The organism is Achromobacter animicus (assembly GCF_040775605.1).
GTDB lineage: Bacteria > Pseudomonadota > Gammaproteobacteria > Burkholderiales > Burkholderiaceae_B > Achromobacter > Achromobacter animicus.
Window position 1 is genome coordinate 4,923,097 of record NZ_JAYGJK010000001.1, and the last position, 922,746, is coordinate 5,845,842.

A 922,746-nucleotide genomic window follows, 5' to 3' on the forward strand; every position below is an offset into this window, starting at 1 on the left:
ACGCCATTGATCCTGCAGTACGGGCCGGGCGACTACAACTGCCTGCACCAGGACCTGTACGGCGAACACGTGTTTCCGTTGCAGGTGGCGGTGCTGTTGTCCACGCCGGACGTGGACTTCACGGGCGGTGAATTCGTCATGACGGAAACGGGCAGCCGAGAGCAGCGCGCCGACGTGCTGCCCCTGAAGCAAGGAGATGCGCTGATCTTCACGGTGAACCAGCGCCCGGTTCCCGGCGTGCGCGGGTGGCGCAAGGTGGCCATGCGCCACGGCTTGAGCGAGCTGCGTTCGGGGCGTCGCCACACGCTGGGCATCATTTTTCACGACGCGGTGTGACATGACCCTGGACCTATTCGGCGGCGACGATCCCGCCCAGCATGGCCGCGTGACCATCGGCCCGCAATCCGTGGTGTTGCGCGGCTTTGCACTGCCAACCGTTGACGCGCTGCTGGCCGGCGTGGACGACGTAACCGCGCAGGCGCCGTTCCGGCACATGGAGACGCCCGGCGGGTACACGATGTCGGTGGCGCTGACCAACTGCGGCGACTTGGGGTGGACGACGGACGCCCGCGGCTATCGCTACAGCCGCATCGACCCCGTGTCCGGACAGCCCTGGCCGGCGATGCCGCAGGCCTTCAGGCAGTTGGCGCGGGACGCGGCGCGGGAAGCCGGCTTTCCGGATTTTGCGCCCGATGCGTGCCTGGTCAACCGCTACGAACCCGGCTCGCGTCTGTCGCTGCACCAGGACCGCAACGAGCGCGATTTCAACGCGCCCATCGTGTCGGTGTCGCTGGGCATGCCGGCGATGTTTCTGTTTGGGGGAGACGACCGTGCGGACCGCGCGGCGCGGGTGCCGCTGTTTCACGGTGACGTCGTCGTGTGGGGAGGCGTGGACCGCCTGCGGTTTCACGGCGTAATGCCGCTGAAGGACCTGCCGCATCCGCGGCTGGGTAGCCAGCGCATCAACTTCACGATACGCAAGGCGGGATAGGGGCGCGCAGCCGCTGCCGGCGCCCCTGCGGAACGCGGCGGCCCGGGCCGTGGAGACAGCGCGGGCCGCGCGTTGCCAAGGCCGCCTGGGTTGCCCGGGTTGGCCCCAGATCGCTCACGCCGCGCGCAACTGCACACGCGGGAAATCCACTGGCACGTCGAACGCCACGTTCACGTAGTTGGTGAACAGGTTCAACGCCACATGCGCCAGGATCTCGACGATCTGCTCGTCATTGAAGCCGGCTGCGCGAACTGCCGCCACGTCGGTGTCGGCCACCTGGCCGTGCTGGCGCACCAGCTTCAGCGCGAAATCCAGCGCCGCGGCCGTCTGCGGATCGTCGGCGTGGCCGGCCTGGGCTGCGGCCATCTGTTCGGCAGTGGCGCCAGCCTTGCGGCCCAGCGCGGTGTGCGCGGCCAGGCAGTATTCGCAGCGGTTGCGGTCGGCGACGGCGACGGCGATCTTTTCCGTCAGTTGCGGGGGCAGCACGCCGCCGCCCAGGGCGCCAAACGCGCCCCACATGCTTTTCAGGGCGGCGGGCGAGTTCGCGACCGCTCGGAACATGTTGGGCGTCGCGCCGAACGCGCCGTGGATCTGGTCAAGCAGCGCCTTGCTGGCAGCGGGAGCAACAGAGGAGTCGATGAGTTGAACGCGGGACATGATGTTTCCTTTCAGTGAGTTGATTCAGTCGTTAAGGGAAAGGCGCCGGTTGGTTTCCTGCTGCCTTTGCGCCAGTATGGGCGGGTCGGGAGTAATATTGGGCACCTATCGTCCACGATTCATATCTATTCGTCCAAGACGCCATGACACCCTCGCTCGACCGTCTGTCCGCCCTGCTCGACCGGTTCCGCGTGCGGGCGCACCTGTTCCATGCCGGCCCGCTGTGCGGTCTGAACCGGTTCGCGCCCGAACCCGGGCGCGCCTTCCTGCATGTGCTGCGGCGCGGCGACATGGAGGTCGCGCACCGGGCCGGCAGCGGTCTGCCCCGCCGGCTGCGCGTGGCCGAGCCGACGCTGCTGTTCTACGCACGCCCGGTGCACCATGAATTCCACAACCCGCCCGAGGACGGCTCGGATTTCACCTGCGCCACGCTGCACTTCGAAGGCGGCGCCCACCATCCGCTGGTGCGCGCGCTGCCGCCGCTGATCGCGCTGCCGCTGGCGCGTGTTGACGGACTGGCGCAGGCGCTGGCGTTGCTGTTCGCCGAAACCGAACAGGTGCGATGCGGACAGCGGCTGCTGGCGGACCGCCTGTTTGAGGTGGTGTTGATCCAGCTGTTGCGCTGGCTGATCGACCATCCTGCCGAGGCCGGCATACACATCGGGTTGATGACAGGTCTTGCCGAGCCGCGCCTGGCGCGCGCGCTGGTTGCCATGCATGAGCAGCCCGGCGCGGCCTGGACGCTGGCGGCGCTGGCCGGCCGTGCGGGCATGTCGCGCAGCGCCTTTGCCACCGCGTTCAAGCACGTGGTCGGCCAGCCGCCGGCGGACTACCTGGCCGACTGGCGCCTGACGCTGGCGCAGTCGCGCTTGCGGGAAGGCATCGCCGTCAAGACGATCGCCGCCGAACTGGGCTACGCGAACGCGTCGGCCCTGTCGCGCATCTTCAGCCAGAAGCTGGGCGCATCACCGCGGCAATGGCTGGATGCGCGGGCGGCGGAAAACTGAGCGGGCGGCAGTCGACGATGCAGCCTTTGGGGTCCGCCGGCGGGCGGTGCGGCGGTCCGAAGCTCCGGCGCTCCGAAGCTCCGAAGCTCCGAAGCTCCGGCGATCCGGCGATCCGGCGGTCCGGCTTCCGGCGACGCGTCCGTCCAACATGAGGGTTCACCATGTCTGGCGGCGGCCGCGCAGCGGACCTACTATTGCGCACCCCTCTGGCCCAACCCGTCGGACTGCCATGCGTACCCGCACTGCCTTCGCCCTGCTCTGCACCCTGACCTGCGCGTCCGTCCAGGCGGCCACGCCGCCCGACATCGTCGAAAACTCGCTGGGTATGACCTTCGTGCGTGTCCCGGCGGGCACGTTCCAGATGGGCAGCGACGAAGGGGCCGACACGCTGGCCGCCGCATATCCGCACTATCCGCCTGACCGCTACGCCCAGCTCTTTGACGAAGGCCCGGTGCACGCCGTTCGCATCACGCGGCCGTTCTACCTGGAGCGCACGGAAGTCACCGTGGGCCAGTTCCGGCGCTTCATCGAAGCGTCCGGCTACGTGCCGGAGTCTGAAGCCGACGGCACCGGCGGCTACGGCTACAACGCCGCGTACGATCCGGAAACGTCCGCGTCGGGCGACGCCTTCGAAGGCCGCGACCGACGGTATTCCTGGCGCAACCCGGGATTTGTGCAGGGCGACGATCACCCGGTGGTGAACATCAGCTGGAACGACGCGCAGGCGCTGGCGCAATGGCTGACCAGGACGGAAGGCCGCGTGTACCGCCTGCCCACCGAAGCCGAATGGGAATACGCCTGCCGGGCCGGCACGCGCACGCGCTACCAGAACGGCGACGACCCGGCCGCGATGCCTGACGTGGGCAACGGTTTCGATGCCGACGCCAGCCCGCTGTGGCCGAAGTGGCAGGCCTTTGCCTCGCCGCGCCACGACGGCAACACCTTCACCGCCCCGGTCGCCAGCTACGCGCCCAACGCGTTCGGCCTGTACGACATGCACGGCAACGCATGGGAATGGGTCGCGGACTGGTACGGCGAGGACTACTACGCCCGCTCCCCGACTGATGATCCGCAGGGTCCGGAAGCCGGCAACGTGCGCGTGCGGCGCGGCGGCTCGTGGCATACGTGGGCGCTGTATACGCGCTCGTCGTACCGCAACTGGAACACGCAGGAAACGCGCTATCCGCTGGTCGGCGTGCGCCTGCTGCGCGAGGCCGACGCCGCCGACTGAGGTCAAAGACTTCCTGGTGGGTTAGCATGGCCGCACGATCCATTTGAAGAGAGTCCTGATATGCACACGCTGGGCCGTCTCGTCCTGCTGGTGAACGACTACGACACCGCCATCGCCTTCTACCGGGACAAGCTCGGGATGGAGGTGTCTGTCGACATGCCTGTCGGCCAGCAGCGCTATGTGCATCTGCGTCTGCACGATCAGCCCTCGGTGGGCATGTGGCTGCTGCAGGCCCAGACGCAGGCCCAGCGCGATCGCGTGGGCGACCAGACCGGCGGCCAGCCCGTCGGCGTGTTCTACACGGACGACGTGCTGCGCGATCATGCGCACTTCTCGGCCAAGGGCGTGCGCTTCACGCGCGAGCCCGTACAGGAAGAGACCGCTGCGTACGCCCACTTCATCGACCTGTACGGCAACGAGTTCGTGCTGGTCCAGTTAAAGCAGCCGGCGTAGCCGCGGGGTCTGCTCATGGCCTTCGATGCGACCCGCAAGGACTGGATCCGGCGTGCCGCGCCGTCCAGCCGCGTGGAACGCATCGAAGCGTACTTCGGCGGGCATGGCTACGACATGCACCGCCACGACACCTACGCCATCGGCCGCACCCTGGCCGGCGTGCAAAGTTTTCATTACCGGCGCGGCATGCAGCACAGCCTGCCGGGCGGCACCATCGTGCTGCATCCCGACGAAGCGCATGACGGCCAGGCCGGCACCGACGCGGGCTTTCATTACCGGATGATCTACGTAGAGCCGGCGCTGATCCAGCAGATCCTGGGCGGCCGGCCGCTGCCGTTCATCCGCGACGGCATCAGCGCCGATCCGCGGCTGTACGCGGCCAGCGGCGCGCTGCTCCAGGCCACCGGCCAGGACATCGATCCGCTACAGGAAGACGACGCGTTGTTCGAACTGGCGCACGCGCTGTGCGCCGCCGCGGGCCGCAGAACCGGCCGGCGTGCGCCCGATTACGCCGCAGCCGAACGCGCCCGGCAGTTCATCCATGCATCGTTGGACCAGCCGATCCTGCTGGACGACTTGGCGCGTGCGGCGGGCACGGATCGCTGGAGCCTGTCGCGCGATTTCCGCGCGCTGTTCGGCACCAGCCCATACCGCTACGTGATGCTGCGGCGCCTGGACCTGGCGCGCCGGCTGATCGCGGTGGGCACGCCGCTGGCGCAGGCCGCCGCCGACGCGGGCTTCACCGATCAAAGTCACCTTACGCGCCGCCATGTGCAGGCCTACGGCATGGCGCCCGACCGCTGGCGGCGGATGCTGAACGGCTGACGCGCGGCCCCGGCGGGCATCGGCAAAAGCTGCTCGATCGTACAAGACGGCGCACCCGGCGGCGCCGTATCGTGGGGCTTTCCATCCCCATGAGCCCGCCATGTCCCTCCCCGCTTCCATCAATCTGGCCGCCAAGCTGGCCCTGATCCACGACCACTGGATGCCCAAGGTCATTGCCGAGATGAACGACTACCAGTTCAAGCTCGTCAAGCTGAAAGGCGATTTTGTCTGGCATTCGCACGCCGACACGGACGAGACGTTCATCGTCATCGCGGGCCATCTGCGGATCGCGCTGCGTGACGGCGAGATCGCGCTGGGTCCCGGTGAAATGACCGTGATCCCCAAGGGCGTGGAGCACAAGCCCTGTGCGCCGCAGGAAGTGCAGCTCATGCTGATCGAGCCGCGCGGCGTCGCGAACACCGGCGACGAAGGCGGGCCGCGCCGTGCGCCCAACGACGTATGGATCTGATCGCCGGCGTTTGATAACGTGTGGCCCAACAGTGATGCCACCACAGGAGGAAACCATGTCCAAAGTCATGCTTGTCACCGGCGGCAGCCGCGGCATCGGGGCTGCCATCGCCAAGCTGGCCGCCCGCCGCGGGTACGCGGTCGGCGTCAATTACCACGCCAATGCCGATGCCGCAGAGGCGGTCGTGGACGAGATCATCCGAGACGGCGGCAAGGCCGTCGCGATTCAGGCGGATGTCGCCCAGGAGGAACAGGTGCTGCGCATGTTCCGCACACTGGACGAGCGCCTGGGTCGCATCGACGCGCTGGTCAACAACGCCGGCATCCTGGAAAAGCAGATGCGTGTCGAGGACATGGATGCCGCCCGGCTGCACCGGGTGTTGTCCACCAACGTGGTCGGCGCATTCCTGTGCGCACGCGAAGCCGTGCGGCGGATGTCGCCGCGCCACGGCGGCCAGGGCGGCGCCATCGTCAATGTGTCGTCGGCCGCGGCGCGGCTGGGATCGCCCAACGAATACGTGGACTACGCCGCGTCCAAGGGCGCGATGGACACGCTGACCATCGGGCTATCCAAGGAAGTCGCTCCCGAAGGCATCCGCGTGAACGGCGTGCGCCCCGGCACGATCTACACCGAGATGCACGCCAGCGGCGGCGAGCCGGGCCGCGTCGACCGGCTGAAAAGCGTCATCCCGCTGCGGCGCGGCGGCACCGTGGAAGAAGTGGCCGGGGCGGTGATGTGGCTGTTTTCGGACGAGGCCGGCTATACCAGCGGGTCGTTCATCGAGGTATCGGGCGGTAATTAGCGGGCGGCAATTAGCGGGCGGCCCGGCAAGACTGCGCCGGGCGGATCCGCTTCCGGTGTTTACGGCGATTCCTTGTCGTCCGTCGAGATCACGCGCTTTTCCTGGCTTGCGGATATGCGCGCCTCGACGCGGCGCAGCACGGCCAGCACAAACAGCGCCATCAGGGTGCTGACCACGGCGGTGGCCTCGCGGCCCATGCCGGCGGCCACGCCAATGGCGGCGGTCATCCAGATGCTGGCCGATGTGGTGAGGCCGTGGATTTCGCGCTCGGCGCCCAGCTTGATGATGGCGCCCGCCCCCAGAAAGCCGATGCCCGCGATCACGCCTTGCAGCACGCGGCTCAGGTCTCCGACTTCCATGCCGCCCTGCAACGGCACCAGCACGAAGATAGCCGCGCCCAGCGCTACCAGCATGTGCGTGCGCAGCCCGGCGTCCTTGCCTCTGCGTTCCCGTTCGTAACCCAACAGGCCGCCCAGCAGGACGGCCATGCTTAAGCGCAGCACAATGCGTGTTGCCTCCGCCACATCGGGAATATCGGCAAATTCAGTACGCACTGCAGTCCAGATTTCCAGCCAGATTTGCGACATCGACGAGTCCTTGGATCCGAGGAGAACCGAGCATAGCAGGCGGCGCGCGGACGCGGCGCACCTTCGGGTCTTCAAAATTTCAGCCCTGGATCCCACAGCGCCGCGCATCCGGTTTACAACGTCTGCAAGGCCGCGCCGACCGGCGCGCATCGACAGGAGCGCTACATGGATTTGCAGCTGGCGGGTAAACGCGTCCTCATCACGGGCGCTTCCAAGGGCATCGGCCTCGCGTGCGCCATCGCGTTTGCGCGGGAAGGCGCCGAGCCGGTACTGGTTGCGCGTGACGATGCCGCGCTGCATGGCGCCACGGCGGCGATCCGCGAGCAGACGGGACGGCAGGCCGGCGCGGTGACGCTGGATCTGGCGCAACCCGGCGCGGCCGAGCGCCTGTGCAAGGAAACGGGGCCCGTCGACATCCTGGTGAACAATGCCGGCGCCGTGCCGGGCGGCGCGCTGGATCAGGTTCAGGATGAACGCTGGCGCGCGGGTTGGGAGTTGAAGGTGCACGGCTACATCAGCCTGGCGCGCCACTACTATCCGGCGATGCGCGACGCGGGGTCGGGCGTCATTGCCAACATCATTGGCATGGCAGGCTCGGCGCCGCGCGCCGATTACATCTGCGGCGCGGCGGCCAACGCCTCGCTCATTGCATTCACCCGGGCGCTGGGCGGCGAATCGCCGCGCCACGGGGTGCGGGTGTTCGGCGTCAATCCGTCGCGCACGCGCACCGATCGCGTGCTGACGCTGGCGCGGCAACGCGCGCAGGCGCGCTGGGGCGATGAATCGCGCTGGCAGGAAACACTGTCGGATCTACCGTTCGGGCGGCTGATGGAGCCGGGCGAGGTGGCAGACATGATCGTCTTCGGCGCCTCGCCGCGCGCGGGTTATCTGAGCGGGACGGTGATCGACCTGGATGGCGGCGAACAGTACGCCACGCACGGGCGTTGATGCCCGGCGCGGCGGATGCGCCTCAGGCAGCTTGCGCCCGCCAGCCCGCCAGCAGCGCCGGCAACTCGCGCATATCGGTGAACACGTGCGACACGCCCACGTTGCGCAGCGCCTGCGCGCCGCTGTGGCCGGGTTCGCCGGGGCTGTAGCCGAATACGGTGGCGCCGGCGGCCACGCCTGCCGTTGCGCCGGTGACCGTGTCCTCGACAATTGCGCAACGCTTCGGGTCCACGCCCAGCGCCTGCGCGGCCGCCAGATACACGTCCGGAAACGGCTTGCTGCGCGGCATCTCGTGGCCGCTGAAGACGCGCCCGTCGAAGCAGTCGGCGATGCCCACCTTGGCCAGTTGCAGCTCGACCTTGCGTCGGTCCGCACCCGACGCCACGGCGATCCGCCCATCCAGCGCTTCGTGCAAGGCGCGCACGGCGTTGGGCGCCCCGGGGATCTCGACGAGATCGCGGTCCAGCGCGTCGTTGCGGCGCTGGCGGAACTGGTCGAACCATGCCTGATCGATCGTGGCGCCGGTGCGCGCCTCGATCAGCGGCAGTTCGTCCTTGACCGCCTTCCCGGTAAAGATCTGCATTGTCTCGGCGTGCGTGATGCCCCAGCCCAATTCATTGAGCATCTCGGTCAGCACGCGGCTGGTGATGGGTTCGGAATCGACCAGGACACCGTCGCAGTCGAACAGCACGGCGTCAAAGGGAAAATCAGTCATTGCGGGCAGCGGGGGGAGTGTCGATGAAGCCGGTAAGCATACTGCACCGCAACTGACCGCCGGCTGGTGCGGCCCCGCGGACAGCAAGCGGCGGAGTGCCCGGGCGCGCCGGACTGGCTAAGCTGTGGATTCGTTCCGGCGGCGGGTAACGCCTGGCCGCCAGGGCGATTGCCACGCGCAAGACGATGAACATGACCACGCCCAAGACCCCGATTCCTTCCATGACGCGCCCCGGACCATGACCACGCCCGCCTCCCGCCCGCTCGGCGAATACGACTGGACACGCATCGCGCAGGACCTGGACGCGCAGGGCTGGGCGCTGCTGCCCGCGCTCTATGCGCCGGCTGACGCACGCGCGCTGGCAGTGCTGCAAGGCCTGCCCGATCCCCTGCCGGCGCCGCTGGCCAGCCTGCGCACCGATCTCTACGCGCGCCTGCTGCCGGTGGCACGCGCCTGGGCAAGCGCACTGGACGTGGATGTCTCCTACCCGGACGATCTGCCCGCCTACCTCCAGCAGAACCGCCTTTCAGGACAATCGCGCAGCCTTTCCACGATCCAGCGCCTGCACGCACCCGGCTACCAGCCGCTCCTGCAGCATGCCGACGGCGCCTGCGTGTTTCCGCTGCGGCTGATCGTGCTGCTGTCCGAGCCCGGCGTGGATTTCACGGGCGGCGAACTTGTCATGACCGAGCAGCGCCCGCGCATGCAGTCGCGCCCGATGGTGCTGCCGTTGGGCCTGGGCGATGGGGTGGTGATCGCGACGTCGCACCGGCCCGTATCGGGCTCGCAGGGCGTCTACCGCGTCACGGAGCGCCAGGCCGTCAGCCGGGTGCGCAGCGGCGAACGCGTGGGCCTTGACCTGATGCTGCACGACGCGCCGTAACGGGCGGCAGCGCTGTGCACGTCTTCGCGAACGGCCGCCCCCGCGCTGCCCCACGGGCTGACCCACGTGGCGCCCGACCAGCCGCCCCGCCAGCCCGCACAACCCGCTTTCAGTTTTCCGCCGTGATGTTGCCGTCGGCCACGACCTTGGCAAACACCGCCGTCTGCGCCTTGATGAACGCGCGGAACTCGTCCTGGCTCATCGGCTGCACTTCGCCGCCCAGTTCACGGATGCTGGCCACGAATTTCTCATCCTTCAGGCTGCGGTCGATGGCGGCCGCCAGCTTCTGCTGCACTTCCGGCGGCGTGCTGGCCGGCACGAAGACGCCAAACCAGTTTTCCAACGCATAGTCCTTGAGCGGCGCATACTCGGCCAGCGCGGGGATGTCGGGCGCGAACGACGCGCGCTTGGCGGACGTGACCGCCAGCGGTTTGACCTTGCCGCTCTTGATGAACGGCAACGCGCCGGCCAGGCTGACGAAGGTCAGATCCACGCTGCCGGCCGCCACGTCCACCAATTGCGCCGCCGCGCCCTTGTACGGCACGTGGACCATCTTGATGCCCGCCAGCGACTGCAACAGCTCGCCGTTCAGGTGCTGCGGGTTGCCCACGCCGCTGGTCGCATACGTCAGCTTGTCGGGATGGGCGCGACCATAGGCCACCAGTTGCTCGACGTTGGCCACCGGCAGCTTGGGATTGGCGACCAGCACGTTCGGCACGCGGGCGATCAGCGCGACAGGCGCCAGATCCTTTTCCGGCTGGTACTGCATCTTGCTCTTGAAGACGAGCGGGTTGATGGCGGTCTCGCCGGCCGATCCCAGCAACAGCGTGGCGCCGTCCGGCGCGGAACGCACGACTGCGGTGGCGCCCAACATGCCGCTGGCGCCCGGCTTGTTCTCCACGACCACGCCCTGCGGCAGTTCGCTGCGCAGGCGCTCGGCCAGCAGCCGGCCCATACCGTCCACGCCCCCGCCCGCGGCAAAGGGCACGATCAGGGTGATCGGGCGGTTGGCCGGCAGGTCGGCGGCATGGATCGGGGTTGACGCGGCAAGCGCCAAGGCCGCGGCGGCGGCCAGGGTACGGATGGGGGGCATGGTCTGTCTCCAATGGGGCCTTGTGTCAGTGCGCGGCCGGGTTTGTCCTTAATTGCATTTTATGCAGGCAATATGCAAAACTGGCAGCTATGGAAAACACCAATGCCCCGCTCCGCCACGCACGCTTCACGCTGAACGGCGCCTCGTACAGCTGCCTGGATCTGCCCGCCGCATACGGCGCGGATTACTTCCGGCTGCCAGTCGTGCTGCGCCTGCTGCTGGAGAACGCGCTGCGCAACATGCAGGGCGTCGAGCGCGACGCCGCCGTCGCCGCGCTGTTCGGCTGGCTGGCGCACGGCACCAGCGAATCCGAAATCGCCTTCCAGCCGGGCCGCGTGCTGATGCACGACACCACCAGCACGCCCGCCCTGGTCGACATTGCCGCCATGCGCGACGCGCTGGCCGAGGCCGGGGTCGATCCGTCGGTGCTGAATCCCGTGCTGCCGGTGGACGTGTCGGTGGACCACTCGCTGGCCGTCGAAGCCTATGCGCGCAGCGATGCCGCGCAAGCCAACCTGGACCTGGAACTGCGGCGCAACGCCGAGCGCTACCGTTTTTTGCGCTGGGCCTCCAAGGCGCTGTCGAACGTGCGCATCCACCCGCCGGGCACCGGCATCATGCACACGATCAATCTGGAGCAACTGGCCACAGTGGTCTGCCAGCAGCCCAGTCCCGACGGCACTGCCCTCTATCCCGACATGATGATCGGCACCGACAGCCACACGCCGATGATCAACGGTATCGGCGTGCTGGGCTGGGGCGTGGGCGGCCTGGAAGCGCAGACGGTCATGTTCGGCATGCCGACGATGCTGCGCATTCCCGACGTGATCGGCGTGCGGCTGACTGGCGCGCTCCAGCCCGGCGTCACGGCCACGGACCTGGCGCTGACCGTCACCCAGCGTCTGCGCGCCATCCACGTATCCGGCGAGTTCGTCGAATTCTTCGGACCGGGCGTGGCCACCCTGCCGGCCGGCAGCCGCTGCGTTGTCGCCAACATGGCGCCCGAGTACGGCGCGACGACAGGCTACTTCCCCATCGACGGTGAAACGCTGGCCTACCTGCGCCAGACCGGCCGCGCCGAAGATCAGATCGCGCGTGTGGAGGCCTACGCGCGTTGCACCGGCATCGCGCTGGATCCGGACGCCGAGCCCCGCTACACCCATGTGGTCGACATCGCGCTGGATGCCGTGCAGATGCACGTGGCCGGTCCCAAGCGTCCGCAGGACCTGCACCCCTACGGGCAGACGCGCGAAATTCTTGCGGCGCTGGATTTCACGCCGCGCGCGCACGCCGCCCTGCCCCGTCACGCCATCGCCATTGCCGCGATCACCAGTTGCACCAATACGTCGGATCCCCGCCTGCTGACGGCCGCCGGCCTGGTGGCCCGCAAGGCCCGTCAGGCAGGGCTACGGCCGCCGCACTGGGTCAAGACCTCGCTGGGTCCCGGCTCGCCCGCCGCCGCCGAATACTTGGCGCGCGCCGGTCTGCTGGAAGACCTGGCCGCGGTGGGCTTTGACATCGTCGGCTACGGCTGCACCACGTGCATCGGCAATTCCGGTCCGCTGCCGCCGGTGGTGCGGGACGCGCTGGCCGACGGCGCCATCCACCCGGTGGCGGTGCTGTCCGGCAATCGCAATTTCACGGGCCGGATCCATCCCGATCTGGACCTGGGCTTTCTGATGTCGCCGCCGCTGGTCATCGCCTTTGCGCTGGCCGGCGACGCGGAAAGAGACCTGAGCCGCGAGCCGGTTCAGGTGACGCCCGACGGGCGCGCGGTTCACCTGTCCGAGCTATGGCCGACGGAAGCCGAGATCGACGCCGCGCTGGCCGCAGGGCAGCGTCCCGACGACTATCGCGCCGCGTTCAAGATCGCCAGCGCGAACCCGGCCTGGCAGGCCCTGCAATCGCCCGCGTCGGCGCGGTTTCCGTGGGACGCCGCGTCCACCGCGCTGCGCCGCCCGCCCTTTGCCAGCACCGAGGCCGGCAGTCAGCTGGGCCGCTACACCGCGCATCCACTGCTCGTCGTGGGCGACGACGTCACGACCGACCACCTGTCGCCCGCCAGCGCCATCCCGCCCGACAGCCTGATCGCGGACTTCCTGGTCGAACGCGGCGACGACCGCAACGACCTGAACGTATTCGCATCGCGCCGCGGCAACTGGGAAGTCATGATGCGCGCCGCGTTCTACAGCAAGAGCCTGACCAACCTGCTCTGTCCCTTCGCCCCCGTCGGCCACACCCTGCACGCGCCCAGCGGCCGGCTGGAACCCATCTGGGACGCCGCCGCGCATTACGCGAAGGCGTCGCAGCCCGTCGTGCTGGTGGCGGGCGCGCGCTTCGGCACGGGCTCGTCGCGCGACTGGGCGGCCAAGGGCCAGCGGCTCTTGGGCATCCGCGCGGTGCTGGCGGTCAGCTTCGAACGCATCCACCGATCAAACCTGATCGGCATGGGCATCCTGCCCCTGCGCCTGCCCGACGGGGTTACGCCCGCGACGCTGCGGCTGCAGCCGGGCGACCGGATCGAGATCGACGCCGAGGCCGCCGCGCTGACGCCCCGCGCCACCATCCCCGTGCGCATCCTGCGCGCCGATGGCCGGACCGAGCCGCTGACCGCCACCGCGGCCGTCGAGACCCGGCTGGAGATCCGCCTGTTGCAGATGGGCGGCGTCATTCCCGCTATCCTGTCGGACACCATTTCATCGGCCGTCCGCCACCCATGAGCGCGCAAACCAATACCGTCACGAAGATCCTGGACCTCATCAAGGAAGACCGTCTGCAGGAGGGCGCGCACCTGCGCGCGCAGAAGATCGCCGACCGCCTGCGGCTGTCGCGCTCGCCGGTCAACGATGCGCTGGGTATTTTGGAGCAGCACGGTGTGGTGGCGCGCAAGCCCAACCGCGGGTACTTCCTGCTGCGCGACTTCGACGTCGCGGGCGAAGCGCCCGCCGACATCACGCCCCCATCGGCGGACGACATCGTCACGCAGACGTACTTTGCGCTTGCCGATGAACTGCTGCGCGGCGAACTGCCGATGCAGTGCAGCGAAGCGCTGCTGCGCACGCGCTACGCGCTGACCAATGCGCAAACGCAGGCGCTGCTGGGCCGCATTTCGCAAGAGGGCTGGGCACAGCGCCGGCCCGGATACGGCTGGGAATTCTCGTCCATGATGACGACGCCCGACAGCCTGCTGCAGTCCTACCGGCTGCGGCTGGCGCTGGAGCCGGCGGCGCTGCGCGAGCCCGGCTTTCGCATCGAAAAATCCGTGCTGGCGCGCTGCCGCGCCGCGGAAATGCACCTGCTGAACGGCGGCATCGCCACCGACACCGCCGACCAGCTCCACGATCGCGGCGTGCGCTTTCATGAATCGCTGGTGGAAGCCTCCGGCAATCCGTTCTTCATCGACACGATCAAACGCGTCAATCGCGTACGCCGCCTGCTGTCCTACCGCTCGATGCAGGACCGCAGCCGCTACCAGCAGCATTGCGACCAGCACCTGGCCATCCTGGACCTGCTGGAACGCGAACGCAACGACGAGGCGGCCGAGGCGCTTTCCGCTCATCTGCGCAGCACGCTCGACAACCTGGCCCGCATCAGCGGCATCCTGACTTCGTAGGGCCGCGCGTGGCGCGGCCGTTTTCAACTGGCAAAAAGAGGCTCGCGCCATGCATGTCTATATCGGTTCCCGGACCACCCGGGAACGCAATGCCCGCGGCGAGGGCATCAGCGTGTTCGACTACGCGCCCGAGACGGGAACGCTAACGCTCAAGCAGGTGGTCCGCGGTCTGCACAACCCGTCGTATCTGCTGCCGCACCCGTCGCTGCCCGTGGTGTACACCGTGCACGGCGACAGCAGCGAGGTCAGCGCGCTGCGCCGCGATGCGCGCGAGGGCACGCTGACACCCTGGCACACGCAGGACTGCCAGGGCCGCAATCCCGTCCATCTGGCGCTGGGGCCGTCGGCCCGCTACCTGATGGTGTCCAACCATCTGACCGGCGCGCTGGCGGTGCTGCCCGTGGCGGCGGACGGCGCGCTGCAAGCCGTGTCGCAGACGGTGCCGCTGGCCGGCGAACCGGGCCCGCACCGCAAGGAGCAGCCATTTTCCAAGCCGCATTTCAACGTGCTCGACCCGTCGGGCAAGTATGTGGCGGTGCCGGACAAGGGGCTGGACCGGGTGTTCCTGTATTCCGCCGACGCGCACGGGATCGGCGCGCAGCCTGCCAGCGTTGCGACGACGCGCGAGGGCGCAGGCCCACGCCATGCGGTCTTTCATCCATCAGGGAAATGGCTGTACGTCGTCAACGAGCTGGACAACACGGTCACGGCCTATGCCGTGGAAGCAGGCGCGCTGCGTCCCTTCCAGGTGCTGTCCACCCTGCCCGACACCTATACCGGCAACAGCCGCGCCGCCGGCATTGCGCTGGACACCGATGGCCGGCACCTGTACGCGTCGAACCGGGGTGACGACAGCATTGCGGTGTTTCGCGTGGACGCATCCACCGGTCGACTGACCACCGTGCAGCACGCCCACACGCGCGGCAAGACACCGCGCTTTTTCACGTTGTCGCCCGACGGCCGGTTTGTCTTCGCGCTGAACGAAGACAGCGACACGCTGCAGCGGTTTCGTGTCGATCCGGCCAGCGGCATGCTGGCGCACGACGGCTACGCGCTGTCTGTCGGCAGCCCGGTGTGCATGGTGTTTGCCGGCGCTTAGAAGTCCATCGACGCCGACAGCATGAGGGTGCGCGGCACGCCCTGCGAAATCGTGCCGTACGAGGCCACGCCGGACCAATAGGCGCGGTTGAACACGTTGACGACGTTGGCGCGTAGCGTGACGTCCCGGCCTTGGACCCTGAGCGCATAGCGCGCGCCCAGGTCGAACGTCGTCCACGACGGCACCGACTGCGTGTTGGCCTGGTTGATGTATTCGCGTCCGGTGTAGACCATGCCGCCCGTCAAGGTCAGCCCCGTCACCCACGGCGTGTCCCACTCGGCGCCCAGGTTGACCGCGACGGTGGGCACGCCCACGGGCCGGTTGCCCTGCGTGGCCGCGCTGTTGGTGCGCGTCAGCTCGCCATCCAGGAAGGTCACGCCGCCCAACAGGCGCACGCCGCGCATCGGTTCGCCGGACACATTCAATTCCAGCCCGCGGTTGCGTTGCTCGCTATCGGCCGCATACACGCCGTTCGTAAGCTGCCCGCTGGGCTTGGTGATCTCGAAGGCGCTCAGCGTCACCATTGCGCTGTCCAGCTCGACCTTGACGCCCACTTCCTTCTGCTTGGCCTTGTACGGCTTGAAGACCTCTCCCGCGTTGGTGGCGGTGGCGGGCGCCACGTCGCCCTTGCTCAGCCCCTCGATGTAGTTGGCGTAGAACGAAACGTTGTGCCAGGGCTTGATGACCAGCCCGGCCAGCGGCGTGGTCGCGCTTTCGTCGTAGCTGACGGTCCGCACGCCCGTGGCGCCGTTGAAGTTGCGCGATTCGATGCGCTGGTGGCGCAGGCCCAGCGTCAACTGCGCGCGCTCGTGCAGGATGCTGAGCGTATCGGCCAGCGCCAGGCCGGACAGATCCGACGACGACACCTTGGGCACGTTGGCCGGCGCGGGAATGTGCTGCTCCGGACGCGTGATCGGGTGGTAGATGTTGGACGTGAGCGGGGTGCCGTTCACGCTGGCCTGCAGATTGCGGTCGCTGTACAGGCTGCCCATGAAGCTGATCGCGTGGCGCACCGGCCCCGTGTCCAGCTTGGCGCGAAGCCCGGCGTTGTAGGTGCTGCGGTTGACCTGGAAACGGAAGTTGTTGGGCGTCACCACGGTGTCGCCGGCTTCGTTCACGATGGTGGGCGTCTGGTCCGACAGGCGCGACACGCTGGTGTCCGAGCCGCCCGCGTCCGCGAACACCGTCAGGCGGTCGCTGATGTCGTATTCCACGCGCAGCAGCGCCGACTGGCCGTCGGACTTCCACCAGCCCCACGGTTGCGTGGCGTTGCGGCGGCCGTCCGGGGCACGCGGCACGGCAATGCCCGGCGCCACCAGAAACGGTCGCGTCGGCGCGTCGATCTTCTCGTGCTGGGTCAGCAGGTCCAGCGAGGCGCGCAGCCGTTCGCCCTGGTAATCCAGCGACAGCGCGCCGATGGTCGTGCGCGAACTCATGTTGTCCAGCGGCGTGTCGCCCTGCCGCTGCATACCGTTGACCCGCACGCCCCATTCCCCCGCGTCGCCAAACCGGCGGCTCAGGTCGACTCGCGCGCCGAATTGCGAGTCGCCGACGTAGTCGGCCGACACGCGGGTCAGGTCCTCGGGCAGCGAGCGCTTGGGCACCATGTCGATGACGCCGCCCACGCCGCTGTTGGGCGACATGCCGTACAGCAGCGCGGCGGGCCCCTTCAGCACTTCCACGCGCTCGATGTAGTCGGTGAAGACGTGGTAGTTGGGCGCCACGCCATAGACGCCGTCAAAGGCGATTTCGCCGAGGTTGCCTTCGCCGATGGGAAAGCCGCGGATGTAGAACGAATCGGTCACGCCGCCGATCTGGCCGGTAAAGCGCACGGACGGCTCCACCGTCAGCGCGTCGGCCAGCGTCACAGCCTGACGGTTCGCCAGCAATTCCGACGTGTAGCTGGTGACATTGAACGGCGTGTCCATCACGTCGCGGTTGCCCAACAGGCCCATCCGCGCGCCGCGCGCCACCTGGCCGCCGGCAAATTCCGCCGGCAGCGCGGAGGGGCTGATGCCCGCTCCATCGACGGTGACCGCGGGCAGCATCGTGGTCTCGCCGGCGGCCGCCGGCAGCCTGCGCAGCGAATACGCGCCGCCGCCCTGTTCGGCCAGCGCGTAGCCCGATCCGGACAGCAGGCGGGCGAACCCCTCCCTCACCGTGTAGGCGCCCTGCAGACCGTCGCTGCGCTGGCCCGCGACCAACGCGGGATCGAACGACAGCGGCACGCCCGCACTGGCGGCAAACTGCGCCAGCACGTCGCCCAGCGGTCCCGGCGCGATGGCATAGGACTTGCGCGGCGCGGCGCTGGCTGTCTCGGCCGCGAACGTCGCCGCCGGCATTCCCGTGGCCGCAAGCAGCGCCAGCCCCAGGCCGGCGGCCCGGACCAGCGACGCCGCGGGCGACAGGACGGCAAGGCCGCGCGGCAGGCGGGGCGATCGGGAGAGTCGGGAAACCATGAAACGATCCTTCGAGGGGTTGGGGTGACGCGCATGTCGCGGCGGTTCACCCGGTACACCGTACGAAGCGGAAAAAAGTGTCAGCCGATCGGCGATTAATTTGTAACGGCGGCGCGCGGCGCAACCGTCGTCCACCACGGGGTCACGCGGCTGACGCGAACCGGCAGGGTCTTTTGCAGCAGGCGCAGGCTGGCTTCGATGTCGTTCAACGGAAACGCCCCCGACACGCGCAGGTCAGCCACCGCGGGATCGCAACGCAGCACGCCGTGGCGGTAGCGTCCCAGCTCGTCGACCAGATCGGCCAGCCGCCAGTTGCGCGCGGCCAGCATCCCGTCCGCCCACGACGCCGCCAAAGCATCGGCCGGACCCGGCGTCTGGATGCCGTTCGCGGTGAAGACGGTCTGCTCGCCCGCCGCCAGCACCACGGCGCCGGCGTCCGCCCGGGCGGGCCGGACCTCGACCGCGCCCTCGTACACCGCCACGCGGACGCTGGCGCCCTCGTCGCGGACCATGAAGCGCGTGCCCAGCGCACGCAGGACGCCCTGCGTCGTCTGCACCAGGAACGGGCGCGGCGCCGGCGCGGGATCGCGTCCCGTCGTCAGCAGGATTTCGCCCGCGCGCAGCCACAGCATGCGTTGCGTCGGGGTGTAGTCGACGTCGACGGCGCTGGCCGTGTTGAGCACCAGTTGCGTGCCATCGGCCAGTTCGACGCGGCGCTGCTCGCCGGTCGCCGTGCGCAGGTCCGCGCGCCATTCGCGCCAGGGCAACTCACGCACGCCCAGCCACGCTGCCGGAACCAGCACCAGCAGTCCGGCCAGCGCACGCACGGCCTGACGGCGTCCCGCGCGGTTCGCCTGCCGCAGCGTCTGCCCGCCGATCCCCGGCGGCACCTGGCCAAAGCCGCGCAGCATCGCCTCGGCGCGTTGCCAGGCAGCTTCATGGTCGGCGCTGCGCGCCCGCCAGCGCGCCAGTGCCGCGCGATCCGCGGCGGACACCTTTTCGGACTGCAGACGCACCAGCCAGCCGGCCGCCTCATTCAGGATGGCGGGGTCGATGGCCGCGCTCACGCGTCCACCTGATAGGCGATCAGGCACGCGGCGAAGGCAGCCTGCATATGGCGCTTGACGGTCGACAGCGACACGCGCAGCTTGCGCGCGATCTCGTCATAGCCCATGCCGTCGAACTGCGACAGCAGAAAGACCTCGCGCGTGCGGGCGGGCAGCGAGCGCAAGGCGGCATCGATGGCGTGCAGCGTTTCCAGGATGAGGGCGCGCGCCTCGGGCGACGGGGCCTCGGCCTCGGGCACGTGCGCCACGGCGGCAAGGTAAGCGTCTTCCACCGCGCGGCGGCGCCAATGGTCGGCCACCAGGCCTTTGGCGATGTGGGCCAGCAGTGCGCGCGGCTCGGCGCCGGTCTCCTCCCGGCGCCGCCCGGCCATCAGCCGCACGAACGTATCGTGCGCCAGGTCTGCGGCGTCGAAGGAACTGCCCAACTTCTTGCGCAGCCACATCGACAGCCAGCCGTGGTGTTCGCGATAAAGCTGGGTGACGTTGTCGGCGGATGGGGATAGCGGCGCAGGCAAGGCGCACCTCGGCAGATATGCAAATAGGAATTGTTTTTATTCTATACGAGCCGCCCGCGCGCGCGCACGTGCGCGGGCGGTGGGATAGAATCGGAGTCCTTCCCGCCCGACTCAATGAGCGCCATGCAGAACGACCTGTCCGTGCCTCAGTTCCTTGCCAGCGGCGGGGAAATGGGCGCACGCGTCAGCCGGCACGACTGGTCCGCGACGCCACTCGGCCCCCTCTCCGCCTGGCCCGCCTCGCTGCGCATTGCCGCAGGCATGGTGCTGTCCTCCCGGTTCCCGTCCTGTCTGGTCTGGGGCCCCGATCTCATCTCGATCTACAACGACGCCTTTGTGCCCATCCTGGGCGCCAAGCCCGACGCGCTGGGCCGCCCGTTCAACGAGGTCTGGAACGAAGCCTGGTCGCTGATCGGCCCGATCGCCGAACGCGCCTACGCCGGCGAGGCCACCTTCATCGAGGACTATCCCCTCGAAGTCCATCGTTATGGCCGCGCCGAACAGGCCAACTTCACGTTCTGCTACAGCCCCGTGTACGACGAGAACGGCGAGGTCGTCGGCATGATCGATACCGTCATTGAAACCACCGCCCGGGTCGGCGCCGAAAAAGCTCAGGCCGAGGCGCTGCGCCTGGCCGAAGAAGCCTTGCGCCAAAGCCAGAAGATGGACGCCATCGGCCAGCTGACGGGTGGCGTCGCGCACGACTTCAACAATCTGCTGACGGGGATTTCCGGCAGCCTGGATTTTCTGTCCCAGCGTCTCGCGCAGGGGCGGACCGACGACCTCGGCCGTCACATCGCGGTGGCCAAAAGCGGCGCCGACAAGGCAGCCGTCCTGACGCGCCGCCTGCTGAATTTTTCGCGCCGCCATCCGCTGGAGCGCAAGGCGGTGGACATCAACCACGTCATCGCCGACATGGAGGCGCTGATCGCGCGCAGCGCCGGATCGGCGGTCACGCTGGACGTGGCCTGCGCGCCCGGGTTGTGGCCGGTCTGGGTGGACGCACACCAGCTAGAAAACGCGCTGCTGAACCTGTGCCTGAACGCGCGCGACGCCCTGGCCGGAAGCGGCACGCTGCGCATCGCGACGAACAACGTGACCCTGGACGCCGAGGGCGCGCGCCAGCGCGGCTTGCAACCGGGCGACCACGTGCGGTTGCGCGTGTCCGACACGGGCTGCGGCATGACGCCCGAAACGATGCGGCGCATGTTCGAGCCCTTCTACACCACCAAGCCGGCCGAGCGCGGCACCGGCCTGGGACTTGCGCTGGTTCACGACTTCGTCCGCCAATCCGGCGGCCATGTCCAGGTGCGTTCGCAGCCGGACCAGGGCACGGATATCGACCTGTATTTTCCGCGCCATGGCGGCGCCCAGATCGACGTCGCGGCGGACACCGCCGCCGCTCCGCCCCCGCGGACCTTGCAGGGCGGAACGGTGCTGCTGGCCGAAGACGACCCCGCCGTGCGTGAAGTCACCGCCGAGGTGCTGAAGGAAATCGGTTACGACGTGATCGAGGCCACGGACGGCGCCAGCGCGCTCAAGCTTCTGACCACGCAGGCCCGGATCGATCTGCTGGTGTGTGATCTGGCCTTGCCGGGCGGCGTGAATGGACGACGGGTGGCGGAGACCGGCAGGACGTTGCGGCCCGGGATGAAGGTGCTGTTCATCACGGGCTACGGTGAAAGCGCCGAAGGCGACAACGTGCCGGCGGCGGGTGCGCCGGTGCTGCTCAAACCGTTCACCCTCGATGAACTGGCGAGCCAGGTGCATGCGCTGATGCGCTGAAACCCAGCCGGCGGGTGCTCAGACAGACGGCAGGCGCCTCGTCGTGCGGATCCAGAACAGCCCCGCCCCCGACAGCAGCATGGCGAACAGCAGGTACACAAAACAGATCAGCAGGCCGAAGAAATAGTAGCGGTCGTAAACACTGGCCGCCCACCACGCAACTCCGCCATACACCGCCATGACGATGAACGGCAGCCACAGCACCGCCACGCCGGCGCGGCGCCAGCCGGGGGTGTTCAAACGCGGAAATCGATGCGGGCGGGCGCGCAGCAGCAAAGCCAGCGCCGACAGCGCCGGCAGCACAAAGGCCAGCACCGCCAGCACCAGCAGGCCGGCATCCAGGAACGTCGCCACGAACTCGCGCAAAATCGGCTCCTTGCACGGCGCGCACGGGTGGCGCCGTCCCGGACGTTATACACGAGGCGCCGCGGACGTCCTTACAGCTTGGGCGCGTAGCGCACGGTCAGCATCACATTGCGGGGCTCGCCGTAGTAGTTGTTGCTGGACAGCGTGTTGTACGACGGCACGTAGTATTTCTTGTCGAACACGTTGTTCACGTTCAGCCCGAAACTCAGCTCCGGCGTGGCCTGGTAACCCACGCGCGCGTTCCAGATCGTGAATCCCGCCAGCTTGAATTCGCGGTCCGAACTGATCGTCGACGTCTGCGTATTCACGCCGGCGCCCACGCTCAGGCGGTTCCACGTGCCCGGCAGCTTGTAGTTGGCCCACAGGCGCAGCATGTGCTTGGGCGTCCAGGTGCTGAAGACCTTGCCCTGGTTGTCCGGGTCCTCCAGGAACTTGGTGGTGTTATAGGCGTAGCCGGCATACAGCTCCAGCCCCCTGACCACTTCGCCGGAGATCTCGGCCTCGATGCCCTGGCTGCGGACCTTGCCCGCCGCGCGCGAGCAATACCAGCCGTTGCAGGCAAACCCGGCGTCGTAGTCGTTGACCGCACGGTTCTTGTGGTCGTAGCGGAACAACGCAAGCAAGGTATTGACCCGGCCGTCCGCCAGCTCGCCCTTCACGCCGACCTCGTAGTTGTTGCCCTCGATCGGCTTGAGCAGGCTGCCCGACACCGTGCGCTGCGTCTGCGGCTCAAACACCGTGGTGTAGCTGCCGTAGACCGACCAGTTGTCGGTCAGCGAATACACGATGCCGGCGTACGGAATGAACTCGCCCGAGGTCGATGACGTCGTGGCTTCGCCCCCGCCGCTGTAGCGGTAGTCGAACCAGCCGACGCGGCCGCCGCCGATCAGCGCCAGCGATTGCGTGGGCTTGACGCGCCACGTGCCGTAGATGCCCTTCTGCCGGATGTCGTAGGCGCTGCGCGAATCGTAGCCGCTGGCGGCGACGATGGAATCGATGTCCTGCCACGAACGGTGATGGTCCAGATCGAAGATGTTGCCGCCGCTCTCCCACGAGCGGGTGAACCGGTCATTCGTCGTGAGCTTGGAGTAGTTGGCGCCGATCACCACTTCCTGCGCCATGCCCCAGGCGTTGAAGTCACCGGCCACCGACATGTCCATGCCGCGCTGGCGGCTCGTGAAGTCCACGCCGAAATTGCCGTAGTCCAGGCCGCTGCCGTCGCGCTGCACGGCTCCGGCGACGCGCTGGTGCACGGTCGTGTTGTCTTCGTCCATCGCCACGCCGGCCAGCCGGAAGCGCCACGACGAGTTGAAGCGATGCGTGACGTCGGCGTTGAAGATGGTCTGGTCGTTGGTGGCGCGGTTCCAGGTCGAGCCGGTGAACGTCGAGCGCGGCAGATCGATGCTGCCGCCATCTTCATAACGGGGATAGCCGACGAACATGGGCCGCGACTTGCTGTACCGATTGCTGACGCCCAGCCCCACCGTCGTGTTCTCGGTGATGTCGTAGTCCAGCGCGGCGTACAGGTTGCGCGTCCTGTCCCACACATAGTCGATGTACGAATGGCTGCGGTCCTCGTCCAGCACCACGCGCCCGCGCAGCGTGCCCGATTCATTGAGCGGACCGCCCGCATCCAGGGTCAGGCCGTAGTGATCCCACGATCCCACCTTGCCCGTCAGGACCACCGAGGGCTCTGCGCCGCCGCGCTTGCGCACCAGGTTGATCGCACCGCCGGGACTGCCCGCGCCTTGCAAGAGGCCCGCCGCGCCGCGCAGGATTTCCACGCGGTCATAGAACACCAGCGAATCCTGCTCCCAGTTGCCCAGGCTGTAGCTGTTGCGCAGCAGGGACACGCCATCGTATTGCAGCAGGTCCACGGGAAAGCCGCGAGCATTGATCGCGACGCCGGCGCCCACACCCTGCACGCCCACCATGCCGGCCGTGTTGTTGACGGCGTCCGGCAGGCTGGTCATGTCCTGGTCGTCCATCCGCTGCCGCGTCAGCACGGTGATGGATTGCGGAATGTCTTTGAGCGCCTGCGGCGTCCTGCCAATGGTGACCGCCGGCGACGTGTACGAACCCGTGCCGTCCGTCGTGGTGTTGTAGGTGCCCGTCACCGTCACAGGCGCGAGCGTCGCGGTCGCTTCGGCCGGCGCCTGCCGCAGACGATAGCCGCCCTCGGCGCGCGCCACCGCTTGCAGGCCCGTGCCGGCCAGCAGGCGCTCGAGCGCGGCGTCCACGGTGTACGTGCCCGTCAATCCCCGCGTCGAGGCCCCGGCCGTCAGGCCCGGATCGGACGCCACCATCACGCCCGCCTGCACGCCAAACGTGCCCAGCGCCGCACTCAGCGGCCCGGCCGGAATGCTGAACGCGATGGCGCGCGGCGCCTGCGCCTGGGCATGCACCACCATCGGCGCCAGAACGGCAGCCGCCGCAAGGGGCGTGAAACGCCGCAGCGCGGCGCTCAGGGCCGTGCGGCGCAGGGGAAGTCGGACAAGCGCCGCGGCGCTTACGGCGCGGACAGGACGAGGTGACATGTAAGGGTTCCCAGGCTCATGAAAGGTCGGCGCAGCCGCGAGACACGGGCTGCTTTCCTGACATGAAGCGCGAGATCGGGATATCCGCCGTTGCTGTTACAAAAAAGCCGGCAATAAGGGAAACGCGGCTCACCGAGGGACGAGAATCACAAGGCCACGCGAGTCACACGTGGCTCACCGTCACCCAGTAACGCGTATAGCGGCGCACCTGCACCGGGAGGATTTCTTCAAGCATGGCCAGCACCTTGTCGGTGTCGCCCAGCGGGAACGCCCCCACCACGCGCAGCCCGGCAACCGCGTCCGAGCAATGCAGCAGGCCCGGGCGGTAGCGGCCCAGTTCGTTCAGGAAGGCCGATAAGGGCATTTCGTCCGCGATCAGCATGCCGTCCAACCAGGCGGACACGCCGGGCTCCAGCGTCCCCGGCGCAAAGCTGCCGCCCGCCGTGAACTCGGCCTGTTCGCCAGCCCGCACACGCCGCGGGCCGGCGTCCGTCGCCAGGCCGCGCACGTCCACCGCGCCTTCCAGCACCGCCACCCGCATGCGGCCCGCCTCCAGATCGCGCACCAGAAAGCGCGTGCCCACCGGCGTCACCACGCCGCCGCGCGTGCGCACGCTGAACGGCCGGCCGTTCGCATCGGGCGCGGTCGCGATCAAAATTTCGCCCTGCAGCAGCACCAGTTCGCGGTGGCTTGCGGTATAGCGCAGATCCACTGCGGTGCCGGCGTTCAGTTCCACCTGCGTGCCGTCGGGCAGCGTCACTGACCGGCGTTCGCCCGTGCCGGTGCGCAGGTCCGCCGACAAGCGGCGGATCGCGTCACGCTCGCCCACGGCCCACGCGCCCAGACCCACACCAACCGCCGCGAACATCAGGCGCAATGCGGTACGGCGGGATTGAATCAGCGGCGCCTGCCGCAAGGTGCGCGACGCCACCGACGGCCCCGCCTGCGCCACGCCCGCAGCCACGTCGCGCGTCAAGGCGCCCAACCGTTGCCAGGCCAGTTCGTGGGCGGGTTCCGCCCGCCGCCAGCGCTCGAAGCGATCGCGTTCGGCAGGGCTGGCGTCTTCACGCAGACGCGCCCACCAGTCCGCCGCCTGCCGGATCACTTTGGGATCGATGGCGCCGGCCTCGGGCGCGTGGGGCCGCAGCAGCTTGGCGTTGTCCATGAATTCTGGGGTCAGCCGTATACGGCCGTGTAGCAGTGCACCAACGCGCGCGCCAGCGACTTCTGCACGGCGTTGGGCGTCAGGCCCAGCTGCTGGCCGATCTCGGCATACGACAGGCCGTCGATCTGCGCCATCAGGAAGATCCGGCGGCTGGTCATCGGCAAGGCGTCGAGCAGTTCGCACACTTCCGCCAGCGCCTCCAGGATCAGCGCGCGGGCCTCGACCGAGGGTTCGACGGCCACGGGCTGCAGCGCCAGCGTCTCGGCGTAGGCCGCTTCCAGCGCGGCGCGGCGCGCCCGGCCGATCAGCAAACGGGTGGCGATGGTGCGCAGGTAGGCGCGCGGTTCATTGAGCGGTTCGCGGAGATTGGCGCGGATCAGGCGCTCGAACGTATCGTGCGCCAGGTCGGCCGCGTCCGACGCATTGCCCAGCTTGCGTTGCAACACGCCCCGCAGCCATTGGTGATGGGCCTGGTAAACGGACTGCACCTCTGCACGAGAGGCAAATGAGGAGGATGGCATGGCGGAGCGGCCCGGCGTCGCCGCCTGAGAGCAAGACGAGATGAAAATGATTCGCAATTATAGATGCGGTTTTCGTCTTTGCAAGGCGCCGCCCCAGCGCCCGCCGTATGGTGGCGTGGCGCCGCTAGTAGTCCATCGGCACGTGGTTCTGTGCGGCGCGTATCTCTTGTATATGGCGTTCGGCTTCCTGGCGTTCGACGGCGGGCGGCAGCGCGCGCCAGCTCACCAGGTTGCCCGGCGTCTTCAAGGGCATCCAGCCCAACACGCTGTACAGCGAAATCGCGGTGCCGCCGGTATCGAGCCGCGTCTCGTAATAACCCTGACGATCCGGCATGGTGTCGCCGGGCGTCCAATCCAATTGAGGCATCCAGGTCTCCTCCTGGTGAAGCTTATGTGCAAGAACGCGCGGTCCTTGCAAGGCGGATTCCACCGATCGTATAGCGTCCGGACCGGCTTGTCCCCTATCAAAAAGACTGAATTTCCAATTATTGACAGAGGGGAATCCCTAGGCCGCCGGCACGTTTTTGCATTGCTAAAGCCCGAACACAGGCGCTAGCATGCGGCAACGGATTTTTACCCCCGGCGGACATGCATCGCCCGGGCCCCTCGCGCCACAAGACGGCCATGCCGAAATCGATCTTTCCGCAGTACCCAAGAGATCGGCTGGCCGCCCTGGCAAGCGCCAACTCCCTGCGCGCCATCCGCGAAGGCCTGCTGTGGGCCATGCCCTGCCTGCTGGTCTCCGCCTTGTTCCTGGTGCTGTCCGTTTGCGCACGCCTGTTCGGCCTGCCCGACAGCATTGCCGATCTGCTGGCGGGTCTGCACCGCGCGCTGTCGGGCGTCATCCCGCTGCTGGCCGGCACCGCCATCGGCTACATGCTGTCGATCCGCCACCGGCTTCCGCACCTGCCCACCGCGCTGCTGTGCCTGTGCTTTGTCGCCATCGCCGAAAACTTGCTTGCCCCCTACCCCCGCGCAGCCGCCACACTCACCTTGTTCATCGCCATCGTCACGCCGATCGCGGCCGTGCCGGCGATGGCCTGGCTGCACCGGCGCCGCTGGACGCAACTGGCGCCGGACGGACTGATCGGCGAAAACGTCCGCGACTCATTGAACATGATCGTGCCGGGATTGCTGACGGCCGGCCTAGTAATGGCGGCGCTGTCGGCGGCGTTGAGCATCCCCGCCGTGGCACAGGTCGACATTCCGCTGAGCCTTGCATCGCTGGACAGCCCCTACACGTCCGGCGCGCTGGTCGGGGCGCTCAATTCCCTGTTCTGGTTCTTCGGCATCCACGGCGCGCAGGCCATGGCGCCCATCATGGACGTGCTGGACCAGGCGACCCGGCTCAACGCCACCAGCGTGGCCGCGGGCTACGAAGGCGTCTATGCGCTGAACGGCACGCTGCTGGGCGCGTTCGTCTTCATTGGCGGCTCCGGCGCAACCTTGTCGCTGGTGGTGGCGATCCTGCTGTTTTCGCGCAGCGATTCGCTGCGGGTGCTGGCGGTGGCCAGCATTCCGGTGTCGCTGCTGAATATCAACGAGATCCTGCTGTTCGGCCTGCCGCTCATCCTGAATCCCCGTCTGCTGCTGCCCTTCGTGCTGACGCCCGTGGTCAATGTGCTGGTTGCCGTGGCGGTCGTGCAGCTGGGCTGGCTGGCCCCCGCCACCGTGGCGCTACCGCTGACATCGCCCGTGCTGTTCAACGCCTACCTGGGCGCGGGCGAAAGCCTGGCGGGAATCGCGCTGCAATGCGCGCTGGTCGCGCTGGGCGCCTGCATCTACGTGCCCTTTCTGCTTGCGCTGGAGCGGCAGCGCCAGGCCGATGCCACGGTGTACTTCAAGTCGCTGGACACCACCTTTCCGCAGTTGCAGGAAGAATCCCTGCTGTATGCCCATGACCCGGTCGCGTCCACCTACGCCACGCGCGCGCGCCGCCAGGCCGAGGTCGCGCGCATCCGCGCCATCAGCGAATACGACTTCTATCTGGAGTTCCAGCCGCAGGTATCGATGCGCACGGGCCTATGCACCGGCTGCGAGGCCCTGCTGCGCGCCACCGGCCCCGAAGGCACGCAGCAGGCGCCGCTGGAATTCCTGCGCTGGCTGGCGCGCGCGGACCTCATGCGCGAAGTCGATCTCTGGGTGGCGCGGCAGGCGGTGCTGCAATGCCTGGCGTGGCGGGCGCAGGGCTTCACGATGCCCATGACCATCAACGTCACAAGCGGCACGTTGACGGCGCCGGCCTTTCTGGACCGGTTGATCAAAGTGCTGGCGCAGGCGCAGGGCCAGGTCTCGGTCGAGCTCACGGAAGATGCGCTGGTCGAAGACGCCGACGCGCTGCACACGGCTTTCGACCGCCTGCATGGCATCGGCGCGCGCGTCTATATCGACGACTTCGGCACGGGGTATTCGGCGCTGAGCTACCTGCACCAGTTTCAGATCGACGCGGTCAAGATCGACCGCAGCTTCGTGATGGCGCAGAGCCACGACCGGGGCGCGCTGGTGATGAGCGGCCTGCTGCGATTCTGCGAGGCGTTGAACCTGCAGATCATCGTCGAGGGCGTGGAAACGGAGGGGCAGTTGTCCGCGCTGGCGTCCAGCGCGGAGATCGTCGTGCAGGGCTGGTACTACAGCAAGGCGGTGTCCGGCGAACACATCGTGGACTTTGCGCGCCGGCGGCGGGAGCTCTCCGCCCTGCCGGCGCATCCTGCCAGCGCGGCCGCTACTTGATGCCGATGAAGGGCAGCGCGGCGCCCGGCACCTGCGTGGACGGCAGCACGCCATCCCACTTTTCAACGGCGTTCAGGCTCACCAGATTGGTGTTGGCGGCCAGCGCCTCGGCCTTGGCGCGGATCGACGCCGCTTCGGCCTCGCCGCGCATGCGGATGCCGTCGGCTTCCGCGGTGAACTGCTGACGGCGCGCATCGGCTTCGGCCTTGGCCTTCACCACCTGGATCTCGGCGGTGATCATCGCCGTTTCCTTCTGCTGGCGGGTCGTCTCGATCTGCACCTGCGCCAGCATGCGCTGTTCGATCGAATGCTCGTAGGCCTGCGAAAAGCCCACCTCTTCGATCTGCACGCCCACCACCTGGACCGGCGCGCCTTCCATCGTCTTGAGCACGGCGTTGTTCACGTCCAGGCCAAGCTTCTGGCGTTCCTGGATGGCGCGCACGGCGGTGTACTGGCCAAACACGTTCTTCACCGCGTCCGGCGTCTTGCGCTCCAGCACGCGCATCTGCAGATTGGCGATGGTGCCGTATTCGGAGTAGAGCTCGGCCACGTGCTCGGACGGCACGCGGTACGTGACCGACACGCGCAGCGTCGCGGGCTGCTGGTCGTAGCTGTAGGCCTCGAGCTTTTCAAACACGAAGGTGTGGTCGCGCACGGACACCGTCATCACGTTGTCGATGAACGGCGTCTTGAAATCCAGTCCGGGTTCGGCCACGCGCACGAGCTTGCCGTTGCGCAGCACCACGCCGCGTTCGCCCTGATCGACCTGGAACCACGATCCGAAGGCGATGAACAGGATCAGCAGGAAGATGAGTGCGGTTCCAATGGCGAATTTCACGTTGCGCGGCTTGACCGCGCCGATCGTCTTGACCATCTGGATATCTGTCGGCTTCATCTTCACTTCCAATCCCTGTCTGTTCTTTTGCGTTTACGGTCCGAGAGCACCGCCGCGATGCCGCGCGCGAGCAGATAGGCGACCACCGCCGCCCCCACCAAGATAAGGAAATACCGCATCGAGCGTCCCCCCCGGGAAAGAAGGACGGGATTCTATCCCGCAGCGGCCGACCCGCCGCAGGCGTGTATCGACGTAATGTGGCGATACGTTTCTGAACGTTTCTGCTGCAGTGATTCTGCCGGTTTCAGGCGCCGTACCAGCGCAAACCCAGCCGCGCAATCGAGTCCGGGTAGTCCCAGAATGCGTGATCCAGCGACTCCATTTCTTCCTGCTCCTGCTCGGTCATCGCGCCGTAGATGTCGTTGAGCTGCACCACCTCGGGCGAGGCCTCGAAACGGTCGATCAGTCCGCGCATGCGCGACAGCACATCCAGCGTGTGCACCGCGCCGATCTTGCGCAGCGCATGCAACGCCAGTTGGCAGGTCTGGTCGCCCCAGTTGCACAGAAACTGCATGAAGCCGCCATTGTTGATGTCGGCCTCCATGCGCCACAAGGCCACCAGTTCCTGGTCGGTTTCCGACAGCCGGTCGAGCTTCCATTGCGCGGCTTGCAGCGTCGCCATGGCTTGCTCGTAGCGCAGATCCCACAGCAGATCGTGCACGTTCAGCATCCCTTCCGGCACAGGTGCGGCCAGCGCAGGCCACACGACGCCATGCCCATCGTCCACCAGTTGCCAATGCGTGCGCGCCTCGGGTGTCGCCTCGTGCAGGCGGATGTGCCGGCGGATCGGCTCCTTGATCTCGCGGCCGTCGGCAAGCGTCAACAGCACGTGCGTATCGGTGAGCGACAAGGAAGCGATGCGGTAGTCAGGCGTGGTCATGCAAGGGTCCGGAAAAACGGGAAAGCGCAAGACGCTACCGGATCGGCGCAGCGCTGTCGAGGCGCGTGCGTTGCCGCTGCGCATCGCGCCGCATCCTGTTACGGCGCGCTGTTCACCCATCTGCTACGTTAACCAGGCATGCGCCGGGGTGTCCTCCGGCGCCTTTGCCGGAGACCGACCATGCCCCGCCCTTCCGAGTCCGCTCCTCTGATCGGAGTGGTCCCGCCGTACATGCTGGACCGGCTTGCGCAGCATACCGATGCGCGCGTCAGCATGCCCGCCGTCAAAACGATGATCATCGATCAGCAGCAACGCAGCCTGCGCGAGATGGCCGAGCAGCCGCCGCGCGCAACGCTGGCGCCGGCACGCCAGGTGGCGCCGGCCGGCACGCCCGACCGCGCCGTGCATGACGCGGGCAACAGCACCACGCTGCCCGGCAAACTGGTGCGGGCCGAAGGCGCGCGGCCCAGCGGCGACGCCGCGGTCGACGAGGCCTACGCGCACCTGGGTTCGACCTACAAGCTGTTCTGGAACGTGTACAAGCGCCACTCCATCGACGCGCACGGCTTGCCGCTGATCGGCACGGTGCATTACGGCGAAGACTACGAAAACGCCTTCTGGAACGGCGCGCAGATGGTGTTCGGCGATGGCGACGGCGAAATCTTCAACCGCTTCACCATCGCCGTCGACATCATCGGCCACGAACTCACGCACGGCGTCATCGACACCGAGGCGGCCCTGCTCTATCAGGGCCAATCGGGTGCACTGAACGAATCGCTGTGCGACGTGTTCGGCGCGCTGGTCAAACAATATTCGCTGGGGCAAACCGCCCGCCAGGCGGACTGGCTGGTGGGCCAGGGCCTCTTCACGGAAAAGGTGCGGGCGCGCGCGCTGCGCTCCATGTCCGAGCCGGGCACCGCGTACGACGATCCGGTGCTGGGCAAGGACCCGCAGCCCGCGCACATGCGCGACTACGTCGATACGCCGCGCGATAACGGCGGCGTGCACATCAATTCTGGCATTCCGAACCGCGCGTTCTATCTGGCCGCCACGGCGTTGAATGGCAATGCGTGGCAAGGCGCGGGCCAGGTCTGGTACGACACGCTGTGCGACAAGCGCCTGCGCCACGACGCCGGCTTCAAGGATTTTGCGGGCCTGACGATCCAGATCGCCGGCGAGAAGCACGATGCGGCCGTGCGCCGCGCCATCGACGACGCCTGGAAGGCCGTGGGAGTGTTGCCATGATCGAACTGCCCTCGCTGGATCTCGCCCAACTGGTGCGCTTGACGCGCGAGGGCGGTCTTGCCTACCTGCCGGGCCTGGCGCAGCCGCGTCACATCGACATGACCGCCTGCCCGCCCGGCGTGCGGCAGGAAGTGTGCGAGGCGCTGCTGCATGCCGCGCCCAAGGCCGTGTCCTGCGGGCCGGATGCGCGCGGCGATCAGCGCTACTTCCACGTTGAAGTGGAGTTCGAAGGCGCAGACGCGCCGCGGATCACTTTTGACGTGCCCGAGGCGGATGCGCCGCCGACGCTGGTGCAGCTGTGGAAGCGCCAGGCCGGCCAATCTGGATAGCGCGCCCGGCATACAGCCCGGCCAGCGCCATCAGCGCGCACAACGCCGCACACACGCCCAGCGCAACGCCCCAGCCGCCCAGCGCGTCGTGCACGCTTCCCACCAGGGTGGGGCCCGTCGCGGCGAACAAGTACCCCACGCATTGCGCCATGCCAGACAGGGCCGCCGCCTGTTGCGCGTGGCTGGCGCGCAGCCCGACAAACGCCAGGCCCAGGATGATGCCCGCGCCGGTGCCCAATCCCAGAAACGCGATCCACACCACACCCCATGCGGGCGCCGCGATCAGGCCCGTGAACGCCACGAACGACGCGCCCGCCGCGCAGAACGCCGCCGCGCGCTGGTCCTTCAAGCGGCGCAGCAACGGCGCCAGAAAGAGCGCGGGCGCTGCGGACGCCAGCTGCATGAAGCCGTGCAACGATCCGGCGCGCTCGGCCGAAAAGCCCGCGTCGTGCAGGATGGCGGGCAGCCAGCTCACCGCGACATAAAACACGAACGAATTGATGCCCAGGTACGCCGTGACCTGCCAGGCCAGCGGCGAGCGCCACAACCGCACCCCGTGCGGCGCGTGCGCGGTGGTCGCGGCGGGCGGCGTATGGTTGGCAAGCTGCGGCAGCCACAACAACAGGCTGAGCAGCGGCAGCGCCAGCATGCACAGCGTGGAAAACCGCCAGCCGCCCAGTTGAAGGTTGGCCAACGGCAATTCGGCCATGGGAATCGCGACGGCCGAGGCCAGCCCGGCTGCAAGGCCCATCGTCAGCACGTAGGCCGAGGTCAGGCCTGCCAGGCGCTGCGGGAAATCGCGCTTGAGCAGACTGGGCAGCAGCACGTTGCCCAGCGCGATGCCCGCGCCGATGATGGCCGTGCCCGCGTAGAGTCCTACGGCATCGCCCAGCACGCGGATCCCGATTCCGCCGGCGATGAGCAGCAGCGCCACGAACAGCGTGCGTTCCAGTCCAAAGCGGCGCGCCAGCCCCGCGGCAAACAGCGACACCACGGCGAAGGCCAGCAGCGGCAGCGTGATGAGCATCCCCGCCGCCGCCGACGACAGATTCAACTCGGCGCGGATCAGGCCGATGAGCGGCGGCACGCCGGTGAACGGCGCGCGCAGGGCCATGGCGATGAACAGGATGCCCAAGATCAGCAGCGCGGGGCGGCTGGGTATGGGGTGGCTGGATGAGGCGTGGCTAGACATAGGTTGGCCGGGTGCGGGGTGGCCGGGTGTGAGGTGGCTTGGCATCGGGTGGCGGGAGGCTTGCATGGAGTCAGCTTGGAAATTCTTCAGGCATGGAGGCCCTATTCGATCCCGCCAGCTTACGCATCGGCCGCTTTACCGAATTTCGAGATAATGACAAACTCTCTCGCAATCCGGCCAAAACGCGCCCTTCTGCCCGGCCGACGCCCATGCGCACGCCCGATACGCCCACCGCTCCGTTCGATCCCGACAGCCCCACGCAATGGGCCTTCGCCATGCCCGTGCATGCGGCCGAGCGGGACAACGAATCGCCCACACATCAGCATCACATGGGCCAGCTGGTCCTGGCGCTTCGCGGCGGGGTCACGTGCTCGGTGGCGCAGGGCCTGTGGATGGTGCCGCCGCAGTGCGCGGTCTGGATTCCCGGCGGCCAACCCCACAGCAATCGTGTCACCGCCAATGGGCGCATGTGCTTCCTGTTCGTGCCGGCCGACACGCCGCGTTTGCCCACGGCCTGCTGCACGCTGTCGATCACCCCGCTGGTGCGCGAGCTGGTCGTGCACCTGGCCAACCTGACGCCCGCCGAGGCCGCGGCCGACGCCAACCGCAAGCTGGCCGACGTGCTGCTGGACCAGCTGTCGCACATGCCCACCGAGCAGCTCCACCTTCCCATCTCCGACCACCCGCGTCTGCGCGAAATCGCCGGCGCGCTGAACGCGGACCCCGCCGACCGCAGCACCGTCGCACAATGGGGCAAGCGCGTCGCCATGAGCGAACGCACGCTGGCGCGGCTGGTGCAGCAGGAGGTCGGCATGAGTTTCGGCCGCTGGCGCCAGCAACTGCACATCATCCTGGCTTTGCAGCGGCTGTCGGCGGGCGTGTCGGTGCAACGCACGGCGGACGACCTGGGGTACGAATCGGTCAGCGCCTTCATCACGATGTTCAAGAAGACGCTGGGCAAAACGCCCGCGCGTTACTTTGCGGACAAGACCGACGGGCAGACGGCCGTGCAATGATGCCCGTCCAAGGGCTTGGCCTCGCCCAAAGAACCGGGTATCGGTGTGGCCGCGGGATTGCCCGCCCTACGCCTGCTTCGCGCTCGCCACGATGAACAGCCGCGGAAACGGCAACAGCACGGTGCCGTCCGCCAGCGCGGGATAGGCCGCTTCGATCAGCGACTGATAGCGCGCCAGAAAGCTGGCCTGCTCATCGGCATCCAGCTTGTCCAGATACGGCCGCAGGGCCGTACCCTTGAACCATTCCACCACCGCCGCAGCGCCCGCCAGCGGATGGTGATACGTCGTGCGCCACACATCCAGCGTGCCGCAATGCGGCTTGAGCAATTCGTAGTACCAGGCCGCGCTGTGCCGCGGCGGATGCTTCACGCCGCCCGTCTTGGCGGCCCAGGGCGCCTCACCGGCCACCTGCCGGGCAAGACGGTGCGCGGGCTCTTCCAGGTTGTCCGGCGTCTGCACCGCCAGGCTGCCGCCGGGCGCCAGCTTGGCCACCAGCGCCGGATACAGCGTGGCGTGGTCGGGCACCCACTGCAGCGCGGCGTTGGCCAGGATCACGTCGTACGCCTGCGGCGGATTCCAGCTGGCGATGTCGGCCAGTTCGAACGACAGCGCAGGCATGCGTTTGCGCGCGGCGTCAATCATGTCCTGCGAACTGTCCATGCCTGAAATCTCCGCGTCCGGATAGCGGCTGGCCAGCACCTCGGTGGAATTGCCCGGCCCGCAGCCCAGGTCCACGGCGCGCTTGACGACCAGATTGGGCAGCGCCGCCACCAGGTCCCGCACCGGACGAGTGCGTTCGTTTTCAAAAGCGGAATACTGCTTGGCGGACCAGGTGTTCATGATCGTTCCTTGTTTGGCGACCGGATGGTGAGACCCGGTGGGGCGACTCGGTGGTGCGACTCGGTAGCGCGTGTCGGAAATAGCGGTTTGTCAGCCGCCGACTCTACGCCTGGCCCTTTCCAATGACAAATCCACAAAACACCCGCCTGCCATATCGGGCGCATATGGCTTGCCACAAAAAAACCCGCCCGCCGAGCGTTGCCGGCGGGCGGGTTCGTGGGGCGGTAAGCCGGATTACTGAGGCTTCAGCTCATCCGTGCGGGTTTTCCACAGCGAGAACAGCACGCCGCCAAGGATCAGGCTGAAGGTCACGCCCAGCGAAATCGCGGGAGGCACCTTGCCGATGAAGCCGACCAGGAAGATCTTCGTGCCGATGAACACCAGGACCAGCGCCAACGCGTACTTCAGGTAATGGAAGCGGTGGATCATCGCCGCCAGGGCAAAGTACAACGCACGCAGGCCCAGGATCGCGAAGATGTTGCTGGTGTACACGATGAACGGGTCGGTCGTGATGGCGAAGATTGCGGGCACCGAGTCCACGGCAAACACCAGGTCGACGAACTCGATCAGCACCAGGGCCAGCAGAAGCGGCGTCGCATAACGCACCTTCTTGGACGTCGCCGGATCGGTTTCGGTCACCATGAACGCGTTGCCGCGCAGGCCGTCCGTGACACGCATGTGACGCTTCAGGAACTTCAGGATCGGGTTGGTCGCGATGTCAGGCGTCTGGTCCGCGATCATCCACATCTTGATGCCCGTGAACACCAGGAACGCGCCGAACAGATACAGCAGCCAGCCGAAGTTGCTGACCAGCGCGGCGCCCAGGCCGATCATCGTGGCGCGCAGTACGATCACGCCCAGGATGCCCCAGAACAGCACACGGTGCTGGTACTGGCGCGGGATCGCAAAGAAGCTGAAGATCAGCGCGATCACGAACACGTTGTCCATGGACAGCGATTTCTCGATCATGAAGCCCGTGTAATAGGCCATGCCGCTTTCGGCGCCCATGTTCCACCAGACCCAGCCACCGAACAGCACGGCAGCGGTGATGTAGCCGGCGGAAAGCAGCAGGCTTTCACGCACGCCGATCTCGCGGTCTTCCTTGTGCAGCACGCCCAGGTCAAAGGCCAGCAGGCTGACGACGATGCTGATGAAAAGCAGCCAGCTCCAGGTTGGCGTGCCGAGAAAATCGGCATTGAAGAAGGTGATCAAAGTGTCCATGATTGCCCCGCTAGATTCGAAGGTGCCCATGATCCGGATCCGCCGGGGATGGAGAAATCAGCCTGAAAGTGAGTTAAGGTTCGGAAAAACCGAAGTGATCCGACTAACTGAGCCAACACCCATGCTGAACTACCGCCACCTGTACTACTTCTGGATGGTCGCCAAGGAGGGCGGGTTTTCCCGCGCCGCCGAGCGCCTGGACATGGCCATCCAGACCATCAGCGCGCAGGTCCGCGAATTGGAAAAGAACCTGGGCCATCAGCTGCTCAAGCCGGCCGGCCGCGGCGTGACGCTGACCGACGCCGGCGAAGCCGCCTTCGCCCGCGCCGAAGAAATCTTCCAGATCGGGCAGGTGTTGCCGCAGGAAGTGCGTGCCGCCGCCACCAAGCCCGTCGTGCGCCTGTCCGTGGGCCTGTCGGATGGCATTTCCAAGCTGGCGGCACACGCCTTGCTGGGGCCCGTGCTGCACACGCCCGATCTGCATCTGACCTGTCATGAAGGTGAAGTCGAGGAACTGTTGGGCGAGCTGGCGCGGCATCACCTGGACCTCGTGCTGGCCGGCCAAGGCGCCCCCGCCAATCCCAACCTGCGGCTGACCAGCGACCGCCTCGTGTCGTCTCCGGTGGACTGGTACGGCCCGGCCAAGCTGGTGCGCAAGCCGGACACGCTGGATTTTCCGGGCTGTCTGGAGCGCCTGCCCGTGCTGCTGCCCACGGGCCATTCGGTGCTGCGCCAGACGCTGGATCGCTGGTTTGCCGAACAGGGCGTCTACCCGAACGTCGTGGGCGAGTTCGAGGACAGCGCCCTCATGTCCGTGTTCGCGGCGCGTGGCCTGGGCGTCTTTCCGCTCAGTCGGCTGGGCGGGGACGACGTTGCGCTGCTGCGCGGCCTGCGGCCGTTGGCGCGCTGCGACGACGTGCACGAGGAAATCCACGCCATCCGCAACCGCCGCGGCCAGCATCATCCGCTCGTCCGGCAGATCCTCGAGCAGGCTAAAACTTCGGTTTTATCTTAATGTTTGTCACATCCACTCTGGTTTTTCAGAAATAGAATCCCCGGTATCGTGGCCGTTCTTTTTGAGTCATCGGAGTACCTGAACAAATGAAGAAAATCATCTGGCTCGTTTTTGCCGTCCTGGCGGCGCTCTGGACCGGGCTGGTGGCGCTGACCCTGCAACTGACCGACTGGGTGCTGGCCACCATCGCCACGGCGCAGGTGCCAGGCACCGCGATCGACACCTCGCAGTGGGTGGCGCCGGCCTGGGCGGCGCCGTGGGTTGACCCGGCATGGCTGGCATCGCTGCAAGGGGGCCTGGTCTGGGCCGCGCAAGGCCTGAACCAGGTCCTGCCTTTTGCCGGCAGCCTGGGTACGCTGATCACCGTGCTGGGCTGGATCTGCTGGGGCTTCATCATGGCGGGACTGCTGGTGCTTGCGCTGATCCTGCACTGGCTGGCCGGCAAGCGCGAGCAGCAGACGGCCCCGGGCCGTCAAGTGGTGTAAAAAGGGGCAGGCAACGCGCCGCCCGGCACGCTGCCCTCAACCGGAGCGTGCCGTGCCCTCTCGATCTACCCGCCGTCTGATCCTGCCGTTTGCGGCGCTGCTGGCCAGCGCCGCCGCGACGTCCGGGCAGGCGGCGCCTTCGCAAACCGCACCAACGCAGGCCGCACCACCGCAGGCCGCAACAACGCAGGCCGCCTCCCCCCACGGCATCGACGTGTGCACGGTGACGGGGACCTCGGGGCAATACAGCGTGCGGGTGCGCAACACCACGGACAAGACGCTTTCGCACGCGGACGTCGTGGGCGTGCATCTGAACGCCGCCGGCCAGGGCGGCAACACCGTTACCGTCAACCTGCAGGACGTACCGCCCGGCAAGTACAAGACCGCCGTCCTGGCGCGCCACGGCGAATCGGCGGCGCTAGTCAGCATCGCCACCTACCAGACCGTCAACGGCGTCGACACGCCGCAGCAGGAACTCTACGCGGGCAAAGTCGCGCACGTGGCGCCCGGCTCGGCATTGCAGTACACGCTGGCACCGCTGGCCCTGCGCGGCTGGACCGTGGCCTATGGCACGGCGCAGAGTCCCAAGCTGGAACCCGGCAGCGCCGTGCTCCTTATCTATCCCGCCCGCACCGGAAAGAAGCGTGACGTCACGCGGCCCGATGCCGGGCGCGCGCCGGCGGACGTGGTGCCGCTGCTTTCGTGCGCCACGCCTCGCAAACATTGATCGCGTTCATTTGCTGACGCGGGACCGCGTTGCTACGGCGAGATTGCCGTCCCACGCCCCCTACGCTTTCCTATCACGTGCCGCTCAGCAGATCCCGCTCGTTCAGCAGCGCATAGACGATCTCGGGCCGGCTGTCGAAACCGCGACGGATCGCGGCAGGCAGCGACGCCCGCGTCTTGCGGCACAGACCCGGAAGTTCTTCAAGCTGTATCGAAATGCCGCGCGAGGTCCGCACCTCGTTTTCGCTGGGCGTGATGTGGATGACGATGCCAAGTTGCGCTTGGATGCGCCCCTGCATCGCACGCAGGTCGTCCAGGCTGGTGATGTTTTCCAGCCGCGCCACCAGGCGCTTCTCTTCCTCGCGCGTCAGCCGCAGCACCCGCATGTCCGTCGTTGGATTGGCCAGCAACTGCTCCCGGTCGCACACACAGGCGCCGGGAGGACATTCTTGGCGGATGGGAAACGGCAGGTTCATGGGGACGGTGCACCAGCCACAACGGCGCGGGTCGATATCTTCCCGATTCTAACCAGGATGTTCACCCGCCGACGCGCACTGCGCGTTTACCCGCAAGCGCGGGGCGGCCCGCCCCTCCGCCCCCCTACCAGTAATCGTTCAGACATGAGATTGCCCCGAACGCCTTTTGCCGTAAGCTCCTGCCCTTGCCCTGAATCCTGGCTCCCCCCATGACCGTTCCGACCTACCGATTTGCGGCCCGTACCTTGATGGCGTTGGCGGCGCTCGTGCTGCTGGCCGCGGCGGCGCTGGCCGCGACCGCCTTGCTGACCAACGCGCGCCACGCCGACGTGGCCGTCGTGCTGGGCAACAAAGTTGAACCCGGCGGCCAGCCTTCGCCGCGCCTGGCCGCGCGGCTGGACCGCGCCTACGACTGCTACGCCGCATCAACCTGCCGCGTCCTGTTCGTCAGCGGCGGCGTGGATCCCGCGGGCACGGACGAGGCCGCCGCCATGCGCGATTACCTGCTGGCGCGCGGCGTGCCCGCCGACCGCATCGTCGTGGACAGCGCCGGCGTCGACACCTGGGCCACGGCCCGCCACGCCAGCGCCTACATGCGCCAGCACGGCTACACAAGCGCGATGGCCGTGACGCAGTATTTCCATGTGCCGCGCACGATGCTCGCGCTCAAGCGCCAGGGCGTCGCGGACGTAAGCGGCGCGTACCCTGCATTTTTCGAATTACGCGACGTCTATTCCGTTTTGCGCGAGCTGCCCGCCGTGGCGCTGTATATTTTCCGGCCACTGTAGCGGCGCATCCGCCTGCCCTACCCTTCCAGGACTTTCCATCGTGCTGATCTTCCACAATCCCGTTCACGACAAACACAGCGGCCGCCAGGAGATGTTCCGCGGCAAGCTGGTTCCCTGCCACGAAACGCCGGCTAGGCTGGAATACGTGCTGGACGCGCTGCGCCAGCGCGGCATCGGTGAATTGCACGCACCCTCCGCGCCCGACATGGATCTGATCAAGCGCGTGCACACGCCGCGCTACGTGGACTTTCTGGCAAGCGCCTGGAACGAATGGGTTGCGCTGGATCCGGCCAACGCGGATCTGGACGTGCTGCCGTCGATCTGGCCCGTGCGCGGATTTCGGCACGACGTCGAACCCAGCAATTTCGCGGCGCGTGTCGGGCTGTTCTCGTTCGACAGCGGCTGTCCGCTGACGGCGGGCACGTGGGAAGCGGCGACTGCGGGCGCGGCCTGCGCGATCGACGCCGCGCGCGCCGTATCCCAAGGCCAGGGCCTGCGCGCGGCGATGGCGCTGACCCGGCCGCCCGGCCATCACGCCGGCGCGGACTTCTTTGGCGGTTACTGCTTTTTGAATAATGCGGCGCTGGCGGCCCAGGCGCTGCGCGATGCCGGCGCGCAGCGCGTTGCCGTGCTGGACGTGGACTATCACCACGGCAACGGCACGCAAAGCATCTTCTACGACCGCGGCGACGTGCTGACCGTGTCGGTCCATGGCGATCCGACTACCGAGTATCCGTTTTACCTGGGATACGCGGACGAGCGCGGCGACGGCGCGGGCCAGGGCTGCAACTTGAACCTGCCGCTACCCGCCGGCAGCGACTTTGCCGCATGGACGGCGGCATTGCAGCAGGGCCTGGACGCGGTGCGCGCGTTCAAGGCAGATGCGCTGGTCGTTGCGCTGGGCGTGGATACCTACGAAGGCGATCCGATATCCAAGTTCAAGCTGAAGAGCGCCGACTATCTGCAGGTCGGAAGCATGCTGGCCGGCCTGGGCCTGCCGGCCGTGTTCACGATGGAAGGCGGTTATGCGGTCGCGGACGTGGGTGTCAATGTGGCGAACGTGCTGGAAGGGTATCTGGGCTGAACGCCGGGGCAGCAACTCATCGCCCCGGATTCAATCGCGGGTTTCAAGCACCTTGTTGATGCGCAGCGCAATCAACGTGCACGCCACGCCGGACAGCAGGTACACGCTGACTGCCACCAGCCCGAATCGCGCCGACAGCCCCAGCGCCACCACCGGCGCGAACGCCGCGCCGACCAGCCACGCCATATCAGAGGTCAAGGCTGCACCGGTATAACGGAACCGCCGCGTGAAGTTGGCAGTGACCGTACCAGACGCCTGCCCGTAAGACAGACCCAGCAGCGCAAACCCGATCAATATGAACGCATCCTGCGCCTTCGGCCCGCCGCCCAGCAGCCACGGCGACACCACCGCAAACACGCCGATCAGCATGGCAAGCAAACCCAACGTGGTGCGCCGCCCGATGCGATCAGCCAGCCACCCGGAAGCGATCGTACCCAGGATGCCGATCCCCGCGCCGATGATCTGAACGATCAGCACATCCGAAATCTGTTGCGTGCCGCTGACAGCGATCCACGACAGCGGAAAAACCGTGACGAGGTGAAACAGCGCATAGCTGGCCAGCGCGGCGAAGGCGCCGATGAAGAGGTTGTAGCCTTGCTGGCTGATGATCTCGCGGATACCGATGGGCTCGAGTTCACCTTCTTCGAGCAACTGCGTGTATTCCTCGGTCACCACCAGCCGCAGCCGCGCAAACAGCGCCACCACGTTGATGGCGAACGCCACGAAGAACGGATAGCGCCAGCCCCATTCAATGAAGTCCGCCTCCGTCAGCGTGATGTGCAGATAGAGAAACAACGCACTGGCCACCAGAAATCCCACAGGCGCGCCCAGCTGACCCATCATCGAATACCAGCCGCGCCGGTTGGGCGGCGCGTTCAGCGCCAGCAGCGACGGCAGGCCGTCCCACGACCCGCCAAACGCCAGGCCCTGCAGGCAGCGGAAGACCGCGAGCAAGGTGATGGCATGCACGCCGATCGATTCATAGCTGGGCAAAAACGCCATGCCGACGGTCGCGGTGCCCAGCACGAACAAGGCGACGGTCAGCTTGGTTGCGCGGCCCCATCGGCGCTGGATCGCCATCGACAGCGCGGTGCCGATGGGACGCATGATGAAGGCGAAGGAGAAGATGATGAAGGCTGACAGCGTGCCTTCCAGCTGGCCTTCGAAGGGAAAGAACACCTTTGGAAAAACCAGCACGCACGCGATGCCGAAGACGAAGAAATCGAAGTATTCAGAGGCGCGTCCGACGACCACCCCCACGGCGATTTCACCGGGCGCCACCTTGGCGTGGCTGGTGCCGCCGCTGATCGCCCCGGGTCCGGAACCGGGAGAGGGATGACCAGGATACTGCGTGGTGGTCGACATGGGTTCGCTCGCAAAAGAAGGTTCTGAATACGCCTTGTCTACGATCTTGCAACACACCAGCACCACGGTACGCGCATCATGCCGGAAGCCGCAAGCGTTTTGGCCCATGACTGCCCCGCACGCGTTCCCGTGCATACTTTTGCTCTTTTTACCCTAGATTTTTCGCGGCTTCCAGCGTAGTGTTTCGTTTACTTCGCACGGTTACGTTTCGGGGTATGACCATGTCGTCCTTCGCAAGGCTCCGCGGATTGATCCTGTTTGCCGCCCTGCCGCTGCTCGCCGGGTGCAATGCGGTCCTGCTGTCGCCATCGGGCGACGTGGCCGTGCAACAACGCAACTTGATCATCATCTCCACCGGCTTGATGCTCATCATCATCGTGCCGGTCATCATCCTCACGCTGCTGTTCGCATGGCGCTATCGCGCCAGCAACAAGGAAGCCGCCTACGACCCCGACTGGAACCACTCCACGATGCTGGAGCTTTTGATCTGGGCGGCGCCGCTGCTCATCATCATCGCGCTTGGCGCGCTCACGTGGGTCAGCACGCACCAGCTTGATCCCTACCGGCCGCTGGCGCGCCTGTCCGAAGGCCGCGAAGTGCCGCCCAACACTAAGCCGCTGGTCGTCGAAGTGGTGGCGCTGGACTGGAAGTGGCTGTTCCTTTATCCCGAGCAAGGCGTGGCCGCCGTCAACGAGATGGCCGCGCCGGTGGACCGCCCCATCCAGTTCAAGATCACGTCGTCGTCGGTCATGAACTCGTTCTTCGTGCCCGCGCTGGCCGGGCAAATCTACGCCATGCCCGGCATGCAGACCACGCTGCACGCCGTCATCAACCATCCCGGTGAATACGAAGGCCTGTCCGCCAACTACAGCGGCTCCGGCTTTTCCGGCATGCGCTTCCGCTTCCATGGCCTGGACCAGAAGGGCTTTGACGACTGGGTTGCGCAGGCCCAGAAATCCCAGTCCACGCTGGACCGCGCTGCTTACCTGAAGCTTGAACAACCCAGCGAGCGCAACCCGGTGCAGCTTTACGCCACCGTTGCGCCCGGCCTTTTCGACGCCATCGTGAACCGCTGCGTCGAACCCAACCGCATGTGCATGCGTGATGCGATGGCCATCGACGCGCAAGGCGGCGCCGGCATACCGGGCGCGCACAACCTCACCACCCTGGACCCACAAGTGCGCGAGAAGCTGGGCCTTACGGAAACGCCGCCGCGCAAGTATGTCGGCGCCATGTGCACGGCCTCTGAAGGACTGGTGCTCTAGCGCGGCAGGTTTTTCGGCACGCGACGTGCTCCATGTAAACGCGGTTTTTTTGCTGGAATCGAGATGCCTGATCAACCTGACCTCACCAAGCTGATCTTTGGCCGGCTTACCTGGGACGCCATTCCTTTTCACGACCCCATCCTGCTGGGCACCTTCTTCGTGGTGGCGGCTGGCGGCATCGTGCTGCTGGGTTCCGTCACGTACTACAAGAAGTGGGGCTACCTGTGGCGCGAATGGTTCACCAGCATCGACCACAAGAAGATCGGGATCATGTACGTGATCCTGGGCATCGTCATGCTGCTGCGCGGCTTTGCCGACGCCATCATGATGCGTTCGCAGCAAGCCGTTGCCTTCGGCGACTCTACCGGCTTTCTGCCGCCGCACCACTACGACCAGATCTTCACGGCGCACGGCGTCATCATGATCTTCTTCGTGGCCATGCCGCTGGTCACGGGGCTGATGAATTTCATCGTGCCGCTGCAGATCGGCGCGCGCGACGTGGCGTTTCCGTTCCTGAACAACTTCAGCTTCTGGATGACCGCGGGCGGCGTGATCCTGGTGATGATGTCGCTGTTCGTGGGGGAATTCGCCCGCACCGGCTGGCTGGCATATCCCCCGTTATCAGGCATCCTGCACAGTCCGGACGTCGGGGTCGACTACTACATATGGGCCTTGCAGATAGCGGGCGTGGGAACACTGCTATCGGGGGTGAACCTGCTGGTCACCATCGTGAAGATGCGCGCGCCCGGCATGAAGATGATGCGCATGCCCATCTTCACGTGGACCGCGCTGTGCACCAACGTGCTGATCGTGGCGGCGTTCCCGGTGCTGACGGCGGTGCTGGCGCTGCTGTCGATGGACCGCTACGTGGGCACCAACTTCTTCACGGCGGACTTCGGCGGCAACGCCATGATGTACGTGAACCTGATCTGGATCTGGGGTCACCCCGAGGTCTACATCCTGATCCTGCCCGCCTTCGGCATCTTTTCCGAAGTGGTGTCCACGTACTGCCGAAAGCGCCTGTTCGGCTATGCGTCCATGGTGTATGCCACGGTCGTGATCACCGTGCTGTCGTACCTGGTGTGGCTGCACCACTTCTTCACCATGGGGTCCGGGGCCAGCGTGAACTCGTTCTTCGGGATCACGACAATGATCATCTCGATCCCGACAGGCGCCAAGATCTTCAACTGGTTATTCACCATGTATCGCGGGCGCATCCGCTTTGAAGTCCCGATGCTGTGGACGCTGGGCTTCATGGTCACCTTCGTGATCGGCGGCATGACGGGCGTGCTGCTGGCCGTGCCGCCCGCCGACTTCGCGCTGCACAACAGCCTGTTCCTGATCGCGCACTTTCACAACGTGATCATCGGCGGCGTGCTGTTCGGGCTGATGGCCGGCATCACATACTGGTTCCCCAAGGCATTCGGCTACAAGCTGGATCCGTTCTGGGGCAAGTGCTCGTTCTGGTTCTGGCTGGTGGGCTTCTACGTGGCCTTCATGCCGCTGTACGTGCTGGGCCTGATGGGCGTGACGCGCCGCGTGAACCACTTTGAAGACATGTCGCTGCAGATCTGGTTCCAGATCGCGGCCTTCGGCGCGCTGCTGATCGCATGCGGCATCGCCAGCTTCATCATCCAGCTCGTGGTCAGCTACCGCCGCCGCGATCAGCTGCGCGACACCACGGGCGATCCGTGGGATGGCCGCACGCTGGAATGGTCCACCTCGTCGCCGCCGCCTGTGTACAACTTTGCGTTCACGCCGCGGGTGCATGACCTGGACGCCTGGTGGCAGATGAAGCAGCACGGCTACCAGCGTCCGCAACAGGGCTTCATTCCGATCCACATGCCGAAGAACACCTGGGCGGGCATCGTCCTGGCGGGGATCAGCGTGGTGCTGGGTTTTGCGCTGATCTGGCACATGTGGCCGCTGGTGGTGCTGTCATTCGCGGCGCTGATCCTCGTGTCGATCATCCATACCTTCAACTACAAGCGCGACTACTACGTGCCGGCCGCTGAGGTCGTCGCCACGGAAGACGCCCGCACAAGGCTGCTAGCGCAACATGTCTGATACCCTCGCCCACCCCATGCCCGGCGGCGCCGCGCCGTCGTCCCAGGAACCTGTCTTTTACGTTCCTGGCGAACACCATCCCAAGAACGGCACGCTGCTTGGGTTCTGGGTCTACCTGATGAGCGACTGCCTCATCTTTGCGTGCCTGTTCGCGGTCTACGGCGTGCTGGGCCGAAGCTTCGCGGCCGGCCCATCCGGCGCGGACCTGTTCGACCTGCCGCTCGTCGCGGTGAACACGTCGCTGCTGCTCCTGTCATCCATCACCTACGGGTTCGCGATGCTGGAGATGCGGCGCAACCGCATCGGCGCCACGCAGTTGTGGCTTGCCGTGACCGGCATTCTTGGCCTGGGCTTTCTGTCGCTGGAAATCTACGAGTTCTGGCACCTGATCCACCAAGGCGCCGGCCCGCAGCGCAGCGCGTTCCTGTCGGCGTTCTTCACGCTGGTCGGCACGCACGGGCTGCACGTCACGTTTGGCATCGTGTGGCTGGTGACGTTGATGCTGCAGGTGCGCCTGCATGGGCTGATCCCCGAAAACCGCCGCCGCCTGATGTGCCTGTCGATGTTCTGGCACTTCCTGGACCTGATCTGGGTGGGCGTGTTCACGTTCGTGTATCTGATGGGAGTGCTGCCATGACGTCGCACATGGATAACCTGGCCGACACCGGCCACGGCGGCCACGGTGGCCATAGCGGCCACGATCATCACGATGGCCACCATGACGATGACGACGGCGCCGGCCACGGCACCTTCAAGAGCTACATGACCGGCTTCGTGCTGGCCGCCATCCTCACCGCGATTCCGTTCTGGCTGGTCATGGACCGCGTCATCGACAGCTCGCGGGTCACCGGCCTGGTGATCCTGGCCTTTGCCGTCGTGCAGATCGTGGTCCACATCATCTACTTCCTGCACCTGGACACCAAGTCCGAAAGCGGGTGGAACATGTTGGCGTTAATATTCACGCTCGTGCTGGTCGTCATCACGCTCAGCGGATCCATCTGGATCATGTACCACTTGAACTCCAACATGATGCCCATGTCACCGCATGACATGCGCAAGATGCCCTGATGGCAGCAGTCAAAGACATTTCTTCACGCGACACCTCCCGTAATCCGCGCAGCAAGGCAACCCTGGTCATCCTGGGGTTGCTGGCTGTTGCCATCTTCGCCGGGCTTTGCGCGCTGGGCACCTGGCAGGTGCACCGGCTGGCCTGGAAGCGCGCGCTGATCGCGCAGGTGGATCAGCGCGCCCATGCGCCGGCCACGCCCGCCCCCGGCAAGAACGAATGGGCGCAGCTGACGCAGGACAACGCCGAATACCGCCACGTTACCGCATCCGGCACCTACCACTTCGACAAGCAGACGCTGGTGCAGGCCGCCACGGAACTGGGCAGCGGCTATTGGGTCATGACGCCGCTGCAGCTGGCGGACGGCGGCACCGTGCTGGTGAACCGGGGCTTCGTGCTGCCGGCATGGCGCAAGGACGCAGCCAACAGCGCCCAGCCGCCGGCGCCGGGCCAGGTCACGGGCCTGCTGCGAATGGGCGAACCGGCCAGCGGCTTTCTGCGCAACAACGATCCGGCCGCCAACCTCTGGTATTCGCGCGATCTGCCCGGCATCGCGGCGGCGCGCGGACTTGCCGACGTGGCGCCCTACTTCATCGACGCCGACGCCGCCTCCAGCCCCGGCAAGGATCCCGCCCGGGAGCCGGTTGGCGGACTTACGATGATCAACTTCCCGAACAACCATCTGACGTACGCCATCACCTGGTATGCGCTGGCGCTGATGGTGATCGTGGGCGTGGCGATCTTCGTGCGCGAGGAAAAGCGCGCACGCCGGCCGGACTGATTCGCCGCCACGTATGAGAAACGGCGCCCGCAAGGGCGCCGTTGTCGTCTGATCTGCCGGCAAATACTGGCGAATGCCGGCGGGATCAGCAGGCCGGCCAGCGGATGCTGCCCGCCTCAGGGCAGGTCCACGATCCCTGCAGCCGCGCCCGGATCTCGGCCAGGCTTTGTTCCACCAGCAGTTCGCCGTCGCGGAACACAGGCACCAGCGCGCCACCCGCCGCCTGATCGGGGGTCTGCTGGTCGTGCAGCACATAGCCGTCCGGCGTCTTGTCCACACGCAGCAAGCCCTTGGCGGACTTCTTCACGCCGGAATCGGTGACCGGGTCCTTCACCAGTTCCTGCGGTTCGCCGTTGACCTCGGCATACGTGGCCTTCAACGCCCAGCCGAAGGTGTCGCGAGTCAGGTACTGATAGGTGTATGACCCGATGCCCAGCACGACGTTGCCCGACGCAAAGCCCTTGCGTTCCAGGCGCACCAGGATGTCGCGCGCCCGGGTCAGTGTGATGGAGTCGCCGTAGATCAGGCCCACGTGCGGATCCAGCAGCTTGTAGCCGCGATCGGTCTGAACGCCGCCGAACGTGTCCCACAGGCATTGCACCGCGCCCTTCACCTCCGGCGCGCGCAGCGTCTGCTGCGCGCTGGCGTCTTCGCCCAGGAGCCAGTACGTGCCCGTGGCCGCATCCCGCACGGCCTCAAAGCCGGCGGCCTGCGCCGCTTGCAGGGCGGCGCGGTCCTGCACGTCCGGCACGTCGGTGCAGAAATAGCCGGTCAGGATCTTCACGGGGTCGCCGGAGTCCGGACGGAACACCACCTTCGCGTTGCCCAGCGCATCCGGCTGGCGGCTCATGATCTCGGACTTGAGCGCCGCGGCGAAGTCCGTCACCACCTGCCAGAAGTCCCAGGTGTCAGACACCACCGACACGATGCCGGCCGGATACACCTGCTTGACCAGGCGGCGGATGGTCTCGATCTCGCCTTCCTTGCTGCCCAGGCACATCACGGAGTGCTCCGTCGCCGGCACCGAGCCGCCGATCAGTTCGCGGTCCGAATCCGCGTTGTAGAGGTCTTCCAGGTAGTCGATGGCCGGGATCGTGTCCGTGCCGGTAAAGGACAGCAGGTGACCCGCGCCGCACTTGCGCGCGTCGTACAGGCCGGCCATGCCGCGCATCGAGAAGTCGTGGCCCTGCCAGTCCACGAACGCCATCGGGCTGCCGGTCAATTGCGCAAAGTACGTCAGCAGCTTGCGGTATTCGAAGGCGATGGTGGCGACCGTGGACGGCTTCCAGGACTCGCAGCTGAACAGGGTTTCGATGTAGGTCACCAGCCAGGCAAATTCCGGCCGGGTGTTGATGAAGGTGACCGGCGGCACGCGGATGTCGACGCGCGCGCCTTCAGGCACCGAGCGGATCTCCAGCGGCAGATAACCCAGGTCGTGCAGCGCCTGCAGGTGATCGACCGTGACCGCGCCCTTGCCCAGCGCGTTGTCCACACGGCGCTGGTACTGGCGCACGGCGGTGCTGGCAGGCTTGCCGAAGAACTCGCGGTTGAACAGGCCGATCAGGATTTCCTTGATGAATCCTTGCAGGCCGAACCAGACGATCTTCTCGTCGAACAATTCGGGCAGCACCGGCGCCAGGCGGGCCGAGCGCGGCGTGAAATTGGCCAGGATCTTGTTCGTGCCCTTGGGGTACTGGAACGGGTGGCCGGTCTTGTAGAAGTCCGCCTGCAGGAAGGGATTCAGGCCATTCTTGAGCTTGGCGGCCAGGGTGTCGGGGGCATTCATGGCGGGTTCCTTCTTGGTCGATCTGTGTTCTTGGTTGATCTGCATGCTTAGTTGACCAGCACCGCACCGGCGGCGGTCGCGGCCGCCTCTTCCGTGCGGGTCCAGTCGTAGGCGGTGAAAATCCCGGCGTATCGCGCCTTCAGTTCGGTCAAGCCCTTGCTGAAGATGCCGTGCGTCACATACAGATAGAGCGGCTGGCGGGTCTTGTCGGCCAGGGCGGCGGCCAGTTCCAGAAACGTGCGTCCGCCGTCGCAGATGTCGTCGACCACCAGCACCGGCTGGGCGGGGACATCATCGGGCACGCGGGTTTCCGTGATGCGGCCGGTCTGCGGGTCGCGGACCTTTTCCGCGTAGCGCACGTCCGCCACGCCCAGCGTTTTGGCCAACGACTGCACCCGTTTGCGGGCGCCGGCGTCCGGGGCCATCAGTGTGACGCCCTGGGCAAAGGCCGGGGCGGCCAGCGCTTTCTTCAGGAAGGCGGCGGCGTCGATCACCCGCACCCGCTGCAACAGCGCTGGCGTGACGTCGCTGTGCGGTTCCACGATGGTGACCGTGGCGTACTGCTGGTCATTGATGAGCTTGCAGAACACGGCGGCGCCCAGCGCCTCGCCCGGATTGCAGACGCGGTCCTGGCGCGCATACGGCACATAGGGCATGTCCAGATGCACGGGCGCGGCCGGGTTCAGGCGGCGCAGCGCGTCGGTCAGCAGCAGCAACTGCATGACGTCGTCGGCCGACTTCAGCAAGGCGTGGATGCGGAATTCGCGGGCGGCGTCGGCCTGTTCACGCAAGCCGGCGGGAATGGTGACCTGCATTTCGCCGCCGGGAAACCGGAACGCGGCTGGCGTATCGGTCTTGCGCTGTCCTTCGATTACCGCAGTGATGGTGAACATGATGGCCCCTTAGTGGCATTTCAAAACTAAGTGAGGCCAGTATATGCCTACTTATTGTTGTTTTGCAACTATCTTTGGGTTGCAAAAGGCTCGTCCCGTCGAATCAGCCGACGCTCCGGTCGAAAAAGGTGAAATCCTTCAACCGGTAAAGACGCGCCGGACGCTGCGCGCCCCCGACAACTTCGACGGTTGCCTCCAGCGCCCCCCACGCTTCCATCTTCCTGCGGAAGTTCGACTTCTCGAGCCGGGTCTGCAGGATCGCCTCGTAGGTGTGCTGCAGTTGGGTCAGCGTGAAGCGCTCGGGGAGCAGGAAAAACGGCAGCGTGGAGTACGTGGATTTGCTGCGAAGGCGGTCCACGGCGGCAGTGATGATGTCCGCATGGTCGAACGCCAGCGGCGGCAAGGCGTCCACACTGACAAAACGGAATTCCGCGCGGGTGGCGGCTTCCAGTTCGGCGGCGGGCACCAGCGCCACATAGGCGACCGACATCGACCATCCCCGGGGATCCCGATCCTGACCGGAAAACACCTGCAATTGCTCCAGGTAGCGCGGCTCGAAGCCGGTCTTGTCGCGCAATACACGCCGGATGCTGTCTTCGGTGGACGTGTCTTCGTTGGCGTGCACCACGCCACCCGGCAGCGCCATGGCGCCCTGAAGCGGCTCGCGGTCGCGCTGATGCAACGCGACTTCCAGGCCGGATTCGCGCAGGGTAAGAAGGACGGCGTCGACGGTGACGAGCGGTTGGGGAAAGTCCAAGGAGCGGGTTCCGTGATTGAGGTTTTGGGCAAGATGCCACTATGACGCCGCAAGGTCAATTCGCTCGGCTTCGTCCCAGAAAAAGCACCTGAACGCCCCACTAGAAAGTGTTCGAATTTTGGCAAGAATTGACGGTGGATAACGACAATTAACGCATTGTTCTACACTATGCGCCGAGGAACACCGTCGGGTTGATGCTTGGCGTCGTGTTCCTTTTGCTTTTTCTTCAACTGCAACTCAGGAGTTTTCCGGATGAAAAAGACGCTGCTCGCCGCGGCAATGCTGGCCTCTTTCGCAGGCGTTGCCCAGGCAGAACCGTCAGTCACCCTCTATGGTGTCATCGACACCGGCCTCGGCTACAACAAGATCAAGGGCGATGGCTACAGTGGTTCCAAAGTCGGCATGATCAACGGCATCCAGGCCGGCTCCCGCTGGGGCCTGCGCGGATCCGAAGATCTGGGCGACGGCCTGCGCGCCGTCTTCAAGCTGGAAAGCGGCTTTGATTCGGCCAACGGCCAGCGCGGCCAATCCGGCCGCCTGTTCGGCCGCCAAGCCACCATCGGTCTGGCCAACGACGCCTGGGGCTCGCTGGAATTCGGCCGTCAGGCCACGGTCGGCTCGAACTACCTGGCCGACATCGACCCCTTCTACACCAGCTACACCCAATCCAACCTGGGCCTGGGTTTCAGCGCGGCCAACACCATGCGCTGGGACAACATGGTCATGTACCGCACCCCGTCGGTGAACGGCTTTGAATTCGCCGTGGGCTACTCGTTCAGCGTGGACGACACCACCTCGGACCAGACCGGCTTCCAGACCGCCGACAACACGCGCGGCATCACCACCGGCCTGCGCTATGTGCAGGGTCCCCTGAACGTGACGCTGACGTACGACCAGCTGAACGGCGCCAACCGCAGCACCGTCGACAACGGCGCCACGCCGCGCCAATACGCCGTCGGCGCTTCGTACGACCTGGAAGTGGTCAAGCTGGCTGCCGCTTACGGCCGCACCACCGACGGCTGGTTCGTCGGCCAGGATCTGCCGTCGGGCACACCGTTCAGCGATGAGTTCGGCACCAACCGCTTCGTTGACGGCTTCAAGGCCAATTCCTACATGCTGGGCGCGACGTTCCCGGTGGGCGCCTCGGGCAGCCTGTTCACCTCGTGGCAGCACGTGGCTCCGTCCAACGACAAGCTGACCGGCGGCGACGCCAACATGAATGTGTACAGCGTGGGCTACACCTACGACCTGTCCAAGCGCACCAACCTGTACGCCTACGGTTCGTACGGCACGGACTACGCGTTCATCGACGGTCTGAAGAGCACCGCCGCCGGCGTGGGCATCCGCCACCAGTTCTAAGCGTGTGCCGGGCCGGCCGCCCCGCGGCGCCGGCCCATCCTGCCGCCCGGGTCGCTACCGCGCCCGGGCGCGCTCCAGCATCTGCACGATTTCCGTCTGGCCGCGCTGACGCGCGTGCTGCAATGGCGTAAGCCCATCCTTGTCGGGCAGATTCACGTCCGCTCCCCCCTCTATCAGCAGCGCCACGATGGCCTGATGGCGCGGTCCGCCGTCGCTCAGGATGATGGCCTCGAGCAGCCCCGTCCAGCCCAGCCGGTTGACGTGGTTGGGATCCACGCCCGCCTGCAGCAGCCGCTTCACGACCTCGACGTGGCCGCGCTCGCACGCCGGAATCAGGGCCGTGCCGCCATAGCGGTTGGTGCTTTTCAGGTCGGCGCCATGCGACAGCGTCAGCTCCAATATCTCTCGATAGCCCTGCGCGCCCGCCAGCAGGTATGCGCTGTCCTGCATGCCGTTCTGGGCGTTCACGTTTGCGCCGGCGTCGATCAGCGCCGCCGCGGCCTGCACGTGGTTGCCTTGCGTGGCGCGCAGCAGCGGCGTATTGCCCTGCCCGTCCCGCGCCTCGATCGGCGCGCCCTCTGCCAGCAATTGGCGCACGCGCGCCGCATCGCCCTTGCCGGATGCCTCCAGCAGTTGGGCGCCGCGCGCGTTCGCGGCGCGATCTTCCGCGGCGGCGCCAAAGCCGATCGCGCTCAGCGTCAGTACGACGCAGTCGCGCCAGAATGTGATGTAAGCCATTGCCGGCAGCCTCCTTGGTATGTGTCTGCTTGACGCCCGGTCCGGTGCCGGACGCGCTGCCATTATCTCCTTGCCCCCGGCCGCGCGCGCGGCCTATGCTCGGTCAGGTTCTCGGTGACGTGCAATGCGCAGGAAACACGCGTCCGGCATGATCGGCCTCCCTTACTGATCGCAGCCCCCAAGAACTGCCATGCCCTCCCGTACCGAATCCGCGCTTTCTCCCCTTTTCCGTCCGTCGCGCCTGATGCGCGCCCTGGCCCTGGCTTTGTTGCCGCTGGCCCTGGCTGCCTGCAATGGCGGCGGCGATGATGACGATGACGACGTCCAGCCGCCCGTCGCTGAAACCCCGGCGCCGCAGCCCACGCCGCAGCCGCAACCGGAACCGGAACCCGAACCCCAAACGCCTCCGCGCAACACGGCCTATCTGCAGAAGAAGGCGGGCGACGTCATCCAGGTCCGCATCGAGGAACTGCATCCGACCCAGGCCGCGATCGGCTACGACCAGATCTATTACAAGCTCGGCCGCTGGCAAGGCGACTTCGACCGCGCCACCTGGGCGGCCGACCCAGTTCTGCAACTGGATTACCTGAACCGCACCGTCGGCAAGAAGTTCGACGACTATTGCGAGGACGTGGGCGGCGCCGAGCGCGCGCAGAAGTTCCAGAGCATCGCCGAGGCGCGCGCCGCGCGCCTGGACAAGCCCGAAACGTTCACCTGCCTGGACGCGCCGGGCACGAATACGGCCAACCTGAAGACGGTGATCGTGGGCTGGGACGGCAACCTGTACCTGACCGACGGCCACCACACGTTCTCGTCCCTGCGCGAGATATCTGATGGCGGCCCGAAGCTCCCCGTGTGGGTGAAGGTCGACGCCAACTACAGCGACCTCCCGACCGCGGCGGCCTTCTGGCAGCGTCTGGTCGACGAGCGCCGGGCATGGTTGCGTGACGGCCAGAACCAGCCGATCACCGTCGACCAGCTGCCCACGCGCGTCGGCCTCGCCAGTGCGCAGGAGCCCGGCGGCATGCAGGAAGACCGCTACCGCTCACTGGTGTATTTCACGCGCGACATCGCCTACAGCAACGGCAACCTGCCTGAATTCGCGGAATTCCTGTGGGGCGACTGGCTGCGCCGCCAGGCCGCGGCCGGGCAGCTGCAGGGCCTGGACCAATACAAGATGCAGGCGCCGGCAACGCCCGCGGAAATCCTGGCGGTCAGTACGCTGAACAAGGACATCCTGCCCACCGGGGCCAACGACAGCTACGCCGCCGCCGTGCGCGATGCGTCGGTGAAGATGAGCGCGTTGGCTGACACGGCTATCGTGTTCGAAGACCGCGACGCCGCCAGCCTGGGCCGCATCGTCCTGGAAGCCAATGCCGCCAGCGGCTCGGCCACCAAGACGGCGCGCGACACGCTGGAGGAACTGCCGCGCAACGACGTCAAGACGTCCGACGGCACGCCGCGCGGCGCGGGCAAGCTGTGGTTCGCGGTGAACTACCGCACCTGCGGCAAGCCTGCGGCCGGCACCTGCTGGGGCTGGTAAGGTGAAAAAGGCCCGCGCAAGCGGGCCTTTTCGCATCGGGCGGTCAACGCGTCAGAGCACTTCCTGCGTGTTCTCGGCCTTCGCCAATTGCTGCATCGCCAGGGCGACCTTCTTGGCGACTTCCAGGCGTTCGGCGGCCGACATGGCGTCGTATTCTTCCTTGGAAATGCCCAGGCTCGCCAGCGCCGCGTAGAACATCTTGTCCTCGAGCGACATGCCGGCGTAGTCCAGGAATTCCTTTTCGGCCTGCGACGGCGCGGCCTGCGAGGCGCCGGACACGCCTTGGCCCATGGCAGAACGATTGCGCTCGGTGGCATCGGCAAACGCCGCGCGGAAGCTTTCGCCGGCGTTGGCGTTGGCATTTTTGGCGGCCGCCGCGGACTGGCCGGCGGCGGCATTGATACCCAGGAAATTCACGCTGCTCATGGATGCTCCAGAGGGATTGGCGGTCAGGGTGCCAACATACTCCCGGCCCGCGCTGCCGGAAAACCGGGTCAGCCGCCCGAACCGCCCGTTTCTCTGCGGATTGCGGTCCGACCATTTTTAGCGCCCTTCGAGTATCTTGTGCCTCTCGCAAATCTTCCAGAGACCGTTCTCATGAGCATCGACACCCCTTCGACCCAGCCCGCTGCCGCCACGCCCGCCGCAGACGCCTTCCTGCAGTTCCTGGTCAACCTCGTCAACAACGGCAGCCAGATCGAAAGCATTGGCGTGACGTTGCAGATGGGCGGCATGCTGGTCTCCGGCTCGATCGTCTCGGGCGCCGAGTACTTCGACACCTTCGCGGCCAGCTTCTCGGGCTCGCTGGAATCGCTGGACCCCGACACGCGCCAGACCGTGCACGCCTCGCTGGCCGAACTGGGCGACGTGTTCCGCCTGCCCCAGCCCGTCGATCCGCTGCCCAACTACATTCACCTGGCGGACGCCCTGTTCTTCACCGCCGACGGCACGCCCATCGCCGGCCAGCCGACGCTGTGGCGCGGCCGCACGAGCGCCGTCGACGGGTTCATCCTGGGCCGTCTGCAGTCGGACGCCTCGGCCTGATCCGCATGACGCAACCCGTTACTCCGCCGATCGAGGGCCAGGACATCGACCGCAAGGCCATGCAGGCCCTCATCGAGACGGCGGCAGGCAAGGCGCTGTCGTTCGTGGACTGCGACTTTCAGGACGCAGACTTTTCGCGCCTGGAACTGCGCGGCTTCCAGTTCAGCGGCTGCGCGATTGCTGGCGCCTCGTTCCAGGGCGCGGATTTGACTGACAGCCAATGGCTACGCTGCCGCGGCGGGTCGGCCAGCTTTGCGTCGGCGGACGCCAGCGAGGCCCACTTCCAGAACTGCGACCTGAACAACGCCAATTGGCGCCGCGCGCGGCTGGCCAGCGCCAAGTTCCGGTCGTGCAAGCTGACCGGATCGGATTTCGATGGCATTGCGTGCCTGGGCTGGTCGCTCGAGGAATGCCTGCTGGTCGGCGCGCTGCTGCGCGGCGTGTCGTTTCGCAAGTGCAATCTGCTGCAGCTGGATTTCTCGGACGCGGACCTGTCGGGAAGCGACTTCCGCGAGACGGTGTTTCACGGCGGCAGCCTGCGCAATGCCACGTTGAAAAACGTCCACTTCGAAGGCGCGGACCTGCGGGAAGCGGACCTTGGCGGATTGGACCCGACGGCGGCCGCCCGGCTGGCCGGCGCGACGATTTCCAAGACGCAGGCGGCGGCGCTGCTGGCCGAGTTGCGCATCAGCGTGGTTTGACACGGTTCTGACGCAGCCCGTCTTTGCGGACTTGCAGGCCAGCGATACCGCCAGCGCCTGCATTGCCTCGCATTGGTTCAGCCCGGACGCCGGAAGTACGCGCGCGCCGCCTCGATCTGCCCATGGCAGACGCAACCGCTCATGTGCTCGTTCACCATGCCCACGGCCTGCATGAAGGCATGCATGGTCGTCGGGCCCACAAACGTCCAGCCGCGCCGCTTCAGCGCGCGAGAGAGTTCTTTCGACGCCTTGGACGTGGGATTGCTGTCCCAATAATGCCTATCCACCGCCGCCGGTCGGTCCTGCGGCGGCGGTTCATGCGACCAGAGCCAGCCGGCCAGCGAGCCGGTCTCGTCGGCCAGTTCGAGCGCGCGCTGCGCGTTGTTGATGGCCGACGCGATCTTGGCGCGGTTGCGCACAATGTCGGCGTTGCCCATCAGGCGCTCCACGTCGCGCTCGGTATAACGTGCCACCCGTTCCATGTCGAAATCGTCAAAGGCCTCGCGAAACGCGTCGCGCTTGCGCAGGATCGTGATCCACGCCATGCCGGCCTGAAAACCTTCCAGACAGATTTTCTCGAACAGGCGCCGGTCGTCCACGACGGGCCGGCCCCATTCATGATCGTGATAGTCCGGCATGGACGGCTGCCAGAAGCAACGCGGCTTGCCATGCTCGTCAATGATCAGGCCGGTGTCGGGGATGCCGGCGGCCGGGTCGGCGATGTCCGGGTTGCTGGTGTTCGGAGTGCTGACGTCCGGAGTGCCGACTTCCGGGCTGGCATAATGTCCGGCATTCTGCGCGGCAGCACTCATGGCTTGCGCGGCACCGGGCAGCTCGTGTCGCCTTCCTCGCACGCCAGATACGCGCGCAATTCCTTGGTCCGGGCCTTCGTGAGCTTATCCAGGCACATGCTCAACACCATCGGATAGGCGCTGCCGCCCGTCACGCCTGTCGACGAAAACGCGCATTCGGCATCGCGAAAGAACAGCCACGCTTTCTGCGCCGCCTGCAGTTGCGTCAAGGCGTCCTTGCTGTCCTTCAGGCGCTCCGTCGCTTCCTTGTACGCAGCGTTCAACTCGGCGTCGGACTGGCGATACGCCTGATCCGCGCACAGGTTCATGTCGGTCTGGGTGGACGCCTGGTCACACTTGAGCACTTGGGCCTGCGCCCCCGCTGCAAGCAGGAGCGCGGCGGCGGCAAACACGATACGCATGGGAATTCCTCCTTTTTGGGTGGGATTGGGGTGGTCAACGCATGGGGGAAAGTGTCGCATGGATGCCGGCGAGGCGCAGCGCGGCTGTCCGTCGCCTAAGATAGCCCCCATGAAGATCCAACTGCTTTCCGACTTGCATCTTGAAACCGATCCCACCTTTGTGGCACAACCGTTGCCGGGCGCCGACCTGCTCGTGCTGGCGGGCGACATCGGCTCGTACCGTCAGGGTTCGCGGCTGGAACGGGACGACTTCGGCCTGGGCGACTATTCGCCGCGCCACGGCTGGCCCACGCCCGTCCTCTACGTGCCGGGCAACCACGAATACGACAACGTGGATTTCGACGAGGCGCACGCGCGCCTGCAAGACCTGTGCAACGCGCTGGGCATCCAGTGGCTGGAACGCGAGTCCACCGTCATCGGCGGGGTGCGCTTCGTCGGCACGACGCTGTGGACGGATTTCGACGCGCTGGCCTCACCGGACGACACGCTGGGGGAAGCGCTGAAAAAGCGCGCCAAGGCTTTCCGCGCGGCGGACTTCTATCTGGAAAAGGCCGAGATGCGCCGCCATGGCGCGCCCTTCATGGCTGAACAGATGCGCGAGCAGGGGCTGGCCTGTCAGGCGTGGCTGGACGCCGCCCTGCGTGTGCCCTTCGACGGCACGACGGTGGCCGTCACGCACTTTGCGCCCACATTGGCCAGTGCTGATCCCCGTTATGGCGTCACGCCGGGCACGGCGGGGTTTTGCAACGCGCTGGATGGATTGCTGCCGCTGGCCGACGTGTGGATACACGGGCATCTGCATTGCGCGCAGGATTACGTGAAGGACGGCTGCCGGGTGATTGCGAATCCGTTGGGGTATGCGAAGAAGGGGGAACAGGCGGATTTTGCGCCGGAGAAGTTGTGGGAGGTTCCGGTGCGTCGGCAGACATGAATGCGGGACCTGCTGTGATGGCGGTGGACGGATCCCTGGATTGCGGGATCGAAATCGATTCCGTCGCGCTCCGATTTGGCGAACAGCAGTCGGCCTCCTACCGCCCGTGATCGGCAACCCCGCATGGCTCACTTGGCGACGTGAAGCGCGAGAAATACTGATGCCTTGTGTGCGAGCTAAACCGCGCTTGTGCACTGATGCACACATCCACCCGACTGAACTTGCCCGTAATCTCTACGCTTCGGCGATTGACGAATGGCGTGCTGACCTCAATCCACGACGCCGGCGACGCAAACATCGTGGTCGAAAATCTGACTGACTCCCCGGGATGAATGGTTTCCCTTGTGAGGCGATGATTATCGTTGAAGTAAACCACCACCGGCGCTGCAGCGTCTTGCGCATAGTGGAGTACCACCGTAGGCGTCAGCGAACCCCAAATTACCAGACTTCCACACAACCCTCCTAGCAACGCCAGCAGGATGCAAATTGACCTTCCGAGAATCCGCATATTTGCCCTAGCTAGCGTTCGCAGACGTGCAATTCTTTCGAACTTCCCCTGCTGTTTCCCCAAGGCAACGGTACAGCTTCGACTGTTCCAAGCAGGATGTCCGGGGTCAGTGCATGAGGTCTGACGTTTGCGTACAGGTCACACCCCAACTGAATTGAAATATGGTCCGGCCTATCGTCTGCGCTAGCAGGCCATCCGCCGTTTTCCGGATGATTCTGCATGGTCGGCATTCGCCGTTTTGCCAAGGCGCCCAAAGTGTCATGCAATGCCTGAGCGATCCCTGCTCCGTTGGTCAGTTCATCTGGGGTGAATCCGACCGCCACACCGACATAGCCTTGTGACCAAGCCCTGCCGCCGCCCTGCCGTCGATGTCGTAGGACGAAAACCCCTCCAACACCCTTCCGCCATGGGTCGTCTTGTCACCAACACGAATGATCGGGCGCGCTGTCATCATTGCTCCAGGCAATTACTGATGCGCGAAAGTCTGAGCGTCGCAGAAGCCGACTTGAATCAGATAAACGCGAAAATTGCCTGATTCACTTTTCTCCCGTGATGCCACGCACGATTTGAACCCCCCCTGCTTCAAACATGCGTGCCAACGACGGCATTACAGAACTACCCCTCGGAAATGAAAAAAGCCCACCGCTTTCGCAAGTGAGCTTTTCGGTTGTTGACCTCGAAGGAGATCAACCGCCTTCCATAGGGGCATGAACGGCTTCCCGTCCCGCCCCGCGCGCCTCAAGGCGCCGGATTCGGATGACGCACGTGGATCTGGTTGATCGCGTCCAGCACCTCAGCCGACAACGTCACATCAACACTGTCGATGTTTTCCTTCAACTGCTCCAGCGACGTCGCGCCGATCAGATTGCTGGTGACGAACGGGCGTTGATTCACCCAAGCCAGCGCCAGATGCGTCGGAGAGATGCCATGCTTGCGCGCCAGTTCCACGTATTCGCGCGTGGCGGCTTCGGCCTGGGGGTTGCTGTAGCGGGTGAAGCGCGTGTACACCGTCAGGCGCGCGCCGGCCGGCTTGGCGCCGTCCAGATACTTGCCGCACAGCATGCCCATCGCCAGCGGCGAATACGCCAGCAAGCCCACGCCTTCGTGGTGCGTGAATTCCGACAGGCCGATTTCGTACACGCGGTTCAGCAGGCTGTAGGCGTTCTGGATCGACGCGATGCGCGGCAGGTCGGCGTTCTGGGCGTGGCGCAGGAATTGGCTGACGCCCCACGGGGTTTCGTTGGATACGCCCACGTGGCGCACCTTGCCGGCGCGCACGAAGTCCTGCAGGACCGACAGCGTCTCTTCGATCGGCACGGTGTGCTCGTCTTCGACCCACGGGTAGTTGAGCTGGCCGAACGTCGCGGTGGTGCGGTCGGGCCAATGCAGCTGATACAGGTCCAGATAATCCGTCTGCAGGCGCTTCAGACTGGCGTCCAGGGCCGCGGTCAGATTCTTGCGGTCCAGGAAGGTCTTGCCGTCGCGGATGTGGCCGGGGCGCTTGGCATCGCGCACGGGGCCGGCCACCTTGCTGGCCAGCACGATGTCCTGGCGACGGCCGGTCTTGGCCAGCCACGTGCCGATGTAGGTTTCGGTCAGCCCCTGGGTTTCGGGCTTGGGCGGCACGGGATACATCTCGGCCACGTCGACCAGGTTGACGCCGCGCTCCAGCGCGTAGTCCAGTTGCTGATGCGCGTCGGCTTCGGTGTTCTGCTCGCCCCAGGTCATGGTGCCCAGCCCGATCAGGCTGACATCCAGGTCGGTACGGCCGAGTTTGCGGTATTTCAAGTTCTGCTCCGTGCGGGTCTTGGGGTTAAGAAGCGACACCTTACTCCAAGATGTTGGCGTTTCGCTGACAGGATGGCCCGGCGTTCGGCCAGGCTTGCCGCCGCCGCGCAATCGGCATACGCTGATCCGCAAATCCGATCCGGGGGGAAAACGGCATGCTGCGGGAAGTCGACGAGGTCATCCTCTTTTTCGTCGTGCTCATCATTTTCCTGGGCGTCATCGAGGTCGGCTATCGCCTTGGCCGCCGGCTGCGCAAGCCGGCCGACGAGGCCGCCAAGACGCACATCACCGCACTGCAGACCGCCCTGCTCGGCCTGCTGGCCCTGCTGTTGGGGTTTACGTTCGCCATGTCGGTCACGCGGTTCGAGACGCGCAAGAACCTGGTGCTGGAAGAGGCCAACGCCATCGGCAACGCCTACTGGCGGTCGCAGCTCATTCCCACTGAGCACCGGCCGGTGGTGGCAAAGATGCTGCACGAATACACGTCGGCATCGCTGGATTACCACCTGGCCGACCAGGATTCGCCGCGTTTTGCCGCCGCCAACGCCACGGCACGCCGCATCGAACGCCAGATCCGGGCGGCGGTGGCGGCGCGGGCCGAGAATCCGCCGTCCATCTCCACGATCATGTTCATCCAGGCCATCAACGAGATGGCGCAGATCAACGAGAAGCGGCGCGTCGCGCTGGAAAATCACGTGCCCGAGCCGGTGTACTACCTGCTGTTCATCGTGGCGGGCGGCTCGATGGGCTATATCGCGTACGGCACGGGCCTGTATGGACGGCGGCGGCCGATTTCCACCGGGATGTTTGCTGCGCTGATTGCCCTGGTGCTGACCTTCATCCTGGATATCGATCAGCCGGGCAGCGGCTTGATCCAGGTGGGTCAGGAAAGCATGGAGCGCATGCAGGCCACGCTTGCGCAGGAAATGCAGCAGTAGGACCGCGGGCGCTCACGAAACGCATCTTACGGATACAGCTCCAGCACCTCGTCGCCCCGGTCGTCGAACGTGCCCGTCGATGTCCAGCCCAGGTGCCGGTAAAAGCCATACGAACGGACGGCGGGGTCGCTGGCGCATCCCAGGATCAGCCGCTGAAAACCCAGCGCCTTCAGATCGCGCACGACCAGATTCAACAGCGTCTTGCCCGCGCCATGCCCCTCGAAGTCGGGCAGCAGCGCCAGGACGACGATCTCGCCGGCTTCGGTGTCTCCGAAACAGTACCCGGCGACCTTGCCGTCGACCGTGGCCACGTAGCCGGGCAGCGAGCCGTCCTGGACCGCCGCGGTCCATGATTCGAGCGTGACGCCGACCGCGGCGAGGTCCGCTGCGGAAAACGCGTTCTCGCGGGTCTTGCCCCGGATGTCGATGCAGGCCGCGACGTCTTCGCCGCGCGCGAGGCGGTAGGTGAATTCCATGTTTCCTCAGTCAAAAAAACGCCGCAGGAACGGGGCGGTGACGCCCGCGTTGCCGCGGCTGACGGCTTCCGGGGTGCCGGCCGCGACGATAGCGCCGCCCTCTTCGCCGGCGCCCGGTCCGACGTCCAGCATCCAGTCGCTGCCCGCGACGACGCGCAGGTCGTGTTCGACCACGACGACGGTATTGCCGGCATCCACGAGGCCGTGCAGTTGCGTCATCAACTTGTCCACATCCGCCGCGTGCAGGCCCGTGGTGGGCTCGTCCAGCACGTACAGCGTGTTGCCGCGCTGGCTGCGCTGCAGTTCGGTGGCCAGTTTGATGCGCTGGGCTTCGCCGCCGGACAGTTCAGTGGCGGGCTGGCCCAGGCGCAGATAGCCCAGGCCGATCTCGGCCAGCAGCGTCAAGGGGCGCGCCACCACCGCCTCGTCCTTGAAGAAATCGCGCGCTTCGTCCACCGTCATGTCCAGCACCTGGGCGACGTTGCGGCCATTCCACTCGACTTCAAGCGTCTTGGCGTTGTAGCGGCTGCCGTGGCACGTGGGGCACGGCGCGTACACGCTGGGCATGAACAGCAGTTCGACGTGGACGAAGCCTTCGCCCTCGCAGGTCTCGCAGCGCCCTTGCGCGACGTTGAAGGAGAAGCGGCCCGCGCTGTAGCGCCGGGCGCGCGCGGCCTTGGTGTCGGCGAACAGCTTGCGCACGTGATCGAACAGACCGGTGTAGGTGGCCAGGTTGGAGCGCGGCGTGCGGCCGATGGGCTTCTGGTCCACGTTGACCAGGCGCTTGATGGCCTGCCCGCCCGCATGCAGCCGGCCCGTGGTGCGCGGCAGGTTGCCGGGCTGCGGCAGGTCGCTGTCGGGTTCCTCGGCCGGCAGTTCCTGGCCCAGGTGTTCGCCCACCAGTTCGACCAGCGCCTGACTGACCAGGCTGGATTTGCCCGAGCCGGACACGCCCGTCACCGCCGTGAACGCGCCCAGCGGAAAGCGTGCGTCCACGCCATGCAGGTTGTTGCGATGAATGCCGCGCAGCTCCAGCCACCCGGCGGGTTCGCGCGGGGTGCGGCGGCTGGCGGGGCGCATGTCGAACAGGTACTTGGCGGTGACGGAATCCTTCACCTTGCGCAGCCCCTCCGGCGGACCGCTGTACAGCACCTGCCCGCCGTGCTGGCCCGCACCCGGCCCCACGTCGACCAGCCAGTCGGCGCGGCGCAGCGTGTCCAGATCGTGCTCCACGACAAACAGCGTGTTGCCGCCCGCTTTCAGCTGATCCAGCGCGCGGTGCAGCGCCTGGCCGTCCGCGGGGTGCAGCCCGGCGGACGGTTCGTCCAGCACGTAGACCACGCCAAACAGGTTGGAGCGGATCTGCGTGGCCAGCCGCAGGCGCTGCAACTCGCCGGGCGACAGCGTGGGCGTGGACCGGTCCATCGCCAGATAGCCCAGGCCCAGCGCCTGCAGCGTGCCGATGCGCTCGACCAGATCATGTGCAATGCGCTGCGCCGCGATGCGTTTCTCGGGCGACAGGTCCGGCGTGCGGCGCACGTCGCTGCTGCCGGCATGCGACAGCCCGCCGGCCGCCACGCGCTTGGCGTTGGCACGCACGCCCGCGGCCTTGCTGCGCGTCGATCCAGACTGCGCCGCGTGTTCGTCGAACCGGCCTTCGGCGGCGGGCGCCAGAACCTCTGCGATGCGGGCAAGCGGCAGTTGCGACAGGCTGCCGATGTCCAGGCCCGCGAACGTCACGGACAGCGCCTCGCGCTTCAGGCGCCGGCCGCCGCATTCCGGGCAGGGCGCGCCGGTCATGAAGCGCGCCACGCGCTTTTTCATCATGGCGCTCTGCGTGGTGGCGAACGTGTGCATGACGTAGCGGCGCGCGCCGGTATAGGTGCCCATGTAGCTGGGTTCGGTCTTGCGGCGCAGCGCCGCGCGCGTTTCGGCCGGCGTGAAACCGGCGTAGACCGGCACCGTGGGCTGCTCGTCCGTATAGAGAATCCAGTCGCGGTCCTTCTTGGGCAGGTCGCGCCACGGCTTGTCCACGTCGTAGCCCAGCGTCACCAGGATGTCGCGCAGGTTCTGGCCATGCCACGCCGGCGGCCACGATGCGATCGCGCGCTCGCGGATGGACAGCGACGGGTCCGGCACCATGGATGCCTCGGTCACGTCGTACACGTAGCCCAGGCCGTGGCAATGCGGGCAGGCGCCCTGCGGCGTGTTGGGCGAGAAGTCCTCGGCGTACAGCATGGGCTGGCGCGCCGGATAGGTGCCGGCGCGCGAATACAGCATCCGCAGCATGCTCGACAACGTGGTGACGCTGCCGACCGTGGAGCGCACGTTCGGCGTGCCGCGCTGCTGCTGCAAGGCCACGGCGGGCGGCAGACCATCGATGGCGTCGACGTCGGGCACGCCCACCTGATCGATCAGGCGGCGGGCGTACGGCGACAGCGATTCCAGGTAGCGGCGCTGCGCTTCGGCGTACAGTGTGCCGAATGCGAGCGACGATTTGCCCGACCCGGACACGCCGGCGAACACCACCAGCGCATCGCGCGGGATGCTGACGTCCACGTTCTTCAGGTTGTGTTCCCGCGCGCCTCGCACGCGGATGCAGGCATCGGCGCCCGGCTTCGAAGGATTCTTGCGCTGGCTCATGGCTGAAATAGTAATGGACCGGACGGCGGATGCCTTCGCGGACGTGGCCAACCGGGCGAGCGGCGCCTCATCCCATCGCATGAGACCGCGCGCACTGATGCATCCATACCGCGGAACGAGGTGCCACCCCCACTCGCGCGCGGTGCCGCGCATTGCCGTTGACGGCGCCCCGGCGCTGCTTTAATTTCGCAACACGCGAAACGGCAGGGGCGGCGCAATGCGCCGCCCTTGTCGTGCTGCCGGCAGCATCGGCGCGACCGCGCTGCTTCCGACTGCCGGGCAGGCTGCATCCCTTGCGGCAGGACTTGATGACCACATTGCTGAGGGCAAGACATGGTGATCTCGATTTCCGTCCTGGTCGTGGGCGCGGGCCCGGCCGGCCTGTTGACCGCCGCCGAATTGCAGCGCCGCGGCGTTGACTGCCTGCTGATCGATGCGCACGAACGCCCGCTGGATTGGGACCGCGCGACCGTCGTGCATCCGCGTTCACTTGAAATCCTGGATGCGCTGGGCATCATCGAACCCCTGCTGGCCGCGGGCGTGAAGCAGCGGCGCGCCCGCATTCATGCGGGCGGCAGCGAACTGGGCATCATCGACCTGGAACTTGCCGGCAGCCGCTATCCCTTCAACATCGGCATCTCGGAAGAAGTCACGGAGACGGTGCTGGCCGACCATCTGGCGCGGCTGGGCGGCAAGGTCACGCGCGCCACGAAGCTGGTGGGATTGCAGGAACAGGAAGACGGCGTGCTGGCCACCGTGGAGCGCGGCGGCAAGCTGTCGCAGGTGCTGGCGCAGTGGGTCGTCGGCTGCGACGGGCATCACAGCACCGTGCGGATGCTGACCGGCATCGAGCAGGACGGCCACGACATCAACCAGCCGTGGGCCGTGTTCGACGCCACCATCCCCGACTGGCCGGAGGCGTTCGAGGCGAATTACGCCTACCTGGATCAGATTCCGGTGATTCTGACCGCGTTGCCCGGCGAGCGCTGGCGCGTCTACCTGCGCCCCAGCTCCGCGGCGTCGGACCTGGTCGAGGACGCGCTGTCCACGCTGCGGCGCTACCTGCCTGACGCCGGCTTTTACAACGTCTCGCACCCGGCGCGCTTCGAATGCCACACCAAGGTGGCGCGCGCGTTCCGGTCCGGCCGCGTGCTGCTGGCGGGCGACGCCGCGCACACGTGCAGCCCGGCGCAGGGACATGGCATGAACACCGGCCTGCAGGATGCCTACAACCTGGGGTGGAAGCTGGCGCTGGTCTGCCAGGGACATTGTTCGCCCGCACTGCTGGACAGCTATCACGCCGAGCGCCGGCCCGTGGCCGACATGGTGATGGCGTCGGGCGATGCCGCCGAAAGCGCGCAGATGGCGCAGGGCAACGCAGAGCGTCGCGCGCGCGATCTGGCGATCCGCGCGGCCTTCGGCAACCCCGAGGCGCGGCACCGCGAGGCCGTGTCGGAAGCCGAACTCGACATCGACTACGCGGGGTCGCCCATCGTGATGGGTGACCGGCACGAGGCCATCTGGCCGGGCCAGCGGCTGCCGGACCATATCGACGTGCGGTTTTCCACCGGCGGCCGGGGCAAGCTGCATGAGTACGCCAAGCGGCGCGGGCACACCGTTTTGTTGATTGGCGGCCCCGGCACGGCGCAGCAGCCGCTGTCGGACCTGCGCCGCCGGCTGATGGCGCTGGCTGACGGCTACATCATCGAGGTGGTGGTGGCCCTGACCGCCAGCGACGGCGTGACCGACGTGGACGCGTACCTGGAGCCCGCCACGGCGGCCCGGATGGGCGTGGGCGACATGATGCTGCTGGCGGTGCGGGCGGACGGCCACGTCGGCCTGCGCGCCGAGCAGCGGCACGCCGAGACGCTGACGGCGTACATTGAACGCCTGCGGCAATCGGGACAGACGCCATGACCTAGGGAAATCCCCAGGTAAATCCGTGTCGATCCGGGTGCCGGCGGTTCGTCGTAGTCATGCACCCACCCTCAAATCAAGGCGGACTACACCATGACTACCGGAACCGTACGACACCTGCGCGTCCTGCGCGCCTCCCCCGACCGCGTCTATCGCGCCTTTCTCGAACCCGACGCGGTCGCCAAGTGGCTTCCGCCCTATGGCTACACCTGCTCGGTCCAGGAACTGGACGCGCGCGTGGGCGGCAAGCACCGGATGGCCTTTCGCAACTTCGCCACCGGCCACCTCGAGCCGTTCGGCGGCGAATACCTGGAGCTGGTGGAAGGCGAGAAGATCCGCTACACGGACCGCTTCGACGATCCCGCCCTGCCGGGCGAGATGACGACGACCATCAACCTGCGGCAGGTCTCGTGCGGCACGGAACTGACCATCGTGCAGGAGGGCATTCCCGAGGTCATTCCGACCGAGATGTGCTACCTGGGCTGGCAGGAATCGCTGCTGCAACTGGCCCGGCTGGTGGAAACCGATACGCCCGACGGCCCGGTGCGCGACTGAGGCCGCCGACGCGACCGGCATCGACTCCGATACGTTTGTTCATCTTTTGACACCATCGGGGCGCGCGCAATGGCTCGACTCCCTACAAAATGTGGCGCGCCCCAGCGGCGCTGCGCGGGCCGTAACATTCTGGCCCGCGCGCATCCCACAAGAAGGAAGAATCGTGTCAAAAGTGTTTGCCCTGCTGCTCTGCGCCGCCCTGCCCGCCGCGGCATTGGCCGCCCCCGATACCGAGCCCCTGAAGCTCAACGCGGACAACAAGCTGTACTGCAACGCCCAGACCGATTGGTGCGTGGGCATCAAGACGGACGGCGCGTTCAACGAAAACGGGCCCTTCGCGACCAGCAGGACCCTGCGCGCCGACTACCGGTTCTGGGACTCGCCCGACATTCCCGACTTCAAGGACTTCAAGGTCTGGCCGGAACTGATCCGCCTGAGCGAAGAGCGGGCGCTGGTCGGCGTGATCGGCCCGGCGGAGCCCGACTTCAAGGCGTCGACCCCGTTCTCGGGCGGCGGATTCGAACGCCGGGATCTGTATCTATACGACGTCAATCTGGGCGAGCAGGCCGGCGCGAGCCTGGTGCTCGTCATGCCGTACTCGGCCGATGCCTCCATCCGGGCGTGCTTCAACGAGGCGGACCAGGAAAAGCGCGCCGGGCAATGCAGCGATGTCTATCAGTTCACGGCATCGTTGAAGGCCCTGCCGGGCAAGGAATTGCCGGATCTGCAGGTGAGGACGCAGGCCACCCGCTCGCCGTCAGGGGCCAGCCGTCTCGCGGACTCAAGCGCGCGGCCCGCGCTGACCAAGGCGCAGCTCGCGCCGCAGGTGGACAATCAGTGCAGCTATACGGTGACTTACGCGTGGCAAGCCGGTTCGTCGTCATACCAGCCGGCCACGCCGCTGCCGGATTGCGCCGAGTTCCTGTCCGCGGATCCGGCTGCGAAGAAGTAGGCGGAGGTGTGCTGCTGGCCGGTGTCAGACACCGGCTTTCACGCTTACTCCGCGTAGCCCGGATTGCGCCGGTCCAGCCGGCGCAGCAGGCCCGGCCACGCCAGCTGGGCCTTGTGGGCGCGGTCAGCCGGCGACTCCACCGCCGCGCGGGCCAGAATGTCCGCGGGAATGTGGGTCAGTTCGCCGCCCGCCTGGGCGCGCACCTGCACCATGCAGGCGGCTTCCATCCGGTGCATGGCCTGAAAGGCCTCGGCCATGCTCTGACCCACGGTCAAGAGGCCGTGGTTGCGCAGGATGAGGTAGTTGTTGGCGCCCAGGTCGCGCACCAGGCGCGGCTGCTCGTCGGGATTGAGCGCCAGACCTTCGTAGTCGTGGTAGCTGAGCGAGCGCAGCACGATGAACGCGAACTGCGACAGCGGCAAGAGGCCCGCCTTCTGCGCCGAGACCGCCACGCCGTTGATCGAATGCGTGTGCAGCACGCACATCGCATCCTTGCGCGCCGCATGGATACAGCTGTGGATGGTGAAGCCCGCGGGATTGATGTCGTATTCCGAGTCCATCACCTTGTTGCCGTGCAGGTCGATCTTGACCAGGCTGGACGCGGTGATCTCGTCGAACATCATCCCGTAGGGGTTGATGAGGAAATGCTCCGTGCCCGGCACCTTGGCGGTGATGTGCGTGAAGATCAGATCGTCCCACCCGAACAGCGCCACCAGCCGGTACAACGCCGCCAGATCCTTGCGGACCTGCCATTCCGTTTCGCCGACCTGTTCGCGCACGCTGGCGCCCTGCTTGCCTGCCGTATCCATCCTGTCTCCGTATTGTTGGTGTCGGCCCCGAGCCGTTGCGCCGGGATCCGTCATGCACTGTATTCCTTTTCGCGCCCGGCGCGCACGGCGGCGTCGCGGCAGCGTCCGTCTGGTGAAACAGCCCGAGACCCATTAACCTGTGAGCCACGTCCGAGGAGACTCCGAGAATGCTGCCTGCACTTTACGGTCATCCCTTTTCGTCGTACACGCAGAAGACACTGATTGCGCTGTACGAAAACGCCACGCCGTTCGAGTTCCGCAGCATCGGGCCCGACACGCCCCAGCATGCCGCCGACTGGATCGAGCGCTGGCCGCTGCGCAAGTTTCCGCTGCTGGTCGACGGCGAACGCAACGTCGTTGAATCAAGCATCATCATCGAGTACCTGCAACTGACCCACCCCGGCCCGGTCCGGCTGATTCCCGCCGACCCGATGGCCGCGCTGGACGTGCGCTTTCTGGACCGCTATTTCGACCTGCACGTCATGTACTGGATGCAGCACGCGGTGAACGGCGCGCTGACCGGCGATCCCGCCAAGCGTGACGAAGCGCGGGCGCTGGCCGCGCAGAAGCTGGAACGGGCCTACGCCTGGATCGACGCGCAGCTTGCGACGCGCACATGGGCGGCGGGCGCGGACTTCACGCTGGCCGACTGCGCCGCCGCGCCCGCCTTGTTCTACGCCGACTGGACCCACCCGATCGCCGACGCCTATCCGCATCTGCGGGCCTATCGCGCGCGGCTGCTGGCGCGGCCGTCGTTCGCGCGGGCGGTCGACGAGGCCCGGCCCTACCGGACGCTCTTTCCGCTGGGCGCGCCCGACCGCGACTGACAGCCCCGTCCGTCTCGGCACCCACAATCATCGTCACCCGCGACCATCGCGCGGCAACGTGCGAGAATCCCCGCCATTCCCTCCCGGATGAGGACGCCCACCGTGCAGCAGACCTTGCCCCGCCACCTGCCTACCTTCCTGCGCTCGCACCTGGAGTCCCTATCCGGCGTCGGCCTCATGCTCGGCACGCTGTTCTTTGCCGCGGCGCTGACGCCCACTCTCATCCCCCGCACCCACGTCACACAGGGCGTGCTGGCTGGCACTTGCCTTGCCGCGGGATATGGCCTGGGCGTGCTGTGGCATTGGCTGTGGGCCTACATGGAACTGCCCGAGCCACGCGGCCGGACCGCGCGCATCATCAATGCCGTCATCGGCCTGCTGTGCGTGTCCGTGGCGATCGTATTCCTGGGCCGCGCAGCCGAATGGCAGAACACCATCCGCGCGCTGATGCAGATGGAACCCGTGACCAGTGCACATCCCATCAAGGTCAGCCTGATCGCCCTCGCGACGTTTGCAGTGCTGCTGGCGCTGGCGCGGCTGTTCAAGCTGATCGCGCGCTATCTGACCCGGCAGGTGCGGCGTGTCGTACCGCGGCGTGTGGCCAACGTCACGGGCGCGGCCATCGCCCTTTTGATCTTCTGGCTGCTCGCGACCGACGTGTTCTTCCGTGGCGCGCTGCACGTGCTGGACGCCTCGTTCAAAGAATTCGACGCGCTGCTGGAACCCGAACGCCCGCAGCCGACCGCCGATAACAAGACCGGCGGTCCGGCGTCGCTGATCCGCTGGAATGAACTGGGCCGTGCGGGCCGCGAATACATCGCGTCGGGCCCGACAGCCAGCGAGATCACCACGCAGTCCGGACGCGAGGCGCTGGAACCCATCCGCGTCTATGTCGGCCTGCGCGGCGCGGCCACGCCGCAGGCCCGCGCGCAGCTTGCGCTGGACGAGATGAAACGCGTCGGCGCCTTCGACCGCTCGGTGCTGGTCGTCATCACGCCAACCGGCACGGGGTGGGTCGACCCCGCCGCCGCCGACTCGCTGGAGTACCTGCTCAATGGCGACGTGGCCAGCGTGGCAATGCAGTATTCGTACCTGTCCAGCCCGCTGTCGCTGCTGGCGCAACCCGAATACGGCGCCGAGGCGGCGCGGGCGCTGTTCCAGGCGGTGTATGGCCACTGGACCACGCTGCCCAAGGACCGGCGGCCCCGGCTGTATCTGCATGGCCTGAGCCTGGGCGCCATGAACTCCGCCGGCTCGGCCGAACTGTTCGAGATGATCGGCGATCCCATCCAGGGCGCGTTGTGGAGCGGCCCGCCGTTTGAAAGTCGGGTCTGGCGCAAGATCACGGACGCCCGCAATCCCGGCTCGCCCGCGTGGCTGCCCGAGCTGCGCGACGGCGCCTTCGTGCGCTTCATGAACCAGCACGGCTCGCCGGTGCCAGCCGACGCGCCGTGGGGGCCGATGCGTGTCGTCTACCTGCAATACGCCAGCGACCCGGTCACGTTCTTCGACTATCGCGACCTGTACCGTCCGCCCGCGTGGATGAACGCGCCGATGGGACCGGACGTGTCGCCCGAGCTGCGCTGGTATCCCGTGGTGACGATGTTGCAGCTGGCGCTGGACATGGCGGTGGGCACGGCGACGCCCATGGGCTATGGACACGTCTATGCGCCGCAGCATTATGTGGATGCATGGGTTGCGGTCACCGGCGTAACGGACTGGACGCCGGATGGCCTTGAAGGCCTGAAGCGCTATCTGCTGGAACGCGCGCAGGCCGCGATGGAAGACGAGGACGGCGACGAAGGCGCCTATGAAGGACGCGGAGGTTAGGCGCGGCAGGCGCAGCTCATGAATCACCCATTGCAGTCATGAACCACCCAATGCAGGACCGATTGACGTCGTACTTTTATTCGCACGATGACGTCTTGCGCAGCCGCAGCGTCAGCAGCCGGCTGCTCGCGGGCCACCTGAACGTGCCCGCGCCGCCGGCACGCCTGCTGGCCGATTGGAATCGCGAGATCCGCACGCGGCTGCTGCTCGAACCCGGCGACGTCGAGCAGCTGCCGCTGCCCCGCACCCGCGCGCGCTGGCCGGAATTCGGCGAGTGCGTGCAAGCCATGCGCGACTGGACGCGCGCGCAAGGGCTGGGCGATGTGCTGGGCGCCAGCGACATGGCGCTGATGGCCTGCCGCGGCGCGCGCTATCACCACGACGGCGGTCAATACGGCAGCGCGGCGTTCTGCAATCTGTTCCTGTCCGACGACAAGGGCCTGGACGTGCATTTTCCCGGCACCGGCCACCGCATTGCGCTCACACGCGGCGTGGCCATCGTCTTCGACACCTGCCAGCCGCACGCCGTGATTCGCCGGCATCAAAGCGGGTACGACGAGGCGGACTTTGCCGATGACCAAGATCTGTCGCAACTCTTTCTGACCTGGGAGCTGCCGATCGAAGATCCGGCGGTTGCGCGGGCGCTTGGCATTGTCTTCGACATCAACACCGGAACGGCGTCGCGGCTGGAAGAGGAACAGGTCTGGGCAGATGGCCGGCGCGTTGGCGTGGACCCCGGCGTTGGACAGTGGCGGTCAGCAGATTGAAGCCCTGATGCGTCGGGTATATTGACCGGCCCACGTCTCAGGGTCCACCACGCAGATGCCCTTTCCCATTGCACGCCCGCTTTCGATTCCGTTTGGCGCCTTGGCGCTGGCCCTGCTGCTGCAGGCGCCCGGCGAGGCCAGCGCCGCCGAGCGCACCGTCTACACGGGCACGCTGCAAGGCGTGGGCGACATCGTGATGGAGCTGGACAGCGCGGCCGCCGATGGCGAGCTGACCGGACGCTACTTCTATCCCAAGAACGGCGTCGACATTCCGCTCAAAGGCACCGGCAAATCGCTGGCCGAGCCGCTGACGTACCAGGCCGCCAAACAGCCGGGCGCAAAGCCTGCCGCCACCTGGCAAGGCACGCTCGACGCGCAGGGCTATCGCGGGGTCTGGATCGACACGCGCACGGGCAAGCAACGCAGCTTCACGCTCAAGCGTGTCGCGCAGTACGACGCCAGCGCGCTGACGCCCGATGGCGGCATCGAGTTCGGCGTAGAGATCGACGCGGCCCGCGTGCCTTACGACACGCTCAAACTAGCGGGCCATGCCGAGCCCGTGGGCGACGACATCGGCAGCGCCACCGTGGCCTATCGCATGTGGCGCGATCCGCGCACGCAGTTCAGCTATCCGCGCCTGTCGCGGCATCCGGACAAAGCGGTCATGGCGCGCGTCAACCATCTGCTCGAACAGCGCCACTGGCGCATGAGCCACGCAGCACTGGCCTGCAAGGCCACGGCCTACACCAGCGACGGCCCGTCCGCGGGAACGCTGGGCAACTACGAGGAAGAGGTCGTGAAGGTGCCGTGGCTGTCCAGCGCGTTGATGACCGTGACCGAGTCCGGCAGCCTGGACTGTGGCGGCGCGCATCCCAACAACCACTTCGATCCCTACACGTTGGACCTGCTGCGCGGCGAAACCCTGGATTGGAACCGCGTGTTCGACGCCTACGAGCCGAACAACCGCGAACCGCGCCCCGCGCTGAAGGAACTTGCCGGCCAGGTACAGAAAACCCTGGCGGCGCGCGACGAGGCGGGCCTGACGGAAGACCGCTCCAAGGAAGGCTGCTGGGATCTTTGGCCCACATATCTTGCGCTGGGCGCGACCGCCCCGGGTGCGCTGAGCCTGTCGGTGTCGGGCGTGGGGCACGCGTCGGGCGTGTGTCTTGGCACGCTGGCGCAGGTGCCGTTCAGCGATCTGGCGGCGTATCTGAAGCCGGGCGGACAGGCGTACCTGGTGCAGGACTGACCACAGACAACGTGCGTGCCGGCCGCCGAGCCGGCACGCGTTGCGCACGACGAGAGCGCGCTGCCCCTACCGGCTCAACGCCGGAAGCCGCCGCCGCCCCGGAACCCGCCAAACCCGCCAAAGCTGCGCCCCTCCATCCCGCGGCCCTGCCAGCCGCCCTCCCCGCGCCCTTGCCAGCCGCCCTCCGCGCGACCCTGCCAGCCGCCTTCGCTGCGGCCTTGCCAGCCCCCCGCGGACTCGTTCATGCGGTTCTGCCAGCCTCCGCCATCCATGCCACCCGGTTGCGTCGAATAATCGCGCGCCTGGCGCTGTGCGTTCAGGTAATTGGACTGCGTGTTCGGCTGAACCGGCTGCCAACCCGACGACGTGTGCTGCTGCCAGCCGTTGTCGTTGTGCTCGTAGACATTGCCGTTGTGGTCCGCATACACGTTGCCGTTGTTCCACGCCGCGCCGCTGCCGGTGTTGCGGTTGTAGGTGGCGCCGCGCCGGTCCACGCTGTCGGCGCCTTGGCCCGCCGTGCCGGTCGCGCTGGCGGCGGAGTACGTGGTGCGGCCGGTGTCGGCATTGGTGCGCACGTTCTGCCGGCCTGCGGCCCACTGGCCGTCGTCGTTCTCGACTGCGCCCGCGCGGCCCGCGCCCGATGCGCCCGTGACCGGATCGGTGTAGGCGCCGCGGCGTCCGGCGGCGGCGTTGCCCGTGTACTCGTTGTAGGCCGCGCCGCGCGTGCCTTCAAACGCGGCGCCGGTTTGCGGGTTGTAGCCTTCGGCGTGGGCGCCCTGCCACTCGGTGCCCGTCCAGCCGTTCCAGCCGGCCGCGTGCGTGACCGTGCCGGAGCCGCCCCAGGCGCCGTAGACGTCGACCTTGTTGACGTCCACGCCGCCCCAATAGGGCGCGCCATAGTACGGTCCCCAATACGGCGCCGCGCCGCCCCAGGCCTCGGCGGCGGCAAACCCGAAGGCAAAGCCCGCGGCCGAATCGAAGGCGGCGTTGTAGCCATAGCTGGGCGGATAGCCGACCCAGGTGTTCTGTACGATCGTGGGCGGATAGGAATAGCCCGTGCCGTAGACGACGGTGCCGTCGGGCGCCACCACCACGCCCATGTAGCCGGGTGAATAGCCGAACACCACGCTTTGCGGCGTGGCGCCGTAGACCTGCACATAGGTCACGTAATGCAACGGCGAGCTGGCGGGAATGGCGTAGATGGCCGCCGGAACATGGTCGGCCACGCGCCACGGTCCGGTTGGCGAGTCCGACACGAACCACACCGCGTTCGACAGCGCGTAATAGCGGCCTTCCGCCTGGATGACCGGCACCGGCGAGTTCGTCGCGTAGTGCAGGGTCGTACCGTCGATGGGCCGCAGCACCGGCGCGCCGCCGGCGTATTCGACCTGCAGCTTGGCGGCGCTGCGCGACACCGTGGCGGTCTGCGGAATGGTCGACGCAATCACGGCTTCCCGCGCCTGCGGCGTGCCGGGCACCGACACCAGCACCCCGCCTTGCGGATCCCGCGGCGGAATGCGCGCGAAATCGCGCGGCAGGTCCTTGCCCGGCACATACGACCATGGCCCTTCCAGCCGCGCGCCGCGGAACCAGCGACCGGACACCAGCAGGTAGTAGCGGTTGTCGCCCGGGTTCATGAACACGGCGTGGTCGGCGTTGGTGACCGACAGCAGCGAAGTCCCCGGCACCGGTCGCAGCTCGGCCTGGCCAATCGTGATCAGCAGTTCAGCGGGAACGGTCGACACTTCGATATCGGGCGCGCGGTGCGGCGCCTTGCCATCGTGCGGCATCAACGGGTCCGCCGCCGGACCGCGTCGCGCGGCGTCTGCCGCCGCAAGCAGCGCGGGCGAGGGTTGCGCCACGGTGCGCCACGGCCCGTTGATGTCGCCGGCTTCGTACCAGTGGCCCGCGGCCTGCAGGTACAACCGGCCGGCGTTGTCGCCCAGGATCAGGGCGCGGGTGTTGATGACGCGGCGCCAGCCCTGCGTGTCGGGCAGTTGGGTCCACGCGGGTGCGCCATCCACCAGCACCAGGATCGCCGGCACCGTGCGGTAAATGATGCGCGGCGGCGTGTTGTTCACCGGCACGGTCTTGGCGGGCGGGTTGTTCTGCGACAGCGCATAGCTCAGTTGCAGCGCATCCAATGGCGTGACCACGCCGTTGGCGGGGATGCGGGCTTCGAGTTCGCTGCGCAGGCGCGCGGCCTCCTGCGGCGCGGTGGGCACCTGCACGCGTTCGACGCGGATGTCTGACAGGCGCACCAGCCCGGCCGGCTTGTTCACGTCGGCGCGGGCGGAAAACTCGGCGACGCCGTAGGTCGGGCTGCCCTTGGCCGGTCCCACCGCCACCGCCATGCGGCCGGTGAGGCGGTCGGCGGTCCAGGTGTCGATCTGCGGTTGGTACAGCTCGACCCGCTTGCCGTCGGGTGCGGTGAAGCTACGCGGCCATTGCAGCGCGCGCGCGGCGGACGAGTCTTGTTGGCCGGCGCCCGGTTGCGCGGCAGCAGTCTGGGTCGCGGGGACTGACGCAGGCTGGCCGGCATTCTGCGGCTGCGCCGCGGCGCCAAACGCCAGCGACGTTCCGGCCGCCACGCCCAGGACAACGCGCGTCATGCGCAGGCGTCGGACGGCATCGCCGGAGGTGGCAGGCAAGCGGGAAAACCAGTCATGCAAATGCAGCATTCGGGACACGCAATTCATCTCACGCTCCTTGAGGTTCTGGCCGCCTGCCAAACCGGCTGGGGCGTTCCGCCGCCCGGATGATCGCGGGCGGCGCCGCTTCGGGTTATACGCCAGCGCGCCCCGGGGTTCAATTGCGGCAAGACCGGAGCTGACCGCCCCCTGAATAAGAAACAGATGGTTAACGCCGTTAAAAAGCTATTGATCGCATCAATCAGAACTTCTATAACTCGTTCCTACCAGGGCTTGCTGCTTTTGCCCGATTGCCTTTCCGCTGCAATCCAACTAGAGCGGCGCAACGCCCGCCACCCCGCGCAAGCCTCGCGCGAATCGCCAGCCTTCTCCTGCCCGTCTCCCGTGGCGCGCTGGCGGCTCTCTAAGCCTCTCCTGCGGCCAGGACACTGATCCCGACAGCCGTGTGAAGGAGCAGCTCATGGCCCTTACCCTGTCCCATCCCGGGGTTTATATCCAGGAAATTCCCAGCGGCGTTCGCACGATTGCCGGGGTCGCGACCTCGGTCGCCGCCTTTCTGGGCGCGGCCCCACGCGGTCCCGTCAACAAGGCGGTCCGGATATTCAGTTTCTCCGACTATGAACGCGCCTTTGGCGGACTGGCCGACGATTCCGAGCTGGGCTATGCCGTGCGCCAGTTCTTCGTGAACGGCGGCACGGACGCCTGGGTCGTGCGCGTCGTCAAGGAAGCGTCGCCCGCGCAGCGCACCTTGCGCAGCGCAACCGCGGTGGACGTGCTGACGGTGCGCGCGCTGGACCCCGGCGTATCCGGCAACAGCATCCAGGTCCGCGTCGACCACGCCACCGCCGTGCCCTCCAGCACGTTCAACATCCAGTTCATCCGCGGCAGCGACGGGCGGGCAGAAAGCTACGCCAACGTCTCGTTGAACGCCAAGGATCCGCGCTATCTGCTGGATCTGGTGCAGGGCGTATCGCAGCTCGTTCGCCTGGAGCGGATGCTGTCGCAGGGCGCGCTGGATGCGCTGCCGGCGGGCACCAGCGTCAGCGGCGCGCTGGGCGACGTGCAGACGCTGCTGGATGCGACGCACACGGATTTCCGCGTGGCCGTGAACGGGCTGGAACCCGTGGGCGTCAGCATCGCGTTGCCTGGCGACATTGCCGGCGGCACCGCGACGCAGCGTCTGACCGCGCTGGCAGCGGCAATCCAGACCAAGGTGCGGGCGCAGGCGCAGGGCCGCCCGGCGCTGGCGAACTTCACCGCCGCGCGCAACGGCAACACGCTTGTGATGACGTCCGGCGCGGGCGGCGAAAACGCCAGCGTCCGCGTGCTGCCGGGCGCGCGCAACAACGCCGCGGGCGTGCTGATGCTGGGGTCGCTGGCCGGCGGCGTCGAAACCGACGGCGCGGCCATCATCCGTCCCGCCCCCACGCCTGATGCGGCAACGCTGACCAGCGATGCCTTCGGCGCAACCGACCTGGACGCGCTGCCCGACGCCACGCACACCAGCCTGCGCATCACGCTGGATGGCTTGGGGCCCGAACTCGTGAGCCTGGGTGACGCCACCGCCGCAGGCGGTTCGCTGGCCGCCAAACTGGAAGACGTGGCGGCGCGCCTGCAGGCCGCCGTGCGCGCGCTGCGGCCGGGCACGCCGGCCTTCCGCGACTTCACGGCGCGGGTGCAGGGCAGCACGCTGGTGCTGGCAAGCGGCTCGCGCGGCCTGGGCTCGACCATCGCGGTGGCGGCCGCCCCGGCCAACGACCTGGCCGCCTCCCTGCATCTGCTGACCGGCGCCGTCGCCTCGCCGCCCCCGGTCGATGCGCTACTGGAAGGCGGCACCGAAACGCCGTACGGGCCGGAGGACGTCTATGCCGCGTTTATCGGCAGCCGCGCGCTGCGGCAAGGGCTGTACGCCCTGGAAGACGCCGACATCTTCAATCTGCTCTGCCTGCCGGCCATCACGCACAGCGGCGTGCTGGCCGATGCCGCGTCGTACTGCGAAGAGCGGCGCGCCTTCATGATCGTGGACGCTCCGCCCACGGCCACCGATCCGGCGGCGATGGTGGCGGTGGCCAACGGCACGGCGCTGCCCAAGTCGGATCACGCCGCCGTCTACTACCCGTGGACGTACGTGTCCGATCCGCTCAAGAACGGCAAGCCGCGTCTTGCGCCCCCGTGCGGCACCGTCGCCGGCCTGTACGCGCGCACCGACGGCAACCGGGGCGTATGGAAGGCGCCCGCGGGCACCGACGCCAACCTGACCGGCGTCATCTCGCTGGCCGCGACGCTGACGGACGGCGAGAACGGCAGCCTGAATCCGCTGGGGGTCAACTGCCTGCGCACATTTCCGGTGTATGGCGCGGTGTGCTGGGGCGCGCGCACGCTGCGCGGCGCGGACCAGCTCACCTCGGAATACAAGTACGTGCCGGTGCGGCGCCTGGCCCTCTACCTGGAAGAGTCGCTGTATCGCGGCACGCAATGGGTGGTGTTCGAGCCCAACGACGAGCCGCTATGGGCGCAGATCCGCCTGAACATCGGCGCGTTCATGAACACGCTGTTCCGGCAAGGCGCCTTCCAGGGCAGTTCGCCGCGCGAGGCCTATCTGGTCAAGTGCGACCGGGAAACCACCACGCAGGACGACATCAATCGCGGCGTGGTCAACATCCTGGTGGGGTTTGCGCCGCTCAAGCCCGCCGAGTTCGTCGTCATCAGCATCCAGCAACTGGCCGGCCAGATACAGGCCTGAGCCCGGCACGCGCCGGCGCCGCATGCGGCCCGGCGCGCTTGCCGACCACGGTTACCAGGAGATTGCCATGGCGCAGTTCACCGTCAATCCGCAGCGCTTCGACCCGTACAAGAACTTCAAATTCCGGGTGAAGTGGGATGGCCGCTACGTGGCGGGCGTCAGCAAGGTGTCGGCGCTCAAGCGCAGCACCGAAGTGGTCGAGCACCGCGAAGGCGGCGACCCGTCCAGCGGACGCAAATCGCCAGGCCGCAGCAAATTCGAGGCGGTGACGCTGGAACGCGGCGTCACGCACGACCGCGAATTTGAGCAGTGGGCCAACAAGGTGTGGAACTTTGGATCGGGCCTGGGCAGCGAGGTGTCGCTGAAGAACTTCCGCAAGGACCTCATCATCGAGGTCTACAACGAAGCCGGGCAGCTCGTGCTGGCCTACAAGGTGTTCCGCTGCTGGGTGTCGGAGTACCAGGCGATACCCGATCTGGATGCGAACGCCAACGCGGTCGCCATTCAGACCATCAAGCTGGAAAACGAAGGATGGGAACGCGACTACGAAGTCGCCGAGCCATCCGAACCGAGTTTCGTCGAGCCGGCCTGATGGAGCGCCGCGATGAACGCCCTGATCGAATCGCAGATTCTTGCGCTGTGGGAGGCGGGCCGTGACTGTCATCCGATAGACCGCGGCCTGCTTGCGCTTGCCGAGGCAATGCCCGACGTGGATGTCGCGTCACGGCCGGTCGGATGGCGGAACCTGGCGCTGCTGCGCCTGCGGCAAGCCACGTTCGGGCCGCAGCTGGCCGCTTGCGCCGATTGTCCGGCATGCGGCGCGGCGATGGCGTTCGACCTGGACGTGGCCGCGCTGCTGGAGACGGTGTCCGCGCCGCCGGAGCGTGCGTCGGCCGAGCCCATGTTCGACGCGCATGGAGCGGCATGGCGTCTGCCCAGCAGCCGCGACCAGACGCAGGCCGCGGTGGCCGCCGACAGCAACGCGGCGCTTGCGCTGCTGCTGCGTGCGTGCCGGGTTGACGCACCGCCCGACGCCGACCTGCCGCAGGGTGCGGCGCTGGACGACATCGAAGCGCGCATGGAAGCGCTGGATCCCGCCGCCAACATCGAGCTGTCGTTGCGCTGCGCGGACTGCGCGCACGCGTGGACCGTGGCGCTGGACGCCGACGCCTGCGTGTGGGACGACATCAGTCTTTGCGCGCGGGGACTGCTGCGGGATGTACATCGTCTGGCGCGCGCCTACGGCTGGACCGAACCGCAGGTGCTGGCGCTGGGACCTGCCCGGCGCGCCGCGTATCTGGAACTGGCCGACAGCGAGGCGCGGCCATGAGCGGCTTCCTGCGCCAGCTTGCGAGCCGCAGCGTGGGGTCCGCACCGCGCCTGCGCAGCGCGCCGTCGCCGCGGGCCGTGGCGCTTGCCGGGACCGTGCCGCGTGATGATTGGCGGGGTGAGACGCAGGGGCTGGGGGCTGCGCAGGCGGCGCCGGACGTGCGCGTCCAGGCGGCCAGAGACGACGCGCGATCCAGCGTGGCCAGCTTCGCGCAGACGCCGTTGCACGCTGCGGATGCCGGTGGGATTGGCCAGACGGAAAGGAACGTTGATGCGGCCGGCGCGAACGCGCCTGACGCGGCGCATGACACACGCCGGCATCGCACGCATTTCAGCGTGACAGCGCCGATCGCCGACGCGGACGTGCCCCCACGCAACCCGGCGCGAGATGATCAAGAGGCGCCCTCGCCGGTTCGCCAATCGCGCGCGCTTCGGTTCATCGAGGCAGACAAACACGCCGCCGACGACCGGCGGACCCGCTCCGCGGCCGTATCGCCAATCACATCGCCCTTACCGGCGGAAAAGTCAGGCGCGCACGACGTCACTGACATTGCCCACCCTGCTGCCCCACGCGACGCGGCCTTGTCCGCCGAGGCACGAGAACTTGCCGGCCCCAACGCACGCAACGCAAGAAGCCACGCCGCCGATGCGGCGTCCGCCTCCCGCCTTCCCGCGCAGCCGCCCTCTCCGCCCGACGTCCACATCACCATTGACCGCCTGGAAGTCGCCCCCCCGCCCCAACGCGCGGCTCCCGCCGCCCCGCGATCGTCCGCGCTGTCGCTGCGCGCCTACCTGACCGCCCGACGCGCGGGGCTGCCATGAGCAACGCGCTGGCGATCGCGGCGGTCACCGCCGTCATCAAGGACCTGCTCGACTCGGGCATGATCGACCACGCGGTCACGGACGCGCTGGGCGCGGGCGTCAAGGTGTCCGCGCTGGCGCCCGACGCGGTGTCGCTGGACAACCAGGAAGACCCGCAATTGAACCTCTTCCTGCATCAGGTCACGCCCAACGCCGCGTGGCGCAATGCCGCGCTGCCGTCGCGCGATCCGGCAGGCGATCGCATCGCGAATCCGCCGCTGGCCCTGGACCTGCACTATCTGCTGACCGCGTATGGCCGCGCCGAACTGCAGGCGGAAGTGCTGCTGGGCTACGCGCTGCAATTGCTGCACGAATCGGCCGTGCTGCCGCGCGAGGCCGTGCGCCGCGCACTGGATCCGGACGTGGTCGATGGCGCCATTCTGCCGACGGTTTACCAGAGCCTGCGCAGCGCAGACCTGGCCAGTCAGATCGAACTGTTGAAGATCACCCCGGCAGCGCTGGGCGCGGAAGAGATGTCGCGCCTGTGGTCCGCACTGCAGGCGCACTACCGCCCGACCGCCGCGTTTCAGGTGTCGGTGGTGCTGATCGAATCCCGGCGGCCCGCACGCGGCGCCCTGCCCGTGCTGACACGCGGGGAAGCCATTCCCGGCACGCCGCGCGACCGGGGTGTGCTGGTGTTCACCGGCCTGACGCCGCCGCTGCCCACGCTGCTATCGGTGCAGCCCGCGGGCAGGCAGCCGGTTGCCGTGCCCGGCGGCGCCGTGACGTTGCAGGGCCATCATCTGGATGGCCTGGCGCGCACGGTGACGCTGCGCCATTCGACGCTGGATGCCGAACGCAATGTGCCCGTCGAGGCAGGCACGGACGCGTGGTTGCGGCTGACGATGCCGTCGGACCTGCCGGTCGGCGTCTATCGCGTGCATGCCACGGTGCAGGCCAGCGACACCGGCTTGCGGCGCGACAGCAATCAGTTGGCGCTGGTGCTGGCGCCCGAGCCCGTGCTGCCGCCGGCCGCCGCCACGCGAAACGCGGGCACGGTGCGCATCACGTTGGGCATCGCGCCGCCGCTATTGCCCGGCCAGGCGGCCAGCCTGCTGCTGGGCGACCGCGAGCTGCCCGCTGAACCCGCCACCGCACCCGCCAGCGCGCTCATCTTCGAATGGCGCGACGCGCCACCCGCCGGCACGCGATTTCTGGTGCGGCTGCGGGTGGACGGCATTGAAAGCCCGCTGGTGGACCGCGAGGCGGTCCCCGTCCGCTATCTAGACCGCCAGATCGAGCTGCCATGAACGCGCGCGCGCCCACCGACTGGATCGAAGCCAACCAGCAACTGCTGGCCGCCGAGTTCACGCGGCTGCGCACTAGGCTGCGCAAGCCCGGCAGCCGGCCGCCGCGCCACGGCGCGCAGCAGCTTGCGCAGGCGCGCGCCGCGCTCCACGGCGACTCGGCCATCGACCAGTTGACCGCCACCTTCGGCCTGTCGGCGTTCGAGCGTGATCTGCTGCTGCTGTGCGCCGGCATCGAGATGGATGCGGTGCTGGCCGATCTGTGCGCCCACGCGAACGGCCGGACCGGCAGCCAGCGTCATGCCAGCTTCGCGCTGGCGCTGGCCGAGCTGGAAGGCGCGCATTGGAGCGCCCTGTCGCCGCAGCGTCCGCTGCGCCGCTGGCGCCTGCTGGACGTGGACGACACGGCCGACCTGAGCACCGCGCGCCTGCGCATCGACGAACGCGTGCTGCATTACCTAGCCGGCCTGAACGAGCCGGACGCGCGACTGCGCCCACTACTGCGGCCGGCGCTGCCCCTGCCCCACACCGCGACCGCGCACGAAGCGGCGGCAAAACAGATCGCCGCGCAGGTCACCGCCGCGCAAGGCACGCCGCTGCCGGTATTTGTGCTGGAAGGCGATGACGCCGGCGCGCAGGAAGACGTGGCGGCGCGCGCCGCGCATGCTACGGGCCTCGCGTGCCTGGCGCTGCAGGCAGAAGACGTGCCGGCGGACGCCGCCGAGCGCAACGTCATGCTGACGCTCTGGCAGCGCGAGGCAGTGCTGCTGGGCGCCGCCCTGTTCATCGACGCCTCGGAGGGCCTGACGCCGGCGGCGCGGCATCTGGTGGAACAGGCTGGCGGGCTGTGCCTCGTGGGCGTGCGCGAACCCGTCACGCTGCGCGCGGCCTCGCGCCCGTGCGCCGTCTCCCGGCCGCAAGAGGCCGACCGCAGAACGCTGTGGCGGCAGGCGTTGGGGCCGCAAGCCGCCGCGCGCGTCGGCGATGCCGTGGACCAGGCGGCCAGCCAGTTCGGGCTGGACTCGCGGACCCTGCAGCGCACCGCCGCCGCGCTCGCCCCCGCCTTGCAGGAACCCGGCGCCGATCCGGCCGCCGTGCTGTGGCAGGGCTGCGCGCAGGCCAGCCGCCGCAAGCTGGACGGCTTGGCGCAGCGCCTGACGCCGGCCGCAGGCTGGGACGACCTGGTGCTGCCCGAGCCGCAGCGCACCGTGTTGCGCCAGATCGCCGCGCATCTGCGCCAGCGCTATCGGGTCCATCAAGACTGGGGGTTCGCGGCCGCACAGTCGCGAGGCTTGGGGCTTGCCACCCTGTTCACCGGCGAAAGCGGCACGGGCAAGACGCTGGCCGCGGAGGTGCTGGCGCGCGAAACCGGGCTGGACCTGTACCGCATCGACCTGTCCGCTGTCGTCAGCAAGTACATCGGCGAGACCGAAAAGAATCTGCGGCGCCTCTTCGAAGCCGCGGAAGACGGCGGCGCGATCCTGCTGTTCGACGAGGCAGACGCGCTCTTTGGCAAGCGCTCGGAGGTCAAGGACAGCCACGACCGCTACGCCAACATCGAAATCAGCTATCTGCTGCAACGCATGGAGTCGTACCGGGGCCTCGCGGTGCTGACCACCAACCTGAAGTCCAACCTGGACAGCGCCTTTCTGCGGCGGCTGCGCTTTGTCGTGCAGTTTCCGTTTCCTGACCTGGAGCAGCGCGCGCGGATCTGGCGCGGCGTGTTCCCGGCCGCCACGCCGACCCGCGATCTCGACCCGCACCAACTGGCGCGCCTGAACCTGACGGGCGGCAGCATCCGCAACGTCGCGCTGAACGCGGCCTTTCTGGCCGCCGACGCCGGCTCCGAAGTCACCATGGCTCACGTGCTGCAAGCCGCGCACGCCGAAGCCGCCAAACGGGAACGGCCGCTGGCCGATGCCGAAACGAGGGGATGGCCATGAAATCCGCAATTCACCTGCATATCCGCGCGCTGAGCCTGCCGAGCCATGACGCGGCCCAACGCAATGCGTTCGTTGCTGCGCTGGTCCACGAGCTGGTCCGGCGGGCTGCGCAGAACGGCGGCGCGGCCGCCGATGCCCATGCCGAAGAGGTGCGCACCGTGGCGGACGGCGCGCAACCGGCGCAGACGGGCACGCAGGCGGGCCGCGCCATCGCGGACACGTTTCATCTGAAGCATTGAGCCGAGCCATGAGAACGTCCTTGTTCGCGCCGCGGCCGGACACCGCACCGCCGCGCTCGCGCCTGGTGATGCGGCGATGCGCCTGCGGGTGCGGCGGCAAGTCGAAATGCGCCGCCTCGTCGTCTGCCGGTCGAGCAAGGGCTGCCGTGCCCGATCAGGTCGAGGACGTGCTGCGTAGCGCGGGCCAGCCGCTGGCCACCGCCGACCGGATGGAATTCGAGCGGCGCTACAGCCACGATTTCGGGCGCGTGCGCATCCACGCCGATGCGCGGGCCGCGGAATCGGCGCGCGCGCTGGATGCGCAGGCCTGGACCGTCGGCCCGCACGTCGCCTTCGGTGCGGGCCGCTACGCGCCGGACACACGCCAGGGCCGCGACCTGCTGGCGCACGAACTGGCGCACGTCGTGCAGCAGCAGGGGCGCTACCGGCCCGGGCTACCGCTGGAACTGGGCCCGTCGCACTCGCCGCAGGAAGCGGAAGCCGACCGCGCCGCGCACAGCCTGTCACGGCCCACGGCGGCGCCGGGCCTGGCGCAGACCGTGCAGCGCGCCGGCATGGGCGACCTGCGCGTGGCCGAAGCCGAGGCGCGCAAGTGCCCCGCTACGCACACCATGCCGGACGACGTGTATGACGCGGTCAACGAGGCCTGGTCCAAGTCCGGCCACGGCGGCGATACCGTGCAGGAACATGGCGGGCGCATCGTGTCCGACAAGGACGGCAAGCGCGTCATCCGCACCGGATCGGGCGGCGGCGGCAGCATCAGCCTGCCCGCCGAGAAAAAGGGCGACTACACGCTCGGCACCTTCCACACCCATCCCTACAGCAAGTCGGAGAAGTCGAAGCTCGGCGTGGCGTTTTCGGGCGGCGACGTGGCCAACTTCATGGCCGGCAATCAGGGCTGGGTGAAGTACGTGGGCGCCGGCAGCTGCAACTACGCGCTCAACATCCAGGACTACGAGGCCGTGTACGACTGCCGCAAGCGCGGCGTCGATTTCAAGACCCGCTGGAACGACGCGTTCGCCGCCGCCACCGGCACGTTCCAGGCCAAGGTCGAGACCGCCGTGCGGGCCTCGGTCGACGGCTGCGGCATCTGCTTTTATCGCGCCTGCCGGCCGGACGACGCGAGCGCCGTGCCCAAGAACATGAACCTGATCTAGGAGCCGCCATGGAAGACTGGATTGGCAAGACCGTGGGCGAGGTGCTGGAACTGTGCCAGACGCGCTACGCCGACGTCACGATGGTCGACGAGCCGCCGGGCAAGCTGCGCGCTGTCGAACTGGACTGCGCGGCACGCGTGCCGGTGTCGCGCTTCGTGCTGGAGTTCGACTACCGCCCCGACCTCTTCAGCGCGGCGCGCCACTGGCCAGAAGCGCTGGTGGGCGCGCAGCGCATCACCGCCGTACGCAACGCCGCGGAACCGCAGGCCTATCCATGAGCGGACCGCTTTCGCCCCGCCTGCTGCGCGGCGGCATCATCCTGATCGATCCGGCCAGCGGGGCGGTGCAGCGCGTGATATCGCTGCAATACAACCCCGAGACCCTGACGCGCTCGCTGCAGCCGCAGAGCGTGGACGACGGCGGCGCGGCAGGCGAACCGCTGCGTCTGAAAGGTCCGCCGTCCGAGACGATCCGGCTGGACGCCGAGCTGGACGCCACCGATCAGCTCGAATTTCCCGACGATCATCCGCAGGCGCGCGACACGGGCATCCATGCGCAGCTGGCCGCGCTGGAGACCATCGTCTACCCGGACAGCGCCGCGCTCATCCGCAACAACCAGATCGCCAACCTGGGCACACTGGAAATCGCGCCCACGGTCGCGCCGCTAAGCCTGTTCGTGTGGAGCCGCGAGCGCGTGGTGCCGGTGCGCGTGACGGACTTTTCGATTACCGAAGAGGCTTTCGACGCGCGCCTCAATCCCATCCGCGCAAAGGTGTCGCTGGGCCTGCGCGTGCTGCACGTGGGCGATCTTGGCTTTGGCGACAAGGGCGGCCATCTGTACCTGGTGTATCAGCAGCGCAAGGAACGGCTGGCCGCGCTGGCGGGTCTTGGCGACCTGGGTTCCGTCGGATTGGAGTCCCTGCCATGAGCGTGCAGCGCTTCCCAGCCAACAGCCGGTACCACGACGTGCCCACGGCGGAAATGCCCGGGCCGGACGGCCGGCCGCTCGTGTACCTGCGCCGGCGCTTTCTGCCAGATCCGGCGGCGCTGACCGCGGTGGGCGAGGTCGCGGTCGCCCCGGGCGACCGGCTGGACCGGATTGCCGCTGCGGCGCTGGGCGATCCGCTGCAGTTCTGGCGCCTGGCGGACGGCAACGACGCACCGCGTCCGGCCGCGCTGGAAGTGCCCGGGCGCAGCCTGCGCGTAACGCTGCCCGCCGCGTTGGGTTCTCCCTTCGGTGGCGCCCCATTCGGAGGCAACGATGCTTAGCGGCGTGCACCTGACGCTGCTGGTCGGCCCTGGCCTGCCGGTGCCTGCGCCCCGCCCCATCATGGACGGCCTGGAGCGCGTCGAGGTGTCGTCATCCGCGGACGGGCCGGGCGGATTCCAGCTCACGTTCTCCGTCAGCAACCGCTCGCCGCTGCATACGCTGCTGGTGATCGCAGGCGGCCAGGTGCCGTGGCTGCGCGTCATCCTGGTCGCCACGCTGAACGGGCTGCCCACCGTGCTGATGGACGGGCTGGTCACGCGCCAGGAGATCACGGACGGCAACGCGCCGGGCCAATCGCGCCTGACAGTCACCGGCGAGGACCTGACGGTGGCGATGGACAAGCAGGACATGAGCGGCATGCCCTACCCGGCCATGCCGCCGCCCGCGCGGGTCGCCGCCATCATTGGCCGCTACGCGCTGTACGGGATGCTGCCGCTGGTCGTGCCATCCCCCTTCACCGACGTGCCGATTCCGGTGGAACGCATTCCGCTGCACGAAGGCACGGACCTCGCCTATGTACGCCAGTTGGCGCGGGAAGTGGGCCACGTGTTCTACATCGAGCCCGGCCCGCTGCCCGGCGCCAACGTGGCGTACTGGGGACCGGAAATCCGGCTGGGACCGGTGCAGCCCGCGCTCAACCTGGGCATGGATGTGCACAGCAATGTCGAGTCGCTGTCGTTCGCGGTGAACCAGTCGGACGCGGCGCTGCCGGTCATCTTTATCCAGAATCCGCTGACCAAGTTTCCGATTCCGCTGCCCGTTCCCGACGTCAGCCTGACCAGTCCGCCGCTTGGCCTGCTGCCGCCGCTGGCCAAGGGGCTGACGCTGCTGAAAGACACCGCCAAGCTGTCACCGGCCGCCGCGTTGGGCAAAGGTCTGGCCATGGCCGCCGGCACCACCGCCGACGCCGTGACCGCCGACGGATCGCTCAATGTGCTGCGTTACGGCCACGTGCTCAAGTCGCGCCAGCTGGTCGGCGTGCGCGGCGCGGGGCTGGCGTTCGATGGCCTGTACTACGTCAAGCGTGTCGACAGCTCGCTCAAGGCGGGCGAATTCCGGCAGCAATTCTCGCTGGCCCGCAACGGTCTTATCTCCACCCTGCCCCTGGTGCCCCCATGACAGAACCCCAACGCCACTACGGCAAATTCCGCGGCGTGGTGATCAACAACGTCGATCCCATGCAGATGGGCCGCATCCAGGTGCAGGTGCCCGACGTGCTGGGCCTGGGCGTCTCAAGCTGGGCGATGCCGTGCGTGCCGTTCGCCGGCCAGCAGAGCGGCGTGTTCGTCGTGCCGCAGGTCGGTGCGGGCGTATGGGTGGAGTTTGAACAGGGCAAGCCCGATTACCCGATCTGGGTTGGGGGATTCTGGGGATCGGCCGCCGAAGTTCCCGCGCTGGCGCTGGCCGGGCTGCCCGTGTCGCCCAGCATCGTGCTGCAGACCGGCGGGCAGAACACATTGATGATTTCCGATCTGCCGGGCCCCACCGGCGGCATTCTGCTCAAGACCAAAACGGGCGCGATGATTTCGATCAGCGACGTGGGCATCACGCTGTCCAACGGCCAGGGCGCGACGGTGATGCTGGCCGGCCCGGCCGTCAACATCAACCAGGGCGCCCTGACGGTGACCTGAGGAGGCCAGAGCATGCCCGGACCCCTGCTGCATCTCGGCGCCACCGTGCAGTGTTCGCACGGCGGCCAGGCCATCCCGACGTCGCCCAACCCACGCGTGCTGCTGTCGGGCCAGCCGGCCGTGACCATCCTGTCGACGTATTCCATCGCGGGCTGCGCGTTTCCGCCGCCGCCGTCGGGCAACGGCCCGTGTGTCACCGGCATGTGGCTCGCCGGCGCGACGCGCGTGCTGATCGGCGGGATGCCCGCCGCGCTGCAGGCGGGCTCGTCGATCTGCATGCCGACCGGCACGCCGATGCTGGCGTTGCAGGCGCAGGCGCGCGTCGTGGGCATGTAAGGACGCATCGCCATGGCCCTCCTGCGCTTTCCGTTCGAACCCGACGCGCGCGGCCGCAGCCGTAATGCCGACGACGCCACTCATGTGCGCGACATGATCGAGCAGGTGCTGTTCACCGTGCCGGGCGAGCGCGTGAACCGGCCGGACTTCGGCTGCGGACTGCTGCAACTGGTGTTTGCGCCCAACAGCGACACGCTGGCCGCCGCCGTGCAGATGAGCGTGCAAGGCGCATTGCAGCAATGGCTGGGCGAGCGCATCGCGGTGGAATCCGTCAACGTCGCGCACCGCGACGCAACGTTGCAGGTCGACGTGCAGTACGTGCTGCGCCAAGGCCAGCAACGGCGTCTGGCGCGCTTTACGCGGGACGTGCCATGAACCGCCAGTTCCGCAGCGCCAACCCGCGCCGGCTGCAACTGCTGCGCGCCCAGCAGCCGCCCGGCGACAACGGCATCGCCTTCGTGGAAATCGACGCGGCCGACCAGCGCACGGTGCGCGTGGTGTGCGCGCATCCGGTGTCCGGCATCGGCCGCGCCCACGTGCGCATCGAAGGCGGCGCGCGCATTCGCGGCATCGCGCTGGCCGCGGACCCGGTGCTGTCCGGCAACGAGATCCGGCTGACCGTGGACAAGGCGGGCGACTTCTCGTGGTACACGCTCGCGCTCGTCAACCCGGCCGACCCCGACGCGCCCGCGCCGGGCTTTGACCTGTGCCTGTCCACCATCGAGATCAACTTCAAGGCGGGCTGCCCATCGGAGTTCGACTGCGCCGACACGCACGCGTGCGATGCGCCGGCGCCGCCCGAGCCGCTGCTCGACTACCTGGCCAAGGATTACGAGAGCTTCCGGCGGTTGATGCTGGACCGCCTGTCGCAGAGCATGCCCGACTTCACCGAGCGCAATCCCGCCGATTTCACCGTGGCGCTCGTGGAAACGCTGGCCTACGTGGCCGATCATCTTTCCTACACGCAGGACGCCGCCGCCACCGAGGCCTATCTGGACACCGCGCGCCGCCGGACCTCGCTGCGGCGCCACGCGCGTCTGCTGGACTACCCCCTGCATGACGGCTGCAACGCGCGCGTGTTTGTCGCGATCGAAGCGAACGCGCAGGGTGACGGCAAGGTCGTCCCGACCGGCACGCCGCTATTGACCAGCACGCCCGAAGCCGCGCTTGCCGAGCCCGTGCGCCGCCGCGACGTACTGGACGGGCTGCCCACGGCCGGCATTGAAGTGTTCGAGACGCTGCACGACCTGACGCTGCACGCCGCGCACAGCCGCATCCTGCTGCATGACTTCGCCGATCCCGCCTACTGCCTGCCGCGCGGCCAGACGCAGGCGGCGCTGGTGAACGATCCACCGCTGACGCTTGGCGCCGGCGACGTGCTGGTGTTCGAGGAAACCATCGACCCGTTGACGGGCCGCACGGCCGACGCCGACCGCACGCATCGCGTGGCCGTACGCCTGACCGAAACGCGCGCCGGCCGCGACGACCTGACCGGCACCGACCTGCTGCTGATCGCCTGGCATCCGGACGACGCGCTGCCGTTTCCGCTGTGCGTCAGCCGCGAGTTCGACGACGGCGGCGCGCTGGTCAAGCGGGCCGTGTCCGTGGCGCGCGGCAACGTCGTCCTGGCCGACCACGGCATGCAGCGCGACTGGACGCCGCTACTGCCGGACACGGCCACCGCGCGCGACGCGCCCGCGTCGCGGCCCTACCGCCCCCGCCTGCCGGACGCGGGCCTGGCCTGCGCCGAACCCTACCGGCATGACCTCGCCGTGTCCGCTCTGCTGCCCGCCGGTGCAGCGCTGGCGCAGGACCCGCGCCGCGCGCTGCCCAGCGGCATGTCGCTGCAGGCGGACGACGCCGATCAGCCCGGCGACGTGCCCGCCCCCGCCAGCCCGGCGTGGTCCCCCCAGCGCAGCCTGCTGGCCAGCGCCCGCGACGCACGCGAGTTCGTGGTGGAAACGGAAACCGATGGCGCGGCCTGGCTGCGCTTTGGCGACAACTGCTACGGCGCCGCTCCCGTGGCCGGCGAACGCCTGCTGGCGCGCTACCGGCTGGGCGGCGGAGCGGAGGGCAACGTGGGCGCCGAGGCCATCGGCGCGCTCGTCACCGACGATGCGGACCTGATGCTGGGCGTGGCGCGCGTGCGCAATCCGCTGGCCGCGCAGGGCGGCGCGGCGCCCGAACTGGCCGACGCCATCAAGCTCAACGCACCCGAGGCTTTCCGCGTGCAGGAACGCGCGGTCACGGCCGACGACTACGCGCGCCTGGCCGAACGCCATCCGCAGGTGCAGCGCGCGGCCGCCCGGCTGCGCTGGACGGGCAGTTGGCACACGGTCTTTCTGACCGTCGACCGGCGCGGCGGGCGGGAGGTGGACGCGCCCTTTCGCGCCACGCTGCGCGCCTTCATGGAGCGCTTCCGGCTGGCCGGACAGGACCTGGAATTCTCCGATCCCGTACACGTGCCACTCGACATCCTGGTGCGCGTCTGCGCCGCGCCGGGCCACTTTGCCGCGGACGTCAAAGCGGCGCTGCGCGATGCCTTCACCGCGGGACTGGACCGCGCGGGCCGGCCGGGCTTTTTTCATCCCGACCGCTACACCTTCGGCACGCCGCTGGCGCTGTCGGCGCTGATGCGCGCCGTCATGGCGGTGCCGGGCGTCGCGTCGGCGCGGGCCGAACGCTTCCAGCGCTGGGGCCGCGACCCCGCCGGCGAACTGGACACCGGCCGCCTGCTGTTTGCGCCGCTGGAAGTGCTGCGCGCCGACGGCGACCCCAACTTTCCCGAGAACGGCCGCATCGACTTCATCGTGGAGGGCGGATCATGACAACCCCCGCCGATTGCGGCTGCTGCGCCGGCCAGCCTGCGCTGACGCCATCAGACCTGGACAACCCGCCGGGGCAGCCCGCCTTGCGCCTGCGCATCGGCACGCATGGCCGGTTTCTGGCCAGCCTGACAGCCGACCTGGCGCGATCGCCGGCGCTGGCCGCGCTGACCACACGCGACCGTGACGACCCGGTCATCGCCTTGTTCGACGCGTGGGCTGCGGTGCTGGACGTGCTGGCGTTCTATCAGGAGCGCATCGGCAACGAGGGCTATCTGCGGACGGCGACCGAGCGCCGGTCCGTGCAATCGCTGGCGCGGGCGATTGGCTACGAACTGCGGCCCGGTGTGGCGGCAACGACGTGGCTGGCGTTCTCGATGGAAACCGCGCCCGGCGCGCCACTGCGCGCGCGCATCGAGCCGTGGACGCGCACGCAAAGCGTGCCTGCGCAGGATGAACGCGCGCAGACGTTCGAAACCCTGCAGGCGGTCGAGGCGCGCGCCGCCTGGAACGCGCTGGAACTGGCGTGGCTGGAACCGGCGCCGCCACGCTTTGGCGCGCGCACGCTGTGTTTGGCCGGGGCGGCCACGCGCCTCAAAGCCGGCGACGCCGTGCTGATCGTCGGCGACGAACGTGTACGCGACCCGGGCAACGAAAACTGGGACTTCCGCCGCCTGACGCAGGTTCGCGAGTATGTGCCGGGCCCCGGCGAAGACGGCGCGCCCGCCTACACGCTGATCTCGCTGGAACGCGGCCTGGGCAGCGCGGCGCCGCACGTGCAGCCCGCCCGCCGCAATCCGCGCTGCTACGCGCTGCGCGCGCAGGCGCGGCTGTTCGGCTACAACGCGCCCGACTGGCGCGCCATGCCCGCCACACTGCGCGCCGCCTATCTGGGCATGGCCGACGACGCCAAGCCGTCCTTCAGCCAGTTCCCCCAATGGCCGGGCTATACGCTGGCCGACATCTCCGATCCGCCGGGCGCCAGCGGCGCGGGGTCCGGCCTGTACGGCGAGTATTACCGCGGCCGCACCTTCAGCGAACGGGTGATGACGCGCACCGATCCGCAACTGGATTTCCGGTGGGCGGCGGGCGGCCCCGGCGACGGCATGCCCGCGGACAACTTCTGCGTGCGCTGGACCGGCTGGGTGCGCGCGCCGGGCAGCGGCAGCTACACCTTCCACGTCACGGCCGACGACGGCGTGCGGCTGTGGGTGGACGGCAACCTGCTCATCGACCAGTGGCGCGAGCAATCGCCTACCGAGTACAGCGCCAGCGCCCGGCTAACGGCAGGCCGCAAGCACGACATCCGCATCGACTATTACGAGGCCAGCGGCGACGCCACCCTTGCGCTCGCGTGGTCCGGACCGGGCCTGGCGCGCCAGACGATACCCGCCGCCAGCCTGTTCCCCGCCGACGTGCACGGCGTGCATCTGGATGCCGTCTATCCGAAATGGGTGACGGGCGGCTGGGCCGTGCTGTCCATGCCGGGGTATGAAGAGCTCTACCGCATTGCCGACGCCGGCCCCGACGCGCGGACCGGCTTTGCGCTGGCCGGGCCGACCACCCGGCTGACCTTGCGGGGCGAACGCCTGCGCGAACAGTTCAACGACGCCGTGCGCGAGACCACCGCGTACGGCGAATCCGATGCGCTGGATTGGGGCGTGCGCCCCGCGTCCGGCCTCACGCAGGGTCACGCGCTGGTGCTGGCGTCGTACGAACCCGACCTGCCCCAAGACCGCGTGCTGGCGGTGTCGGGGCTGATCCTGGACGAGGCCGACGCCGCGAACATCGCGCCACGCGACCGGCTGTTGCGCGGCGACGCGCTGGCCAACGTGCGCGTGGCGCGCGACCGCGCCAGCGCGGATCTGGAATTCGAGGACGGCGCGCGCGCCACGGTCACGCTGGCTGAAGCCAGCGACATCCTCCGCATCCAGCGCAACGACAGCGCTGGCGGCCGCACGTCGCTGCACTTGGACGCCGATCTGGCGCACGCCTATCTGCCCGCCACGGTGCGCATCAACGCCAACGTCGCGCCGGCCAGCCACGGCGACAGCCGGCAGATGCGCATCCAGCCCGAGGTGCTGGGCAGCGGCGCCGGCAACCGGGCGTTCCAGCGTTTCACGCTGCAGCAAAAGCCGCTGACCTTCGTGCCCGCGCCCACGGCGAGCGGCGCAGCGAGCAGCTTGGAAGTTCGCGTGGATGGCCTGCTGTGGACCGAAGCGCCACGCATCACGGAACTGGCGCCGGACGATCGCGCCTATCTGCTGCGGCTGGACGACAGCGGCGGCGCCACGGTGCAGTTCGGCGACGGCCTGCACGGCGCGCGGCTGCCGTCGGGGTCGGGCAATGTAGAGGCGCGCTATCGCGTCGGCCTGGGCCGCGAAGGCAACGTCGCGCGCGGTCAACTGAACGTGCTGCTTACGCGCGCGCCGGGCGTCAAGGCGGTCGTCAATCCGGCAGCCGCCACCGGCGGCGTGGATCCCGAAGCCGGCGACGCTGCCCGCCGTAATGCGCCGCTGCGCGTGCGCACGCTGGACCGCATCGTCTCGCTGCGCGACTTCGAGGATTTTTCCGCCGCATTCACCGGCATCGGCAAGTCGCAGGCGGTGTGGCTGTGGGATGGGGAACAACGGCTCGTGCATCTGACCGTCGCCGGCGAGGATGGCGCCGCGCTGGATCCTGCCGGCGCGCTGTATCGCAATCTGCTCGCGGCCATCGATGGGGCGCGGCCGCCCTACCAGCCGCTGCGGGTGGCGCCGTGCCGCTATCTGGATTTCGGCCTGCGGGCCGGTCTGGGCATCGATCCCCGTTACGAGACGCCCAAGGTATTGCAGGCGGCCCGCGCCCGCGTGCTGGAGGCCTTTGGCTTTGCCGCGCGCGCATTCGGTCAGCCGGTGCACGGCGCGGAAGTCTTGACCGTGCTGCAAGGCGTGCCGGGCGTGCAGTGGGTGGATCTGGATTCGCTGGTGCTGGACGGGGGGCTGAATACTGGACTGAACCCGGGGCTGGGCTCTGGACTAGGTGCGGGACTGAGCGCGGGGTTGTCCCCCGTCACCACGCGGCGCAGCAACGGGCCCGGCGCCACACTGCCGGCGCGCACCGCGCGGTGGCAGCAAGGCAGCCTGCAACCGGCCGAACTGCTGCGCCCTGACCCGGCGAACATCTTGCTCACGGAGCGCACATGAACACCCGCCTGGATGCCGATGCGCTGATGGCCCTGCTGCCGGCCTTCTACCGTGAACGCGACGCCGCGGCCGGCGGCCCGCTGCGCGCGCTGCTGGACGTGCTGGCGCGCCAGGGCGCGCTGGTGGACGCCGACGTGGACCGGCTCTACGACAACTGGTTCATCGAGACCTGCGACGACTGGGTGGTGCCGTACCTGGCCGATCTGCTCGGCGTGCGCGCGCTGTACCCCGTCGGCGCCGCGTTCTCGCCCCGCGCGCTGGTCGCCAACACGCTGCGGCTGCGCCGGCGCAAGGGCACCGCACTGGTGCTGGAAGAACTGGCCGCCGACGCCACGGGCTGGCGCAGCCGCGTGTCCGAGTGCTTTGAACGCGTCGCCACCACCCAGCACGTCAACCATCCGCGCCCGCACGCGCTGCGCACACCGGATCTGCGCGATTCCCGCGCGATGGAACGCGTTGACGGTCCTTTTGGCGCCGAGTTGCACACGGCCGATGTGCGCGCACTGCCAGCCGGGCGCTACAACCTGCCCAACGTCGCGCTGTTCCTGTGGCGGCTGCAGTCTTACACCGTCCAGCGCGGCGACGCCGCCCCCGCCACGACGCGCGATGGCTTCTACACCATTGATCCGCTGGGCCGCGACCAGCCGCTGTTCAACCGGCCCCGCACGGAGACCGACATCGACCACCTGGCCGAGCCGGTCAACGTGCCCGAACCGCTGTCCTGGCGCGATCTGCACGCCGAGCTGCAAGCGCGCCGCCAGGCGCTGACCGACGGCGACGCGCCGCCGCAAGGCTGGTTTGCCGAGAGCGGCGGCGGCCCGGTCGTGCAGGTGTGGCTGGACGGACAGGCCGTGCCGTCCGAGCATCTGGTCATGTGCAACCTGGCGCCCGTCCCCGGCGTTTCCCCCGAGGACTGGCGCCGGCCCGACGCGTCGCTGCTGGTCAAGGCGCGCAAGCCCGGGCGGCCGGACCGCAGCTTCCCTGTTGCGGGCGGCGTGCTGGTGGGCCTGGACCCGCACCGCGGACGCCTTGCGCTGCCGCCCGGCATCACCGCGCAATCGGTACAGGTGCGTTTTGCGTATGGCTTTCCCGGCGACATTGGCGCGGGTCCGTACGACCGCAGCGCGCCGGTCGGCGATGACGCGGACGCGGCGTCCGAAGACACCTTCGACATCGAACTGCGTGTGCCCTCGGCGGCCACGCCCACGCTGGCGGCGGCGCTGGCCGCGGTGCAGGCAGGCCAGCGGGTGCGCATCGTTCTGGACCACGACGGCACCGAAGCCATCGCACCCGATCTGGTGCTGCCCGACACGCATCTGTTGATCGAGGCGGCCCCGCTGCGACGGCCGGTGCTGCGGGGCGACTGGCGGCTGCGCGGCAACGCCAGCACGCGCGTGCAGCTCGACGGGCTGCTGGTCAATGGCCGCCTGCGGCTGGAAGGCACGTTGCGTACCGTGGCGCTGCGCCACTGCACGCTGGCGCCCGCGCGCGGCGGCGTGCGCCACAGCGGCGCAGCGCCGGAACTTGAATTGAGCCTTACGCGCTGCATCAGCGGGCCGGTGCGCTGCGCGACGCCGCTTGCCGCCGTCGAGATCGACGCGTGCCTGATCGATGCGCAAGGCAGCGCGGCTGCCGCGGTCGACGTGGACGACAGCGCCCTGCGCGTGCTGGCGAGCACGCTGTTCGGGCGCGTGGCGGCCGGGCGGCTCGACGCGTCCAACACGCTGTTCGGCGGCCCGCTCGCCATCAACCGCCGTCAGGAAGGCTGCGTGCGCTATTGCCACGTGCCCATGCCGTCAGTCACGCCCCGGCGCTACCGCTGCCAGCCGGACCTGGCCATGCAGGACCTGGGCGCCGCAGCCGCCAAGCGCGCGGCGGCGCGCGTGGCCCCCTCGTTTACCTCCACGCAGTTCGGATCGCCGTCCTACGGCCAACTGGCGCGCGGCTGCGCGCTCGAGATCCGCGAAGGCGCGGACAACGGCGCCGAAATGGGCGCCTGGAATTCCCTGCTGCAAGCCCAGCGCGAAGCCAACCTGCGGCAGGCGCTGGACGAGTATCTGCGCTTCGGACTCGAAGCGGGATTGATCCCCGTGAACTGAGCCCCCTGTCTTCGGGAACAACACCATGAAAGCCGATCTCAGCCGCCTCACCTTCGACCCCGCCCGGCGCTACCGGGCCGTCCGCATGCAGCAGGGCCGCGTGCAGATGGATTCGGACTGGAACGAGCAGCAGGACATCCTGAACCGCCGCATCGAAACCGAGACGGCGGACACGGTCGGCCGGGTGGGCGTGCCGCTGGCCGCGCCGGGGTTTGCGCTGGCGCCTGCCGGCAAAGACCTGTCGCTGTCGGCAGGCCGCCTGTATCTGGACGGCCTGTTGTGCGAAAACCCGCAGCCCGCCACCGTGGCCAAGCAGCCCGACATGCCGCCGACGGCATCGCCCGTGCTGCCGGCTGGCGCGTCCGTCCTGCCGCTGCCGCCGCCCGCCCTCACGCCGGCCGACATCGACGGCGTGGTTGTCTTCGGATCGAGCGGGCAAGCTGCGCCGCCGCCCGAGGGCATGTACCTGGCCTATCTGGAAGCGTGGCAACGCCACCTGTGCACGCTCGACCTGCCGGCCGGCGACACCAGCATGCGCGAGGTCGCGCTGGGCGGCCCCGACACCGCCACCCGCGAAAAGACGGTGTGGCAGGTCAAGCTGATGCAGGTCGGCGCGCCCGACGCCGCCCTCACCTGCCTGTCGGCGCTGCCGGCATGGGATGCGCTGATCGCCCCGCCCGATGCGCGCATGGCCGCGCGCGCCGAAGCCAGCGTGCCGCCCAAGACGCCGTGCCAGTTGCCGCCCGACGCCGGCTATCGTCTGCTGGAAAACCATCTCTACCGCGTCGAGATCCATCAGGACGGCGCGGGCGCGGGCAAGGCGCGCTACAAGTGGTCGCGCGAAAACGGCAGCATCCTGTCGCGTGTGGTGCGCTGGCTGGACGACCCCGTGGCCAACGAATTCGAGGTCGCCAGCATCGGCCGCGACGACGTGCTGGCCATCACCGCGGGCTGCTGGGTCGAATTTCTGGATGACACGCACGAACTGCTGGGACAGCCGGGCCCGCTGGCGCAGGTGGTGCGCACCGACGGCAACACGGTCACCATCGATCCGGCCAGCCTGATCGGCCATGCGCTGGATGCGGCGCGCTTTCCGTCCAATCCGCGCGTGCGCCGTTGGGACGGCGTCGCGGAAATCACGCCCGCGCCCATCAACAGCGCCAACGCCGGCTGGGTGGAGCTGGAACAGGACGGCGTCGAGATCAAGTTTTCCCCAGGCCGCCTGCGCGTGGGCGACTATTGGCTGATTCCCGCGCGCACCGCCACCGCCTCCATTGAATGGCCGCAAATGCCCGACGGCAAGCCCGCCTTCAACGCGCCGGACGGGATCCTGCGGGCGTTTGCACGGCTGGCCTTGCTGCGCTGGCAGGCCGGCGCGTGGACCGCCATCAGCGATTGCCGCCCGCTCTTTCCCGCGTTGACGGAACTGACTCAGCTTTACTACGCGGGCGGCGACGGGCAGAGCGTCAAGCCCAATCCCGCCATGACGCCGGATGTCGTGCCGCTGCCTTCCGAGTTGCGCGCGGGCGTGGCCAACGGCAGCCTGCCGGTGGCGGGCGCCGTCGTGCGCTTTACGGTGGACGCCGGCCGCCTGCCCAATGGCACGGCCACGCAGGACGTGGCGACCGGCGCCGACGGCGTGGCGTCCATCGCCTGGTCCCTTGCCTGCGATGCCGCCCGCCCCGTGCAACGCGCCACGGCGCAACTGCTGCGCGCGGGCCAGCCCGCGCCTGATCGCTACCTGCCGCTGCGCTACACGGCAACCCTGGCGCTGGCGTCCGAGGTGGCCTACGACCCGCGCAACTGCGCGGACCTGCTCGCGGAACAGGCCTATTCGGTGCAAGAAGCCCTGGATGCGCTGTGCCGGCGCACGCACGGCGGCGGCTGCTGCCTTACCGTTGGCCCGGCGGGCGATTTCCCGACGCTGGACAACGCGCTGCGCACGCTCATCGGACAGGACCGCATGGACATCTGCCTGTGCCTGACGCCCGGCGAACACAAGCTGGACGATGACCTCATCCTCAAGGGGCCGCGCGTGCGCCTGATGCTCCATGGGTGCGGCCCGGCCAGCCGGCTGATGCTGGATGAACGCATGTTCAGCCTGGACGGCTTTGCCAGCGTGTCCATCGCCGACCTGGTGATCACGCGGCGCGGCCAGCCGGCGGCGATCGCTTTCAACCAATGCGCCGACCTGCGGCTGTCGCGCGTCGACTGCGCGGGGCCGGCCGGGCCCGGCAACAGCCTGGTGCGGGTCGACGGCAGCCGGCGCGTGCACATCGAGACCTGCCGTCTTTATGCCGCCGGCCGTGGCAACGCCGAACGCCTCGACCAGCTCTTCACGCGCGCCCCGACGCTGGCCGCGTTAAAGCGCGCGCTTTCCTCCGAGGCAGTGCTGGACGATGACGACGATCGCGCCGCCTCGGCACTATCGCGCCAGCCCCTGGACGCGCGCAAGGCGATGACCACCGAGATCGCCGCGCTGCTGCGCGCCGGCGCCGCCGGCAACGCGTTGACGATGACGCCGCGCATCCAGTCGGCCCTGACGACGCTGGCCACGCAGCTGGGCCGCGAAACGCCAGCGGCCAAGCGCCTGCGCCCCGCCATCGCCGCGCTTGCCGCCGCGCTGCTGGCCGATCCGATGTCCTGCGCGCTGGCGCTGCTGGACAACGACGCCGACACCACTGTGCGCGACAACCGACTGCGCGGCGGCATCGCGCTCTTTGCGGAATCAGGAGATTTTCCGGAACTGACGACGGATCAACTGAAGCTGTTGGGCGGCGGCATCCGCACGGGCAAGATGGTGCCCGAAGGCGATGGCACGCTGACGCTGCAAAGCAATCATCTGTCCAGCCTGCGGCTCGGCGCCGAAGCGGCGCGCGCCATGCTGACCATCATTCAGACGGGCGGCGAGTTCGCCGCGTGGCGCTGCCTGCGCGCCGCCGACAACGCGCTGGAGGCCTACAGCCACTTCCCGGCATTCGACGCCGCCGTCACCGGCAACAACCTCTTGACCAACGGCGACGCCGGCGCCCTCATCGCCACGCAGGCCAAGGTGATCGGCAACTTCGCGCACAACGATTTCCGGTTGTTTGTGTCGGGCGCGAATCCGGAAGTGCTGGCAAACGGCGGGTTGAATGTCGTGACGGTGTGATCCCGCGGCCATCACCACTGCATCGATGCGCCGATCCCGGCCGTGGGCCCACCCGAGGCCATGCCCACGCCGGCCTTGAGCTTGACGCGGTCGTTCACACGTGCCGACGCGCCCACTGCAACGGCCTGGTAGCCGCGATACGTGGCCGCGCCGACGCCCAGCGCAAACCGCTTGCCCGGATCGACTTCCGGCACCATGGTCAGCGCCGTGGTGGCCGCAATGCCCGAATAGGCGTTGCGCGCAACGTCGTCGATGGCGCGGTTGGTCTGGTCGATGCGGTTGTCCAGACGGGCCAGGCCTTCGCGGTTGCGTTGCACAGTGGTGTCCAGCGAACCGAGCGCGTCGCCGACGTTGTAGTACGTCTGGCCATCAAACTGATACGCCGGGCCGGTGACGACGCCCGTGGCCGTGTCGACGTGTGCACCGCCGCCCAGGCCGGCCACCACGGGGTTCAGTTGACCAACATTTACGGCATCGGTGCTTTGCGCGCCTGCCGCCACATTGGTGACTTGGCGTTCGGCGCCTTGCGCGCCGACAGACACGGTGTTGGCGCGGTCGGCCACCGAACCCGCGCCCAGCGCCACACTGTTGGCCGCTGCCGCCGATGCATTGGCGCCGACAGCCACGCCGTTGGACGCGGAGACCGTCGCGTTGGCCCCGACCGCCGCGCCCATCGTGCCCGCGCCCGCTGCCGCGTTGTCGCTGCCATCGCCCGCGCCGTCGACGCTGACGTACGCATTGGCGGCATTGAGTTGGCCGACCTGTTGCGTAAGGGCGTAGAGCTGGCTGCCATTGACGGCGTCCGTACTGGTTGCCGAGATGACGCCGTTGGCGACGCCGGTGACGGTGCGCGTGCCGTCAGTACCCGTCATGTCGATGACATTGCCGCCCGTGGAGGCGGCCACGGAGATGGCGCCGGTGATTGCATCCTGCCGGACCAGACCGACGGTACCGTTGTTGAGGTTGGTGGTCAGCGTGTTCAGGTTGGCCGTGTTCTGCGCGACAGTGGCGCCCAACGTCGTGATCGCCGTGCTGTTGGCTTGCACTTGCAGATTGGTCGCGTAAAGCTGCGATCCATTCACCGCGTCCAGGCTGATGGACGACAACACGCCCGCGCCCACCTGAGTGATCTGGTTTCCGTTCATGTAGAGGCTGTTCAGCATGTGGATGCCGTTTTCGCCCTTCAATTCCAGCGTGCCATCGTCATACCCGGTCACCCGGGCTGACGACAGGGGCGATCCCGATGCCATGCCGGTGCTCGCGACGTTATTCAGGGAAAAGGCCTCGCCGAGCGCAGAGCAGTTAAGGACGGAGTTGGGTGAGGGATAGGCGTTGACTCTGATCCCGCTTCCCGCGGAGGGGTCACATAGCTGCAATTCCCCGCTGGCGCGGGCAGCGGGCGCCAATGCCAGACTTCCGGCACCGACCAAAAGTACGCCTGCGGCAGACGCGGCGAGGCGCTTGCTGCTGCAGGCGACGCGCAAGCGGACGACGCGGCGCACACTTCCTCGAAAGATTTCGGTTGCATTGCATACAGACGACAGGACGTGGTTCATGGCATATCCACCCAGCGCGAAGGCGCAGACGTTATCGAAGAATTCATCTCAAAAAAAACCCTTAACTAATTGATCGATAAGGATTTTTCTTTCAATCTACTGACCCCCGAATACCCGAACCATCAAAGATTTCTTATATTTGGACGCTCAAATACGACATAGATCAACAAGCGCCAACGCCACCGCGTCGCCTGAGAAAACGCCCCTGTCGCCGATCGGCAAGCACGACAACATCCGACATGCAAATGACAGGTTCGGCCCTCTACAATGCCCCTGTTGCATCGCAGCATTCCGCAATCCTCTCCTTCCAGTCTTCATGTCCCATCTCATTTCCGCACAGCACCGGCCCGCCCTGGTGCTGCTGGCGCTAGCCATTGGCAGCTTCGCGATCGGCACCACCGAATTTGCGACGATGAGCCTGCTTCCCTACTTCTCGCAGTCGCTGGGCATTGACGCCCCCACCGCCGGCCATGTGATCAGCGCGTACGCGCTGGGCGTCGTGGTTGGCGCGCCCATCCTTGCTGTGCTGGGCGCCCGCATGCCGCGCCGCCGGCTGCTGATCGCACTGATGGGCCTGTTCGCCATCGGCAACGGTCTGAGCGCCATCGCCCCCAACTACCACTGGATGCTGTTCTTCCGCTTCCTGAGCGGCTTGCCGCATGGCGCCTACTTCGGCATCGCCTCGCTGGTGGCCAGTTCCATGGTGCCCGCCAACCGGCGGACCGTGGCCGTGGGCCGCGTGTTCCTGGGCCTGACCGTCGCCACCATCGTCGGCGTGCCGCTGGCCAACTGGCTGGGTCAGGTCATCGGCTGGCGCTGGAGCTTCGGCCTGGTGTCGCTGCTGGCGGTGCTGACCATGCTGAGCGTGCGCGCCTATGCGCCGGACACGGCCGCCGATCCGCACGCCAGCCCGCTGCGCGAACTGAGCGCGCTGGGCCGCGGCCAGGTGTGGATCACACTGGCCATCGGCGCGGTCGGGTTCGGCGGGCTATTCTCCATTTACACCTACCTGGCGGACACGCTGACCGCCGTCACGCAGGTCTCTCCCGCCACGGTGCCGCTGGTGCTGAGCGCCTTCGGCGTCGGCCTGACGGTGGGCAACATGGTCGTGCCCGTGTTTGCCGATCGCGCCGTCATGCGCACGGCCGGCCTGTTGCTGCTGTGGTCGGCCGTGGTGCTGGCCCTGTTTCCGTTCATGGCGCACAACGTGTGGCTGATCACGCTGAACGTGTTCCTCGTGGGCGTGGGCGGCGCGCTGGGCACCGTGTTGCAGACGCGCCTGATGGACGTGTCTGGCGACGCGCAGGGGCTGGCCGCGGCACTCAACCATTCCGCGTTCAACACCGCCAACGCGCTCGGGCCGTTCCTGGGCGGACTCGCGATTGCCGCCGGGTTCGGGTGGACGTCGACCGGCTGGGTCGGCAGCCTGCTCGCCATCGCCAGCATGCCGTTGTGGCTGTGGGCGGTGATGCTGGAACGCCGGGCGCGTTCGACGCGGGCGGACAAGCTGGTGGTCAGCACCGAATCGGCGCGTTGAATGAACGGGGGACACCACTCGGACGTCCCCATTTATCGCATTGCAAAACGTCGGCGCCACGCCACACCGGGCAAGCGCCTATTGCAGCCCGCAGCCGCGCCGCAGCTATACTTTCCGCACTCTTTACCACCCACAAGACGCGCTGCACCTCCAACATGCAGCGCTTTTTTTATGCCCGTTTTTACTGCCCTGCTGCGCCCGCTGTGCCAGGCGCTTTGCTGCCTGGCCGCAGCCCTCTTCTCCACCCACGCCTTGGCCGCGCCACCGACGCTGGCCGAATGCCACGGCATCAAGGACCTGGCCTTCGTTGCCCATCTGGATGACGACCTGCTCTTCATGAATCCGGACGTCGCCTCGAACATCGAGGCCGGCGGCTGCGTGCGCCTGGTCTACCTGACCGCCAGCGACGCCGGCGAAGGCGAAGGCTACATGCTGGGTCGCGAGCGCGGCGTGCGCGCCGCGTACGCCTACATGGCGCATCAGCCCGACGCATGGAAGGAAGACACCGGCATCGTCGCGGGCCGCCAGATTGCGCGCTTCACGCTGACCGGCAACCCGCGCGTGCAGCTGTGGCACATGCGCCTGAAGGATCCCTGGCTAGGCAAAGGCTGGGGCAGCCTGACGCCGCTGAGCCGCACGGAGTCCGAACCCAACCAAAGCGTGGACACGCTGGGCCCGCACGCCGAGGTCTACACGCGCGAGCAGCTTGTGGACACGCTGGCCGAAATGATCCGCCAGTACGGCCCCACCACCGTCCGGCACCTGGACGACACGATCAGCGTGCCGTATACCCAGCTGTGCTGGCGCTGCGCCGGCCACGGCCACCCCGACCACATCGCCAGCGCCCGGCTGGCGCGCGAAGCCATGCTGCGGGCGCCTGGCAACTATGCCGAAACCGGCTATATCGATTACCCCAGCCAGGAACGCGCCACCAATCTGGCCGAGTCGGAAATCGCCAGCAAGTCGGTGATCTTCCAGCACTACGCCTGGAACGACTACCACTATTGCGCCGGCCCCAAGGGCTGCCAGGAACCCGCCGGGCCTGCAGCCGCGTGGGTGCAGCGCGCCTACTACGTATCCCGGCACGACGTTGCCCCGCAGGTTTACCCCGACGGACGCGGCGGACTCGTCGTGTTTGCCGCGGGCGAGACCAACGCCGCCGTGAACAGCTGGGATTCCGGCGAAAAGCGCTGGCACAGCCTGGGCGGCCGGACCACCGGCCCCGTGGTGTCGTTTGCCCACGCCGACGGCACGGCCGGCCTGATGGCGCGCGACCCGCTGGGCGGCGTCTGGGCCAACAAACAGCGCCATGACGGCACCTGGCAGGGGTGGCAGGCGCTGGGCGGCCTGCGCGTCACGCAGATCCCCGCCGTCGCGCCGCGCGGCGAGGCCGCCGCCGTCGCGCTGGGCTATGACGGCGTGCTGCACTGGATCACGCCGTCCGGCATCGACGGCAGCTGGAGCACCTGGCAGGCGCTGCCGCCGCTGGAAGGCGCCTCGGGCTCACCGGCCGCCGCGCGCGGTTCGGATGGACGTTATGTGGTGTTTGCGATCGCCGCCAAAGGCGAACTCTTCTATACCCGCCAGCTCCCGGCCGCCAAGGGCCAACGGTCGGAATGGCAAGGCTGGCGCCGCGTTGCCGCGCCGGAAGCGGCCGGCGGACTGGCCGCCATCCGCAATCACGAAGACCGCGTCGAGCTTTACTTCCGCCAGCGCGCCAACAACCACCTGACCAAGCTGGTCGAAGCCGGCGACACCACCGACCTGAACATGGACTGGAGCGCGCCGGCCGACTTGGGCGTGCCCTACATCGGCCGCCCCGCCATCCACGCCGACAACGCCGGCAACGTCGTGCTCGCGATCCTGGAGCGCGCGGGCGGACAGCTCTGGCTGCTTGAACACGGCAAGCTCGGCAAGCTGGACGCCGAAGCCGCATCGCCACCCGCCATCAGCCTGGTCGACGGCACGCTGTATCTGGTTGCACGCGCCGCCGGCGCACCGCAGCGCTATCAGGTGCTGTCGCGCCAACGTGGCGTCTGGGCTGCCAACCTGACGCTGGACGGCGTTCCGGCCAGCGGCGGCGGCCCGTTCACGGCCGTGGCCGCACGGCCTGCCGATCTGCCCAATCTGGGCGCCGCCAGCGCAAACAAGGCCGTCGTGGTCCGGCCATCCACGGCTGAACCGGCTGCGCTGACGGTCGAGCGCATGCCCGCCCAGACCTCGCGCGTGGCGACGCCGACCCGCGTGCAATGACAAAAATGCCCGCTGGGCGCGGGCATGACGCTTGCTGACCTCCGAGGCGTCTCAACCCGGAGGATAGAAACATGTCAGACGACCTGAGCAAACGCGGTCCCCAGGACCGTTCCCGGATCAATGTCAACGAAACGCATGAGCTGCGCTACTGGACCCAGGCGCTCGGCGTCAGCGAAGCCCAATTGCGCGACGCCGTGAAAGCGGTCGGGCCGTCGGCAACAGCGGTGCGCGAACATCTCCGGAAGTGATCCGGGACAGCCCCGCTTGCGGGGCTTGTCATTGCGTACCCGTCTTCCCGACCGCTCAAGACGCCATCCTGCCGCAGATCTCGGCGCATTCGCCGCACACGCGCGCGCAGTCCGCCATGCCTTCGATGCCCTCGCAACTGGCTGCGCAGTCGTCACAGATTGCGGCACAGGCGCCGCAGATGACCTTGTGGTTTTCCACGCCCACCAGCATTGCGTGTGCCGCGGTGCGGCAGATTTCGCTACAGCCCATCATCAGCCGGAAATGATGCGGTTCGACGTGATCGCCGCCGGCTTCCAGGCAATGGTGCATTGCAGTCTTCACGCACGAGCGATAGCAGGTCAGACAGCTATCGATACAGCGTTCCATTTCGTTCGTTTCGGCCATCATGTCGGCTCCTTGTGCGGTGACATCCTTGAACGTCAGCACATGGCGTTCCTGTCTGAATGCGCGAAGCCCCTCTTGCGCAAGCACCGCGGCGCGCGTCCTGCGGGGCCCGTTGCAGCGCCCCTTCGTCTTGCCTAGCGATGCCGTTTGCGCGCCAGGAACGGCGCCATGCACCGGCGCGGCTCGTCGGTGGTGAAGGCTTCACCAAAGGCCTCGACGCTACGGTCCAAACCGGCCTGGATCGACGATTCCGCCCAGTAACGCAGCAAGGCCTTCTGCGACCGCACGGCGCGCGGGCCGCTGGCGGCAATCGGCGCCACGGTCCGTTCGACCAGCGCGTCCAGCCCGCCCGGCTCGCATAGAAATTCCAGAAACCCCCAATCCCGCGCCTGCGCCGCATCCACCGTCTCGCCGGTAAGCAGCAGCCAGTTGGTCCGGCCCTGGCCGATCAGCGCAGGCAACAGCAGCGCATGGATCACCGAGGGAATCCCGACGCGCACCTCCGGCATGCCAAACACGCCGTCCGCCGACCCCAGCCGGATGTCGCAGGCGGCCGCCAGCTCCATGCCGGCGCCCAGGCAAAAGCCCGGCAACCGGGCAATGGTCGGCACGGGAATGTCCGCCACCGCATCGCAGAGGTCGCGCAGCCGCGTGATGAAGGCACGTGCGCCGGGCGGGTCCAGCTCGGCCATTTCATGAATATTGGCCCCGCCCACGAAGGCCTTCTCGCCCGTCCCGCGGATCACCACGGCGCGCGCGTCATCCTGCGCCGCGATCCAGCGCGCCGCCTCGGTCAGGCTCAGTGTGACGGCCGACGCCAGGATGTTCAGGCTTTTGGCATCGTGGATCTGCAGGGTATAGACGCCGCGTGCGTCGCGCGTCACGACGGCATGGGTGAATTCAGGAATGGGCGCAGTCATGAAGTCTCCGGTTTTTTTTGGCGGGTAGCCGCCGATGCTAACGGCCGGGTCCGGACACGACAACCCATGGCCTGCTCGACCCGATCGAATACGGCCTCGCCTGCCAGTGGCCGCGGAACGCGTTCCTCTCGTACACTTGCCGCATGCTACGCATCGACAATCTCAGCAAGCGCTACGGCGACTACATCGTGTTCCAGGGACTGACGCATACCTTTGCGCCGGGCTGCGTGGCGCTGTGCGAAGAAGACAGCACCGGCAAGTCCAGCCTGCTGAACATCATCGCCGGCGCCCTCGCGCCGGACAGCGGCGACGTGCACATCGACGGCCACTCGCTGCGCGACGCGCCGCAAGCCGCGCAGTCCCGCATGGCTTACGTGCCGGACAACTGCATGGCGTTTCCCGAGCAAACGGGACGCGGCCTGCTGGAACAGGCGGCCCAAGCCAAAGGCGTGACGCTGGATGACTCGATATGGGAACTGGCCCGCCAGCTCGGTCTTGAGCCGCATCTGGACAAGCGTTTCGAGCAGATGTCCACCGGTACGCGGCGCAAGGTCTACCTGACCGCCGCCGCGCTGGGCAATCCGGCGGTCGTCGTGGCCGACGGCCCCAGCAATGGGCTGGACGCGCAGGCGCGCGGCGTGCTGGCAGACGTGTTCAAGCGCTGGGCGCAAGACCGCGTCGTGCTGTTTGCCAGCCACGACCCTGAACTGGTGCAGGCCTGCGGCGCCACCTCCGTCAACGTGGCCGACCTGCGCTGACCCCACTGCGGGGCACGTCGTTCAAAACCGGATCGTCAGCCCCGCGATCGGCCCCTGCAACACCACGTCGTACTTGAAGCCGTTGCGTTCGTAGTCCACGCCCATCGCGCGGTATCCCACTGTGGCCGACACCGACTTGTTGAAGTTGTAGCCCACGCCAAGCCCCAGGTCCCAGTCGGCCTGCGCGCCCCCTGCCCCGATCATGCCCCAGCCCGTCAGATAGGCCCTGGAATGAAAGTTGTAGGTGCCGCGAACGCCCACCATGGCGTCCACCCACGTCGCGCTGTCGCTGTGCTTTGTGCCCCGTGTCAGCGGGCCATTGAACCTGATGCTGTTGTCCACCGACCAGACCCGCAGGCCGCCCACCACGTCCAGGCTGTGCTCTGACCTGTCCAGCACGGAATAGCCCGCGCCGATCATGCCCGTGAACGACTCGTTCTTCACGTCCGCGCTGTCGGCCAGAATTCCCCGCGGCGTGTCGCCTTGCGCGCCGACCTTCACGTACAGCAGGTCGCCAAAGATGCTGTACCGGCCTTTGCGCGCATCGCCCATCAGCATGGCCGCGAAATCCAGGTTGTCGAGGATCTTGTCGAAGCTCGCATCGACGTCGACGGGCGGCAGCCGCCGATGCGTGATCTTCCCGGACAGCGCCGGCGCCCATAAATACGGCGACACCGAAAACTTCCATTCGTCGGAAACTGCTGCGTCGACGGCGGGCGCCGTCTGCGGCTCGGCCGCAAACGCGGTTCCGGCATGCAGCGCCGCGCATGCCGCACAGGCAAAGACGTGCATTTTCATCGCGTGTCCTCCGGCCCGAAGGCGTATGCAGACAGGCGGGCCGCACCCCGGAAGGTCCTGGGCGCGCCCTGCCGCCATGACCGCGTCAGCTCACGCGCCGCACCGGCGGCACCGTCCACGAGCCATTGATGATGGAAGGATCGCTTTCGTTCGGCCAATACAGACGCATCATCAGAATGAACCGGCCCTTGGGCGCCGGCAGCCAGTTCGACTCCATCTCCGGACCCGGCGATTCGTTCTGGATCAGCAGATCAATCGACCCATCGGGCTTGCGCTTGAGCGGCTGGCGTTCGCTGATGGAATAGCGGTTCAGCGGGTTATCGACGAAGAAGTAGTTCTGGTCATACATGGTCAGCGACCAGAACCCCGACACCGGCGGAGTCAGCCCCTTGCGGAAGGTCAGCACGTACTTTTCCGAGCCGTTGTATTCGCGAAGAATCGCCCCATTGGAGGACCGCAACGAGGTCGGATAGACCGCGTCCTGCGGCCGGTTCGCGCCCAGCCCGATCGCGGTGATAAGCGCACGCTGCAGATAGTTGGTGCCGTAGATGCCGGTCTTGGTCGTGAAGCCCCATCCATCGATGTGCTGGATGTCGCCATCGTTGGACCGGAAGTGCGCCATGATGCGTGCGAAGCCGGTTTCCGGCACACGCTTGGCGAAGTCGGCGGGCAGCTTGGACTTGTCGAAATCCTGGCCCGGCACGATGCCGATCGTCGCCAGTTTCTCGACCATGGGCGCATCGGCCACCGTCGGCGGATTGCGCTTGAGCAGTTGCGCGAACAGCGAAAAATACTCGGTCGCATCCATGTTGTTGACCTGGTCGCGCACCGGCGTTTTCATGTCGATGGCTGAATCGACCTTGCCCTGCGGCGCCTTCCAGTCCTTGCTCCAGCCGCTCAGCGGCGCAAGCTTCACCTGGTCCTGCAGCTTGTGCACCTCGGCGTAATCTTCGGGCGTGCCCGTGCAATAGATGCGGCCCAGCAGCCAGACAATGCTTGTCGGCGACTTGTACTGCTTCATGCCCTGCGGCACCGTTCCTTCCCAGCCCGGCCCCGTCACGATGAAGGTCTGCGCGCCCGTGCCCGTCGTGCGCTTGCCGGGAACGTCGAACACGGTCGTCCAGCCGTCCAGCAGCGGAAACAGCGCGTAGCGGCCGTTCAGGTCGGGCAGGCTGACGACCCAGGGTTCGTCGCCCACATCAAAAAACGCCGTGGTGTACAGCGTGTCGGCGTTGGGCGCCGTCACGTCGCGGAACTTGGCGTCCGGGTACTGGCGCAACTTGATGAGCTGGCCCATCGGCGCGCGCGTGCCCTTGGGATCGGCGACGTTGGTGATCACCCGGCGGGTCATCTCCATGGTCACCAGCGGGTAGGCGTAGATGTAGGCGTCGGTGGCCAGGACGAAACGCTCATCGGCTTCAGGCAGATTGGCGACCAGCCCTTCCGAGGCGGCGGCCGAGGCCCGGAAGGCCGGCCCGAGCGATCCTGCAGCCAGCAGGGCCAATCCCCCTGCGTTCAGTTTGCGGCGAGTTAGCTTCATTGTTGTCGCTCCTAATGGATGTGTTTGGCGAAGTTCACTGAGGGGACTTCCAACATGCACGACGATGTTTTTTCTAGCTAATGCGCGTTCGGTGTCGATGTGGCGGGCACGCTCCGTGGATCAAGGTCAGTGGAAACGAGGGGAAAGGGACGACAGTGCGCCGCCGCAAAACGAGGCGGCGGTATGGAGCGGCGCGAACGGGGATAGACGGCGTGTGCGTGAGGCGCACCGGTCTGCACGAAGGAGGTGGACGTCCAAGAATGGGCTCCCTGACAAAGACAGAGAAAACGCACCACTGAACACTTTCTGCTGCGGACCATCCATACGGCCGATCCGCACAACGGCAAATCGGCCTTGGTCAATCTATGCGCAGTTTTTCAGCCACTCAAGTAGCCGGAATGACTACGACCATCCGACATTGGTAGCAATCCGGCCAGCTGGGGCGTCGCCCTGGTCAGCCGCGCCCCGCACGCCGCTCCGAGACTTCCCGCGACCGCCGCTTTTTCCACCAGATCACCACGCCGGTTACGCTCAGCATCGCAACGATCAGCCCCAGCGCACAGACCACGATCCGGCCGGCAAGCCCGCCGATCTGGCCGCTGTGCAGCGGAAACTGCATCTGCGTGAAGACGTCGGCCGCAGTGCCGTGGCCGGGTTGCGTCACCCCCACCCGCGCGCCGGTGTGCGCGTCGTAGTACAGCATGGGCGATCCCAGGCCTAGCCCCCGGTCGTGATGCGACGGCCACAGCAGCGCCAGATACAGACCCAGTTCGCTGAAGTGGCTGACGCCGCTTACGCGCTGCGGCCACCCCTGCGCCTCGGCATACGCGTTGGCGCGGGCGCGAACGGCGTCAAAGCCCACTACGGACAGCGCATCGCGCCCCGCAGCCGGCGTGCTGGCCGTGGGAATCGGCGTCAGCGTCGACACGGCCGACAAGGCCGGCCGGAACAATTCTTCGCGCAGGTTCAGGTAGGCGCTGCTCAGCGCCAGCAGCACCAGCGCCAGCCATAGCCACAATCCAAAGGCGCGATGCAGGTCCAGGTTCAGCCGGTACGCTCCCGCGCCGCGCTTGATAAGCCATGCGGGCTTCCATTTCGCCATGCGCAGCCCGCCGCGCGGCAACGTCAGGTAAACACCCACAAAGCTGTCCACCAGCCAGATCAGCGCGATGCCGCCCATGAACCACCACCCCCACAAGCCCGGCACATACAGGCTGTGATGGATCTGCAGCATGAAGGGCACGAAGCTTTCGGCCTGCAGGCAACAGGCCCGGCGCGAACGCTTGCCCTGGATCTCGCCGGTGCCCGGGTCGACGTACACCTCGTCATAGCCCAGCGGCGGACGTCCGGCCCGCGCCGACACGAACGCCAGCGCCGTGCGGCCGGGCGTGCCATCATGCGTCACGTAGTCGACACGCAGCGCGGGATCCGATGCCTCGATGCGCGCCGCCAGCGCATCAAAGCCCAGCGGCGGCGCAGTGGAACGCGCCCGGTGAAAATCGGGATTGAGCCACGCGTCGATGTCGTGGCCAAACGCCAGGATGCTGCCGGTCAGCCCCGCCACCGTCAGGAACAGCGCGGTCAGCAGACCGGCGTAGCGGTGCAGCCAGACCCAGGTCTGGCGCTCTCCCAGCCAATGCCGGCCTGCGGCCATCAGAAGTCGACGCTGGCCGACAGCATGTACGTGCGCGGTGCGGCGGACGTGACCATCTGGTACGCGGGCGACGAATCCCAGTAGCGGCGGTTGAACACGTTCTCCACAGCCGCCCGGAACACCACGTTGCGGGCGGCGATGCGGGTTGCATAGCGTGCGCCCACGTCGAAACGCGTCCAGGCCGGCACGGTGGCGTTGTTGTCCGCATCCCACGGGATGGAAGAGGTGTAGATCATGCGCGCTGTCGCGGTCAGCCCGGGGACCTGCGCGATGTCGTATTCCGCGCCCAGCTTGACCGACCACGTCGGCACGCCCGACGCCTTGGCGCCGTTGAATTCACCGCCCGGGGTTTCGGTCAGGATGGCACGCGTCCACGCCACGCCGCCCAGCAGCCGCAGGCCGCGCGCGGCCTCGCCGGCGACGGACAATTCCAGCCCGCGATTGCGCTGCTCGCCCGCCAGGCGATACACGTTGTCCGCGCCCAGGAACCCGCTGGGCCGCTTGATCTGGAAGGCGCTCAGCGACGTGAAGAACGTGCCCCAGTCCATCTTGGCGCCCACTTCAAACTGCTTGGATACGAACGGTTCGAACACCTCTCCCGCGTTCACCGCGGTGGCCGGCGCCACGGCGCCCTGCGCCAGCGCCTCGACGTAGTTGGTGTAGAGGGAAAGCTTGTCGGTCGGCTTGACGACCAGGCCTACCGCCGGCGTGTTGGCGCTGCGGGTGTAGTTAGACTGCCACGCGCCGGTATTCCAGACATAGGAATTCACGTCGATCTTCTGATGGCGCATGCCCAGCGTCAGCAGCACGCGCTCGTCCAGCATCGACAGCGTGTCGGTGATGGCATAGCTGCGCAGCGTCATGTCGTTCTGCGGCACCATCGTGCCGTCCAGGCTGAAGTTGTCGGGCTCCGACAGGCTGGTCGGGTGATAGATGTTGCTGAACTCGTTCCACGACGACTGCGGCTGATAGCCGCTGACCTTCGAATCGTAGTCGGTCACGGCCAGCACGGCGCTGTGCTTGATGGGGCCGGTGTCGAACTGGATGCGCGTGTTCAACTCGCCGCTGCGCGTCTTGTTGCGTTCCTTCAGCCCGAACGCCGTGAAATCCAGGTCGCCGGCGTCGTTGATGATGACGCCCCACGGCGAATTGGCCTTGCGCGTCGTCTCGGCCAGACCGAACGCGCCGCCGATGCTCCAGTTGCGGGTCAAGTCGTACTCGGCGCGCACCATGGCGAACGCATAATCCTTGTCCTGGTACGACCACGACGGATACGGGTTGATGTCGCCGCGCGGCGCCGACGGCGGAAACGCGGTCGTGACGAAATAATTGTTCCGCGCGCCGCTGACCTTCTGGTTGCTGGCGCCCAGGTCCGCGCTGGCGCGCAGCCGGTCACCACGGTAGTCCAGCCCCAGCGTCACGTTCGAGGCGCGCGGCTTCTCGTTGTCGACCGACCCTTCTCCGTCGCGATAGGCCGCGTTCAGCCGCACGCCAAACTTGTTGTCCTGGCCGAAGCGCCGGCCGATGTCCACGTTGGCGCCCAGGTTGGCGTCGCCCACATAGCTGGTCGTAAAACGCGTCAGCGGCGTGTCGTCCGCCCGCTTGGGCACCAGGTTGATCGCGCCGCCCGCCGTGCCGCGCGGCGCGCTGCCGTTGAGCAGCGTGCTCGGCCCCTTGAGGACTTCGATGCGCTCCAAGCCTTCAAGCTGGACGCCTTCGGAATTGGCGATGCCGTACAGGCCGTTGAAACCGATCTCCGCGCGGTTGACGACAAAGCCGCGGATATTGAAGTTGTCGAAGAACCACGGCCCCGCACTGACGACGCCGGGATCGTTCGCCATCACGTCCGCCAGGCTGCGCGCCTGCTGGTTCAACACCAGTTCCGACGTGTACGCCGTCACGTTGAATGGCGTGCTCATCATGTCCACATTGCCCAGCATGCCCAGCCGCGCGCCGCGCGCGATCTGGCCGCCCGCGTAGACCGGCGGCATTTCATCCGGCTTGTTCTCGCTGGCGCCCGTCACGGTGACGGCGGGCAATTGGGGCACCGGCGGATTGGCGCCGGACGACTGCGCGAAGGCGGAGGGGCCGAAAGCGGTGGGCGCGCCCAGGGCGGCGGACAAGGCGATCGCGAGCTTGCGGCGACGGGTGGGGACAGGCATGCAGTGCTCCAGGTTCTGTACGAAGGACGGCGGGCGCGGCGGACGTTCGACGGTCAACCCGTCGATGCGTCGTCGCTCGAGGAATGCGCTTGGGTGATGCTGTCAACGCTGGTTTTTATTGTCTTTATGCGCCGGCCCGCCGGCGTACCGAAACGTTCCGCCGAAGCCGAAACGCCCGCTGCATTGGTACGTAGACCGGAGATCCACACGAACGGCGTGACCGCCCGCGCAGATGTGTCCGAGTATAACTAAGAATCAAACTCATTCAATATGAAATTTCCGCGATTCGCTTATGCGCGAAAACGGATGCCCTGCGGTGCCACGGCACTTGGCCAGCGGCCCGCAGCTTGTGGACCGATCCGGCCTACTTCCGGTTGCCCAGCGACAGCGGCACGCCCCACACCGGATCCTGCATGCCCTGCTTGCCCAACGGCGTGATCTGCATCGGCTTGAGCTTGGCCAGCAGCTCACGCTGCGCGTCGGTCAGGTTCGTGCGCTGCGCGAAGTACTTCTGCGCGAAGTCCATCGGCGCCGGCCACGTGTACACCGTGAAGTCCTCAAGCGGGCACTCGATCATCTTCGGATCGACCGCGCGGCACGCGGACTGCTTGAACTTGTAGCTGGGCGTCCTCATGTGCATGCGCTGGCTCAGCACCAAGTCGCCGCCCTTGAGCGTGAAGCTGGCCAGCGCCAGCTTGGGCACCACGCGCGACTGCACCTTGATGGCGGGGATGTCGCGCGACGTGGTGTCTTCGTAATAACCGGCACGCGATCCGGGCGTGGTCTCGGTGACCTGCTGCTCGCCCCAGGCCACGCAGGCGCCCGATGCGCGGTGCACGGCTGTGCAGACCTTCTCGATTCGAGTCTGGCTGCCCGTCGTGCCTTCGTGCCAATTGGTCTCTTTGTAGAACTCGCGATACAGCTCCGGCGACAGATAGGTGGTGCCGTTGGCGCCACGGCCCGAGCCCACCGCGCCGGCGCGCGCGCCGATGTCGTCCAGCTTGGCATGGAGTTTGTAGTCGTCCCCGCCCGTCAGCAGGTACTTGCCGGGCGGCAGGATGTGGACCTCGAAGGCCTTGAACAGGTACGTCGTGTCCTTGTCGCGTTGCAGCGAGTTGTTCTGGAACTTGCGCCCGAACGTGATGCGCGGATCGGGCTCGAACATCCAGACGGTATTGCCGGTCCACGTCGTCATCTTCATGGCGTCCTTCAACGTGGCGTGCGGCATCAGGTCCGCGACCAGCACCACCGCCATGCCGTCCTTCATCGCCTCGCCGATCAGATCGACCAATTGCCCATAACGCTTGTCGTCCGCGGTGCCCGCGCCGTTCGAATCCGGGATCGTGACGCAGCCCGACAGGGTCAGGGCGAGCATCAGGGCAGAAAGAGCAAGTCGCGGGCGCGGCAGGGACATGAGATCGATCCTCGGTGGAAATGGGCTGGAGCAATGTGCGCGCATCCTACCGGGTTGCATACGGATCGCAACATCTGGATTGGCAACTGAAACACATGGTGGCAGGCCAGATGATGCATCTTGGCGAGACTACGGGGCGTGCGTGCCCCGCCCGTCGTAAAACGTTGTTGCGAATGTTTCGCTTCCCTGGGCGGGGACTGGATATCCCACCGGCTTGTCCGCCATCAACGCGCACTACAGCGAAAGCCGTGCCACCGTGGCCCGGTTCGTTACACTCGCGCTCTTTGCAGCCGAGCGGCGCCCGCCGGGGCGCTGGCCACAGAAGTTCCGATGACAAACACAAGAAAGCGGCTGACGGCAATTGCGTGCCTGTTCACCGCATTGCTGGGCGCCTGCACCGGCAAAGGCCCGATACGCGACGTCGAACGCACGATCACGGACCACTACGGCGCCGACCTGCACATCGTGAGCATGCGTCCGCTGCGGCCCTCGGCGCCGCTGGCCCGCTGGAACGGCGTATACGGCATCTACCTGCAGGACCGCATCGACACCGAGCAATTCATGGTGCGGCTGGGACCGGACGAGGGGCTGGCCACGCTGACCGGCCGCATCGACGCCGCGCGCCAGGAAAAAGACCGGCACGTGGCGCGGCAAAAGGCGACGTTGGCGCAATTGCAGGCGCTGGGTCTGCAGGGCGACGCGTTCTCGTTGCAGGCGACGTCCATCTACGGCAGCGCACGCTGGAGGGTGGCGGTCTTTGCGGATATGGATGCGTTGCGCCAGGACGGCGCCATGCTGGACGACGCGGCGTGGCGGGCGCTGGGCCGCATTGCGCACGCCGGCCTTGCCCCGGAGCCGACGATCAGCCTGCTCCCCGCAGCGCAACGCGCCGAGTATCGGGCTTTGCTCGACAAGGGCTATCACGGGCGGATCGAGTTCATCGGCGGCGAGCCGGCAACCTTCCTGCAAAGCCTGGAAGACGGGGCCGACGCATGGTGGATGGTCGATGCCGCCGCCCTGCCCGCGCCGCATATCGTGACTGAGCGGCAAGCGAGCCTGCGCGAGGCCTGCTATACGGCCATCGCCACGCTGCGCGCCGACAATGACTTCAAAGCGCGCCACGGCATCTATGTGCAGCCGCGCATGAACGTATTGCAGGCGTATCGCATCGCAGACCGGTTGCGCGACGCCGGTCTGCGCCAAGGCCACACGGCCTACGCCGTGCTGGACCGCGTCGCCGGGCGCATTGTGCTGCGCGGCATCGTCGCGGAAGATGCACCGCACGGCCCCGATGCCTACGCCATCGACGCCGTGTACGCGTACGAATTCGCCTTCGCCACCGGCAAGCTGCAGCTACGCCGCCTGCCGGGGTAATGGCGACAGGCTTTAATTGTCAGCGCGCACGAATAGCGCCAGGCGATTCCAGTAATCGACCCCGAGCAGCAAGCGGTCACCCAGCGGCTTGAGGACGAAGTCCCCGCCCTGGTTGTGCTGCATCTTGATCAGGCCGCCTTCCCGGCGCGCCTTCATGGTCAGCGATCCGTCGTCTTTAACCACGCCATCCGCCCCGAAGACCAGTTTGCGCAACGTGCCAATCGGACGCTTGAAGGTGCCCTGCGGCAGTTGTGCCGGCGCGGCCTGCGCCAACGCCTCGGCGGTCAGCGGCGCCAGGCTGTCGGCCAGCGTGCACGCATCGGGACTGGCGATCGGCGCCGCGCACGCATGTTGCAGCATGGGCCGGGCATCCAGGTATCGGCCCGCGGTCCAGGCTTCTTCGGCCGCCAGCGTGCACGTGCTGGCGGAGATGCCCTTCAGGCACGCGGCCTGCAGCGTCTTGTGCGCCGCCTCGCCCAGCGGCGCGGGCTGGCCGCCTTCGCCGGGTTCCAGCCCGCCGGCTTCGCGCCAGGCGTCCGGCAGCTTCTTGCACACGAACGGCAGGCCGCTTGCGCACATGCGCTCCAGTTCCTGCACGGACGTCTCGTTGTAGGCGTTCAGGCACTCCATCAAGCCGGCCTTCCAGCACAACGGCCAGACCTTGGTCTGCGGCAGTTCCGTGGGCGCGGCGCACGGGGCGGGCGTCTTCAGCACGTAGACCTGTTCAAAGCCCACGTCGATCGACTTGCCGTCCGGGGCAAGCTTGTATTCATCGTCCAGGCCAAGGTCCAGGTTATAGAAGCCCAGCTTGCCGTTTTCGATTTTGTAGTAAAGCAGCTCGGGACCGTTCAGCGCACTCTTGCGGATGAGGTTGGAACTCAGCACCCGCATCTGGCCCCTTCCGCCGTCGTACTCGTACAGTCCGCACTGAAGCGGCGCAGAAGACTGCGCGTGCGCGGCCGGCGCAAGCAGCGCCGCCAGCAGAAGAACAGGCAACACCGCGCAAAGACGATGGAGCGATTGCGCGATGCGGCTGCGCAAGCGGGAGTGACGGCACATGAATGATCAAGCCTTTTAATGATTCGAGACGCGCGGCATGGCCGCGCACCGGGCGGTCTGCGCCCGCCGGCATTCTAAATAGGCTTGATGTCACGCCGGCGAAAAACGGCCGGACTGTTTGATCTGTGTTGAACGAAACCCGCTTATGTCCCCGGCAATGCGCGCGGCAGGTCGGTTCCGTAATCGTCTTGGGCATACACCATCGCCGGCACGGGCGATACGAGGCGGCCGCCTTGCTCCCATAGCGATTCAACCCAATCGGCCGCCACGTCGGCAATCGCGTCCTGCACGCAGAACGCCGGCTCGCTGGAGAACATGGGCACCGGCGGCTCCAACCCCTTTTCGCCGTGCACGACGTCAAAGAGATCGCGGTACCCTTCGATGGCCTTGTTCAGCACATACAGATCCGGCCCCTCCAGGCCGATCACCACAGAGAAGGTCCCCTCGCCGCCCTGGTCGGGAAAGATGCCGAACTGGATTTCGCGCGCCTTCTCGGGCAATCGCGCAAACATGCTGGCCAGCGTGCGCAAAGCGGCCGCCGTGTGCGCGTCCAGGATGCGGCGCAGCGCGTCTTGATAGTCGTGTTTTGTCATCGCGCCAGCATAGCGCACGGCGGCAACGCATCACGCATCAGACGGCATCTGCGCCAACAGCTTGTCCAGTGTCACGGGATAATCCCGCACGCGCACGCCGGTCGCGTTGTACACCGCATTGGCAATCGCCGCCGCCACGCCGCACAGGCCCAGTTCTCCGACACCCTTGGCCTTCATTGGCGATGACACCGGATCGTCTTCGTCCAGAAAGATGACCTCCTGGCGCGGAATGTCGGCATGGACGGGGACCTCGTAGCTTGCCAGGTCGTGATTCACGAAGAATCCCGCGCGATGGTCAACCGCCAGCTCCTCCATCAATGCCGCGCCCACGCCCATGGTCATCGCGCCGATGACCTGGCTGCGCGCCGTTTTGGGATTGAGGATGCGGCCTGCGGCGCAGACCGCCAGCATGCGGCGCACGCGGGTCTCGCCGGTGGCGGCGTCCACGGCCACTTCCACGAAGTGCGCGCCGAACGTGGACTGCTGGAATTTCTTGTCCAGGTCGCCGAACTCGATGGCGTCTTCACCAATGAGCTCGCCGCCCGACACCGCGCGCGTCAGGGGCGCGCTGCGTCCGCTGGCATCCGTGACCGCGCCGTTGGCGAATACCGCGCCCTGCGCGTCGAATCCCAATCGCTCCACGATCAGCGTCCGTAGTTTTTCGCAGGCGGCATACACGCCCGCCGTGGAACTGTTCGCGCCCCACTGCCCGCCCGAGCCTGCGGATACGGGAAAGGCCGAATCGCCTAGCCGCACCACCACGCGGGACAGCGGCACGCCCAGCATCTCGGCGGCGGTCTGCGCAATGATGGTGTAGCTGCCCGTTCCGATGTCGGTCATGTCGGTCTCAACGATGACGCGCCCCGCCGCGTCCAGCCGCACGCGCGCGGCCGACTTGGTCACCAGGTTGTTGCGAAAGGCGCTGGCCACGCCCAGCCCGATGAGCCAACGTCCTTCGCGCCGCGCGCCGGGCTTGGGATCGCGCTTATCCCAGCCGAAATGCCGGGCGCCCGTCTGCAGGCATTCGACGAAACGCCGCTGTGAAAAAGGCCGCGACGGATCGGTGGGATCCACCTGCGTATCGTTGAGCACGCGAAATTGCACGGGGTCCATGTCCAGCGCCTGCGCCATCTCGTCGATGGCAATTTCCAGCGCCATCATGCCGGGCGCCTCGCCGGGTGCGCGCATCGCGTTGCCTTCGGGCAGATCCAGCGTCATCAGGTTCAGCGCGGTGCGCTGGTTGGCGCCGGCATACAGCAGCTTGGTCTGCTGCACGGCCTCTTCGGGCTGGCCGTCCGGCAGGTCGCCAGACCAGCTCTCGTGCGAGATCGCCGTCAGCTTGCCGTCGCGCCCCGCGCCCAGCCGGATGCGCTGGATCGTGGCGGGCCGGTGCGTCGTGTTGTTGATGATCAGCGGACGCGGCAGCGCCACCTTGACCGGCCTGCCGGCCGCTCGGGCGCCCAGCGCCGCCAGCAAGGCGTCCGCCCGCACGAACAGCTTGCCGCCGAAGCCGCCGCCGATGTAGGGCGAGATCAGGCGCACATTCTCCTTGGGAATGCCCAGCGTCCGGGCCACATCGGACCGCCCCCAGGCGATCATCTGGTTGGACGTCCATATCGTGAGCTTGTCGCCTTTCCAGACTGCAAGCGAGGCGTGCGGTTCCATCATCGCGTGCGATTGGTCGGGCGTGGTGTAGGTGTGATCGACCGTGACCGGCGCCGCGGCGAACGCAGCGTCGAAGTCGCCCGCGTCCGTCTTCGGGATGTGCTTTGCGGCGTCGCCGTGGTCCCGCTTCTGCGCAGCCAGGTCGAAGGCGCCCTCGCGCCGGACGTACTGTACGCGAATCAGTTTGGCGGCCGCGCGGGCCTGCTCGAACGTATTGGCCACCACCAACGCAATCGCCTGGTGATAGTGCTGGATGTCCGGACCGCCCAGCAGCGTGGCCGTGTTCATCTTGCCCTTGCCCAGCTTGCCGGCATTCTGCGCGGTCACGATGGCCAGTACACCCGGCGCCCGGCTCGCAAGCTCGGTATCGATGGCCGTGATGGCGCCCTTGGCAATCCCCGCGCCCACCACGTAGCCGACCGCGGGATTCGGCGCGATGTCGTGGTGCTCGTACGCGTAAGGGGCCTGGCCGCTGGTCTTGAGCGGTCCATCGATGCGATCGACGGGCTGGCCCACGACCTTGAGCTGATCGATCGGGTTCTGTGTCGCGGGAGTATCGAATTTCATGAGTTCACGCCCTCGCTTCCATCAAGACCGAACCGAGCGCGCGGCGCGCCAGCGTCAGCTTGAAACCGTTATCCGGCGTCGGCCTGGCGCCGGACAGCAGCGCGTCGCTCACGCGCGCCGCGCCGTCCGGCATATACGCTTCTGCCGCTTCGCTGCGCCAGGGCTGCGGCGCCACGCCGCCCAGCGCCACCCTGCCGGTGCCATCGTCCTGCACGACGGCGGCCACCGCCACCAGCGCGAAGGCGAACGACGCGCGATCGCGCACCTTGCGGTAGAGGTGTTTGCCGCCCAACGGTTTGGGCAGCACCACCGCGGTGATCAGTTCGCCAGCCGCCAGATGGGTCTCGATATGCGGCGTGCCATCCGGCGGGCGATAGAAATCGGCGATGGGAATCACCCGCCGCGTGGCGTCGGGACGCACCGTCTCGATCTTCGCGTCCAGGAGGCGCATGGCCACAGCCATGTCGCTGGGATGCGTGGCGATGCAGGCGTCGCTGGCGCCGATCACCGCCAACTGGCGCGACACGCCGCCGATTGCGGAACAGCCGCTGCCGGGCACGCGCTTGTTGCAGGGTTGGTTGGTGTCGTAGAAATACGGGCAGCGCGTGCGTTGCAGCAGATTGCCGGCGGTCGTGGCGCGGTTGCGGATCTGTCCCGACGCGCCAGCCAGCAGCGCGCGCGCCAGCACCGCGTAATCACGCCGCACCACGTCGTGGGCGGCAAGGTCCGCATTGCGCACCACGGCGCCGATGCGCAGCCCGCCATCGTCCGTGGGTTCGATGCGGTCCAGACCCAGGCCGTTGACATCGACCAGGTGGACGGGCGTTTCGACTTCAATCTTCATCAGGTCCAGCAGATTGGTGCCGCCTGCAATGAACCGCGTGCGCGGCTCGCGTGCCGCGCTGGCAGCAGCTTCGGCATCGGTGCCGGGACGCTCGTACGTGAACGATCTCATGCCTTGCCCTCCGCGACGTCTTCGATGGCGTCCAGGATGTTGGAATACGCCCCACAACGGCAGATGTTGCCGCTCATGCGTTCGCGGATCTCCTCGGGTGTCAGCAACGGGCGCTCGGTCAACGAGCCGGTGACATGGCTGGGCATCCCGCTTGCGGCCTCGTCCAGCATGCCGACCGCGGAGCAGATCTGCCCCGGCGTGCAGTAACCGCACTGGTAACCGTCATGCTTGACGAACGCGGCCTGCAGCGGATGCAGCGCGCCCGGCGTGCCCAACCCTTCGATGGTCGTGATCTGCTGGCCGTCGTGCATGACGGCCAGTGTCAGACAGGCATTGATGCGCCTGCCATCCAGCAGCACCGTACAGGCGCCGCACTGGCCATGATCGCAGCCCTTCTTGGTGCCGGTCATGTGCAGGTGCTCGCGCAGCGCGTCCAGCAGGCTGGTGCGCACATCCAGCGCCAATTCATGCGTGCGGCCGTTCACCTGCAGCGTGACCGTGGTGGTCAGGTTGTGCGCCGGCGCGGCGCTTTGGGCTGCGGACATGGTTGTTGTCCCGAGTGCGGTGGCTGAAGCGGCGCCCGCCTTGAGCAGGTTGCGCCGCGAAATCTTGATATCGATGGAATTTTCCAAGGCTGGAACTCCTTTGAGCATTCGGCGGGCCGCAGCTCGCCATCAGCGCGCGCTATCAGCAAACCGTGTTCCTGGCGGCGCCGCCCACGGCACGCCGGGTGCCGCGCTGCGGCGCGCGGGAAAACGGGGCGAATTTCCCGATAAGATCGTCGTCAATCGATGATAGCGACGGGAACCGCCCGGCCGCCACGCCCGTTTGACAAGAAAATGTTCGATCTCGAAACCAATCCGGACAGCCCCGCGCGCATTCGCTGCGTGGGCATCCTGCTAGCTGCCGGACACGGCCGGCGCTTTGCCAGCGCGGCCGCCGGCCAGGACAAGCTGCTGGCGCGCCTTGCAGACGGCACACCTGTCGTCATGGCGGCCGCGTCGTCCCTGCTGGCCGCGGCGGCCGGCGTCGTGGCGGTCGTCCGCGCGGGCAACGACCGCGTCGCGGCACTCCTGGCGCAAGCCGGATGCGAGGTGGTCACGATCGGCCCTTACGCCGATGGCACGAACGGTGGCATGGGCGACAGTCTGGCCGCCGCCGCTCGGCACGTCATGCGCATTGCAAGCCCGGACGTGCAATCCTGCCTTGTTGCGCTTGGCGACATGCCCTGGATCCGCGCGGATACCTTCCTGCGCGTTGCAGAAGCGGCAAGGGAGCATCCCATCGTCGCGCCGGCATGGCAGGGCCAGCGCGGCCACCCGGTCGCGTTTCAGCGATCGATCTGGCCGGCGCTTGCGGCGCTGGCGGGGGATGTGGGCGCACGTTCCGTATTGGCCCGTCATGGTGTGACCGAGCTGGCGGTCGATGATGCAGGCGTATGCGCCGATGTGGATACACCGGATGACCTGTCCACCGCTGACTGCGGTGGACAGTCTGCGCAGCCCTAGGCGGGCGTCGCGTCGCCGCGCGGCCGCGCGATCACCGCCGCGCCGGCCGACGCCGCCCGCCGCGGCAGGGCCACGCGGAAACTCGTCACGTCGTCGCGCGAGTCCGCGCTGATGCAGCCGCCATGCGACACCACGATCTGCTGCGCAATGAAAAGGCCCAAGCCCAGTCCGTGGTGCCCGCCGGGCCGCCGCGCGCCGCTGCGGAACGGGTTGAAGAGATGGGGCAGCAGCTCCGGCGGAATGGTGCCGCCATTCGAAACGGTGACGACCACCTCGTTGGCGTCCTCGCCATTGACCTCGACCCGCACCGGGGCAGTCTTGCTGCCATGGTGCAAGGCGTTGCCAACCAGATTGGTGATCACCTGCGAAATGCGCTGGCCGTCCCATGCGCCGGCCGCGTCGCCACGGCAGTGCGACGCCACCTGGCGATCGGGAAAGCCCGTGCGCACCTCGTCCAGCGTGCGCTCGACCAGCGCCCCCATGTTCAGTTCCGAGGGCGCCAGCGTCAGCCCGCCCGCCTGGCGAATGCGCGTCACATCCAGCAGGTCTTCGATCAGGCACGACATGCGCTCACTGCTTTGCAGCATGCGCCGCGCCAGGCTCGACACACGTTCATCGTCGCCCTGGCGCTGCAGCACGGTGGCGCCCATGATGATGGCCTGCAAGGGCGTGCGCAGATCGTGGCTCAGCACGGCCATGAACATTTCGTTGACCCGCAGCGCTTCGGTGCGCTCTTCGAGTTGCTGCGCCAGTGCACGCTTGCGCTCGTGCAATTCGAAGAACACGTTGGCCTTCGTGCGCAGCATGTACGGGTCGACGGGCTTGTACAGAAAGTCCACCGCGCCGCTCTCGTAGCCGCGAAACTGCCAGTTCTGTTCGCGCGAGCCCGCGGTGATGAAGATCAGCGGAATGTGGCGCGTGCGCTCGCTGCCGCGGATCAGCTCGGCCAGTTCAAAGCCGTTCATGTCGGGCATCTGCACGTCCAGCAGGGCCAGTGCAACGTCGCCGTGGCGCAGCAGCAGTTCCAGCGCCTGCGGGCCGGACTGGGCCTTCAGCACCTCGACACGGTCGCTGGCCAGCAGCGCCTCGAGCGCAATCAGATTCTCCGGAACGTCGTCGACCAGCAGGCACTTGATGCGGTCGTCGCGGGATGGGGCTGATGTCGGGATCATGGTGTCAATGCGTTTGGGTTTCAGGGCAGCCGCCTTGTGGGCAACTGCGCGAACACGGCGGCAATCTCGTCGGGCGTCAGCGCCCTTGCCGCCGGAACCAGCGCCAGGGCGGCGTCGGGCATCGTGGGTACCGCTGCCGACGCCGGCGCCTGCACCAGCGCGTGGCCGCCGGCGGCATGGATGGCGGCCAGGCCTTCGGCCCCATCCTCATTCGCGCCGGACAGCAGCACGCCAAGCAGCCGCTCGCCATAGCAATCGGCGGCGGACTGGAACAGCACGTCGATGGACGGCCGTGAAAAATGCACCGGCGGGTCGATCGACAGCGCCAGGCGCGGCCCCCGGTCCACCAGCAGGTGGTAGCCGGGCGGCCCGAAATACACGTGCCCAGGCTGTATCGGTTGCTGGTCCTGCGCTTCCTGCACGGGCAAGGCGCAGCGATAGCTGAAGATGTCGCTCAACAGGCTACGGCGGTCGGACGGCAGGTGCAGGACCACGATCACGCTCGCCTGAAGGCCTGCGGGTAGCGCCGGCAGCAGAACGCTCAGGGCGTCGATGGCGCCCGACGAGCCGCCGATGACGATTGCGTCCCAGGCGTCCGAAGCGTCCACGGACAGATCCGGCCCGCGCGTGGTCACAGCTCGGCCCTTTTACGGTAGATGCGGTCGGCCATCACGAATTCGTCAAAGCCGTCGGCCTGCGCCGTGAATCGCACCGACTCCTTGGACCCCAGGCCCAGGAATCCGCGATGAACCAGTGCATCGTGAAACAGGCCCAGCGCCCGGTCCTGCAGATCGCGCTCGAAGTAGATGAGCACGTTGCGGCACGACACCAGATGCACTTCTGCAAACACACTGTCGGTCGACAGGCTGTGATCGGAGAACACCATGTGCTCGCGCAGCGTCTTGTCGAACACCACGCGGCCGTACCGCGCGGTGTAGTAGTGCGACAGCGAGTTGCGCCCGCCGGCCTGCGCATGGTTGGCCGTGAACGCCGCTGCGCGCTCCAGGTCGAACACGCCCTGCTCGGCCGCGCGCAGTGCGTGCGGATTGATGTCGGTGGCGTAGATCAGCGCGCGGTCCAGCAGCCCTTCCTCGTGCAGCAGGATCGCCAGCGAATAGACTTCCTCGCCCGTGCTGCACCCGGCCACCCACACCTTGATCGAGGGATAGGTGCGCAGGATCGGCACCACCTCGTTGCGCAGCGCCAGGAAATAACTGGGGTCACGGAACATGTCGCTGACCTGCACCGTCAGGTACTGCAACAAGCCGGTGAACACGGCGGGCTCGTGCAGCACGCGGTCCTGAAGCTGCGACAGCGTCTTGCAGTCGAACTCGCCCAGCGCGGTGCGCAGGCGGCGTTTCAGCGAGGCCTGCGCATACTCCCGGAAGTCGTAGTGGTAGCGGTGATAGATCGCATCGAGCAGCAATCGCTGCTCGATGTCTTCGATGTTCGCCTTGTTTTGATTAGGCATGGGCGTGATCGCTGTGTCGTGGCCGGGTCGGGCTTACTTGCGCATCCAGACGCGCACCAGCGACAGCAGGCGCTCGACGTCCAGCGGCTTGGCGATGTAGTCGTTGGCGCCGGCGGCCAGGCATTTTTCCTGGTCGTCCTTCATGGCCTTGGCCGTCAGGGCAATGATGGGCAGACGGCGCCACTCGGGCCGCGCGCGGATCTCGCGCATGGCCGTATAGCCGTCCATCTCCGGCATCATGATGTCCATCAGCACAAGATCCACCGCACGGTGGCCGTTGACGCCGGCGCGGCCCAGCGCATCCAGCGCCTCGCGACCGTTACGCGCAATCTCGACGTGCAGGCCGGTGGGTTCCAGGATGCTGGACAGCGCAAACACGTTGCGCACGTCGTCTTCCACCACCAGCACCGTGCGGCCTTCCAGCGTCGTGTCGCGGCTGCGCGCCAGCTCCAGCATCTGGCGCTGCTGCGGCGGCAACTCGGCTTCCACCTGGTGCAGGAACAGCGTCACTTCGTCCAGCAGGCGCTCGGGCGAACGCGCGTCCTTGATGATGATCGACTTGGAGAAGCGGCGCAGCTGCTGCTCTTCGTCGCGTGACAGCGCGCGGCCGGTGTACACGATCACGGGCGGGAACGACACGCTTTCCTGCTCGGCCATTTCGCGCAGGAGTTCGTAGCCGCTCATGTCGGGCAGATTCAGGTCCATCACCACGCAGTCATAGGTGGTGTCGCGCAGCAGCGCCAGCGCGTCGCCGGCATTGGCCGCCAGCACGATCTCGACGTCGTCGCGCGCCAGCAGTTCGCGCACGCTGTCGCGTTGGCGGTCATCGTCCTCGACGACCAGCACGCGCCGCACGTTCTGCGTGAACTTGGCTTCCAGGCGGTGCAGCGCGTGAACCAGTTCCTCGCGCTTGACCGGCTTGAGCGCATAACCCACCGCCCCGCGCACCAGCGCCTCTTGCGCGTAATCGGCCACCGACACGATGTGCACCGGAATGTGGCGGGTGTTCGGGTTGCGCTTGAGCTGATCCAGCACGCCCAGACCGGAAAAGTCGGGCAGGTTGACGTCCAGCACGATGGCATCGGGGCGCCGCTGCGACGCCAGCGCCAGGCCTTCCGTCGCGGTGTGCGCGGCCAGGCAGCCAAACCCCATCTCGTGCGCCAGATCGGCCAGGATGCCCGCAAAGCGTTCGTCGTCCTCGATGACGAGGATGGTTCGGGCAAAGGTCTCGTCCGGCTCCTGCTCAAGTGGCTCGGCTGACTGGGCCAGCGCCGCCGGTTGGGCAGGCTCGGTGCGCGCGGCGGGCGGGGCGGCGATGGCGCCAGCCGGGCCTGCCAGCGTGGTAGGCGCCTCGGCACCCTCGCGCGGCGCCGGGGCGGTCGACACGACCAGCATGTTCATCGGCAGCAGCAGCGTGAACACGCTGCCCTGCCCCGGTGTGCTGACCAGCGACAGCGAGCCGCCCAGCAGCTTGGCCAGATCCCGCGAAATCGACAGACCCAGCCCCGTGCCGCCATGCTTGCGGTGCGTGCTGCCATCGGCTTGGCGGAAGGCCTCGAAAATCAGTTCGTGCTGGTCGGGAGCCACGCCAATACCGGTGTCGTGCACCGCAAACGACAGCATCCGGCCCGGCGCCCGCGTGACGCGCAGCGCGACGAACCCCTGCTCGGTGAACTTGATGGCGTTGGACAGCAGGTTCTTGAGCACCTGGCCCAGCCGCTGCGGATCGGTCCGCAGGGTGTCCGGCACGTCGCGCGCAATGTCCAGCTCCAGCGCCAGGCCCTTTTCTTGTGCCAGCGGCCGCAGCGGTTCCAGCAGCCGCTGCAGCGCCGGGGTGACGGCGACGTCTTCGATCTCGACCGTCGCCTGGCCCGCCTCGATCTTGGCCAAGTCCAGGATGTCGTTGATCAACGCCAGCAGATCGCGACCGGCAGCGTGGATGGTATGCGCGTACTTGACCTGCTCGGCCGACAGGTTGCCCGTCTTGTTGTCGGACAGCAGCTTGGCCAGGATCAGCGTGGAATTGAGCGGCGTGCGCAGCTCGTGGCTCATGTTGGCCAGGAACTCGCTCTTGTATTGGCTGGCCTGCGTCAAGAGACGGGCCTTGTCGGTCAGCGCGCTCTGCACCCGCAGCAACTGCTCGGTCTGCGATTCCAGATTGAGGTTGGTCTGCTCCAGCTCGGTCTGCTGCAGTTCCATGCGCGCCTGCGATTCCTGCAGGATGCGGCTCTGCTGCTCCAGTTCCTCGTTGCTGACACGCAGTTCTTCCTGCTGGGTCTGCAGCTCTTCGGACTGGCGCTGCGTTTCCGCCAGCAGCGATTCCAGCCGCGACCGATCCATGCCGGCCCGGATCGCGGACGCCAGCATTTCCGACGCGCCTTCCAGCAGGCTGCGTTCGCCCTCGCTGACCGGATGGTTGAAGCCCAGCTCGATCACGGCGTACACGCGCTCGTATTGCATGGCGGGTGCGATCACCAGTTCGACCGGATTCGAGCGGCCCGTGGCGGACGAGACTTCGAGGTGGCCGGCGGGCACGTTGCGCACGTGCAGCAGCTTGCGCGACACGGCCGCCTGACCGACCAGGCCCTGCGCCGTGGAAATCTTCTGGGGCAGCCTTTCCGGCGGCACCGCATAGCCGCCGAACAGCTCGAGGTCGTCACCGTTGACCACATAACCCGCGCCGACGCTGGCGTTCAGGTATTCGGCCAGATAGTCCAGGGCGCGCCGGCCGATCTCGTCCAGCCGCTGGTCGCCCCGCAGCCGCATGCTCAGACCCGACAGGCCCGTCGTCACCCAGGCCTGGCGCGCCTTGACGCGATACTCGCGGATGGTCATGAGCGCCGAGGCAAAGATCAGGACCAGCAGCACCAGGGCGCCGCCCCAGGAATAGTAGGTGGAAATCGTAGCCGCATCGCTCCAGGCGTCGCGCTCCTGCTCGACCCGGCGCATCTGTGACGTATAGAGGTCGCCGACGAGATCGCGCAGCCGGTCCATCGCCTCCTTGCCCGAATCGGTCCGCACCACCGCCAGCGCGCCTTCGACGTCGCCCGCTCGGCGCATCTCGACGGTGTTGTTCAACTCGGTAAGCTTTTGCTTCGTGATGCCCGCGATGTCATTGGCAATCCGGCGCTGCGTGGCGTCCTGTTGCGAGAACTCCTGCACGACGGCCAGGCGCTGCTCGATGAGCGGCACCGAGCGCACATAAGGTTCCAGATAGGCCGGGTCGCCCGTCAGCAGGTAACCCCTTTGGCCGATCTCGGCGTCTTTCAGGGCCGAATTGAACAGGCTGAGCTGACGCAGCGACTCGGTCGCGCGGTCCATCGACTGGACGGCACGCGCGCGGGTGTCCGCCGAGCGTACGTTGACGAAGGCGATGACCAGCGTAGCCAGTGCGGCCAGGATGAAACCGGCCATCAAAGTGCGGGGAAAGGCCAGGCGACTGGCCGGCTGCGGCGATTTCAGCATGAGATCGATTTACCAATTCAGGGAAAGCGCGCGGATTGCGCTAAGGCAGAGTGCGAAGAATTATAGGGACGGAGAAGCCCGCAGACCATCCTGCGCACTGGCGAACTATACAGGTATGTGCGCAGCTGGGTTGCGTATGGATACAACTACTACACCAACGCGGCCCTGCCATGCCCTAGGATTCGGCTTCCCGATCTGCCGGCCGCCTTTCCGTGCGCCTGCCGCCTTTGCTGGCACGCCCCCGCCCACCCCGCCTGAACCTGGGGACAGCCGGCCGCGCAGACAACCGAATTCCTGCCCCCCGTGGCACCGAAAAAAATGACGAAGATTCTTTTGGTGGACGACCAACCCACGTTGGTCGCCCTGATGAGCGAGTTCCTGACCAGCGAAGGCTATGACGTCACGACGCATACCGACGGCCTGACCGCGCTGCAGCAGATGATCGCCCTGCGCCCCGACCTGGTCATCACCGATCTGTCCATGCCCGGCATGGACGGCGCCGCCCTCCTGACCGCCATGCGGGACAACGCCTATCTGCATGAAACGCCGGTGCTGGTGCTGAGCGGCCGGCCGGAACACGAGATCCTGGAAGCGTGCGCGGGCCGCGCGATGCTGATGCGTAAACCGGCCAGCCCGGACGACGTGCTGAAAGCCGTTCGCGGCCTGATCCACGAACGCCAGCCGCAGCCGCGCCAGCGCACCGGCCCATTTTCCGGCTCCCTAAGCCGCATCGGCGCCGCGCCGCTCGCGCGCGCCGCATAGACGCTGCGAGCCCCCGTCGAGGGGCGGCCGCAAACAGAAAAGGCCGCTGCCATGAGCCAGCGGCCTTTCGTTTTGCGAGAACGGGGGGCTCAGTGGGTGTCTGTCACCCCTCGCCTCCTCACCCCACATGCCCTCCAGCCACATACATCACCTGCCCCGTGATGTACGACGCCTCCGGCGCCGCCATGAAGCAGATCGCTGACGCGACCTCTTCCATGCTGCCCATGCGATGCATGGGCGTGCCGGCCAGGCAGTCCGTGTACATCTCGCCCTGCCAGATGCGGTCCTGATCCGAGGGGACTTCGGTGTTGCGCGGAATGGCGCGCACGCCGTTGTCCAGGGCGCCCGGCGCCACGCAATTGACGCGCACGCCGGATTCGGCCAGTTCGAGCGCCATGCAGACGGTGGCCGCGTGAACGCCGCCCTTGGATGCCGAATACGGCACGCGGTAGATGCCGCGCGTGGCGTTTGAGCCGACGTTGACGATGGCGCCCCGGCCTTGCTTTTTCATTACCGGGATCACCTCGCGGCACGACCACAGCGTCGGCCAGAGCGAACGGGTGACCTCCCGCTGCATCTCGTCCGGCGTGTACTCCCAGAACGGTTTCATCCAGATCGTGCCGCCCACGTTGTGCACGGACACGTCGATTCGGCCGTGCGTGTCCAGCGTGTACTGCACCATCCGCTGTGCACCGGCGTGGGTTTCGAGGTCGGCGTCGATGAACGACGCCTGTCCGCCCTCCTCGCGGATCTCGCGGGCCACGGCCTCGCCCAGTTCGGCGGCGCGGTCGACCAGCACGACCGCAGCGCCTTCGGCAGCCAGACGTTTGGCGGTGGCGCGTCCGACGCCCTGGGCCGCGCCGGTGACCAGCGCGATCTGATTTTCAAAGCGATTCATGCAAGCTCCCGGTCAATGTGCGCGCGACAGCTCGCCCGGCACGGGTTGCGACGACTTGTTGTCCACAGCCAGCACGGCGAGCAGCGCCCCCGCCAGCGGAACCGCCAGCACCATGAAGAAGCCCGACGGGCCGAACCAGCCGAGGAAGCTGCCGCCGATGGCCGAGCCGATGATGGCGCCGGCGCGGCCCACGCCGATGGACCAGCCCGTCGCCGTGGCGCGCAGTGCGGTCGGATACGCGCCGATCACCAGGTAGTTCAGCGCCAGCTGCTGGCCGCCGATGCCCAGGCCCGCCGCGCCGATCAGGATGAACACGAGCGTCCAGTCCGTTCCCGCGTAGCCCAGTCCCAGCGACACCGCGATGCCCAGCGCGAACATGGCGATCAGCAGCGTGCGGGTCGACACGCGCGGCATCAGGTACGACAGCGGGAAGGCGCACACGATGAACACGAGATTCACGGTGAACGTGCCCATCGGCGCCTGGTCGGCCGGCAGACCCGCGGCCTTCAGCACCGTAGGCAGCCACGACAGCAGCATGAACCACGCCACCCAGTTCAGCAGATACACGGACCAGATCGCCAGCGTCTTGCGGGCATAACCGTCGGTGAACAGCGCCTTGACGCTGGCGCGGATGGTCGCGTCTTCCGGCACCGTGAACCGCACGCCGGCCGGCAGCGGCTGGCGCGAGATCTTCGCGAGGATGCGAGCGACATACCCCTGGCCCGCCGTGTCACCGCGCATCGCCTTGAATTGCAGGGACTCGGGCAGAAGCACCATCAGCGCCGCCAACAGCAACAGCGGCGCGACGCCGCCCACGATGAAGATGCCTTGCCATCCGATCACGGGCAGCATGCGCGCGGCCAACAGGCCGCCCAGCATGGCGCCCGCGGGCAGACCCAGCAGCACGCCGGTGATCACCACGCCGCGATGGCGCGCCGGCGCGTATTCCGCCGCCAGCGCCAGCACGATGGGCGTGCAGCCGCCCATGCCCAGCCCGGCGATGAACCGGAGAGCCAGAATCTGCCACGTCTCCGTGGCGGCGGCCGTCAACAGCGTCGCCAGCCCGAAGACGGCCACACCGATCAGCGCGGCGGGACGGCGGCCGATACGGTCGCCCACCAGGCCCAACGTCATGGCGCCCACCGTCATGCCGACGATGCCGGCGGTCAGGATCGGCGCCAGTTCGCCGGCCTGCAGCTTGAATGCCGTCAGGATCGCGGGCCCGGTGAACGCCATTGCCTGCGTGTCGAAGCCATCAAACAAAGCGATCAGAAAGCACAGGATCAGGACGCGCCATTGAAAGGCGCCCATCCGTTCCTGATCGATCAGGCTCGGAATGGAGATTGTTGAGGCCATGAGAGTCTCCCCGGGCTCGTGCGGAGCCCGTTATCGGTATGGGTATGAGTGTCGGATGGCGGCATCGCGCGGTGGCGATGCCTGCCGGGTTCAGGCCTGGGCGGAAGCGCGCAGGCGATTGACGATCTGGTTGTCCTTGCCTTGCAGCAGGCCCGTCAGCACGACGTCGAATTCGATTTCCTTGTACGCGTCGGCTTTCAGGCCCAGTTCGGCGCCGCCTGTCTTGTCGGTCACCGGGGGGATCAGCGCTTCGCGGGTGGCGTAAGCGAAATCGTCCCAGATGAGGGGATCGCCCTCGATGTTGAATTGCGTCGTCAGCTTGCGGTGCTGGTCGGCGCTGACAAAAAGGTGCACGTGCGCCGGGCGGTTGCCGTGGCGGCCCAGCGCGTCCAGCAGTTGCTGAGTGGCGCCCTGCGGCGGACAGCCGTAGCCGACGGGCATCAGCGTGCGGAACTCATATTTGCCATCCGAGTCGGTACGGACCGCGCCGCGCAGGTTGAAGTCGGTCTGCGCGCCCGTCGGGTCGAAGTGCGAATAGAAACCCTTGGAGTTCGCGTGCCAGCACTCGACCACCGCATTGGCCAGCGGCGCGCCGTTGGTATCGCGCACGACGCCGCGGATCACCAGGGGACCGGCGTCCGCATCCGGATCCAGATCGATGCGGGCAACGCCGTCCTGCACGGGCGCGCCAGCGACATACAGCGGGCCTTCGATGGTGCGCGGCGTGCCGCCGTCCAGGCCGGCCAGCTTGTCCTCGTGGTCCATGCGCACGTCCAGGAATTTCTCCAGGCCCAGCCCGGCGGCCAGCAGCGCGGCCTCGCCGTCGCGGCCCAGCTGATTCAGGTAGTTGACGCCGGCCCACACCTCGTCGGGCGTGATGTCCAGGTCGTCGATGGCCTTGAAAAGATCGCTCAACAGGCGGTTCAGGATCTGCTTGAAGCGCGGGTTGCCCTCGCTGCCTGCAATGTTGGTCGCGGCCTTCAGCAGGTCTTGCACTTCCGGGGTGTTGAATACGTCGAGGCTCATGTCTGTCTCCAGGGTTTGTCTATTGGTATGGGTCGGGAAATGCGGCGTTGCATGCCGCCGCATCGCCAGGTTTTCTCAATGGCTTTTGTTCGTGACCTTGACCAGCCCGTCACGCGTGAAGCGCTTGACGCGGGCGTCGTCCAGCTCGATGCCGAGCCCCGGTCCGGCAGGCACGGTCAATTCGAAGTCGCTGTAGTCCAGCGGCTGCGCAAGGATTTCCTCGGTGATCAGCAAGGGGCCGAACAGCTCCGTGCCCCATTGCAGATGTGCAAAGCTGGCGAACAGGTGGGCCGACGCGACCGTGCTGACCGCAGCTTCCAGCATCGTGCCGCCGTAGAGTTCGATGCCCGCCGCGTCCGCAATCGCCGCCACGCGCTGCGCCGCAAAAAGGCCGCCGTTCTGCTCGATCTTGATGGCGAAGACATCCGCACCGTGCTGGCGCGCGATCTCGAACGCGGTGTCCGGGCCTTGCAATACCTCGTCGGCCATCAACGCCACCGGGAACCGGCGCATCAACCGCGCCAGCGCCGCGGCGCTGGCCACGGGCTGCTCCACCAGCTCGCAACCGGCGTCTGCCAACGCGGGAATCGCCCACGCCGCCTGCGTTTCACTCCACGCCATGTTCACGTCGACGCGCACCGCGCCGCGGTCGCCCACCGCGCGCTTGATGGCGGCCACGTGGGCGATATCGACCTTCGGATCACGGGCGCCGATTTTCAGCTTGAAGATGCGGTGGCGGCGCTCTTGCAGCATCTGCTCGGCCTCGGCAATGTCCCGATCCGTGTCGCCCGACGCCAGCGTCCACGCCACGGGCACGCGATCCCGGCGCCGGCCGCCCAGCAGTTCACTGACCGGCACGCCCAGGCGCTTGCCGTGCGCATCCAGCAGCGCGGTTTCCAGCGCGCTCTTGGCAAAGTGGTTCACCTTGACCAGCTTGCCCACGTGCGCCATCAGTGCCTGCACGCGGGTGGCGTCCTGGCCGATCATGGCGGGCGCAAAGTACGCGTCGATCGACAGCTTCATGGCCTCGGGGCTTTCCGGACCGTAAGCCATGCCGGCGATGGTGGTGCCCTCGCCAATGCCCACCACGCCGTCGCTGCAATACACCTTCACCAGCATCAGCGTCTGGCCATACATCGTGGCCACCGACAGCTTGTGCGGACGGATGGTGGGAAGGTCGACGAGACAGGTTTCGATGCGTTCGATGGTGGCTGCAGACATGGACGGCGTTGGATAAGGGATGGTCACGAGGCGTTTATAAAACCCGGCGACTTTTCGCGTCCAATACTTTGGGAATCCGAATTGATACCTTTAAAGCATAAATAATCTACGAATGCACTGGGGGGCTGCCCGGAATTCTCAATACTTCAAGGGTCTGACCGATCTGAAGCGGGTGGACATATCGTCACGCGGATCATGTGCGACCAATCCGTACCCCGTGGGCGCGCACACGTGGCTACCGCAGATGCGCTTCGTGCAGATCCAGCAGCCGCCCCTGCTCGCGCGCCAACGAATCCGAGATGCGGTGCGTGCGAGCCAGATGAAAAACCGCCTCGCGGGAAGCGGCAATGGCTTCCAGCCTCAGTTCGCGCTCGATGGCGATCTGCCTGCCCAGGCGTTCCGTATCGCCCACGTCCGCCGCCTCGCCGGACTGCCGCCGCAACGCGCCGCTCAGGTTCTCCGCCACCTCCAGATACAGCGCGGCGTTTTCCGGATTCTCCACGCCCCGGCGCCTTGCGCCGGCCGCAACGCTGTCGAGCGCCGCGCGCAGCATGGCGTCCTGCGCCAGCGATGCCTCGCGCTCGGTGCGGCTGTTCGGCGCAAAGTGCAATCCACGCATCAAGGGGGGCAAGGCCACGCTGGCCAGCAATAGCGAAAACACGATGACCATGGCCGCCAGCGACACCGCCAGATCGCGCGCCGGAAACGGCGCGCCGCTGTCCAGCGCAAAGGGAAGCGTCATCACCCCGGCCAGCGTCACCGCGCCGCGCACGCCGGCCACGGAGACGGCCAGGATCACGCGCGCGCCGACCTCGGGCGGCTCGGCGCCGCGGCGGCGGGCCGCCATCGCGCTCAGCTTCAGCGACACGGTCACCCACAGCAGCCGGCACAGCACCAGGCCCAGGCAGACGGCCAGTCCATAGACGGGCAACCACCATAGGGATTGGCCGCCTGCCTCTTTCGCGGCGCTTGCCAGGCCGGCGAAGATCGTGGGGAACTGCTCGCCCAGCAACACGAAGATCATGCCGTTCAGCGTGAACTGCACCGTGTTCCACACGGCCCTGCGCTCCATGCGAGTGGCCGCGAGTGCGCGGCCCGACAGTTCGGAATAGCTCATCATGACGCCGGCGGACACCGCGGCCAGGATGCCCGAGGCGTTGGCGTGCTCGGCCACGAAGTAGACGAAGAAAGGCGTCAGCAGGCTGAGCAGCACCTCGGACCCCGGCTCTTCGCCCACCCGGCGCGTGTAGATGGTCCGCAATTGCATGATCAGCCACGTCAGCCCGGCCCCGATCGACAGGCCGGCAATGGCAACCCAGAAGAACGACATTGTGGCCTGCGCCAGCGAGAACGTGCCGGTCGCCGCCGCCGCAACGGCAAAGCGAAACGCCACCAGGCCACTGGCGTCATTGAACAGCGCCTCGCCTTCCAGGATGGCCATCATGCGGCGCGGGATATGGACGCGCCGGGAAATCGCTTCGACCGCCACCGGGTCCGTCGGCGACACGATGGCCGCGATGGCGAACGCCACGGGCAACGGGACGTCGGGAATCATCCAGTGGATCAGGTATCCCACGCCGATCACCGTCAGGATCACCAGACCGAACGCGAGCTGGATGATGGAAGAGGATTCGCGCAGGACCGCCAGCTTCGATATGCGCCATCCGTCAAGGAAAAGCAGAGGCGGCAGGAACAACAGGAAGAAGATCTCGGGTTCGATCAGCACGCCACGCTGGAACACGGCCGCGATCACGAAACCCAGACCGATCTGCACGAAAGGTAGCGGGACGGCCAACGGCAACATCCGGACCAGCACGCCGCTGAACAGAACGGCGACCAGCATCGCCATGACTACGGTGAAAGTCCCCAATGCAAACCCCTGAACGTCGATCCGCGGGCGAATGCCCGCGGTGCGACGTTACCTTGGCTCCTGGGGGCGTGCAATCAATTCGCCGTGATCTTGCCCACTTCGATCACCTTCTTCCAGCGGGCAAATTCCTCGGCCTGGAACTTGGTGAATTCGGCCGGCGTGTTGCCGACGACTTCAAAGCCCAGCTCCAGCAGGCGCGGTTTGACCGACGGGTCGTTCAGCGCGTCGACAATGCCGGCGCGCAGCTTGTCGCGGACGTCGGCGGGCATGCCCTTGGGACCTGCGAACGCCTGCCACGACGTCACCGTCACGCCCTTCAGGCCCAGCTCTTCCATCGTGGGCACGTCGGGCAGCAGCGGCGATCGCTTCGCGCTCGTCACCGCGATGGCGCGCAGTTTACCGGACTGGATATGCGTGAGGCAGGTGTTGATGTTGCTGAAGCTGGCGTCGACCTGCCCGCCCAGCAGATCCACGATGGCCGGCGCGCCGCCCTTGTACGGCACGTGCGTGGCCTGCGTGCCGGTCTCCTGCCAGAACAGTTCGGCGGTCAGGTGATCCGAGGTGCCGTTGCCGGCCGACGCGAACGTCATGCGGCCCGGGTTGGACTTCAGGTAATCCAGCACGCCCTTCATGTCGCGAAGCTGCGAATTCGCGTTGACCACCAGCACGTTCGGCGCCTGCACGGCCACCGTGATGTATTCAAAATCCTTGAGCGCGTTGTAGCCCGGCTCCTTGACCAGATGCGGGCCGATCACGAAGGGACCCAGCGACGACACCAGCACCGTGTAGCCGTCGGGCGCGGCGCGCTTGGCCTGGCCCGCGCCCAGCGTGCCGCCCGCACCCGGCTTGTTCTCGATCACGAAGGTGCCGCCGAACTTGTCCTGCAGCTTGGGCGCAACCGTCCGGGCGATCAGGTCGGTTGAACCGCCCGGCGGAAACGGCACGAGCATCGTGACGGGTTTGGCGGGCCAGTTCTGCGCCTGGGCCGACGCCGAGACGGCCAGGCCAAGCGCTAGCGTGGTGAACCATTTTTTCATGCGAGTCTCCTCTGGGTTGGCGTCTGTCGCGCCGTTGGTCGTGCATGGCGTCCCGCCGCAAGACGGCGGGACCGGAAAGGGTTCAGGCCCGCTTGCCGACTTCGACCGTGTCGCGCGTCCACGCGCGCGCCTGATCGCTGAGCGAGATGCCCAGGCCTGGCCGGGTCGGCACCAGCATGCGGCCGTCGCGGATCTCGAGCCGCTCGTTGAACAGCGGTTCCAGCCAGTCGAAATGCTCGACCCACGGTTCGGTCGGATACGCGGCGGCCAGGTGCACGTGCAGTTCCATCGCGAAGTGCGGCGCCAGCATCGCGCCGGCCTGTTCCGCCTGCGACAGGATCTTCAGGAACGGCGTGATGCCGCCCACGCGCGGGGCGTCGGGCTGCACGTAATCGGCTGCGCGGTGGCGGATCAGCTCGCTGTGTTCGGCCGCGCTGGTCAGCATTTCACCGGTGGCGATCGGCGTGTCGAACTGCGCGGCAAGCGCGGCGTGGCCTTCATGGTCGTAGGCGTCCAGCGGTTCCTCGATCCACACCAGATTGAACTGTTCAAAGATGCGGCACATGCGCTGCGCGGTCGGGCGGTCCCACTGCTGATTGGCGTCTACCATCAGCGGCACATCATCGCCCAGATGCTTGCGCACGGCTTCGACGCGGCGTATGTCCAGTTGCCGGTCGGGCTGGCCGACCTTCAGCTTGATGCCGCCGATGCCGCGTTCGCGCGACGCGCTGGCGTTGACCAGCAGTTGTTCCAGCGGCGTGTGCAGGAACCCGCCCGACGTGTTGTAGCAAGCAACCGAATCGCGATAGGCGCCCAGCAGCTTGGCCAGCGGCAGGTTGGCGCGCCGAGCCTTCAGGTCGTACAGCGCCACGTCGAAGGCGGCGATGGCCTGGGTCGACAGGCCGCTGCGGCCCACGGACGCGCCGGCCCAGCACAGCTTGGTCCAGAGCCGGCCGATGTCGCTGGGGTCTTCGCCGATCAGGACGGGAGCGATTTCCTTGGCGTGGGCAAACTGCCCGGGACCGCCGGCGCGCTTGGAGTAGCTCAGGCCAATGCCCTCGTCGCCGTTTTCGGTCTGCACTTCGACAAACAGCATGGCGACTTCGGTCATGGGCTTTTGGCGGCCGGTCAGCACCTTGGCGTCGCTGATCGGGGTGGCCAGCGGCAGGTAGCACGACGAGATGCGCAACCAGGCGATACGGTCGGCGTTGGAAATGGCGGTCATGAGAATTCTCCGGGTGTCTGGAACGAGTCCTGCGAGGACGACAGTGGCGCATGGACAACGTTGTCATTTGCGGCCAAATAAAAAGCGCCGATGTGCGGAGCCTGGCTGGCGGCAGGATTAAAACGTTGCAGCTGACGTTCATGATAACGTTGTCCAAAATTCGCGGCAAGCCAGCGCGCGATCCGTACAAACCCGCACTTCCCGTTCCATGAAACCCAAATCCATCACCCTGCATGACGTCGCCCGCGCGGCCGGCGTGTCGCTCATCACCGCCTCGCGCGCGCTCGGCAATCCGGGCCGCGTGTCGGAGGCCACGATCGCGCGCGTGCAGCAGGCCGTCGCGGAGACGGGATACATCCCCAATTTGCTGGCGGGCGGCCTGAAGTCCCGGCGCAGCCGCACCGTGGCGGCGCTGGTGCCGATCATCTCGGTCCCGCAGTTCCTGCCCACCATCGAGGCCCTGACCGCGGAACTCGACCGCGAGGGCTACCAGCTCATCCTCGGGCAGATGGGCTATGACCGAGGCCGCGAGGAAGCGTTGCTCAACGCCATGGCGGGCCGGCGCGTCGACGGCGTGGTCGTTGCCGGCCTGTTGAGCGACATCCCCGCCGCGCACCGCCTGCGGGAGATCGGCATTCCGGTGGTCGAGACCTGGGACCTGACCGAACGCCCGCTCGACATGCTGGTCGGCTTTTCACATCGGCAGGTGGGCAGCGCCGTCGCCGAATTCTTCCTGTCCAAGGGATGGCGCAACGTGGGACTGGCCACCGGCGACGACCAGCGCGCTGCGGTGCGCCGCGCGGGCTTCCTGGAAACCTTGGGCCATGACGTGCCCACGGCGGTGGTTCCGGCGCCCAGCAACGTGGCGTCGGGCCGGCGCGCTGCGGCCGAACTGTTCGACAAATCGCCCGGCCTGCAGGCGATCTTCTGTAGCGCCGACGCGCTGGCCGAAGGCGTGCTGACCGAGGCGCGCGTGCGTGGCCTGCGCGTGCCGCAGGATCTGGCGGTCTGTGGCTTCGGCGGGGCCGACTTCGCCGCGCACCTGGCGCCGTCGCTGACCACCGTGCAGATCGACGGCGCGGACATCGGCGCCCAGGCCGCGCGCGTGCTGATGGCGCGATGCCGGGGCGAGACCCCGCCGGAGCCTGTCATTGACGTGGGATTCCGGATCGTCGAGCGCGAATCGACGGGCGCCTGTGCGGCAACTTAGCCAGACACCTAGCTGAACGCTGGCCGCCACGGGCGGTTGTCAGACCGCGCCGCCGGTAGGAAAATCCCGCCGAGCCGCGCGCGTCCGACAGCGCGCCCCCGAAGCGCCCTGCCGCCTCAGAAGGAACCGCCCGTGAAGGATGATGTTGGCCAATACCAGACTCACCCCGTCACCCTCCTCCAACCCAACCCGTCATCGGACTGGCTCTATCACTGCGCCATGAGCCTGCTCAAGCTGCCCGCGGACGATGCGATCTCGGAGCAGCTTGCCTACATGGGCGAAACCTCGGACATCGACCGCGCCTGGATGATCGAGTACCGCCCCGACATGCTGCGGCTGCGCAATACCCACGAATGGTGCCGCGGCCAGACCGAACCCTTTGTCGCCGAACTGCAGGACGTGCCGACCACGCTGATCGCCTGGCTGCACCGGTTCATGGTCAAAGGGCAGGCGGTCGCCATCCACGACGTCAACGACCTGCCCCGCACCGCGCGCGCCATCCAGGCCGAATTCCAGCGCCAGGGCAACAAGAGCGTGCTCAGCGTGCCGGTGTGCCTTGACGGCAAGCTGCAAGGCATCATCGGTTTCGACACCACCGTCCGGCATCGGCACTGGACCGCCGGCGAGGTCGGCGCGCTGTACCAATGCGCCAACGTGATCGGCCAGGCCAAGTACGGCAGCGGCCGCCCGCGGGCGCCGCTGGGCAATCCCGCCGCATCGGTCGTCTACCTGAGCATGCGCGGCGTGGTCCGGGGCGTTCAACCGGAAGCCATCGTCGGGGTGCGCTCCGCCGGCAACTACAGCGAGATCTGGCTGGACGACGGCGCGATGGTGCTGGACTCGCGCGCGCTCGGCGTCTGGTCGACCCTCCTGCCCGAGAAGACGTTCTTTCGCGTGCACCGCACAGCGATTGCAAACGCGTTGCATGTCATGGACGTGGACCGCAGAAGCGTTGACCGATGGCAGATCCGGATGCGCGCCGTGGACGACACGTGGCCGGTGTCGCGCTCGTACCGCAAGCCGCTGCGCGAACGCATGGGGATCTGAGCCGGGGCTGCCCGGGCCAAGCCGGCCAATATGCCATTCATCACGCCGGGATGTTGTTTCGTCCTGACGCTGGTGGCTACGCACCGGGATTTTGGGATCATCGCGGCATGCGCAGGGACACCCGTTCCTCGCCCCTTCAGTGAGAACCGCATGCTGACCTCCCGCCTTCTCCCGCGCATCCCCGTACTTGCCTTGAGCGCCGCCTGCGCGCTGGGCGCAGGCCACGCCCAGGCCGCCGACCTGGCCTTGCAGGATGCCGTGTCCATGGCCGGCATGCAGATGTATCTGAACGGCGGCGCGCCGGGCCTGATCATCGCGGCGGTCCGCGGCAATGACGTGGTGGTCCAGGGCTATGGCGAAACCGCGCCGGGCAGCGGCGTCGAACCCGACGGCAAATCGATCTTCCGGATCGCGTCGGTGTCCAAGGTGTTTGCGGGCGACGTGCTGGCGTCGCTGGCCGCCAAGGGCAAGCTCAAGCTGACCGATCCCCTCTCGAAGTACGCGCCCGACAATGCCAAGGTCGATGCCAACGGCCGCCCGATCACGCTGCTCGACCTGGCGACGCATTCCGCCGGCCTGCCGCGCGAACTGCCCGACCCGGACGCCAAGCCCTCCGACAATCCGTTCGCCGTCTTCGACCGCGCCTATTACTGGAAGTGGATGGGCAGCCACAAGCCCGCCTACGTGCCCGGCACCACCACGCTGTATTCCAACCTGGGCTATGGCCTGCTGGGCGACGCGCTGGCCAAGGCCGGCGGCGCGGACTATTCGACCGTGCTTGCCAACGAGGTCTTCAAGCCCGCCGGCATGACCGACGCCACCAACGTGCTGAACGACGCACAGAAAAAGCGCCTGATGACGGGCCTCGATCCCTTCGACAAGCCCGACCCCAATGCGGTGGCGCCCGACATCATGTATGCCAGCGCCGGCGTCTACGCCACGGCCGACGACATGGTGCGCTGGATGCGCTGGCATCTGGATGGCGCCAGACAGGCCCGCGAGAACGCCCTGCTGGCGCACACGATGTGGCTGCCCTACGACGGACTCAAATCCGTCGTGGGCACGGAGGTCACGGACGCCGACGGCATGGGGCTGGGCTGGGTGGTGACGCTGCCGCGCAACGGCTCGCCGTTCCTGCTGGGCAAGAGCGGCGGCATTGGCGGCTTCATGTCGTATGTGGTGCTGTCGCCCAACCGCGACCTGGGCGTGTTCGTCGTCGCCAGCCGCGTGAATTTCGGGATGTTCAACAACATCCATGCGCAGGTGCGCGAACTGGCGGCTGAGCTGGCGCGGTGAAGCGTCTGCATCGTGCGTTGCGCCAGACCGCGGCGGCGGCGCTGCTTGCCGTGGCCGCGCACGGCGCGTCGGCGCAAGAGGCAAGAGACATTTTCAAGACCGAGATCTTTCTCACGCCCTACAGCGACCTGGCCGACGGCGACGAATCGTATCCGCGCCTGAACGGCAGGTTCCTGCTGATGACCGGCTACACCGGCTTTTTTGGCGTGCACGACGACAACGGCCAGCTTCCGCGCTCGCACTGGAGCAGTGTGCAGCCCACCGCCGAGGCCGCGCTGGTGCTGCAACTGACGCGCGAGTTTTCGATCCGCACCAAGGCCACGTTCAACTCGTCCACCAACGACACCAAGGACAACGCGTTTTCCGACCTGGGCGTGAACCTGGACAACCTGTTCGCCGCCTACACCGCCGACAACTACGCGCTGTACGGCGGCAAGATGGACCTGGGCTTTGGCGACGCCTGGCACGTCGTGGACGGCCTGTATTCGGGCTTTAACGAGAACTCGGAATTCCGCGGCTCGATCGGCGTGGGCGGACGCTACACGCTGGATACGTCGGGCCGCGGCACGCATTCCGTGGCCGCCCTGCTGTTCAAGCGCGACAACACCGCCATGAACCGCAGGTTCAGCCTGGACGGCGGCCTGCTCGGCCCCGACGAGCCGCCGCTGTTCAGCGACCAGCTCAAGTCTTTCATCCTTTCGTACGACTTCCGCGACCTCCCCGGACTGGCGGGCATATCGGGCGGCGTGGACGCGGGCCGGCTGCACCTGGATCCGGACCAGGGCGAAAGCGCCAACACGGTATCGGCCCGGCTGAGCTACGACACGCCGCTGGATGATGGATGGCACCTGAACTGGTTCAACGAGGCTACCTATTCCAGCGCCTTTCGCGGCGCGCCGGTTTCCAACGGCAATGGCGTAACCTCGGTGTCGTTGTCTCGAGACCGCTGGCAGGTCACCGCGACGGCCGCCGTGCGCAAGCTGACCGGCGGCGGCCAGACGCTGGCCCGGCATGGCCTGCTGGACAGTACGGATTGGGGAGTATCGGGCGCAGTCACCTACGTCACGCCCGTGGGGTTGATCGTGCAGGCCGGGATCACGCATCAGCGCGACCAGGCCCTGCGCCTCAACCAGGGCGTCTTTCGCATCGCTTACCAAGCAGGATTCTGAGGCCAACATGCACAGCACAACCACGCGCATCACCGCAACGATCGTTCTTGCCCTGGGCGGCGTCACGTCAGCCTGGTCGCAACCCGTGCCGATTACCCCCGCCGACTACCCGCCGGCGGACGCCGTCACGATTCCGGCCGGCAGCCGCGAACGCGCCGTGCAGGACCTGCCCGGCATCATCAAGGACATCATGCAACGCAGCCAGGTGCCGGGCCTGGCCGTCGCGGTCGTCATCGACGGCAAGACCGTGCTGACGCAAGGCTTCGGCACACGCGAGGTCGGCAAGGACGCGCCGGTGGATGCCAATACCGTGTTCCAGATCGCGTCCATCTCCAAGTCGCTGTCGGCGACAGTGACCGCCATCGAGATCACGCAGCGCAAGGCCACGTGGGACGACCCCGTGTCGCGTCATCTTCCGGGCTTTGCGCTCAGCAACGCCTATGTGTCCGAGCACGCCACCATCGGCGATTTCTTTGCGCACCGCACCGGACTGCCGCCCACGGCCGGCGACGATCTGGAAGACCTGGGCTTTTCCCGCAACGAGGTCATCGCCCGCCTGCGCCTGTTGCCGCTCACCCCCTTCCGCACGTCGTATCACTACGCCAACTTCAGCACCACGATCGGCGCCGAGGCCGTGGCCCGCGCGGCGGGACGCCCGTGGGAGCAACTGGCCGACGAACAGCTCTTCAAGCCGCTGGGCATGGCATCGACCAGTTACCGCTACGCTGACTTCGAGTCGCACGGCAACCGCGCCTTGCTGCACGCCTACCAGAATGGCCGCTTCGTGCAGGTGGGCAAGCGCAACGCCGATGCGCAGGCGCCCGCGGGCGGCGTGTCTTCCACGGTGGTGGATCTGGCCCAGTGGCTGAAACTGCTGCTGGCGGATGGCCAACACCAGGGCAAGCCACTGGCCGCCCCCGGCGCGCTGCTGCCCGCCCTGTCGCCGCAGGCCTTCAGCGCCCCCGCGCCCGATCTGAATACGCGGTCCGGCTTCTATGGCTTTGGTTTCAACGTCAACACGGAAACCGGCGGACGCCCTGCCATGGGGCATTCCGGCGCCTTCCTCGTGGGCACGGGCACCACCTTCCGCATCGTGCCCTCCGCCGGCATCGGCATCGTCGTGCTGACCAATGGCGCGCCGGTCGGCGCGGCGGAAGCCGTGGTGGCCACGTTCACCGACACGGCGCTGTACGGCAAGTCCACACGCGACTGGTATGCGGCATACAACGGCGCCATGAAGAAGTTGTTCGAACCGCAGGCGGACCTGACCGGCAAGCCCGATCCCGCCAAGCCCGCGGCGCCCAAAGCGTTGTCGCAGTACACCGGCACGTTCGACAACCCGTACTACGGCACCGCGCGGATCGAAGAAGCGTACGGCGCGCTGACCCTGGTGCTGGGACCGAAGGACATGCGCTTTCCCGTGCGCCACTGGGACGGCGACACGTTCGCCTTTGCGCCGGCCGGCGAAGCCGAGATGCTGGCCTCGCGGGCGTCCATCGTCTTCAAGATGGCAAACGGGCAGGCACAAGGCTTTGACATCAAGTACTACAACGACAGCGGGCTGGGTCACTGGAACCGCAAGTAGCTGAATCCGGCAGATCCCCATCAGTCCCCGCTTCGGGCTACAGTGCTCGTTCCTCGGAATCCCGGAAGGATCAAGCATGGCCGACGACAGCACGCTTCTCAACGACAACGCGGTGTACAGGACTTTGCTGGAATCGACCAAGGCGATTCCCTGGAAGATCGACTGGGCCACGATGAAATTCGCCTACATCGGCCCCCAGATCGAAGCCCTCCTGGGCTGGCGCACCGATAGCTGGGTCACCGTCGAGGACTGGGCCATGCGCATGCATCCCGAGGATCGCGAGTACGTGGTGAATTTCTGCGTCTCGCAATCCCAGGCCGGCGTCGACCACGAAGCGGACTACCGCGCACTGACCAAGGACAACGGCTACGTGTGGATCCGCGACGTGGTGCACGTGGTGCGCACGGAAAGCGGCGAGCCCGAGGCCCTGATCGGCTTCATGTTCGACATCACCGAGCGCAAGAAGACCGAAGAAAAGCTGCTCAGCCTGCAGAAGGAACTTGAGGTGCTGTCTTTCAAGGACGGCCTGACTAATATCGCCAACCGGCGGCGCTTCGACAGCAGTTTCGAACTGGAATGGGAGCGCGCCCGCAGCGAAAACCAGCCCTTGTCGGTCTTGCTCTTTGACGTCGACTTCTTCAAGCAATACAACGACCTGTATGGCCACACCCAGGGCGACAAATGCCTGATCGAAATCGCCGAGACGCTGAGCCTGGCGCTGGATGGTCCGCGCGATCTGGTTGCGCGCTACGGCGGTGAAGAATTCGTTGTGCTGCTGCCCGAAGCCGATGCCGAGGTGGCCCGGAAAGTGGCTGAACGCTGCCAGCGCCAATTGCAGAAAAAAGCCATCGTGCACGCGCTGTCGCCGCATGGCAGACGCGTCACGGTCAGCGTCGGTGCGGGCACCGTGATTCCCGAAGGGCCCGTCACGCGCGCGGATTTCATCAAGGCCGTGGACCAGCAGTTGTATCTGGCCAAGGCCAACGGGCGCAACCGCATAGAGCACGTGCAGGTGGCCCCGTAGGGCCCGCTACGACGGCGGCCGGTTGAGCCGCCAATCCCCGAAAATCCCGCATATCGGAACTGCCGGCGGCGCAACCGCGTCGATCCGGCTTTTTCACCCGTAATTCCCCGTATTGCACCGCAACATGATGTGCTGTAGTGCCCGGGTGGAGGGCGCATTCCGCGCCCCCGTCGCGTGCCCATCATGTCCAAACTCAGAAATCTCTCTCTCCGGAGCAGCCTGACCGCATTGGTGCTGTTCTTCATCGTGATGCTGGTGGCCGTTGGCGCCATCGCCATGCAGCAGCTCTGGAGCATCAGCCAGAAGCAGCGCGCCATGTACACGGAAACCGTCATGCCGCTGCGCGTCGTCGTCGACGCCGCCCGCCAAGGCGCCACGCACTTCCGGCGCATGTACGTCTACATCTGGAACACCGATCCGCAAGGCCGCCAGAACGAACTTCGCCTGAACGAAGAATCCGAAAAATCCGTGTTGCAAGCGCGTGACCGTCTGCAGCAGGAGCAGGACCCTGCCCTGCGCGACCTCGGCGGCAAGCTGGCCGACACCTGGACCCGTTACAAGGCGGCCGTCAACGACGTGAAGGGCCTTGCCGACCGCAACGATCCGACCGCGATGACCGTCCTGCACAAGGACTCGGCCGCGCTGCATGTCGCCGCGCGCAACATCCTGATGGAAGCCGCCAAGCGCCAGGAAGAACTGGCCCGCCTCGACACCGAAGACGCCGCCGCCGCAGTCGAACGCACGTTCTGGACGCTGACCGCGCTGATCGTGCTGTGCGCGTTGATCGGCAGCATCCTGGGTCTGGGCCTGGTGCGCTCCGTCATGCGCCGTCTGGGCGGCGAGCCCGCCTACGCCGCGCAGATCGCCCAGGAAGTCGCCAAGGGCAATCTGGCCGTGCGCGTGCAACGCCGTGAAGGCGACCAGACCAGCGTGCTGGCCAACATGGACGCCATGCGCGCCAACCTGGCGCAACTGGTGAGCCAGGTGCGCCAGTCCAGCGAATCCATCGCAACGGGCGCCACGCAGATCTCGTCCGGCAATGCCGACCTCAGCCAGCGCACCGAAGAACAGGCCGCCAACGTCGAAGAGACCGCGGCCTCGATGGAAGAGATGAATGCCGCGGTGAAGCAGAACCTGGAATCCGTGCAAATGGCCGGCAGTTTGGCCGGCTCGGCCAGCGCAGCCGCCGCGCGCGGCGGCGAAGTGGTCGGCAACGTGGTCAGCACCATGGACGCCATCTCCGCCAGCTCGCGCAAGATCGTCGACATCATCGCCGTCATCGACTCCATTGCATTCCAGACCAACATCCTCGCGCTGAACGCCGCCGTTGAAGCGGCCCGCGCGGGCGAACAAGGCCGCGGCTTTGCCGTCGTGGCCAGCGAAGTGCGCGCACTGGCCCAACGCAGCGCCAGCGCCGCCAAGGAAATCAAGCAACTGATCAGCGACAGCGTCGGCAACGTTGAAGCCGGCTCGAACCTGGTCGGCGAAGCCGGCAGCACCATGAACGACATCGTGACGCAGGTGCGCCGCGTTGCCGACCTGATCGCCGAAATCGGCGCCGCTGCGCACGAGCAGGGACAAGGCATCTCGCAAGTGGGCGATGCCATCAACCAGCTCGACCAGACGACGCAGCAGAACGCCGCGCTGGTGGAAGAATCGGCCGCCGCTGCGCATAGCTTGAATTCGCAGGCGGCGACGCTGGTGAAGTTGGTCAGTGTGTTCCGTCTTGCCGAGGATGATGCGCCGCGTTTTGTAGCGCAGCCGCAGGTTGCTCAGGTGCGGGAGGTGCAGTCTGTAGTTAGCCAGCCTGCAAAGCCGCAGCGCGTCTTGGCCAAGCCGACATCTTCACGTGCGGCCGCTGGCAAGCCGGCGGACACTCGCCGCGCCGACGCCAAGCCCGCGCCGCAAGCGAAAGCGCCGCTGCGCGTGCCGGGCGACAACAAGCCCGCGCAGTCGAATGATGATTGGGAGAGTTTCTGATCGGTAGACGGAGAGACCGCGCAGGATCGGCGCAAGCCGCCTGCGCGTTCACAAGGCACCAGCGTGGATTCCCAATGCCAGAGCGCGTATCCCCACGTTGCAAATCGAAGCCATCCCGCCCCACCCCCTCACCTATGCTGACCTCTCCGGCCCACGCGGCCGCCTTTTCGAGGAGCAGCGTATGTTGGACCACATCGAGATTCACGTCAGCGACTTCGCGCGCAGCCGGGCTTTCTACCTGAGCGCGCTCGCGGCGGTGGGGTATGTGCCGCGCAAGGCGCTCCCGACGGGCATGGGCTTTGGCGTTGGCGAGGCCGACGACGCGGGCGACCCGGGCGGCGAGTTCTGGATTCATGAGGGCACGCCCAGCACGCCGCGCGTGCATGTGGCGTTTCGCGCGCGCAGCCGTGACGAGGTCGACGCCTTTCATCGCGCGGCGCTGGCGGCCGGCGGGCGCGACAACGGCCCGCCGGGGTTACGCCCGAAATATCATCCGAACTACTACGGCGCCTTCATCCTGGACCCCGACGGCTACAACGTCGAGGCGGTGTATCACCGCCCTGCCTGACGCGCCTGCGACGTCATACGCGCGCCGCCACCGGGTTCAGGGCTGGCCGGGCGGGCGCACACCCAGCGCGCGCATCCACGGGTTGTCCGGCAGGCCCTGAATGGGCGCCATGCCGGGCATCGGAAAACCGACCGGATTAAGGGCGGCGTCCTGCAGCACCTTGGCCCACTCGCGCGGGTCGATCGGTTCGCCCATGCGCGCGCGCACGTCCAGCAGGTCCATCGCCGCGCGCCGATGTCCCGCCTCGGCCGCATCGCGAAACAGGCGTTCGGCCACGGCGTAGTTCTTGGGTACGCCCCGGCCCATGCCGGTCAGCTCGCCCAGATACGTCTGCGCGGGCGCGAAGCCTTGATCCGCGGCGCGTTGATACCAGCGGGCGGCGACGGGGTAGTTCTGTTGCACGTGCTCGCCGTTCTCGGCGATTAGCCCCAAGGTGGTCATGGCGACCACGTCGCCCGCCTTGGCGCGCGCCTGCAACGACGCCAGCCGGGGCTCGTCCACATACTGCGCGCCGCGTTCGATTTCGTATTCCCAGGCGCTCATGCGCGCCTTGATCAGATCGCGGCCCAGCGTGGGGGACGGGCCTCGGCCCTGCGCCGTCTGACCGCCGGACGCCCCCGGCGTCGCGGGCGTCTGTCCGTCCGCCAGCGTGGTGAACGTGACGGTGCCGACCAGGCTGCTGGCGTAGTGCGGAATCTGCCGGTAGGCGGTGGCCACCTGCACGTCGGCGGTCAATTGCTTGAAGAAGGTCTCCACCGGCGCGGAACCGGGCAGCGTGCGCAGTCCTTGCGCGAAGTAGTACGCGTAGGGGCTGTGGCGGGGGCCGTCGTTGCCAAAGCCGTCTTCGGCCGTGGCGCCGGGCTGTGTGGAAAAGGCGATAAGTTCACCGCCCGCGGGAACGGCATGCACCAGTCCCGCGCCAGGCGTGCCCCGCGTCAGATTGGTCCGGCAGGCGTCCAGCACCATCAGGCGCGCGCGGACGTTGGCACGCCGCAGCGCTTGCGACACGCGCTTGAGGCTCAACGAGCTTTGCTGGGCCGTGCGGATGCGCACTTCACCCAGCGGCAAAGGCAGGTCCACACCGAACAGATAGTTCACGTCGTCCACCGCAACAGCATGTCCGGCGAAGTACATCAGCGCCAGATCTCCGCCCGTGGCCCGAAGGGCGAAATCGTCGACGGCGGCTTCCATCTGCGCCGTGGTCAGGTCCGTGAGCAGGGTCACATCGACCTGGCGCTGGCGCAGTGAGTCCGCGATGAGGCGGGCGTCGTTGACCGGGTTGACCAGCGCGTTCGCGGGAACGGCGTAGCGCGCGTTGCCGATCACCAGCGCGTAGCGGCGCTTGGCGGGCGTGGCTTGGGGGTCGGCTTGAAGGTCAGCTTGCGCCTTGGCATCCGATGCGGCCGTGGAATCCGTCGCAGCTGCGGAAGGCCCGTCGTCCGGCGCTGGCGCAGGCGTGGTCGGCTGGGGTGCAGGCGCGCCCGAGCGGACCGGCTCCTCGTCCATCATGTTCCGGTTGTTCAGCCCCCGCGCATTCGCACCCGCCGCGAGCACGGCGCCAGCGTGCCCGCCGCAGAGCCCCGCGCCGACCAGCGCGGCCAGCAGGCGCCGCCGCATCAGGGGTTGCGGCCGCGCGTCCGGCATGCTGGCAAGGGCAGGTTCTTTGTTGGGCTTCATAGAGAATTCGGGGCCTGACTTTTGTTCGGGAGGGACTGGACGTTTTCTCGGGCTTGCGCCGGGCCTCACGGTTTGGGGCACGCGCCCGCTGGCGCCGCCGTGACTGACAGCGCGCCCAGCGCCGTCGCGGCATCGCGCAGCGACGACTCACGCGCAGCGGCCAGGACGTATCGCCCGTCCGCATCAGGCCCGTCGACGATGGACACCGCGTACTGGGATAAGGTATTGCGCAACTGCCGCGCCGTCAGGGCGTCGGGAAGATCGACCACCAACCGCGGGCAAGATGCACCGCCGCGCGTCAGGACGTCGTCGGACATAACGACCGCGGGATTTTGCACCGGCGCCTGCTGCATCACCACGACGGACAGCATGATCGCGAGCGCCCAGCCCAGCGGCATCAACGGGCTGGCGGGCGTAGGCCACAGCCATTGCCACAAGCGCCGCACGCGCGATACCGGCGCGTGCGAAGACACCGGCGCGCGCGCAGACGCAGGCTCAGACGCTGACGCACGCGCAGATTTGGCAGACGCAGGCTCAGATGCGGACGCAGATTCGGCAGACGCCGGCGCAGGCGCAGCCTCCACGCCCTGCCCCAGCGCACGCAAGAAAGCCGCATCGCGCTCCCCCTGCCCAATCTCGTTATGCGCAAGCTGGCGCGCCTCGGCGAGACTTCGCCACGCCTCCAGTTCCTCCCGCAATGCGGGATCGCGCGCGAGATCGGCTTCGAAGGCCCGGCGGGCATCGGCGTCCAGCTCGCCGGACAAATACGACAGCACTCGGTCTTCAGCCATCATCAGTCCATCCCCTTGCGGGTGCATTCCGTCACCAGCTTGCGCGCGGCGTGCAGGCGGCTCTTCACGGTGGGCACGTGCAGGTCCTGCTGCCGGGCGATCTGTTCCATCGGCATGTCGTCCAGGTACAGGAACATGGTGGTTTTCAGCGTGTCGCTGAGTTTGTTCAGGCAGTCGCGCATGCGCTTGACGACCGACAGGTGCTCGTACGCCTGCGCGGGGTCGGCAAAGGGCGAGGCATCCGCCACATCCCGCGCGTCGTCAAACGCCGTGTCGTCCCGATCGCCGCCGTCGTCGGGACCCGCCCACTGCACCTCGTGCCGCGTGCGGCGGTGATACTGGATCAGCTCGTGCAGCGATCCGCGGTACAGATAGCCGCCCAGCTTGCTGACGGCCAGTTCATGCGCCGTCCATCCGCCCTCGGGCTGGCCGTGCAGCAGGACCTCGTCCTTGAAACTGCGCGTCTGCAGAAACTTCATGAGCGCGTTGTTGAACGCGTCCACAACGCCTTCGGGCGGCGTGTTGAAGAACTTTCTGCGCAGTTTCAGCGTGATGTGCTGCTCGGCTTTGTTCCGGAACGCCAGCGCGTAGCGCGGGTCGGCATGCATGATGCGCAACAGCGCGTCGACGTTGTCGATGACGTAGCGCTTGGATTCGAGCGTGTTCATGGTTCAGGTTCTTGGGGCTGCGGCACCTTAGCTGCGCAGGTGCGGAAAATCAAGCGCGGCGGCGCAGCGCGGCGACCCCGCGGACAGTGAAGGCCAGCGCGATGGCGACAGACAGATAGAAGCCGAACCCGAACGACAGGCCGCTCCACAGGTTGGACGCCATGTCGCCCGCCAGGCTGCGGCCGGCGCGCGAACTGCCCATGAAACCCGACAACTGGCGCGTCGCATTCATGAACTCCTGCACCTGCGAGACCACGCCCGCCAACGCGATGATCCACAACGCCAGCGGCGCAAAGTAGCCCAGGCGCGCCGCGCGATGGTCCAGCAGCGAAGGCAGCAGCGGACCCACAACGGCCAGCAGCCACAACACCGCATAGATGCCGGCGCCGGCCCCCTGCCCGGCCATCGCGCCCTGCACGTTGCCGCCGTTCTGCAAGCGCAAGAGGTCGTAGAAGCTCAGGCTGGCGCTCGATCCCATCAGGCGCACGGAGACCACGGCAAAGAGCGTGGTGCCCAGCAGAAACAGCAACGCGCCCGCCGCGTCGCCCCGGTTGACGCGCTGAACCGCAATGGCCGCCCACCGGGCGGCGTGGGTTTTTGCCTGCATCAATACGTCTTGTGCTTTGTCCTGCATGGTGTTTCCTTTTTTGCGTGAGGCGGATGCCGGTATGGATGCCGGTACTGATCGCTACGCGCAGCGGCGCAAAAGGTTCGATTTTTTTTCGCCCTTTTTTCGGCCAATTGATTTGCCGGGTTCGGTTTATCCTTCGACGCTAAATTTTTCGAACCTTTTTCAAGACGGCGCGTAGCAAGGGTCATGGGCTCGTCTTTTTTCCCACTTACCACCAACGGAGCGTTGAATCATGTCCACCCCCACCCCGCTGTCCACCCTGTACCAGACCGTGGTGCAAGAAGAACTGGGCCTAGTCGCCAGCTTTGACGAGCAAGGCGATGTGGTCTTCAAGCATCCCGACATGGGCATCATGTATTTCAGCCTGAGCGATTCGGACCCGGAATTCCTGCGCCTCGTCTACCCCGCCTTCGTGCAGGCAGATGAACTGAACCTGACGCGCGGCCAGTTCCTTGAAGTCATCAACGTCGTGAACAACCGCTGCAAGGCCATCAAGCTGACGCTGCCGCAAGAGGACGCCGATCGCCCGGCGCGCGTGTCGGCCTCGGTGGAAAGCTTCGTGGCCGCGCCCGACACGCTGCCCGACATCGCTCTGCTGCGCGCCACCGTGGCCCGCACCGTGTCCGCCATCCGCAATGGCGTGCACGAACTGGTGAAACTGTCGATGGAACTGAAGCAGGCCGCCAACTGACGCGCCAAACCCGCGCCTGGTTTGCGACGACGCACGGCGCGACGCGCCCGGCGCAATTGAAACAAGTCTGGTCCTGCGTTGTAACTTTGCGATACATTGCAGGGCTTTGACGAAAAAGGCGCCCGTGTGGCGCCCGGTTTTCCGCCTTCCCATGATGTCATTGCGCCTGCACGTATCCCGTTCGTTGATCCTTCGCCTTGCGGCCAGCTTCCTCTTGCTGGCGGGCCTGTCCGCCTGCGCCGTCAAGACCAATTCGCGGGGCAACTACGTGTTCGGCGTGGACACCGCCGCCCTGTTCGGCACCGAGATCGGCCAGTTCCCGTTGCAGGACGGCGGACTGGGCACCTTGCGCCGTGAAGGCAAGAACTTCTCGGTGAAGCTATCAGGCAACCAGCGCGTGGTGCCCCTGAACAATGTTGAGTCCGCACGCATCGCCCGGACCGAAAACATTGGCCCGCGCACCGTGGTCGTCATCGAGACCCAGCGCCGCAACTGCGATTACCGCTATACCGTGCTGGCCATCGAGGGGTCCGACGTGTTGTCGTGGGACGTGGGCAATTGCCGTGACCGGCCCGTCGTGCTGGTCCAGGACGACCGCAGCGCGCTGACGTTCGACTTTCCCAAGGGCTCGGCGATCGAGCGCTTTGTCTACACGCAGGATGGCCGGATGCGCCGCGGCAACGTGAAGAGTGTCGCGGGCTTGAATCCGCGCGCCAAGCCGTTTGCCGACGAGTCGCTGTATCCGCCCGGGTACATGGATTCGATCCGGCTGCATGGCGTCTATCCGCCGCCCGCCGCGCCGGCCGCGCGATCGGGCAAGACGGCCAAGCCGGCCAGCGGCGGCCGCCGTTCGCCACCCAATGTCCCCGCCGCGGTGCAGACGCAGACGGCCGGCAGCGACGCATCCGCGGGCCGCGTGGTGCCGCCGCCCCCGCAGCGCGTGTCCATGGGCGACGCGCCCGCAACACCCCGCGCGGGCGCGGCATCGCGCACACCCGCCAAGCTGGACCTGCCCGAAGAGGAAATCACCTCGACCCGTCTGGACCTGAGGGATTGATCGTGCGCCAGGCCCAGATTCGCCAGATTTTGTTCCTGATCGTCCTGACGGTCATCTACCTCAGTTTTGAACTCGGCTTCAACGCCCGGTTGCTCGATGTGGTGGGCAGCCGCGCCACGCCGCACGATATCGAGGAACTGGAGTTCTTCGGCCGCACCCTGTCCGGCATCGCCGCCGCGCTGGTGGTGTTGCAGCTGATGCTGACCCGGCGGCTTGCCACCGGCGGCCGGCCGTCTTACCTGAAGATTGCCGTGGCCTGCGCCGTGACCGCGCTGCTGGTCTTCAGCGCCATCAAGATGATGGTGAACGTGCTGGTCGACTCGCGCGACGGCGAGTTCCGCCGCATTGCCACCAACGCCGGGCTGCTGCAACGCTCGCTGGTGCAGGGCGACCTGCATCTGGACGGGCTGGTGGACGACGGCATCTACGCGCGGCCCGAGGGCAAGGCGTTCCTGGCGGTGTTCCAGGTGCTGCTGACCAACATCGACAATCTGGATGAAAAGGTCGAACCCAAGAAGCGCCAGGTCATCCGCACCGACCTGCAGCGCCAGATGAAGACCTTCACCTTCGATGACCGCGAAGTCCGCATGACGTCCCCGGGCATCCGCGGGTATCACCAGGTCTACACCAGCGTGATGCAGTCCGTCGCCGAACGCTGGAAGAAATACGCCGGCGTGCCGGTGGCGTCGGATATCGGCCTGGCGCGCGAACAGGATCGCGCGTGGGGCGACTATCGCCGCAACCTGTCGCGCCGCGGCTGGACGCCCGACAGCGTGCCCGCGCGCTATCAAGGCCGTGTCGTGCAGGACGTGCGCAAGCGCATCCCCGTGCCCGCCGGCTGGCAGCCGCACGACCGCGCCACGTTCAATGAAGCGGTCGCCCAGCAATACTGGAAGACCATGCGCAGCCGCACGGTACATGTCGAGGGCGATGCGATTCCGCCCGGTCTGTCGTACGAAGACTTCGTGGCGCGCCCCGGCGTGCAGAAGCTGCTGCGCCAGACCTTGATGGTGCCGGCCACCATGAACGTCGCGCCCAATTACACCGACGCCGCCAGCTTCAAGCGGCTGTACGACGGCATGCTGGACCGGGCCGTGGACGAAGCCATGCCGCGCTTTTCCGCCAGCAGCGCGGACTTTGCGCGCGGCGGCCAGCATCAACAGTTGGGCGTAGACGCCGCGCGCGCGGCCATCGTGCCGCCGGTTGCGCTGCTGTTCTCGCTGCTGGGTGCGGTGGGCCACTTCGGCAAGCTGCTTTACCTGATCGTCAAACTCGTCGTCTGGCTGCGCACGCCCGCCGGCCAGCAGCCGGGGCGCACCGCCACGCGCGCAGCGGGTCTGGCGCTGGTGCTGACGCTGGCCTGCGTCTGGACGGCGTTCTCGTTCATGCAGAACGGCGTGACGCAAAGTGAACTCTTCCAGCAGATGTCGCGCGTGGAAGGCGGGCGCGATGACGAGTCGATCGGTCAGGCGCTGCGGCGCCGCGTGCTGGCCAACGTGGCGCACGTGATCGTCGTGGGCCAGGCCTACACCTATCCTTTCAACGAAGCCGTGCGCACGACGGTGCTGGGCGGCTTCCGGTTCGGATACCACGGCGATGCGGGCTAGCCGTCTGATAGCCGCGCTGCTGGCCGCCGCCCTGCCCTGGTCCGGCGTCAGCGCCGCGTGCCTGGGCATGCAGGTGCATGCGCATCGCGGCGCGCCCGCGCTGCCCGAGAACTCGTTGGCCTCGATTCGCGCGGCTTATGCCGGCGCATGGGATGGCGTCGAAATCGACATGCAGCGCCTGAAGGACGGCGTCTGGGTGCTGCACCACGACCTGCTGACCGGCAGGACAGTAAGCGGCGTCGGACGCCGCGCCGTGCTGCAACTGTCCAGCGACCAATGGCGCGACGCCAAGTTGACGGGTGCCGGCGGCGGAGCGCCCCCGCCTTTCCTGACTGATGCGCTGCGCGTCGCCGCCGCGCAGCCCGCCAAGACCTTCAATGCGGAACTGAAGGTCGTCTACCGCGACTGCGCTCCGGTATCCAAGCTGGTCGCCGGCATGAAGACCGCGCTGCCGCACGGCAACTGGATGATCACGTCCGCCTTCCCCGAGGCGCTGCGCTGCGTGCGCGGCACTGACCGGCAGGGCTATCTGGGCCTGATCGTTTTCGACCCGCGCCACGCGGATTCCCTGGGCGCAAGCCCGCTCGGCAAGTATGTGTCGCAGCGCGCCACCGCGCCCAAGCTGACGCGCCAGTGGCTGGCCAATCTGGCAGCCACCGTCGGCGCGCCCGTGGGCGTGCATGTGGATGCCCTGACGCTGTCCGCCAACCCGCAACTGCTGCACGACGCCGCCGCGCAATCCGTGCGCGTCTTCGTGTACGCGGTGGGCGGCGATGCGGCGCTGGCGCAGCAATTGCGCGCCACGAAGCAACGCGAAGGCTATCTGCCGTCCGGCGTCATCATCGACGGCGATGCGCAGGCGTTCTGCCGGGCGGTGGGCGGATAGCGTCAATAGGCGGGCAGCTTCGCCTCGCGTCCGGCCGAGGCCGCCTGCGCCAGCGCGCGGGTGATGATGCTGGTCGACACGTTGGCAAAATAGCGCGCGCCCATGGCGCCGTACATCTCCTCGTCCTGCGGCGTCAGCGCGATGATGCCGGAACACTTGCCTGCCCCGGCGATCGCGCGCAGCCCGGCCGCGATGGCGCGTTGCACGGGTTCGGCATTCCAGTCGCTGCCGTGACCCATCGCATGCGCCAGATCATTGGGTCCGATGAACACCGCATCCACGCCGTCCACCGCCGCGATTTCGCCCGCCGCCGCAATGGCCTCGGGCGTTTCGATCATGGCGATGAAGCCGATGCCGTCATTGCTGCGCTGCGTGTGCCCGGCGCCGCCGAAGGCCCCGTAACCGGCCGCGCGCGTGCTGAAGGCGCTGCCGCGGCGGCCCACTGGCGGATAGTGGATCATGCCGGCGAGACGCCGTGCCTGCTCGGCGCTTTCCACCATGGGCACCTGCACGGCACTTGCGCCCATGTCCAGGATGCGCGGCAAGTCCTGCTCGAAGCAGCGCACGATCGGCACGATGCCCGTCGCCCGTGCGGCGCGCAGCATGTGCTCGGTCATGCCGAGATCGGCACTGCCGTGCTCGTTGTCGAGGATGATGAAATCAAAGCCGGCGTACGCGCACATCTCGACGATGGCCGGGCTGGGCAATCCGTTGAACAGGCCGCGCAGCGGCTTGCCACTGCGCAGCATGTCCGGCAGGCGGCCGTCCAGCGGGAAGCGGGGATCGGTCATGCAAGTCTCCTGTGTCGGGGCGGGGTCAGTCGGCCTGGATGCCGGCGTCCTTGATCACCTTGCCCCATTTTTCGATTTCGCTGCGTTGGAACTGCGAGAATTCTGCCGAGCCGCGGCCGTCGGGCGCCACCCCCAGCGTCAGCAGCTTGGCGCGCACGTCGGGGGTGTTGACGATGGCCGCAATCTCGCGTCCCAGGCGCTCCACCACCGGCGCGGGCGTGCCCGCCGGCGCAAAGATGCCTTGCCAAGACTGCATCGCAAAGCCCGGCAAGCCCAGTTCGGCCAGCGGCTTGACCCCCGGCAGATCCGCCAGCGGCGCGGCCGATGTAACGCCCAGCACTTTCACCCGCTTGGCATCGATCATCGGACGCGCGGCCGCGACCGTTTCAAACACCATGTCGATCTGTCCGCCGATCAGGTCCACCATCGACTGCGATCCTCCCTTGTAGACGATCTGGCGCAGGCGCGTATCCGAAATCGATTGAAAGAGCTGCCCCGACAGATGCTGCGACGTGCCCGCGCCGGCCGTGCCGTACGTCAGCCCGTCCGGATCGGCGCGGGCGGCGTCGATCACCTGCTGCACCGTGTTGAACGGGCTGTCTGCCCGCACCACCAATGCGTTGCTGACCATGCCCACCAGGCTGACGGGCGTGAAGTCCTTGACCGGGTCATAGCCCAGCGACTTGATGAAGAAAGGATTGACGGCATGCGTGGTGATGGTGCCGCCCACGATGGTGTAGCCATCGGGCTCGGCGCGCGCCACCTGTTGTGTGCCCACAATCCCGGACACGCCCGGCTTGTTCTCGACGATGACTGACTGCCCGAGACGAGCGCTCAACTGCTCGGCCATCAGGCGCGCGACGCCGTCGGACACGCCGCCCGGCGAGAACGGCACGATGTATCGGATGTTCTTGGTCGGCCAGGCGGGCGCGCCGCCCTGGGCGTGGGCCAAGCCGGCGGTAAACCCGATGGCCGCGACGGCGGTCAGGGTGCGTACAAAAATGCTGCGCATGCGTTTGTCTCCTGGAGTCGATGAGCGCGGTCTGTGCGCGCTTTCATTGGGTAGTGCCGGAAAAAGGGGAATAGCGAATCTTCAGGGTCCCGCCCGGACCGTAGCGCGTTCAACCAGGCTGCAGGGAATGACGATGTCGCGCGGCCGCAGCTCGGCCTGCATCTGTTCGCGCAGCAGCGCGACGGTAGCGTCCACCATGGGTTCGACCTGCTGACGCACGGTCGTCAGGCGATATGCGCCCCAGGCCGCCTGCGGCACGTCGTCAAAGCCCACGACGGCCACGTCCTCCGGCACGCGCAGGCCCGGTTCCTGACGCAGCACGTCAAGCGCCGCAATCGCCATGTGGTCGTTGCCGGCAAACAGCGCGTCCGGCGGGTCGGCGGCAAACATTCGGCGAACCGCAGCCTGCGCCAGATCGAAGTCGTAGTGGCCCACTTCGCGGCAGGCGACGTCGTGGCCCAACTCGGTCAACGCATCCCGGTAGCCCCGTTCGCGTTCGATGCTGGTCGACGAATCCTCCAGCCCCGCCAGAAATCCAAACCGCCGGTAGCCGCGGTCCACCAGCAGTCGCGCCACCAGTTGGCCGCCCGCATAGTTGTCGGACGTGACCGAGCTGCTGGCGTGACGTGCCAGGCCGCCCAGGATGGACACCCGATTGAACTGCACCACCGGCACGCCGACTTCTGCGCAACTGCGCGCCACGTTGGACGACAACATGGCCGACGCCATGACGATGCCGTCGACCTGATACTGCAGGATCTCGGCCAGCACGCCGTCGGCCGCCTCGTCCACCTCGGCGATGAACATCAGCACGTGATAGCCCTCTTTCTGCAGCTTTTGCGACAGCCGCTCGATCACCAGCGGATAAAACTGGTTTTCCAGATAGCTCATCACCAATGCGACGATGCGGCTGCGGCGGGTGATCAGGCTGCGCGCCAGCGCGTTGGGCCGATAGCCCAGTTTCTGCGCGGCCGCCAGCACCTTGCGCCGCGTCTCTTCGGACACGCTGGCGCCGGGCGTGAACGTGCGGCTGACGGCGGACTGCGACACTTGCGCCAGATCCGCCACGTCCTGCGCGCGGGGCGCGGTCCTCATGCCGCGGTCCATCCCGCATCCAGCATCAGCGCGCTGCCCGTCATCAGACTGGACGCATCACTGGCCAGGAACACAATGGCGCCCATCACTTCGTCCAGACGGCCGACGCGGCCCAACGCGTTGCGCGCGCAGACCCAGTCCCGGAAGCCGGGCTGCTCCAGCATGCCCGCCGTCATGGGCGTTTCGATGAAGGTCGGGCACACGGTGTTCACGCGGATGTTGGCCGCGCCCAACTCCCACGCCAAGGCACGCGTCATGCCTTCGAGCGCGTGCTTGCTGGCGCAATACAGCGTACGCCGCGGACTGCCCACGTGCCCCATCTGCGACGACACATTCACGATGGACCCCGCACGGCCTTCCTGCAGCAGGCGGCGCGCCACGGCCCGGCTGGTGTAGAAAGCTGCCTTCACGTTCAGGTCCAGCACGGCGTCGATGTCCTCGTCGGACTGCTCGACCAGCGGTTTGGGACGATTCATGCCCGCGTTGTTGACCAGAATGTCAAAGGGCTCGGCGTGCTCGACCGCCTGGTCCACGGCGGCCGAGTCCGTCACGTCCAGCACCAGCGGCGCACAGCCGATGCCTTCGGCCCGCAAGGCTTCGCACACTTGCGCCAGTTCCGGCTCGCGCCGGGCCGCCACCGTCACATGCGCGCCCGCGCGGCCCAGCGCGGCGGCCGCCGCCAGTCCGATGCCGCCGCTGCCGCCCGTCACCAGAGCGCGACGTCCGTCCAGGCGGAAGTCCGGTCCTTTGGGCAGCGCAATCATGCCTGGGCCTCCACCGGCCGATACCACGGCAGGTCGGGGCGATTGCCATAGCGGCGCACGCGGATGTTGGCCTGCTCGCCGTGGCCCGCAAAATTCTCCATGTGGCACAGGCGCGAGCAATACTCGCCCATCGCCGCGCTGGCCTCGTCCGTCAGCACGCGCTGATAGGTGCAGGTCTTGAGGAACTTGCCCACCCACAGGCCGCCGGTGTAGCGCGCGTTGCGGTTCGTCGGCAGCGTGTGGTTGGTGCCGATCACCTTGTCGCCAAAGCTGACGTTGGTGCGCGGGCCCAGGAACAGCGCGCCGTAGTTCGTCATGCGGTTCAGGAAGTAATCGGGATCGCGCGTCATGACCTGCACGTGCTCGAACGCCAGGTCATCGGCCACCTGCAGCATTTCCTCGTCGCTGTCGCAGACGATGACCTCGCCGCAATCGGCCCACGCCTTAGCCGCGATGCCCGCCGTCGGCAGGATCGACAGCTGGCGCTCGACTTCGGCCAGCGTGGCGCGCGCCAGTTGTTCGCTGGTGGTCAGCAGCACCGCAGGAGACGTGGGGCCGTGTTCCGCCTGGCCCAGCAGATCGACCGCGCACAGCTCGCCATCCACGCTGTCGTCGGCGATCACCAGCGTCTCGGTCGGTCCCGCAAACAGGTCGATGCCGACCCGGCCGTACAACTGCCGCTTGGCCTCCGCCACGAACATGTTGCCCGGGCCGACCAGCATGTCCACGGGCGCCACGCTGGGCGTGCCCACCGCCATCGCCACCACGGCCTGCACGCCGCCCAGCACCAGGATCTCGTCCGCGCCCGCCATGTCCATGGCGGTCACGATCGCCGGATGCGGCTTGCCCTGATACGGCGGCGCCGTGGACACGATGCGCTTGACGCCCGCCACCTTGGCGGTCAGGACGCTCATGTGCGCCGAGGCCAGCAGCGGATACTTGCCGCCCGGGATGTAGCAGCCCACCGCGTTCATCGGCACGTGCTTGTGGCCCAGGACCACGCCGGGATACGTTTCGACTTCGACGTCACGCATCGAGTCGCGCTGGATCTGCGCAAAGTTGCGGACCTGGCTCTGCGCAAATGCGATGTCCTCGATCTCGCGCGCCGACAACTGCTTGCGCGCCGCTTCGATCTCGGCGCGCGACAGGCGGAAGTCCGCCGGGTCCCAGTTGTCGAACTTGCGGCTGTAATCGCGCACGGCGTCGTCGCCACGGGTTTCGATGTCGCGGATTATGTCTTCGACGGTGGCGCGCACCTTGGCGTCGTCGTCGGTCTTGACGGCGGCGGTCCGGCCGCGCTTCAGATAACGGATCATGGTCTCGGGTCCTGCAAACGTTGAAAGTTCATCGATGGAGGGCACTTTCAAAGCCTTGCATACGTATGCAAATAGGGAGAAACCCGGAGATTGCGCGCACGCCGACCTTTACTTCCACTCGCGCCGGATCGCGGCGCCATCACGGATGTGCTGTCAGGCTGCTGACAGCCGGGCGCCGAGCGCTTTCGCTACACTCACGGGATTCCGCATCGATGACCGCCGGGCCGGCCCACGCGCAAACGCGGGGCGGACGGCAAGCGGCCGTGCTCACGCCCTCCCCTCATGTCGCATCCCGAATCGTTCAATCTGAAGCAGATCGCCGTGCCGGCGTTCGGCCCGTCGCTGCTTTACGGCATCAGCAACGGCGCCATTCTTCCCGTGATCGCGCTCACCGCGCGGGAACAAGGCGCGTCGTTTGCGGCCGCCGGTCTCATCGCCGCGCTCATCGGCGTCGGCTCGCTGCTCTCCAACATACCGTCCGCGCTGATCACCGAGCGCTTCGGCGAAAAGCGCGCCATGGCCGGCGCCGCGCTGTTGAGCGTGGCGGGTCTGCTGCTGGTGATCGGCGTGCCGCATCTCTGGGTGCTGGCGCTGGCCATGCTGATGCAGGGCTGCGCGCAATCGGTGTTCCAGCTGGCGCGCCAAAGCTACATGATCGAGGTCGTGCCGTTGACGTACCGCGCGCGCGCCCTGTCCACGCTGGGCGGCACGACGCGCATTGGCACCTTCATCGGCCCCTTCGCGGGCGCAGCGCTGATTCACTTCATGGGGCTGGACGGCGCGTACTGGATCGCCGTCTGCGCCATGCTCGGCGCGGGCTTCATCGCCATCAAGGCGCCCGACATCGAACCCTCGCACGCCAAGGCCGCCGGCGCGCCGCGCGCACGCATCGGCGAAGTCGCGCGCGACCATCGCGGCGTGTACGCCACGCTGGGCGTAGGCGTGATGCTGATCAGCGCGCTGCGCGCGTCGCGCCAGGTGGTGATACCGCTGTGGGCAGACCATCTTGGGCTGGACGCCACCACCACGTCGCTTGTCTACGGCCTGGTCGCGGCGGTCGACATGTCGGTGTTCTATCCCGCCGGCAAGGTCATGGACCAGCGCGGCCGCTTGTGGGTGGCGCTGCCGTGCACGCTGCTGATGGGCTTGAGCTTGATGGCGATCCCGCTGACAGGCGGCGTGACGAGCTTCATCCTGGTGTCGCTGCTGCTGGGCTTTGGCAACGGCATCGGGTCGGGCATTGTGATGACGCTGGGCGCGGACGCCGCGCCGCCCGGCGCGCGCACGCAGTTTCTGGGCATCTGGCGGTTCATGGCCGATCTGGGTGCAAGCGGCGGACCGGTGGCGTTGTCGGCGCTGACGGCACTGTTGTCGTTAGGCGGGGCGTCGTTTGGCGTGGGGACGTTGGGGTTGGTGGCGGCGGGGGTGTTCTGGCGGTGGCTGCCGCGGCGGGCGTCGGCATAGCGCCCGCCTTCGCTGGCAAGATGTGCTGGTCCGCCAGCCACCCAGAGCGCGCGATTTTCGCGGACACTGACCAGCTCCCCGCTCAATGTCCGCTTGTCGACGCCATCAATCCAGCGTTGAAAACCGGCGCGGCCTCGCCAGCCAGCGATACATTGATGCAAGCTGGCAGACCGCTGTCGGCGGCTCCTTTCAGCGCGTTGGCCAGACCGTCCACGTCGTGGGCTGCAAACCCCGCGCCGCCCAGCGCAGACGCGACGTCGTGATACCGCGCCGTCGGTGAAAGCTCGCAGCCGATCAGCCGCTGCGGACCATAGGTGCGCATCTGGATCAGATGTTCGGCGTTCCAACGCAGGTCGTTGCCGATCACTGCAATGACCGCCGCGCCTTCGCGCACCGCCGTATCCAGCTCCATCAAATGAAACCCGGCGGTGCCGTCGCCCATCATGACGACCACCGTGGCTTCGGGCCGTGCGATCTTCGCGGCGATCGCGTAGCAGACGCCTGCCCCGATCGCGCCGGACATGCCGTTGATGATGCGTACCGGCGCCTGGCAGAACGCCTGCGCCCACTGGCCGAACTCGCCGCCGTCGCAGATCAGGATCGGATCAGGCGCGGACGCCAGGAATGCCTGCACGGTCTCGCACAGCGCGCGCGGGCCCAGCGCTCCCTCGACAGGCGCGGACGGCGCCTTGATCATCCGGCTGCGCAGCGCGTCATCCACCTGTTCCTGCCACGCCAGACGTTCGGCCGAAGCTCGCGCCGCCCGTATCGCGGCTAGCGCCGCAACCGGGTCAGCTTGGAACGCCAGCACCAGACGCTCGCCAAGAAGACGGCTCGCGCGTTCCAGCATCGCGGGATCCGGGTCGATCACCGCGACGCGTGCGTTGTCGCCAAGCGCGCCCGTGCCGCCGAATCCCAGCGTGAAGTCCAGGCACTTTCCCGCCAGCACGATCAGATCCGCGCTTGGCATGATGCCGGCCAACGCGCCCAGCGACGGATCTTTCAGCCCGCGCGGGCTTTCCATCGGAATGATGCGCAGGCCAAGCGTGGCTTGCGCAGACGCGCGGGCGGAACGACCGTGCGATCGCGCGCTCGTCGGTCCCGCCAATACCAGCGGGCGGCGGGCGGCATTCAACAGTTCAGTCAGTTGATCCACATACGCCGCATCCAGCGCGACAGCCGGCTGATCTGCCGGCGCCTGCGGCAGATCAGCGATGCCCGATTCGGCCGTCAGCAGATCAAACGGAAGCGCCACGTGGACGGGGCCTCGACGCGGTGCAAGCGCCTGCGTGATGGCATCTTCAAGCGCGGGGCACAGTTCTGCCGCGGACTGCGGACGCACCGACAACTTGGTCAACGGCCGCGTGATGGCGACCTGGTCCAGCTCCTGGAACGCACCTGAGCCGTCCTCCGACACCGACGAATCGCCCGAGATAAGCAGGACCGGGCTCTCCGCCTGCGAGGCCGAGTACAGCGGCGCGAGGCCATTGGTCAGGCCCGGCGCCGCCGTGACCATCGCCACGCCGAGCTCGCCGGTAACCTGCGACCACGCATCGGCCATGAAAACGGCGGCCGCTTCGTGCCGCACGTGAACGATGCGGATGCCGGCGTCGATGCACGCGTCATAAAGCGGCATGATCTGATTGCCGGACAGGCTGAAGATGGTGGTGACGCCCCGCCGGCGCAGCGAGCGAATGATCAGTTCAGAACCCAGCACGTACGTCTCCTTGAGATTGCGTTTAGGACTTATGCCACCAGCGCTTGCGACAGCGCCTGCTTCACGAAGCGCGCGCCGCCGCTCATGCCTTTTCCCTGCGGCCATACCAGGCTGAGCGAAAGCGTTCTTCCTGCATTCAGGGGAACCGGGACCAAACCCAGGCGACGGGCATATTCCCCCGTCACGCTCTCCAGCACCGCCGGACCGCACCCTGCATCCGTCAGCGCGCACGCCGCGGAGAACTGCATCACTTCAATCGCGGGGCGGCAGGACAGCCCAGCCTCCTCCAGCACCTGCGCCGTCAGCGCGCCGACCGGAAGGTGGCGGCTGTGACCGATGAACCGCTCCGACGCCAGCATATCCACGGTGACCTCCGGCAGCGACGCCCACGCGTGGTCCGGACGCACGACGCAAACCAGGCCCAGGTCCGCGATCTTTTCAAAGTTGGCGTGCTGATGCGCCCCCGCCCCGAGGATGACGCCAAGGTCAATGCGCTGCGCGATGGCCATCTCGACGACTTCGGCAGCCGTTCCCACGCGCAGCACCACCGACAGTAGCGGATCCGCGTCCTGCAGCTGTTTAAGCACTGCAGGCAGCACGCTGGCGCCCGTCGCGGACACCGTGCCGATGATCAGTTGTTCGCGCCGGCGGTTCCCCAGGCTTTGCGCAAGCTTGTCGACGGCATCCAGCGCCGCCAGCGCATGCGTGATCTCCGGCAGCAGAGCTTGCCCCGCCGCCGTGAGCTCCAGCCGTCGGTGGCGCCGCGAAAACAACGTCGCACCCAACCGGACTTCCAGCTCTTTGAGCATGGCGCTGGCGCCCGGCTGCGTGAGGCTGCACGCCTCTGCGGCCTGGGTCACCGAACCCGTGCGGCAGATCGCGGCCACCAGCTCCATCTCGCGCGGACGTATAAGGGATTTCATATGAAACAGCATTGGCTATGTATTTGACCGTATGCTACTCGAGCTCCAAACTGGACCGATCCCAATCAGCTCGGCATCCATTTTGAAAGTCACTCAGATCAACGGCTACCACCTGGCTTATACACCCCGGGTGCCGCTCGGCAACGCGCGCACGTTCATGCGCAAACGCGAGTTTCTGGCGCTGGAAATCCGCACCGACAACGGGCTTCGGGGATGGGGGGAAGTCTTCTCCTCGCCATGGGCCGCGGCGGCCTTGATCCAGCAGCAGCTTGGCCCGCTGGTGTGCGGCCGGTCTGCGCTCGATCACGGCGCGATCTACGCCGACCTGGTGCCGCGCATCGGCTATGACAAGCGCGGGCCGGCCATGATGGCCATCTCCGCGTTGGACATGGCATTGCATGACATCGCGGCCCGCGCACACGGCGTGAGCATCGCGCAGATGCTGGGCGGCGCGGTGAGGCGTGAACTGCCGTGCTACGCCAGCGGGCCATTCATTGCCGAGGGCGATGACCCCTATGGCAACTATCCCCGTGAGATCGAATCGCTGCTCAGCCAGGGATTCAAGGCGGTCAAGCCGCGCGCGGGTGTCTCTCCGCAGGCGGATGCCGTCATGGCGCAGCACGTGCGCGCGCTGATCGGCCCCGACGCTGACTTCATGCTCGACATGAACCAGGGCTACGGCACGGCGGCGGCGCGTCTGGCCGCTGCGCTGATTGAACCGGCGCGCCCGCTGTGGATCGAAGAGCCCGTCGCGCCGGAGAACCTGGACGGCTACGCCGCCACCGCCCAGGCAACCGCCTGCGCCATCGCCGGCGGTGAAGCCATCGGCAGCCTGGCCGGCTTCGACGCCTTCCTGCGCGCCGGCGCCGTCGGCGTGCTGCAACCGGACCTAGGCGTATGCGGCGGCTTCACGGGCTATCGCAAGGTCGCGGCCCTGGCGGAAAGCCGGGACATCGCCGTCATGCCGCATGCCTTCGGCACCGCCATCAACTTTCTGGCCTCGCTGCAGATCGCGGCGACACAGATGCCGTCGCGCGGCGGCGCGTGGGCCAGCTATCCGTTCGTGGAATACGACGTGACCGGCAATCCGCTCATCGCGCTGGCCGGCCCGGCGATTCAGTCCAACGGATGTGCGGCGCTACCCGACGGTCCTGGCCTCGGCATGGACTTCACGCCAGACCAGTTCGAACCTTGGACGGTGCGGCACTGGCGCATCGAACCCTGACGCGCCGCCTGCACGCCCTCGATCAAAACCAGAACAGGAGACAACATGCACAACCTCAATGGCAACCGCGCACGGCTGTCGCGCCGCCGCTTTTCCGCAATGCTTGCGGCGCTGGCCCTGCCAGCCGCGTTCGCGCCCCCCGTACATGCCGCTGACGCCTGGCCCAGCCAGCCGATCACGCTGATCGTGCCATTTCCACCAGGCGGCACCACCGACGTCACGGGGCGGATCCTGGCTCGCGCGCTGTCCACGCAGCTCGGCCAATCGGTCATCGTGGAAAACCGCGCGGGCGCCAGCGGCAATATCGGTTCGGCATTTGTCGCACGCGCCAAGCCGGACGGCTATACCTTATTGATGTCCGGCGTGGGTACCCACGCGGCCAACGCTGCCCTGTACGCGTCCATGCCGTACGACCCCCTCAAGGACTTCACCCACATCAGCAGCATTACCTCCAGTCCGAACGTCATTGCCGTGAACCCCGAGTTTCCGGCCAAGACGCTCGCGGAACTGGTTAGCCTGCTTCGCCAATCGCCGGACAAATACAACTACGCCAGCCCGGGCGCCGGCTCTTCCGGCAACCTCGCCTTCGAACTCCTGAAACAACGGGCCGACCTGAAGGTGCAGCACATCCCCTACAAGGGCGCCTCGCAGGCGGTGACCGATGTCATCGGCGGGCAGGTCCCCATCCTGGTCATGGTCGCTGACACCCTGGAGCCGCATGTCCGCGCAGGCAAGCTGCGCGTGCTGGCCTCGACCGGCGCCTCAAGAAGCCTGCTGTTTCCAGATCTGCCGACGGTCGCCGAATCCGGCTTTCCGGATTTCGACGCCGTGTCGTGGACGGGGCTGTCCGCGCCTGCCGGCCTGCCGGATGCCATACGCGACCGGCTGGCGCAGGCCACCCGGGCCGCATTGACCGACCCGGAAGTGGTCAAGCCGCTGAAGGCCACCGGCAACGCCGTCACCTTGCGCAGCCCGCAGGATTTCACCGCGTTCATTACCGGCGAGATTCAGAAATGGGCAACGGTCGCCAAAGCCGCGGGGTTGAAGATGGACTGACGTGCGGTCTGTCGGCAGGTGCTGCATCTCGATTGCAGGAATGCGGCCCGCACAACAGACGCCTGTTGCGCGCAAGCCGCGCTGCGCCCGTCCCCTCGACCCAATTAATAGTATTTCTTATTCGCATTCGGTAGACTGCTGGGCATCTTGCAATCTACCGACTCCCTTTCCCTCCCCGCGGTCGAGCAGCTCTATCGCCATCACCATGGCTGGCTGCAAGGCTGGTTGCATCGCAAGCTGGGCGACAGCGGCGACGCGGCCGATCTGGCGCAGGACACGTTCGTGCGGCTGATGGCCGCGCGCCGGCCGCCCGTGCTCCGCGAGGAGCCGCGCGCGCTGATCACGCATATCGCCAAGGGCCTGCTCGTCGACCATTGGCGCCGCCGCGCGGTGCAGCAGGCCTATCTGGACGCCATCGCGCATCTGCCCGAGCCGCAGGTGCCGTCTCCGGAAACGGGCCTCATGATCGTGCAGACGCTGGTGGCGATCGACGCCATGCTGCAACGCCTGCCCACTGCCACGCGCGAGATGTTCCTGCTGGCGCAACTGGACGGGCTGACGCTGCAGGAAATCTCCCAACAAACTGGCAAACCCGTGATCACGGTGCGGCGCCATCTGCGCAAGGCCTTGATGGCGTGCATGACGGCCGCCGCATGAGCGCGCCGGGCGATCTATTGCTGGAGGAAGCCGCCGACTGGGTCATCCGGCTGCGCTACGAGACCGCCGACGCGGACACGCGGCGCGCGTTCGAACGCTGGCTGGCGCAGGGCGAGGCCCACACGCAGGCCTGGGCCCGCGCCGAACAGGTGCTGGGCGCATTCGAAGGCCTGCCCGCCCCCATCGGACATCGCGTGCTGCGCGCCACCCGCAAACGCCAGGGTCGCCGAGCCCTGCTGCGCGCGGCGCTGGGACTGGGCGTGCTCGCCCCGGCAGGCTGGATGGCATGGCGCGAGGCGCCCGCCTGGCGCGCCGACCTGCGCACCGCCGCAGGCGAACAACTGACACGCCTGCTCGACGACGGCACGCGGCTGGTGTTGAACAGCGGCAGCGCCGTCGACCTTCGCTACGGAGCGGGCGAGCGCCGTCTGGTGCTGGTGGCCGGCGAGGTGCTGGTGACCACCGGCCAGGAATCGCAGGCCGCGTACCGGCCCTTCGTGGTGCAGACCCCGCAGGGCGAGGTGCAGGCGCTGGGCACGCGCTTCTCGGTGCGCGTCGTCGAGGACCACACCGAGGTCATGGTGTTCGAGCATGCGGTGCTGGCACGCCCGATCCATGGCACGCCCCTGCGCATCGACGCCGGGCAACGTGGCAGCTTCACCCTTGCCCAGACCGGCGCGCTGGCGCCGGTGGACGACGGCGCGGCGCTCTGGGAGCAAGGCATGCTGGTCGTGCGCGACCAGCGCCTGGCCGATGTGGTGGCCGAGTTGGCGCGCCATCGCCCGGGGTTTTTGCGCTGCGCCCCCGAGGTCGCCGACCTGCGGGTGTCCGGCGCGCTGTCGCTGCGGGATACCGATGCGGCGCTGCAAGCCTTGGCCGAACGCCTGCCCATCGCGGTGCAACGCGTCACCCGCTACTGGGTATCGGTCGGTCCGGCCGGCGCTTGAACGGCCGCGCGGGAAAAATATTTTGCGTCGAGGTGATCACTTTTTCGTTGTCGTGCGGAGTAGGAAGTAAGACCGCATCAAGGGGATGCGGGCGCTTCTTGCTTGACGATGAAAGGATGAAAGAGTGATGGCACGTGTACGCGCAGCGCGGGGCAGAGGATCCCGCAAGGCAATGATCTGGACGGCGCTCTGGTGCACGGCCATGGCAAGCGCCACCGCGGGCGCACAGTCCGCGGCCCAGACCGGCGCGGCACCGGCCTCTCAGGTGCGCACCGTCGCAATCGGCGCGGGCTCGCTCGACGCCGTACTGGCGCGCCACGCGGCCGCCGCCGGCGTGCAGATCGTCTATGACCCCGCCTGGCTCGCCGGCCGCCAAAGCCCGGGCATTTCTGGCGAGATGAACGTCCAGCAAGGCTTCGACCGCCTGCTCGTGGGCACCGGCTACCGTGCCGTACCCAGCGCTGCCGGCACCTACGCGCTGCAGGCCATGCCGCAAGGCGGCGTCACGCAACTGGCGCCCGTCACCGTCACCGGGGCGGCCCAGCGCGCCACCAGCGAAGGCACGGGCTCGTACACCAGCAATGCCGTCACCATCGGCAAGGGCACGCAGACGCTCAAGGAAATTCCGCAGTCGGTGTCCGTCGTCACGCGCCAGCAGCTCGACGACCAGAACCTGAACAGCCTGTCGGACGCGATGCGCAATGTCACCGGCATGACCGTCGAGACGCTATCCAGCGGCGGCAATATTTCCGGGTTCATCTCTCGCGGCTACTCGCTCGATTCGATCCAGGTGGACGGCATGCGCGCCCCGGCCGGCGCGGGCAACCTGTCGGCGGGATTCGACCTTGCCATCTACGATCGCATCGAAGTGCTGCGCGGCCCCTCCGGGCTCTACCAAGGGACCGGCGAGCCCGGCGGCAGCGTGAATCTGGTGCGCAAGCGTCCCATGCAGGAATTCGCCTTTGGCGCGCAGGCCAGTGTCGGGTCGTGGGACTACTACCGCGCCGTGGCCGACCTGAGCACGCCGTTCGATAGCGAAGGCAAGGTCCGCGGCCGTTTCATTGCCGCCTACGAAGACCGCGGGTCCTTCGTCGACCGCGTCAGTTCCGAGCGGCCCACGCTCTACGGCATCGTCGAGGCCGACCTGACATCCGCCACGACGCTGGCGGCGGGCATCACGCACCAGCGCTCCCGCGTTACGCCGGCATTCGGCTTGCCCGCGTACGCCGACGGCTCGCTGCTCGACGTGCGCCGCGGCACCAATCTCAGTGCCGAATGGAACCGCATCGAAGAAGAAACCACCGAGGTCTTTGCCGACCTGGAACACCGGCTGGATGGCGGCGGCTCCATGAAGGCAAGCGTCTTTCATCGCGACACCGACACCCCGACGCGCGTGACCACCTGGCCCAACCGCGCCGTCGATCCGGTCACCGGAGACACCAACCTCATCGCCTGGTCGTACCGCAACCACTGGAAAACCACTGGCGCGGATGCGCACGTGAACCTGCCGTTCGAGGCTTTCGGCCGCGAGCACAGCGTGCTCGTGGGTGCCGACTACAGCTATACGCGCAAGCAATTCAACTACGGCGGCGGCACGATCTTCCCGACCAACGTGAATGACCCTGTCATCAACATGCCGCAGCCCGAGATGGAACAGGTCAACGGCAACGACGGGCGCACCAGCGAATTCGGTCTGTACACGCGTGCAAACATCCAGGCGACGGATCACTTGAAGGTCATCGCGGGCGCGCGCCTGTCCTGGTGGAAGAACGACGCACGCAACGCCAACCAGTACTTCGGCGACTTCAGCCAGGCGACCACGCGCATCGACGCGCGCCCCTCCCCCTATGCCGGACTGGTGTACGAACTGACGCCGCAGCTCTCCGCCTACGCCAGCTACACCAGCATCTTCCAGCCGCAGACCGACATCGACGCGCAGGGCGATACGCTGTCGCCGCGCGTGGGACGCCAGATCGAAACGGGCCTGAAAGGCGCGTTCATGGACGGCGCGCTCAACGCGCACGCCGCCCTGTTCCAGATCGTGGACCGCAACCGGGCGATGAGCGACCTGAACAATCCGATGTACTCGGTGGCCGCGGGCAAGGTGCGCAGCCAGGGCTTCGAGACCGAGATCAGCGGATCGCCGTTACCCAACTGGGACATCGTGGCCGGCTACGCCTACACGCAGACCAAATACCTGGAAGCGAGCCAAGCCCAGGAGGGACTGTCGTACAGCACAATCACCCCGCGTCACGCCATCAACCTCTGGACCCGCTACCGCTTCACCCAGCCGGCGCTGGAAGGCTTCAGCGTGGGTACGGGCGTACGCTGGAACAGCGGCAACTATCTGCAAAGCGGCAACGTGCGATGGGAACAGGGCAGCTACGCGCTCGTCTCGGCACAGATCGGCTACCGCTACAACCGCCACGTCGAAGGCACGCTCACCGTCGACAACCTGTTCGACCGCAAGTATTACGAAAAGCTTGGCGGCGCCTCGCGGCAGAACTACTACGGCCAGCCGCGCAGCGTGATGCTGACGGTGCGGTATCAGTATTGAGGCAGGGCGGCGGGCGGACGTGCTGAACATCCGCCCTGCCGCACCTCGCTACCCTTCGGCGACCGCCGTTTCCCGCGCCTGTGCTTCGGGCGCGTCGTCGCCGGGGGGCAGGGCCAGGATGCGGTAGCAGATCGACATCGTCGTCACGGAGATCACGGTGGTCACCAGCATCATCAACGCGCCGTAGAGATAGGAGCCAACACCCGGTCCGTGCGGCATCCGCAGCAGATAGCTCCTGACCGCTTCCATCAAGAGCAGCAGCGGAATGGGCAGCAACGACACAGCCAGAAATCGCCACTTGTTGCCGCGGGTCAATGCAGTGATGCGCCGAACGTCCACGGTTCCCGTCAGTGCAGCTTGCGGCAGGGCCAGAAAGAAATGCCCCACGAAGTACGCCGGCAACAGCATCAGGACCAGCTGCAGCGCGTTGCCCAGCGGGGACACGCCCTCCGGGCCAGACATCAACGCGGCGACCACGATCTGCGCGATCGACAGGACGAACACAGAGGCTGAAAGGATCACCGCAACGATGAAGTACATCCGTTCTGGTTTGCCCGTGGCAATGCCTGCGCGGGCGTACTCGTTCAGCAGGATGCGGCGATGCCATGCGACTGCCAGCATCACCGGACACGCCGTGGTCACGAGCCATCCCGCCAGTTGCAGCAGCATGCTATGCCGCGCAACCGCCATCTGGTCCAGGTAAACGCCCAGGCAAACGCCGACGATCAGGATGGCCACCAGTTGCGGCGCCATTGCGAGTGTGCGCCCGCCATGGTCTCCCAAGTAGTCGAAGGTTTCGCGGATGACCCGCCATACCGGTAGTTTCTGCTGCACGCGATGCTCCCGCTTTTTTTCTGTCCGGCGCGATGCCGGAACCGCCGCGCCGTGGCGCGCAGCGGTCTGTGGATGTGTATATACCGGCTAAGTAACGGCCATCTTGACCCACATCTAAAGTGCCATGCGTCGGGCATGCCCCGGCGAGGCACTAGAATCTCCGCTCCACGTCCCCTCCTGTCCGGCCTTGACGCCGGCCGCTGGTATCCCCATGGCCCACGAGCCCGCAACGCCAACGCCGAAGGCAGACAAGCTGCTTTCCCTATCCCAGGCCCTGCAGCAGGCCCACGCCCACTGGAACGCCGGCCAGGCAAACCAGGCCGAGATCCTGTGCCGCCGCATCCTCGACGCATCGCCCGGACAGGCGGATGCGTCGCAGCTCCTGGGCCTGATCGCGCACGCCTACGGCCAGCCGGCGCTCGCGCTGGATCTGCTGCGTCAGGCATGCCGGACAGACGCCGCGCCCGCGGTCTACTTTGGCAACCTGGCCGAAGTCTGCCGGCAGCAGGGCCTGCTCGCAGAAGGCGAAGCGGCCGCGCGGCAAGCCACGAAGCAGGACCCCGGGCTGGTCATGGCGTGGAACAATCTGGGGATCATCCTGCAAGAGGCCGGACGCGACGCCGAAAGCGTCAATTGTCTTGAGCGGGTGGCGGAACTTCAGCCGCACAGCCCGAAAGCGCTCAACAACCTCGGCAACGCATATGTAGGCGTGAATCGCCTGGACGAGGCGCGCCGGCTGTACGTCCAGGCGCTCGCATTGCAAAGCGACTACGCCGAAGGACACAGCAACCTCGCCTTCGTGCTGGGTGAGCTGGGTGACTACGATGCGGCGGCCGATGCGGCGCATCGCGCCATCGCGTGCAACCCGCGCCTGATGAACGCCTACATCAATCTCGCGGGCATCGAAGCGGCGCGGTCGCGGCCTCGCGAAGCGCTGCAGTGGACCGAAGCGCTGTTGACCTTCGCGCCCAACCATCCGCAGGCGCTTGAACTGCGCACGCGCCTGCGGACGGCATGCGGCGCGCAGGCTGCAGCAGCCGAGACGCCAGCGACGTCAGCGGACACGGCATCAGTCGGGGCGCACCCGGCCGCAATGACAGCCCCAGCCGCAGCGCAGGCGCAAGACCTGCACGACTTGGCGCACCGCGTCCGCGCGTTGCTGACTGCGCGGCAGCACGCCGACGCCGAGCGTCTGCTGCGCGAGAACATGGACCCGCGCGGCGCGCCCGCCGCACTATGGCGGCTTCTCGGCCTGACGGTGAAATTTCAAGGGCGCGTCCAGGAAGCCGCCGACATTCAGACCATGCTCGCCACCGCCATGCCCGGCGACCTGTCCGCCCGGTTCGACCTGGCTGAAACGCTCTTGCTGCAAGGCGATTTCGAGCGAGGATGGCCGGAATACCGTTGGCGCTACAGTCTTTCCCATACCGCCGCCATGGACCGCAAGGTGCAGCGGCCGCGCTGGGACGGCAGCCGCATCGCGGGTCAGACGCTGCTCATTCATGACGAGCAGGGGTACGGCGACACGCTGCAATTCATGCGCCTGATCGACGCGGCCCGGACCCGCAGCGGCGCGCGTGTCGTGCTGGAAGTCCATCCCGACCTGCTGTCCTTCGCCCGGCGCCTCGTCGGCCCGGACGCCTTCCCGCGCGGACAGATCCCCCCGCCGTTCGACCAGCACTGCGAACTGATGTCCCTGCCCATGGCGATCGGCCTGCGCATGGCCGACCTGCCGGGCCAGGTCGGCTACCTGTCGGCCGATGCGGCCCGCGTCGAGAAATGGCGCAAGCGGCTGGCCGGCTTGCCACGGCCATGGGTGGCGCTGACCTGGGCAGGCAGACCTACGCATTCGAACGACGCCAACCGGTCTCTTGCCTTGGCGGACATGGCGCCCCTCGCCGTGCCCGGCATCACGTACCTGGCCATCCAGAAAGGCCCTGCCGCGGCCCAGGCCGCCACGGCCCCGGCCGGCATGAACATCGTGCCGCTGGATGCCGAGATCGCCGACTTCGAGGACACCGCCGCGATCCTGTCCCTGGCCGATCTGCTCGTCTCGGTCGACTCCTCGCCCGTGCATCTGGCCGGCGCATTGAATCGGCCCGCCTGGGTGCTGCTGCCTTTCCTGCCCGACTGGCGCTGGCTGTTGCAGCGGTCCGACTCTCCCTGGTATCCGTCGCTGCAATTGTTTCGCCAGCCCGCGCCGGGCGATTGGAAGCGGGTCATGCACGACGTGGGGCAGGCGCTGGCCACCCGGTTTCACCGCGGCCAGGCATGAACATGCGGGCGCAACCGGCGCCCAAGCCGGCGCGCCCGAAGTATCAACCGGAAAAAGGCCTGAATTTCGGCATTATTGCGGCCTTTGAGACCGCGGCATCGCCAGTAATGTGCGGGGTGAGATAGTACGCCCCAGCAAAAGGCCGCCTGTCTAGCCTCATACCCTGGCACCGGCCGCGCGGATAGTCCATAGCTCCAACGGTTGCCGCACATTCCAACCGAAATCGCCCCAGGCGGGAGCTTGCCTTGAAGCTGAAACACCGAAAAAAACGTACACCTTCTTTTCCCGTGGCATCCGCGCGAGCCGGCTCGAGGGCGGCGCCTGCCCGGTCGACGCAAATTCTGTCGGGTGTTTCCCTCGTGGCCGCCAGCCTGCTTCCCGGCATGGTCCATGCAGCGGGGTGCCTCACATTTGGGAACAATGTGACGCTCTTCGGCTCCACCGACTGCATCGAATGGACGGGCGGTAACTTTACGGTCACCGCGACCGGCACGCTCTCCGGTGCCGACATCGGTCTGCAAGCCTCCGGCACCAGCCCCGGCCGCACGCTGACGAACTCCGGCACCATCGTTGGCACACTGGCGGGCATGCAGAACGACGGCGTTCTGGCTCAGGTGCAAAACAATGGTTTGATCTGGTCCACCGGAACGGGCGTCACCGTGGCCGGCATCCGGAATACGGGGTCCGGAAGCATCACCAGCGTGGTCAACAACACGGGCGGCTCCATCGCCGGCGCACGTGCGGGGATCTTCAATGAGGGCAGCATCGCCACGATCAGCAATGCCGGGATGATCAACAGCAACAGTTCCTCCGGCGGGACGGTTGCAGCCATCTGGAACGATGGCGGAACGATCGGCAACCTGACCAACACCGGCACCTTGCAAAGCGCCAACATCGGCGGTGTCCTCTCTGGTTTCGGTGTGGTCACCGAAAACGGCGCCATCGAAACGCTGACGAACACCGGAACCATTGCCGGCATGGTGGGCATGCTGGTGCAGGGCAGCGGCCGGGTGGGCGCGCTGACCAATTCCGGGACCATCTCGGGCGACATCGCAGGCATCTTCATGGAGGCCAGCACGGCCGGCACCATCACCAACACGGGCCTGATCGTGGGTGCCCCCGGCAGTGCCATGGGCGGGACGATCGGTACCGGGATCAACCTTTCCCGCGCCAGCAACGTGAGCCTGCTCGCCAACAGCGGCACCATCACCGGCGGGGGTGCGGCGATCCAGCTCGATAGCGACAGCAGGATCAGTACGATAACCAACAGCGGTCTCATCGCGGGCGACGTGACCTCCAGCAGCACCATGGCCCTCGGCATCTCCGGCGGCAGGGGCAACGTCGTTGGCACCCTCACCGGCGCGAGCGGCGGTCTCGGCGTGGCCGACAAAGGCGTCATCAAGGTGACGGGTGCGAACCTGTTTTTTTCGGGCGGCAACCTGTTGCTGAACGATGACATCGCTGCGGCGGGCCGTTCCGTCAACAACTACGGCGCGACCCTTCAGATCAACAATCCCATCACCGTCACGGGCAACTACTCGCAGACCGGCGGTGGACTGGCCTTCAATGTCGTCGACACCAGCAGCTACGGCTACATGGATGTGAACGGCTCGGCAGCCATCAGCGGCGCCGCGATCAGCCTGGCCGGCACCGGGTTGGCGTTCGGTCAATCCTATACCGTCGTGCGTCCGACTGGCTCCAGCACCTACAACGACAACACGGCCTTCGTCTCCGTCAACAACGGCCTGCTCGCACGGCTGAGCAATGTGAACGGCGCGCTGACCGTGACACTCCTCCCCGACCCCAGCACCCACTACTGGGACGGCGCCAACACCACGCCGGACGGCACCATTGCCGGCGGCTCCGGCACCTGGACGGCGAACGGCACAAACTGGACCACGACCGACGGCACCACCAACTACCAGCTCGACCAGACCTATGTGCGCCCCGTGTTCGGCGGGACGGCAGGTACGGTGAAGGTCGATGGCAGCCAAGGTGCAATCGCGGTGACCGGCATGCAGTTCTCCACAGACGGCTACCGCGTCACCGGCGACGACATCGGGCTGGCGGCGCCCTCCTCGGCCGTTGAAGTCGATGCCAATGCCACCGCCATCATCGATTCCAGACTGACCGGGACCGGCGCGCTGGCCAAGACCGGCAGCGGCATGCTGATCCTGAACGGCGTGAACACCTACTCGGGCGGCACCTCGGTGTCCGCGGGCACGCTGGAGATCGGCGATGCCGCCCACCCCACCGCCAGCATCCTGGGCGACGTTGCCGTCGGCAACGCCGGCACGCTGCGCGGACATGGCTCGATCGGCGGCAATGTGACCAACGACGGCATCGTGCGCCCGGGCGGCTCCATCGGCACGCTGACGGTCCTGGGCAACTACACGCAGTCCCCCACCGGCACGCTGTTCATCGACGTCAGCCCCACGGCCGCTTCGCAACTGAAGGTGGGCGGCACTGCCACCCTCGCCGGCACGCTGAACGTGCTGTACGGCCCCGGCACCTACAGCGCAACGTCCTTCCGCATCGTCGACGCGGCAAGCGTCACCGGCCGGTTCGCTTCCGTCACGAGCAACGCGCCGGCAGAACTGGCGCAGAGCGTGCAGAGCCTGGCCGACGGCAGCACCCTCACGCTGGCCGCCGTTGTCAGCGACGGCGGCGATCCGGTCGTCATCGCCCCCACCAACGCCTCGATCTTCGGCGCTGTCGCCTCGGCCGCCATCCGCGAAGGCCAACGTGTGAACGACACGCTGCTCGCGCGACTGGGCCAGGACTGCGCCGACGCCGCGACAGACGCCAATTGCGCACGCCCGGGCCGCCAGGCGTGGGCCCAGATCGTCTCCAATACCGCGAACGTGCGCGGCAACGACGAAGCCCCCAGCTACAAGGATCGCCATTACGGCTTTCTGGCCGGCCTGGATCAGCAGGTTGGCGCGTGGACGCTCGGCGTCGCGGGGGGCTACAGCCACGTCGACGTGACCGAGGATGAGGCAACCGGCAAGATCGACACCCTGCGCATCGCAGGCTATGGCAGCCGCCGCGTGGGCGCCGTCACCATCGCCGCGACGGTTGGCGCCGCCTACGACTTCCTCCAGACGCGCCGGTCCTTCCCCGGCCCGGGCAAGGCCAGGGGCGACTCGGACGGCCAGGAAATCACGGCCGGCCTGCAAGCCAGCCTGCCGCTGGCTGCGGGACCCGTCACAATCACGCCCCGTCTCGGCCTGCGCTATCAGTACCTGCATACCGAACGCTTCAGCGAAACGGGCTCGACCAGCCAGAACCTGGATGTCGGCGCCCAGGACTTCAACAGCTTGCAGCCTTACGCGCAACTCGCCGTGGGCCTGCCCTTCAACATGAAGTCGGACAAGCCTGCCCTTGTCGAAGCCCGCGTCGGTTACGCCTACGAAACCCTCGACACCAACCGCGAGTTCCGTGCTACGGCGAGCGACGGCACCGGCTTCACGCTGCTCGGCGTGGCGCCTTCGCGCGGCATGTTCTCGGCGGGCCTGGGTCTGACGCTGCCCGTCAGCAAGGCCATGGACCTGACCGCCAGCTATGATCGCCTGTTCGACACCGGCAACGTGTCGGGACAGACGTTCCAGTTGCAAGCGTCGTACCGGTTCTAAAGCGCGGCGGCATTCGGGATTTCAGCCGCCCCGGCAAGCAACAAGGCCCACGCAATTGCGTGGGCCTTGTTGCTTTGAACTCAGGCAAATTCCCGCTTCGCCGTCCGCCGGCTGCGTCGGCGATACCACCACGTCAGCCCTGCCCATATGAGCGCCCACGCGCCCAAAATCGCGGCATAGAACGGCCAGAAAATGAAGGCGGAAACGTCATCCCACCCCGGCGCCGTACGCTTCAACCCGATGGGCGCGCTGATCTCCAGTTCGATCTGCTCGCCTTGAAGCGCTGGTCCAACCTCTTTCACCGTGAAGGTCAGATCCGACGCCCCCTTCGCCAGCATCGGAAATCCCGGCGCGGTCTCAAGCTGCGCGCCGTCGGCATGGCTTTCAGGCCAGAGCTTGCGATAGAAATGCGTGGCGCTGGAGCCACTGCGCGGCGCCGCGCTCACCACGATGTCCAGCCCCTTGCCATCGCGCACGCGGATTCGCACCGGCTCTCCGGGATTAACGTTGCGCGGCTTCGCGTCCGGCGCACCGATGCGCGTCGCGGGATCTCCCAGTTCAGGTCGGTCCCGGCCCATCGGACCACCGAAACGCGCCTCCATCCACAGCGGCGCTTCGCGGATGCGGTAGATCTCGGCCCGCGCCGTCTGGCCGGCCGTCAGCATGATCGGCGTCAGCGTCGCGTCGGCGGATGGTATGTAACGCCCCATACCAAATGCGAACCACCCCATGGCGGCCAGCCAAAGCCCCCAACCCACCGCCAACGACATTTTGAAAATCGCGCGCCACATATCAAGACTTCCCGGATTTGCGAGCGTCACAGCGTACCCGATCTGACGCGGGCAGTTTGACGCGCAATGGCAGGCTGCATGCAGACAAGCCCGGCGCCCCGCGCGTCAGAAAGGCACCATGACCTTCAACGTCCCGCTATTGCTGCGAACCCGCTCCGAAAACTGGCCGTCATATTGCAGCCGGAAGTCCACGCCCCCTGCCCGCGCCACATGCAGGCCCGCGCCCACCTTACCCACGACGTTGTCGATGGGCAGCGACGTATCGAACGATCCCGTGCCGGCCGGCGCGCCGCGCAGGCGGGCGGTCGACGTCCAATCGTCCTTGGACAGGAAAGACACCCCCGCGTACACGAACGGCCGCAGGATGGCGCCGTTGGGCAGCTCGGCGCGGCCGCCGAATTCGATCATCGGCGACAGCCCCAGGATGAACTGGTCGCTGCTGTCGACCGACAGGGCCAGCGGATTCGAGCCGGACTCCTTGTATCCCGGCATGCGGGTATAGCTGGCATCGAAGTCCAGGTAGGGCTTCACATACATCTTGTCGAACGCGAACGTGCGCGCGGCGCGCAGACGGGCGTTGAAGCCATAGACATCGGGACGGCTGGTCAGCGTGTCCTGGTATCCCGCGATGCCGATGTTGCGATCCATGTGATAGCCGCCGTAGCCGCCGCCCACCGCCGCCGAGAATACCCACTGGCCTTGCTCGCGCTTGACCACCGCGCCGACGTAGCCGCTGTCGCCATTGCCGCGCACGCCGCCGTCGGAAGCGCGCACCTTGCTGTTTTCGTAGGCCATCGAGCCGCCGACGAACCAGCCCGGGCTGACTTCACGCTGGCCGCCGAACTGATAGGTCACCGTGTCGTAGTCAAAGCCCGCCGTGCCCTTGCTGCCGTCCTGGTTGGTGTAGCGGCCCGTGACCTGGCCCCAGAAGCAGTTCTGCTCGCCGGGAAAGGCATCGACGCCGGTGAACGTGGGGCACGACATCATCGCGCCGGTGAATTGCCCCAGGTTGGCGGCCGACTGCACCGCCGGGGCGGCCGTCACACCCGGCGACAGGCTGGCCACGCTATCCCGGTAAGCGCCCGCGCCCTGGCGCGATATCTGGTCCAACTGCCCGAACAGCGGCGCCAGCGCGGAATTGCCGCCGGCATCCCAGATGCGCTGAAGCTGAGCCGCGACCTGCCGCTGGTTGGACTTCAGGCCCATCGACGGCGCATTGAAGTCCGCCCCCGCCACGCGGATGCGCGTGGTCTGGCCGACCTGGCGGGTGGCGTAATCGAAGACCGGGCTATCCACGGCATCCACGCTGCCTTGGGAATCGCCTTGCACCGTCAGCACCGTCAACTCGCGGTCCGGCAGCAGCGCGGCGGCAAGCACGTCGACCTTGCCGTTCAGATCGCCGTTGCCCTGCACCACCATCTGCGACGCGCGCATCTGGTCGAAATCCACGTCGGCGCGCAGGACGCCGCTTTGCGACTGCTTGAAATCGCCGCTGACGGTCAGGGTCTGGAACTGGCCCGGCGAGCCGATCACCACCAGTCCCGAGTTGGTGACGTTGGCCTGGTAAGCCACCGCCGCGTCGACCACACCGCCCGACTGCACGATGTAGTTGCAGGCGTCATAGGAATCCGTGTTGCCGCAATACACGTTGCCGGAGACGGTGCCGTAGACGTTGAAGGTGAGGAAGGATCCGGCCGCCGTGGAGGAATCGCCATTGAACGTCAACGCCGTGTTGGACAACGCACTGAGCGAACCGCCCGCATTGACGTTCACCACGTTGTTGCGCCCGCCCAGTATCCACACGCCTTTGCCGCTGTTCGTGCCGCCCGCCACGCTGCCGTTGATATTGACCGTGACGCTCTGTTCGCTTTGACCGCCCTGGCTCTGCGCCATGATGCCGGTTGAGTCCGACCCCGTCGCGCTCAGTGTTCCGCTCTGGCTGACGGTCACGCTGCCTGCATTGCCCGTGCTGCCGCCCACCGACCCGGCAAAGCCGCCTTGCGGTCCGCCGGCCAGCCCGCCCCCGCCACCGATTGACTGCGCGATGATGCCGTAGGAATTGGCGCCCGACGTCGAAAGCCGTCCGCTGTAGGACACCGACACGTTGCCGGCGGTACCGGAACTGAATGCGGTGGGCAGGAACCCGGCCGAGTTCGTGGTGATGAGTTTCGTCGTGTCGCCCAGGATGCCGCCGCCATCTGCGATGGACTGCGCCACGACGCCGTGCGCGCCGGCGCCATGCGTGTTCAGGGTGTACTGCAGGTCAAGGGTTACCGCGCCGCTGTTGGCATTGCCGCCGCCCAGCACCGTCGCGCCCACGCCGGTCGCCGTGCCGGACGACACGATCCCGCCGCCGCCGCCGATCGACTGCGCGATGACGCCGATGGCCCGGTCGCCATAGGTGTTCAGGTTCAGGCCGGTGGACGCGTTGATCGAACCGCCCGCACCGCCAAGGCCGTTGCTGCCCGCGTGCAGGCTGAACTGCTGGCTGCCGGGATTGGCGGCCGATGCCGTGCTGCCGGCCATCGCAATGCCGCCGCCGCCCCCGATCGACTGCAACACCAGTCCGTGCGCGCTGTCGCCGGTGGTCTGGATGGAGGCATAGCTGCCGCTGGTCACCGTGATGCCGCCGCCCGATCCTCCACCGCCACCCGTGGCCCCGACGCGCAGCGAACCATGCGCCAACGGCGATCCGGTGGCGCCCATGCCGCCGCCGCCGCCGATGGACTGCATGACGATGCCCATGGCGCCATAGCCGGCCGTGTTGAAGCTGTTGGTGCCGTTGCCGTTCAGGAACGCCACGATGCTGTTGCCCGCACCGCCGCTTCCGCCCGAACCGCCCACGGAAATCGACACGTTGGACGAAGAGATGCTTGAAGACGCGGTCGATGCGCCGCCCGACCCGCCACCGCCACCGATGGATTGCAGCACCGCAGCGTCTGCGTAGTCCCCGAACGTGTTCGTGGAAGCGCCGATGCTCGCGGCGTTGGAAGTGGTTCCAATCGCGCCGCCATTGCCCCCGGCGCCGCCGTTGCCGCCCACTGACACGTTGAACTGATACGTCGTGCCGGAATCGCCCAGCGATTCCGACGAATTGTTCTCACTGGTTCCGCCGACCGCACCGCCCAGGCCTCCCGAGCCGCCAATGCTCTGCACCAGCAGCCCGTCCGCATCCGCGCCATGGGTGGTGACGTTGCCATCGCTGTTCAGGTTGATCGAGCCACCGTAGCCGCCGCCGGAACCGCCACGACCGACGGACACGGTGCCTCTGACATCGGTCGAGCCGTCTTCGCTTTCGCTATTGACGGCAAGGCCCACCTGACCGCCTTGCGATGCGCCGCCACCGCCACCGATGGACTGCACCAACACCGCGCGCGCGCCGTCGCCGTGCGTGACGATCGTGCTGGCGGGATCGACGGTGAGCGCCGCCGTGCCGCCCTGCCCGCCCGCGCCGCCGCTGCCGCCCACGTTCGCCGTGATGGATACGTTGGCGTCCACATTGGGACTGCGGCCTGTGGCCGAGCCCACGCCGCCCGCGCCCCCGCCGCCGCCGATGCTTTGCACCACCAGCGCGTTCGCGGAGTCGCCCCACGTGGTGATGGTGCTGCCCGCCAGGCTGAGCGTGGCGTTGCCGCCGTAACTGCCGGACCCGCCGCTGCCGCCCACCGTCGATTGCACGGTGCCGCCCACGGAGTCGCCCGTGCCGACCAGCGTCGACAGCGCCGAGGCGCTGCCGCCCAGGCCGCCGCCGCCGCCGATCGATTGCACCAGCACGCCCTGCGAATTCGCCCCATAGGTCGTCAGGATCGAATTATTGATGGCCGATGACGCCGTGCCTCCCGCGCCGCCGCTTGCCCCGGAGCCGCCCATCGCAAAGGTCACCGCAACGCCGAACGACGCATCCTCGTCCGGCACGGCGATCGCCAAGGCTTTCGCCACGGAGGCGCCGCCCGCTCCGCCCCCGCCGCCGATGGACTGCACGACCACGCCGTGCGCGTCGCCATTGGCGGTGCCCGACGATCCGGTCGTCAGGCTTGCGTTGGATACATTGCCCGCTGCGGTGCCGCCCGCCCCCCCGCTTCCGCCGGTGCCACCCACTGCGACCGACATGGCAAACCCGACGCTGGCGTCGTAGGAAGACGCGGCGCCGCCGGTCCCGCCGCCGCCGCCGATGGATTGCGACACGATGCCGTACGCATGATCGCCGCTTGTGTTCAGGGTGTAGCCGTTCAGACCCACGGTGGACGCGCCGCCGTTACCGCCGCCGCCGCCCTGGCCGCCGATGACGGCGACCCCGCTTGCCGCACCGCCGTCCCCACCGCCGCCACCGATGGACTGCCCCAGCATCCCGATCGAGCCCGCCCCGCTGGTGCTCAACGCACCGGACTGGCTGACGTTGACCGTGCCGCCGGACACCGCGGTGCCGCCCGCGCCGCCCAACGCGACGATGCCGCTGCTGACGCCCGCCGTTCCGCCGCCGCCGCCGATGGCCTGCGCCGAAATCCCGTGCGACGACTGCCCGGTCGTCGAGATGGACGACTGGCTGTTGATCGTGACCGAGCCGCTGGCTCCGCCGATGCCGGCATTCGCACCCGCGTTGCCGAACAGTTCGAAGTTGGCCGTGGTGGCGCCACCGATGCCGCCCATCGACTGGCCGAGAATGCCGATGGAGTAATCGTTCAACGTCTGAATGGAACCGCCGGTCGTCGTGACCGTGACTGCGCCGCCCGCGCCACCGCTGCCGGCATTCTCGGGCGTGAAGTCGATGATGCCGCTGCTGGTTTCGACGCCGCCGCCCGCACCGCCCAGGCTGCTGGCCGAAATGCCGGTGGACTGCAAACCATTGGTCCGGATGCTGGCATTGCCATTCATGGCGACGCTCACCGTGCCGCCATTGCCGCCGACCGCGCCATTGCTGTCCTCGCGGCCCGCGCCGCCGTTGCCGCCTTGCGTGATGACGCTGACGCCGGGGATGTAGTTGCCGGAGGTTGTGATCGACGATCCGCTGTTGAGCGTGACGCTGGTCGTGGTGCCCCCATTGCCGCCGCCGTATCCGCCGACCTCGCCGCTGGTGTTGGTGATCGTCTGCGGACCCATCCCCCCATTGCCGCCGAGCCCGATGACGACAATTCCGCCGGACACCTGCGACAGGCTGGCGGGTTGGACCGTTGACGAGCTCGCCACGGATACCTGTCCGTTGTTCACGACCGTCATCGCGCCGAACTGGCCGCCGGTGCCGCCGTTGTCGCTGCCGTCCTCGGACGTCATGCCGTTGCCGCCCTGGCTCAGCACAGACAGGCCGCGCACGCTGCTCAGGGCCGACCCGCTGACATTCACGGATACGTTGCCGCTATTGGTGATGATCGTAGGGTTCGAGGCATTGGCCGTTCCGGCGCTGGCGCCGCTGCCGTTGTCATGCCCCCCATCGCCGCCGATGGATTCGGCGCCGATGCCCCACGCATAGCGCCCCCCTGAGCCGCTGACCGAGACCGTGCCCGTGTTGCTGATATTGACGATATTGCTGTTGCCGCCACCGCCGCCGTTCTGATCCCCCGTCGCCGCGCTGTCCTGATTCCCGCCCACCGCGCCAATGCTGGCGCCGTAGAGGCCGACGCCGCCATATGGCAGGTACGACACACTGACGTTGCCGCTATTCGTGATCGTCACGGCGGAACCGTCGCCCCCCCGGCCGCCGTTGCCCCCGCCGATCACCGTCTCATTGGCATTGGCGCCAATGCCGCCGACCGACGCGCCATAGATGCCGAACTGCGCGCCCGAATCGGCCCATATCCCAGGCCCGCTGCCCTGGGTGCTGGACGTCGGCGAGTTCTGCACCGTGATCGTCCCGCCGTTGTTGTTGACGGTGATGGTGCCGCCGTTACCGCCATTCGTCGCATTGTTGCTGGTATCGCTGGATCCCTCGCCGCCCGTCAGGCGAATAAAGATGCCACCCTGCGGGGCGCTGGGCTGCAACACCGCGCCGTTGTTGATCACCGTGTAGTTGCCGCCATAGCCGCCGACGTTGTCGCCGGTGCCGGCGCTGGCGGTATTGACCACGCTGACCTGCGCGCCGGCCCCGCCCTGGCTGGAGGAAATGGTGCAGGTGGTGGAATTGGAGGGGTTGGTGTCGACCGATGGGCAACTCAGCGCCGCGGCTGCCGGTTGCACCATGACAAGTCCCACGGCCGTGACGGAGAGCATCTCGCGCCAATCTGGCGGACGCAGCAGCGAACGGCGCGGTTCGAGGCCCCCCAATGCAGCGGCTCTGGCTCGCAAAGGTCGCTTTGCAGTCGGCTTGCCCATCGTCATCCCCTCGGCGCAAACCCGTAACAACGGGCCGCATAAGTTTTCTGATTTTTTCGGCTTCGGGATTTTTACCAGGGACGCGTGCCTTTGCACAGCAATGTTGCACTTCGGTCAGGATGCTGCCGGGGCGGCGCCAATGCATTGGTGCGCGCCAACAACGGTGGCCTTAACGGCAAGGAAACGAACGCGCCAGCGCCTCCCCAACCAGCGGTCCGGCGTTCGTTTTCAGGCGGCTGTGTGGCAACGCAGTCAGATAGCTGTGCACCCTGTCCTTCAACTCATGCGGCAGCACGCCCGTTCGGGTGCACCAGAGCGTTCCTTGCGTTTGATCGGCGATCCCGCTCACATAGGCCTGCGCATACGCCGACGAGAACTGGCGGCCCAGCGAGGCATCGCGAATCTCCGACGGCATTTTTCCTTCCATGGCGGCGACCAGGTCGGCGCCGGAAAAATGCCAGGTCCGGACTTCCTGCGCCTGGCTTGCCACCGAGGCAGACAGCATGCAGATCAGCGCCACGCGTCTCATTGTCTTCGTTCCTATTCGCCACGACATGGGCAATGGAGCGAAGGATAGCGCAGGCGGGAAGGCGGCCGCGACTGCCCGTCCCCATCACCGCTCGCAACGCTGCGGCACCTTGCGCGGCGCTTCCGTGTAACCCAACGCCGTCACCTTGCTCAGCAGATCGGCATAGACCGCATCGTCCAGGCACGGCGCCCGGGCCATGATCCAGACGTAATCGCGCTTGGAGCGGCCAACGATGGTGATCTGGTACGACTCGTCCAGATAGGCGATGACGTACTCGGCCTTGATGGGCCAGATGAACTGCATGCCCCACACCGCATTGCCGGTGCCGGGCCGCACGGTGGCCACCGGGTGCATGGTGTCGATGGGCGCCTCGAAGCTGCCATCGCGGTAGCGGAAATCCGTCTGCACGCGGCCGTCCGGCAGCAGCCGATAGCTTTCCACGGCGTCGTACGCGTTGCGCTCGGGCCAACTGGGAATGTGGGCGATTACATACCAGTCGCCCATGAAACGGTTCAGGTCCACGTGAGCCACCGGCGGCATGGGCGGCGGCGACGCGCAGCCGGCCAGCAGGGCCGTCACGCCAATACACAGGTTTCGCAACATGATGGTTCTCCTCAAGGCCGCGTGTAGCGGTAGTGCGCCACGCCCCACTGCTGGCCGTCGTCATAGCCAAAGAGCTCGGCGCAGGCCATCCAGAACATGCGCCAGCGCTGGTGCCACAAGCGGGCCAAGGACGGGCCGTAAGCGTCTGCCAACGCCGCCCGCGCCGTTTCCCGGCGCGCGTCCTGGTTGGCTAGCCAGTGGTTGGCGGTGCGGGCGTAATGCGTCCCGTCGAGAAACCAGCGCTCCTCAAGTCGCAGGTCTTGCTGGAAGTGCAGCAACGTCTGCGCCGACGGCATGATGCCGCCAGTAAAAAAGTGCCGACCCATCCAGTTGCCGGCGCCGTCGGTCTCGAACGGATAGGCGCGCTCGCGGTGCGCGAAGATGTGCACGAACAACTTGCCGCCGGGCCGCAGCCACTGCGCAATGCGTGCCATCAGATCCTGGTAGTTGCGCATGTGCTCGAACATTTCCACCGAAACGCAGCGGTCGAAGGCGGCGGCAGGCAGCGCCAGCACGTTGACATCGCAGGTCACGACGCGCACGTGCGACCAGCCGCGCTCCCGGCAGCGCGCCTCGATGTGCTGGCGCTGGGTGGCCGAGTTCGACACCGCGGTGATGCGTGCGTTGGGAAAGCGCTCGGCCATCCACAGCGTCAGCGACCCCCAGCCGCAACCTAGCTCCAGGATGTCCTGGCCGTCAGCCAGCTCGGCGCGCTCGCCATACAAGCGCAGCATGGCGGTTTCGGCCTGGTCCAGCGTTTCGCTGCCCGTCGGGTAAAGGCAACTTGAATATTTCATGCGCGCGCCCAGGCAAAGCTGAAAGAACGCGGTCGGCAATTCGTAGTGCTGGGCGTTCGCGGCATCGGTGTGGATGGCGACGGCGCTGGTGCGCAGGCCGGCGATAAGCTGGCGGTCGCGCTCGGTCCAGGCCTCGATGCCACCGGCGTATTCCTGCGCCAGACGCTCGGCGCAGAGGCGCCGCATGCCCAGGCGCACGAACCCATCGGGCAGCAGGCCGCGCTCGGCCAGGCCGAGCAGACCGGGCGCGGGGCGGTCGGTGGGCAACGGAGTGTCGTGCAGCGTCGCGGTCGTCATGGCATACCTCGTCAGGATTTCGGGAACCAGGGAAAGAACGCCGGCGTGCGGCGTTGGTAGTCGCGATAGTCGTCGCCGCGCGTGCGCAGCGCCTGTTGCTCGGTGAACGGAATGCCGCTGATCCAGCGCAGAAATACATACATCAGCACCGGCCCCAGCCACGACAACCATGCAAGCGGCGATCCCCAGGCCAAGGCGACGTAGGCGAACCAATGGCACCACTCGAAGAAGTAGTTAGGGTGCCGCGAATAGCGCCACAGGCCGACCCGGCAGGTCAGGCCGCGGTGAGTGGGGTTGTCGCGGAAGTGGTCGAGCTGGCGGTCGGCAATCACCTCGCCCGACAGGGCGGCCAGCCAGATCAGCAGGGCCAGCGCCACGGGCCAGCCCTGCGCCGGGCTGGCGCCCGCCGCCAGGAAGGGCAGGCAGAACAGCATCACCAGTCCGGCCTGGAACATGAACAGGCCGAAGAACTTGCCCTGGTGACCTTGCCAATGCTCGCGCAGCGCACGATAGCGGCCGTCCTCGCCTGCGCGCACGCGCCGCCACAGATGCCAAGCCAACCGCAACGACCACACCCCAGCCATCAACGCCAGCGCGAGCCTGGCGGCAAGACTGCCCGCGCCAGTGGCGGCGATCAGCAATGCCGCCGCGCCCATGCCCAGCGCCCACACCACGTCGACGATGCCGGCGTTGGCGCGGCGGCGCTGCCAGCGCCAAGCCAACGTCATGGCGCCAATCATGCCCAGCGCAATGCAGAACCATTGTTGCCAGACCGTCATGGCGCCTCCCGCACCCAGCGCTCGCCCTCAGGGCGCGCCTGCGGATGCGTCAGCAGCAGGTGCGCAACGCCGATGGAGCGTTCGCGAAAGCCGCCTTCGCAGTACGCCAGGTAGAACTCCCACAAGCGGCTGAAGCGTGCGTCGAAGCCTTGCGCCCGCACCTCGGGTTGCCGCGCCAGGAAGCGTTCGCGCCAGACTTGCAGCGTGCGCGCGTACGACAGACCGAAATCCTCCAGGTGCACCAACGCCAGATCGCAGGCGCGGGTCTTGGCGCGCAGCATGGCATCGATGGACGGAATGAAGCTGCCCGGGAATATGTGGCGCTTGATGAAATCCACCGAGGCCAGCGCCTGCGCATAGCGGTGGTCCTCGATGGTGATGGCTTGAATCAGCGCGCGGCCACGCGGGCTGAGCAGACTGGCCACCTTGGCGAAATAGGCTTCCAGGAAATTCGCGCCAACGGCTTCGATCATCTCCACCGACACCACCTTGTCGTACTGGCCTTGCAGATCGCGATAGTCCCGCAGCACGACGCTGACGCGGTCCTGCAGGCCGGCGGCGCGCACCCACTCGACCGCCAGGTCATGCTGCTCGCGCGAGAGCGTGGCGGTGGTGACGTGGCAGCCGTAATGACGCGCCGCGTGGATGGCCAAGCCGCCCCAGCCGCTGCCGATCTCCACCACGCGATCCGAGGAACGCAGCGCCAACTTGCGGCAGATCGTCTCCAGCTTGCGATGGGACGCCGCCTCCAGCGTGTCATCGCCGTCAGCCCACAGCGCGGACGAATACATCAGGTCGTCGGACAAGAACAACGCAAAGAACGGATTGCCCAGGTCGTAGTGGGCGGCGATGTTGCGGCGGCTGCCGTCGCGGGTATTGCGGTTGCCGGCATGCCAGCGACGCAGCGCCCATCCCGCCAGCCGCGCCAGCCCCGACTCCATGGCGTCCAGCGTGTCGCGGTTGCGCACCAGCAGGCGCACCAGTCCGACCAGGTCGTCGCAGCGCCACAGGCCGTCGCCGTAGGCCTCGCCCGCGCCAATGCTGCCTTGCGCCGCCACCAGCCGGTAAAAGCCCAGGTCACTGACCGTCAGGCGCACGCACGGCTCGCCGCGGCCCAGCGTGACGCTGCCCAGCCCGTCTTCGATCAGCAGCCGGCCATGGTCCAGTGCCGCCAGACTGGCAAACAGGCGCTGGCGCAACAGCCGCTCCAGCGGACTGGCGCGACGGCTGGCCGCGACCGAGGCATGTTCCGAGGGCGTCATGGGTTTCATCGCGGTTCTCCGTTGGGCGTGCGGGGATGGTCGTAGACGGGATTGCGCTTGAGCCACAGACGCAGCGCCTGCCAATGAATGGCGCCGACGACTTGCAGCGTCATCAACGGGTAGCGCCACAGCAGGCGCGCCAGCCCCGCGCCATCTAAGGCGCGGCGCTGCAGATCCAAGCGCGCGTCAAACTGCGCCACGCCTGCCCGGCTGACCCGCATGTGCACCCGCAGGTCGTCGGCGGGCAGGTTGAAGCGCCAGTCATAGGCGCAATCCATCGGCAGGAATGGCGATACGTGGAAGCGCTTGTCGAAGCGCCAGGCCAGCGCGTCGCCCTCGCGCTCGGCGGCGGTGGCCGGCAGCACCACGCAATGGCGCTGCTTCCACGGCGTATTGGTGATCTCGGCCACGATGGCCGCCAGCGTCTGGCCATCCGCGTCAAAGCAGTAATAGAAGCTCACCGGATTGAAGACGTAGCCGGCGTAGCGGGGGTGCGCCAGCAGTCGGATGGGCCCGTCCGGCATGTCTCCCAGATGCGCCCGCAGGCGTTGCCGAACCGCCTGCGCCAGCGGCAGGCCTTCGCCGGCGTCGAGATAATCTGCCCTGCGCCACTGCGCCAGATTGGGGCGCTCTACCGACCACAGCCAGCGATCCTGAAACACGCGGTCGATCTCATCCAGGTCCAGGTAAAGCTGCGCCATGCGGTAGCCGAAGCCATGCGCGTGCGGATGGTGGCGCCGGTGAGTCACCCGGCCTTCGTAGACGGCGCTCTGGTGGATCATGCCGCCTCCCTCTCCCGCACCCGCGGCTGTTCCTGGATGCCGCGCACCACGTCCAGCGCGCTCGCCACGCCGTCTTCATGAAAGCCCCAGCCCCAATAGGCGCCGGCGTACCAACTGCGCCGGCGCCCCGATATCTCCGCGCGGCGCGACTGCGCGGCCACGGCTTCGTGGGTGTACACGGGGTGGTGATAGCGCATGCGCGCCAGCACCGTGTCCGGATCGATGGCATCGCTGCGATTCAACGTCACGACGAAGGGCTGCGGCGACCTGATGCCCTGCAGCAGGTTCATGCAATAGCTGACAGAACACGGCGCGTCCGGATCGGCCGGCACGTAGGCGTTCCAGGCGGCCCAGGCCTTGCGCTGATGCGGCAACAGGCGCGCGTCGGTGTGCAACACCACATCGTTGTCCTGGTAGGCGATGGCGCCGAGGACCTCGCGTTCCTGCGGCGTCGGGTCGGCCAGCAGCGCCAGCGCCTGATCGCTGTGGCAGGCGAAGATCACTTCGTCATGGTGGTCCTGGCCATCGGGCGTCATGACCTGCACGCCGCCCGGCAGGCGCCGGACGGCGCGCACGGCGCAGTTCAGCCGCTCGCGCACCGCCCATTGCCGGCGCATGGCGTCGATATAGCGGCGCGATCCGCCCTGCACCACGCGCCACTGCGGCCGGCCGCTCAGGCGCAGCATCTGGTGGTTCGCCATGAACCGCACCAGGTATCGCGCCGGAAACGCCAGGATGCGCGAGGCCGGCGATGACCACAGCGCCGACGCCATCGGAATCAGATGGTCGGTGCGAAACGCCTCACCGTAACGGTGTTGCGCCAGGTATTCGCCCAGCGTAGGGCCCGGCTCCGGCGCGCGCAGCAGCGCGGGCGCCTCGCGGTAGAAGCGGATCAGGTCGCGCACCATGCCCAGGAATCGCGGCGACAGCAGGTTTCGCCGCTGGCAGAACAGCGTGTCCAGCGAGGCGGCGTTATAGGCAAGACCGTCCGCTTCCTTGTGCACCGAAAAGCTCATGGTGGTGGGCTGCGACGCCACGCCCAACTCCTCCAGCAGCGCCGTGAAATGCGGGTAATTGAGCGGGTTGTGGACGATGAATCCGCTATCGACCGCATAGCGCCGGCCGCCCTGTTCGACCCTGTGCGTATGCGTATGCCCGCCCAGATAGTCGTTGGCCTCGTACAGCGTGACATCGTGGTCGCGGCCCAGCTTCCAGGCGCAGACCAGTCCCGCGATGCCCGAACCGATGATGGCGATGCGCATGCTCACTCCTTGGCAGCGGCCAGCGCCCAATCCGGCACGGCCTTCAGGTCCCAGATGAGGCCGGTGGCGGCCAGCAGGCGCAGGCCGTACCAGGTGATGTCGATCTCGCGCGGACGAAAACCCTGACGCGCCGATCCCGGATAGAAGTGATGGTTGTTATGCCAGCCCTCACCGAACGTCAGCAGCGCAAGCCACACGTTGTTGCGGCTGTCATCGGTGGTGTCATAGCGCCGCTTGCCGTAGCGGTGCGCCAGCGAGTTGATGGTGACGGTGGCGTGGAACAGGGCCACGGTGGAAATGAAGAAGCCCCACACCAGCATCTGCGGCCCGTCCGTGCCCAGGCCGGGCGCCACGCGCGCCAACAGCGCCCCCAATCCGTAGCACCCCACCGCCAGCGCCAGCGGCACCGCGGCGTCAAAGCGGTCGAGCCAGCGCAGTTCGGGGAAGCCGCGCAGATCCGGCACGCGCGCAAGGTCGGTGGCGAAGGCGCGGCGTGTCAGGAACCAGCCCATGTGGCTCCACCAGAAGCCGTGATGGCGCGGAGAATGCAGGTCATGCGCATCGTCGGCATGGCGATGATGGTGCCGATGGTGGGCCGCCCACCACAGCGGACCGCGCTGCGCGCACGATGCTCCCAGCACGGCGAACACCCACTGCATGCCCCGCGACGTGCGGAATGTGCGATGCGAGAAATAGCGGTGATAGAAGCCGGTCAGAGCGAACATCCGTACCGCGTAGAGCGCCCCCGCCAGCGCCACCGCAACCGGCGAGACACCGGTCCACAGCACACCCAGGCAGCCGGCGTGCAGCAAGGCGAAAGGCAAGGCGCGGGTCCAGTCGATGCGATCGGGATCGCCGCCCGGCGCGTCCTGCGCCTGCGTATCGACCCAGCGCCGCATCGAAGCGGTCCAGCCGGTAAGAATGGAGCGCATCATGCTGTCCTGTGGGAAACGTAGGGGGATATACGGTCCCGGCACAGCATCGGATGCGTAGGTGAAAACCCTGGTGCGGCGCGGGCCGCGGCAAGCGCGCGGCCCCGCTCAAGAAGCGGCTCAGATCTTGAGCACGTCGCCCTTCATGATGACCGGGCCGGTGGGCTTGCCCGACGGCGACCCGCCCGGCGGTTCGAGCGTGATGGCCAGGGTCTGCCCGCCTTCCAGGCCTTGGGCGCGCGGCAGCGCCGTCTGGCCATCGGGGGCCACCACCCCGACGGATATCGGCGCCTGTCCCGGCGGAATCACCCAGAGCTCCAGGGCCTTGCCGTCGGCGCGCGAGGCCAGATCCTGCAAGGCATGCACGTGCAGGCCGCCGCGCTCGTCGGCGCGCACCACCAGCATGGCCTGCGCCTCGGGGCTTTGCAGCACCGCCATCAGCTGCGTGCGCGCGGCGCGGTCAACCTGCATCGGGTAGATCGCCACCCCTGCCACCAGCAGGGCCGCCAGCGCGCCGCTGACCACGCGCCAGAATGCCAGGCCCTGCCAGCCACGGCCGCCCCCCGGCTTCAGGCGCGATTCGATGGCGCGCCACACGCGGCGCGGCGGCACCCGGGCCGGCAGCGACCACAACAGGGGGTAGATGTCGTCTTCCCATTCGCGCACCTGGCGGCGCAGGTTGGCGTCGGCGGCCATCAAGCCCTCGAAGCGGCGGCGTGCGCCCCCGCGCATGGCGCCGGCCACGTAGTCCGCGGCAAGCCGCTCGCGCAGTTGAGGATTGGTGTAGTTCATGACAGACACCTCTTGAGCCGGTCCATGCCGCGCCGCACCCAGCTCTTGATCGTGCCCAGCGGGGCCTCGAGGCGGCGGGCGATCTCGCTGTGGCTGAGGTCGTCGAAAAAGGACAGCGCGATGGCCGCGCGTTGCTGACCTTCGAGCTGTTTCAGGCAGTCCGCCAGACGCTGGCCGTCCTGGTCGCGTTGCAAGCGTTCGAACGGGCCGGGCGCGTCATCGGCCCAGGCCTGCGTCAATGCGCCGTCGGCATCTGGGCGTTCCAGGTCCGGTCGGCGGAGCATGTCGATGCAACGGTTGCGCACGATGCGCGTCATCCAGGTCATGACTTGGCTCTGCTCCGATGAATAGCGGGCGGCATTGCGCCAGATATTGATGAAGCTGTCCTGGAGGACTTCCTCTGCCCAGTCGCTTCGCCGCAATATACGTACCGCGAGCGCGAACAGATGCGGGGAAGTCTGACGATAGAGTTCCGCCAGCGCGGACTCCTGGCCGCGAGCGCACTCCTGTATCAAAGCCTGCAGACGAAGCGGATCGGGCATGGCGGCTATCCGAGGTCACTGGCATTCAGGCCGCGCGACGACAAAACGGCGCTCGGGGGATGGATGTCTTGCAGCGGATGATACAGGCAAGTCCAGGCCGCGAAATATTTTCCGCGGCCTGCATCCAACTGCGGCTCCCGCGTGTAGTACCTGCAACGGCGCGCATTCCGTGCGCCGTATCCGCAGCGTTTTACTGCGCAGGAGACCGCTCATGATGACTCGCCACACCCCCGCCAACGGCCTTTTCGCGGCCGCAATGCTGGCCGCTTGCGGCATGCTGCACACCTCCCCGGCGCTGGCCGCCTCGCAAGACGCCCTGCCCGCTTCTGTTCAGGTGCCCGCCGGCCACAAAGTGGCATGGGAAACCGTGGGCACGGGCGACATCACCTATGAATGCCGCGCCAAGGCCGACGCCAAGGACCAGATGGAATGGGTGTTCGCCGGTCCGAAGGCGGTGCTGAAAGACCGCCAGGGCAAACAGGTCGGCACCTACTATGGCCCGCCCGCCACCTGGGAAGCCGCGGACGGCTCCAAGCTGACCGGCACGCAGGTCGCCGTGGCGCCGGCAGGCGCGGGCAACCTGCCCTATCAACTGGTCAAGGCCAACCCCGCCATGGGCGCCGGCGCCCTGACCGGCGTCACGTATATCCAGCGCACGGCGCTCAAGGGCGGCGTGGCGCCGCAGACGCCTTGCACGAAGGCCGGCGAACGCAGCCAGGTGTCTTACCAGGCCGACTACATCTTCTGGAAGGCCAACTGACACCGGGCAGGCACCCCCCTGGCGGCAACGGGACTCCGGTAACATGCCTGGATCCGCCGCCGCCCGGGGCTTGTCAGCCCGGTCCGTGCCCACCCCTTCCTGCTCTGCGCGCATGCCGAACCGACCTGATCCGGACTTCGATTACACCGCGGCCCTCGAGCAGTGCGCCGCGGGACGCCGCTCGGCGCTGGAGGCCCTGTACCGCCACGAAGGCCCCCGTCTGCTGGGCGTCGCGCAGCGCATCGTGCGTGACCGCGCCCGGGCCGAAGACATCGTGCACGACGCCTTCGTCAATATCTGGAACCGGGCTGGCAGCTTCGACGCCACGCGCGGTTCGGCCCGCGGCTGGATCTACAGCGTCGCGCGCAACCTGGCGCTGAACGCCGTGCGCGACGGCCGCCACGAAACTGCCGTCGACGACGACACCGCCGCCGCGCTGGATGCTCGCGACGCAATGGATGCCTGGCACGACACGCGCGACACCTTCGACTGGCGCGACAGCGCCGGCCGCATCGGCCCGTGCCTCGAACAACTGGAACCCGTGCGCCGCAACTGCGTGCTGCATGCCTACGTGGAAGGCCTGTCGCACAGTGAAATCGCGCAGCGCCTGGGCGCGCCGCTGGGCACCGTCAAAGCCTGGATCAAGCGCAGCCTGAAAGCGCTGAAGGAATGCCTGGCATGAGCGCCCCGTCCCTTTCCCCCGACAACCTGGATGAACTGGCCGGCGAATACGTGCTGGGCACCTTGTCCTCCGCACGCCGGCGCGACGTCAACGCCCGCCTGCCGCACGATGCCGCGCTGCGCGCCGCCGTCGACCGCTGGGAAGAACGCCTGCTGCCGCTCAGCAGCCTGGCCGAGCCGATCGAGCCCTCGCCAGGCCTGTGGCCTCGCATCGCGGATACGCTGAATCGTCAACGCGCGGCCCCGCAAGCCGCGCAGCCGGCGCGCCCGGGTTGGTGGGACAGCCTGTTCTTCTGGCGCGGTGCGGCCGCCAGCGGCCTGGCTGCCGCCCTGGTGCTGGCCGGCACGCTGGCGCTGCGGCCCGCGCCCGCGCCGGGTCCCGTGCAGTACATGGTGGTGCTGGTCGCGCCCCAGTCGCAAACGCCGGGCTGGGTCGTGCAGGCCAGTGCCGGTCAGCGCGACGTGCAACTGGTGCCGATCGCGGCCATGCAGGTGCCGGCCGATCGTGCGCTGGAATTCTGGACCAAGGCCGACGGCTGGGCCGGTCCGGTCTCGCTGGGCCTGATCAAACCGGGCGAGCCGGTGCGCATCCCGCTGGACAAGCTGCCGCCGCTGGAACCGAATCAGTTGTTTGAGCTGACGCTGGAACCGGCCACCGGGTCGCCCACCGGCAAGCCGACCGGTCCGATCCAGTTCATCGGCCGCGCGGTAAAGGTGATGTAGCGCCGGCCCGCCTGAATCGGCGCCGGCCCAGGCACGGGACCTGAAGCCGGCCCGAAGCCCATGAATTGTTTCCTTTCTTTCCGAACTGGAACCAAGAGCGCAGACCCCCGCAAATATAATTTCCGAGATTCAAATTCAGCGGAGGTTTTTCATGCGCCATGCAGAAGCCGGTCGTCGTTTCATCCACCCGTTGCGGCGCGTCGCCCCGTGGCTGGCCTTGGGACTGTTGGGTTTGACGTTGTATGGCTGTGCCGCGACGACGCCGCCCAAAGGCGTGACACCCGTAGGCTCCTTCGACGTGCATCGTTATGAAGGACGCTGGTTCGAAATCGCGCGGCTGGACCACAGCTTCGAACGCGGCATGACAGACGTCACCGCCCACTACACGCTGCAAGACGACGGCACCGTGCGCGTCATCAACCGCGGGTTCGACCCGGCCAAGGGTTCGCAAGGCGATTGGCGTTCGGCGCAGGGGCGAGCCCGCTTCACGGGTGACCCGTCGGTGGCATCGCTGAAAGTGTCGTTCTTCGGCCCCTTCTATGGCGGCTACCATGTGGCCGCATTGGACCCGGATTACCGCTGGGCCCTGGTCGTCGGCCCGGATCGCAGCTACGCCTGGATTCTCGCGCGTGACAAGACGCTGGGCCGCGATACGCGCGACGACATCCTGCGCCGCGCCAAGGCGTTGGGCCTGGACACCGACGCATTCATCTGGGTCAGCCAGGATCGCGAACAGCCGCCACTTGAACCGGCCTCCTGATGCAAAACCGCGCGCCATGACATCCGAGCGCGCGAGGGCGCACACCCTGCGCCTGAGTCTCGGCGACCAGCTGAACCCGTTGCAAGCTGGTTCGCCCGGACAGACCAGAATGTCGTGTTTGTGCTGATGGAAGTGCACCAAGATGCTGCACCCGGACGAGCTGGTGCGGCAGGCGCAGACCGCCTACGAAACGGGGCGCGCGCCCTTGGCAGCGGTCGAGGGCTTCATCCGGCAGATCCTGGGATGGCGCGAATATGTGCGTGGCGTGTATTGGGCGCACATGCCGGGTTACGAGACGCGCAACGCCTTGGCGCACACACGCCCGCTGCCGACGTGGTTCTGGACCGGAAAGACCACCATGCGTTGCATGCGCGACGCCATCGGCAACTCGCTGGACAACGCCTACGCGCACCATATCCAACGCCTGATGGTCATCGGCAACTTCGCACTGTTGGCCGGTCTGGACCCTGCCGAAGTGCACCGCTGGTATCTGGGCGTGTACATCGATGCGTTCGAATGGGTCGAACTACCCAACACGGTTGGCATGAGCCAGTTTGCCGACGGTGGTCTGCTGGGCACGAAACCCTATGCCGGCAGTGCGTCATACATCGACCGGATGAGCGATTACTGCCGTGGATGCTCGTACGACAGGAAACAGAAGACGGGCGAGCGCGCCTGTCCGTTCAACGCGCTGTACTGGGACTTCTTTGCGCGTCATCAACCGCAGCTCAAGGACAACCGGCGCCTGGCCATGGTGTACCAACGCTGGCGGGACATGCCCGAGGACGCGCAGACGGCGTTGCGTGAGCACGCGGCGCTGACATTGACACGCCTGGACGAGCTTTAAGACAGGTTCCACTTCAGAAGCGGTCTGCCCGCCCGGCGGGATGTGGCAGGTATCAACCTGCCGCGCCCCCCATAGACTCCCCGTTCAAGTCCGGCCCGCGGCCGGGCGCCCCTTGAATGCGGAGTGATTCATGACAGCACCTCGGGCGGGTATCCGACTCGCCGACTTCCTTTCCCCGACCGTCGCGGCACTGATATCGGTGATGGTGAACTACGGCGGCACCTTTGTCCTGGTGTTTCAGGCGGCAGAGCTGGCCCGCTTGACGCCGGCGCAGACCACCTCCTGGGTATGGGCGGTATCCATCGGGGTGGGCGTGACCGGCGTGCTGCTCAGCTGGCGCTACAAGGCGCCCATCATTACGGCGTGGTCCACGCCCGGCGCCGCGTTCCTTGCCACGGTCATGCCTTTCACGCCTTATCAGGAAGTCATCGGCGCGTACATGTTGTCGGCGCTGGGTTTCATCGTGCTGGGACTGTCGGGTGCATTCGAAAAGCTTGTGCGCAGGATCCCGGCTGGCATCGCCGCTGGTCTGCTGGCGGGCATCCTGCTGCAGTTTGGCGTCAATGCCTTTGGCGGCGCCAGCGCCGACCCCCTGCTGGTGATCGCGCTGGTGGTGTCCTACGCGCTGCTCAAGCGCTTCTCCTCGCGCTTCGCCGTGATCGGCATCCTGGCCATCGGCCTCGCATTGCTCATCGCGCAGGGCCGGATCGACTTCTCGGCGGTCCATCTGCGCCTGGCGGCGCCCGTGTTCGAAATGCCCGGCTTCTCGCTGCAGGCCGCGCTGGGCGTTGCGCTGCCCCTTTTCATCATCACGCTCACGGGTCAATACATGCCCGGCATGCTGGTGCTGCGCAACGATGGCTACCGGACCAGCGCGAATCCGATCCTGACCGTGACGGGACTGGGCTCGCTCGTGATGGCGCCTTTCGGGGCACACGCATTCAATGTCGCGGCAATCACCGCCGCCATCTGCACCGGCAAGGACGCCCATGAAGATCCCGCCAAGCGTTACATCGCGGGTCTGGCCTGCGGCGCGTTCTACATTCTGGTCGGCACCTTCGGCGTTACGTTGGCGACACTGTTCATGGTGCTGCCCAAGGCATTCATCACCACACTGGCCGGCCTTGCCTTGCTTGGCGCGATTGGCGGCAGCCTGGCCAACGCCATGGCCGACGCGCGCACGCGTGAGACGGCGCTCATCACCTTTCTGGCCACCGCCGCGAACGTCACGATGCTAGGCGTGGGCGGCGCATTCTGGGGCCTGGTGGCCGGCTTGACCGCGCATCTGCTGATGCACGGCGGCCCTCAGGGACGGCACGCCATGCTGCCCAATCAAGGCCGGTCAAGCCCTTGACAGCGAGTTCTCCAGACGCCGCACGGCGTCCTCGATCTCGTAGGCCGTCAACGACGCATAGCCCAACAGCCAGCCCGGCTGCTTGTACGGGCCGGCATACAGCCGGCTGAGGCCGGGCAGGCGCAGGCCGGCGCGCTCCGCCAGAAGCTGGGTCCTTTCCTCGGACCAGCCCGGCTCGAGCAGGCACGGGATCTGCAGGCCGCCGGGGGGACGCACTGCCTGCACGACGTGGCCCAGCCGCTTGACCAGCGACGCCAGCAGAACCTCGCGGCGCCCCGCGTACAGCTTGCGCATCGCCCGCACGTGCGAATGGTAATGACCGTCTTCCATGAAGCGGGCCAGTGTCAACTGCAGTATCTGCGGCGTGTGTCCGTCCATGATGCTGCGCGCCCGTGAAAAGGCGTCGACCAATTCCGGCGGCAGCGCCATGTATCCCATCCTCAGGCCGGGAAACAGCGTCTTGCTGAACGTACCCAGGTACAAGGTGCGCTGATGCCGGTCCAGACCCTGCACGCAAGCAGTCGGCAAACCGTCGTAATGGAATTCGCTGTCGTAGTCGTCCTCGATGATCCACTTGCCATGGTCGGCGGCCCAACCGATCAGCTCCAGCCTGCGTTCCAGCGACAACGTCACGCCCGTCGGATACTGGTGCGACGGCGTCACATACACGCAACTGGCGCCGCTGCGGTCCGCGCGCAGGAGGTCCATGCGTATGCCCTGCGCGTCGACGTCTATCGGCACGATCCGCGTTTCGGCGGCCTCGAACGACTTGCGGGCGCCAAAGTAACCGGGGTTCTCCATCAGGATGGGCTTGTCGGCGTCGGCCAGCAGTTGCGCGCACAGGAAGAGCGCTTGCCGGGTGCTGCTGAGCACCAGAACCTGCTCGGGCACGACCTTGGCGCCACGCTCCAGATTCAGATAGGCAGCGATGGCGCGGCGCAGCGGTTCAGCGCCCTGCGGTTCGCCATGCAGCAGCACGTGGCTGCGGCTGTCCTTCATGACTTGGCGCTGCAGGCGTTCCCAGACGCCAGTGGGAAACGTGCGCGTCTCGGGCAGCCCGGTGGCGAACGCCTTGATGACCTGCTGGTCTGACACGCCGCCGCTATCCAGGATCGCCCGCCCGCGCCGGCTCAGCCCCGCACCCGGCTGCGCCGCGCCGGGCTTGCGCTCCAGCCTTGCCCGCTTGCGCGTCGCGCCCCGCAGTTCGATTCCCACCGTCTCGGACACATAGCTGCCCGAGCCCTCGCGACGCACGATGTAGCCATCGCGATGCAGTTGCACGTAGGCGTTTTCGACGGTGTCGCGGGACACGCCCAGCGACTTGGCCAAGCTGCGCGTCGCGGGCAGCTTGACCCGCGGTCCCAGCGCGCCGTCCAGGATCAGCGCGCGCAGCGCCCGCTGGATGCGCTGATGCAGATCCAACCGCTGGAGCGCCGCCTCGTTCATTTGAATCTTGAGCGTATCCAGCTGGAATGTCGTTGCCATACGGTTGTTGAACGGTCTGCTGATCGGCACGGAAATGGCCGATCCTGACCGGCCATTCTAAGTCACTGCCGGGAGGTGCCCGCGAAGGTGATGCATCGGGCCTGCACCCGCCGCAGTATGATTTCGACGATCAAGCACTCTGAGTTTTCCGCATGGCACGTACGCGTCACCCCTCGCTCGCGCATTGGGGCGCCTTCACGGCAATTACCGAAGCCGGCCGCCTGGTCGGCTGCGAGCCTTTTGAGCCGGATCCGGCGCCCTCGCCCATGCTGGATTCCATACCCGAGATGGTGCATTCGCCACTGCGCGTGCGCCGTCCCGCGGTGCGGCGCGGCTGGCTTGAAGGCCGCCGCGACCGCGAGGGCGACGACTACATCGAAATTTCCTGGGACCGCGCGCTCGACCTCGTGTCGGGCGAGCTGACGCGCGTGCGCGCCAAGCATGGTGCGGCCGGAATATTTGGCGGCTCGTATGGCTGGTCCTCGGCCGGGCGGGTCCATCATGCGCGCAGCCTGATCCGGCGGTTCCTGTTCCTGGGCGGCGGCTGCGTCGATCAGATCGGCAACTACAGCTGGGGCGCCGCGCAGTTTCTACTGCCGTATGTCATCGGCACCACCTCTCCCGTCAGCGGCGATGTGACCGATTGGGACAGCGTGCTGGAACACACCCGGGTGCTGATCGCGTTTGGCGGCATTCCGGTTAAGAACAGCCAGGTGACGTCGGGCGGCGCAGGTCTGCACAACCTGCCGGGATGGTTGGGCGAGGCCCAGCGGCGCGGCATCAAGCTGGTGGTGGTCAGCCCCACCCGGGCCGACATTCCCGCCGAAATGGCGGCCGAGTGGCTGCCGATACGGCCCAACACCGACACGGCGTTGATGCTGGGCATGGCGCATACCCTGCTGACCCAGGACCTTCACGACGAAGCATTTCTAGCCAGCCATTGCACCGGGTTCGAGCGCTGGGCCGCGTACTTGCGCGGCGATACCGATGGCCAGCCCAAGGATGCGGCGTGGGCTGCGGCGATTACCGGCATTCCGGCGACCCGCATTGCGGCCCTGGCGCGCGAGGCCGCACAGCAGCGCAGCCTGTTGACGGCTGCGTGGGCCTTGCAGCGTGCGCAGCATGGCGAGCAGCCGTATTGGGCATTGATCGGACTGGCGGCCATGCTCGGCCAGATCGGCCTGCCCGGCGGCGGCTTTGCCTTTGGCCATGCCTCGTTGAACGGCGTCGGCCAGCCGCGCCGCCAGGTGCCGGGGCCGGAGATTCCCGTGCCCAAGAACCCGTCGGGCCTGGCGATTCCGGTCGCGCGCATCGCCGACATGCTGCTGGCGCCGGGCACGGAATACGAATTCAACGGTGGGCGCCATGTGTACCCGGACGTGAAGCTGATCTACTGGGCCGGCGGCAATCCCTTCCATCACCATCAGGACCAGAATCGCTTGCGGCAGGCCTGGAACAAGCCCGAGACGGTGATCGTGCACGAGTCCCTCTGGACACCGTTGGCACGGCGCGCCGATATCGTGCTGCCCGCCACGACGGCGCTCGAGCGCGAAGATGTGGGCGGGTCGTCGCGCGATCCTTACGTGTTCGCCATGCATCGCGCCGTGGAGCCGCAAGCCGAGGCGCGAAACGATTTCGATATCTTCGCGGAACTCGCGCGGCGCGCCGGCTTTGGCGAGGCGTTCACCGCGGGGCGCGATGTGCCCGGCTGGTGCCGGCACGTCTATGACGGCATGCGGGCGGGATGCCAGGCGCGGGGCGTGGAACTGCCTGACTTCGACACCTTCTGGGCGCGCGGGCATGCCGAAGTGCCGCCACCCGAAACGCCCTACGTGCTGTTTGAGCGCTTTCGGCAGGATCCGGCCGCCAACCCGCTGTACACAAAGTCCGGGCGGATCGAGCTGTATTCCGAAGCGGTGGCCGGTTATGGCTATGACGATTGCCCCGGGTATCCGGCCTGGCTGCCGCCGACCGAATGGCTGGGCGCGCCGGCCGCCGAGCAATGGCCGCTGCATCTGCTGACCAATCAACCGCGCACGCGGCTGCACAGCCAACTGGATCCCGCCAGCTTGTCGCGCGCCGGCAAGGTGTCCGGCCATGAGCCCATTGCGATCAACCCGCTGGATGCGGCCGAGCGCGGCATCAGCGAAGGCGATGTGCTGCGGGTGTTCAACGACCGTGGCGCCTGTCTGGCGGGCGCTGTGCTGGACGACGGGCTGTCGCGCGGCGTCGTGATCATGGCGACGGGCGCCTGGTCGGATCCCGACGGCCCTCTGGACAGGCATGGCAATCCGAACGCACTGACCGCGGACATCGGAACCTCGCGACTGACGCAGGGCCCCAGCGCCCAGACCGCCCTGGTGCAGGTGGAAAAGTATCTGGGCGAGCCGGTGCAGCATCGGGCCTGGGAACTGCCCGTGTTGCTGTCCGGGGCGGCGTAGTACCGCAACCCGCCCCGCGGCAGTCAAGTAATTCCGCGACATATCCTTAGAACGGCACGTTTGATTTTCTGACGGCAAACTTCGTTTTCCTTATTTACGATGGATCCGGAGTGCGCCATGCGCCTTAACCAGTTATTGGGTTTGCTGCTGTCTGCGTCGGTGCTGAGCGCCGCCCAGGCGGCTGATATCACGTTGGCGCTGGGCACCGAGCCCTCGACGCTGGATCCGCAGACGGCGCAGGACGGTTCCGAGCGCGCCGTGTCGCGCAACATCTTCGAAACCCTGCTGACCCGCACACCCGCGGGCGAGCTGGTGCCGCAATTGGCGACGGCCCTGCCCCGTCAGATCGACGCGACGACCTGGGAGGTCACGCTGCGTCCGGACCTCAAGTTCAGCGACGGCAAGCCCCTGGATGCGGCTGCCGTGGCCGCCAGCATCAACCGCATCGTGGACCCCAAGACCGCCTCGCGCCAGCGTCCGTTCTTTCTTGGCATCAAGCAGGCCGAGGCCGTGGACGCCGTGACCGTCAAGGTGCACACCAACGGCGCCGATCCGGCGCTGCCCGCGCGTCTGTCCTGGCTGACCATCGTGTCGCCGGCCGCGGCCGCCGATGGCAGCCTGAGCCAGAAGCCGGTGGGCAGCGGCCCCTATGTGCTGACGGAATGGTCCAAGGGCAACCGCATCGTCCTCACCAAGAACCCGAATTACTGGAACCCCAAGGCCGTCGGCAATGTCGACCGCGCCACCTATCGCTTCGTCGCCGAACCCGGCACGCGCCTGTCGGGCCTGCGCGCCGGCGACTTCGACTTCATCACCAATCTGCTGCCGGAAGACACCAAGCGCGTGGCAAAGGCCGTGACGCTCAAGGGCACCGACCTGCCCTTTGTGTCGCTCAACGCCCTGAAAGGCCTGACGGCCGACGTGCGCGTGCGCCAGGCCTTGAACTACGCGGTGGACAAGGAAGCGCTGGCCAACGACCTCTATGGCGGCTACGCGTCTGTGTCGCACGGCCAATTGCTGGCGCCGGGCTGGTTTGGCTATGACGCCTCCATCAAGCCCTATCCGTACGATCCCAAGCGCGCGACCGAGCTGCTGAAAGCCGCCGGCGCCCATGGCAAAAGCATCGACCTCTACGCCCCCTCGGGCCGCTGGCTGAAAGACAAGGAACTGGCGGAAACCATTGCCGCCTACTGGGAGGCCGCGGGCCTGAAGGTCAACTTCCGGGTGCTGGCCTGGGCCGAATACCTGGACGCGCTGAACAAGAACCGCGTGCCGACCGAAGCGCAGATCAGCAGCAGCCATTCGAACCAGTTGCTGGACGCGGATCGCACGCTCAGCGCCTATTACGCCGAAGGCGGCGTCGCAGCCGCCAACGACAACGCCGAGCTGAAAAAGCTGATCGAAGACGCGCGTCAGGAAGCCGATCCCGCCAAGCGACAGGCCTTGTATTCCAAGGCGCTGCAGATCGGCCGCGATCAGGCCTATCTCGTCTTCCTGCTCGATGGCGGCGAGATTTTCGGTTTGTCCAAGCGGGTGGATTTCTCGCCGCGCGTCGACGGCCTGATTCCGCTCAAGGACTTCCGTGTCACCGACTGATCAGGGCGGGCGCGGCTTGCCGCGCTTTTTGCTGGGCCGCTTTCTGCAAGGCTTGCTGGTCGTGTTGGGCGTGACGACGATCGTGTTCGTCGTCACGCGGCTTATCGGCGACCCGGTGCAGGCCATGCTGCCGGTCGATGCCTCGGCCGAAGACCGCGCCGTGCTGGCGCGCGCCTTGGGCATGGATGGGCCGATCTGGCTGCAGTACCTGCACTATCTGCGCGACATGGCCAGCTTTCAGTTCGGCGACTCGCTCTGGCAACACCGGCCGGCCGTGGACATCGTGCTGGAACGCCTGTCGGGCACGCTCACCTTGTGCCTGGGCGCGCTGACCGTCGCCGTGCTGCTGGGCGTGCCGCTGGCCATTGCCGCTGCCCTGAAGCCCGGGCAATGGGCGGACCGCATTTCGGTGTTCCTAAGCTTGAGCGGTCTGTCCCTGCCGCAGTTCTGGCTGGGCTTGCTGCTGATCCTGCTGTTTGCCGTGACCTTGAACTGGCTGCCCTCATCGGGTTCGGACACCGCGGCCAGCGCCGTGCTGCCCATCATGACGCTAGCGCTGCCGGCCTTGGGCCGCATCGCCATGATGTTGCGCTCGGCGCTGATCGATGAACTCAATTCGCAATACGTGCGCACGGCGCGCGCCAAGGGATTGCGCTCGCGGCGCGTCGTGCTGGTGCATGCCTTGCGCAATGCCGCCGTGCCGACGGTCGCGCTGCTGGGCTGGGAATTCGCCGCCATGCTGGCCGGCCATACCGTCGTGGTCGAAACCGTGTTCGCCTGGCCGGGGCTGGGCCAGACGGCGGTGCAGGCCATCGAGCGCCAGGATCTGGTGCTGCTGCAGGCCGTGGTCTTCTTCATCGCCTTCCTGATCGTGATTCTGAATTTCTGCCTGGACATCGTGTACCGGGTGCTGGACCGGAGAATCGCGGTATGAGCACGCCTGTGTGGGAAGTGCCGGTGTCCGCACCGGCGGCACGTGGCTGGCGTGCCTTGTCGGATCGCCAGCGTGGCTGGATTCTGGCTGTGGTGCTGTTGCTGGCGCTGGCGGCCGTTGCCATCATCCTGCCGTGGCTGGCGCCTTATGACCCCGCCACGATCAAGCTGTCGGCACGCCTGCGTCCGCCGGCCTGGGAAGAACGCGGCAGCCTGGCGAATTTGCTGGGCACGGACAACCTGGGCCGCGATGTGCTGAGCCGGGTGCTGCACGGCGCGCGGCTGTCGATATTCATCGGCGCCGCCGTGGTGGCGATCTCGGCCGGCGTGGGCGTGCTGGTGGGGCTGATTGCCGGTTTTGCCGGCGGGCGGGTGGACGCCGTGCTGATGCGCTGGGTCGATATCCACGTGGCCTTCCCCGGCTTGCTGCTGTCTTTGGTGATCCTCGTGATTCTGGGTCCCGGCCCGGGAACGGTGATTCTGGCCCTGGCCCTGAACGGCTGGATGGTCTACGCGCGCCAGATCCGCAGCGTGGTGCTGTCGGTGCGCCAGCTGCCCTATATCGAAAGCGCCGAAATGGCTGGCGCGCGGCCAGCGCGCATCCTGCTGCGCCATGTCCTGCCCAATCTGGCCGCGCCGCTGATCACCTTGATGGTGCTGGAGTTCGCGCGCGTCGTGCTGGCCGAGGCTGCCCTGTCGTTTCTGGGTGTCGGCGTGCAACCGCCGGGCGTATCGTGGGGCCTGGACGTGGCCAACGGCCGCAACTATCTGACCAGCGCTTGGTGGCTGGCGACCTTTCCGGGTCTGTCCATCGCGCTGACCGTGTTAGGCGTCAACCTGGCGGCCAGCCGCCTGCGCCTGGCGCTGGACCCGCGGGAACGCGAAAAAGACTTTGCCCGCAAACTGCTGGCCAAGGAGGGGCGATGACAACGCAGCCTCTGTTGAGCGTGCGTGACCTGAGCGTTGAATTTCTGACCCGCCAGGGCAGTGTCAATGCGGTCGATCGCGTGTCCTTTGAACTGCATGCCGGCGAAACGCTGGCCTTGGTCGGCGAAAGCGGATCCGGCAAAAGCGCCTGCGCCTTGGCGTTGATGGGCCTGACCACCTTGCCCGGCCGGGTGGCCGGCGGCAGCGTGGTGTTTGACGGCCAGGATCTCCTGACCCTGCCGGAGCGCGCGCTGGAAGACATCCGCGGCCGGCGCATCGCCATGGTGTTTCAAGATCCCATGAGCGCGCTGAATCCGCTCCTGACCATCGGCACACAGATCGACGAGGTGCTGGAGCGCCATACCGCGCTGGATGCCGCAGCGCGTCGTGTGCGCATCATCGGTCTGCTGGAGCAGGTCGGCATCCCCAAACCGGCCGAGCGCCTGGGGCGCCTGCCCCACGAGTTTTCCGGCGGCCAGCGGCAACGCATCCTGATCGCCATGGCGCTGGCCTGCGATCCGCAGATCCTGATTGCCGACGAGCCGACCACGGCGTTGGATGTCACGATCCAGGCGCAAATCCTGGAACTGTTGGCCGAACTGAAAGCCCGCCTGAAACTGGCGGTGCTGCTGGTGACGCACGATCTGGGCGTGGTGGCGCAAGTAGCCGACCGCGTGGCCGTGATGTATGCCGGCCGTCTGGTGGAGGTGGGCGATGCCGATGCCTTGTTCGAGCAGCCCGCCCATCCCTATACGGCGGGTCTGCTGCGCGCAACGCCGCGGCTGTCGGATAACCAGCCCCGCATGACGGCGATCGACGGCGTGCCGCCCGATCCGCGCGTGCGCCGCAGCTATTGCGACTTCGCGCCACGTTGCCCGGGCGCCGATGCGGCCTGCGCCGCCCGGCCGCCGTTGCAATCGCTATCGCCCGGACGTCTGGCCGCCTGTGTGCGGCCGTTTGCACCGGTCTGGAAGGAGCTGGCATGACGGCGCCCCTGTTGCAGGTAGAGGATTTGCGTGTGCATTACCCGGTGCGCTCGGCGGGCTGGTTCAGCCGGCCCATGACCGCGCGCGCGGTCGATGGGGTTTCGCTGGAACTGGCGCGCGGTGAAACATTGGGCCTGGTAGGCGAATCCGGTTCGGGCAAGACCACCTTGGGCCGCGCGGTCCTGCGCCGCACGCCGTTGACGTCGGGGTCCATCCGGTTTCAGGGGAAAGACATCAGCACCGCTGGCACCGCGCAATTGCGCGAGCTGCGGCGGCACATGCAGCTCGTGTTCCAGGACCCGACCACCAGCTTGAATCCGCGTCACACCGTGTTTGATGCGATCGCCGAACCCTTGATCGTGCATGGCTGGTCGGCCGGACGGCGTGCGCTCGAAGCGCGCGTAGCCCAGTTGATCACGCAGGTCGGCCTGCCGGCCGATACGGCCAAGCGCTATCCCCATGCGTTCTCCGGCGGTCAACGTCAGCGCGTCGGCATTGCCCGCGCGCTGGCGATCCAGCCCGAGCTGATCGTGGCCGATGAACCCGTGTCGGCGCTGGACGTGTCGGTGCGGGCGCAGATCATCAATCTGTTCCAGGACTTGCAGCAGGAGCTGGGACTATCCTTCCTGTTGATCGCGCACGATCTGGCGGTGGTGCGGCATATCTCGCATCGCATCGCCATCATGTATGCCGGCCAGATCGTCGAGACAGGACGTCGTGATGATGTCTATGACCGGCCGCTGCATCCCTACACGCGCGGTTTGCTGGCTGCCGTACCCGAGCCGGAACGCCATCGCGATGGCCGTCGGACGTTTCCGGTGGCGCTGGGTGAACCGCCCAGCCCGATGTCCCCGCCGTCAGGCTGTCGGTATCACCCGCGTTGCCCCCTGGCGGTAGAACGTTGCCGCCAGGAAGCGCCGCCACTGATGACCATGGCGGGCGAACACAAAGTGGCTTGCTGGTTTCCCGGCGCCGCCCCGATTTCCTCGTAATTTTTCATGGAGAAACCATGTCTGTTAAAGCTCTGACCCCTGTCGATCCGGCTGACGCCGACGCGGTGCGCGCCTGGTTCAAGGAACTGTCCGACCATGTCCAAGCCGTGGATTACGCAGCGGCTCGCCATTTGTTCGCGGAAGACTTTGTCGCGTTCGGCACGTACACCAACTTCGTGCATGGCCGCGATCATGCCGAGAAAAACCAGTGGCGCAACGTGTGGTTCAGCATCGACAAGTTCCTGTGGCGTCTGGACGACGTGCAGACCTTTGTGTCGCCGGACCGCCTGTTTGCCGTCGGTGCGGCGGTGTGGGACTCGATCGGCTATCACCCGGACGGCAAGACCTTCGACCGCCTGGGCCGCGCCACCGTGTCGTTCGCGCGTGAAAACGTTGGCGATCCGTGGGTGGCGACGCACACGCACATGTCGCTGTTCCGCGATACGCCCAGCGTGTCTCACGGAAACAAGCCCGTTCGGAGTTAAGCGGGACCGCGCCCCGATTCAGACGCCGCCCTCTCCGGCCTGATGCCGCGACGCCGTGGTCGTGGCATCAGGATCGGTCAACCAAGGCGCTCAGGCCAGCAGCAGACGCAACTGCCGCACCAGATCCGAACGGGCCTCCTGCGCTTGAGGCAGGATGCGGGTCATGCTGATGAAGCTGTGCGGCACGCCGGGGTAGATTTTCTGCCATGGCTGCGCGCCCGCTTCGCGCAACGCCTGCGCCAGGTCCTTGGTGTCGTCCAGCAAGGGATCGAGTTCGGCGGCTTGCAGAATGGCAGGAGGCAGACCCTGCACGCTGCCCAAGAGCGGCGCAACGCCAGGGTCCTGCAATTGCGCTTCATCGGCCACATACTGGCGCCAGAACCAATCCAGCTTGTCGGTCGACAACCCAAAGCGGCCATCGCCCAGCTCCTGCTGCGCAGGCGTATCACGGCGCGCCGACAGCATGCCGTAGATCAGCGCAATCGCGCGCAACAGCGGCTCGCCCGCATCCCGCAGCCGTTGCGCCGCCGCCAGCGTCAGATTGCCGCCGGCGGACTCTCCGCCCAGGCTCAACCGTCCTGCATCCAGGCCCAGCGCTGCCGCATTGCCATGCAGCCAGCGCACCGCCCCCAACACCTGCTCCACCGCCACCGGGTATCGTGCTTCGGGCGCCAGCGCATACTCCAACCCGCCCGTCACGATGCCGGCCTCATTGGCAATCTCGCGTTTCCAGCGATCCAATGTTTCCAGATCGCCGTGCGCGAACCCGCCGCCGTGCAGATGCAGATACAGCGGCAGCGCCTTGCCCTCCGAGCCCGCGGGATAGTAAAGCCGCAACGTCGCCGGCACCGGCAGATGATCCAGCCGATGCTCCACCACCCGCCCGACCTCGGGCACGTCCCCAGCCAACCAGATCTGATAACCGCGCGCCTGCCGGCGCACTTGATCCAGCGGGGTGGTCAGCACGTTGGGGGTGCCGACACCGGCTTCACGGCCCAAGGCCTGGGCGGCTTGTACTTCGGGTGACAGGGTGCTCATGATGCGTCCGATGCAATGAAGGAAGGCTGGCCGACGGCGGCGGCCAAAGCCGCTCAGTATGGACACGCGGGGCTCAGGAGTCCAAATACGATTCAGACATATGCTTTTAACCTGCAGCGGAGGACAAATGTTCTCCCGAGCCTGCGATGGCGGCACCTGCGCGACAGGGGCCAAGGTGCGCGATCCATGGGGACAGATCGCAACCGTATACTGCGCATTCTTTGAATGCCTATCGGAAGCCCCCCGCATGTCTTACACGCCCGGCGATATCTACGTCAGGTTCAACCGCCGCCTGCAGGCCTACACCGCCTCGCAAATCACGCACGTGAAGGGTGACGGCGCGGACGCCGAGATCGCAGTGCTGAGCCTGGACTGGGTGGGCAGCGCGTTGCCCGGCGACGCCGACATCGCCGCGATGCGGCCGGCGCACTTCGATTTCTACTTCTGGCGCGACCGCGTGGACCATACGTGGATCAGCGGGCCGGTGCCCGCGCACGCCAAGCACGTGGGCTGGCGCGAGCCGCTCGTGACCGAGGAGTCACGTTCGTATTCCGGCGGCTGGTCCAGTGGCGACATGCTCTACAACCAGCGCCGCTGGAACGCGATCGACGCCGGCGTCCGTGCGCGATTCAAAGCGGCCGCCCACGCGGATACGCCCGATAACACCATAGTGCTGGAGCAACCGGGCCGCACGATCACGCGCGCCATGCGCGGCCTGGACAGCGCGGCGCTGCTCGCCGCGCCGTCGCTCACGACGTTCGACGACATGCCCTTGCTGATCAAGCTGCACGTGGATGCGCCCGTGCCCGGGCTGATCGAATGGGCCCGCACGAAGCCGATTCTCAGCGAACTGGAATACGCCAGTTTCGGCGAGCCGCTCGTCGACCTGCGCGGCACCTCGTTCGGGCGGGTCGCGATTGACGTGACCGGCGTGCGCGAACTCTATTTGAATGACGGGCTGAACACGCTGTCGCTGCGCGGTGAAGTGCATCCCGACCTGGTCGTGCACGCCGAAGACGACGGCATGTGGTTGCGGCTGGAACGCGAAAACGCCATCTGGTCCGGCGCCGGATTGACGCGCCTTGGCGCGATCTCGTTGCGCGGCATGAAGACGCTGGACTGCGCCGAGGTCGCGCGTATCTTTCCGCACCTGCACTCGCTGTATGTGTGGGGCGCCCCCGGCGTGGCCACCGGCATCGAGCATCTGGCGGCCCTGCGCGAGCTGGCGATGATCCTGATCAACGACGTGTTCCCGCCTGCCGAGAGCCGCCTGCCCGGGCCGGACGCCTGGCCCAAGCTGCAATCGCTCTGGCTCACGAGCATGCCCGCTGAGATCCTGGCGCAGGCCAAGAAGGACTACAAGAAAGCCGCAACGGCAGGTCTGGATCTGGAAGTCAGCAAGCCCCGCAAGCCCGAATGGCTGGCCGCGAACCTGGACAATCCGTTTCGCGAATGGGACGGCAGCGAGCACATCACGGCCGCCCAGGCCAAGAAAGCCGCCGCGTTGTACCGCAAGACCCGCGCCGACGCCCTGAAGGCCGCCGCGACCCACGCCGCGGATGCGCAAGCGCTGATGGCGACCCTGTCCGAGATCGTGCGGGCGTATACCGAAGGCTTCAACGCGCTCGACCGGCGCACCGGCTTCATCGAAACGGTGGAACGCGATCAGATCTACGTGGCGCTGATGGGCATCCTGGATGCCGTCCAGGCCAAGCTCATCGAGGACGCGGGTGAAGGCGCGGCCGTGCTGGATCGCGATGCGCTGGATCGTGCGGTGGATGAGGTGCGGGACTTTTAAGTGCGGCACCCTCATCCTTGTGCCTTCTACTGTTCTTTCAACCCCAACGATTTCATCAACGGCGCGAACAGCTTCTTCTCTTCCTGCACGCGCGCCGCATAATCGGCCGCGCTCAGCGGTATTGCTTCGGCGCCCGCATCCAGAAAGCGCTTCTGGATGTCCGGCCGCGCAAGCACTTTGTTGAGTTCGGCGTTCATGCGCTCGACCACATCATCTCGGGTGCCCGAGGCGGCATACACGCCGAACAGGCTGTCCGCGAAAACCCCGTCAATGCCGCCCTCGGAGAACGTTCGAATGTCGGGCGCCACGGCAGCGCGCTGCCGGCTTGCCACCGCCAACACTTTCAACTTGCCCGCTTGCACCATGGGAAAGACCGTCGCAGGGCCAAACGCGAAGTCAATCTGGCCCGCTGCCAGGTCTTGTATCGCCGGCGCCACGCCGCGATACGGCGCATGGGTAGCTTGCATGCCCGTCGCCTGCTTGAGCAGTTCGCCGGCCAGATGCGGCGTCGTGCCGTTGCCGGCCGAACCATAATTGAGCGGATCGGGCCGCTTGCGCGCGTATTCCACGAACTCCTCGAGCGTGTTGACGCCGAGCGAGGACCGGACAAACAGGAACAATTGGCTGTTGGCCAGCAACCCAACCGGCCGCAAATCCTGCTGCGGATCGAACGGCATGTTGGCGAACATCAGCGGGTTGACCGACTCGGTCGTCGAGGGATTGAGCAGGAAGGTGTGGTTGTCCTTTCCGTTGCGCGCCACCTCGGCGCCCGCCACGTTGCCGCCCGCACCGCCCCGATTCTCCACGATGACGGTCTGCTTGAAGGCCTCGGCCAAGTGCGGTTGCACGGTGCGCGCCAGCACATCGACCAGCCCACCCGGCGCCAGTCCCACGACCAGGCGCACGGGTTTGGTGGGCCAGGCCTGAGACGGCGTTTGCGCATGGCTACCCGTCGTCCAGCCGGTCAGCGCCAGCATCATCACGGCCAGACAACGTCTACGCAGCAGCATGCGATTCTCCAGATGGGGCGTCACCCCGCAATGTCGCGCACGGTGCGTCACGTGCCGCACCACGGTGAGCCGCCTTCATGCCTTATCGGCGGCGGCCCTGCATCCGCCGCCCATTCTTCACAAAAGTTTAAGCATAAAGAATCCCGGAATAACCCTAATTCCCCGGGTACGAGCGAGGCGCCTCGTGGTCCTGCTGTTCACTGAATTCAACCTTCTGAGCGGATGTGGGCGCAATGTCACGGTATGGCGTGCGTGCTCGCATATACGCCATCGGGCTGCACTTCATCTCCGTGCGGAACGCAAAGATGAACGACGACGTGGAACCATAGCCGAGTTCCAAAGCAGTCCCCGTTACGTCGAGACCACTTTCCAATAGTTCGATGGCTCTGAACAACTTCAGCCGGCGCCGCCAGTCGCGCAGCGTCAACCCGGTTTCCGCAAGGAATCTTCTGGCCAGCGTCCGCCCGGACATCCCCAATTCCCTGCCCCAATCGTCCGGGCTCCTTTGATCGGCAGGCCGGTTGTACAAGGCTTCGCAAATGGTCAATAGCGGGCGGCTCGCCGGCCACGCCAGCACCAATGAAATCGGGGTGGCACGGCACAGTTGGTCGAGCACCAACCGATACACCCGACCGAAGTATTCGTCTTCGTCCGAGCGCCCTTGAATTGCCGCCGCCTCAACGATCAACGCTTTCAACAGCGCAGACACGCCAAAGACTGCCACCCCGCCCTGGGAAAGCGTTCCCCCGGGATGGTCGGCGAGCCACAGGCTGCGGTACTCGGCGCCGAGAAAAGAACCGACGCTATGAACTGTCCCGGACGGAATCCAAGCGGCTTGGTTTGGGGAGATGGCGAAAGAATGGTCGTCTGCCGTGACCATGAGGACGCCAGAGACGGCGTATACGACCTGGTGCCATTCATGCGTATGCGCGGCAAAGTAATCCCGCGCGCCAATGGACTGCACCCTCATGGTCATTGGCGCCGGCGGCCGGACGTCGGCGGGGGCCGTAATGGCTTTCCATTGCATGAGCGCGTTCATATGTCGCCGATTCTATATAACTTGGCAATCTGTCGATAGATCGCCTACGTAACTTTGCGTTGTAATGCCAGCTCACCTAGCCCGTCCCACGCCGTTCACCGCAATGACACAAAGTAGCGCCTCCCCTGGGCATGATCGCCCCGCCGTTCTGCCCGAGGGCGTTCAACAAGGCAATATCTGGCGACTGACCACCGCCCAAGCCCTGGCGGGCGCGAATTCGGTGGTGGTCTATGCAACGGGCTCCATCGTCGGCAACATGCTTGCCCCGACGCCCATGCTCGCGACCCTGCCGATTTCCATCTTTGTCGTCGGCATGGCGACATGCACGCTGCCCATGGGGGCCGTCGCCAGGCGCCACGGCCGGCGTGCGGCATTTCTGCTGGGCACCGGCGCTGGGGTGCTCACCGGCCTGCTGGCGATGCTGGCGGTCATGATCGGAAGCTTCTGGCTGTTCAGCCTGGCCACGTTCTTCGGCGGTGTCTATGCGGCAGTGGTCCTGTCCTTCCGCTTCGCCGCCGCGGACGGCGTGGAGCCCAAGCGACGGGCGCGCGCGCTATCCCTGGTCATGGCGGGTGGCGTCGCCGCCGGGGTCGTCGGGCCACAACTCGTCACCTGGACGATGAATCTGTGGCCGCCGCACATGTTTGCCGCCACGTTTCTGGCGCAAGCGGCGGTTGCAGCGATTTCCGCGTTCATTCTTCTCGGCGTCAGATTGCCCGCGCCCACTGCCGCGGAGGTCGCGGGCGGACGCCCGCTATCCGAGATTGCGCTGCAACCGCGGTTCATCGCCGCAGTGATCGCTGGCGCGGTCTCATACATGCTCATGAACTTCCTCATGACGGCCGCACCGCTGGCGATGCACATCTGCGGCCACTCGCAGGAGTCCGCCAACCTGGGACTGCAGTGGCATGTCATTGCCATGTACGCGCCCAGTTTCTTCACCGGCAGACTGATCTCCCGCTTTGGTGCGGGACGGATCGCGACCATGGGCCTCGTGTTGATTGGCGTGGCGGCTGCGGTAGGTCTCGGCGGTATCGACGTCATGCACTTCTGGTGGTCACTGATCCTGCTCGGCGTGGGATGGAACTTCGGGTTTCTGGGCGCATCCGCGCTGGTGCTGGAGTGCCATCGGCCCGAGGAGAAGACACGCGTCCAGTCCCTGAACGACTTCATCGTCTTCGGCCTGATGGCCATCGGCTCCTTCTCATCGGGGGGCTTGCTGTCGGCTTTCGGCTGGAACACGGTGCTGTGGGTGTCATTCATTCCGCTGGCGCTGTCCGTCGCCGCCCTTGGCGTTGCCATGCGGAGAAAGGCCGTCGCACTGAGCCGGTGAAGCCACATGCCACAAGCAATTCGCGCCTGACTGGCGCGAGCTGACATTCGAACGCGGCCCCCGGTTGACGCCCGCCTACTCGGCGGCGAGCGACAGCTCATGCACCAATCCGGCCTCGAGCTGCCGCGCCACGCGCCCCAGCCCGCGGTTCAGCGGCCACACGATGTCCAGGTCAAGCCCGCCTTCCACATCGACGGGCACGACACTCAGCCCGTGTCGCCGCGCATACAGGCCGCTCATGCTATCCAGGATGGCCACACCCAGGCCGCGTTCCGCGAAGGCGCAGGCGGCCGAGTACTGATTCACCTCGATCACCGGCAGAAACGGCAAGCGCTCTTGCTCGAACTGCCGCGCCGTCAGCGCCCCCACCTGCAAGTGCCGGCTGAGTGAGATGTACGGGATGTCCGCCAGGTCGGCCAATGCGAGACGGCGGCGATCCGCCAGCGCGTGGCCTGCCGGCATCACGGCCTGCAGGCTCAGCCGCGCCAGCGTGCGCTGGCCCACGTTCGGCAGCGCCGCAGAACCGATCACGATGCCGATATCGATGCGCTGATCGGCCGCCAGCCCCGCCACGCCCAGCGTCATGTCCGTGCGCACGCTGACGCGCACACCGGGCTCGCGAGCCTGCAACCAGGCCATCGCGCCAGGCAGAATGCTCGCGCCCACCGCCGCCACCGCCCCGACGTCGAGCCGCGCATGCGCCCCGCCCCGCATGCTGGCCGCCACCCGTTCGGCGTTGTCCATCGCCGCCAATGCATGGACGATCTCCGGCAGCAGCATGCGTGCCTCGGCGGTCAGCGCCAGCCGGCGCTTGTCGCGGCTGAACAGGGCAAAGCCCAGCTTGTCTTCCAACGACTTCAGCATCGCGCTCGCCGCCGGCTGCGACATCCCGGTGGCGGCCGCCGCCAAGGTGACGGAGCCAGTGCGCCCCACCGCTTCGAAAAGCGCCATTTCGCGTTTGTTCATGTGAACCTCGGTGCTCATACACATTCATGTATGAAATGACTCAATTTATATATTTGACTATATCAACCGGCGCATCGGACACTGGCTCCACATCACAACAGCCGGCGCGGCCTCGATGCGGCGCACGGCAATACAGCGAGGAGACACCGATGCAAACGAAACCTGGCGCACACCCACGCAGGCTGCTGGCTAGCCTGTTCGCGCCGCTGCTGGGAAGCGCTTTGCTGGCTTGCGCAACGCCCGCGCTGTCCGAGACCCCGGCGGGCGGCACGATCCGGATCGTCGTCGGTGCGCCGCCGGGAGGCGCGCCCGACACCGTGGCCCGCATCGTCGCGCAGCACATGCAGGTGGGCGGGCGCGCCGTGATGGTCGAAAACAAGAACGGCGCCGCCTCCATGATCGCGGCGGCCTACGTGGCCCGCGCGCGGCCCGATGGCAACACCCTGCTGCTTGCCAGCCAGACGACAGTCGCCGTCGCGCCCACGCTGCAGAACGTGACAACGTTCGACCCCATGAAGGACTTCACCGGCGTGGCGCTGGTGGGCAGCGCGCCGCAAGTGCTGCTGGCCGGGCCGAAGCTGCGCGCCAACTCCGTCCAGGAGCTCATCGCCCAGGCCAAGGCTGCGCCGGGCGAGATCGATTTCTGCTCGGGCGGCATTGGCACCTCGCCCTATATGGCGGCCGTGCTGTTTGCCCAGACGGCGGGCATCGAATTGCACAGCATCCCGTTTGCGGGCGAACAAGCCTGCATCACCGAAATGCTGGCGGGCCGGTTGCCGTTCATGTTCGCCAACGCCTCGACGGCCCTGCCCTACATGAAGGACCAGCGCCTGCGCGCCCTGGCCGTGACGAGCAAGGCGCGCGTTGACTTCGCGCCGCAGTTGCCGACCACGGCCGAAGCGGGCCTCAAGGATTACGAGGTCGCCACGTGGCTTGGCCTGCTTGCACCCGCCGCCACGCCCCCCGACGTCGTCAACGCGCTGAACGCGGAAGTGCGTCGTGTGCTGCGCCTGCCGGATGTCCGCGAGAAGCTGGAAGCGCAAGGGTACGCGCTGTCCGATGACAGCCCGGCGGCCTTCACGCGCTATTACCAGGCCGATCGCGACAAATGGGTGCGGCTGATCCAGACAGCCGGCATCAAGCAGAACCCCTGAGCGCGGCCGCGCGTACGCCCTTTCCCCAAAATGTTCCCGAGCATCCCATGAGCCGTACCCAGCTTGCCGCTTCTTCCGACGACCCACGCACCGTGCTGGGCGTCCGTCACAGCCCGGTCACCGGCACAATTCCGCCGGGCGCTTGCGATTGCCATGTGCATATCTTCGGCCCGTTCGACCGCTATCCGCTGGCCGAAAACCGCGTGTTCATGCCGGGGCTTGCGTCGACCGACGATCTGCTTGCGCTGCACGCGGCGCTTGGGATCGACCGCGCTGTCGTCGTGCAGGCCAGCCCGCAAGGCACCGACAATCGGTGCATGACCGACGCCCTTGCCACCCTGAATGCGGCAGGCCATGCATCCCGCGGCGTCGCGGTCCTGGCGCCCGATATCTCGCGCGACGGCCTGCGCGCGCTGCATGCGTCGGGCGTGAGAGGCGCCCGCGTCAACCTGCAATCGTTCGGCCAGCAGGATCCGGCCATCGCGCGCGATGCGCTGGCGCGAACAGCCGAACAGGTTGTCGACCTGGGTTGGCACGTGCAGATCTACACCACGCTGCCGGTCGTGAGCGCGCTCGCGCCCGCGCTGCGCGACTGCCCCGTGCCTGTCGTGATCGATCATTTCGCGCTGGCAAGCGCCGTGGCCGGTACGGGTCAGCCCGGCTTCGATGCGCTGCTGGAAATTGTGGCGTCAGGCAATGTGTATGTGAAGCTCTCTGCCCCGTACCGCCTCACGGTCTGGCAAGATGGCCGCCCGCCCACCGAGGCGCGAGAGATCGCACGAGCGCTGATCGATACGCGGCTTGATCGCATGCTGTGGGGCACCGACTGGCCGCATTCGGGGGCTTGGCCGGGCGTGGCCCGCACGCGTGATCGCAGCGAACCGCTGCATCCCATCGACGATGGCGAACAGCTGTCGGCGTTCTGCGCGTGGGTGAGCGAAGCGGAGAAGCAGGCGATCCTGGTCGATAACGCGGCGCGGCTTTATGACTTTTGAGCCGGGCACGCGCCCCCGAGTGCCGCACTTATCGCGCTGATTCGTCGACATCTCGACGACACCCTGGACGAGACGGAAATCGCGGAATCAACTCATGCAGAGCGGCTTTTCCCCTCCGCGCTCTGCAGCCTGTCGAAATTTTGCCGCGATTCCCGGAAGCGGTCCGCATTTTCCACAATCCAGGTCCACAACGGAACCATGCGGACGAGCAACTCCATGCCCGTATCGGAAAGTTCGTACTCGACTCTTGGGGGCACCTCTCCGAAGTCATGCCGAAGCACCAAGCCGTCCCGCTCGAGCTGCCGCAAGGTCAGCGTCAGCATACGTTGCGTGACGCCATGCATGCGCCTGCCGATCTCGGCATGCCGCAACCTTCCATACACGCCGAGCGTGTGGACAACACCCAGAGACCAGCGGCTTCCGGCATGTGCGAGTACCTCTCGCCGCAGCCCATCGTCATCATCCCGCAGGCCGTCACAAACGGTCTGTGAGTATCGGAGAATTTCGTCTCGATCCATCGCATCCAGCTCCCAGTATCACGCGTGTGCCTTCTTACATCCACGATGAAGCATTGCTAGACTGCCTCAACGCAATCGTAAGTGGGCTTCATCATGAACCAAACAGACCTTGACGCTACGTCTAAAAACATTCTGGTGCTCGGGGCCGGCGAACTCGGCCTTCCGGTGCTGCGCAATCTTGCGCGCAAAGCCAAAGACGTCGAGGGCGCAAGGATCAACGTGCTATTGCGCGCGAGCGCCATCGAATCGCGCGAGCCAAACAAGCGAAATGATATCGCGGAGATCCGAGACCTCGGGATTGAGATCGTGTCAGGCGATCTTGTTAAGAGCTCCATCGACGAGCTATCGGCTGTATTCGCGCGGTACGACACTGTGATTGGTTGTGCCGGCTACGCAGCGGGAATCGACACTCCGATGAAGCTCGCCCGCGCCGCCTTGCAGGCCCGCATTCCGCGGTACTTCCCTTGGCAATTCGGAGTCGATTTTGACGTGATCGGTCGTGGAGGTCCGCAAGACATTTTCGACGCTCAGTTGGACGTGCGCGAACTATTGCGCAGTCAGCGGCAGACCGAGTGGGTCATCATCTCGACCGGCATGTTCATGAGCTACCTTTTTGAGCCTGAGTTCGGAGTCGTTGATTTGCAGAACGATGCCGTCCATGCGCTTGGTACCCTCGACACCGCCGTAACGCTGACGACGCCCGAGGACATTGGCGCGCTGACCGCCGAAATCGTCTTCGCCACGCCTCGTATCCGTAACGAAATTGTGTATCTTGCCGGCGACACCGTGACGTACGGCGAAGTCGCCGACAAGCTGCAAGCGGGCCTCGGGCGTCCATTCAAGCGTTCGGCTTGGAGCGTCGAGTATTTGCTGGATGAACTGGCGCGCGACCCGCAGAACATGATGCGCAAATACCGCGCAGCCTTTGCGCAAGGCAGGGGTATGTCATGGGACAAGGGCGGGACGTTCAATCAGCGCAAAGGGATTCCGGTCACCGATGTCGCGTCGTGGATTGACGCACATCTCGGGTCACTCCGATCCAAGTAGACAATCGACAGGCATCTGGCAAGCTCAGAATGCGGCAGCCAACCGGAACAGGAAGCTGTTGCCCATGCGGGAAGCAGCTTCTGTGGCCGCCACCGCCACATCATTACCTCGTGCATCCCAGCAAAAGACCGCATCACGCGCTTATGCCGCCATCGACAAGAATTCCCGACCCGGTGACATATGCGGCGCCCGGCCCCGCCAGGAAGGCGACGGCTTCGGCGACCTCCCTGGTCTTTCCGTAGCGGGCAATTGACAAGCTTGGCAAGATGGATGCGGCGAGGGGGCCGTCAGCAGGATTCATGTCCGTGTCGATGGGGCCAGGGCGGACAAGATTGACGGTGATGTCACGGTGCCCCAGCTCACGTGCAAGCCCGCGGGTAAAGCTCTCCATCGCGGATTTGGTCGCCGCATAGACTGCGATGCCGGCGAATGGCACCGACAAGCCGGCATTGCTGCCAATCGTGATGATGCGGCCGCCATCAGGAAGGTATTTCAGCGCGGCCTGGGTGGTCATGAACACGCCGCGCACGTTGACGTCCAGCTGCAGGCTTATCTGCTCCAGCGACTGCTCGGAGAACGGACCTGAAATCAGAACGCCGGCGTTGTTGACGAGGATGTCCAGGCCCCCTAGTTCATCCACGGTCCTATCTACCGCGGCCTTCACGGCATCAGGGCTGGCCGCATCTGCCTGAATCGCGACGGCGTTGCGGCCGAGGGCGCGAATCTCGGCAGCCAGCACCTCGGCCTTCCCCACTGATTTCTCGTACGTGATAGCGACGTCCGCGCCGTCTTCGGCCAGCTTGAGGGCAATGGCCGCGCCGATGCCACGCGCAGCGCCGGTGACAAGCGCCCGCTTATGGGCAAGACCAGGCAAGGAATTCTTCAAAGCAGTGTTCATAGCAGAGGGTTCTCTCGGAAGCATGCATCCACGATGCAAAAGGATTCTCGATCTTTCATATCTCTTGGCGTTTCCAACTTAATGCGGCGGCCAGCGCCAGTGATGCGGCTATCGCCAATGAGGCCACCGCAAATCCAAGCTGCACGTCCTGAGCGCTTGCCCCATCAGGTGCGATCGCGATGAATAGACCGCCGACCAAGGCGACGCTTACTGCAGCGCTGATCTGCAATGTGGCGTTTACCAAGCCCGAGGCCAACCCGGCCCAACGTGTTTCCACATGGTCCACGTTCAAGCGCACCAACGCAGGAAGGGCGATGCCTTGCCCGGCGCCAATCAAAAACAAGGGCAACCCCAGCCAGGACGGCGCACTGGCCAACGCCAACACTGCGACCATGACGAGACCGAGCACCTCCAGAACCATGCCGAACCCGGCGGTGCGTGAGCCCACTTGCCGAGCGATGTGCGGGCTGCACAGTGGACCAAGAAAAAACCCGACGCCAAGCGGCAGGATGGCCAGGCCGGCTGTCATCGCGTCGTGGCCCAGGCCGGCGTGTTCGTACACGGCGAACACCAGGAAGAACGCGGCTAGCGCATAGAAAAGGAACGTTGATGCCAAACTGCGTCGTAACCCGCGCACGGCCAGAAGCGATGGCAGGACCAGTGGGGTTCTGCCAGCGCGCTCCTCTGCCTGTTCGTACTTCCAGAAGAGACATAGCAACGGCATGCTCACCGCCAGCGGCACGATGCACCACCAGGGCCAATGATGTTGCTGCCCTTCGATAAGCGGAACCACGAGCGCCAGCAAGCCTATCGCCAGCAGCACCGCGCCGGGCACGTCCAGGCGTGGCGAATGTTCGTCACGAGTTTCTCGCAGCAACCTCATTGCAGCTGGAATGGCAACGATGATGATGGGAAGGTTGATCAAAAAGACGCTGCGCCACCCCAGTCCCCACGGACTCGTCGAAACCAGCGCTCCGCCAAGCAATTGCCCCCCCACCGAGGCGAAGCCGAAAGTCGCACCGTATCGGCTCAGCGCGCGATTCTTTTCGCTTGCCGGAAAGATGGCATGTATCGATGCCAATGATTGCGGCGCCATGATCGCGGCAGATATCCCTTGCAGCAGCCGGCCGGCGACAAGCATGCCCGGGGACGGCGCCAGGCCGCACAACGCGGACGCCACGCCAAAGCCGAGCATGCCCGCGATAAACACGCGCTTGCGGCCATAAAGATCCCCCAGACGACCTCCCAGGATCAGCGTGACGGCATAGGCGGCGGCATACACCGAGATCACCAACTGCGAGACGTCGGAAGAAGCTTGCAGGTCGGTCCGTATGGCGGGCAGCGCCCCGTTGACGATGAAGAAGTCCAAAGGCGGCAGGAGCGTGCCAGTCAACAGCACGGCCAAGGCGAGCCAGCGACGGGGATCAGCGGCGGCTTTCCCAGCCGCGCGTTCGGATGACGCCAGCGCTGCTTCGAGCGCGCCTGCAACGTGGCGGGGTTCAATATTCATAGCTTGAGGCTCCAAATCAGATGTGCCTGAGCGTGAGCGCAACGGTTCGCCAGGACATTTCATGGAACGCATGATCCTCTGAACAATGTTGTTCGGACACTGACATCCATGTATATTTTCCGTACATTTTTGTACGCAATGGATTGGCATGGATTGGAATGACGTTCGCATCTTTCTAGCGGTTGCTCGCAGCGGATCCTTCGGCGGCGCGGCCCGGACACTGAACGTCAGTCATCCGACAGTGGGTCGCCGCATCAAGGTGCTTGAGGAGAAAGCCAAGCAGGCACTCTTTCGAAGAACAAAGGATGGCCTGGTGCTCACGGATGCCGGTGACAACGTGCGGGCGCTGGCGGAGTCCATGGAAGATTCCGCGCTATCCATGGAAAGGCGTCTGACCGGCAACGACCAGCGCCTGGAAGGCATCCTGCGAATCTCTTCCGCGGAATGGTTCGCCGGCTATGTCCTGGCGCCCGTCCTGGTCGAGTTGACCCACCGCCATCCCGCTGTCGTGCCGGAAGTGATTGCCAGCCATCGCTTACTCGATCTCTCACGGCGGGAGGCCGACGTGGCCTTTCGCATCGTGCCTTTCACCGAACCGGATATTGTCCAGCGCCGTCTGATGCGCATGTCATATGGCGTCTATGCGTCGGCGGCAACCGCCCAGGCCTTGCAGGATGATCCCGCATCAGTGGGCGTCATTCTGATGAACACCGCCCAGTCGCATTTCCCCGATGTGGCTTGGGTGCTGGAGAGGTTTCCGCGCTGCCGGCGCGCGTTCACAAGCACGAATCGTTCGGTGCAGGCGCAGATGTGTTTGAGGGGTGTGGGCATCGCGGTGCTGCCACGGCCGCTAGGCGATGCAGTTCCCGGATTGCAGCGCCTGCATACGCCGGATGAACCACCCACGCGGGATATATGGGTCGGCTACCACCAGGACCTGCGGCACATGGATCGCTTGCGGGTGATGCTGGATATCGCCGACATGATGCTGTCGAACACCAGCATTCCAGCGCCTTGAGCGAAGGCTCGCAGATCCAGCCGCGGGGGATGGCAATCCAGCGCCGACTCCGGAACCCGCGAAGCTCTAACCATGACGCTTTCGCAGCATCTGGAGCGCGTCATGCAGATGCCGGACATCCATGAGAAGTTTGCAGGCGCCTTTCTGGACGCGATGCCTACCGGACCGGCCGCCTTCGCCAAACGCTACGAAGCGGTGAATCCCACGTCAGTCGCAGGTTGTCCAAACTTCGACACCGGCCGCGCCGCCAGGGCGCGAATCGCCCCCCCGAGGCGAATCCGACCGCCCCGCCCCCATGCCATCGACGGCGGAAGCGGCCCGCTCACCCGCAGCGCCAAGCTTGAAGACCGCCACGGTGCGCACCAACGCGGACGCCTGATCGGCCAGGCTGTTTGCAGCGGCGGCCATCTCTTCGACGAGCGCTGCGTTCTGTTGCGTCACTTCGTCCATCTGCATGACCGCTTGTCCCACCTGGCCGACGCCCGTGCTCTGCTCTGCACAGCGAATGGGCCTCCGCGAAAGCGTAGCCACGTGTACGAGAGTCCTGAGCCAACCTGCAGAGGTTGCCGTATTCGAGCTGCGGGTATCGAATTGCTCTGTAGGACTATCTTCGGATCAGCTCGTCACGTTCAGCATCCGCACTAAACGAAGGCAATGCCAAGGCCCCGGCGCCATAGCCAAGAGGTCGGCGAGATTCGACAGTCACCATCTCGCTGCGGCTTCCACACCACACACTTGTTGACGTCAGCGAATTCTGACCGTTTCGTCAAACTGGCGCGCACCGATTTCGGGTCGCTTCTTCAACTTGTCTTCAGGCTCGCCAGCACGTAGACGACGCAATAGCTCTGCCGGATCGAAGTCCACGCCGATTGGATTGTGAGCGAACTCGGGAGAGTGGAAAAACGCCGTCTCCTCTTCGACGGTATCGAAGTTGTCGACCTGCAATTCAGTCTGATTGCCGTCTGGATCGACGTAATACATGGAGGTGGTCGGCCCGTGGTTGGTGCACCAAACCGGATCAATGCCAATACCGTGAAGGCTTTCATACACCGACAAGAGCTCATTCAGACCGCGGTATGTGAACGCGATGTGATGCACGCCTGCCGCCGCCGGAATCTGCTGGGCCAGGTCCGGCACATTCAATACTGCGATGCGATGATGCTCCTCGTCGTAAGTAAGGAACGTCAAAACCTCATTGGCAAAGGTCACGTGAGCACCAAGGAGGAGGGTGTAAAAGCGAACCATTGCCTCATATCGTGATGTGCGAAATACGATGTGGGCGAGCTTCGTTGGCGCCGTCACTCGCAACTGGTCATTGCTTTCGGCCAATACGGTGGTTTTTCCCATGATGCCTCACTTGGACTCTAGCGACCCATTTCAAAAGAAGTTCAACTTCACGTTTCAGATCCGTGGTTCGGCGACCACGGTATTTTCGATAATTCCTATTTCATCGATCTCAACGCGGACCGCATCGCCAACCTTGAGCCATTTCGGAGGCTTGTACCCAAGCCCCACGCCCGCTGGGGTGCCCGTAAAGACCACGTCACCCGGCTCCAACGTCATGACTTGGGACAGCAGCGCAATCTGGTCATAGCAGTTGAAGATCATCTCACGGGTATTAGATGCTTGCCTTTGCTCCCCATTTACGAAGCACCGAATTCCCAGGTCGTGCGGATTTTCGATCTCGTCCTTGGTTACGATCCAAGGTCCAAACGGCGCGTGGCCATCAAACGACTTGCCTAGCAATACTTGGCTTGTGCGCAGCTGCCAATCGCGCACACTGAAGTCGTTTCCAGCGCAATAGCCGAAGATCACCTCAGGCGCCCGTTCGCGCGGCACATGACGGCATCGCTGCCCGATCACGAAAACCAACTCAGCTTCATAGTCGAGTTCGTTGGACACAATCGGCAATTGGACATCATCTTGCGGCCCATTGACGGCCGATGCAGGCATGGAGAACCAGATCTGGCTTTCGGGGAACGGCAGCCCACTCTCCACCACGTGATCAGCATAGTTCAGCCCCGTGCCCAGCAACTTTCCAGGCCGAGGAATGGGAGCTACCAGACGCACATCCTGGAGTCCGAAGTCGGGCTGTCGATGCTGGACGACCTGTTTGACGATCTCGGAAACGCCCGACGACCATCCGGCAATCAATGCATTCATGTCCTGAGGGATGTCAGCAACGCCGCTGAGGTCAATGATCGCATCACCCACAACGACGCCTATTCGGTGCCCCCCATGGTCAAACGTTACGAGCTTCATTGCTTTGATCTCCGGCTCATGGCTGAAAGACCATATGGACGTTACGCTCTGCGATCCACCACCCGTCCACAACCTCTATGTATTTATCGTGGTACTCAGCCACGATCGGCGCCGGTGTCGCTGGAACATCCCTGCCCGCAGTCTCTCCTGCACCTTTGTAGCAAACAACATAAAAGCGCCCGGATGCCTCTCCCTCGCCGCCTAATTCGACCTGAAAGTTGGTGCAGAAATGCCGAGTCTCAAGCTCGACGGGACGATTGCGTAGAAATTCCCCAATCTCGGCGGCCCCATGCAACGAGTGTGTGGGGGTATTGAAAGCCCCTTGTGGCGTGAACAATTGCACGACACGATCGTAATCTCTGGCGTCAACGGCGTTTGCGAAATCGACCGATAGCCTGATACAGGCCGCCTCCACTGCAGCGAAGTCTTTCGGAGACATGCGGAAACTCCTAAGGGGCCGCCTGACGCGCAAGCAGCTAAAATTGGCGTACTTTTGCCGAGCAAGTGAACAACTATAGCGGCGGCAAAGAACAACGGTTAAGCAGAGGTCCACATGGTGAAACTTCTCGAAGATTCGACCGAATCGTCACGCACCGGAGCCCAGAGCCTCAGCCGCGCCCTTGGTTTGTTGAAGCTCGTGTCCACGTTCAATTTGACGGGGGCACGGCTCTCCGACATCGTCAGCCTGAGCGGCTTGGCGAAACCGACCGTTCATCGACTCCTTTCCGAGTTGCTCGCATCCGGTTTGTTGATGCGAGATGACCAGAAGCTTTATCGCCTGGGAAATTTTGCGCACGAACTCGGCGTGATTGCCTCTTCGCAGTTCAAGATACGCGATGTCTGTCAATGCCTGCTGGCGGAGTTGGCTGGTGAAACAGGAGCGACAGCCTACCTCAAGGTTCGCAGCGGCCAGGACGTGTTTTGTCTCGACATTGCTTCAAGAAACGATAAAGCATGGTCGTCACGTGGTAGTCGCGTTGCGCTAGGGGTCGGCGCGTGCGGCATGGCCATCCTGAGCTTCTTGCCCGAACAAGAGCGGCTTATAGCAATGCAGGGGTCGACCTCGCAGCCAGGCATGTCCGCACCTCTGCATTTGGAAAAATTGTTATTCGATGTTGAACAAACGCGGCATAACGGCTACTCGTTTTCGGAGGGAGATGTTGTACCAGGCGTGACTGCGGCCGCGATACCAATCTTCGATCCGGTAGGCACCCCCGTTGTGGCGGTGAGCCTCGCAATGCCAAGCGTCAGTTGGACGGACGGAACACGAAAAAAAGCCATAGGCTCTCTGCTTAGCACTGCCGCAAAGATGCGTCGCGACTTGGTGAACGCCCAAGCTTTAGTGCAACCAAGGCTTCAACAATAGGCAGGATTTCTCGCAACAGGAGATTCTGCATACCGCTTCGCCGGTAGATTTTCGAATCGCCTAGAAGGAACGTTCACAGAATTCGACGAAAGGTCCACGATGTGGATCACTGCCATTGGCTCCGCAATCCTCGCTGCCGATCATGAAGGGCAAGGCCATTGTGCCGATAACAAAAACCCATGCTGCTATCGTCGGCTGGAGGAGACACCGTGAATCGAACACTACAGACCTGCGCTCGGCAGCTCGCTATCGCCGCTTCTCTAACTCTTGCTTTTGCGGTAACTCCCGCCACGGCTGCGTGGCCGGAAAAGCCCGTCAGAATCGTGCACGCATACCCCGGCGCGCCGCTGGACGCTGCGACCCGATATCTCGCTGAAAAACTCGCGGCCATCTGGAGGCAACCGGTCTTGGTGGAAACGCGACCCGGCGCCAGTGAGATCATCGCTGGCAGGACCGTCGCCACCGCATCGCCCGACGGTTACACCCTCTTCGTCGGCGCGGATTCGAACTTCAGCAGCAATCAGTATCTGTTCAAAGACCTCCCCTTTGACCCAGAGCGCGACTTGGCGCCGGTCACCGAACTGTTCGAGCTCCCTTTTTGCCTGATCGTTCCAGGCAACTTTCCGGCGAATACCGTCGCAGAGTACGCGACGCTTATGAAAGCGGAAGGAGAAAAACATCAATACGCCTCCACAGGGATTGGAGGCCCGAATCACCTCAGCATGGAAAGCCTTAACAAGACGTTGGGGATCTCCGTAATGATGGTGCCTTACAAGGTTGGGCCTGAAATTGTCCAGGATCTGATCAGTGGCCGGGTGAGCTCATTGGTGGCTGGCGTATTCACCGCCGCCCCATTCGTACCTAACGGGAAGTTGAAAGTTTTGGCAGTGAGTGGCGATCGGCGCCAGAAGGCCATACCCAATACGCCTACCTTTGCTGAAGCGGGATATCCGGACATGCGCATCGGAAGTTATGTAGGATTAGCAGCTCCGCGCGGCACGCCCGAATCGGTGCTGAATCGGATCGCAGCAGATGTAAAGACAGTCTTGAGCACTCCGGAGTATGTGGAGAAGGTCGGTGACCCGTTCGGCTACGCGCCAATCGGGTCGACGCCACAGCAATTCGCCGCATTTCTGCAGGAGCGGCGAGCTGAAGCACAGAAGCAGATCGAAATGTTGGGGCTACGGAAGTAAGGCACTACCGCAGCCCAGCGCCTGGACCCGATTGCTCGGGCGCTTGAGTCCAAAAGTGACTTTTTTATGCCACGATTGACGTCGGTGGTGAGCAAACGGAGCACCATTCCGAGGCCCCTGTCTCGGCTGCCCTATTTCAACTACTTAGGTGGAAGAACCCTCCACGGCTAGTGTTGAACATTGGCGAGGAAACGAGACCGTACATCGCGTGCCCTACTGCCGCTCTTCTACTTTGTCCTGGGGCACGGGTAGCGGATCAGTATGGCCGGGGCCTGCCGCGTCGGCGGCGACATCAATGAAGTCGCTCACGTGGTACGGATCCCAGTAGTGCGGTTCCATGTAGAACGGTAGGCAGAGCCCGCACCAAACAGTAGCGCAAGGCAAGATGATCAGGGTCTCGGCGGGCCATCCCCTTCATGAGTAGATCGACGCGGTTCGGCCTGCCAACCAGATACCAATCTGCCAGTGCCTTTGACTCCTCGAAACGGAAGCGAGGCCCGACTAGCATCGCTTCCTCAATCCGCCACATTGTCAGGCGTTGCGGGGAAGGCCCTTCCTTTTCGGTCATGCCGCTGACTTGGCGCATCAAGCCTGAGAGCCGCTTGACACGGCACTCAGGCTCAGCGGCGTTCGCAAGGACGGGATGTCCCGCCAGATTGCGGACCGTGGATCTTCTTCGGGAGGCAGCGCGTAGCCAAGGCATTGTTCGGGAACTTTCGCCAGCAACTGTTTCCCCCGCTCCACGTACCCTACCCCAGCCAATGCGATGGACAGATTCGCCAACCCGTCGATTTGTTCACTCGGCGGGCCTTCTTTAAGCTCCGTCACGAGGGAGTTGAGCCGGTCGACGGCCCCGCAACTGTCTCCGTCAAGCCGTTTTGTGGTCAGGCCTCGTGCAGCTCGCATCCGACGAAGCTTCGATCCGAAGGTCTCATAGACATGACGCGAAAAGTGCAGGGTCGGGATGTTTGAGCTCTGACCCAACAAATCCGCATTTCGCAATACGTCTTATTTTTCAAAAGCCTCGCCAGCGTCGAGCCATCCCACGGTAGCTTCTGCTACCGCGAACCTCAGCCCTCGCGGTCATCGCTCGGGCAACCGTCAGAACTGGCCGCTTACGGCCATCAAGAGCCACTGTTCTTCTCGCCCTCTATGGCCGATCAGCGCCACATTCGGGCCGTTCGGAGCTCAAGGTGGTCCCTCCCCGAGACACGAGGAATTGCCAGTTCTGACACACCGGTTTACGTCACCCTCAACTTATCGGATTGCGTGCCGTCACGATCCACGCCGCCCCGTTAATAGTCACCGACCGCTCGCCGGCGAGCCCGGCAAAGGCGGCACGAACTGCCGCTGAGGCGCGCGCGCGGATTTCATCGGACTGGTCAGAGAGTGCGCGCGACAATGGACCGACCTCAAGTGTCATCTTCACCGCGTCGTCGATCGCTGCGTCCCGCGTCCCGCCTTCACCGAACGGGACGGCAGAGTCGAAGGGGGCAATCGCAATAGCCGAGAAGCCGGCTGCTATCAAAACTTGCGCCACGCGCGCCCGGTCGCCGAACGAAAATGGGCCCGGCGCATCAGAATTGGGCAGCGCGCTCATCGGGACGATACCCTTGAGCGCAGCCATCGGCAGGCGCACCCAATCGTTCTCCGCCGCGGCACGCCAGCAGACGAAAGCGACTCTTCCACCAGGCCGGAGCGCGCGTCGCATGTGGGTGAACGCCGCTATTGGATCGTCGAAGAACATTACTCCGAAACGCGAGAATAGAATGTCGAAGGCGCCCCTGGGCAGCTCTGCGCTGCTGGCGTCGGCCACCTGAAAGAGGGCCGGCGTATCTGGTTGCGCGAGCGCGCGCGCTCGCGCAACCAGCGGTTCGGATATATCCACGCCCAGCACTCGGCCCCCTGCGCCGACACGGGCTGCGAGAGCCAGGCTCGACGCGCCCGCGCCGCAGCCGATATCCAGCGCGCGCTCACCCTTCACGGGCGCGGCGGCTTCTATGGCGGCCTGGCCGAACACCGCCACCATAGCGTCGAGCCGGGCTTGGTTGGCGACCCAACGCTCCCCGCTTTCACCACTCCAATCACCGACCTGATCGGCCCTTTGCTCTGCCATGTCATCTCCTTGGATCGACGATATGTCCTTGATCGCGCCCATCTACGACAACCTTTTGGAGGCGGCGACGCAACGGAAGAAAGGGATCAGCGCTCTCATAGAACCATCGACTGCTGCGCGAAGATTCCCGCCATCGCGCCTTGCCAGGATGCCGTGGTGACTGAATGCATGGTGGGGTTGGCAAGGTCGCCCGCGGCGTAGATGCCGGGCGTGCTGGTCTGGCGGCGCTCGTCGACCTTCAGGGCGATGCCTTGGGACGTCTCAACCGTGACTAGGCCCAGCGATTCATGCAAGCGTGCAGAGGGCTTGTTGCGCGGATGGGCAAACACGATGTCGACTGCAACAGCAGGGCCTGCATCCAGCTTGACGGTGACGTTATGGCTTTCGTGATGGTTCAGTTCGGTGATCAGGCCATCAACGACGTGGACGCGGCGGCGTGCTAGATCATCCCGGACGTCGGGCGAGATGTCGTGACCATGAGCGAAGACCGTCAGCGTTTCAGTCCAGTCGTGGTAGAGCCTGACGTAGTTGTGCGACGGCGGGCCGGACCAGATAAGGCCCCAATGCCGCCCTGCGACCTCGAAGCCGTCGCAATAGGGGCATGGAACGATGGACGTGCCCCAGCCCTCGGCGAAGCCCGGAACACCAAGCATCTGGTCAGCCACCCCATAGCTCAAAATCACGCGGCGCGCGCCAAGGCGCTCGCCATCGCCAGTCAGGACGGAGAAATCGTCCAAGGCGCCGGAAACGCTTTCAGCTTTTGCATTGATGATCCTGACTGAGGGGTACCGCGCGAGCTGCTCCCTCGCCTCCGTCAGGATGTCCTGCGGTGGCCTGTGGTCGTGACCGAGCAGTCCATGGGAATGGTCGGCAAAGCGATTACGCTGCAGGCCGGTGTCGAGAACGATGACCTTTCGGCGGGCACGTCCGAGTTGAAGCGCCGCGGCAAGGCCGGCAAAGCTGCCGCCGATGATGATGACGTCATTCATGGTATTGGGATCCGTGTTCTATATCGAAGGGATTGGGACTGCGCTTGGCGGTGAGCCGTGCATGCGCGAGGCGCCGGAAGGCGCCGCTACGGTTGAAGCCTATTCACCGGCGCGCACATTTCGGATACCATGAGGTATCCTAAATCTCTAATTACGATACTGTCAAGTACTGGAATACACGTGGCGGAGAAAAAAACGCAGGGGCGGCGTGGCCGCCCCGCCAACGAGGCGCTGGGCCAAGCAATAGTGGACGCGGCCAGCCAGCTATTCGTGGAACTGGGTTTTCAGGCGACGACCATGGACAAGGTCGCTCAGCGCGCGAAGATATCCAAGCTCAGCATCTATCGCCATTTCGAGAACAAGGAGGCGCTATTCAGCGCGGCCATCGCGGCGCACTGCCACCAGTTTGCGCCTCAGGCACTTATCGATGGCGTCGAGGGCTCAGCCGAAGATCAGCTCATCACGGTGGGATCATTCCTGCTTCGCACGCTGTTGAGCCCGGACGTTCGCAGTGTTGAAGCCATGATCATGGCTGACAAGACGAATCAAAAGTCGTTAAGCAAGCTCTATTTCGAAGCCGGCGCAGCCTATGTCATTGCCGAGATTGAGAATCTGTTGAGTCAGTTGCACGCCAGCGCGGCTCTGAACGTGCCGGATCCTCGCAGGTCCGCCCGCTTGTTTGCCGCGCTCATCAAAGGTTCTGACCTGCTGACAATCGCTCGCTTCGATGAAGCCAAGGCAGAAGACGACCACGAAATTGAATCCTATTGCCGATCGGCTGTGGCCATGTTCATCGCCGCACATGGCGGATTACCGACGTGACCGAGTTCAACGCCTGTAGTGAAAAGTTGTACTCGTCGCCGGCGATGAATTCGAACAACGGCGAGATCGTGCCTTTGGAGCTTCTAGCTGAATGGCGACTCGGGGTTGTGCATACAAACGGTCAGACGATAGCGCCGCCAGTGCCCGAGGGTAGGTGTACCAAGTGGAGGGCCGTCAATCTCCGACCATCGAATGGCTTAATTGGAAGGCGTATCCAGGCATACCTTCCCGGTCATCGTCACTGGCACGTGAGCCATCCGCCGTATTGCTCGATCTATCCTCTTCGGCCTCAAAGACACGTACTTGCGAAGACCGGGTGCCAGCTCAGGCAGTTCCGCCCATTCCGCTGGCACTCATCTTCGACATCTTCAATGAACTTTTTTGTTCAATTTCCAAGTTGATCGAATCGTTATCGGCATTTTCCCAGCTTCCATGAACCAAAAGTCCATTCGAAAGCTCGTCAGGCACGAAGTGCTCGGCGAGCCACTTTTGGCCTGAAATTGGCCCTCCTCGCTCGCAGCCTGCACGCCGCCTCAGTCTACACACGAGTTACACGGCAACTTCAGTGAACCAAATCTCAAGTCGAAGGAACTTCGACATGAAATTCGACAGCTGCACATTTCCGCCCCAAATATGTAACAGCGCCCCGCCCCCCCTTGAACCTCAGAACATCATCCCTATAATTAGCACTCGACTCCGGTGAGTGCTAACACCTCCCGGGCAAACCGACCACCCCTTTCATTTAGTTAACAGGAGTTCCTCATGGCCTTGCGTCCCCTGGGCGATCGCGTGATCGTCAAACGCCTCGAAAACGAGCGCAAGACTGCCTCGGGCATCGTCATCCCCGACAGCGCCGCTGAAAAGCCCGACCAGGGTGAAGTCGTGGCCGTCGGCCCCGGCAAGAAGACCGAAGACGGCAAGATCCTGCCGGTCGACCTGAAGGCTGGTGACAAGGTTCTGTTCGGCAAGTACGCCGGCCAGTCCGTGAAGGTTGATGGCGAAGAACTGCTCGTCATCCGCGAGGACGAAATCCTCGCCGTGGTTCAGTAAATCTCCCGCCTCAAACGAATTTTCGAAGGAAGCTAAGAAATGGCTGCCAAGCAAGTATTGTTCGGTGATGACGCTCGCGTGCGCATCGTCCGTGGCGTGAACGTTCTCGCCAACGCTGTCAAGACCACCCTGGGCCCCAAGGGTCGCAACGTCGTGCTGGAGCGCTCGTTCGGCGCCCCGACCGTGACCAAAGACGGCGTGTCCGTCGCCAAGGAAATCGAACTGAAGGACAAGTTCGAAAACATCGGCGCCCAACTCGTCAAGGACGTCGCGTCCAAGACCTCCGACAACGCCGGTGACGGCACCACGACCGCCACCGTGCTGGCCCAGGCCATCGTTCAGGAAGGCCTGAAGTACGTCGCCGCCGGTTTCAACCCGATCGACCTGAAGCGCGGCATCGACAAGGCTGTCGCCGCCGCCGTCGCCGAACTGCAAAAGCAATCCAAGCCGGTCACGACCAGCAAGGAAATCGCCCAAGTCGGTTCCATCTCGGCCAACAGCGACACCTCCATCGGCCAGATCATCGCTGACGCGATGGACAAGGTCGGCAAGGAAGGCGTCATCACCGTCGAAGACGGCAAGTCGCTGGAAAACGAGCTGGACGTCGTCGAAGGCATGCAATTCGACCGCGGCTACCTGTCGCCCTACTTCATCAACAACCCGGACAAGCAAGTTGCCGTCCTGGAAGACCCGTATGTCCTGATCTTCGACAAGAAGATCAGCAACATCCGCGACCTGCTGCCCGTGCTGGAACAAGTTGCCAAGTCGAGCCGTCCCCTGCTGATCATCGCGGAAGACGTCGAAGGCGAAGCGCTGGCCACCCTGGTTGTGAACAACATCCGTGGCATCCTGAAGACCACCGCCGTCAAGGCGCCTGGCTTTGGCGACCGCCGCAAGGCCATGCTGGAAGACATCGCCATCCTGACGGGCGGCACGGTGATCTCCGAAGAAACCGGCATGTCGCTGGAAAAGGCCACGCTGGCTGAACTGGGCCAAGCCAAGCGCATCGAAGTGGGCAAGGAAAACACCACGGTCATCGACGGCGCTGGCGACAGCAAGTCCATCGAAGCCCGCGTCAAGCAAGTGCGCGTGCAGATCGAAGAAGCCACGTCCGACTACGACCGTGAAAAGCTGCAAGAACGCGTGGCCAAGCTGGCCGGCGGTGTTGCCGTGATTCGCGTTGGCGCTGCCACCGAAGTCGAAATGAAGGAAAAGAAGGCTCGCGTCGAAGACGCCCTGCACGCCACCCGCGCTGCAGTGGAAGAAGGCGTTGTGGCTGGTGGCGGCGTTGCGCTGCTGCGTGCCAAGCAAGCCATCGCTGACCTGAAGGGCGACACGCCTGACCAGAACGCCGGCATCAAGCTGATCCTGCGTGCTGTGGAAGAACCCCTGCGCACCATCGTCACGAACGCCGGCGAAGAAGCCAGCGTCGTGGTCAGCAACGTGCTGAACGGCAAGGGCAACTACGGCTACAACGCCGCGACCGGCGAGTACACCGACCTGGTCGAGCAAGGCGTGCTGGATCCCACCAAGGTGACCCGCACCGCCCTGCAAAACGCTGCCTCCGTCGCCAGCCTGCTGCTGACGGCCGAAGCCGCCGTTGTTGAACTGGCTGAAGACAAGCCCGCTGCTCCGGCCATGCCCGGCGGCATGGGCGGCATGGGCGGCATGGACTTCTAAGTCCCGCTGTTCTTGCAAGGCCTCCCCGGCTTCGGCCGGGGAATGCAGTATCCGAAAAACCCCCGGTCCTTCGCCCCGGGGGTTTTTCTTTTTTGCGCACCGAAATGGCGCTCGATACTTTGCGTGTTGTTTCAGTAGCGGCAAATATCCCGGCGTTTGAAAACGTTTGCCAACAATCTGACCGTATCTGGGGCTTGTACGCGTCCCTACAATGAAGGCTCGCCCTACCGAGACATTGCGCCATGCGACTGCCCAGAACCGTTCTGCAAGTACTGCGACCCTCACAGATCGGCGGTTTGCTGATGGACTCAGCCAAGCAATGGTCCAGCCATCGCGCGTCCAGCAAGGGCGCCGCACTGGCGCTGTACATGGTGTTTTCGCTGGCCCCGATGCTGCTGCTGGTGATTGCGGTGGCGGGCGCTTTCTTTGGCGAAGAAGCCGTGCGTTCCGAACTGTTTGCGCAGTTGCGCGACCTGATCGGCGAGCGCGGCGCCGAGGTGATCCAGACGGTACTTGCCAGTGCGCACGAATCCGGCAGCGGCTGGATCGCGGCCATGGTGTCGATCGGCGTGCTGATCTTCAGCGCCACCACCGCCTTCGCGGAATTGCAGGCCAGCCTGGATGAGTTGTGGGAAGTGCAAGCCAACCAGAAGAGCGGCATTAAAGGCCTGGTGCGAAGCCGCCTGCTGTCGTTCGGTCTGGTGCTGGTGCTGGCGCTGTTCTTGCTGGTGTCGTTGACCGTGAACGCCGCGCTTGCTGCTGCGCGCGGCATCTATGGCTCGCTCTGGGCCAATTCGACATTCTCGATCGTGGCGGAGTGGGCGTCAAACCTGTTTTCTTTTTCGGTCGTGGCGGCGCTGTTTGCCGTGATCTTCAAGCTGCTGCCCAGCGCCAGGATTTCGTGGCCGGACGTCATCCCGGGCGCCGTCGTGACGGCCGCCCTGTTCCTCTTGGGCAAGTGGGGCATCGGGCTGTACTTGAGCCGGGGCGCTGCGGTATCCGCATACGGCGCGGCGGGTTCGCTGATCGCGCTGCTGCTGTGGATCTGGTATTCCGCGCAGATCTTCTTCTTTGGCGCCGTGTTCACGCGCCAGTTTGCGTTGCGATTTGGGAAGGTGGAACGGCCGCGGCAGGCAGCCGCGCAGATGCCGCCGCGCACGTCGTCGCCGACGCCTGCACCGGCAAGCGCACACCCGGTCCCTCCAGCGTCTTCGCACATGACTCCGCAGACGCATACTCAAACGCCCGCGTCGACATATCCACAGGCGCCTTCGCAAGCGTCTTCGCAAATGCCTCCGCAGGCGCATCCTCAAGCGCCTGCGCCGACCTATCCACAAGCGCCCTCGCAAGCGTCTTCTCAAACGCCCCCGCCTGCGCCAGTTCCCAAAAGCGAGAGCTGACTCGCCGCGATACCTGCGGCGTCCGCATCAAGGCGCGGGCGCGGTTTCCAAACCTGCCATCAGACGCAAACACTGCAGGAACACCGGCCGCAATTCCTCCGGGATTGGCGCCAGCACCTGCGCCTCCACCTCCGCGTCTCGGGGCAGGACACGCGCGAGCAGCGCCGCCCCTTCCGCCGTGATCTCCAGCGCATAAGCGCGTCCATCTTCCGCCGACCGCGTCCGGCGCACGTACCCCTTCTTCGTCATCCGCGCGATCATTTCCGCAAAGGAATTCCGATCCAGCGCGATCAGTTCGGCGATGCGGTTCTGAGTAGCGCCGGGATTCTGATAGACCGTGACCAGCAACGCCTTCTGGCGCGGGGTCAGGTCCTCGTCCGGAAACGCCTGCGTGAAAAGCGCCTCGGCCCGGAAATGCGCACGGCGCAGCAAGTGCGACGCCACATGCGTCAGGTCGAATTCCTTCAGGGTCCGGGCGGAAGCCGGTCGGGCGGATCGGGAAGCGGCGGTCATCTGGCGTCCATGGAATGTGCCTGGCGATTGTAGGCGCAGCCGTTCTCGCAAATGCGCATTGACTTGGATCCGCCCACTGCCTAATATCCGCCAATATAGTACGTATACGTATTTATATGAACCACCCCATCTGACTCCAACGGGAACACGCCGATGCCGACTCGCCAACTGCGCAACTACCTGGACGGCCGCTTCGAAAACGGCGCGTCCACCTTCGACAAACACAGTCCGGTAGACGGGCAACTGATCGCGCAGGTGCATGAAGCCAGCCGCGACCAGGTCGACCGCGCCGTCATCGCGGCGCGGCGCGCCTTGCCCGCCTGGGCGGCGCTCCCCGTGGCGGCGCGCACCGACTACCTGCTAGCGCTGGCAGACGGCATCGAGCGCCGGTTCGACGACTTCCTGCAAGCCGAGATCGGCGACACCGGCAAGCCCATCGGCTGGGCCGGCAAGATCGACATCCCGCGCGGCGCGGCCAATTTCCGCACCTTTGCGGAACTGGCGCGCACGCTGGACATGGAAAGCTATATGACCGACACGCCCGACGGCCGCCAGGCGTTGAACTACGCCTACCGCAAGCCGCTCGGCGTGGTCGGCGTGATTTCGCCCTGGAACCTGCCGCTGCTGCTGCTAACCTGGAAAGTCGCGCCCGCGCTGGCGTTCGGCAACACCGTCATCATGAAGCCGTCCGAAGTCACGCCGTCCACCGCCACCCTGCTCGCCGAAGTCGCGCACGACGCCGGCCTGCCGCCCGGCGTCCTGAACCTGACGCATGGCTTTGGCCCGAACTCGGCCGGCGAGTTCATGACCACGCATCCCGACATCGACGGCATCACCTTCACCGGCGAATCCTCCACCGGCGCCGCCATCATGCGCGCCGTGGCGCCCGGCGTGAAACCCGTGTCGTTTGAGCTCGGCGGCAAGAACGCCGCGCTGGTCTTCGCCGACGCCGACTTCGACGCGGCCGTTGACGGCGTCACGCGCTCGGTCTTTGCCAACTGCGGCCAGGTCTGCCTGTGCACCGAGCGTGTCTACATCGAGCGTCCGATCTACGACCGCTTCGTCGCCGCGCTCGCGGACCGCGCGCGCGCCATGCGCATCGGCTGGCCGCTGGACCCAGACACCGAAATGGGACCGCTCGTCTCGCGCGAGCATCGCGAAAAAGTGCTGTCCTACTTCGCCCTCGCCCGCGAGGAAGGCGCAACGGTCGTCACCGGCGGCGGCGTGCCCGTCTTCGGCGACGCCCGCGATGAAGGCGCCTACGTGCAACCCACCATCTGGACCGGCCTGTCCGAAGACGCCCGCTGCATCAAGGAAGAAGTCTTCGGCCCCGTCTGCCACATCGCCCCCTTCGACACCGAGGACGAAGCCATCCGCCTGGCCAACGACACCCGCTACGGCCTGGCCGCCGCCGTCTGGACCCAGAACCTCACGCGCGGCCACCGTGTCGCGCAAGCCATGAACGTCGGCCTTGCATGGGTGAACTGCTGGTTCCTGCGTGACCTGCGCACACCGTTCGGCGGCAGCGGCCTGTCCGGCATCGGCCGTGAAGGCGGACGCCACTCGCTGCACTTCTACACCGAACCCACCAACGTCTGCATCAAGCTCTGACACCTCATTCAAAGGACCGCACGATGAACCAGCCCACCCCCACCGCCACCGTCGTCCCCGGCAAGGCCACGCCCCGCGGCAAGTATCCCCACATCAAACGCGCCGGCGACTTCCTGTACGTCTCCGGCACCAGCTCGCGCCTGCCCGACAACCGCATCGCCGGCGCCGAGGTCGACGCCATGGGCACCACCACGCTAGACATCCGCGCACAGACCCGCGCCGTCATCGAGAACATCCGGGACATCCTCGCCACCGCCGGCGCCACGCTTGCCGACGTCGTCGAGATCAGCACTTTCCTCGTCAACATGAACGACTTCGGTGGATACAATCAGACCTACGGCGAGTTCTTCGACGCCGACGGTCCGGCGCGCACCACGGTTGCGGTGCACCAGCTGCCGCACCCGCATTTGCTGATCGAAATAAAAGCCGTCGCCTACAAGCCCGCCGCCCGCTAGCCGATCCCGGCGATCCGGACAACGCACCAAGGGCGGCGGCATGTCGGACTCACCCAGGGAACAGGACCATCGTCCGCGGCCACGCGCCGGGGCGGCCGCACGGATGTCGAACTTCCGCATAACGCCCAACGCGCTGAGCCACAAGCTCAAGCTGCATCAGCTCCAGATCTTCGAACGCGTCCTGGCGCGCCGCTCCCTATCGCGCGCCGCCAGCGAACTGCACCTGACGCAACCCACCGTCACCAAGGCCATCCACGACCTCGAAGCGTTCTTCGGCTCGACGCTCTTCGAACGCTCCAACCGCGGCGTCACCCCCACCGAACTCGCCCTCGTCCTCGGCCGGCGCGTGCACGCCATGATGGCCGAAGTGCGCTACATGGCCGACGACATCGACGCTGTTCTTGGCGGCGCCAGCGGCCACGTCGTCGTCGGCACTTTGATTGCCGCCTCCGCCAAGCTCCTGCCCGAAGCCATCGCCCGCCTCATGACCGAACACCCCGGCATCCAGGTCACCGTCCGCGAAGGCCCCTCCGCGCAATTGCTGCCCGCGCTCGCCACCGGCGACGTCGACATCGTCGTCGGCCGCCTGCCTGGCGCGGACATGGCTTCGATCTCCGGCGTCGCTGTCGATCATCACAAGCTCTACCACGAAGATTTGTGCCTGGTCGTCGGCGCGCGTCATCCGCTGGCTGGCGCATCTGACGTCGACTTGGCCGACCTGATGGATCACATCTGGATTTTGCCCGCGCCGACGTCGCCGCTGCGAGCGTCGATAGAGCGCACGTTCTTCGACGCCGGATTGCGGCTGCCGGCCCGGCATGTCGAGTCGCTGTCGTTGCTGACCAACATCGGCGTGCTGATGCATAGCGACGCGCTGGCGCTTATTCCCTATGACGCTGCAGCGCAGTTTCTTTCGATGGGCATCTTGGCTCGCCTGCCTACCAATGTATTCGGCGCGTTTGGGGACGTTGGATATTCGATCAGAGCCGATCGGCCGTTGACACCGGCTTGTCAGCGGCTGGTGGATTACTTGAAGCAGATTACGGCGCAGCGGCTAGCACCCGCGGAAGATTCGTCGACCGGCGTCTAAGACCGGAGCCGCGCGATGGCTGATGAAGACCCAGCTTCGTAGGCCGGTGTCAGACACCGGGGAGGCGTCGGCCCGGCGCGGTAGGTCAATGCTGGGGTGTCAGACACCTACGTATGCGAGACACCTACGCATCCGTGACACCTACGGATGCAACACCGACGCACTCTTAATCGCAGCCACACGCGAAGCGTCATCACGACGACGCAAGACGCCGCGTAAGCCCCATTAGGCCGCCCGCGCGGCCGACGTGGGGCGGGCACCGCAAGCCGCTCCAAACACGCGCTGACCCGAGCAAGAACCTTAAGAACGCAAGTCGCCCCGCCGACCGCCAAGCTGATTTCACCGCAGCCGGGTGCGGCGTCGGCCTGGGGCGCGCGGGGCGTGTAGATGCGCCCGAGGGAATCGGAAGGCAGTCGCCGCAGGCGACAACGACGATGACGAAGGGGAAGTCCGGAGCGAAGGCTCCGGACCGCAATCGTAGCCCCGCGCGTCCCAGGCCGACGCCGTGCCCGGCGTCTCAAGAACAATCCGCAGGCACCAAGACCGTCCCATTCCTCTCAAGATCAATCCGCTCGCCAGTGAACCGCTTCGCGCTTCGAAGCCGGCCGTCTGCGCTACACGACCGAGGCCACCAGGGAAACCCCGCGATAGATAACCCGCATATCCACCCCCACAATTTCTATTGTGCAGCCCCCCGCTCCCCCGCCTAGACTCTCCCTCATCAAGCGACACCCACGGAGTTCCTCATGCCTGCCTACGGCCCGCCGTTGAATTTCCAGCGCTGGATCCAAGACCACGCCCATCTGCTCAAGCCCCCCGTCGGCAACCAGCAGATCTGGCAAGACAGCGACTTCATCGTCACCGTAGTCGGCGGACCCAACCATCGCACTGACTACCACGACGACCCGCTGGAAGAGTTCTTCTACCAGATACGCGGCAACGCCTGGCTATCCCTGTGGATCGACGGCAAACCCGAACGCGTCGACTTGAAGGAAGGCGACATCTTCCTCTTGCCCCCGCACGTCCGCCACTCCCCCCAACGCCCCGAAACCGACAGCGCCTGTCTCGTCATCGAACGCCAGCGCCCAGAAGGCCTGCTCGACGGATTCGAATGGTACTGCCCGCATTGCCGCCACCTCGTGCATCGCGTCGAAGTCCAGCTCAAGAGCATCGTCACCGACCTGCCCCCGCTCTTCCAGGCCTTCTACCAAAGCCAGGAAAAACGCACCTGCCCCGGCTGCGGCGAAATCCATCCCGGCAAAGGCCAAGCCCCGTCCGCGCAGCACACCCCCGCCCAGGCATCCACCTAAGATGATCCAGAAAATCGACATGCACGCGCACTTCTTCCCGCCGATCACCCGGCAGGAAGCCGCTGCGCTCGACCCCGTCAACGCGCCCTGGCTGCGTCCCGACGGCAACGGTACGACCGGCCAGATCATGGCTGGCGACCGCCCGTTCCGCCCCGTCGACGCCACGCTCTGGGATCCCGCGCTGCGCATCGAACAGATGGACCGTCACGGCGTCGATGTCCAGATCCTGTGCGCCACGCCCATCATGTTCGGCTACACCTACCCCGCGCAGGCTGCCGCCGATTGGGCCGCACGCATGAACGACCTGGCGCTCGAACACTGCGCCCACGCCCCCGCGCGCCTCAAATCCCTGGCCCAAGTTCCCCTGCAGGACCTCGACCTCGCCTGCCGCGAAGCCTCCCGATCACGCGCCGCCGGCCACCTGGGCGTCCAGATCGGCAACCACGTCGGCCCGCGCGACCTCGACGACGACACGCTTGTCCAGTTCCTCGTCCACTGCGCCAACGACGACATCCCCGTCCTCGTGCATCCGTGGGACATGATGACCGACGGCCGCATGAAGAAATGGATGCTGCCGTGGCTTGTCGCCATGCCCGCCGAAACCCAGCTCGGCATTCTGTCGCTGATTCTGTCCGGCGCCTTCGAACGCATTCCCCGCAGCCTCAAGCTGTGCTTCGCCCACGGCGGCGGCAGCTTTGCGTACCTGCTCGGAAGGGTCGACAACGCCTGGCGCCATCGCGACATCGTCCGCGAAGACTGCCCGCATCCGCCATCGTCGTACACCGACCGCTTCTACACCGACAGCGCCGTCTTCGACCCGCGATCGCTACGCCTGCTCATCGACGTCATGGGCGAAGACCGCGTCCTGCTCGGCTCCGACTACCCCTATCCGCTGGGCGAACAGGAAGTCGGCAAGCTCGTCACCCACGCAGACCTGGTGCCCGGCGTGCAGCAGAAGATTCTGTTCCGCAACACGATGACCTTCTTTGGCTTGCAGGCGCAGCAATGAAATAGGGCTGCAATGAGTTAGGGCAGCAATGCAGTAGCGCAGCAGTGAAACCACGCGCCCGCGAATCCACGCACCCGCGCGCCATCACATCCACGACCGTGACACACGGCATAGCAAGGGGAATCACATGAAACGCATCCATACGCTGGCCGCCGCCGCGGTGCTCGGGCTGTCGCTACACGCGGCCGCGCAGGCCGACGTCAAGATCGGCCTGCTGACCACGCTGACCGGTCCCGGCTCCGTGCTCGGCCAAGACCAGCTCGACGGCTTCATGCTCGCCGTCGACCAAGGCGGCGGCAAGCTCGGCGGCGTGGCCGTGCAGGTCATCAAGGAAGACGATCAGTTCAAGCCAGAGGTCGGTGTCCAGGCCGCCCGCAAGCTCGTGCAAAGCGACAAAGTGCCCATCATCACCGGCGTCGTCTACTCCAACGTCATGCTCGCCGTCGTGCGGCCTGTGACCAGCGCCGGCGTCTTCCTCGTGGGCTCCAACGCCGGCCCCACCAATCTTGCCGGCAAGGACTGCTCGCCGTTCTTCTTCTCCACATCCTGGAACAACACCCAGCGCCACGAAGGCAGCGGCGAAATGGCCAACCAGATGGGGTTCAAGAAGGTCTATCTGCTGGCCCCCAACTACCAGGCCGGCAAGGACGCCATGGCCGGCTTCAAGCGCTTCTACAAAGGCAACGTCGTCAACGAAGTCTTCACGCAGGTCAACCAGCCCGACTACTCCGTCGAACTGGCCGCGCTGGCCGACGCCAAGCCCGACGCCGCATACGTCTTCTTTCCTGGCGGCATGGGCGTGAACTTCATCAAGCAGTACCGCCAGGCCGGACTCTTCGGCAAGATCCCCCTGCTGTCGGTAGACACCATCGACGGCGCCACACTGCCCGCGCTGCAAAAGGACGCGTTGGGCGCCGTCACCAACGTGCCGTATTCGCCCGACCTGGACAACGCCGCCAACAAGGCCTTTGCAGCAGCCTTCCGCCAGAAATACGGCCGCGAGCCGTCCAGCTACGCCGCGCAATCCTATGACGCCGCCCAGTTGATCGGCTCAGCCCTCAAGAAGACCGGCGGCAAGACCGACGACAAGGACGCGTTGCGCAAGGCGCTGGAGGCCGCCGACTTCCAATCCGTGCGCGGCGAATTCCGCTATCAGCCCAACCACTTCCCCGTGGCCGGTTTCTTCCGTGCCGACGTGGCCGAGAACGCCGACGGCAAGGTCGCGTTCGTCAACAAGGGCCCCATCTTCCCCGACCTGTCCAAGGTCTCTGATCAGTACGCCGCCCAATGCGTCATGAAGTGAAGCGGGCGGCCCCGAGGGCCGTCAGCAAAGGGGTGTAGCCATGTCCACGACGCTGCTGCTGGTGCAGGCCTTGAACGGCCTGCAACTCGGCATCCTGCTGTTCCTGCTGGCCGCCGGCTTGACGCTGGTGTTCGGCATCATGAATTTCATCAACCTGGCGCACGGGTCGCTGTACATGATGGGCGCGTTCATCGCGGCCACCGTGTTCCGGCATACCGGCTCGTTCCTGCTGGCCGCCGCCGCGGTCGTCGCGGGCATGGCGCTGCTTGGGCTGCTGCTGGACCGGATCGCGCTGGCGCGGCTGTATCCGCGCGATCACCTGGACCAGGTGCTGGCCACGTTCGGCTTCATCCTGTTCTTCAATGAACTGACCCGCATCCTGTGGGGACCCGCGCCGATCAGCATGGGGCTGCCGTCCTGGCTGTCCGGCACCATCGACATCCTGGGCGTCACGTATCCGCTGTACCGGTTTCTCATCATCGTGGTCGGGCTGCTGGTTGCGGCGGGGTGTTACCTGCTGATCCATCGCACGCGGCTCGGCATGCTGATCCGCGCCGGGTCCACGGACCGCATGATGGTCGGCGCACTGGGCGTGAACATCGCGCGCCTGAACACGCTGCTGTTCGTGCTGGGCGCGGTGCTGGCGGGCCTGGCCGGACTGATGGCTGGTCCCATTCTGTCGGCGCAGACGGGCATGGGCGAACCCATTCTGATCCTGACACTGGTCGTCATCGTGATCGGCGGCATCGGCTCGGTGCGCGGCGCGTTCCTGGCCGCGCTGATGGTCGGGCTGATCGACACGCTGGGCCGCGCGCTGCTGCCGACCCTGCTGCGCGCCGCCCTGCCCCCCGCTGCAGCCAATGCCGCAGGCCCGGCCATCGCGTCGATGCTGATCTACATCGTCATGGCGCTGGTGCTGGCGATGCGGCCGCAGGGCCTGTTTCCCGTCAGGCACGGATAAGGACGGCGACGCCATGTTCACGTTATCTCCCCGCACGCTGGCCGCCGCCGCGCTGCTGCTGTTGTTCGCCCTGGTGCCGCTTTACGCGCAGTGGCAGGGCGAGCCGTTTTTGCTGGCCCTGTTCGGCCGCGTGCTTGTATATGGCATTGCGGCGCTGGCGCTCAATCTGCTGTTGGGCTACGGCGGCATGGTGAGCTTCGGCCATGCGCTGTATGTGGGCCTTGGGGCATACTCCGTCGGCGTGCTGTCGCACTACGGCATCGAAAGCGGCTGGTGGCATCTTGCTGGCGCCATCGGCGCGTGCGCGGTCGTCGGGATCGTCAGCGGGTATGTGGTCATGCGCACCAACGGCATCGCGTTCATCATGATCACGCTCGCCTTCGCGCAGATGTTCTACTTTCTGGCGACGGGCCTGGAAGGCTTCGGCGGAGACGACGGCATGTCGCTCTTTGCCGGCAGCGACTTCGGCCTGTTCCGGCTGGACACGCCGCTCGCGCTGTATTGCACGGCCTTCGGCGTGCTGCTGCTGGTGCTGTGGCTGATGCACCGGCTGATCCACGCGCCGTTCGGCATGGCCCTGCGCGGCTGCCAGGCCAACGAGCGCCGCATGCGCGCGCTGGGCTTTCCCACGCTGCGTTACCGGCTTGCCGCCTATGTGATATCCGCCGTCATCTGCGGCGTCGCGGGCGTGTTGTTGGCGAACCTGACCATGTACGTTTCGCCGTCATATCTGGCGTGGACGACCTCCGGCGAACTGATCGTGATGGTGGCGCTAGGCGGCATCGGCACGCTGTTCGGCCCGGTGGCGGGCGCGCTGGCGTTCCTGCTGCTGGAGGAAGGATTAAAGCTCATCACCGAGCACTGGATGCTGGTCATGGGCCTGTTGATCGTCGGCGTGGTGCTTGCCTCGCGGCGCGGTGTCTACGGCAGCCTGTCGGCCGCGCCGTGGCGTCTGCCCAGCAAGACGGCGCCCCACCCCACCGGAGAGCCGCAATGAGCGCCCTGCGCATCGAGAACCTGGAAAAGCGCTACGGCGGGCTGACGGTCACCGACAAGCTGTCGCTGGACGTGGCCAGCGGCGAGCTGCACGCCGTGATCGGCCCCAACGGCGCCGGCAAGACCACGCTGATCGGGCAACTGAGCGGCGAGCTTCGGCCCGACGCCGGACGCGTGCTGCTCGACGGCAAGGATGTCACGCGCATGCCGGTGGAAAAGCGCGTGCGACACGGCCTGGCGCGTTCGTATCAGATCACCTCGGTCTTCAAACCGTTCACCGCGCTGGAGAACGTGGCGATGGCGGAGCAGGCGCGGCGCGGCCATAGCTTCCGGTTCTGGCGGCCCGTGCTGTCAACACCGGCATTGACCGAACCCGCCCGCGAGGCGCTGGCCCTGGCCGGCCTGTCGGCGCGCGAAGGCACGCCCGCCAGCGAGCTGGCGCACGGCGAATTGCGCCAGCTTGAACTGGCCATGGTGCTGGCGTGCCAACCGTCGCTACTGCTGCTGGACGAGCCCATGGCGGGCATGAGCCAGCACGAATCCGAGGCCATGACGCGACTGCTGCTGTCGCTACGCGGCCGCTACACGATATTGCTGGTGGAACACGACATGCAGGCCGTCTTCGCCCTGTCCGACCGCATCACCGTGCTGGTGTACGGCCGCGCGCTCGCGTGCGGCACCGCCGACCAGATCCGCGACGATCCGCAGGTTCGCGAATGCTATCTGGGCAGCGAGCGCGGCCGCACCCGGGAGGCGCGCGCATGACCGCCCTGCTCTCGCTACGCGGCGTCACCGCGCATTACGGCGCCAGCCAGGCGCTCTTCGGCATCGACCTGGACATCGCGCCCGGCGAATTTGTGACCCTGCTGGGACGCAACGGCATGGGCAAGTCCACCACCGTCAAGGCGGTGATGGGCCTGAATTCCGCCTCGCGCGGCGCCATCACTTTCGATGGCGTGGACATCGGGCGGCTGCCTCCCTACAAGGTGGCGCAGCGCGGCATCGGGCTGGTGCCCGAAGGCCGTCATGTCTTTCCCAACCTGTCGGTGCGCGAGAACCTGGTGGCCACCGCGCACAACCGGCAAGGCGCGGCGCAGCCCTGGACGCTGGAACGGGTGTACGCGCTGTTCCCGCGCCTGTCTGAACGCGCCAAACACCTGGGCAGCCACCTGTCGGGCGGCGAACAGCAGATGCTGGCCATCGGCCGCGCATTGCTGACCAATCCCCGGCTGCTGATTCTGGATGAAGCGACCGAAGGGCTTGCGCCCGTCGTTCGCGAAGAAATCTGGGCCGCGCTGGACACGCTGAAGCAGACCGGTCTGGCCGTGCTGTGCATCGACAAGAACCTGGAGCCGCTGCTGGCCACCGCCGACCGCCACGCCATCGTGGAAAAGGGGCGCGTTGCGTGGACGGGTACGTCGCAGGAATTCCTGGACGACGAAGCGCGGCTGCTGCAGTACCTGGGGGTGTAGGAACAGGGCCGCGCGTTACGCCACTACGCCTGGCGCGTCGCCGGCAGCGCGACGCCCAGTCGGCTGCTCCAGGCCTGCATCTCGTCCCACAGCGCGGGCGGCACGGGCAGACCTAGCTGTTGCCGTTGCCGCTCATGCTCGGCCTCCGGATCACCGGGCATGCGGGGCGCGCCGGGCGCCTTCGACAGCTCGACCGCCATCCCCGCCACCACCGCGGCCAGCGCCGCGCCCCCGGCAAAGCGCGCCGGATCAATGACGATGAAGAACGCGCCCAGTTCGCGCGGCTGGTCCAGCGCCTCGTACATCGACGAGATGTGCGGGCCGAACGGATTGCCGTTGAGCGGTCCGCACAGCAGCTCGACCATCATCGCAAGGCCATAGCCCTTGTAGCCGTACTCCTCGCCGCCCAGCGGTCGCAGCGCGCGTGCGGCCTGCGCGTCGGTGCAGTCCGCGCCGTTCTCGTCCAGCGCCACACCCGCCGGCAACGCGACACCGTCGCGCCGGGCATTCATGACGCGGTTCCACGGAATGGCGGTCGTGGCCATGTCCAGGCATAGCGGCGCGCCGTCCGCGCGCGGAAAGGCCAGCGAGATGGGATTGGTGCCGAAGAAGGCTGCACGCCCGCCATAGGGCGCGGCGATGGAATCCGAGTGCGTGAAGGCAATGCCGATCAAGCCCTGCCGGGCCGCCGCACGGCTGTACAGCCCGATCGCCCCGCAGTGCGAGGAATCGCTGACGCCGACCGCCGCCACGCCGGTCTCACGAACCATCTCGATGGCCAACGCATTGGCCCGATGCGCCACCACGATGCCCTGCCCCCGGCCGCCATGCACCTGCGCCGTGCCCGGCCCGGTGCGTTCGATGCGGACGTCGGGCCGCGCCAGGATCGAGCCGTGCGCCACGCGATTCAGGTAATGCGGCAGCCGCGCGATGCCATGCGAATCGATGCCCCACAGACTGGTCTGCGCCAGACTGTGCGCCAGGCACCGTGCGTCGTCGGCGGAAAAGTCCTGCGCCAGCAGGCACGCCTCGGCCCAGCGTTCCCAATCATCGGCGGTCACGCGGCTGTCGGCGTCCATGCGGGTCTCCTAAGTGGCTGCCTTCACGGCGTGGAGGACGCCGTGTTCGCGCAGCGCTTCAAGATGCTTGGTCAGGCACTCAACGAACACGGCCGAATCGCCCAGGTCGCCGAACACGGGTTTGAAGCGCGCCAGCACCGTCGCGCGCCGCTGCGCCGCCTGCGACGGCTTGGCGGCGTGCGCGGCCACCTCGGCGCGCGACAGCAGGCGGTCCAGCCGTGCCGCGATCGGATCCTGAATGGCGTAAACGCCGCCCTGCTCGTCTTCGCCGCGCAGGTAGTTCAGCCACGCGGCCACCGCCAGGCACAGGCGATCGATGCCGTGGCCGGCGCGCAGTCGGTCGCGGATCGTGTCCAGCAGGCGTTGGGGCAGCTTTTGCGATCCGTCCATGACGATCTGCGCCAGCGGATGCGGCAGCGCCGGATTGGAAATCCGGTTCAGGAAGCGCAGACGGTACTCGACCAGCCCCGCATCGGGAATGCCGCGCAGGGTGGGCGCGATCTCCTCGCGCATCATGGCCTCGATGAACGCGCGCAGCGCCGGGGTGTTGGCGGCGTCGGCCATGGTGTGCAGGCCCAACGTCGCGCCCAGGTAGGCCAGCGCCGAATGCGGCCCGCTGACCATGCGCAGCTTCAGCCGTTCATAGGGCGCCGCGTTGCTCACGAAGGTCGCGCCGCCCTGGGCGTCCCACGCCGGACGGCCGGCGGCGAACTTGTCTTCGATGACCCAGTTCAGGTAGGGCTCGCCCAGCACGGGCCAGGCGTCCTCGACGCCCAGGCGGCCGGCGATCCGCTGGCGGTCCTGGTCTTCGGTGGCCGGCACGATGCGGTCGACCATGGAATTCGGGAACGTGCAATTGCGGTCGATCCAGTCGGCCAGCGTCACGTCCACCCGCAGCGCAAACGCCAGCACCAGGCTGCGCAGCGTATCGCCGTTGCCGCGCAGGTTGTCGCATGACATCAGCGTTATCGGCGGCAGGCCGCGTTCGCGGCGCAAGGCCAAGCCGTGCACCAGAATGCCGATGGTGCTGCGGGGCCGGATGGGGTCTTCCAGGTCGTGCAGGATGTCGGGATCGTCCCAGCGCAGGTGGCCGGTGGCGGGTTCGTGGCTGTAGCCCTTTTCCGTCACGGTCAGGCTGACGATGCGGGTCTGCGGGTAAGCGATGCGTTCGAGGACCGCGTTGGGGTCTTCGTCGGCCACCATCACGCGCAGCACGGACCCCACAATGCGCAGGTGTTCCCGGTCCTGCCCGTCCGGGCCGGCGTCGCGCACGGCAAGGGTATACAGGCCGTCCTGCGGCGTCAGCGCATCGCGCGTGGCGGAATGGCGCAGGGACACGCCCAGGATGCCCCAGCTCAGGTCGCCGCTGGCCTGCATGGCCTGGTCCGTGACCACCGCCTGATGCGCCCGGTGAAAGGCGCCCAGTCCCAGATGGACGATGCCCGGCGTCAGCCGGCTGCGGTCGTAGCTGGGCTTTTCCACGTCGGCGGGCAGACGCGGCAATGACTCGGAATTCAGACGTTCAAGCATGGGTGCGCAATGTCTAAAAGGGGCGACGCCAGGGTATAGCACGCCCCGAGCCGTCTTCGCTACATCACCGCGCCAAGTTGCCACGGAACGAATTCGTTTTGCCCGTAGCCATGCGTCTCGCTGCGGGTGCGACGGCCCGACGCCGTCTGCAGCATGAGCTGAAAAATTCGCTCGCCCATCTGCGCCACGCTTTGCGCGCCGTCGACCACTTCGCCGCAATTGATGTCGATGTCGTCGGCCTGGCGTTGCCACAGCGCCGTGTTGGTGGACAGCTTGAGCGATGGTGCGGGCGCGCAGCCATAGGCGGACCCGCGGCCGGTCGTAAAGCAGATCAGGTTGGCGCCCCCGGCCACCTGACCGGTGGCGGAGACCGGGTCGTAGCCCGGCGTGTCCATGAAGACCAGCCCGCGTGTGTGCACGGGCTCGGCGTATTCATAGACGTCAGTGAGGTTGGTCGTGCCGCTCTTGGCGATGGCGCCCAGCGATTTCTCCAGGATGGTGGTCAGGCCGCCCGCCTTGTTGCCGGCCGAGGGGTTGTTGTCCATCTCGGCGTCATTGCGGGCGCAGTAGTCTTCCCACCAGCGCACGCGCGCCAGCAGCTTGTCCGCCACGGCGGGGGTCTGCGCCCGGCGCGTCAACAGGTGTTCGCCACCGTAGATCTCGGGCGTCTCGGACAGGATCGCCGTGCCGCCGTGGCGCACCAGCAGGTCCACCGCCGCACCCAGCGCCGGGTTGGCGCTGATGCCCGAATAGCCGTCCGACCCGCCGCATTGCAGGCCCACGGTCAAATGGCTGGCGGGCACGGCCTGGCGCTCGACACGGTTGGCCTGTTCCAGCATGCGTTCGACCAGTTCGATCCCGCGCGCCACCGTCTTGCGCGTGCCGCCCGTGTCCTGGATGTTGAACGTGTGCAGCATGCCGCTTTCGCGCAGGTGTTCCTGTTCCATCAGCCCGCCGATCTGGTTGGTCTCGCAGCCCAGCCCCACGACCATCAGCCCGCCAAAGTTGGCATGCCGCGCATAGCCGCCCAGCGTGCGCCGCAGCACGCGCAGCGGTTCGCCGTCGCTGCCGGTGGCACAGCCCGCGCCGTGCGTCAGCGCCACGACGCCGTCCACGTTCGGACAGGCGGCCAACGCCTCGGGCCGGATGTCGCGGCGGAAGTGGTCGGCGATGGCGCGGGCCACCGTGGCCGAACAGTTCACGCTGGTCAGGATGCCGATGTAGTTGCGGGTGGCGATGCGGCCGTCCGCGCGCACGATGCCGTCAAACATGGCCGGCGCGTCCACAAAGTCCGTCGGATGCGCATCCTGCCCGACCGCGTAGTCACGCTCGAAATCCGAGAACTCCAGGTTCTGCGTGTGGACGTGCTGGCCGGGCGCGATGTCCTGCCGCGCCACGCCGATGATCTGGTTGTAGCGGCGGACCGGCTCGCCGGCCGCGATGGCGCGCACCGCCATCTTGTGGCCGGGCGGCACCAGCCCCACGACCGTCACGCCCTCGCCTTCCAGCCGCGTGCCGCTGACTAGCTGGCGCCGGGCGATCACCACGTTGTCCGCCGGGTGGATGCGTATGACTGCGGTATCGGTCTGCGACATGAGGACTCCGGAAGGCAAGAGGGCGAAGCGGATCAGCCGTCGATCAGCGCGGGATCCCAGGCGTGGACGCGCTGGCGCTGTTCACCCAGGCCGGCGATGCCCAGTTTCATCTCGTCGCCCGCCTTCAGGTAGACGGGCGCGGGCTTCTGGCCCATACCCACGCCGGGCGGCGTGCCGGTGCTGATGAGGTCTCCGGGATACAGCGTCATGAAGCGGCTGACGTACGACACCAGTTGCGCGACGCCGAACACCATGGTCCGGGTACTGCCGTTCTGGTAGCGCTTGCCGTTGACCTCCAGCCACATCTCCAGGTCCTGCGGATTCGGGATTTCATCGGCCGTCGCCAACCACGGGCCGATGGGGCCGAACGTGTCGCAGCCCTTGCCCTTGTCCCAGGTGCCGCCGCGTTCGATCTGGTATTCGCGCTCGGACACGTCGTTGACCACGCAGTAGCCGGCCACGTGCTTCATGGCGTCGGCCTCGCTGACATAGCGGGCCTTCTCGCCGATCACCACGCCCAGCTCGACCTCCCAGTCGGTCTTGACCGAATCCTGCGGCAGCACGACCGCATCGTTGCAGCCCACCACGGCCGACGTCGTCTTCATGAAGATGACGGGCTCAGCCGGCACCGGCAGTCCGGACTCGGCGGCGTGGTCCGCGTAGTTCAGGCCGATGCAGATGAACTTGCCCATGCCGCTCCACGGCGGCGCCACGCGGCCCGGTTGCGACACCAGCGGCAGCGATGCCGGATCCAGCGCGCGCAGTTCCGCCAGCTTGGCGGGCACGAGCGTCTGGGCGGTGATGTCGGCAATGACGGACGACAGGTCGCGGACCTGGCCCTGGGCGTCGATCAGCGCGGGCTTTTCTGCGCCCTTGGCGCCATATCGCATCAGTTTCATAGCGGTTTCCTTGTTGCTGGAAAAAGAGAAGTCAGTTGGACCAGCCGCCGTCGATCACTTGCGCGGTGCCGGTGGTGAAGGCGGATTCGTCGCTGGCAAGATACACCGCCAGCGCGGCGATCTCTTCGGCACGGCCGATGCGGCCCATCGGCTGGCGCGCGGTGAAGGCGGCCTCGACCGCCGCGACAGGCTGGCCGCTGGCCAGCGCCTGCGCGTCGATGCGTTGGCGCAAGGACGGCGACTCGACCGTGCCCGGGCAGATCGCGTTGCAGCGGATGCCTTGGCCCACGTAGTCGGCGGCGACCGCCTTGGTCAGGCCGATGACGGCTGCCTTGGTGGCGCCGTAGGCGCAGCGGTTGGGCGCGCCCTTGATGCTGCCGGCCACCGACGCCATGTTGACGATGGACCCCGAGCCACGCGCCAGCATCGCCGGCAGGCAGGCGCGGATCAGCAGATACATCGAGCGCACATTCAGGTTGAACGAAAAATCCCAGGCATCTTCGTCGCAGTCCAGAATGGTGCCGGCGTGCACGAAGCCAGCGCCGTTGAACAGCACATCGACCGCCCCCGCGTCCTGCGCCAGCGCGCGCACCGCGCGCGCATCGGTCACGTCCAGCACCTGCGTGCGGCAGCCGGACAGGGTTTCCAGCGCGGCCCCGTTCAGGTCCACGGCCAGCACGTCGGCGCCCTCATTCGCGTAGGCCATTGCCACGGCGCGGCCAATACCCTGCCCGGCGGCGGTGACGATGGCGGTCTTGCCTTGCAGTCTTCCTGACATGTTCGCGGTTCCTTATTTGCCGGCCATGCCCATCGCGGTGGGCAGCCACAGGGTGATCTGGGGGACGTAGGTGATGGCGATCAGGGCCACGAACAGCGGCACCAGCCACGGCAGGATGGCCATCGTGGTGCGCTCGACCGACAGCTTGGCCACCCGCGCCAGCACGAACAGCACCATGCCCATGGGCGGATGCAGCAGGCCGATCATCAGGTTCAGCGTCATGATGAGCCCGAAGTGGATCGGATCGATGCCCAGTTTCAGCACGATGGGCAGCAGGATCGGCACCAGGATGGTGATGGCCGCAATGGTGTCGATGAAGCACCCGACGATCAGGATCAGGATGTTCGCCATCAGCAGGAACACCCACTTGTTCTGCGTCACGCTCAGGATCGCGTCCGTCAACGCCTGCGCGGCCTGCGTCGTGGTCAGCAGCCATGCAAACACCGACGCCGCCGTCACGATGAACAGAACGGACGCCGTGGTCTCGATGGTGTCGAACGAAGCCTTGGCCAGCGTCTTGAACGTCATGGAGCGATAGCGCACCAGCCCCAGGAACAGCGCCCAGATCACGGCGGCCACCGCGGCTTCCGTGGGCGTGAACCAGCCCAGCGTCATGCCGCCGATCAGAATCACCGGCGCCATCAGCGCCATGACCGCCGAGAAGTTGAACTTCCAGTCCAGCAGCAGCAGGGCTGCGAACGAGATGCCGGTGGCGATGTTGGGCGACACGCCCGCCAGCGTCATCAGCCAGATCGACAGCGGAAACGCCAGCACGATCAGCACTTCCAGCCCCGCGCCGCCCAGCCGCTTCCAGTTGAACGCCACGTCGCCGCCCCAGTTGTTGCGGCGCGCGTAGTAGGCGACGGTGAGCATCATCAGGATGGTCAGCACCAGGCCGGGAATCAGGCCTGCCAGAAACAGCGACCCGATCGACACGTTGGCCATCATGCCGTAGATGACGAACGGCAGCGACGGCGGAATGATGGGACCCAGCGTGGCCGACGCGGCCGTCACCCCGACCGCGAATTCGGTCTGGTAGCCGTGGTCCTTCATGGCCTTGATCTCGATGGTGCCCAGGCCGGCAGCGTCGGCGATGGCGGTGCCCGACATGCCCGCAAACACCACCGAGCCGATGATGTTCACCTGCCCCAGCCCGCCACGCATCCAGCCCACCAGCGCCACCGCGAAGTTGTAGATGCGGCCCGTGATGCCGGCGATGTTCATCAGGTTGCCGGCCAGGATGAAGAACGGCACGGCCAGCAGCGGAAACGACTCGACGCCCGCGATCATGCGTTGGGCAATGACGACGTCCGGCACGCTGCCGGAGATCAGGATGAACAGCAGGGACGCGCCTGCCATGGACACCGCCACCGGCAGTCCCATGATCATCAACAGCAGAAAGCTTCCTATCAGGGTGCCCATGTATCGCTCCTGGCAAGGCACTGCGGATTGGGGGAGGTTCTGTCCAGCGATTCAGTGCAGCAATTCAATCCAACGACTCATAGGCCGCGGGATTCTCCAGGATCGAATAGCCCTGCCGCCAGTTCTGCCAAGACACCTGCAACGATCGCAGGAACATCATGGCGAACCCGGCCAGCGCCACCCAGTACACGAAGGCCTTGTTCCAGAACAGCGTGGTCATGGGCTCGTCGCCCACCAGCACGATGTAGCGGTACGTCAGCCACACCGCATAGCCGAAAAAGGCCGTGCGCAGGATGTCGATCAGCGTGGACAGCACGCGGCCGGCGGTCTTGGGCAGGTAGCGGTAAAGAAAGTCCACCTGGATGTGGCGGCACGCGCGCACGCACATCGCCGATCCCAGGAACACCACGCCGATCAGGCAGTACACCGCCAGCTCCTCGGTCCAGGCGTACGAATCGTTCAGCACGTAGCGCGAAAAGAACTGCAGGAAGACCAAAAGCGCCATCGCCCAGAACATCGCCAGACAGATCCAGTCTTCCGGCTGGTAGCCGGCCAGGCTGACGTCGTGATGATCGGCTTCCTCGAAACTCTGGACGATCTCGTCCACCGAGGAGACGTGATGCGGGCCGCGCGGCTGTTCCGGCGGATGGCTGACGGCCGCCATCGGCGCGGCCTTCGCGTTGGAGTGCATGGAATTCCCCTCGTGCGGGATCGGTCAAGCTGTCGCGTCAGGCGATTGCCGGAAGCGATGCGGTCAGGCGATGCGGTCAGGCGATGCATTCAGGCGCTGCATTCAGGCGCAGCGGGCCGCGGCAACGGCCCGCCCGCCTTGGTTCACTTCACCGCCTGGATTTTTTCCCAGTCCGACTTCTCGTAGCCGTATTGCTTGAACGGCACCTTCTCCAGCACGGTATTGCGGAAGTCGTCGATATTGACCTCGGCCACCGTCAGGCCACGCTGCTTGAACACGTCGACCATCTTTTTCTCGGACGCCGCCACCTCGGCCGACGCCTTTTCCGCGGCCTGCTGCGCGACTTCCGCAAAGATCTTTTTGTCCTCGTCCGACAGGCTCTTCCAGAGCTTGCCGGAGATGACCGTGTTCAGGTGATCGACGATGTGGCCCGTGAGGATGATGTTCTTCTGCACCTCGTAGAACTTCTTGGCCTCGATCGTGGTCAGGGGATTTTCCTGCGCCTCGACCGTGCCGTTCTGCAGGGCCAGGTAAACCTCGGCAAACGCAATGGGCGCGGTGTTGGCGCCACAGGCACGCGGCATGGCCAGGTACGCGGCCACGTCCGGCACGCGGATCTTCAGGCCCTTCATCTCGCTGCACTTGGTGAACGGCTTGTTGGACGTCGTCTGGCGCGTGCCGTAATACGTGGTCGCGACGATGTGGTTGCCGCTCTTTTCGTCGTAGCCGCGCGTGAGCTCTTTGTAGATGTCGCTCTTGGTGTAGGCGATCAGGTGCTCGGGGCTGCGGAACGTGTAGGGATAGTAGGTGACGCCGATACGCGGAAAACTCTTGGCCGCGAAGCTGGACCCGGAAATGATCATGTCCACCGTGCCGAGCGTCAGGCCCTGGTTGATGTCGTTTTCCTTGCCCAGTTGCGAGGCCGGATAGACATCGATGTGATAGCGGCCGTTGGTGCGCTTCTCGATTTCCTGGGCGGCCCACACCGACGAGGTATGGAACGGTTCGGAAGTCTCGTACACGTGCGCCCACTTCAGTTTGGTCTGCGCCAGTGCAGAGCCGCTGACGGCTAGCGCGACGGCGGCAAACAGCACTTTGATAGCGTTGCTCGGCTTCATGTTGTCTCCTCTCTTTGAGGTGGCGGGCTCGACGGCCACGCGTCATGTTTTACATATGGAGTTCACCTACTGGAGCTGCACCTTCGTACTGCGACTGCGATCTGCCATCGGCGCCCATAAAGGGCGCCGGCAGCCATTGCTATTCAGCGCGCAACGCTTCGGCCGCGCCGGGCCAGCTGGCCATCAGGCGGTCGTACGAGCAGGAAAGATGGTCACGCATGGCGGCCCGCGCGCCCTGTTCGTCACCGGCCGCAATGGCGTCGATGACGCGGCGGTGTTCGGTGATGGCGACGGCCCAGCTGTCGGAATTCTCGAAGTAATCGCCCAGCTTCACGGAAAGCGGGTTGTGGCGTTCGTCGAAGAGTTCGCCCACGACGCGCACCAGCACGGCGTTGTTGGCCATTTCGGCCACGCGCAGGTGAAACAGCCGGTCGCCGCGGATGGGCACGCTACCAGCCCGTGCCTCGTCTTCCATGGCGTCGACGGCTTCGCGCAGGCCCTCCACCAGCGCGGGCACCGGATTCAGTGCGGCCTGCGCGGCCAGTTCGCTTTCGATGGTGCGGCGGGCGCGGATGGTTTCAAGGGGGCTTTCGGCGGTGAGGCTGGCGCGCGGTGCGACGCCCGGGCTTTGCACGTACACGCCCGAACCCATGCGCACTTCCACCCAGCCTTCGACCTCAAGCGCGATCAGCGCCTCGCGCACCGACGGCCGCGACACGCCCAGCTTCAGCGCCAGGTCGCGCTCGGGCGGCAGCCGCGCACCGGCCGGAAACTCGCCGGCCTCGATCAGCAGGCGAAGCTGATCGGCGATCTGGCGATACAGGCGGCGAGGTTCGATGGTCTGAATCGGCATGAGGAAGACAGCTCGATGACAGGACGAAACGGTAAAGTGGCCTTACCAATTGACCAGAATCCTGCGCCTGCTGCCGTTGGGTCACAATTAGGGTTTGCCCATAGGCACGCGGTGTGCCACGCGGGCAACCCTTATCTGTTAAAAAGCCGCCACCACGGCTTTCTTCCGATTCCATGACCCACGATCCGCAACACTCGCCCTTCAAGAGCACCGGCGGCGCGCGCCGCATCCTCAATGCGCTGCGCTATTCCTGGCAGGGCCTGAAGGCGGCCGTCAAATACGAGGCGGCCTTCCGGCAGGAACTGGCCCTGGCCGTGCTGATGATTCCGGCGGCGTTCTTTCTGGGCCGCACCACGGTCGAAGTGTTCTTCCTGGTGGGCGTGGTGGTCATGGTGCTGGCGGCGGAACTGCTCAATTCCGCCATCGAAGCGCTTGCCGATGCGCTGTCCGTCGAACGCCATCCCCTGTTGGGGCGGGCCAAGGACCTGGGCAGTGCGGCGGTGATGCTGCTGCTTATATTTGCCGGAACGGTCTGGGTGGGGGTGGCCATCAGCCGTTTCGTCATGCATTGACACGGGTTCGCACCGCGACGGGGATGCGACTCTATTTATACTGGGAGCCATGATGCCTCAATCGACGTCAGCACCCTCCAAGCGCATCGTCATCGTCGGCGGTGGCGCAGGCGGCCTCGAACTGGCCGCCAAACTGGGCCGTACACACGGCCGCGAACACATCACCCTGGTCGACAGCCGCCCCTTCCATATCTGGAAGCCTTCGCTGCATGAAGCGGCGGCGGGCACGCTGGACATCCACCAGGAAGGCCTTTCGTACCTGATGCTGGCTCACCTGGACGGCTTCTCGTTCACCCAGGGCCGCCTTGAAAGCATCGACCGCGAACGCCGGTTGATCACGGTGGACGCCGTCAACGACGCGCAAGGCCAGGAAGTCCTGCCGCGCCGCGAACTGGCGTACGACACGCTGGTGCTGGCGCTGGGCAGCACGTCCAACTTCTTCAACACGCCCGGCGCGGCTGAACATGCGGTCACGCTGGACACGACCGAAAACGCCGAGCAATTCCGCCTGACCATGCTCAAGGCCATGGCGCTGGTGGACCAGGCCAAGGTGCGCAATCCGTCCGCGCGCCTGGACCTGGTGATCGTCGGCGGCGGCGCCACCGGCGTGGAACTGGCGGTGGAACTGACCGAAGCCAGCCACGTCGTCAGCGCCTATGGCCTGCCGAACTTCCGCGCGGATCGCGATCTGGCGATCACGCTGGTCGAAGGCGCGCCGCGCATCCTGTCCGCGCTGCCCGAAAAGATTTCGGTCGCGGCGACCAAACGCCTGACCGAACTGGGCATCCGCGTCGAGACCTCCTGCCGTGTGTCCGAGGTAACGGACAACACCGTGCGCACGGCCGACGGCCGCGAATTTCCGGCGCAGTTGTGCATGTGGGCCGCGGGCATCAAGGGTCCGGCGCTCTTGGCCGACCTGGGACTGCCGCTGAACAAGCTGGGGCAGATCGAAGTCAACGAGCGGCTCGAAACGCCCGACCCGCACATCGTGGCGCTGGGCGATTGCTGCGCGGCGCCGTGGCGCGACGGCCGCACCGTGCCGGCCCGCGCGCAGGCCGCGCACCAGCAGGCCGACTACCTGGCCAAGAAACTGACGGCGCGGCTGCGCAACAATCCCGAGCCCACCGAGCCTTACGTCTACCAGGATCACGGGTCGCTGGTGTCGCTGGGCCAGGACGCCGGCGTGGGCAGCCTGATGGGCAAGCTGGCCGGACGGGGACTGTTCGTAAGCGGTACACTGGCGCGCCTGATGTACATGAGCCTGCACCTGATGCACCACCGCGCGGTGCTGGGCGCCTCGCGTACCGTCTCCCTCGCCCTGGCCCGCCTGCTGATGCGGCGTACGCGCCCGCGGGTCAAACTGCACTGAATCCCATGAATTTCCTGCAAAAACTCGAACACGCCTGGACCACCAGCAACTCGCTCCTGCAAGTCGGGCTGGATCCCGACCCGCAGCGCTTTCCGCGCGAATTGCAGGACAAGCCGGACGCCATCTTCCAGTTCTGCCGCGACATCGTCGACGCCACCGCGCCGTATGCCTGCAGCTTCAAGCCGCAGATCGCGTACTTTGCCGCGCACCGCGCGGAAGATCAGCTCGAAGCGCTGTGCCAGCACATCCGCGACAAGCACCCCGACCTGCCCATCGTGCTGGACGCCAAGCGCGGCGACATCGGCTCCACCGCGGAAAACTACGCCCGCGAAGCCTACGAGCGATACCAGGCGCACGCGCTGACCGTCAGCCCGTACATGGGCCTGGACTCGGTGGAACCCTACCTGGCGTGGCGCGATCGCGGTGTGATCGTGCTGTGCCGCACGTCCAATCCCGGCGGCTCGGACCTGCAATTCCTGAAGATGGACAATGGCGAGCCGCTGTACCTGCACGTGGCGGGGCTGGTGGCCGACAAATGGAATGCCAACGGCCAATGCGGCCTGGTGGTGGGTGCGACGTTCCCGAATGAACTGGCCGCCGTGCGTCAGCGCATCGGCGACGCCCTGCCCCTGCTGGTGCCGGGCATCGGCGCACAGGGCGGTGACATCACCGCCACGGTGAACGCCGGCGCCAACGCGGCGCGCAACGGCATGATGATCAACTCGTCGCGCGCCATCATCTACGCCAGCGGCGGCGACGACTGGCGCGAGGCCTCCGCTGAAGCCGCCAAGGGCCTGCGCGACGCGATCAACGCGGTCCGCTGATTCGTCAGAAGCGGCAAAAGCCGCTGCACGGTGCGTAAGCGCACGGTGCAGCGGCTTTTTTCATTTCAGCGCCGGAAATTTCTGCGCTGGCTTTTTAGCGCCAGGATTCTGCGCCGGTAAAACCGGCGCGGGATTTCAGCGCCGGTTGATCGGCACGCCGGCAAATTCCAGCACCGCCCGCAGCGCGAACTCCACCGCCGCCTGGCGCACCTGCCCCCGGTCGCCCTGGAACACATGCGTCACCGCGCGGCTGCTGATGCCGTCGCCCACCCGCATGGCAAAGCCGAAGCACACCATGCCCACCGGTTTGCCCGGCGTCGCGCCGCCCGGACCGGCGATGCCGGTGGTCGACATGGCGACGTGCGCATTGGGCACGGCCAGCAGCACGCCGTTGGCCATTTCCAGCGCGATGGGTTCGCTGACCGCGCCAAAGTGATGCAGCGTTTCAGGCGACACCTCCAGTTCGGTAACCTTGGCGTCATTGCTGTAAGTGACGAAGCCGCGCTCGAACCATTCGCTGGAACCGGCCACCGCGGTAATAGCGCCGGCCAACAGGCCGCCGGTGCAGGATTCGGCGGTGCCCAGCATCCACCCCTGCTGCCGCAGCACGTCGCCCAATCGTTCGGACAGGCCGAGTATCGTCGCTTCCGACAACTGCGCGGCCGACAGATTGGTCCGCGCGCCTTCAAGCTGATCGTTCATCCCAAGACTCCTGTGCGGGCCACCAGCGCCATCACCAGCAAGGCGTAGCCGGCAGCCACGATATCGTCCCACATGACTCCAAAGCCGCCCTTGATATGGGCGTCGAAGAACTTGATGGGTGGCGGCTTGACGATGTCGAACGTGCGGAACAGCACGAACGCCAGCGCCTGCGACAACCAACCGGCCGGCGTCAGCCACAGCACCAGCCAGAACGCCACCATCTCATCCCAGACCATTCCGACATGATCCGGCTGCTGGAGTTCTCGGCCGACGCGATGGCAGGCCCAGCATCCGTACAGAAATGCCAGGGCCAGGAACACGCCGATGGCCAGGTCCGACGCCGCAGGCGCCGCCGCCACCCAGATGCCCCAAGCAAGCAGCGTGCCCCACGTCCCGGAGGCAGGTCGGATCAGTCCGCTGCCAAAGCCGAACGCGATCAGCCGGCCGGGATCACGGCAGACCCAGGACACGGCCGGGTACGCGGCCCGGCTGCGATCGCGCATGGAGGTGGAGTGCTTATCAGTGGAAGACATGGGAGTTGGGTCAGAACGACAGGAGGCCGCGGATCAGTCCGCGGGAAAGTGATCGAAGCCGGCGGGCAGGTCCGCCAGCGGCTGCCCTTGCGCATCAAGGACGGCCACGCCGGGCTGCGGCAGGATCTCGCCCACGCGGGTCACGCGGGCGCCGGCAGACGCGGCGGCCGCCAGCACGGCTTCGCGCCGGGCTGACGGCGCGGTGAAACACAGATGATAGACATCGCCGCCGCCCAGCAGGGCTCGGCGCAGCGGCGCGGCATCCAGACCGGTCAGCGCGGGCGCCATCGGCAGGTCCGCAAACCGCAGGCAGGCACCCGCGCGGCTGGCGGCCAGAATGTGGCCCAAATCCTGCACCAGCCCGTCGGACAGGTCGATGGCTGCATTCGCGATGCCGCGCAGCGCAAGGCCCAGCGCCACTTGCGGCTCGGGCCACTCCAGCGCGGCGCGCGTGGCGGCCAGGAGACTGGCATCGGCCGGGTACTGCCCATCCAGAAGCCGGTAGGCCACGTCGGCCGCGCCCAGTTCCCCAGACACCCAGATGTCGTCGCCCGCCTGCGCCCCGTCGCGACGCAGCGCCTGTCCGACCGGCACCGAGCCGAACACCGTCACGCTGATCGCCAGATCGTGCGCGCTGCGCGTGGTGTCGCCGCCAATCAGCGGGCAGCCATGGGCCGCCGCCAACGCATGAAAGCCCTCGGCAAACGCCGCCAGCCACGGCTCACGCAAATGGGGCAACGCCAGACCCAGCACGCAGCCGATCGGACGAGCGCCCATGGCGGCGAGATCAGACAGATTCACCGCCAGAGCCTTATGGCCCAGCGCTTTGGGATCAACATCAGGAAAGAAATGCCGGCCTTCCAGCAGCAGATCCGTGCTGGTGGCCACCTGTTCACCGGGAGGGACAGGAAACAACGCGCAGTCGTCGCCAACGCCCAGCAAACCGACCGGCGCGGCACGCGTGAAGTAGCGCGCAATCAGATCAAATTCAGACGCCACCGCGCCTCCACTATGCGGCGCCCGATGGTCGCCATTGTCTGCATGGCCGCCGTGCGGCCCAGATCGGGGCCGCGCGGATCCGGGCTCCGCCGGTCCGCAGCGGCGCCCCCTTGAGGGGGGCCCGCCGAGGGGGAAGCGCGAAGCGCTGCGGGGGTGGGCCCTCCTTGGAAGCGCGAAGCGCTGCGGGGGGGACTCCGCCCCCCCTATCGGCGTTGTTGCGCCGCGGCCTGGACTTCGTGCGCGCGAACGTCGGCGGCCAGCTTGTCGAGCACGCCGTTGACGAACTTGAAGCCGTCGGTGCCGCCAAACGACTTGGCCAGTTCCACGGCCTCGTTGATGGCGACCTTGTACGGGACTTCGACGTGATGGATCAGTTCGAAGCTGCCGATCAGCAGGATGCCATGCTCAACGGGCGACAACTCGGCCAGCGGGCGGTCGACGTAGGGCGTGAAGCGTTCGCGCAGGGTGGGCGCCTCGCGCAGCACGCCGTGCAGCAAGGTCTTGAACCACTGCGCGTCGGCCTCGGAGAAGTCCTCGGTGTCGCGCAGATGGGCGTCGATCTCGCCGGCGTCCTGCGTGCCTTCGCCGCCGCGCAGCAGCCACGCGTACACGCCCTGCAGCGCGAATTCGCGCGCACGGCGGCGCGCGCTGCGCGCGTTGGCGCGGGCCTGCGCCGCGCTATCAGCGCTGGTCGTCGTCTTCTTCGTCGTCAAAATCTTCGTCCTCGTCGTCTTCGTCTTCGTCTTCTTCCTCGGGTTCCAGTGCTGCCACCAGATTGGCCATTTCGACGGCCACCTGGGCGCAGTCGCGGCCCTTGCCGGCCGCGCGGGCCTGCGCCTGCTCGTCGGTGTCGACGGTCAGCACGCCGTTCGCGACGGGGACGCCGGTTTCGAGGGAGATACGGGTGATTGCCGTGGCCATTTCATTGCTGACCACTTCAAAGTGATAGGTTTCGCCGCGGATGACCGCGCCCAGCGCGATCAGGGCGTCGAACTCGAACGTTTCGGCCATGTGGGACAGGGCCACGCCCAGTTCCAGGGCGCCGGGCACGGTGGCGACCATGACGTCGCGCTCGTCCACGCCCAGTTCGGCCAGTTCCTTCAGGCACGCTTCGAGTTCGGCCTGGCCGATTTCTTCATTGAAGCGGGCGCGTACGATGCCGATGTGCAGCCCTTCGCCGTTCAGGTCGGGGGTAAGGATGTAAGGGTTCATGTGTCGGCCTTCAGTGTGTTGCGGGAGTGTTCTGCGGGTCGCAATCGTAACCCGTAATGGTGAGCGAGAAGCCCGCCATGCTGGGCATCTTGCGCGGCCGGGCGAGGAGCCTCATTTGCCCCACGTTCAGGTCGCGCAGAATCTGGGCGCCGATCCCGTAGGTGCGCAGACCGAAGCGGTCGGCGTTCGCAGGATTGGCCTGCGCCTTCGGGTCGTTCCAACCTGCAATCTGGCCAAACAGATGTTCCGTGGAAGACTGGCAGTTCATCAGCACCAGCACGCCGGCCGGGGCGGCGGCGATGGCCTCGAGCGCCTGGGCCACGCCCCAGCTATGCGGGCTGGCGCCGGTATCCAGCACATCCAGCACGGACGCGGGCTCGTGCACGCGCACCAGCGTCTCGGCGTCGGGAGTCACATTACCATGCACCAACGCCAAATGGGCGGAGCCGGTGGCGGCGTCTTCGTAGGCCACGGCCTCGAACGTGCCCCAGGCCGTCTGCATGGTGCGCTTGCCCACGCGCTTGACGATGGACTCGTGCTCGCTGCGGTACTGGATCAGGTCGGCGATGGTGCCGATCTTCAGGTCATGCTGGCGGGCGAATTCCACCAGGTCCGGCAGGCGGGCCATCGTGCCATCGGGTTTGAGGATTTCGCAGATGACGGCGGCGGGCGTCAGGCCCGCCATGGCGGTCAGGTCGCAGCCGGCCTCGGTGTGGCCGGCGCGCACCAGCACGCCGCCGGGCACGGCGCGCACCGGGAAGATGTGGCCGGGCTGGACCAGATCAGCAGGCTTGGCGTCGCGCGCCACGGCCACCTGGATGGTGCGGGCGCGGTCGGCGGCCGAAATGCCGGTCTCGACGCCTTCGGCGGCTTCGATGGACTGCGTGAAATTGGTGCCGTAACGGGTGCCGTTGCGAGCGGCCATCATCGGCAGCTCAAGCTGGCGGCAGCGTTCTTCGGTCAGCGTCAGGCACACCAGGCCGCGGCCGTGGGTAACCATGAAGTTGATGGCTTCGGGCGTGACGAATTCGGCGGCCATGACGAGGTCGCCCTCGTTTTCGCGGTCTTCTTCATCAACCAGAATGACGATGCGGCCGGCGCGCAGCTCGGCGATGATCTCGGCAACCGAAGCGATGCCGAAGGATTCCGGCTCGGAGCCGGACAAGGAGGACAACTGGACGGACATGGCGTGACACGTAAACCAGGCGGGAAAGCCCGGATTTTACCGCCCTCGCGGGCCGAACCCCTATTGGCGTCTTGCCGCCCCGTCCGGACAGGGGCATCCGGTTAAACTTTCGCCCGGAGATCCCCCAGAAAAACGAAGGAAAAACCTCATGCAAGCCCTTGCGGCCATGCCTTTGAACGTCGCGGCAGCCGTCCGCGTCGTCTTGACCGACATCGACGACACGCTGACCACCGAAGGCCGCCTGCCGGCCGACGCGTACGCCGCACTTGAACGCCTGGAACAGGCCGGCATCCAGGTCGTGCCGATCACCGGCCGCCCGGCCGGCTGGTGCGACCACATCGCCCGCATGTGGCCGGTGCGCGCCGTGGTCGGCGAGAACGGCGCGTTCTATTACGCCTACGACCGCCAGGCCCGCCGCATGACCACGCATTACTGGACCGACGCCGCCTCGCGCCAGGAAAGCCGCAAGCGGCTGGACGCCATCCGCGACCGCGTACTGGCCGAGGTGCCGGGCAGCGCCGTCGCCAGCGACCAGGACTACCGCGTGGCGGACCTGGCCATCGATTTCTGCGAAGACGTACCCGCCCTGCCCGACGCCGCCATCAGCCGCATCGTCCAGATCTTCCAGGACGCCGGCGCGCAGGCCAAGGTCAGCTCCATCCACGTCAACGGCTGGTTTGGCGACTACGACAAGCTCACCATGACGCGCACCATGTTCCAGCGCGAGTTCGGCATGGACGTGGCCGGCGCCCTGGACAGCACGCTGTTCATCGGCGATTCGCCCAACGACGAGCCGATGTTCGCCTATTTCCCGATCTCGGTCGGCGTGGCCAACATCCAGGCCCAGTTGCACCGCCTGACGCACCGCCCCGCCTTTGTCGCCGCCTTTCATGGCGGCGGCGGCTTCGTCGAAATGGCCGACCGGCTGCTTGCCGCCCGTCAGTCCTCCCAAGTCCAGCCGGCCTAACGGCTTAAGGTCAGCACACCGTGGCAACTTCCAAGACCGCGGCGCCCGCCGCCAACGACGGCCGCCGCAGCATCCAGTCCATCGAGGTCGGCGTGCCGCTCCTGGCCGCGCTGGTCGACGCGGGCAAGCCCCTGACGCTGCGCGACCTGGCGGCCGGCGCGGGCATGACGTCCGCCAAGGCGCACCCTTACCTGGTCAGCTTCATCCGCGTCGGACTGGTGCAGCAGGACGCCGTCACCGGCCAGTACGAGTTGGGCCCGTTCGCCCTGCAGATGGGGCTGGTCAGCCTGCAGCGCCTGGACCCGGTGCGCGTCGCCATGCCGGAAATCGCCAAGCTGCAGTCCGACATCGGCCACACGCTGGGCATCGCGGTGCTGGGTTCGCACGGCCCCACCATGATCCACATGACCGAAGCCAGCTATCCGGTCCACGTGAACATGCGCAAGGGCACCGTGATGTCCATGCTGCACACCGCCACCGGCCTGGTGTTTGCGGCGTGGCTGCCGCCCAAGGTCAGCGAGCACTACATCGCGCGCGAAGAAGGCGACACCGCCGTCATCGCCAGCGTGCCGCCGCCCCGCAAGGCCTCCCGCGCCAACATCGAGGCGCAACTGGCCGACATCCGCGTGCACGGCATGGCCCGCGCGCTGGGCAATCCGCTGCCGGGCGTGGACGCGCTGTCGGTGCCGGTGTTCGACAACACGGGTAGCATCGTGCTGGCGCTGACCAGCCTGGGTCCCACCGGTCTGTTCGACGTGTCATGGGACGGCGCGATCGCGCGTCCGCTCATCGCGTGCGCCCAGGAAATCTCCCGCAAGCTGGGCTTTCGCGGCTGAGCGCGTTTTCGCGCAATAACGAACACAAAGCGAACAAAACGAACAAAAGACGAAAAGAAAGGCAGGGACTTTCCCGAGTGTGCCGTCCCCCGTTGTGTGTTTGAATTCAGCAAAGATTCAATTCATACCTACACGAGGAGACACACGATGCAAGCCTTGCGTCTTATGCAGGCGGCCGCGCTGGCCGCATTCGCTTTTGGAGCTTCCGCCGCCCAGGCCGCCGACACCTGCTCGAACCGCGGCGATCTCGACCAGATGTATTGCGACTCGAACAAGGACCTGGTGGCCGACACCCCCACCGACGCGTCCAAGCTCAAGACGCCTTCCACGCTGGTGTTCACCTACACGCCGGTCGAAGATCCGGCCGTGTACGAAGACATCTTCAAGCCCTTCACCAAGCACCTGTCCGAATGCACGGGCAAGCGCGTCGTGTTCTATCAGGTGCAGAGCAACGCGGCTGAAATCGAAGCCATGCGCTCGGGCCGCCTGCACGTCGGCGGCTTCTCGACCGGGCCCACCGCCTTTGCCGTGAACATCGCCGGCGCCGTGCCGTTTGCCGTGAAGGGCTACGCCGACGGCTTCCAGGGCTACAACCTGATCGTCATCGTCAAGAAGGACAGCCCCTACCAGAAGCTGACCGACCTGAAGGGCAAGAAGCTGGCGCACACCGCGCCCTCGTCGAACTCCGGCCACATGGCGCCCGTCGCCCTGTTCCCGAAGGAAGGCCTGACGCCCGACAAGGACTACAAGGTCATCTTCTCCGGCAAGCACGACCAGTCGGTCATGGGCGTGAACTCCGGCGACTACGACGCCGCCGCCGTGGCATCGGACGTCTTCAAGCGCATGGTCGAACGCGGCCAGGTCAAGGAAGCCGATTTCCGCATCATCTACACCAGCGAAAAATTCCCGACCTCGTCGTTCGCCTACGCGCATGACCTGGAACCGAAGTTCCGCGACCAGATGCTCAAGTGCTTCTACGACTACCGCTTCCCGCCGGAAATGTCCAAGGCCTTCGACAACGCCGACCGCTTCTACCCGGTGACGTACGAGAAGGACTGGGCCATCGTCCGCCAGGTCGCTGAATCCGGTGGCGAAAGCTTCAACCGCGCGGCCTATGACCGCGAATCCGCAAAGAGCAAGAAGTAATCCAGCATGACGACGTCGCTACGCATTTCCGGCCTGGTCAAGGAATACCGGGCCGGCCGGCCGGTACTGAACGGCATTGACCTGCAGATCGCCGGTCAGGGGCTCACCGCCATCATCGGTCCTTCGGGCACCGGTAAAAGCACGCTCCTGCGCTGCATCAACCGGCTGATCGAACCCACCAAGGGCGAGATCATCCTGCAGTCCCAGGACGGCACCGTGGACCTGGCGCAAGTGCGCGGCGCGTCGCTGCGCCGCGCGCGCCGCCGCATCGGCATGGTGTTCCAGGAATACAACCTGGTCGAACGCCTGACCGTGATGGAAAACCTGCTGACCGGCCGGCTGGGGTACACCTCGGCCATGAAGGCCTGGATGCGCCGCTTCGAGCCCGAGGACATCGAGCACGCCTACAAGCTGCTCGACACCGTGGGCCTGGCCGGATTCGCCGACCAGCGCGCCGATGCGCTGTCGGGCGGCCAGCGCCAGCGCGTGGGCATCGCCCGCGCGCTGATGCAGCGCCCGCAGGTGCTGCTGGCCGACGAGCCGACGTCGTCGCTGGATCCCAAGACCTCCGTCGAGATCATGGAACTGCTGTCCGCGCAGGGCAGCGCCACGGGCATTCCCGTCATCGTCAACATCCACGACGTCGAACTGGCGCGCCGCTATGCCACGCGCATCGTCGGCATGTCGGGCGGCCACGTGGTCTATGACGGCGACGGCCAGGGCCTGGACGCGACCATGCTCAAGACCATCTACGGAGGCGAGTCTTGGCTGGAATGACGCAACCCCGGGGCGGCATCCGCCCCTTCGCCATGTCGGGGCGCGCCAAGGCAGGCGTGCTGCTGCTGGTGCTCTACACCATCTATGCCGCCGCGCAGCTGGACTTCAGCTGGTCGCGCTTCGAAGCCGGCATGGGCCATGCGTCGACGTTCCTGGCGCGCATGTTCCCGCCCAATTTCGAAAAGCCCGCCACCTTGTGGAAGGGCATCGCCGAAAGTCTTGAAATCGCGGTCCTGGCGTCGATGCTGGGCATCTTCCTTGCCCTGCCCGTGGGCCTCCTGGGCGCGCGCAACCTGATGCCCGCCTGGATTTCGTGGCCCGCGCGTTCAATCGTCGCGCTGTGCCGCGCGCTGCACCCGGTCATCGTCGCCATCCTGTTCGTCAAGGCCGTGGGCTTTGGCGCGCTGGCCGGCATCCTGGCGCTGACCGTCGCGTCCATCGGCTTCATCGGCAAGCTTTTCACCGAAGCCATCGAGGAAATCTCGCTCAAGCAGGTCGAAGCGGTTCGCGCGACCGGCGCGTCGTTCTCCAACGTCATCGTGTTCGGCGTGCTGCCGCAGGTGTTCGCGCGTTTCATCGGCTTTGCCACCTATCAGTTCGACTCCAACCTGCGCAACTCCACCATGGTGGGGATCGTGGGCGCGGGCGGCGTGGGCGGCACGTTGTTCTCGGCCTTCCAGCGCTTCGATTACGACTTCGTCAGCGCCATCCTGCTGACCCTGATCGCGATCATCATGCTGGGTGAAATCCTGGCCGGCTTCGTGCGGGCGGTGTTCCTGGACAACCTGGGCTTTGACCGCATCCTGCAAAGCCGCTTCGCTGGCGCCCGCGGTCTGGGCAACAGCAAGCCGACGGCCGCGCGCAAGGCGGAGGTGGAAGAATGAACGCCCACGTCTCCCCCTTGAACCCCGCCGGCCAGCCGCGTGTCTGGCAGCGCTACAGCATGGGCCAGCGCCTGCTGCGCTTTGCGCTGTACTTGCTGCTGGTGGCGGCGGTCGTGCAAGCAATACGCGGCGTGGAGGTCATCCCCGAGTTCCTGTACGACGCACCGGAACAGATGGCCGACCTCTTCCGCCGGATGTGGCCGATCGATTGGGCCTACTACCCGGATGGCGTACACGCGGCCCTGATCGAAACGTTGCACATCGCCACCTTGGGCACCATTCTTTCGGTGTTCATGGCGGTGCCGGTGGGTCTGCTGGCGGCCAACAACCTCACGCCCAGCAAGACCATCAACATGCTGGCCCGCCTGATCCTGGTGTCCAGCCGTTCGGTCAACTCGCTGGTGTGGGCGCTGCTGTTCATCGCCATCTTCGGACCGGGCGCCCTGGCCGGCACGCTGGCCATCGCCTTCCGCTCGATCGGCTTTGTCGGCAAGCTGGTTGGCGAAGCTATCGAGGAAGCCCAGCGCGGCCCCATCGAAGCCGTCACGGCCACCGGCGCAAGCAAGGCCTCGGTGATCTGGTACGCCTACTGGCCGCAGATCCGCCCGGCGTTCTGGTCCATCGTGCTGCTGCGCTGGGACATCAACGTGCGCGAATCCGCGGTGCTGGGACTGGTCGGCGCCGGCGGCATCGGCATGGCGCTGGATACCGCGCTGAACCTGTTCCAGTGGGACCGCGTCGCGCTGGTGCTGGCCGCGATCTTCGTAGTTGTCGTGCTGGCCGAAGTCATCATCACCCAGGCGCGCAAACGCATCCTGTAGCGCCGCCGCACCGCTTTACGCCTGTCGGTTTCCCCTGACTCGCGCTCCCTTCGCCGCCCCACATGGGGCGGCGTTTTCTTTGAGCGAGCGCGTTCCGGTGACTGACATCCGCACTTTCCTTTCTGTTCGCAAGCAACGCAAAAGCGCCTCCTCGCCCTTGAGGGGCCGCCTTGTTTTTGCGCCGCGATCACGTCTATGCTCAATGTGAACAAAATATGAACGGTCATCAAAACGCACCCCCGCCTTGATTAACATCTTGGCTTTTGCCGTTGGACACCCGCTGCCATGTCGGAACAGGAATTGAAACTGCACGTGCCCACGGCTTCACGCCAGGCCGTGCTGCGTGAAGTCAAGCAACGCGAGGCCACGCGCATTCGCTTGCATGCCATGTATTTCGACACGCCGGAACGCGAGCTTGCGCGGGCGCGCATCGCCATCCGGCTGCGGCAGGAAGGCTCCGATTGGGTACAGACGCTGAAGATGCCGGGCGCCGATGCGATCACGCGCATCGAGATGAACCACCCGCGGCCCGGTCCCGTGCTCGACCTGTCCGTCTATGCCGGCACCGACGTCGAGGGCCCGCTGTCTGCCATCAAGGGCGAACTCGGCCTGCGCTACGAAACCGACGTGCAGCGCCTCTTGCGCAAGATCCGCACGCGCTTCGGCACGGTCGAGCTGGCCTACGACACCGGCATCCTGCGCGCCGGCGCGCTGGAACTGCCGATCTCTGAACTGGAATTCGAACTGGTGTCGGGCCGTCCCGCCGCCATCTTCGCGGCGGCGCGCGGCTGGCAACAGCGTCATGCGCTGATCCTGGATCCCCGCAGCAAGTCCGAACGCGGCGACGCGCTGGCCCAGTTGGCGAATCGCCTGGCCGAGGTCGACGCCGCTGCCGGCGATGACCACGAAGCGCGCCGCGCGCAGGCCATCGCCCAGTTCTGGGCCCCGCGCGGTGCGTCGTCCGTGAAGCTGCGCGACGACATGACGCCGCCGCAGGCCATGGGCGCGATCGCGGCCGAATGTCTGGACCAGATCTGCCGCAATGCGGCGGTGCTGGCCGAGGTCGACACCGAAGGCGTCTACCGCGCCGGCAACTCCGAACACGTGCATCAACTGCGCGTCGGCGTGCGCCGGTTGCGGTCGGCCTGGAAGCTCTTTGACGGCTGGATCGCCCCGGTGCCCGACGCGCTGCTGCAGGGGGTGCGCACCCACTTCGCGGCGTTCGGCGCCAACCGCGATCAGGACGTGCTGAACGAGACCGTCGCCCCCGCGCTGCAGCGCGCCGGCATGCCCGTGATCCCCATGGAAGCCGCGCCGCCCGACGAAGACGCGCAGACCATCGCGGGCGGCCAGGCCTTCCAGGCATGGTTGCTCACGCTGCTGGAATGGTCGCTCGACGTGCCGCCCGTGCAACCCGACACGGACAGCCAGACCATCGCCAACGGCACGCCCAGCGACGCCGCGCCCGAGCCCGCCATCCGGCTGGAAGGCGGTGTGGCCGGTCCCATCGTCAAGCCCACCATCATCCCGATGCTGACGCCGGAACCCGAGCCGCAGCACCTGCACAAGCTGCTCGCCCGCCGCCTGCACCGCTGGCACGACAAGGTGGCCGACCAGGGCACGCATTTCGCAGCCCTGGACATCCCCGCCCGCCACGATCTGCGCAAGCGCGGCAAGCGCCTGCGCTATGGCCTGTCGTTCGCTGAATCGCTGCTGCCCGCCAGCAAGCTGCGCGGCTATCGCAAGCTGCTGTCCCGCGTGCAGGACGTGCTGGGTGAAATCAACGACCTGGCGATGGCAAAGGACTACTACCAGTCGTGTACGGCAACGCATCCGCAAGCCTGGTTCGCGCTGGGCTGGATCAGCGCACGCCTGGAAGAGTTGGTCGTCGAAGCGCAGCAGGCCTTCGACGACCTCGCGCGCAGCAAACCGTTCTGGAAGTAGCGCGCATCGCGCGCGTTTAACCCATGCGAAAGTCCCGCGTTGAATTCGATTTCACCTGGACACGCATCTAGCATGGCGTTTCAAAAAAGTGGCGCCTGACAGCTTCGCGTCAGGCCCCTGTCAATTCGTCGACATCCGGCGTGCCAATACTCATTGGCTGTCGCCTGGACACACTGCCGGGCGCATTCGTGGCCCGCAGCTTCCGCCCGACACTCGTCCTGTGTGACGGCGCAACGGCCAGCGCGGGCCGTCCGCCCATCCACGCACACGGACTCATGCAAACCACTTCTCCCTTGCTGGTCATTGCCAGACGCGGCCTCGCGGCCTGCTGCGCGCTTTCGCTGGTGTTCTCGCTTGCCGCCTGCGGCGGCGACGACGACACGGACGAACCGGCGCCGCCGCCCCCTACCACGACGCCCACCACGCCCACGACGCCCGCCCCGGCTACCTGCGCGGCGCATTGTGCGCCATGATGCCGGCAGTGCTGCCGTTTCCTGCAAACTCCAGACAGAACAGCCAATGACGATCGACGCCTCCAAGAGAAAGTTCTTCACGACCACGCTCGGCGCCACCGCGGCGATGAGCGCGTTGTCGATGTTTCCGCCCAGCATCCGCCGCGCCCTCGCGATCGAGGCGGACAGCCCCACCGGCACCATCCAGGACGTCAAGCACGTCGTGATGCTGATGCTGGAAAACCGCTCATTCGACGGCTACTTCGGCACCTTTCCCGGCGTGCGCGGCTTCGGCGACCGCTTCCCCATTCCGCTCGCCAACGGCAAGCCGGTATTCCATCAAACGCGCAGCGACGGCACGCTGGAACTGCCTTATCACCTGGACGCGCGGCTGGGCAACGCGCAGCGCGCGGGCAGCACGCCGCACTCGTGGCCCAACTGTCAGGCCGCCTGGGACCACGGCCGCATGAACCGCTGGCCCAGCGCCAAGCAGCCGTTGTCGATGGGCTACTACGAGACCGCCGAAGTGCCGTTCCACCGCGCGCTGGCCGACGCCTTCACGCTGTGCGACAGCTACCACTGTGCGATGCACGCGGGCACGATCCCCAACCGCCTCTTCTTCTGGACGGGCACCAACGGCCCCAGCGGCGACAACGTGTCGGTCGTGATGAACGAAATGAACGACGGCGCCGACGTGGGGCCTTCGACCGAGGGCTGGACCTGGACGACGTACGCCGACCGCCTGCAGCAGGCCGGCGTGAGTTGGAAGGTCTACCAGAACATCCCCGACAACTTCGGCTGCAACGAGATGATGAGCTTTCGCCACTGGCGCGCCGAGATCGAAAAGATGCCGGCGGACCGCCAGGTCACGAACCAGGGCGGTCCCGCGTACAACCCGGCCATCGACGACCAGTTCAGCCCATTTGCCAAGGGCTTTGGCAACACCATGCCGGACGGCGGCCTGCTGCAAAGCCTGCGCGACGACGTGATGAACGGCACGCTGCCCGAGGTGTCGTGGATCATCCCGCCGGCGGCGTATAGCGAGCACCCCGGCCCCTCGAGCCCCGCAAAGGGTGCGTGGTACATCCAGGCCGCGCTGGACGCGCTGACGCAGTCGCCCGAGGTCTGGAGCAAGACCGTGTTCCTGGTCACGTACGACGAGAACGACGGCTTCTTCGACCACATGCCCACACCCAGCGCGCCGTCCCGCAACGACGACGGCACGCTGGCCGGCAAGTCCACGCTGACGGACGCCGAGATGGCCTTCGAGTACAACACCTACACGCCCGCCACGCCCAAGCAGTTGACCGCCGATGGCAAACCCTACGGTCCCGGCATGCGCGTGCCGATGTGGGTGATCTCGCCGTGGAGCCGTGGCGGCTGGGTCAATTCGCAGGTGTTCGACCACACCTCGGCGTTGCGCTTTCTTGAACAGCGCTTCGGCGTCATGGAACCCAACATCAGCGCGTTCCGCCGCGCCGTGTGCGGCGACCTCACGTCCACGCTGAACTTCGTGTCGCCCAACGGCGCGCCGCTGCCCACGCTGTCCGGCCGCAGCACCAAGACGGACGCCGACGGCCTGACGACCTGGCAGGAAGCGCAACCGGCCATCGCCATCCCGGCGCAACAGACGCTGGCTCCGCAGGCGCAAGGCACACGGCCCTCGCGTGCATTGCCGTATGAACTGCACACCAGCGCCCGCGAGGACGTGCGTGAGAACCGGGTCCGGCTGCTGTTCGCCAACGCCAGCTCGGCCAAGACCGCCGCTGTCTTTCATGTGTACGACAAGCTGCATCTGGACCGCATTCCGCGCCGTTATGTGGTTGAAGCGGGCAAGTCGCTGGACGACGCGTGGGACGTGTCAGGCGACGCGGGCAAGTACGACCTGTGGGTGCTGGGGCCGAACGGTTTTCACCGCGCGTTCGCAGGCGATCTGATGCAGGCGGGCGGCGCACAGCCGGAGATCCAGGTGTGCTACGTGCCTTGTGATGATCCGCAGGTGCAGGTCAAGCTGCACAACAATGGCGCGACGGCTTGCACGTTCACCGTCAAGGCGATGGCGTACCGCGGCGACGGGCCTTGGACTGCGACGGTCGAACCTGGACAGACCGGCGAGCTTGCGTGGCCGGTCAGCGACAGCGGCCAATGGTATGACTTCGCGGTTGCTTGCGAGGGGTATGCGGCGTTCCAGCGGCGCTTTGCCGGTCGGATGGAGACGGGCAAGGATCTGATCAGCGATCCGGCGATGGGTCAGGTCGGGTAAGGCGGACGCCCGCGCTGCGGGTGGCGCTGGTGGCGCTGCGACTGGTGCCGTTGGTGGACGCCGCTGACGGCGCCGTTCGCAGCGCTATTCGTGGCTGCGCGTGCCCCGGAAACGACAACGGGACGGCGCTTTCGCGTCGTCCCGTCAGATGGGTCTTCCTGGGCCTTTATGGCCTCTTGCAAGACAGCGATGAGTTCCGAATGAACGGACTCAGTCGGCCAGCAACGCCGCCGCGAACTCGTCCGCCACGAAGGGCTGCAGGTCTTCCAGGCTTTCGCCGACGCCGATCCAGTACACCGGCACCGGGCGCACGCCTTGGCTGCCGGCTGCGACGGCGGCCAGCGTGCCGCCCTTGGCGGTGCCGTCCAGCTTGGTCACCACCAGGCCGGTCAGGTTGATCGCGGCGTCGAATGCGCGGATCTGCGCCAGCGCATTCTGACCCGTGTTGCCGTCCACCACCAGCAGCACCTCGTGCGGCGCGCTGGCGTCCGCCTTGCCGATGACGCGGCGGATCTTCTTCAGTTCTTCCATCAGGTGCAGCTGCGTGGGCAGACGGCCGGCCGTATCCACCATCACCACGCCCATGCCGCGCGCGCGACCGGCATTAACCGAGTCGAACGCCACGGCGGCCGGATCGCCGCCATCCTGCGAAATCACGCTGACGTTGTTGCGGCTGCCCCATTCCACCAACTGCTCGCGTGCGGCGGCGCGGAACGTGTCGCCGGCGGCCAGCAGCACGCTGGCGCCCTGGCGCTGGAACGTATGCGCCAGCTTGCCGATGGACGTGGTCTTGCCCGCGCCGTTCACGCCGGCAATCATGACCACCAGCGGTTGCGTGCGCTTCAGATCAAAGGCGCGCTCCAGCGGACGCAGATGATCGGCCAGCAGTTGGCGCAACGCCGTCTTCACCTTGGCCGGGTCTTCAATGCGTTCCTTCTTGACGCGCGCGCGCAGCGCGGTCAGAAGCTTCTCGGTGGCCTCAAGGCCGGCATCGGCCATAATGAGGGCCGATTCGAGTTCCTCGAACAGGTTCTCGTCGACCTTCACGCCGACAAAAATGCCGCCGATGCTTTGGCCGGTACGCGAAAGTCCTTGCTTCAGGCGCGACAGCCAGGAGGCCTTCTTGGGCGCCTCGGCGGGTGCGGGTTCCGGGACAGCTGGGACAACCGGCGCAGGCGCCGCGACAGGCGCAAGCGTTGATACCGGCGCAGGTGCCGGGGTCGCAGGAGCAGGTGCCGGGACTACAGGCGCAGGTGCCGGCACGGGCGCGACGACGGGTGCAGGCGCCGGGACGGGCGGCTGCGGTGCGCGGAACGGCTCAGTGGCGGGCGTGGCGCCAGCGGCTGCTTCAGACGCGGCGACCGGTGCGGAAGCCGGCGCGGTACGCGTGAGGGACGGCGCGGCCGGAGTCGGAGTCGGCGCAGGCTGTGCAGGCGCCGTCGCCGGCGCAGGCGTTACCGAGACGGCCGGCGCTGGCGTAGGCGCCGCCGGGACCGGCGGGGTCACTGGCGCCGTCACAGGCGCCGTGACCGGCGCTGCAACCGGCGCAACTGGTTCCTGACGAAGCTCGGGAGCAGGCGACGCAGGCGCCGGGCTGGACGGAGCCGAAGACGGCTCCGCTGGCGCGACTGGCGCGTCGACAACCTCCGGCGGCGACGCGGGCTGAGCCGGCGTGGCGGGCGGAGGGGATTTTTTCTTGAAGAAGCGGCTAAACATGGGTAACAAGTATATTCGTATCGTCGGGGGCCAATACAGGCGCACCCCCATCGCCGTGCCCGACGTGGAGACGCTGCGTCCCACGCCCGACCGGGTCCGCGAAACGCTTTTCAACTGGCTTACACACCTGTGGGGCGGCGAGTTCGCCGACAAGCAGGTGCTGGATCTTTTTGCCGGCAGCGGCGCCCTGGGCTTCGAGGCGGCCTCGCGCGGCGTGGCGCATGTGCAGATGGTCGAGCGGGACAGGACCGCCGCGTCCGCGCTGCGGACACTGCGCGACAAGCTCAAAGCCGACATGATACGCATCCATGTGGGCGATGCGATGCAGGTCGCCGAACGGATGGATGCGTCCCGGTTTGACCTCATCCTGCTGGATCCGCCCTTTGGACAGGGCTGGCTGCCGCGCCTGTGGCCGATCCTGCCAGGCATTCTGACCGATCATGGACTAGTCTATGTCGAGGCGGAATCCGCCATCGAAGCCCCCGAAGGATTCGAGATTCTGCGGCAGGACAAGGCCGGCGCCGTGCACTTCCATCTTCTGGAATTTGCTGCATTGCGCAAATCGATCAATAATCCGGCTTCGGAGGATGGTGTACACCACTAATAACGGTACGGAGCTCGCATGATCATCGCTGTTTATCCCGGCACTTTCGACCCGCTGACCAGGGGCCACGAGGACCTGGTTCGCCGTGCAGCCACGCTTTTCGACAAAGTCGTGGTGGGGATCGCCACTAGCCGCAACAAGAAGCCCTTCTTCAGCATCGACGAGCGCGTGGATATCGCGCGCGAAGTGCTGGGACACTATCCCAACGTGGAAGTGCAAAGCTTTGGCGGCCTGCTCAAGGACTTCGTGCGTGAACAGAATGGCCGCGTCATTGTGCGCGGGCTGCGCGCCGTGTCCGACTTCGAATACGAATTCCAGATGGCCGGCATGAACCGCCATCTGCTGCCGGACGTCGAGACGCTCTTCATGACGCCGTCCGACCAGTACCAGTTCATCTCGGGCACCATCGTCCGCGAAATCGCCCAGCTTGGCGGCGACGTCAGCAAGTTCGTGTTCCCGTCGGTCGAGCGCTGGCTGCAGGAAAAGGCCAAGGAACGCCGCGAACAGTCCTGGCCGGGCTGAAGCCCCGTCTGCAACATCCCCGAAGGGGCGCGCAAGCGCCCTTTTCGCGCTTTCCGGGCCCCCGCCGCCCGGCGCTACAATGGCCGGGCCAATCGCCTTTCCGTTGCCCATCATGGCCCTGACCATCACCGAAGAATGCATCAATTGCGACGTTTGCGAGCCCCAGTGCCCGAACGACGCGATCTCCATGGGCGAGGACTACTACGTCATCGACCCCGACCGGTGCACGGAATGCGTCGGCCATCACGACGAGCCCCAATGCAAGGTGGTCTGTCCCGTGGAATGCATCGAGCTGCACCCGCAATGGAATGAAGGCCAGGAGCAGCTCATGGCCAAGTACCGCCGCCTCACCGGTGCCGCATGAGCGACGCGGCGCCGCCCAGCATCAACCTTTCCCCCTCCCCGCACCACGCCCGACGCGACATTTCCGCGTCCGCGGTCGCTGCCGGGCTGGTCGCCGTCCTGGTCAGTTTTGGCGGCACCGCCGTGCTGATGGTGCAGGCGGGTCATGCCGCGGGCCTGGATGCCGCACGCATCGGCTCGTGGATCGGCTCGCTGAGCCTTGTGCTGGGTCTGGGCGGCGCGTTCTACAGCCTGCGCACGGGCCTGCCCGTGGTCATGGCGTGGTCCACGCCCGGCGCGGCGCTGCTCGTCACCGCGCTGGCAGGCGTCCCCTTCAATGAAGCCGTCGGCGCCTTCGTGCTGGCAGCCGGCCTGACGCTGGCCTGCGGGCTGTTCGGCTGGATCGATCCTATCCTGCGCCGCATCCCCGGCGAGGTCGCCGCCGCCATGCTGGCCGGCGTGCTGCTCAATTTCGGCATGGGCATCTTCAGCAACATCAACAAGCAGCCCGCGCTGGTGTTGGCCATGTGCGCCGCCTACCTGCTGTGCCGCCGCTGGGCGCCGCGTTACGCGGTGCTGGTGGTGATGGCCGTGGCGGTGGCCATGGCGGCGGGAATGGGCCTCATGCAGGTCGACCAGCTGGATTGGCGCCTGACCGAATTCGTATGGACCACGCCCGCATTCAGCGCGCAGGCCGCGGTCAGCCTGGGCATTCCGCTCTTTGTCGTGGCCATGGCGTCGCAGAACCTGCCCGGTCTGGCCATCCTGCAGGCCGCAGGCTACCGTCCGCCCGCATCGCGCCTGGTCGCCGCCACCGGCCTGCTGGGCCTGGTGGCCGCCCCCTTCGGCGCGCACAGCGTCACCATGGGCGCGATCAGCGCGGCCATCTGCACCGGGCCCGAAGCGCATCCCGACCCGGGCAAGCGCTACATCGCCGCCGCCACCTACGGCGTCAGCTACGTCGCGCTCAGCATCGTCGCGGGCGCGGTTGCGGTCTTCTTCCAGGCACTGCCCGCCGCGCTGCTGGCGGCGTTGGCCGGACTGGCGCTGCTGGGCACCATCATGGGCGGCATGGCCGCCGCGATGGCCAATCCGCAACGGCGCGAAGCCGCGCTCATCACGCTGCTGGCGACGGCGTCGGGATTCAGTTTCTGGGGAATTGGGTCGGCCTTCTGGGGCCTCGCGGCGGGCCTCGTGGCTCACACCGCTTTCGAATACAAGCGCGCCCGAGCGGGCGCTTGAAAACCGGCGCTGGCCGCGTTCAGGCCGGCCAGGCGGACACGGGCGTGTCCGGGTGCACCTTCATGATGCGGCAAGGCACCTGCACGAAGTTCGAGATCCAGGCCGCGGCCAGTTCGCCTTCGTCGACGACGTCGATGGTCTGCTCGCCCACCATCATGCTGTAGCGCACGCTGTCGTCGTCTTCGATCACGTCCAGCGGGATGTCCATGCGCAGCATGCCTGGCGCCTTCAACACCAGGTAGCCCAAACGCAATTCCACCGACACCTCGGCCAGGCGGGGGCACAGCTCGCGGTTCAACCACTGCCCCGAATCATTGGCCACCAGCCACTGGCGGTGGTAGCCGGCCGCCTGGGCCTGCGTCGTCACGCCGCATTCGGCGATCGGCTGGAACTGTTCTGCGCTCATTTGCCCAGCAATCCTTTCAAGGCCTTGTCCACCGCGGCGCCGCTCTTGCCCTTGCCGGAGACCGCTTCCTTGAGCTTGTTCTCCAGGCTGCGCTTCAGAATGCCGCCGATGGCGTCCTTCCAGAGCAGCGTGTACGAGGGGTTGTCGAACGGGCCCTTGAAATGGACGGGGATGGTCACGTCCTTCAGGTCGATCAGTTCCTTGCCATCGGGATTCGCCGCCGGGTTGATGACCCGCGCGCGCGCCACCAGATCCAGCTCGCTCTTGACGAAGTCGATGCTGGCCGGCTCGCCCTGCGTGACCCGCAGCAGCGGCGACACGAAATTCAGACGCTTGACCGTAGCAATGCCCTTGGCGATGGCGAAGTCCGCGTCCAGTTCCGAGAACTGCGTCTGCTTGCCCGTGTCCGCAGCCACCGTTTCGTTCTGCGCATCCGGCGAGAAGCGGGCTTTCAGCTCGCGCAACGTCTGCGTCAGATCGATGCCCTTCACGGCGCCATCCCGCAGCTTCAATTGCAGCGTGCCGCCCAGGCCGCTCTTCATCGCGTAGACGTTGGCGCCGCCGGTCTTCAGGTCCAGCGACAGGTTGCCCGTGCCGCTCAGCACGTTGCGCTTGGCCAGATCCACCAGCAGCGGTTCGATCGCGATGCCGGCCAGCGTCATCTTGGTGGCGATCTGATTGCCTTGCGCCGCGTCCACGGACAGCGCCCCCGCCAGCTTGCCGCCGTAGAGGCCTGCCGCGAGGTCGGAGATGTCGAGCTTGCCCTTGTCCAGCTTGACCGAAGCCGAAACTTCGTCGGCCTTCAGGCCGCGGACCACCAGCTTGCCGACCTTCAGCGTGCCGTTGACGCTGGGGCCGACCAGCGCCGACAGGTTGATCGTGTCATCGACCGGTGCGGCGGGGGCCGGGGCCGGCGCGGGCTTGCTGTCGTCCTTCTTGCCGTCCGCGGGCGGCTTGGGCGGCGCGGCCACCACGGGCGGAACCAGCTTGTCCAGATCCAGCGTGTCCACGACCAGCGCGAACTTCATCTGCGGCGTGTCGGTCAGTTTCGTGATGTCGGCGCTGAGGTCGAACTTGCCGCCTTCCAGCACCGCATTGATCTTGCTGGTGGCCTGATCCTTGAGCAGGTCCACCGTCAGGCTGCCGATCACCGGAATCTGCAGGCTGCCCTTGGGCAGGCCAGGATCGGTGATGTTCACGTCGCCACGCAGCGCCGACATGGCGCCGCTGCGCATCAGCAGGTTCAGGCTGAGCGGCGACGCGAAATTCAGCTTCACCACTCGGTCGCCCTTCTTGGACGTGCTGTCCAGCTTGGCTTCCTTGATATCCAGTTCGCCGGCATTTCCGCTGATGCCGTTCAGGCCGAAGCTGGCATCCAGGCCGCTGATCCGCACCCGGCCCGTCAGGGCCTCGCCGGTAGCCGACGCGGGGGAAATATTGAGCGCCGGCGCATCGACGGCCAGTTCGAAGGGGCCATCAACCACGCCGCCCTTGGCGCGCACGGCAAGCTTTTCGATCTGGAGTTGGCTCTTGTGCGGATCGATCGCCAGCTTGGGGATCGCAACGCTGGCTTCCACATTGGTCGCCTTGACCGAGGGTTCGGTCACGTCGCCCTGGAACAGCAGCTCCAGGCCACCGACGTCCAACGCGGACTTCTGGCCGTTGAACGCCAGGTTGCCGCGCATCACCAGGCTCTTGGCCTCGGCGCCCGGCAGCTTACCGTCCATGCGCAGGTCCAGCCGCTGTGCGGCATAGCGCTTGGCGGAAGGGTCCAGCGTCAGCAGCGCCTGGCCGGTCAGGTTGGCGTCCACGCGCGGATAGCCGCCTTCGACGCGCGCCGTCATGCGCACGTCGAACGGCTGGTTGAACGTGACGCGGCCGGTGTTGGCGTTGATGCGCGTGAACGCGACCGCCATGCCCGTTATCGCGTCCTGCAGCTGCACTTCGCCGTCCTTCAGGTCCAGGCCGGCAATGTCGATCTGCATGTTGTTGCGCGACGGCGGCATGTTGCCGCTGGTGATCGCCTGCGCAGCGGTCTGGGCCGCACCCACCAAGGCTTCGGCCGGGTTGCTGGGCGAATCGGTGACCGGCTGCGTGCCGCCGACCAGATTGCTGAAATTGAATTGGCCCTGCTTGTCCCGCACCACGCGCGCCTTCAGCCCGCTGATGGCAACGTGGTCCACGACAAAGCTGTTGGACAGCAGCGGCCACACGGCCACGGCAAGGCGCGTGCTCTCGATGGAGGCAAACGTGTCCGTGCTATTGGGTTCGGACAGGGAGACGCCCTGTACATACAGGCCGATCCGCGGGAAGAGCGATAGCTCGATCTCGCCGTCGATCGTCAACGTGCGTTGATAGCGTTCCTGGACAAGCTCTTCCAGCTTGTACTTGTACGCGTTGGGGTCGAATGTCAGCAAGAAGATGGCCAGGCCGACGACGGCCACGACAACCAACACTACCAGGCCTATCAAAATGCGCTTGAACCACGTTTTCATTGCTGCCCCGTCGGTACCTCGACTGGAAATCCTTGATACCGCCCACCGCGCCACGCGCGGGGAAGGTGCGTTGCCGGCGGAAGACCGCTGGCCTATTGAACTGTCTGCAATCCTGGGCTTGCCTGTCAGGTTTGCCTTGCCGGGCTTGCCCGGACCGACTTGCCTTGACGGACTTGCCATTCAGAGACTTGCCTTTCAGGGCGTGTCCTCGCTCCTGCCGAGCCTGCGGCATGGGCGCCAAAAGAAGGTGCTACCGAGGAAGGCCTGCTGAAGACGCCGGTAACCCAGCGTGCAGATAACCGCTATCGTAACAAATCAGGCCGATCAGCGGGATCGGCCAAGCTGACGGCTTCCTGACCGGCGGATTGTAGGACTAGAATAATTGATCGATCAATTATTGATGCGTCCAACAATGACCGCCCCCGCCCCAACCTCTCCACACTCGCCCGGCCAGATCCTGCCCTTCCGGCAAACCCTGCTGGCCATGCTGGGCATGTGCTTCGTGATGATGCTGGTCGCCATCGACCAGACCGTGGTGGGCACCGCGCTGCCCACCATTGTGGCGGAACTTCGCGGCTTCGAACTGTATGCATGGGTAGCGACGTCTTACCTGCTGACGTCCGTCATCACCGTGCCGATCTTCGGGCGGCTGGGCGACTACTACGGCCGCAAACCTTTCGTCGTGGCCGCCATCGTCCTGTTCACCCTGGCATCGGTCCTGTGCGGCGCGGCCGACACGATGCTCGAACTGGTGCTGGCGCGGGCGCTGCAGGGTATCGGCGGCGGCATGCTCGTCGGGACCGCTTTCGCCTGTATCCCCGATCTTTTCCCGGATCCCCACGTCCGGCTACGCTGGCAGGTCATGCTCAGCGCCGCCTTCGGCATCGCCAACGCGGTCGGTCCCACGCTCGGCGGCGCCCTGACGGAACACTACGGCTGGCGCTCCGTCTTCTACGTCAACCTGCCCATCGGCATCCTCGGCCTGTGGTTCGTCGCCCGCTATCTGCCGCACCTGCGCAATCAGAGTCCGGGCAAGGTCCGGCTGGACTGGCAGGGTGCGATCTTGATCGCCGTGGCGCTGGGGACCATGCAGTTGCTCGTGGAACTCCTGCCCAAGGACGGCTTCACGCCTTCCCTTGTAATGCTGGGCGCCGGCAGCATCGCCGCCTTCGCTGCCCTGATCTGGTGGGAACGCCGCTGCCCGCATCCGCTCCTGCCCCTGGATATGTTCCGCAACCGCGGCCTGGCCATGCTCTTCACTCTGGCCCTGCTGGTCGGCGTGACGATGTATTCCCTGCTCTTTTACGCGCCCCTGCTCCTGCAAGGCGGCTTCGGGCTATCGCCCCAGCAGGCAGGCCTGCTCATCACGCCCATGGTCGTCTTCATCACCGTCGGCAGCATCGTCAACGGCCGCATCATCACGCGCATCCGCAACCCCAACCGCATGCTGTACGCCGGCTTCATTCTCATGGCGTTCTCGTGCCTGGGCATCGTCACGACCCACAGCTACACGTCGCACCTGCTGATCGGCGCCTACATGACGATGGCGGGCCTGGGGATGGGCTTCATCATGCCCAACCTCACCGTCTTCGCCCAGCAGACCGCCGGCCGCAGCCACCTGGGCATCGCCACGGCGCTGCTGCAATCCCTGCGCATGATCGGCGGCATGCTGGGCACCGCCGTCGTCGGCACCATGGTCAGCCACAGCTACTTCAGCGGCGTCGAATCCACCCTGCGCGGCGCTTCCGCGCAGTGGCTGCCCAAGCTCAACGACCCGCAGATGCTGGTCAACCCGGCGGCCCAGACCGAGTTCCTGGCACAATTGGCCCATCAAGGCCAGGACGGAACGTCGCTCATCGAAATCGCGCGCATCGCGCTGGTGGGCGCCATCCACGAAGGGCAACTCATCGCCCTCGCCGTCGCCGTCTTCGCACTCTGGTGCGTGCGGCGCGTGCCCCTGGTGCAACTGGTCCGGCCATCCAAACCGGAGCCCGCCGGCGTCGGAGAGTAGCTTTTGCCCAAACAACAACAAGGCCTGCAAGTCATCCAGCACATGGGCCAGACGTATCGCGTGATGCAAAGCGCCTTCAGCAGCAAGGTGGGTCACGCGCTGCCGCGGTGGCGGATTTTGCTGGCGTTGCATGAGAACGGGCAGTGCTCGCAGAAGCACCTGGCCGAGCGCTGCCGGCTGGATCCGGCTTCATTGACGCGGCAATTGCAGGCGATGCAGAAGCTGGGGTGGATTTCGCGGGCGGTGGATGCGGACGATAACCGGTTGACGAACGCGACGCTGACGGCTGCGGGGCAGGCGGTGGTGAATGAGGCATTGCCGAAGCGGGCTCAGTTTTTCGAGGAGTCGCTTAAAGGGCTGTCAGCCGCGGATGTGGATACGTTGAATCGGGTGTTGAGTGTGTTGGAGGAGAATTTTGTCAGGGCGGCGGGGGAAAGGAACACCTGACGGACGGTCCCCCTGGCGCGCAGCACTTTATTCATAAGTCCCTTCCATTGGTTATCAGGTCTTGACGAGCGGCGTCGACCGTACCGTGTTCTTCCTCTCTGCGGAAAAAGGCTGCACAAACAAAAATGCGGCCGCATTCATCAACATCAGTAGCACCGGCGATGACACGCGGACGATGACTGCAAGTGTCTCGACCCGGTCCCGTGTGTGTTCATAATCGCCACTCCCCCGGCAAAAAAACGATGTAGTCAGAAGTAGAATTTTCTCGTTGAGGAGTTCTACCGCATGAAGAAGTCGAGACGTACGGATAACACGGAAGATGGAAAGCCGATGGCCGACAGACCAACCTCGCTCACCCCTGCTCCACAAGGCTACGCCGACTGGCTGGCCGACCTGAAGGGGCGCATCCACACCGCACAGCAACGTGCGGCGCTGGCGGTCAACCGGGAACTGGTAAGCCTGTACTGGCAAATCGGCCACGACATTCTGGCGCGACAGGCAGAACAGGGTTGGGGAGCCAAGGTGATCGATCGGTTGGCGCATGACTTACGCACCGCCTTCCCGGAGGTGAAAGGCTTCTCGCCGCGCAATCTCAAGTACATGCGGGCGTTTGCCGAGGCCTGGCCGGACGCCGAAATTGTGCAGCAGGTTGCTGCACAATTGCCCTGGGGGCACAACCTGGTATTGCTGGATCGCCTGAAAGCGCCGACAGAGCGCCTAGCGTATGCCCGCGCGGCCATCGAATATGGTTGGTCGCGCAACGTGTTGAACATCCATATCGAAACCCGCCTGCTGGAACGCACGGGCAAAGCCGTCACCAATTTCGATCAGCGCCTGCCCGCACCGCAGGCCGATCTGGCCATCGAGTCGCTGAAAGACCCCTACCGCTTCGATTTCCTCGGCCTGGGGGAGGAAGCCAGGAACGCGAGATCGAAAAAGCGCTGGTGCAGCACGTCTCTGATCTGCTGCTGGAGTTGGGCGCGGGCGTTGCTCTCGTCGGGCGACAGGTGTTGCTGGACGAGGGCGCCAAGGAGTTCTTCATCGGCCTGTTGTTCTACCACCTCAAGCTGCGCTGCTATGTGGTGATCGAACTGAATGCGGGCAAGTTCCGGCCCGAACACCTGGGCCAATTGGGCTTTTACCTGACGGCGGTGGATCGGCAGATGAAGCACGCGCAGGACAATCCGAGCATTGGCCTGCTGCTGTGCAAGAGCAAGAACAAGGTGGTGGCCGAGTACGCCCTGGGTGACAAGTCGCAGCCAATGGGCATCGCCGAATACAAGCTGGTGGAGTCCCTGCCGCAAGAGCTGCAAACTGGCCTGCCGACGATCGAACAGATCGAGCGAGAGCTGGGAAAGCCGCTGGATGATGGCGCCGAGGAATGATGTGCTGACCCTCGCGGTGGATGTCACCGGCATCCCTACCTATCAGGCCAACCTAAGCACCTAACAGTTGCTGCGCTATGGCGTGCCGGCGCAGATCGCGGCGGGCCAATCGCATGAGACAGTGCAGTTCATCGACTGGGCGCAGCCCGGTTGATGTGGACAACGGCAACCCATTTCCAACTTCGGAGGCAGTCGCACGGGCGCGGCCCGAGCGACTGCGGTGCGCTTAACTGCGCATCCGAACTTACGAAGAACGATCAGACGTTAAACAAGAAATTCATCACATCGCCGTCCTGCACGATGTATTCCTTGCCTTCCGCGCGCATCTTCCCGGCTTCCTTCGCGCCCTGCTCGCCCTTGTACGTGATGTAGTCCTCGTACGAGATGGTCTGCGCGCGGATGAAGCCGCGTTCGAAGTCGGTGTGGATGACGCCGGCGGCTTGGGGCGCGGTGGCGCCGATGGCCACGGTCCAGGCGCGGACTTCCTTCACGCCGGCCGTGAAGTAGGTTTGCAGGCCCAGCAGCTTGAAGGCGGCGCGGATCAGGCGGTTCAGGCCCGGTTCTTCCATGCCCATGTCCTTCAGGAAGGCTTCGCGGTCGGCGTCGTCGAGGTCGACGATTTCGGATTCGATGGCGGCGCAGATGGCCACGACGGGCGCGTTGCGGGCGGCGGCGAATTCGGTCAGGCGGTCGAGCAGCGGGTTGTTGGTGAAGCCGTCGTCAGCGACGTTGCCCACGTACATCGCGCGCTTGGCAGTGATGAAGCAGAGCTGGGCGATGTCGGCCTTTTCTTCGGTGGTCAGGTCCAGCGCGCGGATGGGCTTGGCTTCGTTGAGCTGGGCGATGCACTTTTCCAGCACGGCGACGATGCGTTGCGATTCCTTGTCGCCCGAGCGCGCGGTCTTCTGGTGGCGTTGCAGGGCCTTTTCGGCGGTCTGCAGGTCGGCCAGGGCCAGCTCGGTTTCGATGACTTCGATGTCGGCGATCGGGTCGACCTTGCCGGCAACGTGGATCACGTTGGGATCTTCGAAGCAGCGCACGACGTTGACGATGGCGTCGGTTTCGCGGATGTGCGAGAGGAACTGGTTGCCCAGGCCTTCGCCCTTGCTCGCGCCGGCGACCAGGCCCGCGATGTCGACGAATTCGACGGTGGCGGACAGGATGCGTTCGGGCTTGACGATTTCAGCCAGCTTCTGCAGGCGCGGATCCGGCACTTCGACGACGCCGACGTTGGGCTCGATGGTGCAGAACGGATAGTTCTCGGCGGCGATGCCGGCGCGGGTCAGAGCGTTGAAGAGTGTCGATTTGCCAACGTTGGGCAGGCCGACGATGCCGCATTGCAGAGCCATGGGAATCCTGTGTAAGTACGGTATTGAGCGTTAACGGCGTAGTTTACCCCGGCAGGGTGAAACGACGCCTGCCAGGGCGACGTGATGCGGCCCCGATGATGCCGCCGGCGAAACGCAGCCGGCATGGGTACCGGCAATGCGACCTTGCCTTCAGACCACGCGCCGCGGCCCAACGCCTTAACCCGCCGCCGTCGGCGCGTAGCGCATGACCAGCCAGATCATCAGGATCGGCCCGGCATTGAACACCGAATGCAGCAAAATCGCCGCCCCGATGCCCCGCCGCACGCGCAACCATCCCAGCACCAGCCCGGTCAGCCATTGCGGCAGCACCAGCAGCGGCAGCAGCCAGTACGGGGTCTTGTTGTAGACGAAGTTGGTGAGGTGAACCGCCGCAAACGTCAGCGCGATCAGATGAAACACGACGCCATAGTGCTGCAGGTAATACCTGCGCCAGCTCGTGTCCCAGCCTTTCAGGGGCTCAGGGCGTGCGCGCAGCCCCCACACCGCCAGCAGAATGAACGCAGCCAGCAGCAGCCCCGTCCAGAGCTTCGGCCCCCACAGCACGACGGGCACCAGCGCGGGAATCAGCCACAGCGCCTGACGCGGCCGGCGCAGGCCGTAGCGGAACAGCATCTCTTCGACGAGCGGCGCCCACAGCACCGCGGTCAGCCACGGAATGTTGTGGGGATCCAGGCGATGCGAGACGCCACCCAGTCCGGCCGCGACGACGGCCACGGGCCCCAGCGCAAAAAGATTGATGACCCACAGCACGGCGGCCCAGGCCAGGAGGCGTCCCGGTCCGATACCCGGCCACCAGTCGGCGACCAGCCCGCTGCCACCTGCCCGGTTCGGCAGGCGCGACAGCGGATGCGGATGGCGGATGAAGCGCCAGAAGTCGGCGATCTCGCTGCGAAAACGCATCTTCCCGTTGGGCTGGCGTTTTGTCATCAGGACTCGTTGCCGCTATGCAGCTGCCGGGTGGCGAGTGCGAAGTCACCGGCCAGCATGGACGGCACGACGGCGCGGCAGCGGTCGATGACGGCTTCGATTTCCTTTTGTTCCTCGCGGCGCGGCGGATGCAGGACGAAATCGGCGACCTGCTGCGCCAGGCCCAGCGTGCGCGGATGGCCGATGCCGATGCGCAGGCGCCAGAAGTTGGGGCTGCCGAGCGCAGCCTGGATGTCCTTCAGGCCGTTGTGGCCGGCGTGGCCGCCGCCCTGCTTGAGCTTGACCTGACCGGGCATGAGGTCCAGTTCGTCGTGCAGCACCAGCACTTCTTCGGGCGTCAGCTTGTAGAAGCGCGCCAGCGCGCCGACCGCCTGGCCGGAACGGTTCATGTAGGTGTTGGGCTTGAGCAGCAGGACGTTGTCCGCGCCCAGGCGCGATTTGGCCACCATGCCGAAAAAGGATTTCTCGAGCGCAAAAGAAGTGCGCAGATCGTCCGCCAGATGGTCGGCCAGCCAGAAGCCGGCGTTGTGCCGGGTGGTTTCGTAGTCGGGACCTGGATTACCCAGTCCCACGATGAGGCGTATGGGAGTAGACATGATGGGGGTGTTTAAACCAAAAAACCCTGCGCATGCAAATGCACACGCAGGGTTTCGGGCGTAAGCCGCGGGAAAGCCGCAAGGGCTTTCCTGCAGGACTTAGGCAGCCGGAGCAGCTTCTTCGGCGTCGTCGGCGGCGGCAGCGCCACCCTTGGTGACCGCAGCGGCCAGCAGGGGGTTGTCTTCACCGCCGTGGGGGACGTACGTCACGCCCATGGGCAGCTTGATGTCGGCCAGGTGGATCGAACCGCCGGCCAGGACGTCAGCCAGGTTCACTTCGATGAACTGGGGCAGAGCCGACGGCAGGCAGGTGATTTCCAGTTCGGTCGTCACGTGGCTGATGATGGCGCCGCTCAGCTTCACAGCCGGCGAGATTTCAGCGTTCACGAAGTGCAGCGGCACCTTGGTACGCAGGGCTTGGTTGGCGTCAACGCGCTGGAAGTCCACGTGCAGGACTTGCGGCTTGTAGGCGTGCCATTGAACCGAACGCAGCAGAACTTGCTCATCCTTGGCGCCTTCGAGCTGCATTTGCAGGATCGATGCGTGGAATTCTTCCTTGCGCAGCGCGTGGTAGATCTCGTTGTGGTCGAGTTCGATGTTCAGGGGGGCAGCCGTACCACCATAAACAATGGCGGGAACGCGGCCCGCGCGGCGCAGGCGGCGGCTCGCACTCGAACCCTGGACGCTACGCGCAGTGGCAGTAAATTTCATGGATAACTCCGAAACGATAAAGGTGAAGAGACTTCACCGGTTGAATTCACGGCGCGCAAAGGGCGCGCCGTGCTTGTTTGCGCCTTGCCGCGACCAGCGAGGCGCAAAGAACTGCAAATGTGGGCTGTGGCCCGATCAACGCCTACGCGTCAATCGACGAACAGCGAGCTGACCGATTCGGCGTTGGAAATACGCAGGATGGTCTCGCCCAGCAGCGCGGCGCAAGACAGCTGGCGGATCTTGCCGCTGGCCTGGCCTTGCTCGGAAAGCGGGATGGTGTCGGTGACGACGAGTTCGTCGAGTTCCGACGCTTCGATGCGGTCGATGGCGCCGCCCGACAGCACGGGGTGCGTGCAATAGGCGTAAACGGCGCCGGCGCCGCGGTCTTTCAGGGCCTGGGCCGCCTTGCACAGCGTGCCGGCGGTGTCGACCATGTCGTCCATGATGATGCAGGTGCGGCCGTCGACTTCACCGATGATGTTCATCACTTCCGACACGTTGGCGCGCGGACGGCGCTTGTCGATGATGGCAAGGTCGGCTTCAAGCTGCTTGGCCAGCGCGCGGGCACGAACCACGCCGCCGATGTCCGGGGACACCACGACCAGATTCGAGAAATTGCGGCGCCAGATGTCGCCCAGCAAGATCGGACCGGCGTAGATGTTGTCCACGGGAATGTCGAAGAAACCCTGGATCTGGTCAGCGTGCAGGTCCATGGTCAGGACGCGGTCAACGCCAGCCACTTGCAGCATGTTGGCCACGACCTTGGCCGAGATGGCCACGCGCGCCGAACGCGGGCGGCGGTCCTGGCGGGCATAGCCAAAATAGGGAATCGCGGCGGTGATGCGGCCGGCCGACGCGCGGCGCAGGGCATCGACCATCACCATGATTTCCATCAGGTTGTCGTTCGTAGGCGCACAGGTGGGCTGCAGGACGAAGACGTCTTTACCCCGCACGTTCTCGTTGATCTCGACCATCACCTCGCCGTCCGAAAAACGACCGACGGTCATCTTTCCCAGGGACATGTCGAGGTGGTTGACTACGTCCACGGCCAGCCGAGTGTTGGCGGTGCCCGTGAAAATCATGAAGCTATCGTTTGCCATGATGGATGATGCGATGGTCGTTTGAGACACTAACGATTGATGCGAATGATGCGGGGTGATACCCGGGGTGACTTGGACAAGCACGTTCAACTTGCACCAGCGAATCCGGAAAATAAAAAAGCTGCTGAACCCGGGCCAGTGTCTTACAGGCGTGTTCAACAGCTTTTTTATGTATTCGGTTGGCTGGGGAGGAAGGATTCGAACCTTCGCATGCCGGAATCAAAATCCGGTGCCTTAACCAGCTTGGCGACTCCCCAACTATCTTGCAATCCAATTCCGCAACGGATGTTCAGCTAACCCAGTACATGCCTGCACTAACCGAAACCGTGGATGCGTTTGGCTGAATGTTTTATCAGCGCCGCGCATTATAGCGGTAATTTCTTGTTCTGCCAAAACGGCCTGCGATGTTTCGGAAAATTCGGCGAATAAACACGCGCCTGATCCCGACATGCGAACAGGAAGACCCCGTTCAGCAAGCCACCGCGATGCCCCAAGCACTTCAGGATAAAGACGGTAGACCACCGGCTCCAAATCATTTTTTCCGTAAAGCGCGCATCCTTTGGCAACTTCACCGCCGGATCCGCTTGGCAAAAATGTTTGCGAAGCAAGAAAGTCCGCTATTGTGATGTAAGAAGAATCCCTTGTCAAATCGGGTGCGGAAAATATTCCAACAGTCGGCACGCTGGCATCGGGTTGCGCCACCAGATAGGCACGCTCGGGCAGCGTCACGGCGGTGAGATCTTCGCCGATTCCCTGCGCAAACGCCGACTGGCCAAAGACAAAGACCGGCACGTCCGCGCCCAGCGGCAACGCCAGCGCCATGAGTTCCTGACGCGACAGTCCCGTGCTCCACAGCTTGTTCAAGGCGATCAGCACCGATGCCGCATCGCTCGATCCGCCGCCTAAGCCCCCGCCTTGCGGAATGCGCTTTTCAAGGCTGATCTGCGCGCCCTGGCGCGTGCCCGTGGCCTTCTGCAGGGCGCGCGCGGCGCGCACGGTGAGGTCCTGGTCTTCGGGGACACCCGGCAGATCGGTGGCGCGGCTGATGACGCCATCGGACCGCACATCGAAGTGCAGCGTGTCGCACAGGTCGATGAAGCGGAACACCGTCTGCAGCAGGTGATAGCCGTCGTCGCGGCGGCCCACGACGTGCAGGAAGAGATTCAGCTTGGCGGGAGCGGGAACGTCGTAGAGGGTCACGAAAGACAACCGGTGCGGATCAATCCGTCATTCTAGCGAGACGGGCCGGCGCACCGTGGCGCCTTTACGCCAACTGCGGCGTCACGCTGCCGCTAAGGCGTGCAGCGGGCGCGTCGATGACCTGCCCGTCCGGCAGCTTGAACACCGACACGGCGCCGGCCAGTTGGCGCGCCTGTTCTTCCAGGGCGCCAGCAGCAGCGGCGGCTTCTTCGACCAAGGCCGCGTTCTGCTGCGTCACGCTATCCATCTGCGACACCGCGCGGTTGACCTGGTCGATGCCGGTGGCCTGCTCTTCCGAAGCCGCCGAGATTTCAGCCATGAGGCTGGTCACGCGCTGCACGGATTCGACGATCTCGCGCATCGTGGCGCCGGCATTTTCAACCTGTTCCGAACCCACGCCGACCTTCTGCGCAGAGTCTTCGATGAGCTGCTTGATTTCCTTGGCGGCGGCGGCGCTGCGCTGTGCCAGCGTGCGCACTTCGCTGGCCACGACCGCAAAACCCTTGCCCTGCTCGCCGGCGCGCGCGGCTTCCACCGCGGCGTTGAGCGCCAGGATGTTGGTCTGGAACGCGATGCCGTCAATCACGCCCACGATGTCGGCGATGCGCGACGAGCTGCCCGAAATCGCATGCATGGTTTCGACCACGCTGGACACGGCCTCGCCGCCGCGCTGTGCAACCGCCTGCGACGCAGCCACCATGCGATTGGCCTCGCGGGCGGTGTCGGCATTCTGCTTCACGGTGGTGGCCAGCTCTTCCATGCTGGCCGCGGTTTCTTCGAGCGACGCAGCCTGCTCTTCGGTGCGGCTGGACAGATCGGTGTTGCCCGAAGAAATCTCGCGAGCGCCGACGTTGATCTCGTCAACGCCGCGGCGCACGGCCGACACGGTGCGCACCAGGCTGTCCTGCATGGCCTTGAGGGCGCCGATCAGCGCGCCGATTTCGTTCTTGCCCATATCCGCCACGCGGCGCGTCAGGTCGCCTTCGGCGATGCGGCGGAAGACTTCGCCCGCTTCCAGCAGCGGACGCACGATCATGCGGCGGATCAACACATGCGCGCCGACGGCCATCAACAGGCCCAGCGCCAGAATGCCGGCCAGCAGCGAACTGAACAGCGTGTGGAACATGGAGATTTCATCCATGACCGTCTGCCCGGTGCTCTCGGCACGCAGTACGAAGGCGTCGCGCTCGCTTACGAGACGCTCCTGCACGGCCTGCGTACCCTGCTTGAAGTAGGCGTCCATGTCGCCGGCTTCGAGGACGCGGCCCACGTTCTGCAGGTTGGTGCTGAGCTTGGTGTAGGCGTCGATGATGGCGGCGGACTCGGCCTTTTCCTCGGCGGACAGGCTGCCCGAGAACCCTTGGAAGGCGCGATCGGCCGACACGATGCGCTGGCGCGCGGCCTGGAGCGAGCTCTTGTCGTCGGTATTGCCCTGCGCGACGCGCGTGGCGTAGCGGCTCAGGTCCGTGCGGGCCGCAACGAGCGACAGCGACGCGGAATTGACCGCATTGACCTGTTGCGCCGACAGGCGATAAAGCTGCTCGACATCGTGGTTGGTCTGCCGCAGGGCAACAAAGCCCATGCCGCCAATCACCAACTGGAAGGTGAAAAATATCGCGATGATTCCCAATAGCACCGTCGCGATGCGTGTGTTCCTGAACATTGGCCATTCTCCAAAAGGGTGGCGGCAGACGAGCGTCGACCCCGAATTGCTGCGCCGCGCACGAACCGGGCGCGGGCAGGGAGAATTATTCAGTGAAGTCAATATATTTCAAGCGGTAACACGCCCGGATTTGCGGCGGTTATTCGCTTGATTGGAATCAAGGCGATGTGATAAGGGTTTACCCGAATCGCCCAGCGCGGCGCCTGACGCCGCGCGCGCTCACGACTGGTTGACGACCAGCCGGACGAGGATGCGGCGTCCGGGTTCCTGGCGCTCCAGCACCAGCAGTTGCGGGCCTTTCTCGTCGTAGCGGGAAAGCTTGGCGCGCCAGCCGCCCTGTTCGAATGCCACGGGGCGGCCCAGTTCGTCACGGGTGACGTCGGTGGCCTCGGGGTCGGCGGGCAGCTTGCCGCGCAGCCAGTCGCGCAATCCGGACACCGGCATGCTGCTGCCCAGCGCGTCTTCGGCAAGCGCATCCGGGTTGTCGGCGACCAGCCGGGTGCCGTCTGCCTTGGTGAGGCTGGCGGCGCCGGGGGTGCCTTCCACGCGCGCTTCGGTCGAGCCCAGCGGGTTGGTCAGGTCCAGCACATAACGGCGGCCATCGTCGGACCAGGAAAAACCGCCCTGCACCGCGTTTTGCTTGCCGCTTTCTTCGTTGACGGTAATGGCAAAGCGTCCGATGCGGGAAAACGCATCGGCGCTGGCGCCTTCGATCGGCTTGGGCAACGACGTGCACGCCGCCAGGGTGAAGGCTAACAGCGCCATTGCCATCCAGCGCACGCTGGCCGCGGCGCCGCGCAATCCTGCAAATACTGCCGTCACAGGCTGACCCCCAGACGCTTCACGACGTCCTGAACCGTCTTGTTCTTGGGATCTTTCTGCAGGGCCGCGCGCAGCAGGTCCATGGCCTGATCGCGCTTGCCTTGCGCCCAAAGCACCTCGGCCAGATGCGCGGCGATGTCGGCTTCGGGACGCACGCTGTAGGCGCGGCGCAGATAATCCGCGGCGGCGGTGGTGTCGCCCATGCGGAATTTGACCCAGCCCATGCTGTCGAGAATGAACGGATCGTTGGGCGACAACTCCAGCGCCTGCGTGATCAGGTCCAGGGCCTCGGGCAGGCGCTGATTGTGGTCCGCCAGCGTGTAGCCCAGCGCGTTGTACGCATGAGCGTGGTCCGGATCCAGCGCGATGACCTGACGCAGCATGCGCTCCAGGTCAGCCAGGCGGTTCTGGCGTTCGTACAGCATCGCCAGTTCGTATTTGATTTCGACCGTGTCCGGCAGCGCCTGGTCGGCGGCTTCCAGGGCGGTGACCGCCTGGCCGATGCGGTCGGCGTCGCGCAGGATCTGCGCCTTGGTCAGCGCGCCCAGGGCGCGTTCTTCTTCGTCCTGCGGGCCGGCCGAGTCGATCATAGCCAGCGCGTCGTCCACGCGGCCGCTCTTTGCGCGCAGCGCAGCCTGGCGCATGCGCACGGAATAGCGCAGCGTGGGGTCATCGATGCGGCCGAGTTCGGCGATGGCTTCGTCGTAATGGCCCTGGTCTTCGGCGATGCGCGCCAGCAGCACGTGGGCATCGGCGGCGGCGGCGCCGGCGTCGGTGGCGCCCGGGACCGTGGCCCGCTGGCGCTGGTTCTGGACGTCCAGATACTGCTGCAGCAAGGTCTTGGCCTGCGGAAGCTGCCCGGACTTGTACGCCAGTTGCGCCTGCATGAAGAGCAGGTCGAAGTCTTCAGGCGACCGGCGCGACATGGCTTGCAGTTCGGCCAGCGCGGCGTCGTAGTCGCCGCTGTCGGCCAGTTGACCGGCCAGCATCAGGCGCACCTTGCGGGCGCCCGGATTGCGGTTGATGAAAGTGCGGGCTTCAGTCTGCGCGCGCTTGGGGTCGACCTTGGAGCCGTACTCCAGCACGCGCTGGGCGGCGCCTTCGGATTTGGGATCAGCGGCCAGCGCGGCGCGGGATTCCTGCGCGGCACGCTCGTAGTCGCCGGCCGCGGAGGCCACATCGGCCAGCGCCAGATGGGCGGCGGGCAGCTTGCGCACGCTGTCGCTCAGGGATTCGTCCAGGATGCGCAGCGCCAGGCGCCGGTCGTTCAGGCGGCTGAGCACGGCAAGCGCCTGGCCGATGGCGGCGGGCTTGTCGCGCGAGGAATCGATGCGTTTGCGCAGGGCCTGGGCCAAGCCCTTGGTCTGGCCATTGGCAGCCGCCAGCGCCAGCTCGGTGGAGCTGGCTTCGACGTCGTTGGGAGCCAGGCGGGCCCATACGCGGGCCGCGTCCAGCGCGCCGGGCAGGTTGCCGCCGGCAAGCTGGAATTCAAGGCCGCGGCGGGCAAGACGGGGATCGCCGGTGTCACGGGCCAGACCGACCATGGTGGTGGCGGCGGTGCCGTACATGCCCCGCTGGGCGGCGATTTCGGAAGCCAGTACGCGGTAGAAGATATCGCCGGTCAGCGACACATAAGGCAGTTGACCTGGGCGCAGGCGGATGACTTCGGTTTCAGGCTGGCGGCTTTGGGGGGCCATCCGGGGACCCGTCGCGTCACGCGTCCGGCCGTCGGCGGCCTGGGCCGGCGGGGCCATGATTGCTGCCAGCGCAAGCCCCAACGCGGCGATCCCGATATTCATTTGTTTAAAAGACGACTTCACGCGGCCCGTCCGGTTGATGGCACAATCTTCGTACACGCAATTGATGATCTTACACTGGCTCATGCCGGAACTGCCTGAAGTCGAAACCACGCGCCGAGGAATCGACGCCATCATCACCGGCCAGACGCTCTCGCGACTGGTCGTCCACGAACCCCGCATGCGTTGGCCCATCCCGCCGGAGCTGCCGTCCCTGATCGGCGGACGCACGGTGCTGGAATGCGCGCGGCGCGGCAAGTACCTGCTCCTGCGCTTCGAACATGGCACCCAGATCGTGCATCTGGGCATGTCGGGCTCACTGCGCAGCGTGGCGCCCGGGGAATTCCTGCGCAAGCACGATCATGTCGAATGGATCTTCGACGGCGCGGTCCTGCGCCTGCACGATCCGCGGCGCTTCGGCGCGGTGCTGTGGCACGACGCCGCCGAAGGCCCCATCGACGCGCACCCGCTGCTGGCCAAGCTGGGCATCGAACCCTTCGACCCGCGGTTCGACGGGGCCTGGCTGCACCGGCATTTCCAGAACCATTCGGCCGCCATCAAGCAGGTGCTGCTGGCCGGCATGGCGGTGGTCGGCGTGGGCAATATCTATGCGTCGGAAAGCCTGTTCCGCGCCCGGATCAATCCCAAGACGCCCGCAAACAAGCTGTCGCTGGCCCGCTGCGAGCGGCTGGCAGACATGGTGCGCGCCACGCTGGCCGACGCGCTGACCTCCGGCGGCAGCACGCTGCGCGACTACGTGGGCGCCAGCGGCGAGCCGGGCGCCTACTTTGAGATCCACGCGGCCGTGTACGAGCGCGAAGGCCTGCCCTGCCGGGTCTGCGCCACCCCGATCCGCCGTTTCGTCCAGGGACAGCGGGCCACCTACTACTGCCCGAAATGCCAGCGGAATTGACCGCCACCCGCCCTAAGCGCCTGCGAAAATCACCGTTACAACTGGGGAATTCGTTTATAGCAAACGTATTGCACGAAAACTAACGCGGGACTATATTTCCTTCCACACACCCTATTCCTATAAAAGTGGAAGGAGCCTCCATGAGCAAGCAATTCGCCTCGCACGCGGACATGGACGACAAGGTCGTCTCGTTCGAAAAACTGTCCGACAACGCCTATGCATACACCGCCGAAGGCGATCCCAACACGGGTGTGATCATCGGCGACGAGGCCGTCATGGTGATCGACACCCAGGCCACCCCCGTCATGGCCCAGGACGTGATCCGCCGCATCCGCGAAGTCACGGACAAGCCCATCAAGTACATCCTGCTGTCGCACTACCACGCCGTGCGCGTGTTCGGCGCGTCGGCCTACAACGCCCAGGAGATCCTGGCCAGCCGCGACACCTACGACCTGATCGCCGAACGCGGCGAGCAGGACAAGGCCAGCGAGATCGGCCGTTTCCCCCGCCTGTTCCGCAACGCCGAATCGATTCCCCCGGGCCTGGTCTGGCCGACCATGACGTTCAAGGGCGAAATGACGGTCAACCTGGGCAACCTGGAAGTCAAGCTGCTGCAGGTCGGCCGCGGCCACACCAAGGGCGACACCATCGCCTGGCTGCCCGAACAGAAGATCCTGTTCGCGGGCGACCTGGTCGAGTACCAGTCCACGCCCTACTGCGGCGACGCCTACTTCCGCGACTGGCCCACCACGCTGGACGCTCTGTCGGGCTTTGAAGCCGAGAAGATGGTGCCCGGCCGCGGCCCGGCGCTCAAGAACGCCACCGAAGTGCGCCAGGGCCTGGCCGGCACGCGCGCCTTCCTGACGGACCTGTACGGCGCCGTGAACCGCGGCGTGGCCGAGGGCAAGGACCTGAAGACGATCTACCGCGAGGTCTACGACTTCATGAAGCCGCGCTACAGCGACTGGGTCATCTTCGACCACTGCATGCCGTTTGACGTGTCGCGCGCCTTTGACGAGGCGTCGGGCCACACGCATCCGCGCATCTGGACGGACAAGCGCGACCTGGAGATGTGGGCCCAGCTGGAAGGCTGACCTACCCCTGACCAGACAAGCACGAACCGGACACGCGCGACCCTTGCGGCGCAGCGTGTCCGCATAAATAAAAAAATGACCCACACAGGAGACAACCGTGGGAGACATCGACTTTCAGGCGATGGAGTTCGCCTATGAAAAGCACGCGGACCAGACGGCGGCCGACCCGGCGCGCCATCAGGTCGTGGTGGTGGGCGCCGGCCCCGTCGGCCTGACCACGGCGCTGGATCTGGCTCGCCAGGGCGTGCGCGTGGTGGTGCTGGACGACGACTACCGCTTGTCCACAGGGTCGCGCGCCATCTGCTTTTCCAAGCGCACGCTCGAAATCTGGGATCGCCTGGGCGTTGGCCAGCGCATGATCGACAAGGGCGTGTCGTGGAACGTCGGCAAGATTTTCTTCCGCGAACAGGAAGTCTGGCGCTTCGACCTGCTGCCCGAACCCGGCCACCGCCGGCCGGCATTCATCAATCTGCAGCAGTACTACGCCGAAGGCTATCTATACGAGCAGGCCCGCCAGCAGCCCAACATCGAGCTGCGCTGGAAGAACAAGGTGGCCGGCGTCATGCAGGGCGATGACGGCGTGACGCTGACCGTCGAAACGCCCGAAGGCCCGTACACGCTGCATGCCGATTGGCTGATCGCCTGTGACGGCGCACGATCGCCGGTGCGCAAGCTGATCGGCCAGGAAAGCCACGGCCGCATCTTCCGCGACCGCTTCCTGATCGCCGACGTTAAGATGACCGCGGATTTTCCGTCCGAACGCTGGTTCTGGTTCGATCCGCCTTTTCACCCGAATCAATCCGTGCTGCTGCACCGGCAGCCCGACAACGTCTGGCGCATCGATTTCCAGCTCGGCTGGAACGCCGACCCCGTTGAAGCGGTCAAGCCCGAGAACGTGCTGCCGCGCATCCGGGCGCTGCTGGGTCCGGACGCGCAGTTCGAACTGGAATGGGTCAGCGTCTACACGTTTGCGTGCGAACGCATGGACAAGTTCCGCCACGGCCGCATCGTGTTCGCGGGCGACTCCGCGCATCGCGTGTCGCCGTTCGGTGCGCGCGGCGCCAACAGCGGCGTGCAGGATGCCGAGAACCTGGCGTGGAAGCTCAAGCTTGTCGTGGCCGGACTGGCGCCCGATACGCTGATCGACAGCTACAGCGCCGAGCGTGAATTCGCGGCCGACGAGAACATCCTGAACTCGTCGCGCGCCACCGACTTCATTACGCCCAAGAGCGACATCAGCCGCAGCTTCCGCAATGCGGTGCTGAATCTGGCGAAAGACCACCCGTTTGCGCGATCGCTCGTGAACAGTGGGCGGCTTTCGCTGCCGGCCACCTACGCCGGATCGCCCCTGAACACGCCGGATGCCGACGCCTTCACCGGCCGCATGATGCCGGGCGCGGTGGCGCTGGATGCGCCGTTGCAGGTTCAGGGCGAAGCGGGCTGGTGGCTGTCGCAACTGGATGGCGAGTTCGTGCTGGCGGTGTTCTGCGGCGCCGCGCTGCCCGGCCGCGACACGCTGATGGCGTTGCAGGCGCTGCGGATGGCGCCGGTGCCCGTCAAAGCCGTGCTGGTGGCCGATATGCAGTGCGACCTGTCCGCCGTGGCCGCGGACGTGCCCGTGGTGCGCGACAGCGAAGGCTGCCTGGCCAAGCGCTACGACGCGCAGGACGGCACCGCCTACCTGATCCGCCCCGACCAGCACATCGCCGCGCGCTGGCGCGTTTTCAATCCCGACGCCGTTGCCGCCGCCGTTCAGCGCGCGACGGGCCGCGCGTGATTCCCGAGGTTGTCACCATGCTTATCACCGAAACCAACCTGAGCGCGCCGGACGACTTCTATGAAGCGCTGATCGACGCCCATCGCGACCTGACGAACGAGCAGAGCCAGGAGCTGAATGCGGCGCTGATCCTGCTGCTGGCGAACCACCTGGGCGACCTGCCCCTGCTGAAGGAAGCGCTGCAACATGCGCGCGCGTCCGTGACGCAGGCGGTTTAAGGCGGCAATTCAAGACAAGGCGTCCGATTCAAGCGGCGCGGGTCCGCGTCGGCGTCAACGCGCCGCGCGGACCTTCATGAGCCCACCGCGAAGGTGTTGACGATCAACGCGCGCAGCCACTGATTGCCGCCGTCGCGATCCACCCTGCGCTGCCAGTACATGTTGGTCTGCAGCGCGGGCACTTTCAGCGGCGGGGTCATGAAGCGCAGGCCGAACGGTGCGGCGGCGCTGGCCGCCAGCTTCTCCGGCACGGTTGCCAGCAGATCCGTCGCGCTGACGATATAGGGCACCGCGGAGAAATGCGGCACGCTGAAATGCTCGGCCAGGTCCACCCCCGCCCGCTCCATCGACTGATTCACCTGCCCATAAGGCGCCGCGCGCGACACGATCAGATGACGCTCCGCGCGAAACGCCTTGATCCCCATGCCCGCATGCGCGGTGGGATGCGCCTGGCGGAAGAGCGTGGCGTAGCCCTGGCGAAACAGCATCCGCTGCAGCGTGCCGGCTCCCATTTCATCGAACGCGCCGATTGCCAGGTCCACCCTGCCCGACTCCATCTCGCGCGGCAGATCCGGCCCCAGCACCCGCACCGAGTCGATGCGCACGTGCGGCGCCTTCTGCACGCAGACTTCCATGAGGCGCGGCATGAAGTGGATTTCGCCGACGTCGGTCATGGCCACGCGAAAGCGCCGGGTGCTGGTCGTCGCATCGAACTCGTCCTGGTCCTGCAAGGCCTGCGAAAGCAACCCCAGCGCTTCACTGACGGGTCCGGCCAGGCGCTGGGCGCGCGGCGTCGGCAGCATGCCCTGCGCGGTGCGTACGAAGAGTTCATCGCCGAATGCCACGCGCAGGCGCCGCAGCGCATTGCTCACCGCGGGTTGCGACAGGTCCATGCGCCGCGCCACCGCTGACAGGTTGCGGTCTTCCAGCAGGTGTTGAAACAGCAGCAACAGGTTCAGATCGACATCGCGCAGTTCGGCCATCGGCGCCCCCTACTATTCACGAAATTTATAGTCGCTATTTTTGCATTCCCGTAGCCGCAACAGGGATTTTTTCCGACAATGGCACATCGGCTCGGGCGGCGCCCGTCCCGCCACCACACCAAGCTGCGCGGCCAAGCACCGCGCCCGCCACCCAGGAGGATTCCATGGAACTGCAATATCAGTCCGGCTTCGGCAACGAATGCGCAACCGAGGCCTTGCCCGGCGCCCTGCCCGCCGGCCGCAATTCACCGCAGCAATGTCCTTACGGCCTGTACGCCGAGCAGCTGTCCGGCACCGCCTTCACGGCGCCGCGCGCGGAAAACCGCCGCTCGTGGCTGTACCGCATCCGTCCGGGCGCGCAGCACAAGCCCTTTGAAGCGTTCGGCGGCGCCGCCGGCTGGCTGAGCACCTTCGGCCACGGCCCGGTCACGCCGAACCAGCTGCGCTGGAGCCCGATGCCGATTCCCGATGCCCCCACGGACTTCCTGGAAGGCGTGAAGACGTGGGGCGGCAATGGCGGCCCCGACGAACAGGGCGGCGTGGGCATCCATCTGTATGCCGCCAACCGCTCGATGCAAGGCCGCTTCTTCTACAACGCCGACGGCGAACTGCTGCTGGTGCCGCAAGAGGGGCGCCTGCGCCTGGCCACCGAACTGGGTCTTATCGACCTGGAACCGCTGGAGATCGCCGTCATTCCCCGCGGCGTGCGATTCCGCGTGGAACTGCTGGACGGCACGGCGCGCGGCTACATGCTCGAGAACTTCGGCGCGGCGCTGCGCCTGCCGGAACTGGGTCCCATCGGCTCGAACTGTCTGGCCAACGCGCGCGACTTCAAGACGCCCGTGGCCTGGTACGAAGACGTGGACGGCGACTTTGAACTGATCGCCAAGTTCACGGGCGGCTTCTGGCGTGCCGCGATCGACCATTCGCCCCTGAACGTGGTGGCCTGGCATGGCACGCACGCCCCCTACAAGTACGACCTGCGCCACTTCAACACCATCGGTTCGATCAGCTTCGATCACCCCGATCCCTCGATCTTCACGGTGCTGACGGCGCCGTCGGACACCCCGGGCACGGCCAACATGGACTTCGCGATCTTCCCGCCGCGCGTCCTGGCCATGGAGAACACGTTCCGTCCGCCCTGGTTCCATCGCAACATCGCCAGCGAATTCATGGGCCTGATCCAGGGCGTATACGACGCCAAGGCCGACGGGTTCGCGCCCGGCGGCGCCAGCCTGCACAACTGCATGAGCGGCCACGGCCCCGACGCCGAAACGTTTGAAAAGGCGTCGCACGCGGACACCAGCAAGGCGCATTACATCCGCGACACGATGGCGTTCATGTTCGAGACCCGCCGCGTGATCCGCCCGACGGAGCAGGCGCTGGCGTCGGTAGAATTGCAGGGCGATTACTACCGGTGCTGGCAGGGCATCGCAAAGCACTTCGATCCCAAGAAGGCGTGACGCGACCGCGTCAGCCTTTGTTGCCGGCGGCGATGCGCGAACAGCGCATCGCCGTTTGGCGTTTGATTCATCCGGCGCACGAACCGCTCGAGCGCCCGGCCAGCCCCCCATAACCACACTGACCGAGACACGCAGCCATGACCACCACGATCAACGAAACCCACGACCCGTCCTTGAAGAGCTGGGTCGCCAGCGCCAATTCGGACACGTCGGATTTCCCCGTGCAGAACCTGCCCTACGGCGCATTCCGCCGCAAGGGCTCGCAGGAATCCTTCCGCCCCGGCGTGGCCATCGGCGACCAGATCCTGGACCTGGCCGCGCTGGCCGGCAAGCAGCCGTTCGAAGGCCTGGCCGCGGATGCCCTGGCCGCCTGCGCCACCGATAGCCTGAACGCGCTGATGGCCCTGGGCCAATCGCACTGGAGCGCGCTGCGCCTGGCCCTGTCGCGCGCGCTGCGCGAAGGAGCCGCCCTGCGCGCCACGGTGGAACCGCTGCTGGTCGCGCAGGCTGATGCCGAATACACCACGCCCGCCCGCATCGGCGACTACACCGACTTCTATATCTCGGTGCACCACGCCACCGCCGTGGGCAAGCAGTTCCGTCCCGACAACCCCCTGCTGCCCAATTACAAGTGGGTGCCGATCGGCTATCACGGCCGCGCCTCCAGCATTGGCGTGGACCAGAAATTCCCGCGCCCGGTCGGCCAGACGCGCCCCGCCAACGAAGGCGAAGCGCCGCAATTCGGCCCCTGCGCGCGTCTGGACTATGAACTGGAGCTGGGCATTTTCGTGGGCACCGGCAACGCGCAGGGCGAACGCATCACGCTGGCCGACGCGGATTCGCACGTGTTCGGCCTGTGCATCCTGAACGATTGGTCGGCGCGCGACATCCAGGCCTGGGAATACCAGCCGCTCGGCCCCTTCCTGTCCAAGAACTTCGCGTCCACGATCTCGCCGTGGATCGTCACGATGGAAGCGCTGGAGCCGTTCCGCACGCAATGGACCCGTGGCGCGGGCGAGCCGCAGCCGCTGCCTTACCTGGCCTCCGACGCCAATCGGGCCAAGGGCGCGTATGACGTCCAAATGCAGGTGCTGATGACCACCGAACAATCGCGCGCCGACAGCAAGCCGCCGGTGAAGCTGTCCAGCAGCAATTTCCGCGACGCCTACTGGAACGTCGCGCAGCTCATCACGCATCACACGGTCAATGGCTGCAACCTGCAGCCGGGCGACATGCTGGGCACCGGCACGCTGTCCGGCCCGCAGCCTTCGGAAGCGGGGTCGCTGCTGGAACTGAGCAATGGCGGCAAGGCGCCGATCGAACTGCCGTGGGGCGAGAAGCGCACCTTCCTGCAGGATGGCGACCAGATCATCATCCGCGCCGAATGCGTGAAGGCGGGCTATCCGCGCATTGGCTTCGGCGAGTGCTCGGGCGTGGTGCTGCCCGCGCGCGTCTGACGCTCAGGCGGCATGGACAAAGCCACGCAGCGGCGCGTCCGCTGCGTGGCTTTTTTTATTTAGTTGACGGGCGGGTTTGTGACGGCCGGCGATCCGGCGGCGGGCGACCCGGCGGCGGGCGATCCCGCGGCGGGCGATCCCGCACCTGACGCCCCCGCACCCGGCGCCCCCGGGCGCGCCACCAGCGCCTCGATCTCGTCGTCCTTGGCCTGCCATTGCTGCCCAAGCCATTGGTGGAACGTGGTGCGAAACGCCTTGTCGCGCGAGTAATCGGCTTCGCAGAATGCCGGCGGCACCGGCAATTGCCGCATGCGCACCAGCACTTGTCCTGCGCGTCCGCAGGCGAAATCCCAGAAGCTCGGCGCGCCATCCGGATAGGCGATGGTGACGTCGATCATCGACCGGAACTGCGCCCCCATCGCATTCAACGACACCGCCAGGCCGCCGGCCTTGGGCTTGAGCAGATGGCGGTATGGCGAGTTCTGCGCCGCGCGCTTGGCTTGGCTGAAACGCGTGCCTTCGGCAAACAGCATCACGCTGGTGGGCACCAGCGAAAACTTGGCGCAGGCGCGCCGCGCGGCCTCCTGGTCCTGGCGCCCCAGGTCGGGGTTCTTGCGCAGGGCCGCCTTGCCGTGCCGTTTCATGAAGGGAAAGTCCAGCGCCCACCACGCCAGGCCGATGACCGGCACGTAGATGAGCTGCTGTTTGAGGAAGAACTTGAGCAGCGGAATGCGCCGGTTCAGCGAGTACTGCAGCACGAAGATGTCGACCCACGACTGATGGTTGCAGTTGACCAGATACCAGTCGGCATAGCGCAGGTCCTTGTTGCCCTGGATGTCCCAGGCCTGCGGCTGGATGCGCACGAACCAGCTGGAATTGCACGCCACCCACGCGGTGGCGATGCCATTCAGGATGGGGTCGATGCGGCGCCTGACTGCGGCAAAAGGCAACGCCAGCTTCAGCAGCGAGACCGGAAACAGCAGCAGGCACCAGAACAGCGTGTTGGCGGCCAGCCAGACCGAGCTGATGACCCCGGTGATCCAGGCAAAACGGCCACGCGGCACGGGGATCGCCATACGGGGCCGCTGGCGCTGCGCGGCGTGTTGGACACTGGAAAGCGCCGGAGATGCGGGGCGGGAGGCTCCCGAGGACGTGTTGGGCGTTGTCATGGGCGCCAGTGTGCTATTGGCCCGCGGAATGCGGATTGAGCAGGATCAAGGCAGGCGGCCTGGGTGGCCGCCTTGGTCGTCATATGCGTCACGGCAGCCGGTACTTCTCTTCGCGATACGCCCAGCTTGCCCACAACGCGTGCGCCAACGCCTCCTGCGTCAGCGCCGGATCCGCCGGCTCGACCGGCGCATACGTTTCGTCCTGCCCCACTGGCGCGGCCTCGTATCGGAACTGGCGCGGCGCCTTGGAAGGCTCCAGCACCAGCAGTTGATCGCCTTTCAGATAACCGAAGTTGTCCGCGTATTGCATCATCGCCCGGTTCGGATCGCGCTGCGTCAGGTCGGCGCCCAGCATGGGGTTCACATTATCCAGGCCGATCAAGGACAGCAGCGTCGGCGCCATGTCGATCTGGCTGACCAGCCGATCGTCCTGCCGCGGCGCGATGCCCGCGCCCAGGATCAGCGCTGGAATCTGGAAATGCCGTACCGGCACGGGAATGGAGCCGTAAACGCGCGAGTCGTGGTCGGCGATGACCAGGAACACCGTGTTGTCCCAATACGGCGCCTTGCGCGCCTTGTCGAAGAACTGGCCCAGCGCCCAGTCCGCATAGCGCACCGTGTTGTCCACCGTGGCCGGATCGCCCACGGGCTGGATGCGCCCGGGCGGGTATTCCCAAGGCGAATGGTTGGTCACCGAGAACGCCAGCGTGAACACCGGCTTGTCGCCATCCGCGCGCAGCAGGCGGTCGACCTGATTGAACATGTCTTCATCGGAGGCGCCCCACGATCCCTCGAACACGGGGTCGACGAATTTGGGCCGGTCCACGATCTCGTCAAAGCCGTTGCCCAGGAAGAAGGCGCGCATGTTGTCGAAGTGGGACTCGCCGCCATACACGAAGCGCGAGTGATAGCCGTGCTTGCCCAGCAACTGCGCCAATGTGAAAAAGCCCGTCTGCGAACGCGGCAGCTTGACCACGGCATCGGCCACGCTGGGCAAAAAGCCCGCCGTGACGGCTTCGATGCCACGCACCGAGCGCGTGCCGGTGGCGTAGGCGCGGTGGAACATCCAGCCTTCCTTGCTTAGCCGGTCGATGTTCGGCGTGAGGTCGCGGCCCCCCAGGCTGCCGACGTACTGCGCGCCCAGGCTTTCCTGCAGGATGATCACCACGTTCAGCGGCTTGTCACGCCGCACGGTTGCCTTCTGCTCATGCAGGCTGGGCAGCGTCGGATCTATTGGCGCGCCGGTCATGCCCGCCTTCTCGCGCACGATGGCGTTCATCTCATCCACGGCCATCTTGGGATACATCGCGGCCGACGAGCGTTCGTCGCGCATGCGATAGGCCGCGTCGAACACGCTGTACAGCGAATTGAGCGCCAGCGCGTTCACCATGGCGTCCGAGCTGAAGGCCACCTTGGCGGGATTGATGGGCCGATGCTCGAGCGTGCCGCGCGCGCCCAGGAACACCAGCGCCAGGATCACAAAGGATGCGACAGGCCGCTTCCACCATCCCATGAACGGATCGCGCGTGCGCGTCGGGAACAGCTTGACCGCAAGCCAGGCCGCCAGGACCAGCACCACGAAGGCGGCCAGCAGCACGCCCTTGTAGCCCTGCCACAGCATCGAGCCCACTTCCTTCGGATTGAGCAGATAGATGAAGTAGAGGCGGTTGGGCCGGGTGTCGTATTCCGCGATGAATTGCGGGGTGGACACTTCCAGCAGCACGTACAGCATCCACCACACGCGGAACCACCACGCGGTAATGCGCGCGGCAAGCGGACGGTGCCCGAACCACGGCGAAAACACCGCCGGCAGCGCGATCACCATCGACAGCAGGCACACGTCGATGCGCAGTCCGCCAAAGAGGAGTGGCCCGAGGCCGCCGGCCGCTTCGACGCGGTCCCACATCCAGAAGGCCAATCCCAGCCGCGACAGTGTCAGCAGCACCAGGATGGCGATGATGAATCGAAGTGTCAGGCGACGCATGCCGCGACCCTCCGAGCAACGGGACATGCCTGTCCCAACGAAGAATGCGTATTGTTTGATGTGCCGCGCAGAACCATGCCGTTTCGAGAACCAAAAAACTAACCGCGCCAAGAGTAACGCGGTTTCGGGCTTATCGACGGCGGCGCGAGGCGGTTCAAACGTTGTACGACATCACACGTGACCAGATCGCCTTCAATACGATGGCTATTGCGCGCGCCGCAGGCGTTCGCGGCTGTTGCTCAGGTGCGTGCGCATGGCGGCGCGAGCGGCCTCGGGGTCCTGGCGCGTGATCGCGCTGTAGATGTCTTCGTGTTCGAGATTTACGCGCGCCAGATAGGCGGCGCGGTCTTCGAGGGCGAACTTGGCGGAGTTGATGCGGGTGCGGGGAATGATGGCCGAACCCAGGTGCGCCATGAGGTCCGCGAAGTAACGGTTGTCGGTGGATTGGGCCACCAGCAGATGGAATTGAAAGTCCGGCGTGATGGTGTCACCGCCGGCATCCAGCGCCTGTTTGAAGGCATCCAGCGCGCGACGCATCGCCTGCAATTGTTCGTCGCTGCGGCGGATGGCGGCGAGCCCGGCGGCCTCGCTTTCCAGGCAGATGCGCAGTTCCAGCAGCACCAGCACGTCGCGCACGGTGGCGATGTCGGCCGGGTCGACGCGGAAGTCGCCGCCGCCGCTGGGCTCAAGCGCATAGGTGCCCACGCCGTGATGCGTTTCGACCAGACCCGAGGCCTGCAGACGCGACAGCGCCTCGCGCACGACAGTGCGGCTTACGCCGAACTGACGCATGATGGCGGATTCGGTGGGGAGCTTGTCGCCCGGGCGGATTTCACCGCTGCGGATGCGTTCGGAAATGTTTTCAACCAGGCCTTGCGCCAGGTTGCGGGGACGACGCTGCGGCAAAACAGGGGTATCGGCGGGAGCGTTCATCAGGGATTATCCGGAAGCGGTTGCGCAGCGCTTGACGCTGAAAAATGGCGTTCATTATACTTTGCGACAGTTGTACGATAACGTACCAGACAAGTCCACTCCACCGCGCCATTCACAGAGCGTTGCGTCATGAGCCGAGCTGTCAACAACATGCCTGAATCCCTTCGGTGTCATCGTTTGTTATTGACCGGCGCCGCCGGCAACCTGGGCCTGGTACTGCGTCCCCGATTGAAAGCTCATGCGGACATCCTTCGCGTCTCGGACGTGGCGGCGATGGCCCCCGCACAAGACGGCGAAGAGGTCGTGCAATGCAATCTGGCCGACGCGTCCGCCGTGTCGGAACTGGTGCGCGGCACGGACGCCATCGTGCATCTGGGCGGCGTGTCGGTCGAGCGCCCCTTCGAAGAAATCCTGCCGGCCAATATCCAGGGCGTCTACAACGTCTACGAGGCGGCCCGCCTGCACGGCGTGCGGCGCGTGGTGTTTGCCAGCTCCAACCACGTCATCGGCTTTTATGAACAGGGACAGACCCTGGACGCCGACGTGCCGCTGCGACCCGACGGCTATTACGGCCTGAGCAAGGCCTACGGCGAAAACCTGTCGCGCTTCTACTTCGACCGATACGGCATCCAGACCGTCTGCCTGCGCATCGGTTCATCGTTTCCCGAACCCAAGGACCGGCGCATGCTGGTCACCTGGCTCAGCCACGACGACCTGACCGATCTGGTCATCCGATCCCTTTTCACCCCCGAAGTCGGCCACCTCATCGTGTATGGCGCGTCGGCCAACCGCGACAGCTGGTGGGACAACAGCGGCGCGGCCGTGCTGGGCTTTGCGCCCAAGGATTCCTCAGAGCGGTTCCGCGCGCAGGTCGAGGCGCAGCCCCCGCTGGCCGCGGACGATCCCGCGGCGCGTTATCAGGGCGGCGCCTTCGTCAAGGCCGGCCCCTTCCCCTTCCCGAACGCCTGAAGCCTTTCATGTCCATCACCGCCGAACGTCTTGGAACCTTGTTGTGCGGCGTCGGAGAAAGCCCTATCTGGCGGCGCGCAGACAAGGCGTTCTACTGGACCGACATCCCCGGCAAGACGCTGTGGCGCTGGACGCCCGAAACCGGCGCGTTCGCGCACTGGGCGCTGCCGCAAATGGCGGGCTGCATTGCGATGCGCGGCGACGGGTGGCTGCTGGCCATGGAAGACGGCCTCTATGCCTGCGACGCCCTGCGCGAGGGCGAGGCTTGCCTGCCCCGGCAACTTGCCGCCGTGGCCCACAACGCGCCCGGCATGCGGTTCAACGATGGCCGCTGCGACCGGCAGGGCCGGTTCCTGGCCGGCACCATGGTGATGGACATGGGCCTCGCCTGGCCCGCCGGCGCACTGTACCGCCACGATGCGCGCGGCACCTCCGTGTTGCTGGACGATCTGATTGTGCCGAACGGCCTGGCTTTCAGTCCCGATGGCCGGACGATGTACCTGTCCGATTCGCACCCGTCGCGCGCGACCGTCTGGGCCTTTGACTACGACACCGATGCCGGCGTGCCGTCCCACCGCCGCGTCTTCATCCCCGCCCTGCCCGCCGGCCGCCCGGACGGGGCCGCCGTGGACGCGGCGGGCTGCTACTGGATCTGCGGCAACGACGCCGGCAAGGTGTACCGCTACACCCCCGACGGCCGTCTGGACCGCACCCTGGACGTGCCCGCCGCGAAGGTCGCCATGTGCGCCTTCGGCGGCGCCGGCATGGACACCCTTCTCGTCACGTCGATCCGTCCCGCGAATGCCGCTCCCGGCGCGCTGGATGGCGCGGTATTCGCCCTGCACCCCGGCGTGCAGGGCCTGGAGGAAACCGCCAGCGCCGGTTAGCACCCGACGGGCGGCTTCGCGCGCGCCCACCCCGAGCAGGCAGTGCATATCAAAGAGCTTCGGGGCCATCACGGCCCTCAACGAAACGCCGTACCCCATCCGGAGGTAGACATGCTGCACCCTCACCTGAGCCGCGCCGTTCTGGCCGCGGCCGCCTTGCTGACGCTGATTCCCGCCACCCACGCCGCCGAGCTGCGCTCCGCGGACATCCATCCCGACGATTACCCCACTGTGCAGGCCGTGCGCCACTTCGGCGAACTGGTCAAGCAACGGACCAACGGCCGCATCACCGTGAAGGTGTTTTCCGGCGGCGCGCTCGGCAACGAAGACGATTCGATCGAGCAGGTGAAGCTGGGCGCGCTGGCCATGTCCCGCGTCTCCAGCGCGGCGATGCACAACATCTGCCAGACCACGCGCGTGCCGTCGCTGCCGTTCCTGTTCCGCTCCAAAGAGCATCTGCACAAGGTGCTGGACAGCGAGATCGGCGACCAGATCCTGCGCTCGTGCGAGGCTGCGGGCTTCGTCGGTCTGGCGTGGTACGACAGCGGGTCGCGTTCCATGTATACGACCAAGAAGCCGATCAAGACGCTGGCCGACGCCAAGGGCCTGAAAATCCGCGTGCAGCAGTCGGACCTGTCCGTCGCGATGGTGGAAGCGATGGGCGGCAACGCCACGCCGATGCCGATGGGCGAGGTCTACACGTCGCTCAAGACAGGACTGGTGGATGCGGCCGAGAACAACTTTCCCAGCTACGAGAGCGCGCATCACTACGAGGTCGCGAAGTTCTATTCGCTGACCGAGCACACGATGACGCCCGAGATCCTGATCTTCTCCAAGCGCCAGTGGGACAAGCTGCCGCCGGACGACCAGAAGATCCTGCGCGAGGCCGCGCGCGAATCGGTGCCGTACATGCGCAAGCTGTGGGACGAACGCGAGCAGAAGTCGCGCGCCGTGGTCGAGAAGGCCGGTTCGCAGATCTCGCAGGTCGATAAACCCTCGTTCCAGGGTGCGATGAAGCCGGTGTACGAACGCTTTGTCACCACCCCTGAAATGAAGGATCTGGTCGCCAAGATCCAGGCCGTGCAGTGAGGACATCATGTTGGCCACACCCACGAATGAACCAGATGTCGCCGCGGGGGGCCGGGAAGAAGCCCTGGCTGCCCCGCTGGATGCCTACTCCCGCGCCTGCGCCCGGCTGGCGCGAATCTGCATGTGGACCAGCGTCTTCGGGCTGATCTGCCTGATCGTCGCTGTCTCTTTGCAGATCTTCGGCCGCCACGTCCTGAACAGCACGCCGACCTGGGCAGAAAGCCTGGCCCTTTTGCTGGTGCTGTACGTCACCATGCTGGGCGCCGCGGTCGGCGTGCGCGACGCCGGCCATATCGGCTTCGAGTCGCTGCTGGACGCCCTGCCCGCCGCCGGGCAGCGGCGGCTGCGCATCTTCATCCATCTGCTCGTGCTGCTGTTCGGCGTGCTGATGGCCTGGAATTGCGGCGTGCTGGCCGAGTCCGTCGCGGCCTACAAGATTCCGAACCTGGGCATCTCCAACGCCTGGAAGTACGTTCCTGCAACCCTGTCGGGCACCTTGATCGCGCTCTTTTCCATCGAGCACATCATCGCGATCCTGCGCAACCAGAAGGTGGTCCCGGCATGGCGCTGACACTGCTTTCCTTCACCTTCATGGGGTTCCTCGTGATCGGTGTGCCGGTGGCCTTTGCCATCGGGCTGTCGTCCATCACGGCCATCATGTACGAGGACCTGCCGCTCGCGGTGGCCTTCCAGCAGATGACCTCGGGCATGAACGCGTTTTCGTTCCTGGCCATCCCCTTCTTCATCTTCACCGGTGAACTGATGCTGTACGGCGGCATCGCCGACCGCATCGTGAACTTCGCCAAATCGCTGGTGGGCCATGTGCGGGGCGGCCTGGGCATGTCCAACGTGGTGGCCTGCACGCTGTTCGGCGGCGTGTCGGGATCGCCCGTGGCGGACGTGTCGGCGATGGGGTCGGTGATGATCCCGATGATGAAGCGCGAGGGCTATCACGCCGACTACGCGGTGAACGTCACGACCCACGCGGCGCTGGTGGGCGCGCTGATGCCGACCAGCCACAACATCATCATCTACACGCTGGCGGCGGGCGGCAAGGTGTCCATCGCGGCGCTGATCGCGGCAGGCGTGGTGCCCGCCCTGATCCTGACCGTGTGCAACCTGGCCGCTGCGTATTTCGTGGCGCGCAGCCGCGGCTATCCGGCAGGCACCTTTCCGGGCTGGCACATCGTGTTCCGCTCGCTGGTCGCCGCGGCGCCGGGGTTGTTCGTGGTGGTGCTGATCATCACCGGCATCCTGAGCGGCGTCTTCACCGCGACGGAATCCGCGGCGGTGGCGGTGCTGTATGCCCTGGCGCTGACGATCTTCGTCTACCGCTCGCTGACCTGGGACCAGTTCGTGCGCGCCGCCAGCAAGGCCGTGAAGACCACGGGCGTGGTGCTGCTGCTGATCGGCATTTCGGCAACGTTCGGCTACCTGATCAGCTTCTATGGCGTGGCCGAAAAGACCGGGCAGCTGATGGCGTCCATATCGACGGAGCCGTGGGCCATCTTCCTGATGGTCAACATCATCCTGTTCGTGCTGGGAACGTTCCTGGACATGGCCGCCACCATCCTGATCTGCACGCCGATCTTCCTGCCGATCTGCATGCAGTACGGCATGGGGCCGGTGCAATTCGGCATGGTGCTGCTGCTGAACTGCGCGCTGGGGCTGAACACGCCGCCGGTGGGCACCACGCAGTTTGTGGGGTGCGCCATCGGCGGGGTATCCGTGGGGACGGTCATGCGCACCATCTGGCCGTTCTACGGCGCGCTGCTGGCCGCGCTGGCGCTGGTGACCTATGTGCCGGCGTTCTCGCTGTGGTTGCCGGGCGTGCTGCTCAACTGACGCGGTGCGGGCGGGGCGGGCATCCGGGCGCCCGCCCTGCGATCAGCGGATAGAAGAACACCGCCGCCAGCAGCCACATCAGGGCGGCGGACCATAGCGTCTGGCTGAGAAAATGCGCGCCCTGCAGAATGCGCACCGCCGAAAACCCCACCCCGGCCGCCACGCCGATCGCCAGTCCGCTCCAGCGCCACGCCGGGCGGCCCAACGCCCACCCCGCGAAGTAAAGGGTCAGCAAGGCGTAGCCGGCGCCGGCATGGCCGCTGGGCAACGCGCCGCCGGCGCGCGCCTTTGCCCAGGTCCACCAGTGCACCGGATAAGGGGTATAGCCGCCCAACGTCTCCAGATCGTAGGGGCGCGGCAGCATGGTGTGATGCTTGAGTTGCGTAATGAGCAGTTGCCCCGTCAGGCACGTGATCGCGACGGCATAGGCCACCCCGCGCCAGCGCCGCCACGCCGCGATGCGGTAGCTGCCCGCTGCAACGCCCGCCGCGGCCAGACCCACGCTGATCGGCAGCGCCAGCACCATCCGGTGGCCCAGCATTTCAAGCCACCGGCTGCCATGCAGCGGAAAGTCGTCCAGCAGCGGATCGAACAGCGCGCGCGCGATGCGCATGTCCAGTCCCGACACCTGAGACCACCAGGCCATACAGGCCAGCAACAGCGTCACGCCCGCGACGTGGGTCAGCAGATAACGGGTTCTTGTCGGCGCATGCAGCGCCGGCGCCATGGGGGACTGCAGCAATGGGGACGGCATGGAGACGAAGATCCGGACGTTTCGGGCCAGCGCACTTTACGGTCCCAGCAGTCGAAAATTCGTCAAATTTGCGCCGTCGGGCCGCCCCGCTCGTCGGGCTCGAAACGCAGCAGGAAGCGCGTGCCGCGCGCCGGGCCTTCTGCTTGGGAAGATTCGACGCTGAGCGACCAGCCCTGCATGTCGCAGACGCGCTTGGCGATCGCCAGGCCCAGCCCGCGCGCCGTCTCGTCGCCGCCCGCCACGCCGGAATCGCGCAGGCGGCCGCTGAAATAGCGGCGGAACAGAAAAGGCAGATCGCTGGCAGCAATGCCCTTGCCGTTGTCGCGCAACGCCAATCCGCCCTCCGCGTCCAGCGCCACGGTCAGCGTGGCCGGTGCGGCGTGCTCGATGGCGTTGCGTACGAGGTTGCGCAGCACGGTCAGCAAGGCGTAGCGGTCCAGCGTCAGCACCTGGCCGGCGGGCAATTGATTGTCAAAGCGCAGGTCGGCCAGACTGGCCTGGGCGGCATGGCCCCGCCACGCGTCTTCCATGCATTCGGCGATATCCACCGGTTCCGGCGCGCGCAACTCGTCGCGCGCCATTGCCCGCGCGCTTTCCAGGCTGACGATGACGTCGTCCACGTTGTCCACCACGCGTGTCAGGCGTTGCTGCTGATCCGGCGTCAATGCCTGCGTCAGCAGCATGAGCTCGCTGTCCGAGCGGATCGCCGCCAGCGGCGTGCGCACCTCGTGGCTGAGGTTGCTGGCGAACTCGCGTTCGCGGGCGATGGACCGGTCCACCTGGTTCTGCACGCGGTTGAAGGCTTCGATGAGACGCCCGGCCTCGTCGTCGCGCGTGACGGCCATGTCAGGCGAGCCTGGCGCCCAGGTCGACAGCCGGTCCGTCAGATCCAGCAACGGTCCGACCGCCACGCCGGCCACACGACGCGCCAACCCGTAGGCGAGCACGACGCAGATGGCGCCCACGCCCAGCACGATCAGCCCGAAGTCGTGCACCCGCTCTTCGTTGTCGGTGGCGTCGTACAGCAGGTACACCGTGCCCCGGCCCGTCTCGGCCACCATCACGTGCCAGGTGTAGGCGCCAGGTTCGATCAGGTGCAGTCCGTTTTCCAGCGAAAGCAGTTCCGGCGGCATGCCGGCGGGCGGCTGGCCGTCCACGCTGAGCCACGCCCGCATGGATCCGCCGAGTTCGCGCGCGCCGTGGCGCGGCAGGAATTCGTCGCTGCTGCGCGCATGCTGGACCAGGCGGTCCATCTCGGTGTTCAGGATGTCGTTGACCAGATCGTCTTCCATCTGGTCGAACGTCAGGTAGGCCAGGAGGGCCAGCGCGGTGACGAACAGCGCGACCGTGCCCGTCAGCGCCCAGACCACGCGCTGGGTCAGCGTGCCGGCGGCGGCGCGGCTCATGATGCGGCGGCGGGCAGCGTCAGGCGCCAGCCGGTGCCGTGCACGGTCTCGATGCCGTCAAAACCCGCGTCGGCCAGCGCGCGCCGCAGCAGGTGGACCTGGCTGCGCAGCGCATCGGACGAGGGCGGTTCGTTGCCCCACAGGACCGATTCCAGTTCTTCACGCGTCACCACGCGGCCCGGGTCGCGCAGCAGCACCTCGATGATGAGGCCCGCCTTGCGGGTCAGGTGGACCGGCACGCCGCTGACCGACACGACGCGGCTGCGCGCGTCGAACTGAAGCGGGCCGAAGATGCGCTCCGCATCGACCGTCGACCCTTTGGCGCGCTGGATCAGCGCCAGCAGCCGCGCTTCCACTTCCAGCAGCGCGAACGGCTTGGTGAGATAGTCGTCGGCGCCATGGGAAAAGCCCGCCAGCTTGTCTTCGAGGCTGTCGCGCGCGGTCAGCATCAGCACCGGCACGGCCAGCCGCCGTTCCGTGCGCATGTCATGCAGCACGGCGTTGCCGTCCATGCCGGGCAGGCCGATGTCCAGCAGCACGGCGTCAAAACGCTGTTCCTGCAACCGTTGAAGGGCCGCGGGTCCGCTGTACGCCACATCGGGCAGAAAGCCCCGCGCCTCCAGAAAACTGTACAGATTGCCGGCGATGACATGGTCGTCTTCGACGATCAGCACCCGGTGGTTCGCGCCCGCTGCGGGAGGGGTTTTCATGGTCTGCGATCCTGGCCGCGTTATGCCTGCAGCACCTTGCCGGGGTTCATGAGACCCTGGGGATCCAGCGCCCGCTTGATCCGGCGCATCAGCGCCAGTTCGACGGGGTTCTTGTAGCGCGGCAGTTCGTCGCGTTTGAGCTGACCCACGCCGTGCTCGGCGCTGATGGATCCCTTGTGCGCATGGACGCTGTCATGCACGACGCCATAGATCTCGCCTTGCAGCGCCAGCAGCTCGGCTTCGGTCTGTCCGGGCGCATGGGCCACGTTGTAGTGCAGGTTGCCGTCGCCCAGGTGGCCGAAGATCACGTGGCGCACGCCCGGAAAGCGCGCCTGCAGCAAGGCGTTGGTCTTGTGCACGAATCCGGCGATCGATGAGATGGGGATCGAGACATCGTGCTTGACCGACTTGCCCAGCTCGGCCTCGGCCAGCGGAATGCTTTCACGCAGGTGCCACAGCGCCTTGCTTTGCGACACATTGGCGGCGATGGCTGCGTCATTCACCAGGCCCGCTTCGATGGCGTCGCCCAGCACGGCTTCGAAGCGCTCGCGGGCGTGCGTTTCGCTTTCGCTGTCGGACAGTTCCAGCAGCGCGAACCACGGCGAAGCCGCCGACTCGCCTTCAAACGGCAGGCGCTGCTGCGGAAACAGCCGCACCACGCCTTGCAGGCAGGCGCCGCTCATGAGTTCGAACCCGGTCAGCGAGGCGCCGAATCCGGAACGGGCGCGCGACAGGACCTCGACGGCATTGTCGATGCTGTCCAGCGTGAGTAGCGCCGTGCAGGACGCCACGGGACGCGGGTACAGCTTGAGGGTGGCGGCCGTGATGATGCCCAGGGTGCCTTCGCTGCCGATGTACAGGTCGCGCAGGTCGTAGCCGGTGTTGTCCTTGCGCAGGCCGCGCAGGCCGTCCCAGATCTCGCCTTCGGCGGTCACGACCTCCAGGCCCAGCGTCAGGTCGCGCGTATTGCCATAGCGCAGCACCTGCGTGCCGCCGGCGTTGGTGGCCAGGTTGCCGCCGATGGTGCAGCTGCCTTCGGCCGCCAGGCTCAGCGGGAACAGCCGGTTGGCTGCCGCTGCGGCCTCCTGCACGGCCTGCAGGATGCAGCCGGCCTCGACCGTGATGGTGTCGTTGTCGGTATCCAGTGCGCGCACCGCGGTGAGCCGCGCCGTGGACAGGACGACCGCGGTGCCGGTGTCGTCCGGCGTGGCGCCGCCGCACAGGCCGGTATTGCCGCCTTGCGGCACGACGGGCACGCCGTGCTGCGCGCACAGCTTGATCGCGGCGGCCACGTCCGCCGTGGAACCGGGGCGGATCACCGCCCGGGCCGCGCCGCGATAGCGGCGGCGCCAATCCAGCACATAGGAATCCGCGTCCGCGCCGGTCAGCACGTGGGAATCGCCCAAGAGGGCCTGGAGATCGCTCAGCAGTGTCATGGGTGCCGCACAGAGAGTCGGCCCGGCCGCCAAGGGCCGGGCGCTGTTCATCGGATGTGCGGACTATTGTAGGGGCTGGGCGGCGCCCGTCGAAGCCCCCTGCGGGTGTCTGTTGGACCTGTCAGCCGACCGCCTGGTCCAGCCGGGTGCCCGTCATGCCCGAGCAGAAGGCGCGGGAGGCGATGCGCTCCATCAGGAAGGCGCGGTCCACGCCGGCGGGGCCGGGCAATTCGGACAAGGCGCGGTAGGCGCGGCGCAGGACTTCGCCACGTGTGGCGCCGCAGACCATGAGGTGGGTGCACGGCAGGCGGCGATCGCCGCAACCGTCGATGCGCACTTCCAGCACGTGCGGCGCGATGGGATCGTGTTCGGCAACCGGCATGTCCGGCGTGCGGGCCCGCGCCTGCGCGTCGATGACGCGGAAGACCCCGCTGCGGTCGTCGAGCGAGAAGGACACGGTGCCTGCGGCCTGCCAGCCGCGGTCGCGTGCCACGCTGGCGGCAACCGTGCGCAGCGCGCTTTCGATCGATGCCGCCAGATGCGGCGCCGGGCATTCGGCGATGAGGACGCGCGCATCGCGCCAGACGCTGCGCTCCCAGGCGCGGCCAGCGGCCAGATCGCCCGTTGCCGCGGCAAAGACGTGGATATCAAGCCTGCGTTCGCGGCCGGCCGCCGGACCGGCAAAGTCCGTGGGTGGTCCCCGCCTGCTTGTGGCACCGCCCGATGACATGACTGTGGATACTTTGGCGCCCATGGCCCCTCCTGGTCTTTCTGCTTGCCCGGCAAGCGTATCACCTTCGGATGACGAGCAACTTTTGTGCCATGCGCGCCCGCCCGGCAAGCGGCTTTTTTGCCTGCGGACGTGCACCGGAAACAGGCGGCGCCGCCCCATGCGCCGCACCATGGCGGGGCAGGCCGGCACCGGGTAAATGCCCTACTCCGCCCGAAGGATGAAGCCCCCCGCGCCGATGGGGGATAATCCAGCTTTGGCCCTTGCCATAGCGGTTTGGATGTGCGGGTTTACCATTACCCGGCAGCCGCCGCGCTGTCCCCCTCAACAAGGAACCGTCGTGGGCAACAATACACAATTTCCGGCCTCTGTTTTCAAGGCATATGACATTCGCGGCACGGTGCCGGACCTGATCGACGCGGCCTTCGCCCGGTCTCTCGGCGTGGCGCTCGCCGCCCGCGCCCGCGAACAAGGCGTGCAGACGCTCGTGGTTGGCCGCGATGGCCGCCTCAGCAGCGAGATGCTGTCCCTCGCGTTGCAGGAAGGCATGCTCGAAGGCGGCGTGGATACGCTGGACGTCGGCATGGTTCCCACCCCGCTCGTGTACTTCGCGGCCAACATCATGCAGACCGGGTCCGGCGTTGCCATCACCGGCAGCCACAACCCGCCCAAGTACAACGGCTTCAAGATGATGATGGGCGGCCGCGCGCTGTACGGCGACGACGTCCAGCAACTGGCGCAGGCCATGAATGGCGATGCCCCGGCGCCCGCGGCCGAGGCCGGCACGCGCCGCCAGCTCGACCTGGCGCAGACCTACATTGCCCGCGTGGCCTCCGGCGTCAAGCTGGCGCGTCCCATGAAGATCGCCATCGATTGCGGCAACGGCGTGGCCGGCGCCGTCGCGCCGCAGCTGTTCCGCGCGCTGGGCTGCGAGGTCGACGAACTGTTCTGCGAGGTGGATGGCAACTTCCCCAACCACCATCCCGACCCGGCCGAACCCAAAAACCTGCAGGACCTCATCAAGCACGTGGCCGAGACCGATTGCGAACTTGGCCTGGCCTTTGACGGCGACGGCGACCGCCTGGGCGTGGTCACCAAATCCGGCCAGATCATCTGGCCCGACCGCCAGCTCGTCCTCTTTGCGCGCGACGTGCTCGAGCGCAATCCCGGCGCCACCATCATCTATGACGTCAAGTGCAGCCGCCACGTCGGCCTGTCGGTCGAAGCGGCCGGCGGCAACGCGCTGATGTGGAAGACGGGCCACTCGCTGGTCAAGGCCAAGCTGGCCGAAACCGGCGCGCCGCTGGCCGGCGAAATGAGCGGGCACATCTTCTTCAAGGAACGCTGGTACGGCTTTGACGATGGCCTCTACACGGGCGCACGCCTGTTGGAGATCGTGTCGCGCTTTGCCGACGCCTGCGAGCCGCTGGAAGCCCTGCCGCAGGACGTTTCCACGCCGGAACTGAAGCTCGAAATGGAAGAAGGCCAGCCGTTCACGCTGGTCAAGGCGTTGCAGGACCAAGGCCAGTTCCCCGACGCCAAGCGCGTGATCACGATCGACGGCGTGCGCGCCGAATACGCCGATGGCTTTGGCCTGGCGCGGCCGTCGAACACCACGCCGGTCGTCGTGCTGCGTTTCGAGGCGCAAAGCGAAGCGGCGCTCGCGCGCATCCAGGCCGACTTCCGCCGCGAACTCGGCAAGCTGGCGCCGAACGCCACACTGCCCTTCTGATCCGCTCATGTCGTTAGCCAACAGCCCCGCGTGGCAGCAGTTCATCACCGCAACACGTACGGCATCCCGGGACGGCCAGACGCTGCGCCTCATCAATGCGCCCGGGCTGCGCCTGGATCTGAGCGCCCAGGCGCAGTCGCCCGACCTGCTGGCGGCCTCGCAGGCGCTGCTGGTGCAGCAGGACTTCGAGGCCAGCCGCGCGCGGCTGTTTGACGGCGGCCAGGCCAACTGGACGGAAGGACGCGCCGCCTGGCACACCGCCCTGCGCGCGGCCGAACCGCCCGCCATGGTGGCCAAGGCGGTGCTGGCCGAGCGCGAACGCATGCGCGAATTCGTGCGGGCGGCCGACGCGGCGGGCCGATACAGCGGCGTGCTGCATCTGGGGATTGGCGGCAGCGACTGGGGGCCGCGCCTGGTCACCCGTGCCCTGCGCCACGAGGGCGTGCGGCGCGAAGTGCGCTTCGCCTCCAACGTGGATTCGCACTCGGTCGCCGATGCGATGAGCCGCCTGGATCCGCACAACACGCTGGTCATCGTCGCGTCCAAATCGTTCACCACGACCGAGCCGCTGGCCAACGCCGAAGTGGCGATGAACTGGCTGCGCGACGCCGGCGTCGCCGACCCCATCAAGCAGGTCGTCGCGATCACCTGCAACGTCGAGGCGGCACTCAACCTGGGCATCCTGCCCGATCACATCTTCCAGATCTGGGACTGGGTGGGCGGTCGTTATTCGCTGTGGTCCGCCATCGGCCTGCCGGTCGCGCTGGCGCTCGGCAACGACACCTTCGACCAGCTGCTGGCGGGCGCCGCGGCCATGGACGACCATTTCCGCACCGCGCCGCTGGCCGAGAACGCCCCCGTGCAGATGGCGCTGGCCGGCGTGGCCAACCGCAGCGTGCTGGGCTACGACTCGCTGGTCATCACCCCATACGATTCGCGGCTGTATCACATCGTGCCGTGGGCCCAGCAGCTTGAAATGGAATCGCTGGGCAAGGTCGCGACCGCCGACGGCAGCCCCGCTGGCGTGGCGACCGGCCCCGCGGTGTGGGGCATGTCGGGCACCGATTGCCAGCACACGTTCTTCCAATGGCTGCATCAGGACACGACGGGCGCGCCCGTGGATTTCATCCTGTGCGAGCAGCCTGACCATGCCTATGCCCGGCACCACGAGCTGCTGGTCGCCAATTGCCTGGCGCAGCGCTCGGCGCTCCTGCGCGGCAAGACCTTTGAAGAAGCCCTGGCGGAAACCTCCGCCACGGAACGCGACCCGGCGCGTGCGCGCCTGCTGGCGCAGCACCGCGTGCATCCGGGCGGCCGGCCGTCGTCGCTGATCGTGCTGCCGCGCCTCGAAGCCTTCACGCTTGGCGCGCTGCTGGCGCTGTACGAGCACAAGGTGTTCACGCAGGGCGTGATCTGGGGCATCAACCCGTTCGATCAGTGGGGCGTGGAGTTCGGCAAGGTATTGGCCAAGAACATCATGCGCGAGCTGGACGCGCCTCAACCCAGCCAGCAGGATCCGTCCACGCGGTTCTGGATCGACGCAATCAGGCGCTGAGCGCGTCGTACAGCGCGACGTGGATGCGAGCGACCTGGTTGATGTCGAACTCGCGCTCCGCCAGGGCCCTGCCCGCCGTGCCCATCGCCTGACGCAACGCCGCGTCTTGCGCAAGGCGCGCAATGGCGTCAGCCAGCGCCGCCGCGTCGCGCACCGGCACCAGGAGGCCGGTCACGTTGGGGTCGATGGCATCGCGGCAGCCCGGCACGTCGGTCGTCACGACCGCCCGGCCGCAGGCCGCGGCCTCGATCAATGACTTCGGCAGGCCTTCGCGGTAGGACGGCAGCACCGCGATGTGCGCGGCCGCGTACAGCGCCGCCACATCCGAACGCTCGCCCAGCGCCTGCACGCAGCCGTCCTGCTGCCAGGCATCGACGTCGGCCTGCGTGGCGGATGTCGGATTGCCTGCGTCCAGGCCGCCCACCAGTTGCATCGTCACCGGCACGCCGCGTTCACGCAGCAGTTTGGCCGCCTGCACGAACTCCTGCACGCCCTTGTCGCGCAGCAGGCGCGCCACCATCGTGACGACGACGGGCGGCGCGGGCGGCTCCGGGGTGGGCCGATAGGCGTCGAGGTCCACGCCCGCGCCGCGGATGATGACCACCTGGTCCTCGCGCACGGCGCCCAGCGACTTGAGCAGGTCACGGTCGTTGGCGTTCTGGAAGATCACGCGGCTGTTCGGATGGCCCAGCGCGACGCGGTACAGGCGCGCCACCACGGCGCGCACCAGCCGCATCTTCAGCGAGTTCGACAGGAACACGAATCCCAATCCGGAGATCGCCGCCACCATGCCGGGCACCCGCGCAATCCGCGCGGCGATGCCGCCGTACAGCACGGGCTTGATGGTGACCAGATGCACCACATCGGGACGCAGCCGGCGGAACAGGCGCACCAGGGCCAGCAGCGTGCCCAATTCCTGCAGCGGATGCTTGCCGCTGCGCGTCATGGGAATCGCGTGATGGGTCATGCCCAGCGCCTGGATGTCAGCCACCGCCGGACCGTCCATCGTCGCGACGTGGACGTCGTAGCCTGCCTTCTGCGCGGCCAGGGCGACCGGCACGCGGTGCGACATGAAGAACGCCGGATTGTTGACGACAAACAGCAGGCAGCGTCCGGCGCTCATGCTTGGACTCCAGAAATACGGCGCCAGACGGCGATGTAGCTTTGCACCATGCGTGCAAGATCAAAGTGTTCCAGGACGCGCGCGCGCCCAGCCTCGCCCGCGCGCTCGCGGCCGCGCGCGGCCACATCGCCCAGCGCGGATTCGATGCCGCGGGCGAGGGCCTCGGCCTGCTCGGGCGGCACCACCACGCCGGCGTCGCCGACGATGTAGGCGGCATCGCCCACGTCGGTCACCACGCAATACACGCCGCACGCCATGGCTTCGGCCACCACGTTCGGAAAGCCTTCGGCGCAGCTCGACAGCACGTGCACATCCAGGCCGTTCATGACGGCGGGCACGTCGTCGCTGGGACCGTTGAGCACCACGCGGTCGCGCAGGTTCAGCTTGTCGAGCAAGGCGCCCAGCTGGGCGTTACCGTCGGTCATGTCGCGGCCGATCAGCACGCAGCGCAACCCCGCGTCGCGTCCATCGCGCACCAGCGCGGCCACGGCGCGCAGCAGGTTGGCATGGTCCTTGAGCGGATCCCAGCGCGCCACGCAGCCGATCACGGGAGCGTCTTCGGACAGTCCCCATGCGGCGCGAACGCGCGAGCGCGCCTGCGGGTCCGGCGCGTAGCGCGACAGGTCATAGCCGTTGGCGATCACGACCATGCGGTCGCGGCGGTAGCCTTTTTCGGCGTGGCGCTCGGCCGCGTTCTGCGCCGCGCAGACGATCGCGCGCGGCACGCTGCCCGACAGCATCGCGCACGCGCGCAGCACCAGCCGCGCCGACCGGCTGCTGCGCTCAAGGTGCGCGCCGGAATTGCGGATGCCCCACGCAATGGCGCGAACGCCTGCCAGGCGGGCGGCCAGGCCGCCAATCAGGTCGGCGTGATACATCCAGGTTTGAACGGCATCGGGACGGTTCGTGGCGATCAAGCGGCGCAGCGCCAGGAAGCCGCCCAGGCTGACGCGGCCGCGCTTCATGCCCAGGGCATGCACCGCAACGCCCGCGGCACGCAGGCGCTCGCCATACAAACCTTCATCGGTCAGCGACACAACCGTGTGCTCGACGTCCGCGTCCGGCCAGGTCGCCAAGCGCGTCAGCACCGATTCGGCGCCGCCCTGGCCCAGCCCCGTGATGACATGCAGGATGCGCAGCGGCCGGGTGCTCATCGCCCCTCCCGCACCGCTTCGAACAGTTCATCCCATTCGGTCAGCACGCTGGACAGCGCATAACGCTGGCGCACGGCCGCGGCGCCGCGCGCACCCAACTGCTCGCGCAGCGACACGTCGCCCATCAAACGATGCAGGGCATCGGTCATCGCGACCCGGTCGCCCGCCGGCACCAGCAGCGCATCCTGGCCGTCTCGCGTCATCTCGCGCGGACCGCTGGGGCAATCGAACGCCACGCAGGGCAAGCCCAGCGACATCGCTTCCAGCAACACATTGGGAAAGCCCTCGACCAGCGAACTGAGCACAAAGGCCTGGCCGCGCGCCAGTTCTTCCCACGGCGCTTCGGTGCGCCCCGGCAAACTGACGCGCGACTGCAGGCGCAGACGCGCCACCTGCTGCTGCAGCGCCTCGCGCTCGGGGCCTTCGCCCCAGATGCGCAGGTTCCAGTCGGGAAATTCCGGGGCAAGCTGCGCAAAGATGTCGATCAGAAGGTTGAACTGCTTGTCGGGCACCAGCCGCCCCATCGCGATCAGCTCGCGCGGGCCGGCCTCGTGACGCTGCTGCACCAGCGGCGCATCCAGCAGCGGCGCGGGCAGCGGATTCGGGATGACGGCCAGGCGCCGGATGCCGGGCACCTGGCGCGCAAACGGACCGGCGGTGTCTTCCGCCTGCACCGTCACCATGTCGGCGCGCGGGTACAGCACGCGGCGCAGCTTGCGCCAGACGGTTCCGGTAGTGGTTTCAGCGACCGGATTGGTGCGCTCGCAGACGATGAGCGGCACGTTCAGGCCGCGCGTCGCCAGAATGGCGGCCACGTTGACGTTGGTCAGGAAGGACACCACCACGTCGGGCCGCGAATCGCGAATGTGCTTGCGCAGGGCCAGCAGCCGCTTGAAGGCCGCCATCCCGCCCGACACCCGGGTGCCGGCCAGATCGGCCAGCCACGACAGCTGGACCTTGTCCGACAGCGGATAAAAGCAGGTGCCCTTGGATGAGTAGGTGGGCGTCAGGATGACGGTGTCGCCGCGCTCTGACCATGCGTTGACCAGGGTCGCCGCGACGCGTTCCGCGCCGCCGGCGTGCATGGAGCTGACCAGCATCAGTATTTTCATTCGTCAACGGTCCTCAATCGGTCCCCCTTGGTCCATTCCCGCGCGGTAGCGATCCAGCCAGGCCTGCATCATCAGCACGCCCCACAGATGGCTGTCCCAATTGCGATGCCCCGACGTGTGCTCACGCCATTTGCGCAGGATGGGTTCGGGTTCGAACCAGCCCTCCTGACGCAGGCGTGCCGGATCCAGCAGCGCATCGGCCCATTCGCGCAACGGACCGCGCAGCCACGCGGCCAGCGGCACGGCGAAGCCGCGCTTGGGGCGGTCGACCAGCGCCTGCGGCACGTGGCGATGCAGCACCTGCCGCAGCAGCCACTTGCCCGTGTTGCCGCGCACCTTGTACTGGTGCGGCAGGCTCCAGGCGAATTCATAGACACGGTGGTCGATCAGCGGCACGCGGGTTTCCAGGCTGACGGCCATTGCGGCGCGGTCTACCTTGACCAGGATGTCGTCGGGCAGGTAGGTCACCGTGTCGAGCTTCATCATCGACTCGAAGAACGATCCCTGCATGGCGCTTTCGAACACCGACTGGGGTTCGACGCCGCCCTTCACGACGCTGGCCGGGTCCGACCAGTACGACACGAACCCGCGGTAGAACTCGCCGCGCGTGTCGGCGCGCAGCAGTTCGCCCAGCTTGCCGACCTTGCCGCGCCATGCGCCGCGGCCGGGCAGATGGGTGGACGCGCTGAGCATCGCGCCGGCCGGCTTGCGCAGCAGCCCGGGCACGCGCTCGAACTGGCGCCACCAGTTGTCCACGCGGAAGTAGCGCGAATAGCCGCCGAACAGTTCGTCGCCGCCGTCGCCCGACAAGGCCACCGTCACGTGCTGGCGCGCCATGCGCGTGACCAGCGACGTGGGGATCTGCGACGAGTCGGCAAAAGGTTCGTCGTACATGTCGGCCAGCGTGGGCACGACCGCCAGCGCGTCGTCCGCGGTGACGTAGAGTTCGGTGTGATCGGTGCCCAGGTGCGTGGCCACGGCCTTGGCGTGCTGCGCCTCGTCGTAGCCCTTCTCGTGAAAACCGATGGCAAACGTACGCACCGGCTGCGAGCTTTGCGCCTGCATCAGCGCCACGATGGTCGACGAATCGATGCCGCCGGACAGGAACGCGCCCAGGCTGACGTCGGACAGCATCTGGCCGCCCACGGCTTTGGACAGCACCTTTTCCAGCGCATCGGTGGCTTGCGCATCAGAGTCGAACGAGAGCCGGGCGTTCGACGCCGCATGCGCGGCCTCGCGCGCGGACCAGTACACCCGCGGCTCCGGCATGCGGCGGTTGCGCGCGTCGTCGGCCGAGAATTCGATCCACGTGCCGGGCGGCAGCTTGGCGATGCCTTCGTAGATGGATTGCGGCGCGGGAATGTAGTTGTGCCGCATGAACGACGCCAGCGCGTTGCGGTTCAGGTTGCGCCCAAAGCCCGGAATCGGCATCAGGCCCTTGAGTTCCGACGCAAACACCAGCTCCGAATTGGAATAGCCGTAGTACAGCGGCTTCTCGCCCATGCGGTCGCGCGCCAGCACGAGCTTGCGCGAGGCCTTGTCCCACAACGCGATGGCAAACATGCCGACCGAGGCTTGCAGCGTGGCCTCGATGCCCAGCGCGGTAAAGCCGGCGAGGAGCGTCTCGGTGTCCGAATGCCCGCGCCACGCCGGCGCCAGCGCCGATTCCTCGAGCTGCTTGCGGATGTCCAGGTGGTTGTAGACCTCGCCGTTGAACACCATGACGTAGCGGCCGCAGGCGGACGTCATCGGCTGATGGCCCGCTTCGGTCAGGTCCAGGATCGCCAGGCGCACGTGCGCCAGCGCGATTCCCGCGTCGGCGTCTTCCCAGAAACCATTGCTGTCCGGCCCGCGGTGGCGGATGCGGCGGCAGCTATCGGCCAGCACCTGCGCCTTGTTCCCCAGGGGACCCCAAATTCCGACTATTCCACACATGATGTTGTTCTCGTGTTCACCGTGGCAACGGCGCGCGCGGGGCCCTAGCGGCCCGACGCCCGCACGCCGTCAAAAAGTTCCTGCCATTTCTGCAGCACGCGCACGGCCGAGAATCGGTCGCGCACGTCGGTGGCCGCCCGCGCCATGCGCGCGCGGCCCTTGTCATCGGCCATGACCGCGTCCAGCGCCTTGCACAGCGCCGGCACGTCGCCATTGGGCCGCACCAGCACACCGTCGATGCCTTCGCGCACGATCTCGCGCGGGCCGGTATCGCAATCGAACGACACGGCCGCCAGGCCGCTGGCCATGGATTCGAGCAGGGTATTGGACAATCCTTCGAAGCGCGAGGTCAGTACATAAAGATCGGCGCTGTCGTACCAGTCGCCCACATTGCCGGCGCGTCCCGGCATCGAGACGCGCGATGCCAGGCCGGCCTCGCGCACCTGCGCTTCGAGCGCCTGGCGTTCGCTGCCTTCGCCCAGAATAACCAAGTCCCAGCCGGGATGCGACGGCGCCAGGTGCGCAAAGGCCTGGATCAGCAGATCAAAACCCTTGTCGCCATGCAGCCGGCCGACCGCCAGCAGACGCTTGCGGCCGTCTTGCGGCGCCGGCGTCAGGATGGGCTCGGCGCGCGGCAACGGAAAGTGGACGGGATTGGGAATGACCGCGAGCCGCGAGCCCGGCACATGCTGTTCGAGCCAGTCGGCGGTGCCGCGGGTCAAGGCGACGACGCGCGCGGCACGCGGATAGGTCAGCCGGCGCAGCCGCTGCCAGAAACCCGACAGGGTCTGCGACGGCGGATGGGTGTGTTCCGTGGCGATGACGCGGCAGTTCAGTCCCGCGCAGGCCAGCACGGACAGCACGGACGCCGTGGTCATCATGCCCAGCACGATGTCGGGCCGGAACGATTTGACGACGCGGCGCAGCGCGCGCACGCGCTGCAGGTTGCTGAGGATGCCCCGCAGCCCGCCGCCCTCGCCCGCCGTGTGCAGGACTTCGCGCCGGACCTTGGGATGCAGCGCATAGACGTCGCCGTCGGCGCTGGCCTGCGTGACCACCATGACCTCGCTGCCTTCGGCGGCCCAATGGGCGCTGAGGTCCGCGGCGACGCGCTCAGCGCCCCCGCCATGCAGGGAATGGATGAACAGCAACACGCGCGCCGGACGAGCGGAGTCGGCAACGGACATTCAATCGGTCCCCTTGGGTTCAGCCTTGCGCATCGCCACCACCAGGTAGCACGCGAAGGACAGCACATACATGAGGCTGGTGGCCAGCATGATGCCGGCCGCGCCCATGCGGGGCGCAAGCACGGTGTTCAGCACGGCCTTCAGCGCAAAATTGGCGACCGCAATGGCGGCCATGATGCGATATCGGTTCTGGCTGGCCAGCAGTTGCACCAGGATGAGCACGCCGAAGTAGAACGGCAGTTGCAGCAGCCCCCAGCGCAGCACGTGCGCGACGGCTTCGGTGTTTTCCGCGGTGAACGCGCCGCGCTGGAACAGCACCGACACGCCCCACGGCGCCAGCACCCAGCCCAGCGCCACGGCGGCGGCGCCCGCCACCACCATCAGCAGCGACCACTTGAGCGCCATGCTGCGCGCGCGCGCCGTATCGCCGCGCGCCTGCACGTCGGCCAGCACGGGCAGCGCGGCACGGCCCACCGACACCGCCCCGATCCCCAGCAGCAAGGACAACAGCCGGCTGGCGTAGCCCAGCGTGGCGTTGGCATTGGCGCCCAGATTGGCGGCGGCATATTGGTCCAGCGGGCCCACGAAGCTCATGGCGACCTGGCCAATCAGCATCACGCCGGCCGCGCTCATCAGCTCGGGCCAGTGCGGCGACTTCAGCGACAGGCGCGGCGCGCCCCAGAAACCGCCGTCGGCGCGCGCGGCCAGCCAGGCCAGCCAGACGGTCTGAATCGCGTAGCCGACCAGCGTGCCCCACAGCAGGGGTCCGACGCCCTCGGCACTGACGGCCAGCATGACCCAAGCCAGCGTCGCCACGGCAGGCACGCTGTCCAGCAGCGTGTTGACGTGACGTTCCTGTGCGCGCAGCCGCGCGGCACTGATGCCCGCGATCAGCAGCAGGGCCGACACGGGCGCAAAGGCGATAAGCAGGTCGCCCGTCATGGCGCGCACTTGCGCCGACAGGCCCTGCCCCAGCCGATCCACCACATATGGCCAGGCAAACCAAGTCAGCAAAGCGAGGGCGACGCCGGCGGCGGCGACCCAGCCTTGAAGCTCGCGGATGAAAAGTTCTTTCTCGGCCCCGCCGGTGCGCGCCAGGCGCACCAGCACCGGGATCAGCACCACCGACAGCACGCCCACGATCGTGACCGGCAGCCAAGTTCCCATGGTCATCGTGAACTGGTAGGCGTCGACGGCGTCGCTGACGCCGTAGCGGTACGCCACCGCCATCTCCTTGATGGCGCCGGCGGCCTTACCCAGCAGCAGAAACACCGCCACCCGGAACGCGCCCTTGAAGATGCGCTGATGATCCGGGTGGATGTTGCCGAGTTTTCGGACGAGTGCTTTCAACGCAGGAATTGCGTGTACCAGGGCATGGCGACTTCCAGGCCTTGCAGCACCGTATGCGTGGGCGCGTAGCCCAGCAGGCGGCTGGCCTTGCCGATGTCGGCCTGCGAGTGGCGCACATCGCCCGCGCGGAAGTCACCGTAAACCGGCTGCTTGCCGTAGTCCACGCCCTGGTTGCCCAGGGCCTGCACCAGGAAGCTGAACAGCTGGTTCAGCGTGCTGCGGCCGCTGACGGCCACGTTGTAGACCTGGTTGCGGGCTTCGGGCGCGGCCAGCGCGCCCAGGATGTTGGCCTGCACCGCGTTTTCCACAAAGCAGAAGTCGCGGCTGGTCTCGCCGTCGCCATTGATGGTGACGTCCTTGCCCTGGATCATCGCGGCGGTCCACTTCGGGATCACGGCGGCGTAGGCGCCGTCCGGATCCTGCCGCTTGCCGAACACGTTGAAGTAGCGCAGGCCCACCGTCTCGAAGCCATACGAACGCGCAAAGACGTCGGCGTACAGTTCGTTGACGTACTTGGTCACGGCGTACGGCGACAACGGCTTGCCGATGTTTTCCTCGACCTTGGGCAGCGCGGGATGATCGCCGTAGGTGGAGCTGGACGCCGCATAGACGAACGACTTCACCTTGGCGTCGCGCGCCGCCACCAGCATGTTCAGGAAACCGCCGATGTTGACGTCGTTGGTCGTGATGGGGTCGTTGAGCGAGCGCGGCACCGAACCCAGCGCGGCCTGGTGCAGCACATAGTCCACGCCTTCGGCCGCGCGACGGCACGCGTCCAGGTCACGGATGTCGCCTTCGATGAAGGTGAAGCGCGACCATTGCTCCGGCGATACGGACGCCTGGACTTCGTCCAGGTTGCGCTGGTGACCGGTGGCGAAGTTGTCCAGGCCGGTGACGGACTGGCCGAGCTTGAGCAGGGTTTCCAGCAGGTTCGAACCGATGAAGCCGGCGCAGCCGGTCACCAGCCACTTGCGCGGCGAGGCGGCCAGTTCCTGGGTGACAGTTTCGAATCGTGTGGTCATGGCGAAATCCTTTTACAGACGCAGGTCGGATTCAGCGGGCGACAGCACGTACTTCAGGTCGTACAGAATATGTTGCGGCTTGCCGAGCTTGCGGATGCCTTCGGCGCCCATGTCCTTGAACTGGTTGTGCGCCACGGCCAGGATCACGGCGTCGTACTTGCCTTCCTCGGGCTTGGCCACCGGGGTCAGGCCGTACTCGTGCATGGCTTCTTCGGTGTCGACCCACGGATCGTAGATGTCCACGTCGACGTTGTAGTCGCCCAGTTCGCGAACGATGTCCACGATGCGCGTATTGCGCAGGTCGGGGCAGTTTTCCTTGAACGCCAGGCCCATCACCAGCACGCGGGCGCCTTGCACGTGGATGCGGCGCTTGGTCATGCACTTGACCAGCTGCGACACCACGTAGCTGCCCATGGAGTCATTCAGGCGGCGGCCCGCCAGGATGATCTCGGGGTGGTAGCCGATGGATTGCGCCTTGTGCGTCAGGTAGTAGGGGTCCACGCCGATGCAGTGGCCGCCGACCAGGCCCGGACGGAACGGCAGGAAGTTCCACTTGGTGCCGGCGGCCTGCAGCACGGCTTCGGTGTCGATGCCCATCTTGTTGAAGATCAGGGCCAGTTCGTTGATCAGTGCGATGTTCACGTCGCGCTGCGTGTTTTCGATCACCTTGGCGGCTTCGGCCACACGGATGCTGGACGCCTTGTGCGTGCCGGCGGTGATGATTTCCTTGTAGAGCTGGTCGACCAGGGTGGCGACTTCCGGGGTGGAACCGGAGGTGACCTTCTTGATCGTGCTGACGCGGTGTTCCTTGTCGCCCGGGTTGATCCGCTCGGGGCTGTAGCCGGCGAAGAAGTCGACGTTGTACTTCAGGCCAGACACGCGCTCCAGGACGGGCACGCAGTCTTCTTCGGTGGCGCCGGGGTAGACGGTGGATTCATAGATGACGATGTCGCCGCGCTTGAGCACCGCGCCGATCGTTTCGCTGGCCTTGACCAGCGGGGTCAGGTCCGGCTGCTTGTACTCGTCGATGGGGGTGGGCACGGTCACGATGAACACGTTGGCCTCGCCCAGTTCGGCGCGTTCGGCTGTGTAGCTCAACTGGCTGGCCTCGGCCAGCTCGGCGTCGCTGACTTCCAGCGTATGGTCGTGGCCCGCCTTCAGCGCGTCGATACGGCGCGTGTTGATGTCGAAGCCGATGACCGGGCGCTTCTTGCCGAACTCAACGGCCAGGGGCAGACCGACGTAGCCAAGGCCGACGACAGCGAGTTTCACATCCTGGATTCGCAACATAACTCTCCCTTCACCGTAGAACGTTTACGGCATTTTAAAGATGGTCTGGTGATGGATACCGAGCCCCCGGCGGCGATCGCCGGGGCACTCGAACTATTCGGTGGTTCGCAGCACGGACGGCAACAACAGCCAGCCCGGGCGGCGCCAGGAGACCAGGCGTGCATACAGCCAGATATAGACGCTGGCAAAGACAACCAGGCTGGCGCTCAGGGCCCAGGCGTTGTCCCACCAGATCGTGGCCGGCACCAGCCCGATCAGCGCCAGCACCCACATGTACGGGGACGCCAGCGCATTGCAAAGCGCGGGGACGGCGTGGCGCCGGCCGCGGCTGAAGGTCACCCGGACCAGCCGGCGGAACACGAGCTGGTGCAGGTGCAGCGCATCGGGCTGGTCAACTGGCACGCCGCGTTTGAAGCGGCGGCGCCAGATCGAGAAACCGGTTTCGAATACGGGGTAGAACAGGACCGCCAGGGCGTAGAACGGCGATACGGACGGGTTGCGCACGACCAGCAGCACGGCCAGTTCGGCCAGCATGAATCCCAGGAAGTACGCGCCGCCATCGCCCAGGAACACGCGTCCGAACGGGAAGTTCCACACCAGGAAGCCCAAGGTCGCCGACGCCAGCGCCGCGGCCACCAGGAAGATCGGCACATCGCCGACCTGCAGGGCAACGAGGCTGATCGACACCGCCATCAACGTGGCGACCATCCCGGCCAGGCCGTTCATGCCGTCAACGATATTCAGCGCATGGGTACAGCCACCCACCGCGAACATGGTGAACAGCAGCGACACGGGCCAGTACGACAGCACGTAATCCACAGGCGCCATGCCGACGCGGCTGACGCCGCCCAGCAGCCACCACGCGATGGCCGCGGATAGAAAAGCAGCCAGCAAACGCTTGCTGGCGCCGATGTCCTTGGTAATGTCTTCAAGCAGGCCGGCCACGAAAACGGGCAACGCCGCGACGAAGAGCGCGGGCCACAGCCAGGTCAGGGTCATGTTGCTGGGTCCGAGGACCAGCAGGCCAGCCAGCGTACCGGCAAGCACCGCCAGACCGCCGACGCGGGGCGTCGCGCGGGAGTGATTGGCTTGGGGCTTGTTGAGGTCGCTATCGCCGGTGAAAGCGCCATGCCAGCGCTCGGACGCCACGATGAGTCCCCCCACCATGAACGCGACCACGCATATATACAGCCAGGTCACTGGATCACCTCTGGTTGGTCTATCGAGACAGGCCCGCCATTATCGGAGGCAGGTGTAACGCCCATATATGGGAGGGATAAGGAAGTGCAATTCCGAGGCACAGAACGTAACGCGCGCAGGCGGGTTATCCGTCCGCCGCGCATGTGACTGGAACGCGCTGGCGCGCGAGCGCCTGGCAGTGCTGGTTTCATGTGGGGGATTGTAGAGCGTTCCGCCTCTGGGCACGCGAAATAAGCAAGGGAAAACGCGAGGGCCCCGAGGGCACGCGCGGCGTCACGCTGCGCGGTTTTTTGCCGACATCGCTTACAAATAGGGACGCAACGATTCGGGACAAAAAAAAGCCCGAGATCGTGAGATCTCGGGCTAAATCCACCAAAGGAGGAGGGTGGAGGAGACAACCGTGGCATGTTGGGAGCGGGACTTCAGCTCGCTGCGCTTCCGGGGTTTTCACCGCGCCGTCTGCGTTTCAACATCCAATGACTGAATAGTACCTACGTTTTTTGTGCGTTGCAAGATTTTTTTTGATCTATTTTCAGAGGCGTTTGCCGCGTTGCTTTTTTGCTGCAAGATTCGCGGCGCCCCTCTGGAAACCCGCACCAGGCAATGCCCTGATCAAAAACGGGGTTTTTGCCGAAGGGGTTTTCCCCTTTCGGACTAACCCTGAACAATAGCGGGTATTCCCACCCTGGCCGCCGCACCAAAGTGGTGCTTCACGCACCACGAGGCGGCTAAATTTGCGCATTGCAACATTTTTACCAGATGCGGTTTCAAGTGGCCGGTCAGATCCAATAGGCGGTGGTCGTCATCACCTTGGACATGGCGCGCATGGCCATTTTCACGGGCGCAGGGAGCGGCACGCCCCCGGCCTGCTCTGCGCTGGCGCGGTGCTGGGCCTCGTCGTCCTTCATCTTTTGCACGATCTGGCGCGAGCGTTCGTCCTGCACCGGCAAGGTGCGCAGGTGCTCGTCGAGATGGGCTTCGACCTGCTTTTCGGTTTCGGCCATGAAGCCCAGATTGCGCGGCACGCCGGCCACGCTGGCCATGACGCCCAGGGCGAACGAGCCCGCGTACCAGACCGGATTGAGCAGGCTGGGCCGGCTGCCCAATTCGTTCAGGCGCTCGTTGCACCACACCAGATGGTCGACTTCTTCGGTGGCGGCATTCAGCAGCAGCGCGCGCGGGCCGGGTTCCTTGCAGACCGACGCCTGGCCGCGGTACAGCGCCTGGGCGCAGACCTCGCCGACGTGGTTGACGCGCATAAGGCCCGCCGCGTGGCGTTTTTCTTGCACGGACAGGGTTTGCGGCGATTCCTGGGCGGTTGCGGGATAGGCGCGGCCGGCGCTGGCGTTGCCCGAAAGCACCCGCAGCGCACGGTCGGTTTCGGCCAGCAGGGCATCCAGGGGACCGTGGCGGCGGCGCAGGGAAACGGGGCCGGATTTGGACAACGTGGTGGACATGGCAACTCCTAGGCAAAGCGGACGCCCTGCACCCCTGATGCGGGGTGGGGATCTCCTGCCCGGGATTGTACGCAACGGGTATCATCAGCCATTGACTGCGCTCAAGCTCAAGGACTCACTGAAATGGAATGCACGATCGACTGGGGCGGCCCGAGCGGCATGCTCTTTACCGCCAGCACGGGCAGCGGCCACGTGGCCGTGATGGACGGCGCCGTGGATGGCGGCGGCCACAACCTGGCGCCCCGCCCCATGGAAATGCTGCTGGCCGGCACGGGCGGCTGCACGGCCTATGACGTGGTGCTGATCCTCAAGCGCGGCCGCCACGCGGTCACGGGCTGCAGCGTCAAGCTGCAGGCCGAGCGCGCCGGCACCGACCCCAAGGTCTTCACGAAGATTCACTTCGCGTTCACCGTCACCGGCGCCAACCTGCCGCGCGCGGCCGTCGAACGCGCCGTGCAGCTTTCCCACGAGAAATACTGCTCGGCGTCGGCCATGCTGGAAAAGACCGCTGAAATGACGTTCTCCGTCGACATCGTCGACACGCAGGAAGCAGCCGCTACCGCCTGAGCCGCTCGCGCGGCCGTGGTGTAATTCGGCATTCACCATATATAGGCGCCGCCGCGGCACGTCCGCGGCGGCGCGCTTGCTTCCCGACCCGGGACCGCAGGCACAAGGATCGTCATGAAACAATACCTGGACCTCGTTCAATCCATCCTCGACACCGGCTCGTGGCAGGAAAACCGGACCGGCATCCGCACCCTCAGCATGCCGGGCGCCTCGCTGCGCTTTGACCTGCAGCAGGGCTTTCCCGCCGTCACTACCAAAAAGCTGGCGTTCAAGTCGGCCATAGGCGAAATGGTGGGTTTCCTGCGCGCCTCGCGCAGCGCGGCAGAGTTCCGGGAACTCGGCTGCAAGGTCTGGGACCAGAACGCCAACGAGAACGCGCAGTGGCTGGCTAACCCGTACCGCGAAGGTCCTGACGATCTGGGACCGGTCTACGGCGTGCAGTGGCGCCAATGGCCGGCCTACAAGATGCTGGACGCCAGCCGCCCCGCGCAGATCGACGACGCGCTGTCGCGCGGGTACGCCAAGGTGGCCGACCTTGAAGAAGGCGGCGTGCCGAAGGTGCTGCTGTACAAGGCGGTCGACCAGCTGCGGCAATGTCTGGACACCATTCACGAACGCCCGGGCGACCGGCGCATCCTGTTCCACGGCTGGAACTGGGCGCAGATCGAGGAAATGGCGCTGCCGCCTTGCCACCTGCTTTATCAGTTCCTGCCCAACGCAACGACGCGCGAGATCTCGCTGTGCCTGTACATCCGGTCCAATGACGTGGGCCTGGGCACGCCGTTCAACCTGACCGAAGGCGCGGCGCTGCTGCACCTGGTCGGGCGCCTGACCGGCTACACCCCGCGCTGGTTCACCTATTTCATCGGCGATGCGCATATCTATGAGAATCACCTGCCGATGTTGCGCGAGCAACTGACGCGAACGCCGTATGAATCGCCACGCCTCGTGCTGTCGGACCGCATTCCCGATTTCGCCGTGACCGGCCGCTACGAACCCGAGTGGCTCGAGAAGGTCGAACCCGGCGACTTTTCGTTGTCGGGCTACACGCACCACGCGCCCCTGACGGCCGCGATGGCCGTCTGACCCTTGCGCCGGCAGCGCCGGCGACCGCCTTTCAGGTCATTTCAGCAACACGCCGGACGCCCGTCCGGCGTCCGATTCCTTGCACGCCCCGCAGCAGGTGAAGATTGGTGAGCTTCTGGAAGCGCGATTTCGGTATAACCCATCCCTTAGCCACGGACGCGCGTCCAGCATGCCGCGCGCCCCGTTGCTTTCGACCGGCCCTTCGGGCGCGCCATGCCGAGCGCCCGAACCGCGCCGACCGCTGGCGTTGCCGCGCCCAGTTCCCCATCCCTATAAATAGAGTGTGAGAAAAGCCAGCGACGAGAGCAGGATTCTCCTTGCGACCGGACTGCAACTGTTGACTACCAATTGAATTGAAAATCGTGCCCCGCGCCGCGGCTGTATGCGCTTAGGACAGGACCCCACAAATGCTCGTTGGAACTTATAACCCTTCGCTCGTCCTCGTATCCTTAGGGGTCGCCATCCTGGCGTCGTATACGGCGTTGGGCATGGCCAACCGCGTGAAGGCGTCGAGCGGGCTGCCCGCCGCGAAGTTCTGGCTGGCGGGCGGCGCGTTCGCGATGGGCATCGGCATCTGGTCGATGCACTTCGTGGGCATGCTGGCATTCAGCCTGCCCATCCCCATGGGCTACGACCTGCCCCTGACCGTGCTGTCCCTGGCCATCGCCATCGGATGCTCGGCCTTCGCGCTGTGGATGGTCTGCAAGGACGAACTGCCGTGGGGCCGGCTGGCCGCGGGCGCGCTGCTGATGGGTTCCGGCATCGCGGCGATGCACTACATCGGCATGGCCGCCATGCGCATGTCGCCGGGCATCGACTACGACCCGACGTGGTTCGCGCTGTCCGTGGCGATCGCGATTGCCGCGTCCGGTGCAGCCCTGTGGATCACTTACCGGCTGCGTCAGGACGCGCCGCGCGTGGCGTTGTCGCGCCCGTTGGCCGCCGGAGTCATGGGCCTGGCGATCGTGGGCATGCACTACACGGGCATGGAAGCAGCGAGTTTTCCGGCGGGCAGCATCTGCATGGCGGCCGACGAAGGCATTTCTGCCGGCTGGCTGGCCATCGCCGTGACCGCGGTCACGCTGAGCGTGCTGGCGATCGCGCTGGTGGTGGCCGTGCTGGACAACCGGCTTGAGGCGCGCACGTCGGCGCTGGCCTCGTCGCTGGCCGAAGCCAACGAAGAGCTGGTGCAACTGGCGCTGCACGACACGCTGACCAAATTGCCCAACCGCATCCTGCTGGAAGACCGGATGGAGCAGGCCATCGAAAGCGCCAGCCGCCGCCGAGGCCATTTCGCGGTGCTGTTCTTTGACCTGGACGGTTTCAAGGCGGTCAACGACGCGTACGGACACCACACCGGCGACGCGCTGCTGATCGATCTGGCGCAGCGCATCCGCCTGGCCTTGCGCACGCAGGACACGGTCGCGCGCCTGGGCGGCGACGAGTTCATCGTGCTGAGCGAGGTGATCGAACCCACGGACGCCGCGAACGTCGCGGATCGGCTGATCGACGCCATCGCACGCCCCGTCACGGTCTACGGTCACGAAGTGCTGGTGACGTCCAGCGTGGGCATCGCGGTCTATCCGAACGACGGCCAGGACACCCACGCCCTGCTGACCAATGCGGACGCGGCGATGTACCACGCCAAGCGGCTGGGCGGCACGGGCTACAGCTTCTTCGAACCGTCCATGAACGCCGATGCCCACGAGCAGATCGAGTTGCTGCACGACCTGCGGCTGGCGCAGGAGCGCGGCCAGTTCGTCCTGCATTACCAGCCCAAGTACGAAGCGCCGGCCGGCCCCATCATGGGCGCCGAGGCGCTGCTGCGCTGGAACCACCCGACGCGCGGCCTGGTCGGCCCGGACCAGTTCATTCCCACGGCGGAAAAGACGGGCCTGATCCTGTCGATCGGCGAATGGGTCATCAACGAAGCCTGCCGCCAGATGCGCGAATGGATCGACGTCGGCCAGGGCCACTGGACCATCGCCGTCAACATCTCGGCGCTGCAGTTCTCACATGCCAACCTGGTCGAGACGGTGCGCTCGGCATTGGCCAAGCATGGCGTCCCGCCCGCCTGCCTGACGATCGAAGTGACCGAATCGACCGCCATGCGCGACGCGGAAGCCAGCCTGACGGTGCTCAAGCGCCTGTCCGATCTGGGCGTCACGATCTCTATCGACGATTTCGGCACCGGCTATTCCAGCCTGCTTTATCTCAAGCGGCTGCCCGCGACCGAACTGAAGATCGATCGCGGCTTCGTGAACCAGCTGGACAACGACAACGAAGATGCGGCCATCGTCTCGGCCATCGTGGCGCTGGCGCAGCAGCTCAACCTGCGCATCGTGGCCGAAGGTGTCGAGACCGCGGCGCAGCAGAAATTCCTGACCGGACTGGGCTGCGACTCGCTGCAGGGCTTTCTGCTGGGCAAGCCCATGCCGGCCACCGAGTTCCTGGAACACGCGGCGACCTGAGGGACGGGCGGCCCCCGCAATTTGCTACGCTTACGGGGTCGTTCCGGCTCAACCCTTACCGTTGCAAGCACGCATGCCCGCCAGCCTTACCCTGATCGTCGCCTATTCCACCAACCGCGCCATCGGCCGCGACAACGCCCTGCCCTGGAAACTGCCGGGCGATCTGGCGCATTTCAAGCGCAGCACGCTGGGCCACCCCATCATCATGGGCCGCAAGACGTGGGACTCGCTGGGCCGTCCCCTGCCCGGCCGCAGCAACATCGTCATCAGCCGCAATCCCGATTTCAGCGCCGCCGGCGCCATCCTGGCGCCCACGCTGGAAGCCGCGGTGGCCGCCTGCGGCGACATCGACGAAGCCTTCGTGATCGGCGGCGCGCAGATCTACGCGCAGGCCCTGCCGCTGGCCCGGCGCGTGCTGGCCACCGAGGTCCATGCCGACGTCGACGGCGACGCGTTCTTTCCGCTGCTGCCGTCTTTCCAGTGGAAGGAAACAGCGCGCGAGAAGCAGCCTGCCGAAAACGGCTACGACTACGATTTCGTCACGTACGAACGCGCGTGAGGATTCAGGCGTGACGCATCGGCGTTGATGCATCGGCGTTGATGCATCGGCGTTGATGCATCCGGCCGCACGCATCGGCACGACGCATCGCCCCGAACGCATCGAGCCGAACTACGCCGCACCCGCGTTGCGCATGAACCGCCACAGCGCGGGCGCCGCCGAATACGCCACGTTGAAGCGCACCCACGCCGTGTCGGCCTCGTCCGCTTCGAAGTAAGAACCGGGCGCCAGCCAGATGCCGTCCTTGAGCGCCAGCTCCGCCAGGCCATTGGCGCCCCGTTCGCGCCACTGCCCGGCCACCTTCGCCCACAGGAACAGGCCGCCCTGCGGCTTTCCGTAGACTTCGAATCCGTGCTGGCGCATCTGCTCGGCGACCTCGGTGTGCGCCTCGGCCAGCCGCTCGCGGGTGCGCGCGATGTGGGCGCGGTAGCGGCCCTCGCGGATGACCTGGTGCACGATGCGCTCCATGATCTCGGGCGTCGTCAGGCCCACCGCCATCTTGGTGCGCGCGATGTCGCGCACCAGATCGCGATGCGCCACCACGTAGCCCACCCGTACCGACGGGCTGATGACCTTGGAATAGCCGCCCAGGTAGACGACGCGGCGCGCGCCGTCCAGCGCGGCCAGCATCGGCGTCACGCCCGGCGCCAGTTCGCGCGAGATGTCGTCTTCCACCACCCACAACCCATGCCGCTCCGCTGCCTGCAGAATGCGGAAGGCGTTGGCCATGGTGATGCTGGCGCCCGAGGGATTCTGCAGCGCCGTATTGATGAAAAGCGCCCGTGGCCGGTGCTGGGCGGCCACGCGCTCCAGCGCGTCGCAGTCCAGGCCATCGACAGTGCGCGGCACCGCGATCACGCGCAGACCGGCCAGGCGCAGCATCTGCAGGAGATTCGCGTAGGCCGGCTGCTCGACGACCACCGTGTCGCCCGGCCGCAGTAGCGTGCGGATCACCGTGTCCAGCCCGTGGGTCACCCCCTGCGTCAGCAGCACCTGCGACGCCTCGACTTCCATGCCCTGCGCGCTCAGGCTGGCCGCGATGGTCTCGCGCAGCGGCGCGTAGCCGTAGGGATGGCCGTAGTTGGCGATTCGCATCGCGGGCACGCGCCCCATGTGGCGCAGCGCCAGGTGCAGCCCTTCTTCGTTCAGCCATTCGCCGGGCAGCCAGCCGCAACCGGATTTGATGGGGATGGAGTGGTCGGCAAAGATGTCCGACAGCAGCCAGCCCGCGTTCAGCCGCGGCGGTTCCCAGGACAGGGGTTCGACCCGGCGGGCGGGTGCGTCGGGCGACGCCACCCGGTAGCCCGCGCCGGGCCGCGCCGCCAGCCAGCCCTGTGACACCAGCCGGCTGTAGGCGCTGGCCACGGTGAAAGTGCTGACGCCGTACTGGCGCGCAAACTCGCGGACCGAGGGTAGGGACATACCCGGACGCAGGGTCTGCGCCTCGACGGCGCGCAGAATGGCCGCGACGAGCTGTTCGACGAGGGTGGGCGCGGCCCCGCGGCCGCGGACGGGTTGGAAGTCGATCACGGGCTAACTGTACAGTTGCAACGCTCTCGACTATACAGTTAGCGGCAAATGCGCGGATTGTATATTTTCATTCCCTGCGGGACGTTCCAGAATCGTCCGAATCCCGCTGCCCGCGCGCGTTTCGCGGCGGCTGCGGTTGTCCCCCTTCTGGAGTCACCATGAACGCCCCCGCCCAGTTGCCCGACCTGTCCCATCTCTGGATGCCCTTTACGGCCAACAAGCAGTTCAAGGCCCAACCGCGCATGCTGGCCAAGGCCAAGGGCATGTACTACACGTCCACGGACGGCCGCCAGATCCTGGACGGCACGGCGGGCCTGTGGTGCGTCAATGCCGGCCACGGCCGCGAAGAGATCGTCGAAGCCATCGCCCGCCAGGCCGGCGTCATGGACTACGCCCCGGGCTTCCAGCTGGGCCACCCGCTCGCCTTCGAGGCCGCCACCGCCGTCGCGGGCCTGATGCCGCAGGGACTGGACCGCGTGTTCTTTACGAACTCGGGCTCCGAATCGGTCGACACCACGCTGAAGATCGCCCTGGCCTACCACCGCGCGCGCGGCGAAGGCCAGCGCACGCGCCTCATCGGCCGCGAGCGCGGCTATCACGGCGTGGGCTTTGGCGGCATCTCGGTGGGCGGCATCTCGGCCAACCGCAAGACGTTCTCCGGCGCGCTGCTGCCCGCCGTGGACCACCTGCCTCACACCCACAATCTTGAGCAGAACGCCTATTCGAAGGGCCAGCCCGCGTGGGGCGCGCACCTGGCCGAAGAGCTGGAGCGCATCATCGCCCTGCACGACGCGTCGACCATCGCCGCGGTGATCGTCGAGCCCATGGCTGGCTCCACGGGCGTGCTGATTCCGCCCAAGGGCTACCTGGAAAAGCTGCGCGAGATCACCGCCAAGCACGGCATCCTGCTGATTTTCGATGAGGTCATCACCGCGTACGGCCGCCTGGGCGCCGCCACGGCCTCCGAATTCTTCGGCGTGACGCCGGACATCATCGCCATGGCAAAGGGCGTGAGCAACGCCGCCGTTCCCGCCGGCGCCGTCGCGGTCAAGCGCGAAGTGCACGACGCCATTGTCAACGGCCCCGCGGGCGGCATCGAGTTCTTCCACGGCTACACCTATTCGGCGCACCCGCTGGCCGCCGCCGCCATCCTGGCCACGCTGGACATCTATCGCCGCGAGGACCTCTTCGGCCGCGCCCGCAAGCTGTCGGGCGCGTTCCAGGAAGCTGCGCACAGTCTGAAGGGCGCGCCCCATGTCATCGACGTGCGCAACCTGGGCCTGGTGTCCGGCATTGAACTGGCGCCGCGCGCGGGCGCCCCTGGCGCACGCGCCGCCGAAGTCTTCCAGCGCTGCTTCGACAGCGGCCTGATGGTGCGCTACACGGGCGACATCATCGCCGTCTCGCCGCCGCTCATCATCGACGAGGCGCAGATCGGCCAGATCTTCGAGCAGATCGGCAAGATCCTGAAAGAGGTAGCCTGATCCTCCCACGCCGCACGCCCGCATGGCGCGCGGCGCAACAGACCCGCACATGGGCGGCCCAGGCCGCCCAGCCGCATTTTTGACGAATCACCGAGCCTTGCATCCATGAAGAAGATTCCCCATTTCATCAACGGCCAACCCTACGACGGCGGCAACAGCCGCTACGCCGACGGCTTCAACCCGGCCACCGGCGAGATCTCCTCGTCGATCCCGCTGGCGTCCAACGACGACGTGGCGCTGGCCGTGGCCGCCGCCAAGGCGGCGTTTCCGGCCTGGTCCGAGACCCCGGCGCTCAAGCGCGCCCGCATCCTCTTCAACTTCAAGGCGCTGTTGGACCAGCACCAGGATGAACTGGCCGAACTGATCACGCGCGAGCACGGCAAGGTGTTCTCGGACGCCAAGGGCGAAGTGATGCGCGGCATCGAGATCGTCGAGTTCGCTTGCGGCATTCCGCAACTGCTCAAGGGTCAGTACTCCGACCAGATCGGCGGCGGCATCGACAACTGGAGCATGCGTCAGGCGCTGGGCGTCGTGGCCGGCATCACGCCGTTCAATTTCCCGATGATGGTGCCGTGCTGGATGTTCCCGGTAGCCATCGCCTGCGGCAACACCTTCGTCCTCAAGCCGTCGGAACGCGATCCGTCCGCGTCCGTGCGCCTGGCCGAACTGCTCACCGAAGCCGGCCTGCCCCCCGGCGTCTTCAACGTGGTCCACGGCGACAAGCAGGCGGTGGACGCGCTGATCTCGCATCCCGACGTAGAGGCGCTGTCCTTCGTCGGCTCCACGCCGATTGCCGAATACATCTACGCCGAAGGCACCAAGCGCGGCAAGCGCGTGCAGGCGCTGGGCGGCGCCAAGAACCACCTGGTGGTCATGCCCGACGCGGACCTGGACCAGGTGACCGACGCGCTGATGGGCGCGGCCTACGGTTCGGCAGGCGAGCGCTGCATGGCGATCTCGGTGGCCGTGGCGGTGGGCGACGTGGCCGACAAGGTCGTCGAACGCCTCACGCCGCGCGTCAAGGCGCTGATCGTCAAGGACGGCATGCAGTCGGACGCCGAGATGGGTCCGCTGGTGACCGCGCAGCACCGCAAGAAGGTGATGGGCTACATCGAGGACGGCATCGCCAGCGGCGCCGATCTGGTGGTGGACGGCCGCGACCTGAAGGTGCCGGGCAACGAAAAGGGCTTCTTCCTGGGCGGCACGCTGTTCGACAACGTCAAGCCCGCCATGAACATCTACCGCGAAGAGATTTTCGGACCGGTGCTGTGCATCGTGCGCGTGCCGGACTTCGCCAGCGCGGTGGAACTGATCAATGCGCATGAGTTCGGCAACGGCGTGGCGTGCTTCACGTCCGACGGCGGCGTGGCGCGCGCGTTTGCCCGGCAGATCAAGGTCGGGATGGTGGGCATCAACGTGCCGATCCCCGTGCCGATGGCGTGGCATTCGTTCGGCGGCTGGAAGCGCTCGCTGTTCGGCGACCACCATGCGTACGGCGAGGAAGGCATCCGTTTTTACTCGCGCTACAAGAGCGTGATGCAACGCTGGCCCGACAGCATCGCCAAGGGCGCCGAATTCACCATGCCCGTGGCTAAGTGAGCCCCCCCCCGAGGCGCGCAGCGCCTCCCCCCCAGGGGGGCGTCGCAGCGGACCGGCGGAGCCCGGATCCGCGCGACCCCGCTCGGGGCGGTATTGCCAGGTCGTGGCGCTGTGCCTCGTACGCGGTGTCTCGTATTGAGATGCGGGCGGTGGAGTAGCGCCTTGAAGCACTGAACTGCGCGGCGTTTCGCCGCGCCTTCCGAATATCTGTACGACAAGGGGAAACCTGATGCGCATCGGGATCGGCGGCTTTCAGCATGAGACCAATACGTTCGCGCCGTCGCGCGCGGCGTGGGAGGATTTTGCGGACAAGGGTGGGGGGTGGCCGAAGCTGGTCAGCGGGCCCGCGATGTTTGAGGCAGTGGCGGGAGCCAATATCCCGGTGGCGGGATTTATCGAGGCCATGGGGCAGCATGCGTTGATTCCCACGACGTGGGCGGCGGCGAGTCCTTCGGGGCATGTGACCCGTGATGCGTTCGAGCGCATCAGCGCAATGATTCTGCAAGGGCTGTCGCAGGCGATGCCGCTGGATGGCGTGTATCTGGATCTGCACGGCGCCATGGTCACCGAGCATCTTGATGACGGTGAAGGCGAGCTGCTCAAGCGTGTGCGTGAACTGGTGGGCCCCAACGTGCCGATCGTGGCCAGTCTGGACCTGCACGCCAACGTGACGCGCGCGATGGTGCGCCATGCCGATGCGCTGGTCTGCTACCGCACCTATCCCCACATCGACATGGCCGAGACCGGGCAGCGCGCCGCCGGCCTGCTGGCGCAGCGGCTGGGCGGCATGCCGCGGCATTACGTGGCGCTGCGCAGCCTGCCCTTTTTGATTCCCCTGTGCTGGCAGTCCACCGACATCGAGCCGGCGCGCAGCCTGTATCAGTTGGTGGGCGATCTTGAAGCGCGTGGCGCGGCCAGCGTTTCCTTTGCGACCGGGTTTCCGGCCGCGGACTTTCCCGAATGCGCGCCCACGGTTTGGGCCTACGGCATGACGCAAGCCGAGGCCGATGCCGCCGCCGACGAGATGACGCGGGCGGTGATGAATGCCGAACAGGACTTCGGCGGCAAGCTCTACACGCCGGACGAAGCCGTGCAGGAAGCGTTGCGGCTGGCGCGCGATGCCTCCAAACCCGTCGTCATCGCCGACGCGCAGGACAACCCCGGCGCGGGCGGCAGTTCCGATACCACCGGCGTACTGCGCGCGCTGATCCGCCACGATGCGCGCGATACGGCCATTGGTCTGATTGTGGACCCCGCTGCCGCGCTGGCCGCCCACCGCGCTGGTGCAGGCAACACGGTGCGCATTGCACTGGGTGGACATTCGGGTATTCCCCACGACGAACCGCTGGACACCGAGTTCATCGTCGAGAAAACTTCGGAAGGACGCTTCGATACGCATGGTGCGTTCTATCGCGGCTTTCACATGGATCTGGGGCCCAGCGCGTGCCTGCGCATCGGCGGCGTGCGCATCATCCTGGCCTCGAACAAGGTGCAGATGGCCGACCAGGAGATGTTCCGGTTTGCGGGCGTGGAGCCCACGCGCGCCGCCATCCTGGTGGTCAAGAGTTCGGCGCATTTTCGCGCCGATTTCACGCCCATCGCGCACACGATTCTGGTCTGCGCGGCGCCCGGTTCCATGCTGATGGATGCGGCAAAACAACCATGGACACGGTTGCGTCCCGGCATCAGAATGGCGCCTTGCGGGCCGGTGTTTGACGGCCGGTCCGCAGCGACAGCCTGACCCTCGCGCGCCGCTTGAACGCGGCGCGTCAACGACGTAGCGGCCCACGCGCCGCTCACTACGCTTCAAGGGGAAATACATGCTCAAGTTTGTCCGAGCGGCCGCGCTCGCCGGCGTCACTCTCGCAATGGCACATGGGGCCTATGCCGAGACCGTCATCAAGACGGTGATGCACTCACCGCTGCGCCTGACCGATCCGCACGCCACCACCGCCTACATCACGACGTGGCACGGCTACATGATCTACGACACCTTGCTGGCCACCGATGCCGACAACAAGGTACAGCCGCAGATGCTTGAGAAGTGGGAAGTCTCGCCCGACGGCAAGACCTACACCATGACGCTGCGCCCCGGCCAGAAATGGCATGACGGCCAGCCGGTGACCGCCGAGGACTGCGTGGCGTCGATCAAGCGCTGGGCCGGCGGCGACGGCATGGGACGCACGCTGCTCAAGTTCACCGACAAGATCGAAGTCATCGACGACAAGAGCTTTCGCATCGTCATGAAGGAACCCACGGACCTGGCGCTGCGCGCCCTGTCCAAGCCCACCGGCACCGCGCCGTTCATGATGCCCAAGCGCATCGCAGAACAGGCCATCGGCAAGCCCATCACCGACATGACGGGCTCCGGCCCGTTCAAGGTCGCGGAATTCAAGCCGGGCGTGAAGACCGTCTACGTCAAGAACGCCGATTACGTGCCGCGCAAGGAGCCCGTCAGCGGCCTGGCTGGCGGCAAGGTCGTGCACGTCGACAAGGTCGAATGGGACGTGATGCCCGATGCGCTGACCACCGCCAACGCGCTGCTCGGCGGCGAGATCGACTTTGTCGAGCAGTTCCCGTACGACCTGCTGCCGATGATCGAAGGCAACCCGGACCTGAAGGAAGAGTCGCTCAGCCCGGTCGGCTACTTCACGATGTACCGCTTCAACTTCAAGTACCCGCCCTTCAACAACAAGAAGATCCGCCAGGCCGCCATGTACGCGATCGGCCAGGAAGACGTGATGAAGGCGCTGGTCGGCAATCCCAAGTACTGGAAGACCTGCGCCTCGCTGTGGGGCTGCGGCACGCCGCTGGAAAGCGATATCGGCAAGGACATGGTCGTCCCGTCGAACATCGAAAAGGCCAAGGCGCTGCTCAAGGAAGCCGGTTACGACAACACGCCCATCCTCGTCATGCACGCCACCGACGTGGGCACGCTGTCCGCGCAACCGGTCGTGATGGCCGCGGCGCTGCGCAAGGCGGGCTTCAACGTCAACCTGGCGGCGATGGACTGGCAAAGCGTGGCCACGCGCCGTGCCTCCAAGGCCGCGCCGGCCGAAGGCGGCTGGAACGTCCACAACACCAACTGGTACGCCACCGACGTGATGGACCCGGTGCGCTCCGCCCCCGCGGCTGCAAACGGCGACAACGCGTGGTTCGGCTGGCCCGAGTTCCCGCAGATCGAAGAACTGCGCACCAAGATGGCGTTGACTTCGGATCCGGCCGAGCAGAAGAAGATCTCCGAGGAAGTGCAGCGCATCGGCATCGACGAAGGCCTGTACGTGCCGCTGGGCCAGATGTCCGTGCCCACCGTCTACTCGACCAAGCTGTCGGGCCTGGTGCACGCGCCGGTCTTCGCGTTCTGGAACGTCAAAAAGGCCCCTTGATGGGCTTGGGGCCTGCGCGCCGCAGCAAGCAGTCCGCGCAGGCCTAATTGGTACAGGGGGAAATACATGCTGGCATTTGTCTCACGCCGGCTCCTCGCGACCATCCCGGTTCTGGTGATGGTCGCGGTGGTGGTCTTTGCGATATTGCGTTTCAGCCCCGGGGATCCGGCCATCATCATGGCGGGCGACGGCGCCACGCCCGAACGTATCGTCCAGATACGGCAGACGATGGGCCTGGACCAGCCGGTGGTCAAACAGTTCTTCATCTGGGGCGGCAAGCTCCTGCAGGGCGACCTGGGCACCTCGCTCATGTCCGGAGTGCCGGTCACCAAGCTGATCGCGCAGCGCCTTGAACCGTCGATGAGCCTGGCGGTGCTGACGCTGGTCTTCACGCTGCTCGTCGCCATTCCGCTGGGCGTACTGGCCGCCTGGCGGCAAGGCAAGCTGCTGGACCGCGCCGTCATGGGTTTCTCGGTGCTGGGGTTCTCGGTGCCGGTGTTCGTCACCGGCTACCTGCTGATCTGGGCCTTCGCCATCAAGCTAGGGTGGTTCAACGTGCAAGGCTACGTGCCGTTTGAGAAGGGATTCTGGCCGTTCCTGCACCGGCTCATCCTGCCCTCGCTCGCGCTGTCCACCGTGTATGTGGCGTTGATCGCGCGCATCACGCGCACCAGCGTCATCGAGGTCATGGGCGAGGACTTCATTCGCACCGCGCGCTCCAAGGGCCTGGGCGAAACCGGCGTGCTGCTCGGCCATGCGCTGCGCAATGCCGCCGTGCCCATCGCCACCGTTGTGGGCGTGGGCATCGCGCTCTTGATCAGCGGCGTCGTCGTCACCGAATCGGTCTTCAACATCCCGGGCCTCGGCCGGCTGGTGGTGGAAGCCGTGCTGGCGCGCGACTACCCGGTCATCCAGGGCCTGACGCTTTTCTTCGCGTTCGTCTACGTGTTCATCAATCTGGTTGTCGATTGCGCCTACACGGTGTTCGACCCGCGTATCCGGTACTGACGCCATGAGCATGCAAACGCCAACCGACGCCGCCGCGCAGGCGGCCGCCGACCTCCCCGGAGGCGGCACGCCCCACATCACCGCCTGGCGGCAGATCCGCCAGGGACTCAAGAGCTGGCCCGTCATGCTGGCGCTGGTGGTGCTGGCGGCGATTGTCTTCATCGCCATTTTTGCGCCGCTGCTGGGCACGGTCGATCCCACCCAACTCAACCCGGGCGGGCGCCTGAAGCAGCCCTTCACCGACTATTTCCTGGGCACCGACGCGTTCGGGCGCGACGTGTGGTCGCGCGTGGCCTACGGCGCGCGCATCTCGTTGATCGCGGGCCTGGGCGCTGCCTTGGTCAGCGTGGCCCTCGGGCTGGTCATCGGCGTCATCGCCGGCTGGTTCCGGTCGCTGGACGGCCCCATCATGCGCACGATGGACGCCATCATGGCGATCCCCGGCATTCTGCTGGCGATCGCGCTGGTGTCGGTCACCGGCGCCAGCATCACGACCGTGCTCGTGGCCATCACCATTCCGGAAATCCCGCGGGTGGTGCGGCTGGTGCGCGGCCAGATCCTGAGCGTGCGCGGAGAGCCCTACGTGGAGGCCGCCCTGGCGCTGGGCACCCCGCTGCCGCTGCTGCTGTGGCGGCACATGGTGCCCAGCACCATCGCGCCGCTGACGGTGCAAGGCACGTACGTCTTCGCGTCCGCCATGCTGACCGAAGCCATCCTGAGCTTCCTGGGCGCGGGCATCCCGCCCGAGATCGCGTCCTGGGGCAACATCATGTCCGAAGGCCGCATGTACTTCCGCATGCTGCCCGGCCTGATCCTGTTCCCCGGACTGTTCCTGTCGCTGACCGTGCTCAGCGTGAACATCCTGGGCGACGCCTTGCGCGACGCGCTGGACCCGAAAATGGTGCGCAGGATCTGATGCCGATGAACTATTCCCCCAATCCCCCCGCGGGCGACACTTCGTCCGCCATCCTGGCCATCCGCAACCTGTCGGTCGAAGTCGCCGGCGCGGGCAACCGCGTCGTGCGCAACCTCAGTCTGGACGTGCACGCCGGAGAAACAGTGTGCGTGGTCGGCGAATCCGGTTCGGGCAAGTCCGTCACGTCGCTGGCCGTCATGGGCCTGCTGCCGCAGGGCATCCTGAACATCAGCGCGGGTTCGATCCGCGTCGAGGGCGAAGACGTCGCCACGGCCACGCAGCGCCGCCTGCGCGAGCTGCGCGCCACGCGCATGGCAATGGTCTTTCAAGAGCCCATGACCGCGCTGAATCCCGTGCACACGGTGGGCAAGCAGGTCGACGAGGTGCTGCGCCTGCACCGCAAGAACATGTCGGCGGCCGAGCGCCGCGCCAAGGTGCTGGACATGTTCCAGTCGGTGCACCTGCCCGACATCGAACGCATCTACGACGCCTATCCGCACCAGCTCTCGGGCGGCCAGCGCCAGCGCATCGTCATCGCGATGGCGCTGATCCTGGAACCCAAGCTGCTGATCGCCGACGAGCCCACCACGGCGCTGGACGTCACCACGCAGAAGCAGATCCTGGCGCTCATCAAGGAGCTGCAGGTCAAGCACCAGACGGCCGTGCTGTTCATCACGCACGACTTCGGCGTGGTGGCCGAGATCGCGGACCGCATCGTCGTCATGAACCGCGGCGACCTGATCGAAAGCGGCACGCGCCACGAGATCCTGGCCGAACCCAAACAGTCCTACACGCGCCGGCTGGTCTCGTCGGTGCCCAGCCTGGTGCCGTCGCGCCGCGAGCCGCCGACGGGAACGCCGGTGCTGCACGTCAAGGGCCTGGGCCGCACCTATGGCGGCAAGGGCTCGCTGTTTTCGCGCAAGGCCGCGCAGCATGTCATCGCTGCCACGGACGTCAATCTGACGCTGCGCAAGGGCGAGATCCTGGGCATCGTCGGTGAATCCGGGTCGGGCAAATCGACGGTGGCGCGCTGCATCGTGCGGCTCATCGAGCCCACGGCCGGCCACATGATGATGGGCGGCGAAGACCTGAGCACGCTGTCCGGCTCGGCGCTGCGTCCCGTGCGCCGCCGCATTCAGATCGTTTTCCAGGATCCGTACCGGTCGCTGAATCCGCGCCGCACGGTGGGAGAATCCATCATCGAGGGGCTGCTGAACTTTGGCGTGGCCCGCGAACAGGCGCTCAAGCGCGCCAGCGAAACGCTCAGCGTCGTGGGTCTGAGCCCCGACGCCATGCGGCGTTATCCGCACCAGTTCTCCGGCGGCCAGCGCCAGCGCATCTGCATCGCGCGCGCGCTGGTCATGGACCCGGAGATCCTGGTGGCCGACGAAGCCGTCTCGGCGCTGGACGTGTCCGTGCAGGCGCAGGTGCTGGAGCTGCTGGAACAGGTGCGCGAACGTACGGGCGTGGGCGTGCTGTTCATCACCCACGACCTGCGCGTGGCCGCGCAGATCTGCGACACCATCATGGTGATGCAGCGCGGCCAAGTGGTGGAAACCGGGTCTGCCGAAACTGTATTGACCGAACCGCGCCACCAATACACGCGGGCCCTGATCGACGCCGCCCCCGGCAGGGATTGGGACTTCCGCAACTTCCGGCCCATTGCGCCCGGCTTGTTGCCGTCCGCCTCCCCGGCCGTCTGACGCCTTTTCCGACTCACTGGAACCGAGATGCCGCAACCGCATGAAATGTCCGCCCAGGAACTCCTTGAGGCGTATCGCAGCAAGACCCTGTCGCCCGTCGAGGCGACGCGGTCGGTGCTGGACCATATCGAGCGCTGGGAACCCCGGCTGAAAGCCACCTACGCGCTGGATCCGGAAGGCGCGCTGGCGATGGCCCGCGCGTCCGAGGCCCGCTGGATGAAGGGTGAGCCGCAGGCCTGCGGCGGGTACTCGCTGGATGGCGTGCCCGCCACCATCAAGGAGAATATCGCCACGCGCGGCGTGCCCGTGCCGCTGGGCACCGCGGCCACCGACCTGACGCCCGCGGCTGCCGACGCCCCTCCCGCCGCGCGCATGCGCGAGTCCGGCGCCGTGCTGCTGGGCAAGACCACGATGCCCGACTACGGCATGCTGTCTTCCGGACTGTCGAGCTTTCACGAACTGACGCGCAATCCCTGGGACCTGACCAAGAACCCGGGCGGCTCCAGCGCGGGCGCCGGCGCGGCCGCGGCGGCCGGCTATGGCCCGCTGCACATCGGCACCGACATCGGCGGCTCGGTCCGTCTGCCGGCCGCCTGGTGCGGCATCGCCACGCTCAAGCCCAGCCTGGGGCGCATTCCCATCGATCCGCCCTTCATGGGCCGCTGCGCTGGACCCATGACGCGCACCATCACCGATACGGCGCTGATGATGGGCGTGCTGTCGCAGCCCGACGCGCGCGATCACATGAGCCTGCCCTTCCAGGAGATCGACTGGTTGAACCTGGAACACGACGTGCGCGGCCTGCGCATCGGACTGTTGCTGGACGCCGGCTGCGGGCTGCCGCTGGATCCCGAGACGCGCGAGGCCGTCGAAGCCGCGGCGCGCGCCTTCGAGGCCGCGGGCGCCATCGTCACACCGATGCAGCCGTGGATGACGCCGGGCATGCTGGAAGGCGTGGACAAGTTCTGGCGCACCCGCTCGGCCATCGACCTGGGCGCGCTGTCCGAGGAACGCCGAGCCAAGATCCTGCCCTTCATCCGCGCCTGGGCCGAAAGCGGCGGCGGGCATAGCGGCGAAGACGTCTTCCGCAGCTACTACGAAACGCTGAACGTGCGGGCGCGCACCGTCGCAGCCTGCGCGCCGTACGACTACGTGCTGTCGCCGGTGGCGCCCGTCGTGGCCTACAACGCCGAATGGCCCTCGCCCACAAACGAGGTCGCCACCACGATGCACCACATCGGGTTCACGCTGCCCTTCAACATGAGCGAGCAGCCCGCGGCTTCGGTCAATTGCGGCTACACCAAGGCTGGCCTGCCCATCGGCCTGCAGATCGCGGGCGCGCGCTTTGACGACCTGGGCGTGCTGCGCGTGGCGCGCGCCTGGGAACGGATGCGTCCTGCCCAGCGCCCCTGGCCCCAGCCGCCCTCAGCACACTGACCCTCCCCGGCAACCCACAGGAACTTCCCATGCGTTGGCTTTTGGCAATGATCAAACACGAGACGAACACGTTTTCGCCGGTGCCCACCCCGCTTGAACGTTTCTTTCGCGGCAGTCCCGAGATCCTGGCTGGCGATCGCGCCATCAAGGCCTACGAGAACACCGACAGCGGCCTGGGCGGCTACATCGAGGTCGCCCGCCGCGAAGGCGCCGAGATCGTGCTGCCGGTGGCGGCCGAGTCCTGGCCCAGCGGCCCCACCAGCGCGCAGACGCACGAACGCCTGTGCACGCTGATCCTGGACGAGGTCAAGCGCGGCGGGTTTGACGCCATTCTGCTGGATCTGCACGGCGCGATGGTCGCCGAAGGCGTGGAAGACGCCGAGGGCGACCTGCTGCGCCGCCTGCGCGAGATCGATCCCAACACGCCCGTTGCCGTGACGCTGGACATGCACGCCAACATCTACGACGACATCGTGCGCAACGCCACGGTCATCAGCGGCTTTCACACCTATCCGCACGTGGATATCCGCGATGCGGGCGTGCGCGCCGCGAACGTCATCGTCCGCACGCTCAAGGGCGAGATCAAGCCGGTGATGACCTGGGCCAACAAGCCCATGCTGCCGCACATCATGTGCCAGGGCACGCACGCCGCGCCCAACAAGCCGCTGCAGGAACGGTGCAAGGAACTTGAAGCCAGCGGCGTGCTGGCGGCGTCCGTCTTCGTGGGCTTTCCCCATGCAGACATTCGCGAAGCGGGCCTGAGCGCCGTGGTCTGTACGGACGGCAACCTGGCCGCCGCCGAACAGCATCGCGACGAATTGCTGGACCGCGCGTGGCAGGGCCGCGCCGACTGGGTGTTCCATTCGGAACCGCTGGCGCCGACCATCACGCGCGCCAAGGGCATCGAACAAGGCCCGGTCGTGCTGCTGGACCACTACGACAACACCGGCTCGGGCGGCACGATGGACACGACGGCCGTGCTGGCCGAAGTGCTGCGCCAGGAACTGGACAACGTGGTCTTCTACGCCATCTGCGATCCGCAGGCCGCAACGGAAGCCGCCGCCGCGGGCGTGGGCAACACCATCACGATCAAGCTGGGCGGCAAGCTGCCCATGCCGGCCATCAAGCAGCCCAGCGAACCGCTTGAAGTCACCGGCCGCGTCAAGCTGGTGTTCGACGGCGTGTACCTGAACCGTGGCCCGATGTACCGCGGCGTGCGCAACGACACCGGCCTGACGGTGGTCATCGACACCGGCCGCGTGGAAATCGTGGTGGTCTCGCGCCACCAGGAACCCTTCGACATCAACTGCCTGCTGTCGGCCGGCATCGACCCGCTGCAAAAGCGGTATGTCGTGTTGAAAAGCCGCATCCACTGGCGCGCGGGCTTCTCGGACATGGCGACCGAGATCATCGAATGCACCGGCGTGGGCGTCACGACGTCCGACTACAGCCAGGTCGAGTTCAAGCACGTGCGCCGTCCGATCTATCCGCTTGATCCGCTCTGAGACCAGGCGTTTTGTCGACAAAAGCCGGCGCCTCGGGCGCCGGCTTTCATTTTGAAATCTTCGGTAACTGCGCGCGCGTTCAGCGTGACACGCGTCTCGGTATACTCCGCCGCGGGCCTGACAGGCCGATGAACACGCGTATCCAGGACGCTTGCGCTTCGCGCGGACGAGCGTGGCGCCGTAGGCCGCTGCCGGATATGACTCGACAATCAACGATATAAGCAGAACGATGAAAAAGAGCGTAGCGATCACCCTGGGCGTGGTCATAGTGGGAGCGGGAAGCTGGGTCGGGGCCACGTGGTACACCGGCAAGCGCATTGAAGAAGACGCGCAGCGTCATCTGGCACAGGCCAACGAAAAGCTCGCCAAGATTACGCCGCTGTTCGGCCTGCGCATCGATCAGCTCAAGTACGAGCGCGGCCTGTTCTCGACGCAGGCGCGTTATGGCGTGTCGCTCGTCAAGAACGACAAGGGCCTGGACGACCTGCCCGCGGGCATGATCGAGTTCGACGCGAACATCGAGCACGGCCCCTTCCCCAAGAGCGCCCTGTCGCGCGGCGCCATTGCGCCCAAGCTCGCTTTCATCCACACCGAGATCGCCAAGACGGACAACATCAAGCCCATCTTCGAACTGACCAAGGACATCTCCCCGCTGATGGGCGACGCCATCGTCAGCTACAGCGGCAACGCCACGTCCACCGCCGCGATCGCGCCGATCGTCGTCACGCATGACGGCAACGCGCTCGACTTCAGCGGCATGCGGATGGAAGGCACCTTCGACCGCGCCACGCAGGCCGTCACCGCGCACGGCGTGATGGACAAGCTGTCGGTGGACGGCAGCAAGAGCCACGACCCCGTCAAGATGACCATCGCGGGCCTGACCATGGACGTCGACAGCCGCATGGGCAAGTTCGGCATCTCGATGGGCAATTCGGACCTGAAGATCAAGCGCGTGGACGTGCTGCGTCCCACCGACGACATGAAGGTCGGGCTGGACAACTTCAGCTACGGCGTGAAGCTGTCCGAAGACGACAAGTCCATCAACGTGCAGGCCGCCTACCAGACGGGCGACCTTACCGTGAACGACGTGGTGCTGGGCAATGGCCAGGCCGTGATCAAGCTGGCCCGGCTGGACGGCCAGGCCGTCAAGCAACTCTCGGACACCTACAACCAGCTCATGCGCCAATACATGCTGGGCGCCAGCGACGAAGGCCTGAAGGACGAGCAGTTCGACGTTCTGCTGGACAACGCCGGCAAGCTGCTGGCGGGCAATCCGTCGTTCAGCATCGATCCGCTGAGCTGGAAGACGGCCAAGGGCGAAAGCAAGCTGACCTTCACGCTGGACCTGGCCAATCCGGCCAACGCCAAGGACCTGACCCCGCAGGAAATCGCAGTGCAGGCGATCAAGAAGATCGACGCCTCGCTGGTGATCTCCAAGCCCATGGTGAAGGACCTGATGGTGCAGTACGCCGTCAAGACCGAAGGCGTGCCCGCCGAGAAGGCCGCGGCCGACGCTGACGAGAACATCCGCCAGATGGCCGGCATGGCCGAAATGATGAACGTGGGCAAGAACGACGGCGACAACATCGTCGGCAAGTTCACCTTTGCCGACGGCATGGGCGACCTGAACGGCCAGAAGATTCCTGCCGAGGAACTGTTCAGCGGCCTCTTGGGCGCGACCGGCATGAATGACCTGGACGACGACGACGAGCTGTCCGGCATCGGCATGGACCCGGACGCCGAACCCGTCGCTCCGGCACCGGTTGCCGGCGTCATGCAGGACTTCAACCTGGAAGACGTTGCCAACATGCTGGACGACATGGGCTACACCGTGACCCGCAGCGACGGCACCGACGGCCCCGTGCTGGTCCTGAACCCGGGCACCACCGGCGCCACCGACCTGCGCCTGGAGTTCCTGTGCAACGACTTCACGGAAAAGTGCCTGGATCTGGTCGCGACCGCCACGTACGCCACCAAGAAGCCGATGACGCTCAAGGCCATCAACGCCTGGAACCAGGAATACCGCTGGAGCCGCGCCTACCTCGATGAAAAGAACCAGGCCGTGCTGCAGATGGACATGAACGCCGAAGGCGGTCTGGGCAAGGACAACCTGCAGATCCTGCTCAACACGTTCATCAGCATCGCCGAAGACTTCGGCGCCGCGGCGAAGGCGCCCGCCAAATAAGCTGAACGACCGGCCTTGATCCAAGGCCTGGCCCCAAGCAAAAGCCCCCGCCTGTAAAGGACGGGGGCTTTTTTTACGCGCTGATCGCGATGATCGGGCGATGCGTCCGGCACGGGCCGGACGCGGGCGTGGCGCGTTACGCGTACGCTTCGATCGGCAGGCAGGCGCAGACCAGGTTGCGATCGCCGTAGGCGTTGTCCACGCGGGCGACCGGCGGCCAGTATTTGCCGTCGCGCAGCGTCGCCACCGGGTAGGCGGCCTGCTGGCGCGGGTAGTCGTGCAACCATTCCTCGGCCAGCAGCATCTGCGCGGTGTGCGGCGCGTTCTTCAGGACGTTGTCGTCGCGGTCGCGTTCGCCGCGTTCGACCTGGGCGATTTCTTCGCGGATGGCGATCATCGCGTCGATGAAGCGGTCCAGCTCGGCCACGCCTTCGGATTCCGTCGGCTCGACCATCAGCGTGCCCGCGACCGGGAAGCTCATGGTGGGCGCATGGAAGCCGTAGTCCATCAGGCGCTTGGCGATGTCTTCGGCGCTGATGCCGCTGGTTTCCTTGAGCGGGCGCACGTCCAGGATGCACTCGTGCGCCACGCGGCCGTTGCGGCCCGCGTACAGGACCTCGTAGTGGCCGCGCAGGCGGGTCGCGATGTAGTTGGCGTTCAGGATGGCGACTTCGGTGGCGCGGCGCAGGCCGTCGGCGCCCATCAGCGCGATGTACACGAACGGGATCGGCAGGATGCCCGCCGAGCCGAACGGCGCGGCCGAGACCGGGCCGACCTTGGCGTCGCCGGGCAGCTTGCCCTGTTCGTTCACCACGCCCGGCAGGTAGGGCGCCAGGTGCGAGCGAACCGCCACGGGACCCACGCCGGGTCCGCCGCCGCCGTGCGGGATGCAGAACGTCTTGTGCAGGTTCAGGTGCGACACGTCCGAGCCGAACTTGCCGGGCTTGGCCACGCCGACCATGGCGTTCATGTTGGCGCCGTCCAGGTACACCTGTCCGCCGGCCTGGTGGACCAGATCGCAGATTTCGGTGACGGCTTCTTCGAACACGCCGTGCGTCGACGGGTACGTGATCATCAGCGCGGCCAGCTTGTCGCCGACCTGTTCGATCTTGGCGCGCAGGTCCGCGAGGTCCACGTTGCCGTTGGCGTCCGACGCCACGACCACTACGTCCATGCCGGCAAGCTGCGCCGAGGCGGGGTTGGTGCCGTGCGCCGACGACGGGATCAGGCAGATGTTGCGCTGGTGCTGGCCGTTAGCCTGGTGATAGCCGCGAATGGCGAGCAGACCCGCATATTCGCCCTGCGCGCCCGAGTTGGGCTGCAGGCTGATGTTGTCGTAGCCGGTGATTTCGCACAGCGCGGCGGACAGACGATCGATCAGTTCGACGTAGCCCTGGCTTTGCGAGGCCGGCGCGAACGGGTGGATCAGCGCGAATTCGGGCCAGGTGATGGGGATCATCTCGGCCGTGGCGTTCAGCTTCATGGTGCACGAACCCAGCGGGATCATCGTGCGGTCCAGCGCCAGATCCTTGTCGGCCAGCTTGCGCAGGTAGCGCAGCATGTCGGTTTCGGACTGGATGCTGGAGAAGATGGGGTGCTTCAGGATCGCGCTTTCGCGAGCAACCGAGGCGGGAATGCCGCCGGGGGCCGCGGCGTCCAGCGCGTCGATGTCCAGTTCGACGTCATCGCGCTCAAGACCGGCGGCGAAGACGTTGACCAGTGCTTCCAGGTCGGCCACGGTGACGGTCTCGTCCAGCGAGATGGCCAGACGGGCGCCGTCGACGCGGCGCAGGTTGATGTGCGCGCAGTCGGCGGCCGTCAGGATGGCGGGCGTCGCGGCGCCGGCTTCCAGCAGCAGCGTGTCGAAGAACGTGTCGTTGGCGACCTTGACGTCCAGCTTGATCAGCTCGGCGCGCAGGATGGCGGTGGCGCGCTGCACGCGCTCGGCGATGCGGCGGATGCCGGCCGGGCCGTGCCACACCGCGTACATGCCGGCCATCACGGCCAGCAGCACCTGCGCCGTGCAGATGTTGGAAGTGGCCTTCTCGCGGCGGATGTGCTGTTCACGCGTCTGCAGCGCCAGGCGCAGCGCGGGATTGCCTTGCGCGTCCTTGGACACGCCGACCAGGCGGCCCGCCATGTTGCGCTTGAATGCGTCCTTGCAGGCCATGAAGCCGGCGTGCGGGCCGCCAAAGCCGAACGGCACGCCAAAGCGCTGGGCCGAACCGACGGCGATGTCGGCGCCCCACTCGCCCGGCGCGGCCAGCACGGCAAGCGCCAGCAGGTCGGTCGCGCACGCAACCACGGCGCCTTGCGCGTGGGCGGCTTCGGCCAGCTTGCGGTAGTCGGACACCGAACCCGTGCTGTGCGGGTACTGCAGCAGCACGCCAAAGCACTCGGGCAGGCCTTCGGCTTCGTCGCCGATGCGGATCTCGATGTCCAGGCCTTCGGCGCGCGTGCGCACGACTTCGATGGTCTGCGGGTGCACGTGGCGCGAGATGAAGAACACCGGGCTCTTGGACTTGGCGCTGCGGCGCGCAAGCGTCATCGCTTCAGCGGCGGCGGTGCTTTCGTCCAGCAGCGAGGCGTTGGAGATGTCCAGGCCGGTCAGGTCGGCGACCATCGTCTGGTAGTTCAGCAGGGCTTCCAGGCGGCCCTGCGAAATCTCGGGCTGGTAGGGCGTGTAGGCCGTGTACCAGGCGGGATTCTCAAGAATGTTGCGCAACACCACGTTGGGCGTCTGCGTGCCGTAGTACCCCTGCCCGATGTAGCTGCGGTAGACCTTGTTGCGGCCCGCGACCTGCTTCAGTTCAGCCAGCACGTCGGCTTCGCTGCGCGAAGCGGGCAGCGCCAGCGGCTCCTTGCTGCGGATCTTGGGGGGCACGACTTCTTCGATCAGGGCGTCCAGGCTGTCGCTGCCGATCACGGCAAGCATGGCGGCCTGGTCGGCGTCGGAGGGGCCGATGTGGCGGGGGATGAAGTCGGTATGGGTGTCTAGGGCGCGCGACATGGGGGGATCTCGGGGGTAGCGGGTGTCGTCCTGCGAACGGACGGTATTGCGTCTGGCGAGGGAGGCGGCGCCGCCGCTCCCCCGCGTGCGGCATCAGCCGTTGGCGACGGCTTCGTAGCCGGCGGCGTCCAGCAGCTTGTCGGCGTCGGCGGCGTTGTCCGGCTTGATCTTGAAGATCCAGGCGGTGAAGGCCGATTCGTTGATCAGGTTGGGGTTGCTTTCCAGCTCTTCGTTGAAGGCAACGATTTCGCCGGACACGGGCGCGTAGATGTCCGAGGCGGCCTTGACCGACTCGACCACGCCAGCGGTTTCGCCCGCGCTCAGCTTCGCGCCGACGTTCACGTCGCCAACGAAGACCAGATCGCCCAGTTGCTCCTGGGCGGTGTCGGTGATGCCGACGACGAACACGTCGCCCTCGGCTTTGACCCATTCATGGGACTCGGTGTACTTGCGATCGGTGGGCAGACTCATGGGAACTCCTGAGGGAATGCGGGTAGATGAATGGTATTGCGCGCCTCGCGCGGGCGGCCGTTGCCCTGACTGGGCCGGTGCACGCGCGAGGTTCGAGTTTACGAGTGTTCGCCGGCTTTGCCGTTACGCACGAAAGGCAGCTTGCACGCCACGGCGGGCACCCACTTGCCGCGGATGTCGACCTCGACCTTGTCGCCCGGCGCCACGCCTTGCGGCAGGCGGGCAAAGCCGATCGACACGCCCAGCGTGGGCGACATGGTGCCGCTGGTCAGCTCGCCCACGCCCTGCGCGGTGCGCACGGCCATGTGCGCGCGCATGACGCCGCGTTCCTGCAGCTTCAGACCGATGAAGGTGGCGGGCTTGGCGAATTGTTCGATCGCGTCGCGGCCGATGAAGCGGCGCTCGGCGTTCTTGCCGGACACGGTCCAGGTCAGGCCGGCTTCGCCGGGGTGGGTCAGTTCGTCCATGTCCTGGCCGTACAGGTTCATGCCGGCTTCCAGGCGCAGGGTGTCGCGCGCGCCCAGGCCTGCCGGACGCACGCCCTGGGCGATCAGGTCGCGCCACAGTTGCACGACTTCAGCAGCGGGCAGGACGATTTCGAAACCGTCTTCGCCGGTGTAGCCCGTGCGGGCGACCAGCGTGTCGTCGCCCACGCGGGCGGCGACGAAGGGAGTCAGCGGTTCGCTGGCGGCTTGCCAGGCCGGGCGGGCGGCCCAGACCTTGGCGCGGGCGTTGGGGCCCTGCACAGCCACCATGGCCAGATCGCGGCGCGGGGCGATGGTCACGTCGAACGCGCCGGCCTGCTTGACGCGCTGCATCCAGACCACGTCCTTGTCGGCCGTGCCGGCGTTGACCACCACGCGCCATTCGTCGGCAGCGAAGAAATAGATGATGAGGTCGTCGATGACGCCGCCCTGCGGGTTCAGCATGCAGCTGTAGAGCGCCTTGCCCGGGACCGTCAGCTTGGCGACGTCGTTGGCGACCAGGCGCTGCAGGAAGGCGAAGGCATCCGGGCCCGTCACGTCGACGTTGAGCATGTGCGAGACGTCGAACATGCCGGCGTCCTGGCGCACGGCATGGTGCTCTTCGATCTGCGAACCGTAGGCCAGCGGCATGTCCCAGCCGCCGAAATCGACCATGCGGGCGCCGGCGGCGATGTGTTCTTCGGCGAGCGGGGTGCGTTTGAGGGATGCGGACATGCGGGGGAACTCCGGGACGGCAGCGATGCCAGGGTTACGGAATGCCGCTGGTTGCGGGCGGACGGCGCCCGCGCAACGGCTGAATCTTCCGCCCCTCTGTCCTTTTGCCTGAGAGTTGCCCCGCGTGGCGGGTTTGCACCTTCGGCGCCTGGGCTGCTCGCAGTGTCCCTGTTCAGGGCGCGGCGCCAGGTCTCTCCAGAGTGCTGTTTTGCCACGTCTGCGTAGCCGGCAATGGCGGCAAATGCGGGACGGGACAAGCCTGCGCGGTATCGGTTACCTGAGCGATTCTGGGCGAATTGCGCCTTCGGCGGCGGCCGGGCTTGACGCCTTCGGCCGCTCTCTCCCGCAGCATGCGTGACAGCGCCGAAAGCATACAACGAAAGCCCGGGGTAAGCCTAGGCCTGTTGCACGCCCGCCGGCGCTATCCCAGCGCGGTATCCAGCAGCATCATCAGCACGAAACCGATCATGAGACCGCAAGTGGCGTAGACCTCGTGCCCCTTGCGGTGCGATTCCGGGATGATCTCGTGGCTGATGACGAACAGCATGGCGCCCGCGGCAAACCCCAGGCCCCACGGCAGGAGCGGCGCCGACCAGCCGACCACGGCGGCGCCCAGCACGGCGCCCACGGGCTCGATCAGTCCCGACAGCATGCCCAAGGCCACGGCAAACGTGCGCTTGTAGCCGGCGGCAAGCAGGGCCACCGCCACGACCAGCCCCTCGGGAATGTCCTGGATTGCAATGCCGGTGGCCAGCGCCGTGCCGCGCACGGGGTCGCCCGCTGCATAACCCACGCCGATCGCCAGGCCCTCGGGCAGGTTGTGCAGCATGATCGCGAACACGAACAGCCAGGTGCGGCGCAGGCGATGCGCCTCCATCCCTTCCCTGCCCTTGATGAAATGCTCGTGCGGCAGGATCCGGTCCATCAGCAGCAGCACGGCCGCCCCCAACAGCAGAGCGGCGCCGACCGTCAGGCCGGCGCCCCAGGGGCCGTACCCCAATTCCTCACCCGCCGCGATGCCCGGCGCGACCAGCGAAAACGCGCTGGCGGCCAGCATGACGCCGGCGCCAAAGCCGAACATGCTGTCCTGCGCCTTCTGCGGAATGGTGCGGGCAAAGAGAATGGGAAGGGTGCCAAGGGCGGTGGCGGCGGCCGCAACAAGACCGCCCAGCAGCGCGTCGGCCACGTGCGGCGCCCGCACGTCCAGGTAGACCCAGAGCTGGTACAGGGCCAGGCAGGACACCATCACGGCCAGCGTCCAGACGCTGATGCTGGTGGCCGCCGGCCGCACGCGATGACGGCTGAAGGTATTCATATGCGGCTGCGCTCCTTTGGGGAGATGCGCTTAGCCCTTTGCCGCAGCGTAGCGGCGCGAGACCTCGGGCCAGTTCACCACGTTGTAGAAAGCGCCGATGTATTCCGGCCGGCGGTTCTGGTACTTCAGATAATAAGCGTGTTCCCAGACGTCCAGGCCCAGGATCGGCGTATTGCCGTCCATCAGCGGGCTGTCCTGGTTGGCGCTGCTCTCGACCACCAGCTTACCGGCCGGCGTCACGCTCAGCCAGGCCCAACCGCTGCCGAAGCGCGTCAGCGCCGCCTTGGTGAAGGCTTCCTTGAAGGCGGGCAGACCGCCCAGCTCGGCGTCGATGGCCGCAGCCAGCGCCCCATCCGGCTCGCCGCCGCCCTGCGGCGACATGACGGACCAGAACAGGCTGTGATTGGCGTGGCCGCCGCCGTGGTTGCGCACCGCGCCGCGCACGGCTTCCGGCAATTCCTTGATGCGCGCGACCAGCGCTTCCACGGGTTCATCCGTGGCGATGCCGGCGCCTTCGAGCGCGGTGTTCAGGCCGGTCACATAGGTCTGGTGATGCTTGGTGTAGTGGATCTCCATCGTCATTGCGTCGATGTGAGGTTCCAGCGCGTCATAGGCGTACGGCAGGGGCGGAAGGGTGTAGGCCATGCGAGTCTCCGGCTGATCCGTCCCTCGCGGGACGGCTTTGATAAAGATCAAAACATAAATGATATGTATTTTTATTTGATATCACAATGCCGGAATGCCGGAAAGGCGCAATGGCGGCCACGCAGGTTGCTTCGGGAATTTTCAGGATTTGGGGTGAAAGCGGCCGGTGGCTAACCAGCGCGCCTGGCCGCAGCTACAGCGCCTGGCCGCAGGCGACGCCCGAGGCCCACGCCCACTGGAAGTTGTAGCCGCCGAGCCAGCCGGTCACGTCGACGGCCTCGCCGATGAAATACAGGCCCGGCGCGGCCTTGGCCTGCATGGACTTCTGGTCCAGGCAGCGCGTGTCCACACCGCCGCGCATGACTTCGGCCTTTTTGTAGCCCGCCGTGCCGCTGGGCACGAGCGTCCACTGATGGATGTCCTGCGCCAGCCCGCGCAGCGTCTTGTCCGGCGCGTCGGCCAGGCGCAGCGCGGCTAGGCCCGGCTTGCCGCCCTGCTCGGCCAATTGCAGCCAGCGGTCGGCCAGCCGCTTGGGCCATAGCCCGCCCAGCACCGTATGAAGCTGCTGGCGGTTGCCGGACTTGGACGCCAGCAGTTCCTGCGCCAGATCGCGCCCCGGCGCCAGGTCGATCACGATGGGCTCGCCCGGCTTCCAGTAGCTGGAGATCTGCAGGATCGCGGGCCCCGACAGACCGCGGTGCGTGAACAGCAGGTCTTCCAGAAATTCACCGCGCGTCTTGCCCTGCCCCGTCTGCAGGTTCACTTCCAGCGCCACGCCGGACAGATCGGACAGCGGCTGCCACTGCGCGGGGTCGAAGGTCAGCGGAACCAGCGCGGGGCGCGGCTCGACGACCTTCAGGCCGAACTGGCGGGCAATCTTCAGCCCGAAGTCCGTTGCGCCCAGTTGCGGAATCGCCATGCCGCCGGTCGCGACGACCAGCTTGGCGGCCCGGATGACGCCCTGGCTGGTGCGCAGCTCGAAACCTTCGGCCCCGTGCGCGACCTCGGCCACCGAACAGCCCATGCGCCATTGCACATTGCCCGCGTCGCACTCGGCGCGCAGCATGTCGATGATGTTTTCGCTGGAGTCGTCGCAGAACAGCTGGCCGCGATGCTTCTCGTGCCAGGCGATGCGGTGGCGCTTCATGAGCGCCAGAAAGTCCTGCGGCGTGTAGGCCGACAGCGCCGACCGGCAGAAATGGGGATTGTCGGACAGAAAATTGGCGGGCCCGGCCCCGATGTTCGTGAAGTTGCAGCGCCCGCCGCCCGAAATGCGGATCTTCTCGGCCAGGCGCTGCGCGTGGTCGACCAGCACCACGCGCAGGCCGCGCTGACCCGCGACCGCCGCGCACATCATGCCCGCGGCGCCCGCGCCAAGCACTGCAACATCGAACATCAAGATTTCCGGCCCGCCCGTGCTTACTCTTCGATCAGGCAGTCAACGTAGTAACGCTTTTCGCCGTCCGGACCCACTTCGTCGGCCAGGCCGTGGATGTAGGTTTCGAAGCCGGGGAAGCGTTCGTTGAACTCGCGCGCGAATTGCAGGTACTGCACGATGGTGCGGTTGAAGCGTTCGCCCGGGATCAGCAGCGGAATGCCCGGCGGGTACGGCGTCAGCAGCACGCCCGTGACGCGGCCTTCCAGCTTGTCGATGTCGACGCGCTCGACTTCGCGGTGCGCCATGCGGGCAAAGGCGTCCGACGGTTTCAGCGCCGGCACCATGTCGCTCAGGTACATCTCGGTCGTCAGGCGGGCGACGTCGCGCTCGCGGTAGGCCTCGTGGATCTGCTGGCAAAGGTCGCGCAGGCCCATGCGCTCGTAGCGGCGATGGTCGCGGCAGAACTCCGGCAGGATGCGCCACAGCGGCTGGTTGCGGTCGTAGTCGTCCTTGAACTGCTGCAGCGCAGTCAGCAGCGTGTTCCAGCGGCCCTTGGTGATGCCGATGGTGAACAGGATGAAGAACGAATACAGGCCGGTCTTTTCAACCACCACGCCGTGCTCGGTCAGGTACTTGGAGACCAGCGCGGCGGGAATGCCGGTTTCGCCGAAGCTGCCCGACATGTCCAGCCCCGGCGTGATGACCGTGGCCTTGATCGGGTCCAGCATGTTGAAGCCTTCGGCCATTTCACCGAAGCCGTGCCAGTGATCGTTGGCTTCCAGGATCCATTCGTCGCGATTGCCGATGCCTTCGGCCACCAGGCGGTTCGGGCCCCAGACCTTGAACCACCAGTCGTTCTTGCCGAACTCGGATTCCACCTTGCGCATGGCGCGGCGGAAGTCCAGGGCTTCGCGGATGCTTTCCTCGACCAGCGCGGTGCCGCCCGGGGGTTCCATCATGGCCGCGGCCACGTCGCAGGACGCGATGATCGCGTACTGCGGCGACGTGGACGTGTGCATCAGGTACGCCTCGTTGAAGACGTTGCGGTCCAGTTTGCGGGTCTCGGATTCCTGCACGATGATCTGCGAGGCCTGCGAAATGCCGGCCAGCAGCTTGTGCGTGGAGTGCGTGGCAAACACCATGGCGTCCTGGCTGCGCGGGCGGTCCTGGCCGATGGCGTGCATGTCCTGGTAGAACTCGTGGAACGACGCGTGCGGCAGCCAGGCTTCGTCAAAGTGCAGCGTGTCGACATAGCTGCCGAGCTGCTGCTTGATCATTTCGACGTTGTAGATGACGCCGTCGTACGTGCTCTGCGTCAGCGTCAGGATGCGCGGATTCTTGTTCACCGCTTCGCGCGCGAAGGGGTTCGCTTCGATCTTCTTGCGGATGTTGTCCGGGTGGAATTCTTCGAGCGGGATCGGGCCGATGATGCCCAGGTGGTTGCGTGTGGGGCGCAGGAACACCGGAATCGCGCCCGTCATCGTGATGGCGTGCAGGATCGACTTGTGACAGTTGCGGTCCACCACCACGACGTCGCCCGCGGCCACATTGGCGTGCCACACGACCTTGTTCGAGGTCGACGTGCCGTTGGTCACGAAGAAGCAATGGTCCGCGTGGAAGATGCGTGCGGCGTTCAGTTCGGATTCGGCGACCGGGCCGGTGTGGTCCAGCAGCTGGCCCAGTTCGTCCACGGCGTTGCAGACGTCGGCGCGCAGCATGTTTTCACCGAAGAACTGGTGGAACATCTGGCCGACCGGGCTCTTCAGGAACGCCACGCCGCCCGAGTGCCCCGGGCAGTGCCACGAATACGAACCGTCCTGGGCGTACTTCACCAGCTCGCGGAAGAACGGCGGCGGCAGGCTGTCGACGTAGCTGCGGGCTTCGCGGATGATGTGGCGCGCCACGAACTCCGGCGTGTCCTCGAACATGTGGATGAAGCCGTGCAGCTCGCGCAGGATGTCGTTCGGAATGTGTTCCGACGTGCGCGTTTCGCCGTACAGATAGATGGGAATGTCCGCGTTGCGAAAGCGCAGCTCGCCAATGAAGGCGCGCAGGTTCTTGATTGCGCTGGCCACGTCCTCGGGCGAGTCCACGTCGAACTCTTCATCGTCGATCGACAGGATGAAGGCGCTGGCGCGGCTCTGCTGCTGCGCGAACGAACTCAGGTCGCCGTAACTGGTCACCCCGATCACCTCGACGCCCTCGGCCTCGATTGCTGCGGACAAGGCACGGATACCCAAACCGGACGCGTTCTCGGAACGGTAGTCCTCGTCGATGATGAAGATGGGGAAGCGGAATTTCATGCAGGCGCTCCTGGGGGCATGGCGGATCGGACGCGTATCGCGGCGCGAATGTACTGCGAGTAAAAAACCGTCTGATGACAGACGGCACGAGCACCCGCCGGCCGGCGGGAATTGCGGAATTGTAGGGCTGTTTTTCTTACAGCCCTAAGGGAAATCCCCAGAAGCGCCAGATCAGCCTACCGGATGGTCTGCGCTTCGCCCGTCTGGAGGGCTGTCATGAAGCGTTCAAAGTAGGCGGGGATGGCCTCGGCGGCCCCGTAACGGATGCGCCGCTCGACCTTGGCGATGGCGCCAAAGCACACTTCGGAGCCGGGTTCTCCGCAGACGAGGACCACGGGATCTTCGTCGTCGCAGACCTCGTACAACCCGCCATGCGCGCGGCGGCCAACCTCGTAAAGGTAGGCGGCAGCACCGACGGTTTGCATGGGGGTCAGAGGCAGCGTGCCCAGATGGGCGGCCTCCAGTGCGTCATCCAGCGCATGAACGCTGGACGGGGAGTAGTCCAGCACGGCGCCGGTTGAACCGGCCGCCTCCACGAAGTCCTGCGCTGCACCCGCGACACGGGCCACGAATTCTTCCTGGACTTCGTGGCGCGTCGCATCCTGGTTTGTCTTGAGGAAACCGAACATCAATGGCTCCTTGTTGAAAACCGCAAGCGGCGTTGGGGCCATTATAGGCAAGCCCATCCCCCTATACTCCTCAAACGTTACCTAATCCCAACACTCTCAAAGCCGCCATGAACGAGCCTGTCGTCCGACGACTGATCGCTGCCGACGCCGCGCCCCTGCGGCAATTGCGTTTGAATGCGCTGGTCGAAACGCCCGAGTCCTTTGGATCGAGTTACGAAGAGGAACACACGCTGACATTGGCGGACATCCGCGAATGGATTTCGCCGGCCAACGATGGCGCGATGTTTGGCGTGTTTCTGGGCGAGGCGTTGGCCGGGATCGTCGGCGTGGGACGCCAGCGCAAGCTGAAGGTGCGGCACAAGGCGCACATCTGGAGCATGTACGTCGCACCCGCCGAGCGCGGCCGGGGCTTGGGCCGGATGCTGATGCACGCGGCGATCGACCATGCGCGCACCATGCGCGGCATCCGGCAGGTGCAGCTGAGCGTCACCGCCAACAACGTCGCGGCGTCCGCGCTTTACGCCAGCCTGGGATTCACCGTGTATGGCCACGAGCGCGAGGCGCTGTGCGTCAACGGCAAGCTGTACGACGAAGCGCTGATGGCGATGCCGCTGGCCGACCGCTAGCCCCGGGCCTCAAGCAGCGCCCGCGCGGCGGCGCGCGCCGAAGGCACACACCTGATTGCGACCGCCGTCCTTGGCTTTGTAGAGCGCCTGGTCGGCCGCCTTGATGACGGCGTCCGGGGCGCGCAGCGCATCACTGCGTTCCGCCACCCCGATGCTGACCGTCACGCGCAAGGGCCGGGCGCCGCGCCCTCCCCGTCCGCCGCGGCGGCGCTGGCCGATCTGGTCCGCCTTGGGCCGGGCCGGCTTGTCGCGCAGGCGCATCTGGTAGGCCTCGATGGCGCGGCGCACCGTTTCCAGGTGTGGCATGGCCTCGGCCGCGGTCTTGCCGGGAAACACCAGCGTGAATTCCTCGCCGCCGTAGCGGTAGGCCTGGCCGCCACCCGGCACGCGCCGCAACTGCGAGGCGACCATGCGCAGCACCTGATCGCCCACGTCGTGGCCGTGCGTGTCGTTGAAGGCCTTGAAGTGGTCCACGTCGGCCATTGCCAGCGTGTAGAGGCGGCCCATGCGTTGCAGCCGCTCGTTCAGTGCGCGGCGGCCGGGCAAACCGGTGAGCTCGTCGCGGAACGCCATGTGAAAGCCTTCGTGCGCCAACGAGATGCACAGGGCCGTCAGCGCCGCGGCGGACATCAGCGCCAGTTCGAGCGGATGCGCCGCGCCGCGCGGCAGCGCCCAGGCCATGCACACGAAGCCCAGCCACTGCCCTGCCTGCTGCGGGCGCCCGTAGCGCAACAGCAGCAGCGTCAACGTCAGGCCGGTGCCCAGCAGCGCGATCAGCGCCTCGGCCGGTACGCCCAGGCGCGCCAGCATGCCCTGCAGCGCGACGGTGCTGAAGATTTCGCCCACGCCGTCCTTGCCCACCAGCGCAATCACAGCCACGCCGGCGGCGATCAAGCCGATGCGCAGCGTTACGTCGATCAGCATGCTGGATCGTTCGGACCACAGGGCATTGATGGTGTAGACGAGCGACCACCAGGCCAGCACCGGCCCCATGGCCCACGGGGCTTCCCGGGCAAGCGTGGGCCAGGCCGCCGTGACGGCCAGCACGCACAGCATCAGCGCCATGGTCTGCGAGCGTTGATACATCAGGCAGATAGCCGATCCGATCAGCGCCATGACCCATGGCACGAACGGCACGATCAGGCTGAGCGCGGGCGGCCAATCCCGCCAGAACAGCAGCCCGACCGCTGCGGCCACCGGCAACGCGGGATAGAACAACAGGGGCAGCCAGGGAATATGGGGGTAACGCACGGATTGGGCCTTGCTAACGCTTGCAGAAATGACGTCGCCAAATCGGCAAACACATGTAATCTTTTTACGGACGCGGCATAAGGTTCTTTAGCGCAGAATGTCCCCATGAGAATCCTGGTCAATATCGATGTTCCCGATCTCGAACACGCGATCGGTTTCTACCAGTCTGCCTTCGGCTTGACGCTGAACCGGCGGCTGGGTTCCACGGGGGCCGAACTGCTGGGCGCCGACGCCCCCATCTATCTGCTCGAAAAGGCGGCGGGCACGGCGGCCGGCGGTCCGGCGGCCGGCGGCGCTGTCCGTCAGCGCCGCGACTACGCGCGGCATTGGACGCCCGTGCATCTGGACGTCGTGGTGGATGACGTGGACCAGGCCGTGGCCCTGGCGGTCGCCGCGGGCGCGCGCCTGGAGGATCCGCCCATCACGCATGACTGGGGCCGCATTGCGCATCTGGCCGATCCTTATGGCCACGGCATCTGCATCCTGCAGTTTCTGGGCCGGGGCTATGACGAACTGGCGCCTGCGTCGCTGCGCTTCACGCCTGCAGCCGAGGCCGACTTCGAAGCGCTGCTGGCGCTGCGGATCGAGGCCATGCGCGACAGCCTGGAACGGCTGGGCCGCTTTGACCCGGACCGGGCGCGCGAGCGGCTGCGCGGCACCTTCCGCCCCGAGTGCACCTGGCACATCGAAGAAGACGGCAAACGCATCGGGTTCTATTGCCTGCGGCCGGACGGCGACGGATTGCGGCTGGATCATCTGTACGTGCATCCCTCTGCGCAGGGGCGAGGCGTGGGCGGCCAGGTGCTGCGCCGGATCTTGCAGGACGCCGACCGCCGCGGCGTCGGGGTGACATTGAGCGCGTTGCGCGGCAGCGATTCGAACCGCTTCTATCGCCGGCACGGCTTCGTGCAGACCGGCGAAGGCGAGTGGGATATCGACTACCTGCGTGACTGCCCGAGCGATAACCCGCGCCCGGCGCAGCCAGGCTGAACGATCAGGTGCGCGGCAGCGTGACGCCGCGCTGGCCTTGATATTTGCCGCCGCGATCGCGGTACGAGGTTTCGCAGACTTCGTCGCTTTCCAGGAACAGCATCTGTGCGCAGCCTTCGCCGGCGTAGATCTTGGCGGGCAGCGGCGTGGTGTTTGAAAATTCCAGCGTGACGTGGCCTTCCCATTCGGGTTCAAGCGGGGTCACGTTGACGATGATGCCGCAGCGCGCGTACGTGCTCTTGCCCAGGCAGACCGTCAGGACGCTGCGCGGGATGCGGAAGTATTCCACCGTGCGCGCCAGGGCGAAGGAATTCGGCGGGATGATGCAGACGTCGCCCTTGAAATCCACGAACGAGCCTTCGTCGAAGTTCTTGGGATCGACGATGGTCGAATTGATGTTGGTGAAGATCTTGAATTCGTCGGCGCAGCGCACGTCGTAGCCGTAGCTGCTGGTGCCGTAGCTGACGATGCGCCCGCCATTGGCCGTACGAACCTGCCCCGGTTCGAAGGGTTCGATCATGCCGGCTTCGGCCTGGCGGCGGATCCAGCGGTCGCTTTTGATGCTCATGGTGGGTGTGGTGCTAGGGATTTGGAATGGGCATCATTTTATCCCGAGCGCGCCGAACCCGATTCCGGCCGGGCGGGACAGACTTGTCCCGCCGCAAGCCGGGCGCCGGATCAATTGCCGAACAGGGTGCGGTACACCAGCGAAATCCCGTTGACCGAGCCGCCCTTCAAATCAAGGGACAGACCACGCGCCAGCCGGTAGCTGGCACGCCCAACGGTATCGCTGCCGGACAGCGCCTGCTCGACGCTCAGCGTGATGCCATTGGCGAAGTTCTTGCTGGCCACCAGGAATTGCGTGGACAGGTCGCTGCCGATATCGCGGTTTACGTTGCCGGCCACCGTACGGTCCGGCAGGATGCTGCCCGAACTGCCCATGTTGCCGGTGCGCACCGCCACGTCGTCCAGGCCGAACTGCTTGTAGAACGGCTGCCCGCCGCCCAGCAGCGCGGTGCCGATCGACACCAGCAGGGCCGCGTCGCCGCCGCTTTCGTCCGGTCCGCGTCCCAGCAGCAGCCACGACAGCTTTTCGACGTCGCTGACTTCCGGATAGGACACCAGGTCGATGCGCGGACGCTGGGCCGTGCCCACCACGCGCACGCCGGCCTCGACCAGTTCACCCGTGCGCAGCGCCTCGATGTCCAGGATGGGGTTGTCCAGACGGCCCTGGAACGTCAGGGTTCCGCGGCTCAGGCGCAGCCGCTGGCCATAGGCCTCGATGCCGCCGCCGCGCGTGCGCAACTGGCCCCAGCCTGTCAGCCGGCCCTCGTTCAGCCGGATCTGGATGGAACCGAGCAGGCCGGCGTCCAGCCCCATGCCCGTGATGTAGAAGCGCGGCCCCATGTCGAACTTCAGGTCCATGCTGGTCTGCAGCGGCGTCGAGACCTTGTTGGGATCGTCGCCCGCGCGGATCACGCGCACGTCGTCATCCAGCGTCGGCACGCCCTGCAGGATCTCCAGGCTGAACCAGCCCGCGTCGGCGCTTAGGTTGCCCACGATCTCCAGGCGCGGCATGGCCGCCCGCACCTCGACCGTGCCGGACACCATGGCGTAGCGGTCCGATCGCTGCAGGGCCGGGAATCGGAACAGCGTCAGCTTGATCGCGCCGCCGCCGTCCATAATGTTCCAGTCGCCCTTCGCTTCGGCGTAACCGCCCTTGGCGCCCGCGTTCGTCGTGATCCATTCCTTGGTGCGCCATTCGGCAGGCATCACGCGCAGCGACGCTGGAAAGCGCAGGCTGTCCAGAATGAGCCGCTGGCCGTCCAGGCGGGCGGACAGCGTGCCATCGATCAGCCGCACGCCGTCGTCGATGCGCACCAGCCTCAGCTTGTCGCCCCGGATCGAGCCGGTGGCGCCCCATTGGCCGGCAAGCGTGCCCTGCACGTCGATATTGGCCTTGAGCGTACCGCCCACTTCCATGGCGTCGCCCACGAACAGGCCAACCCACGCGAGGTCGGCGATGTCGGCATTCAGGCGCGCCCGCAGCGGCTGGCGCGAATCCAGCGCCATCCCGCCCTGCGCGTCCACCAGCAGGACCGCCGTGCCGGTGCCGTTGATCGACCCCATCTTTTCCGTCGACAGGTCCAGGCGGGCGTCCAGCCGGCTGGCGTTGGCCGAGGTGGGCGTGGCGGTCACGTCGACGACCAGCGCCTTCACGCCCAGCGGCACCGGGGGATCGCCCGGAATCAGCAGGTCGCCCGCACGGCGCGCGATGCGGGCCCGGCCGGCCAGGCGTCCGTCGAATTTCAAGTCCCACAGCAGGTCGAGCGCGATGCGGCGCTGGCCATCGGGAACCATCGCGTTCACGCGGCCGGCGTTGCGGCCCAGCTTGGCCGCGGCTTCCGGATCGAACGCGCCGACCACCTGGCGCGCCACGCCAGCCGTGATGACCAGGTTGTCCGACTGCCCGGCGGTTTCCCAGCGCTTGCCGCCGCCGCGCGATCCCTGGTGCGCCACGGACAGGCGCTCCTTGCCCGGCAGGGTCAGGCTCACGCCGGTCTGGCCGACCTGCCACTGCCATTGCGGCGCCACGGCAGCGGGCAGGAAGGACAGCGTGACCGGGCGATCCAGGGAAACGGCGAATCCGGCAGTATCCGCGGTCAGCCGTGAAAACGTGCCGCGCCAGCCCACCAGCGCCGCGTCGGGCTGGCCTGCCGGGCCCCTGCCCCAGCCGCCGTTGAAGGTCAGATTGGCCTGCGCGCGGGATTGCCCGATGATGCCGGGCCGGGGCCGGGGCGGCGTATAGCTAGCGGTGAGCTCGCCGCGGTGCGCGGCCACCGTGCCGTCGATGCGGGCCTTCACGTCGGCGCCGCCGGGTATGTCGGGCCAGAAGGCGTCCAGTTGCGGCGCCTGGGCATCCAGCGTGATGGCGCCGCTGGATGCGCCCAGTTCGCCCGTCGCGCGGACGCGATTGCGCCCCAGCCGCAGGTCCACGTCCAGGCCGTGGATGCGCAGGCCGGCCAGCGGGTCCACCGCCGGGTCACGCGCGGCCGTCACGGCAGGCGTCACTGCGGCGCCTGCCGCAGCACCGGCTGCCGCAGCATCGGCTGCCGCAGCACCGGCTGCCGCACCGTCCCCCGTCCCAGTCACATCCACCTGCGCCTTCAGATCCCCGCTCAGCGGCTGGCGGTTCCAGCGGCTGCCCTCTTCAAAACGCAGGTTGACGGCGGCATGGCGCAGCGCGCTCAGGTTTTCAATGTCGGCCTGCACATCGGCACGAACGGTCAGCAACGCAGGCGGAATGGCATTGCCCGTCCAGGGCGCCAGGTCCAGGCGCTGCGCGTCCAGCGAGCCGACGATGCGGTCGCGGCCGGGCGCGTCGCCCGCCTGCAGGTCGAATTGCGCGGCCAGCGTGGACTTGTCGGGCAACTGCGCTCGCGCCCTGGCACTGCGCAGCACCAGCGCCGTGCGTGGCGCCAGATCGGCCACCACGTCGAGCACGAAATTGGATCCCGTTCCGTCGATCTTGGCCTGGATGCCGTCCAGCGATCCCGCGGCGTCGGCGTGCAGCACGACAAGGCACGCGGGCACGGGCGGCCCCATCGGCGCGGCCGCGGTGGCGGCAGGCTCTGCCTTGCCCTTGGTAGCTGCTGCGGCGTCGGTGCGGCCCTTGGCCGCCTCCGCCGGCTTGGCGGCGTTTGTGCCCTTGGCGGCGACCTCGGCCTTGCGAGCGTCTGCGCGGTTGGCCGGAGCCTGGGCCTTGGACGCAGCCGATTTCTTGGCCGCAGCGGGCTCCTTGGCCGATTCTTCGGCCTTGTCCTTGGACGGCGCCTGCCCCGAAACCGGACCAAACACGCCGCTCAGCCGATCGGCCTGGCACAGGGGAGAGTCGGGACCCGCGCCGCGCGCCGTCACGTCCAGGCGCGCCGCGAAGGGCCAGGGGTCGGCCAGAGCCTGCAGATCGGCCTGGCCGGTCACATCGGCCTCGCCCACCTCGTGGCCAACGCGCAGGCTGGCGATGCGCAATTGCGCGCCCTGTTGGCTGGCGGCAAAGGTCGCGTTCAGGTCATTCAAGGTGACGGGCAGCGGCTCGCCGTCCTGGGTGAACTGGAAGTCGCCCAGCGCCAGCCGGTCCACGGCGATGGTCACAGGCAGCTTGGGCAACGTGAAGGGTTCGCTGCTTTCCTCGGCGGGCGGCGTCTCGGGCGAGGATTCCATGTCCACGCGGACCGAGCCGGCGGACAGATTGCGCACGTGCAGCAGCCGGTCGCCCAGGGCGCTCCAGCGCACGGACAGATCCAGATCGTGGATGTCGACGTGCGTGCCGCCGGCCGTCAGCTCCAGACGCCCCACGGTCACTCCGTGCAGCAGTGAGCCGTTTACGTCCAGCGCCTGGCCTTCGAGTTGCTGCGCGGCGGTCGTCAGCAACAGGCGCGTGCCGTTCTGCGAGGCCACCAGCCAGAAGATGAACCCAGCCGCCAGCGCAACCAGCATGGCAAGCCCGGGCAGCCACCACACCAGCACATGGCGCAGAAATTTACGCACGAACTTCAAAACGCGATCCCCAGCGAGAAATGCAGACGCAGGTCCCGTTCGCGCTGGCCATAGGCCACGTCCAGGAACAGCGGCCCGGCGGGCGTGCGCACGCGCGCGCCGACGCCGTAGCCCACGGACATCTTCATGTCGCCGAAGGACTCGGCGGCATCGCCCGCGTCCACGAACACGCCCATGCCCCAGCGCTCGTCAAAATAATGGTCGTATTCGATGCTGCCCACGAGCAGCGTGGGCGCGCCGACGACTGCGTTGTCGCGGTGCACGCCGATGCTTTGATAGCGATAGCCGCGGATCGACCGCGCACCGCCCGTCCGGAAACCGAAGTCGTCCGGCACCTGCACGTCGCCGTTGGACCACACGCGGCCGACCTCGCCACGGATCGTCAGCACATCCCATTTACCGAAAGGCCACCATTTCTGGCCTCGCAGCCGCAGGCGCGTGTAGGGCTCGCCGGTATCCAGCGTCACGCCGACACCGCCGCCCACGGAAATCAGGTTGCCCTCGCGCGGATCGTATTTGTTGTCGACATCGCGCCGCAGCCATTCGGCCGTGGTGGTGATGGTGGGCAGCGTGTAGCTGTCGCCGCCGTCGATCTTGACGTGGTCTTGCGCCAGCAGCACGCCGTAGCGCGTTTCATATTCGACGCGGCTGTCGCCCGCGCCCTTGCGCTCTTGCGTGCGCGTCGCGCCCAGCGCGTAGCGGGTCACTTCCAGCCCCTGGATGTCGGAACGGTCCGCCAGGATCCCGACGGAATCGCGGTAGCCGCGCTCGGAAGGGGGCAAGAGGATGTCCATGAAAGCCCGCTGGCGCAATCGGTCCACGCCAAAGCCCGTTTCCATGGTGACCGGTTGGCCGAACACGACGTTCTGGCGATACACCGACTCCACCCGTACGCCGGCCTCGTCGTCCACGCCGATCGACGCGGAAAACCGCTTGGGGGGAGCCTCGACCACGCGCACCTGCACCGGCAGCGTGATCTCGCCGTCGGAATCGAACTGCGTCGGCGGCGGGGGCATGCCACCCGACACCGTGGGATCGCCCGCCGGTGCGGCGGCAGCGGCGTCTTCGGATCCGGGGCCGCGGGCGCGGTCGGAAATGGGATCGGTGGGCTGATCGTTCTGGCCGGGCGGCTCCTGCAGCGAGACGAACGCGCCGCGGAAAAACGCGGTCGATTGCAGGTCCTGCTGCCACTGGTCCAGCCGGTTCTGGTCGAATGCGGCGCCCACGTTGTAGCGCACGTAGCGGTCGATCAGCGTCTCCGGCACGCGCTTCAGACCCTGGGTGTTGAGCTCGCCCATGCGCACCTGCGGCCCGCTGTCGATGGTGACGTGCAGATGCGCCGCCGCGTTGTCCGCGTCGATGTCGGCGCGCGAGGACGTCATGCGGGCCAGCAGGAAGTCGCGCGTGGACACGTCGTCCAGCAGCGTGGCCTTGGCGCGGTTCCAGTCGCTATTGATGAACGGCTGCCCCTTCCTCAGGCTCCAGTCGTCGCGCAGCTTCTGCACCCGCTGCGCGTACTCGGGGCGCGTGATGCGGCCCGAGAATTCCAGATTCACGGATTCGACGGTCGTGCGCTTGCCCGGCACGATCGCAATGTCCCAGGTTTCGCCGCCGATATCCGTACCGGCTTCGAGCGTGACCTTGGGCGAAAAATACCCCTGCGTGGCCAGCGCCGCCAGCGTCGCGTCGCGCGCGCGCCGGCGCAGGCGGTTGATTTCACCGCCGTCCTGGTCTTCGGCCAGACGCGCGATCGCATCGACCGCCTGGGTGATCGCCTGCAGCGCGGCCGGCGGCACGCCCCCGGGGTCGACAATGACCTCCGGGCGCTTGGCCAACGCCTCGCCCGCCATCATGCAAAGTCCTGCCAATAAGGCGCGGGCAGCCCACCGCATGCGTCAGGTCGGTTGTTGAACGACGATGGAGGGAAACTTTCCGGCCATGTCGCGCGGAAGCGCCGCAACGCCCGCGGCCAGCTTTCGAGCGATCTCACGGTACAGCGACGCGGCTTCGCTGCCCGCGTCCGACACGACGGTCGGCGTGCCGGCGTCGGTCTGTTCGCGAATGGCAAGCGTCAGCGGCAGGCTGCCCAGCCAGGGCGTCTGGTATTGCTCGGCCATGCGCTGGCCGCCGCCTTCACCGAAGATGTGCTCGGCGTGACCGCACTGCGAGCATATGTGGATGGCCATGTTCTCGACCACGCCCAGAATCGGCACCTCCACCTTCTGGAACATCTTCAGGCCTTTGCGCGCGTCCAGCAGCGCCACGTCCTGCGGCGTGGTGACAATGACCGCGCCAACGACCGGCACCTTCTGCGCCAGCGTCAGGGCCACGTCGCCCGTGCCGGGGGGCATGTCGACGATGAGGTAATCCAGGTCGCGCCAATTGGTCTGGCGCAGCAGTTGTTCCAGCGCCTGCGTCACCATCGGGCCGCGCCAGATGGCGGGCGAGTCCGCGTCGATCAGAAAACCGATGGAGTTCGCCTGCAGGCCGTGGCCGGTCAGCGGCTCCATGCTCTTGTTGTCCCGGCTTTCGGGACGGCCGGAGATGCCCAGCATCGTCGGCACGCTGGGGCCGTAGATGTCGGCGTCCAGCACGCCGACCGTTGCGCCCTCGGCGGCCAGCGCCAAGGCCAGGTTCACGGCGGTGGTGCTCTTGCCCACGCCGCCCTTGCCGGAGGCGACCGCAATAATGTTGCGCACGTTGGGCAGCGGCTTCAGGCCCTTCTGCACGGCGTGCGCGGCGACTTTCCAAGTGACAGTGACTTGCGCATCGGGCGCGCCGGCTTGCGCCAGCGCACGCACGGCGATGTCGCGGATCTGGTCGCGGACGGCGTCGGCGGGATAGCCCAGCTCCAGCGTCAACGCGACGCGGCCGCCGGCCAGTTGAATGTCACGATCTTTTACAGAAACGCCCAAATCCAAACCGGTATTCGGGTCTTGCGCGGCGCGCAGTGCGGCGCGGATGTTTTCTATCGTTATACTCATGTCACTATGGTTCCGTAGGCAGCGCGGCGTCTGCGGGCCGCCATCCCCTAAAGGATAGCGGATACACGGGAACCTTTCGCTGCGTTTTGCATCCGACCATTCATGACCAACACACTTATCCGCTTCTTTCGTGCCGTCTTATTCGCCGCCCTGGCCTTGATCGGCATGGCGATGGCGCTGGTGTTCATGCTTTCCACGGCATTCGCCGTGGCGATCCTTTATGTGGTCGCCAAGGTGCGCGGCAAGCCCTTCGGCGTTCGCGCCTATTGGAGCCAGCGCCAAGGCGCCCGCCCTGGACCCTTCCAGTCCGCCACTGCCCCGTTCGCCACGCAACCGCGTGGCGATGTGATTGACGTCGAGGCCCGCGAAATCCGCTGACGGCGGTTTTCAACCTGGCTTGCGCGTGATTGCGCGCAAGCCGGCCAATGCGTGCTGCGCTGAAATCGCGCTCATCGCCTGGCCACGCTTTCCTCAACCCGCCTGATTCGCGTCACTGCGATGGGCGGGTTGTGTACTTTCCGGGACCATCTCCGGAACCCTGTCCGGGACCGCATCCGGGGCCGCATCAGCGGCAGGCGCGCGCGCTTGCCCTAAAATGGCCGGCCAAATCCCTTTTCCCCTCAACCTCAGTCGACAACCATGTCTCGCACCCTCTTTGTCACCACTGCGCTGCCCTACGCCAACGGATCTTTCCACATCGGCCACATCATGGAGTACATCCAGGCCGATATCTGGGTTCGTTCGATGCGAATGGCGGGCCACACGGTGCACTTTGTGGGCGCCGACGACGCGCACGGCGCGCCGATCATGCTGAAGGCCGAAAAGGAAGGCATCACGCCGCAGGCGCTGGTTGCGCGCTACGCGGCCGAGCGTCCGCAATACCTGAACGGTTTCCACATCCGTTTCGACCACTGGCATTCCACCGATTCGGCGGAAAACGTCGCGCTGTCGCAGGACATCTACCGCGCGCTCAAGGCCCAGGACCTGATCGAAACGCGCTCCATCGAGCAGTTCTACGATCCGGTCAAGGGCATGTTCCTGGCCGACCGCTACATCAAGGGCGAGTGCCCCAAGTGCCACGCCAAGGACCAGTACGGCGATTCGTGCGAGGTCTGCGGCGCGGTGTATGCGCCCACCGAACTGATCAATCCGTACTCCGCGCTGACGGGCGCCACGCCCGTCCTGAAGTCGTCCGACCACTTCTTCTTCAAGCTGTCCGATCCGCGCTGCGTGGAATTCCTGCAGCAGTGGACCACGGGTTCCAACAAGGCAGGCGCCAAGCATCTGCAACCTGAAATGCTGGCCAAGACGCGCGAATGGCTGGGCGGCGAAGACGGCGAGGCCAAGCTGGGCGACTGGGACATTTCCCGCGACGCGCCCTATTTCGGCATCGAGATCCCGGACGCGCCGGGCAAGTATTTCTACGTCTGGCTGGACGCGCCGGTCGGGTATCTGGCGTCGCTCAAGTCCTATTGCGCGGTCAAGGGCATGGATTTTGACGCCCTCCTCGACCCCAACGGCGACACCGAACAGGTCCACTTCATCGGCAAGGACATCGTGTACTTCCACGCCCTGTTCTGGCCTGCCATGCTGAAGTTCGCCGGCCGCAAGACGCCGGACGCGGTCAACGTGCACGGCTTCATCACCGTCAGCGGCGAAAAGATGTCCAAGAGCCGCGGCACCGGCATTTCGCCGTTGCGCTATCTGGAACTTGGCATGAACGCCGAATGGATGCGCTACTACATCGCCGCCAAGCTGAACGCGCGCGTCGAAGATGTGGACTTCAATCCCGAGGACTTCATTGCCCGGGTGAACAGCGATCTGGTCGGCAAGTACGTCAACATCGCCAGCCGCGCCGCCAGCTTCATCACCAAGCATTTCGACGGCGTCCTGGGTTATTCCGGCGACACCAGCGCGTTGTCCGCTGAATACGCCGAGCAGGCTGAGTCCATCCGCGCCGCGTTCGAGGCCCGCGAGTACAACCGCGCCATCCGCGAGATCATGGCTTACGCCGACCGCATCAACCAGGCGTTCGACACCGCGCAGCCGTGGGTGCTGGCCAAGGGCATCGCCACCGCCGACGACGCGCAGAAGGCCGCGCTGCAGGACATCTGCTCGCGCTCGCTGGCCGGCTTCAAGGCGCTGTCGGTGATGCTGGCGCCGGTGCTGCCCCAGCTGGCCGAACGCGTTGCCCTGGAACTGTTCGGCGCGCAGGCGCCCTTCACCTGGGCCGATGCCTCGGTCCTGCCGCAACGCGTGGCGCCGTTCAAGCACCTGATGCAGCGCGTCGAACCGCAGATGCTGGAAGACCTGTTCGAGCCGCCCGCCGCGCCCGTCGTGGTGCCCGGCGGCGAGCCGCTGGCCGAGACCATCTCCATCGACGACTTCGCGCGCGTCGACCTGCGTATCGCGCAGATCGTCAATTGCGAGCACGTCGAAGGCTCGACCAAGCTGCTGCGCCTGACGCTGGACGTGGGCGAAGGCCGCCACCGCAACGTGTTTTCGGGCATCAAGTCGGCCTACAAGCCGGAAGACCTGGTCGGCAAGCTGACCGTCATGGTCGCCAACCTGGCGCCGCGCAAAATGAAGTTCGGCGTGTCCGAAGGGATGGTGCTGGCCGCCAGCCATGCGGATGAAGCCGTCGACGCCGGCATCTACGTGCTGGAGCCGTTCCCCGGCGCCAAGCCCGGCATGCGCGTGCGCTGATCCGCGTCACTGCCAATGCAAAGCGCCCGCAAATGCGGGCGCTTTTTTGTTTCTGCGGGAAATCCGATCAGGCGTTGCTGGGCGCCAGCGCCGGGTCGAGCGAGATGCGCTCGTCGAACACGAAGCACTTGCCTTCGTAGCCGGGGCCGCCCGTTTCCTCGAAGTATTTCAGAATGCCGCCGTCGAGCTGGTAGACGTTTTCGATGCCGGCCTCGTTCATGAAGATGGCGGCCTTTTCGCAGCGGATGCCGCCCGTGCAGAAGCTGACGACGGTCTTGCCCTCGAGTTGCGCCCGGTTTGCCTCGACCGCGGCGGGAAACTGCGTGAAGCGGTCGATGCGCCAGTCGATGGCGTTCTTGAACGTGCCTTCGTCCACCTCGAAGGCGTTGCGCGTGTCCAGCATGACCACGGGCCGGCCATTGTCGTCCACGCCCGCCGCCAGCCAGCGCGCCAGCGTGTGCGCATCGACGCCGGGCGCGCGGCCCGCTGCCGGCCGGATGGCAGGGTGGTTCATGCGGATGATCTCGCGCTTGATCTTGACCAGCAGCTTGCGGAACGGCACGTCGTTGCTGTGGCTGAACTTGACCTCCAGGTCCGCGAACCGCGCATCGGCGCGCAGGCCCAGCAAGAAGGTGTCGATGCCGCCGGCCGCCCCCGCGAGGAACAGGTTGATGCCTTCCCCGGCCAGCAGGATCGTGCCCTTGAGCCCGGCGGCGCCGGCCTCGGCGAGCAGGCGCTCGCGCAACGCAGGCAGGTCATCCAGCGGAACGAATTTGTAAGCGGCGATATTGACGACGGAAGTCATGGCAAAGCGATAGAAAACAGGCGGCGAAGCCCGTAATCATAATCGCTGGGCCGTTTGCGCCGCAGACGGGAGTACCGCTGGGCGGCCGGTGCCCAGACCGCGCACCGCCCAGAACGCCTGCCGTCCCTAGCGGGTGACGACCTGCTGCTCGACCACCGCGTCCAGCACCCAGCGCAGCGGGGCAGCTCCCAAGGTGGCATTCGGGTCATTGATCTCGACCACGCGCAGGCGGTAGTGCACGCCGGGCTGGAAATTGAACCCCGTGATCTCGCCCGGCCAGGCCTGCCAGGGCTGCGAGGCGCTGTCCCGCACCTGATAGCACATGCCGCGGCCACCGGCCGTGTCGCAGGGCACCCGCTCGGCGTTGACGTAGACCAGCTTGGTGGGGCCGCGCTGGCCGCCCGCCACGGGATCCGCGCGGCGCCCGAAGTCCAGCGTGTCGCCGGTGCTGAGCTTCCACGTCATGCGTTGCGGATTGTTGGCGTTATCGAAGGAACTGGCCGTGATCCGGGTGAGCGACGCCAGGAAATCGTGCTCGAGCGCCATCGTCTGCGGCGCGCAGGCCATGCGGGTCGACACCGGGTCGGCGCGCACGATCAACTGGCCATTGGCGATGGTGTACGGCGCGTTGTAGGTATTGCATCCGCTGAATCCCATCATCCGGGGCGAGCCCTGGTCGTGGATGAACGCAGCGGTGATCGGGCGCGTGGATGACGACGGATGCGGCACGGGGCGCAGTGCGCCGCCGGGCAGCGTCCAGCGCGCCAGGTCCCAGTTCGTCTGCACCAGGATGTCGGAAGCCGAGGCCGGCTGGAAACGCGGATCCTGGCCATCGGCCGCGCGCATCGGCGGCGACGAGCAGGCAACGAGACCCGCGCACAGCAGGACGGGCGCCAGGCGGCGCTGGAAAAGGAATGAGCGCATGCAGGTCTCTCGGATCGTTCAGCGAAGCGGGAATCAGGGGGTCGGCGGATCCTGGCGGCGCTCGAACTCCAGCACGTCGCCACCGCGCAGATTGAACGTCAGGTGGCGCGGCGCGCCGCCGCTGTCCAGCGTGAACGTGTCGATGGCGCGCAGCGCGCGCAGGTAGTCGGCTTCCAGCTTTGCGCGCTCGGGCGGCACGCAGGCCATGCGCGTGGTGGCGGGCGCGTCGATGACGAGCTTGTTGCGCTCGAGCTTGTACGTGCCCGTGTAACGGTTGCAGCCGGAGAATCCGTTGACCTGGTATTGCTTGCCCTGCGCAAGAAAGGTCAGGCGGATGGGCTCGCCGTTGTCCCCGTGCGGGATGTCGCGCAGCTGGCCACCGGGTTGTGCCCAGCGGACCAGTTCCCAGCTCGTCTGCGCCAGCGAATCCTTGCTGGTGGCCGCGCTGGCCGCAGCGGCGCCTTCGGGACGCGCGCCGCCGGTCATGCCGGCGCATCCGGCCAGGGCCGCGGTCAACAGTCCCAGGCAGAGCATTCTGCTGGGCGTGGACATGAAATTGGGCATGAGCAAGCCTCCAATTGATGCGTATCGTCGTAATGTAACCGGCCCGTGCGTCATCACGCGATTTTCTCCGTCCGTCAGCCGTATCCAAAAGATGCACGCTTGAGCCGGAGGTTCTAGCTCCGATGATCGCCGGTTCTGCATCGAATGCCGCATGGCGGGGGTGGGTGGCCGCGAGCAGAATCAATGACAGTTGATGACTCCGGCCTAAAAAGTAATACAGGGAAAGAGGAGCGGAGCCCGCGACAACCGCATGCGCAGTGTCCGGCCCATCGGGGCTGAGAACAATATCGACCGGGGAGATGCGCGATGGGCTTCTTGAGAACCTTACTGGCATTATCAGTGGTGCTGGACCACCTGGGCGGCGGCTACGCCGATCAGCTTGTCGGCGGCAGGCTTGCCGTGCAGCTCTTCTATGTGATTTCCGGCTTCCTCATTTCCTACGTGCTGACGGCGACGGACCATTATCAGGGCGCCACCGGCAAGTTCTACGCCAATCGTTTCCTGCGGCTTTTCCCGATCTATCTGGCGGTGGCGGCCCTGACCCTGACGGCCCATATCGTCAGCGGCGGCTCGTTCTTCCGCATCTACGAAGCCCTGCCCTTCAGCGCCGAAGCCTTCCTGTTCCTCTCCAACCTCTTCATCTTCGGCCAGGACTGGCTGATGTTCTTCGGCATCCGCGATTCGGCGCTGGCCTTCACGGGCAGCTTTGCGAACAGCGACGTGCCGCTCTACAAGGGTCTGCTGGTGCCGCAAGCGTGGACGCTTGGTGTGGAAATGAGCTTCTACCTGGTTGCGCCCTTCATCCTGCGCTCGCCGCGCCGGTTGCTGGCGCTGCTGGCCGCCTCGCTGGCCCTGCGCGCGATCCTGATCTGGACGGGGGTCGGCCGCTCGGATCCTTGGACCTATCGCTTTTTCCCCACGGAGCTGGCGCTGTTCCTGATCGGTTCGCTGTCGCATCAGGTGCTGCTGCCGCGCATGAAGGCCTGGACGCAGCGCGTGAAGCGCCTGCCCGAACTCGGCACCGGCGTCCTGTTCCTGTATACGGTTGCGCACTTCTCGATCGGCATCAATCCCACCGTGCGCGATGGCCTGGCCGTCCTGCTGTTTGCCGCACTGCTGCCGCTGGCATTCCTGTTCCAATCGCGCCACAAGCTGGACAAGGCCATTGGTGAACTCAGCTATCCCCTATATATCTGCCACATGCTGGTCATCATGGCGTTCAGCTGGCTGATGCACGATGTGCAGGAGCATCAACCCATGCTGTTCGCCGCCATGGCCATCACGGGATGCATCGGGGTCTCGGCGGTGCTGAACTACCTGATTGCGGATCCCGTGGAACGCCTGCGCAGCCGCCTGCGCACCGATCCCCGCGGTACCGGCGCCGTCGCGCCCGCCGATGTCCGGCCGCGCCCGCAGGTTCCGGCGCAACCGATGGGGACTATTCGCCGCGTGCCTTGATGTAAGCGCCCAGCACCAGCTCGATCTGCCGCTTTTCGTGGTGCGAAAGCCGCGCGTAGGCCGCGTAGGAGATGGTTTCGAAGGGCCAGGCGGGCGGGTCGGGGATTTCGCCCAGTCTGCCCGCAGCAACATGGCCGGACGGCGTGTCGAGCATGGGCCCTTCGCCGGTACTGAGCCACAGGGGGTTGACGCGCAGGGCGCGCGTCAGCTTGATGAGCGCCTCGCTGGACGGCTGCTGGCGCTGTCCGCTTTCGTAGTTGCCAATAGCGCTTTGCGACAGGTTGCTTGCGACCGCCAAGTCTTTTTGAGTCCACCCCTGAAGCATTCTTGCGTTGCGCAGACGATGGCTAAACGTGTCCAATCGATCAACCTGAGACATTAATTTGTATGGTTTTTTTGGATTAAAGCATTTCAAATCCGCGGCCAAATAAAGGGATTAGACCCCAATTTCCGGGCTAATTCATAAATCGCCGCTTGGCCCCCCTGGCCTTGCGCGCATGCTGCTGCGCGCTATCGCTTCACGCCGCAGTCCGCCCCGTTAAAAGTCATATCTTTCATCGGCTTGCAGCGCCTTGCCCGCCCATCCCACCGCTGCCGTCGCGCGACGTTCCAGCAAAATCGGAGCAAAAAAGCCGCATGAGTTTATGGGCAGAAATCGGCCGAAAGAGAAAATAATGTATCGGTAATACATAATATTTTTCTGACGCAAATCGGGGATCAAACGCTGTTTCAATGGCCGCCGGGCTATTTCCCCCCGGACGACTGTTACCGTCCGAAACCATAGAAACGTATCTTCACAAAAAAACACGCCCGTGTTTAAATGCAACACAGGCGTGACTCTGGAACGACAAGCGCCGCAACGGCCGGAAACGGCATGGCTCTGCCAGACGTCCGGCTTTTTCAAGGCGCCAGCGCCCCGTCGCGGCGCCTCATTGGAAGCATCAATGAACAACACGCTGGATGTCATTTTTCTTGGCAATGACGACGCCAGGCATGCCAGACTCGTCGAGTCCCTTTCCCACCTGGGATTCAACGTCCGCCGCTGCCACGATCTCGTGGATGTCTACGACCGATTTTCCCGCCGGCCCAGCCCGCTGGTCGTCCTGGAAGCCCCGCTTACCGATGTGCACAACGCCGCCGTGCGGCTGCGCGCCATTGATCGCAGCCTGGGCATCGTGGCCATCGCCCCATTCACCGATTCCGAAAGCCGTATCCGCACCTTGCTCTGCGGCGCGGACGCCTGCCTGCCGCCGGACGTGGCCGGCCTGGAGCTTGCGGCGGTGCTGCAGGCGCTGGTGCGACGCGCGGTCGGGCTGGACGGGATGGAGCCGGGCGCGGGCACGGAAGCCATAGAAGAACCGGCCCAGGAAGGCTGGCGGCTGGCAAACAAGGGATGGACGCTCATCAGCCCCAAGGGCCGGACGCTGGGCCTGACGACCGGTGAACGCGATTTTCTGTCGCGGCTGGTGAAGTCGCCCGACCGCAAGATCAGCCGCGACGCCTTTCTGGCCGATGGCGCGGACGAAGCCGACAGCGGCATCACGCGCCGCCGCTTCGTGGATGTGATGATCAGCCGCCTGCGCCGCAAGGCGGCGGCCAATCAGATGACGCTGCCGATCCGCGCGGTCCACGGATGGGGCTACATGTTTGCAGCCGACATCACGCTGGATCTGGACTATCGGGTGTCAACGCCAACCGCGCGCACGGACGGGCAACAAGCCTGGCGCAGCGAAGAAGCGGACGCGAACGCGTCTGCCTGAAATCGCCCGGCGCAAGACCGCCAGGCGAAAAAAACGCGGCGCTGCCCCCGAAGGGTAAGACGCCGCGCTAAAACAACACGTGAACCCGGAGTCATCGGCCGGCACCGATGCCTTCTACCTGGATCACGCGATTCCAACATTCGTGCCTCATACTACTCACGCACGGTCCGACCGTGGCCTGCGCCGGGTCTCTAGTCCCTGCACGGGCTGCAACGTGATCAACGCCTGGCAATGCGTCCACCCGTGCTGCTGGGGGGCGTTACTGCCATATCGGCGGTGTTCCTTCCGGATAGCCGCCTGATGAGGAAAGTTTAGGACCTCGGACGCGTTTCCAGTAATTCTTTGTTGATAGTCTTCCATACCAGATTGATATAGCAAGCCCCTCCCCTCCATGCCCCTGCCCCAGCCATCCCTGCGCCATCGCCTCCGCAAGATACTGGCGTTTTTCCCGCCAAACTGGTGCCTTGCCATCCTGGTGGCGCTGGACGGCTACGCGTTCATGCACCCGGTGCTGCGCGAAGTCCGTGCCCGCGAGTATTCGTTCTGGCTCGCGCTGGACAACTGGCACGAGATCATGCGCGTGGTCGGTCTGCTGGAGATTCCACGCCTGGTGCTGGGCGTCGGTTTGCAGGTGATTGCGCTGGGCTTGATCCTGAAGGCGCGCATCGCGTGGGCGTTCTCGCTGGTGCTGCTGATCGGCATCGGCACGTTCGCCATCCTGGGCGACGGGGGCCGCGCGGGGCTGGGCGTCTACACGCTGGTCCTGGTGATTGCGCTGGTGGCGTACTGGCGGCGCTTCGACCGCGCCAGCGTGACGGCCGGGTCGCTGTTTGCGCTGGTCAGCGTGCTGTCGCTGATGATCTACGCGGTGTTCGGCACGCTATACCTGGGCAACGAATTCAACCCGCCGATTCTGGACGCGGGCACCGCGCTGTACTTCTCGATCGTCTCGATGTCCACGGTGGGCTACGGCGACATCGTGCCGCATAGCGGCACGGCGCGCCTGTTCACGGCGTCGATTATCATCCTCGGCATTACCGTGTTCGCCACCTCCGTCAGCGCGATCGCCGGACCGGTGATCGGCGGCAATCTGAAACGGCTCGTCAAAGGCAGGTTTTCTTCGGCCATGAGAAAAAACCACATCATCATCGCCGGCGCGACGCCCCTCGCGCTGAGCGTCTACCAGGGCCTGCGCAGCCGCAACGAAGAAGTCACCGTCATCGTGCCAACGGGCATGGCGCACGACTATCCCGCCGCCGCCGACCTGATCGAAGGCGATCCCTCCAGCGTGGACGTGCTGCACGTAGCGGGCGTCGCGCGGGCGCGTTATGTGCTGGCGCTGCGCGACGACGACGCAGAAAACGCATTCATCGTGCTGGCCGCAAAGGAAGCGACCGGCGCGGACGGCGCCAAGACGGTGGCGCTGGTCAACACCAGCAAGCATCTGGAGAAGATCCGCCGGGTGCAGCCCGATCTGGTGTTTTCGGTGCAACTGCTGGGCGCGGAAATGCTGACGCGCGCGATCAACGGCGAACCGATGGACAGCCAGGCCATCACGGACCTGTTCTTTGCCAAGCCGTCATCCAACGCCAAGACCACTTGAACGCGATTGCGGCTCGCCCACCGGTGCGTTCGGTGGCGCGTGCCCGGCGTACCACGTCACGAACTGATCCGACGGCATGGGCCGCGCAAACAGGTAGCCCTGGATGAACGCGACGCCGCGCCCGGTGAGATAGCGGAACTGCAGATCCGTTTCAACGCCTTCGGCCAACACCAACAGGCCCAGGCGATGCGCAAGCGTGATGATCACGTCCAGCACTGGCGCGTCTTCGCCGGTGGGTTCGATGGCATGCACGAAGCCCTTGTCGATTTTCAGGTAATCCACCGGAAAGCGCTGCAGATACGACAGCGAGCAGTGGCCGGTGCCGAAGTCGTCGATGGCAACACGCACCCCCTGCTCACGCAGCGTATCGATGTTGCGCCGCGCCTGGCCGTCATCGGTGATCAGGCTGCGTTCGGTGATCTCCAATACCAGGGTCGGGTCACGATGGGCGATGTTGGCGGCGAAGCGCTCGACGTCGGTGGTGAACTCGGCGCATGACAAATGCTCGGCGGCAATGTTGACTCCGACGTGAAACCCCGGCGGCGTGGCCCAGCTGCGCATGTCGCGTTCGATCAGCGTAAACAGATGGCGCGTCAGCGGGGCGATCATGCCATCGGCCTCGGCCGCGGCAATGAAGATGTCCGGCCGCACGGATCCGACCCCGGGCCGCTCCCAGCGCAGCAGCGCCTCGACGCCGCTGCACTGGCCCGTTGCATGACCGTACACGGGTTGGTAATGCACCCTGAATTCATCAGCGCGGATCGCGCGGCGCAACTGCTCTTTGAAGGAACGGCGGTTCGCCTGCTGGCGGTATGCGACCACGGCCAGGCCGAAACCGAGCAGTGCGGCAGCGGGAAGGTAGGTCATCATCAATTGCTGCCACGCCTGCACGACGGCTTCGGCCGGCGCATTGACGCGAATGGTCAGCGGTGTGGGCCCATCGTGGCCCGTGGTCTCGTGGTGGACCAGCTCGCGCGACGCCCCCGCCGCACCCTTGAAATCGTTGTGGATGAACGCCCCGCCCTCGCCCACCTGCAGTTCGATGCGGTAATCGCGCAGGCTTGCCACGGCGTCCAGCAGATCCTGTACGTACCGTCCGTCGACCACCACGACGCCGCTGCGTCCCTCGGCGCCGGGCCGGCCCAGCAGGATCGCCGGCCGTTCGGGCGCAAGCGGCGAGCCGGTCACGGTAAAGCGCCAGCGGTCGGGCGGCAGGTCGGATACCCACTTGCGAAACTCCGAGACCGGGTAGTCGATCTTGCCGACAGCCGACGAACAATAGATGCGATCGCCGCGTACCAGGAACAGGGACCGCAGATACGGGTTCAGTGCGCCCCAGCGTTGCAGGTCCGGCAGCGCTTCGTCGCAGGACAGCGCCGTCAGCGCCGCCACCCGGTCCGCCAGCGTCCACGTCTGCGTCAGGACGTGCTGCGTCTGCACCCGCACGATGCGCGCGGCCGATTCGGCTTCAAGGCGCTGTTCCTTCTGCGCGTGCCACCACGTCCAGGCGACGCAGGCGATCACCGGCAGCACCAGCGCCAAGGCCACGGGCAGATAACGCCACGAGGGAACACGATCCATCAGGCCTGGTGTCGGCAAGGGGTCTCCGCGGCAGTGGGGGCCATTAGTACAGCTGCATCGTTGCGATGGGACACCATGTGCGGCGCTGCGTCAAGAACTGCGTGTGCGCTTGCGCCTTGCGCAAGGTTTGCGTCCGCAACGCTGGCCGTACCGCCGCTCGCTGGGCTATCGTTGACGGGCAAGCCCCTCTGCCGACGGCATGAGGCTCGTGTGTATTCGTTTCCCCTTAGCACGCCATTTACAAGGACGGATGATGAAGAAAGCAAATGCCTCCCTGCCCGCCGGCCTGACCGGCGCCAACGTCGCCTTCTGCCAGCGTCTGGCCCAGCTTGCGCAGGAAAGCCAGCAGCGCTGGCTGGAAATGGGCCAGCGCCTGGCCGGCGACAGCTCCGGCCAGGTCCTCGCCGCCCTCTCCCCCTTGAACCCCACCGCCAACTGGCAGGATGTCATGCCCGCCACGGGCGAGCTCGCGCGCAAACGCTGGCAGGCGCAACTGGAAGCCAGCCAGGCCCTCACGCACGCCGCGCTGCAGGAACAGGCCACCATGGCCGCCGGCGTGGGCGAAGCGATGTGCGAATGGTTCAAACAGGCCAACAGCGCGGCCGTCGACAACTCGCCTTTCGCGCAGATGTGGTCCACGATGACCAACCAGATGGCCGCCGCCTGCGCCGCCATGCAGGACGCCCATCAGCAGGGAGGCCGCCATGACCGCTAAACGGACCGCCCTCATCACGGGCGGGACGGGCTGCCTGGGCCGTGCCATCGCCGTCGCGCTGCACGATGCGGGCCACGACGTCATCGTCACCTACCATTCCAGCGAAACCGCCACGCGCGAATGGATCAAGGAAGAGGCCGCCAAAGGCCGCACCTTCGCCATGTACAAGGTCAACGTGGCGGACTTCGACGCCTGCCAGGCGCTGGCGCGCAAACTGGAAGAAGACGGGCGCCAGATCGACATCCTGATCAACAACGCCGGCATCACGCGCGACGCCAGCCTGCGCAAAATGAGCGCGCAGAATTGGGCCGAGGTCATGCACAGCAACCTGGACTCGATGTTCAACATGACGCAGCCGCTTTGCGGGCCGATGGCGGATCGGGGCTGGGGCCGCATCGTGAACATTTCTTCGGTGAACGGCAGCAAGGGTGCATTCGGGCAGACCAACTACGCGGCCTCCAAGGCGGGCATCCACGGCTTCACCAAATCGCTGGCGCTGGAAGTCGCCCGCAAGGGCGTGACGGTGAACACCGTGTCGCCCGGTTATCTGGCCACGCGCATGGTGCAGGCCGTGCCGCCGGAGGTCATGCAGGAAAAGATCCTGCCGCAGATCCCCGTGGGACGGCTGGGCGAGCCCGATGAGATCGGCGCGTTGATCGCGTTCATCTGCAGCGACGCGGCCGGGTTCATGACAGGCAGCAACGTGGCCATGAACGGCGGGCAGCATATGTATTGAAGGCGGCGGCCAGCGCTGCGCGCGCTGGCCGGCCGCTTCCCTTTGATTCATGTCCCGCAACACCGACCTCCTCCTGACCGCGCTCGCCCCCACGATCTGGGGCAGCACCTACGTCGTCACCACGCTGATGCTGCCGCCGGACTACCCGCTGACGGTCGCCATGCTGCGTGCCCTGCCCGCCGGCATCCTGCTGATGTTGTGGGTCCGTGCGCTGCCGCACGGCATCTGGTGGCTGCGCGTGTTCGTCCTTGGGGCGCTGAATTTTTCGGTGTTCTGGGCGTTGCTGTTCGTCGCCGCCTACCGCCTGCCGGGCGGGGTGGCGGCCACGCTCGGTGCGATCCAGCCATTGGTCGTGATCGCGCTGGCCCGGCTGCTGCTGGGCGCTCCGGTGCGCGGGCTGTCCGTGGTGGCGGCGTTGACGGGCCTGGCTGGCGTGGCGCTGCTGGTGCTGACGCCCAAGGCGGCGCTGGACCCCGTCGGCGTTGCAGCCGGGTTGGGCAGCGCGGCATCCATGGCGCTGGGCACCGTGCTGAGCCGCCGGTGGCAACCGCCTGTGTCCGCGCTGACCTTCACGTCGTGGCAATTGACGGCGGGCGGCATCCTGCTCGTGCCCGCAGCGCTGCTGGCCGAGGCGCCGCTGCCGACGTTCACGCTGGTCAACGTCATGGGCCTGGCTTGGCTGGGACTGATCGGCGCGGCGCTGACCTATGTGCTGTGGTTCCGCGGGGTGGCGCAGCTGGAACCCGCTGCGGTGTCGTCGCTGGGCTTTCTGAGTCCGCTGTCCGCCACGGTGCTGGGGTGGGCGATCCTGGGCCAAAGCCTGTCGCCGCTGCAATTGGCAGGCATGGGGGTGGTGGTGGGCAGCGTCTGGCTGAGCCAGCGCGCGCAACGTCAAACCGTGCCAGCGGTAGCGCCGCGGGCCACGCGCTAAGCCTCATATTTGTAACGCGCGGCCCCCACCCTGTACGGCAGATTTATTGCGGGTGAGGCGCCCCGCGCGCCGCCTCCATCTCTGCCCGCAACGACATCGCATCCGGCCGCATGGGCAGCGCCAGCCGCCCTTCGCGGTCGATGGCGCCCCATTCTCCGCCCGTGACATAACTGTGTTCGCCGTCGCGCGTGCGTTCGATGCGGCAACCCTTGCACACCGCGGCGAGACCGCCCTCGAAGCGGTCGACCCAGTCGTAAGGCGTGGCCAGCACGCGGTTGAGTTGCCGGTCGTAGTAGGCCATGCCGCCGGCCCACGGTCCGCGCGTCAGGCCTTCCTCGAAATCGTCGGCGCCGTTATCGAACGTGACCACGGCGACGGCGCGTCCGTCGGGCCGCACCCAGTGCCACGAGCCATTGGCCGTTGCGGGTGACAGGCCATCCTTGCTGAAATCCATGCGCGCCATGACGGCGGGACGGAATTCGACGCTACCGTTCGTGGCGCGGGCGCAGTGCTGGACGTGTTCGAGGGAGCCTTCCGCTTCCTTGTCCGCAAAGAAGCACGGAAGGTCGTATTCAAGGGCAGGGCCCGAGGTCAGGGCCAGCGAGGTAAGCAAGGCGGCAATCAGCATGCGGGGCATCCTAGCATGGCGGATTCGCGCTCATCCGCCCGTCTGATGCCCGGCAAATCCCGTCGGTCTTCAGAAATCCTCAAAGGCTGAAAGAAGCCGCGAGACCGCCTGCCGCCTCAATTCGCCGTGGCGCCAGAGTCCTTGACCGCCTTCGCCCACGCCGCGATCTCGGTCTGGATGAACTTGCCGAATTCGGCGGTGTTCACGCTGGAGGCGCGCGCGCCCTCTTCCAGCAGGCGCTGCTTGACCTCGGGCGAGGCCAGCGCGCCGGTCAACGCCTGATTCAGCTTGGCCACCACCGCGTCCGGCGTACCGGCCGGCGCAACGATGCCGTGCCAGGACACCGCCTGAAAGCCGGGCAAGCCGGATTCGGCCATCGTCAGCACGTCAGGCATCGCGGACGAACGCTCGGGCGACGTCACGGCCAATGCGCGCAGCGTGCCCGCCTTAACGTGCGGCAGGACGCCCGGAATGGTGGTGAACATGAAGTCGATCTGGCCGCCGATCAAGTCCGTGATCGCGGGGCTGCCGCCCTTGTACGGCACGTGCGTGAATTCCAGCTTGGCTTCGCTCTTGAACATCTCGCCCGCCAGGTGCCCCGGCGTGCCGGCGCCCGCCGAGCCCATGTTGGTCTTGTCGCCCTGCGAACGGATGAACGCGATCAGCTCCTGCACATTCTTGGCCTTGACGTTGGGGCCGACGATCAGCACGTTGGGCACGGTGGCCAGCAGCGTGACCGGCGTGAAGTCCTTGACCGCGTCGTACGAAATGCGCGAGTACAGCGACGGGTTGATGCCGTGCGTGCTGGCGGTGGCCAGCAGCAGCGTGTAGCCGTCAGGCGCGGCCGAGGCCACCTGCTTGGCGGCGATGGTGCCGTTGGCGCCGCCCTTGTTGTCGATCACGATCGTCTGGCCGAGCGTCTTGGCGGCTTCGGCGGCGACGGTGCGGGCCAGGATGTCGGACGTGCCGCCCGCCGAATGCGGGACGGCCAGCGTGATCGGCTTGGCGGGAAAGGTCTGGGCGTGCGCCGCCGGCAGGGCCGGGGTCAGACAGGCGGCCAGCGCGCAGCGCGCCAGCAAACGAGTGCGGAACATGGGAGTCTCCAGGGTTGTGGCCGGCTGCGGCGCCTCGAGCGGGCGCTGTCAGGCCGGCGGTAAGGCCGGTCCGATCAGTCCGAACCGAGCTGCAGCTTGTTGGGCTGGCGTTTTTCGATGGACCACTTCAAGAGCGCGGCCGAGCGGTAGATGCCATGGGCGAACTTGCCGTAGGGCAAGGTCAGGAACAACGCCATCACGACGCCAAGATGGATCGCCAGCAGCAGCGCCATCGCGCTGCCGTCGCGGCCAGCCAAGAGCGCCAGGCCCGTCGCGCTGGTCAGGAACAACAGCACGATGAAGCCCCGGTCCATCGGTTTCTGCGCCGCGTCGCCCTGCAGGGGATGGCGCTTGACATTCAGCCACAGCAAGCCGGCTGGCCCGATCAAGAGGCCGATGCCGCCCGCGGTGCCCAGCAGCACCGGCGCGCTCAGGATCGGATACGGCGCCTGCTGGTCCAGCAGATAGTGGTAAAGCGTGGCGACACACGTGGCTGCGAAACACAGCATGAAGCCGTAGAACGTGAAGTGGTGAAACCGCCGGCGCCACAGCGTGAAGGCGTCGTCGGCGTTGTTGCACCCCTTGCCGTGGCCGCCGTCCAGATAGCGCAGGCGCAGCGCGTCGTGCGCCGCCTCGGCCATCGCTGCGCCGGATGCCGCCCCCGGGCTGACGTTGCGCCAGAACCGCGTCACGCCCACCGCCAGCGCCAGCATCGAAAAGCCGAACACCACGCCAAACATCAGCGCCAGCGTGTTGTGCGGGAACACGGCGTAGAAATTGCCTGCCATCGGCTCGTGGAACAGGCCGCCCGCCATCACCACCGCCAGCACCAGGAACAGCGCCAGTCCGGCGGCCGTGGCCAGCGACAGCGCGAGGCCATTGCGCTTGTACAGCGTGCCCAGCGCCGCGGGCCACGCATAGTCGGTGTAGGTCTGCATCCGCACCTTGGCCATGGCCTGCGGCACGTTGACGGCGAACTCGTGCGGCGGCGCGTACTGGCACGCGTGCAGACAGGCGCCGCAGTTATGGCACAGGTTGGCCAGGTAGTTCAGGTCGGCCTTGCCGAATTCCAGGCGGCGCGTCATGGCGGGAAACACCGCGCAGAAACCCTCGCAGTAGCGGCAGGCGTTGCAGATCTGCATGACGCGCGCCACTTCGGTCTCGTCATCGGTCAGCGATTCCGTCAGCGGCTTGGCGCCCCTTGCATGAAAATGCACGGGCTGCTCGGCGGGCGCCGGAGTCGGGATATGTCCGGACTGGCTGGTGGAAAAGGACTGCGCCTCGCGGGCCAGGGCTTCAAGCTGCTTCACGGTGTGCTCCCGCAGGGTTCTGGCCGAGCGCCGCGGCAGCGGCGCGGGTGCCGGCAATGCGGCCGAAGGCCGTGCCGATGGACATGCCCACGCCTGCCGTGTATCCCTTGCCCAGCACGTTGCCGGCCATCATTTCGCCCGCGACAAAAAGGTTGTCGCTGGGCTGGTCGTTGAAACGGACCGCGGCGGTGTCGTCCACCTTCAGGCCCAGATAGGTAAAGGTGATGCCGGGACGCAGCGCATAGCCGTAGAACGGCGCGGTGTCGATGGGCCGCGCCCAGTGCGTCTTGGCGGGCGTCAGGCCTTCGGTATGGCAGTCGTCCAGCGCGGTGTGGTCGAACTTGCCCACACGGCAGGCCGCGTTGTAGTCCCCGACCGTCTTCTCGAAGGTGGCCGCATTCAGCCCCAGCTTCTCCGCCAGTTCGGGCAACGTATCGGCCTTCACGCCCGGAAACACCGGCGGCATGAAGCGGCCGATCGCCTTGGCGTCGATGATGGAATACGCGATCTGGCCGGGCTGCATGGCGGTCAGACGCCCCCAGATGGCGTAGCGCTTGGGCCAGAAGTCCTCGCCCTCGTCGTAGAAGCGCTCAGCGTCGCGGTTGACGACGACGCCCAGCGATACGCAATCGATGCGGGTGCAAATGCCGCCGTCGTACAGCGGCGCGCGGGCGTCGATGGCCACGCAATGCGATTGGGACGGGTCGCCGATGCCGTCGGCGCCGGCATCCAGCATGAATTTCAGCAGCACGCCCATGTTGAAGCGCGTGCCGCGGATCAAAAAGTTGTCGGCCGGCCATTCGCCGCGCTCGTTCTGGCCCCAGGCTTCGCGCAGCCATTCGCGGTTGGACTCGAAGCCGCCTGCGGCCAGCACACAGGCGCGGGCCTCGATGCGCTCGTCGCCAATGCGCGCGGCCACGAAGCGGCCGTTGTCCAGGTCCAGCGAATCGACCGGCGCGTTGTAGCGGATCTGCACACCCAGCGCTTCGGCGCTGCGGTAATAGGCGTTCACCAGCGCCTTGCCGCCGCCCATGAAGAACGCATTGGTGCGCGCCACGTGCAGCGCGCCCGACAGCGGCGGCTGGAAGTTCACGCCGTGGCGGCGCATCCAGTCGCGACAGGTGGAGGACTCGCGGATGACCAGCCGCGCCAGGTGTTCGTTGGTCAGCCCGCCCGTCACCTTGAGCAGGTCCTGCCAGTATTCTTCCTCGGGATACGCGTCGATCAGCACGTCCTGCGGCGCATCGTGCATGCAGCGCAGATTGCGCGTGTGCTGGGAATTTCCGCCCCGCCATTCCTTTGGCGCCGCTTCCAGCAGCAGCACGCTGGCGCCGGCTTCGCGCGCCATCAGGGCCGCGCACAGCGCCGCATTGCCCCCACCAATCACCAAGACGTCAACCATGCCATCTTCCCCAATTCAAGGGGCAGACTCTACGCAGCGGCGCGCCGCTGCGATATCAGGCAGGCGTCAACGGGTATTCACGATTCGTGAAGAGCGACCACCGCCCATTTGCCTTCGCGGGCCAGGGTGCGCGACACGTCGGCCATGACCAGCCGGGCCGCCAGCGCCGCGGGCGACAGTTCTTCGTCCGACAGGCTGGCCAGCAGGTTGGAGCGGAACAGGTGGGCATCGTCGATGCGCGCCATCTGCAACTGGCCGGGCGCGATGCGCGCGGTGGCCGAACTGGGCTGGATCGTCGCCGCGCCGCCCTGCTGCACCACGTCCATCAGCAGGGACAGGCCATCGACCTCGGCCACCACCCGGGGCGTGCGTCCCAGTTGCTGGAAGGCGTTGTTGACCAGCGCCCGCAGGCCGTGGCGTCCGCTGGGCAGCACCAGCGGCAGGTCGGCAATGGCTTCCAGCCGTGTCGTGTCACCAGCCGACACGCCGGGCATGCCGGGCCGGGCAAAGAGGAACAGGGGCTCGTCCAGCAGCGGCATCACGCTCCAGCGGCGCGCGGATTCGGCATGGAACACGATGGCCAGATCCAGCAGGCGGCCGTTGAGCATGTCGGTCAGGTGCCCGGACAGCGCTTCGACCAGATGCAGCCGGATGTCGGGGTAACGCGCATGCATGGCCTGCAGGAAGGGCGCGCCCAGCACCGCCGCCGTCGTGGACGGCAGGCCGACGCTGACGTGCCCGGCCAGCCGGGCCTGTTGCGCAGCCTGGACGGCGTCGTCGGCGTGGCGCAGGGCCAGCTGCGCCTGCCGGAAAAACGCCAGCCCCGCGTCCGTGGGCACCACGCCGCTGGCGCTGCGCTGCAACAGCCGAGTGGACAGTTCGCCTTCGAGACGGCTGATCTGCTGGCTGAGCGCCGACGTGACCATGCCGATCGACATGGCCGCCCGGCCGATGCTGCCGGCCTCGACCACGCGCACGAAGTAACGGAGCTGGCGCAGTTCCATCGATCAGCCCGGAATGGTCAGACCCTTGGCGACCGCGGGCCGCGCAACAAACGCGTCCAGCACGCGCGCGACGTTCTTGAACGACGAAAAGCCGACGAGGTCGCCGGCGTCATAGAAGCCCACCAGGTTGCGCACCCACGGGAAGATGGCGATGTCGGCGATGGTGTACTGGTCGCCCATCACCCAGTCGCGCCCTTCCAGGCGCTGGTCCAGCACGGCGAGCAGGCGCTTGGACTCGTCCACATAACGGTCGCGCGGGCGCTTGTCTTCATAGTCCTTGCCCGCGAACCGATGGAAAAAGCCCAGTTGGCCAAACATCGGTCCGATGCCGCCCATCTGGAACATCACCCATTGCAGCGTCTCGAAGCGACCCGCCGTGTCCGCCGGGATGAACTGGCCGGCCTTGCTGGCCAGGTAGACCAGGATCGCGCCGGACTCGAACAGGCCCAGCGGCTTGCCGTCCGGCCCGTTCGGGTCGAGGATGGCCGGGATCTTGTTGTTCGGGCTGAGCGACAGGAACTCGGGCGTGAACTGGTCCTTGGTATCGAAGGCGACCCGGTGGACTTCATAGGGCAGACCGGTTTCCTCGAGCATGATCGACGCCTTCACGCCGTTGGGCGTCGGCAGCGAATAGAGCTGGATGCGGTCGGGATGCTGGGCGGGCCACTTCTTGGTGATGGCAAAGGCGTCTAGGGAGGACATGCAGGGTATCTCCGGGGGAGGCGGGGTTGGGTGACGACAATCCTAGCGCAAAAGCCGGCGCAAACCCCACCGCAGCGCGGTCGCCGCGACGGCGATGGGCAGGACCAGGCGCCATTGCGCCAGAAACAGCTCGCGCGTGGCCTCGCCGGGGGCCCAGGTGTTGCCGAACACTTGCGGGGAAGGCGGCGCGAGGTACAGGACGAGCAGCGCGGCCGCAAACGTCGCCACGAGGCCCCAGGAGGAGGACTGGCGCAGCTTGGCCGGGCGCTCGGCCACGACCAGCATCAGCACACCAGCCAGGCCGGCCAGAACTGCCTGGGCGTAGAAATCGCGCGCCGAGAACATGTACGGCGCGTCGGGGACCACCCAGCAGAGGTCACCGGTCTGCAGCAAGGACGTCAGGCACGCGCCGAAAAGCGCGGCGGCAAAGGACAGGAGAGACAGGTCCAGGGCACGCAGAATGAGTTTGGACATGGGGCACGGCGAGGAAGGCGAAGGCGCGAGGATGCCACACGTTGACGCGGGCGCGGGGCTGTCAGCGGCGCAAAGACGCCACGCGCATCGGATCCCGCGGTCCGCTACGCATTCGGTTTGTGATGCACAATCCGGCTCGCGCTTGCGTCGCAGCGCCCTGCTTAGGCAGGCCATCTCCCCTACCGCCGTGGCAGCCCGCCGCGCCCGGCGCCACTGGCAGTCCCCATGAAGCACCCGCAGCACCGTTCCGGCCAACCCGCCTCGCCTGCCCTTCCTCATCGTTCGGGACGCCCCGCCTGGTTCGCATCGGCCTCGGCGTCATGCCTGGCGGCCGTGCTGGGACTGGCCGCGGCGGCCGCGCATGCAGCGGCTCCGGCAGGCACGGCGGCCGCGCAGGTGTCAGACACCCCAAGCCGCACGCGCAGCCTGACGTTGACGCTGATGGATGGCAATGGCCCCGCCCCCGCGCCGCATACGCCTTACCGCGTCTTCGTAACCGGCTCGAACGACGAGATTCTCGATACCCCTTCCGGCGATGGCATCCTGCATGGCGTCACCGACGCCGAAGGCCGCACGGCGCTGATCCGGACCTCGCTGCCGCATATGGAAGACGACTTCACCCTGATCCGCCGCATCGGCGACGGGCCTTGGGGGCACTTCTTCCAGTTGCAGCGCGGCGGCAGCACCGAGCCCTTGCCGGGCTGGCCGTACATCATGACCATGCCCCAGCGCTGGGGCGAACAATGGGTGGACCTGGGCTACACCACCCGGCAGGGCGCGACGGCCTACTTCAGCCACGACGTGCCGGCGGGTTCGGTGTCGCTGCATATCGATGCGGACGTCACGCGCGACAGCAAGTGCTTTGCGGAGCTGGACGCCGTCAACCGCAAGTTCGCGCAGCACGACGCGGACGGCGCCCGCGCGCTGATCGGCGCCATGCGCTGCACCCGCAGCGCCGAGCAGAAGCTGGACCTGGCCCGGCTGCTGCTGGCCGCTGGCCAAACCGATCTGGCGCGCCATTGGCTGCTGCAGACCCGGCAACGGCCGTTTCCGGACATGTTCAAGCCGGTTGACGACGCCGACCGGCGCAAGCGGCTTGAAGTGGAGCGCCTGCTCGGCATGCCCGATCTGGTGCTGGAGGATTCGAACGTCTTGCAGGCCCGGCAATCGATAAGGCACGCGGCCGGCGGAGTGGACCTGGCGAACAACACCGCCTATTACCTGGCGGACTTTCCAGACTACCTGCCGCAAGCGGAGGAACAGGCCCGCCGCTCGCTGGCGCGCGTCGGCCCGCGTCCGTACAACCAGGGCACGCTGGGCTGGATTCTGGCCCTGCGCGGCCAGACCGACGAAGGCCTGCGCCTGATGCGTCTTGCCTACCGCGACCTGCCGCGCGACGAAGAAATCGCGGCCGATTACGGCCTGGCGCTGTGGCGCAGCGGACAAAAAGACCTGGCGGCGCGGCTGTGGGACGAAGCGCAGCGCGAATGCGTGTGGGGCGTTCGCCTGCACGCGGCGCTGCGCGAAGCAGGCTACCCGCACCCGTACTTTCATCCCGCGGATTCCGACCCGGTGAACGCGTATCGCGCGCGTTGCGCAAAACCCCGGATCAAGGCGAAGACTGCGGGCCTATAATCCGCGCATACGCTGCAAGCCACGCGCCTGCTGAGGGGCAGACGCAGGAGACCTCCATGACATCCTCCCTGAAGCGCCTGCTTTCTCTTCTTGCCGCCACCCTGCTCCTGGCCGGTTGCGGCGCCGGCCCCGGCGGACCGCCGCACCCCGGCGCGGCAAATCCGTACAGCTCTGGCGGGTTCAACGACGCCGGGCCTGACTATCCCAACACGGGACGCTGACGCCGACGCACGACGACGGCCTCAATCCGCATAACAGCTTTGCGCTCGCGGGCCCCTCCCGCAGCGCCCGCCAACTCCTAGACTGCCTGCACATACCGCAGTCAAGGAGAAGGCTTTGCAGCCGCTGTTATCGAATCTCAAAGTGCTGGACCTGAGCCGCATCCTGGCCGGTCCCTGGGCCAGCCAAATCCTGGCCGACCTGGGCGCTGACGTCATCAAGGTCGAGCGGCCGGGCCAGGGCGACGACACGCGCTCCTGGGGCCCCCCGTTCCTGAAGGACGAACAAGGCCAGGACACCAAGGACGGCGCCTACTTCATTGCCACCAACCGCGGCAAGCGCTCCATCACGCTGGACCTGCAGACGCCGGAAGGCCAGGCGCTCGTCAAGGAACTGTGCCGCGATGCGGACGTGGTGCTGGAGAACTACAAGGTCGGCACGCTGGCGCGCATGGGGCTGGATTACGACACGCTCTCCAAGATCAATCCGCGCCTGGTGTACTGCTCTGTCACCGGATTCGGGCAGACCGGGCCACGCGCCGCCGAACCCGCTTACGACTTCCTGATCCAGGCCATGGGCGGCCTGATGAGCGTCACCGGCGAACGGGACGACAAGCCCGGCGGCGGTCCCCAGAAGGTCGGCGTGCCGATCGTGGACCTGACCACCGGCGTGTATGCCGCGCTGGGCATCGTGGCCGCGCTGCTGCGCCGCGCGCAGACCGGCCAGGGCGAATACATCGACGTCGCGATGCTGGACGTGCAGGTGGGCCTGCTGGCCAACCAGGCAATGAACTTCCTGTTGGGCAACAAGGTGCCGCGCCGCACCGGCACCGCGCATCCCAACATCCAGCCGCAGCGCACCTTTGCGTGCGCCGATGGCGACATCGTGATCGTGGTGGGCAACGACGGGCAGTTCGCCACGCTGTGCGACATGCTGGGCCAGCCCGCGCTGGCGCAGGACCCGCGTTTCATCACCAACAGCCAGCGCGTGCGCAATCAGGACACCCTGGACCCGATCCTGGACGCCATTTTCGTCACCCAGCCGCGCGCCCACTGGCTGGCGGCGCTGAAAAAGGCCGGCGTACCGGCGGGCTCCATCAATACCGTTCCCGAAGTCTTCGAAGACCCGCAGGTCGTGCATCGCGCCATGCTGCGTCGGCTGCCGCATCCGGCCGCGGGCTCGGTGCCGCAGGTGATGAACCCGCTGCGCTTTGGCAGCGCCACGCTGCGCGCCGACGCCGCCCCGCCGCAGTTGGGCCAGCACACCGCCGACGTGCTGGCGGAGCTGGGCCTGTCCGCCGAACAGATCCAGGACTATCGCGACCGCAAGATCATCTGAACAAAAAAGGAGAGAGACATGAGCATGCCGGAGAACCTGGCTGGACCCTACCGCGCGCTGGACGTCACGATCGCCGACGGGGTCGCCACCATCCTGCTGGCCAATCCGCCCGTGAACGCGCTCAGCACCGACATGATGAACGAGCTGTCATGGGTGCTGGACCGCATTTCGGAGACGCCCGAGGTGCGGGCGGTGGTGCTGTCGGGCCAGGGCAAGATCTTCTGCGCCGGCGCCGACCTGAAGAGCCGCGGCGAGACGATCAAGGGGCCGGGCGACCTGCCGCAGCATTCACGCCGCACGCGGGAGTGCTTTCATGCCATCCGTGAATGCGCCAAGCCCGTGGTGGGCGCGATCAACGGCGCGGCGCTGGGTGCGGGGCTGGCCATCGTGGCCTCTTGCGACATCCTGATCGCCGCGTCCACCGCCGTCGTGGGACTGCCGGAGATCAATGTCGGGCTGCTGGGCGGGGGCCGCCATGGCATGCGGCTCTTCGGCCACTCCCGCCTGCGCCGGATGATGCTGACCGGCCTGCGCGTCGACGGCGACGAGCTTTATCGCCTGGGCATCGTCGAAGCCGCCGTGCCCGCCGATGCGTTGATGGACCGCGCCATGGAACTGGCGCGCGAGCTGGCCTCCAAGAGTCCGCTGGCGACCGTGCTGGCCAAGCAGACCCTCAACGCCATCGAAGACATGAGCCTGCGCGACGGCTACCGCTACGAACAGGACATGACGGCGGCCATCGCCAAGACCGAGGACGCGCAGGAGGCGCGCCGCGCGTTCCTGGAAAAGCGCGCGCCGGTGTTCCAGGGCAAATAAGGGAGCCGACATGACCAGTGCATTGGAAGGCGTGAAGGTCCTGGACCTGAGCCGGGTTTTTTCCGGGCCGTGGGCCGCGCAGATGCTGGCCGACTTCGGCGCCGAGGTCATCAAGGTGGAGCGCCCCGGCCGCGGCGACGACGTGCGGCACCAGGGCTATCCCATGCCGGACCGCGACGGCAAGCCCAGCCGGGAAACCTCGTCGTTCGTCGCGATGAACCGCGGCAAGAAATCCGTGACGCTCGATATCTCGCGGCCCGAAGGCCAGGCGCTGGTGCGCCAGCTTGCGCAGAAGGCCGACATCGTCATCGAGAACTTCAAGGCGGGCGACCTGAAGCGCTACGGACTGGACTACGCTTCGCTGTCGGCCCTGAACCCGCGGCTGGTGTATTGCTCCATCACCGGCTTCGGCCAGACCGGCCCCTACAGCCACCTGCCGGGCTACGATCCGATCTTCCAGTCCATGAGCGGGCTGATGAGCGTGACGGGTGTGCCGGACGGCGAGCCGGGCGCCGGGCCGGTCAAGGCGGGTTATTCCGTTTCCGACCTGACCGCGGGCTTCTATGCGGTGTCGGCCATTCTTGCCGCGCTGCGGCACCGCGACCAGATCTCCGGCGTAGGTCAGCACATCGACCTGGCGCTGCTGGACGCGCAGATCGCGGCCATCTCGCACATCGGCATGAACTATCTGGCCAGCGGTCAGCTGCCCGCCCGCATGGGCTCGGCCTCGCAGATCACCGCGCCGTTCCGTGCCTTCGAATGCCGGGACGGACATCTGATGGTCGCCGTGGGCAACGACTCGCAATTCCGCAGCTTCTGCCAGGTCATCGGTTTGCCCGCGCTCGCCGACGACCCACGCTTTGACACGAATCCCAAGCGCGCGGCGGCGCAGGCCGATCTGTCGCGGCTGATCGAGCCCGCGATGCGGGCGCGAACCGTCGCGGACTGGAACCAGGCCCTGGCGGCCGCCAACGTCCCCTGCGGCCCGATCTACACGATGGATCAGGTGTTCGAGGACCCGCAGGTGCGCCATCGGCAGGTGCTGGGCAGCGTGGACCATCCCGCGCTGGGCAGCATGCCGATCGTCCGCAACCCGATTCACTTTTCCGCCACGCCGATCGCCGCCGGTCTGCCCCCGCCCATGCTGGGCGAGCACACGGCCGACATCCTGCGCGCCGAACTTGGCCTGTCCGCCGAAGCGATCAAGCGCCTGCATGCCGAGGGCATCGTATGAGCGCCGCCGACCACGAACTGATCGAGGAAATCCGCGACAGCGCGCGCGACTTCCTGCAACGCCGCGACCAGCGGCAGCGCAAGCGCCGCACCCCGGGCGGCGAGCGCGCGTACTGGCAGGAGATTGCCGCCGTCGGCTGGCTGGGCATGAGCGTGCCCGAAGCGCTGGGCGGTTTGGGTCTGGGCTGGCACGCGATGGCCGCCGTGCTGGAAGAAGCGGGCCGCGCCCAGTTGCCCGAACCGCTTGTCGGGGCGGGTGTGCTGAGCACGGCGCTGCTGGCGCGCATCAATCCGGCGGGCGATGGCACCGTCCGAGACGCGTTGCTGCAAGCCTTGTGCGCCGGTGAAAAACGGGTTGGCCTCGCCTGGCAGGAAACCGAAGGACAGCTCGAAGCCGGCGAATCCGCCGGGGCGTTTGGCGTCACGGTCACCGCGCGCGAAGGCGCCTATGTGCTGAACGGCGAAAAGCGCCACGTCGTCCCCGGCGCGGACGTGGACGGCTGGCTCGTCACGGCCGATGGCGAAACGGGGTCTGCGCTGTTCTATCTGCCGGCCGGCACGCCCGGCGTCACGGTGCAGACGCACGAACGCGCGGACGGCTCGCCGGCCTGCCATTTGACGATCGAGTCCGCGGTGGTTGGCGGCGAAGCGTTGCTGGCGCGCGAGGGCGTGCTGGACGCCGTTGACGAGGCGCTGGACTACGGCCGCCTGATGCAGTCCGCGGAACTGGTGGGCGTCGCGCGGCAGGTGCTGGCCGATTCGGTCGCCTACTTGAATACGCGCAAGCAGTTCGGCCAGACGCTCTCGTCATTCCAGGCGCTGCAGCACCGACTGGTCGACGCGACCCTGCAGGTCGAGCTGGCGTCCAACAGTCTGCTGGACGCACTGAACACCATTGCCGCGGCGCCGGACGACGCCAAGGCCCGCAAGGCGGCGGCCAGCCGGGTCAAGGCCCGTGCAGCGCGCGCCGGCATCGATGCGGCGCGGCTGGCCATTCAGCTGCACGGCGCCATCGGCTACACCGACGAATGCGACGTCAGCCTGTACTTCCGCAGCGCCCTGCACCTGGCCGCCTGGCTGGGCAACGCCACGGCGCATCGTCAGCGTTATGGCGTGCTGGCAGCCGACCCGGCGCCGGAGGCGGACGATACGGCAGAGGACGCACCGGAGGGCTCAACGCCAGGCCTGGACGCCATGGAGTTCCCGCGCGAGGCAGACTGGAACGCCATGCCGGAAACGGCGTTCCGCAAGCTGCTGCGCCGCTTCTTCCGCGCGCATTACCCAGATCACCTGCGGCACGTGCCGTGGCGGCTGCATTGGGATGAGATCAAGGCGTGGTACTTCACCTTGTCGCGCCAGGGCTGGATCGCACCGTCGTGGCCGCGCGAGCATGGCGGCATGGCGCTGTCTCCCGCCCGGCAGATCGCGTTCATCGAAGAAGCCGAACGCTACGGCGTGGCGCGCGCGCCGGACCAGGGCCTGGTCATGCTGGGTCCCATCCTCATCCGCCACGGCACGGACGCGCAGCGCGCGCGGTTTCTGCCGGGCATCCTGTCCGGCGAGGCGGTGTGGGCGCAGGGCTACTCGGAACCCGACGCGGGATCGGATCTGGCCTCGCTGCGCTGCGAGGCGGTGATCGACGGCGACGAACTGGTCGTCACCGGCCAGAAGACCTGGTCCACGCTGGCGCAGGACGCGACGCACATGTTCATGCTGGTGCGCACCGACAAGACCGTCAAGAAGCAGGCAGGCATCAGTTTCCTGCTGGTCGATCTGAGCAGTCCGGGCGTCAGCCGCCGGCCGATCCGCACGCTGTCGGGTCACGAGGAGTTCTGCGAGGTCTTCTTCGACCAGGTCCGCGTGCCGCGCGGCAACGTGGTCGGCGAACTCAACGCGGGCTGGGGAATCGCCAAGGCCTTGCTCGGCTTCGAGCGTCTGTTCAGCGGCAGCCCCAAGCACGCAAGCCACGCCCTGCAACAGATCTTCAGTCTGGCGCGCCAGCGCGGCCTGCTGGCCGATCCGGCGTTCGCCGACCGGCTGGCCGAGTTGCGGCTGGACAGCGCCGACCTGACCGCGATGTACCGCGTGTTTGCGGACATGGCCAAAGCCGGACTTCCGCTGCCGCCGGAACTGTCGCTCCTGAAGATCTGGGCCACCGAAACCCACGAGCGGCTGGGCGCCCTGCTGATCCAGATCGCCGAAGAATATGGCGGCGCGGCAATGCGCCTGAGCTATGGCGGCAGCGGCGCGCAGGCGCTGGCGCCCTATACCAACGCCCTGGCGGCCACCATCTTCAGCGGCACCAACGAGATCCAGCGCAACATCTACGCCAAGCAGGTCCTGGGCCTGCAAGGCGCCTGACAACGACAACGCGCCGGCCCGAGCCGGCGCATCCGGAGAGAGACACATGAAGAAAGCAACCGCACTGACGGTGGCGGCAATGATCCTGGGCGGCGTCGCCGCCGCGCCCGCCGCGCTCGCAGCCCAGCCCTGGCCAAGCCAGCCGATCCGGCTGATCGTGCCCTACCCGCCCGGCGGCTCGGTGGACAACCTGGCGCGCCTGCTTGCGCCGTCTCTGGGCGAGCGCCTCGGGCAAACCATCGTCATCGAGAACAAGGCCGGCGCCAGCGGCACCATCGGTGTCGACGCCACCGTGCGCGCCACGCCCGACGGCAATACCTTCGGCTTCGGCGTGCCGGGCGCGATCACCGGTTTGCCTCACGTCATGAAGGTGCCGTACGACGTGTCCAAAATCCAATACGTGTCGCTGGTCGCGCGCATTCCGCAGGTCATCATGGTCAATCCGTCGTTGCCGGACACCACCCTGGCCGCTTTTGTCGACAGCGCCAAGAAGCAGCCCGGCAAATACAACTACGGCTCGGCCGGCAACGTGACGACGCCGCACCTGGGCGGCGAACTGCTCAAGCAGCAGACCGCCATCGACATCATGCATGTGCCCTACAAGGGCGCCGCGCCCGCAGTCACCGCGCTGCTGTCCAACGAGGTGCAGATGTTCCCCGGCGACGCGTCCGCCGCGCTGGGCTTCATCAAGGCGGGCAAGCTGCGCGCGCTGGCCGTGGCCAGCCCGGAACGCTTCGAGGGCCTGCCCGACGTACCCACCACCAAGGAGGCCGGCTTTCCCGGCATCATCGTGGAATCCAACTACGGCGTCATCGCGCCCACCGGCACGCCCAAGGACATCGTCGACAAGATGTCCGACGCGATCGCAAAATCCCTGGCCGACCCGGTCCTGCGGCAGAAGATGATCGACCAGGGCGCCATCCCCGTCGCGACCACGCCCGACGCATACCGAACGCTGATGGAGACGGAATCGAAGAAGTGGGGCGAGGTCATCAAGCGCGGCAAGCTTGGCCTGCAATAACGCCATGCCCGTGCGCTTTTGCCGTACGCTTATGCCGATTCCCACGACTGCCGACCTGCGCCATCGACCATGCCATCAGCAAAAGCCACGGGCCTGAGCCTGGACCTGACCGCCGACCTTCATAAATGGCGGGCCTTCCTGGCCATCGCGGAACTGGGCAGCATCACGCGCGCGGCGCTGTACCTGGACCAGGACCAGTCGGTGCTGAGCCGCCGCATCAATGCGCTCGAGCGCGAGTGCAATGCGCGGCTCTTCAACCGCACCGGGCGCGGCGTGAACCTGTCCGAAGTGGGCGAGCGCCTGTTCCCGCTGGTGCAGACGCTGCTGGGCGACGCCGAACGCCTGGAAATGGAACTGAACGGCGAGGCGCGCGAGCCTGCCGGCGAGGTCACGCTGGGACTGTTGCCTTCAACCGCGCACCCGCTCATCCGCAGGCTGTTTTCCCGGCTGCGCGAGCAATTCCCGAAGGTGCATCTCAAGATCCTGGAAGGCTCCAGCGGCCAGATCGAGGAATGGCTGACCGACAGCCGCGTGGACATCGCCATTCTTTATCGCTACGGCGACAAATGCCCGCCCGGCGAACAGGCGCTGGCCTCCGTGGACTCGTACCTGGTCGGCGCCGCGGGCGACGCGCGCACACAGGCGGGCGAGATCACCTTCGACAAGCTCGATGGCCTGCCCTTCATCCTGCCGGGCGCGCCCAACGGCTTGCGCAACGCGCTGGACGGTCTGGCGCGGGCGCGCAAGATCGCCATCTCTCCGCTGATCGAGGCCGACTCCCTGCCGTTGATGAAGTCCATCGTCGAACACGAAAAGATGTACACCGTGCTGCCGCTGCACGCGGTATGGCAGGAGGTGCAGGAAGGCCGCCTCAGCATTGCCGCGCTGCGCGATCCGACGATGAGCCGCATCGTCTCCATGGCGTTCTCGCGCTCGAAGGGGCCGGGCCGCACGGTCATGGAGGTGGCCTCCCAGATCCAAACGCTGGTGCGCGAGATCGGCGGCGAAGGCGTCTGGCACGCCAGCCCGTAAACCCGGACCGGCGTGCCGGCGCTTACCTGAATCCGTACAGGCGCGCGGGGTTATCCACCCACACCTTCCTGCGCAACGCGTCGTTGCCCAGCCAATCGTGCGCCAGATCCACCAGCGCATCGGCTGACGGCGCCGCCGCGCCCATGCGCACAAAAGGCCAATCCGACCCCCACAGCACCTGGTCCGGATTGGCGCGGGTGAAGGCGTCGTGGATGCCGCGCGCGTTTTCGTAGTCAGGCGCGGCGCCCACCCGGCATACGGTCAGCTTCATCCAGATCCGTCCATCGGCCAGCAGGCCGTGCAGCATCTGGAACACCGGGTCCTCGGCGCCGCGCGCGGGCACGAGGCTGCCCAGGTGGTCGATGACCAGCGGCAGATCCAGCTTGGCCAGTGCAGGCAGATGGCGCAGGTAGGTATCGCACGGCGCCCAAAGCTGCGCATGCAGGCCGAACCGCTTCATGCGCGGCGCAAGCGCCGCCACCTGATCGAATCCCACGCTGCCGGCAAACAGGTTGCCCGCCGGATCGCGCGCCTCGACAAAGCGCAGGCCGCGCACGCCGCCGTCGTAAAGGGCCTGCAATTGCGCATCGGTGGCCGTGGGATCCGCCACGGCAATTCCGCGCAGGCGCTCTCCGCCCTGCGCCACGGCGGCCAGCAACGCGTCCGGATTCGTCCCGTAGGGCGCCGGTTGCACCAGCACGCCCCGCGCGGCGCCCAGCGTGTCCAGCATGCGCAGATAGCGTTCGGCCGGCGCGTCCGGCGCGGCGTAGGACGACGGATGCTGCAAGGGAAAGCGTTCGTAGGGCCCGAAGACGTGGCAATGCGTATCGCACGCCCCCGCCGGCAGCGTATGGCGGGGTGTCACGGGCATGCGCGGCGTCTCCACGCTGTCCGGCACGTAGGCGCGCGCCTGCGCGCCGGGGTTGGGATTGCCGGCGGCGCTCATGATGCGCTCCCGGCCAGCGGCGCCAGGCGGCTGAGCGCCGGCGCGCCATCCTGCGCCGGCGTATCGAGCGGCGGCGGCGCGTCGTCGGGCATCGGGATCTCGTGCGCGTTCAGCGTCATGGACACCATCGTGTAGTAGCCGATCACAGCGGTCAGTTCCACCACGCCAACGGCGGCCCAGCGTTCCACAGCCTGCGCATACAGCTTCGGATCAACCTGTCCCGTTTCCTGGATCTGGCGGGCGAATTCGTAGACGATCTCGTCGTCTCGGTTATCGAACACGGGCGTCGCGCGGGCCTGGATGGCATCCAGAACGGCATCCGCAATGCCGGCGGCGCGAGCCGCCTGCGCATGGATGTGCCATTCGATCTGGCTGTTCCAGCGGCGCGCCGTCACCACGATGGCAAGCTCGCTGACACGCGCGGGCAGGCTGGTGCCAAAGCGCAGCAGCGCGCCCAGCGCCTGCCAGCGTTCGGCAAGCTCAGGGCTGTGCAGCGCGGCGCGCAAGGGGCCGACAAGTCGGCCACGCGGACCGGAGACGATCTTCTCGTACACGCGCTTCTGGTCGTCGGTCATGCTGTCGGGCGTAGGCAGCGGGATACGGCTCATCATCGTCCTCTCTCTAGGGGGTTTCGTCGGGCTGCGTGCGCATCACGGACGGCCGCGCGGCAAATCGCGCATGCCAGGCCGCCAACGCCGGATGATCGTCGCGCCAGGCGATGTCCGGGAAACGATAGTCCATGTAGGACAGCGCGCAACCGATGGCGATCAGGCCCAGGTCGAAGCGGCTGGCCTGCAACGCCGGCGCTTCCGCTTCCAGCGCGGCCAGCACGGCTTTGGTCTTCAGCGCGAAGGCATCCAGCCAGGCGGGCGTCTGGCGCTCGGCGGGCTTGTTGCGTTCCTGGCGGAACAGCAGCAGCGCGTCCAGGAAACCGTCTCCCAGGGCCTGGCGGCGTTCGGCGGTCAGGCGAGCCTGAGCATCGTCCGGCAACAGGCCGCAGCCCGTCAGCGTGTCCAGGTAGGCGCAGATGACGCGCGAGTCGTACAACGCCGTGCCGTCTTCCAGCACCAGCGTCGGCAGCTTGATGAGCGGGTTGTCCGGCACCAGATCCAGGTTGGGCTTGTCCATCGCGACCGGCGTGCGCACCAGCGCCACGCGGTCCTCGATGCCGGCCTCGTGAATGACGATCATCACCTTGCGCACGAAGGGCGATCGTGGCGACCAATGCAGTTTCATCGACAGGCTCCAAAAGGGTTCAAGGTCTGCGGGGCATTCAATGCCCCTGCGCGGGCCGCACGGCGGGATCGTTGGCCGCGTCGGGCGTGCGCATCTGAAAAAGATCGCTGGTATGCGCGTACCAGCCCGCGCCGTGCATGCTGCCCAGCAGGCGCAGCGCGGGCGTGTCCACATAGAACTTGCCGGCATCGAGCAAGGCGTCATCCCGCAGGTACAGCGCCACCACCCGCGCCAGCACGATCACGCGCTGCGGCGCCGCGTCCAGCACCTGCCAGACCTCGCATTCCAGCGCGGCCGGACTCTGCGCGATGCGCGGCGGCGCCACGATCAGGGACGGTTCGGTCGCCAGCCCGGCGCGCGCCAGTTCGTCAATGCCGGCGTCGTAGTCCAGGCTGGTGTGATTCATCTGTTCGGCCAGCTCCGCGGACACCAGGTTGATCACGAACTGCCGCGTCTGCAGGATGTTGCGCGAGGTGTCCTTCAATTGCCCGCCGCGCGGTCCGATGCCCAGCGCGACGATGGGCGGGTCGCTGCTGACCACGTTGAAGAACGAGAACGGCGCGGCATTGCGCACGCCCGCTTCCGACTGGCTGACCACCCACGCGATGGGCCGGGGGACGACCACGCTGGAGAGCAGCTTGAAGGCGTCGGCCGAGGCCAGCTTGCTGAAGTCGAAGTTCATGGTGCGGGCGCCTTTCGCGGCGCAGGAAAGTGGGGGGTCATTTGGCCAGCAGCCCCAGTGTGCCCAGCAGCCGGTGCATGTCGGCGCGGTCCTTCCGGACGTAGGCGCCGGCATCTTGGGGAGACAGCGCCATCAACTCTATCGCCTGGTCCTGCATGATGCGGCGGTAGTCGGGATCGTCGTTCACGCTTCGGACGGTGTCGCTCAGCTTCTGCACGATGTCCGGCGGCGTGCCGGCAGGCGCGGCCAGGCTGTACCAGGTGGCGGCCTGCGCCCCTTTCACGCCGGCCTCGTCCAGCGTGGGCACGTCGGGCAACAGCGGCGAGCGCTTGTCGGCCGCATACGCCAACGGCACCAGCCGGCCCTGGCGGATGAACGGCAGGCTGGCGGACAGGTTCAACATGGCCAGGTCGATCTGCCCGCCCACCGCGTCGTTGATCGCAGGCGACGCGCCGGCATAGGGAATGTGATTGAGCTGCACGTGCGCGGCCTGCTGGAACAGTTCCGCGCCCAGGTGCGTGGCCCCTCCGACGCCCGCCGACCCGTAGCTGAGCTTGCCGGGTTCCGCCTTGGCGCGGGCGATCAGGTCAGGCACCGTCCTGATGCCGCGCGACGGGTTGACGACCAGCATGATGGGCTGCACCGCCACCACCGAGCAGAACTCGAAGCCCTGGATGCCGTCGTATATCGTCTTCTGCATCAGCGGCGTCACGACGTGACCGGCCGACGTGCCGAGCAGCAGCGTGTAGCCGTCCGGCTTGGCGCGCGCCACGAAGCCCGTTCCGATGGATGCGCCGCCGCCCGGCTTGTTCTCGACCACGACCGGCTGGCCCAGGCGCTTTTCCAGCGCGCGCGCCAGGCTGCGCGCCACCACGTCGGCCGGACCGCCGGCGGCGTACGGATTGATCAACGTGATGGGATGGTCTGGGTACGCGGCGGCGGCCGGGGCGGACGCGAAGGACAGTGCGGCAGCCGCCGCCAGCAAAGCTCGGATCATCGAAGGCATGGTCGTTCCGTTGGTTGGAGATGCGATGGCCAGGCGGGCCGGCGCTCAGTCCGCGCGCGCGCCGGACGCGTCGATGATGCGCGCCCACTTCTGCGTGTCGGCGCGGATGCGTTCGGAGAATTCCTCGGGGGTGCTGTACGTGGTCTGAATGCCGTAGCCCGCCATGCGCTCGACCATCTGCGGCGCCGTCATCACGGTTTTGATGTCCGCGTTGAGCCGATCGATGATGGCGCGCGGCGTGCCCGCGGGCGCCAGCACGCCTGACCACAGGCTGACTTCGTAGTCCTCGAAACCCGGCGTCTCCGAGATCGACGGCACGTCGGGCAACGCCGCCAGGCGCTTGCGGCTCGTCACGCCCAAGGCCTTGACCTTGCCGTCCTTGACCTGCTCCACGAAATTGGACGAGGTGTCGATCATCATCGAGATGCGGCCGGCCATGAAGTCGTTGATCGCGCCGGACGTGCCCTTGTACGGAATGTGGCGGATGTCCACGCCTGCGGTGGACTTGAACATCTCGCCGGCCAGATGGCTGGTCGTGCCGTTGCCCGAAGAACTGAAGGTCAGCTCGCCGGGCTGGCGGCGGGCAAGCTCGGCAAGCTCCGTCACGGAGTTCACCTTCAGCGCCGGGTTCACCACCAGCAGGTTGGCGGTCAGGTTGGTCAGCGAGACCGGCGCAAAGCTCTTTTGCGGGTCATAGCGCAGCTTGGCGTACAGCGACGGATTGATCGTCAGCACGCCCATCGTCGAATACAGCAGGGTGTAGCCGTCCGGCGCGGCGGTCGCCACCGCCTCGGCCCCGATCGAGCCCCCCGCCCCGCCCCGGTTTTCCACCACCACGGACTGGCCCAGCTTCTCGCCCAGCCCTTGCGCCAGCGCCCGAGCCATCAGGTCGGTGGCCCCGCCGGCCGGAAAGGGAACGACCAGCCGCAGGGGCCGGTCGGGATAGGAACCCGCGGCCCCAGCCGCGGAAAACAGACCCGCGCCGAGCAAAAGCCCGGCCGCGGTCAGCGCGCTAACGATCTTCATGCTGTCTCCAAACTTCGTTCTTGTGTTTGCAGCATGGTAGGCGCGGGGCGGGGTCGGGGCTATGCGCGGGATCGCATATCTGGTTTGCGCGGGGTTTGGAGGGGGGGGATTGGCCCGGGTTTCTTCCGGGCCTTGGTCCGGGCTCAGCCGGGTTGGGCCAGCAGCCGCTGGATCTCCGCCTCGGTCTCCTTGTACCGGCCTTCGCCGAAGTGGCTATAGACCACCTTGCCCTGCTTGTCGATCAGGTACGCCGCGGGCCAATACTGGTTGCGGTAGGCCGTCCAGGTGGCGTAGCGGTTGTCCTGCGCGACCGGATACGTGATGCCGAAGCGTTGCAGCGCCTTTTCCACATTCGGGGTCGACCGTTCAAACGGAAACTCCGGCGTGTGCACACCCACGACGACCAGGCCCTGATCCTTGTACTTCTGATACCAGCTCGTGACGTAGGGCAGCGTGCGGATGCAGTTGATGCAGGTGTAGGTCCAGAAATCCACCAGCACGACCTTGCCGCGCAGCGATTCCATCGTCAGCGGCTCGCTGTTGAGCCATTTTTCGATGCCGGTGAATTCCGGGGCCGGGAGTGCGGCGGCCGGGGCGGCCTGCGCGGCGCCCTGCATCAGGCAGGCGCCGATCAGCGCGCCCAGGGCAATCTTCTTGAACGTGGCAAACATGGTTATCTCCTTGAGGGTCAGGCGAAGAGGTTGGTGATCCAGGCATAGGCCAGGACGTCGTACTGGAAGTAAATGGCGATGGCGGTCAGGACGAGCAGCACCCCAAAGCCCTGCTGCAAGCGCTGCGTGTAGCGCGACAGGCCGCGCACCCGGGTGGCGATGGCCTGCCCGCCGTAGGCGATCACCAGCATCGGGACGCCGGCGCCGATGGCGAACACCAGCAGCAGCGTGCTGGACTGCACGAGGTCCTGCGCCTTGGCCGCCAGCACCAGGATCGAGGCCAGCACCGGCCCCGCGCACGGCGTCCACACGGCGCCCAGCGACAGACCCAGCACAAAGCCGCCCGCATTGCCGCTGCCCGTGCCGCCCGCCGACGCCAGGCGCTGCAACGGGCCGCCGACGCGGGCGATCAGCCGGTCGTAAGGGTCGGGCCAGATCCGCACCAGGCCAAACAGCGCCAGCAGAACGATCGAGGTCGAGCGCACGGCTTCATGCACGTGTTCATTCAGATTGGAAATGAGACTGAGGGCAATGCCCAGGCCGGCGAACGCCAGCACGAAGCCGGACACGACAAACAAGGGGCGCAGGCGGCCGGACCGTTCCAGCGAGGTGCCCAGCAGCACGGGCAACAGGGGCAGCACGCAGGGAGACGCAATGGTCAGCATGCCGGCAAGCAACGCGATGGGGGTGTTGATGAGGTCCATGGGGGTCGTCCTTTGGAAAGTGACCCCATTGCACCCGTGGCACGTATCCGGCATGTGCCGGATCGGCGGATTTTTTCAAGCGCGTGTATCCGCCGCCAGGGCGTATACAGTACGACACACTCCGCGGGCGCCCCGGCGCTATAAACCGATCACACCCCGCAACGGAGTCCCTCATGAAACGCTTTCTTGCCGTCCTGCTGCTGCTCTTTGGCGGCTTCACCGCCGAGGCCGCCAAGCCCTTCCAATGCCAGCTCATCTCCAACACCCGCCCGCGCCGCGATCCCCTGCCCCCGGGCGAGCGCTAGGCCTATAGAATTCCGGAACCCCGCCGGCGCGCCGGGCGCGCCATCACCCACCAGGAAGGCACCCGCAGATGGACCACATAGACCACGTCATGATCGTGGACGACGATCGCGAGATCCGCGAACTGGCCGGCGGCTTTCTGCGCAAGAACGGCCTGACCGTCACGCTGGCCGCCGACGGACGGCAGATGCGGCAACTGCTTGAGAACCTGACGGTCGATCTGATCGTGCTGGACATCATGATGCCCGGCGACGATGGCCTGGTGCTGTGCCGCGAACTGCGCAGCGGCAAGCACCGCCGCATCCCGATCCTGATGCTGACGGCGCGCAGCGACGACATGGACCGCGTACTGGGCCTGGAGATGGGCGCGGACGATTACCTGGTCAAGCCGTTCGTGGCGCGCGAGCTGCTGGCGCGCATCAAGGCCATCCTGCGCCGCACGCGCATGCTGCCGCCCAACTTTCAGGTGACCGAGCCGGGCCGCGAGATCAGCTTTGGAAACTGGCGGCTGGACACCACGGCGCGGCACCTGCTGGACGCCGAAGGCACCATCGTGGCGCTCAGCGGCGCGGAGTACCGGCTGCTGCGCGTCTTTCTGGACCATCCGCAGCGCGTGCTGAACCGCGACCAGCTGCTGAACCTGACGCAGGGTCGCGACGCCGACTTCTTCGGTCGTTCGATCGACCTCCTGGTCAGCCGCCTGCGCCAGCGCCTGCGCGAAGATGCGCGCGAACCCCTGTACATCAAGACCGTGCGCAGCGAAGGCTACGTGTTTTCCGCGGCGGTGGAAGTCTCGGAAGGCGAACCGTGAGTGCCGCCGCGCCGCGCCGCCACGCCTGGCCCCGCACGCTGGTCGCGCGGCTGTTCCTGATCTTCGTGGCGGGGCTGATCCTGGCGTACGGCCTGTCGTTCGCCTCGCTGTTCTACGAACGCTACAGCGCCACCCGCAACATGATGCTGGGCGACCTGGAACGCGACGTCGCCATCGCCATGGACATCCTGGACCGCCTGCCCGCCGCCGAGCGCGCCGCCTGGCTGCCGCGCCTGTCCAGCAACAACCGCCAGTATCTGCTGGGCGACGGCAAGGCCGATCAGCCGCTGTCTCTGGACGCCGCGCGCACCGCCGCGCAGTCGATCGAGGCCGCGCTGGGGCCGGAGCGTCCCGTCACGGTCCGAGCCATGGCCGACGATCCGCGCCACATCCAGGCGCGTGTCGTGCTGTCCGATGGCCAGCCCGCGATTCTGGACATCGAACTGCTGCGGATGCGGCCGGCGCCGTGGCTGTTTGGCGTGCTGGGCGTGCAGTTGCTGCTGCTGGCCGGCTGTGCCTGGCTGGCCGTGCGACTGGCCGTGCGTCCGCTGACCCGCCTGGCCCGCGCCGCCGAGGAACTGGACCCCGACCACAAAAGCCCGCTGCTCGACGAGGCGGGCCCGGCCGAAGTCGCGCACGCCGCCGTCGCCTTCAATGCCATGCAGGACCGCATCGCCGCGCATCTGGCCGAGCGCATGCAGATGCTGGGCGCCATCTCGCACGACCTGCAGACGCCCATCACCCGCATGAAACTGCGCACGGAGTTCATGGATGCGTCCGCTGACCGGGACAAGCTGGCGCAGGATCTGAACGAAGTCGAGCGGCTGGTGCGCGAAGGCATCGACTATGCGCGCAGCGCGCACGGCAAGACCGAGCAGCCTGCGCGGATCGACCTGAATGCCTTTCTGGACAGTCTGGTTTGCGACTATCAGGACACGGGCAAGGACGTGTCCCTGTCGGGCGACGCCGTCCCGCCGCTGTTGACGCGCCCCCATGCCTTGCGGCGCATCCTGGGCAATCTCATCGACAACGCGCTGAAGTTTGCGGGCGCCGCCGAAGTGCGTGTGGCGGCACGGGACGACGCGACGCTATCCATCCATGTGCTGGATCGCGGCCCGGGCATCCCGGCAGACGAACTGGACGCGGTGCTGCAACCGTTTTACCGGCTGGAAAGCTCTCGTAATCGGGACACGGGCGGGACGGGCCTTGGACTGGCCATTGCGCATCAGCTTGCACAGGCGCTGGGCGGCAGGCTGATCCTTTCCAACCGCGAAGGCGGCGGCCTGTCGGCGGAAGTCAGGATCGCGCCGCTGGCTGCGTAGTGTTGATCGTCAGGCGTCGCGCAGCGCGCCCGACTGCAGCAGCGGCTTCAGGATGCCGGCGGTGTACAGCCGTGCCAGGTTCACCAGGAAGTCCGTGAAGTCCGTCTTGGCCGCGTGATCGGCGCTGTCGGAGATCACGCGCATCACGGCAAACGGCACGCCGAACTCGTGACACACCTGCGCCATCGCTGCACCTTCCATTTCCAGGCAAAGCGCGTCGGGCAGGCGCTGGCGCAGCTCGTGCGCCAGATCGTTGTCGTTGACGAAAATGTCGCCGGTCGCGATCAGGCCGTGGTGAACGCGCGGCTGGGCGGCCACGCCCGGTAAACCGCCCTTGGCCGCGAAGTCATGTGCGCTATCCAGCAGCAACGCACTCAGCGCGGCATCGGCATCGAAGCGCTCGCGCCCCAGCAGCGGGATTTCATGGCGGCCGAACAAGGGCCGCGCGTCCATGTCGTGCTGCATCAAGGCATCCGCCACGACGATGTCGCCGACGCGCACCTGCGGATGCAGCCCGCCCGCCAGGCCCGTGAACAGCACGCGCGACACGCCGAACTCCTGGATGACGATGGACGCCGTCGCCGCCGCGGCCACCTTGCCGATACGGCTGAGCGCGATCACGCAGGGCGTGCCCCACAGCGTGCCCACCTGAAAATCGCGCATGGCGATGCGGCGCGTTTCGGCGCCGGGATCCATGGCCGCCAGCAGGTCGGCGATTTCTTCGTGCAGCGCGCCCAGGATGGCGAGACGTCCCATGATGTGTGCTTTTTCCGTGATCGTTGCTTGATCGTTGCGTAATGCGGCCCGTGCCGCCAGCGCGCAACATACTCCAATGCCGCCGCGCCCGCCAATGACGGCGGTTTGTATCGCAGCGTATCCGGACCGGTTCTGGATACGCGGTGATGCCATCCCGCCCCGGCGCCGACACATGACCGATACAGCCGCTTGATGCAATGCAGGCTCTCAACCACCGGCACGGCCCCGCCGCGCCGACCATCCTGGAGTCATCATGGCCAAGCAACTCGAGCAGGTTCTCTACACCGCCCACACCCACACCACCGCCGGCCGCGAAGGCGCGGGACGCAGCAGCGACGGCGCGCTGGACGTCACGCTGAGCACGCCCGGATCCGGCAAGCCCGGCACCAATCCCGAACAGCTTTTTGGCGTGGGCTACTCGGCCTGCTTCATGGGCGCGATCAAGCGCGCCGGCGCCACTCACAACATCACCGTGCCGCGCGAGATCGCCATCGACGCCAGCGTGTCGCTGGGCAAGGTCGATAACGGCGCCAACTTCGCGCTCGGCGTCACGCTGGCCGTTTCGCTGCCGGGATTGACCGGCGAGCAGAAGCAGTTGCTGGTCGAATCGGCGCACCAGTTGTGCCCTTATTCGCGCGCGATTCGCGACAACATCGATGTGCAATTCCAGATCGTCTGAAGCGGGGATTGTCCCTGTTTGCTACGGCGGCCTCCGGGCCGCTTTTTTTCTTGTCCTGGATACCATCCGCAACCGCTTCGGATGGCTCCTGATGCCGTAGTAAAGGCGTACTCTTGAAAACGGTACGCCGCGCAGAATGCCGCCAGCACGCAATGTCGCGCCCGCGGGGCTAGGCAGAAAGGTGGTGTACGAACATGCAGCAGGGAAACCCCGCGCCCTGCCTTCGACACGCCGCGTGCTAGCTTGCCTCACGCAGGCGTTGTCCCAGCCGGCAGCATAGGTATCGCAAGCCTTTATCTGTGTGTGGGGAGACGATCATGGTGAAGAACCTCGCCGTATTCTTCGACGGTACGTGGAACGAACCCAACGACCGCACCAACGTCTACGAGCTCTACAAAGCCGCGCCCGAGACCAGCACGCAGGAAACGCTCTACATCGAGGGCGTGGGGACACAAGGCCAGGGCCTGTGGTCCGCCATCGACAAATTCATGGGCGGCGCGTTCGGCGCAGGCCTGTCGGCCAACATCCGCGAAGGCTACCGCTGGCTCTGCCAGCGCCACGAGCCCGGCGACCGCATCTTCCTCTTCGGCTTCAGCCGCGGCGCCTACTCCGCCCGCAGCCTGGCGGGCATGGTGCGTAAGTGCGGCTTGCTCAACGAACCCACCGAAAACAATGTCTCGGAAGCCTACGCGCTGTACCGCGACGACTGCACCCCATCGTCCCTGGAAGCCGCCGCCTTCCGCGACCGCTTCTCCCGCGACACCGACCTGCACTTTGTCGGCGTCTGGGACACCGTCGGCAGCCTTGGCATCCCGGTTGGCGGCGTGTCGTTTCCCGGCTTCTCCAGCTTCTACAACTTCCACGACACGGAACTGAGCAACCACGTCCTGAACGCCTACCACGCCATCGCCACCAACGAATACCGCGAGCCGTACTTTCCCACGCTATGGACTCGTCGCGCGGGTTCACCGCCACGGCCGGCGCACCTGCCCGTCGAACAGCGCTGGTTCATCGGCGCGCATTCCGATGTGGGCGGCGGATATCAGGATGGGAGCTTGCAGACGCTGCCGGCGGCATGGCTGCAGGAAAAGGCGCGGCAGGCGGGGCTAGAGACGGGGACGGTGCAGCGGATCTCGACCGACTATGAACAGTGCGAACCGCATGATTCGTACAAGGAGTTCACGGAGAAGGTGCCGATTCCGGTGAAGCGGCGGCCGAGGGTGTGGGATCGGGAGACGGTGTTGAACCTGACGATCGATGATCGGTTGCTCGGGAGGTTCGAGCGGAATCAGGCGTTTTTGAAGGAGTATCCGGATTTCAGGGATGCGTTGGGGAAGTTGGAGGTGGGGCGGTAACGCTTCCGCCGCGACATCCGAGGGGTGATTAGGCTGCCTCGTGCAGGCGCATTTCCACACGCAGCCCGGCGGCCGCCGCCATGTTGACCAAAGCATCCAGCCCGAACAGATTGATCTTGCCGCGCATCAGGTCCGACACGCGGGGCTGCGTTACCCCAAATAGGCGGGCAGCCTGAGCCTGACTCATCCCCGACTGCGCAAGGTGACTCGTCAAAGCCATCATGAGGACGGAACGCAACTTCATGTTTTCCGCTTCCGACGGCGTGCTCTCGATTGCGTCCCACACGCTTTCGTATCGTTGCTTGCTCACGGTTTCAGCTCCTTCAACAAGTGCCGGTAACGCTTTGCGGCCAGATCCAGGTCAACCTTGCTGGTTTTTTCCGATTTTTTCTGGAAGCAATGGAGCACATAGACCACCTCGGCAAATTTCGCGATGTAGAGAACGCGAAATGCGCCCGTCACGTCACGAATCCGTATCTCCCTGACTCCGGGTCCGACCGTACTCATCGGCTTCCAATCGTCAGGCTCCAACCCGCGCTGCACGCGATCGATTTGGTAACCGGCCTCACGCCGAGCCGAGAGCGGCAACGCGCGTAGATCGTCCAGCGCGCCGCCAACGAATTCAACCTCACGCGGCGCGTTCAAAGCGCAATTATACAAATTTTTGTATCAGGCGCGACCCTAGCGAATGGTTCGCCCTGCCCATCCAACTGGCGCCTCGCACCAACAACACTTGATTCGTCGAACATGTGTTCACCCATCCGCTAACCAGCGAACAATGTCGCAAGGAGCGACTTGGGTGTCGATGAGGATTGGTCTGAATCTGCAGGGCTTCTGCGCAGAATCACCCCGCTACATACCCCAACGCCACACTGGCCGCCAGCGCCTCGCGCTTAACCGCGGCCACCACCGCCCCGCCCTCGGACACGTCGAACCCGCCCGTCGCGCCCAGCGCGGTCAATACCGCGCAGACCCGGCCGGTATGGTCATACAGCGGCGCCGACACGGCGCTGATGCCGCGCAGATTGGTGTCTTTCACGGTGGCGCATCCCGCCGCCCGAACATCGCGGCGCAAGACGCCGATGGGATCGTCGCGATCCAGCAGCGCGCGCTGCTCGGCCGGTGCGCCGGCCAGTTCGGCTTCCGCCAGCGCCCGCACCGGCGCCTCGTCCAGCAATCCCAGAAAAGCCCGCCCCGTCGCCGACCACAGCATCGACAGCACCGACCCCACGCGCACGTTCACGGTGACCGGCAGGCCGGGCTCCTCGAATCGCACGATGGTCGGACCCTTGTTGCCCATGACGGCGATAAAGCACGTGACGGCCAGGCTTTCGCGCAGGCGCACGAGCGCGGGTTCGCCGATGCGTAGGGGGTCGGCCTGGCGCATGGCGGCTACCCCGACATAAAGCGCTTCCAGGCCCAGGTGATATTGCTGCGTCGCCACTTCCTGGTCGACCAGGCCTTCGGCGATGAGGCTCATCAGGTAGCGGTGGACCTTGGCGGGGCTTTCGCCGACGTGGGCCGCCAAGGCCGTGAGGCTGGCGCGGCCACCCAGGCGAGCGAGCCCTTTCAGCACAGACATGCCGGTCTCGGCGGCCTGGACCCGCTGACGTCGCTCGCGCGGCCGGGCGGCCGGATCCTGGGCGGAGTCGAGGTCGGATTCAGGCGGCAAGGCGGCTTTGCTCATAGGGAAATCCAGCTCCGGGGCAGACGCTCGCCGGCAAACGAGGGACCGAAAGCCTGGAGCGGCACTAAGGTTAACCCTTCTTCAAAAATTACGCATTGCGTATATGCTTTACGCAAATAAGGAATGCACTTTTGACATTCCACAACGAGGAGACTTGTCCATGCGCAGTGTTAAACACCACATCCTGGCCGGCCTGATGGCCCTGCCCCTGCTGGCTTGTGCCAGCGCGTCCGCGCAGCAGGCGGCGGCCGATTACCCGTCCAAGCCGGTGCGCTGGATCGTGCCGTACGCCGCGGGCGGCGGGTCGGATTTCCTGGCGCGCAGCATCGGGCAGGGATTGACGGGACGCCTGCACCAGCCGGTGGTGATCGAGAACAAGCCGGGCGGCAACACGGCGATTGCGGCGTCGGAAACGGCGCGCGCCCCGGCCGACGGCTACACGATGCTGTCCGCCGACAACGGCACGCTGGTGTTCAACCCGGCCCTCTACAAGAAGCTGTCGTACGACCCGGCGAAGGATCTGGCGCCCGTCACGCTGATGGGACGGTTTCCGATGATCCTGGTGGTGGGTCCGGCCATGAAGGTCAACTCGGCCAAGGAATTCCTGGCGGAAGCCAAGGCGCGCAAGGAAGGCCTGGATTACGCGTCGGCCGGCGCGGGCAGCCCGCACCACCTGGCGATGGAATTGCTGAAGGTTGAAGCGGGTCTGACCCTGACGCACGTGCCCTACCGCGGCGCGTCACCCGCCCTGGCGGACGTGGCCGGCGGGCAGGTGCCCGCGATGATGGTGGATCTGGCCGCTGGCGCCGGCTTCATCAACGGCGGCAAGGTGAAGGCGCTGGCGGTCGCCAATCCGACCCGCCTGCCGCAACTGCCCGACGTGCCGACCTTTGCCGAAATCGGCCTGAAGAACGTGGAAGCCGCGGCGCAGGTTGGCGTGGTGGTGCCGGCCGCGACGCCCAAGCCCGTGATCGATGCGCTGAACAAGCAAGTGGTCGCGACCATCAATGACCCGGCCACGCGCCAGCGTCTGGTGGAGTTCGGCATCGAGCCGATCGGCAACACGCCTGCGCAGTACGCCGAGATGCTGACCGCCGAGCGCGCCCGCTGGCAGAAGCTGATCAAGGATCTGGGCATCACGCTGGACTGAGGATCACGCTCACGGCATCACGCTGAACCCGCATCACCGGCCCGCCGCACATCGTATGCCGCGCACCAAACGCCGAACCCGCGGCGGGCCCGCAAGACGAACACACGGAACGACCTCATGAACCAAGCATCCGCCACCCCGCGCCCCTCGGGCTGTCCCATCGATCACGCCGCGTTGGCTGCGGCGCAGAGCCCGACGGGCTGTCCGGTCAGCGCGCGCGCCGCCGCGTTCGATCCCTTTGGCGACGGCTATCAGCAAGACCCGCCGGAATACGTGCGTTGGGCGCGCGAGCAAGAGCCGGTGTTCTACAGCCCGCAACTGGGTTACTGGGTCGTGACGCGCTACGACGACATCAAGGCGATCTTCCGCGACAACATCACCTTCAGCCCGTCCATCGCGCTGGAGAAGATCACGCCGACGGGGCCGGAGGCCAACGCGGTGCTGGCGTCGTACGGCTACGCCATGAATCGCACGCTGGTGAACGAGGACGAGCCCGCGCACATGCCGCGCCGCCGCGTGTTGATGGACCCGTTCACGCCTGAAGAATTGAAGCACCACGAACCGATGGTGCGACGCCTGACGCGCGAATACGTGGACCGCTTCATCGACGACGGCCGCGCCGATCTCGTGGACCAGATGCTGTGGGAAGTGCCGCTGACGGTGGCGCTGCACTTCCTGGGCGTGCCCGAAGAAGACATGGATCTGCTGCGCCAGTATTCCATCGCGCACACGGTGAACACCTGGGGCCGGCCCAAGCCGGAAGAACAGGTTGCCGTCGCCCACGCGGTCGGCAATTTCTGGCAGTTGGCCGGCAAGATCCTGGACAAGATGCGGCAGGATCCGTCCGGCCCCGGCTGGATGCAATACGGCCTGCGCAAGCAGCAGACCCATCCGGAGGTGGTCACCGACTCGTACCTGCATTCGATGATGATGGCCGGCATCGTGGCGGCGCACGAGACCACCGCCAACGCGTCGGCCAACGCGATCAAGCTGCTGCTGCAGCATCCCCAGGCCTGGCGCGAGATCTGCGAGGACCCGAACCTGATCCCGAATGCGGTCGAGGAATGCCTGCGGCACAACGGCTCGGTGGCTGCCTGGCGGCGGCTGGCGACGCGCGACGTGGAGATCGCGGGCGTGGCGATTCCGGCCGGCTCCAAGCTGCTGATCGTGACCTCGTCGGCCAACCATGACGAGGGCCAGTTTGAAGACGCCGACCTCTTCGACATCCGCCGCGAGAACGCCAGCGACCAGCTCACCTTCGGGTATGGCTCGCACCAGTGCATGGGCAAGAATCTGGCGCGCATGGAGATGCAGATCTTCCTGGAAGAGCTGACGCGCCGCCTGCCCCATCTGAAGCTGGCGGAACAGGCGTTTACGTATGTCCCCAACACCTCGTTCCGCGGCCCGGAACATCTCTGGGTTGAATGGGATCCGGCGCAGAATCCGGAACGTGCGAATCCTTCGTTGCTGGAGAACAGGCACCCCGTGCGCATTGGCGAGCCGTCCTCACACGCCATCACCCGGCCGGTCGTGGTGCACAGCGCAGAAGCGGCGGCCGACGGCATCGTGCGGCTGCGCCTGGTGTCGCCGGACGGCAAGCCCCTGCCCCGCTGGTCGCCCGGATCGCACATCGATGTGGAATGCGGCGATACCGGCCTGTCACGTCAGTATTCGCTGTGCGGCGATCCGGCCGAGACCGGCGTCTTTGAAATTGCCGTGCTGCGCGAAGAAGATGGCCGCGGCGGTTCCGCCTGGATGCACGCGAACGCCACGCCCGGCGCGCGCCTGCGCATTCGTGGACCACGCAATCACTTCCGTCTGGACGAATCGGCTTCAAAACTCATCCTGATCGCGGGCGGCATCGGCATCACGCCCATCAGCGCCATGGCGCGGCGTGCGCGGGAGCTGGGGCAGGACTACGAACTGCATTACAGCGGTCGTTCGCGCGCCTGCATGGCGCTGGCGGACGAACTGGCGTCGCTGCACGGGGATCGCCTGCACCTGCACGTCAAGGACGAGGGCACTCGCGCGGACTATGCCGCCCTGCTCGCCGAGCCGCGCGCCGGCACGCAGGTCTATGCATGCGGTCCGCAGGGTCTGCTGGATGCCCTGGCCGGCTGCTGCGCGGCGTGGCCGGAAGACACGCTGCGGGTGGAGCACTTCCATTCCACGCTGGGCACGCTCGATCCGTCGAAGGAACAGGCCTTTGAGGTGGTGCTGAAGGATTCGGGGATTGTCCTCAACGTGCCCGCGGACCAGACGCTGCTGACCGCATTGCGCGGCGCCAATATCGATGTGCAGAGCGATTGCGAGGAAGGGTTGTGCGGATCGTGCGAGGTGCGCGTGCTGGAAGGCGACATCGACCATCGCGACGTGGTGCTGACGCGCGCGGAGCGCGAGGCGAACAACAAGATGATGGCCTGCTGCTCGCGATCGTGCGGGGGCAAGAAGGTGGTGCTGGAGCTGTAGCAAAAAAACGCCCCGGCGCGCACGCCGGGGCTATCCCTGCACCACACACTGCTGCTTGCGCTGTCCGTCCCGATCAGTTCGGGAACACCTTGATCTGGTCGCTCTTCAATACATCAGGCGTCAGGCTCTTTTCGATCCACGCCATCGACGTATCCGTCACCCCGGGCGTGACCAGTTCAGCCGGCACGATGGTGATGTCGGCCAGCACCTTGAACGGGTACTTGTCGCTCTTCTTGGTCACGCCGAACAGCTGCGCTTCCAACGCCTGGCCATCGGCGCGGTGCATCTTCACTTCGCGGCCATAGCCCTTGAAGCTGACGTCGTGCATCGCGGCCGCCACCTGTTCAGGCGTGGGCCAGTTGCCGCCGTTGTCCTTGATGGCCTTTTCGTAGCCGGCCTTCAGGCCATTGATGCCTTGCACCATGTGATAGACCGAGTAGATCGGATAGGCGCCGGTCTTGTCGTGGAATTTCTTCACGAAGGCCTGGTGCTTGGGATCGTCCTTGGTTTCCGGATGCAGGAAGTAATGGTCGCCACGCGCGCCGACCAGGACGCCTTCCGGCAGGGCGTTGCCCAGGCGTTCCAGCGAGCTTTCGGCCAGCGACAGCACGAAGGTGGAGTTCTTGAACAGGTTGCGCTGCGAGGCCTGGCGCACAAAGTTGTCCAGGTCGCCGCCCCATGACGTCGAGACGATCACATCCGGGCGCAGCGCCTGCAGGCGGCTGATTTCGGTGGAGAAGTCGGCGGCGCCGAACTTCGGGAACATCTCGGCGACGACCTTGACGTCGGGCTTGAACTTCTTGAGCGCGGCCAGGAAGATGTCACGCGAATCGCGGCCCCAGGCGTAGTCCTGGTTGACGATGGCGATGGTCTTGAAGTCGGGCTTCACCTTCATCAGGTACAGCACCTGCGCGACCATTTCGGTGGTGGCGTTGGCCTGCGTGCGCACGACGTACTTGTATTTCTTGCCTTCCAGCGCCTTTTCCGTGCCGCAGTCCCACAGCACGTTCAGCACTTTCAGGTCCTCGGCCACGGGCGCGACGATGTTGCAGTGGCCGCTGGAAATGGCCGACAGCATCACGCGCGTGCCGCCTTCGGCCAGGCGCCGGTATTCGGACAGCAGCTTCTCGCCGCCGCCGCCTTCGTCGATGTAGCTGGGCACGATCTTCACGCCGTCGATGCCGCCGTTGGCGTTGATCTCTTCGATCAGGATGTCGGCCGCGTCGCGGGCCGGCACACCGAACACGGACGCCGAGCCCGACAGGAAGGTCGAGATTCCGACGTTCAGTTCCTTGGGCTTGTCGGCGGCGATGGCCAGCGTGGCCAGGCCCGACAGCAGGGTGGCGCCCAGCAGGGACGCCAGTCTTGAGGTCTTCATGGTGTTGTCTCCAGTGTTGTTGATCGGGTCTGTGCCCTTAGAAAACGATGGCGTCGCGCAGGCTGCCGCCGGTGGCGAGGTGATCGAACCCCTCGTTGATCTGGTCCAGCGAAAACGATTGGCCCATCATCCGGTCCACCGGCAGGCGGCCGGCCTTGTACAGGTCGATGTAGCGGCTGATGTCGATGGCGGGCACACCCGAGCCCAGGTAGCTGCCCCGGATCTCGCGCTCTTCGCCCACCATCTGCGACAGCGACAGCGGGAAGCTGAACTTGGGATTCGGCAGGCCGGACGTCACGGTGGCGCCGCCCCGGCGCGTGAGCTTGTAGGCGGTCTCGAAGGCCGGCACCGCGCCGGCCATGTCAAAACCGAAGTCCACGCGGCCGCCGGCCAGATCCATGAGGTCGTCGTCGGTCTTGACCTGCTTCGGGTTGACGAGGTGCGTGGCGCCCAGCTCCTTGGCCAGCGCAAGCTTTTCGTCGCTGAGATCGATGGCGACCACGCGGCGCGCGCCCGCGGCAACGGCAGCCAGCAGTGCGCTCAGGCCCACGCCGCCCAGCCCCACGATCGCGGCCGTGTCGCCCATCTTGATCCGGGCGCGGTTGATGACGGCCCCAGCGCCAGTCAGCACGGCGCAGCCAAACAGCGCGGCCTCGCGGTGGGACAGTTCGACGTTCACCTTGACGCACGAGCGCCGCGACACCACGGCGTACTCCGCGAAGCAGGACACGCCGGTGTGATGGTTGATGTATTCGTCGCCGATGTGCAGGCGGCGCTCGCCGCCCAGCAGCGTGCCCTTCGTGTTGGCGACCGCGCCGGGCTCGCACAAGGCGGGCCGGCCTTCCATGCAGGGATTGCAGCAGCCGCAACTGGGCACGAACACCATGGCTACGTGATCGCCGGCCTTCAGGTCCGAAACGCCCGGCCCGGTTTCGACGACTTCGCCGGATGACTCATGCCCCAGCACGATGGGCACGCCACGCGGCCGGTCGCCGTTGATGACGGACAGGTCCGAATGGCAAAGTCCCGCTGCACGGATTCTGACCAGCACCTCGCCGAACCCGGGCGGGTCCAGCTCGATATCCGCGATGGTCAGGGGCCGGGTCTGCGCGTACGGTCCGTCGACCCCCACTTGCCGCAATAACGCCGCTTTGATTTTCATGCGTCTTCATCCACAGAAGTGATCCGGACCGCGGGCGGTCGCGGCATCCGGCATGCCGCGACCCCGCGACATGCCGGCGTCCAAACCTAAACCGTGCGTCCGCCGTCGACGGGAAATTCCACGCCGGTGATGAACTCGGCCGCATCGCTGGCCAGGAACAGCGCGGCCGCGGCCACGTCGGAGGGCTGGCAGAAGCGGCCGAGCGGAATGGTCGACACGAACTTCGCGCGGTTCTCGGGGGTGTCCGGCAAGCCCATGAAGAGTTCGAACATGCCGGTCACGCCCATGACCGGGCAGATGGCGTTGACGCGAATGCCCTCTCCGCCCAGCTCCACGGCCATCGACTTGGACAGCACGTTGACCGCGCCCTTGGACGCGTTGTACCAACTGAGGCCCGGACGCGGACGAATGCCCGCCGTGGAACCGATGTTCAGGATCACGCCGCGCTTTTGCTTGCGCATCACGGGCACGACGGCCTGCGCCATGTGATAGATCGACTTCACATTGATGTCGAACATGCGATCGAAGGTGGCCTCGTCCACGTCCAGCATCGGCTGGTTCTTGTGGGTGATGGCGGCGTTGTTGACGACGATGTCCACGGCGCCGAACTTGTCGAGCGCGGCGCGCACCACGTTGTCGATGTCGGCGCGGCTGGACACATCGGCCTTCACCGCCAGCGCGGCATCGCCGACTTCAGCAGCCACGCGGTCGGCGGCCTCTTTATTGATGTCCGCGATCACGACCTTGGCGCCTTCCTTGGCGTACAACTTGACGATGCCCTCGCCGAAACCGTTGCCCCCGCCCGTGACGATCGCAACCTTGCCTTGCAACTGGCTCATTTTCTGTCTCCGTATGATGCGCGGCGATCACTCGCCATAGAACTGAATCAGGGTCTTGGTCGTGCTCATCTCTTCCAGCGCGATGAAGCCTTTTTCCCGGCCGTGGCCGCTTTTCTTGACACCGCCGAAGGGCAGCTCGACGCCGCCGCCCGCGCCGAAGCCGTTGATGTAGACCTGGCCGCACTTGATGCCGCGCGCCACGCGCTGCTGACGTCCGCCGTTCTCGGTCCACACCGCGCCCAGCAGGCCGTAGTCGGTGGCGTTGGCAAGACGGATGGCCTCGGCCTCATCCGCGAAGGGCAGCGCGACCAGCACGGGGCCGAAGATTTCTTGCGTCAGCAGGTCGCTGTCGTGGCTGGTGGCGGCAAAGAGCGTGGGTTTGACGAAGAAGCCGCCCTGGGGCACGCCGTCGGCGATGCCGCCTTCGGCCGCGACCTGCAGGCCTTCAGAGAGACCCTTGGCGATGTAGCGGTTGACGCGGTCGTACTGCGCCTTGTTGACGACGGGGCCGCAGGTCAGGTCCATGTCCGGCGTGCCCGCGCGCACCTTGGAAAACTCCTCGCCCAGCGCCTGCATGAAGTCGTCGTAGATGCCCTTTTGCACCAGCAGCCGGCTACCCGCGGTGCAGGTCTGGCCGGTGTTGTGCACGATGCCCTTGACGATGGCCGGAATGGCCAGCTTGTAATTGGCGTCGTCAAAGACGATGTGCGCCGACTTGCCGCCCAGCTCCAGCACGCACTTGACCGCGTTCAGTGCAGCGGCCTGCTGGACCAGCACGCCGACTTCGTTGGAGCCGGTGAAGGTGATGAAGTTGATGCCGGGATGGCGCGACAGCGCGGCGCCGGCCTCTTCGCCCAGGCCCGAGACGATGTTCAGCGCGCCCGGCGGAAAGCCCACTTCCAGCGCCAGTTCGGCCACGCGGATGATAGACAGGCAGGCGTCTTCGGCGGGTTTGACGACCGCGGCGTTGCCCATGGCCAGCGCCGGCGCCACGCTGCGGCCGAACATCTGCGCGGGGTAGTTCCACGGAATGATGTGCGCGGTGACGCCCAGCGGCTCGCGGATGAGCTGCACCGAATAGTCTTTCTGGAACGGGATGGTCTGGCCGTGCACCTTATCCGCCGCGCCGCCGTAGAACTCGAAGTAACGGGCCAGCACGGTGATGTCGCCGCGCGCGGTGGACATGGGCTTGCCGGTGTCACGCGATTCCAGCTGCGCCAGTTCCTCGTGGTGCGCCAGCACGCTTTCGCCCAGGCGCATCAGCAGCCGGCCGCGTTCCAGCGCCGTCATGTCGCCCCATTCACCTTCCAGCGCGTCGCGCGCGGCCTGAACCGCCGCGTTCACGTCGGCTTGCTGGCCGCGCGGGATGGTGGTGAACACCTGGCCGTCTACGGGGGAAACGACCTCGATCGTGCGCCCGTCCTGGGCGTCGACCTGGCGGCCGCCGATAATCATCTGCGTCATGGGAATGTCTCCGTGGGGTATCAGTTCAGCGTGATCGAGCCGCGCTCGATCGTCCATATCTGGTCGGGAATGTCGCCCAGCAGCTTCACGTTGGATTCGGTGATGACCACGCACAGGTCGGGCTGCATTTCCTTGAGCCGGCCCAGCGCCTCGGTGTAATCGCGCGCCAGCTTGGGCGCGAGCCCCTGGAAGGGTTCATCCAGCATCAAAAGCCGCGTGCCGACCATGACGGCGCGCGCCAGCGCCACCATCTTGCCCTGCCCGCCCGACAGCGCGGAGCCGGACCGCTTGAGCATGGGCTCCAGCTGCGGCACCACCTTCAGCACGGTGTCCATGCGGGCCTGGATCTCGGCCTTGGACTGGCCCTGCACTTCGCACGGCAGGTGCAGGTTTTCCTCGACGGTCATGGTCGGGAAGATGACGCGGTCTTCGGGCGCGTAGCCCACTTTCATTGCGGCGCGCTTGTGGCCGGGCAGCGACGTGAGGTCGGTGCCGTCGAACGCGATCCTGCCGGAGCGGATGCGCGTCAGGCCCATGATGGTGCGCAAGAGCGTGGTTTTGCCCGCGCCGTTGCGCCCGACGATGCCGATGGTGCGGGACGCTTCGAAGTTGGCGCTGACGTCGCGCAGGATGCGATTGCCCGCCAGGTCGACGTTGATGGCCGATAGATTCAACATGGTTCAGGCCCCCAGCACTTCGCTTCTGATCTGCGGATTGTTCAAGACTTCCTCGGGCGAGCCGTCGGCGGCCACCTTGCCGGCGATCCACGCCGCCACGCGGGTGGCGTAGCGCGACACGATGTCCACATCGTGCTCGACGAACCAGCTCGTCACGCGGCGCTCGTCCAGCGCGTGCATCACGGTCTCCATCAGCGCGAACTTGTCTTCCGACGCGACGCCGCTGGTGGGTTCGTCCATGATCAGCAGCTTGGGCTGCAATGCCAGCGCCATCGCCACGTCCAGCAGCTTGCGCTTGCCTTCGGGCAGCTCGATGCAGGCTTCGTCGGCGTCGGGCAAGAGGCCCACCAGATCCAGCGTGGCGTCCACCTCGCGCGCGTCAATCGTGCTTTCCAGCGACCGGAACCAGCTCAGTTCCTTGTTGCGGCGCGCGGCCGCGATCTGCACGCACTGGCGCACGGTGTGCTCGGTGAACAGCTGCGGCAGCTGGAACGAGCGCCCCATGCCCAGCCGCACGATCTTGCGCGGGGCCATGGCGGTGACGTCCTTGCCGTCGAAATAGACCTTGCCCTTGGCGGGCGTCAGGTACCCCGTGCAGATGTTGATGAAGGTGGTCTTGCCCGCGCCGTTCTGGCCGATCACTGCCAGGCGTTCGCCCTCGTGCAGCTCGAAGTTGATGTTGTCGGCGGCCACCACGCCGCCGAAGGCCAGGTACAGGTCGGTGGTTTGAATCAGGGGTTTCATGTCAGTTCCTTGCCGCGACCTGCACGGGCGCCTGCGCGCGCCGCTGCGCACGTTCACGCGATTTGATGCGCTTGGTGATCTGGCCCACGAAGCCCGTGGGGAACATGAAGATGACCAGGATCAGCGTGAGGCCCAGCAGGAACTGCCAGAGACCGGGAAAGTACGCGGCGGACACGAGCTTCACGGATTCGAAGCCCACGGCGCCCAGGAAAGCGCCGGCCGCGTGGCCCGCCCCGCCCAGGATGGTGATGAAGACGAATTCGCCCGAGCGCAGCCAGGAGCCGATTTCCGGCGTGACCAGCCCCTGCATCAGCGCAAGGATCGCGCCCGAAAAGCCCACCACCACCGCCGACAGCAGATAGCCCTTCCACATGATGAAGTACGCGGAAAAGCCCAGGTATTCGATGCGGGTTTCGTTGGTCTTGATGGCCGACAGCGCCTGGCCGCTGCCCGAGCGGAAGTAACGCTGCACCCACCACGCCAGCACCAGCGACAGGACCAGCGTCAGCACCAGCAGCGCGCGTTCGAAGGATTCGCGCTCCATCACGATGCCGGCCATGGTCGGGCGCACGATGCGCATGCCGTCGGAGCCGCCGGTCAGCGTGTAGAGCTTGCCCAGCAGCGCGAACAGCACCATGCTGAGCGCCAGATTCAACATGCCGAAGAAGATGCCGCGGTAGCGCACCACGAACAGGCCAATGACCACGGCGGCGACGAAGCTGGCGACGACGCCGGCCAGGATCAGCACCAGCGCATCCAGGCCGGGCATGGCTTTGGCCAGGAATGCCACGGTGTACGCCGAGATGCAGGCAAACATGGCGTGGCCGAACGAAATCTGGCCGGCGCGCGCCATCACCGACACGCCCAGCGCGGCAATCGCGTAGGTCAGGCCGATGACGATGGGCGTGATGGTCCAGGAATAGGTGTAGCCAAGAAACAGCGTGAACAACGCGGCCAGCAGGCTGAGGACAGGGACTTTCATCAGATCGTCCTCGCTTGAGCAACGGTGAACAGGCCGTGCGGGCGGATGATCAGCACCAGCACCATGATGATGTAGGGCACGGCGACTTCCAGCTCCGGCGCCGCATACACGGCGATGGCGCGGATGATGCCGATGAGCAGCGCGGCGATCAGCGCGCCGGTGATCTGGCCAAGGCCGGCGGTGGCGACCACCGCGAATGACAGCACCGTCATGTCGGTGCCGGCGCCCGGCACGAGCGACGTCGTGGGCGAGGCCATCGCGCCGCCCAGCGCGCCCAGGATGGTCGCGATCACGAAGGTGACGTAGCCGATCTTCTTGGCGTTGATGCCGAGCGACGTGGCGACTTCGCGGTGGTGCGTGGTGGCCACCGTCTGCTTGCCCAGCTTGGTGTGGCGCAGGAAGAATTCCAGGCACACGTAGGCCAGCAACGCCGTGGCGGGGACCACGACAAGCTGATATGTCGTGTAGGTGATGTCGCCGATCTCGATGTTTCCCAGCCGGTTGACGACTTCGCTGGCGCTGTAGGGTTGCGCACCCCACAGCATGCGCTGGATGTCTTCCAGCATCAGGAACGCGCCGAAAGTGAGCAGCAGCTTGAGGATGGGATCGTAGTTCTGGGCGCGGCGGATCAGGACGAATTCCATGATGCTGCCCAGCAGCAGCCCGACGGCGATGGCCGCCACGAACAGCGCCGCGAAAAGAAGAATGGGGGAGTCGGTCTTGGGCGCCACGAACATGACGAGGCTGGCCGCGGCATAGCCGCCAAAGGCGTAGAACGCGCCGTGGGCAACGTTCAGTATCCCCATCACACCGAACACCAGGGTTAACCCCATCGACACCAGGAATAGCAGACTGGCGTATGCCACGCCGTCCACCAAGGCGAGAGGCAGTAGATCCAAGGTCAAGCGTCTTCTCCCAATACGCTGAGCACGGACGCGACGAACCGTCAGGATCGCGCGGCGTGCGGGCTTGCGCCCCGGGCGCGCCCGGCGCGCCCTTGTCTCGTTATCAACCTTTCCGTGCTGTCCTGCGCAGGCTGCGCAAGACGCTGGAAGGCACTTTTATGGCTGGCTTACAGGCCCGTCCCGCAACGGCTCGGGCCGGTCCGCCGTCCTATGTTTGCGAAGTATAGGTAGGGGTTCATCGGCGACCTATTTATCTTTGTGCAAGGCGGGTTTAACAAGCGATGGAGTGGCAGCTGGCGCCCCCATCGCCGCCAGCGGCGCCCGGGTTTGATAGTCCGGGATAATCCGGATCTGCGCCTCATCCGGCAGGCGTACATAACGGCCTAATCCATCCGGCGCCAGCGCGCCGACATCCAGCGTTGCCAAGGTCGCGCCCGCGGCATCGCGCACGTCGATGCGCAGTTGCGGCGGCGCAAGGCCATAGGTTTCTCCGTCCTGCGGGGTCAGCGTGCGGTCGCTGCGGGTCTGCGAGAACAGCGCGATGAAGTCGGCCACATCAAAGCCTGCTGCGGCGCCCGATGGCGTGGCGGTCCAGCCCTGCGGGCCGCGCGCCAGTCGAACCGATCCGTCGGGACCCGCCAGCGTCACCTGCGCAGCCATGCCGGGTTCCCAGGCGTAAAGCCGTGCGGGCTTGCCGCGATCGTCGTGCAGATGCGTGTGGCCGTCGTGATGCGCCGGCGATTCGGCGGCCTCGTGCCATTGCCACGCCGACAGCACGATGCCTGCCGCCAGCAGCGCCGGCCACAGCGCCGCGCGCGCGTTCACCGCCGCCTCCACCACAGCAGCAGTCCCGTCAGCAGCGCAAGCAGCGGCAAGGCCACCGTGCTGGTCCAGAACACCGCGCGCATCTGACGGTTGGTCAGTTCCACGCGGCGGTTTTCGTAATGCCGGGGCCGGATCGTCAACAGCGCGTCCTCGCCCGCCAGCAGGGTGACGGCGTTGGTGAACAGCGCGCCGTTGCCCAGCGTGGCGAAATGCCGGTTGATGGCGAAATCGCTGTCGCCCGCAACCAGCAGCGTGGGATGCGCGGCCCCGTCCGCGTTGGCCGCCTGCGCGTTGCGCGTGGCCAGCGCCATCAGCGTGTAGCGCGAGGGCGGCTGGCCGGGCACCTGGGCATCGGCAGAGGTCTGCGCCAGCGGCGTCACCACCACACCGGGCGGCAGCGCGTCGCCCGCGGGTTCCAGGCCGGCCGCGCCCGGAAAGAAGCTGAGCGGCAACCCGCGCGTCATCTTGTGCCGCGTGTAATCGCTGACGGCGGGACTGCCGGGATCGTTGCGGTAGTGACTGCCCGCATCGGCCAGCGCGCCAGGCGCCAGCGCGATGCCGAAGTCGGACAGCAGGCCGTCCAGGCCGTGCCGCGTGTCAGGCTCCAGCAGCAACAGCGTCTTGCCGCCCGCGCCGGTCCAGCGGCGCAGCGCCTGGGCGTCGTCCTCGCCAAACGGCGTACGCGGACCGGCCGCGACCACGACGGCGCAGCGCGGCAGGGCCTGCGCCAGACTGCCCGCGCCCACCGCGCGCGTCGAGAACCCCAGCGTCTGCAAGGCGTTGCGCGCCATCGCCATGCCGTGCTGTTCATGCACCTCGACACGCGCCACCAGGTTCTCGTCGTGGTCGTGGTCTTCCAGGTCGTCCAGCGACGTCAGGCTGTCCAGCGGGGCTTCGCGATGGCCCTGCGTGAAGCAGACCGTCTGCGCGCCGTTCTGGCTGATGCGGATGATCGCGTTGGTGAAGTCGGTTTCGGTGCCGCCGTTGATGGTGGTGCGACGCTCGCCCGAGGCCAGCACCGCGCTGCCCGCGAACTGGATGCCGGCAGCGCGCGCCTCGGCCGGGCGCAGCGCCGGGTCGACGCCGCGCACGCGGATCAGCGGGTTCTCGCGTTCGTACTGGCGCAGCAGTTCCAGCGCGTCGACCATGCTCTTGTTGCGCAGGTCGTAGAACCACGTCACCTCGACCGGCTGACGCACCTGCCGCGCGACTTCCAGGCTTTCAGGGGCCAGGCTGTATACGCGCTGCGCGGTCAGGTCGATACGGCCCAGATGGCGCGACGCCCACAGGTTCAGCGCCAGCAGCAGCGCGGCCACGGCCAGCACCGGCAACCACAGCGACAGCCGCCGCCCGGCGCGGCGCACGGCGGGGCTCATCGCAGCCTCCAGCGCTTCAGGTTGACGGCGGCCACCATCAACGCCAGCACGGCCACGCTGGCGAGCGTGACGGTGGCGGGTCCGGGCAGCACGCCCCGGATGAAGTCCACGTGCTGCGCCGACAGCGACAGGGCCTGGAAGAACGGCGACAGCGCCGGAAACGCATCCAGCGCCGCCGGATAGTCGATGAACCACAACAGCACGAGGATGCCCCACGTGGCGCTGGCGGCGACGATCTGGTTCGAGCAGGCGCTGGACACGGCAATGCCGATCGCCAGGAACAGCGCGCCGTACAGGAACACGCCGATGTACCCGCCCACGATGGGACCGTAGTCCGGTTGGCCGTACCAGGCCAGCGGCAGCACCGCCGACATCGTGCCGGCCAGCATCAGCGCCAGCATGGTCAGCCCGGCCGCAAACTTGGCCGCGACCAGCGTGAAGTCCGACAGCGGCAGCGTCAGCAGCAGCTCCAGCGTGCCCTGCCGCGCCTCTTCGGCAAAGGCGCGCATGCTGACCAGCGGCATCACCAGCATCAGCAGGATGGTCATGTTGTGAAACGCCGTCACCATCTGCCCGGTGCTGACGAAGAAGAGATTGAAGCTGAACAGATAGCCGGAAAGGGCCCAGAACACCGCCACGACGGCCAGCGCCACGGGCGAGCCGAAGTCGGTGCGCAGTTCCTTGCGGTATAGCGCCGCGAAACCCTTCATGCGCGTCTCCGTAACGGGGGATCGTTAGGCGCCAGCGCCGCCAGCAGGCGGGCTTCGACCGCTTCCTGCGCGGGCAGCACGGCGCGCAGTTCCGCGTGCGCCAGCGCGGTGCGCATGACCGCGTCGCAGGCGGCTGCGTTGGTCGCGTTGTTGGCGGCGTTGTTGGCGGCGTTTGTAGTCGCACTGGCGATCTTGTGGCCGGTCACGCTTGCACCCGGGGCGTCCCACGTGACGCGCCACTTGCTGGTGCCGGCATCGAGCAGCGTGATGTCCACCGCCTTCACGCCGGGACACGCGGACAACGCCGCGTGCAATGCGGCATGCCCGGCGGCGGGCAACGCCAGCAGCAATTGCAGCGCCGACCGCGATTCGCCCAGCGGCTGGTCCTCGACCAACCGGCCCTGCCGCAGGATCGCAATGCGCGAGCACAGCGCCTCGACTTCCTGCATCAGGTGGCTGCTGAACACCACCGCGCGGCCTTCTGCGCAGCGGCGGATCATGGCGCGGGCTTCCACGATCTGCACGGGATCCAGGCCGTTGGTGGCCTCGTCCAGCAGCAGGACGGGCGGGTCGTTCAGCACCGCCTGCGCCAGCCCCACGCGCTGACGCTGCCCCTTGGACAGGCGTCCGATCACCGAGCGCGCCACGCCGTGCAGATCGAAGCCGTCGATGGCGCGTTCGATGGCCAGGCGGCGCGCGCTGGCGCCGCCCTGCACTTTGACGCCCGCGCCGAACTCCAGATACTGCGTGACGGTCAGCGCGTCATAGAGCGGCGCGCGTTCGGGCAGATAGCCGATGTCGGCGTTGCCGCGGCCCGGCGCGGGCTCACGTCCGCGAATCGTGATGCGCCCGCTGTCGGGCGTGTAAAAGCCCGCCATCAGGCGCAGCGTGGTGGTCTTGCCGCTGCCGTTCGGCCCGAGCAGGCCCAGGATCTCCCCCGGCCTGACGGACAGGCTGAGGGATTCCAGAACCTGGCGGGATCCGAACGACTTGCAGACCTGGTGCAAGGCGACGGCGGGCTCCATGGCGCGCCTTTTAGTCGAAGACTTTGGTCTTGGCGTTCTGCGCGTGCTGCTCCGCGTCGTGGCTGTACCAGAGCTGGCCCTGGCGCGCATCGCGGATCTGCTTGAGACGGTCGATGGCCTGCATGGACGCCGCCGTGTTCCAGGTGATGCCGGGAATGACGCCGGCCTCGTTTTCACCCGTGTAGATGGCATCGGCCGCCAGCAGCACGACGCCGGTCTTGGGCAGCTTGACCTGCAGCGACTGGTGGCCTTGCGTGTGGCCCTTGGTGTCCAGCAGCACGATGGTGCCGTCGCCGAACAGATCGAAGTCACCCTCGACCTGGATGAAGTCGTAGTCCCGCGTGGTGTCGAAGTCCTTCATGACGTAAGCGGCGCGCTGGAATTTCTCGGGCCACCAGGCGGCGCGCAGCTCGGCCTTCTGCACCACGTGCTTGGCCTTGGGGAACATCTTGATATTGCCGGCGTGATCCAGGTGGAAGTGCGAGTACACGACGTATTTCACGTCGCTCACGTCAAAGCCGGCGGCCTTGAGCTGGCGGTCGATGACCTCGTCGCGGCCCTGGATGGAATTGAACGCGCCGCACAGACCCTGGCCCCAATAATTGGCGCAATTGCCGTCGGCCGTGGCCTGGTTCATGCCGGTGTCGAACAGCACCAGGCCGCGCGGGTGCTGGATCACGTAGGCCGGCACCGGAATCTTGATCTTGGTGCCGACGTCGACCATGGCGGTCATGAAACCCTTGTCCAGCTCGATCTTGCCCACCGACAGCTGCATCAGTTTTACGTCCACCGGCGGCGCGTCGGCGGCGTGCGCCCATCCGCCCGCCATGACCGCCACCGCCCCAACCATTGCCTTCCAGCTCTTGCTCATTGTTGTCTCCTCGGACCAACAGGGGTAAGCCGCAGCCCGGACGGCGCGGCCGATCAGCAAGCTCCCGGTGTGTCCCGGGTTCACATCGTCGACAGGGTGTTTTTTCCGTGCGAAGGCGCCTTGCGGCGGGCCGCGATATCCATGCGCGCGGCCGGAAACGGCATCTGGCGGCCGTTTTCTCTGTTGCGCACTCTGACGCAGCCCGGTTTGGCTGCCAATTAAGGATTTGTGAAGCTGGGCTTCGCGGCGCGCGAAGTGGGGGGAACCCTAGTGATCCGGACCGTCCGGCATGGCTACGCGCCGTATCGCGCCTGCAACTCGGCGAACGACGCCAGTTCCCCTGCCAGCGCGCTCGCCATGACCGTTGGCGGACTGGCCAGCCAGACGCTGCCCGGCCCCGATCGGCCCGGAAAATTCCGATTGATGGCGCTGATCGTCACCTGAGACGCCTCGGTGGACGACCCCGGCCCGCAATTCGCACACGCCCCGCACGACGGCTGCAGGATGCGCGCGCCCACGGCGGCAAACGTCTTGTCGTAGCCCTGCGCCACGCAGTAATCGCGCACGGCCGTGGTGCCGTACTGCAGATACAGCGTCACGCCGTCCGGCAGCCGCAATCCACGCGCCACCGCCCACGCCAGCACCTGATGGTAGTAATCGAAATCCTCGCGCTTGCCGGCGGTACAGGAGCCGCCATACGCAATGTCGATGCGCGGCCGCGCAGTCAGGCTGGACAGCGGCACGCCATTGCCCGGATCGCCGGGCGCCGCGACCAGCGGCGACAGCGCCGCGCAGTCCACGCGTAGATCGGCGGCGTAGTCGGCGCCTGGATCGCTGCGCATCCATGCTTCGATGGCGGCATCCACGCCGCGGCGTTCGCGCAGAAAGCGCGCCGTCTCGGCATCGGGTGCGACGATGCCCGTCAGTCCGCCCAGTTCAGCGGTCATGTTGGTCAGCGTGGCCCGCTCGTCGATGGACAGGCTGGCGATGGCCTCGCCGGCAAACTCGAACACCTTGCCTACGCCCGCGCCCGCGCGGATTTCGGGCAGCGCCAGCAGGTGCAGCACGATGTCCTTGGCGGTGATGCCGGGCGCGGGCGTGCCGTCCAGTTCGATGCGCAGCGAGGCCGGCAGCGTCAACCGCACTGCGCCCGTGACGAACGCGTTCGCCATGTCGGTGGTGCCCACACCAAAGGCCACGCATCCCAGCGCGCCGCTGTGCGGCGTGTGCGAGTCGGTGCCCACGACGACCTGCCCCGGCAGCGCGTAGTGTTCAGCCATCATGGCGTGCGAGATGCCGGCCACGTTGGCGCCGGTGTCGCGCGCGGCCTCGGCTTCCGTCAGCGTGCGGTGCTGGCGCAGGCCGTAGGCGTCGGCGAAGTCGCGTTGCGCCTGACACATGGCGCGCACGTTGGGCACGATGCCCGCGCGCACGTGGTTGGGGCTTTCCTCGACGTAGGAGGTGTGGTCCTCGAACACCACGATGCGTTCGGGGTCCACCAATCGCAGCGGCCGGCCAAACCGCGCATGCAGCATATGGGCGGCCATGCCGGTGTAGTACTCATGGATGAAGCGCCAGTCCGCGCGCAGGAAGACGCCGTCGCCCTGCTGCGGGTTGGGCGCGGTCGCAGCGGTCTTCAAGAAATGGCGCCGGACGATCTTCTCGAAGAGCGTGAGCGGCGGCCCGACAGAAGGCGCGGCCGAATCGGCGGTGGAATCACTGACACCCGACACGCCGGCTTCCGGCGCGCCAGTCCCCGGACCGTCCTCCTCTAGACGTTCACCCGTCGGCGACACATCCCGCAACTGCGCCTGCCCGAAAGCCAGCAGCCCGCCCGCCCTGACAATCGCCGCCGCCAGCGCGTCGCGCCCCGCCACGATCTCATCGACCGGGATGCGCTCGCCCCCTTGCAGCCGCGCCACCAGCCCCATGTCGGTGCTGGTGTAGAGCCCGATGTTGTCGGCGTTCTGGCGGTAGATGCGCTCGAAGCTCTCGGCAATCACCAGCCGCACGCCGGCAGACTTCTCTGCCATCGGACTGTGCTCGCGTGACGAGCCCTTGCCGTACCGCTTGCCCGCGACGACGACATTGATGCCGGCGTGCCGGATGGCATCGATGCCGATGGGCTGGGTGTCGCCCGCCCGAAAACCCGTGTACGGATACCGGCCCAGCTTCTCGTCGAAGTGGGTCAGGATCGGCACGGGTGTGATCTCGTCGGTGGAGATGTCGTCGCGCAGCGGCGCGGCCTGGGGCAGCGTCAGCGCCGCGCCGCCCAGTTGCGCGGTCACGCGGGACGGATCCTGCGTCAGAAACAGCAGGCGGGCCGGGGCGTCGAGTACAGATACGGCAGTCATGGCAATCCGGTCATTCGATGGTGACGCCCGCCGCCTTGACGAGCGTCTGGCTCTTGGTGATTTCGGCGGCCAGCGTCTGCGCCGCCTGTTCCGCCGTGGTGCCCTGCGACACAAAGCCCTGCGGCGACAGCGCCTTGAGCACCGCCGGCTCCTGCATGGTCTTGTGCGTGGCGGCTTGCAGCTTTTGCACGATATCGGCGGGCAGCCCGGCCGGTCCGATCAGCGAGATCCAGGCATCGTACGAATAGCCCTTCACGCCGGCTTCATCCAAGGTGGGCACGTTGGGCAGGATGGCCAGGCGCTCGGGTGTGCTGACCGCCAATGCGCGCAGCTTGCCCGCCTGCACCTGCGCCAGCACGGACGGCGTGGCCAGGAAGGCGACCTGGATCTGTCCCGACATCACGTCGGTGATCAGCGCGTTGCCGCCCTTGTACGGGATATGCATCATGTCCACGCCCGCCTTGGACTTGAGCAGCTCGCCAGCCAGGTGCAGCACGCTGCCCGTGCCGGACGAGCCGTAATTGATCTTGCCCGGCTGCGCGCGGGCGGCCTTCAGCAGGTCGTCCATCGTCTTGTACGGCGAGTTCTCCGCCACCACGACCACCAGCGGCGTCGTGCCGATGACGGAAATCGGCGTGATGTCCTTGACCGTGTCGTAGGGCAGGCTTTTGTACAGGCTGGGGTTGATGGCGTGGTTGGACGACACGATGCCCAGGGTGTAGCCGTCGGGCTTGGCCGACACCAATTGGCGTGTGCCGGGGATGCCCGCCGCGCCGGCCAGGTTTTCCACGATCATCGGCTGGGCCAGCGTCTTGCCCAGGTTATCGGCCACGACGCGCGCCACCACGTCGGCGGTCGAGCCGGGCGACGTGGGCACGATCAGACGGATGGGGTGGTCCGGGTAGCCGGCGGCGGACGCGGCCGCAGCCGCGCACATGGCGCCAAGCGCGAGCGCACAGCTCGCGAGCAATCTGGTGGGGGTCATGATGTCTCCGTATAGGACGCAGCGGGGTCTGGATGCCCCGTACCGGCGATGAACGCGCTTTGACTATACGAAGACGGCCGTCAACCGCGAAGTGTCATATCGGCAGCCCCGCCATCGCGAATGGCGACGGCGGGTTCCGACGGCGGGTTCCGACGACGGGTTCCGGCGGCGGGTTCCGGCGACGGGAGGCGCCGCCGCCAACCGTCAGCCCTGCTGCGCCAAAAACCTGACCAGTTTGCTGGCGGTCGCCGACAACTGCGCCTGATTCGGAAACACGATGCAAAGCTGCCGCCGCGCCCACGCATCGGAAAGGGGACGCACCACCACGTCCAGCGCCTGCAGATACAGCTCCGCGACCTGCTGCGGCATCACGGCAATGCCCAGACCGGCATGCGTCATCCGGCACAGCGCGTCCAGGCTGGCCACGCGGATCTTCACCGACAACGTCTTGCCCAGCGCCGCGGCCCGCGCCGCCAGCAGCTGCGTCAACGCGCTGTTCTCGCGCAGGCCGACGAAGGTCTCGTCGGCAATGTCCTGCAGGCTAAGCTGGCGCGCCGACGCCTTGGGATGATTGGACGGCAGCATGACGGCAAGCCGGTCGCGGCGGTAAGGCAGCTGTTCCAGCCCATCGGCGCCCGCCATCTGGTTGCAGATCCCGAAGTCGGCCGCCCGCTCGCGCACCAGGCGCAGGACATCCGGGCTGTGCTGCTCTTCCAGGTCGATGTCCACATCGGGAAACAGGCGCTGAAACGCCGCCACGTCCTCGGGCAGGAACTGCACGATGGCCGACAGGTTGGCCACCACCCGCACGTGCCCTTTCACGCCCTCGTAGAAGCGCGACAGCTCCGCCCCCATCGCCTCGACGTCGCCGATGATCTGCCGCGCGTGGCGCAGGACGGTCTGCCCGGCGGGTGTCACCGAGACGCCGCGGGTGTGCCGGGCGATCAGCGGCAGGCCGATCAGCGCTTCCATGTCGGCGATGCGCCGGCTGACGGCGGAAGGCGCGATGAACTCGCGCTCGGCCGCCCGCGCGATGCTGTTCTCCTGGCAGACCGCCACAAAGAGGCGCAGCGAAGTCAGGTCGAGTTTGCGGAGGATGCTTTCCATGGCGGATCCAGCGGGCGGCGGGGACCGGCCCCGCATTGACGGGGGATCGTATACCACGCTCCCGCAGCGCCAGCATGGCCGGGCGGCTCACGGCGCGGGGCCAGGTCGTCTCGCTAGCGCGGTCAGGCCGCAGCTGCGCGCGGTCGACCCGTCCGCCAGCTCAGGCCGCCAACCGCGCTTTGCCTGCGCGATACCGCTCCCACAACGCCGCCTGTTTGCTGCGCGCCTGCTCCACGCTCTTTTCCTTCACATGCCCATACCCGCGGATCGCATCCGGCACGTTGGCCAGTGCCAGCGCCGCGTCGCGGTTGCCGTCGTCCAGCGTACGGGCGAACTCCTCGGCCAGCGCCAGATAATCCGCCGCAAGCTGACGCTCCATGCGGCGCTCGGCCGTCCTGCCGAATACGTCCAGCCACGTGCCGCGCACGCGCTTCATCGGCGCGAACAATCGGAACGCCGTTTCCATCCACGCCCCATACGCGCGCTTCTGCGGACGGCCCCGCGCGTCGCGGCGCGCCAACGCCGGCGGCGCCAGGTAGTAGCGCAGCGTGTAGTCGCGGCCCGGCTCGCCTTCGAACTGCGCGCGCAGCCGGTCCTTGAACGCGGGGTCGGCATGCAGGCGCGCCACCTCGTACTCGTCCTTGTAGGTCATGAGCTTGGCCAGATTGCGGGCCACGGCGCGCGTGACCTCGTGACGCTTGTCGCCCAGCGCGGCTTCGCGGGTGCGCACCGCCGCCACGGCCGCCAGATAGCGCTGCGCGTACGCGTCGTCCTGGTAATCGCGCACATGCGCCGCCAGCCGGTTGACCAGCGCATCCAGGGTTTCAGGCAGCGCCACCACCCGCTCGGCCACCGCCGGGCGCAGCGCGTCGGCGCCGCGATGCGCGGCCTGACGGCCCAGTTCGAAGGCGGCCAGGTTCTTGTCCACCGACACGCCGTTGATCTCGATCGCGCGGCGCAGGCTGTCCAGCGACAGCGGCAGGCCGCCCTTCTGCCACGCATAGCCCAACAGCAGCGGATTGGCGTAGATGCTGTCGCCCAGCAGGGCTTCGGCCAGCGGGCCGGCCTCCAGGAAGTCGACATGGCCACCGGTGCTCTGCGTCAGCGCGGCCTGCGCCTGCGCCCCCGGAAAACGCCAGGCCGGCTGCGACAGGAACGCGGCGGTCGGCGCGGCGCTGCTGTTGACCACCGCGCGGCCATGATCGGGCCGCAGGCGCGACAGCACCTCGGGCGACGCCGACACCAGCGCATCGCAACCGATGACCAGATCCGCCTCGCCCAGCGCGACGCGCGTGGCGTGCAGGTCTTCGGGCCGGTTGGCCAGCTGGACGTGGCTGAGCACCGCGCCGCCCTTCTGCGCCAGCCCGGCCATGTCCAGCACGGTCACGCCCTTGCCCTCGATGTGCGCGGCCGCGCCGATCAGCGCGCCAACCGTCACCACACCCGTGCCGCCCACGCCCGCGACCACCACGCGATACGCGGCGCCCGGCGCAATATCGGCGCGCTCGGGCAGCGGGGCCTCGGCCAGCGCGGGCGCGCCGCCCTGCTTGCCGGGCTTGCGCGGCACCGCGCCTTCGGCCGTCACGAAGCTGGGGCAGAAGCCCTCGACGCACGAGAAGTCCTTGTTGCACGACGACTGGATGATGCGCCGCTTCGTGCCCAGCGGCGTATCCAGCGGTTCGACCGACAGGCAGTTCGACTGCACCGAGCAATCGCCGCAGCCTTCGCAGACCGCTTCGTTGATGAAGGCGCGCTTGGCCGGGTCGGGATAGTCCCCGCGCTTGCGGCGGCGGCGCTTTTCGGTCGCGCAGGTCTGGTCGTAGATCAGCACGGTGGCGCCGTCGATGTCGCGCAGCGCGCGCTGCACCTCGTCCAGCGCCTTCCGGTAGTGGACCTCGATGCCGGCCGGCAAGGTCAACGCGCCCGTGTATTTATCGGGCTCGTCCGTCACCACCACCGTCTTGACGATGCCTTCGGCCAGCATCTGCGCCGCAATCTGCGGCACGGTCAGCACGCCGTCCACGGGCTGCCCGCCCGTCATGGCGACGGCGTCGTTGTAGAGGATCTTGTAGGTGATGCGCGCACGCGCCGCGATGGCCGCGCGAATGGCCAGCAGGCCCGAATGAAAATACGTGCCGTCGCCCAGGTTGGCGAAGATGTGGCGCTCGGACGTGAAGTCCTTCTGGCCCAGCCACGCCACGCCCTCCCCGCCCATCTGGCTGAAGGTGTCGGTATTGCGGTCCATCCACATCGCCATGTAGTGGCAGCCGATGCCGGCGACCGCGCGCGACCCTTCCGGCACGCGGGTCGAGGTGTTGTGCGGACAGCCGGAACAGAACCAGGGCTTGCGCTCTTCGACCAGCGTGGGGCGGCTGGCCTCGCGTTCTTTCGCGTCGATCACGGCCAGGCGCGCCGCGATGCGGGCGCGCAGTGCGTCGGACAGATCGGCTTTTTCGAGGCGCGCGGCGATGGCGCGGGCGATCAGCGCGGGCGACAGCTCGTAGCGCGCCGGCAGCAGCCATCCGCCGCGCGGCGTAGACCATTCGCCGCCGCCGTTCTCGCGTTCGTCGAACTTGCCGAACACGCGCGGGCGCACGTCGTCGCGCCAGTTGTAGAGTTCTTCCTTCAGCGCGTACTCCAGGATCTGGCGCTTTTCCTCGACAACCAGAATTTCCTTGAGCCCGGTGGCGAACTCGCGCGCGTCCTGCGCGTCCAGCGGCCAGATGCAACCCACCTTCAGCACGCGGATGCCGGCCTGCGCACAGGCCGCCTCGTCCAGCCCCAGGTCGTTCAGCGCCTGTCGTACGTCCAGATACGCCTTGCCGGCCGTCATGATGCCGAAGTGGGCATTGGGCGAATCCAGCACCACGCGGTTCAGCTTGTTGGCGCGCACATAGGCCAGCGCCGCGTACCACTTGTGGTCCAGCAGCCGCGCCTCCTGCGCCAGCGGCGAATCGGGCCAGCGGATGTTCAGGCCGCCCGGCGGCATGCCGTCTTCGGGCAGCACGATCTGCAAGCGCGACGGGTCCACGTCGACCGAGGCGCTGGATTCCACCACATCCGTCACGCACTTCATTGCCACCCACAGACCGGTGTGCCGGCTCATGGCCCAGCCGTGCAGGCCGTAGTCCAGGTACTCCTGCACGTTGGAGGGGTACAGCACCGGAATGCCGCTGGCGATCAGCACGTGTTCCGACTGGTGCGCCACCGACGACGACTTGGCGGCGTGGTCGTCGCCCGCCAGCATCAGGACCCCGCCGTGCGCGGACGTGCCGGCCGAATTGGCGTGCTTGAGCACGTCCACCGACCTGTCCACACCCGGCCCCTTGCCGTACCACATGCCAAAGACGCCATCGCGCTGCGCGCCGGGAAACAGATTGAGCTGCTGCGATCCCCAAACTGCAGTTGCCGCCAGGTCTTCGTTCAGACCGGGCTGAAACACCACGTCGTTCGCCTTCAGATGGCGCTTGGCCTTCCACAGCGCCTGGTCCAGACCGCCCAGCGGCGAGCCCCGGTAACCGGAGACATAGCCCGCCGTGTTCAGGCCGGCCTGCTGGTCGCGCTGCTTCTGCATCAGCGGCAGGCGCACCAGCGCCTGCGTGCCGCTGAGGTACACGCGGCCGGTGGGCTGCGCGTATTTGTCGTCCAGCGACAGGCCATGGGTGTCGGCCACGCCGGGGGGTAGTGGGGCGTTCATGGGGTTGTCTCCTGCAATCTGCGGTGCGGGCATTTACGTGTTTTCCGCAGTGTAGGAAGGCGCGCAGCCATCGTATATTCATATATTCGACTAGCTGGTATGTGAAAAACACATGGCTAATGAAGTCACGCTCCGCCAACTCCGGTACTTCGCCGCCGCCGCCCGCACCGGGCGGTTTTCCATGGCGGCGGCCGACGAACATGTGTCCCAATCGGCGGTCACCAATGCCGTGCTGGCGCTGGAGGCGCAACTGGGCGTGCGCCTGTTCGACCGCCATGCGCACGGGGTGACGCTGACGCCCGAGGGCCACAACTTCCACCAGCGCGCGCGCGACGTGCTCGATTCGCTGGATGACGCACTGCGCGAGCCGGGGTTTCAGCGCTATGCGCTGCGCGGCTCGGTGCGCATCGCGGCCTCATATACGGTGCTGGGGTACTTTCTGCCCGATTTACTGGCGCGCTTTCGGCGGCGCTATCCCGACGTGGTGCTGGACCTGGTCGACCTGGACCGCCACGAAATCGAACAGGCCGTGGCCAGCGGCGACGTGGAATTGGGCGTGGCGCTGCTGTCCAACGTCGACAAACGCGAGCGCTTCGGCCATCACGTGCTGGTGCGATCGCGGCGCCAGTTGTGGACGGCGGCGGGCCATCCGCTGACGCAGGCGGCCGCGCCCGCGCTGGCCGACATTGCGCGCTATCCGTACATCCTGCTGGAAATGGACGAAGGTGAACGTTCCACGCTGAGCTATTGGCGCAGCCACGGCCTGCAGCCGGACATTGCTTTCAGGACGCGGTCGATGGAAGCGCTGCGGGGGCTGGTCGCGCATGGCTTTGGCATCACGATGCTGTCGGACATGGTCTACCGTCCCTGGTCACTTGAAGGCCGCAAGATCGAAGCGGTGCCCATCACCGACGCCGTGCCGCCGATGGAAGCCGGTCTGTTGTGGCATCCGCGCGCGGCCATGGCCAAGCCGGCCGAGGCTTTCCGGCAATTCATGATCTATGCGTGCGGAGGGTGACGCCGGCCCGCAGCCCGGCTGACCGCTTTCCGCCTACACCAGCACCGCGCCCTTGCGGCGCGTGAACTGCGCCAGCGACCGCAGCGCCAGCGCGTGCATCGCAGCCACCGACGGCAGCAGCGTCTCTTCCTTGCGTGTCAGCACGCCGACGATGCGCTCGACCACGGGCTCCACCAGCGGCACGAAAGCCAGCCCGCTGCCCGCCGCGGGCCGCGCCAGCACCGGCAGCACCGTCACGCCCAGGCCGCCTACCACGCTGGCCAACAGCGACGCCCGGTTGGACACCACGATCGCCGGGTCGTCGATGCCGCTGCCGAGTTGACGGTTCTTCAGCGTTTCGAAGGTGGCGTTGCCGATCAGGCGTTCGTCGGCCAGCGCCGCCCACGTCACCGGACCGCGCCGCCGTGCGAGCGGGTGGGTTTTCTTGCAGACCAGCCCGAACGCATCGCGCGCCACCGGGGTGAAGGCCACCTCGGCCGTGCGCGGGGATTGTCCAGCCACGCCCACCTGCACCTCTCCCGACAGCACCAGCCGGTGCACCTCGGGCGACGTTTCGTCCAGTGCGCGGATGCGGACATCGGGATGGCTGCGCGCATAGCGTTCCAGCAGGCGGGGCAGCCATTCGTCGGCCAGCGACGGCATGACGGCCAGCGCCACGGGGCCCTGGCTGCCCATGCCGAACTGCCGCGCCGCATCCAGCACGCGGTCATGCGTGGCCAGCAGCTCGCGGAACAGCGGCGCCACCGCCTGGCCCAGCGCCGTCAGCTGGGCGCGCTTGCCGGGTTCGAAGAGCGGCGCACCCAACTGCTGCTCCAAGTCCTGCATGGCGGCGGACACGGCCGCCTGCGACCGGAACGTGCCCTGCGCGGCGACACGAAAACTGCCGTGCTCGGCGGCCATCAGGAACTGGCGCAGGTGCTGGATTTTCAGAGGGGTGGGCATGACGGGCGCCGGGCCAAATTCGGATTTTCTGAAGTTAGCTCACGTTAATTTGAATTGTCAAAAACGCGCTTCGAGCCGAACAATGGACTCGTCATTCATCCCCAGCTTTCGGAGCAGCGCGTATGTCACTGCAAGTGCGCAAGGTAGTCAGTTACGTCGAGAAAACCCTCATCGAAGGCGGCCGCGCAGCCGAACGCCCGCTGGTGATGATCGTGGCCGCCGCCGTGATCCGCAATCCGTGGGCCGGCCTGCCGTTCCAGGAAGACCTGCGGCCCGGCATCCTGGAAGCCGCGCCGCCGCTGGGCGAACTCTTGGTCAGCGAGATCCTGCGCCAGGCCGGATCGGCGGACAACATCGAGGCCTACGGCAAGGCCGCCGTGGTGGGCACTGCCGGCGAGGTCGAACACGCGTCCGCGCTGATCCACACGCTGCGTTTCGGCAACTTCTACCGCAACGCGGTGGGCGGCACCAGCTATCTCAGCTTCACCAACATGCGCGGCGGTCCCGGCTGCGTGATCTCGGTGCCGCTGATGCACAAGCTGGACGAGGGCCTGCGCTCGCACTACCTGACGGTGCAGACCACCATCAACGACGCGCCGGCGCCGGACGAGATCGTGATCGCGCTGGGCGCGGCCACCTCAGGCCGTCCGCATCACCGCATCGGCAACCGCTATTCGGACCTGAAGGAACTGGAACAGGAAGCGCAGGAGGCGCGCGCAAAATGAATACGCAACGGCGGCGCACCGGCCGCGGCGAACCTTTGGTCCTGCTGCACGGCGTCGGCCTGGACCACACGCTGTGGGACGATCTGGCGCCTTTGCTGGAGCCGGATTTCGACGTGCTGCGCTATGACCTGCTGGGCCACGGCGCCGCGCCCGCGTTGCGCGGCCAGGCGGACATTCAGGACTTCATTGCGCAACTGGACGCGGAACTGGACGCCGTGGGCTGGCAACAGGCCACCGTGCTGGGTTATTCCATGGGCGGCCTGATCGCGGGGGCCTATGCGGCGGCCCGCCCCGAGCGCGTCAGCCGGCTGGTGCTGCTGAGCACCGTGTTTCGCCGCACGCAAGAAGAAGCCGCGGCGGTGCGCGCCCGGCTGGCGTCGGCCGCCACACAGGACCCGCAGGAGGCCGCCAAGGTGTCCTTGACGCGCTGGTTCACCCCGGCGTTTCAAGCGGCGCGGCCCGCGCGCGTGGCGCAGATCGAACAGCGCCTGCTGGACAACGACCGCGAGAGCTTCCTGTCCGCCTACGCGCTGTTCGCGCTGGGTGATCCGCTGCTGGCGCAGGCCGCGCCGGACATCGCCTGCCCTGTGCTGGTCATGACGGGCGAGAACGATGTCGGCTCCAACCCGCGCATGACGCGGGAGCTGGCGCGCGCGCTGCCTCGGGCGTGCGCTCGCGTGGCGCCCGAACAGCGTCATATGCTGCCGGTAGAGGAACCCGGCACGGTGGCGGCCGCGCTGCGCAGCTTTGTGTCGGCGCATCCGGCGCAGACGCAAACCACGCTGACGAATTCAACGCAGGCGGATTCAACGCAGGCGAACTCGGCGCAACCGGGTTCAGCGCCAACGCATTCCGCAAAGGCGTAGCTGACGACACCGCATCAACCGCAATCCCCAGAACCCGAAATCGTCCGCCCTGACAGAGACGATGCGCGACACCCCGCCACGATGCGGGGACGGAGACAAAACACATGGACCGCAGAACCCTCATCAAAACCCTCGCGGCAATGTCGCTGGCCCCGCTGGGCGCCACCGCCACCCGCCTGGCCGTCGCGCGCGAACAGCCCCTGCGCGTGATCGTGCCCTTCCCGCCGGGCGGCGGCACCGACGTGCTGGGCCGCGTCATCGCGGCGTCGCTGGAAGGCGCGCTGGAGCGCTCGGTCATCGTCGAGAACAAACCCGGCGCCAGCGGCATGCTGGGCGCGGACTACACGGCCAATGGCGCCAAGGACGGCAGCATGCTGCTGTTTGCCGGCCTGGTCCCGTCGGTGCGCTACTACGCCCGGCCGCCCGAAGATGTGCTGAAACAGTTGGCCCCCGTCTGCCCCATCGCGCGGTCGCCTTACATGGTGGCGGTCAACAGCGACCTGCCGGCCAAGACGATCGCCGAACTGGTGGCGCAGGCCCGGCGCGAGCCCAAAGGGCTGACCTTCGGCACCCCGGGCAACGCGACGCCTCAGCACCTGGCCACCGAACTGCTGCAGGCCGCGTGCGGCATCGAGATGCTGCACGTGCCGTATCGCGGCACCGGCCCGATGATGACCGACCTGCTGGGCGGCCAGATCCAGGTGGTGGTGGCCACCGTCGCCGCGGTCGAGCCTTACCTGAAGAGCGGCCGCCTGCGCGTGCTGGCCGTGACCAGCCCGCAGCGCCTGCCCAAATACCCGGACATTCCCACCGTTGCCGAAAGCGGCTTTGCGGGATTTTCGGCGCAGATCCAGTTCGGCACTTACTGCGCGGCGGGAACGCCCGAGGCGACGGTTGCGGCCTTGAACCAGGGCATCAACCGCGCCCTGAAAACCGAGTCCGTGCACGCCAAGCTGGCTGAGCAAGGTTTCGAGCCTACCGGTGGCACGCCCGCGCAGTTGCAGGACGCGTTGCTGGCAGAGATCCGGGATGTCGCCGGGCTGGTGCAGTCGGGCAAGGTGCGGGTGGATCTGTAGGCCGTAGCAAGCCGACTTAAGGGGGATTCGGGGCCGGAACGCGGGGCCAGATTGCTGGGCCGGATTGCTGGGCCGGATTGCTGGGCCGGATTGCAGAGCCGGATTTGGAACCCCGGGATGCCGGCTGCCGGGGCCGCGCGACTGCTGGATAACCAGCATTTACAGCGGCGTCTCCGCTTGGGCATGCTGCCCGTTGATCCGGCGCAGATCGGGCAAACCTGGAGACGACATGCCCAGTCAGGAATCCCTGCACTCCGCCCATATCCGCGAAATCGAACAGGTCGGCCAGGGCCTGCCCACGCAGCGAGACGCGCATGTCGTGCGCAGCTGGTTGCGCTGCCTGGATCAGTACCGCCTCGACCCGGCCCACGCCTGCGAGGCCTACATCGTGCCGGACGGCCGCCTGCGTGAACACCGCCAGCAATCCGAAGCCCTGATCGCCATCGCCCGCAGCGGGCTGGATCACCTGTTCCGGCAGGTGGCCGGCCAGAACTACGTGCTGCTGCTGGCCGACCGGCAAGGCGTCACCGTGGAATTCCTGGGCGATGCCCAGCAGACCGCCCAACTGCGCAAGGCCGGGCTGTATCTGGGGTCGGAATGGTCCGAGCAGCGCGCCGGCACCTGCGCCGTCGGCGCCTGCCTGGAAACGGGCGAAGCGCTCACCATTCACCAGACCGATCACTTCGACAACACGCACACGCCGCTGTCCTGCACCGCCGCGCCCATCTACAGCGCCGACGGCGAGCTGGCCGCCGTGCTGGACATCTCGCTACTCAGTTCGCCCAGCCTGAAGGCCAGCCAGAATCTGGCGCTGCATCTGGTCAACAGCACCACGCGGCGCATCGAGCTGGCCAACCTGATGGCGCGCACGCGCAACGAATGGGTGCTGCGCTTTGCCCGCTCGCCGGAATTCCTGGATGTGGATCCGGAAGCCGCGATTTCGCTGGACGGGGCCGGCCGCGTGCTCGGCATGACGCATAGCGGCGCCAAGCTGCTGGCACGCGCCGCCGGGCTGGACTGGCGCAATCCGCATGACCTGATCGGCCTGCCGGTGACGCGCTTTTTCGACGTGCAGCTGGACGATCTGCCGCAGTACACGCGCGGCCGCGCGCCGCAGGACCGGCTGATCGTCGCGCGTGACGGCGACGCCCTCTTTGCCCACGCCATCGAACCCAACCGCCGGCCGCGCGGCGCCACCGTGGCGGTGCGCGAGGCGCCCTCGGCGCTGCGCGGCCTGGACGGCGGCGACGACCGCATGGCCGCGCTGCTGGTGCGCGCCGCCAAGCTGGCGCGGCAGGGCCTGCCCATGCTGCTGCAGGGCGAAACCGGCGTCGGCAAGGAGTACCTTGCGCGCGCCATCCACGATGAAAGCCGCCGCGCTGGCCGCTTCGTCGCCGTCAATTGCGCCGCCATCCCCGAATCACTGATCGAAAGCGAGTTGTTCGGTTACCTGCCGGGCGCCTACACCGGCGCCGCCCCCAAGGGCCGCAAGGGTCTCATCGAGGAGGCCGACGGCGGCACCCTCTTTCTGGACGAGATCGGCGACATGCCGCTGGCGCTGCAAAGCCGCCTGCTGCGCGTGTTGGCGGAATCCGAGGTCACGCCGATCGGCGCCAATGCGCCGCGCGCGCTGCGCCTGTCGCTGGTGTCGGCGTCGCACCGCGACCTGGGCGCGCTGGTGCGCGAGGGGCGCTTTCGTGAAGACCTGTACTACCGCATCAACGCCGCCGCGCTCACCGTGCCGCCGCTGCGCGAACGCCAGGACCTGGACTGGCTGATCGCGCGCATGCTGGCGCGGCACCAGGACGAATCCGGCGCGCCCGCGCTGTCGCCTGCCGCGTTGATTGCGCTGAAAGCCCACGCGTGGCCAGGCAACATTCGTGAACTGGCCAACGTCATTGCGGTGGCTGCCGCGCTATGCGAACACGGCGTCATCCAGCCGCACGACCTGCCCGACACACTGGCGCTGGCGGCAGCGCCAGCGGCTGGCAGCCCCGAGGAAGCCGCGCTGCGCGCCACGCTGGCCAGCTGCGCGGGCAACGTATCGGAAGCGGCGCGTCGCATGGGCGTGGACCGTTCCACCGTGCATCGCCAGATGCGGCGCTACGGATTGGCCTCGCGCCGCTGACGCCGCAGCGTTGCGAGGTTCGCGCGGGGTTGCGCCACGGGGTTGCTCCATGGGATTGCGCGACAGCGTGGCGCCACAGCGTCGCGCCACAGGTGTGGCATCGCGCCACACCCCCACTCCCGCCTCGACCCGCGCGCGCCGGGGCTTCCCCCGTCCGACTCACCTGGCATGGCATTTGCATGTTCCTGATCGGCGACCACCTTCCGACACAGGACGGGGCCGCCGCCGGATCGCCGGATCGCCGGATCGCCGGATCGCCGGACCGCCGGACCGCCGGACCGCCGGCCGCCGGACCGTGCGTCCGCCACGACAACGACCGCCCACCCCGGGCAAGGAGACATGACATGCCGATCGACCACGCCGCCGACGCCGCCTTGGACGCGTTGCTTACGCAGCTGAACACTGCGCTGGGCAACAAGGACATCGACGCCGTCGCCCGGATGTTCCAGGACGAATGCTATTGGCGCGACCTGGTGCTGTTTTCCTGGAACCTGCGCACGCTCGAAGGCCAGGACCAGATCCGCGACATGCTGGAACATCAGTTGCAACAGGTCGAGCCGGTGCGCTTCACCCGCGACGAGGCCGAGGCGACCACCGACGAAGGCGGCCTGCTGCAGGGCTGGTTCCGCGTCGATACGAATCTCGCGCGCGGCTACGGCCACATCCGGGTCAAGGACGGCAAGATCTGGACGCTGCTCACCACCATGTCGGAACTGAAGGGCCACGAAGAACCGAGCGGCGTGCGCCGGCCCATGGGCGCCCAGCACGGCCACAGCCGCGAACGCCAGACCTGGCTGGAAAAACGCGAGCGCGAAGCCGCCGAGCTGGGCTACGAGACGCAGCCCTACGTGCTGATCATCGGCGGCGGCCAGGGCGGCATCGCGCTGGGCGCGCGTCTGCGCCAACTCGACGTGCCCACGCTCATCCTCGAAAAGAACGAGCGCGCCGGCGACAGCTGGAGGAAGCGCTACAAGTCGCTTTGCCTGCACGACCCGGTCTGGTACGACCACCTGCCCTACATCCCCTTCCCCGAAAACTGGCCCGTCTTCGCGCCCAAGGACAAGATCGGCGACTGGCTGGAGATGTACACGAAGGTGATGGAGCTGAACTACTGGACCTCCACCGTCTGCGAGTCGGCACGCTACGACGAGGACAAAGAGGAATGGGAGGTCCACGTCGTGCGCGAGGGCAAGCCCGTGGTGCTGCGGCCCAAGCAGCTCGTGCTGGCCACCGGCATGTCGGGCAAGCCCAACGTGCCCAGCTTTCCGGGGCAGGACGAATTCCAGGGCGAGCAGCAGCATTCCTCGCGCCACCCCGGCCCGGACGCCTACCGCGGCAAGAACGTCGTCGTCATCGGCGCCAACAATTCGGCCCACGACATCTGCGCGGCGTTGTGGGAAGGCGGCGCCAACGTCACGATGGTGCAGCGATCGTCCACCCACATCGTGCGCTCCGAGACGCTGATGGACATCGGGCTGGGCGGGCTGTATTCCGAGCAGGCGCTGGCCAATGGCATGACCACGCGCAAGGCCGACCTGACCTTCGCGTCGGTGCCCTACAAGATCCTGGCGCAATTCCAGATCCCGCTCTACGAGCAGATGCGCGAGCGCGACGCCGAGTTCTACCAGAAGCTGGAAGCCGCGGGCTTCATGCTGGATTGGGGCGACGACGGCTCGGGCCTCTTCATGAAATACCTGCGGCGCGGCTCGGGCTATTACATCGACGTGGGCGCATGCGATCTCATCATCGACGGCAGCATCAAGCTGCAATCGCGCACCGACGTCAGCCGGCTCACGCGCGACGCCGTCGTGCTGACCAACGGCGTCACCCTGCCCGCCGACTTGGTGGTCTACGCCACCGGGTACGGCTCGATGAACGGCTGGGCGGCGGACCTGATCAGTCCCGAGGTCGCGGACAAAGTTGGCAAGTGCTGGGGATTGGGGTCGGCCACCACCAAGGACCCGGGACCGTGGGAAGGCGAACAGCGCAACATGTGGAAGCCCACGCAGCAGGAGGGCCTGTGGTTTCACGGCGGCAACCTGCACCAGTCGCGCCATTACTCGCAGTATCTGTCCCTGCAATTGAAGGCCCGCCACGCCGGCCTCCCCGTGCAGGTATACGGAATGCAGGAGGTGCACCACAAGCGGTAGGCGCTGGGGCCACGGGGCACGCGGGCGGCCGGCGGCCCTTGCGCCCGCCCCCGCCCGGGGAGTAAATTGTTGACACTTCGACGCGTTACCCACGCGTTTTTCCGCGTATCACCCCAAAAACGGATCGAATTGTCGACACCATGAGCAAAGTGCTCACCCTGCCGGGCACGCCGCCCCCCGATGGCGAAACCCTGTCGGACCACATCTTCCGCAAGATCCAGTCCGCCATCGTCAAGGGCGAGATCGCCCCGGGCAGCAAGATCTCCGAACCCGAACTGGCGCGCATCCACGGGGTCAGCCGCGGTCCGCTGCGCGAGGCCCTGCACCGGCTGGAAGGCCAGAAGCTGCTGGTGCGCGTGCCGCACGCCGGCGCGCGCGTCGTGTCCCTGTCGATCCAGGAACTGGTCGAACTCTACGAAATCCGCGAATCGCTGGAAGGCACCGCCTGCCGCCTGGCCGCCGACCGCATGCCGCCGTCGGAAATCGACGAGCTGCGCGGCGTGCTGGAAGCGCACGAACGCGACGAAGCCTTCCAGGCCGGGCTGGGCTATTACCAGCAGGAAGGGGACTACGATTTCCACTACCGCATCGTCAAAGGCAGCGGCAATCAGATGCTGTTCCGCATGCTGTGCGACGAGCTCTATCAATTGGCGCGCATGTACCGCATCCAGTACTCGACGACGCCCAACCGCCCGCGGCAGGCCTATGCCGAGCACCACCGCATTCTGGACGCCATCGCCGACGGCGATGGCGAACTGGCAGAACTTCTGATGCGCCGGCACATCCGCGCATCCCGCATCAACATCGAACAACAGATCGCGCAAAGCACCCAACAGCGCACGGAGGCATGATGAACAAGTCGTACCGCAAGAACCTGCCCGGCACCCGCCTGGACTACTTCGACGCCCGCGCGGCCGTCGAGGCCATCGCGCCCGGCGCGTATGACGGCCTGCCCTACACGTCCCGCGTCCTGGCCGAAAACCTGGTGCGCCGCTGCGATCCCGCGCTGCTGACCGACGCGCTCAAGCAGTTGATCGAACGCCGCCGCGACCTGGACTTTCCGTGGTTTCCCGCGCGCGTGGTCTGTCATGACATCCTGGGTCAGACCGCGCTGGTGGACCTGGCGGGCCTGCGCGACGCCATCGCCGACAAGGGCGGCGACCCGGCCAAGGTCAACCCCGTGGTGCCGGTGCAGTTGATCGTGGACCACTCGCTGGCGGTGGAATACGACGGCAACGACCCGGACGCCTTCGCCAAGAACCGCGCGGTGGAAGACCGCCGCAACGAAGACCGCTTCCATTTCATCGACTGGACCAAGCAGGCCTTCGAGAACATCGAGGTCGTGCCGCCGGGCAACGGCATCATGCACCAGATCAACCTGGAGCGGATGTCGCCGGTGATCTACACGCAGGACGGCGTGGCCTTCCCCGACACGCTGGTCGGCACCGACAGCCACACGCCGCACGTGGACGCGCTGGGCGTCATCGCCATCGGCGTGGGCGGCCTGGAAGCCGAGAACGTCATGCTGGGCCGCGCATCCTGGATGCGCCTGCCCGACATCGTCGGCGTCGAACTGTCCGGCCGCGCGCAGCCCGGCATCACCGCCACCGACATCGTGCTGACCCTGACCGAATTCCTGCGCAAGGAAAAGGTGGTGGGCGCGTACCTGGAGTTCTACGGCGAAGGCGCGTCCAGCCTGACGCTGGGCGATCGCGCCACCATCTCGAACATGGCGCCGGAATATGGCGCCACGGCGGCGATGTTCTCCATTGACCAGCAGACCATCGACTATCTGCGCCTGACCGGCCGCGAGGACGACCAGATCGCGCTGGTGGAAAACTACGCCAAGACCGCGGGCCTGTGGTCCGACAGCCTGAAGACGGCGCAGTACGAACGCGTGCTGCGCTTTGACCTGTCCACCGTCGTGCGCACGCTGGCCGGCCCGTCCAACCCGCATCGCCGCCTGCCGGTGTCCGACCTGGCCGAACGCGGCATCGCCGGCGTGGTCGAGAACCAGCCGGGCCTGATGCCCGACGGCGCCGTCATCATTGCCGCCATCACCAGCTGCACCAACACCAGCAACCCGCGCAACGTGATCGCCGCGGGCCTGTTGGCGCGCAACGCCAACCGCGCGGGCCTTGTGCGCAAGCCGTGGGTCAAGAGCTCGCTGGCGCCGGGATCCAAGGCCGTGCAGCTCTATCTGGAAGAAGCCGGCCTCACGCACGAACTGGAACAACTGGGCTTTGGCGTTGTGGCGTTTGCCTGTACCACGTGCAACGGCATGTCCGGCGCGCTGGACCCGAAGATCCAGCAGGAAATCATCGACCGCGATCTGTACGCGACCGCCGTGCTGTCCGGCAACCGCAACTTCGACGGCCGCATCCACCCGTACGCCAAGCAGGCCTTCCTGGCCTCGCCGCCGCTGGTTGTGGCCTACGCCATTGCCGGCACCATCCGCTTCGACATCGAGCGCGACGTCCTGGGCGTGGCCGCCGATGGTCGCGAGATCCGCCTGAAGGACATCTGGCCCAGCGACGAAGAGATCGACGCCATGGTCAAGTCGGCGGTCAAGCCCGAGCAGTTCCGCAAGGTCTACGCCCCCATGTTCGGCATCAAAGACGACCGCCAAACGGCCGTCAGCCCGCTGTACGACTGGCGCCCGCAAAGCACGTACATCCGCCGCCCGCCGTACTGGGAAGGCGCGCTGGCCGGCGAGCGCACGCTGCGCGGCATGCTGCCGCTGGCCGTTCTGGGCGACAACATCACCACCGACCACCTGTCGCCGTCCAACGCCATCCTGATGGACAGCGCCGCGGGCGAATACCTGCACAAAATGGGCCTGCCCGAAGAAGACTTCAACTCGTACGCCACGCACCGCGGCGACCACCTGACCGCGCAGCGCGCCACGTTCGCCAACCCCAAGCTCTTCAACGAGATGGTCAAGAACGCCGACGGCTCGGTGCAGCAAGGTTCGCTGGCGCGCGTGGAACCGGAAGGCCAGGTCATGCGCATGTGGGAGGCCATCGAGACCTACATGGACCGCAAGCAGCCGCTCATCATCGTGGCCGGCGCCGATTACGGCCAAGGCTCGTCGCGCGACTGGGCCGCCAAGGGCGTGCGCCTGGCCGGCGTGGAAGCCATCGTGGCCGAAGGCTTCGAGCGCATCCACCGCACCAACCTGATCGGCATGGGCGTGCTGCCGCTGGAATTCAAGCCGGGCGTCGACCGCAAGACGCTGGCTCTTGACGGCACCGAAAGCTACGACGTCATCGGCGAGCGCAAGCCGCGCGCGGACCTGACGCTGGTGATTCACCGCCGCAACGGCAGCACCGAACAGGTGCCGGTGACCTGCCGCCTGGACACCGCCGAAGAAGTGTCCATCTACGAAGCCGGCGGCGTGCTGCAGCGCTTTGCCCAGGATTTCCTGGAAGCCGCCTCGGCGACGGACGCCGGCAAGCTGGCCTGACCGGCCGTTGTACCGAACGGCGGGCGTGTGCAGCGCCCGCCGCCCTACTCCGATATCTCAGGACCGATATCTCAGGACCGATATTTCAGGATCGACACATGGCACATGCTCCCCAAACCAAGATCGCCGCCACCTACATGCGCGGCGGCACCAGCAAAGGCGTGTTCTTCAAGCTGGACGACCTGCCGGAATCCGCCCGCGTGCCGGGCGCCGCGCGCGACGCGCTGCTCCTGCGCGTGATTGGCAGCCCCGATCCCTACGGCAAGCAGATCGACGGCATGGGCGCCGCCACGTCCAGCACCAGCAAGACCGTCATCGTCGCCAAAAGCACGCGACCCGACCATGACGTGGACTACCTCTTCGGCCAGGTCTCGATCGACCAGCCTTTCGTGGACTGGAGCGGCAACTGCGGCAACCTGTCCGCCGCGGTCGGCCCCTTTGCCATCACCAACGGCCTGGTCGACCCCGCCCGCGTTCCGCAGGACGGCGTTGCGGTCGTGCGCATCTGGCAGGCCAACATCCAGAAGACCATCGTGGCTCACGTGCCCATCACCGGCGGCGCGGTGCAGGAAACCGGCGATTTTGAACTGGACGGCGTGACCTTCCCCGCCGCCGAACTGCGTTTGGAATTCATGGACCCCGCCGAGGAAGGCGACGGCGGCTCCATGTTCCCCACCGGCAACCTGGTCGACAACCTGGAAGTGCCCGGCGTGGGCACGTTCAAGGCCACGATGATCAATTCCGGCATCCCGACGATCTTCCTGGAAGCGGACGCCCTGGGCTACAGCGGCACGGAACTGCAGGATGCTATCAACGGCGACACCGCCGCGCTGTCGCGCTTTGAGACCATCCGCGCCCACGGCGCGCTGCGCATGGGCCTCATCAAGGACCTCGCCGAGGCCGCCAGCCGCCAGCACACCCCCAAGATCGCCTTCGTCGCCCCGCCCAAGGAATACATTTCCTCCAGCGGCAAGAAGATCGGCACGAGCGACATTGATGTGCTGGTGCGCGCGTTGTCCATGGGCAAGCTGCATCACGCCATGATGGGCACGGCGTCGGTCGCCATCGCCACCGCGGCTGCGGTGCCGGGCACGCTGGTGAACCTGGCGGCCGGCGGCGGCGAACGCGACAACGTGTGCTTTGGCCACCCGTCGGGCACCCTGCGTGTCGGCGCGCAGGCGCAGCTGGTGGATGGCGACTGGAAAGTGACCAAAGCCATCATGAGCCGCAGCGCGCGCGTGCTGATGGAAGGCCGCGTGCACGTGCCGCGTGAGGGGTTCTGACCCCGCTATTCGCACATTCCAGAACCGCAAACGGGGCAGATTCTGCCCCGTTCACATTTCTGCAATGAAAGCGGTCCGACAGCGCCGCGTTTGATCTTGCTCGATGTTCTGATTCGGCCCCCTAAAGTCGCCGCATCCGCCTGCCGTTAGCGGATTGCGGCCGGGGATTTCCCGGCCGACTAGCAACCCGCCGACTTTCCACGTCGGCGTATCCAGTACACGAGCATGAAGATAACGTCGCTGCGCAACCGCATTTTGCTTATTACCTGCTTTACGGTGGTGGGAGCGCTCACGCTCTCGGGCCTCATCACCTACCAGATCGTGCGCGACAACATGATGTCCACCATCGCCGCGACCCTGAACGCCGTGGCCTCCGGCAACGCCAGCGCCATCGAGCGCTGGTCGGCCGACAAGGCGCAGGCTGTCGACGCCACGGCGAAGGTGGTCGAGAAAGGCGATCCCCGGGGCCTGACCAAGCTCATGGGCGAGACTAACGGCTTTCCCATCACCACCATCGGCTGGTCCGACAAGACCTTCTTTTCCACCACCAAGACGGCGGCGGATTACGATCCGACCGCCCGGCCCTGGTACAAGAGCGCCGTGGCCGCCGGCAAGCTGACGATCACCAAGCCCTACGGTGATTCCAGCACCGGCGTGCTCTACGTGGCGTTCACCGCGCCGATGATCCGCAACGGCCAGACGACCGGCGTGCTGAGCGGCGCCGTGCCGCTCGATGGCGTGAAGGACATCATCAAGGCCATCCATCCCACCCCGTCCAGCAGCGCATTTGTGCTGGGCACGGACGGCCAGGTGATCTCGCACTTGAACGACAAGCTGGCGCTCAAGCCGTCGACCGACATCTCGCCGGCCCTGACCGCCGAGGCGATCGCCGCCATGGCCCGCGACGGCGCAGCGCCCGTCGAGATCGCGCTGGACGGCGCGCAGAAGCTGCTGAAGGCGCGCCGCATTCCCGGCACTGACTGGTATCTGGTCGTGGCGCTGGACAAGACCGAGGCCACGGTCGGCCTGACGCAGGTGTTGAATGCCACCCTGATCTCGCTGGTGGTCCTGACGCTGGTGGCCGTGGGCATCGCCAGCGTGATCACGTCACGCGCCTTCAAGCGTCTGTCCGCCGTGCGCGACGCCATGGACACCATCGGTTCCGGCGACGGCGACATGACGCACCGTCTGGCCGTGGTCGGTCATGACGAGGTCGCGCAGATTTCGGCCTCGTTCAACGCGTTCGTGGAGAAGATCACCCACGTCATGCGCGAAGTGCGCAGCGGCGTGCATTCGATGAGCGCCGCCACGCGCGAGATCGACATGGGCAACCGCGATCTGTCGCAGCGCACGGAAACGTCGGCCGCCTCGCTTGAGGAAACGTCGTCGGCGCTGACCGAGCTTGCGTCCAGCGTGCGTCAGACCGAGGAAACCGCCGAGCACGCGACGCGCCTGGCCGACGAAGCCAGCGCGGTCGCCGCACGCGGCGGGCAGGTGGTCAAGGACGCTGTCACCACCATGGACGAGATTTCGCAATCGTCGCGGCGCATCACCGAGATCATCCGCGTGATCGACGGCATCGCCTTCCAGACCAACATCCTGGCGCTGAACGCGGCGGTCGAGGCTGCGCGCGCCGGCGAACAGGGCCGCGGTTTCGCGGTGGTGGCAGGTGAAGTGCGCACGCTCGCGCAACGCAGCGCGGCTTCCGCGCAAGAGATCAAGACGCTGATCGAGGCGTCGGTGCAGAACGTGAAGAGCGGCACGGAACGCGTGCAGGCCGCCGGTTCGACCATGACCGAGATCGTCGACGGCATCAACCGCGTGCAGCGGATGGTGAGCGAGATCCACGGCGCCATGGCCGAGCAGAGCACGGGGTTGGGGCAGATCGACCGTTCGGTCGCCGACATGGACCAGGCCACGCAGCAGAACGCGGCGCTCGTCGAGCAATCGACGGCGGCGTCGGGGATGTTGAGCGATCAGGCGCGCGTGTTGGCAGATGCCGTTGCGCGGTTCAAGCTGCGCGAGGAAGAAGCGGCCAGCGCCGGCCGGCTGATCGCACTGCCGCAGGGCTGATCCGGAACCGCCGGCGGGGAGTTACTCCGCCGGCGTGCCTGCGGCTGGTTTGCCTGCCGCAGGTCCACCTGCCGCAGGTCCGCTTGCCGCAGATTCTCCCCCCGTTTTTCGGGGCGGACCGACCTGCTTGAGCACGGCAACCGCCGTCGCGACGATCTCCCCGTCCGCGCTCAATTCCCCCTGCATGAACACCAGCGACGACGTGGCCTGCGCCACGCGGCCGCGCACTTGCAGAAACTGTCCTTCGCGCGCCGCCGCCAGAAAATGCGTGTCCAGTTGCACGGTCACGCAGACGCGCCGGCCCAGCGCTTCCCACGCAATCGCGCTGATGCCGTGGTCCAGCAGCGCGGTCAGCAAGCCGCCGTGCACCACACCTGCGGGATTCAGATGGTCGGCGGTGGTCAACAGGCCATAAGCCCAACCATCGTCCTCCTTGCGCACCCACAACGGCCCGATCAGGCCCGCAAACCCGGGCAACGTGCGTTTGCGCCAACCGGGCGGAACGGCGGAATCGTCGGCGGAATGCGTGTCCATAGGTCTAGCTCCTGGCCGCCATCAGTTGCGACAACGCGCGCGCCTCGCCCTGCAGTTCCGCCGCCAGCGATTCCACGCGCGCCGCATCGAGTTGTTCGGCCAACCCCGCAGCCACCAACGCATGCGTCAGCCGCTGATGACTGTCGAACACCGGCACCGCGATCACGACGACGCCGTTGATGTAGTTGTTGCGGTCCACGCTGTAGCCCTGCCGCCGCACGGCGTCAACGTCGGCCTTCCACGCCGCGAACTCGGGCGCCTGATCCCAGCGCAGGGCCTTGAAGCGCCGCTCCAGTTCTTTCTCGGACAGATCCGCAAACGCGGCGACCAGCCGGCCCGTTGCGCTGATCAGCGCCGGAAAGCGGCTTCCCACGTCCACATGCAGGCGGAATGGCGCGTTGGACCGTGACAGCGCCAGCACCACCATGTGATCGCTGCCGGACACCTCGACACCGATCGCGGTGACGCTGGCCGCGTTGGCGATGCGATCCAGCACGGGCTGCGCCAGCGCGGGGAACGGGTTGCTTTCGATCACGCTGCGCGCCAGCGTCAGCATGCCCACGCCCAGGCTGTAACGCTTGGCGCCGGGGTCGACTTTCACCAGGCCTTCTTCCACCAGGACGCGAAGAATGTGCAGGCACGTGCTGGTCACCATGCCCAATTCCTGCGAGATGGCCTTCAGCGTCATGGGCTCGCCGCCCCGGCCCAGAAGGCGCAGGATCGCGATCGATCGCGTCACGGCCGGCACAGGCCGCACGCGCGGGCCGCCGGCGCTGGCAATTTCCGGGGTACCGGTTTCACTCATCGGGTTCTCCATTTTTATTGCGGCAAGCATACCGTGCGGCGCCCGCCTCGCGGGGCCGCCTCCACGCCGCCTTAATTGTCTATATACAATCAATAAACGTCATTGACAATTTATTTGCCGGCGCGCATAGTGGGTTCCACAGGTTGCCGACCCACACAGGTACGACGAAATGACGAAGCTGACCGATACCCTTTCCTACGCGGACGCCCAGGCGCTCTGCTCCTCGGACAAGCTCTGGGAGCTGTTCGATGGCAACCGCGACACCATGAACATCGCGCACGAATGCATCGACCGGCACGCGGACAAGGCCGAGCCGGCGATCATCCTGGTGCGCGCCGCGGGCGGGGACGAGACTTACTCGTTCCGCCAGATTGCCGAGGAATCCTCGCGCTTCGCGCACTACCTGGTTGAGCAGGGCATCCGCGCCGGCGACCGCGTCGCCGTCATGCTGGAACCGTCGCTGCCGTTCTACGTGGCCATGTTCGGCGCGATGAAAATGGGCGCCATCGCCGTGCCGCTCTTCACGCTGTTCGGCCCCGACGGCATCCGGTTGCGCGTGCAGGACTGCCAGCCGCGCATGCTGGTGACCAACGCCGAAAAGGCCCCGCTTGCCGCCGGCGGCGAGGACATGCGCGTGGTCATCGCCGACGACGCCTTTCTCGGCACACTGGCCGCCTACCCGCCCCATTACGAATGCCGCACGCGTGCCGACGATCTGGCCATCTTCCAGTACACGTCGGGCACGACGCGCGAGCTGCCCGACGCCGTCAAGCACACGCATCGCGCCCTGGTCACGCTGATGCTGGCCGCGCTGTACGGCACCGGCATCCGGCCCGGCGACCGCTACATGTGCCCGTCGTCGCCCGCCTGGGGACACGGGCTGTGGCACGGCACGCTGGCGCCGCTGGCGCTGGGCGTCACCATCGGCGCGTATGCCGGCAAGTTCAATGCCGAACGTCTGCTGCAGGCCTTGCAGGACCACCGCTTCACCAACATCTCCGCCGCCGCCACCCACTACCGGATGATGCGCAATAGCGGCGCGGCCGGACGCTACCGCTATCACCTGGACAAGGTGTCCTTCACCGGCGAGCCCATCGACAGCGAGACGGCCGCCTTCGTCGAAGCCACCTTCGGCCGGCCCGTCTGCAGCATGTACGGCACGACGGAAATCGGCGTCTGCCTGGTCAACTATCCCGGCGCGCCGGACTTCACGGTCAAGGCCGGCTCGCTGGGCAAACCCGTGCCGGGCTTGCGCGTCGAAGTGCAGGACGCCAACGGCCAGCCCTGCGCGCCCGGCGAAACCGGCGAGCTCAAGCTGTGGCGCCGCGACGCGTGGGTCGCCACCAAGGATCTCGGGCGCGTGGACGAAGACGGCTACTTCTGGCACGGCGGCCGCGCCGACGACGTCATCATCTCGGCCGGCTGGACCATGAGCGCCGTCGAGATCGAAGACGCCATCCTCAAACACCGCGACGTAACGGAGGCCGCCGCCATCGGCGTGCCCGATCCGCTGCGCGGCCAGGTCGTCAAGGCCTTCGTGGTGTCAACGCGCGCCGGCGACGACGCCTTCGTGCAGGAAATCCAGGACGCCGTGCGCAGCCGCCTGGCGCAGCACGAGTATCCGCGGCAGGTCGTGTTTGTGGCTGAACTGCCCAAGACGCCCGCCGGAAAGATCCATCGCAGGAAATTGCGGGAGCAAGAGCTTGCGACCGCCGACACCACGCCCGCCGGCGCCGCCCACGCCTAGGGCTACCCGGCACAGGCCACCTCTCAAACCCAGGAGACATCATGCTGACCCAGACCAAGACCGAACGCAGCTTTCCCAAGATCACCGAACGCGGGCTGGACGAGCTGCGCGAACGCATCGGCGTGAAGATCGGCGCCACCGCCGAGCCGTGGTGCTACGAAGCAACGCGCGACAACATCCGCCATTACGCCCACGGCATCGGCGACGACAACCCGCTGTGGTCGGACCCGGAGTACGCAGCCAAGACCCAGCACGGCGGCATCATCGCGCTACCCAGCTTCCTGTTTGCCACCAGCCGCATCGTGTCCGGCTACGTGGGCGGGCTGCCCGGCGTACACGCCATGTGGTCGGGCGCGGACTGGACCTGGCACAAGACGGTCAAGCGTAACGACATCATTTCCACCGAAGCGCACCTGAAGAACCTGATCGAACACCAGACCCGCTTTGCGGGCCGCGCCGTGCAGCAGATCTATCACGTGGACTTCTTCAACCAGGACGGCGACAAGGTCGCCGACGCCGACAGCTGGTGCTTCCGCACCGAACGCGACCATGCGCGTGAACAGGGCAGCAAGTATGCCGAAGTCCGCGCCCGCGAACCGCGCCGCTACAGCCCCGAGGAAATCAAGGAAGCCTACAAGCTCTACGCCCAGGAAGAAGTGCGCGGCGCCACGCCCCGCTACTGGGAAGACGTGAAGGAAGGCGAAGAACTGCCCGTGATGTTCAAGGGGCCGATGACGGTCACCGGCTTCATCGCCTTCGCGCAGGGTTGGGGCGGCCTGTACATCCGGGCCAACAAGCTGGCGTGGCAACTCATCGACGCGCATCCGGGCGTGGGCATCACCAACCGCTTCGGCATTCCCGATGTGCCCGAGCGCGTCCACTGGGAAGAAGACTTCGCGCTGGAAGTCGGCGCGCCCGGCGCCTACGACTACGGTCCCGAGCGCAATTCGTGGCTGACCCATCACCTCACCAACTGGATGGGCGACGCCGGGTTCCTGCGCAAGTCCACGTGCAAGATCCGCCGCCACAACCCCGAGGGCGACATGCTGTTCTTCAAGGGCAAGGTGGTGCGCAAGTACGTGGAAGACGGCCGTCACCTGGTCGAGATCGAACAGGAAGCACGCAACCAGGACGACGAGCTTTCCGTCCTGGGTACCGGTGTGGTCGAATTGCCTACCCGCGCCTGACCCGCGGCAACCCCCAAGACGAGGTGGGCGATGTCTGATTCATCGGAACATGCTGCACCCTGCCCCGAGGCCCGTCCGCGGGGCGCGCTGGACGGCCTGCGCGTCATCGACCTGTCGCGCGTCCTGGCCGGCCCGCTGTGCACGCAGATGCTGGCGGACCAGGGCGCGGATGTCATCAAGGTCGAGCCGCCCGGCGGCGACGAAACGCGCACGCTGGGCCCGCCGGTCAACGCCGACGGCGACGCCGCCTACTTCACCGCCGTCAACCGCGGCAAGCGCGCCATCGGGCTGGATCTGTCCAAGCCCGCCGGCCGCGACGTGCTGCTGGCGTTGCTGGCCGACGCCGACGTCCTGATCGAGAACTTCATCCCCGGCACGATGGCCAAGTGGGGCCTGGACTACGAGGCGGACCTGAAGCCCCGCTTTCCCCAGCTCATCCACTGCGCCATCACGGGCTTCGGCGAAGACGGGCCGCTGGGCGGCCTGCCCGGCTACGACGCGGTGCTGCAGGCCATGTGCGGCTTGATGAGCATCAACGGCGAGCCCGCCGGCGGACCAACCCGCGTCGGCGTGCCCATCGTCGACCACCTGACCGGTTACACCGCGCAGTCCGGCATCCTGCTGGCGCTTTACCACCGGGCGCGCACGGGTCTTGGTCAGCGGGTCGAGGTCACCCTGTTCGACACCGCGCTCAGCCTGCTGGTGCCGCATGCCGCCAACTGGATGCACACCGACCAGACGCCGGGCCTCCTGGGCAGCGCGCATCCCAACATCGCCCCGTATGACCGCTACGCCTGCCGCGATGGCGAGATCTTCCTGGGCGTCGTCAATGACCGCCAGTTCCGCCGTTTCTGCGACTACGCGGGCCTGCCATCGTTGCCGGATGATCCGCGCTTTGCCACCAATCGGGCGCGGCTATCGCACCGCGACGCGTTGCGGGACGCCATCGAAAGCGCCCTGGCGACGCGTGCGCGCGATGCGCTGTGCGCGGAACTGATGAAGCTTGGCGTACCGGCTGGGCCGGTCAACAGCGTGCCCGAAGCCTTTGCGCAGGCGCACACCGCGCACCGCGGCATGCGCGTCGATCGCGATGGCTATCACGGCATCGGTCCCGCAGTGCGGCTTTCGCAAGCGCCCGCGCGCGTGGACCGGCTGCCGCCCGCCTATGCGCAGCACACCGTCGAAGTCCTCCGGGAGGCCGGCTTCGGCGACTCACAGATCGCGGCATTGCAGGAACAGGGCATCCTGCCGCGATGGCCGCCTCCCAAGCCCTAGCCGCAGTCCGATGCAGCCACATATAAAAACGAGGAGACCACCATGAAGACCTTACGCCTGATCGCCGCGCTAGCGGCGCCGCTGCTGTTCGCGCAGCCCGCCGCGGCCGCCGACAGCTATCCCTCCAAACCCGTCAAGATCATCGTCCCCTACCAGGCCGGCCAAGGCACCGACGTCGCCGCCCGCTACCTGGCCGAATATCTGGCCCGCGACCTGGGCCAACCCTTCATCGTGGAGAACCGCCCCGGCGCGGGCGGCAACATCGGCGCGTCCGAAGCCGCGCGCGCCGCGCCCGACGGCTACACGCTGCTGATGGGCACCAACGGCACGCACGTGCTGAACCAGTACATGTACGCGTCCACCAACTTCGACCCCGAGAAGGACTTCGCGCCCGTCATGCTGGTCAGTTCGTTTCCCATGGTGCTGCTGACGACCCCGTCCTCGCCCTACGCCAGTCTGGCCGACCTGCGCAACAGCGCCAAGGCCAAGCCCGACAGCGTCAACGTCGGCATGCCCAGCACCACCGCGCGCCTCGTGTACGAACTGCTCAAGCAGCAAGGCGTCAACAGCGTTCGCGGCATCCCCTACAAGGGCTCGGCCACCGCCACGACGGACCTCTTGGGCGGCCAGGTGCAGGTCGGCATCGACACCGTCAGCGCCGCGCGCTCGTTCATCACCAGCGGCAAGCTGCGCCCGTTGGCGGTGACGTCGTTGAAGGAATCGGCCCTGCTTCCCGGCGTGCCGTCGGTGGCGGGACAGGGGCTGGATGGGTTCCAGGTGATCGCGTGGAACGGCCTGTATGCGCCGAAGGGCACGCCGCCGGCGGCGATCAAGCGATTGAACGAGGAACTGGCCAAGATCCTGGCGCGGCCGGAAGTGAAGCAGAAGCTGCTGGATCTGGGGCATGAACCGGGCGGCGGCACGCCCGAGGAACTGGCCGCGTTTGCACGCAGCGAACGGCAGAAGTGGCAGCCGCTGATCGTGCAGGCGGGGCTGAAGGCGGAGTGACTTCGGCGTAACCGTCAGCGTTGAGCGGCAACGCGGCGCAGGCCGTTCCACTGCGCCGCGGGTGCCGTTGACAACCGCATGCACCAAGGCCGCGCTACGACCGGCCCGCAGCAAGCCTCAACCCGCCAACCGCCACCGCGGCCATCGCCAGCGCGCACAACACGGCGGCCATCACAAACGTCGTGTGCAACCCGGCCGACAGTTGGGCGGGCGCGGCATCAACCAGCGCCGTCGCCCCGGCGCCAACGGCAAACACCGCGCCCATCGCCGACGCACCGGTAATCAACCCCAAGTTGCGAGACAGGTTCAACATGCCAGACACGGCGCCGCGATCGTTGCTGCCCGCCCCGGCCATGACCGCGGTGTTGTTGGCTGCCTGAAACAGCGCATACCCGGCCGTCAGCACGCCCAATGCGACCACATATCCCGTCACACCGAACGCTTCCGATGCCACGGGCAGCATCGCCGATGCGCCTGTCATCGCGATCAATGCGGCAAGCGTCATCGGCCGGGCGCCAAGGCGGTCGACGCAGCGCCCCGCCGGTACGCCCGCCAGGGCAGCAACGAGCGGGCCGCAAGACATCGCCATTCCGACGCGCATCGCGTCCAGGCCCAAAGCCCCTGCCAGAAAGAACGGCCCAACCACCAAGGTGGCCATCATCACCGTCGCGACCAGCGCGTTGGCCGCGAAGCCGCCCGCCAGCACGGGACTGGCCATCATCGCCGGCCGCACCAGCGGGTTTGCCGTCCGCGACTGCACCCACGCAAACAGGCCCGCGCCGCCCGCCGCCGCCGCAAGCAGAACACCGTTGAAAGTACCGAAGCTGCCGCGTCCGAGCGTCATGGCCAGCGCGTAGACCGCCAGCGTCAGCGACAGCAGCACGCTGCCCAGCCAATCAAAGCGCATCCTCTGCGCCGCAGCGCGTTGCGACTCGCGGGGCAGATGCCGCCACGCCAGCCAGAACGCCAGTAGGCCCAGCGGCAGATTGACGAGAAAGATCGCCCGCCATCCCGGACCCGCGATCAGCGCGCCGCCCAGCGTCGGCCCGAGCGCGGTGCCTGCCGCCGACATCGTGCCCAACAGACCCATGGCGCTGCCCGCCCTTCCCTTCTGCGGTGCCTCGCTGGCAAAGGCCATGGCCAGCGTCATCAGCACGGCCGCGCCCAGGCCCTGCGCGGCGCGCGCGGCCACCAGGGTCCACAGTCCGGGCGCGGCTGCGCACGTCACGGAAGCGACCGTAAACCAGGCGATCCCGGCCAGCATCAGGCGCCGGCGACCGATCAGGTCGCCCAGCCGTCCGGCGCTGACCACGGCGGTCGTGATGGCCAGCAGGTAGGCCAGCACCACCCATTGCACCGCCTGAAACGACGCGCCAAATGCGTGGGTGAACGCGGGCAGGCCCACGTTGGCGATGCTGGTGCCCAGGGACGCCAGCAGCATCGACAGGGACAGGCAGGCCAATAGCGAGAGGCGGGAGGGGGATGACGATACGGGCGAAGCGGCGAGCGACATGATGGCGACGTGCAAAGGGAAAATGGAATCCCAGCGTATGCCTCTCCCATGCCTGGCGGAAGACGCAGCATTTGCAGCAAATACCTGCATGCGACGCCATGCCAAATTCAGGCGCGGATTTCGCCGGCGTGCTACGTTTGCCGCATGTCCGCGCCCGACCTCAACCTTCTCATCACCCTGGATGCGCTGCTCTCCGAGGGCAGCGTGGCCGGCGCCGCCCGGCGTCTGCGCCTGAGTCCTTCCGCCATGAGCCGCGCGTTGGCGCGGCTGCGCGACACCACGGGCGATCCGCTACTGGTGCGCGCCGGACGAGGTCTGGTTCCAACGCCCCGGGCGCTGGCGCTGCGCGAGCAGGTCGGCGGGCTGGTCAGGGATGCGCAAGCCGTGCTGCGTCCCTCGCAAGACCTTGATCTCGCATCGCTCGTTCGCACCTTCACGCTGCGCGTCACTGATGGCTTCGTAGAAAACTTTGGCGCGCGTCTGCTCGCGCTGATTGACGACGAAGCGCCGGGGGTGCGGTTGCGCTTCATGCAGAAACTGGACAAGAACAGCGCGCCGCTGCGCGAAGGCGCTGTGGACCTGGAAACCGGGGTGGTGGGCGAGTCGGCCAGTCCTGAACTGCGCACGCGGGCGCTGTTTCAGGATCGGTACATCGGCGTCATGCGCGCCGCCCATCCGCTGGCGCGCGGCAACGTCACGCTGACGCGTTATTTGGCAGCGCGCCACATTCTGATATCGCGCCGCGGACGGGAATCAGGCCCCATGGATGAAACCCTGGCGCAGGCCGGCCGCGCGCGCCAGATCGCCACGATTGCGGGCAGCTATTCAACGGCGCTGGCGCTGGCCCGCGAAACCGACATGATCGCCACGGTGCCCGATCGGCACACCGCCGTGATGCGCGAGGGCATGCGCAGCTTTGCGCTGCCGTTCGCGATGGCGCCCTTTACGGTGTCGATGCTGTGGCATCCGCGAATGGACGGCGATGCCGCCCATCGCTGGCTGCGCGGCATCGTGCTTCAGGCTTGCGGGACGGGCGCTCTCCGATAGGTCCGCTCAGAAAGGAGCGCGCCGGCGGCGCGCACAAATTCCGCCGGCGGGCGTTATTGCTTGGGCGCGCTGGCCACCAGTGCGTCGAACTGCTTGTCCAGTTCCGCCAGCGAATCGCGGATATGCGCGCGGCGCGCCTTGATCCACTTGTCCTGCGCGGCCAGCTGTTCGCGCGCGGCCTGAATCATGCGATCCATTTCCTTGGGCTGCGGACCGCCGATGGTGGCGCGGTTCTTCACGATGGCCACAGGGTCCAGCGTCGAGCGGAACTCGGCTTCGCTCATCGGCAGGTCGGGGCCGTACTTCGAGTCCTTCATTGCGTCGGCATAGATGCGGCGCGCCTGTTCATACGGAAAATCCAGCGGCTTGATGTTGTTCGCCTTGGCGTACGACACGACCTCGGACGCAAAGTGATGGCCCGCACGGAACGGCAGCTTGTACTTGTGCATCAGCACGTCCGCCAGCTCCTGCGAGGCCGTCCAGTCGCTGTTCAGCTCTTCCAGCGCACGGTCGGGGCTGATTACCATGGCCTTGAGCACGCGATCCCAGCGCTTGAGCGCCGAAATGCCGCTATCGACCATCGCGGAATTCTGCTTCACGTCCTTGGGGTCGCTCATGCCCGGCGTGATGTTGTGCGTCTGCAGGACCGGCCCCATCGCCAAGGTCACTGCGGTGGATGCGTCGCTGCGCGTGTCGTTGAGCAGGCCCGGATTGCGCTTTTGCGGCATGGCGCTGGACACGTACGTGTTGCCGCCCCCTTCTTCCAGAAGGATCCACGGGCGCGACTGGGCGTATTGGGTCATGACGTCCTCGACGAAATTACCCGTGCGCAACGCAATGCTGGTGACGATGGAGGCGACCTCGACGGGCTGGTCCATGGACGAGATCTGCGAGGCATCGTAGGCATTGTCGACCAGTGCCTCGAAGCCCAGGTATTGCGCCATGCGCTTGCGGTCCAGCGGCCAGCTCGTGCCGTTCAGCACGGTCGTGCCCATGGGCGACCGGTCGATGCGGACGTAGGCTTCGCGGATGCGCTGCGCGTCCCGCGCCAGACCTGCGGCCTGACCCAGCAGATAGTGTCCGTAACTGTTGGGCTGCGCGGCCACGCCGTTGGTGTAATTGGGCACGATGGTGCCCGCGTGCTTGGCCGCCAGCTCCACCAGCGTGGTGGATGTGGCGTTCAACTGATCCGCCAAATCCAGCAGCTTGTCGCGCAGGATGGCGCTGCGATAGGTGGCGTGCATGTCCTGGCTGGAACGGCCGGCGTGCAGCAGGGTGATGTCTTCGCCCGCGGCCTTGATCAGCAGCGGTTCAAAGGTGATGACGGTGGCCGGCCGTTTGGCCCCGGGCTGGTTGCCGTCGTGGATGACTTTTGCGACGCCAGCCGCCAGCCGTGGCGCCATGGACTTGTCGAGCAGGCCTTCGTCGGCGTTGATCACCGTGGTGGCCTTGTTGATTTCTCCCAACCAGAAGAAGGGGTCGCGCGGCGGAGATTGCTGCGCGGTGGCCGCATTGCCGGCCAGCGTTAGCACCAGGGCGGCGCCCAGGGTGGGAAGAAACTGTCTCATGGCGTTCTCGTTATAGGGGTGACCGGACAGTGTATCGGAGCGCGTTTTCGCCGGACACCCGGTATTGCACGGAGGCGCGGGAGCCTGACAACGGGCTGAGCGAAGATAGGCCGCCGACGCAAAAAAAGCCGGCCTCCGAAGAGGCCGGCCTTTCGCATCCGCCGAGACGGAATGCCTTAGAAGCGCCAGCTCACGTTGACGGTGCCGGTGTTCTGACGGTTGCCGTCGCCGAATTGACCCGAGTAAGCCAGGCCCAGCGTGGCGTTCTTGCTCATTGCCAGGTCCACGCCCACTTCCATCACAGCCGCGTCACGCGCCAGCGGGTTGCCCGCCACGGTGAACGGCTGGCTGCCGTCGAACGACATCGTGGCTTCCGGATTGACGTCGCCGTAGGCATGGCGCCAGCCCAGCATGCCGCGCAGACGGCCCGCGGTGTCCTTCACGTCAAACGTGGTCTGCGCGCGCAGGCCCAGCGTGGTGGTGCCCACGTTGTTGGTGCTGCTGCGACCGCTCAGCGCGGCGTCACCGCCCGACTCCGAGAAGCCGCGGGTGCGCAGGTCGCTGAAGTCGGCGCCGAAGAACGGTTCCAGCGTGACACGGTCGTTCAGCGGGATCGCGTAGCCGACGTCGGTGAAGACCTGGCCGGTGCTGGCGCTGTAGTCAGCCTTCAGTTCCTGGTACTGGCCTGCCGCGTTGATGTTGCGCTTGCTGTCGATGTCATGCCACGTGTAGGCCAGGCCAGCGGTGAAGTTGATCTTGCCCGAGCCGGCTTCGAACGACTTGCCGCCGTACAGGATCGCGCTGTAGCTGTTCACGTCGGACTTGGCCGAACGGTCGTCCACGGTGATGCGGCTGTCGGTGTAACCGAACGCGCCGCCCAGGCGCCAACCGTTGCCCACGCCGTGGTCGCCGCCGACGAAGATGCCGACATCACGTTCACGGGACTTGGCGACGTTGCCGTTGCCGTCCATCGAGCGCCAGTTGCCGAAGGCCTGCGCCCACAGCGGCTGCGCGTTCGAACGCGGCAGCATGGAGGCGTCGCCGCGGCCGACTTGCGCCGTGGGCGGGCCGGGGATGAAGCCGGCGTTCATGTTGGCGCGCAGTTGTGCCGTGGGCAGGCTGGCGACGTTGTTGCTGACGTTCTGCATCGCCGACACACTGCTGCCGAACGATTCGCCGGACAGATCGGCAAATACGCCGGCCGGCGCGCCATTGGGCAGGTTCATGACGCGCGTGTACAGGCTGCTGTTCTTGGGCAGGCTTTGCACGGCATTCGCCGCCGAACGCTGGTTGCTGGTCACGGCCAGGTCAGCAAATTCGATGGGACGGGTCTCTCCGCCATTGTTGCCGCCGGTGTTGCCGCCGTTGTCGATGGGCTTGCTGTCCGGTTCGGTCGACACCTGCTTCAGATCGACAGTCAGCACGACGTCGTTACCCTGGTGGCTCAGCGTCGGCTGCAGATAGGCCAGGTTGCTGGACAGGCTGTCGAATTGCCCGTTCAGATTGCTGGCGGACAGGATGGTGTAGCTGGTCGAGGGCGCATACGTGCCGCCCTCGCCGACGTGCACCACGGAACCCGCCAGATTCGCCGTGCCGGTGACGTTCACGCGGTCGCTCTTGCCATCGGGCGTGGCGTCGACGCGATAGGTCGAACCCGGCTTGAACGTCAGGTCGCCATTGACCGTCAGGGTGCCGATCTGCGCCGCGGTGGGGTTGACCGACATGTTCGCGCCGGGCGCGACCATCATCATCACGTGGTTCGACGACGCGGCGGTGCCCGGCGACAGGGTCGCGCCGGATTCCAGCGTGGTCATGCCGACGTTGCCGGTGCCGGCCAGCGTGCCCTTCACCGTGAGCAGACCGTTCAATTTCTTGTCGGACAGCGTCAGCGTCTTGCCCTCGGCAACGTTCACGGCGCCGACCGTAATGGAGCCTTGCGGTGCGTAGTCGGTGTTGATGTTCACCGTGCTGCTGCCGCCGCCGCTGCTGGCCATGAGGCTGTGCTGATTGTCGTCGCCGATGATGGCGCCGTAGATGTTGCCGCCATCGATGTTCAGCGTGGAGCCACCGAGGCGCACGTCGCCCACGATGGAGCCGGTGTTCGTGATGACCATCGGCGTATAGGCGCCCTCCACATCGACCGCGACGCCGTTGGACAGCGTGGAAGTGCCCAGGGCATTGATGTAGCCGGCGTTGACGATGCCGCCCTGCACTACCGAACCGCCGCTCACTACGACGCCGCCCCAGATGTTGCCGTTATTCTCGATGCGGCCGCCGACCAAGCTGCCGTTGGAGACTTCAATCCCGTTGCCGCTCGACTGGTAAATGGGGCTGATGCTGGTGGTGAAGATATCGCCGTTGTTGACAATGTTGCCAATGACCGTGCTGTTGTCGGTAATCGTCAAACTGGAACCGATATTCACCGTGCCACCTGCGCGGCCGAAAATGATCTGCCGGGTGTTCATTTCGCCGTTGTTGACGATGTTGCCGACCGTGCTACCCGATACCAGTACTGCGTAGACCGTGCCGTCGGCTTCATTGCGGATCGCGCCGTTCAGGGTCGAGCCCGACTCAATCGTGATGGCGGCTTCGTGGTATCCCCCTTCCAGCAACGTGCGGTTGATGAAGTCGCCGTTACGCTTCGCGACGTTCTCCATGCGCATGAAAGGATAGTTCGTCGAGGACGTGTTCACGAGATCGCCGTTGTACTCGGGGATCACCTGGCCGTCGTGCCAGTTGGGGCCCGTCTGCGCCAATGCGAACGGCGCGGCGAGCGGAGAAACACTGAGGCTCAGCAATACGGCAATGCGGGTAAGCGGAAAGCGACCAGACATTTTGTGTTGACCAGGTAGGTTTCGTGTTTGAACCGGCCTCCGAAGAGGCCGGCCTTTTCTTGCGTCGAGGCGGATCGCCTTAGAAGCGCCAGCTCACGTTGACGGTGCCGGTGTTCTGACGGTTGCCGTCGCCGAACTGACCCGAGTAAGCCAGGCCCAGCGTGGCGTTCTTGCTCATCGCCAGGTCCACGCCCACCTCCATCACGGCTGCGTCACGCGCCAGCGGGTTGCCCGCCACGGTGAACGGCTGGCTGCCGTCGAACGACATCGTGGCTTCCGGATTGACGTCGCCGTAGGCATGGCGCCAGCCCAGCATGCCGCGCAGACGGCCCGCGGTTTCCTTCACGTCAAACGTGGTTTGCGCGCGCAGGCCCAGCGTGGTGGTGCCCACGTTGTTGGTGCTGCTGCGACCGCTCAGCGCGGCGTCGCCGCCCGACTCCGAGAAGCCGCGGGTGCGCAGATCGCTGAAGTCGGCGCCGAAGAACGGCTCAAGGGTGAGGCGGTCGTTCAGCGGGATTGCATAGCCCACGTCGGTGAAGACCTGGCCGGTGCTGGCGCTGTAGTCCGCCTTCAGCTCCTGGTACTGGCCGGCCGCGTTGATGTTGCGCTTGCTGTCGATGTCATGCCACGTGTAGGCCAGGCCAGCGGTGAAGTTGATCTTGCCCGAACCGGCTTCGAACGACTTGCCGCCGTAGAAGATCGCGCTGTAGCTGTTCACGTCGGACTTGGCCGAACGGTCGTCCACGGTGATGCGGCTGTCGGTGTAACCGAACGCGCCACCCAGGCGCCAACCGTTGCCCACGCCATGGTCGCCGCCGACGAAGATGCCGACATCACGTTCACGGGACTTGGCGACGTTGCCGTTGCCGTCCATCGAGCGCCAGTTGCCGAAGGCCTGCGCCCACAGCGGCTGCGCGTTCGAACGCGGCAGCATGGAGGCGTCGCCGCGGCCGACTTGCGCCGTGGGCGGGCCGGGGATGAAGCCGGCGTTCATGTTGGCGCGCAGTTGTGCCGTGGGCAGGCTGGCGACGTTGTTGCTGACGTTCTGCATCGCCGACACACTGCTGCCGAACGATTCGCCCGACAGGTCGGCGAACACGCCGGCCGGGGCGCCATTGGGCAGGTTCAGGACGCGCGTGTACAGGGTGCTGGTCTTGGGCAGGCTTTGCACGGCATTCGCGGCGGAGCGCTGGTTGCCGGTCACGGCCAGATCGGCGAATTCGATGGGGCGGGTGCCGCTGTCAGTGTTGCCGCCGCCATTACCGGTGTTGCCGGTGTTGCTGCCGTTATCAACGGGCTTGCCCGGAATCGGCTTGCTGTCCGGCTCGGTCGGCACCTGCTTCTTGTCGAGCGTCAGCACGACCTGGTTGCCTTGATGGCTGAGCGACGGTTGCAGGAAGGCCATGTCGCTGGTCGCGCTGTCGAAGTGGCCGTTCAGGGTGTTGGCCGACAGGATGGTGTAGGCCGTCGATTCGGCATACGTGCCGCCCGAACCCACGTGCACCACGGAGCCCGCCAGATTGGCCGTGCCGGTGACCTTAACGCGGTCGCTCTTGCCCTCGGCGGTGGCGTCGACGCGATAGGTCGAGCCCGGCTTGAAGGTCAGGTCGCCATTCACCGTGATGGTGCCGATCGGCGACGGAGGGGTGACGACAACCGGCGACACCGACATCATGAAGATGTGGTTCGACTGCGCGGCGGCGTTGGGCGACAGGGTCGATCCCGACTCCAAGGTCGTCGGGCCGACTTCGCCGGAACCCGCCAGCGTGCCCTTCACGTTCACCAGGCCCTTCATGGTGTTGCCGTTCAGCGTCAGCGTCGCGGCCGGCGCGACGTTGATCTGGCCGACGCTGATCTTGGAGGTTGCCCCGAAGTCGCCATTGATGTTCATGATGGCGTCGGGGCCCACGACGCCGCCCGTAATGGTGCCGCCGGTGATGTCCAGGGTGGACGTGCCAAGCATCACGTCGCCGGCGATCGTGCCGCCGTTGACGATCGTCATCGGCGCGCTGGCGCCGGCGACGTCAAGGGCAATGCCATCCATCTTGGCATTGATGACGCCGTTGTTGACGATGCCGCCGGTGACCGTGCCGTCCGAGACAACGATGCCCGCGTCAATGCTTCCGTTGTTGATGATCTTGCCCAGGACCGCGCCCGAGGTGATCACTTCGATGCCGACGCCCGAACTGTACTCGCCCGAAATCCGATATTCGTTGATGATGTCGCCCTTGACCATGGAACCGGCCGAGATGCTGATGCCGGCGCGATTGCTGGTCAGTTGCCGGGCGGCCTGGTTGATGATCGAGCCATTCACGGTCGATCCCTGTACCTTGATGCCGCCATTGGGGCTGAAGCGCATCGGCCACATCAAGCCATCGTTCACGACGTCGCCGTCCACGATCGTGCCGCCGACCAGGCTGATCGAGGTGTAATCCCCAACGTTGACAACGGTGGGCGCATTACCCGCATGGAGGATGTAGTCGGTGGGCTGTGCAAGCGCCGACGGGGCGGAAAACGGCAAGCTCAGGCTAAGCAAAGCGGCGAGGCGAGTAAGCGGAAAGCGGCGAGACATTTTGTAGTGACCATGTAAATTTCGTGTCTGAAATGTACCGATCATTGCAAAACGGAATCTGAGCGAATCTGAGCAACTTGTAATAGGTGCAGCCGCCTCTCGTCGAATAGGCGCAAATAGGCCCAAAAAACGGCGCTTTTCCCCGATTTGCACGGTCCGCGGCCCGCGAGGGCTGGCGCGGAATGGATGCATTTACGCAACAATTGCCCCGCACTTCGCAATATTCGCGGAAGCGCCGCAGCCTTCAGTCGGCTCGCAGGTGAGGCAACGTAATGCAAAAGCGCACCGGCTCGACGCCCCCGGCCGCTTCCAGTGCCACCGAACCACCCAGCCGCGCTGCGATGGAACTGACCAGATACAGCCCCAGTCCCGCCCCCGGATGCCGGGTGGCATTCTGCCCCCGATAGTATTTCTGAAACAGCCGTTCTTGCTCTCCGGCCGGAATGGCGCTGCCGGGATTGGAAACCGTAATGCGCAGCTGGTCCCCGTCCTCGCGCACCGACACGCTGACCGTCCCGCCCTCGGCGCAATGCCGGTCGGCATTGGCCAGCAGGTTGCGCAGCGCGATCCGCAGCAGGCCCGCGTCGCAGTCAAGCGTCCGGGTCTGCGTTTCGTAGGCGCATTGCACCCTGCCCGGCGGATACTCGCTTGCCAGATCCTGCAGCAGCGCGGGCAGGTCGCACCGGGTCAAGCGCAGTTCGGCGCGCGGCTCGCGCATGCGGTCATCGGTCAGGTATTCGTCCACCAGCGCCAGCAGGCGCGTGGCCGCATTGCGGATGTTGGCGCAACGCGCCAGGCTTTTTTCCAGCGGCGCGGCAAGGTTGCGGCCAAGCTGCTGCGCCGACGTCGTGATGATCGCCAGCGGCGTGCGGAATTCGTGCGACACCATCGCCACGAATTCGCGCTGCTCCGTGAACATCTGCCGTTCCTTTTCCAGCGACGTGCGCAGCTCGCCCTCCAGCGCCACTCGCCGTTCGATCTCGCCTTGCATTTCGGCCGTGCGTAGCGCAACTTCGCGTTCCAGCCAGTGGCTGTGCTGGCGTGCCAGATCGGCCGCCAGGTTGGCCTGCTGCAGTTCGCGGACGCGGCGGCGGCGTTCGTAACGGCCAACAATGAACAGACTCAGCAGCAGCATGTGCAGCATCGTGCCCAGCGTGGACACGTATTCGGTAAAGGCGTTGACCGGAAACACCCCAAGGTTGCGCAGGAAAGCGATCAGCACGCCCAGGTAGAACACCCCGAACGCCAACGCGAAAAAGCGCGCCGGCCGCCAGCCGCGCTTGAGCAGATAAGCCGCCAGCGTGGTGAAGCCCACGATCACCAGCAGCGCCAGCGCCTGAATCGGCTGCATGCCGGCGCCGTAGTGCCCCGTCACGATCAGCGCGGAGCAGATCGCGGCGATGCCCCAGAACAGCCAGTCCAGCCAGCGCACGGCGCGCGGATAGAGGGCTTCCAGGTTCAATTGGCGGCACGCAACGCGCAGCGCCACCGGCAGGCTGACGGCGATGCCAACGCCCAGCAGCCGATCGCTCCAGGCCACCGGCAGGCCGGTCAACTGCTGCACCAGCCCCAGCGACAGCACCTCGTTGAAAACGCAATTGCCGATGTAGGCCAGGAACAATCCGCTCATCGGCGCACGCGTGACCAGCCAGAACGCCGCGTGCGCGCAGATCAGCAGCAGATAGAAGCCGAAATACAGCCCGAACAGCAGGCCCTCGCGGCGCGACTGGTTGTCGAACGCCAGCCGCTGCCAGACTTCCAGCCGCGTCGCCATGGCGTTCTTGCTTTGCAACCGCACCAGGATGACGTATTCGCCTGGCTTGGACGGATTGAACTGGATCACGGGGCTGCGATAGTCCACCGGCCATTTGCGCCGCGCCAGGTCCTCGCCGCTGCGTCCCAGCATCGTCCAGCCGCCGCCATGGCCCACGTAGATGCGCGCGTCGTCCAGCAGTGCGTTGGTCAGCCGCAGCATCCAGCCGCCGTGCATGACCTTATCGACCTGCACGGGCAGGCGCAGCCAGATCGTCGCGGGCGTGAAGCCGGCGCTAAGGCTGCCCGGCAGCGGCGTCCAGCCGTTCGCGCTGGCGGCATTTCCCACGTCGAGCTCGCCATCGGGATCGATCAGGCGCTCAAGATGCCCGGCCGCGTCCTGGACGCTATGGAAGCCATCCAGGCGCAGCGGCTCGGCGCGCGCCGGTGCGGCCGCGGCCAGCAGGCCCGCGAACAGGCAGGCCAGCAGCGTCAGCCACAGCGTGGCCCTGGAGTAACATTCCCGTTTCATCAATCGCAATCTACGCAGCATTTCCGTGCAACCCGGCAGATTACACCAGCCCCTCACGCTGCATTCCTCAGGCGCTTCATGCCTGAAGTGATCCTGCTCGAAGATGAACCCGTGCTGCGTCAGGAGCTCGGCGAATTCCTCGAAGAGCTGGGATACGCCCCCTCGTGCGTGTCCAGCCTGCAGGAATTCGACCAGCGCTTCGACCCCGCCCGCCATCACCTGGCCGTCATCGACATCGGTCTTCCGGATGGCTGTGGCCTGGACCTGATCCAGCGCCTGCGCCAGGAAGGCCAGCAAGTGGGCATCGTGGTGTTCAGCGCGCGCCAGACCGGTCCTGACCGGATTTCGGGCCTGGGCATGGGCGCCGACCACTATCTGGGCAAGGGCTGCGACCTGGACGAACTGGCTGCAACGCTGGCCGCGCTGGTGCGCCGGCTGGGGCTGCCTCAGCCGGGCCGGGATCAGCCGCCTTTGAGCTGGCTGCTTGAAATCGGCCCCCGCCGCCTGCACATTCCTGGCGCGGCGGCCATGCCGCTGTCGCAGCAGGACCTGACCGTGCTGCATTGCCTGATGAGCCAGCCCGGCGAAAACATCAGCCGCCGGCAGATCGTCGAAGCCCTCGGCGCCGATTACCTGGACTACGACCAACGCCGGCTCGATACGCAGATGCGCCGGCTGCGCCGCCGCGTCGAAGCCCTGAGCGGCCAGACGCTGCCCGTCAAGACACTGCGCAGCAGCGGCTACTGCTTCTATCAGGCTGCAAAGGTCAAGGACTGATCCCGGCCGCGCCGCGCATTACGCATTAGGCTTCGCTCGCCCGGCAGAATGTGATCTGGAAGCGGCCCGGCAGTTCAAACGCCACGTGATGCCGCACGCCGGGTTCGATCACCACCTGCTGGCCCGCGGTCAGGACGGCTTCGGTATGCGGGGCATCGTCCAGCACAAAACGCAGCACGCCCGCGTGCACCTTCAACAGTCCCCACGTGCCGGCCTTGGTGGAATGCGCGGCCTTCAGCGCGTCCGGCAGGTTGTCCGGCGTGAACACGGGACTGTCCTTATAGGGCTGCACGCCGGGCGGCAAGCGGTCGGGCAGGCTGGCGATGTCCGCCCGCGCCTGCCAGACGGCCCACAGCTTGGCCGCGATGCGATCGGCCATTGCGTCCGCCGTCGTCTGCAGCTGCGGGTGTCCCAGCGCCGCCGTCGTGGCGTGAAAGAGCGCCAGCCAACGTTCAAAGAGCGGCCACGACAGATCTGGAATGCGCGCATGCGCCGGGATCGGCGCTCCCTTGAAGCGGCGCGTGCCCAGCACCAGCGACGACCAGAAATCGCAGAGCAGCGACAGATGTTGGTCCCAGTCCTTCACGCGCGCATTGAAGATCGGACCCAGCACCTCGTCTTCGCGCACCTTGTCGTAGAAGGTGTGGACCAGCCTGCGGATGTCGTCTTCGGTGGGGGCTGGCGTCGGGCTAGCGGGTTCGGATTGCGGCGTGAAAGGCATGAAAGGCGGGAAGCGCTTGGACGTGAGAACGCCTGCCATTCTCCGCACGCCGCGCGTCCGGTCACATGACGAAGGTCATTGGCGCGCGCGCCTTTTCACGTCACGCGACCGCATAAAAAGCGCGCCCGATCCCGGCGCACGCGTGCGTTTGAGCGTGTCAGAACGGCCGTTTGGCCGTCATCGACAGGCTGGCCAGATGGGCCGGATCAGTCACCACCCACTGGCTACGCTTACCGCTGATATAGCCCTGCGCCTGCCAGTCGTTCAGCAGCCGGCTTAGCGTTTCAGCGCGTATGCCCAAATGCGCCGCAAGCTGGCGCTGGTTCAGCGGCAGCGTCAGCGTGGCGCCCTGCCGTTCCTGCAGCCCCATCAGGTAGTTCGCCAGCCGTTCCGCAGCGGAACTGGACGTCATCCAGTCGACCTTGTTCACCTGGTCATAAACCGCCTGGCTCATACCGGCGAGCAGCTTGAGCGCCAGATCGGGCCAGCGCCGGCACGCGTCGTGCAGCTTCGTGCGGGCCAGCCGCCAGCACTGCACATCCGTCCGCGCGCGCGCCTGCATCGGATAGCGGCCGTGCGGCATGAACATCGCGGCCTCGGCCATCAGCTGCCCTGGCTCGAAAACCCGGAACACGCGCTCGTCGCCGTTGTAGCTGTAGCGCATGACCTCGGCTTGCCCGGTTTGAACCAGCAGGTAGTGGCGCGCCTCGTCGCCTTCGCCGAACAGGATCTGCCCGGCGGGCGCCCGCAGCACGCTCGCATCGAGCAGAAGATCGTCGGCCACGCCCGCCGGTAATCCGGCCAGCAGCGGATGCTGTGCAAGCAGGCGGACGGCCGCCGCGCGCGGCTCGAGCACATTGATATTTGTCATTCTGGGTCTTTCGGCTTGAGTGTGAGAATAAAACGATAATAGTTCCTATTTAGAATAATGACCTCACCTCATCACACCCGCCGCCGCTTCTGCGCCGCGGCGTTGGGCGCCGCCCTCCTGCCGCGCCTTGCATCCGTCCAGGCCGCCACGCGCGAACGCCGAGCCCAACTGACCCTCGCGGGACCGGGCGCCGTGGTCAGCTATCCGCTGATGCACATGGCGGCCACCGGCGCGCTGGCCGATCACACCGACAAGCTGCGCTTCCGCTTGTGGCAGACGCCGGACCAGTTGCGCACGCTGCTGGTGAACCGCGACGTCGAGTTCAGCGCGGCGCCCAGCACCCTGCCCGCCCTGCTGCACAACCGCGGCATGCCGGTGCGCCTGTTGAACATCTCGGTCTGGGGCATTCTGTGGCTCGTCAGCCGCAATCCCGACATCAAGACCTTCGCCGACCTGGCGGGACGCGAACTGGTCGCGCCCTTCCAGCGCGATCTGCCCGCCGTGCTGCTGGACACGCTGCTGCAGGCCCAGGCCGACAAAGGCCTGGCGCCGGTTACGCTGCGCCGCACCCGCGACGGCCAGGACGCCATCGCCCTCATGCTGAGTGGTCAGGCGGAAAGCGTGTTGCTCGTCGAACCCATGGCCTCGCTGCTGCTGTGGCGCGCGCAACAGGCCGGCGGCATGGCGCTGCACCGCGGCCAGAGCCTGGAAGCCGCGTGGCGCGGCAGCTTTCCCGAACAGCCTTCATTGCCGCAAGCCGGCGTCATGGCCGGCGCAGGCGTGGCGGACGATACCGCGCTGTGCCGCGCGGTGGACGCCGCCTACGCCGCGTCGGCGCGCTGGTGCGCGGCCAACCCCGAGGCCTGCGCCGACCTCGTGCGCGAACACCTTCCGCACCTGCCCGCGCCGGCTGTCGTGACTGCGATTCGCGGCACGCGGCTGGACAGCCGCAGCGCCCACGATGCCCGTCCCGAGCTGGAAGCGCTGTACCGCCTGCTGGCCAGCCGCTTTCCGCAGGCCATCGGCGGCGAGCTGCCCCCTGTCGGCTTCTACGGACCATGAGCGCCCCCGCCGCAAGTCCCGCGCGCACGTCGCGCGGCTGGAGCGTGGCCGGCGTCCTGCTGTTGCTGCTGGCATGGCACCTGACCGCCCGCCATCTCGGCCCGCTGCTCATGGCCACGCCCTGGGACGCGCTGCGCGCCATCGGCCCCCTCGTGCGCAGCGAACAGTTCTTCGCCAACGCGGGCGTCAGCCTGATGCGCATCGGCGTCGGCGTGCTGGCCGGCGCCTCCATCGGCTTCACGCTCGGCGTGCTGGCCGGGCACAGCGCGCGCCTGCGTGGCCTCATCGAACCTGTGCGCTGGCTGCTGATGGCCGTGCCGCCCGTGGTGATGGTGGTGCTGGCCATGCTGTGGTTCGGCATGGGATCGCCCATGGTCATCTTCATCACCACGCTGATGATGGCGCCCGGCATGTACGTCAACACCGTCAAGGGCATGCTGCACGTGGACCGCCGGCTTGTGGAGATGACGCACGTTTACCGCTACGGCCCGTGGCTGCGGTTGCGCCACCTCTACCTGCCCGCGCTCAGCGCGCCGCTCCTGGCTGCGTTGCTCATCGCCCTGTGCGGCGGCGTGCGGCTGGTGGTGATGGCCGAAGTGCTGGGCGCGGAGAACGGCGTCGGTTATGCGCTCGCCAACGCCCGCAGCACGTTCGACACCGCCGAACTCTTTGCGTGGGTGCTGCTGATCTTCGGCCTGGTCGCCCTGCTGGAATTTGCGCTGCTGCAACCGTTGCAGCGCCGCCTGGGTCGCTGGATGGAGCCGAGCCATGCTTGAAATGCAAAACCTCGTGCTGCGCTTTGGCGCCCAGCCGGTGCTGGCCCGCATCGACTTGCAGTTGGCTGCCGGAGAACGGCTGGGCCTTGCCGGCCCCAGCGGCGCGGGCAAGAGCTCGCTGCTGCGTCTGGCGGCGGGACTGCTCGCGCCCACGGCAGGCACGCTGCGCAACACGTTCCGGCATCCGGTGCTGATGTTCCAGGAGCCGCGCCTCTTGCCCTGGCGCAATGCGCGCGACAACGTGGCGCTGCCGCTGCGCGCCACCGGCCTGCGCATGGCCGACGCCCGCGCGAAAGCGGATGAATGGCTGGCCCGGGTCGGGCTGGTGGGTGCGGGCAATGCCTGGCCGGGAGAGCTGTCGGGCGGCATGGCGCAGCGGGTCTCGCTGGCCCGCGCGCTGGCGCTGGAGCCCGACCTGCTGCTGCTCGACGAACCCTTCAGCGCGCTCGACCCCGCGCTGCGCCGCCAGCTCTCCGCGTGCTGCCACGAAGAAGTCGCGCGTCTGGGCGCGGCCCTTATCTGCATCAGCCACGACCCGCAGGAACTGCTGGGCCTGGTCGACCGCTGCGTCATGGTCGGCAACGGCCGCCTCGAACCCGTCTCGCTCAGCGGGTCTATTGGCAGCCCGCAGCGCGCCGCCGACGCCGAACGCTTGCACGCCCTCCTGCTCGACTCAAGGAAGCAACCATGACCTACCTCGTCCTGCACATCGTGCATCTGTTCGCCGCGTTCATCTTCATCGGCATCGTGATCTTCGAAGTGCTGTTCCTCGAACCCGTCGCCAGACGCCTGCCCGCCGACGTGCGCCGCGCGCTGTCGCAGCAACTGGCGCCGCGCGTGCGCGGCGTAATGCCCTGGGTTCTGGTCGTGCTCTACGCCTGCGGACTGGGCATGGCCTGGCACTACCGCGCCGTGCTCGCCAGCCCTGGCAGTTCGGCCTTCGCCGCATTGCTGCTCTTGAAGATGGCGCTGGCCGGCAGCGTGCTGCTGCACGTCATCACGGCCATGACGCTGGCGCGCCGCCAACGCCTGCACGCCGCGCTACGTTCACGCGTGCATCTGAGCGTGTTCTGTCACATGGCCGGCATCGTGTTGCTGGCCAAGACCATGTTTCACATTTCCTGGTAACGCCCAGGCCCGCCCTTCGTGGAATCCATCTGATGTCTACCCCTGTCCTGCGCCAGCTCGCATCCACCCTCACCCTGAGCGCCCTCGGGCTGTCCGTCGCCATGGCGCAGGAGGCGCCGTCGCTGACCCCCGTCGTCGTTTCCGGGACCACCATCCCCAATGCGCTGGAACCCAGCGTGCAACGCACGCAAGCCGAATTGCAGGCCGTGCCCGGCGGCACCAACCTGATCCAGCCGCAGCAGGCCGTGCGTCTCATCACGCTGCGCGACGCGCTGGAATACCAGCCCGGCGTCATCGTGCAGGAGTTCTTTGGCGGCCTGGACCAGCCGCGTTTGAACATCCGCGGTTCCGGCATCCAGAGCAACCCGCTGTCGCGCGGCATCCTGCTGATGCAGGACGGTCTGCCGCTCAACGACGCGGACGGTTCCTTCATCATCAGCCTGCTCGAACCACGCAATGCCGGCATCATCGCCGTGCGGCGCGGGGCCAATGCGCTGGCCCCCGGCGCCAGCACGCTGGGCGGCGAGGTCGACTTCCAGTCGCTCACCGGCACGCAGGGCGACTTCATCCGGCTGGGCGGCGGCAGCTTCGGCACCCGCAACGTCACGCTGGCCAAGGGCTTTCAGGACGAGCGCTTCGACGGCCGCTTCGCCTTCGGCTACGACAAGTCGGACGGCTACCGCCACCACTCGTCGTCCGAACGCACCAGCTTTCAAGGCAACGTCGGCTTCCGGCGAGGCCTTTTTGAAAACCGCACCTATCTTTCCTACACGGACCTGAAGTTCGACATCCCACAGCCGATCCCGAAGGCGCGCATGTACGAGGACCCGCGCAGCGTGCTGGGCGACGGCAATTCGCCGCAGGATATTTCCAACAACGTCTACAACCGCGACCCGCACCGCGACACCAACCAGTTCCGCCTGGCCAACCGCAGCTTCTGGGGCACCGAGGACTTCAACCAGACGGCCGGCGTCTATTGGCAGCACACGAACGACGACTTCACCAATCCCCAGGTCGCCAACGTGACCGATAGCGACACCTATGGCGTTGCCTGGCAACTGAACGGCAAGATCGGCACGGTGGACTACCGCGCCGGGCTGGACTGGCAGCGCAGCAACATGGACCGCGACCTGTACGCCATCCGCCCGTCCGACGGCCAGCGCCTGCAACGCTTCGGCAACTACGACCTGCGCGCCGAGAACCGCAGTGCGATGGTGGGCGTGGACTGGCACCTTACGCCGCAGTTCAGCGTGGTGGGTGACGTCAAATACACCGTCGCTGTGCGCGACGCGCACGAACGCAACAGCGGCAAGACACTGGACCAGGACTGGCGCTACGCCACCCCTAAGCTGGGCGTGATCTGGCAGCCGGCCGCATCGCAGCGCTGGTATGCCAACGTCAGCCGCAGCAACGAAGTGCCGACCTTCTGGGAAATCGTCAACGGCGAAGTCGCCGCGCCGATGAACCCGGCCACGGCCAGCACCTCCATGAGCAAGCTGGACCTGCAACGCGCGCTCACGTATGAAGTTGGCGGCGACGGCACGTTCACCGTCGCCGGCCGCGACCAGCACTGGAGCGTGTCGCTGTACCGCAGCAAGGTCGACGACGAGCTGATGTCGGTCACCAACGAAAACGGCACGCCGGCGGGCACCTACAACTACAACGGCCGCACGCGGCACCAGGGCATCGAAGCCGGCCTCTACGGCACGCTGCCCTCGCCCGGCGAAGGCATGTTCGACTACCGCATCGCCTACACGCTCAGCGACTTCCGCTTCCGCAACGGCCAATATGAAGGCAACCGCATCGCCGGCGTGCCGCGCCATCTGCTGAGCGCCGAAGTCATGTACCGCATCGGCGGCTGGCGCTTCGGCCCCAACGTGCGCTGGCTGATGAGCGACACGGAGACCAACCACGCCAACGCGCCCGGCACGCAGCAGGAAGCCTATGCGCTCCTTGGCTTCAAGATCGCCTACGAGCACGACGCGCACTGGAGCGGCTACGTCACGGCCGACAACCTCACCGACAAGACCTACGCCAGCAGCTACGCCATCCGCAACACGGCCACGCCCGCCATGCCCATCTTCCTGCCGGGCAACGGGCGCGCGTTCAGCGCGGGCGTGGCGTACAAGTTCTGATGGCGGACCGTTTGCCTTAGAACTCCGTGCTCACGGACAACAGCACCGTCAGCGGCGCGCCGACCGTCAGACCTTCGCGCGCCGCGGACTGCCAGTAGTTCTTGTTCAGCACGTTCTCGACCATCGCACGGATGACCACGGGCTTGCCGTTGGCGTTGAAGGCATAGCGCGCGCCCACGTCGAAGCGCGTCCAGCCCGGAATCTCCTGCGTGTTGGCGACGTCGACGATCTGCGAGCTGGTGCGCAGCATCCGCGCGGTCAGCGTCAGGCCCGGCACGAATGGCGTGTCCCATTCGGCTGCCGCGTTGAATTGCAGTCGCGGCACGGCCGGCGCGCGATTGCCGTCATTGACGCCGCCCTCGGTACGCGTCAGGCGCGCATCGGTATAGGCCACGCCGCCCAAAAGGCGCACGCCGTGCGTCGGCTCGCCCTGCACCAGGAATTCCAGACCGCGGTTGCGCTGCTTGCCATTGGACACGTAGCGCAGGCTGGCAGGATCCAGATAGCTGCTGGGACGCTCGATCTGGAACGCGCTGAGCGTCGTTTCAAACTGGCCGAAATCGTACTTGGCGCCCAGTTCGAACTGCTTGGAGATTTCAGGCGCGAACACTTCGCCCGCGTTGACGGCGCCTTCGGGCGCCGTCCCGCCCTGGCTCAGGCCCTCGATGTAATTGCCATACAGCGCCAGCCGCTCCGTGGGTTTGACGGTCAATGCAAACGCCGGCGTGACGGCGGACTCGTTGTAGTTCGACGTCTGGCGACCGCTCATCGCGTCGAAGTTGGTCGACTCCACGCGCTGGTGCCGCACGCCCGCGATGAATTGCACGCGATCGTCGGCCATCGAAATCGTGTCGGCCAGCGCAATGCTGACCAGCCGGGAATCGCTGGCCCGCGGCAGATCCGACGGCCGCGCGATGTTCGGCTTGGGCAGGTCCGCGGGGTTGTAGATGTTGGAGAACACCGTGCTGGACCGGATCCGCGCCGCCGAATAGTCGATGTCCAGCACGCTGGCGCTCAGCGCCGGCTCATGCTTAAGCGGGCCGGTCTGCAGGCGCCCCCGCACGCCGATTTCGCCCGTCTTGCTCAGCAGCGACTCGTTCAGGCGGGCCGGCACCGCGCCGATATCACCCGCTTCGTTCAGCATCAGCCAGCTGGTCTGCATGCTTTCAAAGTCGTGCTTGCGCGCGCCGACGGCGCCGTAGACGGTCCAGTCTGGCGACACGTCGTACTCGGCGCGCAGCGCGCCCGACCATTCCTTGGTCTTCCAGTAGGTCCACGACGGAAAGAAATTGCGGCGCGCGTCCGGCGCCCGGCCGATGTCCACGCCCGACGGCGGCGGAAACAGCAGGCCGCTGCGCGCATCGGTGGTGCGGTTCTGGTAGTTGATGTCGCCTTCCACGCGCAGGCGCTCGCCCTGGTAGTCCAGGCCCAGCGCCACGGCGCCCAGGTCTTCCTTCGCGCCGTCCATCGGCAGGTCGCCGCTGCTGCCGGCCACGTTCAGGCGCACGCCCCACTCCTGGCTCTCGCCATAGCGGCGCGACAGGTCGGCGTGCGCGCCGAACTGGCTGTCGCCGATGTACGACACGGTAAAGCGGTTCAGCGGATCGGCGCCCGCGCGCTTGGGCACGAGGTTGATCGAGCCGCCCACGGAACCGTAGGGCGCCATCCCGTTCAGCAAGGCATTGGGACCGCGCAGCACTTCGACGCGCTCCACCCCGATCAGCGAACTCGAATTGCGCGGCGACACGCCGTACAGGCCATTGAACGACACGTCGTAATTGAACAGCGTGAACCCGCGGATGTTGAACTCGTCGCGCCCCGCACCGCGCGAGTAGGTATTGCGCACGGTCGGGTCATTGACCAGCACGTCGCCGATGTTCTGCGCCTGCTGGTCCTCGATCAGCTTGGCGGTGTACTGCGTCGCGCTGAACGGCGTGCTCATGTCGTCGCGGTCGCCCAGCAGGCCCAGACGTCCGCCGCGCGCCACCTGGCCGCCGGGGTAAACCGGCGGCAAGCCGCTCGCCAGCCCGGAGGCCGTCACCGCCACGGGTTCCAGCGTGGTGGTCTGGCCGGCGGGCAAAACGCTCAGCCGGTACTCGTTCGGCGCCTCGCGCGTGGCGCGCAGTCCCGTTCCGGCCAGGGCCTGCTCCAGCGCCTGATGGGGGGTGTAGCGGCCGCGCACGCCATTGCTCTGGCGGTCGGCCACCAGCGACGGCTGCGCGGCCAGCAGGATGCCGGACGCGTTCGCCAGCCGCGTCAGCACCTGGTTCAGCGGCGCGGGGGCAATGTCGAAGGTCATCAGATCCGCCACGCCGGTCGTCGCGGGCGCGGCCTGCGCGTGGGCCGTCGACCCCCAGACGGCGGAAACGGCCATCGCCAGGGCCAACGGCAGGCCCCAGGACGGGATACGCCGGCGACGGAAGGCCAAGGCGCGTGCGCGGGTCACGGGAAAGGCCGCAGCGGCGGAAGAAGGACGGTGGGACATGACGGGACCTGTGCTCTCGTGCGTAAGTTCTGGAAGGGAGAGCGGCGCGCCAGCCATGCGGATTGCAGGGCGCGAGCGGCTCTTACTGTCCTTATTCGAACGAGCGGGCAAAACCCGGAACCGTTTCGCGGAAATTTTTTTCAGGCGCGCGCTTCGAGGCTGATCCACCAGGGCATCGTGCGGCGCACGCGCACCGGCAATACCGAGGCCAGCATGTCCAGCGCGCGGTCGGTCTCGCGGATGGGATAGCTGCCGAAGACGTGCAGCCGCGCGATCTCCGGCGCCACGGCCAGGTGGCCGAAGTGATAGCGGCGCAATTCGGCCACTACGTCCGCCAGCGGCGTGTTGTCGGCCACCAGCACGCCGCGCGTCCAGGCCTCGCGGGCGGGGTCCACCGGCAGGAAGCCGTCCAACGTGTCCGCCGTGAACCGCGCCTGTCGCCCCGCCGGCACGATGCCGCGGGCGCGGCTGGCGGCCGTGTCGACCCGGACGGCCCCTTCGTGCACGGCCACCACCACGCCGTCGTCCTCCCCCACGCACGGTGAAACGCGTACCCAGCGCCTGCAGCCGGCCCTGCGCGGTGTCGACCACAAAGGGACGGATCGGGTCCGCGGCGGTCTGGATCAGCAGCTCACCGGCGACAAGCTGCAGGCGGCGCAACGTGGCGCCATAGTCGACATCGAACGCGCTCAGCGCCTTCAGCCAGACCTGGGTGCCATCGGCCAGCGCGACGTGGCGCGTTTGGCCCAGCCCCGCGCGATGGTCCGCGCCCCAGGTCGAGGCCGCCAGGGGCAAGGGCGTCTGCCGCCACGCCGTCCACCCCAGGCTGGCGATGCCCAGGGCCCCCGCCATCCCCAGCAGCAGTTGCCGGCGAGCGCGCGGCCGGGCCGACGCGGCCTGCCCGAACGCCGTCACGGCGGCGTCCCGGTCAGGACTGGATTGCAGCGGGGAAAAGCGGCGGCCGATGCGTTCGACGTAGCCCCAGGCCTCGCGGTGTTCCGCCGCGCGGTCGATCCATTGCTGCCATTGCTGGCGCTCGGCGGCCGACGCATCGCCGGATCGCAGCAACGCATACCACTCGGCGGCCTGCTCCATCGCACGATGAGAGGGCTCGCGCGCCTGCGCGGCGCTCATGAGGCGGCCGCCTGCGATGCCGCGGGCATCTGCGGCAGGCCGGCCGGCTCGTCCGCATGTCCTGCCGCCAGGCGCGCCTCAAGCTGCATGCAGCACAGCATGGCCTGGGCGACGTACTTGCGGACCATGCGCGCCGACACGCCCAGCACGTCCGCCACTTCCTGGTCGGTCATCTCGCACGCCACCGCCATGACGAAGGCGTGGGCAGTCTTGGGCGGCAAACCGCGCAGCATCGCGTCGATCTCGCCCAGGGCCTGCAGCACCATGGCCTGATCCTCGGCCGAGGACACCGTGGGCTCGGCCTGCGCCGCCAGGGCGTCCAGCCAGGCTTGCTCCAGGTCGCGGCGGCGCCACAGGTCGATGCACATGCCGTTGGCCATCCGGCGCAGGTAGGTCCGGGCATGACGGGCGTTGTCGAACTTGCACGGGCGCGTCAAGAGGCGCACGAACGCGTCGTGCGCCAGGTCGGCGGCGTCCGCCGCGTTGCCCAGGCGCCAGTTCACCCAGGCCAGCAGCCAGCCGTGGTGATTGCCGTATAGGCTCTCGAAGTCCTGGGATGCCCCTTCCGATCCGCTCACGATCCCGCCCGCACGCGATACCGCTCACATTGCTTATTAATGCGAACGGTTATCAATTAACAAAGCGCAGATTATGGACCGGGGTGGCGAGGTTTGGCAACGGGGGTTTAGGCGATAATCCCGCTGCCCCGACGGGCCTGGCGAAGCCGGCACACAGCCGCGAAGGAAGCGATGAACTGGGACGATGCAAGGATCTTTCTGGCGCTGCAACGGGAAGGCACCCTGCGGCGCGCCGCGCGCGTGGCCGGCGTCGATCAGGCCACGATCGGGCGGCGCATCGCCACGCTGGAACACACCCTGGGCGCGACGCTGTTCCTGCGCAGTTCCACCGGATACACGCTCACGCCCACGGGTGAAAGCGTGCTGCGCGCCGCCGAACGCATGGAGCAATTTGCCCACGACCTGGTGCGGCAGGCCCAAGGCACGGACGGGCGGCTGGAAGGCGAGGTCAAGGTTGCGACGACCGACTCGCTGGCCATGGAATTCGTCATACCAGCCATCGCGGCGCTGCACGTGCAGCACCCCGCCGTGCGTGTCCGTTTGAACGTGTCGACCCAGATGGCCAATCTTGCCCGGCGCGAGGCGGACATCGCCATCCGTAACATCAAGCCCGAGAACCCGGATCTCGTCGCGCGCCAACTGGCCCGCTGGCCAGTGGGCCTGTACGCCAGCGAGCAGTATCTGGAACTGCGCGGCACGCCGTCGGAAGGCGAGGGCCTGCAAGGGCATGACCTGGTGTACTACCAGCCCTACCTCGAAGGCGGCCGCGCGCCCACCATCGTCGGCGAACCGGCCCAGGCGGGCTGCATCGTGGCCACGGCCAATTCCAGCCTGATGCTGCGCGCCATGATCGCCGACGGCATCGGCATCGGCGAACTGCCTGTGCCCATGGCCGAACGCGGCGGACTCGTCCGCCTGTGGCCGGCGCGCGAACGCGCAGGCGGCTTTCCCGTGTGGCTGGTGACGCACCAGGACCTGCGGCACACGGCCCGGGTGCGGGCATTCATCGACGCCGTCGCAAAGCAGTTCGACCCGCCGCCGCGATAGGCGGCGATAGTCAGCGACGACTGCCAGCGGTTATTGCCAGCGGTTATTGCCCACAATTACTGCCGCATTTTTGCATTGGTCGAATTGCAAAATGCTGCGTGATTGCAGCGCACGGGCTACCTATACTTTTTCGCAGGCCGGTCGGTTTCGCCCGGCATCCGAAGCGTGAGGTTCCCCATGTCGCATTCATCCGCCGTCGCCCCCGCCGCGACGCCAACTCCCGAGGCACCACCGCCCGTAGCAGGCACCGCTGCATGGCGGTACGTCCTTGCCGGGTTCGCCGCCAGCCTGGCCAGCATCGGCCTGGCCCGTTTCGCCTACGCGCCGCTGGTCCCCGCGCTCATCCAGGCGCACTGGTTCTCCTCGTCCAGCGTCGTGTTCCTGAGCGCTGCCAACCTGACCGGCTATCTCATCGGCGCGCTCATCGGCCAGCCGCTGGCGCGGCGCCTTTCCAGCACACAGGTGCTGCGCGTCATGATGGCGCTGGTCACGCTGGCCTTTGCGGCGTGCAGCCTGCCGCTGTCGATCGGCTGGTTCTTCGGCTGGCGTCTTGCCTCGGGCATCGCGGGCGGCGCCATCATGGTGCTGGCCGCCGCGACGATCCTGCCGCATGTGCCGCGCGCACGGCGCGGACTGGCGGGCGGCGCCATCTTCCTGGGCATCGGCGTCGGCATTGCAGGCTCCGGCACAGTCGTGCCGTGGCTGCTGGGCATGGGGCTGCAGGCGGCATGGCTGGGTCTTGCCGCCATCTCGGCCGCGCTGACCCTGCTGACCTGGCGTGCGTGGCCGGCGCATGGCGCCGCATCGCGCCGGTTGGCGGACCCGGTGGCGGATACGCTTTCCCCTGCCCGCCAGCCCTCCGATCACCGCGCCGGCGTGACCCTGCTGTTCGGCCAGTATGGGCTGATGGCGGTAGCGCTGGTCCCGGCGATGGTCTTCCTGGTGGACTTCGTCGAGCGCGGCCTGGGCGCGGGCGCCGCGGCCGGCGCGCGCTTTTGGATTCTCTACGGCGTCGGCGCAATGGTGGGCCCCCCGCTTTACGGCTGGCTGGGCGATCGGCTTGGCCCGCGCCAGGCCCTGCGCGTCGTGCTGGCTGTTCAGGCGATCGCGATGGGCGCCTTGAGCTTCAGCCACCACCATGCATGGCTGGGCGCCGCCGCGCTGGTGGCGGGCACCTTCCCGCCGGGCATCGTGCCGCTGGCGCTGGCGCGCATCCACGACCTGATTCCGCACGATGCCTTTGCGCAGAACCAGGCCTGGAGCCGCGCAACGGTCAGCTTTGCGACCTTCCAGGCGTTGGCCGGTTACGGTTACTCGGCCGTGTTCAGCGCCAGCGGCGGCCAGCACCGGACGATGTTCGTCATCGGCACGGCGGCGCTGATCATGGCGGTCCTGGCCGAGGCCAGCGTGGTGGAAAAGTTGATCGGCCGGCTGCTGCAAGGCAGTCCCCAGCCCTGCGGCCCTGCGCCCGATTGCCGATGACACGCACGCCCGGCGCCTGTCGGGCGTACACGAAGGCTCATCCCAGATACTCCACATTCCCGCAAACCGAGATGCTCTGCCCGCTGATCATCGCCCCTTGCTCCGAGCACAGGAACGCCACCTGATTCGCCACATCTTCCGGACGCGTCATGCGGCGCAGCGACACCTTTTCCACAAGCTGCTCTCGCATCGCATCGTTGCTGACCCCGCCGGCCTCGGCGCGGGCGGCGATGATGCGCTCGACCCGGTCGCCCGACACCACGCCCGGCAGCACCGAATTGACGCGGATGTTCGACGGCCCCAGCTCCATCGCCCAGGTCTGGGTCAGCCCGGCCAGCCCGAACTTGCTGGCGCTGTAAGGCGAACGCAAAGAAAAGCCCAGGCGCCCCGCCACGGACGAGATATTGACGATGGCGCCGCCGCCCGCGGCCCGCAACAGTGGCACCGCGCTACGCGCGCACAGGAACGTGCCGGTCAGGTTGACGTCCAGCGTGTTGCGCCAGGCGTCCAGTGTCGTGTCCTCGAGCCGGCTGGTCGGCCCGGACACGCCCGCATTGTTGACCAGCACATCCAAGGCGCCCCACCGCGCGCCCAGCGCCTCGAACATCGCCAGCACCTGCGTCTCATCAGACACGTCCGTCCGGCTGACGCTCAACGCGGGCAGGCTTTCTTGCGCCGCCTTGAGCGCCCCTTCGTCCACGTCGCAGATATGCACGTCGGCGCCCGCATCCACAAACCTGCGCGCGATCGCCAGTCCGATGCCCTGCGCGCCCGCGGTGACCAGCACGCGGGCGCCTTTCAATGATTCGGTCATGTCATGTCCCGATGTACAAGTGGCGGCAGCGCGGCTCGCGCGCCGCGCCGCCAGACGGTTACGTCAAAGCGCGAACTCGGGACGGATGCCGCTTTTCAGCGGCAGGCCCATGATCTCGCGCGCCTCGGCGGGCGTGGCCGGCTCCATGTCCATTTCGCGGATGATGCGCACGATGCGCTCGGTCAACTGCACGTTGGTGGCCAGTTCGCCATGCCGGTAATACAGGTTGTCCTCCAGCCCGACCCGCGCGTGGCCGCCCAGCAGCAGCGCGCTGATGTTGGCTTCCAGCTGCGACGGCCCGATGCCGCTGACGCAGAAGACGCTGTTCTTGGGCAGCAGATCCACCATCATCTGCAGATGCCGCGGCGAAAACGGCATGGCGTTCTGGAAGTTGCGATGCACGTTCATGACCAGGTTGATGAAGTGCGGGCCTTCGTCCAGGTCCTCGTTGATCAGCGTCGTCACGTCCTGCAGGATGTGCGTCGGACTGAACACCTCCCACTCGGGCTTGATGCCGCGCGCCTTCATGCCGGCGGCCAGCTCGCGCCCTTTGCTGAGCGGCGTGTTCATCAGGTATTCGCGGTCGCCGAACGCCAGATTCAGCGTGGTGGCGTCCAGCGTGCACATCTCCGCGCCCGCGTCCATGCCCTTCAGACGCTCCTCCCACAGAATCTCCCACCTGCCGGGCGAGGTCTCGGCGACCATGTCGCCATGCACCCCACCGCCCGTGGAGTTGTTCAGCACGATGTCGCAGCGCTCGCGAATCAGCTGGTTCATCTTCCGGTAGACGGCGGCGTCGCACGTCGCCAGATCATCCGCACGCCGCGCATGCAGCGCCACCACGCTGGCGCCCGCGTTATAGCAGCGGTAGACATCCTCCGCGATCTCCGCGGGCTGCGTCGGCAGGTGCGGATTCTGGCTTTTCAGGGCCATGCCCCCGGTCGGGGCAATGGTCACGATGACTTTGCGTTTGGCCATGCGAGTTCTCCTAGGATTTCCACAGCGCGCAGCGGCTTTCGGATTGCTTCGTGAAGGCCTCGTTGCCGTCGATGGCCTGCACCACCGTGAAGTAATCCCACGGCTCCTTCGACTGGTCCGGGCTCTTGACCTGCAGCAGGTACATGTCATGCACGACGCGGCCATCGGGACGCACCACGCCGTCCTTGATGTACATGTCGTTCAGCTTGTTTTCGCGCAGGTAGGCCAGCACCTTGTCGGCGTCGTCCGTGCCGGTTGCCTTGACCGCGCGCAGGTACTGCAATGCCGCCGAATAATCGGCCGCCTGCAGCGACGACGGCATGGCCTGCCGGCGGTCGAAGAACTTGCGGCTCCACGCGCGCGTCTCGTCCGACGCATTCCAGTACCAGCTGTCGGTCAGGTACATGCCCTGCGCGGCCGGCAGGCCCATGGCGTGGATGTCGTTGATGAACATGATCATGCCCGCCAGCTTCATCGACTTGGTGATGCCAAACTCGTTCGCCGCCTTGATTGAATTGGTCGCGTCCGCACCCGCATTGGCCAGCGCCAGGATCTCGGCCTTGCTGCTTTGCGCCTGCAACAGGAATGACGAGAAATCGCTGGCGGACAGCGGATGCTTCACGCTGCCCACGACCTTGCCGCCGCCGGACTCAACCACCTTGGTGGTGTCGGCCTGCAGCGCATGCCCGAAAGCGTAGTCGGCCGTCAGGAAGTACCAGCTCTTGCCGCCCGCCTTGACCACCGCCGCGCCCGTGCCGCGCGCCTGCGCCACGATGTCGTAGGCATAGTTCAGCGTGTAGGGCGTGCATTGCTCGTTGGTCAGCGCGGGCGCGCCGGCGCCGACCACGATGATCGGCTTTTTCTTGTCCGCCGCCACCTTCGACATGGCCAGCGCCGTGCTGGAATTGGTGCCGCCGATCAGCATGTCCAGGCCGCGCTGGTCAAACCATTCGCGCGCCTTGGCCGAGGCCACGTCGGCCTTGTTCTGGTGGTCCGCGGTCAAAAGCTCGATCTTCTTGCCGTTGATCTGCCCGCCCATTTCCTCGATCGCCATCTTGATGGCTTCGGCGCCGCCAGGACCATCCGGCCCCGAGTAGACGCCGGACATGTCGGTGATGAATCCGATGCGGATCACGTCGTCGGACACTTGCGCCTGTGCAGCCGTGGCGGGCAGCAGCGTGGCGGAAATGGCGCCGGCAATGGCGGTGGCGGACAGCAGGCGTGGCATTGACAACATACCGGTCTCCTCTTATGGTTTTTGGCCCGTGGGCGTCAAACATTCTGCGGTCCGGCTGCCCCTGCGGACAGTCATCACGTTGACAAAGAACCCTAGGGTTTACCTGGGCCGCATACCACCTCCAGACAGGGAATGAACATGCGCGAACCGCCTGCCCTGGCGGGCAACGACGCGTCCGCCGTGAATCGCAGGCCGGCGCGCAGTGCCGTGGACAAGATGCTCGACGTGGTGCCCTGGTACAAGGGTCTGCCCGAACTCGAGCGCGATGTGGTGCGCGCCGAACTGCGGACGGTGTCGCTGGCGACGGGCGAATACCTGTTTCGCGCGGGGTCCCGCTCGCCTGGCTGGTATGGCGTGGTCGAAGGCCTGGTGAAGTGGTCGTCCCCTGGCACCGATGGCCGCACGTTGTCGCTGGCCGGATTCAGCACGGGAAGCTGGTTTGGCGAAGCCACCATGATCCGCCGCGAACGCTTCGAATACGAAGTCGTCGCCCTGCGCCCCAGCCGCATCGTGATCCTGCCGCGCGACACCTGCGAACGCCTCTGGAACAACAACATCGAATTCACCAAGGCGCTGATGACGCATCTGGCGCAGCGGGTGAACTGGCTGATGGGCTGCTACACGGGCAACGTGCTGCTCGACGTCGACACCACGGTGGCGCGCGCCGTTGCGGCGCAACTGGACGCCGAGGTACATTCGGGCACTAAGGGCCGGTTGCGGATCTCGCAGGAAGAGATCGCGGGCTTATGCGGCGTCTCGCGCCAGCGCTGCAACACCGCGCTGACCCGCCTGGCGCGCGAAGGCGTACTGCAAACGCATTACGGCGGGTTGACGGTGCTGGACAAGGAGGCGTTGTACCGGTGCGCGAAGATCAGCCGCAATCCGGCATAATGCCCGGGCTGCCGCCGCTCACGCGGCGCTGACACGAACGGCAACGCCGCGGCACAGCGCAATCTTGCTTGCTTCGCAGAACTGTTCTGCAGATCGATGGGGTAATCGGCCGGTCGGATAAAAATTATCATCGGCGTATGAGACAACCCCTGGCCGGAAGTCTGATTCCGGTCAACCCAGCCGCCAGCGTCAGAACATAAGAAACCGGCCTGCGGAAGGCACGGTCCCCGCATGGCGGCGGGAACCTGGAGAGAGACAGATGCGCAAGCTCACGCGCCGCGGCTTCATCGCGGCCGGCACCCTCATGATGTTCGCCCGCCCGCTGCGGGCCGCGGCCAAGCCCGTGACCCTGATCGTGCCCTATGCCGCGGGCGGCCCCAACGACAATTTCGCGCGCCTCCTGGCCGAAGGCATGGGCGCCGAGCTGGGCATGAACTTCATCGTCGAGAACAAGCCTGGCGCCAACGGCATCATCGGCGCATCGCAGGTCGCACGCGCGCCCGCCGACGGCAGCATGCTGCTCATGGGCGGCTCCGGCCCCCTGTCGCTGAACATCCTGCTGCGCCCCAGCCTGAACTATGGCTTCGACAGCTTCAAGTCCGTCGCCATGATGTTCGACGGCCCGCTCACGATCACCGTGCCCGCGAAGATGGGTGTCAATTCCCTCGCGGAGCTGGTGGCCTATGCAAAAAAAGAGAATCGCGCGCTCACCTACGGATCGCTAGGCCCCGGCAGCGTCACCGATCTATACGGGCTGATCATGTCCAAGACGCTGGGCATCCCGCTGACCGCCGTGCCCTACAAGAGCACGCCCACCAGCCTGATCGACCTCATCACCGGGCGCAACGATCTCTCCTACATGACGCCCATCGCCCTGGCCGACCACCAGAAGGCGGGCGCGGTGAAGATCCTGGCGCTGACAACCGACCAGCGCGATCCGGCCCTGCCGGAAGTGCCCTGCGTGACGGAACTGGGTTATCCCCAGCTCAAGGCCAGCTATTGGACGGCGTTGCATGCGCCCAAGGGAACGCCCGACGCGATCGTAGAGGCCTATTCCGCGGCCGCCATCAAAACCGTCCAATCCGAGAGCTTCCGAAAGCTGCTCGTAGCCAACGGCCAGACCGAGAAGGCCGGCGGCCCGCAGGCACTGGAAGCGCAACTGGACGCCGACCGGCAATATTGGGGCAAGGTCATCCAGGAAAACCACATCGTTCTCGATTGAGCCAGCCCTTCTCCCAATGACAAGCCCGCCAATTTGGCGGGCTTGTCTGTTCAGGCTGATGCGGTCATTCGTTCATTGAAGCTGCGCCGGCGCGATACCGTGCGTGGCGGACTGGAAGTTGATCACCGGTCGCGCTTCCCGGCAGGCGGTCCTGCGGATCTTGCCCACGATGAGATCATGCGTGCCCAGTTTCTCGGTGCAGACGATGTCGCACTCGATGCTGGCCAGCGCATCGGGCAGCACAGGCGCGCCATGTTCGTTCATCACCCAACCGCCTTGGGCGAACCGCGCCCTGCCCTGAGGGTTCTTCATGAAGGCCTCGATCACTTCGCCATGGCCTTCTCCCAGGATGTTGGCAACGAAGCGGCCGTTTCGCAGCAGCGGCGCATGCGCCGACGCGGTCTGCTGCACAAAGAATCCGACCATGGGCGGATCGGCGGAAATCGACGTGAGGCTGGAAACGATCATCCCCGCCATATCGGCCCCGTCGCCCGTGCTGACGGCGCTGATGCCCGCCGGCAGCGAGCGCATCGCCGCCTTGAAGTCATCGACCGACACCACCTCGTCGCAATCGTTGACCACCATGTGCGCGCGGATGTCGCCGCGTTCATCGACCCATCCATGCCGCGCCGCATAATCCACCATCTTCGAGAAGCTGGCTTCCCACGCCGGATCGCCCGCGTGCTGCGACAGAAAGCGCAGCACCGACGGCGACAGCCGCACGTGCCTTTCGTCCTCGCGCCGGCCAATGCGGGCGATCGCACGTTCAAGCCTATCCGCGGGCTGCGGATCCGCCATGACATCCAGGCGGCCGAAGTCCGCCGCGTCGCGCAGCGCAATCGCGCCGGCATTGCTCAAGTAGATACGCATGTTGGACTCCTTCAGGCAAGGGCGGTCGTACTGCCAACTTCCTTGCGGATCGCGGGAATGATCTTGTCGCCCCAGAGTTCGATCTGCTTGAGCATCGTCTTCTGGTCGAAATCGCCAAGCTGCGTTTGCAGCGCGATGTGCTTGGGCCGGAGGATGCTGATCTCTTCCAGCATCTTGTCGATGACTTCGTTGACCGACCCCACCGGCAGGTTTTTGCGAAGCTGCTCGAAGGTAGGATCGGTTTCCGACGGCACTTCCTTGACCATGTAGCCGTCGTCGCTCTGCGCGCGGCGGAACTTCAAGCTTTCGGAAATGCGGCGCTGGAAGCGTGCGCAATCCAGATAGGCGTCGATCTCGGCTTTGTTGTCCGACGCGTAGCCGCAGCGCAGGAAGCCGAACTTCACATCGCGATCCAGGTCCTTGCCATTGTCGTCCGCCACCTTTTCCAGCCGGCCTCGCAGCTCGGCGATGGCGTCGTTGCCCTTGAGCAGCGCCGTCACGAACAGGTTGTGGTTCTCGCGCACGCCGCGGCCCAGCGTCACCGGATTGCCCGACGTGATCCACAGCGGCGGCATCGGATCCTGGATGCAGCGCACCGCGATCGAGCTGGGCGGAATCTTCAGGAACTTGCCGTCATGCTCGAAGATCTTCTGCGTCAGACCCTTGGGGATGACGTCCAGGAACTCATTGAAGATCGCGCCCGACTCTTCCAGCTGCACGCCGAAGCGCTCGAACTCGAACTGCTGATACCCGGATCCCACACCCAGTTCCAGGCGGCCGTTGGACACCGTATCCACGAAGCCGACCTCGGCCAGGAAACGCGCTGGGTGATACAGCGGCAAAATGCACACAGCCGTGCCCAGACGGATGCGGCTGGTCTTCGCGGCCGCATGCGCCACCGTCATCAGCGGCGACGGCGACAGCGAGTAGTTGTTGAAGTGGTGCTCGGCGTACCAGGCCGTGTTGAACCCGGCTTGCTCGGCCGCCACCGTCTGCTCGATGGAGTTGTTGATGACTTGCGCGGAGGACTGGTGGTAACCTCGTTGCTGCGCCAGAATGAATACGCCGAATTCCATTGTGTCTCCTCATTGATGCTTGAATCCTTGAGGAAATTCTAGAGGCCGGTAGTCATGGGCTGGAATACAAGAAAAGCGGCGTTCTGTGCTGCATAAAGTGGAGGAATGATGGACAGACTGCGCGCAATGGAGCTCTTTCTGTCGATCTCGAAGACCGAGAGCTTCTCGGAAACCGCGCGCCAGTTCGGCATCTCCGCCACCTCGGTGTCGCGCATGATCACCGACTTCGAAAACGAGCTCAACGTGAAGCTCCTGCTGCGTTCCACACGGCAGGTCGTGCTGACCGAAGCGGGCCAGGAATACGCGCGCCAGCTCGAAACCATCCTCTGGAACATCAACGAGGCGCACCGCAACATCACCGAAATCCGCGCCGCGCCCAAGGGCATCCTGCGTGTGCATTCGCGCATGATGTTCGGCCTGGGCGTGCTGCCGCAGCTTGTCGCCGCGTTCCGCGAGGCCTATCCCGAGATCCACATCGAACTCGTGCTGTCGGAAGCCAAAACCGATCTGCGGCGCAATAACTTCGACATCGACTTTCGCATCTCGCCGCCCGTCGAGGCCGGCCTGAAGCGGCGCATCCTGTTCAAGAGCGAACGCTACCTGGTGGCCTCGCCGGCGTACCTGGCGATTCGCGAAGTGCCTACGCGGCCCGCGGATATCGCGCAGCATGACTGCCTGGCGTATCTGCTGCCCGGCGACCAGACCTGCTGGCGCTTCAAGCAGGGCGACGCCATCGACGAGGTGCTGATCAAGCCGCGGCACGTCACCAACAATGGCGTGGCCTTGCTGGAACTGGCCCGGCTGGGCGAAGGCATTGCGCTGCTGGACGACTACACCGTGCACCACGACATCGAGCGCGGCACGCTGGTGCGGCTATGCCCCGATTACCGTGTCACCAACACGACGTTTGAAGAAGGCATGTACGCCACCATCCTGGACACCGCCATGATCCCCGTGAAGATCCGGCTGTTCCTGGACTTCGTCGCCTCGCACGTATCCGGCGCGGAACTGCGCTTTGCGGCGTACGGCAAGCCGGCCGCCAGCGACTGACGCGCCGGCAGGCCTCAGGCTTGCGGCCGGATCCGGCAATGCGAACGCGGCGCGCCGGCATAACCCGTGCCACGCACGCGCAGCAGTGCACCATCCATCGGGCCGTCCGCCGACAGGCGTCCGCTGTCGCTGATGGAGGTGACGTACAGGTCGGCCAGCCCGTCCCCGCCAAAACACAGCGACGCCGGATGCGCGACCGGCAGGTCGATGCGCACATCCAGCGTTCCGTCGCGGTCGAACCTGGCAATGGCGCCGGCATGCACCAACGCCGTCCATAACCCGCCGTCGCGGTCGAAACAGCAGCCGTCGGGCGCCGACGCCAGCGCGTCTGTATCGACGAAGACGTCGCGTTCCGACAATCTGCCCTGCGCGTCCATGTGGTAGCGGTAGATCTTGCGCACCGAACTGTCGCACACGTAAAAGTGCGTGCCATCCGGATGCAGGGCCGGCCCGTTGACCACCCCCAGCCCCGCGTCGATGCGGTCAAGGCGGCCGGCGGCATCCAGGCGGTACAGGCCGCCCAACGGCGGCTCCCCGGCCTCGCGGTAGATATGCATGGTCCCCGCCACGAAGCTGCCGTCCGGCAGGGGCGTACCGTCGTTCAACCGCAGGTTCGGGTGGCTGTCCTCGATACTGGCCAGCGTCCGCAGGCTGCCATCTGCCGGCCAAAAGCGCGCAAACGACTCCTTCAGCGCCACGACCAGCTCGTCCTCGCCGTTGAACGCAAAGGAACCCAGCGGCGCAGGCAACTGCCAGCGTTGCACGCTGCCAGAGTCGGGGTTCACGGCCAGGATCAGCCCCTTGCGGCAATCCGCCATCCACAGCAGCCCGCGCGCCGCATCCCAGACCGGACATTCGCCCAGGGCTGCGCGCAGCGTCCCGATTTGTTCAATCAGCATCTTCCGCCTCGCTCCTTATTAGCCGGCTTTCCGCCGACTTTTTTCCCCATGGTATCGGCTTGGCGTGGGCCGGAATATGCGGCATTCCTGCAGAACACAACCACCGTTTTTGGCGTAGATCGCGCAGGAGCCCCTTCCTAAAATCAAAAAAAAGTCCGGCGCCGCCCGGCACGGACTGCGGACAAGACAGGTCGATCCGACCCGAGGAGACTTCCATGCAGCACGCCCACGGCGCCCGGCGCCCCACTGTCCATGCCCAGTCGAACGAGGTGCGCGCATGAGCGACACCCCCGTCAAGTTCGAAGTCAACGAGGGCGTTGCCCTGGTCACCCTGAACAACGCGCCGGTCAACGCGCTGAACCGCAACATGCGGCGGCGCATCGTGGCGATCTTCGACGAGATCTCCGAGCGCGAGGACATCCGCTGCGCGGTGCTGACCGGCAACGGCACGGTGTTCTGCGCGGGCGCCGACCTGAAGGACCGCCCCAACGCCGACATCGCGGGCGACTTCCTGGAGCACAACCGCATCACCCGCGAGACCGGCAACGCCATCAAGGAGTGCGCCAAGCCGGTCATCGCCGCCGTCAACGGCGCGGCGCTGGGCGCCGGCCTTGGGCTCATGGCTGCCTGCGACATCATGTATGCGTCCGATAACGCCACGTTCGGCATGCCCGAGATCAACGTCGGCCTGGCCGGCGGCGCTTCCATGCTGCGTACGCTGTTCGGGCGCTCGACGCTGCGCCGCATGTTCTACACCGGACAGCGCTTGACCGCCCACGACCTGCTGCGCCGCAACGTGCTGGAGGACGTGCTGCCCACCGATCAGCTGCTGCCCGCCGCGTTGGCGCTGGCGCACGAAATCGCCGCCAAGGCGCCGCTCGCCGTGCTGTACGCCAAGCGCGCGGCCAACATGGTGGACCTGATGCCGCAGCGCGACGCCTATCGCTTCGAGCAGGACTTCACGATGGCGCTGGCCAAGACCGAAGACGCGCGCGAGGCCCGCATGGCGTTCCTGGAAAAGCGCCAGCCGCGATTCAAGGGGCGTTGAGCATGACGCAGCAGAATCAACGCCCCGGTGCGGGGCTGGCCCCTTTTTTCCAGGCGTCGGGCATCGCCGTGATCGGCGCCTCCGATGAGGTCACCAAGATCGGCGGCCGCCCCGTCCACATGCTGATCAAGCATGGCTACCGCGGCGCGGTGTATCCCATCAACCCCAAGGGCGGCACCATCCAGGGGCTACCGGCCTACACATCGGTGAAAGACACGCCGGCAGCGCCGGAACTCGCCATCCTGGCCGTGCCCGCCGCCGCCACGCCTGCCGCGCTGCGCGACTGCGGCGCGCGCGGCGTGAAGGCCGCCATCGTCCTGTCGGCCGGCTTCACCGAGGCCGGTCCGCAAGGCGCGGCGCTACAGTCCGAACTGGTGGCGATCGCTAGCGAACACGGCATGCGTGTCCTGGGCCCGAATTGCCTGGGCACCGTCAACGTCGCCGAGCGCCTGATCGGCTCTTTTTCGATCGCGCTGGAAGAGAACATGCCGCCGGTCGGCCACGTAGGCATCGTGTCGCAGTCCGGCAACGTGGGCAGCCACACCATGCAGAGCGTCGCCCGGCGCGGCATGGGCGTCAGCCGCTTCATCGCGACCGGCAACGAGGCGGATGTGGACGCCGCCGACGGCATTGCCGCGCTGGCCGAGGATCCGGACACGCGCATCATCCTGTGCTGCATGGAAACTTGCCGGAATGCCGGAAAGCTCATCGACGCGTTGCGCCTTGCGCGCGGCAAGGGCAAGCCCGTCATCATCCTGAAGATCGGTTCCACGGAAAAAGGCCAGGCGGCCGCCGCCTCGCATACGGGCGCCCTTACTGGCTCGGACGCGGTGATCGACGCGGTCTTTCGCCGGCACGGCGTGCTGCGCGTGCGCTCTGTTGAAGCGTTGATCGACATCGGCCACGCGGCCTCGCTGCTCATGCCCGACCGCCTGCCGGCCAACGACGCGGTCACGCTCGTTGCCGCGTCCGGCGGCTTCGGCATCATGATGGCCGACGCCATGAGCGACGCCGGCCTTGCGCTGCCCGCGCTCGCACCCGACACCCAGCGGCGCATCCTGGAAGCCGTGCCCACGGCCAGCACCGGCAATCCGGTGGACGCGTCCGCCCAGATGTCCAGCCGCCCCGACATTCTGCTCAAGATGCTGACGGCCCTGCTGGACGATCCGTCGGCCAGTTCGCTGGCGCTGTTCATGTCGCTGTCGCTCTACAACACCCGGCTGCGCGGCATCTATCTGGAAACGCTGGCCCAGGTACGCACCAGCCATCCAGACCGCCTGCTGATGGTCATCAGCCAGGGGCCCGCCGACGCCGTCGAACAGATCAACGCGCTGGGCATTCCGGTGTTCTCCAGCATCGACGCCGCGGCGACGGGGCTGTCGGGCCTGGTGAAGCTGGGCAAGCTGCGCGCGGCCGCTTATGCCGACACGGCGCTGCCCGCCGCCGAACCCGTCGATCCCGCGGTGTTCCGCAACGAATTCCACGCCAAGCAGGCGCTGGGCAACGCCGGCATCGACGTGCCGCGCGAATTCATCGCCCGCAGTGCCGACGACGCGGTGCGCGCGGCCGACGCCATCGGCTACCCCGTCGTGCTCAAGATCGCCTCCGAAGACGTCGCGCACAAGACAGAAGCCGGCGGTGTGCTGCTCAACGTGGCCGATGCCGACGCCGTGCGCCACGGCCACGCCCGCATCCTGGCCAACGTCGCGCGCCATGCGCCCGGCGCCCGCATCGATGGCGTCCTGGTCGCGCCGATGGTCGCGGGCGGCACCGAACTGATCGCCGGCGTGTCGCAAGACCCCGTCTTCGGCCCCATCGTCATGGTCGGCATGGGCGGCATCTACGCCGAGGTGCTGAAGGACGTGGCCGTGCAGGCCGCGCCCGTGACCGAGGACGAGGCCGCGGAAATGATCCGCTCGCTCAAGATGTTTGCCATCCTGGACGGCGCGCGGGGCCAGCCCAAGGCCGACATCGCCGCCGCTGCGCGTAGCGTGGCGCGCCTGTCGGCGTTTGCGTACCGCCATCGCGACGACGTCGCCGAGATCGACATGAACCCCATTCTGGTCCGGCCGCAGGGCCAAGGCGTGGTCGTCCTGGACGCGCTGATGATCCCGCGCGCCGCGCCCGCCCATTGAGGACAGCCATGCAATTCGAACAACTTGCTACGGTCCCTGACCCCGGCGCCGGCCCCGAGGTCTACCGCCAGCATGCGCGCACCTGGCTGCGCGCCAACCTGCCAGATTTCATGCGCGCCGACAGCCCGGACTGGCGCACGCCCACGCTTGCCGAGAGCAGCGCCTGGGAGGCCGCGATGTATCAGGCCGGACTCGCCGGCATGACGTGGCCCAAGGTCTATGGCGGCCACGGGTTGACGCTGCGCGAGCACCTGGCGGTGAACAAGGAGATCGGCGCGCTGCCCATGCCCGAAAGCGTCAGTTCGATCGGCAAGGAACTGGCCGGGCCGATCATTATGGCCGTCGGCACCGAGCAACAGAAGCAAGAATTCCTGCCCGCGATTCTGGCGATGCGGCAGTACTGGTGCCAGGGGTTTTCGGAACCGGACGCCGGCTCGGATCTGGCACGGCTGCGCACCAAGGCCGTGCAGGAAGGCGACACGTGGCGCATCAACGGGCAGAAGATCTGGACCAGCGGCGCGGCCAAGGCGCATTACTGCCTGCTGCTGACGCGCACCGGCACCGTGGCCGACAAACATCGCGGCCTGCTGATGTTCGCCGTGCCGATGGACACGCCGGGCATCCGCGTCGTTCCCATCAAGTCCATCGACGGCAAGGAGTCCTTTGCCGAGGTGTTCTTCGACGACGTGGTGGTTCCCGACAGTGCACGCCTGGGCGCGCCGGACGAAGGCTGGAACGCCGCCATCCGCGTGCTGTCCATCGAGCGCGCCACCAACCGCATGTATCGCCCGTGGCGCTTCGAGTGCGAATTGCGCCAGCTCATTGCGGCCTGCAAGTCCGATGCGCAACTGGCGCCCGCGCTCGACGACGGCTATGTCCAGCGCCGCGTCGGCGATCTGGTCGGCGAAATCGACGGATTGAAGGGTCTGGTTGAACTCACGGTGGCGCGCATGCTGCGTGGCGAGACCATCGGCGCGCGCGGATCGCTGACCAAACTTTATTGGTCGGAATGCCACCAGGCCTTTGCCGGCCTGGCGCTGTCTCTGCTGTCGCAGGTCGGCCCGCACTCCAGTCCCCTGGCGCGCCGCGCCCAGAAGGCCTTTACCACCGCCTACCTCTTCTCGCGCGCCGAGACGATCTACGCCGGCACCACCGAAGTGCAGCTGGACGTCATCGCGCAGCGCGTCATGAATCTGCCCAAGGACCTGACATGAGCCACGAAGAACTGCGGCCCGAGGAATTCGCGCCGGCCGCCGAAGCCGCGATCACCGACGCCCTGTCCCGCCCGGATGCCGGCGCCATGGCCCAGGTGCTGGCGCAGGCCGGCCTGACTGGCGTGATGGCGGCCGAGGAAGACGGCGGACTGGGCCTTTCGCTCGATTTCGCGCTGCCGATCGCGCACGCCGCCGGACGCCTGCGCCTGCCACTGCCGCTGCCCGAACAGATCCTGCTTGCCAGCGCACTGGCCGGCACGCCGCAGGCCGCCGCGCTGGCCGCCGGCGAGCGCCTGGCCGGCATCGCGTGGCAAGGCAGCCTGCAGTCGGGCCATGCCCGTCTGGACAATGGCCCGGCGGACTGGGTGCTGGTGGCTGACGGCGCGGGCGCCGCGCTGCTCGATGCCAGCGCCCTGCCCCGCGACGAACAGGCGGCGCTCGATCCCGATCATCCGCAAGCGTGGATCGCGCCGGACGGCGCGCCCGTACTGGCGCGCTTGGATGCTCGGGCCTGGGACGCGCTCCAGCGCCAGGCCCATCTGCTGCTTGCCGAGTTCGCCAACGGCGCCGCCGAAGGCGCCCTGCAGGCCGCGGCCGAGTACATGGCGACCCGAGTGCAGTTCGGCCGCCCCCTGTCGGCCAAGCAGGCCGTGCGCCACCTCCTGGCCCGCATGCGGCTGCTGCAGGACGTGTCCAGCGCCGCGATCCGCCGCGCCACGCAAGCCGACGAACACGGCGCGCCGCGCGACACGCGGCCCGCGCTGGCCGGCGCGCTCGCCAACGCGGCTTTCGTCATCGAGAAAGCCATCCACCTGCACGGCGGCATGGGCTTCACGTGGGAACTGCCCCTGCATCGCGCCTTGCGCGCGGTGCGCAAGCTGGACGCCGCCTTCGCGGGTCTGGCCAGCGGCAACGGCCGCGCATTCATCCAATCGGTATAGGAAGACACCATGGCACAAGATCTCGCCGGGCGCGTCGCGCTCGTCACCGGCGCGGGCGCCGGCATCGGCCGGGCCACCGCGCGCCTGCTCGCCGCGCGCGGCGCCACGGTCGGCGTCAACGACCTCAAGCAGGAGCTGGTGGACGAGGCCGTCGCCGGCATCACCGCCGAAGGCGGCAAGGCCTTTCCCGTCGTGCAGAACGTCGCCACGCGTGAAGGCATCGGTCAAGCGGTGCGACAGGCCGCCGAACAGGGCTCGCGCCTGGACATCCTGGTCAACAACGCGGCCTGGGTCCGCTATCAGAGCGTGCTGGAGATCCAGCCCGATACGCTGGAACGCATGCTGGACATCGGTTTCAAGGCCGTGATCTGGGGCATCCAGGCCGCCGCCGAGGTCATGGACCCCGAACGCGGCGGCGCCATCGTCAACGTGGCGTCGACCGCGGCGCTCAAGTCCGCCCCCAGTTCGATGGTGTACTCCGGCATCAAATCAGGCGTGCTTGGCGTGACGCGCGCGGCGGCCGCCGAACTGGGCGCGCGCCGCATCCGGGTGAACGCCGTGTGCCCGTCAGCGGTGCCCACTGAAGGCACGCAGCGCAACCGCAACGCCGAGCGCGATGCGCGCCGCGTCGCAAGCACGCCGATGGGTCGACTGGGCTCGGTGGACGACATTGCCGACGCCATCGTGTTCCTGGCCAGCGACGAGGCGCGCTTCATCACCGCGCAGGCGCTGGTGGTCGACGGCGGCATCACGTTCACGACGCTCTGATGGACACCGTCCTGCTCACCGGCGCGGCCAGCGGCATCGGCCGGGCGACGGCCCGCCGGCTGGCCGCTGCGGGCCAACGCTGCGTGCTGGTCGATCGCAACGCGCCGGCGTTGCGGGCGCTGCAGGCGGAACTGCCCGTCCGCGCGGGCCAGAACCATCTTGCCTGCGTGACGGACCTGACCGATGCCGGGCAGATAGCGGCGCTGGCGGACGGCATGCCGCGACTGGACGCCATCATCAACAACGCGGGCATGACGGACAGCAGTAATCGTCCCACCGTCGACCAGACGGACGAGGACTGGCAGCGGCTGCTGGACCTGAACCTGCACGCGCCCGCGCGCGTGGTCAGCGCCCTGCGCGGTTGCCTCGCCGCGGGAGCGCGTGTCGTCAACGTGGCCTCGGGCGCGGGGTTGCGCGCCATCCCATGGCGCGGCGGCTACAGCCCCAGCAAAGCCGGCCTGATCGCGCAAAGCCGCGCGCTGGCGCAGGCCGACCCCGGGCTTTGCGTCACCGTGCTGTGCCCGGGATATGTGCAAACGGAACTGGTGGACGGCCTGATCGCATCCGGCCGCCTGGACCCCGCGCGCGCGGTCGCCAAGATTCCGCTGGGCCGGCTGGCCGATCCCGACGAGATCGCCTGCGCGCTGGTCTTTGCAGCGGGTGCGCAGGCCAAGCCCCTGGCAGGCAGTCTGCTGTGCGTGGATGGCGGCTCATCGGTGTACGGCGGCAGCCAGACCTATGCGCCGGCCGCGACCGAAAACCGTATTCAAGTCGACGCGCCCTTGTCGCTGACCGTGCGCGGCGATTGGCCCTCGCCACGGGACGACGCGACCGGCGACGGCTATCCCGCCGTGCTGGATGCCACGGTGCTATCCAGCCCGCCGGGGCAACGCCTGGCGGCCGTGCTGAATGCCGCGCGCCGCTTCGACCTGGACGGACCCGCCAGCCTCACGCTACTGCTGCCCGGCGGCGAGGGCCTGACGTGGGAGCATGCCGGGGATCACGCGGGGGCGCGGATGCTCGTGGCCTCGCTGGCCTGCGAATGGGGCCCCGCGGCGCGCCGCATCAACGCGGTGCAGGTCGCGCCGGGCGCCGCGCCCGAGGCGCTGGCGCCGCTGCTGCGCTTCGTCGCGGGCGCGCAGGCGCAATACCTCACGGGTCAGGTGCTATGCAGCCAATAAGCGATCTGGACGAGATCAAGGCGCGCTTCATCGCCGCGCGCGGCTATTGGCGGCCGTGGACGGACGCGATGCTGCGCGCCAATCCGGGGTTTCTCGCGCACTATGCCGACTACGCGGGCCATCCCGCCAGCACGGGTCCGCTGTCGCCGCGCATGGTCGAACTGATCTATGTGGCGCTGGACGCATCGGCCACGCATCTTTACGAAGCGGGACTTGCCACCCATCTGCGCATGGCGCGCGAGGCCGGCGCGACGGATGCCGACGTCTTCGACGTGCTGCATCTGGTGACCCTGCAGGGGTTGAGCGCGGTCCTTCTGGCCGCCGACCTGCTGCATGAGGCCGCACCGCTACCGGCGCTGGACGCGCAGGATCCCTTGCGCGCCCGCATCGCCGCGCTGTGGCCGGAACAGGCGCCCAGCCTGTTGCGGCTGGCGGCGCAGGACCGGGGCTATGTCGCCGTCCTGCTCGACTTCCTGGAAGGCGGCGCGCCGGCCGGCGGTCTGTCGCAGACGGAACGTTTGCTGATTCGCATCGCCTTGCACGCGTGCTTCACGCAGGGCGACATGGCAAACACGCGCGCGTGCATCGGTGAAGGGCTCGCACGAGGCCTGTCGCGCAGCGAGATCCTGCAAGCCATTCAACTGGGCGCCCATCTGGCCGTGCATGGCGCGGCGCTGGGCGCGACCGTCCACGCGCGTCTGCAAGACACCGGCGCGTCCCGCTGAAACGCGGACGCGCCGCGTTCACACGTGCAGCTGGTCCAGCACCGACCACCCGGCCCGCGCCTCAATGACCTCGCCGGCCGCCAGGCACAGGTCTTCGCGAAAGCGCCCGGCGACCAACTGCACCCCAACCGGCACGCCCTCGGCGCGGCCAACGGGTACGGAGAGTCCCGGCAATCCCAGGATCGCCGTTGAAATCAACGGGCTCTGCGCCCGAAGGATGTCCGCCATCACGTCCGCGCCCTGCTGATCCCGATCCACCGGAAATGGCAGCGCGAAAGACACGGGCATCAACAGGACCGGATAGCGCTCAAAGAAGCGGCCCCACTCGCGCAGGATCGTCGTGCGCATCGCCATCGCCTGAATGAAGCCGTCCTTGTCCCGGCGGGGCGTGTGCGCAAGCATGCTTTGGTACGCGTTCTGGATGGCGCGGTCGCCGGCGCGTTCGATCTCGCGCTGCATGGACCCGGCGGCTTCGTTCATCAGCACGTCCAGCCACAGCGCGGCCGCGGTGTCGAACTGCGGCGGCTCGGCAACCTCGACGAAGTAGCCCGCGTCCTGCAGCCAGCCGGCGGCGCGTTGCAGCGCGTCGGTGACTGCAGCGTCGGCCTTGTGCTGCGCCGTGCCCGCAAACAGCGCGACACGACGGCTGCCGTTCAAGTCAGGAAATTCCAGCGGCGCCGGCACCCACCAGGGATCGCGCCCGTCGCCGCCCGACATCGCCGCCAGCCCCAAGCGCAGATCCGCCACGGTGCGCGCCAGCGGGCCTTGCGTGGCCGCCATCTGAGAGGCTACCGGGCGCTCGGCGCGCTGGGTCGCGTTATACGCGGGCACCCTGCCCTGCGAGGGCCGCAGCCCAGCAACGCCGCACGCATACGCGGGATAGCGGATGGAGCCGCCCTGGTCGCTGCCATGCGCAAGCGGCCCGACGCCCAGCGCGGCCGCCACCGCCGCCCCGCCGCTGGAGCCGCCCGGCGTGCGCGCCACATCGAACGGATTGACGGTGCGGCCGTGCAGATCGTTGTCGCTGAACCAGCGCCAGGAAAACGCCGGAACGTTCGTGCGTCCGATGACGATCGCCCCCGCGCGAAGCCAGTTGTCGACCGCCGGATTGTTTTCCTGCGCGATGAGGTCCCGGTAGGCCGTCACGCCGTTGGTCGTGGCCGTGCCCGCCAGATCCGCGTTGGCCTTGATCGTGACCGGGACGCCATGCAGCGCGCCCAACTCCTGCTTGCCGCGCACCGCCGCGTCGGCCGCATCCGCGGCGCGCAGCGCCTGCTCGGCATAGGTCTCCGTCAGCGGGTTGAAGGCTGGATTGACGACTTGGGCGCGGTCCAGGCAGCTTTGCACCGCCTCCCGGCTGGATACTTCACCGTTGCGGATGGCGCGGGCCAGGTCGAGCGCGTTCCAGCGCCAGAGTGCGATAGTCATGTTGTCTCCCTATTCTGAAATACCGGATGTGCAGGAACCGCTACGCGGCACGCGTTCTGCCCGCCCCATCCTGCAACGCGCGCTCAATCGGCGGACGCGCCGGATTGCTTCACCATCGCCGCCCAGCGCGGAATCTCGGCGGCGATCAGGCTGGCGAACTGCTCGGGCGTGGACGGCGTGGCGTCGACGGACAGGGTTTCGTTCTGCTTCTGCACCGCGGGGTCCAGCAGCGCCTTGGCGACTGCGGCATTCAGCTTATCGATCACCGGCTTGGGCACACCCGCTGGCGTGACGATGCCACCCCACGACACCACCTCGAACCCCTTCAAGCCCGACTCGTCGAGCGTCGGCACGTCCGGCAGCACGGGCACGCGTTTCAGACTGGTGGCGCCCAGCACCTTGACCTGCCCCGAGCGTATGAAGGGGAGAACGCCGGCGACGTTGTCGATCATCACGTCAAGCTGCCCGCCCGCCAGATCCACAACTGCTTGCTGGCCGCTCTTGTACGGCACGTGCAACATGGTGGTGCCGGTCTCGCTCTTGAGCATTTCGCCCGCCAGGTGGGCGCTGGAGCCGACCCCCAGCGATCCCACGCTGACCTTGCCGGGATTCTTCTTCGCATACGCGGCCAGCTCCTGCACGTTGTTGGCCGGCAGGCCATTGCGCGCGATCAGCACCAGCGCGTTGCTGATGGCCAGACTGACGGGCGCCAGGCTGCGCTGCGGGTCGTAGGGCAGCTTGGCGTACATGCTCTTGTTGATCGCCAGCGTGACGATGTTGCCGAAGCCGATGGTGTAGCCGTCGGGCGGCGCCGACGCCAGGGCCTGCGTGCCGACGATGCCGCCCGCCCCGCCCCGGTTTTCCACGATGACCGGCTGCCCCAGTTCGCGGCCCAGCGCGTCGGCAATCGGGCGCAGCACCACGTCGGGACCGGAGCCTGCGGCGTACGGAACGATGAGCTTGATCGGCCGTTCCGGCCAGTCGGCGCGGGCGGCGCCGGCAGCGGTGGCGGCCACAAGGACAAGAAACAAGGAAACGGCACGGCGGGCAAAGATCGGCATGGCATTCTCCTGAAGCGCTTTTCGGGCCAGGCCTCTCGGTCTTGCCGGGCCTGATCGACGATCAGCTTAGGGATGGTCCGCGCTGCCTGTAAGGCTATATTTTTGTTAAGGTGACCACCCTAGGTTGTCAGCCGGAAAGCCGTCATGAAGGACCATCAATTGCGGGCGTGGCTGAAGGTCGCTGAACTGCGCAGCATCCGCGCCGCCGCCCGCAGCCTGCACCTGAGCCAGGCCGCCGTGACCAAGGCCATCAAGGAACTCGAAACCGAACTGGACGCGCCGCTCCTGACGCGCAGCCCCAAGGGCATCGCCGTCACCGAATGCGGCGAACACCTGACGGTGCGGGCCCGCCTGGCGCAGGCGCAGCTCGCACTGGCGCGCCAGGACATCCGCCAATTGCTCAGCGGTGCGCAGGCGCGGGTGGCGGTCGGCGTGACACCCATGGTCATGCTCAGCGTGCTGCCCGACGTGCTGACCGAATTCTGGGCCAGCATGCCGGCCGCGAAGGTCAAGGTCTCGGAAGGCCTGCTGGCCTCGGTGCAGCCAGCCCTGCGCAACGGCGCGCTGGATTTTGCGCTGGCCTCGCGCATGAACGACGGCGCTGGCGGCCAGGAATTTGAATTCGAAGAACTGCGCCCGCTGGAATTCATGATTGCCTGCCGCAAGGGCCATCCGCTGGCGCGCGCGCGGCGCTGGGAAGACATCCGCGGCAGCGAATGGCTGCTCAACGTCTCGGGCGGCAGCCATACCGAAGCCTTCCTGCGCGGCCTGCGCGCGCACGGCCTGCCCGAGCCCGCCCGCGTGATCGAATGCGACACCTTCGGCGTCATGTGGAGCCTCATGACCCGCAGCGACGCGCTCATCATCTGCCCGTCCGGCATGCTCGACATCAAACCCTATGGCGACGAGGCCCGGCGCATCCGCGCGGACGTGCCGATGCCGGTCGCCAGCATCGGCATCATGACGCTGCAGGGCACGCCGCTATCGCTGGCGGCCGCCACGATGGCGGATATGTTCCGGCGGCGCGTGGCGGCAATGGCGTAAGGCGGATGGCCGGTATGCCGTGAAGCGCATCGCCGCGACGCGTGGAGGTGCATCACCACCGGCGCATCACCCGCGGCGCGTCAATGTGCGGCGGCGATCAGCAACGGCGCCTTTTTTGCCTGCGGCAAAGTGAGGAAGCCGGGTGCGGCCCGCAGCACGCAGAGCGCGATGACGAGGCTGGCTGAGATGGTTGCGGCCGCCGCGCTGGCGCCGGCGGCAATAATTGCCGTCATTGCCGCTGCGCCCACATGCCCCCCGATGCGATACAGCCCATGAAAGCCCGACATCAGCGACTGCCGAGCAATCCGCTGGACCTCGGTGCCATGCACGTTCGCCGCCACGTCGATGGCGCCGGTGGAGCGCCTGTTCCAGACGGAGGTCGGCCTGTCGTTCGGCCGATGGCGCCAGCGCCAGCGGCTGCTCACCGCGCTGGAGCAGCTTGCCTACGGGGAAAGCGTCACCAACGTGGCGCTCGACGTGGGGTATGAATCGCGTCCAGCTTCGTCGCTGCATTCAAGGCCGTGTTCGGCACGACGCCGGCGCGGTATTTCAAGCCCTGATCACTGCCGTGTGCGTGGTCGTCCCTGCCAGCGCGGACGGCCCGGCGTCTGATGGTGGTAGGATCGCCTGCGTACGCCGCGCGGAATCCGACACCCGCCACGCCGCAAGATCCGACCGGGCCATCCCGCGACAGCATCCGGCAGCGGCCATCCGGATCCATCCACGCCTGCAAGTTCGCGGAAGAACGACCCGGTATCCCGGGGCATTCACCTGCATGCCCCCGCCTCGCCCGCCTTCTCCGCCTTTGTCGACGCGCTGAAATATCGCTGAGGTATCACCTACCGGGTCCGCCGCACGACCGCCTCGCATTAATTCGTGAATTTGGAGTCTCTGCCTTGTTCCGCAGATTTGAAAGCCAGCTCAATCCGTTCCCTTCCGAGAACGTCCCCCCGCCGCCCACGGGTTTCTTCGCCTTCCTGTGGTTCTGCACGCACGGTTCGCGCCGCTACATCGCCGCGCTGGCGATCCTGAGCGCGGCGGTGTCCATCTACGAAGCGTGGCTCTTCGCCTTCCTGGGGCAGGTCGTCGACATTCTCACCGCCTGGAAAGCCGGCGAGGCCGCGTCGGCACACGAACGCCAGGTCCTGTGGGGCATTGCCATCGTGCTGTGCGTCAGCGTTGGCGTCGTCGCTTTACGCACACTGGTCCAGCATCAGGTCCTGGCCATCAACCTGCCGCTGCGCCTGCGATGGGACTTTCACCGCATGATGCTGCGGCAAAGCCTGTCGTTCTTCTCGGATGAATTTGCCGGCCGCGTCACCACCAAGGTTATGCAGACCGCGCTTGCCGTGCGCGAAGTGCTGCTGACCTTCTGCGAAATCGTGCTCGGCATCGCTGTCTACTTCGTCACCATCGTCGCGCTGGCCGGGGGCTTCGACTGGCGTCTGATGCTGCCCTTCATCGGCTGGATGGCGCTCTACGGCCTGGCCATGATGTATTTCGTGCCGCGGCTGGGCAAGGTCGGCAAAGAGCAGGCGCATGCCCGATCGTCCATGACCGGACGCGTCACCGATGCCTACACCAACATCACCACCGTCAAACTTTTCTCGCACACCAACCGCGAAGCCCGCTTTGCGCGCGCCGCCATGGAGGACTTCAAGGAAACCGGCTACCGCCAGATGCGTCTGGTCAGCCAATTTGAAATCGTGAACCAGGCGTTGGTGTCGGCGCTGATCCTGGCGGCCGGCGGCTACGCGCTGTGGCTGTGGCACGGCAACGAAGTCGGCACCGGCGCAGTGGCGGCCGTAACCGCCATGGCGCTGCGCGTGAACGGCATGTCGCACTGGATCATGTGGCAGATGACTTCGCTGTTCGAGAACATCGGCACCGTGCAGGACGGCATCGCCACCCTGACCCACGTCCCGAAGGTGCAGGACGCGCCCAACGCCGCCACCCTGCAAGTCACGCAAGGCGAAGTCCAGTTCGACGACGTCTATTTCAACTACAACAACGAGCGCCAGGTCCTCGACGGCCTGACCCTCACCGTGCGCCCCGGCGAAAAGATCGGCCTGGTCGGACGATCCGGCGCCGGCAAGTCCACGCTCATCAACCTGCTGCTGCGCTTCTACGACGTCGAACGGGGACACATCCGCATCGACGGCCAGGACATCTCGAAGGTCACGCAGGACAGCCTGCGCAGCGCCATCGGGATGGTCACGCAGGACACATCGCTCCTGCACCGCTCCATCTGCGACAACATCGCCTATGGCCGCCCCGACGCCAGCCGCGAAGAAATCCGCGCCGCCGCGGCCCGGGCACAGGCCGACGACTTCATCCAGCAGCTCAGCGACTCGCACGGCAACACCGGCTACGACACGCTCGTCGGCGAACGCGGCGTCAAGCTGTCGGGCGGCCAGCGCCAGCGCATCGCAATTGCCCGCGTCATGCTCAAGAACGCGCCCATCCTGCTGCTGGACGAAGCTACCAGCGCATTGGATTCGGAAGTGGAAGCCGCCATTCAGGAGAGCCTGGACGAAGTCATGCAGGGCAAAACCGTCATCGCCATCGCGCACCGCCTGTCCACCATCGCCGCGATGGACCGTCTCATCGTGATGGATCAAGGCCAGATCATCGAACAGGGCAGCCATGCGGAACTGCTGGCAATGAACGGCGTGTACGCGCGCCTGTGGCGGCATCAGAGTGGGGGTTTCCTGGCCGAAGAGCCGAGCCAGCCGGTTTGAGATGGTGGCCGGGCGCGCGCCCGGCCGCTTCATGGGTCCCGGAGTTCAGATGCTTGCCTACACGATCGGCGCAGTTGCGGCGGCCGCCTTGGCGGCCAGCGCGTACATCAGCGTCAAACGGCCCTTCCGGTTCAAGGACAACGGCTCCGGCCCGGATCACCGTCCTTCCGCAGCCGTCGCGGGCGGGCTGATGACCGTTGCCCTGCTGGGCTTTGTCCTGGCCTTCAGCCTTTGAATAAAACGCCTCGATGACAATTTTGGTTGCACTTTATTAGGGACATAAGAAAGACCCGATCGGATAATCCTCGCGCTATTCGAAAAGGATCTTTATTTTGAAGTTGAAAGCTGCACTCCTCATTTCCGCGCTGACCGCCGTCGTCGTTGCTCCCGCGAATGCCGCGTCTCCCCGTTCGGTCGACGCCCGCACGTTTGATGTCGCCGGCGTCAAGACGGGCATGGACTTCGACGAAGCCCTTGCCGCCACCGCCAAGAACTTCAATGTTGGCAAGAAGGACATCCGGATCGGCTACGCGACGAACAACCCGGTCACGAACACCAAGATGCCGATGAACTTCAGCTACGACAAAGATGGCGTCAGCTTCATCGTCCACTTCGAGCCGCGCGTGCCTGTCGACAAGCAACGGCCGCTGGCGGTGTCGCAGATCCGCTATGAACTGCCGTGGACGCCGGCCAACAAGGAAGCCATGGGCAAAGCCGTGCTGGAAAAATACGGCCGCCAGTCGAACTATCCCAACGACCTGAACATGGAATGGTGCACCAAACCCAGCACGAACCCCGGTATGGGCTGCTCGACGGACCTGACGCAGGCGGTATTGAAATACAGCGGCGTCAGCATTCAGATGCATGACCCGGCATGGATGAATGCGCGGATCGAGTATGTGCAGCGCAGCCAGTCCAGAAAGCCCAGCTTCTAACGCGTATCAGTAATTCTGAACGGGGCGCGCTTCGTGTTGACGGGGTGCGCCTTTCCCAACAAGACATATTCGATGAGGGCTTGGGCTACCAGCACCTGCCCTTCATCCTTTGAGCCGCGCGGGCAGATTCGCCACGAGCCAATCAATGAACACGCGCAGCCGATGCGTCACATGGCGGTTATGCGGGTACACCACATGAAACGGATAAGGCTGGGGCCGCCACGGTTTCAGAATCTCGACGAGCGCGCCGCTTTGCAACGCGGGGCCCGCCGCATAGGTGAACGTCTGAACGATCCCCAGGCCCGCCAGCGCCGCCGCCAGATGCGCGTTGCTTTCATTGACGCCGACGCGATGCTCGACCTTGACCTTCGTCTTTTCCCCATCGCGCTCAAAGCGGAACGGAAAGGCGCGGCCGTTCTGCGGCGACAGGTAGCTGACCAGCTTGTGGCCGTTCTTCAACTCATCCGGATAGGCAGGCGTGCCGAACTGTTTGAGGTATCCCGGTGTGGCGCAGGTGATCAGATCGGCGGTGCCGATCTGCCGCGCCACCAGCGAAGAGTCGTCGAGCGGTCCGCCGCGGATCACGCAGTCGACGTTGTCGCTGATCAGATTGACGGGGCGGTCTGACACCCCGAAGTCGATCCGGATGTCGGGATAGCGCGTCAGAAAATCGGAGATCGCGGGGATCAGCACGTCGCTCGCGGTGGAGCCCCCCACGTCGATGCGCAGGTGTCCTTTCGGCTTGCCTTGCACAGCATTGAACGACCCGTCGATGTCTTCCAGGTCGCGTACGATGCGCAACGCTTTCTCGTAATACTCGCGTCCTTCCGGCGTGACCGTGACGCGCCGCGTCGTCCGTTGCAGCAGGCGCACGCCAAGGTGCGCCTCCAGGTCCTGCACGATCTTGCTCAGCGTGGCGTTCGGCATATCCAACGAGTCCGCCGCCCGCGTGAAACTGCCCGCCTCCACCACGCGCGCAAACCCGCGAATCGCTGTCAATTGATCCATGCCGAAGACTCCTAGAGATCACGCGATTATCCACAAACATGCATAGTCGTTTCAATTCTTCCGGGGTTATCCGTTATCTCGTCGGGCCAAATGAATCTTCATGCCCCGTCAGCCACGTCACGAAACACGGAAATCTTCGCGGGCCGCTTGGCAGACTTCCGCCCCAGTAAGGACATGGAGCTCTTCATGAATGAGCACCTCGACGGCAAGATCGCCCTCGTCACCGGCGGCACCACCAGCATCGGCTTGGCGGCCGCCGAGGAAGTGGCCGCGCAAGGCGCACGCGTCTTCATCAACGGCCGCCAGGCCGAACTCGACGCCACCGTGGCCAGCATCGGCAGCGCAGCAACCGGCATCCTCGCCGACGCGTCGGTACCGAGCGACCTGGACATCGTCTACGCCCAAATCGCCAAAAGCGCCGGCAAGCTCGACATCCTGTTCGCCAACGCAGGCTGCGGCGACAAGATGCCTCCAGGCGCGATCACCGAGGAACACTTCGACCGCATCTTCGGCACGAACGTGCGCGGCACCTTGTTCACCGTGCAAAAGGCGCTGCCGCTGCTGGTCGTTGGCGCGTCGGCGATCCTGACGCCATGCACCGTGCCGATTCAAGCGGTCGCGAATTTCAGTGTGTATAACGCCAGCAAGGCGGCGGTGAGCAACTTCGCGCGCTAGTGGGCGCTGGATCTGCAGCCACGCGGTATCCGCGTGAATGTCGTCAATCCTCGGCCGATCCGCACGCCGGAATTGACCGGCTAGTTAGCGACGAAGCACGCCAGGGACTGTTCGGACATCTGGCGGCGCAGGTGCCGCCAGGCCGCATGGGCGAGCCGCAAGAGATCGGCAGGGGGGTGTTTCTGGCTTCGTGCGGCCAGCTTCGTCACTGGGATTGAACTCTTCGTGGATGGGGGATGGCGCAGATGTGAGATTTGGCGAGGGGTGCCGTTGCGTACTGATGGATCGGGAAATCGCAGCAATTCGAACCACAACTCACGTCAGACAACCGTGTGCAAACTGACACTCCCCCTGAGGGAAAAATAAGGCCTTAAATTACGCCTCTTAACGGTACCCACTTCCCCGCTGGGTGCCGGCCTTCCCCGTATAGGGGTTTAAATTCCCTTTTGTGGACCAGTTGTTGTTCGCCGACCCATCAGGCATGGACCTTTGGTGGGGAGCAACGTACGACCCGTCGCGTCGCGTATAACCTTCTACGGAGGTGCTATTCCAGTTTGAACCGGTTCCATAACTCGGCATAGGAGTTCGCGGAACGGAGGGCGTCGAATACCCCGATCCACGCTGCTGGCCGCTTCCATAGCTATTTCCCCCGTAGTACTGTGCCGATACGGCCCCGGCAAAAGGTATTGCAACCACTGCAAGAACAATACGAAGAATGGAGCGCATACGTCCTTCCCACATTGAGGTTTATGAGGTCACACAATCCAACACTTCTGACTCGCTCTTTAACCTACGCTGCCGCATCTGCCCCGTAAAAACCGACCGTCTTCCTAAGCGCATCGGAAAATTCGTAAATTTCGTCTACCGATGAAATCGGGTGTCGAGTTTCGCTTTTATTCTCGTCAAAAATACCGACATACTTTTGACTACGGTTGAAATGCAAGCGACAGATCGGCTTTCTATTGTTATCGTCCAGCAAGATTCCCATATAGCTTTGCGTATCGCGCTGAACCACGCGCTTGACATCAATGACGGATCGCACAATAGCTTTCACGACGTGATAACCCTCAATTTCTTCTAGCGTCGTCGTGATCGAGCCTTCTGCGGTATCGGCAATTTCCTCGGCTTCCGGGGTATCCGCTACAACAGCAGAAATCGCGTTGTTGCTCATAGCTGATTTCAAACGCTCATTGATCTGGTCGTTCAGAAATTGACTTAATGCACGCTTTGTCAACACGGAGAACTGATCACGTACTCGCTGAGTTATCACTCCGTCGTAGACGCGCAATGCAAAGAGCTTAACAAAGTCTTCTTCGGGCGCGACAAACTGATTGGCGACAACCTTCTTAATTTGGCTTAGATACTTCAGTTCACCCGCGGCATTGATCACGGACTCCAAATCAAAAGCGCCTTTAGTCAGCTTTTTAATCTCGGGAACCACGTAGTCGTCGATATCAAGCAGATCGAGCTCCAAAAACGGCTTTTGATCCATCTTGTTGGGCGCGTCGAGATCGGTGAAGAACTGGTAGGTCTGACCGTTGGTGAGAATTGAGACGCGCGCGGTGGTTACGTGGAAATAACGGAACAACTGCGAAGCGTGATTAATATGCAGAGGCTCACCGAATTTTTTGCATTCAATTAATATTTGAATTTGAGAATTCAGCAGAATTGCATAATCGACTTTTTCGCCTTTCTTAGTGCCTACATCGGAGATGAACTCTGGTGTGACCTCATTGGGGTCGAAGACGTCGTAGCCCAAGATATTGTGAATAAATGGCATCACCAATGCGTTCTTCGTGGCCTCCTCAGTCTTGATCGCCGGGCCTTGCTGGCGAATTTTCTCTGAAATGCCCCTCAGTTTCTCCATCAACTCCATGCTGTGCTCCGGTAAATGAACAAGCTTCCACTCACAAAGACGTAACCGTGGTCAGACTTCGGCCTTAGTGGAACCAACCTGACTCGTGCAAGGCAACTTGCACCGCCGCGGAAGCTCTCCGCGTCTCTCAAGCGACTCCGCGCGTACCGCGATTCTTGGCCACAAGCAGCCGCAATACGACGTGCTACGAATGTAACTCGATACTACTTCAATCGCGGAGCGCCGGCAAAGAGATTTGCAGCCAAGTTTGTTTGAACACCTACTGGAGGCCAGTGGTGTCAATGACGTCGCGCCACCCCCTGCGCAAGTATTTCTACCTACAAGAGAAAACCCAAGGTCGCGATTGCGGACCGTAGGTTGTCTCGATCCCGGTTGGAAAGATTAAATCTCGGAGGCGAGATCGATACAGATCCTGTATTACCCCGAGCGTCGCTCGAGTCCCGAGTGCCCGGAGGCATATGTTGATCTCCTCCCGCGAGGAAACGGTGCCACGGAGGAACCCGCCGACTTTACGATCAGCCCAAAACCGAGACTTCTTTGACTGAATGAACTAAAGGGCTTGATCGCCAATCCGCTATACGGGCCATAGTGTTCAATCGCAGCAGTCGCGATCTAAAAAATAGAGCCAGCAAAGACGGCGGAGATGAAGGTTTCGGCCACCAAACCGCTAGACGCGTCTTTGGCGAGCGAGCGCACTCGTATTCACACCTGAGGGGAGTATTCCCGACTAGTAGCGGTGCGAAAACGAAAGCGTCGCCAATTGGCCATGTAGATTTCTGGAGCGGGTGAAGGGAATCGAACCCTCGTATGAAGCTTGGGAAGCTGCCGTTCTACCATTGAACTACACCCGCTCGGGTGTCGTGCCGCGGCCGTGGGCCGGGCAGAGCCGCGATTATAGCGCGGGTTTTTTCGGTCGGGGCGGGTCAAGAAAACCCGCCCGCTTCGACCAAAAACCCGCCGATATCAGTTCGCCGTGATGTTGGCGGCCTTCACCACCTTGCCCCAGCGGTCCAGTTCGGTCTGCGTGTAGGCGCCCAGTTCCTTCGGCCCCATGAAGATCGCCTCGGCGCCCTGCTCGGCCGCCTTCTTGCGGAACTCGTCGGTCTTCATGATTTTCTGGATCTCGCCCGCGATCTTGTCGACGACCGGCGCGGGCGTGTCCTTGGGAGCGTACATGGCGAACCACGACGACACGATCAGGTCGGGGTAGCCGGCTTCGGCGGCCGTGGGCACGTCGGGCAGCGACGGCAAGCGGGCATTGCCCGTGACCGCCAGCGGGCGCAGCTTGCCTGCGGCGATCTGGCCCAGCAGCGGCGGCGGCGTGGTGATCGTCATGTCGACAGCGCCGCCCAGCAAGTCATTCAGCGCGGGGCCGGTGCCCTTGTACGGGATGTGCGTGATCTGCGTGCCGGCCATCTGGTTGAGCAGTTCCGTGGCGACCTGCTGCAGCGAACCGTTGCCCGACGACGCGTAGTTCAGCTTGCCCGGGTTGGCCTTGGCGTACGCGACCAGTTCCTTCAGGGACTTGATGGGCAGATCGGGACGCACCACCACGACTTGCGGCGCGGACAGCACGTTGGCGACCGGGGCAAAGTCCTTGATGGGATCCCAGCCGGCGGCGGGCGTCACGTGCGGCGTGATGACCTGAAAGCCCGAGTACTGCAGCAGCAGCGTGTAGCCGTCCGGCTTGGCGCGCGCCACGGCCTGCGCAGCGATGCCGCCGGAGGCGCCGGGCTTGTTCTCGACGACGACGCTCTGGCCCAGCGCCGCACCCAAGGGCTGCGCGATCAGGCGGGCGGCGATATCGGTGGTGCCGCCGGGCGCAGCGGACACGATCAGCGTGACGGGGCGGTTCGGAAAATCGGCCTGTGCGCTGGCGGCGCCGGCGGCGGTGATCAGGGCGAAGGCGGCGCTGACGCGCAGTGCGGTGGGCAGGCGGAAAGAGGCCATGCGTTGTCTCCTGGGTATTGTTTTATCTGTGGGTGGTTCGGGTACCGCAGGTACAGCTTGGAATAGACAGATCAATCAGGCGTCGGCCGGAAACCGTTCGGCCAGCCACGCGGGCGGCGCATGTAAGGCCAGCCTCGGCCCCGCCTGCAGCAATGCGTTGGACAGATCGCGCTGGACCAAACCGGGCAGGCTGCGCACGATGGCCAGCAGCGGCTCCAGCGACACGCCGGTCTCCACGCCCAAACAGTCGAACATGTGGACCAGCTCTTCGGTGTTGACGTTGCCGCTGGCGCCCGGCGCGTAAGGACATCCGCCCAGGCCGCCCGCTGCGGCGTCAAAGCGGGTGATGCCGGTCTGCCAGGCCGCGATGGCGTTGGCCAACGCCATGCCGCGCGTGTTGTGCAGGTGTACGGTCAGCGCGGTGGACGGCAGGCGCGCCGCCGCCTGTTCGCACAGGGCGGCCACTTGTGTCGGAAACGCCATGCCCGTCGTGTCGCACAGCGTGATGCCGGCCGCACCCGCGTCGACCAGACGCGCGGCCAGGTCCAGCACCGTGTCCGCGGGCACGTCGCCGTCGAACGGACAGCCGAACGCGGTCGACAACGACACGTTGCACGGCGCGCCGGCCTTTGCCGCGGCGGCCAGAACCTGCGACAGCTCGGCAAACGACTGGTCGCGCGTCATGCGCAGGTTGGCGCGGTTGTGCGTCTCGCTGCACGACATGACGAGGTTCATCTCGTCGGTGCCGGCCTCCAGCGCGCGTTCCAGCCCGCGCACGTTCGGGACCAGCGCGGTATAAATCACGCCGGGACGGCGGCGGATGCGGCGCATGACGTCGACGGCGTCGGCCAGCGCGGGAATGGCTTTGGGGGACGTGAAGCTGGTGACCTCGATGCGGGCAAAGCCGCAGTCGGACAGCGCGTCCACGAAGGCGACCTTGTCGTCCGTGGACACCAGGGTCTTCTCGATCTGCAGGCCGTCGCGCGGCCCGACCTCGTTGATCTCGATGCGGGCGGGTCCGTGGTTCATGCAATCACTCCCTTGGCGCGCAACTCGGCACGCTGTTCTTCGGTCAGGCCCGCCGACGCCAGCACCGTGTCGGTGTGTTCGCCCAGCGTCGGCGCGCGTTCGCGCACCGCCCCTGGGTTGGACGACAGGTACGGGAAGACGGCGGGCATTTCCACCTGCACGCCCGCCGCGGATTCCATTGAGGTGATGGCGTTGCGGGCGCGGTAGTGCGGATCCTTGGCAATGTCGGCAACGGAATAGATGCGGCCGGCGGGCACGCCGGCTTCCAGCATCGCGGCCAGGACGTCGTCGATCTGCCGTTCCTGCGTCCACGCGCCGATGGCGGCGTCGATCTCTTCCACACGGCGCGCGCGGCCGTCGTTATGCGCCAGCGCCGGGTCCTGTCCCAGGTCGTCGCGGCCGATGCGGGCCATCAGCCGGGTGTAGATGGCGTCGCCGTTGCCCGCGATGAGCACGTAGCCGTCCCGGCACGGGTAGGCGTTGGACGGCGCGATGCCGGGCAGCGACGCGCCGGCGGGCTCACGCACCGCGCCGAACACCGAATACTCGGGCAGCAGGCTCTCGCTCAGGTTGAACAGGCTTTCGTACAGCGCGGTGTCGATCACCTGCCCCACGCCACCGCGCGCATCGCGTTGATACAGCGCCAGCATCACGCCCAGCGCGCCATGCAGGCCGGCGATGGTGTCGCCCAGCGACAGGCCGGCGCGCACCGGCGCGCGGCCGGGCTCGCCGTTGAGGTAGCGCAGGCCCGCCATGGCTTCGCCGATCGCGGCAAAGCCGGGTTCGCGCGCCTTGGGACCGGTCTGGCCGTAGCCCGAGATGCGCAACATGATCAGCCGGGGATTCAGTTCGTGCAGGGCTTCCCACGACAAGCCCCATTTTTCCAGCGTGCCGGGGCGGAAATTCTCGATCAGCACGTCGGCCTCGCGCGCCAGCATGCGCACGATGTCCTGGCCTTCCTGCTGGCGCAGGTCCACGCAGACCGACTGCTTGTTGCGCGATTGTGCCTCCCACCACACCGAGGTGCCCTCGTGCAGCAGACGCCACTTACGCAACGGATCGCCCTGGCCTGGCGGCTCGATCTTGATGACCTGCGCGCCAAAGTCCGCCAGCGTCTTGGCCGCAAAAGGCCCCGCGATGAGTTGTCCCAGTTCCAGCACACGAATGCCGGCAAGAATCTGCCCTGCCATATCGCCTCCTAGGCGCGTCTTACGGTAGTGATGGACGGCAGTGTGCGCGCAAAGCGCCGGGGAGCGGAATGGACAATCGGGGAAAGGGGCATTCCCGGAACGAGAAACCCCGGGCTAACCCTCAGCCCTCGCCGCGCAGGTGGGCCAGCAGCAGGCGCGCGGCCACGGTCAGGGTGTCGGCGTCGCGCACGCCCAGAAGCAGCCAGCGGCGCGCCCACTCGTCGGTCAGCGGAATCAGCCGGATCGGCATGGACCGCGCGTGCGGCTCGGCGGCGATGCGCGGCAGGATGCCCACGCCACGCGTGGCCGCGACCATGCGGCAGATGGCGTCAAAACTGCGCACCTGGATGCGCAGCCGCATCGCCCGGCCCATCCGGCCGCTTTCTTCCGACAGCCGGGTCGCCAGCGACGTCGCGGGCGGCAGGCCGACGTAGTCGTAGGCCAGCGTGTCCGCAAAGGCGACCTGCGGCTCCGCGGCCAACGGATGGCGCTGCGGCACGATAAGCACCAGCTCGTCCAGACGATAGGGAAAGGTGGCAAGACCGTCTGCCAGCGTGCGGTCGGCAAAGACGCCGATGTCCGCGCGGTTCTCCAGCACGGCGGTGACGATGTCGCTGCTGTTCTGCTCTTCCAGGTCGATGCGCACGGCAGGATGCTCGTCCATGAAGGCGGCCAGGTCCTCGGGCAGGAACTGGGTCAGCGACGAGGTGTTGGCGGCAATGCGCACCTGGCCTCGCACGCCCTGCGCAAAGTCGGACAGCGCACCGGCCATCTGCTCGACTTCCTGCAGCACCCGCAGCGCGTGCACCAGACACGCCTGCCCGGCGTCGGTCAGCTCCACCCCAGCGGCATTGCGAAACAGCAGGGGCGAACCCAACGCGGCTTCCAGGTCGGAAATGCGCTTGCTGGCCGCGCCCACCGCCAGATGCGACTGGCGCGCGCCGGCCGAGATGCTTCCCTGGCGCGCAACAGAAACAAACAGGGCAAGCGTGACGAGGTCGATCCGGGCAAAGTTCATGACAAAGGACTACGGCGCAGGGAAACCGGGCTGAAACTATAGCCGCAGGCGTCCGGAATAAATATGTCCCTGTTTTAGTCCCTATGACCGGCTCCGCGCGGGCAGGCCTGCCACTACAATCCCGCCTATGAATACGAACAACCCCGCGAACAACGCCACGAACACCCCTGCGGAAACCCCCGCAGACGCGCCCGCCAAGCCGGGCGTGAGTCCTTCCGCCTCGCCCGCCGCCCACGCCGCGCCCGCCCCCGTTTCCCCGGAAACCCAGGCCGCGCTGGCCAGCGCCGCGTATGCGCCCAACAGCCCGGGCGCCGCGCACATCCGCAGCTTCGTCCATCGCCGCGGCCACATCACGCAGGGCCAGCTGGCGGCGCTGGAGCGCCTGATGGGCCAATGGTCCATCCCGTACGCTCCCCGCCGCCTGGATCCGGCCGCCGCCTTCGGACGGCAGGCCCCGACGGTACTGGAGATCGGCTTCGGCATGGGTGAAACCACCGAAAAGATCGCGCTGGCCCGGCCTGGCGACAACTTCCTGGGCGTGGAAGTGTTCAACGCCGGCGTCGGATCGCTGCTGCGCCGCATCGAAGACTCCAGCATCCAGAACCTGCGCATCATCCAGCACGATGCCGTTGAAGTGGTGCGCGACATGATCGCCCCCGACTCCCTGGCCGGCGTGCACATCTACTTTCCGGATCCGTGGCCCAAGAAGCGCCATCACAAGCGCCGCCTGATCCAGCCTACGTTCATCTCGCTGCTGGCCAGCCGCATCGCGCCCGGCGGCTACATCCACTGCGCCACCGACTGGGAAGACTACGCGGTGCAGATGCTGGAAGTGCTGAGCGGCGAACCGCTTCTGAAAAACACCGTCGACGGCTATGCGCCGCGACCCGACTACCGCCCCCTCACCAAATTCGAGACACGCGGCCTGCGCCTGGGCCACGGTGTCTGGGACCTGATCTTCAAGCGAGCCGCCTGATGCTCTATCCGCCGATCGAACCCTACCGCCAAGGCATGCTGGACACCGGAGACGGTCACCAGATCTATTGGGAAATGTGCGGCAACCCCAACGGCAAGCCCGCCGTCTTCCTGCATGGCGGGCCCGGCAGCGGCTGCTCGCCCGTGCACCGGCAGGTGTTCGATCCGCAACGCTACAACGTGCTGCTCTTTGATCAGCGTGGCTGCGGTCGATCGCATCCGCACGCCAGCCTGGACAACAACACCACGTGGCATCTGGTCGCCGACATCGAGCGACTGCGCACCGAAGTCATGGGCGCCGAGAAGTGGCTGGTGTTTGGCGGATCCTGGGGGTCGACGCTGGCGCTGGCCTATTCCGAGACGCACCCGGCCCACACCAGCGAACTGGTGCTGCGCGGCATCTTCGGCCTGCGCCGCGCCGAGATCCAATGGTTCTACCAGGAAGGCGCATCGTGGCTGTTTCCGGACCGCTGGGAAGAATACCTGGCGCCGATCCCCGAGGCCGAACGCGGCGACCTGGTCACCGCGTACCACAAGCGGCTGACGGGCAACGACCCCGCCGAGCAACTGCGCGCCGCCAAGGCCTGGAGCAAATGGGAAGACAGCACCATCACGCTGCTGCCCAGCCCGCGCCATCAGCAAAGCCACGCCGCGGACCGCGCGGCGCTGGCCTTTGCGCGCATCGAGAACCACTATTTCTTCAACGCCGGCTTCATGGAAGAAGGCCAGTTGATCCGCGACGCGCAGAAGCTGCGCGGCATCCCCGGCACCATCGTCCAGGGCCGCTACGACGTCTGCACGCCCGCGCGCACCGCGTGGGACCTGCACCGCGCATGGCCGGAAGCGCAGTTTCACCTGGTGCCCGATGCCGGCCACGCCTTCGACGAACCCGGCACGCTGGCGCGCCTGATCGCCGCCACCGACGCCTACGCCAAACAGTGAGGAGTCCTGACATGCACATCACCCTGAACGGAGACGCCCGCGAGTTCCCGCTGGACACCACGGTCAACGAATTGCTCGAAACGCTGGGCTATGCCGGCAAGCGCGTGGCCGTCGAACGCAACGGCGAAATCGTGCCCAAGAGCCAGCACGCGCAGACGGCGCTGTCGGACGGCGACCAGATCGAGATCGTGGTCGCGGTGGGCGGCGGCTGAACTACGGTCACCGCAGCGCTCCGGCGCCGCATCGCGACACCCCATTTAAGGCCGCTGAAACCCAGCGGCCTTTTTGCATGCCGCCCTACGCACGAGGAGGCTTACGCCCCCAGATACCAACGTCCCGCCAAGATGCCAGCATTGTTGCGTAGTCTGGCAAGAGGCTAGCAACCTGTTACACCACAACCCCTCGTCGTAGGGCAAATGTGCGAGTCATAATCGTTTCTATCGCGCCGCCTTCAACCGGACAGGCGCCTTCGAGAGCACAGGTTTTCTCACCGCAATATTGATAAAGGAAACGCTATGGGTCTGCTCAATTTCATCAAGGACGTTGGAGAAAAACTCTTCGGCGCCAGCGAGGCCAAGGCCGCGACGGCAGAGGAATTGAAGAAAGAGCTGGATAAGCACGGCCTGAACGCGGATGGCCTGCAAATCACGGTGGACGGCGACAAGGTCACGGTCGCGGGCCAGGCGTTGAGCACGGAAGACGCCGAGAAGATTTCGCTTGCGCTGGGCAACACCGTCGGCGTGGCCGCGGTGGACAATCAGCTGCAGGTCAAGCAGGCTGCGCCCGAAGCCAAGATGTACACCGTGCAAAAGGGCGACAACCTGTGGAAGATCGCCGAAGCGCAATACGGCAAGGGCCAGGGCGCCAAGAACACCCTGATCTTCGAAGCCAACAAGCCCATGCTCACCAGCCCCGACAAGATCTACCCGGGCCAAGTGCTGCGCATCCCGCCGCTGTCGTAAGCGGCACCGAATTCAAACAAACCGGAGGACACCCATGCGTTCTCCGGCTTGTGTCGCGGCGCGGCGCCCCCTGCCTGCCGCGATTGCTTGGCCAGACGCAATGTCTGGCCATTTTTTTGACTGCGGGTCCTACTTCATTCCGAAGCGGCCCAGCCCTTTCATGCCACCCATGGCGCGCATCATCTTGGCCATGCCGCCCTTTTTCATCTGCTTCATCATGCCCTGCATCTGCTCAAACTGAGCCAGCAGACGATTGACCTCCTGAACCGGCACGCCGGAGCCGGCGGCGATGCGGCGCTTGCGCGAGGCCTTGATCAGTTCGGGCTTGGCGCGTTCGGCGGCCGTCATCGAATTCAGGATGCCTTCCGTGCGGCGCAACTGCTTTTCCGCCTGGCCGCCTTGCAACTGCCCGGCGGCCTGCTGAAACTGAGCCGGCAGCTTTTCCAGCAGCGAGCCCATGTCGCCCAGCTTCTTGACCTGACCGAGCTGATCGCGGAAGTCGTTCAGGTCGAACTTGTTGCCCGACTTGATCTTGGACGCAAGCTTCTGCGCTTCGGCGATGTCGATGTTCTTTTGCGCCTGCTCGACGAGCGAGACGATGTCGCCCATGCCCAGCACGCGCTGCGCCATGCGGTCGGGGTAGAACGGCTCGAGGCCATCCAGTTTTTCCGACACGCCGACAAACTTGAGCGGCTTGCCGGTGACGTGGCGTACCGACAGGGCCGCGCCGCCGCGGGCGTCGCCGTCCAGCTTGGTCAGGACGACGCCGGTCAGGGGCAGCGCGTCGGCAAAGGCGCGCGCGGTATTGACCGCATCCTGGCCCTGCATCGCGTCCACCACGAACAGCGTTTCCACCGGCTTGACCAGGTCATGCAGCGCGCGGATCTCGCGCATCATGGCCTCGTCGATGCCCAGGCGGCCGGCCGTGTCCAGGATCAGCACGTCGTAATGATGGCGGCGGGCGTGGTCAACCGCGCCGCGCGCGATGTCTTCGGGCTTCTGGCTGGGATCGGACGGCAGGAAATCCACACCGACCTGCGCGGCCACGCTCTTCAACTGGTCGATAGCGGCCGGACGGTACACGTCGGCGGACACCACCAGCACCTTTTTCTTGCCGGTCTTGCGGCCGTGCTGCGTGTGCTGCCCTTCGCTGAGCCAGCGCGCCAGCTTGCCGGTGGTGGTGGTCTTGCCGGCGCCCTGCAGGCCCGCCATCAGGATCACGGCGGGCGGCTGGACGGCCAGCGACAGTTCGTTGGCGTCGGCGCCCAGGTCGCCGCCCATGAGGGCAGTCAGTTCCTTGTTGACGACGCCGACGAGCGCCTGGCCCGGGCTGAGGCTGCCGGCGACTTCTTCGCCCAGCGCCTTTTCCTTCACCCGCGCGACAAAGTCGCGAACGACCGGCAGCGCGACGTCGGCTTCCAGCAGCGCCATGCGCACTTCGCGCAGCATCTCCTGCGTGTTGGCCTCGGTCAGGCGGGCTTCCCCGCGCAGCGTCTTGACGACGCGCGACAGGCGTTGAGTTAGGTTATCGAGCATGAGAGGCGTTTCCGCTTAAACTAGTTGATTGAACGGTGGCCGCAGGCGCGGATTCTGCGCTTTCGGGTGACGCGCACCCCAAGGCCCCATCCAGACAACGGTTTCTATGTCACTCGGCATTGTATTTCACACAGCGGCTGCCTTGGCGTACGCGGTGCTAGGGGGATCGCTTTGGATCCGCCTGGCCGGCGCCGGGGAAGTGGAACAGACCGGCAGAATCGCCCGTCTGTGCCTGCTGGGCGCCCTGGTTCTCCATGGAATCGGGCTGCAACAATCGATGCTGGGATCCCAGCATCTTTTCATTGGATGGGCGCTGGCCCTGTCCGCCGCCATCTGGCTGGGCATGGTGGTGTTCTGGCTGGAAAGCCTGCTGGTACGCATCGACGGCCTGCAATTGCTGCTGTTGCCCGCCGCCGCCATCGCCAGCGGCCTTGCCGCCATCTTCCCGCAGGGGCAGTTCGTGCCCCATGCCGACGATCCCTGGCTGCGCGTGCACCTCTTGATCGCCCTGGCGGCCTACGGTCTGATCACCATCGCCGCCTTGCACGCCATGATGATGGCCCTGCTGGACCGCCACCTGCACCGTCCCCTGGACGCCCCCGCCGAACGCAGCATCATCGGGCGCGTGCTCGATTCGCAGCCGCCGCTGCTGGTGCAGGAGCAACTGCTTTTCCGCATCATCTGGATCGGCTTTGTCGTGCTGACGCTGGCGGTGGGCTCGGGCTCGGTCGCCTCCCTGAAGCTGACCGGCAAGATCCTGCCGTTCGACCACAAAACTGTCTTCACCCTGCTGTCCTGGCTGACCTTCGGCGTGCTGCTGGCCGGCCGGCATATCTGGGGCTGGCGCGGCCGCGTCGCGCTGCGCTGGACCCTGACGGGTTTTGGTTTTTTGATTCTGGCCTACACCGGCAGCCGGTTCGTGCTGGAAATGATTCTGCATCGAGGCTGACGTGGGCAAGTTGCTGTTCTGGATCGTTCTGATCATCCTGGTTCTGTTTGTCGCCCGCATTGCCGGCCGCATGGCCGCGCAGCGCCAGGCCGACGCACAAGGCGGGCAGAAGAAAAAGGCGCAGGGCGCGCAGCCCCCGCCCGCCATCGAATCCATGGTGCGCTGCGCCCATTGCGGCATCCATCTGCCCCGCTCCGAGGCCCTGCTGCAGGACGGCCAGACCTGGTGCAGCCCCGACCACGCCCGCCTGGGTCCGGCCAAACGCTGACCGTCTCTCTCTATGCCTTTGTTCCTGGATCGACATGGCTGGCTGGCGCCGGCGCCGGGCATTAGCCTGATGCGGTCGCCCAACTGCGACGCGCGCCCCGCGGGCGAGCAGGTCTCGCTTCTGGTCGTGCACAACATCAGCCTGCCGCCAGGCCAATTTGGCGGACCTGAGGTCGCAGGCCTCTTCCTGAATACGCTCGATTACCGCTCGCATCCCTGGCTGGAACGCCTGCGCGGCCTGCGCGTGTCGGCGCACTTTTTCATCCGCCGCGACGGCCGCATCGTGCAATTCGTCTCGACGGACCGGCGTGCCTGGCACGCGGGCGTGTCGCGCTTTGCCGGCCGCGAGCGTTGCAACGATTTTTCCATCGGCATTGAACTGGAAGGCACGGACACGCTGCCCTACACTGGCGAACAGTACGCGTCGCTGCGCCGGCTCACCCACACCCTGCGCGCGCGCTATCCCCTGGTTGCCGCCCAGGGACACGAACATATCGCCCCGGGGCGCAAGACCGATCCCGGGCCGGCATTCGACTGGCCGCGCTTCGGGCGCGACAGCGGCTTTGCGCGGCGGCACCTGCCGCCGGCCTGACCCTTAGAAGGATTGGCTATGTTGAAGATCTGGGGACGCCTGACCTCCGTCAACGTTCAGAAAGTGATGCTGGCCGTACGCGAGCTGGCCCTGCCGCACACCTTTGTCCAGGCCGGCGGCCCGTTCGGCGTGGTCGACACCGCCGATTACGCGGCCAAGCTCAATCCCAACCGCCTCGTCCCCGTCATCGACGACGGCGGCTTCATCTTGTGGGAATCCAACGCCATCGTCCGCTACCTGGCGGCGCGCTACGGCGTGGGTACGCTGTGGCCCGAGGACGTCTGCCTGCGCGCCGATGCGGACCGCTGGATGGACTGGCAGGCGACCGAATGGCAGCCGGCCATGGGGCCGGCCTTTCTGGGCCTGATCCGCACCCCGGAAGACAAGCGTGACAAGGCCGCCATCGAAAATTCGATCAAACGCTCCAACGCCCGTGCGCTGATCCTGGACCAGGCCCTGCAAGGCCGCGAGTTCATCGCCGGGCGTCACCTCACCATGGGCGACATCGCGCTTGTCGCCGCCGCGCACCGCTGGCTGGCCCTGCCCATCGAGCGGCCCGACACGCCCGCGCTGTCCGCGTGGTATCGGCGCGTCATGATGCGCCCCGCCCCGCAAGGCGTCCTGACCCTGCCGCTGGAGTAACCGGACTGGGGCCGTCACGCCCCGCCACAACCGGGACAAATTGCAACATTCCTTCTGCGCGATTCGTGCAATTATTTGAAGCCTCTGAGGCGCCTTGGCTCTTGCCTTGAGCGCCTCGTTTCAATCCCCCGCCCTGCCGGGGGACGGCCGCCGCCAAGGCGTCGCAAGAAGAGGAGATGCACTTGACCCACGAGCCGCCAGATTCCGCGAGCCAAGCTGCCCTGGACCAAGAACAGCGGCAGCTTCTGCTCCTTGTCGCTTCGGGGGCCCCCACGGGGTCATGCCTGGAAGCGCTTACCGAAGCCGTCTGCCGCCTGGCGCCCGGCAGCCGGGCATGCGTCCTGTTGACCGGCTCCGATCGCGTCACCGTCGGCGACGCCTATTCCACCCATCTCCCCGCCTCGATCGCCTGCCCCCTGCGCGGCCTGCCGATCCACGAGGCGCTCTTTGCGACGGATGATCCGGCAATCCGGCGGGGCAGCCCCGTCGAGAGCGAAGACATCGAGCAGTCGACGACGTGGGCCGAGTCCTGGCGCACCATCTGCCGCGACAACGGCATCCACGCCTGCCACGCGCGCGCCGCGATGGCGCCCGACGGCACGCCGGTCGGCTGGTTTCTGCTCTGCCTGCCGCAGGTGCGTCATTGCACGCCGTGGGAACAGCGCGTCGCCGAGTTCGGTGCGCTGGCAACCAGCATCGTCGTGGAACGCGACCGCGCCGCGGCAGATCTGCGCAACGAGGTCAACGCGCTATCCCGGTTGCAGGCACTGAGCGCCGAACTTGTCGGCCCCGGCGAATTCGAACCGCTGCTCAAGAAGATCCTGGCCGCCGCCGCCGACATTTCCGGAACGGAAAAGGGCAACATCCAGATCTACGATCCGGCAAAGAACACGCTGCGCATCGCCGTGCACCAGGGCCTGAGCGCGCGCCTGGTCGAACACTTCGCCGAAGACGGCTGGGTCGCAAGCTGCGCCGAAGCCGCCCAGCACCTGGAACGGCTGGTCGTGCCCGATGTCGAGCAACTGACGGATCTGCAAGGCACGCTGGGGCTTGAGATCGTCATGGAAGACAACATCCGGTCGATCCAATGCACGCCGCTACTCAGCCGCAGCGGTCAACTGCTGGGCATGCTCAACAACCATTACCGCTGGCCCGGCGGCCCCACACCCGAAGCCTTGCGCTACATCGACCTGCTGGCGCGGCAGGCCGCCGAACTGTTGGAGCGCCATATCGCGGAATCCGAACTGGCGCGCGAACGGCGGCACAAGGATGAGTTCCTGGCCGTACTGGCCCACGAGCTGCGCAATCCGCTGGCCGCGCTGCGCAACATGCTGGAAGTGCTGAAGCGCGCCGAACGCGACCCCGGCATGACGGCGCGCGCCCGCGAAGTGATGGACCGCCAGTTGCGCCAGCTGGTCCGGCTGGTCGACGACCTGCTCGACGTCAACCGCATCAATCGTGGCAAGCTGGAACTTCGGCTGACCGCCCTCACGCTCGACTCGGTTCTGCAGCATGCCGTCGAGTCGTGCAAGCCGGCCTTGGAACAGCACGGCCACCGGCTGAGACTGGTGCAGCCCGACGCGCAGATCATGCTGCACGGCGACGCCGAACGTCTGACACAGGTCTTCGGCAACCTCCTGTCCAACGCGGCCAAATACACGCCACCCGGCGGCGACATCGAACTCTTCGTCGAGCCAGGCAAGGACAGCGTCGACATCACGGTCCGCGACAACGGATCGGGCATTCCGCCGGATCAGCTCGATCGTATCTTCGAGATGTTCACGCAGGTCGACCGAACGCTGGAACGCGCGCAGGGCGGACTGGGCATCGGCCTGATGCTCGTCAAACGCCTGGTCGAGATGCACGGCGGCACGGTGCGCGCGCACAGCGACGGTCAAGGCAAAGGCAGCGCATTCGTCGTGCGGCTGCCGGTCACAGACATTCAGGAGGTGGCGCCGCAACTCCCTGCCGGCGCGCTGTCGCCGGTGGCAAGCAAGGTGCTCGTTGTCGATGACAACCGCGATGCGGTCGAGTCCCTGGTTGCGGTGCTCGCCATTGAAGGCCACGACGTCACCGCTGCGTACGATGGCGAAGAAGCGATCACCGTGGGCGAGCAGGTCAGGCCGCAAGTGATCCTCATGGACATCGGCATGCCCGGTATGAACGGCCACGAGGCCTGCCGCCACATCCGCACCCTGGACTGGGGCCAGCGCGCAACGATACTCGCGCTTAGTGGTTGGGGGCAGGAAGAAGACCGCCGAGCCTCGATGGAAGCCGGCTTCGACGCGCATCTGGTCAAGCCGGTGGATATGGACGTGTTGCTGGAGATGCTGTCGACCATCGAGCACCGGGGCGGCGCAAGATAGCGTTGCGCGAGGGACAGCACGTCCGCGCCGAACACGCCTCATGCAATGCCACGTTGCAGATCCGGGCCGACACCATCGCGCCCGGCTGTTCCCGCGCGTTTTCAGCGCCCTTGCCGACAAATATAAGAACGGTTCGATACCCAGAAATTGGCCGGTATGACGAAATGGAAGCGCATGCCATGCGAGTCCATTGCAATTCTCCGATTGCGGCGGACGCTTGCCTATAGGCGGACCTGACGCTCACCGTTGCAGGGAAAGGTCTGTCGTTGCGGGAGCACGTCATACCTATCCAATCCGATCTTCGCTTCACGTTCTCCGTCGGCGACGAATCTTTTGAGGTCGTCGAATTCACCCTGCAAGAAGGCCTGTCCGAGACCTTCCTGCTTGAAGTGGAACTGGCCAGCAGCAACGCCGCCATCGACTTCGCCCAGGTGCTGGATCGCGCCGCGCTGCTCACTCTCTGGCATGGCGACACCCCGGCGCGGTACGTGCATGGCGCCGTGTCTTCATTTGTCCAGGGCGACACAGGCTTTCGCCGCACCCGCTATCGCGCAGTCGTCGAGCCGCGGCTGGCGCGCCTGAAACTCAGTGCCGACTGGCGCATCTTTCAGGCCGTCACGGTCCCGCAGATCGCCGAAACGGTGCTCAAAGCGCATGGTCTGACTCAAGACTACGAGCAGCGCAACACCACCGAGCACCAGGCCCGCGAATACTGCGTGCAGGCCGGCGACACCGACTACCACTTCGTCGAGCGCATCATGCGCGAGGAAGGCTTCTTCTATTCCTTCCGCCACAGCCCCGAAGGCCATCGCCTGGTCCACAGCGACCGCCTGTTCATCCATGGCCGCGTGGGCGATGAACCGGTCCAGTACAACCCCACACCCGGCGGGGATCAGCCGCAGCCCGCTCTGTGCCGCTTCGCGTACACCGAAAACGTGCGCACCGCGCGCCAGACGCAGCGCGACTACACCTTCCACCATCCGCAATACGCGCACCAGCACAGCCGCGACGGGCAAGACCTAAACCACCAGGGCCGCCGCTACGAGCGCTACGACTATCCGGCGCGCGCCAAGTTCGACGAAGCCGGCAAGCCCTTTGCCGAGAACCGCCTGCGCGGCCATCGCCGTGATGCGCGCATTGCGCTGGTCGAAGGCGACGATCCCCGCTTGCAGCCGGGCATTTCATTCACGCTGGCCGGTCATCCACGCGAAGACATGAATCGCGGCTGGCGCCCCGTACGCATCGTCCACCGGGGCAGGCAGCACACCAGCCAGGCCGAGGAAAGCGCTGAGGCGCAGTCGGGTACGCATTACCGCTACGAAGCCGAACTGGTGCCGGACGATGCCGAATGGCGCGCCGAGCCGCTGCCCCGGCCTCGCATCGATGGCCCGCAGAACGCCGTGGTGGTCGGTCCACCCAACGAAGAAATCCATACCGACGAATATGGACGCGTGAAGGTCCAGTTTCCCTGGGACCGCGTGGGCAAACATGATGGGTTCAGCTCCTGCTGGATTCGTGTCTCCCAGAACATCGCCGGCGCCACCTGGGGGCACATGGCCATTCCACGCGTCGGCCAGGAAGTCATCGTCTCGTACTTCGACGGCGATCCGGACCAGCCCGTGATCACCGGCCGCGTCTACAACCGCCTGCAGTTGCCGCCCTACGAACTTCCCAAGTTCAAAGACCTCGCAACCGTCAAGAGCAAGGAGCACACGGGCAAGCGGGCCAGCGAACTGCGCCTGGATGACACGCCATCCCAAATCAGCGCCGCCCTGATGAACGATCATGGCGCAAGCCACCTGCACCTGGGTTACCTCACCCATCCGCGTCCGAGTGGCGGCGCGCCGCGCGGCGAAGGCTTCGAACTGCGCACCGACTTGCACGGGACGCTGCGCGCAGCGCAAGGCCTGCTGTTGACCACGGAAGCGCAAGCCAACGCCCAGGGCGGCCAACTCGACCGCGACGAAATCGTGGCCGTCCTGGAGGCAGCTCTACAACTTGCCCGCAGCCTGGGCAACTACGCCAGTGAACATCAAGGAGCCCCGCACGACGCCGAGCCCCGCCGGGACCTGACCGCATTGGTGCGAGATCTGGGCCATGGCGCCAACGACCAGACCCGGGGCACAGGCGAAGGCGCGGCGCCTGTCATGGCGCTCTCCGCCCCCGCCGGCATCGCGGCCGGAACGCCCCTCTCCATCGCGTTGGGCGCGGGCGAGCATCTGGATGCCGTCGCCCACGCAAACCTGCAACTGACAGCCGGTGAACGCGTGGTCGTCAACGCCGGCAATGGCCTGGGCACGTTCGCGCAACGCGGAGACATGCGCCACATCGCGCATACCGGCCAGCTGCTCTTGCAGGCGCAACACAACGCCATCCGTATCGATGCCGACAAGAGCGTGGAGGTTCGCGCCAACAACAACCATGTCACGGTGTCCGCCGAAGAACACATCACCCTGTTGTGCGGCGGCGCCTATATCAAGATGGCGGGCGGCAACATCGAGATGGGCATGCCCGGCGTCTTCACCGTCAAGGCAACGGACCATAACTTGACCGGGCCGGGAACGATGGTGCCCACGCTGGGCCAATTCTCGGGCCGGCCCGGGCAGTTCGAAGAGTTCTTCGTGCTGCGCGACGCCAGCACGAACAAAGCTCTACCGGATCACGCGTACGAGATCGTCCGCGCCAGCGGCGACATCGTGCGTGGACGGACCGACGCGCAAGGCCGTACGCAGGTCATCACCAGCGACGCAAGAGAACTTCTGGAGGCTTCGGCAATACCGGACCCTGACGATCTCTTGCATCTGGACGCCAGCTATTGGGATGGCGGTGGCAGCTATTCGCTGGATTTTCTTCGCAATCCCAACTAGGAGCCAGGCTGAATCATGGCCAACCAAACTGCACGACCCGGGCCGAAGAATCCCGGGGGTAGCACCAGAGGATCCACCAGAGCTGACGCTTCGGGTCAGGTGTTGCCCGTAACTAATCCTCTCGACCTTTGGTATCTGTGCGAGAAGGCGCGCTATGCCAGCGCTAATCCGTACAGGCGCTCAGGCGATGGCGCGCCCATGTATCAACGCACGGTGGCCCTGATGATCCGGGCGGATAACGAGCTCTTTGAGTATCGCTGGCCGTACTGCGCCGAAGTCGGCTACGACATGACGAAGACGCCGCCGGCGCCGATCATGAGCAGGCAACATCCGCATCGGCCGAGTTCCTTTCCGTTGTCTCAATACAAGCGGATCAGCAGCCGGCAATTTCCGCAGTACAGCAGCGTTGAGGTCGTGGTGGACCTGTTGGGGCTGGACGAGGTTGAGGAGATGATTCCCGTGCCGTTACCGCCAGATGTCGAGAACGGGATTTGGCAGGATATTCAGGTAATGCAGAAAAGCCCGTTGCGAATTCCGGATGTCGTTAGGGTCAACAACCATACGTTGGGGGGAGCGCCTCAATACAGCCAGGCGAATCTGGCCAGCGTTATTGAAATGAAGTTTGGAGCGGACTCGCTTACGAAAGAACAGAAGTTCGCTTATGAGTACATCGCGGGCCATAGCGAAAAATTTCGCCTTCTCCAAACCGACAGGTGCAACAAAGCCGACAGGCGTCAGCGTCGCGATTGGATGAGCGCGGCGCAGCACGAGCCCGTCTATAAGCCCGTGTCGCAGGTCATGTCTCTCCCCTTGCGCGCTTCGGCGGATCCACACAGCCTCGTTGTCGGCTTGATCGATGCGGAGCATCAGGCCGCCCGGCAAGTGCTGGAGGTTAAGCCACCGCGAGGCACCCCCGTAATAAGCGCCGGCCCAGAGATGCGAGAGGCTGACGGGCACGCTGCACAGGTGCGCGCACAAATTGAAATTTCGCTTGCTGGCCCCTTCGTTCTTATGGGCGCTGCTGGTGTCGGCGCCGGCATGACCGCCATCGCAAGGGGCAGTTCCGCCATCGCGGGTTCGGCGCTAACCGCTCGCGCCGGCTCACGCGTCGTGCAATACGACCGCCTTATTACGTGGGGCCGTATCACCGGAGGAACCGGCGCAGCAGGAGCGACTGTGGCCTATGCCCAATCAGAAGACGGAAGCTCCGCGCCCGCGCCATCTCCGGAACGTCAACGGCAATGGAAAGCCTACCAGCAGTGGGACGCCAGCCAACGCGATCAACCACGCACGGAACAGCTGTATCTGTTCTGGGCCGATTTGCCGGAGCCAACACAATGAGCGATTTCTTCAAAGAGTTCGATGCCGAACGCTGGTATTTCACTTTTGGCGATGAGGAGGACAACACGCTCATCGTCCAACAAGTGGGAATCGTTGCCATCTTTCATCTTGTTGACGCCTATCTGCCGGTTCGCCGCAAGGGCATCGCAGAGGCGTTCGCTCTCTACCATGAACTTTATGGCCAAAATCTCAAGGGCGGATATCGTGCAGACAAGCGCATGATCGTTCGCCCCTTCTCCAAGATGGGTTTTGACGCTTATCGAGACTACATCGTCGATACAAGCCCGATGGACACCGTTGAGTTCGATTGCATGTCCCGGCTTAGCTTGGGGCATGCAAGTGACTACATGTTTGGTGTTTTCTCTCCGGCCGGCTGGTATGAACAAGTTCATAAATCCCTTACCACGGTACGGTTTTACCTACCTGTAGTAGAGCTCGCGGCGGAAGGGAGAGCTCGGTTCGAGAGTTTCCTGTTGAAGTGTTGCGCGTTGCTTCGTCCTCTCCATGGCGCGGCCGGGCTTGGGATTCAGGAATGCCATGATTGGGAGGACTACCAGACCCTGGGACACGAGACAGCTTGGGCATACAGAGCGGTAGATGTTTGCGGACCGACTGGTAAGAAAAACCTGCGCGAGGGCTACAAGAATCTCAACTGGTACACCTTCCTGGCCCATCACTGGATCGCCACCTTGGGCACACCCGAGGAGTTGAAGAGCAAGCTCAATGACGATCGCATCGAGCTCCTCCCCTACGAATGGGGCACCGCCATCCGCGCCGGTGATTGGCCAGCACTCGGCAAAGCCGAGACAGACCCCACTCCCGAACTCTACGTAAAGGTCAACAACGCCATCCGTTCATTGCGCGTGCAGGACATCGGCTCGCTCCACTACGGTTCCATCGCCGGCGAGGTTCGCTTCAATCCGCTGACCAGCAATCTCTGGCTGCGCCGCTTCGATACGCCGCAGGAAATCAAGGCCGTAATCGACGAGGCGGGCAACGTCGAAGCAGACGAACGTCACTTCCTCCGCATGCCCTCGGGCACACCTTGTCCATGGCCTGGCATCTGGATCTGCGAGGAGGATCCGTCACAGGGAAGGAAGACGTTCATGCACAACGACCTCTTGCCGGAAGTGAACGGGCAGGTAGATACCTGGCGTCTGGTCAAAGCGTTTTAGCGGGTCAGCTTCTCGTCTGTGCGTCAGCGTACCGACAAGCATAGCCCTGCCAAACTCATCCACAACTCCATCAAGGAGAAAGGCTTAACCATGCCCACCCAGCATGTACGTACCGGGCCGAAGAATCCCGGGGGCAGCACCCGAGGCTCGACCAAACCTGACGCATCGGGCCAGGTGCTGCCCGTGACCAACCCGCTTGACCTTTGGTACCTGTGCGAGAAGGCGCGCTATGCCAGCGCTAATCCGTACCGGCGTGCCAGCGACGAAGCGCCCATGTATCAACGCACGGTGGCACTGATGATCCGGGCGGATAACGAGCTCTTTGAGTATCGCTGGCCTTACTGCGCCGAAGTCGGCTACGACATGACGAAGACGCCACCGGCGCCGATCATGAGCAGGAAGCATCCGCATCGGCCGAGTTCTTTTCCGTTGTCTCAATACAAGCGGATCAGCAGCCGGCAGTTTCCTCAGTACAGCAGTGTTGAGGTGGTGGTGGACCTGTTGGGGCTGGAGGAGCTAGAGCAAATAATTCCGGTGCCGTTACCTCCAGCTGTCGAAAACGGAATTTGGCAGGATATTCAGAAACCACCGACAAGCCCGATGCGTATTCCCGACGTTGTTCGGGTCGTCAACCACACGATGGGAGGTGCGCCTCAATATAGTCAGCCGAATCTGGCCGGTGTGATCGAAATGAAGTTTGGGAACGACTCGCTCTCTGATGACCAAAGAAGAGCATACCGAGATATTGCTGGCACCAGCGATAAGTTCCGCTTGCTTCATACGGATCGATGCAACAGAGCCGACAAGCGCCAGCGTCGCGAATGGATGACCGCTGCCCAGAACGAACCGGTCTACAAGCCCGTATCACAGGTCATGTCGCTCCCATTGAGAGCTTCGGCGGATCCTCACGGGTTGGTCGTTGGGCTGATTGATGCCGAACACCAAGCTGCACGGCACATCCTTGAAGTCGGTCCGCCGCCTCCGGGAACCCCTGTGATGAGCGCCGGCCCCGACATTCGAGAGGCCAATCGGCGGGCCGCTCAGGCGCGAGCGCAAATCGAAATATCGCTTGCCGCCCCGTTCTTATTTGTAGGCGCGGCAGCTATCAGCGCCGGCATGGCAACGGTTGCTGGAGGCAGTGCAGCGATTCCCAGTTCAACGCTGACTGCAAGCGCCGGCCCAAGAATGGTTCACTACGGCCGCCTTGTCGGCTGGGGCCGTCTCATCGGAGGAACTGGTTCAGCTGGAGCCACTATGGCCTACGCACGATCTGGAGACGGAAGCTCAGCGCCAGTACTGACTCCCGAAGTTCAACGCCAATGGCAGGCCTATCAGGAATGGGAAGCCAGCCAAAGATACCAGCCGCGCACTGAACAGCTGTATCTGTTCTGGCCCGACGCCCCGGAGACAAAAAAATGACCGATTTCTTCAAAGAGTTCGATGCCGAACGCTGGTACTTCACCTTTGCGGATGAGGACGACAACACACTACTGGTCCAACAAGTCGGCATCGTTGCCATCTTCCATCTCGTTGACGCCTATCTACCGGTTCGCCGCAAAGGCATCGCGGAGGCATTCTCGCTCTACTACGGGCTTTATGGCGACAAACTCAAGGGCGGTTATCGCGAAGATAAGCGCATGATCGTCCGGCCCTTCGCCAAAATGGACTTTGAGGCCTATCGAGACTACATCGTGGACACGAGTCCCATGGGAGTCGTCGAGTTCAAATGTATGTCCAAGTTAAGTCTCGGCCATGTCAGTGACTATATGTTTGGGGTCTATTCTCCTGCCGGATGGTATGAGCAAGTTCACAAACCTCTCACCACGGTAAGGGCGTATTTGCCCGTAGAAGAGCTTGCGGGAGAAGGAAAAGCACGATTCGAGGCTTTCTTGTTGCAGTGCTGCGCATTGCTTCGTCCTCTTCATGGCGCGGCCGGACTCGGGATTCAGGAATGCCACGATTGGGAGGACTACCAGACCCTTGAACACGAAACGGCCTGGGCATACCGAGGGGTAGACGTCTGCGGACCGACCGGAGAGAAAAACTTGCGCCAGGGCTACCAGAATCTCAACTGGTACACCTTCCTCGCCCACCACTGGATTGCCACGTTGGGCACGCCGGAAGAACTGAAGACCAAGCTCAACGACGAACGCATCGCCCTACTCCCCTACGAATGGGGCACCGCCATCCGCGCTGGTGATTGGCCAGCACTCGGCAAAGCCGAGACAGACCCGACTCCCGAACTCTACGTAAAGGTCAACAACGCCATCCGCTCATTGCGGGTGCAAGACATCGGATCACTCCACTACGGCTCCATCGCCGGCGAGGTTCGCTTCAACCCGCTGACCAGCAATCTCTGGCTGCGCCGCTTCGATACGCCGCAGGAAATCAAGGCCGTAATCGACGAGGCGGGCAACGTCGAAGCAGACGAACGTCACTTCCTCCGCATGCCCTCGGGCACACCTTGTCCATGGCCTGGCATCTGGATCTGCGAGGAGGATCCGTCACAGGGAAGGAAGACGTTCATGCACAACGACCTCTTGCCGGAAGTGAACGGGCAGGTAGATACCTGGCGTCTGGTCAAAGCGTTTTAGCGGGTCAGCTTCTCGTCTGTGCGTCAGCGTACCGACAAGCATAGCCCTGCCAAACTCATCCACAACTCCATCAAGGAGAAAGGCTTAACCATGCCCACCCAGCATGTACGTACCGGGCCGAAGAATCCCGGGGGCAGCACCCGAGGCTCGACCAAACCTGACGCATCGGGCCAGGTGCTGCCCGTGACCAACCCGCTTGACCTTTGGTACCTGTGCGAGAAGGCGCGCTATGCCAGCGCTAATCCGTACCGGCGTGCCAGCGACGAAGCGCCCATGTATCAACGCACGGTGGCACTGATGATCCGGGCGGACAACGAGCTCTTTGAGTATCGCTGGCCTTACTGCGCCGAAGTCGGCTACGACATGACGAAGACGCCACCGGCGCCGATCATGAGCAGGAAACATCCGCATCGGCCGAGTTCTTTTCCGTTGTCTCAATACAAGCGGATCAGCAGCCGGCAGTTTCCTCAGTTCAGCAGTGTTGAGGTGGTGGTGGACCTGTTGAGTCTGCATGAGTTGGAGGAGATGGTTCCGGTGCCTTCACCTTCAAACGTCGAAAAAGGGATTTGGCAGGATGTCGAGTCGGAGAATTTGGGGAACTTGCGAATTCCCGATGTTGTGAGAGTCACCGATCACACGATGGGGGGAGCGCCGCAATACAGCCAACCTAATCTCACCAGCGTAATTGAAATGAAGTTTGGCGGCGACGCGCTTTCGGATAGACAGCAGAAGGCCTACGAGAGAATCGCGGGCGACAGACTCAAGTTTCGATTGCTGAACAATGACCGTTGTGACAGAGCGGACAGGCGTCAGCGTCGCGAGTGGATGACCGCTGCGCAGCAAGAACCCGTCTACAAACCTGTATCGCAGGTCATGTCCCTTCCCCTGCGAGCTTCGGCCGATCCGCACGGTTTGGTCGTTGGCCTGATTGACGCCGAGCATCAGGCGGCCCGGCAGGTTCTTGAAGTCAGGCCGCCTCCGCCTGGAACCCCTGTTATAAGCGCCAGTCCAGGCATGCGAGAGGCAGCCGCACAGGCGGCACGGGCTCGCGGACAGATTGAAATGTCGCTTGTGGGACCGTTCGTCATCGTAGGCGCCACGGGCATCGGCGCTGGCATGGCCACCGTTGCTGGAGGCAGCGCCGCAGTATCCGGAACAACCTTGGCGGCGCGCGCCGGACCTCGAGTCGTGCATTACGGCCGCCTTCTTTCCTGGGCGCGTTTCACAGGCGGGACGGGAACGGCAGGAGCGACAGTGGCCTATGCGAAGTCGGATGACGGGAGCTCCGAGCCTGTACTGTCTCCTGAACTTCAACGCCAATGGAAGGCCTACCAAGTGTGGGAGGCCAGCCAACGTCATCAACCGCGCACGGAGCAACTGTATCTGTTCTGGCCCGATGCGCCGGAGACAAAACAATGACCGATTTCTTTAGCGCGTTCGACGCCGAGCGCTGGTTCTTCACCTTCATGGATGAAGACGACAAAACCCTTCCAGTGCAGCAGGTGGGAATTGTTGCGGTCTTTCATCTTATCGACGCGTATATCCCAGTTCGTCGCAAAGGCATTGCGGACGCTTTCTCCCTTTTCCACGACCTCTATGGCGATAAGTTGAAGGGGGGATACAGAGAAGACAAGCGGATGATAATTCGCCCCTTCTCCAAGATGAACTTTGACGCCTATCGGGACTACGTTTTGAAGACCTCCCCAATGAACGCCGTCGAGTTCAAGTGCATGTCTCAACTAAGTCTGGGGCATGCCAGTGATTACATGTTTGGCGTCTTTTCTCCAGAAGGCTGGTTCGAACAGATTCACAAAACATTTACCACTGTCCGGTTCTACCTGCCTGTGGAAGAAATCCATGGTGACGGGAAAGCCCGGTTTGAGGGCTTCTTGCTGAAATGCTGCTCGTTGCTCCGCCCACTCCACGGCGCTGCCGGACTAGGTATTCAGGAATGCCACAACTGGGGGGACTACCAGACCATCGAGTACGAAACAGCCTGGGCGTACAGAGGCGTTGACCTCTGCACCCCCACGGGAAACGAAGCATGGCGCGACGGCTATTCCAATCTCAACTGGTACACCTTCCTCGCCCACCACTGGATTGCCACGCTGGGCACGCCGGAAGAACTGAAGACCAAGCTCAACGACGAACGCATCGCCCTTCTCCCCTACGAATGGGGCACCGCCATCCGCGCCGGTGATTGGCCAGCACTCGGCAAAGCCGAGACAGACCCGACCCCCGAACTGTACGTGAAGGTCAACAACGCCATCCGCTCATTGCGCGTGCAGGACATCGGATCACTCCACTACGGCTCCATCGCCGGCGAGGTTCGCTTCAATCCGCTGACCAGCAACCTCTGGCTGCGCCGCTTCGATACGCCGCAGGAAATCAAGGCCGTAATCGACGAGGCGGGCAATGTCAAATCAGACGAGCGTCACTTCCTCCGTATGCCCTCGGGCACACCTTGTCCATGGCCTGGCATCTGGATCTGCGAGGAGGATCCTTCTCAAGGCAGGCAGACCTTCATGCACAACGGCCTCTTGCCGGAAGTGAACGGCCAAATAGTCACCTGGCGTCTGGTCAAAGCGCTATAGCGGAGGCAACAACCACATGCCAGAAATCATCCGCAAAGCCGATACCACAGACCACGGTGGATTGGTGCTCGAGGGTTTCCCGCACACCAACCTCAATGGCAGACCCATGGCCGGCGTCGGCCATCAGGTTTCATGCCCAAAATGCGAGGGCGTTTTTCCCATCGTCGAGGGCAGCCCGACATACAAGGTCAATGGCATCCCGGTGGCGCTGCACGGCATGAAGACTGCGTGTGGCGCCCGACTGATCGCCAGTGGCTCGAACGCACGCGTCGATGGCCACGCGGTCCGGGACCATCTGCCTGAGTAGCCCTCAGCCCCGCTCAACCTTCCATCCCATCTCGGCCGAAATCCCCGCAGCCGCGCCCTGCACCACCGGCACCATCTCGCGCATGCGCTCCAGCGACATATAAGGCACGGTGCTCGACACACTGATGGCGGCGACGATGCCGCTGGAGGCGTCGCGCACGGGCGCTGCCACGCAGCGGATCGAAGGCTCGTTGTCTTCCAGGTCGAACGCATAACCCTGCGACGCGTAATCGCGCATGCGATCACGGAACGCCTCCCATCCCTGCTGTCCGCCGGGCGCGCGCGACGACACCGGTGCGCCGACGCGATGCAGCGCCTTCCACTGCGGCTCATCCGCGTCCAGCAGCAATGCCTTGCCCACACCGGTCGCGGCGAGCGGCATCCGGTGGCCGACCCGCGATCGCATTTCCAATCCCTTTTTGCCCGGAATCTTCTCCAGGTACAGCACGTCGTTGTTGTCGCGCACGGCCAGGTGGATCGTGTCGCCGGTCATGTCGGCCAGGCTGTCCAGATAGGGCCGCGCCAGCGTCGCCAGCGGAAACGCCTCGCGCGCCTGAAAGCCCAGCTCGATCAGCTTTGGACCCAGCACGTAGCCCACGCCCGGCAGTGCGCGCAGGTAGCGCTCTTGCACCAGACAGCTTGCAAGCCGGTGCGTCGTGCTGCGCGCCACGCCGATGCGCGCGCAGATTTCCTTCAGGTCGCGCGCGCCATCGGCCACCGCCTGCACCACGGCAAGACCGCGCATCAGCGTCTGCGTGCCGGCGGGCGCGGCGGCATCGGGGTCAAGCGTGGCAGGTTGCTCGGGGGGCAGTGTGATGGCGGTCATGTGGCAAAGGCAAAGTTGCGGCGCGATGGGAAAGATCGGCAAGCATACCGGGCGCCGCGGCACGGATGCGTGGGTGATAGGGATATGCACGGCGCTTCGCCGAGCGAACAAAACACTTCGAAGGCTCAACTAAAAGCCTAATCGAAACGCACACCAAATTCCCTGTATGTGGGATTTAATTCTATATTTTGAGATTTTTCAAGCGCTGAACTAGAATTTTTGCCATCGTGCACCGCGCGCCTCCCGCGCGCGCACGGCAGATTTCAGACAACAAGGTCCGCGACCACTCCGCCCAGTCCCGCGCGCATGACGGCGCAACGACGGCAGCCGGATGCGCGGCCAGAGACGAGACAGACTCTGATGAATACCGGATCGCCCGCCCGTGCGGCTCTCATCGCGCTGGATTGGGGAACCTCTTCACTTCGCGCCTATCGCCTGGATGCCACGGGCCGTACGCTCGATACGCGCCATCTGCCCTGGGGCATCATGCGCCTGCCGCAACCGCTGCAGGACGGCGCCGCCACCACCACACTGTCCGGCTTTGAACTGGCTTTTGATCAGGCATGCGGCGACTGGCTGCGCGCCGAGCCCGCCCTGCCCGTCATTGCCTGCGGCATGGTCGGCAGCGCGCAGGGCTGGAAGGAAGCCGCCTACCTGGACGTGCCCGTCGACCTGGAGCGCATCGGCACCTTGCTGACCGTGGTGGAACGCCCCGGCGGCACGCCCGTGCACATCGTGCCCGGTCTCATCCAGCGCCACGGCCTGCCCAACGTGATGCGAGGCGAAGAGACGCAGGTCTTCGGCGTGATGGCCGACGAAGCCAGTGCCAATGCCGACAGCGTGCTCATCGGATTGCCCGGCACGCACTCCAAATGGGTCAACGCGCGCCGAGGCCGCGTCACGCACTTCGACACCTTCATGACCGGCGAGGTCTACGCGGCGCTGCGCGGCCACACCATTCTGGGCCGCACGATGGCCGACGCCCCCAACGCCGACATGGCCGCCTTCGAGCGTGGCGTGAAAGTTGCAGGCGCGCCGGCTGGCCGGGCGGGCGTGATGTCCACCATCTTCAGCACGCGCGCGCTGGGCCTGACCGGCGAACTCGCGCCTGAGTCGCAGGCCGACTATCTGTCGGGCCTCTTGATCGGCCATGAAGTCGCCGCGCTGGCCGAGATGCTGCGCCAACAGGGCGAACTGCCCCACATCGTGCTGTGCGGCGAGCCCGCGCTGTGCAAGCGCTACCTCCTGGCCATGCAGCATTACGGCCTGGGCGCACCCGAGCAAGCGCAGAACGCCACCGAGCGCGGCCTGTGGCACCTGGCCATCTGCGCCGGGCTTGTGTCCCCCTCCACCCCGATCCCCGCCTAGGAACCTTCGATGAACCATCCCGGTCTGCAAACCGCCATGGCCCACTGCGGCCTGATCGCCATCCTGCGCGGCATCACGCCCGCCGAAGCCGAACCCGTCGGGCAAGCGCTGTACGACGCGGGCTTCCGCCTGATCGAAGTGCCGCTGAATTCGCCGGATCCGCTGGACAGCATCCGCGCCATGCGCGCCGCGCTGCCCACCGACTGCCTCATCGGCGCCGGCACCGTCCTCAATCCCGACGACTGCGCGCGCATCCAGCAGGCCGGCGGCGAACTCATCGTCATGCCGCACAGCGATCCGGCCGTCATCCGCCAGGCCAAGAAGCTGGGCATGGCGTCCTGCCCCGGCGTCGCCACGCCCACCGAGGCCTTTGCGGCGCTGGCAGCGGGCGCCGACGTGCTGAAGATGTTCCCGGCCGAGCAGCTTGGCCCGGCCGTGCTCAAGGCCTGGCGCGCCGTGATGCGCCCGCCGATCGCGCTGGTTCCCGTGGGCGGCATCACGCCCGACAACCTTTCGAATTACGCCCAGGCGGGCGCCAGCGGCTTCGGCCTGGGCTCCGCCTTGTACAAACCCGGCCTGTCGGCCGAAGCAACCGGCCAGAACGCGCGCGCTTTCGTCGCGGCCTGGCAACGCGCCTATCCTGCCCAGGAGACACAAGCATGAAGATCACCAAGCTCACCACCTACATCGTGCCGCCCCGGTGGTGCTTCCTGAAGATTGAAACGGACGAAGGCATCGTCGGCTGGGGTGAACCCGTCGTCGAAGGCCGCGCGCACTCGGTTGCCGCCGCCGTCGAAGAACTGTCCGATTACCTGATCGGCAAGGATCCGCGCAACATCGAAGACCACTGGACGGTCCTGTACCGCGGCGGCTTCTACCGCGGCGGCGCCATCCACATGAGCGCGCTGGCCGGTATCGACCAGGCACTGTGGGACATCAAGGGCAAGCACCTTGGCGTGCCCGTGTCGCAACTTCTGGGCGGCAACGTGCGCGACCGCATCCGCGTGTACTCGTGGATCGGCGGCGACCGTCCCGCCGACACCGCCGCGGCCGCCAAGAGCGCCGTCGAGCGTGGCTTCACCGCCGTCAAGATGAACGGCACCGAAGAGCTGCAGTACATCGACTCGTTCGACAAGGTCGAGAAGTGCCTGGAGAACGTGGCCGCCGTGCGCGACGCCGTTGGCCCGAACGTGGGCATCGGCGTGGACTTCCATGGCCGCGTCCACAAGCCCATGGCCAAGGTGCTGATGAAGGAACTTGATCCGTTCAAGCTCATGTTCATCGAAGAGCCCGTGCTGAGCGAACACTACGAAGCGCTGAAGGAACTGGCGCCGCTGACGTCCACGCCCATCGCGCTGGGCGAGCGCCTGTTCTCGCGCTGGGACTTCAAGCGCGTGCTGTCCGAAGGCTACGTCGACATCATCCAGCCCGACCCGTCGCACGCAGGCGGCATCACCGAAACGCGCAAGATCGCCGCGATGGCAGAAGCCTATGACGTCGCGCTGGCGCTGCACTGCCCGCTCGGCCCCATCGCGCTGGCCACCTGCCTGCAGATCGACGCCGGCTGCTACAACGCGTTCATCCAGGAGCAGAGCCTGGGCATCCACTACAACGCCGCCAACGACCTGCTCGACTACGTCAGCAACCGCGAGGTCTTCGCGTACGAGGACGGCATGGTCGCGATCCCGCAAGGGCCGGGCCTGGGCATCGAAGTGAACGAGGAATACGTCAAGGAACGGGCCGCAGTGGGCCACCGCTGGCGCAACCCCATCTGGCGTCACGCCGACGGCAGCTTCGCCGAGTGGTAAGCCGATAAAAGAGAGAGGAGACTCCATTGTCCACCGTCGCCCAAGCCGGCCTGCAAGGCGCTCAGCGCCCGACCCGCAGCCGCTACATCATCATGGTGATGCTGTTCATCACCGTCGTCATCAACTATCTGGACCGCAGCAACCTGTCCATCGCCGCCCCCGCCCTGAAGGACGAGTTCGGCCTGGACACCTGGCATGAAGGCCTGATCCTGTCGGCCTTCGGCTGGACCTACGCCGCCATGCAGATTCCCGGCGGCTGGCTGGTGGACCGCGTGTCCCCCCGCGTGCTGTATGCCGCCGCGCTGATCCTGTGGTCCGCGGCCACGTTCTTCATGGGCTTTGCCGGCAGCTTCGTCATCCTGTTCGTCCTGCGCCTGGCCGTGGGCGCGTTGGAAGCCCCGGCCTATCCCATCAACAACCGCGTCGTCACCACGTGGTTCCCCGAACGCGAACGCGCCACCGCCATCGGCTTCTACACGTCGGGCCAGTTCGTCGGCCTGGCGTTCCTGACGCCGGTGCTGGCCTGGCTGCAGCATCATTACGGCTGGCACATGGTGTTCGTCAGCACCGGTCTCCTGGGCATCATCTGGGGCGTGCTGTGGTTCATGATCTACCGCGAACCGCGCCAGTTCAAGGGCGCCAACGCAGCGGAAATCGAGCTGATCCAGAAAGGCGGCGGCGTCGTTGACCTGGACACGCGCGTGCGTGAAAAGAAGGCCCCGTTCAACTGGAACGACCTGGGCCTGGTCATGAGCAAGCGCAAGCTGTGGGGCGTGTACCTCGGCCAGTTCTGCCTGACCTCCACGCTGTGGTTCTTCCTGACCTGGTTTCCCACATATCTGGTCAAGTACCGCGGCATGGACTTCATCAAGTCCGGTTTCCTGGCCTCGGTGCCGTTCCTGGCGGCCTTCATCGGCGTGCTGTGCTCGGGCGTGCTGTCCGACTTCCTGATCCGGCGCGGCGCCACCGTCGGCATGGCGCGCAAGCTGCCCATCATCCTGGGCCTGTTGATCTCCACGTCCATGATCGGCGCGAACTTCACGGACTCCACGCCGTGGGTCATCTTCTTTCTGGCCTTGGCGTTCTTTGGGAACGGTCTGGCGTCGATCACGTGGTCGCTGGTTTCTGCGCTGGCTCCGGTGCGGCTCCTGGGCCTGACCGGCGGCGTGTTCAACTTCGTCGGCAACCTGTCGTCGATCTGCACGCCCATCGTGATTGGCTTGCTGGTGTCCAAGGACAGCTTTGCGCCGGCGATCGTGTACGTGTCGTCGCTGGCGTTGCTGGGCGCGCTGTCGTACATCCTGCTAGTTGGGAAGGTGGAGCGGATCGAGGCTTGATCGGCATGCCGGGGATTCACCTCCCCGGCCACTCCTGACCAAATGGGCGTCCAATGGGACGCCCTTTTTTATTTGCGAAGCATTTGACAGCGCAAGTCCAAGCGGCCCAGGTAAACCCCGGGCGCGATGCGGCGCCGTCCTTGCATTAAGGCGCTGGTCATTGGACCGCTCCCTAACGCGCGCCGTTCTCAACGGTGCCAAAACTATCACCGTTGGCGGTTGTTAACCTTCAACCGTTCCCGGAGTATCCGTCTCCGAACGCTGCGCCAGCGTCGGCGACGAAACGATTCATGGCGACCGCCCTTCGGGCTTTTCGACGGCTTGACACGATTTCGTCTATAAACGAATATCCGCATGTACGAAATCGAACACTACTTGGCCGCGAATGGCCGCACAAGTCCCTATCTCGATTGGTTGAAAGGCCTGCGAGACAATCAGATCAAGGTTGCCGTCATACGACGCATCTCGCGAATTGAATCGGGCAACTTTGGAGATCACCGGTTTTGCCGCGATGGCGTCTGGGAATTGAGGATTGACGCCGGTCCCGGCTATCGCGTGTATTACGCCCCATATGGCAAGCGCGTCGTACTGCTGCTTTGTGGCGGCGACAAGAAAACACAGGCATCGGATATCGACAGGGCCGCGAATTACCGGAAAGACTGGGAGCAAAGATCATGAGAAGCAGACCCCACGACGAAGCGATGGCAGCGCTGTACCGCGATGATCCAGGTCTGGCCGCAGACCTGATCAACAGCGTGCTGGAGGACGGCGATCAGGCCGAGCTGCTTATCGCACTACGCCAGCTCACACTGGCTTTCGGAGGCGTTCAGTCTGTGGCCACGCAGGCAAGCCTGAATCCGACGCAGCTATATCGCACATTGTCCCCAAGCGGCAACCCAGCACTCAGCAGTCTGACGGCCATCCTGAAGGCAATGGGATTGCGGCTGGCGGTGCAGCCGCTGGACCAACGGCACGCCGGCTAGCCGCTACGGCGTGTCACGCCGTCTTACTGCAAAACCGCCTCCGCCGGCCTGAACCGCTTGAAATCCCAGTGCCTGCCCGGCGCCGCCTCCAGCAACTGGCGCGTGTAGCCGTCCCTCGGCTGCGTCAGCACCGCGGCCGCATCTCCCGCTTCGACAATCTGCCCCGACTTCATCACCACAATCGAATCGCAGATCTGCGCCGCCACGCGCAGGTCGTGGGTGATGAACAGCACCGCGGTATCGGTGCGCGCGCGAATGTCTTCAATTAGCTCCAGCACCTGCGCCTGCACGGAAACGTCCAGTGCCGACACCGCTTCGTCGGCGATCAGGATATCGGGCCGCAAGGCCAGGGCCCGCGCGATGCAGATCCGCTGGCGCTGCCCGCCCGAGAATTGATGCGGGTAGCGATCCATGGTTTCCGCACTCAACCCGACAATGTCCAGCAACTCGATGGCTCGCGTCCGCGCTTCGTCCTCCGGCACGCCGAAATTGCGCATGCCTTCGACGATGGAATCGCCCACCCGGATGCGTGCATTGAGCGACCGGTACGGATCCTGGAACACCACCTGGATGCGCTTGCGCACCGGATGGAACTCCCGCTTGGTGGCGGTGGCGATTTCCGTGCCGTCCAGCTGCACGCTGCCGGCGCTCGGATCGATCAGCCGCGCAATGCAGCGCGCCAGCGTGGATTTTCCTGACCCCGACTCACCGACGACGCCGACGATTTCCTTTTTGCGAAGCGTGAAACTGACGTCTCTGACCGCATGCACCGTGCGCTTGGCCTTGAAGAATCCGCGCTCGGCATAGGTCTTCTGCAGGCCTTTCACAACCAGCACCGGCGCACCTTCCGGCGCCTGCCTTGCCTGCGGCGCCAGGCCCGGCACCGATGACACCAGCATGCGGGTGTAGGCCTCTTTGGGACGCGCAAGGATTTCGTCGCGCGTACCCACTTCCACCAGACGCCCGCGGTTCATCACCGCGATACGGTCTGCAATTTCGGCCACCACGCCGAAGTCGTGCGTGATGAACAGCACTGCGGTGTTGTGCGACTTCTGCAGCTCCAGAATCAACGCCAGGATCTGCTTTTGCGTCGTCACATCCAACGCGGTGGTTGGCTCGTCGGCGATAAGCAGCTTGGGATTCAGGATCAGCGCCATGCAGATGACGATGCGCTGGCGCTGCCCGCCGGAAAGCTGGTGCGGGTACGACTGATAGATGCGCTCCACATCCGGCAGCCGTACCGAATCCAGCATGTCCAGTATCTTGCGCTTGCGGGCGGCAGCATCCATGTCGCTGTGCGTGCGCAGCACCTCGTCGATCTGCCACCCCACGGTCCGCACGGGGTTCAGCGCGGTCATGGGCTCCTGGAAGACCATCGACATACGCGTGGCACGCAGTTCGCGCAGCCGCTCCGGCGTGCAGGCCAGCACGTCCTCGCCGTCCAGCAGAATGCGGCCAGCGTTCGGCCGAAGTGCATCTGGCGCTAGCAGACCCATCACCGAAAACGACGTGACGGATTTGCCCGAGCCGGATTCGCCGACGACGCAGAGCGTCTCGCCAGCGCGGATGTCAAAGCTGATGCCCTCCACCACGTGGCGCGGTTCGTCGCCGGGCGCGCCCACGAGCGCCACCGACAGGTTCTGCACCTGCAGGACAGGCAATGCGGAATCGTTCATGTCACACCCTCCTGGCCATCTTGGGATCGAGGGCGTCGCGCATCGCGTCGCCCAGCATGTTCACGCTGAGCACCGTCAGCGCCAGGAACAGGCCCGGCAGCAGGATCAGCTCGGGACGGACCTGGAAGTACATGCGACCCTCGGCAATGACGTTGCCCCAGGACGGAAACTCCGGCGGCATGCCCACGCCCAGGAAGCTCATGACCGCCTCGGACAGCATGGCGGAGGCAAAGATGAAGGTGCCTTGCACGATCAACGGCGCCATCGTGTTGGGCACCAGATGGCGCATCATCAACACCCGCGTCGGCGTGCCCAGCGAAATGGCGGCCTCCACATAGGGCTCGTCGCGCAGGCTGAGGATCAATCCGCGCACGAGGCGCACCACGCGCGGGAACTCCGGCACGGCAATCGCGATCAGCACCGTCAGCAGGCTGGCGCCGGTGACGGCGACCAGCGCGATGGCCAACAGGATGCTGGGCACCGACATGATGCCGTCCATGATCCGCATGATGACCATGTCCGCCGCGCGGAAATAGCCGGCGATCACGCCCAGCACCAGTCCGGGGATCAGCGCCGCAATGGCGGTGCCCGCGCCGATCATCAGCGAAATGCGGGCGCCGTGGATCACGCGCGACAGCACGTCGCGCCCGTAGGCGTCGGTGCCGAACCAATGCTCGGCAGAAAAGCCCTTCAGGCGTTGCATGGGATTGATGGCCATGGGGTCGGCCAGCCCCAGCAGGTTGGCCGAGAAGGCGGCCAGCACAATGACCGCCAGCATGACCAGCGCGGCCATGACCGGCCAGGTGGACAGCGTGCGAACCAGCGCCGATCGGGGCGGCTTGCGGGCGGCAGGGACGTGGCCCGCCCCACCCGCGATCGAGTGTATGGAAGTGGACATGCGGATTCCTTCAATAACGGATGCGCGGATCGAACACCGAATACAGGACGTCGATGGTCAGGTTCACGCCGATATAGACCAGCGAGAACAGCAGGATCAGCCCCTGGATCAGCGGATAATCCCGGGCCAGCACGGACTCGACCACCAGCCGTCCCAGGCCGGGCAGGTTGAAGACCGACTCCGTGACGACCACGCCGCTGATCAGCAAGGCGATGCTGACGCCGATCACGGTAATGATGGGCACGGCCGCGTTGCGTAGCGCGTGCGCCATCATCACGGCGCGCTCGGTAATGCCTTTGGCACGGGCGGTGCGGATGAAGTCTTCGCCCATCACCTCGAGCACGCTGCTGCGGGCAATGCGCGCAATCAGCGCCACAAAGCCGGTGCTGAGCGCGATCGTGGGCAACAACAGGTGCATGCCGAAGGCCACGAGCCCGACGGATGGCGACTTGTAGCCCTGCACCGGCAGCCAGCCCAGTTTCATGGCGAACAGCAGGATCAGCGCGTAGCCGGTGACGAAGATCGGCACCGAAAAGCCCAGCACCGAAAACGCCATCACCGCCCGGTCCGCGCGGGTGCCGCGCCGCCAGGCCGAGAAAACGCCAAGCGGCACCGCGATCAACGTGGACAGCAGGATGGTCGACAGCGCCAGGGCCAGCGACGGCCCCACGCGGCTGCCGATCATCGTCGTCACCGGCGTGCCGGAATGCAGCGACGTGCCCAGGTCGCCCTGTAGCACCTGCCCACCCCACAGCATGAACTGGGTGGCCAGCGACCGGTCCAGTCCCATGTGCTCGCGGATCTGCGCCAGTTGCGTCTCGGTGGCCGCGTCGCCCGCCAGGATCAGCGCCGGATCGCCGGGCGTCAGCCGCAGCAGGCAGAAGATCAGCACGGCCACCGTCAGCACCACGGGGACCGTGGCCAGGACGCGTCTGAGGATGTAGCTGAACATGGCTTAGTTGCTGGCTTTCTTGATGTTCCAGAACACCGGCGCCGGCGATTCCAACACGCCCGACAACTTCTTGCTATAAGCCGCCGCCGTCTCGATCTGCCCCAGCGTGATCGCCACGCCCTCATCCAGCATCACGTCCTGCAGTTGCTCGGCGATCTGCTTGCGCTCCGGTTCCGTGCCCGCCACCAGGAACTTGTCGCGCAGCGCTTCCACCTGGGGCACGGTCGGCCAGCCGAACCACGCCCTCTCGCCATTGGCCGACACGCCGTAGTTGCGCAGCGGATCCATGATCTCGCTGACGTGCCACGTGGTCACGAAGATGCTCCAGCCGCCCTTGGCCGGCACGTCGCGGTTGGCGCGGCGCGACAGCATGGTCATGAAGTCCATCGCTTGCAACTGCACGTTGAAACCCGCCTGACGCAACTGCTGTGCCATCACCACCGGAATGGCCGAAGCCATGGCGATGTCGGTGGCGTGCAGGATCACCACGGGAGCGCCGTCATACTTGGCCTCCTTCAGCAGCGCCTTGGCCTTCTCGATGTTGGACGGCACGATCATGTCGGCGCGCGTATTGCTGGAATACGGCAGATCGCAGCCGAACACCGCGCCGCACGTCTTGAAGAATTCCGGATCGCCCACCTGCGCCTTCAGGATGTCGTCCTGACCCACCGCATACATGGCGGCCTGCCGCACCAGCTTGTTGTCGAACGGCGCATGAAGCTGGTTGAACCGGTACATGGGCTGATAGCCCATCTTGTCCAGAATGCGCAGTGTCAGGTCCGGCGAGCTCTTGACCATCGGCACCAGGTCGAACGGCACGGTCTCGATGTAGTCGACCTCGCCGCCCAGCAACGCATTGACCGTCGTCATCGGGTCGGCCATCGCCACCCACTCCACGCGGTCCACATTGACCACCTTGCCGCCGGCCGTCCAGCTGGGCGCTTCCTTGCGGGGCGCGTAGTCGGTGTTCTTTTCATAGACCGTCTTCACGCCCGGCTGGAACTCCTTCTGCACGAACTTGAAGGGACCGGAACCGGTGTAATCGGTGATGGCCTGCGCCACCGGCGTCTGCGCCACGCGCTTGGGCATCATGAAGCTGGGCAGTCCGCTGGGCTTGCCCAGCGCCGACAGAACGTCCGCGGGCGCCTTCAACACGATCTTGAACGTCTTGTCGTCGACCACATCCATCGACGCCACCAGCGGCATCAGTTGGCGGCCAGTCTTGTCTGACTGCGCCCAACGCTGGATCGACGCCACGCAGTCCTCGGCCTTGACCGGCGTGCCATCGTGCCACTTCAAGCCGTCGCGCAGCGTGAACGTGTAGGTCTTTCCGTCGGGCGAGATCTCCCACTTATCCGCCATCTGCGGCTGGATCTTGTTGTCCGCGTCCGTAGCCAGCAACGTGTCGTAGATCATGTAGGCATGGTTGCGCGTCTGATGCGACGCCGTCAGCACCGGGTCCAGCACCGTCAACTTGCTGGCCATCACCACGGTCAGCGTTTCAGCCTGAGCAGGCGCCCAGGCCAACGCGCCGGCGCAAGCCAGCGCGGCGCCCAGACGGGCAAGACCGAAGCGGGTTTCAAGTCTTTCAGCGTTCAGATAAGCCATGTCGTTCCCTTGAAGTTCTTATGGATGAACGGGGCCTGTGGCCGGCCCCTGGTGTCGGATTGAGATCGGATCAGACGATGTCGAATGACAGCGGCGACATCTGTGCGGCGCTACGGCCAGCCACCAGGTCGCGTGACGGCACCAGCGCCTCCGCGCGGCGCTGGGCCTCGTCCACCTGCTCAGCGGCCTTGCGATAGTCCAGGGAATGCACCTGGCCTTCATGCACCACGCGCTTGCCGTCGATGTACACCGTGTGCACGGCGCGATCGGCGGCGGCGTAGACCAGGCTGCGCACCGGATCCCGCGACGGACGCATCAGATGGTGGGTCATGTCCACCATCACCAGGTCGGCGCGCGCGCCCACTGCGATGCGGCCCAGGTCTTCGCGACCCAGCGCCGTCGCGCCCCCGACGGTCGCCGCGTGGAAGACTTCGCCGGTGGTGACGGCGCGGGGCGTCTGCGCCATCAGCCGGGCCAGATAGCCCACGTGACGCATTTCCTCGATCATGTTGTGCGGATAGGTGTCGGTGCCGATGCCCAGGTTGATGCCGGCGCGGCGGTAGCGCCCGAAATCGCGTAGCGCCATGCCGCGGCGCATGAATACCGTGGGGCAATGCGCCACGCTGGCGCCTGTTTCGGACAGGATGGACAGGTCGGTGGCGGTGTTCCAGTGCGTGTTCGGATGATCGTCCACGAAGATGCCGTGGCCCACGATGCTGCCCGGATCCAGCACGCCCAGGCTGTGCAGCCACTGCACGGGTGTCAGACCATGACGGCGCGTGATCTCATGGAACTCCGGCAGCGACTGCGCGGCGTGCGTCTGCCACCCGATGCCGCGGCGCTTGGCCTCCTGGTGGCTGGATTTCAGCAGTTCCGGCGTGCAGGTGTCGATCTGCGCCGGCACCAGCATGCCGGTCAACCGGCCGCATTCATGCGCCTCGGCTTTGTCGATCAGCGCCAGCGCGCGTTCCATACCGGCCTCGCCCGCCTTCTCGTTCCAGTCGTACTCCACGACATGGCCATTCTTCGTGTACCAGCGCGCCGAACGGAACATGGGCGCAATGTACGCACGCAGGCCGCTTTGCACCATGATGTCGATCCAATGTTCGTGCGCCACCGACATGTCCACCACGGTCGTCACACCGGACATCAGCAGTTCAGCTGCGGCCAATGTCAATTGCGCGGGCGCGGCCTCGTCGTCGCCTTCCATCGTGGGCATGTACTCGTACAGATTCGAGTTGTACAGCCCCGCCGAACCGGTCTCGTCCGTGTAGCCCTTGTTGATGGGTTCATGCACCAGGTGGCTGTGGATATCCACCAGCCCCGGCATGACCATCATGCCGCTGCCGCTGACGATCTCCGCGTCCGGCGCCGCCGCCTGCGCGCCCGGTCCGACGTGCGTGATGCGCCCGTCCGCGAATGCCACGTCGGCGTTCTTCATGTAGACATGCCGCTGGCGCGCCTCGTCCCAGGCAACCACAACCTCGGCGTTCTTGATCAGGGTAGTTTTCAACGCAATATCCTCCGAAATGATTGATGGGTGTCCGGGGCGGCTAACGCCAAGCCGGCTGCGCACCCTTGCGGGCGCTGGGTGGCGACAGGCTGGGCAGCCCGCGCGGCAGGAACTTTCCCTGGCCCGGCGAGCCTGCAAACTTCGCGCCGTCCCATACGATCTGACCGCGCAGCAGCGTCATCGCGGGCCACGCCCGTAGTTGCATCCCGGCATAGGGCGTGTAGTCGACCGCGTGGTGCAGATGCTCGTTGCCCAGCGTGAAGTCACGCTCTTCCCAGATCACCAGGTCGGCGTCGCTGCCGATGGCCAGCGTGCCCTTCTGCGGATACAGGCCATAGGCACGCGCGGGTTGGGTCGCGGTCAATTCCACAAAACGGTTCACGCTGATGCGCCCGCCCAGCACGCCTTCCGAATACAGCAGCGGCATGCGGGTTTCGATGCCAGGGATACCGTTCGGGATATGGCGAAATGCCACTTCCTTGCCGCCTGGCGTCTTGCCGTCTTCGCCGGTCAGGTTGAAGGGCGAGTGGTCGGACGAGAACACCGTGAACAGGCCATCCGCCAGCCCCTGCCAGATCTCTTCCTGGCTGGACGCGTCGCGCGGCGGCGGGCTGCACACGCAGCGCGCACCGAAATAGCTGTCGTCCGTGCCCAGGTCTTTTGCGGTCAGCAGGATGTATTGCGGACAGGTCTCCGCGTAGATGTTGAGCCCTTTGGCGCGCGCCTCGCGGATCTGCTGCACCGCCTCGCCGCCCGAGATGTGAACCAACAGGATCGGCACGTCGATCAGCTCGGACAGCGCAATCGCGCGGTGGGCGCCCTCGCGTTCCACCAGCGTGGGCCGCGACACCGCATGAAAGCGTGGCGCCGTGCGACCGGCTGCTTCCAGGCGGCGTGTCAGCCAGGCGATGCAGTCTGAGTTTTCGGCATGGATCATCGCCATGCCGCCGTGCGTACGCGCCACATCCAGCACGTCCAGGATCTGGCCGTCGGACAGCTTGAGCGCGTCGTACGTCATGTACAGCTTGAATGAGGTGTAGCCAGCCTTGATCAGACGCGGCAGCTCTTCGTTCAGCACGGCCGGCGCAGGGTCGGTCAGGATCAGGTGGAAGGCATAGTCCACGCATGCGCGGCCTTCGGCGCGCTGATGGTAGTCGTCGATGGCTGCCTGCACGGTGCCGCCCTTGCGCTGCGCCGCGAACGGAATGACGGTGGTCGTGCCGCCGCACGCCGCCGAGCGCGTGCCCGTGAAAAAGTCGTCGGCCAGCTTCACGGGCGGCGCCATGGGCTGATCCAGGTGACAGTGCGCATCGACACCGCCTGGCGTCACCACGCGACCCGCCACGTCGATTTCGCACAGGCCCGGAGCAAGGCCGCGGCCGATCTGCACGATGCAGCCGTTGGAGATTGCCAGATCCGCCCGGCAGGTGTCGCCGGCAGTCGCCAGCACCGCGTCGCGCAGCACCAGATCAAAACCCTGCTTCGTCATATGCGTCAGCCCGTCTGATCCGCCCCTGTCCTGGCAGCGAAAGCGCAGCCGGATGGGCATGTTGTGAGCGGATTCTAGGCCGAATACAAAAATGATTACGCTAGTGATTACCCTGAAATATACATTTCAAGGCCAAATTGTTAACATTATTTTTGACTGTTCCTCGACGGCATGCACAACGCTGCTGTCCAATCGGGTATCTTCACGTTCATCCGTCAGGTTGCAGACAACATGACGTCTACAAGCGGCAAAGAACCGCTCACTATCCAGGGCGGCGATCCCCTCCTGGCATCAAACGCGCAAACCAACAACGAGCCCATGGCATCAGACAAACGCGAAACCTCGGTCACCGGCATCTACGAACGCATCTATCGCGCCATCCTGGACAACCGCCTCAAACCCGGCACCAAGCTGGTCGAAGAGCGCCTGGCCGAAATCTTCGAGGTCAGCCGCCCTCGCATCCGCGAAGTCCTGGCCCGCCTGGCCCATGAACAGATCGTTGAACTGTTCCCCCAACGCGGCGCCTACGTGGCCAAGCCTTCCATCGAAAAGGCGCGCGATGTTTTCGAGGCACGCAGGCTCATCGAACCGGCCGTCGTGCGGCGCCTGACGCAGAACCTGACACCCGAGAAACTGGCGCGCTTGCGCGAACATGTCGTGCTGGAACACGACGCCCGCAAACGCGACGACAAGCGCGCCATCATCCGGCTGGCTGGCGAGTTCCACATCCTCTTGAGCGAACTGGCCGGCAACGGCGAGCTGGCGCGGACCATGCGCGAACTCTCCACGCTCACGTGCCTGGTCATCTTCCTGTACAACCTTCCCACCGCCACCAGCTGCCGGGACGACGAACACGAACTCATCACCGAAGCCATCGCCGCCCGCGATTCCCAACGGGCCGAGGAACTGACCCTGCATCACCTGGAACACATCGAACAGAGTGTGAAGCTGGAATCAGTGGAAGAGTCGGTGGACCTTGAAGACGTCTTCAAGTTCTGAAGGCCGCGCATGCAAAAAGCCCCGGTCGATTTGCACCGGGGCTTTTTGTTGGACGGCCGGAAGGAGGAACCTCAGCAGCCCTGCACCGCCAGCTTGCGCCGCCGCACGTTCCCGGCGCGCTGCACCAGCACCAGCGCCAGACCAGCGGCGGCAATCACCGCGCCGGCAATCGGCACCGCCGCGTAGCCCATGCCCGCCGAAATCACCGCGCCCCCGGCCGCCGCGCCTACCGCATTGCCCAGGTTGAACGCGCCCACGTTCATCGACGACGCCAGACCCGGCGCATCGGTGGCGGCGCGCATCACGCCCATCTGCAGGGGCGGCACCACCGCGAACGTCGCGATACCGAAGATCAGCAGCGCCACCGCCGCGCCAACCGGCGTGGACGCCAGCCACGGGAACGCCAGCAGGTCCACGATAACCAGCACCAGGAAGAAGATCAGCGTGCCATCGAGCGAGCGGTCGGCCATGCGTCCACCCACTCCGTTGCCCAACGTGAAGCCCAGACCGATCAGCACCAGCATGCCCGTCACGAACGCCGGGGACGCGCCGGTGATCTCGGCCAGCGTCGGGGCGATGTACGTGTAAAGCGTGAACATCGCGCCTGCGCCCAGCACCGTGGTCAGCAGCGCCAGCAGCACTGCAGGGCTGCGCAGCACGGCCAGTTCATGCCGCACGTTGGGACGCCGGCCCGCCTCGCCCGCCGGCAGCGCGAACCACAGCGACAGCATCGCAATCAGGCCCAGCACCGCCGTCGCGAAGAACGACATCCGCCAGCCGATCGTCTGACCCAGCCACGTCGCGGCAGGCACGCCGCCCACGTTGGCGATGGTCAGGCCCATGAACATCGTCGCCACCGCACTGGCCTGCTTGTGCCGCGGCACCACGCTGGCGGCCACCAGCGAGCCCAGGCCAAAGAACGCGCCATGGTTCAGGCTGGTCACCAGTCGGGCCAGCAGGAGCGTCGTGTAATTGGGCGACAGCGCCGACAGGATGTTGCCGATGGTGAAGATCGCCATCAGCAGGATCAACGCCTTGCGCCGCGACCAGCGCGAGAACGCCAGCGTCATCAGCGGCGCGCCGACCATCACGCCGATCGCGTAGGCGCTGACCAGCATGCCCGCGCTGGGGATGGACACGTTCACCCCCTCGGCGATGACGGGCAACAGGCCCATGGGAGAAAACTCGGTCACGCCGATGCCAAACGCACCGACGGCAAGCGCCAACAACGGCGGGCCGGCCTTCACCGGCTGGGCTTCTTGGGGATTCATGCAAGTTCCTTGGGTTCGACGGCGCCGGCAGGACGTTCCTGGGGCGCATCCGGCCTGAAATGGCCGGCGCATCGGATAGACAGGTGTGCAGTATGACGGCCGGATACTTGCAGAAAAAGGCGTCTAGCGGGCAAACACTTTTGACTTCAGGTCATTAATCGACCAGCGATTAGCCAAACCGAGGGCGCTTCCATCGAACTTCCACTTCGAGGCCGAGGAGGTCCAACATGTCGAACACCTTTTGCAGTTGCACGGTGGGCTTTCCCCGTTCCAAGTCGACCACGAACCGGTTCCCGGAATTTCCCAGTCCCGCCAAGTCGACTTGCAGCAAGCCCTGCCGCCGGCGCACAGCCCTGATCAGAGCCCCCAACTCGGTTGACGTAGACACGACCGCAGGAATCGCATCAAGCTCGCGCGTGGTCGTCATCGCCTTATCCCCAAAGTTACCGATCGGTAATCCTAAGGCCATTTTCACGACATTCGAGCTCGAAACTTACCGAGCGGTAATCCTCAAGATCAAATCAGACGTCTTCCGAAGGCGCGGCCGCTTCGCGCCCCGCCCGTGGGACCCAAAAACAAAAAGGGCGTCCTTTCGGACGCCCTCTCTGTTGAACCACCCAGCCGCTTACTTCAGCAGCAGCGCATTCAACCGCTTCACAAACGCCGCCGGGTCCGCAATCTGCGCGCCCTCAGCCAGCAGCGCCTGATCCAGCAGCAGACGCGCCCACTGATCGAACTCGCCATCTTCGGCCGCACGAATACGCGCCAGCAGCGGATGCTCGGGATTGATCTCCAGCACCGGCTTCACGTTCGGCGCTTCCTGGCCGGCGGCCTTCAGCATGCGCAACAGGTGCGGGCTGAGTTCGTTCTGGCCCACCACCACGCACGCCGGCGAATCCACTAGGCGCAGCGTCACGCGCACTTCCTTGACCTGCTCTTCCAGCGTCTTTTGCAGACGCTCGACCAACGGCTTGAAGTCCTCGGCCACTTCGGCCTGGTGCTTCTTTTCTTCCTCGTCGGCCAGTTCCGCCAGATCGAGGCCACCCTTGGCCACCGACACCAGCGACTTGCCGTCGAATTCGCGCAGGTACGACAGCATCCACTCGTCAACGCGATCCGACAGCAGCAGGACTTCGATGCCCTTCTTGCGGAAGATTTCCAGATGCGGGCTGTTGCTGGCCGCGGCGAAGGTGTCCGCCGTAACGTAGTAGATCTTGTCCTGGCCTTCCTTCATGCGCGACACGTAGTCGGCAAACGACACCGTCTGCGCCTGATCACCGGAATTCGTCGACGCAAAACGCATCAGCTTGGCGATGCGCTCAAGATTGGTCGAGTCCTCGCCCGCACCTTCCTTCAACACCTGGCCAAACTCCGACCAGAACGTCGCGTAGTCTTCCGGCTTGTTCTCGGCCAGGTCTTCCAGCAGCGACAGGATGCGCTTGGCCGAACCCTCGCGAATGGCGCGCACGTCGCGGCTTTCCTGCAGGATTTCGCGCGACACGTTCAACGGCAGGTCCGCCGAATCGATCACGCCGCGCACAAAGCGCAGGTACGACGGCAGAAGCTGATCGGCGTCGTCCATGATGAAGACACGCTTCACGTACAGCTTCACGCCATGGCGGCCGTCGCGGTCCCACATGTCCATGGGCGCGTGCTTGGGAACGTACAGCAGTTGCGTGTACTCGCTGCGGCCTTCGACGCGGTTGTGCGTCCAGGCCAGCGGATCGTCGTAGTCGTGCGAGACCGTCTTGTAGAACTCGCGGTACTGCTCTTCCGTCACTTCGGACTTGTTGCGGGCCCACAGGGCGTTCGCCTGGTTCACCGTTTCCAGTTCGTCGGTCTTGACCTGCTCGCCCTTTTCCTGATCCCACTCTTCCTTGGCCATGCGGATCGGCAGCGAGATGTGGTCGGAGTAGCGACGCAGGATCTCGCGCAATTTCCAGCCGTTCAGGAGTTCGTCTTCGTCAGCGCGCAGGTGCAGCGTCACGTCCGTGCCGCGGCTGGCCTTTTCAGCGGCGGCAATCGTGAACTCGCCCTGGCCGTCGGATTCCCACTGGATCGCGTCCGAGGAACCGGCGCGGCGGCTGACCACCGTCACCTTGTCAGCCACGATGAACGACGAATAAAAGCCCACGCCGAACTGGCCGATGAGCTGCGCGTCCTTCTGCTTGTCGCCGGTCAGCTGCGAGAAAAACTCGCGCGTGCCCGAGCGGGCGATCGTGCCCAGGTTGGCCACCGCTTCTTCGCGCGACAGGCCGATGCCGTTGTCGGAGATCGTGATGGTGCGGGCGGCCTTGTCGTAGCTGACCGTGATGGCCAGTTCGCCGTTGCCTTCCAGCAATTCCGGCTGGTCGATGGCTTCGAAGCGCAGCTTGTCGCAGGCGTCCGACGCGTTCGACACCAGCTCGCGCAGGAAGATTTCCTTGTTGCTGTACAGCGAATGGATCATCAGATGAAGCAGTTGCTTCACCTCGGCCTGGAACCCCAGGGTTTCGGACGCGGAATTCGTGGCGGTTTGGCTCATGGTTCTACGTGGCTCGGAAAATAAATTAGGGACAAATATCCGGCGGCTGGGGCGATGCGCCCGCGCGGCCGCCCGGAAACCCTACTGATGTGGGGGCCAATGGGAACTTTTCAAGACCAGGGTGGCGGAGAAGCAACCTGACAGGCGGCTGTCCCCGGTAAAATCCCGCACTTTTCTCACCTACCCCTCCCCGGCCGGCCCTCCCGCCATGCAACCCGCCTCCCTGACCCAACCCGCCCCCCACGGCACGTCCGATGACGCCGACACCAGCCACGACCTGGTCTACGGCCCCGACGACCGCCCCGCGCCTCCCGTCGCCTTCGTCGCCGCCCTGCAGCACCTGCTGGCCATCCTGGTCCCCATCGTCACCCCCGGCCTGCTCATCTGCCAGGCCCTGGGCGTCAGCAGCCGCGACACCACCCTCATCGTCTCTATGTCGCTGGTGATCTCCGGCATCGCCACCTACGTGCAGTGCAAGCGCTTCGGGCCGCTCGGCGCGGGTCTGCTCATCGTGCAGGGCACGAGCTTCAACTTCGTCGGCCCGCTGATCGCCGGCGGCTCAGTCATGGTCAAGCAAGGCACGCCGGTCGAAGCCGTCATGGCCGCCATCTTCGGCGTCGTCATCGCCGGGTCCTTTGTCGAGATGGGCATCAGCCGCATCCTGCCCTTCGTCAAACGCCTCATCACCCCGCTCGTCACCGGCATCGTCGTGCTGCTGATCGGCCTGACGCTCATCAAGGTGGGCCTCATCAGCATGGGCGGCGGCTTCGGCGCGATGGCCAACGGCACCTTCGCCAGCGCCGAGAACCTGACCCTATCCGGCCTCGTCCTGGGCACCATCATCCTGTTGAACCGCGTGCCGGTGGTGTGGATTCGCAGCACTGCGCTGGTGCTGGCGCTGGCCGTCGGCTACATCGCCGCCGCCTACATGGGCCGTCTGGATTTCACCGGCGCCCGCGAAGCCGCCGTCTTCCAGGTTCCGGTGCCGCTCCACTTTGGCCTGGGGTTCTCTTGGGCCTTGTTCGTGCCGATGCTGATCATTTATCTGGTCACGTCCCTGGAAGCGATTGGCGACGTCACTGCCACCAGCAAGGTGTCGAAGCAGCCGGTTGAAGGTCCGCTCTGGATGCAGCGCATCAAGGGCGGCGTGCTGGTCAACGGCGCGAACTCGCTGCTGGCTGGCGTGTTCAATACGTTTCCCAGCTCGGTATTTGCGCAGAACAATGGCGTCATCCAGCTGACCGGCATCGCCAGCCGCCACGTCGGCGTGTGGATTGCGGGGATGCTGATTCTGTTGGGCCTGTTCCCGGTTGTGGCCGGTGTCCTGCAAGCCGTTCCGGAGCCCGTTCTGGGTGGTGCAGCCATGGTGATGTTCGGCGCGGTGGCCGCGTCTGGGATCAACATCCTGGCGGGCATCCAACTGGACCGCCGCGCGCTGCTCATCATCGCCGTCTCTTTGGCGCTGGGCCTGGGCGTGTCGCAAGTGCCGGAAATCCTGTCGCACCTGCCGCACTCGGTGAAGAGTGTGCTGGAATCGGGCGTCGCCACCGGCGGGATTTGCGCACTGGTGATGAACTGGTTCTTGCCTGAGAAGAAGTGAGGTTTGTGGGGGTGGGGTCGGGGTTTAGCAGCCCCAGCCTGCCCCTTGGACGGCAGGCTCGCCTAGCCGTCGCCTGACAAGATGAGAAAGACCGCATATAATCGCGGTCTTCGCATCTCCCGCAGCCGTCACCTGGACGCGCTCGCGACCCCCTAGCCCGGGTGGTGAAATTGGTAGACGCAGGGGACTCAAAATCCCCCGCCGCAAGGCGTGCCGGTTCGATTCCGGCCCCGGGCACCATGGCCTTTCTACTAAGGCCGATAGCCAACGATTCGCTAAGCGCACGGCGGCGCCTCCTACGCCCCGACATGGCTTGCCGAAATTCAGACCGGCATTAAGAGAACGCTGCCGCCGTCAACAGTCGCGCATCGCGGGCGCTAAGTCCGCACCCATCATGAACAACGCCGCCTCGACTTGCCGAGGTGACCATTTCTCCTGCCCGGCGCCTGCATTCGCCCGCGTAAGCGCATCGCTGATGATCCAGTTTGCCCGGAGGTTCCAGGTTGCGTGTCGCTGATGCGCCAGCAATGGGCCAGACGCGGCGAAGTAAGGAAAAAGGGTTTCATCGGGAGAGCGCATCTTCACCTTGCTCTTGGTCGTGTTTGCCCGCATGCAGGCAAAACGCAAGTGCGCGGGGACGGCGGCATTCTGGTGGCGACTCCAACGCAGCACCAACCACGCCAACGCGCCAGCTACACGGCTGTCGTAGATGACGAACTGCGGAAGTGCAAGGGAGTGTATTTTGGTCGTGCCCGCGTTGGAGCGCAGATCGACAATGCCCAAATGCGCTATCCCGCTAGTGTCCGACAGCGCTCGCAGCACGGGCCGCAAGTACGCCGAAAAGCTCGCACGCTTGCTATCGAGCCAAGGCCCGTTACCACGCTTGGTGTACACCCCGCCCCAACGCATGATTGCAGCAGCCCAGTTCGCAAGTTCCGTCTCGTCCACCTGGGCAGCGTCCAGGCACCGACGCAGGCCAATTTCCAACTGAAGCAGGACTGCGGCATTGGCCGCAAAGCTGCCGTGCGCGGCGATGCTGAGGAGCCCCCTAGGCGTAGGGATGTCAATCCGCTTATTAGGCCACCTGTAACGCTCCAGCGCGGAACGCAAACTACGGTCTATGCCCTGCTCATGCCGAAAATCGAGCGGAAGTTTTTCGGTAATAAGATCGGCGAACCATTTCGAAAAAGGTGCTGATTGAGTGAGGAAATCAGCTTTATTCATGGGTTGCCGTCACCCTTATTGACTGGAGCTCCTGACGTTGCAACGCCGTACATACGCCTTGATTCAGTTCCACAAATTCATTCCATGACATTTGCTGAGCATAATGAAGCGCATACTGGCGGTCGACACGGCAAATGTCTGGGCGATCGTCATAGATGCCGCAAGCATTTCGATCGGCAATGAAATGGCGACACGTGCCGTCGCCCCGGTCCAGATGCTGGGTCTGGGGCGAGCGGTCCACCAACTGGCAGCACCGCCCGCATTGCGAACAGGGGAAGGTCGACGTCACTTCGCCAACGACGTGAGCCAACTGCGCGTACTGTCGGCATTACCCATTTCATAAGGCAGGGAGATTCCCTGTTGCTGAATTTCCCTTGCGATGACCACGCCACGCGAAGACTCGCTCTGGGCTTGGCTGAGGTCAATCGAAAAGTCTTCCAGTTCGTCCACGTCGATATTCAATTCGACGCGTTCGATCTCGCTCAGATATTCATCAAGCTGTGCGTTCAGCGCTTCGAACTGCCGCAGGGTCAGCGCATGGCTACTGCGATCCAGCAACGCCCACACGCGCTCCATCATCCGGCTATGCAGCAGGACATGATGCAGGCCTATCGTCAGAATCCCCGTCGTCAGAGCGCTGACAAAGGCCGCCAGCTCGCTGCCAAAGGGAAACGTCATTACTGGAACCAGCTGGGCGTAAATCAGTCCGCCCACTGCCGTCGCCACCCCAGCCGACAAGGCGGCGAGCACAGCTTTGGTCAGGTCAACGCTGGAAAGGCCATCGGGATTGAAAGCCAGCAGCTTCAATGCCGAAACCATCTGGCCCCACATTTCGCGGATGACCTTGATTGCGCTCTTGCCCGTGGTGGCCAGGATGTTGAATGCCGTGGTCGTTACGCTGCCCAGAACACCTGCGAAGACGCCGTCCTTGAAGGCCATGAGGAAGTCTTTGAAGCGTTCCTGCACCCGCGTCCATATCCCCTTAAGGAGCAGTTCAGCTTCTTGCAGGAACGTCCCTAATGCGAAGTTGGCGCGCAGCTTTTCCATCATCGCTGGCAATGCCGAGCGCAATTCGAACCAGATCTCGGCAGCCACAAGGCCCAACATCTGCCGCGTGCCCATTTGGATGCCCGCAGTGCCAGAGGCCAAGGCGGTAGCACCCCAGAACTTGCTGCTGGTGTAGTACTTCTTGTTGACGGTGCCGTCGTACTGTTTCCTAGCCTTCGCGTCCTTTTCCCGCATGGCATCGGGGTCGACAGACTCCAGTGCTTCCAGCCGCGTCTCCGACTTTTTCAGCTTGGCTTCCTGCATTTCTGCACGGTGGCGTTGCTGGGGCGTATCGCGCGGCAAAGCAGCCAATGCATCTCGGTCGGCTTGCACCGCGGCCTTCTGCTGGACGATTTTCTCGGGCAAGCCCGCCAAAAAATCATCGACCGAAGATGCCTGCTTGCTCCGGTTGATACTTCGGTGCGTGGAAACGAGGTTGGACTCATGGTTGGCCAGCTCGATGCCGTCAAGACCGGCAAGCACGCGCCCTGCGTCATCATGGACGGCCTTGGCCGCAATCACGTGATCCAGATCCCGAATACCGTTCTGTGGCGACATCGTGGCCGAGGTGTAGCCGTCTCGAAGCTGGCCGTCCTGCTGTAACGCGGCGTCGGCCTTTCCCTTGCGAATGAACTCCGGATCCTTGTGATAGGCCGCTTTAACGGCTGAGTAGCCACCGCGCTCATCGAATTTCTTCTGTTCCGCCTCGGTCGCCCAGACTCCCTTGCGGACATTCTGAACAGTATCGACCTTGCCGCCGGTCTTGTCCTCAAACAGCAGAAAATCCAGACCGAAGCTTGTGGCCAAGCTTCGGACGACGGTTTTCTCCAACTCTTGCACCCACGGATACTGAATTGCAATCGTTTGCATGTGCTGGTCCGTGTCAGCTGTGCGCAAAGCGCGCGGCGTCTTGTTTGGCGGTATCGAGAACGTCGTCGAGCTTGTCGCCGTTCAGGATCATGGAGCCATCCTTATCCTTGGCCATTTGCGGCAGACCGTTATCGTCCACTGCGACGCCCCCGCCGACTTCCTTCAGCTTGAACAACGGAGTCGTGATGACTCTGGTCAGAATGGCGGCAAGCGCATAACCATTTTCAATAATTTGAATGACCGATGTACCCAGTTTGTCCAACTCCGCGGCGACATCAACGTTACGGCCTTTCAAGTCATCGACTAGCGTGCTGACGTCTTTCAAATCGTCGAAATAGCGGTGGAACTCTCGGTAGATACGCGAGAGGCTGCGCTTGATACGGCGCGCATAATCTTCGGTATCGCCTAGGAACTCTTCGGCTTTAATGAGTTTCCTGATGGCGGCTTGAGCTTCTTCGGCGGCTCTACGTGCGTTTTTCAACGCTTCTTCGCCGTGGTTGTCGTAGGCCCAGCCGGCGATGGCGAGGATGGGAGCGGCGACGGCCGCGCCCAGGATGGCTGTGCCGCCGGCCATCCCAAGTCCGCCAGCTGCCAACGAACCACCACCAATGGCTGCCAGCGTGGCATTGGTGGCAGCGGCGCCGGCCAGCGCAGAAATGGCGGTGCCGGTGGACGCGGCGCCCAGAGCCATGACGCCGCCATATACGGCAAAGCCCGCCGCCGCGCCAGCAGCGCCCGCCCCGGCAATGCTGCCCAGCACCCCCATGGCGGAATAGGTGTAGTTTTCGATCTTTTGAAGTTCGCGCTTCGGAAACTTGATTTCCAGCTTGTCCTGGGAATTGGCGTTCAAATCCTTGATCAGCGAATCAGCCAAGGTTTTAAACTCGCCAAAGCTTTCACCGATTTGCAGTTCCAGGTTGCCCAGCTCCGTCAATGCGGTTTCAGTTTTCTTCTCCTGTGCATCGAACACGGTTCGCCGCTTGTCATAGGCCGCAGTTGCGTCCTTGACAATCTCGTCCGCTTCGGAGTGCTTTTGATAACCGTCGTAGCCTTTTTTTGCGCCATAACTGGCAGCTACCAGAGCCGCTGCACCGATGATCAAGGGAAGGGGCATTGCGTGTGACCTTTCTGCTGAGTGAATAAATGCGGTGGAGTTGCCGGCGCCTTATTACCAACTGGCTGATCCAGCAAGAAGCGATGAAGCGGGATAAAGCAGGCTCAAAACCCCCGCACCCGAGATAACCGTCGAAAGAACGTGTTACAAGAAGTATATCAGGTTATTATAAAAAGAAACCATCTATGACGTTGATATGACAGTAAATGGTCGGCTTCGGCCAAAGCCACACGACACGGGTATGACCGCCCTGCACTGGGACGTTTTGGATTTAATCCATCGCGTTGGAGACTGGGTATCGTCGCGCTCGCTTTTTGACTGGCTAAGGCCTCGTTATGGGTATTCCGCGTCGACGTCCAAAGCGATGCAACGAGCGCTGCAAAGGCTGCTGGATCAAGGCGTTATTGAACGCCGGGGCCAAGCCAGTGCACGCAGTTGGCGCGTCATCCCGGGCAAGATGCCTGCCAAGGCGGAGGTCAAAAGTGTGGAACTGGCCGTTGCCCTCTTGCAGTTGGAACACTTCGCTTCCAACCAATTGCCGGCCGATGCGCTGAAAGCGCTGAGGGAGCATTGCGATCGAAGCCGTGAACTTCTGGCAAGCCACCCCACCTATCCACGGTTCTTGCAGGGCCGGGCCTGGCTGGGCAAGGCAGCGATCATTGACTCGGGCTTTCCGCTGCTGCCACCAGCCCAAGACCCGCAAATCATGCACGCGTTGACGGACGCGCTTTATCGCAACACACGTCTGTTCCTGAGTTACCGGAACGGCGCTTTGTCCACCGACGCTCCAGTCAGTTATCACGTGTCTCCTTTGGCTTTGGTCGAGCGCGGCAGCGTTTTGTATTTCGTTTCGTGCCGCCGATCCCGCCGTACAGGCCGGTTCGTGCGCTATCTGCACCGAGTCGACAGGATTTCCACCGCCGAATCCACGAGTGAGCCTGCGGACAACGACGAGGACTTTGATCTGGATCGTTTCTTGCAATACGAACATGCGCTGCTGTTTTTCCCGGAAGCGCCGCAAAAGGTCACCCTTAGGGTTCGCGAACGCGAATTTCGCAGCCGTTTGCGTGATTACCGGTTGTCCGAGGACCAAGTCATTAAAGAAAAGCGCGACGGCTTTGAGTTGGTGGCGACAGTCCGCCCCTCGCTGACGTTTAAGCAATTCGTGCTTAGCCTGGCGCCCGATGTCATGCTGATCAAACCCGCGCATTTGCGTAAGGAAATTCATGGAGTGCTTGTGGCGAGCGCATCGGTTTATCTGGCCGGCGATTTCGGACCAACATCCTCCGTCTAACCCGTGACTACCGGCCAGGGATAGCCCACCAGCGCATCGGCGCGCATCGTGCCGTCCAGCGTCATAGGCGCGACCACAGCGATGTCCAGATCATGCATGCCCGCTTCAATCCTCGTCCGATCAAAGGCATGACGAGAGACGCCCGCCGCAACGAGAGCGGTCGGGTGGGCAATTGAAGACGCGGAGACCTGACGCATCAGGGAAGGGAAATCAGCGGCAGCATGGTCCGTCGCCATGACCGCCAGCAGGTTGGCGCTCAACATAGGACGCACGCCTGCCCACCCTGACAGGTCGCGGTAACCGTTCTCGGCGTTCCACCCCGTTGCGGCGAGGGCTCGCGCCAAAGTCTGTAGCGCGTTCACCCACGCCTGACCGGTCGACGCGACCCAGACACCAAGCCGTTGGCTGGGAAGCTCGCTGAACTTGCCACGACACAACGCGAGCGCGGGTGTGCCGGCCTCGCCCGCTTGCCTCATGGCTTCAACAGGGCCATACGTGTTCCAGACAGCATGGCCCGTTGCGCCTGCAAGGGTAGAGATGTCGACCAAATGCACCACTAGCGCCTCCGAGTCGAGGGCAACCCCGGCGCGCCAGTCTATTTGGGGTAGCTGCTGGTTCAGCGTCGCGGCCACCTCGCTCGCTTCCTTGGCGGAAATGCCCCACCCTTCCAGGTGAATGACCGCTTTGTGAGGGGCCTTGAATGCGGCTTGAGGAACAAGTTGATTTGCAGACGATTGGGACACGAACAAACTCCATGCAGACTTGAGAAACTTCAGTCTGGACGGCGCTCTGGACATTCCGTGTCCAGACACGAAAATTAAAAAATCGGCCCCAACTCGTATGGCGTGGTGAACCAGCGCAATTCAAGCAGACAGACGCGCTGCTCGCGCCACCACCAACATTCATCATCCCGTCATCCGCCCTACCTAAGCTTCCCGCTTTTTCTGAAGGGCAGCACAGATGGCGAACGACAAGCACGACGGCAAACTTGAGGTTGCCAATAAACTCGCGGCACTGCCGACCGATGCGGATCCGCGTCGTCGCAGCCTGCTAAAGGCCGGCTTTGGCGCCACGCTGCTGCCCGTAGGCGGATCGCTGCTGCTGTCTGCCTGCTCCAGCGACGACGATGACGACGACATCACGTCGCCCGACACGCCTGGCACGCAACCGCAACCGCAGCCCCAACCCGAGCCGCAACCCCAACCCCAACCCGTCAACATTTCCAGCTTCGCAGTAGCAGTACTGCCGGACACGCAGTTCTATTCGCGCTACGCAACCGACGCCGAAAACCAGCAATTCATGCGCAAGTACGGCAGCGAGCCGTTCAAGGCGCAGACGCAGTGGGTGGCCGATCATTCCAAAACACTCGGCATCCCGTTCCTGATTCACTTGGGCGACGTCGTCGATCAACAGAGCAAGCCCGACCAGTGGAAAGTGGCCGATGCCGCCATGGCGATTCTGGAAGACGCCAAGGTCCCGTACTCGATTCTGGCCGGCAACCACGACGTGATCCTGGACCGCGACTACGTCGACGCCAGCAGCCAGGCCAGCGCCACGGACGCGCAGCGCAATCTGGCTAACGAGCCCTATTTGAAAACCTTCAGTGCCGATCGCGCCAAGAACCAGGCCACGTTTGGCGGCCGCGATCCTAGCGGCTTCCACGAATATCACGTGTTCGAAGCCGAGGGCCAGAAGTTCATGGTGCTGTCGCTGTCGTGGCGCATCTCCGATGACGCGTTGAACTGGGCCAACCAGGTCATTCGCGCGAACCCGACACTGCCGGTGATCCTGGTCAACCACCAGTTGCTGAACATCGACAAGGACGGCGTCACGCCGCTGGAAGTGCCCTACGGGCTGATGCTGTGGGACAAGCTGATCCGCGACAACGATCAGATCTTCATGACGCTGAACGGCCACTATCACGGCGCCGCGCATCTGACCAAGACCAATGCGTTTGGCAACGCGGTCGAGGAAATGGTGGTGGATTATCAGATGGCCTATCAGGGCGGCAACGGCCTGATGCGTCTGTACGAATTCGACCTCAGCAACAACGAGATCCGGGTGCTGTCGTTCTCGCCATGGGTGCCGCAGAAGCCGAAGAACACGCTCAACACGTTTGACCAGGCCATTCTGACCGGCGCGAACGAGCAGTTCACCATCAAGATGGATTTTGCGAAGCGCTTTGGCGGCTTCAATAAGGAATTCAAGGCGGCTACGCCGTCGCACACTGCGCTGATCGACCAGGCGCGCGCGTTGATTTTGGCGAACTACACGGATCCCGTCGCCGCCGAGCAGAAGCCCGCCGCCGATCCGGATGATTATCCGCAGGTGCAAGGCACGCTGGCGCACTGGCGCTTCTTTGGCGGCACCAACGGACAGCCGGTTCCGGTGGGCGAAGTGATCGCGGACCGCGCGGGTCTGAATCCGATGCGGCGCGCGCCGCTGAATATCGACGGCGTGGCCGGTGCGCAGGTGGGCGATGTGGTCTGGTCCGACGATCACCATTACCTGTCGGCCGCGCCCGGCTCGGTGCGCTTCCTGAACACCGACAAGAACACGGCTCGTATGAGCTACTTCACGACGGATGCCGCGGCCATCATCAACGGTGAAACCGCGACCGACGGCTACACGGTGGAAGCCTTCATCAAGATCGACCGGGACTGGGTCGCGTCCAAGCACGCGTGGATGAACATCATGACGCGCGACGGCAAGCGCGGTGATCTGGCGGGCTTTTCGGGCGGAGACCCCGAATCCCCGCCGCTGCTGTTTGCGGTGTCGAGCCTGCGCGAGATCCAGTGGGAAGTGGTGCCGGACGACGCCGGAACGCGTAGTCCCAAGGCAAACTGGTCTGGCGAGATCATCCCCGACAAGTGGATGCACGTCGCCGTGGTGAACGATGACACCACGCACGAAACCATCCTGTACGTGGAAGGCGCGCCGGTTCTGCGCAACACCTCGGGCGCTCGCGGCCTGGCGACGTTGGCGGCCAACATGCCGTGGATCGTCGGTGCCGGTTCGTGGGATGGCGCGCGGGCCGATGGCTTCTTTGGCAGCGTCGGCGAGATCCGTATCGTCGGTCAGGCGCTACAGCCGATCGACTGGCTGACCGCGCGTCGGCGTTGATAGGCGCACGCGCCGCGGCCGGCCTTTGCCGCGGCGCGTGAGCGAGTGAGCGAGTGAGCGAGTGAGCGAGTGAGCGAGTGAGCGAGTGAGCGAGTGAGCGCGTGAGCGAGTGAGCGCGTTAGATATCGACGTCGGTTCGTTTATGCTCATGATCACTCTTGCCTTGATCATTTTGTTCGCGCAGAGAAAAGCGAGTAATCCAGGCGCAAGACAGGCGTGCCGGTTCGATTCCGGCCGCCGGGCACCAGACACCTGTCTGGACTGATATCCAAGTAGTACCTCAAACCCGCACCAGCTCGCGCTCTGCGGGTTTTTGCCGTCTGGGATAATCCCGGACCTCAACCCGTCAGATCCGTCAGGAGCGCGACTCAGCTCTTCCAGACCGGTATCGAAACAATGATCATGTCCATCAACTCCCCGCTCGTGACCATCGCGTGCGGGATTTAACAGCATTTGAACAACTAAAAACCTATGCCTCTGATGACCTGGATTCACCGCTTTTGGCCGGCGCGCTGCAGCTGGCTTGCCGCATTGGCCCTCTGCGTCTACCTGCCCGCAAATGCCGCGCAGGCAACGCCGTCAGCCGCCATCCAGCCGCCGGCCCTCGTGTGGGGCGCCGTCCCGAGCGCGGATCTCTACCTGCTGGTGGCCAGTCCGCGTCTCAGCAAGCCCGAGCTGCAACAACTGGTGGCCGACAGGGTCGGTCGTGGGATTGGCGATAACCACACCATCACCCAGATCTGGAGCAATACGCCGGAACCCATCCAGCTGTGGCTGTCGATCGATCCTGCCAGGCTTAAGGAAGCCAAGCTGTCCACGGATCAGGCATTGGAGGCGCTGGCCGCCAAACTGGATACTTCCGCCCAGCCCGCCCAGGGAATCCGCCCGCCCCCTGCGTGGATCTACTCCGGCGCGACACGTGAGAAGTTGGAAGCCTGGAGCGATGCGCCCCCACGGTTGGCGGACGGCACCATCATCAACCCATCGGAATGGACGACAGTGGCATACCGGCAAGCGCCGGAATCCTGGGAAAGCTGGAACAAGGTTGGGGTAAGCCTTGCGGTGTCAGCAGAGTCGCGCCTCGATTCGTTGGACAGCATCGTCAGCGAACGCCTGAAAGCGCTGGCGTCTCACCTGCCTGATGACGTGTCGGTAATGATCCTGCCGGCGGGCCCCCGCTTGAACGAAGCCGACGGCATATTCGTCACGGTCGCTCGCGACGAGTAGCCCCGCACCCGGTGCTCCTGCCTCCCAGCTCATCCGAAGACCAAGAGATCCAGCAAGCCGCCGGAAGTTTTGCCGCTAGAATCCGTCGCAGACAGGTTGGACATCACGGTCCGGCCAATCACCGGAAAGCCTCATTGGCGCAGGAGGTTCAATGGCAATCAAGGCCGTGGCATTCGACGTATTCGGAACCTTGGTCCACATCGAACGGCCGACCCGACCGTTCCGCAAGCTGGTCCGGCTGCTGCATGAAGCGGGTCGTCCGCGCCAGCGCGACGACGGGGTCCGCGCGATGAGCAATCCGATCGACCTGCGACAGGCCGCCAGCCTGTTTGGCGGAGTGGTCAGCGATGCAGATCTGAACGCGCTTGAAGCCGAACTGCGTGAAGAGATTCAGTCCATCTCGCTTTTCGCGGATGCCACGCCGACGTTGCTTGCATTGCGGGAACGCGGCATCAAGGTCGCGCTCTGCTCCAACCTGGCGGCGCCGTATGGCCCGCCGGTGCTGGACTTGCTGCCTGTCCGGCCGGACTTCTGCGCGTGGTCGTACGAAGCCGGCGCCGTGAAGCCGCAAGCCGAGATCTACCAATACCTTTGTGATGGCATTGCGTGCCGGCCCGATGAAGTGCTGATGATCGGCGACACCATCGAGGCCGACATGATTGGGCCACGAAAATTCGGCATTCACGGCTATCACCTTGACCGGCACACAGCCACGTCAAAGTCAGCGGACTCCGTTCAATCGCTGAGCGACGTGCTTACGCTGATGGCCGCGCGCCGCTGACGAGCTGCCGGCGGCGAGATGAAGGAGACTTCACCCGCCCCGCCTCCGCCACGCCCACCACACCGCCCCGATCGGCGCAAAGATCGCCAACCACGACACGCCATCCCACACCCCATCGCCCAGCAGCGCCGACACCAGTCCCACCACCGACGCCACGCCCAGCCAGATGGGCGCGCGGAACACCTCGCCAGCCGACTGCAGGTGTTCGGTGCGCGCGCCGCGCGCTTCGCTCGTCCTGTTCATTGCGCAGCCTCCTGACGGTCGCTTTGGCGCAGCGCATTGGCGGCTTCGGCAGCATCATCGGTTAAGGGCTTGGCAGCCGTCGCAGCCTTGGGCTTGCGCAGCCACAAGTACAACCCGCTACCCAGCACCACGATCGCAAACAGATCCAACACCGCCCAGAGGATCTTCAACGGCAAGCCGCCGTAATCCCCAAAATGCAGCGGCTGCGACAGGAACAAGGTCTTCACGTACCACGGCATTTCGCGCGTGTCGGTCAGTTCCCCATTCGTCGCGTCCACCAGCGCCGGCTTGAGCAGGCGCGAAGTCACGGGCGTATTGCCCTTCATGAAGAACGTGTAATGGTGCGGGCTGGAGAACATCGTCCCGGGAAACGCCACCAGGCTCACCGCCATGTCCGGCACCGCGGCACGCGCAGTGCGGATGGAGTCTTCCAGGTGTGCGGGTTGCGTAACCGGCGGCAGGCCGCGAAATGGCGCGGTCATTTCCGCCATCTGGTCCATCTGCCATAGGCTCAACACGACGCGATTCAAGGTGTTGATGCTGCCCGTGATGCCAACGACCAGCAGCCAGACGACGGTGACGATGCCCAGCAGGTTGTGCCAGTCCAGCCATTTGACACGGGTGCTGCGCTGGGTGCGCAGCGCGCCGAACTTCAGACGTCGCATGAAGGGGTAATACAGCACCACCCCGGACACGATGGCGACCACCATCAAGAGGCCCATTGCGCCCAGAAACAGCATGCCCGGCAGGCCGGCGAACATATCCGTATGCAGCTTGAGCATGACGTACATAAAGCCTTCGTCGGTGGCCGGCTCGTCCAGGACCTTGGCCGTGCGCGAATCGATGACGACCGCGTTGTTCTCCTCGGGCGGGGCATCGACGGCGCTGGCCATCGAAACATACGTAATGTCGGGATGCTCGTCCTGGTCCCAGAACATGTAGCGGATGACTTCGCCAGGGCGGCGTTCCAGCGCGGTCTGGGCGATCTGGTCCATGCTGGCGTTGGGCGTGCCGGCGGGCATGGGCGGCGCTTCGACCACGCCTGACAGGTGCTCGATCTCTTCGTGAAAGATCAGGGGCAGCCCGGTCAGACACAGCAGCAGCATGAAGACCGTGCAGATCAGACTGCTCCACTTGTGTATCCAGGACCAGGCTTGCGTGGACATATCTGCCTCCTTAGAAGGCGATGCTGGTCGAGAGCGTGTAGGTGCGCGGCGAGCCTACGAACAGATAACCGGCGGTGGCCGTGCCCCAGTAATTCCGGTTGAACAGGTTCTCGACGTTGAAGCGGAAGGTGACGGGTGTGCCGCTGATCTTAGTTTCGTAGCGGGCGCCGGCGTCAACGCGGGTCCAGCTTGGCACCGACAGGCTGTTGTCGGCGTTGGCATACGTTCTGTCGGTGTAGATGACGCGGCCCAACAGCGTCAAGCCCGGGACGAGGGGGGTATCCCACTCGGCGCCCAGGTTGAATTGCCAGTCGGGCACACCGATGGCCTTGTTGCCCTGCAGATCGGGCGTGGTGGCCTTGTTGATGACGGCGTCGATATAGCTGATGCCGCCCAACAGACGCACGCCCTTGGTGACTTCACCGGCAAAGCTGGCTTCCACGCCGCGGTTGCGCTGTTCGCCAAACTCGCCGAAGGTGTTGCCAGAGATGCCGGAGCTGGGCCGCGTCAGCTCAAACAGGGCGACAGTGGCCAGCATGTTGTCGTTCAGGTTGTACTTGACGCCGATTTCCTTCTGCTTGGACTTGAACGGCGACAGCGTCTCGCCCGGGTTGGTGATGGCCGCGCTGGTCGGCGCGGTGTCGCCCTGGGACAGGCCTTCGACGTAGCTGGCATAGACCGACAGGTCCGGCCGTACCTTGAAGACGACGCCGGCCAGCGGCGTGGTCGCGCTCTTGTCGTAGCGCGGGCCGCTGGGCTCGCCGTTGGTGAAGTTGTAGTTCTGGCCCTGCACGTTCTGGCGGCGCACGCCAAGCGTCAACTGCAGGCGATCGTCCATGAAGCCCAGGGTGTCGGCCAGCGCGTAGCTGGTCAGCTTGACGCTCTGGTAGCGGTTCAGGGGATTGCTGACGCCGGAGATGGACGGCGTGTCGAAGGTGTTGCCGGCGTAGATGTTGGAATTGCCGGGCGGGAAACCGGTGTTGAAGCCCAGGTCGGAGTCCTGGTCCAGCAGCGTGTAGCTGAAGGCGACCTTGTGGCTCACGGGACCGGTCTTGAAATTGCTGCGCAGGCCGGCTTCGGTGGACTTGCTGTCCACCGTCATCCGCTGCCAGCCGCCGAAAAATGAGTAATCGCCCTGCGAATTCTGCAGCACGGGGTTGGCGGCAAAGGCGTCCCAGTCCAGTTTGCGCTGGCCGTAGCCCGCGTAGGCGGTCAGGTAGTCCGTGATGTCGTATTCGATCTTGAAGACGCCAGCGGTGTTGCGGCCATCGCTCCAGCCCAGGCCGGGATACGGATTCTTGTTGCTGGGCGCCTCGGGAATCGAGGTCAGGTCGTCGCCAAGCTGGAACTGGCGCACGACGTTGTCGATGCGTTCCTTCTGCCAGATCAGGTCCAGGGACGACCGCAGTCTTTCACCGCGATAGTCCAGTGCAACCGAGCCCAGCGCTTCGCGCGTGGATTGGTCCTTGATGGGCGTGTCGCCGTCGCGCAGCATCCCGTTCACACGAATGCCGAACGCGTTGCCTTCGCCGAAGCGGCGGCCGACGTCGGCATGCACGCCAAAGACGGAGTCCGACATGACCGAGCCCGTGAGCCGGGTGATGGGCTCATCGGTCGCGCGCTTGGGCACAAGGTTGACCACGCCACCCACGCTGCCGCCCGGCGTCATGCCGAATAGCGCCGCGGAAGGGCCCTTGATGATTTCCACGCGTTCCAGGGTTTCGACCGGTGCGCGCCAATACGGCGTCAGCCCGAACATGCCGTTGAACGCGAAGTCCGCAGTCGGCACATTGAAGCCGCGGATGGTCAGGTCTTCGTTGATGTTGGACCGCGCGCTGCTCATGCGCACGGACGGATCCATGGTGGCGACGTCGGCCACGGAACGCGCCTGCTCGTTCTCGATGGTCTGGGCGGTATAGCTGGTGACGCTGAACGGCGTGTCCATGACGGACGTGTTACCCAGGATGCCCATGCGGGCGCCGCCGCCGATCAGGCCGCCGGCGATGGGCGCAGGCGCCTCGCCCAGGGCGATCGGGGCACTGGTCACGGTGACGGCGGGCAGGACGGTGATCGCGGCGGGAGCCGGGGCCTGCGTCTGCGCGGAAACCGACGCGGCATAGAGCGCGGCGCTGCCCGCCAATGCCTGCTTCACTGCCAGGGCGACGCCCTTCTGCCTGCCTTGACGGCCTTTCGATGCTTTACCCACAGCCCCACCCCATGCAATCTATTATGTAAAACGCGCATGATAAGCATTCTTATTCGATATCGCTATGGGGTTTATCTTGATGTGGCGTCGGCGCATCAGTCGTGGCATCGGCGCCGGCGGCCTCGGAAATCATCCAGATGGCCTCATCCATCGCTTGAGGGTCGTCTCAAGTTTGTGCGCAGGCGCTTCACGCCCCGGGATTGCGGTCCATGTACACCAGCCCCGCCGCGGCCAGCTTCTCCCGCATGCCATAGATATCCAGCCCCAGTTCCCCCGCGGCCAACCGCTTGCGTTTGGCCGTCTCGTTGACCAGCCGCGCATCGCAGGCGTCGGCAACCTGCGCCGCACGTTCGCGCGGCACGATACACACACCGTCGTCGTCGGCAATGACGACATCTCCGGGCTGCACGAGCGCTCCTGCGCACACGACCGGCATGTTCACCGACCCGGGCGTCGCCTTGACCGTGCCCTTGGCCGAGACACACTTGGACCACACGGGAAACTGCATGTCCTTCAGCGCCGCGACATCACGGCAGCCCGCGTCGATGACAAGCCCCTGTACGCCGCGTGCGCGCATCGAGGTGGCAAGCAGTTCTCCGAACATGCCGTCCTCGCTCGACGACGCGCAGGCCACGACGACGATATCGCCCGGCCGGCAGAGTTCGATCGCAACGTGCAGCATCCAGTTGTCGCCCGGCTGCGCCAACACCGTCACGGCGCTACCTGCGATGGATGCGCCTGCGTACACGGGCCGCAGGTAGGGTTGCAGCAGGCCGGTGCGATGCTGCGCCTCGTGTGCGGTGGCCACGCCTGCCGACGCCAGGCGTGCGATGACCCTGCTGTCGCCGCGGTCGATGTTCCTGACGGCGATGCTCATGCAAGCTCCCCGGTGACTTGCGGGAACACGCGCTGATAGCCTTCGGCGTACTTGATCTTCAGGTTCGAGTTGCGCGATGCCTGCACGCCGCGCTGCAAGGCGACGCGGGTGTAGTACTCCCACAGGTGCTCCTGCGCGGCCATGGTTTCGAAGGCGCGGCGCTTCTGCTCCCAGACTTCGGAGATATCGAGCAGCACTTCGGGCTTCCACTCGCACTGCTCGGGCTGGTGCGGCTCGAACAGAAATACGGGCGGCGCGCCAAGCACCGCCTGCTCTGGATGGTGCCCGTGCGCCTGCGCGATCACGCGGGCTTCCTGAGCGACGTGCGTGGCCAGCGGATGGTCGAAGTTGTAGGGGTCTTTCTGCGAATGCGTCAGCACGAATTCCGGCTGCAGTTCGCGATACACATCCACCAGTTCAAACAGCGCCTCGTCCGAGACGCGCAGCGGATAGTCGCCGCAGTCCATGAACCGGATGTCCGCGCCCAGGATGTCGGCCGCCAGACGCGCTTCGTCGCGGCGGTCGGCCTTGACGCGTTCCAGCGTCATGCCCGGCTGCTTCCACAGCTTGGCGGATTCGCCGCGTTCGCCGAACGACAGGCAGACCACGGTCATTTTCCAGCCGCGTTTGGCGTACAGGGCGATGGCGCCGCCCGCGCGCCACACGAAGTCCGCGGAGTGCGCGCTGACCACCAGCCCGTTCTTTTGCCGTTCCATTTCAGTTCCTCTATGCATGGTTGCCGGCCGGACCCGCGCTGCGGACCCGTACCGGCGCGAGCGCGGTCAATCAGCCTTGATGCCCGCGTCCTTGATGACCTTGGTCCACTTGGTGGTTTCCGCCGCGACGAACTGGCCAAACTGCTTGTCCGTGCCAGGCGTGACAACCGCGCCCATTTCGCCGAAGCGCTGCTTCACGGCGGGGTCCTTCAATGCGGATTGCAGCGCGGCATTCAGCTTTGCCGTGACCTCGGGCGGCAAATCCTTGGGGCCGATCAGGCCCCACCACACCGTGGCCATCGCGCCCGGCAGGCCTTGCGACACCACCGTGGGCACCTCGGGCAGCATGCTTGCCGGCTCGTCGTCCAGCACGGCCAACGCGCGCAGTTTGCCCGCCTTGACGTGCGAGACGACTTCCAGCGGGTTGATGGACATGAAGGAAATCCGCTGCCCCAACAGGTCGGTGACCGCGGGCGAGCCGCCTTTGTACGGCACATGCAGCGCCTTCATGCCGCTCTCGCGCTTGAGCAGTTCGCTGGCCAGATGGCCGGAGCTGCCGTTGCCGGCCGACGCGTAGGTCAGCTTGTCGGGATGTGCGCGGCCATAGTCCGTCAGGTCCTTCAAGGTCTTGAACGACGACTCGACCGGCACTACCACGGCCAGCGGCGCATAACCGATGGCGCCCACGGGGGTGAAGTCGTGCGCGGGATCGAAGGTCAGCTTGGAGAACAGCGCACCGTTGGCGGCCAGCGTATTCGACGCGGTCAGCAGCGTATAGCCGTCCGCCGGGGCGCGCGCCACGGTGTCCATGCCGATATTGGTGGCCGCGCCAGGTTTGTTTTCGACGATGATCGTCTGCTTCAGCGCATCTCCCATTTTCTGGCTGACCAGGCGGGTGACGATGTCCACGCCACCGCCGGCGGCATACGGCACCACGATACGGATCGGCTTGTCGGGGAAATTGGCCTGCGCGGCAGCCGGCAGCGGCGCCAGCATGGCGGCGATCAGTGCGCCCACGCCTGCGGCGCCGGCAAACGTGCGGCGGGACCGGGAGGGCTGAAAAGCCTTCATGGTTGTCTCCTGTGTCGTTATACGTGTTGGTATGACCGAATGATGCGCGGCGTACACTCATACCGTCCAATACCGTTTTTCACGATCATCTATTTGCTTTCCAAATCAATATGGATTTCCGCCAACTGCGTTACTTCGTCGCCGTCGCCGAGGAACTGAGCTTCAGCCAGGCCGCGCGCCGGCTGCACGTCAGCCAGCCGCCCCTCAGCCTGCAGATCAAGGCGCTGGAAGAAGAACTCGGGGCGCCGCTCCTGACCCGCACGAGCCGCAGCGTGGAACTGACGCAGGCGGGCGCGCTGTTCTTGGACCAGGCGCGCCGGGCGCTGTCCCACCTGGAACGCGCCGGCGAGGTCGTGCGGCAGTCGGCGCTGGGAGAAACCGGCGAGATCCGCGTGGCATTCACGGCGTCGGTGCCGATGTTCGACGCCTTTCCTCGCATCGTGCATGCCTTTCGCACGGACTTTCCCGGCGTGGGGGTGGACCTGAGCCATCAGTCGACGGGCCAGCAACTGCGTGCGCTGGCGTCCAAGGACATCGACGTGGGATTTCTGCGGCCATCCATCCTGTTCGTGCCGCCGCCCAACATTGCGACGCTGCCGCTGTGGACCGACCGGCTGATGGCCGCCCTGCCGCAATCGCATCCGCTGGCGCGCCGTGACACGCCGCTGTCAATGACGGACCTGGCGGACGAATCCTTCATCCTGTTCCCGCGCGGACTGGGCTGCGGCCTGTTCGACCACGTGAGCGTACTGGCCAACCGGGCGGGCTTCGCCCCGCAAGTCGGCCAGGAGGCGCGCGAAGGCGCGACCATCATCGGTCTGGTCGCGGCGGGGATGGGCATTTCGATCCTCCCCGATACCTACATGAAAACGGGCATTCCCGGCGTGGCCTATCGCGAACTGGATACGCCAGACGCCCAAAGCCAGGTGCTGCTGGCGTATCGTTCGGAAGACGGCTCCCCGCTGGTGCAGCGGTTCCGCGAGACCGCTTCGGCCGTGCAGTAGACGGCAGAGGCCGCGGATCGCAATGGTGATTCAAAGGCCCTCGCCATGACCCTCCGCCTCTTCGCGCTCACCCTTTCCGCCATGCTGGCCTTTGCCGGCAATTCCCTGCTTTGCCGCCTCGCGCTCAAACAGACGGCGATCGATCCCACCACCTTCGTCGTCATCCGCGTTGTGTCGGGTGCGCTGATGCTATGGCTGGTGCTGGCACTGCGCCAGCAGTCCGAGCGTCTGGAAGGGTCCTGGGCGGGTGCGTTGGCGCTGCTGGCGTATGCACTGGCGTTCTCCTTTGCGTACACGCATATTCCCGCCGGCACGGGCGCCCTGCTGCTGTTCGGCGCGATCCAGATCAGCATGATCCTGTACGGCCTGGCGATTGGCGAACGATTGGCGCCGCTGCAATGCGTTGGCATGGCGTTGGCGATTGCCGGGCTTGTCGCGTTGATGCTGCCCGGTACGGACGCGCCACCCGTGTTCTACGGATTCCTGATGATCCTGTCCGGCGTGGCGTGGAGCATTTATTCGCTGCTGGGCCGGGGCGCACGGAATCCGGTGGCGGCAACCGCGGGGAATTTCATCCGCGCCGCGCCGGTTGCGCTGGCGTTGTTGCTTGCGCAGTTCGTCATGTCGCACGTTCGGCTCGACGCCGCAGGCGCCGCCTATGCCGTGGCGTCCGGCGCGGTGACGTCGGGCCTGGGGTACATCCTCTGGTACGCCGCGCTGAAACAGTTGAACGTGACGCGCGCCGCCACCGTGCAGCTCAGTGTCCCGGTGCTGGCGGCGTTGGGCGGGACACTGTTTCTCGATGAGCCGCTGACGGTTCTGCTGGTGTCCGCGTCCGCGCTCGTGCTGGCGGGCGTGTCGCTGGTGATTCTCAACAAGCGCGTGGCTTGAATCGCCTCGCCCATCGCCATGAAGGACGGACCGCCGCGGCCACCAATGGCCGGCATTACAGTCCGCCCTTCAGCGTGCAGGGTTACCAGCGATACCCGACGTTCAGCATGCCGCCGTAGCCCCGCTGACCGCCGTTTCCAGCCTGGCCGAACAGCTCGCCGCCAACCTGCCACGACTCACGGACATTTCCGGCCACGCCGATTCGCAGTTCCGCCGCGTCGCGCATCGGCGTTGCATGGAACGTCGAGACGCCCAAGTTGGCTTTCGCGCTGCCCGAGTTATGCAGCCAATTGGCCTCGACGTAAGGCCGCACCGGCGACGTGGCAGCGTCGTTGCCAAGCGGGTACGCCCGGACACCCACGCGCGAAGTGACCGAACTGGCGGGCGAGTTTTTCAGCGTCATGCTGGGCAGGACGGCATCCTGGGCGTTGTAACGCGTATAGGCCAGTTGTGCCTGCGGCACCACCACCATCGAACCCAATGCCGTATCGGCAGCGAAGGGCTTGAAGGCGTAGCCGGTTTCCACCGATGCGGTCCAGGTGTTTGAACGGTAACGGGCCGAGCCCAGTTCGCTATTGATTTCGTTGGAGTAGCGGCCGAACTGCAACCACGAGTCGGCGTACGCGCCCAGGCGGGTGGCATCGTCGGCGTAAGCCGTTGCATAGACGCCCACCGAATACCCGGTGACCTTGCCGCGGGCGTCAACGCGCATCGCCATGCCGGTACCGGGGTGGATGAGCTGGGAAGTGGCGTTCGTGCGTGCATCGCCCGCGCCGGCCATGACGCCTGCCTTGAGGACGCCTTGCTGACCCAGGCGCGTACTCAACAGGTCGGCGCCCATCTGAAGCATGGCGGTGTCGGTGTCGATGCCTACCTGACCTTGCTGAAGTTCCATTCCGGTATGGCGCGCGCCCTCGGTACGTGCCCACAACTGCCGGGATGCCGCACTGGCGGGTGCAGACTGGCCGGCCGACGTTTGCGCCACGCTACGATCCGCCAGGCGATGTACGAACATGCGGGTGGCTGCGAACTGGTTGCCGATGTGCACACCGCTTTCCGGGGAGACGTTCTGCGGCGTGCCCGGGGCAGGACCGGTGACGCCACCGCCACTACCGGGAGGTGTCGTCCCCCCACTGCCAGGCGGCGTTTCGGTGCCGCTGCCGGGAGGCGTTTCGATGCCGCTGCCAGGAGGCGTTTCGGTGCCGCTGCCAGGAGGCGTTTCAGTGCCGCTGCCCGGCGGAGTTTCAGTGCCGCTGCCGGGAGGCGTTTCAATGCCGCCGCCAGGAGGCGTTTCAGCGCCACCACCCGGCGGCGTTTCAGTGCCGCTGCCAGGCGGCGTTTCGATGCCGCTGCCAGGAGGTGTCTCAACGCCACTTCCCGGCGGCGTCGTTGACGTCAGATACCAATCGGACGCCACGCCGCCCGTGCCGCCCTGAACCAGGAAATAGTCGTAGCCATTGAGCGCCAGGCTAATGGTTGAAGGCCGATAGCCAGTCGAATTCGCGTCCAGATAAAACGCATTGCCTGAAATCGTGGCCCCGTTGGTGGCCTGCACGAGCCGGATGCCTTGCGTTGTCAACGCGCCTGCGCCGCCGGCGTTCAAGACTCGCAGCCCGGTCGTGCCCGTGACCGTGCCGCCGTCCACGACGAGCCGGTCGGTCAGAGACGTATCGTCGCCCAGGTGGGTATTCATAACCAAGGTGCCGCCGCCGATGTAGTCGGAGACGGTCAGCGTCTTGAATCCAGATTGCGCACCGGGAGACACGAACCGCACGACACCCGCGTTGGTCAGGGTCTTGATGGCCGAATCGCCGCGCACATTCCAGACGCTGCTGGCGTCTAACTTGACGCTGTCCACCGAACCCTGCCCCGCGCGCACCGCGCCGGTCCACTCACTGCCGCTTGCCAGGCCGATGTCGACGCGGCCGCTGTCGGCGGTCAACACGTCGCCCGTCATGAGCGCGCCTGTGGCGTTCAGGGTGACGCCTTGCGTCTGGTACGGCTGCCCGGGGACGATTCCCGCGCTAGGCGTCGCCTGCGTTCTAAGCAGGATGCCGCTGGCTTCGTCGCCGCCGGCTCGGGCCACCACGGTGGCGTTCTGGACGGTGATGTCGTGGTCTCCGCCCCTGACGAGAAACCCCACCCCATCGTGGGTCTGAAGGTTGCTACCGTCCGACAATACGAGCGAGTTGGCGCCCTGCGGCTCGTAGCGCACGCTCTGCACGCCGTTTGCGTTCTGACCCGTCATGATGACTTGCGTGTCGCTCAGCGAAACCGTCGTTTCACCGGCGCCGATGCTGCCAAGCATATACACGCCGGTCGAGCCCGTGGATTGCCCGTTCAACTGTGAAGTGACGGCGTCGATACGTGCCTCGTCGGCTGCTCGAAGCGCAGTTCCCGCGCTGCCGGATACGTCCACGGTAACGCCGTCCAATGTCACCTGCGTGCCGCGATGGTTGGCATTCACGCCTACCGCATTCGTGGCTTCGGCCAGGATATGCGTTCCCACCGCGTCGATCGTTGTTGTCGCCGTGTTATCGGTCGAGTGCGCATACAGGCCGGCCCGTCTTCCGCGTAAGGTACCGCCTTCAATCTGTACCGCCCCATTGCGGCTTCGGATCGCATACAAGTCCGCACGGATGTCCAGGTTCTGTCCCGTCATCACATGGTTGTTCATCACCGTGACGCCCTCGTTGACCGCGACGGCTTCGCTGCCGATTGTCACGTTCGTCAAAGACGCCGAAGACGCGCCGGTTTGCGTGGCCTCGTTATACAAGAGCACGCCGAAGTCCACCGAATGCGGACCGGCAACGACCGTATCCGTCATGGTCAGGCTGGAACCGTCGATAACGGACACCTGGCCTTCAATGGTGCTTCCTTGAACGATGACGGTGGCATTCTGCGAGATATGCATGGTTGCCGCGGAGGCATTTTCTGTGCCTCCTGCCTTGACGTGGCTGTCGGTCAGCAAGAGCGTGCCTGCTTGCACCGAAAGGTCCGCCCCTGTCGCCGCGCCGATGTCATCCACGCTGGACAGAATGACGTTGGACAGTTCGACGCGGCCGCCTAACTGGACGCGCACGCCATAGTTGTTGACGCCATTGCGATCAACGCTCTTGATCTCCAGGTCGCTTGCCGTGATGACGCCCCCATCGGAAGCCCGGACGGTTCCCTGGAAACCGCCCGATCCCGAGACGATGCCGCCAAGCAGATTGATGCGACCACCATCGGTCGCAAGCACGGCCGTTGCCTCTGAGGAGAGCAGGGAGATGTCGGCGTGGACAAAACTATTTTCCTGGGACGCGGACAATGCAGCCCCGGCCTGCGTCTGGATCGTACTGTCCGTGATCGTGATCGAGCCACCGCCTTGGGCATGCGCACCTCGGGCGTCTGCCTCTGCGGTGACAGTGATGCCGTTTACGAAGACGCTGTTGCCCTGGTTGTTGACGCGGATTGCGTCTCCGGTGCTGACGGCGATGCTGGCTCCGGGGAACACCTCCATCGACGTGTTGCCTTCCGGGTCATCAATGAGAATCGGCGGCATCGGCCCCGCCAACGCCAGCAAGGGAAAGGCCGGGATCGTGACGGCGAGAATCGCCGCGACAACCGGAGAAAGGGGGAAATGCATCGCAAGCTCCGTAACCCGTGCGCGGCCTCGGAGATGCCAAAAAGCCAGATGCCAGCCAAGTGCAGCAACGCCGAACCGCCACGAAAAAAAGCGACCATTCTCTTGACGCTGCGCAACCCCGCACATCGAAAGATTTCTAAAACCGATTCCACCCCTTGCAAAAATGCAGTGGCACGCAACAATTCGGACCAATACCCGCAACAATGCACAAAAAAAGGGATTGCCACGTGAGGCAATCCCAAAAAAAACGGGCCGCTCCGGCAAGCAGCCCGCAAACCCAGTCCCGCACCGGGACGGATACTCAAATCCAAACCATCACACGCTATCCAGTGCAGACCGGTCCACGCTTGCTGCCGCGGACGCCGCGTCCTTCATCTCTTCGATGAAGACCGGCGCGCACAGCCCGGCGACAACTGCCGCGAGGTCCGGATCGATGTCGTCATAGGCATGGCGCCCGGCCAGCATGTTCAGCGAGCCGATCACACGCCCCTCATGCCGCACCGGAATGTTGAAGGCCGACTGCAGCCCGCGTTCGATCAGCATCGGCGCCTCGGAGAACACGGTGCGCACATCGTCTTCATTGCTGGCGACATACAGCCGCCCTTCTTCCAGCACCAGCCGCGACCACGGACCGTTGCCGGTGGCTTTGAAGCCGCCGAGCGGGCTGATCGATTCGTCCGACGTATGCAGACGCTTCATCAGCCGGTGGTCCTGCAGGTACAGCAACGCAGTGAACAGCTTGTGGCCAAAGCAGGCGTGAAGCAGGTTGGAGATCACGCCCCACTGCGCCTGCCGGTCCGCCGCCAGCGCCAGATCGCGCGCGTGCCCGGCCAGCGGGCGGAATGCGGAGCCCTTCGTCATGCGTTGATCTCCTCAAGCACGACGCCACGCGTGTTCTTTCCGTAGAACAGGATGCCCAGGCCGCCGACCAGCAGGATGGCGGTCATCATGGCGAACACGCCGGCAAAGCCCAGGACCGGGTACGCCACGCCGACGATGGTCGGCGAAGCGATGGAGCCGATGCGGGCAAAGGCCGAGGCCGCGCCCATGCCGGTCGCACGGATGGACGTGGGATAGATTTCGGCGGTGTACGTGTACTGGCCGGCGATCACGCCATTCATGCCGAAGGACAGCAGCATGCTCAGCATGATGATCTGGTGCTCGCCGCTGGCCAGAGCCAAGCCCAGCGCGGACAGGCACGACAGCAGCATGTAGGCCAGGATGGTGTACTTGCGGCCGATCTTGTCGTTGAAGTACGCGGCCGAGAAGTAGCCGGGGATCTGCGACAGGTAGATCAGGATGGTGTACGAGAAGCTCTTGGTGATGGTGAAGCCGCGCTCGACCAGCAGGCTGGGGATCCACACCAGGAAGGCGTAGTAGCAGAACAGCACGGTGATCCAGAACACCCACACCAGCACGGTCGTGCCCAGGTATTCCTTCGAGAACAGCTGCGCCAGCTTGGCCATTGCGGTCTGCTGCGGCGCGCTGGTGGCCGTGGCCTTGCGCGTGGCAACCGGCGTGGGCAGCGGGCGGCCGGTGCTCTTCAGGACTTCGGCTTCGATGGCTTCGCAGATGCGGTTGGCTTCCGCGGTCTGGCCGGTGTGTTCAAGCCAGCGCGGCGATTCAAACAGCGACTTGCGCCACCACAACAGGAACACGACGGGAATAGAAGCGATGATCATGATCCAGCGCCAGCCGTCGTCGCTCATCGGCACGATGAAGTAGCCGAGCAACGCGGACATCACGAAGCCGAACGAGAAGAAGCCCGCCAGCGCGCCGGTGAAGCGGCCGCGATACTTGCTGCTGACGAACTCGGCCAGGTACGGCGCGATGATGGCGCCTTCAGCGCCCATGCCGATGCCGGCAATCATGCGCAGGATGTAGAACTCGTGATAGTTGCGGGCAAAGGCGTTGAAGAACGTGGCGACGCAGAACAGCAGGAGCGCCCACATCATGATCTTCTTGCGGCCGTAGCGGTCGCCCAGGATGCCGGAGAACAGCGCCCCGACCAGGAAGCCGACATAGGTGCTGCTGGCGATCCAGCCGATCTGGCCGGTGGTCAGGCCCCACTGCGTGCGCAGCGAGGGAATGATGAAGGCGATGATGCCAGCGTCCAAAGCTTCAAAGGCCAGGCCGAGGCCGCCGATCATCAGCAGCCGGAAATGAAAGCTGCTGAAGGGCAACCGCTCCAGGCGGTCGGATACGGAAAACATGATGGGGGAAATTCCGGAGTAAAGAAGAGGGGAACGAAGCGGTCGAACGTCAGCAGGCGTTCTTGTGCAGCAGGCCGCGGTTCATGATGAGCTTGATCGAATCCGGCTTGGTCAGCAGTTCGATGTCGTCCAGCGGATTGCCGTCGATCAGCAGCAGGTCGGCGTAGGCGCCTTCGCACACTTCGCCCAGCAGGCCTTCCTGGTTCAGGATCTCGGCGCCGATCAGCGTGGCTTGCTGGATGACCTTGGCGTTGCCGAGCACGCGGCTGCGCAGCACCAGTTCGTCGGACTGCATGTAGTGGGTCTCGCCCAGCAGGTCGCTGCCGTAGCCCATCTTCACGCCAACTTCGTCCAGAATCTCCAGCGCGGTCAGGCCTTGCGTGCGCACGGTGGCGATCTTCTTGACCGAGTCCAGCGGCAGGCCGTAGCGCTCTCCGTCGTTGGCCAGACCCTCGTAGGTGATCAGCGTGGGCACCATGTAGGCGCCGTGTTCCTTCATGACCTCGGCGGCCTCGCGGTCAACGAGGTTGCCGTGCTCGATGGTGCGTACGCCGCAGCGCACGGCACGCGTGATGGCGCGCGGGGTGTAGGCGTGGGCCATCACGTAGGTGTTGGCGTTGCTGGCCTCTTCCACGATGGCGATCAGCTCGGCTTCGGAGAAGCCCAGGTTCTGGATGGGGTCGTTGGGCGAAGCCACGCCGCCGGACGCCATCACCTTGATCTGCGTGGCGCCCTTGAGGATTTCCTCGCGTACGGCCAGGCGGCAGTTGTCGACGCCGTCGACCACGCGGCCGATGTTGCCGATCTTGACCGAGCACGGGCAGGGATCCAGTTCGTCGTTGCGCTGGCGGAAGTCGCCGTGGCCGCCGGTCTGCGACAGGGCCTTGCCCGAGCAGAAGAGACGCGGGCCGTCGATGGTGCCGTCCAGCACGGCCTGCGCCAGCGCCCAATCCGCGCCGCCGGCGTCACGCACCGAGGTGAAGCCGCGGTCAAGCATGCCCTGCATGATGGGCAGCGCGCGCAGCAGCGCCAGCGCGTTGGGCAGGGCCGCGACGCGGCCCAGGTTGAACGACGACGCCACCACGTGCACGTGGCAGTCGATCATGCCGGGCATCAAGGTCATGCCCTTGGCGTCCACCACCTGCGCATCCGCCGGCGCCGTTGCGTCGGCGGCGATGCGGGTGATGACCCCGTCCTCGACCAGCACGGTCGAAGCGGCTTCGAGGGCCAAGGTTCGGGTATTGAGGATCCTGCAATTCTTGATGACAACCGGATTCATAAATCAACCACGTAAACAGTTCAAAACGCCGGGAAATCGCGGCATGCCGAACTCTACCGGTACAATTCCGGGGTCCGATACCGGGTCTCCCCCTATGCGTTCGACACAAATTTGAAGAGCCTTATGAGCTTTACTCATACCCCCCTATGAGACGCCGCTGCCCCACCCTGTCCGAATTGAACGCGTTTTCCGCGGCCGCACGGCATCTGTCTTTCTCGAAGGCGGGCAAGGAACTGTTCGTCACGCAAAGCGCCATCAGCCGGCATATCGCCACGCTGGAAAGCTATCTTGGCCACGCGCTGTTCATTCGGGGTACGAACGGGTTGCAGCTCACGCGCATGGGCGCCACCTACCTCAGCCTGATCCGGCCGGCGTTGCATACGCTGGAAAGCGCCACGTCGCAGGTCATGGCGACGCAGCAGTCGGCAAAATCCCTGAATGTCTCGGCCGCGCCCACGTTTGCGGCGCAATGGCTGTTTCCGCGTCTGAAGACGTTCCGCGAGATCAATCCGGACATCTCCATCAATTTCGTGCGTTACAGCGTCGCGGATTACAAAAGCACCGAGCTGGATTTCGATGCCTCCATCCAGTACGGCTATGGCGACTGGCACGACGGCGCCGCCAAGTATCTGACGGGCCGCGAAACCCGCCTGGTGTGCTCGCGGGAATACCTGGATCAGCATCCGATCAGCAGCCTGGAAGACATCAAGCAGTGCACGCTGCTGCAGCACATCGAAATTCCGCTGTCCTGGGAATACTGGTTTTCGACGTACCTGGGCGATTATGACCGCGCCCGTTTTGGCCCCGGCTTCAATCTGTTTTCAATGATTATCCAGGCCGCGTCGTCCGGCTTTGGCGTGGCGCTGATGCCGCACTGCCTGATCGAAAAGGAATTGGCCACGGGGCAGCTGGTCGACATATTCGACCGCACCTTTGAAAGCCCGCTTGGCTATTATCTTTGCGCGCCGAACTGGCGCAGCAACATGGAAAGCTACGAGCGGCTGAGCCAGTGGCTGGCGCATGAGTGCTTTCATGGCGGCGGCACGGACCCTGCGGGGCAGGCGCCAGGAAAGCCGGATCTTGGCAAACCTGCCAACGGACAAGCGTGCGCGACCGATTGCCCGTATTGCGTGGCGGCCGCGTAGACGGTCAGCGCGGGATGCGCGCGGTGGTCTGGATCATGACGGTTCCTGGAAGGGTCGCGGGCATCGCGGGCGGAATCATTGCCGCCAGTCGCGCAGGTAATCAAGAAAGATGTGGTCCACGCGCGCCTCGTTGCCGTCGGAGTGTCCAGCCGAATGCGGCGTGGCGATGACGTTTGGCAGCGTCCAGAGCGGCGACGCGGCGTCCAGCGGCTCGTGTTCGAAGACATCCAGAAAGGCGCCAGCCAGCGCGTTGGCGCGCAGTGCCTCGATCAGGTCGGCTTCGGCAACGACTTCGCCCCGCGCGACGTTGATGAGCCGGGCGTGCGGCGCCATGGCCGCCAGCACGCGGGCGTTCACCAGACCGCGCGTGCGGTCGCTCAAGGGGCACGCCAACACCAGCCAGTCGGCTCGGCCCGCAATGTGCGGCAGGTCTTCAAAGGCGTAGGTCTCCACGCCGTCCGCGGGCGGCGCGGCCGCGCTGCGCACGGCGATGACGTTCAGTCCCAGCATCCGCAGATACCCGCCCAGCGCGCGGCCGATCGGGCCCCATCCCACGATCACCGCGGTCTGCCCAGGCAGATCGCGCGGCATCCGGTCACCGATCAGCGGCGTCCAGGTTTGGGCACGCTGGGCGTCGAACAGACGCGGAAACTCGCGCGCCAGCGCCAGAATCCCGGCCAGCGCGGTCTGCGCCACCACCTGCGCGTTGGCGCCGGACGAGGTGGTGACACGCACGCCGCGGGATTTCAGTTCCCCAAAGATCGGCCGGTCCGCGCCCGCCGAGTGCACGTGCACCCAGCCCAGCTTCGGCGATCGACGCAGCGAGACGTAGAAGGCTTCAAGCGGTTCCAGGACGCGATGCTTGGTCGACAGGCCGGTCACGTCGCGCGAGATGAAAGCGACGTCGACGCCTGCGGGCTCGTTGCCGTGCGTGCACGCCGCGATGACGGGTTCAAACGCGCGGCCATTCAGCGCCTGCGTGATCTCGCTGCCGATGCGGCTTAGCGTCGGTTCGGACATGAGGATCCGCAGCGGTTGTTGTGGTCTGGTCATGGGCGGCAGCTCACGCGCGAAAAGCATGATGCGGTCTGCGATACATCTGCACTGCTCATCTCGGATTGCTCCCTCTTGCACGCGATGACGGCGGCACGGGACGCCGAGTCGAGGGAAATTCTAGGGCGCGCTTTTCTTCACTACAAATTGTTGGTTTTTACTTATTATTCGGTTTTTCCAATATATAGAGCGGTGGCGAAGCATGTCGACCAAGCGCAGCATCACCCTGCGGCACTTCCGCAGTTTCGTGGCGGTGGCCAACACCGGCTCGTTCACCGTGGCGGCGTCGCAGCTCTTTCTGACGCAGTCTTCGCTGACCGCGACCATCCAGCAATTTGAAGACGCCGTGGGCGTCAAACTGTTCGACCGCAGTACGCGCCGCGTGGCGATGACGCCGGAGGCCGCCCGCTTCAAGGCGGAGGCCGAGCGCATCCTCAGCCAGTTCGACGGCGCGCTGAGCGACCTGGAGGCGTTGTCGCAGGGCCGCCAGGGACACGTGCGGATCGCGGTGGTGGCGTCGGTTACCAACTACTTTCTGGGCGACGCCATCGCGGCCTTTCGCCAGGCCTATCCGAAGATCACGTTTTCACTGCACGACGCCGGCTCGGAACTGGTCGAGAAGATGATCGCCAACGGCGACATCGACTTTGCGATTTCGACCTCGCATCATGGTTTGGAAGAGTTGGTTTATACGCCGCTGTTCGAGGACCGCTACGGCGTGATCTGCGCGGCATCGTATCCGTACGCGCAAGGCGCAAAGCCCTTGAAGTGGGCCGACCTGGACCCGGCGCAATACGTGGGGTTTACCGAAGACACCGGCATCGGCGCGTTCCTGCGCGCACACGCCGGCAAGCCGGGGTTCTTCGAGCAGCAGCACGATGAGGTGTCGCGCACGTCGTCGCTGCACGCCGTGCTGCGTGGCGGCGGGCGATATTCGATCCTGCCGGCGCTTGCGGCCAGCTCCATCGCGCCGTCGCAGACGCTAGGGAGCGAGCCGGGGCCGTTCGTGTTCCGGGAACTGAGTTCGCCCCGGTTGTCGCGCGAGGTCTGTCTGATCACGCGACGCTTGCGGTCGCTGTCGGCAAGTTCGGAACTGTTCCTGCAGTACATCCGGGACGTCATCCACGACAAGCCGGTGCCAGCGGGGCTGAAGGTGCTGGGCAGAAGAACCAAAAAGGCGCCGCCTTCCGGGGTCTGACGGGAAGGCCCGAATGCTCATCCCGGTTGCGGTCCGGCCCCCCGCAACAACTTGCCCGGCAGCTCTCCCGTTGCCTCGCCGCGCTCGAAGATCGGCACGCCGTTGACCAGCGTGGCCGCGTAGCCATCGGCACGCTGCACCAGCCTGCGCCCGCCTCCCGGCAGGTCGAACACCATTTCCGGGCAATGCACTTTCAACGCGTCCGGGTCGATGACGTTGATGTCGGCCTTGTATCCCGGCTGCAACAACCCGCGATCATGCAAGCCATACACCAGCGCGGTATCGCGGGTCTGCCGGCGCACCACGTGCTCAAGCGGCAGGAGCGGACCTCGGCGGCGGTCTCGCGTCCAGTGGCTGAGCATGAAGGTCGGCATGCTGACATCGCAGATGTAGCCGCAATGCGCGCCGCCGTCGGACAGGCTGTTCACCGTGTTGGCGTGCTGCATCAGCTGGTGCAGGTGATCGAGGTTTTCGTATGAGTAGTTGAAGGACGGATAGTAGAGAATCGCCCGGCCCTCGTTCTCCAGCATCAGGTCATACACCAGTTCCAACGGCGGGCGCCCGGTGCGCGCCGCCATGGCCGCCACGCTGTCTTCGGGCAGCGGCTCGTAGTCGGGGTCCTGGCCCAGCCGGTAGATCTTGTGAAAGCTGTTGAACAAGGTCTCGGCACGGCGGTCCAGCAGGCCACGCTGCTCGCTCATGATTTTCTGGCGGACCTGCGGATCGCGCAGTTGCGCGAGCTTTTCCGGCAGGGGCAGCGCGTGCAGCGCCTGATAGGTCGGATGGGCAATGAAGGGATGCAACGAACTTTGCCAGGAGAACAGGATGCCCAGCGGCCGGCCGCTGATGCCGGCCATGAGCGGCACGCCTTCATCGCGCGCCTTGTCCAGCGTGCGTACGATCTGCTTCCAGACGTCAGGCGCGCCGTCAGTCTGCTGAAGGTTGAACAGCACCGGCAGACGATTGTGGCGGGCAAGCTGTTCCAGCCAGGGAATCTCGCCCTCCATCGCGGGATGGTTGGCCGTCATCTGGAACACGCCGTGGCCGACTTCGCCCATGACGGAGCCCAGCGCGCTGATCTCTTCGCCGGTGGCGAACGTGCCCGGCGGGTATTTGCGCTCGTCGTACTTGTGCAGGAACGTCCGCGACGTCGAAAAGCCGACCGCCCCCGCCTGCAATGCTGCGCGCACGACCTCGCGCATGGCCAGCAGGTCGGCGGGCGAGGCCTCGTCGTGATGAATGGCGCGGTCGCCCATCACGTACGCGCGCACCGCGCTGTGCGGAATCTGCGCCCCGATATCCAGCGCCTTGGGCCGCCGATCCAGCGCATCCAGATACTCGGGGAAGGTTTCCCAGTCCCATTCGATGCCTTCCGACAGCACCGACCCCGGAATGTCCTCGACGCCCTCCATCACCTTGATCAGCCATTCGCGACGGTCGGGCTTGACCGGCGCAAAGCCCACGCCGCAGTTGCCCATGATGGCGGTGGTGACGCCATGCCATGTCGACGGGCTGAGGTACGGGTCCCACGTCGCCTGGCCGTCGTAATGGGTATGGATGTCGACCCAGCCCGGCGTCACCAGTGCGCCCGCCGCGTCGATCTCTCGCCGCGCGGCGCCCGCCTTGCCGCCGGCCTGTACGATCCGGCCGCCGTCGATGGCAAGGTCGCCCACCCGGGCGCTGGCGCCTGAACCGTCCACCAGCGTGCCGCCGCGTATCACTACATCGTGCATTGTTGTCTCCTGGGACCCGCGGGCCCGTCAGCCTTATTCCAATACCAGCCCGATCCGGCGGATCACGTCGCCCCACCGCGCGCTGTCGCGCTGCACGATCGCCGAGAATTCCTTCGGCCCGGCGCCGCTGACCTCATTGCCTTGCGACAGAATGGTCTGGGTGATTTCCGGGGTTTCCAGCGCGGCGCGAAACACCTGGGCCACGCGTTCGGCCAGTGCGGGCGGCATGTCGCCCGGACCGAAGATGCCTTGCCAGCCCACGATGTTCAGACCCTCGATCCCCTGCTCCTCAAGCGTCGGCAATTCAGGCAGCACGCTCAGGCGCCGGTCCGTCGCCGGGCCCAGCAGCTTGACCTTGCCGGCGCGGGCGTTCTCGACCGCCGTGGCGGTGCCGTCGAAGTAGACCTGCACATCGCCCGCCAGCAGCGCGCGGCTGGCATCGGCGGTGCCCTTGTAAGGCACGTGGACGATGTCGGTGCCCGTTTTCATTTTGAGAATCTCGCCATTCAGGTGCGAGGTCGACCCGGCGCTGTACGAGGCGTAGTTCAGTTTTCCGGGGTTCGCTTTGGCGTAGGCAATCAGCTCGGCGGTTGTGGAGAATGGCGCGTTGTTGTTGGCGACCAGCACGGTTGCCGACCTGACCGCCTGCAGGACCGGCGTGAAGTCCTTGACCGGGTCGTACGGCAGCTTTTTGTACAGATGCGGATTCTGCGTGTGCGTGACGACGATGGTGTACAGCAGCGTATAGCCGTCCGGCTTGGCGCGCGCCACGTCCTGCGCGCCGATCATCGTGCCCGCGCCCGGCTTGTTGTCGATGATGACGGAGGCGCCGGTCTGCTGCGACACCTTGGCCGCCAGCATGCGCGCCAGCGAATCCGAGCCCGACCCCGCCGGAAACGGCACGACCATGCGTATCGGCTTGCCCGAGGCAGGCCAGGCGTCGGGTTGCGGGGATGGCGCCGCGACGGCCGCCGTACAGGCCAGCATGCTCAGCGCAGCGGCTGCGCTCCAGCCCGCCAGATGGAATATCGGCTTGCGGTTCATGTTGTCTCCTCCTGCGAGGTTGGCGTGTCGCGGGGCCGCGCATCGCTCTGTATGGTGTTTTCCCGGGTGCTTGCAGCATTTGCTGCCGGCCCGTGGTCAAGCTGTTTTAGTCTTGCAACTGACGCGAATCAATTGCATATTTGGCGCAATTCCGATGAGAAAAATACATGGGCCTGACGATACGTTCGCTCCAGCACTTTTCCGTCCTTGCCGAAGAGCGGCACTTCTCTCGGGCGGCCCAGCGGCTGCATCTGACGCAGTCGGCGCTGACGCGCAGCATCCAGTCCCTTGAAGAGACGCTGGGCCTGGTGCTGGTGGATCGCGCGTCGATCGGCGTGACGCCGACGCAGGCGGGAAAAATGGTTCTCGATCGTTCGCGCCGCATCCTGGGCGATGTCCTCGCCCTTCGGCGCGAGGCCGAATTGATGAGGGGCCACGACACGGGACGCGTCAGCTTCGGGGTCGGGGCCTTTCCGGCGGCGGGGTTTCTGTCGCCGCTGCTGGTCCGCCTGGCACGCGATCACCCGGGCCTGAGCGTGCATGTAGAAATCGAAAGCTGGCAGCGGCTGTTGGACAAGCTGTTGCAGGACAAGCTGGACTTTGCCGTGGCGGTGACGCACAGCCTGCCGCCGCCGGCGGACTTCATCGTGCGTGCGCTGCCACCGCAGCACGGCGGCCTTTTCGTGCGGGCCGGGCATCCGCTGCAATCGGTCCGAAAGCCAAAGTTACGTGCCGCCTTGGCGCAATATCGGCTGGCTGCCACCGACCTCCCGCAACGCGCGCGAGAGTATCTGGCAAAGCTGTATCAAGTGGCCGGCGTGGATGAACTGCCGATTGCCTTCGAGTGCGATAGCGTCAGCGCGCTGCGCGACGTGGCCGTGGGGAGCGACGTGGTGCTGTTCTGCACGCGCGAGGCCATCGTCGCCGAGCTGGCGCAAGGGGCGCTCGTGCCGTTGCCCCTGCCCTATCCGGCGTCCGGCCCCCTCACCTACAGCGTCATCCACCGCGCCCGCCGCAGCTTGTCGCCTACCGCGGAACGGATCATCACATTGGTGCAGGCGTATCTGGCGGGCGAAGGGACTGACGGGGCGGCGGATTGATCCCTGAGCGATGGCGCGGTGTCATTCCCCGCGCCACGCGATTCACACACCAGCCCCCGGATCCTGCTCGCGCCGCTCCGCGTCTTCCTGCGCGGCCACGTCTTCAAGCTTGACCTGACTGGTGCTGCCGTGCGTGGCGGCGCACTGCGCGGGATTCTGGGTGCTTTTGACGCATTCGGCGAATGCGAGCGCCGCGTCCACGGTCGCGAAGTGATACGACTGGCCGTCGGCGAACGCGACCTTTCCTTCGACAGAACAATCCATGAGTGCCTCCAGGGTTTCGGAAAGCCCATGCTGCCGCGTTGCCGCGGCGGCGTCAATTCACCCGGCGGGGCAGCACCGCCCGCATCCATCGCGACAGCACGGGACGGATGCGCTGGTTGTGCAGCAGCACCGCGCCCAGCACGCCGATGAAGGCGCCGAGCACCGTGTCCACAAAGCGCGCCTCGATGACGTCGATGGGATAGCCCTGCCCCAGATGCGGCGCCTCGGCCAGGAAGATGGTCAAGGGCGTGATCAGCACGACCGCGCTGGCGTAGTGCCGCACCACCAGCGTCTCGATGCCGAAGGACAGCGCCATCATCACCAGGCTCAGCGTCCAGACGTTGAGTGGCAGGCTGAGCAGCGCCCACGCCACGCACAGACCGACCGCCGTGCCCAGGATGCGGTGCATCTGCCGGCTCCACGCCGCGCGCAGGCTGGCGCCCTGAATGATTGCCAGGCAGCTCACCGGCACCCAATAGGGCCGTTGAAGCTGCAGCAGTTCGGCCGCCAGCAAAGAGATACCGACGAAAAGGCCGATGATCACCGAGTCGTAGACCACGAAATCGAAGGTCGGCTTGGGCAGCTCGATGGGCGCGGGCGGCGGCGCGACGCGCGTCATGTGCAGCGAATACGCAAAGGCCACCAGGCAGGCGACCAGGCAGCCCAGCGCCACCATGCCCACGCGCAGCGGCACGTCGTGGACGGTGCCGGGCGTGTAGGCGGCAATCGCCGTGGCCATGATGAAGAACAGGCTGCCCGGCGGTCCCAGGCGATAGCAGCGGCACACCATGTTCACCACCATGGCAATCAGCGTCAGCGCCGCGATGGTGGCGGTTGGCCAGAATTGCGTCAGCGCGCCCAGTGCGTAGCAGGCGACCATGCCGAACGACGCGGCCAGCAGCATCATCATGCGGATCTGCAGCGAGGCGTTGGGCAGGCTCAGGAAGACCATGCCGCCCAGGCTGGACATCAGCCCGTAGTCCATGCGCCCGAAATACGCGCCCACCATCAGCGGCAGGCCCGACGACAGTGCGGCGGCCAGGGGCATTTCCCACGGGCGGTCGCTGGCGTTGACCCGGGTCAGCTCGGTCCAGGTGCCGTGCAACTGGTCCTTGACGAAGGCGAAGGGGCGCCTCGGGCGGTCGTCCGGCCCTGCGGGATCGTCGTGTCGTTTCATAGGCTGGCGTGGGTGCGGTCTGGCGTATTCGGCCCGCCGGCCGCCGCGGGCAAGCGCGGCGCGACGAGCCGCGCATGCCCGATTCTATTCCTCATCAAATTCCGTCTTGCGGATTTAAGGGGAATTCCCCGATTCTCCCTCCCGGACCCACTGGTACTATGCGCCGCACTTCAGCCTTCGGCTGAGCGATAAACATGCGCAACGCTGCGCGGAGACACCATGAAAGCACTCAAACTGGCTGCGGCAGGAACCGCCTTGTTCATCTCGTCCTGGACCGCCCATGCCGGCGCGACCTTCGACGCGGTCAAAAGCAAGGGTTTTGTCCATTGCGGCGTATCCACGGGCGTCGCGGGCTTTTCCGTGAACGACAGCAAGGGCGGCTGGATCGGCCTGGACGTGGACCTGTGCCGCGCGCTGGCCATCGCCCTGTTCGGCGACGCGTCCAAGGCCAAGATCCAGGCGATCAGCGCCGTGCAGCGCTTCACTGCCCTGCAATCCGGCGAAGTCGACGTGCTGACCCGCAACACCACCCTGACGCTGACGCGCGACACGACGCTGGGCCTGATCGGCGTGGGCGTCAACTACTACGACAGCCAAGGAATCATGGTGAACAAGTCCCTGGGCGTGAAAAGCGCCAAGGAACTGGAAGGCGCCACCGTCTGCGTGCAGCCGGGCACCACCACCGAACTGAACCTGGCCGACTGGTTCCGCTCGCAGAACGTCAACTTCAAGCCGGTCGTCGTCGAGCGCCTGGACGAGATCATCCGCGCCTTCGCCGTGGGCCGTTGCGACGCATTCACGGGCGACAAGTCGCAGCTCGCCGCCGCGCGCAGCAACCTGGAAAGCCCGGAAAAGTACGACATCCTGCCGGAGAACTTTTCGAAGGAACCGCTCGGCCCCATGGTCCGCCAAGGCGACGAGCAGTGGTTCAACCTGGTCCGCTGGACCATGAACGCCATGCTGGAAGCCGAGGAATACGGCGTCACGTCCAAGAACGTGGACGAGATGCTGAAAAGCACCAACCCGAACATCCAGCGCCTGCTGGGCGTGACGCCGGGCATGGGCAAGAACCTGGGCGTGGACGACAAGTGGGCCTACAACATCATCAAGACTGTCGGCAATTACGGCGAGAGCTTCGAGAAGAACCTGGGCCCCAACAGCCCGCTGAAACTGGAACGCGGGCTTAACGCTTCGTACCGCAACGGCGGCCTGATGTACGGCTGGCCGGTGCGCTAAAAAACGGGCCGCAAGGCCCGCAACGACTCCCCTAGGGTTAGCCGCAATTTGCGTGCGCTTGTGTGCCCCGTACCGTACGAGAAATATGTTTATCGTACAAAGTCCGGATCACATTTTTGGAGCAGCACGTGAAGCAGTAGGTCTATAACCCAAGGGGAAGTCGTCATGAAACGTCGCAGTGCGTTGAAGCTGATGGGGGCCGCCGCCGGCCTGCACCTGACCGGCGCAAGCTGGGCACAGAACGGGGCGTATCCGTCCCGCGTCATCAAGATCATCGTCTCATCCACCCCAGGCAGCGCCACCGATCTCGCGGGACGGCTGGTCGGCGACCTGCTCTATGCCAAGTACGGCCAGAGCGTGGTCATCGAAAACCGCGCCGGCGCCGGTGGCGTCATCGGCATGCAGGCCGCCGCCGCCTCCAAGCCTGACGGCTACACCCTCACCACCGGGGGTCTTGGCCACAACGTGCTGCCGCCCGCCACGCTGCGCGGGCTGCCCATCGACATCCCCACCGCACTGCTTCCCATCGCCCAGGTGGCCGAGTTCGTCAACGCGCTCGTCGTGCGCGTGGACCATCCGGCCAATACGGTGCCGGAGCTGATCGAATACCTGCGCGCCACGAAGCGCAAACCGCTGTACGGCAGCAACGGCGTCGGCAGCTCGTCGCAGATGACGGCCGAGCTCTTTGCCATGCGCACGGGCCTGAAGTTCGATCATGTGCCGTACAAGGGCGCCAGCGAGGCGCTGGTGGGCACGGCCAACGGCGACCTGGACCTCTGTTTCATGAATCTGCCGCCCACGCTGCCGATGGTGGACGGCAAGCGTCTGAAAGCGCTGGCGGTGACCAGCGCCTACCGCGCGCGGCAGTTGCCCAATGTGCCGACCATGCAGGAACAGGGCATGAAGGACTTCGACGTAACGAGCTGGCTGGGCATGTACGCGCCCGCGCAGGTGGACCCGGCGATCATCGCCCAACTGTCCAACACCATCGTCACCGGGCTGGCCGCGCCGGAATACCAGAACCGCATCATCAACGCCGGTTTTGAACCCAAGTTGCGCGACGCCGCGCAGTTCCAGGCGTTCTCCAAGGCGGAGTTCAAGCGTTGGAGCGAGGTCGCGCAGCAGGCGGGAATCGTGGTGGATTACGGCGGGAAATAGGAAAAGGCGGGACCGGCCGCATGCGCGGGTCCCGCCCCGTCAGCCCCATCTTGGCGGGGCCGCGTCTATCGGCGCAGAGCCGTCAGGCGCGCGCCTGCCACACCTCGGCATTGACCATGGCCTGCGGCTTCTGGCCGCCCAGCGCATCCATCAGATTGGCCACTGCCAGATCGATCATCGCGCGCCGCGTTTCGTGCGTGGCGCTGCCCACGTGGGCCTGCAGCACCACGTTCGGCAAGGCGCACAGCGGGCTGTCGGCCGGCAGCGGTTCCTGCTCCATCACGTCCAACCCCGCGCCCGCGATGGTGCCGGCGCGCAGCGCTTCGATCAGCGCGGCCTCGTCGATCACGGGGCCACGCGCGGTGTTGATCAGATACGCCGTGGGTTTCATCAGTTCCAATTCGCGCTTGCCGATGGAATGGCGCGTTTCCGCCGACAGCGGGATATGCACGCTCAGCACGTCCGACGTCTTGAAAAGTTCATCGCGGTCCACATAGGTGGCCAGGCCTTCGGCCTGCGGGTCCTCGCGGCGGTTGTGATAGACCACCTTCATATCGAAGGCCTGCGCCGCGCGCGCCACGACACGGCCGATGCGGCCCATGCCCAAGAGGCCCAGCGTCTTGCCACGGATGTCGCGCGTCAGCGGAAAGGCGCCCTTGGTCCACGCGCCGCTGCGCACGAAGGCATCGCCCGCCACCAGGTTGCGCGACAGGCACAGCATCAGGCCGATGGTCACATCAGCCACCGCGCCATCCAGCACGCCCGGCGTATTGCAGATCAGCACCTTGCGCCGCGTGGCGGCCGCCAGGTCGACGTTGTCGAACCCAACTGCGAAGTTCGAGCTGACCTTCAGCGCGGGCAATGCATCCAGCAGCGCTTGATCGACCTTGGTGCGCACGGTGCACACCATGCCTTCGATCTGCGCACGCTCGTCCGCGCCCAGCACCTCGGCCGGATTCTGTCCGGTGGGCACTTCGACGATGTCGCAGCGCTCAGCGAGGCGCTCGCGCAGGTCGGGCGGCACGGGTGCGGAGACGATGACTTTGGGCTTTTGATTCATTGGGGGCTCCAGTGGGGTCAGGATTCGATTGCTTCGACGTCGGTGGCAAACACCTGCTGCTCTCCGGCGTCGACCAGCGCGGGCTCGGCGGGATGGTCCAGGTAACGGACGATCAGCCAGAAGCCGTCTTTCGGGTTCTCGACGATCTCGGCCAATGCGCCGCCCGCCATGCGCACGCGCACGCCGGGTTGCAGATCGACGAGGTTGATGGATTTGTTGTCGGCCATGCGATTGCTCCTTGGGTTCGCGTCTTGCGAGTCAGGCGCCGCGGCTACAGTTCAAGCTGCGACGAAGGCACGCGTACGCGAATGCCGTCCAGCTCGGGCGTCATGATGACCTGACAGGACAGTCGGCTGGTCGGACAGCGCTCGGGCACGACTTCCAGCAGCGCCTCCTCGGCCATGCCGGGCGGCTCCAGCCGCGCGTGCCATTCGGCGTTCACTTGCACGTGACAGGTGCCGCAGATGGCGCCGCCACCGCATTCGGCGACGATGCCTTCCAGGCCATCGCGCCGCGCGGCCTCCATCAGCGACCAGTCGTCGGGCACGTCCAGCACCTGTTCGGCGCCATCGGGCAATTCAAATATCGCAACGGGCATGTTGTCTCCAGGGGTTCGTTTACACAGCGGCCGCAACCGCTTCGGGCGCGCCGATGCGTGGCACGCCCTTGATGAATTCCACGGGGCTGTCGACCGCTTCGATCGCGGCCAGTCGGCCGTGCTGGTATCGCTCGACCAGCCAGCCCTTGGCGGTGGGCAGCAGGACGTCACGGCAAGGCGCCGCCGGGTCGACGAGGCCGGCCATCTGCAGACGGCGGCCCTGCTGTTCGGACCAGAAGGTGGGCGGACGCGCCGCTGGCGGGGCCTTGCCGGCAATGGTTGCCGCCGCCGTGCGCGCCTGCGCCAGCGCGTTCTGCACGCTTTCGATGCGGGCATAACGCTGCAGCTCTCCGCGAAAGGCGCTTGCGCAATCGCCAATGGCGTAGACGCCGGGCGCCGAGGTCCGGCAACATTCATCCACGACCACGCCGTCCAGGCAGATCAGGCCTGCGGCTTCGGCAAGCGCCGTCTCGGCAACCGCGCCGATGGACACCAGCACAAGTTCAGCGTCGATGAGCTCTCCGCTGGCCAGATGGGCGCGCCAACCCGTCGCCGTGCGTTCCCAGCGCCGCACCGCCGCGCCGTGGCGGATCTCGATGCCGGCTTCGCGGTGCAGGTCGCCGATGCGCGTGGCAGTGGATTCGGACACCTTGCCCGCCATCACGTTGCCGCCTTGCTCCAACACCAGCACCTCGGCGCCCAGCTTGCGCGCCGAGCAGGCCGCCTCCAGCCCCAGATAACCCGCGCCCACGACGAGCAGCCGGATGCCCGGCCGCAGCGCCTCGCGCAGCCGGTGCGCGTCGTCCAGGCCGCGCACCGAAAACACCTGCTCGCCTGCCACCTCAGCAATGCCACGCGCGCTGGCGCCGGTGGCAAGCACGCAGTGTTCATAGGCCACCTCGCGGCCCGACGCCGTGCGCAGCGTGCGCGCCGCGGTATCGATGGCGGCCACCGGATCGCCCGCCACCACGATCACACGCGACTTCTCGTAGGCGGCGCCCGCGCGCAACGCGATGCGCTCGGCGCTGGTCGAGCCGGTCAGCAGGGCCTTGGACAGCGGCGGCCGTTCATAGGGAGCATGCGTTTCCGCGCCGAACAGCGCGATATCGCCTTCAACGCCCGCGGCGCGCAAGGCCCACGCGCATTCGACACCCGCATGCCCCGCGCCGATGATGGCTGTGTGGACACGCTGCGGGGCTGATGAGGTTTCCATGATGCTCAGGCTCCGAATTTCAGGGAAATGCTGGCTTTGGTGGCCACCTGCTTCCAGCGCGCCAGCTCAGCCCGGTTCAGCTCCGCAAAGGCGTCGGCCCCTCGCGGCTTGGGCTCAAAGCCCGCGGCGGTCAAGGTTTCCACCGACTGCGGTTGCGCCATGCCTTCCTGCAAAGCCGCGCTGAGCTTCTGCACGATGTCGGGCGGCATGCCGGCGGGGCCGTACACGCCCAGCCAGCTCGTCACGTCGAAGTCCGCCACGCCCTGCTCGGCCATCGTCGGCACATCCGGCAACTGCTTGCTGCGATAGCTGCTGGTCACCGCAATCGGGCGAATCGATCCCTTGCGGATCAGGCCCATCACCGGCGGCAGGTTGCTGAAGCTGAAGTCCAGATTGCCATTGACCACGTCCACCAGCATCTCGCCGCTCCCCTTGTACGGCACGTGCAGCAGGTTGGTGCCCGTGTGCTGCGCGAAGAATGCGGTGGTCAGGTGCACCGACGAGCCGATGCCGTTGGACCCATAGTTCAGGCCATCCTTGCTGCGCTTGCGCGCCGTGGCGATCAGGTCGTCGACGCTGCGGATCGGCGAATCCGCCCGCACGATCAGCACGTTGATGAATTCGGCCATCTGCGCAATCGGCGTGAAGGCGCGCGCCGTGTCCAGCGGCAGTCCGGTCACGGTGGCCATCGGCAGCACCATGCCGCCCAGACCGTTGAGCAGCAGCGTGTAGCCGTCCGGCGGCGCCGAAGCCACCTGCTGGCTGCCGATCATGCCGTTCGCGCCCGGCCGGTTTTCCACCACCACCGGCTGGCCGAACTTGCGGGTGAGGATCTCGCCGGCCAGGCGACCCGCCACGTCCGTGACGCCGCCCGGCGGATACGGCACGATCAGGCGGATCGGCTTGCTGGGATACGCCGCATCGGCGCCCCACGAGATTCCCGTCGCCGTCATCGCGGCCGCGCCGGCAATGGCCTTCAGTACAGTACGTCTTTGCATGCTGCAACTCCAGGTATGGGCGAGCGCGTCCTGTCGGCGGTCAGGCCCCGAGTGGAAGGAAAACCATCGAATCCCGGCAGGCGGGCCGGGTCCGGCATCAGCGCGCTAGAAGAAGATCGTCAGCGCCTTCGATAAGAGAACGTTCTGGTCCAGGTGGATCTCGCGCGACAGAATCGTGAAGCGTCCATCGCGCCTGCGCAGCACGTCCTCGCGCTTGCCGACGAACAGATTCACTTCGGACTGCAGGCGGTTCTGGTAGATCAGGAAGCGCGACCGCACCCGCACCAGATCGCCGCCGTCGTCGTCTGGCGTCACGTCCAGCACGCGGATGTTGGTCACCAGATGGGACACACGCGAGGCCGGCTCTTCGGCCCAGTGAATGCCCGTCTTGATCTGCGCGACGCGCTGGCGCAGCGTGTCGATGCCTTCGTCGAACCAGGCGGCATCCTGTTTGCCGGAGTATTCCTGCGCCATCGCGTCGCGGCGAACGTTGCGCGTCAGCGGCATGCGATACGTGATGGCCTCGTCCAGGAGGGTGAGCCACTTGTCGAACTCGCGGTGGTCCAGCAGATCGGCCTCGTAGTGCAGGAAGCGGTGCGCTTCCCACCACAGCAGCATGTCGTCCACGCTGTCGTCCTGCGCCACGGGCGGCGCGTTCTCGATGGGTGCGTTCATGCCGCCTCCTCAAGGCGCACCGCGCCCGCCATCAGTTGGTCCCAGGACAGGCCGTTCATGAACTGCGCCCAGCGCCGGTAGTAGATCCGGGCGTTTTCCTCGGTGTACTCGCCGTTGACCGCACAGCCGGGAATCTCGGGAACGTCCTGCCGGTGGCCCACGCCCATCTGGTAGTTGAAGAAGAGTTCGCGCGACATCGCGCCCATGCTGGCCTCGGTGGCGCCCGTCCAGTTCTCCATGTCGTCCGATTCCGTCATGCCGCCCGGTCCGGAATAGCGCAGGAAATAATGGCGAGCCGCCTCCTTGACCGCCTCCGGCGCATCCTTGTCCACCAGATACATGCGCCACATTTCCATCTCGGTCGAGCTGATCGGATGAAACACTGCCAGCGTGCGCGGCTGGCGTCCGTGGAACGACATGTTCGGAAAGATGGTGCCAACGCTGGTCTGCACCCGCATCGCCGAACCCAGCGTGCGTTCGCGCTGCTCATGGATTTCGCGGTAGTAGGCTTCCACCTCCGGGTAACGGCCGTATTGCGGCGCGTAGGGGCCTTCTTCGTAGAACGGCAAGCGGCCCAGCAGGCCGTGGCCCAGTTCCGGAAAACAGATCGCCGACCGCGTGGCCGACGCATCGCGCCGCCCTTTTCCGCCGCCCGGCCCGATGCCCACGATGTCCACCGAGCGGTGGCTGATGTCGTGGTACAGATCGCCAATGAAGTTTTCGGGCGCGAACTTCCAGTTGCACTTCACGCGCCACTTCTGCACGCCGCCGATCACCTCCGAGCCGCCCGGACTGCCGTTGCGGTGATCCAGCGCCGCATCCAGGTACAGGCGCATGTTGCCGATGTAGTCCAGGAACGGCGGCGCGTTCGGATCCCACGTTGCCCAGATGGCGCCCTTGTAGTTCACCACCTGCGCCACCGTCTTCAGGCCCCACTGCTTCTTGTCGAGCTCGCCCTTGTAGTGCGTCGCGTGGCCGGGCACCCCGACCAGCTCGCCGGGCCGTTCCACCAGTTTGCCGTCGGTGGAAAAGCTCCAGCCATGGTACGGACAGGTGAAGGTCCGGTTGTTGCCGTGGTCATAACGGCACAGCTTCATGCCGCGATGCGCACAGCTATTGAGCATGACCTGGATCTGTCCCTGCCGGTCGCGGGTCAGGATCACGGACTCCGTGCCCATGCGCGAGACGAAGTAATCGTCCGGCTTGGGCACCAGGCTTTCGTGCCCCACAAACAGCCACGCGCGCGAGAAGATCTGCTTCAGCTCCTGCTGAAAGATCTCTTCGTCCACGAAGATGGACCGGCTGACCAGTCCTTCCTCGGCCCGCACCAACTCATCGATCGTCTTCTGACCCATCACCACTTCCCCTTGGAGGATGCCCTTATTGGGCGCCTACGGCTTCTCAGCCGTGGCCGCCGCTGTACGCAGACGTGCTTCCGTGTTGTCGACGTGCGTGCGCGCGTACTGCCGCGCAAGTTCCACGTCGCCCTTCTCGATGGCGGCAAACAGCGCTTCATGCTCTTTCTGCGCCTGCGCCCCGCGGCCCGCGATCTTGGCCGACCGCGAGCGCGACACGCGCAGGTTCTTCTTGAGCAGGACCGCCAGGAAATCGAAGAAATTCAGATAGTGTTCATTGCGCGTGGCGCGCGCCACGCACCGGTGGAACTCCATGTCGGCATCCACGCCAACTGCCACGTCGCCGGACGCAATCGCATCGGCCATCTTGCGCAGCGCCAGCCGCATCGCGGCCAGATCGTCCTCGTCCCGCCGAGCCGCCGCCAGTGGGGCAGCTTCGATCTCGAAGCCGCGGCGCAATTCCACGATGCGCAGCACCTGATCCGCGTCGCCAATGTCCGCCGCCTGCATGCGCAGCACCGACGGCCGCGCCGTCTGCATGACGGTCAGCCCGCGGCCCTGCTTGCTTTGCACAATGCCGTCGCCCTTCAGGCGGGAAACCGCTTCGCGCAGCACGGTGCGCGAAACGCCAAGCCGGGTGGCGATGGTCTGCTCTGGGGGCAGGACCTCGCCGACTTGGTAATCGCCACTGGTAATCTCGTCCAGCAGCATCTCGGTGACGCGGTCCGTCAGATTGGGCTCTGACGAGAACGGCGGGACCGACTCTCTTTTCAACAGTACTCGGGAAGCTGAATCAGGCATAGGAAGTCTCGTCCGAAAACGTGCATCTCATTGCCAGCCCGCGTTGCCTCGGCTGTGGACGCGTCCCGGGAGGGGCGCGTTGAAAATACGATAATCGTATAAGGATATGGGCAGGTATTAGGGGAAGTGCGGATACTGGTCACATGCGCATACCAAGCCCGATCCGGGGCCGGATCAATCCCCGTTTATCATTGCCAACGTAGCGAGTTCACGCGAATGCGTTACTCTCCCCTCCCCAAATCAGTCTGCAAGGAGTTCCCACATGGCACAAGCCTCCGCCCGTCACATCCTCGTTTCCACCGAAGCGAAGGCCAACGAACTCAAGACCGCCATCGAGAATGGCGCTGACTTCGCCCAGCTCGCCAAGGAAAACTCGAGCTGCCCGTCGAGCCGCGACGGTGGCAACCTGGGCACCTTCGGCCCGGGCCAGATGGTCAAGGAATTCGACACCGTCGTGTTCAGCGCCCCGGTCGGCGAAGTGCAAGGCCCGGTTAAGACCCAGTTCGGCTACCACCTGGTTGAAGTGACCAGCCGCCAAGACTAAGTCCTCGCCGCCAACTGGCTCAGAAAGCCGCCGCCAGGAGCAATCCTGGCGGCGGTTTTTTTTCGCCTGGCGCAAGCGCCACCCCACGCTGCACCGCAGCACCGGATTCCCTATCAATTGATAATTTCTGTTCAGGTGACAGGACCCGAAGGCCTGCGACAGAATGGCCTACACCCGGAGGAGACAGCCGGGGCCACAAGAATCCACAGCGCAATCACACGGCGCCAGAGGCCCATGAAAAAGTCCAGGAAGGTCATCATCACCTGCGCCATCACCGGTTCGGTCCATACGCCGTCGATGTCGCCCTATCTGCCCGTCACGCCCGATCAGATCGCGCAGTCTGCGCTGGATGCCGCCGAGGCGGGCGCGGCCATCGTGCATCTGCACGCGCGTCAGCCGGACACCGGCCAGCCTACGCAGGATCCAGTGCTGTATGGGCAGTTTCTGCCGCGTATCAAGGAGGCGTCGGACGTCGTGGTCAACATCACGACGGGTGGATCGCCAGTGTTGCCCATTGCCGAGCGCATGGCGCCGGCCCTGCAGTTCAAGCCCGAAGTCGCGTCGCTGAACATGGGGTCGATGAACTTCGGGATGTATGAGCTGCTGGAGCGGTTCAAGGAATTTCATCACGCCTGGGAACGGCCCTATCTGGAGGGCAGCAACGACCTGATCTTTCGCAACACGTTCAAGGACATCGAGCACATCCTCACGTCTTGCGGTGACAACGGCACGCGCTTCGAGATCGAGTGCTACGACATTGGCCACCTGTACACGGCCGCGCATTTCGTGGACCGCAAGCTGCTCAAGCCGCCGTTCCTGATCCAGTCTGTGTTCGGCATCCGCGGCGGCATCGGCACGCACCCGGAAGACGTCATGATGATGAAGCGCACGGCGGACCGGTTGTTTGGCGACGACTACATCTGGTCGGTGCTGGCCGCGGGTCGCAAGCAGACACCGTTGGCAACGATGGCGGCCACGATGAGCGGGAACGTGCGCGTGGGCCTGGAAGATTCGTTGTGGGACGGCCCCGGCGAATTGGCGCAGTCCAACGCAGACCAAGTGCGCCGCATCCGGCGGATTCTGGAAAACCTGTCCCTGCAGGTCGCCACACCCGACGACGCACGCGAGACCCTGCAACTGAAGGGACGCGGCAACGTCGCGTTCTGAAAACACACATCCACCCAGTGGGGAGACGAGACATGAAGAAAACGTTGCGTGCGACGGCATTGGCCGCGCTGTTGGGCATGGCGAGCGCGGCCCAGGCCGATGACGGGGTCATCCGAATCGGATTCATCACGGATATGTCGGGGCTGTCGGCCGATGCCGATGGACCGGGCGGCGCCGAGGCGATCAAGATGGCGATCGCCGACTTGGGCGGCACCGTGGCGGGCAAGAAGGTGGAGGTGCTGGTCGCAGACCATCAGAACCGGGCGGATATCGCATCTTCACGCGCCCGGGAATGGCTGGATCAGCGCGGCGTGAACATGCTGATCGCCGGCGCAAACTCTGCGGCGGCGCTGGCGATGGCGAAGGTGGCCGAGGAAAAGAAGACGCCGTTCTTCGTGGTGAGCGCGGGCGCGTCCGAGCTGACGAACTCGCAGTGCACGCCCTATACCGTGCACTACGTGTACGACACAGTGTCGCTGGCGCGCGGCACGGCGCGCGCAATGATGAAGGAAGGCAACAAAGACTGGTTCTTCCTCACGGTGGACCATGCGTTTGGCCATGCGCTGGAGCGGGACGCATCGAAGGTGGTGCAGGACGACGGCGGCAACGCCAAGGGCCGGGTGCGACACCCGTTGAACACGGCCGATTTCTCGTCGTTCATTCTGCAGGCGCAGGCCTCGGGCGCGCAGGTGCTGGGCCTGGCCAATTCCGCCAGCGACACCAGCAATGCGGTCAAGGCGGCCAACGAGTTCGGCCTGACGCCCAAGATGAAGATTGCCGGCCTGCTGGTGCTGATCACCGACGTGCATGCGCTGGGCCTGCAAGCAGCGCAGAACATGTACCTGACCACGGCGTGGTACTGGGATCAGGACGACGCATCGCGTAAATGGGCGTCGCGTTTCGAGTCCGTGATGAAGAAAAAGCCTTCCATGCTGCAGGCCGGCGACTATTCCGCGGCAACGACCTATCTGAAGGCGGTGGAAGCCACCAAGAGCACCGACGGCGACACCATCATGAAGTGGTTGAAGGCCAATCCGGTAAATGACTTCTTCGTCAAGGACGGCAAGATTCGCGCGGACGGGTTGATGGTGCACGACATGTTCCTGATGCAGGTGAAGACGCCGGCGGAATCGAAGGCGCCGTGGGATTACTACAAGCTGGTGGCTCGGGTGCCGGGCGACCAGGTGTATACGTCGCCTGCGGAATCGACCTGCCGCTTGATGAAGCCCTGACCATGAACCGACCGGAAACCCCTATGCATATGCCCGCCGCGATCACCGCCCTGCCCGTCGACCTGTCCGGAAAGCGCGTCATCGTCACGGCCGGCGCGTCCGGCATCGGCGCCGCGCTGGCCGACGCCTTTGCGGAGCGCGGCGCGCGCGTGCATCTGTGCGACGTGGATGAACAAGCCCTGGCCGCGTGCCGCCATCCCTGGGCGCGCGCAGATGTGGGCAGCCGAGACGAGATCGACCGCTACATGCAGACCGCGCTGTCGCATCTGGGCGGGCTTGACGTGCTCGTGAACAACGCCGGCATCGCGGGGCCGACGGCGGGCATCGCCGACATCACGGAAGCGGAGCTGGACGCGACGCTGGACATCAATCTGGCCTCGCAATTCCACACCGTGCGGCATGCGCTGCCGGCGCTGCGCGAGGCGGGCGGTGGCAGCATCATCAACATCAGTTCGGTGGCGGGCCGGATGGGATTGCCCATGCGCACGCCGTATGCCGCCACCAAATGGGGCGTGGTGGGGCTGACCCGCTCGCTGGCGATGGAACTGGGTCCGCTGAACATCCGCGTCAATGCGCTGCTGCCGGGACTGGTCGCCGGACCGCGCATCGAACGCGTGATTGCGGCCCGGGCGAAGAACATGGGCTTGTCGGTGGAGGAACAGACCCGACTGGAGCTGTCGGGCGTCAGCCTGCGGCAGTTTGTTCGCGCGGCGGACATCGCCAACATGGCGTTGTTTCTGGCCAGTCCGTTCGGGGCCATGGTCAGCGGCCAGGCAATCAGCATCGACGGCGATCTGCAATCGCTGCCGTGGCAGCCGCCGGCGCAATGACGGCGTGGCGATCGCCGCTACTGCAGCGCGATCGTCTCCGCATAAACGCCCTGCCGCCGCGCCTGCGCCGTGGACCTCAGCGCATCCAGCAGCCGCCCGGTCAGCTCGTTGTTGCGCGACTCGGCGCGCGTGATGAGCAGGAAGTCGAACCACTGGCGCGAGGCGAGCGGCACTGCCACCAGATCTGGAAACGACGCGACGATATCGGACGCGGACAGCGCGTTCACCAGGCTGATGCCCTTGACCGCGCGCACCGTGCCCGGCAGCAACGACATGTGCGCCTGCATGCCGGACCGCAGCAGCAGCGAGTCGGCGATGTCGCCCTGCGCCACCACGTAGTCGGACCACAACGGCTTGACGTAGGTGTCCGGCGGAATATCCAGCACCGAAATGGTCTCGCGTCCGGCCAGCGGGTGTTCCCGATGCGCGATCGCCATGACGTCCGCACGCAAAAACGGGGTGAAGGTCAGCCGCGTGCTGTCGCGGCCCACGGCGCCAAGGCCGAAGTCGGCGCGCATCGTTTCCACCGCGCTGATGACCTGCATCGACGATTCCACGTCAATGGAGAACGGCCGCGTACCGTTGATGTCCAGATAGCGGCGCACGGCGTCGGGCGCGTAACCCAGCGCCAACGCGGGCGACGAAGCGATGCGCAAGCCGCGCCCGCCGAATTGTTCGATGCTGTGCAGGGCCTCGTCGATGCGCACCAGTTCGTCCAGCACGAACTTGGCCTCGCTGTAGAGATACTGCCCCGCCTCCGTGGGACGCAGGGTCTTGTGCGATCTATCGAACAGCTGGACGCCAGTCGCGCTTTCCAGGCGCGAGATCGCGTGGCTGATCGCCGGCTGCGTCAGGTGCATGGCCAACGCCGCCTGCCGCGTCGAGCCGGTCATGACCACGGCATAGAAAATCCGCAGGTCGTGGATGTTGAAGTTGCGCTTCATGCGGTGCGCACCTAACGCGTTGGAGGCTGGGCTTTGGGTGGCGCCTTGGATGGCGCCTTGGCCGCACTCATGCCGCCAAACGCAAACAGCCCCATCTGCGCGCCGGTCGCCCGCGTCAGGTAGTTGTTCTTGAGTGTCTCCCTGCCGCCGAACAGTGCATCGGTGTTGGCGCCCTGCGCCGCGCGGTTCTTGTCGATGTCGTTCTGTCCGTCGTGCATGCCTTCTTGCAGCGCGCGCCGCAAGGCTGGGTTCAACGACGCCGTGTCGTAGACATCGCCAGGCCGCAACCCCAGGCTGGCCATGCGCTCGCGCATCATCGTCTCGGACTTGTGCGCGGGCGCGAACCGCAGCAGGAAGGCCAGCTCGTCGTAGAACTCGAGCGACGAATACATCTGCGCGCGCGGTACGGGCGCCATCCATTCAACCTTGGCGGGCGCCGCAGGCGCGGAACGGTTGCGGAACGCCGACAGAGGCTGGACCTTGAAGCGAGACTGGATGCGCTTGGCGTTTTCCTGGTCGGCGGGATTGAAGCGCTGCGTGCGGGCGACCAGCGTGGCAAGCTCCGTCTCGGCGCGAATCACCTTGGTGATGCCCGCGGGTGTCTTGCCCTTCCAGGAAGGACCCGCCACCAGGAACACGCCGCCGCCCAGGCCACGCGAACCCAGGTCGCCGATGTGGTGCATATACAGGTCCATCACCTGCAACGAGGCGTCGCGCTGCTTTTCCACGCGAGGCACGGTGACGACGACGGGTTCGGCGCGCAAGTCCAGGGCCGCGTACGAATACAGATAGGCGGGATCCAGCCCGGCCGCCGCAGCGGCTGCAGTGCCCATGGGGTTGATGGTGTTCAGCGGCCCTTTGTATTGCGCGCCGTTCTTGTCGATGCTGTATGCATACAGGGCCTGATAACTGGCGACCATGGGCGCGCCGTACAGGTAGGATTCGCGCGCGATGGTGCGCGCCTGTTGCGCCGAGACGCCTTCAATGCCGACCCACTGCGAGCCGGAAGCGGCGTCGGGTGACCTGAAGGTGCAGCCGGCCATGGCGCCCGCCAATGCGATGGCGGCAACGAGACCGATGAACGGACGGCAGGTGGCGCGGCGAAATGCGGTGCTAATCTGGCGGTGGCGCATTCAGGGCTCCGGCATGACGGGATGGCGCGGGCGCCCGGTGACGGCGGCGTGTAATGCGCCAGGCTCGAATTCCGGGGGATTCTGGCATATTTCCCCCGCATATCAAAGAATCGGCGCACCTTGCCGACGCAACAGGAAAGACACAGCAGCATGGCAGCGCAAGACCCCAGCATGACCGGCCCGGACGGAGAGGCGTTCAACATTCGCGCGTCGACGTACTTCGTGCTGCAGGCCGAGCACCCCTGCGCGGCTTGCAGCAAACTGACGCGTGTGGCGGCGCTGGCAGTGCCGCCCGGTCATGAAAGCACCGAGGGTGAACTGGAGCTGGATGAAGACGACGCCGACAGCCCCGGCCTGGATCCGCAGGCGTTTCGGGACTGGCTGTTCGGGCCGGCGCAATGGCAGGCGATACCCGGCCCGGCGATGATCTCGTCGACCCGGGCGCTCGCCCCCGAGGTGGCGCAAACCCTGCGCACGATTGCGCCGTTCTACCGCGAAAGCCCGGCCCGATCCGGCGAATGGTCCAACTTTTGCGAGCATTGCGCCCAGCCGGTCTGGGACGGCGCGCTGTACCCGACGCCGGGCCAGCCCTTCTGCCCTCGGGATGCCGACGCGGCAGGGCGGATATCCGCGCAACGGATCGATGCACCGTTTGCCGCCTTCTTCGGCATGTGCTGGACGGACAGCTACCGCAACAAGTGGCCCCTTTTCGCGCGCCTGGGGTACGAATGCAGCGAAGCGGAATGACCCTTTCTCAGGCGCTTTGCAGCAGATCCTGAGGCACTTCCAGCTGACGCGCGGGAATGGCGGTGATGGCGCTTTCGGTGGCGTTGGCGTCCGTGGTCAGATGCTGGATCAGATCAACCGTCGTGGAGCGCCGCGTCAGCATCATGCAGGTCACCTCGTCGCCCGCCACGCGGGTGGCGTGCCAGCAGCCCGGCCGCATGCACACGCCCTGCCCCTGCGCCACATGAAAGGCCGCCAGCGTGGACAGGTCAGGCGTGCCGTCGGCGGCGCTGCGCGCCACGATCTGGATGATGCTGCCGGTCAGCGGAACGATTGCCTGCTGCGTCAGCAGATGCTTTTCAAGGCTGGCGACCTCAAGCGATTGGCTGCGGTAATTGACCCACAGCAGTTCCGCATCGCCGCCGGCGCCGGTGTTGAACTGGTGTTCGTGCCAGAAGTCGGTGGCCGGGTGCGTGTACAACGGAACGCCGTTGCCGTCCGGCATAGGCTTGCCCAGCATCCACCCGTAGGCGTTGAAGGCATCAGGCGACAGATCGTGGATTTCAAGCTGCGTGTTGCTCGTCATGCGGGACCCTGTGATGGCTTAGCGCCGCGTTTGGGGAATTCGGCGTCGTAGTCGAAGTCTCCGCGCGCTATGGCCTCCAGGATGGCAACGCGCCGGTCGGCAGCGCGCTTGAGGTTGGCGGCGGTGGGCTTGACCCGGATACGCTCGACACAATGCCGGCCGTCGTGGAAGAACCCGATCTCGATGGACGATTCGGACGCGGGGCGCACCCCTTCGAATCCCTTGCTCATCGCATGCTCTCCCTGTTGCCGATGGCAGACATGATAAACGCAACGATGTGACAGGTTGCGCGCTGACATACACTGCCCTGATCCCCACACCCGAGGACCCGCAACATGGCTATCGACCTGACGTCGCACTATGTGTACCTGGACGCCTCCGGCGCCGCCGCCACCGTGACGGGCGGCGACGAGTTCTGGTCCCAATCCCCGGTAGACCTCGAGCAATACGGGCGCGGCTGGCTGGTGTCCGAATACGAGTTCGCCGCAGACTGGCCGCAATGGGAGATGCACCCCGGCGCCGACGAGATCGTGCGCCTGATGGCCGGCGCGGCCGAGCTGCACCTGGAATGGCCCACCGGCATCCAGGTGGTGAAGATGCTGGCCGGCGACGCCTACGTCATCCCCAAAGGGGCATGGCATACGGTCAAGGTCATGGAGCCTTGCCGCATGCTGCACATCACCATGGGCGCGGGCACGCAGCACCGGCTGGCGTAGCCGCGTCCCCGCTTGGTTATCCCGCCGCGCCCGCTGGCCGCGCGCGCTGGATCTCGCGGTCGTCGATCGGCCAATGCAAGGCGGCCGACAGCACGCCCAGCGCCATCGCGCCCAGCCAGATCAGGTCGTAGGATCGTGTGGCCTCGAACACCACGCCGCCCAGCCACACCCCCAGGAACGAGCCGACCTGATGGCCAAAGAACACGAAGCCAAAGAGCGTCGTGATGTAGCGCACGCCGAACACCTGCGAGATGAGCCCATTGGTGAGCGGCACCGTGCCCAGCCACACAAACCCCATGACGGCCGCGAACGCATAGACCGACCACGTGGATAGCGGCACGACCACGAAGAGTGCAATCGCCGCGGTCCGCACCAAGTAGATGCCCGCGAGCAGATACTTGCGCCGATGGTGCGCGCCAAGGATGCCGCAGACATACGTGCCCATGACGTTGGTGAGCGCAATAATGGCCAGCGCCGCCACCGCGTCCGACGCGCGCAGGCCCTTGTCCATCAGGTAGGCGGGCAGGTGCGTGCCGATGAACGCCAGCTGGAAACCGCACGCCAGAAATCCCAGATTCAGCAGCCAGAAACCGGGGCGTGTGAAGGCCTCGCGGATGGCGTCAGACAGCGACAGGTTCGCGTCGGGCGCGGCCGCATCGCGCACGCGGTTCGCGGGCTCGCGCAGCGGAACCGCCAGCGGCAGCAAGATCATCAGCACCATCGCGAACACCAGCAACGCCGCGACCCAGCCCCAGCCGCCGATCAGCCATTGCGCCGCCGGCACCATCGTGAACTGTCCCAGGCCGCCAACCGCTCCCGCCACGCCCAACGCCCAGCTCCGGCGCTCCGGCGGCACCAGACGGCTGAGCGCGCCGTAGATGGCTGCGAATGCCGTGCCGGACAGCGCGATGCCGATGCACACGCCCGCCGTCCACATGAAGGGGGCGGGCGTCGTGGCATGCGCCATGCCGGCAAGGCCCAGCGCGTAGAACACCAACCCGCCGGCAATCACCTTGGCCGAGCCATAGCGGTCGGCAATCATGCCGGTGAAGGGCTGCACGATGCCCCACGTCAGGTTCTGCACGGCCAGGGCAACGGCGAAGGTCTCGCGGCTCCAGCCCCGGTCCATCGTAACGGGCAGGAGAAACAGGCCCTGCACATGGCGCACGCCCAGGGCAAGGCCCATGACGACGCCGCCGGCGAGGACCAGCAGCCAAAGCTGGGATGCGTCCAATGACGGTTTTTGGGGGGTGGACATGGCGAACCTCTCGCAGGGAACGTCGCCCCCGTCCGGGCGGGCAGTGGATGTATTACAGAACTGGCGCGCGGGCGATTCAACCGATTAATTTTTGTCCGCTGCATGCGCGGGGGGAATGTGTGCTGGCGAGAGTCAATCCCTCCGGACCTGAAACGACGGCGCTCGGAGGGAAAATGTCTCTTCACAGCAAGTGACATCTATATATGCCTGACTTGCGAACCATTAGCCGAAATTAGCCTCATTTCAGATCAAAGGGCCAGAGGTGTTAACGCTTCGTCCGCAATAGTTACATCTGCCGATCCGTCCCCGGGTACCCCTGGTTACAGTGCTGCCTTCCCAATCATTCGGCAGGCATCGAATCATGTGGCACGCCCGGTCTGGCTCTTTCATTTCCGCGGTCTTGCGCCGCGCCTGCAAACCATGACGGCGGCGCCCTTCTTCAAGCCCTTGGCGCTGGTCGTGGCGCTGGCCGGGATGACGCTGCTGGCGCCGGGCAACGCGCAGGCGCGGCCTGACTGGACGCAGCAGTGCTCTTACAGCAGCTATGGCGAAGGCGCGGGGACCATGTGCCACCAGCCCTACCAGGAAGGCCTGGCCGCGGTGCTCGTGGGCACCGCCGATGGCGAATCCGCGGCGTGGGGCTACATCGACAAGCAGGGCGTGATGTCGATTACGCCTGCGTATTCGGACGCCCGATCCTTCCAGAACGGGCTGGCCGCCGTCAGCCAGGATGAACGCTGGGGTTACATCGACAAGCGTGGACGCTGGGTCATCGAGCCGCGCTTTTCGGAAGCCACCGGCTTCAATGCCGAAGGCACGGCGCTGGCCGAGGAAGACGGCCGGGACGTGCTGATCGACCGCCAGGGCAAGGTCGTGAAGACCTTTCCGCTGGGCACGCGCACTGGCGGGTTCCAGCCCGGCCAAAAGCTCGCGGCGATGGAGATCCCTACCCCGCCGCGCCTTTTCAACACCGCAACCGGCAAACCGGCCACACTGCCCGACGGCGTGATGGCGCTGGCCGAACCGACGGGCGACTATCTGCCGGCGCAATCGCGCGACTCGCGCTACGGCGGCTGGTGGGGACTGCTGGACCAAAGCGGCGCATGGGCGATCAGTCCGCAGGTGCTGCGTTCGCTCGCCCCGCCGCTGCGCGATGGCGACGTGCTGGCTGTGAACCGCGAACGCGCTTGGGAATTCGTGGATCCACGCGGCGAACCGCTGTCTGAACAGCGCTACGAACGCGTCGAGTTGCTGGCGCCGGGCGTCTGGCTGGCGCGGCACGCCAAGGGCGGTTCGGTGCTGTTGGACAGCAAGCTTGAAACCCTGCACGCGTTCAAGAGCGACTATCTGGGCGTGCAGCGCCGCGACGGCTGGGGCTTTGCCGCCGAACCCGGCATGACGCTGCTGATCGATCCCGCAGGCAGCGTGCAGCTGCTCGCCCTGCGCAACGGCGACGTCAAGATTCATCAGGGACGCGCGTGGGTGTATGGCGTGCCTGTCTCTTCGGCAGGCGCTACCGGCGCCGGCATGGACGCCACCCGTGACGACATGAGCGCGGAAGACGAGGCCGCGGCGGCTGCGGTGGGTGCAGCCGTGCAGGCCGCGTCGCAAGCGGAGACCGCAGCCGCGATCCAGGATCCGCCGGTCGCCGCTGACGCCGCGGACGCCGCGCAGGAGGCGACCTACGCGGACGCAGCCCCAACCCCCGCAACGCCGTCAGAAGCGACCGCAGACGCTGCCATGGACGCGGCAATGGACGCCGCCAGCGACACCGCCACCGCAGCCGCAGCCGCCGACGCCGTGCAAAGCAGCGTCAACGCCGTCGCGGACGACGAGACGCTGCATCAAATCTACAACCCCGACGGCCTGGGCATCCTTGACGAAACCACCGTCGCCAAGCTGCGCGCCTACGACATCAGCGAGTTCCACTATGCGCGCAAATCCGCCGCCGATGCCGCTGCGCCGCTGGCCCTCCTGCGACCCAGCGAATATGACCAGCCGCTTGGCATCCTGACGGCGGCGGGCGATATCGTCACGAATCCAGACTGGGCAAACATCGACACCTACGACGTCACGCTGCCGATCGTGGCGCGTTCAAAGGCCGATCGGGCCGGCGCGGTCGGCGCGATCGGCGCGGACGGCACGTGGGCCATCGAGCCCCAGTACAGCGAAATGCGTCCCTTCAAAGGCCCCTACACCTGGGCCCGCACGAAGGACATGCTGCGCGGCGATGCGCTGCTCATCGATACCCGCGGCCAGACGGTGGCGGTTCCGGCCAACGTGCTGGAAGACGCATCGCGCCTCGACGGCGAACTGCTGCAATACCGCGCGGTGAACGAAAACCGCCAGCGCCGCATGGGCCTGTGGAACGTGCGCAAGGGTGCGCCCGTGCTCAAGCCGGCCTTCGATGAAGTCCAGGAGTTCGAGGACGACTGGGCCAAGGTGCGGGACAAGAATCGCTGGGGCGTGGTCAACCGCGAGGGTCAGTGGGTGGTGCCTGCCCGCTACAACGGCGCCTACGACCTGGAATACCTGGGCAACGGCATGATGCTGGCCGAAGCGCCCGAAGACACGCGCAAGCGCGGCGGCTACACCGAACGCGCCTATCGCGTCATCAACCTGCGCACCGGCAAGGCAAGCGAGCCGGTAGTAGGCAAGCCGCAGAAGCTGAAGGATGGTCGCTTTCTGGGCGAACTGGCCGACGCGAGCGCCGTGTTGTTCGACGCGCAAGGCGGCGCGATTCGTGTGTCCGACGGCCGTCCCGAAGACAAGCAGCAGTACGGCGACTGGCTTTACATCAAGTTCGACGAGCGCGAAGGCGCCATCGACGCGCGCGGCAACATGAAGGTGCCGGCGCGCTATGGAGAATTCAATCCGTTTTTCACCCAGCCCGAAGGCCTGGCGCGCGCCAACAGCGGCGCGGGCTACCGCGTGATCGACCAGACCGGCAAGACGATGCTGGAAAAATGGGGCGATGGCATGCCGCTGGCTTCGATGCAGCGCGTCGTATTCAACGACGACGAAGGCTCGTCCAGCATCCTGGTGGACCTGCGAGGACGCGAGATCGCGCGCCTGCCGGGCCGCCACGCCGTCGACTATGACAAAGCCAGCGAAGGCGTCGTGCCTTACAGCGATGGCGACAACAAGTACGGCTTCATCGACGCAAACGGCAAGCGCGTCGTGGGCGCGCACTTCAATCAGCTTGGCCCCTTGAAGGACGGCTTGGCGCGGGCCCGCCGCCTGGAACGCACCGGCAAGCTGTTCGGGTACGTCGACCTGACCGGACGCTATGCGATTGCGCCGGCGTTCACGTGGGCCGACAACTTCCACGAAGGCCGCGCGCTGGTCCGCCGAAATCGGCTGATCGAGTACATCGACACCAAGGGCAACACGACCGCGCTGTTCGGCGTGCTGTGCGACACGATGGTGATCGTGGATGCGAAGGACCAGCAGAGCTGGCCGCCCCAGAAGCTCACCTGCCCCGAGGCCTCCGGCGTCAAACCGCCCGTCGCCGAGACCGCCAACGCCAACGCCAACGCAGAATGATCATGACGTCACGCGTGCTACGAACCACCCGCCTCGCCTGCGCCCTGGCCGCGCTGGGCGTATCCCTGTCCGCCCAGGCGCAGAACGGCTATATACAGTCGATGCACCTGTATTGCATGAGCGATGCGGAGTACCAGGCCTATCCGGCAGCCGACGACATTTCCTCGCGCAACCCCTTCGGCAACGGCTGCATCCGGGACCTGCACGACGGCCGCGCCGCGGTGCTGCTGCCGTCCGCCATCGAGAACATCGACCGCGTACCGCGCGACAACTCGCTGCGCCGCCACGCCTGGGGTTTTCTCGACCAGAACGGCCGCGTCGCGATCGAGCCGATCTTCGAGGCGGTTGGCGACTTCCGCCACGGGCTGGCCGCGGTGCGATGGCAAGGCAAGTGGGGATACATCGACCGCAATGGCCGCATGGCCGTTCCGCCCCGCTTTGACGCGGTGCAGGACTTTGTCGAGATCGGACTGGCAGTTGTGACGCTGGACGGCAAGCCGCTGCTGATCGATCGCCAGGGCAACCCTGCGGGCGAACCGTTCGAGGACGTGGTGCGCGCGGTGCGCCTGTACGACGGCGTGCCCGCGCGCGCCACGGTCCAGTACAAGGAGGAATACCGCTCGGCCAAGGGCGAGCGGCGCTACGGCGGGACCGGCGTCGTGATCACGCGGCCGCTGGGCGACAAGCGCCTGTACATCGCCACCAATGGCGAGTCCAAGTACGGCGTGGTGGACAAGGACTGGAACTGGGTCGTGGAACCGGTGCTGGACGACATCTACGCGCAGGACAGCGGCAACCTGGCCACCGGCTATGGCCCTGACGGTTCCGTGCTGGTGACGGCGGACGGCAAACTGATCGGCGCGGACCAGCAATACGAAAGCATGAACCCCGTGGGCAAGGCTTTCTACAGCGCAGCGCTGCCGCGCCGCGCGGGGTTTGCGGTGCTGGACCGCGACGGCGCGGTGATTGCGACGCTGACGGACGCGGAAGGCCGCACATCCCAACGCTTTGCCGACACCATCGTGTACCCGTCCGGAGAAAACCTCGTGGCGCTGGTGCCGGGGCGCCCGCAGCCCCTGACGCTGGGCAAGGGCCTGTCGGCCGGCGACGAACGCGAAGGCTATGTGTTGTTCGTGGACGGCGCCAGCCGCACCGCGGGCGTACTGACGCCCACGGGCGCGTGGGTGCACGGCGACGCGGCGCCCGCGTGGCTGGCGGACGCCCGCCGCATGGAAACGCGCGAAGGCAATCTGTGGCTGTCCGACGCGCAAGGCGCGCTGCTCAACGTGCTGGACAAGAACGGCAAGGCGCTCCTCAAGCCCGAGATAGTGAAGGCGCTTCAGGACCAGCAGCTTCAGTCACTGCCGGCCGGCGTGCCTGGCGCGCCGCTGGGCCTGCTGGGTCAAAGCCACTGCCACTGCGATGATGTCCAGGTGGGACTGCTGCTGGCCGACGGCAGCACGGTCACCGATCCGTCGTGGACAGCCGTGACGCCGCTGGACGACGCCGGCGACGGCGCCGATCTCACGGCGGACCAGTTGCGCTATGCGGCCGAGACGGCCGACGGCATGGTGCTGCTGGATGCACGCGGCAAGCCGCTGGACCTGCCCGCGCAGCAGCACATCGGTATGTTCCGCCAGGGCTACGCGCAGGTGTATGGCGACGGCGTGGTACGCATGATCGACCGTGCCGGCAAGACGTTCGAACTGCCCGAGAACTTCGATACGCAGGTCGTCGCCCCGGGCGTGGTGCGCTATTTGAAGACGGCGGCCGACGGCGCGCCGTGGGGCCTGTATGACTTCGTCGCCGGCAAGGAGCTGGCCGCGCCGGCGTTCCGCAGCATCGGCGAGTTCCAGAATGGCCAGGCCGTCGCTTCGCTGGGCACGGGGCGCGTTGGCGTCATCGACCTGCAGGGGCGGTGGATCCTGCCGGCCAGCCATCAAGGCGCGGAACGCGTGAACGACACGCTGTGGCGCGTGACGCAGCCGGGCAAGCAAGAGAACGAATACGAACGTCCCGCCGCGGTCTTCAATACCAAGGGCAAGGCGCTGACCGCATTCATGCGCGGCTTGCAGGTGGGCGATTTTGGAGACGGCTCGGTCAGCGCGGGCAATAGCGAGCGCCGCTGGATCATCTCGCCGGACGGCGAGGATGCGCTGGACATGAAGGACGCCGACTACGTCCGTCTGGGTGACTGGATGGAGATCCGCCGCGCCGACCGTCAGGGTTACCTGAACGCGAAGGGCGCCTGGCAGATCGCGCCGTCGTCCCGTATCGGCACCGCGTTCCAGGGCGCGCCGGCGCGCGCGCTGGCGGCGGACGCGGCGGGCACGCACGTGATGGACGCCAGCGGCAAGATCCTCGCGACCCTGCCCAAGGGCGAATGGAGCTGGCCGTCGCGTTCCGACCTGCTGATCCGCCATTACTCGGCGGACCGCGGCACCATGACGGACTACACCGACCTCTCGGGCAAGACCCGGGTGACGGTCGAAGGCTTTGCGTCCGCGTTTTCGGAGGGACGCGCCGTGACGCAGCTGTCCGGCGGCGGGGCGCGTTGGGTGGATGCCAAGGGTGCGCTGACGGGACCGGCTTTCGACGCGCTGGGTCCGATGCGCGAAGGCCTGGCGCCCGCCAGCGAAGACCGCAGCTATGGCTACGTGAACGGCCAGGGCCAGTTCGCCATTCCAGCCGAGTTCCGGGCCTTGTCGGGCTTTACGGGCCAACGCGCGGTGGTGTCCACGGAAGACGATTCGCGCATCATCGACCCCGCCGGCCAGATGCTGGCGCAGGTGAAGATGCAATGCGGCATCCGCACGCTGTACGGTGCGGCCGGCCAACGGCTGTGGCCGCTGCGCATGCCGCACGGCTGCAACCGCACGGCGGCGTCTCGCGCCTACTGAGCGTCCAGCGCCAGATAGCGGCGGGTCTGCACGATCTCTTCGCGCTCGGCGAAGCTGGTCAGGCGATCCGCCAGCGCGCTGCTGTCGCCCGTCTGCCGGATGGCCTGGAGCGTGGCCTGCATCGCGTGGATCGCCGCGCGCTGCAGGTCCGACGGGATGATCGCCAGGCGATAGCCCATCGCGGCCAGATCCGGCAGCGGCACCAGCGGCGTCTTGCCGCCGTAGAACATGTTGATGAGTTTCAGGCCCGGCAACCGCTCAGCAATGGCGCGGATCTGCGCCAGCGTCTCGGGCGCCTCGACAAAGATCATGTCGGCGCCGGCCTTCAGGTACAGCTCGGCGCGCGCGATGGCGGCGTCAAAGCCTTCGACCGCAATGGCGTCCGTGCGCGCGATGACCAGCGTGTCCGCGTCGGCAAGCGTCTGGCGCGCGATGTGGACCTTGCGGGCCATCTCGGCAGCGTCCACCAGGCTCTTGTCGTCCAGATGGCCGCAGCGCTTGGGAAAGGACTGGTCTTCGATATGGAACGCCGCCACGCCCGCGCGTTCCATCGTGCGCACCGTGCGCTCAACATTGGCCGATCCGCCGAATCCGGTGTCCGCATCCGCGATCACCGGCAGGCCGCTGGCCTCGACGATCTTTTCCACGCGGTACATGACTTCGGTAAAGCTGAGCAGTCCGATGTCCGGATAGCCGGCGGCGCGCGCAATGGCCCCGCCGCTGGCGTACACCGCTGAAAACCCGGCCGCGGCGACCAGGCGGGCCGATAGGCCGTCGTATGCGCCGGGCGCCACCACGATGCTGTCGGCAAGGTGTTGGCGCAGTCGCGCGCCGAGGGATGGATTGGCATTCATGATGGGCGTTCCTTCATTCCGGGGATCTGATGCCTGCATGATCGGCGCGCGCCATTAGAATGTCCAATATATTGAAAATTGTTCATCAGTACTTTTTGGATATCAAAATGGAACTGCGCCATCTGCGCTATTTCGTCGTCACTGCCGAAGCCCAGCATTTCACGCGCGCGGCCGAACTGCTGAACATGGCGCAGCCGCCGCTCAGCCAGCAGATCCGCCAGCTTGAACAGGAAGTCGGCACACCGCTGTTTGACCGCATGGGCCGCGGCGTGGCGCTGAACGACGCGGGACGCGCATTCCTGGCGTGCGCCCAGGACATCCTGCAACGCGCGGACGCCGCAGTGCGCACGGCCCAGCGCGCGGCGCGCGGCGAGGTCGGTGAACTGACATTGGGGTTTACCGAATCAGCGTCCTTCAATGGCGTGGTGACCGAGCTGATCCGGCAATATCGCGAGCGCTATCCGGAGGTCGAGATGACGCTGTCTCAGGGGGATAGTGAAACGCTGGTGGCGCAGTTGCGCGACGGTACGATCGACGCCGCGTTCGTGCGTCCGCCTTTCGCGCTGGATGGCGGGTTGGCGTTCACGCAGATGGTAGAGGAGCCGCTGGTGGTGGCGCTGCCGCTGGGTCATGCGCTGGCGCGCCGCAAGCGCCTCGCCCCAGCCGACCTGCAGCACGAGACCTTCATTCTGTATTCGCGCAAATCGGGCTATGGGCTCAGCGCGGACATCATGGCGGCGTGCCGGCAGCACGGGCTGAGTCCGCGCATCGGGCAACAAGCGCCGCAGTTGTCGTCGGCGGTGAACCTGGTGGCGGCGGGCATGGGCGTAGCCATCGTGCCGGCGTCGCTGCGTCACCTGCGGCCGGATGGCGTGGTGTATCGGCCGTTCGCGCTGGAATGGCCGCGCGCGGTGCTGGGGCTGGCTTTGCGGGACGCGCCGGGTGGACGGGCCGCGAATCTGCTGGCGCTCGCGCGGGCCGCCCGCAAGTCCTGACGCTCAATCGTCGTGCGATTCGTGGACGGCGACCGCGCCGCGCTTCCAGTAGCTGGCCGCGCGAATGCGGCTCTTGTCGATGCCGTGCTGCGCCACCATGATTTCGCGCACGGCTTTTGCCGTGGCCGATTCCGCCGCCACCCACACATAGCCATCGCCTGACGGCAGCGCCAGTTCGCGCGCCGCTTCCAGCAGCAGCGTGCTGTAGCCGGGCGCCGTTCCGTTGCGATGCAGCCAGCGCACCGAGACTTTCGCGGCCGTTTGCAGCGGGATTTCGTTGTTTGCCCCCGGCACTTCGATCAGCACCAGCGCCTGCGCCGAGGCCGTCAGTTCTTCCAGCCGCCGTGCGATGGCGGGCAATGCGGTCTCGTCGCCGATCAGCACATGCCAGTCGAACGCCGTCGGCACCACAAACGAACCGCGCGGGCCGCCGATGCCCAGTTGCTGGCCAGGCGCGGCTTGTTCGGCCCACGTCGACGCAGGGCCATCGCCGTGCAGCACGAATTCGATTTCCAGTTCCTGGCGCGCCGTATCGAAGCGGCGCGGCGTGTAGTCGCGCGCCGCGGGCCGCGCCACGCCGTCAGGAAACTTGATGCCGTCGGGCCCGGCCGTGGGCAGCACGGGCGGCTGCGAGGGATCGGCGGGAAAGAAGATCTTCACGTGGTCATCAAATGACGCGGACACGAAATCCTGCAGGTCTTCGCCGGTGAAGGTGACGCGCGCCAGCAGGCCGGCAATGCGCTCGACGCGCGCCACGGTCAGCGTGCGCATCTTGAGGGTGTGGCGCACACGCGCCACGGTCAGGTCGCTTTGAGTCATGGAAACTCCAGTAGGGTGGGACGGGATCACGCGCCGGATTTGCCGGTGATCTCGTCGGTCGCACGCGCCAGGATGGCCGCGATGCGTCGTTGTTCTGCGGGCGAGGCGTCGGTACGCTCCAGAAGCGCGCGTTTGAGCGCCTGGCGCGCCTCCACGAACTCCGGCAGCCAGCCGGTGCGGGCGTCCTCGCCCTCCGGGCCGGTGGCGCGCGGCTGGCCGCTCCAGGCCTGGCGCATGTAGTCCATCTTGCGCGCGACATGCTTGAGCTTGTTGAACATCAGCGTCAGGCGGTCGCGGTTGGCGTCCAGATGCGCCTTGCCCGGTTCCGCCAGGTGATAGCGCTTCTTGGCGCCCTCTTGCTCGACGGTGGCGTAGCCAAGCTCTTCCAGATACGTCAGCGCGGGGTAGACCATGCCGGGGCTGGGCGTATAGAAACCGTTGCTGAGCGCGCCCAATGCCTTGATGAGTTCGTAGCCGTGGCTGGGGTTCTGTTCCAGCAGTCCGAGCAGCATCAATTGCAGGTCGTCGCTGGATACTTTGCGGCTGCGAGTGAAGCCGCGTCCGTCGCCCCCGAACCCGTCCGCATCGCCGCGGCCGTCGGGGGAACCGGAAAACCAGTCGCCACCCGCGCTGGCGTGACGCGGGTGGCGGTGACTGGGGTGGTGGTGGCCATGGTGGGGACGCCCATGGTGCGGGTGTTCGCGGAAAGCCGTTTGGCGCATAGATAGCTCTTACGATATGTCTTACGATAGCTCGTACGATATACCCGCGTCGTCCGTCGCGTCAAATCCCCTGCCAATGTCTTGTGCTGGCGCCCCCGAAAAATCCTACTCCGAGGGCGCCAGCGGCACAGCTGGACCCGCCTGCACCCATCGCGCGAAGTCGGCGGCACGGGGTTCATCCGGCGCGGGCGCATAGACCACCAATCGCAAATGCCGGCTTTCATCGACACTCAAGGTGGCATGCTCGAACGCGATATCGCCCAACGCATCCACATGCAGCGTGCGCAGTCCCATGCACGTGCCATGCACGTCGTGTTCGCGCCACCACGACTGGAACTCGGGCGACACACGTTCCAATTCATCAACCAGTTCAGCGATATCGGACACGCCGGTCGCGCTGGCGAAATCGCGCCGGAACGAGGACAGCATGCGGGGCGCCTGCGCCGTCCAATCCACAAAGCGTTCACGCATCGCGGGGTCCACGAACAGCATCCAGAGGAGGTTGCGCCGTCCCGGCGCCTGCCCGGAAAAATTGAACACCTTGTCCGCGGCGGCATTCCACACGACGACGTCCCAACGCAGGTTCAGGATGTAGGCGGGCCGCGCGGGCAGGTCATCCATCAAGCGGCGAACCTGCGCGGGCACGGTGCACCACGTGCGGCCGGTCTCGGCCGGCGGGCGCTGGTGCGCCAGCAGATACAGGTGGCGGCGCTCGGCGTCGTCCAACCGCAGCACGCGCGCCAGGTTTTCGAGAAAGGTGGCCGACACACTGATGTTGCGCCCCTGTTCAAACCACGTGTACCAGGCCAGTCCGACGCCGGCCAGCGCCGCCACTTCCTCGCGGCGCAACCCCGGCGTGCGGCGGCGGCGGCCGGGCGGAAGCCCCAGGTCAGCGGGCGTGAGCCGTTCCCGGCGCAGGCGCAGGAATTCGGACAGGTCGGCCCGGGTGCGGTCCAGACGGCGTGAAATGGCGGGTTGGGTCATGACGGGGTTGCACGGAGTAATAGCATAAATAGCTAAATTGTATAAGGCTAAAGGTCCGCCCAGAATAGCGCCGATCCTGACTTTTTGGACGCTTTCATGTCGACCACTACCCTTCCCGCCCCGCCGTCGGCTGCCCCTGCCGACCCCGCTTCGCCACGACTCGGCAAGCTCGGCCTGGCGGTGCTGCTATCCGGCGGCTTCATCACGATCTTCGACCTGTTCGTCGTGAACGTGGCCATCCCCAGCATGCAGGCCACGCTGTCGGCCAGCTTCGCGCAGATCAACTTCATCATCGCCGCCTATGAACTGGCGTATGGCGTGCTGCTCATCGCGGGCAGCCGGTTGGGCGACCGCCATGGCAGGCGACGGCTGTTCATGCTGGGCATGGCGGGCTTTACGGTGGCGTCCGCGCTGTGCGGCCTGGCGCCCACGCCGGACACGCTGATCGCCGCGCGCATCCTGCAGGGCGCCGCCGCGGCCCTGCTGTTTCCGCAGGTGTATGCGCTGATCCGCGTCAGCTTCGAGGGGCATGCGCGTCGCCGGGCGTTCGGGCTGCTGGGCATGACGCTGGGGTTGGCCGCCATCGCCGGGCAGGTGCTGGGCGGTTGGATCGTCCACGCGGATCTGTTCGGGTTGGCGTGGCGTGCCATCTTTCTGATCAATCTGCCGCTGGGGCTGCTGGCCTGCTGGCTCGCCCGGCACATCCCCGAATCCGCCGAGCCCTCGGGCGCGGCGATGGACTGGCCCGGCGCCGCGCTCGTGGGCTTGGGGTTGGCGTTGCTGCTGCTGGCGTTGATCGAAGGCCCCGCCCAGCAATGGCCCGCCTGGACGCTCGCCTGCGCCGGGGCATCGGTGGTTGCGCTGGCAGCCTTCGTGCGGGTGCAGCGCCGGGTCGCCGCGCGCGGCGGCGTGCCGCTGGTGGACATGGCCTTGCTGACGCAGCCGCGCTTTGCGGCGGGGTGCCTCGTCGTGATGCTGGTGTTCTCCACCGCCAGCGCCATGTTTCTTTGCTACGCCTTGCTGGTTCAGACGGGCTTTGGCCTGGATGCGTTGACGGCCGGCATGATCTTCGCGCCGGCCAGCGTCGGATTCGTGGCGGGATCGATGATCGCGCCACGACTGGTCGCCCGCTACGGCACGCGCGCGATCGCGCTGGCCGCGCTGTTGTACGGCGGGGCGACGGCGGCGCTGATGATGCACACCGGCATCGCCGGCGCCAGCCTGTCGCCGTGGACGCTGCTGCCTGCGCTGGTGTGGCTGGGCGCGGCGCAAGGCGCGGTCAACACGCCGCTGGTCAACCTGGCGATGGGGCTGGTCGACGACCGCCAGGCCGGCATGGCGGCGGGCGTGGTGTCGACCTTGCAGCAGGTGGGCGCCGCGCTGGGTGTGTCGGCGGCAGGCATGCTGTATGGCGGTGCGTTGGAGGCTTACGCGGAAGCCAGCGCGGCCGAGCGCCATGCGCAGGCGTTTGCGTCGGCCATGCAGTTCAATGTCGCGGCCATCGTGATTGCAGCCGTCTTGCTGTGGCGGCTGGGCCGTCATCGCTGACGGCCCGTTGCCGCGCCGGGGCCTTTATCCCGCGGACAACTCGCGGGCGCGCTGCTGCGCCTTGTGCACAGCCTCGGTGATGGCCTGGGCCACGCCCGCCTGCTGCATGTGCGACAGGGCGGCGTAGGTGGTGCCGCCCTTGGAAGTGACGCGCTCCTGCAATTCGGTCAACGGCACGTCTTCGCTGGCGGCCAGTTCCGCCGCGCCGCGGAAGGCGGCGACAGCCAGCCGGCGCGCGTCGGCGGGCGCAAAGCCCAATTCGACGGCGCCCTTTTCCAGCGCCGCCATGAAATGGAACACGTAACCGGGGCCGCTGCCCGTCACCGCAGTGACGGCGTCGATCATGGCTTCGGATTCGGTCCAGATGCGTTCGCCGACCGCCGCGAACAGCGCGTCGACCTGATCGCGCTGGGCCTGCTCGCAAGCCGGCGTGGCGAAGAGGCCGGTCATGCCCAGGCCCACCTTGGCCGGCGTGTTGGGCATGGCGCGAACGATGCGCGCGTGCCCGCCCAGCCATTCCGACAACGCAGCCAGCTCGACGCCCGCCGCGATGCTGACCACGGTGGCCTCGGCCGACAGATGCTGCCGGACCTGGCCGCAGGCTTCGCGCAGCACTTGCGGTTTGGTGGCCAGCACACACAAGGCGGCGTCGCCGATGTCGGCACTGACGCTTTCCTGGCAGGGCAGGCCGCGTGCGACCAGCGCCTCGCGCGTCGGCGCGTAGGGTTCGATCACCAGAAAATCGGTCAACGCCCGGCCCTGGCCGATCAGTCCGTCGATGATGGCGGAGGCCATATTGCCGCCGCCGATGAAGACAATTTTTTCACGCATGTTGCTTCAGTTCCGAAGTAGGGATTGCGGACCGGACCGGCATGGGTACATTGCCGGCGCGCGGATCATTGATGCCACAGTCTACGGGCTTTCCGGGGCGTCACGCCCCCGCCAGCGGCACGCCCGCCTGCGATGACGACCGCGTGCCCGGCAGCGGATGGCAGGACTCGGGGTGGTAGGTATGGACCACCGACAGCTTCACGCGGTCGCTGCTGTTGCCCTGCGCGGCGTGCAAGGTGCGGCAGTGAAAGAACACCACATCGCCCGCTTGCAGTTCCGGACAGACGGCGCGCGCGATCCAGTCGGCGTTCTGCGGCACGTCTTCGCGGAAAAATTTCTTGTCGTCGAACTGGTCCGGCGTAAATGCCGCCGCGTGCGAGCCCGGAATGAACGACAGCCCGCCATTGGCGCGCGTCTCCGGCCCCAGGGCCAGCCAACAGGACACCAGATCCGTATCCGAGAACGACCAATAGCGGATGTCCTGATGCCAGCCCGTCAGGCTGCCGTACGCCGGGTGCTTGGTCATCACACAGTTGTGGTGCACGGTGGACAGCACCGGCGTCTCGTTGAAATAGCGCTTCAGCCACTGGCCGATGCGCGGATCGGTGGCCCATTGGGCAAACAGGGGGTCGCGCGCGTAGGCGTTGAGCAGGCGGCGCACGGTCAGGCCGCCCTCAGCGCTGCGCGATTGCGGCGCGCCGGGATAGCGCAGGTCGGCTTCGTATTCGATGGGTGCGACGTGATCGCGCAAATGGCGTTCAGCCAGCGCACGCAGCGCGGCAACCTGCTCCGGGTTGGCGAACTGGCGCGCCACCACGAAGCCCTGCTCGCGCAGGACGGCTATCTGATCATCAGGCAATAACCCGGACATCTTGATCCTCACAGCCCGCGGCGTAGGCGGCGCGTCTGCGGGCGGGCAGGCGCGCACCGGGCAAGGCGCCGGTCACGCGGGATGGCTAGATTACCAAATGGCAAGGCCGCCGGGCGGCTCCCGCGTCCTCAGCCCGCTGGCGTCTTCTCGGGGCGGACCGGCGGCGGCGTCAGCCGGGCGGCGTCGCGCTCCTGGACCTCGTGGTGCACCCATTCGCGCCAGACGGCCACCAGCAGCGCCATCAGCACCGGACCCACGAACAATCCCACGATGCCCATGGTCTTCACCCCGCCCACCAGCCCGAAGAAGGTCGGCAGGAACGGCAGCTTGACGGGACCGCCCACCAGGCGCGGGCGCAGCGTCTTATCGACGATGAAGAGTTCGACGCTGCCCCAGACCATCAGCGCAATGCCTGCGACCACATGGCCCGAGCCCACCAGATACAGGGACACCAGCGTGAACGACAACGGCGCGCCACCGGGAATCAGCGCCATGAAGCCGGTAACCACCCCCAGCAGCACGGGCGACGGCACACCCGCGACCCAATAGGCGATGCCCAGCACCACGCCTTCGCCCAGCGCGATCAGGCCCATGCCGGTGACGGTGGAATTGATGGTGGCCGGGACCACGCGCGAAAAGCGCTGCCAGCGGGCGGGCAGAATGCGCTCGCCCAGCACGTCCAGCTGCGCGACCATGCGGATGCCGTCCTTGTAGACGAAGAACAGCGTGATCAGCATGAAGAGAACGGTCAGCAGCAACTGGAACACGTTACCGGTGGCGGCCAGCGCCATGCGGTAGATGTTGCCCAGGTGTTCGCCGCTGACGGCTTCGACCAGCGCGCCCAGCGCGTGAGGCTGGCCGATATAGGATTGCCAGTACTGTCCCAGGCGATCGCCCACCACCGGCAGGGACGAAATCCACGCGGGCACGTCCACGCCGTGGCGGTTGGCCGCGATGGCCCAGGCGACGAAAGCGCTGGCTTCCTTGATGGCATAGGACAGGGCCAGCGACAGCGGGACGATCAGCACCACGACGACGACCAGCAGCGCCAGCGACGCGGCAACCGCCGTGCGGCCGCCGCAACGGACGACGAGGCGTTGGTACAGGGGCCAGCTGGCCAGGCCGATGATCAGCGCCGCCAGGGCCGGAACCAGGAATCCGCTAAGAAAGTAAACCCCCGCCAACAGCACAAGCAGCAACAGCCAACGGGCGATCAGGTAGGCGGGTAGAACAGGCTGCATAGCGGATCGACTGTAAGGGCGTTGTAGGCTTTGACTGTCGGACTATACAGACGTTTCATGCAATACGAGGGACGTAAGGGCTGTATTTACTACGGGGTTTCCCGTGCTTAACGCAGATGGCGGACCCGAGGGCCCGCCATGTCGTCGTCCAGCCTACGCGGATTTACAGCACGTATTCCGCAGCTTCCTCGCGGGCGGTGCGGCGACGCGGGGCCATGTCGGCCAGCGCGGGGATAGCGGGCACGGGCGGTTGCGCCGGAGTGGTCTGTCCCTGATTGCGCTGGTACACCGCGCAGGACGCGGCGGCCGGATCGGTCTCGTCGCGGCCGCTGAGCAGCGGACACCCGGCGAACAGCTCGGCCACCCAGTCGGTGAAGGCCCGCACCTTGGGCGACAACTGCCGGCTCTGCGGATACAGCACCGAAATTGCCGTGGAGCTGGGCTTCCACTGCGGCAGGATCTCGATCAGCTCACCCGATTGCAGATACGGCAGCGCCATGTAGCGCGCGGTCTGGATCAGGCCAAAACCCTTCAACCCGCAATCCAGGTAGGCGCCCGCTTCGTTCACGGCCACCGTGCCCTTCATGTCCACTTCCTGGTGCTTGCCGTCCACCTTGAAGTCCCAGGCACAGTTGCGGCCGGTGCGGCTGGAGAAATAATGCACCGCGTGGTGGTCGCGCAACGATTCGATCGTCTGCGGCATGCCGTGGCGCGCCACGTAGGTCGGCGACGCGCAGGTCACGGTCTGCAGCGTGCCGATGCGGCGGGCGACCAGGCTGGAATCTTCGAGATCGCCGGCGCGGATCACGCAGTCCACGGCTTCCTGGACCATGTCGACCGGACGGTCGCCCAGGCCCAGCACCAGCTCGACGTCGGGGTATTTGTCGTGGAAATCACACAATGAGGGAATCAGGATCAACCGGCCGATGCAGGTCGGCACATCAATGCGCAGCCGGCCCTTGAGCCGCAGGGCCGCTTCCTGGAAGCAGGCCTCGGTCTCTTCCACGTCGGCCAGGATGCGCACGCAGTGCTGGTAATAGCCTGCGCCGTCGGGCGTCAGGCCGATGCGGCGCGTGGTGCGGTTCAACAGGCGAACGCCTAGAAGGCGTTCCAGATTCTGAATGATGGTGGTGACGGTGGTGCGCGGAAGCGATAGGCTGTCGGCCGCCCGGGTGAAGCTATTGGCGTCCACGACGCGCACAAACACCTGCATAGCCTGAAAGCGGTCCATGGCAAGGGTGTCCTTAGGCAAATAAGTCGGGGTGGACGGAGCATAACCCGATTTCGGCCTGGATTAGTCATTCTCCACGAACAGTGTTGCCGGGATAGACAGGTTTATCCGCCCGGACAAAACACTCAGAATGCAAACCATCTTGAAGTGCCCTTGCCGCCCGGCGCAAGAAAAGGGCATGTCAATCCTCAGATTCCGCCCCCGCAGCGACCCGCCCTGATCAGGCGCCCGCCGCCTCTGGATAAGCGACCCCGGTCGATGCTGCACCGCAGCATATCCATATAACGCCGGATTCTTAGGACTGGCATCCCACCCGCCGACTCGTCGTCCCCGCATCCCGGGCAAGCGCGCTTCCGCCTCTAAAAGACCACTCAAGGAAACACCATGGTTTCGCGTAAACGTATTGCTGTGCTCGTCGTATTTGCAGCCGTGCTGGCGGCGGGCGGCGGCTATGCCCTCAGCCGCGGCCCCGCGGGCGGCAATGTCGCGATGGCGCAGGGCGCCCCCGCCGCGCCGCCCGTCGAGGTGGCCGAAGTCCTCAACAAGACGATCGTCGACTGGCAGCGCTATTCCGGCCGCCTGGAAGCCATCGACCGCGTGGACATCCGCCCCCTGGTCTCCGGCACGCTGACCGCCGTCCATTTCAAGGACGGCAGCATCGTCAAGAAGGGCGACGTGCTCTTCACCATCGACCCGCGCCCCTACGCGGCCGAGGTGGACCGCGCCGCCGCGGCGCTGACCGCCGCCAAGGCGCGCGCCGCCTACACGGCCTCGGAACTGGCCCGTGGCCAGCGCCTCTTGACCGACAACGCCATCGCCCGCCGCGACTTCGAGGAAAAGCAGAACGCCGCGCGCGAAGCCGCCGCCAACCTGCAGGGCGCCCAGGCCGCGCTGGACTACGCCAAGCTCAACCTGGGCTACACGCGTATCGAGGCCCCCGTGGACGGCCGCGTGTCGCGCGCCGAAGTGACCGTGGGCAACGTGGTCGCCGCCGGCGCCGCATCGGTGCCGCTGACCACGCTGGTGTCGGTGTCCAAGATGTACGCATCGTTCGACGTGGACGAACAAACGTTCCTGCGCTACGTGAACCCCGCCCGCAACGGCCGCAATGGCGCGGTGCCGGTCGAACTGGGCCTGGCCAATGAAGACGGCTACTCGCGCACCGGCGCCGTGCAATCGGTGGACAACCGCCTGGACGCCACCTCCGGCACCATCCGCGTGCGCGCCGAGTTCGACAACGCCGACGGCACGCTGCTGCCGGGCCTCTACGCCCGCATCCGCCTGGGCGGCAGCGAACCCCGCGAGGCCGTGCTGATCGACGAGCGCGCCATCGGCACCGACCAGGACAAGCGCTTCGTGCTGGTGCTGGACGACAAGAACCACGCCGTCTACCGCCAGGTGAAGCTGGGCGCCAATCAGGAAGGCCTGCGCGTCGTCGACGCCGGCCTGACTGCCGGCGAACGCATCGTCGTCAACGGCCTGCAGCGCATCCGCCCCGGCGACGCCGTGACCCCGACCGTTGTCCCCATGGTTGCCGCCAAGCGCAACCCGGTCAAGACCGCCTCGGCGCAGAACTGAGCCGACGCGTCGAACGAGAACGTTTATGAATATCTCGAAATTCTTCATCGACCGGCCGATCTTCGCCGGCGTGCTATCGATCCTGGTGCTGCTGGCAGGCCTGCTGGCCATGTTCCAGCTGCCCATCTCCGAATACCCGGAAGTCGTGCCGCCGTCCGTGGTGGTGCGCGCGCAGTACCCGGGCGCCAACCCCAAGGTCATTGCCGAAACCGTCGCCTCGCCGCTGGAAGAATCCATCAACGGCGTCGAAGACATGCTGTACATGCAGTCGCAGGCCAACAGCGACGGCAACCTGACGCTGACGGTCAACTTCAAGCTGGGCGTGGACCCGGACAAGGCGCAGCAGCTGGTGCAGAACCGCGTATCGCAAGCGCTGCCGCGTCTGCCGCCGGATGTGCAGCGTCTGGGCGTGACCACGGCCAAGAGCTCGCCCACGCTGACGCTGGTCGTGCACCTGATCTCGCCCAATGACCGCTACGACATCACCTACCTGCGCAACTACGCCATCCTGAACGTCAAGGACCGCCTGTCGCGCATCACGGGCGTGGGCGAAGTGACGGTGTGGGGGTCGGGCAACTACTCCATGCGCGTGTGGCTCGATCCGCAAAAGGTCGCGCAGCGCGGCATGACCGCATCCGAAGTCGTCAACGCGATCCGCGAACAGAACGTGCAGGTGGCCGCCGGTGTGATCGGCGCCTCGCCCACGCAGGGCGACGTGCCGCTGCAATTGAACGTGAACGCACGCGGCCGCCTGCAGACCGAAGAAGAATTCCGCGACATCATCCTGAAGACCTCGCCAGACGGCGCCGTGACGCACCTGTCCGACGTGGCCCGCGTGGAGCTGGATGCGCAGGAATACGGCCTGCGTTCGCTCCTGAACAACAAGCAGGCGGTCGGCATGGGCATCATGCAATCGCCCGGCGCCAACGCGCTGGACGTCTCCAGCCAGGTGCGCGCCGCGATGGCCGAGCTGGCCCAGGACTTCCCGCCGGGCGTGGAATACCGCATCGAATACGACCCCACGCAATTCGTGCGCTCCAGTATCGAAGCCGTCGTGCACACGCTGCTCGAAGCCATCGCGCTGGTCGTGCTGGTGGTGATTCTGTTCCTGCAGACCTGGCGCGCGTCCATCATCCCGCTGCTCGCGGTGCCCGTGTCCATCGTCGGCACGTTCGCGCTGCTGCTGATGTTCGGCTACTCCATCAACGCGCTGTCGCTGTTCGGCATGGTGCTGGCCATCGGGATCGTGGTGGACGACGCCATCGTGGTCGTCGAAAACGTCGAACGCAACATCGCGGCCGGCTTGAGTCCACGCGATGCGACCTATCGCGCCATGCGCGAAGTCAGCGGCCCCATCATCGCCATCGCGCTGACGCTGTGCGCCGTGTTCGTGCCGCTTGCCTTCATGACGGGCCTGACCGGCCAGTTCTACAAGCAGTTCGCCATGACCATCGCCATCTCGACGGTGATCTCGGCCTTCAACTCGCTGACCCTGTCGCCCGCACTCTCGGCCCTGCTCCTTAAGAGCCACCACGACAAGCCCGACTGGCTGACCCGCGGCATGAACCGCGTCTTCGGCCGCTTCTTCAACTGGTTCAACAACATGTTTGGCCGCGCGTCCGAGTCCTACGGCACGGGCGTGGCCAGCGTCATCCGCCGCAAGGCCGGCGCGATGGGCGTGTACGCCGTACTGGTCGCCGCGACCATCGGCGTGTCGTACCTCGTGCCTGGCGGCTTCGTGCCCGCGCAGGACAAGCAGTACCTGATCGGCTTCACGCAGCTGCCCAACGGCGCCTCGCTGGACCGCACCGAAGACGTGATCCGCCGCATGAGCGACATCGCTCTGAAGGAACCCGGTGTGCAGTCGGCCATCGCCTTCCCCGGCCTGTCCATCAACGGCTTCACCAACAGCTCCAGCGCCGGCATCGTGTTCGTCACGCTCAAGCCCTTTGGCGAACGCAACAATGCCGAGCTCTCGGGCAACGCCATCGCTGCGTCCCTGAACCAGAAGTTCGCAGCCATCCAGGACTCGTTCATCGCCGTGTTCCCGCCCCCGCCCGTCATGGGCCTGGGCACGCTCGGCGGCTTCAAGCTGCAACTCGAAGACCGCTCGGCCCTCGGCTACGCCGAACTGGACAAGGCCAAGCAGGCCTTCCTGGAAAAGGCACGCCAGACGCCGGAACTCGGTCCCACGTTCTCCAGCTACGAGATCAACGTCCCGCAGCTCGATGTCGACCTGGACCGCGTCAAGGCCAAGCAGCTTGGCGTGCCGGTGACCGAAGTCTTCGACACCATGCAGATCTATCTGGGCTCCATGTACGTCAACGACTTCAACCGGTTCGGCCGCGTCTTCCAGGTTCGCGCCCAGGCTGATGCGCCCTTCCGCGCCCACGCCGACGACATCCTGCAGCTCAAGACCCGCAACGCCGCCGGCGACATGGTCCCGCTGTCCTCGCTGGTCACCGTCAAGCAGACCTTCGGCCCCGAAATGGTCGTGCGCTACAACGGCTACACCGCCGCCGACATCAACGGCGGCCCCGCGCCCGGCTACTCGTCCGACCAGGCGCAAGCCGCCGCCGAGCGCGTCGCCGCCGAAACCCTGCCGCGTGGCGTCAAGTTCGAATGGACCGACCTCACGTACCAGCAGATCCTCGCTGGCAACGCCGGCCTGTGGGTCTTCCCCATCAGCGTCCTGCTGGTCTTCCTGGTGCTGGCCGCGTTGTACGAAAGCCTGACCCTGCCGCTCGCCGTGATCCTCATCGTGCCGATGAGCATCCTGGCCGCGCTGACCGGCGTCTACCTCACCGGCAACGACAACAACATCTTCACGCAGATCGGCCTGATGGTGCTGGTGGGGCTGTCCGCGAAGAACGCGATCCTGATCGTCGAGTTCGCCCGGGAGCTCGAAATGAACGGCCGCACGCCGCTCGAAGCCGCCATCGAAGCCAGCCGCCTGCGCCTGCGTCCCATCCTGATGACGTCCATCGCGTTCATCATGGGCGTGGTGCCGCTGGTGCTGTCCTCTGGCGCCGGTTCCGAAATGCGCCACGCCATGGGTGTCGCCGTCTTCTTCGGCATGCTCGGCGTGACCCTGTTCGGCCTGTTCCTCACGCCGGTGTTCTACGTCCTGCTCCGCTCGCTCGGCGGCAAGAAGCTGCACTCCGCCGCGCCGCACGAAGCGCCCGTCTGCGTGCCGCACATCGACCCCAACGCGCCGCCCGCGCCGCAACACCACGCGTAAGCCGACAGAAAAAAGAGAAGCCAGCGCGTCCCGTCCGAATTCGCACGGGACGCGCGCCAAAGAGAAACGTCATCATGATCAAAAGACTGACCCGAGGATCCGCCCTGCTCGCCATGCTGCTCGTGCTGGCCGGTTGCGCGGTGGGTCCCACCTACCAGCGCCCCACGGCCGACACGCCCGCCGCCTTCAAGGAAGCCGCCCTGCCCGCGTCCGAAGCCGGCACCTGGAAGCCCGCCGAACCTTCTGAGGACGCCCTGCGCGGCGCCTGGTGGAAGGTCTTCAACGACGAAGGCCTGAACCAGCTTGAAGAAGAAGCCCAGCGCGCCAACCAGGACCTGCAGGCCGCCGCCGCCCGCCTCACCCAGGCCCGCGCCCTGCAACGCGAAGCGCGCTCCGGCTTCTTCCCCAGCCTGGACGCCGGCTTTGGCCCCAACCGCCAACGCCCCTCGGCAGTCTCGCAAGGCCTGCCCGACGGCACGTCGACTTCCCCCGTCACCACCTGGCGCGCGCAAGGCACGGTGTCGTACGAGGCCGACCTCTTCGGCCGCGTCGCATCGACAGTGGACGCCGCCACCGCCGACGCCCAGCAAAGCGAAGCGCTCTACCGCTCCGTCCTGCTCGCCCTGCAAGCCGACGTCGCCACCACCTACTTCCTGGTCCGTGAACAGGACGCCGAATCGCGCATTTACCATCAGACCGTCAAACTGCGCACCGACACCCTTCAACTCATCCAGCGCCGCTACGACGCCGGCGACATCAGTGAACTGGACCTGGCACGCGCCAAGGCCGAACTCGCCTCCGCGCAATCCGAGGCCCTGGGCATCGACCGCCGCCGCGCCACCGCCGAACACGCGCTGGCCGTCCTGCTGGGCCGCGCCCCATCCGAATTCACCATGCCGCCCCAGCCCATCGAAAAGATCGCGCTGACCATCCCCGCCGGCCTGCCCTCCACGCTGCTCGAACGCCGCCCCGACATCGCCGCCGCCGAACGCGCCATGGCCGCCGCCAACGCCCGCGTCGGCGCCGCCAAGTCCGCGTTCTTCCCCCGCCTGGATATCACCGGCGCCTTCGGCTACGAGTCCTCGGAACTGGGCAACCTCTTCCAATGGTCCAGCCGCACGTTCCTGCTGGGCCCGCTCGTCGGCGCCGCCCTGTCCATGCCCATCTTCGACGGCGGCCGCCGCCAAGCCGGCCTGGACCGCGCCCGCGCCGTCTACGAAGAAGACGTCGCCGTCTACCGCCAGACCGTCCTGAACGCGTTCCGCGAAGTGGAAGACAACCTCGCGAACCTGCGCATCCTCGCGGACCAGACCAAGGCCCAGAACGAGGCGGTGGAAGCGGCTGCCCGCGCCGCGAAACTCTCGCACACGCAGTACCGCGAAGGCTCGATCAGCTATCTGGACGTGATTGAAGCCGACCGCAGCGTGCTCTTGCAGCAACGCGCGTCGGTGCAACTGACTGCCGAACAGGCCCGGTCGACGGTGGCATTGATTCGCGCCATCGGCGGCGGCTGGGATAATCCGGTCCCGCCGGAAAAGGTGGCGACGAAGTAACGCAAACCAGTTTGGTGTCTGACACGCGAGGCGTTTCTAACACGGTGTCAGACACCCCGCGTAAACCGGCTTGCACTCGTTACGGTTAAGCCCCATGGGTGTCAGACACCTAGCCATCACCAAGCCATCACCGAGCCGTCGCCAACCGACACGGCACCGCAAAAAAACCACCCGCACGCCAGCGCGCAGCGCCATCGCCCCGACGCAAGACACCGCGTAATCCCCACCAGGCCGCCCGCGCGGCCGCAGTGGGGCGGGCCCCGCAAACCGCTCCATCCCACCCGGAGCGCCCGCAAGAACCTAAAGAACCCCACCCGCCCCAGCGGCCACCAAGTGCAAGCCACCGCAGCCCGGCGTGGCGGCGGCCTGGGTGCGCGGGGCGTGTAGATGCGCCCGACGGAAACCGAAGGGAGCCGAAGGCGGACGAGGTTGAGGCAGGGGCAGTCCGGAGCGAAGGCTCCGGACCGCAATCGTAGCCCCGCGCACCCAGGCCGCCGCCACGCCGGGCGTCAAAAGAACCCACTCCGCCCAAACGCCAGCCCCCCGGATCGACCAGCTTCTGAGAGTCAGCCAAAAAAACAGACCGAGCCAAATCCGACCCACCCGAGCCATTCCCGACCCGAATTTTTCCGCTTTGTTTTTAAAGACTTACCAAAGCACCGAGCCACAACTGACCCGAATCCCCGCAGAAAAAACCACTTTCCCGTTTTTCGAGCAATCCGTAATCAGCCAACATCAAAAACGCCACCCCACAAGCTATTGAAAAAAAAGAGAAAACCAGCATTCAAACAAACCCTGGCACGGACTTTGCAATTAATCGGATGTCATCCCCGATGACACACCGGCCAATAAGGCCATCACGCAAAAGAAACCAAACCAGGAAACAGCAAATGCCGACTCCCGCCTACATCAGCATCCAGGGCAAGACCCAGGGCAACATCACGCAAGGCGCCTTCACCGCCGACTCCGTCGGCAACGTCTACCAGGAAGGTCATGAAGACCAGATCCTGGTCCAGGAAATCGAACACCTGATCGCCACCCCCACCGACCCGCAAAGCGGCCAGCCTTCCGGCCAGCGCGTCCACAAGCCCTTCGTCTTCACCGCGCCCCTCAACAAGGCCACCCCCCTCATGTACCAAGCCCTCGCCTCGGGCGAAATGCTGCCCGAAGTCGAAGTCAAGTGGTACCGCACCTCCACCGAAGGCAAGCAAGAGCACTTCTTCACCACCAAGCTCGAAGACGCCACCATCGTCAACATCAACACCGTGCTCCCGCACGCCCAGGATCCCACCAAGGCCGAGTACACCCAGCTCGTCAAGGTCGCCATGGCCTACCGCAAGATCACCTGGACCCACGCCATCGCCGGCACCGAAGCCTCCGACGACTGGCGCAAGCCGCAAGAAGCCTGATCCCAGGCTTCTTAAATAACAAGGCCGGCGCATCACGCGCCGGCCTTGTCCGTTCTGATCCGACCTTGATCGACACGGGGCTAATCAACAGCCCCAAACGTCAGGAAGCCAATCATGAAACCCATCGTTCTTGTAGGTCATCGCCATAGCTGCCCCACTCACGGCACCGGCACCGTCGTCACCGGCGCAAGCGAAGCCATCGTCAACGGCCGCGCCGTCGCCCGCATCGGCGACCGCATCAGTTGCGGCGCAATCATTCAGACCGGCTCGCCCGGCACCATCATCGAAGGACAACCCGTTGCGCGCCAAGGTGACAAAACCAGCCATGGCGGCACGCTGATTGAAGGCGAGGCCGGCTGGCTGGTCGAATGATCCATCCAGGCGTGGCAGCGCGATCACGTTGCCACGCCTCCCTCACCGGACCCCGCCTACCGGCAACCCCACCTGCCGAGCCACCCGCGCAGGCATGCCACCCGGCGAGGCAGCCTGCTTCCCGCCAGCCTTGCCCCCCGCACTCTGCCCTCCTGCATCGTTACCGCGCACGCCATCCTCTAGAAGCGTCTTCGGCAAGGCAAACCCCTTGAACAACGGCTGCGTGAACGGATTGTTCGCCTTCTCCGTACTGATGCGATAGCGCATACCGCCGTCCGGCGCAGCAAAGCTGATATCGACGCTCGAGCTCGTCGCACCGTTCAGGCGGGCCTGACTGAGCAGCCGATATAGCGACCACGGACCGCGATAAGCCAGTCCGCTGCTGCTGCCCCCCGCATGCACCAACGTCATGCGGCTTTCATTGCTGGACGCCAGCGTGTTCGGCCAGATCAACGCCGTACTGGTCGTCGGACCGTGGTTGTAAGTCACCAACTGCCCTTCCACGCTAAGCGAGCTGCTGCGCTTGCTCGGCGCCATTCCCAACGGCTCCACATGAAAATGCACACCCAACGTGCCGCGGCTATTGAAGAACGCGTCCCGGATCTTCTCGGCCGCTTCAAGCTGCGTCAGCACGTCATTGCGCACCAGATACCCGCCCAACCGCTCCGAGTACAACGCCTCAAGGTTGTCCTCGATGAACAGATTCAGGTACTTCTCGCGAAACTGCTGCAAACGCCCCTGCGGGCCGAAAAGCGCCGTGAAATCGTCCAACGCCACTTCCTCGCGGCTCGTCGGATTGAACGGATAACGATTCGCCAACCGCTCGCGATAAAAGCGATACACGTCGATGTCCCAACGACGCTCAAGCTCGCGCAATGCCTCCACCAGAATCACCCGCGACGACTCGTCGGCCAACTTGCCCACCTGACGGTTCAGCGGTTCGGGCAGACCCGCAGCAATGCGCTGCAGATTGCTGATCGGATCCGGCCCTTTCAGCCCGAAGCGCTCCAGCACCACGTCTAGCGCCGTCTTGCCGCGGTCCGGGCTGTCGTGCACCGTGCGCACCTTGTCTTGCACGCTACCGATCGCCACCAGAGTTTCGTCCAGGTACGACGCCCGATCGCCCTTCGCCTGCAACAGTTGGCTCATCGGCGCAAACGCCCGCGCAATCCCGAATATCGCGCCGGTTTCGTCCTTGCCAGCTGCCACCTTTTCCGCCACGCCAGAAGCCTGCGCAACCAGTGCGCCCTTCCCGTCGAGCGCACCCGTGACGGCCGGGGTGTTGGCGCCAAGTTCACTGTTGTCGCGCACGGTTTCCACCAGCCGGCGCAACGGCGCCGCAGGACTCGTCACCGTACCCAGTACATTGACCGCCTCGGCAAGATCATGAAAATCCCGAACCTCAAGCTGGTTGAGGTTGCGCTGCCAGGTGTCGATGTAATCACGGCCGTAGATGGCCTGGATGCGCTCGGCCAATGCGCGCTTGTCGGCTTCCGAATAATCGATATTGCGCCGCTCGCCCAACGCCCACTGATCGATCATCGCCAGTTCGGTCAGATCCTGGCTGTGCGGCGCGAAGTAATTGTGAAATCCCTTGGCCGTCAACAGCGCGTCGATACGGCCATCGGAAGCGGGCTGTCCCGTTTCTGCCTTGGCCGCAGCCGCCGGCTGGTAGACCACATCAAAGGCCGGGCCGATTTCATTGCGCAGATCCAGCGGCGCCCTGAGAAATTCGCCCGCCTGACGGCGCATCGTCATGTACACGCGCTGCGGCAACGGAATCTGCCGCAGGTCGCGCTGCACGACGGACACGCGCTGCTGAAACTGCGGCAGCAGCGTGTCGGCATACCTCATCGCGTAGTCCAGATGCCGCATCAACGCACGCTGCACCTTGTCCTCGCCGGGGAAAGCCTGTGCCCACTGCCGCCCCATCCAACGCTCCACTACCGGCGGCCGGCGGTTCGGACGATCCTCAATCATGCGGTAAACGCGCAACGCCTCGAGCTGCGCGTCGCTGTCGATCGAAGTGCCGTCGAGGTGCTCCATCACCCCATTGGCCAGCGCAGGCAGGAATCGCTGGGACAGCAGCGTCAAATAGGCCTGATCGACCTTCGGACCAATCTGCCATCCCTGATACAGACCCATGTCCGCCACAAGCGGCCACGCTTCCCGGTAATCGCCATACACTGCCACCGCGCTGCTGATCTGATCCAGCGGCTGAAGCAGATTGCGGCCCGTCGTGTCCAGCTTGCCGTCGATGGCGTGGGCGCTATAAGCGCGGCTGCGCTCCAGAACGCTCATGGCCTTGTCCCGGTTCACCGCGTAGTAGTGATACCAACCGCCGAGGATCACCGCGCTGCCCAGCGACGCCACTCCGAAGCGCAAGGCCAGCGCGCGCCGCTTCTCGGCACGCACACGCGGGTTGTCGCCCGCCAGGCCGGATTCGGGATAGATGACGCGCTGAAAAAGCTGCTGGGCGAAGTAAACCATCGCACGGCCGCTGGGATGCGTGGCCGGAACGGGCTCGCGGATATCGTAGTTCTGCGAGGCAGACGCCACGAATGCATTGGTCAGCACGCCCTGCTGATAGACCGAGGACAGAAAGACGCCACGCGGCAGCGCCGGTGTGATGTAACGATCGCTGCCCAGCACATCGGTCAGGAACTCCATCAAGAGCGGTCGCATGCCGGTCAGCTGCCGCACCAGCGAATACAGGGCTTCCCGTTGACGCAATTCGCGGACGTCGGCCAACGCATCAAAAACCTGCTCGTTCAGGCGCGTCAGGAACTCGTCGTACCGCGCACCCAGTTCATCCCGCCACGCATCGTAACGCTGCACCGAGTCCAGCGTGAACGTAAACCCAAAGATGTCCTCGCGAGCGGACTTGGACAGCCGCGCAAACAGCGGCTCGAATCCTTCAAGCAAGTCGAATTTGCTCAGCACGACATACAGCGGCGGACGCGTGCCGAGCTGGCGGCTCAGTTCGGCCAGCCGCGCGCGCAGCAACGAGGCCAGCGCCTTGCGGTCGCTGGGTTGCTGATTCAGCAGCGTGACCAGGCTGACCATCAGCACCACACCATTGAGCGGACGGCGGCTGCGATTGCGCCCGAGCCAGCTCACAAAGCTATCCCACAGACGGGAATGAAGCGCCTCGGGCAGGAGCGCGGGTCCCGCAGCGTCTCCCGGCCTTGGCGCTTCAGTATTTCCGGACGCCGCAGACGCTTCAATTTCCGCCGTCACTCGCGGCTGGCTGATCAGTTCGCCCGGCGGGTCGATCAGCACCGCGTCATCGCCGATCCACCAGTCAATGCGATAGATCCGGTCCGGGTCGTCCTGCAGGCGCTGACTGCCCGCCTTGACCTCACCGGTCAACGAAAATGTCTGGCTAGACCGGTTGACGAAGCTGGTTTTGCCCGCGTTTTCCTGTCCCAGCACCAGGTACCACGGAAGTTGATAAAGCGCGTTGCGGCCCTTCAGGTTTGCCTGCAGCACGCTCAGGCTCTTGTCCAGGTCCCGCTCCTGCGCCTGCACGTAGCGCAAGCAGGGATCGTCTTGCTGCTTCTGCGTCTGTGCCCGCTCGGCTTCCAGCGTGAGATTCCGTTTGCGCAGCCTGATGGCCCAGACCAGCAAGGGCAGCGCAATCAGCACGAGCGTGACCAGCACGCGCGCGGTCAGACTTGCCAGCGGTTGGTACTCATCCCAGGTCCACATCGGCCCCAACCACCAGATGGCGGCCAAGGCGAGCGCCAGCATCAGCAGCAACGCCACTGGCATGCCCTGCTTTGTCCATTTCAGTAGGGGCTGGCCATAGCGTTTCACTGTCGACCAAATCTTAAACATGGGGTTGCTCCTGTTTCTTGCATTCGATTGCGGCGTTGACGTGGCGCCCCAGCAGGCCGAACAGACTGGGCTCCCATTGCGCCGCGGATGCGTCTTGCATGATCTGATGGGCGCGGGCATACAAGCCATCGGCCAGCCACGCCAATCCCCGCGCGCCGAGCAGTTCGGCGGCGATCGTGATGACATGGCAACCATGGCGCGGATCCGCTGACGTCTTCTGGATGGCTTCCAGCCGCTTGAGCATCGACTCCACCCCGTTGGCTTCCAACACCTCGCGCAGCTCCTCGCGCAACGCCGGGTACTCATGGCCGGCGCCCAGCTTCGCGGTGTCCGCATCCGCCCCGCTGATCCACGACTGCGTTTCGCCATCGACGAAAGCGCGGCCATCAGCAAATTGCAGCTTCACCAACGCGGGCAGCTTGGCCACAAAGCGCTCGGTGGACTGGCGGATCGCCTCGGCGACGTTCTGCATTTCCAGACGGCGGGCGATACCGGCAGCCAGAAAGCTGCCGCGCAGCCAGTACGGCGACGAAGTGATACTTTTTTCCACGCGCTGCAGAAGCGCCGGATCGACCGCATTCGCTTTCAGCGCGTCCCAATAGGCCTCGGCGGTTTCGGCGGGAACGGCCATCAGCTCCGTCCGCATGGTGTCCTTTCGAGTCGATGGCGCAATGCTCAGGTGCGCCCACAAGGCGAAGCGGCGCAGCAGATAGCCGGTCGGGTCATAGGCGTCTTGCTGGTTGATGAGGTCGGCCACGGCCAACAGCGAACGGCGCGTTTCACGCTCGTTGCCCTGCGCCATGGTCATAGGCGTGAAGAAGGCCTCTGTGATCCCGGTGGGTTGCGCCGACAGCTCCATGTGCGCATCGGCCAGCTCCGGCGCGCGTGTCGCCTCCGCCTTCAGCCGTAGCTGCGCCTCCAGGCGAGTCAGCGTCGGCACGTCCAGCTTGGATTCGCTTGCACAGCCCTGCAGCGTGTCCAAGGCCCGTTGGCCAGATTTGTAGAACTCGTCGGCGTATCCCTTGCCGTCCAGTTTGGCCAGCGCCTCTCCCAGGCGCTCCAGCTGCTGGGACATCAGGCGCCGCTTGGCCGTCAACCCGGCCGCGCCCGGCTTCGGATGGCTGGTGCTCCAGTACCGGCTGGTCATGCCGGCCAACACGCCCGCCGCCTCGGCCCAGCCGCGCCAACCGCCTGAACGCATGCGAGCGGTCGCCAATTGCGCGGCAATGCGCAGGTGCTTGCACTGCGACTGCAGATACTGTCGCGATGCCGAATCCACATAGCTCCAGTCGATGGTCGCCTCTTGCAGCCCGCCGAGCTTCATCATTTCGCTTTCGACACCCTGGTAGGCGTTGTCTTCCTCGTCGAACTCGCCCGCCGGCTGATGCGGCGAGATGGGTGACAGGATGGCGTCGAGGTCCAGCGTGGGAAACGTGCTCACCAATGACAAGCCTCGCGTTGTTGCGCCATCAGCTCGTGAAGCGCCACGGTGTCGAACGACAGCCCGTGAAACGCGGCATGGTCGCTTTCAAGCTGCATCTGCTGGGACGCGCGGGTCAGATGACGAAGCTGTTCGATCGCGACCAGGCCGCGACCCGCATCCGTGACCGTGCCGTCCTCCACGACCTGCCACGGCCGGCGGTCGGAAATCGGCCGCCCGTCCAACAGCACGCGGATGCTCACGCGGCTGACGACCAGCGGCTCGGCGGTGATGAGCTGCAAGCGAGAAATGTTCTGCAGGCAACTGATTGCCAGCAGCGGCCGAGGCTCGCTTCCCGCCTGGGCCGGCGCCGAAATGACGACCTTGTCCTGGCCCGGTATGGCATCGCCGACGCGCAGCAGCAGCACGCCGGCGTGATCTGCCTTGCGGCGGGATTCGTTGCGTTGCACCAGCCCGACGATGTCCGGCACCCGAACCATGGAAGGCGCGGTGGCCGATGCCTGGGCGGTTGGCGCCACGGTGGACGGTGTCGCCATTTCCGCAGCAGGAACGGGCGGCGTACCCGCTTCGGCGTCAAAACAGGCCAACCGTTCGATTGCCGACACGATGGTCCTGCAACTACGGCCCGCCGCCACCGCGTCCGTGGCCGCGTCGCCGCCCACGAGCACGGCGGCAACCAGCAGGAGCGCCCCGAATGGCTTCATATTGCTTCCTCTCCAGTCAGATTCATATCAAGGCACTTGCGCGCCAAGGTGCGTTTGGGAATCCCCAGGCTTTGCGCGGCTACCCGACGGGAGCCCGCGGCCTGACGCAAGCGGTCTTCCAGCAGCAAGCGCTCGAACGCGGCTAGCGCGTCGGGCAGACTTTCGGTACGCCACAGGCGCTGCAGGCGGGCTTCGCCGGAGTCATCGATTACGGGTTTGTGCGTGCCGTCTGTCAGCTCGATCAGCCGGTTGGTCTGGATGCGCTTGCCGGGCGGCGTTCGCTCCGCGGCCGCGAGCACCAGACTGCGCAGCTCGCGGACATTGCCGGGAAACCGATGACGTTGGAGCTGTGCAATCGCGTTGTCGGAAATTCCGGCGACGCGGCCGGGAAATGCCCGGTTGTGCTCGAGCAGAATGTGCGCCACCAGGGCCGGAACGTCTTCAAGGCGCTCGCGCAGGGGCGCAATGTGCAGCGTCAGTTGGCAGACACGGAAGTAAAGGTCCTCTCGGAACCGCCCGTCCCGCACCAGTTCAAGCAAAGGCCGATGGGTGGCGCAGATCAACCGAAAGTTGGACGGCAGCTCTCGCGTTGCGCCCACCGGCCGGTACTTCTTTTCGTTGAGCAGGCGCAACAGCGCGCCCTGCAGGCTCAAAGGCATATCCCCGATTTCGTCCAGAAACAACGTGCCGCCATCGGCTTCCGCGACCAGCCCCGTCCGCGCCTGCGTGGCCCCGGTGTAGGCGCCTCGGGTTGCGCCGAAGAGTTCCGCTTCAATCAGGTCCTTCGGGATGGCCGCGCAGTTCACCGGCACGAACTTGCCCTTGCGCGCGGATGCCTGGTGGATCAGCCAGGCGGCATGGTCCTTGCCCGAGCCCGTTTCTCCGGTGACCAGCAACGACAAGGAAGAGTCGGCGAAACGCAGCATGTCTTCGCGCAGCCGCCGCGCAATCTGTCCGGTGCCGACAAAGCCGGTTGACAGCAGACGCCGGCGTCCGCGCGTCTCGGACTGCTGGTGGTGCATGGTCTGGCGCGTCTGCGTCAGCTCGACCGAACCTAGCCGATCGAGCAGACCATTCAAGACGGCGTCATACAACCTGCACAGTTCCTGCCACGCGGGGTCCGCCGTCCAGGACCTGAGCCCGGACGCCGTTCCCGCCAGGAACAACACCGCCACAGCCTTCTGACGCGCATCCAGCAGCGGCACCACCAGCCATGCCTCTGCGGCAGCGAGCCGCTCGCGGAGTTCCTCATAGCCGCCCGCGACGCCGAACATGCTGTCCAGACGCGCGACATGACGGGCCTGAGCGGTGGTCAGGCAGTGGGTGATGGGGTTGTCGAGATCGAGCAAGGAGTATGCCGGCAACAGGTCCAGCGCGACGCCATGACTGGCGATCGGCCGGATGGTGTCGCCGGCCGCCTCGCGCCAGTAGCAGACTCCGTAACGTATCCCCGGCGCCGAACAAACGGCTTTAAGGAACCGGTCGGCCAGGGACGCAATGCCGCTGGCCTGGACCAATGTCCGGGCGAGCGCGGCGGCACCTTGAGCACTCAAGGACATTGCGCTTACTCCACCACGGCGTCGAAGGCCGCACCATTCCAGCTGATTGCGGAACGGCGGAAGCGCTGCCCGCTGGCCAGGCACTTCAGCACGGCCAGCGACAACGGCGGCAGCATGTCGCCGTCGATGCTGGCATCCAGCAGCCGTGCGCCATTCTGGTGACGCAGGCAACGCGCGCGCAATTCATCCCGTGCTGATGTCTCGATCGTCAATTGCGCGCTGTAGCGGTCGCTGAACTGTCTTTCGATGCGTTGCAGGCGGCTTTCGACGATCTCGGCAAGCGTGGCCTCGTCCAGATAGCAAAATGGCACGACCTGCATGCGCGCCAACAGTGCCGGCTTGAAGAATCTTGCAAGGTGTTCGCGCAGCGCCTCGGCGTCGAGGTCGGCAAGCGGGCCGCCGTCCTGATCGAAGCCCAGGTTCGAGGTCAGGAAGAACAGCACGTTCTGGCAGTCGATGCGACGGCCTTCGCCGTCGGCAAGCTCGCCTTTGTCGAAGGCCTGATAGAAGATGTTGAGCACCTCCGGGTGCGCTTTCTCGACTTCATCCAGCAGCACCACCGAATAGGGCCGCTTACGGATGGCCTCGGTCAGTACACCGCCTTCGCCGTAACCAACGTATCCCGGCGGGGCCCCCAACAGGCGCGACACGGTGTGCTTCTCTTGATACTCCGACATGTTGATGGTGGTCAGGAACTGCTCGCCACCAAACAACGCGTCGGCGACGGCCAAGCCAGTTTCTGTTTTCCCCACCCCGCTCGGCCCCACCAGCAGGAAGGCACCCATTGGCGTCCCGGGGCGCCGCAGATCGGCCATGGCGGTCAACAGGCGCCGGTGCACCGTGTCGATGGCGGCGTTCTGCCCCTTGACGCGTTGACGTAGCGTCTCGGGCAGCTTGTCCAGGCGGTGGAACTGGTCGCTGTTGATTGTGGCGGCGGGAATTCCGGTCCAGTCCGCAATCACCTGAGCAATCTGCTCGGCGCCCACGTCTGCATGCAACAAGGCGCCGTTGCGTTGAAGGTCCGCCAATTGCGCGACCAGCGCTTCCAGCCGCTGTGACGTGTCTTCCTGGAGCTCGCCCGCGCGCAGGGAAATGATCTCGTCAATCAGCGTCTTCTGCCACTGCCACGCGGCCTGCAACTGTTCGATGGAGTCCTGAATCTGCTGCCGCGCGACATCCAGCGCGGCCAGCCTGCCGGTATCCGGCTTTCGTCCGGCGCGGGCATCCCGCCAGAGCTGGTCGGCCTCGGCATCCACCTGCCGCAATTCGTTTTCCAGTGAAGCGAGGCGTCGCGGTGACTCGGCTAACGCCGTCGCGACGCGCGCGCAGGCGGTGTCGAGCACGTCGATCGCCTTGTCCGGCAACTGGCGGCCCGAGAGATAACGTGCCGACAACGCCGCAGCAGCCTTTAGCGCATCGTCGGCGATATAGACCTGATGCGCGTCCTCATAAATGCCACGCAGGCCGCGCAGGATATGCACGGCCTGCTCCACGCTGGGCGCGTCCAGTTTCACCAGTTGAAAACGCCGCGTGAGCGCAGGATCCTTTTCGAAGTATTTTTTGTATTCGGACCAGGTCGTGGCGGCGATCGTGCGCAGTTCTCCGCGCGCGAGAGCGGGCTTCAGGAGATTCGCCGCATCGCTGCCGCCTGCCGCGTTACCGGCCCCGATCAGCGTGTGCGCCTCGTCGATAAACAGGATGATGGGCTTGGACGCATGCTTGACCTCGTCGATGACCGCCTTCAAGCGCTTTTCGAACTCGCCTTTGACAGAGGCGCCGGCTTGGAGGGCGCCTAGATCCAGCCCCCACAACGTCACGTCGCGCAGCGGCGCAGGAACGCGCTGCTCGACAATGCGCCTTGCCAGGCCCTCGACCACGGCGCTTTTTCCGACCCCTGCTTCGCCCACCACGATCGGATTGTTTTTGCGGCGGCGCGAAAGAATGTCGATCATCAGATCGATCTCGGCGTCCCGGCACAAAACCGGATCGATTTTGCCCGCGCGCGCCTGGGCCGTGAAATCTTGGCCGTATTTGCTGAGCGCGCTGTCGGAGGCCGCCGTTGCCGATTGCGCTGGCGAGGAATCTTCCAGGACGGGCGCTTCCGACGAACCGGCCAGCAATTCGCGAAAACGTTTGCGCAGCGTTTCGCGATTAATCGATTCGAACAACCGGATCGCGGGAAACGGCAGATATCGCCCCGGATTCAGCAACGCGGCCAGCAGCAGCGCGCCAGTCCGTATTTCGGTTTGCTCCAATTCCACCGAGCTTAATAGCCAGGCGTCCTGCATCAATTCGAGCAGCAAGGGAGAAAACGAGGGGTATGCATGCCCCAGCCCTGCGTCGAGTTTCGGAAACGTGCTGGCTAACGCCTCGCGCAACGCATCCAGATCAAATTCCGTACTTGCCAGAACGCAGCGCACATCACATTTTGGCTGTTCCAGAAATTTATAGAGCAGGTGGGCAACCGTGACCTCTGCCCCGTGCTGGCGGATGCAGAGACTGCCGGCTTCCTCGAGCGCGTGTCGCGCCACCGGGTGCAATCGGTCAAGCAAGGCAGACAGATCAACGGAAATCATGCCGGATATTCCTCGTGGCCATGGGTTTTCTCACCATTTATGGTTTAAGCGCTACAGAAACCGAGCGCATTAAGAAACCACAGCCAGAGGAGCGCATCAATCGGACTAATTCGAATATCAGCCGGCCGACTTTCTTTTCTTATTGCCGCGCATATTTCCCATATGAATCCGAACAATCCCGACAGCTTTTCGAACTTTTCATATGTTCGAAGCTTTAAGCCGCGGATCAGAATAGGCAGCTTTTTTTTGCTTCATATCTCCATGCGCTAGCGTCGTTTGAATATCTAAAAGGAGTGACCCATGGCATCGAAAGTTGGTTCAGTTGCACCAAAAGAACGGATCAATATCCGCTATATCCCCGCCACAGGCGACGAGCAAGAGGAAATCGAACTCCCGCTCAAAGTGATGGTGCTCGGAGACTTCAAGGGGCATGCCGACGAAACGCCGCTGGAAGATCGCCCCGCTGTCCAGATCAATAAGGACACTTTCAACGAAGTCATGGCCGAAGCCGGCCTCAGCCTCAAAGTCGACGTCCCGGCCACGCTCGAAGAAGGCAGCGAAAGCGACACGCTCAGCGTCAACCTCCAATTCAAGAACATCAAGGATTTCGGTCCTGACGCGATTGCCCGCCAGGTCCCCGAACTGAAGAGCCTGCTGGAACTGCGCGAAGCGCTCGTAGCGCTGAAGGGCCCCATGGGCAACATCCCGGCGTTCCGCAAGCAGATCCAGACCTTGCTGGGTGACGACAGCGCACGCGGCAAGCTGGCCCAGGAACTCGACCAACTCCTGGCGGCGCCGCAGGCGTGATGCCCGGCACCTTCTCAACCGCACTCCTCAGGTTTTCAAGGACGCACCGATGACCAAAGCCCAAACCGCCGAGATCCAGGAACACGCCGCCAGCCAGCCCCCAGGGGGATTGCTGGCGCAAATCATGGCCCAGACCCGCATCGAGCCCAGCCAGGAGGGCTATGCGGTCGCCGAGCGCGGTGTCGCCGCATTCGTGTCCGAGATGCTCAAGTCCGACTCCCGCGAGCAACCGATCAACAAGCAACTGGTGGACCAGATGCTTGCCGCGATCGACCGCAAGCTCAGCAAGCAGATGGACGCCATTCTTCATCAGCCGGAATTCCAGCAGCTTGAATCCATCTGGCGCGCCTTGTTCGACTTCGTGCAGCGCACGGACTTCCGCGAAAACATCCAGGTCGTGTTCGTGCCGGTCACCAAGGACGAACTGCTGGAAGACTTTGAAAGCGCTGCCGACATCACCCGCAGCGGCTTGTACAAGCATGTGTACACCGCGGGCTACGGCCAGTTCGGCGGCCAGCCGATCGGCTGCATGATCGGCAACTACAACTTCGGTCCCTCCGCGCCCGACATCAAGCTGCTGGGCTACCTGGCCTCCGTCGGCGCCATGGCGCATGCACCGTTCCTTGGCGCGGCCGGACCCGAAATGCTCAACCTGGAATCCTTCGAAGAGCTGCCCAACCTGAAGGAAGTCAAAGACATCTTCGAAGGCCCGCGCTTTGCCAAGTGGCGCAGCCTGCGTGAATCCGAAGACTCGCGCTACCTGGGCCTGACCATGCCCCGCTACCTGCTGCGCCAGCCGTACGACCCGCTGGAAAACCCCGTGCGCAGCTTCGCCTACGAAGAAGCCATCGACGGCGATCACCGCAACTACTTGTGGGGCAACACCGCATTCCTGATGGGCAGCCGCGTCACTAACAGCTTCGCCAAGTTCCGCTGGTGCCCGAACATCATCGGCCCGCAGTCCGGCGGCGCGGTGGAAGACCTGCCCATGCACCTGTACGAATCCTTGGGACAGCTGCAGGCCAAGATCCCCACGGAAGTCCTGGTCTCCGACCGCAAGGAATTCGAACTTTCCAGCGAAGGCTTCATTCCGCTGACTATGCGCAAGGACAGCGACAACGCCGCGTTCTTCTCGGCCAATTCGGTGCAAAAGCCCAAGGTGTTCCAGAAGACGCCCGAAGGCCTGGCCGCGCAGACCAACTACATGCTGGGCACGCAGCTGCCCTACATGTTCATCATCAATCGCCTGGCGCACTACATCAAAGTGCTGCAGCGCGAGCAGATCGGCAGCTGGAAGGAACGTCAGGACCTGGAGCGCGAACTCAACAACTGGCTGCGCCAGTATGTCGCCGACCAGGAAAGCCCCACCAGCGACGTCCGAAGCCGCCGTCCGCTGCGCGCCGCCCGGGTCGTCGTGCAAGACGTGGCCGGCAATCCTGGCTGGTATCAGGTTGCACTGTCGGTTCGCCCGCACTTCAAGTACATGGGCGCCAGCTTCGAACTGTCGCTGGTCGGCCGCCTGGACAAGGACTGACAGGGAGCTGAGCCATGCCCCGGTCCCCAGGGCGCGGAAGCCTGTTCGAACGCCTCGATCCGGACCTTCCGCCGCGGCGCACCCGCACCCGCCAGGAAATGGCGGCCGAGCGTATCCGCGCCATCAAGCGCCAGTTGGAATGGATCCTCAATTCCCGCCAGGGCAGCTCGCAGAGCAGCCCTGGTTTGGGATTGCGCGATCTGAACGACGCGGCCATCGGCGCCGTCGACCTGCGCCAACAGGTCTGTCTGGACATCCACGCCGCGGTGGCCGCCTACGAGCCACGCGCGCGCGTTGTCGAAGTCAGGCCGCTTCCCGGGACGGACGCGTCGCTGAACCTCGGCTTTCGGCTGGTCTGCCGGGTGCCGGTGAACAACCTGGAAGAGCAGGTGGAAATCAGCCTGCTCTTTCACCATCAAGGCCGACAGGTCAGGGTGACCTAGCACGTAGCCATGGGAGGCTGACCGGATGCCACTGAAGGGAAAATTCCGCGAGGAACTGGATTACCTGCGCCGCTTGCGGCGCGTCTTCGCACGCAACAACCCGCAGCTGGCGCCGTTTCTTGGCGAGGAAGCGACCGACCCCGACGTCGAGCGCCTGATGGAAGGCTTTGCCTTCCTGACCGCAAAGCTGCGCCTCAAGATCGAGGACGATTTTCCTGAATTGACGCATTCGATGCTGCAGATGCTATGGCCCAACTATCTGCGGCCCCTGCCCAGCGCCACCATCATGCAGTTCGAACCCACCGACCATTCCATCACCGGCCGCCAGACCGTGCCGCGCGGCACCGGCATTCAGTCGCGGCCCGTGGACGGCGTGCAGTGCCGGTTCCGCACCTGCCAGGACGTGTCGATATTCCCGTTCGACGTCGCGGACGTCGATGACGGCCATTCGCTCGAAAAGTCGATTGTCCGCGTCGACCTCGCCACCCTGAGCCAGAACCCGCCCAACACCTTTGGCTGCGACAAACTGGATTTTTATCTGAGCGGCAGCGATTACACCGCGCAAACGCTCTACCTGTGGCTGGCGAAGTACCTGGGCGAGATCCGCATGGAGTCCGCAGGTACGGTGCGACACATACCGGTCAATCAGATCGGCTTTCCCGGATTCCATTCCGACGCTGCATTGCTGCCGTACCCAAAGAACGCCATGGATGGCTACCGCATCCTCCAGGAATATTTCCTCTTTCCCAGGCGCTTCTACTTTTTCTCCCTGACGCACCTGCTCGAATTCTGGCCGGACCAGCCCACGACAAACGTGCGCATCGAGTTCCACTTCACGCGGCCCATGCCGGCGGACGTGCGCGTACGCAAGGGCGACATCGCGCTGTACTGCACGCCCGCGGTAAACCTGTTCGAACACGATGCCGAACCCATCCGCCTGACAGGCAAGGCTGCCGAGCACCGTCTCATGCCCGGCGGGCAGCGGGCCGATGCGTACGAAATCTTCAGTATCGACAAGGTCGATGGATGGAAGAACGGCGACAGCGCGCAACCCGGCGAATGGCTGCGCACCTACGAACCCTTCGAATCGCTGCGCCATCAGATCGAACACGAACGCGGCCGCACCACGCTGTATTACCGCACGCGCCTGTCGTCATCCCTGGTCGATTCCGGCGTCGAGCACCGCATCGCCTTCGTGCGCGGAGACGATCACCACTACATCGGGCGGGAAGAGACGGTGTCGCTCGCGCTGACGTGCACCAACCGCGATTACCCGCTGGCGCTGGGCGTGGGCGATATCCGCGAGGGGTTGCGGGACACCCCGGCGTTTGTCCGCTTCAGAAACCTGACCACGCCCACGCCGCCGTACCGTCCGGTCCTGGATGGCGATCTGCACTGGAGCCTGATCTCCAACCTCTCGCCCACTTACCTGTCGCTGCTGTCGGCCGAACCGCTGAAGGCGATCATCGGCAACTACGACTTCTCGGCACACCACGATATTCAGCGCGCCCGCACCACGCAAAAGCGCCTGGACGGCCTGCAGGAAGTAGTCAGCGAGCCCATTGACCGGATGTACAAGGGCCTGCCGATCCGGGGCACTCGCACCCTTTTGAAGCTGGACCAGAACGGCTTCTCCTGCGAGGGCGATCTCTACCTGTTCGGCACGGTGCTCAGCCACTTCCTGTCGCTGTACGCCAGCCTGTCGTCGTTCCACGTGCTGGAAGCGATCAACACCACCAATCAGGAGCACTACGCATGGCCCATGCGCAGCGGCACGCAGCCCCTGATCTAAGCGACGCATTGCTGGCCGAGGCCAAAAGGCATGACTTCTTCTGCCTTCTGGAACGCCTGCATGCGCTGCACGAGGACGATCTGGAATCGCCCGACAGCTTCGATGCCGATCACCAGCGCGTCCTGCTCGGCAATCACGCCGGGCTTGGCTTTCCGGCCTCCGACGTCGCCCTGGCCGAACGGCTGGAGAATCACGTTCCGCACCAGTACCGGGTGCAGGCCACGTTCTTCGGCATGCACGGCACGGATTCCCCGCTGCCCAGCTATTACCTGGACCGTCTGGCCTACGAGGCCGGCCAAGGCGTGGGCATCCGCCCGGCATTCCTGGACTTCTTCAATCATCGCCTGCTGACGCTACTGCACCAGGCCTGGCGCAAATACCGGTACTACATCCGCTTCCGGCGCGGTGCGGACGATCAGTTCTCGCGGCGGATCTTCGCGCTGATCGGCCTGAAGCATGACGCGACGCGCGGCGACACGCCAATAGCCTGGAGCCGGCTGCTGAGCTTCGCAGGCGCCGTGGTCCTGCGCAGCCGCTCGCCGACCATGCTGGCCGGGCTGATCGCGCATTGCTTTGATCTGAAGGACGTGCAGATCCGCGATTTCGAACTGCGCCACACGCTCATCGACGACTCCGACCGCATCCGGCTAGGCCGGCGCAACGGCCAGCTCAGCGAAAGCTTCCAGATCGGCGACAGCGTCCGTACCCGGCACTGCAGCTTCGTCATCGTGATATCGGGCCTGAGCCAGGACCGCTTCCGTGAGTTCCTGCCGGCAGGTGAAAACTTCGAACGCCTGCGCCAGCTTGTCGTGTTCCTGCTGCGAGACCCGGTGCCCTGCGACCTTGAACTTGGCCTGCGTCAGGACGAAGTTCCTCCCTTCAATCTTCGGCACGCCGACGGCACCCAATTGGGCTGGACCAGCTTTCTTGAACAGCCGGCCACGACCCTCCCGCCGCCCGTCAGAGTCACCCTGCGCACATGAAACCCACACCCTCCAATCATCGCCTTGCCCTGGTGGTCGACAATCCGCAAGCCCTGCAAAAGGGCAGCCAGCCCCGGTGCATGTTTGACACCGCCGGCGGCACGATCGGCGCTCACGGGGCGGACTGGATCCTGCATGACCGGTCCGGCCGCGTGCAGTCCATCCACTGCGAAGTCCGCTACGAAGACGGCAGTTACTTCGTCATCGACCGCTGCGGCCAGACGCGAGTGAACGACCAGACGGATCCGCTGGGCGCACTGGTCGGCGCCCGGCTGCGCGGGGGAGACATCCTTCATGTCGGCCCCTATCGCCTGACGGTCAACCTGGATGACGAGACCTTCAACCTGCCCGACCCTGCCCGGCACCTCGCTGAACATGATGTGACCGAGCTGCTGGGGACGTCGAATGAACCTATCGACCCCCTGCCCCCGCACCGCAACGATGCCCCGGCGCCAGACCAGACCCGCGAGCATGGCTGGCGGGAATTCGACGCCTTGTCGGCGACGCCGCCGCAGGGACGTCTTGATCCCTTGCTGGCGCTTGAAGAGGCGGCTCGCTCGGATTCCGCCTTGGCCAGCGACGCCGCTGTGCTGGATTCCCGCCACTACGGGCAAACCCAATTGGCCGCGCAGGCCGACCTGTCCACCACCCGATTCGAAGCCGTATCCGGCTCCCCTTTGCATGCCTTCGGAGATCCCCCCATGTCGGGACACCCCCCTTCTTCTGCAGTCCCTGGCGCATCCGATCAATGGATCCAGAGTCAGTTCAATCAGACTGGCGATGCGGCCGGCCTTGTGGGACCGCTGGTCGAGGGTCTGGGCGCGCCAGTGGGTGCGTTGGACCCGCACGCCGCGCATGCCTTGCTGTTCGAGGCCGGCACCACCCTCGCCGCGCTCATCCGCGGACTCGCCGCGCTGAACCGCACGCCGGAAGGCCAGGGACTGGCGCTGGCCAAACGCACCCTGCAGCCCATCGAAGACAATCCGCTGCGTCTCGCGCAGACCTACCCGGAGACCGTGCGCGCGCTCTTTTCCCGGGACCGCAGCATGGTTCACCTGTCGCCCACCGCCGCCGTCGAGGAATCGCTGGAGCAGATCGGCGAACAGCATCGCGCGATGCTCACGGCAGTTGCTGCGGGCCTGAACGCATTGCTGCAGGCATTCGCGCCCGACCAGCTTGAACGCCGCTTCGCCCGGTACCGGTCCGGCCAGCACCCCGAGGCGTTGCCCGGCGATTGGGCGTGGCAGATGTACCGGCATTACTACGAAGAGCTCAAATCCAGCCGACAGCAGGGGTTCGACAAACTGTTCTGGGAAGTCTTTGACCAGGCCTACGACCAGGCGCTGCGCAAGGAAGAACCATGAGGCCAGCAGTTGGACTCTTGTGCATCGTGGCGTTGCTTTCCGGCTGCACCACGGTCGGCAACGTGCTCACCAAGACGGGTCAGGTCCTGATGGATCCGAGCATTCAGGTCGGCCCGCCCGAAGATCAGCCGACGCAAGTGGCGCTGAGTCTGTACGCCGCCAAAGACGTAAATCCCAACCCCGTGGCCGAGCCGGACGTCGATCCGGCTTCGTCTATGTCGGATGAACGGTCGTTCTCGGTCAATGTGCAGGGCGAATCCCGCGAAGACCTGGTCCACAGTCTGCAGACGTTGCTAGATCACTTGCATCAAGACGCCTCGACGGCAGCGGCATCTGAAGACCGGCCAAGTACGTTGGTCAGGTCCGGATTCACCAGAACATTCAAGCCGCGCTCCGTCGCCGTCAGTACCGCGCTTGAACGCCTGTGGGCAGACAGCGTGGCGACGAGCCGGGCCCCCTTTCCTGTGCAATGGCACTTGCGCAAAAGTGAAGACGCGCAGGATTCGGCTGCCGGGATCGGCATTGGCGCGACCAGTCCCGATCTCGATGTCGCGTTGGGCCAATATCGCGATGGCGTACCCCTTGCGCCCGCCGCAGCGCTTGCGGCCAAGGATCACGTCAACGCCACGCCCATCGCCTTTCGCGTGATTCAGCTCAAGGACGATTCGCTGCTTGAGAACGCCGATCCCGACCTGGTCCGCAGCGCCCCGAAAAAGGCGTTGGGAAGCACGTACATCACGGCCGACGACTACATGCTCGCGCCCGGTCAATTCAAGTTCATCAACTATCACGAGCTGGACGAAGACACCCATTACGTCGCCGTCGTCGCAGCCTTCAACGCACCCGACGCGCAACGTTGGTACGACGTTTTCCGGGTCGAACCGCGCAGCCGCAAGTACGCCTTGCTGGTCACCCTGCAAGACACCCGCGTCGCCATCACCGACGAAAACCACCGGCCCGAAAAGACCTCCCCGCGCGCCCGCAATCAAGCGAGAAAACAGCCATGACCAGCCGCAATCCCGTCGTTTGGGGCGAAGGGCAATTCGTCAAACCCCAGCATTTCCAGCAGACAGACCGATACCTTGAGCACTACATCAACGTGCGTATGGGCAGCCGATACTGCTACGGCTTTTCCGAGCTGGAGCTGAATCAGGAGTTCCTGTCGTTCGGCAAGATCTCCATCGTGCGAGCCCGCGGCATCATGCCCGACGGCACCGCCTTCAACATTCCGCACGACCAGCCGCCGCCCGAACCGCTGTCGATTCTGGACGCAACGGCCGCCAACCAGACGGTCTACCTGACCTTGCCGCTACGTTCGGACGGCATATCCGAGGTCCGCTGGCCTGATACGCTGGGCAACGCCCGCTACATCCATCGCACGGAAGACATCCGCGACACCCATAGCCATCAGGGCAATCACACGCCCATCGCGCTGGCCGTGCCCAACCTGCAACTGGCGCTGGAACGAGACGACCGCAGCGCCTTCACCGGCCTGGCGCTGAGCCGCATTCTGGACCGCCGCCCCGATGGCAGCCTGTTGCTGGACAGCGACTTTCACATCACGGGCATGTATCTGCAGGCCATCCGGCCGCTGGCGCATTTCATGGAAGAGATCGCCGCGCTGATGCACGAGCGCGCGAAAAGCATCGCGCACCGGATCGGGTCTCCGGGCCAATCCGGGGTCGCGGATATCACCGACTTCAACCTGCTGCAGTCGCTGAACCGCTGGCAGCATCTGTTCCGGCATCTGGCCCGCGACGCGGACGTCCGTCCGGTCGATGCGTATCTGGCGTGCGGTCAGGCGTGTGGCGAACTGACCACCTTCACTGACGAGGGCCGGCTGCCGCAGGACTACCCCGCGTATCAGCACGACTCGCCGCAGACGTCGTTCCGCATGCTGAAGGAGACCCTGCGCCGCGTGCTCAGCACCGTGTTGCAGCCCCGCGCCGTGTCGCTCCCGCTGGACATGCAGGGTCACGGCGTCTACACCGCGCAACTCCACGACCCCAGCCTGCTGCAAAGCGCCGACTTCATCCTGGCGGTCCGTGCGCGCATGCCCCTGGAACAGATGCGGCAACAGTTCGTGCGCCAGGCCAAGGTGGCGTCGCATCAACTGCTGCAGGAGTTGATCCGCCTGCAGTTGCCCGGCGTGCCGTTGATGACGTTGCCCGTCGCGCCGCGCCATCTGCCTTTCCATGCCGGCTTCACCTATTTCCAGCTCGACCGGTCGCATCCGCATTGGCAGCGCCTGATGCCACAAGGATCAACCGGCTTCGGCTTCCACATCACCGGCGACTTCCCGGAGCTGGAGTTGCAGTTCTGGGCCATTCGGAGTCAATGAGATGAGCCAAACCGTGGTGGTCGGCAACGACCGTATCGACACGCCTTCCAATCGTTCCTCCCTGCCCGACGTGCCCGAGGACTTCATGCGCGCGCCGCGTGATCCCATTGTTCATGACCCCGAGAGTGTCCTGTACGACGGCGTGTTTCGCATCAATGCAGACGAGGACCTGCAGTTTCAATTGCGCGGCCATAGCATCAACCCGCTGGTGGACATCGCCCAGCCGCTCTTCGGTCTGGTGATTCGACTACGCCGAATGATGGACCTGCCGCAGGAAGATGTCAGCCGGCTCTATGAGAACGTGCGGGACCATATCACTGCGCTGTCCGAAGAAGTCCGGCAGCTTGGTTACGACGGGGCGACGCAACTGTCATTCCGCTATGCCCTGTGCGCCTTCATCGACGAGGCGGTAATGGCCACGCCGTGGGGGGTGGGATCGCGCTGGAAGGGCCGGTCACTGCTCAGCTACCACCACAACGAAACCTGGGGCGGCGAGAAGTTCTTTACGGTTCTGGCGCGCATGCAGATGGACGCGGCCAAATACCGCGATGCGCTCGAGTTCAAGTATCTGTGCCTGTGCCTGGGTTACCAGGGCAAGTATGGCCAGCAGCACAACAACAAAGACACGCTCAACGCCATCATCACCAAGCTGCATGAGCAGCTTCGGCAACTGCGAGGAGACGCGCCCGAACGGCTGGTGGACGCACCCGCCAACATCGCCAGGCTTCGTCGCAAGCTTCACCGACAGTGGCCGCTGTGGACGCCTTGGGCGGTGGCGGCGGCCGTTATCGCCGGCGCCTATCTGTACTTCTCCCTGAAACTCGGCGCCGCCACGCAGATGGTGCTGGATTCGCTAGAGAGCATCCTCAAGCAGTGACCTGGCTCGCACCGAAACGGAGATAAAGACACCATGCCCACGCAATCTGATCTGCGCTTTACATTCGCCATCGGCGACGAGTCCTTCGAGGTCGTCGAATTCACGCTGCAGGAGGGGTTGTCGGAGACCTTCCTGCTGGAAGTGGACCTGGCCAGCGGCAACCCCGCCATCGATTTCGGCGCAGTCCTGGACCGCGCCGCGTTGCTTACGATCTGGCACGGCCCCACGCCCGTGCGCTACGTGCACGGCGCGGTCTCGTCGTTCGTTCAGGGCGACACGGGTTTTCGGCGTACGCGCTACTCGGCGATTGTCGAGCCGCGCCTGGCGCGGCTAAAGCTCAATTCCGACTGGCGCATCTTTCAGTCGCTTAGCGTCCCGCAGATCACCGAGGCGGTGCTCAAGGCGCATGGTCTTACCCAGGATTACGAGCAGCGCGGCACCACCGAACATCAGGCGCGCGAATACTGCGTGCAAGCGGGCGACACTGACTATCACTTCGTCGAACGCATCATGCGCGAGGAAGGATTTTTTTATTCCTTCCGTCATGGTGCCGAAGGCCATCAACTTATCCACAGCGACCGGCTTTTCATACACGGCCGCGTCGGCGACGAGCCGGTGCAGTACAACCCCACACCCGGCGGCGACCAGCCGCAGCCAGCGCTGCAGCGATTCTCCTACACCGAGAACGTGCGCACCGCGCGCCAGACCCAGCGCGACTACACCTTTCACCATCCGCGCTACACCCACCAGCACAGCCGCGATGGCCGAGATCTGGGCCATCAGGGCCGCCGCTACGAACGCTATGACTACCCGGCCCGCGCCAAATTCGACGAAGCGGGCAGACCTTTCGCGGAGAACCGCCTGCGCGGCCATCGCCGCGATTCGCGCGTCGCTTTCGTTGAAGGCAATGACCCGCGGCTCCAGCCGGGCATTTCATTTAGCCTGACCGGTCATCCGCGCGAAGATCTGAACCGCGGCTGGCGCCCGGTGCGCATTGTCCACCGTGGCATCCAGCACACAAGTCAGGCCGAGGAAAGTGCACAGGCCCAGTTGGGAACGCACTACAGCTACGAGGCGGAGCTGGTTCCTGACGACGCCGAATGGCGCGCGGAACCGCTACCCAGGCCGCGCATCGACGGTCCACAGAACGCTGTGGTGGTCGGCCCGCCCAATGAAGAGATCTATACCGACGAATACGGTCGAGTCAAGGTCCAGTTCCCCTGGGACCGGCTCGGCAAGGAGGACGAGTACAGCTCCTGCTGGATTCGCGTCTCGCAGAACATCGCCGGCGCCACTTGGGGCCACATGGCCATACCGCGCATCGGTCAGGAAGTCATCGTCTCTTACTTCGACGGCGACCCCGATCAGCCCGTGATCACCGGCCGCGTCTACAACCGCCTGCAATTGCCGCCCTACGAACTGCCGCGCCACAAGACCAGGATGACGATCAAGAGCAAGACCCACAAAGGCGAGGGATACAACGAACTGCGTTTTGAGGATGAGAAGGACCAGGAAGAAATCTACGTCCACGCGCAGAAAGACCAGAACATCCACGTCAACAACGACGAGTCGACGTTTGTGGGGCATGACCGCAGCGAGCAGGTCGAGAACGATGAAACCATCACGATCGGCCACGACCGCAAGGAGACGGTGGGCAACGACGAACAGGTCAACATCGGCCAGGACCGGCGGCACGACATCGGGCGGGACGACTTTTTGACCGTGGGGCGCAATCACACGATCTACACCACCAAGGACCGTACCGAGGAAGTGGGCAATAACCGCCGCGACAAGACCGCGGCGAATCATTGGGTGAGTATTGGCGGGCATCAGGAACTCACCGTCGAAGGGCATTCGGAACTGCAGGCCGGGCAGGCAATCCGGCAGCGCACGACGGCTTACGAGGTGCAGGCGGTGGAGAGCCTGACGTTGAAAGGGCCGGGGGGAACGATACGGATCGATGGATCGGGAATCACGCTCGACGGGATCGCCATCGTGATCAAGGGGCCGATGAGCCAGAAGGGGGGTGGCGGTGGTAACACCCTCGCCCTGTCCGGGGGTGCGTTTGAAGGCCTGGACGCGGATTGTGCGGAGCGCAACCGATGATAGCGGCGCCTGTCGTCACGTTCGCCGAGCAAATCCGGTTGCCTGGCGATTATCTCTATCTGCTTGTTGACCCGTTGGCAGGATGCGGCATGACGCGGCCGTTAGCCATCGAGTCACTGGTGCACGAGCTGGGCACAGACGCGGTGACCCGCGTTTTGAGGCCAGACCTGGCGCACGCGCCGGCGCTCTGTCCAGCCCTGGTGCAGCTTGGTACTCCCGGGGCTGCGGCACCGCAGCGTCTCCTGGAACTCAGTGCGCTCCAGACGCAGGAAGACCTCGATTACGGCAAGCGTTATGTCTGCGGGTGGCTGGCCAGCCCAGAACGCCTGGGGCCAACTGCACACCACATTGCCACGCAATGCCGAATCACCTCGTCCAGCGTACGAAAAGCGACAACCCCGTGGTTCGAACCCGTGCGTCTGGAGTTGTTGGCCGGCGCACTCGGACCCCAAGCGGGGGCCATGCTCGCGCCGATCAGTGTCTGGTTGTTTCCAACAAGCTGGGGGAGCTTCTCCGTACTCCGGAGCAAGTCTGCGGCGGGCGAGGATGACACGGATTTGGTTCGCCATACCCAACATGCAGCGCAATTGGTGAGCGACTTTCTGGGCATCTGGCGGCTTGTCCAACGTCAGACACTTTCGTTTGCGCCGTGGCGCTGGAATGGCTCGAGTCCACTGCCGCCGCAAGCGGGTGTGCATGCCTTTCGGCTGATCCGCGATGCCCAACAGTTAGGACTGCGGAATGAGCGCGACATCTTTGCGCTCAGCTTGTATCGGGTTTGCGTTCACCCGCTACTGCCCAAGCATCCAGACATCGAACGGGACATTCTTGCCGCAGCCAAAGGCAAGCACGCTCTGGAAAACCGCTTCCAGGCGTACGACGACGCCGCGTGGAAGCGAATTTTTGCCTCATTGCCCAGAACGGAGAACTATTCATGAGCATCAACACGACGTTGGGCAGAACGATCAGCCATGCCGCGCCCAATCCGACGGACGCATGCAAAGCATGCGAGCGCACTGGCCTACCCATTCTTCCTTTGCGCGCCGCGTACGCGCCGGCACCCGGCCAAACATACCGCCAACAGCCTAACGGCAGCGACAAGCCGGCAACGGTTCAGATAAAGTTGGACCAGCCTCGCATCTTGCGGCAGGGATACCTTTATGTACTGCTTGATGAGATGGAGTGGCAGGCCTACGAGGTTACGCCTGAAGGCGCGCTCCGCCAGTTTCGTCCCTATCAAGTCCCACGGGATGAGCCCAGCCCCCTGAGCCAGGACTGCGTCAACAAGGATCACGACGTCCCCGCATCCTTTATCAATATCGACACCGGGAAATTTTCGACCGCATGGATCGCCATCGCAAATGATCCCTGGCCCGAGAGTGTGCTGAACCAATACTTGTGTGGCAAGGCCGCCGGCGGGACGGATCCGAAGGAGCGCTTCTACAAGCTTGATCTGAAAAGTGCACGCGACGACCCGACCAGCGTCGGTATTGCAATGACCGAAGACAACCTTGGGTTGGACTCCGTGTTGGAGTATGCCGAGGTCGGCCCCGGCGATTTCGATAGCGTTCACGGGTTCTACTCGCGCAATCATCGGCTTGGGGCAATGGAAGGCCACGTCCGGACTATCGTCCAGCGGGAAAAACTTCAACAAGGCGTACTGGCGTTGGTTCTGCCCGATCCCATAGGGGTGGTGCAGGAATGCAATGCGCAGCGCGTCCATCTGTTTAAAGAAATGCATGAGTGGCGCTCAGAGCCGCAGCGACGATTTGAGTTCTTTACTTCCCAGGCGCTGCTTGGCATCAAGGAACTGCAGACCGTTTGGGCTACGGCGGAAGCGGAGGAAGAGGCGAAGGAGGCAGAAGCGGAACGTCGTAAGCCCATCCTCCACCCCATAGCAGGAGCGGCGGGTCTGCTTGAACAGCGAAGTATCGCAGAGGACGCCGCGCGCAGAGCCAAATCCAAACAGGCCGAGGCGAATGAGCGCCTGGAGAAGCGCTACGACGAAAGTGCTCGAGCCAGTTTCGAGAAAACATATCTGAACGCGCAAGCCAATTGGCAAAAGTCTGTTGACCGCATTGGCGAGTTGTACGTCAAAGAATACCTATCCAGACCTTTCCAGCTTGCCGTCCAGTATGACTACAGCACCGAATCCTGGCGTTCGATGGAGGGCTTTATACGGATGCTCGCGCTTTGCCTTGCCGGCGGCCCCACCGAAGTCATAAAGAAACACGATGAGGAATTAGGTGCGACGCAACGGCTGTGGAAAGCGCAGTTGGAGGACCGAAAGAGCCCACTGTATCAGGCGCTGCTGGCAAAAGACACAGCATTGCTCGAACAACTGCAAACCTCGCTGACGGGCAATGATCTTGGCAAGCTCTATGACACCATCAAGAGCTTGATCGGCACAGAAGAAGGCAAGACTCTGATGGTCTCGCCCGTGCAGCAGGCCGTCGGCCAGTTGCTTGCCGCCATGACCAATGCCAGTAACACGCTGGGACAACAACTGGCCTTCCACGCGCACACGTTGGTCGGTCACGTGCACAGCGCAGCCATACTGCGATACACGGGTCAGCACATGACCCAGATCATCGTGTCCCTGAAACTCGGCGAGTATCTTTCGCTACTTAACGAGATCCTGCAGGAAGGCGTTGATAAGTTCATCGCGCATATAGACGAAAATTTCCGCAAGCCGGCAGCGCAAAAGATTCGCGCAATGGTGGTGAGCGGCTTCATTGCCATCGCTGTTCCTGGCAACCACGGGACGGTCGTCGACTTGATATTCTGGTCGCTGGAGAGTGCCGACGCGCTAGAGAAACGTCTGCAGAGGCTGCGCAGCGCCGCCAGCGGAGGCCTCGCAGACGCGATTCGCACCGTTAGCGTGGGCGCTGCCACGCTCCAGACCGGCGCCGTTCAATTGGTGGGCAAGCTCGCGATCGGCGCAGCGGAAGCAAGATCTATCGCCAGGGAGGCCATGCAACGGATGCACAATGTCGCCGTTTCAACGGCCTCTGCAGGCGCGAATCTGCTGCTTGGGCTTGGCAGCCTGTGGTTTCAGCAGGACAGCCTCCGGAAGAACTATGCCACTTTGATCAGAACACCAGACAGCGGCAGCGCTGAGGCTCTAGCAGCAGTGTGGTCGTCCTCGATTGGCGTAATGGGCGCGGGCGTAGAAGTCGCAGGTGTGGGCATCCGCGCATTAAGACCGGACATGACCGTAACAGTTCAAATCGCGGGTCGATCGCAGACAATACTGCTTGGAGCCCGCATAGCCAACTACGGGGGAGCGATCTCCGCCGTCGCAAACATTTTGGACGGTATGGAATATCACTTTTCTGCTCGCAGGGCCAACTCGGCAGGAGACACGCAAGCCGCCCTCATTTATAAATTCGCCGCCGCGGCTTCAATGGTTGCCGTTATTCCGGGAGTTTATGGAGCGGTTTTCGGCGGTAGCTTGCTTGGACCTGTGGGGTTAGCGGTGGTGCTCGGGTTGATCGCATATGGATTAAAACGGCTGGCAAGCAAACAAGAATCTTCAGCCTTTGAAAAGTGGGCTCGCCACACGCTATGGGGCGTGCCAAGACGTCAGAGATGGTGGAAGAGCCCGGCCGATATGGATTCCGCCATCGGCGAACTCAATGCAGCAGTATTGGGTGTCACCGCTGACATTTCCGTCAACTTCAGACTTGAACGGGCATCGGACATCGCAGCTTCGGGCGAAGCATACGCGTCTAATGGTGACGCCGTTTCTATCCCGATGGGCGTGTTCTTGGACTACTCAATCTGGCTTCCAGGATACTGCCTGGACAGGTCGCGTCACATATACGCGGTGACGGTATATCGGCCGGGCATGGAAGGTGAAATCATTGCTTCAGGCGGCCACACGGTTGACGGTATAGAACTAGCACCCAACGAATCAACAACCGGCCGTGATTACAACCCAAAAACCACAAAACCCACCATCCACTTTGACGAGCAACGCGCTGCCCTATTTATTAATGGTGCGATCGCACTGAATGCCAATCACGAGATAACCGCCGTAAAGCTCGAATTATCTTTCTGGCCGGACAGCTTCGATACTCTTGGCGTCGCAAAGATAATCCGCCTCCAGGACAAAACGGACATTCCAGAAAATGAATAACTATTCGAAAGGTCCGCACCTAAGGCCTCCATGCTCCGGCTGGCAGGAAGATCTGACGCACCCTGACATTGCTCCCACCGTAGAGGCATCGTTAGGAGCGGAGAATCCTAATCATATCTGCGAGACTTATTTAGAGGTTTCACGCCCACCACACCTTGCGCGGGGACTGGTCTTATATCTGACCATTTCAGTATCTGCAATGCTGATTCTGCTAGGCCTGTTCTTCATACCCGATTCAGAAACGGATGCAGTCTACAACTTTGCTGGAATTGCTCTGGATTTTGTTGTGGTATGGCTTGTGGCGTTTGGAATTCGTGTTGATACCGCGCCTCCACGCGATATGCCGCTACGCTTCAATCGCGCTCGCCGGCGAATCTACGCTTACAACTTCCAGTTTCGTTGGTGGAACCCTTTAGGCCGTTGGCACGTTGTGCCGGTGTCCTACGATTGGCCCCAAGTGCGCGCAGAGCGGTGGATGAAGCGAGCGTTCACCGCGCAAGGCTCGCTAATAATCAAATGGGGGGTTGTCTTATCCATCGTCGAGCCAGGCACGAACAACGTCATTGACCGTTTTCCGTTGAGCACAATGGGTGCCGACGAGTTCACGTGGGCGTACATCTGCACGTATATGCAGGAGGGTCCCTCGGCGCTCCCTCCGCCGGGTCCACCGCGTGACCATAACGACGTGCCTTGGTACAACATCGCACTGCGCCTAGCGCCCGCAGTGAAGTGGCCTACTGCAATGGACCTCGAATCGAGGACCGCGTCATGACTTCAAGGCCGATAGCACAACAACAAAGGCACATTCAGCGCAATCATCATCTGACTGCGATGGGTCAGGGGAATGGAAAGCCACGCTACGTGTGGCGTTAAACAACTGTTATTGGCCCAAGAGGGATTCGTGAGGGAGCCTTCAAGCACTACACAGACGGCACGTGATCGCTATCCCCTTCGAGCCAAACACCGCAGCGCCACCCGATACCCCACAAACACATAAAACCCCGAAGAGTTCATCACCAGCCATGCGCCCAATCCGCCAAGCACCGCAACCACCGGCCCCACGGCCCTGACGTCGCCCTGAGTCCAGGCGATCCCGCCGAAGCTACCCACCACAATCAACCCGATACAGACCCGCTTCAACAGCACCACGCCCTGCACCCGTCCCGCCATCATCAGCACCATCCCGATCGCTAGCGCGAGCGCGGTTCCCGCGCACACCGCCACCAGCGCGAACGCTGCCATTGCCGGTCCCACGAAACGCAGCAGCAGGCTCAACAGTTCAATCCCGACGCCCAGCCCGCCCGCCATCACCAGCACGGACAGCACCAGCGGCGACCACGTTCCTGGCGGCGCGCGGCCCTCTTCCGCTTCCATTTCCGCGACGAAGCGATGCATCGACGCCGCCGTCCCCGGGTCCTTGCCCGCGTTCAGCGCCGCTTCCAGCCGCTGGCACTGTTCGATCAGGGCATTCAGGCCGGAGGCGGGCGCGGGAGTCATAGCCGGGTCACTCCTGGCGCGTGCTCGGCCACCGTGTTTCTCAGCGCCGCCATGGCCTCTTCAACTGCAACCGGCCGGAACGCATCCTCGCGCCAATACATCGCCACCGAGCCGAATCCCGACAGCCTTACGGGGATGATGCGCATCGCCCGCATCTGCGAAAACCGCAGCGCGGCACGGTGCGAGGCGACGCCGATCATGTCGCTGTTGTTGATGAGGGTGAGGTTGACCGTCACCGAGTTCGACTCGATATGGTCCGGCGGCGGCGCCTGGCCTGCTGCGGCGAGCGCGGCGTCCACCGCGTTGCGGATGGGCGTGCCTTTGGGCCACAGGATCCAGCGATAGGACAGCAGATCCTGCCAGCTTGGCTGCTCCACCGCGAACAGCGGATGGCGGGGCCGCGCCACGAGATGGATGGGCTCCAGGTAAAGCGCCTCGAAGCGGATCGCCGGATCGTGATGCTCGGGCGCGGAACGTCCCACGACAATGTCCAGATCCCCTTGCGCCAGTTGCGCCAGCAGGCGATCCGTCGTGCCCTCCACCAGCTTGACGCGCGCCTGCGGCATGCGCTCGAGCAGCTTCATCACGGCCAACGGCACCGTGTCGGACGCGGACGCGCCCGATGCGCCGATCACGACGCGCCCACCGCCGCCCTCGCGCAGCGCCGCCATGTCGGCACTGGCGCGATCCAGTTGTGATTCCACGCGCTGCGCGTGTGCGATCAGCACGTCGCCATGCGGCGTGGGGCGCAGTCCGCGCGCGTGGCGCTCGAAGAGCGGCAGTCCGATGTCGTCTTCCAGATCCTTCAGCCACTTCGAAAGACCCGGCTGCGTCGTATTGAGCATGGCGGCCGAGTGGCTGATGTTGCGGGTCTGGGCCAGGCTGAGCAGCATCTTCAGATTGCGCAGCCGCAGGCGGTGGGTCCAGTCCATGCAGGCCCTCTTGGTGGGAGGTTTGTCTCGTATGTATATGGTTATTGGTATGGATAATAAGATAATTTCATTTCAAACTGCATAGCTCCTGCTCGCATAATCGTCTCCATACCAGGACCAGCTGCGAACCCACGCGGCGGCCGCCCGTAGAAGCCGGCAATAGCCGGACATACTGGAGACAACCATGCACGACGGTCATTCCACCGGCGCGGACAGCGCTGCCTCGGACCGCGCCCTTTACTACGCGCGCATCGCCAAGAAACACATGGCGCCCCTGTGGGAGTCGCTGCACAACCTGGTGCCCCGCCAGCCCGCGCCGCGCTGCGTGCCGGCGCTGTGGAAATATGACGATGTGCGCGACGACGTCATGGCGTCCGGATCGCTGATCACGGCGGAAGAAGCAGTGCGCCGGGTGCTGATTCTGGAAAACCCTGGTCTGCCGGGCCAGGCCAGCATCACGCAAAGCCTGTACGCAGGACTGCAACTGATCCTGCCCGGCGAGATCGCACCAAGCCACCGTCACACGCAATCGGCCCTGCGCTTCATCGTGGAAGGGCGCGGCGCCTACACTGCCGTCAACGGCGAACGCACCACCATGCACCCGGGCGACTTCATCATCACGCCATCATGGACCTGGCATGACCACGGCAACGCGGAAACCGTCGAAGGCGGCGAGCCCGTGGTCTGGCTGGATGGCCTGGACATTCCGCTGCTGCGCTTTCTGGACGCGGGCTTTGCAGAGAACTATCCGTCCGCCACCCAGCCCGTCACGCGGCCCGAAGGCGACAGCATGGCCCGCTTTGGCCACAACATGGCGCCCGTGCGTCACCAGGTTTCGAGCGGCACCTCACCCATCTTCAACTACCCGTACGAACGCAGCCGCGAAGCGCTGGATGCGCTCTACCGTCACGGTGAACTCGACCCGTGGGACGGCGTCAAGCTGCGCTACCTGAATCCCGCCACGGGTGGCTACCCCATGCCCACGATGGCCACGTTCATGCAGTTCCTGCCCGCGGGCTTTCAGGGCAAGACCACGCGCACGACCGACTCCACGGTCTACAGCGTCGTCGAGGGCCGCGGCACCGCGCGCATCGGCGACCAGGAATTCCATTTCGGACCGCGCGATGTTTTCGTCGCGCCGTCCTGGATGCCTGTGCAGCTTGCCGCGCTGGAAGACGCCACGCTCTTCAGCTATTCCGACCGCCCGGTGCAGGACGCGCTGGGCCTGTGGCGCGAAGAACGCGTCGCCTGACCGGCGCGTGCCGATCGCCCACCTCGCGCGCCTGACTCTCCATCCCGTCTTCAAAGGATGCTCCATGTCGTTTGTGTTTGCCCCCGCCTCCCCCGTCGCCGTGCCCATCGCCGGCAGCCAGGACAGCTTTCCCGTACGCCGCGTTTATTGCGTTGGCCGCAACTACGCCGCCCATGCGCGCGAAATGGGCTTTGACCCCGACCGCGAACCACCGTTCTTCTTCTGCAAGCCCGCCGACGCCGTCGTGCCCGTTGCCGAAGGCAGCACGCTTTCACTACCCTACCCGCCCGAAACGGCCAACCTGCATTACGAGATCGAACTCGTCGCGGCTATCGGCAAGGGCGGCGCCAACATTTCCGTCGACGAGGCCCTGCAGCACATTTATGGCTACGCCGTCGGCCTGGACATGACGCGCCGCGACCTGCAGATGAAGATGCGCGAGGCCGGCCGCCCGTGGGAACTGGGCAAGGCTTTTGACCAGAGCGCGCCTATCGGCCCGCTGCATCCCGCGCAATCGGTAAAGGACATCGAGAAGGCCGGCATCTGGCTGCAGGTCAATGGCGCGGACAAGCAGCGCAGCGACATCGGCAAGCTGATCTGGTCCATTGCCGAAACCATCGCGTACCTCTCCAAGTACTTCCGTCTTGAAGCCGGCGACCTCATCTACACCGGCACGCCCGAAGGCGTGGGACCCGTGGTGCGGGGCGACCGGATGGTCGGCGGCGTCGACGGCCTGGGCACGCTCAGCGTGCAGATGGTGTGACGATGCGCACCGACACCGATGTCATCATCGTCGGCGCGGGCGTCGGCGGCCTGGTGCTGGCGCTGAGCCTGCATCAGGCAGGCATTTCCTGCCGCGTTTTCGAAGCCGTGCGAGAGATCAAGCCGCTGGGCGTGGGCATCAATCTGCTGCCGCACGCCACCCGCGAACTGGATGAATTGGGCCTTTTGCCCGCGTTGGACGCCATTGCCGTGCGCACGCGTGAGTCCGTGTTCTACACGCGGCACGGCCAGTTCATCTATGGCGAACCGGCGGGCACCGACGCCGGTTACGACTGGCCCCAGTACTCCATCCACCGCGGCGACCTGCAAATGGCGTTGCTGGATGCCGTGCGCGAACGTCTGGGCCAGGACAGCGTCGTGGTGAACGCGCGCTGCACGGGCGTGACGCAGGACGCCGACAGCGTCACGGCCAGCTTTCAAGACAACGACGGCAATGCGCTGCCGTCCATGCGCGGCCGCATTGCCGTCGGCTGCGACGGCATTCACTCGGTATTGCGCAAGCAGCTCTATCCGCAGGAAGGCGCGCCGCGCTACTCCGGCGTGAACATGTGGCGTGGCACGACGCGCTGCAAACCCTTTCTGTCGGGCGCGAGCATGGTGCGCGCCGGCTGGCTGTCCACCGGCAAGATGGTGATTTACCCGATTCGCGACAACATCGACGCGGACGGCAACCAGCTCGTGAACTGGGTCGCCGAGATCGAAGCCGAGCAACCTGCCGTGCGCGACTGGAACCGCAGCGGCAGGCTCGAGGACTTCTTTCCGGCCTTTGCCGACTGGCACTTCGACTGGCTCGACGTGGCCAAGCTGATTCAGGACGCAGACTCGATTCTGGAGTACCCCATGGTCGACCAGGATCCGCTGCCCACGTGGACGCAGGGCCGCATGACGTTGCTGGGCGACGCGGCCCACCCGATGGTGCCGCGCGGCTCGAACGGCGCGGGCCAGGCCGTGGTGGACGCCCGCTACCTGACCGGCCAGTTCAAGCGCCTGGGCCTGACGCCCGATGCCTTGCAGCAGTACGACCGCGTGCGCGTCGAAGCCACGACGCGCGTCGTGCTGACCAATCGCAGCAACCCGCCGGACGCGATCCTGCGTGAAGTCCACGTACGTTCGGCGGACAAGCCTTATACGCGGATCGAGGACGTCATCAGCCGCGAGGAATTGGAAGGTATTTCCCGGCGCTACAAGCAGGTGGCGGGCTTTGACCCGGTCGCCTTGAAGGAGCGCGCGCCTTACGTGTAGCAGTAGCCGGACCTCAGTGCCCTGGCGAGCGGGTCCCAAGACCCGCCGCCCTTCAAAGCCGGCGCATGACCGGCGACAAACAAGGAGACAACCCATGTTGAAGTTGCTACGTGTTCTGGCTGCCGCGGCGCTGTCCTTTGCGGCCGCGGCGAGCCACGCCGCCTGGCCCGACCGCCCCATCACGCTGGTGGTGCCCTTCACACCCGGCACCGGCATCGACCTGATCGCGCGCCAACTCGCGGCTAGCCTGCCGCAGACGCTGGGCCAACCCGTCGTCGTCGAGAACCTGGCTGGCGCCAGCGGCAATATCGGCAGCGAAAAGGTCGCGCGCGCCACCCCCGATGGCTACACATTCCTGGTCACGGTCAACACGTTCGTCATGAACAGCAGCCTCTACAAGGGCAAGCTGCGCTTTGATCCGCAACAGGACTTTGCGCCGGTCGGCCTGACCTCGTGGGGCTCGCTGCTGCTGGTCACGCATCCGTCCAATTCCGCCAACACCGTCGCCGACGTGGTGCTGGCGGCCAAGGCCGCACCGGGCAAGCTGAGCTACGGCACGCCCGGCGTGGGCACGCCCCATCACCTTTCGATGGCGCTGTTTCTGGACCGCACCGGCGCCAGCATGCTGCACGTGCCGTACAAGGGCACGGCGGGCGCCGTCACCGACATGCTAGGCGGACGGCTCGACTACATGTTCCTGCCCGTTCACGTGGCGCTGCCGCAGGTGAAGGGCGGCAAACTCAAGGTGATCGCCACCGGCAGCCCGAAGCGCCTGCCGCAACTGCCGGACGTGCCCACGCTGACGGAAGCCGGACTGCAGGGGGCCGACGTGGACATGTGGTATGGGGTCCTGGCGCCCAAAGGCACGCCGCCTGCCATCGTCGACCGCATGAACCAGGCGATCAACGCCATCTTGCAGACGCCCGCGACCGCCACGGCATTCGATGCGCAGGGCATGGTGCCGGCCACGTCAACGCCTGCCGATTTTGGATCCCTCATCGCCCGTGACGCCAAGCGCTGGGACGACGTCGTCGCCCGAACCGGCATCACGGCCGAATGAGTGTTTCCGGCACCAACGTTCCTGCCCTGAACGTCCCTGAAAGATCCGCCCACAGCCAACCGTCCTCACGAAACGCCCCATCCATGCAACTGCACAACTTCTTCAATAGTTCGACCTCCTACCGCGTGCGCATCGCGCTTGCGCTAAAAGGTCTGTCCTACGAATACCTGCCCGTGAACCTGCGCAAGCAGGAGCAGCGAGCACCAGACTATGTGGCGCGCAATCCGTCGGCCGGCGTGCCGCTTCTGATTGACGGCGATGTGCAGCTTTCGCAGTCACTCGCCATCATCGACTACCTGGACGCCACGCATCCCGAGCCGCGGCTGATTCCGGCCGACGCGCTGGCGCGCGCGCGCGTGCTGGAGCTGTCCCACGCCATCTCGTGCGACATCCATCCGGTCAACAACATGCGCATCCTTCGCTATCTGCAGGAAGTGCTGGGCGCGACGGACGCCCAGAAGAACGCCTGGTATCACCACTGGATCCGCGAAGGCCTGACGGCAGTGGAAGCGCTGCTGGCGCGTCACGGACACGGCGCGTACTGCTTTGGTGACGCGCCCACGCTGGCGGACTGCTGCCTGGTGCCGCAGGTGGCCAACGCGCAGCGCATGGGCTGCGACCTGTCCGCCTATCCGAGCATCCTGCGCATCGTCGAACACTGCAATGCGCAACCCGCCTTCCAGCAGGCCGCGCCTGCACAGCAACCGGACTACACCCAGTGAGCAAAGAACCCGACACCCACGGCGCGCCGCTGCGCGAGTACACCGATCCGGCCTATCGCCCGCTGTGCGCCAATCTGGCCGACGTGCGCGCCAATATCGACCGGCTGGACGACGAAATCGTGCGGCTGATCGCCGAACGCGCGATGTACGTGAAGGACGCCGCGCGATTCAAACGCGACGCCTTTCAAGTGAGCGCGCCCGCGCGTCAAGCCCAGGTATTTGAAAAGGCCCGGGCGCTCGCCCAGCGCCACAACCAGGGCTTCTCCAACCTGGAGCAGGTAGTGGACGCCACCTATCGCGCGATGGTCGCCGCCTTCATCGCCAATGAACAGACCTACTTCGACACCATGAAGGACGTGGGAGACACGCATGCTTGAAGCTTCGACCTTGCTGCCTAGCCGCGCAGTGGCGCGACGCATTGCGGCACTAAGCCTTGCCGTGCTGGCGCCGCTGGCCGCCACCGCCACCGCCACCGCCGCAGATGCCTGGCCCACGCAGCCGCTCAAGGCAGTGGTGCCGTTCGGTCCAGGCTCAAGTCCGGACCAGGTGGCCCGCATCGTCACCGAAAAGGCGGGCGCAATCCTCGGCCAGACCATCGTTGTGGAAAACAAGCCGGGCGCCAGCGGCAACATCGGCACGTTCGCCATCGCCAACGCCAAGCCCGACGGCTACACCTTCGGCGTGTCGATCACCGGCCCGCTGGTGAACAACACGCTGCTGTTCGACAAGCTGCCCTACGCGCCCGCCACGGACCTGGCGCCGCTGACGCTGGCGGTGCATCAGCCCAACGTGCTGGTCGTCCCGGCCTCCGCCGGCATCGGCAACATTGGACAGCTGCTGGACGCGCTGAAGAAGAATCCGGACAAGTACAACTTCCCGTCGCCGGGCGCGGGCACGGTGTCGCATCTGGCGGTCGAAATGCTGCTGCAGCAGATCGGCGCGCGCGCCACGCACGTGCCCTACCCGTCCTCGCCGGCGGCGCTGACGTCGCTGCTGTCGGGCGACACCCAGTTTGCCGCGCTGCCGCCCATTGCGGTGATGCCGATGGTGAAGGATGGCCGGTTGAAGGCGCTGGCGGTGACGTCGTCCAAGCGGTCCGCGCTGCTGCCCGACATTCCGACGCTGGCGGAAGTGGGGGTGCAAGGGATCGAGGGCTCGGCGTGGATCGGCTTTGTGGTGTCGTCCAAGACGCCGGCCGATGTACAGAAGAAACTGTCCGACGCACTGATCCAGGCGATTCACGATCCCGAGGTCGCCAAGCGGCTGCAGGCGCAGTTCATGGATCCGGTGGGCGATACGCCCGCGCAATTCCGCGGCTACATGGATGACGAATTGAAGCGCTGGGAGCCCCTGATCAAGAAGCTGGGGATCAAGGGCCAATAACTGTGCCCATAAGCGGACCAAGAAGTGGGCTAAGAAGGACGGCGCACGCCGGCTGCAATGAACGCAAGGAGAGTCAGATGGTCATCACCGAACCCGCCCGTCAGGTGCCGCTGTATGGCGAGTACGAGGTCGTCGTCCTGGGCGGCGGCCCCGCCGGGGTGCTGGCGGCCGCCAGCGCCGCGCGCAACGGCGCGAGCGTGCTGCTCGTGGAGCGCTACGGGTTCCTGGGCGGCATGGGCACCGCCGCGGGCGTGTCCAACTTCTGCGGATTGCACGCGAACATCCACGGCGACATCCGGCAGGTGGTGCACGGCATGACCGACGACCTTCTGGACCGCATGCGCGCGATGGACGGGCTGAACGATCCGCACCTGATCCTGGGCAAGATCCACGCGCAGGCCTACGACATCTCGGCCTTCAAGTGCGCGGCGGATGGCCTGGTGCAGGACAGCGGCGCGCAGGTGCTGTTTCATGCGCTGGCCACGGGCCTGACGCGTGACGACGCGGGCCGCGTGGACGCGCTGTTCCTGGAAACCAAGTCCGGCCGCTGCGCCGTTCGCGCAAAGATCTTCATTGATTGTTCGGGCGACGCCGATATTGCGCACTGGGGCGGTCTGCCGTTTGAAAAAGGCGACGCCCACGGTCACATGCTCTACCCGACGCTGATGTTCAAGGTGGGCAATGTGGACGGCGCGCGCGCGCAAGAGGCCTGGAAAACCATCCCGGCGCTGATGGACGACGCCGCCGCCAGCGGTGAATTCACGTTTCCGCGCAAAGGCGCCATCGTGCGGCCGCAAAAGCACGATTACGAATGGCGCGTCAACGTCACGCAGCTTGCCAATGCGGACGGCAGCGCGGCGGATGGCACCGACGCGGATTCCCTGTCGGCAGGTGAGCTTGAAGGCCGCCGGCAGATCATGAACTACCTGGCGTTCCTGCGCGCCAAGGTGCCCGGGTTCGAGCAGGCCTATGTGCTGGACATCGCGCCGCAGCTGGGCATCCGCGAAACGCGCCGCATCGTCGGCGAGGCCGTGCTGACGCAGGAGCACGTGCTGGGCTGCGCGGATTTTCCGGACAGCATCGGCGTGAACGGCTGGCCGTTGGAAATGCACACGGCGGGCGACGTGAAGTGGGTGTGGCCGCCCATCCCCGAATCGCGTGGCTACAACCAGCTGCCGTTTCGCATGATGGTGCCGCGGCGCGGACCGGGCGTGGCCAGCAACGTGCTGGTGGCTGGCCGCTGCGCGTCGATGACGCACGAGGGGCAGTCGGCGGCGCGCGTCAGCGGCAGCTGCTTCGTCATGGGCGAAGCCGCCGGCACCGCATCCGCGATGGCGCTGCGCGACGGCATTGCGCCCGGCGACATTTCCATTTCGGCGCTGCAGGCGCAATTGAAGCAACAGGGCGCCTTCCTGGGCGGCCACGACTGAACCGCGAGATACCGACATGACTACGAACCTGGCGGCAAACCCGAAGACACAAACCGTGATCGTCGTGGGCGGCGGCATTGGCGGGCTGGCGGCTGCGCTGGCGCTGACACGGCAGGGCATTGCCGTGCAACTGCTGGAGCAGGCCGCGCACATCGGCGAGATCGGCGCCGGCATCCAGCTTGGCCCCAATGCCTTCGCGGCGCTGGATGCCCTGGGCGTGGGCCGCACGGCGCGCGAGCGCGCGGTATTCACCGACCACATCATCATGATGGATGCGGTGGACGCCAGGGAGGTCGTGCGCATCGACACCGGCGAAGCGTTCCGAGCACGGTTTGGCGGCCCGTATGCGGTGATTCATCGCGCCGACATCCATCTGTCCATTCTGGAGGCCGTGCAGCAGGACCCGCTGATCCAGTTCCGCACGTCTACGCAGATCGCCAGCATGACGCAGGACGATCACGGCGTGGAAGTCGTGGACACGCATGGCAACCGCTACCGCGCCGACGCGGTGGTGGGCGCAGACGGCGTCAAGTCCGTGATCCGCGAGCGCATGGTGGGCGATCCGGCGCGGGTGACGGGTCACGTGGTCTACCGCGCGGTGGTCGAAGAGGAGAACATGCCCCGGGAGCTGCGCATCAACGCCCCGGTGCTGTGGGCCGGGCCGCATTGCCACCTGGTGCACTATCCGCTGCGCGGCGGGCAGCAATACAACCTGGTCGTCACCTTCCATAGCCGTGAGCAGGAAGAATGGGGCGTGCGGGAAGGCAGCAAGGACGAGGTGCTGTCGTACTTCCAGGGCATACACCCGACGCCGCATCAGATGCTGGACCGTCCGACGTCATGGAAGCGCTGGGCGACCGCCGATCGCGAGCCGGTGGAACAGTGGGGCGAGGGCCGCGTCACGATCCTGGGCGATGCCGCGCATCCCATGACGCAATACATGGCTCAGGGCGCCTGCATGGCGCTGGAAGACGCCGTGACGCTGGGCGAGGCCATCAGGCGGTGCGAGCACGACCTGCCCGCCGCCTTCCGGTTGTACGAATCGGTCCGCATCCCGCGCAGTGCGCGCGTGGTGTGGTCGACACGCGAAATGGGCAGGCTCTATCACGCGCGCGGCGTGGAGCGCACCGTGCGCAACATGCTGTGGACGGGGCGCAGCCAGGCCCAGTTCTATGACGCATTGCAGTGGCTGTATGGGTGGAAGGTGGAGAACTGCCTGGCGGGAAGCGCGCCGCAATAGACGGCGCGGCAATAAAGGACGCAGCAAAAGATGCAGAGAATGACGCAGCAATAGTGGCAGCAAAAGACGCAGCAGGGAAAACGCCGCTTGCCAAAGAGCACGCGGCATACAAGCATCAGTACAAGAGGAGACAACCATGCACAAAAGCACCATCCGCGGCGCGGCCGCCGTCATGCTGTCATTGGCCTCGTACGCGGCCAGCGCCCAGCAGAAACCTGTGGATATCGGATTCATCGGCACGCTGTCCACGCCCGCCGGCTACATCGGCGAAGACGAGCGCGACGCCTTCATGCTGGCCGTCAAGGAAGGCGGCGGCAAGCTGGGCGGCGTTCCGGTCAACGTGCGCGTCGAGGACGACGCGCTAAAACCCGCCAACGCCAAACAGATTGCCGACAAGATGGTGCAAGGCGGCGTGCGGCTGTTCACCGGCATCAATTTCTCGAACGTCATGGCCGCCGTCGGGCCTACCGTGCTCAACGCTGGCGCCTTCTACGTCAGCCTGAACGCCGGCCCGTCCAACTTCGCCGGCAAGGCCTGCAACCCCAATTACTTCTCGGTGGCGTTCCAGAACGACTCGTACGCAGACACGGCCGGCATGGCGGCCAATGAGCTGGGCGCCAAGCGCGTGGTCATCATGGCCCCGAACTACCAGGCCGGCCGAGACGCCATCGCCGGCTTCAAGCGCACCTACAAAGGCGAGATCGCCGACGAGATCTACACCAAGCTCGAGCAGGCAGACTTCTCGGTGGAGCTGGCGCGCATCCGCTCGCTCAATCCCGACGCCATCTTCCAGTTCCATCCGGGCGGCGCGGGCATCAACCTGACCAAGCAGTTTGCCAACTCGGGCCTGGCGGACAAGATCAAGATGATCACGCCCATCTACTCGATGGACGACCGCATGCTGGCCGCCACCGGCACCGCGGGCAAGGGCTTCTACCTGAGCTCGCTGTGGAGCGCCGACCTGGACAACCCGCAGAGCAAGCACTTCGTCGAAGCCTTCACCAAGGCCTACAACCGCGCGCCCACCGCCTACGCGGCCCAGGCCTACGACACCGCCAATCTGATCGGGTCCGCGTTGAAAGCCGTGAACGGCGACATCACCGGCAAGCCCGACGACTTCCGCAATGCGTTGCGGCGCGCGGACTTTCCCAGCGTGCGCGGCAAATTCAAGTTCGGGCCGAACCAGCATCCCATCCAGGACTGGTATCTGCTGCACATTGAAGCGGGCCCCGACGGCAAGCTGGTCTACAAGAACCTGAAGGTGCTTGCCCGCGACCACACGGACGTGCACGCCGCGGACTGCAAGATGCCATGACGCGGCACAAGGCACGCGGCGCCGGGCTCGCTGGCGCCGCGCGGCCTAGCCATTCAAGCTCTCCCGAGAAGGAGTCGCAATGCTGATGTTCCTGGAGCAGGTCCTGAACGGCCTGCAGTACAGCGCCTTGCTGTTTCTGTTGTCGGCGGGATTGACGCTGGTGTTCGGCATCATGAACGTCATCAACCTGACGCACGGTTCGTTCTACATGGTGGGCGCGTTCTGCGCGGCCAGCGCGGCGGCGTCCACGGGCTCGTTCGCGGCCGCCCTGCTGGCTGCGCTGGCCGGCGCGGCGCTGTACGGGCTGATCGTCGAACTGCTGGTCATCCGTCACCTGTACCGGCGCGATCACCTGGATCAGGTGCTGGCCACGCTGGGTCTGACCCTGTTCACCAATGAACTGGTGACCGTGCTGTTCGGCCGCAGCCCGCCCTTCATGGACATCCCGCCTTTTCTGTCAGGATCCGTCGCGCTGCTGCCCGGCCTGAACTATCCCATCATGCGGCTCGCCTTCATCGGTGCGGGCGCGCTGGTGGCGGTGGGCCTGTGGCTGCTGATCTCGCGCACGCGGGTCGGGATGCTGGTGCGCGCCGGCGCCGACGACGGCGAGATGGTCGACGCGCTGGGCGTGGACATCCAGCGCCTCTTCACTTTGATCTTCACGCTGGGCGCCCTGCTCTGCGGCTTTGCGGGCGTCATGGCCGCGCCTTTGCTGGCAGTCGAGATCGGCATGGGCGAACGCATTCTCATCACCACCTTCGTCGTCATCGTGGTGGGCGGCGTCGGCTCCGTGCGCGGCGCGCTGGTGGGGTCGCTGATGATCGGCATGACCGATGCGCTGGGGCGCGCCTACATCCCCTTCTGGATGTCGCGCCTGTTGCCGCCCGAGCTCTCGGACTCCGCAAGTTCGAGCCTCGTGTCCGCCAGCATCTACATCCTGATGGCCATCGTGCTGCTGTTCAAGCCGCGCGGACTGGTGCCGGCCCAGCGCTAGGAAAGATATTCATGACCAGACCAACTTCAACGAATCCCGCTGCCGGGCCGCTATCTGACACCGGCGGCGCGGGCGCATCGGTGTCCGACACCCGAGGCGGCACTCCAAACCGTGACGGCGTGTCGAGGGTGTCAGACATTTCCTCTGCTGGCAGACCGCGCATCACCCGCAGCGTCGTCGTCAACGCGATCGGGCTGTTGCTCTTTGTGCTGGTGCCGGCCATCGCGCAGGCCACGGGCGAGAGCTTTCTCGTCAACCTCATGACGCGATTTCTCATTTACGCCATCGCAGCTGTCAGTCTGGATCTGATCCTGGGCTACGGCGCCATGGTCAGCTTCGGCCACGCCGCATTCTTCGGGCTAGGTGGCTACGTCATCGGCATCGCCGCCTACCACGTCAACATGGGCGAGACGATCTTTGGCTGGAGCGGCAGCAATGCCGCGCTGGTCATGTGGCCGCTCGCCGTCGCGGTTGCCGCGCTGGCCGGGCTGGTTGTGGGCTTTCTGTCGCTGCGCACTTCCGGCGTGCAGTTCATCATGATCACGCTCGCCTTCGGGCAGATGCTGTATTTCATCCTCGTCGGGCTGATGATCTACGGCGGCGACGACGGCCTGTCGATCGATGCGCGCAACACGCTGCCGGGGCTGAACGTGAACGATCCGGCCACCTTCTACTACGTGTGCCTGGCGCTCATGACCCTTTGGATCATCGTGTGCCGGCGCATCGTCAATTCGCCGTTCGGCATGGCACTGCAGAGCATCAAGCAGAATCCGCGCCGCAGCATCGCCCTGGGCCTCGCGCCGCTGCGCTATCGCCTCACGGCGTTCGTGCTGTCGGCTGCCGGAACCGGGCTTGCCGGCGCGCTGTGGGCCAATTACGCGCTCTTTGTCAGCCCGGACATGTCCGCCTGGCAGAAGTCCGGCGAACTCATGGCCATGGTCATCCTGGGCGGTATGGGTTCGATCTTCGGCCCAGTGCTCGGCGTGGCCGTGTACCTGGGCCTGGAGCAGGTCGCCACCGGCTGGACGGAGCACTGGATGCTGATCCTGGGACCCGTGCTGGTGCTGGTGGTGCTCTTCGGCAAACGCGGCGTGTACGGCTGGCTCGTGGGAGGCAAGCAATGACCCATCCCAAACTGGAGATCCGTGGCCTGCAGAAATCCTTTGGCGCGGTACACGCCACGCAGGGCGTCGACCTCGCGGTCCGGCCCGGCGAGCTGCACGCCCTCATCGGCCCCAATGGCGCGGGCAAGACCACGCTGCTATCGCAGATCAGCGGTGAAATCCTGCCCGATGCCGGCAGCATCTGGCTCGACGGCGCCGACATCACGCGCATGCCCGCCTACCGGCGCCCCGCCGCGGGCCTGGCCCGTTCGTTTCAGATCAGCCAGCTCTACCCCGACTTCAGCGCCGAAGACAACGTCGCCATGGCCGTGCAGGCGCACAGCCCGGGCGGCTTCAATCTCTGGCGCAATGCGCGGCGCATGGCCCGGCTGCGCGAACCGGCGCGCGATGCGCTCGAACGTGTCGGTCTGGCCGGACGCGCCGGCGTGCGCGTGTCCGCGCTGGCGCACGGTGAAAAGCGCCAGCTCGAAATCGCCATGGCGCTGTCGCTGGACGCCTCCGTGCTGTTGCTGGACGAACCGATGGCCGGCATGGGCGCCGAGGAATCGCAACGCATGACCGCGCTGCTCCAGACCTTGAAGGGCCGCTACGCCATCCTGCTGGTCGAACACGACATGGACGCCGTCTTCGCGCTGGCCGACCGCGTCACCGTGCTGGTCTACGGCAAGACCATCTTCACCGGCACGCCCGACGAGGTGCGCCGCCATCCCGACGTGCGCGCCGCCTATCTGGGCGAGGAGGACTGATGCTGCAAGTGAACCAACTGCAAGGCGGCTATGGCGCCAGCAAAGTGCTCTTTGGCGTCGACCTGGACATCGCGCCGCGGCAAGTTGTCTCGCTGATCGGCCGCAACGGCATGGGCAAGACCACGACCGTCAAGACGCTGATGGGTATGCTGCCCGCGCAGGGCGGCGCCATCCTGCTCGACGGCAAACCGATCACCGGCATGGCCCCGCACCGCATCGCGCAGCTCGGCATCGGTCTCGTCCCCGAAGGCCGCCGCGTGTTTGGATCGCTATCCGTCGAAGAAAACCTCGTCGCCACCGCCCGCAACACGCACGCAGGCTGGCACGTCGGCCGCGTCTTCGACCTGTTCCCGCGCCTGAAGGAACGCCGCACCCAATCCGCCCGCACGCTATCCGGCGGCGAACAGCAGATGCTGGCTGTCGGCCGCGCCCTGCTCATCAACCCGCGCCTGCTCATCCTGGACGAAGCCACCGAAGGCCTCGCGCCCCTGATCCGCCAGGAAATCTGGAACTGCCTGCGCCGCTTGAAGGAAGAAGGCCAGACCATTCTTGTGATCGACAAGAACCTCAAGGAAATGGCGACCCTGGTTGACCGCCACCACGTGTTGGAAAAGGGTCGCGTCGTCTGGCATGGCAGCCCCGCCGAACTGGCCGCGCAGCCCGACCTGGCGCACCGCTATCTGGGGGTCTAGGCGCAGGCCGCTAGTCCTGTGACTCGCAAAAGCTGAGCCGATTGCCAAACGGATCGATCACCGCCATCACGCGCCCCCATGGCATCTCCTCGACGCCGGGCCGCATGTAGGCATACTTCCTGGCGCTGACTTCCGCGTGGAATTCATCCACGCCCTGCATCCGCACGAACACGGCCGACCCCGGCGTCGCGTCGCCATGATGCTCGGACAGATGCAGCACCAGATCCCCGCGATGCACCTGCGCATACAGCGGAAACCCCGCCTCGAAACGATGCTCCCAGTCCCAGGTGAACCCCAGAAAATCCAGGTAAAAGTCGCGCGCCTTTTCCACGGAGAAAATGCGCAGGATTGGAATGGCGGCTTGAAGGTGCATGGCGGGGCCTTGGTAGTATGCGAAAAATCCAGCATAGAACAGAAGCCCACACATGCCCATCGCCACCCCAGACTCCTGGAAGCACCTGCCCGCGCCGGCGCAGCGTGAACCGCTGCATTTTCAGGGGCGTTTTACCGCCGACGAGTACGCCCGCTTGCAACATGGCTTCGTGCCGAAGGAGATGGAAGACAAATGGTTCATCTACCTGCACGACGGCTGGCTGCGTTTGCATCGCAGTTGGACCGGCAACTGGATTTATGCACTGCGGCTTGAGCAGGACGGCGATGCGTGGACGGTGACCGATTCGTGGGTGAATCGTGATCCGGAGCAATACCGGCTTACCGATGCGGAGTATGACCGGGATTCGCTGCAGAGGATGTTGCAGTGGCTGATCAAGGGGCCGGCGGTTTGATGCGCATCGATTGATCGACGTGCCGCTGAGCATATCCAGCGCCTTACCAGGCGCGTGGCGATGCGCCGTATCGCGCCTTGAAGATCTTGCTGAAATGACTAAGGCTTGAGTAGCCCAAGTCGCCCGCCACCTGCGTGACGCTCATGCCGCTGCGCAGCAGGTCCGAGGCGCGAACCAGCCGCGCGTCGCTCAGATAGGCGTGCACCGAACGGCCGACGTTTTCGCGCATCAATTCCTGAAGCCGCCTTTCGGACAAGCCCACCATCCGCGCAACACGCCCCGGCGGCCACTGTTCCGAGCAGCGTTCCCGCAGCAGGCGGCAAGCTTGCTGCACCTGCTGGCGCTCCTCCGCGGCGGGTCCCTTCAGCACTTGCGGCACGGAAAGCAATTCCACAAAGGCAGCCAGCGTCTCGAGCGACTTGGCGCGGTACCAGATCCGGCGCGCCTCGGGCGCCGTCGGCGCGTTGCGGGAAATGTCGGTGGCCAACGTCAGCAGGCTGGCCGGCGCGTCCAGCATTGCGACCAACGATCCGTGGGTCGGCACGCTGACGTCGTGGCGAAACCGTTGGGTCAGCAGGGTGATGGGCGCCGAGTCGCCGGCCCGGGCGAGCGCATCAGGCGTGTATCGGATATCCAGCATCCGGACGCGCCGATTCGCGTAAAGGTGCGTGGTCCAACCCAACGGCTGTTCGTGGTTGAAGAGCAGCGCCGCGCCCCCGGTCACCTTCAGCGGTTTGCCGCCGTCCAACGCCAGCACGGCGTCGCCCTCCAGCCATACCTGCATGCCGAACACCGGCGCGCCCGGCGCGGGAATTGTCAGCGCCGCCGATGGGCAGCCGTCCAGCACCACCACACTGACGCCTTCCTCGACGCGCACCACGCACTGGATGACGTTTTCCCAGTCTTGCGTCGCGGGCACGGTGGGAAGTGTCCCTCGCCACCATTCGTGAGGCTTGGCGGGAGCGGTGTACGGGTCAAGCGAGAGCTCAGCGGACATGGGAAACAGGCGCAATTGCGCCGAGTGCAGCAAAACCGTCAATTGGCGCCGCGAAATCGTCAGACATCCGGCGGGCGTTCTGGAATCATGCCGTCGCACAAGAATGATTCTTGTTAATTATAAATTGATCAGGTGGTAACCCCGTGTCCTTCTCCGTCAAGCCGTTGCCGTTGGCATTGCTCGCCGCCTTTGCGGCGTCCGCGTCCGTCGGCGCGCAACCCGCTCCTTCGGCGGCCGCCGATGTCTCCACGTTGTCGCCGGTTGTGGTGCAGGGATCGAGCGATGCGTCGCCGACCTCCGGCGCCGACTTCGTCGCCACGCGCAGCCGGTCCGGCACCAAGTCGGACGCGGCCCTGATCGACACGCCCCAGACCATCAACGTCATCACCCGCAATGAAATGGACTGGCGCGGCGTCACCTCGCTGGCGCAGGCCGTCCGCTACACGCCGGGCATCTTCGCCCAGTACGGCGACAACGACGTGCGCTATGACTGGCTGACCATCCGCGGATTCACGCCGGCGCGCTATCTGGACGGCCTGCTTCTGCCCTTCGGCGCGCGGGGTTACGCGCAGCCGCGCATCGACACCTATGGCCTGGAACGGATAGAGATCCTGAAGGGACCGTCGTCCGGCCTTTACGGCCAGAGCGCCCCGGGCGGGTTGGTGAACATGACCAGCAAGCGTCCCACCGCCGAGCCGATCAATGAAGTCGTCCTGCAGGCGGGCAGCTTCAACCGGTACCAGGGCTCCTTCGACTTTTCCGGTCCGGCCGACGACGAAGGCAAATTTCTGTATCGCCTGACCGGCACCTTGCGCGATAGCGATACGCAGTACCAGCACGTCGACGATGAACGCCAGTTCATCGCGCCCAGCTTCACCTGGCGCCCGTCGTCCGACACCAGCCTGAATCTGAACGTGCAGTACCAGAAGATCACCAGTCACGGCGGCGGCGGCGCGCCCGTGTTGCCGGTCATCGGCACGCTGGAGAAAAGCAGCGCCGGCTACATTCCGCGCGACCGCTTCGTGGGCGAACCCGGCTACGACATCTTCACCAACGAGCAGACCATGGTGGGCTACACGCTGGACCACCGCCTGAACGACACCTGGAGCGTGCGGCAAAGCGCCCGCTACACCAACGTGGACACCAACACCCGTCGCGTGCAGATCGGCGCGATGGCGTCCGAGACCCAGGCGATCCGGTACGCGTGGGCCTTTCCCGAGACATCGCATGCGTTCCAGATCGACAATCAGGTGAACGCCAAATTCACGGCCGGCCCCACACGCCACGACCTCACCTTCGGCCTGGATTACCTGCGGGAAAAATCCCGCTACAACGAAAGCAGCCTGGGACTGATGCTGCCGCCGGCGTCGCCGCTGTTCGACGTGTTCAACCCCGACTACGGCACACCGGTGACGCGCCCGCCCACGGCCACCAAGATCAACATGACGCGCAGCCAGTTGGGCGTGTACGCGCAGGACCAGATCGAACTTGACCGGTTGTTGTTCACGCTGGTGGGCCGTTACGACTGGACCGAAGGCACCACCGATACCGGCGCGCGCGGCAGCGCCGGGCAATGGGCATGGACCTCGCGCGATGCCGACGCCAACCGCTTCACCGGCCGGCTCGGCGTCACGTATCGCTTTGACAACGGTCTGGCGCCCTATCTGAGCTATTCCACGTCCTTCCAGCCCGTCACCGGCGTGATGCGCGACGGCTCGGCGCTCAAGCCGACGACTGGTGAGCAGTACGAGGCCGGCATCAAGTTCCAGCCCAACGGCTACGCCAGCTTCGTGACGCTGTCGGCGTTCCAGATCAACCAGAACAACGTCAGCACGCCGGACCCGGTCAATACCAGCTTTGTCGTGCAGACCGGCCAGGTCCAGGTGCAGGGGCTGGAGCTGGAGGGCAAGGCCAGCTTCGACAACGGGTTGGATCTGACGATGTCGTACGCGCTGAGCGACAGCGAGATCACCAAGAGCAACAATCCCGCGCAGCGCGGCAATCAGCTCAACTTTGTGCCGCGCCATCAGGCGGCGCTGTGGGCAGACTACACGTTGCGCGACGGCCCGTTGCAAGGCGTGGGCCTGGGCGCCGGCGTGACGTACCGCGGCGGCTTCTATGGCGATCTGAACGACAACTACGCCATCCCGGCCGTGACATTGGTCGATGCGGCGATCCGCTACGACTTGGGTCGCGCCAGCCCCGCCCTTGCCGGCGCGCAGGTCGCGTTGAACGTGTCCAACCTGTTCGACAAGCGTTACGTGGCCAACTGCCTGGGCACGGCCGTGAGCTGCTACTGGGGCGCGGAGCGCACGGTGATGGCGACGTTGCGGTATCGCTGGTAATTCCCGGCATCCCGGGCGGTCGGCCTCAATTGCGCTTGCTGATCGCCCTGGCTGCCCGGATCACCAGCGGCCCCAGTTCCTCCCGCGCACGCGCCAGCGACCAGCGCGGCTTCGGCACGGATATGTTGACCGCACCCAGCGGATCGCCGTTGTCGCCATAAATCACCGCCGCGACATTCAAATCCCCCGCAAAGAACTCTTCGTCGGCATAGGCGTACTGATCCCGTCTTGCCTCGTCGATCAATGCGCGCAGCCGATCGACGTCGGTGGTGGTGTGCGGCGTGTACTTCGCGCACGTCACGTTGCGCAACCTGAGATCGAGTTCATCCGGCGGCAGCAACGCCCATAGTGCGCGCCCCGACGCGGTCGCCACGCAGGGAATCTGCGTGCCCACCGGCAGGTACTCGGGAATGTGCCTGGCCGGCGCGACGCGCATGACGAACACCATGTTGTCGCCGTCGGGCACGGCCAGATTGACGATCTCGCCGCACTCCTGGTTGACCTGATGCAGCACCGCATGCGCATGCTGGAACAAGGGCTGCCGGTAGAGATAGCTGTAGCCCAGCCCCACGGCCTTGACCGTCATGCTGTAGCGCTTGGTGCGCGGATCCTTGAACAGGTAGCCGGTCTTTTCCAGCGTGTAGGCCACGCGCTGCGCCGAGCCGATGGTGATGCCGTTTTCGCGGGCCATCTCCTGAAGGCTCAAAGAGGCGTGCCCCCGGAAGGACTCGAGCACGGCGAGCCCTTTTTCCAGCGACTGGATCAACAAGGCGGAAGGTTCAGACATTCGGATTCGATTTGGGTAGCAGGGACGGAGTTTGCCCGCGGAAAGCCGGAAAGTCCGGCGCCCTAGGGAAACCCTTACGTTGTAGCCGGACCCGGCGAGCAGTATAAAAATACTCGCCGTTATCGTTATACGTAGATTGTTATCGAATAGCGATACTTAATCAATCCGGATCTTCATGCAACCGCATCCGCCTCAAACGCCGGCGCCCTCCGCCGCTCAAATGCCCGCTTCAGCTTCTGGCCCGTCCGACACGGCGCTGCCCGCCTCGGTCGACGTCGCCATCGTTGGTGGCGGCATCATCGGCATCAGCACCGCCTATTCCCTCGCGCGCGCCGGACTGCGGGTCGCCGTGTTCGAGAAAGGCACGCTGGCCTGCGAGCAGTCGTCGCGCAATTGGGGCTGGGTGCGCACGCTGGGCCGCGATCTGCCGGAAGTGCCGCTGGCGCAGCGCGCCAACCGGCTATGGGCAGAGATCCAGGAAAAGGTGGACGTTGGTTTCCGCCGCAGCGGCATCTTCTACCTGCAGGAAAACGACATGGACGCGGCCGGCCATCAGGCGTGGCTGGACGGGGCGCGCGCGCATGGCGTGGATGCGCGCCTGCTGGATCGCCGCACGGTGCAGGACATGCTGCCGTCGACGGGACGCGCCTGGACGGGCGCCATGTACAGCCCGACGGACGGGGTCGCCGAACCGCAGCTGGCAACCCGCGGCATCGCCTCGCTGGCGCGCGCCGCGGGCGCACACATTGTTGAGCACTGCGCCGTGCGTGGCGTGGAGCGCAGCGCGGGCCGCGTCAGCGCCCTGATCACGGAGCACGGCCGCGTTGCCACGCAGGCGGTGCTGGTGGCGGCCGGCGCCTGGTCGCGGCTCTTTTGCGGCAATCTGGGCGCCGACTTCCCGCAGTTGAAGGTGCGTGGATCCGTGCTGCGCACGACGCCGCTCGACGCGGGACCGCAGGCGGCGATCAACGGCAAGGACTTCACCTGCCGCAAACGTGCCGACGGCGGCTATTCGGTGTCGCAGTTCGGCGCGTCGATGGCGGACGTGGTGCCCGACACCTTCCGCCTCATGCCGCATTTCTTCAGCGCGTGGCGGGCCAACAGCAGCTTCGTGCGGCTGCGTTTCGGCAAGCGCTTCTTCGAGGAACTGAAGATCCCGAACCATTTTCCGGCCGACCGCGAATCGCCTTTCGAGCGGCATCGCGTGCTGGATCCGTCGCCGTCCAGTCGCGGCGTGGCGCAAGCCTGGCGCCGGCTGGTGCATGCCTTTCCCGCATTCCGCGAAGCACGCATTGCGCAGTCCTGGGCCGGCTACATCGATGTCACGCCCGACGCGATGCCTGTCATGGACGCGGTGCCCGGCCTGCCCGGGCTCTACCTTGCTTCCGGTTTCTCGGGCCACGGTTTCGGCATCGGTCCGGCGGCGGGCGAGTTGATGGCGCAGTTGATCCAGGGCCAAACGCCCGCCATCGACCTGCACCCGTTCCGCTACGGCCGCTACGGGACCTGACGGGCACGCATTGAAATCATGCATACAACAAAAGGGGAGTTCTTCCATGGATAGTCACATCGCCGACCTGCATCGCCGCACCACCGTTGTCGACGGTCTGGTCTTCTTCAGCGACGGCAGCACCCGCGACATGCTGGCCGGCGGCGTCAGCGCCATCAACGTCACCGTCAGCGACATGGGCGCGGACTTCGAGCAGGCGCTGCGCGACTGCATGGCCTGGCGCCAACGCTGCGCTGCGCCGGACTCGTCCTGGCTGCTGGTGGAAACAGCCGACGACATTGCGCGCGCCAAGCAGACCGGCAAGCTGGGGCTCATCATGGGCTGGCAGAACGGCAAACCCTTGGGCGACCAGATCGACCGCGTCGCCCTGTTCCATGAATTGGGCATGCGCGTCATCCAGCTGACCTACAACGAGGCCAATCTGCTGGGCGACGGTTGCCTGGAAAAGCGCAACGCCGGCCTGAGCGATCTGGGCGTAAAGATGGTTGCGGAGATGAACCGCGTGGGCATCGCCATCGATCTCAGCCATTGCGCGCCTCAGACCTGCCTGGACGCCGCCCGGCACAGCACCAGGCCCGTGCTGCTGACCCACGCCAACGCCAACGCCGTGATCACCCGGCCGCGCAACAAGTCGGACGACGTCATCAAGGCGGTCGCCGCGACGGGCGGCGTGGTCGGATGCAGCATCCATGCCTACCTGAGCTGGCGCGGCGATCCCCGCCAGCAGCCGCTGCTGTCGGACTTCGTCGCGAACGTGAAGTACATCGGCGAACTGGTCGGCTATGAACACGTGGGCATCGGCACGGATTTTCCGTCGGTCGACACCTACGAAGCCGTGCGCCATGTGATGGTGATGTCGCGCACCAAATATGCGAAGTCGGGCGGCGACTTTTCGGATGCCTTTGGCGATGTGATGGAAGCGCGCTACCCCGTCGAGACGCCGACGCCGGCGCAATTTCCCGCATTTACCCACGCGCTGCACGAGGCCGGACTGACGGACAGCCAGATCGCCGGCGTACTCGGCGGCAACTTCCAACGCGCGTTCGCGCAGGCCTGGGCCACTGCCTGATTCGAATGGAGAACATCATGATCCCGCGACTGCTCCGCAACCTGACCGCCGCGCTGGCTTGCGCGGCCCGCGCGCCGCGCGCCCTGGCGCTTGCCGGCGCTGTTCTGGCAGCGCCCCTGGCCACGGCCGCGCCCTTCCCCGCGCAGCCGATTCACATCATCGTGCCCTATCAGGCGGGCGGGTCCACCGACACCGTGATCCGCAAATTCGCCGAGCTGGCCGCGCCCGAACTGGGCCAGGCCATCGTCATCGAAAACCGCGGCGGGGCCGGCGCAACCATGGGCGCACGCGCCATCAAGACCGCGCGTCCCGATGGCTACACGCTGGCCGTCCTGCCCAGCCCGGTCTATCGCATGCCGCACATCCAGGACATGGGCTACGACCCGACACGCGATTTCACCTACGTCATGATGCTCAGCGGCTACACGCTGGGCGTGGCGGTGCCCGCGGGCTCGCCGCACAAGACGTGGGCAGATTTCATCCGCTATGCGAAACAGCATCCGAATGAGGTCACCTACGGCACGGCCAGCGTCGGCAGCGCGTCCAACGTGATGATGGAAGACATCGCCGCACGCAACGGTGTGACCTGGCGCCACATCCCGTACAAAGGCGAATCCGAAGTGCTGACGGCGGTGATGGGCGGACAGGTGACGGCATACGCCGGCTCGACGACCGTGCAGCCGCAGGTGCAATCGGGAAAGATGCGCATGCTGGTGACCTGGGGCGAACATCGCAGCGCGCAGTATCCGGACACGCCCACGCTGCACGAACTTGACGGCACGCCGCCCGCCAACGCGCCGTTCGGCATTGCCGGTCCCAAGGACATGCCGCCCGCCGTTGTCGCCAAGCTGCATGCCGTCTTCAAGCAGGTGGCCGAATCCGAGGCCTTCAAGCAGATCCTGACGCAATACGGCCAGGAACTGGTCTACATGAACGGCAAGGACTACGCCGACTATGCGGCGCAACAGTACGCGCTGGAAGCGGAGATCGTCCGCAAGCTGGGGCTGGCCGCGAACAAATAGGCCGGCCCGTTCCGGCTGCGCCGCCGCAGCCGGGCCTCACGCATCAAGGCGGCGCGGGATCCGACAACGGCCGGGATCTGCAAGGGCACCGGCCAGCAAGAAGCATCCAGGAGTCATCCATGATCATTCGAGCACTCGCCACACGTCCCGCGCGCCGCCGCGCCCTCGCTGCCTTGTGCGGCCTTGCAGGCCTGTTGGCCGCCGTACTGCCCTTTGCGGCGTCGGCCCAGGCGTGGCCCGCCAAGCCGATACGCATGATCGTCGGCTACCCGCCGGGCGGCGGCACGGACACGGTGGCGCGCATGCTGGCACAGCAACTCAGTCAGGAGATCAAGCAACCCGTCGTGGTCGAGAACCGCGCGGGGGCCAGCGGCACCATCGCCACCCAGCAGGTCGTGCGGGCCGAGCCTGACGGCTACACCGTGCTGTTCGCCACGGCGTCGCCGCTGACCGGGGCGCCGCTCACGGTCAAGGACCTGCAATACGATCCGATGAACGACCTGATCCCGGTCACTCTGGTCGGCGGCGGTCCCTTCATCCTGGTCGCGAATCCGGCCTTTCCGCCCAACACGCTGCCTGAACTGGTGGAGTACGCGCGCAGCCGTCCCGGCGAGATCAACTACGCGTCGCCGGGCATCATGACCGCCAATTTCTTTTTCTCCGAGCAACTGAACATGGATGCCGGGATCAAGACCACGCATGTCCCCTACCGCGGCAGCGCCGCGCTGTTGAACGACGTCATCGCCGGCCAGGTGCAATACACGCTGGACACGCCGGGCACCACGCTGACCTTCATCCGCAACGGCAAGCTGAAGGCGCTGGCGATCTTCAGCGAAAAGCGCCTGAACCGGGCGCCCGAGATTCCCACCGCCAAGGAAAGCGGCTATCCGAATCTGGTGGGCGGTTCCTGGTATGGACTGCTGGTGCCCAAGGGCACGCCGCCGGAGATCGTCGACGGCCTGTACAAGGCCACGAAGTCCGCCTTGTCCAGCGCGGAAGTGCGCAGCGCCATGGAAGGACGCGACGTGATCGTGCAAGGCACCTCGCCCGACGAGTTCAGCCGCTTCCTGCACGCCGAGTTCAAGCGCTGGAAGGACGTGACGCAAAAGCTGGGCATCACCCCGCAATGACCGATTGAGCCCGCGCAGGCACGCAAGCCCCCTCTTCCGACCGGAGTCTTCGATGTCCCATTCCCCCTACGCCCCGGACCTGACCGCGGGAAGCGCCCCCACCTCCATGCGCCCCGCGCTCGCCGGGCTGAATCACATGATCTCGGCCGGCCACTATCTGGCCACGCAGGCCGGCATGGACATCCTGCAGGCCGGCGGCAACGCCGTCGACGCGGGTGTGGCGGCCGGCATTGCATTGGGCGTGGTCCAGAGCGACATCGTCAACTTCGGCGGCGTCGCGCCTATCCTGGTCTATCAGGCCAAGGCGCACAAGGTGTGGAGCATTTCCGGGCTTGGCTATTGGCCGCAGGCCGCGCGGCTGGAGACGTTTCTGGAAAAGCACGGCGGCACGATCCCGGCGGGCGTGCTGCGCACCGTCATCCCGGCGGCGCCCGACGCGTGGATCACCGCGCTGGAACGATTCGGCACCATGCGTTTCGGCGAGGTCGCGGCCGGCGCCATCCGGCTGGCGCGAGACGGCTTCGTCATGTATCCGCTGATGGCCGAAGTGCTGGCAGAAAACCAGAAGAACTACGCGCGGTGGGCCTCCAGCGCGGCCATTTATCTGCCCGGCGGCAAGCCGCCCGAAGCGGGTTCGCTATTCCGCCAGGCCGACCTGGCGCGCAGCATCCAGTACATGGCGGACGAAGAGCGCGCGCATTCCGGAAACAGCCGCCTGGCGGGTCTGGCCGCCGCGCGGCGCGCATTCTACGAAGGCGACATCGCTGCGGCGATCGTCAAGTATCACCGCGAGGAGAGCGGGCTGATCACCCACGAGGACTTGCGAGGCTTTGCTGTGGAGGTCGAGCCGGCGCTGTCCACCGACTTCAACGGCACGCAGGTGCACAGCTGCGGTTTCTGGTGCCAGGGCCCTTCGCTGCTGCAGATGCTGAACATCCTGGAGCCGTGTGACTTGCGCGCGCTGGGCCACAACTCCGCCCCCTATGTGCATCTGCTGACCGAAGCCATCAAACTGGCCTTCGCCGACCGCGAGGTGCATTACGCCGATCCGCGCCATGCGCGGGTGCCGCAAGCGGCGCTGCTGTCAAAGGACTATGCGCGCGCGCGGCTCGCCATGATCGCCCTGGATCGGGCGGGCCCCGACATGCCGCCGGCGGGCCGGCTTCCCCACGCGCGGGACGTCGACCTGCGCGAGGCCGGGCCCGATGACATGGCGCGCACGGATCCGCGCCTGGATACGTCTTATGTGGCGGTCGTCGACAAGGACGGCAACGCGTTTTCGGCCACGCCCAGCGATGGCTCCTACAACGTGCCCGTCATTCCCGGCACCGGCATCTGCGCGTCGGGACGCGGCAGCCAATCCTGGGCCGAGGCTGGCCATCCGTGCGCCATCGGACCGGGCCGCAGGCCGCGGCTCACGCCCAACCCCTCGCTCGCCATCCGGCCCGGCCAGTACGTCATGCCTTTCGGCACGCCGGGCGGCGACGTGCAGTGCCAGGCCATGCTGCAGACGTTCCTGAACATGGAGGTGTTCGGCATGGACGTGCAGCAGGCGGTCGAGGCGCCGCGCTTTGCCAGCTTCAGCTTCCCGTCGTCGTTCGAGCCGCACAACGCCATGCCGGGCCGGCTGATGATCGAAGACCTGATCCCACGCAGCGCGGGCGACGCGCTTGCAGAAATGGGCCATACCGTGAAATGGTGGAACGGCCATAGCTGGCGGGCCGGCGCCGTCTGCATGGTCCGGCACGATCTGGATAGCGGCGTGCGCTGGGGCGGCGCGGACCCGCGCCGGCCGGCCTACGCGATGGGCTGGTAGGCATGCGCGGCGGCCGGCATCAACAGAAAGCAAAACGCCCGCCAGGAAAGCATCCAGGCGGGCGTTGAAACTGCATCGCAACAGGCATCCGATTAAAGAAGCCCGTTGCCAGCGCCATCAATTCAGGCTGGCGCCCGAGATCTTCACGATCTCCTGATACTTCGCCATCTCGGCCTTCACAAACGCGGCAAACGCCTCAGGCGTCATCGAGCCCGCCTCGGAACCCATCGTCAGCAGACGCTGCTTCACATCGGGCTGCGCCATCGCGTCGGCATACGCCTTGTTCAGCTTGGCCACCACCGGCGCCGGCGTGCCGCCCGTCGTGAACACGCCAAACCACGTGCCCAGGTCAAAGCCCTTCACGCCCGATTCTTCAACCGTCGGCACGTCAGCCAGCAACGACGAACGCTGCGCCGTCGTCACGGCCAGCGCCTTGACCTTGCCGTCCTTGATCAGCGGCGCCGACGCCGCCAGGTTGTCGAACATGAAATCCGACTGGCCGGACAGCAGCGCCAGTTGCGCCGGCGCCGCGCCCTGATAGGGGATGTGCTCGACGTTGATGCCCGCGCGCGCCTTCAGCAGCTCGCCCGACAGATGGCCCGCGCTGCCGTTGCCGCCCGAACCGTAGTTCAGCTTGCCCGGGTTCTTCTTTGCGTAATCGATCAGGTCCGCCAGCTTCTCGATCTTGTTCTTTTCGGCGAACTCCACATTCATCACCAGCACGTTCGGCACCGCCGCCACGATCGTCACCGGCGCGAAATCCTTGACCGGGTCGTAGGGCAGGTTGGCGAACAGCCACGGATTGATCGCGTGCGTGGCCACCGCGCCCATCACCAGCGTGTAGCCGTCAGGCTGCGCTTTCGCCACCAGGTCCGCGCCGATGTTGCCGCCCGCGCCCGAACGGTTTTCCACGATCACCGGCTGACCCAGCGAGCCGCGCACCTTCTCGGCCAGCATGCGCGCCATCGTGTCCAGCGGGCCACCGGGCGGGTAAGGCACGACGAAGCGGATCGGCTTCGTCGGGAAATCGGCGGCCTGAGCCAACGCCGGGGCGCTGAAAGGCAGGGTCGCGGCCAGCGCCACGGCGCCTTGCAACAGGGCGCGGCGCACGGCGCTGCGGGGGGTATTCGACATGGTGTGTTCTCCTCACTCCGGATCAATGGCGGTCAGTAGCATACCCCACCGGCGTGACGGAGGTAACAAAGGGCTACCGGCAAGAACGCCCGGAATTCCCGGGATTGGCAGCCCGCACCAATGAAAAACCGCCCGAAGGCGGTTTGGCGGATCAGTGCAGGATCTGGCTCAGGAAGAGCTTGGTCCGTTCGTTCTGCGGGTTGTCGAAGAACTCGTCCGGGTTGTTCTGTTCGATGATCTCGCCGCGGTCCATGAAGATCACACGGTTGGCGACCTTGCGCGCGAAACCCATTTCGTGGGTCACGCAGATCATCGTCATGCCGCTTTCCTGGGCCAGGCTGACCATCACGTCCAGCACTTCCTTCACCATTTCCGGATCCAGCGCCGACGTCGGCTCATCGAACAGCATGATCTTGGGGTTCATGCACAGCGACCGCGCGATCGCCACACGCTGCTGCTGGCCGCCCGACAACTGGCCCGGAAACTTCTTGGCCTGTTCCGGAATGCGCACCCGCTCAAGGTACTTCATTGCGGTGGCCTCGGCTTCCGCACGCGGCTTCTTCAGCACCCACATGGGTCCCAGCGTCAGGTTTTCCAGCACCGTCAGGTGCGGGAAAAGGTTGAAGTGCTGGAACACCATGCCCACGTCCTTGCGGATCGTCTCGATGTGCTTCAGGTCATTGGTGAGCTCCGTGCCGTCCACGATGATGTGGCCCTTCTGGTGCTCTTCAAGGCGGTTGATGCAGCGGATCATCGTGGACTTGCCCGAACCCGAAGGTCCGCACACCACGATGCGCTCGCCTGGCGCGACGTCCAGGTTGATGTTGCGCAACACGTGGAACTGGCCGTACCACTTGTTCACGTCCTGCAAACGAATAATGGCATCCGACATGCCTGTACTCCCGTAAGTATCGCTTTGCGCGCCCGCCTTGCAGCGGACGCGCGGCAAATTGCTAGCGTGCGTGACCCGTGGCCAGGCGTTTTTCCAGCGCCTGGCTGTATTTGGACATGGAGAAGCAGAAGACGAAGTAGATCAGCGAAATGAACAGGTACGCCTCCACCCCGAATCCGCGCCATGCCGCGTCGGACAAGGCTGCCTTGGCCGCCAGCGTCAGGTCGAAAATGCCGATGATCACCACCAGCGACGTGTCCTTGAACAGCGCAATGAAAATGCTGACCAGCGGCGGAATCACGATCTTGAGCGCCTGCGGCAGGATGATCTTGCGCATCTGCTGCCAGTAGTTCAGGCCCAGCGAATCCGCGCCTTCGTACTGCCCCTTCGGAATGGCCTGCAGGCCGCCGCGCACCGTTTCCGCGATATAAGCCGCGGCGAACATGATGATGGCGATTTGGGCGCGCAGGAGCTTGTCGATCGAAAAGCCTTCCGGCAGGAACAGCGGCAGCATGACCGACGACATGAACAGCAGGCTGATGAGCGGCACGCCGCGGATCAGCTCGATGTACACGACGCACAACGCCTTGATGGCCGGCATCTTCGAGCGCCGGCCCAGGGCCAGCAGCACGCCGATCGGGAACGCGAAGGCGATGCCGAACGTGGACAGGATGAGCGTCAGCGGCAGGCCGCCCCAACGCGCGTTTTCCACGTAGGTCAGGCCAAACACGCCGCCCCACATCAGGAGCGCCACGGCCGTCAGGCCCACGGTCCAGATGACGGCCAGCTTCCAGTTCCAGAAGCGGCGGATGCCGCTGCAGACGATCACCGCCACCAGGATGATGGCGGCGATCAACGGCCGCCATTGCTCATCGTAGGGATAGGTGCCGAACAGGATCAGCCGGTGTTTTTCAATGATGAACGCCCAGCAGGCGCCGCCGGCTGCGCGGCACTCCTGGGCATTGGCCGCGTCGAAGCTGGCCTTGATGAAGGCCCATTCGACCAGCGCCGGGATGGACATCAACAGGAACCACGCCAGCAGCACCGTGATGAGGATGTTCAGCGGCGATGAGAAGAGGCGCGTCCGGAGCCACGCCCACGGTCCCGTTTGATTGCTGGGCGGCGGCAGGGCTTCGCTGGGGGTATGCGTAGTGCTGCTCATATCAACGCTCCACCAGCGCGATGCGCTTGTTGTACCAGTTCATGAAGATCGAGATCGACAGGCTGACCGTGAGGTACGCGCCCATGATGATGAGAATGCCCTCGATGGCCTGGCCCGTCTGGTTCAACGTCGTGTTCACCACCGACACGATGTCGGGGTAGCCGATGGCGACTGCCAGCGAGCTGTTCTTCGTCAGGTTCAGGTACTGGCTGGTCATCGGGGGGATGATCACGCGCAGCGCCTGCGGCAGGATCACCAGGCGCAGCACCTTGGCGCGCGGCAGGCCCAGCGAGCCGGCGGCTTCCCATTGGCCGTTGCTGACCGCCTGGATGCCGGAGCGCACCACCTCGGCGATGAACGCCGACGTGTAGATCACCAGACCAGCCAGCAGCGCGGCGAATTCCGGAGACAGCGTGAGACCGCCCGAGAAGTTGAAGCCCTTGAGCTCCGGCATGTTCAGCGTCAGCGACGCGCCGCTGACCAGCCAGCCGATGAACGGCAGACCGATCAGAAGGCCAATGGCCCAGCGGCCCAGCGGGAACATGTGGCCGGTGGCCTCGTGGCGCTTCTTGCCGTAGTGGCCCAGGATGATGATCGCGAGGATCGCCAGTCCCAGTCCGCCGAGCATCCAGTCGAACGAGTTGCCTTCCAGCGCCGGGACCTTGAGGCCGCGGTTGGAAATGAACACGCCCGGCAGCGGATTGTGCGCCTGGCGCGGACCCGGCATGTTCTCGGTGATCAGCGCATACCAGAAGAACAGCTGCAGCAGCAGCGGCACGTTGCGCATCACCTCGACATACACAGAGGTGATCTTGGCCACGAGCCAGTTCTTGGACAGGCGGCCGATGCCGATGAGCGTGCCGAGAATAGTCGCCAGCACGATGCCGAGGACGGCGACGCGCAGCGTGTTGAGCAGGCCGACCACGATGGCGCGGCCGTAAGTGTCTGAGGGGGAATAGGCGACAGCGGTTTCGCCGATGGCGAATCCGGCCTCGCGGTTCAGGAAGCCGAAGCCCGTGGCAATGTTGCGCACGGACAGGTTGTGGAGCGTGTTTGAAACCAGGAACCACACGGCCCAGGCTACCGCGGTCAGCGCAATCACCTGGTAGACCACGGAGCGTACGCCGGGATCGTTCCAGTTCAGACGCCGAGGGGGTGCCGAAATCGGGGCGTTTTTGTTGGGAGTCATCATGATGAATCTACAGAAGTCGGACACCGGGTGGCATGCCGGAAAAGCCGCGCCACCCACTTCTGCCGCCCGCCCGAAGGCGGGTTAGGGCCTGTCCAGAATACACGTCCTGTGCAGACAGGCCCTAGGCATGACGGAGAGCCGTGCTCCGCCATGCCAGGCAGCCGCGCGTTAGCGCACCGGCCAGCCGTACATCAAGCCACCTTGCTTGTACGAAGCGTTCAAACCGCGCTCCAGCTTCATCGCGCTGTTCTTGCCCAGCGTGGATTCGAAGCTTTCACCGTAGTTGCCCACGCTCTTGATGATGTTGTAGGCCCACTTGTCGTCCACGCCCAGGTTCTTGCCCATGCCCGGGGTCACGCCCAGGATGCGCTGGATGTTGGGGTTGGGGCTCTTGGTCATTTCATCGACGTTGGCCTTGGTGATGCCGTATTCCTCGGCCTCCAGCATCGCGTTCAGCGACCAGCGCACGATGTTGAACCACTGCTCGTCGCCCTGGCGGACCATGGGGCCCAGCGGCTCCTTGGAGAAGTCTTCCGGCAGGATGACGAACTTGTCCGGGTTCTCGAGCGTGGTGCGGGTCGAGGCGAGCTGCGACTTGTCGGTCGTGAAGGCATCGCAACGGCCGGCCGAGAAGGCGCGGATGATTTCGTCGTACTTGTCGATCACGACCGGCTTGAATTCGATCTTCTGGCTGCGGAACCAGTCAGCGAGGTTCAGCTCGGTGGTGGTGCCCGGCTGCACGCAGATGGTGGCGCCGTTCAGTTCCTTTGCGCTCTTGACGTTCAGGTCCTTGGAGACCATGACGCCCTGGCTGTCGTAGTAGTTCACGCCCACGCCGATCAGACCGAGCGTCGTGTCGCGCGTCAGCGTGACGGTGGTGTTGCGGGTCAGCACGTCGATTTCACCGGACTGCAGCGCGGTGAAGCGTTGCTGGGTGTTCAGCGGCGTGAACTTGACCTTGCTGGCATCGCCAAACATCGTCGCGGCGATGGCGCGGCACATGTCCACGTCGATGCCCTTGTATTCGCCCTTGCTGTCGGCGATGGAGAAACCCGGAATGCCCGTCGAAACCCCACACTGGACAAACCCTTTCTTTTTGACGTTATCGAAGGTTGCGCCAGCGTTGGCAGCCGAGGATGCAGCAAACAGGGCAGCGCCAATGGCAGCGAGTTTCAGTACTTTCATCGTGATCTCCGTGTGGGATGAAGCGGAATCCAAAGCTAGGGCCGGGTTGGACCCACGCATGGGGCGGATGGTAGCGTCCGCAAAGCACGCGGCGCATCCGGGAATTCCCTTGAAATATAGGGACACTGGATGAAATGAAACGCTGTTTTTGACGAAAAACAGGGACGCGCTTTCAGCTTTGCGCACCGATGTTTCAGCCGGTGGAATGAAGCGGACCTGCGCCGGCCACGCCAAGAGATGTAGGCCACCTTACTGTCCCCGAGTTACTATGGCGGCTTCATCTGACAGCCGCCATGATCGAATTCCAGCACGTATTCAAATCATATGGTCGCGGCCGCAATATCCTGGCCGACATCAACTTCCGCGTGAGCGCGGGAGAATTCGTTTTCGTATCGGGGCCGTCCGGCGCCGGCAAGTCCACCCTGCTCAAGCTGATCGGCGGACTTGAACCCGCCAGCCGCGGTTCGATCCAGGTAAACGGCCAGCGTCTGGACAAGCTGCCCGCGCGCGCCCGGCCCTATCTGCGCCGCGCGGTGGGCGTCATCCTGCAGGACACGCACCTGCTGTTCGACCGAAGCGCGTTCGAAAACGTGATGCTGCCGCTGGCCGTCCAGGGACACCCCTGGGATTCCGCCGCGTCGCGTGCCCGTGCCGCCCTGGACAAGGTGGGGCTGTCGGGCAAGGAAGACCTCAATCCCATCGAGCTCTCGGGCGGCGAACAACAGCGCCTGGCGATCGCCCGCGCCATCGTCAACCGGCCCGCGATCCTGATCGCGGACGAACCCACCGCCAACCTCGACCACGACAACGCGCAACGCATCATGAACGTGTTCCGCGACTTCAACCGCGTCGGCGTCACCACGCTGATCGCCTCGCACGACCAGGAACTCATGGCGCGCTACGCCACCCGCACGCTGCGGATCGAGCCGGGCAAGTTCGCCGACTCCCACGGCCCCGCGACGCCTCCGGACGGCGCGGCCACCCATGGCGCGCATGGCGCAACGGCGGCGCCCGTCCGCCCCGGCCGCACCGAGCCGGGCCTCGGCCATCCGGGAGAGTCTGCATGAACGCCTGGCTGCGGCAACACCGCTACGCGCTTCTCGTCACCCTGCGCCGGCTGATCAAGCAACCCTTCTCATCGCTCGCCAACCTGCTGGTCATGGCGTTGGCGCTGGCGCTGCCGCTGCTGGGCAGCGCGATCCTGGTCTCGGTGCAACCGGTGGCGCGGGAAATGTCCGTCACGCCGGAGGTCACCGTCTTCATGCGCGTGGACGCGCCTGCGGGCGCCGCGGCCGACGTCGCCAAGCGCATTCAAGCCGACTATCCGCAAGAGGTGCGCGCGGTGCGCGTCGTGGGCCGCGAAAGCGCCCTGGCGGACCTGCGCGCCAACCCCGCCTGGCAGGAAGCGCTGGCCGTGCTGCCGGGCAACCCGCTGCCCGACGCGGTCGTCGTCACACTGGCCGACGGCGACAACCTGGCCGGACGCGCCGACACGCTGGCCTCGGCCTGGAAGCAATGGAACCACGTGGATCTGGTGCAACTGGACAGCGCGTGGGTCCAGCGGCTAGAAGCCATTCTGCGGTTTGCCCGGATCGGCCTGGGGTTCCTGGCCGCGTGCGTGGCGGTCGTGGTGCTGGCCACTGTCTTCAACACCGTACGCATGCAGGCGCTGTCGCAACGCGAGGAAATCGGCGTGGCGCGGCTGGTCGGCGCCACCGAATCGTTCGTGCGCCGGCCGTTCCTGTACCTGGGCGCGTTGTCCGGCGCGTTGGCTTCGCTGCTGGCGATTGGCGTGGCGTCCGTTGCGCTGTCTCCGCTGAACGAAGCCCTGCTGGGGCTGGCCCGCAGTTATGGGGCCGAATTCGCCCTGCACCTGCCCGGCGCCCCCGTCCTGATCGGTGCGGTGGTGGCGTCCGCAGCGCTCGGCGCGCTGTCCGCGCGCTGGTCGGTCACGCGCAGCACGCGGTTCTAGACCGGCAGATCTGCCGGACCGGCCTGGAAGGCCGGTCCGGCTCGGGGTTCTATCGCCGCCCTATCGTTCCGCCCAGCGGGTCTAAACCTCCGTTTGAACCCCCTTCATCCCCGTGATCCGGGGAAAGACCCCGAACTTGCCTGTGTAGGATGGTTGCCTGCCATCCGCACAGGCTTTTTGCATGCGGGCGTCAGGAGGAAGTTCCAATAAACGACGCTTTGGTCGTGTTTACACAGTTTTCTCCCATTGACTGCCGGGATATGCAAGAATAAAGCGACATTTTTTTACATGTTTTGTCACAATTGTCGCTTTTTCCCGTATTTCTAGTGTCTCAATCGCCGTTTTTGCCCAGATATCAGTCCAATGGCCGCTCTTGAAGCCCGCGCGACGCGTCACTACTACGACAGCGCGTTCCAATCTCCGGCAGTGAAAGTGCTCCCGAACGAGTACTACGTCACCAACGAGAACATGATGATCTCGACCGTGCTGGGATCCTGCGTGGCGGCTTGCATCCACGACCCGGTCACGGGCGTGGGCGGCATGAACCACTTCATGCTGCCCGAGGGCGACATGCAGTCGCCCGCGTCGGCCACCATGCGCTACGGCGCCTTTGCAATGGAAGTGCTGATCAACGAACTGCTCAAGGCCGGCGCCTCGCGCGACCGCCTGGAAGCCAAGGTGTTCGGCGGCGGCGCGGTGCTGGCGGCCATGCAGCAGATGAACATCGGCGAGCGCAACGGCGAGTTCGTCCTGAACTACCTCAAGACCGAAGGCATCCCCGTCAAGGCGCAGGATCTGGGCGACGTGCACGCGCGCCGCATCAATTACTTCCCGCGCGACGGCCGGGTGATGGTGCGCAAGATGGCGCCGCACCACCAGCGCGCCGAAGAGATCATCGCCAAGCGCGAACAAGAGGCGGCGCAAAGCGCGGCCGCCAAGACGGCCACGCCGCAACGGGTCGAGCGCTTTGCACGGCCCGGCGTCGAGCGGTTTGATCGTCCGGGCGTGGAACGGTTTGATCGTCCTGGCGTGGAACGGCTGGATCGCCCCGGCGTCGAGCGGCTGAACCGCCCGGGCGTCGAACGGTTCGACCGCCCCGCCGCGCGCCCCGGCGTGGAACGCTTCGATCGCCCTGCCCGGCCGGGCGTTGAACGCTTTGACACGGGTGTGACTCGCCGCACCAAGCCTTGAACGGCGAGCGGCGCGATCCCTACCCCTGAACGGCAAGCATCCTGCCGTCCCACGCGCTAATCAGCAAGCGCCGGGCCGCCCTGCCCCAGGCTGAAACTGGTCCGGTATTGGCTGGGCGACACGCCCAAACGCCGGGTGAATGCCTCGCGTAAGTGGCGCGCATCGCGAAAGCCGCATTCATACGCGACCGTCTTGAGCGGCGCGCCGTCGCGCTCCAGGCGCGCCCGCGCCGCGTCCACCCGCGCGCTTTCCACGAATTCCGCCGGCGTCACGCCCGCATCCCGCCGGAACACCCGTGAAAAATTGCGGCGGCTCATCCGGGCCACGGCGGCCAGCTCTGCCAGGCCCAAGTCGCCGGACAGGTTGGTCAGCACATGCTGCTGCACCTGCGCGACCACCGAGGTTTCCTCGACGAACGGGGTCAGAAACGGACTGAACTGCGATTGCCCGCCAGCGCGCTGCGTGAACACCACGAGCCGCTTGGCCACGTTCAGCGCGACCTCTGCGCCGTGATCCTGCGCCAGCAGATACAGCGACAGATCGATGCCTGCCGTGACACCCGCCGACGTATGCAGGCGGCCGTCCTGCACATACAACCTGTCCACCTCGACCCGTAACGCCGGATACTGCGCGGCCAACGCCTGCGCATCGTTCCAGTGCGTGGTGACGACCGCGCCATCGGGCAGTCCCGCGCGTGCCAGCAAGAAGGCGCCGTTGCAGATCGACCCGTACCGCGGCGCGCGCCGGCAGGCCGCCCGCAGCCAGACCAGCGCCTCGTCGGGCTCGCGCGCAGCCGGCAGGTTCGGGCCTCCCGCGACCAGCAACAGGTCTGGGGTGTCAGACACCTCGGCGTAATGCCGCTGCGGCAGGATCGTCATCCCGTTGGAGCACGGTACCGCGCCACGCGTGAGGCCGATGATCTCCAGCCGGTATTGCCGGGCCGGCGCCAGAAAGCGGTTCGCTTCCGCGAACACATCCATGGGGCCGCTGACGTCCAGGGCCTGCACCCCGGGGAACACGACAAGGGCGACGGTTTTCATGGCGGGTGACGGGCGTACAAAGGAAAACCGCTACGTTAGCCCAGCGCCAACCATGTGCGGCGGCCCACGCGAATCCTTGGCCTTGAAACGCGCCATGGCGGCCCGAATCCGTCCTTGCCTGCGTCGCTGGCCCGTCCACGCGCCAGCCTGGCACGATTCCGTCCCGCCGGGCGCTCGCGGGCCTGCCCCCTTCTGCCCAGACTGGCACCTGTCCGGCGCGGCATGCCGCTGCGCCCAGCCACAAAGGAATTCCGCCATGACGATGCCTCCTTCCCCCGCCAGCGAACGTGTTGGCCCCGCCTTCTCCGTGGACGGCATGCTGCGGGCGCGCAACAAGACGCGCCAGGCCATTGCCGACATCGCCGCCCGCATCCAGCCCGGCATGGTGGAGGAAGACGCCGTGAGGCTCGCCAAGCAGACACTCATCGACGCCGGCATGGCCCTGAGCTGGCATCCCACGCGGGTGCGCTTTGGCGCCAACACGCTCAAGTCCATGCGCCAGCCGTCCGAGCCGGGCGCGGTGCTGGGCGAAGACGACATTTTCTTTCTGGACATCGCACCCCGCCTCGACGCCTGGGAAGGCGACGGCGGCAAGTCATTCGTATTGGGTGGCAACGCCGAGCAGGCGCGCTGCGCGCGCGATGCCGAAATCCTCTTCCACGACGTGCGTGACCGATGGTTGCGCGAACGCCTGACCGGCCATGCGCTCTATGCCCACGCCGACCGCCAGGCGCGCGCCATGGGTTGGGCGCTGAACTTCGAGCTGCCCGGCCACCGGATTTCCGACTTTCCCCACGCGGCCATTCACACCGGGTCGCTTGCCGATCTGGACATCGCGCCGTCGGACATGCGCTGGATCCTGGAGATCCACCTACTGGATCCCCAACGCCGGTTCGGCGCGTTCTTCGAGGACATGCTGCTGGACGACGAGCATTACGGCTGAAGGAAAACGGTGGGCCCGCCCCTCGCAGACGCGACCTACAATCAGCGCATGTCCACCATCCGCCTCTTCTACGCGCTGTGGCCGTCTCCCCCGCTGGCGGCGTCGCTGGCCGGCTGGGCGGAAGCCGCAAAGCCGGCCATGGGCGGACGCGCCATGCGCACCGAGACGCTGCATCTGACGCTCGCCTTCCTGGGGCCCGTCGACAGCGCCCTGGCCGACGAGCTGGCGGGCGCCACGCCCGAACGCCGCCTGACGCCGGGCGATGTGCGGCTGGACCGCTACGGGGTCTTCCACCGCCAGCGCATTCTCTGGGCGGGTCCCGCCGAGACGCCCCCGGGGCTGCAGCAGGCCCACGACGATCTCTGGCAGTGGCTGTCCGGCTATGGACTGACCCCGCCTACCCAGCCGTTCCGCCCGCACGTCACATTGCTGCGCAACATCACGCACGCCGCGCCGCCCGCCGACGCGCCCGCGCCGCTGGACTGGCATTACGACCGCATGGTGCTGGTCGCGTCCGAATCGCTGACCGGCGGCAGCCGTTACCGCATCGTGGCGCAATCCCGGCCGCTGGTCGGCTAGGGCACAATCCTACGGTTGCCAACGTTTGGGACCCCCATGATCATCCTGCTGGATCAAGACGGCGTGCTGGCCGATTTCGAACACGCCTTCATCGACGCCTGGCGCGAACGCCACCCGGACATCGCGCCCATCGCGTTCGAGGACCGCAAGTCCTTCTACATCCGCGAGGATTACGGCCCCGAACTACGCGGCATGGCCGAGGCGATCTACACCGCGCCGGGTTTCATCCGCAATCTGCCGCCCGTGCCCGGCGCGCTGGACGCCGTCAAGGAACTGCTGGCGCTTGGCATGGATGTGCGGATCTGCTCGTCGCCGCTGTCGCAGTTTGAAAACTGCGTCGCCGAAAAATACCTGTGGGTGGAAAAGAATCTGGGCCGCGAAGCCACCAACCGGCTGATCCTGACCAAGGACAAGACGCTGGTGCAGGGCCATCTGCTCATCGACGACAAGCCGCATATCGAAGGCGCCGTGCGACCGCGCTGGAAGCACATCCTGTTTGACGCGCCCTACAACCGCGAGGTGACGGACCGCCCGCGCATCACCTGGCAGAACTGGCGCAACGTGCTGGCCGGCGAGCTCTATACGGCAGATGCCTGAGTCCTGTTCAGGCGTCATCGTTTGGGACTATCCTGTGGAGTCGTACGCCCCACCCAGGAGGAGCCCGCGCCATGAATCTGTACCGTCTGCTCAAGCAGCGAGAAGCCGACCACAAGCCGCTGCGCGTCGCATTGTTGGGCGCCGGAAAGTTCGGCGCCATGTTCATGAGTCAGGCCCCGCGCACGCCGGGGATGCGGCTGGTCGCCGTCGCGGACCTGGTGCCGGACCGGGCTCGCGCCGCGCTGACCCGGGTCGGCTGGCCCGCAGGCGCGCTCAACGCCAGCAGCATCAATGACGCGTACAAGAACGGCAAGGTCTATTTCTGCGACGATGCGCGCACCGTCATCGCCAGTCCCGACGTAGACATCGTCATCGACGCGACCGGCCAGGCCGCGGCCGGCATCACGCATGTGCTGACCTGCTGCGAATACGGCAAGCACATCATCATGGTCAATGTCGAAGCCGACGCGCTGGCCGGCCCGCTGCTGGCGCGCCGCGCCCGCGAGGCGGGCATCGTCTATTCGCTGGCCTACGGCGACCAGCCTGCGCTGATCTGCGAAATGGTGGACTGGGCGCGCGCCAGCGGCTTTGAAGTCATGGCCGCCGGCAAGGGCACCAAGTACCTGCCGGAATTCCATACGTCCACGCCCGATACCGTCTGGCCCTATTACGGCTTCACGGCGGAAATGGTGGCGGCGGGCGACTTCAACGCGCAGATGTTCAACAGCTTTCTGGATGGCACCAAGAGCGCCATCGAGATGGCGGCCGTCTCCAATGCCACGGGCCTGCTGCCCTCGCCGTCCGGCCTGCACTTTCCGCCGTGCGGCGTGGACGACCTGGCGCGCGTGCTGCGTCCCCGCGAAGATGGCGGCATGCTGCATCATCGCGGCCAGGTCGAGGTGATTTCGTCGCTGGAACGCGACGGCCGGCCGGTGTTCCGGGACCTGCGCTGGGGCGTCTATGTCACGCTGGCGGCCGACAGCGACTACGTGCGGCGCTGCTTCCAGGAATACGGCCTGGTCACCGATCCGAGCGGCAATTTCACCGCCATGTACAAGCCGTACCACCTGATCGGGCTGGAGTTGGGCATCAGCGTGGCCAGCGTAGGCCTGCGGCGCGAGCCGACGGGTGCGCCGGCCGGCTGGCATGGTGACGTCGTGGCGACGGCCAAGCGCGACCTGCAAGCCGGCCAGATCCTGGACGGCGAAGGCGGCTATACGGTGTACGGGCGCCTGATGCCGGCCCCCGATTCGGTCGAGGAAGGCTATCTGCCGCTGGGGCTGTCGAACAAGGTCAAGCTGAAGAATCCCGTGCGCCAGTCGCAGGCGATCCGCTGGCGCGATGTGGAATACGACGAACGCTCGACGGCGGTGCAGTTCCGGCGCGAGATGGAGCAGACCTTCGCGTAAAGGACGGTGCGCTCGTCATGGGATCAGACCGGGGCGCGCCAGACCGAGGCACGCTAGACCGGCGCCGGGCGCTCCGCCTGAAACAACCGCAGCCGGTCCGCCGCATTGCGCAGATGCTGTTCGGCCGCGCGGCCCGCCGCATCGGGGTCCCCCGCTTCGATGGCAGCAAAGATGGCCTGATGCTCACTCTGCACCGCGGCCATGCGCTCTGCATACATCCGCGCGGTGTTATTGCGCGCACTGCGGATGACGCGCCGCACATTCGCTTCCAGATAATCGTTCAGCGCCACCAGATGCGGGTTGTGCGTGGCCTGCACGATGGCCTGGTGGAATTGGTAGTCTTCCTCGTCACCCAGCTTGTCGTTGATGAGCGCGTACTCCATGCCCACCAGCGCCTGCCGCATCTTTTTCAAATCAGGATCGGTGCGCCGCTGCGCCGCATAGCGCGCCGCCGTGACCTCGATGGACAGCATCAGCTCAAGGATGTGTTCCAGGTCCTGGTTGTCGCCCGGCGTGGGCGCGGCGATGCGAAAGGCGTTCTTCTGGAAGTTCGGATCGACGAACACGCCGCTGCCTTGCTGCGACGTGACCAGGCCTTCGGATTTGAGGCGAGCCAGCGCTTCGCGCACGACCGCGCGGCTGACCGAATGCATTTCGGTCAATTGCTTTTCGGTGGGCAGACGGTCGCCGGGGGCCAGCACGCCTTGGCGTATCTGGTCGGCCAGGGCATCCGCCACCGCCGCGGATAGCGAACTGCGAGGCGCGGCGCGCGTCGGATCGGATTCTTGACTGGGCTGCATGGGGATCTTCAAACGTGAGGGCGGCGCGCGGGTGCGGCGGCCATGTTTATAGGAATGTCTCGCGTGGGGGTCCTGACAGGCATCTTCGCGGCAGCGCCTTGGAAATTATAGGTTTGCCGGTTTGTCCCGGCGCGCCGCGTTCCTGCACTTTAAGCGATATAGATGCCGCCATTGACCTGCATGACCTCGCCCGTCACAAATGACGCCAGCGGCGAGCACAGGAATGCGATGGTGCCCGCGATCTCCTCGGCCGTGCCGAAGCGGCGCAGCGGCGTGCTTTCCAGCAACTGCGCGCCCTTCTGCCCGATCAGGTCATGCGTCATGGACGTGGCGATGATGCCGGGCGCCACCGCATTCACGCGGATCTGCGGGGCCAGTTCCAATGCCAGGCTGCGGGTGAAGCTCTGCACCGCGCCCTTGGACGCGGAATAGGCGGCGTGGGCATAGCTGCCGCGCTGCGCGGCCAGCGACGTCAACAGGACGATCGAACCGTCGTGGCGCAGATGGCGCTGGGCGGCGCGGCACACGTAGAACGTGCCGTCCAGGTTCACGCGCATCAGCGTGCGCCAGGACTCGTCGCTGGTGTCCTTGACGAGCTGTTCCGGGTAGATGCCCGCGCAGTGCACCAGGTGATCCAGCCCACCGAAATGCTTGGCCGCCGCCTCGAACACCCGTTCGCATTCGTGCGACACCGACACGTCCAGCGCATGCGTGTAGACGCGCTGCCCGCTGGGGTCGAGCTCTGCCGCCACCTCCTCCAGCCGCGCGTTGTCGATGTCGGTCAGCACCAGCCGCGCGCCGTGCGCGGCCATGAGGCGCGCCGTCGCCAGCCCGATGCCGTTGCCCGCGCCAGTGATGGCGGCAACCTGCCCCTCGAACGAAATCATCCTGTCTCCTGAAGCTGTTTTTAGCGGTCCGCGGCGCTGTCGCGGCAACGGTGCAAATTCTGATTGAACTGCTGAATCCGTTGCTTGACACGAGAAAAACGCCTGGCCTATGATTTATCGGACAACTTGATAAAGTTGCCTGACAACTTGTGCTGACAGCGTAAATCAACGGACGCTTTCAGGCAAGTCAGTCAGAAAAACACGGCGACACGCCGCATAAACAGGCAGGGGACAACCAGGTGAACTTCACCGGCAGCATGACCGCATCCGCGCCCTCGGCACGTCCGACGGCGCCCCTTCAGACGCCCCGGCGGCTTCGTGCCCTGTCCGGCTGGCGTTTCGCCCCGGCGCCTTGTGCGACCGTGGCCGCCACCACTTCCCCGTTTTCGCTCCCCATCGCTTTCGTGCCCTTGCGGCGCGGCGGCGATGCGGCGCGCGCGCCTGCCTGACCCACGCAATCACCACACTCCCGTTCAACGGAGGAGACACGCATGAAATTGGCTTTCACTACCGGTCTGCTGTGCCTGGCCGGACTCGCCGCCACCGCCCACGCCGCGCCCGTCAAGATCGGCCTGATCGAAACGCTGTCGGGCCCGCAGGCCTCGACCGGCCTGATGTTCCGTGCCGCCGTCAAATACGAGCTGGATCGCATCAACGCCGCCGGCGGCTGGAACGGCCAGCCGCTGGAACTGGTGGAGTTCGACAACCAGGGTGGCCCCGTGGGCGCCTCCGACCGCTTCCGCGCCGCTGCCGCCGAGGGCGTGCAAGTGCTGGTGCAAGGGTCGTCATCGGCGATTTCCGGCCAGCTGACGGAAGACGTGCGCAAGCACAACCTGCGCAACCCCGGCAAGGAAATCGTCTTCCTGAACGTGGGCGGCGAGGCGCTTGAGCTGACCGGCCAGAAGTGCCACTTCTACCATTTCCGCTTCACCACCAACGCCGACCTGCGCGTGAAGGCGCTGGCGTCGGTGATGTCGGCCGACGGCACGCTGGGCAAGCGCGTGTACGCCATTAACCAGAACTACTCCTGGGGCCAGGACATGGAAGGCGCGACCGAGCGCTTTGCCAAGGACTACGGCTACGAGGTGGTGGGCAAGACGCTGCACGAAGTCAACAAGATCCAGGACTTCGCGCCGTACGTCGCGCGCATCCGTTCGGCGACGCCGGACACGGTGATCACCGGCAACTGGTCCAACGACCTGCTGCTGCTCATGAAGGCCACGCAGGCCGCCGGCCTGAAGGTGCGCTTTGCCACGGTGTTCCTGGACCAGGTGGGCAACCTGGCCAACGCCGGCGAAGTCGCAATGGGCCATTACATCGCGCACCCGTACAACATCGAGGCCGCGGGCGAGGAAGGCGCGAAGTTTGCCGAGGACTACAAGTCCAAGACCGGCCACTACCCCAGCTACACCGAGCCGCAGACCGTGATCGGCGTTCGCTTCCTGGGCGAAGCCTTAAAGCAGGTCAAGCCCAAGGACGGCAAGCTGTCGGTGCCCGAACTGGCCGTGGCGCTGGAGCAGGTCACCTACAAGTCCGCGCTGGGCGACTACACGATGCGCGCCGAAGACCACCAGGTGCAACTGCCGATGGTCGTGTCCAAGGTCAGCAAGAACGCCAAGTACAAGGCCGACGGCACCGACATGGGCTTTGAACCGGTCAAGGTGCTGGCCGCGGCCGACGTGTCCGCGCCGGTGCAGGCCACCTGCAAGATGCAACGTCCGAAGTGATGCCCGCGCGGCGGCCCGGGCGCTGAAACGCGAACGGGCCGCCGCCGGCACATGACAAGCGCACACCCGGCGCGGGCCGGGCAAAAACAACGTGCGCAATCGCTCGCGGGACGCCCGGCGTCCCGCGCAAGAATCCTGGAGCGGACATGGAATACTTTACCGTCTCGCTGTTGAACGGCGTGATCTACGGCCTGCTGCTATTCATGGTGTCGGCAGGCCTGACATTGATTTTCGGAATGATGGGCGTGCTGAACTTTGCGCACGCCTCGTTCTACATGATTGGCGCCTACGCCGCCTACACGCTGACGCCCGTCACGGGCTTCTGGGCGGCCCTCGTGCTGGCCACGATCATTTCGGGCGTGCTGGGCATGGGCGTGGAACGCTTTTTCCTGCGCCGCGTGCACAAGTTCGGCCATGCGCAGGAATTGCTGGTGACCTTCGGCCTGGCGTTCATCGTCGCCGAGCTGGTCAAGCTCTTTTACGGCGATTTTCCCGTCGACTACCGCGTGCCGCAGTTCCTGAACTTCGCGGCGTTCCGCGTGTTTGACGCGGACTATCCGTTCTACCGCCTGCTGATGGGCGGCGTGTCGATCGCGATGTTCGCGGTGATCTACCTGCTGCTGTCGCGCACCCGCGTGGGCATCGTGGTGCGGTCGGCCATCTACCGGCCGCGCATGGCCGAGGCGCTGGGCCACAACGTGCCGCTCGTCTTCATGAGCGTGTTTGGCGTGGGCGCCGCGATGGCCGGCCTTGCCGGCGCGGTGGCGGGCGCGTTCTACACCACCAATCCGAACATGGCGCTGGAACTGGGCGTGCTGGTATTCGTGGTGGTCGTGGTCGGCGGACTGGGTTCGCTGGAAGGCGCGATGATCGCGTCGCTGTTAATTGGCCTGATCAGCTCGTTCTCGGTCGGCATCGACGCCAGCCTGGCCACGCTGTTCGGCCTGTTCGGCGCGCGTGACTGGGCCGAAAGCGTAGGTGGCCTGATGACCGTGAAGATTTCCAGCCTGGCTGCAACGCTGCCCTTTCTGCTGATGCTGGTAGTGCTGCTGGTCAAGCCGTCGGGCCTGAAGGGAGAGCAGGCATGAGCCATACCGCTAGCTCCACCGGCCGCGCCACGGGCGCGCTGCTGTTGATTCTGTGTGTGGCCGCGCTGTGCGCGCTGCCGTGGCTGCTGCCTGCCGGCCAGCTCGTGGCGGCCGTGCAGATGCTGATTGCCGCACTGTTCGCCTGCGCCTTCAACCTGCTGGCAGGCCAGGGCGGCATGCTGTCGTTCGGTCATGCCGCGTACTTTGGCGTCGGCACCTTTGCCACCATCCATGCGATGAATGCGCTGGGCGGCGCAGGCCTGCTGCCCACGCCGCTGATGCCGCTCGTGGGCGGCGTGGCCGGGCTGCTGTTCGGCGTGGTCGCCGGCTGGTTCGCCACCATGCGGTCAGGCGTGTACTTTTCGATGATCACGCTGGCGCTGGCCGAACTGCTGCACGCGCTGGCGCCGCACCTGAAAGGCGTCTTCGGCGGCGAGGCGGGCGTGTCCGCCATGCGCATGCCTGCGTGGGGCTTTACCTTCGGGTCCGACATCGAGGTCTATTACCTGGTGCTGGCGTGGGTGGTGGTGTCGCTGGCCGCGCTGTACGGTCTGACGCGCACACCGCTGGGCCGTCTGACGCTGGGCCTGCGCGAAAACGCCAACCGCCTGCGCTACCTGGGCTACCGCCCGCATGCGCTCAAGACCATGGTGTTCGCGCTGTCGGCGATGTTTGCCGGCATCGCGGGCGGCCTGCAGGCGCTGAACATCGAGGCCGGCAACTACGTACTGTTCGAGGTCAAGCTGTCCACCGACGCGGTGCTGTTCGCCTACATCGGCGGCGTCAACGCGTTCCTGGGTCCGGTGCTGGGCGCGTCCATCCTGACGTTTCTGTCGCAGACGCTGGCCGACATCACGCGGTCCTGGCTGCTGTATCAAGGCATTCTGTTCGTGCTGGTGATGCTGTTCGTGCCGGACGGCCTGGTCGGACTGGTGCAACGCGCGGCCAAGTCGCTGCGCGAGCGCGGCCTGGCCAACTGGCTGCCGCGCGCCGCGGTATCGGTGGCCGGGGGTCTGCTGCTGACTGGCGCCACCGTCTTCACCGTCGAACTCTTGCAACGCATGTTCGCGCGCGATTACCGCGCCCTCCTCGCCATGAACCCCGAGGCCGGCTGGCCCGCCATCCCGCTGTTCGGCCAGGAGTGGGCGCCGCTTGCCGTGTCGACCTGGCTGGTGCCGCTGGCGTTGTTCGCCGCCGGCCTAGCCGCCTGCCGCTGGGCGCTGACCCTGTGGCGCGACGCCGGCGAAGCCGCCCCTCTGCTGGAGCCCGCCAAATGAGCCACGAGATCCTGACCCTGACCGACGTGCGCAAATCCTTTGGTGAAGCGCAGATCATCCGCGGCGTGAACCTGGCGATCGAAGCCGGCGAACGCCACGCCGTCATCGGCCCCAATGGCGCGGGCAAGTCCACGCTGTTTCACCTGATGTCGGGCTCGTTCGCGCCCACGTCGGGCGACATCAGCCTGCGCTCGCGGTCCATCGGCGGCCTGGCGCCCGAGGCCATCAACCGGCTTGGCCTTGCGCGCTCGTTCCAGATCACCAACGTGTTCCCGCGCCTGTCGGTGCGCGAGAACCTGCGGCTGGCGGTGCTGCGCATGCACGGGCTGGTCTACAACTTCTGGCGGCCGATTGCGCGCAACCGCGCCGTCAATGAAGACGTGGACCGCCTGCTGGAAAAGGTGCGGTTGACGGCCAAGCAGGACACGGCGGCCGGCGACCTGAACTACTCCGAGCAGCGCTCGCTGGAAATCGGCATGACGCTGGCGTCGCGCCCGAAGGTGATCTTGCTGGACGAACCCATGGCCGGCATGTCGCAGCACGAGGTCGACTACACGGTCGAACTCATCAAGGACGTAACGCGCGACTGCACCCTGCTGATCGTCGAACACGACATGCAGGTGGTGTTCTCGCTGGCCGATCGCATCAGCGTGCTGGTCTACGGCGAGATCCTGGCCACCGGCACGCCCGCCGCGATCCGCGGCGACGCCCGCGTGCGCGAGGCCTACCTGGGAGAGGAAACGGTATGACGACGCAATCCCCCCTCTTGTCGCTGCAGGGCGTGCATGCCCACTATGGCAAGAGCCACATCCTGCACGGCATCGACCTGTCGATCGGGCGCGGCGAAGTGGTCAGCCTGCTGGGCCGCAACGGCGCGGGCCGCTCCACCACCATGAAAAGCATCATGGGGCTGGTGGACGTGACCGGCGGCCGCATCGCCATCGAAGGCCGCGACATCACCAACAAGCGTCCCTTCGAAATCGCGCGCGCCGGCCTGGCCTTCGTGCCCGAGGAACGCGAGGTGTTCGCCAACCTGACGGTGGACGAAAATCTGCGCATGGGCGAGCAGCCCCGGCGCGACGATGCGCCGTACTGGACCGTGGCGCAAATGTTCGACTACTTCCCGCGCCTGAAGGAACGCAGCAGCACGAAGGCCGGCAACCTGTCGGGCGGCGAGCAGCAGATGCTGACCATGTGCCGCTCGCTGCTGGGCAACCCCAAGGTCATCCTGATCGACGAGCCCACCGAAGGCCTGGCGCCCAAGATCGTCGAGGTGATCGCCGACGTCATCCGGGATATCCACAAGCAGGGTGTGTCGGTGGTGCTGGTGGAACAGAAGCTGACGATCGCGCTGAAGGTGTCCACGCGCGTGAGCGTGATGGGCCACGGCCGCATCGTGTTCGAAGGACCGCCCGCGCAGCTTCATGAGCGCCAGGACGTCGTCCAGGAATGGCTGGCGGTCTAGCCAGCCCACGTACTCATCCATTACAGGCACACATCGTGGACAACACCACTGAAGTCATCCATCCGGAGCTGCGCGGCCAGACGGTCGTCATCACCGGCGGCGCGAAGGGCATCGGCTACAGCACGGCGCAGGCGTTTGCGCGCCAGGGCGCGCGCGTCGCGCTGCTGGACTTGGACGCCGCCGCGCTGGAGGCGGCTGTCGCAAGTCTGGCGGCAACGGGAACCGGCGCGCAGGCCATGGCCGTGCAGGCGTCCGTCACCGACGCCGACGCGGTCGAACGCGCCTTCGCGCAGGTTGCCGAGACCTGGGGCGGCATCGACGTGCTGGTCAACAACGCCGGCATCTCGGCCAACAAGCCCACGCTGGAAGTCACCGTGGACGAATGGCGGCGCGCCGTGGACATCAACCTGACCGGCGTCTTCCTGTGCGCGCAGGCCGCGGGCCGGCGCATGGTGCCCGCGGGCTCGGGCAGCATCATCAACCTGGCCTCCATGTACGGCGTGGTGGCCGCCCCCGACCGTGCGGCCTACTGCGCCACCAAGGGCGCGGTGGTGCTGCTGACCGAGACGCTGGCTGTCGAATGGGGCCCGTCGGGCGTGCGCGTCAACGCGCTGGCGCCGGGCTACGTCGAAACCGACCTGGTGCGCGACCTGGCGGCGCGCGGCCGGCTGGATCCCGAACGCCTCAAGCAACGCACGCCGCTACGCCGCATGGCGCAGCCGGCCGAAATGGCCGACCTGGCGGTTTTCCTGGCGTCGCGCCAGGCCGCCTACATCACCGGACACACCCTGGTGGCCGACGGCGGCTGGAGCCGCTACAGCTACCTCTGATTGCCCCGACGCTTACAAAAACACTCTGGAGATTCATTCATGGCCACCTACCAACCGCTTGAGCCCCAGGCGCCCTGGCGGCAACTGACGGCCGAGGCCTCGGACTGGCAGCAGGCTGACCCCGCGCTGCTCGGCACGATGCTCACCCAACTGCACTGGATCCGCGCTTTCGAGCAAGCCGTGCTGGAGCTGGCCGCCGAAGGCCTGGTGCACGGCCCCGCGCACTCGTCGGTGGGCCAGGAAGGCGGCGCCGTCGGTTCGGTGCTGGCCCTGGGCGCAGGCGACCAGATCAACGGCTCGCATCGCGGCCACCACCAGTTTCTGGCGAAGGCGCTGCAACACGTCGCGCCGCTTGGACTGGATCCGCGCAACCCGCTGACGCCCGCCATCGACGAAGTCCTGCACAAGACGCTGGCCGAGATCATGGGCCTGGCCAACGGCTATTGCCGCGGTCGCGGCGGCAGCATGCACTTGCGCTGGCTGGAAGCTGGCGCATTGGGCACCAACGCGATCGTTGGCGGCGGCGTGCCGCTGGCGGCCGGCGCGGGCTGGGCGCACAAACATGCGGGCACGGACCGCGTAGCCGTCACGTACTTTGGCGACGGCGCGGTCAACATCGGGTCGGTCCTGGAAACGATGAACCTGACCGCCGCGTGGAAGACGCCGCTGTGCTTCTTCATCGAGAACAACCGCTACGCCGTGTCCACCACCGTCGAAGAATCCACCGCCGAGCCGCGCCTGTCCGCGCGCGGGCTGGCCTTCAACATTCCGTCCTGGAAGGTCGACGGGATGGATCCGCTGGCCGTGCACCTGGCCATGTCGGAGGCTGTGGCGCACATGCGTGCCGGCAACGGTCCGACCATCGTCGAGGTGGATGTCTACCGCTTCTTCCACCAGAACGGCCCCTTCCCCGGCAGCGCCTTCGGCTACCGCACCAAGGACGAAGAGGCGCAGTGGCGCCAGCGCGATCCGCTGGACCGCATCGCCTCGGAAATGATCGCGCGCAAGCTCGTCACGCAGGCGGACGTGGACGCGCTGCGTCAACGCTGCAAGGACGTGATGAAGGACGTGTCCGGCCGCCTGACTGAAGAGGCGGACGGCGGCAAGCGCCGCGTGCGCGCCGACCTGTGGCCAAGCCCCGATTTCCGCGACGTGGGTCTGCGCAGCGACGGCTCGGAACTGGAAGGCCTGCGCTACCAGGAAGCCGCCGACCACACCGGCGCGAAGGTGACGCGCAAGTTCGTCGATGCGGTGGCCGACGTGCTTGACCGCCGCATGGAAACCGACCCCGGCGTCGTGGTACTGGGCGAGGACGTGCACCGCCTGAAGGGCGGCACCAACGGCGCCACGCGCGGCTTGAAGGACAAGTACCCGGATCGTGTGCTGGGCACGCCGATCTCCGAGAACGCCTTTGCCGGACTGGGCGGCGGGCTGGCGATGGACGGCCGCTACAAGCCCGTCGTGGAATTCATGTACCCGGACTTCATGTGGGTCGCGGCCGACCAGATCTTCAACCAGATCGGCAAGGCGCGTCACATGTTCGGCGGCGACATCGACGTGCCGTTCGTGCTGCGCACCAAGGTCGCGATGGGCACGGGCTACGGCTCGCAGCATTCGATGGACCCGGCCGGCATCTTCGCCACGGCGCCCGGCTGGCGCATCGTCGCCCCGTCCACCCCGCACGACTACGTCGGCCTGATGAACACGGCGCTGGCGTCCAAGGATCCGGTGCTGGTCATCGAGCACGTGGATCTGTATGCGTCGTCGGGCGACGTGCCCGACGGCGACCTGGACTACGCCATTCCCTTCGGCCGCGCACAAGTGCGCCGCGAAGGCGGCAAGGTCACCATCCTGACGTACCTGTCCATGGTCAGCCGCGCGCTGGCGGCCGCCGAACAGGCCGGCGTGGACGCCGAAGTCATCGACCTGCGCACGCTGGACCGCGCCAGCCTGGACTGGGACACCATCGGCGCCAGCATCCAAAAGACCAACAACGTGCTGATCGTGGAGCAAGGCGCGCGCGGCACGTCCTACGGCGCCATGCTGGCCGACGAGATCCAGCGCCGCTACTTCGACTGGCTGGACCAGCCGGTCAAGCGCGTCACCGGCGGCGAGGCCTCGCCCAGCATCTCGAAGGTGCTGGAACGCGCGGCGTTTGCCGACACCGACGAGGTGATGGCGGGCCTGGCCGACGTGCTGGCCGATCTTGGAGAGCAGTCATGAGCGCCCTGCACATGACCGTGCCGATGGAGGTCGGCATCTGCTGCGCGGATCTGGATGCGCTGGCCGCGTTCTACACCGGCGTCATGGGATTGACGCTGGTGAACCGCGTGACGGTGCCCGCCGACAAGGCGCGGGCAACGGGCCTCACGGCGCACGGCTACGACGTCGCGCGCCTGCAGACGCCGTACGGCGAGCGCATCAAGCTGCTGCAACCGGCCGTGGCGCCCGAGCCCGCGGTGCGCGGCGCGGCGATTCTGGACCGCCAGGGCGCCGCCTACCTCACCTTCATCGTGCGCGACCTGCGCGGCGTGGTGCGCGATCTGGAATCGAAGGGCGTCGTCTTCGACAGCGCGCCCGCGCCCATGGAAGTGCGGCCCGGCACGTGGCTCGCCTTCTTCCGCGACCCCGAAGGCAATGTGCTCGAACTCGTCGAATACGACGACCCCGCCGCGTACCGGCCCGACCTGGCCGGCGCCGCTGAATAGGAAGAACATCGTGGCAACCCTCATCAAACTCCCATCCGTAGCCGCCGACGCCTCGGGCGGCATCCTGCATCAGTGGCTCAAGCAGGAAGGCGACCGCGTTGCCGTCGGCGATGCGCTGGCGGAAATCGAAACCGAAAAGGCCATCGTCGAGATCAACGCCGAACAGGCCGGCGTGCTGGGCCGCATCGTGGTCCAGGCCGGGCCGGCGTCGGTGCCGATCAACACCGTGATCGGCGTGCTGATCGCGGATGGTGAAGACGCGGCGGCGATTGATCGTGCGCTGGCTGAGCAGGGTGGCGCGGCGGCGGCGACGGAATCGGCTGCTGGAGCGTCGGCTGGAGCCTCGGCTGGAGCGTCGGCTGGGGCGGCATCGGCGGCGGGCGGAACGTCGGCTGGTGCAGCGTCGGCCGGCGGGACACCGAACGCCGGAGCGACGACAGGGCAAGCGGCTATGGCCAGCAACGTCGCGTCCGGCGCTGCCACTGCCTCGCAGCAAGCCGGCAGCGCGTCCGCATCTGCCTCAACGACCGCTGCCGTTCCCGGCGGCCGCCTCTTCGCCAGCCCCGTCGCCCGGCGTCTTGCCGCGCAATGGCACGTCGACCTGCTGGGCGTCACCGGCACCGGTCCGCATGGCCGCATTGTGCGGCGCGATGTCGAGTTGGCGCGTGACCGCGCGCCAGCCGCAGCGCCCGCCACCGCGCCGCTCGCCGGTCGCCCCGCCGCGCGCCGCGTGCCACACACCGGCATGCGCCGCGCCATTGCGCGCCGCCTTACCGAAAGCAAGCAGCACGTGCCGCACTTCTACCTGACCGTCGACTGCCGCATGGACGCGCTGCTGGCCCTGCGCGCGCAGGCCAACCACGGCGGCGCGGTGAAGTTGTCGGTCAATGACTTCATCGTCCGCGCCGCCGCGCTGGCGCTGCGCGAGGTGCCGGAGGTAAACGCGTCCTGGCATGACGACGACATCGAGTATCACGCCGGCGCGGACATCTCGGTGGCGGTCGCTACCGACGGCGGCCTGGTGACGCCCATCGTGCGCGACGCCGACGTGAAGTCCCTGGCCGCCGTCGCGGCAGAGATCGTCGAACTGGCCAAGCGCGCCAAGGTCAACCGCTTAAAGCCCGAGGAGTTCACCGGCGGCTCGCTGACGGTCAGCAACCTGGGCATGTACGGCATCAGCCAGTTCGCCGCCATCATCAATCCGCCGCAGGCCGCCATCCTGGCCGTCGGCGCGGCCGAACGCCGGCCGGTGGTCGACGACGATGGTCAACTGGTTGCCGCCACCGTGATGACGGTGACGCTGTCGGCCGACCATCGCGTCGTGGACGGCGCGGTCGGCGCGCGCTGGCTGGCCGCCTTCCGCGCGCTGATCGAAAACCCCGTGCGCATCCTGCTGTGAGCCCCGCCATGACGAAGACGAGTTTTGATCTGGTGGTGGTGGGCGGCGGGCCGGGCGGTTACGTGGCTGCAATCCGCGCCGCGCAGCTTGGCATGTCGGTCGCGCTGGTCGAGCGCGCCGAATTGGGCGGCATCTGCCTGAACTGGGGCTGCATTCCCACTAAAGCCCTGCTGCACAGCGCGACCGTGCTGCGCGCCTGCCGCGAAGCCGCGCACTACGGCGTGACGGGCGCGGCAGAAGCGCGTCCCGATCTGGCCGCCATGGTCGCCCGGTCGCGTAAAGTCGCCAACCGGTTGGGTCAGGGCGTGGCGCATCTGATGAAAAAGAACGGCGTGACAGTGTTCGCAGCCACCGCCCGGCTTGCGGGCGCGGGCAAACTGGCGCTGGAAAACGGCGCCACGCTATCAGCCAAGCACATCATCCTGGCCACCGGCGCACGTGCTCGCGAACTGCCGGCGCTGCCCGTCGGCGAACGCATCTGGGCCTACCGCCAGGCGCTGGTTCCGACCGAGATCCCGAAGTCGCTGCTGGTCGTCGGCGCGGGCGCCATCGGCGCCGAGTTCGCCAGCTTCTATCGCGCGGTGGGCGCCGAGGTCACGCTGATCGACATGACGCCGGAGATCCTGCCGCAGGAAGACGCCGAGATCTCCCAGTTGGCGCGCAAGGCCTTTGAGAAGCAAGGTATCCGCGTGCTGACCCGTTGCGCCGTGACGGCCTCGTCGACCACCGCCGACGGCGTCAAGGTGACGTTGGAGCATGACGGCAAAAAGATCGAAGAGACGTTCGACCGCGTCATCGTCGCCGCCGGCATTGTCGGCAACGTCGAGGATCTTGGCCTGGAAAAGACGCGCGTCAAAGTCGAAAAGACGCACATCGTCACCGACGGCCTGTGCCGCACCGGCGAGCCGGGCGTCTACGCGATCGGCGACGTGGCCGGCGCGCCGTGGCTTGCTCACAAGGCCAGCCACGAAGCAGTGCTGTGCGTGGAGGCCATCGCCGGGTTGCCGGTGCATGCCATCGATCCGCTGCGCATTCCCGCCTGCACGTATTCCTATCCACAGGTTGCCAGCATCGGCATGACCGAAGCCCGCGCGCGCGAGCACGCCACGAAGACCGGCGGCGAGATCCGTGTCGGGAAATTCACCTTCGCCGGCAATGGCAAGGCGATTGCGATGGGCGAGGACCAGGGGCTCGTCAAGACGGTGTTCGACGCCAAGTCAGGCGAACTGCTGGGCGCGCATATCGTCCACCCCGAGGCGTCCGAGCTGATCACGGGCTATGGCGTGGCAGCGTCGTTGGAGGCCACCGAAGAAGACCTGATGCACACCGTGTTTGCGCACCCGACGCTGTCGGAAACGCTGCACGAGTCGGTGCTGGCGGCGTTTGGAAGAGCGCTGCACGCGTAGCAGTTGTCCACAGGTGTCAGACACCTTCGTCGTTCATCGGTGTCTGACACCTTTGCGGCATCGGTTCAGCCTGACGCGAATCGTCCCGGGTGTCTGACACTGGCGCACTACGCGATTTGGCTCTTAAACACCCCCACATTACGCCGCCACGCAACGCCTCAAATCCTGCCCGCGTAAAAATCCAGGAAACACGCAATACGCCGCGACAGCTGCGTGTTGCGGTGATACACCGCGTGCATCGGCTGCAGGTGATCGGTGTATTCGCTTTCCAGCACCTTCACCAGGCGCCCGGCCGCGATGTCCTCGCGCACGACGAAGTCCGACAGGCAGGCAATGCCGACGCCGCGCAGCGCCAGCTGCCGCTGCGTCTCGCCGCTGGACGTCGCAAGCGTCGGCGTTGCCTGAAAACTTGAACCGCCGGCATGGCGCAGCGGCCAGAGGTTCAGGCTCTCCGGCTGCGTGAAGCCCAACACTTCATGGCCCGCCAGATCCTCCACCGTGCGCGGCGCGCCACGCCGCGCGATGTAATCGGGACTGGCCATCATCCAGCGCGGCGACGGCCGCAGCGCGCGAGCATGCAGCGTGGAATCGGTCAGCGGGCCCATACGCAGCGCAACATCGGTGCGATGCTCCATCAAATCCACGATGCGATCGTTGCTGGTCAGTTCCAGCGAAATCTCCGGATACGCGCGCCGGAACTCAGCCACGTGCGGCACCACACAGTGCAGCATCACCGGCACCGACGCGTCCACGCGCAGACGGCCCGCGGGCCGCTGGTGGACCATGCGCATGCACTCTTCGGCCTCTTCCAGCGCCGCCACGATCTGCCGCGCCTTCGGCAGAAAATGCCGGCCCTCTTCGGTCAGCTCCATACGGCGCGTGGTGCGGTTCAGCAGCGTGACGCCCAGGTCTTCTTCAAGTCGATGCAGGCCACGGCTGACCCCCGATGCGGTCTGGCCAAGCATTTCGGCTGCGGCGCTGAGGGAGCCGGCGTCGACCACGCCAAGGAACAGGCGCAAGGCATCGGAATTCAGGGACATTGGTTCGGACTCCTTCTGGCTAATCTGCCAGTCTGTCTGCCGCGGCCTGCAGCCCCTGGAGGATGGTATCGGCCACGTGCTCGGGAAACGCGGGCGGCAAAATTTCTCGCACCGCGCGCACCACGTGCGGCGTACGCGAAACCAGATCGTCGACCACCGTCTCCACGCTCCGGCCGTCCGGCGCCACGACTCCATGTTCCGCACCGACCGCAAGCCAATGCCGCCGCAGAATGTCGCGCATGAGCCAGTGGGTGTTCTTGGTGCGCACAGCCATGGCCATGCGTGCCTTGAACGGCGACAGCTGGTTGGCGCCGGTACCGATGACGGGATAGGCAGACAGTACGTCGTACAACGGCGTGAGCTCGTACGCGCCGCCGGGTCGCAGAAAAATGCTGAAGTTCTTCGCGTGGCCATCCGTGGCGCGCAGCATCCAGAACAGGACCTGCGACTGGAAAAACGTCCGCCGGTCGCGATCGGGGTCGCGCGAGGTGGCCAGCAGCTTCATGATGCTGCGCATGCCGGGGCCGCCGTCCGATTCGTACTTCAGATGCGGCGGCGTGCCCGTCGCCTGGCACATGTCTTCCTGCGGCAGGCGGATCAACCAGCGCTTGCCGTCATCGTTGCGCCACCACAGGCGGTCGAACCGCTCGACCGCCAGCACCTTCATGTCTTCGAACATCAACGGCTGGGTGCGCGCCACCGGCAGCCCGTAGGCATGGAGAATCTCGGAACACAGCCACTCGTTCTCCACCGAATGACTCATGTCGAACTTCAGGTTTCCGACGAGGCCGAGCGGCATTTTGAAGATATGCGTGGTCGGCGTGGCGCCGTGAGGCCTGCACCAACTCCCATCGAGCCACAGCATGGCCGTCTTTTCCTGGGCCCCGGCGATCGAGATGCGGAACCCGTCATCGTCGTCCGCATTGCGCCCGCCCAAAGGTCCGGGAGTCAGGGTGCTGCGCAGCGCCTGGGCCACTTGCGCATCGCTGAGGGGAATGGCGTCGACCTGCGTCACGGGGTCAGGCGCCACGCAGCGGGGCATGACCTGAACAGCGCCCACACAATCCCGACCAACTTCGGCCAACAACGAGAACGCATCAGTGGAACCCGCCTGGAACCGCCGCGCGACGCGTTCGCGAATGTTCTGGCTGTCGGGCAGCAGATTCTCGAAATAGCTGCGCACGATCTGTCCGCGATGCGGCGGGTTGCCCGGCGTGAAGGGGAGCGAAAGCGAAAGTGGCCGCCCCCGGCCCGAGGCAGTCCATGCCTCGTCGTACTGGAGCGTCTCGCCGATCTGGGGCTGGACGCTCCAGACGCCCACGAAGTCCCCGTTCATCCAGAGATCCAGAGCGCGGTGGTGTGATCGTCGGCCCATGGCTACCAATCCGGTGTGGCCGATGTTTTGGGCGCGGAGGATTTTTCCCGTTGCCGCAACACGACTTCCACGCCCAGGATGCCGAGGATCTCAAGCAACCTGTCAGCGCCAAGCTTGCCGGCATTGCGCTCAAACGCCGAAAGCGTTTGCTGCGTGACGCCCAGACGCAGCGCAGCTTCGGCCTGGGTCATGCCAGCCTGTTTGCGGAATGCCCGGAGCAAGGCGGGAAGCTGGTCCGCCGTGCGGACGGTGAAGTCGGACATGCCAGCCCTTGAAGGTGAGGTTTACAGATTCTAGGTTGTAAAGCTGGAATACGCAATGTAGGCTGTATTTATCAAATACAACTCATAAGCTGTATTTCAAAAATACAATGTGCAAGCTGTAATTGATCCTCGCTCTCCCGATGCAGGCAACAGCAAGATGCGCATCGAATATCGTCAGCTGAAAAAAAAAACGGCGCACCAAGTGCGCCGCCTTTCACAACAACTCGCCATCAACCGATCAGCGCTTGCCCTTCAGCTTGAGCTGCGACAGATCGCGCACCGCGCCGCGGTCGGCCGACGTGGCCAGCGCCGCATACGCCTGCAGCGCCTGCGACACCACGCGTTCGCGGCCCACCGGCTCCCAGCCGTCGGCGCGCGCGTCCATGGCGGCGCGGCGGCGGGCCAGTTCCTCGTCGGAAACGGCCAGGTGAATCTTGCGGTTGGGGATGTCGATCTCGATCGTGTCGCCTTCTTCGACCAGACCGATCGTGCCGCCTTCCGCCGCTTCCGGCGAGGCATGGCCGATCACCAGGCCCGACGAGCCGCCTGAGAAGCGGCCGTCGGTGAAGAGCGCGCAGGTCTTGCCCAGGCCCTTGGACTTCAGGTAGGACGTGGGATACAGCATTTCCTGCATGCCGGGGCCGCCCTTGGGGCCTTCGTAGCGGATCACCACCACGTCGCCCGCCACGACCTTGTCGCCCAGGATGCCTTCGACGGCGTCGTCCTGGCTCTCGAAGACGCGTGCGCGGCCCGTGAAGACCCACTGCGATTCGTCCACGCCGGCCGTCTTGACGATGCAACCCTTTTCAGCGAGGTTGCCGTACAGCACGGCAAGACCGCCGTCCTTGGAATAGGCGCTTTCCTTGCTGCGGATGCAGCCCGTCTTGCGGTCGGTGTCCAGCGTCAGGAACGTGGCGTCCTGGCTGAACGCGACCGTGGTCGGGATGCCGCCGGGGGCTGCGCGGTAGAACTTCTTGGCTTCTTCGCCCGCGTCGCCGGCCACGTCCCATTTCTGGATGGCGTTGCCCAGCGTGCCGCTGTGCACGTTGCCGCAGGACAGATCCAGCAGGTCGGCGCGCGCCAGTTCACCCAGGATGCCCAGGATGCCGCCGGCGCGGTGCACGTCTTCGATGTGGTACTTGTCGGTGGCGGGCGCTGCCTTGCACAGGCACGGCACCTTGCGCGAGATGCGGTCGATGTCGGCCATGGTGAAGTCCACGCCGGCTTCCTGCGCCGCGGCCAGCAAGTGCAGCACGGTGTTGGTCGACCCGCCCATCGCCACATCCAGCGCCATCGCGTTCTGGAACGCGCTCTTGGTGGCGATGTTGCGCGGCAGGACCGATTCGTCTTCTTCGACGTAGTAGCGGCGGCACAGGTCCACGACCAGGCGGCCAGCTTGTTCAAACAGGCCCTTGCGCCAGGCGTGCGTGGCGACGATGGTGCCGTTGCCGGGCAGCGCCAGGCCGATGGCTTCGGTCAGGCAGTTCATCGAATTGGCCGTGAACATGCCGGAACAGGAGCCGCATGTGGGGCAGGCGCTGCGTTCGACTTCGGCCACTTCGGCGTCCGACACGTTGGGGTCGGCGGCCTTGATCATGGCGTCGACGAGGTCGATCTTGGCGATGACCTTGCCGTCGGTCGGCGACTTGACCTTGCCCGCTTCCATCGGACCGCCCGACACGAACACGACCGGGATGTTCAGGCGCATGGCGGCCATCAGCATCCCCGGGGTGATCTTGTCGCAGTTCGAGATGCAGACCATGGCGTCGGCACAGTGCGCGTTGACCATGTATTCCACCGAGTCCGCGATCAGTTCGCGCGACGGCAGCGAATACAGCATGCCGCCGTGACCCATGGCGATGCCGTCGTCCACGGCGATGGTGTTGAATTCCTTGGCGACGCCGCCGGCGGCTTCGATTTCCTTGGCCACCAGCGCGCCCAGGTCGCGCAGATGCACGTGGCCCGGAACGAACTGCGTGAACGAGTTCACCACGGCGATGATCGGCTTGCCGAAGTCGCCATCCTTCATGCCGGTTGCGCGCCACAAGGCGCGGGCGCCGGCCATGTTGCGGCCGTGGGTCGAAGTGCGGGAGCGGTAGTGCGGCATGATCTGTCTCAGGCTGTAGCTGTTAGCGTGGGCGGCAAAACGCTAAATAATACGCTGCTTCCGCGCCCGGCCGCCCGTGCGCGCCCTGGAAACGGACGCGCGGCGGTCGGCCGGCCACCAGCCGGCCCGCCGGCGGCCATCAGGCGGACGCCACGCCGCGCGCCGCGAAAGCGCTGGGCGACTCCCCCAGCGCCTTGCGGAACATCGCTGCGAATGCGCTGGGGCTTTCGTACCCCAGGTCCAGCGCCACATCCAGCACCCGATCACCCCGCGCCAACCGCTCCATCGCCGCCAAAAGCCTTGCCTGCTGGCGCCAGCGGCCGAATGTCATGCCGGTATGACGCACGAAGAGCCGGTGCACCGTCTTGGGATCCACGCCCAATTCCCGCGCCCAGTCCGCTGCCCCGTCCTGCCGTTCCGGATGGCGCACGATGGCGCGGCAGATGCGCGCCAGCCGGGGCTCCGACGGCTGTGGCAGATGCAGCGGCAGCACGGGTTCCTGGCGCAACTCATCCAGCAACAGCATCATCAGCCGCCCGTCGCGCGTGTCCGGCTCCCAATCCAGCGGCACCTCGGCGGCGGCCGCCATCAATTCGCGCAGCAGCGGCGACACGGACAGCACACAGCACTGCGCCGGCAGGTGTGCCGCCGCCCCCGGCTCGACGAAAACGGTGCGCATGCGCGGTTCGCCGCTCATGCGGATGCCGTGCGACACCCACGCCGGCACCCACACGCCGCGCGTCGGCGGCACGACCCAGATGCCCGCGTCCGTATCCACCACCATCACGCCCGACATCGCGTACACAAGCTGGCCGCGCCGATGGCGGTGTCGCTTGACCCGGTGACCGTCGGGATAGTCGATGGCCAGCCCCGCCAGCGGACGGCGCGAGGATTCGTAGGGATAGAGATCGGGTTCGGCGAGGGGTCGGGTCGTATGGCTCGTACGGGCCATCCCGGTCTTATGCAGCGTAGGGGCTGCAGCGACCGAAGGAGTCGTAGCGGTCGTAGGATTCGTACGCGTCGTTCGGGTCGTAGAAACGGTAGAAGCCGTAGCGATCGAAGGCGCCATACGAGTCGAGCCGGATCTGCGTGAAACCGTCATGACGCCGGCCCCCCCAACGCCAGCAGCGCGTCCTGCAAATGCCGCAGCCCGCGGCTGAGCGGCTTGTCGCGCCGCAGGACGATCGCCAGATCGCGCGACAGCCTTGGCGTCAGCGAACGCACTTCAAGCGCGTCACGCCGTCCGGCGCCCGATACCGCCAGCCGGGGCAACACCGCGCAGCCCAGCCCCGCCCCCACGATCTCCTTCATCGCCTCCGTGCTGCCCAGCTCCATGATCGGCTTGGCCGCCACGCCCGCCGCCTCGAACCAGTCATCCACCAGCCGCCGCGTGCGCGCGCCCGGCTCGAACAGCACCAGCGGCAGCCGCGCCAGCGACTGCGGCGTCACGACCTCAGGGATGGCGGCCGGATCGCGCGAAGGAAAGATCGCCACGAACTCGTCCTCCATCACCGGCGTCGCCTGGAACATGCGGCCCGGCGCCGGCAGCGTGATCAGCACGATATCCAACGTATTGGCCTCCAGCCCGCGCAGCATGTCCGCCGTATTGCCCGTGCTGGCCACGATGTCCAGCGCCGGAAACCGCTGACGCATATCCGCCAGCACCGGCGGCAGCAGATAGGTGCACGCCGTCGCGCCCGTGCCAAGCCGGATCCGCCCCGAAACCTGCGACGCATGCGACGCCATCGCCTGCTCGGCCTGCGCGATCGCGCCGTCGATCACGCGGATATGGGCCAGCAATTCCCGCCCCGCCGCCGTCGGCCCCGCGCGGCGTCCCACGCGCTCCACCAACTTCAGCGCGAATCGCCGCTCCAGTTGACGGATCTGCAGACTGACGGCGGGCTGCGTCACACCCCCACGTTCGGCGGCGGCGGAAAAACTGCCCAGTTCGATGACCTGCGCAAACGTGCGCAGGTGGTCCAGATTCAAGCCGCGCATGATCTCACCAAAGTTTTGCTTATGAAAATCATAATAGACCAAAGCTTTATTAATGCATTCGCTTGGCCCACACTGGCGTTTTCGTTTGGCCCTGCGTACTCCCACCCTCGGACACCTCCCAACTCATGTGTCCGTTGGTGCGGCGCCTTGCACACCCGATTGCCTACTAAATCTCCGGCCATTTCCATGTCGCCCCATTCGCCCACCGTCCTCATCCGCGACAGCGCGGAAGCCGATCTGCCCGCCATCAAGACCATTTACGCGCATCACGTGCAGCACGGCACCGCGTCCTTTGAACTCGAGCCGCCCTCCATCGCCGAAATGCGCCAGCGCCGCGCCGGCGTCCTCGAAAAGGAAATGCCTTACCTCGTGGCCGAGATCAACGGCGAGGTCGTCGGCTACGCCTACGTCACCCCCTACCGCCCGCGCCCCGCCTACCGGCACACCGTCGAAGACTCTGTCTACGTCAAGGCCGGCCGCGCCGGCCTCGGCATCGGCGGCAAGCTGCTCGCCGCCCTGGTCGAGCGTTGCACCGCCGCCGGCTGGCGGCAGATGCTTGCCGTCGTCGGAGACAGCCGCAACGCCGCTTCGCTTGCCCTGCACGCCAGCCAGGGCTTTCACCCCGTCGGCACCCTGCGGTCCGTGGGCCACAAGCACGGCGAATGGCGCGACACCGTCCTCATGCAGCGCAGCCTCGGCGACGGCGACACCACGCCCCCGCAACGCCCATGATCCGCGCCCGCGCCGTCATCTGTCTGGGCCTGACCCAGCTCATCGGCTGGGGCGTCACCTTCTACCTCATCGGCGCGCTCGGCCCGGCCATGACCGCCGACCTCGGCTGGAGCACCGCCACCGTCTACGGCGGCTTCTCCGCCGCCATCGTCGTCATGGCCCTCGTCTCCCCCGCCGCCGGCGCCGCGGTGGACCGTTGGGGCGGCCACCTCGTCATGCCCGCAGGCGCCGCGCTATCCGCACTCGGCTGCGCCCTGCTCGCCATCACGCACTCGCACGCACTCTACTTCGCCGCCTGGGCCGCGCTCGGCGTCGGCATGCGCCTGTGCCTCTACGACGCCGCCTTTGCCGCGCTGGCCCGCGCCGCCGGCCCCGCCGCGCGCCGGCCCATGTCCCAGATCACCCTCTTCGGCGGACTGGCATCCACCGTCATGTGGCCCGTCGGCCACTTCCTGGCCGAATGGCTGGGCTGGCGCGGCGCCGCCTGGTGCTACGCCGCCCTCGCCCTCGCCACCATCCCCCTCTACCTGGCCCTGCCCCGCCGCCGCTACACCGCGTCAACCGCCGACCCCGGCAGGGCCGCCACCGGCCTCACCCGCACCGCCGCCGAACGCCGCCTGGCCGGCACCCTCTACGCCGTCATGGCGATGCTGACCAACTTCCTGGCAGCCGGCAACGCCGCGCACCTTTTCTCGCTGCTGACCGGCCTGGGCCTGGCCACCGCCGCGGCGGTCACCGTCGCCTCGCTCTGGGGCATCGGCCAATTCGCTGCTCGTTTAGGCGACGTCCTCGTCGGCGCCCGCCTTCATCCGCTGACGCTCAACCTGGCAGTGGCCCTGGCCCTCCCGCTGTGCTTCCTGCTCGCCCTCGTCCCCGGCGGCAATCTCTACGCCACCGCCGCCTACACGCTGCTCTACGGCGCGTGCAACGGCCTCATGACCATCACCCGCGGCACGCTGCCGCTGGCGCTTTTTGACTTCCGCAGCTACGGCGCATTGGTTGGCGCGTTGTTGATTCCCAGTTTTTTGCTGACGGCTGCGGCGCCGGTTGCGTATGCGTTCGTTATCGAGTGGCAGGGCGCGAAAGCAGCAATGATCGTGTCCGCCGCGCTGGCAGCGATCATCGCTGCGGCGGCGGTGATGTTGAGATGGAAGTTCATCGGCCGGGTGAAGGAAGCTGCGGTGACAGCGGCCATCACACCCAATGTTGCGCCGGTGGCGCGGGATGGTGTTTAGCAGTGGTGTCTCAGTCAATTTGGTTCATTAATAAGACTCCTCTGATTTACACGCAGTATTGGCAGCTTCTAAAAGCGGTAGTGCCATCTGGCACCAAGGACGACCCGTGCGGTCCGTCGCTACCCGGAAGCTCGCCATGCCAACTCAAACCGATCTGCACTCCGCTAGCGCCCTCGGCGAAGCGCCCTTTCAGTTCGTCAAATTCACGCTGCCTGGATGCCTGTCCGAGACGATCCCGCTTGGAGTGGAGCTGGCCAAGGCCGAGCCAGCCGTTCACTTCGGCAGAGCGATGGAGCGCGCCAGGTGATGCGGAGCGCCGTACAGGAATTTGCCCGTAACGAACGCGCATCCAACGACCATCTTTACCTTTTGCTGGACCCGCTGTCGCCGTGTCCGCCAACAGATCCTCTAAGTATTCAATCGTTGACCCAAGCGTTGGGCGCACAGGCGATCACGCCCGTAATGCGGCCGGACCTCGCCCATACGTCAGACGCGTGTCCCGCGCTCGTACAGTTGGCGGCACCTGGCGACACAGCGAACATGTCGCTGCTCGCATCCGCTGAACGTCATGCAATTGACGACGCAAGTTATAGGAAGCGCTATGTCTGCGGATGGCTGACCAGTGATCGGCCCATCAATACCGTTGCCGATCACTTAGCTGCGCGCTGCCTGGATTTCATCAAGCCTGTAGCTGGCAAACGGATGACACCCTGGTTCGAGCCATTGCGACTCGAACTGCTCGCGGCATCGATGGAACGTGCCTTTCCTGCACTGCTATGGCCGGTAAAGCGTTGGCTATGCCCGACCAGTTGGGGCACCTACACCTTGCTTCGCGGTGCTCCCACCGGGGCCGGCACGGAAGAACTCGTGCTAGCTCGACAGGCTCAACAACTAGCCCCGCTCGTTGGCGACTTCCTGGATGTGTGGCGCCTGGCGTTAACGCTTCCGATGCCGTATGCCCCCATGCGCTGGCGTGGCGTCACGATCCTGCCGCCGCAAGCCGCCGTGCATGCATTCCGGATGATCCGCGACGCTCGCAAACTGGGATTACGCCAAAGCGCAGACATCATCGACCTGTGCACACATCGCGTGTTCATTCATCCCGGTCTTCCACGGCATCCAAAAGTTCAAGCCGATATCGCGATCGCAGCCGCAGGCCAGTCCACATTGCAAGCGCGTTTTGAAAGCTACGACGACTTTGCGTGGCAACGCATCGTTGCGTCATTACCTCCCGCCGCGGACTACACATGAACACCAGCAAAACCCTGACCCAGGCCCGGCGCCAGGCGGCTCCCAATCCCACCGGCACTTGCGCCGCCTGCGAACGTACCGGTTTACCGATCCTGCCGCTACGCCTTGCAATCATGCCGGTCACCGACGGGCTCAGCCAGCATGGCGCACTGAGTCAAAAATCAATTCAGACTGCATTGCGCGTACTGCGGCAAGGTTATGTCTACGTCTTGCTGGACAAAGAAATCTGGCATGCCTATCAGGTCACCCCGGAAGGGTACTTACGCCAGTTCAATCCATTCTCCATGCCGCGGGCGAAGCCCGAGCCGCTAGCCACCTCATGCGTGGACGGGGGCCATGATCTGCGCGCGGCATTCATCAATATCGACACCGCAACGCATAAGCAAGCCTGGATCGCGTTTTCACAAGATCCTTGGCCGAAGGCGACGCTCGATGCTTATCGCACCGGCAAACACGCTGATGGAAAGGCACTGCCGGCTGATTATCGTGAACGGTTCAGGGTGGTCAACCTCTTGACGCTCAAGCAAGATCCGACTGGTGGCAACCAGGCGCTTGCCCTTGAGAACGGCGATGATCTCCACCAGCATGTCGCCGAGTATGCGATCGGCACCCACGATTTCGGCAGCGTTCATGATTGGCACCCCCGTCATGCGCGCTTGGAAGCCATGCGGGCGCAACTGCGCATGCTCGAAAAGCAGCATGGGCTTCCAAAGGGAGTAGCTGGCCTCGTCCTGCCCGACCCGGTTGGCATGGCGGCAGAACTCAACAGCCTGCGGCTCTCCGTCAACACGATGCGTCAGCGGTGGCGTGAAGAACCGACAAGACGGTATGCCTACCTTACTTCGCAGTGCCTGCTAGGCATCAAGGCTTACATCGCCCAGCATATAGAGGCTGCACATCCGCCGCCCCCGCCACCCAGCGACTACTGGACGTCCAGCGAATCCGGCGTCCCACCCGTATACAGTGACCCCGCACAGGATCGGGCCCGCGCGGTCGACAGCGAGAATAAGCGTCGCATGGCCCGGCTTGAAGATCGTTACTGGGAAACTGGCCCTGCGGGGCGAAAGACCTTTCAGGATTCGTACGACAAGGAAGACGACAACTTTCAAAAGCAGATCGACGCTTATGCAACCGATTGGGCTGACCTGGTGACTGGCGCCAACTGGCGCCGGGTCATGGCTCTGGACTATACGGACTCCGATGCTCGTTCGCGACAATATCGGCTAAGCGCCACTGCGGCTTGTCTTGCAGGCGGCATCACGGATGCCCCGCCACAGCAAACAACAGCGGCTGACGAGAGCAAACCTGGCGAAAAGCCCACTCCGGAAGTGTTGGGTCCCAGCAGTCAGGTTTGGCAAGACCTTCTGTCCGACGGTGGTAGCCCGGCCTATACCGCACTCAACGGGCAACACACTGACTTGCAGCAAGCCTTCGAACCGCAGTTCACGGACGCAATGCCCTCCGAGGCAGGCAAAAAGTACTTTGACGCGATAAAAATGGTCGCCACCAGCAAGGAGGGTGGCGATTGGCGCAGCGCGCTTGTTGTTGAAGCCGCAGACCAGCTGTTGGCGGCCATCCACGATGCGAGCAACCGCCTCGAAAACACCCTGAGCATCGGCGCCAAGGCGGCGTTGGACAACCTCCAGTCCGGCGCCGCCTGGCTATACGGTAAAGCCAAGTTCACCCAGATCACCATCCAGCTCACGGTGGGGGACTGCTTCGAGCTGCTGTCGAGCGAGATCCGTGAGCATGCCAACTCGGCCCAAAAGGCGGCCGGAAAGCGCGCACGCGCCATGCTGCTAGGTAGTTTGATCACCATCCCGAATGCCAACGTCCGCAATGTGCTCATCAACGTCACGCTATGGGCGCATGGGACTGCCGAAGAGGTCAGGCAACGCATCTTGGATTTCAGTCGGGAAGCCAAGGAGGGTGCGCAGGACATCAAGCAAGCAGCCGGCGCACTTGGGCAGGATATCAAGCGGGAAGCCCAACATGCCTTACGTCAAGTTAATGCCGGCCTGAAAAATCTGGAACCCGCAGCGGCCGCGGTGCTAAATGGAATGCAGGTTGGCGCAGCGGGAGCTCGACGTGTCGCCGGCAGCACCTTTGCGGGCTTGAAGAGCCTGGCCGTCGGTAGCGTGGACGGCGGCTTATCTTTTATCGGGCTGTACTTTCTACGGGACAGTTTGAAAAGCGCGATTGCCGACCTGGATGCGAAGGTGGGAGCGCAGCATCCGGAGGCCGTCGCAGCGTTTTACAGCGTTTCGCTCGGCTTCCTAGGAGCGAGTGTTGAGGCGGCGGGCTTGGCGATCAAGATACCGGCGGACGCTGCCAAGGATTTCGTGCTGCGTTGGGGCGCGGAGAAAACTCCTGTGCTCACTCGCGTCGTGGGGCTGGGTTCGAAAATGGTTATGGTTGGTGGAGCGATTTCGGCTTTGGCTGGGATTGCGGATGCCGGCGCCAGTTTTCGTGCCGCCGGACGCGTGTCAAAAGCTGGTGATGCATTCGTCGCAAAAGCCTACATTTTCTCAGGTCTTCTGTCGATTTTCGGGGCAGGCCTGACTGTGTGGGGCGTCGCCGGATCTCTCGCACTGTTCGGAGCGTTGGGTGCGGGTATAGCAGTCGGACTTGTTGCTTTCGCAATACTGAAAGTAGCGAAAAGCCTCGAATCCGACGCGTTAGAAAAGTGGGCTCGGCATTGCTATTTCGGCCGAACTGATCGCGAAAATCGCTGGCAATCTCCGGAAGACATGGAAGTCGCCATCGCCGCACTTAATGCCGCGGTGCTCGGCATGGACGTCGACCTTCGCTTCTCAAATGAAGACCGAGCGATATCGGAAGATGAGCTCTACAGCGAAGACATCGAAGTGCTCAAGAACCGCGGCGCATTTAAGAAAACACAGGCGCTTGTGTACAGCGCAACCTTACCCGGCTTCGATGCCGAACGATCGCGCTACCGCTTCGCCCTCACCATCGAGCGTTTTGACCTCGCACGAGACGGCAAACGTAGCCCTATTCTGTCTTCCCACGTCATGGCATCTGGGCAAGTCAACGATACTGCCCGTGCCATCCAAACTTCGACCTTAGACGATTCGGATTACACGTTGGTCGGTGAGACGAAGCCGACATCGGAACGGCCAATCCTCAGCGGCCAGTATTGGTTGGATCCCATCAACAAAATTAAAACGGCCACATTTTTTGTGGCGTTCTGGCCCGATAAGGACGACAGTACCGGCTTCGCTGCCATCGAGATCACGGAGGAACTCTGATGGCGAGACCACAGCTAAATCCCCCCTGCGCCGGATGGCAATGTGACCTCCCCGGTCCCAATGACCCTCTTATTGAGCCCCCCATGCTGCTCTGGCGAGCTCCGACGCACATGGACGAAATATACGTCGAATTTGCTCGGAGTACCTCCGTTCTGCGGGGTACGCTTCTTATCTTTTCGCTGCTGATTGCATGGACATGCCTCGAACAGACAGTTCTGATCACTAGGCATCTCAGCGCTATCACGACGACGGGGGTTGGAGCATTTGAAATTGGAATGTTCTTGCTGTTTGCAATTGCGATTGGCCTATGCGTTTGGGCAGCATGTGTTTTCTATCGCGCCGACGTCTCACCTCCCCGCGATCTTCCACTTCGCTTTAATCGTCTTCGCCGTAAGGTTTACGTTTATGGCTTCCATTCAGTCTGGTGGAATCCCTTCGAGCGCGCATACGTGACCACCGCGAGTTATGACTGGGATGATCTACGTGCGGAGAAATGGAAAGTCCGTGGCGCGACGCCAGGCGGAGGGCTCATCATCAAGGAAGGCGTCTCCATCGCGGTTGTTGAACCGGGTACCAATAACGTCATGACGCGCCTTTACCTAAATACCGACGCTGCGAATACCTCCAACTTCTGGGCCTACGTGTGCGCCTACATGCAAAACGGCATTGCAGGTCTCGACCCCGATCACGCCGAACCGCGTGACGTCAACGAAGTCGCCCCGTACAACATCGCTCTGCGTCTAGCCCCAAGAGTTCGATGGCCCGCCGAAATGGACCGTGAATCCCGAACGGCACCGTGAAAGCCCTTCGGGGCGAGGGTGTAATTCACTTCCCCGAAAATGGGCCGTTCGCCATCCCACTGCTGCTTAACAGCTCCGATGCTCTCGGTTCATGAACTCCAGCACGGCCGCCAAAGAAATTACGAAGGAACTCTGATGGCAAAACCGCAACTTAATCCCCCCTGCAGGGGCTGGCAATGCGATCTGCCAGGTCCCAATGATCCTCCAGAGGAGGCGCCCATGCTGCTCTGGCAGGCGCCCACGCACATCGATGAAACGTATGTCGAGTTTGCTCGTAACACGTCGAGCATTCGCGGTCTGATCATTTACTTCTCACTACTTATGGCATGGGTAGGTCTCAAGTATGTAGTTTTTTCCGCACCGCATTTTTATGCGAGCTCGATGGCTTCCAGCTCCACCGGTGAGATTGTTGGAATCGTCTTTCTGGACACAATGACACTTTCCGTTTGCGCTTACGCAGCATGCATTTTCTATCGCGCGGGCGTAGCCCCTCCCCGCGATCTTCCACTTCGCTTCAATCGTCTACGTCGCAAGGTATACGTCTATGACTTCCATTCAGTCTGGTGGAATCCCTTCGAGCGCGCATACGTGACCACCGCTAGCTATGATTGGGACGATCTGCGTGCGGAGAAATGGAAAGTCCGTGGCGCGACGCCAGGCGGAGGTCTCATCATCAAGGAGGGCGTCTCCATCGCAGTTGTGGAACCGGGTACCAACAAAGTCGTGACACGCTTCCACTTAAATACTGACGCTGCTAACACCTCAAATTTCTGGGCCTACGTGTGCGCCTACATGCAGAACGGCATCGAAGGCCTCGACCCCGATCGCGCCGAACCGCGGGATGCCAACGACGTCGCCCCGTACAACCTCGCTTTGCGTCTAGCCCCAAGAGTTCAATGGCCTGCGGATATGGATCTGGAATCCCGAACCGCACCATGAAGGCGGGCGAGGCCGGAGATTCGATCCGTTTCCCCGAAGCGGCCGTTCGCCAGCCGACTGCTGCGGTTCCTGCGTCTGTTCCAAGCACCAGAAAATAACCAGCAGTTCAACCCTCAGCCGCCGAAGCCACCACCCACTTCTCCCACCCGATCTTCCTCAGCTTGCAAGCCGGGCACTCCCCGCACCCATAGCCCCAATCATGCCGAGCCCCCCGCTCCCCGAGATAACACGTATGGCTTTCCTCGACGATCGTCTCCACCAACGCATCACCCCCCAGCGCATAAGCCAACGCCCAGGTCTCCGACTTATCGATCCACATCAACGGCGTCTCGATCGTCACCCGTGACCCAAGTCCCAACCCCAGCGCTACCTGCTGCGCCTTGATCGTGTCATCCCGGCAATCGGGATACCCGGAAAAATCCGTCTCGCACATTCCACCCACCAGCACGTCCAACTGACGCCGATATCCCAGCGCCGCCGCCAGGGTCAGGAACAGCAGATTGCGTCCCGGCACAAACGTATTCGGCAAGCCATTCGCCTGCATCTCGATCGCCCGGTCGCTGGTCATCGCCGTATCGCCCACCTGCCCGATCACCTTCAGGTCCAGCAGATGGTCCTCGCCCAACCGCGCCGCCCAGTCCGGAAAATTGGCCCGGATCTCGCGCAGCACATTCAGCCGCGCCGACAGTTCGATGTGATGGCGCTGTCCGTAATCGAACGCCACCGTCTCCACGTGCGCATAGCGTTCCAGCGCCCAGGCGAGACAAGTGGTGGAATCCTGCCCGCCCGAAAACAGCACGAGCGCGCGACGTTGATGATTTTGCATAAAGGGGGCTTCTGGAATAACGAAGGGATACCCCGCACTTTAACCGAGCAAACCGCCTCCCCCGTAAGGAACGCTGCGTAAAATCGACCGATCATTTTCAAGGTTTGCCCGCAACGCCCGCTTCGACTCAATCCCCTTCCAACCGCCGTCAGACGGATCCCCGCACGATGAATGCCAAGCGCACGCAGTCCGATTCCGCAGAACCCTTGCGTCACGATATCCGGCTGTTGGGCCGGTTGTTAGGAGAGGTCATCGAAGAATGCGAAGGCAAGCGCGTCTTCGACACCATCGAGACCCTGCGCCGCACCGCCGTCAAATTCCGTCGCGAAGGCGACGACGCCGACAGCAAACTGCTCGAACAGCGCGTCAAGCGCCTGCAAGGCAGCGACCCCAACTCCGTCGCCCGCGCCTTCAGCTACTTCCTGCATCTGGCCAACATCGCCGAAGACCGCGACCAGAACCGCCGCCAGCGCGCCCGCGCGCTCACCGACGGCACGCCCGCCCGCGGCAGCCTGCGCGAAGCCATTCAGATCCTTGGCGGACAAGGCGTCAGCGTTGCGCGCATCCGCCGCCTGCTGGCCGAAGCGTGCGTCATGCCCGTCCTCACCGCGCACCCCACCGAAGTCCAGCGCAAAAGCACCCTCGACGTCCACCGCGAAATCTCCACCGCCCTCGCGCAACGCGAAGCCCAGTTGACCCCCGACGAGCTCGCCGAACTCGACACTGCCCTGCTCGGCCGCGTCGCCACCCTGTGGCAGACCCGCATGTTGCGCTACACGCGCCTGACCGTCGCCGACGAAATCGAGAACGCGCTCTCCTACTACCGCAGCACCTTCCTGCAGGTCATCCCGCGCCTCTACGGCGACCTCTCCAAGCTGCTCAACCGCGAATCCGCCAAGCCCTTCGCCGCCCCGCCCCCGCCGCTTGAACCCTTCCTGCGCATGGGCAGCTGGATCGGCGGCGACCGCGACGGCAATCCGAACGTCGACGCCACCACGCTCGAGCGCGCCCTCCTGCGCCAGGCCACCGTCCTCTTCGAACACTACCTCCAGGAAGTCCACGCCCTCGGCGCCGAACTCTCCATCACCACCCTGCTCATCGCCGCCGATCCCGAACTGCTAGCGCTCGCCGAGCGTAGCGGCGACGACTCCCCGCACCGCCGCGACGAACCCTACCGGCGCGCCCTCGTCGGCATCTACGCCCGCCTGGCCGCCACCGCGCTGCGCCTCACCGGCCAGAACCTCGCCCGCCGCAGCACCGTCGCCGCCCCCGCCTACGACGCGCCCCAAGAGCTTGCCGCCGACCTCGCCATCATCGCCGCGTCACTCGGCGCCCATCACGGCGCCCCGCTGGCCAAGCTGCGCCTGTCCGGCCTGCAGCAGGCCATCGAAGTCTTCGGTTTTCACCTCGCCACCGTCGACCTGCGCCAAAGCTCCGACGTCCACGAAGCCGCGCTCGCCGAACTCTTCTCGCGCGCCGGCGTCACCCACAACGGCAAACCCCTCGACTACCTCGCGCTGTCCGAAGAAGAACGCGTCGACCTCCTGCGCACTGAACTCGCGCAGGCACGCCCCCTGGCCTCCCCCTGGATCGCCTACTCCGAAGACACCACCCGTGAACTCGCCGTCCTGCGCGCCGCCGCCGCCGGCCGCGCCCGCTACGGCAAACAGGCCGTGCGCCAGACCATCGTCTCGCACACCGAAACGCTCAGCGACCTGCTCGAAGTCATGGTCCTGCAGAAAGAGGCCGGCCTCATCGCCCCCGCCGGGCAAGACATCGCCCCCGAAGACGGCCTCATGGTCGTCCCCCTTTTCGAAACCATCCCCGACTTGCAGCGCGGCGCCGACATCATGGCCGGCTGGCTCGACCTGCCCGAAATCCGCCAGCGCGTAAAGCTCGCGCAAAACGGCGCCCAGGAAGTCATGCTGGGTTACTCCGACAGCAACAAGGACGGCGGTTTCCTCACGTCCAACTGGTCGCTCTACCAGGCCGAACGCGCACTCGTCGACGTCTTCTCCACCCGCAACGTCCGCCTGCGCCTCTTTCACGGCCGCGGCGGCTCCGTCGGACGCGGCGGCGGCTCCAGCTTCGACGCCATCCTGGCCCAGCCCCCCGGCACCGTCGCCGGCCAGATCCGCCTGACCGAACAGGGCGAAGTCATCCAGAGCAAATACAAGGACGCCGAAGTCGGCCGCTGGCACCTTGAACTCCTCATCGCCGCCACCCTCGAATCCAGCCTGGCCCCCCGCGCCGAAGCCACCAGCGCCGAAGACGCCCACATGGCCCACCACGGCCCCGCCATGTCCTTCATGTCCGACACCGCGCAACGCACTTACCGCGGCCTCGTCTACGACACCCCCGGCTTCGCCGACTACTTCTTCGCCGCCACCCCCATCAGCGAAATCGCGGGCCTGAACATCGGCTCCCGCCCCGCCTCCCGCAAGAAAGGCCAACGCATCGAAGACCTGCGCGCCATCCCCTGGGGCTTCTCCTGGGCCCAATGCCGCCTCATGCTCACCGGCTGGTACGGCATGGGCTCCGCCATCGAGGCCTATCTCGAAACCGGCGCCCCCGACGCCCCCCGCTCGCGCCGCGGCCGCCTTGCACAACTGCGCGAAATGGCCCGCGACTGGCCCGCCTTCCGCACCTTGCTCTCCAACATGGAAATGGTCCTGGCCAAATCCGACCTCGCCATCGCCGCCCGCTACGCCCAACTCGTCCCCCAACGCGCCCTGCGCGAACGCATCTTCGGCGCCATCAGCGCCGAACACGGCCGCACGCTCGCCATGCTCAAACTGCTGACGCAACGCGAACTGCTCGCCGACAACCCCACGCTGCAGATCGCCCTGCGCGAACGCTTCGCTTATATCGACCCGCTGAATTACCTGCAGGTTGATCTCATCCGGCGCCATCGCGCGGTGCAGAAGAATCCCAACGCAGAGGTCGACAAGCGCGTGCAACGCGCGATCCACCTGACGATCAACGGGATCGCTGCGGGGCTACGGAATTCGGGATAGGCGGCAGGCCCAGGAGCGAACAAATGTTCTCGCACATCTTCGTCGGCATCACCGACTTCGACCGCGCCCTGAGCTTTTACGACGCCCTGTTCGAGATTCTGGGCGTCGAATCTCGCTTCTGCGAACGAGACCGGCCATGGGCGGGTTGGCAAAGCGCCGGCCAGCAACGCCCCTACTTTGCCATCAGCAGGCCGCACAACGGCCAGCCCCATGAACCGGGCAACGGTCAGATGGTCGCCTTCATGGCCAACACCAGAGAGGCGGTACGCCAGGCCCATGCACGCGCGCTGAAGAACGGCGGCACCTGCGAGGGCCCGCCAGGCCTGCGGCCCGAGTATCACGCGCATTACTACGGTGCTTACTTCCGCGACCCCGACGGCAACAAACTATGTGTGGTCTGCCATCGCGCAGACGACGAAGAAAGCCCGCCGCAGGCTGAGCCCGCTCCCCACCACCCATAGACAGACTCAAGCCGCGCTTCGCAGCCACATGCGCTGATTCATCCCCCGCAATCGCGAAGCGTCATCACACCGACGCAAGACACCGCGTAAGCCCCGCCAGGCCGCCCGCGCGGCCGTCGCGGGGCGGGCATCGCAAGATCCTTCAAACCCGCACGACATAGGCAAGAACCTCAAGAACCCACCCTCCCCAACGCCCGCCAAGCTGAAACCGCCGGAGCCCGGCGCGTCGTCGGCCTGGGGTGCGCGGGGCGTGTAGATGCGCCCGAGGGAATCGGAAGGCAGTCGCCGGAGGCGACAACGACGATGACGACGGGGGGGCCCGCCTAGGGCAGTCCGGAGCGAAGGCTCCGGACCGCAATCGTAGCCCCGCGCGCCCCAGGCCGACGACGTGCCGGGCGTCAAAAGAACCCCGCCCACCGCAAGACCGCAGCCCGCCTGACAAGATCAGCGCCCTTCACCGCATCACAAGCATCAGCCCACCAACCTACTTCGGCCCGTATACCGCGGCCAGCTCCCGACCACACCCACCGTCCACCCACCGAACACCGCGAATCCCCCATTTGTCCACCCCCAGCAACTTTTAGTACTATCCCCCACAGAAATTCTATACACGCACAAATGTTCGTATATAGAACACAAAGATTTTTCTGGCCAAGCCGCGCACAGAAAGGCACCCCGGACGAGACAGCATCACCCCTGGTCCCCGCGTGCCCGCCTGCAAGCAGCAGCCGCAAGCACCAAGCGAGCCATCATGGACACTCCCCTCAAGAATCTCGCCGTCATCGGCGCAGGCGCCATGGGCAGCGGCATTGCCGCGCTGTTCGCCTCGAAGGGACTCGACGTCGTTTTGATTGACCCCGTCGAAGGCGCCCTCGAGCGCGCGTTGAAGACCATCGAACGCCAGCTAAACGTCTACGCCCCCGGCCAAGTCCAGCAAGCCATCCAGCGCATCCGCCTCGAACCAGGCCTCGAAGCCGCCGCCACCAGCGACCTCGTCATCGAAGCCGTCCCCGAAAACCTCGATCTCAAGCGCGGCATCTTCGCCAAGCTCGACACCCTGTGCCCCGCGCACACCCTCTTCGCCACCAACACCTCCGGGTTGTCGATTAACGCCATCGCCAGCGCCGTCCAGCGCCGCGACCGCTTTGTCGGCACCCACTTCTTCACCCCCGCCGACGTCATCCCCCTGGTTGAAGTCGTCCGTAACGACGACACCTCCGAGGACACCGTCGCCAAAGTCATGGCCACCCTGCGCTTCGGCGGCAAGCGCCCCGTTCTCGTGCGCCAGGACATCCCCGGCTTCATCGCCAACCGCATCCAGCACGCCCTCGCCCGCGAAGCCATCTCCCTGCTGGAGAAAGGCGTCGCCAGCGCAGAGGATATTGACGAAGTCGTCAAATGGAGCCTGGGCATCCGCCTCGCCCTGTCCGGCCCCCTCGAACAGCGCGACATGAACGGCATTGACGTTCACTACGCCATCGCCAGCTACCTGTACAAAGATCTCGAAAACCGCACCGAACCCTCCGACCTGCTCAAAAGCAAAGTCGACAGCGGCCACATCGGCGCCAAAAGCGGCCAAGGCTTCTACACCTGGAGCCCCGAACGCCGCGAACGCGTCCTGCGCGAGAAAAGCGCCGCCCTCGGCGAACTGGCCACCTGGTTGAACGGCAAAGCCAGCGGCTCCTGAGTCCGTTCTCAAGCATCCAAAAAAAGCGCGGCGGCCATGACCGACCGCGCCATCGGGCCACGAGCCCACCCACACAAAGAAAAGCAATCGTCCGGCACGCCCGCATCGTCACCCGATGACCCGCGCCGCCGGACATCAGAGAACCGCCTTACGGAGTTGTTGGAGGCACCATGAATAAATTGGCTTCATTCTTTACCGAGCTGATGCGCAAGTATCTGCCCGATCCCTTTGTCTTTGCGATCGCGCTCACCTTGCTCACCGTGCTGCTGGCCATGGGCATCGAAGGCCAGGGCATCGGCGACATCACCCGCGCCTGGGGCAAAGGCTTCTGGAGCCTCCTGGCCTTCACCACCCAGATGGCCGTCATCCTGGCAATGGGCTACGTGCTGGCCACCGCACCGCTCACCGACCGCCTGCTCAACCGCATCGTCAGCCACGTCCACAAGCCGCACACCGCCATCATCGTCGCCACCCTCGTCGGCGGCGTCGGCAGCTACCTGAACTGGGGCTTTGGTCTTGTCATCGGCGGCATCGTCGCCAAAAAGCTGGCATTGAAGGTCAAGGGTGTTCACTACCCCCTGATCATCGCCGCGGCCTACAGCGGCTTCACCATGTACGGTCTGGGCCTGTCCGCCAGCATCCCCGTCCTCGTCGCCACGCCCGGCCACCCCACCGCCGCGCAGATGGGCACCATCCCCCTGTCGGAAACCATCTTCTCCGTGCCCATGCTGCTCACCAGCCTGGTCATCATCATCACCCTGCCGCTGCTCAACGCCTGGCTGCACCCCAAGAAGGGCGAGGCCATCGTCGAAGTCGACCCCAACATCGACCGCGACGCCAACGCGTCCAACGCCGCCGAAGACATGCTCGAAAAGGGCACCATCGCCTCCAAGCTCAACAACAGCCGCCTGCTCAGCATGCTGATCGGCGCGCTCGGCGTGGCCTACGTCGTCTTTCACTTCATGGACGGCGGCTCGCTCGACCTGAACCTCATCAACTTCATCATCCTGTTCCTGGGCATCATCCTGCTCGGCACGCCCGCCGCCTACGTCGCCAAGCTGACCGAAGGCATCAAGACCATCTCCGGGATCATCCTGCAGTACCCGTTCTACGCCGGCATCATGGCCATCATGGCCGCCTCGGGTCTGGTCACCACGATCTCCGCGGTCTTTGTCGACGTCGCCACGCCCGAAACGCTGCCGTTCTGGGGCCTGATCAGCTCGTTCGTCATCAACTTCTTCGCGCCGTCCGCCGGCGGTCACTGGGTCATCCAGGGTCCGTTCATGATCGACGCCGCCAAGGAAATCGGCAGCGCGCTCAACCAGACCACCATGGCCGTCATGCTGGGCAACGCCTGGAACGATCTGGTGCAGCCCTTCTGGATCCTGCCGGCGCTGGCCCTGTCCAAGCTCAAGCTGCGCGACGTGATGGGCTATACCGTCATCATGATGCTGTGGGTCGGCGTGATCCACATCACCGCCGTCCTCGCCTGGGGCTACCTGACGCATTGAGCCCCCCCGTACGCGCTTGCGCGCGCCCCCCAGGGGGCGACACCTGCAGACCGGCGAAGCCGGATCTGGCGGTGTCCCCGATCGGGAGCAAACGAGAGCTATTGTCAGAGCAGTGTTTTTTTTGAACCGAACGGGAATTGATATGACCAAACCCACCGCATATCTCGTCACCGGCGGCAGCGCCGGGATCGGCGCCGCCATCATCCGCATGCTGCTCGATGCCGGCCATAAGGTCGTCAACATCGACTACAAGCTGCCCGAGAATCCGCCGGCGGGTCTGGTCTCGTATCAGGCCGATCTGACCGATGAAGCGCGCACGCAGGAAGTCGCGCGCGAAGTCACCAGCGCGTTCAACATCGTCGGTCTCGTCAACAACGCCGGCGCCACACGGCCCGGCACCGCCGACACCGCCACGCTGGCCGACCTGGACTACGTCGTCAATCTGCATCTGCGCACCGCGCTCATCCTGGTGCAGGCCGCGCTGCCCGCCATGCGCGAAGCCGGCTTTGGTCGCATCGTCAACATGTCGTCGCGCGCCGCGCTGGGCAAGCCGGATCGCGTGGTCTATTCGGCCACCAAGGCCGGGCTTGTGGGCCTGACGCGCACGCTGGCCATGGAACTGGGCGGCGACGGCATCACCGTCAACGCCATCGGCCCGGGCCCCATCGCCACCGACCTCTTCGCCAAGAGCAATCCGGCCGGCGCCCCGCAAACCGAGCGCATCATCAACAGCATCGTCGTCAAGCGCCTGGGCACGCCCGAAGACGTCGCGCGCGCCGCGATGTTCTTTCTGTCGCCCGACAACGGGTTTGTCACCGGCCAGATGCTGTATGTCTGCGGCGGCACGACGCTCGGCGTCGCGCCCATCTGATCGCGGCCGCCATGTCCGTCCGGACCAATCCCTCTGCCGCCCGCAGGCTTGGCCTAGCGGCGCAGCAGCGCGTGGTTGATCTGGTCGGCGGCGCGGCGCAGCGGCGGCAAAAACGCTTCCAGCATCGCCTCGCGCGAAAACCGGTTGGCGTGACCGCTGACGTTCATCGCGGCGATCACGCGGCCGCTGCGGTCGATGATGGGCACCGCCACGGATTGCAGGCCGGGTTCCAGCTCCTGCGCCACGCAGGCATAGCCGTCGGCACGCACGCCGGCCAGAACGCGCTTCAATTCGGCGATGTCGGTGACGGTTTCCGCCGTGTAGGTCTGGATCTGGCTCATCGCCAGCACCCGGTCCAGCTCGGCTTCCGGCAGGCCCGCCAGCAGCACGCGGCCCATCGACGTCACCCACGCCGGCAAGCGGCTGCCCACGGCCAGATTGATCGTCATCACCTTATGCGTCGACAGGCGCAGGATGTACACGATGTCGGCGCCTTCCAGCACCGACACGGAGCAGGACTCGCGCGTCAGCTCGGCCACTTCTTCCATGTAGGGCAGCGCCAGGTTCCACAGCGGCGTGCCCGACAGATACGCGTAGCCCAGTTCCAGGATGCGCGGGGTCAGCGAGAACTTGCGGTCGTCGGCCGTAACGTAGCCCAGGTGTTCCAGCGTCAGCAGGATGCGGCGCGCGCCGGCGCGGGTCAGCCCCGTCACCGCGGCCACCTCGGACAACGTCATCTGCGAACGGTCGGGGCCGAAGGCCCGGATCACCGACAAGCCGCGCGCGAAGGACTGCACGTAACTGTCGCTGGGTTGCTGGGGATCTTGCTCGGCCATCCGTCTGGTTCCACGAGTAAAAGGCCCGCCGCGGCGAGCCTGCGTTGCCCCTTGCGGGCGACTCCGAACGATGGAGAGTGCGGCGTGCGGGCTTGCCTTGACGCCCTCGCATTCCCCATGAAACGATGTTCTTCAGAAGAACGAAAGTTCGAAAGAAGAACAAATTATGACACGCCACCTATGAGCGAACATCATGATCTCTAAGACTGTTGCAAGCGCTGCCGCCGCCCTGGCGGACGTCCCCGATGGCGCCACCGTCATGATCGGCGGCTTCGGCACCGCCGGCCAGCCCATGGAACTGATCGACGCCCTGCTTGAACAGGGCGCCAAGGACCTGGTCATCATCAACAACAACGCCGGCAACGGCACCACGGGCCTCGCCGCCCTCTTGGGCGCCAACCGCGTGCGCAAGATCATCTGCTCGTTCCCGCGCCAGGCGGACTCGCAGATCTTTGACGGCCTGTACCGCAGCGGCAAGCTGGAACTGGAACTGGTGCCCCAAGGCAATCTGGCCGAGCGCATCCGCGCCGCCGGCGCCGGCATCGGCGCGTTCTTCACGCCCACCGGCTACGGCACCCCGCTGGCCGACGGCAAGGAAACCCGCGAGATCAACGGCCGCCAGTACGTGCTGGAGTATCCGCTGCACGCCGACTACGCGCTGATCAAGGCCGAGCGCGGCGACCGCTGGGGCAACCTGGTCTACCGCAAGACCGCCCGCAACTTCGGCCCCATCATGGCCAGCGCCGCGCGCGTGGCCGTGGCGCAGGTCCGCGAGATCGTCGAACTGGGCGAGCTCGACCCCGAAACAGTCGTCACCCCCGGCATCTTCGTCAAGCGCGTCGTGCAGATCGCAGGCCAGCAGGCCGCCAAGGAGCAGCAATGAGCACCAAACTGACCCGCGACCAGATCGCCGCCCGCGTCGCGCAGGACATTCCTGAAGGCGCCTACGTCAACCTGGGCATCGGCCTGCCCACGCTCGTCGCCAACCATTTGCCGGCCGGCCGCGAAGTCATCCTCCATACCGAAAACGGCATGCTGGGCATGGGCCCCGCGCCCGCCAAGGGCGAGGAAGACTACGACCTCATCAACGCCGGCAAGCAGCCCGTCACCGAGCTGCCCGGCTGCTCGTTCTTCCATCACGCCGATTCGTTCGCGATGATGCGCGGCGGCCATCTGGACATCTGCGTGCTGGGCGCCTTCCAGGTCTCGCAGCATGGCGACCTGGCCAACTGGCACACGGGCGCGCCCGATGCCATCCCCGCCGTCGGCGGCGCGATGGACCTGGCCATCGGCGCCAAGGACGTCTTCGTGATGATGGAACTGCAGACCCGCGAAGGCCAGAGCAAGCTGGTCGAGGCCTGCACGTACCCGCTGACCGGCGTGCGCTGCGTGTCGCGCGTGTACACGGATGTGGCCGTGTTCGACATCAACAAGGATGGAGTGACGGTCACCGATATCTTTGGCGACATGACCGCCGATGAGCTGCTGCGCCTGACCGGCCTGCCGCTGAAGTTCGCGAACTGAATTCCCTTAGTTTCCGCCTTAATTGCCGCTACACCGCCCCGCGCGCCGGGGCGGCATCATGGAGAGTCCATCATGTTGTTCATGGTTCAAATGCAGGTCAATCTGCCCGTCGACATGCCCGCCGAACGCGCGGACAAACTGAAGGCTGACGAAAAGGCCCTGGCGCAGCAGCTGCAGCGCGACGGCAAGTGGAAGAGCCTGTGGCGCGTCGTCGGCCGCTACGCCAACGTCAGCATCTTCGACGTCGAAAACAACGACGAGCTGCACACGCTGCTGTCGTCGCTGCCGCTTTTCCCGTACATGGATATCGAAGTCACCGCGCTCGCGCGCCATCCCTCGGCGATCTGACAGGAGCCTCGCATGCCCTACATCATCGAAACCTTCGACAAGCCCAATCACCAGGAAATGCGCCAGCAGCACCGCGCCAAGCACCTGGAATACCTGGACGCCAACAAGCAGCTGCTGCTGGCGTGCGGCGCCAAGCTGCAGGATGACGGCAAGGATGCGGGCGGCGGGCTGTACATCGTCGACGTCGACACGCGCGAAGCCGCGCAGCAGTTCATCGACGCCGATCCGTTTGCGCAAGCCGACCTGTTCGACCGCGTAACCATCACCCGCTGGCGCAAAGCCTACGTCGACGGCGTCTGCCACCTGTAATACCCGCGCGGCCGCCTGCTTGCGCGGCCGCCGCCTTCCCCAAAGGAATTCCACATGGCTTACGCCGATCTCAGCCAGGCACGGCTGTTCTACGTCATCGATGGCCCCGCCGACGCGCCGGTGCTCGTGCTCTCCAATTCGCTGGGCACCAACGCCGACATGTGGGCCCGCCAGATCCCTGAACTGACCCGCCACTTCCGCGTGCTGCGCTACGACACCCGCGGCCACGGCAAGTCGTCGGTCCCCGAAGGCGAATACAGCTTCGAGCAGCTGGGCAACGACGTCGCCGAACTGCTGGCCCACCTGGACATCAAGCGCGCGCATTTCTGCGGCCTGTCGATGGGCGGCCCGACCGGCCTGTGGCTGGCGCTGGCGCGACCCGAACTCGTCGGCAAGCTGGTTCTGTGCAACACCGCCGCGCGCATCGGCTCGGCTGAAGGCTGGAGCACCCGCATCGCCGCCGTGGCCGAGCAGACGCTCGAAAAGATGGCGCCCACGCTGGTCGAACGCTGGCTGACCGACGGCTATCGCGCCGCCGAGCCGGGCCTGACGCAGGTGCTGATCGACATGCTGCGCCGCACGCCGGACGCCGGCTACTCGGGCAACTGCGCCGCGCTGCGCGACGCCGACTTCCGCGAGCAGGTGTCGTCCATCACCGCCCCCACGCTGGTCATCAGCAGCACGCACGACCTGGCCGCCACGCCCGCGCAAGGCCAGGAACTTGCGGCTGCCATTCCCGGCGCGCGCTACGTGGAATTGAACACCTCCCACATCTCGAACTGGGAGCAACCGGAAGCCTTCACCCGCGCGGTCGTCGACTTCCTGACGGAGTAAGCCGCATGCAACGCTGGAAGCATCGGCCCGAAGGCTCCAACTGGGGCGACTTCGGGCCCGACGACCAACTCGGCCGCCTGAATCTCATCACCGAAGAACAGGTCCTGAAGGGCGCACGCGAGATCCGCGCCGGCAAGACCTTCTGCCTGTCCCTGCCGCTGGACCTGCCCGGCGGCAACGTGCTCAACCCGCGGCGCCACCCGCCGCAATTGAGCCCCACGAAGCTCAAGGACACGCCGTACCTGAACTTCCCATTGAAGAACGTCAACCCCGACGCGCTCGACGTGCTGAGCGACGACCAGGTGCTGCTGTCCATGCAGTACTCGACGCAGTGGGACGCGCTGGCGCATGTGGGCGCATTGTTCGATGCCGATGGCGACGGCACACCCGAGCTGCGCTACTACAACGGCTTTCAAGCGGGCGTGGACGTTGTGGGACCCAATGATGGCGATCACACCGGCTGCGGTTGCAACAGCGGCGGCCCGTCTGCCGCGCTGAAGCTGGGCGTTGAGAACCTGGCGCAGAAAGGCATGCAGGGCCGCGGCGTGCTGGTCGACCTGTTCCGCCATTACGGCCCGGGCCGCACGCTGATCGGTCACGCCGAACTGATGCACGTGCTGGCAACGGATGGCATCACGATTGAGCGCGGCGACATGCTGGTGCTGCGCACCGGCTACGCCGAAGCCGTGGTCGCGATGAACGGCACGCCCGACCCCGAGGTGCTGCACACCTACGGCGCCGCGCTGGACGGCACCGACGACGCGCTGCTGCAATGGATCACCGATAGCGGCATCGCCGCCATCTGCGCCGACAACTACGCGGTCGAGGCCTACCCCGCCCGCGAAAAGTCCGGCGCGCGTCCGATGCTGCCGCTGCATCATCACTGCCTGTTCAAGCTGGGGCTGCCGCTGGCGGAGCTTTGGTATTTGAAGGACCTGGCGGAGTTCCTGTTTGCCAATGGCCGCCACCACTTCATGCTGACTGCGCCGCCGCTGCGCCTGCCGCATGCGATCGGATCGCCGGTCACGCCGATTGCGACGGCGTGACCGGCGAAGCGCCGGTGTCTTGCACCCGTACGAAACGGCCTTGAAGCTGCACCTGAGCATCTTGGGTGTCTGACACCCAACAGCATCGGTCAGCGGTCCAAAAAAAAACGCCAGACATCGTCTGGCGTTTCTTCTTGCCGGCTATTCACCCCTTCAAGCACGTGCTCATGAACGTCTTGCGCGCGTCGCCGGCCAGTTTCTGTTCCGCGGCCTTCGCGTTGCAGTCCTTCATCTTTTGCTGCTGCGGCGTCAGTTGCTTGGCCGGCTCCTCGCCCTTCAGGCAACTGCTCATGAACGTCTTGCGGTCGTCGCCCTTCTTGCCCTCGGCGGCCTTGTTGCAGTCCGACATGCGCTGCTGCTGCGGCGTGGGCGTCTTGGCGGTTGAGGGAGCGGCGGGGGTCTGCGCCTGCGCGCCGGCAAAACATGCGGACAACAGGATGGCCGAAGCCAGCTGGCTGGTACGGGAAAGCATGAGTTCCTCCCTTGAGCGCCCCTCGCGCAATGGCACGCGCGACGCGGGCGGCACGGTCCGCCGGCCAAGGCGCCGGCTTGGCAATCATCGAACAAAGCCCCAACATTGGCAACATCCGCCGCAACCTGTTACCCATTCATCCTTCTGGCCCGTTGTCTCTCGTGGCAGAAAGGAGTGAGATACGCCTGATCCCCGCCGCGATGCCGTACTACCGTCGCCGCCGCGGGCCGTATCAGGAGACAACCATGAAAAAACTCGTCATTGCCGCGCTCGTCGTGCTGGCCGGCCTGTCCGGCGCCGCTGCCGCGCAAAGCCTTGCCTACGGCATCACCCTGGGCAACGTCCAGGCCGTGCGCGACAGCACCCGCAACGTCTCCACCATTACGGGCTTTCTCGCCAACCAGTCGGAGCGCAACGTCAACAGCGTCCTGCTGACTTACGTCCTGTACGACGCGCAGAACCGCGAGATCGGCAGGGTCAGCGAAGATGTCGTCGGCCCGTTCGCGCCCGGCCAGATCAAGGTGGTCAAGGCGATTACGCCGCTGGAATTCGCCCGGGTGAATGCGCTGGACGTCGCCGCACGCTAGGTCAGACCGCCGCCCGGCCAGCCGCCAAAAACCCTTTTCTAATCAGGGTTTAGACAGGTGGATATCAGGCCAGTTATGGGAAAATCGCGTCTGCCGACTCGATAACAGGGGCTTCCAAACGAAGCCCCTTATTGCGTATGCCGGCGCGCCAGCATGCCTGGCCTCGATACTAGGAAGTGAAGATCATGTTTCCCAAAAGACTCTCCGAAGGCTATCAATCTTTCCTGGACGGCCGCTTCCAGACTGAAAGCAGCCGCTATCAAAAGCTGGCCGAAATCGGCCAAAGCCCGGAAATCCTGATCATCGGATGCTGCGACTCGCGCGTGTCGCCCGAAGCGATCTTCGACGCCGGCCCCGGCGAGATGTTCGTCGTGCGCAACGTGGCCAACCTTGTGCCGCCCTGTGACCCGGACTCGGAATCGTCGTACCACGGCACCAGCGCCGCCATCGAATTCGCGGTCAACGGCCTGAACGTCAAGCACATCGTCGTGCTGGGCCACGCGTCCTGCGGCGGCATCCGCTTCTTCTTCGACGACGCCACGCCGCTGAGCAAGAGCGATTTCATCGGCAAGTGGATGTCGCAGATCGAACCCGTGGCCAAGGGCATGTCCCCGGATACCGGCGACCGCCAGGCCAACCTGAAGCGTCTGGAACTGGCCACCGTTGCGCACAGCCTGAACAACCTGATGACGTTCCCGTCCATCCGCCGCCGCGTCGAAAAGGGCGAACTGGAACTGCACGGCGCGTACTTCGGCGTGGCCACCGGCGTCCTGTTCCTGCGCGATCCGGACACCGGGGAGTTCAAGCCCTGCCTGGAAACGGGCATTACGGAATAAGGCGCGTGGGCCAGCGGCCCGCGCCAACTGCCTGCGCCAGGCGCGCCGGATCGATCAGACCCGGTACGCCTGGGCAAGCCTTTCGTAGTTGTTTTTCAGGATGATGCCGGCGTAGTACACATGCTCGCGCATCAGGTCCTCGGCCCGCGCCCCATCGCGGGCGATGATGGCGCTCACGATCCGATGGTGGTCATCGTGCGAGCGCAGGATGATTCCATGGTCTTCCCACAGGATGATCCGATCCGACGCATAGGGAATCGCCTGCGCCTGCGTCGCGAACCTCCTGACCCAAGGATTGCCGGCCGCCTCCAGAATGCCGTTGTGCAAGGTGATGTTGACCTGCTGATACGGCAAGTGGTCTTCGGGCAACAGTTCGCCCTTGGCAAGAATCCGGTCGCCCTCGTCCAGGCAGTTCTTCAGCACCGCCACCGCATCGTTTGACAGCCCGCGCTGCGCCGCCTGCCGGCACGCCAGACCTTCCAGGGCGGCCCGCACCTCATACGCCGCCACGATCTCCCCGATGTCGTATGCCCGCACGGTGTAGCCGCGCTTGGGCAAGTGTTCGAGCAGGCCTTCGTTGCCCAGCGTGGCGAGCGCCGCGCGCACCGGCGTGCGCGACACCCCCAGCTTTTCGGCTAGCGGGATTTCTTCCAGTCGCGCGCCGGGGCTGAATTTGCCGTGCAGCACCCAGTCCCGAAGCGTGTCCGTGACGTGTTGAGATAGCGTATCCATGGCCGAATTGTATACATGAAGAATACATACGGCGACTCATCTCCGTCCCGCATCCGGGATTCCCTTAGTATCTCTGCTGTAAACCAAACGACGTTCAGGGTAAGCACCTATACCTGCAACACGACCATGTATACATAATCGCAAAAAAATCAGACAGGTGGCCGGCCTCATACCCAGGCTGAACGGCACGCCACGGAAGGAGACAGCATGACCAATGTATCCAAGCCAGCCACCGCTGGCCCGGCGCCCCGACTCGCGCTTGTCACCGGTGGCGGCGGCGGCATCGGCGCAACGATCTGCCGCGAACTGGCGCAGGCCGGCCTGCGCGTGGTGGTGTCGGACGTGGACGCCGGACGCGCGCGACGCGTTGCCGATGAACTGGGCGCACCGCACGCCGCTCACGCCTTCGACGTCAGCGACGAAGCGGCCGTCGAAGGCGCGTTCGAGCAGATCGAACGCCAGCACGGGCCCATCGCAGTGCTGGTCAGCGCCGCCGGATTGCTGCTGTTCCAGGAAAACGGTGAGCGCCCCCTTATCAAGGACACGTCGCTCGACATCTGGGAACGCAGTTTTGCCGTGAACGCGCGCGGCGTGTTCCTTTGCGGCCGCGCATACCTTCGACGTCGCGAGGCTGCGCCTCTGGCGCATGGCCGGATCGTCACCTTCACGTCGGTCGCCGCGCAGCTTGGCGGCTACCGCTCAAGCGCCTCATACATTGCCGCCAAATCCGCCGTCCTCGGCCTGACCAAGGCGATGGCCCGGGAAGCCGCCCACCTTGGCATCACGGCCAACGGCATCGCGCCGGGCCTGATCGACACCGACATGCTGCGCAGCACCGTCACCAGCAGCGGTGCGCTGGCCGCGGCTGCCCAGGCCATCCCGTTGGGCCGCATCGGCTCGGCGGAGGACGTGGCCGCCGCCGTGCGGTTCCTGGTATCGGAAGACGCGGGCTATATCACCGGCAGCGTCATCGACGTGAACGGCGGATATCGCATGCAGTAAGGGTTACGGGCGGCATGGCCGTCAGCGCAGCAAGAGCGTCATCCACCAAAGACGCGCACTTAAAAAGAACGGGAGACAAAGCATGAACCAACGTAGTCGCTATGCGGCCGCTGCCGCGCTGTGCGTCCTGGCCTTGTCGGCCACCGCGCAGGCGCAGCAGGAACCGGGGATCACGGACAAGACCATCAAGATAGGCGTTTTTGCGCCGCTGTCGGGCAGCGGCATGGCCTACGGTTTTGACGTGCTCAATGCCGCCAAGATGTGGTACGCCAAGGTCAACAAGGAAGGCGGCGTGAACGGTCGTCAGATCGAGCTGGTCATCGAAGACGACCGCTGCAACGCCAACGATCTTGTCGCCGCCGTAAAGAAGCTGAACGAGCAGGACAAGGTCTTCCTTCTGAACGGCGGTTCGTGCTCGGCAGCTGTCGTCGCATCGCGCGAATACATCGAGCGCGAGAAGGTGCCGCTAGTCATGCTGAACGCCTCCGGCGACGGCGCGCTTTACCCACCGTCCAAGTACATCTACGGCGCCTTCTCGATCTCGCAGCACGCCGTTGGTGGATCAATGGTGCAGTTCGCATCGGAACACCTGAAGGCCAAGAAGATCGGCTACATCAATCACGACGACGCGTACGGCGGCTGGAACCTGGAAGCCGCGAAGGCTCAGGCAAAGCAGCTTGGCGATCCGGCGCTGCAGGTGCAGTCGGTCAATCCCAACATCACGGACGTGACCGCGCCCATGCTGAAGATCCGCGCGGGCAATCCGGACGTCCTGCTGCTGACCACCTATGCGCGTCCCGCCGCCCTCATAATCAAAAAGGCGCACGAACTGGGCTGGAACAAACCGATCGTGCTGGCGGTCAACGGCACGGCGGACCTCAAGCAGCTCGTAGAGAACGTGGGCAACAAGGACGCCTTCAAGAACGTCTACATCCAGGACGTTTTGGCCGACTTGCCTGGTGGCCCGAAGCTGACCTGGGTGTACGAAATGTACAAGCAGTCCTACCCCGACCTGGCGGCCAAGCCCGGGCATCCGCAGTCCTACATGCCCTACGGCATTCCACCCGCCATGGCGGTGGTGAACGCGCTGAAGGCCGCCGGCCCCCAGCCCACGCGTGAGAAGGTGCTGCAGGCGCTGGAAACCATGAAGTTCGACTCCGGCGTCATGGCGGGCCCCATCGAGTTCGGCCCCGGCGACCGCGCCGCGCAGGAAGCCGCCATCTACATCAAGTTCGACGGCACGAACATGACCCTCGTGCCGGGCGCCTTCAAGAGCACCTGGCAGTACCAGAAGTAAACCCGCGGTCCGTCACGGGCCACGCCCGCGCGATGGCGCAGCATCGCGCGGGCCGCCGGAGAACATCATGAGCTTTGCCGATACCTGGTTGTTCCTGCAGCAGGGGGTGCTGTCGGGACTGGTGACGGGCAGCGTGTATGCGTTGCTGGCCGTTGCCGTCGTCATTATCTTCAAGACCACCGATGTACCGAATTTCGCCCAGGGCGAGATCTTCATGGTGGGCGGTTACATCGCGCTGTTCCTCATCCTGGTGATGGGGTGGCCCTACCTGGCGGTCATTCCGGTCACGCTGGTCGGGGTGGCCGTCCTGTCGGGACTGTTCCAGCGCGTGGTCATGGAACGCGTCATCGCGTCCAAGGGCGTGGGGGTGCAGATGGTCATCGCCACGCTCGGCCTCGCGTACGCCCTGAAGGGACTTGTGCGAACCTCGGGGTTGGGCGATACCCCGCGATCCCTGCCACCGCTCGCCTCGACCGATGCCGTCATCATCGGCGACGCCGTGCTGACCCGGCTGGACCTGCTGATCTTCGCCGTCGCGGTCACCGTCATGCTGCTGCTCTTTGGCATGTTCACCTACACACGCGTCGGCCGGGCCATGCGGGCCGTGGGCATGAACCCCAAGGCGGCGCGGCTGACGGGCGTAAACCTGACACGCATCCGCATGATGGTGTGGGCGCTGTCTGGCCTGATCTCAGCCGTCGCCGCGCTGCTAATCACACCAAAGATCCTCATCACGCCCGACATAGGCCACATCGCCATCCTGGCCTATGCCGCCGCCATCGTGGGCGGCATCACCAGCCTGCCAGGCGCGGTGGTTGGCGGATTCGTGATCGGCATCGCCGAGAACCTGGTGGGGCTGTTCATTTCGACCAACGCCATCGTGGTGGCGCCGTTCGTGGCGATCATGGTCGTGCTGCTGTTGCGCCCGCAAGGGTTGCTGGGCGGAAAACTGCAGGTGAAAAAAGTATGAGCAACAAGATCGATCGAATCCTGCTGGCGCTCATGGCTGTCGTGCTGATGGCGCTGCCGTTCATGGCTAGCGGCTATGTCATTTACGTCGTCAATCTGCTGATGGTGTTCGTGGTGCTGGCGCTGGGCCTGCATCTGGTCATCGGCGAAACCGGGCAGTTTGCGTTGTCGCACGCGGCCTTCTACGGCGTCGGCATCTACACGGCCGGCCTCATCAACAATCTGTGGCATCCGCCCTTCTTCGTCTCCATCATCGCGGGCGGACTGCTGGCCGCCGCGTTGGGCTACCTGATTGGCGCGCTTGCGCTGCGCATGCGCGACATCTATCTGGCCCTGTCCACGTTCGCGTTTGGTGAAGCGATGCAGTGGGTGTTCCTGAACTGGCAATCGGTCACCAACGGGTCGAACGGATTCCGCATATCTCCCGCCACGCTGTTCGGCTACGCACTGGTATCGGACGTCAAGGCCTACCCCTTCGTCGTGGTGATCGCCGCGCTGCTGCTGTGGGCCACCGTCGCCTTGTCGCGTTCGCAGCTGGGATCCGCGTTCCGCGCCGTGCGTGAAAGCGACATAGCGGCGCAGGCGATGGGCGTGAACGTCAACGCCATCAAGCGCACTGCGTTCACGCTGTCGGCCGCCTACGCCGGCATCGCCGGCGGCATGTACACGCTGTTTGCGTCGTTCATCCATCCCGAAAGCCTGGGGTTTCAAACGACCATTCTGATCCTGACCATGGTCGTGGTCGGCGGGATTGGTTCCGTGCGCGGCGCCATCGCCGGGGCTTTGGCCTTCGGGTTGATTTCGGAACTGCTGCGCCAGGCGCTGTCCTTCCAGGAAATCATCTACGGCTTCATCCTGATGGGCTTCATGATGTTCGCGCCCAAGGGCCTGTTTGCCGGCCGCGCGGCCCGTCGCGCGCCGCCGCCGGCAACGCCCTTGCCCGCGGCTTCGCGGGCGGCCGCCACCGCGTCCAAGTCCCCTCAAAGGAGCGCAGCATGAGCACCCATCCCTACCTGGACGTGCAGGGCCTGACGGTGAAGTTTGGCGGGTTGACCGCCATCAACGGGCTATCCATGCAGGTGGAACGCGGCCACATCCACGCGCTGATCGGACCCAACGGCGCCGGCAAGTCGACGACTTTCAACTGCGTATCGCGCTACTACCGCCCCACGAGCGGCAGCATCACATTCAACGGCGCCGACATCACGGGCAAGAAGCCGCACGAGATGGCGGCGCTGGGCGTGGCGCGCACCTTCCAGAACCTGGAACTCTTTGGCGCCCTCAGCGTGCGCGAGAACGCACTGCTAGGCACATACGCGCACGGCGCGAACAGCGTGGGCAAGCTGCTGCGGCCCGCCGCGGCCGAGGCGCGGGAGCGCGTGGAACATCTGCTGGAGCGCGTCGGCTTGGCCGACTTCCTGGATACGCCTGCGTGCAGCCTGGACTTCGGCCGCCAGAAGATGCTGGAACTGGCACGCGCGCTGGCGATTTCGCCGCAGCTGCTGTTGCTGGACGAACCCGCCGCGGGGCTGCGCAATCGGGAAATCGAAACGCTGGACCGGCTGTTGACCGAACTGTGCGAACGCGACGGCATCACGGTGCTACTGGTGGAACACGTGATGCAACTGGTGATGTCGATATCGGATCGCATCACCGTCATGTCGTTTGGCGAGAAGATCGCCGAGGGTACACCCGGGGAGGTACGCAGCAATCCCCGCGTCATCGAAGCCTATCTGGGCAAGGGAGCAGCCGGTGGCTGAGATTCTGCTGGAAGTCGATGCGGTGTCGGCCGCCTACGGCAACATCCGCGCACTGCAGGACGTATCGCTGAAAGTCCCGCAAGGCGCCATCGTGGCGCTGCTAGGCGCCAATGGTGCGGGCAAGTCCACGACGTTGAACGTGATCTCGCGCCTGGTCTCGCCCACGGCGGGCGCCGTGCGATTCGCGGGCGAACCCATCCATCGCCTGTCCGCCGACGCGGTCGTGGGCCGCGGCATCGTGCAGGTGCCGGAGGGGCGCGAAATATTCCGCGAGATGAGCGTGCGCGAGAACCTGGAAATGGGCGCCTACCTGCGCCGCGACCGCGCCGTGGTCCGGCAGGACATGGACATGGTGTGCGACACCTTTCCGCGCCTGCGCGAACGCTTCGAGCAAAAGGCCGCCACGCTCTCCGGCGGCGAGCAGCAGATGCTCGCGACCGGCCGGGCAATGATGGCGCGGCCTCGCATGATCCTGATGGACGAGCCGTCCATGGGGCTGTCACCCCTGGTGGTCGAACAGATCTTCGACATCATCCTGCGGCTGAACCGCGAACAGGGCATCACGATTCTGCTGGTGGAACAGAACGTGAAGCTGGCGTTATCGGTGTCCAGCCACGCGTACATCCTGGAAAACGGCGAGATCGCACTCGACGGGGAATCCGCCGCGCTCGCGAGCGACGAAGGCGTGCAGCGCGCCTATCTGGGCGCCTAGGCGCAACAAGGAAAGAGCCATGATCTCGATGCAAGACAAGCGCGTCCTCGTGACGGGCGCCGGGCGCGGCCTGGGCGCCGCCATTGCCCAGGGCTTCGCGCGCCAAGGCGCGCACGTGATCGTGACCGACGTGGACGCGGCGCTGGCCACCGCCTCGGCGCAAGCCATCATCGCGGCCGGCGGCCATGCCGCGCATGCGGCGCTGGACGTGACCGACGCGGCGGCCGTTCGCGCCTTTGCCGCCGACTGCGCGGCCCGCCACGGACCGCTGGACGTCCTGGTCAACAACGCCGGCATCTCGGCGCGCGCGCCGTTCGACGATCCGCATACGCCCGAGATCTGGGAGCGCGTGATGCAAGTGAACCTGCAAGGCACCTTCAACGTCACGCATGCCTTTGTCGAGCAGCTCAAGGCCACGCGCGGCGCGATCGTCAACCTGTGTTCCATCGTGGCCTACGGCTGCGGTATTTCAACGGCAGGCTACGTCGTATCCAAGGGCGGCGTGCGCTCGTTCACGGAAGTGCTGGCCCGCGATCTCGCCCCCCACGGCGTGCGGGTGAACGCCGTGGCGCCGGGGCTGATGGAAACCGAAATGACCGCCGGGCAGCGCGCCCAGGCGAACGGCACCGACTGGTACATGGGACGTGCACCCATGGCGCGCGCGGGGCGCGCGGATGAGATCGTCGGCCCCATCCTCTTTCTGGCCTCGGACCTGGCCAGCTATGTCAATGGCGTGGTGCTGCCGGTGGACGGCGGCTATCTGGCCGTTTAAGGAGAAATCATGAGTCTGGGTACGGCGTTGGTCACGGGCGGCGCAAGCGGCATGGGCCTGGCGATCGTGGAGCGGCTGGCGCGCGACGGCTTCCGCGTCGTGATGGCTGATCGCAACGCGGCGTTGGCGGACAAGGAATCAAGGGCGCTGGCCGACCGGGGACTGGACGTCGACCATCGCGTCGTGGACCTCGCCGACGAGGCGGCCACGCGCGAACTGGCGCGGTCGTTGCCACCGCTGGCCGCGCTGGTGAACAACGCCGGCATGTTCGACGAGCGCACGTTCTTCGACGTGACGAGCGACGACTACCGCCGCGCCTTCGACGTCAACCTGCTGGCGGTCGCCACGCTGACGCAAGAGGCGGCGCGCGCCATGCTGCCGGGCGCCAAGATCGTGAACATCGCGTCGCGCGCCTATCTGGGCGCCAGGAATCACCCGCATTACGTCGCGTCGAAAGCGGCCCTGGTCGGCTACACCCGCGCATCCGCGATGGAGCTGGCCGGACGGGGCATCCTGGTCAACGCCATCGCCCCCGGCCTCATCGACACGCCATTACTGCGCAATCTGACGCCGGAGCGCATGGCCGCGCAACTGGCCCTGCAGCCCACCGGCCGGGCGGGCCGGCCGGAAGACATCGCCAATGCCGTGTCCTTTCTGGCCGCGCCGCACATGGACTTCATTACGGGCCAGGTCATCTTCGTGGACGGCGGCAAGTCGCTGGGCGGCTCAGGAGCGTAGGCAGCATGAACCACATCACCTGGGACAAGGAAGTGGACGCGCTCGTCGTGGGCTCGGGCGCGGGCGGCATGGCGGCGGCACTGACCGCGCACGAGGAAGGCCTGGAGGTATTGCTGATCGAGAAGACCGACCGCATCGGCGGGTCGACGGCGATATCCGGCGGCGCGGTGTGGATACCGCTAAACTCGCAGACGGAAGCGGCGGGCCATCCGGACAGCATGGACGACGTGTGGACCTACCTGGATCAAACGGTGGGCACGGCGGCGCCCGAGCACATGAAGCGCGCTTACCTGGATGCGGGCCCGCGCATGATGGATTACCTCGTGTCCCGCGGCCTGCTGCAGCTTGCCGCGCGGACCGCTTCGCCCGACTACTACCCTGACCGGCCCGGCGCCGCGATGGGCGGGCGCTCGCTCGACCCGGTCGAGTTCGATGGCCGCAAACTGGGCAGCCGTTTCAACCAGCTGCGCGACCCGCTGAAGGAATTCACCGTGCTCGGTGGGATGATGGTCAACATCACCGACGTGCGGCACCTGCTGCGCGCCACGCGCTCGTTCGCGGCCTGGCGGCACAGCATGGCGCTGGTGTTGCGTTTCGCCTCGGACCGCGCCCGCGGTTACCACCGGGGCACCCGGCTACTGCTTGGCAACGCGCTGGCGGCTCAGCTGTTCCATGGACTGCTGACGCGCAACATCGAATACTGGCTGCAAGCGCCAGCGCTCTCGCTGCACCGGGACGCCAACGGGCGCGTGCTGGGCGCCGCGGTGTCACGGGACGGTACGACGCTGAACGTCCGCGCGCGCCGCGGCGTCGTGATGGCGACGGGCGGCTTCCCGTGGGATGCGGAAAGGCGCTCACAAACGTATCCGCAGCCAACCGGCAGTTGGTCGATGTCCCCGCGCGGCAACACGGGCGACGGCATCCGGCTGTCGGAGCAGGCCGGCGCGGCTTTCGGAAGCGGCTACGCCAGTCCGGCATTCTGGGCGCCTGTCTCGGTTCTGGACGCCGGCAACGGAACGCCGCTCAATTACCCGCATCTGGTCTGGGACCGCGCCAAGCCCGGGCTGATCGCGGTGAACGGCGCGGGCAAACGTTTCGTCAACGAAGCGACCTCGTATCACGAGTTCGTGCAGGCCATGTATCGCAGCAACGAAACGGCGCCCAGCATCCCGGCATTCCTGGTCTGCGACCAGCGGTTCATCGACACCTGGGGTCTGGGCCTCGCCCTGCCGGGCGGGCGGCCCCGCCAGCACCTGATCGACCAGGGCTACCTGCTGCAGGCGTCCACGCTGGCTGAACTGGCCGAACGGCTTGCCATGCCCGCCGCCGCACTGCAGTCCACTGTCGAACGCTACAACCGGCACGCCGCGCAAGGACACGATCCGGACTTCGGCAAGGGCGGGACCGCCTACAACCGCTACCTTGGCGATCCGGATCACCAGCCGAATCCCTGCCTCGCGCCGCTCGGCAAGGGACCGTACTACGCGGTCAAGGTGTACCCCGGCGACATCGGCACCGCCTGCGGCATAGCAGCCAACGCGCACGCGCAGGCACTGGACGCGGCCGGCGCGCCGATCCCCGCGCTTTACGTCGCGGGCAATGACATGCAGTCCGTGATGGGCGGCGCATACCCCGCGCCCGGCATCACGCTCGGCCCCGCTCTGACCTTTGGCTGGGTGGCTGGACAGCACCTGGCCCATGCGCAACACTGACGCCTCTCACCGACAGGGAACCCCATGAAAATTTTCTTCTCGCCTGCTTCGCCGTTTGTCCGCAAGTGCATGGTCATCGCCCATGAACTCGGCCTGGTCGACCGCATTGAAAAGCTGCCCAGCGCCGCCGGTCCCGTCGCCCGCGACCAGACCATCATCCCGAGCAACCCGCTGGGCCAGGTGCCCACGTTCATCACCGATGACGGCCTGGCGCTGTTCGACAGCCGCGTTGTCTGCGAGTATCTGAACGATCTGGGCGGCGGCACGTTCTTCCCCGCCGGCAAGGCCCGCTGGCCGGTGCTGGCCGAGCAGGCGATGGCCGACGGCATGCTGGGTGCGGCGCTGCTGGCGCGCTATGAGACCGTGCTGCGCCCGGAGGCGTTGCGCTGGGATGGCTGGGTTGAAGGACAGCTTGGCAAGGTGCGCGACGGTCTCGCGCTCATCGAGAAGAACGCCGCAGGCCTCGAAGGCCGGTTGGACATCGGCACCATCACCATCGGCTGCGCATTGGGCTACCTGGACTTCCGCTTCCCGGATCTGGACTGGCGCGCGTCGCATCCCGCCACGGCCAAGTGGTTCGAAGGGTTCAGCCAGCGTCCGTCGATGCAGGCCACCAAGCCTTGAACGAACCGTCGGCGGGCAGCCGCCGATTCAGTGTGACGACACGTATGTAGCGTCCGCGAATGCCGGCAAAGCGAAGCCTTCGCGCATGCGTCGCGCCTCCGCCGCCGGCGTCAGGCCAAACAGGCGCTTGAACTCGCGGCTGAACTGGGACGGGCTTGTGTAGCCCACCGCCTGACTCGCCGACTCGGCCGTAAGGTCCTGCCGCACCATCAAGAGACGCGCCTGGTGCAGGCGCGTCGATTTCACGTACTGCATGGGAGAGACCTGCGTCACCGCCTTGAAATGGCTGTGAAAACTGGGGACGCTCATGCCCGCCTCGTCCGCCAGCCGAGTCACGTCCAGCGGCCGGGCGTATTCCGCGTGAATGAGGCGCAAGGATCTGCCGATCCGGCCAAACTGCCCGCGCAGGGACAACGCTTCCCGCATCGAACCGCCCTGCGGGCCGGTCAGCACGCGGAAATACACCTCACGCAACAGCCCCGGTCCCAGCACGGCGGCTTCAAGCGGCCGGGACATGGCCTCGATGAATCGCAGCACCGACGTGCGCATCGCGTCATCCATCGGCGTCGACAACATGCTCTGCGGCGGCTGGGCTGCCGCCGCGGCGCCGGCGGCGTCGATCTGAGACGCCAGTTCCGCGGCCAGCGCGAAATCCAGGTGCAGGTACAGCGCCAGCAGCGGGCGCTCGGGCGTTGCGTCGGTCTCCATGCTGAAGGGCACCGGGACGGACACGGCCAGGTAATGCTGCTCGTCGTACAGGTACAGCTGATTGCCAAAGTAGCCGCGCTTGCGGCCCTGACAGACGATCACGATGCCCGGGTCATACAGCACCGGCGTGCGCGCCAGCGCCCGGTTGGCGCGCAGCACGCGCACGCTGGGCAACGCGGTCAGGTTGTAGCCCTCATCAGGCGCCAGGCTGCGCAGCAGCGCGGCCATGCGGTTTTCGGCAGGATCCGCGCCTACCGCGTCGTCGGGGGCCGTGGCGTTGTTGTTCATAGCTTTGTGCAAGATAAGCAGCGGATTACGGCTTATCCGCGCGGTTTGGCAAGACTACCATGCATTCTCCAATGACTTCGGAGCCCCCTCCATGACCTCCCCCAAAACCCTGCTCATCACGGGCGTCAGCAGCGGCCTCGGCCGCGCCCTGGCCGAGGAAGCCCTGGCCGCAGGCCACCGCGTCGTCGGCACGGTGCGCGCCGAGCCGGCCCGCCTCGCGTTTGAAAGCCTGTCTCCCGGCGCTGCGATCGGTCGCGTGTTGGACGTCACCGACTTCGACGCCATTGACGGCGTGGTGGCCGATATCGAGGCCAGCGTCGGCGCCATCGACGTGCTGGTCAACAACGCGGGCTACGGCCATGAAGGCGTGATGGAAGAGTCGCCCCTGCCGGAAATGCGCCGCCAGTTCGACGTGAATGTGTTTGGCGCGGTCGCGATGATGAAGGCAGTCCTGCCCTTCATGCGCCAGCGCCGGCGCGGCCACATCCTGAACATCACTTCCATGGGCGGCCACATCACCATGCCGGGCATCGCGTACTACTGCGGCAGCAAGTTCGCGCTGGAGGGGATTTCCGAAGCCCTGGGCAAGGAAGTGCAGCCGCTGGGCATTGCCGTGACGGCGGTGGCGCCGGGGTCGTTCCGCACCGACTGGGCGGGCCGATCCATGACGCGCACGCCCCGCACCATTGCGGACTACGACGCCCTCTTCGACCCTATCCGCAAGGCCCGCGAAGAGAAAAGCGGCCGTCAGCTGGGGGATCCGCGCAAGGCGGCGCGCGCCATGCTGGCGGCCATCGACGCCGATCATCCTCCCGCGCACCTGCTGCTCGGCAGCGACGCGCTCGGGTTGGTGCGGGGCAAGCTGGCCTCCTTGCAGGAGGAATTGACGGCGTGGGAGACGGTTACGAAATCCACAGATGGGTAAAGCCTTTCGCAGAGGCCTTTGCTACAGTGAACTTGCATCTCCCCAGACAGACCAACCCAAAGGTCAATCACGACAAGGAGCCCCCGCATGGCCATTTCTGCGATCTCCGCCATCCCCCACGTCGCCGCGCCTTATCCGGCGCGCGTTTCGATGCTGGATGAGAACCGCCCTGCCTGGGAAGCCGAACGCGCCGCGCAGAACTTCGCCGCCCGGCAGGCCCAGCGCACCGCGCAAGCCCAGGCCGCCCGCGACGCCCAGCGCGTGGAACGCGCTCAGGCCGACAGATTGGCAAGGGCGGAACAAGACGCCCCGACTGTCAGACACAAAGCCGACCCTGCCGTCGCGCCTCTTGCCCTCACCGCGCCCGCCATCAATATCGATGAATTGCGCGATCTGTACGCGGACGCCCGGATGCGGCGCGCGGTCGGGGACTTTGCCGCGCGGCCGGACCCGGTGGCGCAACGCGCCGACATCGCTAACGACTGGGGCACCATCGAAGGCCTGGCGCCGCTGCAACCCTATCGCGTCGCCATGGGCAATCCGCAGGTGGAATTGCAGGCGGCGGCTGTCATGAAGGCGGCGAGCGCCGGCATCCCAGCAGTGGCCAACATCGGGCCCACTGAAAATGTGACCGACAACGCGCGCTACCGGCCGGGCCAATCACGCTGGATGTAAGCGGACGGCGTTCAGGCGTCTCCGCCCTTGAACGCCTCCACGCTCAGATCTACGAAAGTGCGCACCTTGGGATCCATATAGCGGCTGGATGCGAACACGGCATGAACGGGTGCCGGAATTTCAGCCCAGCCCGCAAGCACACAGGCGAGGCTGCCGTCCGCCACGAACGGCGCTGCCATGAAACGTGGCAGCTGCGCGATTCCCAGCCCCGCGACGGCAAGATTCTTTGCCGCGATGATGCTGTTGACGGCACAACGGGGCGTCGCCGTGACCCTTTCCGCTATCGCCTCTTTGACCAACGTCCAACTCGAGCGGCCACGGATTGTCTTCATGATCAACGCGTGGTGTTTCAAATCTCCGACTGCGGATAGCTTCGGTGCGCGCTTGAGGTAGTTCGGCGCTGCATACAGCCCGTATGACACTTCGCCAAGCCGACGCGCAGAAAGCCCTGAATCCTCCAGCGCGCCGACACGGATTGCGACGTCGAATCCTTCATGGATGATGTCCACCAGCCGGTTCGTGTATTCCGCTTCCACGGTCACCTTGGGCGCCGCGCGCAGAAACGCCGCAATCCAGTCATCCACCACCATCGTCCCGAACTCGGCGCCCGCCGTGATCTTGAGCAATCCCTTGGGCTCGCGGGACTGCTGCGCCACCGCGGCCTCAGCCGCCTCAGCAGCGGTCAGGATGCAGACGGCGCGTTCGAAATAGTCCCGCCCCACCTCGGTCACATTGAGGCGGCGTGTCGAACGGGTAAGGAGTTGGACACCCAGCTTTTCTTCCATACGCCTGACGATGCGGCTGACGCGCGCCTTATCGGTGCCAAGCCGCTCGGCCGCGGACGTGAACGAGCCATCGGTCACCACCGCCGCGAAAACTCTCATTTCGGGCAAATCGATTGATGTATTCATGGACAACAGTATTTGCCTTTTAGCACCATTTATCAATCCGGGAGCCGAATCTACAGTGAGCTTCATGCAACACGCTGCACATCGGCCGCGACGCGGCGGGTGTGCCCTGCATGACATCTGCCGGCGAATTCCGCCGCGCTCCATCAACGGATATCTACGATGAAACAAACAATCGGAATCATTGGCGCCGGCCTTGTCGGCAAGGCTGTCGCGCGTCTGGCCGTCGCGGCGGGTCACAACGTCGTGATCAGCAATTCACGCGGTCCCGAAACGCTCTCTGCGCTGACCAAAGCCTTGGGACCCCTTGCCCGTGCCGGCTCGGTCGACGACGCGATCGCAGCGGGAGACATCGTCTCGCTCGCCATTCCGTTGGCGACATTCGAAAGCCTGCCGGCCGACCGGTTCGCCGGAAAGGTCGTGCTCGACCAGACCAACTACTACCCCGGCATGGGCGGATTTCGCCGCCCCGATCTTGATGCAGGCGAACTGACATCAAGCGAACTCATCCAGCGGCACCTGCCAGGCGCGGCGGTGGTCAAGGGGCTTCACAACCTGAGCTGGATTCACATGGAAAGCAACGCCCGCCCCAAGGGCAATGCTGATCGGACAACGCTGCCCATTGCCGGTGACGACGCCGACGCGGTGCAGACCGTGACGCGCTTCATCGAGGCAGTGGGCTACGACGTCGTCAACGCCGGCTCGCTTGCCGACAGCTGGCGCGTGGAACCCGGTACGCCGATCTACTTCTGGCGGTATGCGCCGGTCGTTCCCGCGGGCGTGTCGGATGACGAGGCCAAGAGGATCTACCAGCAGCGGGGCGAGCCGGTTCTCCCGCAAGAGGCACGCAAGCTCATCAATGAGGCGGTGCGTCCGTCCCCGATCGGTGGAACGCTGGTGGGCATGCCGAAAGTGCACGTGGATCTTTTCCTCGAGCAGGCCAGCGCCGACACCGTCAAGCAATAACTCCCTGGCGCCCGGCGCCCGTTCGCGGCGCCGCCAGCCGCATTCATCGTTAGCGGAAAGTGCAATGAAGATAGGAATTCTGAACACCGGCAACATCGGTAGCCGGCTCGCGCGAGCCTGGGCCTCCGCCAATCATCAACTGGTGCTTGCCAAGGACGGCGAGGATCGCAAGATCTCTCCCTTGCTTGCCGAGCTGGCCGACGACGCAAGGCTTGGCACCATCAAACAGGCAGCAGACTTCGGTGAAGCGGTGCTGTTCTCGGTCTATTGGCCTCGGGTGGACGCCGTGATCGACGCGGTGGGCAATGCGCTCGACGGCAAGATCGTGATCGAAACCATGAACCCGCTTGGCGTCACCGGCGATTTCGAACACTTCCATGATCATGCCTTCATGCGAGACAGCTCGACCGCCGAATACCTGCAAAAAAGACTTCCTGCGGCGCGGGTGGTAAAGGCGTTCAGCCTGACGGCCGCGCCCGTGCTGGAAGCCGCCGCCTGGGCGTCATCGCCGTCCAGGCCCAACGTTTTCTATGCCACGGACGACCCCGAAGCCGGTCAGGTCGTGCGAAAGCTGATCGACGACGCGGGCTTTGCGCCCGTGAACGCAGGCCCGCTGAAGGCAGCTCGCCAGCTGGAGCAGTTGGGTGTGCTGCTGCACCACATCGCGCGGCACGAATACGGCGGCGATGCGGATCTGATTCGAATGGGGCTGTCGGTTGTTTTGGCAGATCCTGGGCCCATCGTGCGCGAACGCATCGTTTGACCAAGGAGATTTCCATGTCACAGATGCTAGTTGGAAAAACCGCCCTGGTGACCGGAGGGTCCCGCGGCATCGGCCGTTCGATCGCTGAACGTCTGGCCCAGGAAGGTGCGATGGTCGCGCTGACCTACAACGTCAGCAAGGCTGGCGCGGACGACGTGGTTGGCGCCATTCAAGCAGCCGGAGGCCGCGCTTTCGCACTGCACGCCGATCTGACCGATGCAAACACCATTCCGGCCCTGTTCGAGAATCTTGACGGCAGGCTCGCTGACCTGATGGGCAGCAACGCACTCGACATTCTCGTGAACAATGCGGGAAATTCCGGTTGGGGCGGATTGGCGGAGGCCACCCCTGAGAGTTGGGACACGCTCTTCGCCGTCCACGCCCGCGCACCTTTTTTCATGGTTCAAGCCGCACTGAGCCGTCTGTCCCGCAATGGTCGGATCATCAATATCTCTTCCAGCGCCGGCGTGCGGGCAATGTCCGCCGTGCCCATCTACTCGATGGCCAAGGCCAGCATCAACAACCTGACCCACGCGCTTGCCCAGGAGTTGGGCACGCGCGGCATCACGGTGAATGCCGTGGCGCCAGGCTGGATTCGCACCGACATGAACGCCGCCGTCCGCGAAAATGCCGCCATGGTTAAAGCGATAGAAGCCGACACAGCGCTTGGCCGATTCGGCGAAACCTCGGAGATCGCCGCGACGGTGGCCTTTCTCGCCTCGGACGAAGGCCGTTGGGTGACCGCCCAGGTCATCGAGGCAAGCGGCGGCTACAAACTCTGACGCCAGCAAGGCCCAGAAAATGACAAAGCCGCCTGCAACAGGCGGCTTTTTCGCGAAGCGTGATGGATCAGTGGAAGAATTCCGCGATCATCGTGGCGCCCATGAACGTGCCGGCGTTCGCCGCCAGCGACACCACCACGATCTTCCAGCCCAGCTTGCGGAACGCAGGCAGGTCCTTCAGGATCGACAGGCCGGCCATCGCCAGGATCACCGTCGTGAACGGCAGGAAATTGACCTTGCCGACCATCGCGATGATCTGATCCGAATACGGCAGCACGCCCGGGCAGCCGGCGGTCATGGCGATCACCGACAGCACGAACACGGCCGGCAGCTTGGGCACGACGCGCAGGATCAGGTCGGTGATGACGACCAGCAGCACGATGATGGCCATGCCCGGCAGCGCGTCCGCGAACGGCACGTTGTAGCCAAGGCGGTTGCCCACCAGCGCGAACAGGCCACAGATGACGTAGGCGGTCAGGCGGTCGCCGAAGCCCATCTTCGAGCCGTGCGCGGGCACGTCTTCCGACACGCTGTCGTCGACCACGGCCTCGTTCTTGCCACGCGAGAAGCGGCCCAGCACGGGCTCGAGCTTGCCGTACAGGAAGATCGTCGTGGGCAGCGAAATGAACAGGGTGAAGTACACGCCAACCACCGTCGTCAGCAGGTTGGCGGCCGCGGCCAGCGCAGCGACCTGATGCGCCATTTCGGGCGTCTGCTGCGAAGCGATCGCGCCCACGCCTGCGGCCATCATGCTGCCCGAGCCCACGCCGGCGCCCATGGCGAGCGAGCGCGGATCGAAGATGTTCAGGCTGGTGATGAAGCCCGCCATCAGCGCCACGAACAGCGCGCCGATCACGGTGCCGGTGATGTATTCGGCCATGACGCCGCGGCCTTCCGGCGAGTTCATGCCGTAGCGCTCGCCGATGATCGCCAGGCTGGGCTCGCGGCCCACCGAGAACGTCGCGCCAATCGCTTCACGCTTGATGCCGAGCAGCAGCGCCAGCGGCAGGCCGATGGCCATGGTGCCGAAGAAGTGGCCGAACTCCTGGAACACCAGCGCCCAGCCGGCCTCGCGCACCTGCGGCAACGCGCCGCCCACCATCAGACCCAGCTTGGCCAGGAACGGCAGCAGCGCGTATTGCAGGTAGCCGCTGATGCGGGTCTGCATCGCCTTGTCGATGCCGGCGCCTGCCGGCAGCCGCTGGCCGAACGCCGCAACCACCGCGCCGATGAAAATGGCCCACAGCATGGGCTGCAGGATGATCTTGCCCGGACCGACCGAGAAGGTGACGCTGCCGATCGCTTCGGAAATGACCACCACCAGCAGGATGGCGGCGAGCATGCGCACGCGCCCCGATAGCGGCATGGAAGGCGAAGCCAGGCTTGCGCTGGCATGAGACATTGGTTTTCCCCTGATGACGTGAATAGTGATCGTGGCAGTGGGCCGGACGAACCCGGAAACCGGCGCCCGGACGTCCAGGTGGAGCCGGCGGGGCGAGCGAATTCGGAAGGTTCGGGCGACGGCGCTTGAAGAGCGGCTCGGTCGATTCAAACGGCCAATACAGCGCGAACGGCGCGCGCAGCGGGCGGCCGATTCGGACTGCGCAATTTTCGCCCACCCCTCTGGCGGGCAACCATGACACGGGCCACCGAGAAACGTTGCGTAAAATGCAACGAATTCGCCTTTCCTCGGAAAGTTTTGCACGGGACAAATCGAAATAAGGGTAAACCCTTAATTCCCTTCGTGGAAAATCAGCCGCATTCCGCCCGGAGCCAGCCGCCATGGACGAACAACTCGACGCGCGCCGCACGCATTACTTCATGCAGGTCATGAGCCGGGGATCCGTGCGCGGCGCGGCCGAGGCCCTGGAAATGGACCCGTCCGCCGTCAGCCGCGCGATCGCCGCCCTGGAGCGCGACTGCGGCATGGCGCTGTTCGAACGCCGGGGACGTGGCCTCGTGCCCACCGATGCCGGCCACATCCTGGCGCGCTATGTAAAACGGCAGCAGGACATCCAGGAGAGCTTCTTCTCTGAAATCGACAGCCTGCGCAAAGCCGAACGCGGCCACATCGACCTGGTGCTGGGCGAAGGCTTTGTGGAGCTGATGTTCGACCGCGTGCTGCCGGGCTACTGGCGCAGCCATCCCGAAGTCACGCTGGACATCGACGTGGCCCGCACGTCCGAAATCGTCCAGCGCATCGTCGACGACCGCGCGTACATCGGGCTGGTGTTCCAGCCGCCCAACGATGCCCGGCTGCGCACGCATTACTCGCGGCCCGAGCCGATACGGGCCATCGTGCGTCAGGACCACCCGCTGACGCGCCTGCGCCGGCCCCTCTTGCTGACCGATCTGGCCGACTACCCCGGCGCGTCCATGCAGGAAGGGTTTGGCGTGCGCCAGCACATCCAGGCCGCCGAGATCAGCGAGCAGGTCCGGCTGCACAACGTGCTGACCACCTCGTCGTTCAAGGCGCTTTGGCAGTTCGCGGCGGCCGGCATCGGCTACGCGCTCACGCCCCCCATCGCCGTCACCGCCGACATGCAGGCCCAGCGCCTCGCGAGCCTGCCCCTGGCCAATCCCATCCTGAACCAGGGCAGCCTGCACGTCCTGAGCCGCGCCGGCCGCCACATCTCGCCGGCCGCGCGCGAACTGCTGGAACACATCGTGCGCGGCATCGGCGCACACGCCGCCGCGCCATCTGATACGGTCGGCTGACGCGGATCTGCATCTGTCTGCCGGACACGCCAGCGTCTACAGTGGGCCGTCAAGAATCCGCCCGGAGGCGCATATGCTCGGTTTCCTGCGCACGGTCCGCTCCGTGCTGTGGGCCTTCTTCGGCGTACGCCGCGGCCGCGGCTACGACGCCGACATCGCCCACAACAAGCCCGGCCCCCTCATCGCCACCGGCCTGCTGCTCGCGGCCTGCCTGGTGATAATTCTGGTGTTCGTGGCACGCTGGGCGGTGGATGCGGCGTTGTAGGGGTTTAGGGGCTTGTTCTACGACAAGCCGCATATTCATATATGCGCGTACGCTCGCGGCTGGTTTCGACGACCTCCGCAAAATAGCCGCCCGGCCGTCCGAAGGCGGGGCAGCCCCCTCGGGGGGCAGCTAGCGCGCGCGGCGTGGGGGCCCTTATTTCTTTATTACCAGAATGACTTAGACGGTGTTCGCGGGTCGCTGTTACGGTTATGAATCCCGTTTTGCCGGCGCCGTGCGCCCGACCCCGCCCCCGGGGTTCAGACCGAAAAGACTTCCAAGGGCAGTAGACATGTACGTGTATGACCCCGTCGACCAACAGCTTGTCGAGCAGCGTGTCGCGCAGTTTGCCGATCAGACGCGCCGCTTTCTCGACGGCCAGCTAACCGAGGACGATTTCCGCGTCCTGCGCCTGCAGAACGGCCTGTACATCCAGCGCCACGCGCCCATGCTGCGCGTCGCCATTCCGTATGGCTTGCTGGCGTCCCGCCAGTTGCGCACCCTGGCGCACATCGCGCGCAAGTGGGACCGGGGCTACGGACACTTCAGCACGCGCCAGAACATCCAGTTCAACTGGCCCAAGCTGGAAGACGTGCCGGACATCCTGGCGGAACTCGCCACGGTGCAGATGCACGCCATCCAGACCAGCGGCAACTGCATCCGCAACACCACCACCGACCACTTTGCCGGCGTCGCGCCGGACGAACTCGTGGATCCGCTGATCTGGTGCGAGATCATCCGCCAGTGGTCCACGCTGCATCCCGAGTTCGCCTTCCTGCCGCGCAAGTTCAAGATCGCGGTCAGCGGCGCGGTGGAAGACCGAGCGGCCGTGGGCGTGCACGACATCGGCCTGCAGGCGGTCGAGCGCGACGGCAAGCTGGGCTTTCGCGTGTGGATCGGCGGTGGCCTGGGCCGCACGCCCATCGTCGGCAAGCTCATCAATCCGTTCGTCGAATGGCAGCACCTGCTGACCTATCTGCAGGCCGCGCTGCGGGTCTACAACCTGCATGGCCGCCGCGACAACAAGTACAAGGCGCGCATCAAGATCCTGGTCAAGGACCTGACGCCCGAGGTCTACGCGCAGCAGGTCGATGAAGAATGGCAGCGCATCAAGGGCGGCCCCGACACCATCACGCAGGAATTCGTGGACCGCATCAAGGCGCGCTTTGTCTGGCCGCAGCACGACGCCGCCGCCGCGTCCGACATCGACAACACCGACGCGCTGGCCGCGGGCGACAAGCGCTTCGCGCGCTGGCTGCGCACCAACGTGCATGCGCACAAGGTTGCCGGCTACGCCGCCGTGACCGTGTCGCTCAAACCCACCGGCGTGCCGCCGGGCGACATCACCGCGGACCAGATGGATGCGGTGGCCGACCTGGCCGACGACTTCGGCTACGGCGAACTGCGCGTGTCGCACGAACAGAACCTGATCCTGGCCGACGTGCGCCGCGCGCGGCTGCACGAGTTGTGGCAAAAGCTCGAGGCCCTGAACCTCGCCACGCCCAACGTCGGTCTGCTCACCAACATCATCGCCTGTCCGGGCGGAGACTTCTGCGCGCTGGCCAACGCCGTCTCCATTCCCGTGGCCGAAGCCATCCAGCGCCAGTTCGACAACCTGGATTACCTGTTCGAGATCGGCGAACTTGATCTGAACATCTCGGGCTGCATCAACTCCTGCGGCCATCACCATGTGGGCCACATCGGCATTCTTGGCGTCGATAAGGCCGGCGAGGAGTGGTATCAGGTCACGGTGGGCGGCCGCCAGAACGGCGCCGCCAAGCCGCTGCCCGACCTCGAATCCACGCATGGCGGCGGCGCGGCCATCGGCCGCATCATCGGCCCGTCGTTCGCGCGGCATCAGGTGCCGGGCGTGGTGGACCGTTTGATCCGCACGTATCTGGGCCTGCGCGACAGCGACGCCGAACGCTTCATCGACGTGGTGGACCGCGTCGGCATCGATCCCTTCAAGCAGGACGTGTACGCGGACCCTGCCTTCGCCAAACCCACGCAGCAAGCAGAGCCCGCCCATGTCTGAGATCTACGCCCACGACGCCCCCGGCCCGCATCTCATCCGCAACGGCAAACTTGAGGCCGACACGTCGCGTCCGTTCGTCCCCGAACCCGAAGTGCCCGCCGAAGGCCAGGTCCCGTCCGACGAACCCGGCTGGATCGTGCCGCTGGCCGTCTGGAAGACTTCGCGCAACACGCTGCGCCGCCACAAGCATCCCGTGGCCGTGCTGCTCAATCCCGACGCCGACCTGACGGACCTGGCGGACGCCGATGGCGTGCTGCATCCCGAGGGCATCGCGTTCATCGCCGTGGACTTTCCGGTCTACACCGATGGCCGCGGTTATTCGCTGGCGCAGCTGCTGCGCACGCGCTACGACTGGCAGGGCGAGCTGCGCGCAGTCGGCGACGTGATGATCGACACCATCCACTACCAGGCGCGCGTGGGCTTTGACAGCTTCCTCGTCAAGCCGGGACACGACCCGCACAAGGCGCTGGACGCCTTCAAGACGTTCACGGTGCATTACCAGAAGACGTACCGCGTGCCGACGCCGGCCACGGCCTGAACGAAACGGCCCCCACCCGCCGCCGGAACGGCATCGCGGCGGGCCTCAATCCCCCTCGCCCGCCCCGTGCGGCATGCCGAATCCGCTCTGCGACACCTGCGCGCGGATCAGTTCGGCAATGCTGCGCTGGCGCGGCGCCTGCATCCGGCTGATGAGGCTGGACACGCTGACCGCCAGCCGCGGATAGCCGCCCGCATCGCACAGCGCCATGCCCACACCCAACACGCCCGGCACCGCCGCGTTTCCCACCACGGCCCAGCCACGCCCGCGCGTGTTCTCCACCAGCCGCCGCATCTGCGCCACCGTCATCCCGCCGTAGGCGCGTAGCGCCTGCTCGTTCTGCATCACCACCTCGTCGGCTTCTGCGGCCGGCAAGGCGCCCAGCAGCGCCAACCCGGCCGCGCCCACGCCCAACGGCTGGCGGTGCCCGACCGTCACGGCCAGCACCTGCACCGGGTAATTGCCGACCTCGCGATGCAGGCACAGCGAATCGTTCGCAGCGCGGCAGATGAGAAACGCCGAATCGCCGCTGACGTCGCTGATCTGACGCAGCAATGGCCGAAGACTGCGCACGGCCTGCGCGTGCGGGTCGCCGGCCATCATCACGCCCAGTTCAGCAACGCGCCAGCGCGGCGCGCCCGATTCCCGCAGCGCGTAGCCCTCCTCGACCAGCACATCCAGGTAGCGATACACCGTGGACCGCTGCATGCCCGCGGCCCGCGCAATGTCCACCACGTGCATGCCGGCCGCGCCGGCCTGGCGCAGCACGCCCAGCACCTTCAGCCCGCGCCGCAGGATGCGCGGACCGGAACCCTCGGAATCCGGTTTGTTCAATTTCTGGACACCTTGCGTTGATAGGGCCTCCATCAAAGCCGAATATGAAAGCGGACAGACGAAGAGCTGTCCAATTATTAGACAAACAGGACGGAGACAACAATGAAGACATTCGGCAAGCGCTGGACCGCTGCGGCGGTGGCCTTGAGCGGGGCGCTGATGACCGCCGCCCCGGCCTGGGCGGCCAAACCCTATCCCGATCGCCCCATCACCCTTGTCGTCGGCTATGCGGCCGGCGGCGCAACCGACATCGTGGCGCGCCTGATGGCCAAGTCCCTGGCCGAAGAATTGGGGCAGACGGTCGTCGTCGAGAACAAGACCGGGGCCAACAGCAACATCGGCGCCGAGATCGTCTCGCGTGCCGCGCCCGACGGGTACACGCTGTATGTCGGGTCGATCGCCAACACCATCAACCGCACGCTGTACAGCCAGCTCAATTACGACTTCGTCAAAGGCTTCGAACCCGTCGGGTTGCTGGCGACCATTCCGAACATCCTGGTGGTCAATCCCAAGCTGCCGATCAAGACGGTGCAGGAATACATCGCCTATGCCAAGCAGCATCCCGGCAAGCTGACGTGCGCGTCGTCCGGCAGCGGATCGTCCATTCACCTGTCCTGCGAGCTCTTCAAGATGAAGACCGGCACCGACATCCTGCACGTACCGTATCGCGGCAGCGGTCCCGCCGTGGCGGACCTGCTGGGCGGTCAGGTGGACTCCATGTTCGACAACCTGCCCTCGTCCCTGCCCCACGTGCAGGCGGGCAAGCTGCGCGCCATCGGCGTCACCTCGCCCCAGCGCCTGCCGGCCACGCCCGATGTCCCCACCTTGGCGGAGTCCGGCCTGCCTGACTTCGACGTGGAATCGTGGTTTGGCCTGGTGGCGCCGGCCGGCACGCCCCGGCCCGTCATCGACCGCCTGAACCAGGCGCTGAACAAGGCGCTCGCGACGCCAGCCCTGCAAACCTCCTACAAGCAAGGCGGCTTCTTCCCGCCCCAAGCGCCGAACACGCCGGAGACCTTCGCCAAGAAGATCGCCAGCGAGATCGACAAGTGGGGCGCGGTGGTGAAAAGCGCCAACCTCAAGGCCAATTAAGCATCCAAGGAGCATAGGTGTACCCGATTGATTTCTTCTTCCGCGCCGCCGAGCAGTACCCGGACCGCGTGGCGCTCGACGGTCCCGATGGGCAGGTGACTTACGCGCGGCTGGCGGCGGACACGCGTGCGCTGGCGGCCGCCCTGCAGGATCTGGACCCCGAGCCGCAGACGCGCGTGGCCATCTGCGCCGGCAATTCGGCGCGCCACATCCTGGCGCTGCTGGCGGTGCTGGCCAGCGGCAAGGTCTGGGTGCCGCTGAACTACCGCAGCACCGCGCGCGAGATCGGCCGCATCCTGGATGCAACCGAGCCGTCCATCGTGATCGTCGACGACGTAGGCGCGCCGCTCGTGCCCGCGGGTTCAGCACGACGCATCGTGCTGGACGAGGCGGCCGCTGACCTGGCGCTGGACGCGCTGCTCGCGCGTTTTGCCGACCGCGCTCCGGCGCGTCACGCCTTGCCGCGCGACGCCACGCAGGCGATCAAGTTCACGGGTGGCACCACCGGCCTGCCCAAGGGCGTGATGCAGCCTTATCACGCGTGGAACGCCGGCATCGTCAACCAGATCCTCAACTGGGGCCTCACCGCCGAAGACCGCTACGTCGTGTCCGCACCCATCACGCACGGCACCGGCACCTATCTGTTGCCGGTGCTGGCGCAGGGCGGCGCGCATCTGCTGCTGGACAGTGTGTCGCCCGCCACGATCACCGAGGCATTTCGCGAGCGCGGCGGCACGCTGAGCTTCATGCCGCCCACGCTGATCTACATGATCATGGCGCAGCCCGGCGTCTCCCGCGCGGACTTCCCGCATCTGCGCAACCTCATCTACGGCGGCGCGCCCATGCCGGTCGAAAAGATCGAGCGCGCGCGCGCCTTCTTCGGCCCGGTGCTGGGCACGACCTACGGCCAGACCGAGGCGCCGCAGATCGTGACCGTGCTGCGGCCCGCCGATCTGGAAGCGCCGGAAAACCGCGCTTCGGTCGGCCGGGTCACACCGCTGTCCGACGTGGCGATCATGGCGCCCGACGGCACGCTGCTTCCACGCGGCGAAATCGGCGAAGTCGTGGTCCAGGGCGATCTGGTGATGACCGGCTACTGGCGCCTGCCTGAGAAGACCGCTGAAACCATAGTCGACGGCTGGCTGCACACCGGCGACACGGGCCTCATCGACACGCGCGGCTATCTGTTCCTGAAGGACCGCCTGCGCGACGTCATCATCACCGGCGGGTTCAACATCTATCCGGTGGACGTCGAAAACGCCTTGTCCGCGCATCCCGCCGTCTACGAATGCTCGGTGTTCGGCGTGCCTGACGACAAGTGGGGCGAAGCGGTCCACGCCGCCGTCCAGCTTCAGCCGGGCGCCGAGGCCAATGGCGACGAACTCAAGGCGCACGTGCGCGCGCTGCTGGGTCCGGTGGCCACGCCCAAACACATCCATTTCCACGACAGCCTGCCGCGCTCGAGCGTGGGCAAGGTGCTGAAGAACGCGGTGCGCGACGCCGCAATGAAGGAAACGCCATGAACAAGCCCGAAACCCGCCTCTGCGCCCATCACCTGACCGGCATGTCGTATCGCGACGTCGATCTGGTCGAAGACCTGATTGGCAAGAAGTCGTTTACCGAAGTCATGATCATGCAGATCCTCGGCCGCGACGCGCGTCCCGTGGACATGCGCATCGTGGACGCGGTGCTGGTCACGCTGATGGAGCACGGCATGACGCCCAGCGCGATCGCCACGCGCCTGATCTACATGAGCGCGCCCGAGAATCTGCAGGGCGCCGTGGCGTCCGGGCTGATGGCCGTGGGCAGCCAGTTCGTGGGCACCATGGAAAACTGCTCGCGCCTGCTTGACCGCATCCGTCAGGCACCCGACGGTCCCGCGGAAGCATTGGCCATTGCCCGCGAACACCGCGCGTCGCGCAGCCCGCTGCCCGGCTTCGGCCATCACCTGCACAAGCCGGACGATCCGCGCGCGATCAAGCTGCTGGCGCTGGCCGAGGCGGAAAGCGAACTGAGCGGCGAGTCGGTGCAGGCGCTGCGCTGGCTGGCCAGCGCCATCGACGAGACCTACGGCAAGCACATCACCATCAATGCAACCGGCGCCGTGGCCGCGCTGCTCAGCGAGATCGGCGTGCCTACCGACCTGATGCGCGGCTTTGCCGTGATCTCGCGCGCGGCGGGCCTGGTGTCGCACGTGGCAGAAGAGCAGCAGAGCCCGTCCGGGCGGTACATCTGGGAAACCATCGACCACGCCATTCCGTACGTGGGCAAGGGCAAGAGCCATCAGCAAGACGGCGGGCAATCGTGAGCGCGGGGTCCGGTACGCCCGATGCCGGTACGCCCGTTGCCGGTACGCCCCTTCACGCTGCCCCGCTGTCCGGCGCGCGCCTGGCCGGCAAGGTTGCGCTGGTCGCAGGCGCGGGCACGTCCGCGCCCGGCTGGAGCATCGGCAAGGCAAGCTGCGTGACGCTGGCGCGCCAAGGTGCGGCCATCATCGCCCTGGACGCCAACCTGACCGCCGCCGAAGAGGCCGCGCATGAGGCCGAAGCGGCAGGCGGCAGCGCGCTGCCTGTGCAGGCCGACGTGGCCGATCCGGACGCGATGCAAGCGGCGGTCGACGCGGCGTTGCGCCGCTTTGGCCGCATCGACATCCTGCAGGCCAACGCGGGCATCGGCAAGGTCGGCGGCCCCGAAGACATCTCGATCGCGGACTGGGATCGCATCCAGCAGGTGAACGTGACCAGCCTGCTGATCGCCACGCGCCTGCTGGCGCCCGTCATGCGTGTGCAGGGCGGCGGCGCCATCGTGGCCGTCTCTTCCATTGCGGGCATCCGGTACACCGGCTATCCGCATCTGGCCTACAGCGTCAGCAAGGCTGCGGTCATCCACTTTGCGCGCATGGCCGCGCAGCAGTACGCCGCCGACGGCATCCGCGTGAACACGGTCATACCCGGTCTGATCGACACCCCCCGCGTCACCGCCAACGTCGCCAAGATGTTCGATGCGAACGACCTGGACGCCGCGCGCGCGGCACGCGACAGGCAGGTGCCGATGCGACGCATGGGCACGCCATGGGAGGTCGCCAATGCGGTGGCCTTCCTGGCGTCGGACGAGGCGTCCTACATCACCGGCACCGAACTGCTCGTGGATGGCGGCCTGACAGGCAAGTACGCCTGAGCCGGCGCGACTTACTCGGCCTTGATGTTGCCGCGCTGGACCACGGCGGTCCACTTGGCCACGTCGTCGCGGATGCGCTTTGAGAATTCTGCCGGCGTGCTGCCGACCGGCTGAAAGCCCAGCGCGGCCAGCTTGTCGCGCAGCGCGCCCTTGCGCACGGATTCGCCCAGCGTCTGCGACAGGCGCTCGATGATCGGCTCCGGCACGCCGGCCGGCGCAATCACGCCGAACAGCGGCGAGATATCCACACCCGGCAGACCGGCCTCGGCAAACGTGGGCACGTCGGGCAACTGGCTTGTGCGTTGCGGGCTGGTGACCGCCAGCGCGCGCAGCTTGCCGGCCTTGATGTGTTCAAGCAGCGTCGGGACGGTGGCAAAGCCGAACTGCACCTGGCCGCCCAGGAGGTCGGTGATCACGGTGCCGCCGCCGCGGTAAGGCACGTGCAGCACGTCCACGCCCGCCTGCTGGCGAAGTTGCTCACCGGCCAGATGCGGCCCGCTGCCCACGCCCGCCGACCCGAACGACAACGTGCCGGGCTGCGACTTGGCCAGCGCCAGGAACGACGCAATGTCGGTCGCCTTGACCGAAGGGTGCACCACCATGACGAAGGGCGCCGTCGCCATCAGCGAGATCGGCGCGAAATCCTTGATGGCGTCGTACGGCTGACGGTCGCCCAGCAGCGCGGGATTGATGGTGAACGTGGAGTCGACCATGCCGATGGTGTAGCCGTCCGGCGCGGACACCGCCAGCGCGCGCGTGCCGATCGTGGTGCCGCCGCCGCCGCGGTTTTCCGCGACGAAGGGCTGGCCCAGCGCCTCGGCGTACACCTGACCCGCCATGCGGCCCAGCGTGTCGGTCGCCGCGCCCGGCGGGTACGGGATGTACAGGCGGACCGCCTTGTCCGGGTACTGCGCGGCACGTGCCGCGAAGGACCACGGCAACACGGCGGCGCCCGCTGCCATAGCGGCGCTGTTGATCAGGAAGGTTCTGCGCGATGGGTGCATGTCTTTGTCTCCGGGTTCGTGTTCTTTGCGGCCTCTGCGGGCCTGTGGATTCTTGGCGGTCTGGCGTTTGGCTTTTTACGGGTCAGGGTTCAGGCGCTGTACTGGCCCTCGGCAAGTGCCGCTTCCGGATCCGCGCCCAGCCCCGGTGCGTCCGGCACGTTGACCCAGCCGTTCTCGATGGGCACGGTGCGTCCGTACGGCACGTGCCCCAGTTCGACGTACAGGCGTTCCAGCGACACCTCGGTCTGCTGCGCGGCAATCAGATGCAGGCTGGCAAGATAGCCGGGGCCAAAAAATGCGACCTGCGGCGCGCAGATGACGCTTGAGTCCGCGCACTTCTGCGCAATCCGCCACGCGGCGGTCAGGCCCAGTTTGATGACGCTGGGCTGCACGTACTGCGCGGCTTCCGTGTCCACCACGCGCTCCAGATCGGTGGCGCTGCTGGCGTTCTCGCCAACGGCCAGCGGGATGCCGCAGGCCTGCTTCAGGCGTGCCAGCGCGCGATCGTCTTCCGGCGGCCACAAGGGTTCTTCGATCCAGAACGGATCATGCGGGCGCATGGCCTCGATGGCGGCTTCGGCTTCGCCCGGCAGCCACGCGCAGTTCGTATCGACCATGATCGGCACGCCGGGACCCGTGCTGCGGCGCACGGCGGCCAGCGCGTCGGCGGTGCGCTCGTGCAGCTTGATCTCGGTATAGCCTTCGTTCAGGGCCTGCGTGGTCACGGCGTCCAGGCGCTCGGCGTTGCCGTAATACTGCAGCAGCGATGCATACACACGGACCCGCTCGCGGCGCTTGCCGCCCAGCAGCTTGTACAGCGGCACGCCGGCGCGCTTGGCGCGCAGGTCCCACAGCGCGATGTCCAGCCCGGCCAGCGCGTGCACCACGGGACCAGACCGGCCCAGGTTGTGCAGCGTGCGCTGCATGCCGGGCAGCAGCGTGTCGTCGTCCGCGTCGCGCCCGCAGGCCAGCGGTGCGATCAGGGTTTCGAAGATTGCGGGCAACGCGCGTGGCTCCACGCAATACGACTCGCCCCAGGCCACCGTGCCGTCTCCGGTCTGCACCCGCACGAGCGCGCTGTCGAGCTTGTCGCGCGGACGGCCCGCGAACAGCGGCGACGGGCTCCAGTGATGGAACGGCAGGCGCAAGGGAATGCAGGTGACGGAAACAATGGTGTTGGCGGGCATGGCAGTGAGGCGTCGAGATGCAGAATGCGATGGGCTATTCTGGCGGCCGCCAGTTCATATGGTCAAATAGATCAATTGACTATTTCCATATGAATTTCATATGTTTAATCGGCGAGAACTCCTGCTGCTGCGCGCCATGTACCGGCTCGATACCGTCACCGCCGCAGCCGCCTCGGTCAACATGACGCAGCCCGCCGCCAGCGCACTCCTGCGCGACATGGAAACGCGGTTGGGCTTTGCGCTGTTCAGCCGCGAGAACCGCCGGCTGCACCTGACCAGCCAGGGACGCGCGCTGATTCCCGAAGTGCTCAATGCGCTGGCCGGCATCGAGGCCGTCGACCGGCTGGCCGTCGACATCCGCCAGGGCGCGCTGGCAAGGCTGGACGTGGGCGCCGTCGCCATCGCGGCGTCCAGCCTGCTGCCTCCTGCCCTGGCCGGCGTACGCCGCGCACATCCGGCGGTTGCCGTGACCGTGCGCGCCGGCACCGCGCTGGAAATCATCGAGATGGCGGTGGATCACCGCATCGACCTGGGCATCATCATCGGCTCGCCGCCGGACATCGACCGGGTGTCCAGTCTGCGGCTCGCGCCGTTGGGACTGCATGCGGTGATGCCTCAGGACCATCCATGGGCGAAGCGAACCGATCTGACGCTGGACGAGGTGGCCGAGGCGGGACCGATTGTCCTCGCCCCCGCCCTACCCGCCGGCCGCGCGACGCGCCAGGCACTGGAGGCGCGCGGACTGCCCTATCGCCCCATCATCGAGGCGGCGCAGTCGTCGGCCGCCTGCGCGCTGGCGGCGCAGGGATTGGGTGTCGCCATCGTGGAAAGCCTGGGCGCGCATTACGCCGAGCGTCAGGGTCTGGTGACGCGCCAACTGCTGGCGCTGGAGGATCCGGTGCTGGCGGTGGTGTGGTCGCGCGACCGCGCCATGAGCGCGCCGGCGCAGGTGCTGCAGGAAGGATTGGAGAATGAGGTGCAGACGTGGCTGGCGCGCGGACGCGAAGGCTGACGGAAGCCGGACGTCGCGCGCCCGGCTTCGCAAGTCTCGATAGCCTGTTTACCAGGAGGTCGTGTAGGCGCCCGGGAACTGCTTGGCGACAAAGGCCTTCACCTCGTCGGACTGGTAGGCCTTGATGAAGCGCGCGATGCGCGGATCGTTCTTGTTGTCTTCGCGCGCGGCGATGACGACGGGCGCGAACGGCGCGTCCTTGCTTTCCAGCACCAGCGCGTCCTTGGCGGGCGACAGGCCGGCGGGGATGGCGTACGCCGAGTTCACGGCCGCGGCGTCCACGTCCTTGAGCGAGTGCGGCAGTTGCGCGGCCTCGATCTCGACGAACTTCAGGTTCTTGGGGTTCTCGGCGATATCGAAGATCGACGCCGTCACCGTCACGCCGTCCTTCAGCTTGATGAGCTTGGCGGCCTGCAGCACCAGCAGCGCGCGGGCGCCGTTGGTCGGATCATTCGGGATGGCCACCTTGCCGCCTTGCGGCAGATCGTCCAGCGACTTCACGCGCTTGGAATAGATGCCCATCTGCTGCACCACCGCGGTCGCCACGGGCACCAGCTTGTAGCCGCGCGCTTTGTTCTGCGATTCCAGGAAGGGCTTGTGCTGGTAGATATTCACGTCCAGCTCCTTGGCATCCAGCGCGGCGTTGGGCTGGATGAAGTCGCTGAACTCGATCAGCTTGACCTTCAAGCCCTGCTTGGCGGCGACCTGCTGCACGACTTCGCCGATCTGCGCGTGCGGGCCGACGGTGACGCCCACTTTCAGCTCGGCGTCCTGCGCCATCGCCGAGGTGCCGGCAAAACCGAGAATGGTGGCAAAAACGGCGAGGGAATGGCGAAGGCGCATGGGAAAGTCTCTAGAGGTTTAAACGATTGAGGATTGGAACAATGACCCCGGATTCTAGTGAGCGCGCTTCAAAACCGGAAGCGATGAATATTCATATTGATATGCGGATTTCGATATAAACACCGCGATGACAGCGCTGGCGCATGCGGACACAATAGAGCCTGCTTTCATCCAACCAACCCGCCAACCATGTCCACCACTCCCGAACTCCATCCGCACGCGCGCGCGCTGCTGGCCGACCACTACGCCGCCGTCGACGCCGACCTGCCCGTCCTGCTCGACCTGCTGTTTGCACGCAGCGCGGGCGAAGACTGGCACAAGGCCGGCACGTTCAAGCATCATCTGCTGGGCGTCTACCGCACGCTGGCGCTCTGGAACCAGCCGCGCGAAGTGCGCCTCCTGGGCCTGTTCCACAGCGTCTACGGCAACGAATACGTAGACCTCACCCTGTTTGACCGCGAACGCGAGCGCAACACGCTGCGCGACGTGCTGGGCTCGGAAGCCGAGGAATGGGTCAGTCTCTTTTGCGCCATGCCGCGCACGCGCTTCGTGCAGGCGATCCTGCAAGGCCAGGGCACGGGACCGGAAGGCCTGACGCTGGAAGGCGCCGATGGACAGGTCTTCACCTTCACGCCGCGCCAGGTCGCGGCGTTCACCGTCGTGTCCGCCGCCGACATCGGCGAGCAATGGCACAGCTGGCAGGACGAGATCTTCGCGGGCTATCCGCAGCAGCAGCGCCGCGACCTGAAAACGAACTGGGCCTCGTCGCTGTGGCCCGGCCCGCTCAAGCCGCCGTCGAACATCCTGTCGATGCTGTCCCATCTGCTGGCGCCGCTGTCGCGCATGCCGCAGGACACCGGCATTCCCATCCCGCCCGCGTTCGACCACTGCCGCGCCACGCTCAGCCCGCGCGACGAAGCGGCGGCCAGCGCGCTGTACTGGCAGGTCATCACGCGCATGCACCCGCTGACCGAAATGGACAGCGCGCGGCACATGCTGGAAGCCGCGGTCGAACACAACCCCTGGGTGGGCGAGCCGCGCCTGCTGCTCGCGCAACTGGCGCTGACGGCCGGAGAATTCGAGGCCGCGGAACAGCACGCCGCCGCGGGGCTGGTCGCGCTTCAGGCGTGGGGCACCGCGTGGGATAAACGGATTGAATGGGCCGGATGGATGGCCTGGGCGCGCATCGAGCTGCAAAATGCGCGGGCGCGCAAATGGCCGGAGAATCTGGCCGCGCTGAATGGTATGGGGCTGGTGGAATAAGAACCGGCTTGATGCAGACGGCCCCGCTCAAGCGGGGCCGCCGGCGATCGTCGCACGACGCGCGTCAAGCGCAAGCCTTGCGGCAAGGCAAAGGCGAGAACCTGCTAAGTGCCTTCCCAGTGCGGACCGGGCACGACAATGTCGAACATTTCCAGGACGCGGGCCACAGTGTGATCCACCATTTCATCGATGGACTTGGGCCGGTGATAAAACGCCGGCAGCGGCGGGAACACGATGCCGCCCATTTCCGTCACGGCCGTCATGTTGCGCAGGTGCGCCAGATTGAACGGCGTCTCGCGCACCATCATCACCAGGCGGCGGCGCTCTTTGAGCGTGACGTCGGCGGCGCGCGTGATGAGGTTATCGGACAGGCCATGCGCCACCGCCGCCAGCGTGCGCATCGAGCACGGCACGATCACCATGCCCGCGGTCTGGAACGCGCCACTGGCCAGCGTGGCGCCCACGTCGCGAATGCTGTGTACGTGATCGGCCAGCGCATAGACGTCCTGGCGGCTGACATCGAGCTCATGCTTGATATTTAGCACGCCAGAAGCGGACACCACCAGATGCGACTCGACGTCTTCGACGTTGCGCAGCGCCTGCAGCATGCGCACCGCGTAGAGCGCGCCGGTGGCGCCCGTGATGCCGACGACGAGCCGTCGCATGATGGCGTTAAGCCGTGGCGCCGGATTGCTCCAGCAGCGTCTTCAGTTCGCCGGACTCGTTCATTTCATTCATGATGTCCGAGCCGCCGATGAACTCGCCGGACACGTACAACTGCGGAATGGTGGGCCAGCTGGAGAATTCCTTGATGCCCTGGCGGACTTCGTCGTCCTCCAGCACATTGACCGTGACGAGCTTCTTCACGCCACAGCCCTTCAGGATTTGAATGGCCTTGCCGGAGAACCCGCATTGCGGGAACTGGGCGGTGCCCTTCATGAACAGCACGACGGGGTGCTGGGTAACGGTTTCGCGGATGAATTCTTGAACGTCGCTCATGGTGGTCTCTTGGACAGGCAAAACGGAATGGGTCAATTATAGGTACAGCCGGGAAAACCGCCCGATTACCCCGGCGCGGCGCCGGTATATCCGGCAGATGCAACAGCAAATGTCGGGCCGTGCGCTGCGCTCAGGCACCTGAGACCGGCAAACGCCCGCCCGAGATCCGCTCGATCCCCGCCAGGTCCTGGCGGCTGTGCACATCTGCGAACCCCGCCTGGCGGAGCATGTCCCGTACCTGCTCCGCCTGATCCCAGCCATGCTCCATCCAGAGCGAGCCGCCGGGTTTCAGATGGGCGCCCGCGCCTTCGACGATACGCGCCAGATCTTCCAGTCCGCCCGCGCCATCAGTCAGCGCCCCCCGCGGCTCAAAGCGCAGGTCGCCCTGGTCCAGATGCGGATCGTCGCTGGCCACATAGGGGGGATTCGACACGATCAGATCAAACCCTTCGCCGGCCGGCACCGCGTCGTACCAGCTTCCTTCCACGAAGCGCACCGCGGCCGTCAAATCCCACGCGTTGCCGGCAGCCACCGCCAGTGCGGCCGCGCTGACGTCCGACGCCATCACCCGCGCGTCGCGGCGCGCCAGGGCGATCGACACCGCGATCGCGCCGCTGCCCGTGCCCAGGTCCAGCACCATCGGCCCGGTGATGCCATCGATGCATTCCAGCGCGGTTTCCACCAGGACTTCCGTATCGGGGCGGGGAATCAGCACGTCGGGCGTCACGCGGAACCGGTGTCCCATGAATTCGCGATGACCCAGCAGGTAGGCCATGGGCTCCCCGGCCAACCGGCGCTGCGCGAGCGCCTCGTACGCCGCCGCCACCTCAGGCGCCAGCGGATCGGTGTCGTGCGCCAGCAGCCACGCGCGGGGCTTGTTCAGCACGTGCTCCAGCAGCATGCGCACTTCCAGGCGCGGCAGCCGCGCGTCGAGCAGCAGACTCTTAATCTGGGGCGCGGTCATCGCGTCGGCCTTAAATATCGTCGCCCAGCGCGGCGAGCTGCTCGGCCTGATGCTCGGCGATCAGCGCGCCGGTCAGCTCTTCGAGGTCGCCTTCCATGATCTGCTGCAGCTTGTACAGCGTCAGGTTGATGCGGTGATCGGTCACGCGGCCCTGCGGATAGTTGTAGGTGCGGATGCGCTCGGACCGGTCGCCCGTGCCGATCAGGCTCTTGCGCTCGGCCGCTTCCTTGCTCTGGCGCTCGCGCTCTTCCTTGTCCTTCAGGCGCGCGGCCAGCACCTGCATGGCCTTGTCCTTGTTGCGGTGCTGCGAACGGTCGTCCTGGCATTCCACCACCAGCCCGGTCGGCAAGTGGGTGATGCGCACGGCCGAATCGGTTTTGTTGATGTGCTGGCCGCCCGCGCCGCTGGCGCGGAACGTGTCGATGCGCAGGTCGCTGGGATTGATGACGATCTCGGACATGGCATCGGCTTCGGCCATGATGGCCACCGTGCAAGCCGACGTGTGGATGCGGCCTTGGGCCTCGGTCGCCGGCACGCGCTGCACGCGGTGCGCCCCCGATTCGAACTTCAGCCGGCCATACGCGCCGTCGCCGTCGATGCGCGCGATCACTTCCTTGTAGCCGCCCAGCTCGGACGCGCTTTCCGACATCAGTTCCACGCGCCAGCCACGCTGTTCCGCGTAGCGCGTGTACATGCGCAAGAGGTCGCCCGAGAACAGCGCGCTCTCGTCGCCGCCCGTGCCCGCGCGGATTTCCAGGAACACGCTGCGCCCGTCGTTGGGGTCGCGCGGCAGCAGCAGAAGCTGCAGCGCCGCTTCCAGCGATTCCAGCTTGACGCGCCCGGTCTTGATCTCTTCTTCGGCCATGGCCTTCATGTCGGGCTCGGACAGCATTTCCTGCGCGGTCGCGATGTCTTCCTCGGTGCGGGCGAACGCGGTAAAGGCTTCGACCACCGGTTCCAGTTCGGCGCGCTCGCGCGAAAGCTTGCGGAAGCGGTCCATGTCGGACGCGGTTTCCGGTTCGGCGAGCAGAGCATCGACCTCGATCAGGCGATGGCACAGATGCTCCAGCCGGCTGCGCATGGAAGATTTCATGAGGGGAGGACCAAAAGAGAAAACAGAGAAAGCGGGCGCCCACAAAGCGAACGCCCGCCAGGAGGCGGGGCGTGGGGCAGAGCCGCTAACGGCGGGAGTCGCGGCCGGGGAAGAGGCGCGGCATCCAGGCAAGCAGTTGCTTGCGGTCGTCGCCTTCGCTGCGGTTCAGCGCCGCAAGCGGGCCGTGCAGGTACTTTTGCGTGAGGCCGTGGGCCAGCTGCTCGAGCACGGCTTCGGGCGATTCGCCCCGCGCCAGCAGGCGGCGGGCGCGTTCCAGTTCGGCGGCGCGGACGTCTTCGGCAGCCTGGTGCAGGTCGCGGATGACGGGCACCACTTCGCGGGATTGCATCCAGTGCATGAAGCCCTGGACGCGGGTTTCGATGATGGCTTCGGCCTGCACCACCGCGGCGCGGCGCGCGTCGGTGCCGGTCTGCACCAGCCGGCCCAGGTCATCAACCGAGTACAGATAGACGTCGTCCAGACGGCCGACTTCGGGTTCGATGTCGCGCGGCACGGCCAGATCGATCATGACCATCGGGCGGTGACGGCGCAGGCGCGTAGCCCGTTCAACCATCCCCAGGCCGAGGATGGGCAGGGAGCTTGCCGTACAGGAAACGATGACGTCGAACTCGGACAGCCGCTCGGTCAGGTCGGACAGCTTCATCGTGCTGGCCGAGAAGCGGTTGGCCAGCAGTTCGGCGCGTTCGGCCGTGCGGTTGGCAACCACCATGCTGCGTGGACGTTGCGCGGCAAAGTGCGTGGCGCACAATTCGATCATTTCGCCCGCGCCGATGAACAGCGTGCGGGCCTGGTCCAGGTTGCCGAACACGCGCTCGGCAAGACGCACCGCGGCGGCGGCCATGGACACGGATTCGGCGCCGATGGCGGTTTGCGACCGGACTTCCTTGGCGACCGAGAAGGTGCGCTGGAACATCTGGTGCAGCAGCGTGCCGAGGGAACCGGCTTCGCCGGCGGCGCGCACCGCGTCCTTCATCTGGCCCACGATCTGGGTTTCGCCCAGCACCATGGAATCGAGGCCGCTTGCCACGCGGAAAGCGTGACGCACGGCGTCGTCTTGATGATGGCGATAGAGGTGCGGGCGCAGCGTGCCGGCGTCCAGGCGGTTGTGTTCAGCCAGCCAGGCGGGCAACTGATCCGCCACGTGGCCGTCGGCCGCGCAGTAGATCTCGGTGCGATTACAGGTGGACAGGATGGCGGCTTCGCGGACGGAGCCGCCGAATGCCGAACGCAAGCCTTCGAGGGCGGGCTTGACCAGATCAACGGGCATGGACACGCGTTCGCGGACCGACACCGGCGCGGACGTGTGATTCAGACCGAAGGCAAGGACAGCTACCGACATGTGTGAGGGATGGCGGAAAGCCACCCGCGGCTAAGCGTTAAGTACTGCCACTATAAGAACAATGCGTCGCAGCCCGCTTGTCGCGCGTCAAAGGCGGGAAAGCATCCGGCTGTAACAGCAAAACCGCTGACGATTATACTCCTGCGGGTTATCCCCAGGCCATTCCCGTCCCCGATCGCGGACAGTTGGCGCCCAATCGTGCCTTGCAGGCAACAGTTGACTGCTTTGCTGCCCCTGTACGCCGACATCGCGTGCCGCGTCACGAAAAAAAGCGACGCTTCCCCCGCCCGGCTGGCACAACGCCAAAAAATTGTGTATAGTTGCGGACTTCGTTGGCCTGGTAGCTCAGTCGGTAGAGCAGAGGATTGAAAATCCTTGTGTCGGTGGTTCGATTCCGCCCCAGGCCACCAAAAGAATTTCCGGGAGCTTCGGTTCCCACAAAAAGCCCAGCCTCGCGCTGGGTTTTTTGTTGATGGCGGCGCTACACGCCGCCACGTGTCCCGACATTTTGTGTATAGTGGCGGGCTTCGTTGGCCTGGTAGCTCAGTCGGTAGAGCAGAGGATTGAAAATCCTTGTGTCGGTGGTTCGATTCCGCCCCAGGCCACCAAAAGATTCAAGCATTCAGCCCCGCCCGGTATTTACTGCGGCGGGGTTTTTGCTTTCTGGCGCGCCAATCGCCGGACCCGCTTGCGGCAACTCCCCGCGCCGGCAGCGCTCGCAGCACATGCGCCATTCGCCATTCGCGAATTGCGAATGGCGACATCCATATTGCCCTTCTGGCCCGCCGCATTTCGCGATATCGTGACATGCCGCCGTTTCGCAGTCGATCCCAAGTAACCGCACGTCCGTTCCCCACCACGGAGTCGCAACATGCGCGCACGCGCACGAATCCTCTTCTGGCTGTTTGGCCTGGTACTGGGGTGGGCGCGTGTGGCGCTTGCAGCGGAAGCGCCGGCGCCTGCCGCGCCGCCCGCCGCGATCCAGATGGCCGAGATTCCGCTGCGGGCGGACACGGATTTGCGATACGCCGAGGGCGTGTTGCAGCGCGCGGCGACGGCGGATCCGTTGAGCGCGCTGATGCCGCCGCTCGACGCCATTGCCAAATCCGCCGACGAAAAGCTCTACGAATTCCAGCCGGCCCAGCTGCGCAACTTTCCCATCATGCGCCTGGAAAGCCTGGAGCGGCACTGGCTCTTTGACGTGCGGCGGCTGGCGCGCTGGCGGACCGACATGCGGCAGGCGACCGCCTGGTACGCCAGCGACGCCGCCGAGCTGCTGCGCCGGCGCACGGCCTGGCAGGCGATCAAGGACGCGCCGGGCGCGGCGGGGCTGCCTGCGGCATTGGCCGACCGCGTCGACGTGGTGATCGCGCAGTTGCTGGCGGCCAGCCAGGCGCTGTCCGTGCCGCTGTCGCGCCAGGTGGAACTGGAACAGCGGGCCAACGCGATCGAGGAACAGATCAAGGCGGGCCAGCGCCAGGTGATGGAGGCGATCAGCTATGTCGATGCGCGGCTCCTGCGGGTGGATTCGCCGCCGCTCTGGGCGTTGGACTGGTCCGGAAGATCCGACCAGGACACCATGACCCTTTTGCGCCAAGGTCTGGACATCGAGGTCCGCTTCGCGCGCGACTACGGCGCCGCCGGCGCCAGCAATCAGCGCGCGCTGCACACTTTGCAACTGCTGCTGCTGCCGCTGCTGATCTGGCTGGCCAGAAAAAGCCGCAACGCCATCCGCACCGGCGTCATGAGCGAAACCGCTGCCGGTGTGCTCGGGCGGCCCATCTCCACGTGGGTCCTGTTGTCGATGATGGGCGTGCTGGCTCTGGAGCCGGACGCGCCGTTGATGGTGCAGCAGATCGCCCTGGTGCTGGCGGCGGTGCCGGTGCTGCGCCTGCTTCCACCCGCCAGCCGCCGGCATCTCGATCATTGGCCGCGGGTCATCACCGCGCTCTTCCTGGCCGAGCGGCTGGGCTTTCTGTTCCTGGCCAACACCCTCTTCTATCGTGTGTCGACCGTAGCGGCGGCGGTGGCGGCCCTGACGGCCATTCTGTGGCTGCTGGCGCGCGGACGGCGCCAGACCTATCCGCCCGGTTCCGAGCGGCTGGTGCGCGCCTTGCGCGCCGTCGCCTGGTGCGCGGCAGCCCTGTTGTGCGTGTCGCTGGGCGCGAACCTCATCGGCAATGTGTCGTTGTCCGAGATGCTGACCAGCGGCATCATCGGCAGCGGCTACTTCGGGCTGGTGCTGTACGCGGGCGTGACCGTCATCATCACGCTGCTGCAGCTTCTGCTGGCCCGTCAGGGCATTTCGCGCTTCCGGCTGGCGCGCGAACACGCGCCGCCGCTGGTGCTGCTGCTGATCCGCCTTGTCAGTGCCGCCGCAATCGTGGGCTGGGCGGTCTACACCATGGACCGGTTCCGCGTCCTGCGCGCCACATACGCCTTCGTGACGCAGGTGCTGTCGTACACGCTGGAAGTCGGCGAAGTCTCGATCAGCCTGGGCAACATCCTGGTCTTCGCGATCTCGGTCGTGATTGCCTTCTGGGCCGCGCGCGCGGTGCGCCTCATCCTGCACGACGAGGTCCTGACCCGCATGTCGCTGCCGCGCGGCGTCGGCAACAGCATCGCCTCGCTGTCGTACTACCTGGTGCTGCTGCTGGGTTTGGGCATCGCCTTGTCGGCCGCGGGTTTCCAGACCAGCCAGCTCACCATCGTGTTCGGCGCCCTGGGCGTGGGCATCGGCTTTGGCCTGCAAGGCGTGGTGAACAACTTCGTGTCGGGCCTGATTCTGATGTTCGAGCGGCCGATCCAGCCGGGCGATGTCGTGGAGATCGGCGGCACGTCGGGCCAGGTAAGGGATATCGGCATGCGCGCTACGCGCATCAAGACGTTCGACGGCGCCGACGTGATCGTCCCGAACGGCACGCTGCTGTCCGACAAGCTGACCAACTGGACGATGCTGGACCGCAGCCGCAGGATCGAGATCAGCATCGGCCTGGCCTACGGCACCGACCCGCGGCAGGTGCTCGCGCTGCTGGACGACGTCGCACGGCAGACGCCGGGCGTGGTTACGGAGCCGGCGCCCATGGTGCTCTTCATGGGCTTTGGCGCCAGCACGCTGGATTTCAGCCTGCGCGCGTGGACCTACGACTTCGACCGGTGGATCGAGATCCGCAGCGACATGCTGGCGCGGATGTACGACGCGCTGCGGGATGCGGGCATACAGATCCCCTTTCCGCAGCGGGACCTGCATTTGCGCAGTGTTTCGGAACAAGCTGGCCGTGCGATCCAAGCGGCCTGGCCGGCCGACCCGCACGGGCCTGGCCCCGCGCGAACCGGCAGCCGGGACGGCGGCCAGCCGTCAGGGGCTTGAGCGGCCGGTTGCGCGCACGCATGAGCGCCCATGCCGCCCGGCGCGCCGGTTCACTCCCCAGCCATCACCGGCACCGTCAGCCCATTCTTCACCCGGCTCATCACCACCAGCGTCGAAAACCGCTTCACGTTGGGATTGCCCCAAAAGTGGCGCTGCGCGAACACCTCATATTCCGCCATGTCCCGCATGGTGAGCGTCAGCACGAAGTCGACCTCGCCCGTCACCGACAGGCATTGCATGATCTCGGGCGCGGTCTGCATGGCGCGCTTGAACTGGTCGAGCTTGTCGGCGCGCTCGCTTTCCAGCGACACCAGCACCACCATCGTGATCCCGCGTCCCACGGCGGCGGGGTCCACGACGGACACGTCCGCCGTCACCACCTTGGCGTCGCGCAGCCGCTTCATGCGGCGCAGGCAGGACACCGGCGACAGGTTCACGCGTTGCGCGACCTCCTGGCTGGTTCGTTGGTTGTCTTCTTGCAGGCTTTGCAGGATCTGCAGGTCGAAATCGTCTAGTTCCATGGGGCGCTCGGAACGCTTTTTAGGTGAAACATCGGGCGGGTTGCGGGTATCGGCCGATTCTAATCGTGGCCGCGACGCAAACCGTCGAGAATTCGACGGGAAACTTCATTTCGCGCCCGCCGGACGCAGGAATTATTCAAGCCGCTTGCTTACACTGGGAGCCCTCCGCCCGCGCCGCCGGGAATTTCCACGCTGCACCCTGCAATGCCGTCACTCCAGCTTTTCCTGCTGTTCCTGGCCGCCGACGCGGCCTTGAAGCTCACGCCCGGCCCCGACATGGCCCTCACGCTATCGCGCGGCATGACGCAAGGGTTTCGGCCCGCCTTCCATAGCGTGCTCGGCAACGTGGCCGCCGGATTCATCCAGGTTCCGGCCGTGGTGCTGGGCCTGGCTTCCGTGCTGCGGACCTTTCCCACGCTTTTCGTCGGCATCAAGGCGGCGGGCGGCCTGTATCTGGGATACCTGGGCATCAAGGCGATGATCCGGTGCGCGAACGCCGCCGAGGTATCGCTGGCGGCCCGGCCGGGCGACGCGCGCGACGCCTTCTGGCAGGGCTTCATCACCAACCTGCTCAATCCGAAGGTGCTGCTCTTCATGATCGCCTTCCTGCCGCAGTTCACCTCGCCAGACAATGGGCCGGTCTGGATCCAGATGCTGGTGCTGGGCATCACGATGAAGGCGCTCAGCCTGCCCTACGGCAGCTGCTTTGCGTACGGCGCGTCGCGCATCCGCGGCTGGGTCGCGCGCAATCCGTGGTTTCTGCGCGCGCAGCAGGGCATTCTGGGCGCGATCATGCTGGGGCTGGCGATCTACGTGCTGGTTTCCACGGCGATGAATCCGCAGCCCTGACCGCCCACGCCACATCCCTGACACAAGCGTTTTTGCACAAACCCCGCCTTCCATGACCGCCGCCACCTTGAACAACGGACACAACAGCGCCACGTCCACCCTGCTCCCCACCCTGTCGCTGATCGGCGCCATGGCCTCGCTGTGCGTTGGCACGTCGTTCGCGAAATCGCTGTTTCCGGAAGTGGGCGCACAAGGCACCACCGCGTATCGCATCGTCATTGGCGCCATCATCCTCTTGGCCTTCTGGCGGCCGTGGCGCTTTCCGCTGACGCGCGTCAACGCCGCGAAGATCGCCCTGTACGGCGTGACGCTGGCGTGCATGAACCTGCTGTTCTACATGGCGCTGAAAACGCTGCCGCTGGGCATTGCCATCGCCATCGAATTCACGGGACCGCTGACGCTGGCTGTGGTGCTGTCACGGCGCGCCATCGACTTTGTGTGGATCGCCTGCGCGCTGGCCGGCCTGATCCTGCTCATTCCCACCGGCCAGTCCGTCCACGACCTCGATCCGCAAGGCATCGCGTACGCGCTGGGGGCAGCGGTGTGCTGGGCGCTGTACATCATCTTCGGCAAGATGGCCGGCAACGTGCATGGCGGCCAGGCGACATCGCTGGGTCTGCTGGCGGCCGCGATGGTCGCCCTGCCCGTCGGCGCGGCGCACGCGGGCATGGCGCTGCTGGATCCCAAACTCATTCTGGCGGGCGTGGCCGTCGGCATCCTGTCCAGCGCTTTGCCCTATTCGCTGGAAATGGTGGCGCTGCGGCGGCTGCCGCAAAAGACGTTCGGCGTGTTGCTGAGCATGGAGCCGGCGATGGGCGCACTGGCCGGGGTCGTCGTGCTGAACGAACACCTGTCGCAGACGCAATGGCTGGCAATCTGCGGCATCATCGTCGCCTCCGCCGGCTGCGCCGCGACGGCGCAGCGCAGCCGCAAGGCGCCGATCCCCGCGCCGGATTGATCCGCCATCATCCAAAACCCGGCTCGCGCTGCGGCAGCGATAGCGGGTCGAAGTCTTCCCAGTGGTTGTTGCGCCAGCGGCCGTTGGCGTGCTCCACGTCGGCGCCTCCGGCATCGCGCAGAATGCGGCATGCCAGGATCTCGCGCTGCGGCCTGACCCGCACGGCGACCATGACCCCGGCCTGACGGATCTCGGCATGAGAGTCGGGATTGAAGTGGCCGTGCTGCGTGGTGCCGTGCCCCGTCACCCAAAGCGCGCCGAACAGCGACCCGAGGTACGCGCCCACACCCGCCGCGGCCAGGATTGCGGCAGTGGAGTCGCTGAGTTCCGCCGCGACGAATCCGCCGAACACCGCAAACACGGCCCCCACGCCGCCCGCGCCCAGATAGGCGCCCATGTCGGCGCGCCCCGCGTCGGGGTCGGAACGCCGGTCGCCGCCATAGGGAAAGCGGCCGTGCTCGCCGGCGGGATTGACGTAGAAGGTATGGATATCCCAGTCGGGAAAGCCGCTGGTGGCAAGGCGGCTGGCGGCGGCCTTGGCGGCTTCAAAGCCCTCGAAGCGGGCAGCTACGATCAAAGACATGGCAGTCTCCTCGCCCGCGGTCCGGGCCGGATGCGCATCGTTTCATCGTACGCCCGCGCCGCCGCCGTGCACGCCGGCGTTACACCTTGCGGCGGCTGTTACCCGGCCCTTTGCTACCCAAACCCTTCTCACCCAGCGCCGAGTCCCGTTTACGCCTTGCCCGGCAACGCGTCACCCCGGCCCCTTATTCCGCGGAAAGCCCCTTGCCTTGAATGACCGAGCCCCAGCGTTCGTGCTCCTGGCGCGCGTACGCGCGAAAGGCATCGGGCGTGCTGCCGGTCGGCTCCAGCCCCTGCAGCGTCAACTGCCTGACGACATCCGGCGATGTCAGCGCCTGGCGGATCGCCTGACTGAGCTTGTCCACGATGGGCGCGGGCGTGCCGGCCGGCGCGACCACGCCCTGCCAGGCCGCCGCCTCGAAGATCGGCCCGCCGGCCTCGGCAAACGTCGGTACGCCCGGCAGTTGCGCAGACCGTTTGGCGGACGGCAAGGCAATCGCGCGCAGCCTGCCCGCCTGGATCAGCGGCCGGGCGGCGGCCAGATCCGCCATCATGAGCGGCACGACACCCGCGGCGACATCCTGCAGCGCAGGCGGCGAGCCTTTGTACGGCACCGCCGTCGCGCGGCCGCCGACGGTTTCCATGAACAGTTCCATCGCCAGATGATGCGGACTGCCCACGCCCAGCGACGCATAGCTGCCCGGCGGCTCGCGTTTCAGATAGGTCTTCACGTCGTCCAGCGTGTGCAGGCCCGAATCAGGCGCCGCGACCAGCACGATGGGCAGCGCCACCAGCGTGGACACCGGCGTCAGTTGCTGCTGCGGATCGTAGGGCAGATCGTCGTACAGCCACGGGTTGAGCGCCAGCGTGCTCATGCCCGCGGTCAGCACCGTGTAGCCGTCCGGCTGGGCGCGCGCGGCCTCCTGCGCGGCGACGATGGTGGCGGCGCCCGGGCGGTTCTCCACCACCACCGGCTGCCCCAGCGTCTGGCCGACATGCCGGGCCACGATGCGGGTCGCCAGATCGCTGCCGCCTCCCGCGCTGAACGGCACCAGCCACCGGATGGGCCGATCGGGATAGTCGGCCGCCCACGACGCGGCCGGCATGGCCGCGGCCAGCGCCGCCGAAAACAGCATGCGCAGCACGCCCTGGAACATGACGCTCACTCCTTTTGAACTTCAAATGCGGGATTGTGGCCGATCAGGCGCGCGCGGCGCTCAGCCAGCGCAGTCCGGCCGACGTGGAACCTGCAGGACGGTACTCGCAGCCGATCCAGCCGGTGTACTGCAACTCGCGCAGCACGCCGAAAACCCAGCCGTAATCGAGTTCGCCCCGGTCCGGCTCCTGGCGCAGCGGCACGCCGGCAATCTGCAGGTGACCCACGCGCCCGGTGGGCAGGTACTCGCGCAGCTTGGCGGTGACGTCGCCTTCGACGATCTGGCAGTGATACAGGTCCATCTGCACTTTCAGGTTGGGCGCATTGACCGCCTGCACGACAGCGTGCGCGTCCTCCTGGCGATTCAGGAAATAGCCGGGGATGTCGCGCGTGTTGATCGGCTCGATCAGCAGCGTGACGCCGGCCGAGCGCGCCTCGCGAGCGGCCCAGTCGAGATTGGCGTGATAGTAGTCCAGCATCGCCTCGCGCGAGGCATCAGGCGGCGCCACGCCCGCCATCACATGCACATTGGAACAAGACAACGCGGTGGCATAACAGAGGGCCTGCTCGATGCCGGCCTGGAACTCGGCCTGCCGGCCCGGCAGCGCAGCCAGCCCGCGATCGCCCTGCGCGGTGATGCCGGGCGGCGCGTTGAACAGCACCTGCGCGACCCCGGCGGCATCCATGCGCTCGCGCACGAACGCGGCGGGCGCTTCATACGGAAACATGCATTCCACGCCCGCGTAGCCGTCGGCCGCGGCCGCCGCATAGCGGTCCAGGAACGCATGTTCCGTGTACATCATCGACAGATTGGCGGCGAACTTCAGCATGGCGGGCTCCTGGCGCGGGATGCCGCCGCGGACAGCGGCACCCGCCGAAAATAGCACAGCCCGCCGCCGCACCCAACCGGGTCAGTACGTCATGCGCACGCCCAGCAGCACGCTGCGGCCGGGCAGCGGCGCAACCGTCGAGATGAACGAGGCGTGGTTGTAAGCCAGCTTATTCAGCAGGTTGGTGCCGCGCAGGAAGACCTCGTAGCCCGTGGCGCCGTACTGGCCGCGATAGGCCACCACCGCGTTGACCATGTTGTAGCCCGGCGTGGTGTCCTCATAGGCCGCAATGTCCTTCTGCGCGAACACGCGTGCGTATTCGACGCCGCCCGACCACTCTTGCCACTTGAAGTTGCCGCGCACGCCCGCACGTCCGGCCGGAATGCGCGGCAGATTGCCGTCGCCGCCCGTGAGCTTGCCGCGCACGTAGTCGCCGAACACCGCCGCCGAGAAGATCGGCGTGAACTGGTGCCGCAGTTCGCCTTCCACGCCCGTGAATTCCGCATCCTGCTGCGTGTATTCGATCAGGCGGAAGTCCTCGTAGCGATCCAGCGTGTTGGCGTAGATGTAGTTCTTCACGCGGTTGTGGAACACGCTTGCCGAGAACGTCGTGTCGCCCGAATGCTTGCGCAGCGTCAGGTCGATGTTGTGCGACGTTTCGCGCGTCAGGTCCGGATTACCCAGTTCATACGTATTGGTGGCGATGTGGATGCCGTCCGCATACAGCTCCTGCGCGTTGGGCAGGCGCTGCGAGCGCGACAGCGACAGCGCCACGGAATACTGCGGCGCAAAGTCCCAGATCGCGGCGGCCGACAGCGACGTGCCCGACAGGCTGCTGCGCGGCGCGCCGCCCGACGGCGACACGCGCTGCCAGTCCTGACGCGCGCCCAGCTCGAAGCGCCAGTCGTTCAACTGGTATTCCTCCAGCAGGAACACGCCGTTCGAACGCGTCTTGCTCGGCGGCAGGAATGCCTCTTCGCCTTCGGCGCTGAAATCGCTGTATGCGTTCTGCAGGCCGATCACGCCGCGCCAGCCGGCGATAGGCTTGTGCTGCAGTTCCACCCGCATGTCGTAGCCCTTGTTCTTGAAACGCGTGCCGACCTCGCCGCCCTCGATCTCGTCGTGCTGGTAATCCGTCAGGCCACCGCGGAATCGGATCTTCTCGAAGCCTGCGAACGGATCCTGGTATTCGGCACGCAGGTCCATCCGGTTGCTGCGCAGCTTCACGTAGGGCACGCCGCCATGTTCGTGATCATGGTCGTGGTCGTGACCTTCCTCGCCTTCGTCCCCATGGTCGTGGTCATGGCCGCCGCAATGCAGATGCGTGCCGTGCGGATGGCAGCCTTCGTATTCGTGGTTGTGGCCGGGCAGGCCGTATTCGCTTTGCAGGTGCGTGAACGCCACGCCCACGTAGCCGCGTGGCGTGATCCACGACATGCCGACCGAGCCCTGCGTCGACTCGCTGTACGAGCCTTCCAGCTTGCCGCCGGGCCAGTCCGGCACGTCGTAGTCGCTGGTGCGGCGCTTCATGCCTTCGACGCGCACCGCGAACTGGCCCTCGCCCGCCGTGATGCCCACCGCGCCGGCGCGTTCCTTGGTGCCGGTGGCGCCGCGCAGTTCCGCTTCGGCCGCGATGCCCTTTTCCGGCACTTCGGTCGGAATCTTCTTGTCGATCACGTTCACCACGCCGCCGATCGCGCCGCCGCCGTACAGCAGCGTGGCCGGGCCGCGCAGCACTTCGATGCGGTCGGCCAGCAGCGGCTCGACGGTCACCGCATGGTCGGGCGAGATGGCCGAGGCATCCATCACTTCGGACCCATCGGACAGCACCTTCACGCGCGGCGCGGTCTGCCCGCGGATCACCGGACGGCTGGCGCCGCCGCCGAACGTGTCGCTGTTGACGCCCGGCAGGTTCTTGAGCGTTTCGCCCAGCGTGCCGTTGCGCTGCTCGATCAACGCATCGCCTTCCAGCACCGAGGCCGGCAGCGTGGTGCTGTTCAGATCCAGCCCCAGCGGATTCGCGGAGACCGTGATCGGCGCCACGGTCTGCGTGCGGGTCTCGCCTTCGGTCTGCGCCTGGGCGACGGGCGCCATCAGCATCAGCGAGCACACCAGCGGCTTCAAGGGCGCCCGGCCAACCGCTCGAACGCGCGATGCTTTGCCGCGCGCTTTCCCCATCCCCAGCTTCTTACCGTTCATCTTTACTCTCTCGGATGTTATATCATTACAAACCAGCAGGCGGATGATATAACATTTCACTACGCCTGCAGCGGCGTCCGGAAACGAAAAAGCGCGATTCCCCTGCAGGAATCGCGCTTCGATGAAGCGGTCAGTGGCGCAAACGCGCGGGCAACGACGTCCCGCGTCCATATCAACCCGCCTTGAACTCCTTGTTCCAGAACTCCAGCATCTCCGCCTTCTTCTCGGTCAATCCCTTCAGGTCGTACGCGTGCAGCAGCTTGACCTCGGCATCCGAGAAGCCCACGCGCTTCAATGCCTCGGGCAGCGACGCGTTGGTGACGGTGGGCGCGTAGCCCATCTTTTCCGCAAAGCCGATCTGGCCCTGGGGATCGAGCATGGCGTTCAGGTACGCCCACGCCGCGTCCTTGTTGCGGCTGTTCTTGGCGACGGCGGCTTCAAACGACACCGGCACCGATCCTTCCTTCGGAATCACGAAGCCCAGCGGCAGTCCGCTGTCCTTCCATTGCAGCGCACGCGCCTTCCACATGACGGCGATCGCGATTTCGCCGGACTTGAAGGCGGCCGCGACGGCTTCATTGGACGGGTAGATGCGCGGCGCGTTCGGCTTGAGCTTGGCCAGGAACCGCTTGCCGCCCTCGTAGTCCTTGGTGGTGCCGTCCGCGCCCAGTCCCACGAAGACCGAGTTGTAGAGATAAAGAATGTCGGAGAAGCCGACCTGGCCCTTCCACTTGGGATCCAGCAGCACCTGCAGCGAATCGGGCGGCGTCGGGAATTTCTCGGTGTTGTAGACCAGCGTCATCGCGCTGAAGATGTGCGGAATCGAGTACGGCGTCTTCAGCGTGTCGATCGCGTTGGCCAGGTTGGGCAGCTTCTTGACGTCCAGGGGCTCCAGCGTGCCGGAGCGCTCGGCGTCGTACATGTCGACTTCACCCAGCAGCGCCACGTCCATGCTGCCGCGGCGCGAGTTCTTTTCGGCGCGCAGCTTGGTGACGCGGCCCACGGCGTTACCCGTGTCGTAGACCACCTTCACGTCCTGCTTGGCGACGATGGGATTGATGATCTGCTGCAGCAGGTTCTGGTAGTCGCCGCCCCAGGTGCCGACCACGATTTCCTTTTCGGCGGCGTGGGCCATGCCGGGCAGCCAGCCCAGGGCGGGCGCAAGCGCCAGGCCGGAGGCGGTCTTGATGAAGCCACGGCGATTCAGGTTTTTCTCTTGCATGACAACCTCGTATCGAAAAGAACTGACGACTAGCTACGGTGCACCGCGCGGCAGGCCAGTCTGGCCGCGCAGCCTTGGATTCAACGGTGTTCAGACCAGCATGTCGACCGGCGCATGCGGCGCGGAGGCACGGATTTCCTCGGCCTCGATGTCGCGCGCAATCACGATGATCGCGTCGCGCGCATCCGGCTGCCGCGTCAGCCGCTGCGGCAGGCTGAAGGTCGAGCCGACCGACTGGATCAGGATGGGTTCTTCGCAATCGCTGACGCGCACCACGGCCTTCACCCGCAGCAGGCGGTCGCCGCACAGCCCGGCCAGGTTGTCCAGCCATTCGGAAAAATCGGTCCAGCTGATGCCGGGCTGCGCGCGCGCCGCCATCACGCGGATGCGCGGATGCGCCGCGCCCTGCCCGCCTGCCGACAGCATCCGCGCCGCCAGCCCCGCCAGGTCGGACGTGCCTTGCGACGGCGCAAACGCGGCCTGCACGGCGCGGGTACGATCGGGCTCCGCGACAACGACGGCCAGCGGATTCAGCGCCTCGGCGCGCGCGGCACGAGCGCCCAGCGCACCGGGCACGGCCGGCAGCAGATCGGTCTTGGTCAGCACGATGCGATGCGCCGCCCCGAACTGCGCCATGGCCTCGTCCATCTCGGCCAGCGCGTCGGGATCACGCGCGCAATCGTCGGTGCAGACCACCGTCAGCCGCAGGCCGCGGCTGGCCAGTTCCGGATCCGCGAGCGACGCGATGATCGGGCCGGGCCGCGACAGCCCGCTGCATTCCAGGATGACGCGTTGCAAGGGGCCTTCGCCTTCGGGGCGGGGCGCGTCCAGCAGCGCGCTCAGCGTGTAGACCAGGTCGCTACGCAGCGAGCAGCACACGCAGCCGTTGGCCATCAAGGTCATCGGCACGTTGTCGCTGTCGTTGGCCACGATGGCTCCGTCCACGCCGACCTCGCCGGCCTCGTTGACGATCACGCCGGTGTCACGCGATTCCGGATCGCGCAGGTAGTCCACCAGCAGCGTGGTCTTGCCGCTGCCCAGAAACCCGCACAACAGGAACAGGTCGATGGCCATCAGGGTGCGTCCTCGCCCGTGTCGCACGGCGATCCCGACGGTGCGCCGCCGGTCGGCGGACGCTCGCCATCCGGATCGTCGGCCCAGCTGTCGCGGACCATCGCGCGCACGTCGGCCAGCAGCTCGGCGGTGTCGTACACCACGCCCGACTTGATGGTGGTCTGCAGGCAGCGCTGCCATTCGACCTTGGCGGTGTCGTCGTTCAGCCGCATGGCGCCCGTGCCGAACAGCAGCTTGAAGTCGGTCAGCGGATTCTGGTCGTGGATCAGCAGGTCGGCGCGCTTTTGCACGTCGATGGAGCCGGTGTCGTCATCGATGCCCAGCAGCGCCGCGCTGTGCGACGTGGCCGCGCGCAAGACCTCGATGGGATGAAAGCCCGCTTCCTGCAGCAGCTCAAGTTCGCGGACGAAGCCGAATCCATAGATCTGGTAGATGAAGCCCGAATCGCTGCCCGCGCAGACGCGTCCGCCCAGGTTCTTGTATTCGTTGATGAACTGCATCCACAGCCGGTAGTTCTGCTTCCATTCGATCTCGTTGGTGGTGCTCCAGCGATACCAGTAGGCGCCGTGGCCGCCGCGCTGCGGCTGGAAGTAGCGCCACACCGCCTTCCACGTGTACTCGTCGTGCCAGTCGGCGCGGCGCGCGCGCATCAGGTCGCGGTTGGCGTCGTAGATGTTGAAGGTGGGCACAAAGGTGTGGCCCAGTTCCAGGAACTCGTCCATGACCTGCCGCCACTTGGCCGAGCCGGGCTGCGCGGCCTGCATGAAGGTCTGGCCGGCCACCGCAAAGCGGTAATACTCGTCGCTGTAGTTGTAGTCCGTCGGAAACGACTGCACGACGCGGTCTTCGAACAGCGCCTCGGGCAGGCCGTAATAGTGTTCGGAACTGGTCAGCCCCCAGCGCGCGGACTTCATCGCGTTCACGCGCGTCACCGCCATCTGCGCATGATGGCAGCCCGAGCGCAGGCCCACCTTGGCCGCCTCGTCCAGCGCCGCTTCCATGATGGCGGGCGGGGCGCCGAAGAACTTGATGCCGTCGGCGCCGCGCGCGGCCAGCTTGCGCACCCATTCGCGGCCCTGTTCGGGCGTGTGGATGGTCTTGACGCGATCGTTCACCGCCGGGAACACGGAATGCACGATCATGCGCGGCGCGGCGATCTTGTTCGCGGCGGACAGCTCGCGCTGCTCCATCGTCCAGCCCAGGCCGCCCATCGCGCCCATTTCGCGCACGGTGGTGACGCCGTGCGCCAGCCACAGCTTGTAGATGTAGTCGGCGGGCGGCACGATGCCGCTCATGGCGTGATACGGCGTGCCGATGTGCGCGTGCGCGTCCACAAAGCCCGGCGTGACGAACTTGCCGTGGCAGTCGATCTCGTGGTCGCCCGGACCGGGCCGGCGCTTGGGATCGATGGCCTTGTGCGGCGTGCCCACATTGACCAGCGCCGTGATGCGATCGTTCTCGATCACGATGTCCACCGGCCCCCAGGGCGGCGCGCCGGTGCCGTCGATGATCGTGGCCCCGCGCAGGATCAGCCGCGGAAACGGCCCCAGGCCGCGGTCGCGCGGCGCGGGCGCCGAAGGCGGATGCCAGCCCTTGGCCGCATTGACGTCACGCGACTCTTCGCCGACTTCCGACTGCGAAAACGTGGGATCGCTCATGGCTCCTAGACTCCCAGCTCGTTGTGTTCGATGACGCCGCCCTTCATGATCAGGCCGATGTGCTCGCCCTGGCCCAGCAGGCAAGACAGGTCGCGGTACGGATTGCCGTCCACCAGCAACACGTCCGCCAGTGCCCCTTCCTGGATGCGGCCCAGCTGGCCGACCTGGTTCAGCACTTCGGCGGCGGTCGTGGTGGCGCACTGGATGACCTCCTGCGCGGACAGCACCTCGCGGCGGATGCGGAATTCGTCGCTCTGCAGGCGCTGGGACGGGCCCAGCAGATCCGACCCGTAGCCGATCTTCACGCCCGCCTTCTTGTAGATCTCGAGCGAATGCAGGCCCGCGGTGCGCACCGTGGCAATCTTGGCCACGGAATCGGCCGGCAGACCGTAGTCGGCGCCTTCGTTGGCCAGCGCCTCGTAGGTCACCAGCGTCGGCACCACGAACGCGCCCTTCTCGGCCATGAAGCGCGCCACGCGCTCATCGACCAGATTGCCGTGCTCGATGGTGCGCACGCCGTTGCGGATGGCGCGCTCGATGGCGTCGGCGGTATAGGAATGCGCCATCACGTAGGTCTGGCGGCTGGCCGCCTCGTCGACGATGACGCGGATCTCTTCTTCCGAATAGCCAAAGGAGGCGATGGGATCGGTGGGCGAGGCCACGCCGCCCGAAGCCATCATCTTGATCTGGTCCGCACCCATCTGCAGTTCCTGGCGCACGGCCTTGCGCACGTCGTCGATGCCGTCGGCGACGCGACCGATATCGCCCGCACGGAAGCAGCAGCCGCAGAAGCTCATGGGACGCAGGTGATCGGAGCGCGGACGCGGATCGCCGTGACCGCCCGTCTGGCTGATGGCGCGGCCCGAGATGAACAGGCGCGGTCCCTTGACCGTGCCTTCATTGACCGCGCACTTCAGGCCCCAGCCCGCGCCGCCCGCATCGCGCACCGTGGTGAAGCCCCGGCGCAGCATGGCGGCCATGATGGGCACCGCGCGCATCATCACCAGCGCGTCCGGCAGGACGCCCTGCGTACTCAGGTTCAACTGCGTGGCCAGCACGTGCACGTGCAGGTCGATCAGACCCGGCATCAGCGTGCGGCCCGCGGCGTCGATCACGCGCGCCGAGGAAGCGCTGATCGGCTTGTCCGACACTTCCTTGATGACGCCATCCTCGACCAGCACGTGGTGCCCCTCCAGCAGGTCGGACTGCAGGGGATCGAGCAGGTTCGCATTCTTGAACAGCACAGCAGACATGAGAATTTCCTTATCGGGGTATCCAGGTCAGGACGCCATCGTCTTGATATAGCGCCGGTGAATCAGCCAGTTCGAAAAGAGGGCAATGACAAGCGTGCCGCACACCAATATGACGGCGAGCGCCGCGCCGAACGGCCAGTTCGAGGCCTTGGTGATCTGGTCGTATAGCGCGGGCGCCATCATGGTCAGCCCGGAACCGCCCAGCAGCACCGGCGTGGCGTACGCATTCATGCACAGGATGAACACCAGCATCGTGCCCGCGGCCACGCCTGGCGCGGCGATCGGCAGCACGATGCGGCGGAAGGTGGTGAAGAAGCTGGCGCCCACATTGCGCGCGGCCTCTTCCACCGACAGGTCCATGCCTTCCAGCACGCTTTGCAGCGTCAGGATCAGGTACGGCATGACTACCGCCGTGGTGCCGATCACCACCGCCGTCGGCGTGTACATCAGCGTCAGCGGCTTATCGATGATGCCCAGCCCCTGCAACACGGCGTTGACGACGCCCGCATTGCCCAGCGCCACCATCCAGCCGGCTGCGCGCACCACGTTGCCCACCATCAGCGGAAACACCAGCAGGATCACGAACAGGCTCTTGTAGCGGCTTTGCGTGCGCGCCAGGAAGTACGCCACCGGAAAGCCCAGCACCAGCGCCAGGACCGTGCACAGCGCCGCGATGCCCAGCGTGGTGAAGAAGATGTCGCGGTAGTACGGGTCGCCAAAGAACTTGGCGTAGTTCTCGAACGAGAACGCGGTCTGCATCATCTCGACCGGGTCGAAATGATTGAAGCTGTAGCGCGCCAGCTGAAGGATGGGGATCATGATGATCACCAGCACCACCAGCGAGGCCGGAAAGGCCAGCCCCGGGCCCAGCCAGCGGCTGGGGCGTCCGTCCTGCGTTGCGGTCGTCATCGCGCCTCCTATTGCGTGAAGGCGACGCAGTCGTCGGGTTCGAAGCACGCATACACGCGCTCGCCGGCGGCAGGCGGCGCGGCGCGCGTGCCGGCATTGACGATCTGGCTGATCAGGCGGTCGCCGCCATCAAGCTGCACCCGCACCTCCAGCACCGATCCCAGGTACAACGACGATTCGATGACGCCGGGCAACGCATTGCCGCCAGACGGCTGCGCTTGCAGGCGTACACGTTCCGGCCGCACGCCCACATGCGTGGCATTGCCGCCGCCCGGCGCGGCGATGCGCTGTCCGGCTTTGGTTTCGAACTGGTCGTTGGCCTGGCCGCGTCCCGTGAAGACATTCATCTTGCCCAGGAAGTCCGCGACGAACAGATTGGCGGGCCGCTCGTACAGCGTGTCGGGCGCGCCCACCTGCTGCACGATGCCGTCGTGCATGATGGCCATGCGGTCGGCAATCGCCAGCGCTTCTTCCTGATCGTGGGTCACGAACACGGTGGTCAGGCCCAGGCGCCGTTGCAACGCGCGGATTTCCTCGCGCACTTCCAGGCGCAGCTTGGCGTCCAGATTCGACAACGGTTCGTCCAGCAGGAACACCTTGGGTTCGATCGCCAACGCCCGCGCAATCGCCACGCGCTGCTGCTGGCCGCCGGACAACTGGCGCGGATAGCGGTCGCGCAGTTCCGTCATGCGCACCATGTCCAGCACGCGCCGGATCTTTGCATCGCGATCGGCCTTGGGCACCTTGTGCATTTCCAGGCCGAACGCCACGTTCTCCGCCACCGTCATGTGCGGAAACAGCGCGTAGCGCTGGAACACCATGCCGGTGTCGCGCTTGTGCACCGGCAGCCGCGTGACGTCGGTTTCACCGATGCGGATGCGCCCTGCCGTGGGCGTGATGAAGCCGGCAATCATGCGCAGCGTGGTCGTCTTGCCGCAGCCGCTGGGTCCCAGAAAGGTGACCAGTTCGCCTTCGGCAATCTCCAGGGAAAAATCCGACACCGCGACCGCCGCGCCGAACTGCTTGCGGATGTTTTCGATTGAGACCTTCGCCATTTCTTACACCACCTGACTGAGTTTCACATAGCGGTCGGTCACAAGCATGATGATGCCCAACAGCAGGATTTGCACCGAGGCCACCGACGCGATGGTCGGGTCCAGGTTGAATTCGAGGTACTGCATGATCGCGATCGGCAGCGTGGTGCGCCCCGGGCCGACCAGCGACAGGGACAGCTCCAGGTTCTCGAATGACACGACAAAACTGAACAGCGCCGCGGCGACGATGGACGGCCGCAGCATCGGCAGTGTCACCCGCATGAAGGCCTTGGGCGCGCTTGCGCCCAGGTTGCGCGCGGCTTCCTCGATGGAGCCGTCCAGCCCGGCCATGCCCGCCGTCACAAGCCGCACGGTCCACGGGATGGTGAGGCACACGTGCGCAATGACCAGGCCGCCGAACGTGCCGACCAGATCCTGATCCAGCACGTTTTCAGCGCGCAGGTAAAAGAGATAGACGGCCACGCCCGCGACAATGCCGGGGATCAGCAGCGGCGACAGCAGCAGCGTGTTGACGCCCTTGCTGCCACTGAAGCGGTAACGCGCAATGGCCACCGCCGCCAGCACGCCCATCGTCACGCCGATGAACGCGGCCACCAGCGACACTTGCAGGCTGAAGATGAAGCCGTTGGCGAACGCGGGGTTTTCCCACGCCTTGACGTACCAGGAGAGCGTGTAGCCCGATGGCGGGAAATAGAGGATGGCGTCCTTGAAAAAGCTCAGCCAGACCACCAGCACGATGGGGCTGAGCATGAACGCATACATGAGAACCACGAAAACGCGGTGCAGCCACGTGGCCCACGGGATCACGCGCAATGGCTTTTCCCGCGAGGCTGCGATGGCTGAGTCCAAAGGAGGCGCACTATGCAAATCCGGTTCCTTTCAGCAACTGCCGGCTTGGTTTGAAACTCCTCCGAAGACTCTGCGGTCTCTACGGTTAACCAAAGCATATCGACGGGTTGCTGCACCGCTCAAGTAGGGATAACCCACGTCGCGCCAAAACTCGCGGGTTATCCCTGCGGTAGCTCCGATGACGGTGCAACCCACTGCGGCGCAACGCCGCCGCAGGTGCTACCCGCCACCCGGCGCGCTGCTACCCGGCAGCCTGCAGGCCGCACACCGCTTGCAGCACCGCCACGCGGCTCTGGCCCAGCACCATGCCTTGCCAGTCTTCCTGGCCGCAGTAAAACGCGTCGCGTGTGGCCTGCAATATGTCCTGTTGCAAGGCATCGCTGGCGTCGGGATGCGCGCGCAGCCAATTGCGTCCCCGCAGCGCGTGCACCACCTCGTCCCAAGGCTTGGTGCCGAACTCCAGCGCCATCAATGTCGGTTCCGACTCGGGGCAGGCGTCGTAGATGAGACCCGCGAGATGGCCCGTGATGTCCACCGAGGCCGAGCTGCCTTGATACGGCACGGCGATGTCGCTGCCCCACCACTGCCGCGCGCGCGCCACTTCCGTGTCGTCACGCTGGCCGGCGTAGATCTTCTCGCCGTGGCCGCGCGGCCCCAGGCCCGTGTGCACGTCGATCCAGCCGATGTGCGCGTGGCGGCTGGCGTGGGTCCGCAGGATGTCGCGCAGGGTCAGCAGCGACGGCGAATGCCCCGCGCCGCCATAGAACAGGCCATCCGGATGCGTGTACTGGCCGCGCGACACCGCCTGCGTCGTGGCGGCCAAGCCGTGCGTTTCGATATGGCGGGCGATGGCCTGGCGGTTCTGATCGGTGGGCGGCCATTCCTGCGGCAACAGCAGCTCGTGGATCTCGCCATAGCCCGGATTGGCCGGGAGCGCGCGGCCGTCGAAGGGCTGGGCATTGCGGTTCAGGTCGACGTTGCCTTCGTCCGTGCGCGCAATGCACGAGAAACCGTACGGGTTCACGGCGTGCACCAGCAGCAGCGCCACGCCCGCCTGCCGAGCGCGCTCCAGCATCGGCGCGTCATCCAGCAGCGCAAGCTGGCAACCCGAACCGCAGAAGCCTTCCACGCCGTGCGTGGCCGACGTCACGATCAGGAGCCGCTGGGCGTCGGCATCGCCGATCAGCGCCACGTCGGTGGCCAGCGGCTCGCCCTGGCTGCCCACGGCCGCGATGCCGTACGACGCAACCTGCGTAGCCAGCGGCGCGGCGGCCGCCAGGAAGCGTTCGCGCGCCTGGGCGTAGCTGCTGGAAAAGTAGCGGTCAACGGATTGCATGTCAGGGCTCCTGGCTGTCGATGTCATGGCCGGTACGGTCCTGAATCCAGAACAGCACCACGGTGGAAAGCGTCACGGTGACCATCAAGTACCACGCGGGCGCCATCGGGTTGCCGGTCACGTGCAGCAGCCAGGTCACGAAGAATTGCGCAAAGCCACCGAAGACCGAGATGCCCAGACCGTACACCACGGACATGCCCGTGGTGCGCACGGCCTTCGGGAACAGTTCGGGCAGCATCGTGATGACGGGCGCGGTCTGCAGCGCCAGCAGCACGGCCAGCAGGGCGATGACCGTCATCAGCCGCCCGGTGCTGGGCGCCGACACCAGCCATTGGAAGCACGGCAGCAGCACGCAGACCGTCACGGCGCGCGACCAGAGGATCACCCGCTTGCGCCCCACGCGGTCCGCCAGCATGCCGACGAACGGCGCCAGCGCGAAACCGATCGCGCCCAGCACGACACTGGCAAACAGCGTGGACGTGGCCGGAAGGCCGAGTTCCTTGGTGGCGTAAGCCGGCATGTAGAAGCCGATGATCTGCGCGCACACCATGCCGCCGATCACGAGCAGGATGCCCTTGACGATCGTGAGCTTGTGGTCGGCAAAGGCGCGCCGCAGCGGCTGGTGGCCGGCGGCGGTGGTTCTGGCGCCGGCGGCAGGCGCGGGTTCCAGCGTTTCCTCCAGATTGCGGCGGATGTAGGCGCCCACCGGCACCGTCAGAATGCCGATCACGAACGGCACCCGCCAGCCCCAGGCCTGCATTTCTTCCTTAGTCAGCGCCGCCGTCAGGATCGCCACGGTCAGCGCGCCCAGCATCACGCCGAGCGACTGGCTGCCGAACTGCCAGCTCGAATAGAAGCCGCGCTTGCCGGGCGGCGCGTGTTCCACCAGCAGCGTGGTCGAGGCGCCGACCTCGCCGCCCGCCGCGAAGCCCTGGATCAGCCGCGCCAGCACCATCAGCACGGGTCCAAGCACGCCCATCTGCGCGTGGGTCGGCGCCACGGCGATGAGCGCACAGCCCAGGCCCATCAGCCAAAGCGTCAGCGTCATGGCCGCGCGGCGGCCGTGCCGGTCCGCGTACGAGCCGATCAGCATGCCGCCCACGGGCCGCATCAGAAAGCCCACGCCGAAGGTGGCGGTGGTCAGCAGCAACTGGCCGTAGCCGGACGCCGCGGGAAAGAAGAGCGGCCCGATGACCAGCATCAGGAACGTGAAGACGGTGAAGTCGAAGAACTCGAGCGCGTTGCCGATGGTGGTGCCGGCAATGACGCGGCGGCGCATCGACGGCGTGTACAACCCTGGGCCGCCTGCGGCGATGGCAATAGACATTGTTTTCCCCTTGATGTCCGGTGCGGGGCCGCCGGTCCGTGCGTCCGGATCGCGTTGCGCGCCCCACCGCCGTGAATATACGGATGGCGCACGATAAGCAAAAGACAGTATTTTTGTCGCGATGAGCACTTTTGCTTATAGCCCTGCCCGCCCAATCCGGAACGACTTGCCTATGAACCTGCGCCAACTCCGCGCCTTTGTGCTGATTGCCGAGCATCGCAGCATCCGTGCCGCGGCGCGGGCGCTCTTTGTCACCCAGCCCGCCGCCACCCGCAGCCTGCGGGAGCTGGAGCAGAGCGTGGGCGCGGAGCTGGTGCGCCGCAGCGTCAAGGGCGTGGAACTGACCACTTATGGGGAAGCGTTATACAAGCGCGCCGTGCTGATCCTGCAGGAAGCCCGCAAGGCGCAAGAGGAGATCGGCCAGATGCGCGACGGCGAAGGCGGAACGCTGAACCTGGCCATCAGTTCCGCGGCGCTGACGGTCCTGCCCGCCGCGCTGGCCGCGTTTCGCGCACGCATGCCGCGCGTTTCGGTGGCCTTCAATGAAGTCGCGCCGCCCTACAGCCACGAGCAGCTGGAATCCGGCCGCTACGACTTCCTGGTGCAGACCGAATACGACGGCGACATCGACGACGGGTTTGCGCGGACCACGCTGTTCACGCTGCCGCTGGCGGTGGGCGCACGCGCGGGCCATCCGCTGCGCGGTGCGCGCACGCTGGCCGAGCTGCACGATGCGCTATGGCTGCTGCCGGGCAATATTCAAGCCCCCGCGAACCTGCTGCGGCTGGCGTTCGATGCGCATGGGTTGCCGCCCCCGCGCGACGTGATTCCCTGCCAGTCCATCGCGGTGGCGCTGGCGATCATTGCGGAGAGCGACGCGCTGGGCATCTTCGTGCGCAATCTTTTCGATCATCAGTTGCTGCCGCGCGGGTTACGCATGGTCCGTCTGGATCATCCGCTGCCCGCGGCGCGCGTGTCGGTCCTGACGCGTGCCGACTCGCCCCCAACGCCGGCCGCGCAATGCTTCATGAATTGCCTCCTGGACGCGCAGGCAGCGCATGCCGACGGCACCTAGGCGAACGCGCCGATAGACCGGGTTACTATTGCCGATGGCCCCGCCGATGACGTCGAGACGGGCCTTTTTGTTTCTCCCCCCACTCCCCGTCCATGGCGTTTCCCCGACTTCCCGCTGTTCCCACCTTGACCGACACGGTCGCCAAACGTCTGCTCGCCGAGATCGACGAAGGACGCGTGCTGCCCGGTGAAAAGCTGCCCACGGAATCCGCGCTGGCCGAACAGTTTGGCGTCAGCCGCACGGTGATCCGCGAAGCCGTTTCGCGGCTGCGCCAGGATGGCGTGGTCGAAGCCCGGCAAGGCAGCGGCGTCTTCGTCACCGGGCACACCGGCAACCGGGCGCTGCGAATCGACGCGGCCGAGCTCTCGTCGCTGGAGGCCGTGCTGCATATCGTGGATCTGCGCCGCGCCCTGGAAACCGAAGTGGCGGCGCAAGCCGCCGCCAGCCGCAAGAAGCAGGACATGGTGGAGATCGACGCGGCGCTGGCTGCGATCTCGCAGGCCGTGGACAACGGCGGAGATGGCGTGAAGGAAGATGTGGCCTTTCACCGCAGCATTGCGCGCGCCACCGGCAACCCGTACTTTCTGACCACCCTTGCGTTCGTCAGCCAGTTCCTGGAAGCCGCCACACGCGTCACCCGCGGCAACGAGGCGCGCCATGCAAATCTGATGCGCGACGTATTGCAGGAACACATCGCCATCGTCGAAGCCATCCGGCGCAAGGATGTGGAAGGCGCCCGGGAAGCCGCCCGCATTCACATGGTCAATGCCGCCAAGCGGTTGAGCCAGGCACACCGCTGAGCCGGACTGAAGCGCTGTACCGGACTACACCGCCGCGGACTGCACCGCCCCGGACCGCACCGCCCCGGCCTGCACAGGCCGCTAGCGAAACGCCTTCGTGAAAAAATCCCGGCTGCCGAAGTTGCCGGACTTCAGCGCGATGCTGATGTCGGCCTGCGCAACCGGCGCATAACCGGCGCACCACGGCACGCCCGGATCGATCTGGTCGCCGATCGTGATCTGCTCCAAGCCCAGCGCCTGCACCACCGCGCCCGAGGTCTCGCCGCCGGCCACGATCAATTGCCGCACACCGCGCTCCACCAATCCGGCTGCGATGCGCGCGATTGCCGCTTCGATCATGGCGCCCGCCTGGCTCGCGCCCAGCGCGCCCTGGGTTTGCCTGACGGCGTCAGGTTGCGCCGTGGAATAGATGAGCACCGGGCCGTCCTGCATGCGCGGCTCGGCCCAGGCCAGCGCCTGCCCCGCCACGTCCTCGCCGGCGGCCAGCTTCATGGGATCCAGCGCCAGCGCGGGCCGGCCGCTTTCAATGAAGGCCGCCACCTGCGCATTCGTCGCGGCGGAGCAACTGCCCGCCACGACGGCCTGCAAGCCTTGTGCGCGCACCACGCCGGCGGAACCCGTGGCCGACAGCCCCCAGTTGCCGGGCAATCCGATGGCCACACCGGAACCGGCCGTCACCAGCGGCATGCCGTGCAGCGCCGGGCCCAGTGCCAGCAGGTCGTCGTTGGATACGGCGTCGACGATGGCGATCTCGATGCCCTGCGACATCAGTTCCTGGATGCGTTCACGAATGGCGGCGGTGCCGCGCGCGACCACGCTGTAATCGATCAAGCCCACCTTGCGCGACGTTTGCGCCGCCAGCACCCGCACGAGGTTGGGGTCGGTCATCGGCGTGAGCGGGTGATGCTGCATGCCGGATTCGTTGAGCAGCACGTCGCCCGCGAACAGATAACCCTTGAACACGGTGCGCTTGTTGTCGGGAAACGCCGGCGTCGCGATGGTGAAAGCGGTATCCAGGTTCGTCATCAGCGCATCCGTGACCGGCCCGATATTGCCCTGCGTTGTGCTGTCGAACGTGGAGCAGTACTTGAAGTAGATCTGTTCGGCCCCTTGCGCACGCAGCCACTGCAGCGCTGCGAGCGATTGCGCGATGGCCTCGTCGGGCGGCAGCGTGCGGGTCTTCAACGCGACCACCACAGCGTCCGCGTCGTCCCGCAGCGGCTCGCCCGGCGTACCGATGGTCTGCACCGTGCGCATGCCCGCGCGGACCAGATTGTTTGCCAGATCGGTGGCGCCCGTGAAATCGTCGGCGATGCAGCCCAGCTTGATCGTCATTTGGCCTCCGGCAGGGAAATGCCCGGGAAAATCTTGATCACCGCGCTGTCGTCTTCCCGGCCATGGCCGGCCGACGACGCCTGCATGAACATCTGGTGCGCGGTGGACGCGAGCGGCAGCGGGAACCGGGTATGTCTTGCGGTATCCAGCACCAGCCCCAGGTCCTTCACGAAGATGTCCACTGCGGACAACGGCGTGTAGTCGCCCGCCAGCACGTGGGGCATGCGGTTCTCGAACATCCAGCTGTTGCCCGCGCTGTGCGTGATGACCTCGTACAACGCATCGGCGTCCACGCCTTCGCGCAGGCCCAGCGCCATGGCCTCGGCAGCGGCCGCGATGTGCACGCCGGCCAGCAACTGGTTGATGATCTTGACCTTGCTTCCCGCGCCCGCGCGGTCGCCCAGCCGATAGACCTTTCCCGCCATCGATTCCAGCACTGACCCGCAAGCCTCGTACGCGGCCGCGCTGCCGGCGGTCATCATGGTCATCTGGCCGGCGGCCGCCTTGGCCGCGCCGCCGGAGATGGGCGCGTCCAGATACAGGATGCCCTGCTCGGCCAGGCGCCCTTCCAATGCCACGGACCAGTTGGGGTCCACGGTAGAGCACATGACGAATACCGACCCGGGCCGCAGCGCCGCGGCAAGGCCGCCGTCGCCGAACAGCACCGACTCGGTCTGCGGCGCGTTGACGACCACGCTGACCACGATCTCGCAGGCCTGCGCCATGTCCGCCAGGCTGGCGCACGCCACGCCGCCCTGCGCCGCGAAGGCCGCCGCGGCGTCGGCGCGAATGTCGTACACGTGGACCGCGTGCCCGGCGCGGCGCAGGCTCTGGGCAATGCCTGCGCCCATCGCGCCCAGGCCGATGACGCCAACGCGGCGCGGTGTTTGTGTGGAATTGCTCATGTCGTTCGTTGTCCGGAAGCGGGATGCAAAAGGGAAAGGCGGCGACTCAACGCTTCAGGTCGTCGGCCATGTAGGCGCGGACGATGTCGGCAAAACTGCCATCGCCCGTCAGGCCCAGGCGGGCGGCGCGCGACGTGTCCCAACGCCCCGGCCAACTGCCGACGATGCGCTCGACACGCGCGTCCGCCTGCCAGCTGATGCGGTCGGCAACCTCGTCGCCCGCGACCTCGCGCAAGGCCTGCGCCATCTCGGCCGCCGTGACTGACACGCCAGGCAGGTTGATCGGCGTCCGGTCCGCCATCGCGTCGGCATCCAGCTCGCAGCCCGCGATCAAGGCAGCGATCGCGCCACGCGGCGACAGCAGCCACAGCCGCGTGTCCGCGCCAACCGGGCACACGGCTGGTTCGCCATTCAGGGGTTCGCGGATGATGCCGCTGGCGAACGACGACGCCGCGGCGTTCGGGCGGCCGGGACGCACGCTGATGGTCGGCAGGCGCAGCACACGGCCATCAACGAACCCGCGCCGCGTGTAGTCGGCCAGCAGCAGTTCGGCGATGGCCTTCTGCGTGCCGTAGGACGATTGCGGATTGAGCGCGGTGTCGTCGCGCACCGTGTCGGGCAGATTGCCGCCATACACCGCCACGGAGCTGGTGAAAATGACGCGAGGCTTGTGGCCCAGCGCGCGGCAGGTTTCCAGCAACGCGCGCGAGGCGTCCAGATTGATGCGCATGCCCAGGTCGAAGTCCGCCTCCGCCTGTCCGCTGACAATGGCGGCCAGATGAAAAATGGCGCGCGTCTCGGTATCGATGGCTTGCCGCAGCACCGCCGGGTCGGCAATGTCGCCCTCCAGCGACCGTACGCGCGGGTCCTGCAGATCCGCCTTCACGACGTCCAGCAGATCGATTTGCGTGATGGTCTGGGGCTTGCCGCCTTCCAGCGACAGCGTGCCGCGCTCGAGCAGTTTGCGCGCCAGCCGCTGGCCCAGGAATCCGGCGCCGCCGGTGATCAGTATCTTCATGATGGAATGCTCAACGATGGGTGAGATAGGGTTGGGCCCAGCCCAGGCCTTCGGACGTTCCGGCGCGCGGGCGGTATTCGCAGCCGATCCAGCCTTGATAGCCCAACGCGTCGATACGCTGGAACAGGTACGGGTAGTTCAGTTCACCCAGATCGGGTTCGTGACGGTCTGGCACGCCCGCAATCTGGATGTGGCCAATGCCGGGCATATCGCGTTCGAGCTTCACGGCGATGTCGCCTTCGACGATCTGGCAGTGGTAGATGTCGAACTGCACCTTCAGGTTGTCCGCGCCCACGTCGTGACGAATGGCCTGCGCGTCGTCCTGCCGGTTCAGGAAAAAGCCGGGAATATCGCGCGTGTTGATGGGTTCGATCACCACGGTCACGCCAGCGGTGGCGGCCGTGCGCGCGGCAAGCGCCAGGTTCCTGACGTAGACATCCCGGTGCGCCGCGTGATCCTGGTCGGGACGGATCAGGCCTGCCATCACGTGCAGATGGCGGTTGCCCAGCACCGCGGCGTATTCCAGCGCCTGGTCCAGTCCGCGCTTGAACTCGTCTTCGCGTCCGGGCAGCGATGCGATGCCGCGCTCACCCGCCGCCCAGTCACCCGGCGGCGCATTGAACAGGGCCTGCGTCAGGCCGTGCGCATCCAGGCGCGATCGGATCTCGGCCGCCGTGAAATCGTAGGGAAACAGGAATTCCACCCCCGTGAACCCGTCATGCGCCGCGGCGGCGAAGCGCTCCAGGAAGGGATGTTCCGTGTACATCATGCTGAGGTTTGCGGCCAGGCGCGGCATGTCGGTTCCTTTGATGCTGAGGTGATTGCGGACGCCGCGCTAGCGGTTGACCAGCTTGGCCGGCGTGAACCAGACCGCGATGGCGCCAATGACGAGCACGCCCGCCAGCACGTACATGCCGGACGCAGTGGAACTGGTCAGGTCCTTCAGGTAGCCGATCATGTAGGGGCTGGCAAAGCCGGCCAGGTTGCCCACGGAGTTGACGATGGCGATGCCGGCGGCCGCGGCCGTGCCGGACAGAAACGCGGTCGGCAGCGACCAGAACAGCGGTGCGCAGGTCAGCACGCCCGCGGCCGCCATGGACAGGAACACCAGCGACACCACGGTGTTGTCGGCGAAAGAAGCCGCCGCCGAGAAGCCTACGGCGCCCGCCAGCGCCGGCACGATCAGGTGCCAGCGGCGCTCGCGCCGGCGGTCCGCGGAATGGCCCAGCAGGTTCATCACGACGATGGCGCACAGGAAGGGGATGGCGCTGAGCAGGCCGATGTTGAACGCCCCCGTCACGCCCGTGGACTTGATCAGCGTGGGCATCCAGAACGTCAAGCCATACTGGCCGGCGACGAAGGCAAAGTAGATCAGGCACATCCACCACACGCGCTTGTCGGCGAACACCGCGCGCAGCGAATGCTTCTGCGTGCCTGTCTCCTTCTGGTCCTGCTCGATCTCGCGCGTCAGCAGCTTCTTTTCGTCGTCGCTCAGCCATTTGGCGCTGGCGATGCCATTGTCCAGATACATCACCGTGACCACGCCGATCACCAGCGCCGGCACGGCCTCGATCAGGAACATCCATTGCCAGCCCTGCAAGCCGTGCATGCCATGAAAGGCCTCCATGATCCAGCCGGACAGCGGATTGCCGAAGATGCCCGCCACGGGGATGGCCGACATGAACAGCGCGATGATCTTTGCGCGGCGGTGGGCCGGGTACCAGTAGGTCAGGTACAGGATCACGCCGGGATAGAACCCGGCTTCGGCCAGCCCCAACAGGAAGCGCAGGATGTAGAAGCCCGTCGGGGTTTCGACGAACATGAACATGCCCGACAGAATGCCCCAGGTGATCATGATGCGCGCGATCCAGATGCGCGCCCCCAGCCGGTGCATCAGCAGATTGCTGGGCACTTCGAACAGGAAGTAGCCAATGAAGAAAACGCCGGCGCCCAGACCAAAAACGGTTTCACTGAAGCCCAGGTCCTGCGACATCTGCAGCTTGGCGAAGCCGACGTTGACGCGGTCCAGGTAGGCGATGACATAGCAAAGCATCAGGAACGGCACCAGCCGCCAGAACACCTTGGCATACGCGCGAGCGGTTTCGCGGGACTCGGGCGGCGACGAAGCCGCAGGCGCGGCGTGGGACGCCAGTTCCATCGGGGGCATTACCAGTCTCCATCAAGAATGCGCCGCCTTGATCCGCGCTGTCGCGGCCGGCAGGCTTTGTACGAAAAAGCGGATCAGTAGCGGGCGCCGAACGTGGCGCGCAGGGTCTCGATGGCCTCGTCCGTCAGCGGCTCGGGACGCGGCTGAGTCATCAGCCACAGGCGGGCGGTTTCTTCCAGTTCCTCGAGCGCAAACGACGCGTGGGACACCGACTTTTCCCAGACCACCGGGCCCAGCCGCTCGAACAAGGCGCCGCGCACCTGCCCCGCCACGGCGGCGACTTCGGCTGCCGCCTGCGGATCGCCCGGACGGCGATAGCCGATCAACGGGATGCGACCCACCTTCATGACTTGATAGGGCGTGATCGGCGGCAATACCTCGTCCGGACGCCACACGCCCGCGAGCGTCAGCGCGACCAGATGGGTGGAGTGCGTATGCACGATGCCACGGGAATCCGGGCTGGCGCGGTAGATGCCCTGATGCAGCAGCAAGGTCTTGGATGGCTTGCCGCCGGCGACCCAGTTGCCGTCCAGATCGACCTTGGCCAGCTCGGCGGGATCCAGCCGGCCCAGGCAGGCGTCGGTGGGTGTGATGAGCCATCCTTCGTCCAGCCGGGCGCTGATGTTTCCGGCCGCGCCGACGGTATAGCCGCGCGCATAGAGGCTTGCGCCGATGGTGCAGATTTCTTCGCGGATGCGGGCTTCTTCAGTCATGGAATGTCCCCGGGCGGCAGGGACGGGCAACGAACAGCAGACGCGGCGAAGCAGGCATGACGACGATGTCTCTTGAATAGAAGTTATCGGGTCATCATACAAATTTTGGCGATGAGCGGGTATGGGGTAAACCCGCGCACCGCCGATTACGCTTGCGCGCGATCAACGCCCGCCGCGGTCGGCGCGGCGGTGTTCATCCAGGCCGTCAAGGCCATTGCCATCAGCACCAGCAGCGATGGATACAGCATGCTCAAGTTGCGCGCCTCGCCCTCGGCGGCGAACAGCAGAAAGAGCGGCACATTGACCGCCAGCGCCATCAGCACGTGCAACCGGAACGGCGCGGGCAGCAGGCGCCAGCCGGTGACGGCCACGCCCGCGATCATCAACACCATCACGGCGCTCAGCCCTTTGGGCAGCGCGACGCCGTAGGTGCTTTCGGTGCGGAACCAGTTGCCGGGGTCCAGGAAGTAGAAGAAATTCGCGCCCGGCTGAAAACTCACCGCACCGCCCGGATTGCCGGCGTAGCGCACGCGCAGCGCCAGATACACGCAGCCGCAGACGAACACGAGCCCCGCCACGACGGTTGCAGCCTTGAGGCGCGGCAGGCTGAGCCGAAGAATGGGATACAGCGTGACGACATAGAAGAAGAACGCCTCCTTGTTCCAGGTGGCCATTGCGGCAACAACGGCCAGCAGGCCCAGCCGCCCGGCCGCGCGCACGGGGCGTTCGACCGGGATGCGCCAGGCAAGCAGAATCGCGCATGCCATGAACAGCACTTCGAAGAAGTCGTAGAAGAAGCCGCCTTCGGTCAGAAAGAACGGCAGCAGCAACGCAATGACGAGCGGCGCCGCGGTGGCGGCGGCTGCGCTGGCGCCCGCCCGCAGGCACACCGACCGCATGGCGAACAGCGAGCCGAGCAGCGCCAGGAAGGTCAGGTAATAGACGATGTGATAGCGCAGCGTCACAGGCGCCTGCATCGCTTCCGACGCGGGAAAACGCATGGCCAGTCCTGACCGGCTGTTCACACGGCGCGGGTCGGTCAGCCGCTCGGACAGTCGCTCGACGGTCGCGGCCGGCATCAGGTCTTGAATGCCATTGGCGATGGCCGGCGCGAACTGGCGGTACACGTAAGGCCGGTACGCGGTGCCGTCGACCATGGACGCCAGCGAATGCGGGCCGTGCCCGTCGTTCAGGCGCCACTTGGTATAGAACCCATTGAAGGCCGCCGCGGCGACCATGACATAGAGCATCGCCAACAGGAATCGGCGGTAGCCCACGCTATTGAAAAAACGGATCATCGGACTTCCAGGGAGACGGCCGGTTGGGGCGCGGTCTGCGGCCCCAGCCACTTTGCCAGCGCCAGCGCCAGCAGGCACAGCAGCGCCGGATACAGCATGCTCAGATTGCGCATTTCGCCGGGCGAACAAAACAACAGGAACAGCGGCACGTTGATGGCCAGCGCCAGCTTCGCGTGCCCGCGCAGGGCATCTGGCAGCCGCGGCCAGCCATTGATGGCGATGCCCGCGAACGCCAGGATGCTGAAGAGACTGAAGCCGCGCGGCAGCAGAACGCCATAGGTGTTCTCGGTAAGCAGCCAGTTACGGGGGTCAACGTAGTAGCGCAGGTTGTCCCACAGCTGGAAATCCACGGTGGAGCCGGGATTGCCCGCGTAACGCATGCGCAGCGCCAGATAGACGCAACCGCTCACCAGCAGCAGCACCGTCACGACGCCCGCCGCCGGCAGGCGCGGCAGGTTGCGCCGCAAGAGCGGGTACAGGGCGGGCGTGAAAAAGAAGAAGGCTTCCTTGTTCCACGTCGCCAGCCCCGCCAGCGCCGCCAGCGCGCAAAGCCGGACCGGCGTCTGGCGCGACGCGCCCAGCGCCAGCAGCACGGCGCTCATGATGAACAGCAGTTCGACGAAATCGTAGAAGTAGCCGCCCTCGGTCAAAAAGAACGGCACCATCATCGCCAGGACCGCAGGCGCTGCCGTCGCGGCCACCGCACCCGCCCCCGCCTGCTGCGCCACGCGGCGCATGACGAACAGCGAAGCCAACAGCGCGGCAAACGTCAGGTAGTAGACGAGGTGGTAGCGCAAGGTGACCGCCGGCAGCAGGGCCTCGGACGCCGGATAGCGCATCGCCAGACCCGAACGGCTGTTCACGCGCCGAGGTTCGGCCAGACGCTCGGACAGGCGCGCCACGGTGGCCGGCGGCAGCAACGCCTGGATGCCGTTGGCCAGCGCGGGCACGAACTGCCGATACACATACGGACGGTGGGCCGTGCCCTCGACCATCTGCGACAGCCCGAGCGCCGCATGGCCGTCGTTGAGCCGCCACTTGGTGTAGAACCCGTTCATCACAGCGGCCGCCACGACGACGTAGGCGCAGCACAGCAGGAACCCGCGATACCACGCGCTTTGAAACAGGCGTTGCATGGCTGCGCCTACTTCGAGACCAGGAAGACGCCGACGGCGATGAACGCCGCGCCCGCCATCCGCATGGCCGTGATGGTCTCCGTGCCGGACAGCAGGCCGTAGACGAACACGCCCGCGATCGCGCAAGCCACCATCAGCGGATACGCCAGCGTCAGATCGAGCTGGCGCAGCGCCAGCGCGTAGAAACCAAAGCCCAGGCCGTACGCGCCGATGGCGCCCGCATAGGGCAGCGCCTGCGTCAGCAAGGATGGCGTGGGTCCGTGGGCTGCGGCGGACCCCGCCGCCTTGAGCGCCACGCTGGCCACCACGCTGCAGGCCCCGCTGAGGATCAGCCAAAGATATGCCATGTCTACGTCCTTACCAGCAAAACCACCACCGCCACCCAGGCCAGCACCGCAAGGCGGATCTGGTTGTCGGCGAGCAGATCGCGGCCCGGCTCTTCGCCCGATCCGCCCTTGTACAGCAAGTAGATATACCGGAAGACGCCGAAGGTGACGATGGGCAGCGTGACGATCAGATGCTGCGTGCCGTGCAACGCGGCGGTGATGTCGTCCACCGTATAGAGGCCATACGCCAGCAGCGTCGTGCTGGCGGTGATGCCCACCAGGATGTCCAGCAGCTGCGGCGAATAGTGGCGCAGCACGGTGCGCGTGCTGCCTTGCGATGCCGGGGCATCGAGAGGCGCCGACGCGATCTCGGCACGCCGTTTGGCAAAACCCAGGAACAGGGTCAGCATGAAACTGCACAGCAGCATCCAGCGCGACGGGATGATGCCCACCGCAAAGGTGCCGCAAGCCAGGCGGATCATGAAGCCCGCAGCAATACAGAACACATCGACCAGCACCTTGTGCTTGAGGCTCAGGGTGTATGCAATGTTCAGGGTCAGATAGCCGGCCACGGCCAGCGCCACGGGCCAGAGCCCGCACACGAGCGGCAGGCCGAGCGCCGAGCCAAACAGCACGACGATCAGCGCGCGGGCGGCGGGCAGGCCGACCCGTCCGCTGGCAATGGCGCGCAGCCGCTTCTTGGGATGCGCCGCATCGGCGGCGCGGTCGTGATAGTCGTTCAGGACATAGACCGCGCTGGACGCGAGGCAGAACGCGACAAAGCCCACGCCCACGGCAAACACCAGCGCGGGGTTCGTCCATCCGTGGCTGAAAATCAGGCCGATCAGCACGAAGCCGTTTTTCAGCCATTGCTGCGGACGCAGCAGGGAAATCAGCGACCTCATGGTTTGACCGCCTGCCCGCGGTACCAGGCATGTTGGGCCGCGTCGATGAGCCACTGGTCGCCGCGGCTGTCGCCGTAGGCGTGCAGTTCATATTGGTCCGGACCGCCGTAGCGCTCGGTCAGGCGCCGCAACTTTTCAGGGCCCCAGCAGTTGTGTCCGTCAAAGTCGCCGGTCAGACGGCCCTGCGCATCGACCGCCATGCGCGTGCAGATGAGGTCGTCGAACCCGAGGTAGCGGGCCACGTCGTCGAGGTAGATGTCGGGCGAGGCGCTGACCAGCACGCAGCGGTCGCCGCGCTGCTGGTGCCAGCGCAGCCGCTCGATGAGCGCGGGCCGCAGCGGAATGGTGTGCACCCACGCGCGGGCGATGCGGGCCAGCTCGGTGCGCGAGCGCCCGCGCAGCGCGGCGCGGCAGAGCGACTGTTTGGCGTCTTCGTTGCTGCGTAGACGCAGCGCGAACGCCGTCAGCGCCGGCGCGGTCCGCACGAACGCCGCCAGCAAGCCGACCCACGACAGATGGGCCAGGAAGGGAATGAATGTGTCGCGCTGAGTGAGCGTGCCGTCGAAGTCGAAGGCAGCGATCACGCGCGTGGGAGCGGGAAACTGCGTTTGTGTAGCCATACTGCTATCGCGACGGAACCCGGCCGGGCCTTGCCGTCACAAACTATGCCGGAAAATGCGTCAGCGCCCAAGGCGCAAACGCGTGATGTCAGACGCAGTCTCGCCGTGCGCGCAAGCCCGCAGCGAAACATGTGCCGTTTATTTCAAAATTTTTGTAGTTGTAACACATCGGATTACAAGTCATCATAGCCCGCTCCCGATGCGGGCAAGCAGGAAAGAACCGCGTGAAATCCGCCGTTCTTCCCGCCGCTTTCAGTTTTTCCCCAGCTTCAAGGGCGCGCCGGCCCAGTGCCGGGGCGAGTCATCCCTGCTGCGCCTTGAACGCGCCTTCCTCTTCCAGCACCTGGTTGGCCACCTTGAAAGCGTCCAGGCCCGCGGGAATGCCGCAATAGACCGTGGCCTGCAGCAGGATCTCCTTGATTTCCTCGACCGTCACACCGTTGTTCAGCGCACCCTTGACGTGCAGCTTGATCTCGGCGGGCCGGTTCAGCGCCGTCAGCATGGCAAGGTTGAGCATGCTGCGCGTCTTCTTCTCGAGCCCGGGGCGGCCCCAGGTGTAGCCCCAGCACCATTCGGTCGTAATGTGCTGGAACGCCATCATAAAATCGTTGGCGCGCGCGATCGAGCCATCCACATAGTCGGCGCCGAGCACTTCACGGCGCAGTTCCAGACCTTGGTCGAACAGCGCCTGGGTTTCCGCCTGGGTTGGTGTCTGGGTTTTGGGGTCAGCGTCTGCCATGGGATGTTCCTCCGGGATGGTGGCGGCGGAAATCGAAGATCCGCCTGCGGGTGGTCGTTCGGCCGATTGTGGGCGCGCGGCATCCCGCCCGTCAAATCCGGCAGCTTCACGCAAAACGAGGAAGGGTTGATGACGCCGGCGCGCGGTTTACAGCGAATACCGGTAGTCGCAGTTCAACGTGGCTTGCAGCGGCGCCGGATAACCGCTGGCCGCCTTGCCGCCGGGACGCGGACCCAGCAGCCGGGCCTGGAACGTGCCGGCCATGTCGCCATCAGCCGTCTTTTTCACGGCCACGGTGGACGGTAACGCGTACAGCGTCAGCGCCTGTCCATCCGTCGGCGCGATCAGCGTGAACACCGACTGCGGGAAATTGGCGACGACATAACCGGGCGCCTCATCCGACGTGAACGACAGCGTGGCCGTCGCATAGGTCAGCGTCAGCGCCAGTTCTTCGGAAGACGGCGAAGGAATGTCGCCCTTCAACGCCACCTTGCCGCTCTCTGATATGCACGACAGCGATGCAGGCGCGGAGCCGGCCTGCGCGGTACCGGCCAGCAGGGCGATGGACAACAGACAGGTGGCGCGTGCAATCATGGTCACTCCTCACCGGCGCCAGCGTGGCGCACGCCGGCAAAATTTCGTCAGGAATATATCAGACGGTCATCCCCGTCTGCCACGATCCGTATAGGATGGAGCGTCGTCCATCAGAAGGAGCGTCCCCATGCCATCAATGCGACATCCTGTTCTGGCCAGCGCACTGGCCGCGGCGCTCGCCGCCGCCCTGCCCTTCGCCGCCCACGCCGAGTCCGTCACCCTGCAGGTCGAGCAGGTCACGCCCGGCGCCGATCCGCACACGAACGCGCGCGTCGTCGACATCAAGCTCAAGCCTGACAGCGTCAAGACGCTGGCGGATTTCACGCGCGAACGCGTGGGCCAGCGCGTGCAGTTCCGCGCAAACGGCATTCTGCTGTCCTCGGCCACGCTGATGAGCCCGCTGGACGGCGATAGCCTGCGCATCACCGCAGGCGAGCATGGCTTTGCGGGCAAGTCCGCCGAGGAAATCGCGCAAGGCATCATGAAGGACGGCGCGCTGACGATGGACGACGAAAACCGGTAAGCACGCCCGCCCCTTGCAGCCACAGGCTGACGCTCGCGCACGCGGCGTCAGCCTTTTGTTTTGGACAAGATGGCGCAGGCGCAACAGGTTTCAGTCATCTGTCATTAACCTTTCATTTCGGACTTCTAGTATTGCTCGTCCCCATCGGGCATCAGACCCAAAGCCAGGAGTTCAAATGAGCAAGTCCATCTCCGACAAGACCGTCCGCAATCCCAGCAAGAGCACCCCGTTCAGCGAGATTCTCGAAAAGAACATGTCCCGCCGCATGGTGATGCGCGGCGGTATCGCCGCTGCGTTCGCGACGATGACCAGCCTCGGTCTTGCCGGCTGTAATGGCAGCGACGACGATGACGACGATGCCGGCAACGGTGGCCAGAACCCCGCGCCGGAACAGCCCGGCACGGAGACGCCTCCGGCGCCGGCCCCGGTCAAGCTGGGCTTCGAGTCGCTGCCCACCTCCATGACCGACGCCTGTGTCGTGCCGGCCGGCTACATCGCCCATGTGTTTGCACCGTGGGGCACGCCGTTCAACGACAACGCGAATCCGTGGGACCGCAACGGCAACAACAGCTCGACTGACTTGCTGAACTCCACCGGCATGCACCACGACGGCATGCACTTCTTCCCGATCAACGGCAGCTCCACCGAGGGCCTGCTGGCGGTCAACCACGAATACATCGACCAGAAGGCGCTGCACCCGAACGGCGCGACCACCGTCGCCGGCAAGCGCCCCATCGAGGAAATCCGCAAGGAAATCAACGCGCACGGCGTCGCAATCCTGCACGTTCGCCTGGAGAACGGCCGCTGGACCATCGTTCACAACTCGCGCTACAACCGCCGCTTCACGTCGGCCACGCCGATGAAACTGGCCGGCCCCGTCGGCGGCACGGACTGGGTCAAGACCCCGTACTCGCCCAACGGCACGATGGTGCGCGGCACCAACAACAACTGCGGCAACGGCTACACCCCGTGGGGCACGTACATCACGGCCGAAGAAAACTGGGCCGCGTGCTTCGTGAACACCGGCACGCGTCCCGCGCACCAGCAGCGCGTCGGCGTGCCGAACGACAAGGGCCGCTACGAATGGGAAACGGGCGCCAACGACCCGCTGGAAGTCCAGGGCGAATTCGCGCGCTTCAACATCACCGAGACCGGCGCCGACTTCACGCAGGACTATCGCAACGAGGTCAACGGCTTCGGCTACCTGGTCGAAATCGATCCCTACAACGAGAACAGCATTGCCACCAAGCGCACCGCGCTCGGCCGCTTCGCGCACGAAGGCTGCGCCTACGGCCTGCCCGAAGCCGGCAAGCCGCTCGCCTTCTACAGCGGCGACGATTCGCGCTTTGAATACATCTATCGCTTCGTGTCGGAAGCCGTGTGGGATCCGAAGGACGCCGAGCGCACCGATCGTCTCGCGGTGGGCGCGAAGTACCTGGACAAGGGCACGCTGTACGTCGCGCGCTTTGACGCCGATGGCACGGGCCAATGGATCGCGCTCACCGGCACGACCGTGGGCGCCGGCGGCCGCACGCTGGCCGATGAGTTCGGCAGCCTCGAAAACATCATCATCAACACCCGCGGCGCCGCGGACTTCGTCGGCGCCACGCCGATGGACCGCCCGGAATGGACGGCCACGCACCCGACCAACGGCGACATCTACCTGACGCTGACGAACAACTCCAGCCGCAACGCCAGCCGCGGCACCAACCCGGCCAATCCGCGCCTGAACAACGTCAACGGTCACATCGTGCGCTGGCACGACGAGCCGGGCTCGACCAAGTTCAAGTGGGACATCTTCGTGTTTGGCTCCGACGCCGGCGCCGACGCCGACACCAACCGTTCCGGCCTGACCACGCTGAACCAGCTGGCCAGCCCGGACGGCATCGGCATCGACCCGCGCGGCATCCTGTGGATCCAAACCGACAACGGCATCGACGGCGGCCGCAACAACAACGTGGCCAAGGCGACCAACGACCAGATGCTGGCCGTGATTCCCGGCGCGCTGGCCGACAGCACCGGCACGGGCCCCGCCATCAACGCGACCAACCAGGCCGACCTGCGCCGCTTCTTTGTCGGCCCGAACGAAGCCGAAGTCACGGGCTTTGCCTTCACGCCGGACTACACCAGCATCTTCCTGAACATCCAGCACCCGGTGAACTGGCCGGCCTACGACACGGAAGATGCGACCACCGCCACCACGGGCGTCGTCCGCCCGCGTTCGTCGACGGTGGTGATCCGCCGTGCCGACGGCGGTCCGATCGGGGTGTGATGACAAGTCATCCGGGGTGACCCGCTCACCCTGAACGCCGAAAGACAACAGCCACCCGGATCGGGTGGCTGTTTTTCATTGGCGGGCCGCGTGAGACTGCTATCGGGCCAGCACCGCCATGCACGCCTCGAACACGCGCCCCGGATGAATCGAATTGATCGCTTTCGATCCTGCTTCCGGCACGACGTCGCGGGTGTAATCGCGCGCCCAGAACCATTCGGGATTCGATTCGTTGAACACGCCCACGTAGGGCACGCAAAGCCCCTGCGCGATATGCGAAGGGCCGCAGTCGTTGGAGACGATCAGTCGGGCGTCCTGCATCAGTGCGACCAGCTCGGCCACGGAGCGGGAGCACTCCAGGCGGAAGTCCGGCCGATTCATGTCTTTCAGGCGCTGGCGCTCGGCCGCTTCGGCCGGACCCAGGACAAACGTGAAATTGGCGGTGCCGCCCAGCCGCGCCTGCAGCAGGTCGGCCAGCGCAACATAATGATCCAGCGACCACCGCTTGAACTGCCCGGCGCCGCCGCCCGGAATCAGGACGATGTCTGCCGGCTGCACCTTGCCCGCACAGGGTCGGCCGATTTCGACGAAGCACTGGCGCGCAATCGCTTCGGGATCGTGTTCCTGCAGCGTGGCCAGCAACCGCAGGTTTGCCAGGCCGATGTATTCGCGGATGTCCTTGGCATGGGAGTGCGTCCAGACGCAATCGCCGAGCCGGCGGTTGCTGAAGCCCAGCCGCAACTTGGGCCGGCGCAGCAGGTTGATGAGCGCAAAGCGCTCGCTGGAATGATGCAGCGTCAACGACGCGCTGGCGCGTGGGGGCAGCGCCTTGACCTGATCGCCGAATGCTTCTGCGCGGACGAACTGATCCACCCATGGCAGCTGCGTATAGAAGGCCTCCACGTCAAACCGCGAGACAACGCGGACACGCTTGTCCGGCCACAGTTTCTTGACCTGGTACAGCGCAGGAAACGCCACGATCTGGTCGCCAAAGCGTGCTTTGTTACGAACGAATACGACGATGTCGGACATGGTTCCTCACCTGATGAAATCACGCAAGAAATCCTGATTTCTTGTAGAAATGCGCACAATCAGAAAACTCCGAAATCAACGCGTGGACGAGCATACCTCAGCCCGGGCAACCCGCGCCGGTGCGCGTTGCCGGCAAGGGCGTATCGCCCGACGCATTACCGGCAAATTTGCGAATCTTCTCGGCCAGCTCGGGCGTCGCTTTCTCGTAGCCGTAGCAGTAAGGCGGCGTCGGCGCCGACTCGGGGCGATAGTCCTTGAGCACCGGCTTGGCATCGCCCAGATACAGGTTGTCCTTCAACCGCAGAAAGGCCTTGAAATCGCGGGTGTAGCCGTGATCCGCCTTGCGCTTTTCATAGGCGCCGCGATCGGAGTCGCCGTTGTCCAGTGCGCTGCGTGCCGGCGCAATCGGGATGTAGCGGCAGTAGTTGACGTTGATGCCTTCCACCGTGGGGTAGAACTCGGGCTCGACGCACTTGCGCTGTGCGTCGTTGTTGAAGATGTTGCCTTCGACCAGCGCCTTGGCCTCCAGGCTGAAACTCATGCCGTAGAAGTCCCAGTTTTCGAGCAGGTTATTGAACAGGTGGAAGGTGCCGAACTGCGCGCGCGGATTGCGCTGCACGGTGTTGAAGAAATAGTTGTGATGCAGCGTCACGCGCGCAATCGAATCGCGCTCGTAGTTCTGGAAGAGATTCTTGGACGTGATGTTGTTCAGCAGCATGACCTTGTTCGAGTTGTGGAACTTCGTCCACGAGATCGTCACGTCGGTCGAGCCGTTCTTCACGTTCAGCAGGCGGTCCGACATCTGCGACAGGTCCATGTGGTCGACCCACACATCGCGGCTGTCGTTGGCCACATTCACGGCCTGCGTAAGCCGCGTGAGCCGCCCGTCGATTGTCAGATGCGTCAGGATGACGTTCTTCGCGCCGTACACGCCCAGGCCGTCGTCGATCAGGGCGACACGCTTGCCGCGGCCGTCAATGGTCGTGTTGGACGGCACGCGCAACTGCGACTTCAGCACGATCGTCATGTCGGACGCGAAGCGTATCCACGCCGGTCCCTTGCGCGCCTGTGCCAGCGCGGCGCGCAGCGTACCGGGTCCGGCGTCCTGGTCCGAAGTCACCTCGATGAACTTGCCGCCCAGACCGCCCGTGGCTTTGGCGCCATATCCTTCGCGCTGCGCCAGCAAGCTGGCTACGAACGGGCAGTGTTCATCGGGCGCCGCGCATTGCCCGCTTGCTGCCGCTGCCCCGCCATACAAGCCGGCCAGCGTCAGCAGCCACACCATCACTGTCTTTCGTAGTCGCATCGCAACCGCTCCCTCAAATTTCACGCGGACGGATCCGCCGCCGTCACATGGCGCCAGATGCCGCCGCTCAACCGCAGGTTCTCCGGCGGGCCGGCAAGATGCTCGCGCAGCCGTTCAAAGTACGCCTTTTGCCAGCGCTGCGCGTACGCGTCCGCGTCCTCGCCGGGATTGGCGGCCGGCAGCATTTCCAGCGTGTAGGCCACCTGCCCGTTCTCCCAGCGGGGCGCGTAGAACACCGACGGCACGCCCATCCGGTGCGCCAGATGCGCCGCGAATCCGGAATACGTGACGTCCTGGCCTTCGAAAGTCGTGCGCGGCGCGGCGGGATTCGCCGCGCCGTCGATGGCCAGGCACAGCACAAAGCCCGAGTTGATCGCGCGCATGCAGGCCTTGGCGACCTGCGCCTCGGTCTGGTCGGCCGTCGAGATCAGCGCCTCGGCGTAACTGCTGCGGGCGATGCTGGGCGCCGACGCCAGCCAGCGCGACGGAATGCCGACCAGTTCCAGCGCCATCAGGCCCGCATACATCGGCCCGACGTGGGCAGTGGCGACCACGACGCCGCGGCCAGCGGCAAGCAGCGGCGCGAAGAAGCGCTCGCCGGTATCCAGCTCACCCAGCATGGCCATCGCTTCTTCGACGCGCTCCTCGCGGCATTCGAGCCAGTCGAACAGCAGATGGTCGATCATGTGGCCCCATCGCGCGCGGCGTTCCCACGTCGCGCGATCGATGCTGGTGTCGCCGCGCATCGACCAGGCCCAGTCCAGCCGCGCCTGCGGAATCGGCGCGGTGTCGAGTTGTTCTTCCATGCGCGCCAACGCTTCCTGGAAGGTCTCCGGCAGCCGCGCGCCACGCTTGGCGACGTATTGCTCGAACAGCGCCTCGGCCTCTTCCTTGCGCCCGGCCTGCGACAGCGCGCCAATGGCGGACCGCTGCCACAGCAAGTTGTCCGGCGACTTCTTCAGCAGGAACATCATCTGCTCGGCCGCCGCGTCGTACTGCAAGGTGTAGCGCAGCGCGCGGGCATACAGGCCCCGCGTCTGCTCAAGATCCGGCGCCAGTTCGATGGCGCGCGCCAACGGCGCCACGGAATCCTTGTAGCGTCCGGCGCGCAGCAGGGTTTCGCCGTGCAGCGTCAGCAGCCGCACGTCATCGGGCGCGGCCTGCAGGCCGGCCTCGAAGTGCGTCAGCGCATGGGTCTTGCGATCGTCTTCGGTGCCGCGCCGCAGATGCGCCAGCCCCAGCGACGATCGCAGCGCCGCGCAATCCTGGCCCGCGCGCAGCGCGCCGTCGCCCAGACGGATTGCAGCCGCAGTGCGGCCGTCGGCCAGCAATGCGCGTACCGCCATCGTCGCCACGCGTTCATTGGGCAGCTTGTCCGGATCCAGCGACGCCGCGATGCCAGAGGCTTCGGCGACGTCCCCATTGCGCACGAAGGCCATCATCCACGCATAAGCGTCTTCGGGCGCGCTCTGCGCCAGCGGCAGGGTCGTGCGGGCGACTTCCGCCGCCTCGGGCACGCGTCCCGCCTGCACACGCATCTGGATGCGCGCGGCATGCAGCGACGCATTGCCGGGCTCGATGCCGGCGGCGGCATCGGCTTCGGCGATCGCCCTGTCCCACTGCTCCAGGCGGCCGAGCAGACTGGCGAGCAGGCGCCTGTCGTCCACCCGCGTGGGGTACACCGCGACAAGCGTTTCCAGCGCCGCGATGGCAGAGGCCAGCTTGCCCTCTTTCACGTCGGGCGAGACCAGCAGCCGCCGGACCTCGCGCCAGCCGTCCTTGGCCGGGCGCAGCGCCGGTTCCAGCGCGGCCATGCCGCTCGCCGGGTCTGCCGACGCGCGGATCTGTCCGATGACCTCGCGCAGGCGCGCCGTGGCGTCCTGCGGTTCGGCGCCGGTGTCCGGCCGGCGGCTTTCAATGACCGTATCAACCATGACGCAGCCCCCTCAACAAAGCCATCGCGACGCGAGCGATGAACATGAGCACAAATCCCAGTGCCAGCGCTTGCAACAGCAGGATGCCGGTGCGCGGGCTGCTGGGCCGATCCGTCGGCACCGGCTGCGCGATGATCGACAGATACCGCTGCAGGCGCAGCGCGTCCGTCATCGCCTGCTGGTACGACTGCTGCGCCAGCGTCAGGTTGGAATCCGCAAACACCTGGGCATTGCGCAGCGCCTCGTATTCCTTCAGTTGCTTGGCTTCCGTATTGCCGTCGCCGCTCAGGCGCTGGCGTACGGATGCAAGCCGCTTTTTCAGGGCCGCCACCTGCATCTGCGCGGGCTTGAGCATGAAATGGTCCTTGTTATCCAGCGCGCGGATCTTGTCCAGGTTGATCTGCGCGGTGCTCAGCTCGCCTTCAAGCTGGCTGGACAGGTTCAGCAGCATCGACACCGTCGCGCTGGGGTCGATGTTGCCGTGCTTGGTGCGCCACGTGGTCAGCGCATCGCGCGCCGCCAGCGCCTTTTCCTCGGCAAACTTGACCGACTCTTCGCTCACCTTCAGCTTGTCGGCAACGCCCTTCTCGTTCATCGAACTGACGAACTGCTCGGCCAGGCCGATCAGCTCCCGGGACAGCGTGGCCGCGTCTTCCGACGAGAACGCGCTGACGCGCAGCACGTCGATCTGCTCCAGCGCGTTGAACGACACGTGCACCGACGCCTGATAGGCGCGGTACAGATCGTCTTCGCTGGAATCCTCGGCCAGGCGGTTGAACGGGTCCAGCCCATCGTTCATCAGGTAGCGGCGCAGGCCGACCTTCTTGTCCAGCTGCTGCATGCTGTCGCGCGACTTCAGAAAGTCCGCAACTGCCCAGCCGTCGACGAATCCGCCGAGCATGCCGCCCGAGTTGCCCGTCGTGAGCAGGCTGGCGGCCGCGCCGCCGCCGCCCTGCTGGCCGGATGCCGACTGCACGAAGAACCGCGACTCCGCCTCATAGCGCGGCGTGGCGACGATCAACAGGTAGATCACCGCCAGCACCACCGGCACCAGCACGATCACCGCGTTGATCCAGCGATGGCGGCGGCGCTCGCGCAGGGCCGACTGCCGTTCGCGGCGGCGGCGTTCGATCTCGGATCCGCCGTCAGAACCCGAGTTGGCCTTCGTCGAAGCCGCCTCCGAGGACGTCGTCGCCTGTGCCGGAGTCGCTCCGTGATCGTCGCGGGGGATACCTGCGGAGGCACTGGTCGAGGTCGTCGTCGATGCTGAGCGCGCTTCGTTCATAGATCAAGCCTTTGAAGCAATAATCCGCCAACTGATTCTGGCGATAACTGGAAAAAATGAGTGTCCGGCCGACCAGGCGCTCTTCAAAAAGCGCCAGCCATAGCCGGGTGAAACGGCAGGGCTCGAAGGGGATGCTCCCTTCGATCACGTAGACATCGAACGCGGGCGCCAGTGCCAGCGCGAACGAAAACTCCTGCCGCACATAAAGCGGCCAATGCTCCATGGGCTTGGCCAGCATCTTCGGATCGCTGATCAGGTCCGCGACCAGTTCATACGTGGCGTCGGGGTCGATCTCGTACATTTCGCTGACGAAATCGATCATGGACAGCCCGCTGGCCTTGCCGCGGATGAAGCCCTGCCGGCCGATCGCCCACGACACATTGCCGTCGTGCTTGACGAAGCCCTGCCGCGGCGGACGCAGACAGCACAGCACGTCCACGAGCTGGCGGTGCATCTCCGGCGCGGGCGACAGCAGCGCATAGCGCCCCGCCGGGATGTCGAGCGTAGCGTTGGCCAGCAGCGGCTGCCTGCTGCCGAAGGAATAGGGTTCGTCGGTTACGCCATTGAGATGGATCATCTTTCACCCTCACATTGGCTGAACGTTGGGACGGGCCAGGCGCTCTGCCACCAGCGCGATCACCATCATGAACACCAGCGAGGTCAGGAAGTAACCCAGGCTGGCATCGTGCGACTCGTACGCATGGAAGTACGCCGAGCGCAGCAACTGCATGCCGTGCGCCAGTGGCGACCACAGCATCCACGGCCGCAATTGCTCGGGAAACTGCTCCGACACGAAGAACACCGCCGCGAAGATCTGCAGGAAGCGCTCGATGATCGGCGCCAGTCGCAGGAAGAAGTGCCAGTAGGTCGCAATCGACCCGAACAGCACCCCCATCGCCGCGCCCGCCACGCCCATCAGGACCACAAAAAGAATGAAGCCGGCCCAGCTCTTGGGCAGCGTGATGAGCCCGATCGCGTGGCCCGCGGTGATCAGCACCCCAAACACCACCACATACACCGATACGTAGATCATGGCCTGCACCAGCGCGCACATCAGCGGCGTGACGCCCTGAAAATTCAGCAGGCCGCGTGCCGAGACATACGCCGTACTGCTGCGGAACGCGATCTGACGGAACATGATCCAGGTCGTCGCGCCCAGCAGCGAGAACGTCTGCACGTCCATCCCCAGGATGTAGTGCGTGCCCATCAGGATGTACAGCGACGAAATCAGGGTCAGCAGCACGACAGGGCCGACCAGCGCCCACACCAGCGCGATGCGGCTTTCGCCGTGCATCACGCGCAGCTGGTAGATGAACATCGCCATCAGCGTGCGGCCGATCGGCCGATGGCCGGCGGTGTCCTCCGAATGCCCCTTATGCAGGGAGCGCAGCCGGTCGCGCAGGATCGCGAGATCACCCGCTTCGCTCTGCGCAACCTCGATCTCCAGCGCGATGTCATTGCGTGACGCATGGCGGCGCGCTTCACGCGCCTCGTCCTGCTTGCGACGTTCCACGCGGCGGGCATGCGCGACCGCCAGCCGCTCATCCTCGGCCACCAGCTTGGCCGGCATGTAGCCCGGCGCAAACACCTCGACGCCCGCGCGGATGTCCTGCTCCAGCAGGCGCACGATGATGCGCAGGCGCCGCCGTGAGAAGTCCGCCAGGGTCTCGTCGACCTGGCTGCGCACGATCTCGGCGTCCAGCTCCGCCTGCACGGCCTCGTACACCGCCCGCCGCGCCGCGACGGAGTCGTGCGGCTCGCCCTGCAGGCGGGCCAGCAGCGGCTTGAACAGCACGCCCGGCGGAGCCTTGGCTTCGAACAGCGCGGCCGGATCCAGCCGCCAGTTGGCGACGCCAGACCCCACCGTGTAGCTGTTGTCCTTCCGGCGCGAGCGCCAGCCCTTTATCCGATCCTCGTTGCTCATGGACGCGTTATTGGGCAACGCCGGTCGAACCGCCGCCCGAATCGCTGTCGATGGCTCGCGTGGCACTGAAGCCGGCGCTCATCGTGACGCGGAAGGCTGACAGCACCTTCTGCACCTGCGTGAACGGCGCGTCCGAGATGTAGATGGCCTGTCCTTCATGCACCGTGAACTCGCGGGCCAGCGCCACCTGCTCCGGCCGCGTGAGGTCGAACTGGTACACGACGGGCAGCAAGTCCGGCTTGCCTTCGGCCCCCGCTTGCGCGGGCGTGAACAAGAACACCGAACGCGGATCGGCCAGCTTGTCGTCCAGGCCGCGCGAGTCCGCCAGCGCGTCCAGCACGCTGTAATTGCGCTTGCTGATTTCCACGCGGCCCTGCTGGCCGGCCGCGCCCAGCACGGTCAGGAATTCCTTGGCGTCGTAGGCGGTGATCACATCGCCCGAGCGCAACAGGATGTCGTTGTTCTGGTTGCGGTAGATGTCGGCCAGCCGCACCGAGGCCACCTGGCTGTCGCGGCGCAGGCTGATGATGAGTTGTTCGGGGTTGGTCTGCACGGGCGCGGCCTGCGCCAGCGCGCTGCTCAGGCGCTGGGCGGTCTGCGTGATGGGGTACATGCCGGGCTTGGTCAGGTTGCCCTGCACCGTCACCATCTGCCCGCGCGCGTCGGCCGCGCGCGTGACGCTGACGTCGGCGCCGACCACGAGCTTGCTCAGCCGCGCCACGATGGCGTCATGCAACTGGCCGAGCGTCAGGCCCTCGGCGCGGAACTTTCCGATGATGGGGAACGTAACGTTGCCGGCACTGTCGATGTCCTGGTTACCCAGATCACTGACGCCGGACGGGTCCGCGGCGAACACGCCGAGACCACCGCGTTCCCACACTTTCACGTTGATGCCGTCACCCGGCACCAGCTTGTCGAAACCTGCCTGCGTCAGATCGCGGTAGCGCACCGGAAAGTCCGCCACATCGGGCACCCGGCTCTTTCGCGCGAGTTCGCGCGACACGGGCATCACGATGACGTCCTTGTCATCGTGAGCCCCTGTCATTTCGCTAAGCATCGGGCCGGACCGTGGGAGCTGGCAACCCGTGAGTGTCAGCGCTGCAAGCAGCAGCATGGCAAGCGTCGCATGGCGCCGCGCGCCCAGGGCCGGGACGTTCATTAGCATAGGTTCCTTCAACTTCAGCACTTTTAAAAAGAGCAACTGCCCGTCACGCCTGCATCAGGCGCTTGGGCGCAACATCAATGCGCTCGTCGTTCTCGGACTCGGTCATGGCGGGCATGCAGATGCTCATGAACTTCGTAAGCATCGCGTCCAGCGAGAACAGCTTCTGCGCCCGCTGGCGGCTATTTGCCCGCATGTCCGCATTGCTGCGCACCTGGTCCACCATGTTCAGGACCTTCTCGCAGGCCTCGTGCATGTCGGGATGATCCACGCAGCTGAGCAGGTGGCCCGTCTCGTCCTCGACAAAGCACTCTTCCGCGCCGCCGGCCGGCGTGGAAATCACCGGCACACCCAGCAACTGGGCCTCGATCAGCACATTCGGCAGGCCTTCGTAGCGCGACAACAGCACGCTGGCGTCCATCTTCGAATACCAGAAGCCCACGTGATTCGACAGCCCCACCAGCAACAGGCGCTCCAGCACGTCGTGCTCCAGCGCCAGCGCCTCGATGTTCTCGCGCAGGCGTCCGTCGCCCACGAGGAAAAAGCGCGCCTGGGGCCGTTCCTTCAGGTAAAGCGCCGCCAACTTGATGAAGAGCTGCGGACGCTTGTCCGGCTCCAGGCGGAACACGCCGCCGATCGTCTCGGTGGCGTCCTTGGTGCGCTCGTGGAAGGCTTCCCACTTGGCCTTGTCGGCGTCCGAGGCATCGGTCGCCAGATCCGGCACGCCGTTGTACAGGATGTGGAAGCGTTCCAGCGGCAGGTCCAGCCACTCGGCGTACGCTTCCGCGGCCTTGCGGCTGTTGCTCACGAACACCACGCCCGGCACGAGGGCCAGCGCCTGAAACAGCTCGGGATACTCTTCGCGGAAACGGTCTTTGCGGATGTTCGGGGGCAGGCCGCGGAACACCAGGTGGATCGTCGGCGTGCCGGCCAACAGCGCCGCCAGGGCGCCAAAGAGGCACGTGCCGTCCTGCCACAGGCTGACCACGTCGAAACGGTTGGCGCGCAGCACCGGCGCCAGGCGCGTCACGCCGTAGTGAACCGGCGGAGGCAGCTGTTCCAGCAGGCGGCCCAGGTGGCCTTCCGGCACGGACTGGTGCGCCACCGAGATGGCCGGCAGGCGGTTGATCTCCGTGACCGGAATCTGCGCCTTGATGAGCACCGGCAGGAAGAAGTCGTCCTGTTTCTTGGGCGACCCGGACGGCTCGGTGTGCTGCTTGACCAGCACCTCGACCTTCTTGGGCCGCATCAGGATGTCGGGCGGCTGCAGTTCCGGCGACGCGGCCAGGCGGGTCAGCTCGCCCGCCAGACGGGTCAGCTGGCGCTCGGCGCCGCCCGGTCCCAGGCTGCCGGTGACCAGCGCCACCGACACGGGCTTGTCCGGCGTGTTTTCGGCGATCTTGCGGTTGCGGAAGTGCAGGATCGCGTGCTTCATCGACACGATGCGCACGTCCTTGCCCGCCAGCGACTCTTCGGATTCGAAGCGCTGATAGAACGCGTAGTCACTGGCCAGCCCCTCGGCCAGTTCGGCCGCCTTGCTGCCGGGCGTCAGGTGCTTGGCCACGGGCGCGATCGCGTCCCACGCGTCGGCCAGGAGGCCGCGCTTGCGCAGGCGCTTGGCGAACTCCACGCGCATGTTGCGATCCGTGTGCTGCGAGATCAGACGCCGGAACAGCGCGTCCGACTGCTCGTGCGCGCGGATGTCGCTCAGCAGCTTCGCCCGCGCAAACAGGCGGTCCGGATTCGTCGTCTCGGCCGGCAGGTGACGGTCGACCAGCGCCATGGCTTCGTCCAGGTGCCGTTCCTTCACCAGCCGCGTCGCGCAGTAGCGCACGATCTGCAGGTCATCCGGGCACTCCTCGAGCAGCGTGGCCCACTGCTCGGCCATGCCCTCGTTCAGGCCCGCCGACTCCTGCAGGCGGAGCAGGAGGAAGCGGACCTTCGAGTCTTCCATGTGATCGCGGGCAAGCTGCTTGGCCCGCGCCAGGTTGTCCTGAGCGACTTGAACCCGCCCCGATGCCGCAACGATTTCCTCCAACTGCGCTTGAACTTGCTGAAGATCGGACTTGGCGTCCACTCGCTCGGTTATCAGAGGGGGATTCATGCTGCCTTTCTCCGGTTGATCTTCTCGATCCAGACAAGGCAGCGCTCGATGTAGTGGTCGTACTGCGCCGGGTTCTCGGAACGTTCCTGCAACTGCTTCCAGTACGGCAGAGCTTGCTCGAAGCGGTGCAGACGCATGGCGCCGACCGCGGCCAGGCGCAGGCCGATGGGATCATCCGGCACCAGCGACACGATGCGTTCGCCCAGCGCCAGGCGCTCGGTCGTGCTGGACGGTTCCAGGGCGCGCGCTTCGGCGTACAGATAGGCCAGGATGCGGCGCTTTTCGTGGTCCACTTCCGGCATGCCTGGCCACGACTGCGCGACGCGGTCCAGCAGCTTCCAAGCGGCCTGATGATCGCCGTTCGACAGGATCTCGCGAGCGCCACGGATGGCGCGCGGGCCGAGCCGGCCGAGTTGGCGTTCGGCTTCGTCCTTGGCGCTTTGATCGGCGCCCGAATGACCCAGCACATCCTTGTACGCGTCGATCGCTTCACCGAACCAGCCGCCATTGAAGGCAACGCGGGCAAAGTGCAGCTTGGCGCTGAACGGGGCGGCATCGCCGGCCGCGGCCACTTCCAGGTGACGCATCGCCGTCTTCTTGTCGCCCAGCGCGTCAGCCGCGCGGCCACGCATGGCGTGCAGTTCGGGGAAGTCCACGTTGGTGTCGATGGCCAGGTTGGTCAGGTCGATCACTTCCTTGTGGTTGCCGGCCACCAGCGCGGCACGCACGCCAAGGCGCATGGCGCGTTCGAACGCGCGCTGTGCACGGGCGCCGGCCAGCGCGTCGGGGTTGAGCAGACGATGCGCGCAGATGCGTTCGGCGGCGTCGCGCAGACGTCCTTCCTCCAGCGCGCGGTTGCCTTCTTCGGCCCACGTCGCGGACTGCGATTGCAGCCATGCGCTGATCTCTTCGTTCTCGCTCTTGCCCAGGCCGCAAGAGGCTGCCAGCGTTGCCGCGGCCATGATGCAACCGCGCCACGAGGCTTCCTTGACCAGCTCCAGCGCGTCGCCCTCTTCCAGCTTGGGCTGTTCGCCGGCCAGGTCGCGCAGTGCGTCGCGGTCGCCTGCCAGCAGGCGGTCGCGCCACAGCACGGCAAAGCCGCGGCCGTAGTTCGGGATCGCCGCGCGCACTTCGTGCACCCAGCGGATCGCCGCTTCCATGTCGCCACCCGTCTGCAGCAGGGACAGCACCGTGTCGGCCGCTTCCACCGCCATCGTGTCGGTCGGTTCGGAGATGCGGAACAGCTGCTTCCAGTTGCCCAGGCTTTCGTCCACATAGCCCAGGTGGCCGGCGGACACCGCCGCAATGCGGACGATTTCCGGCGTTTCGATCTCGTCACCCAGCAGGCCTGCGGCTAGCGAGTACGCCACGTCGTAGCGGCCCAGCTTGAACTGGTTGCGCATCAGGATCTGCTCGGCCTTGCTGCCCGAGGACAGCGCATCGGCGCTGCCCAGAAGGGCCAACGACCCCTCGTAGTCGCCCAGTTCTTCCTGAATGCGCGCGAAGAGCACCACGTGATCCGGCAGGCTGGGGTAGCGGCGCAGCACATCGCGCACGCGGCGCGAGGCTTCGCGCAGCTCGCCCGAGTCCCACAGCTTCTCGATGCGTTCGACGCTTTCTTCCGCGCCCAGCTTGGGCACCGAGACCTGCGGGGTCGAGGAGCTCATGCGCGGACGGATGAAGTTCTTGTACCAGTCGGTGTACAGGCGCTCGGCGAAGGCCGGCGTGTAGTGGGTCAGGTCCAGCCCGCCGTCTTCCATGGCGTCGGCCTGGCCCAGCTTGTTCATCAGCGGGGTCGGGTCATAGCACGGCACGCCGATGCGCTGCGCGGCGGCGGCAATGGCGGCGATCAGCTGCTGACGCTGTTCGATCGGCACGTTGTCCGGCGTGTGGGCGTTGACGTGGGTGACGAACACGACCTTGTCGCGGCCCAGCAGCTCGACGAGCTGGCGCATCTCCTGCTCGATCTCCTCGTCCGTCTGGTCGCGCTTGACGACGCGGGCGAGCAGGTCGCGGTCTTCAGCGTTCAAGCTCTTGAAGACCGGATCCTGATCCAGCTGCGCGCGGCGTTCGGCCAGGCGGTCGGCCACGGCCATCGACCAGAACGCGCGGGTGCGGGCGCGGTCGGCAAAGAATTCGCTGAAGTAGCGGACCAGGTAGTTGGACTGGATGGGGTGGCCGTCGATCGTGAGCAGCTTGCGCGAGGACAGCTCGACCATGTACAGGTCAGCCGGCTTGTGCGTGCCTTGGCGAGCCTGCTCGCCATTGGACGGACGGAAGATCAGGCGCTGCACGTCGGCCGGGATGTCGCTCTGGCTGAACATGAAGCGCGCCTGCTGGAGGGCTTCGGCGGCCGTGTGCACGAATCCGTAGTTGCGGCCGAGCTGAAGTTTGATCGGGTAGCGGCCCACGGCATCACGCAGGGGCGTGTGGATGCGGCAGGTTCCGATGGGAGCGATGGTAAATGCGGTCATTCAGGGTCTCTCCTGTATTGATGGATTACGAGCCTGAACTAGAGAGTCCAGTACAAAAGGTCGGCCGGGAGGCGCTTGGCATCCAGCACCGACTTCAAGTCGCAGACCATGCCGCCGTTCTTGACGAGCTGCGGCAGGTCTTCCCAGATGGTTTCCATGGTTTCGCGGTGCGGCACCGCCAGGATCAGGACGTCCATGTCGCGGAAGTCGCCGCGGTCGACGAGCTTGATCCCGTACTCGTGCTCCATCTGCTCCGGATCGACCATCGGATCGCACGCAACCGGCGTGATGCCGTACTGGCCAAGCGCGTGGTACAGATCGACGATCTTCGAGTTGCGGATGTCGGGCACGTTTTCCTTGAAGGTCATGCCCAGGATGCCGACGCGGGTGTTGGCATTCAGGCGGCCGTTGCGTGCAAGCTGCTGCACCAGGCGCGAGGCGACGTGCGCGGCCATGCCGTCGTTGATGCGGCGGCCGGACAGGATGACTTCAGGGTGATAGCCCAGTTCCTGGGCCTTGGACGTGAGGTAGTACGGGTCGACACCAATGCAGTGGCCGCCCACCAGTCCGGGCGTGAACTTCAGGAAGTTCCACTTGGTGCCGGCGGCCGCCAGGACCTCCGAGGTGCGGATGCCGACCAGATCGCAGATCTTGGACATCTCGTTCATGAGCGCGATGTTGATGTCGCGCTGCGTGTTCTCGAGCACCTTGGCCGCTTCGGCCACCTTGATCGAGGAGGCGCGATGTACGCCCGCGTCGATGATCTGCTCGTACACGCCGGCAATCACTTCCAGCGATTGCTCGTCCTGGCCGGACACGATCTTGACGATCTTCTCCAGCGGATGCTCCCGGTCGCCCGGGTTGATGCGCTCGGGGCTGTAGCCCAGCTTGAAGTCGACGCCGGCGCGCAGGCCGGATGCCTTCTCAAGTTCCGGGCCGCAGATTTCCTCGGTCGCGCCGGGGTGGACGGTCGACTCGAAGACCACGATGCAGCCGGGGCGCAGCACGGGGCCGATGGCCTGGCACGCCCGAACCAGCAGGGAAAAGTCGGGATTGTTTTTTTCGTCGACGGGCGTCGGGACAGCCACTACGAAAAAGTCGCAGCCTTCCAGTTCGGACAACTGGTCGGTGAACTGCATGGGGGAGGCAAGCAATACGTCGCGTTCGATCTCGCCAGTCCAGTCATCACCCTCTTTCAGCCGTGCGATTCTCCGCTTGTCCACGTCAAAGCCGATGACATCAAAGCGCCTGGAAAATGCCACTGCCACGGGCAGGCCGACATATCCAAGGCCACACACTGCGATTCTCTTTACCACGGGGGACCTCACTGTTTTCGTCGTGTCGCAGACACTAGAAATCGACGCCCCGAAGCGAGCACTTCGACATGAAATCGAAATACCCTTGCCATATAGGGGCGGACGTATTGCTAAAAATGAATTTGGCTCGGTACCCGGTTAACTATCCGGTTGGCGAGCCTGGGCATCGTAGAGGGGTCGCGCAGCAAACTTTTTTCTAAATATTTTTATTGCTGCGGAAATAAATCAGGACAACCCGTAATAAACCCGGGAAATCCCTAGAAAAATTACATTCATTACACAAACCGCAACATGAGACGGTCGTTTCATGTAATCAAATATGAAAAGACGTTTTTCTTGGTCTGGTTTAACCAAACTGAAAAATCATTATCCAGATCAGTAGCTTATTTAGTAATTGCGTCAGGCAATATAAAAAAGATGCACCAAACTGGATCAGCACGCACCATTATCAGCACGAGACATGCCTGGGTTTTCATCGGCCGGTAATAAATGGCCGGGCGGTGGACAACATGGCAGACAACAGGTGGTTGTGCGATACGCGGCGCTTCTTGCCAATGCGCTTCCTGCAATGCACTTCTTGCAGCGCACCTCTTGCATTGCACTTCTTGTAAAAACAATCCGCGCAAATGCAAAAAAGCCGGCAGCGCTTGCGCGATACCGGCTTTCAGCCAAAAGGTGTCGGGAAACACCTTCTTGAATTCTCGACCACATGAAGTGGTCGGGGCGAGAGGATTCGAACCTCCGACTCCTGCGTCCCGAACGCAGTACTCTACCAGGCTGAGCTACGCCCCGATCTTGACTACTCATTTAGCGGTGCTCAGACCCACTAAACGTTTCACTGCACTTTCTTTACTGCTTTTTCGCTTCAGGCTGCCTGATCACTCAGACCACCGGTTGGTACAACCTCAGTGAATTTCCAACCGCCTTTTTTGCTAGCGATCTCTATTCACCGCGAAAGCGCAGAATTCTAACAGAGAATTTTGAAAAGGGGAAATGGGGTAGATCGAAAGGGCTTCACGGGCCCGATCTGCCTCGGCCACGGCGGCCAGGCGGGCGTGTTCCAGCGCGTCCGTGGCCTGGATGGCGGCGGCCACGGCAGCGAAGTCGGCGTCGCCCGTCTTGATGGCGTCGCGGATCAGTTGCTGTTGTTCAGGCGTACCCACTTCCATGACACGGATCAGCGGCAGCGTGGGCTTGCCTTCGCGCAGGTCGTCGCCGACGTTCTTGCCCAGCGCGGCGGCGTCGCCGCTGTAGTCCAGGACGTCGTCGACCAGCTGGAACGCGGTGCCCACGTGGCGGCCATAGGCGGCCGCGGCGGCTTCCTGCTCGGGCGTGGCGCCCGCCAGCACGGCGCCCACCTGAGCGGCGGCTTCGAACAGCTTGGCGGTCTTGTAGCGCACCACCTGCAGGTAGCGCTCTTGCGAGACGTCCGGGTCATGCACGTTCAGAAGCTGCAGCACCTCGCCCTCGGCGATCACGGTGGTGGCTTCGGACAGGATGCTCATGATGCGCATCGAGTCGGCCTCCACCATCATCTCGAACGACCGCGAATACAGGTAGTCGCCCACCAGGACGCTGGCCGCGTTGCCGAACACGGCGTTGGCGGTTTCGCGCCCGCGGCGCAGGTCGGACTCGTCCACCACATCGTCGTGCAGCAGCGTGGCCGTGTGGATGAATTCCACGACGGCGGCCAGCAGTTGATGATGGGTGCCTTCGTAGCCCAGGGCGCGCGCCACCATCAGCACCATGGCCGGGCGCATGCGCTTGCCGCCCGCTCCAATGATGTAGTCGCCGATCGTGCGGATCAGAACCACATCGGAATTCAGCCGCTCGCGGATAACCGCATCGACGGCTTTCATATCGTCAGCTATGGGGGCAATGAGCGCGGGGAGATTCAAGACGTATCCGACAAGTGTGAAGCGAGCCGCGTGACGGCTCTTACCGCTGGGCCCGCCAGCGGTCGGCGGGGGATTCGACCGTGGATTATACGGGGAGTGCGCGGGAATTCCGGGCGCGCATGCCGCAAGCGGCAAGGCCCGGCGCCGCGGGCCCTGCCCCGGGTCGGATCCAGCGGCGGGCTCAGCGCCCGTACGGCAGCAGCCCCCGCGCGGCCAGGTTGGCGTAAAGCGCGCGCACGCCAAACGTCCAGGGCGGGATTTCGGTGGCCAGTTGCACTTCATTGACCAGTGCGCCCAGGCGTTCCGAGGCGATGACGACCCGGTCGCCGGTCACGTGGGTGAAGCCGGTGCCAGGGCCCTTGCGGTCCTTGGAGGGCGAAAACATGGTGCCCAGGAACAGCATGAAGCCGTCGGGATACTGATGGTGCGCACCAAAAGTCTGGCGCACCAGGTCCAGCGGATCGCGGCTGATTTCGCGCATGTGGCTGACACCGTCCAGCTCGAACCCGTCGGGGCCTTCGATGCGCAGCGAGACGTCGGCATCGCGCACGCTGTCCAGCGTGAAGGCGCCATCGAACAGCCGGATGAACGGACCGATGGCGCAGGACCCGTTGTTGTCCTTGGCCTTGGTCAGGAGCAGCGCGCTGCGGCCTTCGATGTCGCGCAGGTTCACGTCGTTGCCCAAGGTGGCGCCCACCACTTCACCCCGGCTGTCGACCGCCAGCACGATCTCCGGCTCGGGGTTGTTCCACTGCGATTCCGGCAGCACGCCGATCCGCGCGCCGAATCCCACCGAGGCCATGGGCGGTGTCTTGGAAAAGACTTCAGCGTCGGGGCCAATGCCCACTTCCAGATATTGCGACCACTGGCCCCGCTCGATCATTTCGGCTTTCAGGCGGATGGCTTCGGGCGATCCCGGGCGCAGCCGGGACAGATCCGAGCCGATCAGCGCCTGCATCCGCACGCGGATTTCCTCCGCGCGGCCGGCGTCGCCGCCCGCCTCTTCCTCGATCAGGCGTTCCAGCAGACTGATGGCAAAGGTGACGCCCGCTGCTTTCACGGGCTGCAGATCGCACGGCGCCAGCAGGCGCGGGCCGTCGGCGCCTTGCAGCGTGGCCGCCATGAGGGCGCGCGCATCGCCCAGGGATTCGCCCTTGGCCTCGCGCGCCACGGCCACGCGGTCGGGATGGTCCAGCAGGTCGGATACGGTCGGCGCCGTGGCGGTGATATCGATCACCTCGCCCGCACGGACAACGACCACGCTGGGTCCGCCGGCAGGATCGGGGCGCCAGACGCGGCCCACCAACAGGGCGTCGGGCAGGTCGGCGGGCAGCAGGGTGTTGTCGTTCATGGTGTCTCCTCGCGTGATGCCCGTCCGGGTGGCGGGCGCGTGATTGTTTTGCGCCGGGTTACCGTCCGGGCGTCGGTGGCACGGTCGCATGAGTGGCCGGCCGGCATGGCAGCCCGACACGCGCAATCCATGCGGCATGAGAATCCCCGCAACGCGGCACACCCATCGGCATGGCGAACCAGTCTAGGAGACTTCATTTATCATGTCCAACATCTTGCTTTTACGTCCAACCTATTGGAATCATGGCTGCCGATTACGACGTCCCCGCCATCCGCCGCACCCACGACATCCTGCGCGTGCTGTCGGGCCGCCCCACGCCGGTCAAGGCCGCCGAACTCGCGCGGGCCTGCGAGATGCCCAAGAGCACGCTGTACCTGCTGCTCGACTGCCTGGAGCAACGCCGATGGGTCGAACGCCAGGACGGCGGCTACATCATCGGACTGGAATTGATGGCGCTGGGCGCCGCCTACCTGCGGCACGATGGTCTGCAAGCGGCCTTTCACCACTCGGCCGCCGCCTTCGTGGACCGCTGCAACGAGGTCGTGCAACTGGCGGCGCTGGATGGCTTTGACGTGGTGTACCTGGCGCGGGAAGATGCGCGCCGGCCCGTGCGCCTGGTGTCGGACCTGGGCTTGCGGCTGCCCGCACATGCCTGCGCGCTGGGCAAGGCGCTGCTTGCCAGCCTGACGCCCGAAGAACTGGCCGTCCGGCTGCCCAAGACCCTGCCCCGCGTCACCGACCGCACGATCTCGGACGCCGCGCACCTGCACCGCGAGCTTGAAGAGGCCCGCCGGGAGGGTCTGGCCCAGGACCGGGAGGAAGTCGCCACCGGCCTCGTATGCTTTGCGGCCTTTGTCGGCGTGACGCCGCTGGGCAAGCGGGTCGCGGTCAGCACGTCCATCCCGACCGACCGGCTGGACGACGCCCACCGGCAAGCGGCCATGGACGGCATCCGCCGGGTGGCGCGCGACATCGCGCTGCGCGTGATCCCCGCTGTCTGAAGCCTTCACGCCACACCTAAGCCCTTAGCCTGCAACAGCTTTTTGACTTTCCAAAAGTCCCAGGCTAATATCTCGGATTCGGTCAGCAATGGCCGAATTACGTCGGTTGTTCGTGTATGCCACCTGACGCCCTGGTCAGCCCTGAATCTTCGGGCATTTGGCAAGGACGGTTCAGCAAGGCACCCTAGCCCAGCAGGGCAGGCCACACGAACGAACCCATTTACCTATTTAAGGAACACCCCATGTACGCGGTCGTAAAAACCGGTGGCAAGCAGTATCGCGTTGCCGCTGGCGAAAAACTCAAGATAGAACAGATACCGGCTGACATTGGGCAAGAAATCACCCTGGACCAAGTGCTGTCCGTGGGCGAAGGCGACCAACTGAAAGTTGGCACGCCCCTCGTCTCCGGCGCCGTGGTCAAGGCAACGGTTCTTGCGCAAGGCCGCCACGACAAGGTCAAGATCTTCAAGATGCGCCGTCGCAAGCACTATCAGAAGCGTCAGGGCCACCGTCAGAACTACACCGAAATCCGCATCGAAGCCATCACGGCTTAAGAAGCGACTCGGTACCACTTAGCAGGAGCTAAACATGGCACAGAAAAAGGGCGGCGGCTCTACGCGGAACGGACGCGACTCAGAATCGAAGCGTCTGGGCGTCAAGGCATTCGGCGGCGAACTCATTCCCGCTGGTTCGATCATCGTGCGTCAGCGCGGTACTCGCTTCCACGCTGGCGTGAACGTCGGCATGGGCAAGGACCACACCCTGTTCGCGCTGGTCGACGGCAAGGTTCAATTCGGCTTCAAGGGCGCATTGAACAAGCAGACCGTTTCGATCGTCGCTGCCGAGTAATCGGTTGGCAAGCCCGCGGACCTCACGTCCGCGGTTGCATACGATCTGGAACGCGGTCCGCCGCGTTTCCCGAACGGCAAAAGCCCTGTCGCGTGCGGCAGGGCTTTTTTGTTTGAAGGCAATTGGCGAGTAAGCTCTCGATTGCCTCCCGGCGGCTCCCTGTACGGACGCCCGCCCTCACCTACTACACGCGCAGACACCATGAAATTCGTAGACGAAGCCACCATTGAAGTGGTCGCCGGTAAAGGCGGCAATGGCGTGGCGAGCTTTCGCCGCGAAAAATTCATTCCCCGCGGCGGTCCCGACGGCGGCGACGGTGGCCGCGGCGGCACCATCTATGCGGTGGCCGATCGCAACATCAACACGCTGATCGACTTCCGCTACGCGCGCCTGCACCGCGCCAAGAACGGCGAAAACGGCCGCGGCTCGGATCAGTACGGCGCTGCCGCCCCGGACATCACCCTGCGCGTGCCGGTGGGCACGATCATCCATGACGCCGACACCGGCGAGGTCCTGTTCGACCTGAACAAGCACGAACAGAAAGTCGTGCTGGCAGCCGGCGGCCAGGGCGGCATGGGCAACATCCATTTCAAATCCAGCGTGAACCGCGCCCCCAAGCAGTGGACGCCGGGCAAGGAAGGCGAGCATCGCTACCTGCGCATGGAACTGAAAGTGCTGGCCGACGTGGGTCTGCTGGGCCTGCCCAACGCGGGCAAGTCGACGCTGATCACCCGCATTTCCAACGCCAAGCCGAAGATCGCCGACTATCCGTTCACCACGCTGCATCCCAATCTGGGCGTGGTGCGCACGTCGCCGTCGCGCAGCTTCGTCGTGGCCGACATTCCGGGGCTGATCGAAGGCGCCTCCGAAGGCGCCGGCCTTGGCCACCTGTTCCTGCGCCATCTGGCGCGCACCCGCGTGCTGCTGCACCTGGTGGACGTGTCCACGCCGGACCCGGACGCCGATCCGGTCGAGCAGGCCGTCGCGGACGCCCGCGCCATCGTCGAAGAATTGCGCCGCTATGACGCCGAACTGGCCGCCAAGCCCCGCTGGCTGATCCTGAACAAGCTGGACATGGTGCCGGACCCCGAGGACACCAAGCGCCGCTTCCTGGAACTCTACGGCTGGACGGGTCCGGTATTCGGCATCTCGGGCCTGTCGGGCGAGGGCACGCAAGACCTGATCTACGCGCTGCAGGACTACCTGGACGCCGAACGCGAAAAGGAACAGCTTGCGCAGGATCAGGCCGAAGGCACCTACGTGGCGCCGGACCCGCGCTTTGACGACACGCGCACCGACGCGGACAAGCCGGCGGCGCCGCGCGGCGGTAACGAATAAGCCATAATCGCAGTCCTTTCGATTACGCTTTTTTTCGCCGCAGCCGGCCGCCATCATGTCTGCTGAATCACCCGCCGTTTCCGTCGTCACCCACGCCCAGCGCATCGTCGCCAAAGTCGGCTCATCGCTGGTCACCAACGAAGGCCGAGGCCTGGACCGCGCCGCGGTCGCCCACTGGGCCGCGCAGATCGCCGCCCTGCACAAGCAGGGCAAGCAGATCGTGCTGGTGTCCAGCGGCGCCATCGCCGAAGGCATGGCGCGCCTGGGCTGGCGCAAGCGCCCGTCCGTCATGCACGAGCTGCAAGCCGCGGCGGCGGTGGGCCAGATGGGACTGTGCCAGGCCTACGAGGCCGCCTTCGCGGAACACGGCCTGCGCACCGCGCAGATTCTGCTGACCCACGAAGACCTGGCCGACCGTCACCGCTATCTGAACGCGCGCAGCACCCTGTTTGCGCTGCTGCGTCTGGGCGTCGTGCCCATCGTGAACGAAAACGACACGGTCGTGACCGATGAAATCCGCCTGGGCGACAACGACACGCTGGGCGCGCTGGTCACCAACCTGATCGAAGCCGACACGCTGGTCATCCTGACCGACCAACGCGGCCTGTATGACTCGGATCCGCGCAAGAATCCCCAAGCCAAATTCATTTCGCATGCCCAGGCCGGCGAACCCGCGCTGGAAGCCATGGCGGGTGGCGCGGGCAGCGGCATCGGCACCGGCGGCATGCTGACCAAGGTGCTGGCCGCCAAGCGCGCGGCGCACAGCGGCGCGCACACCGTCATCGCCTCGGGCCGCGAACGCAACGTGCTGACGCGACTGGCCCAGGGCGAGTGCATCGGCAGCGAACTGCAGGCCGTCCTGCCGGTGTGGTCGGCGCGCAAGCAATGGCTGGCCGATCACCTGCGGCTGCGCGGCCGCGTCGTGCTGGACGACGGCGCCGTGCAAGCGTTGCTGCGCGAAGGCAAGAGCCTCTTGCCCATCGGCGTGACCGACGTCGACGGCGAGTTCGGCCGCGGCGACGTCGTGGCCTGCGTGGACAGCAAGGGCGTGGAATGCGCCCGCGGCCTGATCAATTATTCGTCTGCCGACACGCGCCGCATCCTGCGCCAGCCGTCGTCGCAGATCGCGCGCATTCTGGGCAGCATGACCGAACCCGAGCTCATGCACCGGGACAACCTGGTGGTGCTGTAAGTCAGACGCCGTCCGCCACCGAAGGCGCCCTGCCCGCGCCTTCGGGCAGCAGGATGTACCCCCACCCCCGCACCGCCAATAGCGGAAGTTCGATATTGAACCGGCGCGCCTTGCTGCGCAGCCGCGACACGACGACATCCACGCGCCGCGCGCCGTCCAGGGGGTCGCGCGTTTCCGCCGGAAAGAAGTTTTCGCGATGCAGGCAGTAGCCCGGCGCATTGAACAATCGCATCAGCACGGCGCGCTCGCGCAGCGTGAGCGGCAGGCGTTGACCCGCAGGGCCCACCAGCACCCGCCCCGGCGCCACGACGCGCCACGCGCCCGGTCCGCATCGCGAACGCCGGTACAAGCTGCGCAAGAGCGCATCCCATTCCAGGGGCTCCATGCCGGCCGGCACACAGGCGTCGACGCCTGCGTCCAGCGCCGCCGCGCGCTCGGCCGCGGTGGCGCTGCCGTCCTGCCACACCACCCGGACGCCGGGCGCGGCGTGGCGCAATTGGCCGACAAGATCGGCAATGCCGGCGCGCGGGCCCTGCAGCGCAAGCAGATCCGGCGCCTGGTCAGGCAGGTGTTCCTGCAGCGCGTCCACCGATGCGAAGACGCGGGTCTCCCATTGAAACTGGCGCAGCACGGCGGCAAGACGCCACCCCGCCACATTCTCAGATGGCACGATGAACACGCTGCCCCGCTCCCACATGCGACCGCCTCAGAAGTTATCACCCTAGTGTTACTTATATCCACCAACGTGACAGACCTGCAAGCTTCAATCGCCCTGTGAAAACATTCTCAGACCGACTGAAGCATGCGCGTCTTCTTCGTGGCCACACGCAGAAGGCGCTCGCCCGTTTGGTGCGCATCTCCCAAAGTGCTATCGGCAGCTACGAAAGTGGTCTGCGGCATTCGAGCCGATCCGCGCGCAAGCTGGCGCAGGTGTTGAAGATCGAAGTCGAATGGCTGGAGACCGGCAAGGGTCCCATGGAACTTCCCCTGGAAGCCTACGACCTGAGCAATACCTTGCCAGTATCAGGCGTGTCCGACGCCGCGCCGCGCCCTGGCGGCCGGCCCCGCCCGCAGGCGCCTTGGCCCTATCCCAACATTTCGCCGTCGCAATTCGAGTCGCTGACGGCTGACGAACGGGCAATGCTCGAAGCGTTGACCCAGACCTTCATCGAAACCACATTGCTTCGCCGCGGCGTCAAGCCGCGCGGCCGCAAGATCGGCTGATTGCGATACAGGCTGGCGGTCGTCCACGCGGAACAATTCATCTGGTCCCGTTGGGTGCACACGGGGAATGCGTCGCCCCATCCAGACAAAAGCGCGGCGCAAAAAAAACCGGCTACATGAGCCGGTTTTTTTGCGCGCCCTGAATCAGGGCTTGGCGGCGGGCGCCGGCGCGGGGGCCGTGCCACCTGCCGCGGGAGCGGCGTCGCCACGGATGCGGGCGGCGATCTCGGAAGCGGCTTGAGCCGAAGGCACGCCGAATGCCAGCACGCCGCGGTTGAGCGGTTCGCCGATCAGCGGCGCGGCAACCAGTTCCTGATCGATCACCAGAGCCAGGACGCTGCCGACGTTGGCGGTGCTGACGGTGGTGAGCTTGCGCGTGCCGGCTTCAGAGAAACGCAGACCCACAAAGTTTTGGCCTTGGCGGTCCACCAGTGCGGCGGCATCGGTCAGGTCGGCGCGCGTGAGGACGGGCGTTTCCTGCAGATAGAGCTTGCCGTCCGGGAGGCTGACTTCACGCAGGCCGGCGCCGGGTTCGCGCTTGGCGAGATAGAAATCCACGCGCGCGGCGGTCGCGGGCGTGGCGGCTTGCTGGCCCGCTTGAGGCGTGGTCGCGGCGTCGGACGTCTTAGTCGGGGCGGTCTTGCAACCCGCTAGCGCCAATGTCACGACAACGAGGGCGGGCGCCAAAGTGCGTAGGTTCAGTTGCATGCTCGATTCCTTCTTAAGTGGGCTGATGCCGAACGGTAAGACTCTAAGACTGTACACGCGGCGGGTGGAAAAAAGTGTACCGAACCTGCATGACGGTGTCTGCCTAGACTGAATCCAAATGTAAAGCAGTAATACCAGCCTGCTTGAAAAGCCCTATTTACGCGGCTTGCGGCATTCCGAAGAGATTGATGAAGGCGCCGGGTCCGCTTGGCTCTATACTTCGCGTTCACGCAGGGGTACTCGTCCCGCTTCAGGGCGGCGACGTGTTGAGAGAGTCCCTTCGTACCAGTACGGATAATGCCGATGCTGGGAGCGTATTCCCGCCGCGCGTCTTCGCACGCCTGGACGGGAGTCCATCCCGATCGGCTCCAACCACTCGCTTGGAGCTTTCCATGAACGCCAATCCCAAATTCCTGGCCGCTACCGCCGAAGTCGACGCGGCGGCCGTCGCACCGCTGCCCAAATCCCGCCGCGTGTATGAAGTGGGCTCGCGCCCCGACATCCGCGTACCCTTCCGGGAAATCGAACAGGACGACACGCCGACGATGTTCGGAGGCGAGAAGAACCCGCCGCTGACGGTGTACGACTGTAGCGGCCCCTACACGGACCCCGAGGCCAAGATCGATATCCGCCGCGGCCTGCCGGAACTGCGCCGCGCCTGGATCGAGGAGCGCGGCGATACGGAGCTGCTGTCCGGTCCCACCAGCGATTACGGCAAGTCGCGTCTGACCGATCCCAAGCTGACGGCGATGCGCTTTGACCTGCAGCGCCCGCCGCGCCGCGCAAAGTCAGGCGCGAACGTGTCGCAGATGCACTACGCGCGCCGCGGCATCATCACGCCGGAAATGGAATACGTAGCGATCCGCGAAAGCCTGCGCCGCGAGCACTACCTGCAGACGCTGCGCGACAGCGGTCCCGACGGCGAGAAGATGGTCAAGCGCCTGCTGCGCCAGCATCCGGGCCAATCATTCGGCGCCTCGATTCCGGCCGCGATCACGCCGGAATTCGTGCGTGCGGAAGTGGCACGCGGCCGGGCGATCATCCCGGCCAACATCAATCATCCGGAAGTGGAACCGATGGCCATCGGCCGCAATTTCCTGGTGAAGATCAACGCGAACATCGGCAATTCCGCGGTCAGCTCGGGGATCGGCGAGGAAGTGGAGAAGATGACGTGGGCGATCCGCTGGGGCGGCGACACGGTGATGGATCTGTCCACGGGCAAGCACATCCACGAAACCCGCGAGTGGATCATCCGCAATTCGCCGGTGCCGATCGGCACGGTGCCGATCTACCAGGCGCTAGAAAAGGTGGACGGCAAGGCCGAGGACCTGACCTGGGAGATCTTCCGCGACACGCTGATCGAGCAGGCGGAGCAAGGCGTGGACTATTTCACGATCCATGCGGGCGTGCGACTGCCGTTCATTCCGATGACGGCAGACCGGATGACAGGCATCGTGTCGCGCGGCGGCTCGATCATGGCGAAGTGGTGCCTGGCGCATCACAAGGAGAGCTTCCTGTACGAACGCTTTGAAGAGATCTGCGAGATTATGAAGGCGTACGACGTGAGCTTTTCGCTGGGCGACGGCCTGCGGCCGGGCTCGGGCTATGACGCAAATGACGAGGCGCAATTCGCCGAACTGAAGACGCTGGGCGAGCTGACGCAGGTGGCCTGGAAGCACGATGTGCAGGTGATGATCGAAGGCCCTGGGCATGTGCCGATGCAGATGATCAAGGAGAACATGGACCTGCAGCTGGAACACTGCCACGAGGCGCCGTTCTATACGCTGGGTCCGCTGACGACGGACATCGCGCCTGGCTATGACCACATCACGTCGGGTATCGGCGCGGCATTGATCGGGTGGTATGGCACGGCGATGCTTTGCTACGTGACGCCGAAGGAACACCTGGGCTTGCCGAACAAGAAGGATGTGAAGGACGGCATCATCACGTACAAGATCGCGGCGCATGCGGCTGATCTTGCGAAGGGGCATCCGGGGGCTGCGATCCGCGACAACGCGCTATCGAAGGCGCGGTTCGAGTTCCGTTGGGATGATCAGTTCAACTTGGGGCTGGATCCGGATACGGCGAAGGAATTCCACGACGAAACGCTGCCGAAGGATTCGATGAAGGTGGCGCACTTCTGCTCGATGTGCGGGCCGCATTTCTGCAGCATGAAGATCACGCAGGATGTGCGGGATTATGCGGCGGCTCAGGGCGTTAGCGAGAAAGAGGCGCTGGCGAAGGGGATGCAGGAGAAGTCGGTGGAGTTTGTGCGGAAAGGAAGTGAGGTTTATCACCGGCAGTGATTTGCTGGTGTGGCTTGTGGCTTGTGGCTTGCGGCTTGCGGCTTGCGGCTTGCGGCGGATCGGGTTCTTTAGACGCCCGGCGCGTCGTGGGCCTGGGGTGGGCGGGGCTCCGATTGCGGTCCGGAGCCTTCGCTCCGGACTGCCCCGTCCTCAACCTCGTCCGCCTTCGGCTCCCTACGGTTTCCGTCGGGCGCATCTAAACGCCCCGCCCACCCCAGGCCCACGCCACACCGGGCTCTGCTGAGTGAATCTCCACGGGCACTGGGGCGAGTTGGGTTCTTTAGGTTCTTGCCCACAGCGGGGTGGGAGAGAAGCGTCTTGCGGTGCCCGCCCCCGGGCGGCCGCGCGGGCGGCCTTCGTGGGCTTACGCGTCGTCTTACGTCGTAGCGATGACGCTTCGCGTGTGGCGGCATCTGGTTGAGATACCGTCTGGCACCGTCGGTTTCGTAAGACCAAGTCGGGTGTCTGACACCGCCACATTCGTAAGACCAAGTCGGGTGCCTGACACCCACGGACTCGAATTCGTAAGACCAAGTGAGGTGTCAGACACCGCCATCGCGACGAGGTCAGACACGGGCAGCGGCGGACGATCTCGCCAAACTCAACCAGTACCGACGTTAATCGCCACTTGAACTCAAGTGCCCGATGGGCGGCGCGCGTACGGGTCGGCAGGTTGTGGCTGACCGTCGACGCGCGCCGCCCATCACGGCCCCTCCCCCGTCGGCGAGCACCATTAGCAAACCGATCCCCGCCATCGCGCAAGCGCACACCACCCCGACGTCCCACGGGACAGATGCTGGGTTGCCGCCGCCCGGGCGGCAGCAACCCGGCGGCCCCGCAGATTTCCTGCCCTGAACACAGGTCTTGCAGCGCCCCATACCAAAGACCCTAGCAGCACGGCGTCGCGGTCACCGTGGGCGCGAGCGCCGTCGATGCGCCCGAGGGAATCCGTAGGGAGCCGAAGGCGGACGAGGATGACAACGGGGCAGTCCGGAGCGAAGGCTCCGGACCGCAATCGTGGGCGATCGTGCCCACGGTGACCGCGGCGTCGGGCGACCTACGAAGATCTGATATGACCTACGAAGATCTGATGCGGCTTAAGAAGCTCTGATACGACCCACGAAGATCTGACGCAGCCTACAACAACTTCCCAGGATTCATGATCCCCGCAGGATCCATCACCTTCTTGATCTCCCGCATCAACCGCAACTCCACCGCATCCTTGCTATGCAAGAAATGCTCCCGCTTCAACTGCCCGATCCCATGCTCGGCAGAAATACTCCCGCCATAACGATTCACTTCATCCAACACCGCATCCGTGATCGCCGCCCCATGCTCAGCGACCCAGTTGCGGTCTGCGCCTGCGGGGCGGGACAGGTTGTAGTGCAGGTTGCCGTCGCCGAAGTGGCCGAAGATGAAGGGGCGGATGTCGGGGTACAGCGCGCGTACGCGGGCTTCGGCGGTCTGCATGAAGTCGGGAATGCGTTCGATCGGTAGCGACACGTCGTGCTTCAGGTGCGGGCCGTCAGCGCGTTGGGCTTCGGAGATTTCCTCGCGCAGCTTCCACAGCGTCTGCAACTGCGCCAGCGACGCCGAGACCGCGGCGTCCAGGCACAGGCCGCGTTCCAGCGCCGTGCCGATGACGTTTTCGAGCAGCGTGTTCAGGGCGGTTTCGTCCGTCGTGTCGGCCAGTTCCACCAGCACGTAGGCCGGGTAGCGCTGTTCGAACGGTTCCTGCACGCCCTCGGCGTGCGTCAGCACCAGGTCCAGGCAATCGCCGGTGAAAAATTCAAACGCCTGCAGGCGCGCGCCGCATTGTTCGAACAGGATCTCGAAGAGTTGCAGCGCTTGCGCGGGCGATTCGACGGCGGCCAGCACGACCGATCGCACGTCGGTGCGCGGGTAGAGGCGCAGCGCGACGGCGGTGATGATGCCGAGCGTGCCTTCGGAACCGATGAGCAATTGCTTGAGGTCGTAGCCGGTGTTGTCTTTGCGCAGGGTGCGCAGGCCGTGGAAGATTTCGCCGGTGGGCAGCACCGCTTCCAGGCCCAGGACCAGTTCACGCGCCATGCCATAGCGCACCACGTTCACGCCGCCGGCGTTGGTGGCGACGTTGCCGCCGATCTGGCTGGAGTCTTCGGCGGCCAGGCTGAGCGGCAGCAGGCGGCCGGCGTCCTGGGCGGCGCGGCGCAGGTTGCCGAGGATGGCGCCGGCCTCGGCAACCATGGTGTTGGCCACGGTGTCGATGGCGCGCACGGCGTTCATGCGGTCCAGGCTGATGACGACGTTGCTGGCGCCGCCATCGGGCGTGGCGCCGCCGCACAAGCCGGTGTTGCCGCCGCGCGGCACGACCGGCACGCCAGCTTCCTGGCACAAGGCAAGGCACGTGGCGACCTCGGCCGTCGTACGCGGGCGCACAACCGCCTGGGCCTGGCCGTTGTACAGGCCGCGCCAATCGGACAGCCACGGCGCGATGTCCGCCGGGTCGGTGAAGACGGTGTCGGGGCCCAGGGCTTGGACCAGCCGTTGAGAAAAGTCGGATGCGCTCATGAGATGTGGGATGCGGCGGGAGAGAGAAGATCGAGCTGCAGGCGGCCGGCGGCTTGCTGCAGGTGGCGGATGGCGGCCTGGCGGGCACGGTCCGGATCGCGGGCGCGGATGGCCTCGAACACGGCGACGTGTTCCTGGTGCACGGCGGCGGTCAGGCCGTCTTGCAGGCGGCTGTTGGACCGGGCGGTGCTGACCGCCAAGCGCAGCTGCAGGTTCAGGTATTGCAACAGGTCCTGGTAGTAGCTGTTGTGCGTGGCGGTCGCGATGGCGACGTGGAAGGCGATGTCATGTTCGACGCCGGCCTCGGGGTGGTCCAGATGGGCTTGCAGCGAGGCGAGGGCTGACGCCATGGCGTCCAGGTCCTCCGGCGTGCTGCGGACAGCCGCCAGGGCGGCTGCGCCGCCTTCAAGTTCCATGCGCAATTCGTAGACGCTGGCGAGCTTCTTGCGGTCGACCGCGATGCCGGTGGACACCTGAAAGCCTTGCGCCCCGGTGCGCGAGACGACCGTGCTGCCCGAACCCTGCCGGCTCTGGATCAGCCCTTGGGCGCGCAGGCGCTCCGTGGCTTCTCGGATGACGGCAGCGCTGACGCCATATTGCTCGGCCAGCACGCGTCCGGCCGGCAGCTTGGCGCCGACGGCGTGGACACCATCCGCGATGTCGCTGGCGAGCTGGCGGGCAACCTGCTCGGTGAGGGTGAGGCTCTTCGTCAACATGGGCGGATTATAGGCATATTTTTCAGGTTATCTGATAACTTTGTTGTTTCGTGAGGGGGTCGGTGCAACTCACCGGCGGGATCGGGAAGTGGGAACGCGTGGCGGAGTCGAAGCTGGAATGCGGCCGAACCGCGGTGGAGTTGCGTCTGGAATGCACCCGCTGCGCAACGGGCACGCCGCACGCGGCATACAGCGCTGGACCGATTCGGACCAATTCGGACAGCCGCGCTCCCTATCAAGCCGCGACGGACGCGCTCTGCAATCCTTCGCTTTCCGCGATCTGCCCGCTCTGATCCACCACGCAGCAGCGGCCGCCCTGCGCCTTGGCGCGATACAGCGCGGCATCGGCGGAGTCCAGCGCGCCCTGCGGGGTGCGGTTGGCGCCGGACAGGATCGAGATGCCGATGGACAGTCCCACGCAGACGCGGCTGCCGTCTGCCAGCGTGATGGGCTGCGAGACGTCGCGCAGCAGGTGTTCGCCCAGCCGCAGTGCGGCGGTGGCGTCGATGCCGGTGACGAGCACGATGAATTCGTCGCCGCCAATCCGCGCGGCGACGTCGTCCACGCGGAGCATGGCGCGCATGCGTTCCGCGATGGTCTTGAGCACCTGATCGCCCCCGGCGTGGCCGTGCGTGTCGTTGATGCGCTTGAAGTCGTCCATGTCCATGTAGAGCAGCGCCGCGGCGCTGTCATGGCCGCGTGCGCTGGAGCACACGCGTTCCAGCGCCGCCTGCAGGCCGGCGCGGTTGGCCAGGCCGGTCAGCGCGTCTTCGCTGGCGCGGCGATCACTGTCGCGCTCGGCCAACATGGTGGACACCAGGATGCGGTTCAGGCGGTGCGAGGCGATGACCATGCTGATCAGATAGAACGGAATCTGGATGAACACGATCGCCATGACCCATTCGCCGGTGAAGAGCGCGCCCAGGCACATGGGGCCAAGACTCAGGAAAATCATGGCGCCCACCAGGCGGGGCGCGCCGTAGTTCCGGAAGCAGATCCCGCCGGCCATGGCGCCGCAGGACACGCCAGCCAGTGTCGCGGCCAGCCAGTCGCCGTTCAACAGGGTGATGAAGACGCCATAACCCACGCTGAACGCCCAGAACAGCGCCAGCAGGATGTAGAGATCGGTGTGGGTATTGCCGCCCTTGGGGGCCGCTCGCAGCGCGGATCGGAGGATGACGACGCGCACCAGCGCGAGCACCACCTCCAGGATCAGCCACGAGATATACAGCGGTTCGGGCCGCCGCCACGCGACGACGCCCGAGATCATCAGGGTGTTGATGACCCCGCCGGCAAAAATGGGAAGCGTGCCGAACAGACTGGCGATGAGCGCCGCGCGGATGTCCGCCGGCGTGTCATGCCCGGAATGCGTCAGCCAACGTGTCAGCCGCCACTTGGGCAGGCTGAACTTCAGTCCTGTATCCACGCCGTCATGTCCATGCCCCTCTACCCGAAATCAGTAGGCTGGCTGGCGTTATAGCAGGTATTTGAAACCTTTAGTATTGTTCTTGGGTTCAATACCGACAGACTTCAGGCGTGCCCCCGGTGGCCGCAGACCGCGCATTCGGGGTCACGTTGCACGTTGACGCTGCGCCATTGCATGGTGCGCACGTCCAGCCAGAGCAAGCGGCCGGACAGGCTTTCGCCCACGCCGGACAGCAGCTTCAGGGCTTCGGCGGCCTGCATGCTGCCGATGATGCCGACCACCGGCGCGAAGACGCCCATGGTGGCGCAGTTGGCTTCCTCGACGTCGTCGGCTTCGGGAAACAGGCAGTGGTAGCACGGCGCGTTGTCGTCGCGCAGGTCATAGACGCTGACCTGGCCGTCGAACCGGATGGCCGCGCCGGAGACCAGTGGCTTGCGGTGTTGCACGCAGGCGCGGTTGATGGCGTGGCGGGTAGTGAAGTTGTCGGTGCAGTCCAGCACCAGGTCCGCCTGCGCGACGGCATCGGACAAGGCCTGGTCCTTCAGGCGCTCGACCCGGGCGTGAACGCGGGTCTGCGGATTGAAGGCGCCCAGCATGTCGCGGCCGGACTCGGCCTTGGGCCGCCCAACGCTTGCGGTGGTGTGCAGGATCTGGCGCTGCAGATTGCTGAGTTCGACGACATCGTCGTCGGCCAGCGTGATGTCGCCCACGCCGGCGGTGGCCAGGTAGAGCGCGGCGGGCGAACCCAGACCGCCCGCCCCCACGATGAGCACACGCGCCGCCAGCAGTTTTTCCTGCCCTTCGATCCCGAGTTCGTCCAGCAGGATGTGGCGGGCGTAGCGCAGCAGTTGCTCGTCGTTCATTTGTCCTTGCTGGGCTCGACTCCGGTCGGCGTGATCTTCATGCGCTGGGGCGTTCCGCCGCCGGCCTTGGCGTCAGCCTTGGCCTGGGCGCGGGCCGAGCCCTTCTGCACCGGCTTGCCGGCCAGCAAGTTCAGGGCCTGCTGAAGCTGGAAGTCGTCCTTGCCGCCGAATTCAAACACCTTGGCCGGCAGTTCCACGTTGTCCTGGTCGGCGCTGGACTTGATTTCGTTGGTGGTCTGCTGGTTGGACAGGTGACGTTGCAGGTCAGCTTCGCGCGGCAGGCGGAACAGGTCGCCGTCGGCCGTATCGGCAACGACGTAGTCCGGTTCGATGCCGGTGGCCTGAATGGAACGGCCGCTGGGCGTGAAGTAACGCGACGTGGTGAGCTTGACCGCGGTGGTTTCGGACAGCGGCAGGATCACCTGCACGGAGCCCTTGCCGAACGTGCGGTTGCCCAGCACCTTGGCGCGCTTGTGGTCCTGCAGCGCACCGGCCACGATCTCGGAGGCCGAGGCCGAACCCACGTTCACCAGCACCACCATCGGCACCGTCTTGGTCCAGGCCGGCAGGCCGGACAGGTAGTTGCTTTCGCCGCGGGCGTATTCCGACGGCGTCGCCAGGTACTTGTGGCGGGCGTCCGGCGTGCGGCCGTCCGTGGACACCACGAGCGCATCGGGCGGCAGGAACGCGCCGGAGACGCCGATGGCGCTGGTCAGGAGGCCACCCGGGTCATTGCGCAGGTCCAGCACCAGGCCCTTGGGCGGTTCCTTCGCGCCCAGCTCCTTGAGCTGGCGGGCGAGGTCGGCGCCGGTCTTTTCCTGGAACTGGGCGACGCGCACGTACGCGATGCCGTTGTCCAGCATCTTGCTGCGCACGCTACGCACCTTGATGATGTCGCGCACGATCTTCACGACGATCGGCTGCGGGCGATCGGCGCGCATGATCGTCAGGGTGATGGGCGACTTGGGCGCGCCACGCATGAGCTTGACCGCGTCGTTCAGGGTCATGCCCTTGGTGGGCGTGTCGTCGATCTTGATGATCAGGTCGCCCGCCATGACGCCGGCGCGGGCCGCGGGCGTGTCCTCGATGGGCGAGATGACCTTCACGAAGCCGTCTTCCGCGCCGACCTCGATGCCCAGGCCACCGAACTCGCCTTGCGTCGCGGTCTGCATTTCGCGGAACGCGTCGGCATCCAGGTAGGCGGAGTGGGGATCCAGGTTCGACACCATGCCGGAAATGGCATTGTCGATCAGGGTCTTGTCGTCGACGGCCTCGACGTAGTTGTTCTTGATGGCGGCAAAGACATTGCTCAGTTGCCTGAGCTCGTCCAGAGGCAGGGGGCTGCCACGCTGGGCGACCGCAGTCACGCCAACACTCAGCAACACACCAGCCACCGCACCGATGGCAATCAGACCGAAACCGCGAAACTTACGAGTGCCCATGCACACTTCCCGAATTTTGTTTTCGCCGATGGGTTTGGTAATTTACCAACGGTATTTTTCCAACGACATTCATTTACCGACAGCGTTTACGCCGATTGCATTCCAGCAAACCGGCTGCACCAGCCGTCACATCTACTGCGCCAGCCATTGGGCCGGGTCCACTGGAGCGCCACGATGGCGAATTTCAAAGTATAGGCCGGATTCCACTTGGCCGCCGGTTGCGCCCACGGTAGCAATAGTATCCCCGCCGGCCACCGCATCGCCCACCCGTTTGAGCAGACTTTGGTTGTAAGCATAGACGGTCAGGTACTGCTGGCCATGATCCACAATGATGAGGTTGCCAAAGCCGCGCAGCCAATCGGCGTAAACCACAGTACCGGGGGCCACCACCTTGACGGGCGTGCCCTCGGCCGCGCGCAGCACCACGCCGCGCCACACGCCGCCGTCCGGACGATCCACCCCGAACCTGCCCTGCACCTGGCCACGCACCGGCATGGCCAGCCCATGACGCAGGCCGTTGCCGCCGCCGACCGGCGGCGCCTTGGCGGTCTGCTGGGCCGATGCACTGCGCGTTGGAGTGGCGGGCTCTTCAACAGGTTCCGCCTTTTTGGGGGGATCCGCGGGTTTTGTTGAAGGCGGGGTATCGGCCGGGCCGCCGATGCGGGTCTGCCGCTGCTCGGCGGGACGCAGGCCGGCGGCGTCCGGGTCGGCCACGGCCACCGGGCCGCGGTTCTTCTGGGCCGCCGCTTCGACCTGTTCGCGCGCCTGGGCGGCCTCGCGGGCTTCGCTGTCGCGGCGTGCGCCGTCTTCGGCGGCCTTGCGGTCTGCCTCGGCCTTGCGGCGCGCGTCCTGCGACCGGCGTTCGGCCTCGGCGCGCTTTTTGGCCTCTTCGGCGGCGCGGCGGGCTTCTTCAGCCGCGCGGCGCGCTTCCTCGGCACGGCGGGCTTCTTCGGCGCGCTTGCGCGCTTCTTCGGCCTTGCGGGCTTCCTCGATCTGCTTGGCGATGGCCGCGTCCAGATCGGTGATCAGCCGCGACAGGCGCTGATCGTCGCGGCCGAGCTTGTTGGCCTCGGCGCGCTGGGCGGCGATCTGGCCTTCAAGCTGGGCAAGCAGGCTGGCGCGCTCTTTTTGCTGCGCGACCAGCGCGGTTTTCTGTTCGGAGGTTTCGGCGACCCCCTTTTCGATTTCGGCGCGGCGTTCGTCGGCCTGCGCCTGCAGGGCGGCCAGCCGGTCGATGTCGGTCCGCAGCGCTTTCACGGCGTCGGCCCGGGCACGGGACACGTAGTCCAGGTAGCCCAGATTGCGGCCCAGCACCTGGGGATCGTCACCCGAGAGCAGCGCCGTCCAGGGCGACAGGCCGCTGGTGTATTGGGTGCGCAGCTGGTCGGCCAGTTCGACGCGGCGCTTGGCCAGCACGGCCTCCTGCGCGGTGATCTGCTTTTCCAGCGACGCGAGATCGGCCGTCGCCTTGCGGTTGGCGTCGGCCAGTTCCTTCAGGCGCAGGTTGATGCGGGAAATCGACGATTCCGACTGCTTGAGCGCGTCGGCGGCCTCTTTGCGGGCCGCCTCGCGGTCGTCGATGTCCTTTTGCAGACTCTCGATGCGGTCGCGCAAGGCGGCCTGCTGCTTTTCGGCGTCGGACTGACGCCCGGCGAGGTCACTGGGCGCGGCGCGCGCAGGCAGCGTCCCACTGGCCAACATGACCGCCAACAACAACCCCGCCGTGCGACGCATAGAGATATCAGTCCTTCTTGGCCTTGCCCTGAGCTGCGACCGCAGCCATGGCCGCCTCGATCTCGGCGGCATCGCCCAGATAATAGTGGCGGATCGGACGCAGGTCATCATCCAGTTCGTAGACCAGCGGCTGCCCGGTCGGGATGTTCAGGTTGACGATGTCGTCGTCCGACACGTTGTCCAGGTGCTTGATGAGGGCGCGCAGGCTGTTGCCGTGGGCGGCGATCAAGACCTTGCGGCCCGAGCGGATGGCCGGGGCGATGGAGTCGTTCCAGAACGGCAGCACGCGGGCCACGGTGTCCTTCAGGCACTCGGTGGCGGGCAGCTGGTCGGCCGGGATCTTGGCGTAGCGGCTGTCAAAGCGCGGGTGGCGTTCGTCGTCCAGCGACAGCGGCTCCGGGGCGATGGCGTAGGCGCGGCGCCAGATCAGGACTTGCTCGTCGCCGTACTTGGCGGCGGTTTCGGACTTGTTCAGGCCCTGCAGGGCGCCGTAGTGGCGTTCGTTCAGGCGCCAGTTCACGCCGACCGGGGTGTACATGGCGTCCATGGCGTCCAGGGCGATCCACAGGGTGCGGATGGCGCGCTTGAGGACCGAGGTGTAGGCCAGGTCGAAGGTGAAGCCTTCTTTCTTGAGCAGTTCGCCCGCCTTGCGGGCCTGTTCGCGGCCGGTGTCGGTCAGGTCGACGTCGGTCCAGCCGGTGAAACGGTTTTCAAGATTCCACTGGCTTTCACCGTGGCGCATCAGTACGAGTTTGTGCATGGTTTGGGGCGCCCGCCGGGCGGGTTAAAGTTGGAGGATGGTTAAGGAATGCGCTCATTTTATAATTGAGTGATTTTGCCCGTGATTTTGCCCCGGCGCACCGCGTCCATGTCCTGGACGCGTCGCATCAGGGTTCGCCCCTACCCGGCTGGCCGGAAGACTTGCCCACCCGCAAGCCGACGTAGCGCCCGCCGACGTACTACAGGAAGCCTTCGTGGACCTTTTGCAATTCTTGCTCGATAAAAACAACATCTTCATCGTCGCCGTCGCCGTGGTTTCCGGGGTGATGCTGATCATTCCCGCCCTGCGCAAGGGCCGGACCGGGTCCGCCATCAGCACGACTGAAGCCATCCAGATGGTCAACCAGCGCAATGCCGTGTGGGTCGACGTGCGCCCCGTCGAGCAATTCCAGGCCGGTCATATCGCTCAGGCACGAAACGTGCCGGCAGCCGACCTCGAGCAGAAGGCCGGCTCGCTGCCCAAGAACAAGCCGCTGGTGGTGGTTTGCGACAATGGCCGCGATTCGGCCCGCGCCGCCGCCAAGCTGCGCGCCCAGGGATTCACCGACGTCGTGCCGCTGGAAGGCGGCATGCGTGCCTGGTCGGCCGCCAGCCTGCCGGTAACCCAGAAGGGTTGAAGCAGGGGGACTCGCCCCCATCTACCTATTCTTGTACCCACAGGAGCGCCCTATGAACAAAGTCGTCATGTACAGCAAGGACTATTGCCCCTATTGCTCCCGCGCCAAAGCGCTGCTCGAGCAGCGTGGCGTGGCCGACCTGGAAATCATCCAGATCGACCGCGAACCGTCCCAGCGCGATGTCATGATCGAACGCACCGGCCGGCGCACCGTCCCGCAGATCTTCATCGGCGATACCCATGTCGGCGGTTGCGACGACCTGATAGCCCTGGACCGCTCGGGTGGACTGACCCCCTTGCTGAACGGCTAATCGCCCCTTTTTGCCTCTCCCACCAACGGAAACACTCATGGCTGATCAAGACCAAAACACCCAGCAAGAAGGCGGCAACGACGCGCCCTCGTTCAATCTGCAGCGCGTCTACCTGAAAGACCTTTCGCTGGAAATGCCCAACGCGCCTCACGTGTTCCTGGAACAGGAAGCGCCGCAGGTCGAAGTAAGCATCACCGTGGGCGGCCAGCGCCTGGCCGAAACCGTGTTCGAAACCACGGTCACCGTCACCGTCACCACGCGCATCAACGACAAGGTCGTGTACCTGGTCGAAGGCACGCAAGCCGGCATCTTCGAAGCGGCCAACATCCCCGAAGAGCAACTCGACCCGCTGCTGGGCATTGTCTGCCCCACGATGCTGTACCCGTACCTGCGCGCCAACATCGCCGATGCGATCACCCGCACCTCGATGCCGCCGCTGCACCTGACCGAAGTCAACTTCCAGGCTCTGTACGAGCAACGCATCGCCGAACTGCAACAGCAGCAGGCCGCCGGCGCCAACGGTGCCGAATCGGGCATCATCCTGCCCCCCGGCGCCACCCGCCAGTAAGCACCCCGCGGCGCCCCATGAACCAACCCGCCGAGCCGCGCCTGCGCGTCGCCGTCCTGGGAGCGGGCAGTTGGGGCACCGCCCTGGCGGCGGCCGCCAGCCGCCGCCACCCCACCCAGCTCTGGGCGCGCGAAGCCGCGCAAGCGGCCGCCATGGCCGCCACCCAAGAAAATGCCCGCTATCTGCCGGGCATTTCCCTGCCCAAGACGCTGCAATATTCCTCTGATCTGGACGCCACGCTGCGCACCCTGCAGGACGACGCCGCGCGCCGTCTGATCGTGCTGGGCGTGCCCGTCGCGGGTCTCACGTCCATCTGCGAGGCGCTGTCGCAACGGCTGCCCGCACTGGGACTGCAAGACACGCCCATCGTCTGGACGTGCAAGGGCTTTGAGGCCGACACGGCCAGACTGCCCCACGAAATCATGCGCGAGGCCCTGCCCGGCGCGACCGGCGGCGCCCTGTCGGGCCCCTCGTTCGCGCGCGAAGTCGCGCAGGGCCTGCCCGTCGCCCTGACGGTCGCCAGCAGCAGCCCCGCCCTGCGCGAAGCCACCACCGCCGCCTTCCATGGCGCGGCGCTGCGCGTCTATGCCAGCACCGACCTGGTTGGCGTCGAAGTCGGCGGCGCGCTCAAGAACGTCATTGCAGTTGCCTGCGGCATTGGCGATGGCCTTGCGCTGGGAACCAATGCCCGCGCGGCCCTGATCACCCGCGGCCTGGCCGAGATGACCCGCTTTGGCGTCGCGCTGGGCGCACAGGCCGAAACCTTCGCCGGGCTGACCGGCCTAGGCGATCTGGTGCTGACCGCCACCGGCGAGCTGTCGCGCAACCGGCGCGTGGGCCTGGAGATCGGCGCGGGCCGCAAGCTGGCCGACATCCTGGCCAGTGGCATCACCGCCGAAGGCGTGCGCTGCGCCCGCGCCGCGCTGGACCGCGCCCGCGCCATCAATGTCGAATTGCCGATCACCGAAGCGGTGTGCGCCGTGCTGTTCGAAGGCGTCGCGCCCATGACCGCCGTCTCGGCCCTGCTGGCGCGGGATGCGCGCTATGAAGGACTGGGCGCCGGCTCCGGCGAGGCCATCGGCGCCGCCTAGATCGCGCCCGTCCATCCCGCTTCCACAACAAGACACGACACCCACCCCGAGGAGACATCCTTCATGACGCAAACCCGCAAGTTCCGGGTCGGCCCGCTGCTGCGTGGCCTTTGCCTGAGCCTGGCAGCCATCCTGCCCGTTGCCGCCCACGCCGACTGGCCCGAGCGCCCGATCCACATGGTCGTGCCCTTCCCGCCCGGCTCGTCGCCCGACATCCTGGCGCGCACGATTTCCGAGCCGCTGTCCCAGGCCCTGGGCCAGCCCATCGTGATCGACAACAAGCCGGGCGCCGGCGGCAACATCGGTACGCGTATGGTGTCGCAGGCCAAGCCCGACGGCTACACCCTGCTCTACACGATCAACGGCCCGCTGGTCACGGCGCCCACGCTCTATAAGAAGACACTGGGCTACGACCCGCTGACCGACCTGGAGCCGGTATCGCTGGTCGGCACCAGCCCCAACGTGCTGGTCGTGCCGGGCAACCTCAAGGTCGACAACGTCCAGGACTTCGTCAAGCTGGTCAAGGGCCGCGGCAACTCGCTGAATTACGGATCGGTCGGCCCGGGCAGCTCGGCCCACCTGGCCATGGAGATGTTCAAGGAACGCGCGGGCGTGGACCTGGCGCACATCCCGTATTCCGGCTTTCCGCAGGTCATCACCGCCATCATCGGCGGCGACGTGCAGGCTGGCTTCATGGTGCCGGCGATCGCCGTGCCGCAGGCGCGCGACGGCAAGGTCAAGCTGCTGGCCGTGACCAGCCTGCAGCCCAGTGACGCCCTGCCCGGCGTGCCCACCATGGCCTCGCAGGGCTATCCGGACTTTGAAGCCATCTCGTGGAATGCGATCCTGGCGCCGGCCGGTACGCCCACGCCGATCATTGAACGGCTCAACAGCGAACTGGCGCGCATCATCAATAGCGAGGCCGTGCGCAAGCAGCTGGCGCTGCAATACTTCACGCCGGCCCCGTCGACGCCGGAAGCCCTGACCAACCGCATCAAGAATGAAAAGGCGCGCTGGGACCAGGTGATCGACAAGCTGAAGCTGTCGCTGGACTGATCTTCAGACCGAGGGGCGGCGTCTATGCGCCCCCTTCGTAGCCCTGCTGGCGCCAGGCCTCGAACACCGTGACCGCCACGGCGTTCGACAGGTTCAGGCTGCGCTGGCCGGTGCGCATCGGCAGCCGCAGGCGCTGCTGCGGCGGAAACATCGCCTGATGCTCGTCCGACAGGCCCGCGCTTTCGCGACCAAACACGAACACATCCCCCGGCTTGAAACTGACGTCGGCCACGCTGCGCTGCGCGTGCGTGGTCAGCGCATAGATGCTGGACGCGACGGCGCCGGTGTCGTCCAGCGCCTCCTGCAGCGTGTCGTGCACGCGCACAGGCTGCCACTCGTGATAGTCCAGCCCCGCGCGCCGCATGCGGGCGTCATCCAGCTCGAACCCCAGGGGACGCACCAGATGCAGTTGCGCCCCGGTATTGGCGCACAAGCGGATGGCGTTGCCGGTGTTGGGAGGGATCTCCGGGCAGACGAGAATGACGTGGAACATGGTGCGGGCAGAGGTGGAAAGGTCCGTGGCCGGGAAGCGGCCGCGCGAGCGTGATTGTCGCCGATTTGGCGGCGGGGCCAGGAACCGCGACCCGACGGCGGTCCGGTGAAGGCGCGGATGCGGGCGCGGTTGCAAACGGCGGATGCAGGCCAGGATGCATGCGGGGGCACGGGCGGGGATGCGGGCGGGAAGCCAGGCACGATCCAGACGGCGATGCAGGCAGATCATGGCGTACGCGCGGCCACCAATACCGTCACGCTGGCCGCGCCTGCCGCCATCAGGGCAGTGGCCGCCGCGCCCACGGTACTGCCGGTGGTCATCACGTCGTCCACCACCGCCACATGACGCCCGCGAACCGGGCCGGTGCAGACAAAGAGACCCGCCGCCCCCCGCTGCCGCGCCCGCCGGCCTAGCGTGGCCTGGCGGGGCGTTTCGCGCCGCCGTGCAAGCAGGAGACGCGGCGCCGGCAGCGCCAGTTCGGCGGCCAGACTGCGCGCGATCTCGGCCGCCGGGTTCATGCCCCGCTGCCGCAGCGACGCCCGGCTGGCGGGAATGGGGACCAAGAGAAGATCGGGCGGCAGGAACCCGGTGCAGCGCCCGCAGTCGGCGGCGGTGTCAGAACCGCTTGATCCGGAAATGCCGGCGGCTTGCGCGCCGGACTGCGCCGCCGCCTCCCGCACCGCCTGCGCCATCATTCGCGCCAGCACCGGCGCCATGCTGAGCCGCAACTGCGTCTTCAGCATCAGCACCAGCGCATCGCCGGGCGGCGCATAGTCAAACGCCGTGATCGTGCGGCTGAACGCCTGCGGCTGCGCCAGACACGCCGCGCAATGCTGTCCGCCCCCTTGAAGGCGCAGCGCGCATCGCGGGCATCTTGCCAAGCCCCCCGGCGGTCCGGCCATGATGTCCGCCTGACACCCGGCGCACAGCCGCGCGCCCGCGACCCGTGCCCCGCACAACGGACAATCGCATCCCAGGCGCGACAACAACCGTCGCCCCATGTTCAGTAGGGACAATCGGAGCCTGCCGCCGGGATGGGCAATAATGTGAGCCATCCCAGATCAAACCATGCTCCGCCCCGGGAGATCCCGCGAGCGCGACCGAAATGTCCCTGCCAGAAACCGCAACGCCCCCCTCCCTGCCCCTCGTCACCGCCGACGTGCCGCGCCAGTTCGCGCGCCGCGGCGACCTGGCCGACGCCCAATTCCTTTATGGCGAAGTGGCGCGCCGCATGCTCGGCCGCCTGCAGTACATCCGCGTGCAACCGCAGGCCATGCTGGACGCCGGTTGCGGCGCCGGCGACAACCTGCCGCTGCTGCGCGAACGCTATCCCGACGCGGCCTACACCGGGCTGGACAACTGTGAGCCCTTGCTGGCGCAAGCGCGCCAGCGTCACGCGCCAGCCGGCCTGTCGGCCTGGATCGGCAAGCTGGCGCGGCGCGGCCCGGCCGCCCCCGCGTTCGTGAACGCCGATCTGGCCAACACGGGACTGCCGCCCGAATCGCTGGAACTGGTGTGGTCGAACATGGCCATGCACTGGCACCGCGAACCGCACGCCGTGCTGGCCGAATGGCGCCGCATCCTGAAAGTGGGCGGCCTGGCGATGTTTTCCTGTCTGGGACCGGCCACGCTGCGCGAATTGCGGCAGGCGCTGGCGGATGCCGGCCTGCGCACGGCCACGCCGTCCTTCGTGGACATGCACGACTTCGGCGACCTGCTGGTGGAAAACGGCTTTGCGGATCCGGTGATGGACCAGGAGATCCTGACGCTGACCTACCGCAGCCCCGAAAAGCTGCTGCAGGATGTGCGCGCCCTGGGCGGCAACCCGGCCGAAGGCCGCCGCGGCGGACTCGTGGGACGCGACTGGCGCGACCGCCTTTGCGCGGCGCTGGAAGCGCAACGCAATGCGGACGGCCTGATCGTCTTGAGTATCGAAGTGGCCTACGGCCACGCCTGGCGCGCCGCCGCGCATCGGACCGTGGCGGGCGAAACCCGCCTGTCCATCAGCGCGATCGGCGGCCGGCAGCGCGGAACCCTTTGACGACAGGGCCTGCAAAGCCGCCCTGAAAGATCGGTCTCCGAAAACAGGCCTGCATGCCGCGCCTCCGAAAGCAGGCCTGCATGCCTCGCCTGTGAAAAAGGCCCGCCAAGCGGGCCTCGCACGCACCCCTGCCGCAGCCTAGTGCAAGCGTTCCGGCACGGTCACGCCCGGCTCGGACGCGGACAGACCTTGCATGGGTTCGGACGTTGCCCGGATGCGGCGGCGAAGCACCGCGGTCGGCTCTGCCGGCGGCGCAACGGGCGCCGCCGTACCGCGCCACGCGTTCGACATGGCTTCCACCACCAGCGGCAAGTCGCGCAGGCGATGGTACTGGCTGCGCAGCCAGCGGGCGTCGTTGCCGGCGCGCATGGCGTCGTCGCGCAAGGCGGCGATCATGTCGCCCGTCCCCAGTTCCTCGGCCACCGGCATCAGACGCTGGAACAGCGCACGCATATGGTCGATCAGGCGCACGCGCTGCCCGTCGGGCGTGACGTAGCTGCCCTGCAGGCCAAAGCGGCAGGCCTGGAAGTGGTTGCTGCGATAGGACAGCCAGGCGTTGTCGCTGGGATCTTCCTCGCGCATCAGCAGCACGGACAGCGCTTGGGCAAACGCCGCCACCTGGCAGGCGCGCTCCACCGTCAGCGGCGTGTCGCAGACCCGGATTTCGACCGTGCCGAACTCGGGCTTGGGACGGATATCCCAGTACAAGTCCTTGATGCTCTCGGCCAGACCAAAAGCGCGAAGCTGGGACAGGTGGGCTTCAAACTGGTACCAGTCCTTGACCTCGGGCGGCATGTGGCCGGCCAGCGGAAAGCTGTTGACCGCATTCAGGCGCGAGCACGAGAACAGGGTGTCCACCCCCTCGCAGTACGGCGACGACGCCGTCAGCGCGATGAAGTGCGGCACGTAGGGCGAGAGTCGGCGCAGCAGCTTGATGGAATCGTCGCCGCTTTTCACGCCCAGATGGATGTGTTGGCCGAACACCGTAAATTGACGCGCCAGGTAACCGTACATTTCGGCCAGGTACTGGAAGCGCGGGGTATCCGAGATGGAGCGCTCTTGCCAGCGCATGAAGGGATGGGCGCCTCCGCCCGCCACCGACACGCCAACCGCATCCGCGGCTTCAACCAGGGCGTCGCGCATCTCGCGCATTTCGGCCAAGAGGCCCATGGGGTGCTCGTGCACCGAGGAGTTCAGTTCGATCATGGACCGCGTGATTTCGGGTTTTACGCGGTCGGCAATAGGATGGTTGGCCATTTGGGCCAACAGTTCGTCAGACGCTGCAGCAAGGTCAAAACTGCGGGGGTCGATCAGTTGCAGCTCGAGTTCGATGCCCAGGGTGTTGGGGGCCGACGAAATGAACGGGATTTGTTCCATCTCGGACTCCTTTGAATGTTTGATGAGGGTATGCGCCGTTCGACCTTGAAGCCCGGCAACCTCCCGGGGGGCACTAGACGGCGGCTTGTGAACGCATGATAGCCGCAGGTTTGTGGCAAAACGATTGAAAATCGTGACATTTGTGTGCAACATCGCGAATCATCCGGTTTTCCCCTCTAAGGAAAAGTAAGCAAGCGCTTACCGCCCAGGATTGGCGCGGGTTCTGGGCGAGCGCCCGCCGCGGAGCCAGAAAAGACGGGGATTTCCAAAGGGGACGGGATAACCCTAATTAGGGTTATCCCTGACGATTTCGGGGCGTAGCGGCGCCTATTTGCGCCAGAAGATCGGCGTGAAGAGCACCAGCACCGTCAGCAGTTCCAGCCGGCCGATCAGCATCGCAAAGGTGCAGACCCAGATCTGGAAGTCCGACAGCACCGCAAAGGTGCCCATGGGGCCCACCGGACCCAGGCCGGGCCCCGTGTTGTTCACGCTGGCGAAAACGGCCGAGAACGCCGTGATCGGGTCCAGGCCCGAGAGCAGCAGCAGGCTGGTGAACACCGCGATGGACAGGCCGTAGAACAGCATGAAGGCCAGCACGGACGACATGGTGCGGGTCTCAACCGCCCGGCCGTTGATCCGGACCGGGCTGACGGCATGCGGATGCAACATGGTGACCAGCTCATTGCGGGCCTGCTTGATCAGCAGGATGGCGCGGATCATCTTGATCCCCCCCCCCGTCGACCCCGCCGACGTCGCAAAGCCCGAGAGCAGCAGCATCGTCAGCGGCGCAAACAGCGGCCATTGGGCGAAGTCGGTATTGGCATAGCCGGTCGTGGTGGCCATGGAGATGGTGTTGAACATCCCGTAGCGCAGCGCTTCCAGCGGATCGGTGTAGACGTCCTTGATGAAGAGGTACACCGAGATGACCAGCCCGACCCCCAGCACGACGACCAGGTACGGAATGGCCTCCGGACAGCGCCAATAGGCGCGCGGACTGCGCTGGCGGAAGGCATTGAAGTGCGTGGCGAAGTTGATGCCCGCGATCAGCATGAACACCATCGCCACCATTTCGACCGCGACGGAGTCAAAGTGCGCGAAGCCGTCGTCCCAGGTGGAAAAGCCGCCCAGCCCCATGGTGGTGGCCATGTGGCACCAGGCCTCGAACCAAGACAGCCCGGCCAGCCGGTACGCGATGAAGCAGAGGATGGAGAACACGAAATAGACCGCGTACAGCGCCTTGGCCGTGCTGGCGATGCGGGGCGTCAGGCGCTCGTCTTTCATGGGCCCCGGGGTCTCGGCCCGCACCACCTGATGCCCGCCGACGCCCAGCAGCGGCAGAATGGCGACGGCCAGCACCAGGATGCCCATGCCGCCGATCCAGATCAGCGTCGCCCGCCACAGGTTGATCGACGGCGGCAAGGTGTCCAGGTTGGTCAGGACCGTGGCGCCGGTGGTGGTCAGCCCGGACATCGCCTCGAAATAGGCGCCCGTGAAGGACAGCGGCAGCCCCGCGCCATGGAAATACAGCAGCAGCGGAATGGCCGCCAGCAGCGGCAGACCTGCCCAGACGGCCGACACCAGCACGAAGCCGTCGCGCGCCCGCAATTCGCTGCGGTTGCGCCGGGTCAGCGCGGCCAGGCCGCCGCCGATGCCGACGGAAATCAGGAAGCCGTCGCGGAAGGCGTCGCGCGCCGCGTCGCCCCCCACATAGGCGATGAACAGCGGGATCAGCATGGTGAGGGCGAACATCACCATGGTGAGACCCAGGATGTACAGGGTGGCCAGGACGCGCTTCATGGAGGCTTATCCGGCCGCTCGCGGCCCACGCAAGGGGTGAACGGGGCGGCGCATCAGAAAAACGAGGCCGAAACCTGGAACAGCTTTTCCACGCGCGGCATCTGCTGGCGCGAGGGCACGAAGACGATGACGTGGTCGTCGGTTTCGATGACGGTATCGGCGTCCGGCAGGATGATTTCTTCGCCGCGCACCAGCGCGCCGATGCTGGCGCCCTTGGGCAGGCTGATCTTGCCCACCGCGCGGCCCACCACCTTGGACGTCGAGCGGTCGCCGTGGGCAATGGCCTCCAGCGCCTCGGCCACGCCCTGGCGCAGCCGGTGCACGGCCACCACGTCGCCGCGGCGCACGTGGCGCAGCAGTTCGCTCATGGTGGCCTGCGACGGCGACACGGCGATGTCGATGTGGCTGCCCTGCATGAGTTCGCCATACGCGTGGCGGTTGATCAGCGCGATCACCTTGCGCGCGCCCAACCGCTTGGCCAGCAGCGACGACATGATGTTGTCTTCGTCGTCGCTGGTCAGGGCCAGCCACGTGTCCATGTCCTCGATGTTCTCGCGCTCGAGCAGCGCCTCGTCGGTGCCGCTGCCGTGCAGGATCAGCACGCTGTCCGGAAGCTGGGTCGCCAGGTATTCGCAGCGTTTCAGGTCGTGCTCGATGATGCGCACGCTGTACTTTTCCTCGGCAAGCTGGCGCGCCAGGCGCAGGCCGATGTTGCCGCCGCCCGCAATCATGACGCGGCGCACCGCGCGCTCGGCGTCGCGCAGCTTGCGCACGGCGCGGCGTGCGTGGTCCGAATCGACAACCAGCACGACTTCGTCGCCCGGGGCGATGACGGTGCCGCTGCCCGCGCGCAGGGGACGGCCGCCGCGCAGCACGTCGATGACGCGCGCCTTCACGTCCGGCCAGACATCGCGCAGCTTATCCACGGACGAATGCGCCATCGGGCTGCCGTGCCCCACGCGTACGGTCACGACGCTGACGCGGCCTTCGGCGAATTCCACGACCTGCAGGGCCTCGGGGAACTCGATGAGGCTTTGCAGATAGGTGGTGACGCTGCGTTCGGGGCTGATGAGCGCATCGATGCAGAAGCCTTCTTCGCTCATGAGTTCCGGATGCTCGGGAAATTCAGCGGAGCGGATGCGGGCGATGCGGCGGGGGATGTTGAACAGCTGGCGCGCGATCTTGCACGCGACCATGTTGGCGGAGTCGGACGCCGCACAGGCGATGAAGAGATCGGTGTCGGCCGCGCCCGCGTTTTCCAGAACGGAAACCTGCGAGCCGTCACCCAGGACGACACGCAGGTCAAAGTGTTCTTGCAGGTATTGCAACTGGGCGGGGTCGGAATCGATGACCGTGATGTCGTTTTGCTCGGACACCAGGTTTTCCGCCACGCTGGTGCCTACGCGACCAGCGCCCATGATCAGGATCTTCATGTGCTGCGCTTGCGCGCGGACTCGATGCCCAATTGCTTGAGCTTGCGGTAGAGGTGGGTGCGTTCCAGCCCGGTACGTTCGGACACGCGCGTCATGCTGTGGCTTTCCCTGACCAGGTGGTATTCAAAGTAGATGCGCTCGAATTCGTCGCGCGCTTCGCGCAGCGGCTGGTCCAGCGAGATGCTACCCAGCTGGCCGTTGGACGTGGCGGGTACATCGTTGGCGGACACGGCAGCCAGTGCGGCGGGCGGATCCAGTTCGTCTTCCAGCGCCACGACCGGGCTGGCGACCGCAGGATTGGCGGCGGCGGGCGCCGCATGCGGCACGCGGCCACGCGCCAGGCCCGCGGCAACGGTCTTGAGCAGACGCTGCAGCGTAATGGGCTTTTCGAGGAAATCCATGGCGCCGATGCGCGTGGCTTCGACCGCCGTGTCGATGGTGGCGTGGCCGCTCATCATGATGACAGGCATGTCCAGCAAGCCTTGCGAGCCCCACTCCTTGAGCAGGCTGACGCCGTCGGTGTCGGGCATCCAGATGTCCAGCAACACCAGATCGGGACGCATGCGAAGACGGGCAGCGCGCGCTTGCGCCGCGTTTTCGGCCAGCTCGACCGTGTGTCCCTCGTCGTAAAGGATTTCCGACAACAGTTCGCGTATACCGACTTCGTCGTCAACCACCAGAATTCTGGCCATAAAGCATCCACCTATTGCGTAGCCGCATTATCCTTTTCTTGCGCGGTGGCGTCCATAGTGTCGGACCCGGGCGCGAGCCGGGTCAACAGGATGGAAATCCGCGCCCCTCCTTCCTTGCGGTTGGCAAGGTCGATACGTCCGCCATGCTCTTCCACGATCTTGCGGACGATTGCCAATCCTAACCCAGTCCCGTGGGACTTTGTGGTTACGTAGGGCTCAAATGCGCGTTGCATGACCTGCGGCGGGAAGCCGGGACCCGTGTCCGCCACCGTGAAACGCAGCGCCTGATGCGCCACACGATCAGGCTGTTCGCTGCGCATGAGCTGGGTCGTCACGCTGACGCGGCCCTGCCCGCCCAGTTCCGCGATCGCATCGCGCGCATTGGAAAGCAGGTTGTGGATCACCTGCCGGAGCTGGGTCGGATCGCCTTCGATATCGGGCAGGTCGGCGCCAAGGTTGACGTCCAGATTCAAGGCCTTTTCCGTCAGGCGCGACGGGGCGCCCTCGGGTTCCCAGCCATAGAGCGACAGCACGTCCGCCACCAGCGCGTTGAAATTGATGCGCTGCATGACGGCCGGCGGCGTACGCGCATACTCGCGGAAGTCGTCCACCATCTGCTTGAGCGACGCCACCTGGTTCACGATCGTGTTGGTGGAGCGCGCCACGATCTGCGCCTCGGCGGGCGGCAGCTTGCCTTCCAGCTTCATGGCCAGGCGCTCGGCCGAGAGCTGGATCGGGGTCAGCGGATTCTTGATTTCGTGGGCCAGGCGGCGCGCCACCTCGCCCCACGCCACGGTCCGGTTGGCGGAAATCACTTCGGTGATGTCGTCGAACACCACCAGATAACCGTTGCCGCGCCCATCGACGCGCAAGTGCGTGCCCCGCGCCAGCAAGGTCAGCGGCTGGGATGCGGTCTCGCCTTCGGTCTGGGCGGGCGCAATTTCAAATTGCTGTTGCCAGTGCTGGCGCTCGGAGCCGACCGCCGCGTGCGTGGAAAACGCCTGGCGCACGATATTCGCAAATTCCAGCATGCCGTCCGCGGTTTCAAGCGGGCGGCCGATGACCGAGCGCAGGTCCGCGCCCAGGATGGTCTGGGCGCCCTGGTTCACGGTGGTGACGCGGAACGCTTCGTCGAACACCAGCACGCCGGAAGACAGGTTGGACAGCACGCTTTCCAGATAGACGTTGGAGCGTTCGAGCTGCTGGCGGTTGCTTTCGACCATGCGGCGCGCTTCGTCGAGCTGGCGGGTCATGGCGTTGAACGACCGCGTGAGCTGGCCGACTTCGTCGCGTTCCGGCGGCTCGGGCAGGGGCCGGTAGTCGCCCACGCCCACCGCCTGCGTGCCGCCCGCCAGGCTGAGCAGCGGGCGCACCAGCCGCTTGGACAGGGACAGCGCCACCGCGATGGCGCCAAACGCGGCCAGCAGCAGGGCCAGCGTCAGCGTGATGCCATAGAGCTTGCGCAGGCCCAGCCGCGACAGCGCCAGTTCCTGGTAATCCCGGAAGCCCTGCTGCACCAGGTTGGCGTTGTGCGCGATCTGCTCGGGCACCGGCTGCAGCAGTTGCAGCCAGCGCGGCTCGGAGGCCGGACCCAGCAGGTTGTCGTAGCGGTCCGGACCGTTCAGCGGGATCACCACGCGCAGATGCAGGCCGCCTTCGGCGCCCGCGGTAACCGGATCGTCGGCTTCGGCCGCGGAATAACCGCGCGCCAACCGCAGCTGATTCATCACGGTGGAAGGCGGCATGGCCGGCAGCAACTGGCCGTACTGGCTGGTCGAAAACGCCACCATCCGGCCGCTGCCCGTGAACACCATGGCTTCCTGCACGCCGTTGGCCTCGCGCAGCCGGGTCAGCGCCAGCGTCACGCCGCTGTCGGTGCTGCGGTTCAGTTCCACGGCCATCGAGCGGGCGCGGGCGTCCAGGTCGGCCAGCAGCGAATCCAGCGCAGCGCGGCCCAGGTTCAGGCCGGCTTCCAGCGCCGTGTCCACGCGCACGTTGAACCAGGATTCGATCGAGCGCGACATGAACTGCACCGACACGGTGTAGATGAGCGCGCCGGGCACCACGCCAATCAGCGCGAAAGCCAGGGAAAAGCGCGCGGTGAGCCGCGCGCCGAACTGCCGGCGCCGGATCTGACGGGCCAGCCGCACCGTCAGCGCGACAACCCAGACAAAGAGCGCCAGCGCAAAGATGCCGTTCAGGACCAGCAGCGTGTCGTAGTAGCGCGCAAAACGCGAGGCGTTTCCGGTGGACCAGGCCAAGAGGCCCAGCAGCGCCAGGCCGCTCACGGCGCCGACCATCAGCGCCAGCCGAAGCAAAAGCCTCATGAGGGATCTTTCTCCTTGTCGCCCAACATGAACGAGAAGTCCATCCACGGCGTCGCCTGCGCCCACGAGCTGCTGTTCAGGGCGTTGACCTGAAACGGCCTGGGCAACAGCGACGTATCCAGCCGGAGGCGCAACTGCCCGTTGTATTGCGACCCCGCATCAAACTCGCCGGCCTTCGCAACCCGCCAATTGCGGATATGCCGGATGGCGCTCATGGCGTCGTCCAGCGAGGCCACCGGAAAGGACAGCTCGCCCACGCCTGCCCGCCACTGGCGGGTCAACGCGTTATAGACCACACGCCAGGTGCGCGATGTGTCCACCAGCGACTCGTCGAACCAGTACCAGCGCTCTCGGGTGATGGTCAGGTCAGCCGTGAAATACAGCGCGACGCCGCGCTGGGCGGCGTCGCGCAACTGCTGGTTCAGCTCGAATTCGATGTCCGCGTCGATTTCCAGGTTGCCGTCGCGCACCACCGGCTCCACGCGCGTCACGCGCGGCTCGGACGCGTGAGCCACACCACCCGGCGCAGTCAAAAGCACGGCAGATACCAGCAACAACCCAAGAAATACGCGCGAAATAATGGACATACGGCACCGGAACTACGTCATGCCCCTATTCTTCGGGATTCAGGACTGCTTGGCAAACAAGGCGTAGAAAAACCCGTCGTGTTGCGCCGCGGGTGTTGCATCGACCGCAACTGGCAGCAATTGGCCGGGCGCGTCCAGGCGGGTCGCGTCGGAATGGCGCTGCAGGAATTCCAGGGCCTGGCGCGTGCCTTCGATCGGGAACACCGAGCACGTCACATAGAGCAGCCGGCCGCCGGGGGCCACGGTGGACCACAGCGCGTCCAGGATCCGGGTCTGCAGGCTGGCGGTGCGGCGCAGGTCGTTTTCGCGGCGCAGCCAGCGGATGTCGGGGTGGCGCCGGACGATGCCCGACGCCGTGCACGGCACGTCCGCCAGCACGGCATCAAAGGGCTTGCCGTCCCACCACGCGTCCAGGTCGGCGGCGTCGGCCGCCTTCAGCCGGACATGGCCGCCGCCCAGGCCCAGCCGTTCCAGGTTCTGTTCGACGCGGCCAAGACGGTCGGCGTCGGCATCCAGGGCGAGCAGATCGATGTCGGCAACTTCAAGCAGGTGTGCCGTCTTGCCCCCGGGCGCCGCGCAGGCGTCCAGCACGCGCATGCCGTCGGCAGGGGCCAGCAGTTCGGCCGCGAGCTGGGCGCCCGCATCCTGCACCGACCACCAGCCCTCGGCAAACCCCGGCAACTGCGTCACCGGTTTGGGCGCGGCCAGCACCACGCCCGACTGGCCCACGGCTTCTGCCGCCAAGCCCGCCTCTTCAAAGGCGGCCAGCACCTGCTCGCGGGTGGCGCGGCGGCGGTTGACCCGCAAGGTCAGCGGGGCCGGCAGGTTGGACGCCGCCAGGATCTCGCGCCATTGCTTCGGATAGGCCACGGTAAGTTGCTTGACCCACCAGCCGGGATGATTGAATTGCGCCTCGGGGCTGTCGGCCACCGCGGCCTCCAGCGCGGCGCGTTCACGCAGGAAACGGCGCAGGCAGGCGTTGAGCATCCCCTTGTAGGACGCCAGGGCGCGCGACCCGGCGGCCGCGGTCACCGCCTGGTCGACGACCGTGTGCGGGGCGTAGACCGGCATGCCGGGCAGGGCGACGGCCGCATCGCCCTCTTCCTTGAGCAGCGTCAGCGACACCAGCAGCAGGGATTCGAACAGCACGCTGGGGTAACGCTGCACCATCTCGCGGCCGACGGCGTCCGCCCAGCCCAGGTAGCGCATCGCGTGGAACGACACGGCCTGCGTGGCCGGACGCAGCGCGCCATCGACCTCGGCCAGCGCCTCCGTGAGCGAGCGCCCGTCGAGCACGTCCTCCACCACCCCCGCGCTGGCAAGAAGAACGGAAGAAAGCGGGGGGGCCAGATTGGGGGAGTCAGAACGGGTGGACATGGTGCGAAATCAAAGAGTAAGACCGCTATGGTAGCCCGGACCTGGGCGGACGGCGGCCCGCGCGGCACACTGGCTCCCTGCCCTGGAGCCCCGTCATGACCCTCGCCACGCTGCTGCTGTTTGTCCTGGCCTCTGCCGTCGCCATCGTCACGCCCGGCCCCACCACGCTGCTCGCCATGAGCAACGGCTCGCGCCACGGCGTGCGCGCCGCCTGCTGGGGCATGGGCGGCGCGGTGCTGGCGGATCTGGTCCTGATCGGCGCAGTGGCCTGCGGCCTGGGTGTGCTGCTGGCCGCCTCCGAGGTCGCCTTCCAGATCGTCAAATGGGTGGGCGCCGCGTACCTGGCCTGGCTGGGCTGGAAACTCCTGCGTTCGGACGCGGCGCTGACGCTGCCGTCCGAACACGCCCGCGATAGCCGCCCCGCCGGTCTGTCGCTGGGCCTGCGCAGCTTCGTCGTGGCCCTGACCAATCCCAAGGCCCTGCTGTTCATGTCGGCCTTCCTTCCCCAATTCATCAACCCCACGGCTCCCCTGCCCGCCCAGTACGCCATCCTGGCCGGCGTGCTGGCGCTGCTGAACGTGGCGACGATGCTGGCCTATGCGGCGCTGGGCGCGCAGATGGTGCGCGCCTTCCGGGCAGGCGGCCTGCGCTGGCTGAACCGGATCTGCGGCGGCATGCTGATCGGACTGGCGGGCACGCTGGCGCTGTATCGCCGCACTGCGGCCTGAATCGCGGGCCCCGGTTCCACGCGGCTTTCCGTCCCCAGTTGCCAGACGGGCCCCACCATCCCGTGCTATCCCCGCCTACGGCAATGCCGTATAATCCTGCGCTGCCCCGCTATCCCCATCGGTGCGGCCGCCGGCCGAATGCCCGCCGGCGCGAATGAATGCCGCACCGCCCCCTCCCAGTGATTGAGTTATGAAGAAGGCTGTACCGCCTGCCCGGTCCGTCCGGTGGCAGGCGTCGCATATCAGCGAAGCGCGCAATCGCGTGGGCCTGCCGCAGGCGGATTTCGCGGAGTTGTTGGGAGTAAGCGTGCGCACCTTGCAGGATTGGGAGCAAGGCCGGCGCAACCCCTCCGGCGCCGCGCAGACCTTGCTGCGCGTCGCCATGCTTCATCCGGAAACGCTGCGCCACCTGTCCTCCCAGGACGCTCCGGCCTGGCCCTGAATCTTTGACGATGACCCCGCCGCACGCCGAATGCCCGTGCGCGAACCTACGGTGAATTAGATTGGAAGTTATTGAACATTCCCGCCCCGGCAAAGGCGCCGGCGCTGCCCCCAGCAACGGCAACAACGCCACGCTCGATGCCATCACGGCCGCCGCGCAAGAGGCCAACCCCGGCCGCGCGCCGCGCGTGGGCTTCGTATCGCTGGGCTGTCCGAAGGCACTGGTCGACTCCGAACGCATCCTGACCCAGTTGCGCACCGAAGGCTACGAAGTCACGCCCGAGTACAACGATGCGGACGTGGTCGTCGTCAACACCTGTGGCTTCATCGACAGCGCCAAGGCCGAATCGCTGGAAGCCATCGGCGAGGCCCTTGCCGAAAACGGCAAGGTCATCGTGACCGGCTGCATGGGCGTCGAAGAATCGGTGATCCGCGACGTGCACCCCAGCGTGCTGTCGGTGACCGGCCCTCAGCAATATGAAGAGGTCGTACGCGCCGTGCACAGCGCAGCGCCCCCGCGCACCGACCACAACCCCTACGTGGACCTGGTGCCGCCGCAGGGCGTCAAGCTCACGCCGCGCCACTACGCCTACCTGAAGATCTCCGAAGGCTGCAATCATCGCTGCAGCTTCTGCATCATCCCCTCGATGCGCGGCGACCTGGTCAGCCGTCCCGTGGGCGACGTGCTGAACGAAGCCGAGCGTCTGGTGAAGGCGGGCGTCAAAGAGCTGCTGGTGATCTCGCAGGACACCAGCGCGTACGGCGTGGACATGAAGTACCGCAGCGGCTTCTGGAACGGCCGCCCGGTCAGGACGCGCATGACCGAGCTCTGTATGGCCTTGTCTGAAATGGGCGTCTGGACGCGCCTGCACTACGTGTATCCGTACCCGCACGTAGACGAAGTGATTCCGCTGATGGCCGAGGGCAAGATCCTGCCGTACCTGGATATTCCGTTCCAGCACGCCAGCCCGCGCATCCTGAAGCTGATGAAGCGCCCGGCCTTCGAGGACAAGACGCTGGCGCGCATCAAGCGCTGGCGCGAGATCTGTCCGGACCTGACGATCCGTTCGACCTTCATCGTGGGCTTTCCCGGCGAAACCGAGGAAGACTTCCAGTACCTGCTGGACTGGATGCAGGAAGCGCAGCTCGACCGCGTGGGCTGTTTCCAGTATTCGCCCGTCGAAGGCGCGCCCGCCAACCTGCTGGACGATCCGGTGCCGGACGACGTCAAGCAGGACCGCTGGGAGCGTTTCATGGCGCTGCAGCAAACCATTTCGGCTGAGCGCCTGGCGCTCAAGGTGGGCCGCGAGATCGACGTGCTGATCGACGAGGTCGACGAAGACGGCGCCGTGGGCCGCAGCGCCGCCGACGCGCCTGAAATCGACGGCTGCGTCTACGTCAGTTCGGACAAGCCCCTGCAGCCGGGCGACATGGTGCGCGTGCGCGTCACCGACTCCGACGAATACGATCTCTGGGCCGACGTGGTCTGATCCAGGGCGTCTTCAGAACAAACGCCGTCCGGCGCATCGCGCGCCGGACGGCGTTTTGCTTTGGCGGATCAGCGCCGCGTCACTTTTCCAGGAAGTCCGACAGATCGTCGGCGTGTTCCTCTTCAACGGCCAGGATTTCTTCCAGCAGACGGCGCGTGGTCGTGTCCTGTTCGCCGATGTACTCGATCATCTGGCGATAGCTGTCGATGGCGATCCGCTCGGCGATCAGGTTTTCCTTGATCATCTCTTCCAGCGTGTTGCCTTCGACGTATTCCGAGTGGCTGCGCTCCAGCAGCCCCTTGGGCGACAGATCCGGCTCGCCGCCCAACTGCACGATACGCTCGGCCAGCTTGTCGGCGTGTTCCTGTTCCTGCGTCGCATGCTCGGCGAACTCGGCGGCGACGGGTTCGGCGTTCAGGCCGCGGGCCATGAAGTAGTGGCGCTTATAGCGCAGCACACAGACCACTTCGGTCGCCAGCGCTTCATTCAGGAGCTTCAGCACGGTTTCGCGGTCTGCGCGGTAGGTGTCCGTGATGGCGCCGGATTCGATGTCCTTGCGCGCCTTGGCGCGAATCGCCTGCACGTCCATATCGAAGGGACGTTTGGTTTGCTGCGGGGTGCGGGTTGCTTGTTCCATATCGTTAGCTCCTCTAGTCAGTGAAAGCAGCACGACGCTGGACTTCCAGTCGTTTTCGCAATATTCAGTCTACCGGCCATGCCGGAACATGCTGTGTCCAAACATTGCCCGCGCCACGCGGCCGGACCGCGCCGGCCGCAAAAAGGCTCCTGCGCAACCTTGCGTAAACTATCGGCTTCGCGAAAGGCATCGTGACGCAATCTGTAACGCGGCCGGCAATTTCCCACCGTTTTTATGACCCTGAAGAATATCTGCGTGTATTGCGGCTCCAACCCGGGCACGCGCCCGGACTACATCGAGCAGGCCCGCGTGCTGGCGCGCGAACTCGTCAAGCGCGACCTGGGCCTGGTGTACGGCGGATCGATCGTCGGCATCATGGGTGTGGTGGCCAATGAAGTGCTGGCCGGCGGCGGCCGCGTGATCGGCGTGATTCCCGAACTGCTCCTGAAGAAGGAACAGGCGCATCTGGGGCTGACGGAGCTGCACATGGTGCAGAACATGCACGAGCGCAAGGCCATGATGATGGAGAAGTCAGATGGCTTCATCGCCTTGCCCGGCGGCGCCGGCACGCTGGAAGAGTTCTTCGAGGTATGGACCTGGGCGCAGCTGGGCATGCACCAGAAGCCCTGCGGACTGCTGAACGTCGCCGGGTACTACGATGCCCTGATGCAATTCATCGACCACACCGTGGAAGAAGCATTCATCCGTCCCCAGCATCGCGACATGCTGGTGGTGGAAGAAGACCCCGCCTTGCTGCTGGATCGCTACGCCATCTACGAGCCGCCCAACGTCTCGAAATGGTTCGATCCGGTCAGAAAGCCCTGACACCGACGCTTGAGACCTGAACGGAAGCCCCCCGCAATGCCCACCGATTCGTTGTTCCCCGCCTGCACCGAGTCCGTATTGCGCGACTATTTTCACGCGAAGGACGAGAACCGCCCGCATTACATGGCCCGTGCCTTTGCGCCCGACGCCGTGCTGAAGATGGCCCTGCGTACGCAGGCCATCGCCTTTCCGCCCGAATCGCATGGCCTGGCCGCCATCACCGACACGCTGGTGCGCAAGTTCGGTCAGACCTACGACAACGTCTACACCTTTTACCTGTCGCGCCCGGACGCCGATGCGCGCCTGTCCGAGTACCACTGCGACTGGCTGGTCGGCATGACGGAAAAAGCCACCGGCAACGTGCGCGTGGGCTGTGGCCGCTACGACTGGGCGTTTCAGCCCGACCCGTATCGCGCCAAACGCCTGACCATCACGATCGAAACCATGGTCAGCCTGCCGCCCGCCAATTCGGCCGCGGTGTTCGGCTGGCTGCTGGCCCTGGACTATCCCTGGACCAGCGCGGCGCGCGTGGTCGCCGGCGCCCCGCCGCTTGAAGACCTGGCGCCGGTCGTGCACTATCTTCTTCACCCGCACGGCGTGTAGGGCTCGCGCAAGGCGCCTGTGAAACGGGCGTCCTTGACCGGCCTGCCGGCACTGGATTCAAGAATTGAAATACGACATCGCAGCCTTCGACTTTGACGGAACCCTGGCAGACACCATGCCGTGGTTCAACTCCATCCTCAACACCGTCGCGGACAAGTACAACTTCCGCCAGATCGACGCGGCCGAGCGCGAACAACTGCGCAGCCGCGACGCGATGGAGATCCTGAAGTACCTGAACATCCCGCTGTGGAAGCTGCCCGCGATCATGACGCACGTGCGCACGCTGATGCAGGACATCGACCCCAGCGTCCAGTTGTTCGACGGCATCCCCGACGCGCTGGCCCGCCTGAAGGCGAGCGGCCTGCGCCTGGCGGTGGTCAGTTCCAACTCCGTCGAGAACGTGCAGCGCGTGCTGGGCGAAGAAACCGCCGCGCTCTTTGACGACTACGAATGCGGCACCGACCTGTTCGGCAAGGCCGCCAAGATCGACCGCCTGCTCAAGCAGCACGGCACCGCGCCGGAGCGCTTTCTGCTGGTGGGCGACGAAATGCGCGACATCGATGCAGCCCGCAAGGCGGGCGTGCGCGTCGGATCGGTCGCCTGGGGCTATAACCACCCGGACGCCCTGCGGGGCCGCGGCCCCGATGAACTCTTCCTGACGGTCGAAGACCTTCCCAACGCACTGGCGTAACGCCCAGATCCCATGCACACCGATCCCGCCCACCTGATTACCGACGCCGACGCCCTGCAAGCGCTTTACGGTTCGCCCGGCGAAGCCTCCCTGAAAAAGGAGGTTGACCACGTGCATCCGCACTACCGCGCGTTCATCGAAGCCGCGCCCTTTGCGCTGCTGGCGACCGCGGGACCGGACGGGCTGGACGCCTCGCCACGCGGCGACCCCGCCGGATTCGTCGTGGTGGAAGACGAAAAGACGTTGCTCCTGCCAGACCGCCGGGGCAACAACCGCGTGGACAGCCTGCTCAACGTCATCGCCGATCCGCGGGTGGCCCTGCTGTTCCTGGTGCCGGGCGTGGGCGAGACGCTGCGCGTGAACGGCGCGGCGCGCATCAGCGTCGACCCCGCACTGCTGGCGCGCTTCGAGATGGACGGCAAGCTGCCGCGCTCCGTGCTGATCGTCGACGTGCACAAGGTCTACTTCCAGTGCTCGCGCGCGCTGCTGCGCTCGCGCCTCTGGGATCCGGACACGCAGATTCCCCGCACCGCGCTTCCCAGCGTTGGCCGGATGCTTTCCGACCTGACGTCCGGCACGTTTGACGGCGTGGCCTACGACCGCGACCTGCCCGCGCGCGTGGCCAGCTCGCTTTACTGAACTCCGAGGCGCCCATGGCACGCAACGTCGAAATCAAGGCGCGGGTCGACAGCCTGGACGCCATCGAACACCTGGCCGCGGCGCTGTCCGGCCAGGAACCGGCGTTCCTCGACCAGGACGACACCTTCTTCACGTGCGCCAATGGCCGCTTGAAACTGCGCGCCTTCGCAGATGGCTCGGGCGAGCTGATCTTCTATCAGCGCGCCGACGACAGCGGTCCCAAGGAAAGCTTCTACGTCATTTCGCCCACGGACGAACCCAACACCCTGCGCGAGGCGTTATCGCACGCCTACGGCGTGATCGGCCGCGTGAAAAAGCACCGTACGGTCTTCATGGCCGGGCGCACCCGCATCCATCTGGACCGGGTGGAAGGCCTGGGCGAATTCCTGGAACTGGAAGTGGTGCTGCGCGAGGGCGAGACCGTCGAGGCGGGAATGGAAGAAGCCCGCACGCTGATGGCCGGGCTGGGCGTCGCGCCCGAGCAGTTGCTGTCGGGCGCCTACCTGGATCTGCTGGCGGCGCGCCACAAGGGCTGATGCCTCGCGTGCCGCCGGGCGTGATCCGTCTTGAAGCAGGTTCAGGCCGGCTGCCAGCCGCGCACGAACACATCCACGGGTTGGCGCTTGCCGCCCGCCTTTTGCAGTTCAAGCAGACGTAGCACGCCCTGACCGGTGGCAATGTCGATGCCCGCCGCGTCGGCGCGCAACACGCTGCCCGGCGCGGCCATGGTGGTGGCCTCGTCCAGCGCCTGCGCACGCCAGACCTTCACCGCATCGGGCAGTCCTGGCAGGCGGATGCTGGCGCCGGGCACCGGATTGAAGGCGCGCACGCGGCGCGCCAGCAATTCGGCGGGCTGGGTGCAATCGAGCGCGGCTTCGGCCTTGTCCAGCTTGGCCGCGTAAGTCACGCCGTCTTCCGGCTGCTTGCGCGCGGTCAGGCCGCCCTTGGCCAGCGCGTCCAGCGCCGCGACGATGGCTTCGCCACCGGCCTCGGCCAGCGCGTCGTGCAACTGCGCCGCATTGGTATCGTCGGAAATCGGCACGATGCGTTCGAGCAGCATGTCGCCCGTATCCAGGCCCTCGTCCATCTGCATGATGGTGACGCCGGTGCGCGCATCGCCCGCTTCGATCGCGCGCTGGATCGGCGCCGCGCCGCGCCAGCGCGGCAAGAGGCTGGCGTGGATGTTCAGGCAGCCCAGACGCGGCAACTCCAGCACCCATTGCGGCAGGATCAATCCATACGCCGCCACCACCATGACATCGGGCGCCACGCTTTCCAGCAGGGCGCGCGCTTCGGCGGCCTCGTCGGGATAGCGGCCATCCAGGCGCAGGCTGCGCGGCTGGGCGACGGCGATGCCGGCGTCCAGCGCGGCCTGCTTGACCGGGCTGGGCGTGAGCTTCAGGCCCCGCCCCGCCGGCCGGTCCGGCTGCGTCATGACCAAGGGGATGTCGTGGCCGGCCGCCCGCAGGGCGTCGAACGCGATACGGGCGAATTCCGGGGTGCCGGCAAAAACGATGCGCATGAGGTGGACTGCTGAAGAGGTGAACGAAGGCGCGAGGGCGGGAATGGGCCGAAGTCAGGCCCCGGGATCAGGCGCGCAGCGCTTCCCGCTCCGCCTTCTTGAGCCTCGTTTTGATGCGGTTCTGCTTGAGGTTCGACAGGTATTCCACGAACACCTTGCCTTCAAGATGATCCAGCTCGTGCTGCACGCACACGGCCAGGAGGCCGTCGGCTTCGAACTCGAACGGCTTGCCGTCGATGTCCAGCGCCTTGCAGCGGATGCGCGACGCGCGTTCCACTTCGTCGTACACGCCGGGAACGGACAGACAGCCTTCTTCGTAGATCTTGTAGTCGTCGCTGCGCCAGGTGATCTCGGGATTGATCAGCGTCAGCAACTGATTGCTGTCTTCGGAAACGTCGATCACGACCACGCGCTCATGCACGTCGACCTGGGTCGCGGCCAGACCCACACCCGGCGCGTCGTACATGGTTTCGGCCATGTCGCGCACGAGTTGGCGGATGCGGTCGTCGACCTCGGCAACCGGCTTGGCCTTTTTGTGCAAGCGCGGGTCCGGGTAGCGAAGGATGGGAAGTAAAGCCATTGAATGGGGATGCCAGTAGGAATGCTTGTCCGAGAGTTTAATTCATTAGAGTCTTGATTTCTAATAGTTTTCGGCTAATTCCGGCATTGCGGACATTGCTACGGCACCCTTTTTTCTAGCATTCCGGCGACAGCTCGCTGCGCGCGTATCGATCCACCCGTCGCCCGCCGCCGCACACGACGCATGCGACACTCTCGGACCCCCGACGCGTTTTCCGCGTCCTTTTCCGCCCGTTTCATGCCGCTGACGCAATCCTCCGACGAACTCGCCGCCTGGCTGCGGTTGTCCCTCGAACCCAACATCGGTTCGGCCACCGCCTGCATGCTACTTAGCGCGCTGGGTCTGCCCGACCAGATCTACGCGCAACGCGCCACTGCGCTGTCGCGGCACGTGCCCGAAGCGCTGGCGCGCCAGCTGGCCGCGCCCATGCCGGCCGACATGGCGGAACAGGTCGAGCGCGCGCTGGAATGGGTGCAGGCGCCCGGCCGCCACATCCTCACGCTGGCCGATCCCACCTATCCGCAAAGCCTGCTGACCATCGCCGATCCGCCGATCCTGCTCTACGTCGCGGGCGACCCGGCCTATCTGCAGGGACCATCGCTGGCGGTCGTTGGCGCGCGCAACGCCACGCCCGGCGGGCAGGAAATCGCGCGTGCCTTTGCGCGGCACCTTGCCGGCGCGGGCTGGCGCGTCGTCAGCGGCCTGGCGCTGGGCATCGATGCCGCGGCGCATGAGGGCGCGCTGGATGCGGGTCCCAAGGGCGCAGGCACCGTGGCGGTCATGGGAACAGGCATCGACCGCATCTATCCGGCCAGCCACCGCGATCTGGCGCATCGCATTGCGGCGCACGGCGCGCTGGTGTCCGAGCTGCCGCTGGGCACGGGCGCACGGCCGCAACACTTTCCCAAGCGCAATCGCATCGTGGCGGGCCTGGCGCGCGGCGTGCTGGTGGTAGAGGCCGCCAAGCAGAGCGGATCGCTGATCACGGCGCGGCTTGCCGGTGAATGCGGACGCGAGGTCTTCGCCATTCCCGGCTCCATCCATTCGCCGCTGTCGCGCGGCTGCCATGCCCTGATCCGCCAGGGCGCCAAGCTGGTCGAGACGGCCATGGACATCACGGATGAATTGGGCGGCGGACCCACGCCGCCGCAGCCCGCCCGCAAGGACGCGCCCGTCGTGCTCTCCCCGCATCCCGTGCTGGACGCATTGGGCTTTGACCCGCTGCACCTGGACGCCATCCAGGCGCGCTGCGGGCTGGAAACCGCCGCCCTGCAGACGCAACTGGTTGAACTGGAATTGCAGGGCCGCATCGCCCGCCTGGATGACGGCCGCTACCAGCGTTTGCACTAGCACCGCAACGGGGCCGGATGCGATGGCGCTAATATGTTCGGCAGCGCCGCAGCCTTGTAGCGCCGGTCACCCAATACCGATACAGGAAGAGACATGGCATTGCCCTCCCGCGTGAAGATCGTCGAGGTATCGCCCCGCGATGGTCTGCAGAACGAAAAGGAATTCGTCCCCACCGACATCAAGGTGGAACTGGTCAACCGCCTCAGCGCCGCGGGCTTCCCCAATGTGGAAGCCGCGTCGTTCGTGTCGCCCAAATGGGTGCCGCAGATGGCCGACGGCGCCGACGTGATGGCGCGCATCGAGCGCCGGCCCGGCACCATCTACTCCGTGCTGACGCCGAACATGAAGGGCTTTGAAGGGGCGCTGGCCGCCCGCGCGGACGAGATCGTGATCTTCGGCGCCGCCAGCGAGGCCTTTTCGCAGAAGAACATCAATTGCTCGATCGCCGAATCCATCGCGCGCTTCGAACCCGTGGTGCAGGCGGCGCGCGAAGCCGGCATTCGCGTGCGCGGCAGCATCAGCTGCGCGCTGGGCTGTCCCTACCAGGGCGAAGTCCCCGTCGAAGCCGTGGTCGACGTGGCGCAACGCTACCTGGCGATGCAGGTCGACGAGATCGACGTGGCCGACACCATCGGCGTGGGCACGCCCAAACGCGTGCGCGAAGTCATGGCCGCAGTCACGCGCGTCGTGGACCCGGCGCGCATCTCCGGCCATTTCCACGACACCTATGGCCAGGCGCTGGCCAACATCCTGGCGGCGCTGGAAACCGACATCTCCATCTTCCACACCTCGGTGGCCGGCCTGGGGGGCTGCCCTTATGCCAAGGGCGCCACCGGCAATGTCGCGACAGAAGACGTGCTGTACATGCTGCGGGGTCTGGACATCGACACCGGCGTGGACTTCGACGCCGTGGTCGACATCGGTCAATGGATGTCGGCGCATCTGAACCGCAAGGGCTCCAGCCGCGCCGGCAACGCCATCGCCGCCAAGCGCGCGGCTTGATCTGCGCCGCATGACCCGCACCGCATGACCACGCAGAATGCCCCCTCCGCGCCCGAAGACCTCGCGGCGCTGCTCCGCGCCATCGGCCCGTTGCCCCTGGCGGGCCAGGCCTGGCCGGACTGGGTGCGCATTCTGACGTGGGTGTTGCTTGCCGTGCTGGGCGTGCAGGTCGTCACCACCGCAATCCGCGCGCCCTCGCAGCCTTTTGACACGCTCTTGGCGGTGGCCGTGGTGCTGTGCTTCGTGGCGCTGCTGTTCGTGTCGTGGCACATGCAGACATCCATCACCACGATCGACGACCGCGGCATCCGCCAGACTTGGTTCACCCGGCGCGAAGTCGCCTGGGAAGACGTGCGCTTCGCGCGGTTCGTACCCATGGTGTTTTCAAAGCGGCTCGTCGTGTTCACGCACCGTGGAAAGCCCGTGATTTTTCAGGGCGGCACGCGGGAACTGCGCGTGGCGTTCGTGAAGATCGCCCAGGTGTATCGGCGCGGCTAACCAACGCGGTTAACCAAAAAGAAATCGCCCCGAGTCCGGGGCGTTTGGTCATAGAGGGCGATCCAGCTACGCGCCGCACTGGGCGCGTAGCCAATGCCGCCAAATCATCGAATCGGCAACGCGTACATCAACCCGCCCTGCGTCCACTGCGCATTCAGGCCACGCTTGATCTTCAGCGGGCTGCCCTCGCCCACATTCCGCTCAAAACTCTCGCCGTAGTTGCCCACCTGCTTGACGATGTTGTACGCCCACTTCTCGTCCAACCCCAGGTTGGCGCCGCCACCCGGCGTCACCCCCAGGATGCGCTTGATGTTGGGGTTGGCGCTCTTGGCCTGTTCGTCCACGTTCCTGGACGTCACGCCGTATTCCTCGGCTTCGATCATGGCTGACAGCGACCAGCGCACGATGTTCAGCCACGCGTCGTCGCCCTGGCGAACGAACGGGCCCAGCGGTTCCTTGGAGATGATCTCGGGCAGCACGACATAGTCGTCGGGATTCTGCAGCTTGGAGATGCGGATCGACGCCAGACCTGACGCATCGGTCGAGAACACGTCGCAGCGGCCAGACGCGAACGCGTTGACGACCTCGTTGAAGGTCTCGATGACGACCGGCTTGTACGTCACGTTGTTGGCGCGCGCCCAGTCGGCCAGCGTGTTTTCGTTGGACGTGCCGGTCTGCAGGCAGATGGTGGCGCCGTTGATTTCCTTGGCGCTTTTCACGCCCAGCGACTTGTGCACCAGGAAGCCCTGGCCGTCGTAGAAGTTGATGCCGGCGTGGATGATGCCCAGCGCCGTGTCGCGCTGCTGCGTCACGGTGGTGTTGCGGGTCAGCACGTCGACTTCGCCGGATTGCAGCGCGGTGAAGCGTTGCTGCGAATTGAGCGGCACCACCTTGATCTTGTTCGCGTCGCCGAACACCGCAGCGGCGATGGCGCGGCACAGGTCCACGTCCAGGCCCTGCCATTTGCCTTGCGCGTCAGGGGCGGAAAAGCCTGCAAAGCCCGTGGTCGTGCCGCACGCCACGGCGCCGCGCTGTTTCACGACGTCCAGCGTCGCCGCCTGCGCGCCCTGCGCGGCTGCCATCAAGAGCGCCGCGCCCACCAACCCTTTTGCAATGTTCATGACCTGGATTCCTTTCTGCTACCGGGCGCGAAAGCGCGCCAAGGCAAGAAGCTTATAGACATGAAGCGCCCCCGCCAAATAACGAGCGCTTATTTAGGTATGCCGCCGGCGGATGCCGGCGGCCTGCGCAGAAAGGATAGCAATGCGGGGCGGGCGTGGCGCTGCGCGCCGTCAAGCCGCCAGCGAGATCGACACCGGTTCGTTGGCCTGGCACGCGTCCAGCGCGCGGCCGAGGCGGACCATGCCCTGCGCGATCTGGCTTTCGTTCATCGTGGCAAACGACATGCGCATGGCAAAGAGATCCGCCTTCGCCGGGTCGGCGTAAAACGCCTTGCCCGGCACGTAGACCACCTCGTGCTCGATCGCGTAGGGCAACAGGCGCGTGGCATCCACGTCGCCCGTCAGCCGCGCCCAGAAGAACATGCCGCCCTCGGGCTTGCTGAAAGTGATGCGCCCGTCCAGTTCCCGCGCCAGCGAGTCAGCCATGGCGGCGCAGCGCAGGCCATAGGCGGCACGGATGCGCGGCACGTGTTCGTCGTAGCGGCCGTTCGCCAGGTACTGCGCAACGATTTCCTGGATCCAGGCCGAGGACGCCATGTCGTCGGCCGCCTTGGCGCCGACGCAGCGGCGGCGGATCTCGGGCGGCGCGACCAGCCAGCCGATACGCAGCGCGGGCGCCATCGTCTTGGACATGCTGGCCATGTACACCGCCCAGTGACGGGCCTCGCCCTCTGCCAATGCCGCGATGGGCGGCACGGCTTCGCCGGCGAAGCGCAGTTCGCTGTAGGGATCGTCCTCGACGATCAGGAACCGGTGCTTGACCGCCAGTTCAAGCAAGCGCAGCCGGCGCTCACGCGTCAGGGTGGCGCCGCAGGGATTCGAGAACGAGGCGACGACGCAGACCATCTTGGGTTTCACGCGCGCGGCCAGTTCGTCCAGCGCGTCCACGTCGATGCCATCAGGGCCCGACGGCACGGTGTGCACCGTGGCGCCCGTGTAGCGCAGGGCCTGCACGGAATTCGGGAAGGCCGGCGACTCGATGATGGCGTGGTCGCCCGGTTGCAGCATCACGCGGGTCAGGAGCGCCAGCGCCTGCTGCGAGCCGCCCGTCACGACAAGTTCGGTGTCGGCATTGCAGTGCAGGCCACGCGCCGCGGACAGGCGCGCCAGCTCATGCCGCAGGCTGGCCTGGCCGTCGATGTTGGAATACTGCAGGCAGGCGCCCAGCCGGGCCGTGACCTGCGACGACGCGATCGACAAGCCGTCGACGTCGAACAATTCCTGGGCCGGATAGCCGCCGGCCAGCGAAATGGTGCCCGGACGCATGGCGTAGGGCATGAGCGATCGGATGGGCGAGGCGGGGGGATTCAGGAAAGGCGTGGCAAAGACGTATTCGGGCGCTGCACTGGACATGGCGTGGGGGCTGATTAAGAGGGAAACGTGTCGCCCGAATGGGCGGCGCCGGACGGCATAGAACTTTGAAATATAAACAAATCTCCGCAAATTCTAAGCCTGCCGATCAGACAGGGTCAACGGCGGGATTCGGGGCGGCGGATACCCGCGGGGCGGCGGGTCCGAAACCCGTCCTACACTATGGGACTTCCTGTTTTTGCCAGAGAGCTGCATGACCGCCGAAGACACCATGGCCGGGCGCCTCGCCCAGATCCAGCAACGCATCCACGAGGCCTGCGAGCGCGCGGGCCGCGCACCGGGCAGCGTGACTTTGCTGCCCGTCAGCAAGACGTTCGGCGAGGACGCCATCCGCGAGGCGATGGCGCTGGGCCTGACGCGCTTCGGCGAAAACAAGACGCAGGAGATCCGCCAGAAGGCCGCCGCGTTCGAAGACGACGGGCTGCAATGGGTGCTCATCGGCCACCTGCAGACCAACAAGGCCAAGGATGCCGCGCGCGACGCGGCGGAAGTGCAATCCCTGGACCGCGTGGAGCTGGCCGATGCCCTGCACCGCCGTCTGCAAAATGAGGGCCGCACGCTGGACGTGCTGGTGCAGGTCAAGACCTCGTCCGAGCCCAGCAAGTTCGGCATGGAGCCCGAGGAGGTCGGCCCCTTCCTGCGCCGCATTGCCTCGGAATACCCGACGCTGCGTGTGCAGGGCCTGATGACCCTGGCGGTCAATTCGCCCGATGCCGACGAAGTCCGCGCCTGCTTTCGCGCGCTGCGCGAGCTGCGTGATGGTCTGGTGCAGGAGAACATTCCCGGCGTGGCGCTGGACCGGCTGTCGATGGGCATGAGCGGCGACTTCGAACTGGCCATCGAGGAAGGCTCGACAGAGGTGCGCATCGGTTCGGCCATCTTTGGCGCGCGGCACTATCCGGATCCGCAATAACGCGGACCCACGCGCACTTGTCGCAGCGGCAATAGGCTGGCGCGTGACGATTTGAGGGGGCCCAGATCACGGGCCCCTTTTTGCGTAGGCGCAAGGCATAATAGCCACGCAAAAAATATGCGGCGCAAGTTGACGTCGATCAACACGCGGACGCCGCGCTCACGATACCCCGCACGAGGAGACACTCCATGCACAAGCACGCAAAGCGCCTGCTGGCGCTTGCCGCCCTATCGCTGGCCGCCACCGCGGCCGCCGCCCAGTCCTGGCCCACGCAACCGGTCCGCTGGATCGTTCCCTACCCCGCCGGTGGCGGCACCGACGTGGTCGCACGCACGGTGGCCAGCAGCCTGGAAAAGACGCTGGGCCAGACCATCGTGGTCGAGAACCGTCCGGGCGCCGGCACCATCATTGGCGCCACGGCCATCGCCCAGGCGGAACCGAACGGCTACCTGGTGGGCACCGCCGACTCGGGCACGCTGGCCTTCAATTCGTCGCTGTACGCCAAGCTGTCGTACGACCCCGCCAAGTTCACCTACATCGGCGGCATCGCCAAGTTCCCGCTGCTGCTGGCCGTGAACGTCAACTCGCCGTACAAGACGGTCGAAGACGTGCTCGCCGCGGCCAGGAAGGAACCCGGCAAGCTGACGTCGGCCTCCGCCGGCGCAGGCTCGCCGCATCACCTGGCGCTGGAACTGTTCAAGCAGCGCACCGGCGCCAACGTGCTGCACGTCCCGTACAAGGGCGCCGCGCCCGCCATCCAGGATCTGCTGGGCGGCCAGGTGGACATGATGTTCATCGATCTGGGTTCGGGCCTGCCCAACGTCAAGGCCGGCAAGCTGCGCGTGCTCGCCGCCGCGACGCCCGAACGCGTGACGGTGCTGCCGGATGTCCCGACGATGGCCGAACAGGGCGTCGCCAATTTCACGGCCTACGCCTGGCAAGGCTTGGTCGGCCCGGCCGGTCTGCCCGACGCGGTGGTGAAGAAGCTGTCCGCGGATCTGGACGCCACGCTCAAGTCGCCCGCGGTGTCGCAGAAGATGCTGGACATGGGCGTCATCCCCATGCCGATGTCGGCGCAGGATTTCAAGACGTATGCCGATCAGGAGCGCAGCGGCTGGGCGGACGTCATCAAGAAGGCGAACATCAAGCTGGAGTGATTGCCCCCGGCGTCATGCAGCAATGGGAAAGCCGCGGTCATCGGACCGCGGCTTTTTTCATGGGCGTGTTTGAGACGGTGTCAGACACCCGGCGGAGAGGGTCGTCAGCTTGCGACGCCATCTCAACAGGTGTCCGACACCTTGGTCGCGAATCGCGCCCTGAGGCGCAAATCACCCCGCCACGACAGGAATCTGCCGCGGCTGCGCCTCGCGCACGCGCGGAATGCGCAGCGTCAGAAGGCCCTGCTTCAGGCTCGCACTGATCTGCGCGCGGTCGAACTCCTGTCCCAACCGGAACGACCGGCGAAAGAGCGGCGCGCGCATTTCGCCCAGCACCAGCCGCAGGTCGCTGGGGGTCTCGACGGCAGCTTCGCCTTCGATCTGCAGCACGTCGGCCTCGACGTTGATGTGCAAACGTTCCTTGGACACGCCCGGCAGATCCGCAAGCAGCGTGATGCCTTCCTTGTCCTCGTAGATGTCCACGGCCGGCACGGTCACGCCGCGCCCGTCGCGCTTGTCAGACACGGCCGCTTCGGCGGGCACGGTCAGGTCTTTGCGTTCATTCATGATCGATACTCCTATGCGGTTGCGTTGGCGGGTCACTGCACGGTCACGGTGCGCGGCTTGGCCGATTCCTTACGCTTGATGGAAATGGCGAGGCAGCCGTCCGTATAGCGCGCCTGCACGTTATCGGGATCCGCGTCTGCAGGCAGCTCGATGATGCGCGTGTAGCGGCCCTGCGTACGTTCGCGCGCGTAATAGCGGGCGCCTTCGGGAAGTTCCTGCGGCTTGCGTTCACCGCTGATGGTCAGCAGGCTCTTCTCGATCGACACGTTCAGGCCTTCGGGGTCCATGCCGGGCACGAAGGCGACGACTTCGATGGAATCGCCTGACACGCCGACGTTGACGGGTGGGAAGTACGCCTGCGGCGTCGCCCGCAAGGCAGCTGGTACGCCGGCATTGCGCAGCACGCGGCCCATGTGCTCCTGGATCGCGTCGAACGCGCTGGCAAAGCCGTTATCGTTGAAAGGAAAGTTGCTCATGAAGGTCTCCTCGAACGAAAAAAGGGACCGATGCAGACGCATCACAGCCGCGACTTGCGCGACCGCAGGTCTGATCGCTTCAGTCCGAGTATGGGATCGGTTTTTGGAGTTTCAAGAGGGCTTTTCAGTCCGGCAAAACACGCGCGGCCCCCAGTCCGGCAGCGCAAAAAAAACCGCGGCCATCGCTGGCCGCGGTTTCCATCTGGCGCGTGCTGAGGCCTACACCAGGACGCGTTCGATGCCGCCTGCGTTCGCCCGGCGCACGTAGTCTTCCATCCAGCCTTCGCCCAGGATGTGGCGGGCCATCTCGACCACGATGTAGTCGGCTTCCATCTTGGTGTCGCCCTCGTAACGCGACAAGCCCTGCAGGCACGACGGGCACGAGGTCAGGACCTTCACGTCGCCCGTGAAGCCGTCGCTGCGCATCGCGGCGTCGCCCTTGAGCAGTTCTTCCTGTTTGCGGAAGCGCACCTGCGTCGAGATGTCCGGACGACTGACCGCCAACGTGCCCGACTCGCCGCAGCAGCGGTCGCTCTTGACCGCGCCATCGCCCACCAGCGCCCGCACCGTCTTCATGGGTTCCTGCAGTTTCATCGGCGTGTGGCAGGGGTCGTGGTACATGTAGCGCACGCCCTTGGCGCCTTCCAGCTTGATGCCTTTTTCCAGCAGGTATTCGTGGATGTCGATCAGCCGGCAGCCGGGGAAGATCTTTTCGAATTCATACCCGGCAAGCTGGTCGTAGCAGGTGCCGCAGCTGACCACCACGGTCTTGATGTCCAGGTAGTTCAGCGTGTTGGCCACGCGGTGGAACAGCACCCGGTTGTCGGTGATGATCTGCTCGGCCTTGTCCGTCATGCCGTTGCCGCGCTGAGGATAGCCGCAGCACAGGTAACCCGGCGGCAGCACGGTCTGCACGCCCGCATGCCAAAGCATCGCCTGCGTAGCCAGGCCCACTTGCGAGAACAGGCGCTCGGAACCGCAGCCCGGGAAGTAGAACACCGCTTCCGTGTCGGCCGTGGTGGCCTTGGGATCGCGGATGATCGGCACGTAGTTCGCGTCTTCGATGTCGAGCAGCTTGCGTGCGGCCTGCTTGGGCAGTCCGCCGGGCATCTTCTTGTTCACGAAGTGCACCACCTGCTCGCGCAGCGGCGGTTTGCCCACCGTGGCTGGCGGCTTGGCGGTCTGCTTCTTGACCAGGCCCGAGAACAGGTCGTGCGCGGCGCGCTGGACCTTGTAGCCCACGCCCACCATCGCCTTGCGGGTGGCGTTGATGGTGGCCGGATCCTTGGCGTTCAGGAAGAACATGGCGCTGGCCGTGCCCGGATTGAACGACTTGCGGCCCATGCGGCGCAGCACGGCGCGCATGTTCATCGACACGTCGCCGAAGTCGATATCGACCGGACATGGGTTGTAGCACTTGTGGCAGACGGTGCAGTGGTCGGCCACGTCCTCGAATTCTTCCCAGTGCTTGAGACTCACGCCGCGACGGGTCTGTTCTTCGTACAGGAAGGCTTCGACCAGCAGCGACGTCGCCAGGATCTTGTTGCGGGGCGAATACAACAGGTTCGCGCGCGGCACATGCGTGGCGCACACCGGCTTGCACTTGCCGCAGCGCAGGCAGTCCTTGATGGATTCCGAGATGGCGCCGATGTCGCTCTGCTGCATGATCAGCGACTCGTGGCCCATCAGGTTGAAGCTGGGCGTCCAGGCGTGGCGCAGGTCCGCGCCGGGCATGAGCTTGCCGGCATTGAAGTGGCCGTTCGGGTCCACGCGCCGCTTGTAGTCCTGGAACGGGGCCAGTTCGGCTTCGGTCAGGAACTCGTACTTGGTCAGGCCGATGCCGTGCTCGCCCGAAATCACGCCATCCAGGTCGCGGGCGATCTGCATGATGCGCTCGACGGCCGCGTGAGCCTCGCGCAGCATTTCGTAGTCGTCCGAGTTGACCGGGATGTTGGTGTGCACGTTGCCGTCGCCGGCGTGCATGTGCAGCGCGACGAACACGCGGCTCTTGAGCACGCGGGCATGGATGGCAACGAGCTCGTCGACGATTTTCTTGTACGCGGCGCCCGAGAAGGCGCGCTGCAGGCCGGCCAGCACTTCGGTCTTCCAGGAGACGCGGATGGTGCGGTCCTGCACCACGTCGAAGACGCGGGCCCCGGGTTGCGCGGCCAGGCGTGCGGTCAGCGTGGCGTGGAGCTCGCCCAGGCCAAGGCCTTCGAGTTGCGGCAGCGCATCGCCCAGCGGCAGGTCCAGGTTGTCCAGCAGCCACTGCCAGCGCTGGCGCGTGGCGGCGATCAGTTCGATGGCCTGTCGGGTACGTTCGGCCAGCACCTCGGCGCGCGTGGTCTCGATGTCGGCGTCGTCGATCTTGCCGACCGGCAGCGGCGTGCACAGGTACGCGTCAAGCTCGCCCAGCAGCTTGAGCTTGTTGCTGGTCGACAATTCGATGTTGATGCGCTCGATGTGATCCGTGTATTCGCCCATGCGGGGCAGCGGGATCACGACGTCTTCGTTGATCTTGAAGGCGTTGGTGTGACGCGCGATCGCGGCGGTGCGCGAGCGGTCCAGCCAGAATTTCTTGCGCGCCTCGGGGCTGACAGCGACAAAGCCTTCGCCGTGGCGCGTATTGGCCAGGCGCACGACTTCGCTGGCGGCCGCGGCCACTGCGTCGTCATCGTCGCCGACGATGTCGCCGATCAGGACCATCTTGGGCAGCACGCCGCGCTTGCTCTTGGTGGCGTAGCCGACCGCGCGCAGGTAGCGTTCGTCCAGATGCTCCAGGCCGGCCAGGATGGCGCCGCGCGCCTTGCCTTCGCCGTCCAGGTAGCCCTTGACCTCGACGATCGACGGGATGGCGTCGCGCGCCTGCCCGAAGAACTCCATACAGACGGTGCGCGTATGGCGCGGCATGCGGTGCAGCACCCAGCGCGCCGACGTGATGAGACCGTCGCAGCCTTCCTTCTGGATGCCGGGCAGCCCCGCCAGGAACTTGTCCGTCACGTCCTTGCCCAGGCCTTCCTTGCGGAACACGCGGCCCTGGATTTCCAGCGTTTCGGTTTTGAGCAGGCGCTCGCCGGGCTTGCCCTTGCCGTCGAACCACTTGAGCTCGAAACGGGCCACTTCCACGTCATGGATCTTGCCCATGTTGTGGTCCAGGCGCGTGACTTCCAGCCAGTTGCCGTCCGGATCGACCATGCGCCACCAGGCCAGGTTGTCCAGCGCGGTGCCCCACAGCACGGCCTTCTTGCCGCCGGCGTTCATGGCGATGTTGCCACCCACGCAGGAGGCTTCGGCGGACGTCGGGTCTACGGCGAACACGAAGCCGGCGGCCTCGGCCGCTTCGGAAACGCGCTTGGTGACCACGCCGGCGCCGGCATGGATGACCGCGACGGGCTCGGTGAGGCCGGGCAGGATACAGGACTCGACCTTGCCCAGCTTGTCGAATTTTTCGGTGTTGATGACCGCCGACTTCCAGGTCAGCGGAATGGCGCCGCCGGTGTAGCCGGTGCCGCCGCCGCGCGGCACGATGGTCAGGCCCAGTTCAATACAGGCGGTGACCAGCGCGGCGATCTCGTCCTCGGTGTCCGGCGTCAGCACCACGAAGGGGTACTCCACGCGCCAGTCGGTCGCGTCCGTGACGTGTGACACGCGCGACAGGCCGTCGAACTTGATGTTGTCGCGCGCCGTGATGCGGCCCAGCACCTTCTGCGCCTGCTTGCGCATCATGGCGGTCTGGTCGAATTCGCCCTCAAACGCCGCAATGGCGGAACGCGCCCGGGCCAGCAGACCGACGACCTTTTCGTCGCGATGCGGATCGTGGCCGGCTTCAGCGGGCGCGCTCGGATCGCGGCGCTTGTCGATTTCGCCCAGGCGGTGATGCAGCGCTTCGATGAGCTGCTTGCGGCGCTTGGGATTGTCGAGCAGGTCGTCCTGCAGATAAGGATTGCGGCGCACGACCCAGATATCGCCCAGCACTTCGTAGAGCATCCGGGCGGAACGGCCGGTGCGGCGCTCGCCGCGCAGGTCGCTCAGCAGGCTCCAGGCGTCTTCACCCAATAACCGGCCCACGATTTCGCGGTCGGAAAACGACGTGTAGTTATAGGGGATTTCGCGCAATCGCGCGGGTGCGGCGGGCGGCATCGCCCCGTTCAAGATGTGGCTGGCGAGTGGGGCGTTCATGGCGGCAAGAGGGGGCCCTTAAAAAAGTATTTTATGCCATTGTCCCGACTTGACCCCTAATAAGTCTGGCAAGGCGTCCAAAAGCGCGCCGGGGACGGCATGTACCGTCCCCGTTTAAGTCCGGCGTCAGGGCTAGATTTTCCCAGGAAAGAACCAGAGCAGCCCGGCGGTCATGAACAGATAGCGCATGAATTTGCCGATGGCCATGTAGAACACGCAGGGCCAGAACGACAGGCGCAACCAGCCGGCAACCGCGCATAGGGGATCGCCCACCGCGGGCAACCAGGACAACAGCAGCGCGGGCGGTCCCATCCGGTGCAGCCAGTCATGGGCGCGCTCGTTCCAGCGGCCACGCATGCGGCCACCCTCGGTCGCCTTGGGATGCGGATGCGGGTGCTTTTCCTTCCAGCGCTCGACCGCCTTTTCGGCGCCCAGGCCCATCGCGTAGCTGATGGCTCCGCCCACGGTGTTGCCTGCGGTGGCCACCAGGATGGCGGGCCAGAACATGTCCGGCGAAAGCTTGATGTAGCCGAACACCGCCGGCTCGGAGCCCAGGGGCAGCAGCGTCGCGGACACGAGCGAAACGGTGAAGATGGCCGACAGGCCGACTGAGGGCAATGCCAGCACGCCCAGGAGCCAATGAACTGCGGATAAGAGACTTTCTTCCATGGTTGCGGCAGTGTAGCCGCGGGAATCCCGGAAGGCGACACGCATTTCCCTGCAATAATCTTGGCCAGTCCTCACTCTTGCCTGTTGCGCGGTCCATGTCCACTGATTATCTGAAACGCATCCTGACTTCCAAGGTTTACGACGTCGCGGTCGAATCCCCGCTCGAGGCGGCGCCGCTGCTGTCGCAGCGGATGTCGAACACGATGTTGCTCAAGCGCGAAGATACCCAGGCGGTGTTCAGCTTCAAGCTGCGCGGCGCGTACAACAAGATGGCCAACCTCACGCCGGCGGCGCGCAATCGCGGCGTGATCGCGGCCTCGGCCGGCAACCACGCCCAGGGCGTTGCGCTGGCGGCCAGCCGGCTTGGCTGCCGCGCCGTGATCGTCATGCCCACGACCAGCCCGCAGGTCAAGATCGACGCCGTGCGCCGCCTGGGCGGCGAGGTCGTGCTGGCCGGTGAGAGCTTTTCGGACGCCTACGCGCATGCGCAGGTGCTGGAAAAGAAAGAGAAGCTGACCTTCGTCCATCCGTTCGACGATCCCGACGTGATCGCCGGCCAGGGCACCGTGGGCATGGAAATCCTGCGCCAGCATCCCGGCCACATCGACGCGATCTTCGTGGCGATCGGCGGCGGCGGCCTCATCGCCGGGGTGGCGGCCTACATCAAGCAGCTGCGCCCCGAGATCAAGATCATCGGCGTGCAGACCGAGGACTCCGACGCCATGCTGCGCAGCGTGCGCGCGGGCCGCCGCGTTCAGTTGAACGACGTGGGCCTGTTCTCGGACGGCACGGCGGTCAAGATGGTCGGCGCCGAGACCTTCAAGCTGGCGCGCAAATATGTGGACGACTACGTGGTGGTCAACACCGATGCGATCTGCGCCGCCATCAAGGATGTCTTCCAGGACACGCGCAGCGTGCTGGAGCCGGCCGGCGCGATGGCCGTGGCCGGCGCCAAGCAGTACGCGGCCGAACACAATCTGAAAAACAAGACGCTGGTGGCGATTGCCTGCGGCGCCAACATGAACTTCGACCGGCTGCGCTTCGTGTCCGAACGCGCCGAGGTCGGCGAAATGCGCGAAGCCGTCTTCGCGGTCACCATGCCCGAGCAGCGCGGTAGCTTCCGCCGCTTCTGCGAATTGGTGGGCGAACGCAGCGTCACCGAATTCAACTACCGCATCTCGGACGCGGACCGCGCCCACGTGTTCGTCGGCATCCAGGTGTCTTCGGCCGCAGAACCTGACAAGATCGCGGCGAATTTCCGCCGCCACGGCTTCGACACGCTGGACCTGACCCACGACGAAATGGCCAAGACCCACTTGCGCCACATGGTGGGCGGCCGTTCGGCGCTGGCGCGCAACGAACTGCTGTACCGCTTTGAATTCCCCGAGCGGCCGGGCGCGCTGATGCGCTTTCTGAATGCGATGAATCCCGACTGGAACATCAGCCTGTTCCATTACCGCAACCAGGGTGCCGACTATGGCCGCATCCTGATCGGCATCCAGGTGCCGCCGGCGGACAAGAAGCAGTTCCGCAACTTCGTGGCGGAACTGGGCTATCCGCATTGGAACGAAACCGACAACCCGGCGTACAAGCTCTTCCTGTAGCCGCTGCGCTTCAGGCGTCCTGAATGCGAGAGGGCCTCCTTGCGGCGGCCCTTCCCTTCTGTGCGCAAGGCGCGCCCGGCTGAACCCGATCTAGGGGGGGTTCGCTGTCACTCAGCGGTCCACGGAGAATGGCCCGCACATTCAGCAAGGTCCAGCCGGACGTCCTGACGCTTAGAAACGGTGGCGCAGGCCGACGGCGACAGCCGTGTCGGTCGCGTCGTGCTGGAACGCGTAGTTGTCGCCATACGAGGCGTACGCGTACAGGTTCGTGCGCTTGGTGAAGTCGTACGTGTAGCCAAGGCTGTACACGTTGAACGTTGCGTCGTCGCCCGTCAGCTTGTCGTTGCTGGCGGTGGCGCGCTGCCACGAGCCAAACACGGCGTGGCGGCCCATCGGCACGGTGGCGCCGATCATGTACGAATTGGCGCGGAAGCCATCAGCCAGCTTGAACGAACCCAGCTTGTTCATGCCGTCGGGCGTCGTGCCCATGTTCTGGCCGACGAACCAGCCGTCACGCGTCTGGCCGAAAGCCGCCGCGATCTTCACGACTTCAAAGTCGTACGAACCGCCGACGATGTATTCCTGGATGCGCGCTGCGTCCTTGCCGCCGACGCGGTCGTTGGACGGGTTGAAGCGGTCGTAGGCGGCCGCCAGATTCAGCGGGCCGTTGACGTACTGCACACCGGCGGTGATCACTCGGTTGTTGTTGCCCGTGGCAAAGCCCTTCTGCGTCGTGTCCGTGACGGTGTCGTCCGCGCTGAACGCGTAGCCGAGGCCGACCTTCAAACCGCCCAGGCTGGGGGTTTGATACAGGACCATGTTGTCCAGGCGCATCGTGTTGGCGCTGCCGAACGTCGTACCCATGTTGGCGTTGTTGTAGCTGATCGAGAACGGGTCGATCGAGCCGAAGTACTTCGACGCCAGGTTCGTCTGACGGCCGAATTCCAGACGGCCCCAAGAATCGCTGTCCAGACCAACCGTCGCTTGGCGGCCGAACAGACGGTCGTTCTGCAGCGACTTGCCGTTCAGGGGACCGAAGCCGCCTTCCAGCGTGAACACGGCGCGCAGGCCGTCGCCCAGGTCTTCCGTGCCGCGCAGGCCAAAGCGCGAACCGCTGCTCACGCCCTGAACCGCACCGATGCGGCTCTGCGAATTGCCCTTGAACTTCACTTTTTCGTAACCGAGGCCAGCATCGATCAAGCCGTACAGCGTCACGGAATCGGCGGCCTGCGCGGCGCCGGCAAAGCCGGTCAGCAACGCGACGGCCAGAAACGTCTTCTTCATTTGAATCCCCAAAATGGCGAGATGAAAGGCGCATTGCGGGGCGCCGCCGAACACCGCGGGCCCTCGCATGCCGCAACGTTGAATCGAGCGGCGATGCACTGGGCGTAGTGTCCGGCTTGTAGCAGTTCGTAGTAACCCGGATTTCGACGAACTACTTTCCATGGCTGGGATAATGACGCGAAACTGAAGGCTCGCCTTGATCCAAAAAGCTCGCTAAGGCCTTGATCTCAAATATGAATCATTGCTCGCATCAGAATGTCGCAAGATCAGATGCGGCTTTCCTTGCCCTTCCGGCCGGCAACATATGTAGTGCGGGCGGAATAGTTGTGCGGCGTAAACGCCACACTGTTTCCGCACAGATAAAAACGCGGGGCGCAAAAAAACCCCTCGGCGTCACAAGGGGTTCTTTCGGTGACCTGCGGGGCGGCGCGGCGCGCCAGCGCTGGAAATCAGCGGCCCTTGGGCGGGTAGTCCAGTTCGCCAAACGTGTATTCGCCGCGCGCTTTGGCGTCGGCCAGTTCCTGACGAACTTCTGCACGGCTCTTGCCGGCGGTCTGCGCAACGGTCTTGGGCGGGTAATCCAGTTCAGCGCTCGTCACCTGACCTGCGGCCTTGGCGCTTTGCAATTCCTGCTGAACCTGTTCGCGCGACAGGCTGGTGGTCTGTGCGACGGCGGGCGGATAGTCCAGTTCACCAAAGGTGACGGTGCCTGCGGCCTTGGCGGCTTGCAGTTCCTGCTGGACTTGTTCACGCGTCTTGCCATCGGCGTGAGCGGCGGACATGCCGACCAGGGTAGCGGTAACCATGAGTGCGGTTGCTAGGGCTTTCATTGAGATGACTCCATCCTAAACGTTGCACATCGTCTTGCGCCGGGTTGGCGGCATTCGATATGACAATTTGATTGCTGGGACGAAGTATCTGGTTATTAGGTCCTAGTAAAAACCCTTGATTTGGTGAACATATTTGCACGGATGGGACAATTGCAAGTCGTATCCGTGCGGGACACGGCATATGAACCTGCTCGCCAGACTGATGCACCATGCGCGCAGGCGTTGAGCTCATTCAGTTTCGCGCAAGCTAGGTAACGCAATCTAAACGCGGCGCGCGATGGAACTGTTGTGCAATCCGGAGAAATAGACATTTCTACTGGCGGGACAATAATTCCATTTATCATACGAATCTGCCAGAAATGGAAATTTGAGTCTCGAGGGCATTCATGGACATCCAGCTTAACGACATCGCGCTATTCGTCGAGGTCGCCAAGCGCAAGAACTTCAGCCACGCCGCCCAAGCCCTGAATATCCCGACCTCCACGCTGTCGCGCCGGGTCAGCGAGCTGGAACGCAGCGTCGGGATGCGGCTGCTCAATCGCAGCACCCGCAAGATCGACCTGACCGAAGCGGGCGCAATCTACTTTGAACGCTGCCGGCACATCGTCGAAGAGGCGCGCATCGCGCACGATCAGTTGCTGGACATGGCAGTTCAGCCCAAGGGCCGCCTGCGGATCTCGCTGCCCACCAGTCTTGCGCAGTTGTTCCTGCCCGCCGTGATCCGCGAGTTCCGCGAACAGCATCCCGATATCGAGTGCGACTTCGACCTGAGCATGCGCCCGATCGATCCCATCAGCAATCCGTTCGACCTGATCCTGCGCTTTGGGCAGCAGCCCGATTCCAGCCTCATCTCGCGCAAGATCGTGCTGATGGCGCACCAGCTCTATGCGTCGCCCGAATACCTGGCGCGCCATGGAGAACCGCGTGTGCCGGCAGACCTGACGCACCACGAATGCCTGCGCCCGACCATGCGCGAGGAGTCGTCCTTCTGGATGCTCCATTCGGGCGACAAGGTGGAACGCGTTCAGGTGTCTGGTCGCCTGTCGGCCAATAACGTGGGGATGCTGGGGCGATTGGCCGGCCAGGGTTTGGGCATCACGCCGCTGCTGGTGTTTGATGCGATGGAGCGCGCCATCAAGCAGACGGGCCTGGTGCGCGTATTGCCGGAATGGAGTCTGACTCCCCTTCCCTTGTTTGCGCTGCTGCCTTCGCGCATGCTGCCCGCCAAGACGAAGGCGTTCCTGGACTTCATCCAGCCGCGCTTGTCGGAGGCGTAACTAGCAAATGGTGCTGAAGGGCGGTGCTGAAGGACAGCACCGAAGGACGGCGCCGAGCTGCGGCGCCATCACGACAACACGGACTACGGCGTCGTGTCCGCGCCGTACTGACAGACCGTGTAAAGCGGCGTGCCGGTCGCGGCCACCTTGGCCGAGCCGCCGAGATCCGGCAGGTCGATGATGGCGGCGGCTTCCACCACGTTGGCGCCCAGGCGCTGCAGCAGCTTGATGGCCGCAAGCATGGTGCCCCCGGTGGCGATCAGATCGTCCACCAGCAGGACGCGCTGGCCCGTGCGGACCGAATCGGTATGCATCTCGACGGCGGCATTGCCGTATTCCAGCGAGTATTCCTCGGCCACCGTGCGATAGGGCAGCTTGCCCTTCTTGCGCACGGGCACGAACCCCAGATTCAGTTCATAAGCCAGCACGCTGCCCACGATGAAGCCGCGCGCGTCCACACCCGCCACCAGATCCAGGCGCTGGCGCATGTAGCGATAGACGAAGAGATCGATCAGGACACGGAACGCACGAGGGTCCTGCAGCACCGGCGTGATATCGCGGAACGTGACGCCGGGTTGGGGCCAGTCCGGAACGCTGCGGATGGTGCGCCGGATGAACTCGGCGTTGTCGGTCTGCATGGAATCGGCCCTGAAGAATTGAAGCAAGGCGAACTATAACCGCGCCGCTGCGCTTAAGCCAGGATTGCCGCGCGCGATGACATGTCATGCAATTGCCCATCGCGCAACACATGGCAACGATGCACCGCACCCTCGGGCAATGCCGCATGCGTGGCCAGCACCACGGTGCGCCCGTGTACCGCCTGCGCCAGATCCGCGAAGAACGCGGTTTCGGCCGCGGCGTCCAATCCGGCGGTCGGTTCGTCCAGCACGATGACGGCGGCAGGCGCCAGCAAGGCTCTGGCCAGACACAGGCGCCGTGCCTGCCCGGCCGACAGTTGCGAACCCGTCTCGCCGGCCCACGTGTCCAGGCCATCGGGCAGGCCGCGCACGAAATCGCCAAGCCGTGCCGCATCCAGGGCGCGCCACAACGCGGCATCGTCGGCATCGGGATCGCCGATCAACAGATTGGTGCGAAGCGTACCCAGAAACACCGGCGCGTCCTGCGACAGCAGGACGATCCGCCGATGCCAGTCCGCCTGTGCGCATTCGCGCGCATCGCGACCGCCGAACCGGACCTGCCCGCCCTGCGGATCCTCGAGCCTGAGGATCAGATGCAGCAGCGTGGACTTGCCCGCGCCGCTTGCGCCCACGATCGCCACGCGTTCGCCCGGCTCGATCCGCAGGTTGACGTCCCGCAGCACCGGCGCACTGTCGCCTGCTGCGCGGGCCGGGTACGCAAAGCGCACACCCGCCAGCTCCAACGCACCGTTTGTGGGCAGCGGGCGCGGCATCGCCGGATCCTGCATGTCGGGTTCGCTTTGCGTGATCTCGCGGATGCGCGCCGCCGCCGACATCGCGGAACCCATCCGGGATGCGCCCCGCATGATCGGGCCGGCAACCTCGAAGATGCCGATGACGGCCAGCAGCAGACCGGCCAGGAGAGGGCCTTCGATCCGTCCCGACTCAAGCCCGGCGAGACCGAACCACAGCAGCGCCAACACCGCCACACCTGCGGCCACCTGCAGGAACCATTGTCCGCGCACCGCCACCCGTGCCTGGCTGCGTCGCGCCAGAGCGCTTGCCTCGCACAGACGCTCGAAGTGCGCCAGCGTCTGCTCCTGCGCATGCAGGGCAACCATGTCCGCGTGACCCTCCACGGCGTCCAGCGTGGCCGCGCGCAATCCTGCCGCACTTTCCTGCGCCGACACGCCCGGTTTGCGCGCCGCGCGCAATAGCCACAAGGGCACCACCACGCACGCGGCCAACAGGGCCAATGCAAAAATCAGCGCCGCGGCCGGCACCCATTGCCCCAGCACGGCGGTGAGCACCGCCCCGGCTAGTATTGCGGTGGCCAGCGGCGCCAGCACAAACAGAAATACCGTATCCAGCGCATCGACGTCGTTCGTCATGCGGGCGACCAGGTCGCCGCTGCGATAACGCGAAAGCTGGCGCGGCGTCAGCCGGGTCAGCGCCGCAAACACCATGGCGCGCAGATCCGCCAGCAGGCGCAAGGTGGCGGCATGCCCGACCACGCGGTCGGCGTAGCGCGACACGATGCGCAGGAACGACAGCCCGCGCACCAGCGCGGAGGGCGCGAACAGGTTGAATACGCTGCCGGCGCCGGCCAGGAACGCGCCGGTCAGAAACCACCCCGATACGCCCAGCAACCCGACGCCGGCCGCGACGGTCGCCAGCGCACAGAACAATGCGAGTAAAAGCCCGCCTTTGCGGCGCGCGTATAAGGGCAGGAGCAACAACAGATTCTTCATGCGTCTTTCACCGTGCCATTGGCGACGCGCGCCACCCGGCCAAATCGCGCGGCCACCGCGGGCGAATGCGTCGCCAGCACCAGGGTGCGGCCAGCGGAGAACTGCAGGATCTCGTCCAGCACCCGAGCCTGCGTCGCTTCGTCCAGATGCGCGGTAGGTTCGTCCAGCAGAATCAGGCCAGGGTCCCGCAGGAACAGACGGGCCAGCGCCACGCGCTGCGCCTGTCCGCCGGACAAGCCATGGCCGCGGCTGCCCAGTGCGGTGTCCAGGCCGTGCGGCAGGTCTTGCGTGAATTCCAGCACGCAGGCGCGGCGCGCGGCGTCCTGCACCTGTGCATCCGTGGCGCCGGGCTGGCCCAGCCGGATGTTGTCGGCGATCGATCCGGCCAGCAACTGCGGCCGCTGGCCGATCAGCGCCACGCGCTGACGCAAGGCGGCTTCATCCCATTGCGCCAACGGCAAGCCATCGATGCGGATTTCGCCGCTGGCCGGCCGCAGACGGGCGATGGCCTCGATGAGCGTGGATTTTCCGACGCCGCTCGGTCCCATCAGCGCCACGTGCTCACCCGGCGCCAGGACCAGGGCAGCATTTGCGAGCACCGGCTGGCCACGGCCCGGCGCCTCGGCGCGCAGACCTTCCACGGTAACCACCGCGCCCTTGCCCGCATGCGCGGGTTGGCCGCGCAGTGCGGACGTGTCTTCGGCATCGGCTTGCGGCAGGCCGTCGAACAGGACGGCGATCTGCGTCACGGCAGCCAGCGCCGTCGCGCGGTCGTGATAGTGGGCGGCAAACTGGCGCAGCGGCGCATAGACCTCGGGCGCCATCAACAGGCAGAACAGCCCGGCCTGCAGCGTCAGTGGTGACCAGCGCACGTCCAGGAATCCCAGGTACGTCAGGCCGATGTACACCGCAACACCCGCCACGCCCAGCGCGGCGAAGAATTCCAGTACGGCCGACGACAGGAACGCGATGCGCAGCACCGACATCGTCCGCTGGCGCAGCGCATCGCTGGCCGCCACGACGGACTGCGCCTCGGCCTGCGCGCGCCCATACAGTTTCAGGGTGGACAGCCCGCGCAGGCGGTCCGCGAAAAAGCCCGACAGGCGGGCGAAGGCACGCAGGTGGCGGCGGCTGGCGCCTTGCGCCCCCCACCCCACCAGCGCCATGAACAGCGGAATCAGCGGCGCGGTAATCAATAGCACCAGACCGGCGATCACATCCACCGGCAACAGCACGACCGAGAAGGCCACCGGCAGCATTGCCGCCGCGGCCATCGCGGGCAGGTACTTCGCAAAGAAGCCATCCAGCGCCTCTACCTGGTCGACCACGGCGCTCGCCAGTTCACCCGACGCCTTGCCGCGGCTCCAGTAAGGGCCCTTCTGCACCAGGCGTTGGAACAGGGACTGGCGCACGTGGCGCTTGATGCGTTCGGACGCATCCGCGCCAGCGCGCTCGCCCGCCCACGTGATGCATGCGCGCACCAGCATCAGCCCTGCGATGGCGGCGATGCCGCCAATCAGTTCATGCCGGGGCACATGTCCCACGATGGCCGAATCGAGCACCCTGGCCAGCAGCCAGGCCTGCACGACCAGCAAAGCGCCGCTCACCAGCGGCGCGGCGGCCGCCAGCATCAGCGGAAACCGTGCCGACCGGGCCAGCCCCATCAGCCACCGCGACTGCTCGCGCGGCGGCTTCTGCAGAGACGCCGACGGGTCGTGCTCGAGGCTGCTTGCGCCGTTACTCACTCGACGTCGCGGCTGGCTTTCGGGTCATGCGTCTGACCTTCGCGCAGCTCGAACCACATCGCATTGAGAATGGCGAATGCGCACGCCAGGCCGAGGCCGAGGATCCACGAGAAATACCACATGGTGGAGGCTCCTTTATCAGTACGAGTTGGGCGTGTCGCCCACCGATTCATGGGTGACCTTGCCGCGCATGACGCGATACACCCAGCCGGTGTAGAGGGTCACGATGGGCAGGAAGATCGCTACGGCGATCACCATGATCCACAGCGTCAGGTGGCTGGACGAACCGTCCCAGATGGTCAGGCCGGCCTTCGGATTGGTCGAGGACGGCATGATGAACGGAAAGAGCGAGAAGCCCACCGTCAGGATCACGCCGGCGATCGATGCCGAGGACGACAGGAATGCCAGCATGTTGGCGCGCACGGTCAGCAGCAGCGCCGCCAGCACCGCGCCCGCCACGCCCAGCGCGGGCGCGATCCACATCCACGGCCACTTCGCGTAATTGGCCATCCAGGCGCCGGTCTGCACCGACACGGTCTTGAGCATCGGATCGGACGGCGCGGACATATCGACCGCGCTGGTGATTGCATGACCCGGCACGCCGCCCGCGACCCAGAAGCCGCCGGCCACGAACAGCACCGCCGTCAGCACCGCGCACAGACGGCCCCAGTTGCGAGCGCGCGAGGACACGGGGTCATCCGTGCGCCAGGCCAGCAGCACCGCGCCGTGCATGGCCAGCATCACCACGCTTAGCACGCCCGCAAGCAGGGCGAACGGCATGAACAGCTGGAAGAAGTGCCCTTCGTAGATCGGGCGCAGCGTCACGGCGTCGAACGTGAACGGCACGCCCAGCACGATGTTGCCCATCGCCACGCCGAACACCAGCGATGCCACGACGCCCGAGAAGCACAGCACGGCGTCCCAGCGATTGCGCCAGCGCGTGCCTTCCATCTTGCTGCGGTACTTGAAGCCCACCGGCCGCAGGATCAGCGCCAGCAGGACCAGCATCATCGCCAGATAAAAGCCGGAGAACGATGCGGCATAGAGCAAGGGCCACGCGGCAAAGATGGCGCCGCCCGCCGTGATGAGCCAGACCTGATTGCCTTCCCAGACCGGTCCCACCACGTTGATGACGATGCGGCGCTCGGCGTCGGTCTTGGCGACCACCGGCAACAGCGCCGCCACGCCCAGGTCAAAGCCGTCCATGACGGCAAAGCCGATGAGCAAGGCGCCCAGCAGCACCCACCACACCACGCGCAGCGTGCCGTAGTCAAAAGGAATTAGGGTATCCATTTGCGTTTCTCCCCTTAGGCGCGCACGGCGGCGTGGACGGGATCGGCGGCGGCATCACCCGGCGCCGGCCCGTCGGATTTCGGTCCGGCCTTGATGGCGTGCAGCATGACCTTCACGCCGATGATGAGCAGGATCGTGTACAGCACCAGGAAGATCGACAGGCTGATGACGAGGTCGGTCATGGTCAGACCCGACGCCGCGTAGTACGTGGGCAGCACGCCTTCGATCACCCAGGGCTGGCGGCCGTACTCGGCGACGAACCAGCCGCTTTCGATCGCGACCCACGGCAGCGGCAGGCTCCACAACGCCACCTTGAGCAGCGCCGGACGCTTGTCCAGGCGGCCGCGCGAGGCAAGCCAGAACGCCACGCCGAAGAACAGGATCAGGTACATGCCCACCGCGACCATGATGCGGAACGCCCAGAACAGCGGCGCCACCGTCGGCACGGTATCGATCGCGGCCTGCTTGATGTCCGCCTCGGTGACCTTGCTGACGTCTGGTTGATAGCGCTTGACCAGCAGCGCATAGCCCAGGTCCGGCCAGGTCTTGTCGAACACCATGCGGGCATCGACGTCCTTGGGATTGGCGCGGATCTTCTGCAAGGCCTCATACGCCACGAGGCCGTCGCGGATGCGGTTCTCGGCGCGCAGGATCAGGTCGTTGATGCCCAGCAGCGGCGTGGTCAGCGACCGCGTGCCGATGATGCCCATGACATAGGGAATCTCGATCGCGAAATCGTTGCGGCGCTCGGCCTGGTTCGGGATGGCGAACAGGTTGAACGACGCAGGCGCGGGCTCGGTGTGCCACATGGACTCCATGGCCGCGATCTTCATCTTCTGGTGTTCGGTGGTGAGGTAGCCGCTTTCGTCGCCCAGCACGACCACCGACAGGGCGCCGGCCAGACCGAAGCTGGCCGCCACCGCCATCGAGCGCTTGGCCAGATCGATATGACGGCCGCGCAGCAGATACCAGGCGCTGATCGACATGACGAACATGGCGCCCGCCACATAACCGGCGCTGACGGTGTGCACGAACTTGGCTTGCGCGACCGGGTTGAAGATGACCGCAGCGAAGTCGGTCATTTCCATGCGCATCGTGTCGGGGTTGAAGATCGCGCCGACCGGGTTCTGCATCCAGCCGTTGGCGATCAGGATCCACAGGGCCGAGAAGTTGGTGCCGAAGGCGACCAGCCAGGTCACGGCCAGGTGGCTGACCTTGGACATGCGGTTCCAGCCGAAGAAGAACAGGCCGACGAAGGTGGCTTCCAGGAAGAACGCCATCAGCCCTTCAAGCGCCAGCGGCGCGCCGAAAATGTCGCCGACGTAGTGGCTGTAGTAGGACCAGTTCATGCCGAACTGGAACTCCATCACCACGCCGGTGGCCACGCCCAGCGCAAAGTTGATGCCGAACAGCGTGCCCCAGAACATCGTCATCTTTTTCCAGATGGCGCGTCCGGTCATGACATACACGCTTTCCATGATGGCCAGAATGAACGACAGGCCAAGGGTGAGCGGGACAAAGATGAAATGGTAGAGCGCAGTCGCGGCGAACTGGAACCGCGAGAGATTCACGACATCGAGATCAATCATGAGGCTGCTCCCAAGGCGTCGACGCGCTGCGGCAACCGGCATGGTTCCCAGGCCGTCTGACGCGCCATATTAGGGGCGTTGCATAACAACTTCATAGAGGTTTCCTGAAAAATCGAGGCGAGACGGATCAGCCCTTGCCCCGCAATTTGCCGGCGAATCCCAGCACCTTCTGCACCTTGGAACCAAGTTTCATGAGGCTTTGGAGGGTTTCGGGCGGCAGCCGTTGAACCTCATCGAACCACCCCGTGGATAGTTCGATGAGCTCCAGCATTTCGGTCATTCGTTGTTGCGCGTAGGCCTCGTCCGCGCCGGACGGCGACTCCAGCAGCGTGTCGCGCAGGAGCGTGAGGGTGGGATCGACTTCGCGCTTGCGCTTTTCTTCCATGAGGATGCGGAAGATTTCCCAGACGTCCTTGGGAGTCTCGAAGTAGTCGCGGCGGTCGCCCACCTGATGGATCAGCTTGACCAGGCGCCAGGACTGCAGCTCTTTCAGGCCCAGGCTGACGTTCGAGCGCGAAAAGCCCAGGGCTTCGGCGATGTCGTCGGCATTGAGCGGCTGCGGCGCGAGAAAAAGCAGGGCATAGATCTGGCCGACCGTGCGATTCACGCCCCAGCGGCTGCCCATTTCACCGAAGTGCAGGACAAAACGTTCAATCTGGGGGGAAAGCGCCATGAGGATCAGCCGGTAACTCAACGACGCGCTGCACGACATATGCAGTTACGTTGATTTCAGAAATTTCTGAAATTATCGAACAAACGATGAGAAAGCGCAAACCACACTTGCCGCAGGGGCAAGGGCGCAAACCCACGTCATTCAGAGGACGCGCAGGGCAAATTAGCCGTTCAACGTGACAGCCATACAACACTTGGCGGGCGCGACGGACGGCAAAAACGCCACCGGCCGGTTGGCGGGTGGCGTTCAAGGGGGAAAGCGGGGCGTTGACGGTGGTCGTTACCCCGTCAGCGACGCAAGGATTTGGGCGATCAGCCGGCCTTGACGGTCACGGCGGCGGACACGCGCTTGGCCTTGGCCCTGGCGGCGGCAACGTCCTCGGCCACGGCCAGGCCTACGCCCATGCGGCGCTTGACGAAGGATTCGGGCTTGCCGAAGAGTCGGATGTCCGTGCCGGGCTCGGCCAGCGCCTCGGCCACGCCGTGGAAAGTCACGGCCCTGGCTTCCACGCCGCCATAGATGACGCTGCTGGCGCCCGGCTGGCGCAGGCTGGGGTCGACGGGCAGCCCCAGGAGCGCGCGGGCGTGCAGTTCGAATTCGTTCTGCACCTGGGTGATCATGGTGACCATGCCGGTGTCGTGCGGACGCGGACTGACCTCGGAGAACCAGACCTGGTCGCCGGCCACGAAGAGCTCGACGCCGAAGATGCCCAGCCCGCCCAGTTCGGACGTGACGGCCAGCGCGATGTCGCGGGCGCGCTGGAGCGCCGCGGGCGACATGGGGTGCGGCTGCCAGCTTTCGACGTAGTCGCCGTCGACCTGCTTGTGGCCGATGGGCTCGCAGTACCGGGTCTCGACCTGGCCGTCGGCGCCGCGGGCACGCACGGTCAGAAGCGTGATTTCGTAGTCGAAGCGGATGAACCCCTCGACGATGGCGCGGCCGCCCCCGACCCGGCCCCCTTCCTGGGCATAGCGCCAGGCGGAAGCGACGTCGTCGGCGCTCTTGATGACCGACTGGCCCTTGCCCGAAGACGACATGACCGGCTTGATGACGCACGGATAGCCGATGCCGCCGTCGATGGCCTGGCGCAGTTCTTCCTCGGTGTCGACGAAGCTGTACGGCGAGGTGGGCAAACCCAGGGTTTCGGCCGCCAGGCGGCGGATACCCTCGCGATTCATGGTGAGCTGGGCCGCGCGGGCCGTCGGGGTAACCCGCGCCACGCCGGCCGCTTCCAGTTCCACCAGCAGGCTGGTGGCAATGGCCTCGATTTCGGGGACAATAACGTGCGGCTGCTCCTGCTCGATGACCTGCCGCAGGGCTTGCGGGTCTGTCATCGAGACCACATGCGCCCGGTGCGCCACCTGATGGCCCGGGGCGTCCGCATACCGATCCACCGCAATGACTTCGACGCCCAGACGCTGCAGGGCGATGATGACCTCTTTGCCCAGCTCACCGGAACCCAGCAGCATGACGCGGGTGGCCAAGGGGGACAGTGGCGTGCCAAGGACGGGACTGGAAATGCTGGACATGGAGCGGGCCTGGAAGGAAAGTTTGAAAGCCGTTGAAAGACTCGCCAGCATGCCATACGCCCCTGCGCGGGGCAAACTAGCATACTGCGATTAAAATCCGCCCATGACCGACCATCCCACCTCATCGTCCGGCACCGCGCTGGCATCCGCGCGCAGAACGCTACAGATCGAAAGCCAGGGCCTGCTGGACCTGTCCGCCCGGCTGGATGACAGCTTCACGCGGGTCGTCGACCTGCTGCTTGCCTGCCGCGGCCGAGTGGTCGTCAGCGGCATCGGAAAAACGGGACACATTGCCCGCAAGATCGCCGCAACGCTGGCCTCGACCGGCACGCCTGCCTTCTTCGTACATGCCGCCGAGGCCGTCCATGGCGACCTGGGCATGATCACCCGCGACGACGTCCTCATCGCCATTTCCTATTCAGGCTCGGGCGAGGAGCTGCTGACCATCCTCCCCGTGGTGCGCCGCATGGGCGCCGGCCTGGTGGCGATCACCGGCAACCCGCAATCCGAACTGGCCCGCCAGGCCGACATCCACCTGGATGCCAGCGTGGCGCAAGAGGCCTGCCCGCTGAACCTGGCGCCCACCGCCAGCACCACGGCCGCGCTGGCACTGGGCGATGCCCTGGCCGTCGCCTGCCTGGAAGCGCGCGGATTCGGGCCGCAGGATTTTGCCCGCTCGCATCCGGGCGGCGCGCTGGGCCGCCGGCTGCTCACCCATGTGCGCGACGTCATGCGCGAGGGAACGGCCCTGCCCATCGTCACGGCGGGCACCTCGGTGTCGCAGGCCCTGGAGGTCATGTCAGCCAAGGGCATGGGCATGACGGTCGTGACCGACACGCAGCACCGCCCGCTGGGCATCTTTACCGACGGCGACTTGCGCCGTCTCATCGCGCGGCACGGCGACATCCGCAGCCTGACCGTCGAGGCCGGGATGACGCGATCGCCGCGCAGCATCCACCCTGAGGCGCTGGCCGTCGAGGCCGCCCGGCAGATGGACGAACAACGGCTCAATCACATGCTGGTGATGGACAATGACGGCGCGCTGGTCGGCGCATTGCACATGCACGATCTGATGGCCGCTAAAGTGGTATGACTATGAACCTCTCTGCTTCCCTGAATCACCCGGCCGAAGCGCTGGTGCTTGCCCGTATCCCCGCCATCGTGCGCGAACGCGCCGCGGCTGTGCGCCTGATGGTCTTTGACGTGGACGGCGTGCTGACCGACGGCAGCCTCTATTACGGCGAAGGCGGCGAACTGCAAAAGCGCTTCCACGCGCTGGACGGCCACGGGCTGCGGCTGCTGATGGAAGGCGGACTGAAAGTCGCGCTGATCACGGGCCGTTCCGGCCCCATCGTCGCGCGCCGCGCGGCCGAACTCGGTATCGCCGAAGTCATCCAGGGCGTACGCGACAAGGGCGCCGCCCTGACCGAACTTGCGCAGCGCTGCGGTGTCCAACTGAATCAAACCGGCTACATGGGCGATGACATCATCGACCTGCCGGCCTTGCAGCGCGCGGGCTTTGCCGCCAGCGTGCCCAACGCCCCCGGCTACGTCAGCCAGGCCGCGCATTGGGTTTCGACCCTGCCCGGCGGAAGCGGGGCCGTGCGCGAATGCTGCGATCTCCTGTTGGCCTCGCAAGGCCGCCTGGGCGCCTTCCTGGCTGCGCCGGGCCTGCTTGGCCCCGGGGCGATCCAGTGATTCCGCCCGTAACGAATACGCCTTCGCGGCGCACCCGATGAAAGAACGCTTTCCCTCACTGATCGCGCTGTTCCTGCTGCTGGTGCTGGTCACCAGTTCTTGGTGGGCGGCCGATTACGCGCAACGCGCCATCCAGGTGGACCCGCCGCGCCGCGTCACCCATGAAATGGATGCGTGGTCGCGCAATTTCGTGATGTTGCGCACAGATCCCACGGGCAAGCCCATCAATCGCCTGGAAGGCGAGTACATGGAACACTTCCCCGACGACGACTCGTATCACGTCACGGCGCCCCGCGCCGTGGGCCAGCGCGAGACCAATCCGATCACGGTGGCGGTGTCCAAGACGGCCGTGATGGAACAAGGCGGCAAGCGCATCGTCATGCAAGGCGACGCCCATGTGCTGCGGCAGCCCGACGCCGAGAACGACATGCTGGACGTGCGCAGCCAGCAACTCATCATCCTGCCCGATGAAGACGTGGTCTTCACCGACCTGCCTGCCACGGTCCTGAAGGGCCGCTCGCGCATGCAGGGCACGGGCATGCACTACAACAACAAGACTCGCCAATTGCAGGTTTCGGCATCGACCGACGTGGAAATTGCCGGTTCGGAAGGCAGACAGCAACGCCGCACCGAAATTCCAGCCAACAACACTGACCAGAAAAAACCATGACCGACCTTCGGACCCTCCTCGCCCCGACGACCCGCCTGATGGGCGCCGTGCTATTGACGGCCTGCGCGCTTGCGCCGGCCCACGCGGCGGAACCGAAAGCGGCCGCGCCGGCCGAAGAGCCCAGCACGCTGATCCTGTCGGACACGCTGCACTACGACGACGTGAAGAAACAAAGCGTGTTCACCGGCAACGTCAACATGACGCGCGGCCTGATGACGCTGACCTCCGACACCCTGCAGATGAACGAGGATGCCAAGGGCAACCAGTACGGCACGGCCACGGCCAACAAGGGCAAGGTCGTCACCATCCGCCAGGAGCGCCCCGAAAACTTCGAACTCATCGAAGGCAAGGGCCTGCGCGCCGAATACGACGGCACCAACAGCACGTTCGACCTGATCGGCCAGGCCATCGTGACCCGCTACGTCTGTGGGAAACCGTTCGATACCATTCGCGGCGAACGGGTACGCTACAACGAGAAGTCCGGCACTTACGAAGCGCAAGGCGGCCCGAACTCCGCCGCGGCCGGTGGACGCGTGCGTTCCTTGGCCGAACCGCGCGCCAAGCTGGACGCCGCCGTCGCCGAATGCCGCACGCAGCAGGCAGCCAAGAAAGGGCGCTGAAGCGCTTCTCCCGCAACACCAATCGCAGCCACGATGAATCAACCTTCAGTGCCGACCCCCGTGACCTCCGCCCCTTCGGGCGTCAAGCAGGGCAGCCTGCGCGCAACCGGACTGCGCAAGACCTACAACGGCCGCACCGTCGTGCAGGACGTGTCCCTGTCCGTGGTCAGCGGCGAAGTCGTCGGCCTGCTGGGCCCCAATGGCGCCGGCAAGACCACCAGCTTCTACATGATCGTCGGCCTGGTGCCGGCGGACGCCGGCCGCATTGAAATCGACGGCTCCGTCATCACCGCGATGCCCATCCACAAGCGCGCGCGCATGGGCCTGTCGTACCTGCCGCAAGACGCCTCCGTGTTCCGCCGCCTGACGGTGGAGCAGAACATCCGCGCGGTGCTTGAACTGCAAGTGGGTGCGGATGGCCGTCCGCTGTCGACCCCCAAGATCAACGAACAGATGGAATCGCTGCTCGAAGAACTGCAGATCGGGCACATCCGCAGCAACGCCGCCATCTCGCTGTCGGGCGGTGAACGCCGCCGCGTGGAAATCGCGCGCGCGCTGGCCACCAGTCCGCGTTTCATCCTGCTGGACGAACCGTTCGCCGGCGTGGATCCCATTGCGGTCATCGAAATCCAGCGCATCGTGCGCTTCCTGAAGGGCCGGGGGATCGGGGTGCTGATCACCGACCACAACGTGCGCGAAACCCTGGGCATCTGCGACCGCGCCTACATCATCAGCGAAGGCAAGGTACTGACCGACGGCCACCCCGACGAAATCGTGGGCGACCCCGCCGTTCGCCGGGTGTACCTGGGCGAACACTTCCGTATGTAACCACTGCCTGAAAGACCCCGTAACGCATAAAAATAGACCGCCATACGCCCTCGGGCTCAGCCATAAAAATGCCATGAAGTTGCGGTAGGTCAGCTTGTTTTATCGGCCCGAGTCTATACACTAGAGCTAAACGAACCCTGCTTATTGAAGGAGAACGCCTACGACCCCACCGCGCCTTTTGCGCAATTTTTTCCTCTTTTAGAAGGAGAGCACACTATGAACCTGAGCATCTGCGGTCGTCACCTCGACGTCACCCCGGCCATCCGGGAATATGTCATGAACAAACTGGCGCGAGTGCTGCGGCATTTCGATCACGTCATCGATACCCAGGTCATGCTCTCAGTAGAGCCCCTGCGGCATAGAGCCGAAATCACCATGCGTCTGAGCGGCAAGGACATTCATTGTGAAGCAACCGATGAAAACCTCTATGCAGCCATAGACCTTCTTGCTGACAAAGTCGACCGTCAGGTCATCAAGCACAAGGACAAGGTAAGGAGTCATTCAGCAGAGTCCGTGAAGCGGCAAGCGGCGACACTCTCGCCACCCCAGCAGTAACGCGCTTCATGACCGCTCACCTGAGCGACTAGCAGTACAGCGATCCCCGGATCCTGCCTAAGTCCCGGTGTCCCGCTAGACCTTGCGTCCAGCCGGGGCATCGGCAAACTCCCCTCCTGCACTACCCAATCCCCTTTGTTTCATCCGCTGCCGCCTGACGGCCCCTTCGCGTTTTCCCTGGCTTTGTCCGATACGTGCCTCTGCGGGAACCCTCCGAGGCCCAGGAATGTCCACAAGGTATCGCGATCAGACTATGCTGTCGCTCTTGTGGTCCCGCTGGCATCTCGGTCTTCCGAGGCCCGGGTCGGTTGATTGTTGCAGTGCGTCATATAACCCTATAATGCCCCGATGAATCATTTGTCGCGCATCCTCCCCGCCGGCAACGTCGTGCTCGATATGCTCGCCACGAGCAAGAAACGTGCGTTCGAACAGGCCGGTCTGCTTTTTGAAAACAACAACGGCTTGGCACGCGCCCTCGTGTTCGACAGCCTTTTTGCCCGCGAGCGCCTGGGGTCCACTGCCCTGGGTCAGGGCGTGGCCGTACCGCATGGCCGTGTGA

The 922,746-nt window shown here is 66.0% G+C and carries 811 protein-coding genes, 6 tRNA genes, 9 pseudogenes and 2 riboswitches (2 of these 828 cut by a window edge); of the genes and pseudogenes, 426 read left to right on the forward strand and 400 right to left on the reverse strand.

Annotated elements, in window-relative coordinates; genetic code table 11:
* Together AB3147_RS22575 and alkB are read left to right on the forward strand one after the other, a co-directional pair.
* On the forward strand, positions 1–336 hold the 3' end of the coding sequence (locus AB3147_RS22575; protein WP_367353003.1) for a 2OG-Fe(II) oxygenase. The gene continues 378 nt to the left of window position 1, outside the view; the window shows 336 of its 714 coding nt (coding positions 379–714); its start codon lies off the left edge, out of view; its stop codon occupies positions 334–336.
* Position 337: 1 nt separating this feature from the next.
* Positions 338–991 (forward strand): DNA oxidative demethylase AlkB, encoded by a 654-nt coding sequence (alkB, locus tag AB3147_RS22580; protein WP_367353004.1) that lies wholly within the window; start codon positions 338–340, stop codon positions 989–991.
* 114 nt (positions 992–1,105) lie between these two features.
* Here the strand turns inward: alkB and AB3147_RS22585 are convergent, their stop codons facing one another.
* On the reverse strand, positions 1,106–1,648 hold the full coding sequence (locus AB3147_RS22585) for a carboxymuconolactone decarboxylase family protein (RefSeq protein WP_175137691.1): 543 nt from the start codon (positions 1,646–1,648) through the stop codon (positions 1,106–1,108).
* A 143-nt stretch (positions 1,649–1,791) separates the two neighbouring features.
* Here AB3147_RS22585 and AB3147_RS22590 point away from each other — a divergent pair, with 143 nt between their 5' ends.
* The 6 genes from AB3147_RS22590 to AB3147_RS22615 all read left to right on the forward strand — a co-directional run bounded on the left by AB3147_RS22590 (position 1,792) and on the right by AB3147_RS22615 (position 6,435).
* Complete coding sequence (locus tag AB3147_RS22590) at positions 1,792–2,655, forward strand: AraC family transcriptional regulator (RefSeq protein ID WP_367353005.1); 864 nt, start codon at positions 1,792–1,794, stop codon at positions 2,653–2,655.
* Positions 2,656–2,884: 229 nt separating this feature from the next.
* On the forward strand, positions 2,885–3,886 hold the full coding sequence (locus AB3147_RS22595) for a formylglycine-generating enzyme family protein (RefSeq protein WP_367353006.1): 1,002 nt from the start codon (positions 2,885–2,887) through the stop codon (positions 3,884–3,886).
* 60 nt (positions 3,887–3,946) lie between these two features.
* The gene (locus tag AB3147_RS22600; protein ID WP_175124421.1) at positions 3,947–4,339 is read left to right on the forward strand and encodes a VOC family protein; all 393 of its coding nucleotides are present in this window, start codon (positions 3,947–3,949) and stop codon (positions 4,337–4,339) included.
* Positions 4,340–4,354: 15 nt separating this feature from the next.
* Complete coding sequence (locus AB3147_RS22605; RefSeq protein ID WP_175137688.1) at positions 4,355–5,164, forward strand: AraC family transcriptional regulator; 810 nt, start codon at positions 4,355–4,357, stop codon at positions 5,162–5,164.
* Positions 5,165–5,264: 100 nt separating this feature from the next.
* Positions 5,265–5,633, forward strand: a complete 369-nt coding sequence (locus AB3147_RS22610; protein WP_175137687.1) for a cupin domain-containing protein — start codon at positions 5,265–5,267, stop codon at positions 5,631–5,633.
* Between the two features lie 55 nt (positions 5,634–5,688).
* Positions 5,689–6,435 (forward strand): SDR family oxidoreductase, encoded by a 747-nt coding sequence (locus AB3147_RS22615; protein WP_367353007.1) that lies wholly within the window; start codon positions 5,689–5,691, stop codon positions 6,433–6,435.
* Between the two features lie 59 nt (positions 6,436–6,494).
* On the opposite strand, the gene AB3147_RS22620 is transcribed toward AB3147_RS22615, so the two are convergent.
* On the reverse strand, positions 6,495–7,022 hold the full coding sequence (locus AB3147_RS22620) for an MgtC/SapB family protein (RefSeq protein ID WP_279970853.1): 528 nt from the start codon (positions 7,020–7,022) through the stop codon (positions 6,495–6,497).
* A 165-nt stretch (positions 7,023–7,187) separates the two neighbouring features.
* Here AB3147_RS22620 and AB3147_RS22625 point away from each other — a divergent pair, with 165 nt between their 5' ends.
* Complete coding sequence (locus AB3147_RS22625) at positions 7,188–7,970, forward strand: SDR family oxidoreductase (RefSeq protein WP_367353008.1); 783 nt, start codon at positions 7,188–7,190, stop codon at positions 7,968–7,970.
* Positions 7,971–7,992: 22 nt separating this feature from the next.
* On the opposite strand, the gene AB3147_RS22630 is transcribed toward AB3147_RS22625, so the two are convergent.
* On the reverse strand, positions 7,993–8,685 hold the full coding sequence (locus AB3147_RS22630; protein ID WP_367353009.1) for an HAD family hydrolase: 693 nt from the start codon (positions 8,683–8,685) through the stop codon (positions 7,993–7,995).
* Between the two features lie 238 nt (positions 8,686–8,923).
* Between AB3147_RS22630 and AB3147_RS22635 the strand changes: the two genes are divergently transcribed.
* Entirely contained in the window at positions 8,924–9,568 is a 645-nt protein-coding gene (locus tag AB3147_RS22635) for a 2OG-Fe(II) oxygenase (RefSeq protein ID WP_367353010.1), read from the forward strand.
* A 109-nt stretch (positions 9,569–9,677) separates the two neighbouring features.
* Here AB3147_RS22635 and AB3147_RS22640 read toward each other — a convergent pair whose 3' ends face one another.
* Positions 9,678–10,661, reverse strand: coding sequence for a Bug family tripartite tricarboxylate transporter substrate binding protein (locus AB3147_RS22640; protein WP_367353011.1), 984 nt, complete (start codon positions 10,659–10,661; stop codon positions 9,678–9,680).
* Between the two features lie 89 nt (positions 10,662–10,750).
* Between AB3147_RS22640 and acnA the strand changes: the two genes are divergently transcribed.
* Genes acnA through AB3147_RS22655 form a run of 3 tightly spaced genes read left to right on the forward strand, consistent with a single transcriptional unit; the run spans position 10,751 to position 15,373 of the window.
* Positions 10,751–13,381 (forward strand): aconitate hydratase AcnA, encoded by a 2,631-nt coding sequence (gene acnA, locus AB3147_RS22645; protein ID WP_367353012.1) that lies wholly within the window; start codon positions 10,751–10,753, stop codon positions 13,379–13,381.
* Entirely contained in the window at positions 13,378–14,274 is an 897-nt protein-coding gene (locus AB3147_RS22650; RefSeq protein ID WP_175137681.1) for a GntR family transcriptional regulator, read from the forward strand. The genes acnA and AB3147_RS22650 overlap by 4 nt, the downstream gene beginning before the upstream one ends.
* 49 nt (positions 14,275–14,323) lie before the next feature.
* Positions 14,324–15,373, forward strand: a complete 1,050-nt coding sequence (locus AB3147_RS22655) for a lactonase family protein (protein ID WP_367353013.1) — start codon at positions 14,324–14,326, stop codon at positions 15,371–15,373.
* On the opposite strand, the gene AB3147_RS22660 is transcribed toward AB3147_RS22655, so the two are convergent.
* The 3 genes from AB3147_RS22660 to AB3147_RS22670 form a co-directional block, all read right to left on the reverse strand.
* Entirely contained in the window at positions 15,370–17,832 is a 2,463-nt protein-coding gene (locus tag AB3147_RS22660; RefSeq protein WP_367353014.1) for a TonB-dependent siderophore receptor, read from the reverse strand. The genes AB3147_RS22655 and AB3147_RS22660 overlap by 4 nt on opposite strands.
* Positions 17,833–17,927: 95 nt before the next feature.
* Positions 17,928–18,899, reverse strand: a complete 972-nt coding sequence (locus AB3147_RS22665; RefSeq protein ID WP_367353015.1) for a FecR domain-containing protein — start codon at positions 18,897–18,899, stop codon at positions 17,928–17,930.
* Positions 18,896–19,414: a sigma-70 family RNA polymerase sigma factor gene (locus tag AB3147_RS22670; RefSeq protein WP_367353016.1), complete on the reverse strand. Its 519-nt coding sequence runs from the start codon at positions 19,412–19,414 to the stop codon at positions 18,896–18,898. The genes AB3147_RS22665 and AB3147_RS22670 overlap by 4 nt, the downstream gene beginning before the upstream one ends.
* Positions 19,415–19,537: 123 nt before the next feature.
* Here AB3147_RS22670 and AB3147_RS22675 point away from each other — a divergent pair, with 123 nt between their 5' ends.
* Positions 19,538–21,199: an ATP-binding protein gene (locus AB3147_RS22675; protein WP_367353017.1), complete on the forward strand. Its 1,662-nt coding sequence runs from the start codon at positions 19,538–19,540 to the stop codon at positions 21,197–21,199.
* 18 nt (positions 21,200–21,217) lie between these two features.
* Here the strand turns inward: AB3147_RS22675 and AB3147_RS22680 are convergent, their stop codons facing one another.
* From AB3147_RS22680 to AB3147_RS22700, 5 genes are all read right to left on the reverse strand, one after another.
* Positions 21,218–21,565, reverse strand: a complete 348-nt coding sequence (locus AB3147_RS22680) for a hypothetical protein (protein ID WP_175184464.1) — start codon at positions 21,563–21,565, stop codon at positions 21,218–21,220.
* A gap of 71 nt (positions 21,566–21,636) precedes the next feature.
* Entirely contained in the window at positions 21,637–24,102 is a 2,466-nt protein-coding gene (locus tag AB3147_RS22685) for a TonB-dependent siderophore receptor (protein WP_367353018.1), read from the reverse strand.
* A gap of 163 nt (positions 24,103–24,265) precedes the next feature.
* On the reverse strand, positions 24,266–25,267 hold the full coding sequence (locus tag AB3147_RS22690; RefSeq protein ID WP_367353019.1) for a FecR domain-containing protein: 1,002 nt from the start codon (positions 25,265–25,267) through the stop codon (positions 24,266–24,268).
* A gap of 11 nt (positions 25,268–25,278) precedes the next feature.
* The gene (locus tag AB3147_RS22695; protein ID WP_218343037.1) at positions 25,279–25,788 is read right to left on the reverse strand and encodes a sigma-70 family RNA polymerase sigma factor; all 510 of its coding nucleotides are present in this window, start codon (positions 25,786–25,788) and stop codon (positions 25,279–25,281) included.
* A gap of 124 nt (positions 25,789–25,912) precedes the next feature.
* Complete coding sequence (locus AB3147_RS22700) at positions 25,913–26,155, reverse strand: hypothetical protein (RefSeq protein ID WP_367353020.1); 243 nt, start codon at positions 26,153–26,155, stop codon at positions 25,913–25,915.
* A 257-nt stretch (positions 26,156–26,412) separates the two neighbouring features.
* Here AB3147_RS22700 and AB3147_RS22705 point away from each other — a divergent pair, with 257 nt between their 5' ends.
* The gene (locus tag AB3147_RS22705; protein WP_218343036.1) at positions 26,413–28,518 is read left to right on the forward strand and encodes a PTS sugar transporter subunit IIC/EAL domain-containing protein; all 2,106 of its coding nucleotides are present in this window, start codon (positions 26,413–26,415) and stop codon (positions 28,516–28,518) included.
* On the opposite strand, the gene AB3147_RS22710 is transcribed toward AB3147_RS22705, so the two are convergent.
* Together AB3147_RS22710 and AB3147_RS22715 are read right to left on the reverse strand one after the other, a co-directional pair.
* Positions 28,511–29,413, reverse strand: coding sequence for a prohibitin family protein (locus AB3147_RS22710; protein WP_370632992.1), 903 nt, complete (start codon positions 29,411–29,413; stop codon positions 28,511–28,513). The two genes, AB3147_RS22705 and AB3147_RS22710, sit on opposite strands and share 8 nt — an antisense overlap.
* 244 nt (positions 29,414–29,657) lie before the next feature.
* A complete protein-coding gene (locus tag AB3147_RS22715; RefSeq protein ID WP_367353021.1) occupies positions 29,658–30,293 on the reverse strand; it encodes a DMP19 family protein in 636 nt (211 codons plus the stop codon).
* Between the two features lie 180 nt (positions 30,294–30,473).
* On the opposite strand from AB3147_RS22715, the gene AB3147_RS22720 reads away from it, so the two are divergent.
* Positions 30,474–31,538, forward strand: a complete 1,065-nt coding sequence (locus AB3147_RS22720) for a M4 family metallopeptidase (RefSeq protein ID WP_367353022.1) — start codon at positions 30,474–30,476, stop codon at positions 31,536–31,538.
* Positions 31,535–31,867, forward strand: coding sequence for a protealysin inhibitor emfourin (locus AB3147_RS22725; protein ID WP_175122759.1), 333 nt, complete (start codon positions 31,535–31,537; stop codon positions 31,865–31,867). The genes AB3147_RS22720 and AB3147_RS22725 overlap by 4 nt, the downstream gene beginning before the upstream one ends.
* On the opposite strand, the gene AB3147_RS22730 is transcribed toward AB3147_RS22725, so the two are convergent.
* Entirely contained in the window at positions 31,788–33,059 is a 1,272-nt protein-coding gene (locus tag AB3147_RS22730; protein ID WP_367353023.1) for an MFS transporter, read from the reverse strand. The two genes, AB3147_RS22725 and AB3147_RS22730, sit on opposite strands and share 80 nt — an antisense overlap.
* A 209-nt stretch (positions 33,060–33,268) precedes the next feature.
* Here AB3147_RS22730 and AB3147_RS22735 point away from each other — a divergent pair, with 209 nt between their 5' ends.
* A complete protein-coding gene (locus AB3147_RS22735; RefSeq protein WP_175137669.1) occupies positions 33,269–34,075 on the forward strand; it encodes an AraC family transcriptional regulator in 807 nt (268 codons plus the stop codon).
* Between the two features lie 66 nt (positions 34,076–34,141).
* Here AB3147_RS22735 and tam read toward each other — a convergent pair whose 3' ends face one another.
* Together tam and AB3147_RS22745 are read right to left on the reverse strand one after the other, a co-directional pair.
* On the reverse strand, positions 34,142–34,915 hold the full coding sequence (tam, locus tag AB3147_RS22740; RefSeq protein WP_218343033.1) for a trans-aconitate 2-methyltransferase: 774 nt from the start codon (positions 34,913–34,915) through the stop codon (positions 34,142–34,144).
* Between the two features lie 234 nt (positions 34,916–35,149).
* Positions 35,150–36,136 carry a TerC family protein gene (locus tag AB3147_RS22745; protein WP_175122755.1) on the reverse strand — a complete coding sequence of 329 codons (987 nt, stop codon included), beginning with the start codon at positions 36,134–36,136 and terminating at the stop codon, positions 35,150–35,152.
* Between the two features lie 121 nt (positions 36,137–36,257).
* Here AB3147_RS22745 and AB3147_RS22750 point away from each other — a divergent pair, with 121 nt between their 5' ends.
* The 3 genes from AB3147_RS22750 (at position 36,258) to AB3147_RS22760 (ending at position 38,363) form a co-directional block, all read left to right on the forward strand.
* Entirely contained in the window at positions 36,258–37,151 is an 894-nt protein-coding gene (locus AB3147_RS22750; RefSeq protein ID WP_175184471.1) for a LysR family transcriptional regulator, read from the forward strand.
* Between the two features lie 86 nt (positions 37,152–37,237).
* Positions 37,238–37,636 (forward strand): hypothetical protein, encoded by a 399-nt coding sequence (locus AB3147_RS22755; RefSeq protein WP_175122753.1) that lies wholly within the window; start codon positions 37,238–37,240, stop codon positions 37,634–37,636.
* A 52-nt stretch (positions 37,637–37,688) separates the two neighbouring features.
* Positions 37,689–38,363 (forward strand): hypothetical protein, encoded by a 675-nt coding sequence (locus tag AB3147_RS22760; RefSeq protein ID WP_239212978.1) that lies wholly within the window; start codon positions 37,689–37,691, stop codon positions 38,361–38,363.
* Positions 38,364–38,436: 73 nt separating this feature from the next.
* Here AB3147_RS22760 and AB3147_RS22765 read toward each other — a convergent pair whose 3' ends face one another.
* Complete coding sequence (locus tag AB3147_RS22765; RefSeq protein ID WP_191576163.1) at positions 38,437–38,838, reverse strand: hypothetical protein; 402 nt, start codon at positions 38,836–38,838, stop codon at positions 38,437–38,439.
* Positions 38,839–39,047: 209 nt separating this feature from the next.
* On the opposite strand from AB3147_RS22765, the gene AB3147_RS22770 reads away from it, so the two are divergent.
* On the forward strand, positions 39,048–39,626 hold the full coding sequence (locus tag AB3147_RS22770; RefSeq protein ID WP_367353024.1) for a YdcF family protein: 579 nt from the start codon (positions 39,048–39,050) through the stop codon (positions 39,624–39,626).
* A 40-nt stretch (positions 39,627–39,666) separates the two neighbouring features.
* Entirely contained in the window at positions 39,667–40,710 is a 1,044-nt protein-coding gene (locus AB3147_RS22775; RefSeq protein WP_367353025.1) for a histone deacetylase family protein, read from the forward strand.
* A gap of 30 nt (positions 40,711–40,740) precedes the next feature.
* Here the strand turns inward: AB3147_RS22775 and AB3147_RS22780 are convergent, their stop codons facing one another.
* Entirely contained in the window at positions 40,741–42,075 is a 1,335-nt protein-coding gene (locus tag AB3147_RS22780; RefSeq protein ID WP_367353026.1) for an MFS transporter, read from the reverse strand.
* 221 nt (positions 42,076–42,296) lie between these two features.
* On the opposite strand from AB3147_RS22780, the gene cyoA reads away from it, so the two are divergent.
* The 5 genes from cyoA to AB3147_RS22805 all read left to right on the forward strand — a co-directional run bounded on the left by cyoA (position 42,297) and on the right by AB3147_RS22805 (position 47,254).
* Positions 42,297–43,340: a ubiquinol oxidase subunit II gene (cyoA, locus tag AB3147_RS22785; protein ID WP_367353027.1), complete on the forward strand. Its 1,044-nt coding sequence runs from the start codon at positions 42,297–42,299 to the stop codon at positions 43,338–43,340.
* Between the two features lie 63 nt (positions 43,341–43,403).
* Positions 43,404–45,407: a cytochrome o ubiquinol oxidase subunit I gene (cyoB, locus tag AB3147_RS22790; RefSeq protein WP_105240365.1), complete on the forward strand. Its 2,004-nt coding sequence runs from the start codon at positions 43,404–43,406 to the stop codon at positions 45,405–45,407.
* Positions 45,400–46,044: a cytochrome o ubiquinol oxidase subunit III gene (cyoC, locus tag AB3147_RS22795; protein WP_175137660.1), complete on the forward strand. Its 645-nt coding sequence runs from the start codon at positions 45,400–45,402 to the stop codon at positions 46,042–46,044. Before cyoB ends, cyoC begins: the two co-directional genes overlap by 8 nt.
* Before the next feature lie 8 nt (positions 46,045–46,052).
* Positions 46,053–46,475, forward strand: coding sequence for a cytochrome o ubiquinol oxidase subunit IV (gene cyoD / locus AB3147_RS22800; RefSeq protein ID WP_370647789.1), 423 nt, complete (start codon positions 46,053–46,055; stop codon positions 46,473–46,475).
* A complete protein-coding gene (locus AB3147_RS22805; protein WP_367353028.1) occupies positions 46,475–47,254 on the forward strand; it encodes an SURF1 family protein in 780 nt (259 codons plus the stop codon). The genes cyoD and AB3147_RS22805 overlap by 1 nt, the downstream gene beginning before the upstream one ends.
* An 85-nt stretch (positions 47,255–47,339) precedes the next feature.
* Here the strand turns inward: AB3147_RS22805 and AB3147_RS22810 are convergent, their stop codons facing one another.
* From AB3147_RS22810 to AB3147_RS22820, 3 genes are all read right to left on the reverse strand, one after another.
* Positions 47,340–49,040: a nicotinate phosphoribosyltransferase gene (locus AB3147_RS22810; RefSeq protein ID WP_367353029.1), complete on the reverse strand. Its 1,701-nt coding sequence runs from the start codon at positions 49,038–49,040 to the stop codon at positions 47,340–47,342.
* 47 nt (positions 49,041–49,087) lie between these two features.
* On the reverse strand, positions 49,088–49,933 hold the full coding sequence (gene prs, locus AB3147_RS22815) for a ribose-phosphate diphosphokinase (RefSeq protein ID WP_367353030.1): 846 nt from the start codon (positions 49,931–49,933) through the stop codon (positions 49,088–49,090).
* Positions 49,934–50,036: 103 nt separating this feature from the next.
* Positions 50,037–50,690, reverse strand: coding sequence for an NUDIX hydrolase (locus AB3147_RS22820; protein WP_367353031.1), 654 nt, complete (start codon positions 50,688–50,690; stop codon positions 50,037–50,039).
* Between the two features lie 252 nt (positions 50,691–50,942).
* On the opposite strand from AB3147_RS22820, the gene AB3147_RS22825 reads away from it, so the two are divergent.
* A complete protein-coding gene (locus tag AB3147_RS22825; RefSeq protein ID WP_175122742.1) occupies positions 50,943–52,049 on the forward strand; it encodes a porin in 1,107 nt (368 codons plus the stop codon).
* A gap of 54 nt (positions 52,050–52,103) precedes the next feature.
* On the opposite strand, the gene AB3147_RS22830 is transcribed toward AB3147_RS22825, so the two are convergent.
* Positions 52,104–52,787: an ankyrin repeat domain-containing protein gene (locus AB3147_RS22830; RefSeq protein ID WP_367353032.1), complete on the reverse strand. Its 684-nt coding sequence runs from the start codon at positions 52,785–52,787 to the stop codon at positions 52,104–52,106.
* Between the two features lie 190 nt (positions 52,788–52,977).
* Between AB3147_RS22830 and AB3147_RS22835 the strand changes: the two genes are divergently transcribed.
* On the forward strand, positions 52,978–54,330 hold the full coding sequence (locus AB3147_RS22835) for a ParB/Srx family N-terminal domain-containing protein (protein WP_367353033.1): 1,353 nt from the start codon (positions 52,978–52,980) through the stop codon (positions 54,328–54,330).
* Positions 54,331–54,381: 51 nt separating this feature from the next.
* Here AB3147_RS22835 and AB3147_RS22840 read toward each other — a convergent pair whose 3' ends face one another.
* Positions 54,382–54,756, reverse strand: coding sequence for a hypothetical protein (locus tag AB3147_RS22840; protein WP_367353034.1), 375 nt, complete (start codon positions 54,754–54,756; stop codon positions 54,382–54,384).
* A 171-nt stretch (positions 54,757–54,927) separates the two neighbouring features.
* Here AB3147_RS22840 and gvpU point away from each other — a divergent pair, with 171 nt between their 5' ends.
* Both gvpU and AB3147_RS22850 read left to right on the forward strand, forming a co-directional pair.
* On the forward strand, positions 54,928–55,374 hold the full coding sequence (gene gvpU / locus AB3147_RS22845; RefSeq protein ID WP_367353035.1) for a gas vesicle accessory protein GvpU: 447 nt from the start codon (positions 54,928–54,930) through the stop codon (positions 55,372–55,374).
* Between the two features lie 5 nt (positions 55,375–55,379).
* The gene (locus tag AB3147_RS22850; protein WP_367353036.1) at positions 55,380–56,075 is read left to right on the forward strand and encodes a pentapeptide repeat-containing protein; all 696 of its coding nucleotides are present in this window, start codon (positions 55,380–55,382) and stop codon (positions 56,073–56,075) included.
* A gap of 77 nt (positions 56,076–56,152) precedes the next feature.
* Here AB3147_RS22850 and AB3147_RS22855 read toward each other — a convergent pair whose 3' ends face one another.
* Positions 56,153–56,713 (reverse strand): DNA-3-methyladenine glycosylase I, encoded by a 561-nt coding sequence (locus AB3147_RS22855; protein ID WP_367353575.1) that lies wholly within the window; start codon positions 56,711–56,713, stop codon positions 56,153–56,155.
* Between the two features lie 170 nt (positions 56,714–56,883).
* The gene (locus AB3147_RS22860) at positions 56,884–57,288 is read right to left on the reverse strand and encodes a lysozyme inhibitor LprI family protein (protein WP_056558453.1); all 405 of its coding nucleotides are present in this window, start codon (positions 57,286–57,288) and stop codon (positions 56,884–56,886) included.
* Positions 57,289–57,397: 109 nt separating this feature from the next.
* Between AB3147_RS22860 and AB3147_RS22865 the strand changes: the two genes are divergently transcribed.
* A complete protein-coding gene (locus tag AB3147_RS22865) occupies positions 57,398–58,219 on the forward strand; it encodes a metallophosphoesterase (RefSeq protein WP_367353037.1) in 822 nt (273 codons plus the stop codon).
* A 519-nt stretch (positions 58,220–58,738) separates the two neighbouring features.
* Here AB3147_RS22865 and AB3147_RS22870 read toward each other — a convergent pair.
* The 3 genes from AB3147_RS22870 to AB3147_RS22880 all read right to left on the reverse strand — a co-directional run bounded on the left by AB3147_RS22870 (position 58,739) and on the right by AB3147_RS22880 (position 60,515).
* Positions 58,739–59,050: a polymorphic toxin type 44 domain-containing protein gene (locus tag AB3147_RS22870; protein WP_367353038.1), complete on the reverse strand. Its 312-nt coding sequence runs from the start codon at positions 59,048–59,050 to the stop codon at positions 58,739–58,741.
* The gene (locus tag AB3147_RS22875) at positions 59,020–59,181 is read right to left on the reverse strand and encodes a PAAR domain-containing protein (protein WP_367353039.1); all 162 of its coding nucleotides are present in this window, start codon (positions 59,179–59,181) and stop codon (positions 59,020–59,022) included. The genes AB3147_RS22870 and AB3147_RS22875 overlap by 31 nt, the downstream gene beginning before the upstream one ends.
* A 284-nt stretch (positions 59,182–59,465) precedes the next feature.
* The gene (locus AB3147_RS22880; RefSeq protein ID WP_175137646.1) at positions 59,466–60,515 is read right to left on the reverse strand and encodes an NADP(H)-dependent aldo-keto reductase; all 1,050 of its coding nucleotides are present in this window, start codon (positions 60,513–60,515) and stop codon (positions 59,466–59,468) included.
* Positions 60,516–60,670: 155 nt separating this feature from the next.
* Between AB3147_RS22880 and AB3147_RS22885 the strand changes: the two genes are divergently transcribed.
* Positions 60,671–61,453 (forward strand): bestrophin-like domain, encoded by a 783-nt coding sequence (locus tag AB3147_RS22885; protein ID WP_175137645.1) that lies wholly within the window; start codon positions 60,671–60,673, stop codon positions 61,451–61,453.
* A 26-nt stretch (positions 61,454–61,479) separates the two neighbouring features.
* On the opposite strand, the gene AB3147_RS22890 is transcribed toward AB3147_RS22885, so the two are convergent.
* Both AB3147_RS22890 and uvrA read right to left on the reverse strand, forming a co-directional pair.
* A complete protein-coding gene (locus AB3147_RS22890) occupies positions 61,480–61,929 on the reverse strand; it encodes a GNAT family N-acetyltransferase (protein ID WP_367353040.1) in 450 nt (149 codons plus the stop codon).
* A gap of 6 nt (positions 61,930–61,935) precedes the next feature.
* Complete coding sequence (gene uvrA, locus AB3147_RS22895) at positions 61,936–64,572, reverse strand: excinuclease ABC subunit UvrA (RefSeq protein ID WP_367353041.1); 2,637 nt, start codon at positions 64,570–64,572, stop codon at positions 61,936–61,938.
* A gap of 333 nt (positions 64,573–64,905) precedes the next feature.
* Here uvrA and AB3147_RS22900 point away from each other — a divergent pair, with 333 nt between their 5' ends.
* The 3 genes from AB3147_RS22900 to AB3147_RS22910 all read left to right on the forward strand — a co-directional run bounded on the left by AB3147_RS22900 (position 64,906) and on the right by AB3147_RS22910 (position 67,996).
* Positions 64,906–66,489: an FAD-dependent monooxygenase gene (locus AB3147_RS22900; RefSeq protein WP_239216571.1), complete on the forward strand. Its 1,584-nt coding sequence runs from the start codon at positions 64,906–64,908 to the stop codon at positions 66,487–66,489.
* A gap of 93 nt (positions 66,490–66,582) precedes the next feature.
* Entirely contained in the window at positions 66,583–67,044 is a 462-nt protein-coding gene (locus AB3147_RS22905) for an SRPBCC family protein (protein ID WP_367353042.1), read from the forward strand.
* A gap of 163 nt (positions 67,045–67,207) precedes the next feature.
* Positions 67,208–67,996, forward strand: coding sequence for a hypothetical protein (locus tag AB3147_RS22910; RefSeq protein ID WP_367353043.1), 789 nt, complete (start codon positions 67,208–67,210; stop codon positions 67,994–67,996).
* A 44-nt stretch (positions 67,997–68,040) separates the two neighbouring features.
* Here the strand turns inward: AB3147_RS22910 and AB3147_RS22915 are convergent, their stop codons facing one another.
* Positions 68,041–68,805, reverse strand: a complete 765-nt coding sequence (locus tag AB3147_RS22915) for a class II aldolase/adducin family protein (protein WP_175137640.1) — start codon at positions 68,803–68,805, stop codon at positions 68,041–68,043.
* Between the two features lie 167 nt (positions 68,806–68,972).
* Here AB3147_RS22915 and AB3147_RS22920 point away from each other — a divergent pair, with 167 nt between their 5' ends.
* The 4 genes from AB3147_RS22920 (at position 68,973) to AB3147_RS22935 (ending at position 73,478) form a co-directional block, all read left to right on the forward strand.
* Entirely contained in the window at positions 68,973–69,632 is a 660-nt protein-coding gene (locus AB3147_RS22920) for a glutathione S-transferase family protein (RefSeq protein ID WP_343737925.1), read from the forward strand.
* A gap of 102 nt (positions 69,633–69,734) precedes the next feature.
* Positions 69,735–71,462, forward strand: coding sequence for an alpha/beta hydrolase (locus AB3147_RS22925; RefSeq protein WP_224776715.1), 1,728 nt, complete (start codon positions 69,735–69,737; stop codon positions 71,460–71,462).
* 50 nt (positions 71,463–71,512) lie between these two features.
* Positions 71,513–72,229, forward strand: coding sequence for a hypothetical protein (locus AB3147_RS22930; protein WP_367353044.1), 717 nt, complete (start codon positions 71,513–71,515; stop codon positions 72,227–72,229).
* A 55-nt stretch (positions 72,230–72,284) separates the two neighbouring features.
* Entirely contained in the window at positions 72,285–73,478 is a 1,194-nt protein-coding gene (locus AB3147_RS22935; RefSeq protein ID WP_367353045.1) for a hypothetical protein, read from the forward strand.
* Between the two features lie 74 nt (positions 73,479–73,552).
* On the opposite strand, the gene AB3147_RS22940 is transcribed toward AB3147_RS22935, so the two are convergent.
* Entirely contained in the window at positions 73,553–76,090 is a 2,538-nt protein-coding gene (locus AB3147_RS22940; protein ID WP_367353046.1) for a carbohydrate-binding family V/XII, read from the reverse strand.
* 499 nt (positions 76,091–76,589) lie between these two features.
* Here AB3147_RS22940 and AB3147_RS22945 point away from each other — a divergent pair, with 499 nt between their 5' ends.
* The 19 genes from AB3147_RS22945 to AB3147_RS23035 all read left to right on the forward strand — a co-directional run bounded on the left by AB3147_RS22945 (position 76,590) and on the right by AB3147_RS23035 (position 100,145).
* Entirely contained in the window at positions 76,590–78,872 is a 2,283-nt protein-coding gene (locus AB3147_RS22945) for a phage tail sheath family protein (RefSeq protein ID WP_367353047.1), read from the forward strand.
* Positions 78,873–78,939: 67 nt separating this feature from the next.
* On the forward strand, positions 78,940–79,464 hold the full coding sequence (locus AB3147_RS22950) for a phage tail protein (RefSeq protein ID WP_056566211.1): 525 nt from the start codon (positions 78,940–78,942) through the stop codon (positions 79,462–79,464).
* Between the two features lie 12 nt (positions 79,465–79,476).
* On the forward strand, positions 79,477–80,202 hold the full coding sequence (locus AB3147_RS22955; protein WP_367353048.1) for a hypothetical protein: 726 nt from the start codon (positions 79,477–79,479) through the stop codon (positions 80,200–80,202).
* Positions 80,199–81,023: a hypothetical protein gene (locus AB3147_RS22960; protein WP_367353049.1), complete on the forward strand. Its 825-nt coding sequence runs from the start codon at positions 80,199–80,201 to the stop codon at positions 81,021–81,023. The genes AB3147_RS22955 and AB3147_RS22960 overlap by 4 nt, the downstream gene beginning before the upstream one ends.
* On the forward strand, positions 81,020–82,312 hold the full coding sequence (locus AB3147_RS22965) for a DUF4255 domain-containing protein (protein ID WP_367353050.1): 1,293 nt from the start codon (positions 81,020–81,022) through the stop codon (positions 82,310–82,312). Before AB3147_RS22960 ends, AB3147_RS22965 begins: the two co-directional genes overlap by 4 nt.
* Entirely contained in the window at positions 82,309–84,252 is a 1,944-nt protein-coding gene (locus tag AB3147_RS22970; RefSeq protein WP_367353051.1) for an ATP-binding protein, read from the forward strand. Before AB3147_RS22965 ends, AB3147_RS22970 begins: the two co-directional genes overlap by 4 nt.
* Positions 84,249–84,491, forward strand: a complete 243-nt coding sequence (locus tag AB3147_RS22975; RefSeq protein ID WP_239214688.1) for a hypothetical protein — start codon at positions 84,249–84,251, stop codon at positions 84,489–84,491. The genes AB3147_RS22970 and AB3147_RS22975 overlap by 4 nt, the downstream gene beginning before the upstream one ends.
* Positions 84,492–84,499: 8 nt before the next feature.
* Positions 84,500–85,648 (forward strand): eCIS core domain-containing protein, encoded by a 1,149-nt coding sequence (locus tag AB3147_RS22980; RefSeq protein ID WP_367353052.1) that lies wholly within the window; start codon positions 84,500–84,502, stop codon positions 85,646–85,648.
* A gap of 8 nt (positions 85,649–85,656) precedes the next feature.
* A complete protein-coding gene (locus AB3147_RS22985) occupies positions 85,657–85,926 on the forward strand; it encodes a hypothetical protein (RefSeq protein WP_175122714.1) in 270 nt (89 codons plus the stop codon).
* Positions 85,923–86,576 carry a hypothetical protein gene (locus AB3147_RS22990; protein ID WP_175122713.1) on the forward strand — a complete coding sequence of 218 codons (654 nt, stop codon included), beginning with the start codon at positions 85,923–85,925 and terminating at the stop codon, positions 86,574–86,576. The genes AB3147_RS22985 and AB3147_RS22990 overlap by 4 nt, the downstream gene beginning before the upstream one ends.
* The gene (locus AB3147_RS22995) at positions 86,573–86,917 is read left to right on the forward strand and encodes a LysM domain-containing protein (RefSeq protein WP_312427869.1); all 345 of its coding nucleotides are present in this window, start codon (positions 86,573–86,575) and stop codon (positions 86,915–86,917) included. The genes AB3147_RS22990 and AB3147_RS22995 overlap by 4 nt, the downstream gene beginning before the upstream one ends.
* Entirely contained in the window at positions 86,910–88,037 is a 1,128-nt protein-coding gene (locus tag AB3147_RS23000) for a hypothetical protein (protein ID WP_343738047.1), read from the forward strand. The genes AB3147_RS22995 and AB3147_RS23000 overlap by 8 nt, the downstream gene beginning before the upstream one ends.
* Positions 88,034–88,549: a phage baseplate assembly protein V gene (locus AB3147_RS23005; protein ID WP_279970802.1), complete on the forward strand. Its 516-nt coding sequence runs from the start codon at positions 88,034–88,036 to the stop codon at positions 88,547–88,549. The genes AB3147_RS23000 and AB3147_RS23005 overlap by 4 nt, the downstream gene beginning before the upstream one ends.
* A 12-nt stretch (positions 88,550–88,561) precedes the next feature.
* Positions 88,562–88,885, forward strand: a complete 324-nt coding sequence (locus tag AB3147_RS23010; RefSeq protein WP_191577784.1) for a hypothetical protein — start codon at positions 88,562–88,564, stop codon at positions 88,883–88,885.
* 12 nt (positions 88,886–88,897) lie between these two features.
* Positions 88,898–89,260, forward strand: coding sequence for a GPW/gp25 family protein (locus tag AB3147_RS23015; RefSeq protein ID WP_175122708.1), 363 nt, complete (start codon positions 88,898–88,900; stop codon positions 89,258–89,260).
* Entirely contained in the window at positions 89,257–91,713 is a 2,457-nt protein-coding gene (locus tag AB3147_RS23020; RefSeq protein ID WP_367353053.1) for a baseplate J/gp47 family protein, read from the forward strand. Before AB3147_RS23015 ends, AB3147_RS23020 begins: the two co-directional genes overlap by 4 nt.
* Entirely contained in the window at positions 91,710–94,895 is a 3,186-nt protein-coding gene (locus AB3147_RS23025) for a putative baseplate assembly protein (protein WP_367353054.1), read from the forward strand. Before AB3147_RS23020 ends, AB3147_RS23025 begins: the two co-directional genes overlap by 4 nt.
* Entirely contained in the window at positions 94,892–96,994 is a 2,103-nt protein-coding gene (locus AB3147_RS23030; protein ID WP_367353055.1) for a phage tail protein, read from the forward strand. Before AB3147_RS23025 ends, AB3147_RS23030 begins: the two co-directional genes overlap by 4 nt.
* Positions 96,995–97,019: 25 nt before the next feature.
* The gene (locus AB3147_RS23035; protein ID WP_367353056.1) at positions 97,020–100,145 is read left to right on the forward strand and encodes a DUF6519 domain-containing protein; all 3,126 of its coding nucleotides are present in this window, start codon (positions 97,020–97,022) and stop codon (positions 100,143–100,145) included.
* 11 nt (positions 100,146–100,156) lie between these two features.
* Here AB3147_RS23035 and AB3147_RS28305 read toward each other — a convergent pair.
* Both AB3147_RS28305 and AB3147_RS28310 read right to left on the reverse strand, forming a co-directional pair.
* A pseudogene (locus tag AB3147_RS28305) lies at positions 100,157–100,396 on the reverse strand (YadA C-terminal domain-containing protein); the annotation flags it as partial.
* Positions 100,397–100,600: 204 nt separating this feature from the next.
* A pseudogene (locus tag AB3147_RS28310) lies at positions 100,601–101,701 on the reverse strand (hypothetical protein); the annotation flags it as partial.
* 316 nt (positions 101,702–102,017) lie between these two features.
* On the opposite strand from AB3147_RS28310, the gene AB3147_RS23045 reads away from it, so the two are divergent.
* The 3 genes from AB3147_RS23045 to AB3147_RS23055 all read left to right on the forward strand — a co-directional run bounded on the left by AB3147_RS23045 (position 102,018) and on the right by AB3147_RS23055 (position 105,739).
* On the forward strand, positions 102,018–103,238 hold the full coding sequence (locus tag AB3147_RS23045) for an MFS transporter (protein WP_367353058.1): 1,221 nt from the start codon (positions 102,018–102,020) through the stop codon (positions 103,236–103,238).
* Between the two features lie 171 nt (positions 103,239–103,409).
* Positions 103,410–105,491, forward strand: a complete 2,082-nt coding sequence (locus AB3147_RS23050; RefSeq protein WP_175122701.1) for a PIG-L family deacetylase — start codon at positions 103,410–103,412, stop codon at positions 105,489–105,491.
* A 71-nt stretch (positions 105,492–105,562) separates the two neighbouring features.
* Complete coding sequence (locus AB3147_RS23055) at positions 105,563–105,739, forward strand: DUF3606 domain-containing protein (protein ID WP_175122700.1); 177 nt, start codon at positions 105,563–105,565, stop codon at positions 105,737–105,739.
* Between the two features lie 55 nt (positions 105,740–105,794).
* On the opposite strand, the gene AB3147_RS23060 is transcribed toward AB3147_RS23055, so the two are convergent.
* Both AB3147_RS23060 and AB3147_RS23065 read right to left on the reverse strand, forming a co-directional pair.
* The gene (locus AB3147_RS23060) at positions 105,795–106,127 is read right to left on the reverse strand and encodes a four-helix bundle copper-binding protein (protein WP_367353059.1); all 333 of its coding nucleotides are present in this window, start codon (positions 106,125–106,127) and stop codon (positions 105,795–105,797) included.
* Between the two features lie 131 nt (positions 106,128–106,258).
* Positions 106,259–107,044: an enoyl-CoA hydratase gene (locus AB3147_RS23065; RefSeq protein WP_367353060.1), complete on the reverse strand. Its 786-nt coding sequence runs from the start codon at positions 107,042–107,044 to the stop codon at positions 106,259–106,261.
* Between the two features lie 143 nt (positions 107,045–107,187).
* Here AB3147_RS23065 and AB3147_RS23070 point away from each other — a divergent pair, with 143 nt between their 5' ends.
* Positions 107,188–107,802 (forward strand): ABC transporter ATP-binding protein, encoded by a 615-nt coding sequence (locus tag AB3147_RS23070; protein ID WP_367353061.1) that lies wholly within the window; start codon positions 107,188–107,190, stop codon positions 107,800–107,802.
* A 21-nt stretch (positions 107,803–107,823) separates the two neighbouring features.
* Here the strand turns inward: AB3147_RS23070 and AB3147_RS23075 are convergent, their stop codons facing one another.
* From AB3147_RS23075 to AB3147_RS23090, 4 genes are all read right to left on the reverse strand, one after another.
* Entirely contained in the window at positions 107,824–108,600 is a 777-nt protein-coding gene (locus AB3147_RS23075; protein ID WP_367353062.1) for a hypothetical protein, read from the reverse strand.
* Positions 108,601–108,685: 85 nt separating this feature from the next.
* Positions 108,686–110,140, reverse strand: coding sequence for a DUF1254 domain-containing protein (locus tag AB3147_RS23080; RefSeq protein WP_367353063.1), 1,455 nt, complete (start codon positions 110,138–110,140; stop codon positions 108,686–108,688).
* Positions 110,141–110,594: 454 nt separating this feature from the next.
* Positions 110,595–111,794 (reverse strand): PepSY-associated TM helix domain-containing protein, encoded by a 1,200-nt coding sequence (locus AB3147_RS23085; protein WP_367353064.1) that lies wholly within the window; start codon positions 111,792–111,794, stop codon positions 110,595–110,597.
* On the reverse strand, positions 111,794–113,956 hold the full coding sequence (locus tag AB3147_RS23090; protein ID WP_367353065.1) for a TonB-dependent receptor: 2,163 nt from the start codon (positions 113,954–113,956) through the stop codon (positions 111,794–111,796). The genes AB3147_RS23085 and AB3147_RS23090 overlap by 1 nt, the downstream gene beginning before the upstream one ends.
* A 3-nt stretch (positions 113,957–113,959) precedes the next feature.
* On the opposite strand from AB3147_RS23090, the gene AB3147_RS23095 reads away from it, so the two are divergent.
* Positions 113,960–114,208, forward strand: a complete 249-nt coding sequence (locus tag AB3147_RS23095) for a hypothetical protein (RefSeq protein WP_367353066.1) — start codon at positions 113,960–113,962, stop codon at positions 114,206–114,208.
* A 112-nt stretch (positions 114,209–114,320) separates the two neighbouring features.
* Here the strand turns inward: AB3147_RS23095 and AB3147_RS23100 are convergent, their stop codons facing one another.
* Positions 114,321–115,370, reverse strand: coding sequence for a hypothetical protein (locus AB3147_RS23100; protein WP_367353067.1), 1,050 nt, complete (start codon positions 115,368–115,370; stop codon positions 114,321–114,323).
* A gap of 330 nt (positions 115,371–115,700) precedes the next feature.
* On the opposite strand from AB3147_RS23100, the gene AB3147_RS23105 reads away from it, so the two are divergent.
* The gene (locus AB3147_RS23105) at positions 115,701–116,744 is read left to right on the forward strand and encodes a hypothetical protein (RefSeq protein WP_367353068.1); all 1,044 of its coding nucleotides are present in this window, start codon (positions 115,701–115,703) and stop codon (positions 116,742–116,744) included.
* 12 nt (positions 116,745–116,756) lie between these two features.
* Here the strand turns inward: AB3147_RS23105 and AB3147_RS23110 are convergent, their stop codons facing one another.
* From AB3147_RS23110 to paoA, 5 genes are all read right to left on the reverse strand, one after another.
* Complete coding sequence (locus tag AB3147_RS23110) at positions 116,757–117,803, reverse strand: hypothetical protein (protein ID WP_367353069.1); 1,047 nt, start codon at positions 117,801–117,803, stop codon at positions 116,757–116,759.
* 143 nt (positions 117,804–117,946) lie between these two features.
* Positions 117,947–118,396, reverse strand: coding sequence for a DUF6389 family protein (locus AB3147_RS23115; RefSeq protein ID WP_367353070.1), 450 nt, complete (start codon positions 118,394–118,396; stop codon positions 117,947–117,949).
* A 30-nt stretch (positions 118,397–118,426) separates the two neighbouring features.
* Positions 118,427–120,628 (reverse strand): aldehyde oxidoreductase molybdenum-binding subunit PaoC, encoded by a 2,202-nt coding sequence (paoC, locus tag AB3147_RS23120; RefSeq protein ID WP_367353071.1) that lies wholly within the window; start codon positions 120,626–120,628, stop codon positions 118,427–118,429.
* A gap of 4 nt (positions 120,629–120,632) precedes the next feature.
* Complete coding sequence (locus tag AB3147_RS23125; RefSeq protein ID WP_367353072.1) at positions 120,633–121,583, reverse strand: FAD binding domain-containing protein; 951 nt, start codon at positions 121,581–121,583, stop codon at positions 120,633–120,635.
* A complete protein-coding gene (paoA, locus tag AB3147_RS23130) occupies positions 121,580–122,236 on the reverse strand; it encodes an aldehyde dehydrogenase iron-sulfur subunit PaoA (RefSeq protein ID WP_217467835.1) in 657 nt (218 codons plus the stop codon). The genes AB3147_RS23125 and paoA overlap by 4 nt, the downstream gene beginning before the upstream one ends.
* Before the next feature lie 186 nt (positions 122,237–122,422).
* Here paoA and AB3147_RS23135 point away from each other — a divergent pair, with 186 nt between their 5' ends.
* Complete coding sequence (locus AB3147_RS23135) at positions 122,423–123,091, forward strand: nucleotidyltransferase family protein (protein WP_367353073.1); 669 nt, start codon at positions 122,423–122,425, stop codon at positions 123,089–123,091.
* On the opposite strand, the gene AB3147_RS23140 is transcribed toward AB3147_RS23135, so the two are convergent.
* The 4 genes from AB3147_RS23140 to AB3147_RS23155 are packed head-to-tail and all read right to left on the reverse strand — an operon-like array spanning position 123,088 to position 129,199.
* Positions 123,088–124,263 carry a hybrid sensor histidine kinase/response regulator gene (locus AB3147_RS23140; RefSeq protein ID WP_367353074.1) on the reverse strand — a complete coding sequence of 392 codons (1,176 nt, stop codon included), beginning with the start codon at positions 124,261–124,263 and terminating at the stop codon, positions 123,088–123,090. The two genes, AB3147_RS23135 and AB3147_RS23140, sit on opposite strands and share 4 nt — an antisense overlap.
* Positions 124,264–124,283: 20 nt before the next feature.
* Positions 124,284–124,871 (reverse strand): chemotaxis protein CheB, encoded by a 588-nt coding sequence (locus tag AB3147_RS23145; protein WP_367353075.1) that lies wholly within the window; start codon positions 124,869–124,871, stop codon positions 124,284–124,286.
* A gap of 23 nt (positions 124,872–124,894) precedes the next feature.
* Positions 124,895–125,734, reverse strand: coding sequence for a CheR family methyltransferase (locus tag AB3147_RS23150; RefSeq protein WP_239214727.1), 840 nt, complete (start codon positions 125,732–125,734; stop codon positions 124,895–124,897).
* Between the two features lie 33 nt (positions 125,735–125,767).
* The gene (locus tag AB3147_RS23155; RefSeq protein WP_367353076.1) at positions 125,768–129,199 is read right to left on the reverse strand and encodes a response regulator; all 3,432 of its coding nucleotides are present in this window, start codon (positions 129,197–129,199) and stop codon (positions 125,768–125,770) included.
* 318 nt (positions 129,200–129,517) lie between these two features.
* Here AB3147_RS23155 and AB3147_RS23160 point away from each other — a divergent pair, with 318 nt between their 5' ends.
* On the forward strand, positions 129,518–129,961 hold the full coding sequence (locus AB3147_RS23160; protein WP_254594188.1) for a response regulator: 444 nt from the start codon (positions 129,518–129,520) through the stop codon (positions 129,959–129,961).
* Between the two features lie 118 nt (positions 129,962–130,079).
* Here AB3147_RS23160 and AB3147_RS23165 read toward each other — a convergent pair whose 3' ends face one another.
* From AB3147_RS23165 to AB3147_RS23195, 7 genes are all read right to left on the reverse strand, one after another.
* Entirely contained in the window at positions 130,080–130,859 is a 780-nt protein-coding gene (locus tag AB3147_RS23165; RefSeq protein ID WP_367353077.1) for a 1,6-dihydroxycyclohexa-2,4-diene-1-carboxylate dehydrogenase, read from the reverse strand.
* A 12-nt stretch (positions 130,860–130,871) separates the two neighbouring features.
* Positions 130,872–132,215: an MFS transporter gene (locus tag AB3147_RS23170; protein ID WP_437340376.1), complete on the reverse strand. Its 1,344-nt coding sequence runs from the start codon at positions 132,213–132,215 to the stop codon at positions 130,872–130,874.
* Between the two features lie 90 nt (positions 132,216–132,305).
* The gene (gene catA, locus AB3147_RS23175) at positions 132,306–133,241 is read right to left on the reverse strand and encodes a catechol 1,2-dioxygenase (protein ID WP_175137599.1); all 936 of its coding nucleotides are present in this window, start codon (positions 133,239–133,241) and stop codon (positions 132,306–132,308) included.
* 75 nt (positions 133,242–133,316) lie between these two features.
* A complete protein-coding gene (locus tag AB3147_RS23180; protein ID WP_367353078.1) occupies positions 133,317–134,462 on the reverse strand; it encodes a muconate/chloromuconate family cycloisomerase in 1,146 nt (381 codons plus the stop codon).
* Between the two features lie 235 nt (positions 134,463–134,697).
* Positions 134,698–136,332 carry a Na+/H+ antiporter gene (locus tag AB3147_RS23185; RefSeq protein WP_438861003.1) on the reverse strand — a complete coding sequence of 545 codons (1,635 nt, stop codon included), beginning with the start codon at positions 136,330–136,332 and terminating at the stop codon, positions 134,698–134,700.
* A 74-nt stretch (positions 136,333–136,406) separates the two neighbouring features.
* A complete protein-coding gene (locus AB3147_RS23190; RefSeq protein ID WP_343737991.1) occupies positions 136,407–137,369 on the reverse strand; it encodes a Bug family tripartite tricarboxylate transporter substrate binding protein in 963 nt (320 codons plus the stop codon).
* Positions 137,370–137,451: 82 nt separating this feature from the next.
* Positions 137,452–138,594 carry an L-talarate/galactarate dehydratase gene (locus AB3147_RS23195; RefSeq protein ID WP_239214736.1) on the reverse strand — a complete coding sequence of 381 codons (1,143 nt, stop codon included), beginning with the start codon at positions 138,592–138,594 and terminating at the stop codon, positions 137,452–137,454.
* Positions 138,595–138,644: 50 nt separating this feature from the next.
* On the opposite strand from AB3147_RS23195, the gene AB3147_RS23200 reads away from it, so the two are divergent.
* The 9 genes from AB3147_RS23200 to AB3147_RS23240 all read left to right on the forward strand — a co-directional run bounded on the left by AB3147_RS23200 (position 138,645) and on the right by AB3147_RS23240 (position 148,473).
* Positions 138,645–138,806: a hypothetical protein gene (locus AB3147_RS23200; protein ID WP_367353079.1), complete on the forward strand. Its 162-nt coding sequence runs from the start codon at positions 138,645–138,647 to the stop codon at positions 138,804–138,806.
* Positions 138,803–139,804, forward strand: coding sequence for a LacI family DNA-binding transcriptional regulator (locus AB3147_RS23205; RefSeq protein WP_367353080.1), 1,002 nt, complete (start codon positions 138,803–138,805; stop codon positions 139,802–139,804). Before AB3147_RS23200 ends, AB3147_RS23205 begins: the two co-directional genes overlap by 4 nt.
* A 132-nt stretch (positions 139,805–139,936) precedes the next feature.
* Positions 139,937–140,851 (forward strand): GAF domain-containing DNA-binding protein, encoded by a 915-nt coding sequence (locus AB3147_RS23210; RefSeq protein ID WP_367353081.1) that lies wholly within the window; start codon positions 139,937–139,939, stop codon positions 140,849–140,851.
* A gap of 150 nt (positions 140,852–141,001) precedes the next feature.
* Positions 141,002–142,147, forward strand: a complete 1,146-nt coding sequence (gene ampH, locus AB3147_RS23215) for a D-alanyl-D-alanine-carboxypeptidase/endopeptidase AmpH (protein WP_367353082.1) — start codon at positions 141,002–141,004, stop codon at positions 142,145–142,147.
* Positions 142,144–143,316 carry a hypothetical protein gene (locus tag AB3147_RS23220; protein WP_367353083.1) on the forward strand — a complete coding sequence of 391 codons (1,173 nt, stop codon included), beginning with the start codon at positions 142,144–142,146 and terminating at the stop codon, positions 143,314–143,316. The genes ampH and AB3147_RS23220 overlap by 4 nt, the downstream gene beginning before the upstream one ends.
* Before the next feature lie 7 nt (positions 143,317–143,323).
* Positions 143,324–144,901 (forward strand): serine hydrolase, encoded by a 1,578-nt coding sequence (locus AB3147_RS23225; RefSeq protein ID WP_367353084.1) that lies wholly within the window; start codon positions 143,324–143,326, stop codon positions 144,899–144,901.
* Between the two features lie 76 nt (positions 144,902–144,977).
* A complete protein-coding gene (locus tag AB3147_RS23230; protein WP_367353085.1) occupies positions 144,978–145,925 on the forward strand; it encodes a sensor domain-containing diguanylate cyclase in 948 nt (315 codons plus the stop codon).
* A 183-nt stretch (positions 145,926–146,108) separates the two neighbouring features.
* On the forward strand, positions 146,109–147,905 hold the full coding sequence (locus AB3147_RS23235) for a methyl-accepting chemotaxis protein (protein ID WP_367353086.1): 1,797 nt from the start codon (positions 146,109–146,111) through the stop codon (positions 147,903–147,905).
* 181 nt (positions 147,906–148,086) lie between these two features.
* Entirely contained in the window at positions 148,087–148,473 is a 387-nt protein-coding gene (locus AB3147_RS23240; protein WP_218342974.1) for a VOC family protein, read from the forward strand.
* 36 nt (positions 148,474–148,509) lie between these two features.
* On the opposite strand, the gene AB3147_RS23245 is transcribed toward AB3147_RS23240, so the two are convergent.
* The 4 genes from AB3147_RS23245 to AB3147_RS23260 all read right to left on the reverse strand — a co-directional run bounded on the left by AB3147_RS23245 (position 148,510) and on the right by AB3147_RS23260 (position 152,243).
* Positions 148,510–150,150, reverse strand: a complete 1,641-nt coding sequence (locus AB3147_RS23245; RefSeq protein WP_367353087.1) for a caspase family protein — start codon at positions 150,148–150,150, stop codon at positions 148,510–148,512.
* A gap of 65 nt (positions 150,151–150,215) precedes the next feature.
* Positions 150,216–150,944 (reverse strand): anti-sigma factor family protein, encoded by a 729-nt coding sequence (locus tag AB3147_RS23250; protein ID WP_367353088.1) that lies wholly within the window; start codon positions 150,942–150,944, stop codon positions 150,216–150,218.
* Positions 150,944–151,609, reverse strand: a complete 666-nt coding sequence (locus AB3147_RS23255) for an RNA polymerase sigma factor (protein ID WP_191577826.1) — start codon at positions 151,607–151,609, stop codon at positions 150,944–150,946. The genes AB3147_RS23250 and AB3147_RS23255 overlap by 1 nt, the downstream gene beginning before the upstream one ends.
* A 49-nt stretch (positions 151,610–151,658) precedes the next feature.
* A complete protein-coding gene (locus AB3147_RS23260; RefSeq protein WP_367353089.1) occupies positions 151,659–152,243 on the reverse strand; it encodes a hypothetical protein in 585 nt (194 codons plus the stop codon).
* A gap of 229 nt (positions 152,244–152,472) precedes the next feature.
* Here AB3147_RS23260 and AB3147_RS23265 point away from each other — a divergent pair, with 229 nt between their 5' ends.
* From AB3147_RS23265 to AB3147_RS23280, 4 genes are all read left to right on the forward strand, one after another.
* On the forward strand, positions 152,473–152,931 hold the full coding sequence (locus AB3147_RS23265) for a hypothetical protein (RefSeq protein ID WP_175122654.1): 459 nt from the start codon (positions 152,473–152,475) through the stop codon (positions 152,929–152,931).
* 184 nt (positions 152,932–153,115) lie between these two features.
* Positions 153,116–153,988, forward strand: a complete 873-nt coding sequence (locus AB3147_RS23270) for a hypothetical protein (protein WP_367353090.1) — start codon at positions 153,116–153,118, stop codon at positions 153,986–153,988.
* A gap of 2 nt (positions 153,989–153,990) precedes the next feature.
* Positions 153,991–155,595: a hypothetical protein gene (locus tag AB3147_RS23275; protein WP_367353091.1), complete on the forward strand. Its 1,605-nt coding sequence runs from the start codon at positions 153,991–153,993 to the stop codon at positions 155,593–155,595.
* Positions 155,585–156,481 carry a glycerophosphodiester phosphodiesterase gene (locus AB3147_RS23280; RefSeq protein WP_367353092.1) on the forward strand — a complete coding sequence of 299 codons (897 nt, stop codon included), beginning with the start codon at positions 155,585–155,587 and terminating at the stop codon, positions 156,479–156,481. Before AB3147_RS23275 ends, AB3147_RS23280 begins: the two co-directional genes overlap by 11 nt.
* A 2-nt stretch (positions 156,482–156,483) precedes the next feature.
* Here AB3147_RS23280 and AB3147_RS23285 read toward each other — a convergent pair whose 3' ends face one another.
* The 5 genes from AB3147_RS23285 to hisD all read right to left on the reverse strand — a co-directional run bounded on the left by AB3147_RS23285 (position 156,484) and on the right by hisD (position 161,459).
* A complete protein-coding gene (locus AB3147_RS23285; protein WP_367353093.1) occupies positions 156,484–157,272 on the reverse strand; it encodes an HpcH/HpaI aldolase family protein in 789 nt (262 codons plus the stop codon).
* 25 nt (positions 157,273–157,297) lie between these two features.
* Entirely contained in the window at positions 157,298–158,284 is a 987-nt protein-coding gene (locus tag AB3147_RS23290) for a Bug family tripartite tricarboxylate transporter substrate binding protein (protein ID WP_367353094.1), read from the reverse strand.
* Between the two features lie 81 nt (positions 158,285–158,365).
* Complete coding sequence (locus tag AB3147_RS23295) at positions 158,366–159,379, reverse strand: LacI family DNA-binding transcriptional regulator (protein WP_367353095.1); 1,014 nt, start codon at positions 159,377–159,379, stop codon at positions 158,366–158,368.
* Positions 159,376–160,143, reverse strand: coding sequence for an SDR family NAD(P)-dependent oxidoreductase (locus AB3147_RS23300; RefSeq protein ID WP_367353096.1), 768 nt, complete (start codon positions 160,141–160,143; stop codon positions 159,376–159,378). Before AB3147_RS23300 ends, AB3147_RS23295 begins: the two co-directional genes overlap by 4 nt.
* Complete coding sequence (hisD, locus tag AB3147_RS23305) at positions 160,140–161,459, reverse strand: histidinol dehydrogenase (protein WP_175122648.1); 1,320 nt, start codon at positions 161,457–161,459, stop codon at positions 160,140–160,142. Before hisD ends, AB3147_RS23300 begins: the two co-directional genes overlap by 4 nt.
* A 282-nt stretch (positions 161,460–161,741) precedes the next feature.
* Here hisD and AB3147_RS23310 point away from each other — a divergent pair, with 282 nt between their 5' ends.
* Positions 161,742–162,923 carry an MFS transporter gene (locus AB3147_RS23310; RefSeq protein WP_175122647.1) on the forward strand — a complete coding sequence of 394 codons (1,182 nt, stop codon included), beginning with the start codon at positions 161,742–161,744 and terminating at the stop codon, positions 162,921–162,923.
* Positions 162,924–163,005: 82 nt separating this feature from the next.
* Here AB3147_RS23310 and AB3147_RS23315 read toward each other — a convergent pair whose 3' ends face one another.
* Positions 163,006–164,640 (reverse strand): thiamine pyrophosphate-binding protein, encoded by a 1,635-nt coding sequence (locus AB3147_RS23315; protein WP_367353097.1) that lies wholly within the window; start codon positions 164,638–164,640, stop codon positions 163,006–163,008.
* A 29-nt stretch (positions 164,641–164,669) separates the two neighbouring features.
* Positions 164,670–165,563, reverse strand: a complete 894-nt coding sequence (locus AB3147_RS23320) for a LysR family transcriptional regulator (protein WP_367353098.1) — start codon at positions 165,561–165,563, stop codon at positions 164,670–164,672.
* Positions 165,564–165,645: 82 nt separating this feature from the next.
* On the opposite strand from AB3147_RS23320, the gene AB3147_RS23325 reads away from it, so the two are divergent.
* The 5 genes from AB3147_RS23325 to AB3147_RS23345 all read left to right on the forward strand — a co-directional run bounded on the left by AB3147_RS23325 (position 165,646) and on the right by AB3147_RS23345 (position 172,005).
* On the forward strand, positions 165,646–166,788 hold the full coding sequence (locus AB3147_RS23325; protein ID WP_367353099.1) for a mandelate racemase/muconate lactonizing enzyme family protein: 1,143 nt from the start codon (positions 165,646–165,648) through the stop codon (positions 166,786–166,788).
* A gap of 45 nt (positions 166,789–166,833) precedes the next feature.
* Entirely contained in the window at positions 166,834–167,844 is a 1,011-nt protein-coding gene (locus tag AB3147_RS23330; protein WP_367353100.1) for a Bug family tripartite tricarboxylate transporter substrate binding protein, read from the forward strand.
* A 147-nt stretch (positions 167,845–167,991) separates the two neighbouring features.
* Entirely contained in the window at positions 167,992–168,501 is a 510-nt protein-coding gene (locus AB3147_RS23335) for a sigma-70 family RNA polymerase sigma factor (protein WP_367353101.1), read from the forward strand.
* Positions 168,498–169,448: a FecR domain-containing protein gene (locus tag AB3147_RS23340; RefSeq protein ID WP_367353102.1), complete on the forward strand. Its 951-nt coding sequence runs from the start codon at positions 168,498–168,500 to the stop codon at positions 169,446–169,448. The genes AB3147_RS23335 and AB3147_RS23340 overlap by 4 nt, the downstream gene beginning before the upstream one ends.
* Before the next feature lie 202 nt (positions 169,449–169,650).
* Positions 169,651–172,005 carry a TonB-dependent siderophore receptor gene (locus AB3147_RS23345; protein WP_367353103.1) on the forward strand — a complete coding sequence of 785 codons (2,355 nt, stop codon included), beginning with the start codon at positions 169,651–169,653 and terminating at the stop codon, positions 172,003–172,005.
* 48 nt (positions 172,006–172,053) lie between these two features.
* Here AB3147_RS23345 and AB3147_RS23350 read toward each other — a convergent pair whose 3' ends face one another.
* Positions 172,054–172,839 carry a hypothetical protein gene (locus AB3147_RS23350; protein ID WP_218342963.1) on the reverse strand — a complete coding sequence of 262 codons (786 nt, stop codon included), beginning with the start codon at positions 172,837–172,839 and terminating at the stop codon, positions 172,054–172,056.
* Positions 172,840–173,050: 211 nt separating this feature from the next.
* Here AB3147_RS23350 and AB3147_RS28315 point away from each other — a divergent pair, with 211 nt between their 5' ends.
* Both AB3147_RS28315 and AB3147_RS23365 read left to right on the forward strand, forming a co-directional pair.
* Positions 173,051–175,114, forward strand: coding sequence for a tetratricopeptide repeat protein (locus AB3147_RS28315; protein WP_438861004.1), 2,064 nt, complete (start codon positions 173,051–173,053; stop codon positions 175,112–175,114).
* Between the two features lie 422 nt (positions 175,115–175,536).
* Positions 175,537–178,749, forward strand: coding sequence for an autotransporter outer membrane beta-barrel domain-containing protein (locus AB3147_RS23365; protein WP_367353104.1), 3,213 nt, complete (start codon positions 175,537–175,539; stop codon positions 178,747–178,749).
* Between the two features lie 80 nt (positions 178,750–178,829).
* Here the strand turns inward: AB3147_RS23365 and AB3147_RS23370 are convergent, their stop codons facing one another.
* The 12 genes from AB3147_RS23370 to AB3147_RS23425 all read right to left on the reverse strand — a co-directional run bounded on the left by AB3147_RS23370 (position 178,830) and on the right by AB3147_RS23425 (position 194,420).
* Entirely contained in the window at positions 178,830–179,570 is a 741-nt protein-coding gene (locus AB3147_RS23370) for a hypothetical protein (RefSeq protein WP_367353105.1), read from the reverse strand.
* 75 nt (positions 179,571–179,645) lie between these two features.
* Positions 179,646–185,741, reverse strand: coding sequence for an autotransporter outer membrane beta-barrel domain-containing protein (locus AB3147_RS23375; RefSeq protein WP_367353106.1), 6,096 nt, complete (start codon positions 185,739–185,741; stop codon positions 179,646–179,648).
* Positions 185,742–186,012: 271 nt separating this feature from the next.
* The gene (locus AB3147_RS23380) at positions 186,013–186,372 is read right to left on the reverse strand and encodes a Rap1a/Tai family immunity protein (protein WP_367353107.1); all 360 of its coding nucleotides are present in this window, start codon (positions 186,370–186,372) and stop codon (positions 186,013–186,015) included.
* 84 nt (positions 186,373–186,456) lie between these two features.
* A complete protein-coding gene (locus tag AB3147_RS23385) occupies positions 186,457–186,975 on the reverse strand; it encodes a lipocalin family protein (RefSeq protein WP_367353108.1) in 519 nt (172 codons plus the stop codon).
* Between the two features lie 11 nt (positions 186,976–186,986).
* Complete coding sequence (locus AB3147_RS23390; protein ID WP_367353109.1) at positions 186,987–188,069, reverse strand: SAM-dependent methyltransferase; 1,083 nt, start codon at positions 188,067–188,069, stop codon at positions 186,987–186,989.
* Between the two features lie 11 nt (positions 188,070–188,080).
* Positions 188,081–188,848, reverse strand: coding sequence for a DUF1295 domain-containing protein (locus AB3147_RS23395; protein WP_367353110.1), 768 nt, complete (start codon positions 188,846–188,848; stop codon positions 188,081–188,083).
* Positions 188,845–190,119 carry a class I SAM-dependent methyltransferase gene (locus tag AB3147_RS23400; protein WP_367353111.1) on the reverse strand — a complete coding sequence of 425 codons (1,275 nt, stop codon included), beginning with the start codon at positions 190,117–190,119 and terminating at the stop codon, positions 188,845–188,847. Before AB3147_RS23400 ends, AB3147_RS23395 begins: the two co-directional genes overlap by 4 nt.
* Positions 190,116–190,892, reverse strand: coding sequence for a DUF1365 domain-containing protein (locus AB3147_RS23405; RefSeq protein WP_367353112.1), 777 nt, complete (start codon positions 190,890–190,892; stop codon positions 190,116–190,118). The genes AB3147_RS23400 and AB3147_RS23405 overlap by 4 nt, the downstream gene beginning before the upstream one ends.
* Positions 190,889–192,154, reverse strand: coding sequence for an NAD(P)/FAD-dependent oxidoreductase (locus AB3147_RS23410; RefSeq protein ID WP_367353113.1), 1,266 nt, complete (start codon positions 192,152–192,154; stop codon positions 190,889–190,891). The genes AB3147_RS23405 and AB3147_RS23410 overlap by 4 nt, the downstream gene beginning before the upstream one ends.
* A gap of 2 nt (positions 192,155–192,156) precedes the next feature.
* Positions 192,157–193,089 (reverse strand): acyl-CoA desaturase, encoded by a 933-nt coding sequence (locus AB3147_RS23415; protein ID WP_367353114.1) that lies wholly within the window; start codon positions 193,087–193,089, stop codon positions 192,157–192,159.
* A gap of 117 nt (positions 193,090–193,206) precedes the next feature.
* Positions 193,207–193,878, reverse strand: a complete 672-nt coding sequence (locus AB3147_RS23420; RefSeq protein WP_343737262.1) for an anti-sigma factor — start codon at positions 193,876–193,878, stop codon at positions 193,207–193,209.
* The gene (locus tag AB3147_RS23425) at positions 193,875–194,420 is read right to left on the reverse strand and encodes an RNA polymerase sigma factor (RefSeq protein WP_175122623.1); all 546 of its coding nucleotides are present in this window, start codon (positions 194,418–194,420) and stop codon (positions 193,875–193,877) included. The genes AB3147_RS23420 and AB3147_RS23425 overlap by 4 nt, the downstream gene beginning before the upstream one ends.
* 214 nt (positions 194,421–194,634) lie before the next feature.
* Here AB3147_RS23425 and AB3147_RS23430 point away from each other — a divergent pair, with 214 nt between their 5' ends.
* The 6 genes and pseudogenes from AB3147_RS23430 to AB3147_RS23455 all read left to right on the forward strand — a co-directional run bounded on the left by AB3147_RS23430 (position 194,635) and on the right by AB3147_RS23455 (position 199,545).
* On the forward strand, positions 194,635–195,180 hold the full coding sequence (locus tag AB3147_RS23430; protein WP_370633012.1) for a DUF3455 domain-containing protein: 546 nt from the start codon (positions 194,635–194,637) through the stop codon (positions 195,178–195,180).
* A 112-nt stretch (positions 195,181–195,292) separates the two neighbouring features.
* Positions 195,293–195,862, forward strand: a complete 570-nt coding sequence (locus AB3147_RS23435) for a sigma-70 family RNA polymerase sigma factor (RefSeq protein ID WP_367353115.1) — start codon at positions 195,293–195,295, stop codon at positions 195,860–195,862.
* Complete coding sequence (locus AB3147_RS23440; protein WP_367353116.1) at positions 195,859–196,584, forward strand: anti-sigma factor; 726 nt, start codon at positions 195,859–195,861, stop codon at positions 196,582–196,584. The genes AB3147_RS23435 and AB3147_RS23440 overlap by 4 nt, the downstream gene beginning before the upstream one ends.
* Before the next feature lie 151 nt (positions 196,585–196,735).
* Complete coding sequence (locus AB3147_RS23445; protein ID WP_367353117.1) at positions 196,736–197,344, forward strand: lipocalin family protein; 609 nt, start codon at positions 196,736–196,738, stop codon at positions 197,342–197,344.
* A 139-nt stretch (positions 197,345–197,483) separates the two neighbouring features.
* Positions 197,484–198,191: pseudogene (locus AB3147_RS23450) on the forward strand (cryptochrome/photolyase family protein); the annotation flags it as partial.
* A gap of 130 nt (positions 198,192–198,321) precedes the next feature.
* Positions 198,322–199,545: a benzoate/H(+) symporter BenE family transporter gene (locus AB3147_RS23455; RefSeq protein ID WP_367353118.1), complete on the forward strand. Its 1,224-nt coding sequence runs from the start codon at positions 198,322–198,324 to the stop codon at positions 199,543–199,545.
* Here the strand turns inward: AB3147_RS23455 and AB3147_RS23460 are convergent.
* Entirely contained in the window at positions 199,534–201,030 is a 1,497-nt protein-coding gene (locus AB3147_RS23460; protein ID WP_367353578.1) for a MocR-like pyridoxine biosynthesis transcription factor PdxR, read from the reverse strand. The genes AB3147_RS23455 and AB3147_RS23460 overlap by 12 nt on opposite strands.
* 152 nt (positions 201,031–201,182) lie before the next feature.
* Here AB3147_RS23460 and AB3147_RS23465 point away from each other — a divergent pair, with 152 nt between their 5' ends.
* From AB3147_RS23465 to AB3147_RS23495, 7 genes are all read left to right on the forward strand, one after another.
* Positions 201,183–203,471, forward strand: coding sequence for a molybdopterin-dependent oxidoreductase (locus AB3147_RS23465; protein ID WP_367353119.1), 2,289 nt, complete (start codon positions 201,183–201,185; stop codon positions 203,469–203,471).
* Between the two features lie 117 nt (positions 203,472–203,588).
* Complete coding sequence (locus tag AB3147_RS23470; protein WP_218342945.1) at positions 203,589–205,067, forward strand: ABC transporter substrate-binding protein; 1,479 nt, start codon at positions 203,589–203,591, stop codon at positions 205,065–205,067.
* Positions 205,054–206,001 carry an ABC transporter permease gene (locus AB3147_RS23475; protein ID WP_367353120.1) on the forward strand — a complete coding sequence of 316 codons (948 nt, stop codon included), beginning with the start codon at positions 205,054–205,056 and terminating at the stop codon, positions 205,999–206,001. Before AB3147_RS23470 ends, AB3147_RS23475 begins: the two co-directional genes overlap by 14 nt.
* Positions 205,998–206,927: an ABC transporter permease gene (locus AB3147_RS23480; RefSeq protein ID WP_175184589.1), complete on the forward strand. Its 930-nt coding sequence runs from the start codon at positions 205,998–206,000 to the stop codon at positions 206,925–206,927. The genes AB3147_RS23475 and AB3147_RS23480 overlap by 4 nt, the downstream gene beginning before the upstream one ends.
* The gene (locus tag AB3147_RS23485; protein ID WP_367353121.1) at positions 206,924–207,913 is read left to right on the forward strand and encodes an ABC transporter ATP-binding protein; all 990 of its coding nucleotides are present in this window, start codon (positions 206,924–206,926) and stop codon (positions 207,911–207,913) included. Before AB3147_RS23480 ends, AB3147_RS23485 begins: the two co-directional genes overlap by 4 nt.
* Positions 207,910–208,905, forward strand: coding sequence for an ABC transporter ATP-binding protein (locus AB3147_RS23490; RefSeq protein WP_239211879.1), 996 nt, complete (start codon positions 207,910–207,912; stop codon positions 208,903–208,905). Before AB3147_RS23485 ends, AB3147_RS23490 begins: the two co-directional genes overlap by 4 nt.
* A gap of 17 nt (positions 208,906–208,922) precedes the next feature.
* Positions 208,923–209,390 (forward strand): YybH family protein, encoded by a 468-nt coding sequence (locus tag AB3147_RS23495; RefSeq protein ID WP_175122611.1) that lies wholly within the window; start codon positions 208,923–208,925, stop codon positions 209,388–209,390.
* A gap of 90 nt (positions 209,391–209,480) precedes the next feature.
* Here the strand turns inward: AB3147_RS23495 and AB3147_RS23500 are convergent, their stop codons facing one another.
* A complete protein-coding gene (locus AB3147_RS23500) occupies positions 209,481–210,428 on the reverse strand; it encodes an alpha/beta hydrolase (RefSeq protein ID WP_239211876.1) in 948 nt (315 codons plus the stop codon).
* A 247-nt stretch (positions 210,429–210,675) separates the two neighbouring features.
* Between AB3147_RS23500 and AB3147_RS23505 the strand changes: the two genes are divergently transcribed.
* Positions 210,676–212,226, forward strand: coding sequence for a hypothetical protein (locus AB3147_RS23505; RefSeq protein WP_367353122.1), 1,551 nt, complete (start codon positions 210,676–210,678; stop codon positions 212,224–212,226).
* A 26-nt stretch (positions 212,227–212,252) separates the two neighbouring features.
* On the opposite strand, the gene AB3147_RS23510 is transcribed toward AB3147_RS23505, so the two are convergent.
* On the reverse strand, positions 212,253–213,236 hold the full coding sequence (locus AB3147_RS23510) for a Bug family tripartite tricarboxylate transporter substrate binding protein (RefSeq protein WP_367353123.1): 984 nt from the start codon (positions 213,234–213,236) through the stop codon (positions 212,253–212,255).
* 154 nt (positions 213,237–213,390) lie between these two features.
* Positions 213,391–214,263, reverse strand: a complete 873-nt coding sequence (locus AB3147_RS23515; protein WP_343736792.1) for an AraC family transcriptional regulator — start codon at positions 214,261–214,263, stop codon at positions 213,391–213,393.
* 115 nt (positions 214,264–214,378) lie between these two features.
* Here AB3147_RS23515 and AB3147_RS23520 point away from each other — a divergent pair, with 115 nt between their 5' ends.
* On the forward strand, positions 214,379–215,608 hold the full coding sequence (locus AB3147_RS23520) for an MFS transporter (protein WP_279970942.1): 1,230 nt from the start codon (positions 214,379–214,381) through the stop codon (positions 215,606–215,608).
* Positions 215,609–215,683: 75 nt separating this feature from the next.
* Here the strand turns inward: AB3147_RS23520 and AB3147_RS23525 are convergent, their stop codons facing one another.
* Positions 215,684–216,574: a LysR family transcriptional regulator gene (locus AB3147_RS23525; RefSeq protein WP_367353124.1), complete on the reverse strand. Its 891-nt coding sequence runs from the start codon at positions 216,572–216,574 to the stop codon at positions 215,684–215,686.
* A gap of 149 nt (positions 216,575–216,723) precedes the next feature.
* On the opposite strand from AB3147_RS23525, the gene AB3147_RS23530 reads away from it, so the two are divergent.
* Together AB3147_RS23530 and AB3147_RS23535 are read left to right on the forward strand one after the other, a co-directional pair.
* Positions 216,724–217,728, forward strand: coding sequence for a Bug family tripartite tricarboxylate transporter substrate binding protein (locus tag AB3147_RS23530; protein ID WP_367353125.1), 1,005 nt, complete (start codon positions 216,724–216,726; stop codon positions 217,726–217,728).
* A 47-nt stretch (positions 217,729–217,775) separates the two neighbouring features.
* Entirely contained in the window at positions 217,776–218,723 is a 948-nt protein-coding gene (locus AB3147_RS23535; protein ID WP_367353126.1) for an amidohydrolase family protein, read from the forward strand.
* A gap of 92 nt (positions 218,724–218,815) precedes the next feature.
* Here the strand turns inward: AB3147_RS23535 and AB3147_RS23540 are convergent, their stop codons facing one another.
* The gene (locus tag AB3147_RS23540) at positions 218,816–219,241 is read right to left on the reverse strand and encodes a winged helix-turn-helix transcriptional regulator (protein ID WP_218342934.1); all 426 of its coding nucleotides are present in this window, start codon (positions 219,239–219,241) and stop codon (positions 218,816–218,818) included.
* A 93-nt stretch (positions 219,242–219,334) separates the two neighbouring features.
* Here AB3147_RS23540 and AB3147_RS23545 point away from each other — a divergent pair, with 93 nt between their 5' ends.
* Positions 219,335–220,288, forward strand: a complete 954-nt coding sequence (locus AB3147_RS23545) for an aromatic alcohol reductase (RefSeq protein ID WP_367353127.1) — start codon at positions 219,335–219,337, stop codon at positions 220,286–220,288.
* Between the two features lie 133 nt (positions 220,289–220,421).
* Here AB3147_RS23545 and AB3147_RS23550 read toward each other — a convergent pair whose 3' ends face one another.
* Together AB3147_RS23550 and AB3147_RS23555 are read right to left on the reverse strand one after the other, a co-directional pair.
* Positions 220,422–221,162, reverse strand: a complete 741-nt coding sequence (locus AB3147_RS23550; protein WP_438861032.1) for an SDR family oxidoreductase — start codon at positions 221,160–221,162, stop codon at positions 220,422–220,424.
* Between the two features lie 79 nt (positions 221,163–221,241).
* Positions 221,242–222,696 carry an MFS transporter gene (locus AB3147_RS23555; protein ID WP_367353129.1) on the reverse strand — a complete coding sequence of 485 codons (1,455 nt, stop codon included), beginning with the start codon at positions 222,694–222,696 and terminating at the stop codon, positions 221,242–221,244.
* 148 nt (positions 222,697–222,844) lie between these two features.
* On the opposite strand from AB3147_RS23555, the gene AB3147_RS23560 reads away from it, so the two are divergent.
* Positions 222,845–223,714 carry a LysR family transcriptional regulator gene (locus tag AB3147_RS23560; RefSeq protein ID WP_175137549.1) on the forward strand — a complete coding sequence of 290 codons (870 nt, stop codon included), beginning with the start codon at positions 222,845–222,847 and terminating at the stop codon, positions 223,712–223,714.
* Between the two features lie 207 nt (positions 223,715–223,921).
* On the opposite strand, the pseudogene AB3147_RS23565 reads toward AB3147_RS23560, so the two are convergent.
* The 4 genes and pseudogenes from AB3147_RS23565 to AB3147_RS23580 form a co-directional block, all read right to left on the reverse strand.
* Positions 223,922–224,212, reverse strand: a pseudogene (locus AB3147_RS23565) (methyl-accepting chemotaxis protein); the annotation flags it as partial.
* A 246-nt stretch (positions 224,213–224,458) separates the two neighbouring features.
* A complete protein-coding gene (locus AB3147_RS23570) occupies positions 224,459–225,061 on the reverse strand; it encodes a VOC family protein (protein WP_218342928.1) in 603 nt (200 codons plus the stop codon).
* A 54-nt stretch (positions 225,062–225,115) separates the two neighbouring features.
* Positions 225,116–225,976, reverse strand: coding sequence for a fumarylacetoacetate hydrolase family protein (locus AB3147_RS23575; RefSeq protein WP_218342927.1), 861 nt, complete (start codon positions 225,974–225,976; stop codon positions 225,116–225,118).
* A 16-nt stretch (positions 225,977–225,992) separates the two neighbouring features.
* A complete protein-coding gene (locus AB3147_RS23580; RefSeq protein ID WP_367353130.1) occupies positions 225,993–226,415 on the reverse strand; it encodes a nuclear transport factor 2 family protein in 423 nt (140 codons plus the stop codon).
* 114 nt (positions 226,416–226,529) lie between these two features.
* Between AB3147_RS23580 and AB3147_RS23585 the strand changes: the two genes are divergently transcribed.
* Together AB3147_RS23585 and AB3147_RS23590 are read left to right on the forward strand one after the other, a co-directional pair.
* Entirely contained in the window at positions 226,530–227,342 is an 813-nt protein-coding gene (locus AB3147_RS23585; protein ID WP_218342925.1) for an IclR family transcriptional regulator, read from the forward strand.
* A 209-nt stretch (positions 227,343–227,551) separates the two neighbouring features.
* Positions 227,552–228,535: a Bug family tripartite tricarboxylate transporter substrate binding protein gene (locus AB3147_RS23590; RefSeq protein WP_218342924.1), complete on the forward strand. Its 984-nt coding sequence runs from the start codon at positions 227,552–227,554 to the stop codon at positions 228,533–228,535.
* A 1,252-nt stretch (positions 228,536–229,787) separates the two neighbouring features.
* On the opposite strand, the gene AB3147_RS23595 is transcribed toward AB3147_RS23590, so the two are convergent.
* Positions 229,788–230,651 carry a class I SAM-dependent methyltransferase gene (locus AB3147_RS23595; RefSeq protein WP_218343294.1) on the reverse strand — a complete coding sequence of 288 codons (864 nt, stop codon included), beginning with the start codon at positions 230,649–230,651 and terminating at the stop codon, positions 229,788–229,790.
* A 95-nt stretch (positions 230,652–230,746) separates the two neighbouring features.
* Positions 230,747–231,640 carry an NAD(P)/FAD-dependent oxidoreductase gene (locus tag AB3147_RS23600; protein WP_367353131.1) on the reverse strand — a complete coding sequence of 298 codons (894 nt, stop codon included), beginning with the start codon at positions 231,638–231,640 and terminating at the stop codon, positions 230,747–230,749.
* A 180-nt stretch (positions 231,641–231,820) separates the two neighbouring features.
* On the opposite strand from AB3147_RS23600, the gene AB3147_RS23605 reads away from it, so the two are divergent.
* Positions 231,821–232,462, forward strand: coding sequence for a TetR/AcrR family transcriptional regulator (locus AB3147_RS23605; protein WP_367353132.1), 642 nt, complete (start codon positions 231,821–231,823; stop codon positions 232,460–232,462).
* Positions 232,463–232,786: 324 nt separating this feature from the next.
* Here the strand turns inward: AB3147_RS23605 and AB3147_RS23610 are convergent, their stop codons facing one another.
* A complete protein-coding gene (locus AB3147_RS23610) occupies positions 232,787–232,930 on the reverse strand; it encodes a hypothetical protein (protein ID WP_218342921.1) in 144 nt (47 codons plus the stop codon).
* A 294-nt stretch (positions 232,931–233,224) separates the two neighbouring features.
* On the opposite strand from AB3147_RS23610, the gene groES reads away from it, so the two are divergent.
* The 3 genes and pseudogenes from groES to AB3147_RS23625 form a co-directional block, all read left to right on the forward strand.
* Positions 233,225–233,512 (forward strand): co-chaperone GroES, encoded by a 288-nt coding sequence (gene groES / locus AB3147_RS23615; protein WP_006221616.1) that lies wholly within the window; start codon positions 233,225–233,227, stop codon positions 233,510–233,512.
* A gap of 39 nt (positions 233,513–233,551) precedes the next feature.
* Positions 233,552–235,192, forward strand: coding sequence for a chaperonin GroEL (gene groL, locus AB3147_RS23620; RefSeq protein WP_218342920.1), 1,641 nt, complete (start codon positions 233,552–233,554; stop codon positions 235,190–235,192).
* Positions 235,193–235,434: 242 nt separating this feature from the next.
* Positions 235,435–236,328, forward strand: a pseudogene (locus tag AB3147_RS23625) (YihY/virulence factor BrkB family protein); the annotation flags it as partial.
* Between the two features lie 291 nt (positions 236,329–236,619).
* Here the strand turns inward: AB3147_RS23625 and AB3147_RS23630 are convergent.
* The gene (locus AB3147_RS23630) at positions 236,620–237,105 is read right to left on the reverse strand and encodes a MarR family winged helix-turn-helix transcriptional regulator (RefSeq protein ID WP_367353133.1); all 486 of its coding nucleotides are present in this window, start codon (positions 237,103–237,105) and stop codon (positions 236,620–236,622) included.
* 153 nt (positions 237,106–237,258) lie between these two features.
* Here AB3147_RS23630 and AB3147_RS23635 point away from each other — a divergent pair, with 153 nt between their 5' ends.
* The 10 genes from AB3147_RS23635 to AB3147_RS23680 all read left to right on the forward strand — a co-directional run bounded on the left by AB3147_RS23635 (position 237,259) and on the right by AB3147_RS23680 (position 247,312).
* A complete protein-coding gene (locus AB3147_RS23635) occupies positions 237,259–238,716 on the forward strand; it encodes a 2-hydroxymuconic semialdehyde dehydrogenase (RefSeq protein ID WP_367353134.1) in 1,458 nt (485 codons plus the stop codon).
* Positions 238,717–238,739: 23 nt separating this feature from the next.
* Positions 238,740–239,171: a RidA family protein gene (locus AB3147_RS23640; RefSeq protein WP_367353135.1), complete on the forward strand. Its 432-nt coding sequence runs from the start codon at positions 238,740–238,742 to the stop codon at positions 239,169–239,171.
* Positions 239,172–239,211: 40 nt separating this feature from the next.
* Positions 239,212–240,261 (forward strand): LysR substrate-binding domain-containing protein, encoded by a 1,050-nt coding sequence (locus AB3147_RS23645; protein ID WP_438861005.1) that lies wholly within the window; start codon positions 239,212–239,214, stop codon positions 240,259–240,261.
* Between the two features lie 746 nt (positions 240,262–241,007).
* Positions 241,008–241,571: a 3-hydroxyanthranilate 3,4-dioxygenase gene (locus AB3147_RS23650; RefSeq protein WP_367353136.1), complete on the forward strand. Its 564-nt coding sequence runs from the start codon at positions 241,008–241,010 to the stop codon at positions 241,569–241,571.
* Between the two features lies 1 nt (position 241,572).
* Positions 241,573–242,580, forward strand: coding sequence for an amidohydrolase family protein (locus tag AB3147_RS23655; RefSeq protein WP_312998418.1), 1,008 nt, complete (start codon positions 241,573–241,575; stop codon positions 242,578–242,580).
* A 127-nt stretch (positions 242,581–242,707) separates the two neighbouring features.
* On the forward strand, positions 242,708–243,883 hold the full coding sequence (locus tag AB3147_RS23660; RefSeq protein ID WP_367353137.1) for an ABC transporter substrate-binding protein: 1,176 nt from the start codon (positions 242,708–242,710) through the stop codon (positions 243,881–243,883).
* A 40-nt stretch (positions 243,884–243,923) separates the two neighbouring features.
* Positions 243,924–244,844, forward strand: coding sequence for a branched-chain amino acid ABC transporter permease (locus tag AB3147_RS23665; protein WP_175122582.1), 921 nt, complete (start codon positions 243,924–243,926; stop codon positions 244,842–244,844).
* A gap of 13 nt (positions 244,845–244,857) precedes the next feature.
* The gene (locus AB3147_RS23670) at positions 244,858–245,841 is read left to right on the forward strand and encodes a branched-chain amino acid ABC transporter permease (RefSeq protein ID WP_367353138.1); all 984 of its coding nucleotides are present in this window, start codon (positions 244,858–244,860) and stop codon (positions 245,839–245,841) included.
* On the forward strand, positions 245,838–246,605 hold the full coding sequence (locus AB3147_RS23675; protein ID WP_367353139.1) for an ABC transporter ATP-binding protein: 768 nt from the start codon (positions 245,838–245,840) through the stop codon (positions 246,603–246,605). Before AB3147_RS23670 ends, AB3147_RS23675 begins: the two co-directional genes overlap by 4 nt.
* Complete coding sequence (locus AB3147_RS23680; RefSeq protein WP_367353140.1) at positions 246,602–247,312, forward strand: ABC transporter ATP-binding protein; 711 nt, start codon at positions 246,602–246,604, stop codon at positions 247,310–247,312. Before AB3147_RS23675 ends, AB3147_RS23680 begins: the two co-directional genes overlap by 4 nt.
* A gap of 23 nt (positions 247,313–247,335) precedes the next feature.
* Here the strand turns inward: AB3147_RS23680 and AB3147_RS23685 are convergent, their stop codons facing one another.
* The 9 genes from AB3147_RS23685 to AB3147_RS23725 form a co-directional block, all read right to left on the reverse strand.
* Complete coding sequence (locus AB3147_RS23685) at positions 247,336–248,391, reverse strand: Ldh family oxidoreductase (RefSeq protein ID WP_367353141.1); 1,056 nt, start codon at positions 248,389–248,391, stop codon at positions 247,336–247,338.
* Positions 248,392–248,400: 9 nt separating this feature from the next.
* Positions 248,401–249,921 (reverse strand): mannitol dehydrogenase family protein, encoded by a 1,521-nt coding sequence (locus AB3147_RS23690; RefSeq protein ID WP_367353142.1) that lies wholly within the window; start codon positions 249,919–249,921, stop codon positions 248,401–248,403.
* A 59-nt stretch (positions 249,922–249,980) separates the two neighbouring features.
* A complete protein-coding gene (locus tag AB3147_RS23695; RefSeq protein WP_367353143.1) occupies positions 249,981–251,516 on the reverse strand; it encodes a UxaA family hydrolase in 1,536 nt (511 codons plus the stop codon).
* Positions 251,517–251,548: 32 nt separating this feature from the next.
* On the reverse strand, positions 251,549–252,415 hold the full coding sequence (locus AB3147_RS23700; protein ID WP_218342910.1) for a fumarylacetoacetate hydrolase family protein: 867 nt from the start codon (positions 252,413–252,415) through the stop codon (positions 251,549–251,551).
* A 31-nt stretch (positions 252,416–252,446) separates the two neighbouring features.
* On the reverse strand, positions 252,447–253,193 hold the full coding sequence (locus AB3147_RS23705) for an SDR family oxidoreductase (protein WP_175122574.1): 747 nt from the start codon (positions 253,191–253,193) through the stop codon (positions 252,447–252,449).
* Between the two features lie 12 nt (positions 253,194–253,205).
* The gene (locus AB3147_RS23710) at positions 253,206–254,615 is read right to left on the reverse strand and encodes a TRAP transporter large permease (protein WP_175122573.1); all 1,410 of its coding nucleotides are present in this window, start codon (positions 254,613–254,615) and stop codon (positions 253,206–253,208) included.
* 64 nt (positions 254,616–254,679) lie between these two features.
* Positions 254,680–255,306 (reverse strand): TRAP transporter small permease, encoded by a 627-nt coding sequence (locus AB3147_RS23715; RefSeq protein ID WP_367353144.1) that lies wholly within the window; start codon positions 255,304–255,306, stop codon positions 254,680–254,682.
* A gap of 143 nt (positions 255,307–255,449) precedes the next feature.
* Positions 255,450–256,424, reverse strand: a complete 975-nt coding sequence (locus tag AB3147_RS23720; protein ID WP_175122571.1) for a sialic acid TRAP transporter substrate-binding protein SiaP — start codon at positions 256,422–256,424, stop codon at positions 255,450–255,452.
* 139 nt (positions 256,425–256,563) lie between these two features.
* Positions 256,564–257,277, reverse strand: a complete 714-nt coding sequence (locus tag AB3147_RS23725; RefSeq protein WP_175122570.1) for a FadR/GntR family transcriptional regulator — start codon at positions 257,275–257,277, stop codon at positions 256,564–256,566.
* Between the two features lie 173 nt (positions 257,278–257,450).
* On the opposite strand from AB3147_RS23725, the gene AB3147_RS23730 reads away from it, so the two are divergent.
* From AB3147_RS23730 to pyrF, 3 genes are read left to right on the forward strand one after another with little or no spacing between them, the layout of a single operon-like run.
* Positions 257,451–257,849: a diacylglycerol kinase gene (locus AB3147_RS23730; protein ID WP_056325453.1), complete on the forward strand. Its 399-nt coding sequence runs from the start codon at positions 257,451–257,453 to the stop codon at positions 257,847–257,849.
* 49 nt (positions 257,850–257,898) lie between these two features.
* Positions 257,899–259,218: an NAD(P)/FAD-dependent oxidoreductase gene (locus AB3147_RS23735; RefSeq protein WP_175137539.1), complete on the forward strand. Its 1,320-nt coding sequence runs from the start codon at positions 257,899–257,901 to the stop codon at positions 259,216–259,218.
* 5 nt (positions 259,219–259,223) lie between these two features.
* Complete coding sequence (gene pyrF / locus AB3147_RS23740; RefSeq protein ID WP_175122568.1) at positions 259,224–260,042, forward strand: orotidine-5'-phosphate decarboxylase; 819 nt, start codon at positions 259,224–259,226, stop codon at positions 260,040–260,042.
* 135 nt (positions 260,043–260,177) lie between these two features.
* On the opposite strand, the gene AB3147_RS23745 is transcribed toward pyrF, so the two are convergent.
* The 6 genes from AB3147_RS23745 to ribBA all read right to left on the reverse strand — a co-directional run bounded on the left by AB3147_RS23745 (position 260,178) and on the right by ribBA (position 264,674).
* Positions 260,178–260,744 (reverse strand): CinA family protein, encoded by a 567-nt coding sequence (locus tag AB3147_RS23745; RefSeq protein WP_175137538.1) that lies wholly within the window; start codon positions 260,742–260,744, stop codon positions 260,178–260,180.
* Positions 260,741–261,247 carry a phosphatidylglycerophosphatase A family protein gene (locus AB3147_RS23750; RefSeq protein WP_056558833.1) on the reverse strand — a complete coding sequence of 169 codons (507 nt, stop codon included), beginning with the start codon at positions 261,245–261,247 and terminating at the stop codon, positions 260,741–260,743. The genes AB3147_RS23745 and AB3147_RS23750 overlap by 4 nt, the downstream gene beginning before the upstream one ends.
* Positions 261,248–261,310: 63 nt before the next feature.
* On the reverse strand, positions 261,311–262,276 hold the full coding sequence (thiL, locus tag AB3147_RS23755; RefSeq protein ID WP_367353145.1) for a thiamine-phosphate kinase: 966 nt from the start codon (positions 262,274–262,276) through the stop codon (positions 261,311–261,313).
* A 203-nt stretch (positions 262,277–262,479) separates the two neighbouring features.
* Positions 262,480–262,989 (reverse strand): transcription antitermination factor NusB, encoded by a 510-nt coding sequence (nusB, locus tag AB3147_RS23760; RefSeq protein WP_175122565.1) that lies wholly within the window; start codon positions 262,987–262,989, stop codon positions 262,480–262,482.
* Complete coding sequence (gene ribH, locus AB3147_RS23765) at positions 262,958–263,488, reverse strand: 6,7-dimethyl-8-ribityllumazine synthase (RefSeq protein ID WP_175122564.1); 531 nt, start codon at positions 263,486–263,488, stop codon at positions 262,958–262,960. The genes nusB and ribH overlap by 32 nt, the downstream gene beginning before the upstream one ends.
* A gap of 10 nt (positions 263,489–263,498) precedes the next feature.
* Positions 263,499–264,674, reverse strand: coding sequence for a bifunctional 3,4-dihydroxy-2-butanone-4-phosphate synthase/GTP cyclohydrolase II (gene ribBA / locus AB3147_RS23770; RefSeq protein WP_175137536.1), 1,176 nt, complete (start codon positions 264,672–264,674; stop codon positions 263,499–263,501).
* Positions 264,675–264,822: 148 nt separating this feature from the next.
* Here ribBA and AB3147_RS23775 point away from each other — a divergent pair, with 148 nt between their 5' ends.
* The 9 genes from AB3147_RS23775 to AB3147_RS23815 all read left to right on the forward strand — a co-directional run bounded on the left by AB3147_RS23775 (position 264,823) and on the right by AB3147_RS23815 (position 274,764).
* A complete protein-coding gene (locus AB3147_RS23775; protein ID WP_175122562.1) occupies positions 264,823–265,641 on the forward strand; it encodes an HAD-IIB family hydrolase in 819 nt (272 codons plus the stop codon).
* Between the two features lie 20 nt (positions 265,642–265,661).
* Complete coding sequence (locus tag AB3147_RS23780) at positions 265,662–266,477, forward strand: IclR family transcriptional regulator (RefSeq protein WP_105240545.1); 816 nt, start codon at positions 265,662–265,664, stop codon at positions 266,475–266,477.
* Positions 266,478–266,624: 147 nt separating this feature from the next.
* Positions 266,625–267,623 (forward strand): phosphate/phosphite/phosphonate ABC transporter substrate-binding protein, encoded by a 999-nt coding sequence (gene phnD, locus AB3147_RS23785; RefSeq protein ID WP_056558855.1) that lies wholly within the window; start codon positions 266,625–266,627, stop codon positions 267,621–267,623.
* Between the two features lie 6 nt (positions 267,624–267,629).
* Entirely contained in the window at positions 267,630–268,400 is a 771-nt protein-coding gene (phnC, locus tag AB3147_RS23790; RefSeq protein ID WP_291378064.1) for a phosphonate ABC transporter ATP-binding protein, read from the forward strand.
* Positions 268,397–269,284, forward strand: coding sequence for a phosphonate ABC transporter, permease protein PhnE (gene phnE / locus AB3147_RS23795; RefSeq protein ID WP_367353146.1), 888 nt, complete (start codon positions 268,397–268,399; stop codon positions 269,282–269,284). The genes phnC and phnE (AB3147_RS23795) overlap by 4 nt, the downstream gene beginning before the upstream one ends.
* The gene (gene phnE, locus AB3147_RS23800; RefSeq protein WP_175122559.1) at positions 269,281–270,105 is read left to right on the forward strand and encodes a phosphonate ABC transporter, permease protein PhnE; all 825 of its coding nucleotides are present in this window, start codon (positions 269,281–269,283) and stop codon (positions 270,103–270,105) included. Before phnE (AB3147_RS23795) ends, phnE (AB3147_RS23800) begins: the two co-directional genes overlap by 4 nt.
* A 285-nt stretch (positions 270,106–270,390) precedes the next feature.
* Positions 270,391–272,049 (forward strand): CYTH and CHAD domain-containing protein, encoded by a 1,659-nt coding sequence (locus AB3147_RS23805; RefSeq protein WP_367353147.1) that lies wholly within the window; start codon positions 270,391–270,393, stop codon positions 272,047–272,049.
* Positions 272,050–272,324: 275 nt separating this feature from the next.
* The gene (locus tag AB3147_RS23810) at positions 272,325–272,522 is read left to right on the forward strand and encodes a hypothetical protein (protein ID WP_367353148.1); all 198 of its coding nucleotides are present in this window, start codon (positions 272,325–272,327) and stop codon (positions 272,520–272,522) included.
* 46 nt (positions 272,523–272,568) lie between these two features.
* On the forward strand, positions 272,569–274,764 hold the full coding sequence (locus AB3147_RS23815; protein ID WP_367353149.1) for a phosphocholine-specific phospholipase C: 2,196 nt from the start codon (positions 272,569–272,571) through the stop codon (positions 274,762–274,764).
* Positions 274,765–274,974: 210 nt separating this feature from the next.
* Here the strand turns inward: AB3147_RS23815 and ftsY are convergent, their stop codons facing one another.
* Entirely contained in the window at positions 274,975–276,027 is a 1,053-nt protein-coding gene (gene ftsY / locus AB3147_RS23820; RefSeq protein ID WP_349679465.1) for a signal recognition particle-docking protein FtsY, read from the reverse strand.
* A gap of 451 nt (positions 276,028–276,478) precedes the next feature.
* Between ftsY and rsmD the strand changes: the two genes are divergently transcribed.
* From rsmD to AB3147_RS23840, 4 genes are all read left to right on the forward strand, one after another.
* Entirely contained in the window at positions 276,479–277,084 is a 606-nt protein-coding gene (gene rsmD, locus AB3147_RS23825; protein ID WP_175122810.1) for a 16S rRNA (guanine(966)-N(2))-methyltransferase RsmD, read from the forward strand.
* An 18-nt stretch (positions 277,085–277,102) separates the two neighbouring features.
* Complete coding sequence (gene coaD, locus AB3147_RS23830; RefSeq protein ID WP_056325406.1) at positions 277,103–277,606, forward strand: pantetheine-phosphate adenylyltransferase; 504 nt, start codon at positions 277,103–277,105, stop codon at positions 277,604–277,606.
* 112 nt (positions 277,607–277,718) lie between these two features.
* Entirely contained in the window at positions 277,719–277,970 is a 252-nt protein-coding gene (locus tag AB3147_RS23835) for a YfhL family 4Fe-4S dicluster ferredoxin (RefSeq protein WP_006391351.1), read from the forward strand.
* Complete coding sequence (locus AB3147_RS23840; RefSeq protein WP_175184641.1) at positions 277,967–279,190, forward strand: benzoate/H(+) symporter BenE family transporter; 1,224 nt, start codon at positions 277,967–277,969, stop codon at positions 279,188–279,190. Before AB3147_RS23835 ends, AB3147_RS23840 begins: the two co-directional genes overlap by 4 nt.
* Before the next feature lie 19 nt (positions 279,191–279,209).
* On the opposite strand, the gene AB3147_RS23845 is transcribed toward AB3147_RS23840, so the two are convergent.
* Complete coding sequence (locus tag AB3147_RS23845; protein WP_175122554.1) at positions 279,210–279,596, reverse strand: MOSC N-terminal beta barrel domain-containing protein; 387 nt, start codon at positions 279,594–279,596, stop codon at positions 279,210–279,212.
* Positions 279,593–282,091 carry an AsmA family protein gene (locus AB3147_RS23850; RefSeq protein WP_367353150.1) on the reverse strand — a complete coding sequence of 833 codons (2,499 nt, stop codon included), beginning with the start codon at positions 282,089–282,091 and terminating at the stop codon, positions 279,593–279,595. The genes AB3147_RS23845 and AB3147_RS23850 overlap by 4 nt, the downstream gene beginning before the upstream one ends.
* Positions 282,092–282,503: 412 nt before the next feature.
* On the opposite strand from AB3147_RS23850, the gene AB3147_RS23855 reads away from it, so the two are divergent.
* The 3 genes and pseudogenes from AB3147_RS23855 to AB3147_RS23865 all read left to right on the forward strand — a co-directional run bounded on the left by AB3147_RS23855 (position 282,504) and on the right by AB3147_RS23865 (position 285,934).
* Positions 282,504–284,102: an MDR family MFS transporter gene (locus tag AB3147_RS23855; RefSeq protein ID WP_239211699.1), complete on the forward strand. Its 1,599-nt coding sequence runs from the start codon at positions 282,504–282,506 to the stop codon at positions 284,100–284,102.
* 3 nt (positions 284,103–284,105) lie between these two features.
* Positions 284,106–284,549: a MarR family winged helix-turn-helix transcriptional regulator gene (locus tag AB3147_RS23860; RefSeq protein ID WP_191577956.1), complete on the forward strand. Its 444-nt coding sequence runs from the start codon at positions 284,106–284,108 to the stop codon at positions 284,547–284,549.
* A 330-nt stretch (positions 284,550–284,879) separates the two neighbouring features.
* Positions 284,880–285,934 (forward strand): annotated as a pseudogene (locus tag AB3147_RS23865) (PDDEXK nuclease domain-containing protein).
* 257 nt (positions 285,935–286,191) lie between these two features.
* Here AB3147_RS23865 and ychF read toward each other — a convergent pair.
* From ychF to AB3147_RS23915, 10 genes are all read right to left on the reverse strand, one after another.
* Positions 286,192–287,283 carry a redox-regulated ATPase YchF gene (ychF, locus tag AB3147_RS23870; protein ID WP_175122546.1) on the reverse strand — a complete coding sequence of 364 codons (1,092 nt, stop codon included), beginning with the start codon at positions 287,281–287,283 and terminating at the stop codon, positions 286,192–286,194.
* Between the two features lie 177 nt (positions 287,284–287,460).
* Positions 287,461–288,231, reverse strand: coding sequence for a CPBP family glutamic-type intramembrane protease (locus tag AB3147_RS23875; protein WP_367353151.1), 771 nt, complete (start codon positions 288,229–288,231; stop codon positions 287,461–287,463).
* Positions 288,231–288,827, reverse strand: a complete 597-nt coding sequence (pth, locus tag AB3147_RS23880) for an aminoacyl-tRNA hydrolase (protein ID WP_175122544.1) — start codon at positions 288,825–288,827, stop codon at positions 288,231–288,233. The genes AB3147_RS23875 and pth overlap by 1 nt, the downstream gene beginning before the upstream one ends.
* Before the next feature lie 99 nt (positions 288,828–288,926).
* Positions 288,927–289,538 carry a 50S ribosomal protein L25/general stress protein Ctc gene (locus AB3147_RS23885; protein ID WP_175122543.1) on the reverse strand — a complete coding sequence of 204 codons (612 nt, stop codon included), beginning with the start codon at positions 289,536–289,538 and terminating at the stop codon, positions 288,927–288,929.
* Positions 289,539–289,687: 149 nt separating this feature from the next.
* Positions 289,688–290,638 (reverse strand): ribose-phosphate pyrophosphokinase, encoded by a 951-nt coding sequence (locus AB3147_RS23890; RefSeq protein WP_006227587.1) that lies wholly within the window; start codon positions 290,636–290,638, stop codon positions 289,688–289,690.
* 180 nt (positions 290,639–290,818) lie between these two features.
* A tRNA-Gln gene (locus AB3147_RS23895) sits at positions 290,819–290,895 on the reverse strand.
* Position 290,896: 1 nt separating this feature from the next.
* Complete coding sequence (gene ispE, locus AB3147_RS23900) at positions 290,897–291,838, reverse strand: 4-(cytidine 5'-diphospho)-2-C-methyl-D-erythritol kinase (RefSeq protein ID WP_367353152.1); 942 nt, start codon at positions 291,836–291,838, stop codon at positions 290,897–290,899.
* A 64-nt stretch (positions 291,839–291,902) separates the two neighbouring features.
* Entirely contained in the window at positions 291,903–293,501 is a 1,599-nt protein-coding gene (locus AB3147_RS23905) for a methyl-accepting chemotaxis protein (protein ID WP_367353153.1), read from the reverse strand.
* A gap of 219 nt (positions 293,502–293,720) precedes the next feature.
* Positions 293,721–294,272 carry a lipoprotein insertase outer membrane protein LolB gene (lolB, locus tag AB3147_RS23910; RefSeq protein ID WP_191578046.1) on the reverse strand — a complete coding sequence of 184 codons (552 nt, stop codon included), beginning with the start codon at positions 294,270–294,272 and terminating at the stop codon, positions 293,721–293,723.
* A gap of 47 nt (positions 294,273–294,319) precedes the next feature.
* On the reverse strand, positions 294,320–296,206 hold the full coding sequence (locus tag AB3147_RS23915) for a tetratricopeptide repeat protein (protein WP_175137523.1): 1,887 nt from the start codon (positions 296,204–296,206) through the stop codon (positions 294,320–294,322).
* Here AB3147_RS23915 and mutM point away from each other — a divergent pair.
* The 4 genes from mutM (at position 296,205) to AB3147_RS23935 (ending at position 300,121) form a co-directional block, all read left to right on the forward strand.
* Entirely contained in the window at positions 296,205–297,032 is an 828-nt protein-coding gene (gene mutM / locus AB3147_RS23920; RefSeq protein WP_367353154.1) for a bifunctional DNA-formamidopyrimidine glycosylase/DNA-(apurinic or apyrimidinic site) lyase, read from the forward strand. The genes AB3147_RS23915 and mutM overlap by 2 nt on opposite strands.
* 140 nt (positions 297,033–297,172) lie before the next feature.
* A complete protein-coding gene (locus AB3147_RS23925; RefSeq protein ID WP_056558918.1) occupies positions 297,173–298,126 on the forward strand; it encodes an MBL fold metallo-hydrolase in 954 nt (317 codons plus the stop codon).
* Between the two features lie 97 nt (positions 298,127–298,223).
* Positions 298,224–299,903 (forward strand): FAD-dependent oxidoreductase, encoded by a 1,680-nt coding sequence (locus AB3147_RS23930; RefSeq protein ID WP_367353155.1) that lies wholly within the window; start codon positions 298,224–298,226, stop codon positions 299,901–299,903.
* Positions 299,904–299,920: 17 nt separating this feature from the next.
* Complete coding sequence (locus AB3147_RS23935; RefSeq protein ID WP_175122535.1) at positions 299,921–300,121, forward strand: DUF2783 domain-containing protein; 201 nt, start codon at positions 299,921–299,923, stop codon at positions 300,119–300,121.
* Positions 300,122–300,195: 74 nt separating this feature from the next.
* On the opposite strand, the gene AB3147_RS23940 is transcribed toward AB3147_RS23935, so the two are convergent.
* Positions 300,196–301,104, reverse strand: a complete 909-nt coding sequence (locus AB3147_RS23940) for a LysR family transcriptional regulator (RefSeq protein ID WP_175122534.1) — start codon at positions 301,102–301,104, stop codon at positions 300,196–300,198.
* A 164-nt stretch (positions 301,105–301,268) separates the two neighbouring features.
* On the opposite strand from AB3147_RS23940, the gene hmgA reads away from it, so the two are divergent.
* Positions 301,269–302,567 (forward strand): homogentisate 1,2-dioxygenase, encoded by a 1,299-nt coding sequence (gene hmgA, locus AB3147_RS23945; protein ID WP_191577967.1) that lies wholly within the window; start codon positions 301,269–301,271, stop codon positions 302,565–302,567.
* A 137-nt stretch (positions 302,568–302,704) separates the two neighbouring features.
* Entirely contained in the window at positions 302,705–304,024 is a 1,320-nt protein-coding gene (fahA, locus tag AB3147_RS23950; protein WP_367353156.1) for a fumarylacetoacetase, read from the forward strand.
* Positions 304,025–304,083: 59 nt separating this feature from the next.
* Here the strand turns inward: fahA and AB3147_RS23955 are convergent, their stop codons facing one another.
* The 3 genes from AB3147_RS23955 to AB3147_RS23965 form a co-directional block, all read right to left on the reverse strand.
* A complete protein-coding gene (locus AB3147_RS23955) occupies positions 304,084–305,088 on the reverse strand; it encodes an acyltransferase (RefSeq protein ID WP_367353580.1) in 1,005 nt (334 codons plus the stop codon).
* Positions 305,089–305,281: 193 nt separating this feature from the next.
* Positions 305,282–307,177, reverse strand: a complete 1,896-nt coding sequence (locus AB3147_RS23960) for an LTA synthase family protein (RefSeq protein WP_312993733.1) — start codon at positions 307,175–307,177, stop codon at positions 305,282–305,284.
* 204 nt (positions 307,178–307,381) lie between these two features.
* Positions 307,382–308,110, reverse strand: a complete 729-nt coding sequence (locus AB3147_RS23965; protein ID WP_175122529.1) for a FadR/GntR family transcriptional regulator — start codon at positions 308,108–308,110, stop codon at positions 307,382–307,384.
* A gap of 150 nt (positions 308,111–308,260) precedes the next feature.
* On the opposite strand from AB3147_RS23965, the gene AB3147_RS23970 reads away from it, so the two are divergent.
* The 5 genes from AB3147_RS23970 to AB3147_RS23990 all read left to right on the forward strand — a co-directional run bounded on the left by AB3147_RS23970 (position 308,261) and on the right by AB3147_RS23990 (position 312,900).
* On the forward strand, positions 308,261–309,079 hold the full coding sequence (locus tag AB3147_RS23970; protein WP_343738623.1) for an NAD-dependent epimerase/dehydratase family protein: 819 nt from the start codon (positions 308,261–308,263) through the stop codon (positions 309,077–309,079).
* A gap of 8 nt (positions 309,080–309,087) precedes the next feature.
* Positions 309,088–309,966, forward strand: coding sequence for an SMP-30/gluconolactonase/LRE family protein (locus AB3147_RS23975; RefSeq protein ID WP_367353157.1), 879 nt, complete (start codon positions 309,088–309,090; stop codon positions 309,964–309,966).
* 111 nt (positions 309,967–310,077) lie between these two features.
* On the forward strand, positions 310,078–311,055 hold the full coding sequence (locus tag AB3147_RS23980) for a TRAP transporter substrate-binding protein (protein WP_175122526.1): 978 nt from the start codon (positions 310,078–310,080) through the stop codon (positions 311,053–311,055).
* A gap of 7 nt (positions 311,056–311,062) precedes the next feature.
* Positions 311,063–311,626 (forward strand): TRAP transporter small permease, encoded by a 564-nt coding sequence (locus AB3147_RS23985; RefSeq protein ID WP_175122525.1) that lies wholly within the window; start codon positions 311,063–311,065, stop codon positions 311,624–311,626.
* Positions 311,617–312,900, forward strand: coding sequence for a TRAP transporter large permease (locus AB3147_RS23990; protein ID WP_175122524.1), 1,284 nt, complete (start codon positions 311,617–311,619; stop codon positions 312,898–312,900). The genes AB3147_RS23985 and AB3147_RS23990 overlap by 10 nt, the downstream gene beginning before the upstream one ends.
* On the opposite strand, the gene AB3147_RS23995 is transcribed toward AB3147_RS23990, so the two are convergent.
* From AB3147_RS23995 to AB3147_RS24015, 5 genes are all read right to left on the reverse strand, one after another.
* Positions 312,893–313,654, reverse strand: coding sequence for a phosphatase PAP2 family protein (locus AB3147_RS23995; RefSeq protein ID WP_367353158.1), 762 nt, complete (start codon positions 313,652–313,654; stop codon positions 312,893–312,895). The two genes, AB3147_RS23990 and AB3147_RS23995, sit on opposite strands and share 8 nt — an antisense overlap.
* A gap of 62 nt (positions 313,655–313,716) precedes the next feature.
* Positions 313,717–315,060, reverse strand: coding sequence for a sensor histidine kinase (locus tag AB3147_RS24000; RefSeq protein WP_175122523.1), 1,344 nt, complete (start codon positions 315,058–315,060; stop codon positions 313,717–313,719).
* Positions 315,057–315,770, reverse strand: a complete 714-nt coding sequence (locus AB3147_RS24005) for a response regulator transcription factor (protein ID WP_367353159.1) — start codon at positions 315,768–315,770, stop codon at positions 315,057–315,059. Before AB3147_RS24005 ends, AB3147_RS24000 begins: the two co-directional genes overlap by 4 nt.
* A 20-nt stretch (positions 315,771–315,790) precedes the next feature.
* Positions 315,791–317,206 (reverse strand): FAD-binding oxidoreductase, encoded by a 1,416-nt coding sequence (locus AB3147_RS24010; RefSeq protein ID WP_367353160.1) that lies wholly within the window; start codon positions 317,204–317,206, stop codon positions 315,791–315,793.
* A gap of 121 nt (positions 317,207–317,327) precedes the next feature.
* On the reverse strand, positions 317,328–317,960 hold the full coding sequence (locus AB3147_RS24015) for a BPTD_3102 family carboxylase-like protein (protein ID WP_175122520.1): 633 nt from the start codon (positions 317,958–317,960) through the stop codon (positions 317,328–317,330).
* Between the two features lie 316 nt (positions 317,961–318,276).
* Between AB3147_RS24015 and AB3147_RS24020 the strand changes: the two genes are divergently transcribed.
* Together AB3147_RS24020 and pgi are read left to right on the forward strand one after the other, a co-directional pair.
* Positions 318,277–319,668, forward strand: a complete 1,392-nt coding sequence (locus AB3147_RS24020; protein ID WP_175137792.1) for a phosphomannomutase/phosphoglucomutase — start codon at positions 318,277–318,279, stop codon at positions 319,666–319,668.
* Between the two features lie 7 nt (positions 319,669–319,675).
* Positions 319,676–321,223, forward strand: coding sequence for a glucose-6-phosphate isomerase (pgi, locus tag AB3147_RS24025; protein ID WP_367353161.1), 1,548 nt, complete (start codon positions 319,676–319,678; stop codon positions 321,221–321,223).
* On the opposite strand, the gene AB3147_RS24030 is transcribed toward pgi, so the two are convergent.
* The 10 genes from AB3147_RS24030 to coq7 form a co-directional block, all read right to left on the reverse strand.
* Positions 321,213–322,346 carry a glycosyltransferase family 4 protein gene (locus tag AB3147_RS24030; RefSeq protein ID WP_367353162.1) on the reverse strand — a complete coding sequence of 378 codons (1,134 nt, stop codon included), beginning with the start codon at positions 322,344–322,346 and terminating at the stop codon, positions 321,213–321,215. The two genes, pgi and AB3147_RS24030, sit on opposite strands and share 11 nt — an antisense overlap.
* Positions 322,343–323,500, reverse strand: coding sequence for a glycosyltransferase family 4 protein (locus tag AB3147_RS24035; protein ID WP_367353163.1), 1,158 nt, complete (start codon positions 323,498–323,500; stop codon positions 322,343–322,345). The genes AB3147_RS24030 and AB3147_RS24035 overlap by 4 nt, the downstream gene beginning before the upstream one ends.
* A complete protein-coding gene (locus tag AB3147_RS24040; protein WP_367353164.1) occupies positions 323,497–324,612 on the reverse strand; it encodes a glycosyltransferase family 4 protein in 1,116 nt (371 codons plus the stop codon). The genes AB3147_RS24035 and AB3147_RS24040 overlap by 4 nt, the downstream gene beginning before the upstream one ends.
* Positions 324,613–324,615: 3 nt before the next feature.
* Entirely contained in the window at positions 324,616–326,547 is a 1,932-nt protein-coding gene (gene asnB, locus AB3147_RS24045; protein ID WP_367353165.1) for an asparagine synthase (glutamine-hydrolyzing), read from the reverse strand.
* Positions 326,548–326,591: 44 nt separating this feature from the next.
* On the reverse strand, positions 326,592–327,734 hold the full coding sequence (locus AB3147_RS24050; RefSeq protein WP_175122513.1) for a glycosyltransferase family 4 protein: 1,143 nt from the start codon (positions 327,732–327,734) through the stop codon (positions 326,592–326,594).
* A complete protein-coding gene (gene murJ, locus AB3147_RS24055) occupies positions 327,735–329,084 on the reverse strand; it encodes a murein biosynthesis integral membrane protein MurJ (protein WP_175122512.1) in 1,350 nt (449 codons plus the stop codon).
* The gene (locus tag AB3147_RS24060; protein WP_175122511.1) at positions 329,081–330,106 is read right to left on the reverse strand and encodes an SDR family oxidoreductase; all 1,026 of its coding nucleotides are present in this window, start codon (positions 330,104–330,106) and stop codon (positions 329,081–329,083) included. Before AB3147_RS24060 ends, murJ begins: the two co-directional genes overlap by 4 nt.
* 12 nt (positions 330,107–330,118) lie before the next feature.
* Entirely contained in the window at positions 330,119–331,396 is a 1,278-nt protein-coding gene (gene tviB, locus AB3147_RS24065) for a Vi polysaccharide biosynthesis UDP-N-acetylglucosamine C-6 dehydrogenase TviB (RefSeq protein ID WP_175122510.1), read from the reverse strand.
* A gap of 93 nt (positions 331,397–331,489) precedes the next feature.
* Positions 331,490–332,596 carry an MraY family glycosyltransferase gene (locus tag AB3147_RS24070; RefSeq protein WP_175122509.1) on the reverse strand — a complete coding sequence of 369 codons (1,107 nt, stop codon included), beginning with the start codon at positions 332,594–332,596 and terminating at the stop codon, positions 331,490–331,492.
* 779 nt (positions 332,597–333,375) lie between these two features.
* A complete protein-coding gene (gene coq7 / locus AB3147_RS24075) occupies positions 333,376–334,053 on the reverse strand; it encodes a 2-polyprenyl-3-methyl-6-methoxy-1,4-benzoquinone monooxygenase (protein WP_175122508.1) in 678 nt (225 codons plus the stop codon).
* A 123-nt stretch (positions 334,054–334,176) separates the two neighbouring features.
* Here coq7 and AB3147_RS24080 point away from each other — a divergent pair, with 123 nt between their 5' ends.
* From AB3147_RS24080 to AB3147_RS24095, 4 genes are all read left to right on the forward strand, one after another.
* The gene (locus AB3147_RS24080; protein WP_175122507.1) at positions 334,177–334,620 is read left to right on the forward strand and encodes an OsmC family protein; all 444 of its coding nucleotides are present in this window, start codon (positions 334,177–334,179) and stop codon (positions 334,618–334,620) included.
* 114 nt (positions 334,621–334,734) lie between these two features.
* Positions 334,735–335,706, forward strand: a complete 972-nt coding sequence (locus AB3147_RS24085; RefSeq protein ID WP_367353166.1) for a thymidylate synthase — start codon at positions 334,735–334,737, stop codon at positions 335,704–335,706.
* A 407-nt stretch (positions 335,707–336,113) separates the two neighbouring features.
* The gene (locus AB3147_RS24090) at positions 336,114–338,177 is read left to right on the forward strand and encodes a putative bifunctional diguanylate cyclase/phosphodiesterase (protein ID WP_175122505.1); all 2,064 of its coding nucleotides are present in this window, start codon (positions 336,114–336,116) and stop codon (positions 338,175–338,177) included.
* Positions 338,178–338,250: 73 nt separating this feature from the next.
* Positions 338,251–338,736: a dihydrofolate reductase gene (locus AB3147_RS24095; RefSeq protein ID WP_175122504.1), complete on the forward strand. Its 486-nt coding sequence runs from the start codon at positions 338,251–338,253 to the stop codon at positions 338,734–338,736.
* Between the two features lie 111 nt (positions 338,737–338,847).
* On the opposite strand, the gene AB3147_RS24100 is transcribed toward AB3147_RS24095, so the two are convergent.
* Entirely contained in the window at positions 338,848–340,266 is a 1,419-nt protein-coding gene (locus AB3147_RS24100) for an aminotransferase-like domain-containing protein (RefSeq protein WP_175122503.1), read from the reverse strand.
* A 158-nt stretch (positions 340,267–340,424) separates the two neighbouring features.
* On the opposite strand from AB3147_RS24100, the gene AB3147_RS24105 reads away from it, so the two are divergent.
* From AB3147_RS24105 to AB3147_RS24150, 10 genes are all read left to right on the forward strand, one after another.
* On the forward strand, positions 340,425–341,750 hold the full coding sequence (locus tag AB3147_RS24105) for an aspartate aminotransferase family protein (protein WP_367353167.1): 1,326 nt from the start codon (positions 340,425–340,427) through the stop codon (positions 341,748–341,750).
* Between the two features lie 105 nt (positions 341,751–341,855).
* Positions 341,856–343,349 (forward strand): CoA-acylating methylmalonate-semialdehyde dehydrogenase, encoded by a 1,494-nt coding sequence (locus AB3147_RS24110; RefSeq protein WP_367353168.1) that lies wholly within the window; start codon positions 341,856–341,858, stop codon positions 343,347–343,349.
* 229 nt (positions 343,350–343,578) lie between these two features.
* Entirely contained in the window at positions 343,579–345,090 is a 1,512-nt protein-coding gene (locus AB3147_RS24115; RefSeq protein ID WP_286939596.1) for a M81 family metallopeptidase, read from the forward strand.
* Positions 345,091–345,169: 79 nt separating this feature from the next.
* Positions 345,170–346,735: an ABC transporter substrate-binding protein gene (locus tag AB3147_RS24120; protein WP_056559034.1), complete on the forward strand. Its 1,566-nt coding sequence runs from the start codon at positions 345,170–345,172 to the stop codon at positions 346,733–346,735.
* Positions 346,736–346,801: 66 nt separating this feature from the next.
* Positions 346,802–347,743 (forward strand): ABC transporter permease, encoded by a 942-nt coding sequence (locus AB3147_RS24125; protein ID WP_343738402.1) that lies wholly within the window; start codon positions 346,802–346,804, stop codon positions 347,741–347,743.
* 10 nt (positions 347,744–347,753) lie between these two features.
* Positions 347,754–348,659 carry an ABC transporter permease gene (locus AB3147_RS24130; RefSeq protein WP_175137806.1) on the forward strand — a complete coding sequence of 302 codons (906 nt, stop codon included), beginning with the start codon at positions 347,754–347,756 and terminating at the stop codon, positions 348,657–348,659.
* Positions 348,660–348,664: 5 nt separating this feature from the next.
* The gene (locus tag AB3147_RS24135; RefSeq protein ID WP_175122496.1) at positions 348,665–350,362 is read left to right on the forward strand and encodes an ABC transporter ATP-binding protein; all 1,698 of its coding nucleotides are present in this window, start codon (positions 348,665–348,667) and stop codon (positions 350,360–350,362) included.
* Positions 350,363–350,389: 27 nt separating this feature from the next.
* The gene (locus tag AB3147_RS24140) at positions 350,390–351,799 is read left to right on the forward strand and encodes an amidase (RefSeq protein ID WP_367353169.1); all 1,410 of its coding nucleotides are present in this window, start codon (positions 350,390–350,392) and stop codon (positions 351,797–351,799) included.
* Positions 351,800–351,828: 29 nt separating this feature from the next.
* Positions 351,829–353,304: a M81 family metallopeptidase gene (locus tag AB3147_RS24145; RefSeq protein WP_218342883.1), complete on the forward strand. Its 1,476-nt coding sequence runs from the start codon at positions 351,829–351,831 to the stop codon at positions 353,302–353,304.
* 229 nt (positions 353,305–353,533) lie between these two features.
* Positions 353,534–355,489 (forward strand): DUF945 family protein, encoded by a 1,956-nt coding sequence (locus tag AB3147_RS24150; protein WP_367353170.1) that lies wholly within the window; start codon positions 353,534–353,536, stop codon positions 355,487–355,489.
* A gap of 136 nt (positions 355,490–355,625) precedes the next feature.
* Here AB3147_RS24150 and gcvP read toward each other — a convergent pair whose 3' ends face one another.
* The 8 genes from gcvP to AB3147_RS24190 all read right to left on the reverse strand — a co-directional run bounded on the left by gcvP (position 355,626) and on the right by AB3147_RS24190 (position 366,439).
* Positions 355,626–358,499 (reverse strand): aminomethyl-transferring glycine dehydrogenase, encoded by a 2,874-nt coding sequence (gcvP, locus tag AB3147_RS24155; protein WP_367353171.1) that lies wholly within the window; start codon positions 358,497–358,499, stop codon positions 355,626–355,628.
* A gap of 93 nt (positions 358,500–358,592) precedes the next feature.
* Entirely contained in the window at positions 358,593–358,970 is a 378-nt protein-coding gene (gcvH, locus tag AB3147_RS24160) for a glycine cleavage system protein GcvH (protein ID WP_056559057.1), read from the reverse strand.
* A gap of 98 nt (positions 358,971–359,068) precedes the next feature.
* The gene (gene gcvT / locus AB3147_RS24165) at positions 359,069–360,169 is read right to left on the reverse strand and encodes a glycine cleavage system aminomethyltransferase GcvT (RefSeq protein WP_367353172.1); all 1,101 of its coding nucleotides are present in this window, start codon (positions 360,167–360,169) and stop codon (positions 359,069–359,071) included.
* 86 nt (positions 360,170–360,255) lie between these two features.
* A riboswitch (glycine riboswitch) is annotated at positions 360,256–360,378 on the reverse strand.
* A gap of 45 nt (positions 360,379–360,423) precedes the next feature.
* A riboswitch (glycine riboswitch) is annotated at positions 360,424–360,525 on the reverse strand.
* A 65-nt stretch (positions 360,526–360,590) separates the two neighbouring features.
* A complete protein-coding gene (locus AB3147_RS24170) occupies positions 360,591–361,484 on the reverse strand; it encodes a ZIP family metal transporter (RefSeq protein ID WP_105240605.1) in 894 nt (297 codons plus the stop codon).
* A 30-nt stretch (positions 361,485–361,514) separates the two neighbouring features.
* Positions 361,515–362,129, reverse strand: coding sequence for a superoxide dismutase (locus tag AB3147_RS24175; protein ID WP_175122490.1), 615 nt, complete (start codon positions 362,127–362,129; stop codon positions 361,515–361,517).
* Between the two features lie 193 nt (positions 362,130–362,322).
* A complete protein-coding gene (locus tag AB3147_RS24180; RefSeq protein WP_367353173.1) occupies positions 362,323–363,525 on the reverse strand; it encodes a BaiN/RdsA family NAD(P)/FAD-dependent oxidoreductase in 1,203 nt (400 codons plus the stop codon).
* A 23-nt stretch (positions 363,526–363,548) separates the two neighbouring features.
* Positions 363,549–365,810: an arginine/lysine/ornithine decarboxylase gene (locus AB3147_RS24185; protein ID WP_062839975.1), complete on the reverse strand. Its 2,262-nt coding sequence runs from the start codon at positions 365,808–365,810 to the stop codon at positions 363,549–363,551.
* A 176-nt stretch (positions 365,811–365,986) separates the two neighbouring features.
* A complete protein-coding gene (locus AB3147_RS24190; protein ID WP_175122488.1) occupies positions 365,987–366,439 on the reverse strand; it encodes a hypothetical protein in 453 nt (150 codons plus the stop codon).
* A gap of 107 nt (positions 366,440–366,546) precedes the next feature.
* On the opposite strand from AB3147_RS24190, the gene AB3147_RS24195 reads away from it, so the two are divergent.
* Complete coding sequence (locus AB3147_RS24195; protein WP_175122487.1) at positions 366,547–367,065, forward strand: GNAT family N-acetyltransferase; 519 nt, start codon at positions 366,547–366,549, stop codon at positions 367,063–367,065.
* Positions 367,066–367,074: 9 nt separating this feature from the next.
* Here AB3147_RS24195 and AB3147_RS24200 read toward each other — a convergent pair whose 3' ends face one another.
* Positions 367,075–368,316: a GGDEF domain-containing protein gene (locus AB3147_RS24200; RefSeq protein ID WP_191578003.1), complete on the reverse strand. Its 1,242-nt coding sequence runs from the start codon at positions 368,314–368,316 to the stop codon at positions 367,075–367,077.
* Between the two features lie 105 nt (positions 368,317–368,421).
* On the opposite strand from AB3147_RS24200, the gene AB3147_RS24205 reads away from it, so the two are divergent.
* Entirely contained in the window at positions 368,422–369,306 is an 885-nt protein-coding gene (locus AB3147_RS24205; RefSeq protein ID WP_367353174.1) for a GNAT family N-acetyltransferase, read from the forward strand.
* Positions 369,307–369,310: 4 nt separating this feature from the next.
* On the opposite strand, the gene dcd is transcribed toward AB3147_RS24205, so the two are convergent.
* From dcd to apbC, 4 genes are all read right to left on the reverse strand, one after another.
* Positions 369,311–369,874 carry a dCTP deaminase gene (gene dcd / locus AB3147_RS24210; RefSeq protein ID WP_008166733.1) on the reverse strand — a complete coding sequence of 188 codons (564 nt, stop codon included), beginning with the start codon at positions 369,872–369,874 and terminating at the stop codon, positions 369,311–369,313.
* Positions 369,875–369,984: 110 nt separating this feature from the next.
* On the reverse strand, positions 369,985–373,863 hold the full coding sequence (locus tag AB3147_RS24215) for a translocation/assembly module TamB domain-containing protein (RefSeq protein ID WP_438861006.1): 3,879 nt from the start codon (positions 373,861–373,863) through the stop codon (positions 369,985–369,987).
* Positions 373,860–375,755 carry a BamA/TamA family outer membrane protein gene (locus AB3147_RS24220; protein WP_438861007.1) on the reverse strand — a complete coding sequence of 632 codons (1,896 nt, stop codon included), beginning with the start codon at positions 375,753–375,755 and terminating at the stop codon, positions 373,860–373,862. The genes AB3147_RS24215 and AB3147_RS24220 overlap by 4 nt, the downstream gene beginning before the upstream one ends.
* A gap of 3 nt (positions 375,756–375,758) precedes the next feature.
* Positions 375,759–376,847, reverse strand: coding sequence for an iron-sulfur cluster carrier protein ApbC (apbC, locus tag AB3147_RS24225; RefSeq protein ID WP_367353175.1), 1,089 nt, complete (start codon positions 376,845–376,847; stop codon positions 375,759–375,761).
* Positions 376,848–376,949: 102 nt separating this feature from the next.
* Between apbC and AB3147_RS24230 the strand changes: the two genes are divergently transcribed.
* Both AB3147_RS24230 and metG read left to right on the forward strand, forming a co-directional pair.
* Positions 376,950–377,225, forward strand: a complete 276-nt coding sequence (locus AB3147_RS24230) for a hypothetical protein (protein WP_056325207.1) — start codon at positions 376,950–376,952, stop codon at positions 377,223–377,225.
* Between the two features lie 228 nt (positions 377,226–377,453).
* Positions 377,454–379,553 (forward strand): annotated as a pseudogene (gene metG, locus AB3147_RS24235) (methionine--tRNA ligase); the annotation flags it as partial.
* 67 nt (positions 379,554–379,620) lie between these two features.
* Here the strand turns inward: metG and AB3147_RS24240 are convergent.
* The 3 genes from AB3147_RS24240 to AB3147_RS24250 all read right to left on the reverse strand — a co-directional run bounded on the left by AB3147_RS24240 (position 379,621) and on the right by AB3147_RS24250 (position 381,846).
* The gene (locus AB3147_RS24240; RefSeq protein WP_367353176.1) at positions 379,621–380,358 is read right to left on the reverse strand and encodes a sulfurtransferase; all 738 of its coding nucleotides are present in this window, start codon (positions 380,356–380,358) and stop codon (positions 379,621–379,623) included.
* 126 nt (positions 380,359–380,484) lie between these two features.
* A complete protein-coding gene (locus tag AB3147_RS24245; protein WP_424919008.1) occupies positions 380,485–381,282 on the reverse strand; it encodes a DUF4377 domain-containing protein in 798 nt (265 codons plus the stop codon).
* 33 nt (positions 381,283–381,315) lie between these two features.
* Complete coding sequence (locus tag AB3147_RS24250) at positions 381,316–381,846, reverse strand: META domain-containing protein (RefSeq protein WP_175122478.1); 531 nt, start codon at positions 381,844–381,846, stop codon at positions 381,316–381,318.
* 306 nt (positions 381,847–382,152) lie between these two features.
* On the opposite strand from AB3147_RS24250, the gene AB3147_RS24255 reads away from it, so the two are divergent.
* Positions 382,153–383,304 (forward strand): acyltransferase family protein, encoded by a 1,152-nt coding sequence (locus tag AB3147_RS24255; RefSeq protein ID WP_367353177.1) that lies wholly within the window; start codon positions 382,153–382,155, stop codon positions 383,302–383,304.
* On the opposite strand, the gene AB3147_RS24260 is transcribed toward AB3147_RS24255, so the two are convergent.
* Positions 383,285–383,683, reverse strand: coding sequence for a helix-turn-helix domain-containing protein (locus AB3147_RS24260; protein WP_367353178.1), 399 nt, complete (start codon positions 383,681–383,683; stop codon positions 383,285–383,287). The two genes, AB3147_RS24255 and AB3147_RS24260, sit on opposite strands and share 20 nt — an antisense overlap.
* Positions 383,684–383,842: 159 nt before the next feature.
* Positions 383,843–384,259, reverse strand: coding sequence for a hypothetical protein (locus AB3147_RS24265; RefSeq protein WP_367353179.1), 417 nt, complete (start codon positions 384,257–384,259; stop codon positions 383,843–383,845).
* On the opposite strand from AB3147_RS24265, the gene AB3147_RS24270 reads away from it, so the two are divergent.
* Together AB3147_RS24270 and kch are read left to right on the forward strand one after the other, a co-directional pair.
* Complete coding sequence (locus AB3147_RS24270) at positions 384,249–385,064, forward strand: response regulator transcription factor (protein ID WP_367353180.1); 816 nt, start codon at positions 384,249–384,251, stop codon at positions 385,062–385,064. The two genes, AB3147_RS24265 and AB3147_RS24270, sit on opposite strands and share 11 nt — an antisense overlap.
* Before the next feature lie 391 nt (positions 385,065–385,455).
* Entirely contained in the window at positions 385,456–386,667 is a 1,212-nt protein-coding gene (kch, locus tag AB3147_RS24275; RefSeq protein ID WP_367353181.1) for a voltage-gated potassium channel protein, read from the forward strand.
* Here the strand turns inward: kch and AB3147_RS24280 are convergent.
* Positions 386,644–388,248, reverse strand: coding sequence for an EAL domain-containing protein (locus AB3147_RS24280; protein ID WP_367353182.1), 1,605 nt, complete (start codon positions 388,246–388,248; stop codon positions 386,644–386,646). The genes kch and AB3147_RS24280 overlap by 24 nt on opposite strands.
* A 250-nt stretch (positions 388,249–388,498) precedes the next feature.
* Here AB3147_RS24280 and AB3147_RS24285 point away from each other — a divergent pair, with 250 nt between their 5' ends.
* From AB3147_RS24285 to AB3147_RS24295, 3 genes are read left to right on the forward strand one after another with little or no spacing between them, the layout of a single operon-like run.
* The gene (locus AB3147_RS24285) at positions 388,499–388,963 is read left to right on the forward strand and encodes a hypothetical protein (protein ID WP_367353183.1); all 465 of its coding nucleotides are present in this window, start codon (positions 388,499–388,501) and stop codon (positions 388,961–388,963) included.
* Positions 388,953–389,699, forward strand: a complete 747-nt coding sequence (phbB, locus tag AB3147_RS24290; protein WP_175122470.1) for an acetoacetyl-CoA reductase — start codon at positions 388,953–388,955, stop codon at positions 389,697–389,699. Before AB3147_RS24285 ends, phbB begins: the two co-directional genes overlap by 11 nt.
* Positions 389,700–389,748: 49 nt before the next feature.
* Positions 389,749–390,630 (forward strand): EamA family transporter, encoded by an 882-nt coding sequence (locus AB3147_RS24295; protein ID WP_367353184.1) that lies wholly within the window; start codon positions 389,749–389,751, stop codon positions 390,628–390,630.
* 43 nt (positions 390,631–390,673) lie between these two features.
* Here the strand turns inward: AB3147_RS24295 and AB3147_RS24300 are convergent, their stop codons facing one another.
* The 7 genes from AB3147_RS24300 to AB3147_RS24330 all read right to left on the reverse strand — a co-directional run bounded on the left by AB3147_RS24300 (position 390,674) and on the right by AB3147_RS24330 (position 397,244).
* The gene (locus AB3147_RS24300; RefSeq protein ID WP_239211389.1) at positions 390,674–391,258 is read right to left on the reverse strand and encodes a WG repeat-containing protein; all 585 of its coding nucleotides are present in this window, start codon (positions 391,256–391,258) and stop codon (positions 390,674–390,676) included.
* 116 nt (positions 391,259–391,374) lie between these two features.
* Complete coding sequence (locus AB3147_RS24305; RefSeq protein WP_367353185.1) at positions 391,375–392,352, reverse strand: Bug family tripartite tricarboxylate transporter substrate binding protein; 978 nt, start codon at positions 392,350–392,352, stop codon at positions 391,375–391,377.
* A 74-nt stretch (positions 392,353–392,426) separates the two neighbouring features.
* Positions 392,427–393,662, reverse strand: coding sequence for a tricarballylate utilization 4Fe-4S protein TcuB (gene tcuB, locus AB3147_RS24310; protein WP_367353186.1), 1,236 nt, complete (start codon positions 393,660–393,662; stop codon positions 392,427–392,429).
* Entirely contained in the window at positions 393,649–395,064 is a 1,416-nt protein-coding gene (gene tcuA, locus AB3147_RS24315; protein ID WP_218342868.1) for an FAD-dependent tricarballylate dehydrogenase TcuA, read from the reverse strand. The genes tcuB and tcuA overlap by 14 nt, the downstream gene beginning before the upstream one ends.
* 77 nt (positions 395,065–395,141) lie before the next feature.
* A complete protein-coding gene (locus tag AB3147_RS24320; protein WP_367353187.1) occupies positions 395,142–396,068 on the reverse strand; it encodes a LysR family transcriptional regulator in 927 nt (308 codons plus the stop codon).
* A 3-nt stretch (positions 396,069–396,071) separates the two neighbouring features.
* Positions 396,072–396,770 carry a glutathione binding-like protein gene (locus AB3147_RS24325; RefSeq protein WP_175122464.1) on the reverse strand — a complete coding sequence of 233 codons (699 nt, stop codon included), beginning with the start codon at positions 396,768–396,770 and terminating at the stop codon, positions 396,072–396,074.
* A 42-nt stretch (positions 396,771–396,812) separates the two neighbouring features.
* On the reverse strand, positions 396,813–397,244 hold the full coding sequence (locus AB3147_RS24330; RefSeq protein WP_367353188.1) for a hypothetical protein: 432 nt from the start codon (positions 397,242–397,244) through the stop codon (positions 396,813–396,815).
* 225 nt (positions 397,245–397,469) lie between these two features.
* Here AB3147_RS24330 and AB3147_RS24335 point away from each other — a divergent pair, with 225 nt between their 5' ends.
* The 8 genes from AB3147_RS24335 (at position 397,470) to AB3147_RS24370 (ending at position 406,899) form a co-directional block, all read left to right on the forward strand.
* Positions 397,470–398,879, forward strand: coding sequence for a tetratricopeptide repeat protein (locus AB3147_RS24335; protein ID WP_367353189.1), 1,410 nt, complete (start codon positions 397,470–397,472; stop codon positions 398,877–398,879).
* A gap of 56 nt (positions 398,880–398,935) precedes the next feature.
* Positions 398,936–399,100 (forward strand): hypothetical protein, encoded by a 165-nt coding sequence (locus AB3147_RS24340; protein WP_175122021.1) that lies wholly within the window; start codon positions 398,936–398,938, stop codon positions 399,098–399,100.
* A gap of 115 nt (positions 399,101–399,215) precedes the next feature.
* Positions 399,216–400,436: a CaiB/BaiF CoA transferase family protein gene (locus AB3147_RS24345; protein ID WP_367353190.1), complete on the forward strand. Its 1,221-nt coding sequence runs from the start codon at positions 399,216–399,218 to the stop codon at positions 400,434–400,436.
* 18 nt (positions 400,437–400,454) lie between these two features.
* Complete coding sequence (locus tag AB3147_RS24350) at positions 400,455–401,252, forward strand: enoyl-CoA hydratase/isomerase family protein (protein WP_175122461.1); 798 nt, start codon at positions 400,455–400,457, stop codon at positions 401,250–401,252.
* 10 nt (positions 401,253–401,262) lie between these two features.
* On the forward strand, positions 401,263–402,486 hold the full coding sequence (locus tag AB3147_RS24355; protein ID WP_367353191.1) for a CaiB/BaiF CoA transferase family protein: 1,224 nt from the start codon (positions 401,263–401,265) through the stop codon (positions 402,484–402,486).
* On the forward strand, positions 402,483–404,846 hold the full coding sequence (locus AB3147_RS24360) for an acyl-CoA dehydrogenase (RefSeq protein ID WP_367353192.1): 2,364 nt from the start codon (positions 402,483–402,485) through the stop codon (positions 404,844–404,846). The genes AB3147_RS24355 and AB3147_RS24360 overlap by 4 nt, the downstream gene beginning before the upstream one ends.
* Positions 404,847–404,892: 46 nt before the next feature.
* A complete protein-coding gene (locus tag AB3147_RS24365) occupies positions 404,893–405,867 on the forward strand; it encodes a Bug family tripartite tricarboxylate transporter substrate binding protein (RefSeq protein ID WP_367353193.1) in 975 nt (324 codons plus the stop codon).
* Between the two features lie 69 nt (positions 405,868–405,936).
* Complete coding sequence (locus tag AB3147_RS24370) at positions 405,937–406,899, forward strand: LysR family transcriptional regulator (RefSeq protein WP_175122457.1); 963 nt, start codon at positions 405,937–405,939, stop codon at positions 406,897–406,899.
* A gap of 22 nt (positions 406,900–406,921) precedes the next feature.
* On the opposite strand, the gene AB3147_RS24375 is transcribed toward AB3147_RS24370, so the two are convergent.
* The 8 genes from AB3147_RS24375 to AB3147_RS24410 all read right to left on the reverse strand — a co-directional run bounded on the left by AB3147_RS24375 (position 406,922) and on the right by AB3147_RS24410 (position 413,170).
* On the reverse strand, positions 406,922–407,845 hold the full coding sequence (locus AB3147_RS24375; protein WP_367353194.1) for an amidohydrolase family protein: 924 nt from the start codon (positions 407,843–407,845) through the stop codon (positions 406,922–406,924).
* Positions 407,842–408,453: a carboxymuconolactone decarboxylase family protein gene (locus tag AB3147_RS24380; protein WP_367353583.1), complete on the reverse strand. Its 612-nt coding sequence runs from the start codon at positions 408,451–408,453 to the stop codon at positions 407,842–407,844. Before AB3147_RS24380 ends, AB3147_RS24375 begins: the two co-directional genes overlap by 4 nt.
* A 13-nt stretch (positions 408,454–408,466) precedes the next feature.
* Positions 408,467–409,081: a glutathione S-transferase family protein gene (locus tag AB3147_RS24385; RefSeq protein WP_367353195.1), complete on the reverse strand. Its 615-nt coding sequence runs from the start codon at positions 409,079–409,081 to the stop codon at positions 408,467–408,469.
* A 37-nt stretch (positions 409,082–409,118) separates the two neighbouring features.
* Positions 409,119–409,763, reverse strand: coding sequence for a flavin reductase family protein (locus tag AB3147_RS24390; protein ID WP_367353196.1), 645 nt, complete (start codon positions 409,761–409,763; stop codon positions 409,119–409,121).
* A gap of 37 nt (positions 409,764–409,800) precedes the next feature.
* Positions 409,801–410,760, reverse strand: coding sequence for a tripartite tricarboxylate transporter substrate binding protein (locus tag AB3147_RS24395; protein WP_367353584.1), 960 nt, complete (start codon positions 410,758–410,760; stop codon positions 409,801–409,803).
* Positions 410,761–410,814: 54 nt separating this feature from the next.
* Positions 410,815–411,795, reverse strand: a complete 981-nt coding sequence (locus AB3147_RS24400; RefSeq protein WP_175184697.1) for a Bug family tripartite tricarboxylate transporter substrate binding protein — start codon at positions 411,793–411,795, stop codon at positions 410,815–410,817.
* A 143-nt stretch (positions 411,796–411,938) separates the two neighbouring features.
* The gene (locus AB3147_RS24405) at positions 411,939–412,412 is read right to left on the reverse strand and encodes a thioredoxin family protein (protein WP_376784627.1); all 474 of its coding nucleotides are present in this window, start codon (positions 412,410–412,412) and stop codon (positions 411,939–411,941) included.
* A 71-nt stretch (positions 412,413–412,483) separates the two neighbouring features.
* The gene (locus AB3147_RS24410; protein ID WP_367353197.1) at positions 412,484–413,170 is read right to left on the reverse strand and encodes a cytochrome c biogenesis CcdA family protein; all 687 of its coding nucleotides are present in this window, start codon (positions 413,168–413,170) and stop codon (positions 412,484–412,486) included.
* Positions 413,171–413,343: 173 nt separating this feature from the next.
* On the opposite strand from AB3147_RS24410, the gene AB3147_RS24415 reads away from it, so the two are divergent.
* From AB3147_RS24415 to AB3147_RS24425, 3 genes are all read left to right on the forward strand, one after another.
* On the forward strand, positions 413,344–413,475 hold the full coding sequence (locus tag AB3147_RS24415; RefSeq protein WP_255595163.1) for a hypothetical protein: 132 nt from the start codon (positions 413,344–413,346) through the stop codon (positions 413,473–413,475).
* A 68-nt stretch (positions 413,476–413,543) separates the two neighbouring features.
* A complete protein-coding gene (locus tag AB3147_RS24420; protein WP_175122450.1) occupies positions 413,544–414,284 on the forward strand; it encodes a response regulator in 741 nt (246 codons plus the stop codon).
* Positions 414,281–415,606 carry a sensor histidine kinase gene (locus tag AB3147_RS24425; RefSeq protein ID WP_239211357.1) on the forward strand — a complete coding sequence of 442 codons (1,326 nt, stop codon included), beginning with the start codon at positions 414,281–414,283 and terminating at the stop codon, positions 415,604–415,606. The genes AB3147_RS24420 and AB3147_RS24425 overlap by 4 nt, the downstream gene beginning before the upstream one ends.
* Positions 415,607–415,615: 9 nt before the next feature.
* On the opposite strand, the gene AB3147_RS24430 is transcribed toward AB3147_RS24425, so the two are convergent.
* Positions 415,616–416,362 (reverse strand): 5'-methylthioadenosine/adenosylhomocysteine nucleosidase, encoded by a 747-nt coding sequence (locus AB3147_RS24430; RefSeq protein WP_367353198.1) that lies wholly within the window; start codon positions 416,360–416,362, stop codon positions 415,616–415,618.
* A 253-nt stretch (positions 416,363–416,615) separates the two neighbouring features.
* On the opposite strand from AB3147_RS24430, the gene AB3147_RS24435 reads away from it, so the two are divergent.
* Positions 416,616–417,041, forward strand: coding sequence for an organic hydroperoxide resistance protein (locus AB3147_RS24435; protein WP_191579115.1), 426 nt, complete (start codon positions 416,616–416,618; stop codon positions 417,039–417,041).
* Between the two features lie 317 nt (positions 417,042–417,358).
* A complete protein-coding gene (locus AB3147_RS24440) occupies positions 417,359–418,396 on the forward strand; it encodes a DUF2235 domain-containing protein (RefSeq protein WP_175137842.1) in 1,038 nt (345 codons plus the stop codon).
* Positions 418,397–418,424: 28 nt separating this feature from the next.
* Here the strand turns inward: AB3147_RS24440 and AB3147_RS24445 are convergent, their stop codons facing one another.
* The 3 genes from AB3147_RS24445 to AB3147_RS24455 form a co-directional block, all read right to left on the reverse strand.
* On the reverse strand, positions 418,425–418,706 hold the full coding sequence (locus tag AB3147_RS24445; protein ID WP_175137843.1) for a helix-turn-helix domain-containing protein: 282 nt from the start codon (positions 418,704–418,706) through the stop codon (positions 418,425–418,427).
* Positions 418,703–419,041 (reverse strand): type II toxin-antitoxin system RelE/ParE family toxin, encoded by a 339-nt coding sequence (locus AB3147_RS24450; protein WP_279974484.1) that lies wholly within the window; start codon positions 419,039–419,041, stop codon positions 418,703–418,705. The genes AB3147_RS24445 and AB3147_RS24450 overlap by 4 nt, the downstream gene beginning before the upstream one ends.
* A 199-nt stretch (positions 419,042–419,240) precedes the next feature.
* Entirely contained in the window at positions 419,241–420,083 is an 843-nt protein-coding gene (locus AB3147_RS24455; RefSeq protein ID WP_224776971.1) for an IclR family transcriptional regulator, read from the reverse strand.
* Between the two features lie 160 nt (positions 420,084–420,243).
* Here AB3147_RS24455 and AB3147_RS24460 point away from each other — a divergent pair, with 160 nt between their 5' ends.
* Entirely contained in the window at positions 420,244–421,233 is a 990-nt protein-coding gene (locus tag AB3147_RS24460; protein ID WP_105240652.1) for a Bug family tripartite tricarboxylate transporter substrate binding protein, read from the forward strand.
* Between the two features lie 117 nt (positions 421,234–421,350).
* Complete coding sequence (locus AB3147_RS24465; protein WP_367353199.1) at positions 421,351–423,702, forward strand: cytochrome P450/oxidoreductase; 2,352 nt, start codon at positions 421,351–421,353, stop codon at positions 423,700–423,702.
* A 73-nt stretch (positions 423,703–423,775) separates the two neighbouring features.
* Here AB3147_RS24465 and AB3147_RS24470 read toward each other — a convergent pair whose 3' ends face one another.
* The 17 genes from AB3147_RS24470 to AB3147_RS24550 all read right to left on the reverse strand — a co-directional run bounded on the left by AB3147_RS24470 (position 423,776) and on the right by AB3147_RS24550 (position 444,803).
* The gene (locus AB3147_RS24470; protein WP_367353200.1) at positions 423,776–425,080 is read right to left on the reverse strand and encodes an ABC transporter substrate-binding protein; all 1,305 of its coding nucleotides are present in this window, start codon (positions 425,078–425,080) and stop codon (positions 423,776–423,778) included.
* A gap of 37 nt (positions 425,081–425,117) precedes the next feature.
* Positions 425,118–426,242, reverse strand: a complete 1,125-nt coding sequence (locus AB3147_RS24475) for a zinc-dependent alcohol dehydrogenase family protein (protein ID WP_367353201.1) — start codon at positions 426,240–426,242, stop codon at positions 425,118–425,120.
* A gap of 86 nt (positions 426,243–426,328) precedes the next feature.
* On the reverse strand, positions 426,329–427,081 hold the full coding sequence (locus tag AB3147_RS24480) for a glucose 1-dehydrogenase (RefSeq protein ID WP_175122441.1): 753 nt from the start codon (positions 427,079–427,081) through the stop codon (positions 426,329–426,331).
* Positions 427,082–427,108: 27 nt separating this feature from the next.
* The gene (locus AB3147_RS24485) at positions 427,109–428,545 is read right to left on the reverse strand and encodes an aldehyde dehydrogenase family protein (RefSeq protein ID WP_218342853.1); all 1,437 of its coding nucleotides are present in this window, start codon (positions 428,543–428,545) and stop codon (positions 427,109–427,111) included.
* 20 nt (positions 428,546–428,565) lie between these two features.
* Positions 428,566–429,222, reverse strand: coding sequence for an ABC transporter ATP-binding protein (locus AB3147_RS24490; protein WP_175122439.1), 657 nt, complete (start codon positions 429,220–429,222; stop codon positions 428,566–428,568).
* Between the two features lie 3 nt (positions 429,223–429,225).
* Positions 429,226–429,966 (reverse strand): ABC transporter ATP-binding protein, encoded by a 741-nt coding sequence (locus AB3147_RS24495; protein ID WP_175122438.1) that lies wholly within the window; start codon positions 429,964–429,966, stop codon positions 429,226–429,228.
* A gap of 1 nt (position 429,967) precedes the next feature.
* Positions 429,968–430,948: a branched-chain amino acid ABC transporter permease gene (locus AB3147_RS24500; RefSeq protein ID WP_175137852.1), complete on the reverse strand. Its 981-nt coding sequence runs from the start codon at positions 430,946–430,948 to the stop codon at positions 429,968–429,970.
* A complete protein-coding gene (locus AB3147_RS24505) occupies positions 430,948–431,853 on the reverse strand; it encodes a branched-chain amino acid ABC transporter permease (RefSeq protein ID WP_367353202.1) in 906 nt (301 codons plus the stop codon). The genes AB3147_RS24500 and AB3147_RS24505 overlap by 1 nt, the downstream gene beginning before the upstream one ends.
* A 246-nt stretch (positions 431,854–432,099) precedes the next feature.
* Complete coding sequence (locus AB3147_RS24510; RefSeq protein ID WP_367353203.1) at positions 432,100–432,678, reverse strand: DUF4340 domain-containing protein; 579 nt, start codon at positions 432,676–432,678, stop codon at positions 432,100–432,102.
* The gene (locus AB3147_RS24515; protein WP_218342850.1) at positions 432,675–434,054 is read right to left on the reverse strand and encodes a GldG family protein; all 1,380 of its coding nucleotides are present in this window, start codon (positions 434,052–434,054) and stop codon (positions 432,675–432,677) included. The genes AB3147_RS24510 and AB3147_RS24515 overlap by 4 nt, the downstream gene beginning before the upstream one ends.
* On the reverse strand, positions 434,051–434,764 hold the full coding sequence (locus AB3147_RS24520; protein ID WP_175122433.1) for an ABC transporter permease: 714 nt from the start codon (positions 434,762–434,764) through the stop codon (positions 434,051–434,053). The genes AB3147_RS24515 and AB3147_RS24520 overlap by 4 nt, the downstream gene beginning before the upstream one ends.
* Entirely contained in the window at positions 434,761–435,789 is a 1,029-nt protein-coding gene (locus tag AB3147_RS24525; protein WP_367353204.1) for an ABC transporter ATP-binding protein, read from the reverse strand. Before AB3147_RS24525 ends, AB3147_RS24520 begins: the two co-directional genes overlap by 4 nt.
* 10 nt (positions 435,790–435,799) lie before the next feature.
* Positions 435,800–436,660, reverse strand: coding sequence for an N-acyl homoserine lactonase family protein (locus AB3147_RS24530; RefSeq protein WP_056559238.1), 861 nt, complete (start codon positions 436,658–436,660; stop codon positions 435,800–435,802).
* 293 nt (positions 436,661–436,953) lie between these two features.
* Positions 436,954–439,014, reverse strand: a complete 2,061-nt coding sequence (locus tag AB3147_RS24535; RefSeq protein WP_367353205.1) for an aconitase family protein — start codon at positions 439,012–439,014, stop codon at positions 436,954–436,956.
* A gap of 10 nt (positions 439,015–439,024) precedes the next feature.
* The gene (locus AB3147_RS24540) at positions 439,025–439,999 is read right to left on the reverse strand and encodes a tripartite tricarboxylate transporter substrate binding protein (protein WP_367353206.1); all 975 of its coding nucleotides are present in this window, start codon (positions 439,997–439,999) and stop codon (positions 439,025–439,027) included.
* 204 nt (positions 440,000–440,203) lie between these two features.
* On the reverse strand, positions 440,204–441,106 hold the full coding sequence (locus AB3147_RS24545) for a LysR substrate-binding domain-containing protein (protein ID WP_367353207.1): 903 nt from the start codon (positions 441,104–441,106) through the stop codon (positions 440,204–440,206).
* A 160-nt stretch (positions 441,107–441,266) separates the two neighbouring features.
* Positions 441,267–444,803 carry an indolepyruvate ferredoxin oxidoreductase family protein gene (locus tag AB3147_RS24550; RefSeq protein ID WP_367353208.1) on the reverse strand — a complete coding sequence of 1,179 codons (3,537 nt, stop codon included), beginning with the start codon at positions 444,801–444,803 and terminating at the stop codon, positions 441,267–441,269.
* Positions 444,804–444,915: 112 nt separating this feature from the next.
* Between AB3147_RS24550 and AB3147_RS24555 the strand changes: the two genes are divergently transcribed.
* Positions 444,916–445,821: a LysR family transcriptional regulator gene (locus AB3147_RS24555; RefSeq protein ID WP_367353209.1), complete on the forward strand. Its 906-nt coding sequence runs from the start codon at positions 444,916–444,918 to the stop codon at positions 445,819–445,821.
* Positions 445,822–445,854: 33 nt separating this feature from the next.
* On the opposite strand, the gene AB3147_RS24560 is transcribed toward AB3147_RS24555, so the two are convergent.
* Positions 445,855–446,763: a LysR family transcriptional regulator gene (locus AB3147_RS24560; protein WP_367353210.1), complete on the reverse strand. Its 909-nt coding sequence runs from the start codon at positions 446,761–446,763 to the stop codon at positions 445,855–445,857.
* A gap of 122 nt (positions 446,764–446,885) precedes the next feature.
* Here AB3147_RS24560 and AB3147_RS24565 point away from each other — a divergent pair, with 122 nt between their 5' ends.
* The 9 genes from AB3147_RS24565 to AB3147_RS24605 all read left to right on the forward strand — a co-directional run bounded on the left by AB3147_RS24565 (position 446,886) and on the right by AB3147_RS24605 (position 460,530).
* On the forward strand, positions 446,886–447,488 hold the full coding sequence (locus AB3147_RS24565) for an amino acid synthesis family protein (protein WP_175122426.1): 603 nt from the start codon (positions 446,886–446,888) through the stop codon (positions 447,486–447,488).
* Positions 447,485–448,354 carry an alpha/beta fold hydrolase gene (locus tag AB3147_RS24570; RefSeq protein WP_367353211.1) on the forward strand — a complete coding sequence of 290 codons (870 nt, stop codon included), beginning with the start codon at positions 447,485–447,487 and terminating at the stop codon, positions 448,352–448,354. Before AB3147_RS24565 ends, AB3147_RS24570 begins: the two co-directional genes overlap by 4 nt.
* A 104-nt stretch (positions 448,355–448,458) precedes the next feature.
* Positions 448,459–449,430 carry a Bug family tripartite tricarboxylate transporter substrate binding protein gene (locus AB3147_RS24575; RefSeq protein ID WP_175137862.1) on the forward strand — a complete coding sequence of 324 codons (972 nt, stop codon included), beginning with the start codon at positions 448,459–448,461 and terminating at the stop codon, positions 449,428–449,430.
* A 229-nt stretch (positions 449,431–449,659) separates the two neighbouring features.
* Entirely contained in the window at positions 449,660–451,558 is a 1,899-nt protein-coding gene (locus tag AB3147_RS24580) for a sigma-54-dependent Fis family transcriptional regulator (RefSeq protein ID WP_367353212.1), read from the forward strand.
* Positions 451,559–451,902: 344 nt separating this feature from the next.
* Positions 451,903–453,708: an NAD(P)/FAD-dependent oxidoreductase gene (locus tag AB3147_RS24585; RefSeq protein ID WP_367353213.1), complete on the forward strand. Its 1,806-nt coding sequence runs from the start codon at positions 451,903–451,905 to the stop codon at positions 453,706–453,708.
* Positions 453,709–453,848: 140 nt separating this feature from the next.
* Entirely contained in the window at positions 453,849–454,559 is a 711-nt protein-coding gene (locus AB3147_RS24590) for a GntR family transcriptional regulator (protein ID WP_175122421.1), read from the forward strand.
* Positions 454,559–457,174, forward strand: a complete 2,616-nt coding sequence (gene acnD, locus AB3147_RS24595) for a Fe/S-dependent 2-methylisocitrate dehydratase AcnD (RefSeq protein ID WP_286939651.1) — start codon at positions 454,559–454,561, stop codon at positions 457,172–457,174. The genes AB3147_RS24590 and acnD overlap by 1 nt, the downstream gene beginning before the upstream one ends.
* Before the next feature lie 98 nt (positions 457,175–457,272).
* The gene (gene prpF / locus AB3147_RS24600; RefSeq protein ID WP_175122419.1) at positions 457,273–458,457 is read left to right on the forward strand and encodes a 2-methylaconitate cis-trans isomerase PrpF; all 1,185 of its coding nucleotides are present in this window, start codon (positions 457,273–457,275) and stop codon (positions 458,455–458,457) included.
* Positions 458,458–458,682: 225 nt separating this feature from the next.
* Entirely contained in the window at positions 458,683–460,530 is a 1,848-nt protein-coding gene (locus tag AB3147_RS24605) for a methyl-accepting chemotaxis protein (RefSeq protein ID WP_218342838.1), read from the forward strand.
* 21 nt (positions 460,531–460,551) lie between these two features.
* On the opposite strand, the gene AB3147_RS24610 is transcribed toward AB3147_RS24605, so the two are convergent.
* The gene (locus tag AB3147_RS24610) at positions 460,552–461,064 is read right to left on the reverse strand and encodes a PaaI family thioesterase (RefSeq protein WP_367353214.1); all 513 of its coding nucleotides are present in this window, start codon (positions 461,062–461,064) and stop codon (positions 460,552–460,554) included.
* Positions 461,065–461,068: 4 nt separating this feature from the next.
* On the reverse strand, positions 461,069–461,869 hold the full coding sequence (locus tag AB3147_RS24615; protein ID WP_175137867.1) for an IclR family transcriptional regulator: 801 nt from the start codon (positions 461,867–461,869) through the stop codon (positions 461,069–461,071).
* 169 nt (positions 461,870–462,038) lie between these two features.
* On the opposite strand from AB3147_RS24615, the gene AB3147_RS24620 reads away from it, so the two are divergent.
* Genes AB3147_RS24620 through AB3147_RS24635 form a run of 4 tightly spaced genes read left to right on the forward strand, consistent with a single transcriptional unit; the run spans position 462,039 to position 467,086 of the window.
* Positions 462,039–463,616, forward strand: a complete 1,578-nt coding sequence (locus AB3147_RS24620) for an acyl-CoA synthetase (protein WP_367353215.1) — start codon at positions 462,039–462,041, stop codon at positions 463,614–463,616.
* A 41-nt stretch (positions 463,617–463,657) separates the two neighbouring features.
* The gene (locus tag AB3147_RS24625) at positions 463,658–464,803 is read left to right on the forward strand and encodes an FAS1-like dehydratase domain-containing protein (protein WP_367353216.1); all 1,146 of its coding nucleotides are present in this window, start codon (positions 463,658–463,660) and stop codon (positions 464,801–464,803) included.
* A 30-nt stretch (positions 464,804–464,833) separates the two neighbouring features.
* The gene (locus AB3147_RS24630; RefSeq protein ID WP_367353217.1) at positions 464,834–466,078 is read left to right on the forward strand and encodes a CaiB/BaiF CoA transferase family protein; all 1,245 of its coding nucleotides are present in this window, start codon (positions 464,834–464,836) and stop codon (positions 466,076–466,078) included.
* 42 nt (positions 466,079–466,120) lie between these two features.
* Positions 466,121–467,086 carry a Bug family tripartite tricarboxylate transporter substrate binding protein gene (locus tag AB3147_RS24635; RefSeq protein WP_367353218.1) on the forward strand — a complete coding sequence of 322 codons (966 nt, stop codon included), beginning with the start codon at positions 466,121–466,123 and terminating at the stop codon, positions 467,084–467,086.
* Positions 467,087–467,180: 94 nt separating this feature from the next.
* Here AB3147_RS24635 and AB3147_RS24640 read toward each other — a convergent pair whose 3' ends face one another.
* Positions 467,181–468,599, reverse strand: coding sequence for an MFS transporter (locus AB3147_RS24640; protein ID WP_367353219.1), 1,419 nt, complete (start codon positions 468,597–468,599; stop codon positions 467,181–467,183).
* Between the two features lie 144 nt (positions 468,600–468,743).
* Between AB3147_RS24640 and AB3147_RS24645 the strand changes: the two genes are divergently transcribed.
* Complete coding sequence (locus AB3147_RS24645) at positions 468,744–469,646, forward strand: LysR family transcriptional regulator (protein ID WP_218342833.1); 903 nt, start codon at positions 468,744–468,746, stop codon at positions 469,644–469,646.
* 53 nt (positions 469,647–469,699) lie between these two features.
* Here AB3147_RS24645 and AB3147_RS24650 read toward each other — a convergent pair whose 3' ends face one another.
* From AB3147_RS24650 to AB3147_RS24665, 4 genes are all read right to left on the reverse strand, one after another.
* Positions 469,700–471,214 (reverse strand): argininosuccinate lyase, encoded by a 1,515-nt coding sequence (locus AB3147_RS24650; protein ID WP_367353220.1) that lies wholly within the window; start codon positions 471,212–471,214, stop codon positions 469,700–469,702.
* 176 nt (positions 471,215–471,390) lie between these two features.
* Positions 471,391–474,048, reverse strand: coding sequence for an autotransporter family protein (locus AB3147_RS24655; protein WP_367353221.1), 2,658 nt, complete (start codon positions 474,046–474,048; stop codon positions 471,391–471,393).
* A gap of 79 nt (positions 474,049–474,127) precedes the next feature.
* On the reverse strand, positions 474,128–476,620 hold the full coding sequence (locus AB3147_RS24660) for an autotransporter family protein (protein WP_367353222.1): 2,493 nt from the start codon (positions 476,618–476,620) through the stop codon (positions 474,128–474,130).
* 244 nt (positions 476,621–476,864) lie between these two features.
* Complete coding sequence (locus tag AB3147_RS24665) at positions 476,865–478,904, reverse strand: sensor histidine kinase (protein WP_367353223.1); 2,040 nt, start codon at positions 478,902–478,904, stop codon at positions 476,865–476,867.
* A gap of 78 nt (positions 478,905–478,982) precedes the next feature.
* Here AB3147_RS24665 and AB3147_RS24670 point away from each other — a divergent pair, with 78 nt between their 5' ends.
* The gene (locus AB3147_RS24670; RefSeq protein ID WP_312994824.1) at positions 478,983–479,681 is read left to right on the forward strand and encodes a response regulator transcription factor; all 699 of its coding nucleotides are present in this window, start codon (positions 478,983–478,985) and stop codon (positions 479,679–479,681) included.
* A 25-nt stretch (positions 479,682–479,706) separates the two neighbouring features.
* Here the strand turns inward: AB3147_RS24670 and AB3147_RS24675 are convergent, their stop codons facing one another.
* Together AB3147_RS24675 and AB3147_RS24680 are read right to left on the reverse strand one after the other, a co-directional pair.
* On the reverse strand, positions 479,707–480,441 hold the full coding sequence (locus AB3147_RS24675) for a DUF1971 domain-containing protein (protein WP_367353224.1): 735 nt from the start codon (positions 480,439–480,441) through the stop codon (positions 479,707–479,709).
* Between the two features lie 118 nt (positions 480,442–480,559).
* Positions 480,560–481,273: a Crp/Fnr family transcriptional regulator gene (locus AB3147_RS24680; RefSeq protein ID WP_279974537.1), complete on the reverse strand. Its 714-nt coding sequence runs from the start codon at positions 481,271–481,273 to the stop codon at positions 480,560–480,562.
* Positions 481,274–481,330: 57 nt separating this feature from the next.
* Here AB3147_RS24680 and AB3147_RS24685 point away from each other — a divergent pair, with 57 nt between their 5' ends.
* Genes AB3147_RS24685 through AB3147_RS24705 form a run of 5 tightly spaced genes read left to right on the forward strand, consistent with a single transcriptional unit; the run spans position 481,331 to position 486,374 of the window.
* Complete coding sequence (locus AB3147_RS24685; RefSeq protein WP_367353225.1) at positions 481,331–482,335, forward strand: substrate-binding domain-containing protein; 1,005 nt, start codon at positions 481,331–481,333, stop codon at positions 482,333–482,335.
* Positions 482,332–483,111, forward strand: a complete 780-nt coding sequence (locus AB3147_RS24690) for an ABC transporter permease (protein WP_367353226.1) — start codon at positions 482,332–482,334, stop codon at positions 483,109–483,111. Before AB3147_RS24685 ends, AB3147_RS24690 begins: the two co-directional genes overlap by 4 nt.
* Positions 483,104–483,802 carry an ATP-binding cassette domain-containing protein gene (locus AB3147_RS24695; RefSeq protein ID WP_367353227.1) on the forward strand — a complete coding sequence of 233 codons (699 nt, stop codon included), beginning with the start codon at positions 483,104–483,106 and terminating at the stop codon, positions 483,800–483,802. Before AB3147_RS24690 ends, AB3147_RS24695 begins: the two co-directional genes overlap by 8 nt.
* Positions 483,799–484,239 carry a CopD family copper resistance protein gene (locus AB3147_RS24700; RefSeq protein WP_367353228.1) on the forward strand — a complete coding sequence of 147 codons (441 nt, stop codon included), beginning with the start codon at positions 483,799–483,801 and terminating at the stop codon, positions 484,237–484,239. The genes AB3147_RS24695 and AB3147_RS24700 overlap by 4 nt, the downstream gene beginning before the upstream one ends.
* Positions 484,240–484,271: 32 nt before the next feature.
* On the forward strand, positions 484,272–486,374 hold the full coding sequence (locus AB3147_RS24705; protein ID WP_367353229.1) for a TonB-dependent receptor family protein: 2,103 nt from the start codon (positions 484,272–484,274) through the stop codon (positions 486,372–486,374).
* Positions 486,375–486,390: 16 nt separating this feature from the next.
* On the opposite strand, the gene AB3147_RS24710 is transcribed toward AB3147_RS24705, so the two are convergent.
* From AB3147_RS24710 to AB3147_RS24725, 4 genes and pseudogenes are all read right to left on the reverse strand, one after another.
* Positions 486,391–488,859 (reverse strand): TonB-dependent siderophore receptor, encoded by a 2,469-nt coding sequence (locus AB3147_RS24710; RefSeq protein ID WP_438861033.1) that lies wholly within the window; start codon positions 488,857–488,859, stop codon positions 486,391–486,393.
* Between the two features lie 140 nt (positions 488,860–488,999).
* Positions 489,000–489,395, reverse strand: coding sequence for a FecR family protein (locus AB3147_RS24715; protein ID WP_367353611.1), 396 nt, complete (start codon positions 489,393–489,395; stop codon positions 489,000–489,002).
* Between the two features lie 49 nt (positions 489,396–489,444).
* Positions 489,445–489,993 (reverse strand): annotated as a pseudogene (locus tag AB3147_RS24720) (DUF4880 domain-containing protein); the annotation flags it as partial.
* Positions 489,990–490,571 (reverse strand): sigma-70 family RNA polymerase sigma factor, encoded by a 582-nt coding sequence (locus AB3147_RS24725; protein ID WP_367353230.1) that lies wholly within the window; start codon positions 490,569–490,571, stop codon positions 489,990–489,992. The pseudogene AB3147_RS24720 and the gene AB3147_RS24725, both read right to left, overlap by 4 nt.
* Positions 490,572–490,742: 171 nt before the next feature.
* On the opposite strand from AB3147_RS24725, the gene AB3147_RS24730 reads away from it, so the two are divergent.
* Positions 490,743–491,618: a LysR family transcriptional regulator gene (locus tag AB3147_RS24730; protein ID WP_367353231.1), complete on the forward strand. Its 876-nt coding sequence runs from the start codon at positions 490,743–490,745 to the stop codon at positions 491,616–491,618.
* Positions 491,619–491,795: 177 nt separating this feature from the next.
* On the forward strand, positions 491,796–493,100 hold the full coding sequence (locus tag AB3147_RS24735; RefSeq protein WP_367353232.1) for a YbfB/YjiJ family MFS transporter: 1,305 nt from the start codon (positions 491,796–491,798) through the stop codon (positions 493,098–493,100).
* 37 nt (positions 493,101–493,137) lie between these two features.
* Here AB3147_RS24735 and AB3147_RS24740 read toward each other — a convergent pair whose 3' ends face one another.
* The 3 genes from AB3147_RS24740 to AB3147_RS24750 form a co-directional block, all read right to left on the reverse strand.
* Positions 493,138–493,914 (reverse strand): SDR family oxidoreductase, encoded by a 777-nt coding sequence (locus tag AB3147_RS24740; protein ID WP_367353233.1) that lies wholly within the window; start codon positions 493,912–493,914, stop codon positions 493,138–493,140.
* Positions 493,915–493,977: 63 nt separating this feature from the next.
* A complete protein-coding gene (locus AB3147_RS24745) occupies positions 493,978–494,892 on the reverse strand; it encodes a BKACE family enzyme (RefSeq protein ID WP_367353234.1) in 915 nt (304 codons plus the stop codon).
* Positions 494,893–494,902: 10 nt separating this feature from the next.
* Positions 494,903–496,120: an ABC transporter substrate-binding protein gene (locus AB3147_RS24750; protein ID WP_367353586.1), complete on the reverse strand. Its 1,218-nt coding sequence runs from the start codon at positions 496,118–496,120 to the stop codon at positions 494,903–494,905.
* Positions 496,121–496,267: 147 nt separating this feature from the next.
* On the opposite strand from AB3147_RS24750, the gene AB3147_RS24755 reads away from it, so the two are divergent.
* Entirely contained in the window at positions 496,268–497,020 is a 753-nt protein-coding gene (locus AB3147_RS24755; RefSeq protein ID WP_239211271.1) for a Crp/Fnr family transcriptional regulator, read from the forward strand.
* A gap of 259 nt (positions 497,021–497,279) precedes the next feature.
* Positions 497,280–498,242, forward strand: a complete 963-nt coding sequence (locus AB3147_RS24760) for a tripartite tricarboxylate transporter substrate binding protein (RefSeq protein WP_367353235.1) — start codon at positions 497,280–497,282, stop codon at positions 498,240–498,242.
* 72 nt (positions 498,243–498,314) lie between these two features.
* Here AB3147_RS24760 and AB3147_RS24765 read toward each other — a convergent pair whose 3' ends face one another.
* Together AB3147_RS24765 and AB3147_RS24770 are read right to left on the reverse strand one after the other, a co-directional pair.
* Positions 498,315–499,112: a flavin reductase family protein gene (locus AB3147_RS24765; protein ID WP_367353236.1), complete on the reverse strand. Its 798-nt coding sequence runs from the start codon at positions 499,110–499,112 to the stop codon at positions 498,315–498,317.
* Between the two features lie 11 nt (positions 499,113–499,123).
* Positions 499,124–500,188, reverse strand: a complete 1,065-nt coding sequence (locus tag AB3147_RS24770; protein WP_367353237.1) for an LLM class flavin-dependent oxidoreductase — start codon at positions 500,186–500,188, stop codon at positions 499,124–499,126.
* 108 nt (positions 500,189–500,296) lie between these two features.
* Here AB3147_RS24770 and AB3147_RS24775 point away from each other — a divergent pair, with 108 nt between their 5' ends.
* Entirely contained in the window at positions 500,297–501,238 is a 942-nt protein-coding gene (locus AB3147_RS24775; RefSeq protein ID WP_367353587.1) for a LysR family transcriptional regulator, read from the forward strand.
* Between the two features lie 14 nt (positions 501,239–501,252).
* On the opposite strand, the gene AB3147_RS24780 is transcribed toward AB3147_RS24775, so the two are convergent.
* The gene (locus AB3147_RS24780; protein ID WP_367353238.1) at positions 501,253–502,137 is read right to left on the reverse strand and encodes an SMP-30/gluconolactonase/LRE family protein; all 885 of its coding nucleotides are present in this window, start codon (positions 502,135–502,137) and stop codon (positions 501,253–501,255) included.
* A 277-nt stretch (positions 502,138–502,414) separates the two neighbouring features.
* Here AB3147_RS24780 and AB3147_RS24785 point away from each other — a divergent pair, with 277 nt between their 5' ends.
* From AB3147_RS24785 to AB3147_RS24815, 7 genes are read left to right on the forward strand one after another with little or no spacing between them, the layout of a single operon-like run.
* Positions 502,415–503,185: an enoyl-CoA hydratase/isomerase family protein gene (locus AB3147_RS24785; RefSeq protein ID WP_367353239.1), complete on the forward strand. Its 771-nt coding sequence runs from the start codon at positions 502,415–502,417 to the stop codon at positions 503,183–503,185.
* A 2-nt stretch (positions 503,186–503,187) separates the two neighbouring features.
* Positions 503,188–505,320 (forward strand): acetate--CoA ligase family protein, encoded by a 2,133-nt coding sequence (locus tag AB3147_RS24790; RefSeq protein ID WP_367353240.1) that lies wholly within the window; start codon positions 503,188–503,190, stop codon positions 505,318–505,320.
* Positions 505,321–505,328: 8 nt separating this feature from the next.
* Complete coding sequence (locus AB3147_RS24795; RefSeq protein WP_367353241.1) at positions 505,329–506,534, forward strand: acyl-CoA dehydrogenase family protein; 1,206 nt, start codon at positions 505,329–505,331, stop codon at positions 506,532–506,534.
* Positions 506,531–507,475 (forward strand): acyl-CoA dehydrogenase family protein, encoded by a 945-nt coding sequence (locus AB3147_RS24800; RefSeq protein ID WP_367353242.1) that lies wholly within the window; start codon positions 506,531–506,533, stop codon positions 507,473–507,475. The genes AB3147_RS24795 and AB3147_RS24800 overlap by 4 nt, the downstream gene beginning before the upstream one ends.
* A 9-nt stretch (positions 507,476–507,484) precedes the next feature.
* Positions 507,485–508,243 carry an SDR family NAD(P)-dependent oxidoreductase gene (locus tag AB3147_RS24805; RefSeq protein WP_367353243.1) on the forward strand — a complete coding sequence of 253 codons (759 nt, stop codon included), beginning with the start codon at positions 507,485–507,487 and terminating at the stop codon, positions 508,241–508,243.
* A complete protein-coding gene (locus AB3147_RS24810) occupies positions 508,243–509,424 on the forward strand; it encodes an SDR family oxidoreductase (RefSeq protein WP_367353244.1) in 1,182 nt (393 codons plus the stop codon). The genes AB3147_RS24805 and AB3147_RS24810 overlap by 1 nt, the downstream gene beginning before the upstream one ends.
* On the forward strand, positions 509,412–510,149 hold the full coding sequence (locus tag AB3147_RS24815; protein WP_367353245.1) for a carboxymuconolactone decarboxylase family protein: 738 nt from the start codon (positions 509,412–509,414) through the stop codon (positions 510,147–510,149). The genes AB3147_RS24810 and AB3147_RS24815 overlap by 13 nt, the downstream gene beginning before the upstream one ends.
* Positions 510,150–510,167: 18 nt before the next feature.
* On the opposite strand, the gene AB3147_RS24820 is transcribed toward AB3147_RS24815, so the two are convergent.
* Complete coding sequence (locus AB3147_RS24820; protein WP_367353246.1) at positions 510,168–511,577, reverse strand: amidase family protein; 1,410 nt, start codon at positions 511,575–511,577, stop codon at positions 510,168–510,170.
* Positions 511,578–511,660: 83 nt separating this feature from the next.
* Entirely contained in the window at positions 511,661–512,638 is a 978-nt protein-coding gene (locus tag AB3147_RS24825) for a Bug family tripartite tricarboxylate transporter substrate binding protein (RefSeq protein ID WP_175122379.1), read from the reverse strand.
* 144 nt (positions 512,639–512,782) lie between these two features.
* Between AB3147_RS24825 and AB3147_RS24830 the strand changes: the two genes are divergently transcribed.
* Entirely contained in the window at positions 512,783–513,682 is a 900-nt protein-coding gene (locus AB3147_RS24830; protein WP_367353247.1) for a LysR substrate-binding domain-containing protein, read from the forward strand.
* Between the two features lie 80 nt (positions 513,683–513,762).
* Here AB3147_RS24830 and AB3147_RS24835 read toward each other — a convergent pair whose 3' ends face one another.
* Entirely contained in the window at positions 513,763–514,107 is a 345-nt protein-coding gene (locus AB3147_RS24835; RefSeq protein WP_367353612.1) for a hypothetical protein, read from the reverse strand.
* On the opposite strand from AB3147_RS24835, the gene AB3147_RS24840 reads away from it, so the two are divergent.
* The 4 genes from AB3147_RS24840 (at position 514,028) to AB3147_RS24855 (ending at position 517,358) form a co-directional block, all read left to right on the forward strand.
* Positions 514,028–514,294, forward strand: coding sequence for a helix-turn-helix domain-containing protein (locus tag AB3147_RS24840; RefSeq protein ID WP_367353588.1), 267 nt, complete (start codon positions 514,028–514,030; stop codon positions 514,292–514,294). The genes AB3147_RS24835 and AB3147_RS24840 overlap by 80 nt on opposite strands.
* 284 nt (positions 514,295–514,578) lie before the next feature.
* The gene (locus AB3147_RS24845; RefSeq protein ID WP_367353248.1) at positions 514,579–516,423 is read left to right on the forward strand and encodes an ABC transporter ATP-binding protein; all 1,845 of its coding nucleotides are present in this window, start codon (positions 514,579–514,581) and stop codon (positions 516,421–516,423) included.
* 49 nt (positions 516,424–516,472) lie between these two features.
* The gene (locus AB3147_RS24850; RefSeq protein ID WP_367353249.1) at positions 516,473–516,658 is read left to right on the forward strand and encodes a hypothetical protein; all 186 of its coding nucleotides are present in this window, start codon (positions 516,473–516,475) and stop codon (positions 516,656–516,658) included.
* 97 nt (positions 516,659–516,755) lie between these two features.
* Positions 516,756–517,358: a hypothetical protein gene (locus AB3147_RS24855; protein ID WP_175137906.1), complete on the forward strand. Its 603-nt coding sequence runs from the start codon at positions 516,756–516,758 to the stop codon at positions 517,356–517,358.
* Positions 517,359–517,460: 102 nt separating this feature from the next.
* Here AB3147_RS24855 and AB3147_RS24860 read toward each other — a convergent pair whose 3' ends face one another.
* Positions 517,461–518,366 carry a LysR family transcriptional regulator gene (locus AB3147_RS24860; RefSeq protein WP_367353250.1) on the reverse strand — a complete coding sequence of 302 codons (906 nt, stop codon included), beginning with the start codon at positions 518,364–518,366 and terminating at the stop codon, positions 517,461–517,463.
* A 186-nt stretch (positions 518,367–518,552) separates the two neighbouring features.
* On the opposite strand from AB3147_RS24860, the pseudogene AB3147_RS24865 reads away from it, so the two are divergent.
* A pseudogene (locus AB3147_RS24865) lies at positions 518,553–519,278 on the forward strand (SDR family NAD(P)-dependent oxidoreductase); the annotation flags it as partial.
* 553 nt (positions 519,279–519,831) lie between these two features.
* Here AB3147_RS24865 and AB3147_RS24870 read toward each other — a convergent pair.
* From AB3147_RS24870 to AB3147_RS24895, 6 genes are all read right to left on the reverse strand, one after another.
* Positions 519,832–520,917, reverse strand: coding sequence for a type I restriction endonuclease (locus AB3147_RS24870; RefSeq protein ID WP_367353251.1), 1,086 nt, complete (start codon positions 520,915–520,917; stop codon positions 519,832–519,834).
* Positions 520,918–521,694: 777 nt separating this feature from the next.
* Positions 521,695–521,768: transfer RNA gene (locus AB3147_RS24875), tRNA-Gly, on the reverse strand.
* A gap of 112 nt (positions 521,769–521,880) precedes the next feature.
* On the reverse strand, positions 521,881–522,867 hold the full coding sequence (locus AB3147_RS24880; protein WP_367353252.1) for a Bug family tripartite tricarboxylate transporter substrate binding protein: 987 nt from the start codon (positions 522,865–522,867) through the stop codon (positions 521,881–521,883).
* 75 nt (positions 522,868–522,942) lie between these two features.
* The gene (locus AB3147_RS24885; RefSeq protein WP_367353253.1) at positions 522,943–523,896 is read right to left on the reverse strand and encodes a hydroxymethylglutaryl-CoA lyase; all 954 of its coding nucleotides are present in this window, start codon (positions 523,894–523,896) and stop codon (positions 522,943–522,945) included.
* The gene (locus tag AB3147_RS24890; protein ID WP_367353254.1) at positions 523,893–525,086 is read right to left on the reverse strand and encodes a CaiB/BaiF CoA transferase family protein; all 1,194 of its coding nucleotides are present in this window, start codon (positions 525,084–525,086) and stop codon (positions 523,893–523,895) included. The genes AB3147_RS24885 and AB3147_RS24890 overlap by 4 nt, the downstream gene beginning before the upstream one ends.
* 121 nt (positions 525,087–525,207) lie before the next feature.
* A complete protein-coding gene (locus AB3147_RS24895) occupies positions 525,208–526,104 on the reverse strand; it encodes a LysR substrate-binding domain-containing protein (RefSeq protein ID WP_175122360.1) in 897 nt (298 codons plus the stop codon).
* Positions 526,105–526,231: 127 nt separating this feature from the next.
* On the opposite strand from AB3147_RS24895, the gene trmB reads away from it, so the two are divergent.
* From trmB to lysM, 4 genes are all read left to right on the forward strand, one after another.
* Positions 526,232–527,080: a tRNA (guanosine(46)-N7)-methyltransferase TrmB gene (gene trmB, locus AB3147_RS24900; RefSeq protein WP_367353255.1), complete on the forward strand. Its 849-nt coding sequence runs from the start codon at positions 526,232–526,234 to the stop codon at positions 527,078–527,080.
* Positions 527,080–528,021, forward strand: a complete 942-nt coding sequence (gene pip / locus AB3147_RS24905) for a prolyl aminopeptidase (RefSeq protein WP_367353256.1) — start codon at positions 527,080–527,082, stop codon at positions 528,019–528,021. The genes trmB and pip overlap by 1 nt, the downstream gene beginning before the upstream one ends.
* Before the next feature lie 11 nt (positions 528,022–528,032).
* Entirely contained in the window at positions 528,033–528,233 is a 201-nt protein-coding gene (gene thiS, locus AB3147_RS24910) for a sulfur carrier protein ThiS (protein WP_056559414.1), read from the forward strand.
* A 303-nt stretch (positions 528,234–528,536) separates the two neighbouring features.
* Entirely contained in the window at positions 528,537–528,983 is a 447-nt protein-coding gene (gene lysM / locus AB3147_RS24915; RefSeq protein ID WP_175137914.1) for a peptidoglycan-binding protein LysM, read from the forward strand.
* A gap of 129 nt (positions 528,984–529,112) precedes the next feature.
* Here the strand turns inward: lysM and ffh are convergent, their stop codons facing one another.
* Entirely contained in the window at positions 529,113–530,519 is a 1,407-nt protein-coding gene (gene ffh, locus AB3147_RS24920) for a signal recognition particle protein (protein WP_056559422.1), read from the reverse strand.
* A gap of 106 nt (positions 530,520–530,625) precedes the next feature.
* Between ffh and AB3147_RS24925 the strand changes: the two genes are divergently transcribed.
* The 13 genes from AB3147_RS24925 to AB3147_RS24985 all read left to right on the forward strand — a co-directional run bounded on the left by AB3147_RS24925 (position 530,626) and on the right by AB3147_RS24985 (position 546,213).
* On the forward strand, positions 530,626–531,468 hold the full coding sequence (locus tag AB3147_RS24925) for a cytochrome C assembly family protein (protein WP_175122358.1): 843 nt from the start codon (positions 530,626–530,628) through the stop codon (positions 531,466–531,468).
* 1 nt (position 531,469) lies between these two features.
* A complete protein-coding gene (locus tag AB3147_RS24930) occupies positions 531,470–531,736 on the forward strand; it encodes a PP0621 family protein (RefSeq protein ID WP_286890451.1) in 267 nt (88 codons plus the stop codon).
* A 12-nt stretch (positions 531,737–531,748) separates the two neighbouring features.
* The gene (gene ampD / locus AB3147_RS24935) at positions 531,749–532,327 is read left to right on the forward strand and encodes a 1,6-anhydro-N-acetylmuramyl-L-alanine amidase AmpD (RefSeq protein WP_367353257.1); all 579 of its coding nucleotides are present in this window, start codon (positions 531,749–531,751) and stop codon (positions 532,325–532,327) included.
* 18 nt (positions 532,328–532,345) lie between these two features.
* The gene (locus AB3147_RS24940) at positions 532,346–532,969 is read left to right on the forward strand and encodes a glutathione S-transferase family protein (protein ID WP_175122355.1); all 624 of its coding nucleotides are present in this window, start codon (positions 532,346–532,348) and stop codon (positions 532,967–532,969) included.
* A gap of 344 nt (positions 532,970–533,313) precedes the next feature.
* The gene (locus AB3147_RS24945) at positions 533,314–535,335 is read left to right on the forward strand and encodes a hybrid sensor histidine kinase/response regulator (protein WP_367353258.1); all 2,022 of its coding nucleotides are present in this window, start codon (positions 533,314–533,316) and stop codon (positions 535,333–535,335) included.
* Between the two features lie 266 nt (positions 535,336–535,601).
* On the forward strand, positions 535,602–538,202 hold the full coding sequence (locus AB3147_RS24950; protein ID WP_367353259.1) for a type VI secretion system Vgr family protein: 2,601 nt from the start codon (positions 535,602–535,604) through the stop codon (positions 538,200–538,202).
* A 198-nt stretch (positions 538,203–538,400) separates the two neighbouring features.
* Positions 538,401–539,543 carry a hypothetical protein gene (locus AB3147_RS24955; RefSeq protein ID WP_367353260.1) on the forward strand — a complete coding sequence of 381 codons (1,143 nt, stop codon included), beginning with the start codon at positions 538,401–538,403 and terminating at the stop codon, positions 539,541–539,543.
* Positions 539,540–540,718: a type VI immunity family protein gene (locus AB3147_RS24960; RefSeq protein ID WP_367353261.1), complete on the forward strand. Its 1,179-nt coding sequence runs from the start codon at positions 539,540–539,542 to the stop codon at positions 540,716–540,718. The genes AB3147_RS24955 and AB3147_RS24960 overlap by 4 nt, the downstream gene beginning before the upstream one ends.
* Before the next feature lie 183 nt (positions 540,719–540,901).
* Positions 540,902–542,137 carry a VRR-NUC domain-containing protein gene (locus tag AB3147_RS24965; RefSeq protein ID WP_367353262.1) on the forward strand — a complete coding sequence of 412 codons (1,236 nt, stop codon included), beginning with the start codon at positions 540,902–540,904 and terminating at the stop codon, positions 542,135–542,137.
* Positions 542,134–543,312, forward strand: coding sequence for a type VI immunity family protein (locus AB3147_RS24970; RefSeq protein WP_367353263.1), 1,179 nt, complete (start codon positions 542,134–542,136; stop codon positions 543,310–543,312). The genes AB3147_RS24965 and AB3147_RS24970 overlap by 4 nt, the downstream gene beginning before the upstream one ends.
* Before the next feature lie 90 nt (positions 543,313–543,402).
* Entirely contained in the window at positions 543,403–544,731 is a 1,329-nt protein-coding gene (locus tag AB3147_RS24975) for a VRR-NUC domain-containing protein (RefSeq protein WP_367353264.1), read from the forward strand.
* A complete protein-coding gene (locus AB3147_RS24980; RefSeq protein ID WP_367353265.1) occupies positions 544,728–545,906 on the forward strand; it encodes a type VI immunity family protein in 1,179 nt (392 codons plus the stop codon). The genes AB3147_RS24975 and AB3147_RS24980 overlap by 4 nt, the downstream gene beginning before the upstream one ends.
* Before the next feature lie 16 nt (positions 545,907–545,922).
* Positions 545,923–546,213, forward strand: a complete 291-nt coding sequence (locus AB3147_RS24985) for a PAAR domain-containing protein (RefSeq protein WP_367353266.1) — start codon at positions 545,923–545,925, stop codon at positions 546,211–546,213.
* Positions 546,214–546,216: 3 nt separating this feature from the next.
* On the opposite strand, the gene AB3147_RS24990 is transcribed toward AB3147_RS24985, so the two are convergent.
* A complete protein-coding gene (locus AB3147_RS24990) occupies positions 546,217–547,038 on the reverse strand; it encodes an IclR family transcriptional regulator (RefSeq protein ID WP_175122348.1) in 822 nt (273 codons plus the stop codon).
* A 360-nt stretch (positions 547,039–547,398) separates the two neighbouring features.
* Between AB3147_RS24990 and AB3147_RS24995 the strand changes: the two genes are divergently transcribed.
* The 6 genes from AB3147_RS24995 (at position 547,399) to AB3147_RS25020 (ending at position 552,534) form a co-directional block, all read left to right on the forward strand.
* Positions 547,399–548,406, forward strand: a complete 1,008-nt coding sequence (locus tag AB3147_RS24995) for a 2-dehydro-3-deoxygalactonokinase (protein WP_367353267.1) — start codon at positions 547,399–547,401, stop codon at positions 548,404–548,406.
* A gap of 9 nt (positions 548,407–548,415) precedes the next feature.
* Positions 548,416–549,069: a 2-dehydro-3-deoxy-6-phosphogalactonate aldolase gene (locus AB3147_RS25000; RefSeq protein WP_056324859.1), complete on the forward strand. Its 654-nt coding sequence runs from the start codon at positions 548,416–548,418 to the stop codon at positions 549,067–549,069.
* Positions 549,066–550,214: a galactonate dehydratase gene (gene dgoD / locus AB3147_RS25005; RefSeq protein ID WP_056559450.1), complete on the forward strand. Its 1,149-nt coding sequence runs from the start codon at positions 549,066–549,068 to the stop codon at positions 550,212–550,214. The genes AB3147_RS25000 and dgoD overlap by 4 nt, the downstream gene beginning before the upstream one ends.
* Before the next feature lie 26 nt (positions 550,215–550,240).
* Positions 550,241–551,551 carry an MFS transporter gene (locus AB3147_RS25010; protein ID WP_239211204.1) on the forward strand — a complete coding sequence of 437 codons (1,311 nt, stop codon included), beginning with the start codon at positions 550,241–550,243 and terminating at the stop codon, positions 551,549–551,551.
* A gap of 354 nt (positions 551,552–551,905) precedes the next feature.
* On the forward strand, positions 551,906–552,229 hold the full coding sequence (locus tag AB3147_RS25015; protein WP_367353268.1) for a type II toxin-antitoxin system RelE/ParE family toxin: 324 nt from the start codon (positions 551,906–551,908) through the stop codon (positions 552,227–552,229).
* Positions 552,226–552,534, forward strand: a complete 309-nt coding sequence (locus AB3147_RS25020; protein ID WP_056559457.1) for a helix-turn-helix domain-containing transcriptional regulator — start codon at positions 552,226–552,228, stop codon at positions 552,532–552,534. Before AB3147_RS25015 ends, AB3147_RS25020 begins: the two co-directional genes overlap by 4 nt.
* 23 nt (positions 552,535–552,557) lie before the next feature.
* On the opposite strand, the gene AB3147_RS25025 is transcribed toward AB3147_RS25020, so the two are convergent.
* The 6 genes from AB3147_RS25025 to hydA all read right to left on the reverse strand — a co-directional run bounded on the left by AB3147_RS25025 (position 552,558) and on the right by hydA (position 560,670).
* Complete coding sequence (locus AB3147_RS25025; protein ID WP_367353269.1) at positions 552,558–554,210, reverse strand: ABC transporter ATP-binding protein; 1,653 nt, start codon at positions 554,208–554,210, stop codon at positions 552,558–552,560.
* 1 nt (position 554,211) lies between these two features.
* Positions 554,212–555,108 carry an ABC transporter permease gene (locus AB3147_RS25030; RefSeq protein WP_367353270.1) on the reverse strand — a complete coding sequence of 299 codons (897 nt, stop codon included), beginning with the start codon at positions 555,106–555,108 and terminating at the stop codon, positions 554,212–554,214.
* A gap of 10 nt (positions 555,109–555,118) precedes the next feature.
* A complete protein-coding gene (locus tag AB3147_RS25035) occupies positions 555,119–556,060 on the reverse strand; it encodes an ABC transporter permease (protein WP_367353271.1) in 942 nt (313 codons plus the stop codon).
* Positions 556,061–556,063: 3 nt separating this feature from the next.
* Positions 556,064–557,668 carry an ABC transporter substrate-binding protein gene (locus AB3147_RS25040; RefSeq protein ID WP_438861008.1) on the reverse strand — a complete coding sequence of 535 codons (1,605 nt, stop codon included), beginning with the start codon at positions 557,666–557,668 and terminating at the stop codon, positions 556,064–556,066.
* 70 nt (positions 557,669–557,738) lie between these two features.
* Positions 557,739–559,181: an amidohydrolase family protein gene (locus AB3147_RS25045; RefSeq protein ID WP_367353272.1), complete on the reverse strand. Its 1,443-nt coding sequence runs from the start codon at positions 559,179–559,181 to the stop codon at positions 557,739–557,741.
* 40 nt (positions 559,182–559,221) lie between these two features.
* On the reverse strand, positions 559,222–560,670 hold the full coding sequence (gene hydA / locus AB3147_RS25050; RefSeq protein ID WP_367353273.1) for a dihydropyrimidinase: 1,449 nt from the start codon (positions 560,668–560,670) through the stop codon (positions 559,222–559,224).
* 318 nt (positions 560,671–560,988) lie between these two features.
* Between hydA and AB3147_RS25055 the strand changes: the two genes are divergently transcribed.
* Entirely contained in the window at positions 560,989–561,669 is a 681-nt protein-coding gene (locus AB3147_RS25055) for a GntR family transcriptional regulator (RefSeq protein WP_367353590.1), read from the forward strand.
* 71 nt (positions 561,670–561,740) lie between these two features.
* On the opposite strand, the gene AB3147_RS25060 is transcribed toward AB3147_RS25055, so the two are convergent.
* The 3 genes from AB3147_RS25060 to htpG all read right to left on the reverse strand — a co-directional run bounded on the left by AB3147_RS25060 (position 561,741) and on the right by htpG (position 565,464).
* Positions 561,741–562,940 carry an MFS transporter gene (locus AB3147_RS25060; protein ID WP_367353274.1) on the reverse strand — a complete coding sequence of 400 codons (1,200 nt, stop codon included), beginning with the start codon at positions 562,938–562,940 and terminating at the stop codon, positions 561,741–561,743.
* Between the two features lie 169 nt (positions 562,941–563,109).
* Positions 563,110–563,367, reverse strand: coding sequence for a helix-turn-helix domain-containing protein (locus tag AB3147_RS25065; RefSeq protein WP_367353275.1), 258 nt, complete (start codon positions 563,365–563,367; stop codon positions 563,110–563,112).
* Positions 563,368–563,565: 198 nt separating this feature from the next.
* Positions 563,566–565,464 (reverse strand): molecular chaperone HtpG, encoded by a 1,899-nt coding sequence (gene htpG / locus AB3147_RS25070; RefSeq protein ID WP_367353276.1) that lies wholly within the window; start codon positions 565,462–565,464, stop codon positions 563,566–563,568.
* A 208-nt stretch (positions 565,465–565,672) separates the two neighbouring features.
* Here htpG and AB3147_RS25075 point away from each other — a divergent pair, with 208 nt between their 5' ends.
* Together AB3147_RS25075 and AB3147_RS25080 are read left to right on the forward strand one after the other, a co-directional pair.
* Positions 565,673–567,064, forward strand: coding sequence for a uracil-xanthine permease family protein (locus tag AB3147_RS25075; protein ID WP_105240768.1), 1,392 nt, complete (start codon positions 565,673–565,675; stop codon positions 567,062–567,064).
* A 155-nt stretch (positions 567,065–567,219) separates the two neighbouring features.
* Positions 567,220–567,304: transfer RNA gene (locus AB3147_RS25080), tRNA-Leu, on the forward strand.
* 114 nt (positions 567,305–567,418) lie between these two features.
* Here the strand turns inward: AB3147_RS25080 and AB3147_RS25085 are convergent.
* From AB3147_RS25085 to AB3147_RS25095, 3 genes are all read right to left on the reverse strand, one after another.
* Entirely contained in the window at positions 567,419–568,288 is an 870-nt protein-coding gene (locus AB3147_RS25085; protein WP_367353277.1) for a hypothetical protein, read from the reverse strand.
* A gap of 285 nt (positions 568,289–568,573) precedes the next feature.
* The gene (locus AB3147_RS25090) at positions 568,574–570,205 is read right to left on the reverse strand and encodes a hypothetical protein (RefSeq protein ID WP_218342778.1); all 1,632 of its coding nucleotides are present in this window, start codon (positions 570,203–570,205) and stop codon (positions 568,574–568,576) included.
* A gap of 13 nt (positions 570,206–570,218) precedes the next feature.
* Positions 570,219–571,319, reverse strand: coding sequence for a chemotaxis protein (locus AB3147_RS25095; protein ID WP_218342777.1), 1,101 nt, complete (start codon positions 571,317–571,319; stop codon positions 570,219–570,221).
* Positions 571,320–571,560: 241 nt separating this feature from the next.
* Here AB3147_RS25095 and AB3147_RS25100 point away from each other — a divergent pair, with 241 nt between their 5' ends.
* Positions 571,561–572,613, forward strand: a complete 1,053-nt coding sequence (locus tag AB3147_RS25100) for a helix-turn-helix transcriptional regulator (protein ID WP_367353278.1) — start codon at positions 571,561–571,563, stop codon at positions 572,611–572,613.
* Here AB3147_RS25100 and AB3147_RS25105 read toward each other — a convergent pair.
* Positions 572,610–573,356 carry a hypothetical protein gene (locus tag AB3147_RS25105; protein ID WP_367353279.1) on the reverse strand — a complete coding sequence of 249 codons (747 nt, stop codon included), beginning with the start codon at positions 573,354–573,356 and terminating at the stop codon, positions 572,610–572,612. The two genes, AB3147_RS25100 and AB3147_RS25105, sit on opposite strands and share 4 nt — an antisense overlap.
* A gap of 217 nt (positions 573,357–573,573) precedes the next feature.
* On the opposite strand from AB3147_RS25105, the gene AB3147_RS25110 reads away from it, so the two are divergent.
* The 3 genes from AB3147_RS25110 (at position 573,574) to AB3147_RS25120 (ending at position 577,744) form a co-directional block, all read left to right on the forward strand.
* Positions 573,574–575,736: a LamG-like jellyroll fold domain-containing protein gene (locus AB3147_RS25110; protein ID WP_367353280.1), complete on the forward strand. Its 2,163-nt coding sequence runs from the start codon at positions 573,574–573,576 to the stop codon at positions 575,734–575,736.
* 471 nt (positions 575,737–576,207) lie between these two features.
* Complete coding sequence (locus tag AB3147_RS25115; protein WP_367353281.1) at positions 576,208–576,963, forward strand: hypothetical protein; 756 nt, start codon at positions 576,208–576,210, stop codon at positions 576,961–576,963.
* A gap of 151 nt (positions 576,964–577,114) precedes the next feature.
* Positions 577,115–577,744 carry an HAD family hydrolase gene (locus AB3147_RS25120; RefSeq protein WP_367353282.1) on the forward strand — a complete coding sequence of 210 codons (630 nt, stop codon included), beginning with the start codon at positions 577,115–577,117 and terminating at the stop codon, positions 577,742–577,744.
* A 30-nt stretch (positions 577,745–577,774) separates the two neighbouring features.
* Here AB3147_RS25120 and AB3147_RS25125 read toward each other — a convergent pair whose 3' ends face one another.
* The 6 genes from AB3147_RS25125 to AB3147_RS25150 all read right to left on the reverse strand — a co-directional run bounded on the left by AB3147_RS25125 (position 577,775) and on the right by AB3147_RS25150 (position 584,023).
* Positions 577,775–577,987: a hypothetical protein gene (locus AB3147_RS25125; protein WP_175122292.1), complete on the reverse strand. Its 213-nt coding sequence runs from the start codon at positions 577,985–577,987 to the stop codon at positions 577,775–577,777.
* Entirely contained in the window at positions 577,984–579,153 is a 1,170-nt protein-coding gene (locus AB3147_RS25130) for a PepSY-associated TM helix domain-containing protein (protein WP_175184788.1), read from the reverse strand. Before AB3147_RS25130 ends, AB3147_RS25125 begins: the two co-directional genes overlap by 4 nt.
* Positions 579,154–579,163: 10 nt before the next feature.
* The gene (locus AB3147_RS25135; protein ID WP_367353283.1) at positions 579,164–581,359 is read right to left on the reverse strand and encodes a TonB-dependent receptor; all 2,196 of its coding nucleotides are present in this window, start codon (positions 581,357–581,359) and stop codon (positions 579,164–579,166) included.
* 187 nt (positions 581,360–581,546) lie between these two features.
* Positions 581,547–582,236 (reverse strand): 4-carboxy-4-hydroxy-2-oxoadipate aldolase/oxaloacetate decarboxylase, encoded by a 690-nt coding sequence (locus AB3147_RS25140; RefSeq protein WP_367353284.1) that lies wholly within the window; start codon positions 582,234–582,236, stop codon positions 581,547–581,549.
* Positions 582,233–582,952 carry a PIG-L deacetylase family protein gene (locus AB3147_RS25145; protein WP_367353285.1) on the reverse strand — a complete coding sequence of 240 codons (720 nt, stop codon included), beginning with the start codon at positions 582,950–582,952 and terminating at the stop codon, positions 582,233–582,235. The genes AB3147_RS25140 and AB3147_RS25145 overlap by 4 nt, the downstream gene beginning before the upstream one ends.
* Before the next feature lie 66 nt (positions 582,953–583,018).
* Entirely contained in the window at positions 583,019–584,023 is a 1,005-nt protein-coding gene (locus AB3147_RS25150) for a Bug family tripartite tricarboxylate transporter substrate binding protein (protein WP_367353286.1), read from the reverse strand.
* Between the two features lie 110 nt (positions 584,024–584,133).
* Here AB3147_RS25150 and AB3147_RS25155 point away from each other — a divergent pair, with 110 nt between their 5' ends.
* Together AB3147_RS25155 and AB3147_RS25160 are read left to right on the forward strand one after the other, a co-directional pair.
* Positions 584,134–585,027: a LysR family transcriptional regulator gene (locus tag AB3147_RS25155; RefSeq protein WP_286890509.1), complete on the forward strand. Its 894-nt coding sequence runs from the start codon at positions 584,134–584,136 to the stop codon at positions 585,025–585,027.
* Positions 585,028–585,072: 45 nt separating this feature from the next.
* Entirely contained in the window at positions 585,073–585,918 is an 846-nt protein-coding gene (locus AB3147_RS25160; RefSeq protein ID WP_367353287.1) for a DMT family transporter, read from the forward strand.
* Between the two features lie 82 nt (positions 585,919–586,000).
* Here AB3147_RS25160 and AB3147_RS25165 read toward each other — a convergent pair whose 3' ends face one another.
* From AB3147_RS25165 to AB3147_RS25180, 4 genes are all read right to left on the reverse strand, one after another.
* On the reverse strand, positions 586,001–589,546 hold the full coding sequence (locus tag AB3147_RS25165; RefSeq protein ID WP_367353288.1) for an autotransporter outer membrane beta-barrel domain-containing protein: 3,546 nt from the start codon (positions 589,544–589,546) through the stop codon (positions 586,001–586,003).
* A gap of 315 nt (positions 589,547–589,861) precedes the next feature.
* On the reverse strand, positions 589,862–590,407 hold the full coding sequence (locus AB3147_RS25170; protein ID WP_191578630.1) for a GAF domain-containing protein: 546 nt from the start codon (positions 590,405–590,407) through the stop codon (positions 589,862–589,864).
* Complete coding sequence (locus tag AB3147_RS25175) at positions 590,404–591,759, reverse strand: MFS transporter (RefSeq protein WP_367353289.1); 1,356 nt, start codon at positions 591,757–591,759, stop codon at positions 590,404–590,406. Before AB3147_RS25175 ends, AB3147_RS25170 begins: the two co-directional genes overlap by 4 nt.
* Positions 591,760–591,808: 49 nt before the next feature.
* Positions 591,809–593,038, reverse strand: a complete 1,230-nt coding sequence (locus AB3147_RS25180) for a metal-dependent hydrolase family protein (RefSeq protein WP_175184796.1) — start codon at positions 593,036–593,038, stop codon at positions 591,809–591,811.
* A gap of 176 nt (positions 593,039–593,214) precedes the next feature.
* Here AB3147_RS25180 and AB3147_RS25185 point away from each other — a divergent pair, with 176 nt between their 5' ends.
* The gene (locus AB3147_RS25185) at positions 593,215–594,183 is read left to right on the forward strand and encodes a LysR substrate-binding domain-containing protein (protein WP_438861034.1); all 969 of its coding nucleotides are present in this window, start codon (positions 593,215–593,217) and stop codon (positions 594,181–594,183) included.
* A 75-nt stretch (positions 594,184–594,258) separates the two neighbouring features.
* On the opposite strand, the gene AB3147_RS25190 is transcribed toward AB3147_RS25185, so the two are convergent.
* Positions 594,259–595,236, reverse strand: coding sequence for a D-2-hydroxyacid dehydrogenase (locus AB3147_RS25190; protein WP_367353291.1), 978 nt, complete (start codon positions 595,234–595,236; stop codon positions 594,259–594,261).
* Between the two features lie 202 nt (positions 595,237–595,438).
* On the opposite strand from AB3147_RS25190, the gene AB3147_RS25195 reads away from it, so the two are divergent.
* Positions 595,439–596,434: a LysR family transcriptional regulator gene (locus AB3147_RS25195; protein WP_367353292.1), complete on the forward strand. Its 996-nt coding sequence runs from the start codon at positions 595,439–595,441 to the stop codon at positions 596,432–596,434.
* Positions 596,435–596,451: 17 nt separating this feature from the next.
* Here the strand turns inward: AB3147_RS25195 and AB3147_RS25200 are convergent, their stop codons facing one another.
* Complete coding sequence (locus AB3147_RS25200) at positions 596,452–598,167, reverse strand: N-acyl-D-amino-acid deacylase family protein (RefSeq protein ID WP_367353293.1); 1,716 nt, start codon at positions 598,165–598,167, stop codon at positions 596,452–596,454.
* Positions 598,168–598,200: 33 nt separating this feature from the next.
* Positions 598,201–599,211: a Bug family tripartite tricarboxylate transporter substrate binding protein gene (locus AB3147_RS25205; protein ID WP_175122277.1), complete on the reverse strand. Its 1,011-nt coding sequence runs from the start codon at positions 599,209–599,211 to the stop codon at positions 598,201–598,203.
* A gap of 167 nt (positions 599,212–599,378) precedes the next feature.
* On the opposite strand from AB3147_RS25205, the gene AB3147_RS25210 reads away from it, so the two are divergent.
* A complete protein-coding gene (locus tag AB3147_RS25210) occupies positions 599,379–600,311 on the forward strand; it encodes a LysR family transcriptional regulator (RefSeq protein ID WP_279973573.1) in 933 nt (310 codons plus the stop codon).
* Positions 600,312–600,353: 42 nt separating this feature from the next.
* Here the strand turns inward: AB3147_RS25210 and AB3147_RS25215 are convergent, their stop codons facing one another.
* Together AB3147_RS25215 and AB3147_RS25220 are read right to left on the reverse strand one after the other, a co-directional pair.
* Positions 600,354–600,575 carry a hypothetical protein gene (locus tag AB3147_RS25215; RefSeq protein ID WP_175137947.1) on the reverse strand — a complete coding sequence of 74 codons (222 nt, stop codon included), beginning with the start codon at positions 600,573–600,575 and terminating at the stop codon, positions 600,354–600,356.
* A gap of 52 nt (positions 600,576–600,627) precedes the next feature.
* Positions 600,628–601,752 (reverse strand): FUSC family protein, encoded by a 1,125-nt coding sequence (locus tag AB3147_RS25220; protein WP_218342757.1) that lies wholly within the window; start codon positions 601,750–601,752, stop codon positions 600,628–600,630.
* A 219-nt stretch (positions 601,753–601,971) separates the two neighbouring features.
* On the opposite strand from AB3147_RS25220, the gene AB3147_RS25225 reads away from it, so the two are divergent.
* Both AB3147_RS25225 and AB3147_RS25230 read left to right on the forward strand, forming a co-directional pair.
* A complete protein-coding gene (locus tag AB3147_RS25225; RefSeq protein ID WP_175122273.1) occupies positions 601,972–602,988 on the forward strand; it encodes an amino acid ABC transporter substrate-binding protein in 1,017 nt (338 codons plus the stop codon).
* 165 nt (positions 602,989–603,153) lie between these two features.
* Positions 603,154–604,146, forward strand: coding sequence for a Bug family tripartite tricarboxylate transporter substrate binding protein (locus AB3147_RS25230; RefSeq protein ID WP_224776933.1), 993 nt, complete (start codon positions 603,154–603,156; stop codon positions 604,144–604,146).
* Between the two features lie 82 nt (positions 604,147–604,228).
* Here the strand turns inward: AB3147_RS25230 and AB3147_RS25235 are convergent, their stop codons facing one another.
* The 8 genes from AB3147_RS25235 to AB3147_RS25270 form a co-directional block, all read right to left on the reverse strand.
* Complete coding sequence (locus AB3147_RS25235) at positions 604,229–605,206, reverse strand: 2-hydroxyacid dehydrogenase (RefSeq protein WP_343737277.1); 978 nt, start codon at positions 605,204–605,206, stop codon at positions 604,229–604,231.
* 17 nt (positions 605,207–605,223) lie between these two features.
* Complete coding sequence (locus AB3147_RS25240) at positions 605,224–605,433, reverse strand: hypothetical protein (RefSeq protein WP_367353294.1); 210 nt, start codon at positions 605,431–605,433, stop codon at positions 605,224–605,226.
* 44 nt (positions 605,434–605,477) lie between these two features.
* Positions 605,478–605,804 carry a 2Fe-2S iron-sulfur cluster-binding protein gene (locus AB3147_RS25245; protein WP_056559563.1) on the reverse strand — a complete coding sequence of 109 codons (327 nt, stop codon included), beginning with the start codon at positions 605,802–605,804 and terminating at the stop codon, positions 605,478–605,480.
* 19 nt (positions 605,805–605,823) lie between these two features.
* Positions 605,824–607,017, reverse strand: a complete 1,194-nt coding sequence (locus tag AB3147_RS25250) for an FAD-dependent oxidoreductase (RefSeq protein WP_367353295.1) — start codon at positions 607,015–607,017, stop codon at positions 605,824–605,826.
* 5 nt (positions 607,018–607,022) lie between these two features.
* On the reverse strand, positions 607,023–608,015 hold the full coding sequence (locus AB3147_RS25255; protein WP_239216153.1) for a Bug family tripartite tricarboxylate transporter substrate binding protein: 993 nt from the start codon (positions 608,013–608,015) through the stop codon (positions 607,023–607,025).
* A gap of 105 nt (positions 608,016–608,120) precedes the next feature.
* Positions 608,121–608,690, reverse strand: a complete 570-nt coding sequence (locus tag AB3147_RS25260; RefSeq protein ID WP_175137952.1) for a 3-phenylpropionate/cinnamic acid dioxygenase subunit beta — start codon at positions 608,688–608,690, stop codon at positions 608,121–608,123.
* Positions 608,687–610,045 (reverse strand): aromatic ring-hydroxylating oxygenase subunit alpha, encoded by a 1,359-nt coding sequence (locus tag AB3147_RS25265; RefSeq protein ID WP_175137953.1) that lies wholly within the window; start codon positions 610,043–610,045, stop codon positions 608,687–608,689. The genes AB3147_RS25260 and AB3147_RS25265 overlap by 4 nt, the downstream gene beginning before the upstream one ends.
* A 36-nt stretch (positions 610,046–610,081) precedes the next feature.
* Positions 610,082–610,819, reverse strand: a complete 738-nt coding sequence (locus AB3147_RS25270) for a FadR/GntR family transcriptional regulator (protein ID WP_239216150.1) — start codon at positions 610,817–610,819, stop codon at positions 610,082–610,084.
* 289 nt (positions 610,820–611,108) lie between these two features.
* On the opposite strand from AB3147_RS25270, the gene AB3147_RS25275 reads away from it, so the two are divergent.
* The 4 genes from AB3147_RS25275 to AB3147_RS25290 all read left to right on the forward strand — a co-directional run bounded on the left by AB3147_RS25275 (position 611,109) and on the right by AB3147_RS25290 (position 614,619).
* Positions 611,109–611,390 (forward strand): peptidylprolyl isomerase, encoded by a 282-nt coding sequence (locus AB3147_RS25275; protein ID WP_105240852.1) that lies wholly within the window; start codon positions 611,109–611,111, stop codon positions 611,388–611,390.
* Positions 611,391–611,624: 234 nt separating this feature from the next.
* A complete protein-coding gene (locus AB3147_RS25280) occupies positions 611,625–612,557 on the forward strand; it encodes a BKACE family enzyme (RefSeq protein ID WP_367353296.1) in 933 nt (310 codons plus the stop codon).
* A 32-nt stretch (positions 612,558–612,589) separates the two neighbouring features.
* Positions 612,590–613,789 carry an ABC transporter substrate-binding protein gene (locus AB3147_RS25285; protein WP_367353297.1) on the forward strand — a complete coding sequence of 400 codons (1,200 nt, stop codon included), beginning with the start codon at positions 612,590–612,592 and terminating at the stop codon, positions 613,787–613,789.
* Between the two features lie 23 nt (positions 613,790–613,812).
* Positions 613,813–614,619 (forward strand): SDR family oxidoreductase, encoded by an 807-nt coding sequence (locus AB3147_RS25290; protein WP_367353298.1) that lies wholly within the window; start codon positions 613,813–613,815, stop codon positions 614,617–614,619.
* Between the two features lie 17 nt (positions 614,620–614,636).
* Here the strand turns inward: AB3147_RS25290 and AB3147_RS25295 are convergent, their stop codons facing one another.
* Both AB3147_RS25295 and AB3147_RS25300 read right to left on the reverse strand, forming a co-directional pair.
* Entirely contained in the window at positions 614,637–615,563 is a 927-nt protein-coding gene (locus tag AB3147_RS25295) for a LysR family transcriptional regulator (RefSeq protein WP_367353299.1), read from the reverse strand.
* Between the two features lie 11 nt (positions 615,564–615,574).
* Entirely contained in the window at positions 615,575–616,696 is a 1,122-nt protein-coding gene (locus AB3147_RS25300; protein ID WP_367353300.1) for a DUF1254 domain-containing protein, read from the reverse strand.
* 171 nt (positions 616,697–616,867) lie between these two features.
* Here AB3147_RS25300 and AB3147_RS25305 point away from each other — a divergent pair, with 171 nt between their 5' ends.
* Positions 616,868–617,443 carry a hypothetical protein gene (locus AB3147_RS25305; RefSeq protein ID WP_367353301.1) on the forward strand — a complete coding sequence of 192 codons (576 nt, stop codon included), beginning with the start codon at positions 616,868–616,870 and terminating at the stop codon, positions 617,441–617,443.
* A 7-nt stretch (positions 617,444–617,450) separates the two neighbouring features.
* Here the strand turns inward: AB3147_RS25305 and AB3147_RS25310 are convergent, their stop codons facing one another.
* Complete coding sequence (locus AB3147_RS25310; RefSeq protein ID WP_175122261.1) at positions 617,451–618,008, reverse strand: ureidoglycolate lyase; 558 nt, start codon at positions 618,006–618,008, stop codon at positions 617,451–617,453.
* Positions 618,005–618,238 (reverse strand): Arm DNA-binding domain-containing protein, encoded by a 234-nt coding sequence (locus AB3147_RS25315; protein ID WP_175122260.1) that lies wholly within the window; start codon positions 618,236–618,238, stop codon positions 618,005–618,007. Before AB3147_RS25315 ends, AB3147_RS25310 begins: the two co-directional genes overlap by 4 nt.
* Before the next feature lie 105 nt (positions 618,239–618,343).
* Here AB3147_RS25315 and AB3147_RS25320 point away from each other — a divergent pair, with 105 nt between their 5' ends.
* Positions 618,344–618,724 carry a cupin domain-containing protein gene (locus tag AB3147_RS25320; protein WP_175137962.1) on the forward strand — a complete coding sequence of 127 codons (381 nt, stop codon included), beginning with the start codon at positions 618,344–618,346 and terminating at the stop codon, positions 618,722–618,724.
* Between the two features lie 16 nt (positions 618,725–618,740).
* Here the strand turns inward: AB3147_RS25320 and AB3147_RS25325 are convergent, their stop codons facing one another.
* Positions 618,741–619,982 carry an MFS transporter gene (locus AB3147_RS25325; protein WP_367353302.1) on the reverse strand — a complete coding sequence of 414 codons (1,242 nt, stop codon included), beginning with the start codon at positions 619,980–619,982 and terminating at the stop codon, positions 618,741–618,743.
* Positions 619,983–620,345: 363 nt separating this feature from the next.
* On the opposite strand from AB3147_RS25325, the gene AB3147_RS25330 reads away from it, so the two are divergent.
* Together AB3147_RS25330 and AB3147_RS25335 are read left to right on the forward strand one after the other, a co-directional pair.
* The gene (locus AB3147_RS25330; RefSeq protein ID WP_367353303.1) at positions 620,346–623,528 is read left to right on the forward strand and encodes a WG repeat-containing protein; all 3,183 of its coding nucleotides are present in this window, start codon (positions 620,346–620,348) and stop codon (positions 623,526–623,528) included.
* Between the two features lie 2 nt (positions 623,529–623,530).
* Entirely contained in the window at positions 623,531–626,428 is a 2,898-nt protein-coding gene (locus AB3147_RS25335) for a WG repeat-containing protein (RefSeq protein ID WP_367353304.1), read from the forward strand.
* Here the strand turns inward: AB3147_RS25335 and AB3147_RS25340 are convergent.
* A complete protein-coding gene (locus AB3147_RS25340) occupies positions 626,422–627,282 on the reverse strand; it encodes an isocitrate lyase/PEP mutase family protein (protein ID WP_367353305.1) in 861 nt (286 codons plus the stop codon). The genes AB3147_RS25335 and AB3147_RS25340 overlap by 7 nt on opposite strands.
* A gap of 107 nt (positions 627,283–627,389) precedes the next feature.
* On the opposite strand from AB3147_RS25340, the gene AB3147_RS25345 reads away from it, so the two are divergent.
* A complete protein-coding gene (locus AB3147_RS25345; protein ID WP_367353306.1) occupies positions 627,390–628,277 on the forward strand; it encodes a LysR family transcriptional regulator in 888 nt (295 codons plus the stop codon).
* Between the two features lie 3 nt (positions 628,278–628,280).
* Here the strand turns inward: AB3147_RS25345 and AB3147_RS25350 are convergent, their stop codons facing one another.
* From AB3147_RS25350 to AB3147_RS25360, 3 genes are all read right to left on the reverse strand, one after another.
* A complete protein-coding gene (locus tag AB3147_RS25350; protein WP_367353307.1) occupies positions 628,281–629,096 on the reverse strand; it encodes a siderophore-interacting protein in 816 nt (271 codons plus the stop codon).
* Positions 629,097–629,122: 26 nt separating this feature from the next.
* Positions 629,123–629,818, reverse strand: a complete 696-nt coding sequence (locus AB3147_RS25355; protein ID WP_367353308.1) for a PadR family transcriptional regulator — start codon at positions 629,816–629,818, stop codon at positions 629,123–629,125.
* A 105-nt stretch (positions 629,819–629,923) separates the two neighbouring features.
* Positions 629,924–630,802, reverse strand: a complete 879-nt coding sequence (locus tag AB3147_RS25360) for a helix-turn-helix transcriptional regulator (protein WP_367353309.1) — start codon at positions 630,800–630,802, stop codon at positions 629,924–629,926.
* 96 nt (positions 630,803–630,898) lie between these two features.
* Between AB3147_RS25360 and AB3147_RS25365 the strand changes: the two genes are divergently transcribed.
* Positions 630,899–632,350 carry an MFS transporter gene (locus AB3147_RS25365; RefSeq protein WP_367353310.1) on the forward strand — a complete coding sequence of 484 codons (1,452 nt, stop codon included), beginning with the start codon at positions 630,899–630,901 and terminating at the stop codon, positions 632,348–632,350.
* 24 nt (positions 632,351–632,374) lie between these two features.
* On the opposite strand, the gene proC is transcribed toward AB3147_RS25365, so the two are convergent.
* From proC to AB3147_RS25385, 4 genes are all read right to left on the reverse strand, one after another.
* On the reverse strand, positions 632,375–633,181 hold the full coding sequence (gene proC, locus AB3147_RS25370; RefSeq protein WP_367353311.1) for a pyrroline-5-carboxylate reductase: 807 nt from the start codon (positions 633,179–633,181) through the stop codon (positions 632,375–632,377).
* Between the two features lie 100 nt (positions 633,182–633,281).
* A complete protein-coding gene (locus tag AB3147_RS25375; protein WP_175137971.1) occupies positions 633,282–634,052 on the reverse strand; it encodes a phytanoyl-CoA dioxygenase family protein in 771 nt (256 codons plus the stop codon).
* Between the two features lie 128 nt (positions 634,053–634,180).
* Positions 634,181–635,293: an AI-2E family transporter gene (locus tag AB3147_RS25380; protein WP_056559631.1), complete on the reverse strand. Its 1,113-nt coding sequence runs from the start codon at positions 635,291–635,293 to the stop codon at positions 634,181–634,183.
* Positions 635,294–635,456: 163 nt separating this feature from the next.
* On the reverse strand, positions 635,457–636,524 hold the full coding sequence (locus tag AB3147_RS25385) for a LysR family transcriptional regulator (protein ID WP_343738345.1): 1,068 nt from the start codon (positions 636,522–636,524) through the stop codon (positions 635,457–635,459).
* Between the two features lie 384 nt (positions 636,525–636,908).
* Here AB3147_RS25385 and AB3147_RS25390 point away from each other — a divergent pair, with 384 nt between their 5' ends.
* The 5 genes from AB3147_RS25390 (at position 636,909) to AB3147_RS25410 (ending at position 644,677) form a co-directional block, all read left to right on the forward strand.
* Positions 636,909–638,102 carry an efflux RND transporter periplasmic adaptor subunit gene (locus AB3147_RS25390; RefSeq protein WP_367353312.1) on the forward strand — a complete coding sequence of 398 codons (1,194 nt, stop codon included), beginning with the start codon at positions 636,909–636,911 and terminating at the stop codon, positions 638,100–638,102.
* Positions 638,103–638,127: 25 nt separating this feature from the next.
* Complete coding sequence (locus AB3147_RS25395; protein ID WP_367353313.1) at positions 638,128–641,343, forward strand: efflux RND transporter permease subunit; 3,216 nt, start codon at positions 638,128–638,130, stop codon at positions 641,341–641,343.
* A 74-nt stretch (positions 641,344–641,417) separates the two neighbouring features.
* Positions 641,418–642,896, forward strand: a complete 1,479-nt coding sequence (locus AB3147_RS25400) for an efflux transporter outer membrane subunit (RefSeq protein ID WP_367353314.1) — start codon at positions 641,418–641,420, stop codon at positions 642,894–642,896.
* Positions 642,897–643,786: 890 nt separating this feature from the next.
* On the forward strand, positions 643,787–644,305 hold the full coding sequence (locus AB3147_RS25405) for an Hcp family type VI secretion system effector (RefSeq protein ID WP_175122245.1): 519 nt from the start codon (positions 643,787–643,789) through the stop codon (positions 644,303–644,305).
* A 114-nt stretch (positions 644,306–644,419) separates the two neighbouring features.
* Positions 644,420–644,677, forward strand: coding sequence for a PAAR domain-containing protein (locus tag AB3147_RS25410; protein ID WP_175137975.1), 258 nt, complete (start codon positions 644,420–644,422; stop codon positions 644,675–644,677).
* 42 nt (positions 644,678–644,719) lie between these two features.
* On the opposite strand, the gene tssM is transcribed toward AB3147_RS25410, so the two are convergent.
* Genes tssM through tssH form a run of 5 tightly spaced genes read right to left on the reverse strand, consistent with a single transcriptional unit; the run spans position 644,720 to position 654,797 of the window.
* Positions 644,720–648,517 carry a type VI secretion system membrane subunit TssM gene (gene tssM / locus AB3147_RS25415; protein WP_367353591.1) on the reverse strand — a complete coding sequence of 1,266 codons (3,798 nt, stop codon included), beginning with the start codon at positions 648,515–648,517 and terminating at the stop codon, positions 644,720–644,722.
* Positions 648,510–649,958 (reverse strand): type VI secretion system protein TssA, encoded by a 1,449-nt coding sequence (gene tssA, locus AB3147_RS25420; protein WP_367353315.1) that lies wholly within the window; start codon positions 649,956–649,958, stop codon positions 648,510–648,512. The genes tssM and tssA overlap by 8 nt, the downstream gene beginning before the upstream one ends.
* Positions 649,955–650,662 (reverse strand): type VI secretion system-associated protein VasI, encoded by a 708-nt coding sequence (vasI, locus tag AB3147_RS25425; RefSeq protein ID WP_367353316.1) that lies wholly within the window; start codon positions 650,660–650,662, stop codon positions 649,955–649,957. The genes tssA and vasI overlap by 4 nt, the downstream gene beginning before the upstream one ends.
* The gene (locus tag AB3147_RS25430; RefSeq protein WP_367353317.1) at positions 650,659–652,221 is read right to left on the reverse strand and encodes a sigma 54-interacting transcriptional regulator; all 1,563 of its coding nucleotides are present in this window, start codon (positions 652,219–652,221) and stop codon (positions 650,659–650,661) included. The genes vasI and AB3147_RS25430 overlap by 4 nt, the downstream gene beginning before the upstream one ends.
* A gap of 5 nt (positions 652,222–652,226) precedes the next feature.
* Positions 652,227–654,797 (reverse strand): type VI secretion system ATPase TssH, encoded by a 2,571-nt coding sequence (gene tssH, locus AB3147_RS25435; RefSeq protein ID WP_367353318.1) that lies wholly within the window; start codon positions 654,795–654,797, stop codon positions 652,227–652,229.
* Positions 654,798–655,097: 300 nt separating this feature from the next.
* On the opposite strand from tssH, the gene tssB reads away from it, so the two are divergent.
* The 13 genes from tssB to AB3147_RS25500 all read left to right on the forward strand — a co-directional run bounded on the left by tssB (position 655,098) and on the right by AB3147_RS25500 (position 671,957).
* The gene (gene tssB, locus AB3147_RS25440; protein ID WP_105240884.1) at positions 655,098–655,604 is read left to right on the forward strand and encodes a type VI secretion system contractile sheath small subunit; all 507 of its coding nucleotides are present in this window, start codon (positions 655,098–655,100) and stop codon (positions 655,602–655,604) included.
* Positions 655,605–655,653: 49 nt separating this feature from the next.
* The gene (gene tssC / locus AB3147_RS25445; protein ID WP_239215099.1) at positions 655,654–657,138 is read left to right on the forward strand and encodes a type VI secretion system contractile sheath large subunit; all 1,485 of its coding nucleotides are present in this window, start codon (positions 655,654–655,656) and stop codon (positions 657,136–657,138) included.
* Positions 657,139–657,152: 14 nt separating this feature from the next.
* Positions 657,153–657,581, forward strand: coding sequence for a type VI secretion system baseplate subunit TssE (gene tssE / locus AB3147_RS25450; protein ID WP_175122238.1), 429 nt, complete (start codon positions 657,153–657,155; stop codon positions 657,579–657,581).
* A 25-nt stretch (positions 657,582–657,606) separates the two neighbouring features.
* The gene (gene tssF / locus AB3147_RS25455) at positions 657,607–659,373 is read left to right on the forward strand and encodes a type VI secretion system baseplate subunit TssF (protein ID WP_367353319.1); all 1,767 of its coding nucleotides are present in this window, start codon (positions 657,607–657,609) and stop codon (positions 659,371–659,373) included.
* A complete protein-coding gene (tssG, locus tag AB3147_RS25460; RefSeq protein WP_175184829.1) occupies positions 659,337–660,356 on the forward strand; it encodes a type VI secretion system baseplate subunit TssG in 1,020 nt (339 codons plus the stop codon). Before tssF ends, tssG begins: the two co-directional genes overlap by 37 nt.
* Positions 660,353–661,720: a type VI secretion system-associated FHA domain protein TagH gene (gene tagH, locus AB3147_RS25465; RefSeq protein WP_367353320.1), complete on the forward strand. Its 1,368-nt coding sequence runs from the start codon at positions 660,353–660,355 to the stop codon at positions 661,718–661,720. Before tssG ends, tagH begins: the two co-directional genes overlap by 4 nt.
* Complete coding sequence (tssJ, locus tag AB3147_RS25470; RefSeq protein WP_367353321.1) at positions 661,717–662,727, forward strand: type VI secretion system lipoprotein TssJ; 1,011 nt, start codon at positions 661,717–661,719, stop codon at positions 662,725–662,727. Before tagH ends, tssJ begins: the two co-directional genes overlap by 4 nt.
* The gene (tssK, locus tag AB3147_RS25475) at positions 662,724–664,061 is read left to right on the forward strand and encodes a type VI secretion system baseplate subunit TssK (protein ID WP_367353322.1); all 1,338 of its coding nucleotides are present in this window, start codon (positions 662,724–662,726) and stop codon (positions 664,059–664,061) included. The genes tssJ and tssK overlap by 4 nt, the downstream gene beginning before the upstream one ends.
* A 1-nt stretch (position 664,062) precedes the next feature.
* A complete protein-coding gene (gene icmH, locus AB3147_RS25480) occupies positions 664,063–664,938 on the forward strand; it encodes a type IVB secretion system protein IcmH/DotU (RefSeq protein ID WP_218342726.1) in 876 nt (291 codons plus the stop codon).
* Between the two features lie 33 nt (positions 664,939–664,971).
* Entirely contained in the window at positions 664,972–667,044 is a 2,073-nt protein-coding gene (locus AB3147_RS25485; RefSeq protein WP_367353323.1) for a type VI secretion system Vgr family protein, read from the forward strand.
* The gene (locus tag AB3147_RS25490; protein WP_367353324.1) at positions 667,041–667,982 is read left to right on the forward strand and encodes a hypothetical protein; all 942 of its coding nucleotides are present in this window, start codon (positions 667,041–667,043) and stop codon (positions 667,980–667,982) included. Before AB3147_RS25485 ends, AB3147_RS25490 begins: the two co-directional genes overlap by 4 nt.
* Positions 667,979–671,185, forward strand: a complete 3,207-nt coding sequence (locus AB3147_RS25495; RefSeq protein ID WP_367353325.1) for a T6SS effector BTH_I2691 family protein — start codon at positions 667,979–667,981, stop codon at positions 671,183–671,185. Before AB3147_RS25490 ends, AB3147_RS25495 begins: the two co-directional genes overlap by 4 nt.
* Positions 671,186–671,384: 199 nt before the next feature.
* Positions 671,385–671,957 (forward strand): DUF6708 domain-containing protein, encoded by a 573-nt coding sequence (locus AB3147_RS25500; protein ID WP_367353326.1) that lies wholly within the window; start codon positions 671,385–671,387, stop codon positions 671,955–671,957.
* 170 nt (positions 671,958–672,127) lie between these two features.
* Here AB3147_RS25500 and AB3147_RS25505 read toward each other — a convergent pair whose 3' ends face one another.
* On the reverse strand, positions 672,128–672,682 hold the full coding sequence (locus AB3147_RS25505) for a hypothetical protein (RefSeq protein ID WP_175184837.1): 555 nt from the start codon (positions 672,680–672,682) through the stop codon (positions 672,128–672,130).
* Positions 672,679–673,614, reverse strand: a complete 936-nt coding sequence (locus tag AB3147_RS25510) for a LysR family transcriptional regulator (protein ID WP_105240897.1) — start codon at positions 673,612–673,614, stop codon at positions 672,679–672,681. The genes AB3147_RS25505 and AB3147_RS25510 overlap by 4 nt, the downstream gene beginning before the upstream one ends.
* A 184-nt stretch (positions 673,615–673,798) precedes the next feature.
* On the opposite strand from AB3147_RS25510, the gene gtdA reads away from it, so the two are divergent.
* The 14 genes from gtdA to AB3147_RS25580 all read left to right on the forward strand — a co-directional run bounded on the left by gtdA (position 673,799) and on the right by AB3147_RS25580 (position 687,597).
* Positions 673,799–674,866 carry a gentisate 1,2-dioxygenase gene (gene gtdA / locus AB3147_RS25515; RefSeq protein ID WP_175122225.1) on the forward strand — a complete coding sequence of 356 codons (1,068 nt, stop codon included), beginning with the start codon at positions 673,799–673,801 and terminating at the stop codon, positions 674,864–674,866.
* Positions 674,867–674,930: 64 nt separating this feature from the next.
* Positions 674,931–675,629, forward strand: a complete 699-nt coding sequence (locus AB3147_RS25520; RefSeq protein WP_239215115.1) for a fumarylacetoacetate hydrolase family protein — start codon at positions 674,931–674,933, stop codon at positions 675,627–675,629.
* 2 nt (positions 675,630–675,631) lie between these two features.
* A complete protein-coding gene (locus AB3147_RS25525; RefSeq protein ID WP_367353592.1) occupies positions 675,632–676,891 on the forward strand; it encodes a flavin-dependent oxidoreductase in 1,260 nt (419 codons plus the stop codon).
* Positions 676,892–676,985: 94 nt separating this feature from the next.
* Positions 676,986–677,951 (forward strand): tripartite tricarboxylate transporter substrate binding protein, encoded by a 966-nt coding sequence (locus AB3147_RS25530; protein ID WP_367353327.1) that lies wholly within the window; start codon positions 676,986–676,988, stop codon positions 677,949–677,951.
* Positions 677,952–678,034: 83 nt separating this feature from the next.
* Positions 678,035–678,673 carry a maleylacetoacetate isomerase gene (gene maiA / locus AB3147_RS25535; RefSeq protein WP_367353328.1) on the forward strand — a complete coding sequence of 213 codons (639 nt, stop codon included), beginning with the start codon at positions 678,035–678,037 and terminating at the stop codon, positions 678,671–678,673.
* Positions 678,670–679,050, forward strand: a complete 381-nt coding sequence (locus AB3147_RS25540) for a chorismate mutase (RefSeq protein ID WP_218342718.1) — start codon at positions 678,670–678,672, stop codon at positions 679,048–679,050. The genes maiA and AB3147_RS25540 overlap by 4 nt, the downstream gene beginning before the upstream one ends.
* A complete protein-coding gene (locus AB3147_RS25545) occupies positions 679,043–680,056 on the forward strand; it encodes a Bug family tripartite tricarboxylate transporter substrate binding protein (protein ID WP_367353329.1) in 1,014 nt (337 codons plus the stop codon). The genes AB3147_RS25540 and AB3147_RS25545 overlap by 8 nt, the downstream gene beginning before the upstream one ends.
* A gap of 77 nt (positions 680,057–680,133) precedes the next feature.
* Positions 680,134–681,486: an FAD-dependent oxidoreductase gene (locus AB3147_RS25550; RefSeq protein ID WP_367353330.1), complete on the forward strand. Its 1,353-nt coding sequence runs from the start codon at positions 680,134–680,136 to the stop codon at positions 681,484–681,486.
* Positions 681,487–681,502: 16 nt separating this feature from the next.
* On the forward strand, positions 681,503–682,726 hold the full coding sequence (locus tag AB3147_RS25555; protein WP_367353331.1) for a 3-hydroxybenzoate 6-monooxygenase: 1,224 nt from the start codon (positions 681,503–681,505) through the stop codon (positions 682,724–682,726).
* Between the two features lie 136 nt (positions 682,727–682,862).
* Positions 682,863–684,041 (forward strand): ABC transporter substrate-binding protein, encoded by a 1,179-nt coding sequence (locus AB3147_RS25560; RefSeq protein ID WP_286939399.1) that lies wholly within the window; start codon positions 682,863–682,865, stop codon positions 684,039–684,041.
* 79 nt (positions 684,042–684,120) lie between these two features.
* Positions 684,121–685,035 carry a branched-chain amino acid ABC transporter permease gene (locus AB3147_RS25565; RefSeq protein WP_367353332.1) on the forward strand — a complete coding sequence of 305 codons (915 nt, stop codon included), beginning with the start codon at positions 684,121–684,123 and terminating at the stop codon, positions 685,033–685,035.
* Between the two features lie 161 nt (positions 685,036–685,196).
* On the forward strand, positions 685,197–686,159 hold the full coding sequence (locus AB3147_RS25570) for a branched-chain amino acid ABC transporter permease (protein WP_175184923.1): 963 nt from the start codon (positions 685,197–685,199) through the stop codon (positions 686,157–686,159).
* Positions 686,156–686,905, forward strand: coding sequence for an ABC transporter ATP-binding protein (locus AB3147_RS25575; RefSeq protein ID WP_175122215.1), 750 nt, complete (start codon positions 686,156–686,158; stop codon positions 686,903–686,905). The genes AB3147_RS25570 and AB3147_RS25575 overlap by 4 nt, the downstream gene beginning before the upstream one ends.
* On the forward strand, positions 686,905–687,597 hold the full coding sequence (locus AB3147_RS25580; RefSeq protein ID WP_175184847.1) for an ABC transporter ATP-binding protein: 693 nt from the start codon (positions 686,905–686,907) through the stop codon (positions 687,595–687,597). The genes AB3147_RS25575 and AB3147_RS25580 overlap by 1 nt, the downstream gene beginning before the upstream one ends.
* A 10-nt stretch (positions 687,598–687,607) precedes the next feature.
* Here AB3147_RS25580 and AB3147_RS25585 read toward each other — a convergent pair whose 3' ends face one another.
* Positions 687,608–687,970 carry a glyoxalase superfamily protein gene (locus AB3147_RS25585; protein ID WP_367353333.1) on the reverse strand — a complete coding sequence of 121 codons (363 nt, stop codon included), beginning with the start codon at positions 687,968–687,970 and terminating at the stop codon, positions 687,608–687,610.
* A 52-nt stretch (positions 687,971–688,022) separates the two neighbouring features.
* Between AB3147_RS25585 and AB3147_RS25590 the strand changes: the two genes are divergently transcribed.
* Entirely contained in the window at positions 688,023–688,382 is a 360-nt protein-coding gene (locus AB3147_RS25590; protein WP_367353334.1) for a hypothetical protein, read from the forward strand.
* Positions 688,383–688,425: 43 nt separating this feature from the next.
* On the opposite strand, the gene AB3147_RS25595 is transcribed toward AB3147_RS25590, so the two are convergent.
* Positions 688,426–689,379, reverse strand: coding sequence for a helix-turn-helix transcriptional regulator (locus tag AB3147_RS25595; protein ID WP_218342712.1), 954 nt, complete (start codon positions 689,377–689,379; stop codon positions 688,426–688,428).
* A gap of 143 nt (positions 689,380–689,522) precedes the next feature.
* On the opposite strand from AB3147_RS25595, the gene AB3147_RS25600 reads away from it, so the two are divergent.
* Positions 689,523–691,724: a TonB-dependent siderophore receptor gene (locus AB3147_RS25600; protein ID WP_367353335.1), complete on the forward strand. Its 2,202-nt coding sequence runs from the start codon at positions 689,523–689,525 to the stop codon at positions 691,722–691,724.
* A gap of 25 nt (positions 691,725–691,749) precedes the next feature.
* On the opposite strand, the gene AB3147_RS25605 is transcribed toward AB3147_RS25600, so the two are convergent.
* Entirely contained in the window at positions 691,750–692,511 is a 762-nt protein-coding gene (locus tag AB3147_RS25605; protein WP_175139560.1) for an IclR family transcriptional regulator, read from the reverse strand.
* 220 nt (positions 692,512–692,731) lie between these two features.
* Here AB3147_RS25605 and AB3147_RS25610 point away from each other — a divergent pair, with 220 nt between their 5' ends.
* From AB3147_RS25610 to AB3147_RS25630, 5 genes are all read left to right on the forward strand, one after another.
* Complete coding sequence (locus tag AB3147_RS25610; protein ID WP_367353336.1) at positions 692,732–694,021, forward strand: NAD(P)/FAD-dependent oxidoreductase; 1,290 nt, start codon at positions 692,732–692,734, stop codon at positions 694,019–694,021.
* Between the two features lie 46 nt (positions 694,022–694,067).
* Positions 694,068–695,090, forward strand: a complete 1,023-nt coding sequence (locus AB3147_RS25615) for a dipeptidase (protein WP_239215130.1) — start codon at positions 694,068–694,070, stop codon at positions 695,088–695,090.
* A gap of 17 nt (positions 695,091–695,107) precedes the next feature.
* Complete coding sequence (locus AB3147_RS25620; RefSeq protein ID WP_367353337.1) at positions 695,108–696,112, forward strand: tripartite tricarboxylate transporter substrate binding protein; 1,005 nt, start codon at positions 695,108–695,110, stop codon at positions 696,110–696,112.
* Between the two features lie 119 nt (positions 696,113–696,231).
* Complete coding sequence (locus AB3147_RS25625; RefSeq protein WP_367353338.1) at positions 696,232–697,242, forward strand: Bug family tripartite tricarboxylate transporter substrate binding protein; 1,011 nt, start codon at positions 696,232–696,234, stop codon at positions 697,240–697,242.
* A 52-nt stretch (positions 697,243–697,294) separates the two neighbouring features.
* Positions 697,295–699,058 carry a gamma-glutamyltransferase family protein gene (locus tag AB3147_RS25630; protein ID WP_367353339.1) on the forward strand — a complete coding sequence of 588 codons (1,764 nt, stop codon included), beginning with the start codon at positions 697,295–697,297 and terminating at the stop codon, positions 699,056–699,058.
* 117 nt (positions 699,059–699,175) lie between these two features.
* Here the strand turns inward: AB3147_RS25630 and AB3147_RS25635 are convergent, their stop codons facing one another.
* The 5 genes from AB3147_RS25635 to AB3147_RS25655 form a co-directional block, all read right to left on the reverse strand.
* Positions 699,176–700,192: a Bug family tripartite tricarboxylate transporter substrate binding protein gene (locus AB3147_RS25635; RefSeq protein WP_175139554.1), complete on the reverse strand. Its 1,017-nt coding sequence runs from the start codon at positions 700,190–700,192 to the stop codon at positions 699,176–699,178.
* Between the two features lie 151 nt (positions 700,193–700,343).
* The gene (locus AB3147_RS25640; protein ID WP_056559723.1) at positions 700,344–701,084 is read right to left on the reverse strand and encodes an amino acid ABC transporter ATP-binding protein; all 741 of its coding nucleotides are present in this window, start codon (positions 701,082–701,084) and stop codon (positions 700,344–700,346) included.
* Between the two features lie 61 nt (positions 701,085–701,145).
* Positions 701,146–702,246 (reverse strand): amino acid ABC transporter permease, encoded by a 1,101-nt coding sequence (locus tag AB3147_RS25645; RefSeq protein WP_367353340.1) that lies wholly within the window; start codon positions 702,244–702,246, stop codon positions 701,146–701,148.
* A 1-nt stretch (position 702,247) separates the two neighbouring features.
* The gene (locus AB3147_RS25650; RefSeq protein WP_175139552.1) at positions 702,248–703,438 is read right to left on the reverse strand and encodes an amino acid ABC transporter permease; all 1,191 of its coding nucleotides are present in this window, start codon (positions 703,436–703,438) and stop codon (positions 702,248–702,250) included.
* Positions 703,439–703,606: 168 nt separating this feature from the next.
* On the reverse strand, positions 703,607–704,623 hold the full coding sequence (locus AB3147_RS25655; RefSeq protein ID WP_105240917.1) for an amino acid ABC transporter substrate-binding protein: 1,017 nt from the start codon (positions 704,621–704,623) through the stop codon (positions 703,607–703,609).
* Between the two features lie 293 nt (positions 704,624–704,916).
* Between AB3147_RS25655 and AB3147_RS25660 the strand changes: the two genes are divergently transcribed.
* The 3 genes from AB3147_RS25660 to cheD all read left to right on the forward strand — a co-directional run bounded on the left by AB3147_RS25660 (position 704,917) and on the right by cheD (position 707,786).
* Positions 704,917–705,690 carry a cell division ATP-binding protein FtsE gene (locus AB3147_RS25660; RefSeq protein ID WP_175139551.1) on the forward strand — a complete coding sequence of 258 codons (774 nt, stop codon included), beginning with the start codon at positions 704,917–704,919 and terminating at the stop codon, positions 705,688–705,690.
* Positions 705,687–706,595, forward strand: coding sequence for a cell division protein FtsX (locus tag AB3147_RS25665; protein ID WP_175122199.1), 909 nt, complete (start codon positions 705,687–705,689; stop codon positions 706,593–706,595). Before AB3147_RS25660 ends, AB3147_RS25665 begins: the two co-directional genes overlap by 4 nt.
* A gap of 363 nt (positions 706,596–706,958) precedes the next feature.
* Complete coding sequence (gene cheD / locus AB3147_RS25670; RefSeq protein ID WP_175139550.1) at positions 706,959–707,786, forward strand: chemoreceptor glutamine deamidase CheD; 828 nt, start codon at positions 706,959–706,961, stop codon at positions 707,784–707,786.
* A 56-nt stretch (positions 707,787–707,842) separates the two neighbouring features.
* On the opposite strand, the gene AB3147_RS25675 is transcribed toward cheD, so the two are convergent.
* Complete coding sequence (locus AB3147_RS25675) at positions 707,843–708,826, reverse strand: GlxA family transcriptional regulator (protein WP_175122197.1); 984 nt, start codon at positions 708,824–708,826, stop codon at positions 707,843–707,845.
* A gap of 256 nt (positions 708,827–709,082) precedes the next feature.
* Between AB3147_RS25675 and AB3147_RS25680 the strand changes: the two genes are divergently transcribed.
* From AB3147_RS25680 to AB3147_RS25695, 4 genes are all read left to right on the forward strand, one after another.
* The gene (locus AB3147_RS25680) at positions 709,083–709,769 is read left to right on the forward strand and encodes a M24 family metallopeptidase (protein WP_175122196.1); all 687 of its coding nucleotides are present in this window, start codon (positions 709,083–709,085) and stop codon (positions 709,767–709,769) included.
* Between the two features lie 48 nt (positions 709,770–709,817).
* Complete coding sequence (gene thpR / locus AB3147_RS25685; protein ID WP_367353341.1) at positions 709,818–710,348, forward strand: RNA 2',3'-cyclic phosphodiesterase; 531 nt, start codon at positions 709,818–709,820, stop codon at positions 710,346–710,348.
* A 36-nt stretch (positions 710,349–710,384) separates the two neighbouring features.
* Complete coding sequence (locus tag AB3147_RS25690) at positions 710,385–710,945, forward strand: 5'-3'-deoxyribonucleotidase (protein ID WP_175122194.1); 561 nt, start codon at positions 710,385–710,387, stop codon at positions 710,943–710,945.
* 71 nt (positions 710,946–711,016) lie between these two features.
* Positions 711,017–712,354 carry an NAD(P)H-dependent oxidoreductase gene (locus AB3147_RS25695; protein WP_056559741.1) on the forward strand — a complete coding sequence of 446 codons (1,338 nt, stop codon included), beginning with the start codon at positions 711,017–711,019 and terminating at the stop codon, positions 712,352–712,354.
* A gap of 53 nt (positions 712,355–712,407) precedes the next feature.
* Here the strand turns inward: AB3147_RS25695 and AB3147_RS25700 are convergent, their stop codons facing one another.
* Positions 712,408–713,154: a FadR/GntR family transcriptional regulator gene (locus AB3147_RS25700; RefSeq protein WP_175139547.1), complete on the reverse strand. Its 747-nt coding sequence runs from the start codon at positions 713,152–713,154 to the stop codon at positions 712,408–712,410.
* A gap of 149 nt (positions 713,155–713,303) precedes the next feature.
* Positions 713,304–714,041: an SDR family NAD(P)-dependent oxidoreductase gene (locus AB3147_RS25705; protein ID WP_175139546.1), complete on the reverse strand. Its 738-nt coding sequence runs from the start codon at positions 714,039–714,041 to the stop codon at positions 713,304–713,306.
* Between the two features lie 491 nt (positions 714,042–714,532).
* Between AB3147_RS25705 and AB3147_RS25710 the strand changes: the two genes are divergently transcribed.
* The 10 genes from AB3147_RS25710 to lpdA all read left to right on the forward strand — a co-directional run bounded on the left by AB3147_RS25710 (position 714,533) and on the right by lpdA (position 725,941).
* Positions 714,533–715,768: a branched-chain amino acid ABC transporter substrate-binding protein gene (locus AB3147_RS25710; RefSeq protein ID WP_175184861.1), complete on the forward strand. Its 1,236-nt coding sequence runs from the start codon at positions 714,533–714,535 to the stop codon at positions 715,766–715,768.
* Between the two features lie 146 nt (positions 715,769–715,914).
* Positions 715,915–716,856, forward strand: a complete 942-nt coding sequence (locus AB3147_RS25715; protein WP_056559748.1) for a branched-chain amino acid ABC transporter permease — start codon at positions 715,915–715,917, stop codon at positions 716,854–716,856.
* A complete protein-coding gene (locus tag AB3147_RS25720) occupies positions 716,853–718,133 on the forward strand; it encodes a branched-chain amino acid ABC transporter permease (protein ID WP_367353342.1) in 1,281 nt (426 codons plus the stop codon). The genes AB3147_RS25715 and AB3147_RS25720 overlap by 4 nt, the downstream gene beginning before the upstream one ends.
* Positions 718,130–718,882, forward strand: coding sequence for an ABC transporter ATP-binding protein (locus tag AB3147_RS25725; RefSeq protein WP_105240929.1), 753 nt, complete (start codon positions 718,130–718,132; stop codon positions 718,880–718,882). Before AB3147_RS25720 ends, AB3147_RS25725 begins: the two co-directional genes overlap by 4 nt.
* A complete protein-coding gene (locus tag AB3147_RS25730; RefSeq protein ID WP_056559753.1) occupies positions 718,879–719,598 on the forward strand; it encodes an ABC transporter ATP-binding protein in 720 nt (239 codons plus the stop codon). The genes AB3147_RS25725 and AB3147_RS25730 overlap by 4 nt, the downstream gene beginning before the upstream one ends.
* A gap of 35 nt (positions 719,599–719,633) precedes the next feature.
* Positions 719,634–720,428, forward strand: coding sequence for an SDR family NAD(P)-dependent oxidoreductase (locus tag AB3147_RS25735; RefSeq protein ID WP_367353343.1), 795 nt, complete (start codon positions 719,634–719,636; stop codon positions 720,426–720,428).
* A 39-nt stretch (positions 720,429–720,467) separates the two neighbouring features.
* Positions 720,468–722,651, forward strand: a complete 2,184-nt coding sequence (locus tag AB3147_RS25740; RefSeq protein WP_367353344.1) for an alpha-ketoacid dehydrogenase subunit alpha/beta — start codon at positions 720,468–720,470, stop codon at positions 722,649–722,651.
* The gene (locus AB3147_RS25745) at positions 722,648–723,136 is read left to right on the forward strand and encodes a VOC family protein (protein WP_239215151.1); all 489 of its coding nucleotides are present in this window, start codon (positions 722,648–722,650) and stop codon (positions 723,134–723,136) included. Before AB3147_RS25740 ends, AB3147_RS25745 begins: the two co-directional genes overlap by 4 nt.
* Before the next feature lie 10 nt (positions 723,137–723,146).
* Entirely contained in the window at positions 723,147–724,535 is a 1,389-nt protein-coding gene (locus AB3147_RS25750; RefSeq protein WP_367353345.1) for a pyruvate dehydrogenase complex dihydrolipoamide acetyltransferase, read from the forward strand.
* 8 nt (positions 724,536–724,543) lie between these two features.
* Entirely contained in the window at positions 724,544–725,941 is a 1,398-nt protein-coding gene (lpdA, locus tag AB3147_RS25755) for a dihydrolipoyl dehydrogenase (RefSeq protein WP_218342693.1), read from the forward strand.
* 158 nt (positions 725,942–726,099) lie between these two features.
* Here the strand turns inward: lpdA and AB3147_RS25760 are convergent, their stop codons facing one another.
* The 6 genes from AB3147_RS25760 to AB3147_RS25785 form a co-directional block, all read right to left on the reverse strand.
* A complete protein-coding gene (locus AB3147_RS25760; protein WP_218342692.1) occupies positions 726,100–726,981 on the reverse strand; it encodes a LysR family transcriptional regulator in 882 nt (293 codons plus the stop codon).
* Between the two features lie 19 nt (positions 726,982–727,000).
* Positions 727,001–728,356, reverse strand: a complete 1,356-nt coding sequence (locus tag AB3147_RS25765) for a type II toxin-antitoxin system HipA family toxin (protein ID WP_438861009.1) — start codon at positions 728,354–728,356, stop codon at positions 727,001–727,003.
* Positions 728,357–728,358: 2 nt separating this feature from the next.
* Positions 728,359–728,619 (reverse strand): helix-turn-helix domain-containing protein, encoded by a 261-nt coding sequence (locus AB3147_RS25770; protein WP_343738509.1) that lies wholly within the window; start codon positions 728,617–728,619, stop codon positions 728,359–728,361.
* A 238-nt stretch (positions 728,620–728,857) separates the two neighbouring features.
* Entirely contained in the window at positions 728,858–730,726 is a 1,869-nt protein-coding gene (ilvD, locus tag AB3147_RS25775) for a dihydroxy-acid dehydratase (RefSeq protein WP_175184871.1), read from the reverse strand.
* Positions 730,727–730,865: 139 nt separating this feature from the next.
* Positions 730,866–731,678 carry an AraC family transcriptional regulator gene (locus AB3147_RS25780; RefSeq protein WP_239215165.1) on the reverse strand — a complete coding sequence of 271 codons (813 nt, stop codon included), beginning with the start codon at positions 731,676–731,678 and terminating at the stop codon, positions 730,866–730,868.
* Positions 731,679–731,824: 146 nt separating this feature from the next.
* On the reverse strand, positions 731,825–732,724 hold the full coding sequence (locus AB3147_RS25785; protein WP_367353347.1) for a LysR family transcriptional regulator: 900 nt from the start codon (positions 732,722–732,724) through the stop codon (positions 731,825–731,827).
* Positions 732,725–732,910: 186 nt separating this feature from the next.
* Here AB3147_RS25785 and AB3147_RS25790 point away from each other — a divergent pair, with 186 nt between their 5' ends.
* The 7 genes from AB3147_RS25790 to AB3147_RS25820 all read left to right on the forward strand — a co-directional run bounded on the left by AB3147_RS25790 (position 732,911) and on the right by AB3147_RS25820 (position 740,950).
* On the forward strand, positions 732,911–733,456 hold the full coding sequence (locus AB3147_RS25790; RefSeq protein ID WP_175122177.1) for a GNAT family N-acetyltransferase: 546 nt from the start codon (positions 732,911–732,913) through the stop codon (positions 733,454–733,456).
* Positions 733,453–734,691: an MFS transporter gene (locus AB3147_RS25795; protein WP_367353348.1), complete on the forward strand. Its 1,239-nt coding sequence runs from the start codon at positions 733,453–733,455 to the stop codon at positions 734,689–734,691. The genes AB3147_RS25790 and AB3147_RS25795 overlap by 4 nt, the downstream gene beginning before the upstream one ends.
* Before the next feature lie 136 nt (positions 734,692–734,827).
* The gene (locus tag AB3147_RS25800; protein WP_218342685.1) at positions 734,828–734,998 is read left to right on the forward strand and encodes a P-loop NTPase family protein; all 171 of its coding nucleotides are present in this window, start codon (positions 734,828–734,830) and stop codon (positions 734,996–734,998) included.
* A gap of 233 nt (positions 734,999–735,231) precedes the next feature.
* Positions 735,232–735,942: a hypothetical protein gene (locus tag AB3147_RS25805; protein WP_367353349.1), complete on the forward strand. Its 711-nt coding sequence runs from the start codon at positions 735,232–735,234 to the stop codon at positions 735,940–735,942.
* Complete coding sequence (locus AB3147_RS25810; protein ID WP_367353350.1) at positions 735,939–739,211, forward strand: T6SS effector BTH_I2691 family protein; 3,273 nt, start codon at positions 735,939–735,941, stop codon at positions 739,209–739,211. The genes AB3147_RS25805 and AB3147_RS25810 overlap by 4 nt, the downstream gene beginning before the upstream one ends.
* An 83-nt stretch (positions 739,212–739,294) precedes the next feature.
* Positions 739,295–740,011: a DUF6708 domain-containing protein gene (locus AB3147_RS25815; protein WP_255595134.1), complete on the forward strand. Its 717-nt coding sequence runs from the start codon at positions 739,295–739,297 to the stop codon at positions 740,009–740,011.
* A gap of 219 nt (positions 740,012–740,230) precedes the next feature.
* Positions 740,231–740,950, forward strand: coding sequence for a DUF6708 domain-containing protein (locus AB3147_RS25820; protein ID WP_367353351.1), 720 nt, complete (start codon positions 740,231–740,233; stop codon positions 740,948–740,950).
* A 106-nt stretch (positions 740,951–741,056) separates the two neighbouring features.
* Here the strand turns inward: AB3147_RS25820 and queC are convergent, their stop codons facing one another.
* The gene (queC, locus tag AB3147_RS25825; protein WP_367353352.1) at positions 741,057–741,776 is read right to left on the reverse strand and encodes a 7-cyano-7-deazaguanine synthase QueC; all 720 of its coding nucleotides are present in this window, start codon (positions 741,774–741,776) and stop codon (positions 741,057–741,059) included.
* Between the two features lie 167 nt (positions 741,777–741,943).
* On the opposite strand from queC, the gene ppc reads away from it, so the two are divergent.
* The 5 genes from ppc (at position 741,944) to AB3147_RS25850 (ending at position 749,323) form a co-directional block, all read left to right on the forward strand.
* On the forward strand, positions 741,944–744,793 hold the full coding sequence (ppc, locus tag AB3147_RS25830; RefSeq protein WP_367353353.1) for a phosphoenolpyruvate carboxylase: 2,850 nt from the start codon (positions 741,944–741,946) through the stop codon (positions 744,791–744,793).
* A gap of 23 nt (positions 744,794–744,816) precedes the next feature.
* Entirely contained in the window at positions 744,817–745,254 is a 438-nt protein-coding gene (locus tag AB3147_RS25835; RefSeq protein WP_367353354.1) for a VOC family protein, read from the forward strand.
* Positions 745,255–746,005: 751 nt separating this feature from the next.
* A complete protein-coding gene (locus AB3147_RS25840; RefSeq protein WP_343737780.1) occupies positions 746,006–746,941 on the forward strand; it encodes a 3-hydroxyacyl-CoA dehydrogenase family protein in 936 nt (311 codons plus the stop codon).
* Positions 746,942–747,111: 170 nt separating this feature from the next.
* Positions 747,112–748,452 (forward strand): short-chain fatty acid transporter, encoded by a 1,341-nt coding sequence (locus tag AB3147_RS25845; protein ID WP_175122169.1) that lies wholly within the window; start codon positions 747,112–747,114, stop codon positions 748,450–748,452.
* Positions 748,453–748,594: 142 nt separating this feature from the next.
* Positions 748,595–749,323 carry an SDR family NAD(P)-dependent oxidoreductase gene (locus tag AB3147_RS25850; protein WP_367353355.1) on the forward strand — a complete coding sequence of 243 codons (729 nt, stop codon included), beginning with the start codon at positions 748,595–748,597 and terminating at the stop codon, positions 749,321–749,323.
* 53 nt (positions 749,324–749,376) lie between these two features.
* Here the strand turns inward: AB3147_RS25850 and AB3147_RS25855 are convergent, their stop codons facing one another.
* Positions 749,377–750,159: an IclR family transcriptional regulator gene (locus AB3147_RS25855; RefSeq protein WP_056559785.1), complete on the reverse strand. Its 783-nt coding sequence runs from the start codon at positions 750,157–750,159 to the stop codon at positions 749,377–749,379.
* A gap of 193 nt (positions 750,160–750,352) precedes the next feature.
* Between AB3147_RS25855 and AB3147_RS25860 the strand changes: the two genes are divergently transcribed.
* The 6 genes from AB3147_RS25860 (at position 750,353) to AB3147_RS25885 (ending at position 754,220) form a co-directional block, all read left to right on the forward strand.
* A complete protein-coding gene (locus tag AB3147_RS25860) occupies positions 750,353–751,042 on the forward strand; it encodes a 3-oxoacid CoA-transferase subunit A (RefSeq protein WP_056559787.1) in 690 nt (229 codons plus the stop codon).
* On the forward strand, positions 751,039–751,683 hold the full coding sequence (locus AB3147_RS25865) for a 3-oxoacid CoA-transferase subunit B (RefSeq protein ID WP_175184882.1): 645 nt from the start codon (positions 751,039–751,041) through the stop codon (positions 751,681–751,683). Before AB3147_RS25860 ends, AB3147_RS25865 begins: the two co-directional genes overlap by 4 nt.
* A 72-nt stretch (positions 751,684–751,755) precedes the next feature.
* Entirely contained in the window at positions 751,756–752,031 is a 276-nt protein-coding gene (gene catC / locus AB3147_RS25870; protein WP_056559790.1) for a muconolactone Delta-isomerase, read from the forward strand.
* A 12-nt stretch (positions 752,032–752,043) separates the two neighbouring features.
* Positions 752,044–752,340, forward strand: coding sequence for a YciI family protein (locus AB3147_RS25875; RefSeq protein WP_105240952.1), 297 nt, complete (start codon positions 752,044–752,046; stop codon positions 752,338–752,340).
* Between the two features lie 54 nt (positions 752,341–752,394).
* The gene (gene pcaD, locus AB3147_RS25880) at positions 752,395–753,174 is read left to right on the forward strand and encodes a 3-oxoadipate enol-lactonase (RefSeq protein ID WP_175122166.1); all 780 of its coding nucleotides are present in this window, start codon (positions 752,395–752,397) and stop codon (positions 753,172–753,174) included.
* A gap of 5 nt (positions 753,175–753,179) precedes the next feature.
* On the forward strand, positions 753,180–754,220 hold the full coding sequence (locus AB3147_RS25885) for a cyclase family protein (protein WP_175122165.1): 1,041 nt from the start codon (positions 753,180–753,182) through the stop codon (positions 754,218–754,220).
* Positions 754,221–754,365: 145 nt separating this feature from the next.
* Here AB3147_RS25885 and AB3147_RS25890 read toward each other — a convergent pair whose 3' ends face one another.
* Positions 754,366–754,692, reverse strand: coding sequence for a PsiF family protein (locus AB3147_RS25890; protein WP_175139528.1), 327 nt, complete (start codon positions 754,690–754,692; stop codon positions 754,366–754,368).
* Positions 754,693–754,937: 245 nt separating this feature from the next.
* Here AB3147_RS25890 and AB3147_RS25895 point away from each other — a divergent pair, with 245 nt between their 5' ends.
* Complete coding sequence (locus AB3147_RS25895) at positions 754,938–755,279, forward strand: FxLYD domain-containing protein (RefSeq protein ID WP_218342677.1); 342 nt, start codon at positions 754,938–754,940, stop codon at positions 755,277–755,279.
* Positions 755,280–755,464: 185 nt separating this feature from the next.
* Positions 755,465–756,115, forward strand: coding sequence for a carbonic anhydrase (locus AB3147_RS25900; protein WP_105241734.1), 651 nt, complete (start codon positions 755,465–755,467; stop codon positions 756,113–756,115).
* Between the two features lie 54 nt (positions 756,116–756,169).
* Here AB3147_RS25900 and AB3147_RS25905 read toward each other — a convergent pair whose 3' ends face one another.
* Positions 756,170–756,847: a GntR family transcriptional regulator gene (locus AB3147_RS25905; protein ID WP_105240957.1), complete on the reverse strand. Its 678-nt coding sequence runs from the start codon at positions 756,845–756,847 to the stop codon at positions 756,170–756,172.
* Positions 756,848–757,054: 207 nt separating this feature from the next.
* Between AB3147_RS25905 and AB3147_RS25910 the strand changes: the two genes are divergently transcribed.
* From AB3147_RS25910 to AB3147_RS25955, 10 genes are all read left to right on the forward strand, one after another.
* On the forward strand, positions 757,055–757,849 hold the full coding sequence (locus AB3147_RS25910; RefSeq protein WP_218342676.1) for an SDR family NAD(P)-dependent oxidoreductase: 795 nt from the start codon (positions 757,055–757,057) through the stop codon (positions 757,847–757,849).
* Positions 757,850–757,931: 82 nt separating this feature from the next.
* Complete coding sequence (locus tag AB3147_RS25915) at positions 757,932–759,146, forward strand: ABC transporter substrate-binding protein (RefSeq protein WP_218342675.1); 1,215 nt, start codon at positions 757,932–757,934, stop codon at positions 759,144–759,146.
* 67 nt (positions 759,147–759,213) lie between these two features.
* Positions 759,214–760,116, forward strand: a complete 903-nt coding sequence (locus AB3147_RS25920; protein WP_191578257.1) for a branched-chain amino acid ABC transporter permease — start codon at positions 759,214–759,216, stop codon at positions 760,114–760,116.
* The gene (locus tag AB3147_RS25925) at positions 760,113–761,114 is read left to right on the forward strand and encodes a branched-chain amino acid ABC transporter permease (protein ID WP_218342674.1); all 1,002 of its coding nucleotides are present in this window, start codon (positions 760,113–760,115) and stop codon (positions 761,112–761,114) included. Before AB3147_RS25920 ends, AB3147_RS25925 begins: the two co-directional genes overlap by 4 nt.
* Positions 761,111–761,875, forward strand: coding sequence for an ABC transporter ATP-binding protein (locus AB3147_RS25930; RefSeq protein ID WP_191578259.1), 765 nt, complete (start codon positions 761,111–761,113; stop codon positions 761,873–761,875). Before AB3147_RS25925 ends, AB3147_RS25930 begins: the two co-directional genes overlap by 4 nt.
* Positions 761,868–762,587 carry an ABC transporter ATP-binding protein gene (locus AB3147_RS25935; protein WP_218342673.1) on the forward strand — a complete coding sequence of 240 codons (720 nt, stop codon included), beginning with the start codon at positions 761,868–761,870 and terminating at the stop codon, positions 762,585–762,587. The genes AB3147_RS25930 and AB3147_RS25935 overlap by 8 nt, the downstream gene beginning before the upstream one ends.
* A gap of 19 nt (positions 762,588–762,606) precedes the next feature.
* The gene (locus AB3147_RS25940; protein ID WP_218342672.1) at positions 762,607–763,359 is read left to right on the forward strand and encodes an SDR family NAD(P)-dependent oxidoreductase; all 753 of its coding nucleotides are present in this window, start codon (positions 762,607–762,609) and stop codon (positions 763,357–763,359) included.
* Positions 763,360–763,368: 9 nt separating this feature from the next.
* Positions 763,369–764,097 carry an SDR family NAD(P)-dependent oxidoreductase gene (locus AB3147_RS25945; protein ID WP_218342671.1) on the forward strand — a complete coding sequence of 243 codons (729 nt, stop codon included), beginning with the start codon at positions 763,369–763,371 and terminating at the stop codon, positions 764,095–764,097.
* A 5-nt stretch (positions 764,098–764,102) separates the two neighbouring features.
* Positions 764,103–765,809 carry an FAD-dependent oxidoreductase gene (locus AB3147_RS25950; RefSeq protein WP_218342670.1) on the forward strand — a complete coding sequence of 569 codons (1,707 nt, stop codon included), beginning with the start codon at positions 764,103–764,105 and terminating at the stop codon, positions 765,807–765,809.
* 24 nt (positions 765,810–765,833) lie between these two features.
* A complete protein-coding gene (locus tag AB3147_RS25955; protein ID WP_367353356.1) occupies positions 765,834–766,433 on the forward strand; it encodes a glutathione S-transferase in 600 nt (199 codons plus the stop codon).
* Positions 766,434–766,460: 27 nt separating this feature from the next.
* On the opposite strand, the gene AB3147_RS25960 is transcribed toward AB3147_RS25955, so the two are convergent.
* Complete coding sequence (locus tag AB3147_RS25960; protein ID WP_438861010.1) at positions 766,461–767,429, reverse strand: AraC family transcriptional regulator N-terminal domain-containing protein; 969 nt, start codon at positions 767,427–767,429, stop codon at positions 766,461–766,463.
* A 91-nt stretch (positions 767,430–767,520) separates the two neighbouring features.
* Between AB3147_RS25960 and AB3147_RS25965 the strand changes: the two genes are divergently transcribed.
* Both AB3147_RS25965 and AB3147_RS25970 read left to right on the forward strand, forming a co-directional pair.
* On the forward strand, positions 767,521–768,354 hold the full coding sequence (locus tag AB3147_RS25965) for an oxidoreductase (protein ID WP_367353357.1): 834 nt from the start codon (positions 767,521–767,523) through the stop codon (positions 768,352–768,354).
* An 87-nt stretch (positions 768,355–768,441) separates the two neighbouring features.
* The gene (locus AB3147_RS25970; protein WP_367353358.1) at positions 768,442–769,029 is read left to right on the forward strand and encodes a hypothetical protein; all 588 of its coding nucleotides are present in this window, start codon (positions 768,442–768,444) and stop codon (positions 769,027–769,029) included.
* Positions 769,030–769,040: 11 nt separating this feature from the next.
* Here the strand turns inward: AB3147_RS25970 and AB3147_RS25975 are convergent, their stop codons facing one another.
* The gene (locus AB3147_RS25975) at positions 769,041–770,006 is read right to left on the reverse strand and encodes a LysR family transcriptional regulator (protein ID WP_367353359.1); all 966 of its coding nucleotides are present in this window, start codon (positions 770,004–770,006) and stop codon (positions 769,041–769,043) included.
* Positions 770,007–770,099: 93 nt separating this feature from the next.
* Between AB3147_RS25975 and AB3147_RS25980 the strand changes: the two genes are divergently transcribed.
* The 3 genes from AB3147_RS25980 (at position 770,100) to AB3147_RS25990 (ending at position 772,448) form a co-directional block, all read left to right on the forward strand.
* Positions 770,100–770,903, forward strand: a complete 804-nt coding sequence (locus tag AB3147_RS25980; protein ID WP_239214965.1) for an NADPH-dependent F420 reductase — start codon at positions 770,100–770,102, stop codon at positions 770,901–770,903.
* Positions 770,904–770,967: 64 nt separating this feature from the next.
* On the forward strand, positions 770,968–771,666 hold the full coding sequence (locus AB3147_RS25985) for an NADPH-dependent F420 reductase (protein ID WP_367353360.1): 699 nt from the start codon (positions 770,968–770,970) through the stop codon (positions 771,664–771,666).
* A gap of 14 nt (positions 771,667–771,680) precedes the next feature.
* Positions 771,681–772,448 (forward strand): SDR family NAD(P)-dependent oxidoreductase, encoded by a 768-nt coding sequence (locus tag AB3147_RS25990; protein WP_367353361.1) that lies wholly within the window; start codon positions 771,681–771,683, stop codon positions 772,446–772,448.
* 67 nt (positions 772,449–772,515) lie between these two features.
* Here the strand turns inward: AB3147_RS25990 and AB3147_RS25995 are convergent, their stop codons facing one another.
* Positions 772,516–773,850: a DUF3100 domain-containing protein gene (locus tag AB3147_RS25995; RefSeq protein ID WP_175122155.1), complete on the reverse strand. Its 1,335-nt coding sequence runs from the start codon at positions 773,848–773,850 to the stop codon at positions 772,516–772,518.
* Between the two features lie 380 nt (positions 773,851–774,230).
* Here AB3147_RS25995 and AB3147_RS26000 point away from each other — a divergent pair, with 380 nt between their 5' ends.
* From AB3147_RS26000 to AB3147_RS26015, 4 genes are all read left to right on the forward strand, one after another.
* Positions 774,231–775,166: a LysR family transcriptional regulator gene (locus AB3147_RS26000; protein WP_175122154.1), complete on the forward strand. Its 936-nt coding sequence runs from the start codon at positions 774,231–774,233 to the stop codon at positions 775,164–775,166.
* Positions 775,167–775,239: 73 nt separating this feature from the next.
* Positions 775,240–775,431 carry a DUF2970 domain-containing protein gene (locus AB3147_RS26005; RefSeq protein WP_367353362.1) on the forward strand — a complete coding sequence of 64 codons (192 nt, stop codon included), beginning with the start codon at positions 775,240–775,242 and terminating at the stop codon, positions 775,429–775,431.
* A gap of 289 nt (positions 775,432–775,720) precedes the next feature.
* Entirely contained in the window at positions 775,721–777,463 is a 1,743-nt protein-coding gene (locus AB3147_RS26010; RefSeq protein WP_175122153.1) for a nitrite/sulfite reductase, read from the forward strand.
* Positions 777,456–778,001 carry a DUF934 domain-containing protein gene (locus AB3147_RS26015; protein ID WP_367353363.1) on the forward strand — a complete coding sequence of 182 codons (546 nt, stop codon included), beginning with the start codon at positions 777,456–777,458 and terminating at the stop codon, positions 777,999–778,001. Before AB3147_RS26010 ends, AB3147_RS26015 begins: the two co-directional genes overlap by 8 nt.
* A gap of 45 nt (positions 778,002–778,046) precedes the next feature.
* Here AB3147_RS26015 and AB3147_RS26020 read toward each other — a convergent pair whose 3' ends face one another.
* A complete protein-coding gene (locus AB3147_RS26020) occupies positions 778,047–778,835 on the reverse strand; it encodes an IclR family transcriptional regulator (RefSeq protein ID WP_175122151.1) in 789 nt (262 codons plus the stop codon).
* A gap of 102 nt (positions 778,836–778,937) precedes the next feature.
* Here AB3147_RS26020 and AB3147_RS26025 point away from each other — a divergent pair, with 102 nt between their 5' ends.
* The 4 genes from AB3147_RS26025 (at position 778,938) to AB3147_RS26040 (ending at position 783,104) form a co-directional block, all read left to right on the forward strand.
* Positions 778,938–779,927, forward strand: coding sequence for a Bug family tripartite tricarboxylate transporter substrate binding protein (locus AB3147_RS26025; RefSeq protein ID WP_175139524.1), 990 nt, complete (start codon positions 778,938–778,940; stop codon positions 779,925–779,927).
* A 17-nt stretch (positions 779,928–779,944) separates the two neighbouring features.
* Complete coding sequence (locus AB3147_RS26030) at positions 779,945–781,450, forward strand: class I adenylate-forming enzyme family protein (RefSeq protein WP_367353364.1); 1,506 nt, start codon at positions 779,945–779,947, stop codon at positions 781,448–781,450.
* Complete coding sequence (locus AB3147_RS26035; RefSeq protein ID WP_175122148.1) at positions 781,447–782,235, forward strand: citryl-CoA lyase; 789 nt, start codon at positions 781,447–781,449, stop codon at positions 782,233–782,235. The genes AB3147_RS26030 and AB3147_RS26035 overlap by 4 nt, the downstream gene beginning before the upstream one ends.
* A 65-nt stretch (positions 782,236–782,300) precedes the next feature.
* Positions 782,301–783,104: an SDR family NAD(P)-dependent oxidoreductase gene (locus AB3147_RS26040; protein ID WP_367353594.1), complete on the forward strand. Its 804-nt coding sequence runs from the start codon at positions 782,301–782,303 to the stop codon at positions 783,102–783,104.
* 11 nt (positions 783,105–783,115) lie between these two features.
* On the opposite strand, the gene AB3147_RS26045 is transcribed toward AB3147_RS26040, so the two are convergent.
* On the reverse strand, positions 783,116–784,108 hold the full coding sequence (locus tag AB3147_RS26045) for a Bug family tripartite tricarboxylate transporter substrate binding protein (protein WP_367353365.1): 993 nt from the start codon (positions 784,106–784,108) through the stop codon (positions 783,116–783,118).
* Between the two features lie 89 nt (positions 784,109–784,197).
* Positions 784,198–785,295, reverse strand: a complete 1,098-nt coding sequence (locus AB3147_RS26050; RefSeq protein WP_367353366.1) for a mandelate racemase/muconate lactonizing enzyme family protein — start codon at positions 785,293–785,295, stop codon at positions 784,198–784,200.
* 100 nt (positions 785,296–785,395) lie between these two features.
* Here AB3147_RS26050 and AB3147_RS26055 point away from each other — a divergent pair, with 100 nt between their 5' ends.
* Positions 785,396–786,307: a LysR family transcriptional regulator gene (locus AB3147_RS26055; RefSeq protein ID WP_367353367.1), complete on the forward strand. Its 912-nt coding sequence runs from the start codon at positions 785,396–785,398 to the stop codon at positions 786,305–786,307.
* Positions 786,308–786,355: 48 nt separating this feature from the next.
* Here the strand turns inward: AB3147_RS26055 and AB3147_RS26060 are convergent, their stop codons facing one another.
* Positions 786,356–787,150 (reverse strand): MetQ/NlpA family ABC transporter substrate-binding protein, encoded by a 795-nt coding sequence (locus tag AB3147_RS26060; RefSeq protein ID WP_175139518.1) that lies wholly within the window; start codon positions 787,148–787,150, stop codon positions 786,356–786,358.
* Between the two features lie 189 nt (positions 787,151–787,339).
* Between AB3147_RS26060 and AB3147_RS26065 the strand changes: the two genes are divergently transcribed.
* Positions 787,340–788,413, forward strand: coding sequence for a DUF6817 domain-containing protein (locus AB3147_RS26065; RefSeq protein WP_367353368.1), 1,074 nt, complete (start codon positions 787,340–787,342; stop codon positions 788,411–788,413).
* 104 nt (positions 788,414–788,517) lie between these two features.
* Here the strand turns inward: AB3147_RS26065 and AB3147_RS26070 are convergent, their stop codons facing one another.
* The 5 genes from AB3147_RS26070 to hemA form a co-directional block, all read right to left on the reverse strand.
* Entirely contained in the window at positions 788,518–789,078 is a 561-nt protein-coding gene (locus AB3147_RS26070; protein ID WP_175139516.1) for a UbiX family flavin prenyltransferase, read from the reverse strand.
* Positions 789,079–789,085: 7 nt separating this feature from the next.
* Complete coding sequence (grxD, locus tag AB3147_RS26075) at positions 789,086–789,412, reverse strand: Grx4 family monothiol glutaredoxin (RefSeq protein WP_056319914.1); 327 nt, start codon at positions 789,410–789,412, stop codon at positions 789,086–789,088.
* A 130-nt stretch (positions 789,413–789,542) separates the two neighbouring features.
* Positions 789,543–790,376 (reverse strand): peptide chain release factor N(5)-glutamine methyltransferase, encoded by an 834-nt coding sequence (prmC, locus tag AB3147_RS26080; protein ID WP_367353369.1) that lies wholly within the window; start codon positions 790,374–790,376, stop codon positions 789,543–789,545.
* A gap of 10 nt (positions 790,377–790,386) precedes the next feature.
* Positions 790,387–791,469: a peptide chain release factor 1 gene (prfA, locus tag AB3147_RS26085; RefSeq protein WP_175122139.1), complete on the reverse strand. Its 1,083-nt coding sequence runs from the start codon at positions 791,467–791,469 to the stop codon at positions 790,387–790,389.
* An 85-nt stretch (positions 791,470–791,554) separates the two neighbouring features.
* Positions 791,555–792,829 (reverse strand): glutamyl-tRNA reductase, encoded by a 1,275-nt coding sequence (gene hemA / locus AB3147_RS26090; RefSeq protein WP_056559840.1) that lies wholly within the window; start codon positions 792,827–792,829, stop codon positions 791,555–791,557.
* Positions 792,830–793,163: 334 nt separating this feature from the next.
* Here hemA and AB3147_RS26095 point away from each other — a divergent pair.
* The 3 genes from AB3147_RS26095 to AB3147_RS26105 all read left to right on the forward strand — a co-directional run bounded on the left by AB3147_RS26095 (position 793,164) and on the right by AB3147_RS26105 (position 796,199).
* Positions 793,164–793,239, forward strand: a tRNA-Phe gene (locus AB3147_RS26095).
* A gap of 122 nt (positions 793,240–793,361) precedes the next feature.
* Positions 793,362–793,437 (forward strand) — tRNA-Phe (locus AB3147_RS26100).
* A gap of 263 nt (positions 793,438–793,700) precedes the next feature.
* The gene (locus tag AB3147_RS26105) at positions 793,701–796,199 is read left to right on the forward strand and encodes a mechanosensitive ion channel family protein (RefSeq protein WP_367353370.1); all 2,499 of its coding nucleotides are present in this window, start codon (positions 793,701–793,703) and stop codon (positions 796,197–796,199) included.
* A 50-nt stretch (positions 796,200–796,249) separates the two neighbouring features.
* Here AB3147_RS26105 and AB3147_RS26110 read toward each other — a convergent pair whose 3' ends face one another.
* Positions 796,250–796,720 carry an Lrp/AsnC family transcriptional regulator gene (locus AB3147_RS26110; protein ID WP_218342653.1) on the reverse strand — a complete coding sequence of 157 codons (471 nt, stop codon included), beginning with the start codon at positions 796,718–796,720 and terminating at the stop codon, positions 796,250–796,252.
* Between the two features lie 204 nt (positions 796,721–796,924).
* Here AB3147_RS26110 and AB3147_RS26115 point away from each other — a divergent pair, with 204 nt between their 5' ends.
* Together AB3147_RS26115 and AB3147_RS26120 are read left to right on the forward strand one after the other, a co-directional pair.
* Positions 796,925–797,569: a LysE family translocator gene (locus tag AB3147_RS26115; RefSeq protein WP_175122136.1), complete on the forward strand. Its 645-nt coding sequence runs from the start codon at positions 796,925–796,927 to the stop codon at positions 797,567–797,569.
* 52 nt (positions 797,570–797,621) lie between these two features.
* A complete protein-coding gene (locus AB3147_RS26120; protein ID WP_367353371.1) occupies positions 797,622–798,527 on the forward strand; it encodes an EamA family transporter in 906 nt (301 codons plus the stop codon).
* A 7-nt stretch (positions 798,528–798,534) separates the two neighbouring features.
* Here AB3147_RS26120 and AB3147_RS26125 read toward each other — a convergent pair whose 3' ends face one another.
* The 13 genes from AB3147_RS26125 to AB3147_RS26185 form a co-directional block, all read right to left on the reverse strand.
* Positions 798,535–799,110, reverse strand: coding sequence for a hypothetical protein (locus AB3147_RS26125; RefSeq protein WP_175122134.1), 576 nt, complete (start codon positions 799,108–799,110; stop codon positions 798,535–798,537).
* Positions 799,111–799,294: 184 nt separating this feature from the next.
* Positions 799,295–800,266 (reverse strand): Bug family tripartite tricarboxylate transporter substrate binding protein, encoded by a 972-nt coding sequence (locus AB3147_RS26130; RefSeq protein WP_367353372.1) that lies wholly within the window; start codon positions 800,264–800,266, stop codon positions 799,295–799,297.
* A gap of 43 nt (positions 800,267–800,309) precedes the next feature.
* On the reverse strand, positions 800,310–801,095 hold the full coding sequence (gene otnI / locus AB3147_RS26135) for a 2-oxo-tetronate isomerase (RefSeq protein ID WP_218342650.1): 786 nt from the start codon (positions 801,093–801,095) through the stop codon (positions 800,310–800,312).
* 81 nt (positions 801,096–801,176) lie between these two features.
* The gene (locus AB3147_RS26140; protein ID WP_414631296.1) at positions 801,177–803,273 is read right to left on the reverse strand and encodes a TonB-dependent receptor domain-containing protein; all 2,097 of its coding nucleotides are present in this window, start codon (positions 803,271–803,273) and stop codon (positions 801,177–801,179) included.
* 193 nt (positions 803,274–803,466) lie between these two features.
* Entirely contained in the window at positions 803,467–804,516 is a 1,050-nt protein-coding gene (locus tag AB3147_RS26145) for an ABC transporter substrate-binding protein (RefSeq protein ID WP_175122131.1), read from the reverse strand.
* Between the two features lie 90 nt (positions 804,517–804,606).
* Positions 804,607–805,590 carry a CobW family GTP-binding protein gene (locus AB3147_RS26150; protein ID WP_367353373.1) on the reverse strand — a complete coding sequence of 328 codons (984 nt, stop codon included), beginning with the start codon at positions 805,588–805,590 and terminating at the stop codon, positions 804,607–804,609.
* Positions 805,590–807,248, reverse strand: coding sequence for an amidohydrolase family protein (locus AB3147_RS26155; RefSeq protein ID WP_367353374.1), 1,659 nt, complete (start codon positions 807,246–807,248; stop codon positions 805,590–805,592). The genes AB3147_RS26150 and AB3147_RS26155 overlap by 1 nt, the downstream gene beginning before the upstream one ends.
* Before the next feature lie 5 nt (positions 807,249–807,253).
* Entirely contained in the window at positions 807,254–808,501 is a 1,248-nt protein-coding gene (locus AB3147_RS26160; protein ID WP_175122128.1) for a metal-dependent hydrolase family protein, read from the reverse strand.
* A gap of 27 nt (positions 808,502–808,528) precedes the next feature.
* Complete coding sequence (locus AB3147_RS26165; protein WP_367353375.1) at positions 808,529–809,410, reverse strand: ABC transporter permease; 882 nt, start codon at positions 809,408–809,410, stop codon at positions 808,529–808,531.
* Positions 809,411–809,418: 8 nt separating this feature from the next.
* Positions 809,419–810,465 carry an ABC transporter ATP-binding protein gene (locus AB3147_RS26170; RefSeq protein ID WP_218342647.1) on the reverse strand — a complete coding sequence of 349 codons (1,047 nt, stop codon included), beginning with the start codon at positions 810,463–810,465 and terminating at the stop codon, positions 809,419–809,421.
* 3 nt (positions 810,466–810,468) lie between these two features.
* Positions 810,469–811,278, reverse strand: a complete 810-nt coding sequence (locus tag AB3147_RS26175) for an ABC transporter permease (protein WP_175122125.1) — start codon at positions 811,276–811,278, stop codon at positions 810,469–810,471.
* A gap of 277 nt (positions 811,279–811,555) precedes the next feature.
* The gene (locus AB3147_RS26180) at positions 811,556–812,650 is read right to left on the reverse strand and encodes a M14 family metallopeptidase (protein ID WP_367353376.1); all 1,095 of its coding nucleotides are present in this window, start codon (positions 812,648–812,650) and stop codon (positions 811,556–811,558) included.
* Position 812,651: 1 nt separating this feature from the next.
* Positions 812,652–813,977 (reverse strand): MFS transporter, encoded by a 1,326-nt coding sequence (locus tag AB3147_RS26185; protein ID WP_367353377.1) that lies wholly within the window; start codon positions 813,975–813,977, stop codon positions 812,652–812,654.
* Between the two features lie 172 nt (positions 813,978–814,149).
* Between AB3147_RS26185 and AB3147_RS26190 the strand changes: the two genes are divergently transcribed.
* Both AB3147_RS26190 and AB3147_RS26195 read left to right on the forward strand, forming a co-directional pair.
* Positions 814,150–815,052: a LysR substrate-binding domain-containing protein gene (locus AB3147_RS26190; protein ID WP_279973881.1), complete on the forward strand. Its 903-nt coding sequence runs from the start codon at positions 814,150–814,152 to the stop codon at positions 815,050–815,052.
* A 92-nt stretch (positions 815,053–815,144) separates the two neighbouring features.
* Complete coding sequence (locus AB3147_RS26195) at positions 815,145–815,852, forward strand: FadR/GntR family transcriptional regulator (RefSeq protein WP_367353378.1); 708 nt, start codon at positions 815,145–815,147, stop codon at positions 815,850–815,852.
* Between the two features lie 81 nt (positions 815,853–815,933).
* Here AB3147_RS26195 and otnK read toward each other — a convergent pair whose 3' ends face one another.
* The 13 genes from otnK to AB3147_RS26260 form a co-directional block, all read right to left on the reverse strand.
* Positions 815,934–817,187: a 3-oxo-tetronate kinase gene (otnK, locus tag AB3147_RS26200; RefSeq protein ID WP_367353379.1), complete on the reverse strand. Its 1,254-nt coding sequence runs from the start codon at positions 817,185–817,187 to the stop codon at positions 815,934–815,936.
* Positions 817,184–818,092: an L-threonate dehydrogenase gene (ltnD, locus tag AB3147_RS26205; protein ID WP_367353380.1), complete on the reverse strand. Its 909-nt coding sequence runs from the start codon at positions 818,090–818,092 to the stop codon at positions 817,184–817,186. Before ltnD ends, otnK begins: the two co-directional genes overlap by 4 nt.
* A gap of 46 nt (positions 818,093–818,138) precedes the next feature.
* Positions 818,139–819,110, reverse strand: a complete 972-nt coding sequence (gene denD / locus AB3147_RS26210; protein WP_367353381.1) for a D-erythronate dehydrogenase — start codon at positions 819,108–819,110, stop codon at positions 818,139–818,141.
* A 10-nt stretch (positions 819,111–819,120) separates the two neighbouring features.
* Positions 819,121–819,906: a 2-oxo-tetronate isomerase gene (otnI, locus tag AB3147_RS26215; protein ID WP_367353382.1), complete on the reverse strand. Its 786-nt coding sequence runs from the start codon at positions 819,904–819,906 to the stop codon at positions 819,121–819,123.
* Between the two features lie 39 nt (positions 819,907–819,945).
* On the reverse strand, positions 819,946–821,268 hold the full coding sequence (locus AB3147_RS26220) for an MFS transporter (RefSeq protein ID WP_370633006.1): 1,323 nt from the start codon (positions 821,266–821,268) through the stop codon (positions 819,946–819,948).
* Positions 821,269–821,351: 83 nt separating this feature from the next.
* Positions 821,352–821,990: a 3-oxo-tetronate 4-phosphate decarboxylase gene (gene otnC, locus AB3147_RS26225; protein ID WP_367353383.1), complete on the reverse strand. Its 639-nt coding sequence runs from the start codon at positions 821,988–821,990 to the stop codon at positions 821,352–821,354.
* Between the two features lie 146 nt (positions 821,991–822,136).
* The gene (locus AB3147_RS26230) at positions 822,137–823,288 is read right to left on the reverse strand and encodes a hypothetical protein (RefSeq protein ID WP_175122114.1); all 1,152 of its coding nucleotides are present in this window, start codon (positions 823,286–823,288) and stop codon (positions 822,137–822,139) included.
* Positions 823,285–824,424 (reverse strand): hypothetical protein, encoded by a 1,140-nt coding sequence (locus AB3147_RS26235; RefSeq protein WP_239214857.1) that lies wholly within the window; start codon positions 824,422–824,424, stop codon positions 823,285–823,287. Before AB3147_RS26235 ends, AB3147_RS26230 begins: the two co-directional genes overlap by 4 nt.
* Positions 824,425–824,432: 8 nt before the next feature.
* A complete protein-coding gene (locus AB3147_RS26240; RefSeq protein ID WP_175122112.1) occupies positions 824,433–824,771 on the reverse strand; it encodes a DMT family transporter in 339 nt (112 codons plus the stop codon).
* 2 nt (positions 824,772–824,773) lie between these two features.
* Positions 824,774–825,655, reverse strand: coding sequence for a decaprenyl-phosphate phosphoribosyltransferase (locus AB3147_RS26245; RefSeq protein ID WP_367353384.1), 882 nt, complete (start codon positions 825,653–825,655; stop codon positions 824,774–824,776).
* The gene (locus AB3147_RS26250; protein ID WP_175122110.1) at positions 825,652–826,275 is read right to left on the reverse strand and encodes an HAD family hydrolase; all 624 of its coding nucleotides are present in this window, start codon (positions 826,273–826,275) and stop codon (positions 825,652–825,654) included. The genes AB3147_RS26245 and AB3147_RS26250 overlap by 4 nt, the downstream gene beginning before the upstream one ends.
* A gap of 301 nt (positions 826,276–826,576) precedes the next feature.
* Positions 826,577–827,014 carry a carboxymuconolactone decarboxylase family protein gene (locus tag AB3147_RS26255; RefSeq protein WP_175139497.1) on the reverse strand — a complete coding sequence of 146 codons (438 nt, stop codon included), beginning with the start codon at positions 827,012–827,014 and terminating at the stop codon, positions 826,577–826,579.
* Positions 827,015–827,161: 147 nt separating this feature from the next.
* Positions 827,162–827,608 carry a hypothetical protein gene (locus tag AB3147_RS26260; protein WP_367353385.1) on the reverse strand — a complete coding sequence of 149 codons (447 nt, stop codon included), beginning with the start codon at positions 827,606–827,608 and terminating at the stop codon, positions 827,162–827,164.
* A 127-nt stretch (positions 827,609–827,735) separates the two neighbouring features.
* On the opposite strand from AB3147_RS26260, the gene AB3147_RS26265 reads away from it, so the two are divergent.
* A complete protein-coding gene (locus tag AB3147_RS26265; RefSeq protein ID WP_343738564.1) occupies positions 827,736–828,131 on the forward strand; it encodes a SecDF P1 head subdomain-containing protein in 396 nt (131 codons plus the stop codon).
* 175 nt (positions 828,132–828,306) lie between these two features.
* Positions 828,307–830,403, forward strand: a complete 2,097-nt coding sequence (locus tag AB3147_RS26270; RefSeq protein WP_218342634.1) for a PhoX family protein — start codon at positions 828,307–828,309, stop codon at positions 830,401–830,403.
* 99 nt (positions 830,404–830,502) lie between these two features.
* On the opposite strand, the gene AB3147_RS26275 is transcribed toward AB3147_RS26270, so the two are convergent.
* From AB3147_RS26275 to AB3147_RS26340, 14 genes are all read right to left on the reverse strand, one after another.
* Entirely contained in the window at positions 830,503–831,435 is a 933-nt protein-coding gene (locus AB3147_RS26275; protein ID WP_367353386.1) for a glycosyltransferase family 9 protein, read from the reverse strand.
* Positions 831,436–831,532: 97 nt separating this feature from the next.
* On the reverse strand, positions 831,533–832,741 hold the full coding sequence (locus AB3147_RS26280) for a pectate lyase family protein (protein ID WP_367353387.1): 1,209 nt from the start codon (positions 832,739–832,741) through the stop codon (positions 831,533–831,535).
* Between the two features lie 20 nt (positions 832,742–832,761).
* Entirely contained in the window at positions 832,762–834,675 is a 1,914-nt protein-coding gene (locus tag AB3147_RS26285; RefSeq protein WP_367353388.1) for a tetratricopeptide repeat protein, read from the reverse strand.
* The gene (locus AB3147_RS26290) at positions 834,668–835,699 is read right to left on the reverse strand and encodes a sugar ABC transporter (RefSeq protein ID WP_175139529.1); all 1,032 of its coding nucleotides are present in this window, start codon (positions 835,697–835,699) and stop codon (positions 834,668–834,670) included. Before AB3147_RS26290 ends, AB3147_RS26285 begins: the two co-directional genes overlap by 8 nt.
* A gap of 121 nt (positions 835,700–835,820) precedes the next feature.
* On the reverse strand, positions 835,821–836,537 hold the full coding sequence (locus tag AB3147_RS26295; RefSeq protein WP_056559922.1) for a hypothetical protein: 717 nt from the start codon (positions 836,535–836,537) through the stop codon (positions 835,821–835,823).
* A 9-nt stretch (positions 836,538–836,546) separates the two neighbouring features.
* Positions 836,547–837,884 carry an ABC transporter permease gene (locus AB3147_RS26300; RefSeq protein ID WP_175139490.1) on the reverse strand — a complete coding sequence of 446 codons (1,338 nt, stop codon included), beginning with the start codon at positions 837,882–837,884 and terminating at the stop codon, positions 836,547–836,549.
* Positions 837,885–837,891: 7 nt separating this feature from the next.
* Positions 837,892–839,049, reverse strand: a complete 1,158-nt coding sequence (locus AB3147_RS26305) for a polysaccharide biosynthesis/export family protein (protein ID WP_175186603.1) — start codon at positions 839,047–839,049, stop codon at positions 837,892–837,894.
* Between the two features lie 43 nt (positions 839,050–839,092).
* A complete protein-coding gene (locus AB3147_RS26310; RefSeq protein WP_218342630.1) occupies positions 839,093–841,150 on the reverse strand; it encodes a glycosyltransferase in 2,058 nt (685 codons plus the stop codon).
* The gene (locus AB3147_RS26315; RefSeq protein ID WP_367353389.1) at positions 841,147–843,624 is read right to left on the reverse strand and encodes a hypothetical protein; all 2,478 of its coding nucleotides are present in this window, start codon (positions 843,622–843,624) and stop codon (positions 841,147–841,149) included. The genes AB3147_RS26310 and AB3147_RS26315 overlap by 4 nt, the downstream gene beginning before the upstream one ends.
* 38 nt (positions 843,625–843,662) lie before the next feature.
* On the reverse strand, positions 843,663–844,922 hold the full coding sequence (locus AB3147_RS26320) for a nucleotide sugar dehydrogenase (RefSeq protein ID WP_175139486.1): 1,260 nt from the start codon (positions 844,920–844,922) through the stop codon (positions 843,663–843,665).
* A 401-nt stretch (positions 844,923–845,323) separates the two neighbouring features.
* Complete coding sequence (locus AB3147_RS26325) at positions 845,324–845,629, reverse strand: hypothetical protein (protein WP_239214829.1); 306 nt, start codon at positions 845,627–845,629, stop codon at positions 845,324–845,326.
* 26 nt (positions 845,630–845,655) lie between these two features.
* A tRNA-Pro gene (locus tag AB3147_RS26330) sits at positions 845,656–845,732 on the reverse strand.
* 140 nt (positions 845,733–845,872) lie between these two features.
* Entirely contained in the window at positions 845,873–846,838 is a 966-nt protein-coding gene (gene ispB / locus AB3147_RS26335) for an octaprenyl diphosphate synthase (RefSeq protein WP_063952160.1), read from the reverse strand.
* A 181-nt stretch (positions 846,839–847,019) separates the two neighbouring features.
* Positions 847,020–848,189 carry a fumarylacetoacetate hydrolase family protein gene (locus tag AB3147_RS26340; RefSeq protein WP_367353390.1) on the reverse strand — a complete coding sequence of 390 codons (1,170 nt, stop codon included), beginning with the start codon at positions 848,187–848,189 and terminating at the stop codon, positions 847,020–847,022.
* 242 nt (positions 848,190–848,431) lie between these two features.
* Here AB3147_RS26340 and AB3147_RS26345 point away from each other — a divergent pair, with 242 nt between their 5' ends.
* The 5 genes from AB3147_RS26345 to proB all read left to right on the forward strand — a co-directional run bounded on the left by AB3147_RS26345 (position 848,432) and on the right by proB (position 852,569).
* A complete protein-coding gene (locus tag AB3147_RS26345; protein WP_367353391.1) occupies positions 848,432–849,190 on the forward strand; it encodes an IclR family transcriptional regulator in 759 nt (252 codons plus the stop codon).
* Positions 849,191–849,432: 242 nt separating this feature from the next.
* The gene (gene rplU / locus AB3147_RS26350; RefSeq protein WP_006216228.1) at positions 849,433–849,744 is read left to right on the forward strand and encodes a 50S ribosomal protein L21; all 312 of its coding nucleotides are present in this window, start codon (positions 849,433–849,435) and stop codon (positions 849,742–849,744) included.
* 34 nt (positions 849,745–849,778) lie between these two features.
* A complete protein-coding gene (gene rpmA, locus AB3147_RS26355) occupies positions 849,779–850,039 on the forward strand; it encodes a 50S ribosomal protein L27 (protein ID WP_006389959.1) in 261 nt (86 codons plus the stop codon).
* A 201-nt stretch (positions 850,040–850,240) separates the two neighbouring features.
* Positions 850,241–851,377: a GTPase ObgE gene (gene obgE, locus AB3147_RS26360; protein ID WP_175122093.1), complete on the forward strand. Its 1,137-nt coding sequence runs from the start codon at positions 850,241–850,243 to the stop codon at positions 851,375–851,377.
* 55 nt (positions 851,378–851,432) lie between these two features.
* Positions 851,433–852,569 carry a glutamate 5-kinase gene (proB, locus tag AB3147_RS26365; protein WP_218342626.1) on the forward strand — a complete coding sequence of 379 codons (1,137 nt, stop codon included), beginning with the start codon at positions 851,433–851,435 and terminating at the stop codon, positions 852,567–852,569.
* A 1-nt stretch (position 852,570) separates the two neighbouring features.
* Here the strand turns inward: proB and AB3147_RS26370 are convergent, their stop codons facing one another.
* Positions 852,571–853,239, reverse strand: coding sequence for a transcriptional regulator (locus AB3147_RS26370; RefSeq protein WP_367353392.1), 669 nt, complete (start codon positions 853,237–853,239; stop codon positions 852,571–852,573).
* Between the two features lie 125 nt (positions 853,240–853,364).
* Between AB3147_RS26370 and AB3147_RS26375 the strand changes: the two genes are divergently transcribed.
* The gene (locus AB3147_RS26375; RefSeq protein WP_255595293.1) at positions 853,365–853,793 is read left to right on the forward strand and encodes a helix-turn-helix transcriptional regulator; all 429 of its coding nucleotides are present in this window, start codon (positions 853,365–853,367) and stop codon (positions 853,791–853,793) included.
* A 144-nt stretch (positions 853,794–853,937) separates the two neighbouring features.
* Here AB3147_RS26375 and AB3147_RS26380 read toward each other — a convergent pair whose 3' ends face one another.
* A complete protein-coding gene (locus AB3147_RS26380) occupies positions 853,938–854,501 on the reverse strand; it encodes a SecDF P1 head subdomain-containing protein (protein WP_175139481.1) in 564 nt (187 codons plus the stop codon).
* 392 nt (positions 854,502–854,893) lie between these two features.
* On the opposite strand from AB3147_RS26380, the gene thiC reads away from it, so the two are divergent.
* A complete protein-coding gene (thiC, locus tag AB3147_RS26385) occupies positions 854,894–856,807 on the forward strand; it encodes a phosphomethylpyrimidine synthase ThiC (protein WP_367353393.1) in 1,914 nt (637 codons plus the stop codon).
* Positions 856,808–857,944: 1,137 nt separating this feature from the next.
* Here the strand turns inward: thiC and AB3147_RS26390 are convergent.
* The 7 genes from AB3147_RS26390 to gpmA form a co-directional block, all read right to left on the reverse strand.
* Positions 857,945–859,357 carry an FAD-binding oxidoreductase gene (locus tag AB3147_RS26390; protein WP_175122087.1) on the reverse strand — a complete coding sequence of 471 codons (1,413 nt, stop codon included), beginning with the start codon at positions 859,355–859,357 and terminating at the stop codon, positions 857,945–857,947.
* On the reverse strand, positions 859,354–860,073 hold the full coding sequence (locus AB3147_RS26395; protein ID WP_175139017.1) for a FadR/GntR family transcriptional regulator: 720 nt from the start codon (positions 860,071–860,073) through the stop codon (positions 859,354–859,356). The genes AB3147_RS26390 and AB3147_RS26395 overlap by 4 nt, the downstream gene beginning before the upstream one ends.
* A gap of 235 nt (positions 860,074–860,308) precedes the next feature.
* A complete protein-coding gene (locus tag AB3147_RS26400; RefSeq protein ID WP_367353394.1) occupies positions 860,309–861,499 on the reverse strand; it encodes a GGDEF domain-containing protein in 1,191 nt (396 codons plus the stop codon).
* A 104-nt stretch (positions 861,500–861,603) separates the two neighbouring features.
* Positions 861,604–862,362: a HesA/MoeB/ThiF family protein gene (locus AB3147_RS26405; RefSeq protein ID WP_108005846.1), complete on the reverse strand. Its 759-nt coding sequence runs from the start codon at positions 862,360–862,362 to the stop codon at positions 861,604–861,606.
* The gene (locus AB3147_RS26410; protein ID WP_175122084.1) at positions 862,359–863,804 is read right to left on the reverse strand and encodes a S41 family peptidase; all 1,446 of its coding nucleotides are present in this window, start codon (positions 863,802–863,804) and stop codon (positions 862,359–862,361) included. The genes AB3147_RS26405 and AB3147_RS26410 overlap by 4 nt, the downstream gene beginning before the upstream one ends.
* Positions 863,805–863,936: 132 nt before the next feature.
* A complete protein-coding gene (locus AB3147_RS26415) occupies positions 863,937–865,538 on the reverse strand; it encodes a peptidoglycan DD-metalloendopeptidase family protein (RefSeq protein ID WP_175186355.1) in 1,602 nt (533 codons plus the stop codon).
* A gap of 7 nt (positions 865,539–865,545) precedes the next feature.
* Positions 865,546–866,298, reverse strand: a complete 753-nt coding sequence (gene gpmA, locus AB3147_RS26420; protein WP_175122082.1) for a 2,3-diphosphoglycerate-dependent phosphoglycerate mutase — start codon at positions 866,296–866,298, stop codon at positions 865,546–865,548.
* A gap of 214 nt (positions 866,299–866,512) precedes the next feature.
* Between gpmA and AB3147_RS26425 the strand changes: the two genes are divergently transcribed.
* The 5 genes from AB3147_RS26425 to AB3147_RS26445 all read left to right on the forward strand — a co-directional run bounded on the left by AB3147_RS26425 (position 866,513) and on the right by AB3147_RS26445 (position 869,960).
* Complete coding sequence (locus AB3147_RS26425) at positions 866,513–866,935, forward strand: rhodanese-like domain-containing protein (RefSeq protein WP_175122081.1); 423 nt, start codon at positions 866,513–866,515, stop codon at positions 866,933–866,935.
* A 52-nt stretch (positions 866,936–866,987) separates the two neighbouring features.
* Positions 866,988–867,245, forward strand: a complete 258-nt coding sequence (gene grxC / locus AB3147_RS26430) for a glutaredoxin 3 (RefSeq protein WP_175122080.1) — start codon at positions 866,988–866,990, stop codon at positions 867,243–867,245.
* A 37-nt stretch (positions 867,246–867,282) separates the two neighbouring features.
* Positions 867,283–867,813, forward strand: coding sequence for a protein-export chaperone SecB (gene secB, locus AB3147_RS26435; RefSeq protein ID WP_175122079.1), 531 nt, complete (start codon positions 867,283–867,285; stop codon positions 867,811–867,813).
* A gap of 17 nt (positions 867,814–867,830) precedes the next feature.
* Positions 867,831–868,904: an NAD(P)H-dependent glycerol-3-phosphate dehydrogenase gene (locus tag AB3147_RS26440; protein WP_239213430.1), complete on the forward strand. Its 1,074-nt coding sequence runs from the start codon at positions 867,831–867,833 to the stop codon at positions 868,902–868,904.
* 63 nt (positions 868,905–868,967) lie between these two features.
* Positions 868,968–869,960 carry a Bug family tripartite tricarboxylate transporter substrate binding protein gene (locus AB3147_RS26445; RefSeq protein WP_218342617.1) on the forward strand — a complete coding sequence of 331 codons (993 nt, stop codon included), beginning with the start codon at positions 868,968–868,970 and terminating at the stop codon, positions 869,958–869,960.
* Positions 869,961–869,982: 22 nt separating this feature from the next.
* On the opposite strand, the gene AB3147_RS26450 is transcribed toward AB3147_RS26445, so the two are convergent.
* Complete coding sequence (locus tag AB3147_RS26450; protein ID WP_056559971.1) at positions 869,983–870,453, reverse strand: tRNA (cytidine(34)-2'-O)-methyltransferase; 471 nt, start codon at positions 870,451–870,453, stop codon at positions 869,983–869,985.
* A 224-nt stretch (positions 870,454–870,677) separates the two neighbouring features.
* Complete coding sequence (locus AB3147_RS26455; protein WP_255595129.1) at positions 870,678–871,355, reverse strand: ComF family protein; 678 nt, start codon at positions 871,353–871,355, stop codon at positions 870,678–870,680.
* 203 nt (positions 871,356–871,558) lie between these two features.
* On the opposite strand from AB3147_RS26455, the gene AB3147_RS26460 reads away from it, so the two are divergent.
* Positions 871,559–872,494: a methyltransferase domain-containing protein gene (locus tag AB3147_RS26460; protein WP_239213431.1), complete on the forward strand. Its 936-nt coding sequence runs from the start codon at positions 871,559–871,561 to the stop codon at positions 872,492–872,494.
* A gap of 138 nt (positions 872,495–872,632) precedes the next feature.
* Here the strand turns inward: AB3147_RS26460 and AB3147_RS26465 are convergent, their stop codons facing one another.
* The 7 genes from AB3147_RS26465 to rsmB form a co-directional block, all read right to left on the reverse strand.
* On the reverse strand, positions 872,633–873,871 hold the full coding sequence (locus AB3147_RS26465; RefSeq protein WP_175122075.1) for a YbdK family carboxylate-amine ligase: 1,239 nt from the start codon (positions 873,869–873,871) through the stop codon (positions 872,633–872,635).
* A gap of 327 nt (positions 873,872–874,198) precedes the next feature.
* Positions 874,199–875,668 (reverse strand): TrkH family potassium uptake protein, encoded by a 1,470-nt coding sequence (locus AB3147_RS26470; RefSeq protein WP_191578419.1) that lies wholly within the window; start codon positions 875,666–875,668, stop codon positions 874,199–874,201.
* Positions 875,669–875,721: 53 nt separating this feature from the next.
* Entirely contained in the window at positions 875,722–877,101 is a 1,380-nt protein-coding gene (gene trkA, locus AB3147_RS26475; protein WP_367353395.1) for a Trk system potassium transporter TrkA, read from the reverse strand.
* Complete coding sequence (locus AB3147_RS26480) at positions 877,098–877,793, reverse strand: response regulator (protein WP_313701567.1); 696 nt, start codon at positions 877,791–877,793, stop codon at positions 877,098–877,100. Before AB3147_RS26480 ends, trkA begins: the two co-directional genes overlap by 4 nt.
* A gap of 11 nt (positions 877,794–877,804) precedes the next feature.
* Positions 877,805–880,120 (reverse strand): sensor histidine kinase, encoded by a 2,316-nt coding sequence (locus AB3147_RS26485; protein WP_175122071.1) that lies wholly within the window; start codon positions 880,118–880,120, stop codon positions 877,805–877,807.
* Positions 880,117–880,707, reverse strand: coding sequence for a DUF4390 domain-containing protein (locus tag AB3147_RS26490; protein WP_175122070.1), 591 nt, complete (start codon positions 880,705–880,707; stop codon positions 880,117–880,119). The genes AB3147_RS26485 and AB3147_RS26490 overlap by 4 nt, the downstream gene beginning before the upstream one ends.
* Positions 880,708–880,746: 39 nt before the next feature.
* Positions 880,747–882,084 carry a 16S rRNA (cytosine(967)-C(5))-methyltransferase RsmB gene (gene rsmB / locus AB3147_RS26495; protein ID WP_367353396.1) on the reverse strand — a complete coding sequence of 446 codons (1,338 nt, stop codon included), beginning with the start codon at positions 882,082–882,084 and terminating at the stop codon, positions 880,747–880,749.
* 95 nt (positions 882,085–882,179) lie between these two features.
* Here rsmB and AB3147_RS26500 point away from each other — a divergent pair, with 95 nt between their 5' ends.
* The 3 genes from AB3147_RS26500 (at position 882,180) to rimO (ending at position 884,743) form a co-directional block, all read left to right on the forward strand.
* Entirely contained in the window at positions 882,180–882,812 is a 633-nt protein-coding gene (locus AB3147_RS26500) for a LysE family translocator (protein WP_175139009.1), read from the forward strand.
* 190 nt (positions 882,813–883,002) lie between these two features.
* Positions 883,003–883,254: a helix-turn-helix domain-containing protein gene (locus tag AB3147_RS26505; RefSeq protein ID WP_175122067.1), complete on the forward strand. Its 252-nt coding sequence runs from the start codon at positions 883,003–883,005 to the stop codon at positions 883,252–883,254.
* Between the two features lie 142 nt (positions 883,255–883,396).
* Positions 883,397–884,743, forward strand: a complete 1,347-nt coding sequence (gene rimO / locus AB3147_RS26510) for a 30S ribosomal protein S12 methylthiotransferase RimO (protein WP_175122773.1) — start codon at positions 883,397–883,399, stop codon at positions 884,741–884,743.
* A 79-nt stretch (positions 884,744–884,822) separates the two neighbouring features.
* On the opposite strand, the gene AB3147_RS26515 is transcribed toward rimO, so the two are convergent.
* Positions 884,823–885,380 carry a ferritin-like domain-containing protein gene (locus tag AB3147_RS26515; protein WP_175139008.1) on the reverse strand — a complete coding sequence of 186 codons (558 nt, stop codon included), beginning with the start codon at positions 885,378–885,380 and terminating at the stop codon, positions 884,823–884,825.
* A gap of 234 nt (positions 885,381–885,614) precedes the next feature.
* Between AB3147_RS26515 and AB3147_RS26520 the strand changes: the two genes are divergently transcribed.
* The 5 genes from AB3147_RS26520 (at position 885,615) to AB3147_RS26540 (ending at position 888,674) form a co-directional block, all read left to right on the forward strand.
* Positions 885,615–886,205 carry an LOG family protein gene (locus AB3147_RS26520; RefSeq protein ID WP_175122065.1) on the forward strand — a complete coding sequence of 197 codons (591 nt, stop codon included), beginning with the start codon at positions 885,615–885,617 and terminating at the stop codon, positions 886,203–886,205.
* Between the two features lie 36 nt (positions 886,206–886,241).
* Positions 886,242–886,808, forward strand: a complete 567-nt coding sequence (locus AB3147_RS26525; RefSeq protein WP_175122064.1) for a hypothetical protein — start codon at positions 886,242–886,244, stop codon at positions 886,806–886,808.
* A 64-nt stretch (positions 886,809–886,872) separates the two neighbouring features.
* A complete protein-coding gene (locus AB3147_RS26530) occupies positions 886,873–887,499 on the forward strand; it encodes an HAD hydrolase-like protein (protein ID WP_175122063.1) in 627 nt (208 codons plus the stop codon).
* A 12-nt stretch (positions 887,500–887,511) separates the two neighbouring features.
* Positions 887,512–888,138, forward strand: coding sequence for a pyridoxamine 5'-phosphate oxidase family protein (locus tag AB3147_RS26535; protein ID WP_367353397.1), 627 nt, complete (start codon positions 887,512–887,514; stop codon positions 888,136–888,138).
* 14 nt (positions 888,139–888,152) lie between these two features.
* Positions 888,153–888,674, forward strand: coding sequence for a class IV adenylate cyclase (locus tag AB3147_RS26540; RefSeq protein ID WP_367353398.1), 522 nt, complete (start codon positions 888,153–888,155; stop codon positions 888,672–888,674).
* A gap of 41 nt (positions 888,675–888,715) precedes the next feature.
* Here AB3147_RS26540 and fmt read toward each other — a convergent pair whose 3' ends face one another.
* Together fmt and def are read right to left on the reverse strand one after the other, a co-directional pair.
* The gene (fmt, locus tag AB3147_RS26545; RefSeq protein WP_367353399.1) at positions 888,716–889,660 is read right to left on the reverse strand and encodes a methionyl-tRNA formyltransferase; all 945 of its coding nucleotides are present in this window, start codon (positions 889,658–889,660) and stop codon (positions 888,716–888,718) included.
* A 67-nt stretch (positions 889,661–889,727) separates the two neighbouring features.
* Positions 889,728–890,240: a peptide deformylase gene (gene def, locus AB3147_RS26550; RefSeq protein ID WP_175122059.1), complete on the reverse strand. Its 513-nt coding sequence runs from the start codon at positions 890,238–890,240 to the stop codon at positions 889,728–889,730.
* Positions 890,241–890,477: 237 nt separating this feature from the next.
* Here def and dprA point away from each other — a divergent pair, with 237 nt between their 5' ends.
* From dprA to AB3147_RS26565, 3 genes are all read left to right on the forward strand, one after another.
* Complete coding sequence (dprA, locus tag AB3147_RS26555; RefSeq protein ID WP_367353595.1) at positions 890,478–891,590, forward strand: DNA-processing protein DprA; 1,113 nt, start codon at positions 890,478–890,480, stop codon at positions 891,588–891,590.
* A 93-nt stretch (positions 891,591–891,683) separates the two neighbouring features.
* On the forward strand, positions 891,684–892,592 hold the full coding sequence (locus AB3147_RS26560; RefSeq protein WP_175122058.1) for a hydroxymethylglutaryl-CoA lyase: 909 nt from the start codon (positions 891,684–891,686) through the stop codon (positions 892,590–892,592).
* A gap of 24 nt (positions 892,593–892,616) precedes the next feature.
* Positions 892,617–893,090, forward strand: a complete 474-nt coding sequence (locus tag AB3147_RS26565; protein ID WP_175122057.1) for a hypothetical protein — start codon at positions 892,617–892,619, stop codon at positions 893,088–893,090.
* 104 nt (positions 893,091–893,194) lie between these two features.
* Here AB3147_RS26565 and AB3147_RS26570 read toward each other — a convergent pair whose 3' ends face one another.
* Positions 893,195–894,211 (reverse strand): amino acid ABC transporter substrate-binding protein, encoded by a 1,017-nt coding sequence (locus AB3147_RS26570; protein WP_175139005.1) that lies wholly within the window; start codon positions 894,209–894,211, stop codon positions 893,195–893,197.
* Between the two features lie 171 nt (positions 894,212–894,382).
* Positions 894,383–895,624, reverse strand: coding sequence for an aminotransferase-like domain-containing protein (locus tag AB3147_RS26575; RefSeq protein WP_175122055.1), 1,242 nt, complete (start codon positions 895,622–895,624; stop codon positions 894,383–894,385).
* Between the two features lie 211 nt (positions 895,625–895,835).
* On the opposite strand from AB3147_RS26575, the gene AB3147_RS26580 reads away from it, so the two are divergent.
* Entirely contained in the window at positions 895,836–896,555 is a 720-nt protein-coding gene (locus tag AB3147_RS26580; RefSeq protein ID WP_367353400.1) for a YggS family pyridoxal phosphate-dependent enzyme, read from the forward strand.
* Positions 896,556–896,743: 188 nt separating this feature from the next.
* A complete protein-coding gene (locus AB3147_RS26585) occupies positions 896,744–897,712 on the forward strand; it encodes a Bug family tripartite tricarboxylate transporter substrate binding protein (protein WP_367353401.1) in 969 nt (322 codons plus the stop codon).
* A gap of 171 nt (positions 897,713–897,883) precedes the next feature.
* On the opposite strand, the gene AB3147_RS26590 is transcribed toward AB3147_RS26585, so the two are convergent.
* The 4 genes from AB3147_RS26590 to AB3147_RS26605 form a co-directional block, all read right to left on the reverse strand.
* Positions 897,884–898,279 (reverse strand): Hsp20/alpha crystallin family protein, encoded by a 396-nt coding sequence (locus tag AB3147_RS26590; protein WP_175139002.1) that lies wholly within the window; start codon positions 898,277–898,279, stop codon positions 897,884–897,886.
* Between the two features lie 32 nt (positions 898,280–898,311).
* A complete protein-coding gene (locus AB3147_RS26595; RefSeq protein WP_175122051.1) occupies positions 898,312–898,755 on the reverse strand; it encodes an Hsp20/alpha crystallin family protein in 444 nt (147 codons plus the stop codon).
* A gap of 219 nt (positions 898,756–898,974) precedes the next feature.
* Positions 898,975–902,934 (reverse strand): DUF3683 domain-containing protein, encoded by a 3,960-nt coding sequence (locus tag AB3147_RS26600; protein WP_218342603.1) that lies wholly within the window; start codon positions 902,932–902,934, stop codon positions 898,975–898,977.
* Positions 902,935–903,066: 132 nt separating this feature from the next.
* Complete coding sequence (locus AB3147_RS26605; RefSeq protein WP_175122049.1) at positions 903,067–903,603, reverse strand: YqaA family protein; 537 nt, start codon at positions 903,601–903,603, stop codon at positions 903,067–903,069.
* Between the two features lie 95 nt (positions 903,604–903,698).
* On the opposite strand from AB3147_RS26605, the gene ilvA reads away from it, so the two are divergent.
* Positions 903,699–905,207, forward strand: a complete 1,509-nt coding sequence (ilvA, locus tag AB3147_RS26610) for a threonine ammonia-lyase, biosynthetic (protein ID WP_175122048.1) — start codon at positions 903,699–903,701, stop codon at positions 905,205–905,207.
* Between the two features lie 171 nt (positions 905,208–905,378).
* Here ilvA and AB3147_RS26615 read toward each other — a convergent pair whose 3' ends face one another.
* Together AB3147_RS26615 and AB3147_RS26620 are read right to left on the reverse strand one after the other, a co-directional pair.
* Positions 905,379–906,491 carry a porin gene (locus tag AB3147_RS26615; protein ID WP_175122047.1) on the reverse strand — a complete coding sequence of 371 codons (1,113 nt, stop codon included), beginning with the start codon at positions 906,489–906,491 and terminating at the stop codon, positions 905,379–905,381.
* A 449-nt stretch (positions 906,492–906,940) separates the two neighbouring features.
* Entirely contained in the window at positions 906,941–907,321 is a 381-nt protein-coding gene (locus AB3147_RS26620) for a DUF4148 domain-containing protein (protein WP_105241081.1), read from the reverse strand.
* 386 nt (positions 907,322–907,707) lie between these two features.
* On the opposite strand from AB3147_RS26620, the gene AB3147_RS26625 reads away from it, so the two are divergent.
* The gene (locus AB3147_RS26625) at positions 907,708–908,598 is read left to right on the forward strand and encodes a LysR family transcriptional regulator (protein ID WP_367353402.1); all 891 of its coding nucleotides are present in this window, start codon (positions 907,708–907,710) and stop codon (positions 908,596–908,598) included.
* Between the two features lie 83 nt (positions 908,599–908,681).
* Here the strand turns inward: AB3147_RS26625 and AB3147_RS26630 are convergent, their stop codons facing one another.
* The 8 genes from AB3147_RS26630 to purT form a co-directional block, all read right to left on the reverse strand.
* Entirely contained in the window at positions 908,682–909,236 is a 555-nt protein-coding gene (locus AB3147_RS26630) for an adenine phosphoribosyltransferase (protein WP_056319625.1), read from the reverse strand.
* Positions 909,237–909,289: 53 nt separating this feature from the next.
* The gene (gene cydC / locus AB3147_RS26635; RefSeq protein ID WP_367353403.1) at positions 909,290–910,987 is read right to left on the reverse strand and encodes a thiol reductant ABC exporter subunit CydC; all 1,698 of its coding nucleotides are present in this window, start codon (positions 910,985–910,987) and stop codon (positions 909,290–909,292) included.
* Complete coding sequence (cydD, locus tag AB3147_RS26640; RefSeq protein ID WP_438861011.1) at positions 910,984–912,732, reverse strand: thiol reductant ABC exporter subunit CydD; 1,749 nt, start codon at positions 912,730–912,732, stop codon at positions 910,984–910,986. The genes cydC and cydD overlap by 4 nt, the downstream gene beginning before the upstream one ends.
* Positions 912,729–912,854 carry a cytochrome bd-I oxidase subunit CydX gene (cydX, locus tag AB3147_RS26645; protein ID WP_175122043.1) on the reverse strand — a complete coding sequence of 42 codons (126 nt, stop codon included), beginning with the start codon at positions 912,852–912,854 and terminating at the stop codon, positions 912,729–912,731. Before cydX ends, cydD begins: the two co-directional genes overlap by 4 nt.
* 16 nt (positions 912,855–912,870) lie before the next feature.
* On the reverse strand, positions 912,871–914,025 hold the full coding sequence (gene cydB, locus AB3147_RS26650; protein WP_218342600.1) for a cytochrome d ubiquinol oxidase subunit II: 1,155 nt from the start codon (positions 914,023–914,025) through the stop codon (positions 912,871–912,873).
* A gap of 14 nt (positions 914,026–914,039) precedes the next feature.
* The gene (locus tag AB3147_RS26655) at positions 914,040–915,614 is read right to left on the reverse strand and encodes a cytochrome ubiquinol oxidase subunit I (RefSeq protein WP_367353404.1); all 1,575 of its coding nucleotides are present in this window, start codon (positions 915,612–915,614) and stop codon (positions 914,040–914,042) included.
* Positions 915,615–915,741: 127 nt separating this feature from the next.
* A complete protein-coding gene (locus tag AB3147_RS26660; protein ID WP_175122040.1) occupies positions 915,742–916,287 on the reverse strand; it encodes a GbsR/MarR family transcriptional regulator in 546 nt (181 codons plus the stop codon).
* Between the two features lie 311 nt (positions 916,288–916,598).
* A complete protein-coding gene (purT, locus tag AB3147_RS26665; protein ID WP_367353405.1) occupies positions 916,599–917,816 on the reverse strand; it encodes a formate-dependent phosphoribosylglycinamide formyltransferase in 1,218 nt (405 codons plus the stop codon).
* A gap of 103 nt (positions 917,817–917,919) precedes the next feature.
* Here purT and AB3147_RS26670 point away from each other — a divergent pair, with 103 nt between their 5' ends.
* The 7 genes from AB3147_RS26670 to AB3147_RS26700 all read left to right on the forward strand — a co-directional run.
* Positions 917,920–918,909 (forward strand): KpsF/GutQ family sugar-phosphate isomerase, encoded by a 990-nt coding sequence (locus AB3147_RS26670; RefSeq protein WP_367353406.1) that lies wholly within the window; start codon positions 917,920–917,922, stop codon positions 918,907–918,909.
* Positions 918,906–919,514 (forward strand): KdsC family phosphatase, encoded by a 609-nt coding sequence (locus AB3147_RS26675; RefSeq protein ID WP_191578447.1) that lies wholly within the window; start codon positions 918,906–918,908, stop codon positions 919,512–919,514. The genes AB3147_RS26670 and AB3147_RS26675 overlap by 4 nt, the downstream gene beginning before the upstream one ends.
* 37 nt (positions 919,515–919,551) lie before the next feature.
* Positions 919,552–920,184 carry an LPS export ABC transporter periplasmic protein LptC gene (lptC, locus tag AB3147_RS26680; protein ID WP_175186334.1) on the forward strand — a complete coding sequence of 211 codons (633 nt, stop codon included), beginning with the start codon at positions 919,552–919,554 and terminating at the stop codon, positions 920,182–920,184.
* Positions 920,181–920,804, forward strand: a complete 624-nt coding sequence (lptA, locus tag AB3147_RS26685; RefSeq protein WP_367353407.1) for a lipopolysaccharide transport periplasmic protein LptA — start codon at positions 920,181–920,183, stop codon at positions 920,802–920,804. Before lptC ends, lptA begins: the two co-directional genes overlap by 4 nt.
* A 33-nt stretch (positions 920,805–920,837) precedes the next feature.
* Positions 920,838–921,632, forward strand: coding sequence for an LPS export ABC transporter ATP-binding protein (lptB, locus tag AB3147_RS26690; protein WP_169271627.1), 795 nt, complete (start codon positions 920,838–920,840; stop codon positions 921,630–921,632).
* Positions 921,633–921,848: 216 nt separating this feature from the next.
* Positions 921,849–922,187 carry a ribosome hibernation-promoting factor, HPF/YfiA family gene (gene hpf / locus AB3147_RS26695; RefSeq protein WP_056319592.1) on the forward strand — a complete coding sequence of 113 codons (339 nt, stop codon included), beginning with the start codon at positions 921,849–921,851 and terminating at the stop codon, positions 922,185–922,187.
* Positions 922,188–922,535: 348 nt separating this feature from the next.
* Positions 922,536–922,746, forward strand: the beginning of a protein-coding gene (locus AB3147_RS26700; protein ID WP_175122034.1) for a PTS sugar transporter subunit IIA. Its footprint extends 245 nt past the window's final position; the window shows 211 of its 456 coding nt (coding positions 1–211); it begins with the start codon at positions 922,536–922,538; its stop codon lies off the right edge, out of view.

Coding starts and splice junctions, on each gene's coding strand:
- AB3147_RS23815 (WP_367353149.1), top strand. CDS start 272,569: ATGACGATCGACGCCTCCAAGAGAAAGTTCTTCACGACCACGCTCGGC.
- AB3147_RS26265 (WP_343738564.1), top strand. CDS start 827,736: ATGCCATCAATGCGACATCCTGTTCTGGCCAGCGCACTGGCCGCGGCG.
- AB3147_RS23465 (WP_367353119.1), top strand. CDS start 201,183: ATGGCACGTACGCGTCACCCCTCGCTCGCGCATTGGGGCGCCTTCACG.
- AB3147_RS23585 (WP_218342925.1), top strand. CDS start 226,530: ATGGTGAAACTTCTCGAAGATTCGACCGAATCGTCACGCACCGGAGCC.
- AB3147_RS25680 (WP_175122196.1), top strand. CDS start 709,083: ATGACGATGCCTCCTTCCCCCGCCAGCGAACGTGTTGGCCCCGCCTTC.
- dgoD (WP_056559450.1), top strand. CDS start 549,066: ATGAAGATCACCAAGCTCACCACCTACATCGTGCCGCCCCGGTGGTGC.
- AB3147_RS25360 (WP_367353309.1), bottom strand. CDS start 630,802: ATGACCCAACCCGCCATTTCACGCCGTCTGGACCGCACCCGGGCCGAC.
- AB3147_RS25030 (WP_367353270.1), bottom strand. CDS start 555,108: ATGTCCACTTCCATACACTCGATCGCGGGTGGGGCGGGCCACGTCCCT.
- AB3147_RS25915 (WP_218342675.1), top strand. CDS start 757,932: ATGAACCAACGTAGTCGCTATGCGGCCGCTGCCGCGCTGTGCGTCCTG.
- AB3147_RS25490 (WP_367353324.1), top strand. CDS start 667,041: ATGATAGCGGCGCCTGTCGTCACGTTCGCCGAGCAAATCCGGTTGCCT.
- AB3147_RS24490 (WP_175122439.1), bottom strand. CDS start 429,222: ATGTTGAATCTATCGGCCATCAACGTCGACCTGGCGGGCAATCGCATC.
- AB3147_RS23640 (WP_367353135.1), top strand. CDS start 238,740: ATGAACCAGCCCACCCCCACCGCCACCGTCGTCCCCGGCAAGGCCACG.
- hmgA (WP_191577967.1), top strand. CDS start 301,269: ATGGAACTGCAATATCAGTCCGGCTTCGGCAACGAATGCGCAACCGAG.
- AB3147_RS26055 (WP_367353367.1), top strand. CDS start 785,396: ATGTTTAATCGGCGAGAACTCCTGCTGCTGCGCGCCATGTACCGGCTC.
- AB3147_RS25200 (WP_367353293.1), bottom strand. CDS start 598,167: ATGCACGATGTAGTGATACGCGGCGGCACGCTGGTGGACGGTTCAGGC.
- AB3147_RS25875 (WP_105240952.1), top strand. CDS start 752,044: ATGCCCTACATCATCGAAACCTTCGACAAGCCCAATCACCAGGAAATG.
- AB3147_RS23010 (WP_191577784.1), top strand. CDS start 88,562: ATGCCCGGACCCCTGCTGCATCTCGGCGCCACCGTGCAGTGTTCGCAC.
- lptC (WP_175186334.1), top strand. CDS start 919,552: ATGAAAGAACGCTTTCCCTCACTGATCGCGCTGTTCCTGCTGCTGGTG.
- AB3147_RS25770 (WP_343738509.1), bottom strand. CDS start 728,619: ATGTCCGACTTCACCGTCCGCACGGCGGACCAGCTTCCCGCCTTGCTC.
- AB3147_RS24650 (WP_367353220.1), bottom strand. CDS start 471,214: ATGAGACAGTTTCTTCCCACCCTGGGCGCCGCCCTGGTGCTAACGCTG.
- AB3147_RS24895 (WP_175122360.1), bottom strand. CDS start 526,104: ATGAACTTTGCCCGGATCGACCTCGTCACGCTTGCCCTGTTTGTTTCT.
- AB3147_RS25905 (WP_105240957.1), bottom strand. CDS start 756,847: ATGGATACGCTATCTCAACACGTCACGGACACGCTTCGGGACTGGGTG.
- AB3147_RS26070 (WP_175139516.1), bottom strand. CDS start 789,078: ATGCGACGGCTCGTCGTCGGCATCACGGGCGCCACCGGCGCGCTCTAC.
- AB3147_RS23425 (WP_175122623.1), bottom strand. CDS start 194,420: ATGCCCGATCCGCTTCGTCTGCAGGCTTTGATACAGGAGTGCGCTCGC.
- AB3147_RS22650 (WP_175137681.1), top strand. CDS start 13,378: ATGAGCGCGCAAACCAATACCGTCACGAAGATCCTGGACCTCATCAAG.
- AB3147_RS22975 (WP_239214688.1), top strand. CDS start 84,249: ATGAAATCCGCAATTCACCTGCATATCCGCGCGCTGAGCCTGCCGAGC.
- AB3147_RS24800 (WP_367353242.1), top strand. CDS start 506,531: ATGAGCCACGAAGAACTGCGGCCCGAGGAATTCGCGCCGGCCGCCGAA.
- AB3147_RS26105 (WP_367353370.1), top strand. CDS start 793,701: ATGCGCGCACGCGCACGAATCCTCTTCTGGCTGTTTGGCCTGGTACTG.
- AB3147_RS25895 (WP_218342677.1), top strand. CDS start 754,938: ATGAAAAAACTCGTCATTGCCGCGCTCGTCGTGCTGGCCGGCCTGTCC.
- AB3147_RS26015 (WP_367353363.1), top strand. CDS start 777,456: ATGTCTGAGATCTACGCCCACGACGCCCCCGGCCCGCATCTCATCCGC.
- AB3147_RS23750 (WP_056558833.1), bottom strand. CDS start 261,247: ATGCGCGATCGCAGCCGGGCCGCGTACCCGGCCGTGTCCTGGGTCTGC.
- AB3147_RS24350 (WP_175122461.1), top strand. CDS start 400,455: ATGAGCATGCCGGAGAACCTGGCTGGACCCTACCGCGCGCTGGACGTC.
- AB3147_RS22715 (WP_367353021.1), bottom strand. CDS start 30,293: ATGACCACGCCTGACTACCGCATCGCTTCCTTGTCGCTCACCGATACG.
- AB3147_RS25965 (WP_367353357.1), top strand. CDS start 767,521: ATGACCTCCCCCAAAACCCTGCTCATCACGGGCGTCAGCAGCGGCCTC.
- AB3147_RS24940 (WP_175122355.1), top strand. CDS start 532,346: ATGTTGAAGATCTGGGGACGCCTGACCTCCGTCAACGTTCAGAAAGTG.
- AB3147_RS24120 (WP_056559034.1), top strand. CDS start 345,170: ATGCTCAAGTTTGTCCGAGCGGCCGCGCTCGCCGGCGTCACTCTCGCA.
- AB3147_RS25040 (WP_438861008.1), bottom strand. CDS start 557,668: ATGGCTTATCTGAACGCTGAAAGACTTGAAACCCGCTTCGGTCTTGCC.
- AB3147_RS25710 (WP_175184861.1), top strand. CDS start 714,533: ATGAAATTGGCTTTCACTACCGGTCTGCTGTGCCTGGCCGGACTCGCC.
- AB3147_RS25815 (WP_255595134.1), top strand. CDS start 739,295: ATGCTGCTCTGGCGAGCTCCGACGCACATGGACGAAATATACGTCGAA.
- AB3147_RS26170 (WP_218342647.1), bottom strand. CDS start 810,465: ATGGCGAAGGTCTCAATCGAAAACATCCGCAAGCAGTTCGGCGCGGCG.
- AB3147_RS26450 (WP_056559971.1), bottom strand. CDS start 870,453: ATGTTCCACGTCATTCTCGTCTGCCCGGAGATCCCTCCCAACACCGGC.
- AB3147_RS25985 (WP_367353360.1), top strand. CDS start 770,968: ATGAAGATAGGAATTCTGAACACCGGCAACATCGGTAGCCGGCTCGCG.
- AB3147_RS25715 (WP_056559748.1), top strand. CDS start 715,915: ATGGAATACTTTACCGTCTCGCTGTTGAACGGCGTGATCTACGGCCTG.
- AB3147_RS24765 (WP_367353236.1), bottom strand. CDS start 499,112: ATGCGTATCTACTTGAGCAATGCCGGCGCGATTGCGCTGCGCGACGCG.
- AB3147_RS25745 (WP_239215151.1), top strand. CDS start 722,648: ATGAGCGCCCTGCACATGACCGTGCCGATGGAGGTCGGCATCTGCTGC.
- AB3147_RS24645 (WP_218342833.1), top strand. CDS start 468,744: ATGTCCGCGCCCGACCTCAACCTTCTCATCACCCTGGATGCGCTGCTC.
- tssJ (WP_367353321.1), top strand. CDS start 661,717: ATGAGGCCAGCAGTTGGACTCTTGTGCATCGTGGCGTTGCTTTCCGGC.
- AB3147_RS25890 (WP_175139528.1), bottom strand. CDS start 754,692: ATGCTTTCCCGTACCAGCCAGCTGGCTTCGGCCATCCTGTTGTCCGCA.
- AB3147_RS25805 (WP_367353349.1), top strand. CDS start 735,232: ATGTCGCTGCTCGCATCCGCTGAACGTCATGCAATTGACGACGCAAGT.
- AB3147_RS22915 (WP_175137640.1), bottom strand. CDS start 68,805: ATGGATACGGCAGGCAAGCAGGGCGCCAGCGTGCGCGAACAGGTCGGC.
- AB3147_RS25560 (WP_286939399.1), top strand. CDS start 682,863: ATGCACAAAAGCACCATCCGCGGCGCGGCCGCCGTCATGCTGTCATTG.
- AB3147_RS25265 (WP_175137953.1), bottom strand. CDS start 610,045: ATGGGTCAGAAGACGATCGATGAGTTGGTGCGGGCCGAGGAAGGACTG.
- AB3147_RS24085 (WP_367353166.1), top strand. CDS start 334,735: ATGAAACAATACCTGGACCTCGTTCAATCCATCCTCGACACCGGCTCG.
- AB3147_RS24295 (WP_367353184.1), top strand. CDS start 389,749: ATGTCCCGCAACACCGACCTCCTCCTGACCGCGCTCGCCCCCACGATC.
- AB3147_RS26575 (WP_175122055.1), bottom strand. CDS start 895,624: ATGTCCAGTGCAGCGCCCGAATACGTCTTTGCCACGCCTTTCCTGAAT.
- AB3147_RS24440 (WP_175137842.1), top strand. CDS start 417,359: ATGGTGAAGAACCTCGCCGTATTCTTCGACGGTACGTGGAACGAACCC.
- AB3147_RS26060 (WP_175139518.1), bottom strand. CDS start 787,150: ATGCGCCTTCGCCATTCCCTCGCCGTTTTTGCCACCATTCTCGGTTTT.
- AB3147_RS22695 (WP_218343037.1), bottom strand. CDS start 25,788: ATGCCATCCTCCTCATTTGCCTCTCGTGCAGAGGTGCAGTCCGTTTAC.
- AB3147_RS25790 (WP_175122177.1), top strand. CDS start 732,911: ATGTCGCCCCATTCGCCCACCGTCCTCATCCGCGACAGCGCGGAAGCC.
- AB3147_RS22850 (WP_367353036.1), top strand. CDS start 55,380: ATGACGCAACCCGTTACTCCGCCGATCGAGGGCCAGGACATCGACCGC.
- AB3147_RS22950 (WP_056566211.1), top strand. CDS start 78,940: ATGGCGCAGTTCACCGTCAATCCGCAGCGCTTCGACCCGTACAAGAAC.
- tssK (WP_367353322.1), top strand. CDS start 662,724: ATGACCAGCCGCAATCCCGTCGTTTGGGGCGAAGGGCAATTCGTCAAA.
- AB3147_RS22755 (WP_175122753.1), top strand. CDS start 37,238: ATGAAGAAAATCATCTGGCTCGTTTTTGCCGTCCTGGCGGCGCTCTGG.
- apbC (WP_367353175.1), bottom strand. CDS start 376,847: ATGAGTATAACGATAGAAAACATCCGCGCCGCACTGCGCGCCGCGCAA.
- AB3147_RS26440 (WP_239213430.1), top strand. CDS start 867,831: ATGAACCAACCCGCCGAGCCGCGCCTGCGCGTCGCCGTCCTGGGAGCG.
- AB3147_RS24500 (WP_175137852.1), bottom strand. CDS start 430,948: ATGAAAGTCCCTGTCCTCAGCCTGCTGGCCGCGTTGTTCACGCTGTTT.
- AB3147_RS25140 (WP_367353284.1), bottom strand. CDS start 582,236: ATGAGCATCGCCGTCAGGAACATCGACCGCGGCGACAGCAGGGTCATC.
- pyrF (WP_175122568.1), top strand. CDS start 259,224: ATGAATTTCCTGCAAAAACTCGAACACGCCTGGACCACCAGCAACTCG.
- AB3147_RS26275 (WP_367353386.1), bottom strand. CDS start 831,435: ATGTCCGACATCGTCGTATTCGTTCGTAACAAAGCACGCTTTGGCGAC.
- AB3147_RS26255 (WP_175139497.1), bottom strand. CDS start 827,014: ATGGCAGACGCTGACCCCAAAACCCAGACACCAACCCAGGCGGAAACC.
- AB3147_RS26460 (WP_239213431.1), top strand. CDS start 871,559: ATGTCCCTGCCAGAAACCGCAACGCCCCCCTCCCTGCCCCTCGTCACC.
- prmC (WP_367353369.1), bottom strand. CDS start 790,376: ATGACCGCGCCCCAGATTAAGAGTCTGCTGCTCGACGCGCGGCTGCCG.
- AB3147_RS25405 (WP_175122245.1), top strand. CDS start 643,787: ATGCCGACTCCCGCCTACATCAGCATCCAGGGCAAGACCCAGGGCAAC.
- cydB (WP_218342600.1), bottom strand. CDS start 914,025: ATGGATACCCTAATTCCTTTTGACTACGGCACGCTGCGCGTGGTGTGG.
- AB3147_RS23630 (WP_367353133.1), bottom strand. CDS start 237,105: ATGACCGCCGCTTCCCGATCCGCCCGACCGGCTTCCGCCCGGACCCTG.
- AB3147_RS24050 (WP_175122513.1), bottom strand. CDS start 327,734: ATGTCCGTTGCCGACTCCGCTCGTCCGGCGCGCGTGTTGCTGTTCATC.
- AB3147_RS23340 (WP_367353102.1), top strand. CDS start 168,498: ATGAGCGCGCCGGGCGATCTATTGCTGGAGGAAGCCGCCGACTGGGTC.
- AB3147_RS25695 (WP_056559741.1), top strand. CDS start 711,017: ATGAATCTGTACCGTCTGCTCAAGCAGCGAGAAGCCGACCACAAGCCG.
- denD (WP_367353381.1), bottom strand. CDS start 819,110: ATGAAGATACTGATCACCGGCGGCGCCGGATTCCTGGGCCAGCGGCTG.
- AB3147_RS25960 (WP_438861010.1), bottom strand. CDS start 767,429: ATGAACAACAACGCCACGGCCCCCGACGACGCGGTAGGCGCGGATCCT.
- AB3147_RS26600 (WP_218342603.1), bottom strand. CDS start 902,934: ATGAACGCCCCACTCGCCAGCCACATCTTGAACGGGGCGATGCCGCCC.
- otnI (WP_367353382.1), bottom strand. CDS start 819,906: ATGCCGCGCCTGGCCGCAAACCTCAGCATGATGTACACGGAACATCCC.
- AB3147_RS24305 (WP_367353185.1), bottom strand. CDS start 392,352: ATGTTCCGCACTCGTTTGCTGGCGCGCTGCGCGCTGGCCGCCTGTCTG.
- AB3147_RS23725 (WP_175122570.1), bottom strand. CDS start 257,277: ATGCCGATTCAGACCATCGAACCTCGCCGCCTGTATCGCCAGATCGCC.
- AB3147_RS23890 (WP_006227587.1), bottom strand. CDS start 290,638: ATGGCAAACGATAGCTTCATGATTTTCACGGGCACCGCCAACACTCGG.
- AB3147_RS24270 (WP_367353180.1), top strand. CDS start 384,249: ATGAACAACACGCTGGATGTCATTTTTCTTGGCAATGACGACGCCAGG.
- AB3147_RS23845 (WP_175122554.1), bottom strand. CDS start 279,596: ATGAGCGCAGAACAGTTCCAGCCGATCGCCGAATGCGGCGTGACGACG.
- def (WP_175122059.1), bottom strand. CDS start 890,240: ATGGCTTTACTTCCCATCCTTCGCTACCCGGACCCGCGCTTGCACAAA.
- AB3147_RS24435 (WP_191579115.1), top strand. CDS start 416,616: ATGGCCAAGCAACTCGAGCAGGTTCTCTACACCGCCCACACCCACACC.
- AB3147_RS24850 (WP_367353249.1), top strand. CDS start 516,473: ATGCTTGCCTACACGATCGGCGCAGTTGCGGCGGCCGCCTTGGCGGCC.
- AB3147_RS23835 (WP_006391351.1), top strand. CDS start 277,719: ATGGCCCTGACCATCACCGAAGAATGCATCAATTGCGACGTTTGCGAG.
- AB3147_RS24870 (WP_367353251.1), bottom strand. CDS start 520,917: ATGGAGTTGATGGAGAAACTGAGGGGCATTTCAGAGAAAATTCGCCAG.
- AB3147_RS26165 (WP_367353375.1), bottom strand. CDS start 809,410: ATGACGACCGCAACGCAGGACGGACGCCCCAGCCGCTGGCTGGGCCCG.
- AB3147_RS26585 (WP_367353401.1), top strand. CDS start 896,744: ATGCACAAGCACGCAAAGCGCCTGCTGGCGCTTGCCGCCCTATCGCTG.
- AB3147_RS24455 (WP_224776971.1), bottom strand. CDS start 420,083: ATGAGCAAAGCCGCCTTGCCGCCTGAATCCGACCTCGACTCCGCCCAG.
- AB3147_RS23490 (WP_239211879.1), top strand. CDS start 207,910: ATGACGGCGCCCCTGTTGCAGGTAGAGGATTTGCGTGTGCATTACCCG.
- AB3147_RS22655 (WP_367353013.1), top strand. CDS start 14,324: ATGCATGTCTATATCGGTTCCCGGACCACCCGGGAACGCAATGCCCGC.
- AB3147_RS22945 (WP_367353047.1), top strand. CDS start 76,590: ATGGCCCTTACCCTGTCCCATCCCGGGGTTTATATCCAGGAAATTCCC.
- AB3147_RS23280 (WP_367353092.1), top strand. CDS start 155,585: ATGCGGGCTAGCCGTCTGATAGCCGCGCTGCTGGCCGCCGCCCTGCCC.
- AB3147_RS22730 (WP_367353023.1), bottom strand. CDS start 33,059: ATGTCTAGCCACGCCTCATCCAGCCACCCCATACCCAGCCGCCCCGCG.
- AB3147_RS25925 (WP_218342674.1), top strand. CDS start 760,113: ATGAGCAACAAGATCGATCGAATCCTGCTGGCGCTCATGGCTGTCGTG.
- AB3147_RS25855 (WP_056559785.1), bottom strand. CDS start 750,159: ATGGCCGAGCAAGATCCCCAGCAACCCAGCGACAGTTACGTGCAGTCC.
- AB3147_RS24040 (WP_367353164.1), bottom strand. CDS start 324,612: ATGAAAATACTGATGCTGGTCAGCTCCATGCACGCCGGCGGCGCGGAA.
- AB3147_RS24665 (WP_367353223.1), bottom strand. CDS start 478,904: ATGAAACGGGAATGTTACTCCAGGGCCACGCTGTGGCTGACGCTGCTG.
- AB3147_RS26590 (WP_175139002.1), bottom strand. CDS start 898,279: ATGAATGAACGCAAAGACCTGACCGTGCCCGCCGAAGCGGCCGTGTCT.
- AB3147_RS24410 (WP_367353197.1), bottom strand. CDS start 413,170: ATGGACCTCATCAACACCCCCATCGCGTTGCTTGCCGGCATGCTGACC.
- AB3147_RS23775 (WP_175122562.1), top strand. CDS start 264,823: ATGCAAGCCCTTGCGGCCATGCCTTTGAACGTCGCGGCAGCCGTCCGC.
- AB3147_RS25130 (WP_175184788.1), bottom strand. CDS start 579,153: ATGTCCACGCAAGCCTGGTCCTGGATACACAAGTGGAGCAGTCTGATC.
- AB3147_RS23055 (WP_175122700.1), top strand. CDS start 105,563: ATGTCAGACGACCTGAGCAAACGCGGTCCCCAGGACCGTTCCCGGATC.
- AB3147_RS26565 (WP_175122057.1), top strand. CDS start 892,617: ATGACCACGCAGAATGCCCCCTCCGCGCCCGAAGACCTCGCGGCGCTG.
- AB3147_RS24005 (WP_367353159.1), bottom strand. CDS start 315,770: ATGAAAACCCCTCCCGCAGCGGGCGCGAACCACCGGGTGCTGATCGTC.
- AB3147_RS22995 (WP_312427869.1), top strand. CDS start 86,573: ATGAGCGTGCAGCGCTTCCCAGCCAACAGCCGGTACCACGACGTGCCC.
- AB3147_RS26310 (WP_218342630.1), bottom strand. CDS start 841,150: ATGAATCCCCCTCTGATAACCGAGCGAGTGGACGCCAAGTCCGATCTT.
- AB3147_RS24370 (WP_175122457.1), top strand. CDS start 405,937: ATGCCATCAGCAAAAGCCACGGGCCTGAGCCTGGACCTGACCGCCGAC.
- AB3147_RS23710 (WP_175122573.1), bottom strand. CDS start 254,615: ATGGGCACCCTGATAGGAAGCTTTCTGCTGTTGATGATCATGGGACTG.
- AB3147_RS23150 (WP_239214727.1), bottom strand. CDS start 125,734: ATGCCTAATCAAAACAAGGCGAACATCGAAGACATCGAGCAGCGATTG.
- AB3147_RS25325 (WP_367353302.1), bottom strand. CDS start 619,982: ATGTCCACCCCCCAAAAACCGTCATTGGACGCATCCCAGCTTTGGCTG.
- AB3147_RS24360 (WP_367353192.1), top strand. CDS start 402,483: ATGAGCGCCGCCGACCACGAACTGATCGAGGAAATCCGCGACAGCGCG.
- AB3147_RS25205 (WP_175122277.1), bottom strand. CDS start 599,211: ATGAACCGCAAGCCGATATTCCATCTGGCGGGCTGGAGCGCAGCCGCT.
- AB3147_RS24385 (WP_367353195.1), bottom strand. CDS start 409,081: ATGAAACTGCATTGGTCGCCACGATCGCCCTTCGTGCGCAAGGTGATG.
- AB3147_RS24625 (WP_367353216.1), top strand. CDS start 463,658: ATGCTGACCCAGACCAAGACCGAACGCAGCTTTCCCAAGATCACCGAA.
- AB3147_RS24560 (WP_367353210.1), bottom strand. CDS start 446,763: ATGCCCACCCCTCTGAAAATCCAGCACCTGCGCCAGTTCCTGATGGCC.
- AB3147_RS25290 (WP_367353298.1), top strand. CDS start 613,813: ATGCATATGCCCGCCGCGATCACCGCCCTGCCCGTCGACCTGTCCGGA.
- AB3147_RS25250 (WP_367353295.1), bottom strand. CDS start 607,017: ATGGAAACCTCATCAGCCCCGCAGCGTGTCCACACAGCCATCATCGGC.
- AB3147_RS23485 (WP_367353121.1), top strand. CDS start 206,924: ATGACAACGCAGCCTCTGTTGAGCGTGCGTGACCTGAGCGTTGAATTT.
- AB3147_RS22685 (WP_367353018.1), bottom strand. CDS start 24,102: ATGTCACCTCGTCCTGTCCGCGCCGTAAGCGCCGCGGCGCTTGTCCGA.
- AB3147_RS24195 (WP_175122487.1), top strand. CDS start 366,547: ATGAACGAGCCTGTCGTCCGACGACTGATCGCTGCCGACGCCGCGCCC.
- AB3147_RS23160 (WP_254594188.1), top strand. CDS start 129,518: ATGACGAAGATTCTTTTGGTGGACGACCAACCCACGTTGGTCGCCCTG.
- AB3147_RS23675 (WP_367353139.1), top strand. CDS start 245,838: ATGAGCGCCCTGCGCATCGAGAACCTGGAAAAGCGCTACGGCGGGCTG.
- AB3147_RS26220 (WP_370633006.1), bottom strand. CDS start 821,268: ATGGAACTGGCGTCCCACGCCGCGCCTGCGGCTTCGTCGCCGCCCGAG.
- AB3147_RS24175 (WP_175122490.1), bottom strand. CDS start 362,129: ATGGCCTACACCCTTCCGCCCCTGCCGTACGCCTATGACGCGCTGGAA.
- AB3147_RS26485 (WP_175122071.1), bottom strand. CDS start 880,120: ATGAGGCTTTTGCTTCGGCTGGCGCTGATGGTCGGCGCCGTGAGCGGC.
- AB3147_RS23385 (WP_367353108.1), bottom strand. CDS start 186,975: ATGTTGCGAAACCTGTGTATTGGCGTGACGGCCCTGCTGGCCGGCTGC.
- AB3147_RS25395 (WP_367353313.1), top strand. CDS start 638,128: ATGAATATCTCGAAATTCTTCATCGACCGGCCGATCTTCGCCGGCGTG.
- AB3147_RS23295 (WP_367353095.1), bottom strand. CDS start 159,379: ATGAGGACCGCGCCCCGCGCGCAGGACGTGGCGGATCTGGCGCAAGTG.
- AB3147_RS24555 (WP_367353209.1), top strand. CDS start 444,916: ATGGCTAATGAAGTCACGCTCCGCCAACTCCGGTACTTCGCCGCCGCC.
- AB3147_RS25225 (WP_175122273.1), top strand. CDS start 601,972: ATGAAAGCACTCAAACTGGCTGCGGCAGGAACCGCCTTGTTCATCTCG.
- AB3147_RS26480 (WP_313701567.1), bottom strand. CDS start 877,793: ATGGCCAGAATTCTGGTGGTTGACGACGAAGTCGGTATACGCGAACTG.
- AB3147_RS24970 (WP_367353263.1), top strand. CDS start 542,134: ATGACCGATTTCTTCAAAGAGTTCGATGCCGAACGCTGGTACTTCACC.
- AB3147_RS22625 (WP_367353008.1), top strand. CDS start 7,188: ATGGATTTGCAGCTGGCGGGTAAACGCGTCCTCATCACGGGCGCTTCC.
- AB3147_RS26050 (WP_367353366.1), bottom strand. CDS start 785,295: ATGCCCGCCAACACCATTGTTTCCGTCACCTGCATTCCCTTGCGCCTG.
- AB3147_RS22825 (WP_175122742.1), top strand. CDS start 50,943: ATGAAAAAGACGCTGCTCGCCGCGGCAATGCTGGCCTCTTTCGCAGGC.
- AB3147_RS26125 (WP_175122134.1), bottom strand. CDS start 799,110: ATGTCTTTGATCGTAGCTGCCCGCTTCGAGGGCTTTGAAGCCGCCAAG.
- tam (WP_218343033.1), bottom strand. CDS start 34,915: ATGAACACCTGGTCCGCCAAGCAGTATTCCGCTTTTGAAAACGAACGC.
- AB3147_RS25085 (WP_367353277.1), bottom strand. CDS start 568,288: ATGAATAAAGCTGATTTCCTCACTCAATCAGCACCTTTTTCGAAATGG.
- AB3147_RS24685 (WP_367353225.1), top strand. CDS start 481,331: ATGACCTCACCTCATCACACCCGCCGCCGCTTCTGCGCCGCGGCGTTG.
- AB3147_RS25810 (WP_367353350.1), top strand. CDS start 735,939: ATGAACACCAGCAAAACCCTGACCCAGGCCCGGCGCCAGGCGGCTCCC.
- AB3147_RS24830 (WP_367353247.1), top strand. CDS start 512,783: ATGAAGGACCATCAATTGCGGGCGTGGCTGAAGGTCGCTGAACTGCGC.
- AB3147_RS22935 (WP_367353045.1), top strand. CDS start 72,285: ATGCCCTTTCCCATTGCACGCCCGCTTTCGATTCCGTTTGGCGCCTTG.
- AB3147_RS25385 (WP_343738345.1), bottom strand. CDS start 636,524: ATGGACCGCTTTCAGGCTATGCAGGTGTTTGTGCGCGTCGTGGACGCC.
- AB3147_RS23100 (WP_367353067.1), bottom strand. CDS start 115,370: ATGTCCCTGCCGCGCCCGCGACTTGCTCTTTCTGCCCTGATGCTCGCC.
- AB3147_RS25995 (WP_175122155.1), bottom strand. CDS start 773,850: ATGTCTCATGCCAGCGCAAGCCTGGCTTCGCCTTCCATGCCGCTATCG.
- AB3147_RS25940 (WP_218342672.1), top strand. CDS start 762,607: ATGATCTCGATGCAAGACAAGCGCGTCCTCGTGACGGGCGCCGGGCGC.
- AB3147_RS26535 (WP_367353397.1), top strand. CDS start 887,512: ATGCACACCGATCCCGCCCACCTGATTACCGACGCCGACGCCCTGCAA.
- AB3147_RS24415 (WP_255595163.1), top strand. CDS start 413,344: ATGAAACGCTTTCTTGCCGTCCTGCTGCTGCTCTTTGGCGGCTTCACC.
- AB3147_RS25495 (WP_367353325.1), top strand. CDS start 667,979: ATGAGCATCAACACGACGTTGGGCAGAACGATCAGCCATGCCGCGCCC.
- AB3147_RS23060 (WP_367353059.1), bottom strand. CDS start 106,127: ATGATGGCCGAAACGAACGAAATGGAACGCTGTATCGATAGCTGTCTG.
- AB3147_RS23045 (WP_367353058.1), top strand. CDS start 102,018: ATGTCCCATCTCATTTCCGCACAGCACCGGCCCGCCCTGGTGCTGCTG.
- AB3147_RS24785 (WP_367353239.1), top strand. CDS start 502,415: ATGAGCGACACCCCCGTCAAGTTCGAAGTCAACGAGGGCGTTGCCCTG.
- AB3147_RS23025 (WP_367353054.1), top strand. CDS start 91,710: ATGACAACCCCCGCCGATTGCGGCTGCTGCGCCGGCCAGCCTGCGCTG.
- AB3147_RS23050 (WP_175122701.1), top strand. CDS start 103,410: ATGCCCGTTTTTACTGCCCTGCTGCGCCCGCTGTGCCAGGCGCTTTGC.
- AB3147_RS23400 (WP_367353111.1), bottom strand. CDS start 190,119: ATGAAACCCATGACGCCCTCGGAACATGCCTCGGTCGCGGCCAGCCGT.
- AB3147_RS24515 (WP_218342850.1), bottom strand. CDS start 434,054: ATGAGCCCCGCCGTGCGCCGCGCCGGGCGGCGGCTGTCGCTGTGGTTG.
- AB3147_RS24985 (WP_367353266.1), top strand. CDS start 545,923: ATGCCAGAAATCATCCGCAAAGCCGATACCACAGACCACGGTGGATTG.
- otnC (WP_367353383.1), bottom strand. CDS start 821,990: ATGACTGAAGAAGCCCGCATCCGCGAAGAAATCTGCACCATCGGCGCA.
- ppc (WP_367353353.1), top strand. CDS start 741,944: ATGAATGCCAAGCGCACGCAGTCCGATTCCGCAGAACCCTTGCGTCAC.
- AB3147_RS25665 (WP_175122199.1), top strand. CDS start 705,687: ATGAACGCCTGGCTGCGGCAACACCGCTACGCGCTTCTCGTCACCCTG.
- AB3147_RS23510 (WP_367353123.1), bottom strand. CDS start 213,236: ATGCTGCTGCGTAGACGTTGTCTGGCCGTGATGATGCTGGCGCTGACC.
- AB3147_RS22830 (WP_367353032.1), bottom strand. CDS start 52,787: ATGGCTTACATCACATTCTGGCGCGACTGCGTCGTACTGACGCTGAGC.
- AB3147_RS25635 (WP_175139554.1), bottom strand. CDS start 700,192: ATGTCGAATACCCCCCGCAGCGCCGTGCGCCGCGCCCTGTTGCAAGGC.
- AB3147_RS24620 (WP_367353215.1), top strand. CDS start 462,039: ATGACGAAGCTGACCGATACCCTTTCCTACGCGGACGCCCAGGCGCTC.
- AB3147_RS25955 (WP_367353356.1), top strand. CDS start 765,834: ATGAAAATTTTCTTCTCGCCTGCTTCGCCGTTTGTCCGCAAGTGCATG.
- AB3147_RS23105 (WP_367353068.1), top strand. CDS start 115,701: ATGACAAACACAAGAAAGCGGCTGACGGCAATTGCGTGCCTGTTCACC.
- AB3147_RS23030 (WP_367353055.1), top strand. CDS start 94,892: ATGAACACCCGCCTGGATGCCGATGCGCTGATGGCCCTGCTGCCGGCC.
- AB3147_RS26340 (WP_367353390.1), bottom strand. CDS start 848,189: ATGAACGACAACACCCTGCTGCCCGCCGACCTGCCCGACGCCCTGTTG.
- AB3147_RS23975 (WP_367353157.1), top strand. CDS start 309,088: ATGTCCATCACCGCCGAACGTCTTGGAACCTTGTTGTGCGGCGTCGGA.
- AB3147_RS23470 (WP_218342945.1), top strand. CDS start 203,589: ATGCGCCTTAACCAGTTATTGGGTTTGCTGCTGTCTGCGTCGGTGCTG.
- tssC (WP_239215099.1), top strand. CDS start 655,654: ATGACCAAAGCCCAAACCGCCGAGATCCAGGAACACGCCGCCAGCCAG.
- AB3147_RS23500 (WP_239211876.1), bottom strand. CDS start 210,428: ATGAGCACCCTGTCACCCGAAGTACAAGCCGCCCAGGCCTTGGGCCGT.
- vasI (WP_367353316.1), bottom strand. CDS start 650,662: ATGAAGCCATTCGGGGCGCTCCTGCTGGTTGCCGCCGTGCTCGTGGGC.
- AB3147_RS23960 (WP_312993733.1), bottom strand. CDS start 307,177: ATGCGTCGCCTGACACTTCGATTCATCATCGCCATCCTGGTGCTGCTG.
- AB3147_RS26540 (WP_367353398.1), top strand. CDS start 888,153: ATGGCACGCAACGTCGAAATCAAGGCGCGGGTCGACAGCCTGGACGCC.
- AB3147_RS25930 (WP_191578259.1), top strand. CDS start 761,111: ATGAGCACCCATCCCTACCTGGACGTGCAGGGCCTGACGGTGAAGTTT.
- trmB (WP_367353255.1), top strand. CDS start 526,232: ATGAATACGAACAACCCCGCGAACAACGCCACGAACACCCCTGCGGAA.
- AB3147_RS26670 (WP_367353406.1), top strand. CDS start 917,920: ATGACCGACCATCCCACCTCATCGTCCGGCACCGCGCTGGCATCCGCG.
- paoC (WP_367353071.1), bottom strand. CDS start 120,628: ATGAAATTCGATACTCCCGCGACACAGAACCCGATCGATCAGCTCAAG.
- AB3147_RS26395 (WP_175139017.1), bottom strand. CDS start 860,073: ATGTTGACGAAGAGCCTCACCCTCACCGAGCAGGTTGCCCGCCAGCTC.
- cyoA (WP_367353027.1), top strand. CDS start 42,297: ATGTCGTCCTTCGCAAGGCTCCGCGGATTGATCCTGTTTGCCGCCCTG.
- cyoC (WP_175137660.1), top strand. CDS start 45,400: ATGTCTGATACCCTCGCCCACCCCATGCCCGGCGGCGCCGCGCCGTCG.
- AB3147_RS26235 (WP_239214857.1), bottom strand. CDS start 824,424: ATGCAACGCCTGTTTCAAAGCGCGTGGTATCGCGGGTTCCTGCTGTGC.
- AB3147_RS25525 (WP_367353592.1), top strand. CDS start 675,632: ATGCGCACCGACACCGATGTCATCATCGTCGGCGCGGGCGTCGGCGGC.
- rpmA (WP_006389959.1), top strand. CDS start 849,779: ATGGCACAGAAAAAGGGCGGCGGCTCTACGCGGAACGGACGCGACTCA.
- AB3147_RS24230 (WP_056325207.1), top strand. CDS start 376,950: ATGACCAACACACTTATCCGCTTCTTTCGTGCCGTCTTATTCGCCGCC.
- AB3147_RS23655 (WP_312998418.1), top strand. CDS start 241,573: ATGATCCAGAAAATCGACATGCACGCGCACTTCTTCCCGCCGATCACC.
- AB3147_RS23020 (WP_367353053.1), top strand. CDS start 89,257: ATGAACCGCCAGTTCCGCAGCGCCAACCCGCGCCGGCTGCAACTGCTG.
- AB3147_RS23555 (WP_367353129.1), bottom strand. CDS start 222,696: ATGAATATTGAACCCCGCCACGTTGCAGGCGCGCTCGAAGCAGCGCTG.
- AB3147_RS23405 (WP_367353112.1), bottom strand. CDS start 190,892: ATGATCCACCAGAGCGCCGTCTACGAAGGCCGGGTGACTCACCGGCGC.
- AB3147_RS23310 (WP_175122647.1), top strand. CDS start 161,742: ATGTCGCATCCCGAATCGTTCAATCTGAAGCAGATCGCCGTGCCGGCG.
- ribBA (WP_175137536.1), bottom strand. CDS start 264,674: ATGTCCGTCCAGTTGTCCTCCTTGTCCGGCTCCGAGCCGGAATCCTTC.
- AB3147_RS24320 (WP_367353187.1), bottom strand. CDS start 396,068: ATGGAACTGCGCCAGCTCCGTTACTTCGTGCGCGTGGTCGAGGCCGGC.
- AB3147_RS25970 (WP_367353358.1), top strand. CDS start 768,442: ATGGCCATTTCTGCGATCTCCGCCATCCCCCACGTCGCCGCGCCTTAT.
- AB3147_RS24740 (WP_367353233.1), bottom strand. CDS start 493,914: ATGACCGAATCATTGAAAGGCGCCCGCGTGCTGGTCACCGCGGGCGCG.
- AB3147_RS25120 (WP_367353282.1), top strand. CDS start 577,115: ATGGCAATCAAGGCCGTGGCATTCGACGTATTCGGAACCTTGGTCCAC.
- AB3147_RS24010 (WP_367353160.1), bottom strand. CDS start 317,206: ATGACACTGCTGAGCGATCTCCAGGCCCTCTTGGGCGATTCCCACGTG.
- AB3147_RS23660 (WP_367353137.1), top strand. CDS start 242,708: ATGAAACGCATCCATACGCTGGCCGCCGCCGCGGTGCTCGGGCTGTCG.
- AB3147_RS25340 (WP_367353305.1), bottom strand. CDS start 627,282: ATGAATGCCAATCCATCCCTCGGCGCGCGACTGCGCCAACACCTTGCC.
- AB3147_RS25900 (WP_105241734.1), top strand. CDS start 755,465: ATGTTTCCCAAAAGACTCTCCGAAGGCTATCAATCTTTCCTGGACGGC.
- AB3147_RS23480 (WP_175184589.1), top strand. CDS start 205,998: ATGAGCACGCCTGTGTGGGAAGTGCCGGTGTCCGCACCGGCGGCACGT.
- AB3147_RS23875 (WP_367353151.1), bottom strand. CDS start 288,231: ATGACAAAACGCCAGCCCAACGGGAAGATGCGTTTTCGCAGCGAGATC.
- AB3147_RS23995 (WP_367353158.1), bottom strand. CDS start 313,654: ATGCCGTCCCCATTGCTGCAGTCCCCCATGGCGCCGGCGCTGCATGCG.
- AB3147_RS24205 (WP_367353174.1), top strand. CDS start 368,422: ATGAGAATCCTGGTCAATATCGATGTTCCCGATCTCGAACACGCGATC.
- AB3147_RS24535 (WP_367353205.1), bottom strand. CDS start 439,014: ATGACTGCCGTATCTGTACTCGACGCCCCGGCCCGCCTGCTGTTTCTG.
- AB3147_RS24380 (WP_367353583.1), bottom strand. CDS start 408,453: ATGAGCCGTATCCCGCTGCCTACGCCCGACAGCATGACCGACGACCAG.
- AB3147_RS23080 (WP_367353063.1), bottom strand. CDS start 110,140: ATGAAGCTAACTCGCCGCAAACTGAACGCAGGGGGATTGGCCCTGCTG.
- AB3147_RS23065 (WP_367353060.1), bottom strand. CDS start 107,044: ATGACTGCGCCCATTCCTGAATTCACCCATGCCGTCGTGACGCGCGAC.
- AB3147_RS22930 (WP_367353044.1), top strand. CDS start 71,513: ATGCAGGACCGATTGACGTCGTACTTTTATTCGCACGATGACGTCTTG.
- AB3147_RS24570 (WP_367353211.1), top strand. CDS start 447,485: ATGAATACGCAACGGCGGCGCACCGGCCGCGGCGAACCTTTGGTCCTG.
- AB3147_RS25150 (WP_367353286.1), bottom strand. CDS start 584,023: ATGAAGGCTTTTCAGCCCTCCCGGTCCCGCCGCACGTTTGCCGGCGCC.
- AB3147_RS25655 (WP_105240917.1), bottom strand. CDS start 704,623: ATGAAAGTACTGAAACTCGCTGCCATTGGCGCTGCCCTGTTTGCTGCA.
- AB3147_RS25785 (WP_367353347.1), bottom strand. CDS start 732,724: ATGCGCGGCTTGAATCTGGACCACCTGCGCACGTTTGCGCAGGTCATC.
- alkB (WP_367353004.1), top strand. CDS start 338: ATGACCCTGGACCTATTCGGCGGCGACGATCCCGCCCAGCATGGCCGC.
- AB3147_RS25170 (WP_191578630.1), bottom strand. CDS start 590,407: ATGACGAAGGGCTCCGCATTCCGCCCGCTGGCCGGGCACGCGCGCGAT.
- AB3147_RS26595 (WP_175122051.1), bottom strand. CDS start 898,755: ATGAGCAACTTTCCTTTCAACGATAACGGCTTTGCCAGCGCGTTCGAC.
- AB3147_RS23700 (WP_218342910.1), bottom strand. CDS start 252,415: ATGAAACTGATGCGATATGGCGCCAAGGGCGCAGAAAAGCCCGCGCTG.
- AB3147_RS24430 (WP_367353198.1), bottom strand. CDS start 416,362: ATGGGACGTCTCGCCATCCTGGGCGCGCTGCACGAAGAAATCGCCGAC.
- AB3147_RS22595 (WP_367353006.1), top strand. CDS start 2,885: ATGCGTACCCGCACTGCCTTCGCCCTGCTCTGCACCCTGACCTGCGCG.
- AB3147_RS25610 (WP_367353336.1), top strand. CDS start 692,732: ATGCCCGCTTCAGCTTCTGGCCCGTCCGACACGGCGCTGCCCGCCTCG.
- AB3147_RS23070 (WP_367353061.1), top strand. CDS start 107,188: ATGCTACGCATCGACAATCTCAGCAAGCGCTACGGCGACTACATCGTG.
- AB3147_RS24150 (WP_367353170.1), top strand. CDS start 353,534: ATGAAAAAGAGCGTAGCGATCACCCTGGGCGTGGTCATAGTGGGAGCG.
- kch (WP_367353181.1), top strand. CDS start 385,456: ATGCCCCTGCCCCAGCCATCCCTGCGCCATCGCCTCCGCAAGATACTG.
- AB3147_RS25310 (WP_175122261.1), bottom strand. CDS start 618,008: ATGACGAGCAACACGCAGCTTGAAATCCACGATCTGTCGCCTGATGCC.
- mutM (WP_367353154.1), top strand. CDS start 296,205: ATGCCGGAACTGCCTGAAGTCGAAACCACGCGCCGAGGAATCGACGCC.
- AB3147_RS23515 (WP_343736792.1), bottom strand. CDS start 214,263: ATGCAATGGAAAGCCATTACGGCCCCCGCCGACGTCCGGCCGCCGGCG.
- AB3147_RS25765 (WP_438861009.1), bottom strand. CDS start 728,356: ATGGGCCGACGATCACACCACCGCGCTCTGGATCTCTGGATGAACGGG.
- AB3147_RS24605 (WP_218342838.1), top strand. CDS start 458,683: ATGAAGATAACGTCGCTGCGCAACCGCATTTTGCTTATTACCTGCTTT.
- AB3147_RS23430 (WP_370633012.1), top strand. CDS start 194,635: ATGACTCGCCACACCCCCGCCAACGGCCTTTTCGCGGCCGCAATGCTG.
- AB3147_RS26560 (WP_175122058.1), top strand. CDS start 891,684: ATGGCATTGCCCTCCCGCGTGAAGATCGTCGAGGTATCGCCCCGCGAT.
- AB3147_RS25355 (WP_367353308.1), bottom strand. CDS start 629,818: ATGCGCCAAACGGCTTTCCGCGAACACCCGCACCATGGGCGTCCCCAC.
- AB3147_RS26180 (WP_367353376.1), bottom strand. CDS start 812,650: ATGCAATCCGTTGACCGCTACTTTTCCAGCAGCTACGCCCAGGCGCGC.
- thiS (WP_056559414.1), top strand. CDS start 528,033: ATGCACATCACCCTGAACGGAGACGCCCGCGAGTTCCCGCTGGACACC.
- AB3147_RS22660 (WP_367353014.1), bottom strand. CDS start 17,832: ATGGTTTCCCGACTCTCCCGATCGCCCCGCCTGCCGCGCGGCCTTGCC.
- gtdA (WP_175122225.1), top strand. CDS start 673,799: ATGCACGACGGTCATTCCACCGGCGCGGACAGCGCTGCCTCGGACCGC.
- AB3147_RS24565 (WP_175122426.1), top strand. CDS start 446,886: ATGTCACTGCAAGTGCGCAAGGTAGTCAGTTACGTCGAGAAAACCCTC.
- AB3147_RS22860 (WP_056558453.1), bottom strand. CDS start 57,288: ATGCGTATCGTGTTTGCCGCCGCCGCGCTCCTGCTTGCAGCGGGGGCG.
- AB3147_RS24080 (WP_175122507.1), top strand. CDS start 334,177: ATGGAATGCACGATCGACTGGGGCGGCCCGAGCGGCATGCTCTTTACC.
- AB3147_RS25990 (WP_367353361.1), top strand. CDS start 771,681: ATGTCACAGATGCTAGTTGGAAAAACCGCCCTGGTGACCGGAGGGTCC.
- AB3147_RS25165 (WP_367353288.1), bottom strand. CDS start 589,546: ATGCATTTCCCCCTTTCTCCGGTTGTCGCGGCGATTCTCGCCGTCACG.
- tagH (WP_367353320.1), top strand. CDS start 660,353: ATGAAACCCACACCCTCCAATCATCGCCTTGCCCTGGTGGTCGACAAT.
- AB3147_RS23390 (WP_367353109.1), bottom strand. CDS start 188,069: ATGACGACCGCGACGCTGCACGACACTCCGTTGCCCACCGACCGCCCC.
- AB3147_RS25740 (WP_367353344.1), top strand. CDS start 720,468: ATGGCCACCTACCAACCGCTTGAGCCCCAGGCGCCCTGGCGGCAACTG.
- AB3147_RS24775 (WP_367353587.1), top strand. CDS start 500,297: ATGGACAGACTGCGCGCAATGGAGCTCTTTCTGTCGATCTCGAAGACC.
- AB3147_RS26490 (WP_175122070.1), bottom strand. CDS start 880,707: ATGTCCATTATTTCGCGCGTATTTCTTGGGTTGTTGCTGGTATCTGCC.
- AB3147_RS23990 (WP_175122524.1), top strand. CDS start 311,617: ATGGCGCTGACACTGCTTTCCTTCACCTTCATGGGGTTCCTCGTGATC.
- AB3147_RS23720 (WP_175122571.1), bottom strand. CDS start 256,424: ATGAAGCCGAGCAACGCTATCAAAGTGCTGTTTGCCGCCGTCGCGCTA.
- AB3147_RS22615 (WP_367353007.1), top strand. CDS start 5,689: ATGTCCAAAGTCATGCTTGTCACCGGCGGCAGCCGCGGCATCGGGGCT.
- AB3147_RS23170 (WP_437340376.1), bottom strand. CDS start 132,215: ATGGCCTCAACAATCTCCATTCCGAGCCTGATCGATCAGGAACGGATG.
- AB3147_RS25075 (WP_105240768.1), top strand. CDS start 565,673: ATGCAACCCGCCTCCCTGACCCAACCCGCCCCCCACGGCACGTCCGAT.
- AB3147_RS23965 (WP_175122529.1), bottom strand. CDS start 308,110: ATGAACGCTCCCGCCGATACCCCTGTTTTGCCGCAGCGTCGTCCCCGC.
- AB3147_RS24790 (WP_367353240.1), top strand. CDS start 503,188: ATGACGCAGCAGAATCAACGCCCCGGTGCGGGGCTGGCCCCTTTTTTC.
- grxC (WP_175122080.1), top strand. CDS start 866,988: ATGAACAAAGTCGTCATGTACAGCAAGGACTATTGCCCCTATTGCTCC.
- AB3147_RS26410 (WP_175122084.1), bottom strand. CDS start 863,804: ATGGGCACTCGTAAGTTTCGCGGTTTCGGTCTGATTGCCATCGGTGCG.
- AB3147_RS24635 (WP_367353218.1), top strand. CDS start 466,121: ATGAAGACCTTACGCCTGATCGCCGCGCTAGCGGCGCCGCTGCTGTTC.
- AB3147_RS23985 (WP_175122525.1), top strand. CDS start 311,063: ATGTTGGCCACACCCACGAATGAACCAGATGTCGCCGCGGGGGGCCGG.
- AB3147_RS26655 (WP_367353404.1), bottom strand. CDS start 915,614: ATGATTGATCTCGATGTCGTGAATCTCTCGCGGTTCCAGTTCGCCGCG.
- rplU (WP_006216228.1), top strand. CDS start 849,433: ATGTACGCGGTCGTAAAAACCGGTGGCAAGCAGTATCGCGTTGCCGCT.
- dcd (WP_008166733.1), bottom strand. CDS start 369,874: ATGAGCATCAAAAGCGACCGCTGGATCCGCCGCCAGGCCGAAGCCGGC.
- AB3147_RS23670 (WP_367353138.1), top strand. CDS start 244,858: ATGTTCACGTTATCTCCCCGCACGCTGGCCGCCGCCGCGCTGCTGCTG.
- AB3147_RS26580 (WP_367353400.1), top strand. CDS start 895,836: ATGACCGCCGAAGACACCATGGCCGGGCGCCTCGCCCAGATCCAGCAA.
- AB3147_RS24130 (WP_175137806.1), top strand. CDS start 347,754: ATGCAAACGCCAACCGACGCCGCCGCGCAGGCGGCCGCCGACCTCCCC.
- AB3147_RS25820 (WP_367353351.1), top strand. CDS start 740,231: ATGCTGCTCTGGCAGGCGCCCACGCACATCGATGAAACGTATGTCGAG.
- AB3147_RS25650 (WP_175139552.1), bottom strand. CDS start 703,438: ATGATGACTCCCAACAAAAACGCCCCGATTTCGGCACCCCCTCGGCGT.
- AB3147_RS26315 (WP_367353389.1), bottom strand. CDS start 843,624: ATGACCGCATTTACCATCGCTCCCATCGGAACCTGCCGCATCCACACG.
- AB3147_RS25520 (WP_239215115.1), top strand. CDS start 674,931: ATGTCGTTTGTGTTTGCCCCCGCCTCCCCCGTCGCCGTGCCCATCGCC.
- coaD (WP_056325406.1), top strand. CDS start 277,103: ATGATCATCGCTGTTTATCCCGGCACTTTCGACCCGCTGACCAGGGGC.
- groL (WP_218342920.1), top strand. CDS start 233,552: ATGGCTGCCAAGCAAGTATTGTTCGGTGATGACGCTCGCGTGCGCATC.
- AB3147_RS24710 (WP_438861033.1), bottom strand. CDS start 488,859: ATGTCCCACCGTCCTTCTTCCGCCGCTGCGGCCTTTCCCGTGACCCGC.
- AB3147_RS25275 (WP_105240852.1), top strand. CDS start 611,109: ATGGCACAAGCCTCCGCCCGTCACATCCTCGTTTCCACCGAAGCGAAG.
- AB3147_RS26130 (WP_367353372.1), bottom strand. CDS start 800,266: ATGTTCCAGGGCGTGCTGCGCATGCTGTTTTCGGCGGCGCTGGCCGCG.
- AB3147_RS24755 (WP_239211271.1), top strand. CDS start 496,268: ATGCGCGAACCGCCTGCCCTGGCGGGCAACGACGCGTCCGCCGTGAAT.
- tssE (WP_175122238.1), top strand. CDS start 657,153: ATGCCCCGGTCCCCAGGGCGCGGAAGCCTGTTCGAACGCCTCGATCCG.
- AB3147_RS23530 (WP_367353125.1), top strand. CDS start 216,724: ATGCAAACGAAACCTGGCGCACACCCACGCAGGCTGCTGGCTAGCCTG.
- tssF (WP_367353319.1), top strand. CDS start 657,607: ATGCCACTGAAGGGAAAATTCCGCGAGGAACTGGATTACCTGCGCCGC.
- pip (WP_367353256.1), top strand. CDS start 527,080: ATGCTCTATCCGCCGATCGAACCCTACCGCCAAGGCATGCTGGACACC.
- AB3147_RS26630 (WP_056319625.1), bottom strand. CDS start 909,236: ATGCAGACCGACAACGCCGAGTTCATCCGGCGCACCATCCGCAGCGTT.
- gcvP (WP_367353171.1), bottom strand. CDS start 358,499: ATGTCGCGCGCCCTAGACACCCATACCGACTTCATCCCCCGCCACATC.
- AB3147_RS23940 (WP_175122534.1), bottom strand. CDS start 301,104: ATGGCCGAACTGCGCGATGTCGATCTGAACCTGTTGCTGCTGTTTCAA.
- AB3147_RS24140 (WP_367353169.1), top strand. CDS start 350,390: ATGCCGCAACCGCATGAAATGTCCGCCCAGGAACTCCTTGAGGCGTAT.
- AB3147_RS25720 (WP_367353342.1), top strand. CDS start 716,853: ATGAGCCATACCGCTAGCTCCACCGGCCGCGCCACGGGCGCGCTGCTG.
- AB3147_RS24245 (WP_424919008.1), bottom strand. CDS start 381,282: ATGCGCTCATTCCTTTTCCAGCGCCGCCTGGCGCCCGTCCTGCTGTGC.
- AB3147_RS24485 (WP_218342853.1), bottom strand. CDS start 428,545: ATGACGCAGATGATTATCGGCGGCCGCCAGGTCGACGCCCAGGACGGG.
- AB3147_RS25035 (WP_367353271.1), bottom strand. CDS start 556,060: ATGTTCAGCTACATCCTCAGACGCGTCCTGGCCACGGTCCCCGTGGTG.
- otnK (WP_367353379.1), bottom strand. CDS start 817,187: ATGACGATCAAGCTGGGCTGCATCGCCGACGATTTCACGGGCGCCACC.
- AB3147_RS25730 (WP_056559753.1), top strand. CDS start 718,879: ATGACGACGCAATCCCCCCTCTTGTCGCTGCAGGGCGTGCATGCCCAC.
- AB3147_RS24400 (WP_175184697.1), bottom strand. CDS start 411,795: ATGAAGATCGTTAGCGCGCTGACCGCGGCCGGGCTTTTGCTCGGCGCG.
- AB3147_RS23300 (WP_367353096.1), bottom strand. CDS start 160,143: ATGATTGCGCTGCCCAAAGGACCGGACTTCCGCCTGGACGGACGTCGC.
- AB3147_RS26045 (WP_367353365.1), bottom strand. CDS start 784,108: ATGCACCCATCGCGCAGAACCTTCCTGATCAACAGCGCCGCTATGGCA.
- AB3147_RS25115 (WP_367353281.1), top strand. CDS start 576,208: ATGCCTCTGATGACCTGGATTCACCGCTTTTGGCCGGCGCGCTGCAGC.
- AB3147_RS22710 (WP_370632992.1), bottom strand. CDS start 29,413: ATGAAGCCGACAGATATCCAGATGGTCAAGACGATCGGCGCGGTCAAG.
- AB3147_RS26005 (WP_367353362.1), top strand. CDS start 775,240: ATGCTCGGTTTCCTGCGCACGGTCCGCTCCGTGCTGTGGGCCTTCTTC.
- AB3147_RS25835 (WP_367353354.1), top strand. CDS start 744,817: ATGTTCTCGCACATCTTCGTCGGCATCACCGACTTCGACCGCGCCCTG.
- AB3147_RS25625 (WP_367353338.1), top strand. CDS start 696,232: ATGATCATTCGAGCACTCGCCACACGTCCCGCGCGCCGCCGCGCCCTC.
- tssH (WP_367353318.1), bottom strand. CDS start 654,797: ATGATTTCCGTTGATCTGTCTGCCTTGCTTGACCGATTGCACCCGGTG.
- AB3147_RS23415 (WP_367353114.1), bottom strand. CDS start 193,089: ATGATGCGCTCCATTCTTACCGGCTGGACCGCTTCGATGCGGCGCTGG.
- AB3147_RS23455 (WP_367353118.1), top strand. CDS start 198,322: ATGACAGCACCTCGGGCGGGTATCCGACTCGCCGACTTCCTTTCCCCG.
- AB3147_RS23970 (WP_343738623.1), top strand. CDS start 308,261: ATGCCTGAATCCCTTCGGTGTCATCGTTTGTTATTGACCGGCGCCGCC.
- AB3147_RS25505 (WP_175184837.1), bottom strand. CDS start 672,682: ATGACTCCCGCGCCCGCCTCCGGCCTGAATGCCCTGATCGAACAGTGC.
- AB3147_RS25510 (WP_105240897.1), bottom strand. CDS start 673,614: ATGGACTGGACCCACCGCCTGCGGCTGCGCAATCTGAAGATGCTGCTC.
- AB3147_RS26230 (WP_175122114.1), bottom strand. CDS start 823,288: ATGATCCGTTTTTTCAATAGCGTGGGCTACCGCCGATTCCTGTTGGCG.
- AB3147_RS23410 (WP_367353113.1), bottom strand. CDS start 192,154: ATGCGCATCGCCATCATCGGTTCGGGCATCGCGGGACTGGTCTGCGCC.
- AB3147_RS23980 (WP_175122526.1), top strand. CDS start 310,078: ATGCTGCACCCTCACCTGAGCCGCGCCGTTCTGGCCGCGGCCGCCTTG.
- AB3147_RS25795 (WP_367353348.1), top strand. CDS start 733,453: ATGATCCGCGCCCGCGCCGTCATCTGTCTGGGCCTGACCCAGCTCATC.
- AB3147_RS23850 (WP_367353150.1), bottom strand. CDS start 282,091: ATGAAAACGTGGTTCAAGCGCATTTTGATAGGCCTGGTAGTGTTGGTT.
- hpf (WP_056319592.1), top strand. CDS start 921,849: ATGAACCTGAGCATCTGCGGTCGTCACCTCGACGTCACCCCGGCCATC.
- AB3147_RS22970 (WP_367353051.1), top strand. CDS start 82,309: ATGAACGCGCGCGCGCCCACCGACTGGATCGAAGCCAACCAGCAACTG.
- AB3147_RS26345 (WP_367353391.1), top strand. CDS start 848,432: ATGGCTGCCGATTACGACGTCCCCGCCATCCGCCGCACCCACGACATC.
- gcvT (WP_367353172.1), bottom strand. CDS start 360,169: ATGTCCGCATCCCTCAAACGCACCCCGCTCGCCGAAGAACACATCGCC.
- AB3147_RS22920 (WP_343737925.1), top strand. CDS start 68,973: ATGCTGCCTGCACTTTACGGTCATCCCTTTTCGTCGTACACGCAGAAG.
- AB3147_RS25645 (WP_367353340.1), bottom strand. CDS start 702,246: ATGAGCAGCACTACGCATACCCCCAGCGAAGCCCTGCCGCCGCCCAGC.
- AB3147_RS22750 (WP_175184471.1), top strand. CDS start 36,258: ATGCTGAACTACCGCCACCTGTACTACTTCTGGATGGTCGCCAAGGAG.
- AB3147_RS23650 (WP_367353136.1), top strand. CDS start 241,008: ATGCCTGCCTACGGCCCGCCGTTGAATTTCCAGCGCTGGATCCAAGAC.
- AB3147_RS23135 (WP_367353073.1), top strand. CDS start 122,423: ATGTTCGATCTCGAAACCAATCCGGACAGCCCCGCGCGCATTCGCTGC.
- AB3147_RS22990 (WP_175122713.1), top strand. CDS start 85,923: ATGAGCGGACCGCTTTCGCCCCGCCTGCTGCGCGGCGGCATCATCCTG.
- htpG (WP_367353276.1), bottom strand. CDS start 565,464: ATGAGCCAAACCGCCACGAATTCCGCGTCCGAAACCCTGGGGTTCCAG.
- AB3147_RS24980 (WP_367353265.1), top strand. CDS start 544,728: ATGACCGATTTCTTTAGCGCGTTCGACGCCGAGCGCTGGTTCTTCACC.
- AB3147_RS24035 (WP_367353163.1), bottom strand. CDS start 323,500: ATGAGCACCCGGCCGCTGCGCATCCTGCATGTCATCACGGGGCTGGGC.
- AB3147_RS26260 (WP_367353385.1), bottom strand. CDS start 827,608: ATGATTGCACGCGCCACCTGTCTGTTGTCCATCGCCCTGCTGGCCGGT.
- AB3147_RS24060 (WP_175122511.1), bottom strand. CDS start 330,106: ATGACCACACGATTCGAAACTGTCACCCAGGAACTGGCCGCCTCGCCG.
- AB3147_RS22705 (WP_218343036.1), top strand. CDS start 26,413: ATGCCGAAATCGATCTTTCCGCAGTACCCAAGAGATCGGCTGGCCGCC.
- fmt (WP_367353399.1), bottom strand. CDS start 889,660: ATGCGCATCGTTTTTGCCGGCACCCCGGAATTCGCCCGTATCGCGTTC.
- AB3147_RS26150 (WP_367353373.1), bottom strand. CDS start 805,590: ATGGCCATCGACCTGTTCCTGTTGTGCGGGTTTCTGGGCAGCGGCAAG.
- AB3147_RS25585 (WP_367353333.1), bottom strand. CDS start 687,970: ATGCACCTTCAAGCCGCCATTCCAATCCTGCGCATTTTCTCCGTGGAA.
- AB3147_RS26520 (WP_175122065.1), top strand. CDS start 885,615: ATGACCCTGAAGAATATCTGCGTGTATTGCGGCTCCAACCCGGGCACG.
- AB3147_RS23420 (WP_343737262.1), bottom strand. CDS start 193,878: ATGAACTACACCAATCCTCAACTGCGCGAGCGGCTTGCCGCGGACTAC.
- AB3147_RS25605 (WP_175139560.1), bottom strand. CDS start 692,511: ATGTCTGAACCTTCCGCCTTGTTGATCCAGTCGCTGGAAAAAGGGCTC.
- rsmD (WP_175122810.1), top strand. CDS start 276,479: ATGGGTAACAAGTATATTCGTATCGTCGGGGGCCAATACAGGCGCACC.
- coq7 (WP_175122508.1), bottom strand. CDS start 334,053: ATGTCCACCACGTTGTCCAAATCCGGCCCCGTTTCCCTGCGCCGCCGC.
- AB3147_RS24365 (WP_367353193.1), top strand. CDS start 404,893: ATGAAGAAAGCAACCGCACTGACGGTGGCGGCAATGATCCTGGGCGGC.
- AB3147_RS25500 (WP_367353326.1), top strand. CDS start 671,385: ATGCTGATTCTGCTAGGCCTGTTCTTCATACCCGATTCAGAAACGGAT.
- AB3147_RS26250 (WP_175122110.1), bottom strand. CDS start 826,275: ATGGCTACACAAACGCAGTTTCCCGCTCCCACGCGCGTGATCGCTGCC.
- AB3147_RS23495 (WP_175122611.1), top strand. CDS start 208,923: ATGTCTGTTAAAGCTCTGACCCCTGTCGATCCGGCTGACGCCGACGCG.
- AB3147_RS26620 (WP_105241081.1), bottom strand. CDS start 907,321: ATGAAAGCCCTAGCAACCGCACTCATGGTTACCGCTACCCTGGTCGGC.
- AB3147_RS26455 (WP_255595129.1), bottom strand. CDS start 871,355: ATGGCCGGACCGCCGGGGGGCTTGGCAAGATGCCCGCGATGCGCGCTG.
- AB3147_RS23705 (WP_175122574.1), bottom strand. CDS start 253,193: ATGTCAGGAAGACTGCAAGGCAAGACCGCCATCGTCACCGCCGCCGGG.
- AB3147_RS23115 (WP_367353070.1), bottom strand. CDS start 118,396: ATGACAAAACACGACTATCAAGACGCGCTGCGCCGCATCCTGGACGCG.
- AB3147_RS23180 (WP_367353078.1), bottom strand. CDS start 134,462: ATGTCTGCAGCCACCATCGAACGCATCGAAACCTGTCTCGTCGACCTT.
- AB3147_RS23805 (WP_367353147.1), top strand. CDS start 270,391: ATGTCGGAACAGGAATTGAAACTGCACGTGCCCACGGCTTCACGCCAG.
- AB3147_RS24115 (WP_286939596.1), top strand. CDS start 343,579: ATGCGCATCGGGATCGGCGGCTTTCAGCATGAGACCAATACGTTCGCG.
- AB3147_RS24805 (WP_367353243.1), top strand. CDS start 507,485: ATGGCACAAGATCTCGCCGGGCGCGTCGCGCTCGTCACCGGCGCGGGC.
- AB3147_RS24925 (WP_175122358.1), top strand. CDS start 530,626: ATGTCACTCGGCATTGTATTTCACACAGCGGCTGCCTTGGCGTACGCG.
- AB3147_RS25660 (WP_175139551.1), top strand. CDS start 704,917: ATGATCGAATTCCAGCACGTATTCAAATCATATGGTCGCGGCCGCAAT.
- ampD (WP_367353257.1), top strand. CDS start 531,749: ATGCCTTTGTTCCTGGATCGACATGGCTGGCTGGCGCCGGCGCCGGGC.
- cyoD (WP_370647789.1), top strand. CDS start 46,053: ATGGATAACCTGGCCGACACCGGCCACGGCGGCCACGGTGGCCATAGC.
- AB3147_RS24375 (WP_367353194.1), bottom strand. CDS start 407,845: ATGAGCGCCGCCGGCAATCCCAACCCCGGCGCGCAGGCGCGCGCCTAC.
- cheD (WP_175139550.1), top strand. CDS start 706,959: ATGGCCGCTCTTGAAGCCCGCGCGACGCGTCACTACTACGACAGCGCG.
- AB3147_RS24955 (WP_367353260.1), top strand. CDS start 538,401: ATGTATCAACGCACGGTGGCCCTGATGATCCGGGCGGATAACGAGCTC.
- AB3147_RS25220 (WP_218342757.1), bottom strand. CDS start 601,752: ATGAAACGACACGACGATCCCGCAGGGCCGGACGACCGCCCGAGGCGC.
- AB3147_RS24240 (WP_367353176.1), bottom strand. CDS start 380,358: ATGACTTCCGTCGTCAATATCGCCGCTTACAAATTCGTTCCGCTGGAT.
- AB3147_RS24395 (WP_367353584.1), bottom strand. CDS start 410,760: ATGATCCGAGCTTTGCTGGCGGCGGCTGCCGCACTGTCCTTCGCGTCC.
- AB3147_RS26570 (WP_175139005.1), bottom strand. CDS start 894,211: ATGAACATTGCAAAAGGGTTGGTGGGCGCGGCGCTCTTGATGGCAGCC.
- queC (WP_367353352.1), bottom strand. CDS start 741,776: ATGCAAAATCATCAACGTCGCGCGCTCGTGCTGTTTTCGGGCGGGCAG.
- AB3147_RS24420 (WP_175122450.1), top strand. CDS start 413,544: ATGGACCACATAGACCACGTCATGATCGTGGACGACGATCGCGAGATC.
- AB3147_RS24550 (WP_367353208.1), bottom strand. CDS start 444,803: ATGAACGCCCCACTACCCCCCGGCGTGGCCGACACCCATGGCCTGTCG.
- AB3147_RS24615 (WP_175137867.1), bottom strand. CDS start 461,869: ATGAGTGAAACCGGTACCCCGGAAATTGCCAGCGCCGGCGGCCCGCGC.
- AB3147_RS26615 (WP_175122047.1), bottom strand. CDS start 906,491: ATGAAGAAGACGTTTCTGGCCGTCGCGTTGCTGACCGGCTTTGCCGGC.
- AB3147_RS26500 (WP_175139009.1), top strand. CDS start 882,180: ATGACCCTCGCCACGCTGCTGCTGTTTGTCCTGGCCTCTGCCGTCGCC.
- AB3147_RS25110 (WP_367353280.1), top strand. CDS start 573,574: ATGGCGAACGACAAGCACGACGGCAAACTTGAGGTTGCCAATAAACTC.
- AB3147_RS26195 (WP_367353378.1), top strand. CDS start 815,145: ATGGCGTTTCCCCGACTTCCCGCTGTTCCCACCTTGACCGACACGGTC.
- prfA (WP_175122139.1), bottom strand. CDS start 791,469: ATGAAATCTTCCATGCGCAGCCGGCTGGAGCATCTGTGCCATCGCCTG.
- AB3147_RS26675 (WP_191578447.1), top strand. CDS start 918,906: ATGACTATGAACCTCTCTGCTTCCCTGAATCACCCGGCCGAAGCGCTG.
- AB3147_RS24185 (WP_062839975.1), bottom strand. CDS start 365,810: ATGAAATTCCGCTTCCCCATCTTCATCATCGACGAGGACTACCGTTCC.
- AB3147_RS26415 (WP_175186355.1), bottom strand. CDS start 865,538: ATGCGTCGCACGGCGGGGTTGTTGTTGGCGGTCATGTTGGCCAGTGGG.
- AB3147_RS24355 (WP_367353191.1), top strand. CDS start 401,263: ATGACCAGTGCATTGGAAGGCGTGAAGGTCCTGGACCTGAGCCGGGTT.
- AB3147_RS24640 (WP_367353219.1), bottom strand. CDS start 468,599: ATGTCGCTCGCCGCTTCGCCCGTATCGTCATCCCCCTCCCGCCTCTCG.
- AB3147_RS25285 (WP_367353297.1), top strand. CDS start 612,590: ATGAAGAAAACGTTGCGTGCGACGGCATTGGCCGCGCTGTTGGGCATG.
- AB3147_RS25060 (WP_367353274.1), bottom strand. CDS start 562,940: ATGAATCCCCAAGAAGCCCAGCCGGTGAAGGCCGGCCCGCCGTTGTTG.
- AB3147_RS22805 (WP_367353028.1), top strand. CDS start 46,475: ATGGCAGCAGTCAAAGACATTTCTTCACGCGACACCTCCCGTAATCCG.
- AB3147_RS25230 (WP_224776933.1), top strand. CDS start 603,154: ATGAAACGTCGCAGTGCGTTGAAGCTGATGGGGGCCGCCGCCGGCCTG.
- AB3147_RS24110 (WP_367353168.1), top strand. CDS start 341,856: ATGAAGAAGATTCCCCATTTCATCAACGGCCAACCCTACGACGGCGGC.
- AB3147_RS25555 (WP_367353331.1), top strand. CDS start 681,503: ATGACTACGAACCTGGCGGCAAACCCGAAGACACAAACCGTGATCGTC.
- AB3147_RS25025 (WP_367353269.1), bottom strand. CDS start 554,210: ATGAACGATTCCGCATTGCCTGTCCTGCAGGTGCAGAACCTGTCGGTG.
- AB3147_RS23155 (WP_367353076.1), bottom strand. CDS start 129,199: ATGCTGAAATCGCCGCAGCCGGCCAGTCGCCTGGCCTTTCCCCGCACT.
- AB3147_RS24655 (WP_367353221.1), bottom strand. CDS start 474,048: ATGTCTGGTCGCTTTCCGCTTACCCGCATTGCCGTATTGCTGAGCCTC.
- AB3147_RS24090 (WP_175122505.1), top strand. CDS start 336,114: ATGCTCGTTGGAACTTATAACCCTTCGCTCGTCCTCGTATCCTTAGGG.
- AB3147_RS24250 (WP_175122478.1), bottom strand. CDS start 381,846: ATGCCCAATTTCATGTCCACGCCCAGCAGAATGCTCTGCCTGGGACTG.
- AB3147_RS23855 (WP_239211699.1), top strand. CDS start 282,504: ATGACCGCCCCCGCCCCAACCTCTCCACACTCGCCCGGCCAGATCCTG.
- AB3147_RS26065 (WP_367353368.1), top strand. CDS start 787,340: ATGTCCACCACTCCCGAACTCCATCCGCACGCGCGCGCGCTGCTGGCC.
- trkA (WP_367353395.1), bottom strand. CDS start 877,101: ATGAAGATCCTGATCATGGGCGCTGGTCGCGTAGGCACCAGCGTGGCG.
- tviB (WP_175122510.1), bottom strand. CDS start 331,396: ATGTTGCGAATCCAGGATGTGAAACTCGCTGTCGTCGGCCTTGGCTAC.
- AB3147_RS25320 (WP_175137962.1), top strand. CDS start 618,344: ATGGCTATCGACCTGACGTCGCACTATGTGTACCTGGACGCCTCCGGC.
- AB3147_RS26660 (WP_175122040.1), bottom strand. CDS start 916,287: ATGGCGCTTTCCCCCCAGATTGAACGTTTTGTCCTGCACTTCGGTGAA.
- AB3147_RS23375 (WP_367353106.1), bottom strand. CDS start 185,741: ATGCTCTCCGTCACGGCCGTGGGACTTGTCATGGTGCAACCGGCAGCC.
- AB3147_RS25725 (WP_105240929.1), top strand. CDS start 718,130: ATGAGCCACGAGATCCTGACCCTGACCGACGTGCGCAAATCCTTTGGT.
- secB (WP_175122079.1), top strand. CDS start 867,283: ATGGCTGATCAAGACCAAAACACCCAGCAAGAAGGCGGCAACGACGCG.
- AB3147_RS24820 (WP_367353246.1), bottom strand. CDS start 511,577: ATGACTATCGCACTCTGGCGCTGGAACGCGCTCGACCTGGCCCGCGCC.
- AB3147_RS22900 (WP_239216571.1), top strand. CDS start 64,906: ATGGTGATCTCGATTTCCGTCCTGGTCGTGGGCGCGGGCCCGGCCGGC.
- AB3147_RS23035 (WP_367353056.1), top strand. CDS start 97,020: ATGAAAGCCGATCTCAGCCGCCTCACCTTCGACCCCGCCCGGCGCTAC.
- AB3147_RS23245 (WP_367353087.1), bottom strand. CDS start 150,150: ATGAAGCCCAACAAAGAACCTGCCCTTGCCAGCATGCCGGACGCGCGG.
- phbB (WP_175122470.1), top strand. CDS start 388,953: ATGACCGCTAAACGGACCGCCCTCATCACGGGCGGGACGGGCTGCCTG.
- AB3147_RS23330 (WP_367353100.1), top strand. CDS start 166,834: ATGCACAACCTCAATGGCAACCGCGCACGGCTGTCGCGCCGCCGCTTT.
- catC (WP_056559790.1), top strand. CDS start 751,756: ATGTTGTTCATGGTTCAAATGCAGGTCAATCTGCCCGTCGACATGCCC.
- AB3147_RS26605 (WP_175122049.1), bottom strand. CDS start 903,603: ATGGAAGAAAGTCTCTTATCCGCAGTTCATTGGCTCCTGGGCGTGCTG.
- AB3147_RS25190 (WP_367353291.1), bottom strand. CDS start 595,236: ATGACCAGACCACAACAACCGCTGCGGATCCTCATGTCCGAACCGACG.
- AB3147_RS24810 (WP_367353244.1), top strand. CDS start 508,243: ATGGACACCGTCCTGCTCACCGGCGCGGCCAGCGGCATCGGCCGGGCG.
- AB3147_RS23395 (WP_367353110.1), bottom strand. CDS start 188,848: ATGACGGTCTGGCAACAATGGTTCTGCATTGCGCTGGGCATGATTGGC.
- AB3147_RS25255 (WP_239216153.1), bottom strand. CDS start 608,015: ATGCAAAGACGTACTGTACTGAAGGCCATTGCCGGCGCGGCCGCGATG.
- prpF (WP_175122419.1), top strand. CDS start 457,273: ATGGCACATGCTCCCCAAACCAAGATCGCCGCCACCTACATGCGCGGC.
- phnE (WP_175122559.1), top strand. CDS start 269,281: ATGAACGCCCACGTCTCCCCCTTGAACCCCGCCGGCCAGCCGCGTGTC.
- pth (WP_175122544.1), bottom strand. CDS start 288,827: ATGTCTACTCCCATACGCCTCATCGTGGGACTGGGTAATCCAGGTCCC.
- AB3147_RS25365 (WP_367353310.1), top strand. CDS start 630,899: ATGTCGACCACTACCCTTCCCGCCCCGCCGTCGGCTGCCCCTGCCGAC.
- ilvD (WP_175184871.1), bottom strand. CDS start 730,726: ATGCCGCACTACCGCTCCCGCACTTCGACCCACGGCCGCAACATGGCC.
- AB3147_RS25845 (WP_175122169.1), top strand. CDS start 747,112: ATGAATAAATTGGCTTCATTCTTTACCGAGCTGATGCGCAAGTATCTG.
- AB3147_RS26185 (WP_367353377.1), bottom strand. CDS start 813,977: ATGTCTATTGCCATCGCCGCAGGCGGCCCAGGGTTGTACACGCCGTCG.
- AB3147_RS25215 (WP_175137947.1), bottom strand. CDS start 600,575: ATGGATTGTTCTGTCGAAGGAAAGGTCGCGTTCGCCGACGGCCAGTCG.
- AB3147_RS24285 (WP_367353183.1), top strand. CDS start 388,499: ATGATGAAGAAAGCAAATGCCTCCCTGCCCGCCGGCCTGACCGGCGCC.
- AB3147_RS24405 (WP_376784627.1), bottom strand. CDS start 412,412: ATGCAGGGCGCCGCGCAGGCCGCCCCGGCCGCCGCACTCCCGGCCCCG.
- AB3147_RS22605 (WP_175137688.1), top strand. CDS start 4,355: ATGGCCTTCGATGCGACCCGCAAGGACTGGATCCGGCGTGCCGCGCCG.
- AB3147_RS24545 (WP_367353207.1), bottom strand. CDS start 441,106: ATGGAAAGCATCCTCCGCAAACTCGACCTGACTTCGCTGCGCCTCTTT.
- AB3147_RS23165 (WP_367353077.1), bottom strand. CDS start 130,859: ATGAATCGCTTTGAAAATCAGATCGCGCTGGTCACCGGCGCGGCCCAG.
- AB3147_RS23125 (WP_367353072.1), bottom strand. CDS start 121,583: ATGAGATCGTTCACGTACGAGCGTCCCGGCACCGATGCCGAAGCTGCT.
- AB3147_RS26445 (WP_218342617.1), top strand. CDS start 868,968: ATGACGCAAACCCGCAAGTTCCGGGTCGGCCCGCTGCTGCGTGGCCTT.
- AB3147_RS23445 (WP_367353117.1), top strand. CDS start 196,736: ATGCGCCATGCAGAAGCCGGTCGTCGTTTCATCCACCCGTTGCGGCGC.
- tssM (WP_367353591.1), bottom strand. CDS start 648,517: ATGTTTAAGATTTGGTCGACAGTGAAACGCTATGGCCAGCCCCTACTG.
- AB3147_RS26120 (WP_367353371.1), top strand. CDS start 797,622: ATGACCGCCGCCACCTTGAACAACGGACACAACAGCGCCACGTCCACC.
- AB3147_RS24480 (WP_175122441.1), bottom strand. CDS start 427,081: ATGAGCCAGTTGCAAGGCAAGGTTGCGATCGTCACGGGCGGGGGCAAC.
- AB3147_RS24890 (WP_367353254.1), bottom strand. CDS start 525,086: ATGGCAGGGCAGATTCTTGCCGGCATTCGTGTGCTGGAACTGGGACAA.
- AB3147_RS23260 (WP_367353089.1), bottom strand. CDS start 152,243: ATGCAGGACAAAGCACAAGACGTATTGATGCAGGCAAAAACCCACGCC.
- AB3147_RS26465 (WP_175122075.1), bottom strand. CDS start 873,871: ATGGAACAAATCCCGTTCATTTCGTCGGCCCCCAACACCCTGGGCATC.
- AB3147_RS24815 (WP_367353245.1), top strand. CDS start 509,412: ATGCAGCCAATAAGCGATCTGGACGAGATCAAGGCGCGCTTCATCGCC.
- AB3147_RS22610 (WP_175137687.1), top strand. CDS start 5,265: ATGTCCCTCCCCGCTTCCATCAATCTGGCCGCCAAGCTGGCCCTGATC.
- AB3147_RS24390 (WP_367353196.1), bottom strand. CDS start 409,763: ATGAACTTCGACTTCAGCAAGCTGGCCTCGGCCGACGCCTTCAAGCTG.
- AB3147_RS26295 (WP_056559922.1), bottom strand. CDS start 836,537: ATGATCCATCTCAATGGCGTAACCGACGAACCCTATTCCTTCGGCAGC.
- ffh (WP_056559422.1), bottom strand. CDS start 530,519: ATGCTCGATAACCTAACTCAACGCCTGTCGCGCGTCGTCAAGACGCTG.
- AB3147_RS25280 (WP_367353296.1), top strand. CDS start 611,625: ATGAAAAAGTCCAGGAAGGTCATCATCACCTGCGCCATCACCGGTTCG.
- AB3147_RS22700 (WP_367353020.1), bottom strand. CDS start 26,155: ATGCCTCAATTGGATTGGACGCCCGGCGACACCATGCCGGATCGTCAG.
- AB3147_RS25550 (WP_367353330.1), top strand. CDS start 680,134: ATGGTCATCACCGAACCCGCCCGTCAGGTGCCGCTGTATGGCGAGTAC.
- AB3147_RS23005 (WP_279970802.1), top strand. CDS start 88,034: ATGACAGAACCCCAACGCCACTACGGCAAATTCCGCGGCGTGGTGATC.
- AB3147_RS26405 (WP_108005846.1), bottom strand. CDS start 862,362: ATGAACGACGAGCAACTGCTGCGCTACGCCCGCCACATCCTGCTGGAC.
- AB3147_RS25590 (WP_367353334.1), top strand. CDS start 688,023: ATGCCCATCGCCACCCCAGACTCCTGGAAGCACCTGCCCGCGCCGGCG.
- AB3147_RS22745 (WP_175122755.1), bottom strand. CDS start 36,136: ATGGACACTTTGATCACCTTCTTCAATGCCGATTTTCTCGGCACGCCA.
- AB3147_RS25380 (WP_056559631.1), bottom strand. CDS start 635,293: ATGCAGCCTGTTCTACCCGCCTACCTGATCGCCCGTTGGCTGTTGCTG.
- AB3147_RS25690 (WP_175122194.1), top strand. CDS start 710,385: ATGATCATCCTGCTGGATCAAGACGGCGTGCTGGCCGATTTCGAACAC.
- AB3147_RS26380 (WP_175139481.1), bottom strand. CDS start 854,501: ATGCAACTGAACCTACGCACTTTGGCGCCCGCCCTCGTTGTCGTGACA.
- AB3147_RS23935 (WP_175122535.1), top strand. CDS start 299,921: ATGCTTATCACCGAAACCAACCTGAGCGCGCCGGACGACTTCTATGAA.
- proB (WP_218342626.1), top strand. CDS start 851,433: ATGTCTGCTGAATCACCCGCCGTTTCCGTCGTCACCCACGCCCAGCGC.
- lptB (WP_169271627.1), top strand. CDS start 920,838: ATGAATCAACCTTCAGTGCCGACCCCCGTGACCTCCGCCCCTTCGGGC.
- AB3147_RS26245 (WP_367353384.1), bottom strand. CDS start 825,655: ATGAGGTCGCTGATTTCCCTGCTGCGTCCGCAGCAATGGCTGAAAAAC.
- AB3147_RS24340 (WP_175122021.1), top strand. CDS start 398,936: ATGACATCCTCCCTGAAGCGCCTGCTTTCTCTTCTTGCCGCCACCCTG.
- AB3147_RS25700 (WP_175139547.1), bottom strand. CDS start 713,154: ATGCAGCCCAGTCAAGAATCCGATCCGACGCGCGCCGCGCCTCGCAGT.
- AB3147_RS26300 (WP_175139490.1), bottom strand. CDS start 837,884: ATGAGCAACGAGGATCGGATAAAGGGCTGGCGCTCGCGCCGGAAGGAC.
- AB3147_RS24540 (WP_367353206.1), bottom strand. CDS start 439,999: ATGACCCCCACCAGATTGCTCGCGAGCTGTGCGCTCGCGCTTGGCGCC.
- AB3147_RS22675 (WP_367353017.1), top strand. CDS start 19,538: ATGCAGAACGACCTGTCCGTGCCTCAGTTCCTTGCCAGCGGCGGGGAA.
- thpR (WP_367353341.1), top strand. CDS start 709,818: ATGTCCACCATCCGCCTCTTCTACGCGCTGTGGCCGTCTCCCCCGCTG.
- AB3147_RS25630 (WP_367353339.1), top strand. CDS start 697,295: ATGTCCCATTCCCCCTACGCCCCGGACCTGACCGCGGGAAGCGCCCCC.
- AB3147_RS25620 (WP_367353337.1), top strand. CDS start 695,108: ATGATCCCGCGACTGCTCCGCAACCTGACCGCCGCGCTGGCTTGCGCG.
- thiC (WP_367353393.1), top strand. CDS start 854,894: ATGAACGCCAATCCCAAATTCCTGGCCGCTACCGCCGAAGTCGACGCG.
- AB3147_RS24770 (WP_367353237.1), bottom strand. CDS start 500,188: ATGGAATTCGGCGTATTCATTCTGGCGCAGCAACGAGGTTACCACCAG.
- AB3147_RS24760 (WP_367353235.1), top strand. CDS start 497,280: ATGCGCAAGCTCACGCGCCGCGGCTTCATCGCGGCCGGCACCCTCATG.
- AB3147_RS25055 (WP_367353590.1), top strand. CDS start 560,989: ATGGCATCAGACAAACGCGAAACCTCGGTCACCGGCATCTACGAACGC.
- AB3147_RS23460 (WP_367353578.1), bottom strand. CDS start 201,030: ATGGCAACGACATTCCAGCTGGATACGCTCAAGATTCAAATGAACGAG.
- AB3147_RS24885 (WP_367353253.1), bottom strand. CDS start 523,896: ATGAACCACGGACCCGCCCGCATCGAGATCAACGAGGTCGGGCCGCGC.
- gpmA (WP_175122082.1), bottom strand. CDS start 866,298: ATGCACAAACTCGTACTGATGCGCCACGGTGAAAGCCAGTGGAATCTT.
- AB3147_RS24660 (WP_367353222.1), bottom strand. CDS start 476,620: ATGTCTCGCCGCTTTCCGCTTACTCGCCTCGCCGCTTTGCTTAGCCTG.
- AB3147_RS25430 (WP_367353317.1), bottom strand. CDS start 652,221: ATGTCCTTGAGTGCTCAAGGTGCCGCCGCGCTCGCCCGGACATTGGTC.
- AB3147_RS23015 (WP_175122708.1), top strand. CDS start 88,898: ATGGCCCTCCTGCGCTTTCCGTTCGAACCCGACGCGCGCGGCCGCAGC.
- rsmB (WP_367353396.1), bottom strand. CDS start 882,084: ATGTCCACCCGTTCTGACTCCCCCAATCTGGCCCCCCCGCTTTCTTCC.
- AB3147_RS23535 (WP_367353126.1), top strand. CDS start 217,776: ATGAGCCGTACCCAGCTTGCCGCTTCTTCCGACGACCCACGCACCGTG.
- AB3147_RS25760 (WP_218342692.1), bottom strand. CDS start 726,981: ATGTCCCTGAATTCCGATGCCTTGCGCCTGTTCCTTGGCGTGGTCGAC.
- AB3147_RS24675 (WP_367353224.1), bottom strand. CDS start 480,441: ATGGCAGGCGTTCTCACGTCCAAGCGCTTCCCGCCTTTCATGCCTTTC.
- AB3147_RS22955 (WP_367353048.1), top strand. CDS start 79,477: ATGAACGCCCTGATCGAATCGCAGATTCTTGCGCTGTGGGAGGCGGGC.
- ltnD (WP_367353380.1), bottom strand. CDS start 818,092: ATGAGCAATTCCACACAAACACCGCGCCGCGTTGGCGTCATCGGCCTG.
- AB3147_RS25485 (WP_367353323.1), top strand. CDS start 664,972: ATGCCCACGCAATCTGATCTGCGCTTTACATTCGCCATCGGCGACGAG.
- AB3147_RS26155 (WP_367353374.1), bottom strand. CDS start 807,248: ATGAGCGATCCCACGTTTTCGCAGTCGGAAGTCGGCGAAGAGTCGCGT.
- AB3147_RS25980 (WP_239214965.1), top strand. CDS start 770,100: ATGAAACAAACAATCGGAATCATTGGCGCCGGCCTTGTCGGCAAGGCT.
- AB3147_RS23520 (WP_279970942.1), top strand. CDS start 214,379: ATGACACAAAGTAGCGCCTCCCCTGGGCATGATCGCCCCGCCGTTCTG.
- AB3147_RS24780 (WP_367353238.1), bottom strand. CDS start 502,137: ATGCTGATTGAACAAATCGGGACGCTGCGCGCAGCCCTGGGCGAATGT.
- AB3147_RS25675 (WP_175122197.1), bottom strand. CDS start 708,826: ATGAAAACCGTCGCCCTTGTCGTGTTCCCCGGGGTGCAGGCCCTGGAC.
- maiA (WP_367353328.1), top strand. CDS start 678,035: ATGCAACTGCACAACTTCTTCAATAGTTCGACCTCCTACCGCGTGCGC.
- AB3147_RS25800 (WP_218342685.1), top strand. CDS start 734,828: ATGCCAACTCAAACCGATCTGCACTCCGCTAGCGCCCTCGGCGAAGCG.
- AB3147_RS26470 (WP_191578419.1), bottom strand. CDS start 875,668: ATGAAGCGCGTCCTGGCCACCCTGTACATCCTGGGTCTCACCATGGTG.
- AB3147_RS26010 (WP_175122153.1), top strand. CDS start 775,721: ATGTACGTGTATGACCCCGTCGACCAACAGCTTGTCGAGCAGCGTGTC.
- AB3147_RS24475 (WP_367353201.1), bottom strand. CDS start 426,242: ATGAAAATCAAAGCGGCGTTATTGCGGCAAGTGGGGGTCGACGGACCG.
- AB3147_RS24975 (WP_367353264.1), top strand. CDS start 543,403: ATGCCCACCCAGCATGTACGTACCGGGCCGAAGAATCCCGGGGGCAGC.
- AB3147_RS25100 (WP_367353278.1), top strand. CDS start 571,561: ATGACCGCCCTGCACTGGGACGTTTTGGATTTAATCCATCGCGTTGGA.
- AB3147_RS23380 (WP_367353107.1), bottom strand. CDS start 186,372: ATGAGACGCGTGGCGCTGATCTGCATGCTGTCTGCCTCGGTGGCAAGC.
- AB3147_RS24670 (WP_312994824.1), top strand. CDS start 478,983: ATGCCTGAAGTGATCCTGCTCGAAGATGAACCCGTGCTGCGTCAGGAG.
- AB3147_RS23075 (WP_367353062.1), bottom strand. CDS start 108,600: ATGAAAATGCACGTCTTTGCCTGTGCGGCATGCGCGGCGCTGCATGCC.
- AB3147_RS23645 (WP_438861005.1), top strand. CDS start 239,212: ATGTCGGACTCACCCAGGGAACAGGACCATCGTCCGCGGCCACGCGCC.
- AB3147_RS23680 (WP_367353140.1), top strand. CDS start 246,602: ATGACCGCCCTGCTCTCGCTACGCGGCGTCACCGCGCATTACGGCGCC.
- AB3147_RS24525 (WP_367353204.1), bottom strand. CDS start 435,789: ATGGAGCCCGCCGTCGCCTTGCACCAGGTCTGCAAGTCGTTCGGATCC.
- AB3147_RS25020 (WP_056559457.1), top strand. CDS start 552,226: ATGAGAAGCAGACCCCACGACGAAGCGATGGCAGCGCTGTACCGCGAT.
- AB3147_RS23665 (WP_175122582.1), top strand. CDS start 243,924: ATGTCCACGACGCTGCTGCTGGTGCAGGCCTTGAACGGCCTGCAACTC.
- AB3147_RS23230 (WP_367353085.1), top strand. CDS start 144,978: ATGGCCGACGACAGCACGCTTCTCAACGACAACGCGGTGTACAGGACT.
- AB3147_RS24105 (WP_367353167.1), top strand. CDS start 340,425: ATGAACGCCCCCGCCCAGTTGCCCGACCTGTCCCATCTCTGGATGCCC.
- AB3147_RS24960 (WP_367353261.1), top strand. CDS start 539,540: ATGAGCGATTTCTTCAAAGAGTTCGATGCCGAACGCTGGTATTTCACT.
- AB3147_RS24260 (WP_367353178.1), bottom strand. CDS start 383,683: ATGTCTCAGGTTGATCGATTGGACACGTTTAGCCATCGTCTGCGCAAC.
- gcvH (WP_056559057.1), bottom strand. CDS start 358,970: ATGAGTCTGCCCACCGATCGCAAGTACACCGAGTCCCATGAATGGGTC.
- AB3147_RS23505 (WP_367353122.1), top strand. CDS start 210,676: ATGTCTTACACGCCCGGCGATATCTACGTCAGGTTCAACCGCCGCCTG.
- AB3147_RS25315 (WP_175122260.1), bottom strand. CDS start 618,238: ATGAGCAAGGGATTCGAAGGGGTGCGCCCCGCGTCCGAATCGTCCATC.
- AB3147_RS24580 (WP_367353212.1), top strand. CDS start 449,660: ATGCCCAGTCAGGAATCCCTGCACTCCGCCCATATCCGCGAAATCGAA.
- AB3147_RS24300 (WP_239211389.1), bottom strand. CDS start 391,258: ATGCTGATTGCCGCCTTGCTTACCTCGCTGGCCCTGACCTCGGGCCCT.
- AB3147_RS24255 (WP_367353177.1), top strand. CDS start 382,153: ATGGGCTTCTTGAGAACCTTACTGGCATTATCAGTGGTGCTGGACCAC.
- AB3147_RS24745 (WP_367353234.1), bottom strand. CDS start 494,892: ATGGCCAAACGCAAAGTCATCGTGACCATTGCCCCGACCGGGGGCATG.
- phnD (WP_056558855.1), top strand. CDS start 266,625: ATGCAAGCCTTGCGTCTTATGCAGGCGGCCGCGCTGGCCGCATTCGCT.
- AB3147_RS25545 (WP_367353329.1), top strand. CDS start 679,043: ATGCTTGAAGCTTCGACCTTGCTGCCTAGCCGCGCAGTGGCGCGACGC.
- AB3147_RS22865 (WP_367353037.1), top strand. CDS start 57,398: ATGAAGATCCAACTGCTTTCCGACTTGCATCTTGAAACCGATCCCACC.
- AB3147_RS23635 (WP_367353134.1), top strand. CDS start 237,259: ATGCCGACTCGCCAACTGCGCAACTACCTGGACGGCCGCTTCGAAAAC.
- AB3147_RS24280 (WP_367353182.1), bottom strand. CDS start 388,248: ATGGATCGTGTTCCCTCGTGGCGTTATCTGCCCGTGGCCTTGGCGCTG.
- AB3147_RS26160 (WP_175122128.1), bottom strand. CDS start 808,501: ATGTCTGCTGTGCTGTTCAAGAATGCGAACCTGCTCGATCCCCTGCAG.
- grxD (WP_056319914.1), bottom strand. CDS start 789,412: ATGAGCGACGTTCAAGAATTCATCCGCGAAACCGTTACCCAGCACCCC.
- AB3147_RS23190 (WP_343737991.1), bottom strand. CDS start 137,369: ATGAAAAAATGGTTCACCACGCTAGCGCTTGGCCTGGCCGTCTCGGCG.
- AB3147_RS24330 (WP_367353188.1), bottom strand. CDS start 397,244: ATGTCCAAACTCATTCTGCGTGCCCTGGACCTGTCTCTCCTGTCCTTT.
- AB3147_RS24335 (WP_367353189.1), top strand. CDS start 397,470: ATGAAGCACCCGCAGCACCGTTCCGGCCAACCCGCCTCGCCTGCCCTT.
- AB3147_RS24750 (WP_367353586.1), bottom strand. CDS start 496,120: ATGCCACGCCTGCTGTCCGCCACCGCCATTGCCGGCGCCATTTCCGCC.
- pgi (WP_367353161.1), top strand. CDS start 319,676: ATGTCGTTAGCCAACAGCCCCGCGTGGCAGCAGTTCATCACCGCAACA.
- AB3147_RS22735 (WP_175137669.1), top strand. CDS start 33,269: ATGCGCACGCCCGATACGCCCACCGCTCCGTTCGATCCCGACAGCCCC.
- AB3147_RS24325 (WP_175122464.1), bottom strand. CDS start 396,770: ATGTCCTCCCTAGACGCCTTTGCCATCACCAAGAAGTGGCCCGCCCAG.
- AB3147_RS23570 (WP_218342928.1), bottom strand. CDS start 225,061: ATGGGAAAAACCACCGTATTGGCCGAAAGCAATGACCAGTTGCGAGTG.
- lptA (WP_367353407.1), top strand. CDS start 920,181: ATGACCGACCTTCGGACCCTCCTCGCCCCGACGACCCGCCTGATGGGC.
- AB3147_RS22630 (WP_367353009.1), bottom strand. CDS start 8,685: ATGACTGATTTTCCCTTTGACGCCGTGCTGTTCGACTGCGACGGTGTC.
- tssB (WP_105240884.1), top strand. CDS start 655,098: ATGGCATCGAAAGTTGGTTCAGTTGCACCAAAAGAACGGATCAATATC.
- AB3147_RS25335 (WP_367353304.1), top strand. CDS start 623,531: ATGACGTCACGCGTGCTACGAACCACCCGCCTCGCCTGCGCCCTGGCC.
- AB3147_RS26145 (WP_175122131.1), bottom strand. CDS start 804,516: ATGCAAGAGAAAAACCTGAATCGCCGTGGCTTCATCAAGACCGCCTCC.
- AB3147_RS25975 (WP_367353359.1), bottom strand. CDS start 770,006: ATGAAGCTCACTGTAGATTCGGCTCCCGGATTGATAAATGGTGCTAAA.
- AB3147_RS24125 (WP_343738402.1), top strand. CDS start 346,802: ATGCTGGCATTTGTCTCACGCCGGCTCCTCGCGACCATCCCGGTTCTG.
- AB3147_RS23885 (WP_175122543.1), bottom strand. CDS start 289,538: ATGAAATTTACTGCCACTGCGCGTAGCGTCCAGGGTTCGAGTGCGAGC.
- AB3147_RS25125 (WP_175122292.1), bottom strand. CDS start 577,987: ATGAACAGGACGAGCGAAGCGCGCGGCGCGCGCACCGAACACCTGCAG.
- AB3147_RS23000 (WP_343738047.1), top strand. CDS start 86,910: ATGCTTAGCGGCGTGCACCTGACGCTGCTGGTCGGCCCTGGCCTGCCG.
- AB3147_RS22770 (WP_367353024.1), top strand. CDS start 39,048: ATGACCGTTCCGACCTACCGATTTGCGGCCCGTACCTTGATGGCGTTG.
- AB3147_RS23200 (WP_367353079.1), top strand. CDS start 138,645: ATGGACAACGTTGTCATTTGCGGCCAAATAAAAAGCGCCGATGTGCGG.
- AB3147_RS25375 (WP_175137971.1), bottom strand. CDS start 634,052: ATGTCCGGGTTATTGCCTGATGATCAGATAGCCGTCCTGCGCGAGCAG.
- AB3147_RS22640 (WP_367353011.1), bottom strand. CDS start 10,661: ATGCCCCCCATCCGTACCCTGGCCGCCGCCGCGGCCTTGGCGCTTGCC.
- lpdA (WP_218342693.1), top strand. CDS start 724,544: ATGACGAAGACGAGTTTTGATCTGGTGGTGGTGGGCGGCGGGCCGGGC.
- AB3147_RS24465 (WP_367353199.1), top strand. CDS start 421,351: ATGAACCAAGCATCCGCCACCCCGCGCCCCTCGGGCTGTCCCATCGAT.
- AB3147_RS25780 (WP_239215165.1), bottom strand. CDS start 731,678: ATGGCCCGTACGAGCCATACGACCCGACCCCTCGCCGAACCCGATCTC.
- AB3147_RS22960 (WP_367353049.1), top strand. CDS start 80,199: ATGAGCGGCTTCCTGCGCCAGCTTGCGAGCCGCAGCGTGGGGTCCGCA.
- AB3147_RS23085 (WP_367353064.1), bottom strand. CDS start 111,794: ATGGCCGCAGGCCGGCATTGGCTGGGAGAGCGCCAGACCTGGGTCTGG.
- asnB (WP_367353165.1), bottom strand. CDS start 326,547: ATGTGTGGAATAGTCGGAATTTGGGGTCCCCTGGGGAACAAGGCGCAG.
- AB3147_RS22690 (WP_367353019.1), bottom strand. CDS start 25,267: ATGGACAACGCCAAGCTGCTGCGGCCCCACGCGCCCGAGGCCGGCGCC.
- AB3147_RS23690 (WP_367353142.1), bottom strand. CDS start 249,921: ATGCTTGAACGTCTGAATTCCGAGTCATTGCCGCGTCTGCCCGCCGAC.
- AB3147_RS22965 (WP_367353050.1), top strand. CDS start 81,020: ATGAGCAACGCGCTGGCGATCGCGGCGGTCACCGCCGTCATCAAGGAC.
- hydA (WP_367353273.1), bottom strand. CDS start 560,670: ATGACGAAGCAGGGTTTTGATCTGGTGCTGCGCGACGCGGTGCTGGCG.
- AB3147_RS22590 (WP_367353005.1), top strand. CDS start 1,792: ATGACACCCTCGCTCGACCGTCTGTCCGCCCTGCTCGACCGGTTCCGC.
- AB3147_RS25860 (WP_056559787.1), top strand. CDS start 750,353: ATGATCTCTAAGACTGTTGCAAGCGCTGCCGCCGCCCTGGCGGACGTC.
- AB3147_RS25210 (WP_279973573.1), top strand. CDS start 599,379: ATGGGCCTGACGATACGTTCGCTCCAGCACTTTTCCGTCCTTGCCGAA.
- AB3147_RS22885 (WP_175137645.1), top strand. CDS start 60,671: ATGCTGCGGGAAGTCGACGAGGTCATCCTCTTTTTCGTCGTGCTCATC.
- phnC (WP_291378064.1), top strand. CDS start 267,630: ATGACGACGTCGCTACGCATTTCCGGCCTGGTCAAGGAATACCGGGCC.
- AB3147_RS22985 (WP_175122714.1), top strand. CDS start 85,657: ATGGAAGACTGGATTGGCAAGACCGTGGGCGAGGTGCTGGAACTGTGC.
- AB3147_RS25390 (WP_367353312.1), top strand. CDS start 636,909: ATGGTTTCGCGTAAACGTATTGCTGTGCTCGTCGTATTTGCAGCCGTG.
- AB3147_RS23110 (WP_367353069.1), bottom strand. CDS start 117,803: ATGTGCCGTCACTCCCGCTTGCGCAGCCGCATCGCGCAATCGCTCCAT.
- AB3147_RS25575 (WP_175122215.1), top strand. CDS start 686,156: ATGACCCATCCCAAACTGGAGATCCGTGGCCTGCAGAAATCCTTTGGC.
- AB3147_RS23090 (WP_367353065.1), bottom strand. CDS start 113,956: ATGCCTGTCCCCACCCGTCGCCGCAAGCTCGCGATCGCCTTGTCCGCC.
- AB3147_RS23435 (WP_367353115.1), top strand. CDS start 195,293: ATGCCGAACCGACCTGATCCGGACTTCGATTACACCGCGGCCCTCGAG.
- lolB (WP_191578046.1), bottom strand. CDS start 294,272: ATGGCAATGGCGCTGTTAGCCTTCACCCTGGCGGCGTGCACGTCGTTG.
- AB3147_RS23240 (WP_218342974.1), top strand. CDS start 148,087: ATGTTGGACCACATCGAGATTCACGTCAGCGACTTCGCGCGCAGCCGG.
- AB3147_RS25245 (WP_056559563.1), bottom strand. CDS start 605,804: ATGCCCGTTGCGATATTTGAATTGCCCGATGGCGCCGAACAGGTGCTG.
- AB3147_RS24530 (WP_056559238.1), bottom strand. CDS start 436,660: ATGAGCAAGAGCTGGAAGGCAATGGTTGGGGCGGTGGCGGTCATGGCG.
- AB3147_RS25840 (WP_343737780.1), top strand. CDS start 746,006: ATGGACACTCCCCTCAAGAATCTCGCCGTCATCGGCGCAGGCGCCATG.
- AB3147_RS25400 (WP_367353314.1), top strand. CDS start 641,418: ATGATCAAAAGACTGACCCGAGGATCCGCCCTGCTCGCCATGCTGCTC.
- icmH (WP_218342726.1), top strand. CDS start 664,063: ATGAGCCAAACCGTGGTGGTCGGCAACGACCGTATCGACACGCCTTCC.
- AB3147_RS23140 (WP_367353074.1), bottom strand. CDS start 124,263: ATGATCCCGACATCAGCCCCATCCCGCGACGACCGCATCAAGTGCCTG.
- AB3147_RS23525 (WP_367353124.1), bottom strand. CDS start 216,574: ATGAACAAACGCGAAATGGCGCTTTTCGAAGCGGTGGGGCGCACTGGC.
- AB3147_RS24030 (WP_367353162.1), bottom strand. CDS start 322,346: ATGAGCGCCGGACGCTGCCTGCTGTTTGTCGTCAACAATCCGGCGTTC.
- cydC (WP_367353403.1), bottom strand. CDS start 910,987: ATGAAGAATCTGTTGTTGCTCCTGCCCTTATACGCGCGCCGCAAAGGC.
- AB3147_RS22765 (WP_191576163.1), bottom strand. CDS start 38,838: ATGAACCTGCCGTTTCCCATCCGCCAAGAATGTCCTCCCGGCGCCTGT.
- AB3147_RS23600 (WP_367353131.1), bottom strand. CDS start 231,640: ATGAATGACGTCATCATCATCGGCGGCAGCTTTGCCGGCCTTGCCGCG.
- AB3147_RS25095 (WP_218342777.1), bottom strand. CDS start 571,319: ATGCCCCTTCCCTTGATCATCGGTGCAGCGGCTCTGGTAGCTGCCAGT.
- AB3147_RS25580 (WP_175184847.1), top strand. CDS start 686,905: ATGCTGCAAGTGAACCAACTGCAAGGCGGCTATGGCGCCAGCAAAGTG.
- AB3147_RS23915 (WP_175137523.1), bottom strand. CDS start 296,206: ATGAGCCAGTGTAAGATCATCAATTGCGTGTACGAAGATTGTGCCATC.
- AB3147_RS24610 (WP_367353214.1), bottom strand. CDS start 461,064: ATGGACACGCATTCCGCCGACGATTCCGCCGTTCCGCCCGGTTGGCGC.
- AB3147_RS24730 (WP_367353231.1), top strand. CDS start 490,743: ATGAACTGGGACGATGCAAGGATCTTTCTGGCGCTGCAACGGGAAGGC.
- AB3147_RS22585 (WP_175137691.1), bottom strand. CDS start 1,648: ATGTCCCGCGTTCAACTCATCGACTCCTCTGTTGCTCCCGCTGCCAGC.
- prs (WP_367353030.1), bottom strand. CDS start 49,933: ATGTTCACCATCACTGCGGTAATCGAAGGACAGCGCAAGACCGATACG.
- AB3147_RS26025 (WP_175139524.1), top strand. CDS start 778,938: ATGAAGACATTCGGCAAGCGCTGGACCGCTGCGGCGGTGGCCTTGAGC.
- AB3147_RS25240 (WP_367353294.1), bottom strand. CDS start 605,433: ATGGCCGACAACAAATCCATCAACCTCGTCGATCTGCAACCCGGCGTG.
- AB3147_RS23695 (WP_367353143.1), bottom strand. CDS start 251,516: ATGTCGCAGACCGATACCGCAGTCATACGCATCCACCCGGCGGACAAC.
- AB3147_RS22620 (WP_279970853.1), bottom strand. CDS start 7,022: ATGTCGCAAATCTGGCTGGAAATCTGGACTGCAGTGCGTACTGAATTT.
- AB3147_RS24700 (WP_367353228.1), top strand. CDS start 483,799: ATGACCTACCTCGTCCTGCACATCGTGCATCTGTTCGCCGCGTTCATC.
- tcuA (WP_218342868.1), bottom strand. CDS start 395,064: ATGGTTGACGTCTTGGTGATTGGTGGGGGCAATGCGGCGCTGTGCGCG.
- AB3147_RS26190 (WP_279973881.1), top strand. CDS start 814,150: ATGAACCTGCGCCAACTCCGCGCCTTTGTGCTGATTGCCGAGCATCGC.
- AB3147_RS25155 (WP_286890509.1), top strand. CDS start 584,134: ATGGATTTCCGCCAACTGCGTTACTTCGTCGCCGTCGCCGAGGAACTG.
- AB3147_RS24095 (WP_175122504.1), top strand. CDS start 338,251: ATGCCCGCCAGCCTTACCCTGATCGTCGCCTATTCCACCAACCGCGCC.
- AB3147_RS25850 (WP_367353355.1), top strand. CDS start 748,595: ATGACCAAACCCACCGCATATCTCGTCACCGGCGGCAGCGCCGGGATC.
- AB3147_RS24015 (WP_175122520.1), bottom strand. CDS start 317,960: ATGGGCGCCAAAGTATCCACAGTCATGTCATCGGGCGGTGCCACAAGC.
- ilvA (WP_175122048.1), top strand. CDS start 903,699: ATGTCCACTGATTATCTGAAACGCATCCTGACTTCCAAGGTTTACGAC.
- AB3147_RS23715 (WP_367353144.1), bottom strand. CDS start 255,306: ATGCACTCCAACGCGAAGGCCGCGCCGATGGCGGCCGTCAGCCATCCG.
- AB3147_RS26625 (WP_367353402.1), top strand. CDS start 907,708: ATGGACATCCAGCTTAACGACATCGCGCTATTCGTCGAGGTCGCCAAG.
- AB3147_RS25885 (WP_175122165.1), top strand. CDS start 753,180: ATGCAACGCTGGAAGCATCGGCCCGAAGGCTCCAACTGGGGCGACTTC.
- AB3147_RS24000 (WP_175122523.1), bottom strand. CDS start 315,060: ATGAGCCGCGCCGCCGCCGGCACGCTGACCCAGCGCGTGGTCTGGGCG.
- tssG (WP_175184829.1), top strand. CDS start 659,337: ATGGCCCATGCGCAGCGGCACGCAGCCCCTGATCTAAGCGACGCATTG.
- AB3147_RS23345 (WP_367353103.1), top strand. CDS start 169,651: ATGGCAAGCGCCACCGCGGGCGCACAGTCCGCGGCCCAGACCGGCGCG.
- AB3147_RS22875 (WP_367353039.1), bottom strand. CDS start 59,181: ATGATGACAGCGCGCCCGATCATTCGTGTTGGTGACAAGACGACCCAT.
- gvpU (WP_367353035.1), top strand. CDS start 54,928: ATGAGCATCGACACCCCTTCGACCCAGCCCGCTGCCGCCACGCCCGCC.
- AB3147_RS24705 (WP_367353229.1), top strand. CDS start 484,272: ATGTCTACCCCTGTCCTGCGCCAGCTCGCATCCACCCTCACCCTGAGC.
- AB3147_RS22720 (WP_367353022.1), top strand. CDS start 30,474: ATGCCCCGCCCTTCCGAGTCCGCTCCTCTGATCGGAGTGGTCCCGCCG.
- AB3147_RS22835 (WP_367353033.1), top strand. CDS start 52,978: ATGCCCTCCCGTACCGAATCCGCGCTTTCTCCCCTTTTCCGTCCGTCG.
- AB3147_RS24630 (WP_367353217.1), top strand. CDS start 464,834: ATGTCTGATTCATCGGAACATGCTGCACCCTGCCCCGAGGCCCGTCCG.
- AB3147_RS25950 (WP_218342670.1), top strand. CDS start 764,103: ATGAACCACATCACCTGGGACAAGGAAGTGGACGCGCTCGTCGTGGGC.
- cyoB (WP_105240365.1), top strand. CDS start 43,404: ATGCCTGATCAACCTGACCTCACCAAGCTGATCTTTGGCCGGCTTACC.
- AB3147_RS23205 (WP_367353080.1), top strand. CDS start 138,803: ATGAAACCCAAATCCATCACCCTGCATGACGTCGCCCGCGCGGCCGGC.
- AB3147_RS25065 (WP_367353275.1), bottom strand. CDS start 563,367: ATGACGACCACGCGCGAGCTTGATGCGATTCCTGCGGTCGTGTCTACG.
- AB3147_RS24880 (WP_367353252.1), bottom strand. CDS start 522,867: ATGGCCTCTTTCCGCCTGCCCACCGCACTGCGCGTCAGCGCCGCCTTC.
- AB3147_RS23840 (WP_175184641.1), top strand. CDS start 277,967: ATGAGCGACGCGGCGCCGCCCAGCATCAACCTTTCCCCCTCCCCGCAC.
- AB3147_RS24145 (WP_218342883.1), top strand. CDS start 351,829: ATGCGTTGGCTTTTGGCAATGATCAAACACGAGACGAACACGTTTTCG.
- groES (WP_006221616.1), top strand. CDS start 233,225: ATGGCCTTGCGTCCCCTGGGCGATCGCGTGATCGTCAAACGCCTCGAA.
- AB3147_RS25615 (WP_239215130.1), top strand. CDS start 694,068: ATGGATAGTCACATCGCCGACCTGCATCGCCGCACCACCGTTGTCGAC.
- AB3147_RS24180 (WP_367353173.1), bottom strand. CDS start 363,525: ATGTTCGATGTTGCAGTGCTTGGCGCGGGCGCCGCGGGCATGATGTGC.
- AB3147_RS22780 (WP_367353026.1), bottom strand. CDS start 42,075: ATGTCGACCACCACGCAGTATCCTGGTCATCCCTCTCCCGGTTCCGGA.
- AB3147_RS25945 (WP_218342671.1), top strand. CDS start 763,369: ATGAGTCTGGGTACGGCGTTGGTCACGGGCGGCGCAAGCGGCATGGGC.
- uvrA (WP_367353041.1), bottom strand. CDS start 64,572: ATGAGCCAGCGCAAGAATCCTTCGAAGCCGGGCGCCGATGCCTGCATC.
- AB3147_RS24990 (WP_175122348.1), bottom strand. CDS start 547,038: ATGACCGCCATCACACTGCCCCCCGAGCAACCTGCCACGCTTGACCCC.
- AB3147_RS23290 (WP_367353094.1), bottom strand. CDS start 158,284: ATGCGCAGCATTTTTGTACGCACCCTGACCGCCGTCGCGGCCATCGGG.
- hisD (WP_175122648.1), bottom strand. CDS start 161,459: ATGATCCGTTATCTGAAGCGCGGCCGGACCGCCGCCGTCAAGACCGAC.
- AB3147_RS25160 (WP_367353287.1), top strand. CDS start 585,073: ATGACCCTCCGCCTCTTCGCGCTCACCCTTTCCGCCATGCTGGCCTTT.
- AB3147_RS24795 (WP_367353241.1), top strand. CDS start 505,329: ATGCAATTCGAACAACTTGCTACGGTCCCTGACCCCGGCGCCGGCCCC.
- AB3147_RS23250 (WP_367353088.1), bottom strand. CDS start 150,944: ATGATGGCTGAAGACCGAGTGCTGTCGTATTTGTCCGGCGAGCTGGAC.
- AB3147_RS24520 (WP_175122433.1), bottom strand. CDS start 434,764: ATGAAGGGTTTCGCGGCGCTATACCGCAAGGAACTGCGCACCGACTTC.
- AB3147_RS23540 (WP_218342934.1), bottom strand. CDS start 219,241: ATGGATCGAGACGAAATTCTCCGATACTCACAGACCGTTTGTGACGGC.
- cydX (WP_175122043.1), bottom strand. CDS start 912,854: ATGTGGTATTTCTCGTGGATCCTCGGCCTCGGCCTGGCGTGCGCATTC.
- AB3147_RS28315 (WP_438861004.1), top strand. CDS start 173,051: ATGGCCCACGAGCCCGCAACGCCAACGCCGAAGGCAGACAAGCTGCTT.
- AB3147_RS26515 (WP_175139008.1), bottom strand. CDS start 885,380: ATGGAACAAGCAACCCGCACCCCGCAGCAAACCAAACGTCCCTTCGAT.
- AB3147_RS22940 (WP_367353046.1), bottom strand. CDS start 76,090: ATGACGCGCGTTGTCCTGGGCGTGGCGGCCGGAACGTCGCTGGCGTTT.
- AB3147_RS22840 (WP_367353034.1), bottom strand. CDS start 54,756: ATGAGCAGCGTGAATTTCCTGGGTATCAATGCCGCCGCCGGCCAGTCC.
- AB3147_RS25595 (WP_218342712.1), bottom strand. CDS start 689,379: ATGTCCGCTGAGCTCTCGCTTGACCCGTACACCGCTCCCGCCAAGCCT.
- AB3147_RS24170 (WP_105240605.1), bottom strand. CDS start 361,484: ATGAATACCTTCAGCCGTCATCGCGTGCGGCCGGCGGCCACCAGCATC.
- AB3147_RS22635 (WP_367353010.1), top strand. CDS start 8,924: ATGACCACGCCCGCCTCCCGCCCGCTCGGCGAATACGACTGGACACGC.
- AB3147_RS23235 (WP_367353086.1), top strand. CDS start 146,109: ATGTCCAAACTCAGAAATCTCTCTCTCCGGAGCAGCCTGACCGCATTG.
- AB3147_RS26305 (WP_175186603.1), bottom strand. CDS start 839,049: ATGCTAATGAACGTCCCGGCCCTGGGCGCGCGGCGCCATGCGACGCTT.
- AB3147_RS26280 (WP_367353387.1), bottom strand. CDS start 832,741: ATGCGACTACGAAAGACAGTGATGGTGTGGCTGCTGACGCTGGCCGGC.
- AB3147_RS24495 (WP_175122438.1), bottom strand. CDS start 429,966: ATGAAACCCCTGATTCAAACCACCGACCTGTACCTGGCCTTCGGCGGC.
- fahA (WP_367353156.1), top strand. CDS start 302,705: ATGACCACCACGATCAACGAAACCCACGACCCGTCCTTGAAGAGCTGG.
- AB3147_RS22600 (WP_175124421.1), top strand. CDS start 3,947: ATGCACACGCTGGGCCGTCTCGTCCTGCTGGTGAACGACTACGACACC.
- AB3147_RS25350 (WP_367353307.1), bottom strand. CDS start 629,096: ATGACTCAAAGCGACCTGACCGTGGCGCGTGTGCGCCACACCCTCAAG.
- AB3147_RS25015 (WP_367353268.1), top strand. CDS start 551,906: ATGTACGAAATCGAACACTACTTGGCCGCGAATGGCCGCACAAGTCCC.
- AB3147_RS25705 (WP_175139546.1), bottom strand. CDS start 714,041: ATGATTTCGTTCGAGGGGCAGGTTGCCGCCATCACTGGCGCGGGCAAC.
- AB3147_RS22905 (WP_367353042.1), top strand. CDS start 66,583: ATGACTACCGGAACCGTACGACACCTGCGCGTCCTGCGCGCCTCCCCC.
- obgE (WP_175122093.1), top strand. CDS start 850,241: ATGAAATTCGTAGACGAAGCCACCATTGAAGTGGTCGCCGGTAAAGGC.
- hemA (WP_056559840.1), bottom strand. CDS start 792,829: ATGTCGGTAGCTGTCCTTGCCTTCGGTCTGAATCACACGTCCGCGCCG.
- AB3147_RS24695 (WP_367353227.1), top strand. CDS start 483,104: ATGCTTGAAATGCAAAACCTCGTGCTGCGCTTTGGCGCCCAGCCGGTG.
- AB3147_RS24575 (WP_175137862.1), top strand. CDS start 448,459: ATGGACCGCAGAACCCTCATCAAAACCCTCGCGGCAATGTCGCTGGCC.
- AB3147_RS23440 (WP_367353116.1), top strand. CDS start 195,859: ATGAGCGCCCCGTCCCTTTCCCCCGACAACCTGGATGAACTGGCCGGC.
- AB3147_RS25910 (WP_218342676.1), top strand. CDS start 757,055: ATGACCAATGTATCCAAGCCAGCCACCGCTGGCCCGGCGCCCCGACTC.
- AB3147_RS25565 (WP_367353332.1), top strand. CDS start 684,121: ATGCTGATGTTCCTGGAGCAGGTCCTGAACGGCCTGCAGTACAGCGCC.
- AB3147_RS25640 (WP_056559723.1), bottom strand. CDS start 701,084: ATGTCGGATGCCATTATTCGTTTGCAGGACGTGAACAAGTGGTACGGC.
- catA (WP_175137599.1), bottom strand. CDS start 133,241: ATGAGCCTCGACGTATTCAACACCCCGGAAGTGCAAGACCTGCTGAAG.
- AB3147_RS25295 (WP_367353299.1), bottom strand. CDS start 615,563: ATGAAGCGCAACTTCAACATCCACGACCTGCGGATTTTCTATGCCGTG.
- AB3147_RS24585 (WP_367353213.1), top strand. CDS start 451,903: ATGCCGATCGACCACGCCGCCGACGCCGCCTTGGACGCGTTGCTTACG.
- AB3147_RS23730 (WP_056325453.1), top strand. CDS start 257,451: ATGACCCACGATCCGCAACACTCGCCCTTCAAGAGCACCGGCGGCGCG.
- AB3147_RS24190 (WP_175122488.1), bottom strand. CDS start 366,439: ATGTTCGGTTTCCTCAAGACAAACCAGGATGCGACGCGCCACGAAGTC.
- AB3147_RS25260 (WP_175137952.1), bottom strand. CDS start 608,690: ATGAACGCACCCATCGAGAACGCGCCGCCCGTGGCGCAGGACGACAGC.
- AB3147_RS26240 (WP_175122112.1), bottom strand. CDS start 824,771: ATGGCATATCTTTGGCTGATCCTCAGCGGGGCCTGCAGCGTGGTGGCC.
- purT (WP_367353405.1), bottom strand. CDS start 917,816: ATGTCCAGCATTTCCAGTCCCGTCCTTGGCACGCCACTGTCCCCCTTG.
- AB3147_RS22855 (WP_367353575.1), bottom strand. CDS start 56,713: ATGCCGGACTATCACGATCATGAATGGGGCCGGCCCGTCGTGGACGAC.
- AB3147_RS23575 (WP_218342927.1), bottom strand. CDS start 225,976: ATGAAGCTCGTAACGTTTGACCATGGGGGGCACCGAATAGGCGTCGTT.
- AB3147_RS25145 (WP_367353285.1), bottom strand. CDS start 582,952: ATGGAACGGCAAAAGAACGGGCTGGTGGTCAGCGCGCACTCCGCGGAC.
- AB3147_RS26000 (WP_175122154.1), top strand. CDS start 774,231: ATGGACGAACAACTCGACGCGCGCCGCACGCATTACTTCATGCAGGTC.
- AB3147_RS24690 (WP_367353226.1), top strand. CDS start 482,332: ATGAGCGCCCCCGCCGCAAGTCCCGCGCGCACGTCGCGCGGCTGGAGC.
- pcaD (WP_175122166.1), top strand. CDS start 752,395: ATGGCTTACGCCGATCTCAGCCAGGCACGGCTGTTCTACGTCATCGAT.
- lysM (WP_175137914.1), top strand. CDS start 528,537: ATGGGTCTGCTCAATTTCATCAAGGACGTTGGAGAAAAACTCTTCGGC.
- AB3147_RS24860 (WP_367353250.1), bottom strand. CDS start 518,366: ATGGATCAATTGACAGCGATTCGCGGGTTTGCGCGCGTGGTGGAGGCG.
- AB3147_RS25235 (WP_343737277.1), bottom strand. CDS start 605,206: ATGAATCAAAAGCCCAAAGTCATCGTCTCCGCACCCGTGCCGCCCGAC.
- AB3147_RS26140 (WP_414631296.1), bottom strand. CDS start 803,273: ATGGGGAAAGCGCGCGGCAAAGCATCGCGCGTTCGAGCGGTTGGCCGG.
- ychF (WP_175122546.1), bottom strand. CDS start 287,283: ATGGCTCTGCAATGCGGCATCGTCGGCCTGCCCAACGTTGGCAAATCG.
- AB3147_RS23320 (WP_367353098.1), bottom strand. CDS start 165,563: ATGAAATCCCTTATACGTCCGCGCGAGATGGAGCTGGTGGCCGCGATC.
- AB3147_RS23285 (WP_367353093.1), bottom strand. CDS start 157,272: ATGACCGATCCCCGCTTCCCGCTGGACGGCCGCCTGCCGGACATGCTG.
- AB3147_RS23810 (WP_367353148.1), top strand. CDS start 272,325: ATGCAAACCACTTCTCCCTTGCTGGTCATTGCCAGACGCGGCCTCGCG.
- AB3147_RS23195 (WP_239214736.1), bottom strand. CDS start 138,594: ATGACCGCCATTTCCAACGCCGACCGTATCGCCTGGTTGCGCATCTCG.
- AB3147_RS23745 (WP_175137538.1), bottom strand. CDS start 260,744: ATGAACGATCAGCTTGAAGGCGCGCGGACCAATCTGTCGGCCGCGCAG.
- AB3147_RS24590 (WP_175122421.1), top strand. CDS start 453,849: ATGAGCAAAGTGCTCACCCTGCCGGGCACGCCGCCCCCCGATGGCGAA.
- AB3147_RS24735 (WP_367353232.1), top strand. CDS start 491,796: ATGTCGCATTCATCCGCCGTCGCCCCCGCCGCGACGCCAACTCCCGAG.
- dprA (WP_367353595.1), top strand. CDS start 890,478: ATGCCGCTGACGCAATCCTCCGACGAACTCGCCGCCTGGCTGCGGTTG.
- AB3147_RS26505 (WP_175122067.1), top strand. CDS start 883,003: ATGAAGAAGGCTGTACCGCCTGCCCGGTCCGTCCGGTGGCAGGCGTCG.
- AB3147_RS25865 (WP_175184882.1), top strand. CDS start 751,039: ATGAGCACCAAACTGACCCGCGACCAGATCGCCGCCCGCGTCGCGCAG.
- AB3147_RS26390 (WP_175122087.1), bottom strand. CDS start 859,357: ATGAGCGCATCCGACTTTTCTCAACGGCTGGTCCAAGCCCTGGGCCCC.
- AB3147_RS24460 (WP_105240652.1), top strand. CDS start 420,244: ATGCGCAGTGTTAAACACCACATCCTGGCCGGCCTGATGGCCCTGCCC.
- otnI (WP_218342650.1), bottom strand. CDS start 801,095: ATGCTGAAGTTCGCCGCCAATCTGTCGATGATGTACACGGAACATGCG.
- AB3147_RS24680 (WP_279974537.1), bottom strand. CDS start 481,273: ATGACAAATATCAATGTGCTCGAGCCGCGCGCGGCGGCCGTCCGCCTG.
- AB3147_RS23925 (WP_056558918.1), top strand. CDS start 297,173: ATGAGCAAGCAATTCGCCTCGCACGCGGACATGGACGACAAGGTCGTC.
- AB3147_RS25195 (WP_367353292.1), top strand. CDS start 595,439: ATGTCGACCAAGCGCAGCATCACCCTGCGGCACTTCCGCAGTTTCGTG.
- AB3147_RS24220 (WP_438861007.1), bottom strand. CDS start 375,755: ATGCGGTGGGCTGCCCGCGCCTTATTGGCAGGACTTTGCATGATGGCG.
- AB3147_RS24825 (WP_175122379.1), bottom strand. CDS start 512,638: ATGCCGATCTTTGCCCGCCGTGCCGTTTCCTTGTTTCTTGTCCTTGTG.
- AB3147_RS23580 (WP_367353130.1), bottom strand. CDS start 226,415: ATGTCTCCGAAAGACTTCGCTGCAGTGGAGGCGGCCTGTATCAGGCTA.
- acnD (WP_286939651.1), top strand. CDS start 454,559: ATGAACAAGTCGTACCGCAAGAACCTGCCCGGCACCCGCCTGGACTAC.
- AB3147_RS24135 (WP_175122496.1), top strand. CDS start 348,665: ATGAACTATTCCCCCAATCCCCCCGCGGGCGACACTTCGTCCGCCATC.
- AB3147_RS25345 (WP_367353306.1), top strand. CDS start 627,390: ATGGAACTGCGCCATCTGCGCTATTTCGTCGTCACTGCCGAAGCCCAG.
- paoA (WP_217467835.1), bottom strand. CDS start 122,236: ATGCTCAAAGGAGTTCCAGCCTTGGAAAATTCCATCGATATCAAGATT.
- ampH (WP_367353082.1), top strand. CDS start 141,002: ATGCTGACCTCCCGCCTTCTCCCGCGCATCCCCGTACTTGCCTTGAGC.
- proC (WP_367353311.1), bottom strand. CDS start 633,181: ATGCGTGAAAAAATTGTCTTCATCGGCGGCGGCAATATGGCCTCCGCC.
- AB3147_RS26525 (WP_175122064.1), top strand. CDS start 886,242: ATGCCCACCGATTCGTTGTTCCCCGCCTGCACCGAGTCCGTATTGCGC.
- AB3147_RS23265 (WP_175122654.1), top strand. CDS start 152,473: ATGTCCACCCCCACCCCGCTGTCCACCCTGTACCAGACCGTGGTGCAA.
- AB3147_RS25090 (WP_218342778.1), bottom strand. CDS start 570,205: ATGCAAACGATTGCAATTCAGTATCCGTGGGTGCAAGAGTTGGAGAAA.
- AB3147_RS26270 (WP_218342634.1), top strand. CDS start 828,307: ATGAGCAAGTCCATCTCCGACAAGACCGTCCGCAATCCCAGCAAGAGC.
- AB3147_RS25180 (WP_175184796.1), bottom strand. CDS start 593,038: ATGAATCCGGTTGTCATCAAGAATTGCAGGATCCTCAATACCCGAACC.
- ribH (WP_175122564.1), bottom strand. CDS start 263,488: ATGAACCCTTACATCCTTACCCCCGACCTGAACGGCGAAGGGCTGCAC.
- phnE (WP_367353146.1), top strand. CDS start 268,397: ATGACGCAACCCCGGGGCGGCATCCGCCCCTTCGCCATGTCGGGGCGC.
- AB3147_RS22725 (WP_175122759.1), top strand. CDS start 31,535: ATGATCGAACTGCCCTCGCTGGATCTCGCCCAACTGGTGCGCTTGACG.
- AB3147_RS24470 (WP_367353200.1), bottom strand. CDS start 425,080: ATGAAGACCTCAAGACTGGCGTCCCTGCTGGGCGCCACCCTGCTGTCG.
- AB3147_RS26285 (WP_367353388.1), bottom strand. CDS start 834,675: ATGGTTGATACGGTCATTGAAAGCCGCCGGCCGGACACCGGCGCCGAA.
- AB3147_RS23225 (WP_367353084.1), top strand. CDS start 143,324: ATGCACAGCACAACCACGCGCATCACCGCAACGATCGTTCTTGCCCTG.
- AB3147_RS25530 (WP_367353327.1), top strand. CDS start 676,986: ATGTTGAAGTTGCTACGTGTTCTGGCTGCCGCGGCGCTGTCCTTTGCG.
- AB3147_RS26035 (WP_175122148.1), top strand. CDS start 781,447: ATGAACAAGCCCGAAACCCGCCTCTGCGCCCATCACCTGACCGGCATG.
- AB3147_RS22810 (WP_367353029.1), bottom strand. CDS start 49,040: ATGAATGCCCCCGACACCCTGGCCGCCAAGCTCAAGAATGGCCTGAAT.
- AB3147_RS23560 (WP_175137549.1), top strand. CDS start 222,845: ATGGATTGGAATGACGTTCGCATCTTTCTAGCGGTTGCTCGCAGCGGA.
- AB3147_RS25175 (WP_367353289.1), bottom strand. CDS start 591,759: ATGTTTTCCGTATCCGACCGCCTGGAGCGGTTGCCCTTCAGCAGCTTT.
- AB3147_RS26115 (WP_175122136.1), top strand. CDS start 796,925: ATGCCGTCACTCCAGCTTTTCCTGCTGTTCCTGGCCGCCGACGCGGCC.
- AB3147_RS24995 (WP_367353267.1), top strand. CDS start 547,399: ATGAATACCGGATCGCCCGCCCGTGCGGCTCTCATCGCGCTGGATTGG.
- AB3147_RS25410 (WP_175137975.1), top strand. CDS start 644,420: ATGAAACCCATCGTTCTTGTAGGTCATCGCCATAGCTGCCCCACTCAC.
- AB3147_RS23255 (WP_191577826.1), bottom strand. CDS start 151,609: ATGAACACGCTCGAATCCAAGCGCTACGTCATCGACAACGTCGACGCG.
- AB3147_RS23545 (WP_367353127.1), top strand. CDS start 219,335: ATGAACCAAACAGACCTTGACGCTACGTCTAAAAACATTCTGGTGCTC.
- AB3147_RS26110 (WP_218342653.1), bottom strand. CDS start 796,720: ATGGAACTAGACGATTTCGACCTGCAGATCCTGCAAAGCCTGCAAGAA.
- AB3147_RS25000 (WP_056324859.1), top strand. CDS start 548,416: ATGAACCATCCCGGTCTGCAAACCGCCATGGCCCACTGCGGCCTGATC.
- AB3147_RS22980 (WP_367353052.1), top strand. CDS start 84,500: ATGAGAACGTCCTTGTTCGCGCCGCGGCCGGACACCGCACCGCCGCGC.
- AB3147_RS23905 (WP_367353153.1), bottom strand. CDS start 293,501: ATGTTCAGGAACACACGCATCGCGACGGTGCTATTGGGAATCATCGCG.
- AB3147_RS23595 (WP_218343294.1), bottom strand. CDS start 230,651: ATGGCAGAGCAAAGGGCCGATCAGGTCGGTGATTGGAGTGGTGAAAGC.
- AB3147_RS25305 (WP_367353301.1), top strand. CDS start 616,868: ATGACCGGCCCGGACGGAGAGGCGTTCAACATTCGCGCGTCGACGTAC.
- AB3147_RS24840 (WP_367353588.1), top strand. CDS start 514,028: ATGGCGCCGGTGGAGCGCCTGTTCCAGACGGAGGTCGGCCTGTCGTTC.
- AB3147_RS25300 (WP_367353300.1), bottom strand. CDS start 616,696: ATGCGCCACCGCCAGATTAGCACCGCATTTCGCCGCGCCACCTGCCGT.
- AB3147_RS23685 (WP_367353141.1), bottom strand. CDS start 248,391: ATGGACGCCGACAGCCGCGTGACCGCCGATGATTGGGAACGCTGGGCC.
- AB3147_RS25920 (WP_191578257.1), top strand. CDS start 759,214: ATGAGCTTTGCCGATACCTGGTTGTTCCTGCAGCAGGGGGTGCTGTCG.
- AB3147_RS22890 (WP_367353040.1), bottom strand. CDS start 61,929: ATGGAATTCACCTACCGCCTCGCGCGCGGCGAAGACGTCGCGGCCTGC.
- acnA (WP_367353012.1), top strand. CDS start 10,751: ATGGAAAACACCAATGCCCCGCTCCGCCACGCACGCTTCACGCTGAAC.
- AB3147_RS23735 (WP_175137539.1), top strand. CDS start 257,899: ATGATGCCTCAATCGACGTCAGCACCCTCCAAGCGCATCGTCATCGTC.